The following is a 922,746-nucleotide window of genomic DNA, read 5'->3' as shown; positions in this document are numbered from 1 at the left end:
ATTCAGGTTTCTTTCAACCTGACGGGTTTGCCAGCTTCGCTGGGCAAACAAAAAAGCCGAATGTGATAATCACATTCGGCTTTTTGATAACGTTATCGCGAATTATTCGCTAGTCGTTTTAGCTATCAAGTTATCGCTATTCGCTCAGAACTTAGTGCTTAAAGCTTGAAGCGGCTAATTTCGCTTTCTAGCTCGTGAGACAGTTCAGATAACTGAGCAGCTTGTTCCGCAGCTTGGTGCGCTTCGTCTGCTAGCTCATTAGATACGTCACGGATTCCTTCAGTGTTACGAGTGATCTCAGACGTTACTGATGCTTGCTCTTCTGCAGCGGAAGCAATTTGTGTCGCCATGTCGCTAATGCGTTCAACAGCTGCATGGATTTGCGTCAGGCTCGCTGCGGCTGAGTTTGCGTCATCAACACTGGTTTCAGCAAGTTTACGGCTATCGTTCATGATATTAACCGCTTTGCCTGTTGTACCTTGTAGCAACTCAATCGTTTGTTGAATTTCTTGCGTTGAGCCGTGTGTACGTTGGCTCAGAACTCGAACTTCATCCGCTACTACTGCGAAACCACGACCTTGCTCACCAGCACGTGCAGCTTCAATCGCAGCGTTAAGTGCAAGTAGGTTCGTTTGTTCTGCAATACCTTGAATGTTAGACAAGATAGCGTTGATGCTGTTGCCGTGCTCTTCAAGTTCTAGGATAACGTTCGTTGCGATTTGAACTTCTTGAGCAAGGTTTTGGATAGAGCTTTGCGTCTGTGTCACTTGACCAGTACCGTGCTCACACGCGCCAACTGCTTCTGATGAGTTCTGTGCAGTGTGGTCAGCGTTACCCGCGATCTCTTGTGTTGCTGCAGCCATTTCGTTGACGGCTGTTGCTACCATGTTGATCTCGTCTTGTTGCATTTGGATACGAGCACTACGTTCTTCAGCTTGAGAAGCCGTTTGACGTGCTTGGTTGCCTAGCGCAGCAGATACTTCGCTTAGCTTGATCACCATGGTGTGCATATTGCCTACAAAACGGTTGAAGTTTTCAGCAAGCTTACCAATTTCGTCATCGCTCTTAGGCTCAAGGCGTTGAGTAAGGTCACCCTCACCTGAAGCAATTTCTTCAAGTGCCGCTGAAACACGGTTCAAATCACGGAATAGGAAGCTCACTAACCAAGACACTAATACGATTACGATTAACGTAATAATAACAGCCGTTGTGATCAATTGAGTAAGCAGTGTTGAGTGGTTCGCCTCTTCTGTTGCCTTGTCCATCTGAACCGCGAAGATCCAGTTAGTGTTAGGCACCTTCGTGAAATAAAGCAGCTTCTCTGCGCCACGTTGCTTAATAATCTCGATGCTACCCGTACGTACTGCGTTCTCGATAATAGGCATAGAGATATCGTTTGAAAGCTGGCTTACTGGTTTCAAGCTTAGCGCTGAATCTGGGTGTGCTAGGAATGTACCGTCAGAGGCATCAATTAGCATGGCGTAAGCGTTGTCACCAACATCAAGGCTGATTACATCGTTAACCAATTGGTCGATAAGTACGTCAGCACCCACGACACCAACAAGTTGGCCGTTGTGACGAACCGGTTCAGCAATCGTTACAAGAAGAGCTTTGGTGATCGCATCTTGGTAAGCGGTTGTGATGATTTGCTTACCTGCAGCGTTTGCTTCTTGGTACCAAGGGCGTTGACGAGGGTCGTAATCTGCACGATTACGTTCAGGGTGTGAACGGTACATTCCACCTTCTGGAGTACCTAAAAAGATATCGTCAAAGCCACCCGCAACACGAGCTTGCTTAAGGAAAGGAACAACATCATCCTCTCGTGAAAAGTCATTAAATGCTGATGCGATATCTGTACGGATATCAATCCAGTTTTTAATACCTTCAGATGCTGCTTCAGATACGCTTTCAGCTCGTAGGTATACGCCATTGCGAGTCTGTTCGAATAGTTGGTTTGCTGATAGCCAGGTCAACGCTGTTGCCATAACCACAACAGCAGATAGGCTAGCACCTATCAACTTCTGCTTTAGTGTTAGTTTCATGTCAAAGTTTCACGAGTGGTGGGAAATCTCGCGCATACTACCCAAAATCAGTATTAAATTCGAGCGATTTCACAATTTAATATCGGAATATAATTTTAGGTAAACCATAAGCTTAGCTAATGCCAATTCCTTGGCATTTCGCCAAATTTAAGGCGGTATTTTATATATGGTTATTAGAATTTATATCACATCTCATATGTTAAAGAGAGGCGGACACATGATAAAGAAGAAACAAAAAAGCAGAAGAGTTTCCTCTTCTGCCTTCATACTATTTACCGCTCTACCGCATATAAGCTTCGATAGATTTCGGCTTTAGAGCCTAGCGTTTTTCTGTACGCATACCCATTAGCAAGCTAACACACATCAGCAATAGAATGATGGTGAATGGTAATGCCGTCGAGATTGCACCCGCTTGCAGAGCTTGCACTGCTTCAGTACCACCAACCCACAATAGCGCTACAGCAATCGCACCTTCAAGGAATGCCCAGAACACACGTTGAGGAACTGGTGTATCAACTTTACCACCTGCGGTGATGCTGTCGATAACTAGAGAGCCTGAGTCAGACGATGTAATGAAGAATACTAGAACCAATACAACCGCAATAATTGATAGCAGAGTACCGAACGGCAGAGCATCAAACATTTGGAACATTGCTAGTGATACATCCGTTAGGCCGTCTTGCCCAAGAATACCAACGTTATTCACGATTTGATCAATTGCCATCCCACCGAACACTGACATCCAAATGATAGTCACTGTCGTCGGTACAATAAGTACTGCTGTAATGAACTCACGGACTGTACGACCTTTAGAAACACGTGCGATAAACATACCTACGAATGGTGACCATGAAATCCACCAAGCCCAGTAGAATACAGTCCAACCGTGCAACCAAGCTTCATCTTCACGACCGTGTGGGTTACTCAGCGGGATGATGTTCTCGATGTATGCCATCAATGTTGTCGGGATTGAACCCAGCGTCACAGCATAGCCAATTAATGCCACTAAAATCAGCAGTAAGAAGGCAACCAGCATGTTGATGTTACTGATAACTTTAACGCCGCCATCAATACCGCGAAGTACTGATACTACCGCCAATAAAGTCACCGCAGTAATCACAATAACTTGCAGCCCTAAGCCCGCTTCAATGCCGAATACATGTTGAATACCACTTGCTGCTTGTTGTGCACCTAGTCCAAGCGATGTCGCCAGACCAAACAGGGTTGCAAGTACAGCAAGAATATCAACAATGTGACCCGCCCAACCCCAAGCTCTATCACCTAAAATTGGGTAAAAGATAGAACGGATAGAAAGAGGCAACCCCTTGTTGTAAGAGAAGAAAGCAAGTGACAATGCTACTACGCCATAAATCGCCCAAGGATGCAGACCCCAGTGATACATGGTTGCACCTAGCGCCAACTTAGCCGCTTCTGGTGTATTCGCTGCAACATTAAGCGGAGTTTCGTACCAGCCTGTATAATAAGCAGCAGGCTCAGCCACACTCCAGAACATCAAACCGATACCCATACCTGCGGCAAACAGCATCGATAGCCAAGACATAAAGGAGTAATCTGCCGTCGCATCAACACCACCAAGGCGAATTTTACCATAAGGAGAAACAATCAAGCCTAAGCAGAAAATTACGAAAATATTACCCGACCAGATGAAGAGCCAATCAAACGAATTGATAATCTGGCCTTTAACGCCATCTAGTGCAGCCTTTGCTGAAGCGGTATCTGTAATCAGAACACCGATGAGGAACAAAGCAATAAGTCCCGCACTGATACCAAATACTGGGTTATGAACATCAAAACCCCATTTTTGGACATTATCTTGACCGACAGTGTAATCCGTACTGTCGATACTGTATTTATCTATACCTTTAGTCATTATCCCTCTCTACGGAATATTAATAGGGTCTATTAACCTCAATATCCCTTATTTACCTGTGACCTAGTCAAAACTCGAACGAACGATCCAAGCAGTACAAGTTGTTATCACAATTATTCAAATACTTGGATGTCTGAAGTTTAGCAGGTTAAATTATTGTTTTCAGTAAACCAGAATCAGTTCGCCGAATTTTCAAACAAAATATACGTAATTACCCAAAGTACTGACGAAAAAAAGGCCGACCGAGTCGACCTTTAACTAAAAAATACTTTTAACTCAAAGCATTTTGCTGTTGGACTAATTTATTTTCAGTTCGTAAACCTAGCAATAAGCTTAGGCACATAAGCAATAATATGAACGCGAATGGTAACGCCATTGATACCGTTCCGGCTTGTAGTGCTTGGATGGATTCAGTACCGCCAACCCAAAGTAAAACCGCGGCAATCGCACCACCCATCAGCGCCCAAAATACACGCTGTGGCACTGGCGCATCGACTTTACCACCAGAGGTAATGCTATCGATAACTAACGAACCTGAATCCGAAGATGTGATGAAGAACACCATAATCAGACCAATCGAAACGACTGAAAGCACAGAACTCATTGGCAGCGCATCATAAGTATGGAATAGAGAAAGCGTAATATCTTGCAGACCATTGACACCGATCTCGCCCACCTTGTTCGCCACTTGGTCAATCGCGATTCCGCCAAAAATAGCCATCCAGATGATGATTACTGTCGTTGGAATGAACAATACAGCTACAATGAATTCACGAATCGTACGACCTTTAGAAATGCGAGCAATAAACATACCCACGAATGGTGACCAGGACATCCACCATGCCCAGTAAAATACCGTCCAACCTTGCATCCAAGTTTCATCGTCACGACCATGAGGATTACTAAGAGGAATGAAGTTTTCAATATAGCCCATGAGTGCCGTTGGGATTGCTTTAATACCCGCCAGGCCACCAGCGATCGTTACGAAGATAAGTAGACCCAAAGCAACCAACATGTTGACGTTACTTAAAACCTTCACGCCACCGTTGATGCCACGAACCACTGACATTGTTGCTAAGAAAGTGACCACTGCGATAACAACCAACTGCATGCCAATACCACCATCGGTACCGAATACATGGTTAATACCACTGGTTGCTTGTTGTGCGCCCAAACCTAACGATGTTGCAAGGCCGAACAAGGTTGCCAGTACTGCAACGATATCAACGATATGGCCAAACCATCCCCAAGTTCTGTCACCCAAGATAGGATAGAAAATCGAGCGGATTGAAAGAGGCAGACCTTTGTTGAAAGTGAAGAAGGCAAGTGCTAGAGCAACAACAGCGTAGATAGACCAGCCGTGTAAACCCCAGTTATAGATGGTTGCACCAAGTGCCAGCTTAGCCGCTTCAGGTGAGTAAGCTTCGACACCTAATGGCGTTTGATACCAACCCGTGAAGTAAGCTACTGGCTCAGCAACACCCCAGAACATCAAACCAATACCCATTCCCGCGGCGAATAACATCGACATCCAAGATAGGTTGGAGTGCTCTGCTTTGGCATCATTGCCACCAATACGTATCTTGCCATACGGGGAGACAATGAGGGCAAAACAGAAAATCACGAAAATGTTAGCAGCCCACATGAAGAAGCCATCGAAGTTGCCGATGATTTTCCATTTGATACCATCGAGCGCAGCTTTTGCTGTTTCAGGTTCAGCGACCAGAAGTGCAAGCAGGAAAATAATGATCGCTCCTGCACTGATACCAAATACAGGATTATGAACATCAAAACCCCATTTCTGAACGTTATCTTGTCCTACTGTATAATCGGTATTTTCAATACTATACCTATCTTTTACAGGCTCCATGTTTCCTCTCTAATTTGCAGCGCACTATTTGCAACATTACATTCGGCGCTTAAATTTCGAAAAGAAGCATATCAACCTGTCGCAAAAATACTAAAAAAACCGTCAAAAATCAGGTCCAAATGGCAGTTTTAGTAATTAAATTACACATTTAATGTAATTTAGCGTAAGATCACTCCACAAGCCCAGAATTAACAGCATATTTAGCTAGCTCTGCCGTAGAGTGAATATCCAACTTGTGCTTAATGTTTTGTCTATGCGTTTCAACCGTTCGATAACTGATGTTCAGCGCCTTAGCTACCTCTTTACTGCTCTCCCCTTTTGCGACCAATTTCAACACTGCTTCTTCACGTCTACTTAACGGATTCTTGATGGATGGCGTGGGAGTAATAGGCTGTGTGAACAAATTCTGAGTTACCTTTTCACAGAAGTAGGTCGAACCTTGATTCACGGTTTTGATCGCCTGTACCATCTTTTCAGCAGAAATCTCTTTCAACATATAACCAACAGCACCCGACTGCATCACTTTCATAATGTATTCACGGTTGTTATGCATGGTCAACATTAGCACCTTCGCATCAGGGTCTTCTTCTTTAATTAGATGGGTTGCGTCAATGCCGTTCATGATAGGCATGCTAATGTCCATCAACACCACATCAGGTCGCAGAGTTTTTACTACCTCTACCGCCTCTAAGCCATTGCTGGCAGTACCTATCACGCTAATATCCGGCTCGAGTTCCAATCTCGCCATAAAGCCATCCAGTACCACTTGATGATCATCAGCGATCACAACTCGAATAACTTCACTCATTCATTAATCCCTCTAGTGTCAGCAACACGGTAATTTCCGTTCCGAAGCCAATTTCACTCATCAGCTCAAAATCACCACCAATGAATTCAACTCGCTCTCTCATATTACGCAGCCCAATCCCTCGTTTCTCCATCGCTTTGTAGGTATTAAAACCCACACCATTATCTTGGATTAAAAGCTGCAATACATTGCCAATTTGCTGCGCGATAACCGTAACTTTAGTCGCTTGTGCGTGCTTTTCAATGTTATTCAATGACTCTTGAACCACTCGATACAAGGTCGTCGCCGCCTCTGATTTCAACTGACCTGGCTGCGTACTAAACAAGGTTTCCACCTCAATACCAGAGTGCGCCTGAAAGTCTAATAATAGAGAAGATAACGCTGCCTCTAAGCCAATATCATCCAATGAACTTGGACGAAGTTGGTGGGAGATATGCCTCACCTCTTCAATCGCTCTCATCAGCGAATGCTGTGACTTATCTAGATGCGCTTTGAGGTCTTCACTTTGTAACTTGTTTCCGAGCAACTCTAAGTGACAACGGCTCGATACTAATAACTGGTTAATGCCATCATGTAACTCACGCGCTAAATGCTTTTTTTCATCCTCTTGAAACATCACCGTCTTGTGGGCCAATTCCTTCAGGTTATTATCGGCGATGCGATGCTCGTGCATGTTGATCGCCAAAGTAAGCACGATAATGACCGCAACTGTCACGCTAAGAATCACCACAATCGAAAAGAACGTGGTCTCTATATTCTTGTTAATCGCAGCCTGCATGGAAGCGACTTCTTGGTGTACATCTTCAATATACAGACCCGTGCCAATCATCCAGTCCCAACGTTCTAACCAAGCCGCATAACTTAACTTAGATACCACTTCTCCCGTCGATGGCTTTTGCCACAAATACTGATGAAATCCGCCTCCGGTTTGCGCTTGCCTTAACAGTGCTTCGATAAGAAAGTCGCCATCTTCATCTTGTAACTCAAGTAGGTTTTTTCCAATCAATTCAGGTTGTATTGGATGAACGAGGTTGGTGCCGTGACGGTCGTACGCGAAGAAGTATCCATCTGAACCATACCTAAGTTTAGACAATATGATTCGAACTTCTCTTTTAGCTTGGGCTTCTTGGATATCAGGATCATTGTAGATATGTTCGATGGCATCAAATGCGAGGTCGACAGTGTCTTTGAGGGCATTTTCACGAGACTTGATCAGGCTGTCTCTGAAGATCTCCACTTCTTTTGCACCCAATGTCTTGGTTTGATGCAACGAGATCCAACTAATACTCGCCGTCACAAGCAACAACGGGAGCAGCGTCAGCAAAATCAGCTTAGCCTTTAGAGGCATTCCTTTTCCTCACAAAAAACGGCTTATTGAACACCAATAAGCCGTCTTATTTTAGCAATTTATCGTTAACCGTTGAAACATATCATTCACATTCTTGGCTTCACTCACATTCCATAGAAAGATGGGAAAGCGAGAAGTGATCCAAGCACGAGGATTTGAATCAGAATGAACGGCATTACACCTCGGTAAATATCCTTAGTGGTTACGCCTTTTGGTGCCACCCCTTTTAGATAGAACAAACTAAAACCAAATGGTGGTGTTAGGAATGAGGTTTGTAGGTTCATCGCGATAAGGATAGCAAACCAAGTCATGTTTATGCCCATCAACTCAGCGACAGGTGCAATAATCGGTACGATGATAAAACAGATCTCAACGAAGTCGATAAAGAAGCCGAGGATCAAAATAACCAACATGGTGATAATCAAGAAGCCCCACTTCTCACCCGGTAGCTGTAACATCCACTCTTCAACCAGATAATCACCGCCAGTGTAAGTGAACGCCATTGAGAACGCGGTTGCACCAAGTAAGATAGCAAAGACCATTGCCGTTACTTTTACCGTCTCTTTAGATGCGTCATACACCATCGACCAACTAAACTGACCGTATAGCAAAGCAAGTACCATAGCACCCGCACCACCTAATGCAGCAGACTCTGTCGGCGTAGCAACACCGGCGAAGATAGAGCCCAATACGACAATGATCAGTGCAAGTGGCGGTACGATAGCTTTCAGAGCATTGATGACTTCTTGCTTACGACTAATTGAGTCATCACGTTCAATCGGTTGAGCTGCTTCAGGGTTTAGCTTCGCGTATATCAATATGTACACGATATAAGCACCGACTAACATCACGCCCGGCCAAATCGCCGCTTGGAACAAGTCACCAACTGGCACACCTAGCACATCACCCAATAGAATGAGAACTATCGATGGTGGAATGATTTGCCCAAGCGTACCAGAAGCACAAATGGTGCCGCAGGCTAAGCCTTTATCATAGTTGTATTTCAACATTACTGGCAGAGAAATCAGGCCCATCGCTACCACAGAAGCACCAACTACACCGGTTGAAGCGGCAAGCAATGATCCTACTAATACCGTCGAAATTGCGATACCACCACGAACCCCACCAAACAATCTGCCCATAGACTCAAGCAACTGCTCAGCAAGCTTGGTCTTCTGTAGAACAAGCCCCATGAAAACAAACAATGGAACGGCCATCAGCACCGTATTTTCCATGATCGATTGAATTCGATATGGCATGAAGGCAAACATCTCAATGCCCTCAGCCCAAACTCCAAAGATTAATGCGATACCGCCAAAGGTAAACGCTACTGGGAAGCCAAGTAAAAGTGCAAACAAGGCGACAAAAAACATTACTATTCCAATCATGTCAGCCTCTACTAATTCTTTGTATGAATATTATTTGCGTGGATAAGGTGCGGATTAAAAATCTTGTTCAGTGAATGCAGGATCAAACCCACGCCACTGAGCGCCATTAAGAAGAATGACAGCGGGATCATAGCTTTGATGATCCAACGATAAGGCAAACCACCGGGATCGCCTGAGGTCTCACCCAACTCATAACTCTCTTTAGCAACATCGATACCAAACCAAGCCACCAACAAACAAAACGGAAGCAGGAAGACAACCGTGCCAAGCAAATCAATAATGGCTTGAGCTTTAAAACTCAGCTGCTCGTAAAACACATCAACTCGAACATGCCCACCCGCTTTGATGGCATAAGGAACACCTAACAGAAATACGGCTGAGAAAAGGTGCCATTCCATCTCTTGAAAGGCGATTGAGACATCGTTGAAGGCATATCTCATGACAACGTCATACACGACGTTAGCGATAAGTAAAATAAACAACATACTGGAAAGCCATCCCAGTGCATCACCGATACGATTAAACAGGCGTTCAATATAAATTAGACTTCGCATTCCCGACTCCATGGAATTTGAAAAGACATCGCGTATTGAGTTAGTGCAGCTAAAACGAGTAGCGCTAACCAGATTCACGACATAGAAAGGGTTCTTGGGATCGTATACAGGATTTATCCTGCTTAATTATTATGATTTGAATGAACCCGCCGCTTACTCACTCTCAGTTACCTAGTAAAAAAAGCTTTGGGTTCATTTATCTTTAGTTCAACAAATGTCGACTATTTCGCTTGGCTATTTAAATAAGCTCTGTGTGAAATATCCGTCCATGAACGAACTTGTTCTAGGTAGCTTGCTTGTGAAGCTTGGATCTCTTTTGCTAATTCATCTTTCTCAGCATGCTTAGCTAATAGGCGATCATTTGCTTCTTTCAATGCAGCCATAACCTCTGGTGGGAAATCTTTAACTTGTACGTCTGGGAATTCTGTCTTCATTGAAACCCAGTTCTTGCCACTTTCATGCGTTGCTTGTGTGTACATGTCATAAGCAGCAGTACGCATTGCAACTCTAAGGATTTCTTGTAGATCTTCAGGCAACTTGTTCCATGTGCGCTTGTTCACTAGGAATTGAAGCTCTGAACCTGGCTCATGCCAACCTGTGTAGTAATAAGGCGCAATTTTGTGGAAACCCATTCGTAAATCAAGTGATGGACCCACCCACTCTAGTGCATCAATTGTGCGTCGCTCTAGAGACGTGTAAAGCTCACCCGGTGCAATGTTTGTTGGTTTTGCGCCTAGCTCAGCAAGAATCTCACCAGCGAAGCCTGGGATTCTCATTTTCAAGCCTTGTAGGTCTTCAACACTATTGATTTCTTTTTGAAACCAACCGCCCATCTGAATATCAGTGTTACCACCTGGGAACGACATCAAGTTGTGTGGAGAGTAAACCTGCTCCATCAACTCCATACCACCACCGTGATAGAACCATGCGTACTGTTCTGCTGGCGTCATACCGAAAGGCATAGAAGTGAAGTAAAGTGTGTTTGGAACTTTACCTTTCCAGTAATAAGAGCCTGAGTGACCCATGTCGTATTGACCAGACTTAACCATGTCAAATACGCCAAGCGGAGCTTTATGTTTATTGGCTGAATCGATGCGGATTTGCAGTCGACCATTCGACATTTTCTCAGCCATAGCAGCCATATTCTTAGTAGCATCACCAAAAACAGGGAAGTTTGGTCCCCACGTTTCGGCAAGCTTTAAACGGTAAACCTTATCAGCAGCTGTTGCACCAGTAGCGACTAAAGCTAAACAAGCCGCTGCAGTTACCGCAACGTTTTTAAAAACTCGTGTGAGGGAGTTAGAGATGAGACTCATGTTCACGTCCTTTGTTGGGTTAACACTCTTTCATTGAGCATTTTTTATGATTCAACATAAGAGTGCACCGTGATGAAGCAACAAGATATCAGGGAGAGCACGCACGAACGGTTGGTTTAAATGTACGTATTAGACCAAAGGATTACGTATAACTACGTAGGAGATAATTCAATATCACCTACTTTAAAGGAGTTAGGTTATTCACTATAGAAACAGGTATTGATAAATACCTAAGTAGTTATAGTGAATCGAAATTAACAATTGATTCCCATTTCGTGATGAGACTCTATTCCTTGCTACATTCTGGTGATATCAACTAGCGATCTATCACTATGGACGCCCTACTTTGGGGCTTGCTGATTAGGAGCAAGAGTGCCAGGCTAGGGAATCGCTTTCGCAGGACAATAGATTGGAAATGAAGTGGCAAAACTGGGGTTGGCATTATTTGCTAGATACAAAAAAAGCCTCGAAAATCGAGGCTTAAAAACTTAACGAAGCGAATGTAATCCCACAGGATTAGATAGCTTTGTAGATAACCTTGTTACCTGCTAGCTGCTCTTTCGCTACTAGGTTTTCTTCAAGAAGTTTTTTCAATGCGCCTGTTGCCCATGAAGCTGCTTTCGCGTCTTCTTGACCAGCTGCTAGGCCGATACCTTTAGGGTTAATACCTTCAGCATTGCTAACAACGATGTCTAGAACTTGTTGTTGCTTAGGAGTCAGTGCTACTGCAACTTCTTTCGTTGCTGCTACTGCTTTCTCTACCGCTGGTTTTGCTGCTACAGTTTTTTCTGCTACAACTTTCTCTGCGACAGGCTTCGCTTTTTTCGGCGTTGCCACTGCTTTAACTACAGCCGCTTTAGTGCGTTTCTGCAGTTTAGCCTGCACCTTACGCTTATGAGCAAGTCTCATTGAATATTTCTCCAGTTCACTGCTCTTTTCGCAGTGGTGAAAATTTGAAGCGCGATTTATACCAAAAAACAGGAGCTATTTGTAGAGTGAAGCGCCGAAAGTCGACGAAAAATACCGATATTGTCTATTAGCGTCTATTATTTAAACATCGACTTATCAATTCAGGGTCATATACACTGGTTATCCATCCAGACAAAAATATGAAAACTTGGTGTTGCCTATGGACACTCGTCACCTTACAAACTTCTCTTTGCCTTCATTCACACGCTCGTATCGAATTATCGCCGTCATTTTGGGGTTCGTTTGCTTGATCACTGCGTTATACAGCGACAACCCAAAGCTACTGATCGTGGGGGCATTTTGCATTATTGCGCTTTTGGGTACAGGCTATTATTTAATGTTGCGCAGCAGAGTCATGCTCACGCTCACCCCCACTCACTTTCAGCAGCATTTCTACAAGGGGGGTTGGGTTTTAAAATGGCGCAACATCCAAAAAATTGGCCTTTGTACTTATGAACAAGAAGGCTGGCACCAACCTTTACCTTGGGTCGGTATTAAAATTAAAGATTACTCACCCTACCTTGACTCTATCTGCCCAAAAATTACTTGTGAGTTATTGCTGAGCCAACGAGCACTTTTATACCTGGGCGCTAAACAAGCGGGTAAAGAGTCAAACTTTGAAGATATGGTTCTCGACTCATCGCATTACCATGCACGTCGTACTGAGAACGGTTGTGTTGGACAGAGCAGACATAAAGAGTCGCAAAATTCAGACGACGTTTGTTTCAACGATAGTCAAAAGCAGGGCAACTTGGATACATCTGATGATAGAAATAATAAAGAAACGGTGATTAAGGACTATTCTGGATTACAGGCGATGCTTGCCAATAGGATGAAGTACCAAAGGGGTTTCCACGGTTATGATATTTTCATATCAACTCAAGATTTGAATATGAGTGGGGAAGAGTTCATTGGATTAGCTCGACGTTACTTGGCTGCTGCTGAGCGCTTTTCTGATTAAAGCGAAGACGTTTAGAATAAACGAACACGCATTGAATTAAAAAAGCTTAGCGTTCAAACAAAAGCTAAGCTTCATTTCAATCAACCGCAACACGAATGATCGGCGTGCTAATCACAGACTTAATTAATATAGTGGCATTTCATCGGCTACGAATGGGTTTGATGCGCGCTCACGACCAAATGTAGACTCAGGACCATGACCCGGTACAAATGTCACATCACTGCCTAATGGCCAAAGCTTAGTCTTGATTGAAGCAATCAGCGTATTGAAATCGCCTTGAGGGAAGTCAGTTCGGCCAATTGCGCCATTGAACAACACATCACCCACAAACGCTAAACGAGCTTGCCCACTGAATAGCACGACGTGACCCGGTGTATGACCCGGAGTATGGATCACATCAATCACTTGGTTACCAAAAGTGACTTTGTCACCCTCTTCTAACCATGTGTTTGGTTCAAAAGCTTTGCACAGTGGGAAACCAAACATTTGACTTTGGTTCTCTAAACCTTGAAGCCAAAAGTTGTCCGCCTTATGTGGACCAACAATGTTCACCTTCAAGATTTCAGCAAGTGGTACTGTTCCACCTACATGGTCTAGGTGACCGTGAGTCAATACCAAGTTCACCACTTTAACACCTAACTCTTCGATGATAGCAGCCAGTTGCTGAACATCACCACCCGGATCGACAACGATGCCTTCCATTGTCTCATCACACCACACAATTGAGCAGTTTTGAGAGAAAGAGGTAACAGGAACAACTTGATACTTAAGAGACATATACAAACCTTAGAGGGCAAACTGAAATTTGGGCAAACTATGACATTGGATGTCTACTTTGACAAGTACCTAGCATTCGCTCGCAAATTCAGCTTAACGTTACCAACTGCGTACAGGACCTGTGTCAATATGGATAAAGTTGCTACGCGCATAATAACCGACACCACCCGCGTTCAGGCTTTTGGCTACGTCTCTTAATTCTTTTAGGTTAACGCCATCAATACGGAAATCGATCGCTTTACCCAACATGTGATAACTCTTTTTTGCGACACCATTCGAGTTTGCTCGCAGTGCTTCATTGGTCGCCGGCGAACGGTAACCAGAGATAATTTGAACTTCTTTTTGAATACCTAGAACATTTTGAATCTGAGTGATCTGGTCAAACAAATTCTTGTCCATCGGGTGAATCTCATTGCGGCGGAAGTCACGGCACAATTTGCTTAGGCGAGCCATCTCATCACCAACATAGTTCGTGCCATCAAAATAGCAGGTCTCCAACCTTTCACCAGTGTGAAGATTGTTCATGCTGATCGTTCTAGGCTGATCTGGGTATGAAGCAAAAGCGATAGAAGGTGTGATTGAGGCGACAACAGCAGTACCACCAGCGTAAGTCAGAAACTGACGGCGAGAAAATAAACTTTGAGACATACAGCAAAAAAACCAATTATATCGAACGAAAAATGCACGATACATAATGAAAATTGCTGCGTCAACGTACGAAAAGCACCCAAAACGTTAGTATTTGTAACCTTTGTGCGGTTAGTTATTGATACACATTATAATTTTATCAATAGAAGCTTGGTTGTCATTTTTCGGTCAAGATCACCATTGTTGATTTCGCCGTTTGTTAACCACCCGCTTTATCGTACTGGTAAATATCACCACGGTACTGAATGCCCTCTTCTTCAAACAATACAGTTTGATAGATAATATGCACTGGAATTCTCTTCTTGAGTCGAACCTTGGTATTAGGTGCTAAGTCACCGCCTTGATTAGGAACCTTTCTAACCTTAGTCGCAAATAGCAATTCAGCCAATTGTTCGGCATGTTCGACTCTTATACAACCTGAGCTATAAGCACGAAAGTCATCATTAAACAGGCCTTTACTTGGCGTATCATGTAGATATATCGCACGTTTATTGGGGGTGTTGAATTTATACAAACCCAATGCATTTCGAGAGCCCGCCTGTTGACGCATGCGATATGGGAACGAGTTGAAATTAATGGTTTGCCAATCAATCTCGGTGGTATCGACAGTTTCCATAGAACGCCAACCATCAATCACTTGGAAGTTATGGGTTTCAAGGTAGCTTTCATCGGCTTTCACCTTAGGCAAGATGTCTTTCACCATTATTTTCCATGGCACATTCCAAGTTGGGTTTAAGATCACCGAATCTAGATTTATCTCTAAAAGCGGTGTTTTTCGCGACTTTCTGCCCACGACGACTTTGGACTCAAATACCTCTTCACCATCTTCCCAGTACTTCATATTAAAACTAGGTACATTGACGACGATGAGAGAATCTCTATCTCTTGGCCACAAACGAACGCGCTCTGCATTCAACGCTAATGAATTCAATCGATCATCAAAACTCATGTTGATCCATTTGATCGTGTCAGGCCCTATAATCCCATCAGCTGTCAGGCCATGCATGTGTTGAAAGGACTTAATCGCTTTTTGCAAATCTCGATCGAACACTGGAAGATCAACAGCCACCATTGATGTGTCTACACCCACCAGAGCGATACGTTCTACAAGCGCTACTTTATCTGAAAGATCGTCACCTAAACGTTTCAAACCTTCCTGTCTATATCGCTCGATATTAAGCTCGGATGCAGTTTCTAACACTGAATAGGTCGCCTTGAATTGATCAAAATTCCCAACAGGCGGCGCGTAAGACAGCACCATCTCCAATAAATAATCATTGGCGACGCTGCTCTTTAATCTCATCAAAATATGAGGAGAAGGTGCAGGTAATTTGGAGTGTAGCTTGCCTGAGAAGTACCACTCTTTACCGACCAGTGGCGCATTTTCTACGTAACTCAAGTAATAAATAAAGGTATCGGTCAATAATATGTCCAACTCTTTCCATTGGCGTTGGGCTTGGTATTGACGAATTTGCTTGAGTTGACGCTCAAAGAGCGGTGCCATTTGGGCTTGTTCTAGAAGCGACAATTGGAACTCAAATGCTTTAACAAGTTCAGGAGAGTCCCAAAGAATAGGAAGAGAAGAGTCTTGATAAATACTCTGGGTTAGCTCTGGATAAATGAGCATGAAAGAGAGTTCTGAATCAGCCGGAATAAATCCGCTCTCGTCAGAACTCGTATAGCTCCACGCATGCACAGAGACTAACACCAATAATCCAAAGAAGTACTTCGCTAACATGCTTAACTCCATCACCAACAATCTCATAAGTATGGCAAAGAAATTGGAGTAAGCATGTTATTTTTTAAGGAGTTTTATAAATCAAATTGCACTCCAGTGATTATCCCACTGAATAGATGATTGCTGAATTGATTTTTCATAAGGCTTTCGTTGGCTCACCACACTACCCGCTCCAGAGCTCAATCTAAACTCACCATCAAGCAGCACAGCGCCAGAAGCATCTGATAAAGCAGATAGTTCTACGAGTTCTTTAGTGTCTTTAGACCAAATACCGTAGCAGTTTCCTCTTGGCGAGGTCGCAATAATCCAATCATCTGACGCAGCAATACTCGCGATGTAGTGATTGAACCTTGCCCATTGTTCTGGCTCCGCGTTCAGTGATTCAAATCGTCCACCTTTAGTGTGCATCGCTAAAAGTGAAGGATACTCATCGGGCTCGCCACGATATTGCTGGCCACATAGTACGGTTTCAGCGCCATCATGCGCTAAGTGTCGAATGCTCAGCTTCTTGTCCAGCAATTTAACCTGCTCAAGTAGCACGCCTTCAGGTGAAACATAGCTCAAACTCGGTTGCATCGAATCAAGGTTTTTCGGTGTTCTACCGTCAGTATGAACGCCACCAACACCGATTGCGAGGTTACCGTTAGGCATGATGATGACTTCATGAGGTCCAATGCCAAAACCGGTAAATTCTTCAACTTTACGATACCCTTGCGCGACATCGTAAACGCCAATCACACCTTGGCTGCTGTCAGTTTTACCTTCAGTGGCATACAGTAATTTGCCATCTAATGAATAAATGCCATGACCATAAAAGTGACGATTACGCCCCTTAACGACCATTTTGATTTGTTCACCCTTTTTATAGTCAAACACCATAAAATAATCACCAGGACGACGAGCAAAAACCACCGCATGTGATTGAGTTGGGCAAATAGCGACGCCATGACCACGATCGGGAATCGGCAGCTGGCTCAATGGCATCCCATATTCATCAGCCACAACGGCTGAATATTGGCCTCGTCCATTAAGCGCACAACCGATTAATTGAGGCTCATTAGATGAACTCACGACATTAGAGAGACTAGTACACCCAAATGGAAATACAGGAACCGCTGCACAACCTAGTGCAGCCTTAAGTAAACTTCTTCGTGTAGTATCAGTCACCATCGGTAGCATTAAATCCTATTACCACGCCAAGCTCTATCGCCACTTCTTCATGAATCAGGTACTTCAAACGTTCTAGTTTATTGTATTGAGTCAGTACTTCTCGGTAACCTTCTTTGCTCTGTAGCAGAGTAAACAGGCTTGATTCTGTAGGCCAAGTATCTAGCGTTAGCGTGAACTGGGCAGCAACACGATCAGCAAGATCGTTTAAGCCCTTCTCTCTCAATAAACCATCAAGACCATTACCATCTGCGAGGTAAAGCTTCTCAAGCGCAGCAACATTCGCCTTTAGCTGAATCATTGAGGTTTGTGCGCGCCACGACTCAGAGAAATATGGTCGCGGGTGGCCAATCTTAGCCATTGGGCGACTCAGCTTTTTCATGCTGTAATCAAGTTGGTTGGTCAATAAAGCGATGTATTCCGACTCCCAGCGCATCCCGTCCAGTGCTAGCCAAGGGTTAACCTGCCAGGCCTCAGCAATAGAGGTAGACTTCACAGCCAAGTTTTGTGCGATAGCTTGTGAAGATAGACAACCTGAAGCTTTGTCTTGAAGCAGTGGAGATTGCTCGTCATACAGAGACCACTCTAAGGCACCAAGTCCTTGAACAGTAACACTCTGCTGTGCGATTTCGTCTTGTGACCAAGCTTTCTCTTGCTGAGTCAGCTGACGCATTTTTAAGCCTGTGGTGTTCTTTTTGTCTGGCCAAAACTGAACATTCCAGCTCTCTTCCAGTGCCGCTATTGGGCCTCTTTCTTGACCTTGCAGTGCCATCCAGCTGTTCATCGTGAGCTGCCACTGATTTTTCAAAGCATCCAGCTCAACATTGTTGGTTTCACAGTAACCTTGCATCAAGACTTCCAGTTCACTGGCTTGCCTAGCGAATAGGACGGCTGAATCAAACTCTTGTTGGTACACGCTACGACTGATGTGAACGGTCATGTCTGCTTGATAAGAAACACCGTTAACCTCAGATGAAGCCGTTTGCTCACCCGATGATTGGCAGCCTGCCATGATTAATACCGACAAAGGCATTAACAAAAATTTATGTGTCATGCTGTTACCTTACTTCCTAGTTTTTCTTTTAATTATATGAATTCAATAAATATGAAACGACCGCTGAGCTCGTATTACTACAAGTTCAGCGGTAGTATGTTTTTGGCTAACTCGCCGTTGAGGCGCTAAGCTTAAGACTGCCTATAGCGAGTTCAAAAATGCCAGTAGTGCTTCGCGCTCAGTCGCATTCAAAGACAGAACCTTCTGTTTCGCCATCTCTGCTTCACCACCGTGCCAAAGCACCGCTTCCATAACGTTTCTTGCACGACCGTCATGAAGTAAGAAGGTGTGACCATTCACTTCTTTGGTATAACCGAGCCCCCACAATGGTGTTGTACGCCACTCTTTACCGCTTGCTAAATACTCAGGGCGATGATCCGCTAAGCCTTCACCCATATCGTGCAGCAGCATATCGGTGTATGGACTAATTAACTGATTAGATAACGCAGGCAAACCTTCACGCTCACCCGTACGAATTTCAGATTGGTGACAACTTTGGCAGCCAATATCTTTAAACAGTTTTTTACCTTGAACAACCATAGGGTTCCCAACGTTACGGCGAATAGGTACAGCCAAATGCTGTGAGTAAAACTCAACAAAATCTAGAATGTTATCGCTAACTTCTGGATCCCCCCCATTTGGAAAATCATCACAAGTTGATTGTACTGATGTGCAGTTCTCATTAGGGAACAGGCGGCTCGTTAAGCCCAAATCACCATTGAATGCCGCAGCATTTTGTTGCATCAGATTTGGCTGTCCTGCTTTCCAACCAAAACGACCTAAGGTTATTTCGTTGGTTTGAACATCCAGAACGTAGTTAGCCTTACCCGACACGCCTTGCTTATCAGCTAATTGCTGCTCAGAAAATCCAAGAATCGTTTCTTTTGAAATGCTCTCAAGCAGACCAAGGCCAATCATTGGCGGCGCAACTCGAGCAGAAAATTCAGTTTTAGGATGCATCTCGCCGAAGGCAAGATCCGTAATCTTTAAAGTAGGTTTACGTAGGGTAACGACGGTGCCGTCTTTGAATTCAACAGGAACATCCTTGTAGCTAATGTTTACTTTGCCCTCCGGTTTTACCCCTTGAAGAGCGAAATCTTGCAGCTGGCCGCCGTAGGTCGGTTCAGGAATACCACCATCACGAATAAAGGCTTGTCTTTGCTCTGGTGTTTCAGCGGGAATACTCAAGCGAACCAACATCGAAACCGCGTTCTCATCACCTTTTTCAGGTGCATGACCACGGCCATCTTTGATGTGACAATTTTGACAGCCGTTTGTGTTAAATAGTGGGCCAAGGCCATCGCGTGCATCAGTCGATGACGGAGCGGGTACCCAAGGGTTTCTAAAGAAGCTATTACCTACACTGAAATCTAAGCGTTTACTCATTGGTAAATTGGCAGCAGGAAGAGAAAAAGCATTCGCTCCCTCTTTCTTTACGGTAGTTTTACCACCAGAGTAGGTTTCATGGGCGTGTAATGGAGATAAGAAAAACAGTGCGGTTAATAGTGAGGCTGATAGATACGACTTCATACATTGCCTTGCTGTGTTTTGATTTTAGTTTTTATTAGGGAATAACTTTCTTGAGTAGCAAACAATTAAGGGCTCAATGAGAGCCCCTACATTGGTTCTATACCAATCACAGTAAGTGATCAGAAATAGCGTAAGAAAAAGGCTTGAGAACAAGGCGTGATTTCTGATAAGTAGTTATTCTACAATCAAAAATTACAACGCAGTTATCGAGCGTTTTAACTAGCTAGGCTGACCAGTTATTTACTACGATTGGTATTAACCTCGGGTTCTTAGAACTCGTGATCAGCCGTGTCTGGGTTTAGGCTATCAATGCCAATAACACCAGCAGCGCGTTCGATTGCAGCGGTTTGAGATACTAGCGCAACAATTGTTTTGTTCACTAATGCGTTACCCGCAGCGTTGTCGGCAGCGATTAGCTGATCGAAATGCTGGTTGTTTTTCTCTGCAGACGTTACTAATTCACCTACTTGTGCACGTGCTAAGTCAAACTGCTTTTGGATCTCTTTCGCAGCTTGCTCATCTTTTTGCTCTACTAGGTCAAACAGGCTTGGACCTGAAAGTAGAGTACCGTCTTCACGCTTGTATAGGCCCGTGTAAACGTTGTAGATGCCTTGCTCGTTGTAGTAGTGAGAGTTGTGAGTGTTATCAGAGAAACAATCGTGCTCGTCTTCAGTAGAGTTAGCTTCTAAAGCCACCTTCATACGCTCACCCGCTAGCTCACCTAGAGATAGTGAGCCCATTCCAAATAGCATTTTACGCAAACCGTTTTCGCTAGATTCAGCAAGAAGTTCTTGACGGTAGTTGCCTTTCTCGCCTTCAGCCCACTGCTTTTCCATCCACTCTAGATCTTGGATAAGGAGTTCAGCTGATGCTTTTAGGTATGCGCCACGACGGTCACAGTTGCCGTTTGTACATTCAGCACCAACAACAAAATCAGTATAAGCACGCTGACCTGCACCGCTGTTTGTGCCGTTCAAATCTTGCCCCCAAAGCAGGAATTCAATTGCGTGATAACCAGACGCTACGTTTGCTTCAGAACCACCGATCTCGTTAAGGTCTGCAATTAGCTCAGGAGTGATGTTCGTTGCATCAACGGTAGTCTGACCAATTTGGAAAGTCTTGTTCGCAACGATGTTTGCGCTTGCGCCTTCGTTACCAAGTTCATATTGGTAATCCGAAGATACGTAATCGATCAAACCTTCATCAAGTGGCCATGCGTTTAATTGACCTTCCCAATCATCAACAACAGCGTTACCGAATCGGAATACTTCTGATTGCTGGTAAGGTACGCGAGACTCAAGCCAAGCTTGTTTTACTTGTTCGAAATTGCCAGCAGAAGGAGAAGCTAAGAAGGTATCAATAGAAGAATTCAACGCTTTTGCTGTAATTACTGAATCAGCGAACACCGCATGAGCAATATCTGCGTAGTGTTCTACAACTTGATCTTGAGTTACTGCAGCGAAAGTAGAAGCCGAGGCAAAAATGAGTGACGAAGTTACCGCTTTTGTCACTAAAGATTTAATGGTCATGAAGCATCCTTGTTGAGCTTTAAATTATTATTCGTAGTAATAGTGCAAACCATTATCATTTACACTACGGATTTGAATAATACAAACTTACAATTTTATTGCAAGATAAATACAAAAAAACCTCACATGAGTGAGGTCTTTAAACATTTTTGTGTTAGACGCAACAAGTCAATGGATTAGATATCCAGGTTGTGCTTACCGTGTGAGACTTTCGCCTTCAGATAGCTTTCGTTACCTGATTTGATATGAGCAGACGTGTTCACTACTTCTTCAATTTCAATACCAAAAGATTTCAATTCATTGATTTTCTTAGGGTTATTGGTCACCAAGCGGATTTTGGTCGTACCTAAAGCACGTAGCATTTCAGCTGCTTCAGTAAAATCGCGTAAGTCATCACCAAAACCTAAGTGGTTGTTGGCCTCGTAGGTGTTCATACCTTCACTTTGAAGGCGGTATGCATCGATTTTGTTGTACAAACCAATACCGCGGCCTTCTTGACGAAGATAAAGAATCACTCCGCCCGTTTCGCCCATAATTCTTATAGTTTCGTCTAGCTGCTCGCCACAGTCACAGCGAGAAGAATGGAATACATCACCAGTAAGACACTCAGAGTGCATACGAACAAGAGGTATGTCTTGTGTCTTATCTGCTGACTTAAATATCACAGCAACATGCTCTTTATCTGTTTTCAACCCATGAAAAGACAGAAGTTCAGCATCAATGCTGCTTGTTACCCCTACTTTGAAATCTATTCTGGCACGTACTTCCGCCATAGCTATACTCACTTGAAAATTCTATGTATTTAACAACACTACGCTATATGTCTAGGCAATATTTTGTAGCGAACTATCTAATGATAGACACTATGAGGCTGTTAACAATTTTTTTCAAGGTCGACCACCCACAAATTGTTATATTATAACAATTATTTTTCAAGCAACAAAAAAACCCACATTGGGATGACCAACATGGGGTTATAAATTTATCTGGTGCGGCTAAGGCGATACTTTTTACAGCACGATCAACTTACTTGGGTTTGCTTCCAGATGACAAGCTGCACCCAAGCATTCTCAAGTTCAGTCAGTTCTTCCTGCGTAAGCGTAGAAATGCTCGATTTAGCACTGTATTTTTTTGCCCATTTGTCAGATCGGACATGAGTATAGAACTCTTTCTTTAAATTTGAGATTACGTTGTCCACAGATACATCCTTATATAACAGTGCTTAGCCTTTATAATCCTTTAATGTTACAAAATACAGGTCAATTCGTAAACAGTAATACATAATTTTTATGAGCTCTTTCTAACGCTTTTTATTGATAAATATATAAATAGAAAAAAAAGAACACTTGGCATCAACCAGAGCAATAAGTTAGAGGTGTTCATTGCTGGTTTATAAAGCACAAATTCACCAAACCTTTCCGTCATATATTGAGTAATTTCATTATTACTATGCCCTGCTTTCACCATATTGAACACAATAAGGCGTAAGTCTTTTGCTATCGGTGAGTTGGATTCAATCAGATTTTGGTTTTGACATTGTGGACAGCGTAACGTTTTCGCCAAGCTGATAGCACGTTGCTGTTGTTCTGGGTTTTCAAACTCAAACAGTTCAACTTGAATACTCGTATCTTTATTACTGGCAGTAAACAACTCTTCAGCCATGGTAGGAAGGCTAATCACTACAAGAGCTGACAGCATAAACAACGTTTGTATTAGAGACTTCATCATCCATTCACACCATCAAAATACATCGCAAGTTCATCTTTCCATACCGTTTCATTAATCACGCCCAATAGCTTTTTAATGATCTGGCCATTGGCATCGACTAGATACGTTTCAGGGGTTCCAATTACGCCCAACTCTAGCGCCAGTTTACCTTGAGGATCACTGATCACTACTGAGTACGGATTGCCGTCGCTCAATAACACATTGATCGCTGTCCCTGAATTATCCCGATAATTTAGCCCAACAATTGGAATGCCTTTCTTTCGCAACTCGGTCAGAAAAGCATGTTCCGTTTTACAAATACCGCACCATGAAGCCCATACATTGACCAGTTGGTAAGGATGCTGTGTGACATCAGCGAGCGTAATTTCCTGCTGACCACTGACGCTTTCACTATTCACTAACGCAGTAGATATGAATTCTGGAAATGCCCTTTTTTGCTCTGAAACGCTGGTCGTTTGTTGCTTACTGTCAAGCGCAAAGACAAATCCCAACACCACTATTAATGCCAAGACAATGAGAGTAATTAGCTTGTTACGAACGCTGGTATGCATACTGTGCAGCCTTATCAGTTTTCTTTTTACGATGAGTCAATGAGAGTAAAGCGCCGATAATGGAGAACAACCCGCCAAACCAGATCCAGCGCGCATACGCCTTGTATTGAACACGAAATGCATAGGCTGCTGAGTCTATTTTCTCGCCCATGGTGATATACACATCGCCATGCCAGAACCATTTCATTGCGGGCTCGCTCATGTTCATCACTCGAACTTGGTAATGTCTTCTTTCAGGTGTAATGGACAAACTTTGCTCGCCAGTTTCTAGCTTAAGTATCGCCTTCTCTGCGGTAAAATTTGAGGCGACATAAAGCTCAGTATCCCGATGAGAAAGCGTCCAACCCATGAACTCTACTTGTGTACCTGGGCTTAGTTTATAGCTGCGCTCAAACGAGTGGTAACTGTTCATTGCAGCGCCTATAGCCAAGACCGCAATACCAACATGAGCAAATGTCATCACCCAGACTTTGCGTTGGAACTTGGAACTGCGCGTTACCGCTAAGCCATAAACATGAGTAAGTAAAACCCAAAATGCGAGTGACCATGTCATCAAAACCATCACTTGTCGTTGGACTTGTTCCACTTGCCATGAATAACAAACGTAACCCAATGCCAACGACAACACAGCTAACAATAAAATAACACCTTTGGTTGCTTGAGGTTTAACGCTCAACAATGGGGCTAAACCAATCACACCAAGTGCGAGCAAAGCCAAAGGCGCAATCAGTAGGTTAAAGTAAGGCGCACCTACCGATATGTTCCCTAACCCAAGCAGTTCAAAGATCATTGGATAAAACGTACCAAACACCACAACTGTCGTTGCCAAAACAAAAATGAGCACGGCGACTAAACTCAAAAAGCTCTTACTGGCGAAACTCGTAATCGGACTTGATTCAAAAGACTCCTCTCTGATGATAAGCAGAGAAAATGAACTCACCAGCACCAGCACTAATATAAGTAGTAGTGCGATACCTTTGGTTGGGTCAACTGCAAAAGCGTGTACCGATGTAAGTACGCCAGAACGAACAATAAACGTGCCTAAGATACTCAAGCAAAATGTAATGAAAGCAAGGCTAAGAGACCACTTAAGAAGCTGTTGCTTACCCTTGGCAACGCCTAGACTATGCAGTAAAGCTGTCGAAGTAAGCCATGGCAGCAAGCTGGCATTCTCAACCGGATCCCAGAACCACCAGCCGCCCCAGCCTAATTCGTAATACGCCCACCAAGAGCCAAGAATGATCCCTGCAGTTAAAAAGATCCACGCAACAAGACACCAACTTCGGCAATGGACAACCCAATCAAATTCTATTGGATCAACCAGCAAAGCAGCAACTGCAAATGCCAGCACCACAGAAAAGCCTACATAGCCAAGGTAAAGCAATGGCGGGTGAAAAATCAGACCAACATCTTGCAACATTGGGTTAAGGTCACGCCCTTCTAGCGGCAAGATCGAATTCATTTCAAACGGATTTGATGCGAATAACGTGAACCAAGCAAATATCGCGAGCAGTAGGTTCATCACCCACAGCACTCGGCTTTGGTATTCATTCGAATAGTGTTTTTGTAAGGCGATCACGCCAGACCAGACGCTGATCGTCAGTACCCAAAACAACAAGGAACCTTCATGTCCTGCCCATACGGCCGCAAGCTTAAAAAATGAGGGTAATTGGGTATTTGAATGTTCAGCGACATAGAGAATAGAGAAGTCATCACTGACAAAGGCATAGCCAAGCAATGCGACAGAAGTGAGAGAAAAAAATGCACTTGAAAGAGAGAAACTACGGATTAAGCCTAGATTTTGCGCCCGTTTATTTAGCATTTGATAAAACGAATGCACGCCAATAAGGCTACTGAGCACAGCAACCAACACTAAACTAAACAGCCCCAAAGAACCGACCATATCACCTCAATAAGACTCTACCGGAGCAGAGCCAAGTTAAACCGTTATTCGCTTTTATTGACCAACTAGCTCCTGTTACTCAACTAGCTTCTGTTGCTCAACGAAACGGTATCTAGTGAGCAGATGTCAATTGTCCAACATCCACTCACTAACAAACTTAAGCGAGCGTTAATTGCCCTGCGTAAAGAACAAAAGTTCGCAGCATTAATACGCCCATTAGACTTAGCGAAGTCACGGAGAAAATATACACCGAGCTATGGCGAATTGAAGTTGGTGTCACTGCATTCAACAACAATGGTAAAACCATGCCAACACCGATGACGCCGTACCAGAACCAGTTCGCCCAGAATCCACTGCCGATTGCGTTCCAGACTGCTTGCTCACTTTGACCACCAGCGAAGATCAGCCCAGTAAAGAAAGTAATAAGAACAAACAACTCAAACATCACGACCGGGCGTTCGAATCCGTGGATCCATGAAATACTCGGGCTATGAGGTGATTCTTTAAAGACCAACACACCAAATAAAATACACGCCGCCGCACCCGAAGATAAACTCGAGAACAAGAACAAGATCGGCAGTACTGGGTTATTCAATAGTGGGAAGGTATTTAAAGCTGACAGCAAGAAGCCCGTATAAGCAGCAAGCATCAATGCGAGAACCGCTAGGAATATTTCCAAAGCATTCTCAACCACCTCTAATTTGCCAATCCAGTTACCGACAAAATCGAGTCGTCCTTTTAACCATGCTTGGTCATTCAAGAACACGACAATTTGATCTCGGAATATAATGCCGATCCAAAGGAATAGGATCACCATATACACTTGGAATAAGATCACACCCATCGACATCACTGACGTTGGGTTATAGAAGATCATGATCTTCCAAAAGGATAACGGTTTTGTCAGGTGGAAAACCAAGATAAGCAGACCTGAAATGATCCCAAATGGCGCAAGAAAAGCCGTGGCCTTTAGCACACCATTATGAGCAGGATCGCCTTCAATGACCTTACGTTTTAGGTAAATGGAGATCATTACGGCACCCGCCGACATCCCCGCGAGAAATAGATAGATTGCTATAATCCAGTCCCATACCACCGTACCAGACTGAAAAGCTGCGTCCCATGCACTCATAATCAAATCTCCCCTTTTTGGTGTGGCACTTTATAGAGTTTTGGTTGAGTGCCTAGATAGGCTTTATCTCTGTAAACCACCTCGGATTGAAGTACTCGGTTTATCTCACTCTTAGGGTCATTCAAATCACCGAATGTCAGCGCTTTGGTTGGGCAAGATTCGACACAAGCCGGCAACTTCCCTTGTGCTAAATTAGTGTCTCGACAGAAGTTACACTTATCTGCGGACTTGTTTTCTGGATGGAAAAAGCGCACTTGGTATGGGCAAGCCAATAGACAATAACCACAACCGACGCACTTCTCTTGATGCACATCGACAATGCCCGTTTTTTCATCTTTGTAGGCCGCGCCTGTTGGGCAAACCATCACACAAGGTGCGTTATCACAATGCTGGCAAGAGTTACGAGTAAAACGGTAATCAACATTGGGATATTCGCCTTGGGGATCACTCTTAATAATTTCTAAGCGCGATACACCTTCAGGTACTTTGTTTACTTCACGACATGCTTCGGTACAGGCGGTACAACCAATACAAGCGGTTTCGTCATGAATCATTCCATAACGTTTAGTGCCATCTTCTTGAACATTAGCTAGCGTCTTGCGACTTGTTACCGCCGCAGTTCCCGCTACACCTGTGGTAAAAATAACGGCACCCGCGCCTGCTAAAAAGTTTCTTCTTGAGCAACTCATAGATTACTCCTCTTCTTTCTTCTGGTTGAAGTCTGAATGGCAATCCACACACAGCTTGATGGTTTGCTTCTTATCTAAGCCCAACACCTTTGCTTCAGTCGCATGAACATCATGGCAGTTTGAACACGTTAAGTTTTGCGCGTGAACATCGTGAGTCCAACTCGCTTCGCGGAGATCATCAGGTTGGTGACAATCGATACATTGGCTATTGGCATCTAGGATTAATTTAGGGTCTAAGAAAACCTTCTCGGTTCCAGGTTGTGATTGAGCCTCACGATACTTCACCACTTTAGGTGCACCTTCACGGTGATCGGGGCTAATAGAACTATGACAGTCGGTACAATTTACTTCGCGGCCAAGCAAAGCGTGTGCACTTTCACCATGTGAACCCAATACCGTTTCTTTTGAATCTTTATGGCATTGAACACACTTGTAGTCTTTGTCGCGGATTAATTCGACTTCATGTCTTGTTGATTCTCCTACTGGCGTAACAGCAGGCTCAGCAACAGCATGAATGGAATAACCATAGAGGCAGAATGCTAGAAGGGATTTAAGCATTATGACTATGGCCAATTTAATATTGCCCATTTTATCCTTTCCTTATACCGGCATTATTTAACTCTCAACTAAATAATATTCCGGTTAAACAAAAGTACCCTTAAACGATATTATTACCGCTTAAATGATATCAATTCTTATTTTGGATAAGCCACAACGCTTTCTATTGTTAGAATATACCTCTAATTGGGTAACATGAAATTTCGACAGGTTAATTTGTGAACGCAATCACCCTATTTACATCATGGTCAATTTAGGTAATTGTTTGTTATATATGATAATAATTCTCAGTTAAATTCTAATCAATCTAACTTTAAATACCACTTTAGGGTTATATAAACTTCAGCGTGATTAAGGTCACTGTCATAAATTGATCTGAGACAATCTATATCCAACACGTAACAAAATGTGTTCAGTTATGAATTAATATAAACAGGAATTCTCCAGTTCTTAATTTGAATAGCAAACTCACAACGCTTGGTATAAAAATCAGTATATTGGAGATATCACTGTGAAAAAGCATTGGATACGTAATTCGGTCACAGCACTATTAATGGTTAGCGCATCACTAGCAAGCGCGACCAGTTTTGCTGCGCCTGAACAAAAAGAAATTGGCGATCCTCGTAACGACCAGTTCGAGCAAAATCACCCAGATCAATATCATTCATGGAGACAGACGTCAGAAAGCGAAACCATTGAAGACGCACTAAAAGAAGATCCGAACATGGTTATCATGTGGGCTGGCTACGGCTTTGCAAAAGATTACAACAAGGCTCGTGGTCACTTTTATGCGATTGACGATGTACGACAAACACTTCGTACTGGCGGACCGACGGACGAAAATTCTGGCCCTATGCCAATGGCGTGTTGGAGCTGTAAGAGCCCAGATGTAGCGCGTGTTATCGAAGAGCGTGGCGAAGATGGTTACTTCGAGGGTAAATGGGCGCGTCTTGGTAACGAGATCATTAACCCTATTGGATGTTCAGACTGTCACGATACCCAAAGCGAAGGCTTCAAAAATGGTGAGCCAGCACTGAAGGTCACTCGTCCTTATGTTGAACGTGCATTTGAAGCAATTGGTAAAAAGTTTGATGAGCAAAGCCGTTTAGACCAACAAGCTTCAGTTTGTGCCCAATGTCATGTGGAATACTACTTCACCGGGCCAACCAAAGGCGTAAAATTCCCTTGAGACCAAGGTACAACCGTCGGCGATATGGAACGTTACTATGATGCGATCAACTTTAAAGATTGGACTCATAAAGTATCGAAAGCACCAATGCTGAAAGCACAGCACCCTGGTTTCGAAACATGGCGTGAAGGTATCCACGGCAAAAATAAAGTCGTCTGTGCAGACTGTCATATGCCGAAAGTGACCAAAGAAGATGGCACTGTTTATACCGACCATAAAGTGGGTAACCCATTCGACCGCTTCGAAGATACATGTGCAAACTGTCACACTCAATCGAAAGAAACCATGCGTAACATCGTTTCAAGCCGTAAAGCACAAGTTCTGAACATGAAGCTGACTGCTGAGAAGCAAATCGTAGCCGCTCACTTTGAAGCAGGTGCGGCATGGGAAGCCGGTGCGACAGAGCAAGAGATGGAGCCTATCCTACTGGATATCCGTCACGCTCAATGGCGTTGGGACTACGCTATTGCGTCTCACGGTATTCATATGCACGCACCTGAAATCGCTCTAGAAGTACTAGGTACTGCCGTTGATCGCGCAGCGGATGCTCGAACTAAAATTGTTCGTCTACTGGCGAAGAAAGGCATCACCGATCCAATCGAAATTCCAGATATCTCGACCAAAGAAGCGGCTCAAAAAGCGCTTGGAATGGACATGGATAAGATGAACGCAGAGAAACAGCACTTCTTAGACACGGTTGTTCCTAAATGGGAAGAGCAAGCTGAAAAGCGTGAAGCCAACTACGAATACTAGTTTCTTCAAATAGACCGTTAGGTAAAAACCAGTCACACTATTGTTGTGTGGCTGGTTTTTTGTTTTAAATATTCAGTGTTGGGTTTGAAGCATTCAAATCAATACGTACTTTCCAATGACCGTTTGCTAATTCAAGGAGTCAAAAATGAAGACCTTATTTTCGCTTTTAGCATTATGCATTACACTACTCAGTTCAGGCGTTAACGCATCAGAGCGCGCAGAGACAGGGTGGGAGTTGATAGAGAAAGGTGCATTAGTCATTGATGTAAGAACACCTGCAGAGTTCGAACAAGGGCATCTAGACAACGCCATCAACTACCCTCTTTCAGAAGTAGCGACTCACTTTGCTAATATTGAGAAAGACCAACCGATCGTTTTGTATTGCCGCAGTGGTAATCGCTCAGGGCAAGCGTATCAGTTCTTGCGTGATCAAGGATTTACTCAAATCCATAACGCAGGTGGTTTAACTGAAATGATCGAAAGCCAATAGATACGGAAAATAATGATTTTAGAAATTAATCACTTTAGAGTCGAATTACTTCAAAGGTAAATAGTTTCAAAATTTATTCAGGAACAACAAGCTTATTGACCAAGCCTAGCGGATCATCTCTTTGGCTTGGTTGATCGAATGAATAATCGAAACACGATCAATGCCCTTTTGATTGGAATCGAGGATTTGAGTCCACGCATCGATCGCTTGTCGATAGCGCATACTAATGAAGTGATCGGTCGCAATCAACATTAAGGCGGTACGATCGTTTGGATCAAGCTGCATCGACTGATTTAATAGCCTCTTGACCTCATCACTCATCGCCTGGGAGCTAAGGTAATAAAGTGCAGTAGCTTTAGCAGCATAAATACCAGAAGGTGCTTGAGGATCTAATCGAATCGCATAATCGTAGCAAGTGAATGCCGCATCAAACTCCCCTTTTTGCATGTACACACCACCAAGCTTAAACCACAAATCGGATTGATTTGGGTCTTGCTCAAGGCTCTGCTGAAGCTCATCTTGGAAATCTGTTGCCGTGTAGCTATCGCTATCATCTAAAGGAAATTGAGGTAACTCTTGTTTAAGCTGAAACCAGACAAGCACACTCAAAACCACAGCGATAAGCGAAATCATCGCATTGCCTTTTAAATGACGGCCATTTTTGCTCGCGGCAATAACAAACGCGATAAAAAACAGACTCATTAATAGTAAAGCAACCAACAACCAGATATCCATTCCACATCCTTTTATTTAGCTTTATCTCCTACTCTATCGCTTTCGTTCTGCCTCGTTATTGATCAAAGTTTAGCGTTCGAGATTTAGTGCTCAAACTTTTGCATAAAAGCGACAGGTTAAGGTCTGCTCTAAGACCTAAACGAACTGATAAGAAAAATGAAATGACAGGTAATAAAAAACCGAGCACTTAGGCTCGGTTTTTTCATTGGTACTCTTAATTACTTAGTGTAATCGAGATTACTCAGTATCTTGCTCGCTATCACTCTCAGAGTCAGAAGCATCGGATGCTTGCTCTTCATTTGATTCAGAAACGACCTTTCCTTCTGCATTAACTGTTTCTGCGTTTACTGCGTCAGCATTTGCTTCTTCAGTTTCTTCGCCTTCAACAATCTCAGCTTCTTCTACTTCGTCGATACGTTGTAGACCTACAACATTCTCATCTTCAGCAGTACGGATCAGTGTTACACCTTGAGTGTTACGACCAACTTGGCTGACTTCCGCCACGCGAGTACGTACTAGTGTGCCTGCGTCGGTGATCATCATCATTTCATCGCCTTCTTCAACCTGAACAGCACCAACTACTGGGCCATTACGATCAGAGACTTTGATAGATACTACACCTTGCGTTGCACGGCCTTTCGTTGGGTATTCAGCCAACTCAGTACGCTTACCGTAACCGTTTTGAGTCACAGTTAGGATATCGCCTTCATTTGAAGGAACAATCAGTGAAACCACTTGATCGTCTTCTGGAAGCTTCATACCACGAACACCAGATGCAGTACGACCCATTGGACGTACTTTGTCCTCGTTAAAGCGAACAACTTTGCCCGATTTAGAGAACAGCATGATGTCGCTATTACCATCAGTAATATCAACGCCAATCAGTGAATCATCGTCACGTAGGTTAACTGCGATTAGGCCGTTAGCACGTACGTTTGCGAATTGATCCAGTGATGTCTTCTTAACTGTACCGTCGCCTGTTGCCATGAAGATGAATTTCTCGTTAGAGAACTCAGAGACAGGCAGGATAGCCGTAATACGCTCACCTTCTTCTAGAGGAAGAATGTTAACGATAGGCTTACCACGAGCGGTGCGGCTTGCTTGAGGCAGTTGGTAAACTTTCAGGCGGTACGTCTTACCACGAGTAGAGAAACATAAGATGTTATCGTGAGTATTAGCAACAAGCAGACGCTCAATGTAATCCTCATCTTTCATCTTAGTTGCACTCTTACCTTTACCACCACGACGCTGAGCTTCGTAGTCGCTTAGAATTTGGTACTTAACATAACCTGCGTTAGAAAGCGTTACTACAACGTCTTCTTGAGCAATCAGCTCTTCCATGTCGATGTCATGAACCGCTGCTGTGATTTCTGTACGACGAGCGTCGCCATAGATTTCACGTACCGCTTCAAGTTCTTCACGGATAACTTCCATCAAACGCTCAGTGCTTGCAAGAATGTGCATTAGCTCAGCGATTTCTTCTAGAAGCGCTTTGTACTCGTCTAGAATCTTCTCATGTTCAAGGCCAGTTAAGCGATGAAGACGAAGCTCTAGAATAGCTTGTGCTTGTGTTTCCGTTAGGAAGTATTGGCCATCGCGGATGCCGTATTGGTCTTCCAACCAATCAGGACGAGCCGCATCAGTACCTGCACGTTCAAGCATTGCTGCAACGTTACCAAGTTCCCAACCGCGAGCTACTAAACCAGCTTTTGCTTCAGCAGGCGTTGGAGCGTTACGGATAAGCTCGATGATTTCGTCAATGTTAGCAAGTGCTAGAGACAATGCTTCAAGGATGTGTGCACGGTCGCGTGCTTTCTTCAGTTCAAAGATAGTACGACGAGTCACAACTTCGCGACGGTGGTCTACAAAGCACTTAAGCATGTCTTTGATGTTGAACAACTGTGGTTGACCATTGTTCAGCGCAACCATGTTGATACCGAAAGTTGTTTGCAGTTGAGTTTGTGAGTAAAGGTTGTTCAATACAACTTCACCGACAGCGTCACGCTTACATTCAATAACAATACGCATACCATCTTTATCAGATTCGTCACGTAGAGCACTGATGCCTTCAACTTTCTTATCTTTAACCAGTTCAGCAATCTTCTCGATCAGGCGAGCTTTGTTTACTTGGTAAGGAATCTCAGTAACGATAATGGTTTCTTTACCATTTTTCTCTACTTCAATATTCGCTTTTGAACGCATGTAAACTTTACCGCGGCCAGTTTTATAAGCATCTACGATGCCTTTACGACCACTGATAAGTGCTGCTGTCGGGAAGTCAGGACCAGGGATATAGTCCATTAGCTCATCAATAGTAATATCTTCATTATTGATAAATGCTAAACAGCCATCAACAACTTCACCAAGGTTATGTGGTGGGATGTTGGTAGCCATACCTACTGCGATACCAGAAGCACCGTTTACCAATAGGTTAGGAATTTTTGTAGGAAGTACTGCTGGAATTTGTTCTGTACCATCGTAGTTCGGTACGTAGTCCACAGTTTCCTTATCAAGGTCAGCCAGGAGCTCGTGAGCAATTTTCGCCATACGAACTTCGGTATAACGCATTGCAGCCGCGGAGTCGCCATCGATAGAACCAAAGTTACCTTGGCCATCAACTAGCATGTAACGCAGTGAGAACGGTTGAGCCATACGAACAATAGTATCGTATACAGCACTATCACCATGCGGGTGGTATTTACCGATTACATCACCTACTACACGAGCAGACTTTTTATATGGTTTGTTCCAATCATTACCCAGTACATTCATCGCGAACAAAACGCGGCGGTGTACAGGTTTTAGGCCATCACGCACATCTGGAAGGGCACGACCAACGATGACGGACATCGCGTAGTCTAGGTATGAACCTCTAAGCTCATCTTCAATATTTACGGGCGTGATCTCTTTCGCTAGATCGCTCATAGAGCCATTTTCCCTCTATAGTCAGATCGTATTTTTGAATACGTATAAGACCGAAAAATATAACACAAATTTACCTACGGAGGCATCACTTTCCCTCTCCTTTTACCATCTTGTGACCCTTGTAGCCAATCAATTGATGAGAAATTGCACCTCCGCATCATATCTCGCTGAAACATGGTCACTTTACACCCAATAAGTTCGCAAAATTGTAGATCTTCTGGTCAAGGCGAAAAGGCAAGTTATAATGCCTGCAATTTCATGGATGCCGTATTTAACTTGGAAATGCCGATTATGACTAAATCACAGAATGTAGACCCAGCAGAAATCAAGAAATTTGAAGACATGGCGTCACGCTGGTGGGATCTAGAAGGCGAATTTAAGCCTCTACATCAAATCAACCCACTACGCCTAAACTACGTGCTAGAAAAAACTGAAGGTTTGTTTGGTAAGAAAGTGCTCGATGTTGGTTGCGGTGGTGGCATTTTAGCGGAAAGTATGGCAATCGAAGGTGCTGTAGTGACAGGGCTAGACATGGGCAAAGAACCACTTGAAGTGGCACGCTTGCACGCACTAGAAACTGGCACCAAGCTCGATTACATCCAAAGTACCATTGAAGACCACGCAGAAGAGAATCCACAAACTTACGACGTGGTCACTTGCATGGAAATGCTAGAGCACGTGCCTGATCCACAATCAGTGATCACCGCATGTTCAAAATTGGTCAAACCGGATGGCCACGTTTTCTTCTCTACGTTGAACCGCAATTTTAAATCTTACTTGTTTGCGATTGTTGGTGCAGAGAAGCTACTAAAGATAGTTCCTGAAGGCACTCACGAGCATGACAAGTTCATTCGCCCAGCTGAACTTATCAAGATGATTGATAATACATCTCTACAAGAACTCGGTATCACTGGGCTGCACTATAATCCACTGACAGACACTTACCGATTAGGTCGCAGTGTTGATGTCAATTACATCGTGCATACGCAAAATTTCGCTTAAAAAATATCAGCTATCCTACCGTAAAATTTTTTCTAAAAAAGACTAATGAAAAAGGTTGCAATTAACATAAGTTTGCGACTTTTTTCAGTCTAAATTTCGTGCGCTAGCTTCCATTTTGACCACCTAGATTTAAATTTAATCGCCTAAAATCCATCGCCCATTTTGCTCAAAGATCAAGGGATTTTTTTTTATAGGCGTGCAAAAATAAAGCATCATTAAAAGCCGACTTTTATACAATCAAGTCTCATCTATCTTCATCAGTTAGTGGTCACTTACAGTTTTTTTTCAATCCACCACTTATCCACAAGCAACCCAATTTCTTTACCTTGAAAAAGTTCGGTTGTAGCACTATCTTGTAACCCAACAAACAAATGACCCCTATATGTTGTGTTTGAACTACAATATATGGGTAGACCAAGATCACAAAGCCGACACGTAATTTACAAAAATTACACAGAAATACACAAAAACACGGCCTTGTTCAGTTTTGTTAGGGAAATTAAGCAGAATGAACCAACAACTTACTGTTACCAAGCGTAACGGGCGCAAAGAAACCATCGATCTAGAGAAGATCCACCGCGTGATCACATGGGCAGCTGAAGGCTTGCACAATGTTTCTGTATCACAAGTAGAATTGAAAGCTCACATTCAGTTTTACGACGGCATCACCACGACTGACATTCATGAAACTATCATCAAGTCAGCAGCGGATTTAATCTCTGAAGAGACTCCTGATTACCAATATCTAGCAGCACGTCTGTCAGTATTCCACCTACGTAAAAAAGCGTATGGCGAATACGAGCCACCTGCGCTTTATGACCACGTTTCAAAACTAGTCGATATGGGTAAATATGACAGCCACCTAATGCAAGATTACACGAAAGCTGAGTTTGAAGAGCTAGACCAGTACATCGACCATAAGCGTGACTTAGACTTCTCTTACGCGGCAGTTAAGCAGCTTGAAGGTAAATACTTCGTGCAAAACCGTGTAACAAAAGAAATCTACGAGAGTGCTCAGTTTCTTTACATCCTAGTGGCTGCGTGTCTATTCGCTAAATACCCTAAATCGACTCGTCTTGACTACATCAAACGTTTTTACGACGCATCGTCTACGTTTAAGATTTCTCTACCTACACCGATCATGTCTGGTGTACGTACGCCTACTCGTCAATTCAGCTCTTGTGTACTGATCGAATGTGGTGACAGCCTTGATTCAATCAACGCAACAGCAAGCTCAATTGTTCGTTACGTATCTCAACGTGCTGGTATTGGTATCAACGCAGGTCGTATCCGTGCGCTGGGTTCTGAAATCCGTAATGGTGAAGCGTTCCACACTGGCTGTATCCCTTTCTACAAATACTTCCAAACAGCAGTAAAATGTTGTTCACAAGGTGGTGTTCGTGGCGGTGCGGCAACGGTATTCTACCCACTATGGCATGGTGAAGTTCAGTCTCTATTAGTACTGAAAAACAACCGCGGCGTTGAAGAGAACCGTGTTCGTCACATGGACTACGGCGTACAGCTGAACAAACTCATGTACTCTCGTCTTGTTCAAGGTGGCAACATCAGCCTGTTCTCACCTTCTGACGTACCTGGCCTTTACGATGCGTTCTTCGAAAACCAAGACCGTTTTGAAGAACTATATGTTAAGTACGAAAACGACCCTTCAGTGAAGCGTGAAACGGTTAAAGCCGTTGAGCTGTTCTCTCTGCTAATGCAAGAGCGAGCTTCTACTGGTCGTATCTACATTCAGAACGTTGACCACTGTAATACACACAGCCCGTTTGATTCTGAAGTGGCTCCTGTTCGTCAGTCGAACCTATGTCTAGAAATCGCGCTACCAACTAAGCCACTTTCTAACGTAGAAGATGACGAAGGTGAAATTGCACTATGTACGCTTTCAGCGTTTAACCTAGGCGCAATCAACGAGCTAGACGACCTTGCTGAGCTTTCTGAACTGGTTGTTCGTGCACTTGATGCATTGCTTGATTACCAAGACTACCCACTTCCAGCAGCACGCAAGTCGACAATGAACCGTCGTACTCTAGGTGTGGGTGTCATCAACTACGCATACTACCTAGCGAAAAACGGCGTGAAGTACTCTGATGGCAGCGCAAACAGTCTGACTCACCGTACTTTTGAAGCAATTCAATACCACTTGTTAAAAGCGTCTGTTGAACTGGCGAAAGAACAAGGCCGTTGCCCATCTTTCCACGAGACCAACTACGCGAAAGGCCTACTGCCAATCGATACTTACAAGAAAGATATCGACTTAGTATGTGAAGAGCCACTGCACTACGATTGGGACACGCTACGCGAAGAGATCATGGAGCACGGTCTGCGTAACTCTACGCTAACAGCGCTTATGCCTTCTGAGACTTCGTCTCAAATCTCTAACGCAACTAACGGTATCGAGCCACCACGTGGTTACGTATCAGTGAAAGCATCGAAAGACGGCATCCTTAAGCAAGTGGTTCCTGACTTCTTAAATCTTAAAGAGAACTACGAGCTACTTTGGAACATTGGTTCGAACGATGGTTACCTGCACCTAGTGGGTATCATGCAAAAATTCGTTGACCAAGCTATCTCTGCAAACACTAACTATGATCCAAGTGTTTACGACAGCGGTAAAGTACCAATGAAGAAGCTGCTTCAAGACCTACTTACAGCGTACAAGTACGGTGTTAAGACGCTTTACTACCATAACACTCGTGATGGTGCTAAAGACGACCAAGGCGATGCAGTTCAAGTGCCGGAAGAAGATTGTGAAGGCGGCGGTTGTAAGATCTAAACCGCAATAAACATTAAGACCCCAGAGAAGAGTTATCTTCTCTGGGTTTAAAGCATTAACAGGGCCCGTTTTATTACGGGTCTTTAAAGGATTTGAGGCATTTATGGCTTACAGCACTTTTTCTCAGCAAAAAAATGACCAACTAAAAGAACCAATGTTCTTGGGTCAGTCGGTAAACGTTGCACGTTACGACCAACAAAAATTCGAAATCTTCGAAAAGTTGATCGAGAAGCAGCTTTCTTTCTTCTGGCGTCCAGAAGAAGTAGACGTATCTAGCGACCGTATCGACTACAACAAGCTTCCTGAGCATGAAAAGCACATTTTCATCTCTAACTTGAAGTACCAAACGCTTCTAGATTCTATCCAAGGCCGCAGCCCTAACGTTGCCCTACTTCCACTGGTATCTCTACCAGAAGTTGAAACTTGGATTGAGACTTGGTCTTTCTCTGAAACGATTCACTCTCGTTCTTACACACATATCATCCGTAACATCGTCAATGATCCAGGTGTAGTATTCGACGACATCGTTGAAAACGAAGAGATCCTGAAGCGTGCGAAAGACATCGCGTTTTACTACGATGATTTAATCAAGCTGACGGCTGACTACCACCGCTACGGCGAAGGCAACCACAACATTAACGGCGAAGACGTTAAGATTTCACTTCACGACCTGAAGAAGAAGCTTTACGTATGTCTAATGTCTGTAAACGCACTAGAAGCGATTCGTTTCTACGTGAGTTTTGCATGTTCATTCGCATTCGCTGAACGTGAGCTAATGGAAGGTAACGCGAAGATCATCAAGCTAATCGCTCGTGATGAAGCTCTTCACCTTACTGGTACACAGCACATGATTAACTTACTGCGTAATGGCCAAGATGACTTCGAATTCATGCAAATCGCTGAAGAGTGTAAGCAAGAGTGTTTCGACCTATTCAAAGAAGCAGCAGAGCAAGAAAAAGAGTGGGCAGAATACCTATTCAAAGATGGCTCTATGATTGGTCTGAACAAAGACATTCTTTGCCAATACGTTGAGTACATCACTAACATCCGTATGCAAGCGGTTGGTTTAGGTACTGCTTACCCAGAAGCAACGTCGAACCCAATCCCATGGATCAACGCATGGTTATCTTCAGATAACGTACAAGTTGCTCCACAAGAAGCTGAAATCAGTTCTTACCTAGTTGGTCAGATCGACAACGAAGTAAAAGCTGACGACTTTGAAGGATTCGAGCTGTAATGCCAACAATCAAAATCAACAAGCTGACTTCGATTGAATCTAACCCTTCAAACACTCTATTGGAAACAATGGAACAAGCTGGGTTAGAGCCAGAATACAACTGCCGAGATGGGCATTGTGGCGCTTGTCGTTGCACGTTGGATTCTGGGGAAGTCGAGTACGTTGGTTTTGCTATGGCTTACACGCAAGGTAATGAAATATTACCTTGTATCTGTAAAGCAAAGACTGAGCTATCGCTGAGTAACGTTATTCACAGAAACAAGCAAAAACGCGCATAAGCCAACTGGCTTTAGGTCGCTTTGTTCGAATATCGTCAATAAGAATTAAAAAGGGTCCGCTTCCTTTAGGAGTGCGGACCCTTTTCTGTTTATGTCTTTAGGTATCTGAAACAACTCGTCTATCACTCAACCAAAATCTTCCTGTTCGCTTGTGTCATACAAAACCAAACGTTTATTGCTGAGTCAGGTTAAGAGTCACAGAGCCAATATAACAAGCGCTTCGGCACTCTCCACAGCCGTTACACTTATCTTTGTCCACTGTAGGCAACTCTCCTACTTCAATGTGTATCACACCTGCTGAACACGCAGTTTGGCATGCTGAACAGTCCATTTGCATGTAATTATTGCAGCTATCAGCAAAGCTCGGCTTGAGGTCGATATAAGGCGTGACCGTTGGATGAAGTGCGCCAGTTAGGCACACTTCAGTGCATTTGTTACACATAGAACAACTGTTGTAATCCAAATTCAACAGCGCACTACCCTCTAGCGTCTCAATCACGCTATTCGGACACGCTTGCTCACACAGTCCACAACTGTCGCAAAGACGCTCAAACAGCACCTCATCGACAGCCCTAGGTGGTCTAGCATGTAAGCGCTGTGATTTCTCTTCATAACTTGCAGCAGCTTTAACTGGCTTAGAGAGTCGAGTTAAGAAACCACGCCTATTCGAATTTATTTGCTCAGACATTAGTCGATATATAACTTTTTAGTGGCAACGTTTAAATTATATTCAGATGTTAATTGATTAAGCCAATTTATTACATCACTTGATAGCTTCTTATAAAATGATAAATCTGATGCTGTATTTAATTTATCTAAATAAGTAGAAGACCAAGGTAATAAGTGACACTCAAGCAATTCACGAGCTGAATTAATATTATTATTTTCTAACAAATACGCATGAGCGAATAACATTAAACCAAATTGATCTTCTGGCTCTCTTAAACCTGTATCCAATTCAATTTGGTTTAATTCTAGAAACTGTCGATATTCCACAGTCGATGCACCAAACACCACACGGTCTTTATCTAGGTACACAGACCCCCAAGGCGGAGCTGGCATGTCTCCCACACCTTCGAACAAGCGGCTGAACTCTGCTGCGAGCGCATCTTCATCTTCACTTCTCAATGCCTGCAAGCATTCTTCAGAGAGCACTTCGCTCTCAACCAAAGCTTCAACAATGGTGACCAACTGTTCTTTACTTGTCGCTTGATAAAATAGCGAACCCAATAATTTATGCGTATCGATAATCATTATTATTTATACCGTTATAGGTTTAAAGATAATTATATAAATAAGACGCTTTAATTCTTTGATCTATTTTATACATTCGATTCATAAGATTTAAATTTCGCTCTTATTTGATGCCAATCAATCAACAATCCAAAATAAAAAAATAAAGAACAAACTACCTATAAAGTACTAACCATCAATAGCAAAAGGCATCTTAGAATGACGAATAAGAAAGAATCTGGGGTAATGAACCTTACTCGAAGAGGCTTCATGAAAGCTTCTTCTGCAGTAGGTAGTGCAGCCGCACTTGCGGGCGGTATCGCTTTACCTTTCAAATCCAAACCAGTAGCGGCTGCGGTTGCTGAGAATGTGGATGAGAAAATCGTATGGAGTGCATGTACAGTAAACTGCGGCTCTCGCTGTCCACTACGTATGCATGTACAAAACGGTGAAGTCAAATACGTAGAAACAGATAACACGGGTACTGACGAATACGGTCATCACCAAGTGCGTGCATGTCTACGTGGTCGCTCTATGCGCCGCCGTGTTTACAACCCAGATCGCCTGAAATACCCAATGAAACGTGTGGGTAAACGTGGTGAAGGTAAGTTTAAGCGTATTAGCTGGGAAGAGGCTTTTGATGAAGTCGCTGGCACTATGCAACGCCTTATCAAAGATTACGGTAACGACACTATCTACCTAAACTACGGCACAGGTACGCTTGGTGGTACGGTAACTAAGTCTTGGCCACCAGCACAAACGCTGATTGCGCGTCTAATGAACCTAAGTGGTGGTTACCTAAACCATTACGGTGACTACTCAACAGCGCAAATCGCGAAAGGCTTGAGCTACACCTACGGTGGTTGGGCAAACAACAACTCTTTCTCTGACTTAGAGAACACTAAGCTTAACATCCAATTTGGTAACAACCCTGCCGAGACTCGCATGTCTGGCGGCGGTCTGATCCACCACTACGTAGAAAGCAAAAACAAATCAAACGCTAGAACGATCATCATCGATCCACGTTACACCGATACTGCCGGTGGCCGTGAAGATCAGTGGATCCCAATTCGCCCTTCTACGGATGCTGCATTGGTAGCGGGTCTTGCACACGTGATGATCACTGAAGACCTAGTCGACCAACCTTTCCTAGACAAATACTGTGTCGGTTACGATGAGAAGACCCTTCCTGCATCAGCGCCTAAAAACAGTGACTACAAATCTTACATCCTAGGTTTAGGTGAAGATGGCGTAGAGAAGACACCAGAGTGGGCTTCTAAGATCACAGGCATTCCGGTTGATACTATCGTTAAGCTTGGCCGTGAGATGGGCACAGCGAAACCGTGTGCTATCCACCAAGGTTGGGGCCTACAACGTACTGCGAACGGTGAGCTAGCTTGTCGTGCAATCGCAATGCTGTCGCTACTAACCGGTTCTGTCGGTGTATCTGGCGGTTCAACAGGCGCTCGTGAAAGTGACATCAACATTCCGTTTGTTCGCTTCCCGACTGTGCCAAACCCTGTTGAAACATCAATTTCAATGTTCATGTGGACAGACGCAATTCACCGTCACCACGAAATGACAGACATCACTGATGGTGTTCGCGGTGCAGAGCGCCTTAAGAACCCAATCAAGATGATCTGGAACTACGCAGGTAACTGCATCATCAACCAACATTCAGACATCAACAAGACGCACGCGATTCTTCAAGATGAGAGTGCGTGTGAAATGATTGTTGTAGTTGATAACCACATGACCTCTTCAGCGAAATACGCCGACATCATCCTGCCTGACTTAACCACATCAGAGCAAGACGACTGGTGTATGGATGGTAAAGCATCGAACATGCCTTACTTCATCTACGCACAGAAAGCGATTGAGCCTCAGTTTGAAGCAAAATCTATCTACGAGATGTGTACGCAACTTGCTAAGCGCATGGGCGTAGAAAAAGAGTTCACAGAAGGTCGAACTCAAGAGCAATGGATTGAGCATCTTTACGCTGAAACTCGTAAGAACGATCCAACACTGCCAACCTTCGAAGATATGAAAGAGCTGGGTATCTACAAGCGTAGCTACGACCACCACTACATCGCTTACGAAGATTTCCGTAAAGACCCTGAAGCGAATCCACTGACTACACCAAGTGGCAAGATCGAGATCTACTCAGAGCAACTGGCTGACATCGCGAAAACGTGGAAGCTGAAAGAAGACGAAGTGATTCACCCACTTCCGATTTACGCGGACTCGTTTGAAGGTCATAACGATCCACTAGCAGAAAAGTACCCACTTCAGCTAACGGGCTTCCACTACAAGGCTCGTACGCACTCAACTTACGGCAACGTTGCAGAGATCAAAGCTGCGGCACCACAAGAGTTGTGGATCAACCCGATCGATGCGAAAGAACGTGGTATTGAAAGCGGCGACATGGTGAGTATTTTCAACGACCGTGGCGAAGTACATATTCCAGCGAAAGTGACACCAAGGATTCTTCCTCGAGTTGTCGCACTAGGCGAAGGTGCATGGTACGCACCCGATGGTCAGAAGATCGACCATGCAGGCTCTATTAACGTGCTGACCACTCAGCGCCCGAGCCCACTTGCTAAGGGTAACCCTCAGCATACAAACCTAGTTCAAATCAAAGCGCTAAACAAAGCATAAGGTAGGTTGGAATGAAACAATACGGCTTTTACATTGATTCAAGTAAATGCACGGGTTGTAAAACCTGTCAGCTTGCTTGTAAAGATTATAACGATCTAGACATCAAAACGAACTACCGTCGCGTATACGAATACGCAGGTGGTGGCTTCACTCAAGATGGCGATACCTGGGTTCAGAAAGATGTCTTTTCTTACTACCTATCTATCGCTTGTAACCACTGCACTAACCCTGCGTGTGTGAAAGTGTGTCCTTCGGGCGCGATGCACAAGCGTGATGAAGACGGTTTGGTTGTGGTTGATGAGAGTGTTTGTATTGGTTGTCAGCACTGCAGTAATGCATGCCCTTACGGCGCACCGCAATACAATGCGAAGAAAGGTCACATGACCAAATGCGATGGTTGTTACCAACGTGTTTCTGAAGGCAAGCAACCTATCTGTGTTGAGTCTTGCCCACTTCGTGCATTGGAGTTTGGTGAAATCAACACACTTCGCGAGAAGTACGGTTCTGGTGCAGATGTAGCACCACTGCCATCTTCAAATGAAACGCTGCCAAACATCGTGATTAAACTGAACAAAAACGCGAAGCCTACTGGCGATACCAGTGGTCACCTAGCAAACCCGAAGGAGGTTTAAGATGATTTTTCATGAGTGGTCTTTAATCTTCTTTACGGTGCTGGCTCAAACAGCAGTGGGTGGTTACTTATTGATTGGCGCACGTGCACTGGTACTAGGTCATGACGAAGAGAAGCTGAACAGCTACAAGGTTCCAATGTTCATTCTATGGGCACTAATGGGTCTTGGCTTCATGTTCTCGACAACGCACCTTGGCTCTCCACTGCGCGCGTTTAACGCTTTTAATCAGCTCGGTTCGGCTTGGTTGTCTAACGAAGTGTTCTTCGGTGCGGCATTCTTCGCTGCCGGTGGCCTGCAATGGCTATTGTCTGTGGTTAAGAAAGGTGGCGTAGCTATCCAGAAAGCACTGATGGTTGGCGCGATGGTACTGGGTGTTATCTTCATGTATGCGATGATCAACGTATACATGATCAACACCGTACCCACGTGGGACAACATCTATACACCACTGAGCTTCATCATGACGATGGTTGTGGGTGGTTTGTTGCTATCTCAGTTCGTTCTTGTGTTCGCAAACGACAGCCACTTTACGGTTGACCGTAACATCACCATGTTGGCTGTAATTACTGTTGCGATAAGCTTACTTGTGACAGTAGGCAAACTGAACCTAATCGGTGACATCCAAACTTCAGCAGCAAAAGCATCTGAGTTGGTTGACGGTTTAGGCAGCTATGTGATTCTTCAAGTTGCATTACTGATGGCAAGCTTACTGATTTGGATTCTACCTATGCTGAACAAAGCAAAAGTGAATCCAGTAAACCTAAGCCTAGCATTGGTACTGTTCTTAGCTTCTGAGTTAATCGGCCGTGGTTTGTTCTACAGCCTACACATGACAAGCGGTTTGTAATCGAGTTCTTACAGACATGAGTTACGTGTAAACATCGCTGCTGGTTTGGTTATCTAGAAGGCTAGATAAACTAAAGGCCCAACACCTATTTAGATGTTGGGCCTTTTTATTTCGTTTTTCCTAGCATTTCCAGTACAGGCTCCGTGAGTTCGCCTAAATGCTTACTTAATAATAGTCGCCGGAATAAACATGTCTTTCAATCGCTTAACTGAAGAGTATGTGCCGAACATCGGTTTGTTATCTAGATGCCTTCTCAACATATCGGCGGCAACGGTCTTAATCACGTTGCGTTGATCTTCACGCGAGTACTGGCGATAAAATTCAAGCACCTGACCCCATTCGCCTGCTTCAGTCGACAATGCAACGCTGAATGTATTGCCTTCCAGCTTACCAGTCACCAAAGCCAATTCAGTTCCGCATTTCTCTCTTGTTGCTCCAGCCAGAGCAAAGGTTGCGGCTAACGGATCGCTCTTTTCAAGTTCGCTCTCTTTTGGCTCAGCCATCACCCACGAATGTCCAAAGCAATCTTCAACCTGCTCATTCAATTGCAGCCACGCTGACAGTGCGCCTTTGGTCGACACTTCAGACACAGATAGCGTCTTCTTTTTTTCCGCCATGATGTGGCCAATATGGTCAATCATCGGCTCGTCAACACTGACTACGTTACTTTCTAATAGTTTGTAAACCATCTGCATTAACTTAACACGAGTTTCTAAACCAGATTTTGGCCCAAACAGCTTCACCTCAATAAATGGCAGGTAAGAGCGGTAACCTAGCTCATAGCCTTCAGGAAGCTTCAGTTGGTCTAACACATCAGAGATACCGGACTCAGATAAACCAAACGTAAACAGCCTGCTGCATTCAGAAGCAACCACTTGAGGGTATGTACGCGATAAATCAGGAAGAATCTCAAACGTCACCATGCGTTTGAATTCACTCGGGACACCCGGCGTGAAATAGAAAGTCGCATCGTTGATTTTAAGTTTGAAACCACACGCAGTACCAACTGGGTTATCGACAATCTCTGAGCTAGCAGGAAGCAGTGCCTGCTTAAGATTACTGTCAGGCATTGGCATACCACGTCCAGAGAACATCTCTTCCATACGAGCAAGCCATTCAGGGAACATGACGAGTTTCTGCTCGGAAGCAGTAGCTGCCGCTGCAGCACTCATGTCATCGGTTGTCGGCCCTAGGCCACCATTAACGATAACCACATCATAGTTAAAGCTCAGCATCAGCAGTTCTTCAACAAGAGCATTCATTTGATCACCCACGGTTGAACGCTTAGCAAGAGCAAAACCATGCTGATAAAACTCAGCAGACATCCAAGCTGCGTTTGTATCTACAATGTCTCCATGAAGAACTTCTTCACCTGTGCTTAACATTGCGATTTTCGTCATATTTCTATCCCTTGTTGTCATAAAAAGACACTGCATTATTTACAAACTGGTCTATGGTTGAATTTGGAACAATTCGCCTTTTCACTAATATTAATCATGTTAAACCTAAGGTTTTCTTAGGAAAAGCGATAAATTATTAGTTCCCTAAATCAGGCATTTAATAGATAATTGTGACCCTGATCAATTCCAAACTTTCTCATGGAGACCCTTGTGGCCAAATCACCGTTACTAGCAAAGGTTACTGCTGCATTTTCAATGCTAATGTCAGTTAACTCGGTTGCAAGCCAATACGACTTCGACCAACCAATCAACCTTTCTTACTCGGATGAATGTGCTCAAGATTACTGTTTTAATGACAACTTGTACACCTACAAGCCTAGTACCAATTACGCACTGAGCGAACCAAGTGACGAGTACGACTTCTCAATCCAACAACCAAAACATTTGTTGGTGAGCCAGGAGAAAGATTGGGATTACCTAATGGGTCAAACCTACACTATTCTTGGCTTAAGTGTCGCGACAGTAGGTCTAATGACTCTTCTCCCTGAAAGTATCACTAAGTGGGATGATGACCAACGTGATATCAGTTCGTTAGGTAAAAAGTGGAAAGATAACGTTTCTGATGGCCCAGTATGGGACCGTGATGAGCACTTCTTAAATTACGTGATGCACCCGTATTTCGGTGGGGTTTACTACACCGCGGCTCGCCACGCGGGTTACGATGAATTTGAGTCTTTCCTATACTCTTGGACCATGTCGACATTTTTCTGGGAATACGGCGTAGAAGCATTCGCGGAAGTACCTTCCTGGCAAGATCTCTTCATCACGCCATTCTTCGGTGCCGTTGTCGGTGAAATGATGCTAGAAGCAGAACAAGACATCGTTGCTTCAGGTGGCGAAGTGATGGGCTCTCAAACCATGGGGGATGTGTCTCTATTCTTCCTAAACCCTGTTGGCCATATCCATTACTGGGTAAGTGATGCATGGGGCGGTGACGCAGAAGTGAACCTGAATACTAACCCTTGGTGGGATAACCAAGACGCAGCGCGATTTGCCTACGACGCAGGCGCACCATACGATTCTCAATTTGTTGGTATGAACTTTAAAGTCACGTTCTAAACCAGCCTCCACGTGACTTGCTAAGCCGTTTACTCGTTGCTTGCTAAGCTTCTGAATCACAAATAACAGCGACAACTCTTTCAAAAAGCGGCTCTCTAGCCAACACCTATCATTTAAGGTGTTTAGATCGCACAGTGTAGCGAGTCTTACTAAAACGAACGGTCCTACCTTTGGGCCGTTTTTGTTTTTCGGGCAAAATATAACGTTTCACTCGCTCTCTCATAGCTCGCAGCTTTTTGGGAATAGAACCTGGAGAAGCGATAGCACACCACATTAGCTCATCTTGAATATCTCGAAGTGCCATCGTAAAGCTTATCCTAAGTGGTGAGACTTCTGCCTCTTTTGCTATTCGGCTAATCTCCAGACGGATTAAGTTATACGCGATAAGGATACCCCATACCTCTTGCTTTACACCCTCTACAGATTGACTGCGGAGCAGAATTTCATCTTCAAGCATGTCATGCTTAATCTCGCCATAACTCTTCTCGATTTCCCACCTTTCGAAGTACACGTCTAATAATGATTTTAAACTGTATTTTCTATCTGTTAGAGAAGTCAGCAGCCCTTGTATATGATTGGGTTGTTGTTCACCATCATCGGGGTATAGAGCCAGCCTCGCTTTCCACGTTTCCGGGAGGCTCGGGTCTTGCTTTCTAGCTTGTGGAGAGACTTTCATCTCTACAATCAGATCTCGCCCATCATCATCGAGTTGCTCGATGGTTTCATACTTCACATTCGACTTTATGGGCGTCATCCAGTGACTTGTCCCATGCTCTCGTTGCCAGTTAAGCATAAGCTCTGCGCTCAGGTAGCAACGGTCAAAAATGGTCAATGAATTCGGGACAGCTGATGAAATTAAATCTTTTGCATAGCTAATTTCACCTTTAGAACTTTCCCCAAAAGCCACATCATGAATAAGTCGACTCCGTAGGGATGTGAGTGCGCACATTCGAACGATTGGATATTCAGTGTGCCTGTCTTTTCGGTAGTAAACATATTGATAATGCTCAGCTAAGCTTGGGTTATCGTGCGTTCTAAACTGTGTGCCATCAATTGAAAATAGGCTCAAACCATTCCATTTATCACCCGCATCTTCCGACTGTGTCCAGTGCTTTGCTGTGATTGAGAATAATGACTCTAAAGGTTTAGCGGTGAGGCGCTTTCTCGCCTGGGGAATCGCACTAGGTGCAATAGACTCACCCAATGAGTTAGACAATTTGAGGTCGAGTTTATCGAGTACATCGGTAATCGGTCTATCTCGATAGAGACCAATACCAACGACTAACCATACAACAAGTTCGGCAGGTAACTTTCTACGACGCATACTCGCTTTGTTCGTTTCAGATAAAGCTTGGTTTATCCAATCTAGCGGAAGGTCTTTTTGGAACAAAGAAAGAGATTCTGGATTAGCAAAATCGTCAACATCGATTAACCAGTGTGACAGCATAAAAAATACCCTTAAACAGAAGTGCTTAAGGGTATTGTCAACCATCTGCAGGATCGTTCAACTGATCAGGAAAATGCTTAAATGATCAGTGTTAGCTCTCTAGCCGCTTTTTTTGTGCCCTACTCTTCATTCTCTTTTTTTGTATCACAGCTTAGTTTCAAAAATTGACGTAGGTCAAACATTGTTCGATGTAAACTTCTACACTGAAATTAAAGAACTTTATCGCATGATATCAAACATTTAATTAGTAACGATTAATTGAGACTTTGGGGGCTGATATGAACAGTACATTTATCGTAAACTTTATTGGAAAGGCATCACCAGCAACAATCAAACAACTTGCTGCGGTTACTCACGAAAACGACGGGAAATGGCTCATCAGTAAAGTGAACTTTATTGAAGACCAAGTCGCAGGCGTACTCAAGGTTCAACTTCCAGCCATCAACGAATCAATTGTCAAAGAAGCTTTCAGCGCCAATACTGAGTTGATCGTGCAGTTTGTTGATTCAGACCATACTCATAACGCACAAGATACAATACATCACCTACGACTCGACTCGAACGACCGAGCAGGTATCGTCAACGAAGTAACACATGTATTGGATAGACAAGGGATCAGCATTCTCGATATGGATTGCCACCGAGTCTTCATCGCTGGCGGCGGTGGTGTTAGCTCAAGTTTGTTCACTTCCAAGATCGCCGTTAAGCTACCAATAGAAGTTTTGATTGATGACGTAGTGAATGAACTCGAAACACTCAGTGAAGATACTCGAGTGATGATTGAGAGCTAACAGATAGCGCTTAACTTCTATCTTTTCACTGGTAACATTTATCTAAAAACAAAAAAGAGCAGCTCATCGGCCGCTCTTTTTATCGTTCTAATGCAATGTTTGGTTACTTAACCGACCATTGTGACAATGAACGTTTAAAGTCTTCATAGCCAAACTCATTCAACTTTTGAACTTCGCCACCGCTACGCTCGCAGTAGATTGACGGCATTTTTAGGCCATTGAACCAGTTCAGTTTCACCATGGTGTAACCCGCGCTGTCTAGCAGGTGCAGCTTTTGACCAATCTTAAGTGGCTCATCAAAGCTTGCTTCACAGAACTGATCGCCCGCAAGACATGAACACGAACCAATTACATAGTCATGGCTACCATTTTCTGAAGCTTCCAATACCGATGCCGGTTCATTGTAGATAAGCGTATCAAGGCGATGCGCTTCGGTTGCCGAGTCGACAATTGCCGTTTTCTTCACGTTCTCTACGATATCAACTACTGTCACGACCAGATCCGTCGTTTTAGTAATGATCGCTTCACCCGGTTCAAGGTACATCTGCACGCCGTGCTTTTCAGAAAAGGCTTTTAGTGCAAGGCCCAACTTCTCGATGTCATAACCCGGCCATGTGAAGAACACACCTCCGCCCATGCTCACCCAATCCAACTTATCTAGGTGATCGCCAAACTGCTCTGAGATTGAATCAAGCAGGCCGATAAATGCATCGACGTCTTTGTTCTCGCAGTTCATGTGGAACATCGCGCCATTAATCTCGTCGAAGATCTCAGGCTTAATGTGATCAGCCTGAACACCTAAACGAGAGAATTGACGCGCCGGATTTGCTAAGTCTTGTCCTGCGTAACTTACGCCCGGATTTAGACGTAAACCCAGCGACGCTTTACCTTCAACAATATGGCGGTAAGCTTCGAATTGGCTTTGTGAGTTGAAAATCATCTTGTCGCAAATATCCGCAACTTCTCTCACGTCATCTTCGCTGTAACCCACACTGTAAGCATGCGTCTCACCACCAAAGGTTTCGTGACCAAGTTTCACTTCGTATGGGCCAGAGCTTGTCGTGCCATCGAGGTAAGGTTTGATGATGTCAAACACACCCCATGTCGAAAAACACTTCAGTGCCAATACCAACTTCACACCTGAAATCTCTTTCAGCTGCTTAGCTATCTCTAAATTCGCAATCAACTTGTCTTCGTTGATCATGAAGTATGGGGTTTTTAGTTCGTTGTTTTGCATGTTAATACCTTGCGGCCCTCGAGTTCACGAAGGCACATGATAATCGAACAAAGCCGACGCAACAGCATCGGCTTGTAATTATACGTTCTCGTCAATCATATGACTTTGAATGGAATTCGCAGAGCTTTGACCTTGTCGCTAGGACATCGCGCGGAGTTTACGAACGTAAATGAGCACGATGGACAACGCAACGAGGGCAAAGAGCCAGAAATTACTTCAAAGTATGGATCAGAGGCAGACCTTGCGTCGGCTCTAGCTCTTGAACGTGCCAATCTAGACCGATCTCAGGCATCGTTGCTAGAAACGGGTCTGGGTTTAGCTGTTCCATGTTGAACACACCTTTATCAGCCCATTCGCCACGGAAGAACTGAAGTGCAGCCGTAATCGCTGGAACACCTGTTGTGTAAGAGATCGCTTGGTGCTCTACGTCTTCGTAAGCCACTTCGTGGTCTGCGTTATTGTAGATGAATACGCTGCGCTCTTTACCGTCTTTCTTACCTTGAACCCAAGTACCGATACACGTTAAGCCCGTGTAACCCGGAGCCAAAGATGTTGGGTCTGGTAGTAGTGCTTTAAGAACATGCAGAGGCTGAACCACAGTACCATCGTGCAGTGTTAGCGGATCTGGGCTAAGAAGACCGATATCACGCATGCAGTTGAAGTAGTTCAAGTATGCATCACCAAAGCCCATCCAGAATTCGATACGCTTAGCTGGGATGAACTCTTTCATTGAACGAACTTCATCATGCGCCATTGAGTAAACTTTGTGAGAACCACAGTTCGGGAATTCAAATTCAAGCATACGAGAGTGACAAGGTACTTGTTTCCACTCTTCATTTTCCCAGTAGAAAGAATCGCCTTGGATCTCAAGCATGTTGGTTTCTGGGTCAAAGTTTGTCGCAAACTTCTTGCCGTGATCGCCAGCATTCACGTCCATCACGTCAATTGAGTCAATCTCATCGAACAAGTGCTTAACCGCGTACGCTGCAAAGATTGATACCACACCTGGATCAAAACCAGCACCAAGAATACCTGTGATGCCCGCTTCAGCGAACTTCTCACGGTAGCCCCACTGCCAATCGTAAGCTTGTGGTACTTGTTGACCTTCAGAACATAGGTCAACCGCTACCGATGTATCTAGGTAAGATACTTTAGATTGGTAACACGCTTCCATGATCGCCATGTTTACCCAAGGAGGACCAGCGTTGATAACTAGATCAGGCTTAACTTCTTTAATCAAAGCAACAAGCGCATCAACATCGTCAGCGTCTACTGAACGTGCTTCTAGTTTCTTAGTTAAATCTTTAAGGTTGTTTTTACCTTTAATCGATTCGATGATTTTTTCACATTTCGCGATTGTGCGCGAAGCGATTGTGATATCACCCAGTACTTCGTTATTTTGTGCTGCTTTATGTGCAACAACCCAACCAACGCCGCCTGCACCAATTTGTAGAATAGCCATAGTATTAATTACCCTTGTTGTTCTGCTAGCTCAGTGGCTAGAGTCTGAATTTTGTTAATTAGAGATTTGAAATCTGATGTTTTTAAGCACGGGTTCAAGATAGTAAATTTCAGCGCGCTTTTACCATCGACGACCGTTTCGCCAAGAACGGCAACGCCACGAGTCAGCGCCTCCAGTCTTAACGTCTGATTCAGTTTGTCTAAATCAAGAACGCCGTTTGCCGATTGCTCATTGCTAGGTACCGAGCGGAACAGCACAGTAGACAGTGACGGCTCAGCAAGTAACTCAAAATCGTCATGCTTCTGAATCAGATCGGCAACTTGAAGCGTCTGCTCTAAGAGATGGTCGTACATATCGCCCAATTGCTTTGGCCCAACGCTTTGCATCGTCATGAAAACTTTCAGTGCATCGAAACGCTTGGTGGTAGCAATGGATTTATCGACCAGATTCGGCAGCTCATCGTGCTCACGATTCAAGTAATCTGCGTGATGCAGTAAGTACTTAAAGTTCGCTTTGTCTTTGAGCAGCACCGCACCACAGCTGATTGTTTGGAAGAACAACTTGTGGAAATCAACGCTGACAGAGTCCGCTTTTTCGATGCCTTTTAGACGAGCTTTATGACTACTTAAGATAAGCGCGCCACCATAAGCACTGTCGACATGGAACCAAAGATCTTGTTGGTTAGCGATATCAGCTATCGCTTCCAGGTCATCAATCGCACCATGATCGGTTGTGCCCGCCGTGCCAACCACAGCAAAAGGAATCAGACCTTGTGCTTTAAGTGCTTTCACTTCTGCATCTAGCAAGTCAGCTTTGATGGTGCCGTTTGCATTGGTATCGACACAGCACACTGCAGCTTCGCCTAACCCCATTAATGATGCGGATTTTTGAACCGTGAAGTGAGATTTCTTTGAACATAGGATACGCAGTTTGCTCGCGTACTCAGGTAACCCCAACTTTTGAATCGAGTGACCGTCGTGCTTATCGGCAACCCAGTCTCTTGCTAGCAACAAGCCCATTAAGTTACTTTGCGTACCGCCGCTGGTGAAAACACCGTCAGCTTGTGCACCAAGTTGGTATTTGTCACACATCCAATCCACGACGCGCTGCTCAACATAAGTCGCAGCCGATGCTTGGTCCCATGAATCCATCGATTGATTCAACGCCGCGATAATCGATTCAGCGGCTACCGAAGCCATAAGAGGTGGAGTGTGAAGGTGTGCAATACAGTCTGGGTGTTGCACAAAGATAGAGTTTGCAGCGACAAGGTCTGCAGTGCTATCTACAACATCAACCAAAGCGTATTGGTTGTTATCGAGATCGACAGCATTGATGGCGGCTTCTAGCACTTTTGGATCTAAACCCGAATAAGGGCTTTCAACCTGTTCAAAAACGGCTTTCATCGCTTGAGTAGTTTGGTTCATCACGCTAGCAAATTCGTCGCTACCGCCTAAACCCGTCTGGATGAAATGCTTGTTCCATTCCTGATTTGATTCTTCGCTTTGTGTTTGGTCTTGTCGTAAACCACCACCCGCTGCGATGATCGCTTCTTCCATGACGCGCAATGCAAAGTCGATCTGCTCAAAAGAGATAATCATAGGTGGAAGGAAACGAATTACCGAACCATCACGACCACCCTTTTCAACCATCAAGCCGCGCTCTAATGCTGCTCGTTGAATAGCTAGGGTTAATTGGCCGTCTGATTGCGGCTCGCCAAATTTGTTGAGTTCGCCGTTTGGTTGCTTGATCTCAGCGCCAAGCATCAGGCCTTTACCACGAACTTCAGCAATACAGTTCACACGCGATTGAATCTTCTCAAGCCCATGACGTAAGTATTGGCCTGCGATGTTTGCGTGCTCAACTAAACCATCTCGCTCGATGATTTCCAACGCCTTAGCGCCAGACACCATTGCTAACTGATTTCCACGGAATGTGCCGGTGTGTTCACCAGCTTTCCAAGTATCGATACTCTTATCGAATACAAGCAACGACATCGGCAGTCCGCCGCCAATCGCTTTAGACAAACATAAGATATCAGGATTAATACCTGACTCTTCAAACGCAAAGCGATGACCCGTTTTACCCACACCACACTGAATTTCATCAAAGATCAGTAAGATGCCGTGTTCATCACAGATACGACGTAGACCTTGTAACCAAGATGCTGGAGCAGGGATCACACCGCCCTCACCTTGTACAGGCTCAACGATCATCGCAGCTGGTTTCATGATGCCGGATTCATCATCATTCAACATACGTTCGATGTAACGAATGCTCGCGTTAGCACCTGCTTCACCACCAATACCAAACGGACAGCGCAGGTTGTATGGGAAAGGCATAAAGTGCACATCAGACATCAAGCCGCTACGACGCTCTTTAGTGCCGAGGTTGCCCATCATGCCCATGGTGCCGTTTGTCATGCCATGGTAAGCACCACGGAAAGCAAACATGGTGTTACGACTTGTGGTTTGCTTCGCTAGCTTGATAGCCGCTTCTACAGCATCAGCGCCTGATGGACCACAGAATTGAAGAACCGAGTTATCTGAAAAGTCTTGAGGAAGAAAAGCTTTAACTCGCTTGATAAACGTCTCTTTCGCTTGAGTCGTGATATCAAGAGTCTGGTATGGCAAACCTGAGTCAAGTTGGTCTTTAAGTGCTTGGTTAATTTCAGGGTGGTTGTAACCCAAAGAAAGTGTACCTGCACCGGCTAAGCAATCGAGAAATAGTTGGCCACGAGTATCTTCAACTAAAACGCCACATGCTCTTTTAATTGCAATTGGCAAGCGTCTTGGGTAAGAGCGAACATCCGATTCATGCTGTTCTTGCTCAAGCAAAATAGCGTCGGGTGTTAGATCGTGCGTTCCTTCTAAGATAGGAACCATAGTTGAAAATGAGTTTGCGATACTGTTGATATCGACTTCAAAGGCTGTAGTCATAAAAGTCCCCTTGAATGTGTTCATACTCACCTCCATCAGACGCAATTACACTCTGTCCCTCTATTGATTTAGAGAGAATTCATAGTGAAACACGCGTATTGTCTAGAAATGAGATATAGCTGTACGCTCGCATAAGTCAAATGACAAATACGAAATTAGGCCGTCTTAGGACAGCAAAAATTGGTTAGCGCGAGCTCAAGGTTCAGTAATACTACTGTTTTGAAGAATTGGGCATTTTTGCAGGATCGGGCAGCTATGAGGAGCTGGTCCCTTTGGAAATGCAGAGCTGATTAGCAATGTAGTTTTAAATGAGTTCAATGTTGGGTTTCCCATTAACATGACGAATTGCGCCATAAGTATCCCGTCTATCAGCTAAAGGACTAGCCAATACCTACCCTACGTAATGTCCCAATCAGCAAGAATGGTCATTACGCGTATCCCCCAGAAGCGATCGCTGCTCTTTTTGAACATCGGTCATTCCGAGATTGCGCGGGAAAGTAACATAAAGTGAAATGAACGATCAATAGTTTTTAATAATAGCTTGATAAATAACAACGGTGATTGAGGAATTGATGTAAATATCGTCAACACTATCGTTTAAGAAAGAGATTCCCAATTCATTGGTTCCTCATGCCCGAGGAGGATGACGAGAATATACAAATGCTAGTACGGTGACTTTAAAGCTGCTAGAGAGGCTTTGAGGTCTGGGCATCACTCCCTAGAGCGAGGAACGAGTTCATAGAGAATCTCGCTTTTTAAAACTAACTTGTCTAAACAAACTTGATTGCGAAATTTTGAGGTAGAGTTAGAAATAGGTATGAATTTTGAGTTCGAACAACAAGAGTTCTTAAACGTAAAGCTAAACGCCAGAAACCAAAAAGCCCGAACATTTCTGTTCGGGCTTTTTAATTTGGAGCGATACATCGGGTTCGAACCGATGACCTCAACCTTGGCAAGGTTGCGCTCTACCAACTGAGCTAGTATCGCATTTGCTACATCCGTTAAGACGTAGACTTTAATAGATGGTGCCCCGGGCCGGACTTGAACCGGCACAGCGCGAACGCCGAGGGATTTTAAATCCCTTGTGTCTACCAATTCCACCACCAGGGCACGCAATTCTTTATTGCGATGCCGATTACTGAAAAGTAAAACACCATCTTAATGCTGACGCCAATCAACATTACAAATTTTGGAGCGATACATCGGGTTCGAACCGATGACCTCAACCTTGGCAAGGTTGCGCTCTACCAACTGAGCTAGTATCGCATTTTCATTCATGTTCTTTCTAGTAAGAAAGAGAGAATGGAGGCGCCTCCCGGAGTCGAACCGAGGTCCACGGATTTGCAATCCGCTGCATAGCCACTCTGCCAAGGCGCCTTAGTAACTCCAACCGAATCGCTTATTGCCATCCTCTTGGGTACGGGATGCATTCTACGGATTCAGACGATTGAGTCAATATTATTTTTGTATTTTTAATTCGTTTGAATAGATTTCATACGAAACAGCCTAAATAGCTGACTTTATGTGCAAAGCACGCTGTGAACAGGCTCTTCAAAGGAGATCTATATCACATTAGATATCCACTATTGATCACTTAAACTTAGGTTAAAGATCAAAAAAGCGAGCCTCAGCTCGCTTCTTCATCAATGGTGTTTTTCATCCAACAAATCGTCTTTGGCAGCCATCAAGTATTGTGCCATTGACCAGTAAGTAAGAACAGTTGCCACATAAAGTGCAATGTAACCCACCCATACCATCCAATCATCATAGCGCCAGATAAGCACCCAAAGGGCGAACATTTGAGAAACGGTTTTTACTTTTCCAACCCAAGATACCGCAACACTTGCGCGTTTACCGATTTCAGCCATCCATTCACGAAGTGCCGAAATGATAATTTCACGAGCTATCATAGTCACTGCTGGAATAGTTATCCAAATCGAGTGGAAATGCTCAGTAATCAAGATAAGAGCCGTAGCAACCAGTACTTTGTCGGCTACAGGATCAATGAATGCGCCGAAACGAGAAGTTTGTCCAAGTTTACGAGCTAGCATGCCATCTAGCCAATCTGTAAAACCCGCTACCCAAAAAACCATCGCTGCAGCAAAAGGAGCCCATTGATAAGGTAGGTAAAAAACGACAACGAATACTGGGATCAAAAATAGTCTCAGTAAGGACAAAATGTTAGGTATATTCAAACGCATATTATTGGGCTCTTATTAATTGCGCTTTAATGGTGCGGGATTTTTACTATTGTTTCAATGCTTGATAAATGTTTTCTGCCAAAGAATGACTAATGCCCGGTACTTTGGCTATTTCTTCGACAGTTGCACGCTTAAGTTCTTGTAAGCCACCCATATATTTCAGCAAAGCTTGACGACGTTTAGGCCCCACACCTTCAATTCCTTCCAAAGCACTCGTTCTTCGCGTTTTACCACGTTTCGCTCTATGCCCTGCAATCGCATGATTATGGCTTTCATCACGAATATGTTGGATAAGGTGTAGTGCTGGCGCATCACTTGGTAAATTGAACTCTTCACCTTCAAGGGTCACTAAGGTTTCCAAACCAGGTTTACGTGTTACCCCTTTCGCTATACCCATCATTCTTGGTCGAAACGGCCAATCGTCCCAATATTGAGAAATAATCTCATGAGCACGATTCAGTTGGCCCTTACCACCATCAATGAAGATGATATCTGGGATCTTGTCGACATCAAGTTGCTTTGAATAGCGCTTTTCAAGTGCCTGAGCCATCGCGGCGTAGTCATCGCCTCCAGTAATACCAGTAATATTGTAGCGGCGGTATTCCGGTTTAACGGGGCCTTCCTGATTGAACACTACACAAGAAGCTATCGTACTTTCACCCATAGTATGACTGATATCAAAACATTCCATGCGCTTGATAGCATCCATCGACAACACTTCTTGAAGCTCTTTGAAGCGTTGGTTGATGGTCATCTTATGATTAATCTTGGTGGTAATTGCCGTTAAAGCATTGGTATTCGACAATTTAAGGTAACGACCTCGAGTCCCTAAAGGATTGGTATTGAAGTGGATCTTCCGACCCGCGACTTCACACAAAGCTTCTTGAATCGGTGTGACATCTTCCATCAAATCGGCGTTGAGAATGAGGCGAGTTGGTATGGTTCTCGCTTCGTTATGTGCGAGATAATATTGACTTAAAAAGCTCGAAAAAACTTCTTCTCGCACCGTATTGTTGGGAATTTTAGGAAAATGGCTTCTACTGCCTAATACCTTACCTTGACGGATCATCAAGATATGAATACAAGCCACGCCATTCTCTTGAGCAAAGCCCAACACGTCCATATCTTCCATTGAATCATCAGATACGTACTGTTGCTCTTGCACCCGTCTAATCGCTTGGATTTGGTCGCGGAAAGCGGCCGCTTGCTCAAAGCGAAGCTCTTGGCTAGCCTTGTCCATTTTGTCGATAAGCGTTTCAAGGACGAGCTTGTCTTTCCCCTGAAGGAATAGACGAACGTAGTCGATAAGCTCGCTGTATTCTTCATCAGAGATAATTGAACTGACACATGGCGCAGCACAGCGGCCAATTTGATACATCAAACACGGGCGCGTTCTGTTGGCATAAACCGTATCTTCACACTGGCGAGCAGGAAAAATTTTTTGTATTAAGTGTAACGTCTCACGCACAGCGCCAGAATCAGGATAAGGACCAAAGTATTCACCTTTTTTCTTCTTAGCACCGCGATGCATCGACAAACGAGGATGCTTATGGCCACTAATAAAAATATAAGGGTACGACTTATCATCACGCAGAAGTACGTTGTATTTCGGTAAATACTGCTTGATGTAGTTGTGCTCAAGAATAAGAGCTTCTGTTTCCGTATGAGTCACAGTGACATCGATTTTGTCGATATTACTGACTAGAGCACGTGTTTTTTCACTGTCTACTTTTTTACGGAAATAGCTGGAAAGGCGTTTTTTGAGGTTCTTAGCTTTACCGACGTAAATAACGACAGCCTCGGCGTTATACATTCGATAAACGCCAGGCTGCTCTGTTACTGTCTTAAGGAATGAGACTGAGTCAAACAAGTTGGTCACTATACGATCTCAGTGTTAAAGGGTCTCAGTGTCTAACATTCCATGTCTAATCGCTAAATGCGTCAACTCTACATCACCACTGATATCCAGTTTGCTGAACAAACGGTAGCGGTAGCTGTTAACTGTTTTAGGACTTAGATTGAGTTGTTCCGAAATATCCGTCACTTTCTGACCTTTGGTAATCATCATCATGATTTGAAGTTCACGTTCAGATAAGTCTGCGAATGGATTTTCAGACGCAGGCGAGAATTGGCTCAAAGCCATCTGCTGCGCAATTTCTGGTGAAATGTATCGTTGGCCACTGTTGACCATTCGAATAGCATTTACCATTTCATCCGGACCTGCACCTTTAGTAAGGTAACCTGCAGCTCCAGCTTGCATCACTTTAGTTGGAAACGGATTTTCCGTATGAACAGTTAAAACGATGATTTTAATATCAGGGTTGAAACGCAAGATCTTCTTGGTTGCTTCTAAGCCACCAATACCAGGCATATTCATATCCATCAAAATAACGTCAGTATTGTTAGTACGACACCATTTTGCAGCATCTTCACCGCTTTCAGCTTCCCCTGCTACGTTCATTCCACGGACGTCTTCAATAATACGTCGTATCCCTGTGCGAACCAGCTCGTGATCATCTACAAGGAAAACATTTATCAAACTTGTATCTCCACACTATTAATTGGCTCTGCAACCACTGTGTCGTTTCATCTGTTTGAAACAATTAAACAAAGGAACAGTGGATCGCAGCATCAAGTACATCTTAACTTAATTAGTAAAAAAAAGCTCTGTTGAATATGTGCTGAAACACGAACTTTAGCAAGTACTTATTTATAAATAAGCCAACTAAAACAATAAGCTTTTGGTTAAAATCAACTAGTTAAGACAACACCCAATAAAATTACACAAGACAAAGATATTTTCAATAACATTAAATCACCATTCGCGACAATTTCGGTTATTTGCTTATAGAGTCCCGTTATTTACAACGATTAACTAGAATTTAGTGACTATTTCTGCCGTCTATTGTGCGTAAAGGATAGCTAAATGGTAGTATTCGACTCCCCATTTCAATAGGTTACTACATTGGATATTCAGCAAGGATTCGTACTCACAAGACAAGCAAGAGACTTTTCAGGGCGTACTCAAATCGATTTATGGCTAAGTACTCCCCAAGGCCCTACTTTGCTGACGATTCAAAATGAAAAACCTGTGTTCTTTGTCGCTCAATCTGACGTGCAAGCATGTCAGGCGATTGCGACTAAAGAAGCTATTGACTGCCAATTTAAACTACTAGAATTGGCCACTTTTGAGCAAACGCCTCTGGCCGCGTGTTATACCTCTTTGTCGAGAAGTAGCTTCGGTTTAGCGCAAGCCTTTCACAACGACGAAATCCAGACTTTTGAAAGTGATGTTCGATTGGCTGACCGATATTTGATGGAACGCTTTATCAAAGGAAGTATCGAGTTTACTGGGGCTGCCATCCAAAAGAACAAACATCGTAGAGTTTCTAATGCAAAGTGTAGATCAGGCGATTACTTACCTAACTTGTCAGTAGTGTCACTTGATATTGAATGCTCAGAAAAAGGCGTGCTTTATTCCATTGGCTTAGACAGCCCGATGGACAGCCGAGTCATCATGGTCGGCGAACCACAAGAAGCAGACACCAACATCCAATGGGTTGTCAACGAAAAAGTGCTGCTTGAAGCGATGATAGCTTGGTTCTCGGAGTTTGATCCTGACATCATCATTGGTTGGAATGTCATCGACTTCGATTTTAGGCTTCTGCACAAACGAGCTGAATGGAATGAGGTAAAACTCACTATTGGTAGAGACAACCAACCAAGCTTCTTTCGCAGTTCTGCACAAAACCAGCAAGGCTTTATTACCATTCCCGGGCGCGTTGTCCTAGATGGCATCGATATGCTAAAAACGGCAACCTATCACTTTCGCTCTTGGTCTCTTGAATCTGTATCCCAAGAGCTACTTGATGAAGGCAAAGACATCCATAACGTTCACGATCGCATGGATGAGATCTATCGGATGTTTAAATTCGATAAACCTTCACTCGCCAAGTACAACCTTCAAGACTGTGTGCTCGTAAACCGCATCTTTGAACACACTCACCTACTCGACTTCGCGATTGAGCGTTCTCGATTAACCGGTGTAGAGCTGGATCGTGTTGGTGGCTCAGTGGCAGCATTTACCAATTTGTACATGCCTCAGATACACAGAGCGGGGTATGTCGCGCCTAACTTAGAGCCGGAGAACTGGATTGCGAGTCCCGGCGGTTATGTGATGGATTCGATTCCCAACCTGTACGACTCAGTTTTAGTTCTCGACTTTAAAAGCCTGTATCCATCAATCATCCGCTCTTTCTTGATTGACCCTATGGGGCTGATTGAAGGGTTAAAGCTGGAACTAGGCCCAGGAGAAAACCAAGCGGTCGAAGGTTTTAGAGGTGGTCAGTTCCACCGTTCTAAACACTTTCTGCCAGAAATGATTGAGAACCTATGGGCAGCACGTGATGTGGCTAAGAAGAACAACGAAAAAGCATTTTCTCAAGCGATTAAGATCATCATGAATTCATTTTATGGAGTGTTGGGGTCTTCAGGTTGTCGCTTCTTCGATACTCGCCTGGCGTCATCCATTACCATGCGTGGTCATGAAATCATGAAACAAACCAAAGTTCTGATTGAAGACAAAGGCTATCAAGTTATCTACGGTGACACCGATTCAACCTTCGTGTCTCTGAATGGCAGTTATGACCAACAGCAAGCCGACGAGATTGGCCATGAATTAGCGGCTTACATCAACGATTGGTGGACGAATCACTTAAAAGAAACCTACAACCTGACTTCTATACTCGAATTAGAATACGAGACTCACTATCGCAAGTTTCTTATGCCGACCATTAGAGGCTCTGAGACAGGGTCGAAGAAACGTTATGCAGGCTTGATCAATCAAGGCGACCAAGAGAAGATCATCTTTAAAGGGCTTGAAAGTGCGCGAACCGATTGGACACCTCTCGCGCAGCAATTCCAACAAACTTTGTATGAAATGGTATTTAACGATCAAGACCCAACGGACTATATCAGACAATTTGTCGATGAAACCTCTGCTGGTAAACACGATGATTTACTGGTGTACCAAAAGCGCTTACGCCGCAAATTACACGAATACCAAAAGAACATTCCACCACAGGTTCGCGCAGCAAGATTAGCAGACGAGATCAATGCTCAGCTTGGTCGCCCTCTTCAATACCAAAACAAAGGACGTATTGAGTATTTGATTACTATGAGTGGTCCTGAGCCCAAAGAGTATTTAAAAAGTGGCATCGATTATCAGCACTATATCGACAAACAAATCAAACCGGTTGCAGAAGCAATTTTGCCGTTTATAGGACTGGATTTTGAAAGAGTTAGCGGGCAGCAGCTAGGTCTGTTCTAGATTGAATCCTCTTCCAAAGTGGTCATTGAAGCAAAAAAGCAGAGAAGTGCTGTGTTACTCAGCCCACTCTGCTTTTTAGTATTCATTGGGAGGTTACTAATCTCTATCCGATACGAAACTCAGTTTTTTGATATTGCTTAACCAGCCATTCCCCAAAACCATCAAGAATCCCTATTACCGAACGTTTAGGAATCGGTTTACCAGAAAGTAAAATGCCTAACCTGTGGATTTCGACGTCTTTATCTGGGTGATACTTCAAGAACTGTTGACCACACTCTATTGGGTCATCGAACCAATATTTGTCACGATACATCACCAAAGAATAACTCGCTCGCAGTAGCTTTTTAGCAATGACCACTTGCGCGGCCACTTGTTGTTCTGGCGTTGTTGCTCGGGCGATCTTATTGCGATACACCGCTAACCAGTTTTCCGCATCCATATTCCAGTGCTTAGCGATTTCCCAACTTGTTTCAAAATCACCATAACAATCCGATAAGTCTTCACCATGCACGCACACAGCTAAATGTTTCAGCATAAAGCCCCATGTGAATATGTTGTCGAAATCAACGATCTCGCTCACCAAGGTGGTTTTGATCGCCACTTGTGTGACCTGAGGGAAGCTCTTTTGAAAACGCCACTTAATGGTGTTTAACAACGTGGTTCGTTGGTCTGGGAAAGGACGATGAGTAACCACAACAACATCAAGGTTCGACCGACCGACGACGGCTTGCTTACGCGCTACACTGCCATAAATATAGACACTGTGTAGATTAGAACCTAACCCACCTTTTAGAAAGGTAATCAGATCGTTAACCACAGGTTGGAATTCAGGTTGAAAAGGCTGTGTTGGGTCAATAACAGGTAGCTGCATAGGTCGTTTCGGTAAATAAAATAATGATTTAACTGTCTCTCTATGATCGCTTAGGTGACTTTATGATTCAAGCTATTCCTATTTATAGCGTCTACGAGATATAATCACCGGATAGACCCAATAAGGACAAACACAAAATGCCTAGAGCAAGTGAGATTAAAAAAGGTTTTGCGATCAATGTTGATGGTAAAACAATACTCGTAAAAGATATCGAAGTAACAACACCAGGTGGCCGTGGTGGTCAAAAGATTTACCGCTTCCGAGGTCACGATGTAGCAACTGGCGTTAAAACAGAAGTTCGTCACAAGGCTGACGAAATCGTTGAAACTATCGACGTGACTAAGCGTGCAGTGATGTTCTCTTACGTTGATGGCAACGAGTACATCTTCATGGATAACGAAGATTACACACAATTCATCTTCAACGGTGAAATGATCGAAGACGAACTGCTGTTCATCAATGAAGAAACGCAAGGTATGTACGCTATTCTTATCGATGGTAACGCAGCTACTCTTGAGCTTCCTTCTTCAGTTGAACTAGTGATCGAAGAAACTGACCCTTCAATCAAAGGCGCGTCTGCTTCAGCTCGTACTAAACCAGCTCGTTTATCTACCGGCCTTACTGTTCAAGTTCCTGAATACATCGCGACTGGCGACAAAGTTGTAGTGAACACCGCTGAACGTAAATACATGAACCGCGCAAGCTAAGATACTTATTATGACCGAAGCTAACGACCTTATGTCTTACGACGATGCAATTGATACTGCATATGACATCTTTCTAGAGATGGCACCTGACAATCTTGAACCTGCAGACGTGATTCTATTCACAGCGCAGTTTGAAGATCGTGGCGCTGCAGAACTTGTTGAAACTGGCGATGATTGGGTTGAACATGTTGGCTTTGAAGTCGACAAAGAAATCTACGCTGAAGTGCACATTGGTCTTGTGAATGAAGCTGATGACGTTCTAGACGATGTATTTGCTCGCATGCTAATCAGCCGTGACCCAGAACATAAGTTCTGTCACATGCTGTGGAAACGCGACTAATACCACTGTCGACGCTCATCTGCATGAGTAAACAAGTATTCATGTAAGCGAGTTAAAAGTTAGCCGAGCCGATTGCTCGGCTATTTTTATCACGCTATCTCCCATCGTGATTACTCACTTTCATCATCAACTTTAGATTCACTGATTATGACCAAAGCAAAAACAGACACACAATCAAAAGGCTACGCCTGCATTGGCCTAGTTAACCCAAAGACACCTGAAAACGTAGGCTCAGTTATGCGAGCGGCTGGCTGCTACGGCGCCAACTCTGTGTTTTACACCGGCACACGTTACGACCATGCGCGAAAATTCCACACAGATACCAAAGAAAAGCACCTAGCGTTGCCTTTAATTGGTGTTGAAGAGCTAAAAGATATTATTCCAGTAGGCTGCGTGCCTGTTGCTGTTGATCTGATTGAAGGTGCTAAGCCTCTGCCTGATTACAAGCACCCACCACGCGCGTTTTACATTTTTGGTCCAGAAGACGGCACGCTAAAGAAAGAGATCACCGATTTCTGTCGTGACACGATTTACGTTCCAACTAACGGCTGCATGAATCTAGCGGCCTCTGTGAATGTTGTGCTCTACGACCGATTGGCGAAAGGCGATAACTTCTCGAATCACAAGTAAATAGAACGAGATACGAAGAGATTTGTAGCTTCACGCAAGAAAAGCGCAAGGCGCAAAGCACAATTGCTGTCGATTACTTCTGCGCTTTTCTCTACTCGATTACTCGCATCCCGCATCTTTTATTTCTTCTAGACGTAAAAAAACCTGCTCAATGAGCCAACACCTATCATTTAAGGTGTTTAGATCGCACAGTGTAGCGAGTCTTACTAAAACGAACGGTCCTACCTTTGGGCCGTTTTTGTTTTTCGGGCAAAATATAACGTTTCACTCGCTCTCTCATAGCTCGCAGCTTTTTGGGAATAGAACCTGGAGAAGCGATAGCACACCACATTAGCTCATCTTGAATATCTCGAAGTGCCATCGTAAAGCTTATCCTAAGTGGTGAGACTTCTGCCTCTTTTGCTATTCGGCTAATCTCCAGACGGATTAAGTTATACGCGATAAGGATACCCCATACCTCTTGCTTTACACCCTCTACAGATTGACTGCGGAGCAGAATTTCATCTTCAAGCATGTCATGCTTAATCTCGCCATAACTCTTCTCGATTTCCCACCTTTCGAAGTACACGTCTAATAATGATTTTAAACTGTATTTTCTATCTGTTAGAGAAGTCAGCAGCCCTTGTATATGATTGGGTTGTTGTTCACCATCATCGGGGTATAGAGCCAGCCTCGCTTTCCACGTTTCCGGGAGGCTCGGGTCTTGCTTTCTAGCTTGTGGAGAGACTTTCATCTCTACAATCAGATCTCGCCCATCATCATCGAGTTGCTCGATGGTTTCATACTTCACATTCGACTTTATGGGCGTCATCCAGTGACTTGTCCCATGCTCTCGTTGCCAGTTAAGCATAAGCTCTGCGCTCAGGTAGCAACGGTCAAAAATGGTCAATGAATTCGGGACAGCTGATGAAATTAAATCTTTTGCATAGCTAATTTCACCTTTAGAACTTTCCCCAAAAGCCACATCATGAATAAGTCGACTCCGTAGGGATGTGAGTGCGCACATTCGAACGATTGGATATTCAGTGTGCCTGTCTTTTCGGTAGTAAACATATTGATAATGCTCAGCTAAGCTTGGGTTATCGTGCGTTCTAAACTGTGTGCCATCAATTGAAAATAGGCTCAAACCATTCCATTTATCACCCGCATCTTCCGACTGTGTCCAGTGCTTTGCTGTGATTGAGAATAATGACTCTAAAGGTTTAGCGGTGAGGCGCTTTCTCGCCTGGGGAATCGCACTAGGTGCAATAGACTCACCCAATGAGTTAGACAATTTGAGGTCGAGTTTATCGAGTACATCGGTAATCGGTCTATCTCGATAGAGACCAATACCAACGACTAACCATACAACAAGTTCGGCAGGTAACTTTCTACGACGCATACTCGCTTTGTTCGTTTCAGATAAAGCTTGGTTTATCCAATCTAGCGGAAGGTCTTTTTGGAACAAAGAAAGAGATTCTGGATTAGCAAAATCGTCAACATCGATTAACCAGTGTGACAGCATAAAAAATACCCTTAAACAGAAGTGCTTAAGGGTATTGTCAACCATCTGCAGGATCGTTCAACTGATCAGGAAAATGCTTAAATGATCAGTGTTAGCTCAATGAGCAGGTTTTTTAGTATTCAGCATTTTCAACTAATAAAGCTTTAAGCTTAAAAACTGAAGTAATTACTGACGTGTTCTTGGCTTAGCTGGTTTAGCCGGACGTCCATTGTTCAATTTAGGCTTGCTCTTGTTAGTCTGAGGCTTGCCTTTGCTTGCTGTTGGAGTGCTACGACCTGATTCTGGAGTTGTAGTACCGCGAGTTGCAGGCTTCTTACGCTTAGTCTGGTTACTACGGCCTTTTGGTGCATTTGCACGCTCTTCGTGACGCTTAACAGCACGACGAATTTTTTGGCTACGAGAACGCTCACGCTTACGAGAAGTATTTGAAGGATCAAGATCCAACAATGTTTCTTTCTCTGGATTTAGCTCAACCAACTGACGTAGGTAGTTAACTTCTTCAAGGTCTAGCTCTTTCCAACCGCCGCGAGGCAGTTTCTTATCAAGGTAGATATCACCGTAACGTACACGTTTTAGACGGCTTACTGTCGTTTCTTGTGATTCCCAAAGACGACGAACCTCGCGGTTACGACCTTCGTTAATCGCTACGTAGAAAGTATGGTTCATACCTTCACCACCAGCGTAAACCACATCTTCGAAACGAGCCATGCCATCTTCTAGTTCAACGCCGCGCACAAGGTTCTTAACCTTCTGCTCGTTCACTTCACCAAATACACGTACTAGGTATTCACGTTCAACCTGACGGCTTGGGTGCATTAGGCGGTTTGCAAGTTCACCATCAGTAGTGAAAAGCAAAAGACCCGATGTGTTTGCATCAAGACGACCAACTGAAATCCAACGAGAACCACGGATCTTAGGTAGACGATCGAAAACAGTACGGCGACCTTCAGGATCGTGACGAGTACACAGCCCACCTTCTGGCTTGTAGTAAGCCAGCACACGACAAACTACTTCTTCAGAAGCTTTACCAGTAATAGTGTGACCATCGATACGAATCACTGAGTTCTCGTCTTCAAGACGCTCGCCCAGTTTCGCAACTTGACCGTTAACACTTACACGACCAGATTTGATTAAACCTTCTAGTTCACGACGAGAACCGTGACCAGCTCGCGCTAAAACCTTCTGTAATTTTTCGCTCATTTACTCTTTTCTACCTAATTGTCGTCTTCACAGACGTCGAATGAATTTTTTCGCGACCAAATCGCGGTCGCGTATTATCGCAAATAACCTGCCAAAAAGCACTTGTTATTTACTCAAGCAAGTTTGCTGTTTCGTTACAGACTGTTAATCAGTAACGCTATTATTCAAACGGTGCTGGATCGCCGGCACCACGACGTAAAACAACGGCGTCATCGTCGCTGAAGTCAATAACTGTGGTTGGTTGCTCACCTAAGTAACCGCCATTCAAAATGACATCAACCGCATGCTCTAGGCTGTCACGAATTTCTTCAGGGTCCGATTCAGTTGTCTCGTTCCCCGGAAGAATCAGTGACGTCGACATCAATGGCTCGCCCATCGCTTCCAACAAGTCGAGTGCAATCTTGTTGTCTGGGACACGAATCCCAATCGTTTTACGCTTGGCGTTCATCAGACGCTTTGGCACTTCTTTGGTTGCTTTAAAAATAAACGTGTAAGCACCGGGCGTATGCGCCTTAAGCAGGCGGAATGCGACGTTATCTACTCGTGCGTACAGAGACAATTCAGAAAGATCACGGCATAACAACGTGAAATTGTGTTTGTCATCGATTCGACGGATCTTACAGATACGTTCAAGTGCTTGTTTATTTTCAAGCTGACAGCCCAGCGCATAGCCGGAATCTGTTGGATAAACCACCACACCGCCATTGCGAATAATCGCAACCGCCTGGGTAATTAAGCGTGCTTGTGGGTTATCTGGATGTACATAAAAAAACTGGCTCATTGTTGATCCTCGTTATCGAATCTCTCGACTCTATCATCAGAAGGAGCTGGTTCACCTAAATACTGTCATCGGTATCAGATGGTGGAACCGTTTGAAACTCCCAATCTTTCCATACTTCTTCGACCCCAGAAGGTAGCCAGAGATTACGTCCAAGTTCCATCCACGGGGATGGATAATGGAAGTCGCTGCCTTGGGAGGCTAATAGTTTGTATTGTATAGCATAATCCGCAAGTGTGCGTCTTTCTTGTTGTGCTTGTTGAGGTTGAGCCACTTCCATAGCGTCACCTTTTGCTTCAACAAATGCGGCTAACAAACGCTTAACCCACTTTGCTGTAAGGCCATATCGCGCAGGGTGTGCTAATACAGCCTGTCCGCCGGCTGCATGAATTGCCGTGACAGCATCGCTCATAGAGCACCAAGTTGGCGGCACGTAGCCTGGGTTATTGCGAGTTAGAAACTTTTTAAATACCTGCTGCATGGTTTTCGCATAACCGTTATCAACTAGCCACTTAGCAAAGTGAGCGCGAGTAATCGGCGCATCACCAGCAATCAACTTAACCTCATCGAGAACCCCTTCTCGGGTCGCTTTCTCAAGGCGCTGAGCAATCATCTCTGCACGTCCGACACGGTGTTGCTTCTGTTGTTCAATTAACGCTTTCAATTCTGGTGATTCAGGATCGACGTTTAACCCAACAATATGGATATCTTTGTTTTGCCAAACGGTTGAGATCTCGATGCCGTTAATCAACTGAATAGGAAGATTGTTATCAGCAATATAGCTGCGTGCTTCTGCAAGCCCATCAGTCGTATCATGATCTGTAATCGCTAACGCTTCGATGTTAAAGCCTAGCGCTCGGTCAATCAGTTCAGGTGGAGTAAGTCGGCCATCTGAGGCTGTTGTATGACTATGTAGATCAATTCTCATATATTCTTTTTCATTGTTTTCAATTTTTATCGTTATATTTGTGTCAACGCACTTGACCTGCAAGCACAAAACTAGTTAACTAGTACACAAATACGAAGTATCACATTTGATAGGTTCACTATGTTACAAGAATTTAACCAAAACCATAAAGATAAAGTTTTAGAACTTTCTTCAGTAGAAGCAAGTTCAGAGCTTAATTGGTGGCGCACTTGGACAAGTTCTTGGTGGGCTAACGTGTACTTCTAGTTAAACAGTTTGTTTATAAAAAAGTTATCACTAAGCCCGCTTTCATAGCGGGCTTTTTAATTTGTCGAACATCTCACATTCAACTGACTAACAAATCAACGAATTGACCATATTCTAGATTGGGTGAACAGTATCTTTATGCGACTATGTACGACAGGAAATTTAAAGAATCATAAAGGAGGTCTTGTGAACAAGGCCATTGAAATCAAAAAGCTGGGAACCATTGAGGTCATCAATTCTTCAGTTCCTTACTCGCAAGATCCAACCAGCGTTTTTCATACTTTGTGTGAAAACAAAACAGACAGTCTGTTGTTGGAATCTGCTGAGATTGAATCTAAACAGAACCTGACAAGCCTACTCCTTATCGACTCTGCTGTTCGCATCGTATGTCGCGGACATGAAGTAACCTTTCAAGCATTGACTGAAAACGGTCAAGCGCTTATCGAACACCTAACTCAAAATGTGAAAGCAGAAATTAAATCTGACCTGACTGATAACGTTTTGACGCTGACTTTTATCGAGCCAAGCAACGAAGTAGATGAAGACTCACGTTTAAGAGAAGCCTCTTCATTCGATGCTCTACGTTTAGTGCAGCACAGCTTTGAGCAAGACGCAGATAACAAACACGCACTATTCATGGCGGGCTTATTCGCTTATGACATCGTGGCGAACTTTGAACCGCTAGGTGATGCTGAAGCAACCAACAATTGTCCTGACTTTGTCTTCTACGTAGCTGAAACACTATTGCGTTTCGACCATCAAGAGAACGAAGGCCTACTTCATGCGAGCTTGTTCGCTCAAGATGACAGCATCAAAGTACGGCTAACTGAGCGCTTAGCCGAAATTCAAACTCAGTGTCAATCACTGAAAGCCATCACAGAAGTAACACCGCTCAACAACGTTGAAGCGGTACCAAGCGTTTCAGATAAAGACTTCTGCCAAACGGTTCGTGACTTAAAAGAATACGTAGTAAAAGGTGACGTATTCCAAGTGGTACCTTCACGCCGCTTCACACTGCCTTGCCCTGCTCCACTGGCTGCTTACAAAGAACTCAAGCAAAGTAACCCAAGCCCTTACATGTTCTACATGCAAGACGAGCTGTTTACTCTGTTTGGTGCTTCTCCTGAAAGTGCTCTGAAATACGAAACAGAAACTAATCAAATCGAGATTTACCCAATTGCCGGTACTCGTCGCCGCGGTAAGCGCCCGAATGGCCAAATCGATTTCGATCTAGACAGCCGTATTGAGCTTGAACTGCGCACCGACAAGAAAGAAAACGCAGAACACATGATGCTAGTAGACCTAGCGCGTAACGATGTGGCTCGTATTGCTGAAGCAGGCACTCGCCACGTAGCAGACTTGCTAAAAGTTGACCGCTACAGCCATGTGATGCACTTGGTTTCTCGTGTTGTAGGTCAGCTACGTGAAGATTTAGATGCCCTACACGCTTACCAAGCTTGTATGAACATGGGTACGCTAACGGGCGCACCAAAAATCCGTGCAATGCAGCTTATTCGTGACGTAGAAAAAACGCGCCGTGGTAGCTACGGCGGTGCAGTCGGTTACCTAACCGGCGAAGGTACTTTAGATACTTGTATCGTAATTCGCTCTGCTTACGTTGAAGATGGCATGGCACAAGTACAAGCAGGCGCGGGCGTGGTGTTCGACTCTGACCCACAAGCAGAAGCGGATGAAACTCGCGGCAAAGCTCAAGCGGTCATATCTGCGATTCAAGCAGCTCATACTAAAAACCTAACAAGTAAGAAGGAGTCGTAATCATGGCTGATATTGTATTCATCGATAACTTCGACTCGTTCACTTACAACCTTGTAGACCAGTTTCGTTCATTAGGTCACAGTGTGAAAATTTACCGTAACAACATTCCTGCAAAAGTAGTTGAAGCGGCGATCAACGAACTAGACAACCCTGTTGCACTGCTTTCACCTGGCCCTGGCGCTCCGGCTGATGCGGGCTGCATGCCTGAGCTGATTCAGCTGCTAAAAGGCAAAGTGCCAATGATTGGCATTTGCTTAGGCCACCAAGCGATTGTTGAAGCCTACGGCGGCACCGTTGCAGGCGCTGGCGAAATAATTCATGGTAAGGTGTCGATGATGGAACACCAAAACCATGCGACTTACCAAGGCTTACCTTCGCCACTGGCTATCGCTCGCTACCACTCTTTAGTAGCAACGCATGTATCTGATAGCCTAACGGTGACAGCTGAAGTCGATGATTTGGTAATGTCTGTGGTTCAAGAAAAAGACAAAGTTTGTGGATTCCAATTCCACCCAGAGTCGATAATGACGACCTACGGTACAACGCTTCTAGCGAACGCTATCGAATGGGCTCTTGAGAAACCTCTTCATCTAGAGAAAAGCTCTACTCTTGATAAAAAGACTAACTAGGAAACGATCATGGAACAGATTAATAAACTTTACGAACAACAGTCTCTTACTCAAGAAGAAAGCCAACAACTGTTTGATGTGATCATCAAGGGCGAACTAGACCCAATCTTGATGGCTTCAGCGCTGACTGCATTGAAAATCAAAGGCGAGACGCCAGACGAAATCGCTGGCGCGGCAAAAGCACTGCTTGCCAATGCAAACCCGTTTCCACGCCCTGATTACGATTTTGCAGACATCGTAGGTACAGGTGGCGATGGTCATGACACCATCAACATTTCTACAACCTCTGCATTTGTAGCAGCAGCGTGTGGTTTAAAAATCGCGAAGCACGGTAACCGCAGTGTATCGAGCAAGTCAGGCTCCTCTGACCTACTAGACTCGTTCGGCATCAACCTAGCGATGACAGCTGAAGACACTCGTACTGCAGTCGACGAGCTTGGCGTAGCATTCCTATTCGCTCCGCAATACCACGGTGGCGTGCGTCACGCGATGCCTGTTCGCCAAACTATGAAAACACGCACGATCTTCAACATTCTTGGCCCACTAATTAACCCTGCTCGCCCTAACATCGAGCTTATGGGTGTTTACAGCAAAGAGCTTGTACGCCCTATCGCGGAAACCATGCTGCAAATGGGTATGAAACGTGCAGCGGTTGTTCACGGTAGCGGCCTTGATGAAGTAGCAATTCACGGCGAAACGATCGTTGCTGAAATTAAAGATGGCACAATTCACGAATACACCGTGACTCCGGCAGATTTTGGTTTGAACACTCACCCTCTTGAAGCGATTAAGGGCGGCGAGCCAGAAGAGAACAAAGCTATCACAACAGATATCCTGACGGGTAAAGGCACTGAAGCCCAAGTTGGCGCAGTAGCCGTGAACGTTGCTTTGCTGATGCGCCTATTCGGTTACGAAGATCTAAAAGCCAATGCACAGCAAGCGATTGACGCAATGAACTCTGGCAAAGCATACGAGCTTGTACAAAAGCTTGCTGCACATGCCTAATGAACGACGGAGTTGAGACAAAGAACATGACACAGACTACCGATAAACTGTCGACCCACGTTTCAGTCAAAGAAGCTGAAATGGCGGAAGTATTAGCAAAAATCGTTCGTGATAAATACCAATGGGTTGAAGCGCGTAAGCAGACTCAACCATTAGACGAGTTTAAGGCGTCACTAACCCTAACAGACCGCAGCTTTTATGATGCACTGAGCGGCGAACAAACAGTTTTCATCACTGAATGTAAAAAAGCATCTCCGTCAAAAGGGCTAATCCGTGACGAGTTTGACTTGGATTACATTGCATCGGTGTACAACAACCACGCAAACGCAATTTCAGTACTGACAGACGAGAAATACTTCCAAGGTGACTTTGAGTTTTTACCAAAGGTTCGTAGCATTGCTAAGCAGCCAATCCTGTGTAAAGACTTCATGGTTGATACCTACCAAGTTTACCTAGCTCGTCACTACTCAGCTGACGCAATTTTGCTAATGCTATCGGTATTAGATGACGAAGAGTACCAAGCACTGGCTGAAGTCGCTCACTCACTCAACATGGGTGTACTTACCGAAGTCAGCAACGAAGAAGAGCTTCACCGCGCTGTCGCTTTAAAAGCAAAGGTGATCGGTATTAATAACCGTAACCTACGTGACCTTTCGACTGATTTGAATCGTACCAAAGAGTTGGCTCCGCTGATTCGCGAACTGGCTCCAAACGCAGTCGTGATTTCAGAGTCTGGCATCTACACACACAAACAAGTGCGTGACCTTTCAACATTTGCAGACGGCTTCCTAATCGGCAGCTCTCTCATGGCTGAAAAGAACCTTGAACTTGCAGTGCGTAAAGTGACGCTCGGTGAAAACAAAGTGTGTGGTTTAACTCACTCTGACGATGCCGCGAAAGCGTATCAAGCAGGTGCAGTATTCGGTGGTTTGATTTTCGTTGAAGCGTCTAAGCGTCATGTGGATATCGAGGCAGCTCGTTTAACCATGAGCGGCGCACCTTTGAACTACGTGGGTGTGTTCCAAAATCATAGTGTTGCTGACGTTGCTAACACAGTTTCTGAACTCGGTCTGTTTGCGGTGCAACTGCACGGTGATGAATCTCAAGCGTTTGTCGATGAGTTAAAACAATCTCTACCTGAAAATGTTGAAATTTGGAAAGCTTACGGTGTTGCTTGCAGTACTGAAAACGGCGCTGAAAGTGTGCTACCAGAATTACTTCAAAGCAATGTGACTCGTCACCTGCTAGATACTAAAGTGGGTTCTCAAACGGGTGGTACTGGTCAAGCGTTCGATTGGAGCCTAATCAACAACCAAAGCGCAATCATGTTAGCGGGTGGCCTAAACCCAGAAAACGCTAACCAAGCGGCTAAGTTGGGCTGTTTAGGATTAGACCTCAACTCTGGCGTTGAATCCGCTCCGGGTAAAAAAGACGCAGACAAACTGCAACACGCCTTTGCAGCGATTCGTAATTACTAGTCCAAGCTCGGCTCTAGGAATTAGAAAGCAGAAACTAAAAACATATTTGTGAGCTTTGCTTTAGCGAAGCTCAAACAAGATTAAATGTCTTGGTGTGAATACACATCAATAGAATTGAAGGAATAACACAATGGCTAAACTCGATGCCTACTTCGGTGAATACGGTGGTCAATACGTACCGCAGATCCTAGTGCCAGCACTAGACCAACTAGAACAAGCATTTATCGATGCACAAGCCGATCCTGAGTTCCGCAGTGAATTCATGACGCTTCTGCAAGAGTACGCAGGTCGTCCAACGGCACTAACGCTAACGCGTAACCTGACTAAAGGTACAAAAACTAAACTGTACCTAAAGCGTGAAGATCTACTTCACGGCGGTGCTCACAAGACAAACCAAGTTCTTGGCCAAGCATTGCTAGCAAAACGTATGGGTAAGCAAGAAATCATTGCTGAAACAGGCGCAGGCCAACACGGCGTTGCAACAGCTCTAGCGCGTGCTCTGTTAGGCCTTAAGTGTCGCGTTTACATGGGTGCAAAAGACGTTGAACGTCAGAGCCCGAACGTATTCCGTATGAAGCTGATGGGCGCAGAGGTTATCCCTGTTCATTCTGGTTCTTCAACGCTAAAAGATGCATGTAACGAAGCGCTACGTGACTGGTCAGCAACTTATGAAGACGCTCACTACCTGCTGGGTACTGCGGCTGGCCCGCACCCATTCCCAACGATTGTTCGTGATTTCCAACGCATGATCGGTGAAGAAACGAAGAACCAAATTCTAGCTCGTGAAGGTCGCCTTCCTGATGCCGTTATCGCTTGTGTCGGCGGTGGTTCAAACGCTATCGGCATGTTCGCTGATTTCATTGAAGAAGAGTCTGTTCGCCTAATCGGTGTTGAGCCTGCAGGTAAAGGTATTGATACCGACCAACACGGCGCGCCACTTAAGCACGGTAAAACGGGTATCTTCTTTGGTATGAAAGCACCATTGATGCAAGATGAGAACGGCCAAGTAGAAGAGTCTTACTCTGTTTCTGCGGGTCTAGATTTCCCATCAGTTGGTCCTCAACACGCGCACCTAAATGCCATTGGCCGTGCTGAATACGACAACGTGACCGATGACGAAGCGCTAGAAGCGTTCCAATTGATTGCACGTAAAGAAGGTATTATCGCAGCGCTAGAGTCATCTCATGCTGTGGCTCATGCTGTTAAAATGGCTCACGACGACCCAGAGAAAGAACAGCTATTAGTGGTTAATCTATCTGGTCGTGGTGACAAAGACATTTTCTCCGTACACGACATTCTTAAAGAGAAAGGAGCATTATAATGGATCGCTATCAATCACTCTTCACTCGCTTAGCTGAAAAGAATCAGGGCGCATTTGTACCATTCGTAACGGTTGGCGATCCTAATCCTGAGCAGTCTCTTAAGATCATGGAAACACTCGTTGAAGCGGGTGCTGATGCACTTGAGCTTGGTATTCCATTCTCAGATCCACTTGCTGATGGCCCAACAATCCAAGGCGCAAACATTCGTGCTTTAGATTCTAAAGTAACGCCAGATGTGTGTTTTGATCTTATTAGTCAAATTCGCGCTAAATACCCAGAGCTACCAATCGGCCTACTGATGTACGCGAACTTGGTTTACGCACGTGGTATAGAAAATTTTTACGAACGCTGCGCAAAAGCAGGTATCGATTCAGTATTGATTGCTGATGTACCAACCAACGAAAGCGGAGAGTTTGTTGCTGCAGCGAAGAAGTTTGGTATTCACCCAATCTTTATTGCTCCGCCAACAGCAAGCGATGAAACACTTCAGTCAGTATCTGAGTTAGGTGGTGGTTACACTTACCTACTTTCTCGCTCAGGCGTAACTGGTGCTGAAACAAAGGCAAACATGCCAGTAACGGCGCTGCTTGACCGCTTGAACAAGTTCGACGCACCACCAGCATTGCTTGGTTTCGGTATCTCGGCACCAGAGCAAGTAAAAGAAGCCATTGAAGCAGGCGCTGCCGGTGCCATCTCTGGCTCAGCTGTCGTGAAAATCATTGAGAGTAACGTAGAACAACCTGAAGAAATGCTAAAAGCATTAGCTGAATTTGTTACACCAATGAAAGCTGCGACGCAAAAATAATAAATAGACTCCCACTAGTGCGATAATTTGCGCTGTGGGAGTTTTTCTCCGAGAACACGTCCAAACCCTCTAAATTGTTAAATTTATGCTAAAAACAACACTTCATACAAACCTGTAGCACATCTATAACACCTCACCAAAACATCACTATTATTTATAAAAAATAATGGCAAATTAAAAAGCAATCGTTTGCCTTAGTGCAAAAAATCATCAGGTGACATTTGATTACTGCTTTTTGATAGACTTTCACATCCGCTCATATTGATAAATGTAAAGGATACGTGTAAAACTCTTCACGAAATAATTCGCCAATGGTACATCGTACATTGGTGGGTAGTTCTGGGATTTTTATATTTAGTAGCACAGAGGTTATGGAAGTGTTAAAAGAAAAGAGTTTACTAAGCAACATCGGCGTTCAAGTCGTTATTGCAATGATCATCGGTACCCTAGTCGGAGCGATGATGGGTGAGAGTGCAACAATGTTCGCTCCACTGGGTGCTATCTTCATCAATTTGATCAAGATGCTGGTTATCCCTCTAGTAGCAGTTGCACTAATTTCAGGCGCTGCTGGCTTAGGCAATAGCTCATCTGCAGGTAAAGTTGGTGTAACTACACTGGGTTACTTTGCACTAACATCTGCACTTGCTGTAGCACTAGCACTTGTTATGGGTGAAATATTCGAACCAGGTCGTGGTATCGATGTGACTGGCGTTGAAGGCATGTTCTCTTCTGAATACGCTGCGAAGGGCGAACTTCCAACGTTCTGGGCAACCATCACTGGCATGATCCCTACCAACGTTTTCCAATCACTGAATGAAGCAAACATTCTGCAAATCCTAGTTTTCTGCTTGTTCTTTGGTATTGCGATTTCTAAACAAGCAAAAGAGAAACGTGACCCAATCATCAATGGCGTAAACGCGATTGTTGACGCTATGGTTTGGATGATCAACAAGGTTATGATCATTGCACCACTTGGCGTATTCGGCCTAATGGCAGAAGCAGTTGGTACATTCGGTTTTGGCGCACTAATGGTTGTGTTCAAACTTTTCGTCGTGTACATCGCTGCGATTCTGATCTTCGGCTTTGTGGCTTACCCACTGATGATTCAAATCTTCACTAAGACTTCTGCGAAGAAGTTCCTCGTTGCAATGAAGAAGCCTCAAGCGGTTGCACTATCAACAGCCTCTTCAATGGCGACACTACCAGTAACAATGGAAACGGTAGAGAAGGAACTTGGCGTTCGTAACTCAACGGCTTCATTCGTTCTTCCTCTAGGTGCGACGATCAACATGTCTGGTAACGCAATTTACTACGGCCTAGTTGCTATCTTCTTCGCACAGCTGTTCAACATCGACCTGTCTATGGGTGCTTACGTTGCTATCATCGTAACCTCTACGTTAGGCGCAGTTGGTCAAGCCGGTGTTCCAGGTCCTTCTTTCCTAGTAGTTGCGGTTCTTCTAGCGGCTGGTATCCCTATCGAAGGTCTACCTCTGTTGTTCGCTCTAGACCGTATCTTCGACATGATCCGTACTGCTCTGAACATCACTGGTGATGCAGCATGTGCAGTCATCGTTGACTCTCTGATCGAAGACGAAGTACAAGAAGCTGAGCTAAAGAAGCAACAAGCTTAATTAAAAGCCAATCGGCTTAATCGTAAGTTAAGCAAATTAACAATGATGTCTTTTAATAAATAAAACCGCCTTCATCGAAGGCGGTTTTTTAATTTTAAATAATTAGCAGTCCCTGAAAATCACTCGTTAACTTTCGGTATAGAACTGTCACTATTTATTATCTGCCATTAGTTTATTAAACCAAATGCGCGAGGCAACGCTAAACTAATTTCAGGAATGAACGTAATAGCCAGCAATGTGACGATCAATACGGCACAAAACGGCATGATACTTCTTATAACATTCTCAATCTTGGATCCACTGACACTACAACCTACAAATAGCGCGGTACCAACGGGTGGCGTTGCAATACCAATACATAAGTTGAAGATAATCATCATCGCGAAGTGAATTGGGTGCATACCTAAATGTTCAGCAATCGGCATAAAGATAGGGGTAAAGATCAATACGGCAGGCGTAAGATCCATAAACATCCCCACAATCAGTAGAATCAAGTTCATCAGGATAAAAATGATGATCGGATTATCTGAAATAGAGAGCATCCAATCACTGATCATTGTTGGTAGACCGGTAAAAGCCATAGCCCATGACATGATGGTTGAAGCACCAATCAAGAACAGCATGATACCCGTGACCTGAACGGTTTCTCTACAGATTATCGGAAAATGCGCCCATTTGAGGGTTCGGTAACAGAGCGACAGAATAAAAGAGTAAAGAACCGCTATACATGCCCCTTCTGTTGCAGTGAATATACCACCAATAATACCGCCAATAACAACAACAATAAGCCCTAAGCTTGGCGTTGCTTGCCAAACAATATTCAACACATCTTTCGTTGTGAAGCCGTCATTCGCACTTGTTTTGTAGCCTTTCTTTTTAGCAATGAAATAGGCTACGACCATACAGCTCAAACCCATTAAAATACCTGGGACATAACCCGCGATAAACAGAGCCGCGACAGATGTTCCGCCCGATACCACTGAAAATACGATCAATGAATTACTCGGCGGTATCAATAATCCTGCTGGGCAGGATGCAACGTTTACTGCTGTTGCTAAATTTTTATCATAACCATCTTTTTCTAATTCAGGGCCTAAGGTTTTACCCACTGCTGCTGCTGCTGCAACGGCGGATCCTGAAACAGCGCCAAACATCATATTTGCAAAGATGTTAACGTGAAAAAGTGAGCCAGGGATCCAACCAACCAAGAGCTTTGCAAGGTTGATAAGCCGACTAGCGATACCACCCACATTCATTATATTGCCAGCGAGGATAAAGAAAGGGATTGCTAATAAACTGAAACTATCAATACCGGTAATAATTTTTTGACCCGCAGTAATACTGGCGACTTCAAACGGCAAAATGAAATACATGATCGTTAAAGATGACATGGCAATTGCAATCGCAATCGGCATGCTTATCGCGATCATGAATAAGAATAGGCCTAACAGCCAAACACCAATGGACAAATCCATAATATAGAGTCCTTTTAAAACTTACTTTTTGTTGGGTTCACAAAAAAGATCAAACGTATTCATGACCAAATAGATGAGGATAATAACGGCTGAAATCGGCAATATTGAATAAACCGTCGACATCGGTAATTGTAATGCTGGAGAGAGTTGTTGCGTGGTTCTTCCCATTAAAGCGATGCCACCTTGAAGCATGGCTAAAGAGACAAACGAACCAGAGATCACATTGATAAGTACTTGTAATGCGATATGTGCTTTACCCTTAAGATAACCATCCAATAACGTTATTGCTAAGTGTCCTTTGATACCGAATAAATAACTTGCTCCTAATAAGCCAAGCCAAACCATCGCATAACGAGCAAGTTCATCAGTCCAGTTGCTTGGGTCATTCAAAACATAACGACTAAAAACCTGCCAAGTAACTGTAACGACAAGTAACATTAATGCAAAAGAAGAGACAAAAAGAATCAACCTATCAAGTAGGTTTCTGAAAGTTGCTAACATGGTGTGATACCTCAAAAAATTTTGCCTTAGCAAAGCCAAGGCAAAATTATATTTTCACTAATACTGATTAAAGAGCTTCAATTTTTTCAATGAATGGAGCTAGTTTTGGATCTTTTTTCGCTTCATCAATCATAGGTTTAACAGCAGCGCGGAAAGGGGCTTTATCAACTTCAACAAACGTTACGCCTTCTTTCATTCCTTTCTCTTTGTTCATGTCATCTGTTGCGTCCCAGATTTTAATCTGCTCTTCAAGAGACTCTGCTGCTGCTTCTTTTAAGATTTTCTGCTCTTCTGCAGTTAATGAACCCCATTTATATTCTGAAATAATGATCACATCAGGTGTCATCATGTGCTGATCCATAGAATAAAATTTAGCGACTTCACTGTGTTTCATTTCAACTAAGCTAGAAATATTGTTTTCAGCACCATCAATTACGCCTTGCTGAAGTGCTGTGTAAACCTCATTAAAAGGGACAGGTGTCGCTTTACCACCTAATAGGTTCACCATTTCCATCATGGTTGGAGAACCAGGGACTCGAACTTTCATGCCAGCAAGATCGGCAGGTGAGTTAATTGCTTTTTTAGCGTAGAAGCTACGTGTACCTGAATCATAGAATGTAAGACCAATGAAGCCTTTACCTTCACTTGAAAGCAACATCTCTTGTGCAGCTTCACTTCGCATGAACGTTCTCATGTGTGGAACATCACGGAATAAGAAAGGCAGTGCATTAACTTTAAAAGTTGGTTCAAAAGATTCTGCTAATCCACCGTTGATTTTAGCCATATCAATCGCACCGGTAACAACTTGCTCAGCTTGGTCACGTTCAGAGCCTAGTTGACCGTTTGGGAAGATCTTAATCGTAAGGTCACCATTCGATTTTTCTTTAACCTTATCAGCCATGATCACCATCCCTTGGTGAGCCGCGCTTTCTAATGACATTGCATGCCCTAAAGTCAACGTTTTTGCTTGAACGCCAAATGCCATAAGAATTGATGCCGCTGTAATCGTCAGTAAGTGTTTTTTCATGTTCTTCTCCAGAATCCATTTTTGTAAGAGGTACAGTTTGTATATGGCACGTTATAGCTGAGCTTGAAATCTAACGTTCAATTGCATATCGCTCATAGCAGTAACGTTTCATTACAATATTCTTACCTTATGATTTTTGTATTACAATACGATGTGAAAATAATGTGGTCTGAAGCTCATTAATCAACCAGAGAGATGGTTTGATTGTGATATCAATCATACTTGCTATACCACCCTGTCATTTAGATCGTAAAACGACCTAATTTAGCGCTAATTTGTAATTTTCGTTGATTTTTAAAGCAGACACAAAAAGCCTTAGTTACAAATAGCACAATATCTTTGTGTTATTTTAAGACTTAATTTGTACAGGTTACCTGGAGATATGGCATAAGTTGGAAAGGTCTCTAACTAGAAACAAGTGAGTTAGAAATAGCTTGAAATAGAACATAAGTTGAAGATTAAGCTGAAAAAGTACTGATTTAAACTGACTATTCGAGCCAGAGTTAGCATTCCGTAACAGAGCAACAGAAGACGTCTTGCCATATTTGACTATCCATACTTAACCATATAGATAGAATAGAAAATCCGAGGGCCAACTTGCCCTCGGATTAAGCTTTCGAGAAGAAGGTTTCAATCAACTGAAACCACCCCATTCATTATATTGGATCTAAAAAAGCTGTCTGATCTTTGGCTATAAATCACTGCCATAGATATCAAACGTGAAGTACTTGGCAGCAATTTTGTCATAAGTACCGTTAGCTCTGATCTCTTCAATCGCAACATTGAATTGATTAGCTAGCTTCGAATCCTGCTTTCTAAGTGCTAACGCAGTACCCTCACCGATATAGGCTTTATCCGTTACGGCTTTACCCTTGAATTCAAAACCCTCACCTTCTTTCTTATCTAAGAAAGCCAGTGAAAGTTGATCTGAATTACCAAAAGTCACATCTAAGCGACCATTTTGCAGGTCCAAATAAACTTCATCTTGCCCAGTATAACGCTTGATGTTTGCGACATCCCCAAACTTGTCGGTTACGTAACGATCGTGAATCGTTCCTTGCTGTACTCCAATAGTTTTACCATCGAGACCTTGCTTATCAATATCAAACTTTGCACTTTTGGCTGCAACAAACACAGCGGGTGTTTGGTAGTACTTATCCGTAAACAATATTTTGCTTTTACGTTCTTCGGTAATGCGCATAGACGCCATAATCACATCTGACTTTCTTGCTAATAAGCTAGGAATTAATGAATCCCAGCTTTGCGAAACCCAAGTACACTCTAATTTTGCCTGTTCACACAAGGCGTCAGCTATTTCAATATCAAAGCCAACAGGTACGCCTTCGCTATTTTTATAATTGAATGGCGGATACGTAAAATCTGACGCCAAACGGATTTCTTTTGCCTGTACAGTGGTACCAAGTAAAGCGGCCGCACAAGCGATTCCTAGTATTATCTTTTTCATCATTGCCATCCTAGATATGATTTTTATCAAGTTGAAATTGAGGTTCTTGAGATTGTTGTTTCTGTTGTAACTGTGCTTGGTAGCTTGCTAGTGACGCTATAACTTCAGTCATACTCTCAGGGCTACCAATAGTGATCCGAACACAGTTGCGTAATGCAGGTTCATGGTTTTGGTTCCTGGTCACAATGCCATCTTTCGCCAATACACTGAACACTTCATGTCCTGGTTTTTGGCGTAATAAAATGAAGTTGGTCGATGATGGATAGACATGTTCTATGAAATCAAACTGCGTTAGCTCGTCAGCAAAGCGGTCACGTAACTCCACAAGCTTTGAAGTTGCATCTGACATCACCAAGATTCGTTCAGCAGATAAAGCCTCCAATACAATTTGAGAAGAGCAATCAGGCATTGGGTAAGGCGGAATAAGCTTAGCGACATACTGCATCACATTTTTACTCGCCAGAATAAAACCACAACGAACAGCTGCTAATCCAAACGCTTTCGACAAAGTACGAATCACCACTAGATGAGGATAACGCTCAATAAGGCTCACCGCCGACGTCTGAGGTTCAAATTCAATATACGCTTCATCCACCACCACCAAAGATTTACCTTCGGTTCCCTCAAGCACCTGAATCAAATCTGATTTAGGAATCACGTTACCCGTCGGGTTATTTGGTGAACACAGAAAAACAATATTTGCTCGATCGGCTTTTTTGACGATATCAGCGACATCTAGGCTAAAATCTTCCTGTAATGGGGAGTCGAGTGTTTCAATCGCCAATGCGTCGGCACAAAATTCATACATCGCGTACGTTGGGGAGCAAATCAGTATATTATCGCTCGCTGGTTTGCAGAATGTTCTGATCAGCAAATCAATCGCTTCATCTGCTCCTCGAACGGCTAAGGTCTCGGCATCAGTTCCACAATAAGCTTGGTAAGCCTTGGCAATATCTTGCGGAAAAAAATCTGGATAACGGTTATAACTAGTCTCGTTTTGAAACAAAGCGCTTTCCAACTCGTTGGCATTTAACCAAACACGTCCGTCACCACCAATTCTTCTTGCCGATTGATAAGGTATTAATTTTTTTACAGCCTGAGGCACTAAGTTGTCAATAAATGATGTCAAAGAACTATCCCTTCCACTCAATCACAATGTCTTCACCACTTGCCTTCATATTCAAAATAGATGCGTTATACACATATTGAATCACAAATGATGAGTAAGTATTTGCATTCAAACAGAACACTATTGATAAATGAATCGAAATAATTACATAATAGCCATGATTAAAATTCATAGGTATAGACATGAATAACACGTTGCCTTCAACTAAAACCTTGCTCGCCTTTCTGTCAACGGCAAGGCATCTCAACTTTACACGCGCGGCACATGAACTCAATGTCACGCAAGGCGCGGTGAGTCGGCAAGTTTTGACGTTTGAAGAAAATCTTGGGTGCGACCTTTTCTATCGTCATGCTCGGGGGTTGTCATTAACACCCAAAGGAGAAGAACTGGTTCCGCTCATCCAAGATACAATTCAGCGACTGCAATCCGCACTGAACCAAGTGGCGAGTTCCCCTTCCAAAATTAAGCTAAACGCACCGAGTTGCATTACCTCTTGGTTGCTACCAAAACTGATGTCTTTTCAAGAAGCCTACCCTGAGATTGATGTTGAGCTCACTTCTACCATCAAGCATGTTTTTGAGCCAAGTTTTGACCCGTTCGATGCCGTGATTACCTATGGCAAGAAGCCGAGCCAACAATCGATCGTCAGCCAGTTATTGTTCAACGAGCAACTCGCACCCGTCTGCCAAGCGCAAAGCATCAAACCCAATCACCTTACCAGTGGTTCCTCTTCTCTAATCAAACCGCATCAACTCGCTCACTACACGTGGTTACACGCCAACAATGAACAAAGTGATTGGCGACTTTGGTTGGAGCACATAGGAAGTCATGACCTTTCGAGCAAGAATAACCAACAGTTCGCAACACTCGATCAAGCGATGAATGCAGCTATTCAAGGATTTGGAATTGCGATAGGCGACATCACGCTTGCCAAGCAAGATATTGATTTAGGCAGATTAGTCAAAGTGAGTGAAGACAGTGTCTTTTCAGGAAATGGTTACTTCTTAATTCAGCCCAAGAATCGCCAAAATGTATCCCTAACTACATTGGTCGAGTGGCTTGTCGGTTAACAACGGGGGAATTGCCAAGCTCAAAGACCATAAGGCTTCAGTAAAGCGTCATAATGAGAATGACAACGTTCTCAAAATAAAACTATTTTCCGTCAGCGACGTATTGTTTGGTTGAGAACAGAATTAGCTTTCACTTAACTGATTGAAAAAAGAATCAATTCAATTTGATAACAGAAATATTCTGTGTCTGTGACCCAAATGGCATTCGAATTGCTTTGTCATAGATAACCCAAACAATTTACAGCAGGTTGTCTTTTCTTCGCACCCTGCCACGGAGGATAGGCTATGACCTTACAAAGACATACATATTACGGCTTAATTCACCATGGGGTTAAAACCTTATTAATGGATAGAATCGGCCACTTCACAGAGCGTGAATATCACGAGTTTCTCGACCTAACGACTGGCAAATCAACCTGTTTTGCGATGAGCGAGCAAGAACTCGAAAATACGCTAGATGATTTGAAAAGTGAGGGTTACCTTGAAGACATCAAGAAACTGATACCTCGCTACCAAACCACATCAATGCGATAACTGGCTTGAAATCGTTATAAACGATTAGCGGTTAGATGGAATTAATTGTTACCCAATTGTCTCGGGCTATTTAGCATCGGGACAGTTTTCGTTAGACTGTTGGCAACTCAACTAACTGGACATTCAGTGCCACATGAAACAAATTCTTGATTTCATTCCTCTCATTATTTTCTTTGCGCTGTATAAGATGTACGACATCTACACAGCTACAGGCGCATTGATTGTTGCTTCTGCAGTACAAATCGTTTTGACGTACATTATCTACAAGAAAGTAGAGAAAATGCAGATCATCACATTTTTGATGGTTGCCGTATTTGGTGGCATGACCATCTTTCTGCATGATGATAACTTCATAAAATGGAAAGTAACCATCGTTTATGCATTGTTCGCTATCGGCCTGACCGTCAGTCACCTAATGGGCAAGTCAGCGATTAAAGGCATGCTGGGTAAAGAGATCACACTTCCTGAAGCGGTATGGAGCAAGATCAACTGGGCTTGGACTTTATTCTTTACTCTATGTGCCATTCTCAACGTTTACGTTGCTTTCAGCCTACCCTTGGATGTTTGGGTAAACTTCAAAGTGTTTGGCTTACTGATCGCTACTTTTGCATTTACCTTGCTAACGGGTGTCTACATCTATAAGCATCTACCAAAAGATCAGCAGAACGAGTTAACGGATAAAAATACCGACGAGAAGTAACCCTAAGGGATGAGTCCTCATCCCCTTTTTGATACAATTATTATCAATATGCTATTTAACAGTGGCCAATGATACTCGTGATCATTGGCCACTGATTGTTTGTGTTCGGTGAATACGTTAAAAATACGACCACCGCGAGCGCGGCAAACACATCTATTTAAATTTAAAACAATCAATACCATTAAGAGTACAACAATGACTATTCAATCAACTTTGAACCCGATTGGTTCTTTACTTCTTCGCACATTGGCGATGCCTTCTGATACCAATGCAGCAGGCCAGATTTTCGGTGGTTGGATAATGTCTCAGCTTGACCTTGCTGGCGGCATACTGGCGAAGGAGATCTCTAACGGCAAGATTGTCACTGTTTCAGTATCGAGTATTGAGTTCAAACAGCCGGTTTCAGTGGGTGATGTTGTGTGTGTTTATGGTGACTGCACCAAGATTGGCCGTAGCTCGATGAATATCGACCTAGAAGTATGGGTTAAGCCTGTACTTGATCACGGCATCGGCGACCGATATAAGGTTTGTGGAGCAACGTTCAACTACGTTGCTGTCGATGAGGGTGGTAAGCCTCGCCCGATCAATAAATAGTACTTTTCACCAAGCTGCTAATGTAGACGGTCTTTAGTTTCAACGAATGAAATCGCTAAAGACCATACTTCTCTCTCGCACCATTTCACAATTTCTTATCATTAGCTCTTCCAATACCAATTAGTTCGCGTAAATTAGCAAGATAGCGAATTTAAACGCCCCCAATTCAGTGAAGTAAAATAAGGATATACCAATATGTGGTACGTGATTTTTTCTCAAGACGTCGAAAATTCATTAGAAAAGCGCCTAAGTGTTCGCCCACAACATCTAGAACGCCTGCAAACACTTCACGATGAAGGCCGACTTTTGACTGCTGGCCCAATGCCTGCGATTGATTCAGACAACCCTGGTGAAGCCGGCTTCACTGGCTCTACTGTAATTGCTGAGTTTAATTCTTTAGAGGACGCACAGGTATGGGCAGACGCAGATCCGTACATTGAGGCAGGTGTCTACCAAAATGTCATTGTAAAACCATTCAAGAAAGTATTTTAACGTGAAAAAATGGATTATTGGCTCTCTGGCTTTAGCTCTGCTCGCAGGCTGTGCTTCAAGTGAGCAAGACCAACAAAGACAGCTTGAAATGATGGCGCAACACCGTGCTGGCGTTTTATCTGCCGGCCTGCCGATTGAGTATGGCCCACTGTCAGTCATGCGTGTACTGGCAAAAAACACCGTTATCGAGATCATGATGATCTACAACCAAGACGCTAAAGGTGCTAAGCCTTTAAACCAAGTCGTAGATATGAGTGTTAACAGCTACTGCACCAACTCTGAAGTTAGAGCAAACCTTGACATGGGCTTGGCTTACAACATTAAGGTTCGCAACACTCGCGGACAACTGATGGTTGAAAAGCTAATCAGCAAAGAGACATGTCAGAGCATTAACTAGATTTGATTTCTAACGTTAAGCTAGTAACAAACAAGAAAGGCCTTGCAGATGCGAGGCCTTTCTTTTCTCAGACTTTTGTTTTTAGAACGATAACACCCTAGCTTTAATTATGCTGATGCTTCTGCCGACTCCCACTCTTTACGCAGCATTTTAGTCGCTGAAACTAAATTAGCCAGTGCCGCTTCTGTCTCTGCCCAGTTACGCGTCTTCAGCCCACAATCAGGGTTTGCCCACAAACGTTCTGCTGGGATTTTCTTTGCCGCTCTCTTAAGTAAATCAACAATCCACTCTTCTGAAGGAATGTTTGGTGAGTGGATGTCATAAACGCCAGGCCCAATCGCATTCGGGTAGTTGAACTCTTCAAACGCTTTCAGCAGTTCCATGTTCGAACGAGAAGTCTCTATGGTAATCACATCGGCGTCTAGCGCAGCGACTGAATCAATGATCTCGTTGAACTCGCTGTAACACATGTGGGTGTGAATCTGAGTTTCTGGTTTAGCACTCGCAGCTGAAATCTTAAAGGCATCCACTGCCCACTCTAAGTATTCTGCATGGTCACGCTTTTTCAATGGCAAACCTTCACGAATGGCAGGCTCATCAATTTGAATAATGTTGATACCTGCGTCTTGCAAATCAGACACCTCATCTCGCAACGCAAACGCCAGTTGATTGGTTATCTCTTTGCGTGAAATATCTTCACGTGGGAATGTCCAACACAAGATAGTAACAGGCCCAGTTAGCATGCCTTTCATCTGCTTTGAAGTCAGAGATTGAGCATAGGTCGACCATTCCACCGTCATTGGTTTTTCACGCTCGATATCCGCAACCACAATCGCAGGTTTCACGCAACGAGAGCCATAACTTTGTACCCAACCAAATTTGGTAGTTTGGAAGCCTGCTAGATTTTCAGCAAAGTACTCCACCATATCATTACGTTCAGCTTCACCATGAACCAGTACATCCAAATCAAGTGCTTCTTGTCGTTTAACCGCATCCGCAATATGACCTTTCAACGCGGTGTTGTATTCCGCTTCACTCAGTTTGCCAGTGCGGTAAGCACTACGCTGAACACGGATCTCTCCGGTTTGTGGAAATGAACCAATTGTTGTGGTTGGCAATAATGGTAAACCTAACACCTCAGACTGATGTGAAGCGCGTTCGGCATAAGGAGCACTTCGCTCGGTTAGGGTTTTGGTAATGGTGTTAATACGAGCTTGAACCTGCGGCTTATTCACATGAGTCGCGCTCTTGCGTGCAACAATCGGCTGGCTGTAGGTTTCACACGCCAAGATAGCATTGTGGTTACCGTCTAGTGCCGCACCCAATATACTCACCTCGGTCACTTTCTGTTTCGCGAAAGCAAACCAACTCTTCACTTCATCGCTGAGTGAATCTTCTAACTCAAGGTCGACTGGACTATGCAAAAGTGAACATGAACTTGCTACCCAAAGTTTGTCTCCTAGCTTCTCTTTCACTGGTTGTAGTAACTCTAGTTGAGCGGCTAAATCAGCTCGCCAAACGTTTCGTCCATTAATCACCCCTGCTGAAAGTACCCAGTGTTCAGGTAACTTACCCACTACTTCATCAAGTTGCTGTGGTGCTGCTGCTAAGTCGATATGTAGGCCATTAACTGGTAGCTCTACTATCTTATCTAAGGTATCAGTCACCGAATCAAAATAAGTAGTGAGCAACAGTTTTACATCACCTTGAATCACTTGATACGCCAACTTGAATGAATCTGCCCATTGACTCTCAAGCTCAAGAGAAAGAATTGGTTCATCGATTTGAACCCACTCAACCCCCAACTTAGCGAGTTTTGCCAAAATTGCTTGGTAAGCGGTAAGAAGGCGCGGAAGAAGAGATAAACGATCAAAACCCTCCTCCACTTCTTTACCAAGATATAAATAAGATAACGGGCCTAACAAAACTGGCTTCACCTTATGCCCGGATTTTATCGCTTCACTCACTTCGTCAAACAGTTGTGGCCAGCTCACTTCAAAGGAATCGTCTTTGCTGAACTCAGGCACAATGTAATGGTAGTTGGTGTTGAACCACTTAGTCATATCAGAAGCCGCAGAGCTATCTTTAGTGCCGTCACTAGACGTATGCGTACCACCGCAACAAGTCGACTGAACCTGAGATTGACCACGCCCCACACGGAACAAAGTATCTAAATCTGGGAAGGATTTTTCATCTTCAGAACCACCAGTATGGCGCTTTGGTACGTGGCCTAGAAGTAAAGTCGTTGTTAATACATGGTCGTACCATGCGAAGTCACCCGCAGTTGCAAAGCTAAGATTCGCGTCAGCTTGTACATTCCAGTTACGATTTCTTAGTTCGCTACCGAGTTGCTTTAAATCTGATTGGCTAATCTCACCGCGCCAGTATTTTTCTAAAGTGAATTTGAGTTCGCGTTTTTCGCCGATACGTGGGTAGCCTAAAATATGCGTTGTCGTAGTCATGAACCTGTTCCTTATTCAATAATTTTTAGTGTTCGATCAAACAGCCTAGCTTATGGTTTAAGTTCTTTATAAGGCGTCTGGATGGCTAAACTATCTCCCTAATCTGAACGATGAACAACGTCCAAATATTCATCTTGTTTATTAAAAATATTCATCTTGAATAATCTAAAGCTGAAAAAATCAAATCCATCTGGACATCTAGACGTTTACAAATGAAAGAAAACCCCGTAGGGTGATTATTAAGAAATATTGAATTGGCTTAGGGAATATGAGGAAAACTCATGATAGAGCTTAAACACCTTCGAACATTGACTACCTTAAGAGACAGCGGCTCGCTAACAGCGACGGCAACTTCTCTTCACTTGACTCAGTCGGCGCTTTCTCACCAACTGAAAGACCTTGAGGCGCGTATCGGTGGTCAGCTTTTCCTACGTAAAACTAGACCAGTTAAGTTCACCTCTGAAGGTGAGATTTTGCTTAGGCTTGCCGATGAGATACAGCCAAGAATAGCTAAAGCGGAGAACGAACTCGCGAGCCTGAAAGAGGATGTGAATGGTCGTTTGCACATGGCGATTGAATGTCACTCATGCTTCCAATGGTTAATGCCTGCTTTGAAGGAATATCAAGTGGCTTGGCCAAGCGTAACGCTAGATTTCTCGTCAGGCTTTGGGTTTGAGCCGCTACCCGCGCTAATGGCAGGCGAGCTAGATTTGGTGATCACCTCTGATATACAGCCTCGCTCTGAGGTTCACTACGAACCACTCTTTGATTTTGAGATGCGTTTGATCACCGCAATCAACTCACCTTTGGCAGAAAGAGCGAGCATTGAACCGCAAGATCTTAGCGATCTCACCATGCTCACCTACCCTGTTCAAAAACAGCGTTTAGATGTCGTGAAGCACTTTTTACAGCCTGCGGGTGTAGAACCTAAAAAGTGGAAACAAGCGGACAACACGTTAATGCTAGTTCAAATGGTATCAGCAGGTTTGGGAGTAGCGGCTCTACCAAACTGGGCGATCAGTGAATTCTCAAGACAAGGGCTGATTGCCAGCAAGCCATTAGGCAAAGGACTATCAAGAAGACTGTTCGCAGCGGTAAGAAACTCTGAGAAAGATAAACGTTACCTGCAAGCTTTCTTTAGCACGGCAAGACAGCAAAGTAAGAGTCACTTAGATGGCATAGAGGTCGTTTAAAGATGATTTATGGCTAAGTTAAGCTCGATCGATTCGTCAGAAACAAAAAAGTCACAGATAATCTGTGACTTTTTTTCTCTCAACACCCACAACACGCGATGCATGTCATTTTCGATAAAAGATGCGCTAATCTTTAGCTTATCTCGAGTAAGACTTAAACTGGTTAGTCAATGGATCGTATTGATAGCCAAGCATATCGAGCTTACCCACAACACTTTCTGTATCCATTTCATACATGCTGATCAGCTCTTCAAAGCTATCGCATTCTAGGCGAAGTTTTTCATTAACGATTCCTAGCAAAATAATGCTATCGAAACCTTTGACGTTGCTTAAATCCATCTCGTACTCCTTACGAACACACTGACTAGAGTTAAGTTTAGAACGCTTACCAACGTCACGCTAAAAAACAGATCACACTTCTTAACAAGAATACGTAATTAATGAAAGTGCGTGATTAAAGCGCCCAAACTGGCGTTAAACCCACAACGGCCACCAATAACATCAACAACGAAATACTCAGTTGAAGCTTTTCAGGCGTTCTTGCGAACAGTAAATGCCAACACCACACCACGATTGAGGAGATCAACAAAGCAAAACTAAATAGCAAAGTGGAAATCACAGGTTCTAATTGAGCTTCAGACAAAGAGTAAACACTCACGACGGTCGCCAGTACTACCAACATACCGGTTAGCACGCCCACAACAGGAAGCACTCGATGAAATGCCTGCAACCGTGTCCTTGCAATCGTCAGTAGTAGATGGCCAAACGCTGCTCCTAACAGTACCACTAGCAGCAAAGTAGTAATGATACCAACAGCGGTTGCTTGCTCAGTCGCTTGTATAGCAACATATGACAACGCTAAACCACAGGCCAAGTACATCACCCAGATAGGACCAGAATCGCGAGTCTTCTTGGTTTGAACTTGAGAATAGAAATAAAAGATCGCGAACACGACCAGAAAGGCTTCAATTTTTACAGAAGCAACAGCAAGCCAAAGCACGCCAATCGCAGGTAACATCTTGTGGATACGACCACGCTGTCCTGGGCAGATATCTCCTTTCACCAAGATGAGAGTTAAGATCAGTTGGGCTCCTAGAAGCATCGGAGCAAATTGTACTAATAACGTTTCGACCATTGTGGATCTACTTATTCAGACTTATTTTCGCCGAATAATATCAAAAACTGCTGCGAACACTAATCAAAATCACAAATTAGCGACGTTACTCAAAGCTTAAACTATGATGTTGTATGGCTCTTTTGTCAGTTACATGACCAAAATGACGAAAGACATCAGAACTAACAGGGGCATGTTCTACTGGCTAGTCTAGTCTCATGCCGCTATAATTCCCGCCTCAAAAATCAGAGGTTGAAATATGTACAGCGATATCACTCCTATTCACGAACACAAAAAATACTGGGCCGAGTGCTACGGAACTGCACCCTTTTTACCGACCAGTAGAAAGGAGATGGATGCTCTTGGATGGGATAGCTGTGACATTATTATTGTAACAGGTGACGCGTATGTCGATCACCCGAGCTTTGGTATGGCTATCATCGGCCGCCTTCTTGAAGCTCAAGGTTTCCGCGTCGGCATTATCGCCCAGCCTAAGTGGGATAATAAAGATGCATTCATGAAGCTAGGAAAACCTAACCTATTCTTCGGCATCACCGCGGGTAACATGGACTCCATGATCAACCGCTACACCTCTGATCGCAAATTACGTCACGATGATGCTTACACGCCAAATAACGAAGGTGGTAAACGTCCTGACCGTGCAACTCTGGTTTACTCTCAGCGTTGTCGCGAAGCCTACAAAGGCACGCCAATCGTGCTTGGTGGTATTGAAGCAAGCTTACGTCGCGTAGCTCATTACGATTACTGGTCAGATAAAGTTCGTCGCTCTGTATTGTTTGATGCAAAAGCTGACATTCTTCTTTTTGGTAACGCTGAGCGTGCACTGGTTGAAGTCGCGCACCGCATTGCTGATGGCGAAGACATGTCTACGCTAACGAATATCCGTGGTACTGCAATCAATATTGCTGCAGCCCCTGAAGGCTTCAAGATCATTGACTCTTCTCGTATCGAAAAACCGAACAAAGCGTATGTTCCGGTTAACCCATACGAAGTTGAAACGCAGTGTGATACCAAGAAAGACGAAAAAGAAGAAGTAAAAGCACAACCGATTACGATTCGTCCTTCTCGCCACGATGCAAAAACAACAGCGGTTCGTATCCCAGGCTACGAAAAGCTAAACAATGACCGTATTCTTTACGCTCACGCTAGCCGTATTCTGCACCTTGAGACAAACCCGTACTCAGGTCGAGCTCTAATCCAACGTCACGGAGATCGCGAACTTTGGGTTAACCAAGCGCCAATTCCATTGACCACAGAAGAGATGGACTACGTGTTTGGCCTTGCTTATAAGCGTGTTCCGCACCCTATGTACGGCAAAGCGAAAATCCCTGCATACGACATGATCAAAACCTCGGTTAACATCATGCGTGGTTGTTTTGGTGGTTGTTCTTTCTGTTCAATCACAGAGCACGAAGGTCGTATCATTCAGAACCGTTCGAAAGAATCTATCTTGGATGAAATCGAAGACATTAAAGATAAAGTACCGGGCTTCACAGGTACTATTTCTGACTTGGGCGGCCCAACGGCGAACATGTACCGTTTAGGTTGTTCAGATCCAAAAGCAGAAATTAACTGTCGTCGTCCATCATGCGTGTTCCCGAAAATCTGTGAAAAGCTAAACACAGACCATCAACACACCATCGACCTGTACCGCTCTGCGAGAAAAGTACCGGGCGTTAAGAAGATCATGATCGCTTCTGGTGTACGTTACGACTTAGCGATTGAATCTCCAGAATACGTTCGTGAGCTTGTGACTCACCACGTTGGTGGTTACTTGAAGATTGCTCCAGAGCATACTGAAAAAGGCCCGCTGGATCTGATGATGAAGCCGGGTATGGGCACTTACGATCGTTTCAAAGAGATGTTCGAGAAGTACAGCGCTGAAGCCGGTAAGAAACAGTACTTAATTCCTTACTTCATCTCTGCTCACCCGGGCACAGAAGATGAAGATATGCTTAACCTTGCAATGTGGCTTAAAAAGCACAACTACGAGTGTGACCAAGTACAGAACTTCTATCCATCGCCAATGTGTAATGCAACGTCGATGTACTACTCAGAGACTAACCCTCTGAAACGCGTGAAATATAAAAAGCGTGAAGATGTTCCTGTACCGAAAGGTGATCGTCAACGTCGTCTACATAAAGCCCTGCTTCGTTACCACGATCCTGAAAACTGGAAAATCATCCGTGAAGCGCTGATCAGCATGGGTAAACAGCACCTAATTGGTGACAAAGCAAACTGCCTAGTACCCGCAGAAGACTTTGATACGCAAACACCGGCACAACGTCGTAAATCTGGTCGTCACGGCTCACAACGTTTTGCAACTAAGCACAGTAAAGCTCAACCGGGTCTTGGCGGCGAAAGCCCACGTAACCATTCTAAGCCTGGTGGCAATAAGCCTAAACCGGGTGGTAAGAAGCCAACAGGTAGCCAAAACAACGGCAATCAGGGCAACGGAAAACAGAACGGTAATGGTAATAAACCAGCGACTGGCTTCATCAAAAAAGCCCCTGGTAGCCAGCAATCGCAAGGCAATAGCGGCGGAAATAGCAAGCCAAACCGCAGTAAAGCGGGCAATGGTCAAGGTGGTAAACCTGCGAGTAACGGCAAGAATCGCCAACGCGCAACACAGCGTTAATATAGCTATAGCGACTTCATTTACTTGGTTATCATATTAATAAAAAGCGCAGCTATTTAGCTGCGCTTTTTTGTATCTTGAAACATGACGACATTATCTTAAGTACCACCAACTATGACCGCTGCCATTGATTAGGGTAATGGATAATATTGTGGAAAATGGCTTTTTCTTGCCCTGTATTTTTATAACCATGACGCTGTTCTGCATTAAAACGAACGGCTTGTCCCGAGCTTAACTCATGCCAACTATCATCAAAGAAAACCGCCATTTGACCTGAAATACACAAAATATGCTCCGTCACACCGGCACTATGAGGTTCAGAGAAATGTTGATAGTTTTCTGCCAACCTAAGCTCATACAATTCGAAGCCTACAGATGGCTCAAAAGGGAACACAACACTTACCGAGAAACCGTCCTTCAAGCTTTCGTCGCGTAATATATTCGCATCTCGGAACAAGCTCACCAGTTCGTTGTTTGAAGAAGGCAAAATCAAACTTGAGAATGACACATTAAACCCAGTAGCTATTTGCCATAGTTTTGCGACCGTTGGACTAGACTCACCACGCTCAATCTGACCAAGCATAGCTTTGCTTACCCCAGTCGCTTTCGCGGTCGCATCGAGGCTCCATCCTTTTTCTTTACGAATCCGCTTTAGATTTTGGCTTACCTGCAATTCGGTTTTCACGTTCAAGTTATTTTGTACACTTAAAGCTTCTCCTGCATTCGAAACTTCATCTGCTTTCAAACGACCTTCGGCATTCAGGCTACCCATTACATTCAAGCGGTCTTCTGTATTCACGTTTTTCGACATGTTTTCGTTCATCTACCTATTTGAGTTTGCTCGTATATTAAATTGTTACGAATAGCTATTACGAACAAGTTTATACAAATAGCACTTGTGCGCTATAACGCACAAGTGCTAAGTTACTCCTATGTATGTTATAACGCACAACGAGAGTGGTGAATATGGATCAAGTTAAGTTTTCTCATATCAGTACTGGTTTCATTGCAGTATTTATCGGTTATGCGAGTGCGGCGGCGATCATTTTCCAAGCTGCTAGCAGTGCTGGCGCGAATCAAGAGCAAATTGCATCTTGGTTTTGGGCACTTGGAATAGGTATGGGCATGTCAACTCTTCTACTGTCATGGCGATATAAGCAACCGATTGTGACGGCTTGGTCTACACCGGGTGCGGCTTTACTCATCTCATCGCTGGATGGACTCACCGTAGAACAAGCCGTCGCGATCTTCCTATTTAGTTCGCTCCTCATCACCATTACAGGTCTAACAGGGGTTTTTGAAACACTTCTTAAGCGAATACCTACGTCAATCGCCTCTGCAATGTTAGCGGGTGTGTTGTGGATGTTTGGCATCGGAATGTTTTCTTCTATGTCTCAAGAAGCTGTCATCATCAGCACTATGCTAGCCGCTTATATTCTCGCTAAACCTAGGTTTGGGAATCTTTTGATACCTTTTATTCTACTACTCGCAGCCATGATGAGTGGCATCGCGGGAAAGTTGGATTTATCGAATGTGAACTTAACGCTGACTCAACCTATGTTCATCACACCCGATTTTGACTGGTCATCTTTATTGAGTGTAGGGATTCCCCTATTTATTGTGACAATGGCATCCCAGAACTTACCGGGTTTCGCCGTATTAAAAGCCAATGGTTATAACCCACCAGCATCTCGAATTATAACCACAACAGGCGTTACCGGTTTATTGCTTGCGCCATTTGGCGGTTTTGCTTTTAATTTATCGGCACTGACAGGGGCAATATGTATGAGCCCAAACGCGGATCCGAACCCGAAGAGCCGCTACAAAGCGGCTTTAGCTGTAGGCGGTTTCTATTTATTGGCAGGAGTATTCGGAACAACCTTTGTCTCTCTGTTTTCGTCTGTTCCTCAATCCATCATCGTAGCTATCGCTGGGCTAGCTTTGCTACCGACATTGGCTAACAGCTTAACAACCGCACTTTCGGATGAAACACATAGAGAAGCGGCGTTATTCACTTTTTTACTGACCGCATCTGGGATTAACTTTGCCGGAGTCGCCAGCGCATTTTGGGGGCTTTGTTTAGGTTTAATTTGCTACACAATCAAAAACTGGCAGTTAGAAGTCGCTAAAACAAAACAAACCCAGCCCAAACGGGCAAACACAGGAAAATAGCAGAGTCAAAGCTACCGTTCTCCTCGCTTAGCAATCACCTTAAATGGAAGGCAAGTCATTGGATGGCTTGCCTTCCATTTACTTGCCTAACGAGTAAATACCCAATATTGACTGAACAGGTAGTTAGTCACCATACCAACCAAGGTGCCGACGGCCATTGCGATAAATACAACCCCAGTAATAGGGGGAAGCAGACCCGTCATTAGTTTGAAGCACAGTATATTAGGTACTGCAGATATCGATGCCGAAAACATGAATTTTTGCCACTGAATCAATTTTTCAGACCAATTACCCTGCCCTCTAAACCCAAAAGTAAGCACGCGATTACCAAACCATGTGGTCGTTGCAGCGGCAATGAAAGAACCAATTCGTGCAATCATTAGGGGTACTCCAAAGGCGTAATGCAGCAATGCAAACACTAAGCAATCAACAACAAAACCGCCAACACCAACCACTGCGAACCGAACCATCTTGTGATGGGACTGCAGCCTTTGACTGTGTATCTGCAGCTTGTTATTGAGCATTCGTAGCCCTGAGTTAACGCTGAACATCACTTTGGCTTTTAATATGACTCAACGACAAAGTTGGTTTGCTCGCTTGGCTATGACAGCTGAACAAAGCGCGTTTTATTTTCACCGTAGGTTCCAAAATACAGGTTAACGCGTTGTCTTTAATCTTGGTTTCTACTTCCACCCTTTTACCTATCAAATAGAACTTGTCGATTCCGTCTAGTTGCTCTACATCAAGTAGCTTTTTCGCTTGTCCTTGGCTATAAAATTGCCCAGAGAACGGTCGTTTTCCTACATAAAAACTTGGCGCTGAATCGGTGATCTGTTCGAAGATAATACGGTCACTCTTCTCGTTCGCCTTACCTAAGTTTAGGTAAACCATCGCAATCATCAGCAACACTGGCAGAACTAAAGCTACGCTCGAAAACCACTTCTTATCTTTTTCCACAACAAGTATCGCGACCAGTAAACCAAGGGCTGGAATACCCGGCAACACATAAGCGGGAAGAATATTTCCCGCCATAGTAAAAAGAATCAGAGGTGAAATTAACCAACACACAAGGAAGGAAAATAACCCACGATTTTTGGCATTAATCTCTGCAATTTTCTTACGTCGAGTAAACGCCAATACAGGTAATACAAGCGACCAAGGGACAGCAGCTTGAATCCAGAATACCCAGATCATACCTCTCGCTTGATCATGTGCAGAACCGTATAAATCTCCCTCCCAACCACTCACCACAAAACGCTTAAAGTGCTCGCCAACAATGAAGTAATCAATAAAACCCGGTGTTGCCATTTCGGCCATGATGTACCAAGGTAAAGCGATCACTAGCATCACACCTAAGCCAGACAACAATGGAAAGCGTTGCCAAAGTACTTTAAAAGCACCAAACAAGCCGTGTTGTAAAACCAACCAAGGGAATACAGCGATCCCCATAATGACAATTGCAACAGGCCCTTTTGCAAGCAGACCTAGTGCTAACCCAATAAAGCCGACATAGCCCCAAAAAACTCCATTAGGCTGCGGACTTCCTTCTCTTTCCCAATCCTCTCCACCTAGCCAACATAAGTAAAAGCCCAGCATCGCAATAGTCATAGCTAACGTTAATGCCATGTCTGTCATGACGGCACCTGCCGCGATAGAGAAAATGCCGCATGTCGCCAATACAACTGCAGCGACCAAGGCACTTTGACCGGTTCGCTTAGCCATGTATGCAACTAGCAAAATCGTCGTAAAACCAGCTAACCAATGCGGAGCACGCACAGCAAACTCACTCAGGCCGAACAACTCAATACCAGCCGCACTCATCCATGTGAACAACGGTGGCTTGCCCCAGAAAGGAATGCCGTAATCAAACTGAGGCGTTAACCAATTCCCAGTTTCAACCATCAAGCGAGCCATCTCCCCGTAGCGCGCTTCGGTGGTGTCCATTAACGGGTATGTCGCCAAAGATAAAAGTCTTAAAATCAGTGCAAAAGCCAACAAATACCATAGGTGTGTTCGGTTCAGGCTCATGCTGACTCCTCTAATTTAAAATGTGTTTTTAATGCAGGGGTATCGACCACCGATTGGATCAGATAAAGAGGGCGATTCTTGGTTTCAATGAAAATACGACCTATGTACTCCCCCATTAAACCAATACTCAGGAGTTGAATGCCGCCAAGAGCCAGTTGTACGACCATCATTGATGGATAACCCGTGGTTGGCTCACCAAACATCATGGTTTTAAACACGATGACCATTCCATACACAAAAGCAATCAGCGCGACTAAGCCACCCAATGCTGTAGCAAGGCGCAGTGGTCGAATTGAGAACGAGGTAATGCCATCCATCGCCAATCCAATAAGCTTCAGGTAGTTCCATTTGGTCTCACCACAGAAGCGAGCATCACGCTTAAATTGGAGCGTTGCTTGTCGGAAACCCGGCCATGAGAAAATGCCTTTCATATAACGGTTACGTTCTGGAAGTTGATTAATATGGTCGACAACTTCTCGGCTTAACAGTCGGAAATCACCCACATTCTCAGGAACATCAATCTTCGCAGCCACATTCATTACTTTGTAAAAGCTCGCTGCTGAAAACTTCTTAAACCATGTTTCACCGTCGCGCTGGCTACGCTGCATATTGACGACGTCATAACCCTCGCGCCACTTGGCAATCATTTGCGGGATCAGTTCGGGTGGATCTTGTAAGTCAGCGTCTAGCAAAATCACCGCTTGTCCACGACAGTGCTCAAGGCCTGCGCTCATCGCTGATTCTTTGCCAAAATTACGGCTTAAACCGATAACAGAAATTGAGCTATTGATTGAAGTGAATGAACTCACCAACTCCAAGCTGTTGTCTTTACTTCCATCGTCGACATAAACGATCTCGCTCGTGATCGGCAAGCTATCAAGAACTTTAGTGAGCCTAGAGTGGAACTCTTCCAACACCTCTTGCTCATCGTAAAAAGGCACAATAATAGACAGAGATACAGCAGGGTTGATCTGCGATGTAGATATTTTAGGGCGGCTAATATGAAGTTCAGACATAATACATTCTTCCATTGACTAATCTGCAGTCAATCTACTCGCCCATAAGTGAAAGTTATGTTATTGACATATTTTTCACGCTCACTCAGGATAATGTTACCGTCTATTTCTGTATGAGAATCAAAATGAAACGAGTTCTATTAGTCGAAGATAACCGTGAAATTGCCGGGGTCTTATTTGATTATTTTGAGTGTATTGGTATGGAACTCGATTACGCGGACAATGGCGAACTTGGACTGCAGCTCGCAATGGAAAACTCATTTGATATCATCCTATTGGATCTAATGTTACCGAGAATGGACGGCCTAACGCTTTGTAATAAATTACGAGAGCAAGGCAATGCGACACCGATTCTGATGCTGACCGCCTTGGATAGCCGCGAAGATATGTTGAAGGGTTTTGCACATGGTGCCGATGACTATCTCACTAAGCCTTTTGATTTGGATATTTTGGAAGCGAGAATGAACGCATTAGTTCGTCGCTACCGCGGAAAAGTAGCCTCTTCTAAACTTCAATTCGATGAACTCACCATCGATCAAAAAACCCGTAAAGCTTACCGTCAAGACAAACTGCTCGCACTCAACCCAACGACTTACACCATACTTGAGATGCTGTGCCAAAGTGCACCTGAAGTGGTCACTCGTGAAGCTATCTCATACCAGCTTTGGGAGGAAGACGAGCCCAATAACGATGTGTTACGGAGTCACATCTATCAATTACGAAACCAACTCGACAAGCCCTTTAACAACCAAATGTTGATTACTGTCCCTAAAGTAGGATTCCGTTTGGAGTCTTCAAATTGATTTTGAACGTTCTCACTAGCACTAAAACTCTAACTGGCCGCCTAGCGGTTTTCTTTGGGGCAATGGCGGTCATTGTCTCGGTCTTTACCTACATAGTGTTTATGTCTGCACTTTATCTATCAGAAGATCGGGTGGGCGAAAGACGTATCTTGATTGACCGAAACTATGCGGTTGAGCAATTTCAGTCAGGGGAGAGTGGTAAAATTCGCATCGATGGTCTTACCATGGCATACAATGACCCTTCATTCATCCCTATCGAATACCGGAAATACATTGAAGGTAAAGAGAGCTTTGTTGGTGAGGTAGGAGAAGAGCCTGATTCACGAATGGTGTATGTCGGTGAGTATTCTGACAAAGGGAAAACCTATCCAATCATCCTTTTATCTGAAGTTGACCGCGTCGAGTTTAGCCATGACGAATTAGTGTACGCAACAACATTCGTTTTAACATTACTTTCCATTTTAATTTTTAGCTTTGGCGCTTTGCTCTATCGATTATCGAAACGACTGATAGAACCTTTCAACTTACTTTCAGAGCAACTCGAGACAAATAAATTAAACCTAAGTGAAGAGTTCGGTGTAAGTGATAACGCCGCCGTTGAGTTTCGCCAATTAACTGATCAGCTGAATCAATATCGTCGTGAAATTAATTCATTACTCAAACGAGAACAAGCCTTTGCTCGATACTCTAGTCATGAGTTAAGAACGCCACTGACGGTTGCTCGTGGTGCAAACAAGTTATTACTAAGAAGCGAAACAACGGAGTTTCAATCTCGTCAGGTCGAACGGATAGATGATGCGATTGTACAGATGTCAGAAATGGTCGATGCATTACTGGGCCTTGTGCGTTATGAAAGAAACAGTGATGACGCGCCGCTGCGCTTATTTTGCCAACAAGAGTTAGAAAGCATCATTTCGAAGAACTCGTTACAGGCAAATGACAAACAAATAGAAGTATCCTTACAGGTTCAATCAGAACCCACCATTCAAGCCACCAGTGCTATCATGAATATGCTGGTCGGCAACCTATTAAGGAATGCCATTGCAGCGACCAATAGTGGCACTGTCATGGTTTCTTTGTCCGAAGAAAGTATTATGATTGAAGACCAAGGTGAAGGCTTACAGGAACAGTACAACCCCAATGGCCATGGATTAGGTTTATTGATCGTCGACGACTTATGCCAACGCTTCAATTGGGGCTTTGAGCTCGTCAATCGTAATGGAGGTGGATGTAGCGCCAAGATCACCTTTGAAACGAGCTCAGCTTCATCGACGTCGATAGCAACTGAGCAAGTAAACTCTTAACATCGAACTCGATATCCAATGAAAACTTGATTTAGTTGGTTTACAGCGCTTGTAGGCTACTAGATACTCATTAGTCCTATTTGATATAAAAATGCTGGCTTCTTAGTCAGCATTTTGTTTAAGTGCAATGAAACTAAATAATAGCCCTGTAACTCAACATCTATACAACGACCACACCTTTTTCTTGAAGCGTGACGATCAGCTCCACTCTCATTTTTGCGGCAATAAAGCGCGAAAGTTCATGAAACTTCTCGAAGACGAACACCCTAATACGACAACCTTAATCAGCTACGGTTCTGCGCAAGCTAATTCGCTATTCTCGCTCGCTGCACTGGCAAAGATTAAAGGATGGACCCTTGAGTTCTACGTCGACCATCTGCCTCAATGGCTACATGAACGCCCAATCGGTAACTATCGTGGCGCTGTAGACTTGGGCGCAAAAGTCATTTCAGTGAGAGATGCTGGGTCGCAGCTGCATCCAAAAGAGTACATTGAACAAGTTAGACAACCTGACTGCCATTGTATTGTGCTACCTGAAGGTGGACGCTCTCAACTGTCTGAATATGGCGTAAAACAACTGGCGATGGAAATACTCAGCTGGACACGTTTCGAAAGTCAACATGAGTTCGTCGTTGCCTTGCCAGCAGGCACAGGTGCTACTGCACTCTACCTTCATAAACATTTAAAGTTACATAACATCCCTGTATTAACTTGCGCCTGTGTTGGTGGTAGCGACTATTTAACGCAGCAATTCAATGAACTTGGTGAAGCCGACCATCCACAGATCTTACCGCTCAAAACTAAACATCACTTTGGTAAATTATATAAAAAGGATTATCAAACTTGGTTGGATCTTCAAGAACAAACCGATATTGAGTTTGATCTACTTTATGACCCATTAATGTGGCAATGCTTAGAACAGTGGCAACAAGACAACCTGACTAAAACCATTATCTATGTCCATCAAGGTGGCATATTAGGTAATGAATCTATGCTGCCACGCTATCAACGCAAGTACCCTGATATCTTCAGCAACAGTAACAACGCATCTTGGTAGTCGTTTTTTACCCTCTCTCATAATCAAATAGCCACAGCATCTCATTACGGTGGCTTTTTATTGATCGTACTATCACTCTATGTCTACCTTAAAAATCAAACATCAAATATCAAGAAGGAATCTGGCGAGAATCCTAGCGTTATCTATACTTTTGATTGAATTATCATTTGTCATCTAAAGGATTAACGCATGCGAACACTCACTACGCTAAGTTTACTTGCAGCTCTACTTCCCTTTTCTGTGATTTCTGGAGAAAACGTTACTTACCAAGTTGACGGTGTGGACTATGAAGGTTATTGGAGTGAAGCCAGCGACCAAGCGCCTTTGGTGCTGCTAATACATGATTGGGATGGCTTAACCGACTACGAAAAGAAACGTTCCGAGATGCTCAATGAACTGGGGTACAACGTGTTCGCCATCGATCTATTTGGTAAAGACATTCGTCCAACCGAAGTGAAAGACAAAAAGCAACACACAGGCGAATTGTATCAAGACAGAGAAAAAATGCGTACGCTGCTCAATGCTGGAGCCATGGAAGCGGAAAAGCTAGGTGGTAACTTAGATAACAACGTGATGATGGGGTATTGTTTTGGTGGCGCAGCCGTATTGGAGGCCGCGAGAGCAGGTATATCCTCCAAGGCTTACGTCACCTTCCACGGTGGCTTATCGACACCAAAAGGACAAGATTACTCTCAGACAAAAGCGCCAGTTGTTGTGTTCCACGGAACCGCTGATGCCATGATATCAATGGAAGATTTTGGCAACCTCGCAGCTCAACTCGAAACAACCAAAGTCCCACATGAAATGATCACCTACAGTGGTGCTCCGCACGCATTTACCGTGTTCGGCTCAAATAACTATCAACAAGAGGCCGACCAGAAATCGTGGGAGCGCTTCACTCATGTATTAGAAACAACCACGAGATAAATATTCGATATAAAACTTGAGCCAGTACCCCATTCTTAACGATGAAGATACTGGCTCGACCATGACATCATTCAGTTACAAGTAACGAGCAATATTCAAATCATCGGCTTCAATATCAGTTGTAGAGCCACTGACCACACTCGCTAACAACTTTCCCGAGCCACACGCCATTGTCCAACCTAGCGTCCCATGTCCTGTATTCGTAAATAGGTTTTCGATTGGCGTTTTACCGATAATAGGCGTGCCGTCGGGTGTCATTGGCCTTAACCCTGTCCAATATTCTGCCTTAGTAAAATCCCCCGCCTGAGGGAAAAGATCTTTTATCACCATATCTATCGTAGCTTTGCGTTTTTCAGGAATATGGTAGTCGAAACCAGCCAGCTCAGCGGTACCTGCAATCCGAATACGGTCATCAAATCGGGTCATCGCGACTTTGTAGGTTTCGTCCATCACGGTAGAGGTTGGTGATTTCTCTTCATTAATGATAGGCAATGTCAACGAATACCCCTTCACTGGATACACAGGAATTGTCAGGTTGACCTGCTTAAGGAGATCTCGAGAGTAACTGCCAGAAGCCACCACATAAGCGTCCGCTTTAAATTCACCTTGGGTGGTGGTGATGCTTTCAATAATTTGATTCTGATGATTTAACTTAACCACTTCGGTATCAAATTCGAACCGGACTCCCAACCTCTTGGCTTTCTCGGTCAAATTTAAACAGAACTGATGACAATCGCCCGTTTCATCGTGAGGTAGATAAAGGCCGCCAACGAGCTTATCTTTAACATCTGCTAAACCCGGCTCTACAGCTAAGCATTGAGCGACATCAAACAGAGAATGTTCGATCCCACTCTCTTTTAACAGCTTCATATCCTGCTGAATGAAGTCCAATTGCTTCTCGCTGCGAAACACTTGCAATGTACCTTTCTGCCTACCTTCATAAACCAAGTCTTCACTGGTTCTTAGGTGAGTCAGGCAATCTCGGCTGTAGTTGGCTACCCGCAACATGCGCGATTTATTCTGGGCGTACTTGGCTTCATTGCAGTTGGTGAGCATCTTAGTCGCCCAAGAAACTAAGTCAGGAGACAGTGACGGTTTCACTTTCAAAGGCGAATGCTCTTGAGTGAGCCACTTCATTGCTTTTAATGGAATACCAGGAGCAGCCCATGGTGAAGAATAACCGTAAGAGATTTGGCCAGCATTAGCAAAGCTGGTTTCCTTACCACTAGAATCTTGGCGGTCGATTACCGTGACAGAGTGCCCCTCTTTCGCTAGATACCAAGCACTGGTCAATCCAATAACGCCACTACCAATAACAATAACTTCCATGCTCTTCCCCTAATGCCCAGCAAAAACTCAATTTTCTGGGCACCGCTTTCAATTCAGATACTACTTTCGTTAATGGTTTGTAACTTATTCTCCAGGCGTTGACTTAACAATAGTCAAACTGTTGATAAAAAGTCAATTTGGCTTAGAGGCCAACCCAGAAGTTTAGAACTGTGAGGTTGAGTACGTAGTTAAGTTGTAGTTAAGTGGAAGAATAAGTTGCTCATACCGTTAGAGAGTTAACTAGAGGAAGACACGAACTGGTAAGCTATGGATAAATACACAACGGTAACGATTTAGAGCATCTCTATATCAACCTAAATATTATAAGCATCATGACTCAAGAACGTCACATTCTCGAGTAAGAAATCTAACAGCGTTTCGGCTTGAAGCGTCAGTGCTCTGCCTTTTAAAGACTGAACCTTAACGGTCGCTTTCGAAAACATTTCCAACTCTGTGGTCACCACTTCGATTTGCCCCGATTGAATCTCATCAAGCACGGTAAGCTTTGGCATAAACGTGACGCCCAACCCTGCTGACACAAAGTTAGTGAGAGCCGTTACCGAGTTAGTTTGAAGCTTTGGTTGCAAAGTAAGGTGAGACATTTGTTCTGCATGCTTCACTAACCGTCCCATGCCAGTCGAGTTATCGATTAATGCGACAGAAACATCTTTAACGTCTTGAAGTGTTACTGGCGCTTCTTTCATCGTCAAAAAGTGCCCTTTGGGAGCGATAAGCTCCAACGGATGACTACGCTCAACGTGTGAATGCAATTTAGGGTGTGGAGCAGACGCGTAGGTAATCGCAAAATCTATCTGTTGATCTTCCAGCATTTTAACCGCATCTAACGCTCCAGCAATCTCAATCGACAAATTAATATCCGGATAACGAGTCATGAAAGTTTGCATCGGCTGAGAAACCAAGTTGGTTATAAAACCTTCACCAATTGCGATACTGACATTGCCACCTTTCAGGTTTTTCAGCTTAGTTAGCCGAGTTATTAACGCCGTCTCTCCCCGAACGATTGAACGGTAGTAATTCAGTAGCTCGTTACCCGCTTCTGTTAAAAGCGACTGTCGATTATTACGTTCCCATACTTTCATTTCCGCTTGCGCTTCGAGCTGCGTCAGCATTCGACTCATCGCCGCAGGATCAACGTTCATCATCGTTGATGCCTTGCGTAGTGACCCATATTTTGATAACGCATTCAGATATTCAAGTGCTCGAATATTAAAGTGGTGCATTCAACTTCCTTGTGGTTCGACTAACACAAAGTAAGCCTCTCATAATTCTCTAATTTACCCATCTAGGAATTGAGATGGCAGCGCGGCAAGTTTGGAAGTTGTGGGCTGAGTCACCAAGAAAAGCATTTAAAGCAGGCAAAAACGCTATACAAAAAGTGAACATACACATCTTCATAAAACAAAAACACAACTCAATTCAGTAAAGAAGTGAGTTGTGTTTGATGTCTATAGTCGACAGTTCAAAGACTACAGCCACGAGCTATTTTATGGCAAGCAGCTTATCGACAAACTCAGCGAAACCGTACCCACCAGGCTTGCTCATCACCACTGATGGATGATGCTCTAAACGGTTCCAGTAATGCTGAATATTCGCCACACCGACACTGTTAGGCAAAATTTCAAACATGTATTGGTCGTTCATCGAATCTCCCACATAGCAACTACGTTCAACTATCTCTTGGTTAGATAGCCCCTTCTCCTTAAGAAAAGCAGTCGATGTCGCTTTCTTAGAGTGCTCACCATACCAAGCATTAATGTGAATAGAGCTTGCTGTAGCGTGAGCGCCTAGCTCGTGAATCTTAGTTACGATTTCTTCAATAATAGCGTCGTCGACTTTTGGACGATTTTGACCAATATCGATCGCTACCTCACACAAACGATAAGACTGATCTAGCGTTAAATTGAGCCCTGGGTAATCGCTCAAAATAGCCAATACTTGTTCTTTTAGTTTACTCTGGTTGGCACTGACTTCTGGTAAAGGGATATCAGAGCGCAACGTAAGAAAGCCGCCTTTCTTTTCCAGAATAAACGCACCGTTCTCACCGAGAACCGCATCAACAGGCCACAACTGAGCAATGTGATCACACCAACCGGCACAAGCGCCTGTTACTGCAACCACTTTTCTCCCCGAATCACGAAGTTTACTCAGTGCTATTAGGGTTTGCGGTGGCAATTGACCTTGCCATGTTAAGGTGTCATCCACATCGGTTAACACCCAATCTATGTTTTTCCATTTTGGGTTCAATTCATTCGATACCGAATTCATTTCTACACCTCTAAATAATTAATCACAAAACAGTGTTAAAGCAAATTCGGTAAAAACATCACTAAGCTTTCAGAGAAAGTCAGCAACATCAGAACCGTGAGTAGTGCTAGCAACAACGGAGCCACTTCTTTCACGAAGTCGACCATACGGACTTTTAAAATCGAGCAAACCGTAAACATCATCGAACCAAATGGCGGAGTCACACCACCAATCATGATATTCACAATCACGATAATGCCGAAATGAACCGGGTTAACGCCTAGGTTAAGCACAGCAGGAAGCAGTAATGGCGTGAGTATGATCATTGCAGCGCCGCCTTCGATGAACATGCCAACCACTAATAGCAGTACGTTAATCAACAACAGCAAGACTAACTTGTTGTCGGTGAGCTCTATCAAAGCAGACGCGACATTGTGCGGGATTTGCTCTAGGGTCATGTAGTAACCGAAGACCATCGCTCCGATAATAATGAACATCACGCTACTCGTACCCTGCACCGTTTCACGCATGATTAGCGGGATATGTCTTAGGCCAAGTTGACGATAAACAAAAATACCAATAATCGCACAAAGCAATACTGCGATTGCACCCGCTTCTGTCGGTGTAAACAAACCAAAACGCATACCAAGAATAATGCCGAATGGAATCAGTAACGCGGGAATCGCTTTTAGAAAGTAATGAAAACGCTCTTTCGCAGAAGCAGGCTCAGAACGAGAAGGCTTATAACGACGCTTGCGTGCGATAAACGCGATTGTCACCATCAGCGATAACGCCATCAAAAATGCAGGTACATAGCCAGCAATAAACATCTGATGAACGGAGACATTCGCTAACAGCGCAAAGATGATTAAGTTAATACCCGGTGGAATAACAGGGCTGATACTTGATGACGCCGCCGTCACTGCAGCTGTAAATGGCAGATCATAACCACGCTTGGTCATTTCAGGCGCAAGAATCTTCGATTGCATCGCGGCATCGGCATTCGCAGAGCCAGAAATACCGCCCATTAACGTACTCAGCGCCACATTAACCTGCGCGAGACCGCCCGTTTTATGGCCAATCATCGAATCTGCAAAAGCCAATAAGCTTTTACTGATCCCCGCATAGTTCATCACCGAACCAACCATGATAAAGAATGGAATAGCCAACAATGGAAATGACTCTGTCGAGCTAATAAAGCGCTGCATTACCAAGCTGACGGGAATTGAGTCATTGATAAAGAGAAAGTACACCATTGCCGATGCGATCAATGAAAACGCAATGGGTATATTCAATAGAAACAGAACAAAAAGAATGAGGATTGGAAGATAGCTTTCCATTAATCGTACCTACTTAAAAGAGCGCTTTAGAGAAGCAATATCGCTGACGATGAATCGAACCGTGTGGATTGCCATCAATGAAAAACAAACTAACAGCACACCATTGATAGCAAAATATGACATGCCCATCACTGGCGTTACCTTGTTAGATAACATCAGGTATTGATAACTCAGAACAGCCATCAAGATGTTAAGAGCCAGTAGGAAGAGGGAAACACATAACCTAAACGGGGTTTTGGCTTTTTCCGGCAGCATGGCTACCACCACATCAACACCCATGTGGAGCTTGTGTTTATAGCAGGAACTAATGCCTAAATAGACAGCCCATATGAAGCAAATAACTGAGAGTTCTTCGCTCCATGGGACAACAAATCCAAAGCCATAACGTAAAACAACATTAATAATGACTACTAGAACGGTAATCGAAATAGCAATAGAGGCGAGGATTTCTTCAATATTTTTCAATAAAAACAAAAGACTTCTCCTGTGAAATATCCAACATAACGTCGGTTACTTCAGGAATAAAACGGCCTGAAGGGAATCAGGCCGTTTTCATTAACGAATTAATCTACATTCGCAGAGTTACTGTGCAGCTCGAATCGTTTCCAACTCTTTCATGATCGTTGCGTGTATGCCTTCGCTCCATGTTGGGAATTGGTTGTATACGTCAGCCGTCAACTCATTGAACTCGTCAGAGTTAACTTCATTAAACGTAACACCTAGCTCTTCAAGTTTTTGCGTGTATTCAACATCCAGTTTAACTAGCTCTGCAGTATTAGATTCTGCGCCTGCTTCGAGCTCTTCATTGACGATTTGCTGTTGCTCTGGCGTAAACTTGTCCCAAAGAGTCGGTGAAATGTAGATACCAACCGTGCCTAGGAAGTGTTTAGTCAAAGACATATTCTTCGCTACTTCGTAGATTTTAGTTGAGTACATCGTCAGGATAGAACCTTCAAGACCGTCAACAACGCCTTGTTGAACACCTGCATAGGTTTCTGGGAATGGCAGAGAAGCTGGAGCCGCCCCCATTGCTGAAAGCGTGCTGATAAACAACTGGCTTTGTGGAACACGGATACGCATCCCTTTCATGTCTTTAGAGTTCACGATCTCTTTATTGGTGATCATGTGACGGAACCCAAACATGTAGTCAGCATTCAATACTTTAATGCCTTTTTCTTCAGCTTTAACCTTCAAGCCCGCGACAAATTCCGTATCCATCATCGCTAAGTATTCATCATACGTGTTGTACAACATTGGGCCTGCCAGTGCTGCAAAGTCGGGTACGTAATCGCCTAGGTAGGTTAAATCCTCAACGGCAATCCAGTTTGCGCCGTTAACGACTTGCTCCAAGTTGTCTTTATAAACCGGTAATTGACCACCAGGGAAAACTTTAATGTTTACAGAACCATCGGTTCTTTCTCGAATTTTATCGGTCGCTTTAATTAGCTCCTGTGTTAATAACTCATTTTGAGTGAACACAAGGCTCATGTTGATGTTGATCGGATCGTCTTTGACTTCAGTTCCAGCCTTGTCAGCTTCACCACAACCAACAAGCAACGTTGCCGCCATAATTACTGTACCTAATAGCTTTTTCATTTTTAAATCACCTTATCGTGGCTATCTTGTCTAAATATAGAGGGTGTTATTAAGTTTTCGTAGAGTATGTAAGTGAATTATTACATTCATATGAACATTTATCTTAGTAACCTGAACACACTGAGGATGAGGTCTCACTATTGTACAAACTCTATACAACTTATTTTAGCTAGATCTCATTTAAAATAGCTCGATATAGAAGGTAAATAATAAATCTGTAATAAAGTGGAGTTACTGTCTCCTAAATTTTCAAATGAACATCGAGAATAAATTATGCTTACAGCCCACCGTGGTGCCGCTTCTTTAGCACCAGAAAATACCTTAGCCAGTATTGAGCAAGCGGCAAAAGTAGGCGCTAACTGGGTTGAAATTGATACCCAGCTCAGTGCCGACGGTATCCCTATGGTTTTTCACGATAAAACGGTGAATCGTTGTACTAACGGTACAGGAAACATTGCCGACTTAGATCTAACAATGCTCAAGACTTTAGATGCTGGCAGTTGGTTTGGTAATGAGTTCGTAGGCACTTCAATTCCTACATTAAATGAAGCGTTAGACAAATGTCTCGAACTTGATTTAACACTGAACCTTGAGATCAAGATTTATAACGATAAAGCCATCAAGCCTTTAGTTAAAGAAGTGATCGCATTGATCAAACAAAAACACTTCCCAATTGAAAAACTGCTGATCTCTAGCTTTAAAAAGGAAGCATTAAGTATTTGCCAAGAGCTAATGCCTGAAGTTAGACGAGGATTTATATGTGAAGTATGGAATGATTTCAGCCTTGAATCACTCCAGCCGCTTGACCTATATAGCATTCACATTGACCATCGAATCCTTGATGAACCGATAGCCAAAGCTATCAAGACTTCTGGTGCGATCCTTAAAATATGGACGCTAAATGACCCACTATTGGCCAGCAAATATCTCAACCTCGGTGTCGATAACATCATCACCGATGTACCACATAAATTTTAGTGAGCTTCTATGGAACTGAACCACCGTCAAAAGCAAATACTCGCAACACTTAAAGCGAACCAAGACATTCAGATCGATCATTTGGCTGAACTATTTTCCGTAACCACTCAAACCATTCGTCGTGATGTGAATCACTTGTGTGAGCAAGGTTTGGCGCGAAGAGTGCACGGAGGTGTCAGCTTACCGACAACATTGACTAACACCAGTTATCGATTCCGTTCAGGTGTTGAATCTGAAACAAAAGACAGTATTGCGATGGCGGTCGCAGACGCGATACCTGAAGGTTCAACGGTTATGATGGGCATTGGTACAACGGTCACCCGTATCGCACAATACTTAGTGGCAAAGCCGGCATTACGAGTGATCACCAATAATCTGCAAGTCGCTCGTATCCTTGAAGCAAACGAGCAGATTGAAGTGTATTTAGCGGGTGGTTTGTACCGAAGAGAACATCAAGACATGGTGGGAAGTAGCGTAGTTCACTTCTTCTCAGATTTTGAAGCCGACATTGGCATTTGTGGTTGTGGTTCAGTAACTGATAGCCATTTCGCGATGGAACATGAACAAGTTGAAGCCGACCTATCCAAATCAATTATCAAAAACAGTAGAGAAAGTTGGCTTGTCGCAGACGCAAGTAAATGGGGACGCTTTGCCGCTCTAAAAGTCGCAAAGCTGGGTGATTTTGATCGTATATACACGAATTACACCCAATTACCTTCTGAACTAAACAGTCATTTAGTCGAATACGAAACGCATCAATAAAGACAAAATACATAGCGAAATACAAAACGCCTAGTATCGCTAGGCTTATAAAATTACGAACATAGTTCGTGATAATAGCTACATCCCAACAAAGAAACTAATTACCAGTGCGTTAATCAAATCAACAAAGAAACCACACACTAGTGGCACCACAATGAATGCTTGTGGGCTTGCACCATAACGATGGGTCACCGCGGTCATGTTCACAATCGCGGTAGCGGTCGAACCTAATGTAATACCACCAAAGCCAGAACATATCACCACTGAGTCATAGTTTCTTCCCATCAAGTAATAGACGACAAAGATGGTGAATAGCAGGGAAAGCAAAATCTGGATACTCATGACAACAGAGATATAGCCAAACAACCCATCAAGATCCCAGATGCGTAGCCCCATTAACGCCATGGTCAAGAACATCCCCAAACAGATATCAGAGATCATCGCCAATCCTTTACGGCCTTGAGCGATTTTCTCTTGCGTGCGACGCTTCTTAAATAGCGCACGTCCAACGTTACCGATTAGGATACCTGCGATTAAACAGCTAACGAATAGTGGCAGTTTCAAACCCATAGCGTCAATAACTTCACTCAGGCTGTAACCCAGCATCAGAGTGAGGTTAAGAATTAACCATGCCCATAGAACGCCATAATGACTCAATTCTGTACGTGTTTCGCTTTCTTGAAATGCACCAACCGTCACATCTTCTTCATTAGATGGGTTGATTTTATGCTTATTAAGTAGATAGTTTGCAATTGGGCCACCAATTACACATGCCGCTATCAAGCCAACCGTATTTGAAGCCACACCGAGTTCTAACGCATTAGATATACCAAACTCTTCAACAAACATGGGTGCCCAAGCAAGCGTGGTACCAACGCCACCAATCAGACTCACAGAGCCGGATAACAAACCTGCTTTCGCGTCCATCCCAAAACCTGAAGCCACAACCATACCAACTACGTTTTGCAACACGATAAAGACGGTAGCCAGACACAGCAAAATGAACAGTGGTCGCCCACCTTTTATCAGCGTTTTAATATCCGCTTGAAGTCCAATACCAGCAAAAAAATAGAGAAGCAAAAAATCTCTGACATCTAAACTAAATGTAATTTGAATTTCAAACAGATAGTAAAGCGCTGCTACGGTCGCAGCACAAACAAAGCCACCAATAACGGGCTCTGGCAATGAATATTTCCTTAGTACTTCAGAGCGCTCAATCAAACCTTTACCGATAAAAAGTAATGAAATCGCGATAGTAAAGGAAAGCATTGGAGAAACGAGGGTTTCTGTCATGGGGTATTAGATTCCTGATTGTGGGATTATTCATATTATTGCTTACTCTTGATCATCTAGATCCATACCAAAAAATCAAGCTTTTATCGGTTAAAAAGGCGCCTAATATGATTCTATTTAAATCGGCATAAATAGAGTAAATGATGACCAGGAAAGCATTACAACAACTTATACGAGAGTGTGTGCAGAAGGCGTAGAATTGTAGGGTTTCTAGAACGAGAAAACCCCAGCATTTCTGCTGAGGTTTCGAATAGTGGTGGAAGGATGGGGATTTGAACCCCAGATACGCTATAAACGTATACTCGCTTTCCAGGCGAGCGCCTTAAGCCACTCAGCCATCCTTCCACAAATTTTGTGTCGAGCTTGTTGCTCAACGAGGCGCTACTTTATTGATTCTGCTTGCTTTGGTCAAGGGGCATTATCAAAAAAAGTACCTTTTTCAGTTTGTTCGATTACAAATTAACTCATTAGATCAAAAACAAACCAAATTTCATTGTGCCTTTGTGCCTACGCTTGTTGGGAGTAGCCCGGAACTCGAAACCATTTGCGGCACATATCTAGGAAGTAACCGTAAAGTACACCCATACCACATGAGATAACCGCATTACTGGTGACTGCGGTCACGATCTGCTCGCTTGAAGCACCAACAGCCAACAAGATACCTGCATAAACAGGAGACTGGAATAACACGTAAGCCATTAGGTCGGACAAATTCTTCATCAAAGAGCTTTGTGAAAGCTTTGCACCATTGCACAAGAACCAGTCACGAAAGACACCATAAGGCCAAGCAATAGCAATATTTACCGGAATAGACAACGTTCGTGAAGCAAGAGATTGCTCGAACGTCATACCTGAGATAAACACTTCTACGATCATGCCAGAGATAAAACAGAAAATTACCATAGCAAATGTATCCGCAGCGGCGTTACGAATACAAAATGGACCACGAGATTTCATTGACAATAAACCTAAAATATATCACTACTTGGATAGTGATTTAGTAACATATAAACAAGGTTTTTTTTAACCTTGCCAGATAATGTCGCTATTAAAACACAACTTAAGCAGTCATACATTCCAAATTAAAAATCAAGTTGTAAATTAACAACCAAAAACCATTTAAAAAGCAGTCACTTCCACCAGAAAATCATACACAGGTCAAATAACGGGCAATTCGTTGTTTACTTTCTGTAATTAAATAACACTCAAGCCATAGGTAAATTTACAGTAATGATATTAATAGTGTCTTGAGTAGGAGGAGCTCCCATAGAAACCTGCTCTAGAGCTTTATCGACTTGAGATGACAATTCGGGATTATTCATAGGCTTAATGTGTAGACGTAAGCTCTCCAATGCAAATTGAATCAACTCTAGGTTATTGTCTTCAAGTGCTACATACAACGTCACTAACAGCTCTTCAGTATTATCTTTGTTTCGTAGATCGGGTTTAGGTAGAGAACGACTTTGGCTCTTCTGTCCATGAAGATGCGTTCTCTGGGAGTTCACATTATGATTATGACGCACCAAGTCCTTGCTCATTTTTTCATTGCTAACTGTTTCTTGGTGAACTTCATCAATACGTCCTTCCTCATAACCTTCATCTTCATGGAATTGGTAAAGCTTATGCGAATAACGGAATAAAGCGTCGTCTAATTCACGTTCATCAATGGGCTTGGCGACAATGTAATCCACACCAGCGCCAAGCATTCGTTCGCGAGTCTCTTTAAAGACATCGGCAGTACAACCAAATATTAAAACTGATGAAACATCACCGATTAAAGCGCGAATAGCTGTTGTTGATTCAACGCCATCCATCACTGGCATATGGTTATCCATCAACACCAAATCAAAATGCTCTGCGACCACAGCTTGTATCGCAAGCTCACCATTTTCGACACTTTTGCACATGAAGCCTTTACTGCTCATGAACGTTTCAATAATGACGGTATTGGTTCGGTTATCCTCAACAATCAGCACTTTTAAGCCAGAATAATCTAACTTTTTGTGTGGCAAGCTCTCTATCTCACCCGGTTGACAAGGTTGGATTTTCAACCGAACGTCGAAGCTCGTACCTATTCCTTCTTCACTAGTAACCGTAATACTACCATCCATCAGCTGAGCAATTTTCTTCACGATCGCTAAGCCTAGGCCGGTACCACCAAAACGTCTTGTAGTCGAAGATTCTGCTTGTTCAAAAGGTTTAAAGATACGCTTTTGCGCTTCTTTGGAAATGCCAATCCCGGTGTCACGAACTCGAATACTGAGGTAGGTGTCATTTCCTTCAACAACTTCTTTAAAATACACCTCGACAAAACCTCTGGAGGTAAACTTCACAGCATTGTTTAATAGGTTGAACAAGATCTGGCGCAGCCGAGCCTTATCCGAGAAGTACCAACGCCCAGAAGGCACCTCAGAATAAACCTTAAATTGGAGCCCTTTTTCAGAAGACAATGTGTAGTAGACGCTGTTGATACTGCCAATGATTGAATCTAAAGGAAAACGCGTTTCATCAAGATCCAACCTACCCTGCTCGATCTTTGAAAAGTCTAGGATCTCATTCAGCAGTGTCATCATATGATCGCCAGACTCATACAAACTCTTAAGGTGCTTTTCTTGCTCTGTATTTAAAGGGGTTTTAAGTAGGATTTGTGCGGTACCCAATACCCCGTTCATCGGGGTACGGATTTCATGTGACAACGTTGCCAGAAAAGCAGTTTTCGCATTAGTTGATGCTTGAGCTTTAACCTTTTCCGCTTCGAGGTAAATGGTCTTTTCATTAAAGGTTTTGATCAAATGACCGATTTCATCTTGGCTTGAGTACTCAACATCAATGATTTCACCGGCTTTAGAACCATCGACCTTTGCTGCAATGGCGGTAATTGGGCTAATCAAATAGCGGTTTAACAAGTAATAACCCGCCATCACACACAGTAGTAATAGAGGTACAATGCCGCCTTCGATACTCATGACTTGACGAAACACTTCGTCTGCAACGCGTGACTTAGAGTTAACCACATCAACTTGCCAACCGAATTCACCAAATTGATTACTACTGATGTAGATCCCTTCAACAAGATTGAAATTATGAGACACCAAGACTTGGTTAAGTTTGTCCCTAAGCGTAATACCAAGATCATACTCTTCCGCATGGTTCTTAATAAAACCCAATAACTCTTCGAGAGAGAGATCCACCGTTGCCACGCCAGCAAAGATGCCATCATAATAATAAGGGGATGAAGCGGTGATCATTCGAACATGGGTGTATGGATCGATATAAACATCACTCCACAAAATGGTTCCCTGGCTTCTGTTAATGACGGAGGTATACCAATACTCTTGATGATAAGGTGCAGTCTTAGGATTGTTATAAGAGAACAGCTGGTCAATCTTGCCATCGTCTGCTTTATTGAAAAAATAACTATTCAGTTGCATTTGAGGATTGAACATATAAGGTTCTGGCCAAATACCTGCACTGACGATCGTGTTGTCACTTGCCGCCAACATCGACTTAAACAAAGGAAGGACCTCAGCACCGCTTCGTTGTGCCTGAGCAAGACCAACTAAACTGTCAACAAAGCCTTCAGAGCTATTGAGAGGTTCTGTAATCAATGCAGAAAGAAGCTCTGTACGGAGATCTAGGTTCTCTTGTAATTTGGCTCGCACAGGGGATTCTACGACGTAATACGTCACACTACCGACAATAGCGATAAACATTGCAAGGTATAAGCTAAGCGCTACCATGCTTTTTTTCTTTAAAGACGACCGTATCTGCATAATTTTTTATTGTTTTCTTTTCTGTTAAACCTAGTGTTTATCATCAATGACATCAAGCCTTTTTAGATTGAAGCTTGATTGGTGTAAGTTCATTGGTACTATAAGTGCAAATATGTTCCCTTTTACGGTACCTCACTTTGACTTTACAAGATATTCTTGCGCTTCCAGAGTTGGAAGGAAAGCTAATCACAGAACACAAAACTATGGGATTTGTCACTGCAATGGCAGCGTCGCCTAATGTGTTAACCCCGCACGAGTGGCTACCATTCCTTTGGGGGGGTGAAGAAGTCGCTCCTTTTACTGATGGTGAACAGCTTGAAAGCTACATTGAAGTTATCATCGCGCTTTGGAACAAAACTCGCCCAGAGTTAATCGAAGGCACTTGGGTTTGGCCTGAAGCTTGTCAATTAGATGACGAGGAAGTGGTAAACACAGCAGCTCGTGATTTTTGTGAAGGCTTACTTCAAGGCTGGCAGATTGCACGTGACGACTGGGAGACTCTGATGCCTGAAGACAGTGAAGACAACGCGTTAGTTGGCGGTGTACTGCTTTCACTAAGTATGCTGTACGATCCTGAAACCTCAATTGCAACACTTGCAGAGCAAGGTATTGAAGGTCTTGAACAATTCGAAGAGATCTTTAACGCTGTTCCTGTGATGCTTTGTGGGCTAACGCAACGCGGCATCGCATTAGCTGAAGCTCAATAATAATGATTAGCTAGATATAAAGAAGGCCTCTCGATGAGGCCTTTTTTTGTTTGAAAAGAAATCAAATACGCGTTCTAAAAGCCTTTCCAATCAAAATCATCAATTCGCTCATCGGCGATATAAAACAACTTGGTCCCACTACTAACCACTTGATCCAATTCTGGGTTGAGTTCAATTCCGCTACCGGAATCTATTGCAATCAACGTTGCTTGATACTTCTTTTTAAACGCCGAGAAGATTGGCGCAACGGTGACAGGCTCGGCATCTTTAGGGTAATAGGTTGAATACTGTGTCATCCCCCTTGTAGAACTCAATAGCTCTTGATGCAACGCACTTGATCCTGGATCAACCGCAGCCTTTGCCAACATTTCAGCACCGACTGCTGGTATACACTCAGAATTAGGACAATGTTTATGTAGCAGATCACTCAATGCTTCATCTTTAAAGTAAACGAGTAGATGCGCTTTAGGGTTTCGATTCGCGCAGTAAAGTGCCGCGGATAATGTAATGTCGTCTTCTGGGTTATCAATCAAGATACAACTGGCTGACTCGATACCGGTTTTCTCCATCTCTTTGCCATCAGTGTAGCTGTTCACTTTAACAAAGTTGATTTCTCCAGGTAACGGATTTTCAATATCCGAACGAGTACACAACACTATTGGTCGCTTACCCGTTTCTTCATGCTGTAACATACGAATTAGATGAATCGTTCTTTGTTCATTCCACCCAAGCATCAAAATGTGGTTGTCCACTCTAACTCTCCTTTTTCCTAGCAAGCCCGCTCGCCAATATTCAACACCTTCTGTCGCTACCTTACCTAGCAAGGCCGCGAAAAGACTCAGTCCACCCGGAATCACAAACAATATAACGATCCATTGCCCTGCTTCTGTTGTGGGCGATAAATCACCGTAGCCAACCGTAGACGCAGTCACGACTAGGTAGTAAGCGAACGTGGTAAACGAGCTGGTTAGCGCTGTTTCACCCGCTAAATACAAACTCGACCACGACAGAAATACGTAGCCTAAGAAGGTGAACAGTAAGTTTTTTCCATTCAAAACAAAGATATTTGCTTTGACCCAACGTTTGAGTTGTAACCAGATTATCATTCGAGCCTCAAATCCTTCGATCTTACTTACATGCTAGAAAAAATACCTGATATCAACAAGATGTATCATCAGAAAAAGATACATGACCACAAGATTGATACTAGCGAGCTATCTTTAGACACAAAAAAACCAGCACTATTGGCTGGTTTTTCGTTGGTTAGATAAAAGAACGGCTTACGCGTTACCTTTTACCTGCACATTTAACTGCTCAGCAAAATCTAGCATGCGGTTCAGTGGGATAAGAGACTTCACACGCAGTTCGTCAGAAACGAAGATCTCGTGTTGCTCACCACCGTTCTCAAGCGCATTTTCAATCGCTTCAAGGCCATTCATCGCCATCCAAGGACAGTGTGCACAGCTGCGACAAGTTGCACCAGCACCCGCTGTTGGCGCTTCAATCAGTTCTTTTTCAGGAACCAATTGCTGCATCTTGAAGAAGATGCCTTTGTCTGTCGCCACGATCATCTGTGGGTGAGGAAGCTCTTTCGCCTTCTTAATAAGCTGGCTTGTTGAACCTACAGCATCCGCCAGTTCAACCACACTTGCTGGTGATTCTGGGTGAACCAAAATAGCCGCTTCTGGGTATACCGATTTCATTTTCTTCAAAGCATCAGCTGAGAACTCATCATGAACGATACACTCACCTTGCCAAAGCAGCATGTCGGCGCCAGTTTGATTTGCGATATAAGAACCTAGGTGACGGTCTGGGCCCCAAATAATGGGTTTGCCTTCGGCGTCTAGGCTTTCAACGATTTCTAAAGCGATACTCGACGTAACCACCCAGTCTGCACGAGCTTTAACAGCCGCAGAGGTGTTCGCGTATACAACCACAGTATGGTCAGGATGAGCATCACAAAATTCTGTAAATTTATCAGCAGGACAGCCAAGGTCAAGTGAACATTCCGCTTCAAGCGTTGGCATTAATATGCGCTTCTCGGGAGTCAGAATCTTTGCAGATTCACCCATGAAACGAACACCAGCGATGATCAGCGTACTTGCTGAATGACGGTTACCAAACTTGGCCATTTCCAATGAATCGCCAACAAAACCACCAGTATCTTCAGCCAGAGCCTGAATTTCAGGGTCTGTGTAGTAGTGTGCAATTAGAACTGCATCTTTTTCTTGAAGTAGTGTTTTGATATTCGCGATGTGTGCCTGTTTCTGAGCATCACTCAAAGGAACTGGCTTAGGCGGAAACGGGTAAACTGTATCAATTTTATCTAGTATATGACTCATTGCTCTTGCTCTACGCAACTTCTTCCGAGAATCCGAGTATTCTACACAGGACAGCGATTGGGATCAAAAAGGATTGGTTGCAAACGGCTACTCGCTAATACTCAAAAAGCATAAACAAGTCTTTATGTAACTATTACGAAGGGAGTAACTGTTTACCTAACAGCAGTAAGCCAGTATTTATCGAAATACTGCGGATATAAAAAAGAGGTACCTAAGCACCTCTATTTTTGATTTATAAGTGAGTCTTAGCCACTTTTGCCGAGGCACTGTTTGGATACTCGGTCACGACTTGTTGGTAATATTTTTTAGCTTGCGTCGCATTGTTGTTACGCGTTGCTATATCACCAAGCTTAACCAGAGCATCTGCTCGCTTATTTGAGTCTTTGTAAGATACAACAGCGGCAAAACTTTTCACGGCTTCTTTATCTTGCTTCTTAGCAAAATAAAGCTGACCTAACCAGTAATGAGAATTAGGCGTGAAAGTAGAATCTGGGAAGTCTTTTTGAAACTTTTGGAATGCTGCGATAGCACCCGTGTAGTCTCGTTGCTTTAGAATCATGTCTACAGCATTTTGATAAGCGGTTTGCTCATCAACATCGGTACTGAACGTACCAGAGGCATCTTTAGAGCCTTCGCTCACTGCTACTGCTACCGTTGCTGTTCCGGCTGCTTTCACCTCGCCTCTTACACGATCCAGTTCAATGAACAGTTCACGTTGGCGCTCTAGCATTTGTTTCATATCGTAACTGTTTCGTTCCAGCTCACCACGAAGTTCACTGATCTCCAGTGCCATGTCGTCGATTTGCTGTTGCATTTGAAGCTGAACGAGGTTTCGATTTTGAAGCAGGCGCTCTAAACGCTCAATATCTGATTCGTTAGATGCTGATCGAGAGGAAGATGTTGAATTAGTTGCGGTGCTATTGAGATCGGATACTGGGGCTGGTGCAGCGAACGCAATGTTCGCTGCACTTGCCAGTAACGAAAGCAAAATGACTCGCTTTGTGTTACTGAACATGAGGCAATTCCTCAATTATATAATCTACTAAAATTAGTAAACTAGTACTGCGCGACGGTTTTTAGCGTACACATCTTCAGATTGACCAAGAAGAAGTGGCTTCTCTTCACCGTAGCTTACGATAGAGATTTGGTCAGCTTGAACACCTAGAGCTTGTAGGTATTTCGCTACAGCTTGTGCACGGCGCTCGCCAAGTGCGATGTTGTACTCAGGAGTACCGCGCTCATCAGCGTGACCTTCGATAGTAACGTTCATGTCAACGTTCTTAACTAGGTAAGCTGCGTGAGCTGCTAGCATTTCTTCATAGTCGCCAGCGATAGTAGAGTTATCGAATGCGAAGTAGATTGTTTGAGTTTCACGTAGCGCTTGCTCTTTAAGCTCTTGCTCAGACAGTTGACCGTTAGCGTCAATTGGCGTTACAACAGTTGTATCTACGTTGCCTTCTGTACCTGAAGTTGTTTGGTTGCTTTCAGTACCAGATGTTGCAGATGTTGCTTCATCAGTTGAGCTACATGCCGTTACTGCCATCACTGGTAGTGCAATCATCAAGCCTTTAAGAACTTTGTTAAGTTGCATCTTTTTTTCCTTACGTTATCAAACTTAGTTTCTACAGCCGACTAAGTGCTATAGATAGTTAAATGCCACAATAGTTAACACTATCAATAGCTAATAGAATGTATCACTTTACCTAGAGGAACGGTGACCATGCCGGCGCTCTTACGCGTCCGTTGGTTGCCGGTAATCTAGCTTTAAAACGGCCATCGATAGAAACCATCGATAGTACATTTGTTTTATTGTAAATAGAGCTATAGATAACCATACCTCCATTCGGTGCAATACTTGGGGATTCATCTAACAGAGTTTTTGTTAGTACCTGAACCGCACCCGTTTCCAAATCCTGTTTCGCCAAGTTGAAACCTGAATTACTACGATTGACCATGATCATGAATCGTCCATCAGGGGTGATTTGACCACCTAGGTTTTGGCTACCTTGCCAAGTAATACGAGACGTCGAGTTATTTGACAAATTTACATTATAAATCTGAGGTTTACCACCACGATCCGAGGTAAAAATAAGAGACTTGCCATCTGGGTGCCAGAACGGTTCAGTATTATTTGAACGACCACGAGTAATCTGAGTCAGCTTACGACTAGCAAGGTCAAGTGTGTATACCTGAAGGCTGCCTGTCTTCGATAATACCAATGCCAATGTTTTACCATCCGGTGAGAATCTTGGCGCACCATTGTGACGAGGGTATGACGTCACCTTCTCACGTTCACCGGTATAAATATTCATAATGAATATTTCAGCTTGGCCATTTTGGAAACTCACATAAGCAAGCTTCTTACCGTCTGGTGACCATGCTGGTGACATCAGAGGCTGCTTAGAACGAAGCACTAAGCGCTCGTTGAAACCGTCATAGTCAGCCACACGAAGTTGGTATGGGTATTGGTCTTTATCGTTTACGACCACATAAGAAATACGGGTTAAAAACGCCCCTTTTTCACCAGTCAGCTCTTCATAAACTAAGTCAGCTATACGGTGCGCATACTCTCTCAAGCGTTTACCTGGAACCGTCGCTTTCTTGTTAAATAGAACGTGGTCTTTAGAAAGTACGAGTTGGCCTTCATCACTCAACGCGCGGCTTTGCCCTTTGGTTAACTGACCACGAACAATGTCGATCAATTGGTAATTAACCACATACTGCCCTTCGGCATTCTTAGTGATGCTACCGGTAAGCAATGAATCAACACCTAGATTCGTCCAAGCATCAAAATCCACCTCAGCTTCACTGTAGGGTGTTTGAGGCATTTTGCTTGTTGCAACAGGGCTGAATTTACCACTGCGTTGTAAGTCAGAAGCGATAACCGCTGATACATCGTGTGGTAATGGCTCTTCGCCTTCCCAGCGGAAAGGTACAATAGCGATAGGTCTTGCAGAGTTTATACCGTCTGTAATAACCAGCTCCAGCGCTGCATGTGCAAACTGGCTGCTTGTCGCTATTATGAAAACAAAACTCAGTAATAGTTTTTTTAACACAAGTTCGTCCTTTTACTCTGGTGATACAGTTAAGTTAATGTCTTTCAGTGATTTCACAATGTCTGGGTCTTTAGGCAACGGATAAGATTGCACTTGAGCCACGGCACGCTTGGTTGCTGCACACAATCGGCTATCACCATCCAGAATACTCAAGCTTCCCAAAATCGCATTCGAACCTGTTGGAATAAGCTTAAGGTTCACTCGACAAGAGCGCCCTCTATAACTGTCTTCTAACAGTAAGTTTTGCTGAATAAGTTGAGTATAAATCGCACCATAGCGTTGTGCTTCATCACTTATAAATTGTTGTTTCGCCGAAGAATTTTGAGTCGACTCAGTTTCAAGCCCAGCAAAGATATCGTTCAATGCTGCTTCCTGCTGTTTACGCTCTTTTTCTGCTTTTTCTGCAGCTTCTTTTGCCTTACGGGCTTTTTCTGCTGCGGCTGCCGCTTCTTTTTCTTTCGCTATGCGTTGCTTTTCGGCGCGTTCAGCAGCTTCTTTCTCTTTACGAGCTTTGTCTGCTGCTTCTTGCGCGGCTTTTTCTTTTGCCACGCGTTCTTGTTCCGCTTTTGCGATTGCCGCTTCTTTGGCCTTACGCTCGTTTTCTGCTTTCACTAACGCAGCTTCTTTCAACTTACGATCTGCTTCTGCTTTAGCGGCTTTCTTTTGCTCTTGCTGTAAACGCGCTTCTTCAGCTTGACGTTGTTTCTCTTTCTCAACTCGACGTTTTTCAGCTTCACGAGTCGCTTTTGCTTCTTTCGCTTGCTGCTCTTTCAGCTTGCGAATGTTTTCTTCTTCAGCTTTACGATTCTTTTCCAGTCGTTCACTTTCACGTCTGAGCTTGTCTAGACGTTCTTGCTCTTTCTTGCTCGCGGCTTCTCGTTGTTGACGAATCTGTTGAGCTTGCTGGCGAACCAACTGAGGGTCAATCACCACAGCTTGAACCATCTGCCCTGTCGGCTTAGGTTCTGACATCGTGAAATCCGCTCCCCAAATGAGCGCAACGAATAAAATGACGTGCAGCCCAAGAGAAATAAGAAGCGGTGTTCTGAAATTATTGGATTTTTTATTATTCGCTTTCATGAATGCTACGGAGCTATTCCCTTATATCCGTTAAAAGGCCAACCTTTGGCACACCTGCACGGCTTAATTCATCAAGTAACAAAACCACTTCAGCGTAAGGTGTTGCGGCATCACCGCCAACCGCTACTGGAGAGCTTGGCTTCAGAGACAATTCAGCTTTCACTCGGACGATAATCTCCTCCAGTGACAAGCCACGCTGTACTTCTTCGTTATTCACGCTCAAACCAAATTCACCGTCTTTGTTCACTTCGACGATAATAAAGCTCGCGTTGTCATCACCCAATAGGTCTTGTGCTGACTTAGCTGTTGAAGCCTGAGGCAATTCAACATCAACACCTTGGGTAACAAACGGTGACGTCACCATAAAAATGATCAGCAATACAAGCATAACGTCGATGTAAGGTACAACGTTAATCTCTGCTGTCATCTTGCGTTTTTTAGGTTGGTATCCAGCCATCTATTATTCCCTGCCAGCCATCGCTTGACGGTGAAGAATACTGTGGAACTCTTCAGAAAAAGTCGCGTAATTGTGCTCGAGCTTACCTACACGGCTGCTGAAACGGTTATACGCCATTACTGCTGGGATTGCAGCGAACAAGCCCATTGCTGTTGCGATAAGTGCTTCCGCAATACCAGGTGCAACCATCGCTAACGTAGCTTGTTTTACTTCACCGAGTGCGATAAATGAGTGCATGATGCCCCAAACCGTACCAAATAGGCCGATGTATGGGCTAATAGAACCGACGGTCGCTAAGAAAGGTAAGTTGGTTTCTAGCTCATCAACTTCACGCGCAACCGCAACCCGCATTGCACGACCAGTACCTTCCATAATGAAGTCTGGAGATGTCGCATTTGATTTACGTAGGCGAGCGAACTCAGTAAAGCCTGCGTAGAAAATCTCTTCTGTACCAGAAAGCTCATCTTTGCGTTTATTGCTCTCTTGATACAATTTAGCAAGATCAACACCAGACCAGAACTTATCTTCAAACACTTCAGTTTGTTTAGAAGCTTGAGATAACACTTTACTTCTTTTTATGATCATTGCCCAAGAAACAACAGACATGCCCATAAGAACTAGCATGACCATTTTAACCAGTAAACTGGCTTCTAAAATTAGGCCTAAGATTGAGATTTCAGCAGTCACTATTCGTTAGCTCCGTAAGAATAAATGTTGGCATTGCCTTGGGTTTCATTTTTTGATTGTCGATACATGCTACCTTAACCATTGCTTTACACAATGCTTTGCCATCAGGATTTACGATCTCTTGACAGAAGACCAAGCTAGCTCGCTTCAATTCGTAAATATTTGTAATGACTTGTAAAGAGTCATCAAGACGTGCGCCTCGAATAAAATCAATGTCCATATGTCGGACTACGAAACCGATATTTTGTTCTAACAATACTTGTTGAGAAACGCCAATCGAGCGCAGCATCTCAGTTCGAGCACGTTCAAAAAACTTGAGATAGTTAGAATGGTACACGACCCCACCCGCATCGGTATCTTCGTAATATACGGTTACTGGCCACGTAAACGGCTTAGATAATCCCTGCAAATTAATACCACAACCCAAAAACGATAAAGATATCACTATAACCTAACTCATTATCATTAATAGTATATGGCTGTGAATTTTTTGAGTTAAGAGACGAAAAAAAAGGCCATCTGTATAAGATGACCTCTTTTTGACTAAAAACCCAACAACGACCTAGGTTTACTTTGTAACAAACCTAATCCGCAGCCTTATTTAGATAAGGCGTAACGCCGTTAGGTAGAGCAAAATTGTGAGTGAAACGTATGGGCTAAACAGCAACTGCCACATCCAAGCTCTTGGCTTAAACCCGATACCGTAAACCATACTTGAGCAAACTGCCCAAATAAACATTGGCCCAATGATCGCGTTAAAGCCACCGATGCTTGTCGCATACGCTTCAGGATCCCACATCACTAAACCAACATGCATGAAGCCCAATATCAGGGATAAGGCTCTTAACAGAGTCTTATCCATTGGTTGATGCAGTTTAGCGACTTGCTCTGCGAGATTACTCACTGTCTTTGTCCATCATTTCTGAATGCTCAAGCCAAAGAGCATTGATGATGCCGAATGCACATGCTAGAAGTACACCCAAAATCCATGCGAAATACCACATAAAATTTCTCCTAAGTTATTTCACTTCTAGCTTAGTAAGCTGAAACGTCGTTATCTTCGATGTGTTTCTTATCCAAACGACCGAACATTTTGTAATATGTCCAAGTTGTGTAGCCAAGAATCACAGGAACCATTACCGCCGCAACAGCAGTCATTAGGCCAAGAGTTAGCTCACTTGCCGTAGAATCCCACATAGTCAAACTATGGTTAGGGTTCAGGCTTGATGGCATTACGAATGGGAACATTGCAAAACCAGCAGTCAAAATAACACCAGCATTAGATAGACTCGAGAACAAGAATGCGAAGCCACCGCGTTCAAGGCGAGATGCAATCACAGCAAGTAGTGGCATTGCTACACCAAGAATCGGTGCTGCCCACATTGCAGGGTACGTTTCGAAGTTTGTCATCCACGCACCAACTTGAAGTGAGACTTCTTTGTTTAGTGGGTTTGAATCAGCAAATGTATCAATAGTGCTCGTAATTACATAGCCTTCGATAGATTGAACCCAGAAGCCACCAATAACGAATAGAGCAATAGCAATTAGGCCAGTGATCTGAGCAACGTTACGTGCACGGCTGTGCAGTTCTTCTGTTGTCTTCATTTGAAGCCATGTAGCACCTTGCATCACGAACAACATCAGAGCCAACACGCCACATAGCAATGCAAATGGGTTTAGCAGGGCGAAGAACGTACCATGGTACTTAGACATCATTAGGTCGTTCAAGTCGAATGGTACACCTTGTAGTAGGTTACCAAACGCCACACCAAAAATGATTGGCGGAACGGTACCACTGAAGCAAAGTGCATAATCCCAAGCCTTACGCCATTTTGGTTCTTCAATCTTTGAACGGTAATCAAGAGCAAGTGGACGTAGCCAAAGTGCTGCTAGCGTCACGTACATAGCAAAGTAGAAACCAGAGAAAGACGTCGCGTAAACTAATGGCCATGCAGCAAACAATGCACCACCAGCCGTAATTAGCCATACTTGGTTGCCGTCCCAGTGAGGGGCAATAGTATTCAGCATAATACGACGTTCAGTGTCGCTCTTACCGATAACAGGTGATAGGGCTGCAACCCCCATATCGAAGCCATCAGTCACGGCGAAACCAACCAGTAGAACACCGATCAATACCCACCAAATAAGTCGTAAGCTTTCGTAATCAAACATAATATTCCCTCACTTATACTTCAACTGAACGGCTAACTTTGTCTTCAACAGAGCTATCGTTTTGTTCGAAGTGGTAACGGCCTGTCTTTAAGCTACTTGGACCTTTACGTGCGAATTTCAGCATTAGGTAAACTTCAGCAATCAAGAACACTGTGTAAAGTGCAAGAATTGCGAATAGAGAAGTCCAAAGCTGACCGATAGTTAGTGCTGATGCGGCAACGTTAACCGGTAGGATTTCACCAACCGCCCATGGTTGTCGACCAAACTCAGCAACGAACCAACCCGCTTCAATCGCAATCCAAGGCAATGGGATTGAGAACAGCGCCGCTTTAAGTACCCATGGTTTCTGTTCAATCTTCTGACGACACGTTTGAACAAACGCAGCACCGAATACAAACAGCATAATGAAGCCACAAGCAACCATCAGACGGAATGACCAGAATAGAGGCCAAACTGTTGGGATAGAATCATCCGCAGCCATTTGGATTTGGTCTTCTGTTGCATCAACAACGTCGTCTGTGTAGCGCTTAAGAAGTAGACCGTAACCTAGGTCACCTTTCACTTCGTCGAACGCAGCCATGTTTTCTTCAGATTTGTCGCCTGCACGTAGCTTTTCTAACAACTCATACGCGTACATACCAGTGCGGATACGATCAACGTGATCATCACGTAGGTCACGCAGGCCCGTTACTTCTTTATCAAGAGAACGTGTTGCGATGATACCCATTACGTAAGGAATTTTAATTGCGTAGTCAGTATTCATTGTTTCTTGGTTTGGAATACCAAAAACAGTAAACGCGGCTGGTGCTTCTTCAGTGTGCCACTCTGCTTCAACAGCAGCTAGTTTCACTTTTTGAACTTCACCAAGCTCGTAACCAGATTCATCTCCTAGCACGATAACTGACAAAATTGCCGCCATACCGAAAGAGGCTGCAATCGCAAAAGAGCGACGAGCAAAGGCAACGTCACGACCTTTAAGAATATAGTATGAGCTGATACCAAGGATGAACATTGCACCCGTTGTGTAACCAGACGCTACCGTATGCACGAATTTAACCTGTGCTACTGGATTTAGTACAACTTCAGCGAAGCTCACCATTTCCATACGCATCGTTTCAAAGTTAAATTCTGCACCCACTGGGTTTTGCATCCAGCCGTTTGCTACCAAGATCCAAAGCGCTGAGAAGTTAGAACCAAGAGCAACTAACCACGTTACTGCTAAGTGTTGACGCTTTGACAATCTGTCCCAACCGAAGAAGAAAAGACCAACAAAAGTAGACTCTAGGAAGAATGCAACAAGCGCTTCGATAGCTAGCGGAGCACCAAAGATGTCGCCAACGTAGTGAGAATAGTAAGACCAGTTAGTACCAAACTGGAACTCCATGGTTAAGCCTGTCGCTACACCAAGGGCAAAGTTAATACCAAACAATTTACCCCAGAACTTAGTCATGTCCTTGTAAATTTGCTTGCCAGTCATTACATAGACTGACTCCATAATGGCAAGTAGAAATGCCATACCTAAAGTCAGTGGAACAAATAAGAAGTGATACATCGCTGTAAATGCAAACTGCAATCGCGACAGATCAACAACATCAATCATGGTAACTCCTTTGTGTCGGCTGAATGACACTTGTGTGATTAATCACCGCAAAAATCCATGTTAAAACAATTTATGTAATTGTTATTACAAATTGAAATTTGTAGCAAAAACGTACCGTTATAGTTAGATTATTGTTAAGCATGAGCTAATATAGCTAGCGCTAATATTACTTGTAAAATCAGTATGTTTCAAAAGGTTTATAGGAGAAGCTTGCTTTGATTTGTATCAATATTAGTCCAGCAAATTAGAGTTATTTTTGAACAACTATGATTAAAATCACACCAATTTAGCTTCCATTAATAACAGCGCTTAATATCCGTGACAAAAGCTAGACATCGCTACAACATGCAAATCACAACTACCTATAAAGTATTAACAAAAGATATGACAAGTTATTTCATTTTTTGTTACCTAAATCAAACTCGGAATCAAAGTTTTCATTTTTAAGATCTGATACTCGGCCTTTTTATCGACTTGCTCAAAGAGTTGTTATTCAATAAAAACCAAAAAATCCCAGTGCTTATGCAACTGGGATCTTTAAAAATGAATAATCTAACGATTGGAAGGTTTGTCGATTCCGAAGTGTAAATACGCTCTGTCGGTAGCAATTCGGCCTCGCGGGGTTCGTTGCAAGTAGCCTTGTTGAATCAAGTATGGTTCCAGCACATCTTCAATGGTGTCTTTCTCTTCGCCAATGGCTGCTGCCATGTTGTCAATACCCACAGGACCACCACCAAACTTCTCCATAATCGCGAGTAGAAGCTTTCTGTCCATATAGTCAAAACCTTTGGCATCGACGTCCAACATATTGAGTGCCTTGTCCGCCACGTCTGGGCAAATATGCCCATCGCCTTTCACTTCCGCATAATCGCGCACACGGCGTAATAAACGGTTTGCTATACGCGGTGTACCTCGAGCGCGGCGAGCAACTTCTAATGCTCCTTCCGACTCCATCGAAAGTCCAAGGCAATCAGCACTGCGCTGAACGATATTTTGCAGATCTTCGACTTTGTAGTACTCAAGTCGTTGAGTAATACCAAAACGATCACGCAGTGGAGACGTCAGTGAGCCAGCACGCGTGGTAGCACCAATCAATGTGAAGGGAGGAAGATCAATCTTGATAGAACGCGCCGCAGGGCCTTCACCAATCATGATATCCAGTTGGTAGTCTTCCATTGCTGGATATAGAACCTCTTCAACCACAGGGCTTAAACGGTGGATCTCATCAATGAATAACACGTCGTTTTCTTCAAGATTAGTCAACAGAGCGGCCAAGTCGCCCGCTTTTTCTAATACCGGGCCTGAAGTCGTGCGAATGCTAACATCCATTTCGTTCGCGACAATGTTTGCCAATGTGGTTTTACCTAAACCAGGAGGGCCAAATATCAACAAATGGTCCAGAGCTTCATTTCGCATTTGTGCTGCTTGAATGAAAATTTCCATCTGGTTGCGAACGTGGTCCTGACCTTGATAGTCGGCTAACGCCTTTGGACGTATTGCACGGTCGATAACATCTTCATCTTTAAAGACCGGATTATCCGGTGCAATCAGGCGATCAGCTTCAATCATAAATTTTGCTATTCCTAACTCTGCTCTTCCTGACTTTGCGCTTCTTGAATCTGTGTAAAGGCAAAGTGAATGAGTCTATTATATAGAACAAGTATATGGGAGATTAAACCATCGACTTCAATGCTTCGCGAATCAATTGTTCGCTGGTCATGCCATCTTTAGCCACTTGAGCTACAACTTTAGAGGCTTGAGTCGGTTTATAACCCAATGCAAGTAGTGCGCTTACCGCTTCTTCTTCAGCATCGTGAACCGTTGGCAGTGAGTCCATTGGCGCTGCGTCCGTTGCAGGAGTAAATAGATCACCTGCACCCCACCCTTTCAAGCGGTCTTTCATTTCAACAACTAGACGCTCTGCTGTTTTCTTACCCACACCCGGCAGTTTCACTAGCGTAGAGATGTCTTCACGCTCAACGCTCTGAACGAATTGGCTCGCCGTCATTCCAGAGAGAATACCAAGACCAAGCTTAGGGCCAACACCGTTTGCTTTAATCACTTCACGGAACAGCGCACGCTCTTTAACCGTGTTGAAACCATAAAGTAGTTGCGCATCTTCACGAACAACAAAGTGAGTGTAGATAATTGCCTCTTCGCCAACGTTTGGTAACTCATAAAAACAGCTCATTGGCATTTGAACTTCATAACCAACACCACTCACTTCGATTAGTAATTCTGGTGGCTGTTTTTCTATTAATGTACCGCGTAGACGTCCGATCACAATTCACTCTCTTGATGGAATATAATTTGAGGGACAGAATATAAAAGAACTGGATGCTTATCCAGTTCTTTGTGTTTATTGGGATGATTTATTTAAGCTTGCTTAGCTTGAGAAACCGAATGATTCTGGCTTCAGAAACGCCATAGCCTAGGTTATCGGTAACGCCCTTTTCTTGCACCTGTTGCTTTACCCGCAAGCGCTATCAAAGTTTTATTGGTGTTAGCGTGAGTGATCGCTACACCTAAAGCATCAGCAGCATCAGCCTGTGGCTTGGCTGGTAACTTAAGCATGCTCATCACCATATTCTGAACCATAGACTTGTCAGCACCACCGTTACCCGTCACCGCTTGTTTAATCAAACGAGCCGCATATTCATGTACAGGCAAGTCTGCATTCACCGCAGCCACTATCGCACTACCACGCGCTTGACCAAGTTTAAGTGCTGAATCAGCATTCTTCGCCATGAACACTTGTTCGATCGCGAATACGTCAGGCTGGAACTGGGTGATGATTTCGCTCACACCGGCATAGATCTGCTTTAAGCGACCCGGCAATTCTTTTTCTGACGTGCGAATACAACCGCTACCTAAGTAATATAGATGGCGACCATTTTGACGAATCACGCCATAGCCGGTAATGCGAGAGCCAGGGTCAATCCCTAAGATAATAGACATAACTTCAAATACTGATTATTTATACATGCTTTATGAGCTTAGTATATCGGACGCAAAAAAAAATGCCCGTCAAATTAACGGGCATTTCGTTGTTCTGCGAAAGAAAAAGTTCTATCAAAAACTAAGTTTTGTTGAAAGCTAAAGTGCTATCTAAGACTTAAGCTCTATCGAAAACTCACTGCTTGATTAGAAAGCTGAGCTTAATCGTTTGATTTGTCTTCTTTCTTAGCTAAGTTAACAGCGATTGCTAGCTCTTCCAATGATGCTGGGTTTGCTAGGCTTGGCGCGTCTGTTAATAGACATGCTGCTGCTGTTGTTTTCGGGAATGCGATAACGTCACGGATGTTCTCTGTACCACAAAGAAGCATTGCTAAACGGTCAAGGCCGAATGCTAGACCAGCATGTGGTGGCGTACCGTACTTAAGAGCTTCAAGCAGAAAGCCGAACTTCTCTTGTTGCTCTTGTGCTTCGATACCTAGGATACCGAATACAGCCGCTTGCATTTCTGCGTTGTGGATACGTACCGAACCGCCGCCCACTTCGTAGCCGTTGATTACCATATCGTATGCATCAGAATTAGCTGCTGCTGGGTTCGCTTTTAGCTCTTCCGCGTTCACACTAAGTGGTGATGTGAATGGGTGGTGCATTGCGTGCAGGTTGCCTTCGCCATCTTCTTCGAACATTGGGAAATCGATAACCCAAAGAGGAGCCCACGCTTTCTTGTCAGTTAGCTCTAGATCATCGCCTAGTTTAATACGAAGTGCGCCCATTGCTTCTGCAACAATGCTTGCTTTGTCTGCGCCGAATAGAATGATGTCGCCAGACTCAGCTTCTGTACGCTCAAGAATGCCGTTGATCACATCTTCGTTTAGGAACTTAGCAACTGGAGATTGGATACCTTCCATGCCTGCAGCACGATCGTTAACCTTCATCCAAGCTAAGCCTTTCGCGCCGTAGATGTTTACGTGTTCAGCGTAACCGTCGATTTGCTTACGAGTTAGCTTAGCACCGCCCGGAACACGGATAACCGCTACGCGACCTTTTTCGTCGTTAGCTGGGCCAGAGAATACTTTGAACTCAACGTCTTTAACCAAGTCAGCAACGTCAACTAGCTCTAGTGGGTTACGTAGATCTGGCTTATCAGAACCGAAACGACGAATCGCTTCAGAGAAAGGCATTGCTGGGAATTGGCCTAGTTCAACATCTAGAAGTTCTTTCCACATATCGTGAACAAGCTTCTCAGTCACGTTACGTACTTCTTGAGAAGTCATGAACGATGTTTCGATATCGATCTGAGTAAATTCAGGCTGACGGTCAGCACGTAAATCTTCATCACGGAAACATTTAACGATTTGGTAGTAACGATCAAAACCAGACATCATCAGCAGTTGCTTGAATAGCTGAGGAGATTGAGGAAGTGCGTAGAAGCTACCTTTGTGAACACGGCTTGGTACTAGGTAGTCACGAGCACCTTCTGGAGTCGCTTTCGTTAGTACTGGCGTTTCGATATCTAGGAATAGGTTCTCATCGAGGAAACGACGAACGAAGCTAGAAGCACGTGCACGAAGCTTGATACGGTCGCTCATTTCTGGGCGACGAAGATCGATGTAACGGTACTTAAGACGTTGCTCTTCAGAGTTCGTTTGGTTGAAGTCTAGTGGAAGCGCTTCTGAACGGTTGATGATCTCTAGGCCTGTCGCGTAAAGCTCTACTTCACCAGTAGCCATGTCTTTATTTACTTGGCTGTCAGGACGAACACGTACTTCACCAGTAAATTTGATACAGAATTCATTACGCAGTTGGTTAGCGATCGGGAAGATATCTTTCATATCTGGATCGACAACAACCTGAACGATGCCTTCACGATCACGCATATCAATAAAGATAAGACCGCCTAAATCACGGCGACGGTTTACCCAGCCGCACAATTCTACAGTTTGTCCCGCCAGGGACTTGTTCAGGTTACCACAGTAATGGGTACGCATAATGAATTTCCCAATCTCTTAATTATTTACTAATTTCCAAGCTGTCAGTGGTCATTCCACACAACAGAGCAAAGGAACATTTATACGCGGAAACTCGCCTAAAATCGACCTTCCACATTCGAATTTATTGTGTTTTATCTGGCTTTGCTGCTTTTTAGCCCACCAAGTGCGCAAAGATTCACCAAAACCAGGAAAATTGCGATAATTATATCTCGAAAGTACCTTAATCAGCAAAACTCTCGTACAGTAGATTTTAGGGCGTGATGGATAACGGTGTAATAGATGAATGATCGTGAAATAACAGCAGAAACTTTACCTTTAAGACTTGGATTAACCATGTGGTCTCACTCTGAATGGCAAAGTCAGTTCTATGGCAGAGGCACCAAGCCAGCCGAACGCCTAGAAAAGTACACGCAAGTTTTTCATACCGTTGAGGGCAACACGACCTTTTACGCTACGCCAAGTATGTCGACAGTTCATAATTGGAAAGCCGCCAGTCACGATGATTTCAGGTTCACCTTTAAGTTGCCCAAATTTATTACCCACCAGCAACAACTCAGACACTGCCAAGCAGAGCTCAAAGAGTTCTTGATGACTATGTCGCCACTCCACGATCGCATTGGTCAATGGACAATTCAACTGCCACACAGTTTTGAGCCCAGCATGCTGCCTGCCCTACAAAAGTTTTGTACGTTATTTCCAAAAGACATGCAGCTTGGCGTTGAAGTTCGACACTTGGGTTTCTTTGATAAGGGTGATGCAGAGAAGCGCTTCAATCAGTGGCTAGTTGAGGAAGGCATCAATCGCATCATTATGGACAGTCGCCCTGTGTTCTCAGCGCCACCAACCACGGAAGCGGTGATCGATGCGCATCAGAAAAAGCCGCGTGTTCCCGTTCATGCGATTGCGACGGCCAATAACCCGATGATTCGATTTATTGGCCACCCAGACCAAGAACCTAATATTGAGTTTTTTAAGCCTTGGTTTGCCAAAATTCCAAACTGGCTTAATGAGGGCAAACAACCCTATTTAATGATCCACACCCCAGACAATAATCACGCACCTGAGCTTTCGATAGCTATTTATAAGCGCTTACAAAAGCAAGTGTCTGAAAATACGTCATTGTTATTACCCGATCTCGCTCAGTTTCCGGCACAGAAAGGCAATCATCAAATCTCGATGTTTTAATCCCTCACCCTTATATACAGCCAAACACTAGGAGTAATCTCAGTTTTCGTGACAGCAGTGTTTTTTTTACGTAAAATACGTCCCCTTTTATTTGGTACGAAATCTGTGCCAATTACGCTGACTGTCGAGAGAGAATGCCATGAGCAACACAGACAATATCTTTTCCGCTCCTATTGATAAAATTGGAGACTTCACCTTTGATGCAAGGGTTGCTGAAGTATTTCCGGATATGATTCAACGCTCGGTGCCCGGCTACAGCAATATCATCTCTGCGATCGGCATGTTAGCTGAGCGCTTTGTAAAGCCACATTCAAATATATATGACCTAGGTTGCTCTCTTGGCGCGGCTACGCTTTCAATGCGCAGACACATTCAACAAGAAGGTTGCACGATTTTCGCTGTTGATAATTCAGAAGCGATGGTTGAGCGCTGTAAATTGCACGTTAATGCTTACCGCAGCGATACACCTGTCGAAGTGATTGAAGCGGATATTCGTGAAATCGAAATTAAAGACGCCTCTGTTGTGGTGCTGAACTTCACGCTGCAATTTCTGTCTCCGGACGACCGATACGCATTACTTGAGAAAATTCATGCGGGCCTGCGTCCTGGTGGGATCTTAATCCTGTCAGAAAAATACGTATTCGAAGACGAAAGTTCAAATGAATTGCTTATCGACCTGCACCACGACTTTAAACGTGCTAACGGATACAGCGAGCTGGAAGTCAGCCAGAAACGCAGCGCTATCGAAAATGTGATGCGTCCAGATTCAATTCCAGTTCATAAGCAGCGTTTTGAAAAGATTGGCTTCTCAAGTAGCGAAGTGTGGTTCCAATGCTTCAACTTCGGTTCGATGTTCGCGATTAAATAGCGCTGAACCACAATTGGCTAAAATCTGAAGCTCTCATACTTTAGCCCTTAATTTCCCTGTGTTATGGCTATAAGGCTGTACACATTATGAATTCCACAACGGTTAATATTATTCATGTTTAATTTTGCTAACTTTTATCAACTCATTGCCCAAGACACTCGCCTACAGCCGTGGCTCAATATTCTTCCTCAACAGCTGACGGATTGGCAAAATGCAGAGCACGGTGACTTTGACCGTTGGTTACGTGCACTGAACAAGATCCCGCAAGGCGTGCCTGATCAAGTTGATTTAAAGAACTCTGTAACTATCGGCAGCAGCACACCATTTCAAACGGGTGAGCTTAAAAAGCTAGAGAGCTTATTAAAGACGTTCCACCCTTGGCGTAAAGGTCCTTATACCGTTCATGACATTCATATCGATACAGAATGGCGCAGCGACTGGAAATGGGACCGTGTACTTCCGCATATCTCACCACTTAAAAACCGCTCTGTACTCGATGTAGGTTGCGGTAATGGCTACCACATGTGGCGTATGCTTGGCGAAGGTGCTCGCTTAACGGTGGGTATCGATCCCTCTCACCTATTTTTGGTTCAGTTTGAAGCGATTCGTAAGTTGATGGGCGATGATCAACGCGCTCACCTGTTGCCTCTAGGTATTGAGCAGCTGCCAAAGCTAGAAGCCTATGACACGGTATTCAGCATGGGTGTGCTTTACCACCGCCGTTCACCGCTTGATCATTTGATCCAATTAAAAGACCAATTGGTATCTGGTGGCGAATTGGTGCTTGAAACGTTAGTGATTGAAGGTGACGAAAACGCTGTTCTTGTTCCTGTTGACCGCTACGCGCAAATGAGAAATGTCTACTTTTTCCCATCAGCTCGCGCTCTAAAACGTTGGCTTGAACAGGTTGGCTTTGAAGGCGTACGTATTGTTGACGAAAATGTCACAACGATTGGTGAACAACGCACAACAGAATGGATGACGCACAACTCTCTACCTGATTACTTAGACCCGAACGATCCAAGTAAAACAGTAGAAGGTCACCCTGCACCACGACGTGCGATTCTAGTGGCGACAAAGCCATAAACTTAATAGCAATAAGAATACGAACTCGACAGCAACAAAACTTTAAATTTCAGGCCACAAAATCAACATTTCTTGTGGCAAAGAAATCATAATTTTCTGCGCTGAGAGCTCTACTTAAAAGAGCGTAAATTGAACAAAAGTTGACTTATGTTTAATAAGTGAGCTATTTCAAATAGCAATAATTGGCGCAGCGCTCACATTGCGATTCAATATGACCAGACTCTTACAATAGGATGCTTCACGCATCCTTTTTTGTGGGCTAAACTCTTAAATAGTCTGAACTATTCTCTAATTTTCAAAGGTTTTTTTATGTTTAAGCGATTATCGCCAATTGTGGCGGTTGGTTTGCTCTCTGGCTGTACCCTGACAAACGGTGCGGCCTACCACCAAGAAACTCTCGACGCTATTTCCCGCTCAGAGACAAACATCGCAAATAAGGTTCAAAATCTTGAACTGCAACTAAGCAATCAAAGTGATTACATTGAAAGCTTAGAAGATGAAATCACTACCCTATCTAATCAATTAGATGTTCATCTAACAAACATGGAACACCGCGTTATTGAAGAGTTAACGGAAGAGGAACCGGTTGCGGTTGCTGCGGCACCTATTGCCCCAACATTGCAGCCAACCATTCTTGGAGGAATCGAAAAAGTATCTATTGACTCTATCAAGCAGAGCTTTGATGCTCGTGTTGATACTGGCGCAACGACTTCTTCTTTGAACGCTGTCGACGTCAAAGAATTCGAACGTGATGGTAAGAATTGGGTTAAGTTCCATCTAGACGATAAAGCACAAGCCGTAGAAGACCAGAAATGGATTGAAGCACCTGTTGTACGTTATGTAAAAATCCGTCAATCAACCAATGATCAAGCAGAACGTCGAGCTGTGATCGAATTATGGGTGAAAGTTGGAAAAATCCATGAAAAAGCGCAATTTACATTGGCGGATCGCTCTCAAATGAGTCACCCTGTATTACTAGGGCGCGAATTTATCAAAGACATAGCGCTAGTAGATGTAAGTAAAAAGTACGTACAAACGGAAGTTAAATAACAATAGTAGGGTAAGCTATGACGTCTAGAATTCCATTTTATATCTCTATTTTCCTGCTAATCGTAGCAGGTATAACGTTGAGTATGTTCAGACATACCACCTACGGCGTACCTTGGACTCCAGGGGAAACCAGGCAAGTTTGGGATGTTGAAGCTCGCATCGAGTTCAACGCAGTAGGTAAAGAAGCAAAAGTTTCACTAGCCGCTCCTCATACTCAGTCTAACTATACGCTTATCGGCGAATCGGCTTCATCACCAGGTTACGGTATTTCTTATTTGAATACTGAATCAGGTCGCCGTGCAGAGTGGTCTATTCGCTATGCAGATGGACCGCAAACCATCTACTACAAAACACAATTCTTAGTCGACAACCAAGCAAAAGTGAACGATACCCCACCAGAGGGGGAAGTTACACAGCCAAGTTTCGACGGTCCAGAGGAAGCGGCATCTCTTGCATTGATCGATAGAGCGACTAAACGTTCAGCTGACAATCTAACGTTCACTCGTGAGCTAATCAAAACGCTTAACGATCCTGACAGCCAAAACTCAGCGCTGATTCTGAACAACATGACGAAAGTAGAAGCGACACACAAGCTACTTTCAGCAGCAAAAATACACAACAAAGTAGTTGGTGTTATCGAACTGGAAGATGGACGCCGTCGTCAATCCATCCAGAACATGATTCAAATTTGGGATAATGACCAATGGATTTTATTCTCTCCTGAATCAAGCCAACAACAAGTGCAACAAAACCTACTCATCTGGGATGAGTCGAACGTATCTCTATTGGACGTTGTAGGTGGCCAGAACAGTAAAGTTCACTTCTCTATGATTGCTCAAGAGGTTTCGCCAACTGAAGCAACCAACAGCAAAGTATCAGCTGATCAGCTATTGAACTTATCAATCCACAGCCTACCGTTAGAAGAACAAGCGATGTTTAAAACCATCATGCTGATCCCTATCGGTGCCCTAATTGTTGTGTTCTTACGCGTCATCATCGGTTTGAAAACGTCTGGTACGTTCATGCCGGTACTGATTGCGGTAGCGTTTGTTCAAACTCAACTTGTAACCGGTATTGTCGGCTTCCTATTAATTGTCGGTACAGGTCTTGTCATACGCAGTTACTTGTCCAAACTCAACCTCTTATTGGTTGCAAGGATATCCGCCGTAATCATTACGGTGATCATGATTATCTCCGTGTTTACTGTGGTCGCGTTTAAAGTAGGGTTAACTGAAGGGCTATCCATTACGTTCTTCCCAATGATTATCTTGTCTTGGACTATCGAACGTATGTCTATCCTTTGGGAAGAAGAAGGCGCGAAAGAAGTTGTACTACAAGGTGGCGGCTCACTATTTACCGCGGTACTTGTTTACTTAGGTATGACTAACCCGTTCATTCAACATTTAACGTTCAACTTTATTGGTTTGCAGCTGGTTATTCTAGCGACCATCTTGCTACTAGGTAACTACACAGGCTACCGCCTAACCGAGCTTCGTCGCTTTAAACCGCTAGCGGAGGACTAAGTTATGTTTGATCAATTTACTTCACCGTTTAAGTTGAAAGACAAAGGCATAATGGGGATGAACAAGCGTAACCATAGTTATATTGGTCGCTACAATGATCGTTCCAAGTATCCACTGGTTGATGACAAGCTTAAGACTAAGATCATTGCTGAACAAGCAGGTGCAACCGTACCAAAGTTGATTGGCGTGATTGGTCATCAAGCTGAAGTAAAAACAATCCACAAGATGGTTAAAGAGTGGCCAGGTTTTGTAATCAAGCCAGCTCAAGGTAGTGGCGGTAAAGGCATTCTTGTTGTTACCTCTCATAAGGACGGCGTTTATACTAAACCATCCGGTTCAACCATTAATGAAGAAGATGTAGAGCGCCACATCAGTAACGCGCTAGCTGGCCTTTTCTCACTCGGTGGTAAGAATGATGTCGCTGTAGTTGAAAACCTGATTAAGTTCGATGAGTGTTTTGACGGCTTCAGTTACGAGGGTGTGCCAGATGTTCGAATCATTGTATTCAAGGGCTACCCTGTAATGGCAATGATGCGTCTATCCACTTCCGCATCTGATGGTAAGGCGAACTTGCACCAAGGTGCTGTGGGTGTCGGTATTTGTATCGCAACCGGCAAGGCCGTTCGTGCGGTTCAGTTTGACCATCCAGTGACACACCACCCAGATACGGGTAAAGAGTTGGCGCTACTTCAGGTGCCGCATTGGGAGAAACTGCTGACCCTTGCATCAAGTGCTTGGGAAATGACGGGGTTAGGCTACATGGGGACGGACATGGTTTTAGACCAAGAAGAAGGCCCAATGGTACTGGAGCTCAATGCTCGTCCTGGATTGGCAATACAAATTGCAAACGGTGCTGGTTTATTACCTCGCTTGCATCATATTGAAAACCTAGGCACACCCGCTGAATATCCTAAACCTGCAGAGCGTGTTGCCTACGCTGCTAAGCAGTTTGGTGTTCACGGAAACGAAATAGTTCCGAGCTAAGCTCATCTAATAAAAAGCCAAACGACTGAGCAAGTAATTTATACTGAATCTAGCTCAATAAAAAACCGCATAGCTCTGAGAGTTACGCGGTTTTTTAATACCTATAATTTAACTTAACGAACCGAGCGAAGCCTCTGCTACTTCACTCTCAGGCTCACGAATGGGATCAATTCGCACAGCCGCCACCTTAAACTCAGGGATCTTCGCGTGTGGATCCGTCGCTGTCGTCGTTAAACGGTTAACCGGTGATTCGACAAAATGGAATGGAATAAATACCACGCCCTTTTGCATTCGCTTAGTTACAAAAGCCGCGATTTCTATTTCCCCACGACGCGTTGATACCTTGAGCATCTGACCATTCGAAATGCCTAACGCTTCAGCATCATGAATACTCACCATGGCACGTGGCCCCGCTAAGTTATCCAGGCCTTTGGTTTTACGCGTCATAGTACCTGTATGGAATTGCTCTAGGATACGCCCTGTCGTTAGAACTAACGGATACTCTTCATCCGGTAACTCCGCAGCGTATCTAAACGGAATCGCCTCCATTTGACCACGCCCACGGGTAAATTGGGTCTGGTGCATGATACGAGTGCCATCAGGGTTATTCTTATTACTCGGCCATTGCACGCCATTGACCGTAATATTCTCCCAACGTAAACCACCATACTGTGGTGTTACACGTGCTATCTCATTGGTGATATCGGCAACGGTTTTATAGTCCCAACCACCGCCCATTGCATTGGCCAGCATTTGGATAATCACCCAATCTTCTTTCGCATTACCGGGTGGATTAACCGCAGCATTAATACGCTGAACACGACGCTCTGTATTGGTGAAGTGGCCAGATTTTTCAGCAAACGAGCAAGATGGTAAAACAACATCAGCATACTGCGCCGTTTCGGTTAAGAAAATGTCTTGGACCACAAGGAAATCTAAAGCTTCAAGCCCTTCAATTACATGCGCTTGATTTGGGTCACTGAGCACAGGGTTTTCACCCATTACGTACAAACCGCGAACATTCCGATGGCAGGCGCCATCAATAATTTCAGTAAGCGTTAAGCCCGTTTCAGCAGGAAGTTCGGAAACACCCCACTCCATCGCAAACTTCTGGCGCACCATCGGGTTATAAACCTTTTGATAACCCGGCAAGTTGTTTGGCAAAGCCCCCATATCACAAGCACCTTGCACGTTAGATTGTCCGCGTAAAGGGTTAATACCACCACCTTCAATACCAATGTTGCCACACAAAAGTTGCAGGTTAGCGATTGAGCGTACATTGTCGTGGCCTGTGGTGTGTTGTGTAATCCCCATCGAGTAATACACCGCTGTGCGCTCTGCAGTACCAATCAAACGTGCCATTGCGAAGATGTCTTCCGCTTTAACGCCAGTCACCAATTCCACTTTATCGAGAGAGTAGCTTGGTGACATGACCTCTTGGAGCAAGGTATCAAAGCCATCCACACGATCTTCGATATAATCTTGGTCATACCAACCGTGTTTGATGATCTGCTGCATCACACCATTAATCAGCATCACATCAGTACCCGGGCGATGCGCTAAGTAGAGTTCCGCATGGTCCGCAATATCGATTCGTTTTGGATCAGCGACGATCAATCGCGCTCCACCATGTCTCACCGCTTGCTTGATATGTGAGCCTATAATTGGGTGTGCTGAAGTCGTGTCTGAACCTATGATAAAAATCACATCTGAGTGCTTGATACTTGGAATATCATTGGTCATTGCACCGCTGCCCAGCGAAGCCTCTAAACCTGTAACAGTCGAAGCATGACAAAGACGAGCACAGTGGTCGACGTTGTTAGTTCCAAGTTCTCGACGTATGAATTTTTGGAATGCATAGTTATCTTCGTTAGTCGTTTTAGCTGACGAGAAGCCCGCCAAGGCATTGCTACCAAAACCTTGTTTAATCGCGGTAAACTTATCTGCAATGAGCGCAATCGCTTCATCCCAACTAGCAGGTTGTAACCAACCATCTTTGCGTATTAGCGGCGTAGTTAAGCGTGCATCACTACCAACAAAATCAAAACCAAATCGGCCTTTAACACACAACATGCCTTCATTAACCGGAGAGTTTGCGCCTTCGATGTAGCGAATCTTATTTTGCTTTTCATCAACGTGCATGGTTAGCTTACAACCCACACCACAGTAGGTGCAGATAGTATCGACTTTCTTAAGAGTATCGGTGTCACCTTGCTTTCTATCACGCGCATCCACCATCGCACCGGTAGGACAAGCCTGAATACAAGAGCCACATTGAACACAGTTAGAATCACCCATTAGTGTCTTGTCTGCTCCAAAATTAGGGCGACACTCAGGCCTTGATGCTGGCTTGCCATTTGACTGATTCATGAAGCTTAGAACACCATGAACATTCTGTTCGCGACAAGCTTGGATACACTGACCACAACTGATGCAGCGGTTGGCGTCAAAGATGATGAATTCAGAACTGTCATCGACAGCAAACTTCTGCCGTGTCGAACCAACTTTGGATTCCTCTGCACGAATCACCTGCCAGTTCTCATTCGAAGCCACATCGATTTTGTACTCTGGATGTGTTTGCGTGGCCTTGTATTCAGTCGAATAATCTCTCAGATCACAATCTGTATTTGCTTGGCAGCCACATTCTAGGCATCTCGCTGCTTCCGCTATTGCATCTGCATTATCAAAGCCTGTTTCGACTTCATCGAAGCTTTGCTCGCGTTGTTCTGGGGTGAGCTCTGGCATGATTTTACGCGCCATGCGCTGTATAGATTTGTATTGCTCAGGATCGACTGCTTTTAGCTGCTTGTGCTTTCTTGAGTTGAACGGTTTAGCGGGAATATTTTCCATATCACCGTTGAAGAATCGGTCAATCGCTTGCGCAGCAATACGCCCATCTCCTACCGCTTCTACTGCCGTCGCAGGACCACGTCGAAAGTCACCAATACTAAATATATTACCAGTGCCCGTATACATCGTCTGCGGATCAGCGTCCGCGGTATTCCAACGTGTCAGTGGAATATCAATCTCTTCGTTATCCATAAAGCTTAGATCAGGCTTTTGCGATACTGCAGCAATAACGGTATCAAATGCTTCAGCAAAGAATTCGCCGGTTGGTTTAGGGCTACGACGACCTGAAGCATCAGCAGGACCTAAAGCCATACGCTCCAATCTTATCTCTGTTACATGGCCATTTTCATCGGCTATGTTTTCTACCGGGTTAGTCAAAAAGTGGAACTTCACACCTTCATGTTCAGCTTCTTCTATTTCGTAATCTTCTGCTGGCATTTCATCTCGAGTGCGACGGTAAATTAGCGTGGTATCAGCGCCATCACGTACCGCTGTTCGAGCACAGTCAATTGCAGTGTTACCGCCACCGATCACTGCTACCTTTTTTCCTGTGACATACTGCTGATCGGTCACGTAATCTTTAAGGTAATCGACACCCAAATAGCAACCACCGAGCTCGCTACCCAGATAGTTCATTTCAACCGCTTGCGATGCACCAACCGCTAAACAAACGGCATCGAAACCGTTGCTTAAATCAGACAGTGTAAAATCGACGCCCAGTTTTTTGTCACACTCAACCACCATTCCATTACGACACATGAGTTCGATTTCTTTATCTAAAATCGACTTAGGTAAACGATATTCAGGGATACCATAACGCAGCCAACCACCTGCTTTGGGCATCGATTCATAGACACTGACGTCATAGCCTTCGTTAGATAGATAATAACCTGCAGTAAGACCGCCAGGGCCACTGCCGACAATTGCGATGCTCTTACCCTTATTTGGTTTCTTAGCTGGCATATAGCTCTCTTGAGCCGCTAAGTCAGCATCGGCAGCGTGTCGCTTGAGTTGGCGAATCGCGATCGATTCATCGACCAAATTACGACGACATTCAGTTTCACAAAAAGCAGGACACACACGACCAATTGAAAGTGGCATTGGTAATGTCTTTTTAATCACTTCAATCGCTTTAATGTGATCATTTTGAGCAATATGGTGCAGGTAAGATTGGATATCGACCCCAGCAGGACAAGCCGTTTGGCATGGCGCCTCACAGTCAGCGTAATGATCTGTCATTATACGATTTAGTGCTTCTTGTCGATGAACAGTCAGTTGCTTTGACTGAGTCGTAATCTCCAACCCATTAGACACTTCAAGCTCACAAGAGCGAGTCACACCAACGCCATCTACCTCAACAACACACAAATCACACGGTACTTTATCCGCTGTTTTGTTCAAACCACATAAAGATGGAATCTCCAAACCACATGTTTTTGCCGCTTCAAGAACGGTTTGTCCTTGTTCGACGATTCGAAATTTCCCATCAATGACGATTTGAATCATAACTATGCCCTGCCTTTACCTTTCGCAAATTTGCGAGTTATCAATAATTGAAAAATAAGTAATACAATATTATTAATATTATTAAATCTATGTCATTACCATACATTATTTGTGGTTTTGTGCGTGTGACCTCAAACAAGTTCCATTGATAATACCCACAATGTATAAGTGGTCTTATCCGTGCATGAGAAAGACTGAAACAACAGTTGCATGAATATAGGAAAACGTATGAATGATAGAGGGCTGGATAACTTGTAAGGAGTAAGATTTGAGGTACATCGAGTAGGGTGAGGCGTTACCGCCTCATCCCTCTCACAGAACCGTACGTACGGACCTCGTATACGGCTCATGCACACTTCCATTCAGCATATTGGCTGAACACATACCCTGTCCTTATTGTCCCAAGATTTACCAATCCTTGGTCATTAAACCATTGATTTGGCATCGCATAGCTTGATAGTGGACTCGCTGCACTGACCCAACTTGTCATTGAGATATGCTGGAACGGCGGCTTATACCCTAACTGTTTTAACTTTCGATGTAAGCGTTGAGGCTTCTTCCAAAGTTTCAACTGGATACTACGCAGTCTTCTTCGTAGCCATCCTGCTAGTCTTGAGAACTCCCTGCTGCTATTGGTGATCCTGAAGTATTGGCTGAACCCTCTTAACACTGGGTTTAGATCTTTTATGACTTGCTCAAGTGGCTTACCGCACCCTCGCTTCGTCATTCGCTTTAACTTGCTTTTGAACACTTTCAGTTTTTTAGTTTGAATGCGGGTAAATTGACTCCCGATTTCTACACCTAAAAACTTCACGCCATCACTGCTGTGCGCTATATGTGATTTCGTCTGGTTCACTGTGAGTTTAAGCTCTCCTTCTAAGATCTTCGTCGCTTGTGCAAGGGCATTCTCTGCCCCTGCCTTGCTACGACAGAAGATGAGTATGTCATCCGCATAACGAACGATCCTATGGCCGCGCTTTCGCATTTCCTGATCGAACGCATCAAGGTAGATATTGGCTATCAAAGGACTGATAACACCACCTTGTGGACTTCCTAGCTCTGTCTCCTGCCAACTACCGTCTATCATCACCCCACTTTTTAGAAACTGTTTTATCAGCTCTAATACACTGCTATCTGTGACTCGTTTTCTGATGCTTTTGATAATCAACTCGTGGTCGAGTTTGTCAAAGCACTTCGACAAGTCCATATCTACAACGTGTTGTAACCCGTAACGCCGGATGAACATCGTGGATTTGTTGATTGCATCGTGACAGCTTCGATTCGGCCTATACCCAAAACTTGATGGGTGAAATTGCTCTTCGAAGATGGGGGTGAGGATATCGTTGAGCGCTTGTTGGACAACTCTATCCCTAACTGTTGGGATCCCGAGCAATCGCACCCCTCCGTCTTCTTTGGGTATCTCTACCCGTTTGACTGGCTGAGGTTTGTATTGCTTGGTTTTAAGTTCAGAGAGGAGTTGATCGAGGTTATCACTCAGATTTTCGGCGTAGTTGCTCAGGCTCTGCTCATCTATTCCAGCCGCGCCTTTCGCTTTCTTTACCTTTTTAAACCCTTTATACAGCCTCTCTTTGTTGAGTAGATGACCATATAAGCTGTAATAAACTCGCACTTTCTCTCCTTGGATTGTGTGCTGTGTGGGGACAGGTGTTTCATCTTCAGCGTGGGTGTTATTTCTCTCTGCTGTTCAGCCTTCTAGCTCAGTGGCAATTTACTGAAGTGAGTCAGAGTTACTCCCCTATACGGTTTCTTAGCGCAGTATCTTGCTTCCACAATCAACCAAACTAGGAATACCCCGATAGCGATTCGGTTTGGGTATCACTGAAAAAAAAAAAACATCTGTTCATCACAGACTTAAAGTGTACTTCCTCCCTTCGCAACACTGAGTGCTTTTGGCATTTCAGTGCTCCATCAGACTTGATGCTGCTGGTCAGCTAAGTTTTCTCCTCCACACCATTACTGGGCTTCTCTGGCTTAGCCTTACTCACTACTACGGATTCATCTGCCACCTCGCACCAACACACCTCTTAGCTTTCGCTTCGAGTTTGTGCTTCCAGACTGTCTGGATGTGGTGTCAGGCTTCCCCAGTTACTGCACTGGCTCCCTGTTAACAATGCCACCCTCAAGCACAGCATAGGTCTGACTGAGTATAGGGCTTCGCGCTATTTCGGACGCTTACCCACCTATACTGCCGAAGCAGGTTTACTTGCGTTGTGTACTGCTAACTTCCTATCGCTTCCTTCAGACCCTGCCGTTAGCCAACAACGCCCTTGCGATTCGGATTATCTTCCCCTCAGTCGGGGTGATTCAGGTTTCTTTCAACCTGACGGGTTTGCCAGCTTCGCTGGGCAAACAAAAAAGCCCCTATTGATTAGGGGCTTTGAATAAATATCATCGAGGCGCTATCGAGCTTATAGCTTAGCTATCAAGGTCATAACTCGGCTATCAAGGTTATTGCTCAGCTTCTTCGAGAAGCTCTTGCACCGGAGATGCCGGTTTATTTTGGGCAAAGCCTCTTAGTCCAACAACGTGTACATGTTCGTGGTCTTTGAAGACCTTCCGAACCAGTTTGTAGGTTGTGCCTTTCTCTGGGCTAATGTTCTCTGGCGCAGCAATCAGAAGTTGCATACCTAAACGGTCACACAGTTCAAACAGCGTAGAGATCGACTTAGAATCCAGACGTGCGGCTTCATCAAGGAACAACAAACGACATGGAACGATGTCTTTACTACGAAGTCGACGAGACTCTTCTTCCCAGCTCTGAATAACCATCAATAGGATTGATTGACCAGTGCCGATCGCTTCACCTGTAGACAATGCACCAGATTCTGCTTGTAACCAACCATCTGAACCACGGTTAACTTCAACACTCAGCTCTAGGTAGTTACGGTAATCGAGTAACTCTTCACCCAGAACTTGCGGAGAACGTTGACCCGTGTCGATATGTGGGTTCACACGTTGGAACAACTTCGCCATCGCTTCTGAGAAAGTAAAGCGCGTTGATTCGAACAAGTCTTTATGTTGTTCTTGTTGAGTCGCTAACCCTGATAGCAAGATCTCGTGGCTTTCACGGATCTTAACGTTCAGACGTACGCCCTTAACCTGACCAAAGTAAATGTTAGACAGACCTTGGTTCAGCATTCGAATACGGTTCTGCTCGCGCTGAATCGTTTTCTTGATGATACTAGCTACTGACTCAGAGCTAATCGCCAGGCGGTTTTCACGCTGCGTCAGTTCTTCTGTTAGTCGAGCTAGCTCTACTTCCATCTCTTCGATTGCTTCGACCGGATCATCCGTATGAATGATGTCTTGGCGAATACGCTCACGGAGGTGCTGGTAAACCGCAATGTAGAACAGAACCTTACGCTCTGGATGTGCGTTGTCTTCAGATAAACGCAGTGAATCACGTAAATCGTCATTGTCAGCGACAGCCAGACGTAGCGCACCCAGTGATTTATCCGACATAGAGCGAAGCTCGCCCGCCGTTAGGTATGCCAGTTCACGCTTGTGTAGGCGACGTTCAACATCATTTTCACGAGCTAAGCGAAGTACTGAACACCAGCCAGCTTTGGCTGCAACTACAAAGGCACGAAGCTCTGTGTACTCTTTCTGTACTTTCTTAAGACGCTTAGCCAGTGCTTTCATCTCAAGCTCTGTTGACGTAATCGTACGCTCGTATTCGCTCTTACGGCTGCGAGACGTGTGCAAACGTTCTTGAAGCTCGTCACGACGACGTACAGCACGCTCTTCAGCGCCTTCATCAGCGTTTACGCCAAACTCTTGTAGCTCTTGTTTGAACTCTTGAACCGTTTCTTGTTTCGCTTGATGTGAGCTCTTCAGTGCCGCCAATACTTGGTTGTATTGGTTCATCTGTTCGCGAGCTTGCTTCAAGCCATCGCGGCCTTTAGTTCTTGCTTGTTCAGCTTGAACCAATTTCGCTTTTAATTGCTCGCTCAGTTCACTGCTTTTATTAAGCAAATCAACAGAGTCCGCGTAAGCAAAGTAGTGACAACGCTCAATCAAATCAGACAGCGCGAACACTTTACCTTTTAGCGTTTGTAGCGCGTTGTCTGCTTGACGATATTCGGCTTCCAAAGCTTCGAACTGCTCCGGGTCAACGTCTAGTGCAGATACGATTTGCTCTAGAGAAGTAAGCGCTTTACCGTGAGTATTCAAGTAAGACTTGGCTTCACTTAAACGCTCTAGTTGCGCTTCCAATTCAGCTAAGCGATCAGCCAATGTTTCGTCTTCTAAAATACGAACCATTGGCGCTAATTTATCTAATGCACCAAGTGCCTGCTTGCTTTGTAGAAGCTGACTGCGTTGCTGCTGCTCTTTAGAGTTAAGCTCAGCCAGAGAACGAACAATTTGATTACGCTTATCACGAATCGCAACTAGTGCTTGTTCTGGGTCTGCGTTAAACGCAACGTGCAGATGCTTCGCAACAAAGCTATTAAATGCTTGGTATAGTCGATTCAATTTTTGAGAGTCAAACGCGGCTTTAGCGTGGTTTTCAACGACCACATTACGCTCTTCACGCAATTTTTCTAGGCGTTGTTCACGAGCCGCACGGCCAAATAGCGGGATCTCAGGGAAGCGAGAGTAACGCATTTGGCGATCGTTCAGTTGAACACACACCGCACCTTCAAGCTCATCGGCATTGAATGAACTATCATCAAACGCGTCTACATCGCCTTCTAGGATATAAAGGTCTTCTGGACAGTCATCAAGATCGACCAGTTTCTCTTTAATGCCATCCAAATCAGAGACCACAATCGCATGACGAGCTGGACCGTACATCGCACTGAAGTAGGGTGCATCGCCAATGGTGATATCATCGTAGATCTCAGAAAGCAGCACACCACCAAGGGTATCTGCTAGGCCCTTCAAGCGAGGATCGTTTGAACCACCTGGAGATGCTAAACGCTCAATTTCTTGCTCAAGTTCAGCGCGGCGAGTGGCTAGCTGATCTTTTGCTACTGCTTGAGACTTTTCGTCTTCAAGCACTTGCTGCATTTGAGTCATCACTGCTTGGCTGTCTTCTAGCTCAGCTTCTGTTTGGTCTCTTAGCGCTTCAAGTGCATCGTTAGCTGTAATCCACGCCGGAGCAATTGATTCAAGCTTCTGAATCTCTTGGTCGTAGTTTAGTTGTACACGACGTTGCTCACTCTTCGCTTCACGCAGTTCTTCTTGAGCGTACTCTAGAGACTCGATCTGCATGGTATGACGTTCGCGTTCTTCATCGAAAACCGCTTCGTCAGTCAGCGAAACGTTATGTTGTTTTTGATATTCGATCGCAAGCTCTTTTGCTTGACGCTGCTGTGCTACATCACGAGCTATATCGCGGTGCTGAGCACGCCACTGTTGTTCATTTTCAACAACGTGTTTGGCATTGCGGCCTTTTTCTAGGGCTTGTTTAGCACTGTGAGACGCATCTTTACGCTCAACATCGCCAACAATGCTCTTAACAAGAGACAGCGCTTTGTCGAACTGTGCAGAGGCAGCAGAAGACATGTCGAGCTTATGTTTCGTCGCCAGTAGAGTTTGAGTACTTGATTCTTCCTGTGCTTTTAGCTCTGAAACCAAGGTTGATGCGCTTTCTGCAGTGATAGATTCATCACCAAGCAGCTGCTTAGTTTTCTCTAATGCTTGAACCGCTTGCTGGTATTGAAGTGCACGAGTCTGCTGAACATCCAACGCTTGTTGGTAATCAGCAAGCTGAGTTTTCAGGCTATCCACTTCTTCTTCAGTAATGGTTGCCTGCTCTTCAGCAAGAAGTACTCGCTCTTGAGCTTCTTCAACCACCATCATCTGCTCTTCTAGACGCTCATTAAGCTCTTCTAGATCTTCGCTATAACGAGCAATTTTCTCTTGCTGGCGAAGTGCAGTTTGAACCAACTGAAGATGATCCGAAGCCGCTTGGTAATCTTGCTCTAGTGCCGATTCTTGGTCGACAAGTAACTCTAGTTCTTCTTGAACGCGGTTCAACAAGTTGTTTTGATCAAGCAAGGTTTCACGAGAACCAAACAGTTCACCACGGAACTTCATGGTTTGATCAAGCTTGTTGCGACGATCGTTGGCATGGCGCATGTAATCTGCTGCCACGTAATTGGTCGATTCCGTGATCAAGTGCTTGAACAAGTCACGATCTGACTGAGTTGTCTTGATCGCTTCTAGCGTCATGCGGTTCTCGCGCAGTGCCGATTCCATATCTTGGAATGCTTTCTTCACACCACCATTTTGCGGTAGAAGGTAATCACGCAGAGAACGTGTAATCGCACTTGAGATACCACCGTAAAGTGATGCTTCAATTAGACGGTAGAACTTAGAACGGTCGCTGCTGTTACGCAGTTTCTTCGGTACTACACCGTACTCAAACATCTGTGAGTGATAATCAACAATAGAAGAGAATGCTTTAAAGTGAGCGCCTTCGTATTGTGCAACTGCTGCTTTCACATCGTTCAATTGACATACACGAGCGTGGCTGTCTGAAACGTTCTGAATCAGTACATCCGTTGGTTTCACATGGCTAGGAAGGCCTTGGATAACGAACGGCTTGATGTCTACTTTCTTGTCACGACCCGCAACTTGCTGCAGTTTTACTGCAAACAACAGGCGTTGATTACGAGAGTTCACAACATCTAGCGCCGCATAACATGCGCCAGGTTGAAGCTTACCGTAAAGGCCTTTATCACGAGATGACTGCGAACTGCCCGCTTCCGTTGTATTACGGAAATGCAGAAGGCTTTGGTCTGGGATCAGTGCTGTGATGAATGCCGCCATTGTGGTCGACTTACCTGCACCGTTACCGCCAGAAAGCGTTGTAACCAATCCATCAATATCAAAAGTACGTGCGAAGAAACCGTTCCAGTTGACCATGGTTAATGATTGATACTTACCTCTTTCAATCATGCTTCACCTTCTACTTTTGTTTGTTCGCCATCATTTGACTCAAGGTCAAAGCCGGCTTGATCGTTAAAAATGTCTTGTTGACCGTTTTCGTCTACGTCTGAATCTACTTCTGATACAGTTTCCGCTTGTTCTTCATTTAGCAAGCTGCCTTGGTTTGGCTCTTGGGTATGAACTACAGCTTCACCATCACGGATAAGACGTAATTGCGCTTCTTTCATGTCGTCGCCAACACGAACATCAGCACCAAAGCGGAACACCGCTTCGCTAATACGAAACTTGCCCGTCTCGCCTATCGCAATCAGCATCCCGATACGGCGCAAACGACGTAAAGAAGTGCGCACTTTTTCAAACAGCTTTTCTTTGTCTAGGTCAGAACCAGACGCGCGGTTTGTTGCGAGCTTCATGAGTTTTTTCTCATCTGCTAACGACATCAATTCATCAAACAGTTCTTGATTGGTGAAGATACCTTCATGAGCAAGACGTTCAGGGCTTAGGTATAAGAAACACAACACTTTACCAACCAACATGTCTAGTTCAGACAATACACTACGACCAATCAGAGACGTAGAGCGCGGACGCAGGTAGAAGAAACCTTCTGGCGCTTTCACCAATTCCGTATTGTAGCGTTGGTAGAAATGCTGAAGCTCAACTTCAAAATCAGACAGCAACGCGTGGTTATCTAGGTCTTCTGTTGAAACATGCTTACCTGAACGCAGCATGCTGTCTAGCGCAGGAAACAGTGGGTTCGCTATCGCTTTTACCAGTTTCTCTGGCATGTAATCATCAGTACTTGTTAATGACATTTGCTTGTACCTTTGCACCGAAATCGTTGATTGCCTGCCAATCTGGCTGAATAGCCTGATAGTCAGACTCTGAGTAACCTAAGCGCACGGCTTGGTCGACAACAATTCTGGCTAAATCAAAATGGTGTGTGCGAGGGTGTGCTGCGAGGTAATCGCGTAACACAAGGCCAAGGTCAATTGGCGCGCCTTGCTGTTTGTGAGCTTTTAACATCTCTGCAATTCGTTCTGAAAGCAGATCATTCACTTGCTCAAATTCTTCGTACTCTACGTCGATCGGCGCTTGTCCCATCACTTCGTCATCACGAAGCACAAGCGCTTCATCACGAAGATCAGTCAGTTTATCAGCATCGGCGTAGGTCAATAACCATGGCGCATCAAAGTAGTCGGTAACCGACTGGCGCAAGCGTTGGCTAAAGGCACGGTTTTTATCCATATCAATCGCGGTACGGATAAACTTGTGAACGTGGCGGTCGTAGCCGATCCATAAGTCGATCGCTTGTTGGCCCCAACTTGTGATTCGGTCGAGCTTCATCTGCAAGCCAAACAGAGTTTCGCCAACGAACTCGAGTTCATCATCACCGTAAACAATTTCTTGAATATCGAGGATCTGTGTTTGCAGTTCATCACCCGCCGCTTGCAAGGTGTCTTGCAACTCTTTTAGCGTGGCTGAGGTTTCCGATAGCAAAGACTCACAGTTATTAATTGCTTCTCGCCAATCTTTATTTAAAAGATCCGCAATTTGCTGTTTGACGGTTTGTTGCTGCTCATCCATAACACGTTGGTTAAGATCGATCTGATCAAAAATTTCGCCAACAGAATATTTGAGCACGCCGTAAACGTTCTTTCTCCAATGTCCCGGAGTTCCACCTTTCTGAGCGGCTTCAATGGCTTTTGCCATCTCATCTGCAACCATCGAAAGTTGAATCGACAGTTTTAACTTAGAGAATTGACGGTGACGTAAGTAATAATCTGAAATTCCGATCGCAAGTGGAGAAAGACGATAAATACTTGCACCGTCGGTGATCTCACTAGTAAACCGGCTAATCAACTTCTGTTTAACCAACTCATTGATGGCGTTGTTGGCACGAAACGCAGACGCTTCGCCAGTATCTTCAAACAGTCGAGTGACGATAGTAAATGCATCGTGCAATTCACCCTCGCCCAACTCTTCATCGAACCTTTCATTGCTTAGTACTGCGATAGCAATCAAAAATGCTAAGCGCTCTGGTGGCAAGTTTAATGAAAAATCATGCTGCTTGACCCAGCCCACCAACTCATCAATTGGCTGCTCTTCGGCAGTTTGAGTCATTTCACTCATTGTGGTTCCTGTTACTGTTCTTCGTCATATCGAACGTGTTAGATATGACGCCTATTTCTTTATGACGCGGGCTTGTTACGATTGCATAGCGCATGTTGTGGCTTCTTTTACCACATTCACCGCTGTTATTGCGCAGGTTTTTGAGCCCAAACGTGAATATAACGGCCTAGCGACAGATATGGCTCTTGGCGACATAGCTGTTTTTCTAGTTCCAATACATCTTCAAATTGGTAATCGCCCATGTATTCCATATTACCTATGTAGTCACTGAAAGAACGAATGCCTGATTTACCACAGATGTCTAGACCAGCGTCTTCTATCCATTGATAAACCTCTTCAGGCTTTAAGCCTTTCTGTGGTTGCAGCTTAAACCGTTTTCGATGTGGCATCCCATTCAATACATGAGGAATGTTGCCACAAATCACATTTTTCAGGACTAATCCGTGGTGGTTGTAAAACATTATCGAAGCAACACCACCCGGCTTTACTTGTTCAAGTAATAAATCAAGCGCCTCTCTCGGATTCGCTAACCACTCCATCACAGCATGAAACATCACAACATCGACTTTCCCATCGAGATGTTCTGCCACATTCTGAATGGGAGAGTGGATAAAACGATACCGCTCTAGCAAACCTGCTTCGCTGATACTTTCTTCTGCTAGTTTCAGCATTTCAGAAGAGAGGTCACACAGAGAAACATTATGCCCAAGCGACGCAATTTTTTGCGACATTTGTGCAAGCCCACCGCCAGCATCGAGTATATGCAACGGAGATATGGAACCATCAAATTTGCTCAAAGCTTGTTCTAAATCTTCCCATACGATGATCTGACGGATCTCTCCTTTGTCAGAGCCGTAAATATTTTTTGCAAATTTGTGGGCAATATCGTCGAAATTACGGTCTTCAGTCACGGCTACTTGAGTTATTATGTCCTATCGTGCCTGCTATTCTGTCACAGGAATTTCAGGAATAAAGAGGCGATGTCTCTTTTTACTACCAAGTGATGTTTTTTCGGACTATTCGGATATGTTTGAGCTGAAAAAAGTAGTGTCTTCATTATTGATGCCACTGCCAGCAATGTTAATTCTCGCTTTTCTGGGTTTAGCCCTAGTGATGTTTACTACCAAAAGGAAGACTGGTTGCCTAATTACCCTTTCAGCCCTCTGTGGTATTTTCCTCATCGCTTTCCAGCCAGTTTCTAGTCAACTTTTAATGCCAATGGAAAGGCAACACACCGCTTTTTTACCCGTCGATGACACCATCGATTACGTTATGGTTCTCGGCAGTGGTCACGTCGTAGACGACCAAATCCCACCTACATCTGAGCTTAGTCGCACAGGATTAATGCGTTTAAGTGAAGGCATTCGTATTTTACGCCTTTATCCTGGTGCCAAACTCATTTTGTCTGGCTATGGTGCGGGGACTGAAGTGAGTAATGCAAGAATGATGGCTAAAGTGGCTTTAGCGCTTGGGGTTTCAAAACCTGACATCATTTTGCTTGAAACAGCAAAAGACACGTGGGAAGAAGCCCGCCAAGCCGCCGCGTTTGTTAAAAATAAAAAGATGGTATTAGTTACATCGGCTAGCCATATGACTCGCGCCTTGAATGAATTCCATGCTGCGGGTATGAAACCATTAGCGGCACCAACCAACTACCTTGCACAAGAAGGCATTGTAGAGCCTTGGGATAAGTACATGCCTAAAGCGCTATACCTTGAGCAGACCGAACGTTATTGGCACGAAACCATGGGGTTAGTTTGGCAAAGCCTGCGCGATTGGCTAGACACGAGTAATGATAATGTTGAAGAGCCTATCGTTGTCCCTGAGCCTTCTATTTTAGAAGAAGATAATGGCGTCGTTTCTGCGGCCTAGTCTCAAATCGATATCTATTAATTTTCGGATGGTTAGCAATAACCAATAGTATGGCAAGAAATAAAAAGCCGAAACATCAATGATGTCTCGGCTTTTTTACGCTAGTTGTCTTTTTTTACTGATTAAAACGCCCGAAGGGTTTAGTCACCAGCGAACATGTAACCTTCACCGTGAACCGTCACAAAAATCTGTGGGTTCTTGGGATCAAACTCCATTTTTGCGCGCATACGACGAATTAACACATCGATAGTGCGATCATTAGGCGCATCCACTCGGTGGCTAATCATGTTCAAAATACGTTCGCGACTTAATACTTGGTTAGGGTAAGAAGAGAGTGCGACTAGCAACTCATACTCAGCCTTAGTCAGTTTAACCGGCTCACCATTTTTGCTTAGCGCTCGGCGAGGAATATCAAACGTCCACTCACCAAAACGAACAACAGACTCATCTTCTGCTTGTTCCACCACTCCCGTCGCTGTTCTACGAGCAGCAGCAATACGCCAAAGTAAGTTTTTAACTCGAACCAATAATTCGCGAAGTTCGAAGGGTTTAGTAACATAATCGTCTGCGCCCATTTCAAGGCCTACGATTTTGTCGATGCTATCCGTGCGTCCAGTAACTAAAATAATTCCAATGTCTGATTGACTGCGTAATTCGCGAGTTAGCATCAATCCATCTTCGCCTGGTAAGTTGATGTCCAGCATAATGAGATCAACGTTGTTTTCTTCCAACACGTTTCTCATCTGAGCGCCGCTCTCAGCTTCACTCACTGTGTAACCTTCGTTCTGGAAATATCCAACCAGTTTACTGCGGGTTACCACATCATCTTCTACGACCAATACGTGATAGCTCATCTACACCACTTTTCTTATTTAATAGTTTCAATGACTATTCTATTCATAACTAGTAACAATTCTAGTGGTACTGAAGATAAAAGCCAGAAACATGGATTTTTTTTGATACAAGACAATCTTAAACCTTGCTATTTATCGTCCATCGCAATTCAATATAGGCATTACTACGAACGAGTCACTTTGCGCTTAGCAAATAACCTTGTTATTCAGCCTTGGTGTGCTTGTACCCAAATGACTTAACGGCGCTGGGTATATAAACATCACAAGACTAAATCAGGATCTATGAAATGAAAGATACGAAAGCATTCAACGAGCAAAGAGCAGAAATTTACTGGTGGTTATCAAGCTTATTCGCCAAAGAGCTCACTCAAGAAGAACTCGATCACTACCACTCTGTTGAAATTCGTTCTTTCCTTTCTGGTTTAGGTTCGAATGAAGCTCTAAAGCCTTCGATTGATAAGCTTGTAGACGCATTGAACCGTCTACAAACACGTGAAGATGCCCAACTGGAACTGTCTGCTGACTTCTGCGACCTTTTCTTGAAGACAGACAAACATGGTGCTTTACCTTACGCTTCAATGTACATCGGCGAAACAGGTCTATTAAACGATAAGCCAGCTAAAGACATGGAAGACATCATGGCTAAGCACAACTTAATCGTGAACCAAGACTTAAAAGAACCTGCAGATCACATTGCTATCGAACTCGACTTCCTTGGCAATCTAATCATCCGTTCAAATGAAACTGAGCTTGAAGAAGAATTAGAGAAATCGTTCGTCATTCAACAGCAGTTTATCGATCAGCAACTACTTACTTGGTTGCCAAAGTTTAATGTGAAATGTCATGACGTTGACCAGTTTGGTTTCTACGCTTCGGTCTCGTCTTTGCTACTCGCATTTTGCAATTTAGACACTCAATATTTAGCTGGTGAATAAGTTCGCCCAACGACTAGGTAAATAAATTCAGTAGAATGTGACAATTCACCCGGATTTCTGGGTGAATTATATTGCGAGTAATTTCTAGTCAGTCTAAAATTGTGACCGCAAACGATAAAATATGAAACATTCACGAAATGCTAAGCTTATTTAAGTTCAAAGCATTTCGGTGTTAAGACAAGCCGCTCAATAGCGGTTTTTTGTTTTTTAGCACTTTAGTACCCAAAGAGCCCTACAAATTTAAGCTCTTAGTTAAGTAGCTTAACGGCTACTTTATTCCGTACTTTGGGAAAGTAGCTTCTAATAGGATAAAACCATGGCCACTATAAAAGATGTCGCTCGCTTAGCAGGCGTATCAACAACAACCGTTTCTCACGTAATCAACAAAACACGTTTTGTCGCAGAAGCGACTCAAGAAAAAGTAAACAAAGCCGTAGACGAACTAAACTATGCACCGAGTGCTGTTGCTCGTAGTTTGAAATGTAATACAACACGCACTATCGGCATGCTAGTAACTCAGTCAACCAACCTATTCTTCTCTGAGGTTATCGATGGCGTAGAGAGCTACTGCTACCGTCAAGGCTACACTTTGATTTTGTGTAACACAGGCGGTATTTATGAGAAGCAACGTGATTACATTCGAATGCTTGCAGAGAAGCGTGTAGATGGCATCTTGGTTATGTGTTCAGACCTAACTGAAGAACTAAGAGAAATGTTAGACCGTCACGCTGACATTCCTAAAGTAGTGATGGACTGGGGTCCTGAGAGCTCTCAAGCCGACAAGATCATTGATAACTCTGAAGAAGGTGGCTACCTAGCGACCAAGTACCTTATTGAACGCGGTCACTCTAAGATTGCTTGTTTAAGTGGCCACTTAGATAAAGCAGCCTGTGTTGAACGTATCGCAGGATACAAACGTGCATTTGACGAAGCTAATATTGCCACTGACGAACGCTTGATCATTGAAGGTAACTTTGAATGTGATACTGCTGTTATAGCAGCAGATAAGATTGTTGAGATGAAAGATCGCCCAACGGCAGTGTTCTGTTTCAACGACACCATGGCACTAGGTTTGATGAGTCGATTACAAGAAAAAGGAATTCGCATTCCTGAAGATATATCAGTTATTGGTTACGATAACATCGAACTCGCTGAATATTTCTCCCCACCATTGACCACGGTTCACCAACCGAAGCGTCGTGTTGGTAAAAATGCATTCGAAATTTTGTTAGAACGCATCAAAGATAAAGATCATGAAAAACGCGTTTTCGAAATGCACCCTGAAATTGTTGAGCGAAGTACAGTTAAAACGTTAAATTAATTGATAAATTCAGTTTATTCTAATCAAGCGCACCTTTAGGTGCGCTTTTTTTATCAACAACATTAATGAACCTGGTATCATAACAGCAAGATCATTAATTGAAGCAATATCACATTTTGAAATAACAAGTGTGAGCTTCATTCAACAAAAACTTTATTCTATTTAATCAGTCACGCACAGGGCAAACCACTCGAAAGAGTGAGACGCAAAGCTTCCGGCCTAAACCACTCGTTGGTATGGTAGCGGGGTTACCGATGGCAAAATGCAGTGGTTACTAATAATTTAGTAATTTACGGCTTATTGACAATTTAGTTGCAACATTTTGCTAATCTCTCGGACCTGCTTATTTGGTGGCGTAGTTCAAATACACCGAGATAAATAACATGGATAAACCGATACTAAAGGACTCAATGAAGTTATTTGAGTCCCTAGGAAAAATAAAATCACGTTCAATGTTTGGTGGCTTCGGTCTTTTTGCCGATGACACGATGTTTGCTCTGGTTGTAAATGACCAGTTGCATATACGAGCGGACAAATGCACAACAAAGCAATTTGAACAACAAGGGTTTCAACCTTACGTTTACAAAAAACGTGGCTTCCCTGTTGTTACTAAATATTTCGCTTTGCCTGAAGGCCTGTGGCAGGATCAAGAAAAAATCTTGCAGCTTGCGACTACGTCTTTGGGTTTTGCTAAAGATGAAAAAGCTGAACAGTCTTCTGCTGAACCAACTCGATTAAAAGACCTTCCTAACCTTCGACTTGCTACCGAGCGCATGTTGAAAAAGGCTGGGATAGATTCCGTAGAACGTTTATATGAATCTGGCTCTGTAAACGCGTTTAACGCCATCAAGGAATCTCACGCGTCCTCTGTCAGTATCGAGTTACTTTGGGCGCTAGAAGGTGCGATTAATGGTACACATTGGTCTGTTATACCGCAGCAGCGTCGCGAAGAGCTTATCAGTCGCGTAAATTAACATTGTCAGTTAAAACTACACATAACTAAGCCGCATTTATGCGGCTTTTTTTTATATCTGTTGAAAGTTAATCTAAGCTTTACCTGTCTATCTATACTATCGGTATGCATTGAAAATTTAGAGGAAGTATCAATGAGTAAGAAAATGATATTGGGTATTGTGTTGGTCATAACGATTGTCTTACTAGGCGTCAACTTTGGCCAATACCTCACACTTGAGAATGCCAAGGCTCAGCAAGCCGTTTTGAATGAATACATTGACAGTAATTTTATCGCCGCGGCTGCTATTTATTTCGCAGCTTACGTCATGATTACCGCTTTCTCGATTCCAGGAGCTGCTGTTGTGACCCTATTGGGTGCTGCGCTCTTTGGTTTTTGGAATAGTTTGTTATTGGTGTCATTCGCCAGTGCAATCGGTGCAACTATCGCCTTTTTGAGTAGCCGCTATTTGTTACGTGACTGGATTCAAACCAAATTCGGCGACAAATTGGCGACCATGAATAAAGGTGTCGAAAAAGACGGGGCATTTTACTTATTTTCTCTACGCCTGATCCCTGTATTCCCATTTTTCCTTATCAACCTGTTGATGGGTCTAACGCCGATGTCGGTAAGTCGTTACTACATTACGAGTCAAATTGGGATGTTGCCAGGTACAGCTGTTTTCTTAAATGCTGGTACTCAACTCGCAGAAATAGATTCACTTTCGGGTATCGTGTCTCCTTCAGTGCTGCTGTCATTTGCATTACTAGGTATATTCCCAATTATTGCTAAATGGTTGATGGGTAAGTTTCGCTCAACACCTGTAGCTGAATAATGGATATAGATTAGATAACACACATAGCCAAATAAGGTTCTATTTCAATGAAAATCTTTAGCGCATCGAACCCTACTGAAGCTCACATCATATGTGGATTGCTAGAAAGTGAGAATATTGCGTGTGAGGTCCGTGGTGAGGGTTTGTTTGGTTTGAAAGGGGAAATCCCTTTTACAGAAGATACTGACCCGTATGTTTGGCTGTATGAACCAGAACAAGCCAATAAGGCACGTGTTATTGTCAATGAATACCAAAAACAGCAAGATTCTATAATCTATGAAGAGTGGCGTTGCAGACAGTGTCATGAAGTCAATGAAGCCCAATTTGGCTCTTGTTGGCAGTGCGGTGCTGCTTCTCCTGAATAGCAGGTTTTGAAAGGTAAAGTGGCTCCAACGGCCTTATATAACAACTCGGTCAGATACCTCCTCCAAACAAAAACGGGAAGCTAAAATTAGCTTCCCGTTTTTGTTTCAATTCTATTCGAGCGTCTGTTCTGATAAAGAATCGAGATAATCACTGAATTTGCTTTTGAATAAACGCAATCGAACGTTGATTAAACTCTTCAGGATTTTCCACATTACATACGTGTCCACAATTCGGAATTTCTACTAGCTCGCTCGACTCATGTGCTTCCACCATTTCTTTTACAGGCTTAATAAACATGTAATCACGTTCGCCCATCAAATAAAGAGTCGGTATTGGTAATTCCCTATCTTTAAAATACTTCATCAAAGGGTTTACATCTGCCGTTAAGATAAACCAGCGCTTAAACTCTTTTTGGCACAGTTTTTTAGCTTCACGGATAAAAAGGTGACGAGACTCTTTTTGGCTTTTCTGCGGCATTACTACATACGCAAAAAGACTGTATAACCACATGTAAGGAATAATGTGTTTACTTAAGTTACCTAATTTGATTAAAACTTGAGAGCGAGTGTTTAGCTTAGTAACAGCGCCGCCTAATACCATTGAACGCACACGCCCTGCTGCTAACTCAGCGACGTTACGTACTATGATAGTACCTAAAGACATGCCAACAAAATGGGCAGAACGAATTTTTAGGTGATCTAAAACTTTGAGAATATCGAGCGTTACCGATTTGAAGGTGTAACGATTCGAAATCAGCCCTTTAAGTATATTGTCTGATTTACCGTGCCCTCTCAGATCGATGAGAAGTAAGTTGAAATGCTGTTTATACGCTTTGATCTGTTTGAACCAGATAGAGGAACTTCCTCCTGCGCCATGCACAAACACAACCCACTCGTCGCTCGTAGGGTGAGTAAATGTTTTATGGAATAATAAACTCTCAGACATACCTATCGCTTTAATTATTAAAATGGAGCTGTGCCTCATCACAAGGCAATGACTAAGGATATCACGCAATTAAGAACTTTAAGTGATAATAGTGTCAAACCTACCATTAGTCATGTGAATACCTACTCCCTCTTTTCTACCTGACTGACATGAGTTTGCAAGCTCTGTCTTCTCAAACGTGATGTAGACAGACCAACAAATAAAAAGGCACTCTGTGAAAAGAGCGCCTTCCGTTGTTTAGTGCTAATGGTGTACATCAGCTACATCAAGAGATTAAATTAACGTTAAAATGCAGTATGGTACATTGCTAGATACTCTTTAGCAGCGTCTTCCCAACTAAAATCTTGCTGCATAGCATAAAGCTGAACCCGTTTAATTTCAGACGGCGTTTGCGCATAAAGTAACAACGATCGATGTAACACTGCCAATAGTGCTTGTGGGGTTGGCTCTTCAAAAGCAAACCCAGTCGCGACCTCAGAATCCTCATCGTAATCATTCACGCTGTCTTTTAAACCTCCCACAGAACGAACAATCGGCAAAGTACCGTAAGCCATGCTGTAGATTTGGTTTAAACCACACGGTTCAAATTCCGAAGGCATCAAAAAGAAATCAGAACCCGCTTCAACCAAGTGTGCCAATTCGTTATTGTACGCTTCGACAAAAGAGAACTTGTCTGAATGAAGTGCTGATAACTCTTTAAGTTGACTCGCCAAAACCGGATCACCAGTACCGACAATCACAATCTGAAGGTCGTTTTTCAAGAACTGTTCGATGATCGGCAGTAAGTAATGGACACCTTTTTGATTCGTCAAACGGCAAACCATGCCATAAACAGCGCAATCATTCAGGGGCAGGCCAACATCTTGTTGCAGTTTTTGCTTACAAGCTGATTTGCCACGAACCATGCTGTGTTTCGTCGCTTTATACTTACGAGGCAGGAACACATCTGTTTCCGGATTCCAAGCACCGTAATCACAGCCGTTAAGAATACCAAACAAGTCTGCCGAACGATGTTGAAACTCAGCCGACATACCGTGGCTTCCTAATTCCGTTTTCAGCTCTTCTGCATAAGTTGGGCTTACCGCGTTGACTTTATCTGCACACAACACGCCTGCTTTTAGCATAGTAACGTGAGTATCACTCACCGCTGCTTCTGGTACATTGTAGCTGTGCATTTCAGGTAGACACTGCAGCTCATCATATGAGAACACCCCTTTGAAAACCGCATTGTGAATTGAAATGACACTGCGTGTATTTTCAAAGAAATCGTGTTGTTGGTAACGAGACTTGAGCAAGAAAGGAACAAAACCAGTATGCCAATCATTCGCATGAACGATATCAGGCTGGAAACCAAGCTTTGGTAACATATCTAAACAAGCGGCACTAAAGAAGGAGAAACGTTCTCCATTATCAGCATAAGCTTGATTGTTCTCGGCATACATTTCAGGGCGGTCGAAATATTTAGCACATTCAATACCAAACACTTGAACGCCTTCAACGCTCAACTTCTTAACCTGATAAGCGGTATGAGGCCAATGATCGAGTTCAGTGGCTAAAATAACTTCTGCGGAGTCAATATTAGGTATATTTCGATAAGCGGGGATGGTCACTCGAACATCCTGTTCGAGTGTTTGTAACGCTTTAGGCAGTGCCTTAGCTACATCAGCCAAGCCACCACTTTTAATCAAGCCTTCAACTTCAGACGCTACAAAAAGTACCGAGAGAGTCTTAGTAACCAACTCGTGCTCCTTTAGAAATCACTACTACACCATCGTCAGAGACGTGGTAATGCTTTTTATCTTCTTTCAAGTTTACACCAATCTGTGTACCCGGTGCGATGTCTGCATCTTTATCGATGATAACGCGACGCAGGATACAACCCTCACCCACTTTTACATCACCGAGTAAGATACTCTCGCTAATATCACATGCTGATGCGATATTGCTGCGGAAGCCCAATACACTCTTTTCAATACGCGAACCACGTACATAACTACCGCTACACACAAGGCTATCAATGATCTGAATTCGACCATTTGCCGAATCAGTAAACGTAGCTGGTGGTAGTGGCGGGTAATAAGTGTGTAAAGGCCATTTGCGGTTGTATAGCGAGAATGGCGCATCTTTCTTAAGAAGATCCATGTGCGCTTGCCAGTACGCGTCAATCGTACCTACATCGCGCCAGTAAACTTCTTCTTTCTCACCGGTAATACGGTTGGTGCTGAAATCATAAACAAACACGTCACCACGTGGGAACATGTTGGGAATAATGTCTTTGCCGAAGTCGTGTGTCGACCCTTCTCTATCAGCATCTTCCGTTAGTTCAGCAAAAAGCTCTTTCGCTTCGAACACGTAGTTGCCCATTGAAACAAGCGCTGATTCAGGATCTCCCGGGATCGACTTGGGATTTGCAGGTTTCTCTTCAAAACCAATCATACGACCTTCAGCATCAACTTCAATAACACCAAACTCAGAAGCTTCGGAAAGTGGCATACGTAACGCTGAAACCGTTAAAGCCGCGTTCTTTTCTTTGTGGAAATCAAGCATCTGTTTGATATCCATTTTGTAGATATGATCAGAACCGAAAATACAGACTTGATCAGGTTCTTCCAATTCCATAAAACCCATGTTTTGGTAGATTGCATCTGCTGTGCCTTCATACCAACGCTTTCCTTTGCGCATTTGTGCCGGAATAGGGTCAATAAATCGGTCTGTTATACCACTGATATTCCAACCTTTTTTCATATGATGGAACAGTGATTGTGACTTAAATTGTGTTAAAACATAGATCTTCATCAGATCAGCATTAACAAAGTTGTTCAAAGCGAAATCAATTAAGCGGTAGCTACCACCGAAAGGAACCGAGGGTTTGCTGCGAGACTCAGTTAAAGGTCTCAAGCGAGAACCTTCACCACCAGCAAGAATCATTCCCAATACACCAGCCATTTTATTCTCCATATATTTATAGCTTGTCGATGTCAGTGCTCGTAGAGGTATCTTCCTCAGGGGGATGAGCACTAACATTCATTTCGGAACTTAACGAATATCCATTCACATACAGTGACAGTATCCTAAGCCAAACGTTGTTATGTGTGCACTATTCTTTGCACTTGGTTTGATATACGTTATCGACTTTTGTGCCGATTTCAATTTTTAATACGCCATTCTGCGTCATGGCAACCGATTGCTTTCTTAAGACTTAAAGCAGCTCACATAACACCATCCGAACGAAACATTACATTAACACCCGTCACACATCAGGTATACAACTAAACACTGTTCTTTCAGTTACAATATTTTAGTTAAGTTACAGTCTAGTTAAGCTTCCATAATAAGATGTAATTAATTGCTCTCATTTATTTTCCATCGTGAATTTAATAAATTATTTCAATTGAAATAGAAAATCAATTAGTTGCATACTTAGTCATGTTTTGGACAAAAAAAAGCAGCCCAATGGCTGCTTCTCAATCAATGTGTTCTGTTACTTCTCTTTCGGCTTTTTACGTTTATCTGTAACTTCCCACTTTCCGTCGATATACAAAGCAGTCCAACCAGAAGGTTTTCCGTCTACTTCGGTACGAACGTAGTTCTCTTTTGTCTTACGACTAAAACGAATCACTGTCGGCTTACCATCAGGGTCAGCAACCGGCGCTGACGTTAGGTACTGGAACTTAGGTGAGATACGATCTTTAAAACGAACCAACTCTTCCACCAATGGTGCACGCGTTTCACGTGATTTAGGGAAGTTGCTCGCAGCCATAAATAGGCCAGAGGCACCATCACGAAGAACAAAGTACGCGTCTGAATTTTCACACGGAAGTTCAGGGAAATGTACAGGGTCTTCTTTCGGTGGCGCTACTTCGCCATTTTTCAGGATCTTACGAGTGTTCTTACAGTCTTCACTCGTACAGTCCATGTATTTACCAAAACGACCGTTCTTTAGAACCATGTCAGAACCACATTTGTCACACTCAACAAGTGGACCATCGTAGCCTTTCACTTTAAATTCGCCGTGCTCAACCACATAACCTTCACAGTTCGGGTTATTACCACATACGTGCATCTTACGCTTATCATCGATTAGATAAGCATCCATTGCCGTTTCACAAATAGGACAGCGCTTTTTAGCTCGAAGAGCTGCGGTTTCAACGTCTTCTTCAAGCACGTTGATAATGCCTTCTTCATCACCAAGGTTGATTGTTGTCTTACAACGCTCTTTTGGTGGGAGTGCGTAACCAGAACAACCTAGGAATACGCCTGTCGAGGCAGTTCGAATACCCATTTTACGGCCACAAGTCGGACACTCAATATCGGTTTCCACGATATGGTTTGGCTTCATGCCACCCGCGTCTTCGTCTAAATCTGCTTTTTCCAAATCGCCAGTAAAGTCTTCAAAGAAGTTATCTAACACGCCTTTCCAGCTTGCTTCACCTTCAGCGATTTGATCCAACTTCTGCTCCATACGAGCAGTGAAGTCATAGTTCATTAGGTCATTGAAGCTGCCATCTAGTCGGTCAGTAACAATTTCGCCCATCTTCTCAGCGTAGAAACGACGCTGTTCAACTTTTACATAACCACGGTCTTGAATCGTCGAGATGATTGATGCGTATGTTGAAGGACGACCAATACCACGCTTCTCAAGCTCTTTAACTAGTGCCGCTTCAGTGAAACGAGCTGGTGGCTTAGTGAAGTGCTGTTTCGGGTCTAACGCAATGAGATCAAGCTTATCGCCAATCTGAACTGCAGGAAGAATTGTATCTTCGTTCTTACCCATTGGACGCTGAACACGAGTCCAACCATCAAATTTAAGAATACGACCTTTCGCTTTTAACGTGTACTCGTCAGCTTTAACACTTACCGTCGTTGAATCGTATTGAGCGGGAGTCATTTGACACGCAACGAATTGATTCCAAATCAATGAATACAGCTTGTGTGCGTCTGCATCTACGCCGTTTAGGTCTTCCGACTTAACATCTACACTTGAAGGACGAATCGCTTCGTGGGCCTCTTGAGCGCCCTCTTTGCTACCGTATACCAGTGCTTTAGGCGGAAGATATTGCGCGCCGTACTCAGAACCAATGTATTCACGAGCGGCTTCTACAGCTTCTGAACTCAAGTTCGTTGAGTCAGTACGCATATAAGTGATGTAACCCGCTTCATACAGGCGCTGAGCCAGCATCATGGTTTTCTTCACGCCATAACCAAGACGCGTGCTCGCCGCTTGTTGCAGCGTAGACGTGATGTAAGGTGCAGACGGCTTACTCTTAGTTGGGCGGTCTTCACGTTTACAGACTTCGTATTGCGCTTTTTCTAAAACGCTAACTGCAGCTTGTGTTTGCGCTTCATTATCAGGTTTAAACGCAACGCCGTCTTTCTGAGCGACTTGCAGTCTGAAATCTGTTTTCTCTGCTGTTTTGGTATCAGCATGCACATCCCAAAACTCTTCAGGGATAAAAGCGTTGATCTCGCGCTCGCGCTCAACCAGTAGTTTTACAGCGACTGATTGAACACGGCCAGCGGATAGGCCTCGTGCTACTTTTTTCCAAAGCAAAGGTGACACCATAAAGCCAACAACACGGTCCATAAAACGTCGTGCTTGTTGTGCGTTTACGCCGTCAATGTTTAGCTCACCCGGAGTTTCGAAGGCTTGTTGAATAGCATTCTTAGTGATTTCGTTAAAAACCACTCGCTTGTATCGCGTTTCATCGCCGCCGATGATCTCACGAAGGTGCCATGCGATAGCTTCTCCTTCGCGGTCCAAATCGGTTGCGAGATAAACATGGTCTGCGTTTTCAGCCAGTTTTTGCAATTCAGCAACAACTTTTTCTTTACCCGGTAGAATTTGATAATTCGCTTCCCACTCTTTATATGGGTTGATACCCATCTTTTTGATAAGAGCTTTGCGATCTTTTTCTTTCTTGATACGAGCTTTATCTTCTGGGCTCATACCCTTGGTTGAAACTGCAGCAGCCTTTTGACCAGTACTTTGACCCGCCGTTGGTAAATCACGTACGTGACCTACACTCGACTTAACGACAAAGTCTTTGCCAAGATATTTATTGATAGTTTTAGCCTTGGCTGGCGACTCCACTATAACGAGCGATTTACCCATATTGACTCTAACGTCCTTAATCACGATGCTTCAGCACCAACAATTTAGCTTGTGGGCTTTTACGCATGATATTCTAAATTCATTGCTTCTTTTTTTACTATTGTGCGAGATTACTAGAAGATCAACCGCTTTTTTCAAAATTGGATCTGATTGCTCGACAATTCAGCGGCTCAGAAGAGAAAAGGGTCACAATATAAAGAAGCTATAAAGTACTCATTAAAAATACTTGCAAGAGCCTATTCATCAGGCATTACGTATAAACGCGGTCATACTAAGCTTGTCCACGAATCTAACGCGAGCCCCATTCAATTATTTTTGTCATAAATCACAAAATAAACGGTAGATATTCGAAAAGACACTCTTAATCGGTTGTGAAATCATTGAATTTCTAGTGTGACACCATAAACTCAACGTTATATTCAGTTATCAGAGATCGACTCATGACAAAGAAAGTAATAGCAGAATTTGATTTACTGCTTATCGCAAACCAAATTATCCAATCACATGATGACTACATTGAAGGCATGCGCGCAAACAGCGTAGTAGAAAAAGATGATGTACTCGTCTTCAAAGGTGAATACTTCTTAGACAGCAATGGATTACCAACAGAGAACACAACCGCTGTATTTAACATGTTTAAATACTTAGCGCACCATCTTTCAAAAGAATTTACGCTTGAGCTATAACGAAAAAGCTTGCCATTTAGGCAAGCTTTTTACTTTCTGAACTCTATTGACTCAGCATTTTCAGCTTGTCAAAGTAATCAGGGAAAGTCTTTGATGTACAACCTGGGTCATTGATAGTTACCGGGGTATCACTCAAAGCTACCAGCGAGAAGCACATCGCCATGCGATGGTCATCATAAGTATCAATCGCCGCGTGTGTTAGTTCAGCAACAGGGTTAACAATGATATAGTCTTCACCCTCTTCAACCTCAGCGCCAACTTTGCGCAGTTCTGTTGCCATAGCAGCAAGGCGATCAGTCTCTTTTACACGCCAGTTGTAGACATTACGGATAGCGGTTGTTCCTTTAGCAAACAACGCGGTTGTCGCGATAGTCATTGCTGCGTCAGGGATATGATTGTAATCCATATCAATGCCTTTAAGTTCACCACAGCGCGAGATAACATAGTCATCACCCCATTCGATCTCGGCACCCATTTTTTCAAGCGCATCAGCGAATTGGATATCACCTTGGATACTGTTTTTACCAATACCCGTCACTTTAATCTCGCCGCCTCTAATTGCAGCAGCAGCAAGGAAGTAAGATGCAGATGATGCGTCGCCCTCGACCAAAAAGTCACCTGGCGCTGAGTACGATTGCCCTGTAGGAATCACGAACTCTTGGTAATCGTTATTAATCACATCCACACCAAATTGTTTCATAATGTGTAGCGTAATGTCGATGTAAGGTTTAGATACTAAATCGCCATCAATTTTAATTGTCACTTCGCCTTCAGCCAAAGGTGCAGCCATCAAAAATGCCGTCAAAAATTGACTAGAAATAGAACCATCGATTGAAACTGTACCACTCTTAAGGCCAGTCCCTGTGATCTTCAACGGTGGATAGTTTTCGTTTTCTAAGTATTCAACGTCTGCGCCAGCTTCTCGCAACGCTGTCACCAAGTGCCCAATTGGGCGCTCCTTCATGCGGGGTTCGCCAGTCAATACATACTCACCGCGGCCTAAACAAAGTGCAGCAGCAAGCGGACGCATAGCCGTACCGGCGTTACCTAAGAAAAGTTCTAGGGCTTTATCGCTTGAAAACGCACCACCAACACCAGTTACTTCACAAACTGTCTTATCTGCGGACAACTGATAATTAACGCCTAACTGAGTCAGTGCGTTCAGCATATGACGAATGTCGTCACTGTCGAGTAAATTTGTTAAACGAGTGGTTCCAGTTGAAAGTGCTGCCAAAAGAAGGGCACGGTTAGAAACACTTTTTGAGCCAGGTAAGTTAACTTCCCCACTCACTTTTTGAATTGGTTGTAACGTAAGGCTTTCCATTAAATCTTATAGTCCTTGTACCACCCGAAGTCACTGGAGCGTATTTATTTTCGGGTGATGAATAATTCTTCGTACTTGCAGACTAACGAACTTTTCCAACGAACTCCAGAGCTAATACCCATGAAAAAGGTGATTAATAAGCCAAGTAAGTGTATTTATATACTAGTACGCGAGATCAACTCGAACACCATCAGAAAAATACAGAATTCGTACATCATCACCTCGGTTAAACAACATGGAGTTGTCTACGTCTTGGATGATGTTCACTAACTTGTTGTCTTTCGTTTTGACTAGCAGTTCAACTAACTTATATTCCACTCGATACTGCGTATTTCCTCGATTACGTGCGATTCCAGCACCCGCTACGGCTCCAACAGCGGTAGCCACTTCTTTACCGGTCCCTCCGCCAAATTGATTACCAATTAAACCACCGATTGCCGCACCTAATAAAGTTTCCCAACCATTCGCTTTTGACTCCACAATTTCTTGTTGCGTTATGTATCTAACCGTATCAATCTCACCATAAACGACCTCATTAACAGGTCGTGCTTGGTTGCGGTTGTAAGCGGCATTTGCCAACATAGGCAAAACAAGTAAAATCCAAAGCAACTTCTTCATGGTAAAACTCCTAAAGACCTCTTGGTCAGTGATTAATCTGTAACGCGGTACTTATGACTATATACCTAACCGAACTTGATACTACTAGTATAGAGTTTCCTTCGCCCTTCGACGCGCTTGATGAGCCAAACGGCCTACTCGCCTTTGGTGGTGATTTGCAACCAATGCGAATTTTAAACGCTTACAGCCAAGGTATATTTCCATGGTATGGCCCAGGTGAACCTATACTTTGGTGGAGCCCGGCACCGAGAGCGGTATTTAATCCTAAGACATTCGAACCATCAAAAAGTCTTAAAAAATTTCAAAGAAAACACAACTATCGCATCAGTATCAACAAAGCAACCAACAAAGTGATTGGATACTGCTCATCGTTGAGGCCCGAAGAAGAAACTTGGCTAAACAGCGACATGCGGTCAGCATACTGTGAACTCGCTTCGCTAGGTTTCTGCCACTCAGTAGAGGTTTGGCAAAATGATGAATTGATTGGCGGGCTTTACGGCCTACAAAGAGGCCAAGTCTTTTGTGGTGAATCCATGTTTAGCTTAAAAACCAACGCCTCTAAAATCGCCCTGTGGTACTTCTGCGAACACTTTACCCGATTCGGAGGTAAGCTTATCGATTGCCAAGTCATGAACCCTCACCTGGAATCTCTGGGCGCTATTGAAGTCGACAGAGAGGCTTTTCTGAGTTCTCTACAATCGTTAAAAACAAACCAGGTTGACGATGCTTGCTTTAAAACACAATGGCTAGAGGAAACGCCTTAATGAATCCAGATTTACAACAAATCAGAATTGGATTAACAGATAATCACGCTTGCAGCTATTTACCACACCTTGAAGAAAGAGTGGCCGTCACTCTTGACGAACACATGCATACTTCCGACAATTATGAAGTTCTGTTAGCAAACGGGTTTCGTCGCAGTGGAGCTACCATTTATAAGCCGCATTGCGACAGTTGCTCTGCGTGCCAAGCGATTCGCCTTTCGATCCCCGAGGTTAAGTTTTCCAAAAGCCAGCGTCGAATCATCAACAAGGCTAAAACCTTTCGCTGGGAATTAAAAGATGCGATGGACGACAACTGGTTTGATTTATATAGCCGTTACATCACTGCTCGTCATCGTTCGGGAACCATGTACCCACCCAAAAAAGATGAATTTCTACAATTCTCAAAAAATGAATGGCTTGCTACAAAGTTCATGCACATCTATGATGACAGCCAATTGGTCGGCATCGCCGTCACTGATGTTATGTCAAACTGCACCAGCGCATTTTATACCTTCTTCGATCCTGATATCGACATCTCTATGGGAACACTTGGTGTTCTGTTTCAGATTCAGCATGCCCAGAAAGAACAAAAACAGTGGTTATATTTGGGTTATCAGATCGATGAATGCCCTGCGATGAACTATAAAGTACGATTTCAACGTCATCAAAGGCTAGTAAATCAGCGATGGCAAGGGTAGAATACGCGACAACTTTACATATTTTGATTTTAACGGCACAATCAAGCCGTTGAAAACCGCCAAATTTCGAAAGAGGATTAGATGGCTAAAGAAGACGTAATCGAGATGCAAGGCACTGTCCTTGATACTCTACCAAACACAATGTTCCGTGTTGAGCTTGAAAACGGTCACGTAGTGACAGCACACATCTCTGGTAAAATGCGTAAAAACTACATCCGTATTCTTACTGGTGATAAAGTAACTGTTGAGATGACTCCATACGACCTTTCTAAAGGCCGCATCGTCTTCCGTGCTCGTTAATTTTTAATTATCGAATACGATAAGAAGCGGAGCTTAATGCTCCGTTTTTTATCGCCTAGACATTCTTATTATTCAGCAACGTCAATCTCGCATCTCGCATCTCGCATCTCGCATCTCGCATCTCGCATCTCGCATCTCGCAAGCATAAAAAAACGCACAACCGAAGTCATGCGCTATATATTTAAGTCCTTGAGTTATCCGTCACTTCGTTAGTGCATAACCTCTTCTTTCGCACCCACATAAACAAAGTCTAGGTCGTCTTTCTTCAAAGATACCTTCACAGTACCGCCATCAACTAAGCTACCAAACAATAATTCGTTTGCTAATGGCTTCTTAAGTTTGTCTTGAATAACGCGCCCCATGGGACGAGCACCCATGGTCTTGTCATAGCCTTTGTCAGCTAACCAATGGCGAGCGTCCTCAGAAACCTCTAACGATACGCCACGAGCGTCTAGTTGAACCTGAAGCTCAACAATGAACTTATCGACAACTTGGCTAATCACACTTGGATCTAGACTGTTGAACCAAATAATATTATCAAGACGGTTACGGAACTCAGGTGTAAACACCTTCTTAATTTCGCCCATCGCATCAGGTGCGTGATCTTGTTGGATCAGGCCTATCGATTTCTTCTCAGTTTCAGCAACACCAGCGTTGGTCGTCATCACTAAGATCACGTTACGGAAATCGGCCTTACGACCGTTGTTGTCGGTTAACGTACCGTTATCCATCACTTGCAATAACAAGTTAAAGATATCTGGGTGAGCTTTTTCGATCTCATCCAGTAACACAACAGAGTGTGGATTCTTAATTACTGCATCAGTGAGTAAACCACCTTGGTCGTATCCTACATAACCTGGAGGAGCACCGATCAAACGGCTGACTGAGTGACGTTCACCGTATTCAGACATATCAAAACGTAGCAGCTCAATACCCATTAGTTTAGAAAGCTGAACCGTGACCTCGGTTTTACCCACACCAGTAGGACCAGCAAACAAGAATGAACCAACCGGCTTATTGTCTGCACCAAGCCCAGCACGAGTTAGCTTAATCGCTTCACTCAATACATCGATAGCTGGATCTTGTCCGAATACCAACATTTTCATGCGGTCGTCCAGTTTCTGCAACGTATCTTTGTCTGAAGATGAAACTGATTTTTCAGGGATACGTGCCATTTTCGCTACCATCGACTCAATATCAGCAACGCTTACCGTCTTCTTACGACGACTGGCTGGAGCTAAACGACTACGAGCGCCCGCTTCATCAATCACGTCAATCGCCTTATCTGGAAGGTGACGTTCGTTAATGTACTTGGCCGACAATTCCACAGCAGCACGCAACGCTTTATTGGTATAACGTACTTCGTGGTGAGCTTCATATTTTGGCTTCAAGCCAATCAGAATCTTAGTTGTGTCATCTAGTGATGGTTCAACAATATCAATTTTCTGGAAACGACGAGATAGAGCACGCTCCTTCTCAAAAATACTGCTGTACTCTTGGTATGTCGTCGAACCGATGCAACGTAACTTACCGCTACTTAATAGTGGCTTGATTAGGTTTGCAGCATCAACCTGACCGCCCGATGCTGCACCCGCACCAATAATAGTATGGATCTCATCGATGAACAGAATCGCGTCTTCTTCTTTCTCTAGTTGCTTAAGAATCGCTTTGAAACGTTTCTCAAAGTCACCTCGATATTTAGTACCCGCTAGCAGCGAACCTATATCTAAAGAATAGATCACACTACTCTGGATTATTTCAGGTACTTGTCCTTCAACAATACGCCATGCAAGGCCTTCAGCAATTGCGGTCTTACCCACACCAGCCTCTCCCACTAACAGGGGGTTATTTTTACGACGACGGCACAGAACTTGAACAGTACGTTCTAGCTCTTTATCTCGCCCGATAAGCGGATCAATGTTGCCCTGTTTCGCAACTTCATTCAGATTAGTCGCAAAATTTTCTAGGCGATCTTCAGAGTTGGCTTCTTCAGCACTCTCTGCACCACCAAATGAATCCGATGGTGATGAACTATCGCCTTCGTTACTGGCCTTGGTAATACCATGAGAAATGAAGTTAACGATATCTAAACGGCTAATGTCGTTCTTCTTAAGTAGATATGCCGCGTGAGATTCTTGCTCGCTGAAAATAGCCACAAGTACATTTGCACCTGTCACTTCACTGCGACCTGAAGATTGAACATGGAAAACAGCGCGCTGAAGCACTCGTTGGAAGCTCAGCGTAGGCTGTGTTTCACGAGTTTCGTCGCTTTCTGGGATAAGTGGGGTTGTTTGATCGATAAAAATATCGAGCTCATTGCGAAGAGCATCGAGATCAGCCTGACAAGCTTGGAGCGCTTCCTTGGCCGCATCATTTTCTAATAATGCTAGTAGGAGGTGTTCGACAGTCATGAATTCATGTCGCTTGTCTCGCGCGCGAGCAAATGCGCCATTTAAACTCGTCTCTAATTCTTTATTTAGCATAAGTACCTCCTAAGGGAACAACAGTGTTGTTCGAGCAATTTATACTTGCTCCATTGTACATAGTAGCGGATGCTCATTTTCCTTTGAGTACATCGTTACCTGCGCTACCTTTGTTTCGGCTATTTCAGCACTGTATGTGCCGCATATAGCTTTACCTTCATAATGAACCTTGAGCATCACTTCCGTTGCTTTTTCGATATCTAGTGAGAAAAACCGCTCTAGGATCTCGATTACAAAGTCCATGGGCGTGTAGTCATCGTTATTCAATATAACGTTATACATTGCCGGTGGCTTTACTTTAGTTTTTTCTTTCTCCAGTAGATCTGAGCCTGGAGATGCCCATTCAAAGTTTCTGCTCATATTAGCTTTGCTAAGGGTTATTTTTCGGAAGTCGTGAATGTTGAGTTAACTCAAATTTATCACATTCACGCATTACGGTGTACTAAGAAACTGCACCAAGAAACAGTACCAAAAAATATTCCTCTATACTGAGCCTAATCCACCATTTCCATCGCTGCAAATAAAAGATCTCGATTAACAGGATTAACATATGTGATTGATTAAAAAGACACCATAACTATTGATATTAACGATAAGATCGCCGTTAAGTTACTATTTAGTTAATAGTTTGCAGTTAATCTCGAATGTGATTTGTTATTAAAATTGATCAATTTTATACCAATTTCCTATTGACTGTGCCCAATCATTAGCTACATTGGTGCTAAAAGGTATTTCCAATACAACTTGGTAACACCATTTAAAATTTAACAATAAGGAATAATTACGCAAGGTAGCGTTAATTTCCGTAAGCAATGTATGAGACTCAAGCTATCAATTGAAATTCTTTAGTTGGTAGGAATGATATCAATCTGACTTACAACAATTGATATAACAACGTTAGTAACAAAATGCATGAGGGATGTATAGCATGGCTACAGGTACAGTGAAATGGTTTAACAATGCCAAAGGGTTTGGTTTTATTTGTCCAGAAGGTGAAGACGGCGACATTTTCGCGCACTACTCCACAATACAGATGGAAGGTTATCGAACCTTGAAGGCAGGTCAACAGGTCGACTATGAAGTAGAAAGTGGACCTAAAGGCTCGCACGCTAGCTCTGTTGTTCCTGTAGAAGGCAGTGTCGCTAAATAGGCGATTGCCGATATCATATTTACCTCCACTCGTCCGGTTTAGGGCCGCTCGGTAAACAAGAACATTAAAACCGCTCATTTACTGACTGTTATTCAGTTTTAAATGAGCGGTTTTTCGATCTTCGCTCCATAAACTCAATGTTATTTCCGTAAAAAAGACGCTCTAACGTTATCGTTAAAGCGTCTTCAATCTTTGTTTTAACAAAGCTATAAATGTATCGCTTAGCTAAGTCAAATAACTAGCTAGCCACAACAGTGTTTACCACTCAGTGCTATAGTTATGCATCAATCAGTGCATTTAACGTAGCACTTGGGCGCATTAGCTTGGATACGAGTGCGTCATCAAGCAGGTAATAGCCGCCTAAATCACCTGCGACACCTTGTGCATTATTCAACTCAGCAACGATAGCCTCTTCGCTTTCAGCTAATTGGCTTGCAACAGTAGCAAACTCTGCCGCTAAATCTGCATCAACCGTTTGTTCTGCAAGTGCTTTCGCCCAATATGCAGCTAGGTAGTAGTGGCTACCACGGTTATCAAGCTCACCCACTTTTCGTGAAGGAGACTTGTTATTATCAAGGAATTCGCCCGTCGCTTTATCAAGAGCATCCGCCAGTACTTGTGCTTTAGCGTTACCTGTAACAACGCTTAGGTGCTCTAGAGATGCAGCCAATGCCAAGAATTCGCCTAGAGAATCCCAACGCAGGTGGTTTTCTTTCTCTACTTGTTGAACGTGCTTAGGAGCTGAACCACCAGCGCCAGTTTCAAATAAGCCACCACCGTTCATTAATGGAACAATCGATAGCATTTTAGCTGACGTACCAAGTTCTAGAATTGGGAACAAATCAGTGAGGTAGTCACGTAATACGTTACCTGTAACAGAGATTGTGTCTAGGCCTTCTTTAATACGAACTAGTGAGTATTGAGTTGCCTCTAGCGGTGCCAAAATCTTAATTTCTAAGCCTTCTGTATCGTACTCAGGAAGGTAAGCTTCTACTTTCTTGATAAGCTGCGCATCGTGAGCTCTAGACGCATCTAGCCAGAATACAGCGGGAACACCTGAAGCACGTGCGCGAGTAACAGCTAGCTTAACCCAATCTTGGATCGGAGCATCTTTTACTTGGCACATACGGAAGATATCGCCTTCCTCTACGTCTTGCTCAAGAAGGACAGAACCAGAAGCGTCAACCACTTGAACCTGACCAGCAGCTTCTAGAATAAAAGTCTTATCGTGAGAGCCGTATTCTTCCGCTTTTTGAGCCATTAGGCCAACGTTTGGCACGCTACCCATTGTCGTCGGATCAAAAGCACCATTTTCTTTACAGAAATCAATAACCGCTTGGTAAATACTCGCGTAGCTACGATCTGGGATCATTGCTTTGGTGTCTTTTTGCTTACCTTCTGGATCCCACATCTGACCTGAAGAACGCAGCATTGCAGGCATAGATGCATCAACAATGATGTCACTTGGTACGTGTAGGTTGGTGATACCACGATCCGAATCAACCATTGCTAGTGGAGGCTGAGTCTCGTAGACCGCTTGTAGATCAGCTTCAATTGCTTCTTTCTGCTCTTGAGGAAGGGCTGCAATCTTCGCGTATACATCACCGATGCCATTATTTACATCAACACCGAGTTCATCGAACAATTGGCCGTGTTTAGCGAACACGTCTTTGTAGTAAACCTTAACCGCGTGGCCAAAAATCACTGGGTCAGAAACTTTCATCATCGTTGCTTTCATGTGAAGAGAAAGTAGAACACCTTGCTCTTTAGCTGATGCGATTTCTTTCTCGAAGAAGGCAACCAAAGCTGCTTTATTCATCACTGAAGCGTCGATGATCTCTTTATCTTGCAGAGCAAAAGCTGGCTTCAATGTTTTCTTAGTGCCATCTTTACCTACAAATTCGATGCTAACTTCAGTCGCGCCTTCAATCGTTACTGATTTTTCACTACCGAAGAAGTCTTTGTCTTCCATACTAGAAACATGAGACTTAGAATCTGATGACCAAGCGCCCATTGAATGTGGGTTTTTCTTAGCGTAGTTTTTAACTGAAAGTGGCGCACGACGATCTGAATTACCTTCACGTAGAACCGGGTTTACCGCACTACCTTTGATCTTGTCGTAAGTCGCTTTTATTGCTCTCTCTTCATCAGTCTTTGCTTCTTCCGGGTAATTAGGAAGTGCATAACCTTTTGACTGAAGTTCTTTGATCGTAGCTTGGAGCTGAGGTACAGATGCTGATACGTTTGGAAGCTTAATGATGTTTGCTTCTGGTGTTTTAGCCAATTCACCTAGTTCTGCTAGTGCATCACCAATACGTTGCTCTTCATTCAAATGCTCAGGGAAGTTGGCAATAATACGCCCTGCAAGTGAAATGTCGCGAGTATCAACGTCAATACCAGAAGAAGCTGTAAAAGATTGAATGATTGGCAGCAAAGAGTAAGTTGCTAGCGCCGGAGCTTCGTCTGTAATGGTATAGATGATAGTTGGTTTTTCAGTAGGCATGAAATTTCCCTATAGTTCTTACAAGCTCACCTAAAATGGTGAGAATGTTATAAATTGACCAGTAAGCGACTCGAAGAGTGAAAACTGCTTACTCGATAGTCGTACTCTATCTTATTTTTCATGCAATCTTGATGAGAGCATGAACCAAATCCGTGAGTGCGTTGTTATAATAAAACACGAAGGTATAATTAAACAAATCAGGCTTAAGAGTCCATCAACTTGTTCTATTTTGTGTCTTTTAGGCGCGCAAATGATAGCTCAATTCCGTTTCAGTGAAAACTTTTCAGCACACTTCGTTTACATTTTTGCAAGGTAGTTAACATGTCTACTCGCTCACGCAGCGCATCTCGCTCAGACAAACCAGCTCGTTCTGAAGCAATATTAAAACAAAGCGGTAATAGGCAGAACCGAGGCAGTGATAAAAATAGCACTGGTAATTCGCACAAGAAACCTCACTCAAGTAAACACCGTTACAAGGGTAAACCTACGAACACAAAACCTAAGATAGCGATCGAAGATCGCAAGGTTATTCTGTTCAACAAGCCATTTGATACGCTAAGTCAGTTTACTGATGGTGAAGGTAGAAAAACATTGGCGGATTTTATTCCTGTTAAAGATGTTTATGCAGCCGGACGACTTGACCGTGACAGTGAAGGGTTAATGGTCTTGACCAATGATGGAATATTTCAAGCCAAATTGACTCAGCCCAACTCAAAATCACCAAAAACTTACTGGGTACAGGTTGAAGGCGCACCTTCTGAGGAAGATTTAGATAAATTGAGAAAAGGTGTTGAACTAAAAGACGGCATGACATTGCCTGCCAAGGTGGAAATCATGCAAGAGCCTGTAGTCTGGGAGAGAACTCCACCTGTGCGCTTCAGAGCCGCGATTCCTACAACATGGCTAGCTATTACTATCATTGAAGGGCGTAACCGTCAGGTAAGACGAATGACAGCGAATATTGGCTACCCTACCCTGCGACTTATTCGCTATTCAATGGGCAACATGAACGTGGGTGAGCTTCAGCCTGGTGAGTGGAAAGAGATTTAGCTGCTTGAATGCAAAGCCAGCGGCAAATGCTACTGGCTTTCTAAAAAGTTATCAACTTTAGTTAAATGTAATTACTGTTGGTCAACTAGCCATTTACGAAGAGATTTCCGCTCAGTTGGCGACAATTTCAAATACGACATTTTCGCTTTTTGCATTGCTAGACTATCTTGTTCTGCCGACTTAACGGTTTGTTGCATACCGTTTGCTAGACTCGCTTCTGTAACAGGTGCAATGACATTACCCGCAAAACTTATACCATTGGCAGCGTTATAAATCGCAAGTTGCTCATCAAGGTTTGAGTATGGGAACACACCCTTTTTTCCTACCATTTCAACTTGACCGTAATCTATACCGCTATCATCTAAGCTAACATTCCAGTCAATCGTATCACCTTCAAACACCTTTCTTGCTTGAAGTACATCGCTCAGTTGCGGACCCTCGATTTCCAATTCTTCGCCATGTACATCTAAGGTGAGGATATAAGGCGATGAAGTAAAGTTACCACGTTGTTCACCTCGCCCCAACATCGTATTCATGCGCAATACAATTTGATTAGACCCAATAGTAAGTGCAAATGGTTCATTCATTTGTTTTGCATCTTGACTATTTATAAATAGCACCTCGACTCCCGAAGCTGTCTCCAGTTTAGTCAATGCTTGTGCATATGGGATGCTCAACACGGAAAGCGTCATTAAAATCGAAGTCCAAATTGTACGTTTCATGGTTTAACCCTTTTTATCATCAAGTTTTATATCCAAATAACCTCTTAGCTTCTAATACTATGCACTAAAATATAGCTTACTGGCCCGACATTTTAGATCAATTGGGTATAACACTTAAAGCTTACTTATAATAATTAAAAAGGCCGCAAAAATGCGACCTTTTAACTACACTTAACTTGATATCAAGCCATTAGAATGTGTAGTAAACACCAGCTACAAAACCATCAGCTTCAGTTTTGTTAGCGTTATCTGTTTTTTCCTCAAGGTCAGAGTATTCAACAAATGTTGAGATGTTACCAGAAACTGCATAGTCAGCACCAACAGTGTAGTAAGTGATCTCTTCATCGTTATCACCTTCAGTGAAACCAAATGAAGTGTAAATACGTGCTTTCTCGATTTGGTAATCTAGAGCGGCAGAAATTGTCTCTAGGTCAGTAGCGCCCTTGATGTCTTCAGTAACGTAGTTTACTGCTGCACCGAAGTCACCTAGGCTTAAGCGTGCTGCAGCACCTAGGATGCTGTGTTCATCACCATTTCCGCGGTTGCCTTGGTCTTGATAAGTTGCTCCAAGAGTAAACATTTCGTTTATAGCATATTCAGCAGATACACCATATGCAGCATCTTCGTCTTCAGATGAAGATAGGTAGGTATCAGCAATTAACTTAAGACCACCAGTTGTGTACTTCAATGAAACGCCGTGACCAGCACTTCCAAGAGAACTAACGAAGTCATCCATGTAACCGAAGCCTTCGTTTGTATTATCGATGGTTATTGCATCTAGAGAATCACCGAAGTCACCGATTTCACCAGCAGCGATACCAAAGTTTTCGCCGATGTTTAATCCAAAGTAAAGGTCATCTGTTTGCATTGAGTTATCGTCGTTTACTTTGCCTTCCCAACCATCAAAGCCGTTACCGTTTTGGATTTCGAAAGAACCAAAAGCAGTTAGAGTATCGTTTAGTTTGTGCGTTGCATCAATCTGGATTTTTGCCCACAGGTCTACGTCAAGTTCTGCTTTGTTAGTTGTTGTTGTACCAGCATCTGTCTGTTTCGTTTCAGCTGTGCTTAGATAAGTATCGATTTCACCTTTCAGGTTTAAAGCCGTTGTACCGTCATCATAGATGTTGCCAGCTGCTAGGGTAGAAGTTGAGATACCTGCTAGTGCTAATGCTAATAGAGTTTTTTTCATAATAAATCCACTGCCTTTTCTAAGAATGGGAGATCCTTGCCCGGTTCCCTATTATTTTATGACTAGTGATTACCACTCTTTGTTGGCTAATCACTGTCACTAAATTTCGAGGTCTAGATTGCAAAAGATTATCCTGCGTGTCAAATAAACTAAAAATAGACCTAAAAAAAACACAAACAATTTAAAATCAAACACTTACATTTTTTTTCATCATTTTACGAGTAGCTTATCCTTAGTTTTATCAGGAAATATAATAACTATAAAAAACAACAAAACAGAATATAAACCCAATAATAACCATTAAAACAGCCTTAAAACAGAATTTAACACCTGCGGGCCAGTCTTTTTTAATATATATATTTCACAAGATAAATAAAATCGTTAAGTTCCTGATGGTTCAGTTTTTTTTGTGAACGAGATCTACCTTTGATTCAAAAGCAAGCTATTTTGCCGTAAATGTACCGGCTAGTGATATGTGCTACTATCCTCGCTCCGTTACGTAGGTCACAGTATGCTAACTACTAAAATTCAAAATTCTATTCGCACCAGTTATCAAAAGCTCCAAGATCAGTTGGACAACTTTGTACCTCGCCGTGCACAAAATTACCTTGTAGCTGAGATAGCGAAGACACTTTGCGGTCAATACCACAAGAGCAGCCGCATGATTGTTGCTGAGGCAGGAACAGGAATCGGTAAATCACTGGCTTATTTAATGGCAACCATTCCCGTTGCGGTTTTAAATAATCGGAAAATCATTATTTCGACCGCAACCGTCGCGCTACAAGAACAGCTCGTCAATAAAGATCTCCCTCTATATAGAAGACTCACCGACAGAGAGTTCTCTTTTATATTAGCGAAAGGCAGGCAACGCTATTGTTGCTCAGAGAAATTGGCAGCGGCTTGCGGTGTTGATGGTGGACAAATGGCTATGTTCGAATCCAAACCAAAGAAAAAGGATATCGAGCAACTTCAAACCATGTATCGTAGTCTGGCTCAAGGTAAATGGGATGGCGATCGTGATTCATGGCCGAAACCAATCGACAATATCATTTGGCAAATGATCGTAAGTGATAAGCACAGCTGCAACAACAGTATGCCAACTCACAGAGATTGCCCTTTCCAGAAAGCGCGTTCAGAACTAGATAAAGCAGATGTGATTATCGCTAATCACAGTTTGGTGATGGCCGACGCTGACCTAGGTGGCGGAGTTATTCTTCCAGAGCCAGAAAACAGCATCTATATATTCGACGAGGCACACCATTTACCTCATGTCGCTCGAGATCACTCCTCTGCAGCTGCCAGTTTAAAAGGTGCGGCTTCTTGGTTAGAGCGTTTAAATCAATCGATCACTAAGCTTTCTGGTTTAGCGGACGAAAAGCGTGTGCACCGATTTAGAAATGAATTGCAGGACTCCGTACAACAACTGATCCCTACTCTGACTCAAATGAGCAAACAGTTTGACGCAAGCCACTTTGAAGACGGCTTGTATCGCTTTGAGCATGGTGACTTGCCTGAATGGTTAGAAAGTGAGTCGAAAGATCTCAAACAGCTAACTCAAAAGGCAAGCCAGTCTGTAGCAAAAATCGCTGACCTCATTGCTGAGCGAGTCAAAGACGGAGAGCTTTCCGCAAAACTAGCCGAGCCAGCGCTCGCTGAAATAGGCTTCTATATACAAAGGACAGAGAATCTAGCTCAAGTCTGGCGCCTAATGGCGGAACCTAAGCGAGAAAAAGGCGCACCACTAGCACGTTGGCTTGAGTTAAACAAAGAGAACGAAGGCGATTTCGTTGTCAACGTTTCACCGCTAGAGGTTGGTTGGCAACTTGACCAGCAGATTTGGAGCCGCTGTGTTGGAGCCGTATTAGTTTCTGCGACAATGCGAGCACTTAACTCCTTTAACTTTTTCTGTCACCAAGCAGGTATCAGTCAAAAAGCTGAAGATGGTGTTCAATTCCTTGCTTTGGCATCACCATTTGATTATCAAAACCAAGCAGAGCTGATCGTCCCTGCAATGAAATACGAACCTCAAGCACCTCAGTTTACCGAATATCTTATTGAAATTTTGCCTAAGGTAATAGAAGACAACAAAGCCAATCTCGTTTTATTCTCTTCTTACTGGCAAATGAACAAAGTTGCGGAAGCTTTAGCAACAGGTTTCGTTAAAAAGTCATGGGCTTTACAAGTTCAGGGTGACAGTTCACGCACTGAAATTCTAAAAAAACATAAAAAGCTAATAGAACAAGGCAAAACAAGCGTCCTTTTTGGAACGGGCAGCTTTTCTGAAGGGCTTGATTTGCCTGGAGAGCTTCTTGAAAATCTCGTCATTACAAAGATTCCTTTTGGTGTGCCTACCTCTCCTGTAGAGCAAGCACACTCTGAATATATTGAATCACGAGGCGGTAACCCATTTATGCAAATTACGGTTCCAGAAGCGAGTAAAAAGCTTATTCAATCTGTCGGGCGGTTACTGCGTAAAGAAAGAGATTCTGGTAAAGTCACGATCCTTGATCGTCGCATAGTAACGAAACGATACGGTAAATCATTACTCGACTCGTTACCGCCTTTTAAAAGAACAATAGAATACTAGTTTCGCCATCGTGTTGATGGCTCTAACTCTATCATTGCTGACCTTCGTATTAACAACTATGCATGTCTAACTCAACGGTTACTCATGCTGCTGCCCTATCAGCACATAACGAGAACAATAGCTATTTATGGAAATGATTGAACCAACCATGTTGGTTGTACTTGCTTTGGTTGCCTTCGCCGCCGGCTTTATTGATGCAGTCGCAGGTGGCGGTGGGATGTTAACCGTCCCCGCTTTACTATCACTAGGCCTGCCACCACATATTGCGCTTGGTACCAATAAGCTAGCCGCAACGTTTGCCTCATCGACAGCGGCTTTTACGTATTATCGTAAGAAGTTATTTAAACCCGAATGCTGGATCAACGCATTCATAGCAACGCTGATAGGTGCGACCATTGGCACGTTAACTGTTGATGCAATCAGTACTGAATGGCTGGAGAAAGTTTTGCCGCTCATTATTTTAGCGGCGGCGGTCTATACCATTTTCCACAAGACTCCAGACGTGAGCCATGATGTGTCTCCTAAACCGTGCCCGGTACTTAAGAGAAAGCAAAAATTTCAAGGATTTATTCTGGGGTTTTATGATGGTGTCGCAGGCCCAGGAACGGGAGCCTTTTGGACAGTAAGCTCAATGGCATTGTACCGCCTCAACATCTTACTGGCTTCTGGTTTATCCAAAGCGATGAATTTCACTAGTAACTTCACCTCATTAGTGACATTTGCCATTCTTGGTCATATTGACTGGGTATTAGGTTTAACTATGGGGATTTGCTTAATGGCAGGTGCCTTTGTTGGTGCTCACTCTGCCATTCGGTTTGGCGCTACATTTATACGACCTGTATTTGTCACGGTTGTCAGCGTCCTTGCGATCAAACTGGCTTACGAGGCTTGGTTTGTTAGCTTATAGCATAAATTAATGGGAGTAATATGAGCCAGTTTTCAAAGCTTAAGAACGTCATCGATACCTTAATAGGTCATTGCTCTCAGGTGGACAAAAGTCGAGGTGCTTATCACCAAGCCTTATTCGACCGGACTTTATTCAAGTCTAGGGCATTTATTTTACTTCCTTATGCGCTCGAAGCTCAAACCACTTATCACACCGTATTGCGCGAACAAGCGACAAACCAGCTCACAGCATCAAGAGCGAATTACCTCACAGAAAAGTTAACCAATCAGATAGCGGCAATCCAAAGAGAGCTTGCCAACCATGATTTAAGGTTAGATCGAAAAAGTAAGTCAGGAAAAAACCTTAACGACTTATATAATGAACTCGCTCAGCATCAAGATTGGCAAAAGCGACTGGTCGATTTAGTACGAGTACGAAAATTAGCGTTTGATTCTGCGCCTCGCCATAGTAAGAAAAAAGCGGACGAGGCTTGGCAATTAGCAAAAGAACGATTAGAACGCTGTGAAGACTCAATGAAAAATATTGAGAGACTGATTAACTTAGAGAACCCTAAGCGAAATGAACACTGATAACACATCATCACCACTGGATAATGCGCCAGAAGAAGTTAAGTTAGCTGTCGACCTGATCTATCTGCTCGAAAGCAACGAAATCGACCCAAAAGTGGCGTTAGAAGCAATTAAGATTGTCCAACAAGATTTACAAGCCAAACTAGCATCTAGCATCTAGCATCTAGCATCTAGCATCTAGCATAAAAACATACAGGATTCACATGTACCAACTTAGCTTTTCTATGCCCGAATTTCTTGAAAACTACTGGCATAAAAAACCAACCATCTTAAAAGGTGGCTTCCAAAACTTCGTCGACCCAATTTCGCCGGAAGAACTTGCTGGTTTATCGATGGAAGAAGAAGTTGATTCTCGCTTTGTCTCTAACCTCGACAACCAATGGACTGCAGAACATGGTCCATTCTCAGAAGAGAAATTTGCCGAGCTGACTGAAACACATTGGCAATTGATCGTTCAAGCAGCGAACCACTGGCACCAAGGTGCAAATCAGCTGACTGAAGCGTTCCAAGCCTTACCAAACTGGTTATTCGACGATCTAATGATCTGCTACTCAGCACCAGAAGGCGGCGTAGGCCCACATATTGATCAATACGACGTATTCATCATTCAAGGCCAAGGTAAACGTCAGTGGAAGGTTGGCGAGAAAGATGTTGGCCAATACAAAGAAACCGTCCAAGCTTCTGCACTTCGTCAAATAGAAGGCTTTGAGCCAATCATTGATGAAACCTTAGAGCCAGGCGATATCCTCTATATCCCACCGGGCTTCCCACATGAAGGCAACACGTTAGAGCCGTCGATGAGCTACTCTATTGGCTATCGCTCCCCTAAAGAACAAGAGCTGATCAGCAACTTCGCCGATTTTGTACTTGCTCATGATATGGGTGACGTTCATCTTCACGATCCAGAATTCAAAACGCAAGATGATTACGGCAAGGTTCGTTCATCGGATTTAAACAATCTAACTGACATGTTGAAATCTGCACTAGAGCAACCTGAAACCATCAGCGAATTCATGGGATGTTTGCTAAGCCAATCACGCCACCAGCTTGATATCGTCGCTCCTGAGCCTTTATGGACAGAAGAAGAGATCGCTCAACACTTAGAGTCAGAAGGGGAGATCTGTCGAGTATCGGGCTTAAAGGCGCTCTACCATGAGAATGAAAGCAACACGGCTTACATCAATGGGGAAGTCGTTAAAGTTAATCAGGCTGATTCATCGCTACTAAACGTACTGTGTGATGACTCGGTGATTAACTCAGCAACCAACCTTACTCCTTCAGGTGTTACTGTCGTGACTGAATTGGTAAACAAAGGTTACTGGTTTATCGAAGACTAACTTGGTTAATCGGTTTCGATGAATATCATCGCCCCCTAGAACCTAATAACCTTAGAAAAACATCGAGTAGGGTGAGGCGTTACCGCCTCATCCCTCTCACAGAACCGTACGTACGGACCTCGTATACGGCTCATGCACACTTCCATTCAGCATATTGGCTGAACACATACCCTGTCCTTATTGTCCCAAGATTTACCAATCCTTGGTCATTAAACCATTGATTTGGCATCGCATAGCTTGATAGTGGACTCGCTGCACTGACCCAACTTGTCATTGAGATATGCTGGAACGGCGGCTTATACCCTAACTGTTTTAACTTTCGATGTAAGCGTTGAGGCTTCTTCCAAAGTTTCAACTGGATACTACGCAGTCTTCTTCGTAGCCATCCTGCTAGTCTTGAGAACTCCCTGCTGCTATTGGTGATCCTGAAGTATTGGCTGAACCCTCTTAACACTGGGTTTAGATCTTTTATGACTTGCTCAAGTGGCTTACCGCACCCTCGCTTCGTCATTCGCTTTAACTTGCTTTTGAACACTTTCAGTTTTTTAGTTTGAATGCGGGTAAATTGACTCCCGATTTCTACACCTAAAAACTTCACGCCATCACTGCTGTGCGCTATATGTGATTTCGTCTGGTTCACTGTGAGTTTAAGCTCTCCTTCTAAGATCTTCGTCGCTTGTGCAAGGGCATTCTCTGCCCCTGCCTTGCTACGACAGAAGATGAGTATGTCATCCGCATAACGAACGATCCTATGGCCGCGCTTTCGCATTTCCTGATCGAACGCATCAAGGTAGATATTGGCTATCAAAGGACTGATAACACCACCTTGTGGACTTCCTAGCTCTGTCTCCTGCCAACTACCGTCTATCATCACCCCACTTTTTAGAAACTGTTTTATCAGCTCTAATACACTGCTATCTGTGACTCGTTTTCTGATGCTTTTGATAATCAACTCGTGGTCGAGTTTGTCAAAGCACTTCGACAAGTCCATATCTACAACGTGTTGTAACCCGTAACGCCGGATGAACATCGTGGATTTGTTGATTGCATCGTGACAGCTTCGATTCGGCCTATACCCAAAACTTGATGGGTGAAATTGCTCTTCGAAGATGGGGGTGAGGATATCGTTGAGCGCTTGTTGGACAACTCTATCCCTAACTGTTGGGATCCCGAGCAATCGCACCCCTCCGTCTTCTTTGGGTATCTCTACCCGTTTGACTGGCTGAGGTTTGTATTGCTTGGTTTTAAGTTCAGAGAGGAGTTGATCGAGGTTATCACTCAGATTTTCGGCGTAGTTGCTCAGGCTCTGCTCATCTATTCCAGCCGCGCCTTTCGCTTTCTTTACCTTTTTAAACCCTTTATACAGCCTCTCTTTGTTGAGTAGATGACCATATAAGCTGTAATAAACTCGCACTTTCTCTCCTTGGATTGTGTGCTGTGTGGGGACAGGTGTTTCATCTTCAGCGTGGGTGTTATTTCTCTCTGCTGTTCAGCCTTCTAGCTCAGTGGCAATTTACTGAAGTGAGTCAGAGTTACTCCCCTATACGGTTTCTTAGCGCAGTATCTTGCTTCCACAATCAACCAAACTAGGAATACCCCGATAGCGATTCGGTTTGGGTATCACTGAAAAAAAAAAAACATCTGTTCATCACAGACTTAAAGTGTACTTCCTCCCTTCGCAACACTGAGTGCTTTTGGCATTTCAGTGCTCCATCAGACTTGATGCTGCTGGTCAGCTAAGTTTTCTCCTCCACACCATTACTGGGCTTCTCTGGCTTAGCCTTACTCACTACTACGGATTCATCTGCCACCTCGCACCAACACACCTCTTAGCTTTCGCTTCGAGTTTGTGCTTCCAGACTGTCTGGATGTGGTGTCAGGCTTCCCCAGTTACTGCACTGGCTCCCTGTTAACAATGCCACCCTCAAGCACAGCATAGGTCTGACTGAGTATAGGGCTTCGCGCTATTTCGGACGCTTACCCACCTATACTGCCGAAGCAGGTTTACTTGCGTTGTGTACTGCTAACTTCCTATCGCTTCCTTCAGACCCTGCCGTTAGCCAACAACGCCCTTGCGATTCGGATTATCTTCCCCTCAGTCGGGGTGATTCAGGTTTCTTTCAACCTGACGGGTTTGCCAGCTTCGCTGGGCAAACAAAAAGGGACAAATGAAATCTTCATTTGTCCCTTTTTCGATTCAACCGTTAACTAAACTAAAATAGCTAAACCGTGACCATCTAGGCCTTGAACTACTAGACCTTGAACTGATTCACCAATTTCTGTTGCTGTTGAGATAGTTGCTCGATTTCACTACCCACTTGCTCAGAAGCTGCGGCTTGATCCAAGATCTTCGCGCTTAAGTCACGTATGTTAACCACACTTTGATTCACTTCACCTGAAACAGATTGCTGTTCTTCTGCTGCTCTCACGATCTGGCTATTCATATCGCTGATCTCTTCAATTGAAGTGAAAATCGAACCAAGATCTTCAACTGCATTTTGAACATGTAACGCAGTATCGTTGGCTAAGATATTACCTTCTTGTATCGCTTCGACAACATCTTGAGTTCCAGCATGAACCTTGTCGATCACCGCTCTGATCTCACCAACCGATGACTGTGTGCGACTTGCGAGGTTTCTTACCTCATCCGCAACAACAGCAAAGCCTCGACCTTGTTCGCCAGCACGAGCCGCCTCAATAGCAGCATTCAAGGCTAGCAAGTTAGTTTGCTCAGAGATCCCTTCAATAACACTTAAGATTTCGGTGATGTTACCATTATTTTTAGCTAACTCTTCAACAATAGGAACAGCACTCGACATACGCTCCACCAGCTTTCTCATTTCTCCAGCTGAGAGTTCGATGACTTGTTGCCCTTGTCGAGCAGAACGATTCGCTTCACAAGCAGCATCAACTGCAACTTCTGCATTTTGTACCACTAAGCCAGCGGTCTGAGTCATCTCTTCTGCGGCTGTTGCCACTAGATCGACTTCTTTAAATTGAGATTCACTGCTTTCACGTGTACTCGATGCTGATGCCTTAGCTTGACTTGTCGTACTCGCGACTTGCTCAGTAGTTTGAATCACTTCTTTAATCGTGTGCTGAAGCTTGTCTAAGAACAGGTTAAACCCTTGCGATAACTGACCAATTTCGTCTTGAGATTTCACTTCTAAACGCTGAGTCAAATCACCTTCACCAGAAGCAATATCATTGAGCCTGTCGACTACCTGTCGGATAGGCTTAACAATAGACAATGAAGCAAATGCGATAATAGCTAAACCAAAAAGAATAAAGATGACGCCAGCAATGACTTCCGTTTGGATACCTTCGCTTACTTTAGTACTAATGATTGAATCCAATTTGCTCGCATCAGCGACCACACTCTCACGCGGGATTTCAAACAACACACCCCAAGTTTGGTTGGCTGCGAAAACAGGCGCGAATGCGAGTAACCACTCACCACTCTCACTCCACTGAGTCGTCACTTCACCACCGAATATAAAGTCGGTCATCAAGTCTCCATTTGTGTTTTCACTTTGGAAGTTGGAACCAACAGCAATGCTTTGATCATCAGAAGCGATAACGGAACCATCTAGACTCACAACGTAAACCGCGCCTGCACCTTCAAACAAGCTTTGATCAGATTGAGTCACCACATTAACCAAACCATCAAGCCTTAAATCGATTCCTAAGAAACCAATAGCAACCTCATCAACCAAAATAGGCACTGAGATTGAAGAAGTAAGTAACGTTGTACCGCCACTGTTTACCACTCTTGGGGTGCTGATACATGTTTGACCCGATGACAATGGGCAATAAAAGCGTTCACTATTGCTACCATCACTCAATATAGATTCTGAAATTACGTTCGAAAGAACATTCTCACCATTGTCAGCTACCTTCCAGTACGGTGCAAAACGACCTTTTTCGTTAGATCCAACATAATCAGCATCGACATAATTAGCATCTTCACCATCAAGTAAATCAGGTTGGAAAACTAAATATGCACCTTGAATTGAGTCAAAATTAAGAACTGAACGACGCACCATTTCATCTAATGCCGTACGTAACTCTTCACTTGGCGTAAAGTTTTCGTCAGCATTGTTCTTTAAAAACTGAGCACTGGCAGCTAACATCTCAGCGCGATAGATAGCTTCGTCGACATAACGTTGTGTTTCTTGAGCATTGAGTTGAGAAACCGACGCCAAAAGCTGCTCGGTTTTGTTAATAACCGACTCTGAACTTTGAGATTTGATGACTTGTTGATTACTCGTTGCGTTATAGATCGAGAAACCAATAAGAGACAGTGAAGTAATGATTAAGCAGCAGCCTGCAAACAGAGTAATTTTCCACTGTACCGATAGAGAGCGCATTTAATATCCTTATTTAAGCCAAAAGACTTCCATAACCGTCACTATCACATTGAGATGAATTAACGAGCACAATGTAAATAAGTTTGACGAATAGCTTAGCAGATGATTACAGCACAAATTGCACACATATAAAACGAAAGTTTACATAAATGTTAATAGGCCGCATTTTTGATCTTTTGTTTCTGCGATCTCAAAATAATGTACTCAGATATTCATAGGTTATGTGGCTATTGATCTAACACCTTGAACATAGCCAGAGCATAAACATTTCAAGGAATCCAACGCCGCATTTTCATCTTGAAATCGCAACAACTTCGGATTAGTTTTAATAATCCAAACTATAGATTTTTATCTTGATCAACTTCACAATTTTTGATTGCTAACTCGGCATTCAAGATCTAATATCTCGCGCCTAGATTCCCTGAACACTTTATTCATTTGGCTCTCCTCAAAGGAGCGCTAAGGCTTTTTACGTCTTTAATTTTTAGAGAGATACGCAAATGTCTGCCTCGTTTCCATTAGCGAAACTTACCTTTTTAATCGCAATCCTGACTGCCGTAGGTCAAATGACTCAAACGATGTACGTGCCTTCTATCGGTCAGATGTCGGGTGAGTTCTTAGTTTCTGCGTCTTCACTCCAAGCCGTGATGGCGTGTTACCTCATCCCTTATGGTCTGTCACAATTTGTCTACGGCCCTCTTTCTGATCGCTTAGGCCGTAAGCCAATCATCGTGATTGGTTTGGTCATCTACATCATCGGTACTTTGGTGGCATTATTCGCTCACGAATATGAATGGTTCTTAGCGGGTAGCTTTATCCAAGGTTTGGGCATCGGTTGTGGCGGTGCGATGTCTCGAACATTGACTCGCGACTGTTTTGAAGGCGCAGAACTACACCGTGCAAACAGCTTAATTAGCATGTGTGTGATTTTCTCACCATTGATGGCTCCTGTATTGGGTGGTTACCTAACAGAAGTTTTCGGCTGGCGTTCTAGCTACTTGTTCCTTGCGCTGTTTGGCATCGCTGTTGTGATCACCATGATGACGAGCATGATGGAAACACTGCCAAGAGAACGACGCAAGCATGAATCGGTTGCCAACAGCTACAAATTCGTTCTGTCTGACAAACGTTTCCAAGGTTTCTTACTGGTGCTAGTCGCAACATTCGCGGGCGTAGCCGTATTTGAAGCAGCGGCAGGCGTGCTGCTTGGCGGCGTACTTGGATTACCTGCAACTACAGTAAGCTTGTTGTTTGTCTTACCCATTCCGGGTTACTTAGTCGGTGCAGGCCTATCTAGTTACATCGCACAACGTCGTACTGAGCGCCGCGTACTGAATGTTGGTCTAGTTGCTATCTTGGTAGGCTCAACAGTGGTGTTGATACCGGGTCTATTCGGTCAAACAACAGCATTAACTTTGATTGGCGGTGCAACGATTTACTTCTTAGGCGCTGGTATCTTATTTCCAGCTGCAACAACGGGAGCGCTTTCGCCATTCCCATTCCACGCAGGTACAGGGGGCGCGATCCTCGGTGGTATGCAAAACCTAGGCGCTGGCATCGCAACACTATTGGCATCGTTCTTCCCTACTCAAGACCAACTGCCACTCGGTTGCTTGATGATTGCAATGTCATTCATCGCCATGCTTGGTTTACATTGGGTTAACCGTAAACCTGACCATTCAAACGAAATGCCATTGGCTATCTAAAGTAAAACTCGAACCCTGCCCAAACAACGAAGAGGGATATACTGAAAAGTGTGTCCTTTTTTGTTTCACATCTATTCCTTCCACTCTCAATTATCAGCAATTTCATTTAACATTACTTTGATTTTTTAAAAACAATAACAGACACTTGCGCTGAAAGTGCCTATCCAGAATCCAATTATAACTAACATCACTGGAAGAAAACTAACCACTAAAGGATGCTGGCATTAAAACGAGTAAGGTGCACACTAAGGATATACAGATGCGTTTCGCTTTAACCACATTAGCCGTATCGGTCGCACTTGTCGCCGGATGCAGCAATCAAGGAATACCAACCATGAACCATTACGCTCAATCACAACTCATCGTTCAGCAAACTCAAGCACCCGTTGCTAAAAAAGTCCCTCATGCAATGACGATTCATGGTGACACCCGAATCGATGATTACTACTGGATGCGTGATGACGAACGCCAAGATCCAGAGATCTTACAGCACCTAGAGCAAGAGAATCAGTACGCAAAGACCGTGTTGAAACACACGGAAATATTACAAGAACAATTATTCGAAGAGATCAAAGGCCGAATCGCGAAAGACGACAATTCGGTACCGGTTCGAAAAGGCAGCTACTACTACTCGAATGAAGTCACAGGTGACAACGAATACCCAGTTCACTTACGTGCAAAAGACTTTGTAGGCACAGACAAGCAAATCATCTTAGACGTTAACAAACTGGCAAAAGAGCATGAATTCTTCAGTATTGGCGGTTTAACGGTTAGTCCAAACGAAAATTTGTTGGCCTACGGCGAAGATACACTGAGTCGCCGCATTTACACCATCAAGATCAAAGACCTCACAACCAGTGAGTACCTAAAAGACGAAATTAAAGGTGCTTCAAGTGCTATCGCGTGGCAAAACGACAACCAAGCCTTTTACTACATCAAGAAAGATCCACAAACATTGCTAGGTTATCAAGTTTACCGCCACGTTTTAGGCACAGATCAGGCAAGCGATGAGTTAATCTACGAAGAAACCAATAGCGCTTACTACACCTCTTTGAGTAAAAGCAAAGATGGTGAACAGGTCTACATTTGGCACTCGAGCACAGAAACTAGCGGTGTTTCAGTCATAGATGCCAACAACCCAAAGGCTACAGCTGAGGCTTTCTACCCAAAAGAGATCGGCATTGAGTACAGCATCGCTAAGCTAGGTGATTGGTATTACATCTACACCAACTACCAAGCTGTCAACTTCCGTTTGATGAAAGTCACAACCAAAGACGTGCATGACCGCTCAAAATGGGTCGATGTCATCCCAGCAGACGATAATACTCAGCTTGTTGATTTCGAGTTGTTTGATGACCATCTTGTTTACGAGCAACGTGCGGGTGGCTTATCGACAGTGAAAGTTCGCCAACTCTCAACAGGCAACGAGTTCCCACTTGAATTCAACGACACCGCATTTGCCGCTTACCTAACGAGTAACTATGAATTAGATAACTCAAAAGTTCGTATCTATTACAGCAGCTTAACCACACCAGGTACTTATTATGATTTCGACCTAAGTACGGGTGAGTCTGAAATCAAGAAGCAAACACCAGTATTAGGTGATTTCGAAGCAGATAACTATCAATCAGAGCGAATCATGGTTACGGCTCGCGATGGTAAGCAAGTACCTGTCTCTTTGGTTTATCGCAAAGACTTGTTCAAGAAAGACGGCACTAATCCAATCTACCAATATGGTTACGGATCTTACGGATCTACTATGGAACCGACCTTCAGTTCAACTCGCCTAAGCCTACTGGATAGAGGTTTTGTTTATGCAATCGCACATATCCGCGGCTCAGAAATGCTTGGTCGCCCTTGGTATGAAGATGGCAAAAAACTGACCAAACAAAACACGTTCAACGACTTTATTGATGTAACCAAAGGGCTTGTTGAAGAAGGCTACGGCGCAAAAGATAAAGTGTTCGCTGTTGGTGGTTCTGCTGGCGGTCTATTGATGGGAGCAATCATCAACCAAGCACCAGAACTGTACCGTGGTATTGGTGCACATGTTCCGTTTGTAGACATTGTGACAACCATGCTTGATGAATCGATTCCTCTAACCACCAACGAGTATGATGAATGGGGCAACCCAAACGATAAAACCTACTATGACTACATGTTGGGTTACTCACCATACGACAATATAAAAGTGCAAAGCTACCCGAACATGTTGGTAACGACAGGCCTCCATGACTCACAAGTACAGTACTTTGAGCCAATGAAATGGGTCGCGAAGTTGCGTGAGATGAAAACAGACAACAATGTGTTGCTATTCAAAACCGATATGGAAGCCGGTCACGGTGGCGCTTCTGGTCGATTTAAGCGATTGAAAGAATACGCACTTGAATACGCTTTCTTTTTTGATTTACTAAAGACTCAATAGATTCTACGTAACTGTAAGTATTCACATCATTTTATGTCGCCACTTTGTCTCTACAAAGTGGCGACATAAATTATTAAGCACGGTTAAATACGATGAACCATGAAATCCACCAAATCAAAAAACCTTTAAAGACAAGCAGTGACAAAGGTTTACGAGAGGTATAAAAACAAATGAAAGTAATCAGCTTCAACATCAACGGCCTTAGAGCCCGCCTTCACCAACTGCAAGCTATTATCGACAAACACCAACCCGACGTGATTGGCCTGCAAGAGATAAAAGTACACGATGAAGCCTTCCCAATTGCTGATGTTGAAGCAATGGGCTACAAGGTTTACTTCCACGGTCAAAAAGCCCACTACGGTGTGGCAATGTTGTGTAAGCAAGAGCCTATCTCTGTGCAGAAAGGGTTTCCTACTGACAATGAAGACCATCAAAAGCGTATGATCATGGCGACGTTTGAAGATGAAAATGGTGAGAAGGTGACCGTGCTAAATGGTTACTTCCCTCAAGGGGACAACATCAAGCACGAGACCAAATACCCGTACAAACGCCAGTTCTACAAAGACTTGATGACTTACCTAAATGACTACCACAACAAAGACGAACAAGTCATTGTGATGGGCGACATTAATATCAGCCCTATCGACGCAGACATCGGCATCGGTGAACCTAATGCGAAACGTTGGTTGAAAACAGGTAAGTGCTCTTTCCAACCAGAAGAGCGAGAATGGTTGAAAACACTGATGGATTGGGGTTTTGTGGATAGCTTCCGCTTACTGCACCCTGAAGTAAACGACCAATACTCGTGGTTTGACTACCGCTCGAAAGGTTTCGTGGACAACCGCGGCCTACGAATTGATGTAGTACTTGCGACTCAGAAGCTTGCTGATAAGTGTACTGAAGCAGGCATCGATTACGAACTGCGTGGCATCGAAAAGCCGTCTGACCACGCACCAATTTGGTCGACGTTTAAGTAATCAACAGCAACAGAATCTGCTCATAAAAAACGGCGCTATAGAAGCGCCGTTTTGTTAATTATGATGTGTAATTAGCTAAGTGGTCTTAAGTAAGCTAAGAAACGTTTCTCTGCGAATTTGAAAATCGCAATGATGATAAACGTCAACCCCATGTAAAACAGACCTGCTGTTAGGAAAGATTCAAACGGAGCATAGTAGCGAGAGTTAACCAAACGAGCTGCACCCGTTAGATCCATAATCGTCACAATACCTGCAACGGCTGAGCCGTGAAGCATAAAGATAACTTCGTTACTGTAAGCCGGTAATGCACGACGTAATGCACTTGGCAGAATGATACGTCGGTATGTCTTAGGTGTGCTCATGCCATACGCTTTTGCTGCTTCAACTTCACCTTTTGGTAAGCCGTTAATCGCACCGCGAATGATTTCAGCTGTGTATGCCGATGTGTTAAGGATGAATGCCACCAAAGCACAAAACCATGCATTTTCCCATAGTGTATCTTTTACAGGGAAGAACTGATCCATTCCGTAGTAAATCAGGTACAACTGCACCAATAATGGCGTACCACGGAAGAAATAGATGAACGACCAAGCAGGAGCGTTAATCAGCATATTTGGGCTGTTACGAGCGATAGCTAATGGTATGGCTACACATAAGCCAATGATCAAAGCTACGCAAACCATCCAAGCCGTTGTCCATAAACCACTAAGGTAAATCGGCAGGCTTTCAATTATCAATGAAAAGTCCATAACTACCTCGCGTGGATGCTGAATTTACGTTCAACCAACTTAAGTAAGCCCGTCGAAACACTGGTGAAGAATAGGAAGATAAGTGCCACTGTCATATAGAAGGTAAATGGCATTTTGGTTGAACCCGCCGCCAATGCGCTAACACGCACCATATCTTCTAAACCGATAATGGAAACCAACGCGGTAGTCTTGAGTAGAACCAACCAGTTGTTACCGAAACCTGGCAATGCGTGACGAATCATTTGCGGTAATAGGATACGGCGGAATGCTAAGACAGGGCCCATGCCATAAGCTTTTGCTGCTTCCATTTCACCGCTATCAACCGCCATGATTGCTCCACGGAAAGTTTCAGCCATGTAAGCGCCAAAGATAAAGCCAATGGTTAAGACACCAGCAATGAATGGGCTGACATCGATATAATCAGGTAAGTAAGCGGTCCATTCGTGGTTAGGATCACTTGATGTGAACCACTCATTGAGCCATTCATTGATGGAATACAAACTGTTGTTTAGAAGGATTTGTCCACCAAAGAAAATCAGCATCATCAAGACTAGATCAGGAATGCCTCGAATGACGGTTGTATAGAGGGTTGCGATAGCGCGAGCCCAACGATAAGGCGCGAGTTTTGCTAAGGCACCTAGCATACCAAGAACCATAGCTAAAATTAGCGACAGCAAGGCAACTTCGATTGTAAGCACCGCCCCTTTCAGGATCGAAGCTTCATATCCTTGTAAATCAAACATAATGAATTCCAACAGAACTGCGAAAAGTTGGTAAGACAGGGAGAGGAGAGCCTCTCCCTTAAGAATTGGCGCTAGAGATTACTGACCGTATACGTCGTAGTTGAAGTATTTAGCAGCGATATCTTGGTAGATGCCTTTTTCACGAAGTGAAAGGATTGCCGCATCTAATTGCTTAGTCAGATCTTTGTCTTGCTTACGTAGAGCAATACCAAAACCTTCACCGAACCACTTAGGATCCGTTAGTGATGGGCCTACAAACTCGTAGTCTTCACCACCAGCTTTGTTTAGGACACCTTCTTCTAGAGCAGATGCATCACCTAGTACAGCAGCAACACGGCCGTTTGCTAGATCAAGGTAAGCTTCATCGAATGAACCGTAACGAACGATTTCTACTGTGTCACCGTAGTTATCTGTCAGGTATTTATCGTGGGTTGTTGCACGTTGAACCGCAATTTTTTGACCACTTAGATCGTCAAAGTTAAGGCCTGCGCCTTTCTTAGCGATGAACTTATTTGGGATAAGTGCGTATTTACCAGTGAAATCGATTTTTTTCTTACGCTCTTCCGTGATAGACATTGCCGCGATGATCGCATCATATTTACGAGCAAGTAAAGAAGGAATAATACCATCCCAATCTTGTGCAACGATCTTACACTGCACCTGCATTTCAGTACAAAGCGCGTTAGCCATATCAACATCGAAGCCTTTCAGTGAACCATCAGCTTCTGTCCAGCTAAATGGAGGATAAGCACCTTCAATACCGAAGCGTACTGTTTTCCATTCTTTTGCTTGAGCTACGCCCGTTGCAGCAGTTGCAGCAAGTGCCGCGACTAATAACCACTTTTTCATATCCCTACTCCTGTGATTTAGGTTTTTATGTTTTGCTAGTTTTTAATATTGTGTTTGTTATTACTGTACTTGTTGTGTTTCATTGTTCACACCGCCGCTGTTTACCTTGGCGACGGCATTTCAATTCTGATTAGTAAATCGAAGAGATAAATTGTTGTAATCGTTCAGATTTAGGTTCCGTAAACAGTTTAGCTGGATCGCCCTGTTCTTCCACTAAACCTTGATGGAGAAACATCACATGGTTTGATACATCACGAGCAAAAGCCATTTCATGTGTTACCACAAGCATGGTTCTTCCTTCTTCTGCTAAGTCACGCATTACGCCAAGAACTTCACCTACTAGCTCTGGGTCAAGCGCCGATGTTGGCTCATCGAATAACATCACTTCAGGATCAACGGCTAACGCTCTTGCAATCGCAGCACGTTGTTGTTGCCCGCCAGACAAATGGCCTGGGTAGTAATCTTTGCGCTCATACAAACCTACTTTTTTAAGCAGTAGCTCTGCATTTTCAATCGCTTGAGCTTTAGGTACACCTAAGACATGGACAGGTGCTTCAATAACATTTTCGAGGACAGTCAGGTGAGACCATAGGTTAAAACCCTGAAAAACCATGGCTAGGCGAGAACGGATTCGCTGTACTTGTTTTTCGTTAGCAGGCACAGAAACACCTTGGCGGTTGTTTTTCATCTGAATTAATTCGCCGTTAACCCAAATCTCGCCAGCAGTAGGTGTCTCTAAAAGATTGATACATCTAAGGAAAGTACTTTTACCCGACCCTGAAGATCCGATAATCGATACTACATCGCCTTTATGCGCAGAAAGTGAAATTCCCTTTAAAACTTCATTTTGACCAAACGTCTTGTGTAAATCCTTTATGTCCAGCGCTGATACATCTTTCATGCGCTTTCTCTCCCAAGTTTGTGAAAATGCAAGGTACTCCGACCTTTTCATGCGATACAAACTAGCACCACACGGATTAACATGCAACAAATTATTAACCTAATAATTTGGAATAAATAGCGATTCACTCTGACTTATTATGCAAAAGGTAGCGTTTTCCCCTCAATTTAATGAATGCGATCTATTAAAAAGCCCCAATTAAGGTAACACTGATCATTTAAGCATTTTCCTGATCAGTTGAACGATCCTGCAGATGGTTGACAATACCCTTAAGCACTTCTGTTTAAGGGTATTTTTTATGCTGTCACACTGGTTAATCGATGTTGACGATTTTGCTAATCCAGAATCTCTTTCTTTGTTCCAAAAAGACCTTCCGCTAGATTGGATAAACCAAGCTTTATCTGAAACGAACAAAGCGAGTATGCGTCGTAGAAAGTTACCTGCCGAACTTGTTGTATGGTTAGTCGTTGGTATTGGTCTCTATCGAGATAGACCGATTACCGATGTACTCGATAAACTCGACCTCAAATTGTCTAACTCATTGGGTGAGTCTATTGCACCTAGTGCGATTCCCCAGGCGAGAAAGCGCCTCACCGCTAAACCTTTAGAGTCATTATTCTCAATCACAGCAAAGCACTGGACACAGTCGGAAGATGCGGGTGATAAATGGAATGGTTTGAGCCTATTTTCAATTGATGGCACACAGTTTAGAACGCACGATAACCCAAGCTTAGCTGAGCATTATCAATATGTTTACTACCGAAAAGACAGGCACACTGAATATCCAATCGTTCGAATGTGCGCACTCACATCCCTACGGAGTCGACTTATTCATGATGTGGCTTTTGGGGAAAGTTCTAAAGGTGAAATTAGCTATGCAAAAGATTTAATTTCATCAGCTGTCCCGAATTCATTGACCATTTTTGACCGTTGCTACCTGAGCGCAGAGCTTATGCTTAACTGGCAACGAGAGCATGGGACAAGTCACTGGATGACGCCCATAAAGTCGAATGTGAAGTATGAAACCATCGAGCAACTCGATGATGATGGGCGAGATCTGATTGTAGAGATGAAAGTCTCTCCACAAGCTAGAAAGCAAGACCCGAGCCTCCCGGAAACGTGGAAAGCGAGGCTGGCTCTATACCCCGATGATGGTGAACAACAACCCAATCATATACAAGGGCTGCTGACTTCTCTAACAGATAGAAAATACAGTTTAAAATCATTATTAGACGTGTACTTCGAAAGGTGGGAAATCGAGAAGAGTTATGGCGAGATTAAGCATGACATGCTTGAAGATGAAATTCTGCTCCGCAGTCAATCTGTAGAGGGTGTAAAGCAAGAGGTATGGGGTATCCTTATCGCGTATAACTTAATCCGTCTGGAGATTAGCCGAATAGCAAAAGAGGCAGAAGTCTCACCACTTAGGATAAGCTTTACGATGGCACTTCGAGATATTCAAGATGAGCTAATGTGGTGTGCTATCGCTTCTCCAGGTTCTATTCCCAAAAAGCTGCGAGCTATGAGAGAGCGAGTGAAACGTTATATTTTGCCCGAAAAACAAAAACGGCCCAAAGGTAGGACCGTTCGTTTTAGTAAGACTCGCTACACTGTGCGATCTAAACACCTTAAATGATAGGTGTTGCCAATTAAGGGGCATTTTATGTTTTATTTTTGTGAACAGCGTGACGTCAATTACCTTGTCACAGACATATACTCCGAAACTTCTACATTATAAGTATGCTCCGTTCTATCTGCTGGTGCTATTACCGAAGCTACAGTATCAACATCTTCATATTGACTAACCAAACTTTGAACTACCGAATCCTCAAGGGTCCCTGTCTCAAATACGGTTACTGATAATGAACCCGGAGACTGAGGATCTAAATCAGCTAAGCCAAGATCAGGGATTATAATTCGCCCATTGTTCAACTCAGAAACTACAATGTGTTCTAGTGTCTTTATTGGACTTGTTGAACTTAGCGTATATTTCCCTCTGGCAACTAGTCTCTCTGCTGAGCTCACACCTGTAATTTCAATGATATCTGTTGTTCCTGATTGAGACACATTTGGCGATACATTTAAGATAGTCAAACTATCTGATGTATTTACATCCAAAGTATCCGAAAAACTTCCTGAAATGTGGAAGTCCCAATTCAAAGACAACGTGCCCGTTGCAATGAATGAACGTTGCGAAATAAGAGATGATATTTCGAATGCTTCGACAGATGCTGTGTCTGGCTTAAACCACTCATAGTTATAACCATCTTGATCTACGTTGATGGTTAATGAAGATAACTGAGTCGATAACTGATTTGACCAATTAAATGATGTATCTAAGCCTTCTAACTCAGCAATAGATGATGAAGCGCCTATCGAATCGACAAAACTGTACCCATTTAAGCCACCCGAGAAGTAACCTTTAACTAAAACTGGCTCATTATCATAAGCCGTGACGGTTACCGAATTTGACGGAGTGATTGAGTCATCTCCAAAAGTTGAGAGATATTGGTAACTATCTGCCTGCGCATTTATGGTAGACACGATTACATCGCCGTTAACCGTATTTCTGGCTTGATTATCCTTATAACAACGTACGTTACCTTGGTTTCTTCCCACTTTAATCAGCTGACTTTCCAAAGCTTCTTTTTGAATGGATAGTGCCTTGTAAAAGTAATCAGTTTCTCCAGGTGAATCTAAAACTGTAATAAAACCTTCGTCATCCATCGTGTTTTTGTTGATGGTGAGTTTGCCCGATGAATTAGGACTCAAAGTATCTGTTACACTTCCTTCAGCGTCATGGATATATACCACTAAGTCTTGAGCAACTTTGGCATACGTGTACTGTGTAGGGCTACTAATGTCATCAACTTTGAATAAAGTACAACTACTTTGTACTGACGGAGATGTGTACATCTGTATGAACTCTAGCGTTACATTGTCTGCGGGAGTTCCTCCGCCACCTCCACCGTCACCGCCGCTGCTTCCACCGCCACAACCAACAAGTAACCCTGAAACCATTGCCGCTAGTGGCAACATTAATGTCTTTTTCATCTATTTTCGTCCTGTTTGTGGCAACAGCTCGCCAAAATTAAATATCTATCAATGATTAAGCAAAAAGTAAGCCAATCATTAAAAATGGAATGCACAAAGGATAAGAACTGTGACAGGACGATGAAAACATCAGTTTGTGAAAACAAATTACACTTTTTATCAACGGTACGTTAATGAATCGCTGCGTTTTGTAGCTTTCTTTCACATACACTCATAAAGTGATCAAGATCAATCACCCTAAAGGGTAAGCTTGTTAGACTCCTCAACACAAAATAAGGCATTAAAAATGCCAAACATTTCTTTTAACTTAACTGCATAAAGCACAGCAAAACCGTGCAACATAATGTTAATGAGTTATAACTAAGAAATAACGCAATTACGCGAACTTATAGAATTCAATTTTAGAATTACTAACATAAAAATATGAGGAATCTATGTCAGACGTTGTCAATAATGCGAACTCTGAAGTAGAAGAGAAAAGCTATAAAGAGCTACACCGTCCTGCTTCTGAATTTGAGAGCCGCTCAGATTATCTAGATCACGAACTTCAAATCATGAAGCCTCGCCGCTTCGGTTTAAACCTTCCAGGTCGTGACTTCCGCTTTGAACTTGAAGATCTTGTTCCTGCACTTGCTGGTACTATTGGTATCATTGCGATGTACTCTGCAGTAATGATGTCGTGGGCTGATGGCCTAACTCAAGCTTGGGATCACGTAAACCTAGGTAAAGACTTCGCAATTGAAGTCGCTCGTGTAGAAATGCTTATTCCTGCACTACTGTTTTGTATCCTTGCTTCTGGTTTCTTTAACCCTAAAGCAAACCTTGCCGGCAACCACGGCCCAATGATCCCTCTTATCGGTACCATCGCTCTCGCTGGTGCTCACCCTCTTGCATTGGCCATCCTGATCGGTGTGTTCGGTCTCATCCTAAGTTTCCTAAAAGGCGGATCTAAACTTGTTAACCTAACTTCTGAAGGTACAGCAGGTGGCTTGCTCATATTCTTAGGCTTAACCGGTACCATGAGCCAAATCAACTCAATTCAAGCATGGGCGGTTGGTCTTCAATCTTCTACTGTTGAAGCGGGTAGCATGGGTTACGTGGGTCTTATCGTTCTTGCTATTACTATTGCTATCTACGCTTTCTTAGCAAAAGTGAACAAGCGTTGGTTAGCTATTCCAGTTTGTGCGTTTACAGGCCTTGCTATTGCATTAGCATTAGGCGCTGGTTTCGATATCGTGTTCGAAACTGAAATGGGCATTCCAAACCTAAACCCAGTTTACTGGTGGGGTTCGACTTCTGAAGGTTGGATGCTTGGCTTGCCAAATGTTGAGCACTTCATCGCTTCGCTACCATTCGCTATTCTTGCAGTAGCAATGTGGTCACCAGACTTCCTAGGTCACCGTATCTTCCAAGAGCTGAACTACCCTAAACGTTCTGAAAAAGTTCTGATGGACGTAGATGACACAATGACGATGTGTTCTGTTCGTCAAATGGTCGGTACTGCAGTAGGTGGTGGTAACATCACATCTTCTTGGGGTACTTACATGATCCCAGCAGCAATCGCGAAACGTCCAATCCCTGGCGGCGCTATCTTGCTTGGTTCTCTGTGTATTATTGTTGCAATCCTTGGTTTCCCAATGGACGTTGCAGTATGGCCACCAGTAATGCGTGTAGCACTACTTGTAGGTGTATCACTACCTCTACTTGAAGCGGGTATGCAAATGGTCAAGGATTCAAAAGATTCTCAAGCAGCGGGTATCTGTATCTTCGGTTCAGCGGTTGTTAACCCAGTATTAGCATGGGCATTAACGATGCTTCTTGATAACAACGGTCTAATTGGTGATAAAGAACGTGCGAAGCGTCTATCATTTGTAGACAAGATTGTTATCCCTGTCGGCGTTTTGGTTATCTGTCTGGTAGCAATGCTTGCGGTTGGTATGCTAGAAAGTCAATATGGCCTGAAAGCTTGGCTATAATAGTCCTTACTACACATAAGTAGTATTCGGATTAAAAAAAAGTTTGGGTGGCAACCCTTGTCACTCAAATTTTTTCAACTTTTTTTGGCATTTATTGATTTAGTTTAAGGTTTGCAGGAATTTTTTAGCGTAGTCTTAAATGCATAGAGTAAAGACAACATATAAAAGGTAGTGACAATATATATAACCATATGACGCTTATATGCTCATATATATTGTTATTAATAAGAGTGTACTACCCTTACGAGGGGCGCTGGCTCAACAGTGTTAATGTACGTATTTTTTCTACTAAAAAGGTAGGTATGTCATGGCAGAGCAATTTGCTAAAGCTTGGGAAGATTTTGCTGCAGGTGAGTGGCAAAGCGAAGTAAACGTTCGTGATTTCATTCAAAAGAACTACACGCCGTATGAAGGCGACGAGTCTTTCCTAGTTTCTGAGGGTACTGAAGCGACTAACAAGCTTTGGTCTTCGGTAATGGAAGGTATCAAACAGGAAAACGCAACTAAAGCACCTGTAGATTTCGATACTTCTGTTATCTCTACCATTACTGCTCACGATGCAGGTTACATTGAGAAAGATCTTGAGACTATCGTTGGTCTACAAACTGAGAAGCCACTAAAACGTGCAATCATCCCTAACGGTGGTGTACGTATGGTTGAAGGTTCTTGTAAAGCATACGGTGAAACTCTTGACCCAATGGTTTCAAAAATCTACTCAGAATACCGCAAAACACACAATGCTGGCGTTTTCGATATCTACACTCCTGATATCCTAAAATGTCGTAAGTCTGGTGTTCTGACTGGTCTTCCTGATGCTTACGGCCGTGGTCGTATCATTGGTGACTACCGTCGTGTTGCACTTTACGGTATTGATTTCCTAATGAAAGACAAAGCTGCTCAATTCGCTTCTCTACAAGAGCGTTTCGAGAACGGCGAAGATCTTACTGCAACAATGCAATTGCGTGAAGAGATCTCTGAGCAACATCGTGCTCTAGGTCAAATCAAGCAAATGGCTGAGAAGTACGGTTTCGATATCTCAGAGCCAGCTCAAACTGCTCAAGAAGCTATCCAGTGGACTTACTTCGGCTACCTAGCTGCTGTTAAATCTCAAAACGGTGCTGCAATGTCTCTAGGTCGTACTTCGACTTTCCTAGACATCTACATCGAGCGCGATATCGCTGCTGGTAAGATTACAGAAGACCAAGCTCAAGAAATGATCGACCACTTCGTAATGAAGCTACGTATGGTTCGTTTCCTACGTACTCCTGAGTACGATGAGCTATTCTCTGGCGACCCAATCTGGGCAACAGAGTCTATGGGTGGTATGGGTATCGACGGTCGTACGCTAGTAACGCGTTCGAACTTCCGTTTCCTAAACTCTCTATACACAATGGGTCCTTCTCCAGAGCCAAACATCACTGTTCTTTGGTCTGAGCAACTACCTGACGGCTTCAAACGTTTCTGTGCGAAGGTATCTATCGATACTTCTTCTATCCAGTACGAAAATGATGACCTAATGCGTCCTGACCTTGATTCTGATGATTACGCTATCGCTTGTTGTGTATCTCCAATGATCGTTGGTAAGCAAATGCAGTTCTTCGGTGCTCGTGCTAACCTTGCGAAAACAATGCTTTACGCAATCAACGGCGGTATGGACGAAAAACTTAAGATGCAAGTTGGTCCTAAAGAAGCTCCAATGACTGACGCTGTTCTTGATTACGATAAAGTAATGGACCGTCTAGATCACTTCATGGACTGGTTAGCGAAGCAATACGTGACTGCACTAAACAGCATCCACTACATGCACGATAAGTACAGCTACGAAGCGTCTCTAATGGCTCTTCATGACCGTGACGTTCGTCGTACTATGGCTTGTGGTATTGCTGGTCTATCTGTTGCAGCTGACTCACTGTCTGCAATCAAATTCGCGACTGTTAAACCAATCCGCGACGAAGATGGCATTGCAACTGACTTCGAAATCGAAGGCGATTACCCTAAATACGGTAACAACGACTCTCGTGTAGATGACATTGCTTGTGAACTAGTTTCTACGTTCATGAACAAGATCCGTAAGCTTAAGACTTACCGTAACTCTATCCCTACACAGTCAGTTCTTACTATCACGTCTAACGTGGTATACGGTAAGAAAACAGGTAACACTCCAGACGGTCGTCGTGCTGGTGCTCCTTTCGCTCCTGGTGCTAACCCAATGCACGGTCGTGATGAGAAAGGCGCTGTAGCTTCACTAACGTCTGTAGGTAAACTACCGTTTGCTGACGCACAAGATGGTATCTCTTACACGTTCTCTATCGTGCCAAACGCACTAGGTAAAGAACAAGACAGCCAACGTGCTAACCTTGCAGGCCTAATGGATGGTTACTTCCACCACGAAGCTGGCATTGAAGGTGGTCAACACCTTAACGTTAACGTTCTTAACCGCGAAACTCTTGAAGACGCAGTTAAGCACCCTGAGAAGTACCCTCAGCTAACGATTCGTGTTTCTGGTTACGCTGTACGCTTCAACTCTCTGACTTCAGAGCAGCAAGCTGACGTAATCGCACGTACATTTACTGAGTCTCTATAAGCTTAAACGCTTAAACTGACCATTCAGTAATATTAATTAGCCTCGCCAATGTGCGGGGCTTTTTTATATCTGACATAAATCGTACTGATTTAACCAACCTCTCAAAGTGTTAGATTGAGCAAAAAAGCCCCCTTCCATTCACTTTTTTTCCACAAATTCATGCAAACTACGATACTATCTCGGTTCATAATTTTAGAGTAACTGCTACATGAAATACCTTCGTTGTTTACCACTGATCCTTCTCTCTTTTTCATCATTGGCATCTGAACGTTCTACGTTAACTTTTGCGTTAGACAACGATGGCATCTTTGGCGTCGACCAAGACTATACCAACGGTTTATTTCTGGCTTACACATCATCAAGTATTACTCCTTACAATTGGGCCAAACCACTAAGTCTTTCCTATTGGGGCGCAAGTTCTTTAGATAAGTGGGAAATCACCATTGGCCACAAAATGTATACGCCTTCGGATATTGAACTAGAAACACCTTCAGCCAATGATCGTCCATATGCAGGTTACCTGCATACCGAGTTCAATTACATCAGCCTGCATCCACAGCAAGCCCAACGCTTTAACATCACCTTTGGTACAACGGGTGAGCGTGCACTTTCCGAAGACGCTCAAAAACTGGTTCACTCGATCACGAAATCGGACGAGCCTATGGGCTGGGAATATCAAATAGATGACGAGTACGCTGGCAGCGTCGGTTACTTAAGCCATTTCAATCTTATGCGTAACCAATCTATTGCGAACACAGACTTTGAAATATCAAACATCTCAGAAATCAATGTAGGTAACTTTAGAAGTGATATCCAAACAGGCTTTATGTTCCGTTGGGGTACCGATTTAGGCGGCAACTTTGGCGCGGCCAATATCACTACTGAAAACCCATTCCGACCGGGTATGATTGGTGCATCAAACAATGGTTGGTTTACTTACGCAGGCCTTGAGGGTCGTTACCGATTCAATGACCTGACTATCGAAGGTGATCGTTCAGGTGTTGACGAGTACGCTAATAAAAATAACCAAGACCCAGCTATTTACGATGTTACTTTAGAGAACATTCAAGCAACGGCTGTATTGGGTGTTGCTTGGTATAATCAATACGTTGGTGCATCTTTCGCACTAACAGCAAAAACACCAGATTACAAAGAAGCAAAAGAGTCAGTGTACACCACTGGTGGTATCACCATGTTTGCTTTTTTCTAGCCACTAGTAAGGGCTTTCATCCTTTACTTTCCAAGTTTATTAAAGGCAATCACCTTGACCGGTGATTGCCTTTATTTTTAAGGGCCTCGTTACCATTTGACCCTATTTTATGTACCGTTTTTGTAATAAAATAAACGGTATAAATTCCTCTACGAGAATAGCTCATGTCTACAACTGGTCGCATTCACTCATTCGAATCTTGTGGTACTGTCGATGGCCCTGGTATCCGCTTTATTGTGTTTCTTCAAGGCTGCTTAATGCGTTGTATGTACTGCCATAACCGCGATACATGGGATCTTCATGATGGAAAAGAAGTAACAGTTGAAGAGATCATCAACGAAGCAAAATCATACCGTCACTTTATGAAAGCTTCCGGTGGTGGTATCACATGTTCTGGCGGTGAAGCCATGCTACAACCAGAGTTTGTTCGTGATTTTTTCCGTGCAGCTCAAGCTGAAGGCATTCATACTTGTCTCGACACTAACGGCTACATTCGTAAGCACACAGAAGTGGTTGACGAAGTTCTAGAAGCTTCTGATCTCGTAATGTTAGATCTAAAGCACATGCGAGATGAGATTCACCACGATTTCATTGGTGTATCCAATAGACGTACACTGGATTTTGCACGCTACCTACACAAGATTGGCAAGAAAACTTGGATTCGTTATGTGATTGTTCCGGGCTACACCGACACACCAGAAGATGCTCATCTTCTAGGTGAATTCATTAAAGACATGGATAACATCGAGAAAGTCGAGCTTCTTCCGTACCACAAGCTTGGTGCTCATAAATGGGAAGCGCTTGGCTTTGACTACCCTCTTGAAGGTACAAATCCGCCAAGTAAAGAGAAAATGGACGAGATTGTTGCAGTACTTAGCCAGTATCATTCAAACGTAAAATACTAATACTGCAGACGATGCTCAACCTCTATTTTAAACGCCTCAATTTCGATTGGGGCGTTTTCTTTTCTAGCGCTAACTATCCTTTCACTTTTCTTTACAACTTTTGTTTATCAATTAAAAAAATCATATTAAATCTGTGTTGAGATCATGTTTCCACGCGTAGGAATGCTGTTACTCTTACTGCAACAAAAGAATATAACATTTAGTTTTTTAGTGAGGCTCATCCCATGGAAATGACCAATGCTCAGCGTCTAATTCTATCAAATCAATACTACCTAATGTCTCAAATGAACCCTGAGAACTCGGCGAAATACCAGCGTCTACAAACGATTGTAGAACGTGGTTACGAGCTCCAAATGCGTGAACTTAACAAAGAATTCGGTTGTTTGACTGAAGCTGAATGTCGTGAAATTATCGACATCATGGAAATGTACCATGCTATGCAAGAGTCGAACAAAATGCTTGCAGAGCAAGAGCGTGCTGAAGTTGACCAGCGTCGTCTTCAGTTCCTAGGTTTTGATATAGCATCTGAAGCTCAAATCGTGCATTACGTGCGTTTCCTTGTAGATTCTGAAGGTCTTTACCCTCAATTCGACAAAGCTGATCACCATTTCAACAGCCAAATGCCAATGTTAGAGAAATACCGCCGCATGTTAACAACATGGCGCAACTGTCCTCGTCAGTACCACCTATGTTCGACAGAACTATCTCAGATCTTTAGCGCTTAATACGTTAATAGATCAGCGATAACTTTTAAAAAGTTTCAAGAAAAGGGTTAATCATCATGAGTAACCCTTTTTTAATGTCAGCATTTAGAAAGAAAAACCAAAGCAACGAGAAGACGTAAGCAACACCGACGTTCACGGCCATGTTGATACCACTTTCAAGTATTGGGCTATGCTCTATATCTCCTTCAAGATTGATATTACGAACGCCACCAGTGATTCGGATATTTGGCGTCAAATGTAAGTAACCACCTAAACCAATAAAGTACTGACTATCGCCGTCTGCACATAGGGATCACAACTCGGTTTGACAGTGTATTTTTATAGACCGTTGATGAATAAGAAGCTGTAACGCCAAACGACCACTATGAGACTCTCGCGTATACATTTGTCGTTACTAATATTGCGGCGCCGATGACGACCGTTTCTAATCCATTATTCTTCGCTACATCTACCTATTTATTGAACAATTTTTGATAACGCCACGCCTTATATGGTTTTCAATCCCATAGAATTAATAGAGCTCAGTTATACGTCGAATAGGTATAAATACAGTATGGGAATTGGAAAGCTTCTTAAAATCACAAAACAAACGCTTAGCCACCTCGAATACAAAATAATTTCATTCTACTCACCTCAAGTTGCCCATTGCTTTCACAACACTTTCCACACGCAAAATTGTAAATAAATACATAATTGTTAAGCAAAATTGTGGAAGCGGGTCTAACCTTAAATTGTAGGGAGAGCCTATTTTTCAATCGCTCGTCAGTTTTGACTGGTTAACAAGGGGAATGTGACTATGAGTATTTTTGACCACTATCAATCACGTTATGAAGCAGCCAAGGAAGAAGAGCTGACACTGCAAGAATTCTTGGGGCTGTGTAAAGACGATAAGAGTGCTTATGCTAATGCTGCTGAGCGCTTACTACTGGCCATTGGTGAACCAGAGGTCATTGACACCGCTCAAGACCCTCACCTCAGCCGTATTTTCTCGAACCGAGTCATCTCACGCTACAGCGAATTTAAAGATTTCTACGGCATGGAAGATGCGATTGAACAGATTGTTTCTTACCTAAAACATGCTGCGCAAGGTCTAGAGGAACGTAAACAAATCCTTTACCTCCTTGGCCCTGTGGGCGGTGGTAAATCTTCTCTTGCTGAAAAGCTTAAAGCACTGATGCAAAAACTGCCAATCTATGTATTGTCTGCTGACGGTGAACGAAGCCCAGTTAACGATCATCCTTTCTGCCTGTTCGATGTAAACGAAGATGGCGACTTATTGAAGAACGAATACGGCATTGAGAAACGCTACCTTCGCTCAATTATGTCTCCGTGGGCAGCAAAACGCCTGCACGATTTTGGCGGTGGTATTTCCAAATTCAAAGTCATCAAGTTACGTCCTTCTATCCTCGATCAAGTTGCGATCGCGAAAACTGAGCCAGGTGATGAAAACAACCAAGATATTTCTTCTTTGGTTGGTAAAGTGGATATTCGTAAACTTGAGCACTTCTCCCAAGATGATCCTGATGCCTACAGCTACTCGGGGGCTCTATGTAAAGCAAATCAAGGTGTTATGGAATTCGTAGAGATGTTCAAGGCGCCAATCAAGGTACTGCACCCTCTACTAACGGCAACACAAGAAGGCAACTTCAACGGTACCGAAGGGCTTTCTGCACTGCCATTTGACGGTATGATTTTAGCTCACTCGAACGAATCTGAGTGGCAGACCTTCCGTAACAACAAAAACAACGAAGCCTTCCTCGACCGTGTGTACATTGTAAAAGTCCCTTACTGTCTGCGCGTCTCTGAAGAAGTTAAGATCTACAAGAAACTGCTTGAACACAGTGAGCTATCCAAAGCCCCTTGTTCGCCAAGCACACTCGATCTGCTATCGCAATTCAGCATCCTGTCCAGACTGAAAGAGCCGGAAAACTCTTCTCTGTTCTCAAAAATGCGTGTTTACGATGGTGAAACTCTAAAAGACACCGATCCAAAAGCGAAAAGCTACCAAGAATATCGAGACTATGCTGGTGTTGACGAAGGCATGTCTGGGCTATCAACACGTTTCGCCTTTAAGATCCTCTCTCGTGTGTTTAACTTCGACCAAGCCGAAGTCGCTGCTAACCCAGTTCATCTGTTCTACGTAATTGAACAGCAAATCGAACGTGAGCAATTCCCTCAAGAAACCGCAGAGAAGTACCTTGAGTTCTTGAAAGGATACCTAGTACCTCGTTACGTCGAGTTCATCGGCAAAGAGATTCAAACCGCATATCTAGAGTCTTACTCTGAGTATGGTCAAAACATCTTCGACCGCTATGTGACTTATGCTGATTTCTGGATTCAAGATCAAGAGTACCGCGATCCAGAAACAGGCCAGCTATTTGATCGAGCTTCACTGAATGGTGAACTGGAGAAAATCGAAAAAACAGCCGGTATCAGCAACCCGAAAGACTTCCGAAACGAGATAGTGAACTTTGTGCTTCGTGCCAAAGCCAACAACAACGGTCAAAACCCAGTCTGGACCAGTTACGAGAAGCTTCGCACTGTGATTGAGAAGAAAATGTTCTCCAACACAGAAGAGCTGCTTCCTGTTATTTCGTTCAATGCTAAAACCTCAACGGATGACCAGAAAAAACATGACGACTTCGTTGCTCGTATGATGGAAAAAGGCTACACCGAAAAACAAGTCAGACTGCTATCCGAGTGGTACCTAAGAGTTCGCAAATCCTCATAATGAAACGGTTTTGAGCTGTTCAGGTGAGCAGCTCGTACTAATCAATAACTTTATACGTTAATAAACCAATAACTCTTATACCCGAATAAAAAGTAGGATCGCGACATCAGCTGAGAGGGAGTTCTTATGGCACAATTTATCGATCGGAGGCTCAATGGCAAAAATAAGAGTGCTGTAAACAGACAGCGCTTCTTAAGACGCCATAAAGAGCAAATCAAAGAATCTGTGGCCGATGCAGTCAACCGACGCTCAATCACCAATACTGAAACGGGTGAGGATGTTACGATTCCTCATAAAGACATAAAAGAACCTAGTTTTCATCAAGGCCAAGGAGGTCGAAGAGAACGCGTTCATCCAGGTAACGATCAGTTCATTACCGGCGATAAAATCGAGCGCCCTAAAGGTGGTGGACAAGGTGGTGGCTCTGGCGAAGGTGACGCCAGCCCTGATGGCGAAGGTCAAGACGAGTTTACTTTCCAAATTTCCAAAGATGAGTATCTTGATATTCTCTTTGAAGACTTGGCACTCCCTAACCTTGAAAAAAATCAGGTCAATAAAATCACTGAATGGAAAACCCATCGCTCTGGGTATCAGAGTGCAGGGATTCCGTCCAACATTGCGATTGTACGTTCTCTACAGCAATCTCTCGCGCGTAGAACTGCCATGACAGCAGGGAAAAGACGCGAGCTGAATCTACTGATGGAACAACTTGACCAAGTTAAGATGACAGAACCCGCTCAACCATTTGAAGAGAGTCGATTAAAAGAAGAGATTGCCGAGTTACGTAAGAAAATCGAAAGCGTACCGTTCATTGACACCTTTGACTTACGTTATAAAAACTACGAGAAGCGCCCTATCCCATCTAGCCAAGCCGTGATGTTCTGTTTAATGGATGTATCTGGCTCAATGGACCAAGCGACTAAAGATATCGCTAAGCGTTTTTATGTTCTACTTTACCTATTCCTCAACCGAACCTACGAAAACGTCGATGTCGTGTTTATTCGCCACCATACACAAGCCAAAGAAGTCGATGAGCATGAGTTCTTCTACCCTCAAGAGACCGGGGGTACCATCGTTTCTAGTGCACTGAAATTAATGAAAGAAATTGTCGCCGACCGTTACCCAGCTAATGAGTGGAATATCTATGCGGCACAAGCATCTGATGGTGATAACTGGGCTGATGACTCACCTCGCTGTAAAGAGCTGTTGGTCAACACGCTTCTGCCAACTTGTCAGTATTACTCTTATATCGAAATTACACGCCGCTCTCACCAAACGCTTTGGCATGAATACGAAAAACTAGAAAGTAGCTTTGACAACTTCGCAATGAAAAACATCAAGACCGTAGAAGATATCTTTCCAGTATTTAGAGAGCTGTTCCAGAAAGAGACAGCATAAGGGGGCTTGCCATGACAGCGAAATCAAACATTGCAGATAGAGACAAGGCTGCGCAGAAGAAAAACGACAAGATGCTGCCTGACGGCCCTGACTGGACCTTTAACCTGTTAGAACAATACCACGTTGAAATTAAGCGTGTGGCCCAGCATTACCGTTTAGATACTTACCAGAACCAGATTGAAGTCATTACCTCTGAACAGATGATGGATGCCTACTCAAGTATTGGTATGCCTATCAACTATAACCATTGGTCATTTGGTAAGAAGTTCATTCAAACCGAACAAAACTATAAACATGGCCAAATGGGGTTAGCGTACGAGATCGTGATCAACTCGGATCCATGTATCGCTTACTTGATGGAAGAGAACACCGTCACTATGCAGGCGCTCGTTATGGCTCACGCTTGTTACGGCCACAACTCATTCTTTAAAGGTAACTATCTGTTCCAAACTTGGACAGACGCAAGTTCGATTATTGATTATCTATTGTTCGCTAAAAAATACATCGCGGATTGTGAGGAAAAATACGGTGTTTCAGAAGTAGAACAACTTCTCGACTCTTGTCATGCGCTGATGAATTACGGCGTAGACAGGTACAAACGCCCAGAAAAGATCTCGATTGCTGAAGAGACGGCGAGACAAGAAGAGCGTGAAGCTTATCTGCAATCTCAAGTGAATGAGCTATGGAGAACCGTTCCTCAAAATAAAAGTAAGGAAGAAACAACAAAAGTTCGTTTCCCGAGTGAGCCTCAAGAAAACATCCTCTACTTTATTGAAAAGAACGCGCCACTGCTTGAACCTTGGCAACGTGAATGTGTTCGTATCGTTCGTAAGGTAAGCCAGTATTTCTATCCTCAAAAACAAACACAGGTAATGAATGAGGGTTGGGCTACCTTCTGGCATTACACCATTCTGAACCACCTTTACGACGAAGGTTTGGTGAGTGATAAGTTCATCTTAGAGTTCCTACACAGTCACACCAGTGTGGTTGCTCAACCCGCCTACAACAGCCCTTATTTCAGTGGGATAAACCCTTATGCACTTGGCTTTGCGATGTTTAGAGACATCCGACGTATCTGTGAAGAGCCAACCGATGAAGATAAGGAGTGGTTCCCTGAATTAGCCGGCAGTGATTGGTTAGAGGCGGTTCACTTTGCGATGCACAACTTCAAAGATGAAAGCTTCATCAGCCAATACCTTTCTCCAAAGATCATTCGTGACTTTAAGCTATTCTCAGTACTCGACGACGACCGTAAAAATACCATCGAAGTTAGTGCAATTCACGATGATCCTGGCTATCGCTTGATTAGAGAAAAACTGGCTGCACAATACAACCTAAGTAACCTTGAACCGAATATTCAGGTGTTTAATGTGGATGTTCGTGGTGACCGTTCAATGACATTGCAATATGTCCCTCATGACCGTATCCCGCTTGATAAAGGCTACGATGAAGTGATGAAGCATCTCTATCGCTTATGGGGCTTTGATGTCATTTTGGAAGAGCTCAAAGACACAGGCCATAGAGAAATCCTCACGACGTGTCCAAAACGTAACGATTATGGATCCAAGATTTAATACCAATCAAAGTAAGTGATTGGTATAAGACTCCGCTCCCCCTACAACATAGTGGTCAACCCGCTCGGAAGTGGAGCAATAAAAAGCGCATAAGTCTGATGACTTATGCGCTTTCTTTTTAAGGCTCAAACGTCTTCAATAGACGCAAGGCACTAAACCTAGATACTAGAGCTAAAGCTAAATAAGCTTAAACAATCGGCTTTTGGCCACGTTCAATCAACTTCATCAGCACACTGTCTGCAGATTTACCTGCAACGCCTGCTAGCTTATCTGATAATTTTTTCTTTTGTACGTAGTGAATCGCTAGAACCGTCTTGTCTTTACATGCTGCTACGACTAAATCATCAGAAGTCCTGATCTCATCCACTAGCCCAAGTTCATGCGCTTGTGTGCCAAACCAGTGCTCACCCGTTGCTACTTTTTCAAGATCGAGTGCTGGGCGGTGATCACGGATGAAGTCTTTGAATAAGCCATGCGTCTCTTCGAGCTCTTCTTTAAACTTCTCGCGTGCTTTATCGCTGTTCTCACCAAACATAGTAAGCGTGCGTTTGTACTCACCCGCCGTTAGCTGTTCGAACTCAATGTCATGCTTTTTAAGCAATTTATTGAAGTTTGGCAGTTGAGCAATAACACCAATAGAGCCAACAATAGCAAACGGTGCAGATACAATTTTGTCCGCAATACATGCCATCATGTAACCACCACTCGCGGCTACTTTGTCTACCGAGATAGTTAGAGGCAAACCTGCTGCTTTGATGCGATCAAGTTGAGAAGACGCCAAACCATAGCCGTGAACCATGCCACCGCCAGACTCAAGCTTAAGCAATACTTCATCACCTTCACGAGCCACAGCCAACACCGCCGTTACCTCTTCACGTAACGAAGCCACTTCTTTCGCATCAATGCTGCCGTTAAAATCGAGAACGAATAGGTGTGGTTCACGCTTGCTATCAAGCTCACCCTCTTTCGCTGCTTTTTTCACTTCTTTGCCACGTGATTTTACTTTTTCTTTTTCCGCTTTCTTTTCTGCTTTATCACGGGCTTTGATGAAAGCATCATCATGTAGATGGTGCTCAAGTTGCTCAATCGTCTGTTTGTGATGTTCAGATAGGTTCGTGATTTCCAGCTCACCTTTAATCGCGCTTGATTTTCCACCCACCGATTTAGCAATCACTAAAATTGCAATGATGGCGATTACAACTGTCGCAATCTTGGCTAAAAACAAGCCGTAGTCCAACAAAAATTCCAATGTCATATCCCCTATTGTATGAATTAGTGTATTGTAACCATCTTGTCACGATTACCAAGAATTTCTCATCATTCCTGCGGTTATCTGTGTGATTTAACATCAATGGAATGACGAACATAATAAAAGAAAGAAGGATAAGCACAGTGGATTACCCAATCTCTACAGATGCCCTCAAAGATAAAGTAATTTTGGTTACAGGTGCCGGTGCTGGCATTGGTCGCCAAGCCGCACTAAGTTTCGCTCAACATGGCGCAACTGTCATTCTGTTAGGCCGCAATGTCAAAAACCTTGAATTGATTTACGACGAAATCGAAAGTTCTGGTTACCCGCAACCTGCGATTATCCCACTGGATTTAAAAGGCGCGACGAAACAGAACTACATCGACATGGCTGAAACCATTGAATCTCAGTTCGGTCGCTTAGACGGTCTACTGCATAACGCAGGTGTGCTTGGCACGTTAAGTCCGTTTAATCAAATCGATGAAGAAACGTTTGATGGCGTCATGCAAATCAACGTTAAAGCTGAATTTCTAATGACTCAAGCATTACTGCCAGTTATTAAAAAAGCGGAAGCCGGTCGTATTGTCTTTACCTCTTCAACGGTTGGTCACTCTGGCCGTGCGTTTTGGGGCACTTACGCAATTTCAAAGTTTGCAACAGAAGGCATGATGCAAATCCTAGCGGACGAGCTTGAAGACACTAACATCCGTGTAAACGCAATTAACCCAGGAGGCACTCAAACACGCATGCGTGCAAAAGCGTACCCAGGTGAAGATGCGAACAAGTTAAAAACGCCACTCGACATCATCCCGCTTTATCTACACTTAATGAACCCAAGTGTGACAGACATTAATGGCCAATGTATCGATGCTCAACCTAAGTAGCTGATATTATGAGCAATAACAAGAAGTCGCTTTAATAGCGGCTTTTTTTATATCCAAATCAATCATCTAACGCTTACTTCCGCTAATTTTCGTCATTTTGCTTTGCATCTTTTTCATTGTTAAATATACTGTATGTATATACAGGTATTTAATTATGCATGAACTAATAAAAAACTTACAAGACCGCCAGTTAATCTGGAAAGGATTACAATCAACAACGCTAGGAAGTACCACTTCGACAGGCTATCCTCAATTGGATAAGCAACTTGATGGCGGCTTCCCAACGCACGGTGTTATTGAAGTTGAGTCACAACAAGGGATCGGTGAACTTCGTCTACTCACTCCTTATTTAGCTCAACAAAACTCACAGAAACTGGCCATATTCATTAACCCGCCAGGGAAAATAGGTGCCGAGTTTTTTAGCAGCCAAAGGATTCAACTAGAAAATATTCTCGTTATCGAGCCTCAACGCGACCTCGATGCATTATGGGCCGCTGAACAGTGCCTCAAGAGTGGTGCCTGTCATTCTGTATTGTTATGGGGAACCAATCTCGAAATCCACCAAACCAAGCGCCTGCAAGCAGCAAGCGAAACGGGTAAGTGTCTGCAATTTCATTTTAAAGCCACCAGCCATAATCAGTTATCCCTACCCGTTTCTTTAAGCATGAAGCTGTCTTCTCACGCTCAAGGGTTAAAGGTTGAGATCACCAAAAGAAAAGGCAGTTGGTCGTATGGCAGCTTTATTCTAGACATGACACATAACTGGCCGTTACTCACAGAGCAAGTCGTTTATGAAGACAACTTAGACCGTGCTTTGTCAGGTAACACTGTGCTTGCTTTTCCTATTGCAAAGCAAGGCTAGCGTATGTTGTGGCTTTATCTGCACTTTCCATCTCTGCAGTTGGATACCTTGTTTAACTCTAATGAATTGGGTTCAAGCAAAGACTCACGCGAACAACCTATTATCATCGTGGATGAAAAAGATCACCATGTGCTGCAAGCTAACCCAGCCGCGCTGGAATCAGGCATAACACTAGGTATGGGGCTAGGATCTGCAGCGGCGCTTTGCCATAACTTACACGTTCACCCTTACATCATTGAGCTAGAGAAAAATAAGCTGAAAGAGATTGCTCAATGGGCCTATCTGGTTACATCCGACATGGCCTTACTGCCACCTAATGGATTATTGATTAAGGCCTCTAACATGCTGTCGCTTTACGATGGGCTAGATAACTACTGGCATGAACTCAAAAGCCATTTAGAAACGCTCAATATCCAGTTCAGCTTTGCCACGGGTTATTCGCCGCTTTCTGCAATCCTTTTAGGCAAGCAATCCATCAACCAAGCGACGAACAATGTTGAGCAAATGAAAGCTTGGGTAAGTCAGCAGGCGCTGAGTTCAAGCGAGCTTCCTGCTAAACAAGTTGAGCGCCTGAATCGTGTTGGTATCAATGTCGTAGAAGACCTATTAAAGCTGCCTTTGCAAGATGTCGCGCGCCGCTTTGATATCGACTTGGTGAACTATGTGGGTCGTCTTAATGGGCAGTTCAAGCACCCTATTGATTTTTATCATCCACCAGAGAGTTTCCAACAATATTTGGAGCTGCTGTTTGATATTGAAAACATCCTATTCATCGAAAAGCCTTTGCTGAAATTGTTGAATCAGCTCGAATGCTTTTTGAGGTTACGTGACCGAGTGGCTTTCGAGTTAACGCTGACTTTGCACCTAAGAAATAAAGACGACCACCCTGTCTCTTTTTATTCAGCACAAGGTGATTACCTTGCGACAAAGTGGGCAAATCTCACGCATCTCACCTTAGAATCACTAAAGCTCACAGCACCGGTTCAGGGGCTGACCCTATCCTTGGTTCGTCATGGAGAACCGCAATTGGCCTACCATGATCTTTTTGATGGTAACACAGGAACACTTGCCACGTTAGATTTGCTCTCACTACTGCAAGCAAAGCTTGGGCAAGCCTGCATTCAAACACCGAAAATACAATACGACCCAAGGCCAGAAAAGGCCAATCAGTATTCACTCCCAACACTGAGTAAACCTGTGTCAAAGAGACAAACTCCCTCAGGGAGCGAGCAACAAACCATAGCTCTCAGCGTCAACCAACAACGACTCAGGCCCAGTATTTTACTGCCAGAGCCCGAAGCACTAACCGAAAGCGTCACCTTATCTCAAGGCCCAGAGCGCATTGTGTCTGGCTGGTGGGACGGAGAGAAGATCATTCGTGACTACTTTATTGCTCACAGTGAAAACGGTCGATGGCTCTGGATATTTAGAACACCAGATAAACAGTGGTTTTTGCACGGCTTATTTAGCTAGTTTGTAAGACAGAAAGTAAGAAACTTCGCTATCTCGTCCGTTCTGCTTATTGAACTTCAACATCCTTTTTCAATCATATTCACTCGCAATGGTTAAGTGAGATTACGTTATGTCTCAGCAATACTCAGAGCTATTTTGCCAAAGTAATTACTCCTTCCTTGAAGGAGCTTCACACGCAGAGGAGCTTGTTTTACAGGCCGACTTCTTACGTTACAAAGCGCTCGCAGTTACTGATGAGTGCTCGCTGGCGGGCATCGTTAAGGTTCACTCAGCAATCAAGCAACATAAACTGTCGCTCAAACAAATTGTCGGGAGCATGTTTTGGTTAAATGAAGAGTGCCAAGTGATCTTGATATGCCCAAACAGAGAAGCCTATGCCGAGCTGTGTCGTATTATTACCAATGCGAGACGTCGTAGCAGTAAAGGACATTATCAACTCTCTGAGTGGGATATCATGTCGGCTAAGCACTGCTTTATTGTTTGGCTCCCTCAACAGAAAAATGAAGATGCACACTGGGGGCAATGGCTTTCTCAGCATCATTCAGGCCGGCTTTGGATCGGCTTACAACGACACCTAAAGCAAACCGATCAGCAGTACATCGACTATTGCGTCGAGATGTCACACCATCATCAACTGCCGATAACCGCTTGTGGTGGCGTGCTGATGCACAATGCTAACCGCTTACCCTTACAGCACTCACTCACTGCGATAAAATACCAAAAACCTATTACCGAAGTGGGCAGTCACTTACTCGCTAATGCCGAGCGCTGTTTACGAAGTATTAATAAGCTCTCTCATATATTCAAAGTTGAGTGGCTAGAAGAGAGCAACCGAATCTCAGAGCTGTGCGAGTTTGAGTTAGACAGCTTGCGCTACGAATACCCAAGCGAGCTGATTCCTCAAGGTGAGACACCCATGAGTTATCTACGCATGTTAGTCGAAAAAGGAAAACGAGCTCGCTTCCCGCAAGGCGTGCCTAACGACATTCAACAAATCATAGAGAAAGAACTGGGGCTGATTGACGAGCTTGACTACCCTTTCTTTTTTCTCACGATCCACGACATCGTCATGTTTGCCAAAAGCCAAGGGATTCTTTACCAAGGTCGAGGTTCAGCGGCCAATTCCGTGGTCTGTTACTGCTTAGAAATCACCTCTGTCGACCCAAGACAGATCTCAGTATTATTTGAACGCTTCATCAGTAAAGAACGTGATGAGCCGCCGGATATTGATGTCGATTTTGAGCATGAGCGCCGTGAAGAAGTCATCCAATACATCTACAAAAAATACGGTAGAGAACGCGCAGCACTTGCCGCAACTGTCATTTCATATCGCTTCAAAAGTGCAGTAAGAGATGTCGGCAAAGCTTTAGGGCTACAAGAAACTCAGCTGGATTACTTCATAAAGAACACCAACCGCAGAGACAAAAGCTTAGGTTGGCAGGCTCAATTAACTCAATTGGGGCTGCAACCGGACTCTTTGAAAGGTCAGCAATTTATCCATTTAGTTAATGAGATCATCGGCTTTCCACGTCACTTATCTCAGCACGTTGGTGGCTTTGTGATCTCTTCTGGGCCTTTGTACGAATTGGTTCCCGTCGAGAATGCAGCTATGCACGATCGAACCATCATTCAATGGGATAAAGATGATCTTGAAACCTTAGGGCTGCTTAAAGTCGATGTACTCGCGCTTGGTATGCTTTCTGCGATTCGTAAGTGCTTCGACCTGATCAAACGCATTCACGGGCGATCACTCACCATCGCAGAGATCACTCGCCTCAAGGACGATCCTCAGGTTTATGGCATGATTCAACGAGCAGACACGGTCGGTATATTCCAAATTGAGTCACGCGCGCAAATGAGCATGCTGCCAAGGCTCAAACCAAGGACTTATTACGACTTGGTGATTCAAATCGCTATCGTGCGTCCTGGGCCTATTCAAGGCAATATGGTTCACCCATTCTTAAAGCGTCGAGATGGTATTGAGCCAATCAGCTATCCATCTAAGGATGTTAAATCGGTACTGTCGCGCACCTTAGGTGTGCCGATATTCCAAGAACAAGTGATTAAGCTCGCGATGGTGGCAGCAGGGTTTACAGGTGGAGAAGCGGATCAACTCAGACGCGCCATGGCGGCTTGGAAGAAAAATGGTAACGTCTTTAAGTTCAAAAACAAGCTCATCGAGGGCATGCAAAATCGCGGTTATGAGACAGAGTTTGCTGAGCAGATATTTAAACAAATATGTGGTTTTGGTGAATACGGCTTTCCAGAAAGCCATTCCGCCTCATTTGCCGTTTTAGCCTATTGCTCAGCTTGGTTGAAATGTTACTACCCAGAATGTTTCTACGCGTCTTTGCTCAATAGCCAACCCATGGGCTTTTATAGCCCTTCACAGTTGGTACAAGACGCACAACGACACAATGTGGCGATTCTTCCAGTATGTGTGAACACCTCACAAGACAACCACATAGTCGTTGAACATCAGAATGGTTTAGCGATTCGCTTAGGGCTACGACAAATCAAAGGGTTCAGCGAGCATGGAATCCAAAGCGTGCTCGCCAATCGCCCACATTCCGGTTATCGCCATCCGAGCCAAGTGAAACAGTTGTCGATGAATAAGAAGGACATAGAGTTACTCGCGTCAGCTAATGCGTTACACAATGTTTCTGGTGACCGTTTTCAGACACGCTGGGCAATGATGGATTCAGCATCTGACTTACCGTTATTTAGTCAAGTTCACGACGACATAAAACACTCACTTCATCAACCCAGTGAAATGCAAAATTTATTAGAGGATTTCAGTAGTGTCGGGATTTCGCTAAATAAGCACCCTATCACCTTACTAGAAGAAACTAATCGATTAGGCCGCTTCACACATATGAAAGACTTAAAACAACAAAGACATAAATCCATGGTCACGGTCGTTGGTTTAGTCACTGGTAAGCAGTCACCCGGCACCGCAGCCGGTGTCACCTTTGTCACATTAGAAGATAACACGGGCAATATTAACGTTGTGGTATGGGGAGCCACCGCACGCGCACAGCAACAAGCTTATCTGACAGCGAAGGCTTTAAAGGTGCAAGGGGTCTTAGAGAAGGAAGGCGAAGTCGTGCATGTGATTGCGGGAAAGCTCATCGATATTACCGATGAAATTACTGGCTTGAACACCAAATCACGAGATTTTCATTAGTTGTGAATTATCAGTAACGGTAAAAATAGCCATGCCATCAAAGACCAACGAAAGAGACGTAAAAAACAGAAAAGGGAGCCTTCAGCCTCCCTTCAATAAAAATTGTTGAGCTATCACTCAACGTCAGCTTCCGTACGTCTTTTCTTAAATTCCCTATATAGTAATAAACTCAAAGTCATTACAACTTTAGAAGTTAACCATATCATTAAGAGAAACTGCCTTAGATTGTGTGTGAAAAGTTACGCTAATCGTTGAGCATATTTCGTTACGATAAATATGCTTCATCAATGTTAACAAACGTTTTCTATAAGATCATTAAAAATAACCGTACAGCAGGTTTAATTATAATAACTGACGCATTCTCTCTTGAGTCACTTCAACTAAGAGGTCAGGTTGAAATTTAGAAATGAAGCGGTTACACCCTACTTTTTCAACCATAGCTTCATTAAAACTTCCGCTTAATGAGGTATTTAGTGTGATAAATAGATCATGCATTCTAGGGTCAGTACGTACTTCATGAGTCAGCTTATAGCCATCCATTTCAGGCATTTCGGCATCAGTGATCATCAGCAGGATTTCTTGATTAATGTCTTTGCCTTCATCACACCATCCTTTAAGTAAGGTTAGCGCTTCTAAGCCATCACAGCACTCGATAATGTTCAAACCCAGTTGTGACAAGGTACCTTTAATCTGATTACGAGCGGTTGAAGAATCATCAACGATAAGCACGTTACGCCCAACCATTTCATTGGCTAGCTGCTCGTCTAAAACACCTTCAGAAATAGAAACGTCGTAATCAATGATCTCGGCCAACACTTTCTCGACATCGATTATCTCAACAATTTTATGCTGATCTTCTTCTTGAATATGTGTGATAGCTGTAAGGTAATTTGCACGACCCGCCGTCTTCGGTGGTGGCTGAATTTCAGTCCAAGTCGTATTCACAATATTACGGACTTGCCCAACCAAGAAACCTTGTACCGTTCGGTTGTATTCCGTAATGATCAAGTTACTTTCTTGAGACTCAGCACGTGATGGAGGAAAGCCAATCGCACTGCGCAAATCAATAACAGGAACAGATTCGCCACGCAAAGAGGCAACCCCTGTAATGTGATGGTGAGAGCCCGGTAAGCGAGTGAGTACTGGTACTTTTAAGACTTCTTTTACTTTAAATACGTTAATCGCGAATAATTGACGACTATTTAAGCTGAATAATAAGAGTTCCAGACGGTTTTCACCAACTAGCTTGGTTCTCTGATCAACCGAATTTAAAACGCCAGACATACAACACCTTAGGGACAAATAATAACTGTGGCTACAATAGCCTACTTCAATAGGTTAAAGCAAAGCGCCAATGCACAGAATGCTTAAACTAAGTACAACAAATAATGTTATACAAAGCTTAAGTACATGGAAAGGTTTCAGGTAAAGCTAAAAGACGGGTAAAAAGAAGTTAGCCTTCAATCACTTTCATTAATAATTGACCATCATATAAGGCCTGCTTGATAAGCGCGGCACCTGGCATGGTCGCCTGCTTATAGAATCGAGACTCCACTAACTCTAAGTCTTGATGGTAAACCGACAAGCTCTGCTCTTCGATACACTTTTGGATCGCAGGATACAACACGCTCTTTGCCTGATTGATAACGCCACCAACCAAGACTTTCTCTGGATTGAAAAGATTAATCACAATCGCTATCGCAGCACCTAAGTAACGACCTAACTGTTCGATCACTTCTACTGCAAGAGGGTCTCCATCGGCAGCGGCAGCACAAATCTGTTCAATAGTTACATCTTCAAACACTGTCAGTGTCGATGCTTCACCATTCGCCAATCGTTCTTTTACTTGATCACGGATCGCCTGGGAACTCGCGACCGTTTCTAAGCAGCCTCGGTTACCGCAGTGACAAAGTTTGCCCTGCTTATCGATCTGGATATGCCCAAGTTCACCAATATTACCATGTCGACCTTGCAACACTCGGCCGTCGAGAATGATCCCGGCACCTACACCGTGGTGAATTGAGATAAGAACAGAATTATCGTTATCTTGTGAGTGACCAAACAGCTTCTCTGCTAATGCCCAAGCTCGGGTATCATTGGCGATAAAGACAGGTAGCCCCGTTTCTTTGTAGATCTCAGGACCCAACGCTAAATTTTTAACGTTGTAGTGCGGCATTTGCAACACAATACCTTGCTCAGAATTGACCAAACCTGGCAATGTGATTGCAATACTCGTCACCCTGTCGAGTTGTTCAGCATAAGTTTGGAAAAACTCATCAATCTCATGCAGAAGACGTGCAAGTACATCATCTTGATCACGTTCATGAATATCAATTTTAGTATCGATAAGCACGTCGCCACCCAACTCATGAAGTGCGATGGTCAAATATCCACGACCAAGACGCATTGACAAAAATTGCCAACCCTCGTTATTGGTTTGCAAACCGACAGCAGGACGCCCACGAGTAGTGGCTTCTTGAACCGTGGTTTCGTGAATGAGGTGAGCTTCAATGAGTTCACGGGTAATTTTAGTAATACTCGCCGGAGCCAACTCACTTTGCTTGGACAGATCGATACGAGAAATAGGACCTCTAAGGTCAATTAGTTTATATACACGACCAGCATTGACCTGTTTGATATGATCAATATGGCCCGGTTGAGCCATGTACATTTTACGCTCCAGAAATCATCAACAGGTTAATTTTTTTACTTTGCGAAGTAATTGTGAAGTCACTTGGTATATCGCCGTGACCAGTATCACGTATATACATGAATCTTTGTGTATCTAGTCAAATAGTTTGAGAAAAATTAACACCCATATCGATAAATTGAGACTTAATTTTCAGAATGAAACATCGCATTTTTGCTCTGAATTCAATAATTGGAGACAAATAAAGAAATATCTCCCTAGCTCCCAATAAATTATCAATTAATGCATATACTTAATTCAGTCTTTTGAAAGATTACTTGGTCTCACTCTAGGAGTATTCATGACAGCCGAATTAAGAAAAACGAAAATCGTCACAACGCTAGGCCCCTCTACTGATAAAGGTAACGTGCTTGAAGAAATCATCAAAGCAGGTGCCAATGTCGTCCGTATGAATTTCTCGCACGGCACTAGCGAAGACCATATACAACGCGCAGAAAACGTCAGAGCGATAGCAAAAAGACTCGGCACTCAAATCGCTATTCTCGGTGACTTACAAGGTCCCAAGATTCGTGTGTCGACATTCAAAGATAACAAAATACAACTTACCGTCGGTGACCAATTTACGCTCGACAGCAGCCTAGGTTTAGGTGAAGGCGATCAACAAGCCGTCGGTCTTGATTACAAAGAGCTCCCTAACGATGTATCCGCTAACGACATTCTGTTACTCGACGATGGTCGTGTTCAATTAAAAGTCACCAAGGTGGAAGGCTGTCGCGTTCACACAGAAGTCATCATCGGTGGTCCTCTTTCCAATAACAAAGGCATTAACAAAAAAGGGGGGGGGCTTTCCGCAGAAGCGCTGACAGAAAAAGACAAGCGCGATATCGTCACTGCAGCTCAAATCAAAGTCGATTATTTGGCCGTTTCTTTTCCTCGCAACGGTGAAGACATGCATTACGCTCGCCAGCTTGCACGGGAAGCTGGCTTAGAAGCTCACCTTGTCGCAAAAGTAGAGCGAGCAGAAACAGTAGCAACAGTTGAGAACATGGATGACATCATATTAGCCTCAGATGTGGTCATGGTGGCCCGTGGTGACCTCGGAGTGGAAATTGGTGACCCTGAGTTGGTAGGAGTACAAAAACAGCTTATACGTCGTGCTAGAGCGCTTAACAGAACCGTAATCACCGCAACGCAAATGATGGAGTCGATGATCTCCGCGCCAATGCCAACCCGCGCAGAGGTGATGGATGTAGCCAATGCCGTACTTGATGGCACCGATGCTGTCATGCTTTCGGGGGAAACAGCGGCGGGCGATTACCCAGTAGAAACCGTGAAATCAATGGCAGAAGTCTGTATTGGTGCAGAGAAAATGGCGGGCATTAATAACCAATCTAATTACCGTATTGACCGCACCTTTGTTACCGCCGAAGAAACCGTTTCGATGGCGACCATCTACTCAGCAAACCATATGGAAGGCATTAAAGGCGTAGTCACTCTCACCGAGTCAGGGCGAACTGCACTGATGATGTCTCGCCTGAGTGCCGACATGCCTATCTATGCCCTGTCTCGTAACGAAGGAACGCTTAATCGTTGTACTTTATACCGAGGCGTGACGCCTATTTACTTTGAAACAGAGGCCAAAGACAGCTTTGATATTGCACTATCAACATTAGATTGCCTGAAAGAAGAAGGATACCTTAAATTTGGCGACCTCGTGATCGTCACCCAAGGCGATATTATGGATGTGGCGGGGTCAACCAACTGTATGAGAATCCTACCGGTCACATAAGTCTAATCACTAGAGTCTAGAATCCTAGGTTTAGGCATAAAATTAAGAAAACATCGAGTAGGGTGAGGCGTTACCGCCTCATCCCTCTCACAGAACCGTACGTACGGACCTCGTATACGGCTCATGCACACTTCCATTCAGCATATTGGCTGAACACATACCCTGTCCTTATTGTCCCAAGATTTACCAATCCTTGGTCATTAAACCATTGATTTGGCATCGCATAGCTTGATAGTGGACTCGCTGCACTGACCCAACTTGTCATTGAGATATGCTGGAACGGCGGCTTATACCCTAACTGTTTTAACTTTCGATGTAAGCGTTGAGGCTTCTTCCAAAGTTTCAACTGGATACTACGCAGTCTTCTTCGTAGCCATCCTGCTAGTCTTGAGAACTCCCTGCTGCTATTGGTGATCCTGAAGTATTGGCTGAACCCTCTTAACACTGGGTTTAGATCTTTTATGACTTGCTCAAGTGGCTTACCGCACCCTCGCTTCGTCATTCGCTTTAACTTGCTTTTGAACACTTTCAGTTTTTTAGTTTGAATGCGGGTAAATTGACTCCCGATTTCTACACCTAAAAACTTCACGCCATCACTGCTGTGCGCTATATGTGATTTCGTCTGGTTCACTGTGAGTTTAAGCTCTCCTTCTAAGATCTTCGTCGCTTGTGCAAGGGCATTCTCTGCCCCTGCCTTGCTACGACAGAAGATGAGTATGTCATCCGCATAACGAACGATCCTATGGCCGCGCTTTCGCATTTCCTGATCGAACGCATCAAGGTAGATATTGGCTATCAAAGGACTGATAACACCACCTTGTGGACTTCCTAGCTCTGTCTCCTGCCAACTACCGTCTATCATCACCCCACTTTTTAGAAACTGTTTTATCAGCTCTAATACACTGCTATCTGTGACTCGTTTTCTGATGCTTTTGATAATCAACTCGTGGTCGAGTTTGTCAAAGCACTTCGACAAGTCCATATCTACAACGTGTTGTAACCCGTAACGCCGGATGAACATCGTGGATTTGTTGATTGCATCGTGACAGCTTCGATTCGGCCTATACCCAAAACTTGATGGGTGAAATTGCTCTTCGAAGATGGGGGTGAGGATATCGTTGAGCGCTTGTTGGACAACTCTATCCCTAACTGTTGGGATCCCGAGCAATCGCACCCCTCCGTCTTCTTTGGGTATCTCTACCCGTTTGACTGGCTGAGGTTTGTATTGCTTGGTTTTAAGTTCAGAGAGGAGTTGATCGAGGTTATCACTCAGATTTTCGGCGTAGTTGCTCAGGCTCTGCTCATCTATTCCAGCCGCGCCTTTCGCTTTCTTTACCTTTTTAAACCCTTTATACAGCCTCTCTTTGTTGAGTAGATGACCATATAAGCTGTAATAAACTCGCACTTTCTCTCCTTGGATTGTGTGCTGTGTGGGGACAGGTGTTTCATCTTCAGCGTGGGTGTTATTTCTCTCTGCTGTTCAGCCTTCTAGCTCAGTGGCAATTTACTGAAGTGAGTCAGAGTTACTCCCCTATACGGTTTCTTAGCGCAGTATCTTGCTTCCACAATCAACCAAACTAGGAATACCCCGATAGCGATTCGGTTTGGGTATCACTGAAAAAAAAAAAACATCTGTTCATCACAGACTTAAAGTGTACTTCCTCCCTTCGCAACACTGAGTGCTTTTGGCATTTCAGTGCTCCATCAGACTTGATGCTGCTGGTCAGCTAAGTTTTCTCCTCCACACCATTACTGGGCTTCTCTGGCTTAGCCTTACTCACTACTACGGATTCATCTGCCACCTCGCACCAACACACCTCTTAGCTTTCGCTTCGAGTTTGTGCTTCCAGACTGTCTGGATGTGGTGTCAGGCTTCCCCAGTTACTGCACTGGCTCCCTGTTAACAATGCCACCCTCAAGCACAGCATAGGTCTGACTGAGTATAGGGCTTCGCGCTATTTCGGACGCTTACCCACCTATACTGCCGAAGCAGGTTTACTTGCGTTGTGTACTGCTAACTTCCTATCGCTTCCTTCAGACCCTGCCGTTAGCCAACAACGCCCTTGCGATTCGGATTATCTTCCCCTCAGTCGGGGTGATTCAGGTTTCTTTCAACCTGACGGGTTTGCCAGCTTCGCTGGGCAAACAAAAAAGGGTTATCGAACCAAGTTCAATAACCCTTTTTCACTTCAAAATATTGTCGGTCTAACTACTTATTGCCTGCGAGCATTATTTATCAACAACGCTGGTGGCAAGCTGTGACATGTGTGAACTACGAGCGTTCTCTGTTGACGTATAAGTTTCGACAAATCGGTAACCCGCCTCTAAACCCAATTCGTAGTCATGTAGCAAATCTTCTTTGTCACTCATTAATGAACTCGATTTAAGCGGCTGACTAGGTGCTATCTGGACCACAAACGCATCATCGGGTGGTGAGTTAAGAAAGTTTTGAGTTAGCGAGTAAGTTTGATAATGAACCATCAACATATCAGCTAAGCCTGAATCAAACTTATCACCAATCAAATGGCTTAAACGATAGATATCATCAGCACCAAACAACCATCGACCGCCATTTAAAAGATCCAAATGTACCCTGTCGCGCTTTTGCTCTTTTGAACTCAAAATTTGTTGTTGAAAGAACGAGCTCCAATCGGTTTTCCATTGGTCTACTTTTTGTTGCCAATGACCTTGAACATTATTCAACGAACCACGAAACCACTCAAGTTCTTCTACAGAGGCTCTGTTGCTCTTCGCTAAAATTGGCTTATTGTGATCCTGAATGGGTAAGTCAACATTCGACTCAAAGGTAGGTTCGGTTCTAATGACAACAATAGATCGAGCCTGACGGCGCCAAGCTTCTTGCACAGGAATAGCAGCCGAAACACCACCGTCTACGTATGTTCCATTACCAATCAGTATTTCATCATTGTATAAACGAGGGATGGCGCACGTTGCAATCATCACTTTATACCAATCTTCACCCAGCAAAGGGAAGTAATGGTCTTGAAGGTCTTTCGAGTCGGTTACCGCAGCAAAGAGTTGTCGAGCGCCCAGGGTTTGTCGCCCCAAATCAAGATCGAGCTTATATGGGTAAGCCATGATCTGCTCCAACGCCCACTCTAACCCTAAGTTCTTACGATGTCTTATGTAAGAAAACAGATTAAAGAATTCTGGTGCTGTGGTGAGATCGAGAACAAAAGAACGGCCTAGGCCTTTATCACGGCACAGATAGGCACATAAATTTAAAGCACCTGCGGAAGTACCAAAAAATTCATCAAAGGGGTCAAAATTAGAAAGAAGAAAGGCATCCAGCACTCCAGAAGTAAAAATACTTCTCTGTCCGCCACCTTGAGCGACCAGTGCTGTTTTTCCAGCAATAAACTTAGCGTAATAATCCAAGTCTATTGCTGTATCAATATTGGTTATGAGCCCACTATTCATTAATACCCTGAGTATGAAAACCCAGCCTCACGATAAATGGTATTAACTACCAATCGCAATAAAACCAAATGAAAGAATGATTGTGTAAATTAACACCGTTATTTGTAGGGCATTTTTCAGATTATGGTCCATAGACACCTCTGGCTTATTATTAATTTGTTGAGTCTCTATTTAAGTACTATCAGGTGTGTGAAGTATCTTCAAGAATCGTCGAAATTAGTCGCACAATATTGATGTAACCATCACAATTAGTAAGTGTATGGATAAGGATATACTCATGAATAACAACGTAAATATGATGGCCTTAATTGCGTTTTTCTCCGTGTCGGGCGTATATGCGTCTCCAGAGATCATCATTACTCCCATGGTAGGTTATACCGGTGGTGGCAGTGTCGAAGACCAGGATGGTAAAACCTTTGACATGGAAGGCTCAGAAAACTTCACCTTCGCAATAGAAACCCCATTAGAAAAAGGACGTATCGGTTTTTTCTATTCCAACCAAAGCTCTGAGTTAGAATCGCTGGATCTTAGCTCCTCAATCCAATACTTGCACTTTCAAAGCAGTATCTACTACCCTGCATCGCCTATGTTATCTGGCTACCTAGGGCTAGGTCTCGGGGCATCATACGTTGATGTGGATTGGGCGAAGGACAAGTATGGATTCTCAACCTCAATCTTTGGCGGCTTGGAATACAAGTTTAGCGACCGCTTAGCGCTGAACACCCAGGTGCGTTGGCTAGGTACGGTTGTCGATAACGACACATCTGGTGTGTGTTACATCCCTAGTACGGGTCAAGAGTGTATTATCCGCTTTGATACTGATTGGATGAACCAATTCCAAGCCAATGTCGGACTCAGTTTTACGTTCTAATTACGGTAGCTGATAAAACGAAAAAGCCAGCTCGATGCTGGCCTTTTCATTCTAAAAACGGTGTAAGTTCATTTTAGAACTTATAAGTCACACCCAGTGCACCACCGACTTGTAACTCAACACCTTTATACATGTCGAGTTCAGGATGAACTTGTGCGTACGCATTCCAACCTTCGTAGAAATTCACTTTCACGCCTAAAGGTACTCGCAAACCAAAGTCATCATTCCATTCAGCCCACGCACCTGCACCGACATACCAGCTCAACGGAGCTTCCGTCTCAAACTGACCACGCTTCCAAATGTAGTCAAATGCAGCGCCGTCATTGCCAATAGTTGCGCGATACTTCTGATCAAACTCCACAACGACACTTAGGTCTTGGTCAATAGCGAGACCAACTTCTAAATCTGGAGCTTCAGAAGCATGGGCAAACGAGACCCCGCTGCAACACATAAGGCCGATCAAGTAACGATGTTTCATAATATTCTCAGACTGTTTTAAAAAACGATAGGTTACATGAATCACAAACAGTGGTGTCATCGTAAAGTTAAAGATAGCAGATTGAGCTCACAGAGATTAAACGTATCAAGATCTTTCATAGAGCAAAAAACCAAAAAGGAGGCCTAAAGGCCTCCTTTCAATTTATTGAATCAGTGATTAACCGTTGTTACGGATCCACTCATCCATGTCTGTCTTAAGGTTGTCAGACTTAGTACCGAAGATAGCTTGTACGCCACCAGCTACTACGACTACACCAGCAGCACCTAGTTTCTTCAGTTTGTCTTGGTCAACAATAGCTGTATCAGCAACTGCAACACGTAGACGAGTAATACAAGCGTCAAGACCAGTGATGTTAGCTTTACCGCCAAATGCAGCAACTAGCTCACCAGCAAGTTCAGAACCAGTAGCAACTGACTCTTCTTCAGTTTCGTCTTCACGGCCTGGAGTTTTAAGGTCAAGAGCTTTAATCACAGTGCGGAATACGATGTAGTAAATCGCAGCGTAACCAATACCACATACAACCATTAGACCCATCTTAGACGCATTGCCAGATAGAACTAGGAAGTCGATTAGACCGTGAGAGAAAGATGTACCGTGTACAAAACCTAGAGTGTTCGCAAGAACGTAAGCAGAACCAGCTAGTAGAGCGTGGATTGCGTACAGTACAGGAGCAACGAATAGGAATGAGAATTCGATTGGTTCAGTGATACCCGTTAGGAATGAAGTCAACGCAGCAGAAGCCATGATGCCCATTACTTTAGCGCGGTTTTCAGGTTTAGCCGAATGTGCAATTGCGATTGCAGCAGCAGGTAGACCGAACATCTTGAACATGTAACCACCAGCTAGCTGACCGAAGCCATTGCCCGCAGCACGAGATGCGTCATCAGCAACTAGGTAACAAGTAAGAACACCGTTTTGAGTTTCACCAGCTGCGTTTACACAAGTACCAGCTTCGAAGAAGAAAGGTACGTTCCAAACGTGGTGAAGACCAAATGGAATCAGAGAACGCTCAACGATACCATAAATACCAAACGCCACTTGTGGGTTTTGGTGAGCTGCCCAATCAGAGAACGCAGAGATAGCGCCGCCAACTGGTGGCCAAACTACAGAAAGTAGGATTGCTAGACCAATCGCAGAGAAACCTGTGATGATTGGCACAGCACGCTTACCAGCGAAGAAGCCCAGGTATTCTGGTAGTTGAATACGGAAGAAACGGTTGAATGCCCAAGCAGCAACACCACCGACTAGGATACCACCTAGTACACCAGTATCGATTTTATCAACGCCCATTACACCGGCCATTACGCCTAGTGTAGCAGTCATGATGCCGTAACCAACGATAGCAGCTAGACCCGCTACACCATCGTTGTTAGTAAAGCCAAGTGCCACACCTACTGCGAACAGTAGTGCCATTTGACCGAATACTGAACCACCAGCTTGTTCCATTAAGTTTGAAACAATTTCTGGAATGAAAGGAAGGTCTGCTGCACCGACACCTAGCAAAATACCCGCAACTGGTAAAACTGATACTGGTAGCATCAGAGACTTACCAACTTTCTGCAGGCTAGCAAAAAGGTTCTTAAACATGTTTATGCTCCTGATAAAGATAAAATAATTATATGGGTTCTAACGGCACACCCCCGTAGCCTTTATGTTAGCACCCTGCGAAAATGTAACCATGTATTGCATTATATTTTCTGCCGCTAAATATATATTGATGGGGAACTAACTTTCTAGTCACTTACGAAATTTAGTTTCAAAACACGTCTTGGATCACATGTCAAATCTAGAAATGCAATCCTTTACAAGAGTCTAATACACTGAAAAATAAACATATTTTTTGAAGGTCTTATTATTTTACTGGGTGAATAAAATAGGAGTAAATGTTATTTTTAGTAACAAAATTACAAATGTTATAAATAGCCCTCTCAAGTTCAACATAATTCGTAAACATTAAAAAAAAACGCACTTTTGGTGATCAAAAACACAAAAAGGGAGCTTTCGCTCCCTTTTATTTACTTACGTAGTTTTTTATCGCAAAAAAAGTTTTTGGTAATTTCTGGTCGTTTGTTCAGCAACCTCTTTCATCGACAAACCTTTCAATTGCGCGATATATGCGGCAACTTCTACTACATATGCAGGCTGATTCTGTTTGCCACGATATGGAACTGGTGCCAAGTATGGAGAATCAGTCTCAATCAATAGCCTATCGAGAGGCAGATTCTTGACAACCTCTTTCAGTTCTGTGGCCTGTTTAAAGGTAACGATTCCTGAAATTGATATATAAAAACCTAACTCCATCGCTGCTTCAGCGAACGATTGATCTTCAGTGAAGCAGTGAATAACACCGCCACACTTTTCAGCACCGCCATCACGTAAAATAGCCAACGTGTCTTCACGAGCGTTACGAGTGTGAATGATTAATGGCTTATTAAGCTCTACAGCGAGCTCTACATGTTGCTTAAATCGTAGTTGCTGTAGCTCTGCAGTCTCAGGCTGATAGTGATAATCAAGACCAGTTTCACCAATCGCCACAACCTTTGGATTACTCGCATACTCGCGCATTCTTTCTAAACAGAAATCGCTTTCTACATCGAGAGGATGAACACCACAAGAGGCTTTCACGTTATCAAACGGTGCGATCATATCGAGCATATTTTCGAACGAATCTAGTGTCACACCAACAGAAAGCAGCTGCTCAACGTTTGCTGCTTTTGCCTTGTTAACGACATCTTCCACACTAGTGTGTAAATCTTGGTAATCTAGCTTGTCTAAATGACAATGGGAATCTACGAACATGTTTCCTCGCAAGTGGCAATTAGCCAATTCATTATGAGTAGCTCCGTATTGAGCCCAGGGTGTTGTTTTAACTTCTCAATCAATGTCAGCAGTTTATTCGAGGCGGCATAAGCACTTTGGTAAGACATCACCTCAAACAGTGCTTTCGCACCTGGTGTAATAGCTTTATTGGTCAAGCCGAAATGCAGCTTCTGTACATCGGAGAGTAAATGCCATAACCAACCAAGTTGAATCAAAGGGTCTTTACCAAGCTCTGTAGAGAATTTTAACATGTCAGGTTGAGTACCTTTGATAACATTCACAAAGCCATCTAGCGCTTTAGTTGAAGTATCAACACCACCTTGTTCAAACATCACCTTTGCTTTTAAAGGCGCGTTGTCATTCAGTGTTAGAACATACGGTGGAACGGCTTTACCCACTTCATTATCTAACCATGCAGAACCAACGTCTAATTGAGGACTCACCACATTAAATTGCTGGCAACGACTTAGGATAGTTGGCATCAAGCGATGGCTGTTACGCGTAGAAAGAATGAAAATACACTTGCTTGATGGCTCTTCCAGCGTTTTTAAAAGCGCATTCGATGCAGATTCGTTCATTGCTTCAGCAGGCTCAAGCAAGATGACACGTACACCCCCTAGCTGTGAAGACTGTTGGGCCCAGCGGTTACTCGCACGCACTTGGTCAACCGTGATCGACTTACCTTCCTTTTCTGGTGAGAGTACATGGAAGTCAGGATGGCTTCCCGACTTCATTAACTCACAGCTGTGACAAAAGCCACAAGACTCACTTTCATAATTAGTACACATTAATGACGCAGTAAGTTGGCCAATCAGCGCATCAACGCCAAGCCCTTCCGGCGCATTAACAATAACAGAATTGGGAAAGCGCTCTGCATCGAGACTTTTTTTCCACTCACTCCATACGGGAGCAAGCCAAGAATACACTTCAGCCATGACTACCTACTGTTTATCTAGCCAAGCACTTAGCGCGACTTTAATATCAGCGGCTACTTGCTCAATTTCTTGCTGCGCATTAATCACAAGTACAGAATCATCTTGTTCTGCAATTTCTAGATAGCGCTCACGCGTGCGGTCGAAAAATGAGATGTCCATCTTTTCAATTCTATCAAGCTCACCACGACCTCGAGCACGCTCTAGCCCAACTCTAGGGTCTAGGTCCAAATATAGCGTTAGATCGGGCTTAAAGCCGCCTAGTGTAGTTGCTTTCAGTGATTCCATAGTCGTGCGTGCGATCTGACGACCACCACCTTGGTATGCCTGTGAAGACATATCATGACGGTCACCCAATACCCATTGACCACTGTCGAGTGCGGGCTTGATAACGTTCTCTACTAATTGAACACGTGCTGCGTACATCAGAAGCAATTCAGTCATGTCTTGAAGCTTCTCGCCTTCGTGCTCTTCTTTAACCAATGAGCGCATCTTTTCAGCTAAGACCGTACCACCCGGCTCGCGAGTATTAACAATATTCTCGACACCCGACGCTTTTAATGTCTCAACGATGGCATTGATTGCTGTGCTTTTGCCAGCGCCTTCAAGGCCTTCGACCACGATAAATTTCGACTGATTCATAATTTGTTCTTTATTTGTTTTTTCTTAATTGTTTTAAGTAAGCTCGTACTGCACGGTTATGCTCAGTCAAACTCTTTGAAAATACGTGACCGCCAGTACCACTCGCAACGAAATACAAGTAGTTGCTCTTCTCTGGATTCAACGCCGCGTTGATAGACGCTTTACCTGCCATGGCGATAGGTGTCGGTGGCAAACCACTCATTGTATAGGTGTTGTATGCCGTTGGCGTGCGTAAGTCTTTCTTACGGATATTGCCATCGTAGCTGTCACCCATACCATAGATAACCGTTGGGTCAGTTTGCAAACGCATACGCTTGTTCAGACGGTTAACGAACACAGAAGAAACACGCTCACGTTCTGACGCAACGGCGGTCTCTTTCTCAATGATAGATGCAAGAATTAGCGCTTCGTATGGCGATTTAAGAGGCAGTTTATCCGCTCGATTTACCCACTCTTCATTCACCACGCTCATTAGGTCTCGATGCGCGCGCTTCAACAAATCTAAATCCGTTGTACCGTAGGTGTAGTGGTACGTTTCTGCTAAAAAAAGTCCTTCTAGCTTTTCGTTTTCAATACCGAGCTTTTGAGCGATCTCTTTTTCAGAGGCACCATCCAACGCCTGTTGAATGAATTCGTTATCTTTCAGCTGAACAAGCCACTCATCAAAGCGACTGCCTTCTACGAAAGTAATCGTGAATTGATGCTCTTTCCCTTCGACCAGCACTTGTAGCGCTTGCTCGAGGGTTAAACCAGGCTCAAGCAGGAATGTACCCGCTTTTACGTCTACAAGCTCAGGGTGCAACTTACGGATTAATTTCTCGTAAGGAGAAGCCTCAAAAAGCCCCTCATTAATCAACTGTGCTAAAACACGATTAAAGCTGCTTCCTGAAGCAACTGTCACCACCTGCGGTTTTTCTAATTGAATAACTTGTTTCAGGTTATCTTGTGCTTGATTGTATACATAGAACCCAGCAGCAGCGACTGCGATTAGGCACAAGATAATAAAAATAAATAACTTTTTGATCACGAGTTTAGTTGTCCTTGAAGGCTACGAGTAACGGTTCCAATGTTAAATTGGGTATCACTAATACGGATAACGGGAGCAACCCCTAAAATGGAGTTGGTCATGAAAACTTCGTCAGCTTGCATGAGTTGAGATAAGCAATAATCACTAATTGTAACGGAAAGTTCAGCTTGATTCAGCGCGGTTAACACTTGCTTACGCATAACCCCCTCTACACCACTTTGCGTGAGTTGAGGTGTGTATATCGACTGACCTTTGAGCCAAAATAGATTTGCCATGGTGGTTTCAATCACATTGCCTGAAATATCAAGCACCACACCATCCACTTCATTCGCCTGATCCATTTCATCTTTCATCAAAATCTGTTCAAGACGGTTATTGTGCTTATGGCCAGCAAGCAGCGGACTCAAACCTAGCGCTTGATCACAGATACCGAGTTCAACACCGGAGTCTTGCCACGCTGAATAATGACAGGGGTAATCAAAGATAGTGATGGTTATTGTCGGTTTGACGATATTCTTAGTACTGTAGCCTCGCCCACCGGCTCCACGGCTAACATGCAGCTTAATCCCTGCTTTTTCATTATGAAGAGCGTTATCTTGGATATGTCGAAGCGCATTATCGAGCCAAAGGTTAACCACATCCCAATCAAGTGCGGAAATGCGTAACGCTTTAAGGCAATCATCGACACGACGCTGATGATCGTGAAAATGTTGTATCTCACCATCACTCACGAGCATTGTCGTAAAACAGCCGTCTCCGTACTGAAACGAGCGATCCAAAATATCGATAGTTTGCTGGCTTTCCCCATCAACCCAAAACATGTTTTTCCCCATAAAAAGAAACGGCTCAATGCTAAAGCATCAAGCCGTTTAAAAACAAGTCTAATTGTGACTATCTACGAGTGTTTACGTCTTTAATAAGATGATTAAATCTTTTTGAAGATCAAACAGCCGTTTGTACCACCGAAACCGAATGAGTTACATGCAGCATATTCCATGTTGCTAACTTCACGTGCAGTGTGAGGTACTAAGTCAATATCTAAACCTTCTTCAGGATCATCTAGGTTGATTGTTGGTGGAACAATTTGATCAACCAGAGACATCGCTGTGATGATAGCCTCAGCAGAACCAGCAGCACCTAAAAGGTGACCAGTCATCGATTTCGTAGAAGATACCAATACTTGCTTGCTGCCTGCTTCGCCAAGAGCACGCTTGATGCCCTTAACTTCCGCTACGTCACCTGCTGGAGTCGAAGTACCGTGTGCGTTAACATAACCGATTTGTTCACCAGTAATGCCTGCATCACGCATAGCCGCCTCCATTGCTAATGCACCACCAGAGCCATCTTCACTTGGAGATGTCATATGGTAAGCGTCACCCGACATACCGAAGCCAACTAGCTCACAGTAAATCTTAGCACCACGAGCTTTCGCATGTTCGTACTCTTCAAGAACCATCATGCCAGCACCGTCACCAAGAACGAAACCATCACGGCCTTTGTCCCATGGACGAGAAGCTTTTTGAGGCTCATCGTTACGAGTAGATAATGCTTTAGCCGCACCAAAACCGCCCATACCTAGTGGAGTTGATGCTTTTTCAGCACCACCCGCTAGCATTGCGTCAGCATCGCCGTATGCAATCATACGAGCTGCATGGCCAATGTTATGTAGGCCAGTCGTACATGCAGTAGAAATCGCGATGTTTGGACCGCGTAGGCCACGCATGATAGACATGTGACCAGCAATCATATTCACGATCGTCGACGGTACGAAGAACGGGCTAATCTTACGAGGGCCTTTTTCAGTTAGAGCCTGGTGACCGGCTTCGATCAAACCAAGACCACCAATACCAGAACCAATAGCAACACCCACACGTGGAGCGTTTTCTTCAGTAATAGTTAGGGCTGAATCATCTAAAGCTTGAATACCTGCTGCGACGCCGTACTGGATGAACAAGTCCATCTTACGAGCATCTTTTTTAGTCATATACTCTTCGCAGTTAAAGTCTTTTACTAGACCTGCAAAACGAGTTGAGAAATTGGTTGCATCAAAATGATCGATATTAACGATACCACTTTGACCAGCTAGCAGGGCTTTCCAAGAAGATTCTACAGTGTTGCCTACCGGTGACAACATACCCATGCCAGTGACAACTACACGACGCTTGGACACGATTTTACACTCCGGAGATTGAGGTGATTTAAGATGAGGATAGATGAGTTAGATAAAACACAGGCGGTCGAGGTGACCGCCTGGGAGAGATTATTACTGAGCGCTAGTTACGTAATCGATAGCTGCTTGAACAGTAGTAATTTTCTCAGCTTCTTCATCTGGGATTTCAGTGTCGAATTCTTCTTCTAGAGCCATTACTAGCTCAACTGTGTCTAGAGAATCTGCACCTAGGTCATCAACGAAAGAAGCTTCGTTTTTAACTTCAGCTTCGTCTACACCTAGCTGTTCAACAATGATTTTCTTTACGCGTTCTTCGAGGTTGCTCATTTTTTCTTTTCCTTTACAGAGTTCGCTTTATGCGATGTTTTCCGTAGTTTATTCAATCTATTGAAAGTTGCAAGGTCAACTTTTCTGGTCAAACCACAATTTTCACGATTTTAACCGAAATTACGTATGATCTTGACTTAAATCATGCACAAATGTTGCACATAATTTACACCATGTACATACCGCCATTGACGTGAAGTGTTTCACCTGTGATATAAGCTGCCGCAGGTGACGCCAAAAATACCACAGCTTCAGCGATTTCGCGAGGGTCACCTAGTCGACCTGCTGGTACATTCGCCAAAGTTGCTGCACGTTGGTCATCATTTAGCGCTTTAGTCATGTCTGTTTCGATAAAACCAGGCGCTACAGTGTTTACTGTAATGCCACGAGACGCAACTTCACGAGCCATTGATTTAGTAAAGCCAATTACACCAGCTTTTGCAGCTGCGTAGTTAGCTTGACCAGCGTTACCCATAGTACCAACTACAGAACCAACGTTAACAATACGGCCTTGACGCTTCTTCATCATGCCACGCAATACAGCTTTAGACATGCGGAAAATAGGCGTTAGGTTAGTATCAATGATGTCGTTCCACTCATCGTCTTTCATACGCATAAGTAGGTTATCACGAGTGATACCAGCGTTGTTAACTAGAATGTCAATCGCACCAAATTCATCGTTGATGGTTTTCAGTGTAGCAGCAATTGAGTCAACATCAGTGACATTAAGAGCAAGACCTTTACCGTTCTCACCCAGATACTCACTGATTGCAGCTGCGCCGCCTTCAGAAGTAGCTGTACCGATAACTTTAGCACCACGCTCAACTAAAAGTTCAGCGATTGCACGACCGATACCACGGCTTGCGCCTGTAACTAGTGCAACCTTGCCTTCTAAATTCATCATAACTTCTCTATTAAGTGGTTATTTACTTAGCAGCTTCTAGTGATGCAGTGTCGTTAACTGCAGCAGCTGTCATAGTTTTTACGATTCGTTTTGTTAGGCCAGTAAGAACTTTACCTGGACCTAATTCTAGTAGTTTCTCTACGCCTTGTTCGTTCATTGCCTGTACACCTTCAGTCCAACGAACTGGGCTGTATAGCTGACGAACAAGTGCATTTTTGATTTTCGCAGGGTCAGTCTCAGCAATAACATCAACGTTATTGATAACAGGTAGTGCTGGCGTATTGAACTCTAGCGCTTCTAGAGCAACCGCTAGTTTGTCTGCTGCCGGCTTCATCAGTGCACAGTGAGATGGCACAGAAACAGGCAAAGGAAGCGCACGCTTTGCGCCGGCTTCTTTACATAGTGCACCAGCACGCTCTACCGCCGCTTTGTTACCTGCGATAACAACTTGGCCAGGAGAGTTAAAGTTAACTGGAGACACAACTTCGTCTTGCGCAGCTTCTTCACACGCTTTAGCAATCGCTTCATCGTCAAGACCGATGATTGCGTACATTGCTCCAACGCCTGCAGGAACGGCTTCTTGCATCAGCTGACCACGTAACTCAACCAATTTGATCGCTTCTTTAAAGTCGATGACACCAGCACAAACCAGTGCAGAGTACTCACCTAAGCTGTGACCTGCTAAGTTTGCAGGTTGCTCTAGGCCAAGCTCTTGCCATACACGCCAAATTGCAACAGACGCTGTTAATAGAGCCGGTTGAGTGCGGAAAGTTTCATTTAGATTTTCTACTGGACCATCTTGAACCAATGCCCATAGATCGTAACCAAGTGCTTCTGAAGCTTCAGCAAATGTCTGTTTTACAACATCATACTGTTCGCCTAGGTCAGCAAGCATACCGATAGCTTGAGAGCCTTGGCCTGGGAATACGATAGCAAACTTGCTCATTGTAATTTTCCTTTAAGCAAAGCAAAAATTGAATAAGGCACATAAGTTATGTGCCTTGTTTGTTGATTTTCGCTTGAGGTTAGAATTTAACTAACGCAGAACCCCAAGTGAAGCCGCCGCCAAATGCTTCAAGTAGAAGCGTTTGACCACGTTTAATTCGCCCGTCACGCACAGCTTCATCAAGTGCTGTAGGTACGGTAGCTGCCGACGTATTGCCGTGCTTATCAAGGGTGATCACCACTTGATCAAGTGACATCGTCAGCTTTTTAGCAGTTGCCGAGATAATACGGTAGTTCGCTTGGTGTGGAACTAGCCAATCAAGCTCTGACTTATCCATATTGTTCGCAGCCAATGTGTCTTTTACCAGCTTAGAAAGCTGAGTTACAGCTACTTTAAATACTTCGTTGCCCGCCATGTGCAGCCATTTGTCTGCATCACCGCCACGCTCTGGTACTTCTAGGCTTAGAAGCTCACCGTATTTACCATCAGAGTATATGTGAGTAGACAAAATACCTGGCTTTTCGCTTGCGCCTACAACCACCGCACCTGCTGCATCACCAAATAAGATGATAGTAGAGCGGTCAGTCGGATCACAGGTTTTTGACAGTGCATCAGCACCAATCACCAAAACATTTTTACACATGCCAGTCTTGATGTGTTGATCAGCAACAGACAATGCATAGACGAAGCCAGAGCATGCCGCAGCCAAATCAAACGCAGGGCAACCTTTGATACCAAGTTTGCCTTGTACCTGACATGCCGAAGACGGAAATGTATGGCTACTGCTGGTTGTCGCAACGATGATTAAATCAATATCTTCTTTGTCGATACCTGCCATTTCAATGGCATTTTCAGCAGCGTAAAACGCCATATCAGCAACGGTTTCGTTTTCCGCTGAAATACGACGCTCTTTAATACCTGTTCTAGCAACGATCCACTCATCGCTAGTCTCTACCATTTTCTCTAAGTCTGCGTTAGTACGCACCTGAGATGGCAAGTAGCTGCCAGTACCTAAAATTTTGCTATACATGAAGACTAATAATGCCTCTCGAGTAAAACCGCTTCCAAACGATCGCTAATGCGGCTGGGGACTTGTCGTTTGACCTCGTGTACTGCTTCACCAATCGCGTTGACGACTGCAGACACATCAGCACTTCCATGACTTTTAATGACAATGCCGCGCAATCCTAACAAACTTGCGCCGTTATACTGGTCGGGGTTCAAGGTTTTTAATTCAGTAAATAGCTCAGAAAACAGCTTTCTGGCAATCCAACCCTTTATTGTTGAAGCCATCATGCGCGTTTTTAGCTTATCAATAAAGAGCTGAGCTGTACCTTCGCACGTTTTTAAGCAGACATTGCCCACAAAACCATCACATACGACGACATCAGCTGCATCTTGAAGTAGTTGATTACCTTCAATATAGCCTATGAAGTTAACGGATTGAGTATTAGCCAACATTTCGGCGCATCGTTTTACAAGGTCGTTGCCTTTAATTTCTTCTGCACCAATATTCAAAATAGCGACGCGTGGAGCTCGCCCTAAATGTTGTTCTGCTAATGCGCTGCCCATCACGGCAAACTGAAAGAGTGAATCCGCATCACTAGATACGTTTGCTCCTAAATCAAGCATCCACGTCCGGTTACCAGAGGCAGTAGGCAAAGCGGAAACCAATGCAGGCCTATCAATACCAGGGAGGAGTTTGAGTCGGAAACGAGACAAAGCCATCAATGCACCAGTGTTACCACCACTCACACAAGCATCAGCCTGTGATTCGGCAACCAGATCGATAGCGACACGCATAGAGCTACCCTGACTATTACGTAAAGCTAGTGACGGTTTTTCAGAATTGGAGATAACTCGGTCACAGTGCTGGATACTCAAACGAGAATCAGGCATTTGACCTAATGAAGATAATTGAGATGTGATCGCGTTTCGATCACCTATGAGAATGACTTTTAGCTCTGGGAAATACGACAGTGCCTGCACGGCGGCAGGCACTGTTACACGGGGACCGAAGTCTCCGCCCATTGCATCAAGCGCAACGGTTAGATTTTGCAAAGGTCAACCTTACTTGTTGATAACCTTTTTGCCGCGGTAGAAACCTTCGGCAGTCACGTTGTGACGTAGGTGAGTTTCACCTGAAGTTGCGTCTACAGAAAGTGCAGCTGTAGTTAGCGCATCGTGTGAACGACGCATGCCACGCATTGAACGTGATTTCTTGCTCTTTTGTACGGCCATTGACCCTACTCCTATGTAAATTCTTAAAGATACTTATTTGTTAATAAGTTACTTCTTCAAGTTTTTTAAAACATCAAATGGATTCGGCTTTTTGTCTTCCTCAATTTCTTCAGGAAGTTCACCAAACACCAAGTTATTTGAGTTAACGCTACATTTCGCATCGTCGTGCATTGCTATTTGTGGCAATCCAAGGATGAACTCGTCTTCAACTAATTGAATCAGGTCTAACTCACCGTACTCGTTCAGATCTACCAAATCGTACTCTTCCGGTGCTTCCTCTTCACTTTTCTCGCTGTAAACAGGAGTATAAGTAAATTGGACATCGCACTCATGCGCGAAAACCTCATTACAACGTTGACACTCTAAATCGACTTCGACGTTAGCTTTACCAGAGATAACGACTAATCGTTGTTCATCAAGCCCAAATGACATTGAGACTTGCGCGTCACGTTTTACGCCTTCAGTTGCTTCGGTTAAACGCTTTAAAAGACTGACTTGGATGATACCATCCATATCGAGTCGTTTTTGAGCCGTTCTTGCCGGATCAACTGTACGCGGTATTTTTTCCTTTTGCATAGGGCGCGAATCTTATCTTCCAAATCATGTTTAGTCAAAGGAAATGGCAAAAAAAATGTACTTTCCTGCCTTTCCTATTCAGAGCATTATGAATAGCAGGACAAGTTACGTTATCCTGAGATAAATGCTTCCGTGAATTGTAAATTAAAATGAGAAATTACCAACTAGTTTTAGCCTCTACCTCACCATTTAGGCAAGAGATCCTCAAAAAACTACACTTAGACTTCATAACAGCCAAGCCTGACTGCGATGAAACACCGTTTCCAGAAGAGACACCTCAGCAGTTAGTGATGCGTTTAGCTGAGACGAAAGCCAAGTCTTGTACAATTGAACAACCAGGATTAGTGATTGGTTCTGATCAGGTTTGTGTGATTGACGATGAGATCATTGGTAAGCCACACACTCGTGAAAAAGCAATTCAGCAACTATCTCGCCAAAGTGGTAAAAGCATCACTTTCTATACTGGACTTTCCGTTTGGAACAGCGAAACCAATAAAGCTGACACGCGTCTCGACACCTTCGTGGTGCATTTCCGCGATCTAACAGAGCAACAAATCATTTCGTATGTTGAGAAAGAGCAGCCTTATTTCTGCGCAGGCAGTTTTATGTGTGAAGGATTAGGCATTGCTTTGTTCAAACAAATGGAAGGCAAAGATCCAAATACCTTGATCGGGTTACCTCTGATCGATTTAGTCGATATGTTAGAAGCGCAAGGAATGAGAGTGCTGTAACAAATACTCTCTCTTTGTTAAGGGTTCCCTACTCCTTCCTTCGTCCGTTTAAGAAACGACGAGAAAGAAAAGTGAAATAAGTAGCGAAACGGTCTTTCAGTAAATTTCGTCATCCTCAAGAGAAGGGATGAGCGAGTTAAGGATCTTCGACAACATATGAAAACAAAAAGGTTGACGATATTCGTCAACCTTTTCTAATTGAAGCTCAGATACTCAATTCACGAAAAATTTGTGAACTCGTATATTTCTAAAGCTTACGTAAACCAGTCAGGGCCTTCTCTAGCCTTTTTTCCATTGGCGCTGAGATATCCATCTTCTCTTCGCTACCTGGGTGAGTAAACTTGATGTTTGCTGCGTGAAGAAACAAACGATTCAATCCAACTTTACCCGTATAAGCATCGAATCGACGATCGCCATAACGGTCATCCCAAGCAATCGGATGACCAGTATACTGAGCATGCACACGAATTTGGTGGGTGCGGCCGGTAATAGGGCTCGCTTGAACCAAAGTCGCGTCTTGGAATTTTTCTAAAACCTTAAAACGAGTTTCAGACGCCTTACCATTTGGGTTAACACGAACAATGCTGTTTACTTCATTTTTCAACAAAGGTGCATTGACCACTTTACAACTGTTCTTCCATTCACCCATCACCAAAGCGAAATAGTATTTCTGAACCGTTTTTTCACGGAACTGCGCTTGAAGATGTCTTAGTGCAGAGCGCTTCTTAGCAACAAGTAGAATGCCAGACGTATCTCTATCAATCCGATGCACTAACTCAAGAAAGCGAGCATCAGGACGAAGTGCACGCAATGCTTCAATCGCGCCAAACTTTAGCCCACTACCACCATGAACAGCAGTACCCGACGGTTTATTAAGAATCAACAGATGATCATCTTCATAAATGATGCACTGTTCTAGTTCAGAAACCTTGTTGAGTTTTGTGCTCGGTATGTTCTCTTCTGTTTTCTCTTCAATCGTTACTGGTGGGATACGAACTAAGTCACCAGCTTTTAGTTTGTACTCAGCTTTAATGCGTTTTTTGTTTACGCGGACTTCGCCTTTACGCACGATTCGATAAATCATGCTTTTCGGGATGTTTTTTAATTGGTTGCGTAAGAAGTTATCAATACGCTGACCAGCCATATCTTCGTCGATGTCGACAAACTGGACTTGGGTTCTAATTTCGCTCATGCGGTTATTGTATCACTGTCACTTTTGATAATTGAGATTTTCTTAGCACTATTCCGCACTAATTTACGCTTAATAGTCTCGAATCCATCACTAAATTGCACTCGAAGTTCTATATTTCTTTGATTCTTCGAACAAAAAAGCATCAAGATTCCTGCAAATTAAAATATCAAATGATAAATTATTTATAGACAGTGAGTTAGAGCTATCAAAACCCAAACAAAAACTGTTTTTTTTACAGCATTCCGACAAAGCAGATTGCTGTGTTTACCGACCGCTGCTATAGTTCACAGCTGCTATCAGTGGTTTGACTATTATTTAAACAGCTAACCATTCATAAGCAAGTAAATGAGTAGATAACTCAGATTAGACAGTGCTGCAATCGGCGTAAGACACGGTCAACTGAGCTCCTTATCGCTCTACTCACGTACACTCATGTTGAGTATTCACCGCCACATCGCGGATCATAGGCTAACTCCCTATGATGACTGACGTGCCCCAGAGCATCCCTCTCCAGCCGGGAGGCTGCACCGATAAAGCCATGGGATCTGGCACCATGAGAAACGAAATAAAGCGATAAGAACAATGATGAAAATAAGAAAAGACAATGAGAATTTCTAAATGAAAAGAATGTTAATTAACGCAACTCAAAAAGAAGAGTTGCGTGTCGCTTTGGTTGATGGCCAGCGACTGTTCGATCTAGATATCGAAAGTCCAGGTCACGAGTCAAAGAAAGCGAATATCTACAAAGGACGTATTACCCGTATTGAACCAAGCCTAGAAGCGGCATTTGTTGATTACGGCGCAGAACGTCATGGTTTCCTCCCTCTTAAAGAAATTGCCCGCGAATACTTCCCTGAAGGTTATACATACCAAGGCCGCCCTAGCATTAAAGAAGTGCTAAGAGAAGGCCAGGAAGTGATCGTACAAGTAGAGAAAGAAGAACGTGGTAGCAAAGGTGCTGCACTGACGACTTTCATCTCTTTGGCCGGTAGTTACTTAGTTCTTATGCCTAATAACCCTCGCGCTGGCGGTATTTCTCGTCGTATCGAAGGTGATGAACGCACTCAACTGAAAGCAGCATTAAGCACTCTTGAACTTCCTCAAGGTATGGGCTTAATCGTGCGTACAGCGGGTGTTGGCAAAAGTGCAGAAGAGCTAGAGTGGGACTTGAATGTTCTATTGAATCACTGGGGCGCTATCAAGCAAGCTTCTGATTCAAACGCAGCCCCTTTCCTTATTCACCAAGAAAGTAACGTAATCGTTCGTGCGATTCGTGACTATCTACGTCGTGATATTGGCGAGATTCTAATCGACAGCAACACTATTTTTGAACGTGCACAAGCGCACATTCAATTAATACGCCCAGATTTCATGAATCGCGTTAAGAAATACGATGGTGAAGTGCCTCTATTCAGCCATTACCAGATTGAAAGCCAGATCGAGTCTGCTTTCCAACGTGAAGTTCGTCTTCCTTCTGGTGGTTCTATCGTAATCGATCCAACAGAAGCTCTGACTTCTATCGATATCAACTCTGCTCGTGCAACAAAGGGCGGCGATATTGAAGAAACAGCGCTAAATACTAACTTAGAAGCGGCCGATGAAATTGCACGTCAGTTACGTCTACGCGACCTAGGCGGTCTTGTTGTTATCGACTTCATCGATATGACTCCGGTTCGCCACCAACGCGAAGTAGAAAGCCGTCTACGTGATGCCGTTCGTTTAGATCGCGCACGTGTTCAGATTGGCCGTATTTCTCGCTTTGGTCTTCTAGAGATGTCTCGTCAACGTTTGAGCCCATCACTAGCAGAAGCAAGCCACCACATTTGTCCTCGTTGTACAGGTACTGGTGTTGTTCGTGATAACGAATCTCTAGCACTGTCTGTTCTACGTTTGATTGAAGAAGAAGCCCTGAAAGACAATACAGCGCAAGTACTTGCTGTTGTACCTGTTCCAATCGCTTCTTACCTTCTGAATGAAAAACGTCGCTCAGTAAACCACATTGAGAAGAACCAAGAAGTTAAGATCACTGTTGTTCCTAACTCAGACATGGAAACGCCACACTTTGAGGTTATCCGTGTTCGTGAAGGTGAAGAGTTTGATCTACTGTCTTACCTACTTCCTCAAAAGCTAGATGCGCTTAAAGAAGCGGAAAGCAAAGAACCTGCAGAACAGACTATTCGCCCTAAGAAGCTCGAAGAGCCGGCTCTAAAAGGCTTTGCAGCTCCAGCTCAATCAGCACCGACTCCAGCTCCAGCTCCAAAAGCTGTAGAAGAGAAGAAAGCTGAGCCAGTAACAACTCAAGAACCAGGTCTAATCGGTCGTTTCTTCAAGGCTATCGGTAGCTTCCTATTTGGCTCTTCGACTCAAGAAGAGAAAAAAGAAGAGAAGCAAGAAGAAGAGAAACCTAAAAGCAATCGTAACAACGGTAACCGTCAACGCCGTGATCGTAACGACAACCGCCGTCGTAACCAACGTGGTGACCGTGGCGAACAACGTAACGAGCGTGGTGAACAACGCGGCGAACGTGGTGACAACCGTAACGAAAACCGTGACAACAAACGTCGTCGCAAACCTGCACGTGATGAGAAACCTGAAGAGCAAAAAGAAGCAGCTCCACAGCAAACTCGTCAACCTCGTAAGCCAAAGCAAGATCGTCGCAACAAGCCACGTGATGAGCAGAAGCAACGCGAAGAGCAAGTACCATCTAAATTAGCAGAAGAAGGTCTACAGCTGGCGGCAGAAGCTCAAGCTGACAAGCCTGAAGCGCCTAAGGCAAAACCTGAAGCTAAAGCTGTTAAGATTAAAGAGCGTCGTCAGCGTCGTAAACTGAACAAACAAGTTCGAGTTAAAGACCAACAAGCTCAAGCTGAAGCAGACAACTCATCTAAAGAGCAAGTTGTCGCAAAAGAACAGTCAGTAGCAAAAGAGCAAAAAGTTGCGGAACAAGTAGAAGCAACTCAAGCAAACTCTGAGCAAACTGAACAGGAAGAGCCAAAACAACGTCGTAACCGTCGTTCTCCACGTCATCTACGTGCAAGTGGTCAACGTCGTCGTCGTGGTCGTGATCGTCGCCCTAACCCATTCCGCCTACGTAAAGGTGGCGTAGCTTCTCCTGAGATGGCTATGGGTAAAGTAATGCCTCGCTTCGTACCAAAGCCTCATCACAAACAGGCAAAACCTGAAGTGACCGAAGTTCAAGTGAGTACAGAGACTAAAGTTGCTGTTCAAGAGCAAAATGTTGCTCAAGATACAGCACCACAAAGCAACGTAGTTATGGCAGGTGGCTTTGCGTGTCCTGAACTGGCTATGGGTAAAGTAATCATTCGTCGTGACGATGCTGCTATTATTGAGCAAACTGCAACTCAACAAGTTAACGTTGAAGCTCAGGTAACTGAAGCTCCAGCCGTTATTAAAGAAGCTCCTATCGCTGTTGAAACGACGAAAGTTGAAACTCCAGTAGCAGAAGCTCCTGTTGTAGCTAAACCTGTACAATCAGAAGAAGCAACACCCGTTGTTGAACCTGAAGTCGCTGTTGAAACTCCTAACGCTGAAAGTGTAAAAGTTGAAGAAGTTCCTGTTGTAAAAGCAGAAGCTCCTAAAGCGGCACCAAAGGCTGTGGTTGCTAAAAAGCAAGCAGGTTCACCAATGACTAAAGCGCCGGGTCCTCAAGAGATCAAAGAGATTCAAGTTGTTGCAGCTCCCTTCCGTACTGAGCGTTTTGTACCGAAAGGTGCGGGTAGCCAAGCAGCGTCAAACAAAGCTGGCGCAGGCATGACTAAGCCTCAATACTAATAAGTTTCACGGATTAATCCGTAGATAACACCAAAGGGCTGCTTATTAATAAGCAGCCCTTTTTTATATCTATTCTTCCGATAACTTATAATAGATATATTACTCAAAGTGGGGTTCAACCTTGAACTTAATCACATTTTTGGGTAGCATTCGCGCACTTATCTTTTCGACACTTCGCTATTGCCGCTCTTTTCCATCACTGTTTGGCTACGCAATACACTCGTGTCGGTAAATCCATTTTTAGCATAGCTGAGCAAACATGTTCGAATTCCCACAATTTTCAAAGCACTCTGTAAAGAATGACGTGCTTTCAGGTCTTACAGTAGCCCTAGCTCTGGTACCTGAAGCCGTAGCATTCGCTTTTGTTGCTGGCGTTGACCCAATGGTTGGTCTTTACGCAGCATTCATCGTAGGTTTAATCACTTCTGTCTTTGGCGGTCGTCCAGGTATGATATCTGGTGCAACTGGCGCAATGGCTGTAGTAATGGTAAGCCTAGTGGCAACCCATGGTGTTCAATACCTATTTGCAGCCGTAATGTTAGCCGGTCTTCTGCAAATTGCAGCTGGTGTATTTAAGCTAGGTAAATTTATCCGTATCGTTCCGCACCCAGTAATGATTGGTTTCGTGAACGGTTTAGCGATCGTTATCTTCTTGGCACAGCTTGGCCAATTTAAAGCGCCTGATGTAACGGGAGCATTAACTTGGTTACCAAGCGGTCAAATGACTCTGATGTTAGGCCTAGTAGCACTGACTATGGGTATCATCCACTTCCTACCTAAACTCACAACAGCAGTGCCTTCTTCATTGGTTGCTATTGTTACGGTAACGGCTTTGGTTGTTGGTCTTGATCTTGAAACTCGTACTGTTGTCGACTTCCTACGTACTATGTCTGGTGATGAAGCAGCGACACTAGCAGGTTCTCTACCAACGTTCTCGATTCCTGCGGTTCCATTTTCATTTGAAACACTGCAAATCATTCTGCCATACGCCATTATCCTTGCGGCTATCGGCTTGATTGAGTCTCTACTAACACTAACGGTACTAGACGAAATGACAAACACTCGTGGTCAATCTAACCGTGAATGTGTAGGTCAAGGTATGGCTAACGTAACGTGTTCAGTATTTGGCGCGATGGGTGGTTGTGCGATGATCGGCCAATCGATGATCAACGTAAACTCAGGTGGTCGTGGTCGTCTTTCAGGTATCGTAGCTGCAGTTGCACTTCTGATGTTCATCCTGTTTGGCTCCGCGCTTATCGAGATGATTCCTCTAGCGGCACTAGTGGGTGTAATGTTCATGGTTGTTATCGGCACGTTTGAATGGGCTACCTTCAAGCTGGCGCGTCGTGTACCTAAGCAAGACTTCTTCGTTATCATTCTTGTAACAGTAGTAACGGTGTTAACTGACCTTGCGGTAGCCGTTGGTGTTGGTGTTGTAGCTTCAGCGTTAATGTTCGCTTGGCAACATGCTAAACACATCTACGCAGACACCTCAGTAAACGCAGAAGGCTCAAAAGAGTACAAAGTTAACGGCCCAATCTTCTTTGGTTCAACGGCTAACTTCCTAGAGTTGTTTGACGCATACAACGATCCACAAGATGTCATCGTTGATTTTGCAAACTCACGCGTTACTGACCACTCAGCGATTGAAGCAATCGACACGATTGCTGACCGTTACGCAGCATTAGGCAAAACTCTTCACCTTCGCCACTTAAGCAAAGACTGTGTCGCTATGCTGCACAAAGCCGGGAGCTTAGTTGAAGCGAACGTTGCAGAAGACCCTATCTACAAAGTAATGTCTAAGTAATCTTAGCTATCGCTTAAATTAGATTTAGAAAGGCCGACATTCGATGTCGGCCTTTTTATATCTATAATTCTTGATATTCTTGATCGTGTTGATCTTGTTCTTTTTTGCTCAAAGACCGAACATCACTTCGACGTTAAATCGAATTTAATATTGCATCACTCGACTCTTCGATTAAATCCAACACTAATTCAAAGCCATTCCCCTCACCATAATAAGGATCGGGAATTTCTTGATACTGTGACTCTCCAAAACTCAAAAACAGCGCGAGCTTGTATTGGAGGTGAACTGGACACTGGCTCATTAAGTCTTCCAAATTAGCTCTATCTGCTGCAAGTATCAGGTCAAACTCTTCAAAGTCATTCATAACTACTTTGCGGGAGGTTATTCCCTTAAAACTGTACCCTCTCTTCTCTCCTGCCGACTTTGAGCGTGAATCCGGTGGATTGCCTTGGTGGAATCCAATTGTACCCGCAGAGTCGACCACAACATCAATCCCTATCTGCTGAGCTTTCTTTCGAAGCACCGCTTCACCTGTTGGCGAACGACAAATATTCCCCATGCAAACAACGAGTATCTTTTTCATCCGTAATCACCTGTTCTTCCGATGGTTTTTGCTATCGTTAAGTTAGGCTATGATAGACGCAATCACAACTTAAAAGGATTTGTTATGTCGACCGAAGACAACAAAGAACAACGCCATAAGGCAAGACAACAGAAAGTAAAAGAACAAGTCGATGCACGAGTGGCTGCAGCACAAGAAGTGAAAGGCTTATTGTTGGTTATTACTGGTAACGGTAAAGGTAAATCAACATCAGGTTTCGGTACCATCACTCGAGCTGTAGGCCATGGTAAGAAATGTGCCGTTGCTCAATTTGTTAAAGGCACTTGGGATAATGGCGAAAAAAACGTTCTTCAAAAGCTGGATGTAGAGTTCCAAGTGATGGGAACCGGCTTTACTTGGGAAACCCAAAACAAGGCTCAAGATATCGAAGCTGCGCAGCGCGTATGGAAAGAGTGTCAACGTATGCTAACCGACGAGTCGATTGATGTAGTTTTATTTGATGAGCTGACGTACATGGTGAGTTATGGCTACATCGAATTGGACGAAGTAGTAGAAGCTCTAAATAATCGCCCGAAAATGCAATCAGTAATTATTACTGGACGTGGTGCGCATCGAACGTTGACTGACATGGCTGATACGGTATCTGAAGTTCGTAACGTGAAGCACGCTTTCGAATCTGGCGTTAAAGCTCTACAAGGTGTGGATTGGTAATCCCGTTCAATTAGAGATCCCCGACTCGGTCATTCTTTCCTCTCGAGGATGACGACTCTTCAGTGTTACTCCCCTAAATAAAGGATGAGCACCGATCGTCATTCCCTAGAACGAGGGACGAGTGTCATAGAGAATCTCTCGAAAGTATCATAAGCATCCAAACAAAAGCGCCATTCCCTGCAATAAGGAATGGCGCTTTTTTCTATGCTAGTTCAAGCGAGCAGAGATTAGTTAAAGAAGCCTTTCAATAAACCATCAACCGCTTCTTTCGTTTTTTCGTCTTTGATCTTATCCGTTAGCTTATTCACACCACGGTCAATCTCTTTCTGCGCTTTTTGCTTCAACACATCATCAAAAACAAGCGCAAATTTCGGTTCTGCCCACTGGCCAGTGACCTTGATTGGGATAGTGACATCTTTCAGGTCATCGATACTCTTACCACCCTGACCTTCTAAGGACCCAACTATCGATGTTCTCACAAGGAAATCGACTGTCTCATTGATGAAGTTTGCCTTACCTTGGCCCGTCACTCTTAAAAGCGGTGATTGAGCTGACAAGTCATTCGTTGAAACCCAGCCTTTATCCACTTTGAGTGTCGCTTTCATTGCACTGAAATCAGTCTTCTGTGCGCCATCAACTTTTTCGACCTTCTCACCCTTGATCTTGGCGTAGTTTTCTCGAATCAGCTGAGCGACATTAATACCGTTAACCGCACCATCTTCGAAATTAATCGCAATCGTACCGACTAAGTTCTGTTTAATCCCTGTTGGTGTCAAGCTTTTACCTTTGACGTCAACATCGATATTACCAGTACCTTCTAGCATATCGTTTTCAGCGACATCAACCAGTAACGGCTGAACTTTCACACCTTTGATTTTCTTCTTAGCGGTGTAAGTCGCCGGTGTATTACGTGCATCTAATCTAGCTGTTGCAGAGATAGACCCATCGTAGAGATTCGATGTAAATGAGGTTAGCTCCGCGATACCACGATTAACAGAAAATGCTGTTTTAACATTCTGCATCTTCGCGTTGTTCGCTTTGAACTTATCAATCGTGATGTCACCTTTCACGTCTAACGTTTTCAGAGCCGAAAGATCAGGTTCTACTTCTTTAGTAGGAGCTGAACTATCAGAATTTGACGTTGAGCCACCAGCAGAATCAGAAGGCGCTGTGCTCGCCGTTTCTGTTGTCTTACCCAAACCTAAGAACTCATCTAAATCGATATTTGGACTATGGAGAGAGAAACGAACCTTTGGTATTTCAGATAAGGTGACGTCTGCTTTACCGTCTAGCTCGATAGCATTTGCTTGCAACTTCTCTAGCACAAAGCTCAAGTGGCTCTTATTAAGATCAAAGCTTAGGTCAGACAACATATCCACTTTCATTGGTGATTGTGGAAGCGCATCGCCTTTGAGTGTTGAATCTAACGTCAGCTTATTCAATGTGACTTTTGAAATCGCACTATCTACCGTTAGTTCACCACCACCTTTAAGATCAAGGTCAAGGCCTGCGGCGTTACCAACTACAGCATAAGTAAGTTGGTTTACCTTATCGAACTCAAACGTGTTCAAACCAATTTTTGCAGATTCAATCGACGTCGCAGGATCATTGAACTTAGCGTTTAGGTCAATATTGCGAAGTGCGTAACTTGCAAAACCTTCCGCTAATTTAAACTCAGCACTACCTTCTGCAGAGAACTTCTGCTGATTGTTTTCACCAGAGGCAGCAAAGGTCGCAGTGGTCCACGTATCAACCGCAAATTCAGACAAGTTTAAAGACACATCGTATAACTTAGTGAATGAGCCGGCTTGCTTGTCGTCCATTTCAAACAATGCGTTTGAGACAGTAACGCCCGCAAGGTTTATCGTCCAACCTGATACTTCTGTCGTACCTTGTTCTTCGGTCGCTGGCGCGGATTCAGAACGGGTATCTGCAACAGACTCAGGCTCTTGAGACGCTGATGCCTGCGTTAACGCATCGATGTTCTTACGACCATCTTTAAGGGTTTCTAAATAGAATTCTGCACCATCCAGAGTCACGTTGCCGATTTCTAGTTGGTTGCTAAATAGCGGAGTAACCGACACATCAACACCAACGTTATCAACCTTAAATAGGTTAGGTTGGGTAAATCCTTCAGGGTTACGTAATTCAGTTTGACCAAGAGCAAAGCCAATAGATGGGAAGAATTGCCAGCTGATATCACCCTCGATCACGAGCTCTAGGCCGGTGTGTTTTTGGGCTTGTTCGACAATTAATGGCTTAAATTGGTTGGGATTCACTAACAGCACTAGTGCCAGAATTGCTGCAATAACAACAAACACTGGTACAGCTATGAAAATGAGTAGTTTCTTCATCCGCATATTCCTTGCTTAGATTCCAAAAGAAAGTGGCACTATAAAAGTGCCACTGATTCGGTAAAAAATAAAGCTAAGTGAGTCACTTAGGCAAAATTTTATTCGATTAAGACTTCAACAACTTCGCAATGTGCGCTTTTAACACATCAATCGCAATACGGTTTTTACCACCACGAGGAACGATGATGTCTGCGTGTTGTTTTGAAGGCTCGATAAACTGCATAAACATTGGGCGCACTGTTTCTTGATATTGCTTAAGTACCGTGTCCATTGTACGACCACGCTCTTCTACATCACGTTTAACACGACGTAGTAGACAGATGTCTAATGGCGTATCCATAAACACGCTTGCGTGCATTAGTTTACGGAGACGCGGGTCAGTTAGAAGCAGAATACCTTCTAAAATGATCACTTTCTTAGGGGTAAGTGTAGTCGTTTCAGAAGTGCGTGTATGCTCTGTGTAACTGTATTCCGGAACTTCTACTGCATTACCACTCATTAGCTGCTGTAGATGTTCACATAAAAGATCATGATCTAGTGCATTTGGGTGATCGTAGTTAGTTTTAACACGCTCTTCCATACTCAAGTGGCTTTGGTCGCTGTAATAGCAATCTTCCGTGATAACACCAATTTGATGGTCGCCTACTTTTTCGCGCAATTCATTATAAATTGTACTAGCAATCAGACTTTTTCCTGAAGCTGAAGCGCCAGCGATACCTACGATGACACATTGATTATTATCAGACATTAATTTTGCACCCGATATGGTTTGGTGGTGGGAAGAGATAAACCGCCTGATTATAGGGGCTAAACAACATAGATTCTAGTCGCCATTTTAGCTAATTGCAGTCAAATTGATGATATCAATGCATTTAATGAATACAATCGTTTGCTTTCAAATAACTTACCTACAACTATTTGCACAACCCCAATGGCTATTTCCTAAACCCAAAAAGCCATTTATCTTACCAACCATTATTTACAAGACATTGAGAGTGGCCAACTTTATTCAACCATAGAGAAGTTAATTGCTTCCGGTCTCGCTTTTCCCGTCCAAAACATCTTCGCAGCAACATTTTCAGCAAGCTCTAGATAATGACGAGTATGTTCGCTGTCAGGGCGACGTATTACCGTTGGGCAGCCAGCATCAATGTCTTCTCGTACATCAATATGCAGTGGAATTTGCGCCAAGATATCGAGGAAAAATTCTTCAGACATAGCCTCTGCGCCACCAGCGCCAAAGATATGCTCTTTCTCACCACAATGACTACAAATATGGTAGCTCATGTTTTCGACGAGACCCGCCACAGGTACGTTCACTTTATCGAACATCGCTACACCTTTACGTGCATCGGCTAAAGCCAAATCTTGAGGAGTCGTCACGACTACCGCGCCCGTTACTGAGATCTGCTGCGACAACGTTAGCTGAATATCACCCGTGCCCGGTGGCATATCGATAACAAGGTAATCCAACTCTGGCCATACGGTTTCGTTAACAAGTTGGCCTAAAGCTTTAGCTGCCATAGGGCCACGCCAGATTGCCGCATCGTCTTTCGACACAAGATACCCAATAGAATGTGTAAAAATGCCATGCGCCTCAATTGGCATCATCCATTTATTATTCTGTACTTGTGGTCTTGCGTCTAATTGGCCAAGCATCATAGGCACTGACGGGCCATAGATATCTGCATCCAGCAAACCGACTTTTGAACCTGACTTAGATAACGCGAGCGCAAGGTTTACCGAAGTTGTTGATTTACCCACTCCCCCCTTGGCAGACGTTACCGCGATAATGTTCTTAACGCCTTTCAATGGTGTAGCGACGGTAGTTTCAAGCGCTGATGGCTTCACATTCACTTCGAATTGAAAAGCGCTGACAAGTTGCTGTTCGATCTGAGCGTTAATCCAGTATTTAAGATCAGCAGCCAGTTGATTCGCAGCAAAAGGTAAAGTAATAACAAATGATCCACGCGGATCAACCGATACAATATTTTGGTGTTGCGCCCACTCAGGAATGAGGATTGGTGATTCGAACTCATTCAACCATGAACAGAAATCTTGCTTAGAAGTAAAGTTACGCATTGAGGCTCCTTTTTTATTTATGCTATCACCCACGAGATAAAGACTGAACCCCTAAAAAACTAGGGGAATCCTTTGTCTGATACCTTGGCGTATCACACGTTATAAAGTAGTATTACCTCTCAAAATTTATACCTATCAAAAAAGCGAATTATTAAGTATGGCAACTGATCCAAGACAACTTTTGGTAACTTGTGCGCTTCCGTACGCTAACGGCTCTATTCACCTTGGTCATATGCTTGAGCATATCCAAGCTGATATCTGGGTTCGATACCAGCGTCTACGTGGCAACACTGTAAACTTCATCTGTGCTGACGATGCTCACGGCACGCCAATTATGCTTAAAGCTCAACAGATGGGTATCACACCAGAAGAGATGATCGCTGCTGTTAGTGAAGAGCACCAAAAAGACTTCGCTGGCTTTGATATCAGCTTTGATAACTACCACAGCACACACAGCGAAGAGAACCGTGAACTGGCTTCTCACATCTACCTAGAACTTAAAAAGAACGGCTTCATTTCTAGCCGTACTATTTCTCAGCTTTTCGACCCTGAGAAAGAGATGTTTCTACCAGACCGCTTCGTAAAAGGTACTTGCCCTAAGTGTAAATCAGAAGACCAGTATGGTGATAACTGTGATAACTGTGGTGAGACATATAGCCCAACTGAACTGATTAACCCTAAATCAGCGGTTTCTGGCGCAACTCCAGTAATGAAAGACTCTGAGCACTTCTTCTTCGACCTACCTCAGTTCGAAAGTATGCTTAAAGAATGGACTCGTTCTGGCTCTCTACAGAATGAAACTGCAAACAAAATGCAGGAATGGTTTGAGTCTGGTCTGCAACAGTGGGATATCTCACGTGATGCACCTTACTTTGGCTTTGAAATCCCAGGTGAAAAAGACAAGTTCTTCTACGTATGGCTAGACGCACCTGTTGGCTACATGGCTTCTTTCAAGAACCTATGTGACAAGCGTGACGATCTAAACTTCGATGAATACTGGAAGAAAGACAGCACAACTGAGCTTTACCACTTCATCGGTAAAGACATCGTTTACTTCCACAGCCTATTCTGGCCAGCAATGTTAGACGGCGCAGGCTTCCGTAAGCCAAACAACGTATTCGTGCACGGCTACGTAACAGTGAACGGTGCAAAGATGTCTAAGTCGAAAGGCACATTCATCAAAGCAAGCACGTACCTAAACCACCTAGACCCTGAGTGTCTGCGTTACTACTACGCAGCTAAGCTAAACAGCCGTATCGATGATTTAGACCTTAACCTTGAAGACTTCACTCAACGTGTAAACGCTGATGTAGTAAACAAGATTGTTAACCTAGCTTCTCGTAACGCTGGCTTCATCACTAAACGTTTTGAAGGCAAGCTAGCTGCTGAATTTTCAGAACCTGAGCTATACAACGAATTCGTTGCTGCTGCTGAGCGTATCGGCGAGCTATACGAAATTCGTGAGTTCAGCCGTGCTATCCGTGAAATCACTGCACTAGCGGATAAAGCTAACCAGTACATCGATGAGAAAGCACCTTGGGTTCTTGCAAAAGAAGAAGGTAAAGAGAAAGAGCTTCAAGAAGTTTCTTCTGTTGGTATTAACCTATTCCGCGTACTAATGGCTTACCTGAAACCAGTAATGCCAGAGCTTGCAGCTCGCACTGAGGCTTTCCTAAACGAAGAGCTAACGTGGGAAGCGATTGCGACTCCGCTAACTGATCACGAGATCACTAAGTTCAAAGCGCTATTCAACCGCATTGATCCTAAGAAAGTGGAAGCAATGGTTGAGTCTTCTAAAGAAGATGCAGCCACAGAGGCAGCAGCGAAAGAAAAAGCAGAAGCTGAAAAAGAACAAGCAAGCCAAACTGAGCTAGACAAAGAGCCAATCGCAGACGAGATTGAGTTCGATGCCTTTGCTGCAGTAGACATGCGTATTGCTCGTATCATCTCTTGTGAAGAAGTACCAAAAGCGAACAAACTACTAAAGTTCCAACTGGACATCGGTGGTGAGACTCGCCAAGTATTCTCTGGCATCAAATCAGCATACAAACCTGAAGAGCTAGAAGGCAAGCTAACCGTAATGGTAGCTAACCTAAAACCTCGTAAGATGAAGTTTGGTATGTCTGAAGGCATGATCCTGGCAGCTGGCCCTGGCGGCAGCGACCTGTGGATCCTTGAGCCACACGAAGGTGCTCAACCTGGTATGCGTGTAATGTAATTCTGGCTTCAGTCAGATAACAAGCACTCATCACTAAATCCCTAATGCATTTTTAACTTGAAAGAGTTAATCAGCATTGGGGATTTTTTATATCTACCGAAAATAAGCGTTCTCTGTTAGAGTCGCCGTCAACTATGCTATGTAGAGTAGAAATTAGTTTGTCGACGATAAACACCTCTTTACTCTAAAACCCTTTTTAGGAATCCCCAGTGACTAACAACGAAATCTTGCGTCGTATTCAACACGCACTAAACCTTAAAAATGCACAAATCATCAAAGCTATCGAACAAGCTGATGTGACCGTTGCTCATGACCAAGTGATTAACTGGCTAAAAGACGACAACGACAAGTCATGCTCTAAGATGAAAGATAAAGAGTTAGCGGTATTCCTAAATGGTTTCATCAACCTTAAGCGTGGCAAGAAAGAAGGCGAGCAACCTAAACCTGAAGTTGCACTGACGAACAACATGATCTTCATGAAGCTTCGTATCGCATTAAACATGAAAGCAGAAGATGTTTTGGACGTACTAGAAGTAGTTGGCATTAGCTTGAGCAAGTACGAAATTGGCGCTTACTTCCGCAAGCCAGAGAACAAGAACTACAAAGTATGTGAAGACCAGCTACTTTGCGATTTTCTAAATGGCGTGCAATTTACTAACCGTCCAGACTCAGAAGAGTTTGCAGGGTAAGTTACTGCCTATTGATAAGTTTTCACCAACTATCGATGAATAAAAAGCGGCGAGATAATTTGATTATCTCGCCGCTTTTTCGTTTTCTTTACGTCACCGACTAAACAGGAACAACAATAGTAAACCTATGGCTTAGCTGTCGTCTTCAGTGAAGTTCGTTGGTAATGTCGTTTTCATTTCATTCCAAACTTGTGCACTTGCGATGCCGTAGTTACGAATCACTAATGGCAAGTTTTCACGTTGGCCGCTCTCGCAGATAATGAACAACTCTTTATAGAAGTCCATCGCCAAGCGTCGAGCTTCTGGGTTAGAGAAGTAGTAACTGCCAATTCGGTCATACAATTTACGCACACCATTAAAAATCAGGCCATAGATTTGGTTGCCTGAATGAAATGCCAGGCGTTGGAAAAGCATGTAGTCATAAAAGTTAAAAGTCTTCGCGATTAGTATCGTCTGACGTTTCGCTTCATCTTTTTCTACATCTTCTTTCACTGATTGTTTGATCTTATCAGCATAAGGTGAAGACTCTAAAAACTCGTCCCACGTTGGTGCCGCAAGTAGCGCTTCGCAAGATTCAATCACATTACTGATCGTACGCTCTGAAGCTTCTTTATTTGATTTGAATGCGTAACGCATAAAGATAGGGCTGATATTCGTTCGAGCAGCAAGCAAGTCTTCTACCATCTTACTTGCATTATCCACGTCCAACGTCATCAATGTATCGAGAATATGAAGACCTGAGGTTTCCATAAACTGATTAACTTTCGTTGGCTTGCCATGTTGGATTGTCAACCAACCATCACGTGCAAGACGCTGAAGTACTTCACGAAGCGTAGTCCGTGTAACGCCAATCAGCTCGGAAAGCTCACGCTCTGCTGGCAAGATAGAACCTGGAGGGAAACGGCCATTCCAAATACTTTCAATAATATACTTCTCTGCAAATCCTGCCGGGCTCTTCGCCTTAATGACCATCTACACTTCAATCCAATTTAATTATTCTGTTTTAATTTACTCATCATACCACTAGTCACACCTAGCGGAAACACCCTCAAAAGTTTTACTCCCCCAAAACACGAGTAGAGTTAAAACTCTAAAGTTCAGCACACGTTTGCAACTTAGCTTTAGAAAGCAAGCAACTACAAACCACCATTTCAACAAATTATTAACACAACAAATTTCCTTTTAAATCAATGATGTTGGTCATATTTTTAAAACCACTAAATTGCAATGTTAAGTTGTAATAATCATATATAAACCGCTTCTATCATGTAAATTTCAATCATTTCGCTCAAATATTGATTCTAGTCGGTTTTTATCACATTTTAAGTGGTATGCTTGCGCTACTTTGATCGCGTTTCTCGATAAAAAAGGGGTATTTTTAGTGCAGCAGGGCTTTTCCTGTTGACTAAATGTTATCTAAGAGTAGAGTTGCGCTCAAAAATTAGCAGTGCTTGAGTTTCTAAGGGAGTGACTTGGCAAGACCACAGAACATTACATGGAATGTAGTTTTTCTAAGTCACTGTTAGTTATGTGTTTTAACAAATACATAACTCGATTCTCAAATGTTGTATTGCTTGTCTATTCATAATCAACATAAAAGAGTATTAACATGCCGATGTCTCTCGGAAACGCTTTTATCAAGAACTTCCTTGGTAAGGCTCCTGATTGGTATAAACTTGCCATCATTTCCTTTTTAATCATCAACCCGTTTGTTTTCTTCCTAGTTGACCCATTTGTTGCGGGCTGGCTATTGGTGGTTGAGTTTATTTTCACGCTAGCTATGGCGCTAAAATGCTACCCTCTTCAACCTGGTGGTTTATTAGCAATTCAAGCCATCGCCATTGGTATGACCAAGCCTGAAATGGTTTATCACGAGCTACAAGCAAACCTTCCTGTATTACTCTTATTGGTGTTCATGGTTGCTGGTATCTACTTCATGAAAGAACTGCTTCTGTTCATTTTCACGAAGATACTGCTCGGCATCCAGTCCAAAGTTTTACTCTCTATTGCGTTTTGTGTTGCCGCTGCTTTCTTGTCTGCCTTCCTAGATGCACTGACAGTAATCGCGGTCGTTATTAGCGTTGCAGTTGGCTTCTACTCTATCTACCACAAAGTAGCATCAGGTAAAGGCACAACGTCTGCGCACGATCATACTCATGATGAAGAGATCTCCGAACTAACACGTGATGATTTAGAAAACTACCGCGCTTTCTTACGTTCACTGCTTATGCACGCTGGTGTTGGTACCGCGTTAGGTGGTGTAATGACTATGGTAGGCGAACCGCAAAACCTAGTAATTGCTAAACAAGCAGGTTGGGAATTCGGTGAGTTTATTATCCGTATGCTACCAGTAACACTGCCTGTATTCGTCTGCGGTATTCTAACTTGTGCGCTTGTAGAGAAATTCAAAGTGTTCGGCTACGGTGCAAAATTGCCAAATAACGTTCGCCAAATCTTAGTTGAGTTCGACAACAAAGAACGAGCAAATCGTACCAAGCAAGACGTTGCAAAACTATGGGTTCAAGGTGCAATCGCAATTTGGCTTATTGTAGGCTTGGCGCTTCACGTCGCTGAAGTGGGTTTGATCGGTCTTTCAGTTATTATTTTAGCAACGGCATTTACTGGCGTTATCGAAGAGCATTCAATGGGTAAAGCCTTTGAAGAAGCGCTACCATTTACAGCACTTCTGGCTGTCTTCTTCGCTGTAGTTGCGGTAATCATCGACCAATCACTATTTAAGCCAGTGATCGATGCAGTACTTCACGTTGAAGATAAAGGCGCACAGTTAGCCCTCTTCTATGTAGCCAACGGTATCTTATCGATGGTTTCGGATAACGTGTTCGTAGGTACGGTTTACATCAACGAAGTGAAAACAGCGCTCGTTGAAGGCATCATAACTCGTGACCAATTTGACTTACTTGCTGTTGCTATCAACACAGGTACTAACTTACCTTCGGTTGCTACACCAAACGGCCAAGCTGCATTCCTATTCCTATTAACATCAGCACTTGCTCCGTTAATTCGACTGTCTTATGGCCGCATGGTCATCATGGCTCTGCCATATACTATCGTGTTGGCACTGGTTGGCCTTGCCGGTATTGTGTTCTTCGTTGAACCAATGACAGCATGGTTTTATGATGCAGGTTGGATTATTCACCGAACTGGTGAAGTCATTGCTCCAGTTATCTCTGGCGGTCACTAAGCTAAACACTGTGTCACAAACCACAACAAGTATAACTAACTAATCAAAAATATTAGTTGATTAGGAAACTTATCCAAGATAAAAAGCTCTGAGTATTCAGGGCTTTTTTATTTTATAGACAGGATTAAATTCGTGAATTTTTTTGTAATGCTCAAAGACTTCTCTAAGGGACGTTTATCTTGGCTTTTATTGCTGGCTTTTATTGTATTTTTTGAAGCATGCGCTCTCTTCTTTCAGCATGTGATGATGCTTGGCCCTTGTGTAATGTGTATCTATGAGCGCGTTGCTATGCTTGCTATCGGCGTCGCGGCAATCATTGGCGCTGTTGCTCCTAATAACCCAGTATCACGCTGGCTAGGCCTTGCTGGTTGGGGATTTGGTGCTTATAAAGGTTTAATGCTTGCGTTAGAGCACGTTGACTACCAGTTTAATCCGTCTCCTTTCGCTACCTGTGATTTATTCGTAACCTTCCCTAGTTGGGCACCATTAAACCAATGGGCCCCGTGGATGTTCGAAGCTTACGGCGACTGCAGTAAAGTCGTTTGGCAACTCTTAGACCTGTCGATGCCTCAATGGCTAGTGATTATCTTTGCCGGTAACTTAATTGCTTGTGGTTTTGTTATCATTTCTCAATTTTTCAAATCGAAAAAGGACTAATACAGACCTTTAAAATAGAACAAAAAAGTCGACTACAAGGTCGACTTTTTTATCGCTTAAGCTTTTCATCACTTAAAGGAAGTTAACTACTCACTCAAGCTGAGTTACTCAACAAGCCGTGATTAGCTGTTTTTGCCACAGCACTGCTTAAACTTTTTGCCACTTTCACATGGGCAAGGGTCGTTGCGACCAATACCTTTGAATGGGTTCACGCTCTGCGATTTATTGCCTAACATAGCTTCATCAGCCGCCAATGCCACCTCTGAAATCATTAGATCAACCTGCCCCACTAAATCTTGAAGTGATGGTGGGTTTTCAAGCCCAGCCGCAATCATTTGCTGCTGAGTTTGTTCTTCATCAATCGCTAACATGAGAGTTGTTAGGAGCGCTTGTAACATACGCAGAGTGCCATCAGCCATCGTCACTGTTTGCCATTGCTCTTCCACAGTAGGCCAAACCATCATAAAACCTTCAGCGAAATCGGCGAACTGCTCATTAAAATCGCCATCAGCCAACACATCAGTCAGTAAATATTCATTACGCTGAATTAGATTATGTTGACGGTTAATTTGCTCAGTCACCATTGAAACCAATTCTTTGCCAGCTTCAGGAGCAATGACAGCCAGCCACGCTTCTGGATCTAATGGCTTAGTCGCAAGGTTAGAAGCAAGAATTGCCCCTTCGATAAATTGAGGAGTAATGTCAGTCGTAGATTCAGGTAAGTTTAATAATTGATATGTCATGAAAGCTCTATTTATTAGATCATTTATCCCATTATAACGTTATCAGGCTTAACCTGTCGCTATTAACCGCTGAAGCCGTTATGCCGACACTTACTACACGCATAGTGACATCTCTATGATCAAACCGTACAATCACGCCTCTTAATTTTCGATACACTCAGTTTCGGTAGAGCAATATGCGAGTAATACTTGGCCCTATGGAGGGCGTTCTAGATCACCTAATGCGTGAAATTCTTACAGAGATCAATGATTACAATCTCTGTGTCACAGAATTTGTGCGTATCGTTGATCAACTTCTTCCCCCGCATGTTTTCCACCGTATTTGTCCAGAATTACTTCAGGGCTCTCAAACCATGTCTGGTGTGCCTGTCCATGTTCAGCTACTGGGTCAACATCCTAAATGGATGGCAGAGAATGCTATTCAAGCAGCAAATCTTGGCGCGAAAGGGATCGATCTAAACTTCGGTTGTCCAGCCAAAGCGGTAAACAAAAGTAATGGTGGGGCTTCATTGCTCAAAGAGCCAGAACTTATTTACCAAGTAGTAAAAGCATGCAGAGAAGCAGTGCCTGAGCATATCCCCGTTTCAGCTAAAATTCGCTTGGGTTGGGAGCACCCGGATGAGTGCTTTGAGATTGTCGACGCTATCGAACAAGCGAAAGCGGATGAACTGACTGTACATGCTCGTACCAAAGTTGGCGGCTACAAAGCCAGCGAAATCAAATGGGATTACATCAATCAAATAAGAGAGCGGACCTCTTTACCGTTGATTGCGAATGGAGAAATTTGGAACTATCAAGATGGTCAAGATTGCATTGAAACAACAGGAATCGATTCATTGATGGTTTGCCGTGGTGCTTTCAACATTCCGAACCTTGGTAATGTCGTTAAGCACAACCACCCTAAAATGCCGTGGAATAAAGTGATTGAACTTTTACTGCGCTACTCAGAGTTTCAAATTAAAGGGGATAAAGGCATGTACTACCCCAATAGAGTGAAGCAGTGGTTTGTTTATTTAAGTAAAGGCTACCCTGAAGCAAACGAACTATTTAAAGAAATTCGTACCTTTAAGAAGGCGCCACCGATAGTAGAACGCCTGCAGCTTTACCAAGAGCAACACTGCCAATTCCATTAATTCTTTAGGCACGTTTTATTCAAAAAACGCATCACTGCTTACTTACTCCTCAAAACACTTGTCCAATCGCGTGGCTAAAATTCGAGACGGTTTTTACCTGTCGTCTTAGCCACGTACAGCTTTTCATCTGCGTATTTAAATATCTCTTCGAAGTTAAGTTTGTTTTGCTCTGTTTCAACGAGACAGACACCACCTGATACTGTAAATCCATTGGGAATAACATCGGCTGATGTCGCGCAAATCGCATTTTTCACACGCTCTAACGTTCTCATCAGTGTCTCACGATCCTCGCCTTTCATGTAAACAACAAACTCTTCTCCACCAAACCTAGCTGCCACGTCACTGCTTCGAATGCTGTTATTTATCTGACGAGACATAAAGCGAATCACATCGTCGCCTTTATCATGCCCATAGGTGTCATTGATTGACTTAAAATCATCAATATCAAGCACCGTTAGAGCAAATAGTTGGTCATGCTCTACGCTTTGCCAAAACACTTCTAAACCACGTCGATTCAATAACCCTGTCATCGGATCTTTGGCAGCAAGCTCTTTAAAGTAACCGCGTTCAATATTGGAATTAACGTAAAAGAAAATGGTCACGGAGAACAGATAAACGATAATCGCAACAATTAAGCTATCTTTTTCATAAATAAAGAAATGCTCGATTTCCTTAGCTAGATTTAACTCGTAATACATCGCATGATGTGACGCGACGCCTTCTAAGGAAATCTCACGATAAAAGATTGCAGAATCGCTTGGATCCACCAGAGTCGTATCAATAATGTTCACTCTTCCCGCTAAATGCTGATTAGAAGCCTCTAACAGTTTGTCCGCATCAATATCGACAGATAGCATCCCTTGATGGACGCCTTTGTGAAATACAGGAATAGTCATACTGATAATTCGGTCCAGTGAATCGAATCGGTACACAGGCCCAGTTAACGTAAGTTGTTCTGGATTATTAGCAGTTTTTTGCCAATAAGGTCGACTTTTGATGGTGGAAAGAAGCGCCTTACTTAATCCTTTGGCAAAATTTTCAGGTGATGAAATGACATAACCACTCGCATCAATGAAGTGCACACCGTCATGATATTCATCAAGTTGAGATAGAAATGAAAGGATAGGAGCTAAAGCGATCTTCTCTGATGCACCTTTATAGCTATCGCTGCTTTCAGAGCACAACGACTCTTCACCAACCAGCATATAGTCGATGTCAACTGAAGGGATATCGCCGGTTTTACCATCTGCGAGAAGCAGGACGTCGATAGGCCAAATGCGACATAGGCCATTAACTACCTGCTTATTATGGTCGAGAAAAAGTGGATTTCCGGATTTGTAGTAGTTTGAGAAGCTGTAATCTAAAGCAGTAACCACCTTCGTCGTTCGTGTGAACACCTCTTCAATGCGATGAAACTCAACGTTGATATCTTTTTTTACCGCATCAAAATGATTCTTACCAATTAGACCTAGCAACATTATGGCGATCACGGCAGGGAATCCAAAGACAAAGCGAAGGCTAAAGTGCCTGTTTACTTTCATATAATGTGCTCTTAGTGCTCAGCTATTTTCATTTATACCATTAATATTATGGCATTAATTGTCATTTCCCTCGATGTAAAATGATGTAAATTGATATTAACGATATGACTAATGGTAAGATAACTGCTTAAAAATGAATAAAGTAGAACGCAAGCCAGATATAGAATCGATGAGTTTTGTTCATCTAAGCAAATTCAATACTGTTAACAACAATCACTTAAATACCGTCAAACAATTGATAATTAACCTTATCAACGACTGATTATCGCACGATCAATGACGGACTTCGGCAGTGTCACACCAAGTTCGCGAGCCGCGTCTAAGTTAATGACCAGTTTCGAACTCTTTGCTGTTTTAACACTTAACTTTCCAGGTTTTTGTCCGTTCAGAATCGCCGCTACATAGTCTGCAGTTTGGACACCTACGTCATAATAATCTAACCCTAAGCCCGCAATAGCTCCCTTACCAACGTAAGAAGTAGCCCCTGCGACGACGGGAGTATTCGCTTGATTCGCTGCTTCAATAAGACCTTCTATACCACTTGCAACCGTGTTATCGGTCAACGCATAGATAACATCAGACTTCTTGGCAACAAACCCTGCTTTTGATTCAACATCATCAATGGTCAACGCTTTTTCAGTATAAAGAGTAATACCAAAATCTCTCGCAGCCTCTTTCAACAAACCAACTAACGCAACGGCATTTGCTTCTGCAGGATTATAAACAACCCCAATAGAGCTTGCCTGAGGAAGAAGCTCTCTAATCAGTGAGACATGTTGAGAAACCGGAGATAAATCAGAAAGACCGGTGACATTTCGCCCCGGCATTTCCAATTGTTTAACTAGCCTTGCACCGATTGGATCGGTAACTGCCGTAAATACAATAGGAATTGAACGAGTAGCTGAGACTAACGCTTGTGAGGTCGGGGTAGCAATGCCCACTAACACATGGGGATTTTCGCTCACTAACTCTCTAGCGATCTTGGCCGCTTGGACAGGACTGCCATTGGCCATTTCGTAGGAAAACTCTAAATTTTTACCTGCTTCATAGCCTTTCGCTCTCAATCCTTCGATAAGCCCTAGACGTGTCGCATTCAGATCTGGGTGGTCAACAACTTGTGAAACCGATACTTTGGCGACGTTCGCCATTACGTTGCCAGTCCACAGCAACAACAGACAGCCTAAAACCGCTGCCAATACCTTTCTTACAGAACCCATTATCGCTCCCTACATCAAGCTCTACTCGTTATTAATCGCTCGAAGAGAACAACATCAAAATAATCACTATTGACATTATTACCAGTAACTATTGATAAGTTGAAGTGATATTTAACAAAAACACAACAAAGTTCGAGTTATGCGAGAAAAGGCCAGATTAGGTTAACTGAAAGGTAAGAAACAAAATGAATAAGGGAGTAACTAAACAACTAAAGTAGAGAACGAATCTGAGAACGAGCTACTGATACAAAGTCGTTCTCAGACAAACGGAGGAAACAAACTGCTCTTTTAGAACCAACGCTCCATAGAGGACTTATCTAGCTGACGAAATGCGCGATTTAAAATGATCGCCAATTCTTTATAACGAGGACGTGGCTTTATTGGTTCTAAAGCAAAACCTGTCTCAGTAATTTTCTCGTGTAATTCGCGATACCACGATACTAATGCTGGTGGAAGTTGCGTGTTTGAGCGGTTGCCTAACCACCACATACCCTGAAGCGGTAAACTAATAGCGAACAAAGCCATAACCACAGCTTGCGGCATCGCTTGATAATTATTAAAGACCATTTGCGTAAGAACGCTAATAGCGGCTATTGCTGGCATCACCTTTACGCCAAAGCGCGTCGCCTTGATAATGCGTTGCTCAGGGAAAATAGCGTTTAACTCTTTTCGAACAGGCCAGAGATCCATGTACTTTTGGCCATCTTTTAAACTGCTCGCTAAACCAACTCTATTGCTCATATGAGTCTCCCGTTAAAAAAAAGTTGAAATCATCAACTAAAAACACAAAAATTTGACGAAAAATAATATTCTTTCAAATTTTTTTGTTATATTTGCACAATATCGCTATTATTTGCAGACCTCAATCTCATTGTTGCCCTTATTTACAATTTAAGCAACTTTGGGACGACTTCTGCAAGGAATGCAAGAGCCTCTTTTCTTAAAAAGTGGCTTTCACTTTAATACGGAAATTAACGTTTTTTTGACCAAGGTTAGTACGCAAGCAACAGTGCTTCGTCTATTCTTGAGATTAATTTTCATCCTTAACTGATTTCGATCAGAAAAATAAACAGGTAGTCATTAATGTCTAAGCTAGTTTTAGTTTTAAACTGTGGTAGTTCTTCTCTTAAATTTGCTGTTGTTGATGCAGAAACAGGTGCTGAGCACCTAACTGGTCTTGCTGAATGTCTTGGTCTTCCAGAAGCTCGTATGAAATGGAAACTTGACGGCAAGCACGAAGCACAACTAGGTGCGGGCGCAGCTCACGTAGAAGCACTATCTTTCATGGTAGAAACTATTCTTGCTTCTAAGCCTGAGCTTAAAGCTAACCTTGGCGCTATCGGTCACCGTATCGTTCACGGTGGCGAGCAGTTCACTTCTTCTGCACTTATCACTGATGAAGTGCTTAAGGGTATTCAAGACGCTGCGACTTTCGCACCTCTTCACAACCCAGCTCATCTTATCGGTATTGAAGCGGCTCAACAAAACTTCCCAGGCCTTAAAAACGTTGCTGTTTTTGACACTGCATTCCACCAAACAATGCCTTCTGAGTCTTACCTATACGCTCTGCCGTACAACCTGTACAAAGAGCACGGCATCCGTCGTTACGGCATGCACGGTACTTCTCACCTATTCATCACTCGTGAAGTTGCAGGCCTACTAAACAAGCCAGTTGAAGAAGTTAACATCATCAACTGTCACCTAGGTAACGGCGCTTCTGTATGTGCAATCAAGAACGGTCAATCTGTAGATACTTCTATGGGTCTTACTCCTCTTGAAGGTCTTGTAATGGGTACTCGTTGTGGTGACCTAGATCCTGCGATTATCTTCCACCTACACGATGCTCTTGGTTACTCTGTTGAAGAAATCAACAACATGCTGACTAAAGAGTCTGGTCTTGCTGGTCTAACTGAAGTGACTTCTGACTGTCGTTTCGTTGAAGACAACTACGGTGAGAAAGAAGAAGCAACTCGTGCAATGGACGTGTTCTGTCACCGTCTAGCTAAGTACGTTGCTGGTTACACTGCAACTCTAGAAGGTCGTCTAGACGCAATCACTTTCACTGGCGGTATCGGCGAGAACTCTGGCCCAATCCGTGAAATGGTTCTTAACCGCCTAGGCATCTTCGGCATCGAAGTTGACGGTGAAGCTAACCTTAAAGCTCGTTTCGGCGGCGAAGGTACTATCACTACAGCTAACAGCCGTATCCCTGCAATGGTTATCTCTACTAACGAAGAGCTAGTAATTGCTGAAGACACTGCGAAACTAGCAGGTCTTTAATTGATTTTCCTGACTAGCTTCACTCGAAGCTAGTCAGTTTTTCATATCAAGAAAATGGGGCTCAACTTCTATTCCTACCCCAATTTTAATATCGGTGGGAATAGCAGTTGAGCTTTTTTTATTTCCAATAGTTAAAGGTGTTCGTCAATGTCCCGTACTATTATGCTTATCCCTACAAGCGCTGGTGTTGGTCTTACTAGTGTTAGCATGGGTGTTCTTCGCGCTATGGAGCGTAAAGGCGTAAGTGTTTCTTTCTACAAGCCAATCGCTCAGCCTCGTAGCGGTGGTAACCAACCAGATCTAACGTCTACTATCATCAGCGCAAACAGCGACATTAAGATTGGTGAGCCAATCGCAATGACTAAAGCTGAAGCTTTGATCGGTAGTGAAAAAATGGACGAGCTTCTTGAGTCAGTTGTTGAGCAATACAACAAGATCAACAAAGACGCAGAAGTAACGCTAATCGAAGGCCTAGTTCCTACTCGTAAGCACCCATTTGCTAACCAAGTGAACGCGGAAATCGCGAAAACACTTGGTGCGGAGATCGTATTCGTTGCGACTCCTGGTACTGATAACCCTACTCAGCTTAAAGAGCGTATCGAAGTAGCATGTTCTAACTTCGGCGGTACTAAGAACAAGAACATCAAAGGCGTGATTATCAACAAGCTTAACGCTCCTGTTGATGAAGCTGGCCGTACTCGCCCTGACCTATCTGAAATCTTTGACGATGCAGATAGCGCTCAACAAGCGAACCTTGAAGTAATGCAAATCTTCAACTCTAGTCCTATCCGTGTTCTTGGCTGTGTGCCATGGAGCATCGATCTAATCGCAACTCGTGCGGTTGATATGGCTAAACACCTTAACGCTGAAATCGTTAACGAAGGTGAAATCTCTACTCGTCGTATTAAGAGCATCACTTTCTGTGCACGTTCTTTACCGCACATGATTGAGCACTTCAAGCCAGGTTCACTGCTAGTAACTTCTGCAGACCGCCCTGACGTTATCGTTGCTGCGGCTCTTGCTGCGAAAAACGGTGTTGAAATTGGCGCAATCCTACTGACTGGCGGTTACGACATTCCAGAAAGTATTGCTAACCTTTGTGCACCTGCATTCGCTTCAGGTCTACCGATCTTTAAGGCGCAAGGTAACACTTGGCAGACGTCTCTTAACCTACAGAGCTTCAACCTAGAAGTACCTGCAGACGATAAAGAGCGTATCGAGTTCGTTAACGATCACGTTGCAAGCCACATTGATGGCCCTTGGATTGATTCTCTATCTGAAGGCACTCAAGGTATTCGCCGTCTAAGCCCACCAGCATTCCGTTACCAGTTAACAGAATTCGCTCGTAAAGCGGCTAAGCGCATCGTTCTTCCTGAAGGTGATGAGCCACGTACTGTTAAAGCTGCATCTATCTGTGCTGAACGCGGTATCGCAACATGTGTACTTCTTGGTAACCCTGAAGAAATCCGTCGCGTTGCTGCACAGCAAGGTGTTGAGCTAGGCGCTGGCGTTGAGATCATCGATTCTGCTTCAGTTCGCGAAAACTACGTAGCTCGTCTAGTAGAACTTCGTGGCGCTAAGGGTATGACTGAAGTTGTTGCTCGTGAGAAGCTAGAAGATTCAGTATTCCTAGGCACTATGATGCTTGAAGCTGGTGAAGTTGACGGCCTAGTTTCTGGTGCTGTTCACACAACGGCGAACACAATCGTTCCTCCGTTCCAGATCATCAAGACTGCTCCTGATGCTTCTATCGTATCTTCAATCTTCTTCATGCTTCTGCCTGATCAAGTGCTTGTATACGGTGACTGTGCGATCAACCCAGATCCAACAGCTGAACAGCTTGCTGAAATCGCTATCCAATCTGCAGATTCTGCTGCGGCATTCGGTATCGACCCACGTGTTGCTATGATCTCTTACTCTACTGGTGAATCTGGTAAAGGTGCAGACGTAGATAAAGTACGTGAAGCAACCAAACTTGCTCAAGAGAAACGTCCTGATCTAGTGATCGACGGCCCTCTTCAGTACGACGCAGCAATCATGGAAAACGTAGCCGCTTCTAAAGCGCCTAACTCTCCAGTTGCAGGTAAAGCGACAGTATTCGTATTCCCAGACCTAAACACGGGTAACACGACTTACAAAGCGGTACAGCGTTCAGCAGACCTAGTGTCTATCGGTCCAATGCTTCAAGGTATGCGCAAGCCAGTAAATGACTTGTCTCGTGGTGCTCTAGTAGACGATATCGTTTACACAGTAGCTCTAACAGCTATCCAAGCAGACCAAGCCGCTCAAGCTGAAGAAAAAGTAATTAACTAATTTTTCTTTTGTAGAAAGCAAAAAACCCTAGATTCTTATCTAGGGTTTTTTTATGTCGAGGATTAATCTAACCTCGCCCGTGGGCTGATTCTAAATCTAGCGTTGGTCCTTTTGGTACAACTTGAGTTGGGTTGATACCTGTGTGACTGTAGTAATAGTGACGCTTTATATGGTAAAAGTCGGTCGTCTCTTTGATTCCCTTCACTTGATACAACTCTTTTAGATAACCTTGAATATGGACGTAATCAGCAATGCGCTGTTTATTGCACTTGAAATGCCCGACATAGACCGCATCAAATCGAACCAGAGTGGTAAATAATCTCCAATCTGCTTCTGTAATCTCGTTACCCGCTAGATAACGGTGCTCACTAAGGTGGGCGTCAACTTTATCTAAAGCTTCAAACAACGAGTCATACGCTTCTTCGTAGGCTTCTTGTGTTGTCGCAAAGCCCGTTCGGTATACACCATTATTGATATTCGGATAAATATAATCGTTCCACTGATCAATCTTGCTCGCTAATTCCCACGGGTAGTAATCGTCTGTGTTGCCCGTTAACTCATTAAATTCTGAGTTGAACATGCGGATAATCTCAGAGGACTCGTTACTTACAATGGTGTTTGTTTTCTTATCCCATAACACAGGTACCGTTACCCGGCCAGAGTAATCAGGCTTAGCTTGAGTGTAGATTTGGTGCATACGAGTATGACCGAACAGAGGTTCAGGTAACCCCATTTGCCAACCTTCACTCATCATGTCTGGACAGACTACCGTCACATCAATATGATCGGTTAGGTCTTTCAGCTCACGAAAGATCAGAGTTCGGTGCGCCCAAGGGCAAGCTAATGATACATATAAATGATAACGGCCGCTTTCTGGCTGAAATTGTGCGCCCGACTTGTTCTCTACCCAGCTTCGAAAGCCAGCATCTTCACGAACAAATTTGCCGCCACTTTCCTTAGTGTCGTACCAAACATCATGCCATACACCTTCAACTAACTTACCCATATCCAAACCTCTGTCATCCAAAATTTTATATACCAATCACAGTAAGTAAATGTTCAGAAATAGCGCAGAAAAAGGCTTGAGAACAAGGCAGAATTTTTCTGTTAGTAGTTATTCTACAATCAAAAATTCTAACGCCGTTATCAAGCGTTTTAACAAGCTAGGATGAGCAGTTATTTACTACGATTAGTATTAGTATAAAAAAAGCCCACGGTTTCAAAACCAGAAGAAGTTGGCTTAGTTGTTCGAATTATTTGATGAAGCTTGTTCAGCGTGAAAGTCTAGACACAAAAAAAGCGCAACTCATAAAAAAGTTGCGCTTAAGCCTGTCACAGGCTGAACCGTTTTAAATGGGTTCTAGACTTGTACGTGCAAGCAAGATACTGCGTGTACGTCATCGCCTTGAATTGTTGGCTTAGTTTGAGCACAAGCCTCAGTTGCTTGTGGGCAACGAGTACGGAACACACAACCTGACGGTGGATTGATTGGTGAAGGTAAATCACCTTCCAACATCTGAATCGTTTTGCTGCGCTCTAAGCGAGGATCTGGAATAGGAACAGCAGACATCAACGCTTTGGTGTATGGGTGCTTAGGATCGGAGAACAAAGCATCTGATTCACCAAGTTCTACCGCATTACCCAAATACATCACCAATACACGGTCAGAGATGTGTTTCACAACCGACAAATCGTGCGCGATGAATACCAAAGACAAACCTAGCTCTTTCTGTAGTTCCATTAGAAGGTTTACTACTTGAGCTTGGATAGATACATCCAGAGCAGAAACCGGCTCATCACAGATGATCATCTTAGGCTTCAAGATAAGTGCACGCGCGATACCGATACGTTGACACTGACCACCAGAGAATTCATGTGGGTAACGGTTGATTACGTTGGGCAGTAGACCAACCTTTGCCATCATCTCTTTAACTCGATCTTTCACTTCCTGTTTAGAAAGCTCAGGATAGAAAGTTTGTAGAGGCTCAGCAATGATGTCTCCAACTGACATGCGCGGGTTAAGCGATGCTAGCGGGTCTTGGAAGATCATCTGAATCTCTTTACGAGTCTCACGACGCTTCACTTCCTGCATCTTAGTCAGGTCTTGACCTAACCACATAACTTCGCCTTCAGTTGCCTCAACTAAACCAATAATTGCGCGGGCAAATGTTGATTTACCACAGCCAGACTCACCTACTACACCCAGAGTCTCACCTTCGTAAAGGTGAACATCCACACCATCAACCGCTTTAAGGTTTGATGGTTTCGCCCAAGGCCAAGCAGACTTAGCCGCAATGCTAAAGTGAACCTTAAGGTTTTTAATATCTAATAGTAATTCTTTACTCATTTTGTCCAAGTCTCCCAATCAGAAAAACAAGCACGCTGACGGTCTTTAGCAAATGGCTGCAAAATCGGTGCTTCTTGCTTACAACGGTCCATTACGCGGTGACAGCGGTCTTGGTAAGGACAACCTGTCGGTAGGCGAAGTAAGTTGGGTGGGTTTCCTGGAATCGTCGGTAAAATTTCACCTTCGGTATCCAAACGAGGAATTGCTTTAAGCAGGCCTTCCGCATAGGGATGGCTTGGCTCATAGAAGATTTCATCAACCGTGCCGTATTCCATAGTACGACCTGCGTACATCACCAATACTTTGTCACAAGAACCAGCAACCACACCCAAGTCATGGGTGATCATGATAATCGCAGTATTAAACTCATCTTTAAGCTCGTTCAGCAATTCCATGATTTGCGCTTGAATAGTTACATCCAACGCCGTTGTTGGTTCATCCGCGATAAGCAGTTTCGGACGACACAGCAGGGCCATTGCAATCATCACACGTTGACGCATACCGCCAGAAAATTCGTGTGGATACATGGTAATACGTTTACGTGCTTCAGGGATTTTCACCGCTTCAAGCATGCGTACTGATTCTTCGAACGCTTCCGCTTTACCCATACCTTTATGCAGCATGAGAACTTCCATCAACTGATCACATACTTTCATGTAAGGGTTCAGTGAGGTCATTGGATCTTGGAAGATCATCGCGATCTGTTCAGCGCGAACTTTGTTCAATTCTTTCTCAGGTAGGTTGAGAATTTCGTTGCCTTCAAACTTTGCACTGCCTGAGATGATGCCGTTCTTAGCCAGCAACCCCATCAGTGCAAATACCGTTTGAGACTTTCCCGAACCTGACTCACCAACGATACCTAGCGTTTCGCCTTGGTTGAGTGAGAAATTCAGGTCGTTTACTGCGGTTACGGTACCATCTTGCGTGGTAAATTCGACGCGCAGATCTTTGACATCTAATAAGCTCATTATTGCTTCCTTAATCTTTTATAGCTTTTAATTGCTATTTCGTTATCTGTCTTTTGGATCAAGCGCGTCGCGCAGACCATCACCTACGTAGTTAAAGCAGAACAGGGTAACTACCATGAATGCTGCTGGAAATGCCAGTTGCCAGATAGCAACTTCCATTGTTTGCGAGCCTTCTTGTAACAGCGCGCCCCAACTTGTCATAGGCTCTTGAACACCAAGACCAAGGAAAGATAAGAATGATTCTGTAAGGATCATGCTTGGAATAAGTAGCGTTGAGTAAACCGCAACAATACCCAATACGTTTGGTACGATATGGCGTGTAATGATTTTCCATTTGCTGACACCACATACGTGAGCAGCTTCAATGAACTCTTTACTACGTAAACTCAATGTTTGGCCACGTACAATACGCGCCATATCGAGCCAAGCAATAGCACCGATAGCAACAAAGATCAGTACGATGTTACGACCAAAGAACGTTACCAGTACGATTACTAGGAACATGAATGGCACCGCGTATAGGATCTCCAGGATTCGCATCATTACTCGGTCAGTGCGACCGCCAATGAAGCCTGAAGCTGCACCGTAAAGCGTACCAATCAGTACCGCTACGAATGCACCCATCACACCTACCATAAGAGATATACGGCCGCCAATCATCGTACGAACATATAGGTCACGACCTAAACTGTCGGTACCAAACCAATGATCCACGCTTGGTGCTGCATGCATTGCGTACCAGTCAGTATCATCATAAGCATGCTGTGCTAGCATCGGTAAGAAAATGACCGATAGCACCATGAGCGTAAGGATAAATAGACTGACCATTGCCGCTTTGTTACGCATAAAACGAATACGCGCATCTTGCCACAAACTGCGACCTTCAATTTCCAAACTCTCAGAGAATTTTTCGATCGCTTCTAAGTTTTCTTTTTTCTTCAACATAACCATGCGTCCTGCTAGTAGCGAATTTTCGGGTCTATAAGCGCTAGTAAAATATCAACGATCGCGTTGAATAAGATAAATAGGAAACCAATCAAAATGGTTACACCCATTACTAGCGAATAGTCACGGTTAAACGCGGCGTTAACAAACAGTTTGCCGATACCCGGTAGGCCGAAGATGGTTTCAACGACAACTGAACCTGTAATGATACCTACGAACGCAGGTCCCATATAAGAAACAACAGGAAGCAGGGCTGGTTTAAGTGCATGTTTAAGAACAATGTAACGGTAACTTAGACCTTTTGCGCGAGCCGTTCGAATAAAGTTACTGTTTAGAGTTTCAATCATGCTACCACGAGTGATACGAGCAAAAGTGGCTACGTACAGAAGAGACATCGCAATAACTGGCAGGACGATGTACATATAAGTACCCCCGTGCCAACCACCTGCTGGAAATATATGCCAGTGTAGAGAGAATAGGTAAATAAGCGCTGGTGCCAACACGAAGGACGGCATGACCACCCCGAGCATGGCAGTCGACATTATGGTGTAGTCGACCCAGGTGTTGTGTTTCAATGCGGCAATGGTTCCGACCGATACCCCCATAATCAGGGTAAAGATAAAGGCAACAAAACCGACCTTCGCAGATACAGGAAGCGCAACTGCGATCAGCTCATTTACGGTGTAATCTTGATATTTGAATGATGGACCAAAGTCACCTTGAACGATGTTAGTCAAGTACGTTGTGTACTGTTCAAATACAGGTTTATCTAAGCCGTATTTAGCTTCGATGTTAGCCATAACTTCTGGCGGTAATGGGCGTTCGCTCGAAAACGGGTTACCCGGTGCGAAACGCATGAGAAAGAAAGATATAGTGATCAACACCAACATGGTTGGAATCGCTTCGAATATCCTTTTCATAATGAATTTAAGCATAAACTCACTCTTTTCAGTCTGTGACAATTAAAAATTAAATAGACACTGCGTGCGATTTCTCGCACACAGGTCTAAGTTAGTTATATTTTATTTTTATAGGAGGTTATTTTGCTTTGATATAAAGATCTTTTGAATAGATCTTATCTTCGGCGTTACCTTCTGGGTAACCACCTAGCTGAGGTGATACAAGACGTGTTGTAACGTACTGGTAGACTGGAGCAATTGGCATGTCTTTAGCTAGCAATTTTTCTGCTTCGATATATAGCTTAGTACGCTCTTCTTCTGAAGTAGAGCTTAGTGCTTTATCGATAATCTTGTCATAGTCTGCGCTCTTATAGTGCTGACCAGCAGTTGTATTTTGGCTAACCATCAATGTTAGGAATGAAGATGCTTCATTGTAGTCACCACACCAACCTGCACGAGCAACGTCAAAGTTACCAGTATCTTTACTGTCTAGGTATGATTTCCACTCTTGGTTTTCGAGTTTCGCGTTAATACCAAGCTCTTTCTTCCACATTGATGCGATTGCTACAGCAAGCTTCTTGTGATTTTCAGACGTGTTGTAAAGCAGGTTGAATTCAAGTGGGTTGCTCTTCGTGTAGCCAGCTTCTTCAAGAAGACGTTTCGCTTCAGCAATACGCTCTTTTTGAGAAAGTTGACCATACTCTGGAGTTACCGGGTCAAAACCAGCAGTAATTTCAGGAGTCAAGAAGTAAGCTGGTTTTTGGCCTTGACCAAGAATCGCTTTCGTCACGATGTCACGGTCCATCGCATAAGACATTGCTTTACGAACACGTACATCGTCGAAAGGTGCTTTCTGTGCATTAAATTGGTAGTAATAAGTACACAGGTTACCCTTAATGTTTACATCTTCTGGATACTCTTTCTGTAAGCGACGGAAGTGCTCGTTAGGCACTTCGCATGTGAAATCTAGTTCGCCAGAAAGGAAGCGGTTCATTTCCGCAACTTGGTTCTCAATTGGTAGGAATGTTACTTTGTTAAGAACTGTATGTTCGTTATCCCAGTAATTTTCGTTGCGTACTAGTTCAAGACGCTCGTTAACTACCCATTGATTTGGAACAAATGCACCATTACCAACAAAGTTTTCAGGCTTAGTCCACTGGTCACCGAATTTTTCAACAGTTGCTTTATGTACTGGCTTCACTGTTGTGTGACCCATCATCATTACGAAATATGGGACAGCTGTATCTAATGTCACTTCTAACGTGTAGTCATCTAAAGCTTTTACGCCTAGTTCACTCTTGTCTTTCTTACCCGCGACGATATCTTTCGCATTCGCCATCTTGGTATATTCCATATACCAAGCGTATGGAGAAGCAGTTAAAGGATCAACGGCACGTTGGAAGCTGTAAACGAAGTCATTCGCCGTTACAGGATCGCCATTAGACCATTTAGCGTCTTTACGCAGGTGGAAAGTAAATGTTTTGTTGTCTGTCGTTTCCCAGCTTTCAGCTACTCCTGGGATAGTATTGCCGTCGCCATCTTGGTTCACTAAACCTTCTAGAAGGTCACGAATTACGTGAGATTCTGGTACACCTTGAGATTTGTGAGGGTCGAGTGTTGCTACTTCAGTACCGTTACCACGAACCAGTTCCTGAACTTTTGCTAGTTCAGTGCCTGCTGGAACTTCAGCAGCGATAGAAAGAGTAGAAGTGGCAGCCACTGCCAAACCAGCACCTAGAAGAAGGGCTTGAGTGATTTTATTCTTGTACATTTAATAAACTCCAAGTTTTTCGTATTGCATCCATGACTTCTTTGCTAGGTTCACTGAACGGCAGTGATTTAGATTTATTTAGCTCAAAATATAAGCATAAAAACCTAAAACCTTACAAAGATTGAGGCACACACTATCAACCATTGAAGTAATTTGCCATAAACAAGCCGCAAAAAATCGGATAATTCTCCGAAATATTCAAGGTGTCAGTGTATTAATCTAATAAAACTCCAATACATAGTGAGTTACGCATAGGGATTTATTAAAAAACAGCCTTTAGTGTTGATGTATCTGTACTGATACTTTTTTTTAGCATCTTATGCTAGAACACGGCCAACAAATTAACATTAATGCCACATCAAATCTAATTGCACATCACATATCCCCTAAACAGACTGCACTATTTGTGAGGGTTATCACTTTATACAAAACAGCATAATACACTGCACCAAAACAGAAGAAATACTGCACCAATAAGGGCTAGTTTGTCATTAGAATTTATATTCACAGGAAGTGCTTAATCATTTATTAAAATACAATTTATTTATATATAACGCTATAACAAATACAAAAAAGCCGACTTAGGGAGTCGGCTTCGTTTATTTAAATAAGGACTACTAATTTCGTCAGGACTGTATATATCAGTTCCACTATTTAAAGACGTGACGAAATATTAACGGGCTATTTTTCCCAACGTTCTGCAGCCTTAGCATCGGAATCTCGCGAATCTACCCAACGAGTGGTTTCAGTAGTACGTTCTTTTTTCCAAAACGGCGCTTTGGTTTTCAGAAAGTCCATAACAAACTCACACGCTTCGAAGGCAGCGTCACGATGCGCACTGGATACACCAACGTAAACAATCTGGTCACCGATATCTAGGTCACCCACGCGGTGAATCACTCGCATCTTCTCAATCGGCCAGCGAGCTTCAGCTTGGTCGCAAATCTCGCTCAGCGACTTCTCTGTCATACCCGGATAATGCTCTAGAGACAAACCAATTACGTTGTCGCCAAGATTCATGTCGCGAACTTTACCAACAAACGTCACTACCGCTCCTGCAGCTGTACCTTGAGCTAGATAATCGTATTCGTCACCCACAGAAAAGTCTTCAGCAGTAACTACTACTCTGGGATCAATAACTCGAGAGTCATTCATGGTTAACCTCCAGTAACTGGTGGGAAGAAAGCCACTTCATCGCCGTCTTTCACTTCAGTCGTCAAAGGTACGATTGATTGGTTAAGTGCTGCCAGCAGCTTGCCCTCTTCCAATGCGATATCCCATTTGCCTTCTTTTGTTACAAGGTGGCTGCGAATCGCTTCAATAGTATTGTATTGCGCATCGACTTCTAGGCTATCAACACCGACAAGTTCACGAGTTTGTGCAAAGAAAAGTACCGTAATCATGATTCCACCTTGAAGTGACCTGATTTACCACCCGTCTTCTCTAACAGGCGTACGTTCTCGATAACAATGTCTTTCTGAACAGCTTTACACATATCGTAAATCGTTAGCGCAGCAACAGAAGCAGCCGTTAGCGCTTCCATCTCAACGCCCGTCTTACCTGCAAGCTTACAAACAGATTCAATGCGAACCTTGTTTTCAGATTCGATAGCTTCTAGCTGCACTTCTACTTTAGTTAGTAGTAGAGGGTGGCACAGTGGAATCAAGTCCCAGGTCTTCTTCGCCGCTTGGATGCCAGCAATACGTGCCGTCGCAAAAACATCACCTTTATGGTGGCTACCAGAAACAATCAGCTCTAGCGTTTCTGCTGACATTTGAACGAAAGCTTCCGCTCTCGCTTCGCGTACAGTTTCCGCTTTAGCCGATACATCGACCATGTTCGCTTCGCCAGACGCATTAATGTGTGTAAATTGGCTCATACTCAAACCACCTTATACAGAAAGATGTGGCATAAAGTTACAAGGGCGGTGGCTAGCATCCATTTGTTGCTTGATGATCTTCGTCCAACCGGTGCGACAAGCACCTGTAGAACCTGGCATCGCAAAGATTACTGTGTGGTTAGCAAAGCCCGCAATCGCACGCGACTGAATTGTCGAAGTACCAATCTCTTCGTAAGACACTTGACGGAAAAGCTCACCAAAGCCTTCTACTTCTTTGTCGAATAGTGGCTTAAGTGCTTCAGGTGTACTGTCACGAGAAGTGAAACCCGTACCGCCAGTGATCATGATCGCTTGCACGCTGTCATCAGCGATCCACTGAGATACGATCGCGCGGATCTTGTACATATCGTCAATAACGATTTGCTTATCAACCACGTTGTGACCCGCTTCTTTAGCATGCTCAGCTAGGTAACCACCTGACGTGTCATTTTCTTCTGTACGTGTATCTGAAACCGTTAGTACTGCAATGTTTGCTGCTTGGAATTTGCTTTCTGCGTGACCCATTTGTTCACCTATATAAATTTTCAATGATTAGACTGATTCGCCCAGCCTAAGGAAGCTGAGCGATAAAATGCTTTAGAGTGTGTAGCGGGTTAACCGCCGATTGACGCCAAGTTTGGAGTCATGCCGCTGTTGCCATCGTGTAAGAAGTGGCTAACGGACTTAGTTTGAAGCTGAGCCTGAATTCGATCAATGAGCTCTTGCTCTTGTTGATCTTCTTGAATCAGATCTCGCAGTTCAACACCGTGGTCGCCAAACAGACATAGGTGAAGTTTACCGGTCGCTGAAACGCGCAGTCGGTTACAACTCTCACAAAAGTCTTTCTCATAAGGCATGATTAAACCGATTTCACCCTTGTAGTCTGGGTGGACAAACACTTGTGCCGGACCATCATTAACGGCTTTGACTTTTAATAGCCAACCATTAGCAATAAGCTGATTGCGAATCGCAACGCCAGAAACATGGTGTTTATCGAACAACTCGTCCATCTCGCCGGTTTTCATAAGCTCGATAAAACGTAATTGAATAGGTTTGTCTTTGATCCAATTAAGGAAGGCTGGTAACTCCTGACTATTGAGGTCTTTCATTAATACGACGTTTACTTTGACTTGTTCAAAGCCAACCTCAAACGCTTTATCAATACCTCGCATAACCTCTGTAAACTTATTCTCACCAGTGATCTGATGGAACATACGCGAATCTAAACTATCCACGCTAACGTTTATGTGGGTTAAACCAGCATCACGCCATTGCTCTACTTGTTTCTCCATGCGGTAGCCATTAGTTGTGGTGGCTACTTTTTCGATGCCAGGAGTAGAAGCGACGGTATGTATGATTTCAGGAAAGTCTTTACGCAGGCTCGGCTCTCCGCCTGTAATGCGGATCTTTGAGGTACCACAATCTGCAAACGCTTTAACAACGCGTTTGATCTCGGGAACACTTAAAAAAGACGAATTTTTTTGCCCTGACGGTTTATAACCATCTGGCAAGCAGTAAGTACATTTAAAGTTACAGACGTCTGTAACCGACAAGCGCAAGTAATAAAACTTGCGATGGAATCTATCTTCGAATTGTTGCGCCACGGAACACCTTTCCAAACACGGGAGGCATAATCATTTCCAATTAAGCCCTTGTGACAACATGTCACTGGCTCTTGATGCGTATCGGTACAGCAAATACCACTGTGCGACTTAGCATGCGAGAGCTCGGAGTTATGGCAACTGCACGTTATATTCACACACGCAGTAGCTGTGTAATAAAATACTTAATATTTGTACGTGAATCTAGCTCTGATGGTAAAAAACGGGCCACATCGGCAAAAAAAACGTATCAAACGCTCAAAATAACTCTTGTTGAGTATATAGCGAGAAGTATTTAACCTAAATTATAGTTGGTAATAATCTAACAAGAATAAAAAATGAATATTTACGCTTCAAAGAAAGTCGTAGCAATCGGTGGAGGCCATGGCTTAGGTCGTATGCTTGCTGCACTAAAAGACTTTGGTAACAACGCAACTGGCATTGTTGCAACAACGGATAATGGCGGCTCAACAGGACGAATTCGAGACTGCCAAGGTGGTATCGCTTGGGGAGATACACGCAACTGTATCAACCAATTAATAACAGAACCTTCAATTAGCTCGATGATGTTCGAATACCGCTTTCGCGGCCAAGGCGAACTCGACGGTCATAACTTAGGTAACCTAATGCTCACTGCATTAGACAACCTCTCGGTTCGCCCACTAGAAGCGATTAACCTAATTCGAAATATGCTCAAGGTCGATGTCAATATCGTCCCAATGACGGAGCACCCTTCTGACCTCACAGCCCTATCCATGGACGGTCGTTGGGTAACCGGCGAAACCAATGTTGATGACATGACCGAAAAGCTACGCATGATGGATTTGTCGCCAGAAGTCCCCGCAACCAAAGAAGCCGTTGCGGCCGTCGAACAAGCAGACTGTATCGTTCTTGGTCCTGGCAGCTTTCTGACCAGTGTGATGCCCCCGCTTCTTCTGCCTGAAATTGGTAAAGCAATCTCGGAGAACGCTAAGGCTAAAGTTATCTTCGTTGAAAACCTTTCGCCAGAGCACGGCCCTGCAGGGAAAATGACCCTTCAAGAACAATTAGAGTGGTGTGAGCGCACCTGTAAAGCGAGAAAAATCGATGTCGTGCTGGGCAATGCTCCACACCCTGAACTTGAAGGACTCTGGAACTGTATAACCACTGACCTTGCTTCTCCCAATCGAGATTGGCGACATGACCGTGTAAAGCTTCAGTAGGCAATTAGATTCCAGCTAGCCTAGGTCCATATTGATGATGTAAAAAAGGAGCATAACGCTCCTTTTTTTATGCCTGTATCTAGTATACGTCGCCATCAGCGGTTTTAGATGTCGGTCATCAACTGCTGATATTCCTGATAAGTTGTTAGCAACAGTTCTTGCATATTTTGAAAATCAACCTCTGTCACAGGCAAGGCTTGTTTTACTTTTGCATCCAAGCTGATCGCAAAACTGCACAATGAATCTGCGCCAAAACTCGCCGCACTGCTTTTAAGTGCATGGCTAATATCAGCCAAATATTTGGAAGTATCGTTATCTTTATTAAGCTCTAGATGCTCATAATAACCTTTCAATTCACCTAAAAAGATGTCCAATAAAACTGGCACATTCTCTGGCCCTATTTCACTGGCAAGCTCATCAACTTTTTGCTGATTTAATACTTTCGTCATTGTTCTTTTCTTATTGTTTAGTGACTACTGCTTCGCATTCCACGTTTGTAACTTACGATATATCGTCGATGGACTGACATCTAAGAAGCCTGCCGCACGAGGGATGTTGCCATCACATGCTTTTATGGCCTGTTCAATCGCTGTTTTTTCAGTGATCCACAATGGGAAAATGTCTTTTACAGTGATGTCTTCATTTTGCATCTCTTTCAACCGCAGACTGCTCTCAATCGGCTGGTTCAGTGGAGGTGGAAGCATGTTCAGGGTAATCTCTTTACCATTGTTCAGTACCACCACGTTTCGCAACACATTTTGTAGCTGACGAACGTTACCCGGCCACTCGTATTGGTTAAAGCGGTCCAGCACTTCCTGAGCAAAACGAACAAAGGCCTTACCTTCCTCAACAGACATGTAGCCCAGCAGTGAATATGCAATCTCGATAACATCCTCGCCACGCTCACGCAATGGCGGTAGGTGCAGTGGAATTACATATAAACGGTAGTATAAATCTTCTCTAAAGCGACCTTCTTGGACTTCTTTCCAAGGGTCTCGGTTGGTTGCACATACAAAACGAACATCCACACTCTTCATCTTCGAAGAGCCTACTTTTTGGAAAGTACCCGTTTGAATAAAACGCAAAAGCTTGGTTTGTAGCTCAAGATCCATCTCACACAACTCATCGAGGAACAAGGTTCCACCATCGGCAAGTTCAGCCGCACCTTGACGATCGGTTGCAGCGCCAGTAAAGGCACCTTTTACGTGACCAAACAGCTCACTTTCGATTAAATCTTTAGGAATAGCCGCACAGTTAATCGCAATGAATGGCTTATCACCACGCTTACTCGCCGCGTGAATCGCTTCTGCACACACCTCTTTTCCGGTACCACTTTCACCGGTAATGAAAATACTCGCTTTACTCGATGCCGCGGAATCGATTGTTCGATAAACCTGCTGCATGGTTTGGCTACTACCGATGAATCCTTGATAGTTTTGATTACCCGGGTTTTCAGAACTGTTCTTCAGTTTAGTGGCTTTGCGTATCGCGTTATTCACCGTGATACGGAGTCGATCGGCTTCACAAGGTTTAATAAGGAAATCTTGAGAACCATGACGCATGGCTTCTACTGCGGTATCGATAGAGCCGTGAGCCGTCATGAAGATAACGGGGACTTCTGGGTATTTTTGTTTTACAGCAAATAGTACGTCCATACCCGTCATATCAGGAAGGCGCAGATCTAATAAGATGAGGTCAGGGATTCGATGATTCAAACTCTCAATTGCATCGCGACCTGTGCCGACAATGTTGATATCAATTTCGAGCGGTGTAAGATACGAGCGATATAAAGCGGCGACCGAAGCCGTATCCTCCACCATCAACAAATACTTTGATTTGTTATCTAGCGTTTTTGATTGCATATCCTAGCCATTTATAATTTGCATTTCTTATTATAGTCGCATTCCGCTTTGCATTATGCAAATCAACCACGGTATTTGTATTATATTTCTCTACCTGCTTCAAATAATCAATGTATTAGCTACATGGCACGAACGATGCAACGGCTAGATTGACCTTCGGGTCACCTAGCCAACTGACGTTGTTAGTGGACTCAGTGTTCACAAACGTAAGCCAGTAGAACATTTACTACTGGCTGTTTTTTGTCTGAAACACTCTCCACTTTAAATTTTTCCGATATAAACTTCTTGAATAAGAATTGAGATTAGCTGTTGGTAATGAACTGCTTTCTCAACTGCTCTATCTCATCACGCTTTTGCGCCGCTAATTCAAATTCCAAGTTCTGAGCATGTTGATACATCGTAGCTTCTAGCTTACTGATCTCTTTATCAAGCTGCTGCGGGGTAAGCACGGTGTAATTTTCAGAAGGCTCGGCGACTTTCGATAGTGGAACCTGCTTAGATTGTCGCTGCTGTTTCGACTTAGTGAGATCACCCAGCTCCATAATATCTTTGATATTACGTTTCAGTGCTTGCGGAGTGATGCCTTGCTCTTCATTGTAAGCCTGTTGTTTCTCCCTGCGACGGTCGGTTTCATCAATCGCTTTTCTCATCGACTTAGTAATTGAGTCTCCATACAAGATCGCTCGACCCTCCAAGTTACGTGCCGCACGACCAATCGTTTGAATAAGAGAACGTTCAGATCGCAAGAAGCCCTCTTTGTCAGCATCAAGAATCGCCACCAGCGATACTTCAGGCATATCCAAACCTTCACGAAGTAAGTTAATACCCACTAACACATCAAACTCGCCCAAACGTAGATCTCGAATGATCTCGACACGCTCAACGGTGTCGATGTCTGAGTGTAAGTAACGCACTTTAACCCCGTGTTCACTGAGATACTCTGTTAAATCTTCTGCCATTCGTTTCGTTAGCGTCGTGACCAACACTCGCTCTTCCTTAACAGAGCGTATTCTTATCTCAGATAACAAGTCATCAACCTGAGTAGCAACCGGACGAACTTCAATAATAGGGTCAAGCAAACCCGTCGGACGAACCACTTGATCGGCAATTTCGCCATCTGATTTTTCTATCTCATAGTTACCAGGCGTTGCTGAAACGAATATCGTCTGCGGAGCGATCGATTCAAACTCGTCAAACTTCATAGGACGGTTATCCAGCGCAGAAGGCAGCCTGAAACCAAACTCAACCAAGGTTTCTTTCCGAGATCGGTCACCTTTATACATGGCACCAATTTGCGGCACCGTTACGTGTGACTCATCGATGATCAGCAGGCCATCGTTAGGTAAATAATCGAACAGCGTAGGGGGCGCTTCCCCTTCCGCACGACCGCTTAAGTATCGTGAATAGTTTTCGATACCCGAACAAAAGCCAAGCTCAGTCATCATCTCGATATCAAACTGTGTTCTTTGAGAGATACGTTGTTCTTCTAACAGTTTGTTGTTGTCTTTTAGGTATTGAGCCCTATCGCGCAATTCATCTTTAATCTTCTCAATCGCTTCAAGGATTTTTTCTCTTGGGGTTACATAGTGAGTTTTTGGATAGACCGTAAAGCGTGGTAAGTCTCTTTGCTTAATCGCACCAGTCAGTGGATCAAAAATACTAATACAATCGACTTCGTCATCGAACATCTCAATTCGAACCGCATCTTGGTCAGATTCAGCCGGGAAGATATCGATCACTTCACCACGAACACGGAACTGACCACGTTCAAAGGCGACATCGTTTCTTGAATATTGCAGCTCAGCCAAGCGGCGTAAAATATCACGCTGATCCATCACCTCACCGCGACTCAAATGAAGCATCATCTTCAAGTAAGACTTAGGATCACCAAGACCGTAGATAGCCGACACAGAAGCCACAATGATGGCGTCTTTTCGCTCGAGTAAGGCTTTGGTTGCCGAAAGCCTCATCTGTTCAATATGAGCGTTCACAGACGCATCTTTCTCGATGAACGTGTCCGTGGTTGGAACGTAGGCTTCAGGTTGGTAGTAATCGTAGTAAGAAACGAAATACTCAACGGCATTGTTTGGAAAGAAAGATTTCATCTCACCGTAAAGTTGAGCCGCCAATGTCTTATTAGGCGCTAACAGGATCGCAGGTCTTTGAGATTGGGAAATGACGTTGGCAAGAGTAAAGGTTTTACCAGAGCCTGTTACCCCTAATAAAGTTTGATGTGCCAAACCGGAATCTAGTCCGTCCAATAATTTGGTTATCGCAGTCGGCTGGTCACCGGACGGGCTGTAGTCCGATACCAAGTCAAAGAGTTTACTCATAGGTCGCCATTTCCATACTGTTTTTATAATCAGGTCATTGTCACTCTAGGAGGAGTGTCGTTGCAACTATTATCTAGAGAAACGCATCTTAAGATCTGATATCAGTTATAGCTTTTATTTTTATAACTTGGTATTATCCGTGCCCCTGCAAAGTTTCTTCAGCTATATTACTCTAATTTTAATCCACTACTTTTCCCCAAAAAATCTAAAAATACCGCTTGTTCTGCTGTTTTCTTTATAATCTAAAAAAGTTATACAACAGCGATATTTCAATACAAACTCTTTAAATACATTACTTTATTTGTATTTTTTACATTTTCAGATTTATCCCGATTATTGTTGTTAAGATTTCACACACACACTTATCCACAATTTTGGTGGATAACTAAAGCAAAGCTAAATCCGATAAGGTGTTCAAGAAAGTAAAGTTTTTTATCTTACTTTTTTCTGCTATTTTTTGTTGACAGAAAATCGGACTATTATTAAAATTCGCATCGCTAACAAGCAATTCCCCTTTAGTTCAGTTGGTAGAACGGCGGACTGTTAATCCGTATGTCGCAAGTTCAAGTCTTGCAAGGGGAGCCAAATTCAGAAAAGAGCCCAATCGAAAGATTGGGCTCTTTTCGTATATAACTGCGACTAACTTGTTCCAAGTTAATGTCACACCCGAATCGCCGGACCTTGCTACACGCCCGTTTTCGAGCCTCAGAAAAGAGGCCAAACTTAAGAAGCCGCATCACTCGATGCGGCTTTTTGCGTTTTAGTTACAGCAGAACTCGGTGAACTCAGTATTAATAATTAACATCCATAAAAAACGCCTCACTAGGAGGCGTTGGAGCTTAGTGACTAAACTGAGTTTTATTCTAGATTAGACGTCGTTTAGCGGTTATGCTTCTGCAGTAATAACATTTACCGGAGTTTCTTTATCAGCTTGGTCTTTATCAAAACCTTCGTGTAGATGGTAGTAACGTTTATAAACAAGAGCACTTACCGTCATTAGAATCGCAGGGACTCCTACCATCATGAACTGTAAACCCATAATTGTACTGTCAGACTGTTCAACGTTTGGTACATAACCTACCACCGACAACCCCATACCAACAATAAAACCACCAGCCGCGCCTGCAAACTTAACAAGCATCGTTTGAACAGAGAAGATAACACTCTCACTGCGACGACCTGTTTTGTGCTCACCGTAATCCACGACATCGGCAAGCATTACAGTTTGCAGTGCGTTAGCGATACCGACACCAAACTTGATTGCAGCGCCTGCGATACCGATTAGAATCGTGCTACCTGGTGCGATAAAGCCCATGATAAGTAGCGTGATACAAGACAGCACTGGGAAGCCACAAGCAATAACCCATAAGTGCTTGCGTGGTAACACTGATGCAATACGAGGGAACAAGAAAACACCAGCGACTTCAGCGACACCTGCGACCATCATATATACTGGGAACAGGTCAGCATTGCCTAAGGCATAAGAAAAGTAGTAAATCGCAAAACCACCAACTAGCAAGTTTGCTATTTGGAACGACAATACGGTACCAATAAGTGCTTTTAGCTGGTCATTCTTACCAATGATAACCAGTACATCTTTAAAACTGAAGCGTTCTGCTGGTTTAGCATTCGCCGGTGCAGATTTTTCTTTCACGTTACGAGCAATCAAAAACGCACTCATCACGAACAATACCGCAATCAAAATAGCTACGTTGAAGAAGCCTTGCCCTTGGTCACCATCACCAAGCTTACCAACAATGTGTAAACCATAAGTACCAGTGACAAACCACGCTAAGCTAGCAAACAGTCTCGGCCACACAACAAGCTTTTCACGTTCTTGACGAGAGCTAGATAACGCAGGAATCATAGACCAGTATGGAATATCCATAATGGTGTACGTAAGCCCCCACAGAATATAAGCAGCGGCTGCATAAATGTATAACGTAGTGCCTTCAAACATATGCGTACTAAAAAGACCCACTAGCACTACAGCATTTAATAAGGTACCAATAACAATCCAAGGACGAAATTTACCAAATCTAGAGCGCGTGTTATCAACGATAACGCCCATCATTGGGTCGGTGACCGCATCGACAATGCGCGCGGCCAAAAAAATAGTACCCACAAATGCCGCTGACAACCCAGCAACGTCGGTAAAGTAAAACATTAAGAAAATGTAGATCGGAGCACAGGCAAAATCTTTACCTAAAGCCCCAAGTCCATAAGATAATTTGGTTTGTAGAGTAATTTGATCAGACATAGTATTTCCTTCAGGCGCGTAACTTCATCTCCTAACAGACGTTGAAACGCTTACCTTTTATTTATAATAATTTATCCACTCAAGTTCTGTTTTAGAGCCACTCTATGGTCGCTTCTTAAAACACTCAAGTATCAAGTCCGACGCTAATGTAACCATTCCAACGAACAGATACTGTGATCAACAACCATTCAAATGGAAACGTTTTCAGTCAACTATCTAAAGTGAGAGATCGAACAATAAAAAAAACATTTTCTAGGAAATACCGGTAATTAAAGCGCTAAAAACAGCTAACAAGGCAAGATTAAGCATGAGAACGATTACACTACGTCATATTAAATTGTGTATTACCTAGCCCCCTTACGCTAGTAAGGTCGCTTTAAGCCTATTAGATAATTATTGATGACTTATTGAAGGCAATAAAAAACCGCGTAAGTGCACCTACGCGGTTCGTCAAATATAAAAGTCGAAGCTAAAACTTAGTCGATACGTTCAAACTTAATCAGCATCGCTGTTTCTGCATCAAGTATTGGCATCGTTAGACCAACCTCAGCACACCAAGCACCTGATAGCTCACAGCCAGCTTCTGTCCATGGTGGTTGATAATTCACAATATCGTCGTAGTTTAACGGTTTATCAATCACAGAAACTTTGTATAAGCTTTGTGGATCTAGCCCAGGCATGCGCAAATGACCGCTCAACGAATTAGTTGGCATTGCCAGCTGTGCAATCATCACAACAGCTTCTGACACATCTTCGGAAACGACCGCATGGATTTGATGGGCACTATCGTCCGTTGGAACTCGCCAAGTTCTCCCGCTATGCAGTAACGGACGCAGCATCTTATGTAGCTTTATGTAGTGCTCAAAACCCTGTTTCTCTTCTTGAACTTCTTTTACAGGGTCTAATTCAATCCCCATATGACCAAACAGTGCTGTCAGGCCACGAAACTCAATACTATGACGACGACGGGTGCTATGGCAGTGGCTCGCACCTATATGACTTCCCATTACCTCAGGAGGGAAGAAGTAGCTCATCCCGCGCTGAATAGTTTGCCTTTCTAATGCATCATTGTTATCTGAAGCCCAAAAACGTTGCGTACGCTTAAGAACCTCAAAATCGATACGACCACCTCCAGCCGCACAAGATTCAATATCAACCATAGGGTGCTTATCTCGGACTTTATCGACCAACTCATAATAGCGAGCGGTTTGTTGATGAGCTGCAGCCCTGCCTAAATGCGCAGGTTGTACAACTTCTCGGTTCATATCCCACTTAATGTAAGCAATGTTGTACTTACTTAAGAAATGATCAAGACGTTCAAACAGAAAGTCGAATGCTTGTTGATTCTGAAGATTGATAACATATTGATTGCGACCAGTTGGTTGGTCATAGCCGTCCACCGCGAGCAACCAGTCTGAGTGGGTTCGGTATAAGTCAGAATCCTTATTGATCATCTCAGGTTCAAACCACAATCCAAACTCCATACCTAATTGATTAACGTGTTCAACTATCGGCTCTAAACCACTTGGGTATTTTTTTTCATCTAAGAACCAATCCCCTAGTGCGGCCTTGTCTCCACAGCGCCCTTTGAACCAGCCATCATCAATGATAAAGCGCTCTACTCCCATATCCGCGGCTTGGCTAGCCATCGACATAATATAATCAGGATCATGGTCAAAATAGATGCCTTCCCATGTATTAAGATGGATAGGTCGAGGCTTTTGTACGAAAGACTCCGGCAAGATGGAACCTCTCACGTGGGAGTGGAATTGGTGGCTCATTCCATTTAGGCCTTCCGAGCTGAAACTGGCATATAACCAAGGTGTCGTTAAGCTTTCACCTTCATCCAATGCAATCTCGCCCGGTAGATAAATAACTTCCGCTTGCACGTAGCGACGACCGTCTGCTTTTACATCCGCGCGCAGTCTGTGATTACCACTCCAAGCGAAGTGAATACCCCACACATCACCTGCCATTTCATTAAAGTTAGCGGTACCAACAACCATCGCTGGATAATGTTCATGAGACGTTCGTCCGCGGCGATTTTCTTGTTGATAGCCCCCTTGCTGTAAGGGTTGACGCACCGTTTGGAACTCATGTACCCAGCGGCCGTAGTACGTCATCAACTCATTAGCTCTTGCTGGTAATGGTAATGTATTGGCGAGACGGCTCACCTGATAAAGGCCGGCTTTAACGTTGCTTAAGGTGTGACGAGATTTCACAACATCATGTTTATCAAGGCATAACTCGGTTGTTAAACGTAAGCCTGCACGTACATCTTCACTCTCAATGATTAAGTTAGATGGTGTTTGTTGAATATCCGTAATAGAGAACACAGGCGCCCAGTCCAATCCGTCTCGGTGTCCTTCTAATGCCGGACTGCTGAACACACCGCGCCCGAGTTCTGGGCTCAGCGACATAGCAACATCATTATCAAGGCGACCGCAAGGAACAGGCCTTTGAAGAGAAACACGAAAGTTTGCTAGATCGCCACGAACTGGAACTCCCCAATGCAGAATTTCCGCGAAATCACCAAGTTCAACGATCAGTTGCGAGTCTTTGCCCGTAATTTCTACTAGGGATTTATTCGTCATTTTATTTAACCTTAAGGCGTTTAATTACCCCGTATCATAATTATTGAGCTGAGAGTTTCTGTGATCAAACCCAAAATCATGAAAACGTTTCCATTAAATATTATAAGATTAATAGGTTCAAATAATACCTCCTAATTCAAAGATTTATACCAACAATCACCTCAACACATATACTCCAGATCCCAAAAAATAGGGGTATTCCACATTAAATAAAGCGTTATAATATTAAAATAAACAGGAGTTTAACAACAATCAAACCCATAAAATTCAATGGGTTATGATATAGCTGTAATTTGAAAATTAGCTCAGACACATTTCCTCTTGAACTCGCCACACCACACTCGTATTCTTAACCTTTAGAGTACAACTATGAAGTGTCTCCCTGGGTCCTAACTTTTACATTCCAGCTTGACGGTATAGAACTCAATGCCTGTAGCCTAACTTCAGCATTGAATTTGATACTTGCTTCCTTGTCTCACATGCCCAGTTATCATTGACTGGGCTGCTTTTCCCCTCAAAAAATCCCCAAGACACTGATAGCCCTAGCCTCGCATCACTATTACCTACGTCCGAACACAACGAACAACTTCAGCTCTAACGCACGGTCAACCTCCACAACCCCTTAAATAGAAAACGATTCCACTAAAAATCCACAGAAATCGCTATAAAACCTCCACTACAAGCTCAATAATCAGATCAAAATCACACAAAATAGTCACAAACCCATCAATAGAGCAAAAATGCCAACCTCATCATGAAAACGTTTCCATTGTTTATTTACACTCTCGCTCGAGTTAGGACTCAAACATAAAAATATCCATAAAAAAAATAATGGAGACACTTCATGAAACAAAAAATGCTAGTTAAAGCATTAGGATTCACTCTGGCCCTCACCCCATTAATCAGCTCCGCTGCAGTGGAAAACGTAACGTATTTTGGTTATGCGAAATGGGGCAACATCTACACCGACAATGACCAACATAACGATGGAAAAGGAGAACGAAACGACGTTATTCGAGCAAGCCAAGGTTACGGTAACTATCGTTTAGGCAATGAATTGAACTGGTGGGAAGCCGGTGTTAAAGCGGATGTATGGCGCGACAATGACGCCTATTTTGATACCACTATCTACCTGGGTAGTGGAGATAGCTGGGGGGATGTCAGCACGATCCAACTTTGGTCGGCAGGTCATGGCCTTATCGACGGCCAACCCAACGCAAAAATTTGGGCTGGTGAACGTTTTTACCGTCGCCACGAAGTCCACATGATAGATGTGAAGTACTGGGATACATCTAGTACCGGTGTTGGTATTGAAGATTGGGATCTCGGCTTTGCTGATGCTCACTTAGCCTGGATGGCACCAAATTCCAGTGACGATGGGCGTAGTCTTCATAACATTGATGCTCGCTTGAGCGGCATTGAATTGAGTGACACAGCAGATCTTACTCTTGGTTTGAACTACGTAACCACGCAGAACTCGAGCTACGACGATAAAGACATTACTACTTCTGGCGCAATGCTCTCTGCACTTTACCGTCAAGCTTGGAACTACGGTTCAAACACCTTGGCCTTCCAATATGGTACCGATGCGTTGGCAGGCGGATTAATGAGTGCTGAAGGTGGCTCAAACAGAAAATACAGCACGGGCGTTGAACACGATGGCTCTAGCTGGCGACTGTTTAACCACGGTGACTTGAATATCAGTGAAGATGTTCAAGTGATGTACTCCATCGCTTATCAAGACAAAAACCTAGATAACAACGATGGTGAGAAGTGGTTCAGTGTGGGTGCGCGCCCTCAATATGCTTGGACAGATTACATGTCGACAGCATTAGAGGTGGGTTACGAAACGGTAGAAGCTCAAAACGGAGCCGGCACCAACGATATGTATAAAGTGACCGTGGCTCAAATGTTCCAAGCTGGCAAAGGGGTATGGGCTCGCCCATCAATCCGTATCTTTGCAACTTACTCTGAATCAAATAACGAGTGGGATCGTGGTAACGAAGTGTATGGCACGGCGACGAGCATAAACGCAGAGACCGTCGATGAGATTACCTTTGGTTTCAACGTAGAAACTTGGTGGTAAACCACAACCTCCGAGCGTCTATTCAATTAACGAATTGACGCTCTACACTGGAATAGCAATTTAACGGGGAAAGCCGCTGTTTTCCCCTTTACTAAGGTAGCAATCAGATGAAATTAAAATCATTGGTGACCATTGTCGCTGCACTCACCGTTAGCGCATGCAGCGGAATACCAGAAAATGAACTCAATACTGATTTCAATAACAGTGCATGCTGTTCTCAATTAAATGCGCTGCCAACGACTCAATTGCCTATTCCATTTCACCAACAAGTGATTATGGACGGTCATTTACCGACCCTCTCCTCTTCATTGTTAAACCAAAATACACAGGCAAGTAGGCAGCGCTTTCCAACTATCGCGTATCAAATCAGTAACACGACAGAATCGCTGTCTTTATTAATTCGCTCATACATTAAAGATGACGCGCTTTTCGCTCCGTCTGTTTATGTCTTTGACAAACAATGGCAACTGCTAGGTCATTACAACGCTAACGACTTCACTTACCACCCTACCTCTATGCAAGGCCTAGAAAGAATTGAGGTATCCATTTCACTTATGCCCCAACGAGACAATGCACAATATGTTGTTGTCAGTACCGATAGCACAAAATTAGACAGCACTATCAGCCGTATTCGCCCGGAAGAATTGTATTCAGAATCTCAGCAAATCATAGGCAATAAGCAACTGCCTCTGACTGCCACGTTGAGCAGCGTAGGTGTCATTGATGTCACGGCGAGCAAATCAACAAACAACGCCGTTTTGACTCTATTGGCTGAGCTTGGCGTTTCATCCAACAATGAGCCCGATACCTTAGGTTCAAAGCAAGTTTCTCAACCATCAACTCAGGCAGTTGAAACCAATCAAAAGGCGCAATGGCTGAATATCCAAAAGGACATCGACCAAGCCCTAAACAACAATGACATCAAACAAGCCGCATTTATTGCTAATCAAGCGGCCGAACAGGGCATGCCCGAAGCAAAAGGTTATTTATTAAAACAGCTAGCTGAATAAGCCAACAGAACAATACGTAGAACCAACTATTTGATAACGGTCATCACGGTTTAAAAAACTGATGACTTAATAGAATTATTACCAATATTGAACACTTTAAGAGTAGGAATACCATGAAGGCATTTTCAAACATCATCCAAAGACGCGATTGGGAAAACCCGCAGTCTGTGAATATCCACTGCCTAAATGCGCACAGCCCATTATCAAGCTACCGCAATCTCGAACACGCCCGAGACGGCATTGAATCACGACGTAAATCTCTTAATGGACAATGGAAGTTCAAATACTTTGACACACCGGAAAACGTTAACGGTGAGTTCATCGAAACAAGTTTTGATGACTCACAATGGGACGAAATAACTGTTCCTGCTAACTGGCAACTTCAAGGCTACGATAAGCCGATTTACGCTAACGTAAAATACCCATTTGAAGTCAATCCACCGTTCGTTCCAGCAGACAACCCAACCGGTTGTTACCGTACTCAAGTTACATTAACGGAACAAGATTTAGAGAACACACAACGTATTATCTTTGATGGTGTAAATTCTGCTTTTCATCTTTGGTGTAACGGTGACTGGGTTGGCTACAGCCAAGATAGCCGCTTGCCTGCCGAGTTTGACCTAACTCAGTACCTAACAGTTGGCGAAAACACACTTTCAGTAATGGTGATGCGTTGGTGTGATGGTAGTTATCTTGAAGACCAAGATATGTGGTGGCTAAGCGGTATTTTCCGTGATGTAACCTTGCTAGCAAAACCAAAGCAGTGCATTGAAGATGTGTTCGTTACACCAGACTTAGACTCGTGCTACCGCGATGGTTCGCTATCTATCGTGACAAAAATTACTGCACCAGACATCTTCCAAGTTCAGGTTCAATTGTTTGAAGGCAACCACGCGGTGACCGAACCGATTATCGATCGCCCACACAATCGCCGCATTGATGAGCGTGGGACATACAATGATGTGGTATTCCAAACTCTTCATGTCCGAGAGCCAAAGAAGTGGAGCGCAGAAGTTCCTAATCTCTATCGAATTGTCGTTTCATTGCTTGATGAACAAGGTAAACACCTAGAAAGTGAAGCTTATCAAGTTGGTTTCCGAAAAATAGAAATGACCGACGGTCAGCTAAAGCTAAACGGCAAACCGCTATTGATTCGCGGCGTAAACCGTCATGAGCATCACCCAGAGTTGGGGCATGTGATGACGGAAGAAGATATGATCCGTGATATCTGTCTAATGAAGCAGTACAACTTCAACGCTGTACGCACAGCTCACTATCCTAACCACCCTAGATGGTATGAACTGTGTGATGAATACGGTTTATATGTGTGTGATGAAGCAAACATCGAGACACACGGCATGCAGCCTATGAACCGCTTGTCTGCCGACCCGCAATGGGCACACGCTTATATGAGTCGATACACACAAATGGTGATGCGTGATAAAAACCACGCTTCAATTATCATTTGGTCTTTGGGCAACGAGTCAGGGCACGGCAGCAGCCACAATGCGATGTATGCTTGGTCGAAACAGTACGACCCTTCTCGCCCTATACAGTACGAAGGCGGCGGTTCGAACACCACAGCAACTGACATCATTGCTCCAATGTACGCACGTGTTAACAGCACTATCGAAGACGATGCGGTTCCGAAGTGGTCTATCAAAAAATGGGTTTCTTTACCTAATGAGCAACGCCCGCTGATCCTTTGCGAATACGCGCACGCAATGGGTAACAGCTTAGGTAGCTTTAACGATTACTGGGATGCATTCAGAGACTACCCTCGCCTGCAAGGCGGCTTCATCTGGGATTGGGTTGACCAAGGCCTAAGCCAATGGGATGAAAACGGTGAACACTTCTGGGCATACGGTGGCGACTTCGGTGACACGATCAACGACCGTCAATTCTGCATCAATGGTTTGATCTTCCCAGATCGCAGCATACATCCAACCTTGGAAGAAGCGAAGTACTGCCAAAGAATGATCAGCGTGACATTGGATGAGCAAACTGAAAACCAAGTCCGCCTAACGGTGACCAATGAAAACCTATTCCGTGCGACTGATAATGAAACACTGAACTGGCAATTGCTCGAAAACGGCATCGCGATTCAATCGGGCAAACAAATTTTAGCAATTGCGGCAGACAGCTCGCAAGCTCTTGAAATAGATATGATGTTCGTACCAAAAACAGAGGCTCAATATCATCTCGACACAGATATCACTCTGACTCATTCAACCCAATGGGCGAAAGAAGGCCATGTTTGTGCAACGGAACAGTTTGCCTTGCGTAACCAAGCTGGATTACAAATTCCTGAGCCGAAGAACGCCCTCGCACCTCAAGTAAAACAAAACGACACTCACGTGATGGTGTCTAGCCTAGATGAAACACATCAATGGCAATGGGATACACAAAGCGGATTACTTACGAATTGGATTGTCGATGGACAACCTCAGGTACTCAAAGCACCAGAAGATAATTTCTATCGTGCGCCACTAGATAACGACATTGGCATCAGTGAAATAGACAACATCGACCCGAACGCATGGGCTTGTCGATGGGAACTTGCAGGTATTGGTCAATGGGAACGTCAGTGTACAAGTTGTATCGTGCAAGCACTCGCAGATTCAGTACAAGTGGCGTCAGTATTCGCCTACCAATTTAATGGCCAAATCCAAGCGATTACAAAATGGCAATACACCTTAAATAACCTAGGTGAAATGAATATCGCGGTTGATGTCACCTTAGCCGATCACTTACCACCGATGCCGCGTATTGGTCTTGAAATGGAGCTGCCTTTACCAATCGAAACCGCGAATAAAACACCGATTTCATGGCAAGGTTTAGGGCCGTTTGAAAACTACCCTGACCGCTTAGCCGCTGCGCGATTCGGTTTACACAAACAAACACTGGATCAGATGCACACGCCGTATATATTCCCAACCGATAGCGGGTTACGTTGTGGAACCAAAAACTTGAATGTGGGAAGTATCGGGATCGAAGGCGATTTTTCATTCAGTGTGAGTCAGTACAGCCAGCAACAATTAACGGATGCTAAGCATATCAATAACCTGACTCGTGAAGATAAAATCTATGTACGCGTTGATCACCAACATATGGGCGTTGGTGGTGATGATTCTTGGAGCCCAAGTGTTCACCAAGAGTTTCAACTCACCGACAATCAATATCGTTATCAGGTTACGCTAACAAGCACATCATAAGTAAAATTAAAGTCAACGGCTCGACCTTAAGCCGCTTGGTTTTGCGATGCTCTGACTAGCTTGATTCACACGCCAATGTGATTCCAAAGCCGAGCTCTTGACTAGAGCTTGGCTTTTTATTTTCAAACGAATAAGTCAATCAGAAATAAACCATTAAACCTCGTCATATTTGATGTTTAGCATTTGAATTGCCTAACTATCCGTTGTTAAATGTCCAACCATCAGCACACAGCATTATATTTAGAATAAGAGAGCGGAATGGCTACCATCAAAGATGTTGCGAAGGAAGCAGGCGTATCAATCGCGACCACCTCTCGAGTAATCAACAATGCACCTCACACAAGTGAAACCGCGATTGCAGCAGTAAAAGCCGCTATGGAAAAACTCGGCTATCGCCCAAATGCCAACGCCCGAGCATTAGTCAGCAAATCTTCAAATGCGATTGGTGTACTAGTTAATGATGTCTCTGCTCCGTTCTTTGGCTCGATGATCAAAGCCATTGATACCGTGGCAAGCGAGCAAGAAAAACAGTTATTGATTGGCAGTGGCTATCATGACGCCACCAAAGAGCGTAATGCCATTAATCTACTGATTAACAGCCGCTGCGAATCACTCGTTGTTCATAGTAAAGGCATTAATGATGAAGAATTAGTAAAACTGGCAAACGAAGTACCCGGAATGGTGTTGATCAATCGTATTGTGCCCGATATCGAAAACCGCTGTATTGCACTCGATAATCGCCGAGGCTCTTACATTGCAACCGAACACTTGATTAAAAATGGCCACAAACACATCGGCTACATTTGCTCGAGTCACAATATTGAAGATGCTCATGACCGTTTAGGTGGCTACTTAGACGCGCTCAAAGAATACGGCATTGAATCGAACGATGAATACATCGAGTATGGAGAACCTGATGAGCTCGGCGGCGAGCAAGCCATGGTTAACTTGATGGCAAAAAACACTGATATAACTGCCATTGCAACGTATAACGACTATATGGCGGCAGGCTGTTTGGCACTATTACAAGAAAATGGGGTTCATATTCCAGAAGATATGTCAGTTATTGGGTTTGACGACGGCCACATTGCACGTTTCATCTATCCTCGATTAACCACTATTCGCTATCCAATCCAAGTTATGGCAAACCAAGCAGTTAAGCTCTCTCTTCAACTCGCAAGTGACGAACCTAAAGAGCATCCGGAGCACAAATTATTTATGCCAATTTTGGTGCGTAGAGCCTCTGTCCGAAATATTAATTGAGAAAACTCAAACTTTTGAAGACTACGTAATTTTGCCCCTCAATACTGTTTACAAAAAATAGGATTGATTAGATGAGTTATCATTGAGTTAATCTTATTTTTTATTACGATCAAATACCCACCTATACTTAACCTGACCCATCTTAATTAAACGATTACCTGGTTATTTTTTCACCAAGCATCTAAATCCCTAGTGATCCTTGGTTGTTATTAGGCGAGCAAAGCAGGATAATATCGGGATCGGAATCTCAAGAATTAATCCATTATGACCGAATACCTTTTGTTGTTGGTTGGCACAGTGCTGGTCAATAACTTTGTGCTAGTGAAGTTTTTAGGGCTATGTCCTTTCATGGGAGTCTCCAAGAAACTGGAGACTGCGATTGGCATGGGCCTCGCGACGACTTTCGTTCTGACGTTAGCGTCGGTATCTGCATACCTAGTAGAAACCTACATCCTTACCCCTCTGGGTATTGAATACCTGCGTACCATGAGCTTCATTTTGGTTATCGCGGTGGTCGTTCAATTTACGGAAATGGTCGTTCACAAAACCAGCCCGACTCTTTATCGCCTATTGGGTATCTTCCTGCCTCTTATCACCACCAACTGTGCGGTATTAGGTGTGGCACTTTTGAACATCAATGAAAACCACAACTTCATTCAGTCGATCATCTATGGTTTTGGCGCTGCGGTGGGTTTCTCTCTTGTATTGATCCTATTTGCTGCGATGCGTGAACGTATTGCGGTTGCTGATGTTCCAATGCCCTTCAAAGGCGCATCGATTGCGATGATCACAGCAGGCTTAATGTCTCTGGCATTTATGGGCTTTACTGGGTTGGTGAAATAAGCATGAGTACCATTTTAATTGCGATCATTGCGCTAGCCGTTTTAGCCGCTGTTTTTGGCGCTATTTTGGGCTTTGCTTCTATCCGCTTTAAAGTTGAAGCCGATCCTATCGTCGATCAAATCGATACCATCTTACCGCAAACTCAATGTGGTCAATGTGGCTACCCAGGTTGTCGCCCATACGCAGAGGCGATCGCTAACGGAGACAAGATCAACAAATGTCCTCCGGGCGGCCAAGCAACTATTGAGAAGCTAGCAGACTTAATGGGCGTAGAAGTTGAAGACTCCGCTCATGATTTAGATAACAAAGTAAAAACCGTTGCCTTCATTCATGAAGATATGTGTATCGGCTGTACTAAGTGTATTCAAGCCTGCCCTGTTGACGCCATTGTTGGTGGTACCAAGGCACTACACACAGTAATTAAAGATGAATGTACAGGTTGTGATCTATGTGTCGCACCGTGCCCTACTGACTGTATCGAAATGATTCCAGTGGCAACAACGACTGAAAATTGGAAATGGCAGATGAACATCATTCCTGTTACTGATATCACTAACCAAGCCACTGATGCGACTGCATCAGAGCCAAAAGCATAGGGTTAGTTGGTATGATCTCTTTAATTGAACAAATTCGCACGGGCTCTATTTGGGATTTCCCGGGCGGCGTGCATCCTGCTGAAAACAAAAAACAGTCAAATACTACCGATATCACCCATGCAAGGCTTCCTGAAGAAATCGTTCTTCCAGTGAAACAGCACATCGGTAAGCCCGGTAACCTATTGGTTGCTGTTGGTGACACCGTACTAAAAGGTCAACAACTGACGGCCTTAGATACGGGTTTTACTTTGCCAGTACATGCACCAACTTCGGGTGTGATTACCGCTATTGAACCAAGAACCACCGCTCACCCTTCAGGTCTGAGCGAAATGTGCGTGGTTATTAAACCTGATGGCTTAGACACTTGGATTGAAAAAAATCCAGTTGAAGACTTTTCTAAAAAAACCTCTGACGAACTGCTGGATGTGATTCGCCAAGCCGGTATTTCAGGCATGGGCGGCGCGGGCTTCCCTACGGCTAAGAAGCTTCAATCAGGTTTAGGTCGTACCGACATTTTGATCGTCAACGCTGCTGAGTGTGAACCTTACATCACCTCAGATGACAAGTTGCTTCAAGAGCATGCCAACGAAGTTTTAAAAGGCATTGAAGTGGTTGAACATATCCTTCGACCAAAGCTGACCGTTATCGGTATTGAAGACAACAAACCTGATGCAATAAAAGCACTTGAGGTTGCAGCGAAAAACAAAGACATCGTCATTCGAGTTATCCCAACTAAATACCCTTCGGGTGGTGAGAAACAGCTCATCAAGATCCTCACCAATAAAGAGGTTCCAGCTGGTGGTATACCTGCAGATATTGGTGTTTTGGTTCAAAACGTCGGTTCTCTCTACTCTATTAAAAGAGCAGTGGTTGACGGCGAGCCCGTTATCAACCGTGTTGTGACTTTAACAGGGAAGACCTTTAAGCAACCTCGCAACGTATGGGCACTATTAGGTACACCAGTACACGAGTTACTGGAAGAGTTTGGCTACAAAGCGGATAAAAAGCTGCCGCGATTGATTTTGGGCGGCCCTATGATGGGCTTCACTTTACCACATGCTAATGTGCCAATTACCAAAACGTCCAACTGTATTTTAGCGCCGACACGCCGTGAAATTTCGCCAAGCACTTATGAAATGGAATGTATTCGATGCAGTGCTTGTGCCGAAGCATGTCCTGCGTCATTGCTCCCTCAACAACTGCAATGGCATGCGAAAGCCAACGAGTTGGATAAGTGTGAAGAACTAAATATTAAAGACTGCATTGAATGTGGTGCTTGTGCCTTTGTCTGCCCAAGTGAAATTCCTCTTGTTCAGTACTATCGCCAAGCGAAAGCAGAAATCAAAACAAGAAAAGACGAAGCAACAGCTGCAGAACGCGCCAAGATTCGTTTCGAAGAAAAAAACGCTCGCATGGAGCGTGACAAAGCAGAGCGTGAAAACCGCTTCAAGAAAGCCGCTGACAACCGTCGTAAAGACATGAAGTCTACGGATGGCGATGATGCGATTGCAGCTGCGATTGCTCGCGTTAAAGCGCAAAAAACCGCGGCAGACCAAGCTCCTAATGCGGAACCGGCTGTAAAACCTGCGGTTGCAGCGGCTATTGCTAGAGCAAAAGCAAAACAAGCTGCGGCCCAGAAAGCAAATGACGCAGAACCAGATAACTCTGAAATGTCTAAGCTACGTGAAGAGCGTAAACGTCAAGCACGAGAACGTAAAGCACAGCAAGCTGCAACGGATAATCCAACAGAAAGCTCTGGCGATGCTAAGAAAGATGCCGTCGCTGCAGCGATTGCTCGCGCTAAAGCGAAGAAAGCACAACAAACAGAGCCTGCTTCTGAAGCTCCAACTGAAAGTAGTGTCGACGCTAAGAAAGATGCCGTCGCTGCAGCGATTGCTCGTGCTAAAGCGAAGAAAGCACAACAAACAGAGTCTGCTTCTGAAGCTCCGGTTGAAAAATCAGGTGACGCTAAGAAAGATGCGGTTGCTGCTGCAATAGCTCGCGCTAAAGCCAAGAAAGCACAACAAACAGAGTCTGCTTCTGAAGCTCCGGTTGAAAAATCAGGTGACGCTAAGAAAGATGCGGTTGCTGCTGCAATAGCTCGCGCCAAAGCCAAGAAAGCACAACAAGCTAAACAGGAAGAGACAACTGAAACTCCTGAGCCCGAGGCTCCAGAAGAATCTGTCGATCCTAAAAAAGCTGCCGTTGCCGCTGCAATAGCTCGCGCTAAAGCGAAGAAAGCACAACAAGCTAAACAGGAAGAGACAACTGAAACTCCTGAGCCCGAGGCTCCAGAAGAATCTGTCGATCCTAAAAAAGCTGCCGTTGCCGCTGCAATAGCTCGCGCTAAAGCGAAGAAAGCACAACAAGCTAAGCAGATCGAAACAGAAGCAACGACTACTGAACCTGTAATTGAAATTGAAGTGGAAGCTGATATTCAGTCAGAACCAGTCGATCCTAAAAAAGCAGCAGTTGCTGCCGCAATAGCTCGTGCTAAAGCGAAGAAAGCACAACAAGCTAAGCAGATCGAAACAGAAGCAACGACTACTGAACCTGTAATTGAAATTGAAGTGGAAGCTGATATTCAGTCAGAACCAATCGATCCTAAAAAAGCAGCAGTTGCTGCCGCAATAGCTCGTGCTAAAGCAAGAAAGGCGCAGCAAGAGCAAGACAAAAAGAATAATGAGGAGAAAGAGTAGTGGCCTTCTTTATCGCCAGCTCACCGCACGCGCACAATCGTAGAAGCACCCCTGATCTCATGAAATGGGTCGCTATTTGTGCGTTGCCAGGTCTACTAGCTCAAACCTACTTCTTTGGATGGGGTACGCTCATCCAATTAGTATTTGCTATTGCACTTGCTGTTACCTTTGAAACCGCTGTAATGTTGCTAAGAAAACGTCCGCCAGTGATGGCATTGCGTGATTACAGTGCGGTTGTTACCGCTTGGCTGCTGAGCGTCGCGATTCCCCCACACTCTCCGTGGTGGATTCTAGTCATCGGTATGTTCTTCGCTATAATCATCGCAAAACACCTTTATGGCGGCCTTGGGCAAAACCCATTTAATCCCGCGATGGTGGCTTACGTTGTTTTGCTGATCTCATTTCCAGTTCAGATGACCAGCTGGAATGCGCCGACCAGCTTAACCGCTGAGGCAACGAGTTTTGTTGACTCCTTCTTGATGATCTTTACTGGTTTCAATAATGAAGGTTTATCTCTACAACAAGCGCGTCTTGGTATTGATGGCACCACGATGGCAACGCCACTCGATGCATTCAAAACCGCATTAACGGCGGGTAACACAGCTTCTGAAGCTCTGTCTCAACCACAATTCAGCTGGTTAGCTGGCGTGGGTTGGGAATGGGTAAACCTTGCTTATCTTGTTGGTGGCCTAGTGTTGATCAAACAACGTGTGATTCAATGGCATATTCCGGTAGCTTTCATCGGCAGCCTTGCGCTGTTTAGCCTGGTATTCTTAATCTTAATTCCAGGTGAAACCGCGTCTCCAACCATTCACCTATTGTCTGGCGCGACTATGCTTGGCGCATTCTTCATTGCAACCGACCCAGTTTCAGCCTCGACGACAGTGAAAGGTCGTTTGGTATTTGGTGCGCTGATCGGTGGTCTAGTATTTATCATCCGCAGCTGGGGTGGCTTCCCTGATGGCGTAGCGTTTGCTGTGTTGTTAGCCAACATGTGTGTTCCACTGATTGACTACTACACCAAACCTCGTACATACGGCCACTAAGGGAGCGGATACCATGCTAAATGCAATAAAGAAAAACGGTCTTGTACTTGCGATTTTTGCCTGCGCTTCGACAGGTTTGGTGGCCGTTACTCACTACCTGACCAAAGATCAGATCAAACAGCAAGAACAGGCTCAGTTACTGTCTGTGCTTAACCAAGTGATCCCGCACAATCTTCATGACAACGAGCTGTTTTCAGCTTGTACTTTGGTGGAAGCTGAGGAGCTTGGAACAGAACAAGCAATGCCGGCTTATATTGCTACACTCAACGGTGAGCCTAGCGCGATTGCGATCGAAGCCATCGCACCTGATGGCTACAATGGTGCAATAAAAGTAATTGTTGGGATGAAAATTGACGGTACTATTTTAGGTACTCGCGTTCTTTCACACCAAGAAACTCCAGGTCTGGGTGATAAAATTGATTTACGAGTGACTGATTGGATACTCTCATTTTCGGGTAAACAAGTAACTGACTCTAACCTTGAGCGTTGGAAAGTTCGTAAAGATGGTGGCGATTTTGACCAATTTACCGGCGCAACCATTACACCGAGAGCCGTCGTAAAATCAGTGAAACAAGCGGTTCAGTACGTTAACCAAAACAACCAAGCATTGCTTGCTCAACCTCTAAATTGTGGCGGTGAATAATGAGTGACCATAAAACACTAATTAAAAATGGCATGTGGGCCAACAACCCTGCCCTAGTGCAACTTCTTGGGCTGTGTCCATTACTGGCTGTGTCGTCAACGGTGACCAACGCGCTTGGGTTAGGCATTGCTACATTGCTTGTATTAGTCGGTTCGAACGTCTGTGTATCTTTGGTTCGTCACCATGTACCAAAAGAAGTTCGAATCCCAGTATTCGTGATGATCATTGCTTCACTGGTAACCTGTGTTCAACTTCTGATGAATGCTTACGCGTATGGCCTTTACCTATCTTTGGGTATCTTCATACCACTGATTGTAACCAACTGTATCATCATTGGCCGAGCGGAAGCCTTTGCTTCAAAAAATGCAGTTTTACCTGCTGCTCAAGATGGTTTTTGGATGGGTCTTGGCATGACATCGGTACTGGTTGTATTGGGTGCGATGCGTGAGGTTATTGGTAACGGAACCCTTTTTGATGGTGCAGACCTACTTCTTGGCGACTGGGCTTCAGTGTTACGAATCCAGATATTCCAATTTGATAACAGCTTCTTGCTAGCCCTGCTTCCACCAGGTGCCTTTATTGGTGTTGGTTTCTTGATTGCTTTGAAAAACATCATCGACAACCAAGTAAAATCTAGGCAGCCAAAACAAGAAAAACCAGCCATTGAACGCGCTCGCGTTACCAATGCTTAATAAGTTACAGTAGCTTAAACCCTGCTGAGTAGCTCAACCGCTCAGCAGATAATTAGATTGACCAAGTACACATAATAATGACGCTCATAAGAGCGCGTAACCGATGATAAAGCCTGAGCATTTAGAGTTTATTGAATACCAACTCCGGAGCTCAAGCCCTAACTATTTGAAAGTAATGTCGCTATGAACAATGTAAAACGAGTAGAAATACTTGAGCGTTTAAGAGAAAACAATCCAAAGCCAGAAACCGAGCTTAACTGGAACAGCCCTTTCGAGTTGCTGATCGCCGTGCTCTTATCTGCGCAGGCAACTGATGTCAGCGTCAACAAAGCCACTGATAAGCTTTACCCAGTGGCTAATACTCCACAAGCTATTTTCGACCTAGGTGTCGATGGCTTAAAAGAGTACATCAAGACAATCGGCCTCTTTAATTCGAAAGCAGAAAACACCATTAAAACGTGTCGCATGCTGCTTGACCTACATAATGGTGAAGTACCGGAAGATCGCGCTGCATTAGAAGCCCTTCCTGGTGTTGGCCGTAAAACAGCCAACGTGGTATTGAATACTGCTTTCGGTTGGCCAACCATTGCCGTTGATACCCACATCTACCGCGTATCAAACCGCACTAAATTAGCGATGGGCAAAACGGTCGACGATGTTGAAGCTAAGCTGCTCAAAGTCATTCCCAAAGAATTCAAACTGGATGTCCACCATTGGCTCATTCTTCATGGACGTTATACCTGTGTCGCGCGTAAACCACGTTGTGGCAGCTGTATCATTGAGGATTTGTGTGAGTTCAAGGAAAAAACAGACGTCTAAGCTCATAAGCTGTTAGCCCAAAGCTAAGAAGCTAAGAAGCTAAGAAGCTAAGAAGCTAAGAAGCTAAGAAGCTAAGAAGCTAAACCGTGCCGCACTTTTCTGGCGGCATAAAACAGAATTACAAAAAACGTAAACATAGTTAACGCTAGGAGCAAATCATGTCAAACGGTCGTATTTTACACACCATGCTACGAGTTGGTGATCTAGATAAATCTATCGAGTTCTACACCAACGTAATGGGCATGCAACTATTACGTAAGAACGAAAATAAAGAGTACGAATACACACTGGCTTTTGTTGGCTTTGGTGACGAATCTCAAGGTGCTGTTATTGAGTTAACTTACAATTGGGGCACAACTGAATACGACCTAGGCTCAGCTTTCGGTCACGTAGCGATCGGTGTTGATGATATCTACACTACGTGTGACGCGATTAAAGCCGCTGGCGGTAACGTGACTCGTGAAGCCGGCCCTGTAAAAGGCGGTTCTACTCACATTGCATTCGTAAAAGACCCTGACGGCTACATGATTGAGCTTATTCAGAACAAACAAGCAAGTGCAGGCCTCGAAGGTTAGTCACTAACCATTGCGATACTAGGCTTTGAAAGCAAGAGCTAAATTAATGCACAAGAGAAGCGAGCACTATGCTCGCTTCTTTTTTATCAATTCATTCATAATCAATATTCTTTACCCACTATTATTCACAATCTCATCGATGAAACTTTACATGATAATGATTATCATTTAAATTAAGCCCATCTTGATTAGTGAGGTTATACAATGATTAGCGAATGGGAAAAACACACGTTACTTGCCGATACTGCATTGCAACTCGACGATCCTGTACGAAGCATTCTTCACTATCAGCAGGCGTTGAATTTAAGCGAAGAAATTACTGAGCGTACTGATATTCAGGCCGATGAACGCTTACTGATTTCGGTCATCTCTTGCCACAACCTTGCTCAGTTTTGGCGATGGGCGGGCGATAAAGAATATGAACTTAAGTACCTTCAGCTTGCCTCTGAAAAGGTCCTGACACTGATTCCTCAGTGCCCTAATACGCAATGCTCTAGCTTTATAGATTCTATTGGTTGTTGTAAAAAAGCCCTTATCGATTTCATGAAACGCCATCCAAATCCTAAAATAGCCTCTATGGTTGAAAAAATCGATACTGCGACCAACTGTGAAATGATTGCTCGGTTCCGCTTGAATTAATGGTTGCCTCGAATAATTAGAGCCAAATCGACATGTTATCCAAACAAAAAATGCCCATCACGTAGATAGGCATTTTTATCTTTATCTTTATCTTTATCTTTATCTTTATCTAGACAAGCTATTCAGTTTAAACCTGTGTACGGCCTAAAGAGATCACAACGCGTCGGTTTTTATCTTTACCAATTGGCGAGTTGTTGTCAGCAATCGGGCGACGCTTACCATAACCTTGAACTTGAATACGGTCTTCTGGCAAACCGAGTGACTTAAAGTACTCTCTTAGTGATTCGGCTCTTCGTTCTGAAAGGTTTTGGCTGATGCCTTTACTGTCAGCAGAATCGGTATACGTGGCCACTAGCACAAGATCAATATCTTGGTTGTAGCGAACGTAATCAGCAATCTGGCTTAGCCTGTTACGTGACGATTTGTTCAACTGGTCGCTGTTACGATCGTAGTGCAAAATGGTAAAAGAGATATCTTCAAAGCTATAAGGCAACAAATTGGCAATACAGTCACTAAACACATTGTACTTTTCTTGAAATAGCACTGACGATAAAGATACCTCAATCCGCTGATCTCGGCTCTGCCATTCTTGATAACTGAATGTCGGGTAGCGACCTTTCTCCAACTCGCTCAATATCCCCCAAGCTGTTTGACCACCTACATAGCCGTCAAATTGTTGGAAGAACTTGATGGTTGTCATGCGATCAGCACTCTCGCCCGGACGCCAAGGTGGCGGCATAGAAATCAAGCTAACATTACGTGTTGCTCCCATTGGACGACGCATTTTAAGTTCAAAGTCCAAAATAATTTTTTTGCTTGCACGAGATGAAAACTCAGCATCACCGAAATTGGGAATCGGATGAACTAAACGACATTCGAGTGGTGTATTGGCCACCATCTCCCATTCCGACTGTTGAGGAGATGCTCCGTAACGCTTTTCTTGTGCCAATACCGATGACGACATAAGTAGCGAAAATAACATTGAACCTGTTATGAGTTGTTTCTTCATAAAGTGGAGTATCTCTTAAGCAATTCGTTTAACAATGCAGCCAATTGCCGCATATTTCTATCGAGTTTAAATATGCAAATATCAAGCCGCAATAGAGTGGCTAATTTATTAATTATTGCCGTTCCCTAGTTTTTATCACTGCTATTATCTGCAATAATGTAGCCTTAATCACACTTATTTGGGCTAACATGACTGTAGAAAACGAAGCTCTGACCCTAAAAAACCGCTTTCGTGGCTATTTTCCCGTGGTCATCGACGTGGAAACCGCAGGGTTTAACGCAGAAACAGATGCATTATTAGAGATCTGTGCCATTACATTAAGAATGGATGAGAACGGAGATCTGCAACCTGCATCAACGCTTCATTTTCACATTGAGCCTTTTGAAGGCGCAAATATAGAGCAGGCAGCATTAGACTTTAACGGAATTAAAGACCCATTTAGCCCATTACGTGGTGCTGTGTCGGAGCAAGAAGCCCTTAAAGAAATCTACAAGCTAGTGAGAAAAGAACAAAAAGCTTCAGATTGCAGTCGCGCAATCATGGTCGCTCACAATGCTACATTCGATTTAAACTTCGTAAATGCAGCAAGTGAGCGTTGTAAGCTTAAACGCGTCCCTTTCCATCCATTTGCAACTTTTGATACTGCAGCTCTTAGTGGTCTTGCCTACGGTCAAACCGTTTTGGCTAAAGCTTGCCGCACTGCTGGGATGGAATTTGACAACAAAGAAGCACACTCTGCTTTGTATGATACGCAAAAAACCACAGAGTTATTTTGCGGCATTGTAAACAAATGGAAAGCCCTTGGTGGTTGGCCTCTTGTTGACGAACAACAAAAATAGAATCGGTAAACGTTCGTTCGTATTGCCTTCATAAAAAACACAACATCTCGAGAATAATATGAATCCTGTTGTAATTTCAGTTTGCATCATGCTTGTTTTAGCTTTGATGCGCGTAAATGTAGTTGTTGCTCTCACGTTCAGTGCAATTATCGGTGGCGTAGCCTCTGGTATGGGTCTGAACGACGCTGTAGCTGCTTTCGAAAGTGGATTAGGTGGCGGTGCAACTATCGCACTTAGCTACGCAATGCTTGGTACTTTTGCTGTTGCTATCTCTAGGTCTGGTATCACAGACCTACTAGCTCAAAGCGTAATCAAGCGTATTCACGGCAAAGAGAACAGCGCGGCATCTAATGGTCTTAAGTACGGTATCCTTGCGTCTTTGATCTTAGTGACCATGTCTTCACAAAACGTGATTCCTGTACATATCGCCTTTATCCCAATCTTAATCCCACCTCTATTAGGCGTATTCGCAAAAATGAACCTAGACCGTCGTCTAGTTGCGTGTGTACTTACTTTTGGTCTAATCACACCTTACATGGTGTTACCGATTGGTTTTGGCGGTATCTTCTTAAACAACATCCTACTAAAAAACCTTCATGACAACGGTCTTGAAAGCGTAGTAGCAAGCCAAGTACCAATGGCCATGTTGTTACCAGCAGCCGGCATGATCTTCGGCCTTCTAACGGCGGTATTCTTTACTTACCGTAAACCTCGCCAATACAAAGAAACGTCTCACACTGTTGTTTCAACAGAAGTAAAAGAGATCAACAAGAAGCACATCCTAGTAGCGGCAGCTGGTATCGTTGCTGCATTAACCGTTCAACTGTCGACGGGCTCTATGATCATCGGTGCTCTGGCTGGTTTCATGGTATTCACCTTCGGTGGCGTAATTGCTTGGAAAGAGACACACGATGTCTTCACTAAGGGTGTTCACATGATGGCAATGATCGGCTTTATCATGATTGCAGCAGCAGGTTTTGCAGCAGTGATGAAACAGACTGGTGGTGTTGAATCTCTAGTTGAAGCACTTTCAACAAGTATCGGTGACAACAAGCCTCTAGCAGCTCTGCTTATGCTGGTAGTCGGCTTATTAGTAACAATGGGTATTGGCTCTTCGTTCTCGACGATTCCAATCCTTGCAACTATCTACGTTCCTCTAGCGGCGGCATTTGGTTTCTCACCAATGGCCACTATCGCGCTAGTGGGTACAGCGGCAGCGCTAGGTGATGCTGGTTCTCCGGCTTCTGACTCAACATTAGGTCCGACATCTGGTCTAAATGCTGATGGTCAACACGAACACGTATGGGAAACCGTCGTACCAACATTCTTGCACTACAACATCCCACTGATCGTATTCGGTTGGATTGCAGCTATGGTTCTGTAATTAGGTTCTGTAGTAAAGAACCTAAGCTATTATTACAAAGACCGCCTCGTGCGGTCTTTTTTGTATCTGGGATATCTCTTGCTCTTTTATTCTCTCTTACCCTTTAGCACCTCAATAAACTCATTGCGCCAGATAAAAGAAAAGGCTTACTGTTGTAAGTAAGCCTTCAAAGTAGTGTGAACTAATTGAGAGTTAGAGCTCTCATTGAACTAAGCAGTAGGAGCGCTATTCACAAGTACTTCACGAATAGATTTAAGCGTCGTCTCCGACGAATGGTAATCCAACGCAACCTCAGTGAAGATACCGTTAACTTCAAGCATTAACGTTGGGTAAGAATGTACGCCTATCGCTTCTTTAAAGCCTAACTGGTCATCCAATTCACTTTCCAATAGTTTGCTAGAAAGATCATTTTCAAACTGTTGTACGTTCATACCCAACTCTTCAGCGAGTTGCAGATGAGTATCTTGGCTGTGTGGCAACATCGCACGCAAATAGTAAGCATGTTGAATCGCTTCAAGCATGGCTTCATAGTGGTCTTGAAAACCAGCAGCTATCACAGCGCGGCACGCTGGATAGGTGCTTCGCACAGGTTTGCACTCAGTCCAAAATTCGTGGTTAAACTCAGTACCCAGCTTAGCTTCGATCTGCTTCCAGATAGCCTGAAGCTTGCCTTTCATCTCCTCAGACATTGGCTCATCAGAATCAGGAGCTAAACCGCCAACTACGTAATTAAACTCAATGCTCGCAGGCAATTGTTGTTTCAATAACTCAAGTGTTGGCTTGTATCCCCAACACCAGCTGCACATTGGGTCATGTACATAATGAAGTTTCACGTCCATTGTTCATTCCTTATTGAGTCAATGACTCAATCAATTAAAACAAAAAAGGAGCCTAATTAAGGCCCCTCATTTTATCTATTCAAGCAAAAAAGCGAGAACTTACTCAGCGTCATCGCCAGCAACTTTAGCCGCTGCTTCTTTAACGATTGGCTGAAGTTCACCTTTTTGGAACATCTCAAGAATGATGTCACAACCACCGATTAGCTCACCTTCAACCCAAAGTTGTGGGAAAGTTGGCCATTGTGCGTAAGCTGGAAGCTCTGCACGGATATCAGGGTTTTGTAGAATGTCTACATATGCAAATTTTTCGCCACACGCCATTAGAGCTTGAGATGCTTGAGAAGAAAAACCACAGCTTGGCAGCTTAGGAGAACCTTTCATGTAAAGTAGAATGGTGTTTTCTTCAATTTGCTGTTTGATTTTATCGATAGTTTCCATTGCTTCCTCGTTAATGGATTACGGCTTTCATTGCCTTTATTCTACCCCAAACCAAAAGAATAAAAACCATATAAAAAAAATGGTTAACAAGTTAAGCTAACAATTCACACAAAAGTGATGAATTAAGCTTTTAATAAAGTAAAAACTTGCTAAACTATATCGCAAGTCAGCAAATTGACCATGGTTGTCAGTATAACCAGCCATGAATAATAATATCACTGGAAGCAATCGAAAGAGTTAACTCTTTCATATCAATGGAGAATTGAGCAATGGCATTTGAACTACCGGCTCTTCCTTACGCGAAAGACGCGCTAGAACCACATATCTCAGCAGAAACGCTAGATTTCCACCACGGTAAGCACCACAACACTTACGTTGTTAAACTAAACGGTCTTATCCCAGGTACTGAGTTTGAAGGCAAAACACTAGAAGAAATCATTAAGACTTCTACTGGTGGTGTTTTCAATAACGCTGCTCAAATCTGGAACCACACGTTCTACTGGCACTGTCTTGCTCCTAAAGCAGGCGGCGAACCAACTGGCGCTGTTGCAGAAGCTATCAACGCCGCATTCGGTTCTTTCGAAGAATTCAAAGCAAAATTCACTGATTCAGCAATCAACAACTTCGGTTCTTCTTGGACTTGGTTAGTTAAAAAAGCTGACGGTTCTCTAGACATCGTTAACACTTCTAACGCTGCAACTCCTCTAACAGAAGAAGGTGTTACTCCACTTCTAACTGTTGACCTATGGGAACACGCTTACTACATCGATTTCCGCAATGTTCGCCCAGACTACATGGCTGCATTCTGGAACCTAGTAAACTGGTCTTTCGTAGAAGAGAACCTAGCTAAGTAATTTTTACTTATGCTGCGCTATTAATAGCGAGTGACTTATTGAAAGCTCATGCCTCGGCGTGAGCTTTTTTGTATCCGTCGTATTTTCAGCTTGAACATGGAAGGTGAAATGAGTTAACAGAGCTTGTTTTATCACCGACTCCTTCAGTTACCCCTAATCGAAACTAAGCTCTTATCTGCTCTACATAGATTATGTATTTGTCTGTAATTAAACACTAAAGTTTGCCGACTCCGTGCCGTTAAAGGTGTATCAAATGAGAGGCAACATGCAAATACACACTTTAGACAAAGCAGGAATCATCAACGAACTAAAGTTCGGCATCGGGATCAACCAAGCGGTTGAACAAGGTCGCCGTGCAGATTTCGCGTTGCTGCTATCCATGTTCTCTAATGATGTCCGCGATTGTACTCCTATAAATACTATCGAGGTAACCGAGACTAGCGAAGATCGCCTGCGCAAACAATTTGGTGTCGCTGCACCTCAACAATTGCGTTCTGATCAATCCTCATACGAAATTTCTGCACAACAGTCGAATTACTTTCATCAAGCAAGCCTTGCTAGTGCAAAACTAAGTCATTACTTAAAACCAGAAGCACTGGCTTTTATGCCTGAAGATACTGGCGATTTTCCCGAAGACGTCTACCAAAACCTTTCAGGTCACGACCGACGGAAACTTGCAAATAAGCACTTACCTGAATTACCTAATGCGACTCTTTACAACGATCTCTCTACCGCTCAACGTCAGTATCAAATTCAGGCCCAAGTATAGTCACAACAAACCTTACCTCACTGCCTGCTCATCAGCTCCTAAATTGTATCCCTTAAGCAATTGATGTGAGTGATATGAACCACTAGTCTTAGGCACACTCAAAATACAAATTGTGGGTTACGTCTTGAAGTTACTACAAAATGTGAGCTGCCACTAAGTTCATACAAACTTATCAATTGGTACGTCTTAGTTTGAACCAATTCACACCCGTTGTATGAAATTTAACCCATCCTTAAACGACATAGATTATTTTCTTAGGTGTTTGGATGGAAATAAAAAGCTCAATCATATTGGTGACATCAGCAGGCTCGCGCTTGGGAGGAACGATTGCGAACCACTTTGTTAACCTTGGAGCCACCGTTATCCTTTGTGATAAAGATCCTACAGCACTGCAAGAAACCTATACCCAATGCTCTCGACTCTCTGATTCGGTCTACCGCTATACGCTCGAAAGTAATCATAACCAAGCCATACTAGCGGTCTTCGATTTTGTCCAGCACACCTTCAATACGACACCTGATGTGTTAGTTAACAACTGGATCAGCGTTCCAATGCCAAGTTTGATTGGCGACCAACCCGTCAGTAGTTATATTGATGATTTATCTTCGAAAGCCTCTACCCTTTTTGCATTTGGCCAGATAAGTGCTGAGCGATTACGAGAAGAAGATAAAGAAGGCGTGATCGTCAATGTGATCTCTCATGATGATTTCAGTGATGTATCAGGTTTAGAAAGTGCTAACTCAATGATTACCGGCTTTACCCATAGTTGGGCTAAGGAACTCACCCCATTCGGGATACGAGTTGGTGGGGTCGTTCCTGCCGTTCACAATGCAGACGGAAAACTCAACCGATGTCATTGGGCTCAACTACAAGATGAACTGACCAGAACAACCGAGTACATCATTTCTAATGACTACTTCAGCGGACGTGTCGTCGCTGCCGAAGTGTAGATCCTTTTTATTTTCTTACTTTTTATATTGTTAGTTTTAACCTAACCGACCACATAAAAAAGCCCCAGTCTCTCGACTGGGGCTTTGTTCTTTTCCCGATTAGATAAGGTTCGTGCTAGCGAAAACTTATCTCAAAACTAATGCTTACTTATTATGCGTTAGCTTTTTCTTTTTTAGCTTTTGGCGCTTTCGCGTCAGCTGGCTTTTGATCTGCTTTCTTAAGGATAACTGTAGTACCTTCGAAAGTTTCGCCTTCAACGTATGGTTGGCCGAAGTAAGAAGTTGTTAGAACTTCTTTTAGCTCAGTGATTAGAGGGTAACGTGGGTTAGCACCTGTACACTGGTCATCGAACGCTTCAACAGCTAGCTCGTCTAGTTTAGCGATGAAGTCAGACTCGTTAACACCCGCAGCTTGGATAGATAGTGGGATGTCTAGGTCAACTTTAAGCTCTTCTAACCAAGTCAGTAGACGTTCAATCTTCTGAGCAGTACGGTCACCAGCTTGGCTTAGGCCTAGGTGGTCAGCAACTTCAGCGTAACGACGACGTGCTTGTGGACGATCGTACTGAGAGAATGCAGTCTGCTTAGTTGGGTTATCGTTCGCGTTGTAACGTACAACGTTAGAGATAAGCAGTGCGTTAGCAAGACCGTGTGGTAGGTGGAACTCAGCACCAATTTTGTGAGCCATTGAGTGACACACACCTAGGAATGCGTTCGCAAATGCTACACCAGCGATAGTTGCTGCGTTGTGTACTTTCTCACGAGCGATTGGGTCAGCTGCACCATTTTTGTAGCTTGATGGTAGGTATTCTTTAAGCATCTTAAGAGCTTGAAGAGCTTGGCCGTCTGAGTATTCGTTCGCAAGAACAGATACGTAAGCTTCAAGAGCGTGAGTTACTGCATCGTAACCACCGAATGCTGTTAGAGACTTAGGCATGTTCATTACTAGGTTAGCATCAACAACAGCCATGTTTGGCGTAATTTCGTAATCAGCTAGTGGGTACTTAGCACCAGTCTTGTCGTCTGTAACAACCGCGAATGGAGTAACCTCTGAACCCGTACCAGAAGTCGTAGTGATACATACAAGCTCAGCTTTTTTACCCATTTTAGGGAACTTGTAGATACGTTTACGGATATCCATAAAGCGCATTGCTAGTTCCGCGAAGTGAGTTTCTGGGTGCTCGTACATAACCCACATGATCTTAGCAGCATCCATTGGAGAACCGCCACCTAGAGCAAGGATTACGTCAGGTTGGAAGCTCTTCATTGCTTCAGCGCCTTTCTCAACAACAGACAGTGTTGGATCCGCTTCTACATCGAAGAATACTTGAACTTCAATACCTTGTGCTTTAAGGATTTGTACTACGTCGTCTGCGTAACCGTTGTTGAATAGGAAACGGTCCGTTACTAGGAATGCGCGTTTCTTACCTTCTAGGTCGCTCATAGCGATTGGAAGGCTGCCACGACGGAAGTAGATAGACTTAGGTAGTTTGTGCCACAACATATTTTCAGCTCGCTTCGCTACAGTTTTCTTGTTGATAAGGTGCTTAGGACCTACGTTCTCAGAGATAGAGTTACCACCCCATGAACCACAACCAAGAGTTAGAGAAGGTGCAACGTTGAAGTTGTACAGGTCACCGATACCACCGTGAGTAGTAGGGATGTTGATTAAGATACGAGCCGTCTTCATCTTGTCACCGAAGTAACGAATGCGGTCTGCGTTAGTATCTTGGTTAGTGTAAAGACCAGATGTGTGACCGATACCACCGATTTCAACCATTGTTACAGCTTGAGCGACAGCATCTTCGAAATCGTCTGCGCGGAATAGACCTAGAGTCGGAGACAGTTTTTCATGAGCGAATTCGTCATCGTAAGAAACTTTACCAAGGCCTTCACCAACAAGTACTTTTGTATCAGCAGGAACTTTAACACCCGCCATTTCAGCGATTGCTGGAGCAGGTTGACCTACGATTTTAGCGTTTAGGTTGCCGTCGATAAGAAGAACTTTACGAACTTTATCTGCGTCAGTTTTAGATAGAACGTGAGCTTTGTGAGAAGCAAAACGCGCTTTAACTTCGTCATATACTTCGCTAACTACGATTGCAGCTTGCTCAGAAGCACATACAACACCGTTATCGAATGTTTTAGACATAAGGATAGATGCTACAGCACGTTTGATGTCAGCTGTTTCATCGATAACTACAGGAACGTTACCAGCACCAACACCGATCGCAGGCTTACCAGAAGAGTATGCTGCTTTAACCATGCCTGGACCACCAGTAGCAAGGATAAGTGCGATACCGTCATGCTTCATCAGCGCGTTAGAAAGCTCTACCGATGGTTGGTCGATCCAACCGATGATGTCTTTTGGAGCACCAGCTGCTACCGCTGCGTCTAAAACCAGTTTAGCTGCATCGTTTGTTGAATTCTTTGCACGTGGGTGTGGCGAGAAGATGATGCCGTTACGTGTCTTAAGAGAGATTAGAGATTTGAAGATTGCTGTTGAAGTTGGGTTCGTTGTTGGAACGATACCACAGATGATACCTACAGGCTCAGCGATAGTCATAGTGCCTAGGCTTTCATCTTCTTCTAAGATGCCACATGTTTTTTCGTCTTTGTATTTGTTGTAGATAAATTCTGAAGCGAAGTGGTTTTTGATAACTTTATCTTCAACAATACCCATTCCAGATTCAGCAACGGCTTGTTGAGCCAAAGGAATACGAGCATGGTTAGCAGCAAGAGAAGCTGCACGGAAGATTGCGTCTACTTTCTCTTGAGAGAATGTTGCGAACTCTTCTTGAGCTGCTTTAACGCGAGCTACTAGAGCATCAAGTTCCGCTAAGTTAGTTACAGGCATGGTGGATCTCCTAAAATAATAAATATTAAAAACTTTTTATTAATTTCACTGCTTGTCTTTAACCCTAATTCACAGCGTTCTTAGTAAATTGCTTTCAGGGCTGAGTATATTATTTCACAGTGTGAAAAAAATTGACCCAGATCAGTTACCCAAAAATAATTAACCAGAAAGTAGTAAGGCAATCGCAAAAATAAACTTAAGAGTCTGATTTATATAGATTAAAGTCACACTTTTCGTTAGCGCAAAAAACAAGCAAACAGACAAAGTTTTTTTACATAGAGTCATAACTTGTAAAAAACTTTCATTTTTAGTCCGTTAAATTACATGTATACAGCTGTATTCGTGCTACTGAGAGTATATCCATAGCGTTGCACGGGCTAGATTCTGACATATTTTTTATTAATTTCGTGCGACAGTTAACATTTACTCAATAAGATATTACAAAATGAAACACCAACGACTAGCTTGCAACAAGGCTAGTACAAAAGTGAGATTCAATTAGTTTTTCTAAGAAAAATCCCCTATTTCGCGTTAGTTTTTTTCATTCGTGAAATTTAGAATTGTCACTTACATTACGCGCTCTGACTATGTACAGATCAAACCCCTCAATCCTAAGAACGCTATCTGGAGATCGCTCTCATGCAAGGTTTAGAACTCGCAATTTTTATGCAATTCTTCCTTGGGCTTGTTGCTGCCGTAAACCCAATCGGCATAATGCCTGTTTTTGTTTCTCTTACTGCTCATATGCCCCCAGAAGAGAGGAATAGGACAGCCTTACAAGCCAACGTTGCTGTTGCCGTTATCTTGATTGTGTCGCTTGTCGCGGGACAATTGCTTTTAGACATGTTCAGCATCTCTCTCGACTCATTTCGAGTTGCAGGCGGCTTGCTATTATTGAGCATCGCATTTTCGATGATGAGCGGTAAGCTCGGTGAAGATAAGCAGAACAAGCAAGAGAAGTCTGAATACATTAGCAAAGAGCAAATTGGGGTCGTTCCTCTAGCGATGCCTTTAATGGCTGGCCCTGGTGCAATCAGTTCGACCATTGTTTATGGTTCTCGCTATCCAGCCGCGATTGATACAGTAGGAATCGGCCTTAGCATTATTGCTTTCGCGACTTGCTCTTGGCTTCTGTTCCGTTCTGCGCCAGTTATCGTTCGCTTTCTTGGTCAAACAGGAATTAATGTTATCACCCGTATCATGGGCTTGATTCTGGGAGCACTCGGCATCGAATTCATTGCAAACGGGTTACGTAACCTATTTCCAGGATTAGCATAACAATATCGGTATAACCCGCCGTTGTGGGGACTCAGCATTGATATTAACGAGGCGAGTAAAGTGGTTAGGCTTTCACTCGCCTCATGATTATGAAGCTTGTATAATCACAGTTAATACATTTAACAAAAGGTGAACTTCACCCTATGTCACGTCAGCCTCTTAAGCATCATTTGTACGTCATTATTTTTGGTACTCATACTCCAGCAGGACGTGCATTTGATATCTCTCTGATCATTGCGATCGTCGTTTCATTGATCGTGCTAATCTTAGAGTCAATCCCGAGCGTGATGACCGAATGGTCACAGCAGTTACGTTACATCGAATACAGCTTCACAGCACTATTCACACTAGAATACTTATTGAGGCTTTATTGCTCCCCAAAACCTAAGTCCTATGCCACCAGCTTCTATGGAGTGGTTGACCTACTCGCCATTCTTCCAACATACCTTGCAATCATCTTCCCAGGTGCTTCGTTCATGGGTGTGGTCAGGCTGTTACGTGTCATGCGCATATTCAGAATTCTTAAGCTGGTTCGTTATTTACAAGACTCCAATATCCTGCTGCGTTCGCTATTAATGGCAAGAAGAAAAATACTTATCTTTTTCAGCACTGTTGGCATCCTCGTCACTATCTTTGGGTCACTAATTTTTGTCATTGAGGGGCCTGAAAATGGCTTCACAAGTATCCCTCAAAGTATCTACTGGGCAATTGTGACAATCACGACGGTGGGTTACGGAGACATCACCCCACAAACCGCGTTTGGCAAAGCTATCGCATCACTGACCATGCTATTGGGTTACTCTATTTTAGCGGTGCCTACAGGGATAATTACCGCAGAACTCAGCAATGAAATGAACTCTCATAAAGAGTTGGTTAAGTGCCCTAACTGTAACCGTGCAGGCCATGATTCGGATGCCATGTATTGCAAGCACTGTGCAAGTGAGTTAGCAGATCCAGACAAACGAGTCGTCGCCAAAGATCCAGACTAAGCATCAGATACAAAAAAAGCGCCTTAAGGCGCTTCTTCTTTAATTATTATCAGAGATGAGGCAGTTACGCTTTCTCAGAAAGAATAATACGTAATGTACGACGTAGTGGTTCTGCAGCACCCCACAGCAGTTGGTCACCAACAGTGAATGCGTTCAGGAAGTCGTTACCCATAGACATCTTACGTAGACGACCTACTGGTACAGACATCGTGCCTGTTACTTTCGCTGGTGTTAGTTCCTGTGCCGTAATGTCACGGTCATTAGGAATCACTTTAACCCAATCATTGTGTGTCGCGATTATCTCTTCAATCTCGTCCATTGGAACGTCTTGCTTAAGCTTGATTGTTAGTGCTTGAGCGTGACAACGCATTGCGCCGATTCGCACACAAGTACCGTCAATTGGGATTGGCTGACCATCTAAGCCGAGAATCTTATTCGCTTCAACGCCCGCTTTCCACTCTTCTTTACTTTGACCATTTTCACGTTTCACATCGATCCAAGGAATCAACGAGCCTGCAAGAGGTGCACCAAATTGATCAGTTGGGAATGAAGATGAACGAATGGTGTCTGCCACTTTTTTATCAATATCAAGAATTGAGCTTGAAGGGTTAGCTAACTCAGAGCTAACGCTATCGTTGATAACACCCATTTGCGAAATCAGTTCGCGCATGTTCTTAGCACCAGCGCCGGATGCCGCCTGGTACGTCATGGCACTCATCCACTCAACCATGCCTTTCTCATATAAACCACCCAAAGCCATAAGCATTAAGCTCACGGTACAGTTACCACCAACGAAAGTGTTAGTGCCACCGTGGATGCCTTGTTGGATTTGAGCCAAGTTAACAGGATCAAGAGTGATGATTGAATCAGCGTCCATACGTAAAGTAGAAGCTGCATCAATCCAGTAACCTTTCCAACCTGCTTGACGCAATGCTGGGTATACTTTTGATGTGTAATCGCCACCTTGACAGGTAATCACGGCATCAAGCTGTTTTAGGCTATCAATATCAAAAGCGTCTTGAAGTAGACCCGCATCTTTACCACCTAAAACAGGGGAAGGAATACCAATCTGAGATGTGCTGTAATAAACAGGCTCAATTAGGTCGAAATCTTTCTCTTCAACCATACGTTGCATCAGTACAGAACCAACCATACCGCGCCAACCAACTAGACCTACTCTCATCGCTCACTCTCCATGTATAAATTAAAAATTGCTCTCCCCCATCTATAAGTTTTTCAGAAACAGAACTCAAGTGCTTTTTGTCAAAAAGTGTAACTTTTTCGTTTCTTTTAAGTGAACGCGATGAATCACGCAGTTATCTCTTGTTGTTCATTCCGCCGCTTAGTCACTGATAAAACACCGACTATCACCAAACTTATGTGTTTATTGATATGAATTGTTCAATTTACGAGCAACTAGATCCTGCTTGCAACAGTAATTACCACTATTTAACAAAGGTTAACCAGAATAATATTTTACACAACGAAAACAACGTGCGACAGAATTCAACATGTAACAATCATGAATTTAACAAATTTTCAGACTATGAAACCGCGAAACATTTATTTAGCAGTCAAATATCACAACTTAGACGTATTTTTTCGATATAATAAACTAATTACTGTAGTGTCCGTTTTGCACCACACACTATAACGAAGCACTATAAATGCTCGAAATAACAAGAGGCTTTTATGAAGCAGAGTAAAACTCGTCTACCGAACCTATTGCAGGTATTCATCGCGTTAGGACTATTTCTATCCCTTGCTTTTTCCTTTACAGCAAAGCTTGACCTACCAATCCAACTTGCCTTGTACATTGGCTGGTTCATTATCATGGTTTTGGGTATTCGTCTTGGACACCAATACAAAGACTTAGAAAAAGCAGCACTCAAAGGAATATCCAATGGCTTAGGCGCGGTTTTAATACTTTTAGCCGTTGGCGCTCTTGTTGGTACTTGGATCTCTGGCGGGATCGTACCTACTATCATTTACTATGGTCTGAAAGCTATCCACCCTTCTATCTTCCTTTTAGCGACCATGATCATCTGTTCTCTGACTGCACTGGCGACCGGCACCTCATGGGGCGCTGCAGGTACAGCAGGTATAGCGATGATGGGTATCGGCCAAGGTCTAGGTGTTCCAGCACCGATTACTGCTGGTGCAGTGCTGTCAGGTTGTTATTTCGGTGACAAAATGTCTCCGCTTTCTGATTCAGTGATTTTGGCTTCTTCAATGTCTGGTGTTGAAGTAGTTGAACACATCAAGGGCATGCTTCCAGTTGCGTTAATCAGCTACGTGATTACAGGCATCATGTTTACTGCGTTTGGTTTCCACTACGCGGGTAACGTTGACATGAGCCAAGTTGATTCTGTAATCAAAGCGATGGAAGTTCAGTTCTACATCACGCCTTACTCATTCGTTCCGGTACTTATTGTGCTTGGTTTGTTGGCTTTCCGCATGCCTTCATTCCCAGTCATCAGTTTTGGTTCTCTGCTGGGTATTATCTGGGCGGTCATGATCCAAGAGATCGACTTCCTAACGGCATTCAACACTGCTTGGGCACCTTTCTCCATCTCATCTGGCGTAGAGTTCATTGATTCGATTCTTAACCGTGGCGGTATGTCTTCCATGCTGGGTTCGGTTGCGGTCATCGTATTTGGTCTAGGTTTCGGCGGCTTGCTGGATAAAGTGGGCGTACTAGAGACAATTGCTAAAGTGTTCGAGCGCCGAGTAAACAGCGCTGGCTCACTAGCAACTAGCACAATTGGTACGGCTTTCATGGGTAACGTGTTCGGTTCAGCAATGTATGTATCACTCATCCTTACGCCAAAAATCTGTGCGAAAAACTACGACCGTTTAGGCTACAAACGTAAGAACTTATCTCGTAATGCTGAGTTTGGTGGCACGCTGACCTCTGGCATGGTGCCTTGGAGTGACAATGGTATCTACATGGCGAGTATTCTAGGTGTCGCGACACTATCTTACGCACCATTCATGTGGTTAAGCTTCATCTGTATCATCGTGACTATCGTGACTTCTTACATGGGTTGGTTCGTTGATAAGTGTGAACCAACGGCACCTGCGTTTGAAGCTGAAGAGGCGACAGAGTTAAGTAAGCAACAGGCTTAAGTTTATGAGCTAATGCTTTAGGGCATAACTCAAAACGTTAATAGAGAAATGCAAAAAGAGCGCCCTAGAGCGCTCTTTTTTAACCTTCTAATTCATCTATTTACATGTTTACTATTTATTTATGGTTCGCTTACCCAACCAGTAACCGATTCCTAAAGGTGTAAAGAACACGACTAAGATAAACAGGATGAAGTAGATAACCACACCTTTGATTAACTCCATCAGCTTATCAATTGCAAGCACAACCACATCTTGAGAAACACGGTCTAGATCTTGAGTGAACAACTCTCTTTCTGATGCCACAATACCAGCAATTTCAATCCGCTCTTTCGCAACCATCTCTATCAGAGCTTCTCTCTCTCGTGTCACCATATTTTCTAGTGCCACGCGTTCATCGCTTAGTCTCTCTAATTTTTGGTCTGTCTTATCGCTCAAGTCATTCAGTAGCGGCTGCATTTCTGTCGACATAATCGAAGCTAGCGTTTGCATGTACTCAGGGTTATTTTCAATAAAGTCCTGCATGCTTGCTGATGTTTGACGAAGGCTTGCGAGCGTCATAGACAGGTCTTCACCCGTTAGCGAGCTATTCAGAGCGACTAACTCTGCTTTCCACGACATCAATTTTGGTGTTTGATCCGCCATCAAGCTTAAACGGTCTGACGCATCGTTCATCGCCTCTGGCATCGTTCCTAAGCTCTGAACGATTTGCGACTCGTCTTTCCCTAGGTAACTCAGCCATTCACGGTAAGCGGGTGTGCTTCTGAATGTGAGGTCTTTAAATGGGTGGCTAGCAACAAACTGCGCAACGAAATCTTTGCTCTGATCGAAATCGCTCGAGCTCAATACGCCTTTTGCGAGTTTCTTTACTTCTTGATCAAGAAAAATAGCGGTTTCTACCGCATCATTTGTCTCGAACAAATCAGCCCCTTGACTTTGAGCATAGAATTGATTCATTTGCGCAGTAAATACCCAAGAATCAATCAACGCTGACATCGGTGAAGTTTGGTAAGCCGCTTGTTGTAAGCCCTGCTCCGCATGGATCTTCCAAAGCAAAACATAGGATTGATGTAGGGTGTCATCGTCAGAGTAAGATTGCGCGATCAAGTCCGCGGAGCCTTCTACTCGTGTAAAAAACATCTTGGCGTATTCACGCGTCATAATTCGAGCGTTTAGCTCTTGCTGAGTGAGAGGTGTCGACTGACTGTCTAACTTAACTTCTAATAGAGAACAACCACTTAACGCAATGCTAAGCAACAATACCATCCAACTTCGACTCAACACTAGTAACATATAAACCTCTGACAAAGACTAAGGGCGCGGATTGTATGAGCACTTCGTCAGAGTATTGTCAAAATTTCTATGAAAGTTAATTCCGACTATCTAAATAATCTACAGCGGCGTCAACAGAAGCTTTTATTGCCAATTCTAATTCTTCTAAATCGTGCTCACTGATGGCTCTAGATTGTTTCATTGTCATTTCAACGCTCGCTGCAATAATGGCTAATCTCGATGCTTTGATACTACCAGCCACACCTTTCAAGCTATGCACAACACGCGCGGCAGAAGTTTCATCATTAACCAATAAAGATTTGAACTTCGTGTAATCATCAGTATGGTCTTGTACAAAAACTCCAAGCAGCAATTCTACAGATTCAGCGTCACCATCGAGCGTTTCTAACATATCTTCGATATCAATCGCAGGTTTTGAATCGGTCACACTAGCGATATGTTTCCCGGCCATCGACACTTCTTCCAGATTTTGTGAGCTTGTAACACTTGCTGTTAATACATTTTTGTCTAAATTAACACTTGGAATTGTTGGATTAGCGCTTTGAACTTTTAGATTAGAGCTCTGTTGTGATTGCGGTTCTGAGTGTGGGTTAAGTGACGCTTTTCTCTTAGTGTGTGTGTTATTGTTAGATTGTTTGAGGCTCGGAGAAATCGCATTGTCTTTAGACTTTTGAAACACGTGCTCTTCTTCACCAGAAAGCGATATAACGTCTTTGTTATCAGATTCGTCCTCAGTGTCTAGTCCCAAATTTTCCGCTGATTCTTGCACGACCATTTTTGAGCGAACACATAATAAGACTAGCGCTATCATAGCGACCAAACTCAAGCCTAACATCACAACCAAAAGGTTGAATTGACGATCATGAAATTCAGCTTCGAGTTTAATGATCTGCTCATTAACCGAGTTTTTCTTAATTTTATCGACCAAATAATGGAGCTTAGCGTAATCACCTAATAAGGCTGAAGCATCCACCAACAGTTGTTGGATTGCGTCTTGCTCTTCAGTTTTTAATGAGTAAGATTTTTTTAGAATAGAGTCAAAGGCTCGATAGGTGGCTGATGAGCTTTGACTATCGGAATACATAGCTTCAAAGACAACAACACCAAATTCGTTCATCAGAGGTTTTAATTCAGAAGAAAGATTATTATCTGCACGCATTGCTTTAACCGTATCAACAATATTTTGAACCTGACTTTCGATTGGAATGAACTCGTCAAACTTCTCTAAAAACTGATCGGCTACGTAAAGCAGTTGATTTACATCAGGGCGAAACAAGGCATGTTGGAAATCAGACTCAATCTGCAATCGGATCGAGTAAACAAGTTGTGCATCAAGTGCTAAATCATTAATTCGAGACACTCGCAGCGGTTCAGAGAAATAAAGCGATTGCCTCAATTCATTGACGCGAATACCAAGTTCTTCAATTTGAGCGAGAGAAGTAGTGTAAGAACGGCTTAAATTCAGAAGGGTCAATGAAGGCAATAGCCACAGAGCCAAGAGCACAACCAAGAAAGTGGTTGGTTTTTTAAAGCGACTGGGCTTTGCTACTGATTGTTCCATCTATATTCCTTGTGCGTGTCGTCGATAAGCCATTATCCTGGCTAAGAATACCAAGCACAAAACAAGCGACAGCATCCTGCTGTCGCTTTTCACCATTAACTCAGGACTATGACTTATTGCGAGTCAGTTGGTCACGTAAGTTAGGTGGTGTGCCTTTAATGGTTAGTGTGTCAGTCTCTGGATCGTAAAAGATACGTTCACCAAGAAGTAGACTATCAAAACTAACATTCAAACCGCCACCAGCACCAACAAATTTTGTTAGTTTACGCATAGTTGCGCGATCAGCTGGAAAACTTTCTTCTAACTCGTAGCCTTGCTCACTAGTATAGTCAAAGAAGCTTGTGCCATCAGTGCTCGCTGGCAGTTCTCCAGAAAGCTCACGAACTTGAACCTCATCACCCGCTTTTAGCTGTTCGTTACAGTAATCCGCAACTTGCTTTTTGTAGCTGATCGCCTCTTCTTTCTCTAACTTAGAGTCAGAAACAAAATCTTCTACCGCTTGCATCAATACCTGGTTTTGTTGCTTGGCGTCTAAACCCACTTCAGCTTGTAGAAAATCTAAGAAGAAATCTGCGACTTTACGACCAACACGCCCCTTTATATAAGTAAGGTAACGGTTTGACTCTTTGTCTGTATCGTATGTTGAAAGATCAAGGCGTGCCACGATGTCCATCTTTGAAATATCAAGATAGTCAGTCGCGCTAATGTCGAGACCTTCTGTGACTTTCAAACTTTGGTTCGAAGGCAGTAAACCAATGAAAAGGTAGTCTGTTGCCAGTGATTGATATTCAGCTAACACCAACGTGCCTTCATCAGCAAATGGATACTTTGAAAGTTCATCTTTTAGACGTAGAGCACTTTTTTGAGAGAAATCATAGAAACTTTGCTCCCCAGCTCGAAATTCATGCAACGACTGCTGGAATTCGCTGTCGGATTTGAAAGAACCAAACCCTTTGCCTGCTTTTGAGTTGAACACGCGGTGAAGCTCAGCCACTAGGCTTTCAGATGAAGCATCGTTCTCTAGAGATTCAGCACGATAGTTAACAATCAGCTCTTCCTGATCGTTCTTGCTTAGTTGGTGTAAAATTACGTTGGAAAGGTGAAGGCTCATAGTGAAAATATTACCGTTCAGGTTTCAGTTGTCATGCATAGTAGGTTATCATAAGCCGCTTTTACTATCATTATTAGAGTCCTTATGCCGATTATATCTAAATACACAGATGCACAAGTTGAAAAAATCCTAGCTGAAGTGGGTGCTGTTCTATCTAAGCACAAAGCTTCACCAGAACTTTCACTGATGATCGCTGGAAATATCGCAACCAATGTCTTAAATCAGAACGTTGCTGCTTCACAACGCAAAGGAATTGCTGAAAAATTTGCCGAGGCTTTAATTTTTTCTCTTGAAGATAAAAAGTCTCACTAAATTTGATTGACGGATAAAAGAATTATAAATGGTAGACAGCGCAAACTCATATAGCGATCGTGTATCTCGACTGGTTGGTTGGGGTCATTGGTTTGCATTTTTCAACATCATTGCGGCGATGTTGATCGGTACTCGTTATATTACTCAATCGGCTTGGCCTGAAACCCTATTGGGTCAGTTTTATTTAGCTGCATCGTGGGTTGGTCATTTTGGCTTTTTAGTCTTCGCTCTCTATCTATTAGTGCTGTTCCCACTCACTTTTATTCTTCCGTCGAGGAAGTTACTACGTTTGGTTGCCGTTTGCTTCGCGACCATAGGTTTAACTGTCCTGTTAATTGATACCCAAACGTATCAAAATATAAACCTCCACCTGACACCTGTCGTGTGGGAGGTTTTATTCAGTGGCGAGGAATCTGCATTCACTTCTGATTTGCAGCACCTGTTCATTGTTATGCCGCTCATCTTCTTATTACAGCTAGGCCTATCTGAATGGGTTTGGCGTAAGCAACGTAAACTGTCTCATAAGCACATCGGCCGACCAATTACGGCAGTGTTCTTTTTGTGTTTCATCAGTAGCCACCTAACTTATATGTGGGCTGATGCGTTTTTCTATAATCCAATTACAAGCCAAAAAGCCAACTTCCCACTGTCTTACCCTATGACAGCGAAAAGCTTTATGGAAAAACATGGCCTACTAGACCGTGAAGAGTACCTCCAGCGCTTAGAAGAGAACAAAGAAAACGTAAATCTAGTTAGCTACCCGCTAGAAAAGATTCAATACAATCGACGCAGTGATGATCTCAACATCCTGATGGTCAGCGTAAATAACCTGCGTTCTGATGCGCTAAACGCTGCAGCAATGCCAAACAGCTACGCTTTCTCTCAACAAGCAATCAACTTTACTAACCATTACAGTTCTAGTAATGACATGTTTGGTATTTTTGGCTTGTTCTATGGGCTGCCAAGTAGCTACTCAAGCAGCATCCGAGCTCAAGGCTCAAATGCCGTACTGTTCGATGTTTTAGACAATCATAATTATAAGTTCGCAGCATTCAGTGGCGATAATTTCGACGATCCACTTTACTCGGAAATCATTTTCCGTGGTCGTGATGTTATGCCAGAGCAAGCAACTTATGATGACCAAAGTGCTATCCAAGCTTGGTCTGATTGGGTGCAATCACCAGACACTAAGGGTCCTTGGTTCAACTTTATTGAGCTAACGACACTCGACAACTTTTCGAATTACGATGCAAGCTCTGATCCTGCGTTAAGTACTGAAGAGCGCTTTGCGGCCGATTACAAAAAATCAGCACAAGCAGCCGATAGCCAGTTAGCGACTATTTACGCGGAATTAGAACGCCTAGAGCTTAGCGATAATACTGTAGTGGTCATCACTTCGAATCACGGTACTGAATTTAACGAAACCAAGACAAACAGCTGGGGTGCAAACTCGAACTACAGTCGCTATCAGTTGCAGGTTCCTTTAGTTATCAGCTGGCCAGGTAAGTCTCCCTCTGAGTACACACATCGTTCAAGTCACTTAGATGTGTCTGTCACATTGATGCAAGAACTACTGGGTGTGTCTTCAAACCCAACAGACTTCAGCAGCGGTCGCAGCCTGTTTGATGAGCGTAAGAGAAAATGGATACTAGCGGGCGATTCTCGTGAATTGGCGCTTGTTACCGACAAGCAAACAACAGTGCTCGACAAGTTTGGCAACTATAAACTGTACGACCAGGATTATAAGCGCTTAAAAGACGTAAGCCCGCGCTTACCAGTGTTGATGCAAGGCCTAACTGAGCTACAGCGTTTCTACACAAAAAATGACTAAATGATCATCAATTAAAAAAGGGAAGCCAACGGCTTCCCTTTTTTATTGCCATCAATGATTAGAAAACAAGCAACAAAACAAAATTATGTAAATTAAGGGTTTACAAGATCCTCCGCCCCTTATATTATTCACGCCACTGGAGGGATGGCTGAGTGGTCGAAAGCACCGGTCTTGAAAACCGGCAACCGTTAATAGCGGTTCTAGGGTTCAAATCCCTATCCCTCCACCACATTAAAGAAAGCCGCTGAGAAATCAGAGGCTTTTTGCATCTGAAGTTTATGCCCAAACTTGCAAGCCTTCGCCCTAATCATTTGAAAATCTCAAGCTTCAAGTTCTCGCTATATTTATTCTCCTCCCCTAAGTTCCACCCATCGTGGTAAATAACTGATCACTCTAGCGAATGAAGAAACTCGATAACTGCGTTAGGGCTTTTGATTGCAAATACTCGCTTATCAGGAATAAACTGAACTTTTCATCGAAAATAACGCGCAAAAAATTACCAATAGAAATAAAAATATTAAAAAGCGTTCATAAAAAAAGCAGTCAGTTGGTAAGGGTATTTACAAGCGAAAGCCAGCCTTATATTATACGCGCCATTGGAGGGATGGCTGAGTGGTCGAAAGCACCGGTCTTGAAAACCGGCAACCGTTAATAGCGGTTCTAGGGTTCAAATCCCTATCCCTCCACCACATTAAAAAAGCCGCTGAGAAATCAGCGGCTTTTTTGTATCTAAGGTTTATGTATCTAAGTTGAAGCTTATGCACTCAACTTATCAAGCCTGTGCATCAAGCAACTTTTCTGCTCACTTCAAAGCGTCCGATTAATTGATCCAATCGGCTTAACGCATTCCCCATTAAAGACACTCTACGTGCTAATTGTTTAGTAGAGAGTTGCAAGTCAGATATAGACCGTTGTGCCTTATCGGCAGTCTGCCCATTCTGCTGACTATTTTCATCTAGGTTAGACATCGTGGTAAAGAGCTCAGAAACCGCCGCTTGAATTTGTTCACTGCGAGCGTTTGAGTCTACTGTTAAGTTTCCTTTACTCACATTCTCAACGCCTTGCTCCATAGACTCAACAGCACTACGAGACTTACTATGTAGCTCTTTCATTAGGTCACTAATATGATTAGCGGCTTGGGATGTCCGGTCAGCCAGAGTTCTGACTTCAGATGCGACGACAGAGAATCCTCTCCCGTGTTCACCCGCTCTTGCCGACTCGATGGCCGCATTCAAGGCTAAAAGATTAGTCTGCGCGGTAATGTCAGTAATGATGTCTATAATGTCAGACACTTTGGACATTTCATTATTCACCTCATTAACACTGTTCGCTGAGCTTTCTACGATATTCCGAACAATCTCCATACCTTCGACAGACTGATTGTATTCCTCTTCCGCATTAAGAACAGCTTGCTTCATTACCACATCCATTTGCGTTGCCGATACAGTCGCATGGGTAATTTCACTCTGTTGATACTGACTCAATTGCAGCATATTACTTAACGCCTGTGATGCCTCGTCGCTAGTTTGGCTCATTACCACACTGCGGCGGAACATAGACTCTGAAACTTCTCTGACTTCATGACTAGCATGAACCAACTCACTAACCGTATTATCCAAATTATCGATAAAACTGTTGGTCCAACGCCCCAAATTACCAAGTTCATTATGACTGAATGTGGTTGGGTCGAGTCTCCGACTTAAATTGCCATCGCCTTCCGCTAAGGTTTGCATTACCCCTGTCATCTCATGAACTTTATCCGCTAACGGTTTGGCGCTGATCCATCTGAATAGGCCTAAGCTCACTATTGCGCAAGCGAACATAAGGCCACTTTGTAAGTAAGGCGAAAGTGAATAAAGGTTGGAGAGCAATAGCGGAATAAAGATGGGTAACGACATACACCCGATAAAATGCTTAGATAGGGTATAACTCAAGCTTCGGTCTCTATAGACTTCTTCCAAATCGGATTCACACATCATCCCAAAGGTGTCTGGAGATCCGTCCAGCTGAAATGTAAGCCCTTTTCCAATAACTGGTATATGACGGTAGTCTGAATAACCGGGGTATCCAACAAACAGGTTGCTCCCATTTTCAATGGTTTCCCTGACCCCCGGATGAAGTTGATTAGTGGCCGGATCGGTAAAGCGAATTTCGAACTCAGTGTGTTGTTGAATCTTGACCGTTCCCCAGTCAGTACTGATTCCTTGCTTTAAATTCTCACCATGAGAAAAAGTGTTATCTTCAAAACGAGAACGAGATAGTGCAACACCTGGTTGAATATGTGGATCATGAATCGAGTCCACCATAAAGATATAGTTATCACCCGACTCACTGTAGATATGCCCAGCTTCTCGTTGAATGATATCGCTAATCACATCATTGGGCACTCTGCCACACAAGAACTGCTGTGTGTTATCGTCTCGAGAGAACGGCACATAAAACATCAATGTGACTTGGTCATGAAACGAAGAGCTTGATGCTCCTACATTCAAAGTGCGCGAGTCCATATACGGCCCGTGTAGATAGCGCTGCTTTGCATTTGATATTGCTTTTTTATCTCCGATAGCAATACCCACATGCTCTTGAAAACTCGAAGCTTGTGCGATGCCTTTGCCATCAATGATCGCCAACTCAGAAAAATCCGAACTGCGTTTGAGCAGGCTCGCTAACGTATCCTCAGCTTGCTCTTCATTTCGACTCGCTAAATAAACAGCAGAGTCCTCTAGGAAATCCCATTGATTCTTGACCCAATTGTGAAGCAGTTTAACGCGAGTGTGAGCGATGCTTTCAAATGCTTGCTCAAGCTCTCTTGTTCTACTTCGATTTAGAAAACAGGCTCTTCGCATTGCCAGTTTACCTGTCACACCAAACCAATTAAGCCAACTGCGTTCCTTGTCCGTCAGGTTCATTTACATCCCTTGTATTTTTTATAGACACAGAGGATAAGCAATTTATAGACCATAAATAGTCGCAAAAATAAGTAACTATCTAATAAGAAAGTACTTTATTTAAGCCAAACTGGTGCAATTCCATGTCTTTTTTGGTGCAGGTGAGAACCATTATGGTGCAAGGGGTTTTTAGATAGCCGGTTTCTTTAATAGGTTTTTGGGGGACGTTTAACCATAAATTTCATAAGCTGCTTTCAATAATTGCATGTGAATAGGAACCAGATCTTGATGCTGAGTCCGATATCCACCACCAACCACACACGCCATAGGAATAGACTCTAATTTTGCGAGACTGACCATCAAACAGTCGCGCTCAAATATCCCTTGTGTCGAGACATTCAAATAGCCCAGCTCATCGTCTTGGTGAATATCAATGCCCGCATCATAAACGATCAGATCAGGTTGGTGATGAGCAATAGCCAACTTGGTAACTTGTTCGAAACAGCGCAGAAACTCTTCATCTCCGGTTTCACGGCTTAATGGCACATCCAAATCGGATAGCGGTTTACGTGCAGGAAAGTTTTTATCGCAATGGAACGATAGAGTAATAATATCGTCATTCTCTTGGCATAGAGTCGCTGTACCATCACCATGATGAACATCGCTGTCGACGATAAGCACTTTATCGATATGTTCAAAGGTCAGCGCATGTTTTGCCGCTAACACCAGATCGTTCAACAAACAAAAGCCGCTACCAAAATCATGGTGTGCGTGATGATAACCACCACTCAAATGAATCGCGAAACCACTCTCTATCGCCATTTCAGCGGCCAAGCAAGTTCCACCGCTTGAGTAGAGTGTTCTCTCAATAAGTTGTTCACTCCACGGGAAACCGATGCGTCTCATTTTCGCCGCGGGCAAATTACCTGAAATAAGCAAATCCACATACTCACTATCGTGAACCTGTTTTACCTGTTCAACCGAAACTGGCATTGGTTGGAAGACTTCAAACTGACTCTTCCATAGAGGATCGCTATCCATTAGTGCTTCAACAGCACCGTGTAACAACTGATATTTGTTGATTGGGTAGCGGTGCCCTTCTGGCAAAGGTAACTGCGAATAAATTGGGTGGTAAATTAAAGGAATCATAATCAGGCTAATTGCGTATTTTTATCAAAATCATAACAGCATCAGACTTGGCGACAACCCCAAATAATGATAACAATTATCATTACCTAGAATTATATTCAAAGACCACTATGAAAAACGTAATACTCCTCTTTGGGGTGATCTGCAGGTCCATAGCATCAGTAATGATTTTGTGGAAATGATGATGGCCAGTTGGTGGACCGTTGCTTTTCTTGTGTTAAGCAATCAAACTTAACTAATTGAACTGAAAGGAATCACCATGAGCGTTATTTTTATTACTGGAGCGAACCGCGGCATTGGCTTAAGCCTGACTCAACAATACTTGAAAGGTAATCACAAGGTGTACGCAACTTACCGTGACGCCTCTTCAGCCAAAGGCCTGATCTCACTTGCAGACCACAACACCAACCTAATCTGCATTCAGTTAGAAATAACCGATTACCAAGCGGTGAGCCAACTTCCCTCTCAAATTCCTGCGATCGATATATTGATTAACAATGCTGGCTACTACGGGCCAAAAGGCTACGGTCTGGGCAATACCGATGTTGAAGAGTGGCGCCGTGTTTTTGAAGTCAACACCATTGCGCCATTGAAACTTGTCGAAACGCTATTACCTGTTCTAGAAAACAGTGACGTGAAAAAGGTCGCTTGCTTGTCTTCTCGAGTGGGCAGCATGACAGAAAACACCTCTGGCGGCGGCTACATCTATCGTTCCTCTAAAGCCGCGCTAAACTCCGTGGTGAAGAGCTTAAGCAACGACTTAACCAATAACGGCTTCACTGTATTAGCACTGCATCCAGGCTGGGTACAGACAGAAATGGGCGGGCCGAATGCTCTGATCGACACTGACATTTCTGCTTCTGGCCTTATTGAAGTCATCGAGTCAGCGAATACCGAAGTCAGTGGTCACTTCTTCAATTTCGATGGCAGCGAAATCGACTGGTAACCCACAGATGAATGTAGGCCCTCTCTCAAACCTAGTAAAGCACTCAGCGCTGTTTTGTCTGACGGTAATGCTAGCTGGCTGCTTCAGTGATGGCCCCGGAGACTTATTCGACGACTACCAAACCAAGATAGCCAGAGTACAAGATGTTGACGAGATAAAAGAGGAATGGGAATTTGAAAACCTACCGAGAAAAAGAGAACTGTTGATTGACGTGCCATCGCTTTCTATCGGTCTCATCGACAGTTACCAGCTTCGTCAGTGTCGATTGTTCAACCTGATTGCAGAAAGAAACTCCGTACTTGGAAAAGTCACCGACGAGTTTCGCAATTATGATTATCAAGTCGCCCTACTTGCAGGTGTTGGGAAATGTTTATCCGGTAGAGAATTAGACTCTGAGGTCGTAGAACTACTCAAAGAAATCGAGCAGCAAAAACTCGCACAATTTCCACTGCACCAATGGAATCTCATCTATGCAAGCGATGCCATGCAGTCACAAATGCGTGGTAGTCAGTGGTTACGTGCAGATGTCGGCGATCAGGTACGACAAACCAGTGATGCATTAGGACATATCAATCAAGCGTTAAACACATCGCTCGTTTCGGGCAAAACCATTGAGGTTCAAGAAGTATTAGAGAAGAGTTCGACCCTTGGGGATTTGTATTACTCACTCGCTCGTGCATCGGTTGAGCTTGATACCATCACCAAGCAACTCACTACTTTCGATGACAGTATAATCTGTGGTAAACAACGAGACACCACTAAGTTTCGCTATCTCAACAATGTGTTCGAGCAGCAATATATAGGCAAAGTTCAGCCCTACATGGCGCAGCTGGATGGCTACTATCAGCAGTTAGCCCCGCAACTAGGGATGTTTGACGCGCAACCTGAACTGCACAATTATTACTTTCCCATTCAAGATGCACATCAGGCCTTTCGATCATCAACTCGTCGCCACGTGGACTATTGGCAGCAGCTGTTTAAGCGCTGCGGACGAAAGGTCGGGCGCTAATCCTAACCTCAATAAGTCTTAGCTTTTAGTGCCCTTCTTAGCGTAAGTCCCTTTTTTAGCATACGTACCTTTGTTAGCAGAAGACTTCGCACCACCGCCTTTGCGACGTTTAAAAGCCGGTCTTTCGACTTTAGGAAGATGACGCAGAGACTCAGGAACTTCGCCTGTTTTTACCTTGCCCATCAAACCATCAATCTTGCTTTCTAGCGCTTGCATGAAAGGTTGATACGCTTGATTTCGTTCAGCCATGCCTTGCAACTGATGCTCCCAGTGAGCTGTCATGTCGGGAAAGGTCGAGCCCTCAGGTAAAGCATGAATCAAACCTCTGCCCGCAGGGCTACTATGAATGCTCTTACCTTGGCGCGTTAGCAGTTGCCTTTTGAATAGAGTATCTAAAATGCCCGCACGGGTTGCTTCTGTGCCAAGGCCGTCGGTCTCTTTCAAAATGGCTTTAAGGTCTTTGTTCGCGACAAAGCGCGCGATACCTGTCATCGCTTGTAGCAAGGTCGCTTCCGTGAAGTGTTTTGGCGGCTCGGTTTTCTTATCGCCAATCACACCTTCACGACACGTCAACACAGAACCTTTATCTAGCGGTGGAACCGCATCAGTTCCATCCCCCTTCTCTTCGGTATCTGTTTTACCCATCAACGCCTTCCAACCAGGGTTAATAAGCTGACGCCCTTTCGCAATGAACACACCACCAGCAATATCAAAGACTAACTTGGCATCGGCAAAAATAGCAGGTGGGTAGAATTGCATTAGATACTGACGAGCGATTTGCTGATAGATCTTCATCTCATTGGCAGATAGGCCGTTCACCGATGACTTTTTCGGAGTAGGAATTATCGCGTGGTGAGCATCGACCTTGCTGTCGTTCCATGCTTTGGATTTAAGAGAAAGGTCCGCACCTTGAGCACCACTTTGCAGCTCTTTCGCATTGTTAGCGATAGCATCCACGACCGACTCTCGTTGTGAGTAGTGATCTTTCGGTAAATAGCGGCTATCAGAACGCGGGTAAGTGATGAGTTTGTGTTTCTCGTACAACGACTGACACGTATCTAACACCTGCTGAGCACTCATACCAAAACGCTTAGACGCATCAATCTGCAGTGCTGACAGCGAATAAGGCAGTGGCGCAGCTTGTTTACTTTGTTTTTGCTCTGATTCCGTTACCGTCGCGGGTTGATTCGCAATTCGGTTAGCCACGTTCTCAACCAGCTTTCGATTGAGCACTCGGCCTTCTTCATCTTGCCATGGTTTACATGCTTCGCTTGGTTTCCAACGCGCTCGAATATCAAAGCTCTGGCCGTTGTTTTGATAAGGGATCAAAGCGTGCAGAGTGAAGTAATCTTTAGGAATGAAATTCTCAATTTCTTCATCACGTCTTACAACCAAACCAAGTACTGGCGTTTGCACTCGCCCTACCGACAACACGCCTTGGTAACCCGCCTTTTGACCCAGCAAGGTGTAAGCTCGGGTCATGTTCATGCCATACAGCCAATCGGCTCTAGAGCGTGCTAAAGCAGAAATAGACAGTGGAATAAAGTCTCGGTTACTGCGCATTTGAGAGAGCGCACGCTTTACCGCTGGTAAGTTCAAATCGCTGATCAGCAGCCTGTCCATCGACTCTTTCTTGGCCTTGGATACCTTGCAATAGTCGATCACTTCATCGACTAGCAGTTGCCCTTCTCTATCTGGGTCACCCGCATGGACAATTTGTGTGGCGTCTTTCAATAGCTTTCGGATCACCGTAAGCTGTTTGCTTGAAGTCTTACGCGGTCTCAGTTGCCATTGCTCTGGCACAATAGGCAGATCAGCTAAGTTCCACTTCTTATAACGGTCATCATAAGCATCCGGCTCAACCTGTTCCAATAAGTGTCCAATGCACCAAGTCACCACGTCCCCATTTCCACATTTGATAAACCCTTGGTCTTTCTTCTGTGGATTCGGTAATGCGGCGGCAATCGCGCGGCCTAGGCTTGGTTTTTCAGCAATGATAAGACGAGACATGTTTTTCCAGGTGCTACAAACAATTAGGGCCACATTATCTAATGTGGCCCTAATAAATCAAGGAAAACTGGTTGTTTATACAGTTAGTATTCCACTATTCAGCTTCAACGTACTCTATAAGAACTCGACGAACTTTGAGAATTCACGCTCTGGCACTTTCATTGGCGTACAGCCCGGAGTACCCAAATATAAAAAACCAACAATTTCGTCATCACCTTCCATGCCAAATGCTTGGTGAACTTCTGGATGGAACATCCATTTCCCTGAACGCCAAAAACCTTGGAAACCTTGCGCGACAGCGGCCATTTGCATTGCTTGTGCAGCGCAACCCGCAGACAGGTGTTGTTCGAACGCTGGCACTTTTTCGTGCTCAGTTACCTTTGCGATGATTGTGATCACCATTGGAGCTCGAAACGGCGCTTTCTTTACTTTCTCAATCACCGCTTCTTCGCTTTGGTCAGCTTGTGCTGCACGAACTAAAATGTCAGAGAGTTTTTGTAAACCTGAACCTTGCGCGATAACAAAACGCCAAGGTGTCAATGCACCATGGTCTGGAGCTCGTAAGCCCGCTTTGATGATATTTTCTAACGCGACACCTTCAGGTGCTGGATCAGAGAGTTTGGCGATTGAGCGTCTGTTGAGCAATAGATCCAAAGCATCCATTTGAAGTCCTTACTAATTCTTTATTATTTATATACTTGAACTGTAGCATAAAATGCAAACGATAATAAATCTCAACGACAGTCCATTTGAAATAATAGTTAGTGCTACTAGAAACAATAAAGGCTCCTAAATCTGTGACTTAGGAGCCTTATTTACCTTTCAATCTACAGCGAGTTGAGCAAAGTCATTCAACTGTTTTCTAAAGCTTAATAGCCAACTCTACACCTTGGCGAATTGCACGCACCGCGTCCAGTTCACCTGCATAATCAGCACCGCCTATCACGTGCAGTTTGCCGCCAAACTCTTGCCACATGTCTTCGAATGGACGAACAGAAACTTGCCCCGCACATACAATAACGGAATCGGCATCGAGTACCTGCTCTTTCTTACCAACGCTGATGTGCAGACCTTGGTCGTCAATCTTGTTATAGCTCACGCCGCCAAGTAAGTTCACACCACGTTTTTCCAATGTGCGTTTATGAATCCAACCTGTAGTCTTACCCGGACCTTTACCGACACGACCTGCTTTACGTTGCATCACCCAAACGGTCTTATCGCTAAATGAATCAGGATAAGGGTAAAGCCCACCTGGGTGCTCCATATTCTTATCAATGCCCCACTCATGTAGCCAGTCGTCCAAGCTGTGAGAAGTCGGCTCGGTCAGCATAGTTGCCACATCAATACCAATGCCACCAGCACCAACAATTGCGACTTTTTCGCCTACTGGTGTCTTTTCGCGAATCAAGGTTTGATAGTCGACTACGTTTTCTTGATCGATGCCTTCAATATCAAGCTTTCTTGGTTCAACACCAGCAGCCATCACAACTTCATCGTACTTCAACAGCATTTCAAACGTTGCTTCAGTATCAAGTTTCAGATTCACGCCTGAAGCATCAATTTGGTTAGCAAAGTAACGAATGGTTTCTCTGAACTCTTCTTTACCCGGAATCTGCATTGCCAATCTGAATTGGCCGCCGATACGGTCGTTTTTCTCAATCAAGTCAACCTTATGTCCACGTTGTGCCAAGGTCGTAGCACAAGCTAAACCAGCAGGCCCAGCACCAACAACAGCAATCGTTTTGGTCGCTTCGGCAGGCTGAACAATAATTTCAGTTTCATAACAAGCACGTGGGTTAACTAAACAACTCGCTCTTTTACCTTTAAACACGTTATCAAGGCAGGCTTGATTACAGCCGATACAAGTATTAATAAAACGCGCTTGATCTTGAGCGGCCTTATTGACGAAGTCTGGATCAGCCAAGAAAGGACGAGCCATGGAGACCATATCCGCCTGCCCGGAACTGAGAATGCGTTCTGCTTCTTCAGGCGTATTAATTCGGTTACAGGTAATCACCGGAATAGAAACGTGAGGTTTTACTTTTTCCGTCACCCATGAAAATGCGCCTCTTGGCACTTGTGTCGCGATGGTCGGAATACGAGCTTCATGCCAACCGATGCCGGTGTTGATAATGGTGACACCCGCTTCTTCGAGTTTTTGAGCCAACAGCACAACATCTTCAAAGGTACTGCCTTGCTCAACCAAATCCAGCATCGACAGTCTAAAAATAATAATGAAATCATCACCAACCGCTTCACGAATCGATTTGACTACCTCTAACGGGAAGCGCATGCGTTTTTCATACGAGCCACCCCATTCATCGTAACGCATATTGGTACGCTTACAGATGAATTGGTTAATCAGGTACCCCTCAGAACCCATGATCTCAATGCCATCATAGCCAGCAACTTGCGCCAACTCAGCACTATTGGCAAAGGCACCAATGGTCTTTTTAATTTGGCGAGGGCTCATCTCACTCGGTGCAAACTTAGCGATCGGCGCTTTAATGCCAGAAGCACTCTGCGCGAAGGGGTGCATTGCATAGCGACCAGCATGCAACAACTGAAGAGCAATTTTACCACCATGCTTATGTACGGCTTCAGTAACAACTTGGTGCGCTCTAGCGTGCTTAACTTTACTAAATTCAGCACTGAATGGGGTTAATCTGCCACGTAAATTAGGAGAGAAACCACCGGTAACAATAAGGCCAACGCCTCCTTTTGCTCGCTCTTCATAAAATGCGGCGAGTTTGTGCAGGCCTTCTTTATTTTCTTCTAAACCTGTGTGCATTGATCCCATCAATACACGGTTACGTAACTGAGTAAATCCAAGATCGAGTGGTTCAAGTAAATGTGGGTACATGGCAGACATCACTTCTATTATTTTATCCTTGTGGTCTGACCACATTATAGTTCAATCACCAAAATTTCAAACAACCGTTTACATTTTTGTAACACCGATCATAATGCAGACCGCATTAATCGTTCAACACCCCCTAATATGACTACACTTAATGAGAATATATATCGATTAACAATTCTTGGTGTAGTTTGAGCTAGGGAATTATCGTAGGATACTAAGCAGTTCATATTATTGAGATTAATAGTACTGCTGCTTGTTAAAGCGACGTGATCTCACTGCGGAGACAGAATGAAAAAAATATTCAAATTTATAGGCATGATCTTTAAAGGGATTTGGAAGCTCATCACGTTTGTGCGTCTTGCGCTTGTTAACCTCTTCTTTTTACTCAGTATCGCCATCATCTACTTTGTGTACTTTCACTCAGATACGACTCAACCGACAGTCCCACAACAATCGGCTCTAGTGCTTAACCTTTCTGGTCCGATTGTCGAACAAAGTCGCTACATTAACCCAATGGATTCCGTAACAGGTTCATTACTGGGTAAAGACCTTCCAAAAGAGAACGTCCTGTTTGATATCGTTAAAACGATTCGCTATGCCAAAGATGATGATAACGTCACCGGTATCGTTCTTGCGCTCAGAGAATTGCCAGAAACCAACCTAACTAAACTTCGTTACATTGCTAAAGCGCTAAATGAATTTAAGGCAACGGGTAAACCTATTTATGCAGTGGGTGATTTTTACAACCAAAGCCAATATTACTTAGCCAGCTACGCCGATAAGGTCTTCCTATCACCAGACGGTGGTGTGCTCCTTAAAGGTTACAGCGCTTACTCACTTTACTACAAAAGCTTATTAGAGAAGCTAGACGTGAACACACATGTGTTCCGTGTGGGTACTTATAAGTCTGCAATAGAACCTTTCATTCGCGACGATATGTCGGATGCTGCCAAAGAGTCCGCTTCTCGTTGGTTAAGCCAACTATGGGGAGCCTATGTTGATGACGTGAGCAACAACCGTCAGATCGATGCTAAAACGCTGAACCCAAGCATGGACTCTTTCTTAAAAGACCTTGAATCAGTAGATGGCGATATTGCAAAACTGGCAGAGAAGTTAGGGTTAGTCGACGAACTAGCAACTCGCCAGCAAGTTCGACTTGAGCTTGCTGATGTATTCGGTAGTGATGGTCAAGACAGCTACAACGCACTTGGCTACTACGAGTACCGAACAACCATGCTTCCTGATCTAACAAGCGAGTCACACGATGTTGCGGTGATTGTTGCCAGCGGCGCGATTATGGATGGTAAACAACCACGTGGTACGGTTGGTGGTGATACAACTGCAGCCCTACTTCGCCAAGCGCGCAACGACGATCAAGTGAAAGCGGTAGTACTTAGAGTAGATAGCCCAGGTGGCAGTGCATTTGCTTCAGAAGTGATCCGCAATGAAATAGAAGCGATCAAACAAGCAGGTAAGCCAGTCGTCGTTTCGATGTCTAGCCTTGCTGCTTCTGGTGGTTACTGGATCTCAATGGGCGCAGACAAGATCCTAGCTCAACCAACCACGCTGACCGGTTCGATTGGTATCTTCAGCGTCATCACAACTTTCGAGAAAGGCTTGAATGACATTGGCGTTTATACTGACGGTGTTGGAACTTCACCTTTCTCTGGCCTAGGTATAACCACCGGATTAAGCGACGGTGCGAAGGATGCATTCCAAATGGGTATTGAAAATGGTTACCGTCGTTTCATCAGCTTGGTTGGAGAAAATCGAGGTATAGAAGTTGATGCTGTCGACAAGATCGCTCAAGGCCGAGTATGGACAGGTCAAGATGCGATGCAAAAAGGACTCGTGGATGAAATCGGTGATTTTGACGATGCAATCGCGGCAGCAGCTTCACTAGCAGACCTTGAAACCTACAACATCTATTGGGTAGAAGAGCCACTCTCTGCCACTGAACAATTTATTCAAGAATTTATGAATCAAGTTCAGATGTCGATAGGCCTAGATATCCAATCGATGATACCGAGCAGTTTACGACCTGTTACTCAGCAGTTAGCCCAAGATAGCCAGTTGTTAGGCAACTTTAACGACCCACAAGGCCGATATGCTTTTTGCTTAAACTGCCAAGTTCAATAAGTTAAACCAATAACTCAATAATCAAGAGGCGCCTCTGTGTAAGGCGCCTCTTTTTATTGCATGATAATTCGCTATAATCGCCTCCCTGTTCCCTATATCACACTAAGTATTAATCGCCATGGAAAGAAAACACATCTATATCGCGTATACCGGCGGCACAATTGGCATGCAGAAGTCTATTGATCACGGCTATGTTCCTGTCGCTGGTTTTATGGATAAGCAGCTAGCAGGTATGCCAGAGTTTCATCGTCCAGAGATGCCTAAATACACCATTCATGAATACTCTCCATTGATGGATTCTTCCGATATGACGCCACTTGATTGGCAAACTATCGCTGATGATATTCGCGCGAACTACGATAAGTACGATGGTTTCGTTATCCTGCATGGTACAGACACTATGGCTTACACGGCTTCGGCGCTGTCTTTCATGCTTGAAAACCTAGGCAAACCTGTGATTGTTACGGGCTCTCAGATCCCACTAGCTGAGCTTCGTTCAGATGGACAAGCAAACCTGCTGAATGCGTTACACCTTGCAGCTAACTACCCTATCAATGAAGTAACCCTGTTCTTCAACAACAAGTTGATGCGCGGTAACCGCAGTACAAAATCACATGCAGATGGCTTCAATGCCTTTACGTCGCCAAACCTAAGCCCATTGCTTGAAGCAGGTATTAATATCCAGCTTAGCAATAACGTAAAAGTCAACGAACAACCTGAAGGAGCTTTCAAGGTTCATAACATTACGCCGCAACCCATCGGCGTAATCACTATGTATCCAGGCATCTCACATGAAGTAATCCGCAACACGCTGCTACAGCCTGTTAACGCGATGATCCTACTGACTTTTGGTGTCGGTAATGCACCACAAAATCCAGAGCTGCTTCAGCATCTGAAAGATGCGTCAGAGCGTGGTGTGATTGTGGTGAATCTAACGCAATGTTTGGCAGGTAAAGTCAACATGGGCGGTTACGCAACAGGATGTGCACTTGCAGAAGCTGGCGTAGTTAGTGGCTTTGATATGACGCCAGAAGCGGCGTTGGCTAAGCTACACTACTTATTAAGCCAAAACCTAAGCTATGAAGAAGTGAAGGCTCAGATGCTACAAGTGCTTCGTGGTGAGATGAGCTTATAAGCTTGTTTTGCTGTGGATTGAGCCAAGATCTTCGTGTTGGTAATAAGTTTCATGGTTAACAATAGGTTTCATGGTTAACAATAGGTTTCGTAGTCAATAGGAGCTTTCGTCGTTAACAGGAGCTTTCATCATACAAAGAAAGCTCCGCGAGAGCATGAACCTTCAATGGGTTCAAAAGTATTTAACGTGAGCTAAATCGTTTAACTGCTTATAAATAAGCGGCTTAAAATTAAAAGGGGTGGCACAGTGCCACCCCTTTGTTGTAATTTAGCTTAGTGATTCGGGTTGACCCTAACAATATCTTCTTGGTCTGACTTAAACTGTTTTTTCAGTTCAGACTTAGATTTAAAGCTAATTTCACCACCAGCTGCAATTGTCATATGTTGAGCTTCAGAGTTATGTTTAGATTGGTATAACATCACCGCCTGCATACACGAGTCGCGCTGTTCTTTTGAGAGCGCCGTACCTTCTGGCCATTTACCTGTTTCAACAGCGTAGGTTAAACGTTCGTAGACTTCGGGAGTCATTGCGCTAAGAAGTTGTTCTGCATCCATGATAAAAAGCCTTAGTTTTAACAATTTTCACCAGAAAATAACCCGTAACGAAATTGAGTCAAGAACCTGACCGAAAATAAGTGTATTTGATCACAAGTGAAGGAATATGAAAATTATGAAATGGTTGGCGGTTGGCATATTGCCTTTCACTCTGGTTGGGTGCCTTGAAGGAAACAAAAACACGGATCAGCTATGCCAAAGTAACCCAACGTTACAATGTGAGCTGCTGAACATGAACGACGGACAATGTCGTGTTGCACGTACCGACCTCATATGGCATCGATTTGAAGTTCAAAAACAACCAACCGAAACCAATAAGATTAAAGAATTCGAGTTAGTCACTACATATAAAAAGTGTTTAGAACTTGCCGCACAGATCGAGACCATTGACCAATCCCAACTTCAAGAACGTCGCTTTACGGCATTAATGCACAGTATTGAAGAGTCAGAACGAATCGTTAGTGAGCTATCTCAATCAGACACACCAGAAACACTCTACTTCTTGTGGTCACAAACTGGTGATACTAATGCAAGACGCAGCTTCTTACAGTTAGAAGGAACTGAAGCATTAAATACGGCGGAGATGCAATATGCTCTAGCGACTTTCTATACCACGAGAGATCATGCCAAGACATTGAAGCTACTCAATAATGCGCTAACCTTGTCGAATAACTCGGTTGTTAATACTGAGATATTTAAGTCCATGGCTAGCATCAATCACAGCTTAGGCCATAGAGAAAAGGCGTACGTATGGGCAATGGTAGCCAAAGAGTTTGATGTGCCGATTGCTTCTGAAGCGGAGTTGGCCGTTCTCTATAACTTCGACGCCCCAAGATACAAGCAGTTAAATAAAGACGCAGACAAAATTGTCGAAGCCATTGAAGATGGGGTTTACAGCCCTTCGGTCGTCCCTAATTACTGATCGAACACTTATTGATTTCTAACCTAGACTTCCTATTCATCAGCCTAAAAAAACAGCTACCTTTCTGGTAGCTGTTTTTATTTGTACTAGAATTAATTCTGAAATCTTGGGCAGTTCAGTATTCCTAAATCGGCAAATGCAATCTGTAAGGATTAAACAATAGTTACAAGTTATTTCGTAATTTTGTCATTTTTGTTGAAAATTAACGACACTGAATTAACACAGAAGCGCTCGCCAGTTGTCTGTGGGCCATCAGGGAAAACGTGACCTAAATGGCTATCACAAGCAGTACAACGGATCTCTACACGCTTCATTCCGTGACTTAGATCTTCTATATAGCGTACCGCTTCATCATTCACTGGGGCGTCAAAACTAGGCCATCCACACCCAGAGTCATATTTGTTATCCGACAGAAACAAAGGGCTTTCACAGCATGTGCAGCTATAGACACCCGTCTTCTGATTATGCAGTAACTTACCGCTATAAGGGGCTTCAGTTCCACGTAGACGACACACTTCAAATTCATCGTCTGATAGGCGTTCACGCCAGTATTCATCAGGCTTTAACATATTTCCTTCCTTTTGAATCACGTTAATATCTCTCCACATTCTCATTTATTATATTTACTTTTTACCATAAAGGCTTGCATATGAGTCGTTTTGTAGCACATACTTTCTCACCAGGAAACATTGTACATATACACTCATAAGTGAATCATCATTTAGGGGTATTTTACCCAACTGGAAGGGTACAGAGCCACTCGCAATGGTCAATTTTCAACCACTTACACCCAATTGTTAAGAAAAGCGTCGCTTTTTTTTGACATTAAACAAGTTAAGTCGGATTATCTATTGCAGATGTATACTGGATTCTGTAATTTTACTACCAGTTATCTTTAATCAGAAATTAAGTTGTGGAGCAACTACAATGACTATCAAAGTAGGTATTAACGGTTTTGGCCGTATCGGCCGTTTCGTATTCCGCGCAGCTCAAGAGCGTGCAGACATCGAAGTAGTAGGTATTAACGATCTAATCGACGTAGAGTACATGGCATACATGCTTAAGTACGACTCAACTCACGGCCGTTTCAACGGTACTGTTGAAGTTGAAGGCGGTAACCTAATCGTTAACGGTAAAACTGTACGTGTTACAGCTGAGCGTAACCCAGAAGACCTTAAGTGGGATGCTATCGAAGTAGACGTAGTTGCTGAAGCAACTGGTCTTTTCCTAACTGATGAGACTGCACGTAAGCACATCACTGCTGGCGCTAAGAAAGTAGTTCTTACTGGTCCTTCTAAAGATGCAACTCCAATGTTCGTAATGGGCGTTAACCAAGCATCTTACGCTGGTCAAGACATCGTTTCTAACGCTTCTTGTACTACTAACTGTCTTGCACCTATCGCTAAAGTACTTAACGATAAGTGGGGCATTGAGTCTGGTCTTATGACTACAGTTCACGCTACTACAGCAACTCAAAAAACTGTAGATGGTCCTTCTGCTAAAGACTGGCGCGGTGGCCGTGGTGCTTCTCAAAACATCATCCCATCTTCAACTGGTGCTGCTAAAGCTGTAGGCGTTGTTCTTCCAGAACTAAACGGCCTTCTAACTGGTATGGCTTTCCGTGTACCAACTGCTAACGTATCTGTAGTTGACCTAACTGTTAACCTAAAAGAAGCTGCATCTTACGAAGAAATTTGTGCTGCAATGAAAGAAGCTTCTGAAGGCGAAATGGCTGGCGTTCTTGGTTACACTGAAGACCAAGTAGTATCACAAGATTTCATCGGTGAAGTTCAAACTTCAGTATTCGATGCTAAAGCTGGTGTTGCTCTAACTGACAAATTCGTTAAAGTTGTATCTTGGTACGACAACGAAATCGGTTACTCAAACAAAGTTCTAGACCTAATCGCTCACATCTCTAAGTAATTTCTTTTTAGAAATCGCTTTAGACAAGCATTAGCGAAGACTTTCATTGAGAAAGACTTTGAAAAAGGCGACCTTAGTGTCGCCTTTTTAATACCTGCTATATTTTGAGCGTCTTTTGAATGAAGTTGATTAAAAAACAACGAAGTTCAATTCTAATACTGTCTGAGCTTGTTACTCGTCATATCACAAGCATCACTCTAGTCAGCATTTGAATTCAATTTCCTTAGAAGGATCATGTAATGGATTTATCTACTCTACCCACACTGACTGTACTTTCTGACAACGTGACTATCGTAGAACACGAAGGCGTAAAACTAGTTCGCGTTATCCACGATAAAGCAAACGCAGCCATTTCATTGTTTGGCGGCCATGTCGTGTCATTCCAACCACAAGGCCAAGAAGACCTAATTTGGATGAGTCAACAAGCTAAGTTTGATGGCAAAACGGCTCTACGTGGCGGTATTCCGGTATGTTGGCCTTGGTTTGGTCGCATTGCAGCACCTGCTCATGGTTTTGCACGTTCAAGCGAATGGCAATTAGTTGAGCACCGTGAAAGCGAAGCGGGTGTGATAGTAAGCTTAGGTCTAAAGCCAAACGAAGAGACGTTAACTGTCTGGCCTCATCAATTCGATGCTCGTTTGAATGTTGAAATCGGCGAGCAACTAAAAGTGACCTTGGATGTGAAGAACACTGATTCTCAGCCATGGACTTTCTCTGGTGCGCTGCACTCTTACCTAAACGTTGGAAATATTCACAACACAACCACGACAGGTATGGGCGCTGAATACATTGATAGCCTACAAGGTGGTAAGATCTGCCAAGGTGGTTCTGAGCTTGTCCTGACTGACACCATCGATCGTGTTTACACACAACCAGAAGCGCAAATTTTTGTTGCTGACAAAAAATTGGATCGCACTTTAACGGTTGAGAACCACGGTCATAACTCTGCTGTATTATGGAACCCGTGGGCTGAAGGCGCTGCGAGTATGGGCGATATGCAAGACGACGGTTACCTCACTATGATGTGTGTAGAATCAACGCTGCATGCACCAAGCCTAGAAGCAGGTAAAACGTTACAGCCAGGCGAGAGCCACCAACTGATTACGGTTATCTCTTCGAATTAAGCGTCTAGCTAATTCGAGGAAAAAACAATAAATGCAGCCTTCACAAGCTGCATTTTTTATTGTCTACAATCTCACCACTCCCCAGAGCAATGGCATGTATCCAATAAGGAGTAGCGTATATCCTGAAAAGTCATAGCGCATAGCCACAACAGCCTTCCTCGTATTGGTTCAAATCAACACCAGATCACCATTTATCAGTTTAATTTATAAAAATAACCATCAATTCATTAATTCATTAATTCATTAATTCATTAATTATTATCAATCCATGCCGATAAATAAGTTCTTATGATATAAAACTCAATAGTAAAACCAAATCTAACAACACCTAAATGAAGACAGGATAGTGAATTCATGTTCGATAAATACAAAAATCAAAGTGTTGGTTTCCAACTTAAGCTAGTGATTTTACTTTGCTTGCTGATCGCCTTTGGTTCAATTGCGACCCTCGTGTATCGAAATGCCTCACAGGTATTATTAGACAACACACTGAAAGAGCATCAGTCAAAAGTCGAAGCAATGGCCAAAACAATATCTGGTCAATTTGATGCCTACCTGCATACCGCCGAAGTTTTAGAATCAACTTTTCGTAACGGTTACCTAGCAGGTGTTTATGTTGAAAGTTATGACGTTGAGTTCAACGGCCATTCGATTCCTAACATGACGCAATATGGTGAAAGCCTGATCAACGACACCAAACTCGTTGATAGCTTTACTCGTGATACAGGCGCAGTAGCAACATTGTTTGCCCCATTCGGTGAGGACTTCATTCGTGTATCAACATCTCTTAAAAACCCTTCAGGTGATCGAGTAGTTGCTACTACGCTAGGACGAAACCACCCAGGCTATAACAAACTCAAAAGTGGCCAGCCTTATTACGCTCAAGTAAAACTATTCGGCCAGCGTTACATCACCTACTACGCTCCCTTAACCAATGCTCAAGGTAAAGTTAATGGTGTGTCTTTCATTGGCTTACCCGTTGAAGAAGCAACTCAGAGCTTATTTGAGTCTTTGCGCTCGGTATCATGGGGAGACACCGGATACACCATCATTGTTGATAATGAAAAAGAACATCAAGGTCAGTACTTATTGCATCCTACCCTTGCTGGCGGTGGCAAATCGATTATTGATGTCGCCGATTACGATGGCAACAAACCTTTCTATCAACTCTTCGAACAATCATCAGGCCTGATCCTATACCCATATGAGTATCAAGGAACAGTAGGTGAAAAATATCTGGTATACACCGACGTTCCGGGTTGGGGATGGAAGCTACTTGGCGGCACGTTCATTAAGGAAGTGACCAAAGGCAGTGACGAGCTTCTGAAGCTTATCGCTATCATTGCGACCTTGATTGCCGCCGCTACAATCGTAGTGTTAACTTTCGTTTTGAACCATACACTAACACCGCTAACAACCTTAAACGAATACATGATGCGTTTAGGGAAAGGCGAAGTCAGCCTACATATTCCAAACTCAGGTAAGCAAACAAAGAATGAAATCAGTAACCTAAATACAGGGGTTGCAACCATGGCTGCCCAGTTGAATACATTAGTGGGTGAAATTCGCGCGACCAGTGATCAAGTTCAAAATAGCTCAAGCAGTGTTTCTCAAGATGCAAGCCACAACTTAACGCAATCTGACCGTCAACAGGCGCAAGTAGAACAAGTAGTAACAGCAATAGAAGAGATGGCGACGTCGGCTGAATCCGTAGCTCAACAAGTCAACAGCATTGCTGAAAACGTCCGTCTGGCAAATGACGATAGTCAGCAAGGCTTAGAGGTTGTTGAAGGTGTGTGTATTGATGTTGCTCAGCTCAACGATCAGCTAGATAAATCAGCATCAGCGATTGAGCAAGTAAGCGCTGATAGCGAAAGCATCCAAACTGTTACCAAAATGATTGATGACATCGCAGAACAAACCAACTTACTTGCGTTGAATGCTGCGATTGAAGCTGCACGTGCTGGAGAACAAGGCCGTGGCTTTGCCGTTGTTGCTGACGAAGTGAGAACGCTGGCTCATCGTACTCAAACCTCAGTACAAGACGTGGTAAGCATTATTGAGAAGCTAAAAGCTTCCACTAATAATGCCGTAAATCTAATGACGCAGAGCCAATCGAATGCCAACCAAGTACTCGATAAAGCGCAAGAAGCCGGTACAGCACTAGAATCCATTGCTTCTCAGGTTGAGTCTATTGCTTCTCAAGCTGAAACTATTGCTGCAACATCTGAAGAGCAAGCTCAAGTTTCTCAAGAGATAGCCGCCAACGCACATGCAACCAGCGACCTAAACCAACAAAGCCGAGAAACCAGCGCTAAGACATCTCAAAGTGCTGATGAACTTCAAAAGCAAGCTGAGTCATTGAAAAATCAAGTGAACTTCTTTAGCTAACCATTTATTTAACTAAAGACTTAGTGATTGGCCTTGGTTAATAACTTTAGTAAATAGCTTGAGTTCACATATCGCTGCGTGAACTCAATAACTTCATATAGAGCCAACACCTCGTTGGCTCTACTTATTTACGGCAACCTCGTTTACGCTAGCGCCCCTCTTTGCTTCCTGTTAAAATTTCGCCCTTAAGATATCTACCTCGAGTTCGCAATGACTTACCAATGCCCTTTGTGTCACCAACCTTTATCTCAAAACGATCGTACGTTTAAGTGTGAAAAGAACCATCAGTTCGACCTAGCGAAAGAAGGCTATGTCAATTTGATGCCAGCACACCACAAACGCTCAAAAGATCCAGGTGATAACAAAGAGATGATGCAGGCTCGTCGCCGCTTCCTTGAAGGCAACCACTATGACCCAATGCGCCAAGCGGTGTTGACATTGTGTTCTCGTTATCTACCAGCAGAGGCACCTAGCCTATTGGATATTGGTTGTGGCGAAGGTTATTACACCAACGAAATTGCGGTAAACCTAAAAGAAAAGAATGGTGCTACTTTTGGCCTAGACATTTCTAAGATCGCTATCAAATACGCGGCTAAACGCTACCCTGTAGTCGACTTCTCGGTTGCATCAAGCCATCGCCTACCCTTTGCTGAAAACAGCTTAGACGGCATTCTACGCATTTACGCGCCTTGCAAGGCTGAAGAGCTGCAACGCACCATCAAAGATAATGGTGTGGTGATCACCGTGACACCCGCTAACCGACACCTGTATCAACTGCGTGATGCAATTTATGATGGCGTTCGCTTACATGACGAAGATCCAGAAGTGATCGAAGGTTTTACGCTTGAACACCAAGAACAACTAAACTATATGATGGAACTATCGGGGTCAGATGCATTCGACCTGCTACAGATGACGCCATTTGCTTGGAAAGCGAGTGAAGAGTTTAAACGACAACTCACCGATGCAGAGCAATTCAACTGTGAAGCTGACTTTATGTTGAGAGTGTACCGCAAACAAATTTAATTGATATTGATTATCGTTTGCATTGAAATCTCATCTTGCCTCCTTTAGTATGCGTGTTCTTCAAGGAGGCATTTCATGCAACGTATTATTCTTATCGGATTAGCTACCCTGCTTACAGCTTGTGCTACTCAACCTTCAAACAACACTTCTCAAACAGTGGCTAACACGCAAACAAAAACCGTTTTCACATTTTATGATTACCAGTTTGCTTCCCCACAAGGTAAAACACTTTCCCTCGATGCGTTACCCAAGCAACTGACAGAAGCTGACGTCGTTCTTATTGGAGAATGGCACACTCACTCTGCTATCCATCGCTTCCAAACCCATTTCCTAAAAGTGCGTCGAAACGCTACGCCAAACATTGCGTTATCAATGGAACAATTCACTCGAGAGCATCAAGACACATTAAACCAATATCTAAACGGTGAGATTGGCGAACAAGTTCTTATGTCTCAAGCCGCTGCTTGGCCAAATTACGAAAGTGATTATCGTGCGCTGGTTGAATTCGCAAAAGCCAACGATGTCGATATCATTGCGGCAAACGCACCAAAACCCTTTGTACAGTGTATCGGCCGTAAAGGATTATCCTATCTAGATCAGCTAACGACGGAACAACGCCAATGGATTGCTTCAGAAGTCGATACTGGCGATAGCCCTTACAAAGAAAAGTTCATGGCTTCAATGCATCACGGCACACCAGAGCAAACAGAAAAGCAATTTTCCGCTCAGGTAACCTGGGACGAAACTATGGCTGAATCGATTGTGGATTACCTAGCATCAAACCCTGAACAACAGGTGATCCATGTGGCTGGTAAATTCCACACCGAAGGTGGTTTAGGCACTGCAGCGTCGATTCTACGTCGTAACCCTGATTTGAAAATTGCCATCATCAGTCCAGTTGAAGAAATCTCATCGAATAGCAGTGACTACCAACTAAAAGTGCTTTCTCCACCGGCTCGTTTTGTTAAGAAAGAGAACCGAATGAAGGCATACAAGCACCTATCTAAGCGCGGATCCGATCTCAAGTGCGACTAAACTCGCTATCCAGACTTAATCTTATCCAAGTTTAGGTCTGGCATGCTACAAGTCTGGCAAACTAAAAGCTTGTTCAATCGCGCCCTAAGATAAATATTGATATCGGCATAGGAATTGCTTAATTACCAAGCAGTTTTGATTAAGCAGATGAAAATGTAATGTGCGAATAAAAAAACATCACCATGGTGATTAAATGCACAAGTTTTTCACACCTCTGCCGATACTATATTTAAGGATAGGTAAGGAGAGCTATATGACGCCGGTAGGAACGAGTAATACCCAGCTATATTCACCTTCGCAAATGAACTCACAGAGTAAAAACAGTGAAGCTGAAAAGCCCGCGCCTCTTAAGGTTGAACAAAACACTGTTAAGCTTTCTAATGAAGGCAAAGCGCTCTTATCTGCCCTGAAAGAAATCGATAAAGAAGCAAAAAAAATTGAAGCAGAGAATGAAACCGTTACCGATAAGGTTGAATCATTTGCTCATGGCGCTCTAGGTATGGATCACCCAGACAAGATCGAAGAAGAAGACGACGGTTCGTATTCAGCTGGGCAATATTTGTCCGCAGCGGCAACCGTTGGTGGAATCCTTCTCGCTCTGGTCTAACACTTTATCGTTCTCCACTGTATCCCATCCCTTACGCTGCATCTCTTGCATTGCCCCTTTGCATAGAGTCTTTTCTATTGTAAAAAGTGATTTGTCGTCACGACAACAGACCTGATTTGTCCTAAAAAACGAGTTCACTCCATAATTCCGCTCTCATTTTAATGGAATAATACCCGTGAAAAACACTTTTGAGCTTATTGACAAGCCGACCTTTTTTGGTGCGATAGCACTCCTACTCACGATCGTCTTCCCGCTGATTATGTTCCCTACTCAAGGAGCAGACTGGATTGCGGTAGCTAAAACTTTTATGACCGATCAACTCGGCTTTCTATATTTAGCGCTTGGCCTAGCAGCGTGTGCGTTCATGGTTTATGTTGTCTTCAGTGATATGGGACAAATCAAACTTGGCGAAGCGGACGAAGAGCCAGAATTTAAAACAGCATCATGGGCAGCAATGCTGTTCTGTGGTGGTATCGGTGCAAGTATCTTGTACTGGGGCTGTATTGAGTGGGCTTATTACTATCAATCACCTCCTTTCCAACTGGAGCCAGGCAGTGAGGAAGCCGTTCGTTGGGCAGCGACTTATGGTCTGTTCCACTGGGGACCAATCGCATGGTCTATCTACTTGATCCCTGCGATTCCTATTGCTTACTTCTTCTATGTTCGTAAACAACCTGTTCTAAAAATCTCTAGCGCTCTAATGCCCGTTCTTGGTGAACACCGTAGTAAGGGCGTACCGGGAAAGATCGTCGATATCCTATTCATTTTCGGTCTATTAGGCGGCGCAGCCACAACTTTAGGTTTAGCAGCTCCTCTTATCACTGAAGGCCTTAACCACCTATTCGGTCTGCCTAAAAACAACCTAACTCAAGTGATGGTACTTCTGGTTTGTACTGCTATTTTTGCGTACTCATCTTATGCGGGTTTAGAAAAAGGCATCAAGATCCTCAGCAACATCAACTTCTGGGGTGCGATGGGGCTATTGGCTTTCGTTCTGATTGCTGGCCCTACGATTTTCATGCTGGAAACAGGCCTAGATTCAATTGGTCGCCTACTGTCTAACTTTTTCGTGATGGCAACATGGGCGGAACCATTTGGTGGTTACGGAACCTTTGAAAACACGCACTTCCCACAAGATTGGACCATTTTCTATTGGGCATGGTGGCTAGTTTTCGCACCGAGTATGGGCCTATTTGTTGCACGAATCTCTCGTGGCAGAACCATTAAACAAATGGTGTCAGGCTCAATCTTCTTTGGTTCATTAGGCTGTTTCTTATTCTTCATGATCTTAGGTAACTACGGTTTATCTCTACAGTTGTCTGGCGAGCTCGATGTCGTTGCTATCTTGAACGAAGAAGGCGCAACTAAAGCGATCTTCTCGATGCTGGCACAACTGCCAATGAGCACATTGGTGATCGCAGTATTCACACTACTATGTATCATTTTCACTGCGACAACCTTTGATTCTATCTCTTATATTCTGGCTTCTGTAGTTCAGAACAACGTGACAGAAGAGCCGATGCGTTGGAACCGTATGTTCTGGGCATTTACACTTTCGTTCTTACCAACAATCCTGATGTTCTTGGGGGGGTTAAGTACACTACAAACCGCAGCAATCGTAGGTGGTTTACCACTACTAGCGATCTCTGTGATGTTGATGATTTCAGCCGTTCGAGCCACTAGCCTAGATCTACGTCATCAAGACGCGTACATCGAACCAACGATTAACATCGAAGAACTACCAGACATGGATCCATGGTCGGCAGAAGGTATGGCATTAGCACAGTTTGAAAAAGAGAAAGATGCCGCACAAGAGGCAGCTGAACATGAACGTGAAGCTTACAAAGCGCTAGCGGATGTTAAGAAAGAAATTCGTGCTTATGTTCTTGAACAAGGTGCGCAAATGGAAACACATGAACTTCCAGAAAATCTACAACAAGCTCTTGAGCAGGCTGAAAACGACTTAAGTACAGCTCAAGCGAAGAAAGTAGAGTTATCTGAGCAAGCTCAAAAAGCTCGAGTCGCGTTCAACCAGGTGGTTGCAGAACTGCCGCTTGCTTGACATTAGCCATGACATCGTCCGTTAATCTGGACGCTCCTAAATAAGACCAAGGCTCACAGAAATGTGAGCCTTTTTTTATGTTTTTCTAAAAACTTGAGTTATTGCTCACTTTCATGTTGATGAAACAAATATGAAACGACTTTGACATAAATCGGTGTTCTAATCATCCCGCTTATATAAAAAGGGATAACTAATGAAGCACTTTATGAAACCAATTGTTACCGCAGTGGTAACCTCTACACTCTCATTCAACGTACTTTCAGCAGAAATCAAAAATGTCATTCTGATGATCGGCGACGGCATGGGACCTCAGCAAGTTGGCTTATTGGAAACCTACGCAAACCAAGCGCCAAATTCCATCTATAAAGGGAACAAAACGGCCATTTATCAACTTGCTCAAGAAGGGGTTATTGGTTCATCCCTAACGCATCCGGAAGACGCAATCGTAGTGGATTCAGCTTGCTCTGCGACCATGCTTGCAACGGGTATCTACAGCGGTTCAGAAGTGATCGGTATCGATTCACAGGGTAACCATGTTGAGACCGTACTTGAGAAAGCGAAAAAAGCAGGCAAAGCGACCGGCTTAGTGTCCGACACACGCTTAACTCACGCGACCCCGGCTTCTTTCGCCGCTCACCAACCTCACCGTTCTTTAGAGAATCAAATTGCATCTGATATGTTAGCAACGGGCGCTGATGTGATGCTCTCTGGAGGGCTACGTCATTGGATTCCTAAATCGACCAACGACAAAGGTGAAACCTATAAGCAACTTGAGAAACTGACTCAAGGTGATGTTTATCTCAAATCGAAACGTAAAGACGACCGTAACCTGCTGACTGAAGCAGAGAAAGACGGCTACCAACTGGCGTTTAATCGCAACATGCTAGACGACGCTAAGGGCGATAAACTACTTGGCCTATTCGCCTACTCAGGCATGGATGATGGCATCGCTTACAGCAACAAGAAAAAGAGTGGCGAACGAACTCAGCCAAGCCTGAAAGAGATGACAAAAAAAGCGCTCAACATCCTATCCAAAGATGAAGATGGCTTTTTCCTAATGGTTGAAAGTGGCCAAATCGATTGGGCGGGTCACAGTAACGATGCCGGCACGATGCTGCATGAACTGCTCAAGTTTGATGAAGCGATCCAAATTGTGTATGAATGGGCAAAAGATCGTGAAGACACGATCGTGATTGTGACCGCAGACCACGAAACAGGATCTTTCGGTTTCAGCTACTCTTCTAACGACTTACCAAAACCACAGAAACGTTCTGGCGAAGCCTTCGCTGATCGCGACTATGCACCCAACTTTAACTTTGGCGCATTCGATATTCTTGATGGTCTATACAATCAGAAGCAAAGCTACTACGGCATGATCAGCGAATTTCAAAAGCTAGATAAAGCACAGCAAACACCTGAAAAACTGGCCGAAATCGTCAACAAAAACAGTGAGTTCCCTATTACAGCGGAACAAGCGAAAAACGTATTAGCCAGTAAGCCGAACCCATACCGATTGGCTCAGCACAAATACTTGTCAGCAGAAGAAGTACCTGCTATCAACGATTTCGATGCATTCTTCCCATATAACGACCGTGGCAACCTGCTTGCTCGTGAACAAGCAACGGGTCAAAACATTGTTTGGGGTACAGGTACACATACTCACACACCTGTGAACGTGTTTGCTTGGGGCCCTGCTGAGAAAATACTGCCGGTTTCGAAAATCATGCACCACTCAGAATTGGGTGAGTACATTAAACAACAAGTAAACTAGCCTGAATCTTTTTTGCTCGTTTAACTTTAGCGCCCTCCGGGGCGTTTTTTGTTTTAAGCCTTTAAGTTAAGTAATTAAGTAAGTTTTAAATTTAGGCGACGCAAAACAGCCGCTCAAAAGCGGCTGTTTTTAGAATAACTAACGGTTCGGGTGGTTTAAAATGTGATCTTCCCAATCGACAACATCAATTTCGTACACCACTTTATTACGAACACTTTCGCCTGCTGCATGCATCTCTGTTTTTGATCCGGTGATCAATGGGTGCCATTCAGGAATAGGCTTAGATTCTGATAAAAGGCGATAAGCACAAATATCTGGTAGCCAGTGAAACTCGTCGATCTTGTCACGAGTCAGCTTCAAGCACTCTTCACCAGAAGTGAAACGGTTCGGGTAGTCTTTACACGAACATGTTTTGTCGTTTAACCAGCTACATGCCACATTGGTGTAGTAAACTTCATCGCTATCTTCATCCATTAGTTTATGCAGGCAACACTTACCACAACCATCACACAGTGATTCCCACTCTTGCTCTGTCATCTGTTCTAGTGTTTTTTCTTGCCAAAATGGATTCGTCATAGGATTACTTCTTACTCATTTACTGGGGTGCGTGTTATACCGCTAGCCCATAAAAAGTTCAAGGATAATCATTGTTCATTCTTTGATTCAATCAACAGCTGTCACTCTCATCATTTTTTGCTACTATCGCGCCCCCTGCTATTTAGTGAGTTTAATTTGATGGAATGTCGTTTAGGTTGTGGAGCATGTTGTGTCGCTCCAAGTATTACATCAGCTATTCCTGGAATGCCCAATGGCAAGCCTGCGGGCGTGCGATGCATTCAATTAAATGAGCAAAATCTTTGTAAGCTGTTTGGTCTATCTTCGCGCCCTAAGGTGTGCCACCAATTCAAAGCCTGCCCTGTCATTTGTGGCAAGACCGACCAAGAAGCCCTTGATAACCTGATCGAATTAGAAGCGATTACCTAAGCGCATCTGCCCTTTTCTGCCTCCTATATGCTCAAGATTTCACAAAGTTACGAAATCTAAACTATCTTGTTGATACTGGTACAGATTAATAAGGATCGTTATGAATAGGTATATCGCAGAAATGTTTGGTACGTTTTGGTTGGTGTTGGGCGGTTGTGGTAGTGCCGTCTTAGCCGCGGCTTTCCCTGATGTGGGAATTGGCCTACTCGGAGTTTCCCTTGCCTTTGGTTTAACCGTACTCACTATGGCTTTCGCTATTGGTCATATATCCGGTTGCCACCTCAACCCTGCTGTCACCATCGGCCTATGGAGTGGTGGTCGCTTTGATGGCAAAGATGTTGCGCCTTATATTATTGCCCAAGTGATTGGCGGTATTATCGCGGGCGGCGTGCTATTTGTGATTGCTTCTGGCCAAGCAGGTTTTGACGTTGTCTCATCAGGCTTTGCTTCGAATGGTTACGGTGAACACTCACCGGGTGACTATTCGCTAACCGCAGCACTCGTGTGTGAAGTGGTCATGACCATGGTGTTCCTATTCGTGATCATGGGGGCAACCGATTCAAAAGCACCGGCTGGATTTGCACCTATCGCGATTGGTCTTTGTTTAACCTTGATCCACCTTATCAGTATCCCCGTCACTAATACCTCTGTGAATCCTGCTCGAAGTACTGGTGTAGCCGTATTTGTTGGAGACTGGGCTGTTTCGCAATTATGGCTATTCTGGATTGCACCGATTATTGGTGCCGTGATTGGCGCTGCGATTTACAAAGCCGTGCGCGGCTCTGATTAATCGTTTGAAAGGTTTTAGAATAGACACGTTCAAGGACAAAGCTTTATAACAAAAGAAGAAAAAGCCGCTTAGTGATTATTCACCAAGCGGCTTTTTTATATCTTATGACGACCGAGTAAGGAGTGCGAAAGCGTGGTGCCATCTACCAGCTCTAGCTCACCACCAACGGGAACACCATGGGCGATTCGACTTGCGTTCACTTCATGGGCATTGCATAGCTCAGCAATGTAATGGGCCGTTGCTTCGCCTTCAACCGTTGGGTTGGTCGCGAGAATAACCTCTGTGATATCACCACGACGTAAGCGGTAATCCAAAACATCGAGGCCAATATCACTTGGACCAATCCCATCAAGTGGCGAAAGGTGGCCCATCAACACAAAGTAACGGCCTGAATATTGGCCAGTTGCTTCAATTGCTGCAATGTCTGCAGGGCTCTCTACTACACAGATTTGACCATTTTCCTGACGTTTAGGGTTGGTACAAATATGGCAGGTATCTTCTTCAGTAAAAGTACGGCACTCATTACAATGACCAATTTCTGTCATTGCCTGGCTAAGAGCATCAGCCAACTGTAGGCCGCCTTTTCTATCGCGCTGTAACAAATGAAAGGCCATACGCTGCGCCGACTTGGGACCAACCCCAGGTAGACAACGTAAGGCCTCCATCAAATGCTCCAGCATATGACTGGTACGCATAGTTAACCGTTCTGATTTTCAAACGGTGACTTGTTCAACACAAACCACCACTTGAATTAACTTTAAAGAATAAGTTACTTAGAAAGGCATCTTCATACCTGGTGGAAGTTGCATCCCACCAGTTACGCCAGCCATTTTCTCTTTTTGAGTCTCTTCAACACGACGAGCCGCGTCGTTGAAAGCAGCAGCGATAAGATCTTCAAGCATCTCTTTATCGTCTTCCATTAGGCTTTCATCGATATCAACACGGCGAACGCTGTGGCTACCAGTGATGGTTACTTTTACAAGGCCAGCACCTGACTCACCTGTAACTTCCATATTCGCGATTTCTTCTTGAAGCTTTTGCATGCGCTCTTGCATTTGCTGGGCTTGCTTCATCATGTTGCCCATACCGCCTTTACCAAACATGTTAATACTCTCTGGTCTAATTGGTTTATTAAAATTTATTAAGCTTTGGTGCTTAAATGGGGGTTAAACCACAGTGATTCAACCCCTCGAGGTTCAGTTCTCAGATTTGCTTATCTAGGATGATACGCAGGTCACTAAACGTGAAAAAGCTCTATATGGGGCGAACACTGTCTCTGTCGAGCTCGGCAGCAAAACGCCTCTCAATAAACTGTACATTGGCATCGTTTTCCAAAGCGGTAAACGCGTCTTTCAACTTACCTTGGTACAATCTTTCTCTTAATTCGAGAGGTGTTTCTCCACCGTCACCGATTTCCACACTCAAATGACACTCTTCTCCGAGCACGGTATTGAGAGACTGTAACAACTCACTCTGTGCTCGATCCGTATTCAGGTGAGCTTGGCTCGATCTTAACGTTAAGGTGATTGATGTGCCATTTTTAGCAAACACTGAGTTCAATGCTAACTGTTCAACAAGCTTTGCTGTTTCCAGCTTTTGAATCGTGGCGGACCATTCATCTTGAGCAATAGATTCTTGCAGCAATTTATCAACCATTTCTGGTGTCTTAATGTGCTCTAACGCGCGCTTGATCTGAGTGGGTGTAAGCTCTTTACTCACCTCTTTCACTACAGGTTTAGACGGTTTCCAGCGATAAGGTTCATTATCATTGGCAACATTTTCTGTAGAAGAAGTGGATAACGAAGCTGGCGACACCCGCTCAGAACCACCGTGTTGCTGAGCAACTCGGTCAAGAACTGAAGTTTTAGCTGGTGTCGCTTTAGCCTTTTTTGGCACTGACCCTTTGTTTTCTGTTGCAGCACTGCCTCTACGTTGAGAACGCAATTGATGGCGTAAGCCACTCACTGGCGAGGTTGCGCGCGCTGGTTGCTCTTGCAAAACAGAAGGAGCAGAAGGTGCAGCGCTTGGCTGTTGAACCGGACTCTGGTTCTGATAATTCGTTTGTTGCTGCTGAGGCTGATCTGTACCGTCGCTAGGACGTTCGTCATAAGCCGGTGGCGCATCATCTTGGCTATGCGGGTAATCCTGTTCTGGATAACCTTGGTAGCCTGCGTGATCAGCGTAACCTTGCGAATCTGAATGTTGCCCCTGATTCTGCTGCGGTTGCTGTTGTATCGACGGTTGCGGTATAGCTTTCTGCTGAGGCGTATGTTGTTGCATCGGAACGGGCTGTTGAACCTGAGCTGGCTGTCTCGGAGCGGCCATTGGTGTAGATGGATTCACAGGTTGAGCAACGCTTTGAGCTTGAGTAGCAGGCGCTAGCACAGGACTTGTCGACTGAGTCGTGATAACTGTAGCAGCCGCTTGTTCAACCGGTCTAAACGCCAACATACGCAGAACCACCATCTCAATACCAACACGAGCGGTTGGCGATAATGGCAAGTCTTCACGACCTTTCAGCACTATCTGGTAGTAGAGTTGGATGTCTTGAGGGCTTAACGCTTTGCTCAGCAGTTCCAGCCTTTCGGCATCAGGCTGAGCCTTATCTAAAGTAGACGGCAGAGCTTGATACATCGCCAAACGGTGTAGTTGAGTCGCAAGTTGACTCAGCAATCCATCCCACTCAACGCCATTTTCAGCAAGAGCTTGAATGCAAGCCATCGCTAATTGTGGCTGTTTACTGCTAATCGCTTCAAGAAGATGAATCGCTTGGTCGGTATCAAGTGTCCCGAGCATATGAGCAACAGTGTCTGTCACTACATTGCCATTGCCTAATGCAATCGCTTGATCTGTTAGACTAAGAGCGTCACGCATACTGCCATCGGCCGCATGCGCAATCATTCCAAGCGCACGAGACTCAGAAGTTACGCTCTCTTGCTCTAGAATATGATCAAGCTGCTCATGAATGTTATCCACGCTGATCGGCTTAAGGTGGAATTGCAGACAACGCGACAAAATAGTCACTGGAAGCTTCTGTGGATCTGTCGTTGCGAGCAAGAATTTCACATATTCAGGCGGTTCTTCTAAAGTTTTTAGAAGTGCGTTGAAACTGTGCCTAGAAAGCATGTGTACTTCATCGATAAGGTAAACCTTGAAGCGACCACGTGCAGGCTTGTACTGAACATTGTCCAGAAGCTCGCGGGTATCTTCTACCTTTGTTCGTGATGCCGCATCAATCTCGAGCAGGTCAACAAAACGACCTTCATCGATCTCTTTACAGGTTGGGCATTCACCACAAGGTGTTGAGGTAATGCCTGTTTCACAGTTGAGGCCCTTAGCAAACAAACGACCGATGGTTGTCTTACCGACACCTCGTGTACCGCTGAACAAGTACGCATGGTGCAACCTATTCTGGCTAAGGGCATTCTCTAATGCTGTTAAAACATGGGCTTGACCAACCACTTCTTTAAATTTGGTTGGTCGCCATTTTCGCGCTAACGCAAGATAGCTCATGAATAATTCCGAAAAGGATTAATGACCGTCGAATTCGCAGATGCTAAACACTTCTAGACCTAGGCCTTTTAAGCGCTTGTCACCACCGATTTCTGGAAGGTTAATTACAAATGCAGCATGCTCTACCACACCACCAAGCTGACGAATCAACTTTGTTGTTGCTTCAATCGTACCGCCAGTTGCAAGCAAGTCATCGACCATCAGTACTTTATCGCCTTCAACGATAGCGTCGGTATGGATTTCTAATGTATCTGTGCCGTACTCTAGCTCATAAGATTGTGCCACTGTTTCGCGAGGCAGTTTACCCGGTTTACGAACAGGGATAAAACCAACACCAAGCTCAAGTGCCAAAGGCGCACCAAATAGGAAACCACGAGCTTCAGTACCAACAATCTTAGTAAAGCCCATATCCTTGTATGTTTCCGCCAGCAGGTCGATAGTCGCTTTGTAAGCTGCAGGATCTTCCATCAAGCTTGTCACGTCACGGAACAAAATACCTGCTTTAGGGTAATCAGGGATACTTTTGATGCTAGCTTTGATCAGAGAGATTTTTTCTGTGTTCATAATCTTATGCACTTCATTAGGCCACTTTCCAAACTCTCGTTAACGAATCAAACAAGTTAACGCACGAAACCAAGGAAAGGTACGATTGGTATTCATTGCAACGAGAGTCATAACTTTCATTGCTGAAATAATAAACGCCCGCTAAATAAGCAGGCACACTGGCTTAATGGTAGTGATTTTCTTTGCTGTCAGCAACCAACTCATGAGTTGGAAGTCGCATAAACCATGTGAGAAGAATAACAAGTACGCAAATTAGGAAAGCCTTGACCCAAATGATAGGAGCAAAGTAGATGGATAACGCAAAACTCAACAAGATAAAGAATACGCCACGCGTTTTAACTTGTTTGGTAACGGCACCGTATTGATACCAATTGTTCAGTAAAGGGCCCAGCGTTTTGTGCTCATGCATCCATTTATGAACTTTCGGATTGCTTCGCATGAAGCAGGCGCTGGCAAGAAGGAGAAAAGGAGTGGTTGGCAGAACGGGCAAAACTATCCCTAGAACTGCGAGAAATATACAAAGGCCACCAGCAATATTGAGGCTTAAAACTCGAACGCTAATTGTGGCCTCCTTGAGTTAACTATATTAATTTATCTAAGATAGCTTCACTAGAATGTTGCGTAACCATTGAATACTCGAATCAACGTAAGGGTTGCTGGTAATAATGGGATCGCTAAAAATGCGGCTAAAAATCCTAGAAAGTAGAATACATTAAACGGGTCTTGAAAGTCTTTGTTATCTGCCATGATTACTTCTTGTTTTTGTTAGTAAAGGTAAGTGTGTGGCGAACCAAACCCTCTTTGCTAAATCAACATTTAACAAAAAAGGCATAGCCACACCATTTGCGCAACTATACCTTAATCAATTATTCACAAAAACCGAGGAAATATAGGGTTAATCAGTAGACCCTTGGTGTATGTCTAAGCTAAAACTTGCCGATCCCAGTAAGCTCATTGACAACTGGCACCCTTTTTCAATCGGCAGATCCCTTGTAATAAAATTCTTCTTACAGTTTTCACCTAAACGCTCACCTGCAGCAATGTGTTGATTCACCTCACCGTTTGACCACCGCCCATCTAAACCCGCAGGTAAGATAGAGATAGTCCCTTCAGCAAGATTAGCCACACCAAACAAAGCATCAACTGGCGTAGCGCACTTAGAGCAATGAATCCCTTTCTCCAAAACCTCAGCAATATCTTTGAGGTCAACATTAAAATCTTTTCTATTCCTGATGTAATCGTGGAATAGAGCTCTCACCAGTAAGGTCGTCGCGGAGCCTCCATTATCAGAAGAAGACGAATCAACGAGATAAAAAGCAAACTGCCCGTTCATCAGCCACGCGTAATCAAACACAAGTGGCATCATTTCTGTTGATTGCAACAATCGATAACTACAGCGCCACGCTCCTTGTCGTGTATCTTTTTCCGGAAGTAGCGCATGCAATAGATCTTTTGCTGCACTAGGGTTGTCTTGCAAGTAATTCAAGTGCCAATGTAATTCTTGATCTTCAGGGATTTCTCCTCCGTCATCTACCGAAAACCATTGGCTCGAAAAGTCTCGTTGGTCTGAAATATTGTCAAACGAGTCTTTGAGTGTATTAGCTATCGCGCTACCTAAATGGGCGTGATCCTCTAACGGTTTAGCTAAAAAGTCTTTAATGCCAAATCGCAATGCTTTAGCGACATCTGACATGTCGTCTGTCGCTGACACAACAATCATAGGCAATGATGGATACTCTAAGCTGAGCTCTTCTACAAGCTCGATGCCATCCAAAATTGGCATTGATAAGTCACACACAATTAAATCTGGTGCTGAATCCCTAAGCTTTTGCAAAGCATCCAGTCCATTCTCAGCCTCAACCACTTTATAACCAATCGCATCTAAATACGCGCTGGTTATACGGCGAAAAATGGGGTCATCATCAACCAACATGACACATTTTTGGTTGATCATCTCCTGAGCCGAGGTCATTACTGGCTGACTGTAAGTTTTGTACATAATCTTTAACCTCACAAAACTAAGTCGAATTATTATTGTTATCTGTTCCAAGAACTAATATAAAACTTAGTAATAAAATGCTAAATACACAAATTTGCACTCTTTACTGGTAATTCGTGACGAGGGTTGGAATACTTGTAAATAGTGCAACGAGTTGACGTAACGCAAACATTGATCTCACTGTTACGTATAAATTAGATGAGATTGTAAACAAATGTGTCTGGATTTATGAAATTAGATGATTTAAACCTCTTTCGACTTGTCGTTGAAAATGGAAGCTACACCGCAACATCACGCAAAACTATGATTCCGGTTGCGACCATCACACGACGCATCCAAGCCTTAGAAGACTCTTTAAACCTAAGGCTTCTCAATAGACACGCGCGTAAACTCTCTTTGACAGAGGCTGGCGAACGTTTTTTCAATGAGTGCTCTCCGTTACTGCAACGTCTGTCTTCTACTGCAGAAGAGCTCACTGATGTGTGTAAAGGTGCTTCAGGGAAGATCCGTATTACCGCTCCCTCCAACCTGACTAAGCGCATGATGATGCCGATGTTCAGTGAATTCATGACTCAATACCCTGATATCAATATTGAGCTGATGATGAACAACCAAGCCGATCAGCTTGACCCAACGGAGTGGGACGTAATTTTCAGAGTCGGTCCGCAACGTGACTCAAGCTTAATCGCGAGAAAAATCAGCGAAGTGAAAGATATTCTTATCGCAAGCCCTGATTACTTGGCTAAGAACCCTGCACCAAGTCACGCTGAAGAGTTGGCAAACCATTCGTTGCTCAAAGGCTACCCATTGATTAAGTGGCAGCTGAGTAATTCGAATGAAGAGACCGTCGTTAATAGCGAGAAAGGTCGTTTCAACGCCAATGCATTGAATGTTGTCAGACAAGCGTGTTCTGAAGGCCTAGGTATCACCCTAATGCCTGATGTCATGATCCGTGAATACATTGAAGACGGCAGCTTAGTACAAGTCTTAGAAGACTGGAGCGCTAACCCTCGTGATATTTACATGCTTTATAACCACAAAGACCATTTACCTGAGAAGGTTAGATTGTTTATTGATTTTGTGATCGCATACCACATTCATTAATACTAATCCCATTCCCCGCAAACAAAAAAACCAGAGCTGATGCTCTGGTTTTTCTTTTTAGCCCGCTAACACTGTGGTTCGTTATTAGTGAAAACACTTGATTGTTAGCGAACACACTTTATTAATAATGGAATCGCTTTACTGCTTACGAAAGTGCTTTACCACTAACAAAAGTGATCTGTTGCTAACGAGAAACTAAGCGCCTTCGTTATGCAGCTCTAAGTTCGCTAAGTCTTGCTGGATTTCACGTTGAACCTTTGAGTCGTCATTACGCAAAGAATCTAGGAAGTCTAGGTACGCTTGGTCAATATCGCCCGTAACATACTCACCGTTGAATACTGAAGTATCGAAACGAGAGATGTCTTGATTACCCATGCCGACTGCAGAAATAAGGTCTGGTAGTGTTTGGAAAATCAAAGCGTCTGCGCCAATCTGCTTACAAATCGTTTCATTATCACGACCATGAGCAATCAGCTCTGTCGCGCTTGGCATATCGATGCCGTAAACGTTAGGGAAGCGTACTTCTGGAGCGGCTGAAACCATGTAAACTTTGTTTGCGCCTGAATCACGAGCCATCTCAATGATCTGCTCTGATGTCGTACCACGAACAATAGAATCATCAACCAGTAGAACGTTCTTATCTTTGAACTCAGAACGAATAGCGTTGAGCTTACGACGAACTGACTTCTTACGCTGTTGCTGACCAGGCATGATGAACGTGCGGCCAACGTAGCGGTTTTTCACGAAACCTTGACGGTATGGCTTGTTAATCGCTTGAGCGATTCGCAACGCGATATCATTCGATGTTTCTGGAATTGGAATAACCACGTCAATGTCCAAGTCTGCGTACTCTTCCTTAATACGTTTACCTAGCATCTCACCCATCTCAACGCGCGCGCTGTAAACTGAGATTTTATCGATGAACGAGTCAGGACGAGCAAAGTAAACAAACTCAAAGATACATGGATTTAACTGTGGGTTATCTGCACATTGCTTAGTGAAAAGATCACCGTCGAATGTTGCGTAGATAGCTTCACCAGGAGCAACGTCACGCATAAAGTCAAAACCAACAGCGTCTAACGCTACTGACTCAGACGCAACCATATACTCTGTTTTACCATTAACTTCACGCTTACCAAGACACAGCGGACGGATGCCATGTGGGTCACGGAATGCGATCATGCCGTGGCCGATAATCATTGCCGTTACGGCGTAAGCACCACGAATAGTGCGGTGCACGTTCGCTACTGCGCGGAAAACGTCTTCTGAAGTCACGTTACCTTTAACGGTATCGATCTCATGAGCTAATACATTCAGTAGAACTTCAGAATCAGAGGTTGTATTCACATGACGACGGTCTTTCTCGAATAATTTCGCACGAACTTCATTTGCGTTCGTTAGGTTACCGTTGTGCGCCAACGTGATGCCAAAAGGAGAGTTTACGTAGAAAGGCTGAGCTTCAGAAGCACTTGAACTGCCCGCTGTAGGATAGCGAACGTGACCAATACCCACTTCACCTTGTAAGCGCTGCATGTGTTTTGCTTCAAAAACATCTTTTACTAAACCGTTCGCCTTACGCAGACGGAAACGATTGCTTTCTATGGTACAAATACCAGCGGCATCTTGGCCACGATGCTGCAATACCGTTAAAGCGTCATAAATAGACTGGTTTACAGGTGTTGAACCCACGATTCCAACAATACCACACATGTCCTAATCCTCGATTTTCGACATTAACTGGCGCTAAAGCGCGCCAGATAAGAAACTAGATGTTGCTTGTAAATGCTCGAAGAACGGCGCAATGATTCGACTAAACTCCGGAACCAATTGCGAATTCTTCCACCACTCAGAACTTGGGAATGCAGTAAACGCATCCATGAAAAACAACACTGCAGAAACAATCAAAACACCACGTAAGCCACCAAAGACGACACCGAGGATTCTATCTGTACCCGACAGGCCTGTTTTCTGAACTAGTTGACCGATGACATAGTTAACTAAGGCACCAACAACTAACGTCGCAACAAACAATGCTGCTATCGCAGTTCCGTTTCGAAACATCTCATCTTCGATATTGGTGAAGTACATGGCTAATTTAGCGTAGTACTGGCTAGCAATAAAAAATGCTCCAAACCAAATAACAAGTGACAACGCTTCTTTAGCGAAACCGCGAACTAAACTGATCACGGCAGAGAAGCCGATCACGCCTAAAATGACAAAATCTAACCAATTCATGAATTCTTCATCTTAAGTTGGCGCGCATTTTAACAGAAAAAATGCTGACGCAAACGTTTTCTTATGGATTTAACGGTTTAAATTTGAGCAATTGGCCTTTTGAACCCGTAATTTTTTCTAATTCCTTAATTTGTCGCTCAAGTTTGGATTTAGAGACATCCGGGCCAATAATTACTCGCGTAAAAGTTTTTTCTTGTTTGGTGTGAGCCTGGTAACCACGCTTTTGTAAATCCTTAACAACATTTTTTGCGTTGTCAGCATTCTTCAAAGCCATTAATTGAATAAGCCAAGCACTGTCTTGGTATTCATTTTTTTCTGGTACAGGTTTCACCACGACTGCCACTTTGTCTGCTTCTTTATTGTTTGAAGTCGACGCCATTTGCGTATCGGATTTATCAGCACCGCCACTTTCAACCACTTGCTCAACCGGAGAATCCGGTAATGCAATCTGATCTTCAACAGGGTCGAGCACTTCAAAAACCTCAACATTACTATCAAGCTCAGGCTTAATCGGAATGCTTGCAAACTCTTCTTTGTAGTGGAGCTTCTTACCATCAAGCACATCGGGCAATACAATCACGCCAATGGCCACTAAAATGATGGTGCCGACTAATCGGCTTTGGAATTTACTTGCCATTTAGTTTCCTTTTTTCTGCCAGTGCTCCAACACCTCACCAACGGTATGGAAAGAACCGACCACCAACACAACATCATCACCTTGAGCCGAAGCTAAAGCCGCTTCAAACGCCGCAAAAGGAGTTGTATGCTGCTTTATACCTTCAGGTAAGCTTTGACACAATTCCGCCGCCGTTGCAGCTCGTGGGCCTTGCAGTGAAGCTGGGTACCAATGTGTTGTCATCGGCGCTAATACTTCCAATGTCGCGGGGATATCTTTGTCATGAAGCATAGCGACAACAACGTGTAAGTTTTTTCCTGCGTACGTCTTCTCAACTTGCTGTGCAAAATATTCGGCCGAATGCGGATTATGCGCGACATCAAGCACAATCACGGGGTGTTCACTAATTTGCTGCATGCGTCCCGGGAGCTGAGCATTCTTCAAACCGTTCACCACGTTAACATCGCTAATAGTCAGATCTGAAGTACCTAGTGCCATTAATGCTGTTGCTGCATTAGGTAATGGTAGGCTTGGAATAGGCAGTGATTCCAATTGAAATGCACCACTGCGCCAATTCCACACATCACCATCTACATCATAAGCATATTGAATACCCACTTGATAGAACTCAGCCTTAATGTCATCAGCGTGCGCAGCAACCGTCGCAGGTGGCTTGGGTTGACCACAAATAGCAGGTTTACCACTACGATAGATACCCGCTTTTTCAAAGCCAATCACATTGATGTCGTCACCCAACCAATCAACATGGTCGACAGCCAAACTGGTAATCACAGAAACATCATGTTCAACGATATTGGTCGCATCTAGACGCCCGCCTAGACCCACTTCCAATAACACAACATCAACCGTTTCTGTTTGAAAAGCGCGTAACGCCGCCAACGTACCATATTCGAAAAAGCTAAGGCTGATTTCGCCACGCTCTTTCTCAATGAAATCGAAAGACTGAACCATCTTTTCGTTGGATAGATCTTGGCCGTTAATACGAACACGCTCGTTATAGCGAATTAAGTGAGGAGAACTGTAGACACCAACTGAGTAACCAGCGTCCAACAGAATCGCTTCCATCAGAGCACACGTTGAGCCTTTGCCATTGGTTCCAGCAACGGTAATAACGTGTTGAGCAGGTTTGGTGAGCTTTGCCTTAGAGGCGACGGCTTGAACTCGGTCTAAACCAAGATCAATAGCACTTGTGTGGATGTTTGATAAATAATCAAGCCACATCTCCAAAGAGGATGTGGCTTGAGGAATAGGTTGTTGACTCATCTAACTCATAACCATGATTAAGTAGGTTTGTTAGATGGTACTTTACCCTTTTTCTGGCGCTTCTGGTACTTCATAAGTAGCTTCATTCGGTGAATCGTTCACAGAAACTACCAATGGTGAAGGCTGGTTGGTCATTTTAGCAACAAGGCTTGCAACACGCTGACGCATTTCACGACGGTCAACGATCATGTCGATAGCACCGTGGTCTAGTAAGAACTCACTGCGTTGGAAACCTTCAGGAAGGTCTTCACGTACCGTTTGCTCAATTACACGACGTCCAGCAAAACCGATAAGCGCTTTTGGCTCACCAATATTGATATCACCAAGCATGGCCAAACTTGCAGAAACACCCCCCATTGTTGGATCAGTCATTACTGAAACAAACGGTAAGCCTTTCGCAGATAAGCGCTCAAGAGCAGCACTGGTTTTCGCCATTTGCATTAGAGACATAAGCGCCTCTTGCATACGAGCACCACCACTTGCAGAGAAACACACTAAGCCGCAATTGTTTTCGATAGCTGCATCAACAGCTTTCACAAAACGTGCACCTACCACAGAGCCCATTGAACCACCCATAAATGAGAATTCAAACGCACATGCTACGATAGGTAAACCAAGTAGTTCGCCTTTCATTGCCACTAATGCATCTGTCTCACCGCTGTTTTTCTGTGCAGCAGAGATACGTTCTTTGTAGCGCTTAGAGTCTTTAAACTTAAGTTTATCTTGTGGCTCAAGATCAGTGCCCAGTTCAACACGCTCACCTTTGTCTAGGAATGTATCCAGACGGCGACGTGCCTTCATGCGCATGTGATGGTCACATTTTGGACATACTTCTAGGTTACGCTCTAGTTCAGCATGGTAAAGAACCTGCTCACAAGAAGTACATTTAGTCCAAACCCCTTCAGGGATAGACGCTTTACGAGATGTTACGATGTTGCTTTTTTCTAAAATCTTTTCAAGCCAACTCATGGAAGACCTTTTTGTTTCGATTCTTCCGCTTGATTGCGAAAGAAATAAATTTGGGAATTATGCGTGGGAATTAAAGCACATAAAACAGCGACTGTAGATAAAAAACTGGTTGTACCTATTTTCTGTGACTATTTTACGCACGAAACCGTAATATTTTTTGAACCTAAGTCTCACATTTAGTTCAAATCATCCGGTAAAAATAGAGGGCCAATTGGCTCTCTTGGTAGATCAAAATGTTCAGGATAATCAACATCTACCAGATACAAGCCTTCCGCTTTTGCGGTCGCACCTGCAACTTTTCGATCTTTTGCTTCTAAAAGCCATTGGATCCACTCTGGTTTCTGCTCACCTTTACCTACCGCAATTAAGCTACCAGTGATATTCCTCACCATATGATGGACAAACGCATTCGCTTTAATATCGATCACGATGTAGTGTCCATGACGAGTCACGTTTAAGTGAATCATGTTTCGCCATGGACTGCGAGATTGGCAATGTGTTGCTCTAAACGACGTAAAGTCATTTTCACCAAGCAAGTACTGACCCGCTTCGTGCATTTTTTTCTCATCAAGGTGACCATGATAATGACTCACTCCTGAATTTAAAATGCCAGGGCGTAATGCGTGGTTAAAGATAATGTAACGATAGCGACGAGCTGTTGCTGAGAAACGAGCATGAAAATCTTCATTCACTTCTGTAGCCCAACGAACCGCAATATCTTTTGGCATATTGGCATTCGCGCCCATTGTCCACGCTACCATTTTGCGATCGACATTTGTTTCAAAGTGAACGACTTGCCCCGTACCGTGAACACCAGCATCGGTTCGACCTGCGCACATAACTTCTACCGGGTGATTCGCGACAACTGAAAGAGCCTTTTCCAATTCTTCTTGGACACTTTTCACGTCTCGTTGGCGCTGCCAACCAAAGTAGTGGGTACCGTTATATTCAATACCTAAAGCAATTTTCATGTTCTTGTTCTCTTTGAAAATGGGCCGAGAAGTATATACGGAAATGAGTGTTAGCCCAAATGAGATGGGGTTAAAACTGCAATAAACAATCACCAGCGCCCTAAAGTAAAGGGTAGCCAACGCTACCCTTTATGTTTGATTTAATTTATCGGCCGTTTAACGTATCGATGAGGTTCTTTGCCTCTCGGCGAATATCATCGCTGCCGTCTACTATCGCCTCTTCCAAGAGCTTAATAGCTCCATGAGGATCACTCATCTCGATATAGATTTTAGCCAAATCAAGCTTACCAGCAGCTTCAGCGTTGCTGTCCACATCAAAATTACCAATATCACCAATGACATCAGGGAATTCATTTAGGCCAACGTCCAATTTTAACTCTTCATCGTCTGGATTAATGACTTCTTCACCTTCTTGCTCTACTTGAGCCATTAGTTCATCAATCGTCATGTACTGCTTATCACGACTGTTGCCTGATTCGGTTAGGTTGTCTTGTTGAGCCCAATTCTCTTCTTTGATCTTCGGTTCAGCTTGCTGTTCAGCCGACGCCCAAATCTCTTGTTGATCATCAGGCACATCATTATGCATGCTCGATTGTTGCTCTGGCGCTAGGTTAAAGCCTTTCCAATCTTCACCGCCAACTTCAAGCATGGCATCAATATCAAGTCCTGCACTATCAATTGAGGTCGCATCCAGTGGTTTGTTGAACATGTTGTCGACAGAGTCTTGAACATCTTCAGAAAGCAATTCAGCTAATGCAGTTTCATCAAAATCATCAAAGCCTTCAAGTGGCTCGTCTTGAGTCAACGCTGTGTTTAAGTCTTGTCTTGGTGCTTCACCCGCAGAAGTCATCGGTTGAGTAAAGTCTTCAACTTCAGGTTCTTCTGTATCAGAGAAATCATCAGCTTGACTAAAGCTTTGTGGATTAGAGAACAAGTCATGCAATGCGTCTTGCTCTTCACCTTGCGGGCTAAAAGAAGTTAACGGCGTTGGTTTTTCAGCAAAGGCATCTGATATAGCTTCATCTTCACCGTATTCCGGCAAATCAAATTCATCTAATTCTACGCCTTGTTCTTCAGCGACTGGCTCGTCACTACTTTGTTCAATGTCATCAAGAACAGAATCCGCTTTGGCACTCTCTTCATCGTACTCAGGAAGGTCAAGGTCATCGAACTCGAACGTCTCTGTACCATCAGATAAGTCTTGCTCTAACTGTGCTTCGTCCGGTTCACTAACTGCTTCCGCCAATGCATCTTCTTCACCGAACTCAGGCAATTCGAAATCATCAAAAGAGAACTCATCTTCGCTGTCTGAGGAAGTAGTTTCAGTTTGAGGTACAGATTCAACTTGTGGTGTGGTTTCCGTTTGAGGCACAGCACCGCTTTCAGGTGCAGCGTCGAGTTGAGAGTCAGCAACAGGAGCTTCTGATTCCGATGTTACTTCCGCGTCAGATTCCGTCAATGCACCTTCGTTAATTGTATCCTCTCCAATCAGCCAATCGTCATCCTCTGGTACACCAAATTCATTGGGAATGATCTCTGGCATATTCGCAGCACGAACTGGCTCTGGCATGGATTCAACAACATTCTCTAGCTCATCGCTACCTTCAATTTTCGGTTCAAAGTTAAAATCAGAGTCAATGTTCTCTGGAGATTCGACATCGTCGATCGCTTCTGCTAGCCAATCTTCAACCGTCTCTTCATCGTCTTCAGAAATATCATTCAAAGAAGGCGGAGCAACGTGGTTTTCAAGACTAGGCGCGGTGTCTTCACTACTGTCTTGTGCGGCTGACTCGCCTTGTTCAGTTCTGTGTTGACTAGGTTCTTCCTGCTTTAGCTCATCATAAACTGGTGCTTCGAGATCAGAGTTTTCAGATAGCAGTGAATCTATATCCAGTTCGTCATCTTCAACAGACGACACGCTCTCTTCTGGTAAGGTTTCAGTAGCATCCGGAAGAGACGTTTGTTCTGGCTCTGAAATATTATCAATGAGATCTTCAATTGGCTCTTCAACCGCTTCCTGTAAAGCACTGTCATCAGACGTCATCAACTCATCAACCAACTCTTCGTCAGTTGTTTCTAGTGCATCATCTAGCAATGCATCCGTTGCAGGCGCTACGCCAAACAAATCATCGATAAAGTCATCACTGTTAAACGCTTTTTCACTTTCAGCCGGAACATCAACATCGTTTTCAGCAATTTCCGAATCTAATGATTCATCGTTGGTTGAAGGTTGTTCAGGCTGCAGTGTTTCACTTGTATCGGTTGTTTGTGCTAACTCAGCTTCTGAGGACTCAAGTTCAGTTGGTTGATCGGTTATCTGTTCAGGCTCAACGTCTGAATCGGTAAGAAGGTCATCACTGGTTTTGTCTAAATCAAACGCGGTGTCCAACTCTTTATCAAACGTCAATTCTTCTGATTCAAGCTCGTCTTCAATACCACTGGTTAGTAAGTCATCAAACGGGTCTAAAGATTCAGTGACCGGCTTATCTGTTCCATCGGTTGAAAGATCGTCAGCTAATAATTCGCTATCAAGAAAATCATCAAGTAAATCTGTACTCTCAGCATCAAGCTCAAAGTCATCACCATCAGAATCACTGATCAATTCATCCAAGGTTTCTATACTGTCTTCTGCGATGTTTAGTTCATCATCGGTTGATAGACCAGAAAGCTCCTCCAGTTCAGATAAAGCATCAAAGCCCAAAGGTTCGCCAGAATCCTCATCTGATTCATCTTCTAGCATTTCGTCAAGCAGGTCAGTTGAGTTACTTAGATCAACATCATTTCTTGATAATTGTTCATCCAGTAGGTCAACACTGTCTGGTTCTTCTTCACTTTCTAATGGTTGATCAAACTGAGCCAGAATATTTTCAATATCATCATCAGACGCTAAACCGCTGTTAAGATCAGAAGCAATCTCATCATCGCTATCTAGGTCAAAAGGATCATTAGCTCCATTGTTCTGCGCTGCGACTTGAGCAAAGATGTCATCAATATCATCTTCTACACTAGGAACCGCAGGTTGTGAGGTCTGCTGTTCAGAAATCAAAGCATCGATATCAAATTCATCGTTGCTCACATCGGCTGGTTTAGCATCGCTCTGTTGCTCTGAAATAAGCGCATCAATGTCGAAGTCATCAGTTGCTGGCATGTTTGTGCTAGAAGCCGAATCATTTTGCTCTTCTGAAATCAACGCATCGATATCGAAACTGTCATCATCTTCATCATCAAGCGCAAACAGATCATCAAGTAGAGATTGGTCTAGCTCATTTGAGCCTAAATCTTCTGTTGCGGATTCTTGAGATAGTAACGCCTCAATGTCATCAGCAGACATTGTATTGTCATCCGAAAGGTCAAAATCACCATCATCCGAATCAAGTGCGCTTTCTGCCGTTTTATCAAGCGCACGTTCCATCTCTTCAAGGCCAAGTGCTTTTTCTTCAGCGTTGACACTGATGCCGTTACTGCTGTCTAAGTCCAGCTCGTCGAAGTTGGTATCTAAGTCACCGTTATCACCGATGCTGGCAAATGGGTCATCATCTTCACCGTCAAGGTTGAAGTCGAGATCAGACTCTTCTAAACCCGCAAATACATCGTCTTCTTCTGCAAGTGCTTGGTCATCAAACAACTTATTGGCGTCATCTTCAGTACCAAACAACTCATCATCTAGAGATAGATCGTTGTCAAAGTCATCCATTTCATCGCTAAGAGCGATAGGCGCTGCGCTGCTTGGCTCTGGCTGAATAGGTTGATCTTGAGAGGTTTGTTGCTGTTCATCATTTTTAGAACGACGACCTAACAACATCACAATAATCAAACCAAGTAAAAGACCCGGAATAATCGCAAGGGCCGCAACTAACCAACCATTAGATAACAGTTCGTCCATCGCACTCGGTGCCATTTTTTCGATTTCAGCGTTCTTTCTACGCTCTTCATCAAGTAGCTTTTCGACTTCGCTGCGAATGCGGTCTTCATCACTGAGTTCTGTTTTTAGTTCATCGACTTCCGATTGGACATTCGACAACATCAAACGAAGTTGGTGGTTTTTCTCTTCAAGTGACAACAACTCTGTTTCTGAAAGCTCTAACTGTTTCTCTAGCTTGTTCATCTCCTGGGTTGGAGCTGAGTTGGCTAGAGAGGACTGGGTTGGAGACAATGGCTTTTTAACGGTTTCTGCAGCGCTGACTTGTTTGGCTGGGGCAACATTGTTTGCGCTTTCAGGAATCGGCGCCTTTGGCTTCGAAGCTGCAGGCTTAGTCACAGGAGCGTCAAGCTTAGCAAGGTGCGAGTTCATGATGTTGATAGCTTGCTGCGTCGAGCTAGCACGTGTTTGCTCTAAAGAAGGAACACGTAAATTACTGGCAGGCAACAAGCTATGGATATTCTGATTTTCAAACGCTTGCGGGTTTAAGCGATAAATAGCCAACAAGGTTTGTTGAACTGAAACAGAGTTATCAGGGCGTAGCTTTGAGGCAATAGACCACAAAGTTTCTGAGCCACGAGTTGGACCATAGAAACGAGAAGGCTCAGCGCTATTCGACTGCGCTCTTTGAAGAGGTTCTGAAAACGTAGGCGCTGATTGTATCTGACCATTAGGCCCTACAACTCGAATGGAATCTGCACGAACAACGGAAATCTGAGTCGCAATGATAAAGGCAAAAGGCATTAACCACGGCTTGAAAATTTGAAACATAAAAGGCTCAGCTAGGTGCTTAAATTCGGAAAAGTGATGATCTATTAAATATATCGGATAAATGACGTAAAACTATAGAGATGAAAACAAAAAATGTGTTGCAGCAACAATATTCGCAGCAATTTCACACAATTTGACTAACAATATTTTCAATCGATTAAAAAAGCCTCACTAAAGAGTGAGGCTTGTTTATCAAAGCAATGAAGCTTAGAAGTAATCGCGAATCAGAACTTCAGCGATTTGTACTGCGTTTGTCGCCGCACCTTTACGAACGTTATCAGCAACCACCCACATGTTCACGCCGCTGTGGTGGCTGATGTCGTTACGAATACGACCAACCATAACGTGGTCTTTACCACCAGCATCACGAACCTGAGTTGGGAAGTCGAGCGCTTGGAATACTTCAACACCTTCTGTGTTCTCTAGAAGCTGAACCACTTGTTCTGCACCGATTGGCGCGCGAGTTTCAATGTGTAGAGATTCAGCGTGACCGTAGAATACAGGTACGCGAACACACGTTGGGTTCACTGTGATTGAAGAATCAGCAAAGATCTTTTGAGTTTCCCAAACCATCTTCATCTCTTCACGCGTGTAGCCGTTCTCAGTAAACTCATCGATTTGAGGAATACAGTTGAACGCGATCTGCTGTGAGAACGCTGAATTTTCAGCTGGCATGCCGTTAAGAAGCTTAGCCGTTTGACCTGCTAGCTCATCGATACCCGGCTTACCTGCACCAGACACAGATTGGTAAGTTGAAACGTTAATACGCTCAAGACCGACTTCATCGTGAATTGGTTTTAGTGCTACAACCATTTGGATAGTAGAACAGTTAGGGTTCGCAATGATGTTACGGTTACGGAACTCAGCAATCGCTTCAGGGTTCACTTCTGGCACAACCAGAGGAACATCGTATTCGTAACGAAAGCGTGATGTGTTATCGATAACAACCACACCTTCATCCGCAGCAATTGGAGCCCAACGCTCAGAAAGCTCGCTACCAGCAGAGAAAAACGCAATATGTACTTGAGACCAATCGAAGTCTTCTACGTTTTGTACTTGTATTGTTTTGCCGTTAAAACGGGAAGTTTTGCCTTCACTACGTTCACTTGCTAGTAAGTGCAGTTCACCGACAGGGAATTTACGCTCTTTAAGTACTTCAAGAATGGTTTCACCAACCGCACCAGTCGCACCTAAAATAGCAATATTAAATTCTTGGCTCATTGTTTCTCTCTTTTATAAAGTTGGCTTTACCATAAAACCGAGTTTAGATAACGGCGTTAAATTACAAGATTCGTCGCCCGTTAACTCGACTGCACTGTACTCTCTACGGTCCCAATATTCTTTACGCATCTTATCAAAAGAACCCGGCGTAGAGATATTGCGACGGAATAAGGCGTCGTCTTTGCGCACATCATAGATCAACTGAGTCAAATTGTGCAGTGTTGCTTCATCCCAAGCTCTATCTAATTTCATTTGAGGCACTGGGGCTATCGGCAGAAGATCGCTTGCATAAGCACGTTGTTCAGTACCTAAAAATTCACAATAGCTGTTGAAGATCATCGTAGTACCGCGCGCTTTGCCCTCTAAACCGTAGCCCGCTACGTGTGGAGTTGCAAAAGCTAATAATGGAAGAAGCTCAAAGTCGACTTCAGGCTCAAACTCAAATACATCCAGAACCGCAGTAAAACCGTCAGCTTTTTGCAGACGAGCTTTTAGCGCTTGGTTGTCGACAATCGGGCCACGCGCAGCATTAATTAGGATCTGATCAGCGCGGAAGTTATTCAGCACTTTTTCGTTAATCATGTGGTGCGTTGGAAATTCGCCCGTCTTGGTGATAGGTGTATGCAAAGTAATTACATCAGATTGTTCTAACAACGTTTCAAGGTCGGTGAACTCACGAGTATCACCCTCTTGCTGTTTTAGAGGGTCGTTCAGCAAGACTTTAATGCCAATACCTTCTAAGCACTTCGCTAAGTAGCTACCTACCTGACCACAACCGATAATACCGACCGTTTTGTCAAATACAGAGAAGCCTTGTTGCTGCGCAAGCACCATCATCGCGCTGAAGGCATACTCAGCAACACCCACCTTGTTACAGCCAGGCGCTGCAGTAAAGAAAATACCACGCTCTTTCATCAATTCTTGGTCGACGTGATCCATACCAGCTGTTGCAGTTCCAACAAACTTAAGCTTGTTCGCTTTGCTGATCAGCGCTTCATTGACCTTAGTCACCGAGCGAATCATCAGAGCATCTACGTCAACAAGATCGTCAGCGGTTAGCGTTCGACCGGACTTCATTGTCACTTCACCTAGCTGGCTAAAAAGCGCTTCAGCATAAGGCATATTTTCATCGATTAAGATTTTCATTGGGAAGGTACTTTCGTTGGGGTCTGTCGACCTTAAATGTGAATTGAAATGATTGTGCAAAATTCCACACTCGGTGTCGAGTCGCAATTGGAATACATTATAAATAAAGGGCTGAATCGCCTAGTCTGCACAAACAAGAACAGAAATAAGAACCAATACCTAAAATCAAAAAGTAAAAGTCAGAAGACTAAAACGAAAAATGCCCGATTGAATAAACAATCGGGCAAACATCCAGAACAAAAGGATCCTATCTCGCTCTCCAGGAGACAGAGTCTTGCGTCTGTTCAACCAGTACTAACCAAAGTCACTACTGGTCAAGCTCTGGAAACCTTTCAACTTCTAAATCTTGATTTAAAAAGCCATTTTCTAAAGCGAAGCTTACAAAGCTAAGGTTAAAAAACACGCTTAAAACCCTATTTATAAAAGCTATGTTCTGATGGTCATGATTACTGAGTGGCCTGTGCGTGTTGAATCTGCACTCACGTCACCCATTAACGATTAACCTTTTATTAATTTAACCTTGGCTTCAGTTAGCCTTGGTATTTTTTGATTACTAGCGTTGCGTTCGTACCACCGAAACCAAAGCTGTTAGACATAACCGTTGTTAGCTCTTGCTCACGAGCTTCCGTTACGATGTCTAGGCCTGCGCCTGCTTCGTCTAGGTTTGCAACGTTAATGCTTGGAGCGATAAAGCCGTTATCAAGCATTAGTGTTGAGTAAATTGCTTCGTGTACACCAGCTGCACCTAGAGCGTGACCTGTCATCGCTTTAGTTGCTGAGATTGCTGGGCTGTTGCCGCCAAATACTTCTTGGATTGCGCCAAGTTCTTTAACGTCACCAACAGGAGTTGAAGTACCGTGGGTGTTCACGTAGTCAACACCATCAACGTTTTGCATTGCCATCTTCATACAACGAACCGCGCCTTCACCAGAAGGAGCAACCATGTCGTAGCCATCTGAAGTTGCGCCGTAACCCACGATCTCGCCGTAGATTTTTGCGCCACGAGCAACTGCGTGCTCAAGCTCTTCGATTACTAGCATGCCGCCGCCACCAGAGATAACGAAACCGTCACGGTCTGCATCGTAGGTACGAGAAGCCAATTCTGGCGTGTCGTTATATTTAGTAGAAAGAGCGCCCATTGCGTCGAACATCATAGTCAGAGACCAATCCAGTTCTTCACCGCCACCAGCGAATACAACGTCTTGTTTACCCAGTTGGATAAGCTCCATTGCGTGACCAATACAGTGTGCAGATGTCGCACATGCAGAGCTCATAGAGTAGTTCACGCCACGGATTTTGAATGGTGTAGCAAGACAAGCCGAAACCGTCGAAGCCATTGTACGTGGAACCATGTATGGACCAACGCGCTTAACGCCTTTTTCACGGATGATGTCTACAGCGTTAACTTGGTTTAGAGATGAAGCACCACCTGAACCCGCAACGATACCTGTGCGGTCATTAGATACTTGATCTTCAGTTAAACCAGAGTCAGCAATTGCTTGCTCCATTGAAAGATATGCGAATGCCGCTGCATCACCCATAAAGCGCATTTTTTTGCGGTCGATATGGTCAGCAGGGTTCATTTTCAGGTTACCCCAAACTTGAGAGCGCAAGCCATTTTCCTTGAACTGCTCTGAAGCGGTAATACCTGATTTACCCTCTTTCAGTGATGCTAAAACTTCTTCGACGTTGTTACCGATACTTGAAACAATACCCATACCGGTGATTACGACTCGTTTCATGTGACATTCCTATAATTCTAAATTCAGCTAGATGATAACTAAGAAGCCTAACAAAAGTGGTCAGCTTTCCTAGAAATTCGTACAATCCCTACCAACATATCGCTTCAAATCACAAAATGATAGATTTTATGACTTCAATTACTAATGCAGAACTGGAATGGAATGAGTCTGGCACGCCAGTTTCAGACCAATTTGACGACGTTTACTTCTCTAATGTTAACGGTTTAGAAGAAACTCGCTACGTCTTTTTAAAACAAAACCACCTTCCAGAGCGTTGGCTTGAACATCAACAACGCCGTTTTGTGATTGCGGAAACCGGATTTGGTACCGGTTTGAACTTTCTCGCGGTCTGGCAATGGTTCGATACTTTTATTAAAGATAACCCACAAGCGATGACCAAAGAGTTACATTTCATCAGTTTTGAAAAATATCCTTTAAATAAAGAGGATCTCATCAAAGCACATCAATCGTGGCCAGAATTAGCCGAGTATGCGACGCAACTCCAAGAGCACTACCCTATCGCTCTGCCTGAATGTCACCGCATTGTGCTAGGCGACGGTACAATCACGCTTGATTTGTGGTTTGGCGATATTAAAGATTGTATGCCTAACGTACCAACCCCACGTGAAGGTTTGGTTGACGCTTGGTTCTTAGATGGCTTTGCGCCAAGTAAGAATCCTGAGATGTGGAATCAGAACCTATTCAACGGCATGGCCAAACTGGCAAAACAAGATTGCAGCTGTGCAACGTTTACTGCTGCTGGTTTTGTTCGCCGCGGTTTAATCGAAGCTGGTTTTGCGATGAAAAAAGTTAAAGGCTTTGGTACTAAGCGTGAAATGATTGCTGGCCGACTTGATGAGAAGCACGCTCATACCAACATTAAACCTTGGTATGGCCTAGCTCAACACAGTGATTCACAAGATATCGCCATTATCGGTGGTGGTGTTGCCAGTGCTGCGCTTGCCAAAACATTAAGCCGACGCGGTAAAGACATCACGCTTTATTGTGAACACCAACACGCCGCTGGAAATGCCTCTGGTAACAACCAAGGTGCGATTTATCCGCTACTCAGCGAAGCGACATCCAATGTCTCAAGAATATTTGGTCCGGGCTTATTGTTTGCCCGCCAATTTATTAATCAAGCAGCACAATCAGTAAACTTCGATCACAGCTGGTGTGGCGTAAATATTCTGATGTGGGATGAAGGTTCAACCAAAAAGCTCAATCGCATGTTGGAAGGCAACTTCCACACCGACCTAATTCAGCGTTTGTCGCCAGAACAAGCGAACGAAAAGATTGGCTTACCGGTTGATAAAGAGAGTGTTTACTTTCCATTGGGTGGGTGGCTAAGCCCTCTTCAGCTTACTCGAGGTTTGATTAGCAAGTTAGAAGAAACCAACCAAGTGAGCGCGCACTATCAACATCAAGTAACTCAACTTGAGTGGCTCGAAGTTGAACAACAATGGCAACTCACCATTGATACTCCACAAGGTGCGATTCAAACTAAACATGACCAAGTAGTCGTTGCGAACGGCCACAAGTTCACCCAGTTTGAGCAGACTCAACCCGTACCTCTTACTCCGGTTAAAGGCCAAGTAAGCCATATTCCGACCACAGAAAACTTAACCAAGCTAAAAACCGTGTTGTGCTTTGATGGTTACCTAACGCCGCAAAATCCAAATAACGGTCACCACTGTATTGGCGCGAACTACGACAAAACCAATATCGACCAAGAGTTTGATATTGAGGTTCAGCAACATAATGGTGATCGCCTGAACGGATCGCTGCCAGACCAAGAGTGGACAAAAGATGTCGACACCAGTGACAACTTAGCGCGCCAAGGTATCCGAAGCGTAAGCCGAGATCACCTACCATTTGTCGGCAATGTGGGCAATTTCGAATCGATCAAAGAGCAATACCAAGGCCTGCACAACTTCAACCCTCAACGAGATTCGGTTGAGGATGTTCAAACGGTAACGAGCTTCCCTAACCTTTATTGCTTTATTGGACTAGGCTCACGCGGCTTAAGCTCTGCGCCATTATTAGCTGAAGTGTTAGCATCACAAATGTGTGGCAATCCGCTGCCTTTGCCTGTTGATGTGCTTGAGGCTATTCACCCAAGCAGAATGTGGGTTCGTAGGTTGCGTAAAGGCAAAGCGTTAACGGCGGGATGGGTTGCAGACAAGCACTCTAAAACAAACCCGTAGCGTCTAGTTCAACAATTCTGAACATCTGATATTTCCGAATATTAGAAATATATAAAAGTAAAAGCTAATGAAGCCCGAGCAACATTATGTCACTCGGGCTTTTTGTTGTTCATATTGCTCTGAACTGATGTTCTAAACGAAGCAGTATTTACAGCTTAGCAACTGCCTCTTTAATCTGTTGTGCGATCTCTTCGTTGCTTATAGAGCCAGACTCAAAATCAAAGTTATCGTAGAAACTCGGTACTGAAAGCGACGCTTTAACGTTACCGCCAAAAAATGGTGCTGAACCTGTTGCCGCACCAAGCACAGTTTGCGCACCACCAGGACCAGGAGAAGTCGCTAAGTAAACCGCTGGCTTGTCACCAAATACTGAACGTTCAATGCGTGTCGCCCAATCAAAGAGATTTTTGTACGCTGCAGGATAGTGACCATTGTGTTCTGCAAACGAGATAACAAATACGTCAGCTTCTGCTAAATCACGCAAGAATGCCTGCGCACCTTCAGCTTGGCCAATTTCTTTCTCAGTATCTTCACTGAACATAGGAACGTTGTAATCGTTGATGTTTAGAACTTTTACTTCAGCACCTTCAATCAAGTTAGCTGCGTAAGTTGCTAATGCTTTGTTGATGGAGGTAGAGCTTGTGCTTGCACCAAATGCGATAACTTTCATGATGTGACCTTTCTGTAATTCCGTTAAGTGGGATTAGAATAACGTAGCCAGGAAATGGAACCATCACAAGAAATGAACGGACTCATTCAAAAATTTCGAATGAGTCTCAAACTATTCACGACTCAGCAAAATGAAAAGGGAGGGACTGAGCGGATAATGATAAATAGCTAGCGATCAAGCTTGATTCTGTAGCTCAACCCAAAGGTCATTGACGATAGTGCGGTCTGCTGGTGTTAGTTCAGAGCGTGCATCTTCTAAACTCTTTTCAATGCGTACTTTTACTTCAGCCACGTCTTCAATACCTTCTTCTTCACATGAAGCCACTGAAAGAGAAATATGACCACGTAAGTAACCACCAGCAAACAATTCATCGTCTGATGCGTTTTCAATGCGAGCATCAATTACTTCAAGTAGTTTTTCTTCAAATTCGATAATCATAATATTCTCTTATTTCACAATAAATTGACTAGCACATAAAGGTTCAACATCGTAGAAGCTGCGTAATGCTTCAGAAAGCATTTTTACTCTAGGAGGGAGGCCAACTTCTAAGATACCCATGACTTCACTGTGTACTTTATTCATAAAGGCCAAGCGATCTGGCTCAAAATCGCCGTGTAGATTGTCACAGCTGACATTAAAAGGAAAGCCTGCGCTCGTCGCAATGATCCATTCATACGCTTGTGGGCGTATTTCGACTTTTTCAAACTCAGCTTGAACTGACTCAGTTCGGCCATCAGGTTCATACCAATAGCCAAAGTCTTCCAATAAACGACGCTCAGGACCAGCGACACACCAATGTGCTATTTCATGTAACGCAGAGGCATAGAAGCCGCGAGCGAAAACAATTCGATGATGTGGAGTGTCGTCGTCGGCAGGTAAATAGATCGGCTCATCAGCGCCGAGCTCCAATTTGGTGTTAAAGCTTTCAAAGAAAGTCTGATTAAAAATGTCGATAATGTCTGAGTATTGGTGCGTCATAAATTCATATTTAAGTAAAAAGAACAGGGGCATTTTGCGTTTTTTTAAGCACTCGGTAAAGCCCTATAACGAGTAATGATTTTGTGCTAACCATTAGACTTTATCGTGACAATCGATTGCTGATCCAAGATTACACCACTTTGAGGTAAATAATTAGTTTAGCTAATCCGAAATGCCTATTCACGGTACAAATATTCATTCGTCAATCAGCGTTTTTACTACTACACTCGCGCTTCATTTTTATATCCTCAAGGCCTTATAAAACTCCAATTTATAGACCTAAATTATAGAGCTACAGCAATGCTACTAAGTGTTTTGTATATCATTGGCATCACGGCAGAAGCCATGACCGGCGCTCTCAGTGCTGGCAAACAAAAAATGGATTGGTTTGGTGTAATGTTGGTTGCAAGTGCAACGGCAATTGGCGGCGGTACAGTACGAGATATCTTACTCGGCCATTACCCTTTAGGTTGGGTTGAAAACCCACAATATCTGGCGATCACCTGTATCGCAGGTGTTATCACAACAGGACTGGCTAAATGGGTAATCAAGTTAAAAGGCTTGTTCATTCGTTTAGATGCTCTAGGTCTTATCGTGTTCAGCATCATTGGCACGAAGGTCGCGATGACCATGGGTCTGCACCCAATGATCTGTATGGTGTCTGCCTTGGTAACTGGCGTGTTTGGTGGTTTGTTGCGTGACCTTATCTGCCGTCAAACACCATTGGTTCTGCATGAAGAGCTATATGCATCTGTCGCACTTGTCGCTTCAGGTTTATACCTAGGTTTGCTTGAGCTTGGCATTAACGACGTAACCGCAACGATTGTTACGCTTGTGGTTGGTTACTTGCTGCGTATGGCGGCCGTACGATTCAAGTGGCGCTTACCTTCGTTTCAGCTTGACCCTGAAAGCTCGGTACACTAGCGCTTGCTAGTACTAAAATACGAAACGCTGCGCGTCATGCACTAAAATATAAAAAAAGGGGCAGCCTCATAATGAGACAGCCCCTTTTAGTATCTATAATTTCAATATTGAAAGAATAGATGCAAAATTAGATTTTTGGCGTTTCAGTTGTCACACCAAAGTTTTGACCGCGATGGCGTAGCAAGTGATCAAGCAGAACGATAGCCAGCATCGCTTCAGCAATAGGCACCGCACGGATACCCACACATGGATCGTGGCGACCTTTAGTGATTAACTGCGTTGCTTCACCGTCTTTAGTGATCGTGTCACCAGGAACGGTAATACTTGATGTTGGTTTAAGCGCAATGCTTGCCACAATATCTTGACCAGTAGAAATGCCGCCTAAGATACCGCCAGCATGGTTGCTGCTGAAGCCTTCTGGAGTTAATGGATCACGGTGTTCACTACCACGTTGATTAACGACATCAAAGCCATCACCAATCTCAACACCTTTCACCGCATTAATGCTCATTAGAGCGTGAGCAATGTCAGCATCTAAACGATCAAATATTGGCTCACCAAGGCCTACAGGCACTTTAGTCGCAACCACTTGAATCTTCGCACCGATCGAGTTGCCTTCTTTTAGCAGGTCACGAATCAGTTGGTCAAACTCAGGAACTTTGTCGGCATCTGGGCAGAAAAACGCGTTGTTTTCGATCTCATTCCAATCCACTTTATCAATTGAGATATCACCCATTTGAGAGAGGTAAGCTTGGATTTCAATACCAAATTCTTGTTTCAGGTATTTCTTCGCAATTGCACCTGCCGCAACACGCATTGCAGTTTCACGAGCAGAAGAGCGACCGCCGCCACGGTAATCACGCACACCGTACTTTTGATGGTAGGTATAGTCAGCATGACCAGGACGGAATTTGTCTTTAATTTCGGAATAGTCTTTAGAGCGTTGGTCTGTATTTTCAATCAATAGACCAATAGAAGTGCCCGTAGTTTGGCCTTCAAATACACCTGATAAGATTTTCACTTCATCCGCTTCACGGCGAGCCGTTGTATAACGAGAAGTACCAGGGCGACGACGGTCCAAATCTCTTTGAAGGTCTGCTTCGGTAATTTCTAATCCTGGTGGGCACCCATCTACGATACATCCTAGTGCGATACCGTGACTTTCTCCGAACGTAGTCACGCGGAAATGTTGTCCGATACTGTTTCCTGCCATTACTTCCTCTAAATCAGCTATTGGCAGAAGGTTTGATTCTTAAACCGACTGGCTAATAGCTTTACTTGTCTATTCTTCGTGAATTCATAGTGGCTTTATTACCAAATGATGTAAACCCAAAAAACGAACAATTTTAACTTTATATTACATAAACCGAATGAAACGAATAACAGAAAAAAATGAGTAGCGCTTGAAAAGAAGTGTTTTATGATGTGTAAAATGCAAAAAACCCGACAACTCGGAGAGTTATCGGGTTTCTTTAAATAATGGCACGCCCTGAAGGATTCGAACCTTCGACCACCTCCTTAGAAGGGAGGTGCTCTATCCAGCTGAGCTAAGGGCGCGCTACAGGAACGAATTATACGAATTCGAATCAGTAAAGCAACGGCTTTATGTAACATTCTGATCTAAGTGAGTAAAAAAAGGGCAACAAACATATAAGTGTTGAAAATTAAACCAAAGCAATCGTTTGCTTGATGGTAATCAAAAAGATTTTCTGGAATAATGCGCCAAAAACATCAGCCACTAACTTGAATATCAATACTAAGGAAATTCATGACTGCTCAAAATATTGATGGAAAGCTAATTTCTCAAACGGTTCGCTCTGAAGTAGCGGCACGTGTAAAAGCTCGTACAGAAGCTGGACTACGCGCTCCGGGCCTAGCGGTTGTTTTAGTGGGTGAAGACCCAGCTTCTCAGGTTTACGTAGGAAGTAAGCGTAAAGCGTGTGAAGAAGTTGGCTTCGTTTCTAAATCTTACGATTTGCCAGCCACAGCGACAGAAAATGAACTACTAACATTGGTAGACCAACTGAACGAAGATCCGGAAATTGACGGTATTCTAGTTCAACTACCTTTGCCTGCTGGTATTGATACTACTCACGTTCTTGAGCGCATCACACCAGAAAAAGACGTTGATGGCTTCCACCCATACAACGTAGGTCGTTTGGCTCAACGTATGCCTAAGTTACGCTCTTGTACGCCTAAAGGCATCATAACGCTGCTTGACCGTTACAACATCGACTTACGTGGAAAACACGCGGTTGTGGTTGGCGCATCAAACATCGTAGGTCGCCCAATGACGCTAGAGCTTCTTCTAGCAGGTTGTACGACAACAACATGTCACCGCTTCACCAAAGACCTTGAAGGTCATGTACGTCAAGCCGATGTTGTGGTGGTTGCCGTTGGTAAGCCTAACTTCATTCCTGGTGCTTGGATTAAGAAAGGTGCTGTTGTGGTCGATGTTGGTATCAACCGTTTGGAATCTGGCAAGCTCGTTGGCGACGTTGAATACGATGTGGCTAAAGAGAGCGCAAGCTTCATCACACCAGTACCGGGTGGTGTAGGTCCAATGACAGTAGCGAGCCTAATCGAGAATACAATGATCGCTTGTGAACAATTTCACTCAAAGTAACTCGCAGCGACAGTATGAATAAAATGAAAAAGCCGCAACGTGAAGAACGTTGCGGCTTTTTCTATGCTTTTCACTTTTGATACTAAGCTACTCACTTTTAATATAGAGCGACTCGCTACTTATCTGGAATATCGGTTTTTTCTGTCTGTTCAGAAGGTGGTAGTAAGCTAACGATCTCGCAATCGGTGGATGCTAGTTTTTCCAGGTCAGAACCTTGTGTCACTAAGCGGAAATCACCGTCGGTAATCACCCCAAGAGGAATCGCTTTAGGGTACAGAGCCTTAAACTCGTTGAGATCAAATGCTTCTGTTAAGCCTGTGCTCTTAATTTGGCTGCCTTGAGCCATTAGTGAATTCAATTTGGAATACGTCACCCCTTCAGAAAACAGACTTCTATTTCCATCGCGGTTCACTTGATGCCTTTCATGTTTATTCTCTGAGGATTCAAGCTCAAAGACTTTATTCTCTCCAAACTCGTCTTGATAGTGCATGCTAACTAACGGGTTGGTTTGACGATACGGCGATACAATCATCGCACGCCCTATTCCATCCAAATCAAGATTATTTTCAGCGTGGCTCGAAGCTGGATTACCAAAATAGACATTCAAGTTATCCATGCGCGCCAAGCGAATGCTTTCCCAGTTGGTATCGGCAAGCACACTGTTAATGTTATGTGTCGCCAGTACTTTGGCAAACTGCCGTGTAAAGTGAGTCGCACCAAAGAATACAACCCCTTGTGCCTTCTCCTGGGTCACACCTAACTTCCTTGCCCACCAACTGGCAGTGAGACTCTGAATCACAACCGTACCGATGATGACCAAAAACACCATTGGCACCAACAGGTCTGCGCCTTCGATTAATTGCTTTTCTTGAAGCTTGATTGCAAACAGAGAAGAAACTGCGGCAGCGACGATCCCGCGAGGCGCCATCCAACTCAAAAACCATTTATCTGCCGAGCTGAGATCCGTGCCGATCCCGCTGATCCACACACTCAGAGGACGAGCCACCAGCATAACGACCGCTAATAAGCCAATCCCCCCCCAACCTATCGAGAGGAAAGTCCCTGAATCAAGTCGACTCGCCAGTAAGATAAACAGTGCTGAGATAAGTAACACAGTTAAGGTTTCTTTGAACTCAATAATATCTTCGAGATCCAACCCTTTCACGTTAGCAAGCCAGATACCCATAATGGTCACGGTTAATAGACCAGACTCTTCACTCAGGTCATTAGAAAAAGAGAACGCCGCCAACATCAACGTCAGGACAGCCACGTTACGTAGATAATGCGGAAACCAGTGCCCTTGTAACATCTTAGCAATCAGGTGACCGCCAATACTGCCTAACCCCAAACCAATCGCTAGAGTCAGCCCCAAAGCTGAAAGTACATGCCCAGTAGGATCGGCAGAAGAGACAATGTATTCATAAACAAGAACAGCAAATAGAGCGCCGATAGGATCAATAATAATCCCCTCCCAACGCAAGATACTGCCTAAAGAGGATTTGGGCTGAATACTACGTAGCATAGGTACAATTACCGTAGGGCCAGTGACAACCACCAATGCCCCAAACAGTGCCGCTAACGGCCAACTGAAATCGACAAAATAATAAGCCCCCATCACGATGCACGCCCATGTAATCAACATGCCGAAACTCACTAAGTGAGTCACCATCCGGCCATGGCCTCTGATTTCTTTGAAATTCAGAGTTAATGCACCTTCAAACAGAATGATAGCAACACCTAACGAAATCAGCGGAAATAGAACATCACCGAAAATAACATCGGGATTAAGGATAGTTAAACCGGGACCTAGCAACAGGCCAACGATAAGAAGAGGGAGAATCGCGGGAAGATGCAAACGCCAGCCAAGTAGCTGACAAGCTAAAGACAAAAGTCCAATTAACGCCAAAGAAGAAGTAATCGACAAATCCATTTGTGCCCCTAAAAATTTGTACCACACCCTGTGATACAAACTTATTTGCTGAAACAAGAAAGCCTACGTGATTAAACTATAGGCTCTCTTTTTCGTGCTAACCGAATATTATTGCGATTAATCAGTCACTTTACTATAGGGGGAAATAAAATGACTGACTCATCCATTCGGTACTTATCATCTAGCTACAGAGAAAGTACCACACCAGCAATCGCTGCACTCATTAAGTTAGCAAGCACACCCGCACAAATCGCTTTAAAACCGTATTGTGAGATGAAAGAACGACGCTCTGGAACTAAACTGCCCAAACCACCGATCAGAATCGCCATGGTAGAAATGTTAGCAAAACCACATAAAGCAAAAGTCACGATCGCTTGTGAGTGTTCGCTCAATGCATCTTTTACGTCCATTAGCTGAATGAAAGCCACGAACTCGTTCACGACAATCTTGTTACCGATCAGTGAACCTGCAACCACAGCCTCTGACCATAGCACACCAATCAGCCATGCAACAGGAGCGAACACATAACCTAGGATAAGTTCGAAGCTTAGATTTACGCCAAACCAGTCACCAGCCATGCCCAGTAAGCCATTTAGCATTGCAATCACACTGATAAAGGCAAGTAGTGTTGCGCCCACTGCAACAGCAATGCGAAGTCCAGACATAGCCCCATCTGCCATTGCCTCAACGACGTTTGTTGCTCGTGGAATTTCAACGTCAGGCTCAATATTTTCTTGAGCCTCATCTGCGTTACCTGGTACCAAAATCTTGGCCATCAATAGACCAGCAGGCGCTGACATAAATGCCGCAGCGATCAGGTAGTTCAAATCAACACCAAGCGATGCATAGCCAACTAACGTGCCACCAGCTACTGAAGCCAAACCACATACCATCACCGCAAACAGCTGTGAGTCTGTCATGTGTTTTAGATAAGGTTTGACCACCAATGGTGCTTCGATCATGCCAACAAAGATGTTTGCCGTCGCAGACAGTGACTCCGCGCGGCCTGTACCTAGGAACTTTTGCAAAGCGCCGCCGATGAGGTTGATCACCTTTGGCATAAAGCCGATGTGGTACAAACCTGAAATCAATGCAGAGAAAAAGATAATGATGCCCAAAACATTAATCGCAAAAACGAATCCATTATTGGTAAGGCCACCAAAAAGGAAGTTTATCCCTTCTTGACCATAATTGATTAAGCTAGACACCGCGCCTGTGGCTGCATTCAATACTTCTTTGCCCATTGGAACATACAGTACCAATAGCGCGAATGTAACTTGCAGTAAGAAAGCTAGAGAAACCGTTCTCAGCGGGATATTTTTTCTGTCCGTAGATAGTAACCAAGCGGCAACTAAAATAGTGATAATTCCAAGTAGGGAAGCCATGTGCGTCAACCTAAAAGTTGTAGGTAGGAAAGGCGACGCATTGTATAGAGGAAATCGTTTGCGGCAAGGTGCGATTGTTAACGTGATGTTGGGGTAATCAATTCGGAGCAATGGAATTAATTAAATCATTGAATTTTAATAAATAACTTTGATTAAAAAGCATACTTTTTCCATATGGAAATTATATTTATAGATTTAGAAAAAGTTAGCGATGTAATTCAACGCAGGTTTTAAGGTTTTCATCCCAATAGGTCGGTGATCCGATATGGTCTTTAATAAATTCAATCACCGCGGAAAGCTTCTTCGGCATATTCTTGCGGCTAGGGTATACGGCATAGAAAGGCATCAACTGGCTCGCTCGCCATTCCGGTAAAACTTGGATGAGCTTGCCCGTTCTAAACTCTTCCTTCACTAAATATGTGGCTAGATAAGCTACGCCCCACCCTGAAACTGCCGCATCCCGTACTGCTTCAGCCAAATCCACAGAATAATCACCCGCTACTTTAACGCTAAGGTTCTCTTGCCCGTTATCAAACGCCCAAGATGTGTAGTCTCGCTCTCGGCTACGATAGATAAGGCAGTTATGCTCAATAAGGTCAGAAGGCACGTGTGGGGTCCCTGATTTAATCAGATAATCCGGTGATGCGGCCACCACAAACTGGCTGTCAGCCAAACGCTGCGCAATGTAACCTTCGGGTAGATCTTCATTATTGGTGATCCAGAGATCCAGACGCTCTTCAATCATATCCACTTTGTAATCGAACAAGTGGACCTCGATTCTCAACTGAGGATAAAGTTGTCTGAGCTGATCAATCGCAGGAATGATATGCAGTGTGCCAAATGACTGTGACAAGCCGACTCTCAATATTCCAGAAATATCATCTCGTTGGCTGTCCATATCCATTTGAGCCGCTTTGACAGTATTGAACAATTGCTCGCAGTGCTGATAGAACAGCTCCCCAGCTTCGGTCAGCGTCAGGCTACGTGTGGTTCTTTGCACCAACTTGATGCCAATCGAGTCTTCAAGCAAAGCAACCTGCTTACTTATATGGGATACCGATACATTCAAGCTCTTTGCTGCACTTGTAAAACCTTCGTGCTTGATCAGCGCATGGAATATCACCATCTGCGCAGCTCTATCTGTTAGCACAAGACCACCTTCTTAAATCTCTGAAATATAAAATCGGATAAAACAAAAAGGACTCCGAAGAGTCCTTTAGTTCGTTCGGCCTATACTAGGCTAAATGCTATTCAAGGCGACCTTAGGTCGATTAATCAAACTTAATTCTGTCTGCTAGGTGGCTAACTGCCAACGCAAAGTAGTAAGAACGATTCCACTTCATTAGAACATTGTAGTTGTTGTAAATGAGGTACGAACGACCAGTTTCATCATCAGGCATAATCAGCCAAGCTTTGATGTCTTCGTCTAGCTTAGGTAGCGCGCGACCATCGAAACGCGTAATACCAAGTTCAGACCACTCTTCTAGATATTTCGCTTTGTCCTCATCACGACCTTGCATCTCTATTGATACCGTTGATGGCACGTGAACCTGACGACCCCAGGTATATTGCTCATCCCAACCTGATTGGCTGAGGTAATTGGCCGCAGAAGCAAATACGTCCTCTTCAGTACCCCAAATATCTTTCTTACCGTCACCACTACCATCAGCAGCGTAAGCTAAGAATGAGCTTGGCATAAACTGCGGTTGCCCCATCGCGCCAGCCCATGAGCCTTTCATCTCTTTTGGTGCAATATGGCCTTGATCAAGAATCTTCAACGCCGCCATTGCTTCTTTACGGAAGAAAGCTTCTCTGCGTCCTTCATAAGCCATGGTCGTCAATGCATCGATAACGCTGTAATTCCCCGTGAACTTACCAAAATTACTCTCTACGCCCCATAACGCGACAATGAACCTTGGTTGAACGCCATACTCATCGCCAATACGCTTTAACGCTTGGTAATGCTCTTTATAAAGCGCTCGCGCCTGCTTCACTTTCCAATCTGGCACTGCTCTTGGAATGTACTCATCCAGAGTCAGTTTTTTCTCAGGCTGATTTTTGTCGGCTTTCACGGCTCTTGGTTTAAACGTCACACCATCAAAGGCTTCTTCAATGATCGCTTCGGAAATGCCTTCTTCACGGCCTTGTTGCTTTAGTTTTTCTACATATTGCTCAAAGCTCAACTCTTCAGCTTGTACTGAGCTAATGGCCAAGCTATTACCCAATAATAACGCCGACACTGCCAATATGGTTTTTGAAAATTTACTCAACGATCACTCCTCCCTGAATTGAGGTGGCTATCACTCTTCGTCTTGAACTTTTTGTTGCGATTTACGCTCTTTATGAAGCTCAAGCTCATTAACCGGTGGTGGCGGAACCTGCAAAAAGAAACCATCGGTATTCAGTGACTCTCTCACTTTATCGATGTTCACTTGAGCCAGTTTACGGCCATCCATTTTAATTACCATTACAAAACTAGGTTTACCAAACATTTGCATCAATGCGTCAGGAACTTGTGAGAAATCATCCTTCTTAGGGATATAAAGGTATGTTCCTTCTTTCTTTGAACTTTTATATATAGAACACAGCATGACAAACCTTTTTTAATTGTTTATGACTACAAAACTCTCACTTGCGAGATCAATAGTTTATGTTGGGGAAATATTGAGAACAAAACGTTCATTTGACAACAAGATTACTTGCTGTGCTTGGTTTGGGAATATAACATGATAAACCTAGTTTCAGGCAATGCCCTTTATTTTATTGATAAAGAAATTGTACCCATTCGCTATTGAGGTCCTGTAGTTTTTCGATGTCTAGTAACCCAGATCTAAAAGGTAGCAGTTTTACGCTATCTGTATTGCACTTATCCGATGATCAAGTCGAAAATGCAGTGTCTTTTCTTCAAGAGAAGGTAGACCAAGCACCTACGTTTTTCGCTGCTGCGCCCGTTGTTATCAACATCAGTAAAGTCGCAGGCGATATCGACTTTATTCGACTGAAAAGCGGTATCTCTCAAGCGGGCATGATCCCGGTTGGCGTGGCTGGCTGTTCTGATAAGCGTATGCAAAACCTAGCGAAAGAAGCTGGCTTTGCTGTTATGACAGCAAGCAAGTCTCCCTCTCAAGCTCCGGCGAAAATGGCTCCGATAAAAGTGGTGAGAACACCGATTCGTTCAGGCCAACAGGTGTATGCAAAAGATGGCGATCTATTAATCCTAAGCCATGTAAGCGCCGGAGCAGAAGTGATAGCCGATGGCAGCATCCATATTCATGGCACTTTACGAGGCCGTGCTATTGCAGGTGCAAGTGGTCAAACTGAAGCAAAAATAATTTGTAATGATTTACAAGCCGAGCTGGTTTCCATTGCTGGAAATTACTGGCTCAGCGATCAAATTGATAGCGAGTACTGGCAGAAGAAAACCATGTTCAGTATGGCAAACGATGTATTAAACGTTGATGTCCTCGCAATATAAGAGAAATAAAAGGAAAACAGAATGGCACGCATTATCGTTGTAACGTCAGGTAAAGGCGGGGTAGGCAAAACGACCTCCAGTGCAGCTATAGCCTCGGGTTTGGCTTTAAAAGGAAAGAAAACCGCAGTTATCGACTTTGATATCGGTCTGCGTAACCTAGATTTAATCATGGGTTGTGAGCGTCGTGTTGTTTACGACTTCGTTAACGTTATCAATGGTGAAGCGACGCTGAACCAAGCGATGATCAAAGACAAGCGCACGGAAAACCTGTTCATTCTTCCTGCGTCTCAAACTCGTGATAAAGACGCACTGACGAAAGATGGTGTTCGTCGTGTATTTGATGAACTGGATGAAATGGGCTTTGATTTCATCATCTGTGATTCTCCGGCAGGTATCGAGCAAGGTGCTCTGATGGCGTTGTACTTCGCTGACGAAGCGATTGTTACGACTAACCCAGAAGTTTCTTCTGTACGCGATTCAGACCGTATTCTAGGTATTCTTGACTCTAAATCTCGTCGTTCAGAAGACGGCTTAGAGCCAGTGAAAACGCACCTTTTACTGACTCGCTACAACCCAGCACGTGTGACTCAAGGTGAGATGCTAAGTGTAGAAGACGTTGAAGAAATTCTGCACATATCTCTACTGGGTGTAATTCCAGAGAGCCAAGCGGTATTGAACGCATCGAACAAAGGTGTGCCCGTTATCTTTGACGAAGCAACCGATGCAGGCATGGCTTACAATGATACTGTAGAACGACTACTGGGTAACCAAGTAGACTTCCGTTTCTTAACGGAGCAGAAGAAAGGCATCTTCAAAAGACTGTTCGGGGGCTAATACGCAATGTCATTATTAGAGTTTTTTAGACCACAGAAAAAGACAACCGCAAACCTAGCCAAGGAGCGTTTGCAGATCATTGTTGCAGAGCGACGTAGCCATGACGACCCAGCACCGTCATACTTACCACAACTAAAAGAAGACATCTTGAAGTGTATTGCAAAGTACGTTGAGGTGGATCCTTCAATGGTTGATCTAACGTTCGAACACAAAGATGACGACATTTCAGTATTAGAGCTGAATGTTAAACTTCCAGAAGAAGATCGATAAGTAGAGCTAGAGCCGTGCTTATCAATACTCAATAAAAAAGAGAGCCTAGGCTCTCTTTTTTGTGTCTACAATTTTATAGTTGTAGTTCGCTTAAACTTGGGAGCAATAAACGGTTATTTGATCGCTTTGTTAAGCTTCTCGCCAACCACTTCTAAACGCCAGCCTTGCATAACATCAGGCAATTTCTCAGGGTTACGGTCATGTTTCCAAACCCAGCTCAACACTTGATTTAGTTGCTTCTTGGATGCTAAAAATTCCGTTGCTAAACCACTGTGTTGCGATGCCGTTTTCACTTCGTCTTTCAACACTTTGAATACTTGCTTGTAGCCTGGATAGTCCATTAAGCGTTCTACTGGTGCTGGGTACTCTTCTTCTGGAGTATGCTCAGCTAACTTAACGATTGAACTGATTTTAGCACCATGGCGGCGTACAGAGCGGTAATCAAAACCTTCTTGCTCCATTTGCTTGGGATCTTTCATCGAAAAACGCGCCACGGCCCACAAGTCTTGCTCTTTGAATACAAAGTTCAACGCTAAATCGCGCTTAATCGCTTCTTTTAAACGCCAAGTTGCAAGGGGTCTTAAGATAGCGAGCTGCTTAGGCTTTAACTGCCACGCACCCTTAATATCAAGGTAAGCGCTGTCAGGGTTTGCTTTACGGATACGCTTAGCCACTTGTAAATCAGACTCTTGTTGAGCCGCTTCCCACCAGCCTGCTTCCATCACTTTTTCTAGAAGCTTGTTGTACATAGGCATTAGGTAATGAACGTCTGCCGCAGCATAGTCGAGCTGTTTTTGAGAAAGCGGACGAGCTAGCCAATCAGTGCGAGATTCACTCTTGTCTAAATCAACACCGACAAACTCTGAAACCAAGGCAGCAAAGCCAGTTGATAAGCCATGACCTAAAAAAGCCGCCATGATCTGAGTATCGACCATTGGAGTTGGCGTGCAACCAAATGCGTTCTGGAATACTTCTAAATCTTCACCGCAAGCATGCAGCACTTTTAGGACAGAAGCATCTTTTAACAACCCTACAAACGGTGTCATTTCACCAAGAGCAATAGGGTCAATCAGTGACAGCGTTTCACCATCAAATAACTGAATCAAGCCTAATTGAGGGTAATAGGTTCTTGTACGAACAAACTCCGTATCAAGCATAACGACATCGGCTTCACGTGCTTGTTGGCAAACTCGCTCAAGGTCTTTCAATTGGGTAATGATTTGATAATCCACAAAAACTCTCACTGGTTTTACTTTGATCGCCGGATACAAAAATGCCGACATTAACTGTCGGCATTCTAACACCATTTTTCGGCGCTCGCTTAGATTAAGCACTTCGATGGTTTCTGGTGCGATGGCTACTCGAAAATTAGCTCGTTACTCGCTTGCGCGTTTAGCAAGCTCAGCATCATTCTCTTCACGTAATACACGGCGCAAAATCTTACCGACATTGGTTTTCGGTAACTCTTCACGGAACTCAATCAATTTAGGGATCTTGTAGCCAGTTAGGTGTTCACGACAGTGCGCGATAATGTCTTCTTTGGTTAGGCTAGGATCACGTTTTACCACGTAAATCTTAACCAGCTCACCAGACACCTCATGAGGTTGGCCGATAGCCGCTACTTCTAACACTTTACCATGCAGAGCCACTACGTCTTCAATCTCGTTCGGGTAGACGTTAAATCCAGACACAAGAATCATGTCTTTCTTACGGTCAACGATGTACAGCAAGCCTTCTTCGTCAAACTTAACGATGTCACCTGTCGATAACCAACCGTCTTGATCGATCACCTCTTTGGTCGCTTCTGGGCGTTGCCAGTAACCTTGCATCACTTGAGGACCACGAACTTGCAATTCACCCACTTGATCATTGGCAATTACTTTACCTTCATCATCAATGATACGAACTTCCGTCGATGGTACAGGCAAGCCGATTGCACCCGTGTAGTCTTTCAAGTCATAAGGATTACCCGTAACCAAAGGAGCACACTCGGTTAAACCATAACCTTCCAGCAAGTGAATACCTGTCACTTTCTTCCATTGTTCAGCAACAGCACGTTGAACCGCCATACCGCCACCAACAGACAAGCGTAAGTTACTGAAATCTAGCTCGTGGAAATCTTCGTTGTTTACTAGTGCATTGAACAGCGTGTTTACGCCTGTAATCGCAGTAAATGGGACCTTTTGTAGCTCTTTGATGAAACCAGGAATATCGCGAGGGTTAGTAATAAGCAGGTTTCGACCACCCATCTCAACAAACAATAAACAGTTCACAGTCAGCGCGAATACGTGGTATAGCGGCAAAGCTGTTACCACCAGTTCTCGGCCTTCTTGCAATACAGGGCCGTATGCCCCTTTCGCTTGAAGTACGTTCGCAATCATATTGCGATGCGTTAGGATTGCGCCTTTCGCTACGCCCGTTGTGCCACCCGTGTACTGTAGGAACGCGATGTCATCACCCGCCATAAACGGCTTCACATATTGCAGACGACGGCCTTTGTGCAGCGCTTTTCGAAACGAGATAGCACCCGGCAGATCATACTTAGGTACCATACCTTTTACGTATTTCACAACGAAGTCGACAATTGTTCCTTTAGCACGCGGCAGCATTTGCCCTAGACTGGTTAGAACAACGTGTTTAACTGGAGTGTTGTCCACCACTTTTTCTAGCGTACTCGCAAAGTTAGATACGATCACAATCGCCTTTGCACCAGAATCGTTCAGTTGATGTTCAAGTTCACGAGGCGTATACAGCGGGTTGACGTTCACTGCAATCATACCTGCACGCAATACACCAAAGAGTGCAATTGGGTATTGCAGCAGGTTTGGCATCATAAGTGCGACACGATCGCCTTTCTTCAGTTTCAGATCATTCTGCAGGTAAGCAGCAAAAGCACGACTGCGCTCTTCAAGCTTACGGAATGTCATGATAGACCCCATGTTCTCGAATGCCGGTTGGTCTGCGTACTTCTGTACCGACTGTTCGAACATTTCAATAAGAGATGGGTACTGATCTGGGTTGATCGTTTCTGGTACGTCACTTGGATAACGTGAAAGCCAAGGTTTATCCACGATGTTACTCCTCGTTTATCAGCTGACGACTGCTCGCCGCTATTTATCATTGCGGTATTACAGCACAGCTTTAGTGCATGAGCACTAAAAGGCTCAAACACTTGTTTAAATTTTGTTAACTACACCAAGAATTAGCTCTGAAACTAGCTCTGGGCTCTCTAAATGACAATGATGTCCGCCAGGAATAGTCTCTATATGCAGAGAACTATGGGCTGATTTGTAGCGATTATGCTGCAAATGTCGGAATCCATCATTCCCTAAAACTATTAATTGAGGGCATTCAATAGCCGCCATGATCACTTCAGCATGCGTCTGTGACATACGATACAACGAGTCACATTTTAGGTTAGGGTCGCATCGCCATTGCCAAGAGTTCTCGAACTCGGCAATACCTCGCTCAACAATAGGAGCAATAAGTTCTGCTTTAATTTGATTGGCGTGAACTCTCAGCTTAATAGCATCCTCAAGGCTTGCTAGAGGACGTGAAGGCTTTCTTCGCTGTCGAAGACGACTGAGTACCCCTTCCCTCAAGCGAGAGACTGTTTCGTGGGGAGCTTCTGAAAGAGGTCCGTGACCTTCAATTTGAATTAATCCTGACACCTTTTCAGGAAAGGCGGCACTATAGCAACTTGCGATCAATGCACCAAGTGAATGTCCTACTAGTACCAGTCTGTTTGGCGATAATTTAGTCACCAACTGATGCAAATCATCGATATAGTCGTGAAATGGGTAGTAACTGCCTGACTTATGAGATGAAAAGCCATGACCAAAGAGGTCAATCGCAACCAGATGAGAATTTGGTGAAAGTACTTGTAGATTCGATATAACAGAAGAAAAGCTCGCTGAGTTATCAAGCCACCCATGAATAAAAACGACCGTCGTTGCGGTCGTTTTTGGGTTACCAATCTGCTGTGTTGCAAGTGTTCCACTTGCAAGGGAGTATGACTTTTCAATCATATACGGTTTGTTTTCCCTGTTTTGATGTATCCATAAATCTTAACCAACTCTGCCTATTCGACGTCTTTAATTACGCGGCCTTGTCTTGGCATCGTTTGGAAACTACGACAATGTAAGCTGCGACATGAATAATAGGTAGGAGCAAAGTCGTTCACAACCACTCTCTCTGTAATTTGCCACAAGCGTTGGTTATATACATTCATGACTGGGAAGGTATAAGGATAATCACCAATGGTGCTATCTTCTGAGCCATTTGATGTGCCAACTAAAGTAACCAATCGGCCTTCAGCAAAGCTCAATGGTTCAACATAACCATCAATGTACGCAACAAAACGCCCTTTTGGCTCGGCATCTAGATCAGGTTTTCCGTTACTTGAGATCGCCATATTAACCACTTCAACACGCGTCTTATCTTTCAAGTTAGTTACTTTGGCAATCACACCACCTAAGCGAACATCGCCCGCATCCGGTAGGGTGTTTACCCATTCCTGATAATTGGTAACCACTTGTTCTGAGTTTGCATTAAGTTCTTTTGGAAGCGATGAGCACCCCATCACCATCGAAGAGAAAGCAACAAGGAAAAATAAGCGAGATTTAGAAATGAGAGAAAACATAATGCTGGTCCTTGGAACAGGAGAAATAAGAGCGCAAAGCTAGATATAAATATCGACCCCAATAAGCTTCGCAAGTTCCTCTTTTTTAGCTTGATTCATCACATCCATATACTCTTCCATCGCACGTCGTCCACGTCCTTCAGGAAGATCATATTGAACCTGAGCTTTGTGAATCTCAGATTCTTTAACTTGGCGAATCGAATGCGAGACAGCATTCGCGACCCTAGTTGGCTGACCAACTGAGGTTTTTGCATCGCCTTTTTTTACCTCATTCTTTTTATTGGTTCGATTGGTTTTGGATGTATTGCCTATCGAAGAAGGAGGTAAGCCGTTTATTGAAACCATGCTTGAAGAGTTTTATACCTGACTTTAGTGATCTGACTTTAGTGATCTGACTTTAGTGATCTGAATTATGAGTTTATCATGGCTCTACAAGATATGTTGCAGAGCCAAACAGTACCTATTTACTCACGACCTGGCAGCTTTTTCCACGTCACTTTATCACGAAGATAAACAGGCTCAGACTCTTCTGCTGCAACCGCTTTACCGTCTGCGTAAGCAAACTGAGCAAGGAACGCCATATCTTGAGCTTCTGGGAACAGCACTTCACACGCTTTGGTGTTGATCGCTAGTGTGTCCATATGCTCTGCATACGCTTCCCACCCTGTGCCGACTTTTGCCCATGTCTCAGAATCCGCTTCAAGCTGCGCAGCTAATTCGCTTGGTGGTGTAACACACTCAGCATCAACTGCAGTCCAACGACCATCTTGTTCACGGCTGTAACGAGCCCAGTACACTTCACTCATGCGAGCATCAATCGCTGTTGCTACGTGCGTTTCACCAAATTTACGGTAGCTGCCCTGCGCCATCGCTGCCAATGTAGACACACCGATCATCGGTAAATCAGCACCAAAAGCCAAGCCTTGAGCAATACCGATACCAATACGCACACCCGTGAAACTGCCTGGGCCTTGGCCAAACGCGATTGCGTCGATATCGGTTAAAGCGACATTCGCTTCTTTCAGTACTTCATCAACCATAGGTAGAATTTTTTTCGTATGGTCTCGAGGAGCCTCTTCGCTACGTGCGAACACCTGGTCACCCATTACTAGTGCAACTGAACAGTTTTCAGTTGCGGTATCTACTGCAAGAATTTTCGCGCTCATTCGTGTCTCAAATATTCGTTATCTAATCTAAAAATAATGGCTAAGCTCAACAATGCTAATTACTCAGCAGCGGTTGAATGGTCTTTAGCTAAGAATTCTTTAATAATCCCTAAGTCACGGGTACGTGGGATAGGCGGTAAACTCGCCAAAAATATGCCACCGTAATCGCGAGTCACCAAGCGGTTATCGCAAATAATCAAAGCGCCATTGTCGCGTTTATCACGTATCAAACGGCCAACACCTTGTTTCAAGGTAATTACAGCGTCTGGCAACTGCACCTGTGCAAAAGGATCCCCCCCTTTTAACTTACAGTCTTCGATTCGAGCCTTTAATAAAGGATCATCAGGGGCTGTAAAGGGCAATTTATCGATGATAACACAGCTTAATGCGTCGCCCCTAACATCTATCCCTTCCCAGAAAGCGCCAGTGGCTACCAGCAATGCGTTACCTAATTCCATGAATTCGGCTAAGGTTTTTTGTTTACTTGTCTCACCTTGTAGCAGGACTGGAACCGAGAGCGTTTCACGGAATCTTTCGCCTAGCTCTTTCATCATGCTGTGAGAGGTACACAAGAAGAAACAGCGACCTTGGTTTTGCTCAATCACAGGGGTCAACATTCTTACTAGCTTATCCGCTAAGCCGGGACTATTTGGTTCGGGAAGATAGCGAGGCACACACAAACGCGCCTGATTTGGATAGTCAAACGGGCTTGGCAGTGAAAACTGTGCTGACGGTTTTAACCCGAGTCGAGAGGTGAAATGGTCGAAATCGTCCGACACAGCCAAAGTTGCTGAGGTAAACACCCATGCTCCCGGTTTAAGCTCGATTTGTTCGTGGAATTTATCCGCGACCGACAATGGTGTGATGTGTAAAGCAAAGTGGCGTGGCGTGGTGTCATACCAATAGGAATAACCGGTAATCGACACATCACATACACGTTCGATACGCGACTTAATCATCGTTGCACGCTCAAAAGCCGTATCTAATAACTGACTTCGCCCCAGTGCCAATTTCAATACATCGACCGCAAGCTGCAACGCATCTTGTAAACGTACTAGCTCTCTTGCAATCGACTCTGACTTCAATGCTTCACGCCAGTTACCACGAAAGCCGGTATCACCGAGTACGATACGCAGATCAGCTGACGATTGAACGAGTCTATCCCCTACTTTCTGCAGCTGACGCATGTCTTTGGCTTCAGTTCGGTAAGCGATTTCAATGTCTTTGGCTAGCTCCTGGATCTGTCGACTAGAAACCGATTGCCCGAAATACTGACTGGCGATATCAGGAAGTTGGTGCGCTTCATCGAAAATAAACACATCGGCTTCAGGTATCAGTTCACCAAATCCGGTTTCTTTAATCGCTAAATCCGCTAAGAACAAGTGGTGGTTCACTACAACAACATCAGAGTCCATCGCTTTTTTACGCGCCTTAAGCACGAAGCAATCAGTGTAGCTTGGGCACTCTTTACCTAAGCAGTTATCATTAGTTGAGGTAATAGTCGGGATAACAGGGCTGTCTTCAGCGATATCATCACAATCACCCAAATCACCCGTCTGAGTGGATGACGACCAACTACGAACTTTTACCAATTGCGCTAGTAGTGTTGGATCAGTATGAGTGCCATGACTCTCTATCATTTGGCGGCTCAACCTATCCAAACATAAATAGTTTGAACGACCTTTCAGCAAAGCAACCTGACCATAAAAACCAAGCGCATCGACCATCAATGGTAAGTCACGATGAAATAGCTGTTCTTGAAGGTTTTTTGACCCCGTACTAATAATGGTTTTCTTACCACTAAGCAGTGCCGGTACTAGATAAGCAAACGTCTTACCGGTACCCGTCCCTGCCTCAACAACTAATTGGCTTTGTTGTTGAATTGCTTGTGAGACCGCTTCAGCCATGTCTAACTGAGCTTGTCGTGGTTGAAACCCTGGAATCGCTTTACCCAGAGCACCATCAGCAGAAAACGTTTTAGATATCATAGAGTACGAGGCTTGGAAAAATAGAAGGCGAATTATGTCAGGTTTAGTGAGCCGGTGCGAATCAAGAATGACTTCGCGCCGGAGGTATTTGGTTTCGTTTGATTTGGTTTAAGCGACCTAATAGGTAACGACCAGAGAAGTAGTAATCAAAGAATCGTTTTCATTTTCGGCTAAGATAACGCGACAACCAAGAAGCACCTTCGAAATGGTTATCACAAGGTTGGATGGCTTTTACTGCATCGAATGGTGAAGTCTTACTTTCCCACATTTCATCTAGAATATTACCGTCTAACTCGGTACCTCTCACCAATGAATTCACTCGCTTGCAGTACAATTTTTTTGCTAGTAACTCTTTATCCATAAGTATCACCTCTATTTTTACCGCGGCAAGAATTACCTCGGTTGAAGTTCAAATGCGTACTAAGGTCAAAACTATAAAAACTAAGCTTCTGCCTTTATTACTATCTAAAAACGGATATTTCTACATAAAGCAATTGTTCAAACCGATAAATGAACAGCAGAATTTGTTGAAACCAACTCGATAATAGATTAATTATAACGGTTATATTGCGGCTCAGTTCACCGTTCGGCGGCCTGCATTTAATTTGAATAATAAAAATATTTCATGGAAGTAAGATGCAAATGGAAAGAAAAACGTTACTCACACACTGTACTGACGCCCCTGGCCTCATCTCAAAGATCACCAACATTTGTTACAAGCACCAACTCAATATTATCCACAACAATGAATTTGTAGATAATACAAGTGGTCACTTTTTCATGCGTACCGAGTTAGAAGGGTATTTCAATGATGAAACTCTGCTTGCTGATTTAGACCAAGCTCTACCAGAAAACACAAAACGTAAACTTGTAGATTCGTCTCGCAAACGTGTTGTTATCTTGGTGACAAAAGAAGCACACTGCCTTGGCGATATTCTGATGAAAAATTTCGATGGTAGCTTAGATGTTGATATCGCGGCCGTTGTCGGTAACTACGATACGCTACAAAGCCTAACTGAACGTTTTGACATCCCATATCACCATGTTTCTCATGAAGGGCTAAATCGCCAAGAGCATGAGAAGAAGATGCTTGAAGTTATTGATCAATATGAGGCGGATTACCTTGTACTTGCGAAGTACATGCGTGTGTTGACTCCGGGATTTGTTGAAAAATACAACCATAAGATAATCAACATTCACCACAGCTTCTTGCCAGCTTTCATTGGTGCTAAGCCATACCAACAAGCCTACGAGCGTGGTGTTAAGATCATTGGTGCTACGGCGCACTTTGTAACGAACGATCTCGATGAAGGTCCAATCATTAAGCAAGATGTTATCCCTGTGGATCACAACTTCAGCGCGAAAGACATGGCACAAGCTGGTCGTGACGTAGAAAAGAATGTATTGAGCAAAGCCTTGAACAAAGTGGTCAACGATCATGTATTTGTTTATGGTAACAAAACAGTGATTCTGTAAGCCGAATATTAATTAGCTTCCCAATCAGAAATAAAAACGCGCAATAGGGTTAACCCCATTGCGCGTTTTTTGTATCTAAATCTCAGGTTGGCTTAAGATATTCCCAGTAAATCCCTACTCAAATTCAGCTTGTTCAGACTCAACAATCTTCTTCAAAGTGTGTGGATGCAGCTTGATGCAAATCCCTTGATGCTTGAATGCAACGGTTGGGTTATTCAAACGTTCACCCTCGCCTTTCGGACTAGAGAGTTTTACCTTAACACCGTGCTCCGACAAAGTGTCAAAGTTAGCAGCAAACAGCGGGTAGGTTTCTTTAAGATCCGCTAAATACTCATCGGCGGTTTGCGCGTGAGAAGGAATCACAAACTCTACGTGCTCCCAATCTTGGCTAGGGTAGCTCTTGCCTTCCGCAGGATATGGCAGCTCTAAGCATTCAATTCTCCAGCCTAGGCTTTGTAATGGCTCATCAAAAGCCAACACCACAATGGGACGACCGTTGATCATAGCTTCTGAAATCGTCGAACCATATTCAGACCATGCATGATGCGCAGATTTTGCTAATTCAGTTTTATTGATTCGAAGCGCAATATGATCCGCTTGAGCAAAGCTTAAATCTAAACCTAAGATATTTCCTAGGTTCTCGATTTTTGCCATAAAGGTATCAAGGCGTGCGATCATTTGTTGTGGTTCTAGTTCAGCTTGCTTCAGGCTCATCGTCATCGTCTATATTCTCCAAATAATGGCTGCATGTTATCAGTTTTGCTTCCATCAACAAGCCTTGCTTTGCCAAAAAACACTCAGCGAAGTACGCTAACTCAGCTTCCCAAACAGACAAACTCAGACGGGTAAAAGTCGATTGTCAAAAACCCCTAAGTAAATGTTAATTTTCTATCAATTCGACCTATAAGAAACCTTACAAAATTGGTATGATTACCGCCATTTCTGTGAACTTAAACAGAGTCTGCTGTTCATTTCGGCATTAAATCGTTAACTAGAAGCATAATTAACCAATTTAGTGACCATGAAATAATGGCCACTCTTATCATCCTTGAATTGAAGGAAACGCGTGTGAATATCCAAGCACTTATTAATGACAAAGTATCTCAGGCTCTAGAAGCCGCTGGCGCACCTGCAGGCTCTCCTGCTGCTGTTCGCCAATCTGCAAAACCACAGTTTGGTGATTACCAAGCAAACGGCGTTATGGGCGTTGCTAAACGACTAGGCACTAACCCACGAGAATTTGCTCAAAAAGTATTGGACGTTCTAAACCTAGACGGTATCGCTTCAAAAGTTGAAATCGCTGGTCCGGGTTTCCTAAACATCTTCCTAGATGAAGCTTTCCTAGCAAAACAAGCAGATGCAGCGTTGGCTGATTCTCGTCTTGGTGTTGCAGTAGCAGAAACACAAACCATTGTTGCAGATTACTCTGCGCCAAACGTAGCAAAAGAAATGCACGTTGGTCACCTACGTTCAACCATCATCGGTGATGCGGTTGTTCGTACTCTAGAATTCTTAGGTCACAACGTTATCCGTGCTAACCACATCGGTGACTGGGGAACTCAATTCGGTATGCTGATCGCAAACCTTGAGCGCGTTCAGGCTGAATCTGGTGAAGTTTCAATGGAACTTGCTGACCTTGAAGGCTTCTACCGTGAATCTAAAAAGCTTTACGACGAAGACGAAGAGTTCGCAGTTAAAGCTCGTGGCTACGTAGTGAAACTGCAAAGCGGCGATGAGTTCTGCGCAGAGATGTGGAAGAAGCTAGTTGACGTTACTATGATTCAAAACCAACGTAACTACGACCGTCTAAACGTATCTCTTACTCGTGATGACGTAATGGGCGAAAGTATGTACAACAACATGCTACCAACTATCGTTGCAGATCTGAAAGAGCAAGGTCTTGCTAAAGAAGATGATGGTGCACAAGTTGTATTCCTAGACGAATACAAAAACAAAGATGGCGACCCAATGGGCGTTATCATCCAGAAACGTGATGGCGGCTTCCTTTACACAACAACCGATATTGCTTGTGCAAAATACCGTTTTGAAGAGTTAGGCGCTGATCGTGTTCTTTACTTCATCGACTCGCGTCAACACCAACACTTAATGCAAGCTTGGACTATCGTTCGCAAAGCTGGCTACATCCCAGAGTCTGTTTCTCTTGAGCACCACGCGTTCGGCATGATGCTAGGTAAAGATGGTAAGCCATTCAAGACTCGAGCAGGCGGTACTGTTCGTCTTGCAGATCTTCTTGATGAAGCAGAAGTTCGTGCAGCACAGCTAATCGAATCTAAGAACCCAGAACTAGCGGAAGAAGAAAAAGCAACAATTGCTAACACAGTTGCAATGGCAGCGGTTAAGTACGCAGACCTTTCTAAGCACCGTACTACTGACTACGTATTTGATTGGGACAACATGCTTGCATTTGAAGGCAACACAGCACCGTACATGCAGTACGCATACACTCGTGTTGCTTCAATCTTTGCTAAAGCTGGCATTTCTATGGACTCTCTTGAAGGTGAAATCAAAGTCACTGAAGAGAAAGAGAAAGCACTTATCGCAAAACTTCTACAATTTGAAGAAGCGGTACAGTCTGTTGCTCGCGAAGGTCAGCCACACATCATGTGTAGCTACCTATTCGAACTTGCTGGTCAATTCTCTAGCTTCTACGAAGCATGCCCTATCCTTGTGGCTGAAGATGAAACCGTTAAGCAAAGCCGCCTGAAGCTTGCTGCACTGACAGCTAAGACTATCAAGCAAGGTCTGTCGCTTCTTGGTATTGAAACTCTAGAGCGTATGTAATTCCGTTCGGGTTACAATGAATAAATACAAAGGTTGATGTGAGAGCATCAACCTTTTGTTTTATCTAACATATACTGAATTCAAGAAATCGAAATGGATAATAATAATGAGCTTTGAACTTCACCCACAGTTAGCAAAAGACACCACACTTATCGGCGAATTTCCACTAAGCTTGGCACTGCTAAGCAAAGACAGTGCAGTGCCTTGGGTTATCTTGGTACCAAAACGTGCCAACCTAAAAGAGTTGCATCACTTACCAATGAAAGAACAACAGCAGTTCTTGCTTGAGTCTCAAGCGGTAAGCCAAGCATTAGAAGCAACGTTCCAACCAGACAAGTTAAACCTAGGCGCGCTAGGTAATATGGTACCTCAGCTACACATTCACCATATTGCACGCTTCAAAGATGACATCGCGTGGCCAGGTCCTGTATGGGGTAACACCAAAGGCGAACAACGCAGTGAAGAAGATCAAGCAGCTGTCCTGACTCGTATTCAAAATGTTCTGTCACTGAGCTCTATCTTCAAGAAAGCGTAATTCGAATATCTCGTTAAACTTTAAAGCCTAACAGTTCAGAAAAGACACATAACAAAAAGCCGCTTATCTAAAATAAGCGGCTTTTTTAATTTTCTAGCCTCGCCGTTATCAACGAGTGTATGTAGCTCTGAACTACATCATCACGTTAAGCGACAAACCATCTTGTTTACTGATGGTATAGCGAATACGCGTTGTATGACCATGTTTGTTGGTATCGACCAAGCGAGAAACTTTTCCTTTCTTGACCCACACACTCAGCATCGCATCGACGCCATCTTCACTCATGCCAAACTTTGCAGCGAGCTCTTTGCGAGCCGCAACGCCTTGGCTATCAATGTATTGATGAAGTTCAGTTAAAATCATACGACTTGCACCTCTAAGGCTTTCTGCTTACTGCCCACTTTCTTGAAGACACGATACGTCACCACAAAACCACCAGCAATCGCCACCATCCATACTGCACTTGTCACTGGATGGGCAGCAAAGTTTGCTGCTTGGTAGTAGAAGGTCGCACCAAAGTACCCAAGAGCCATCGTCCAAACCGCTATGAAGCGTGCAAACATCTGACCAAATTCACGAACATAAGCACCCATCGCTGCCACACAAGGTGTGTAAAGCAGAATAAGAATCAAGTAAGCGAATGCAGCATGCCCTGACACGAATTTATCTTTCAAGTTACCAAAGATAGAGGTATCCACTTCTTGATCAGCCGCCACAGAACTTGAATCAGACAAATCACCAACTTCAATACCTAGAGGATCTGAATAACTCAAGCCAGATAGGTTTTCAGGAATGGTCATTACCGCTTCTTGCAGGCTTGCTGCTAAATCAAATTCAGCCGCTTCTTCATCGGATGGTGTTGTATATAAACTGTTTAATGTACCCACCACCGCTTCTTTAGCGAAGATACCCGTAATAATACCAACCGTTGCTGGCCAGTTATCTTCCGTAATACCAATCGGTTGGAATACAGGCGTTACAACTTGAGCCGCTTTAGACAACACAGAGTTTTCGCTGTCTTCATTACCAAAGCTGCCGTCCATACCTAGCGAGTTCAAGAAGCTCAGGATTGCCACAACCATTACGATAGTTTTACCTGCGCCAAGTACGAAACGCTTCAGTTTTTGCCACGTTTTAAGCATTACGTTTTGCACTGTCGGCAATTCGTAATCTGGCATTTCCATTACTAAGCTATCGCTGCTACCTGGATAGATGGTGTTCTTAAGGAACAGACCCGTAAACACAGAAGCAACAATACCCATGATGTACAGAGCGAATACCACGTTTTGTCCCGCGCCAGGGAAGAATGCTGCTGCGAACAGTGCGTACACCGGAAGACGAGCACCACATGACATAAACGGCGCCATTGATGCAGCCAGTTTACGTTCGCGTTCTTGGTCAAGAGTACGCGTCGCCATAATTGAAGGCACGTTACAACCAAAGCCCAGTACAAGCGGTACAAATGCTTTACCCGGTAAGCCAATCTTCTGCATTACTTTATCAAGTACAAATGCCGCACGAGCCATGTAACCCGAGCTTTCGAGTACAGCTAAGAACAGGTACAGTGCAGCGATAACAGGAATGAAAGTCGCAACCGTTTGAACACCACCGCCGATACCATCAGCGAGTATGGTTACTAACCAAACAGGTAAGTGGCCATCCAGTAAGTGGTGTCCACCATCAACTAATATTGCCCCTACACCAATATCGAAGAAATCGATAAACGCACTACCAATATTGATAGAGAACATGAACATTAGGTACATGATGACGAAGAAGAAAGGAATACCGACCCATTTATTCAAAATGAATTGGTCTGCTTTCTCTGTAAAGTTGCGGCTTAGTTTACCTTCGCTGCGACGAACACGTTTACAAAGGTCGTGTAAGAAAGTGTATTTTGCATCAGCAACAGCGAGGTCGATATCAAACTCAGCACTAAGACGCACACTATCAATTTGGGTGCGAGTGTGAGGGGCAAGCCCATTTAATACCAAGTAATCATTTTCTAACGCACGAATAGCCAAAGCTCGGTGAGAAACATCAGCATCATCGAACTGTGATTCAACAGAAGGAATCAATGCCTCTAAAGCTACGTCGTAATCAATAGAAATAGGATCAAGGCTCACACCTTGAACAAGCAGTTTATGAAGACGCTCTTTAAAGCGAACCACTTGACCTTTGTCGTTTGCAGACAAACTTAGCACAGGGCAACCTAGCTCTTTCTCTAGCGCTTTAAGATTAATCACCTGACGTTCACGCTTTAACACATCCATTTTGTTCAACACAACGATCATTGGGCGCCCCAACTCACGTAGCTGTAATGTCATGTATAAGCTTCGTTCTAGACAGCTAGCGTCGACAACATTGATGATAACGTCAGCTGGATGAGTCAAAACGGCACGAGACGCGATAGATTCATCAATACTGTTAGCATCATTACCACTATCAAGAGCGTAGATACCTGGAAGGTCAGTCAGTTGAAACTGATCGCCCGCATGCGAATACAAACCCGTTTTCTTTTCTACGGTTACACCAACCCAGTTACCAACGTGCTGTTTCGCACCAGTCAGTGCATTGAATAATGTTGTTTTACCACTATTAGGGTTACCAACGGTAAGAACTTGATAATCCATTTAGATAACCTCGATTTGTTCTGCAATGCTTTCACGAATGGCAATTGAAACCCCTCTCACTTCAACTTGAAGCGGATCACCCATAGGTGCGCGACGAATCAACGTCACCTCGGTTTTTGGCAGCATCCCCATAACCATTAGTTTTTTTCTAACGTCCGGTGTTAGGCCTGTTAGTGCAACAATAGAAGCCGCTTTTCCTTGCTCGAGTTGTGAAAGTTTCATAAATACCCAATTCGTGACTGATAATGAGAAAGATTGTTATTAACAGCCATGATACACATACATGACCACAATTCTATTGTGTGAAATCAAAGTTTTCGGAAATACATACTCGTAAATTTCGTTAAAAACGTTTACGTCAAAAACGTTACTTTCAACAATTAGCGAGAACTACCTCACGAGTACCGCCCAATCAAAACCAAAATAAATCATTAAATATCAACAATTTAACACAATGTCGGTTTTCTCACAGATATCTGGCGTTAATTTTATAAGTAAAATAAGTAACTCACCGTATAGTTTCTCCATCGAAGAGAAATTACTTCTCTTTAATTTTATTCCAGAGGTGGTGTGGTTTCCATATCACTCCGGCAGCAAGCGAAGGTGTCCTTGGCACCCGTGGTATAGTCCCCCCGGCTATGCCACGATATTTTTTTTCTTTCCTTAATTTTGTCACTTTCCACCAAAAATCGTTAGAACTCCCAACTCCAAATATCTTCCGTATCTTCCGTATCTTCCGTATCTTCCGTATCTTCCGTATCTTCCGTATCTTCCGTATCTTCCGTATCTTCCGTAAAACCCTAAAAAAGCCCCGACATGAATGTCGAGGCTCAAGGTGTCTTTATTGACCTTTAGACAGGAATAAACCTGCGGTTGATTACTCTTCGTTATTTTCCGCAAACTTAGATGGAGACATGCCAAAGTGGTGCTTAAATCGCTGGCTGAAATAAGAAGGGTCATTAAAGCCAGAATCGAACGCGACGTCTGACACCTTTTCTCCGGCCAATAACCTTTCACAAGCATGCTCTAAGCGAACTTGATTAAGGTGCTCTTTGAATGTCTTGTTGTAAGCCGATTTAAAGCGTCTTTGTAAGCTTCTCTCTGACATGAACAAGTATTTAGCAGCTGTTGCAGTGCCAAACTCCGCATCAGCGTAATGTTCACTAACAAGCTGAGACACTTTATTTTTCCATTCTTGTTCTGCCGTCAGTTTTTGTTGCTCTGGTGACGAAGCGGCAAGCTTAATCGTTTCAATCTGTTCTATTGTGCTTGCTTCAAGGTCATCCAAAACCTGATATTCAATTGGCCATGAAAGCTGAACCTTGTTTTGAGAATCAGAAACAAAAGCGTTGAGCTCGCCACCGCTTTGATTGATTAACAAAGGTAGTTTCTCGATATTAAGATCAGTCGACTTTCCATTGCTTTCATTAATCGATGAAGCCAATTTAGGAAAAGGCATACCATGATCGCGAATGGTCACGACTAAATGCTCTTCAACCTCTTCAACCAATACCACCATACTCTGCGATTTAAAATTTCTCTTAATGATACTCGCAACTAAGCTATTAAAAATGATATCCAAATTGAAATACAACAACGACACATGCCTATGCTTGGTTTCAACGTTAATATCGAGCTCAATACCCGCTTTAGCTAGATCACCTTTCCACGCTTTAAGCACAGATTCCAATACTAAAATTACATCGCAACAGACTGTCTCTGAACCTTCTTGGCTATTGGTCAATTGGGCGAGCCCGTTCTTCAACGTCAGGATTGGTGACTGACCTTGGTCATCGTTCCAACTAGGTAACATCGCAGCAATCTGAGTCACTTCATCAGATAACTCCTTCGCTGTATGTGAGACCAAAACATTTTTGACCAACAGCTGTTTCTTGAGTTGTTGATTGGTCGTCAATAAAATACGACTTTGATGTCTCAGCTGGTCCGTTTTTAATGCAACTTGCGCTTTCAAGTGTCTGTTGGCAAAAGTGACATAACGCGAACGCCAAAAAACAAGAACAGTCACCAATCCAATTAACATCGTAAGAGAACTAGCTACAGCCCAATTACTCAAGTACCAAGGCTCAGCAATTGAGAAACTTTGGGTTGTAGACACAAATCGATAATGAGAATCTTTCACCGGCTTAACTTCTAGCGTGTAATCACCTGGGAGCAAATGATCCAGTGTTAACAAACCACCCTCAAATTCGCTCCACGGCTCGTCATCGGTGAGCCGATATTCCATCGCAGGCGCGAATGTCGCGGGTAAAATACCAAGCTTAAAGCCAATCGATGAACCGTAAGGCACTTCCTCTAGGTCAACTGTTTTACCACCAAGTGATACAGTTTGCTGATCAACACTTATCTTACTGAGTAATGCTCGGCTATGAGGTGTGGTCGAAACCAATAACTCATTGGACAGTGCTGTAACCACACCATATTTTGAGCCTAAAACCAACCGAGATGATTGATTCTCATCACTGTAAAACAGGGCACACGCACCAGCAGTCAGTTCATTAGTGATCAGACCAAATGGCGAACCAATATGTTTGAGTAATTGCCCATCAAGCCCGTAGTAACTTACACCTTTCGAAGACCCTAACCAAACACCGTTATCATCGCTGATCAAGCAATTTGGGCTAATGTTATCTTCAATAAGAGCAACCTCTTCAATGACGTTGGTGTCATGAGGCATTCGATACACCCCATAACTACCCGCGAACCACTGTGCGCCATCTTTGGCCTGTTCGATATCAACAACTTTACCAAACCGCTCACTCAAACGACTGAAGCTAATTCTCTTATCAATAAAGGAATAGAATCCGTGATCTGTACCAATATAAAGACTGCCTTGCAAACCCATATTAAGGTCAGTAATTTTCGCTGGCAAAAACTTATCAACCAACCAATCAGTGCCATAACTGGTGAGAGCCATAGTATCAAGCAACAATGAATAAAGGTTTTGCCCCGAACTCATCCAGAGCACATTGTCAGCTTGAAGCGCAAAGTTCTCAATGTGGATACCCTCAACAGATCTCGGTAAGTTGAGCTCTTGAAGTTCTAATGTATTGGTATTAATACTAATAATACCGTCTTTTGTTGCCAGCCAGATTGAAGTATCAAAAACCTCTAAGTCCTTTACAGGTTTTTGATAAACACGAACTGGGGGGGCTTCACTTTGAGAGTCGACTAAATACAGCCCCATCGAAGATGCAACCCACGATAGATTATCATTCACAGGCTGTATCCTATTTATCACCACGCTGCTGGAATGCATTCCCATTCCTGTTAGCGGCGTTCTAGAGAATGTCTTACTGAATAGTGAAAAATATCGAATACCATTATTGGTCGCAACCCACATTCCCCCCGCATGGTCATTGATCAGCGAATATATTTTCTCGCCTGGCAATGAGAAATCTTGATTGGCAGTTTGATCAAAACGTGTAACTTGACCAGTAATAAAATTATAGCTAACGAGCCCGTGCTCTGTACCTATCCAATATTGATCAGACGTTTCAGCAAGAGACAACACATGTGAACCTCGAACAAATATCTCTTTATCTGGATCAGCAAGATCAACAATGACCGCACCATTTAAAGTCCCAATAATGAGTTCGCGTCTAGTGTTCGAGAAATAAACCGTCTCAATGTGGTGCTTGTCTGATGCGGCAATGTGAGTAAACTCTTGATTTTCCGAAAGATAAACTCCCGAACTCGTCGCTAATACCCATTTAGACAACACACGCTCTGCGTCATTAATTACGATGTCACTGCTATTGTTATATCGATACAGCTTGAGTAATGAATAAGTGTTGAATTCTAGAGATTGCGTATTGTAAGTATAAAAATTGCTACCATCGGTCACCCAAATATAATCACCAGATACACCGATATTAACGATCTCAGCACCGGGGCTTAGACTAAACGCGAGCTCATTACCGATACCTGGGGTATGTCGATAAACCTCGTTATCGAAAAAACTCCAAAATTCATCGTTGAGAAACGCCACTTTTTCTGAAGAAAATTGTAGAAGACTGCCCTTTCTCGGTAGCAGGGTACGACCATCGTAAAATAGAACTTTTCCATGCACATCGTGGATCCAGAGACCTCCTCCAGCCCCGAGATATAGGTTTTTGGCCGCAAGAAAATTCCCTTGTGCTTGAACAGGCAAAGGATAGAAAACAGAGGGTGATGTATTTACCGCTAGAACGCTAAATGAAACACTCATTAACATGAGCACTTTGAAGATAATCTGATACAACTTTTAATCCTGAACAGCAACAACACATGAAATTTCAGTAGCCGCAATGGTTCACCACTGCTTGAACATAAGCTGAGTTTTTTTGTGATTATAATTATCTTTCTATTTTAGCGGAATTTAACGAAGGAGAAAGGAGGTTTACGATTTGTTGAAAGGTTTTATCTTAGCGGTCACGAAAATGCCGCAAAAAAGCGGCATGATTCATGAATTATCGGGAACAAAGTAAGGTAATGACTACTTTATATTAATTACTCAGCACTTAAGCAGCTTGTGTAACTATCTGTAAGTTGCTGAAGAAAATCGAAATAACTTCCACTCTTCACTTCAACACTTGAACCTACCGGGTCAAGTTGCCCTTGCTTCGCATTACTTCCACGAGTTACCGACTCAATCACAGCAGGTGTAAATTGAGGCTCAGAGAATACACATTGGACATTGTCACGTACCAAAGTTTTCTTGATTGCAATCAGACTTTTAGCTCCGGGTTTACGTTCAGGACTAACCGTAAAGTGACCTAAGTTATTCAATTCAAATTCTTGTTCAAAGTAACCATACGCATCGTGGAACACGTAATAACCTTTATTTTTCACTGGTGCAATTTGGTCACGAATCGATTGTTCTTTATCTTTCAAAGCAATGAGGAATGAATCTAGGTTCTCTTGATACGCCATCGCGTTATCAGGATCAGTTTCAATCAACTTAGCTGAGATATATTTAGCGGCGACTTCAACTTGATCGATACCTAGCCAAAAATGTGGGTCATGGCTACCATGGTTATGTCCTTCATGCGCGTCGTGGTCTTCATGCCCAAATTCTCTCAGTTCAATTCCAGGAATTGAACTGATCTTTATAACGTTTTCTTTCGAACCAATCACCTTAGTCAAAAAGGCTTCAAGGTCAGGACCGAACCAAATCACCATGTCAGCACTATGAACTTTTTTGACATCAGATGGCTTAAGCGCATAATCATGCGGCGAAGCATTACTGTTCATTAGCACATCCGGTTCACTAACGCCTTGCGTTAATTCCGTGACAATCATTTGAATTGGTTTAAAACTTGTTAAAATAGTATTAGCACTTGCAACACTTGGCGCTAAAAGCAAAGTAGCAAGTATAAAAGATGAACGTGACATAATCCCTCGATAATAGAAAAGTAGCTTAGGCTTGAGGTAAATGTTACATTATAACATTAGCGAATTGCAAATGAGTTCTATTCATGGATAACTTAATCCAACTAGATTCTGTGAGCGTCGAATTTGACGGTCGAAAAGTTTTAGACAACATATCTCTAAATTTAGAGCGTGGCAGAATCACTACCCTAATTGGGCCAAATGGCGCGGGGAAATCAACCTTAGTTAAGGTACTACTTGGGCTCCAGAACAAATATTCCGGAAAGATCACCAAATCAAAAAAACTAAAAATTGGTTACGTTCCTCAAAAGCTAAAGCTGAACGACTCTCTGCCTCTCAATGTAGAGCGTTTTCTTAAGCTCACCGGAAAATTCAGTAAACAAGAGATCCTAGAGTCTTTGATGCTAGTGGGCGCTGAACACCTGATGAAAAGTAACATGCATCAACTGTCTGGTGGCGAAAACCAACGTGTGCTGATCGCTCGCTCTCTTTTGAAAAGACCCGATCTGCTCGTTCTTGATGAACCCGCACAAGGTGTTGATGTACAAGGCCAAATCGATCTTTACGATCTGATAGATTCCATCCGTCACCGCTTTGGTTGTGCTGTGTTTATGGTTTCACATGACTTGCATTTAGTGATGGCAAAAACAGACGATGTGATCTGTCTGCATCACCACATCTGTTGTTCTGGTGCACCAGCTGATATCAAGCACCACCCTTCTTATATAGCGCTATTCGGTACCGCGGTTCAAGAGAGTTTGGCTTTCTACCACCACCAACATGACCACCATCACCATGACTTGGCCGGCCAGCCAGTTTCTGGAGATGTGCACGACTGCTCCAACCATAAACACGGACATCACCACTAATGCTTGAGTTTCTTCTACCTTCTATTCTTGCAGGCTTAGGCATTGCTCTTATTGCTGGACCACTGGGTTCGTTTGTAGTGTGGCGCAAGATGGCTTATTTTGGTGACACCCTTGCACACGCCTCTCTGATGGGCTTAGCGCTTGGCTTCCTGTTCAACATTAACTTGTACTTCGCGCTGCTGATCTGTTGTTTGATGCTGGCTGTGTTGCTCGTAACATTGCAAAAACAAAAGCTGGTCGCGACGGATACCCTACTCGGTATTTTGGCGCACAGTGCGCTATCACTTGGCTTGGTTGCTGTCAGCTTCTTAGACAATGTTCGTATTGATCTGATGAGCTACCTATTTGGTGACTTGCTGGCGGTATCTCCGACTGATTTAGTGTTCATCTATGCGGGTGCCGCTGTAATTGGACTGGTACTGGCTATCTTTTGGCGACCACTATTATCAACGACAGTTAACGAAGATCTCGCGGCTGTTGACGGTATAAACATTGATTTAATGCGTCTGATTTTGATGCTGCTTGTTGGTATCGTGATTGCTGTCGGTATGAAATTTGTGGGTGCGTTGATCATGACATCACTGCTAATCATTCCAGCAGCAACTGCAAGGAAGTTTTCTAATACACCGGAACAGATGGCGTTCCTTGCTTCCATTATTGGCTCTATCTCTGTATTCGGTGGATTAAGCTTGTCTTGGTTCTATGACACGCCTGCTGGCCCGTCTGTGGTTATCAGTGCGGCTGCGATGTTTATGCTATCTCAGATGGTTAAGACCCGAGCGTAATCATACGATTCGTATCTCGTATCTCGTATCTCGTATCTCGGGAACATAAAAAAGCTTGGTCAGTGACCAAGCCTTTTTTATATCGTTCAGTTAACTTCTATCTCATTCGATAAAAGTTAGCTGATTACCAACCTGTGATTTCACGTAGGCCTTTACCGATGTCAGCAAGAGACTTAACTGTCTTAACGCCTGCTGCTTCTAGTGCTGCGAATTTATCTTCAGCAGTACCTTTACCGCCAGAAATGATTGCGCCTGCGTGGCCCATACGTTTACCCGGAGGAGCTGTAACACCAGCGATGTAAGAAACAACTGGCTTAGTTACGTTCGCTTTGATGAACTCAGCCGCTTCTTCTTCCGCAGTACCACCGATTTCACCAATCATTACGATTGCTTCAGTCTCTGGGTCTTCTTGGAAAAGTTTTAGGATATCAATGAAGTTTGAACCTGGGATTGGGTCACCACCGATACCAACACATGTTGACTGACCAAAGCCTTCATCTGTTGTTTGCTTAACTGCTTCGTACGTCAGAGTACCGCTGCGCGATACAATACCTACTTTACCCTTCTTATGGATATGACCAGGCATAATACCAATCTTACACTCATCTGGAGTAATAAGACCTGGACAGTTAGGACCGATCATGCGAACGCCAGTTTCTTCTAGCTTCACTTTAACGTCGATCATATCTGTTGTAGGGATACCTTCAGTGATCGTTACGATCAGTTCGATACCTGCATCAATTGCTTCTAGGATTGCATCTTTACAGAAAGGAGCTGGTACATAGATAACGGTTGCTGTTGCGCCTGTTACTTCTACTGCTTCACGTACTGTGTTGAATACTGGAAGGCCTAGGTGAGTTTGACCACCCTTACCAGGTGAAACACCACCAACCATTTGCGTACCGTATGCGATAGCTTGGTCTGAGTGGAATGTACCTTGACCGCCAGTGAAACCCTGACAGATTACTTTAGTGTCTTTGTTAATTAATACAGACATTATTTAGCCTCCGCAGCAGCAACAACTTTCTGAGCAGCATCTGTTAGAGATTCAGCTGCAATGATATCAACGTCAGAATTAGCAAGTACTTCGCGACCTAGGTCTGCGTTAGTACCTTCTAGACGAACAACTACAGGAACTGTTACGCCAACTTCTTTAACCGCACCGATAATACCTTCAGCGATCATGTCACAACGAACGATGCCACCGAAGATGTTTACTAGTACTGCTTTAACATTGTCATCAGAAAGGATGATCTTGAATGCTTCAGCTACACGTTCTTTTGTCGCGCCGCCACCTACATCAAGGAAGTTTGCTGGCTTGCCGCCGTGTAGGTTTACGATATCCATCGTACCCATCGCAAGGCCTGCACCGTTAACCATACAGCCAACGTTGCCATCAAGTGCTACGTAGTTCAGTTCCCACTGCGCTGCGTGTGCTTCGCGTTCGTCTTCTTGAGATGGATCGTGCATTTCACGTAGTTTAGGCTGACGGTACATCGCGTTTGAGTCGATGTTGATCTTGCCGTCTAGACAAAGCAGGTTGCCTTCGCCAGTGATTACAAGCGGGTTGATTTCTAGTAGAGCTAGGTCGTACTGAGAGAACATTTGGCCAAGACCCATGAAGATCTTAACGAACTGTTTAATTTGATCGCCAACTAGACCAAGTTTGAACGCAAGTTCACGACCTTGGTAAGCTTGAGGGCCAACAAGAGGGTCGATCGCAGATTGGTGAATCAACTCTGGAGTTTCTTCAGCGATCTTCTCAATGTCCACACCGCCTTCAGTTGACGCCATGAATACAATTTTGCGCGTTGCACGGTCAACAACAGCACCTAGATAAAGCTCGTTAGCAATGTTCGATGCTTCTTCAACTAGGATTTTTGTTACAGGCTGACCATTAGCGTCTGTTTGGTAAGTCACTAGGTTTTTACCTAGCCACTTTTGTGCAAACTCTTTAACGCCTTCTTTAGTGTCATGTAGCTCTACGCCGCCCGCTTTACCGCGACCACCAGCGTGTACTTGACACTTAACAACTTTCTTGGCTGTACTAATACGGCCTGCAGCTTCGAAAGCTTCTTGTGCTGTGTCACACGCGAAACCTTCAGGTACAGGCAAACCGAATTCTGCAAACAGCTGTTTGGCTTGGTATTCATGCAAATTCATTTTGATATTCCGTTTATTTTCCCTTAAGGGATTATTATTTCCATAACGACACAGTTTCCTGTGTTACGTCTGTAGGGTCTTCTCAAATCAACTGCTGTCCATTTTCTAATGGCTTTACAGTTCAATTGAAGGCCAGACGTTGAGCAGCCTAGCCTTTGAAACTTTTTACGTCTAGCTAACAGGGTTAACTAGACGTTTTAGCGATACTAAACGTCTAATAGCAGACGTGCAGGATCTTCTAGAAGCTCTTTGATGGTCACTAGGAAGCCAACTGATTCACGGCCATCGATTAGACGGTGATCGTAAGAAAGCGCTAGGTACATCATTGGTAGAATCTCTACCTTGCCATCAACAGCCATTGGACGGTCTTGGATTTTGTGCATACCCAAAATTGCCGCTTGAGGCGGGTTAATGATTGGCGTAGACATTAGAGAACCAAATACACCACCGTTTGTGATAGTAAAGTTACCGCCCATCAGCTCGTCAACAGTTAGCTTGCCGTCACGGCCTTTGATTGCTAGCTCTTTGATGCCTTTTTCGATGTCAGCGAAACCTAGTGTGTCACAGTCTTTCAGTACTGGAGTCACCAGACCACGTGGCGTTGATACTGCCATGCTGATGTCGAAGTAGTTGTGATAAACGATATCTGTACCATCAATAGAAGCGTTCACTTCTGGGAAACGTTTCAGTGCTTCTGTTACTGCTTTCACGTAGAAAGACATGAAACCAAGACGCGTATCGTGACGCTTCTCAAATTGGTCTTTGTACTGCTTACGAAGGTCCATGATTGGCTTCATATTCACTTCGTTGAAAGTAGTCAGCATTGCTGTGCTGTTTTTCGCTTCTAGAAGACGGTTTGCAACTGTCTTACGTAGGCGAGTCATAGGCACACGTTTTTGGCTACGAGCCGCTGCTGGCGCTTCAACTGCTGGTGCAGATGCTGCTGCCGGCGCCGCTTTCGCTGCTGCTAGATGTGCGTCGATGTCTTCACGAGTAATACGACCACCAACACCAGTGCCTTTAACGTCAACCGGTTGTAGGTTGTGTTCAGCAAGCAGGCGACGAACAGCTGGGCTTAGTGCATCGTTGTTCTCTTCTGTTAGCGCAGCCTTATGGCGCTTATCAGGAGATGCTTCTGTATCTTCAGTGGTGTCTTTCGTTGGTTCACCAGCGACAGCACCCGGCTTGATTTTAGCCAGAAGTTGCTTAGAAAGTACCGTAGCACCCTCTTCTTCGATGATAGCTTCCAGAACACCCGCTTCAGGAGCCGGTACTTCTAGAACTACTTTATCTGTTTCGATATCTACAATGACTTCATCACGTGCAACCGCTTCGCCCGGTTTTTTGTGCCAAGTAGCAACTGTTGCATCAGCCACAGATTCAGGTAAATCTGGAACCAGAATTTCAATTGTCATGTGCGTATTTTCCTTTTACTTCTAGTTCTTAAGTAGGGTCAAAGCGTCGTCAACTAACGCTTTTTGTTGTTTCAAGTGTACCGACATATAGCCAACAGCTGGTGATGCTGACGCAGGACGACCTGCGTATTGAATATCAGCACCTACTGGGATAGCAGCTCGGAAATTATGTTGGCTACTGTACCAAGCACCTTGGTTTTGTGGCTCTTCTTGACACCAAACGTAATCGACTACATTTGTGTACTGTGCGATTGCAGCTCTTACGTCCTCATAAGGGAACGGGTAAAGTTGCTCAATACGTACAATAGCGACATCGTCTTGCTCGTTCTTACGTCTTTGATCAAGCAGGTCAAAGTAAACCTTACCTGAACAGAACACGACGCGTTTTACGTTCTCAGGAGCCAGATCATCAATTTCTGCTATTGCTGGTTGGAACGTACCTTCGGCTAAATCTTCCATAGAAGACGTACACAAAGGGTGACGAAGCAATGATTTAGGCGACATTACGATCAGAGGACGACGCATTGGTCGAACAACCTGACGTCGAATCATGTGATAAACCTGCGCCGGCGTTGAAGGAACAACAACCTGCATGTTTTGTTCAGCACATAACTGAAGGTAACGCTCAAGACGTGCAGAAGAGTGCTCTGGGCCTTGGCCTTCATAACCGTGAGGAAGTAACATTGTTAGGCCGCATAGACGTGCCCACTTTTGCTCACCTGATGAGATAAATTGGTCGATCACAACCTGTGCACCGTTTGCGAAATCACCAAATTGTGCTTCCCAAAGGGTTAGACCGCTTGGCTCTGCTGTTGCATAACCATACTCAAACGCTAGTACTGCTTCTTCAGATAACACAGAGTCAAACACTTGGAATGGCCCTTGTTTATCATGGATGTTCGCAAGAGGAACGTAAGTGCTCGCATCTGATTGATTGTGCAAAACTGAGTGACGGTGGAAGAAGGTACCACGACCAGAATCTTGGCCAGAGATACGAATGCGTTTTCCATCATCAACCAGTGTTGCGTAAGCCAGAGTTTCAGCCATACCCCAATCGACTTGTTTTTCACCATTCACCATGGCAGTACGATCGTTGTACAGTTTATTGACTCGGCTTTGCAGCTTATGGCTGTCTGGGTATTGGCAAAGTTTGCTACCAAGCTCTTTCAGGCGCTCGATATCAATTTTGTTGTCCCATTCAATGTTCCAGTCGTGACCAAGGTATGGAGACCAGTCAACAGAATGAAGTGCCATTGGGCGCCACTCTTTAACCACAACTTCACCGTGATCAAGTGCATCACGATACTCGTTAACGAGTTGGGTTGCCGTATCAATACCAAACTCACCGCGCTCCATCAGTACGTCAGCATACAGCTTACGTGGTGTTGGGTGTTTCTTGATTTTTTGGTACATCAAAGGCTGTGTTGCGTTTGGCTCATCGGCTTCATTGTGACCATGGCGACGGTAACAAACCAAATCAATAACAACATCACGCTTAAACGTATTACGATAATCTAGTGCCAGGCGAGCAACGAAAGCGACCGCTTCTGGATCATCAGAGTTGACATGGAAAATCGGAGCCTGAACCATCTTCGCAATATCAGTACAGTACATCGTAGAGCGTGTATCGCGAGGGTTAGATGTTGTAAAACCAACTTGGTTATTTACAACGATACGAACCGTACCACCGACACAGAAACCACGCGCTTGAGACATGTTAAACGTCTCTTGTACTACACCTTGGCCAGCAATTGCTGAGTCACCGTGAATAGTAATTGGAAGTACGCTGCTGCCATCTTTATCGCCTAGACGATCTTGACGAGCACGCACTGAGCCGATAACTACCGGGTTTACGATTTCTAAGTGTGATGGGTTAAATGCGAGTGCTAAGTGAACATTGCCGCCTGGTGTTGCGAAGTCTGCAGAGAAACCTTGGTGGTATTTCACATCACCAGTGCCCCACGTGTCGTCATTGTGCTTGCCCGCAAATTCGTCAAACAGATCTTGTGGCTTTTTACCAAGCACATTGACCAGCATGTTTAGACGACCACGGTGAGCCATACCAACAACAACTTCACGCATGCCTTGTCCACCAGCATGACGAATAATTTCTTTCGTCATTGGAATAAGAGCATCACCACCTTCTAATGAGAAACGTTTAGCGCCTGGGAACTTAGCACCAAGATAGCGCTCAAGACCTTCAGCAGCTGTTAGCTCTTCTAGGAAAGCTTGCTTTTCTTCTTTATTGAAAGATGGTTGACCAGATACAGATTCTAAACGTTGTTGAATCCAACGTTTTTGCTCTGTATTCGTCATGTGCATGTATTCAGCACCGATAGACCCACAATAAGTTTGCTTAAGAGATTTATAGAGATCTTTAAGCACCATCGTCTCTTGGCCTATGGCAAAAGAACCGACGTTAAACGTCTCATTGAGGTCATCTTCGGTAAGAGTGTGGAAAGAAGGATCCAGCTCTGCAACTGTATCTCTTTTCCATAAACCGAGGGGGTCTAGATTTGCTGCTTGATGCCCTCGGAATCGATAGGCATTAATAAGTTGCAGAACTTTTACTTGTTTCGCATCGACATCTGGATCACTAACTTGGACACTGTAATGCTTTGTTTCTTGAGCGAGTCGACGGAAGTATTCACGAACACGAGAGTGTGGTTGTTCCACCGTTTCTGAAGCTTGCACAGGCAATTCTTCGAAAACGCTTCTCCATTCGTCACTTACCGAATCGGGGTCACTTAGATACAGTTCATAGAGTTCTTCTACGTACGTTGCATTGGCGCCAGCCAAGTGTGAAGACTCGAGCCATGCCTTCATCACGCCGTTGTGCATATTTTCCCTTAACCAGTAGTTTTCACGTTTGCTGCGGTCTGAGCCGAGCTATTAAAAGGCCGCCCCAAAACTTCTAGGGCGGCAATTTTTTTATAACTTAAACCGAACGATTTACCAGCATGGTCTTAATATGACCAATCGCTTTCGTCGGATTTAATCCCTTAGGACAAACACTTACACAATTCATGATGCCATGGCAACGAAAAACGCTAAATGCATCATCAAGATCGGACAAACGTTCGTCTGTCGCCGTATCTCGGCTATCAATTAGCCAACGGTACGCTGCAAGCAAGCCAGCAGGACCGATGAATTTATCAGGGTTCCACCAGAACGACGGGCATGAAGTAGTACAACATGCACACATGATACATTCGTACAGTCCATCTAAATGCGCGCGCTCATCAGGGCTTTGTAAGTTTTCACGTGCCGGCGGTACATTGCCGTCTGACACGAGGAATGGCTTAACCTTCTCGTAGTTGTCGTAGAACTGCGTCATGTCGACAATCAAGTCACGAACAACTGGCAAACCAGGTAATGGGCGGATTACAATCTTGTCTTGGCCAGAAAGCGCAGACAACGGAGTAATACAAGCCAGTCCATTCTTACCGTTCATGTTCAGACCATCTGAACCACACACACCTTCACGGCACGAGCGACGGAATGAGATTGTTGGATCTTGTTCTTTCAACAGAATAAGCGCGTCCAAAAGCATCATGTCTGAACCTTCATCCACCTCTAGGGTGTATTCCTTCATGTAAGGCTTTTGGTCGACATCTGGATTGTAACGATATAAAGAGAAATTCAGTTTCATGGTCATATCTCCTTAGTACGTACGTGCTTTAGGCGGGAACGCTTCACGATGGATTGGTTCCATGTTTACGCCACGCTTAGTCATACTTTCAGATTCAGGGTTGTACAGTGAGTGACATAGCCATTGCTCATCGTCACGGTCTGGGAAGTCAAAACGAGCATGAGCACCACGGCTCTCTGTACGGAAGTTAGCAGCAACAGCTGTTGCAAACGCTGTTTCCATCAGGTTTTCAAGCTCTAGACACTCAATACGCTGAGTGTTGAACTCCGTAGATTTGTCAGATAGGTGTGCATTTTTCAGACGTTCACGAATTACTTTAAGCTCTTCTAAGCCTTCAGCCATTGCTTTGCCTTCGCGAAATACTGAGAAGTTGTTCTGCATACATTGCTGAAGATCTTTACGAATTTGCGCAGGGTCTTCGCCGTCTGTACTGTTTTCCCAACGGTTGTAACGCTCTAGAGAACGCTCAATGTCAGCTTCAGTTGCTGGCTTAGCTTCTTCTTGCTTCTTCAGAGTCTCACCTAAGTGTAAACCTGTCGCACGACCAAATACCACCAAATCAAGTAGTGAGTTACCACCTAGACGGTTAGCACCGTGAACGGATACTGATGCAATTTCGCCACAAGCAAATAGACCTTGGATTTCAACATCGCTGCCGTCTTCGGTTTGCTTAATAGCTTGACCAGAAACTTGTGTTGGAACACCACCCATCATGTAGTGACATGTCGGGATTACTGGGATTGGCTCTTTTACTGGATCAACGTGAGCAAAGGTACGAGACAGTTCACATACACCAGGTAGGCGAGATTCAAGCGTCTCTTTACCTAGGTGATCAAGTTTCAGCTTGATGTGTGGACCCCATGGACCATCGCAACCGCGACCTTCACGAATTTCAACCATCATTGAACGAGCAACAACATCACGACCCGCTAAGTCTTTAGCGTTTGGTGCATAACGTTCCATGAAGCGTTCGCCGTCTTTATTGAGAAGGTAACCACCTTCACCACGACAACCTTCCGTTACCAATACACCTGCACCAGCGATACCCGTTGGGTGGAACTGCCACATTTCGATGTCTTGCATAGGAACGCCAGCACGGATAGCCATACCAACACCGTCACCAGTATTAATATGTGCATTAGTTGTTGATGCGTAGATACGACCCGCACCACCAGTCGCAAGAATTGTTGCCTTCGCTTTGAAGTAACAAACCTCACCCGTTTCCATACAAAGCGCGGTTGTGCCTAAAATTGCACCATCTTCGTTCTTAACAAGATCCAGTGCATACCACTCAGAGAAAACCGTCGTTTTATGCTTAATGTTTTGTTGGTAAAGCGTATGAAGCAGTGCGTGACCAGTACGGTCGGCTGCCGCTGCTGTACGAGCCGCTTGCTCACCACCAAAGTTTTTCGATTGACCACCAAAAGGGCGTTGGTAAATAGTACCGTTCTCAAAACGAGAGAATGGTAGGCCCATTTTTTCAAGTTCGATTACCGACTCAGGACCGTTTTTACACATATATTCGATAGCGTCTTGGTCACCGATGTAATCGGAACCTTTTACAGTATCGTACATATGTTGTTCCCAATGGTCTTCATGAGCATTGCCAAGAGCAACAGTAATGCCACCTTGCGCTGAAACCGTATGAGAACGAGTAGGGAAAACTTTAGAAAGCAATGCACAAGATAGGCCTTGCTCAGAAATTTGCAGTGCGGCACGCATACCTGCACCACCAGCGCCGATAACTACGGCATCAAACTCACGAACAGGAATAGTCACTTACGCACCCCACAAAATAAACAGACCAGAGAAGAAATATCCAAGAAGAACTGCAACAACACCGACTTGAAGACCAACACGCAGTTTTGCGCATTTGATGTAGTCAGTTAGTACTTGCCATAGACCGATCCACGCGTGAACCAAAACAGAAGTAAGCGCTAACATAGTGAAGACTTTAGTGAAGGTTCCACCAAAGAATTGCGTCCAAGATGCGTAAGAAATATCACCAGAGAAAGCACAGAAGCTCACTAGGTAGATAGTGTAGAGAGTCATAATGATGGCAGTTGCACGGATCAATAAATAATCGTGAACACCATTACGACCAAAAGTAGAAACGTTGTTTACCATACTAAGATCCCCGCTAGTAGAGACAATACCGCTGTTGCTGCGAATGCAACCTTAGCGCTCTTAGCGCCAGATTCCAGCTCTTCGAAGTGACCGAGGTCCATAAGAAGGTGACGAATACCACCAGCAATGTGGTAAGCCAAAGCGGTTAAAATGCCCCACAGAATAAACTTCACGAAGAAACCGTCGACAATGTCGCTAGCTTCCATAAAGCCTACTGGGGATGAGAGGGAAGTGGATAGTAACCAAAGCAGAATTCCAATCGCGACAAAAGTTATCACCCCAGACACACGGTGTAGGATGGAAGCTATTGCTGTGATCGGAAAGTGGATGGTCTGTAAATCTAAATTAACAGGTCTTGTCTTTCTTTCTTTCACGGGCTTGCTCACTCAGCTCCATTGAGCATTATGGTCATTAAATAACCTTATGATATTGTTATGGACAAAATTTGATTGCTAACCTTCAAAATTTAACATTAACTTAACAAATAACTGAAGTTGAGCCTTAGATAATTGTAAAATAATTGTTAATTGCTCGATTAAGAAAGACACCTCACATTTCTTCTTAGCCTTGCATTTATAAGGTTTTAACCAAACTTTTCAGCGCCACTATACGGCTGGCAACATTCTAATACAATTGATGTAACAAATAATGCTACACAGACCAGATTTTTAACGAATTTAATGTAAAAAACACTAACAAGTGCACACAAAGCTGCAGAAAAATTGACTTTCGGACGTAAGACCAGTAAAAAAATGGCACATAAACATCCTGGACGGATAAAATAATAAACAAAGGAGATTGTTATGGCGGATAAGAAAGCTACCCTTCACATTGAAGGTCATGCGCCGATCGAACTGCCGATTACAGAGGGTGTACTTGGTACACCAGTGATCGATGTTCGTACACTAGGTTCTAATGGTTTTTTTACTTTTGATCCTGGTTTTCTTGCCACTGCATCTTGTGAGTCTCAAATCACTTTTATTGACGGTGGAAAAGGTATCCTTTTACATCGTGGTTATCCAATTGACCAACTTGCCAATAACGCTGATTACTTAGAAGTATGTTACATACTTCTATACGGTGAAGCCCCTTCTCGAACTGAATACGAAAAGTTCAAGACTACCGTGACACGTCACACTATGGTGCATGAGCAAATTGCTAGTTTCTTCCACGGCTTCCGTCGTGACGCTCACCCTATGGCTGTAATGTGTGGTGTTGTAGGCGCTCTAGCGGCGTTCTATCACGACTCACTTGATATCAACAACGATACACACCGTGAAATTGCGGCTTATCGCCTAATTTCAAAAATGCCAACGTTGGCAGCAATGTGTTACAAATATTCAATAGGTCAACCGTTTATCTACCCACGTAACGACCTAGGCTACGCAGAAAACTTCTTACATATGATGTTTGCAAACCCATGTGAAGAATATGAAGTGAACCCTATCGTTGCACGTGCAATGGATAAAATCTTTACACTACACGCAGACCACGAACAGAACGCTTCAACGTCCACAGTACGTCTAGCCGGTTCATCTGGTGCTAACCCGTTTGCGTGTATTGCGGCAGGTATCGCATCACTTTGGGGGCCTGCTCACGGCGGTGCAAACGAAGCTTGCCTACGTATGCTCGAAGAGATTGGTAGTGTAGATAACATTGAAGAATATGTTGCGAAAGCAAAAGACAAAGATGACCCATTCCGTTTGATGGGCTTCGGTCACCGTGTTTACAAAAACTATGACCCACGTGCAACAGTAATGCGCGAAGCATGTCACGAAGTACTTAAAGAGTTAAACATACAAGATCCGCTACTCGATGTAGCAATGGAACTTGAGCGTATTGCCCTTTCTGATGAGTATTTTGTTTCTAAGAAGCTATACCCGAACGTAGATTTCTACTCAGGTATCATTCTGAAAGCAATCGGAATTCCAGTATCAATGTTCACAGTAATTTTCGCGATGTCTCGTACTATCGGTTGGATTGCTCACTGGAATGAAATGCACAGCGATCCGACGAACCGTATCGGTCGTCCTCGTCAGCTGTATACTGGTGAAGAACAACGTGACTTTAAAGCACTTCACGAACGTGAGTAGTTGCTATAAAGCATAATGTTAAAAGGGGTTGATGTGAGAACATCAACCCCTTTTCTTTTATACGGGATACTTTGAATCTTTACCTAACCTTACCAACTGTACTCTTATAGAAATTCTTTCTTTGCAAAAGCTACAATCGACTAGATATTCCCAATCACTTACCTGTTTTACACAGGATTATCAATATCAATAAACTCGACATCTAAACCGTGCTCTTTCGTTAGCCACTCACCTAATGCCTTCACGCCATATCGCTCTGTTGCATGGTGACCCGCAGCAAAATAATGGATGTCTTGCTCACGTGCTGAGTAAGTCGTGCGCTCTGAAATTTCACCAGAGATAAATGCATCAATACCCTGAGAAGCCGCTAGTTCAATGTAGTCTTGGCCACCGCCAGTACACCAACCTACCTTTTCAATCATTTTATCGGTGTTTTCAGGAGCAATATGTAACGGTATACGATTCAAAACTTGACCAATCTTTGCAGCAAGCTCTTCACCTGTCATTGGTGTTTTTAATTTACCAAACATTGCAACCGATTGTGGATGTCCTTCCAAGCCACCTTCAACTTCAATATCAAGCAGTTCAGCGAGCTTAGCATTGTTACCAAGTTCAGGGTGGATATCGAGAGGTAAGTGATAACCTAGAAGATTAATGTCATTCTTAATCAGAGTACGAATGCGCTTGCCCTTCATGCCTCGAATCGCTTCTGACTCACCTTTCCAAAAGAAACCGTGATGAACCAACAAAGCATCGGCATTCAATTCTACCGCTTTATCAATCAGAGCTTGAGAGGCCGTTACACCAGTAACGATGCGCTTCACTTCAGAAGCCCCCTCGACTTGAAGACCATTCGGGCAGTAATCTTTAATCTGCTGTGGCTGCAGTTTTTCGTTCAGTAGCTTTTCTAATTGTATGTTATGCATTTTTATTTCCAGCTTACCTTTATAATAACGCCGTTATATCAATTTACGGGTAGAATGTCGAAAGCCCCAGGGCCATGTTTATAAAGATCTACGTTTATAAAGAGCTATGTTTATGAGGAAGAGATGACAGCACTGCAACGTTTTTACCAATGGGTTATCGACTCACCGCCATTATTGGAAATCAAGCCGCCCATATCTGATCTCGGTGCATTCTCAAGCCACCTAGAAATCGACGAATCACATACTTATAATGGTAATCCTAGATTAGGCTTTCTCTACCAACACCTATGTGAACAAGTCATCATTGCTTCGGATAATTATTCAATCAAGCACGATGAGATTCAGATCAATGTCGAAGGTAGAACACTAGGCGCTATCGACTTTATTCTCGAAGAAGAGAACAGCCAAAAACTGCAACATTGGGAAGTAGCGATTAAGTTTTATCTACTCCATGAACAGACATGGTTTGGTCCGAACTCTCACGACCAATTAGATAAGAAGCTCGATCGAATGTTGGACCACCAATTGGGTATGTCGTCTTCAACGGCCTTTCTTGAACAATATCCAGAGATCGATGTCGACTCAAAACATCTCCTCATGCAGGGTCGTCTCTATACCAACCCATTCTTAGATCAAAAAATACCTACTGAATGTTTGGGCTACGACATTAACTCAAGTCAAGTAAACGGTTTTTGGTGCTATCAAAACCAAGCCCATTTAATCACTGAAGCGCTCTACCCTCTCAGCAAAGAGGAATGGGCTGCGGGTACTGATGACTTCACCAGTGAACCTCTTACTGAGTTTGGTGAGCGCTTTGTACATGGGCAAACCCAATCTGGGCAATTCTGGTTTGTGATGCCACAAAGTTGGCCACACGGTTAGCCGCCTAAGCTAACTCATTTTGCTTTTCCCGCTTACACGCAACCAGCGCAAATAAAAAGGGCTGATGCTTTCACATCAACCCTTTTTATTTGCTTGATAATTCTATGAATCGTAATCGATTATAGACCAGCCGCCGCAAATACTTGGTTCACAATCTCTTGAGCTTCTGCTTCAATTGCTTTTAGGTGCTCTTCACCTTTAAAGCTCTCACAGTAGATCTTGTAGATGTCTTCAGTACCTGATGGACGAGCAGCAAACCAACCGTTCTCAGTTGTCACTTTAAGGCCACCAATCGCAGCACCGTTACCTGGAGCGTGTGTTAGGCGTGCAGTAATTGCATCCCCAGCAAGCGTCTCAGCAGAAACCATCTCTGGAGAGAGCTTTTTAAGCACGTCTTTTTGTGCGCCATTAGCGACTGCTTGAATTCGGTTGTACTTAGATTCACCGTGTTTAGCGGCAAGTTCTTCATAGTACTCTTGTGGGTTCTTACCAGTAACGGCTGTGATTTCAGCCGCAAGTAAGCAAAGAATCAGGCCATCTTTATCTGTAGACCAAGGCGTACCGTCTTTACGTAAGAAAGATGCACCCGCACTTTCTTCACCACCGAAACCAAACTGACCGTTATAAAGGCCATCAACGAACCATTTGAAACCAACTGGCACTTCGCAAAGCTCGCGGCCTAAATCAGCAACAACGCGGTCAATCAGAGCGCTTGATACTAACGTCTTACCAACAGCAACGTCTTTACCCCAACCTTCACGGTTACGGTATAAGTAGTCGATACACACTGCTAGAAAATGGTTTGGATTCATTAAGCCTTTTGGTGTAACAATACCGTGGCGATCGTAATCAGGGTCGTTACCAAACGCTAATTGATAATCGTCTTTAAGGGCCAGTAAACCTGCCATCGCGTACGGAGAAGAACAATCCATTCGAACCACGCCATCTTTATCTAAAGACATAAACTGGAACGAAGGATCAACCGCTTCACTTACCAAAGTAAGATCTAAGTTGTACGCTTTACCAATTTGACGCCAATAATCGATGCCGCTACCACCTAGTGGATCCACACCAATTTTGATGTTTGCTTTCTGAATCGCTTCCATATCAACCACGTTAACCAAGTCAGCAACGTAAGGAGCAACGAGATCAACTTCTTTTACTAAATCAGACTGTTTAGCTAGCGTGATAGGGGTACGTTTAACACCTTGCATTTTCTCAGCAATGATGACGTTCGCACGATCTTCAATCGCTTGAGTTAGCTCAGCTTCAGCAGGGCCACCGTGTGTCGGATTGTATTTAATACCGCCGTCTTGAGGTGGATTATGTGAAGGTGTGATAACAATGCCGTCGGCTTTTTTATCATTTACTAGGTTATGCGTAAGGATCGCGTGCGAGATGCCTGGTGTTGGAGTAAAGCCATTTTTTTCTTGAATAATAACTTCAACACCGTTCGCTACAAGCACTTCGATAACAGTAGAAAACGCAGGCTCAGATAGAGCGTGAGTATCTTTACCTAAGAAAAGTGGGCCTGTTGTACCCTGTTCAGCACGAACTTCAGCCACCGCTTGTGCGATCGCGAGAATGTGGTTTTCGTTAAATGTTGATTTGTCTGCTGTACCACGGTGACCCGAAGTACCGAATAGAACTTTATGCTCAGGGTTACTAGCATCCGGTTGCTGTAAGAAATAGTTAGCCACTAAAGCCGGAATATTATGAAGATCTTCCTGCTGAGCTTTTTGCCCGGCACGAGGGTGCATAGCCATTTTTCGACATCCTTATATATAAAATTTAAAAACAAAAAAACCTCATAATATCTTCTTATCCATGGATATTATGAGGTTTAAATCAGATTTCTTTAAATTGAACCTGTTACTTTTTCTATCAATTCTGCTTGGAAATTCATGCGGCTCATAAGCTGCTCAACCATCTGTCTTTTGCGGCTAGTATTATTATTAGTAATAACCCAAAAAGGACTGTGTGGAATCGCTTTAGGCTTGGTTGTATTCCCGTTTGCTAACAACGTCTCTTCGTTATCTGCGAAGTAAACACGCTTACGGCCTTTTACTTGAGTTGCTTCTGAAAAGCTTAAAGGGTCGATTTTATGCAGTGTTGATAACACAAGCATGAAACGATCAATGGCTTTCTTTAGTGATGCAAACTCATCTGATATTAGTAGTGAGCGCATTTCTTTAACGCCATCGAACTTCTCTGGAGTAAAGCCTACCTCTTTGCTAACAACGATACCTTTTGGTTCAACGATCTCATCGATCGGAACCATGCCTTGGCTATCAACCTGTAACAAGCGGCGCAGAATATCTGAAGCGCTTTCGCCAATACGTTCTGTCTGACCCGCAATAAAACGGTATAGGTCCTCATCAACCTCAATTGTTTTCATTCGCTTTTCACAATCTCAATGTTTAAACTCTGGGGGATTATAGCGAGATCCGCGCGGATACTCTACGTCAAACCCACCATGAATAAGATAAAAATGTCAGTACAGCTCAACTATAAAATTGAAGGTGAGGGTCACACCATTGTTTTGATCCATGGATTATTCGGTAATCTGGACAACCTTGGCCTGCTCGCTAGGGATCTAAAAGCCGATCATCAGGTACTTAGCATCGATCTACGCAATCACGGTCAATCCTTCCATAGCGAAACCCATAATTATCAAGCAATGGCCCAAGATGTTGCCCAATTGCTGCGTGACCTTGATTTAAAAGACGTCACTGTAATTGGTCACTCTATGGGTGGCAAAGTAGCGATGGCACTGACACAGCATCTTACACTGCATAAGTTGATTGTCTTAGATATGGCACCGGTCGCATACACCCAAAGTCGCCACGACAACGTATTCGCCGGTCTGCAAGCGGTTATTGAAGAAAAGCCGACCTCACGATTGGATGCGCTAAAGATCCTCTCAAAATATATCGAGATCGACGGGGTTCGTCAGTTCTTAACAAAATCTTTGTTCAAAACAGAACAAGGTATTATGGAATGGCGTTTTAACGTGGCATCACTATTGAATAACTACCCCCAGATCATTGGTTGGGAACCCGTAGATAAAACCTCGGTCAAAACATTGCTAATAAAAGGCGGTGATTCTGATTACCTCACTGCCGATCATCAAGCCGCGGTTCAACAACAATTTTCTAACGCTAAGGCTCATGTCATTGCTAATACTGGGCACTGGCTGCATGCAGAAAAACCAGCTGAAGTACTCAGAGCAATCAGAAAATTCATCGCTTAACTGCTCTTTTTCATGCAGATAAATGAGAACTGTGCAATCACTGCAGATTAACTTTATCTCACAACAGTGATATAGTGCGCCCAAGCAAAATTGGTATATAAGGTTCCCATGCTTTACGACTACATGAACATCATTGAATCTATTGGTTTAGATCTCCTGTTTGCCGCGATTTTCTTTTTAATCGGTATGGCAATTAAGGACGTTCTAAAGCAGGGAAATGTTCCTGCATTTGGTCGTCGTATTGTATGGTTAGTACTTTTCCTTGGCTGCGCAGGTTTTATCGCTAAAGGGATAATCCAACTAAGCTGGGAAGGAACTGGGATCTAACGATTTCCTCCGAACTTTGTTACACCGACAACAGACAAAATTAAAGGTAATGATTCTATGGCAAGTGTAGGTCTCTTCTTTGGTAGCGATACAGGTAACACTGAAGCTGTTGCTAAGATGATTCAAAAGCAATTGAGCAAGCAGCTCGTTCACGTTCAAGACATTGCAAAAAGCAGCAAAGAAGATATCGATAACTTCGATCTATTGCTGCTTGGTATCCCTACGTGGTACTACGGCGAAGCACAATGTGATTGGGATGACTTTTTCCCAGAGCTAGAAGCTATTGATTTCTCAACGAAGCTTGTTGCTATCTTTGGTTGTGGCGACCAAGAAGATTACGCAGAATACTTCTGTGATGCTATGGGTACTATCCGTGACATCGTTGAAGCAAAAGGCGGTACCATCTTAGGTCACACATCAACTGAAGGCTACGAATTCGAAGCATCGAAAGGTTTAGTTGAAGGCGATGATAGCCAATTCGTTGGTCTATGTATCGATGAAGATCGTCAACCTGAACTGACTGACGAACGCGTTTCTAATTGGGTTAAACAAATCCATGAAGAAATGTGCTTAGCAGAGCTAGAAGACTAGTGCCCGTTCACTAATCGTGACTAATTAGTCACGATTATACAGATATGAAAAAAACCTCCATTTAGGAGGTTTTTTACTATTTATATCGCCCAGCTTCTAATCCGTCGTCATCCTCTCTAAACTGCGGTTTCTTTCTGACATACAGAGTGCGCTGAATTTCTGAAACCACATTCCCCTTCTTATCCTTCACATAGATAACAAATTCAGGGAAACATTTTTCTCCAAGCTGTGTCTGACGATAAATTTCATCAAGCTGCCCCTGACTGATTTCAAAATCGGCGTACAAGTCAGACTAACCAGGCTTAATGAAGTTAATGCTCGCTTCCTTATCCCAAACATAATACCGCTCACCTAAAATTCCCATTAACATCAAAGAGTAAACAGGGTCAGTTAAAGAAAATATGCTGCCGCCATATTGAGTGCGATTGGCGTTTTTGTTCCACCAGCGTAGCTTTAATATCGTCTTAACGACTCTAAAGTCAGGGCTTATATGAGCAATACGAATACCCGCTCCCCAGAAAGGTGGCCAAATATTGAGTGCGAATTTTACAATGTTCGGTTTGTAGATTTTTGCGAGTTGCTTATTCATAACAACATTCCATGTTCATATCAGAAACACCGTCACCTTGACTGGTCGAACCTCCACTATAAGTGAGATGCCTCTATTTTACAAAACACATTGTGATGTCAATGAGTAACCCTTTGAAGTTCGTGGTTTATTGTTATGCCTGACTAAACTATAATGGTATTAATATTGAATTCTGTTAATTGCGGCAGATCATCAACAGGAAAGTATATGTCAGACAATAATCAAGCGCTAAAAGATGCTGGTCTTAAAGTGACCCTTCCACGGCTCAAAATTTTAGAAGTATTACAACAGCCAGACTGCCAACATATTAGTGCTGAAGATTTATATAAAAAGCTGATCGACTTAGGTGAAGAGATTGGCCTTGCTACCGTTTATCGAGTGCTTAACCAGTTCGATGACGCAGGTATTGTAACGCGTCACCACTTTGAAGGCGGTAAGTCTGTATTTGAACTTTCAACACAGCACCACCATGATCACCTAGTGTGTCTAGACTGTGGCGAAGTTATCGAATTCTCTGATGACCTTATCGAAGAAAGACAAAAAGAAATTGCAGAGCGTTACAACGTGAAGCTGACAAACCACAGTTTGTACTTATACGGAAAGAGCATTACCGGAGATTGCAAAGGCAATCCAGACGCGCATAAAGCGAAGAAGTAACATAGAACGCTGGCTTGGGCCGGCGTTTTTTATATGGTCACTACATAAGACGATTAATCGCAACTTATTCTATAATTGACGACTTTATTCAGATACAAAAAACCGGCTCTAAGCCGGTTTTTTATTAGGGTGCTTATCGAAAGCGAATCACTTTAGCGATTAAGCTTCAGTTTTTCCCCAAGTATCGCGTAGACCAACCGTACGGTTGAATACTAGTGCAGCTGCTTTAGAATCTTTCGAATCTACACAGAAGTAACCTGTTCGTTCAAACTGGTACGCTTGCTCTGCTACACCTTCAGCTAGGCTAGGTTCAACAAAACCGTTAAGTGTAACAAGTGATTCAGGGTTGAGCGTTGCAGCAAAGTCATCAGCAGCAGCTGGGTTTGCCACGGTGAATAGACGATCGTACAAACGAATCTCAGCAGGCAATGCTTTATCAGCCGATACCCAGTGGATAACGCCTTTCACTTTACGGCCATCTGCAGGGTTCTTACCCAAGGTTTCGTTATCGTAAGAACAGAAGATAGTCGTAATGTTGCCTTCTGCATCTTTTTCGATACGTTCAGCTTTAATCACGTAAGCACCACGTAAACGAACTTCTTTACCTAGAACCAAACGCTTATACTTTTTGTTTGCTTCTTCACGGAAGTCATCACGTTCAATCCAAATTTCACGCGTAAATGGTACTTCACGAGTGCCCATTTCTGGCTTGTTTGGATGGTTTGCAACGGTTAGCGTTTCTACTGCGTCTGCTTCGTAATTTTCGATAACGATCTTAACCGGATCCAGAACAGCCATTGCACGAGGTGCATTTTCGTTCAGATCATCACGGATACAAGATTCAAGTGAACCGAACTCAATCATGTTCTCTTGCTTAGTCACACCAATACGCTTACAGAATTCACGGATAGAGCTTGAAGTGAAACCACGACGACGTAGACCAGAGATAGTTGGCATACGAGGGTCGTCCCAACCTTCAACTAGGTTTTCAACCACAAGCTGGTTCAGCTTACGCTTCGACATTACCGTGTATTCAAGATTCAGACGGCTAAACTCGTACTGACGAGGTTGGCAATCAATCGTGATGTTGTCTAGCACCCAGTCATACAAACGACGGTTATCTTGGAATTCAAGCGTACAGATAGAGTGGGTAATGCCTTCTAGTGCATCAGAGATACAGTGTGTGAAGTCGTACATTGGGTAAATGCACCACTTGTCACCTGTCTGATGGTGGTGAGCAAAGCGAACACGGTAGATAACAGGATCGCGCATCACCATAAATGAAGAGCTCATGTCGATCTTAGCACGTAGGCACGCTTTACCTTCTTCAAAGCCACCGTCACGCATTTTTTCAAACAACGCTAGGTTCTCTTCAGGGCTGCGGTCACGATATGGACTCGCTTTACCAGGCTCTTTTAACGTGCCACGGTATTCACGGATCTGCTCAGGACTTAGCTCGTCAACATACGCTAAGCCTTTATTAATTAATTCCACAGCATAAGCGTAAAGCGTATCGAAGTAGTTTGATGAATAACAAATATCACCAGACCATTCGAAGCCTAACCAGCTTACATCATTCTTAATTGACTCAACGTATTCAACGTCTTCTTTTTCAGGGTTTGTATCATCGAAACGAAGATTACATTGTCCCTGGTAGTCCTGAGCAATACCAAAGTTCAAGCAAATAGATTTAGCGTGACCAATGTGCAGGTAGCCATTTGGCTCCGGCGGGAAACGAGTATGCACGCTACTGTGTGTACCATCCGCTAAATCTTTATCAATAATTTGGCGAATGAAATTCGATGGACGAGCCTCAGCTTCACTCATCTATAGCACCTCTATGTATTTAGTATTGTCAGAGAAAGTTATCTTTCATATCCGAGACAAAGGCCGCTTTTATTGCCTGTCAAAGATAGAAAGATCATTGTTGCTAATCATCCACAATTCTGCGCCTTTGCACAATAAGAACCGTCCTTTAATTGTGATTATTTCTCCGATTCGATGAAGAATAGAACGAACATTGTTCACTGGCTCTAAACAACAGGCACAAAAAAGCCTCCCATGTGGGCTGTCTCTTGATCACAAGTCTGGTTAATCAAGAGACTTAGCGAGTTCATACCCTTCAAGGATGGTTTGTAACCTGAACCATCCTTGCCATAACGTCTTTATGGAAGCGCGACCCGTTCGCTTGGTATTCTTCCAGCCACCTAACCGAGCAATACCATTGTAAGCCCATGATATATTGGGCGCTTCCTTCGGCAGCTGCTTTTTCTCCAACTTTAGCCACATTAACTTCCATGCTTTGCCTTTTAATACCTGCTCACAACTGGTCTTAGATAACTCATCGGACTCATTCATGAACCTCAACTGGAGTAAGCGAGTCGCGATAAAAGCTAAAATGACGCTGAGCCTTTCTAAGTTATCTTTACTCTGCATTCTCAGTTGCTCAACTTCAGTCCCTTCACTTTTCCAGACTTTATGAAAATCTTCTATTAGCCAGCGCCGCTCATAATAACTGACCATTTTGAGGGCCTCTTCTTTGCTCGTTATCGGCTCCGAAGTCAGTAAGTGCCAGGCTAGCTTATCGTTATTCTCTCCTTGTTCTATACATCCCACGTAGTAAAGCGGAATGTTATCGAACTCTTTCTTGTTTGCAGGAGACTTGAGTGTCACGGGGGCATATTTAATATCTAAATGAGCCTTGCGAGCTTTGCGACCGCCTTTTTGCGGTATTTCGAGCACTTTCTCCCCGGCTGATGACAGAGTAGATGCATAGCTATAAAGACGATTATCATGCTCTTCAATACAGCGGCTTTGCATGGAACGAACGAGGAATCTTTGTTGTTGCTCTCGCTTGTAAGTGAGGTATTCAAAGAGGTCGGCTTCTCTATCGCACACCGAAATGACATCCGACATTTTATCGCCAAGTCGCTCAGCGACATAGCGAGAGGCTTGTTCCCACTTATAACTTTCTTTCTCTTTGTATGGTCGAGTCGCATGCTGGTGTCTTTGACCTCGCTTTTCTATATCACGAGTCCAGCGCTGTTGTTCAATTAAACCAATCACAGATTGAGTGTCGGGCGCAAAAAGTAAGGTAGAGTGTACGAACATCGCTCGATGTCGATTGCCTTGATTGGAGTGTCCGAGTTCATCTCGAATACTGCGATGGGCGTAACTCAGAGAAGTCGTGTCTTCTAAGGCAAGAAGTGTTTGTTGCTTTAACGCTTCTTGCGCAGTGACATAAAACCCTGCCTCTGCGATATCTTCTGCTTTGATTTTCTCATTACGGATGAAGCGATAAGCCCCTTCCATTTCAGCCGGTGAGATAATGAGTTTCGAGACAGGTACGCCAGGTTGCTCGGCCAGTGAAGCTGCGAGAGCAACGAGTCTTTGAGTACGTCTTGGGTCATTAAGGTGGGCTTGACCGAACTGTTTTTGTGCCCAAAGGGTTGGCTCTATATAGGTCATGATAATCATCCTTGTCATTGCTTAGATGATCAGATCATAGAACCTAAAAATAGTTCAAAAAAAATCCCTAAGCATAGCTTAGGGATTTGTGTATAAGAGACAGCCCATGTGGGAGGCTTTCAATTTGACACTTACTTAAGAGTAACTTTACGTCTTAATTAAGTACTTCCCTTACTATGGAAGTTTTACATCAGATAGGTCTTCACCTGCACCGATAGCTTTCATTTCGCCAGCTACAATTTCAGCTAGTGGACCTAGGATAACCTGTAGGTTGTTTTCACCTAGTTTAACCACACCTTTAGCGCCGAGCTTCTTAAGAACAACTTCATCAGCGATAGAGCGGTCTTTTAGCGTTAGACGTAGACGAGTGATACAAGCATCGATTGAAGTCAGGTTTTCGTGACCACCTAGTGCTTTTAGGTATTGGCGTGCAACCTCACCTTTTGGTGCGTCGCCAGCAGGAGCCGCTACAGCTTCGTCATCATCTTCACGACCTGGCGATTTCAAGTTGAAAGCGCGGATTGCGAAAGAGAAAGTGAAGAAGTATAGAGCACCGAATGCTAAGCCAATCAATAGTAGAGTGAATGGTTTAGTTGCTAGACCCCAGTTCAATACGAAGTCGATAAGACCAGCAGAGAAACCGAAACCGTGCAAAGTACCAAACATGTTAGCAACAACTAGAGACAGACCAGTAAATACAGCGTGCATTGCGTATAGAGCAGGAGCTAGGAATACGAACATGAATTCTAGCGGCTCTGTGATACCTGTTAGGAATGAACAGAATGCAACAGAGAACAGTGCGCCACCAACTTGACTACGTTTTTCAGCAGGAGCAGCTAGGTACATTGCAAGTGCAGCACCTGGTAGACCAAACATCATTACAGGGAAGAAACCGTTCATGAATACGCCAGCACCTTTATCACCACCGAAGAAACGGTGTAGGTCGCCAGATTTAACTGTTTCAGTCACTTCTTTCACAACAGTTGTGATTTCTGGAGTAACAGAGTTAGCGAATGTGAACGTGTGCTCTTGACCAACAACTAGTGTTTTAGCCAGTGCAGGGTCAACACAAAGTTGAGTGATACCAGCGAATGCGCCTTGACCAGCAACGATGATTTCTTGACATGTGCCCATACCAAACCAGAAGTATGAGTTCAATACGTGGTGAAGACCAACAGGGATAAGTGCACGGTTAAGAGTACCGTAAACGAATTGACCAACAGCGCCAGACGTTGATACTGCGTGAGCTAGTGCGTCTAGACCAGATTGAACACCAGGCCAAACCACACCAGACACAGCACCTGCAACAAGTGCAAATAAGCCGGCCATGATTGGTACTAAACGTTTACCTGCGAAGAAAGCCAGCCACTCAGGAAGACGTGTTGCATGGAAGGCGTTGTAAGAGTGACCTGCGATGATACCTGCGAAGATACCGCCGAAGAACGACATGTTAACGTCGGCGTTAATTGTCGTTGCTGTAGCTGTTAGTACGAAGTAAGCAACTGCACCAGCAAGACCCGCTGCGCCGTTACCATCTTTAGAAAGACCAATCGCGATACCTAGACCAAAAAGCAATGGTAGGTTACCGAAGATAGCACCACCAGCTTGCGCCATAAATGGAATATCAAGTAGATCGCCTTGACCTAAACGTAGTAGAAGCGCCGCAATCGGAAGCGTTGCGATAGGTAGCATTAACGCTTTACCTAGCTTCTGTGCATATCCTAGAATATTCACCAGTTGTTTCCCCTATAGGATTTTTTAGAATTCGTCTGAGAAACTTATTTTAGTCGCTCAATTTAGTCCTATTCAGTGTATTCAATTAATTTTGCTCCGCAAATTAAAACCTTACCATTTGTGATCCTAATCACCAGTTTTCACCAAATCCAGAGGTTTTTGCTAGCGAGATCATAAAACTTATTTTATCATTCAAAAAAATGAACATTTATAGATAAAATCCAAATATAAAGATTGGGTTAATGCCCGGTTATTTTAGGTAGAAAATGCCAATAAACAACCGAAAAACATTAGCTTAAAACTATAAAATTAACTAATTGTTCATTTGTTTTTCAAACACTTAAATACGTTTCTCATTTTAAAAACGTTTGCTCGTAAAAGATAAATCGTTACGTAAATGATGCTCGCAAACTAAGTCCACATTTAGGTAACGAACAAATTTAAAAGATCTCACGAAATAAGGATTAGCTGACTATGTACGCGCTAAGTAACTGTAAAATTTACACTGGTAGTGATGTTCTAACCGATCATGCTGTTGTAATTGAAAACGAACTGATCAAAAAAGTCTATCCTATCTCTGAATTACCAGAAGGAATCGAGGTCCGTGACCTAGATGGTACAAATCTAAGCCCGGGTTTTATTGATCTACAACTGAATGGCTGTGGCGGTGTAATGCTGAATGATGAGATCACTGCTGACACAATGCAGATCATGCATAAAGCAAACCTTAAATCGGGCTGTACTAGCTTTTTACCTACGCTAATCACCTCTTCGGACGAAGATATGCGCGCGGTTATTACGGCAGCTCGTGAATACCACAACCAATACCAAAACCAGTCTTTAGGTTTGCACCTTGAAGGCCCATATCTAAACGTTGCGAAAAAAGGCATCCACAGTGTCGATCACATTCGTAAATCTGACAATGAAATGATTGAGCTTATCTGTGAAAACAGTGACCTTGTGGCCAAAGTAACACTGGCTCCTGAGCTCAACGACCCAGAACATATTGAGCGTCTACACAAAGCTGGCGTAGTGGTTTCTATCGGCCACACCAATGCCACTTACGCTGAAGCGCGTCAAGGCTTTGAATCAGGCATCACTTTCGCGACTCACCTGTTCAACGCTATGACACCTATGGTTGGTCGTGAACCTGGCGTTGTTGGCGCGATTTACGACACGCCTGAAGTTTACGCTGGCATCATCGCTGACGGTTTCCACGTTGATTACGCAAACATCCGAATTGCACATAAAATAAAAGGAGAAAAGTTGGTATTAGTGACGGATGCCACAGCTCCTGCAGGTGCTGACATGGAATACTTTATTTTTGTCGGTAAGAAAGTATATTACCGTGATGGTAAGTGTGTTGATGAAAACGGCACACTGGGCGGCTCAGCTCTGACTATGATTGAAGCAGTTCAGAATACAGTTGAGCACGCTGGTATCGCTTTAGACGAAGCTCTTCGCATGGCTACGCTATACCCAGCTCAGGCTATCGGTGTAGAAAGCAAGCTAGGTCGAATCAAAAAAGGCATGGTTGCAAACCTTGCCGTATTTGACCGAGACTTTAACGTTAAAGCGACTGTTGTTAACGGACAATACGAGCACAATTAAGTATGAATGGCGGACAAATAGGTAACGTAGACTTAGTTAAACAACTAAACAGTGCGGCGGTATACCGACTTATAGACCAACAAGGGCCTATCAGTCGTATACAAGTGGCTGATGTAAGCCAACTCGCACCGGCAAGTGTTACAAAAATTACCCGCCAACTTTTAGAACGCGGCCTAATTAAAGAGGTTGCGCAGCAAGCGTCTACTGGCGGTAGACGCGCTATTTCCCTAACCACAGAAGTAGAACCCTTTCATTCTGTTGCTGTGCGTTTGGGGCGAGACTACATTCAAATAAGCCTGCATGACCTTGGCGGTCGTGAATTGGCTTTCCAACAACAAGACCTGAATTATTCAGACCAATCAGACCTTACCCAAGGCTTGGTCAATAGCTTGAAGGCTTTCATTGCTGAACATCAACCAAAGATCGATCAGTTGATTGCCATTGGTGTCACTCTTCCTGGCTTGGTTAACCCAACAACAGGTGTTGTTGAGTACATGCCAAACACAGACATCGATAACCTAGCATTAAGCGACATTATTCGTGACACATTCCATGTTGCTTGTTTTGTGGGTAATGACGTTAGAGGAATGGCACTTGCTGAGCACTACTTCGGTGCGAGTAAAGATAGCCAAGACTCTATTTTAGTTAGTGTTCACCGCGGTACAGGTGCCGGCATTATTGTAAATGGTCAAGTTTTCCTAGGCCATAACCGCAACGTGGGTGAAATTGGTCATATCCAAATAGATCCGCTCGGCGAGCAATGCCAATGTGGTAACTTCGGCTGTCTTGAAACAGTAGCGGCAAACCCGGCCATTGTTGAGCGAGTACAGAAGCTGATTAAGCAAGGCTATGAGTCTTCTTTGACCGAGCTTGAACATATTACGATTCAAGATGTTTGTGACCACGCGATTAATGGTGATGAACTAGCGAAGCAAAGCTTAGTTCGAGTAGGAAATCAGTTAGGTAAGGCTATCGCAATGACGATTAACTTATTTAACCCTCAGAAAGTTATCATTGCTGGTGATATAACTAAGGCACAAGAGATTGTTTTCCCTGCGATTAAGCGCAATGTTGAGAATCAGTCGTTAACGGCTTTCCATAGCGGCCTGCCTATTGTAGCATCTCAGATCGATAAACATCCTACGATGGGAGCTTTTGCCATGATCAAGCGCGCCATGCTCAACGGTGTGTTACTTCAAAAGCTACTCGAAGACTAAAGAAAAACAATTCTGATTGTCCGCGGGCCGTGTTTGTATAAACACGGCCCGTTTTTTTAAGCTAGGGAACTACAACAACAAGTTATGGAACTTATATTAATATCCACTGCGTTTATTGCAGGATTTATTGCTTTAAAGTGTCACCTTCCCCCATTGGTCGGCTTTTTGGTCGCTGGTTTTGGGCTATTTGCTCTGGGTTTTGAAACCAATGACACCATCATTACCTTGGCTGACCTTGGTGTCACCCTGCTCCTATTTACTATTGGCTTAAAGCTAGACATCAAAACCCTACTCTCTAAAGAGATCTGGGCCGGTGCTACCATCCATAACCTTTTATCCACTCTGTTTTTTGCTGTAGCCCTGTTTGGTTTTAAATTCTTAGGTATTTCGTCTCTAGCAGCAATGTCGATAGAACAAATCGTTCTACTCGGTTTCGCTCTCTCATTCTCTAGTACCGTATTCGCGGTAAAGTCTCTGCAAGAGAAAGGGGAAATGAACGCGACCTATGGCACGCTAGCGATTGGTATTCTCGTCATGCAGGATATCTTTGCAGTGGTCTTTTTGACCGCATCGACAGGTAAGATTCCAGAGTGGTACGCCATCGCACTCTTCGCTTTACCATTTTTACGTCCGCTGTTCTACAAAATCCTTGATTGGGTTGGGCACGGTGAAATGTTGGTGCTGTTCGGCATCTTTTTCGCATTAGTTGTTGGTGCTGGCTTGTTCCAGTTTGTAGGTGTAAAACCAGACTTGGGCGCTCTTATCTTAGGTATGTTGCTAGCAGGTCACCCAAAAGCTTCAGAGCTGTCGAAATCGCTGTTTAACCTCAAAGAGCTTTTCCTCGTTTGCTTCTTCTTGAATATTGGGTTATCCGAGCAACCTACTATCCAAGGCTTCATGCTCGCCATCTTATTCTTGCTGTTGCTGCCAGTGAAAGGCGTGCTTTACTTCTTGGTACTCAACCGCTTCAAATTCCGTGTTCGAACATCCCTACTCGCCTCTCTATCACTGTTTAACTACAGTGAATTTGGTCTTATCGTTGGCGGTTTAGCCTTTAAGATGGGTTGGATGTCTGGTGACATCTTGGTGGCTGTGGCGATTGCAGTTTCGCTATCGTTTTTGATCGCTGCGCCTCTAAACAAAGCGGGCCACAAACTTTATCAACAATCAGGCCGCTGGTTAAAAGAGCATGCAGCTGAAAAACTTAACCAACGTGATAAACGAATTGACCCGGGTCGTGCACAGGTATTGATTCTAGGTATGGGACGTATTGGTACTGGCGCCTACGATGAATTACGTTCGCGCTATGGCAAGGTTAGCTTAGGTGTCGAAGTTCGTGAAGAAGCGGCACACAACCATAGAAACCTAGGAAGAAACGTTATTTCTGGCGATGCAACTGACCCAGATTTCTGGGAGCGTATCTTAGATACAGCAAACGTGAAGTTAGTGATCTTGGCGATGCCTCATCACCAAGGAAATCAAACCGCCTTAGAGCAATTGAAGTCACGCCACTTTAAAGGTCAAATTGCGGCGATTGCTGAGTATCCCGATCAGCTCGAAACACTGAAAGAGAATGGCGTCGATGCGGCATTTAATATTTACAGCGAAGCGGGTAGTGGTTTTGCTCGACACGTCTGCGAACAACTAAACCCAAATATCGATAAAACCTAACCTTAAATGCTCTCTGCCAAACCTCTCAAATTTGCTGTTTTTTTGCACTTTTGGGAGGTTTCTGTACAAAAAACCGACCACAATTAGATAGCAAACACCAAAAACACTAAATAATTAGATATTTTCTAACAGAACACCCTTTATATTATTTTTTTGCTCACATCTGGTTGCTTTTTTTAGCCAGAATGGCAAATTGAATGCAGTTAATTTAGAAATTATTTAAAAGGAAGTTCTATGTGTTCAGTATTTGGCATTCTCGACATTAAAAGTGATGCCGCAGCACTTCGCCCTATTGCTTTAGAAATGTCAAAGAAGCTTCGTCACCGTGGTCCAGACTGGTCTGGTATCTACGCTGGTGAAAAAGCAATCCTCGCTCACGAACGTTTGGCTATCGTTGGCCTGAACAGTGGCGCACAGCCACTATACAGCCAAGATAAAAAACACATTCTTGCAGTGAACGGCGAAATTTATAACCACAAAGAACTTCGTGCACGCTATGAAGATAAGTACCAGTTTCAGACAGATTCTGACTGTGAAGTAATCCTAGCGTTATACCAAGAAATGGGCGCAGACCTTTTAGAAGAGCTTAACGGTATTTTCGCATTCGTTTTATACGACGAAGAGAAAGACGAGTACCTAGTGGGCCGCGACCATATTGGTATTATCCCGCTTTATCAAGGTTACGATGAGCACGGCAACTACTACGTTGCTTCAGAGATGAAAGCATTGGTTGAAGTATGTAAAACAATCAGTGAATTCCCTCCGGGTAGCTTCTACTCTTCAAAAGATGCAGAACCTCAACGCTATTACATCCGCGATTGGAACGAGTACGCTGCGGTACAAGGCAACAGCACAAGCAAAGAAGAACTAACTGAAGCGCTAGAAGCAGCCGTTAAACGTCAACTAATGACTGATGTTCCTTACGGTGTACTTCTATCTGGAGGCCTTGATTCATCAATTACTTCAGCAGTCGCTAAACGCTTTGCAGCAATGCGTATCGAAGATGATGAGCAATCTGAAGCTTGGTGGCCACAACTGCACTCATTCGCTGTTGGCCTTGAAGGCGCACCAGATCTTATCGCTGCTCGTGAAGTTGCAGACAAGATCGGTACAGTGCACCACGAGATGACTTACACCATTCAGGAAGGCTTAGATGCCATCCGTGATGTTATTTACCACATCGAGACTTACGATGTAACGACGATTCGTGCATCAACGCCGATGTACTTACTTGCTCGTAAGATCAAAGCAATGGGCATCAAAATGGTACTGTCTGGCGAAGGTGCTGATGAGATCTTTGGTGGTTACCTATACTTCCATAAAGCACCAAACGCAAAAGAGTTCCATGAAGAGACAGTACGTAAGCTACTTGCTCTAAGCATGTTCGACTGTGCTCGTGCAAACAAATCACTGGCGGCATGGGGCGTTGAAGGTCGTGTACCATTCTTAGATAAAGAGTTCATTGATGTAGCAATGCGTCTGAACCCTGAAGATAAAATGTGTGGTAACGGTAAGATGGAGAAACACATCCTACGTGAGTGTTTTGAAGACTACCTACCAGACTCAATCGCTTGGCGTCAAAAAGAACAGTTCTCTGACGGCGTTGGCTACGATTGGATCGATACGTTGAAAGCAACGGCTGAAGCAAAAGTAACGGATCAACAAATGGAAGCCGCTAAATTCCGCTTCCCTTACAACACGCCAACAACCAAAGAAGGTTACGCTTACCGTGAGATCTTCGAAGAGTTATTCCCTCTAGAATCAGCAGCAGAATGTGTCCCTGGCGGTCCTTCGGTTGCCTGTTCATCTGCGAAAGCCATTGAATGGGATGAGTCATTCAAAAACTGTGTAGACCCATCTGGTCGTGCGGTACAAGCCGTTCACAACGACTCTTACTAAGAGATTTCGTTTGAATAAATGCTAAACACTAAAAAGGCGCATAATGCGCCTTTTTTATTAAGCCTTGTTTTTATTCTTGCGCTTATGCTTGGGCTTGAAGTGCCTCGTTCTCAATACTGACAGGTACCACTTGACTGATCATCTTAACTAACATGATAGAACGCGCCTCACCATCTTTTTGATGATAGATAGCCTCAATACCAGCAAACTGACCACTCTTAATTTTCACGACTTGCCCTGATTCAAACTCAATACAACAGTCTTCAGTATCGTCACTAAAACATTTCTCGAACTCTTTAAGCTCAAACACTAAATCACCTTGTACTTCATGTGGCCTAGATCCGAATTTAATAAAGTCGACAACACCACGAGTAGAGCGAACCGTCGTAAAACTTGGGCCTTGCTCATAATCAAAGCGAACAAAGATGTAAGATGGAAATAACGGTTCTTTGACCTGCTTTTCTTTCCCTCGAACAACCTTTTCAACTTCTACTTGGGGATAAAAACACTCCACCCCTTGATTTTCTAAGTGCAACTGCGCGCGTTTTTGATCACCACGCTTACAGTAAAGTAAATACCAACGTTTCATTTTACTAGCCATTTTATATTTTTAGATATTTTACCACATGCCTAAAACGGTTGAATCGCCATTAATAAAATGAATCGAGCAAGCAAGAAATAATGCGTAGCAGACCAATTTATCAACAAAAAGTTATAGGTAGCAAAAGTGGTTAAGCATTGTACAGGGATCGTTTTCAGATAAAAAGGTGCATTATTGTAAGCGTGTGTACGCCACTCCTATTGTGCATAGCATACTCTTTAAAACCCGAAGCAATACACCAAACTGATACATAACAATTAAACCATTCAGGGGCGCGCTTGAATTGTTTATTACGCCACCAAACCAAATTTGAAAAATTAGTTTGCAGCACGCGTTAACTGGGTGACATTACAAAGAAAACCTCACATTATCATTCACTTATAAAAAATAAGTTGTCGTAACCATAAAACACACCTATTGCAGATGGTTATTCTACTCTGTATACATAAGTAACTATAAAATCTTTTAATACCTAAAATTAGTAAAACTTATGCCAAGCAATCACAACATTTTTGGCCACCCTAGAGGCCTATTTCTACTTTTTAGCACAGAGCTATGGGAACGTTTTTCCTACTATGCGATGCGTGCAATTCTGGTTTTATTCTTAACTGACACTACCCTCAACGGTGGACTTGGTTGGTCAACAAAAGACGCACTCGATCTCTATGGTATTTACACCGGTTTAGTCTATATCACACCATTAATTGGTGGCTGGATTGCCGATAATTACCTAGGTCAACGTAAATCGATCTTGATTGGTGGCCTATTAATGGCACTTGGTCAATTTACACTTGCTCTGCCCAATGGTTTTATTGGCTTAGACCAAGTAAACGCTCTTTACCTTGGTTTAGCGCTGCTTATCAGTGGTAACGGCATGTTTAAACCAAACATCTCGACCATGGTTGGCGATCTGTACCAAGAAGGCGATAACCGACGTGACGGTGCTTTCACCATTTTCTACATGGGCATTAACTTAGGCGCACTACTTGGTGGCTTAATTTCAGGCGCTGCAGTCGACTCTTTCGGCTGGAAGGCAGGTTTCCTTGCCGCTGGTATTGGTATGGTCATTAGCCTGATTATGCAAATGACGATGGCTCAATCTTGGTTAGGTAACATCGGTTCGGTGCCAGCAGCTGCACGAGCAAAAGCACTGAACAAGTCGAAAGAGAAAACGCCACTCACAAAAGAAGAGTTCGACAGATTAAAAGTTATTCTGGTTATGGGTCTGTTCGTGATCGTTTTCTGGGCAGGCTTTGAACAAGCCGGTGGCCTAATGAATATTTATACTCAGCAATATACTGACCGTATGATCGGCGATTTTGAAGTACCAGCTGCTTGGTTCCAGTCTCTGAACCCGTTCTTCATCATCACACTTGCGCCATTAATAGCCGCATTCTGGGTCAAACTTGGTAAGCGCGAACCAAACTCTCCAGTGAAATTTGCGATGGCTCTGTTTTTCTTAGCTCTAGGCTTCGTGTGCATGATGGGTGCAGTAATGGAACAAGGTGGCGACCTAACAGTCAAAACATCCATGCTTTGGCTAGTCGGTGCTTTCTTCTTCCATACTCTTGGTGAGCTTTGTCTATCTCCTATTGGCCTGTCGTTGGTCACTAAGTTAGCTCCACTTCGCCTAGCATCGTTAATGATGGGGGCATGGTTTGGCTTTAACGCCATTGCAAACTACGTAGCAGGCCTGGTAGGTTCACACGTAGGTGAGCTTGGTGCTATGTCTATTTTCAGTGGTATTGCGATTACTGCAACGGTGAGTGGCATATTACTGTTGCTGTGTGCTGGTAAACTCGTGTCATGGATGCATGGCGTAGAAACTAACACCTTGCTAGAAGCTGAACCAAAAACAACAGAAGCTTCAGCTGTTTAATAGCTAAGCGTCTATTACTAGACGAAACATCAAAATAAAAAAGGACTGCTCAATGAGCAGTCCTTTTTTATTTCTATTATGTGAAGTGCTGTTGCCAGTAAACAGTCGTTAGCGATGAATCGCCACTAGCTCTGCCATCATATCAATATGCGAGTCCCTGTCGTTGAGACACATAATATAGCTAAAGTCTGAACCACCAGCTTCAATGAAGGTCTCTTTGCACTGGTCCGAAATCTCTTCCAACGTTTCCAGACAGTCAACTGAGAATGCAGGTGCCATGATATCGATCTTTTTGATGCCCTTGCTCGGCAGTGATTCCAGCGTCTCGTCAGTGTAAGGCTTCAACCACTCTTCTCGACCAAACCGAGACTGGTACGTCATGGTAATATCGTCCTCTGACAACTCTAACTCTGCAGCCAGTAATTTTGTCGTCGCTTCGCAATGCTGCGGGTAAATATCACCCTCATCTGCCAATCGCTTAGGGATACCATGGAAAGAACACACTAAATGATCGGCTCTGCCATTTTTATCCCAATGGCTACGAACGCTTTCAGCCAGTGCTTTTGCGTAACTTGGATGCGCGTAGTAGTCACGAATAAAGCGGTAGCTTGGAATCACAGACATCTGTTTAAAGGCTTTAGTTAAACCATCAGAAACAGCCGCTGTCGTTGTTCCAGAGTACTGAGGGTACAGAGGTAGTACGATGATGTCTTCGACGCCCTTCTCCATCAGCTGTTCGACACCCGTCTTAAGACTTGGGTTGCCATAGGTCATACCCAACGCAACAGGCATTTGCAATTTCTTCTGCAGTTTCTCAGCTTGTCTTTGTGAGTACACAAGCAGCGGTGATCCATCGTCCATCCACACAGACTGATACAATTTAGCCACTTTCGGAGCTCGAATCGGTAAGATTACACCATGCAGGATTGGACACCAGAGCCAACGAGTTAGGTTTACCACTCGCTTGTCATGTAAGAATTCACTCAAAAATCGACGAACGCCAGCCGGGGTTGCCGAATCTGGAGTCCCTAAGTTCACCAGTAAAACGCCCTGCTTTTTATTATTTTCCATAGATACCTGAGACTAATATGTGATTTTCTGGAAAGTAATATACTAATCGGAATAAGTTCAAGATCATTGTGTATACCAAATGTTTGAATAATCATTCTGAACATGAGGTACCTCAAGCTCCACACTGCTATCTATCATCAGGACTAATAATCTTGAATCATGTGCAATCAAACTTATCGAGATTGGTATCGTACTAAAATTTGGAACAAAAAAAGCGACCCGTAAGGTCGCTTCTAATATATCAAATTCTAAAACTGGCTGTTAGCCAATTATGCTAGTGCTTTCTCAAGTTCTGCACTAACTTCAGCGACTTGCTTAGTACCGTCAAATTTAAGGTACTTAGTGTTGCCTGCTTCCGCTTCTTTACCGTAGTAAGAAATAAGCGGAGCTGTTTGATCGTGGTACACACCTAGACGAGCACGAACTGTTTCTTCTTTGTCGTCATCACGTACAACTAGTTCTTCGCCAGTGATGTCATCTTTGCCTTCTTCTTTAGGTGGGTTGTACACATTGTGGTATGTACGACCAGAAGGAAGGTGAGCACGACGACCAGCCATACGTTCAACAATCACATCATCAGCTACGTCAAATTCAACAACGTAATCTACAGCGATGCCCATTTCTTTAAGGCCATCAGCTTGTGGGATTGTGCGTGGGAAACCGTCTAGTAGGAAACCTTTCTCGCAGTCATCTTGAGCAATACGCTCTTTGATAAGACCAAGGATAATTTCATCAGAAACTAGCTGACCAGCGTCGATTACTGATTTTGCTTGCTTACCAAGCTCAGTACCCGCTTTGATAGCAGCACGTAGCATGTCACCAGTTGAAATTTGAGGGATACCAAATTTGTTCATGATGAAGTTAGCTTGAGTGCCTTTACCCGCGCCAGGAGCACCTAGAAGAATGATGCGCATGTTTAATCCTCTTATAAAATTATGATTTATACCGAAGCTCACTATTCCACTTTCGTAGTTCATTTTTAGGATAAACAGAAAGCGTTAGATAACCATTGAGGTTAAGTAAAACTGCAAATAGAAGCCAAACGGTAAGTTTCGGTATAACGTTTAAAAATCATACAACTGGGAACGATAGGTTCCTAGTCCCAGCTGATTAGGTCGAGCATTCTATCACATTAATATTCAATTTGGCTGAATTTACGACTAAAGAATGCATCGACAACATTTGTAGTAACGATAACGGTGGCGTTGGCCACATTTACCGAATTTTCAACGACGTTCATAAAAAAAAGCTCGCATTTGCGAGCTTTTTATTACAATTATTGGATTAGCCCAAAGTCGAAAGACTAACGCTTTGTTAGTAGCTCGTTGATTGCACCCAAGAATTGTGACGGATCTTCCATTGAGCCTTTTTCAGCTAGCATAGCCTGGCCAAGGAGTAACTCAACCCAACGACCGAACGCTTGCTCGTCCGCTTCATCTGCCATTTGTTTAACCAGAGCATGCTCAGGGTTAATCTCAAAAATGTACTTAACTTCAGGTGCCGCTTGGCCAGCAGCTTCAAGAAGTTTAGCCATTTGCGTACCCATTTCGAAGTCGTCAGTGACAACGACTGCTGGCGTTGTTGCTAGCTTGAAAGTAGTACGAACTTCTTTAACACGATTTCCAAGGTAAGCTTGAGTGCGTTCGACAACAGATTTGAACTCTTCTTCTGTCTCTTTTTGCTTCTCTTTCTCTTCTTCACCTTCAAACTTGCTTAGATCTAAGCCAGCTTTAGTGATTGACTGGAACTGCTTACCGTCGAAGTCCGTTAGGTAGTTCATCACGTACTCGTCAATGCGATCGTACATTAGAACCACTTCAATGCCTTTGGCTTTAAACTGCTCTAAGTGAGGGCTGTTCTTAGCGGCTGCGTAGCTATCAGCAGTTAGATAGTAAATCTTGTCTTGGCCTTCTTTCATGCGCTCAACATAAGAAGCAAGGCTGATGGTTTGCTCTGCAGAGTCTACTTCCGTAGATGAGAAACGAAGTAGACCAGCGATCTTCTCTTTGTTAGCCATGTCTTCCGCTGGGCCTTCTTTCATCACTAGGCCAAACTCTTTCCAAAACTCTAGGTACTTATCGTTATCATTCTTTGCCATACGCTCAAGCATCGTTAGAACACGTTTAGTACATGCACCACGTAGAGATTGAGTTACCTTGTTGTCTTGGAGAATTTCACGAGACACGTTGAGAGGCAGATCATTTGAGTCAATTAAACCACGAACGAAACGCATGTAAGATGGCATGAATTGTTCAGCATCATCCATAATGAATACACGCTGCACGTAGAGTTTCAAGCCACTCTTATGGTCACGGTTCATCATATCCCAAGGAGCTTTCGCTGGGATGTAAAGCAAGCTTGTGTAGTCGTTCTTACCTTCAACTTTGTTGTGGCTCCATGTTAATGGATCAGCAAAGTCGTGAGATACATGTTTGTAGAACTCTTGGTATTCTTCTTTCTCGATATCAGATTTGTTGCGGGTCCAAAGTGCTTGCGCTTTATTGATCTGTTCCCAATGCTCCTCCTCGGTATCTTTACCTTCGTCATCTTTAACGGCTGTTAAGATAGAAACCGGGATACCGATGTGGTCAGAGTATTTACCGATCACTTCACGCAAACGCCATTCATTTAAGAACTCTTTGCCGTCTTCACGCATATGAAGAATGATGTCGGTACCGCGAGACTCTTTAGTGATGTCTTCAATGGTGTAATCACCTTCACCTGCAGAGTGCCATTGAACGGCTTCATTGCTCGCTAGGCCCGCTGCACGAGTGCGAACAGTTACTGCGTCTGCCACGATAAATGCAGAATAAAAACCAACACCAAATTGACCGATCAGCTGAGAGTCTTTGCTCTGATCTTCAGACAACTTTGAGAAAAAGTCTGCAGTGCCTGACTTCGCGATCGTACCTAAATGCTCAATAACGTTGTCGCGGCTCATGCCGATACCGTTGTCAGAAATCGTTAAAGTATTTGCTTCCGCATTAAACGACAGTTTAACACCTAGATCCGCGTCACCTTGGTAGAGGTCACCATTCGATAGCGCTTGAAAACGAAGCTTGTCAGCCGCGTCAGATGCGTTAGAAATCAACTCTCGTAGGAAAATTTCTTTGTTTGAATACAGTGAGTGAATCATCAGATGAAGTAGCTGTTTTACTTCAGATTGAAAGCCACGAGTCTCTTTATTTTGCGTTGCCGTTTCGCTCATTTTTACTCCAAAACATCTATACTTTATGTTGAACAAATACAGGGGCGTTATATTGAATACCTCTCATATGTTCATTAACATGAGGATGACAATTGTAAATTCAAGGTCAAAAATCATAAAAACACTGTTTTTTTGATCTGTTTTTATTATCCTTGAGCCTGATAAATATAAAAGAACATAAAAGAAGCCATAATTTGGTGAAGAATCAGACGAACTTCACCTCTAATTTGTCTATTTCGCACCCAAAATCATCCAAAAATAGAAGAATTCAATGAGCAATATCGGCACAAAGTTTATTCTCGCACAGCGGTTCGTATTCGATCCAAATAGCAATTCACTTGTTGACCAAATGAGCGACGGCGAAGTCGTACGTCTTGGTAGCAATGAAAGCCGCATTCTCCTAATGCTGTCAGAAAGGCCCAATGAAGTTATCACTCGCAATGAATTGCACGAATATGTTTGGCGAGACCAAGGCTTTGAGGTCGATGACTCAAGCTTAACGCAAGCAGTATCGACACTGAGAAAGATGCTGAAAGACTCGACCAAATCTCCAGAGTTCGTTAAGACCGTTCCAAAACGGGGTTACCAATTTATTGCCACTGTTGAGCGTTCTGCACCACTTTCATCAAGTGACCAGTCAATGATGACTGAAATTGCAGAAAATGACGTCGAACCAATCTTGACATTTGCACATACTACGACGACCGAAGATATCGCATCTGAAACCATAGAACTAACACCAATCACGAAAATTCAAGAGACAAAAGTTGAGGTCGAGCCAACCATAACGCCCGTTTTAGCTTCGACCAACAACAATAAATGGCTAACGTTTTCGTTACTGCTTGCAGCTTTCATCATGCCTATTCTGGTTTTGACGTTTACTAATCCTGCAGAATCAGAGTTTCGCACGTTAGCTGAGGTTGACGGCGTGAAAGTACAATCACCAATCAATCACCCTGATCTATCCAGTTGGCTACCAGCCATAGAAAAATGTGTGTTGCATTACAATACCAATCACACAGGAATGCTAAAGCCAGCTGAAGTGATTGCGACAGGCGGTCAAACCAATAATCTTGCTCTTAACTATATTCACCCTCAAGAATATTCGAGTGAAAATGTAACCCTTAGAATTTACGCTAACCAGGCGGATTTAAACGACATTTGTAAAGGTAATCAGTAATATGAAATTAAAAGTATCCATTATTTTACTGGTCCTGTCTGCATTCCTAAGTGGTTGGTTGTATTGGGGAAGTGATGCAAAAGTCGAGCGACTACTTACTCAGCACGAGTGGCAGTCAAAAATGGTGACTCTGATCACTGACAACAAACAAGCTGACTCGATTGGCCCACTTCGTAAGGTTGAACTATCTTCCAACGCAAAATACTTACCTAATGGCACTTACTTAAGAATGTCGATAGTTAGGCTATATAGCACACAAACTGCACCAGCGAATGTGATCAACATTTCAGAAACGGGTCAATGGGATATCAATGACAACTACTTACTTGTCTCTCCTACTGAGTTTAAGGATGTGACTTCGGCCCAGCGCCAAGATTTCTCTGAAGAGCAGCTAAACCTAATCACTCAGGTTATCAAGATGGATGCAGAACAGAGCCGTCGAATTGATATTGTGAACACGAAAACGCTGTTACTCACTAGCTTGAATCACGGTTCTACAGTATTGTTTTCAAACTAAGGTCGAATAGCTCCTACCTCATACCCATAGCTGTGCAACCTTAAACGGTATACCAATAGAAAAAGGGGCATGATGCTCCTTTTTTTTATTACCTGTAGCATCTGTATTCTCATTGAAGTCATGATGTTGGTATCAGGATTTACTCATACTTAAAGGACGTCCAATGAATACAAGCTCAGACAAAGCATCATCAATCACTAAAGCATCTATATCCATACACTATTGTCGTCAATGTAATTGGATGCTTCGCTCTAGTTGGTTGTGCCAAGAATTACTGCATACTTTCAGTGAAGAAATAGAGCAAGTGAGTTTGAACCCAGGCACAGGAGGCAGGTTCGAAATCTTTTGTAATGGCGTGCAAATTTGGGAAAGAAAAGCAGATGGAGGCTTTCCTGAAGCTAAAGTACTGAAGCAAAGAGTTCGAAACATCATTGCTCCAGATAAAGATCTTGGCCACGTAGACTCAAAATAAGCGTTCCAGAAGGGTTTAGCTATTTAGCCTCAATTAACTGTTGTTTTTAATTAACTGAGGCACTCAAATCAACGACTCTACTCAATCGGCGACTGTAGTATTCATAAGTCTCTGATCGGTTTACTCACGACGACCAGTTTATAGATTGCCACTCACAAGCAAGTCGCCTTCGAGGCTAATCACTTGAAATGTGTTGTTTTCATAGATGCCATAGCTAGCGGCATGACCATCTCTTGGAAACGTGACTGAGCTTGGATTGAAGATAAATACACCATCTTGGTATTCTGCAACAGGGATGTGAGTATGCCCGTGCGCAATTACATCACCCGCTTTTAATACAGGTCGCTTGTTGGTGTTATAAAGGTGACCATGAGTTAAGAAGATACGCGCGCCAGACTCTAACAGTACCCATGAATAATCCATCATCATCGGGAAAGACAGCAACATCTGATCCACTTCGCTATCGCAATTACCGCGAACGGCGATAATCTCTTCTGAAAACGCATTTAACTTTTCTGCGACCGCAGGCGGATTATATCCCTCAGGAATCGGGTTTCTTGGACCATGATTCAGAATATCACCCAATAGAACTAAATATTGCGCACCAGACGCTTGATAAAGTTCTAATGCCTTTTCAGTAGCTGGTAGCGATCCGTGTAGATCGGAAGTAAAAAATAATTTCACACATACTTCTCCATAAAAATTATGTGTCTATTGTACGTATTGAAAGGTTAAACGTCATCTCTCGCCATACCATTGATCACGATATTATTGTAACTAACCATACCGACTATCTTATTATCACAGACCACCGGAGCACGGCTGATACCAAAGCGCTCAAACAAACGAGCACAATACTTAACGTTCATATCTGCCGATACGCTTAAGGCTGGTTTTGTCATGATCTCATAAACATTTGTACGCTTTGGAGAGCGGTTCTTAGCAAGCACTTTCTTAGCAATATCGTTCATTAGTACAATGCCGTATTCATCATCCTCATGACGCTTGTCAACGATAATCGCTTTTACCTTGTGGTCTCTTGCCATCTCAATCGCTTCTAACACGGTGGTTAACCCATCGATAATCACATAAGTATTGGCCATCACATCACTTACTCGGATTTTTTCGCTGCTACTCATAGTTCATCCTCCACAACCTTGGTTAGCTTCTCTACTTGATGCGCAACCCCTACGGCATCTTCGACATCTATCTGTACCGCAATACCCTGTCCCGATTCTTGGTCAAACTCCCCCACTTCACTAATTCTTTCGAGAATATGCCTTGCTAGATGCTCCTCGACGACAAACAGCAGCACGTCTTTTTGAACCTCTAACGTCAAACCAAAAAAGGTACGTTTCTGGTTTAAACCTTGCCCTCTGGCATTGTTAATCACCGTCGCCCCGGTTGCTCCAGCATCACGCGCGGCGTCAAGTACGATGTCTGTCTTGCTCTCTTCTACAAACGCTAAGATCAGTTTAAAGCGCATCTTTACTCTCCTTAGAGGTGTATATACGGTTTAACCAATGAGTTATTTGGGCATAACCCATAACCGAAATAATTGGAAATAAGCTGGCAAATGCAATCAAGCCGAAACCATCGATCACTGGATTACGTCCAGGTACGGTTGAAGCAAGTCCTAATCCTAGCGCGGTCACCAAGGGTACCGTCACCGTTGATGTGGTTACACCGCCAGAATCGTATGCGAGAGGGATGATTAATTTGGGGGCATAAAGGGTCTGAATCACGACGATGACATAGCCGAAAATAATGTAGTAATGTATAGGGTCGCCTGCAACGATACGATAGCTCCCAAGAGATATACCAATAGCAACACCGAGTGCAACCGCAATTCTTAACCCGTTGATACTAATGCTGCCACCAGAAACTTGGTTCGCTTTAATCGCGACGGCAATCAAAGAAGGTTCGGCAATAGTGGTACTAAAGCCAATAAAAAATGCAAACAGATAAACCCAATAATAGTCAAACCACACCAACCCATGTCCTGAGCTGATCTTAAATTCCGATAAAAAGTTTGGCTCGGTCAACTGCATCGCCATCGTTTCCCCTAGAGGAAACAGGGCCAACTCTAGTCCCATCAAAAACAAAGATAACCCTAAAATGACGTAGAAAAAACCTAGCAATACTTTGGCTAAATTAGTCACAGGTTTACGCAGCACCACTAACTGAAAGCCAAAAATAATGACCCCAATTGGAATGACATCAGTCACGGTACCAAGAAAGGTATCCAAAAATTGCTGAAAGCTCATCATGTCACCACCATTCCATAAACCATCACAAACATCATCGGTAGCAAGGAAGCAAAAGCAATCAAACCAAACCCATCAATCATCGGATTACGTCCCTTGATTGCCGAAGCTAAACCAACCCCTAATGCTGTAACCAATGGAACCGTGATGGTTGATGTTGTCACCCCTCCAGAGTCATACGCAATGCCTATGATGTTCTCAGGAGCAAATGCAGTTAGCACCACGACACCAATATAACCACCAATAATCATGTATTGAATTGGCCAGCCTTTTAGGATTCGCAATACGCCGAGTAAAATAGCGATACCAACTGACAACGCCACAGTGAATCGTAAGCCATTCGCGTAGTGTTCCATTTCATCTAAAGAGTTAGGGATTACCCCTCCCTCAGCCGCGACTTCGGCCGCCTCGGCTGCTACCGCAGTTAATGCAGGTTCAGCGATAGTCGTGCCAAACCCCAAACAAAAAGAAAAGGTCAATAACCAGAACACGCTCCCCTTACGAGCAAATGCTTGAGCCATCGATTCACCAATCGGGAAAAGTCCCATTTCGAGTCCAAATATGAAGAAAGTGAGACCCAAAACCACCAGCAGCAAACCAATAAGGATAGAAAAGAGATGTGGAAGCGGCTCTTGGAGGACCGCGAGTTGAAAAAAAGCAATCACCGCGACAATCGGTAACAAATCTCTCAGACTGCCTAACATCGCTCGAAACAAAGCAAGCACTGCTGTCATCGTGACTCCTTTTGTTTGCGATTATGTTCGGTTATCAATTACTAATAATCATGGCAAATCCTTATCATTGCTTGTGTGACAAATATTACGCAGTTGGTAACCTATCTGAGTAAAGTTCATAAGTGTGATAAAGGTACATAGTCCATCATCAAAATTTAAATTCAGGTACCTGTTTATTGCGGTCGTAATTTCACTATCACACGATTGAAACCAACTGATCGTTATAGTTATTTTTTCGTATTGGTTGGCTATTAAAAACAAGCCATGTCTATAATTATGTTTAATAGGGAGATTGGTATGAAGATATTGTTAACTGGTGGTACTGGATTTATTGGCTCAGAATTGATCAAGACTTGGAACACTGATGACGTGACATTACTGACGCGGAGCCCAGAAAAAGCAAAGCAAAGCCTAAACCACCTTAATCAGAATAATCTTCATTACATTCAATCTCTGGATGAACTAAGCGATCTCAATGACTTCGATGTGGTGGTTAATCTTGCAGGTGAGCCTATCGCTGACAAGCGCTGGAGTTCAGAGCAAAAAGACAGGATTTGTAACAGTCGCTGGCACATTACGGAAAAACTGGTCGAATTAGTTCATGCCAGTAGCAACCCGCCTGAAGCTTTTATCAGCGGCTCAGCCGTCGGCTACTATGGTGATCAACAACAAAAGCCGTTTGATGAAACATTAGAAGTGGAAGATGAAAGCTTTCCTCATGAAGTTTGTGCTCATTGGGAAGAAATCGCCAAACGAGCTCAATCTGACAAAACGCGCGTTGTTTTGCTGCGCACGGGCATTGTTCTTGGCGAAAATGGCGGTGCATTAAAGAAAATGCTGACGCCCTACAAACTGGGAGTTGGTGGGCCTCTCGGCTCGGGGAAACAGTACATGCCATGGATTCACATGCTTGATATGGTTCGGGCCATAAACCACTTATTGTCGATCCCTCACGCTCAAGGAGAATTCAATCTGTGTGCCCCTCATCCCGTCACCAACAAACACTTTAGTAGGACATTAGCCAAGCAATTACGACGCCCGCATATCCTTTTCACTCCTAAATGGGCAATGTCGCTACTCATGGGTGAGTCTTCTTGTCTATTATTCGACAGCATTCGCTCTAAGCCAAAGAAGCTCACTGAGATGGGGTTCATTTTTAGTTATTCAAGAATCGAACCTGCTCTGAAAAACTTGTTACAACATCAAGACTAATTCTTTACCCTAGAACAATAGAAACTCTAATTAAGGATTAAGTGTGAACAAGTCAATTCTTATTACCGGTTGCTCAACGGGTATTGGCTACACATGTGCTCATGCACTTCAAAAGCGCGGCTTTAATGTCATCGCATCTTGTCGTGATCCACAAGATGTAAAACGTCTTCAAGACGAAGGGCTCACATGTATCCAACTGGATCTTTCCAACCAGGAAAGCATCGAGCAAGGCGCAAAACGAGCATTAGAACTGTCTCCGAACGGATTATACGGCCTCTTCAATAATGGGGCTTATGGCCAAGCTGGCGCACTAGAGGACTTACCAATCCAAGGACTTAGAGAGCAATTTGAAACTAACTTCTTTGGCTGGCATCACTTAGTTTGTCAAATTCTTCCTCACATGCGCGAGCGTGGTGAAGGGCGCATTGTACAAAACAGTTCTGTGCTAGGCTTTGCAGCAATGAAATATCGTGGTGCTTATAATGCATCGAAGTTCGCTCTTGAAGGATGGACTGATACCTTGCGCTTGGAGCTACATGGCAGTGGTATCCACATTTCTCTACTGCAACCTGGTCCGATTGAGACTCAATTTAGAACCAACGCCCTGAAAGCATTTAACAAATGGATATCGATTTCAGGTAGTGCACATCAAAAAGCTTACCAACAGCAAAAAGACCGACTCGAAAAAGAATCATCAAACAACGCGTTTGTTCTGCCGCCTGAAAGCTGCGTTGGGCCAGTATTTCATGCACTCACAGCCGATAAGCCCAAGCTAAGATACCGAGTTACGACCCCAACTAAAGTGTTCGCGATATTGAAAAGAATTCTACCAAGTCGCTTGCTAGACCCTATTTTGAGAAAAGCTGCATAAATTACTAACTTTGTATCAATAGTCGCAAACTTTAATGTAACGATGTAATTTTTCCGTAACAATAAGATGCCATGATTATCCTATCTCATCAATTATTCCCGATTGATGAATAGACTCTGGAAACTTCATGACTTTAAACCGCCTTAATTGGGTAGGTGTGGGTTTGGCTATTACGTTGTTTATTCTGTTTTGAGTATCTCACGCAACACCTCACTGACTACCTTTATGATAACGCTATGCCTTCCATGTAGAGACAACTACTTTACCAACATAGAAGCATAGCGTTTTTCTATATTTGTCTCTTTTTATCTGAGATAACAGAGTTAGATCTTGAAGTTACCAACTTATCCCCCCATATTTGCAACGTATCCATAAAACAACCCTCAAGGAACGTAAATGCAATCTCCGCATATTGTTGAACTTAATGAACAGAACTTTCGCCAAGTATTAGAAGGTTCGATGCAGACTCCTGTACTCATCCATTTTTGGGCACCAATGAGCCAAGAGAGCGCCCAAGTCATTCCTGAACTACAAACATTAACTCAGCAATACAACGGCGCTTTCACCCTAGCCCTATTGAATTGCGAGCAAGAGCAAGCCATTGCTAGCCAGTTTGGTGTACAAGCACTGCCAACCATCGCACTGTTTGTTAACGGTCAACCTGTCGATGGATTAGGTGGTCCTCAAAGCGTGGAAGCGATTGTGGAAATGCTAAGTAAGCACTTACCTAGTCAAGATGAGCTCGCTTTGCGCCAAGCTCTAGAGCAAATGCAAGCCGGTGAGCACACACAAGCACTCTCGGCAATGCAACAACTGCCAACAGAGTTAACAAACAAAGGTGAAGTAAAACTGGCTATCGCTGAATGCCTTTTAGAGACACAACAGTTTGAACTCGCTGAAACTCAGCTTGCCACTATCCCTCTCGAGTACCAAGACAACTACTATAAAGGCTTAGTCGCTAAGCTTGAACTTCACAAGCAAGCTGCTGACAGCCCAGAAATCCAAGCATTAGAAGCGGCTTTACAGCAAAGTCCAGGCGATGCGAAGACCGCTTCTGAATTGGCATTGCAATATCACCAAGTAAATCGTAGCGAAGAAGCTATGGATCTACTTTGGTCATTCCTAGCTAAAGATCTCAATACGCTCGATGGTGACATGAAGAAAGAGTTCATGGATATCTTAAGTGCATTAGGACAAGGTAACGCAGTTGCGAGTAAATACCGTCGTCAACTGTACTCGCTACTGTATTAGTAAAGCACACATATCACAGCGTAGTGTTTAGCTTATACCTATCTCGATAGATAACAAACCCTCAGCAGACCGTACGAATCGAACAACGTTAAATGGGCCATAAAATCAAGGTTTTATGGCCCATTTCTCATTTATAGATTTGCTCGATTTTTAAATATGAGCCAGTATGAGTAATGAACTATCAAAAACTTAAACTTACAAAGGATTTTGTATGGCTATTGATACATTAATTACCATCGGCGTCTTTACTGTCGTCGCAATACTGTTCATTTTCGCTGGAGTAAAAACGGTTCCGCAAGGCAACAACTGGACTGTAGAACGCTTCGGTCGTTATACACAAACACTCAAGCCAGGATTAAATCTGATCATTCCATTTATCGATAAAGTTGGACAACGCATCAGTATGATGGAGCGAGTTCTCGATATCCCGGCTCAAGAAGTCATCTCCAAAGATAACGCAAATGTGGTTATCGATGCGGTGTGCTTTGTACAAGTCATAGATGCCCCAAAGGCAGCTTATGAAGTCAATGATCTTGAGCATGCGATCCGTAACTTAACCCTAACTAATATCCGTACTGTGCTTGGTTCCATGGAGCTAGATGAGATGCTTAGCCAACGTGATATGATCAATACCAAATTGTTAAATATCGTTGATGAAGCAACAAATCCTTGGGGCGTAAAGGTTACACGTATAGAGATTAAAGATGTACAACCACCAGCCGATCTTACTGCCGCGATGAATGCTCAAATGAAAGCCGAACGTAACAAACGTGCTGATATCTTAGAGGCAGAGGGTGTGCGACAAGCTGAGATCTTAAAAGCAGAAGGCCACAAACAATCAGAGATCCTCAAAGCGGAAGGTCAAAAGCAAGCAGCAATCCTGCAAGCAGAAGCGCGTGAGCGTGCTGCAGAAGCAGAAGCGAAAGCAACAGAAATGGTATCAACAGCTATCGCTCAAGGTGACATGCAGGCAGTTAATTACTTTATAGCACAAGGTTACACCGACGCATTGAAGTCTATTGGCCAAGCTGAAAACGGTAAGATCATCATGTTACCACTCGAAGCAACTGGCCTAATGGGTTCTGTTGCAGGTATCGCAGAGATGTTTGCACATAAGAATGACAAGGGTAGTAAGGACTAACTTATGGTCGAATTACTAGAACAAGTAAACCATTGGCATTGGTTAGCGTTTGGTCTAGCACTGCTAGCACTTGAGCTGATTGGAACCGCTGGTTACTTTTTATGGATAGGGATATCTGCCATGCTCGTCGGTGCCCTATTAGGCGCACTACCGATCGGTTGGCAGATGCAATGGTTGTCCTTCGCGAGCTTCTCTCTTATTACCACTTGGCTGTGGTGGAGAAGGCAGTTGTCCAATGATAAACACTCTGATGCTGGTCGGGAACTGAATCAAAGAGATAAACAACTAATCGGAAGAACTACACGCCTTTTAGAACCAGTACAAAAAGGTAGCTGTAGAATAAACCTAGGAGATAGTTCTTGGTCTGCGATTAGTACACATGATGTTGCTGCAGGAGAGGAAGTCGTGATTACAGCTGTCGATGGCATTGTTCTAACAATCAGCCCAACTAAAGAATAATCCAGATGAGCTTCCAAGCCATAAGTGTTTTTACTTATGGCTTTTTCTCTACAAGCGAATCGATAATTGGACAATGGCTATTTGAGTCACCGGGACATTGTTCAACCCACTCTACTAAAGTCTTTTGAATTACCAGTAGATCTTCTATTTTTCTGTTCACTTCGTTTAGCTTGCTTTGCGCTTTTGCTTTAACATCGGCACTTTCTCGGCATGGATTGTCAGCTAATTCAACGAGTGCACGACACTCATCAAGCGAAAACCCAGCACTTCTCGCCTTAGCAACAATCCCAAGCTCTTTAATCTGCTTCTTATCGTAGCTTCTATAGCCATTATCAGAACGCAACGGCGCTGAGATCACCCCTTTGTCTTCGTAAAGGCGAATAGACTTCGTGGATAAGTTGGTAAGCTTAGCTGCTTCACTTATGTTCATGATATTACTCTAATAACCAGTTATATTTTATGTATTTATGAACCGTTACTGCCTTTGATGCAAGAAGAAATAATACACCGTTCATCCGCCCATGCATAACAAATATAATTTAAGAAAATAAAGTCTGCCATTTATAAGCGTTTTATTTTCAATAAAGGAAATACCTTCCATTTATTGACATTTCCAGTAACCACAAATCAATAAGTTACTGATTGATCTATTGAAATTAACTTTTGTTATTTTTCATTAAAAATTTTAATGTAACTTTGATCTTTCATAAACTATATACATAATTGAGTATTAAGCATGACGTTTAAATGCGATTTATTTTATTTTTGGTAAGTTTAAAGGATGGCAAACATGAAACTTTTAACTTTAACTTTAGCGTTAGCCTCAGTATTTATTTTTTCAGCTCCAACCTCACTTGCGCAGAATAACGCAGGCAAAGTATTTGGTGCAGGTGTCCAATGTACATTCAATGACGGAGCGGTAAAACAACTGCCCCGTGAACTATGCAAAGCATATGGTGGTACGCATCAATAATTACAGTGGGTAGGTTTAGGGAAACTGTTCCTTAGCCTACCTAAATTTGTAGAAGTCAGCACCAATGAATGCATCCCAGCCTCTTTGCCATTCAGTTTTGATCATCACCTCTTGAGGCATATCCACACATTGATCTGTGTATCTTGTTCCTTTGATACCTTTTTCAAACGCTTTGTAGGGGTCACAAAACTCTGATTTTCCTTTTTCATATCCAGCAAGATAGGCAGATTCATCAAACTCAACCTTTCCTTTAATATCTGCCAATGAATTATTGTCTATCGCATAACCATGACTTCCAAAGCGCTCCCCTTGACCATACCAAAACTCAGATGCAGTTTTCGGTGAAGAGGTACATGCAGCTAAACTAAAAGCAATTAATGTAATGGGAATAATACGTTTCATAAATATCTCCTAAAAAGCAAAAAAGCTGGGCAAATGCCCAGCTTTTTCTATTTCTTATCTAACTTACTTAACTCCGAAAGGAATTGTTAGAGCTAGTTTGAAATCAGTCTCGTCTTGGAAGGCATTAGAATAACCAGTCCAGTTTGGCGCGTCTGAATCATTAAAGAAGTTAGTGTAGTAGAAGCTGATGTTAGCATCTTTCAATGCACCGGCTTGAATTGCATAGTTTGCGAAGAAGCTGTATGCATACTCTACTAACTCATCGTAACCGTCTGCTTTCGCACCCGCACCGTAAGCACCACTTACACCAGCGCTGAAACCTGTACCACCAACATCAGAGAAATCACGAGTTGAAGATAAGAAGAAAGCATATTCGCCATCGTGGTTAAAGTCAGAACGGTTGTTCCACCAAACATCGTAAGCACCGTTTGAACCACCATACTGTTCTGTTAGACGGTAAGACATGTTACCAACATTGCCACGAGTATCTTCAGAGTCAGCAACTGTATATGTCGCTTCAGCACGGAAGCTATATTGCCCCATAGATTTAGATGTTAATAGCGCCGCTTGGAAAGCTGTGCTGTCAAATTGATTGTCATCATCAACTACGTATAGTTGTGGAGACCAAAATAGACCGCCGTCTGTTGTGCCTTTAACTTTAGCATGGAAGTTTTTACGATCCCCGTCAGTTAAACCACCGTAACCAACATCAAGTCCGATACCATTACTTAACGTATAGCGAGCACCCATTGAGTATACATCGCCTACATCTTTACCAGGGCTACCCCAGAAAGAACCGTCACGGAATTCATATGTTTCTTTGAACCAAGGTGCTTTGTACTGGTCTGCATAAACGAAACCAACAGAAAGATCGCCAAAGTTACCACCGATCTCACCACCACGGTATGTACCAGGAGCAAATGACCAGTTAACGCCCAAAGAACTAGGTACAGACGGTTGGAAGTAACCAAGTTGCGCATTGATGTTCTCGCCAAACTTGAATTTTAATGCTGCTTTAGCGAAAGAAACACCGTTGTCAGTTTGGTAAGAATCACAGCCTGTACTTGCACCGTAAGCAGAATCACAATCAAAGAAATTCATCTCGTGTTCAAATGAACCGCCAGTTTCTTCACCAGCCCACATGTCGAATGTGCTATACACTACTGCGTCAAAACCAACAACGTCAGCTACGTAACCTGAATGGAAACCTAAGTTAGCAAAGATAGAGCCGTGATCTAAGTTTGTTGTCTTAGCTGTATCGTTGCCATTTGCATCCACATTACCACGGTCACGAGCACGCATGAAAAAGTTTAGGTTACCGCTAATTGTTGATTCAGAGAAGAACTCTGATGCCTGACTTGCATACTCCGGACCGATTGGGTCTTCAGCCATAGCTGGAGCAGCAGAAAGTGCACCTGCCATTGCTGCCGTAATCGCAGATACTTTAAAAAATTTGTTTTCCATGGAATAAAACTCCTAAAAATGGATATAGCTGTTTGAATATTCCCCGCCTAAAGTTGGCCGCCGTAGAGAGAAATACCTTTTCTTGTTTGAGAACCCTAAACTCTGAATTCTCTATTTCCTTTCTGGTTATACACATAGTGTGCATCCATGGCATTAAGACTAACTTCGCCCTCAAAAAGATCAATGAGAACTTAATTTTCACCTAAAAAAATATGAGTTGGTGCAAATTTACTGGGTACTTAGTGATCTCGCTCGCTAATTTTAAAAAACCACAGAACAACACACAAAAACAAAATAAAAACAATAACTTAAAACAAAATGAGATTTCATAAAATTGATATGACTCGCAAATATTCTACAACTAGAATAGCATTTCATTAATATTGAGCGTCATCACTGTCCTGATTTTATAGTTCGTATAGATACAAAATTCTCAGCAATTAAAAAGCCTTAATTTTTATAGCGGACACAAAAAAAGCACTCCAGAGAAAGGAGTGCCTTTGAGCTTTTTTTATCTGTATTTACTTACGAAATGAGGGCTATTAGATCATCTTCTGTTCTTATTTCGATACCTAAATCTTGTGCTTTGGTTAATTTAGAACCTGCCGCTTCGCCAGCAAATAACATGTCAGTTTTCTTCGATACGCTACCCGTCACTTTCGCACCTAATGCTTGTAACGCAGCTTTAGCTTCACTTCGACCTAATTGGGACAATGAACCTGTTAACACAACGACTTTACCTTCTAATGGTAGATCTTGGTCATCCGCAACAGCTTCAATTGCAGGCCAGCTAACACCGAGCTCTAGCAACTGCTCGATTACGGCCCTATTTTTCTCTTGTGAGAAGAAGCTTGTGATATGACTAGCAACAATGTCGCCAATATCTGACACTTCAACCAATTGTTCATGTGTTGCTGTTTGAACTAAATCGAGAGTCTTGAAGTGTTGCGCTAAGTTCATTGCTGTCGCTTCACCCACTTCACGAATACCTAGTGAGTAAAGGAAACGTGCCAGTGTTGTGTCTTTAGCTTTGTTAAGAGCACTCACCACGTTCTGAGCTGACTTAGGCCCCATTCTATCAAGTACCGTAATCACACCTGCACTGAGCTTAAATAAGTCAGCTGGAGTTTCTACCATTTCACGATCCACAAGCTGCTCAATTACTTTTACACCAAGACCATCAACATCAAGTGCTTTTCTAGAGACAAAGTGCTTAAGCGCTTCCTTACGCTGTGCCTGACACACCAAACCGCCAGTACAACGCGCTACCGCCTCACCTTCTACGCGCTCAACAGTAGAGTTACATACAGGACAAGTATCAGGGAAAACAATGTCTGTAGCAGTATCAGGACGACGGTCTTGTACAACAGCCACTATTTGTGGAATAACGTCACCAGCACGGCGAATGATAACGCTGTCGCCCACCTTCACGCCTAAACGAGCAATCTCATCAGCATTGTGAAGCGTGGCATTACTTACCGTCACACCACCAACAAAGATAGGTTCTAGTTTAGCCACTGGCGTAATCGCGCCAGTACGACCAACCTGAAACTCAACATCGTTAAGTAAAGTAATCTCTTCTTGAGCTGGGAACTTGTAAGCAATAGCCCAACGAGGTGCTCGCGCAACAAAGCCTAAAGTTTCTTGTGCGGCAATGTCATCGACCTTAATCACCACCCCATCAATCTCATAGGCCAGAGCATCACGACGAGACATAATATCTTGGTAATACGCTTTCACATCATCGAGTGAAGTTAGCTGCTTGGTCTCTGGGCACATTGGTAAACCCCAGCCTTTAAGCTGTATAAAACGTTGGTAGTGACTAGTAGAGAGCTCAGCACCTTGCACAACACCGACACTGTACGCGTAAAAAGCTAATGGTCGCTTTGCCGTAATACGAGAATCAAGCTGACGTAGACTACCTGCGGCGGCATTACGAGGGTTAACAAAGACTTTCTCGCCTTTTTTCAACGCCAGTTCATTCAGTTTGTTGAAGCCTGCTTTTGGCATAAACACTTCACCGCGAACTTCAATGCGCTCAGGCCAACCTTCACCTTGCAACTTAAGCGGAATAGAACTGATCGTACGCACGTTTTCGGTAATGTTTTCACCTGTTGCGCCATCACCACGAGTTGCAGCTTGAACTAAAGAGCCATTTACATAGAGTAAGCTCACCGCTAAACCATCAAGTTTAGGCTCACAACAGAAAGTCTTGAGGTTTGCCGTTGGCGCTCTATCAGACATACGCTTATTAAACGCATCCAAATCTTCATCAGAGAAAGCATTGTCCAAAGAAAGCATTGGTATCTCATGAGTCACTTGCGTGAAGCCCTCTAAAGGCTGGCCACCAACACGCTGGCTCGGAGAATCTACCGTCACTAGCTCCGGGTTCTCTTCCTCAATCTTGAGCAACTGCTGCATTAAGCGATCGTATTCGACATCAGGGATCTCAGGGCTATCTTCTACGTAATAACGAACGGCATGATAGTGCAGAGTTTCTCTTAACTGCTCTAAGGTAACTTGAATCGATTCTTTCATATCATTCTCTGTCGTGATTGAAATATCAAAAAGGGCTCCCTTAGGAGCCCTTTTCTATAAATATAGATTATTTACAAGGCTAAACAATGAGGCTAGGCATTGGAAGCCGTCATAAAGTCTCTGATTTGTTTACGGTAGTCAGACAAGCGGTTTGGTGTCATTAAGTTACGTGACTCATCTAATACGTTACCGCCCATGTCGTCGGCAATTTTCTGAGCTGCACTGAGCATAACGTTGAAATTTTGATCAGCTTGGCCATAACAAGGCAGCGTCATAAAGAACGAAATACCTTTTGTGGTAAAGTCAGCAGGATCGTCGTGTTCTAGAGTTCCTGGTTGCATCATGTTCGCAACACTGAAAATAACTTTGGGCTTGGCACTAGATTGCGCAAAACAGTGATAGATAGACATCTCACCATAGGCTAAGCCGTTACTCTCCATACTACGGAAAAGTTCAGTACCAACAAATGGAATCTCTCCAGCGCAATGAACATTAAGAACAATCACTTCCAGACCTAACTCTTCATCTTGCTTAACTTCTTCAACAGGCGCAGCACTTTGTGTCACAACGGCTTCTGTTGTAATGAACGGCTCATTCGGCGTCAAGCGCTCGCTTTGAGTTAAAGGTCCATCAATCACCTCGTCTGACTTGTCATCAAAAGAACCATATTGTTCTCGGAAGCCAGCGTGATTTTCTCTCTGCTCATCAGTCAAATCAAAGCTTGGAACTTCATGTTCAACCACTTCTTCAAGCTCTTTAGGTTCTTCTACCTTGATTGGGTCTTCAACACTGAAAGAAGGAAAATCACTCAATTCTATACCATCTTCGTGCACTTCTTTTGTTTGTGGCGCGGTTAACGGATCTGAGTCAATCAGAGGATCCGTCGCAGATGGCGAAACCGCAAAATCCGGCTCTTTACGCTCTTTTCGGATTATCTCAAAATCATCTTCTGGGGCGAATGAACGGTTTGGGATAGTTTCTGCGTCATCTAAGCTATCGTTATCAAGCTTACCAAGCGGCTTATCACCAAACTTTGCTTTTCCTTCTTTTTTACTCGTCCACAGACCGTGAAACAATAATGCGGCGATAGCTAATGCGCCAACAATAATGAGTACAAATCGCAATTCCTGCATTTTTCGCTCTCAGCTTTCTTAGTCAACTAGCTATAAAGACGCTGTCACTAAGTTGGGTTAATTTGGCCAATTTCACTACTCTATCAAAAGTAGCCACTGTTTTAGAACAACTTAATACAATTAGTTCCTTACATGGTGTGATTTTCGCCACGCTTTTTTTCTTAATTTCGGTCGAGTACACTAGGGATGTTTGCTATTTAACCAAATTCACATGTGACCTAATTTAAATATGACTATTGAATCTGTTCCCCGCTCTGGCTTTGGCTACTTTATTTTCGGAATAAAGATCGCTTTGTCGCCGAGTATTCGTAAGTTTGTACTACTTCCTCTCATCGCTAACGTGTTACTCGTTGGTGGTGCTCTATTTTATATTTTCTCCAATCTGAACACTTGGATAGAAGGCTGGATTGGAGCACTGCCAAGCTTTTTGTCTTGGTTGTCATATATTTTATGGCCACTCTTAGTATTAACCGTATTGGCAACATTTTCGTATTTCTTTAGCACACTTGCTAACTTCATTGCCGCGCCCTTCAATGGTTTGCTTGCAGAAAAGGTAGAAGAGTTGCTCAGTGGCAAAAAAGTCAATGATGATGGTTTACTCGATGTTCTCAAAGACACTCCACGTATATTAGCGAGAGAATGGCGCAAACTTGTCTACGTTCTGCCAAAAGCGATCGGTTTATTCCTACTTTTGTTAATTCCAGCGCTAGGACAAACCGTTGCACCGTTTTTATGGTTTATCTTTACAGCATGGATGTTAGCGATTCAATACGCTGATTACCCATTTGATAACCATAAAATCAAATTTGATGACATGAGAAACAATTTGAAACAAAAACAAGGCAAGACCTACAGCTTCGGAGCGCTTGTTTCTGTGTTCACAACGATTCCAATTCTAAACCTCATCGTTATGCCGGTTGCCGTATGCGGCGCTACTGCGATGTGGGTTGCTGAGTTTAAAGACCAAGCGCTACGTTCTCGCCTATAAACTCCCTCAATTTTTAATAACTGCGCCTATCTTTTTTGAAGTTCTTATTTCCATAAAGATAGGCGTGAATTCTGCGACATATCTATATGATATAACTTTTTAATCCTTTTACCTTTTTTTCAAGTTGTTTAATCTAAATTCAAGCTAAACAAACATCGAAAGACACTAGACGGTAAAGTGATTGATATACTACGTTTAGTTCTGTCATTAAATGAAGGAATATCGCATGAGCAAGATCTACGAAGACAACACACTAACGATTGGTAACACGCCTCTAGTTCGCCTTAATAAAGTAAGCAAAGGCAATGTCCTAGCTAAAATTGAAGCTCGTAACCCAAGCTTCAGCGTGAAGTGTCGTATCGGTTCAAACATGATCTGGGAAGCAGAAAAAGCAGGTACTCTAAAACCAGGTATTGAACTTGTTGAACCTACAAGTGGTAACACAGGTGTTGCTCTTGCATTCGTAGCAGCTGCTCGCGGTTACAAGCTAACGCTAACGATGCCTGAATCAATGAGCCTTGAACGTCGTAAGTTACTTAAGGCGTTAGGCGCAAACTTAGTACTGACTGAAGCGCCAAAAGGCATGAATGGCGCAATCGCTAAAGCAGAAGAAATTGTCGCTTCAGACCCAGAAAAGTATCTGCTGCTTCAGCAATCCAACAACCCAGCTAACCCACAAATTCACGAGAAGACAACAGGCCCTGAAATTTGGGAAGCAACAGACGGTGAGATCGATGTCTTTGTCGCTGGCGTGGGTACGGGTGGTACGCTTACAGGTACAAGTCGCTATATCAAAGGCGAGAAAGGTAAAGCAATCACTTCAGTCGCGGTTGAACCAGCAGAGTCTCCAGTGATTGCACAAGCGCTTGCTGGCGAAGAAATCAAACCCGCTCCACACAAAATCCAAGGTATTGGTGCCGGTTTTATCCCTGGTAACCTAGATTTAGACCTGATTGACCGAGTAGAGCCAGTAACTTCTGAAGAAGCGATTGAGATGGCTCAACGCCTAATGAAAGAGGAAGGTATTCTAGCGGGCATCTCATCTGGCGCAGCAGTAGTAGCGGCAAACAGAATCGCGGAACTACCTGAATTTGAAGGAAAAACCATTGTTACCGTGTTACCAAGCTCAGGCGAACGTTACCTAAGTACAGCCTTATTTGCTGGCATCTTTACGGAAAAAGAGAACCAACAATAATATGTGGTCAAATCAATTTTTCGTCCAAAAAAGCCCCGTTTAGGGGCTTTTTTGTTGATCCCTGCCCCACCTTTGGTAATATCGGGTCTGTTTTATTTTTCGCTTCAAAATAAAAGAAGCAATAAACAAATTCTGAAAGTCATGAGTACTCAATAAAAGATGACCATGGCTGGATAAAAATTTATAACCAGTCTAAGTTCTAACACGAACATGGCGTACTAGCCTCTAGCGCATTTGGGCTAAAGCAGTTAAGCTAATCTGGTTACAAACTTACAAAAAATAAATTAATTGGGGTATATAAAATGTACGAGAAGCAAGTAGAAATCACAGCAGAAAACGGCCTTCACACTCGTCCAGCTGCACAGTTCGTTAAAGAAGCAAAATCTTTCGACGCTGACATCACAGTGACTTCTAACGGCAAAAGCGCTAGCGCTAAAAGCCTGTTCAAACTACAAACTTTAGGCCTAGTAAAAGGTACTAACGTTACTATTTCTGCTGAAGGCCCTCAAGCTCAGCAAGCAGTAGACCACCTAGTTGCTCTTATGGATCAACTACACTAATACGGTCTTCTTCTTTCAAAGCCATTTTGCATAGCAAAGTGGCTTTGTTCAAAATAGATAGCAATAAACGCGACATTAGTCGACGACTTAAAGTCACACATTCTCCCGTTTACAGTTGAACAACTAAGGTAAGGCTATGATTTCAGGCATCCTAGCATCTCCTGGTATTGCTTTCGGTAAAGCACTACTACTTCAAGAAGATGAAATTGTCCTAAACACTCAATCTATCTCAGACGATCAAGTTGAAGCAGAAGTTCAGCGTTTTTTTGACGCTCGTAACAAATCTTCTCAACAACTTGAAGTTGTAAAGCAAAAAGCACTTGAAACTTTTGGCGAAGAAAAAGAAGCAATCTTTGAAGGCCATATCATGCTGCTTGAAGATGAAGAGCTAGAAGAAGAGATTTTAGCACTCATCAAGAAAGACAAAATGCACGCAGACAACGCGATCTACACAGTGATCGAAGAGCAAGCTGTTGCACTTGAGTCACTTGATGATGAGTACCTAAAAGAACGTGCGACTGATATCCGTGATATCGGTACTCGTTTCGTTAAAAATGCACTAGGCATCAACATTGTTTCTCTAGCAGATATCAATGAAGAAGTTATCCTAGTTGCTTACGACCTAACACCATCTGAAACTGCACAAATCAACCTAGATTACGTTCTTGGTTTTGCTTGTGACATCGGCGGTCGTACATCTCATACTTCAATCATGGCACGTTCACTTGAGCTTCCAGCTATCGTTGGTACTAACGATATCACTAAGCAAGTTAAGAACGGCGACATGCTTGTGCTAGACGCGATGAACAACAAAATCATCATCAACCCTTCTGAAGCTGAGCTAGCAGAAGCTAAGAAAATCAAAGAAGATTTCGAAGCTGAAGCGGTTGAACTAGCAAAACTAAAAGATTTGCATGCTGAAACTCTAGACGGTCACCGTGTAGAAGTTTGTGGCAACATCGGTACAGTAAAAGACTGTGACGGTATCCTGCGTAATGGCGGTGAAGGCGTTGGTCTGTACCGTACTGAGTTCCTATTTATGGACCGTGACGCGCTTCCTACTGAAGAAGAGCAATACGTTGCTTACAAAGAAGTAGCTGAAGCAATGGAAGGCGAGTCAGTGATTATCCGTACTATGGATATCGGTGGCGATAAAGACCTACCATACATGGACCTTCCACAAGAGATGAACCCTTTCCTAGGCTGGCGTGCAGTACGTATTAGCTTGGATCGTCGTGAAATCCTACGTGACCAACTGCGTGGCATCCTACGTGCATCTGCACACGGTAAACTACGTATCATGTTCCCAATGATCATTTCTGTTGAAGAGATCCGTGAACTGAAAAAAGCAATCGAAGAGTACAAAGTTGAACTTCGCGCTGAAGGCCTAGCTTTTGATGAAGAAATCGAAATCGGCGTAATGGTTGAGACTCCAGCAGCTGCTGCAATCGCACACCACTTAGCGAAAGAAGTGTCTTTCTTCTCTATCGGTACTAACGACCTAACGCAATACACTCTTGCGGTAGACCGTGGTAACGAAATGATTTCTCATCTATACAACCCATTATCTCCTGCTGTTCTTACAGTAATCAAGCAAGTGATCGACGCATCACACGCTGAAGGTAAGTGGACTGGTATGTGTGGTGAGCTTGCTGGTGACGAACGTGCAACATTACTTCTTCTTGGTATGGGTCTAGACGAGTTCTCTATGAGCGGTATCTCTATTCCTAAAGTTAAGAAAGTAATCCGTAACTCTAACTTCGCTGAAGTTAAAGCGATGGCAGATGAAGCACTATCTCTACCTACAGCAGCAGAAATTGAAGCTTGTGTAGAAAAGTTCATTGCTGAGAAAACTCAGTAATCGCCAAGAGCTTAATAAGATTAGACGGCTAAAAATAGTCGTCTAATTTGTTAGATTGGTATAGTATATTCTACAGAATAAAACTAAACGTTAGGAGCATGACACAATGGGTCTGTTTGACAAACTGAAAAAGCTTGTATCTGATGACAGCGCTGATGCTGGTGCAATCGAAATCATCGCACCTCTTTCTGGTGAAATCGTAAACATCGAAGATGTGCCAGATGTAGTTTTCGCTGAAAAAATCGTTGGTGACGGCATCGCTATCAAACCAGCTGGCGATAAAATGGTAGCTCCAGTTAACGGTACTATCGGTAAGATCTTCGAAACTAACCACGCATTCTCTATCGAGTCTGACGACGGTGTTGAGCTTTTCGTTCACTTCGGTATCGATACTGTTGAACTTAAAGGCGAAGGCTTCACTCGTGTAGCTGAAGAAGGTCAATCAGTTAAAGCTGGTGACACTATCATCACTTTCGACCTAGCGCTTCTAGAAGAGAAAGCGAAATCTACGCTTACTCCAGTTGTTATCTCTAACATGGACGAAATCAAAGAGCTGAACAAGCTTTCTGGTTCTGTAACTGTTGGTGAAACTCCAGTTCTTAAAGTAACTAAGTAATTCTGATTACTTATCTGCTTTAATAAAAACGCTACCCAAGGGTCTGTCTCTTGATCACAAGTCTGGTTAATCAAGAGACTTAGCGAGTTCATACCCTTCAAGGATGGTTTGTAACCTGAACCATCCTTGCCATAACGTCTTTATGGAAGCGCGACCCGTTCGCTTGGTATTCTTCCAGCCACCTAACCGAGCAATACCATTGTAAGCCCATGATATATTGGGCGCTTCCTTCGGCAGCTGCTTTTTCTCCAACTTTAGCCACATTAACTTCCATGCTTTGCCTTTTAATACCTGCTCACAACTGGTCTTAGATAACTCATCGGACTCATTCATGAACCTCAACTGGAGTAAGCGAGTCGCGATAAAAGCTAAAATGACGCTGAGCCTTTCTAAGTTATCTTTACTCTGCATTCTCAGTTGCTCAACTTCAGTCCCTTCACTTTTCCAGACTTTATGAAAATCTTCTATTAGCCAGCGCCGCTCATAATAACTGACCATTTTGAGGGCCTCTTCTTTGCTCGTTATCGGCTCCGAAGTCAGTAAGTGCCAGGCTAGCTTATCGTTATTCTCTCCTTGTTCTATACATCCCACGTAGTAAAGCGGAATGTTATCGAACTCTTTCTTGTTTGCAGGAGACTTGAGTGTCACGGGGGCATATTTAATATCTAAATGAGCCTTGCGAGCTTTGCGACCGCCTTTTTGCGGTATTTCGAGCACTTTCTCCCCGGCTGATGACAGAGTAGATGCATAGCTATAAAGACGATTATCATGCTCTTCAATACAGCGGCTTTGCATGGAACGAACGAGGAATCTTTGTTGTTGCTCTCGCTTGTAAGTGAGGTATTCAAAGAGGTCGGCTTCTCTATCGCACACCGAAATGACATCCGACATTTTATCGCCAAGTCGCTCAGCGACATAGCGAGAGGCTTGTTCCCACTTATAACTTTCTTTCTCTTTGTATGGTCGAGTCGCATGCTGGTGTCTTTGACCTCGCTTTTCTATATCACGAGTCCAGCGCTGTTGTTCAATTAAACCAATCACAGATTGAGTGTCGGGCGCAAAAAGTAAGGTAGAGTGTACGAACATCGCTCGATGTCGATTGCCTTGATTGGAGTGTCCGAGTTCATCTCGAATACTGCGATGGGCGTAACTCAGAGAAGTCGTGTCTTCTAAGGCAAGAAGTGTTTGTTGCTTTAACGCTTCTTGCGCAGTGACATAAAACCCTGCCTCTGCGATATCTTCTGCTTTGATTTTCTCATTACGGATGAAGCGATAAGCCCCTTCCATTTCAGCCGGTGAGATAATGAGTTTCGAGACAGGTACGCCAGGTTGCTCGGCCAGTGAAGCTGCGAGAGCAACGAGTCTTTGAGTACGTCTTGGGTCATTAAGGTGGGCTTGACCGAACTGTTTTTGTGCCCAAAGGGTTGGCTCTATATAGGTCATGATAATCATCCTTGTCATTGCTTAGATGATCAGATCATAGAACCTAAAAATAGTTCAAAAAAAATCCCTAAGCATAGCTTAGGGATTTGTGTATAAGAGACAGACCCAAGGGTGGCGTTTTTTGTGCCTGTTATATTGATCGAGTTCCTTAAACAACGGTTCTGACTGCCGCTCTTCACCTCCTTGTAGACAGCCCCTCAATAAGCCACAGCAATACCAATCCTTAATTGCCAACTAACCGCACTACTTTGTTATTAAACCCAGTTAAACGCACCCTAGGCGCTGACCTTGCATGTTAGATAACGCGGTATAACTTCAGGTAGACACAGACCTCTGATATCTCGCTCAGATCGATTCTGAGATGACGACCAACGACTTCGATTCAGGTAAACAATGGATAACTACCTCTCTATAGTCGTCATTCCCTACAGCGAGGGACGAGCGTTATAGGGAATCTCGCTTTTGCTCCTTTCAGCATTACGGCACTTTCTCAAACTACACTCTTAGCTAAATCACAGGCAATAAAAAACCCAGCCGAAGCTGGGTCTGTTTAGCGCTCATCTCTCACCACGAGCTAATTTGTGGAAACCAAACGTTAACGCATTGGGTCATGGGTCAACGTGGCCTTTCAATCGATTAACCGAGTAGGCTAAGTGCCGAGTTCGGTGCTTGCTTCGCTTGAGCAAGAATCGAGCTTGAAGCTTGAGAAAGGATCTGAGACTTAGTCATCTGAGTCGTTTCTTTCGCAAAATCGGTATCTTTAATACGGCTCTTAGATGCGTTAACGTTCTCGTTAATGTTGTCTAAGTTGCTGATAGCGTGGTCGAAACGGTTTTGGAAAGCACCCAGTTCAGCACGGTGGCTATCTACGTACTTAAGTGCCGCATCAATTACTGCTACAGACTCTTGTGCACCACCCACTGACGTTACGTCGATAGTATCAACCGTTACGTCTTTGCCAGGTTGCATACCAAGCTCACCCGCTAGGCTACCTGAGAACGCCACTTCGCCTTCAACTTTGTTGTTACCAGTAAACATTTGTAGCTTACCGTCTTCAGTTACAGACGCTTTCACAGAATCTTGTTGACCGTTGATGTACGTTGCTAGCTCTTCGATATCGTCACCCGCTTTTGCGTTGATGTCGATTTCTTGCGCTTGGCCGAAGTTGTCGGTGAACGATAGTTTCAGGTCGTTAGAACCCGCTTGAACGTTCCAGTCTTTGTCTTTCGCGTTCTCAGTTTGGTAGCTCTTACCACCCATCTGAGCGTTATCAGAACGCATGTCTTTCAGTTGAAGCATTACCGCTTCACCGTTATCCGCACCGATTTGGAATGATTTAGTACCGTGAGTACCGTTAAGCAGTTTGTTACCACCAAAAGACGTGGTTTCTGCGATACGGTTTAGTTCGTCGTTTAGTGCTGTTACTTCTTCTTGAATCGCTACACGCTCAGATTTTGAGTTTGAGCCATTTGAAGATTGTAGAGACAAATCACGCATACGTTGCAGGATGTTCGTTGTCTCATTCATTGCACCTTCAGCAGTTTGTGCAATAGAGATACCGTCGTTCGCGTTACGAACAGCAACATCAAGGCCGCGGCTCTGAACGTTCAAACGGTTAGAGATTTGTAGGCCCGCAGCGTCATCTTTTGCGCTGTTGATTTTAGAGCCTGAAGCTAGGCGCTCCATCGATGTTTGTTGTGCGCTATTAGCATTGTTTAGGTAACGTTGCGCTGTCATCGCTGAAACGTTTGTATTTACATTCACTGCCATGGTGATTTCTCCAATTGATTTTCCGGTATAGCGGTTTCCGACGTCTCGGAAAACCAAGTAGTTATCTCTAAGTTACTATTAATAACGGCGTGAGTGCTGAAACCTTTAGAAAAAAAACAACAAAATTAAAGAAATAGCGATAAAGGAGAAGAAAGCGTGACTAGTCGTGAAATTATCAAAAAAAGATAAAAAAAACGCTAAAGTTGTCGAGGAGTCAGTCGGGCAAAAAGTTGTGTTTTTATTAACCAAAGGGCTTTGGTTAATAAAAACACCGTTATAAAATTAAACTTAATTTATTAGCCTAGCAGCGTTAAAGCTAGATTGGGAGCTTGCTTAGCTTGAGCCAAAATAGTGGTGCTGACTTGTTGTAGTATTTGTTGCTTAAGCATCTGAGTGCTTTCTTTGGCGTAGTCGGTATCTTTAATACGACTATTTGATGTCGCCAAGTTCTCATGAACATTTTCAAGGTTATTGATAGCATGATCAAAGCGATTTTGCATTGCGCCGAGTTCGGAACGATGGCTATCTACATACTTCATCGCTGTATCTAAAATAGAGACTGCACGCTGAGCACCACCTACATCAGTCACATTGATGTCATCGACTGACTCGTAATAACCCGCCGACATCGAAAGCTCACTGGCTAACGAACCTGAGAAAGAGATCGTGCCTGCCGTGTCTTCACCAGACATATAGATCTGAAGCTGCCCTTCATCATTGACGGAAGCAGAGACGAGATCCGTTTGACCATTAATATAAGTCGCCAACTCTTCGATATCGTCGCCTTCTTTCGCGTTGATGGTGATCTCTTGTGGCTGACCAAAACGGTCAGTAAATGACATTGTCATATCATTCTGATCGGGCTTCACTTCCCATAAGTCACTTGCCATGCCGTTGGCAACATAGCTAAAACCACCCATGTTGATGTCGTCAGTACGCATGCTTTTTAAACCGATCTGCACAGCCTCACCTGAACTGCCACCGATTTGAAATGAAGAGCTACCAAAGCTACCGTTAAGAAGTTTTTTACCACCAAATGAGGTGGTTTCTGCAATTCGATTTAACTCATCATTTAAGGCGGTCACTTCCTCTTGGATCGCGGTTCGTTCCGATTGGCTATTCGAGCCGTTACTCGCTTGTAGTGACAAATCCCGCATGCGCTGCATGATATTGGTGGTTTCATTCATCGCCCCTTCTGCGGTCTGCATAATGGAAATACCGTCGTTAGCATTTCGAACAGCAACATCAATGCCACTCATCTGTGTTTCTAATCGATTCGAAATTTGCAAGCCCGCCGCATCGTCTTTTGCACTATTAATACGGCTCCCTGAAGCCAAGCGCTCCAAAGATTGGTTCAGCATGTTGTTGGCATTAGAGAGGTTTCTCTGGGCCACCAGCGCTGAGACATTCGTATTAACAGTTATAGCCATAGACCTTCACTTACAAAAAGATGAATAAAAATCACGATTGCTCTTATATCGACCAGTTCATATAAAGCTTTAATAAAAAAGGAGCCCTGAGGCTCCTTTTCTTTACTGCATACGAGGTTATTTACTTAATCGTTAATGCACTCAACATATCAGTCGAAGGCGCAAAGTAGTAAGCGCCTGTCACTGCTTTAGTGAAACGAAGCAGTTGGTCTGTTTTACCATCTGTCGCGCCGTACATACTCTCTAACATCGCATCAAAGTTATGACGAACATTACAGTAAGCAATGAACAGTAAACCATGATCGCCCGTAGCGGTTCCGTAAGGTAGGCTATGGCGAACAATCTTAAGGCCTTTACCTTCTTCTTTGATATCAACACGGCCTACGTGAGACGCAGCAGGAACATCATCAAGTTCAATTGAATCAGGCTTAGTTCGACCAATCACTTTCTCTTGTGCCGACACATTCAATCTATTCCAAGCTGGCAGGTTGTGTACAAAACGCTGCACCATCACATAACTACCACCAGCAAATTCACCTTCAGGAACAATCGCTACTTCAGCGCGCTGTGCGTCTTTCGGGTTTTCAGTACCATCAACAAAATCAGTCATATCACGAGAATCGAGGAAGCGGTAACCGTAGGTTTCATCAACGACTTCAACGTCCGCAGCGACTTCAGATAGTAATTTGCGTAGGATAAAGAAGTGCAGATCATGTCGATTTGAATGACAGTGAATCAGAACATCAGACAATGTGCTCGGTGCAGTGATATCACCCTCACCAAGCTCAGGAAAATCAATTAAGTCAGAAGGCGCAGCTTGCTCGAACTTATCCCAAAAAGCCTTTGAGAACGCAACCGATGCAGTTAAGTACGCATCTGGTTGAGTTTGATTAAGCTCGGCGATTAGATTCGGAAGCTTTTGAAGTTCCGCTAATACATTAGCAGCGTTAGCATTCACTTTTAATTGAACGTAAAGAGCGAAAGGCCCAGCTTCTGGCAAGATAGCACTTTGAATTTGAGACTGCTCATTTGAGATGTTAAGCATAGATTAATCCTTTCATTTTTAGCTTCTAAGTATAATTGTGAACGGGACAAATGTTTTGATGAGAATCAGTCTTCGTGCTCGACCGCTTTAAAGCAATCTTTAGCGGTATGACTATTGGTTAGATAAAGTGCTAACCACAGGAGTAACAATAAAGTTACCCCATTCGACCAACGAAACCATCCGTTGTCCAAATAGATTAAATAAAGGGTATGTGCTCCCTGTGCCAAAATAGCGATCATGGTTACCCAACGCCCCCATGACACCACTTTGTTCAAGCGTTTTCTATCTGGTGATCTCAACCCAAACAACCACATAATAAGTAAACTAGGAATGCTCAATGCGATCCCAATGTAGAACATGTGGTGATCTGGATAAATAATTTCGAGGATATCAGTTCCCGACTCTCTGCTAGCGCCAGCAACGATGAAAACAACCAAAGCTTTCGCCAGAAATAACCAACCCAACCATAATAAGATTGGGGCTTTCAAAAAACCGTTCTTATCGTATTGTTCTATGGAGTACCGCACAAATCTCACTTTCACTTAGTTTCAAACCAACACTTTAACGCAAATCATTCATACTTAACTAGGTTTGCGTTATCTTATTAGCTAATCCGCTTTAATTATCGAACTCAGTATGAAAAAGAAAACTAATACGCCGTCTGTTGAATCTCAACAAGAAGCTATGAAGATAGCCAAAGCAACTCAAAAGCCAGCTCAAACCAAAGAACAAACCAAACTGATCGCTCAAGGTATCGAAAAAGGCATCGCACTCTATAAAAAACAACAAAAAGAGCGCAGTCGCCAAGCAGATAAAGCCAAGAAACGCATACAGAAAGAAAAGCAGACTCAACAAGCTAATCTAGATGAAGAGAACAGTGTAGATACCAGTGTTGAAACAACATCAAACCACGCCAGTAAATTGCCGTGGCTACTATTAATCATAAGCTGGATAGGCTTCGCGATTTATTTGATGAAATAACAGGATAAACGTATGAAAAAGGAATGGGTTGCTTTGGCTATGAGTGGAACCCTTTTGGGATGCACGACACCGACTTCATCTCCTCACAATGAAGCGGACAAAGTACAAATGGATTTCCACGGCCTTATCAATATTGAGCAGTGCGAGTATAAAGGGGAGGTCACGGGTAGCGAAGGCCACTGGTATAGTTACCTCTTTTTCCTGAACGACACCTTGATTCAGGGCGCCATGAATGAACTCAAATCGAATACGATTGAGCTAGGCGCAGATACAGTGATATTTACACTTCCCCAAGACTTTAGCACTTCTGTCACGATGCTTGGCACAGCCTATCTGTGTGAGTAAGAAAATAGACAGATAAGTAAACCAGCATATCTGTATGCTCTGATTTTGCGACGCCCAAAAGAAAGCCAGCTTTCGCTGGCTTATGCACTAAATCCAAGGCTTGTCGCTATATCGCCTTTACGTTCTAGAACCCACTGACTATCAAACGGCCCCCAGTCGGATAACTGGTAATAACCATCATTATGACGTCGCCCATCTTGAACAAACATAAGTTCGATACCGATCCCCGGTAGCGCCTTGAGTACATCTTGAATCGTACGACGAGGCCAACCCGTTTTTTCGATGAGTTTAGGCACATTTGGCCTATCAAGGCTTTCCACTAACAATGCTAAATATAGCCGCCTTGCAAAAACAGGACTCAACTCCATTGACACCTCCTATATATGTGCAGCTCAATTATTTCTTTTTTCGCTGACAACATGTTGAGGCTGATCAATAAGTCTCCAATAGTGACATTTTCTTACTGTTTTTTTTCACTCTATGAAATATTCCTCACTCTATTTTGTCTGAATTGCCGCTTCCTGATAGGATTCAACTCATAACAATGAAATAAAATCACCCAAAGGAAGAATAATGACTATCACTATGTTTGGTATCCCAAATTGCGACACCATTAAAAAAGCAAAGAAATGGCTCGAAGCTGAAGGTATCGAGTTCGAATTTCACGATTATCGCAAGCAAGGCATCACAGAAGAGCTAGTAACAAGCTTCTGCTCAGAGCTTGGTTGGGAACTTGTGCTGAACAAACGTGGTACGACTTATCGCCAACTTTCACAAGAACAGAAAGAGACGTTAACGGAAGACAAAGCCGTGTCTCTGCTTGTTGAGCAACCGGCAATGATTAAGCGCCCAATCCTAAAAGTGGACGGTAAGCTTCACATCGGATTTAAAGCTGACCAATACGCCGCTATTTTTGCTTAGAGCACCGCATTTATATCGAAAGACAACCGGACGTTGATCACTGATGCAACGCCCTAAAAATTAATGACTATACGTTTTATTTAAACAAGGAATTCAAGGATGACAGATAGCCCAACTTTGGCTCTGGCAAAAGATCTCATTAGCCGCCAATCAGTAACGCCTGAAGACGCAGGTTGCCAAGACTTAATGATTGAACGCTTAAAAGCGCTCGGCTTTGAAATCGAAGTGATGGTATTTGAAGATACCACTAACTTTTGGGCTCGCCGTGGCACAGAAGCACCTCTGTTTGCTTTTGCTGGTCACACAGACGTTGTGCCAGCAGGTCCAATTGAACAATGGAACACCAAGCCATTTGAGCCGACTATAGTCGACGGTTTCCTTCACGGCCGTGGCGCAGCAGACATGAAAGGTTCCCTGGCTTCAATGATCGTTGCCGTAGAGCAATTCATAGCTAAGCACCCTGATCACACAGGCTCAATCGGCTTCCTTATCACATCAGATGAAGAAGGCCCTTTCATCAACGGTACGGTACGAGTTGTTGAAACGCTGATGGCGCGTGGTGAGAACATCGACATGTGTATTGTGGGTGAACCATCGAGCACCGAATACGTGGGTGATGTCGTAAAGAACGGCCGTCGCGGTTCTATCACTGGCGATCTAACGATTAAAGGTACACAAGGCCATGTTGCCTACCCTCACCTAGCGAACAACCCCGTACACAGTTCTCTGCTTGCAATCAATGAGTTGGCAACGACTGAGTGGGACAAAGGTAATGATTACTTCCCACCAACTAGCTTCCAAATTCCGAACGTAAGCGCGGGTACGGGCGCATCAAACGTCATTCCTGGCGAGTTTAACGTTCAATTTAACCTGCGTTTTAGTACAGAATTAAACAACGACATCATCGTTGAACGCATCACATCAATACTCGATAAATACGATTTCGAATACGACCTAAAGTGGACATTCAATGGCGACCCGTTCTTAACAGACGCTGGCTCGTTGCTTGATGCTATCGTGGATGCAGTTGGTTACGTGAACGACGTGAAACCCGCGCTATTGACTACCGGTGGTACATCTGACGGACGCTTTATTGCGCGCATGAAAGGGCAAGTGGTAGAACTAGGTCCGGTTAATGCAACCATTCACAAGGTTAACGAATGCGTGAAAGTGGCTGATTTAGAGAAGCTCACTGATATGTACGAAAGAACATTAGTGAATCTTTTCGCCAAATAGTGTTTCACCAGAGATTCATAGCATCCCATTATTGAGAGACGCGTTATGACACCAGAGCAGCTTACCGGACAATCAGATTCTCATCTGGAACCTAACCTGATTGGCACCAAGACATTCTTGGTTCACAGTGATGTCAAAGATGATCTGAACAATTTGATTGAAGCTGCTCAACTTGCTGGTTTTAAAATGGAGATTGCCAGTGGCTTTCGCGACTATGAAAGGCAATCTCTGATTTGGAATCGTAAGTTTTCTGGTCAAGCGCCGATATTAGACTCAGAAAGCCAACCACTTGATGCTTCAACACTCAGTGAACAACAAAAGTTGTCGGCGATCCTAAGATGGTCTGCGCTTCCCGGAGCGAGTCGTCACCATTGGGGTTGTGATTTCGATGTCTTTGCTCGTAATCACTTACCTGAAGATATACAGCTGCAATTAGAGCCATGGGAATACCTTACTGGCCACCAGCAAGTGTTTTATCAATGGTTATCTGTTCATGCATCTCAGTTTGGATTCTTCTTTCCGTACAACCAAGACCTTGGCGGTGTGGCGATTGAACCGTGGCATATTAGCCACCGTAAGGTATCAGACTCGTGCTTATCACAGTTATCACCTACTTTACTTGGCAAGCAACTCCAATCTAAGCCAATATTAGGGTATGAGATTATTATGGAGCAGCTAGACGCAATCTATGCACGCTTCGTAGCAAATATCAATCATTAGGAGCGCTTATGTTGGAGTGGCTTACAAACCCTTGGGTTATCATCATCATCGTGGTTAGCGTTGTGGTAGGTAATATTGCTGCGCTCAAACAGACCGCCAATATGGATCTGACAGGTCGTAACAAAACAGAGAAAGACTTAGATAAGCTCAATCAATTAGATAAGCTTAACCAAGAGAAAACTCAAAAAGATGAGTCAACCGACAACAAAAACGCTTAATGTTGTTACTCTGATGGGCCAACCTAATTAGCGGAAAAATCGCTGCTGATTGCTCAACGAATATAAAAAAGAGGACACATTGTGTCCTCTTTTTTATTGGTTTTAGCTAATCATAGAGCTGATATGACTCAGCTCTATGATTTATTTTGTCGTGCTTACTCAGCTTTCGCTTCTTTGTCATCTTTGGTTTGGTCAGCAATATGCGCGAGTACCGGAACCATTGACTTAAGCAGCTCTTCTTCTACTGGTTTACCTGACGCATCCGTCACGTTGATCGACGTACGGTTGCCAAGGTCACCAAATAGGAAGTTGTATGTACCTGGCGCCAAATCGATAGGCTGTAGGCCAATTTCTTCCCAGAATTCATCATCTGGTGCAGCGTACTTCGCCTTTACCGTACCCTGAGATTGATTACGTTCTTCAAGCTCAAAGCCCATCGTCGGTAACAAGGTAGGCAGACGCTGCCAGAATACGTTGTATGGTGTACGAGCAATGATCACAGGGAAACCGCTGCGGTCAGCACCCATTGAAATTGGAATACGCTTCACCAACTCTTGCGCTTTCAGCGCAGCTTCAGCACGAAGGTTTTCATCGTACTTAGCCATGACTAAGTTGGTTAAAAACGCGTTATAACGCTCTTTATTGGTTGCGGTTACTGGTTTCTCTTCAATACCTTCACGCCAATCAATTAGGTTGATCTTGAAGCCATGGCGGTTATTTGTTTGGAAACGAGCGATAGAGTAGCGACTGCCAATCTCTACATCTTCATCTTCAGAAACCCAAGTTACCCAATCGGTCTCAATCTCATTCTCTGATTGTTCACGAATACCAATACCACGTTGAGCCAGCATATCTACTGCTGTTTGCCACACTCGGTCTGCTTCTTCAGCACGAAGAAGCCATAGCGTCACTTCACCGTTTTGACGCTCGGCACGAGCGCCCGGGATCAGCTCAAGAACCTGCTGTGGTGGACGAATATCCACTTTACGACCGGTACCACCACTAAACTCACCGCTTGGGATGTCAAAGTTTGGGTAAAATTGAGGTTGAGCATCTTCAGGCAATTGCCACTGTGAAAACTCAGGTGTTTCTAAGTATTCGAAATCATCTTTGGCTTGGCGACGTTGAGTCGGGCTGCCAGAACATGCTGTAAGAACGAAAACAGCCAGTGACCCAATCACTAGCTGGTGAGAATACTTCATTTATACTCCTAAATGCCGAAGGTTCGCTTCGGCATCACTTCATACGTTTTTAGTAAATGCACGCTTCAGTCATTGCTTGAGCAACAACAGGTTGAGCTGGCTCTGACAGTTCAGTCAGCGGTAGACGTAAGCCACCTTCAGCAATCAGACCCATTTTGTGAACCGCCCATTTTACGGGAATAGGGTTAGACTCAACGAACAGGTTCTTATGTAGAGGCATCAAACGCTCATTGATCGCTTCTGCTTCTTCAAACTTACCTTCTTTCGCTAGCTTGAACATGGTTGCCATATCAGCGGCTGCAACATTATTGGTTACAGAGATCACGCCATCGCCGCCACGCTTAACAAATTCTAAGCCAGTTAAGTCATCACCACTTAGTAAGATAAAATCTTCGCCACAAAGTTCACGGTGAATTGCAATTCTGTCGAGATCACCCGTCGCATCTTTCAGTGCAACGATATTTTCGATCTCAGAAAGACGAGCAACGGTTTCTGGTAACAAGTCTACAGCAGTACGACCCGGTACATTATATAGAATCTGTGGAACGTCGCTTACTTCAGCAATCGCTTTGTAGTGTTGATACAAACCTTCTTGAGTCGGCTTGTTGTAGTAAGGCGTTACGCTCAGGCAACCAGCAATACCAGAACCATTTAATAAACGGCTGAATAACACTGACTCGTGAGTTGCGTTTGCGCCTGTTCCTGCAATAACAGGAATACGACCATCTGCAAATTCAACGATCTTATTGACGACTTTGACATGCTCTTCAATAGTGAGTGTTGAAGACTCACCAGTTGTGCCAACCGCAACCAGACCATCACTACCTGCAGCAATATGGTGCTCAACTAGCTTTTTAAGGCTGTCGAAATCCACTTCACCATCTGTGTTAAATGGCGTAACTAGCGCAACTATACTTCCTGAAAACATGTCTATCTCCCTTAATTTATTCTTTTTGCATGTTACTGTAAGCCAATCAATAAACACAAGACATTAAAGTGGCTTACTGGCAACATCTGCATTAAATATTGTTGTATGTTTGAGGTAAGACGACTTCTAACGGCGTTCTACCTATAAATTTGGCTAACCTTTATTCAATCTAGCGGATGCCGCATCGCTGGATGTCAGTAACAGGTAAGCTGTTTCTTCTTGTTCGTTTCTTGTTTTTCACACACTAGATATTCCTATCCTATACAGCACGCGAGAAGCAAAACGCCTCATAAAAAGCCCCGCTCGCACGCTTATTCCTCGTGTTAACTGTGCTAACATGCAGCATCAATGGAATATATAGAGACGTGATTTTATGACTCAACATCTAGTAATCACAGCTGTGGGCACTGATCGCCCAGGTGTATGCAACCAAGTGGTTCATTTGGTCACCCAATCAGGCTGTAACATTATTGATAGCCGTATCGCCCTATTTGGTGAAGAGTTTACGCTTATCATGCTACTGTCTGGAAAGGCAAACAATATTACCCGGGTTGAAACCACCCTGCCTTTGCTTGGCCAAGAGCACGACTTGATTACGATTATGAAGCGAACCTCGCCTCATGATGTGATTGAGAACTCCTACACGTTAGAAGTTTTCGTTGAGTCAGATGACAAACTCGGACTGACCGAGCAGTTCACTCAGTTCTTCGCAGACCGTGATATCGGCCTCGACTCGCTTAGCGCACAAACCATCAACAAATCCAAGATTCAGCTCGATAACGACCAATTCCATATCTCTATTACCGCTTCTGTGCAATCAGAATGTAATTTGATGCAGCTACAAGAAGAATTCAATTCGCTGTGTCAGAGCCTATCAGTTCAAGGCTCGCTCAACTTTATCAAAAACAGTTTTTAAAAAGGAAATATCATGAATACGCTAACGGCTGGTGTTCCAGCACCTGCTTTTTCTCTTCCAGATCAAGATGGCAATATCGTATCTCTTGGTGACTTCAAAGGTAAAAAAGTCCTTTTCTACTTTTACCCAAAAGCAATGACCCCTGGTTGTATTGTGCAAGCTGAAGGCCTGCGTGATATCAAAGCACAGCTTGATGACCTAAATGTGGTTGTTTTAGGTGTGAGTGTTGATCCAGTCAAACGCCTACCAAACTTCGTTGAGAAGAAATCTCTGAACTTCACTCTGTTATCAGATGAAGATCACAGCGTTGCTGAGCAGTTCGGGGTTTGGGGCGAGAAGAAATTTATGGGCAAGGTTTATGATGGCCTACATCGTATTAGCTTCCTCATTGATGAAGAAGGTCAGATTGAACACGTCTTTAATAAGTTCAAAACTAAAACTCACCACGAAGTGGTTTTAGATTACTTCAATCAAGAAGCTTAAGGTCAATTTGAGTGCGTTAATTATTTAGGTTTCCCACTCAAATTAAACGAATGCAAAAAAGGCCGAACATCATAGATGTTCGGCCTTTTTCTATAATAAATCAGTTATTTTTGATGCTCAGGCTCATCCTCTAAAGCATGGCTTGGCAGAGCGTTCCAAACCGCTTTCACTAAGGTCGCCAGTGGTATGGCAAAGAATACCCCCCAGAAACCCCATAATCCGCCAAACACTAATACTGCAACAATGATCGCGACCGGGTGAAGGTTCACTGCTTCAGAGAACAGAACCGGAACCAACACGTTACCATCTAGCGCTTGAATGATGCCGTACGCAAGTAACAGCCAGTAGAACTGAGGTTCAAGCCCCCATTGGAACAAGCCAACAATTGCGACAGGAACGGTCACAGCAGCAGCGCCGATATATGGAATCAAAACCGAAAAACCGACTGCGACCGCTAGCAGTGCTGAATAACGTAAATCTAGAATTGCGAAGGTTACGTAACTGACACCACCGACAATTAGAATTTCTAACACTTTACCGCGAATGTAATTTGAGATTTGCTGGTTCATCTCTACCCAAACCTTAGTCGCTAGACGGCGGTTCTTAGGTAATACACCACTTGCCATGCTGATCATTTCTTCTTTATCCTTGAGCAAGAAGAAGATCAAAAGCGGTACAAGAATCAAGTAAACCGCAAGTGTCGCTAAACTCACAAGAGATGCTAAAGAACCTTTCACTACGCTTTCACCGAAACCTAGCGCTTTGTTCTTTGCGTTAGACATGATCGATTCAACAATCTGTAGGTTGGCTAATTCAGGGTAGCGTTCGGGAATCGTCGCAATGAACTTTTGCAAACTACCATACATGCTCGGAATATCATTAATAAGGTTGCCCACTTGCTCCCAAATCGTTGGTACTAAACCAAACAGTGCCAGCAGCATCAGGCTAAAGAACATCATGATCACCAACATCACCGATGGTGTTCTTGGCACACCAAGTCTTTGAAGTTGGGTAACGGGCCACTCAAGTAAGTAAGCCAAAACAATAGCAACCAATAATGGCGCAACGAGATGACCAAAGAAGTAGATCGTAATAAAGCCGAATAGAATGATGGCAACCAAACTGACAGCATGTGGATCAGAGAAACGTCGTTTATACCAACGATTGACCATTTCAAGCATCTGACTGCGATTCCTTTTTAGTGATGAGGAGATGGTGGTAATTAGAACAAACCTCTGTCATGACAACATAAGCTTGCTTAGACAAAAAAGTAACAATATCTTTCATCGAGCTGTTATCAGAAACATAAATTGACAATGATTGGCCTACTTCTAACTTTACACTGTGACGCTTGGCTAATAATAACGCCATTGGGCATCGCTCTTGGCGTAAATCTAGAATATTAGGTGTCATTCTTGGGCTCGATGCTTATTATAAGGGTCGTATTGTAATCTGTTTTTGAAAACGCGCCATCATTCATTCATCTTCCTTTATGATAGCGCACGTACTTGGCAAAGGTTAAATCAGATAAAGAACCAATTTGCATTGCACTTGTCTTACTGTCAGAAGAAACGGAGTATTACTGACTAATATGTTTAAACGCGCTCGTTCAATTGCTTGCTTATGCATCGCAGCTACATTAAGCACCCCAACGTTGGCAAACACCAACAGTTTGGAGCTTCCAGATATTGGCACCGCGGCTGGTGGCACACTCACTATCGATCAAGAACTAATTTATGGTGATGCCTACATGCGCATCATTAGAAGCAGTCAGCCTATCGTCAACGACCCGGTTCTAAATCAATATATTGATACGCTAGGCCACCGCCTTGTCGCGAACGCGAACGATGTAAAGACACCTTTTCAATTCTTTATGATCCGTGACCGCAACATTAACGCGTTCGCTTTCTTTGGTGGCTATGTAGCATTGCATTCAGGTCTGTTCCTGCATGCACAATCTGAAAGTGAGTTAGCTTCAGTATTAGCGCACGAAATCGCGCACGTTACTCAGCGTCACTTAGCACGTAGTATGGAAGATCAAGCTCGTCGTTCCCCAGCGACCATCGCAGCACTTGCAGCCTCGGTATTATTGGCAATTGCAGCTCCTGAAGCGGGTATTGCAGCTCTAACAGCAACGACTGCAGGCAACATGCAAAGCCAAATAAACTACACACGTAGTAATGAAAAAGAAGCGGACCGATTTGGTATCAACACACTTGCAAAAGCTGGGTTCGATGTAAACGCTATGCCGCGTTTCTTTGGCCGTTTAGCCGATGAATATCGCTATGCGAGTACACCACCACCAATGCTATTAACTCACCCATTGCCAGAAGATCGAATCACAGATTCACGAGCTCGTGCTCGTAGCTATCCACCACTAAAACTGGCGCCTTCGTTGGATTACCATCTAGCAAGATCCCGCATTGTTGCACGCTACGCGGGTATCAATAATGATGCTGCTCTCGATTGGTTTGAACGTAAGCTGAAAAAAGCGCCGAAAGCGTTAGTTCCATCATTAGAATACGGCCAAGCACTGGTTTACCTTGATTCTAAAAAATTAGATAAAGCAGCGCCGATTTTAACCAAGCTCATCAACAGCGATCCAACAAACCTATTTTATTTAGATGCGATTTCAGATCTGCATATCGAGCAGAAAAAGCCTGAAATTGCGATTAAAGAACTCAAGTCAGCACTGGTTCGTCAACCGAATAACTCAGTACTAACCATTAACTACGCCAATGCGCTAATTGAAAATGAAGAACTTCAAGAAGCCGTTCGTGTATTACAGCGTTACACGCATGACACCCCGAACGACACCAATGGCTGGCATCTGCTTTCAAAGGTAAACATTAACCTAGGTAACAGCGACGAAGACCTTGCCGCTCGTGCAGAGATTTTGGCATTGCAAGCTAACTGGAACAAAGCGATTCAGTACTATACGCAAGCAAGCCAAATCGCAGAACTCGGTAGCCTAAAACAAGCGCGTTACGATGCTCGAATTGACCAATTAATGATTCAGCGTGAACGTTTCTTATCGCTACAGTAAATCGCTCAGCTCGCTGCAAGTAAACGAAAAACGAAAGCTCAACGGATACAGTGAAGAAGCCACTCGAATGGCTTCTCCTGAAAATCAAACCAAAAATAATAATGAGGAAGAACCATGTCTGTCGTGATTTATCATAACCCACGTTGCTCAAAGAGCCGTCAAACTCTCGAACTACTTGAAGCTAACGGTATACAACCAGAAGTTATCAGGTATCTAGACACGCCTTTAACTGTCGAGCAGCTGAAAGTACTTTTCACTCAACTGGGTTTTGACAGTGTTCGCGAAATGATGCGCACCAAAGAAACTGACTACAAAAAAGCAAACTTGGCTGATACATCAGTGACTGATGAGGAGCTTTTCTCTGCAATGGCCAAGAATCCAAAACTGTTTGAGCGCCCTGTGGTTGTCGCGAACAACAAAGCAAAGATTGGTCGTCCACCAGAACAAGTATTAGAGATTTTGTAAGCCAATATGAGTATCAACATCCTTGTTCTCTACTACAGTCGCCACGGCAATACTCAAGCTCTAGCAAGACAGATTGCACGAGGGGTTGAATCCATCCCGAACTGCGAAGCCATGCTAAGAACGGTGAACGACGTGTACACAGTAGAAGAGCAGCCTGATTCGCGCTATCAACCAACAGATCCTATTGCGACCTTGCAAGATCTCCGTTCTTGCGATGGTTTAGCACTAGGTAGTCCAGTATGGTTTGGCAATATGGCTGGGCCAATGAAGCACTTTTGGGATAGCACAACATCACTATGGATCAATGGCGATCTTATAGACAAACCCGGTTGCGTATTTACCTCATCTTCATCACTGCATGGGGGTCAAGAGACCACACAACAAAGCATGATGCTACCTCTGCTTCATCATGGCATGTTATTAGTGGGTATCCCCTACTCAGAGCCAGTACTACACACCACTCAAACCGGCGGCACACCTTATGGTGCAAGCAGTACTGGAGAGAGCGCTTCTTTAAGCAAAGATGAAATTGAGTTAGCGCAAAACCTAGGTAAACGCCTAGCGCGCATCGCCATAAACCAGAAGGGAATTTCTCAATGATGTATATGCCAGAGAAGGCTATGTCTCCCAAAACCAAGTTATTTCGCTACCTTGCGCTAGCGGGTAACTTGTCACTTTTATTCTGGGTAGTCGCTTGGCAGATGACACTTTCGCCGCACCCTCATCTAAGTAATATAACGCTTGCGATTGCTTGGGCTATACCACTGTTACTGCCATTACCAGGCATTCTAGCAGGCAAACCTTATACGCATGCTTGGGCGAATTTCGTCTTAATGCTCTACTTCCTACACGCATTAACTATTTTGTATATAGACGGTGGTGAGCGATTATTAGCGGCTGTAGAACTACTCCTGACTACCTTAGGGTTCGCGGGTAATATCTTATTTACTCGTTTCAGAGCAAAAGAGTTGGGCATCAAGCTCAAGCGTCTTTCTGAAGTAGAAAAGAAAGAGAAAGCTAAGTTCGAGCAATAACTTAGGTTCGGTTACCTTTAGCTAGTACAAGTAGAAAAAGCAACAATAAACAAACAAAAAGCCCTGCGAGATTTCTCTTGCAGGGCTTTTTCATGAATGCATTTCAATCCGCAATGTCAGTAGACCATTACTAGCGAACCCATTCGTATACTAGACTTGGCTTAGCATGTACTGGCGCAACAACTGTTAGCTCTTCCGAGCCAGACGTATTCGTTAGCTCAGCATCCGCTTTAGCTGATAACTTACTACCTTTGATGACTTGAACACTTGGGTCTGCTTCGTTAACCGTCGCTTCTGCGCCATCGTTCAGGGTCGTATCAGTAATAGCTGCTGAATCATCGCCTACAGACATGGCGTTGTCTTGCGTTTCAAATTCAGGGCTCACTTCAGGTTCAATGTAAGATTCTTCAACCTTTGCGACTTGGCGAATGCTTTCCACTTCTTGCTCAAACTCTTGTTGAGTCGACAATAAGTGAATTCGGAACGTCACTTCGTTGTTTTGAATCTTGAGAATATCTAAACTTGCAACTGAATTTAGACGCTTAAGTGCGTTCTCCAGTTGGAAGAAATCCTGCGCGTTATTCAAGCTAATAAACTGCGTTAATATTGATTCCGAAGATTCACTGGCTACGGTAACCGCACTTTTACCTGCGTAGTAGTTGCTGATTTGGTCGACTAGCTTCTTAGAAGTCGTAGCGCTGTTACCCGACACTGAACCGCTCACTGGCGATGTTGGTGCGCTCGTCAATTGACTCGGCTTTTGATCGTACAAAGTCCAACGTAAACCTGAAGATTGAGCCTTAATCACCAACACAGCATCAACAGGGTAACGCTGACTCGCTTTACTGATTGGCGTAACAAAGCTGCCCCACAAATCAGAAGTCGCAATACCTGTAATATCATCAAAGTCACCCACAGGTAGCGTTAGAGGCAAGCCGCGCTCTTTTGCGTTAGCTTGTAAACCTGCCGCTAATTGTGAGTTGGAGTGTTCCCACACAATATTTTTGTCGTAGTTGTCTTCTTCTACGAGCCAAACAAGAATGTTTGAACGAGTATCAGGCCAGTACGGTAACTGCGCTTGGGTCAATAGAGAACGGATTTGAGCACCGTTAAAACGCATGCGCAATGTTGATTGGTCATTGCTCTCGCCAAAACTCATTTGAGACATGTACTGCGAACTCTTACGCATCGCCTTTTGAATGGTTTCGTTCGATGCAACATCAGTTTGGCCAGTCGCACGTATCAATACCTGCTCCATACCGGTATTTCTTGCCACTTGTTCTGGCTGCTTGTTTTCAGCGTTAATCGCAACTTCAGCACTAAAAATATCTACTTGAGTTAATGCATAACTCGGAGAGGCTAATAGTGCCATTAACAAAAATGCTATGTAGCGCATACTGATCCTAATATTCAAATCTTGTGCCTAGATGATAAGCAACTATGGATTGGGGGGCAAGGTCGATAGCGCCCACTGTGTTTAATAACCACAAAATATCACCTGACCATGATAAATCGTTCACTTGTAAACTGTATTTCTTCTTATTTTGATAGCAACAAACATCACTAAGATAAATAAATTTGATCTATTTGGTATAGCAATCGATTGCTAAGTGATAGAATCCTGCGAATTTTATTTTCCACTTTTCATATAACGACCAATTTAAGGACTTCACATGAAAAATGCTTTGCAAGGTGCGCAAATGCTGTTTGTAGCTTTTGGTGCACTTGTATTAGTGCCGCTACTAACTGGGCTTGATCCTAACGTTGCACTCTTTGGCGCGGGTATCGGTACTCTTTTATTCCAACTGATTACACGCCGCTCAGTGCCAATCTTCTTAGCATCTTCTTTTGCATTCATCGCACCTATCATGTTTGGTATTCAAACTTGGGGCATTGGCGCAACAATGGGCGGCCTAATGGCTGCGGGTGTTGTGTATGTCTTAATGGGCGCATTGATTAAAGTTCGAGGTGTTGCTTTCATCCATAAACTACTTCCACCAGTCGTGGTTGGCCCTGTAATCATGGTGATCGGCTTAGGTCTTGCACCCGTTGCAGTAAACATGGCGTTAGGCAAAACCGGTGATGGTGCTGTGCAACTTATCGATGCTGATGCAGCATTATGGATCTCTTCTATTTCACTACTAGTGACGATTGTCATCAGTGTTTTCTCGAAAGGCTTCCTTAAACTACTGCCTATCTTTGGTGGTATTGTAGCGGGTTATGTAACGAGCTTAGTATACGGAGTCGTTGATTTTACCCCTGTCACTCAAGCAGCCTGGTTAGCACTACCTAACTTCACAGCACCAGAATTTAACATCAACGCTATCTTCTTTATGGTGTTTGTTGCTATCGCACCAGCCGTAGAGCACGTAGGGGACATGCTTGCTATCTCTAACGTAACCGGTAAAGACTACCTTAAAAAGCCAGGTTTACACCGTACTATCACAGGCGACGGCGTGGCTACAATCGCAGCTTCTATGCTGGGCGCTCCGCCAAACACAACCTACAGTGAAGTAACAGGTGCAGTAATGCTGACGAAAGCATTCAACCCAGTGATCATGACTTGGGCTGCTGTTACTGCTATCGTTCTTGCATTGGTTGGTAAGCTAGGCGCACTACTTCAAACGATTCCGGTTCCTGTAATGGGTGGCATCATGATTCTACTGTTTGGCTCTATCGCAACAGTGGGCCTTAACACACTCATCAAGAACAACGTTGACCTGCATAAATCACGTAACCTTGTGATTGTGGGTATTACTTTAGTCTTTGGTATTGGCGGTATGGCCTTTGGTATTGGTGACTTCAGCCTACAAGGCGTAAGCTTGTGCGGTATCGTGGCGATTCTACTTAACCTAGTACTTCCAGAAGAGCTAGGTGACAATACTGTGGTAGACAAAGCTCAAATCGATTAATCCATCGGTAGTGCTAGATTCAAAAGAATCACAAACCAACAAGATCAAAAAAGGGAGAGCGTCGAATGCTCTCCCTCTTTTATTAATACGGCTAATTCAGCGAGTTAAGAAACGGTTTGAGTCACTTAAGCTGAAACCGAATTACTTAGTACCGAAGATTTTATCACCAGCATCGCCAAGACCAGGAACAATGTAGCCCTTGTCGTTTAGCTTCTCATCGATTGCAGCTGTGTAAAGCTCAACATCTGGGTGCGCTTTTTCTAGAGCCGCGATACCTTCAGGTGCAGCAACAAGGACAAGCACTTTAAAGACTTTACAGCCTTGCTCTTTTAGTAGATCAAGAGTTGCAATCATAGAACCGCCAGTCGCTAACATTGGATCAACAACTAGAGCAATACGCTCATCAATGTTAGATGCTAACTTGTTGAAGTACGGTACAGGTTCTAGTGTTTCTTCATCACGGTAGATACCAACTACACTAATACGAGCACTTGGCATGTGCTCAAGTACACCATCCATCATACCTAAACCAGCACGTAGGATTGGTACTACTGTTACTTTCTTACCCTTGATTTGGTCAACTTCTACTGGGCCATTCCAACCATTAATGGTTACTCGCTCAGTTTCGAAATCAGATGTCGCTTCATACGTTAGAAGGCTACCCACTTCTGTTGCTAGCTCGCGAAAACGCTTAGTGCTAATCTCACCTTCACGCATCAGGCCAATTTTATGTTTTACTAGCGGGTGTTTCACTTCAACAACTTTCATTTCCAACTCCGGCAATATTTAAACAAACCTGTAGATTATACACGAACTGTGTGGTTATTTCAGAATCTTTATTCTAATAAAAAAAACCGCGCAAACGTTTGCTCTTCGTAATCAAGCCCTGTTAGAATAGCGCCGTTTTCACATCCAACTTAAGTTCGAGGACTATCCCGTGAGTGGTAATACTTCTTCTCTAAGCTACAAAGACGCTGGTGTTGATATCGACGCAGGTAATGCACTAGTAGACCGTATTAAAGGTGCAGTTAAACGCACTCGTCGCCCTGAAGTGATGGGCGGTATTGGTGGCTTTGGCGCCCTATGTGAACTTCCAACGAAATACAAAGAGCCAGTACTGGTTTCAGGTACTGATGGTGTTGGTACTAAACTTCGCCTTGCTTTGGATCTGAAAAAACACGACACCATTGGTATCGACCTAGTGGCAATGTGTGTGAACGACCTAATCGTTCAAGGTGGTGAGCCGTTATTCTTCTTAGACTACTACGCAACAGGTAAGCTAGATGTAGATACAGCTGCAGACGTTGTTTCTGGTATTGCTGAAGGCTGTGTTCAAGCTGGTTGTGCACTAATCGGTGGTGAAACGGCTGAAATGCCAGGTATGTACGAAGGTGACGACTATGACGTAGCTGGCTTCTGTGTTGGTGTTGTAGAAAAAGCTGACATCATCGATGGCACTAAAGTAGCAGCAGGCGACGCACTTATTGCTGTTGGCTCAAGTGGTCCACACTCAAACGGTTATTCTCTAATTCGTAAAGTTCTAGAAGTTTCTGGTGCTGATAAGAGTGAAGAACTAGAAGGCCGCACAATCGGTGAGCACCTACTAGAACCAACTAAGATTTACATTAAGTCAGCGCTTAAGATGATTGCTGAGCATGACATTCATGCTATCTCGCACATCACAGGCGGTGGTTTTTGGGAAAATATCCCACGCGTACTTCCTGAAGGCACTAAAGCAGTGATTGATGGCAAGAGCTGGGAATGGCCTGCTATCTTCAATTGGCTACAAGAGAAAGGTAACGTGGAAACATTTGAAATGTACCGCACTTTCAACTGTGGTGTAGGCCTAGTTGTGGCTCTACCTAAAGATCAAGCTGAAGCAGCTGTTGAACTACTGAAAGCTGAAGGCGAAAACGCTTGGGTTATCGGTGAGATCGCAAACGCTGAAGCTGGTGAAGAGCAAGTAGAAATCAAATAAGTGATGTATTCACTTATTTAGTTAATCAATGAGGACCTAATGGTCCTCATTTTGCTATTTGGCCCGCAGAAAACCTTAGTTTATGTAGGTAAATTGTAAACAGTCCTGTTAACTAATCGTATGACCCACTCTATGAAAAATAATCACTCAAATAAAACCAGTCACTCTAAGAAAAACATCGTTGTTTTAGTTTCAGGAAGCGGAAGTAACTTACAGGCAATTTTAGATGCCTGCGATAACAATATGATTGATGCTTCTGTTAAAGCTGTGTTCTCAAACAAAGCAGAGGCTTTTGGGTTAGAGCGAGCAAAGGCCGCAGGTGTTAACGCACATTCTGTTAATCCAAAAAACTTTGGTTCACGCGAAGAGTTTGATCATGAATTGATGGTTCAAATCGATGCTTACCAACCCGATTTGATCGTGCTCGCGGGCTACATGCGTATTCTAAGTTCAGAGTTTGTTCACCATTACGCAGGGAAAATGATCAACATCCACCCTTCTCTACTTCCTAAATACCCCGGCTTACACACCCATCAGCGCGCTATTGATGCGCAAGATAAAGAGCACGGTACAAGTGTTCACTTTGTAACAGAAGAACTCGATGGCGGACCTGTGATCTTACAAGCTAAGGTACCAGTTTTTGAAGACGATGATGCTGACATGTTAGCAAGCCGAGTCCTCACCCAAGAGCACTGTATTTATCCGATGGTCTGCAAATGGTTCGCTGAAGATCGTTTATTAATGGTAAACGGGCAAGCGATCTTAGACGGTATAGCATTGGGCAAGCACGGTTACGCAGAAGAGTAGTTCGTCAAAAACTAAATCAAATAAAAAGGCCGCTTACTGATCTTTTGGTTCAGTAAGCGGCCTCTCTTTTGTTCAGAGCAAATAATACTACCCGGAGGTTTTAGCTCAATGGCTCAGTCGGTGCTTGGCTCGCAACTTTTTTAGGTGCGTAAGCAACATCTTCTAACGCTTGATGGTTGTTACCTATCAGCTCACCAAAATGAAACAGCGCATATTCGCCAGGCTTCATTCTAAACCACTCCTCATTGCATGTAAGAGGTTGAGTTGCCACTACGGTAACTATATCGTTCGGCGTGGTCTCTTCTTGGAAGTTAATCTCAACGTCTTCATCAATTAAGCTCGCGTTGCCAAAAGGCGCGCGTCTTGTTATCCAGTACAAATGATTGGTACAGTACGTCATCACATACTCACCATCACTCAACAACATGTTGAAGACACCTTTATCTCGTAACTGGTCACAACACTCAGCAACAAAGCGAAACATGCCTTCCATGTCTTGAGGCGGTTCAGGAAAGCGATCCTCGAGCTGTTTTAATAACCAACAAAAAGAGAGCTCACTGTCCGTCTCACCTACCGGTCTGAAACGACCACTGATAAGATCATCGTAGTCTGTTAACTGACCATTGTGAGCAAAAGTCCAGTATCTTCCCCAAAGTTCGCGGGTAAAAGGGTGAGTATTTTCAAGATTAACCCCACCACGGTTGGCTTGACGAATATGACTGACAACAGCCTGGCTTTTAATTGGGTAGTTTTGAACCAACTCTGCGATCTTAGATTCACAGCTAGGGTTAGGATCTTTAAAAGTACGAAAACCCTTTCCCTCATAAAAAGTGATACCCCATCCATCACGGTGTGGACCTGTGTTACCTCCACGCTGCATCAGACCAGTAAAACTAAAACAAATATCAGTTGGCACATTCGCGCTCATACCGAGCAATTCACACATGGTTTAATCTACTCCCTATTAAAACCAGCAGAGCCTAAGCTGTGCTTTAAATCTCTGTAAACGACTATTCCATTTCTTTTTCAACAAGTTGAATCACAATATGAATAATCTTAATGTGAACTTCTTGAATGCGATCTGCGTAACCAAAATGTGGAACTCGGATTTCGATGTCTGCACAACCTGCCATTTTACCGCCATCTTTACCTGTTAGGGCGATGGTTTTCATGCCTTTCGCTTGAGCAGCTTCAATCGCTTTTAAAATGTTGCCAGAGTTACCAGAAGTCGACAAACCAAACAGCACATCACCTTTACGGCCTACCGCTTCTACATAGCGAGAAAATACGTGGTCGTAACCAAAATCATTACTCACGCAAGATAAATGGCTAGGATCTGAAATCGCAATACCAGCATAACCTGGGCGGTTCTCACGGTATCGACCAGTAAGCTCTTCCGCGAAGTGCATGGCATCACAGTGTGAGCCACCGTTACCACAAGAAAGCACTTTGCCTTCTTGTTTGAATGAGTCGGCAATCAGTTTTGCAGCCGCTTCAATTTGAGCGATGTTGTGGTCATCACTCAAGAACTTGTTAAGAACGTCAGCAGCTTCGTTCAATTCACTTTTGATTAGGTCTTGGTACATAAGGCTTATCTCTTATATTTTGTTACGCAACTTAAAGTACGTGAAATGAGAGCTGAGGGTTTTTCCCTCTTTTAACTGAGTTTACCCACAAACATGAAATAGTGTCGACACTTAAGCCCAAAGATTGCCACCTTTATTAACCAGTCACTGTCGATCCGCCCAAATATTCACCACCAACCTCTCACAATTAGAATTTTAACTCTATTCAGATCGCTTTTTATCCAATTTAGAGTTTTACAAATATTTAATATTTTGTTTACACTTAACTGGTTAGACCTCTTACCTAAAACTTAATAACAATAAGTGATCTCTGAAAAGGAAATCGATCATGAACATATTGCTCTCCCTACTCGGCATGACCGTCATCTTAGGCGTCTGTCTTTACCATAGAGTTAGTCTGGTGCGTGCATTAGTTGTACTAACCTGCGCGATGATAGCACTCACACTGTTTGGCGGCGTCGCGATTACTGGTTGGCTTTGTTACCTATTAGCGGTAGCGATTTTTGCTGTACCGACTATTCGTCAAACCCTAGTAAGCCAAAAGGCGCTTTCTCTATTTAAGAAAGTTCTACCAGCAATGTCTCAGACAGAAAAAGAGGCTCTAGAAGCAGGCACTGTATGGTGGGAAGCAGAGCTATTCAAAGGCAAGCCTGAATGGAAAAAACTACAAAACATCGCCGATCCAAAACTCTCAGAAGCTGAACAAGCATTTTTAGATGGCCCGGTTAATGACGTGTGTGCAATGGTCAATGATTACCAAGTGACACATGAACTTGCTGATTTACCGTCGGAAGTATGGCAATACCTGAAGGACCATAAATTCTTCGCCATGATCATCAAGAAAAAATACGGCGGTTTAGAATTCTCAGCTTACGCTCAATCCTTGGTTCTACAAAAGCTAACTGGCGTGTCTAGTGTATTGTCATCAACCGTAGGCGTACCTAACTCATTAGGCCCCGGTGAACTATTGCAACACTACGGTACAGAAGAACAAAGAAACCACTACCTCCCACGTTTGGCAGAAGGTAAAGAGATCCCGTGTTTTGCCCTAACTAGCCCAGAAGCTGGTTCAGATGCCGGTTCAATCCCTGATTACGGCATTGTATGTAAAGGAGATTGGCAAGGCGAAGAAGTACTTGGAATGCGTTTAACATGGAACAAGCGTTATATCACTCTTGCTCCTGTCGCAACCGTTTTAGGGTTAGCCTTTAAACTACGTGACCCTGATGGTCTGCTTGGAGATAAACAAGATCTTGGTATTACTTGTGCGTTGATTCCAACGGATTTAAAAGGCGTCGAGATTGGCAACCGTCACTTTCCGCTTAACGTTCCGTTCCAAAATGGCCCAACGAAAGGCGACGACCTTTTTGTGCCTATCGACTTCATCATTGGTGGTCAGAAAATGGCAGGTCAAGGCTGGCGCATGCTGGTTGAGTGTTTGTCGGTTGGCCGTGGTATCACACTGCCTTCAAACTCGACAGGTGGCATTAAATCTGCGGCATTAGCTACAGGCGCTTACGCTCGCATTCGTCGTCAATTCAAGCAACCTATCGGCCGTATGGAAGGGGTTGAAGAACCACTGGCACGTCTAGCAGGAAACGCCTATGTAATGGATGCGGCAAGTAACCTAACCGTCGCAGGTATCGACCTTGGCGAAAAGCCTTCGGTTATCTCTGCAATCGTTAAGTATCATTGTACCCACCGTGGCCAACGCAGCATCATTGATGCGATGGATATCGTCGGCGGTAAGGGTATTTGTTTAGGTCCATCCAACTTCTTAGCGCGTGGTTACCAAGGTTCGCCTATCGCCATAACAGTTGAAGGTGCAAACATCCTAACTCGTTCAATGATCATCTACGGCCAAGGGGCGATTCGTTGTCACCCTTACGTACTTAACGAAATGGAAGCCGCTTATTCTGAAAGCAGCGATGCGCTTGATAAGTTTGATTCAGCGTTAGCAGGGCACGTTAGCTTTACTATGAGCAACCTAGTCCGCAGCTTGTGGTTTGGTTTAACCGATGGTCGTGGTTCAGATGCACCAACACCATTAAATAAAACAGATAAACAGACACAGCGCTACTACCAACAGCTTAACCGCTACAGTGCCAACCTAGCGCTACTTTCTGACATCTCAATGGCCGTTTTAGGGGGTTCATTGAAACGCAGAGAACGCCTATCAGCAAGACTGGGTGATATCCTGAGCCAACTCTACTTAGGTTCAGCAACACTGAAACGCTTTGAAAGCGAAGGCAGCCACGCTGAAGATCTACCGCTAGTACATTGGGGTATGCAAGACAGCCTAAGACAGACAGAAGTCGCTATTGATGAGTTTTTAGCAAACTTCCCTAGCCCTGTGATTGGTCGTTTACTTCGCGTTGTATTGATGCCATTTGGCCGTATTCGTCGCGCACCAAACGACAAGCTAGATAGCCAAGTAGCGCATATTATTCAAACGCCGAGCGAAACACGTTCACGTATCGGCCGTGGTCAATACTTAGAAGCAACTGAACATAACCCAGTAGGTAAGATTGAGAAAGCACTCGAAGTGATTCTTCAAGCTGAGCCACTGTTCGATAAAGTTTGTAAAGAAACGCATCAAAAACGCGCTTTCTTACGACTAGACCTTGTCGCTCAATTAGGGCTTGAGAAAGGCATCCTAACTGAGAAAGAAGCTGCGTTGCTTGTCAGTGCAGAGGAACACAGACTGTATACAATTAACGTTGACGACTTCTCTCCAGAAAAGCTTGCTGCAAAATCACAGTACCCAGATCAATCAATTGAGAACGTTGCCTAGCATCGATAACCAAGGCTAAACGAGACATTAAAATCGAACGGGTAGCTGAAGCAAACAAGCAATAAAAAACGGGACTCTTATGAGTCCCGTTTTTTTAATAACGACTATGATTCTTTACAATACCAACGCAAATCGGTCTTACACCAATGATTTATATGCCAATGCTCATACTTACAAAGACCATATAGATTGCAAGCTTACTTAGGTGCCTTTAACTGCATTTCTGGTTGAGCCTTTTTCTTCACTTTCACCTTTCGAACCACAAACCAAACCAACAAACCCAATAGAATCGCGATCACATTGCCCACCGCGATAATGACCATACTACGTTGCCTGTCATCTTCTCGCTTCTGAAGTATCATTAATTCTGCTGTGATACGCTTTTGCTCCTCAAGCGCTTCTGCTTGAAGGCGTCGTGACTCCGCTAAATCGATATCTTCAACAACGCTGTACGATTGCTCAGTAATTGGGAAAATCAGCGGACGCTGGCTTGAAGCATCAGTGGCATAAACCATCCCCGACCAGTTATAAATACCCAGTTCACCAGCGTAAGGTACCTCTAGAGACACTTTCATTGCATCAACCATAGCTTGGCCTTGTCTGTACATAACAAACTCATCAGGAGCCTTGTGCTCAACATGAACCGCCAAAGAGCTGGGCGCGATCATGCCTTGCTCGCCGGACACTACGATAGTATGAGGTAAACCCTCTTTGCGAGACTGGATAAAAGTAGTGGTAATGGGGGTTGGATACACGAGTACTTCTTGTTCTTGCGCTCGCAAAAACACGCCATTGCCAGAAGTAATACGCGCGCGGTATTTGCCCGGTTCAATATCAATAGGTAACGATACTGTGAATACGCCATCTCCGGCTTTTTCGTCTAAACCTGTACCGTCGTCGGCAAACTCTCCCATCACAACAGGGACCGGGCGCGCCTCTCTCACTAAAGACTCTTCGTTTTCGACAAACTTAGTAAACGTCACCTTGAGCTTCACGCGATCCAGAAAATCACGCAGAACAAGAGGTTTGCCATCTGAGGTCAAACGAGCGGTGAACTTGATGTGTTCGGTTTGATACAACTTATTTGGAAATTCGTTGGCATCCAAAACCAAATGAGACAATAGTTTAATGTTGTTCTTAGGTGAGACTTTACCTATCGCTTGCCAAGGGCCTGGCATTGGCTTATCAATAGAGACAATGTCCATAGATGATTCTTCGTACCAACGGACGTTATCAGCATTGCGCCAAGAGTAGTATTTCTTGCCATCAGGGCGAACCAAAACGACGGGTTTAGAGTTATCGGCTCGATAAATCACAAAGGTGACTTGTTCAATACTGGGATCAACGCGAAAACGGTTATCCAATAAACTCATTACGGATTCCGTTGCTGCATGTAAGCTAAAGCTTAACAGCAATAAGTAACCGGTAGCCAATACCCTTAACATACTTTCTCCCTACTGACGCCAAAGGCAGCTTCCGCTTTTCTCGACGAGGTCTAAACGATTTTGATGCGCTTCTACTTCATCGGCCGTAGCTCGTAAAACCTTTAGGGATTTTCGACCACTTTCTACTCTTCGTATACTTTCGGCTTCGCCTTCTTGTTGGCCAGCGTTAAATTGTAGCGAAGTTTGCCCACCCGTCATCAATAAGTAGACGTCGGCTAGGATCTCCGCATCGAGCAATGCGCCGTGGAGAGTACGGTGCGAGTTATCAATACCGTAACGGTCACATAAGATATCTAGGTTGTTTCTTTTACCTGGGAATATCTTCTTCGCCATTGCCAAGGTATCGGTGACTTTGCAGTAGTCATCCGTTTTACCTATCGCTGGATTAAGCTTCTCAAACTCATAGTCCATAAAACCCGTATCGAAGGGCGCATTATGAGCCACCAGCTCCGCACCTTTGATAAAGTCGAGAAACTCTTTATGTATATCTTGGTATTCAGGCTTATCAATCAAGAATTCATCGGTAATACCATGAACGCCAATCGCCTCTTCTTGAATCGCACGATCGGGCTTGATGTACACGTGGAAATGACGCCCGGTCAACCTACGGTTGATGATCTCTACTGCACCAATTTCAACGATGCGGTGGCCCATATAGTGAGGACCACCTTCTGTATTCATACCTGTGGTTTCGGTATCGAGTACAACAATGCGCTTATTTTCGTTCGAACTGTTTTTTTCGTTCGTGCTTTGTTCTGGAGTGCTACTGGTATTCATAAGGATAACTGTGTCAGACTATGCCGATAATGTGCTTGAGGTAATAGTATCAAATCATGACGAAACAAGTTGAAATTTTCACTGATGGTTCTTGTTTAGGTAACCCTGGTCCGGGTGGCTATGGTATCGTACTTCGCTACAAAAAAGTCGAAAAGACACTAGCAGAAGGCTTCACGCTAACAACCAATAACCGTATGGAAATGCTCGCCGCTGTTGTTGCTCTCCAAACCCTCAAAGAGCCTTGCTCTGTGATTTTGACCACCGATAGCCAATACGTACGCCAAGGTATCACACAGTGGATTCACAACTGGAAAAAGCGAGATTGGAAAACAGCTGATAAGAAACCTGTTAAAAACGCCGATCTTTGGCAAAGGCTTGATAAAGAAACTGCTCGTCACACCGTTGATTGGCGCTGGGTAAAAGGACATGCGGGACACAGAGAAAACGAAATGTGTGATGACCTAGCGCGAACTGCGGCTGAGAATCCAACTCAAGAGGATACTGGTTATCAACCAAGCTAATTATCTTAGTTCAATTCGATGTAACATTTGAACCAAGATAGTTTCTCGAACTGATTGATAACTTATTAAAGAAATTGATAATTTCTTAGCCCAATGAATAGATGAAAAGCCGACCTCTAGTCTAACACTGATCATTTAAGCATTTTCCTGATCAGTTGAACGATCCTGCAGATGGTTGACAATACCCTTAAGCACTTCTGTTTAAGGGTATTTTTTATGCTGTCACACTGGTTAATCGATGTTGACGATTTTGCTAATCCAGAATCTCTTTCTTTGTTCCAAAAAGACCTTCCGCTAGATTGGATAAACCAAGCTTTATCTGAAACGAACAAAGCGAGTATGCGTCGTAGAAAGTTACCTGCCGAACTTGTTGTATGGTTAGTCGTTGGTATTGGTCTCTATCGAGATAGACCGATTACCGATGTACTCGATAAACTCGACCTCAAATTGTCTAACTCATTGGGTGAGTCTATTGCACCTAGTGCGATTCCCCAGGCGAGAAAGCGCCTCACCGCTAAACCTTTAGAGTCATTATTCTCAATCACAGCAAAGCACTGGACACAGTCGGAAGATGCGGGTGATAAATGGAATGGTTTGAGCCTATTTTCAATTGATGGCACACAGTTTAGAACGCACGATAACCCAAGCTTAGCTGAGCATTATCAATATGTTTACTACCGAAAAGACAGGCACACTGAATATCCAATCGTTCGAATGTGCGCACTCACATCCCTACGGAGTCGACTTATTCATGATGTGGCTTTTGGGGAAAGTTCTAAAGGTGAAATTAGCTATGCAAAAGATTTAATTTCATCAGCTGTCCCGAATTCATTGACCATTTTTGACCGTTGCTACCTGAGCGCAGAGCTTATGCTTAACTGGCAACGAGAGCATGGGACAAGTCACTGGATGACGCCCATAAAGTCGAATGTGAAGTATGAAACCATCGAGCAACTCGATGATGATGGGCGAGATCTGATTGTAGAGATGAAAGTCTCTCCACAAGCTAGAAAGCAAGACCCGAGCCTCCCGGAAACGTGGAAAGCGAGGCTGGCTCTATACCCCGATGATGGTGAACAACAACCCAATCATATACAAGGGCTGCTGACTTCTCTAACAGATAGAAAATACAGTTTAAAATCATTATTAGACGTGTACTTCGAAAGGTGGGAAATCGAGAAGAGTTATGGCGAGATTAAGCATGACATGCTTGAAGATGAAATTCTGCTCCGCAGTCAATCTGTAGAGGGTGTAAAGCAAGAGGTATGGGGTATCCTTATCGCGTATAACTTAATCCGTCTGGAGATTAGCCGAATAGCAAAAGAGGCAGAAGTCTCACCACTTAGGATAAGCTTTACGATGGCACTTCGAGATATTCAAGATGAGCTAATGTGGTGTGCTATCGCTTCTCCAGGTTCTATTCCCAAAAAGCTGCGAGCTATGAGAGAGCGAGTGAAACGTTATATTTTGCCCGAAAAACAAAAACGGCCCAAAGGTAGGACCGTTCGTTTTAGTAAGACTCGCTACACTGTGCGATCTAAACACCTTAAATGATAGGTGTTGGACCTCTAGTCGGCTTTTTCTGTATTTAGCGGGTATGAAGCTTTGGCTGAATCCATTGTACGACGCGTATTGGTTCTAAAGCTCGCTCCAACAGGAGAAAAACGTCGTTTAAGGTGCCAATGAGGCTTAATCGGTTTGAGCGGATAAGTACGCTTGCGAGCAACAATAAAGTATTGGCTTCCCGCAAAGGATGCACAACCGCCCAAGCTATTCTCTAACCACGTCCACATCGCCTGATATTTACTCATCGGAAACAGCGCGTAGGTATCACAGTGGATCACTTCATAATTTAGTACACCTAACCAGTCTTTAACTCGACTTGGCGTATACATGCGCCCACTCCAAGGTAAACTGTTTCTTCGCCAAGGTAGTAAACTCGCAAGCCCAGTAAGACTAAACGGATTAAAGCCTGTGATGATAATATAGCCATCGTCCATCATCACTCGGTCAACTTCTCTCAATAACCTATGTGGGTCATTGCTATAATCTAATTGATGACTGAGCACCACAACATCAAAACTTTTCTCTAAAAAGGGTAAATTATAGCCATCCGCTATCACATTATGTAATGGGTTCTGGATATCTAGGTTTACTTGATGTTGAATGTTGCATGTGCAGCTAGAAATCTCACTACTGAGGCCGCCGAGCTTGAGCATGTGGTAACCAAAAAGCTTTGGACACCACTCATCGAGTCGAGTTTGAATTGATTCTCTCAACCAGTCCCCATTGTGCAACTGTGCCCAAGTGTAAGGACGCTCAAACTTCTTTCTGCTACGCGCTGGCTTCATCAATAATCTATCTCACTTATTCTGTCTCACTAAAAGTGACTGGAGATCCAATAATGTTACATATCAAAAGCATACCTGCATTTAACGATAATTACATCTGGCTGATTGAAAATAGCGATCGCCGTTGTGCTGTCGTCGACCCTGGTGATGCGGCTCCAGTATTAGAGTACTTGGCACATCATGAGCTAACTTTAGATGCAATCTTGATTACACACCACCACCATGATCACATTGGTGGCGTTCCAGAATTAGTAAGGCAACACCCTGGCGTTGATGTAGTGGGCCCAAAAAACGAACCGATCCCAACGTTGACTCACCCTGTCGACGATGGTGACCAGTTAGAGCTGTTTGGCGAAGTCTTTCTAGTACTTGGGCTCAGTGGACACACCGCAGGTCACATCGGTTATGTCGGTGATGCTAAGTTATTTTGTGGCGATGTATTGTTCTCAGCGGGTTGTGGTCGAATCATGGAAGGCACACCACAACAAATGTTTGACGCGCCGAATAAGATCACGGCACTTCCTCAAGAAACGGAAGTCTATTGTGCACACGAGTACACAGCAGCTAATGTCGCTTTCGCACTTGCCGTTGAACCTGATAACCAACATTTGCAGCAATATCGAGACCAAGTAAACCGACTGCGCGCTCAGAATAAGTCGACCATCCCCACAAATTTGAGACAAGAGAAGTTTGTGAACCCTTTCTTACGTTACACAGAGCCAAGTGTAGTTAAATCAGTATCTAATCGTACCGAGCAGACCGATCCTTTATCAGTCTTTACCGCTTTACGTGCGTGGAAGAACGAATTTTAACAAATCCATACTTGTCACTCATAGGGAGTGGCAAGTATTATCAGCAGCCGTTTATTAAAAAGGCTGTAACATGCGAGTTAAGTACAGCTGGGCTTTGGTATTACTACTTTCTGGTTGCCAATTAACTCAGTCAGAGAATCCAGACCAAGCTTCCGAGCAAACCAACACATCTCCTACTAAAGAAGTTTCTCAAACGAACGTTTCATCAGAAGCGACCAAAGAAGAATCCAAAGTTGAAGCACCTATCGTTACTCCACAAACACAAGAAGATGTTTGGAAACGCATTGCGATGCAACTTGAAATGGAAGTACCCGACGAAAAGAAAGTCGACTACTACCGAACTTGGTATCTAAAACACCCTAGTCACCTCAAAACCGTCTCACAACGTGCTGAACCTTTTCTTTATCTGATTACGACGAAGATTGAAGAAAAAGGGTTGCCATTAGAATTGGCACTATTGCCCGTTGTAGAAAGTTCTTTTGATGCGTTTGCCTACTCTCATGGCAGTGCTGCAGGACTATGGCAATTCATTTCTGGCACCGGCAAAGACTACGGGCTAGAACAGAACTTCTGGTATGACGGTCGTCGTGACGTAGCCGCTTCTACCGATGCGGCATTGGATTTCCTTTCGGACCTAAATAGACGCTTTGATGGCGATTGGAACCATGCGATTGCGGCCTACAATAGTGGTGGCGGTCGAGTAAACAGCGCAATTCGTAAGAACAAGAAACTAGGTAAACCAATCGACTTCTTCTCTCTAGATTTACCAAAAGAGACCAGCAGCTATGTTCCTAAGCTACTCGCGCTGGCTGATGTAATCGCAAATCAAGAGAAATATGGAATTGATATTCCAGCTATTCCTAACAAACCCGTATTAACTCTGGTGAACCCAGATGAACAGCTCGATCTCGCGATTGCTGCTAGCTACGCAGGTATTCCAGTTAAAGAACTGCAAGGCTACAATCCGGCTTATAACCAGTGGGCGACGGCACCAGAAAAACATCAGCAATTATTGCTTCCTCTAAGCTCTGTTGAGAAGTTCAACAAAGAAGTGGCAGCTAATAAAGGCAAAGGTATGAAATTGGTGCGCTATAAAGTGCAATCTGGCGATAGCATCAGCGTACTGGCGAGTAAATACAGCACCACCAGTAAAGTGATTCGCTCTGCAAACGGGATGAGCAACAACAATATCCGTATTGGTCAGCACCTGCTTATCCCAACCTCAACCAAAGACGACAAAACATATGCACTAAGCGCTTCAAACCGCCTAGCTAACACACAGTCGAAGAGTCGCGGCCAATATAAGCTCAGTCATACAGTAAAAAGTGGTGACAGCTTATGGACGATTGCGCGCGCAAACAAAGTCTCTCACCAATCGCTGGCTAAGTGGAATGGTATGGGGCCACGCGACACACTTCGAGTTGGTCAAGAACTGGTCATCTGGAAGAATAGTTCAGACGGCTCTATCATCCGCACTGTCTTCTATAACGTAAGATCAGGTGACACAGTCAGCGGTATTGCATCAAAGTTCAAAGTAAAAAGTGCAGATGTTGTAAAATGGAACACTTTGCAGAACAAGAAATACCTACAGCCAGGACAAAAACTGAAGCTGTATGTTGATGTAACTAAGGTAAGTGTATGAACCCGTCAAGCAACCCACTCGTCATGCTGTTGGATATTTTCCGTTCACCAACGGCTTGTTTCTTAGCGCTTTATCAACGAAGTGCTTGGGGATGGCAACCCTACGTCGTATTAATACTCAGCCCATTTTTATTTTGGGGTGCCTATTTTTCAAATGTAGATTTTGCATGGTTAAGTTCAGAATTGTCACAGCAACTGGCTGAAACTAATCCTGACCAATTGGCGTTACTTGACAGCAATACTCTACTCGCGAGCGAAATCATCAGTGATGTATTTGGCCGTACACTAAGCATTGCTCTGTTGGCATTCTGGTTTAACCTCGCAACAAAGCCAAGCCAACATCAGCATAGTTACTGGAGATGGTTTGCCGCTTCATCGGTTGTGATGTTCCCTGCGGTTTTAGGTGATGTAGCAAGCTACGCAAGCCTACTCCTCAAACATGGACAGGTGATGAGCTACGCCGCTGACTTGAACAGCTTAAACGGCTTAATCAAGTTACCACTAACCAATGACTGGTCACAGTTCGCGAGCTCATTACCGCTTTTGTTACCTTGGTACATCGTGCTAGGTTATGCAGCAGTGCTGACGTGGACTGAATTTGAACGCGGACAAGCACTGGTCATCTCTGGTTTGCCATGGGTTGGTTACTACCTAATCTGGGCTCTCTACATTTTAATATTCTAAGCTTGAGTCGATAAAATAAAGGCTAGAGGATACTCACTAGTCTATTTGTTTCATTAGCTAATTATTAAAAGTAACCACTGTGCAAATAGCTAATTGCCATTGGCTTGTTACTATCTAGCCTTAAAGGTCACTCGCATTGGGTTATGATCAGAAGCGTCCGTAATGGGCGCTTTTGCTTTTTCTACCTCTAACCCTCGATAGAACACGTGGTCAAGCACCAAACCTGTCATAAACTGAGTTCGGTTATCAGGGTCAAAAACAACCTCGGTCAGACCAACTTTTTCCAACGCCTCTTTCAATACCGCAAAGCGAGCTTCGCTCCAGCTGTTAAAATCGCCAGCAAAAATGACTGGTCCGCGATATTTTTGCAGGTTATCGGTTAGGCTTTTAAGCTGAGCTTTATAATCTTCGGTGCCAAACGTAAAGTTCACGGCATGGATATTAATGACGGCAAGCTCTTCTCCATTACTTAACTGATAGCGAGACCAAAGTGCAGATTTAGGCAGTTGAAGCCAAGGCTCTTCATGAGTATATGCACAAGCTTCGATCGGTAAATGGGTCGCTAGACTAAGCACACCCGCACTTTGTTCAAAGACTTCAAACGCATTAACACGAGTACTTCCCCACTGTCCGCTTGTCACCCATTGACTAAGCTCTTTAGTCATACGTGCTTCTTGTAACAACACTAAATCACTTCCCTCCGTCAATTGATTCAGTTCATTCTGCCAGTTATTGCGGTTTTGCTTGTAGATATTCCACACAATTAGGCTCAATCCGTCTGAAACATCAATCGATTTAGGTAGTGAATTTTGATAGCAACTATAGGTATCGTTACTGGTGCTATAAGAGGAAGTAACCAGATTAGGTTTTTGAGGAATAACGAAGATAAGATGAAAACTAGCAACAACAAGTGTTATCAAAACTGCGATAACAATGATGGTTTTCTTAAACATACAACACCCACCAGAAATGAAAAAGGAGCGATAAGCGCTCCTTTTAGGGTAGTCGTTTTTTTATACAGCGTCTTCGTCTTCTTCGCCAGTACGAATACGTACCACACGTTCAACATCAGTAATGAAGATCTTACCGTCACCAATCTTACCGGTTTGAGCCGTTTCGATAATGGTATCTACGCATTGATCCGCAACTTCATCAGTCACGACAATTTCTAATTTCACTTTTGGCAAAAAGTCGACCATATACTCTGCGCCACGGTATAGCTCAGTATGACCTTTCTGACGTCCGAAACCTTTTACTTCAGATACAGTCATACCTGTAATGCCAACTTCTGCAAGTGCTTCACGTACATCATCAAGCTTAAATGGCTTGATAATCGCTTCAATCTTTTTCATGTTCATCCCTTAAACTGTACGAATAGCTCATTATCGGTTAGCTATTGTAAACATTCAATGAAAAAAGCCAGAGCTTTAAAGCTCTGGCTCGAAATTTATCATCTTGTTTAATTAGCGCTTTGAGGAAACTTTATTTAAGGCTTGCATAGTAAGCAGCTAGGTTCGCGATATCATCATCACTTAACATTGAAGCTTGAGCTTGCATTACAGCTGCTAAGCCGCCATTACGTTGCTTTGTTTTGTACGCGTTAATTGATGACACAATATACTGTTCATTTTGTCCCTTGAGATTCGGGTAACCGGGGATGACAGCGATTCCATCTGCACCATGACATGCTGCACAGATTGCGGCTTTAGCTTGACCTGCGGCAACATCCCCTGCCAGAGCATTACCACTCAATAGTCCAAATCCAATAACTAATCCTAGTGTAATTTTCTTCATTGCATATTCCATTAATTATTTTTATTAAAGTAACGTCAAATTGTGACACAAACTTTTTTTACTTGCTCCAAAGCGCTTCACAATCTTGACCTTCGTAGTTTTTATCTACGAATAAGCCTAAAACTGCGATCACTCGATCACCATCCATTAATATTGGTGTTCGACGTCGTAACCAACTTGGTACCTGATACTCTTGAAAGAGCTTCTTAAGCTTTCTGCTATGCCCGCGTCCAACAGGGTGAGCCGATAATCCTTCCGGATTAAAAATCACCCTTAGTGTTACGCTTTTATCCGACAAACTAAAGCTTTGCAAATCACGGTTGCTAGATACGCCCTCACTCATCGCTGAACTTAAGTGTAGCTCCCCTAAACCATCAGGCAGAACTAAGCTACCTTCCGCTGAAATATCACTTTGCCAGCTCGACAAATCTTGGGTGTCTTGTACCAAATAGAGCTGGTTATTAAAACGCCTAATCTCAACATCATTCAACACCAGCTTAGGATTGGCATCTGCCTGAGCGCAGGCTACCTCATCCCAAATAAGTTTTAGCTGCTTTTGGCTCGGCATAGGTTGATTGCAATGGTTCAACCACATTCTTAGCAAGCGTGCGCGCAGTAAATCAGAATGCTGAGATAAGGCCTCAATGCTTAGGCTTAGGCTTAGGCTCTTACTGCCCCTCAAAGCTTGCTGAAAGTGAGACTCAAGCAGTTCATCGAGTAGAAACTCTTGTTCTGCGCACAGTTGAGCGCTGCGACTGACCGACTCTCGAAAACTAGGCCATCGTTCAATTAATGTCGGCGTAACTTGGTGACGAATAAAATTACGGTCATAGCGCAGGTCTTGATTACTCTCATCTTCGACCCAAGTTAAACCCATATTATGAGCTGATGTTTCAATATCTGAGCGGGTCACCGACAGCAGAGGACGAAGCATGAAAGCTTTCCCAAACGGCATAATCTTCGCCATAGAAGAGAGTCCTTTTGGGCCACTTCCACGTTTTAACGCTAACAAGAAAGTCTCAAGTTGGTCATCAATGTGCTGACCCGTGACTAACACATCACCCGATCTGACATGCTGCTCAAAAGCTTTATATCGAGCGTCTCGCGCAAGCTTTTCAACGCTCTCGCCACTATTAAGATCTAATGATACTCGCTCTACAGCCAAAGATACCGACAACACATCACACCATGCTTGGCATCGTTCTACCCAGTAGTCGGCGTTTTCGCTTAGGCCATGGTGAACATGTACCGCACGACACTCAATGTCATGCGTTTGCGCGTACTGTGCCGCTAACTCTAACAAAACTCGAGAATCAACACCGCCACTGAAAGCCACGATCAATCTACTAGGCTTAAGTGCGCTTTGATGAAGTGCCGATGTAAAGGTTTTGATTAAGTGAGTCATGAGCGAGTGAACCATGAGAGTAGGTTTGACGGGGTATGTTCTAATAATAAAAAAGGGTTGGCACTGAGTCCAACCCTTTCATCATCTTGTTACTTGAAGCTGCCTCATTTCAAGGCACGCTTATCAGCAGTAACCGTAGCTCATTAGACGCTGGTAACGACGCTCAAGAAGCGCTTCATTATCAAACTGCTCTAGCTCTTCTAGTTGTTTGACTAGCATGTCTTTCATGTTCTGAGCAGTTTGTACTGGATCGCGGTGCGCGCCACCTAGAGGCTCAGGAATGATTTCGTCGATAAGTTCAAGCTCTTTAAGACGAGGAGCAACTAGACCCATTGCTTCTGCAGCTTGTGGCGCTTTATCTGAATCACGCCATAGGATTGAAGCACAGCCTTCTGGAGATATTACTGAGTACGTAGAGTACTGAAGCATGTTCACGTAATCACCAACGCCGATCGCTAGTGCACCACCAGAACCGCCTTCACCGACAACGTTACAGATAACTGGTACAGATAGACCAGCCATTACCTTTAGATTTTTTGCGATAGCTTCAGATTGGCCACGCTCTTCAGCACCAACACCAGGGTATGCACCCGCCGTGTCGATGAAAGTAATAATTGGCATGTTGAAACGCTCAGCCGTTTCCATTAAGCGAAGAGCCTTACGGTAACCCTCAGGCTTTGGCATACCAAAGTTACGGATCACTTTTTCTTTGGTCTCGCGACCTTTTTGATGACCAATAACCATAACAGGACGGCCATTTAGACGAGCCATACCACCCACAATTGCTTTATCGTCAGCGTAAGCGCGATCACCCGCCATCTCTTCAAATTCTGTGAATGCATGCTCCAGGTAATCTTTGGTATAAGGACGTTGAGGGTGGCGAGCAAGTTGAGCCACCTGCCACGCACCTAAGTCACTAAAGATTTTCTGTTTAAGCTCTAAGCTTTTTTTCTCTAGTTGTTCGATTTCTTTGTCTAGATCTACCGCTGCGTCACCACCGTGACGAGAAACGTCACGTAGCGCTTCGATTTTTGCTTCAAGTTCAGCGATAGGCTTTTCAAATTCTAGAAAGTTCAGGCTCATCTATGAATCCTTGTTGATTCAGCTCCACGTTAGCGAAGCTAAATTTTAGTTAAATTCGAGTTCTACTTGGCTATTTCCAAGCAGCTGTTTTAATTCGTCTAGTAATGTATCACTTGGCGTCACACGCCATTCTGTGCCCAATGTTAACCGCGCTCTAGCGTCGGCACGTTGGTAGTATACATTGACTGGGACCGTTCCGGCTCTATAAGGTTCTAAGATTTGACCAAAGCGTTCAAAAAATTGACCATTAATCTGGGATTGATCGATAGATATCGATACCCCACGAGCATATTTTTCACGGGCGCTTCCTAAGTCCATGACCTCGCGCGCGGACATTTTAAGCCCACCGTTGAAGTCATCAAAGCTGACCTGTCCAGAAACGACCACAATTTTGTCTTTTTCGAGCAATTCTGCGTAGCGATCGAGTGCATCAGAGAACAACATCACTTCCATTCGGCCAGATCGGTCATCAAGTGTCATTAAACCGATTCGTGTACCGCGTTTCGTGGTCATGACCCTAGCAGCAATGACCAAGCCTGCAATCGTTAATGATTGGTCACGACGCGTTGGCGTAGCATCTTTCAAACGACAGCTGGTGTATTTTGCTAACTCTTTGATGTAAGCATTCACCGGGTGACCCGTTAAATACAAACCCAGTGTTTCTCGCTCACCTTCAAGCCAAACTTTTTCAGGCCATTTAGGTACTTGAGTATACTTGTGTTCAACCTCTTCTGGAGCATCAGTCAACACACCAAACATGTCGGATTGACCAAACGACTCAGCATGGTGATGTTGGCTTGCAGCCTTAACTGCATCTTTCAATGACGCCATCATCGCAGCACGGTGAGGACCTAATCTATCTAAGGCTCCAGATAGAATCAACTTTTCGATAACACGTTTGTTAACCTTCTTCAGATCAAGACGCGCACAGAAGTCGAATAAATCTTTAAAGTAACCGCCCTTATTGCGCGCTTCAATAATCGCTTCAATAGGGCCTTCACCCACCCCTTTTATCGCACCAATACCATAAACAATCGCTCCGTCTTCATCGACATTGAATCGGTATAGGCCTGAATTGATATCAGGTGGAAGAAGCTTAAGCTTCATACGGAAACACTCATCAACAAGGCCAATAACCTTCTCCGTGTTGTCCATATCTGCGGTCATTACCGCCGCCATAAATTCCGCTGGGTAGTGCGTTTTCAGCCATAGTGTTTGATAAGAAACCAATGCGTAGGCAGCCGAGTGAGATTTGTTGAAGCCGTAGCCCGCAAACTTCTCTACCAAGTCAAAGATCTTCATGGCCAATTCGCCATCAACACCGTTAGCTTCAGCACCCTCTTTAAAGGTACCGCGCTGTTTTGCCATCTCTTCAGGCTTTTTCTTACCCATCGCACGACGCAGCATATCGGCTCCACCAAGCGTATAACCCGCCAGAATCTGAGCGATTTGCATTACCTGTTCTTGATACAGGATGATGCCGTAAGTCGGTTCTAATGTTTCTTTTAACGACTCGTGTTGCCACGTTTCATCGGGGTAAGATACTGCTTCTCGTCCATGTTTACGGTCGATAAAGTTATCTACCATACCTGATTGAAGAGGGCCCGGACGGAACAAGGCCACTAATGCGATGATATCTTCAAAACAGTCGGGCTGTAGACGCTTGATCAGGTCTTTCATACCGCGAGATTCCAGCTGGAATACCGCCGTCGTTTCAGAATTTTGTAATAAGTTAAACGACGCTTGGTCATCAAGAGGAATCGACTCGATACGAACCGGATCTTTACCCTCTTTTGCCAAACGTGGATTCACTAAGCCCAATGCCCAATCGATAATAGTTAAGGTACGCAACCCCAAGAAGTCAAACTTAACCAAGCCAGCGGTTTCTACGTCATTCTTATCGAATTGCGTTACTGGGAAGTTACCTTCCGCATCGGCATAAATAGGTGCAAAGTCAGTAATCGTGGTGGGTGAGATTACAACCCCCCCAGCGTGCTTACCAGCGTTTCGTGTACAACCTTCTAGAATTCGACATTTATCAATCAGCTCACGAACTTCTTCATCACCATCATAGAGTTCAGGTAATGCGGGTTCAGCGAGGAAGGCTTTCTCTAGCGTCATACCCGGGTCAGGCGGAACTAGCTTAGAAATTCGGTCAACAAAGCCAAATGGGTGGCCTAACACACGACCTACATCTCGAATTACCGCTTTCGCTGCCATGGTACCGAAGGTGATGATCTGCGAAACAGCATCACGGCCATACATTTCTGCAACGTGATCAATGACTTGGTCACGCTTATCCATACAGAAATCGATATCAAAATCGGGCATCGATACACGTTCTGGGTTCAAGAAACGTTCAAAAAGTAGATCGTATTCAAGTGGGTCAAGATCGGTGATATCCAATGCATAAGCCACCAAAGAACCAGCACCAGAACCACGGCCAGGACCAACAGGTACATCGTTGTCTTTGGACCACTGGATGAACTCCATAACAATCAAGAAGTAGCCTGGGAACCCCATGTTATTGACAACTTCAAGTTCAATTTTGAGGCGCTCATCGTACTCAGGCCTACGCTCTGCTCGGATTTTTTCGTCAGGGAATAGAAACTCTAAACGACGCTCAAGACCTTCTTCTGACTTCTTAATCAGGAAGTCTTCAATCGCTAAACCTTCGGTTGGGAAGTTAGGCAAGAAGTATTCGCCAAGGCGAACGGTTACATTACAACGCTTAGCAATCTCGACACTGTTTTCCAGAGCTTCAGGGATATCAGAGAACAACTCGCACATCTCTTCTTCGCTACGAAGGTATTGCTGTGCGCTGTAGTTTTTTGGTCGACGTGGATCAACCATTGTAAAACCGTCGTGGATCGCTACGCGGATTTCGTGAGCGTCAAAAAGATCTTCGGTTAGGAACACCACTTCATTCGTCGCAACAACAGGCAAATCTTCTTGCTCTGCCAGTTCTAATGCAAAGTGCAGGTAAGACTCTTCATCCGGACGCCCGGTACGAATAAGCTCAAGGTAAAAACGATCTGCGAAATACGTTTTGTAAAACTCAACGCTGCTCGCGACAAGTTCACGGTTACCTTTCAGTAACGCTTTGCCAATCTCACCATCTTTGGCACCCGATAAAATAATCAGGCCTTCTGCATGCTCAATTAACCATTCTTTATCGAGAACAGGTTGATGCTGTACATGACCACGAAGATAGGCCTTCGAGATCAATAAAGTAAGGTTGTTGTAACCCTTGTTATCCGTGGCCAGTATTGTCAACTTTGTTAACTCGTCACCAAATTCTGGAGACTGCATAACGAAGTCCGCACCAATAATAGGTTTAACCCCACACCCATGGGCAGTACCGTAAAACTTAACCAAGCCACAAAGGTTGGTAAAGTCGGTAAGTGCTAGAGCAGGCATACCCATTTCAGCTACTTTTTTTACTAATGGTGGCACCTTAGATAGGCCATCCACCATCGAAAAGTCACTGTGTACGCGTAGGTGAACAAATTTTGGATCTGACATTATTTTTCCTGAGTTCTAGGCTCAAGCCTAGGATTACAACTGTGTGTATTCTATTTTTTTCTGCCGCAAATAGGCAACTTTATTCGCTGCTACGTTTAAATCAATACGAAGCCCTAATCAATATAAAGCTCGAACCAATTTAAAGCGTTGGCCAAAGCACGTTAATCGATACCTAAAATACGTTTTACTGGTTTGAAGCTCTTACGGTAATGTTCGGTTACGCCGTGTTTTTCAATTGCTTCGAAATGCGCTTTAGTTGGGTAACCTTTATGTTTAGCGAAACCAAATTCGGGATGGATCTTATCAAGTTCTTCCATCTCTTGATCACGGACCACTTTAGCAATAATAGACGCCGCACTGATTTCAGCGACTCGTAAGTCACCCTTTACAATAGCCATACCGTCCATCGGCAGTTCAGGAACACGGTTACCATCGATTAATGCCATATCGGGCTGAATATTAAGTCCGGCAATGGCACGCTGCATCGCTACCATGGTTGCTTGCAGAATATTAAGTTCATCAATCTCTTGAGGAGAACAGCGACCAACAGACCACGCCAACGCTTTTTCTTTGATTTCAGGAAGTAAAGCAAGGCGTTTTTTTTCAGACAGTTTTTTGGAGTCGTTCAAGCCTTCAATTGGATTATTTGGATCAAGAATAACCGCAGCCGTCACTACATCACCAACCAATGGCCCACGCCCCACTTCATCCACACCAGCAAACAACTGGTAACCCTCAGGATACTCAAAAGGAGGAAGTTCTTTTTTCTCTTTTACTGCCATAATTATTCTCTTAGTGCTCTATAAAGCTATCAACGCTTACGCTTCAACAAATGGCTTATTAATAAGGTTCAAGACTGCATTGGCTGCTTGCTTGTCCGCGCCTTTACGAATCCAATGATGCATCTCAGTAAAGCGTTCGATCAACGCAGTATTGTCCGCTGAGAGCATTTTATCGACAGACGGAAACAAAAAGTCTGGGTGACACTCTTCAAGAATATGTTCTTTCACTATCTCTTCACCTGCCAAAATATTCGGCAATGAGACGAACTCGGTAATCGATAATTTCTTAACAATGTATCCCGTCAGTTTATTTACTTTGTAGCCAACGACCATCGGGCGTTTCAGTAACATACACTCAAGAGCAACAGTACCTGAGGCAAGCAGCACAGAATCAGCAGCGGTAATTACGTTTCTCGCGGTATCATCCACTAACGAGAATTCAAGTTCAGGTGCTGTCGATTGCCAAATGTCGGTAAACTGTTTTTTACGCTGTTCGTTAACAAGCGCAACAACAAAATTGATATCAGGGTATTTCTGCTTAATGCGTTGGCACGTTTCGATAAATGGTTGAGCAATCAAACTCATCTCACCACCACGGCTACCCGGCAATACCGCTAGCCACTGCTTATCTTGATCTAAACCTAAAAGCTCTCGAGCTTCCTGCTTATTTGGGTCCAGAGGGATAGCGTCTGCCAAGGTATGGCCAACAAATTCACAGGCAACATTATATTTATCGTAGAACGCTTTTTCGAATGGCAAGAAAGCAAGGACTAAATCAGTTGCTTTATCGATTTTAAAGATACGCTTAGGACGCCAAGCCCAAACTGAAGGGCTAACATAATGAACCGTTTTAATTCCAGCTTTCTTCAGATCTAACTCAAGTCTCAGGTTGAAGTCAGGAGCATCAATACCAACAAAGACATCTGGTGGGTTCTGTGTGAAATACTTAACCAGTTCTGCTTTCACTTTTAACAAGCGAGGTAAACGACCCAATACTTCAACTAACCCCATTACGGCAAGCTCTTCCATTTCGAAAAGAGATTCACAACCCAGAGCCTTCATCTTTGGTCCACCGATACCTACGAACTCAGCATTCGGATACTGGGATTTTATTGCTTTGATGAAACCTTCACCTAGCGTGTCTCCGGAGAGCTCTCCCACAACAATACCGACTCGCAGTGGTTCATTCGAAACAAAGTTAGAGCTATCAGTATGCGCATCTTGTTGTGCCATAATTTTCAATTCCCTTCTTGCCTAAAACAAAAAAGATCGCCTAACAAGTAGCGATCTTTTTGTTATACCAATCTGATGAAGTAATGATTGTCATACTCATGTTGACTGGTACATAACCACATCAAGTATTAACGAATAATACCGCGCTCAGAGTTCTCTAGCATTTCTAACATCGGAGTTATAGAAGTAAACTCTTTCGCCATTTCAACTAAAGCCACTTTCGCTTCTTCAAGTGTTTTGCCTGAGCGGTATAACTCTTTGTACGCTTTTTGTAATGCTCGGATTTCCGGTTTCTCAAACCCATTTCGCTTCAAGCCCACTAGGTTAAGACCAAATGGAGCAGCATGGTTGCCCTGCGCAAGCACGTACGGCAGTACATCTTGAACAACAGCAGAGCAGCCGCCAATATAAGCGTAAGCGCCGATTGAACAGAATGGGTGAATAGCAGAAAGCGCCATAACGCCAGCGTAATCGCCTACGGTTACGTGGCCACCAAGAATCGCATTGTTACCAATATGAGTATGGTTACCAACAATTACATCGTGCGCTACGTGAGCATTGACACAAAGTAGGTTGTCATCACCAATCACTGTGGTTGCTTTATCTTGAGTTGTACCACGGTGGATCTGAACTGCTTCACGGATCACATTACGATCACCGATCACAACAGTTGTGTCTTCACCGCCGTATTTCTTATCTTGGTTTTCTTCACCAATCACTGCGTGTGGGAAGATTCGATTTTGCTTACCAATTGTTGTGTGACCTTTGATCACAACATGTGACATCACTTCTGTGTCATCGCCAATAGTCACATTACCAGCAATGTAAGTGAAAGGCCCAACCGTCACGTTAGCACCGATTGTCACATCACCTTCGATTACTGCTGCCGGGTGAATTTTCGCTGTTTCATGAATCATATTAAAACTCTCTACGAGCACATTTAAGTTCAGCTGAACATACTACGACGCCGTCTACTTTAGCTACACCATTAAATGATGCGATACCACGACGCTCTTTTAAAAACTCAACTTCGATAACTAACTGGTCACCTGGCACTACAGGTTTACGGAATTTTGCTTTATCGACACTTGCAAAGTAGTAAAGCTCATTGCCAGAAGGAGCACCAAAGGATTTAAATGCCAAAAGACCTGTAGCTTGTGCCATTGCTTCTAAGATCAACACGCCTGGGAATACAGGAAGTTGTGGGAAGTGGCCTGTGAACTGAGGTTCGTTAACAGAGACATTCTTAATTGCAGTCAGTGTTTTTTCTTTTTCAAAGCTAGTCACACGATCAACCATTAAGAATGGGTAGCGATGAGGTAATAGTTCCTGAATTTCAGTAATGTTCATCGTTGTCTGTTCAGTAGTCAAAGTCGTATTCCTATATATATTCTTTATTTAATTAGAAGGATTATAAACGAAAAAGACTCGCTGTTCGCGAGCCTTTTATTAGAAATGCTGGAATTATGATTCCGCGCTCTTCTCAATAAGTTTTTCAACGGTTTTCAAACGCTTGTTCATTTCATCAATACGATGTACACGCGTTGCTGTTTTACGCCAATCTTTGTTTGGCTGTAAAGGAATACCAGAAGAGTACATGCCTTTCTCAGTGATGCTACGCATTACCATCCCCATACCAGTGATTGTAACGCCGTCAACGATTTCAATGTGACCATTAATCACGCAGCCACCACCAATGATACAGTACTTACCTATCGTTGTGCTGCCAGCGACAATAGTACCACCGGCAAGGGCAGAACCATATCCGATGTGAACGTTGTGAGCAATTTGAAGTTGGTTATCTAAGATAACATTATCTTCAATCACAGTATCGTCCAAAGCACCACGGTCGATGGTTGTACACGCGCCAATTTCTACGCGATTACCAATACGAACTGAACCGACTTGCGGAATCTTAACCCACTCGCCTTTCTCGTTTGCATAACCAAAGCCATCAGAGCCAACGACAGTGCTTGATTGGATCAAACACGCATCGCCAATAACAACCTCATGATAAATGCTTACATTCGCCCACAACTTAGTGCCGGAGCCAACCTTTGCGTTTTTACCAATAAAGCAACCTGCACCGATGACTACATCATCACCAAGTACAACGCCTGATTCAATCACTGCGTTTGCACCAATAGACACATTTTGTCCAATGGTCGCATCGCCTGAAATTGAAGCAGAATCAGCAATAGCCGCAGCTGGTGCTGGAGTAGTGTCAAGCGCTTGAGCCACTTTAGCAAAAGCAACGTAAGGGTCATTAACCACAATAACGTTGGTCTTACAAAGTTCACGCTCAGTCTCTTTGACCATAATAGCGGATGCCTTACAGTCACCTAAGTGCTTGCTGTACTTAACGTTAGAAAGGAACGTAATGTTACCTTCTTGCGCTTTATCCATAGGAGCGACTGCTGAGACGGTAATACTACCGTCTCCATGTAGCTCTCCACCGGTAATCGTTGCCAATTCGGCTAAAGTCAGGTTCTTCATAAAAACTTATTTCAGTGCTTTAATTACTTTCTCAGAGATGTTGTATTCTGGCTTACCATACTGCAGAGCTTGAATATCAACAATCATGTCGTAGCCTTCTTTCTCTGCAACTTTAGTTACAGCATCTTGAATCACTTTGAAAAGCTTCTGCTTCTCTTGCGCTTCACGACGTTGGCTTGCTTTTTCTAGTGCTTGAGCTTTGATTTTGTACTTACTGTCTAGTTGACCTACTTCGATACGTAGCTTCTCAACTTCGTCAGGACCTAACAGTTCGCCATCACGCTTAAGCTTTTCGATCTTAGTCTTAGCTTGTGCTTGAATACTTTGTAGTTCAGCCGCTTTGTCTTTGAACTCTTCCTGCATTTTTTGAAGAACAACTTCACGCTGAGGTAGAGCCTGGAATACTTGTGCAGTGTTTACATAACCCACTTTTTGCGCAGCTTCAGCCGCTGTTGCAAAGAAAGAAGAGCTAAGAACTACAAGGCCTAAACCTGCTGCTTTAATCATATTTTTCAAAATATTGTCCTTTAAATATTAGAAGGTTCTACCGATGGTGAATGTGAAGAACTCTTCATCATCACCTTCGTAAACTTTAATTGGTTTCGCTAGAGAGAAAACCAGTGGGCCCATTGGTGACATCCATTGAAGAGCGGCACCATAAGATGAGCGATAATTACTTGGGTCAGAGTAATCGTAGTAATACTGACTGCCACTGTTAGGTGCGCCTCGGTCTACGAATTCTGTATCCCATACACTTGCCATGTCGAAGAAAACACTGGTGCGAATTTGACTACGCGCTTCATCAGAAGCAAACGGCGTTGGTACGATTAGCTCTAAACTAGCCAAAGCAACCGCATTACCACCTACTGAATCATCCGTAGCTGTGTCGTAAGTTGGGTTGTTGCCCGTACTGCTTCCGTAAACGGCTTTCGGACCTGCCGAGTTAGAACCAAAACCACGTAGCGTAGTGAAACCACCTGCATAATAGTTCTCGTAGAATGGGAACAAGTTATCGTTACCATCCGTCTGACCATAACCATTACCATAGCCTAATCGGCCACGCATCAATAGTGTGAACTCATGCTTTTTGGTCAGCGGGATGTAATGTTTTACATCATACTGCGCTTTGAAGTACTGAGCATCAGACCCTGGTACCGTCATTTTAGCGAAAGCACGTTGGTGGTTACCCTCGGTTGGGAAAAAACCACGGTTCAAGTTATTACGTGTCCAAGAAATATTGATGTCGAAATCATCGGTCAAGATGTGTTCGTCACCATATTGGTCAATACTTCTCGCAAACTGTTCAACTTGAATATAGGTCGGAACGTTACCGATCTTGTTGTGTGTATAGCCGATACCAAACTCGATACGATTCAGCTCATCGACAGGGAAGCCCCATGTTAGGCTGGTACCATAACTTTGGTTGGTATAGTCGACGATACCCGCTTCAGATGCTTCGAACTCGTTGTAGAAGATCTTACCGCCTAAACTCACACCATCAAGGTTCCAGTATGGGTCACGGTAGTCTAAGCTCACGTTCTTCTGGTAATCGTTCATCATGGCACTAACGCCAACACGGTTACCTGAACCCGCAAAGTTATCTTGTTGCAAACCAACTTGGAAACTCACGCCTGACTCAGTACCGTAACCAACACCAAAGTTGATGCTGCCTGAGTTAGCTTCTTTAACGTTGTAAACCAAATCAACTTGGTCGTCACTACCTGGGACACGTACGGTTTGTACATCCACAGTTTCAAAGTAACCTAAACGGTTCAGGCGGCTCTTACCGGTATCAATTGACTTAGAGTTAAGCCAGCTTCCTTCCATTTGACGCATCTCACGACGTAACACTTCATCTTTGGTTGAGTTGTTACCCGTAAAACGAATATCACGAACGTAGATACGACTACCCGCTTCTACATTGATCACTAACGAAACTTCTTTCGTTTCATCATCAAATTCTGGAATAGTGCGAACTTGTGGATAGGCATAGCCTGATTCACCAAGAATTCGTTTAACGTTTTCTTCAAGTGAAGTCACCGAAGAACCGTTATAAACATCGCCATCTTCAAATGGGACTAATGCGTCGAAATCTGCTTCACGACCGATCAACTCACCACGGAAAGCGACATCTTTAACGATATAGGCCTCACCTTCATCAATACCGAGCGTGATATAAACGCCTTTTTTGTCTGGTGAGATCGCTACCTGAGTAGAATCGACCTTGAATTTAAGGTAACCACGGTCAAGATAGTAAGATTTCAGAGCTTCAATATCGCCAGCCAATACTTGCTTTTGGTATTTTTCATCCGCAAGAAAGTTCCACCATGCAACATCGACATTCAAGTTGAAACGACTGAGCAAGTCAGCATCAGAGAACACTTCATTACCAATAAAGTTGATTTGCTGAATTTTAGCGGACACGCCTTCAGTAAACACAAATTTAAGGTCAGAACGGTTACGCGGCAAAGGCGTAACAACTGCTTTTACGGTTGCGTTGTATTTACCAACACTGTAATAAAAGTCTTCGAGGCCTTTCTCAATGTTACTCAGTGTTGTACGGTCAAGCGCTTCACCTTCACGAACACCAGACGCATCTAGGTTCTGTTGAAGCTGCTCTTCTTTGATCGCTTTATTTCCTGAAAACGAGATACTTGCAATGGTTGGCCGCTCTTTAACTTGAACAACTAAAACACCTTCATCACGAAGTACTTTAACGTCCTCAAAGTTACCTGAAGCATATAATGCGCGAATGATCTCAGATACATCGCCTTCATCTACTTCATCACCAATACGTACTGGCATTTTCAGTAGAGCTGCACCAAGTGCAACACGCTGTAAACCTTCGATCTTGATATCTTGAACCACAAAGTTTTGTGCTCCGTTCGCAGCCACACTAGTGGCCAATAGACTTGCGAACAGAATTTGCTTAATCGCCATACTTATTCTAATTATTCCTTGCTACTACCAATGCCTGTAAGAAACCATTTACAGGCGAGTAAAATCGTTAAATATTGCCAGAGCCATCAAAGAGAAGAGGATTGCCCCTCCCACTCTGTACCCCATCTCCTGAACTTTTTCAGGGACCGGTTTACGAGTAACGGCTTCAATAGCGAAAAAGAGCAAATGTCCGCCATCAAGCATAGGCAGCGGAACCAAATTAATAATACCTAAGTTCACACTAATCAAAGCCAAAAAGCCTAGGAAATAAACCAAACCATAATCGGCGGTTGTCCCTGCACCTTTGGCAATTGAAATAGGACCACTCAAGTTGTTTAAGCCAACATCACCAACGATAAGCTTTTTAAGCATTGTCAGCGTCAAACCAATAATTTGACCTGTTTTATCAAATGCTTTTCCTACAGAATCAATTACACCAAATTGTAACTCAAAGCGATAATCTTCTGGCCATTCTGCGACTTCTGGAGCAATACCCGCATAGCCAATTACAGAACCATCAGAAAGCTCCCGGCTTTTGGGCGTCATAACCAATGACTGCTCAGCACCATTTCTCAACACAACAAGGTCTAATGACGTCATCGGGTTTGCACGAATTAACTCGACTACCGACTGCCACTGTTCAATGGGCTGCCCATCAATCTCAACAATTTTATCACCGGCTTCTAACCCTGCCGAGTATGCCGCACCGTCGTCAATCACTTGAGCAAGAGTTGTCGATATTTCTGGCGAATACGGTCTAAAACCAAGCGTTGTCATTGCAGATTCAGTTTCTGGGTTAAACGACCAGTCTGAGATATCCAATGTCATCTGTTGTTCGAAGCCGATATCATCTTGAGAAGCGACAGTTACAGTCATGGATTGATCACCAATGTGTGATATCAAACCCATATTAACAGATTCCCAATCTGCGGTTTTGATTCCTGAAACTGATTTAAGTTCCATTCCACTTTCAATTCCGGCTTGTGCGGCAATAGATTGCGGGGTGACTTCGCCGATTACGGGTTTAACCGCAGGCACACCAATCAAAAATACCAACCAGTACGCAAACACAGCAAAGATAAAATTAAATGCAGGACCGGCACCGACTATCGCAGTTCTTTTCCACAATGGCTTCTTATCAAAAGCGTATTGTTGTTCATCTTCAGAAAGGTCATCAACACGACCATCAAGCATCTTAACGTAGCCGCCCAATGGAATAACTGACAAGCTATACTCTGTGCCATCACGGCCAACTTTGCTCCAGATTGATTTACCAAAACCAATCGAGAATTTTTCAACTTTCACACCACAGCGACGAGCAACCCAGAAGTGTCCAAACTCATGAACAGCGACCAGAATGCCAAGCGCTACAATAAAAGATGCGAAGTTCCACAGAATTCCACTCATGTAAGCTGCTCTTTAATAAATTGAATGGCTATTAGACGAGACATATTATCGAGCTCGAGAAGGCTTTCCAAGCTATCTAAGCCCTCAGAGTTATGTTGTTCACATACTTTGCTCATAACATGCTCGTTAATGATAGCAATATCGGTAAACTTCACCTGATTATTCAAGAAAGCATCAACTGCAATTTCGTTTGCCGCATTAATTGCAGTTGTTGCATGCTGACCTAAGTAGCAAGCTTCAATCGCTAATCTTAAGCAAGGGTAACGAGTTAAATCAGGCTCTAAGAATGTCAGCTCACCAACCTTAGTAAAGTCCAACGGCTTAACACCGGCTTCAGTACGTTCAGGATAAGACATGGTTAGAGCGATCGGCGTCGCCATATCGGGTTCGCCCATTTGAGCCAATACTGAACCATCTTTGTACTGAACCATAGAATGAATAACAGACTGAGGGTGAATAATAACTTTGAGTTGTTCTTGAGAAGCATTGAATAGCCATTTCGCTTCAATGTACTCTAGGCCCTTATTCATCATAGTTGCTGAATCAACAGAGATCTTAGGCCCCATAGACCAGTTAGGGTGCGCAATAGCTCGTTCAGGAGTCACTGATTCGAGTTCTGCGACATCGGTATAGCGGAAAGGGCCACCAGAGCCGGTCAAAAGAATATGATTGATACCGTTCTCTTCTAGGTTACAACGACCTAGATTGGTTTGTACGTTTTGTGGTAGGCATTGAAAAATAGCATTATGTTCACTATCTACAGGAAGTAGCTCGGCCCCGTACTTTTCTACAGCGTCGATAAACAGCTGACCTGACATCACCAAAGCTTCTTTGTTGGCAAGTAGGATACGCTTACCGGCTTTAACCGCAGACATCGTAGGAAGCAAACCTGCCGCACCGACAATAGCAGCCATAACTGTGTCGACTTCCTCTAAAGAAGCGACCTGACACATACCTTCCGGACCTGAAAGTACTGTAACGTTAGGGTAATTTTCGGACAACATGCCTGTCAGCTGAGATGCAGCATCAGGACAAGCCATAGCAACATAGCTTGGTTGCCACTTTTCAACTAACGCCAGCATCTTTTCAACGTTCGAGCCTGCAGCCAGTGCAACGACCGAATAAAGTTCTGGATTTTGCTCAACGACTTTTAGTGTACTTGCACCAATTGAGCCGGTAGCGCCAAGGATAGTTAGATTTCGCATCACATATGACCGTAGAAATGTAATAAAGGGCAGAAACACTGCCCTTTTTTATTAGAATGCTAAATAAAGCAGAGCAAAGACAGGGAATGCAGCCGTTAAGCTATCTATTCTATCAAGTATACCACCATGACCAGGAATCAGATTACTGCTGTCTTTCACTCCGGAAACACGCTTAAACATGCTTTCTACAAGGTCACCAAGAACAGAGATAACAACGGTCACTAGGGTAATAATAATCATGTGAAGAGGGCTGGTGAATTGGATATCAAACAAATCAGCAAAGATCCAAGCCACGATCACCGCAGTAATAATGCCACCAATAAGACCTTCAATCGTCTTATTCGGACTTACCGCAGGTGCCATTTTTCGCTTACCAAAACTCTTTCCTGAAAAATAAGCCCCGCTGTCTGCTGCCCAAACAAGCAAACAAACAAACATTACCAATTTTGCACCGTGGTAAGGGTCAACATCGATGCCGTTAGCGCGCAGGATAACCACACTCCAGAAGAATGGCAGTAAAGTCAATACACCAAAAGCATGACGAAGGAAAGAAGAGTCTTTCCATGCTGGCATCGACTTAGGATAAGTCACTGCCATACCACTTGCGATTACCCACCAAATAGAACCAATAGTTAATATTGCGTAATGGGCGCTAGATAAGTCATTAAGGCTAAATGCATCAAAAGGGATAAAAGCAAAACTTGCCGCACTGACCACAACCGTTGGAATCAAGGCTAAATAACGCGACTTGCTTTCAACAAACTGAGTCCACTCCCAAAATCCCAAGAGCGAGATGACCGCTAATGAAAAAATAAACGTAGGAAGTGACAACTCGAAAATACCTAGAATAACTAGGGGAGCTAAAATCAACGCCGTAATAATTCGTTGTTTCAAACCAAAAAATCCTTATTAACTGTCCATCAGAGCTTTGATCTGTTCACCGGTGCATCCGAAACGACGCTCACGGTTTACAAACCAAGTCACAGCTTCTACTAAGCTGTCTTCATTAAAGTCTGGCCAGAATTGTTCAGTGAAATACATTTCAGCGTAAGCCAATTGCCAAAGCATAAAGTTACTAATGCGACACTCGCCACTAGTACGAATTAATAGGTCAACTTCCGGAATATCGGCCATAGTCAAGTGTTGTGTAATCATAGCTTCATCAATGTCTTCTACATTAATATCACCAGACTTTACCTGTTGAGCAATAGAAGTCATTGCTTGCTGGATATCCCACTTGCCACCGTAGTTGGCCGCAATATTAATAACCATGCCAGTATTGGTGCGAGTCAAAGCTTCCGCTTCTTCGATCTTCTTTTGGAGTCGATCATTGAAACGACTTTTGTCACCAATAATACGAAGCTGTAGATTGTTTTTATGAAGTTTTTTTACTTCACTCGAAAGGACTGAAATAAACAGTTCCATCAAGATACCGACTTCTTCTTCAGGACGACGCCAGTTCTCGCTACTAAACGCAAAAAGTGTAACGGCTTTAATGTCAAGTCTGGCTGCAGAAGAGATGGTTTTGCGAACGGCTTTAACACCGTTTTTATGACCAAAAACGCGAGGCTTGCCCTTAGCTTTTGCCCAGCGACCATTACCATCCATAATGATAGCAATGTGTTTAGGAAGAGAGTCTGTGAACGCTTGAGAATTATGCATAAAAGAGTGAATCAAATTCTAATAGTCGAACAGAGTAGCATAAAAAAACGCTGAACCGTGAGTACAGCGTTTTTCCGGAAAGAAAAGAATATGGAAAATTAAACTTCCATCAACTCTTTTTCTTTAACTGCTAAAACTTCGTCTACGTTCTTAACCGCAGCGTCAGTTAGCTTTTGAATTTCGTCTTGTGCTTTACGATCTTCGTCTTCAGAGATTTCTTTATCTTTAAGAAGCGCTTTTAGATCGCCATTCGCGTCGCGACGGATGTTACGGATAGCAACACGGCCACCTTCAGCTTCGCCACGAACAATTTTAACTAGGTCTTTACGACGCTCTTCCGTTAGCGGTGGAAGTGGTACTCGGATAACCGTACCTGCAGACATAGGGTTTAGGCCTAGGTCAGAAGTCATGATTGCTTTTTCAACGAGAGGAGTCAGTGTTTTATCAAACACTGTAATTGCTAGTGTACGTGCGTCTTCAGCAATAACGTTAGCTACTTGAGTCAAAGGTGTTGGCGCACCGTAGTACTCAACGGTAAGGCCAGAAAGTAGGCTCGGGTGAGCACGGCCTGTACGAATTTTTTGTAGGCTGTTCTTTAGTGCATCAACACTTTTTACCATGCGCTCTTGAGCGTCTTTTTTGATTTCGTTAATCACAATTTCACCTTGATTATGTTCTTTCTTCAAGAAAGCTTTTTATTTGGAGTGATAAGGATAAGCTTACCAAAGCACAAGGCTTCAGTAAGCCCGAAAAATTAGTCAGCGTCGCTGATTAACGTACCTTCAGTTTCACCCATAACCACGCGACGTAGTGCGCCTGGCTTATTCATGTTAAATACACGGATTGGCATTTTGTGATCACGTGCTAGCGTAAATGCAGCCAAGTCCATTACTTTCAATTCTTTCTCAAGAATCGTGTTGTAAGACAAAGTATCATACAGCTCTGCGTCTGGGTTTGCTACTGGGTCAGCAGTAAATACACCATCTACTTTTGTCGCTTTTAGAACTACGTCAGCTTCGATTTCGATACCACGTAGACATGCAGCTGAGTCAGTAGTGAAGAATGGGTTACCAGTACCTGCAGAGAAGATCACAACGCGACCTTGACGTAGTTGGCTGATTGCATCTGCCCAGTTGTAGTCGTCACACACACCTTTAAGCGGGATAGCTGACATTACACGCGCATTTACATAAGCACGGTGCAGAGCGTCACGCATTGCAAGGCCGTTCATTACCGTTGCAAGCATCCCCATGTGGTCACCAACAACGCGGTTCATGCCTGCTTCAGCAAGGCCTGCACCACGGAAAAGGTTACCGCCACCGATAACAACACCTACTTGAACACCTAGTTCAACCAATTCTTTTACTTCTTGAGCCATACGATCAAGGATCGTAGGGTCAATACCAAAACCTTCTTCGCCTTGTAGTGCTTCACCGCTAAGTTTTAACAGAATACGTTGATACGCCGGTTTAGGGTTCGTAGTCATGGAGTTTACCTTCCAAAGAGTTGATGATTAACAGTCATGGATAAAAACTGATTAGCTCAGTTCGTATTCATAACAGCTAACAAAGCAAAAAAATTGTTCATTATTCATAAAAAGACCGCAGCATTTGCCACGGTCTTTTTCAAACAATACGCTAAGGATTAACCTTTTTGTACCGCAGCAACTTCGTCAGCGAAGCTCATTTCAGCCGCTTTCTCGATGCCTTCACCAACTTCTAGACGTACGAAGTCAGATACTGAAGCGCCTTTCTCTTTCAGGATAGCGCCAACAGTTTGCTTAGGCTCCATGATGAAAGCTTGACCAGTTAGAGAGATTTCGCCCGTGAATTTCTTCATACGGCCAACAACCATTTTCTCTGCGATTTCAGCTGGTTTGCCTTCGTTCATAGCGATTTCAACTTGAACTGCTTTTTCTTTCTCAACTACGTCTGCAGGTACGTCTTCTGGGTTTAGGAACTCAGGACGTGATGCAGCAACGTGCATTGCAACGTGCTTAAGCGTTTCAGCTTCGCCTTCACCCGCAACAACAACACCGATTTTCTCGCCGTGACGGTAAGAAGCTAGTGCAACACCTTCAACGAATTGTACGCGACGGATGTTGATGTTTTCACCGATCTTAGTTACTAGTGCAATACGCGCTTCTTCAAATTTAGCTTGAAGAGCAGCGATTTCTAGACGTTCTGCTAGAGCAACTTCAGCAACTTCGTTAGCGAATGCAAGGAAACCTGCATCTTTAGCTACGAAATCAGTTTGGCAGTTAACTTCAAGAAGAGCAGCTGCGCCGTTTGCTTCTTTGATGATGATTGCGCCTTCAGCAGCAACGTTACCAGCTTTTTTAGCTGCTTTCGCTGCGCCAGATTTACGCATGTTTTCAATTGCTAGCTCGATGTCGCCTTCAGCAGCAACAAGTGCTTTTTTACATTCCATCATGCCCGCAGCTGTGCGTTCACGAAGTTCTTTAACTAGAGCTGCAGTTACAGTTGCCATTCTCTATTCCTCAGTAAATTCTAAAAAAGATAAAAAACAGGGGCCTAATTAATTGGCCCCTGATATTGACTGTATTCAGTCCGTTAAGCCACCGATTATGACCGCTTAATATGAACTAAATATGGCTCAGAGCCGCTATTATTCAGCTTCTACAAAACCGTCTTTTTCAGCAGCTACAGCAGCAACATCTTTGTTACGACCTTCTTTAACCGCGTCTGCAGCAGCGTTTAGGTAAAGCTGTACTGCACGGATTGCATCATCGTTACCTGGGATAACGAAGTCAACGCCGTCTGGGTTAGAGTTAGTATCAACTACAGCGTAAACTGGGATACCTAGGTTGTTTGCTTCTTTAACTGCGATGTGTTCGTGATCAGCATCGATTACGAATAGAGCGTCTGGAAGGCCGCCCATGTTCTTAATACCACCAAGAGATTTCTCTAGCTTCTCCATTTCACGAGTACGCATTAGAGCTTCTTTCTTAGTAAGCTTGTCGAAAGTACCGTCTTGAGCTTGCGCTTCAAGTTCTTTCAGACGCTTGATAGACTGACGAACAGTTTTGTAGTTCGTTAGCATACCGCCTAACCAGCGGTTGTTAACGTAGAACTGGTTGCTGTTGATAGCAGCTTCTTTAACAGCTTCAGATGCAGCGCGCTTAGTACCAACAAAAAGAACTTTACCTTTCTTCTCGCCAACTTTAGCAATTTCAGCTAAAGCGTCGTTGAACATTGGTACAGTTTTTTCTAGGTTGATGATATGTACTTTGTTACGAGCACCAAAGATGAATGGCTTCATTTTTGGGTTCCAGTAACGAGTTTGGTGGCCGAAGTGAACACCAGCTTTAAGCATATCGCGCATTGATACAGTTGCCATTTTAAAATCCTCTATGGGGTTAGGCCTCCACATCCCCCATGAATCCGACCCCTAACAACTAACCACTTTTCAGCCGTTATCTATGTTGTTGAGGCACCCCGGAACATGTGTCGGAATGTGTGTGATTTAAAGAAATAAGTTAGTGGACACAAAGCTTGTTTCGCCAAGTGGAGAAAACAGTCCTGATGTCCGGCGCGCTTTATACCATATTTTGTCTATCTATGGCTAGAAAAAATTCTAAAAATGGCGACTGCTATACTGAACCGTGGCGGCGAATTTCCTCTGTAAAATAGTGTCCTATTCAAATCACGCTGCACCATTAAACCGAACATTATCCACTCAGATTGAGCAGTATCCACCAACATTGTACGGACATGGTAATGTTGCGCTAAAATGCTGCACTGATAGAATAGCCCCAATATGCACACTTAGGTGCTACCAAATTAAGAGATATGCAATGGCTGTAAAAATTAAAACTGCTGAAGAAATCGAAAAAATGCGCGTTGCCGGCAAACTGGCCGCTGAAATTCTAGAGATGATTGAACCTCACATCCAAGTAGGTACAACGACAGAAGAACTGAACAAAATCTGTCACGAGTACGCTCTAGAAAGAGGCGCATACTCAGCACCACTTGATTACCACGGTTTCCCTAAGTCAATCTGTACGTCTATCAACCACATCGTGTGTCACGGCATTCCAGCATCACAAGATGAGACAGGTAGCACAGGTCAATTCAAACCTGCAGTATTGAAAGATGGCGATATTCTAAACGTTGATATCACTGTGATTGTTCCTGATGATGAAAATGCAGACCTAAGCGTTCGTCCACAAGGTTACCACGGTGACACATCTAAGATGTTCCTTGTTGGTGAGGTTTCACCGGCAAACAAGCGTCTATGTATGGTTGCTCAAGAAGCACTTTACGAAGGTATGCGTCAAGTTAAGCCTGGTGTTCAGCTTGGCCAAATCGGTACTGCTATCGAGAAGTACATCAAGACAAACAACAAGAACAACCCACGTGCTAAGTTCTCTATTGTTAAAGATTACTGTGGCCACGGCATCGGTTCTGAGTTCCACGAAGATCCACAAGTGGTTCACTACAAAAACAACGACCGCACTGTGCTAAAAGCTGGCATGTGTTTCACTATCGAACCAATGATCAACGCTGGTAAATTCGGCTGTCGTCTCGATGACGAAGATAGCTGGACAGTGTACACCGCTGACAGCAAGAACTCGGCACAGTGGGAACACACATTGGTTGTGACTGATACAGGTTGTGAAGTACTAACCCTGCGCAGCGATGAAACTATTCCACGTATCATGAAGAACGCTTAGTTCATTAAACTGAACGCATCGGCCTTTTAAAAATATCCTCGCATTGTCGAGGATATTTTTTTCCGCTCAATTTCGATTTTCCACCAGCTTCTGGTAAATTGTTTACTATTCTCATTTGCTTGCACGGATAGCAAACTATGCCTTATCAATGCCCTCTTACGTTCAATGATGAACAAATTGAAATCTGCGAATTAAAAAATCAGCTCGAAATCTTCACGCAGTATCAAAAAAATGAATTTCTAAATCATCATCCAGTTACTGATTTAGTACTATTGCGATCCAAATACATGGATTTGCTTCTCAGTCGATTATGGGAACATTTAGGCTTTAATAAACTGCCACATATTTCCCTTGTCGCAGTGGGTGGATATGGTCGAGGTGAACTTCACCCGTTATCGGACATTGATATTCTCATTGTCTCGCAAAAAACGCTTCCACCAGCTCTTGGTGAAAAGGTCAGTCAATTCATTACTCTACTTTGGGATTTAAAGCTCGAAGTTGGCCATGCTGTGCGAACTATTGCTGAGTGTCTTGATATCGGCACCGATGATTTAACCGTCGCGACTAACCTACAAGAGTCACGCTTACTTTGTGGCAGCGAAGACACCTTCCAAGAGCTGAAACTAAAGATTCATTCCGATTCATTTTGGCCTAGTGAGACTTTTTACAAAGCTAAAATTCAAGAACAAAGAGAGCGTCATGCTCGCTACCACGACACCACTTACAATCTAGAGCCAGATATCAAATCAACTCCAGGCGGCTTAAGAGATATTCACACACTGAGTTGGGTAGCTCGTCGACATTTTGGTGCGACATCGTTACTAGAAATGAGTAAATACGGCTTTCTTACCGATGCTGAATATCGCGAACTCGTTGAGTGCCAAGATTTTTTATGGCGTGTTCGCTTTGCATTGCATATTGAACTGCGCCGTTACGACAACCGTTTAACGTTCGCACATCAAGCTCAAGTCGCTGAGCATCTAGGTTATACTGGTGAAGGAAACCGTGGCGTCGAGATGATGATGAAAGAGTTCTACCGAACACTTCGTCGTGTAGCAGAGCTCAATAAGATGCTACTTAAACTGTTCGATCAAGCGATCATCAATGGCGGTGAGACCCAAGAAGCTGAAATTCTTGATGACGATTTCCAGCGTCGAGGTTCACTGATAGAGGCGCGTAAGCCTGCACTGTTCCAAGCACGGCCAGAAACGATTCTCGATATGTTTATCCATATTGCCAATGACTCTTCCATCGAAGGAGTAAGCCCACCAACACTGCGACAACTGCGCACAGCGCGCCGTCGACTGAACCGATTCTTACATACCATCCCTGAAGCTCGTGACAAGTTCATGGCATTGGTTCGCCACCCAAATGCTCTGCACAAAGCCTTTAGCTTGATGCACAAGCTAGGCGTCTTATCGGCATACTTACCACAGTGGAGCCAAATTGTTGGTCAGATGCAATTTGACCTATTCCATGCTTACACCGTTGATGAGCACAGTATTCGTCTGCTCAAGCACATTAACCGTTTCAGCCAGATAGAAAACCACGACAAGCACCCTATTTGTTGTGAAGTGTACCCACGAGTTCAGAAGAAAGAACTACTGATTCTGGCGGCTATCTTCCATGACATAGGTAAAGGCCGCGGTGGAGACCACTCAGAAATTGGGGCAGTAGAAGCTTACTCTTTCTGTATTGAACATGGGCTATCTAAACCCGAGGCTAAGCAAGTGTCGTGGTTGGTACAAAACCACCTGTTGATGTCTGTCACTGCACAACGCCGTGATATCCACGATCCCGATGTTATCGCCGAATTTGCCAAAAAAGTACGTGATGAAGAATCACTTGAGCTTTTGGTTTGTCTAACCGTCGCCGATATCTGCGCCACTAACCCTGAGCTCTGGAACAGTTGGAAACGTACCCTACTAGCGGAATTATTCCATTCAACACAAAGAGCACTGCGCCGTGGTTTAGAAAATCCGGTTGATGTCAGAGACCGTATTCGCCACAACCAACAAATGGCCTCCGCCCTGTTACGTAAAGAAGGCTTCACCGCTCGCGAAATCGAAGTGCTTTGGCAACGTTTCAAGGCCGACTACTTCTTGCGTCATACCCACAAGCAAATCGCTTGGCATTGTGAGCACTTACTTCGCTTGGAAGATCCAAGCCAACCCTTGGTATTGATAAGCAAAAAAGCCACTCGTGGTGGTACTGAAGTGTTTGTCTACTGCAAAGACCAGGCTGCACTGTTTGCGACCGTCGTTGCTGAACTCGATCGACGTAACTTTAACGTCCACGACGCACAAGTTATGGTCAGCAAAGATGGCCATGTTTTAGACACCTTTATCGTTCTAGACCAGCATGGCAAAGCTATTGATGAGGCAAGACACAAAGCCGTTGCCAAACATTTGGTTCATGTCCTCGCTGATGGTCGCCCAACTAAGATCAAAACACGTCGTACACCTCGAAATTTACAGCATTTCAAAGTCAAGACTTTAGTCGAATTCCTACCAACAAAGAGCAAAAAACACACTTTGATGGAACTCAGAGCACTGGATACCCCTGGGTTATTGGCTGAAGTAGGTGCGACCTTTGCTGAGTTAGACATCAATTTACATGGCGCAAAAATCACGACTATCGGCGAACGAGCGGAAGATTTATTTATTCTGACCAGTGACGCTGGAGGAAGGCTTTCAGAGGAACAGGAACAAGCGTTAAGAGAAAGATTAACCGAGCATGTTTCGGAACTCGCACCTTAGAAAGCTAATTCAATGCCAAGAGTAGGCTTAATAGCCAAATTAATGTGGGTAAAGATAGAGAGCGATCTTGCCCACAACTTACAATCAATTCCCAGATATCAACTATCTAGCGCGTGATTAGGCTGCTACATTGATTAGGTCAATTTCATAAAAGTATTACATTCATAAACTAGAGGTCGCTTATGTATCCAAACCTCACTGGCTTAGGTATCCACGAACCTAAACAGATTGAACGTTATTCCCTTCGCCAAGAAGCCCACAAAGATATTCTAAAGATTTACTTTTGTAAGCAGAAAGGCGAATTGTTCGCGAAAAGCGTTAAGTTTAAATACCCACGACAGGTCAAAAGTGTGCTTGTTAGTGGTGGCAACAATCAATACAAAGAAGTGACGGAGATAAACCGCAACCTCACCCTTGTGATTGATGAGCTAAACAAGATCACCAAACCTACGCCAACCACTGAGGTCGATGTGAAGCAGAAGATCCTCACTGATTTACGTCACTTAGAGAAAGTAGTATCGAGTAAGATCTCAGAGATCGAAGCTGATCTAGCAAAGTTAAAATGATCCCGCTATTAGCAACTAGATTCTAGTAAGTCGATTCCAATTACACAGATATTAGAAAGGGCTGATATTACTATCAGCCCTTTGTTTTATGCTTTCTACGTTTACTTGGACGCGTGTACTTTTACTTAGGCGAACATGCTTCAGCATTCACTAAGTTGGTATCCCACTCAAAAGTTTCAAACAACCTTAACCACGTTTCATCTAGGTTAGCCTTCATCACTAACTCCTTCTTTGTAAAAGGGTGGATGAAGCGTAGTTCAGAAGCATGCAGTAACAAACGGTGAGAGTCTAAATCATCACGAAACAGACGGTTATGCTTACCATCACCATGCGAAGTATCACCCACGATTGGGTGTCTTAGGTGAGCCATATGACGACGCAACTGATGCTTGCGACCTGTCTTTGGCATCATCTCAACCAAGCAATAACGACTGGTTGGGAAGCGGCCTGTTGAATACGGCACTTCAACTTTCGCTAACGGCTCGTAAACGGTAATAGCCTCTTGTGGTTCTTTATCTTCTTTCACGAACTTGTCTGCGATCTTATCCAACTCGACCTTGAGTGCGTAGTCGAGCGTATCGCCCTCTTCTATCCAGCCACGCACAATCGCATGATAAGTCTTTTGCATCTCATGGTTGGCGAACATCGGCATGACTTCAGAGGCAACCTCACTCGACAATGCAAACACCAAAACACCGGATGTAGGTCGGTCTAAACGATGCAAAGGAAATACATGCTGACCAATTTGGTCACGCAGTGTTTGCATAACAAATTGAGTCTCGTGTTTATCCAACCATGAGCGATGTACTAGCATACCTGCAGGCTTATTCACCGCGACAAAATACTCATCTTGATAAATGATCTCTAACATTACGCGCATACCTCATCAATGCTCAGAATCGTCACTAGCAGTTCAGCTTTGTCTGCCTTATTTTTCCACACTTCACTAAAATAAGGATGAATCGCAAAGCCTTTCGGTAGACTTATTTGGGCATCCATCATTGCGTTGATCTTAACGATAAAGATCCACTGCAACCACTCTTCCGGTTGTAGCGAATCAACCGCGAAAGGTTCAATGCTCGCAAGCGCCTCATCCGAGGGTGGAAACGTGCTCCACAGAGAACATTGGCGCATTTGTTGTTCTAATTGTTGAAGTAAAAGAGGTAACTTTGTGGCAGCTGTCATTTTTCACCAAGTTATTTATCTAGTGACCTTGAAATTGGGGCATAGAGTACCATCTATTTAGGAAAGAAAGTTAGGAGCTTTATTACTATGGAAACCATTCACACGCTCACTCAGTTGCTAAAGAATAGCGGTTGCCAATATGATATCTACGATCTAGGTCGTCGTATCCAAAAGATCGACAACAACCTATTCTCTGATGTTGAGCAGGGGAAACAGCCGTACCCATTTCCACTGCAGAAACAAGCTCACTTAGCGATTAGCTACTGGAACGAACACAAGCAACCTTGGATTTGGTTCCTAAAATTTAAACTGGATGAAAGAGGCCTATTGCATCAAGGAGATGTGGGTAACTTCCTAAAGTTTGTTATTGAAGCAATGGGCACTCGTTTGAACGGCGAGATCACCGAAGAGCAACAACAAAAGCTGTCTAACAACCCATATACCTTCAAGCCTTCTGAAGACAAGATGGCCGTGTTCCATAGCCAAGTAAGATTAGGTTTAGATCTTGCGACGAGCCAATACTACGAACACGCTCAACATTACTTCACAGGTGAACTCGGTTGGGACAACTGGAAAACGGTTGGCTTGCAGGGTATCACAGATATGTGTGCTCGCTTAGGCAGCCAGCAAAACGGTGTCACTATTCGTAAGGCTCTTCATAAACTGCCATCAGAGCCTCTTTATGCAACACTAGGAGCGCTTGAGCATACGCAAATCAATGACAAGCTAGCTCAACGCTTGCAAGAGATGGCAGAGAATGAAATCTCAAGTAAAGAACCGGATCTGTTTTTACTTTCAGCATTAGTTCGTGCCCTTTCAGGTGCAGAGCAAAATACAACGAATGCTGTGATTACCCAAGTTTTGGCTAGCCCACGTTTAAGTCATCAAGAAGTATTAATTGGTTTAGCTGGTCGAAGTTGGAGTGCCCTACAAGATCCAACTATTGCTGAGCAATTTTTGCTGCGTCTCGCACAAACAGGTAATCAAAACCTATTCAATCAGCTATTTGCAGATTTAGTGATGATTCCGACACTAAGAATGGTATTTTTACCATTGTTGAACTCGAATCCATCACCAGAGCTTGCTAATGCATTGGTTGAATTGCAACAAGCAACTAAAGCTCAACAGTAGACTAACTAAAGAGTAGATCTACTCAATAGCTCCTAACACTAAAGTCACAATTGGAAGAAAGAGATAAAAGGAAGTATGGATTAAATGATAGATAACTTATTGGCTATTTTGTTTCTGTGCTTCTTTTGCTTTCTGTTTTGGCAGCAACGCAGGCAATCTGAGTTAGCAAAAACAGCCATTGCGAGAAAGTGTAAAGAACTCGATTTGCAATTATTAAGTGTCGCCTTTAGTGGTCATAAACTGAAGATGCGCCATGAGCTCACCACCATTTGGCGCTGGCATACTGTGTACCATTTTGAGTTTTCGGCGTTAGGTGACGACCTGTACCAAGGAAAACTAACCATGGTAGGTTTCCGCTCTATGCGGTTTGAGCTACAGCCTCATAGAATGTAACGTCGCAATACGCGGTATAGCTATATTCATGATAAGGACCAAACATATCTTGTTTGGTCTCTTTGAATGCAAAGCCTAACTTTTCTAATAATTTAATGGATGGGTTATGACCAACATTTACAGTTGCAACCACATTCGTTAAGTGCTCTTCAAAACAAGCCAAACTAAAAAAGGGTTTTAGCGCTTCACTCGCCAGTCCTTGATGCCAGTACTCTTTGTCCAGAATAAAACCCAGTTCGTGTTTTCCATCCGCAGATGAAATAAACAAGTGCCCAAGGTATTCGCGAGTTTGATTGTGGATAATAGCCCGACAAAAGCCGACGTTATCGTTCAATATTTCTTGGAATAAGTGCTTCGCAGAAGCAATAGAGTGCGGCCCATTCATTTCAGCACGATTAATGGGGCAACAATTCAACTTAATAAAGTCATGTTCTAACTGCTCGGTATAAGGTACCAACAGCGTTCTTGAGGTTGCAATCGTCATAAAACACTCCTTGTGTTGACCATTAGCAGAAAAGCAGATGTGACGCTTTAAGATAAAACTATTAGATAAAAAGCGCTCAGATAACAAAGCACCGAAATAAATAAAGGCCCAGAAAAGAAAAGCCCCGACACCGAAGTGTCAGGGCTAGGGTCTTACTCGCAGCAGTCCGGCTACTAATTAATGCTCCATGCATCATCCATAATAGTGGCTGTAATCCTTCAGCTCTTTCCTTTACTTCGCCGTCCTAGCGGTGTCCAATCTTCCTGAAAGCTAACAATCCTAGTTAGCGCACATCACTTGTTCCGTGAGCGGTGTCCTTTACATCGTCCTGATGCTAATCCAACCCTTTATCCTAAAGGTGTCCATTGTCATTCCGTTGCAGCTAACTTCCTGTTAACTGTCTGTATCCCTACAATGTCCTTACGCTCCATGCTTGATCACTCAATCCTAAGTAACCAAATCTTCATCCTGAAGATAACCAAATCCTTGGTGCTTTCCTGTTCCGTGTCAGAATCCTTCCGACAAGGTTTAATTTACGCGATTTAAGATTTCGGACAATAGATTTTCATCACACTTTTAATCCAACCAAGTTGTTAATTAAATAAAACACTTAAAATTCAAAATTTTAATCATATGCATATCAATCTCTCTAGCGATATATTCGTGTTATCTCACAGCCTTTGTAAGAGATCTCTCACAAGCTATAGGCGCTTTTATGATTCGCTATCGCGCACTGGAGCGAGTAAAATGAAAAAATACTAAAAATGGAGGTCAACATGCTCACAAAAGATGTGTCTGAAGAGTTAAAATCGGTGCTTGAAGGACTGCAAGCCCAAGGGAAAGAGCCGACAGTTGCTTTAGTTAAAGCTCGTATGAGCACATCAGTTCCAATGCCCGCTTTGATCACGACGATCAAAAGCTGGAAAACGGCCAATCGCGTCCCTAAAGTGGAAGTCGCGACACAAGAAGCGCCAGCACTCGATCGTGTTAGCCAACTAGAAAAGCAAATTGTAGAACTTACCGCTCGCGTTGCCATGCTTGAAGCCAAGTTAACTGAGCAATAAGCTAACTGAGCAATAAGTTAACTGATAAATAAGCTAATAGAGAAATAGAACACTATGAAGATATGGGTTGATGCGGACGCTTGTCCTAAGGTTATCCGAGAAACAATCGTACGCGCAGCTGAGCGAACAGGTGTGGAATGTACCTTCGTGGCAAACCACTTGGTACCCGTTCCTAAACGCAACAACATTCTCTCAATTCAAGTACCAAGCGGGTTTGATATTGCAGATGATGAAATCGTAAAACGCACTGCACCCGGTGATTTAGTGATTACCTCCGATATCCCTCTCGCCGATGAAGTGATCACCAAAGGTGCACTTGCTTTAAGTTCTCGCGGCGAGCTTTACACCAAAGAGACCATTAAAGCGCGTCTTAACATTCGTGACTTTATGGATACTATGCGTTCAAGTGGTATTCAAACTGGCGGACCAAGCACCCTTTCTCAAACCGACCGTCGTGAGTTCGCAAACCACCTCGATCGCCTATTAGCAAAACGCTAACCACAGCTTTCTAATGGCGGCAGCTTTAGAAGTCGCCTCTTACATCGCTGTAGCCCAGATGAAATTTTAATCGACATACTCCGTTCTTGATATTTATTACAATAACGGAGTATTGCTTATGATTCGTCGAATCGCCCTCTCGCTATCCATTGTTTTTGGCAGCACCCAACTTTCTTTTGCTGATGAAGACTTTGCCGATGAACACTTTGCTGATCAAGAGTACGGAATCATCGGAGGCAGCATCACCTATGGTAAAAGTGTTTTCTCGACTAAAAGTGCCCCTCAATTTGGCGCGACACCCAACCTATTCTATTCAGGTCCAAAAGGCTTTATCGATGGTAGCTTAGCCAATTGGCAACTGCTGCCTTACGTAGGGCTATCTGGAAATTGGCGCTTTGCTGAAGTGTCAGACACTTTTGTGGACCTACCTAACGGCATTCAAGACAGAGATGGGAATGGAGAACTGGGGATAACCTTAGGAACAGTAGGCGCACGCCTCACCTACTTACACGATGTAACTTCAGAACATGATGGCTACGAAGTTCAGCTTCACTTAGGCAGAACGTTAGAAACCTGGACGCAGCCATTCACCATTACGCCCTACCTAGAAGTCGATTATCGAGACAAGAAACTGTCCAATCACCTGTATGGTATTTCTAACACCGAGTCATCAGCTTCGGGACTAAACCAATTTGATGCGGGCTCAACCTTTGTCTATCAAGCAGGGTTAATCGGGCTTTATGAGTTCACGCCAACTTGGATTGGTATCGCTCGAGCAGACCTAATTCATCATGACAGCGACAGCGCGTTGATACAACGAGACGTGGGCTGGTCATTCGAACTAGGCGTTACCTATCGGTTTGCGGGATTGTAAGTTTACTGACTCAAACAAAAAGAGCCTGCATTGATGCAGGCTCTTTGGTATCTCGTCTTTTATTCAGTTAATAAGCGAATTGAAATGTTCGCCTATCACTGTTCACTAAGGCGTGTAGTACGTTGCAGCGCCTGGACCTACTGGTAGACCGAATACGAATACCCATAGGTAGAACAAGATGCTCCAACCAAACATGAATACCATTGAGTAAGGCAACATTGTCGCGATCAGTGTACCGATACCTAGGTTCTTCATGTAGCGAGTTGCTACGGCAAGGATAAGACCGAAGTAGCTCATCATTGGTGTAATGATGTTGGTTGTTGAATCACCGATACGGTAAGCCGCTTGAATCGTTTCAGGTGCGTAGCCTACTAGCATTAGCATTGGAACGAAGATTGGCGCTGTTACTGCCCACTGTGCAGAAGCTGAACCGATCATCAGGTTAATGAAACCACACATTAGGATGAATGCGAAGAACAACATTGGACCCGTTAGGCCGATATCCTGAAGGAATGTTGCGCCGCCTACAGCAACCACTTGACCAAAGTTCGTCCACTTAAAGAAAGCAACAAACTGTGCAGCAAAGAATACAAGAACGATGTACATGCCCATTGAAGACATCGACGTTGCCATTGCATTAATCACATCACGGTCATTCTTCATTGAACCGGTAATTTTGCCGTAAACAAAACCAGGAATAGCAAAGAATACAAAGATAAACGCGACGATACTTTTCAGGAATGGAGAGCCTGAAATCGTGCCCGCCTCTGAACGTAGAACACCGTCAGCAGGAACAACAGTCCAAGCTAAAAGCGCACTCACGATTAATACAGCGACACCCGCCAATCTAAGGCCTTTCTTCTCAATAGCAGTAAGCTTACCCATTGAGTCATTTGAAAGATCTTCAGACGCGTCTTCGACATTGTATTTACCCAGTTTAGGTTCAACAATCTTCTCTGTTACCAATGCACCGGCAATCGAGATAAAGAAGGTCGAAATAAACATGAAGTACCAGTTTGATTCAGGGCCAACAGAGTAAGATGGATCAAGCATTTGTGCTGCTGTTTCTGTGATACCAGAAAGCAGTGGATCAACCGTACCGATAAGTAGATTTGCAGAATAACCACCAGATACACCAGCAAATGCTGCCGCTAGACCTGCTAATGGGTGACGACCCAATGAGTGGAAAAGCATTGCTGCAAGAGGGATAAGTACTACGTAACCCAGCTCTGAAGCCGTGTTAGAGATAATACCGGCAAATACCACGGTTACAGTAACCATGCGCTGAGATGCGCCCATTACCATGCCGCGCATTGCCGCAGATAATAGACCTGAGTGTTCAGCAATCGCAACACCTAGCATTGCAACAAGTACAGTACCAAGTGGCGCAAAGCCAACAAAGTTCGAAACTAGATTCGTTACGATGAGTTGTAAGCCTTCAGCATTAAGTAAGCTTACAACGTGGATCATACCATCAGCAGCACGACCACTAGCACCTTCAGGGCGAGGGTCCATGACAGACACTTCAAAGTAACCAGCAATACCTGAAGAAACTAGGATTGCGACACAGAAGATAGCAAAAAGAGTGATTGGGTGGGGTAAAAGGTTCCCCAAATATTCAACGCTGTCTAAAAAGCGTGTGAAAATAGGTTTTTTTGGTGCGTTGTTTTTTATTGAAGCAGATGAACTCATCTGTTCCCTCCTTGTGTAGTGATTCCTGTGCAATTGTGACAAAGATGTTCAAATTGCCAGCGAAGGGTACGCGACAAAAATATCAATTAGAAATTCAAAATGTTACAAAGTGTGTAACAAACGACGACTTTTAACTCTATTTGAACAATTAATTAGCAAATAAATCTATATTAAACACAAAAACTAGATTTATAATTTACAACAATGCATTCACTAGAAATATAACTCACAATATAACCCATTGATTCATTTGAAAATAAAATACATCGTACGTTAAATACACACTCGATATCCGGTTAAGTTCCTCTCGAAGGAAAAGAAAAACAGACAAATGAATGAAGTTTGACTTTTCCCTCGTTTTTACACACATGTCACATCATATTGACGGTTATTTTTGAACCGCTTTAAATCTTGGATTGGATTTACAGATCACATAGTGACGCCCTCTACGCTTAACTATCTGGCAATCAGGGTGACGGCTTTTCGCACTTTTAAGTGATTTAACAACTTTCATTATTTAGCTCCCTTACCTAATTGACCAAAGCGACGAGTAAAATTAGCAACACGTCCCTCTTTATGTAGCACTCTCTGTTTACCCGTATAGAAAGGATGTGATTTTGAGGACTCTTCAATAGTGAAATAAGGGTAAGTATTACCATCTTCCCATTCGATAGTACGCTCTGTTTTCAAGGTGGAGCCAATCAAGAAGTACTCATCAACATTGGTGTCGTGGAACACCACTGTGCGGTAGCCCGGGTGGATATTCGGTTTCATTGTATTTCCCTAAATAATTAAATTGATATGTTATAACATAACAAATGATAATTATTATCAAAAGAAAAACAAGCGATTTTATGATATTTTCCCGCCATAGATCGTAATCAGAGACGTCCACTCATGTACTCCATTGAACCTATTGGCTTTATAGAGTCTCCCTATAAAGAGAAGTTCGCAGTGCCAAGGCAACCTAGATTGGTACCAACATCCACCTCAAGAGTCAGGCTGGTTGACGCAGCAAACTGTCTTGAGTCTGTTCGGGATATTGAGCAATTTAGCCATGTGTGGTTGTTGTTTCTGTTCGATAAGAACCTTGAAGCGGGCTGGAAACCAACTGTGAGGCCGCCTCGACTTGGCGGCAATGAACGTATCGGTGTTTTCGCATCACGTGCGACATTCAGACCGAATGGGATTGGTATGTCTGCGGTTGAGCTCAAAGGTGTCTATCAAGAAAAAGGACAAACTTGGTTGGACTTGGGCAGCGTCGATCTCGTTGACGGTACGCCTATCATCGACATCAAACCTTATATCTCCTACTCGGATTCAATTCCCGATGCACTAGGAGGGTTTGCCGCCGATGAACCTGAAGTGTTAGATGTGAACTTCTCTCAGCAAGCCCAAAGTAAGCTGTCTGGTCACCCGCAGGCACGCCATATCATCCAAGTGATCAAAGAAGTGCTTGGTCAAGATCCGCGACCTGCCTATAAAAAAGGCAAGCCAGACAGTAAGGAATATGCGGTAAATTTGTTCGATCTTAACGTGAAATTCGTTGTTGAGGCGCTTTTCATCAATGTAACTGACATTGAACGCTTTTGAGATCCCAAATAGGCTGATATTATATACGGCTATATCAGATTTGCTGTCGTCACTCACTGCAGCAAATTTTCTTTTATCAATGATGAAACGGATACCATAGAATGCGTACCAGTAACTACCTTCTTTCTACTCTGAAAGAGACTCCAAACGACGCAGAAGTTATCAGCCACCAGCTGATGCTACGTGCAGGTATGATCCGTAAGCTAGCTTCAGGTTTATATACTTGGCTACCTACTGGTCTACGTGTACTGCGTAAAGTCGAAAATATCGTTCGCCAAGAGATCGATAATGCAGGTGCCGTTGAAATCTTGATGCCCGTAGTTCAGCCGTTTGAGCTTTGGGAAGAGACTGGCCGTTCTGAAAAGATGGGTCCTGAGCTACTTCGTTTCACAGACCGTCACTCTCGTCCATTCGTTCTTAGCCCAACAGCTGAAGAAGTAGTGACAAGCCTAGTACGTAACGAGATCAGCTCTTACAAACAGCTTCCTCTAAACCTGTACCAAATCCAGACTAAATTCCGTGATGAACGCCGCCCTCGTTTTGGCGTAATGCGTGCACGTGAGTTCTCTATGATGGATGCATACAGCTTTGATATCGACAAAGAAGGCTTAGAAAAGTCTTACCAAGCGATGCACGATGCTTACTGTAAAGCATTCGACCGCATGGGCCTTGAATACCGCCCGGTATTAGCAGACTCTGGCGCAATCGGCGGCAGCGGCTCTCAAGAGTTCCACGTTCTTGCTGAAAGCGGCGAAGACCTAATCGCATTCTCTTCTGAATCTGATTACGCAGCGAACATCGAGAAAGCAGAAGCACTAGCTCCTACTGAAGAAGTTGCAGCGCCTACTCAAGAGATGGAATTGGTTGATACGCCAAACGCAAAAACAATCGCAGAACTTGTAGATCAGCACGGTCTAGCAATCGAGAAGACAGTTAAGACTCTATTCGTTAAAGCATCTGATGAAGTAGAAGCAGATATTATTGCTCTAATCATCCGTGGTGACCACGAGCTTAACGAAGTGAAAGCAGAAAACCTTCCACAGGTTGCTTCTCCACTAGAGATGGCTTCTGAAGAAGAAATCCGCGCACTTGTTGGGGCTGGTCCTGGTTCACTTGGCCCTGTTGGCCTAGAGCTACCATTCATCGTTGACCGCTCTGTTGCCGTAATGAGCGACTTTGGCGCTGGCGCAAACGTAGACGGTAAGCACTACTTTGGTATCAACTGGGGTCGTGACGTAGAGCTTGCTCAAGTTGAAGACCTACGTAACGTTGTTGAAGGCGACCTAAGCCCATGTGGTCAAGGTACTATCCAACTTAAGCGCGGCATCGAGGTTGGTCATATCTTCCAACTAGGTAATACTTACTCTAAAGCAATGAACTGTAACGTGCTTGGTCCTGATGGTAAGAGCGTAATCCTAGAAATGGGTTGTTACGGTATCGGTGTTTCACGTGTTGTTGCATCTGCTATCGAGCAAAACCACGATAAATTCGGTATCACTTGGCCAGACGCACTAGCGCCGTTCCAAGTTGCTATCGTACCAATGAACATGCATAAATCTGAGCGCGTTAAAGAAGCAGCAGAAAAGCTATACGCTGAATTAATAGCTATGGGTATCGAAGTACTATTCGATGACCGTAAAGAGCGTCCAGGTGTTATGTTTAAAGATATCGAGCTAGTGGGTATTCCTCACACTATCGTTATCGGTGATCGCAGCATGGACGAAGGTAACTTCGAATACAAAAACCGTCGTACTGGTGATAAAGAAGCTATCGCTATGGACACGGTTATCGAGCACCTTAAGGCTCAACTAGCTAAGTAATCCGATTACTCACTAGATAAATATTGAAAGGCTGCTATTAGGTGGCCTTTTTTGTGCCTGTCGTTTCACTTCAAACTCCCTTCTATTGATCAATAGAGCAAATTACATAAGTTAATCACCAGTTCATCTTTAAGCCCGTATATTGGTTTTAACGACTCTTTAGTACATTTATATTGGAGGTATCGATGGATATCAAAAACTTACTTAACCATGCACTTAAGTCAGATCTCGTAAAACAAGGTACTCAAAAGCTTTCCCAAGGATCTTCGAGTTTAAGTAGTCTTTCTAAAAGCTGTAATAGCAATGACAAGAGTATCAACAAAAACATACTTGGGGCTTTCGGGGCGGGCGCTGTTGGTGGTGGACTCTTAGGTGTGCTAATGGGTTCTAAGAAAACCAAGAAAATGGGCAAGAAAGCGACTGGGATTGGCGGCGCAGCAGCACTGGGCGCTTTGGCTTATAAAGTCTACAATGACTACCAATCCAAACAAGGTCAGACACCCAATGTCGAACAGGCTCAGTTTGATGAAAATGATGCAAATCACAGCGTGCTGATTCTAAGATCGATGATTGCTGCGTCCAAAGCCGATGGTCATATCGATGAAGAGGAGATGGCAAAGATCGAGCAAGCGGTCGAAAATATGGGCGCCGATTATCAACTGACTAAATTGGTGTCTGAAGAGCTGCACAAACCCCTCGATCCAAGTGAAATTGCTCAGCTCGCTATTTCACCTCAACAAGCGAGTGAGATCTACTTAGCCTCTTTGATTGTGGCTGATGAGCAGAACTTCATGGAGAAGTCTTACCTCAAAGAGCTAGCCAAGCAACTCAACCTGGCTGATGAAGTGATTTATCAGCTTGAACAACAAATCTCTGATTAAGCGGTAAATATCAGGCTAATCGATAAGTATCTGGTTAAACAACAAGCTAGCAAAGTGATATATTTAGCATCAACAAATGAGATATTGAGCAAGGACAAATTAACTCTGATCTTCATCAGTTCCACTTTGTTTTTGTCTACCTCTATGTGTATATTGAGATAAGTTATCATTTGGTTAGGTATAAAAATGAAAGTATACGATTGTTGTGATTTGGTGCGTGAACTGTATTCTCAAATTGGCAGTGGCGACCAAGGCTATATCCCTAAAGCGGTTACCTGCGCGGTAAAAACATTAAACGACCTTGCTGCGGATGAGTCTCTTCCTAAAGATGCTCGTGATCGTGCAGCATTTGCTGCGGCAAACCTGCTGATCTCAGATTTCGAGGACTAACATGAACCTCGCTAATTTTGCAAAGATGGATCCAGTGATGTTAATGAGCATCGTCAACATGAAGCTACGTGACGACTTCGGTGGTGATTTGGATCGAGTGGTTAACTTCTACGAAATCGATAAGGCAGCCTTGATCGCTAAACTTGCGTCTGCTGGTTTTGAGTATTTTCCAGAAGCAAAACAGTTTCGATAGTCATTTAAAACAAGCTTTATTTCGAAAGACCAACCTCTGTGTTGGTCTTTTTTGTTTGAGGTACGTAATAGACCAATACCAATACCAATACCAATACCAATACCAATACCAATAAACCTATTATAAATTATCTGTTTGCACCTATACTTTTATATCTTAGAGTCAGCCAACGCTCCTTGAATCAAAGTGTGTTGTTGTATAGGCTACCAAGAACAGCATATAAAAATCATCACTAAATTTGATGATATCGAAGGACTAACAATGAAAAGACTCGGACTATTAGCCGTTATTGCAACCGCACTCACTGCCGGTTGCTCTTCAAACTCTCAACAAGACAACTTTCGTGAAGCGTCTTTTGAGCTGTGTAATACTGAAGTCGATATCTACTCTGTAAGCCATGATGAGAGAATTCGTATCGTCTGCTCAGATGGTTCTAAATTCGCTTTAAACAGCGAAGATACACTAGAAGTCATGCGTGATATCAACATCGACTACTGCGATGGCGAAGGCTTGGGCAAATTCAATGAAAGTCGCAGCTACTACTCGTTTAGATGTAAATCAGGTACTTTGCTGAGCATCAAAAAGTAAAACCGATACCAATAAATAGCAAAGGGTTGATGTGCAAACATCAGCCCTTTTTAGTACCCGCTTTTCTATATTTTCAGATACTCAAATCTCCATATACAAAAAAGGCCCCAAAAGGGACCTTTTAAACTCTTTTTCAAAGTAGATGAACGAAGTTTAAGGAGCTCACACGGAGTTTGCGCTAGCAAATGAGTATGTGCGACATAGAAATTCGTTCACTCTACGCAGAAAAATTATGCGTAAACCGGTAGGCGCTTACAGATTTCTAATACTTTCGCTTTAGTTGCTTCGATAACAGACTCATCGCCCATGTTATCAAGGATGTCACACATCCAGCCAGCAAGAGCTTTCGCGTCTGCTTCTGAGAAACCGCGACGAGTGATAGAAGGAGAACCGATACGGATACCAGACGTAACGAACGGGCTACGTGGATCGTTTGGTACTGAGTTCTTGTTAACTGTAATGTTAGCTGAACCTAGTGCTGCGTCTGCTTCTTTACCTGTGATGTCTTTGTCGATAAGGTCAACTAGGAACAGGTGGTTCTCTGTAGAACCTGAAACGATGTTGTAACCGCGTGCTAGGAATTCAGCAACCATTGCTTTTGCGTTAGCAACAACGCGAGCTTGGTATTCTTTGAACTCTGGCTCTAGTGCTTCTTTGAACGCTACTGCTTTACCAGCGATAACGTGCATTAAAGGACCACCTTGGCCGCCAGGGAATACTGCTGAGTTTAGCTTTTTGTAAAGATCTTCGCCTTCGTTAGAAAGGATAAGACCACCACGAGGACCAGCAAGCGTTTTGTGCGTTGTTGTTGTAACAACGTGAGCGTGTGGAACTGGGTTTGGATAAACACCGGCAGCGATTAGACCCGCAACGTGAGCCATATCTACGAAGAAGTAAGCACCTACTTTGTCAGCGATTTCACGCATGCGCGCCCAATCACAAACTTGAGAATAAGCTGAGAAACCACCGATGATCATCTTAGGTTTGTGCTCGATTGCGAGAGCTTCCATCTCTTCGTAATCGATTTGGCCAGCTTCATCAATACCGTAAGGGATGATGTTGTAAAGCTTACCAGAGAAGTTTACTGGAGAACCGTGCGTTAGGTGACCACCGTGCGCTAGGCTCATACCTAGAACGGTATCGCCAGCATTCAATAGCGCCATGTATACAGCGTTGTTAGCTTGAGAACCTGAGTGAGGTTGTACGTTCGCGTATTGAGCGCCAAAAAGTTCACATGCACGTTCGATTGCTAGAGTTTCAACTTTATCTACGAACTCACAACCGCCGTAGTAACGCTTACCAGGGTAGCCTTCAGCGTATTTGTTTGTAAGTTGAGAACCTTGAGCTTCCATTACACGTGGGCTTGTGTAGTTTTCTGAAGCGATAAGTTCGATGTGCTCTTCCTGACGAAGAGTTTCTTCTTGGATAGCTGCGAATAGGTCCGCATCGTAATCAGCAATGTTCATGTCACGCTTAAGCATCTGTATCTCCTGACTCAGATTGTACTGAAAGTTTCAAAAAAACTACACAACGACCGAAAGCAAACGTTTCCGTCACCGTTTTGATGTGACGCATTCTACATAATTTGATCTAGGTCATAAAGAGCTAATTGCAATTTTATCATGCAGTTTTTTCATAATCACAAATAAGATTCATCATGGTTATTAAGCTTATCCAACCAAAGATGACGCTTACTGTCAATTTTACGCTTTACACCCTGTAAAACGCAGATTACATAGGTTTACCTTAATTTTGCACCTCAAGCTACCGAAAGCTAAGGTTTTTATCTACTATGCACGCCTTTATTGGTTAGGTAATTATAAAAACGATGGAAAAACACTCACGTAAAGAAGATTGGGTAGCGATTCTTACTGGCACGTTTTTAGTGGCGTTAGGCGTATTCTTTTTACAATCAGCAAACCTGCTTACCGGTGGTACTACAGGCTTGGCTCTGCTTTTGAGTCAATTTACGCCGGTAACCTTTGGTATTTTGTACTTTATTGCTAATTGTCCATTCTACTTATTAGCATGGAAACGATTTGGCCGTCACTTTGCGATTAGCAGTGCCATCTCAGGCGCTTTAGTGTCTGTATTTGCCGATCATTTATATCTAGTGATTTCATTAGACGTACATAATGAAATTTACTGTGCCGTCGCTGGCGGCTTATTAATGGGCTTAGGCATGTTGATTTTGTTTCGTCATCGCTCAAGCTTGGGTGGCTTCAACGTATTATGTTTGTTCATCCAAGACCGCTACGGTATCTCAGTAGGCAAAACCCAAATGGCCATTGATGCCTGTATTCTGTTTGCATCCTTCTTCTTCGTATCGCCTTGGGTAATTGCAGTATCTGTATTAGGCACAGCGGTATTGAACATTGTATTAGCCATGAACCATAAGCCAACTCGCTACTCAGTGAACTACGCGTCTTAATTCTTATAACTTGCTCTACGTTGCTAATACCTGATGCTTTCGATTCTAAACTATTTAGGCAGAGACACTATAATCAATACATCACTAAAACAAAAAGGCTTTGGGGAGCACTCCAAAGCCTTTGTTGAAACCTAGATCTCTAGGGGGAACGGAGAATTAGGTTAATTGAAATCGTAACGAGACTAAGCTTCGATCAAGAGGATACGCGTCTCGTAAGGTCGCAGCACTTGATGATGAGACGCCGCTAAACTCTCGCTTACTTGATAATTAGACAACAAGCTTTCAGCCTTCAGCATCTCAAAACGTTCAGGTAAAACACACTCCGCCTCTTCACCATAATAGTTATTAAGACAAACCAAAGTCTGACTATCGCTTTCACGTACATATGCAAAAATAGATGGATGCTCAGGCAATAAATCTTGATAGCTACCACCCGTAATCACTGGCACTTGTTTACGCAACTCAATCAAACTCTTGTAGAAGTAAAATACAGAGTCTTTATCTTCCAATGCTTGTTCGGCGTTGATCTCAATGTAGTTATTCGCAACATCAAGCCATGGCTGAGCTTGTGAAAATCCTGCGTAAGTTTTATCGTTCCATTGCATTGGCGTACGAGAGTTATCACGAGATTTCTGCGCTAAGATCGCCATCATATCTTCATGAGCCACACCATCACGATTAACCATGATATCGTACATATTAGTACTCTCGACATCACGATACTGGCTAATTTCAGTATAGCCAGGGTTGGTCATACCAATCTCTTCACCTTGATAAATATACGGTGTGCCTTGCATCATGTGGACTGACGCAGCAAGCATCTTGGCTGATTCAACGCGATATTGCTGGTCGTTACCCAAGCGGCTCACGACTCTTGGTTGATCGTGGTTACACCAGAATAGTGCGCCCCAACCTTTGCCGTTCAAACCGGTTTGCCAGTGATTGAAGATCGACTTGAGCTGTAAGAAATCAAACGGTGCATTAGTCCACTTCTCACCATTGGTGTAATCGACCTTAAGGTGGTGGAAGTTAAACACCATTGATAGCTCGCTGTTATCAACATTTGAATATTGCTGACAATGTTCCAACGTGGTTGAAGACATCTCGCCGACGGTCACGCTGCCGTATTTCTGGAATACCGCTTCGCTGATCTCTTTCAGGTATTCGTGCACACGTGGACCATCAGTGTAAAAACGACGACCATCACCGATATCATCGTTAGGGAAGTCTTGCTGTTTAGAAATCAGGTTGATCACATCCAAGCGGAAGCCATCAACGCCCTTCTCAGCCCAGAAGCTGATGACGTCTTTCACTTCTTCGCGTACAACCGGGTTCTCCCAGTTAAGGTCGGCCTGCTCTTTCGCGAATAGGTGTAGGAAATACTGCCCCGTCGCTTCATCCATTTCCCATGCATTACCACCAAACTTAGACTGCCAGTTGGTTGGTGCTTGACCGTTTACAGGATCTTTCCAGATGTAGTAGTCGCGGTATGGGCTGTTTTTGTCACCCAGTGCCGACTGAAACCATGCGTGCTCTGTAGAGGTGTGGTTTACAACGATATCCATCACGATACGAATACCACGTTGGTGCGCTTCAGCCAGCAATAAGTCGAAGTCTTCCATGGTGCCGAATTGCGGGTTAATCGCGTAGTAATCTGAAATATCGTAGCCGTTATCGATCATTGGGGATGCGTAAACTGGGGTTAACCAAATTGCATCCACATTTAAGTGTTTAAGATAATCCAGTTTTGAAATGATCCCTTTGATATCGCCAGTACCTTTACTGCCACTATCACAAAAGCTCTTTGGGTAGATTTGATAGATGGTTGCGGTTTTCCACCAACTTTCATCATGCTCAGTCATCGCCATCTCTAACACTCACTTACCAGAAAATATAAAATAAAAATCACCATGTGAATCATGGTTGAATAGCCGTTATAACTAAGAGAAAAAGCTATAACTAAGAGCAAAAGCGATGTCTCACTTTGGAGTCATCGCTTATTTAATGCATTACGCGTTGGCGGTTTCTAGCTCACCTTTCATCTGTGCTCGTTTATAGAAGAACAGTGTTAACGTAACGGGCAGTACAACCGCCACTAGCATCGCAACTAAGTAAATCGACCAATATTGAGGTTGAATCGATAAGATGCCCGGCAAGCCACCAACACCGATACCATTCGCCATCACACCTGCACTACCACAGATTGCAGCCGCTGCGGCACTGCCGATCATTGCGCTCAACATAGGGAATTTGTATTTAAGGTTGATGCCGTACATCGCAGGTTCCGTTACACCTAGGTAAGCAGAGATTGCTGCTGGTACCGAGATGTCTCGTTCACCTTCACGTTTACTCAAAATAATGATGCCGACAACCGCTGAAGCTTGTGCAATGTTTGATAGTGCAATCAAAGGCCAGATTGGCGTACCACCTAAGTCTTGCATCAGTTGTAGGTCAACGGCGTTGGTTGTGTGGTGAATACCCGTAATAACCAAAGGTGCGTAAAGGAAGCCAAATACCACGGAACCCAGAATCGCAAAATCACCAGTCATTGCCACTTTAGCCGCGAAAGCCACACCATCGCCTAACATACGACCAAATGGGCCAATAAAGGCGTGAGCTAGAATCACAGATAAGATGATCGAGACAAATGGCACAACAACTAGATACAGATAAGAAGGTACAATGCGCTTAAGGTTACTCTCGATGAAGGCCAAAGCCACACCCGCTAACATCGCAGGGATCACCTGAGCTTGATAACCGACCTTCTCTATCACGAACAAGCCAAAGTCCCATACCTCAGGTACCGATTTACCTATCATGTAAGCGTTCATCAACTGTGGAGAAACCAAGGTGACACCGAGCGTGATACCCAAAATAGGCGTTCCGCCGAGTTTCTTAACCGTTGCCCAACACACACCAACCGGTAGGAAGAAGAAAATAGCTTCGCCAATCAACCATAAGAAAGAGTGAACGGTTGCCCAGAATTGGCTGATCTCAACCAAGGTTTTGCCGTCGAACATGCGAATGTCACCAATCACATTACGGAAACCAAGAATCAAACCACCAGTAATAATGGCAGGCAGCAGTGGTACGAAAATTTCGGCTAAATGGGAGATACCACGCTCAAGGAAGTTCATGTTCTGGCGAGCAGCCAACTTCGCCTCATCTTTTGATGATGCATCTTTACCAGTTTGCTCAATCAAAAGTGCGTACACCTCATCAACTTCGGTGCCAATCACGACTTGGAATTGACCTGCGTTAGTAAAGCAGCCTTTTACCAGTTTAAGCTTCTCTAACTCTGCTTTGTTCGCTTGTTCCGTATCGTTCAATACAAAACGCAGCCGAGTTAGACAATGGCTGACACTCGCAATATTCTCTTTGCCACCGACTAACTCGATAAGACGCGCAACGTCTTGCTTCGCTATCTTACTCATACTACCCCACCCTGGTTTCATTCAATTACTCTTCTAAACCATGCAGCTATAACCACTTCGATTTAGATTAATGGGAACATTCCCAATTACAGTTATTATAATGCCCACATGAATGATAAATTAAAATGGGAACAGTCCCATTAATTGAAAGAGATCACACTCTAATTTTAATCTAAGCGGTTCAATTTCGCTTGATTGAGTGGATTATAGAATCGGAGATTGAGTGTGATGAGAGATCTCTGAATTGCCTAAAAGCTGAGAGATCAATAGATTAGCGGCCAATTTACCTGCAGATTGATACCCAGGATCAATGCTAAATACTCGAGGGAACAAGAAAGAGAGAAGATCATTGCCACCGACACCAGTCACCACCACATCTTCACGTTGTAACTCTTGCAAACGCTTGATTACGCCAAGAGCCAATGTATCACTCGCACAGACAATGGCTTGAGTCGTAGGAACAAGCACCTCATCCACCAACTGATAAGCGCTTTCATGATGAAGTTGACCAGTACGATAGTTCGCAATTGAACCTGTATTTTCACACCACTCGAGATAAGCCTTAAGACGCAGTTCACCGGTTGATTTGTCGCTAGGATCAACGCCAATGAAACCAACCTCAGAGATCCCCTGATCTGCTAAATGCGTTAACGCACTATTGATCACCTGTCGGTTATCATAGTTAATCGACGTCACATTCTCAGTATCCAAAGCAATCACCACCGCTTTGTTTCCCCAAGCTTCAATCGCAGGAATATCACAGTCAGTAAAACCAAACACGATAATACCATCTACATTGCGACGCTTGAGAACCTGAAGGTGTTCGTTAGCTTTATCTCTATCTAGCTGACTTTCCATGATCACGACATCGTAATCCGCTCGATACAATTCTGCCAACATGGTGCTAACTGCTTTGTTTTCAGAGGGAGAATCTAAACGAGAGATGATCACGCCGATGACTTTTTGACTGCCACCGCGCATGGATTGCGCAGACTTTGAAGGCGTGTACCCAGATTCTTGAATTACTCTTTCCACCCTTTCTCGGGTTTCAGGTTTCACTTTTGGATCATTGGTCAGAACACGAGATACGGTTGACTTACCAACACCGGACAGCTTAGCAATATCGAGAATAGTGAGTTTTTTGCTCATAAAAAGTCTAACGTTAAAGGAAAGAGAAGAAAAAGTGAGGGTAGGTTTCCTCACTTAACTGTTTGTAAAATATAGCAGTTCTTACTATGACTTACTTTTGGCAATTACGATAGACCACACGGCCTAGTTCTAGACGTGCGTCGTCACCTTTCGTGCGCAAAGTGATGCTGCTAATCATCTCTGAGGTGCCATCGTCTAGAATGTATTTGGTTCCTGAGCCTGCCGGTACTTGAGTCAATTGGTACTCGTTATCAGGTAAACGCAGTACTGCTTTTTCATTACTAAGGTAAGCCACATCAAACGAGACGTCAGACTCACATTGATAAGTCACGAATTGATTATCCGATGCTGCACTATCAGGGGATGCTGATTTAGAGCACCCGACCAATGCTACCGTACATAGAGATGCTACCAACATAGCTTTCATACTTCGTTCCTCATCTTTATATAGTCAATGACACTTAGTTTAGACTCAGGTTAGAAAAACCTTAGTGATAAATAGAACGTTTAACCTTTCAAGAAAGCGGGTACGTCTTTAATGCTATCAAGTACTACGCTGGCTAACGCTTCACCTTTTTCAGTGACTGGCTTACCGGTCCTTACCAACACTCTAGTGCCAACACCTGCCGCTTCTGCAGCCATCATATCTTCAGCTTTGTCGCCGATCATGACTGAGTTAGCCATATCAATCTTAAGAAAGTCACGAGCAGAAATGAACATACCTGGTTTTGGTTTACGGCACTCACAATCTTGCTTGTAGTCGCCTAAGCCTTGTTCAGCATGATGCGGACAGTAATAGATGCCATCAAGCTCAACGCCGTTATCAACAAAGTTCCAATCCATCCACTGCGTTAAAGAAAGAAAACGGTCCTCGCTAAACATACCACGAGCAATGCCTGACTGGTTGGTCACTAGCACCAATAAATAGCCCATATCTTTAAACGCTTTCGCCGCTTCAAACACACCATCGATATATTCAAAGTCATGCTCATCATGTACATAGCCATGATCAACGTTAATCACACCATCACGATCTAAAAAAACAGCAGGTTTAGACAAAATTTTGTTCTCTATCAACTCTCTATTAATCATTAATTATTACACGCTTTATTTGCTTCATCACTATCTATTTAGTTTTGCGTTCGTTAACGATTTGTTTCCAGCTTAGCCATACAATCGGCGTTTAGCCATCTAGACGTAAAAATATCTATTGACTTAGATCATAGAACACCATAGCATCGTCTGTAAATCGAGCGAGCTATCGACATATTATTCTGTTCTACCGGCACGGGTTTCTCTATGATTAAAGTGAATCAAGTCAATAAGGTTTTTTATCAAGGCACTAAAGAAATCAATGCCTTAATTGATATCAACCTCCATATTCCTCAAGGTCAAATCTTTGGAGTCATCGGCTCTTCAGGTGCAGGCAAAAGTACTCTTATCCGCTGTGTAAACATGTTGGAAGCCCCAACGTCGGGTGAAGTGATTGTTGACGGAATCGACCTGACAAAACTCAACAAATCAGAACTTAGCGTAGCACGTCGTAACATCGGCATGATATTCCAGCATTTCAACTTGCTGTCTTCTCGCACTGTATTTAACAATGTAGCACTGCCTTTAGAACTTGCAGGTAAAGATAAAGCAGCAATTGAAGCAAAAGTCAGTGAGCTACTTGAGTTGGTTGGTCTTGCTGATAAGCGCGATACCTACCCTGCAAACCTAAGTGGTGGTCAAAAGCAGCGTGTCGCGATTGCTCGCGCACTGGCATCTGACCCAAAAGTACTGCTTTGTGATGAGGCGACCAGTGCTTTGGATCCAGCCACGACTCAATCTATCCTTGAGCTACTGCGTGAAATCAACCGTAAATTAAGCATCACTATTTTACTGATTACTCACGAAATGGACGTGGTTAAAAGCATTTGTCACGAAGTCGCAATCATCGGCGGCGGCGAACTAGTAGAAAAAGGGACCGTAGGTGAAATATTTGCTCACCCTAAAACAGAGCTAGCACATCAGTTTATTCGCTCAACACTGGACCTGACGATTCCTGAAGATTACCAAGCGCGTTTACATGAGACTCGAGTAAACAGCAGTTACCCATTGGTACGTCTTGAGTTTACAGGAGCAACCGTTGATGCACCGTTAATGACGCAAATCGCTCGTAAATTCAATATCGATGTTAGCATCCTAAGCTCAGATCTTGATTACGCCGGCGGCGTAAAGTTCGGCATGATGGTAGCTGAACTGTTCGGTAATGAAGCAAATGATAATGCTGCTATACAATTCCTACGCGACAACAATGTAAAAGTAGAGGTGCTTGGTTATGTCCTTTAGTTTCAACGAGATTGCTGACTGGATCAGCCTTAACGGTAACCTTCTACTAGGCGCAACAGGCGAAACGCTTTACATGGTTGCAGTCGCAGGCATCGTTGGCTTTGCCGTCGGTATCCCATTAGGCGTGATTCTACACACGACTAAAAAAGGTGGTTTGCTAGAGAACACCAAACTAAACAAAATTTTGGGTGCGGTTGTGAACGTAGGTCGTTCAGTGCCTTTCTTAGTGTTGATGGTTGCTATTATCCCACTGACTAAGATGCTGATTGGTACCTTCATCGGAACAACAGCAGCGATTGTTCCACTGACGATCGGCGCTATACCTTTTGTTGCTAGACTTATCGAAAGTGCACTACTTGAAGTGCCCACAGGTCTAGTGGAAGCCGCTCAGTCCATGGGCGCAACACCGACTCAAATCATCAACAAGGTTCTGCTTCCAGAAGCACTACCGACTATCATCAACTCAGTAACGATTACACTCGTGACTCTGGTGAGCTATTCAGCAATGGCCGGTACTGTAGGTGGCGGCGGTCTAGGTGATGTCGCGATTCGTTACGGATTTCACCGTTACGATGTGACCATCATGGCAGTGACAGTAGTGATGTTGATTGTGCTTGTACAAATTATTCAATCAATCGGTGATTCATTAGTTCGCCGCGTTGACCACAGATAAAGGCTCACGATTAAAGATTAGAGTCATCGAAACCAAATTAGATAGATTTATTAAAAGGAGATTATTATGAAATTTAACCTTAAAGGTTTACTTACTATCGCAGCAGCGGCATCAGCGTTAGTACTAGCAGGTTGTGGCGATAAAGAAGTGGATACTTCTAAAGTAAAAGTTGGCGTAATGGCAGGTGCAGAAGCACAAGTTGCTGAAGTTGCAGCTAAAGTGGCGAAAGAAAAGTACGGACTAGATGTTGAACTAGTGACTTTCACAGATTACGTAACACCAAATGCAGCTCTAGATGACGGCTCTATCGACATCAATGCATTCCAACACGCACCGTATCTAGATCAGCAAGTTGCTGACCGTGGCTACAAACTGACTATCGCTGGTAACACGTTTGTTTACCCAATCGCGGGTTACTCTAAAGAAGTGAAATCTGTTGACGAAATCCAAGACGGCGCGCGCATTGCTGTACCAAACGATCCAACTAACCTAGGTCGTTCTCTGCTGCTTCTTGAGCAACAAGGTCTACTTGAGCTTCGTGAAGGTGCAGGCCTTCTAGCGACAGTTCGTGACATCGTTAAGAACCCTAAGAATCTTACAATTGTTGAACTAGACGCAGCACAACTGCCGCGTTCTCTTGATGATGTAGCTTTGTCTATCATCAACACAACTTACGCAAGTTCTATCAACCTGACTCCACAAAAAGATGGTGTATTCGTTGAAGACAAAGACTCTCCTTACGTGAATCTAATCGTTTCTCGTGAAGACAATCTAAACGCAGAAAACGTACAAAACTTCGTTAAAGCTTACCAAACTGAAGAAGTGTACAACGCAGCTTCTGACATCTTCCAAGGTGGTGTGGTTAAAGGTTGGTAATCAACTAAACTACAGCGCGGTATAGATACCCGAAGGGCTGATATAACATCAGCCCCTTTTTATTGGTTACAATTTACAAGAAAATTCGACTTACCACCAAGCTTCCACTTGCATGCCAACACTCATTTCACTGTTCTTACCTTCACCGAAAGCATTATCATTTTCAGCATCATTTAGGTAAGTCGCAAAGATACGAAATTCAGGACGTGACCAGAAACCCACTTGCGGTACCCAAGCTTGAGCGACAGTGAACTTGCCGCCCGCGCCGTCTTGGTTATCAATAGTTTCAACAAAGCCACCAATTTCAAGAATGGTACGCATGCGCTTGTCCCACTTATAAAGCGGTCGTATTACTGCACTGAACGACTCATCATCACTGTTATTCGCACCAACCCCCGATGACGCGGCATAACGAACCGTGTGGCCAAATTCGATGTTCTCACCGATAGCAAGCACACCCCAGTTAATCAATCGAAAGCCGTCAGCATCATTGTTGTTTGCATCACGAACAATGCCCTTACCTGTACCAAAGGTTGTCATCTGCTCTGCATAACCAGAGTTAGCAACTTGAAGAATGGTTTTGTTGAAGCCACCCGCTAGGTTTTGATTTAGGCTGGCCGTCAGCATCACACTATCATCCGCGTCCACCGTTTGACCCTGCTTTTCATTGGCGAAGTTCATATCAATACCGACCTCAAGATCCGCATTGTTCCACAATGGAATACCCGCATAACGTATATCAGCAATCATGGCTGTGGTCTCTTTGCCATCAAACACATCGCCCGTAACCGTGTCTTGAATCAAAGCCACCGATAATTTACCAGGGCCCATATTGATGTGTTCAACACCAGCACCAATACCACTTACATCCCAGTAGTAATTATCAACGATGTGTACATCATGGCGTTGGTAGTAGCGCTCACCGGCCCAAATACCAATACCTTTATCTTCAAAAAGCCCTACAGCTTGAACATTGAGTTGAACTACATCCACGCTTTTATCCGCAGCGTTCTCATCTTGGCCTTGCCAGTACGACAACATGGAATCAACTAAAAATGAAACGTCGTCCTCTGCATACACTTCTTTTCTAAAACCAAACTCGCCATATAGGTCATTTTCGTTGCCGAGTCGGCCTACTTTACTCACCTCCCATTTGCTATTTGAACCGCCTTCATTACTCAAGCCAACACCCCCGCGCATGTAGCCATTAAACTCCAATGGTGTGGTTTCGTCAGCGTATAAATTAGGTGCAAGTAAGACAGTAGAGAGTGCAGCAGCAATAGGTAACAGTTTCATCGTCCATTCCTTTCAGATCTTGAATCAGATTATTTTATTATAAATGGGAACATTCCCATGGGATCGATCCCATTTATATTGGGAAGAATATAAATTGAAAGAGAACTGATTGATTATTGTGATCAGGCTAACTATTGAGATGACTGAAAGTTGATGGGTGTAGGGTTATTTAAATGAATACATTGGCACTACAGAAAGAGCTGAATATCACGCTCTGCTCGTATTAAAAGGAGAAAGAGATAAACAATGAGGAGTAAGAAAAATAGAGCTAAAGTAAGTCATGAGGCCACAGTACCGAACATGAAGCAAGGTACTGAATTTTTAATATAGAAATGATAAAAATGAATATCGGAGCACTTAATTAGCACTCCGACACCTAAAATATGACGCTTAAATATACACTAGAAGGTTACTTTAGGTGATCCCAAGAGATGTTTGACACCAGTCGGCAGTCATCACACTTGAAATAGAAAATATCGTGGATCGGTGCATCTAGCAGCCATTCACCACCACACTGCGGGCATTTCCGCTCTTTCTCGGCCTTTAAACTAATGCCCCCCACACGGTACAAGTAGTAATAAGTTGGGATCTTCGTGAGATATTCAATGCGCCCTCTCAAGCCCCAACCGCGTTTGAACAATACGCTTTTGGTATCACTGATCTCCGCTAGCGTTGCGTGTTCTGCACGGCAACCACCGCCCATTTGTACTTCATCACAAGCTTGCCATTCTGTCTGCCATTTCAGTACGGCTTTATGATCACCATTGAATGTTGGTGGGTTGCGATATAAAGGGATTGGCAGCAAGCTATCACCACTGCGCAGCGGCGAACAGGTATGAACGAATGTCGTGTATAACACCTGCCAACTTGGCGTTTCATCTTCTGCAACTTCTTCGGAATTAAGATCTCGACCCAACAAACGCATTTTAGGCGCAAGAAGGCTCGCGTTAGACAAGCGCTCAAAACACACTTTTACGAAGTCTGAGTGATTACGCGGATGTAAACTGTCTTGCTCAGGACACACAACGCGAACATAGAATTCACCGTCGCCCATCACGATTGGAAACTCACGACCTAACACTTGTCCGTTATAACGAAGTGCATCCATCAAGCCATTAACCGCCTTATCGACAGCGCTGACCGTTGTGTTATCAAAACACTCAAATTGAAGCTCTAATACGTACATCTATTTATACCGCAGGTTGTAGCTTGTCTAAGAATTCTGCCAATGTCTCGGCCAATACATCACGATTTTTAGTGCCTAAGCGTTCTAGAATCACGTTACCCGTTAAGTTACAGATAGAGATAACATCCAGTTCAGCGTCTGTTGCAGCAATAAATACGGTCGGCTTAAGTTTTAAACGGCGTTGAGTCACAAGGTGACCCAGAATATTCTCTTGTAGGCATTCGAAGTCTTCATCACTCCAAATCTGCAATAGAGTCAATTCATTGCCATCAAACGTCGCGTTCATATCAGCACTGTATTGCGCACCATAGAAGGTTTTGATGTCTTCATGCAGGGTTAATTCAATGCCAGTTTCAACATTGGTAAAATCAGCAAATTGCTCACGTGGATAGCTTTTCCATAACACGACGTCGCCACTCTTTTCTTCTACGCATGGCGATACGATATCCACAAGCTCCTCGTTACGGGGTAAGCTCTGGTGTTGCTTTTGCCACGTATCAACGTATCGCTGACTAAAAGAAAACAGTGCGTCTTGAGCACGTTGAGTCATGAAAATCTCCTAAACACAAAATAATAAATAGAATCCGAGCCCTTTCCGCACCGATTAAGCGATGACTTAATGACAGGGTAATGGGGATTCAGTAAAATCGACCCCATTCTAATCGAATTTGAAACGAAAGTATGAGCAAATATTCTGACGCAAAAGAGCTAGCGGGTTTAACCCTAGGCCAAAAAACTGAGTACTCTAACCAATACGATGCAAGTTTATTGCAACCAGTACCTCGTAGCCTGAATCGTGATGATCTTGCGCTAAACGGCGAGCTGCCTTTTGTTGGTCATGATATTTGGACGATGTACGAGCTTTCATGGCTTAACACCAATGGCCTGCCACAAGTGGCTGTCGGTGAAGTTTTCATCCCAGCAACTAGCCCAAATTTAATTGAATCAAAATCTTTCAAGCTTTATTTGAACAGCTACAACCAGACTCAATTCGAAAACTGGGACCAAGTCACTGAACGTCTTACTCAAGATTTGTCTGCATGTGCAGGCGAAACGGTGATTGTAAATGTAAATTCAGTAACGGATTACACCAACCAGCCTATCGTGACGATGGAAGGCGATTGTATCGACAATCAAAACATCCAAATCAACAGCTACGATTTTGAAGCGTCACTGCTAGAAGGAGCTGCTAGCGAGCAAAATGTTGAGGAAACACTGCACAGCCACCTATTGAAGTCGAACTGTTTAATCACCAATCAACCCGATTGGGGCAGCGTTGAGATCGCATATTCAGGTAAGCAAATTGACCGTGAAGCACTGCTGCGCTATTTAGTTTCTTTCCGTGAACACAACGAGTTCCACGAACAATGTGTTGAACGTATCTTTACGGATATCATGAAATACTGCGCACCATCGAAACTCACCGTATTTGCACGTTACACGCGTCGTGGTGGCTTGGATATCAATCCATACCGTTCAACAGAGCAAGATAGACCAAGCCACAATAAGCGTATGGCCCGCCAGTAATTAGGCTGGAACCACCCACACTTATTTGAACCTACCCAATCTTTAAAGGGATATTGAAATGCGTTGGTTATACGTTTTTAGCCTATTTATTTTAAGCTTAAGCACGTCGGTTAATGCGTCGGTTTATTCTTCGGCGCTGCTTAATGAAGCCAATAACTTGGTTGAGATAGAGCCGAGCCAAGCAAAACAAATGGCGAACAGCTACCTAACGCTACGTATCCTTTCAGACCAAAGCGAGAAAAGCCCATCGGCTATTTCTCGCGAAGAGACAGACTCTTCGATCAGAACCCCAAACAGCAGTATTGATGCCTACAAGATATTAGCGAAAGCAGAATACAACCTTGGTAATATTCATATTGCGATTCAACATATCGACAAAGCATTTGAGCTTGCGAAAACCTATAAGCTTGAGTACCTAAAACTGGATCTTGAGATCCTAAAAGTACGCTTACTTTGGCTGAGTGACAGGAAATCAGCCAAAGCAAAAACAGAGCTGGCGAGTATCGAAGCAAACCTAGAATCGGTGAATAAAACCTTGCGTTTAACAGAAGGTATTACCTATCGTTTGATCATGCTGAAAGCTGATATTGCCTCTTATGACAATAAGGTCGATGAAGCCGAGAAGTTCTACCAAGAAGCGAAAACCTACCTCGATCAGCGTTACTCAGAAAAAGTGACTATCGACTACCACATCGCGGTCGGTGAATTTTATCTAACCCATAAAGAGTACAACCACGCACTATCTGAGTTGTTGTATGGCTACTGGAAATCCGTAGAAGGTAATCTGAGCTCACGCTTAGCAAAAGTAAACCGCCTGCTTGCTCAGCTTTTCTTTGAACGCCAAGTGTTAGATAAAGCTCTCGAGCACTTATCTCAAGCTGCTGATTTCTATGATAACTTTGAAAACTCACCTGTTTTGGCACAAGTGCTTAAAAAAATGGGTGATGTATACTTCTTTCAAGGAAAATATAACCTTGCGTTAGTGCATTTCTTCAACGTTTTGGACCATGAAAGCACCGACCGAGATATCCAACAAGTCATTGATATTCGTCTGAGTTTATCAGCTACCTACTTACGCCTTTATAACTACCCTCTTGCAGAACAATACCTAACACGCGCTCTTGAGCTGTTGGAGTACACAGATATTCCAAAACTGGAAGGCCGCGCTGCGCTGCTGTCGGCAGGGTTAGCTTATCATCTACAAGAGAGCGATGACGTAATCAAGCATGCGACACGTGCACTTGAAATTTCACGTCAGATAGAAAATATGCACCTGTCACAGCGTTCGTATTACTTACTGTCCTTAGGCTATGAACAAGCAGGTCGTCCTCAACAAGCATTAGCGAATCTCAAGCAGTACAATAGTTTAGTTTCTTTAGAGCAGCAAAAACTAAATCGTGTAGGTGAGGATGCATTCCGTCAGCAGAAAGAGTTTGCTGAACAAACTTTGCACTACGCTGGTCAAGCGCAAGAATTAGAAAGGTATAAGTTAGAGCATCGTAAATTCCAAAAGATATCCTTCGCCCTATTTCTGTTCAGCATCGTCCTATTTTTCTTTGTACTACGCAGAGGCTACCTCATCCAAACCTTAGCTAAAGAAGTGGATTCGCTGCGTACTGATCTTTTTACGCACTCACGTTCAAAGCTTCCGAACCTAAGAATGCTCAATGCTAAGCTCTCAAATTCGTTAGAGCAAACCAGCCAAACCTTCGAGCAATGGCAGCTTGGGGAGTTGATTTATGAACCATTAAACGACCGCTTACGCTTCGTTATGATTGACTTACCTTTCCTGCGCAACATGTATACGCAAAATGGTTATAAAGCGGGCTTAGAGCTCGAAGATGCTTTCGGTGATTTCTTAAAATCAAAACTGGAAGGCCCAGCTCGCGTCTATCATTTCTCAGATGCGAACTTGCTTTATATAGAGCCAAATTCAGATCGTGATTCATCACCAGAAGCGATGTTCCTAAAGATTCAATCGTGGGTAAATGACTTCGAGCCAGAACGTAATATCAACCGAACGATTCGAATGGGCATCGCTGACTACCCGTTTTTACCACGAGCTTACACCGCTATTAATGACCAAGAGCTATTAGATGTATTGTTGATGTCGACCAACCTAGCGCGTGAAATCAGCTTGAAAGAACGCACTAGTCAATGGGTATACCTCAAAGCTATCGATAACGCACCAGCGGCAAGCCTTGCAACTGGTAACATACGAGAAGCTTGTAAACATGCCATTAATCAAGGGTTAATAAAAATACAATCGTCGTACCAGAATGAGGACAACATCAAAAAAATGCTAAAAGATGACTGAATTGCGAGCGGTTAAGACTTGCAAGTCGTGACCTTATTTTTAGTTTTGTTATTATCGATGCAACGGAATTTCATCTAAATGATCGTGATCGATCTACGCGGCGCTAATTAATACATCTATGGGCATTCTTGAAAAAGACATTCAGGCGCAACTCCACCAACTGAAATTTCAGTTGGAGCAAGTTCGCTTGACGCAAAGAGACACCTCGTTCAAATTTATTAGAGAGCAAAAAGTTCTTAAGCGCATCGTCACATCTTTAAGTGATGCGTGCGTTGGTAGTAACAGTTATTTAGATGAAAACCTCATTGCCCTTAGGGAAGAGCTAGAAAAGCAAAAAGACATCAGCTCGATGATCCCTAAATTGGCAGTCATAGAAAGAATGCTCAAGCAGAAGACGTTGGCTATGGATAAACAGAACGGATATCTGGATGATAGCATTAAGCACAGTGGAGAAACGCTACAACGCATAACTGGCCTACCAGCACCGTTGAAACGTGATCTACGAAACTTACTTAGCTTCTCCGAATGCAATGGCAGTCAGAAAGTCGACCACGCCATGAAACTCCTCGGTATTTACGAGCGTGCCATAAAGATCATGGCGAACAACTCTCGTACTCATTTTGCCGACGCTGCGCAATCGCCTGAACAAGAACTCCTTGCCGACTTATCAAACGAATTACAACATCTGATCACCGAACTCGATTTTGAGGGTGAATCGGGTGAGCTACTTACCGATATTCGAGCCAAACTGCTGCTTGGTGTTTCTACACAAAACCTCCTTGAGCTGACGCTTCAAATTCTCAAACTAGTCATAGAGGGCACCAATCTAGAGCGTAAAAAGTCTGAACAGTTTATTGACCAGCTTAATTCTTCACTCGCGTCTAGCATCAAAACCGCAGATCAAAATGCAGACCAAAGCCAAAGCTACTTTAAGCATCGCCAAGGCCTGAACTCTGAGCTAAATGAGCTTGTCATCAAGAGCCAGAGTTCTGTAGATAAAGCAACGGACATTGATAACTTAAAGCAGACGATTAATCCTCTGCTTAGTGAAATCGCCTCTCTTTCTGAAAGATTGAATCATGCAGAGCAAAAAGAACAAGCTCTGATAGAGAGAATGAATTACGGGAAAACTCAGTTAGACTCGCTCTATGAAGTGACTCAAGACTATCGAAAGCGTTTAGAAGATCAGGCTCAGCGTATGTTGCTTGACCCGCTCACCAAGGTCTACAATCGTACCGCCTTTACCGATCGCTTAGAACTTGAATACCGCCGTTGGATTCGCGCGCAACACTCACTGCGTGTTGTACTGCTCGACATCGACAATTTCAAAGCCATCAATGATAGTTTTGGTTATACAGCGGGTGACAAAGCACTCAAAATTATCGCAAGAACCATCACCAAAGAGACCGGCGCTACCGATAGTGTGGCTCGTTTTTCTGGTGAGGAATTTATCTTGTTATTACCAGAGCAAACGGATGAATATTGCCACCAGGTAATTCAAAACATCCAGACTCAAGTCAGCCGTTTACCTTTTAAGTTCCGTGACCAACAAATCACGATTACTTTGTGTGCAGCAAGTACTCAATTCAAAGAGTCAGATACACCTGAAGAAGTACTAGAGCGACTCAATAAAACGCTAAACAAAGCCAAACAACGTGGTACTAACCAATTGGTTTGGAATTAAACTAGGCCTGATTTAATTTATTTCTTTTTTTCAAATACTTATCACATACCAATTCCCTCAATGTTTGCTAAGCTTATGATTAACATTCGCTTAACAAGCATTCTTGACAAGTCATGCTGTTTATAAGATCTTAAGCAACTCGATATTAGCCCTTAAGCAATTCCATACAATCCATAAAGCAACGCTGTCGTAACCGTTTCGTCTGGTTAACTCTTCTCACCTTTAACCAAACACTTTCAACGTTTGCTTCTCACTCTCGAGCCAGAGGGTCACTTCAAAAGTCGCCTCTGCTCTTCTCAACAAGGAGGCACTATGATCACTCATATCAGCCCTGCCGGTAGCATGGATTTACTCTCTCAACTTGAAGTTGAGCGTCTTAAAAAAACCGCATCTAGTGATCTGTACCAACTGTATCGTAACTGTACGTTAGCGGTACTGAACTCGGGTAGCCACACCGACAACTCCAAAGAATTGCTCGACAAGTATCAGTCATTTGATGTTGAAGTGGTGCGTCGTGAGCGTGGTATCAAGCTCGAACTAAGCAACCCACCAGAGCATGCCTTTGTCGACGGTGAAATCATCAAGGGTATTCAAGAACATCTATTCTCAGTGCTGCGTGACATTGTCTACGTCAACATGCACTTGGCCGATAACCAAAGGCTTAACCTCACCAACGCAACTCACATCACCAATCTTGTGTTTGGTATTTTGAGAAACGCAGGAGCACTCACACCCGGCATTGAGCCGAACCTGATCGTGTGCTGGGGTGGTCACTCAATTAATGCCACTGAATACCAATATACTCGCGAAGTCGGTAATGAACTTGGCCTACGTGAACTCAACATCTGTACGGGTTGTGGACCAGGTGCGATGGAAGGGCCAATGAAAGGTGCGGCTATTGGTCACGCTAAGCAGCGCTATACTGAACATCGTTATTTAGGGTTAACTGAACCATCAATCATTGCGGCTGAGCCACCAAACCCGATAGTGAACGAACTGGTGATCATGCCCGATATCGAGAAACGTCTTGAAGCGTTTGTTCGTATGGCACATGGCATCATAATCTTCCCTGGAGGCCCAGGAACCGCCGAAGAACTGCTGTACATCCTAGGTATCATGATGCACCCAAACAACGCAGACCAACCGATGCCTATCGTTCTAACTGGCTCTAAAGAGAGCGAGGCTTACTTCCGTTCAATTGATAAGTTCATTGGTGAAACATTGGGTGAAGAAGCGCAAAAGCACTATGAAATTGTCATTGATGATCCAGCACGTGCTGCGAAAATTATGAAGCAAGCAATGCCAGATGTACGCTCTCACCGTAAAGAAACAGGCGATGCTTACAGCTACAACTGGTCACTGCATATTGAGCCTGAGTTCCAACTCCCCTTCGACCCTACTCACGAATCTATGGCGGCACTCGATCTGCACATGGATCAGAAAACAGAGAGCCTTGCTGCGAATTTACGTAAAGCGTTCTCAGGTATTGTGGCAGGTAACGTCAAAGCCGAAGGTATTCTGGAGATTGAGAAGCATGGGCCATTCCTCATTGATGGCGACAAAGAGTTGATGACTAAGATGGATCAACTGCTAAATGATTTTGTTGAACAAGATCGAATGAAACTGCCGGGTGGTACCGACTACGTTCCTTGTTATAAAATTGCGCCAAGCAGCTGATGATAATATCTGACTGATAACAAAGCCGTAAGCATAAAGCTAAACAAGTCATGACGTTTACGTCACCAGCGTTTCAACTCACCAAGTGATACGTTACTATAAGGGGCTAGCAGCCCCTTATTTATTGCCTATTTAGTGGAAACTTATGTCTATCCATCTTGTTATTATCGATGCCTTGAACCTAATCCGACGCGTTCACTCAGTTCAGCCGGATCCAACCGATATAGCAAGAACCATCACTACCACGACTCGTACTCTTAATAAGATTCTTGCGGAATCTAAACCAACTCACATCATCGCGGTATTCGATCACCACTTACAAGATCGGGGCTGGCGTGCAGAAGTCCTTCCTGCCTATAAACAAAACCGAAAGCCAATGCCTGAGCCATTACTGAAAGGCCTCGATGCTATCCAACAAGCTTGGTGGGAATTAGGTATTGATTCGCTGTTATCTGATGGCGATGAAGCTGATGACTTAGTAGCAACACTCGCAAAAAAAGTGGCTGACCATGGTGAAAAAGTTACGATAATCTCTACCGATAAAGGTTACTGCCAACTGTTATCACCTACACTACAGATCCGCGATTACTTCCAACATCGCTGGTTAGATAAGCCCTTTATCGAAGCTGAGTTCGGCGTAAAACCAGAGCAACTTGCAGATTACTGGGGATTAACGGGCGTTAGTTCAAGCCAAGTACCTGGGATCCCAGGCGTGGGACCAAAAGCAGCCAAAGAGATCTTAACGACTTATCCCGATATTGAAGCCGCATTCCTAGCTGAAGATTTACCTAAAAAATATCGTAAGAAGTTCGATGAACACATCGAATCCGCACGAGTGTGCAAGTTGGTTTCAGCTCTAAAAACTGATATAGATTTGGGCTTCAATCTTCAAGACATTCGCTACGAAGCTCATTCTTAACTCCCGATAATGCGATGAGCAGATACAAAAAATGCCCCTTAAAGGAGCATTTTCTTTATCACTGACATACTAATGAAAATATTAGTACGGTGAGATATTCGAAAGTGACTGAATGTGAACCGTGATCTCTTCGCGATCATGGTAAAGGTGCTTCGCCTGCATCTTGAATTTAACTTTGTTATCAATCAGAAACTGTTTTAGGTTCTCGATATCTTGCAGTACTTCATCGTAACGGCCTTTCATTGGCAGTTTAAGGTTGAACAGTGCTTCTTTCGCCCAGCCTTTGATAATCCACTCACCCATCAAGTGAGCAACACGAGCTGGCTTCTCAACCATATCACAGATAATCCAAGTCACGTTCTTACGGTCAGGTTCGAATTTAAAGCCATCTACCATGTGGTGCTTAATTTGACCCGTTTCCATAAGGCTATCTGCCATCATACCGTTATCAACACAGTGAACAAACATAGAACGCTTAACCAATTGGTAAGTCCAACCACCTGGACACGCACCTAGATCTACGCCCCACATGCCCGGAGCCAGACGCTCGTCCCACTCATCACGAGGGATGAATACGTGGAATGCTTCTTCTAGCTTCAATGTAGAACGGCTTGGTGCATCTGATGGGAATTTCAAACGAGGAATGCCCATGAAGAACTGTGAGTTGTTGGTTGGGTAAGAGTAACCAATAAAACAGTGACCCGGAGCGATAAAACATAAGTGCAGCACAGGCTTTTTAACATTGTCTTTCGCTGTCATCAGGCCTTTACCACGCATAGCTTGACGCATTGGCACAGTAAACTTACGGCAGAATTTCAAAAGCTCTTTCGCTTCATTGGTGTCTGGCGTTTCAATTCGGATATCGCCACAACGTGGGAAACCTTCTTTCTCAGAAAGCGCCTCAAGAATTGGAGAGATACGGTCATCGGTTGGCAGGTCTTTGATTTCAACCGCTACCGCGATCATTTGACGAGCAAAGATCAGAGATTGGAAGTCGACCTCTTTGATCAACTTATCTGCTTCACCTGCTTGATAGCATTCGAACAATACAAAGCCTGTATTGTTCTTTAGGCGAGGAAAACCAAACACTTCCAGTTGTGTTGCCTTGTCTTGAATTTCGCCAGCACATTCTTTTTCAAAACCAGAGCGACAATAAAGTAGTACGTGTTTCACTGAGTTACCTCTTTTATATTCAAAGCAGCGAAGGAGAAGACTCCCCAACCAATGATAAATAGTAGACCACCGAACGGTGTTATAGGGCCAAACCATTTTATTCCTGTCAGTGCTAACCCATAAAGGCTGCCACTAAAACAAAGGATGCCGATGATAAAGCAAATTGCCGCAATGAAAAAATATTTTTGTGATTTAGCGCCAAGTTTCATCTGTAACAGAGCGCCACACGCCAATATCGCCAGAGTATGGATAAACTGGTACTGAACGCCAGTCTCAAACACGCCTAGCTGATACTCAGATAAAATAGCTTTCAGGCCGTGAGCGGCGAAGGCACCTAGCATTACGGCTATTGCACCAGAGATACCGGTAAAGGTGAGTAAATACTTACTTCTCATTAAGCACCTCTTTGATAAACGCCGATAGTTTCTCAACGGTTAAAGCTATGTTTTGCTGTTCGGTGTAGCCAGAACTCTTACGAGGCTTAAAACTGTGGTCGCCATCGGGAATAAATTCAACACGAATAGAACCAGACAGTTCAAAATCAGCAAACTCTTCACGCTTACCGAAGGTGTCACGTTCACCTTGTAAAATTAAACAAGGTTTCTCTAACTCAGCAAGATGCTCACCTTTGTACTTCTCAGGCTTACCTGGAGGGTGGAAAGGAAAGCCTAAACACGCCATTGCTGCCACCTTATCAACTTCAGACAAATGGCTCGCCATGCGTCCTCCCATCGATTTTCCGCCAATAACAAGCTTATCAGCATCAACCTGCTCAATAATCTCTTGGTAAGCTTCAAGCAGCTTAGGCGCTCTGTCAGGTGGACGACGCTTGCCATCTTCAGCACGTTTAATCATGTAAGGGAAATTAAAACGGATAACTCGTATCCCTTTAAAGGCCAACCCTTTTGCCACCGACTGCATGAATTCATGCTCCATACCTGCGCCTGCGCCATGTGCAAAGATAAAGGTGATTGGATTGTCTTCACCATCAATGATGACGTTATTCATCGAGTAAATCCTCTTGTTCGCTCTGCGCTTTCGCTAGCATCCAGTCACGGAAGGTCGCAATGCGTCCCATGTCGGCTTGTTTCTCGTGACAAACCACATAGAAAGCGTTCTTACTCACCAACACTTCGTCAAAAGGCGCAATCAAACGACCCGCCTCTATTTCAGGCTGGGCTAATACATTATTACCCAATGCAATGCCTTGGCCGTGAGCCGCAGCCTGCAACACCATGGTTGAGTGACTAAAGATAGGACCGTGATTGACGTTCACGCCATCGATGCCATTTTGCTTAGCAAACTGCTTCCAATCCTTTCGAGAAGTATCATGCAGTAACGTATGACATGCCAAATCACTGAGCGTTTCTAACGGCTTGCTCCCAAGCAACACCGAAGGTGAGCATAAAGGAATTAAATATTCTTGATAAAGCTTATCGGCCCTAAGTCCCGACCAATTACCTCGACCATAATAAATAGCTACGTCTACGTCATCGGTCAGCGAGCCTTCGTCCATATCAACGGCTTTGATTCGCACATCAATATCAGGCTCTTGTTGATTAAAGTCAGCAAGTCTTGGCACTAACCATTGAATCGCAAAGCTTGGAGGTAAGCTGATGGTCAATGCGCCCTTCTCACTTCGCTCAAGCACTTTATCCGTCGCTTCAGCCAGTGATGTGAAAATATCTTTGATATCCAAGAAGTAGCTTTGCCCTTCTTCAGTAAGCAACAAAGAACGATTTCTTCGACGAAAAAGCTTCAAAGACAAGAATTCTTCAAGCGCTTTGATCTGATGACTGACGGCAGCTTGAGTAACAAACAACTCTTCTGCAGCACGCGTAAAACTCAAGTGTCGAGCCGCGGCTTCAAACACTCTTAACGAGTTTAATGGGGGTAATCGACGAGACATAGTTACTCTCTAAATAAGCATTAGTTTTTTTTATCTGAAACATTATAATTTGTCCATTGCCTAGCGGCCAGAGAAATTCTATATTTCATCCCGCAGCAGCTAGCCTGAACGGCTTGATTCTCTCTAGAATCAATTGGTTTAGCTCCTGCGATGTTGTGTTTGCAAACTCGTTCTTTTCGAGTTGGGTAGAGTTCTACCAAATGTTTTGTTGCAGTTCTATACTGGAACGAGGCATGTACTTCCTGTATTTATTTTGACCTGTCTGTCAAATTTGTTTGCACCGCCTTATGGGCGGTGTTTTTTTATGTGCAAAGAAAAGTAGCAACAAGTTTATCAATAGCTGTGCTAATTAATCTTTATTATTTTTCATCATTAATCACAGAATTAAACAAGCACTCAAATAATCAACTGAACACATACAAATCGAATCATTGAATCGCACTAAAAACTAACAGAATCCTTCAAGATACTCATATTTTCAGCGTCACAAAAACCCGCTTCAAGCCCAACAATTTAACATATGAAATCAGAGCATATAGATCGCGCACCAAACTCTCGACTATGCCTCAGTACTGTAGAGCATTCTCAATAGAAATAAAAAAGCCACTTACTTTTCAGTAAGCGGCTTTGCAAAGTATTCAGCAATTCGGTTAGCACACCACTATGGGCGGTAAACCTTAACGTTATGGAAACCTTGCTCTTGTAGGTAAAGTGCCTGTAGACGGCTCATGACACCACGGTCACAGTACAGCAAATATTCTTTCGCTTGGTCTAGGTCGCCAAACTGAGTTGAAAGCTTGAAGAACGGGATGTGCTTAATTTCAACACCATCGATCTCTAGTGGGCTTTCGTCTTCCTCGTCTGGGCTGCGGATATCTAGAACGACAGCGTGCTCAGCAACGGCTTGAACTTGTTCAACTTCAGGAGCTTGCTCTTGACTCTCTTTCTCGATGTCACGGATATCCATAATACGAGCGTTCTCGATCACTTGATCCAGGACTTCAAAGTTAAACTTAGCTTCTTCCGCTTCTAGTTTACCTTTCTTCGCTTTCACTGTTGGCTTCTTAGAAATAACACCACAGTACTCTGGCATTACTTTCGCGAAGTCTTCAGTACCAATCTTACGAGACAGGTCGATAATGTCTTCTTTGTCCCAGTTGATAAGTGGACGAAGAATCAACGTATCGGTCACGTTGTCGATGTGGCGAAGGTTAGTTAGCGTTTGGCTAGAAACCTGGCCAAGCGCCTCACCGGTTACTAGCGCTTCAATACCCAAGCGTTCTGCAACCATACCACCAGCGCGCATGAACATACGCTTAAGAACCACGCCCATTTGGCCGTCTTCAACGTTCTCAAGAATCTCTGCGACTACAGGTTCAAAATCGATAGAGATGAACTTCACCTTGGCCGATGAGCCGTATTTGTCCCATAGATAGTGAGAAACTTGCTTAACGCCAATTTCGTGTGCTGGACCACCTAGGTTAAAGAAGCAGTAATGCACTTTCGAACCACGTTTGATGTGCAAGTAGCTTGAAACGCCAGAATCGAAACCGCCAGAGATCAAGCTCAGTAGGTCTTCTTGAGTACCTAGAGGGAAACCGCCTAGGCCTTTATGACGTTCAATCACTTGGTTTAGCTTGCCGTTCTCGACTTCAACCTTAACGGTAATATCTGGGTTTTTCAGTTTTACTTTTGCTGAGTCTACCGCTTGGTTTAGACCACCACCTACGTAACGCTCTAGCTCGATAGAGGTAAAATCATGTTTACCGCGACGCTTAGCTCGCACAGAGAAAGTCTTACCTTCAATAAGACCACGGCTGCGCTCAAGAACTTGCTCGTAAATATCGTGCAGGTCTTTAAATTCTGATTGCTGAACTTCAAGGGAGTGATGAATACCCGGAGTTTGCGTCAATACTTCGAGTGTTTCTTTAAAGTATTTGTCGCTCTCAGACGTCACTTCGATGTAGTCACGACGGTTGAAAACAGCCACAGACTCAGTACGACGCTGAAGAATAGTGCGAATATTACGTTCTAGAATCTTTGTGAAGCGCTTACGCACCGATTCACTTTTTACAAAAATTTCCGGGTGGGGCTTAACAATAAATTTCATAGTACTTTCACGCCAATAAGGTTCACAATTTTAATAGGTTCATCACCACGTAAAAGGTCATTTCACATAGTTATTGAAGCAATAGTAGATCAATATTAAATCTAAGGGCGCGGATTATACATGAGAAAAGGAAACAAGGAAAAGAGTGCGTGCTTTAGCGCCAGTAATAAATACGCACCTTATTAAAAATAGCATCTCTGTTCACCATCGTAGTGTCATAGGTACACAAATTTGAACTCAGTTAATCATGACGAATTAAAATAAAAAGCCCAACCTCATCATAAGGTTGGGCTTTCTAAATCATATGAGCACGCGATATTATTGAGTAACCACTGGAACTTCTTCGCTGTATAGTGGCTCGCCCTGCATGATGCTGATCTCTACGCGGCGGTTTAGGCTGCGTTGCCATTCCGTATCATTCGGCTCTACAGGCTCAGTATCAGCCATACCACGAACTCTCAAGCGTTGATGAGAGAACCCACGAACCTTCTCCATCTCTTGAGCAACAGATACGGCTCGCTGAGATGACAGATCCCAATTCGAGCGATACAGCTCAGAATCAAGCCTTTGGTTATCAGTGTGCCCTGAGATTCGAACAATACCCGGAACATCTTTCACCAGTTCAGCCACCTGTCTCACCAAAGGTCGGAACTTCGGCTGTAGGAAAGCAGAACCCGATGGGAATGCACCCTTCTCACGAATTCGAATCACAATCTGTTGGCCAAGGTTTTCCACCTCAATCGCGCCTTGGTCGATTTCTCGCTCCAACGCCTTCTTGATGCTTTCCATCAACGTTTCCATCTCTTGCGATTGAGCTTCAGCTTGTTGTTGCTGTTGGTCTGACTCAGAGTTTTGATTGTCATGAGTCGAAACCTCTGGCGACTTGCCTCCGGTCATCTTGCCTTGGTCACGCATGGTGCCGCCAGCACGCTCAGATTCACCTTCATGAAACTCCAGCGTCTGCTGAGTAATATCGATGGTTTGCTGCATGATCACATCAATCGGTGTTGGCTCTGGACGACCAGGGCGAAACTCTTGTGCAATGATGCTGGTCCCTTTCGGGATGTCTTTCACTTCTAAACGGTTTTGTACACCAAACGCAAACTTCATCGAGCCCGCGATCTGTTTGAACTTCAGTACGTCCATCTCAGAGAATGAGAGCAGCAGTACGAAGAAACACATCAGCAGTGACATCAAGTCAGCAAATGTCCCCATCCATTGAGGTAACCCCGGAGGAGGACATTTACATGGATTTTCTTCATCCATCTTCAATTCCTCTTACGCGGGTTCACCATCAATCGTGCGCTTACCTTCGTTTAGGTAGCTCTTCAGGTAACCATCGATAACACGTGGGTTCTGGCCATCTTGAATCGCTAAAACACCATCCATCACCAGACGACGGTTTAGTGTTTCTTGGTCACGACGCAGCGCAAGCTTGTCGGCAATAGGGAAGAACACCATGTTCGAAAGGATTGCACCATAAAGCGTAGTTAAGAGTGCAACCGCCATCGCAGGACCGATCGCTTTAGGATCATCCATGTTCGAAAGCATGGCTACCAGACCAACTAAGGTACCAATCATACCCATCGCAGGGGCAACATCACCGAATGCAGAGAACACTTTCGCGCCCTGCTCGTGACGTTCTGTCGTTAATGCGATGTCTTTTTGCAGTGCTGCACGCACCACATCACCATCATGGCCATCCACCAATAAGTCGATACCCTTTTGCATGAAACTGTTGCTGATTTCCATCTCTTCAAGTGCCAAGAAGCCACCTTTACGTGCAGCATCTGCCATCTCTACAACTTTAGCGATAAGATCTTCAGGCTCATCGGCTTTAAACATAAATGCTTTGCCGGCAATTTTAGTCGCACCAAAGAACTGTCCCATGGTGAACTTCATCAGAACAACAAACGTTGAACCACCCACCACGATCAAAATGGATGTCGTGTCATAGAACATCCCGAGGCTTCCACCTAGGATCATTGCCATGATTACAAAGGCAAATCCACCAATCAAACCTATTAGGGTTGCTAAATCCACTGAGCACTCCTCATGCTTTTTTGTAGCTCTACGTCGACGATAATCTTTTTATCGGCCAGACTATAAGATCTTTTAGTAAATTCTTGGCTTAAGTATCACACTTTTCGTTTTTGAGTCACTACTATTCGCAGACTTTACCCCTATACGTAGCGCATAAACTCGATAAAGCTAAGGTTATTCAATCAAAGTGAGTTCAAGCCCCTTAAAAACGAACTTTCTAGCAAAATTCCTTTGTTACATTTGACCATATCAGCGGCCTAGGGTAACGTTCGTTCATCTTTCCAAACGCAGATTTATTATGGCTACTAAGAAACCTGAAAATATGAGCTTTGAAGCGGCAATCGAAGAGCTTGATGGCTTGGTTGATCAACTAGAAAATGGTGATCTAGCTTTAGATGATGCGCTGAAAAAATTCGAACGAGGTATCTCCCTCGCTCGAGCCGGTCAAAGTAAACTAAACGATGCAGAACAACGCGTTAGCATCTTACTGCAAAACGATCAAAATGCAGAACTTAGCGACTTTAACCCACAACCTGAATAACAAATTGTATGAGATCCCCTATGATCGAGACGTTATTGTCTTATCAAGCACGTAATAACGAGCAACTGAACCTTTGGCTTGATCGCCTGCCACACCAAAATCAAAATCTTATCAACGCAATGCGTTATGGATTGCTTTTAGGCGGCAAACGTGCGCGTCCATTTCTTGTCTACATTACAGGGGAAATGCTCGGGTGCACGGCTGAAGAGCTCGATACTCCAGCTTCTGCAATCGAATGTATTCATGCCTACTCTCTGATTCACGACGACCTTCCGGCGATGGATGACGATGAACTGCGCCGTGGTCATCAGACTTGTCACATCAAATTTGATGAAGCGACCGCTATTTTAACTGGCGATGCACTACAAACTCTCGCGTTTACTATACTTGCGGAAGGCACGTTAAGTGCTGATGGGGAAAGCAATCGCGTTCGAATGATTCAACGCTTAGCTGAAGCCTCTGGTGCTCAAGGTATGTGTATTGGTCAGGCGCTTGATATTGAAGCCGAAAACCGCGCTGTTACGCTAGAAGAATTAGAAGAAGTTCACCGAAATAAAACGGGCGCTTTAATGAAGAGTGCCATTCGATTAGGTGCACTCGCTGCTGGTGAAAAAGCGTTAGAAGTAATGCCTCAATTAGATAGGTACGCCGATGCCATCGGGTTAGCCTTCCAAGTTCAAGATGATATTTTGGATATCACCAGCGACACGGAAACTTTGGGTAAGCCACAGGGTTCTGACCAAGAATTGAACAAAAGCACCTACCCTTCTTTGTTAGGTTTAGAGGGCGCTCAAGAAAAAGCGCAAACTCTGCTACAGGAAGCGCTTCAAGCTTTGGCTGCAATCCCATACAATACCCAGTCACTCGAAGAGTTCGCCCGATACGTCATCGAGCGCAAGAACTAAGACAATAAGCGCGCATTACCTATGACTCTTGATATATCAAAGTACCCAACTCTTGCTTTGGCTGATAAGCCAGAGGATTTGCGTCTACTTCCGAAAGAGACGCTAACACAGCTTTGTGATGAATTACGCACCTATCTTCTTAACTCAGTGAGCCAGTCAAGTGGCCACTTAGCGTCAGGCTTAGGTACAGTAGAGCTAACAGTGGCTCTGCACTATGTGTATAACACTCCTTTTGACCAATTGGTTTGGGATGTTGGCCACCAAGCATACCCGCACAAAATTCTTACTGGTCGTCGCGACCGCTTGTCGACTATTCGTCAAAAAGATGGATTGCACCCATTCCCATGGCGACAAGAGAGCGAATACGACACCCTTTCTGTTGGTCACTCTTCAACATCGATCAGTGCCGCACTTGGTATGGCGATCAGTGCTAAGAAGGAAGGTAAGGATCGTAAAGTTGTCAGTGTCATTGGTGATGGCGCGATTACCGCAGGTATGGCTTTCGAAGCCATGAACCATGCGGGTGATATTCACAATGACATGTTGGTTATCCTTAATGATAACGAGATGTCGATCTCTGAAAATGTAGGAGCTCTAAACAACCACCTAGCTCAAGTTCTTTCTGGCAGTCTTTACACGTCAATTCGTGAGGGTGGCAAGAAAGTGCTATCAGGCGTTCCGCCGATAAAAGAGTTGGTCCGTCGTACAGAAGAACATCTAAAAGGTATGGTTGTCCCTGGCACTATGTTTGAAGAGTTAGGTTTCAACTACATTGGTCCAATCGATGGTCACGATGTGAATGAGTTGATTAAAACGCTCAAGAACATGCGAGATCTTAAAGGTCCTCAGTTCTTACATATCATGACGAAGAAAGGCAAAGGCTACGAGCCAGCTGAGAAAGATCCAATTGGTTATCACGGCGTACCTAAATTCGACCCTGCACATTCAAGTCTGCCGAAGAGCACCAGCTCTAAACCAACTTTCTCTAAGATTTTTGGCGATTTCTTGTGTGATATGGCTGCTCAAGACCCTAAGCTAATGGCGATCACACCAGCAATGCGTGAAGGTTCTGGTATGGTTCGTTTCTCTAAAGAATACCCAGAGCAGTACTTTGATGTAGCGATTGCTGAGCAGCATGCTGTGACGCTAGCAACCGGTATGGCGATTGCAGGTGATAAGCCGATTGTCGCTATCTACTCGACTTTCCTACAACGTGGCTACGATCAACTGATCCACGATGTGGCTATCATGGATCTACCGGTTATGTTTGCTATTGACCGTGCGGGTCTTGTCGGTGCCGATGGTCAAACACACCAAGGTGCGTTCGATCTAAGCTTTATGCGCTGCATTCCAAACATGGTGATCATGGCACCAAGCGACGAAAACGAATGTCGCCAAATGCTTTACACTGGTCATCAGCACACAGGGCCAAGTGCCGTTCGTTACCCTCGCGGTAATGGTATGGGTACTGAGATTCAAAGTGAGTTTACCTCTCTTGAGATTGGTAAAGGTCGTATCGTTCGCGAAAGCGAAAAAGCAAAAGATGGCTCGAAAGTCGCAATCCTAAGCTTCGGTACTTTCCTGGAGAGTGCGCTTCAAACGGCTGACGCTATCGATGCGACGGTTACAGACATGCGCTTTGTGAAGCCACTCGATAAAACACTAATCAAACAACTTGCTGCTGACCACGATGTACTTGTGACAATCGAAGAAAACGCGATTGCAGGTGGTGCAGGCGCGGGTGTGATTGAATTCTTGATGCAAGAGAAGCTACTGATGCCAGTATTAAACCTTGGCTTACCAGACAAGTTTATTGCTCAAGGCACTCAAGGTGAACTGCACGAAGAGCTTGGCTTAGATGCCAAAGGTATAGAGAAGTCTATCTCTGACTACCTTGCTAAATAGCTTTCATCAGCAAGCAGCATAAGTAACAAAGCAAAAAAGGTTGGCCCTAAGGCCAACCTTTTTAGTATCTGCTAACTCATTAACTATTCACTGTTTAGTTGTTAGTTATTAGCTATTGGCTATTGGCTATTGGCTATTGGCTATTAAACCAGCTTAGCAACATGGCTTAAGCACCGGTGCGTCATAGTTCTCTGGTTCATCAGAGTAGATAGCAACGTTGAAGTTCTCAACCAAGCCGGTTTCTTCAACACACTGCTCTTGGAAGAACTGTTGAATTTCACGACGTTGACAGTGTGCTTCGAATGCTTCGTTATCAGCCCAGATCTCATTGAATGCAATAGGGAAACTTTCACCTTCTGCAAATGGGCTGTTGATGTGACGAGTCACTGTATATTGAATACAACCGTCTTCACGCATTGTGTTTGGCTCTAGTGATTTCAGAACTTCAAACAATTCGTTCAATTTTCCTTTTTTAGGCTGAAATTGAGCAACACAGTAAACCTTCTTAGACATTGTTATTCCTTGTTTTTATCTATTATTGTTAGTGCTTTTAATATTAATTCTTAAACGAGCCAGCCAGCAAAATGAGCCACAGCATACAAGGCAACAGCCGCCATAATGCCCGCAACAATATCATCAATCATGATACCTAAGCCGCCATGTACTCGCTGATCTAACCAACCAATTGGCCAAGGTTTCACCATATCGAAAAAACGAAACAAGACAAAACCAGTGAACAGCCATTTCCAATCATCTGTAGGGATATTCAATAAAGGCACTAAGCCCATGGTGATCCAAAAGCCTGCGAATTCATCCCACACGATAGAGCCGTGATCGTGCACTCCCATATCATCAGATGTCACTTGGCAAATTTTGATACCAATAATGCAGCTTACAACCACTACCGCAACATAAGCAGGAAAAGGGAGCTGAACCAATAATAGGTACAACGGAATCGACGCAAGCGTACCCATAGTTCCAGGAATAATCGGCGATAAGCCACTACCAAAACCGGTTGCCAATAAATGCCAAGGGTTTTTAAGAGAAATAAAAGAAAGTGGGTTTGTCATCAATTAGCCTTAAAGTGATCGTAACCAGTTAAGTTCCAACTTAGTGGTTCACCATTATTGTGTAGTTCAAAATATTCTACAGGTCTTATCTGGCCAATGCAGGTGACTTTTGTTCCTGTGTGCGACAAAGCACTTTCCAATGAACCTTTATTTTCTTCAGGCACAGTAAAGCAAAGTTCGTACTCTTCACCACTGGTCAGCGCATACTGCTGAGCTGAAGTAATATCACAAGCGAACTGACGTAACTCTGGAGAGAGGGGCAGCGTGCTTACATCAATACTCGCACCAACCTGAGAACGTTTGAGGATATGTTTTAAATCAGCAATAACACCATCAGAGATATCGATAGCCGATGAAGCAAGGTTAACTAGAGCTTGACCCGCCAATATTCGCGGAGTGCTCAGGTAGTGCCTCTCTTCAAGCTCTAGCGCATAAGGCTTCACTTTGTTCTTTTCGGGGTTCAGTAACACGTCTAACCCAGCTTTGCTGTCCCCTAGATTACCCGTCACGTAAATCCAGTCGCCCACTTTAGCGTTATCTCTGCGCAACGCTCGACCTTCTGGCACAAAGCCTTGTACAGTCAACGTCAAACTTAGCGGCCCTTTGGTTGTATCACCGCCGATTAGCTGAATACCAAAGTAGTCTGCAAGTTTGAAAAAGGAATCACAAAATGGGGCAAGCCATTCTTCATCGACTTCTGGCATAGTTAAAGCAAATGAAACCCAAGCAGGCGTCGCACCCATAGCGGCAAGGTCGCTAATGTTCGAAGCTAACGCTTTATGCGCCACCCATGCAGGATTCGCTTCGGCTAAAAAGTGCGTACCTGCAACTAAAGTGTCGGTGCTGATTGCGATCTCTACATTGCTTGGCGCTTTGACCAAAGCACAGTCATCGCCCGCTGCCAGATGTACGTCTTTACGTTGTGGTTGTCGATTTACAAAATATTTTTCAATCAGGTTAAACTCGCCAGACATCACATGCCCTATCTTTGGTCTTAATACAAATCACCGTAATTATACCAATCACCGTAAGTAAGTGTTCAAAATTAGCGTAGGGAAAAGGCTTGAGAACAAGGCAGCTCTTTTCGACAAGAAGTTTCGATAAGTAGTTATTCTACAATTAAAAATTGTAACGCAGTTATCGAGCGTTTTAGCAAGCTAGGGTGACCAGTTATTTACTACGATTGGTATTATTGATATTACAGAAGTTTAGTTACAAAAAAGGCCAGCATGAGAGCTGACCTTTATATTCAATATACGCACGTGTTATTTCTTACGAACGTGCGGCGCTGCTTTATCAAGCACACCGTTAACAAACTTATGGCTGTCTTCTGCTGCGAATACTTTCGCAAGCTCGATAGCTTCGTTGATAACCACTTTGTATGGTACATCTTCGCGACGAGTCATCTCGTACATAGCTAAACGTAGAAGCGCTAGTTCCATCAAATCCAGATCTTGCATAGGACGAGATACGAATGGACGCAGCTTGCTATCAAGTTCCATGTGGCTAAGAGCAACACCAGTTAGTAGGTCGCGGAAGTATGCAACGTCTGTTTCTGGCATAGCTAGAGCAGGTTCTGCGGCATGATGCTCTTCTTCATCATACTTACCACCAGATAAGAACTGTTCTTCAACGGTAGCAATATTTTCTTTAGTAATTTGCCAAGAATAAATTGCTTGTAGAGCAAATTGACGTGCGTTACGACGTGCGGCTGGTTTCACACTGGCCCCCATTAGGAATCGATTTCAGAAAGAACGTTGATCATCTCAAGTGCGCTAAGTGCTGCTTCTGCACCCTTATTACCAGCCTTGGTTCCTGCGCGTTCAATAGCTTGATCGATCGTATCAACAGTAAGAACACCAAACGCTACTGGAAGAGAAAATTCCAGAGACACTTGTGCCAAACCTTTATTACATTCACTACAAACATAGTCAAAGTGAGGTGTACCGCCACGGATTACTGTACCAAGAGATACAATCGCATCGAACTTACCCGTTTTTGCAACGCGCTGCGCTACAAGTGGAAGTTCTACTGCACCTGGGCAGCGAACAACAGTAATGTTGTCTTCGCTTACTTGTCCATGACGCTTTAAAGTATCGATTGCACCAGAAAGTAAACTTTCGTTAATAAAACTGTTGAAACGAGCAATAACGATAGCAATTTTTGCATTTGGCGCTGGGAAGCCACCCTCGATCACTTTCATAAGCCTTCCTTTAACTATTTTCATCAAGTGAGAATCGCCGGATTCTAGCACAAAACTGTGAGCAATATCTAATGCTAATTTAGCAGAGCAGACACCGGAGATGTAAAGATGATAGTGCAGCGTCGCTCCCAACCATATGGGAACAGCAAGAAGAAAAGCTCACTCGCAGATCACAGAGTAAATCAAGCTTCTCTACTTTGCTCTTTTGGCATGTTCAACAGCCAAAAGAGCAACTGAAATCATCGGTAAATTATGCCGCTAAAACGGAGAAACATGTGTTCACCGGCACATGATTTATTCGCAAACGTACTCAACAACGTTAAGACCAAAACCACCCAATGCGTGGTAACGCTTAGTGCTTGAAGAAAGCAGACGCATATCGTGAACGCCTAGGTCTTGAAGGATCTGAGAACCCACACCAACACGACGAGAAGTACCTTGCTTCTTGGCCATGGTTGGTTGTTCGTTCTTATCTTGCGCTTCAAATGTCTTCACTTTGTGAATCAAAGAGTCAGACGACTCTTCGTTGCCCAGAATAACTAACACACCGCCTTCGTCGCCAATGCGCTTCATTGCTTTATCTAGCGACCAGCTACGTTCCGTTCCACGGTCTGAATGAAGTAGATCGGTAAACGTGTCATGCAGGTGAACTCGTACTAGTGGAGCGCCTACAGACAAGTCGCCCTTTTGCATTGCGTAGTGGATCTGGTTATCAATAGTGTCACGGTAAGTCACAAGTTCAAAGTCACCAAACTCTGTTGGCAAATGGCATTGTGCTACACGTTCAATCGTCGTTTCCGTGTTGTTACGGTATTCAATCAAGTCAGCAATCGTACCCAACTTGATACCATGCTTTTCAGCAAACACTTCAAGGTCAGGACGACGTGCCATGGTGCCATCGTCATTTAGGATCTCAACAATAACCGAAGCTGGCTCACAACCCGCTAGGCGAGCTAGATCACAACCCGCTTCAGTATGGCCAGCGCGAGTTAATACACCACCTTCTTGAGCAGTCAGTGGGAAGATATGCCCGGGTTGAACAAGGTCAGCGGCTTTCGCATCTTTTGCCACAGCCGCTTGAACGGTAACGGCGCGATCTGATGCAGAAATCCCCGTAGTTACACCCTCAGCAGCTTCAATCGAAACCGTAAAGTTGGTTGTGTATTGAGCATTATTATCTTGAACCATAGGCGCTAGACCCATACGGTTTGAACGCTCTTTGGTCAACGTTAGACAAATTAAGCCACGGCCGTACATCGCCATGAAGTTAATCGCTTCAGGCGTCACATGTTCTGCTGCCATGATTAGATCGCCTTCATTTTCGCGATCTTCATCATCCATCAGGATAACCATTTTTCCTAGGCGAATGTCTTCAATAATTTCTTGAGGAGTACTAATTGGCATTGTTCTATATCCTTTGAAATGGTTCTGCTTCCTAGAACCGACACTATTTAAACCTGATGATATTGCTCTGCTCTACAAAGCGGGGGTTAGCGCGCTTTGTACAAACTTTTAGGCAAAACCATTCTGCTGTAAGAATTCCATCGTCAATCGAGATTCAGGCTCAGACTCTTGCTGTTGGCCTTGCAGTAGGCGCTCCATGTAGCGCGCTAATACATCAACTTCTAGATTGACTTTACGGCCGACATTGAATTGATCGATGGTCGTTTCTGAAGAGGTGTGAGGAACGATAGTCAGCTTAAAGGCATTTTTGCGTAAATCGTTCACCGTTAGGCTAATACCATCAACAGTAACTGAACCTTTTTGAGCTACGTACTTTGAGATCTCTGCAGGCATTTCTACCCAGAACTCAATCGCACGACCGACTTGGTTACGCTCAACAATCTCACCCACGCCATCAACGTGACCCGATACAATATGGCCACCGAAACGCGTGGTCGGTAGCATAGCTTTCTCTAGGTTGACCTTGTCGCCAGCTTGGTAATCCACAAAACCCGTTTTTTTCAGGGTCTCAAGCGAAAGGTCTGCACTGTAGCTGTGGTCGTTATACTCAACAACCGTCAAACAAACACCATTGGTCGCGATACTGTCGCCTAACTTAACGTCAGCCATATCAAGCTTACCAACATTAACCGTTACGGTGATGTCTTCTCCGCGGGGAGTGATTGCACTCAATGTACCTACGGCTTCTACAATTCCTGTAAACATTTTAAAACTCTTTTTGTTGTCAACGACATGTATTTGGTTAGTAGAACTATTTCCACTATGGTTTCGTTACTATCGGTTTCGAAATACGGGTTTCGCTACGATGCGAATATCCACACCAACCTGTCGAACATCTTTAATTTCTAGGTCAATCACATCAGACATTGAAGTGAGCCCTAATGCGCCCATCAAACCTCGTCCGTCACTGCCCATAAGTTTAGGCGCTAAATAGAGGATTAGCTCATCCACTAACTGTGCTTCAATCAAGCTTTTTGCCAATGTCGCGCCCGCTTCGACCCAAATATGATCAATATGGTTCGCTGGCAATTGACGCATCAAATCGTGTAAATCAAGCTGACCAGCATCCGTTGTTCCGACCTCAATATCAGCAGAGGTTTCAGCAACTCTCAATACCGAAGTTGGAGTCTGGAATAACTTGAGCTCAGGATGCAGTTGATTTTGGCGATCAAGGATCACGCGAATCGGCTGACGCAGCTCGTCTTCAACGTAATTTATTTTGGTACTGCTTGGCAATTCTGCCCAACGAACATTCAGCGACGCGTTGTCTTCAATCACCGTTTGGCTGGTTGATAACACCGCGCCTGATTTGGCTCGGTAGTTCTGAACGTCACGACGCGCTTCTGACGACGTGATCCACTGGCTTTGACCATTTTCCAATGCCGTTTGGCCATCTAGGCTAGCCGCCATTTTTAACTGTACGAATGGCATGCCCGTTTGCATACGCTTGATAAATGCAGGATTTAAATCGAGAGCATCTTGCTCTAACAAGCCTATCTCAACCTCAATACCCGCATCACGTAGCATCTTGATGCCACGCCCTGCGACTTTAGGGTTTGGGTCCTGCATGGCGCAAATCACTTTTGAAACTTGAGCCTTAATCAAACCTTCCGCACAAGGCGGCGTTCGACCATAATGCGAACAAGGTTCTAGCGTAACGTAAGCCGTTGCACCTTTTGCCTTATCACCCGCCATTCGCATAGCGTGCACTTCAGCATGAGGTTCGCCCGCTTTGGCATGAAAACCTTCACCAACGATCTGACCATCGGCTTGTACGATGACACAGCCTACATTTGGGTTTGGCGCAGTGGTGTAAATGCCGCGTTTCGCTAATTGAATAGCGCGCGACATCATTTGAAAATCTAGGGGAGTAAAATTAGACATGACTGAGGGGTTAGTCCTCTAATTTAGCGATTTCTTCGCCAAACTCTCGGATGTCTTCAAAGCTGCGGTAAACAGAGGCAAAACGGATGTACGCCACTTTATCCAATTCTTTCAATTGGCCCATCACAAGATTACCAATCATCTCGCTTGGTACTTCACGCTCACCAGTTGCACGGAGTTGTGACTTAATAGTACTGATCGCAAGTTCGATCGCATCAGCACTCACTGGGCGTTTTTCTAGGGCACGCTGAACACCACCTACCATTTTATCTTCATTAAATGGTTCGCGGTTTCCATTCGACTTAATGACTTTAGGCATCACAAGCTCTGCCGATTCGAAAGTAGTAAAACGTTCACTACATGCAAGGCATTGACGGCGACGACGAACCTGATGGCCATCGGCTACCAGTCTTGAATCGATTACTTTAGTGTCGTTCTCTGAACAAAAAGGACAATGCATATCACCTCCAAATAATTGAATATCAGTGTAACGGAATTGCCAAACGTTAGGAAAGAAAAAGGGCCAATTAAGGCCCTTTTGTGTGGTGATTCATTGATTATTGCTACTCGATCGCCATTTCAAAAATGAGCTGATGAGTAAAATTAACGACCAGCGTTAACCGCGAACTAAATAGTTCGCTTTGCCTACCCATTTGTAGCTTGTCAGCTCTTCTAAACCCATTGGGCCACGAGCATGCAATTTCTGAGTAGACACTGCTACTTCAGCACCCAGACCAAACTGTGCGCCATCAGTAAAACGTGTTGATGCATTCACATAAACCGCCGCAGAACCGACTGAGTTAATAAAGCGCTCTGAGCTTTCTAGACTATTCGTCATGATCGCGTCTGAGTGGCTCGCATTGTGGACGCGCATGTGGTCAATCGCTTCTGCCACATCCGCGACGACTTTCACGCCTAACGTATAGCTTAACCATTCAGTGTCAAAGTCGCCTTCAACCGCATCACGTTGGTCTTCAAAACCCGCTAGCAGCGATTTTGCACTAGTGTCAGCAACCAAAGTAACCTTGCCGGCTAAACGCTGTGTTAGCTGCGCTAAGAAAGCTTCAGCAACCGCTTCGTGCACTAATAATGTATCTAGCGAGTTACAGGCAGATGGGCGTTGAACTTTAGAGTTTTCAACAACATCAACGGATTTCTCAAGGTCAGCGCTTTCATCAACAAAAATATGGCTGATACCGAAACCACCGATGATCACTGGAATCGTGCTGTTCTCTTTACACATCTTGTGCAAGCCAGCGCCGCCGCGAGGAATGATCATATCCACGTAATCATCCAACTTAAGCAGTTGAGAAACGAGCTCACGATCAGGTTTTTCGATGTACTGAACTGAAGCGGCTGGAAGCTCCGCTTTCTCTAATGCAGACTGGATAACTTTAACCAGCTCCATGTTTGAGAAGAATGTCTCTTTACCACCACGTAAGATACTTGCGTTACCTGTTTTTAGACACAGTGCCGCAATATCGATAGTTACGTTTGGACGCGCTTCGTAAATAACACCAATCACGCCAAGTGGTACACGACGACGAGACAGTGACATACCGTTTTCCAGTACCTTACTGTCCATTTCGCTGCCAACTGGATCATTCAGGCTAATTACGTTACGTACATCGTTAGCGATACCTGTTAGACGCTCTTCATTCAGCAATAGACGATCAAGCAATGCGTCAGTTAAACCCGCTTCACGACCAAGTTCGATGTCTTTTGCGTTCGCTTCTAAAATCGTTGCTGCGTTTGCTTCTAACTCATCAGCGATGATCGCCAATGCCTTGTTCTTTTGCGCCGTTGAAGCGGTCGCTAGGTGGAAAGCAGCGTCTTTTGCTGCGATACCCATGTTAGTTAAATCCACGTTTAACTCTCCCTAAGTTCTGTCTGTCTTTGGATGTAAAAAGGCGCTTTACGATTATGTATATTCGCAGTGCATCGCCTTATCATCACGAGCTACTCTTGAATCACTACCATGTCATCACGGTGAATAACTTCTGATCCGTAGTCATAACCCAGTATCTCACCAATATCTTTACTGTGTTTACCTGCGATTTTCGCTAAGTCTTGGCTCGAGTAGCTAGCGATACCACGCGCCACTACCTTGCCTTTGATGTCTGTAACTTGGGTAACTTCACCACGAGAAAACTCGCCTTGAACTCGAATGACCCCTTTCGCCAACAGACTGCTACCTTTAGTGTTCACAGCATTAACGGCGCCATCATCAACCACAATATCACCGGCAGATGCAGGGCCAGCTAAAATCCAGCGTTTGCGGTTTTCAAGCGCTTCTTCTAGAGGCAAAAAACGAGTACCTTGTGGATTGTCACTCAACGAGTCAAACACCACATTTTCAGCACTACCCGCCGCAATAATCACTTCAATACCGGCACGACGAGCAATATCAGCCGCCTGCAGTTTAGTCGCCATACCGCCGGTACCTAACGTAGTACCACTTCCGCCTGCGATCTTGCGTAATGTGTCATCAATGGTTTTCACTTCTTTGATGAGCTCTGCATTCGGATCTTTGCGAGGGTCTGCCGTAAATAGGCCTTTTTGATCGGTTAATAGCAGAAGCTTATCGGCTCCACATAAAATACCAACCAGTGCCGACAAGTTATCGTTGTCGCCCACTTTAATTTCGTTGGTTGCTACTGCATCGTTTTCATTAACCACCGGAATAATATCGTGTTCAACGAGTGCGTTGATCGTGTCGCGAGCATTAAGAAAACGCTCGCGATCATCGAGATCGGCACGAGTCAGTAGCATCTGGCCAATTTTAAGGCCATAGATAGCAAACAAAGACTCCCAAACTTGAATCAACTGGCTTTGCCCAACTGCCGCAAGCAACTGTTTGCTCGCCATCGAGTTGGGAAGTGCGGGGTAACTAAGGTGCTCACGCCCAGCAGCAATTGCGCCAGACGAAACCATAACCACAGAGTGGCCTTGTTTTTTTAATTCAGCACATTGACGAACCAGCTCAACCATGTGAGCACGATCTAATGCCAATGTTCCACCAGTTAAGACACTGGTACCCAGTTTAACAACGACAGTTTTACTCTGTGTTGTTGTCCCGCTTTGATGATTTGTTGTCATGAAGTCTTTTATAGATAAAACAAATAAGAGGTGATGTTTTAGCAATCAACAGGGGAATTCACAAGCAGAAAAGGTGCGAAATCGCACCTTTTTACTTTATAGAGAAGAGTAACCTTTAAAATCAGACGAATTCGACAGACTCTTCGTCGAATTGAACGCTGATTTCAAACTTATTTTGAAGTTCGTCAACCAGCTTTTGGTGGAAAGCTTCTTGAGTGCGAGACACTTCAGCTACCGCCTTCTTCGGCAATGGTAAGCAATCCCAATTGCCATCGATGTTGTACTTGCCGATGTTGTATTTCGCCGAATATCCCTCTTCCGACTTATCCAACTCTAACCACCAACCCCAAAACTCACGTTCTTCTGGTGATTTTTTATCGTTCACACACACAGATAAACAATCAAAAATATAATGACCTTCTTCTGATTGTGGTTCTCTTAAGTAAGGCCCAATCGCCTTTAAAACATTCAACAAACGATAATGCGTAGGTTGTTGTGTCACTTCTGACATATTGAATCTCCATTTTCAATGTTAAGAATGACGTTACTCAGACTGCAATACGTAGAAAGTACGCAATTGGATTTTATAAATTACCTCTGAGTATCAGGTACTTAGTTTGTACACTTTTCATGCTTAACTAATTTAGGAGAAATGTCATCTAAATAATTCATCCTCAAGCCATTTTATCGCCAATTCGAGGGATTGCTCATAACCCTGTGTAATTGATTTAGCTTTGATTTTCTTCGCTTTGCCGTAATCACTGTAAATAGCAACCAGTTGATTATCCATTGGTGGTGAAACAGGGTCTCCTTCTAAGGCTAGTGCCAAGATAGGAACGCTGGTTTTACTGTTCGACAGCAAGCCTTGTACCTTGAGTGACCAAGCCATCAGTTGCCCAGAAAGACTATTGATATCTACCGCACCTTTACCCAGACGCGAAGCTAACACATCTAAATGCATTTTAGGCATCTGTTTCAATTTGTCTGCATGAACAAAGATATCGTGAATTGGCGCGCCTAAAGAGATACACGCTTTGAGCTTATGTTGCTCTAGGAAAGATAATCTCACCATCGCATTGCCACCAAAACGGAAGCCAAACAAGCCGACCTTGTGGTGATCGACCCATGGGATGCTAGGCAGTTCATTGAGCACAGCTTGGTGAAGGCAAGACGAGTCTTCAGTTAAAGGCCAATGCGCACTGTGCCCTATCGACGGCATATCGACCGTCAACATAGCAATGTTTTTAGGGGCTAGGTAATCTCTAAACAAGCGCCACATATCGGTTTGCAAACTGTCTAGTCCAGCGCTCACAATCACAACAGGCTGAGGTTTATCTGTTTTGGTGAGATGCAAGTTCGCCTTAATTTTCTTATTCTGATACGGCACTTCAAGTTGCTTAACGATCAGCTTGGTATGCTTGATGGCTTCAGAATAAGCCGCGTTCGCCAGCACTTGAGCCTGAGCTGCCAAATTGTCGTTCTTGAGATGTGGGTAACCCGCTATGCTAAAACATAACGATGCTGAAAACAGCTCTTCAGCCATCTCTTCACCGTTCTTTTCATTAGAGCGATTTTGATGCTGCATACCAAGCTTAGTCCACTCGTATGCCCAGTTACCGCTGCGATAACCCATGACGGTATCTAACCACTCGTCCGTCGTGCGAGAATTATCTGACGACGCAATTCGAGCTAACACCGCTTCTTGCTCTATTGGGTTAACGCCTTGCCATACCCACTGAAGACGCCTTAAATTTCGATACCATGATGAATTTTGCTGTTTACGCTTCTCATCCAATAGCTCTTCTGAGCTTGGCATGTAGCGCGTCAGCATTGAGGTTTCTTTAGCCTGCTTATGCTTTACAAACAAGGTTTCCGAAAGGTTCGAGCTCGTTTCTTCTGATTCAGACATAGGGACACTTAATAAGAAATGGTTGTCACTAATAATATAAAAAAAAATGACCCTATAAAGGGTCATTTCTCAAAAAACTAAGTTTACGCTTATTTTGACTTGCGATTTACTGGCTCAACGAAGCTTAAGCTAGTATCCCAAGGCTGCTCAATCCAAGTGTCTTGAGCGATATCAACGATGTACTCATCTAGTAAATGTGCGCCAGATGGTTTTGCACAAACTGCGATTAGTTTCGCTTTCGGGTACATTTCGCGAAGTTTACGTGCAGTGTCACCACTATCAACAAGGTCTTCAACGATAAGGAAGCCTTCGCCGTCACCCTCAGGTGCTTTAACTACCGTCATATCACGTTGGTGATCGTGGTCGTAGCTAGAAATACAAATCGTATCTACGTGACGAATACCTAGCTCACGGGCCAAGATTGCACCAGGAACTAAGCCACCACGGCTTACTGCCCAGATGCCTTTCCACTGTTCTGCTGGCATTTGCTTTTCTGCTAGTTGGCGGCAGTAAGTCTGCATGTTGTCCCAAGTGATAACGAATTTGTTGCTCATAGTATAAAACCTAATAATTTTGTCATGTTATTAGAGGCTATGCGAAACATAGCCTCTTCAACGATTAAGCAGAAATCTAGACGATTAAGCGAAAATATATTTAAGAATAAAGATAGCCGACATTACCCACACTGCAGGTGAAACATCACGACCTTTACCACTTAGCAGCTTAATTGCAGCGTAAGCGATGAAACCTAGTGAGATACCCTCAGCAATAGAGTACGTCAGCGGCATTAGCAAACATGTTACCACGACTGGTGCAGCTTCCGTAAGATCACGCCAATCAATGCCAACTAGACCAGACATCATTAGAATTGCTACATAAAACAGTGCACCAGATGTTGCGTAAGCCGGGATCATGCCTGCAAGCGGCGAGAAGAAAAGAGCCAGTAAGAATAAGATACCAACAACAACTGCTGTTAGGCCGGTACGCCCCCCCTCAGCAACACCAGCAACACTTTCTACGTAAGAGGTTGTGTTTGATGTACCTAATAATGCACCGATAGACGTTGCTGTAGAGTCAGCGAGTAGTGCTTTATTCAAGCGTGGTAGTTTGCCGTCTTCTTTAATTAGGTTTGCTTTTGTTGCAACACCAACCAAAGTACCGGCAGTATCGAATAAATCGACAAACAAGAATGCAAATACCACTGAAATCATACCGATTTCGAATACAGCAGAGAAATCAAGCTGCATGAATGTAGGTGCTAGGCTTGGCGGTGTAGACATGATACCGCCATATTGAACGTCGCCAATTGCGATACCAATCGCTGTGATTGCTAAAATAGCAATCATTACTGCGCCTTTAACACCACGATGAACGAGAGCAATAGTAAGGAAAAAACCCAGTGCGCCTAGAATAGGAGCAACCGCGGTAATATCGCCCAGTGAAACCTTAGTTGCTGGGTTAGAAACCACGATGCCAGCATTGCTAAGTGCAATGAACGCTAAGAAAAGGCCGATACCTGCAGAGATACCAACACGCAGAGACATAGGGATCGAGTTAATAATCCATTCACGAATCTTAAAGATACTTAAGAAAATGAAGATTACGCCTGATACGAAAACTGCTGCCAGAGCAACTTGCCACGTATAACCCATACCCATTACAACAGCGTAGGTAAAGAATGCGTTCAACCCCATGCCTGGAGCTTGAGCAATTGGGTAGTTAGCAACAAAGCCCATAATGAAACAGCCAATAGCAGCCGCTAAACAGGTTGCTACAAATACAGCGCCATGGTCCATCCCAGCGTCAGCTAGAATCATTGGGTTTACAAAAATGATGTAAGCCATTGTTAGGAAGGTTGTTAGACCTGCGATGATTTCAGTGCGCACATTGGTGCCATTTTCACTGAGTTTGAATAGCTTTTCGAACATTATCGAATCCTATAAGGGTAAAAAGTAAACGGTTGCGTAATCGATTGGCTGTGGATTATAAAGTTATCAAATAACAAATTCCAGATAGAATTAAGGCTCTAATTAATATTTATCCGAATGGCGTATGAAACAAAGCGATTAAAAACATAAACTGCATAATTAAATAATCATTAAAAACAAAGATTTAAAACAAAACAAAACAAAAAAAAACAACAATTATACTTGATTACTTTTTCGACCATCGATTATTTTCATTGAGAATCTAGCCATCAAATTCTCAAATGAAACCCACAAGAGTTGTGTATTTTTCAACAGGATTCGTAATAAGGCGTGAATTGATCGTTTGGCGTTTAAAAAATAACCGCAACGAATGACAGAGAAATAATGAATGAAAGTGGTTGGGAACAAGATAGGCGATAAAGTAGCAGGCAAAAAAAACGCCACTCAAAAATGAGTGGCGGTAGAATCAGTCAACCAAAGGGTTGTAAAAGAATTCCAATATATAGGGGTGAACAAACTGTTCAAGTTACAAGCAGCTGGTATTAGTAACCAAAGCTTGTTGGGTATGCAAAGTTGCTAGTGTAAACAGAGCTGTTAAGCCAGAACATTGCAGATGGTAAACCTTTCATAACTATCACCTTAATAAATCAATAAAAACGAATTTGATTTCTCGGTTCCCTGGAGGCGATAAAACGGACTCATCCTTTGAGCATTTACTCTTCACTTAAGAAGTTGGTTATTAATATACCTCAAAGAAAAAAGATTACAAGCTTTTCCTGCTTCACATCACACTTTTAGCTACTTATGGTTATTTTACAAACTAAATCTCGTAATTAAATTACACAACAGAACTAAATAAACGTTTGCCTGAATTAATTATAAGCATCAAGACACTTACTTATGATCAAATGAACAATCTAGCTTTCAAAATTTGAGGAGTCTGGGGCTTAGAAGCGCTACTCGTCAAAACGCGCAAGTGGTATGCTGTTGCCATCAAAACAGACCCATATTTTAGATTTTTGTTCTAACTTTCCATCCATCCAAATCCTAAATATATGGTTATCAAATAAAAAAGGAGTCATCCGTGTCTGAATTCCATTCTGAGATCAGTAAATTGTCCCCTGCCCCTATTTGGCAGTTTTTCGATAAGATTTGTTCAATCCCACACCCTTCAAAGCACGAAGAAGAGCTTGCTCAATACATTATTGCTTGGGCAACAGAGCAAGGCCTAGATGTGCGTCGCGATCCAACGGGCAACGTATTCATCAAGAAGCCAGCGACACAGGGCATGGAAAACAAGAAAGGTGTCGTGCTACAAGCTCACATCGATATGGTTCCACAAAAGAACGAAGACACAGTTCATGACTTCGCTAAAGACCCAATCCAACCGTACATTGATGGTGAATGGGTTACTGCAAAAGGCACAACACTTGGTGCCGACAATGGTATGGGCATGGCTTCTTGTTTGGCCGTTCTTGCTTCAAACGAAATCCAACACGGCCCTATCGAAGTTCTACTAACCGTAGATGAAGAAGCGGGTATGACTGGTGCTTTCGGTCTTGAAGCGGGTTGGTTAGAAGGCGATATCCTTCTTAATACCGATTCAGAGCAAGAAGGCGAAGTGTACATGGGTTGTGCTGGCGGTATCGACGGTGCAATGACTTTCGACATCACTCGTGATGCAGTCCCTGATAATTTCGTTACACGTAAGCTAACGCTAAAAGGCCTTAAAGGCGGTCACTCTGGTTGTGATATTCACACGGGTCGTGCAAATGCAAACAAATTACTTGCTCGTTTCCTAGCGGGTCACGCAAAAGATCTAGACCTTCGTATCATAGAGTTCAAAGGTGGTAGCCTTCGTAACGCTATCCCTCGTGAAGGCTTCGTAACGGTTGCAGTACCGGCTGAAAACCAAGAGAAACTGGCTTCGCTATACAACTACTACACTGAGCTTCTATCTACAGAGCTGGGTAAAATCGAAGACAGCATCGTAACATTCAACGAAGAAGTAACCGTTGAAATGGGTACTCTTACTCAAGCAGAACAAGCTCGCTTTATCGCGGCACTTAACGCATGTCCAAACGGCGTGATTCGTATGAGTGACGAGATTGAAGGTGTTGTTGAAACGTCTCTAAACGTAGGTGTTATCACAACAGAAGAGAACTCAATCACAGTGCTTTGCCTGATCCGTTCTTTGATCGATTCAGGTCGTAGCCAAGTAGAAAGCATGCTGCACTCTGTTGCTGAGTTAGCAGGCGCTAACATCTCGTTCTCTGGTGCTTACCCAGGTTGGAAACCAGACGCAGATTCAGAAATTATGCATATCTTCCGCGACATGTACGAAGGTATCTACGGTCACAAGCCAAACATCATGGTTATCCATGCAGGTCTTGAGTGTGGTCTATTCAAAGAACCTTACCCGAATATGGATATGGTTTCTTTCGGCCCAACAATCAAGTTCCCACACTCTCCTGATGAGAAAGTGAAGATCGACACAGTTGAGCTATTCTGGAACCAAATGGTTGCACTGCTTGAAGCAATCCCAGAAAAAGCATAATTCGATAATATATATACTCAATAGATGCTGCTTACAGTAAGCACCGTTTATTCAAAACAAAATAAAACAGGTACTCAATGAGTACCTGTTTCTGTATCTAATCTTTGTAATCGACTATTTGTGACTAAACAAGCAATTAAGCGCGTGTAGCCGCGTAGCTCTCTAGCTCATCAATTGAAGTTTGTGCCACAACTTCACCATCGATGAAGTACGTCACCATCTCGCCATCGCGAACACCGATTAATGTAGCACGCTCACCAGATTGGTATGTAATATCCATTTGGATAGTGTTTTCATCGATCTGCTGCATTTGACCTTTTTCGATCATATCAGCACTTGTGATAGGACCTACCGGCGCTTCCGTTAGAGACGGATCCAGTTGATGGTTAATATCAAGGTAAGTATCCATCTTAGTATCAAAGATATGCGGGGTACCAGTTAGAGGGTTACTACCCGTCCAGAACTCTAGCGAGTTGAACACTAAGTAATCGGCAGCAATAGTTAGACCGTAAGCTGGTGCTAACAATAAGTTTAAACCACCACGAGCATAACGGTTATCAACAGCTTTAAGGTTGAATTTCATTAAGTACCCCGTCACTGCGTTGCTACCAACGCAGCCAGATAAAGCAACTGATACCACCGCCAGAGCTACGACTTTTGAAATTGTTTTCTTCATTTTTATCTCGATATTTGAATTTGGCCACCAAAAATGGCGATGGATAATAGCAGCCATCACATTCTGAATTATCAGATTAAAATCAATAAATTGTCAGAAAAATCACAAATTGAAACACCCAAAATTATCGCAAATTAAAAATTGAAACCAATAACCAACCCCCTCCATAAAAAAGTTTTGTCGTCACAGTAAAGCGATTGATTCGTACTAAAAATCAACGATTGCTACATTCCGTGTTAACGAATTATCACTATGTTGAGAACAACCTAAATGGCAAGACTAAAACCTAATCAACCATTCGAATTACTTGGTTATACTGTTCAGCCAGGACAACGAAAAGAGATTGAACTACAGGCAGCTCAGCTTTACACGCACTCTCCACTTTCGATCCCGATTGAGATCATCCACGGTCGCCAAGCTGGCCCAACACTAATGGTAAACGCTGCTATTCACGGTGATGAGCTAAACGGTGTTGAGATTGCACGACAGTTAACTAACGCAATAGAACCTAATAAACTGAAAGGTACATTAATTGTTGTGCCGATCGTAAACGTATTTGGCTTCATTCATAAATCTCGTTACTTACCAGACCGTCGCGACCTAAACCGTTGCTTCCCAGGTAGTGAGAAAGGCTCATTGACATCACGCATCGCTTACACCTTCTTCGAAAACGTAGCGAAGCACTGTGATTACATTTTGGATCTACATACAGGTGCTATTCACCGTACTAACCTGCCACAGATTCGTGCAAACCTATCAAATCCAGAAACATTACGAATTGCGAAAGCGTTCGCAACGCCAGTAATCATTGATTCACCTTTGCGTGATGGTTCACTGCGTAGCGAAGCTGAAAAACTGGGCATCCCGGTACTGACTTATGAAGGTGGTGAAGCGCTGCGTTTTGATCCTTTAGCGATTCGTGCAGGCTATCTAGGCGTTCATCAAGTGATGAAAGAAATAGGCATGTTGCGCCCTAACCGTAAGAAGTTGCCAGAGCCAGTATTGAGCAAATCCACCAGCTGGATCCGCGCTGAATCAGACGGCATCTTGCGTAATATGGTAAGACTTGGTGAACAAGTTGAGGCTGGGCAAACTCTAGCTTACATCAGCTCTCCTTTGGGCCACGAAGAAGGCCAAGTGATCACAACCAAAGGTGGTATTGTGATTGGCCAGCAAACGCTGCCTCTTGTCAACGAAGGTGATGCAGTATTCCACATTGCTTACTTCAAACAAGACGATGAAGAAGTAGGCCAATCAGTAGAAAGCTACATTGAAGAAGTAGCAGAAGACGATTGGCTAACCACACTGAACAACTGATTAAAGCTTGATAGAGCGACGTTAAAAACGATAAATAAAAACCGTCGCTCTTAGGCAAAATAGAAACGAACTCCACAAACGAAAAAGCCCCAATATAGTCACCTATATTGGGGCTTTTTTTATAAGTCCCTTATCTTAAAATTAAGGGACCTATAAGTTAATCGTGCACCGAATTACTCAGCGTCTTCCTCTTCTGCACGAGCTTTAGCGCGTGCTTCACGAGCTTGCTCAGCTTTAAGCTCTTTAGTGTGACGTAGTTCGTCACGCTCTTTACGCTGCTCTGATTTACGCTCGTTACGTTCTGCTTGGTTTGCGATGAAAGATGCTAGTTCTTTCTCTGCCCACTCTTGTGCTAGAGCTTCAGTTTCGAAACCAGACTCACGCTTAGATACTGTAGTACTGCGAGATGTTACTTGACGAGTAATCTCTGCACACCAACCGTTGCGTTTTTCTGTAAGGCGGATATCAAATTTTTTGTTCTTAGACATGTTCTATTTTTTCCTAAGGGAGATCATTACGGGATCGGTCAACTTTGATAACTCCATCTAAGTGGGTATCTTTTAACACCATCCCTTGGTAAGCGCGGTATTAGAGCACAAATCAACACATATTGCTGCAAATATTTGCAGCGGATCACACTCTAGTGCGGTAAATCGTTTGCGAGTCATTTCAATTCGTTCATAACTCCAAAATAGCTTCCAATTTACGGGGCACTTTCTCGATAACGAGCAAATGAACTATGCTCAAATAGAGATAAATGAAAGAGATAGCCTATAGACTCGGATCTCACCATCGAAACATCTCACCTACTCCGCCCATAATTACAATAGCGAAGGGGTTGCTATGGATAGCTTTATCAAAAATTTACCTAAAGTTGAACTGCACTTACATATTGAAGGTTCGTTAGAACCAGAACTGATGTTCAAACTCGCCAAGCGTAATAACATTTCAATTCCCTTTGAAAACCCAGACCAAGTAAGGGACGCGTACCAATTTCACAATCTTCAGTCCTTTCTCGATATCTATTACCAAGGCGCTAACGTACTCATTCATGAACAAGACTTCTACGACCTGACATGGGCTTATCTACTGAAGTGCCAGCAAGATAATGTGGTTCATACCGAAATATTCTTCGACCCTCAGACTCACACTGAACGCGGTATTGCCTTTGAAGTCATAGTCGGTGGGATCACTCGAGCTTTGAATCAAGCAGAGCAAGAACTTGGCATCAGCAGCCAACTGATCATGTGCTTTCTGCGTCACCTTGATGAAGACAGCGCTTTTGAAACGCTCAAACAAGCACTTCCCTATAAAGATAAGATCATTGCCGTTGGGCTAGATTCATCAGAACAGGGCAACCCGCCAGAGAAATTTAAACATGTATTCCAAGAAGCTATCAACCAAGGCTTCCTGACCGTCGCACACGCCGGAGAAGAAGGCCCAGCACAAAATATTATCGACGCACTGAGCTTGTTAAGCATTACCCGAATTGATCATGGCGTTCGCTGTGTTGAAGATGAAAACTTGATGGAACAGCTAATCGCTAAACGCACACCGCTGACGGTCTGCCCACTATCGAATACCAAGCTCAAAGTCTTCGACACCATGCAAGAGCACAACATCGTCGAGTTGCTGAGAAGAGAGCTATGCGTCACCATCAATTCCGATGATCCCGCTTACTTCGGCGGGTATATGAATGATAACTTCCTCGCCGTCGTCAATGCTCACATGGTGACGAAAAACGAATTAGCACAGTTCAGTATTAACGCCATCGAAGCCAGTTTCATCTCACCTCACGCCAAAGAAGCTCTCATTGCACAAGTGCGCCAATATCTTGCTGAAAATATTCACTAAAAAATGGACCTATGCAGCGATCAAAAAAAGGGAAGCTCAATGTTTCCCTTTCAAAATGAGTTCGAAAATCAATACGCTTAGCCTGGGTGACCATCCACTCTTGGGGTTAACAGCATCATGCCAAACTTCCAGATAAATAGACCAAACGCTAACGTCCACAAACCTGCGCTGATGTTCACAATTTCAAACAAGTAGGCAGGGAAGAAAGTCACGCCTAAACTGCGAACGAGTGCTGCGATAAAAATAGCAGAGAACGCCAAAGCCATACTCTGCCCTTTATAGATAGCACGACCAGTATGCCCCATCGTCACACGCGTAATCATCGCTAGAATTAATCCACTCAGACCGCCAATAGCAAACAGGTGCAACATGTTATGGCTTGCGAACGGGTTGTCCAACAAACCTCTCAGCAACAAACTCAAGGGAATACATAAGTAAGCCGCATGCAGTGACCACACCAAAGGTTCAGATAATGTCGTCCACGGTTTCCAGCGAATGAAGCGTACCAATTGAGCTGCTCCCGCAAATACCATCAATTGATTGCCAATTTGAGCAAAAGTTAATGGGAAGAAGCTCAACACAAATAAACCAACCAAAGGTAGATTCGCTAACCATTCTAACCAAACGAGTGGTTGTGCTTTTTCAAAATCAAAACGACGCGCCGTAAAGAATGGAATCACTCGTCCACCCATTACAGACAATAACAACGTAAACCACCACAACATCGCGTGCCATACTGCAGACGATGGAAATGGAGGCATGCCCTTAATGGTTGCATAGCTAGCAAAATTCGCCACGATAGCCAGTATAAACAACGGAACAAAGAACAAGTTCTTCCAGCCTTTTGACTTCACAACTCGGAAACCAATTTCGTAAGCGGCAAAGATCATAAACAGCGCCTCAACCGATGAGATCAGCCACAAAGGTGCAGGAGTCCAAAATAGAAGGCGAGGTGCAAGCCATAATCCCACTAAGGCAGCCAATCGATAATGCTTAGTGCCATTGACTCCCGTCCACGTTTGCACCGCCGTTAAAACAAAGCCGACAACAATCGCCATAGCAAAGCCAAACAACATTTCATGTACGTGCCACCAAAGCGCAGGGACTTTTAAAATCTCCGGCTGACCATTTTGGAACATGACAACCCAAGCCACGATAGCGATAACGGCATAGAGACTGCCCAAAAAGAAGAAAGGTCGGAAGCCTAAACGCAGATAGGCTGGAATTGCGTCTTCTACACTTTTATCTGTGATATTTAACAAACTCGTTCCTCATTTCAGATAACGGCCAAGAATGGCTTATATGGAATTGGCATAAATAGCCAAATTCATGATGCAGTCATCATTACTGTTATTTTTATTTAAGTAATGCACGAAACGCGCCAAAGGTATAAACCCAATAAAAACAATCATAAACGCGTAAAAAACACAAAGAAAAGAGTCAATTAAACACACCAATACATGTCAATTAGACACGAAAGTGTTAAAAATAATAACTACTGACATTTAGTTACTTGGAACATATAGTAAGACTAGTCTCAAATTCAAAAGAACAGACAGGGAACGCGATGTATATTTTCGGTTACGGTAGCTTAATCAACTCCTCTTCACGTCAACTAACAGGTCAAACTGGACAGGCCATTCCTGCAATTGTGCATGGCTTAGTGCGCCATTGGAGTAAAATTGATGACAGTTACGTGTTGTCCCCCCTCATAGTCAATCCAGGAGATGGTCAAGTGAATGGAGTATTGCTTGAGGTTGATGATATTACACTGGCTGATTTTGATCGCCGTGAACGCGGTTATCACCGAATCGAACTCAAAGCCGATCAGATAGAGAGCAACACTGAGTTCAAGCAGGATCAATCGATTTGGGTATACATCAAAAACGAAATTGAAGCGCCTTGCGAGAACAGTCCTATCGTTCAAACCTATGTCGATACGGTATTAGCAGGATGTTTAGAGGTGTCTGAAAGCTTTGCGGCGCACTTTGTTAAACACACACAAGGTTGGCATCACCCATTAGAAAATGATCGCCACCAGCCTAAATACGGCAACCTTGCAGGAGTTTCCGATCATCACCATAGTGTAATTGATGGCTTGATACTGACCGTACGCGGCTAGTTAATATACATAGCTAATTTAGGTTGGTGAACACATTGACTCACCAACCTAAAGCGAGCTTAAACGACACGAATACCCGTTGGCATCACACGTTCTGGTGTCAGCAGTACACTTTCAGATTCACCTTCCGTTTCTGCACATAACAACATGCACTCAGAGGTGTGGCCTCTCATCTTCGCTTTCGCTAAGTTACACAATACAACCACTAGTTTGCACATTAACTCTTCTTCGGTGTAGTAAGGGACAAGGCTGGTTACCGTTTGTAGCGTCTTCTACTTGCACAATGTAAAGCTTGTCTGCGTTTTCATGACGCACAACCTCAATGATCTTACCCACACGCATTTCTAACTTAGCAAAGTCACCATAAGAGACAGTATCCATTTCTCACTTCCTATATTGATTGGTTTCCACTCATTAAAAATATTTACTAAAATTAAGTAAAATGTAAATGTTTACACTAGCATTAAGACTAATAGTTACAAGCGGTAAAGATCGCATTAATGGAAGTAAAATGAGAGTTTCATTGCCTTACCTTCATTGTCGGTGTTAAATAGATACAGCAATGAATAGAGGTAAAAGATGGCAACAATTAAAGATGTAGCAAAGGAAGCTGGTGTTTCAGTTGCAACCGTATCTCGAGTCGTAAACAAGTCTCCGAAGGCAAGTGCAAATTCAATTGAGTCTGTAACTAAAGCCATGACAAAACTCGGCTATCGTCCGAATGCCAATGCTCGTGCGCTTGTAAGCCAAAGCACGAACACGGTTGGTGTGTTAGTGGGTGATATCTCCGATCCCTTTTTTGGCACCTTAGTTAAGGCTGTTGATAATGTCGCACGCGAAAACGGTAAACATATCCTTGTCGGCAATGGTTCTCACGATCGTGAAGAAGAGAGACAAGCCATTGAGTTGCTGATCAATAGTCGCTGTGATGCCTTGGTGATCCATTCCAAGGGATTAACGGATGAAGAACTCATCGCCTACGCAAAAGAAGTAAAAGGCTTAGTGTTGATCAACCGTTATATTGCCGAAATCGCCGAGCGTTGTATTTTCTTAGACAATAAGAAAGGCGCTTACCTTGCTACAGAATATTTGATTCGTCATGGTCACAAGAACATCGCATGTATCGCTTCATCACACAGCATTGAAGATGCCGATGAACGAGTGCAAGGCTATCTAGCTGCACTCTCTGATTACAAAATCGCGCTGTCTGAAAGCTACATTGAATACGCCGCTCCAACCAGTGACGGTGGCGAGTACGCAATGACCAACCTATTGACCAAATCTCTCCCGATTACAGGCCTTGTGGCTTACAACGATTACATGGCGGCTGGTGCGTTATCTGTACTTGATGAAAACGGTATTCAAGCACCAGATAAAGTATCGATTGTTGGTTTTGATGACGGCTTAATTGCGCGTTATGTACACCCTAAGCTAACTACGATTCGCTACCCTATTCAGATGATGGCAGAGAAAGCCACTCGCCTAGCGCTTGTGCTAGCTAAAGGTCGAGGTACCTCTTCCGAGCCTATGATGTTCTCTCCTACTTTAGTGCGCCGAAATTCGGTAGAGAAAATCTAAATTTTAGTCAACTCATCAAACAAAAAAAAGCCCTAACAGAAGCAGTTCTGTTAGGGCTTTCTCACCATACTCTTCCCAACAATAATCCCTTTGTTGGAGCCAATTAGCATAAACCGTTTTGAGCTAGAATGGACTAGTTTGAATAATCCCCCGAAAATTCAAACTGGTAACAAGTTCGATAGTGGTATTCCTGTTCAGGCCTAAGAATACAACTTTCTTGCTTCCACTCTGGGTGGTTAGGTGAGTCTGGTAAGAACTGGGTTTCCAATGCAATACCTGCATAGTCTTCATAAGTGCCACCGTTTCGATTGGGTGTTCCACCCAACCAATTTCCGGTATACAGCTGTATAGCTGGCTTAGTAGAAAAGACTTTCAAGGTGACAAGTGCATCAGGCGACGTCACTGTAGCTGCGCATTTATCGCGCTTACAGCCATCCGCTAAAAGAAAAGAGTGATCATAACCTTTGGCCGCTTTTTGTTGTTCATCCCCAAGCAAACGTTCAGAGATCATCATAGGCTGACTGAAGTCAAAGCTAGTCGATTTCACCGCCTTTAAATTGCCTAATGGGATACCAACAGCGTTAGTTGGTAAATATTGTGAAGCATTGATACTAACAATATGAGACAGACAATCGTGACCGTTATTCGCCCCTAGTAGATTAAAGTATGCGTGATTCGTTAGGTTAACCACGGTTGGCTTATCAGCGGTTGCAGAGTAGTTAATGGAAACTCGATTATCTTCGGTTATGTCATAACGCACCGATACATTCAAATTCCCCGGAAACCCTTGGTCTCCATCAGTAGACTCTAGAGTAAACACCACTGACGTTTCTGTTTGCTCGGTAATATTCCAACGACGTTTATCAAAACCATCAGGACCACCATGCAAGGTATTGCCCGCTTGGTTGGTTTCCAACTTGTAGTTCTGGCCGTCAATTTTGAAACGACCATTGGCAATGCGGTTAGCATAACGACCAACCGTTGTGCCCATATAACTGGCTTGTTTCTCGAAGTTCTCCATTGAGTTTACACCTAACAAAACTTCACGTTTGTTTCCTTTGACTGGCAGGATACAACTCAACCACGTTGCACCAATATCCATGAAGGTGACTTGCATGCCATGCTTGTTGGACAAAGTAACTAACTGAGCAGGTTGACCATCATAGGCTGCCGTTTGTGTCATGGATTGATGCAAATTCTGCTCTGAGGTCATTCTAAATTCCTTTCTAGTGCCAGCAAAAAACCTCTACATTAGGTAAAGGATTTACTATTTAGCCTACCATGATCTTTTTACTCGGTAGACCTTCGCTTTTGAGCATTAAGTATCTAAACAGCTAGATTACTTCAACAAGACCCGCTCCGTCTTTAGCTTGGCACACATAAATAGATTCTTTTAGCCCCGTCGCCACTTGATATTTCTGTTCAACGGCTGTTTTAATTTCATCAACCAATGCAGGTGGAACCAATGCCACGATACAACCGCCAAAACCGCCGCCAGTCATACGTACACCACCTTGCTCACCGATCACTTCTTTAACCATATCAACCAACGTGTCGATCTCTTTCACTGTGATTTCAAAATCGTCTCGCATTGAAGCATGAGATTCTGCCATCAACTCGCCCATACGCTTCATATCATGAGTACGTAAAGCTTGAGCCGCTTCAACGGTACGGTCATTTTCAGTAATCACGTGACGAGCACGTTTCGCGACCATTTCATCTAACTCAGACTCTTTCGCTTTGAATTGTTCAATGGTCACATCACGCAGTGCCGGAACACCAAAGATGCGCGCCGCTTCTTCACATTGCTCACGACGCGTGTTGTATTCGCTGTCGACTAAGCCGCGTTTTTTGTTTGAGTTAATGATAACCACAGCCATATCTTCTGGCATAGAGACAGCCGTTGTTTCTAGGCTACGACAGTCCAACAGCATCGCGTGGTTTGCACGACCTTCTGCAGAGATCATTTGGTCCATGATGCCGCAGTTACAACCAACGAATTCGTTTTCGGCTTGCTGACCATTCAGAGCGACTTCCGCTTGACTAATCTCTAGGTTGTAAAGCACCTTGAATGTCTGACCGATGACCACTTCCAGAGCCGCAGAAGAACTTAAACCCGCACCTTGGGGCACGTTGCCGGTTACAGAGATGTCGGCACCTGTAAATTCAAAGCCACGCCCCATTAGGCACTTCACCACACCACGAATGTAGTTAGCCCACATTTTGTCTTGTTGGAATGTAATCTCTTGAGTTAAATCGAACTCATCTACTGCATTACCGTAGTCTACTGATACTACACGCACGATGTTGTCGTCACGCTTAGCCGCTGCGACTACCGTTTGGTAGTTAATGGCACACGGTAGAACAAAACCATCGTTGTAGTCGGTATGCTCACCAATCAGGTTCACACGACCTGGAGCTTGAATTATGTGAGTCGCTTGGTAACCAAGGACTTGCTCAAAAGATGCTTTCACGTTTTGGATCAGATCAGACATAAGTAAACTCTCTGCTTAACTCTTTAATCAATTGGTTATGGCCCCTTTACGACACCACTTTAATTCTTTTAGATTCCCGACTTCTTCGTTCCTCACTCTCGGGATTGACGCTAAACGTTTCAATGAAACTGTCATTCCAGGATCGACGGACGAGATATCAGGAATCTCGCTCGTTATCTACGAAGTAGGCTATTCCTGCTCTTTGTAGTGAACGTCACTCAAATCACGAAGACGTTGCGCGGCTTGTTCTGCGGTTAAATCACGCTGAGATTCCGCCAACATTTCGTAGCCCACCATGAACTTACGAACCGAAGCACTGCGTAACAGTGGCGGGTAGAACAACGCATGCAGTTGCCAGTGATCGATGTCCGTACCTTCTTCGAAGAACGGTGCATAGTGCCAGCCCATTGAGTAAGGGAATGAACATTGGAACAAGTTATCGTAACGACTGGTCAGCTTCTTAATCGCAAGCGCTAAATCATTACGTTGTTCGTCAGTCAGTTCACTCATACGGCGAATGTGTGTTTTTGGTAGCAACATAGTTTCAAATGGCCACGCTGCCCAGTAAGGCACTACGGCAATCCAATGTTCAGTTTCAACCACAGTACGTGAGCCGTCTTTCATTTCAGCTTCAACGTAATCGACTAACAGGTTCGAACCTTGTTGCTCGAAGTACTCTTTCAGTAGCTTTTCTTTACGTTCAATCTCGTTTGGCAGAAAGCTGTTCGCCCAAATTTGACCGTGTGGGTGAGGCTGAGAACAACCCATGGTCTCGCCTTTGTTTTCGAAAGCTTGAACCCATAGGTAATCTTTACCTAGCTCTTCAATCTGCTCGTTCCAGGTATCAATCACACCACGGATTTTATTAACTGGTAACTCTGGCAGCGTTTTGCTGTGGTCCGGAGAGAAACAGATAACGCGGCTCAACCCGCGAACACCTTGAGTCTTGAATAGAGGGTTTTCAGACTCTGGAGCGTCAGGTGAATCAGGCATCAACGCCGCGAAATCGTTACTGAATACGTAAGTACCATCATAATCTGGGTTTTCGTCACCCGAGATACGCGTATTGGTCGGGCACAAGAAACACTCTTTCTCATACGCTGGAAGTTGCGCAGTCGATGGCTTTTCATCTTGGCCGCTCCACGGACGCTTTGCTCGGTGCGGTGATACTAAGATCCACTGACCCGTTAATGGGTTATAACGACGATGTGGGTGGTCTACTGGGTTAAATTCAACTTTTGACATGTTTAGGTTGCTCTCAAATTTTGTGTCTTGGTCAATTCACCAAGATGAATAATTCTTCTACAAGGAGATTCCCTATCACGCTCGTTCCTCGCTGTAGGGAATGACGTTCAGAAATCGTAGTTTTAAAATTCGTCATTCCAGAATAGAGGGACGAGTTATCTGGAATCTCTCTTTTCTCATCTATTACCTTTGCATTCCCCAATGAAATTGGAGTTGCAGCTAGGCAGCTTCAATCACACAGGCTAAGGCTAGTAGCCATTCGGGTTATTCGACTGCCAATTCCACGTATCCGCCGTCATTTCCATCACGCTGCGCGTCGCCTTCCAGCCAAGCTCTCGCTCTGCTTTTTCAGTACTTGCCCAACATTCGGCAATATCACCTGCGCGGCGTGGGCATAGTTCATAAGGAACTAGCTTGCCCGATGCTTGTGCGAAGGCTTCAACCATCTCGAGTACACTTGAGCCTTTGCCCGTACCTAGGTTGTAAATGTGTAAGCCCGCTTTCTCGCCCACCACTTTTAGCGCTGCGACATGGCCATCCGCTAAATCCATTACATGAATATAGTCACGAACGCCTGTGCCATCGACTGTTGGGTAATCGTTTCCAAAAACAGCCAATTTTTCACGGCGACCAACGGCTACTTGAGCAATAAACGGCATCAGATTATTTGGGATACCTTGTGGGTCTTCACCCATGGTGCCTGATGTATGTGCACCAACAGGGTTAAAGTAGCGCAGTAACGTCACGCTCCAGTCGTTTTCAGCGTTGAATAGATCGCTCAAGCACTCTTCCACCATGTATTTACTGCGACCGTAAGGGTTAGTTGTCGCGCCAGTTGGTGAAGTTTCAGTAATCGGCACCACTTCTGGATCACCGTAAACAGTAGCCGAAGAACTAAACACGATGCTTTTCACGCCTGCTTTTTTCATGCTTCGAGCTAACACCAGTGAACCATTTACGTTGTTATCGTAGTACTCCAAAGGCTTAGCCACCGACTCCCCTACCGCTTTCAGACCAGCAAAATGAATCACGGCTTGGATATCATTCTCTGAAAACACGCTATCTAGAAAAGATTGGTCACGAATGTCGCCAAGATAAAACGTTGGTCGCTTGCCAGTTAACGATTCGATTCGTTCCAGCACTAGCTCTTTGCTATTGCAAAGGTTATCAACAATGATCGGCTCCATACCTGCCTGTATCATTTGAATGCATGTATGACTTCCGATGTAACCCATGCCGCCCGTAACCAGTACTTTCACAATCAACCTCTCTTTGTCGTCATTCGTGGGCTAACTCGAACTGATATTCAGCTCAGTAGCACCGTATGTCAGAAATAGTAGCAGCCATTTTGACTATAATTCTGTGATCAAAACCACGAAGTGTAAACGTTTACACTAAGTTTAATCATTGGTACAGAATAAGACATAGAGATAACGCATAGATATTAACCTCTAAACCATTGAATCTTAATAATATAATTATAGATAGTTAGGTTTTAGACATCACAAATGAGTTGAGCATTTATTTTACTAAAAGTTAATGCAATGACGTCTAGTTTGATTACAATAGGTTTGTAGAATAAAGAGGTGCATTGCTTTTTTACTAAATACCAATTTCAAAGCAGCGCAATATTCCAATAACAGGAAGTGAGTATGGCAACGTTAAAAGATATCGCGACTGAAGCGAATGTATCATTGGCTACAGTTTCAAGGGTTCTCAATGAAGATCCAACATTAAGCGTCAAGGAAGAGACCAAAAGGCGTATCTTTGAAATTGCAGAGAAGTTGGAATACAAAACCAGCAGCTCACGAAAAACCGTTAGCAGTAAAAAACAAAACCATCACTTTCTAGCACTGTATAACTACAAGCAAGAAGTTGAAGTTAACGACCCTTACTACCTATCAATCCGCCATGGGATTGAAACCCAATGTAAAAAGATGGAAGTTAAGCTAACCAACTGTTATGAGAGCAAAATACAGATTAACTCAACGCCAATCACAGGTGTTTTGTTAGTAGGAAGAATGACACCGGAGGTTATCGAACAAGCCAAAAAGCTAAGCGATAATATCTGTTATGTCGATTTCACTGATCACTCTGAACCTTATGACTCTGTCGATATCGACCTGGCTTTGATCAGCAAAGAGATCACCAACTTCTTTATCAACCAAGGCTATCAACGCATTGGTTTTATTGGCGGACAAGATAACGTCAACACTCCTGATATTCGCGAAGTAGCCTTTGCTGAATACGGTAGCCTTAAGAACGTTATCAGTGAGCAAGACATCTACCGTGGTGACTTCTCTAGCTCATCAGGTTACAAGCTTGCAAAACAGATGCTCGCGACTGACGACTACCCTAAAGCCATGTTTATTGCATCAGATTCCATCGCTATTGGCGTTTTACGAGCGATACATGAACACGGATTGCGCATTCCTGAAGATATTGCGCTGATCAGTGTAAATGACATCCCAACCGCTAAGTTTACTTTCCCATCTTTATCAACGGTTCGTATCCATTCTGAACTGATGGGAATTCAAGGTGTTAACCTTCTGATAGAGAAAGCGCGCGACGGCCGAACCATCCCATTACGCGTCTATGTACCAAGCAAAATTAAGCTGCGCGACACAACAAAATAGTTATAAATATCAAATAAATAAACCAAAGCCACCTTTATTTAAGGTGGCCTTTTTTTGCTCATCACATATATCAATCGACACATATCCTCCTTTTTAACCTGCTGCATAAATCAACCAATAGCATTCTTTTAAGTGGATCACACAGCACCGCAAAAAGACCATAAAAACGTGATTAAGTTAAAATAAAACCATCCAATAATTCAGTAAATACTTTACTAATAATTATATCAAACCAAAAGTACTCGTATTCACTAAGAACCTATTATGCATAAGAAAAAATGCAAATACGTTTCAGAGAGAACGGTTCAGCTACTTTCAACTATTGCATGGCCAATGGAAGGCCACAGCGATCTTAAATACGCAGATGAAGGTTTCCTATTACCAATTGATGTGCCTTTCGTACCATAAGACAACCCAACTGGCACAGACATCATGACCGTAACCTTCTACAACGCGGGCGGTATCTTGATCTTCCTTGGCTACGCATGGTAGAGGTACGGTCAATACGAGAAAAGCTTATCTCCAGAAGAGAACAAACTAGAAGCAAAACCTGAACCGGTGAACGCTTAGTTTTACCCTACATTCTGATTGAATACTTAAGGTACTCCCATTTGGTGAGTACCTTTTTTATGACTAAATAACAAGCTCTTAGACTATTTGGCCTACCATGATCCTTTTACTCTATTCACTGTACGTTAGCCTATGTCACCACAATGGAAGCGCACCTGATAATGGTAATGCTCTTTCAATAATTTGAACTCATCATGGACACTGGGCGTCCATGAGTCATCGCCACCGACGCCCATATGGAAGCCATCCACATAAACAAACAGCTGTTCTTGTTCTGTTAAGTCACAAGTATGCTTTGCCTTCTGTAACTGCTGTAACCCAAAACGACTGACTGAGAAATGGAAGTCTCCTTGCAATTCAAATGCTCCCATTTTTGCGTCACGAACATCACAACGCAAGCCACAATCAGAAGGAAAAATATACGGGGTATGCATTCGTTCAATGCTCTGCTGATATCGCCCCATATGGGCTGACATTTTTCGGTCTGGGTAATTTTCGTGTGGCCCACGACCAAACCATTCCACACCATCAGGCACATGGTTCAAAGCAAACTCAAAACCGACTCGTGGCAGAGAAGGCAAACCTTTCGCTGCTTGAACATGCACTTCAATGTTCACTTCACCATCAGCAAACAGTTGATATTGCCACGTAGAGAGCAAACGTACTTGCCCCTCAACTAAGTGGGCAATTCTTGCAGTCACTGACACCGAGTTTTGCTGAGTAGAACATGAAAATTCGATGCATTCTGGAGTGAGCTTGTCTAACTTCATCGCCTGCCAGCGGGCTATCCATGAATTAGGATCGACTCGGTTTGCTTCACTGACACCGATATCGTTGTCTAATGGTGCACGATAAAAGTTATCTCGAAGGCCACTAGCAAGTTGTTCCACCCCTTTGACTTTCCAGCTCTCTAATGTCCCAGATAATCTGTCGAACTCTACTTGATAAGCATCTCCAATCACCGTCAGCAGCGCGTCGGTTTCAGTCACTTTTGGTGGAAATTGAGAGAGGTTGGCATCCAACATCAATTGCGGCTGAGTGGGTAAGGTAAGCTGTTCAATCGCCGTCACATGACCTTTATTCGCCCATGCAGTATTGGTGTTTAATACCACTTCTAGATTGAGGTAATTTAGCGCGTTGGCCGTATGAGGAATAGTCACACCATTAAGTTCTATCTGGACACTCTCGCCCGCATCAACCATCAATTCGATACAACCATCGCACGTGACCACACCATTCTGGGTAACCGTCCAATTCAACGTTTCAACCCTGCTGGTCACAAATAGGTGTTCGCTGTGTACTTCAATCACCAGTGGTGATGCAGACACCAGCTTGAACTGATAAAACTGTTGCGCCTTTTTCACTTCATGCAGCGTTGGATGTACCGTTCTGTCTGGGAATACCAAACCATTAATGCAGAACTGGCGATCATTAATCTCGTCGCCGAAATCACCACCATAGCCCCAATATTGTGTGCCGCTCGAATCGGTTTTGGTGATCCCTTGATCGACCCAATCCCAGATAAATCCGCCCTGTAATCTTGGGTTGTCTCTAAACGCCTGCCAGTATTTATCAAAGCTACCCAGACTGTTCCCCATTGCATGGGCGTACTCACAGAGAATAAGAGGACGGTGCTCGTTTGGTAGAGCGATCGCTTTGCGAATACCCACGCGAGGTGTCACTTCAGGTTGACTCTCAACCACAGGTAAATCCCAATCAACCCGCGCATACATAGGACATAAAATATCGGTCGCTGCTGTATCAGCACCGCCACCTTCATACTGAACGGGACGTGTTGGATCAGCTTGCTTCACCCATTGATACATCGCATGGTGATTACGACCAATCCCCGACTCATTACCCAACGACCAAATGATCACGCTGGCGTGGTTTTTATCGCGTTCCACTAGCCTTGTCATTCGTCTCATGTACGCATTCAACCACGACGAATCATTAGACAGTCGACACATCGGAAACTGACCATGGGTTTCCACATTCGCTTCATCTACCAGATACAGGCCATACTCATCACACAGTTCATACCATAATGGGTGATTAGGATAATGAGCGGTTCTAACGGCATTGAAGTTATTTTGTTTGAGCAGTTTGATGTCTTGAATCATCCCTTCACGCGTCATGGTGTGACCCAATTCAGGGTGATGTTCATGGCGATTCACACCACGAATCAGCAACGACTTACCGTTAACTTTGAGCAAACTATCGGTAATTTCAACACATCGAAATCCGACATCGTAAGCCTCACAATCGACAAGCTCATCATGTTTATTGAGCAATGACACCACACAACGATATAAGTAGGGTGACTCGGCACTCCACTTGTTCGGATTCACGACCGAAAGGCAGTGCTCTGCGACTTCACACCAAGGCCCTTTCTCATCCACAACTCGCTCACCAAAGCCCACGATTTGAGGTTCACAAACCAACTGTCCTTGAGCATCATAAAGTTCAGCTTTCAGCTTATCGAAGCCTTCTACATCATTACTGTGCTTGGTTATTTGCGTAGAAATATTTAAAACCGCATCGCGATAGCAAGCATCTAGCTGAGTCTCAATACCAACATCCTCGATTGCGACCTTGGGCTTTCTCAATAAAGTCACATCACGGAAGATGCCGCTGAGCCACCACATATCTTGGTCTTCAAGATAGGAACCATCAGACCAACGCAGCACCATGACAGCTAGCGTGTTCTCGCCTGCTTGTAAGTATTCAGACACGTCAAATTCAGCCGGTAATCGACTGTCTTGCGAATAGCCAACCCACTTGCCGTTGCACCACAAATGAAATGCAGAATTCACGCCATCAAAGGTCAGCCTATGGGTATCTAATAGCTCCGGTTCCGTGCAGTTAAAATGCGTGCGGTAGAGTCCTGTCGGATTATCACTAGGGACGAAGGGAGGGTTATCAGCGAAAGGATATTTCACATTGGTATAGATCGGTTTATCAAAGCCTTGCATCTGCCAGTTGCTTGGCACCGCGATCGACTTCCATGAGGAATCATCAAAATGTTCAGAGACAAACTCTTCGCAGACCAACTCCGGCGAATCGAACAGCTGAAACTTCCAAACCCCATTGAGAGACAAGGTGCGTGACGAGTTCTTCCCCACAGCCTCTGCCAACGAGGTGTAACCATTCAAAGGAGCATGAGCCTCAACAACGTTATGATGAGTGATGTGTTGGTTTTCCCATTCGCGGGCAGAGATGATCTGAGAGAAAGTTCTCATTAAGTGTTCCTTACGATAAACCGAATATAGTGAATCATTGCAAGTAGTACTAGGCAGGTTGTAATGGGTGCCTCTAGTGCTCAAAACGAGGAACACTAATCAAATAACACTAACAATGACAAACTGAAAAGGAAAAGAGCCGCAGCAAGAGTCGCTGCGGCAGATAACGTATTACTTAAAGGTACGCTTGCTCACCTTATCGAGTTTCTTCAAGATTTTTTCGATTCGGTCTGGGTGAACCATAAACTCTTGGAAGCCTTTCATGCCCTCTTTGGCCATCGCGGGATCGGTATCACGGTCATAAAACTGAGCCGTACCTTCGGTAGAAGAGAGCATCGCAACGCCTTTGTCCAAGAACGGATCAGATTTCGCTTTGGCTTTGTTGTTAGTTGGGATTTGCAACAGCATCTCATTGATTAGCTGCTGATTTTCTGCACGTGCAACAAACTCTAAGAACTTACGCGCGTCTTCTTTGTTCTTCGCTTTTGAAGGAATATGTAGCGTATCCATTGGTGCATCTTCAGACATAGGTACGCTTGAGTCGATCACAGGGAATTGGAAGAAATCCATTTTCCCATCCAACTCTTCAGGGAAGTTTGGCGTGATAAAGTTACCCATTAGGTGCATCGCCGCCTTGCCGTTATACAAGAACGGTTGAGCTTCCTGCCAAGAATAAGAGGCGTGGTTTTCTAGGTAGTAACCCGGTTCAACAAGTTCAGCCCAATTAGCAAAGGTTTTCTTAACACGTTCATCAGAATAAGACACCTTGCCTTCCATCAACTGAATATGAAAATCCAAGCCGTTAGTACGCATGTTGATGTAATCAAACCAACCTGCCGCGGTCCAAAGATACTTAGTACCGATCGCAAACGGTGCTACCCCATTTTCTTTGAGCGTGCTGATGCGGATTTCAAGTCATCCCAAGTTTTAGGCTCACCGATACCATATTGTTCAAAGATGTCTTTACGATAATAAATACCCCATTGGTAATACGTATATGGCACACCAAACTGCTTACCTTGCACTGTCATCGCAGGAGCGGCAGCCGCAAAGTCTTGCTTCATGTTGTTGTCTGTCCAAATATCGCTCACATCTTCGAACAGACCACGGTCAACAAAGGCTTTCATTCGGTTACCCGCATACCAGAAAACCACATCAGGCGGCGAAGTGACCAACCAATTACGAATCGTTGTTTTGTACGACTCGTGATCGTACAAATTGTACTTCACCGTAATGTCGGGGTTTTCTTTTTCAAAGCGATTGATGATCTCACCCCACGCTTCTTTCGGCGCTGGATCGGAAGCATCAGAGTTGATGACTAAGGTTCCTGCAAACGCGGTTGTAGAAACGGAGGCGGCAAGCACTGCTGTGGCAGCGATATGTTTCACGTATTTCATATTGAGGTCCTTGTTATGGAGCTAAGCTCTCTAAGTCCAATTCTTATAGTTTTGTCTTGTAGGGTTTTCGTGCCTTTTTTACTCTTATAGTGAATCCAAGTTGGATCTATTCAGTTAAGGCGGCTAACGTCGAGCCACCTTACTTGATTCTGTTTAAGTCTCCTTTCACCATTCTAGAAGAACGTTTTATCCTTTCGTTGCTCCCAATGTTAGGCCTGCAATAAAGTGTTTCTGCATAGTAAAAAACAGAACCACTGGTGGAATGGCTGCCACTACCGCACCAGCAGACATAAATTGCCAAGATGCTAACCATTGGCCTTGCAGTGAACTAAGACCAGCAGTCACAGGGCGGACTTCGTCGCTCTGAACCAATACCAACGCCCAGAAAAAGTCATTCCAAATAAAGGTAAACACCAAGACTGCTAACGCCGCTAATGCAGGGCGAACCAGAGGCAGTACCACGTGCCAAAATATTTTCCACTCACTGACTCCTTCAACTCGTGCTGCTTCAATCAAAGCATCGGGAATACCAACAATAAAGTTACGCATGAACAAAGTGCAAAAACCGGCTTGGAAAGCGATATGGAAGAAAATCAGCGCCCAATGAGTATCGTATAAACCCAATCCAATGGTTAAATCACGCACTGGAATCATCAAAATTTGGAACGGAACAAAGTTGCCCGCGATAAACATCGCAAAGATCCAAACATTGGCTTTGAAGTTGTATTTCGCCAAGGCGTACCCAGCCAAAGTCGAAAGAGCGACAGCCCCTGCGACCGCTGGCAATGTAATAATCAAACTATTGATTAAGTACTGCCCCATCGAGGTCGAGGTAAAAACTTGGGTGTAGTTCTCAATGAACTGAATCTCGTTCGGCCACCCCCAGTAGTTACCCTTATTGATATCATCCATCGAGCGAATCGATGTCATCATCACAGCAATAAGTGGCAGTAACCACATCACTATCGAGATAGGTAGCGCGACTCGGTAACTGATATTAGTAAAGCGACCGGCTTTTTGAATTGGTTGCGGGAACATTATTTTTCACTCCTTAACATGCGCCACAAGAAGTAAGCGATATAGACATCCATGATCAGAAACAGCACCACGGAAACCGCGGCTCCGTAACCCATTCGATAGTTAAAGATCGACTCTTCATACATTTGATACGCCAGTACCGTCGAGCTTCCCCAAGGTCCACCCGCCGTCATGGTTGCCACTAAATCGAAAGAACGCAGGGCACCAATCACCGTCACCACAACAGCAATAAATGTCGCCGGTCTTAATTGCGGCAATACCACATACCACAACATCCGCCACTTCTTCGCCCCATCAAGGCGAGCGGCTTCTAGCTGTTCTGGATCTAGGTTATTCAAACCCGTTAAATACAAGATCATGCAGTAGGAGATTTGTGGCCATAAACCAGCGGCAATAATTCCATAAGTCACATAATCTTCATCGGCGAGAATCGAAATAGGTTCAATACCAAACGCACCTAATGCAATGTTAAAAAGACCAAATGACGGGTCATAGAACCAAGCAAATACAAGGCCGACCACCACTTGAGAAATAACAAACGGGAAGAAAAATAGGGATTTGACGACACGAATACCTCTCACTTGTTGGTTTAGAAAAAGGGCAATCGCCAAGCCACAAGGTGGCGCAAGCATAAAGAAGATCAACCAAAGGAAGTTATTCGTTAGAGAAGTGTAGAAAGCCTCGGAATCAAACAGTTCACGATAGTTTTCCAGCCCTACCCACTCTTTTTCACCTAGCCCATCCCATTCAAAGAAGCTAAGCCAAATACTGTCCAAGATTGGATAGATAACGTAGAGAGAGAAGATAGCGATAGCCGGGGCTAAGAACAGCCAAGGCGACACCTTAGAGCTTATGCGTCTTTTCTTCTTCGCTGACGGGGTGCGATTTTGTGGGTATATCGTTTTCACAGATTGCTCCATTTCCCGAAATTCCTTGTCTTCAAAGCTTCATTTACTATTTGGTCAATTTCCACCTAGATTTCTAAATTTCATCTAGCAACTCAGCATTTATAATGATTACGTTCAAATATTAGGCTTATTGATAACATTACGCACAGTTATGTTTTATTTTTGTAAACGTTTCCACAAAAAACACTACAGATCGTTAAATTTATATGACTCGGATCAATAAATCATGCGAGGCATCTAACAAATTTCTGATGAAAGCGTATGTTTTAAAGGCAAAGTGATGTAGTCCAACGAAGCAAGGAGAGAGCATGGCTGATATCAGCTTAAAACAGGTCATCAAACGATATGGTGATGTTCAAACGATCCATGGTGTTGATCTAGAAATAAATAATGGCGAGTTCGTCGTATTCGTTGGTCCGTCTGGTTGTGGTAAATCAACCCTCTTACGCTTAGTTGCTGGCTTGGAAGAGATTACTGAAGGTGAGATCCATATCGGTGATGATCTTGTAAACGATGTCGATCCTGCCGAACGTGGTGTCGCAATGGTATTTCAGTCTTATGCCCTTTATCCGCACATGACTGTTGAAGAAAACATGGGCTTTGGCCTGAAAATGAACGGGGTCGCCAAGGAAGTCGTCGAGAAACAGGTCACGGGCGCAGCCAAAACGCTTCAGTTGGAACCTTTATTGAAACGTAAACCTAAAGAATTGTCAGGTGGACAACGTCAACGTGTTGCTATTGGTCGAGCAATTGTTCGTAACCCGAGAGTGTTCTTATTCGACGAACCTTTGTCTAACCTAGATGCAGAACTCCGTGTCGATATGCGCTTACAAATCGCCAAATTACATCAAGATCTGCAAAATACCATGATCTATGTAACGCACGATCAAGTGGAAGCCATGACGCTTGCCGACAAAATAGTCGTACTTAGAGATGGCCGAGTTGAACAAGTTGGTTCGCCACTCGAACTGTATCACTCTCCTCAAAATGAGTTTGTGGCCGGCTTTATTGGCTCCCCGAAAATGAACTTCTTACCTTGTTTGGTCAATAACATCTCTGAGACTCATGCTCAACTGACCGTAAATGGCTCGAGTAAAATTACTCTACCACTGCCAAGTGGTGGCCTTGCAGAAGGGCAAAAACTCACTCTCGGTATTCGACCTGAACATTTAGAGATTAATGGCGAGTCGGATATCACCATTGAGTTCCAGAGTGAGGTCGTAGAAAGGCTAGGCAACAGCACTTATATGTTTGGTCAGTCTTGTGGTGTAGACAGCTTTAAAGTTCATCTGCCCGGAGATCAAGAGGTCACTCGCTATCAGTCTCTCAATCTAAATTTCTCATCAAAAGATTGTCATCTGTTTGATGCTGAAGGGCAGAGAATTAATTAAGCGTTTAAAAACGGTAAAGCTAGCTGATGTTGCTCGCTTTACCGCTTCATTTCAAACTCACTTCTTGTGCCACTTTTTAGTCGTTAAACGCTTCCACTTTATTCCTCTTTACCTTATGAAACATCTCTCAAAAGTTTCATAACTCACACTTAAATGTTGGCCTCTGAAGGCTTATTCGAACTTTATTTACCCTTAATAGCTATCCGGACATTAATTTGATAGTCGTTTACTAAATAATCGCTAAACTATAGTGTCGCCTCTACCCCCTTTTGAGAAAACCTAAATGCCTACTGCTGATTCCACCCTAAATAAACGCATGGGAATCGTTGCGCTCACCTGGCCAATTTTTATCGAAGTTCTTTTAAGAACAGCCCTCAACACCAGTGATGTCTTCATGCTATCTGGATACTCAGACAAAGCCGTGTCTGCCGTTGGTGTTATCTCTCAGATATCTTTTTTCCTGATCATCGTCTCGACCATGGTCAGTAGTGGAACTGGCATATTAATCGCGCAATACAACGGTGCTTCTCGCGACGAAGAGAGCGCTCATGTGGGTGTGGCGAGTATTGTATTAGCCATCATTACAGGCCTGTTACTGAGCATTATCGCCACTCTTGGCGCTGAGTATTTTATCCCTCTTTATCAACTTGAAGCTCAAGTGGAACAATACGCTCAAGAGTACCTATTTATCAGCGGTGCTCTCACCTTTAACGTGACGATTGGCGTTGTGCTAACGACGATTCTGCGCAGTCATGGCTACTCTAAGTCACCGATGATCATCAACTTAATAGCAGGTGTTATTAACGTACTGGGTAACTATTGCGTGTTGTACCAACCTTTTGGCCTACCAGTGTACGGTGTACAAGGCGTTGCTGCATCAACGGTCATTAGCCAAATGATTGGCCTATTGATCTTAATCGGTGTTGTAAGAAATAAAGGAATAGACTTACCTCTTAAGCAGTTCAAATTCGTACCTAAAGCTATCTATCAAAAAATCATTAAGATCGGCTCAATGAATGCGGGTGAGGTACTGTCTTACAACATGGCGCAAATCACAATTACCTTCTTCATAGTGCAGATGGGAACCTCGTCATTGGCGGCGTTCACCTATGCACAAAACATCGCACGTCTCTCTTTTGCGTTTGCTTTAGCTATCGGCCAAGGGAGCCAAATTCAAACAGGCTACTACATTGGAAAGGGCTGGATAGATGAAATTACGAGCCGGGTACAACGCTACTTTGTGGTTGGCTTCATCGCCTCAACTAGCATAACTTGTATGGTCTATATTTTCCGTTTTGAGATCCTAGATCTATTCACTCAAGATCCTGAAATCATCGCCCTTGCTGCATTACTTATTGCCGGGTCAATCTTGTTAGAAGCTGGCCGTGTTTTTAACCTGATCTTCATCTCATGTCTAAAAGCGACAGGCGACATTAAGTTCCCTGTAAAGATGGGAGTATTGAGCATGTGGGGCATTGGGGTTGCAATGAGCTATTTGCTTGGTGTGCACTGGGGCTACGGTGTATTTGGTGCCTGGATGGCTATCGCGATGGACGAATGGTTCCGAGGAATCATCATGGCGTATCGTTGGCGAGCAAAGAAATGGATTCGATTCTCATTCTAGAACATGAGTTTAGCGTTACATTTATCTTCATCAGATAGACAAACGCCGCTCCTATTTTCAAGGAGCGGCGTTTTCGTTTTTAATGAATCGAACTCACCTACGCGGTCGCAAGTGCTTTCTTACGCTTTGCTAAGCGTGCTGCAATACCAAACAGCATCACAATGCCGCACACACCGTAGACTTGCATGATGGTTGGATCATCCGAGACAAAACCAACATCAGAGAACATCACGTACGCACCTAATACCATGTAGAGAATGATAGCCGAAGCTTCGAAACGGAACGCCCAAGGCGTAACATCAATGTTTTCATTTACAGGCATCACATAATCATCTTCACGTGGCATAAAGTAACCAATAATGAACATCAGCGCCGTACATACAACAAACAGAATCGCCAATTGGTGTAAGAAGTGAATAGGTGTTTTGAACACTAACTGCATCGCAGCGTATGAACTTACAAATACCACCAATGCCACTTTAGCCGCTAGAGCTGGCACACGTTTAGAGATGTAACCCACAAACACGATAGTGAAAATTGGCACACTGAAGAAGCCCGCTACCATTTGTAGGTATTGGAACAAACCTTCTGGTGCGTACATGATGAATGGTGCGATACATACCGAGATAATCGCGATCACAACGCCGAAGATACGGCCTTTACCCACCAGTTCTTCATCCGTTTTACCTTGACCAAACAAAGGTTTGTAGACATTCAATGCAAATAGAGTGGTCGAACTGTTAAGTACACCATTAAATGTACTTAGGATGGCACCAAACATAACCGCAACAAAGAAGCCAACTAAAGGCTTAGGTAATACTTCGTTTACCAAGCGCGTGTACATGGTGTCAGGGTTACCCGCATCAGCACCAAACATGTGAAAAGCGATGATGCCTGGAATGATTAGGAACAACGGAGAGATAACCTTAATCGCACCCGCAAGGATTACCCCTTTCTGACCTTCTTTTAAGTTCTTTGCACCTAATGCGCGTTGAATGATGGATTGATCCGTACCCCAGTAGTAAAGGTTCACAAGTAGAAGACCGGTAAACAAGGTTGAGAACGGCAGTGGATCGGTCTCAGTACCAACCGATTGCAGTTTCTCTGGCGCAGCGTACAACAGCGTATCTAAGCCAGCCCCAAAACTGCCATCACCTAGAGCCATCAAGCCAAAAACAGGGATCATCAAGCCGCCAATAATAAGACCAACACCATTAATAGTATCGGCAATCACAACCGCTTTGAGTCCACCATAAATCGCGTAAAAGAAACCAAGTAGACCGATCGTCGCTGAAATTAAGGCTATCGAGCTGAATTCTGAAATATTAAGCAGAGCTTGAACATCAAAGATCTCACCGAGAACAACGGCACCGGCATAAAGTGTGGTTGGCAAGATATTGATGACGTACTGGCACAAGAAAAGTAACGTCACAAACTTCTTCACCGACATGTCGTAACGACTCTCTAAGAAGTCTGGAATCGTCGTGATCCCTTGCTTGAGGTAACGCGGTACTAACATCAGAGCGATGATCACTAAGGTGACACCAGACGCTACTTCCCAACCCATGACACTCATGTTGTGGGTATAGGCTTGTGCGCTCATGCCAACAAAGCTAGTCGCGCTCAAGTTGGTTAAAATTAGGGAGCTGGCAATCAAACCACCGGTTAAGCTTCTTCCACCGAGAAAGAAACCGTCTTGTGAGGTGTTCTTGTCATTTTTAACTTTGTTGTAGGTAAACGCGACAACAAAACCAGTAAATAACAAGAATGACAGCAGAACTGTAATAGACATTTTGTTTTCCTTAAGTTTAGTTATTGCGGCAGCAATTCCTCGCTGCCGATTATATTTTTATATTTAGAATTTTATTTGTAGGGGGACTCAGAGTTAGCGCTTCATATCTTTTTCAGATGAACAATCAAGGCTGACTCTGGGTCTAGAATCGGTAAGGTCAATCCAATCTCCTTGAGGTTATCGCCACTCAGGGTTAACGTTTTGTCGAGCCATTGAGGGCGTTGTTTCATCAACTGGAAACTGGTTTTTGGCATGTCCACTAACTTCACTTGATACATCGCGTTGTCTTCCACGCAGCTAATACGAAGTGGCGAAGGCAGAGCATATTCAGGCATCGCTAATTGGCACACGGTGATCAGCATTTCATCGTCATTTTCAACGCCATAAATGTTCTGATTTTTGTCCGAAGGATCCATTCGGAAACTGCGGCCTGAATGCAAAACATGACGAAATTGCTTATGCAGTGAAATGTAATGTGAGAATGCTTGTTTCTCTTCCGGTGATTCTTTAACAGGGTCAAGCTCAACCCCCATATGCCCCATGAGTGCGGTTACACCACGCATATTGATGCTGTGACGACGGTTGGTTGAGTGGCATTCTGCTGGGCCGATGTGCGCCCCCATCACTTCTGGTGGGAAGAAGTAACTCATGCCTTTCTGAATGGCTTGGCGCTCTAAGGCATCATTACAATCCGATGCCCAGAAACGATGGGTTCGTTTTAGAATTTCAAAATCGATACGGCCGCCGCCCGAAGAACAAGATTCAATCTCGACTTCTGGGTGCGCTAGATTCAACTCATCAACAAGGCGATATAGCGCTTTAGTTTGACCATGCACCGCAGCCTTACCTTGATGCCCAGGTTGAACCAACTCTCGGTTCATATCCCACTTTAAATAAGTGATGTTGTACCGAGTCAGCAGCGCATTGAGGCGTTCATACAAATAGTTAAAACACGCTTCATTTTGTAGGTCTAACACGTACTGCCAACGGCCAGATGGTTGATGATACCCTTGTAAACCAAGCACCCAATCAGGATGATTTAGGTAAAGATTAGAATCTTGGCTTACCATCTCAGGTTCAACCCAAAGGCCAAACTCCATACCCTGTTGGTTTACATGTTCAATCACAGGCTCTAAGCCATTTGGATATTTCACCTCATCCAAATACCAGTCGCCCAGTGCGGTACGTTCACCATCACGCCCCACAAACCAACCATCATCAATAATGAAACGTTCAACGCCCATCACGCCCGCTTCCGTTGCCATCTTCATGATGCAGTCAGGCTTGTGATCAAAATAGATCCCTTCCCATGTGTTTAAATGAACGGGACGAGGTTTTTCGGTTGGGAATTTAATAATGTTGTCGCGAACAAATTGCTGAAAACGCTGAGCAATACCGTTCAAGCCCGAATTGCTGTAACAACCATAGAGCCAAGGTGTCTGATAAGTAGCCTCTGGTTCTAGAATCGATTCACCCGCTAGCAATAACTCTCCCGCTTGAACAAAGCGGCGACCATCACTACGAACATCCGCGCGCATTTGGTGGTTACCGCTCCAGCCCAAATGAAATCCCCATACCAAACCATGTTGCTCTGAGAACCCTTGAGTCCCTGCAAACATCCCCGGAAAATTCTCGTGAGATGTGCGACCACGACGGTTTTCTTGCATGAAGCCACCGTGTTCAAAGCGCTGACGTTGCGTTTGGAACTCATGACACCAACGGCCATGGAACGTCATGAGTTCGTTAGCATGATTCGGTAACGGCAGCGTTGAAGACAGCTTATTCAGGTAGTATTTGTTGCTGCCTTTATTGATGACGGTTACACGCTTTTGGACGACGTCAGATTCGAAATCCAGTTTGATCTCAACCTTAATCTCCAGCAGAGTAACCTTGTCTTCAAGGAGGAAACTCACTTCTTGATCTTGAGCATCGTAACGAACGGTCTTAAAGACGGGAGCCCAATCAAGCCCTTCTCTATGACCTTCAATGCCTGGAGCGTTAAAGTGCCCACTGCCTAACTCAGGACAAAGAGAGAGAGGCACATCCACATCAAGTCGAGCTTGGGAAATCGGTCTCTCTGTCGAAAGCAGAAGATCTTCATCAATACTTGCGATCTTTGCTCCCCAATGCAAAACCTCTGGAACACGCCCGGATTTAATGATCAAACTATGATTTTTACTCTTTAAGTGAATAAATTCGTTCATTACTAATCTCTATTGTTTTCGTAAACATAATATAAAAATAATAGTGAACTCATAACGCCAAATTAATATCTAAAATCGACAAAAACGTGATTTAAATTGTCTTTAACATTCGAAAAATTTGCACAAGATCGACTGTTTACGGAAACATTTTTAATGTTTTAAAAGACATTTATTTGAGAGTGCGCAGAGTTTAGTTTGGTAAATTTCGGTAGGCTTATTTCACCCTAAAATATTCGATGAGTAGAGCGATGAGTATCACCTTTAAAGACGTAGCAAAACTGGCAGGGGTATCCACCCAAACAGTATCTCGAGTAACCAATGGCTCACAAGACGTCGCGGAATCCACCCGCAATAAGGTTAACGCCGCCATAAAGCAACTTGGCTATGTGCCCAATAAAGGTGCTCAAATGCTCAGTCGAGCCAAGTCCACCAGCGTTGGCTTAGTCACTCTCGATATGGCCTTACACGGTGCCGCAATGATCGCAAATGGTGTGCGAATGCAGGCTCACGATATGAGTTATGGCGTTGCTTTCTCTGTTGTTTCCGAGCCCAACCTCGCGAATACCCGAGAGGCAATTCGTGAACTGATAGCCCAACAAGTCGACAGCATCATTCTCAATGTGCCTTTAAAGAGTGCCGATGCAGAATTGTTAGTGGATCAATATCAACACCTCAACCTCATTTTCATTGATGTTCCTTCTAACAGCCAAGTGAACTATGTTTGTGGTGACCATGCGGAGGGAGCAAAACTGGCGGCTCAACATCTACTTGAGAGCGGACGAACGGACTTTTTGTTGATCACAGGTCCGAACGAATCCAGCGCCTCAAAGATTCGTCATCAAAGTTGGTTAGCCGCGTTATCAGATGCAGATAGTAAGGTGAAGTATCAATATCAAGGAAACTGGCAAGCAGAAAGTGGTTATCTTGGCGTTCGAGAAGCTGTCGCTAAACAAACCCGATTTGATGCCGTGCTAGTCGCAAGTGACCAAATGGCGTTAGGAGTATTACGCGCGCTACAAGAACTGCAAATCAAAGTGCCCGAAAAAGTCGCGGTCGTCGGCTTTGATGGCATCGAAGACAGCGCTTTTTTTAACCCGCCACTCACCACAATCAAACAAGACTTTACCACGATAGGTCGACAGGCTGTGGTTATTGCAGAGAAGCTCAGCGCGAACTCACAAGATGCCCTATTACAGCAACATATTGAAACTCAACTGATTCACAGAGAGAGTAGCCAATCTAAAGTCACTGCTCACTATGAAAAACAACAGATAGAACAACTATTGAGTAAAATTCACAGCTTACTGCCTGAATAGATGTTAGGGAAAAGAAAAAGCGCTAGGGGGAGCTAGCGCTTCAAGACCAACTAAGTCCGTTTAGCCTGGTAGTTTTTTAAGCTATATCATAAGGATATAACCATTTTTTTACTTAGGTAAATCAAAAAGCCTATTCTTTACGACTGCTTTGAGTCGTAAATTAAGTATAGTCGGATTCTTATAATAAATCGGATTTTTCTAAAATTAATTTATATAAAATTGAAGACTACCCTGCACTATAGACTATTCGGAAATCACAGAAGAGATCGCATTCACAATCAATTTTCTAAGTCGCTTATTTTTATCATCTAAATGTTTAGCCTTTCTATAAACAAGCTGTATATCAAAATCCGGAACATCAATAGGTGGTTTCACCGCCAGCAAAGTTTCTTCGCTGCGCGCGACTAGCTTGGGGACAATACACAACAATTCTCTCCCACGAATCAATCGCTTTACTGTTAAAAAATTACTTGAGGCTATAGCGACCTGTCGACTAAAACCCACTTCTGCCAGTCGACTATCAACGCCCGTTTTTAAATCACCAGAAGGCGACACAAGTGCATGCTCCACAGAAACAAATTGCTCTAAAGACATAGGTAAATCAATAGACAAGACCGATTTATCAAACAAGCAAACATGTTCCTCAGTGTATAAATGCTTTGTTCGATAATGCTTTGGTACCTGACCAAAACTACCGATCGCAATGTCGAGTTTGGCATCTTCAAAAAGTTGTTGATAGTTGCTCCGGTTTACATTGAACAACGCGACTTGGGAGTAAGGAGAAGATTGCTTAATAAGGTCAAACAATATTGGAGCGAACATCTGCTCAGCATAATCAGTGAGACCAATCTTCCAAGTCCCTTTATAAGTCGCGGCATCAAACGATTTAGACAGTAACACCTCCAACTGAATAGTATTGAGTAAAGTCTCTACCGTACTGGATAATTCGATGGCTCGATCGGTCGCCTCCATCCTGCTACCAACACGCTCAAACAAAGGGTCATCAAACAACTTTCGAAGCCGTTGTAAACTATGACTCATTGCTGACTGGCTGACATAACAACGTTCAGCTGCCTTGCTAACGCTATTGGTTTTATACAGCGCCTGTAATGCAATCAACAAGTTAAGGTCGATCCCTTTCCAGTTAAAATCAGCCATAAAACAAAACCTATATTATTCATAGTTATAATTAAAACAATTAATTTGAATCATAGTTTAACTCCACCTAAATTACGCTAAACATTTATCTGGAATCGATCATGCTTTCAATTTTTAAAACCTTTTTCTGGCTTGGCTGGATTAGCTTCGGTGGACCAGCGGCGCATATTGGCTACTTCCGTAAAACATTTGTTGAGAAACTGAATTGGTTGTCCGACGAAGAGTACGGGCAAATAGTCGCACTCAGTCAGTTTCTACCGGGCCCAGGTTCAAGCCAAGTTGGCTTTGCGGTTGGCTACAAAAAAGGGGGCTTGACTGGTGCGATAGCTGCTTTTATCGGCTTCACATCCCCATCGGTCATTCTGATGCTGATATTGGCTTTAGTGAGCAACCAACTATTGGAAGCGCCGTTGTTCAACTCAATCATCCACGGACTAAAGCTGCTCGCAGTTGTGGTTGTAGCTGACGCCACTTTCGGCATGTATAAAAACTTTTGCCAATCAAAGATAGCAACAGCATTGTGTGTGATTACAGCGATTGTCCTGCTGTTAATTCCAGGGATCTGGCCGCAAATTTTTGTACTTCTGTTTGCAGCTATCATTGGCAGCACGTTTTTGACTTCACAAGAGTTAAAGACAGTCCCATCGACACATAAGATATCCATAACGCCGCTTGTTATTTTTGTAGCACTATTGGTTGGTTTACCTCTGTTCAGTGCATATTCTCAAGGCATCGAAGTGTTTGGGTTATTTTACCAAGCAGGCAGCTTAGTCTTCGGTGGCGGTCACGTGGTTCTTCCGTTGCTACAGAATGGTATTGGCGACCAACTGTCTCAAGATACCTTCCTAACAGGCTATGCTGCTGCGCAAGCGGTTCCCGGCCCGATGTTTACGTTAGCTACTTACCTCGGTTATGTGTTAATGCCATCAGCACCGATTACAGGTGCACTGCTCGCAACAATTGCCGTGTTCTTACCGGGCTTCTTATTGCTACTAGGTGTACTGAAGAACTGGCAGGCAATTGCGAGCAAACCTTTGGTGGCTGGTGCTCTTACCGGTGTGAATGCAGCAGTTGTTGGTCTATTACTTGCAGCCCTGTATCAACCTATCTTCACCAGCGTAGTAAGTAGTGGCTTAGATTTCGCATTGATCATTGTTGGTGTTTGGCTATTGAAAACCGTGAAGATGCCGATTGTAGGTTTAGTTGGTACCTTTATCGCAGCTGGTGCGATGCTTAACTATTTATAATTAAGTACTTAAATACCAAACTGAGTAATCATCTGACCAGTACCTTTGAGCAACTTAAGCACAAAACGCAACATACCTTCGAGACCCATTTCGATCTCGACAGGGACATGAACAACAATCAACTGCCAGCCAAACTGTTTACTTCAGAAGTCGTCAACTTTGTTATGGACAACATAAACAAAGAGATCAGAGAAAAAGAAATTGCAGAAAAATGTCACTGTTCAACGACCTACTTTTCTAAAAAGTTTCATCTACACTTTGGAGTAAGCTTTAGGGACTTCGTGTGCGATAAACGAATCCTACTAGCAAAAAAATTGATTGAGGCAGATACCGAATCAAAAATAGCCGTTATCGCTTATCAATGTGGATACAAAGATGTCTCGTATTTCTCAAGAATCTTTAAGAAAAGAACAGGTGTGACACCTGCGAGCTATAGGCGTGCCTGCATGGATAACATAAAACGCTAATTTTACTCCCTAAAAGAAAAAATCATGGTACATTTAACATGATTTTAACAAAAAATAATAACTTAGCGAAAAACATGGAGTTAGACAATGATTCAGCCTAACGAGTTTAGCCAAGAAAAAGCAACAGCTCTCCCTACACCCAATGACATGATTTTAAGATGGGCAGAAGAACGTCCAGATGAAGTCTACTTAAAACAAATAATTAACCGCCAATTTGTTGAGTTCACTTATAAAGAAGTGGCCGACAAAGCACTAAAACTGGCATCAGCATTAGAGGGACTCGGAGCTCAACCCGGTGACCGAGTCGCTCTCGTGTCTAAAAACTGTGCAGAGTGGTTTATCTGTGACCTTGCCATGATGTTAGGAGATTTTGTCAGCGTCCCAATCTTTCCTACTGCTGGCACAGACACCATTCAGTATTGTATTGATCACAGTGAAAGTAAGATTGTGATTACAGGCAAACTTGATGATCCTGCGGCAACTCAAAAAGTACTCGATGACAATCCGAACTTAGTGAGCATTTCGCTACCATACGATAGCGCTGCGAAGTGCCAACACACTTTTGAACAGCTCATCGATACACACAAGCCATCAACCAAACGTCCTCAACATCACGATGATAAGCTAATGTCACTTGTCTATACGTCTGGTACATCAGGACTACCAAAAGGTGCTATGCTCACCTACGGCGCCTTTACGTGGTCTGTACAAAGTTTGATCGATCATATTGGTATTCAACCTGGCGATCGTTTGTTTTCTTATCTGCCGCTCGCCCATATCACAGAACGCGTTTATATCTTTGGCTCTTCAGTAGCCGGTGGTGTGGTCACCGCTTTCCCAGAGTCGTTAGACACATTTATTGATGATGTGAAAATGCACCGACCAACCTTGTTTATTTCAGTGCCTCGTTTATGGACTCTGTTCCAACAACGAATTCAAGATAAGTTACCGCAGAAAAAACTGAACTTTTTACTTAAAATCCCGTTTGTTAATAACATCATTAAGAAGAAACTGGCTGATGGTCTGGGGTTAGACCAAGCTCGCGTTCTTGGCTGCGGCTCAGCTCCGGTATCACCAGCTCTACTTGCATGGTATGAGAGTGTTGGCCTACACATTACCGAAGCTTGGGGAATGACTGAGTCTTTCGCCTACAGCACGATTAACTACCCGTTTAGAGCAGACAAAATTGGCACTGTAGGTAATGCTGGTCCGGGCATTGAACTCAAAATTGCAGAAGACGAAGAGATTTTAGTTCGAAGCAAAGGCATGTTCTCTGGTTATTACAAAAATGACATTGCAACTCAAGAATCTTTTAACTCAGAAGGTTGGCTTCATACGGGTGATATTGGTGATATTGACAGCGAAGGCTATTTAACGATTCGTGGGCGTAAGAAAGATACCTTTAAAACCGCGAAAGGCAAGTTTGTCGCTCCTGTACCAATCGAAAATAAACTCTTTGAGTACAGTCGTGTCGAAATGATGTGTTTGATAGGCTTAGGCTTACCTGGCCCTATCCTGCTCGTAGTGCCGCATGACTTCCCTAATTTTGATCGGGCTCGTTACGAAAGAACAAGCAAACGCGTCATTGAAAAAATGAACGAACAGTTAGCTTCGCATGAGAAGATCAAAGGCGTACTGATGATTAAAGAACCGTGGAGTATTGAGAATGGCGTGTTAACACCAACGCTTAAAATAAAACGACATATACTTGAGCAGAAATATCATGAGATCGGTCATAACTGGCCGAAAGATAAATTAGTGGTTTGGGAAGAATAGTCAAAATCGAGAAGGAGCCATTTTGGCTCCTTTTTTGTAAGCTTACATTATAAGTACTTAGTACAATCAACAGAATCACTACTCTTGCAATCTAAACCGACGTCATTTCTCATTAGATGACTTAACGATTACGAGCAAACAAGTTGGATGGAAATAGATATCTTTGATATAAGCATGACACCTAGCGTACAAGTTAACTTATGTTTTGATCCTAGCTCACCGAGGAAAGAGCGTATTGCGGCGTTTACTGAATGGCTACATGAAGAAGTTTCTGATATCTCAAAGATCTAGCGTTGGTTTTGGTGTAACTCTTCCTAAGAAGAAAGAGTTCGTCTGATCATCTGAATCACTCCCAAAATGACTTTCTCACCTCTTCATTAGCCTGACCTCGGGTAATACCAACATCTTCAAGTAAATGATCTGACAGTTCAGCTAGGTGCTTTCTCGTTCTACGGTTCTGAAAATAAAGTCTAAATTTAGAATAGAATTCCTTAACTGATAATGATGAAAACAATGCTTGATGACGATTTGTTCTCGCAGTTATCGTGTTCATAACCTTTCTCCTATTGATTCACCGCTTTGTTATGGTCAATAATCGACCAACAACACACTCGCGACAAACGATAGGTACTGGCATTCAGTTAAGGAAAACTAATGTGAGAGAGCGAACCCCACCTTTCCAAGGGATCTACTATTTTTATACTGCAGCTGAAACAGGCAGTTTTAAACTCGCGGCTGAAAAGCTGTTTGTCACGGCAGCTGCCGTCAGCCAACAAATTCGTCAACTTGAAGAGTGGTTAGGTGCAGACTTGTTTATTCGTCAGCACCGAAAAATAGTATTAACCCATGAAGGCGAAATACTGTACCTGCAAGCGAAGAAAGGCTTTGACCATATTCAAGATGGAGTAAGACGAATTAACCAAGATCCAAACCCTACTCAGCTGTCGATTTCTACCGTGCCTTCCTTTGCTCAGCATTGGCTAGTACCGAGAATTGGCGACTTTCGCGATCGCCACCCTGATCTATCCATGTTAATTGAGCCGACTAACAAGCTAGTCACGTTTGAAGATTCTAATATCGATATCTGCGTTCGATATGGTCATGGAAATTACCAAAGTATCGAATCACGCTGGTTACTTTAACCGTGAAAAGATAAAACGTTTTGAAGCATGGATGCGAAGCCAGGTTCAGCTATTTGGTTATAAAGGGCGGGAGGAGCTTTCTATTATCGATACCGACTACCAGTTGAAATGGTCGGATAATTCACCTGATTAACCTGATATACTTAGCCCAAATAAATGGCGAGAACATCTCATGACACAAGAAAACAACCCACTTCACGGGATCACCCTACAAAAACTACTGACTGAATTAGTTGAACATTACGGTTGGGAAGAACTGAGTTATATGGTGAATATCAACTGTTTTAAAAAAGATCCGAGTATCAAATCTAGCTTAAAGTTTTTGCGTAAGACAGATTGGGCTCGAACTAAAGTAGAGCAGATCTACATTGATTTGAAACGCTAGTCCCTTCTTCTTAAGCTTTCTCTGTATTTGCTCCGTATCTATTTAGCATGGGGCACACATACCTCTCTCAGTATATTATAAGCAACAAAAAGCCCCGCAAGCTTTCACTTGCGGGGCTTTTTAGCTAATTTAGAAAAGGGCTAATTACTTACCAGCTTCTTTTTCTGCTTTAACTTTTGCAATCACTTCGTCAGCAACGTTAGTTGGACATGGTGCGTATTGTGCGAATTCCATAGAGAATTGGCCACGACCAGAAGTGATAGTACGTAGGTGACCGATATAGCCGAACATCTCAGAAAGAGGTACGTCAGCTTTAATACGAACACCAGTAACGCCAGCTTGTTGATCTTTGATCATGCCACGACGACGGTTAAGGTCACCGATAACATCACCAACGTGATCGTCTGGAGTAAACACGTCAACGTTCATGATAGGCTCAAGAAGTTGCGCGCCAGCTTTAGGCATAGATTGACGGAATGCACCTTTCGCTGCGATTTCAAATGCGATTGCAGATGAATCGACTGCGTGGAAACCACCATCGAAAAGTTCAACTTCAACGTCTAGCGTAGGGAAGCCAGCTAGTACGCCGTTTTCCATCATAGATGCGAAGCCTTTCTCAACTGCAGGCCAGAATTCTTTAGGAACGTTACCGCCCACAACTACAGAGTTGAACTTGAAGCCAGAACCTGCTTCGCCTGGTTTGATACGGTAATCGATCTTACCGAATTGACCAGAACCACCAGATTGCTTCTTGTGCGTGTAGCTATCTTCAATTGCTTGAGTGATAGTTTCACGGTAAGCAACTTGAGGAGCACCTACAGTTAGGTCAACGCCGTATGTACGCTTAAGGATATCTACCTTGATGTCTAGGTGAAGTTCACCCATACCTTTCAGGATAGTTTCGCCAGTCTCTTCGTCAGTCTCAACTTGGAAAGATGGATCTTCTGCAACCATTTTACCGATCGCGATACCCATTTTCTCAGAACCGCCTTTATCTTTTGGAGATACAGCGATTGAGATTACTGGAGTTGGGAATACCATTGGCTCAAGCGTTACTTGATCTTTAGGATCACATAGAGTGTGACCAGTTTGCACGTTCTTCATACCAACGATCGCAATGATGTCACCAGCTTGTGCGCTAGTTAGTTCGTTACGGTCATCAGCTTGCATCTCAACCATACGGCCAACACGTTCTGTTTTGCCAGTGAATGAGTTAAGAATCGTGTCACCTTTGTTCAGTTTACCAGAGTAAATACGAACGAAAGTTAGAGCACCGAAGCGGTCATCCATGATTTTGAATGCAAGCGCTTTGAATGTTTCATCTGTAGAAACGATAGCGTGTTCGCCAGTTTCTTCGCCGTTCTCATCCATTAGAGGCTGAGGATCAACTTCAGTTGGTGCTGGTAGGTAATCTACTACAGCATCAAGGATAAGTTGCATACCTTTGTTCTTGAACGCAGAACCACAGAACGTTGGGAAGAATGCGATATCACGAGTACCTTTACGGATACAACGCTTGATGTCTTCGATAGAAGGCTCTTCACCTTCCATGTAAGCTTCCATTAGGTCATCGTCTTGCTCTACAGCAGTTTCGATTAGCTCTTCACGGTATTGCTCAACGTCATCAACCATGTCCGCAGGAACGTCAGTGATTTCGTAGTTTTCAGGAAGACCAGTGTCATCCCAAACGTATGCTTTACGGCTTAGTAGGTCTACAACACCAACGAATTCGTCTTCACGACCGATTGGTAGAACCATAACTAGAGGAGTAGCACCTAGAACGTTTTTAACTTGGTCAACAACGTTGTAGAAATCTGCACCCATACGGTCTAGTTTGTTAACGAAGATCAGACGAGATACTTCTGATTCGTTAGCGTAGCGCCAGTTAGTTTCTGATTGAGGTTCAACACCACCAGAACCACAGAATACACCGATACCGCCATCAAGAACTTTAAGAGAACGGTATACTTCAACTGTGAAGTCAACGTGTCCAGGAGTATCGATAACGTTTAGACGGTGATCGTTCCAAAAACAGCTTACAGCTGCTGATTGGATAGTAATACCGCGCTCAGCTTCCTGTTCCATGAAGTCAGTCGTTGATTCGCCATCATGTACTTCACCAGTCTTGTGGATTTGACCAGTTAGCTTAAGGATACGCTCAGTGGTAGTTGTTTTACCCGCATCAACGTGCGCGAAAATACCAATGTTTCTGTATTTCGATAAATCTGCCATTGTCTTACTCTGTTAATAGGATATAAAATGCGCGCAGAGTATATCACAATCTGTGAAGACTGATAGCTTTGCATGCATTTGGGACTAAAAAACTTTGCCTTTTTCTAACATATAGAAAAAGGCAATCTATGGAAACAATCTAAGTGACTGTTTAGTTTAGTGCTAACTTAGGGCGAATATCATGCTCAAGTTAGACTGAATTTCTGCTGTATAGAGTAGCTGAAGTGAGCTCAATTACAACTCATCAAAAGCATTAATTGCTTCCGATAATTTTTTCACGCCGTGGATCTGCATTCCAGGAATGCCACCTTTAGGCATGTTTGCTGCCGGTACAATCGCTTTCTTAAAGCCGTGTTTAAATGCCTCATTTAGACGCTCTTGCCCACTCGGTACCGGTCGAATCTCACCCGCTAGGCCTACTTCTCCAAATACCACCACATCTTTTGGCAATGCGCGATCTCTGAAACTTGAAAGTAGAGCCATCACCAACGCAAGATCAGCACTGGTTTCGGTTACTTTAACACCACCGACGACATTCACAAACACATCTTGGTCAGCCATTTGTAAGCCGCCGTGTTTATGCAGCACCGCTAATAACAACGAAAGCCTGTTTTGCTCTAGGCCGACAGCGACACGACGTGGGTTTGCCAGCTGCGAATAGTCCACCAGCGCTTGGATTTCAACAAGAAGTGGACGCGTCCCTTCCCAAACCACCATCACGGAACTGCCTGAGGTTTCTTCTTCACCGCGAGACAAGAAAATAGCCGATGGATTGCTGACTTCTTTCAGGCCTTGGCCTGTCATTGCAAACACACCCAACTCATTAACCGCACCAAAACGGTTTTTGTGGCTACGTAGCGTTCTAAAGCGGCTATCGGTTCCGCCATCTAACAGCACGGAACAGTCAATAATGTGTTCAAGTACCTTGGGGCCAGCCAGAGTACCGTCTTTAGTTACGTGTCCCACTAAGAACACAGCAACGTTGTTTTGTTTCGCATAGCGCGTTAATGCCGTTGCTGACTCACGAACTTGAGCAACACTGCCTGGCGATGACTGAACATCAGCGACATGCATAACTTGGATCGAGTCGATAACCATGATCTTAGGCTGCTCTTTTTCAGCGACCTGACAGATTTTATCGACGTTGGTTTCAGAGAGCATTTTTAAGTGCTCTTTTGGTAAGCCCAATCGAGACGCTCGCATCGCTACCTGCTGTAAGGATTCTTCCCCAGTGACATAGAGAGTCGGTAATTGCGAAGAAAGCTGACACATGGTCTGCAGTAACAGGGTTGATTTACCTGCACCGGGATTACCACCGATCAGAATCGCAGCGCCAGGAACGACGCCACCACCGAGTACGCGATCGAGTTCTTTGAAACCACTGCTAAAACGTGGCACTTCTTGTAGATTAATTTCAGATAATGTCTGAACGCTCGATTCTGTTACAGAACCAGCATAACCAGATAATCTTTCATTGCGCGCTACCTGAGGTGAAGCGGCTAACCTAACTTCTGTAATCGTGTTCCAAGCACCACATGCGTTGCACTGCCCTTGCCAACGTGGAAAGTCAGCGCCACAGTCATTACACACATAAGCTCGTTTTGCCTTAGCCATAAAACCTCAATAATTTGCTTGGTAACTGGTAAATGTTACTATTTTGTGACCTTGTTGACCGTACGCATTAAAATAAACGTTGCAGTCATACCACTTATACTTAAAGATCGATTGAAACTAGCCGATAACATCAATGCACCGTCCATTCTAACAAGAAAAATATGCAGCAATCTGAAATTCTATCTGTAGCAGAACGACTTATCCCGGCTTACCACGCCGAAGATTTCGAATTCCTTCTTTCACAAATGACAGAAGGCGAATCGCCGTCTCTAAAGCTACTCGTTAAAATGGAACTGAATCGTATCATGGCTCCGTGTACAAAGAGCATTGATTTACGCGGGCGTATTGATAATGAATGTCGCCAGTTCACGCTAGACGGCCGTAAACACTGGCTTGATGACATCGCTTTGAATGCTTACCAACGCGGCACTAAAAAGTTTAAAGGTTACACAGAGGGCACGTGGGAGTTGGTAATGACACCACGAACTCAGCCACTTCGCAGTGTTGTTAATATCTCCTCTCAAAATAAACATGACATCACCAATGCGAATAGTCCATATGAAGCAGAAGCGATTAACTTGGGCTACGATTTAAAACGTCAAGAAAACAGACTCAAGATCAGTTCACAGGTTGAAGTGACAACATCTAAAGGTCAAAGCCTACATGGTGTGACAGTTGATATATCTCCGTCAGGCGCAAAATTCAAAGTACCAAGCACCTTTCGATACAATCTTGGTGAAATCATTAGTGTTAAATTCACAGAGTTGGTTGAGAAATCTCTAGAGATCGATGTTAACAAAGCCATTGAATTCCGTGTTTTGGGCATTGATGAATCTTATGAAAACAATGCTGTCAAATTTTTAAGAACCATCAAAGTAAGCGACAACAATATTTTAGCTCGCTTACTCGATGAATCTTTAAATAGTTCAAGTAAAAAAACCAGCCATGAGAACCAAGATAGGGTTATTCGAACTCGTACCCGAGGTATCGAACACACCTACTTAAAACACACCTGTAACCTTCCCCTATTTTTCAGTGGTAGCGAACTAAAACTGGCTCTGCTCACGGATAACAATCATCCATTGTGGCAATACTGGCACGACGAACGAAACCAGCAAGCTTTGGGTACCTTATTCAACGAACAAAGAATGAACTTGCTGGCCAAGCCAGGAGTAAAGGGAACCAGTAACGTTATCTACTCTTTTACTCACGAGCATCAAAATAAGACTTTATTCTACTCGATGATGCTACCGGAGGCCTCTCGCGAACAACGACAACTGTTCTGGCACATCGGTGGTAAGCGTAAAAGCTGGAAAGCGTTCAAGTTCTCTGTCTTTGAGCTATCAGAGACTGAGCGACAATCTTTAGCTAAGCACTCGGATACGCTCGCTCAAAGCTCAGAGCAACTGACGCATTGCGGTATATTGCAAGAGATCGGCGATCACGAAAGCGCTGCGGATTACCTACTGAGTGAAAAACCTCGCATTCCAAGCAGTGAACTGAACCGTTTCCGTCACCCACGTACCGTTGTTGGAAATATTCAAAGTATCTACTTTGACTCTCAAACTCGTCGTAAAGAACCGAGATACAAATTTAAATCTCCTTTGCAACTGGCCTCACAAGATGGCACAACAGCGAATGGACACACTTTGGATATCTCGAAACGTGGACTCAGTATTACTCTTGAGCATCCAATGGTACTCAAGACTAGTGACTCTGTATTAGTGAACTTTAATGAGCTTCAACTCTATGACAAAAATTTGCCATTAAGCACAGTTCCATACCACGTTATTCGAGTAAGTCCTAACGGTCGCAACGTACAATTAGTGATCGAAGAAAACGCGAAGACTATGCGAACCATCGCATTCCTTAACGGGCTTATCGATCAAAACCAAAGCAAACTGATTAAGAAAAAAGAGATTCTACCAACGCATTCGTTGCTTGAATCACTGCACAACATTTTGCTGAGCAAGATGGTGAGCAGTCCAATATTCATTGATAAACCAAGCTCAACACTGCGCTGTAAGATCATTGGTGTGAATTTCCCATTGAATAAGCATCTAGCCTTGCTCGCAAAGCTTGGACACAATCAAAAGTTCTCACTCGAACCTATTTTCAAAGGGCACTCTAACTCGCTACTGGCTGAGCCACTAAAAAGGATTGAAGGGGCAGAACCTAAACACCATGACGTCTACATTGCTGCGGTTAAGTTTGGTGACAAGATCCAATCCGTACATACGAAACTGGTCAAAGATTTCACGTCTGCAAAAGAGCGAATCTTATTCATTAAGAAGGCACAGCACTTAGGTGACGTATACGTATTGCGAGTCACGACAGCTCCCATCTTTAATCCACTCACCAGTTTATTCCAATCGGATTTAGAAGAACTTGCACGAATCAGCATGCACCAGGCGAAGAAATTAGAAAATGAGGTCACCGCTTTTATCGGTTATGGTGAGATAGAAGATATTACCGATGAAGTATTGATCCGATTAGAGTTAACACGTTAAACACTGACGTTACACTTAATTTAAAAATCAAAAAGCAGGCGGAAAGCCTGCTTTTTTTGTATCTACTCTGCTATTGCCAAAAACGACCAATAGCGCTGAGAAAGCCCTAAGGTTTGGCTTGCCAGCTAATCTTTTGCTGCTTAGCTAATACACCCGACAAGATACAAAGCACACCACCTAAACCTGCGTAACGCACTGCGGTTTGAGCTTGCTGCTCTACCTTGGGTTTTGCATGGTAAGCTATCCCTAAGCCCGCAGAGCCCATCATCACCAAGTCGTTAGCACCATCACCCACAGCAACCGTGTTATGCAGTTCAAGTTCATACTCTTCCGCTAGCTCAACTAAGATATCCGCTTTAGTCTGCGCCGAAACAACATCACCTAAAACTTCACCCGTCAACTTACCATTAACGATTTCGAGGGTGTTTGACTGAGCGTGGTGAAGATCAAGTGTATCTTTTAGGTAATCTGAGAAGTAAGTAAAGCCACCGGATGCGATAGCAGTTTTCCAGCCAAGTTTATTGAGCGTATTAACAAGTTCAACAAGGTCTGGCATGAATGGCAGAGATTGACGCACTTGCTCAAGAATCGCTTCATCAGCACCTTTAAGTGCTCCAACCCTCTGGCGAAGGCTCTGTTCAAAATCGAGCTCACCTTGCATTGCGCGCTCTGTAATTTCAGAGACTAACTCCCCCACTCCAGCTAACTTAGCGATCTCATCAATACATTCAATTTGAATCGCTGTGGAGTCCATATCCATCACAATCAAACCTGGCTTAGATAAGTCAGGGACCTCGCTAAGGCAAGCATAATCAAGCTTTAGAGCCTGTAGGATTTCTTCATGTAGCGGCGTTAAATTTCCAGACATCAATGCCACTTCGTATTTGCCCACTTTCCAAGTATCTAGAATAGTGTTGTAAGTGCCAGTAAAGAAATCGATGTCATCGAAAGATTGTGGTGATAAGTACTCGCCAAATACGATCCAATTGGCTTTAGCTTTAGCGAGTTGAGAAGCGAAACGAGTCTCGGGAAGTCGAGTTAATAATGTCGTATGCCTTTTAATCGGCAGATATTTCTGAGCGTCCATGTGTATGATTCCTAATTAACTATGCTAAACGTTAACCTATTGCAATTTGAAAACGCAAGTCTCAATATGTCTTAATCATAACATTTGTTATTTCAGGCTTCGTTAAACATGAATGAATCATTGTTCTCAATACGTAACGCTTTACGAATGTTAGCCCTCATTTTGTTGGCTACCATGTTCGTCGTGACGATTAAAAATACGGTCGTGATCAGTAAAGGCAACGAGAAAATCCAAGCAAAACAACTAGAGACACTAACCAAGGTTCTTATCTCTCAGGCATCACTTTCTGCTAGTAAGATGATCACGCAACAAGACCAAGAACGACTGCTTGAACTCACTAATCAGCTGTCTCAAGATCGACTGGTATTCGATACCACCATCTACGATGCAGAGGGTATTCGACTGGCATCGAGCGAAAAAGCACTCTCGGTACGCGAAGTTCTTGGCTTAGACACGCCACTTTCAACAGCAAGTATCGGCAGGCAGCAGTTAGTCGAACCTATCTACTCACCAGAAAAAACGATCATCGGTTTTATTCGTGTGACGTTTGAAACGGGGAAAATGACGGCGATTTCTGATCACCACTATCGAAAAAGCGATCGTTATATGATCGGTATGGTCTTAATGGGCTTCGTCAGTGGTGTGCTGTTCATTATGCTGATTCGCAGAAGACAAACGAAATCTGGCGAGAACTTACTGCTTAAGAATGTAAGCTCTTAACGGCTTAAAGGGATCCAATAAAAAGCCCCGACGCTCAGGCAGCGACGGGGCTTTTTGTTATCTAGTGTCTAAACAAATCATTGAGAATAACGACTAACGCTACATTGGCCCTTAAGCCACCAAAGATTTACTCTTGGTCACCAAGAAGCACAGAATCCAGTGCAATTATCATCATGTCGTTGAAAGTTGTTTGACGTTCGTCTGATGTCGTTTGCTCACCCGTTTTGATGTGATCAGAAACAGTACAAATAGTCAGAGCTTTTGCGCCGTATTCAGCACATACGCCATAGATACCCGCCGCTTCCATCTCTACGCCGACGATGCCGTACTTGTCCATAACTTCGAACATTTCAGGGTCTGGCGTATAGAACAGCTCAGCCGAGAATAGGTTGCCCACTTTTACGTCGACACCGCGAGCTTTGGCTGCATCTTCTGCCGCGCGCACCATTTTGTAATCTGCGATAGCCGCGAAGTCATGACCTTTAAAGCGAATACGGTTCACTTTTGAGTCGGTACACGCGCCCATGCCAATCACCACATCACGCACCTTGATATCTTCACTCACTGCACCACAACTGCCGACACGAATGATCTTTTTCACACCAAAGTCTTTGATCAGCTCAGTCGCGTAGATAGAACAAGATGGAATGCCCATACCGTGCCCCATGACTGACACCTTACGACCTTTGTAAGTACCGGTGTAACCAAACATATTACGAACATCACACACCTGAACCACTTCTTCTAAGAAGGTTTCAGCAATGTATTTAGCGCGTAGCGGATCGCCTGGCATTAGAACTACGTCAGCGAAATCACCCATTTCAGCATTAATATGTGGAGTAGCCATTGAAAATATCCTTAATCTCAAAACAAAAAAGAAGAGAGAGATTTCCCTCTCTCTAGCTAACTATTATAAAAAGCTTGTACCGTATCCCATTGGCGATGTGCCAAAGTATGACGCTAAGCTTTGACCGATATCAGCGAAAGTATCACGACGGCCTAGAGAGCCTGCTGGAACCTTGTTACCGTAAACGATCACTGGGATATGTTCACGAGTATGGTCTGAACCCGGCCACGTTGGGTCACAACCGTGGTCTGCCGTTAGGATAAGTACGTCATCTTCTTTCATCATATCGATGATTTCATTGATGCGACCATCGAAGTACTCAAGTGCCGCTGCGTAACCTGCAACATCACGACGGTGGCCGTATGCTGAGTCGAAATCAACGAAGTTAGTGAACACGATAGTGTTGTCGCCCGCTTCAGTGATCGCTTCTTTGGTTGCTTCAAATAGCGCTGGAATACCTGTTGCTTTAGTTTTCTGAGTGATACCACAACCTGCGTAGATATCAGAGATCTTACCGATTGAGTGAACGTTGCCGCCCTTCTCATCAACAAGTTTCTGAAGGATAGTTGCCGCTGGCGGCTCCACAGAAAGATCGCGACGGTTACCAGTACGTTCAAATTGACCTTTACCCGCACCAATAAACGGACGAGCGATAACACGACCAATGTTGTAGTCAGCTAGCTCTTCACGAGCGACCTGACAAAGGTCTAATAGGTTTTGTAGGCCGAATGTCTCTTCATGACAAGCGATCTGGAAGACAGAGTCTGCAGAAGTGTAGAAGATTGGCAAGCCAGACTTCATGTGCTCTTCACCCAGATTATCTAGGATTTCCGTACCCGATGAGTGGCAGTTTCCTAAGAATCCAGACAAACCAGCACGCTCAAGAATTCGGTCAGTCAGTTCCTTTGGAAAGCTGTTCTCTTTGTCGGTGAAGTAGCCCCAGTCAAACAATACCGGTACACCTGCGATTTCCCAGTGACCTGATGGCGTATCTTTACCAGAAGACAGCTCAGCTGCGTGACCGTACGCGCCAATGATCTCTGCGTCTGCATCCATACCAGGAGCAAAGCGACCTGTAGACTCTTTGTGAGCCATCGCTAAACCTAGCTTAGACAGGTTTGGCAGCGTTAGTGGACCTTTACGATCCGCGTTGTCTGCAAGGCCTTGATCACAATGGTCAGCAATGTGACCCATTGTATCCGAACCTACATCGCCAAATGTATCTGCATCCGCTGTTTCACCGATACCGAATGAATCTAAAACTAAAATAAATGCTCTTTTCATTTTCTTCACCAACTTATTGCTCTTTGCACCAGAACTCTGTTTATCGGTATACGCGATGTATACCGATACCTGTTATTTACACGTCTTCAGAACGAATCTGACGGTAAACGTCTGGCGTTGCTGTATATTCTCCGCCCACAGTGATTGCATGTTGTAATGCCGTCGCAGCTTCTTGCCACTGTTGTTCATTGCGAGCATGAATCATTGCTAATGGTTTATCGTCGCTTGCTACTTCGCCAAGGCGAATGAAGCTATCAAAACCGACTGCGTAATCAATGCTGTCTGTTGCTACGCGGCGACCACCGCCCATACCAACGACAGCCATACCAATTGCACGCGTATCCATCGCTGATACTACACCGCTTTCGAGTGCGTACACTGGTTTAACAATTTCTGCTTTTTCTAGGTAGTTATCGTAGTTCGTTACGAAATCTGCAGGACCACCAAGGCCCGCTACCATCTTACCGAAGCATTCTGCTGCTTTACCGTTATCCAGTACTGCCATCAGTTTTTCACGCGCTTCATCGGAATCTTTAGCTAGATTACCCAGCACCAACATTTCCGCACACGACGCTAGTGTGATTTCCAACAAACGTGGATTACGGTATTCACCAGTTAGGAATTGAACCGCTTCACGTACTTCGACTGCGTTACCCGCTGAAGAAGCCAGAACTTGGTTCATATCCGTTAGGATTGCTGTTGTTTTAGTGCCAGCACCGTTTGCTACTGCAACGATAGATTTCGCTAGTTCTTCAGAGGCTTCATACGTAGGCATAAATGCGCCTGAACCTACTTTTACGTCCATCACTAAAGAATCAAGGCCGGCTGCCAGTTTCTTCGAGAGGATTGAAGCTGTGATTAGCGAGATGTTATCTACTGTTGCCGTGATATCACGAGTCGCATAAACGCGCTTATCAGCCGGTGCTAGGTCGCCCGTTTGGCCGATGATCGCCACACCAGCATCTTTGGTTACTGCACCAAATACATCGTTGGTTGGCGTAATATTATAACCAGGGATAGATTCTAATTTATCTAGTGTACCGCCAGTGTGGCCTAAACCACGACCAGAGATCATAGGAACGAAACCGCCACATGCTGCCACCATAGGGCCAAGCATCAGGGAAGTTACGTCACCAACACCACCAGTAGAGTGTTTATCAACGATTGGGCCATCAAAGTTCATGTGACTCCAATCAATCACCATGCCTGAATCACGCATTGCACATGTTAGTGCGATGCGTTCTGGCATCGTCATTTCATTAAAAAAGATAGCCATTGCGAATGCAGCAATCTGGCCTTCAGAAACCGTGTTTTTAGCGACACCTTGGATGAAGAAGTTAATTTCTTCTGTGGTTAGTACTTCGTTATCACGTTTTCTGCGAATAATTTCTTGAGGTAGATACATTAGTGTCTCCCAAACTCTAGTGAGTATGGTGTGTAGGGAAAGAGGTAATATGGAGTGACTTAACGCCACTCCATCAAACAGACTAAATCTTGTTACACCCGATTGGGATATTAGTATGCTGCTGGATCAGCAGTTTGGTCTGTCACTTCTAATGTATTAAGAAGGTTAGTTAGTAGGCTTGAAGCACCAAAACGGTAGTGCATGTTGTCTGCCCACTCAGCGCCTAGTAGCTCATCAGCCATTGCTAGGTATAGTGCTGCATCTTCAGCAGTACGAACGCCACCAGCAGGTTTGAAACCAACTGTTTTAGCAACGCCCATGTCACGAATAACTTCAAGCATCATGCGCGCGTACTCTGGAGTCGCGTTTACTGGCACTTTACCTGTTGAAGTTTTGATGAAGTCTGCACCAGCTTCGATACAGATTTGAGAAGCTTTCTTGATCAGTGCTTCTTCTTTCAGTTCACCTGTTTCGATGATCACTTTAAGCGTGATGTCACCACAAGCAGCTTTACATTGCTTAACTAGCTCAAAGCCAACTTCTTCGTTGCCAGCAATAAGAGCACGGTATGGGAATACTACGTCAACTTCATCTGCGCCGTACGCTACTGCTGCTTTTGTTTCTGCAACAGCAATTTCGATGTCGTCATTACCATGAGGGAAGTTAGTTACAGTCGCAATGCGTACTTCTGGAGTACCTTGCTCACGCAACGCTTTCTTAGCTGCTGGGATAAAGCGAGGGTAAATACAGATTGCAGCTGTGTTGCCTACTGCAGTCTTCGCGTCATGACAAAGCGCCACTACTTTCTCAGTAGTATCGTCGTCATTTAGCGTAGTTAGGTCCATAAGTTTAAGTGCACGTAGAGCTGCTGCTTTTAAATCGCTCATTTCTATCTCCGATCAATATATTCAAATAGTTAACTACTTCGCCCTCCATCCAGTATAGATGGATATTTTAGTAATGCTCAGTAGCCACAAATGAACGGACTTGGTTCCCTGAAGACTTGATAACTTTCGCTATCAATTGCAATCCTTGTCACCGCACAGTACCAGTTTGGTCTATGGCACAACAAATCAGTCATGTTGTGTCTAACATCTATAGCGTATCGCTAAGTTTGGCTTTATCCCAGAAAAATAACGTCGAGTTGATTTCGAGGTTACGTTCTTGCCAACAGAGACATCCTATCCCTTTAGCTTATACATTATAGGTATCCATCAATAAATTGTAGTGCTCCTTAGAACGCAAACGGTTTGTATCTCAAAAAAACATTCTAGACCCAATATCGAATTCAAACACATGTTCATCTTCATGCTTAAAAATGCAGGGCCTAAAAACAAAAAAGCCCCGCAGCAATTTCTTGCTACGGGGCGATATTATTATGGCGTCTATATATCGATTTCTAACGAATTAGAAAGACAGGAAGAAGCCAGCAATTGTTGCTGCCATCAGGTTAGATAGAGTACCAGCAATAACCGCTTTAACACCCATACGAGCGATGTCGTGGCGACGGCTTGGTGCAATACCACCTAGACCACCTAGAAGAATCGCAATTGAAGAAAGGTTTGCGAAACCACATAGAGCGAATGAGATAATTGCTTGAGTCTTAACAGACATCACTTGACCAGTCGCTTCAACGATTTGAGCGTTGTCACCGATGTATGGTACGAAGTTTAAGTATGCAACGAATTCGTTAACAACTGTCTTCTGACCAATGAAAGAACCAGCGATAGTCGCTTCTTCCCATGGTACACCAATGATGAATGCTAGTGGTGCGAATATCCAACCTAGAAGAAGTTCTAGAGTTAGGTTTTCCATACCAAACCAACCACCGATGCCACCTAGGATACCGTTGATTAGAGCAATTAGACCGATGAATGCTAGTAGCATTGCACCAACGTTAAGAGCTAGTTGTAGACCAACTGATGCGCCACCAGCTGCTGCGTCGATAACGTTAGCTGGTTTGTCATCGCCACCGTCCATTTCGTCAGCGATGTTATCGTCTGGCGTATCTGTCTCAGGTTTGATGATTTTAGCGAATAGTAGGCCACCAGGTGCTGCCATGAATGACGCGGCAACTAGGTACTCTAGAGGAACGCCCATAGATGCGTAACCTGCTAGTACACCACCAGCTACAGAAGCCAAACCACCACACATTACTGCGAATAGTTCAGAGTTAGTCATTTTAGGAACAAATGGACGAACAACTAGAGGCGCTTCCGTTTGACCAACGAAGATGTTTGCAGCTGCAGACATAGACTCGGCGCGAGAAGTACCTAGAGCTTTCTGAAGACCACCACCTAGAACTTTGATTACAACCTGCATTACACCAATGTAGTAAAGTACAGAGATAAGTGCAGAGAAGAAAATCAGAGTTGGTAGTACTTGGAAAGCAAAGATGAAACCGATACCGTCAACCGAGAAGTTAACTAGGCTGCCGAATAGGAAACCAGTACCGTCTTTACCGTAGTCGATCACGTTTGCTACACCAGCAGAGAAACCTGCAAGTAGATCGCGACCCCAAGGGATGTAAAGTACGAATGCACCAAGTGCGAATTGGATAGCGAAAGCGCCACCCACTGTTCTTAGATTAATAGCTTTGCGGTTGTCAGATAGTAGTACTGCGATTGCAATCAGTACGACCATACCGACTAGGCTCATAAACAGGCTCATAGTTTATGACTTCCTTATTAGTTATTTATTGGCGTGTTACAAAATGGGGCTATAAAGCGGAGGCAATTATACTCATGCGACCACTAATAAAGTAATGCCGTCCTCACACTTTCGTACAAGATTCATGTACCATTCATACACAAATGTGAACCAAATCACACGCCCAGTGCAATTTACGCAAACGATAAACAAAAACCTTCGATTTTATTCACATATACCGAATGCGCGATGGCTATTCTGCCAAATCTGCGTTGCAACCGATTGCTTTGTCTCTTTTCTAATCAAAAAAAGTTCATTCAATATCGTAACTAAATATTTGGAATGATTAATATTTCCCTGGTTTCCATACGTTGGCATGTCCGGAGAATCGGTTTCCAATACCAAGTATTCTAGGGGCAGTTTAGCGATGGTTGTGCGCGTTTTTTGCGCTCTTGGGTAAGTTATCGTTCCACCGACGCCAATATAGAAACCAAGCTTGATCCACTCCAAAGCCTGCTGTTCACTCCCAGAAAAGCCGTGAATAACACCACCTAAGGTGAATTTGTACTGCTTTATTAGCTCAATAAGGCGGTTGTAAGACTTCCTCTCATGAATGATCAAAGGCAACTCAAATACCTTCGCTAGTTCCATTTGTTGGATGAAAAATCGCTCTTGTTTCTCCCTCTCAACGTCCACAAAAAAGTCGAGTCCACACTCCCCAATAGCAACACATTGGCTCGGTTTTGAGGAGAGTAATTGACGAAGTTCTGAAAACTGAACCTCAGCAGCTTGCTCTAAAAAGTAAGGATGAAATCCTAAAGCGTAATAAATATTGGGGTTAGATTTAGCGATTTTATCGAGTTTCGACCAGTTACTTTGGCCAATAGAAGGAATAAGAATCTTCTCAACTTGTGCCTGTTTTGCTTCTTTAAGGTAGCTATCAATGCTTTGCTCGGGTGCAGATCCCTGATCAATTCCAATATTTTGGCAAAAGACGTCAAAATCCGCATGGCAATGAGTATCAAACAGCGGAGATTCACTTAATGGAGGAGTCATCTTCCCTACTCTCTGTCTGTTTTTCTTAGGGATCACGGCGATAAGCCACACAGCTACGCTTATTTTCAGGTGTTAAGCCAAGATCTTTACACCACATGTCGTATCTTCTAATCCAAACTTTTACCCAACCAAACATATTCACCCTCAAACCTCAGCCTTTAACAAAAATAAAACGCATTAAAAAACGCCTACTGCAGAACAATAGACGTTTTTGATTAGCTCGAATAGATCGCGAAGAAATTAGTGCTCGCGCGTTGCTCGGAATTGAACGTCAGGGAAACGTTCAGAAGCTAGGTTCAAGTTCACCATAGTCGGTGCAATGTAAGACAGGTTGTCACCGCCATCTAACGCGAGGTTAGATTGGTTCTTACGTTTGAATTCTTCTAGTTTCTTAGCGTCATCACACTCAACCCAGCGAGCTGTTGCAACGTTAACGCCTTCGTAGATAGCTTCTACGTTATATTCCGCTTTCAAGCGCGCTACAACCACGTCGAACTGAAGTACACCAACCGCACCAACGATCAAATCATTGTTTTGCATAGGACGGAATACTTGTACTGCGCCCTCTTCTGAAAGCTGAACCAGGCCTTTGAGAAGTTGCTTCTGCTTCAGAGGATCACGTAGACGAATACGACGGAACAACTCAGGCGCGAAGTTTGGAATACCTGCAAACTTCAAGCTTTCGCCTTGAGTAAAGGTATCGCCAATCTGGATTGTGCCATGGTTATGCAGACCAATAATGTCACCAGCGTATGCTTTTTCAGCACGCGCACGGTCGCCCGCCATGAAGGTTACCGCATCCGAAATACTTACGTTCTTACCAGTACGAACATGGTTCATCTTCATGCCTTGGTCGTAAGTACCTGATACGATACGCATGAATGCGATACGGTCACGGTGTTTTGGATCCATGTTTGCTTGGATCTTAAACACGAAACCAGAGAATTTCTCTTCTGTCGCTTCTACATCACGCTCATTCGCTTGGCGCGTTTGAGGTGCAGGAGCCCACTTCGTTAGACCATCAAGCATGTGGTCCACACCAAAGTTACCCAATGCAGTACCGAAGTAAACAGGTGTTAGCTCACCAGCAAGGAACAGTTCATGATCAAACTCCGGACAAGCACCAATAACAAGCTCTAGTTCTTCACGTACGCTTTCCGCAAGATCAGCACCTACCGCTTCATCTAGCTCAGGGTTGTCCAAACCTTTAATGATGCGAACTTCTTGAATCTCATGACCGTGGCCAGATTCGTACAAGATCGTTTCGTCACGGTGAATATGGTAAACACCTTTAAACTCTTTACCACAACCGATTGGCCATGAGATTGGAGCACAGGCCATACCTAGCTCGCTTTCCACTTCATCAAGCACTTCCATCGGGTCACGAACATCACGGTCAAGTTTGTTCATAAACGTTACGATTGGAGTATCACGAAGACGTGTTACTTCCATCAGCTTACGAGTACGGTCTTCGACACCTTTAGCAGCATCGATAACCATCAAACAAGAATCAACCGCTGTTAGCGTACGGTACGTATCTTCCGAGAAATCTTCGTGTCCTGGAGTATCGAGTAGGTTTACTAGGCAATCATTGTATGGGAATTGCATTACAGACGTAGTTACCGAGATACCACGTTCTTTTTCCATCTCCATCCAGTCAGATTTAGCGTGCTGGTTAGAGCCACGGCCTTTTACGGTACCCGCTTTTTGAATCGCGTTTCCGAATAAAAGAACTTTTTCAGTAATCGTGGTTTTACCCGCATCCGGGTGAGAGATAATCGCAAACGTTCTACGTTTGCTCACTTCTTGTTGGAAAGACATAGTCGCCCTTTGCTGATCTAAAGCGTAAAAAGGGCAAGTAGATAATACTTGCCCTTGAATTCTGTGTGCGGATTATACAGAAAGCGTATCACTTTCTAAAGGGTCAGTTTACACCCTATTTTTTGGCTAATTTTATGATTAGCTATCTAGTTAGCGAAAAGACGTAACATGACTAGCTAAAAGACATAAAAAGATAGCTCATAATGATGGCATCTTCGTTGCCTTGTTTAGTTGGATAGTAATTACGACGGCGATCAACTTCGTTGAAGCCTGCCTTTTCGTAAAGATTAAACGCGTTCACATTACTTTCGCGAACTTCCAGCCAAGCGCTTTCAGCATCAGCTTGTTCACATATATCAAGGAAATGTTCAGTTAGTGCCTTACCATAACCTTTGCCTTGCTTGCTTGGGTCTACCGCAATATTAAGCAGCGTCACTTCACCAACAATATTTTGAGCGAAGAAATAGCCCACCACTTGTCCATCAACTTCAAGGACATGATGACAAGCGCCTCGGCTCTCAAGATCCCGGATCATAGTTTCAGACCATGGATGGGAGTGTGCGGCCTGTTCTATCTGCCAAATTGCGTCTAGATGTTGTTGTGAAGTCGGTAAAAATTGATTAGTCATAAGCACAGATTTGTTGCCATAAGTCGCGACGATGTTGGTTATTACCATTAATGTCAGACAGTAATGGAGATTGAAGTGTTTTAGCCTTCAGCTCTTGAGTCGACTCGCAACCAGCAAACCACACCCACTCAACCGCCCCGAAATCCACAGAAGATAGGTGCTGAGGCTGAATATGTAATGCTTGAGATAAGTCGAGCTTGATACTTTTGAGTACTCGCTCAAACATCACAGCAAGATCTTCTTGAGGTTTTTCAGGCGAAACCAACAGTAACTTGCAATCGTTCGAGAGCGAAGTTAATTCAGATTCATAGCCCGCCAAACGCTCTGGGTGGCTAAGCTCCCATTGGCTAATGCCCATCTCTTGCAGGTATTGTGCGTGTGTTTGTGACATATCTAGCGGTGTAACCTTAGGTTGATAGTGGGCGACTTATTAGAGCGGAGTTAAAAACGAGCTCATCAGAGTTGGGCTGATACTAACAAAAAATAAAGGAGCATCAAGCTCCTTTATTTAGTCTAAATCAGTTTGCATCATATTACGTGAGAAATGGACTTATAAGTCGTTGAACTCAGGACTGTAAGCAATCTCACCAGCATGTCCTGCAAGCGCACCTTCAACTAACTCGATAGCTTGAAAGGCTCCCTCAGGCACATCCCAAGTGCAGCTCAAACCAAACTCACTCGCCGCCTTAAAACCAAAACGACCGTAGTAAGCAGGATCACCAAGCACAACGCAGGCTGGGTAACCAAAATCAACCAAAGTAGAGAAAGCATCTTCAACTAATGACTTGGCGATACCTTGATTGCGATATTCTTCTTTCACCGCAAGAGGCGCAAGGCCCTGCCAATTATGATCGTGACCATTTAGGGTTATAGGGCTAAACATCAGATGACCAATCACCTCACCCTCGTCTGAACAGGCCACCAACGATAGTGTTAAATGACTATTCTCACGCAGGCTCATAACTAAATTAGCTTCTGCATCTGTTTCAAAAACAGATTTCAATAAACGATCAATGACAAGTATATCTGCCGGTGCTTCAGTTCGAATAAGCATTCATTACCTCACTTTGTGTATCTGGAGATTGTACCCCCTTCTGCACAAAATCAGCTAATTGATTTAACAAAGTTTTCATAGGTGTCGGTAATAAGTCCAAATCGACGCTATCCATCAAGTTTTTGACTTCTAAACCAAGTTCAGTATCACCTTCAATAGATAACCTACGCTGGAAGAAAAGCGTATCTGGGTCTTCTTTACGGCCAGCAATGAGTACAAGATCGTTAAGATTGCCGCTAAAGCTTACATCTTCATCAACATCTTTATCAGCTACAACTAGTTGCTCATTTTTGTAGCTAATACACCAACTTAACCCCATATCTTTTATTGAGACTTTAAGCCACTTGTCTTCTAAGAACTCAAAGTCACCGTCCTCTAAAGCTTCTTTAAAGACATTTTTCAGAGCTTCCAATAAGGCTCTTTTTTGTACTGTTTTAGGCAATAACTGGACTGGAGATCGCAAAATTGATGCGGCATTTTGAACTAGTTGAGTGCGAATCTTGTTTATCACGTGACTTATCCGTAACTTTGTCAATAATATGGAATGCATCATAAATGATGTTGAGATCTCAGTTACTGTTATGTATCAAATTAACTTCTGTTTGATACTCGACCTTTAATATCCTGAAAATCACAGTTATAGTAACTCAGGTAATGAGAATTACAGCGGATCGCTGCACTCACAGGTAAATATCGATAGTCACACAAAAATTAATAAATATTTATCGATAGTGAATATTCAAGCTCTTGGAGAATTGGTAGTACTTTGATGCCTCCCCAGCAACTACAACATTGGTTTACCCAGCTAACTGCAAACAGTCCGTTCTTTTTTGCAGTACTTGATGCCCAACACAACTATTTTATGGTGAATGAGCGTTACTGCGATATTGCTGGTTTAAGTCAAACCGAGCTTGCTGGGATGAATGACCGCCAAACATTGGGTGAGCAATTCTACCAACATCTTAAGCCGTATTATGAGCGAGCATTCAATGGCGAGGCGATTGAGGCTGAAGTCACTCTCAACGAAACTGACCTCGATACCAGCTTGCACTTTAGCCTCTCCCCTCTAATTAACGGCAAAAAAACCGACTACATCGTCTTTCATGCCTTCGATACCTCAGAAAACCAGGTACTTGTTCGTTCTTTAGAAGAATCCGAAGCAAAATTTCACAAGCTATCTCAACTGCTACCTGATGGGTTACTTCTTGTCGAAAATGATTACATCCTGTCGTCAAACCCGGCCGCAGCAAGGTTACTTGGATTTAACTCGACCACTGAATTGATTGGCGAAGAATTAGGTCGCCTATTTATCGATGAACAAACCAAAACAGTCTTCAACAATAGCCTTAGTTCTATTATTTCAGAGTCTGGTTTAGTTTGCTTAACGGGTGCCCGATGTGGTTTTGAACGTAAGGTTCAATTACATATCGACTCAACTTCTGTCCTTGGTAGTAATACCCAACTTGTCCTGATCCAAGACGCACAAGAAACCACAAAACAATTTACACCCGCTAACAGTGAAGATGCTTACATTGATGCACTGACTAAACTCTATAACCGAGTAGGGTTTACCAAGCGCCTTGAGCAGTTCATTCACAATGAAACTCCAGTTGTGATGCTCTATTTGGACATAGATAATCTCAAGAATATCAATGATTCACTTGGCCATCACATCGGTGACAAAGTGATTAAAGAGGTCGCTTCACGATTAAAACGTTTATTGCCTCGCCAAGCAGTTATTGGCCACTTGGGCGGTGATGAATTTGGTGTAATTCTGCCAGAGCCCGAACACCCTCGAACACCTGAAACGCTCTCTGAGAAGATCATTTCCCTGATCAATCAACCCTTCGATCTTCACCATTTTAGTAAACGCTTAGCCTGCTCTATTGGTAGTGTGAGCTTCCCTCAAGATGGTACAGACGCACGTATCTTGCTGCAAAACGCCGACACAGCTATGTACGAAGCCAAAGATCGTGGTCGTAACCGCCTGATTAAGTTCAACGAACAAATGAACAAAGAAGCGCGTATGCGGCTGTGGCTTGAGATTGAACTGCAGAAAGCACTTCAGCAAAATGGACTTGAGGTTTGGTATCAACCAAAGGTCAATGCCCGTGACTTCACCATCAACGGCGCTGAAGCACTAGTACGTTGGAAGCATCCTGTAGAAGGTTATATTAGCCCTGCGGCATTCATCCCTGTAGCGGAACGTGCTGGTCTTATCGAGCAACTTGGTCGCGTGGTTATGCGTGAAGTATTTGCGACGGTTAAGCGCTGGAAAATGCAAGGTATCCTACCTGGCCGCGTAGCGATCAACCTTTCACCAGAGCAATTCGGCAACCCAAAACTGATTGATTACGTTGAAAAACTACTACGCTCTACAGAATTAGATCCTAGTGCCATTACCTTTGAGCTCACAGAAAGTGCCGTAATGAGTGACAGTGATCACACACTGCAAATGCTGAATGCGATTAAAAAACTAGGCTTTGCTCTGTCTATCGATGATTTTGGTACCGGTTATTCTTCTCTGTCTTACTTGGCTCGCTTCCCAATTGATGAGCTTAAGATAGACCGCGCCTTCATTTCTGATATCGATACACTACCAAAGCAAATCACAGTAATCGAAAACATCATCAACCTTGGTAAATCTCTCGATTTAACTGTGGTTGCGGAAGGTGTCGAAACCAGTGAACAAGCGACGCTACTGTCGAACCTCAACTGTAGCTCCATTCAGGGATTTCATTTCTACCGTCCTCAGCCAAAACAAGATGTTGAAGAGCTATTTGCTCAGAATCGCCGTCACAAAAACTAGTTAAGTGATTCGACTTAATTCTCCCTCATAAGCTAAAACACAAAAAACGGTCACCAGTCAGTACCTCAAACGGAGTAAAAGCAGATTTATCCATCTAAACCTGCCTTACATCAATTCCGTCATTCATAATTCTTCATAAAATGCTCGCCTCAACTTAATTCTACTGGTAGTGAGCAAATGGAACTCTTATGCCCAGCAGGTAACCTACCTGCTTTGAAAACCGCCATTGATTGCGGTGCGGATGCTGTCTATATCGGATTTAAAGACGATACCAATGCCCGACACTTTGCAGGTCTTAATTTTGCGGGTAAGAAGCTCGATCGTGCCGTGCAATACGTGCATGACCGCAACAAGAAAATTCACGTTGCCTTAAATACTTTTGCTCACCCAAATGGCTTCGAACGATGGACTAACGCCGTAGACAACGCCGCAGCACTGGGTGTTGATGCGCTGATCATTGCAGACATCGCGGTGCTCGAATACGCGGCCAATAAATACCCTGACTTAGAACTGCACCTATCAGTTCAAGCTTCTGCAACCAATGCGGCGGCTATCGACTTCTACCACAAGAACTTCAATGTAAAGCGTGTGGTATTGCCTCGCGTATTGTCGATTCATCAGGTCAAACAGCTTTCTCGTAATATCACTTCTGACGTTGACCTTGAAGTATTCGCCTTTGGTAGCTTGTGCATCATGGCAGAAGGCCGTTGTTACCTCTCTTCCTACATGACAGGCGAATCACCCAATACAGTTGGTGCTTGTTCTCCAGCTAAATACGTTCGCTGGCAAGAAACAGAAACCGGCCTAGAGTCTCGCTTGAATGAAATCCTTATCGATAAGTATGAAACAGGTGAGAACGCAGGTTACCCAACGCTGTGTAAGGGTCGTTTTGAAGCGGATATCGATGGTGAACGTAAGCGCTATCACGCACTTGAAGAGCCGACTAGTCTAAACACGCTATCCATGTTGCCTGAGCTTTTCGCGGCCAATGTTGCCTCAGTGAAGATTGAAGGTCGCCAACGCAGCCCTGCTTATGTTGAACAAGTGACTCGTACTTGGCGCGCTGCTATCGATCGCTACTTAGCGAATCCTGAACAATACCAAGTAGAACAAGCTTGGAACGCGACACTGGCAAATGTATCTGAAGGTACACAAACCACGCTTGGCGCTTATCACCGTAAATGGCAATAGAGCCAAATGGAGAACTCAATGAAATACGCATTAGGCCCTCTACTTTATTTTTGGCCAAAACAAGATGTTGAAAGCTTCTATGAGCAAGCGAAATCAAGCTCTGCCGACATCATCTACCTAGGTGAAGCCGTGTGTTCAAAGCGTCGTGAGATGAAAGCAAAACACTGGATGGATATTGCCAAAGAGCTGTCGGCTTCAGGCAAGCAAGTCGTACTTTCCACCATGGCATTGCTAGAAGCACCAAGCGAAGTCAACATCATGAAGAAGTACATTGATAACGGTGACTTTGCGATCGAAGCCAACGACGTGTCTGCGATTCAATTAGCAAGCGAAAGCAAAGTGCCTTTTGTGGTTGGCCCGGCGGTTAATACCTACAACGCACGCACTCTGAACCTGTTCTTGAAACAAGGTATGACGCGTTGGTGTATGCCTGTTGAGCTTTCTCGCGAATGGCTAAGCAACGTAATGACACAGTGCGAAGATCTTAATATCCGTAATAAGTTCGAAGTAGAAGTATTTAGCCACGGCTACCTACCACTTGCTTACTCAGCGCGTTGCTTTACCGCTCGCGCGGAAAACAAAGCCAAAGACGATTGCGAAACTTGTTGTATCAAATACCCAACAGGGCTACAAGTCGAAAGCCAAGAAGGCCAGTCGGTATTTAACCTTAACGGCATTCAGACACAATCGGGCTACTGCTACAACCTAGTTAACGATCTACCGAACATGCATGACCTAGTCGATGTGGTTCGTTTAAGCCCACTCGGCATCGATACCTTCTCTGAAATTAATAACTTCAGAGCGAACGAGCAAGGTCAAAAACCGATGAAAATTGAAAGCCGCCAATGCAACGGTTACTGGCATCAACTCGCAGGTTTAGACGTTAAGAACATCTAGTTCCTTAAATTAGAATAATCAGTAACAGATACAAAAAAGGTCTAGCATTCGCTAGACCTTTTATCATTCAGTTTAAGAAAAACGATCTACGCCGTCGCGGTTTCCAGCGGCGCAGCATCGAGCTTCTTTACGTCTTTGTAGAGCATGATCATAACAACTACACTTAACGCGATATTGGACAATGGATACGCAATCCAGATCCCCGGCACACCGTACAACTTTGGCATAATATACAAGAAAGGTAATTGGATAAGCATGTTACCTATCGTCACAAACATCGCCTTGCTGCCCTTGTTCACAACTTGATAGTAAGCACCCGCTACTACTAAGAAGCCATCAAGAGCCAGTGCAAACATGTGTAGTCGAATACCCAACACGGTGTACTCAACTAGCTGAGGTTCATCTGAGTTAAATACTGACACAAACTCACGTGGGAACGCGTTCAAAAGTAGCACGAACGCAACACCGATCAATACTGAACTCATCATCGCAATCTTAAGTAACTTACGAATGTTCGCTTGATTACGCGCACCATGGTTGTAACTCACTAATGGTTGCATGCCGTTTGCGATGCCTTCAGCAGTGAGGTAGTAAACCGTCACGATGTAGCCCAAAATCGCATAAGCACCAATCATCAACTGGTCGCCATACTGGGAGAACAACGCATTGTGCAGCGCCACCATCATCGAACCATAAGCGTACATAAAGAAGCTTGATGTACCAATCGAGAAGATTTGTGGAATCACATCAAGTTTCAGTCTCAATTCATTCCAGCGTAAACGAAGGTTTGCTCGATGCGAGAAAAAGTAAGCTAAGCCAAGTGCAGTCACTACAAACTGGGCAATCGCTGTTGCTAATGCTGCGCCCATCAACTCCCAACCATATAGAGCGATGAACAGGTAATCGAGTACGATATTAATTACTGCGCCAACGATCATCAGTATCGTTGCTAGATTAGGGCTGTCGTCGTTACGCAGTAAAAACGGCATCGCGATCGAACCCAAAGTGAAGACACTAGCACCAATCAGGATGTGTAAATATTGCAGGCCGAGTTCGTACACACGCCCTTCTGCACCCTGCCAAAATAAGAAATTGTCGGCGAACAAAAACAACACTGCAGAAACAATAGGCGTTATCGCTAGCAACAAGGTTAAACCTGTTGCTAAGATCTGCTTAGCGCCTTGAGTATCTTTTTCACCTTGGTGAATCGAGACAAGCGCCCCCGTACCCACGCCTACTAGCATACCAATACCGAGGATCGACCCAATAACAGGCCACGCGACGTTAATACCCGCAAGTCCATCGGCACCTACATAACGACCAATGAAAATGCCATCTACCACTTGGTAAAGGCCATTAACTAACATAGCTGCTACGGTAGGAATTGTGTATCGCCAGAATTGACGACTAATTGAGTTACTCATTTCTTACTCTACTTTCATTAGTGAGCCACCTATCAATATGACGCGACTCAAATTAGTTAACAAGGCTAACTAAATATCTAAATTGTTTACTTCAAAGCTTTGTATAACAGCTGGTTTAATTGTAAGGATTCCTGTTCAGACAAACGACTTTCTAATATTTGTGCCATTACCTGGTAGATCTTACTCTCTTCTTCCAACCCCACTTCTGCCTTATCGGTCAAAATGACCAATTTAGATCTCGCATCCTCAAGCGAAGCTTTGCGTTCGACGAGGCCTTTTCTTTCTAACCTTTGAACCATGGTAGTCGCTGAAGGTTTAGTAACCTGCATCTCAACCGCAAGATCTGTTAGCCTAATAGGTTCTGGCGACGCCTGAATGACCTTCAAATAATCGTACTCATTGAAGCTCAATTGACAGATAGGATCTTCATTAACTTGAGTTCGCCATATCTTAGAGGCGAAGCGTTCAATCTTTTCTAAATTCTGGTTCAGCATACTTACCCAATCAAAGCATTGCATTTAGTTAGCAAGGCTAACTATTTTAATACTGTGTAATTAAAAAGCAATCGAAATGAAATAGGACATATAAAAAAACCGCTGACAGGCAGCGGCTTCTTAAATTTCTAATATGTATTTTATTTAGCTTTGGCTTCTTCTTCAGCTTCTGCCAGTTTAGCGGCTGCTAGTTTAGACTGCGCCAAATGTTCTGCTTTAAGCGTGCTAAAGATACGGCTTAACTCTAGGAATGAATAGCGATGTTCAACGTATTCATATACGTTAAAAGATACCGCTAGCTTGTACAAAGAGATCGCATTCGCGTAATCACCATTCATGTGGTAGCGCTTAGCAAGGTAGAAGTAAGTCTCTGTTAGGCGCTGTGCAAGTAACGTGTTATCACGAGTACCCGTTAAGATCGCCTTAAAAGCCTGCTCTTCAGTAATATCGTCAAGCATGATCGCAACTAATACCCATCCCCACTGCTCATCACGGCTCTCGTAACGCTTTTGCAAATCAAGCTTGGCTTGCTCTGGAGTGAGTTCATGCTGAATGATATAAAGCCACAGAGCGCGAAACGGATCGCTAGGATCATCGGCGTAGTGCTTCATCATCTCTTCATTGGCTAAATCATAGCGCTCGCCATAGTAGAGTGCGATAGAGCGATTTCGTTCTGCATATGAGTTTGCAGGATCAAGCTCTAACGTCGAATCAAAAGACTCATAAGCGGCATCAAACTCCCCTACTTGCGTAAAGTAAACACCCAAAAGGTTGAAGATATCAGGTTGAGCGGGGTTCAATGAAAGAGACTGATTGAAATCAAGACGTGCTAAATCACGCAGGCCAACGCTGTCGTAGTAGTTACCACGTTCAAACAGCATTTTAGCTCGAACTTCATCGTTCAGATCTGGGCGCTGTAATAACTGACTAAGGCGTGCAATTTGAACTTCTTGTTGAACACTTGGTTGCAGTGGCACTGCCATTGGTGGATAAACCCAACGAGAGGTGTTATCTGATGTTGTCGCACAACCAGTTAGTACAAGCAGTAAACACATACTCGCGGTTTGAAACCATTTCACAAATAATTACTCCTGTTATGACCGCAATAAAAAAGGGGAGCGATATGCTCCCCTTTATAACATGCTTTTTTACCAATGGGTTAGAAATCACTAAAAAGCGATATTCCCATCAATACGCTAAGAATTACTCAGCAGCAGGTGCTTCGCCTTCAGCTGGTGTTTCAACTGCTTCTTTCATGCTTAGACGTACACGGCCTTGACGGTCAATTTCAAGAACCTTAACAGGTACTTCTTGACCTTCAGTTAGGTAGTCAGACACTTTCTCAACGCGCTTGTCAGCGATTTGAGAGATGTGTACTAGACCATCTTTACCTGGAAGGATAGTAACGAATGCACCGAAGTCAGCTAGACGAGCAACTTTACCTTGGTAAATGCGGCCAACTTCAACTTCAGCAGTGATCTCTTCGATACGACGGATAGCTTCTTTAGCAGCTGCGCCTTCAGTAGCAGCAATCTTAATCGTGCCATCGTCTTCGATTTCGATTGTAGTACCTGTTTCTTCACAAAGAGCACGGATAACTGCGCCACCTTTACCGATAACATCTTTGATCTTATCAGAGCTGATTTTCATTGTGTGGATACGTGGAGCGAATTCAGAGATATCTTCACGAGCACCAGAGATAGCTTCATCCATTACAGAAAGGATGTGCTTACGTGCACCTTGCGCTTGGTTAAGAGCAATTTGCATGATCTCTTTAGTGATACCTTCGATCTTGATGTCCATTTGAAGTGCAGTGATACCAGCATTAGTACCTGCTACTTTAAAGTCCATGTCGCCTAGGTGATCTTCGTCGCCAAGAATGTCAGAAAGAACAACGAAATCGTCGCCTTCTTTAACAAGACCCATTGCGATACCCGCAACAGAAGCTTTGATTGGAACACCAGCATCCATAAGCGCTAGAGATGTACCACATACAGAAGCCATTGAAGAAGAACCGTTAGATTCTGTGATTTCCGATACAACACGAACTGTGTATGGGAATTCATCAACAGAAGGCATTACAGCTTGGATACCACGTTTAGCAAGCTTACCGTGACCAATTTCACGACGCTTAGGAGAACCAACGAAACCAGTTTCACCTACACAGTATGGAGGGAAGTTGTAGTGTAGAAGGAAGTTGTCTTTCTTCTCACCCATTAGGCTATCGATGATTTGTGCATCACGTTGTGTACCAAGCGTTGCAGTAACAAGTGCTTGAGTTTCACCACGAGTGAATAGAGAAGAACCGTGTGTACGTGGAAGAACACCAGTACGTACGTCTAGCGCACGAACCATGTCTTTTTCACGGCCATCGATACGTGGGTTGCCAGCAATGATGCGGCTACGTACTACGTTTTTCTCTAGAGAACCAAGCATGCCGCGGATTTCGCGCTCATCTAGGTTTTCGTCTTGTGCAATTAGAGTTTCAACAACGTCGTTCTTAATTGCGCCAACTTGCTCGTAACGAGCCATTTTCTCAGTGATCTGGTACGCGTCAGATAGACGAGTTTCAGCTTGCTCAGCAACTTTAGCTTTAAGCTCAGTGTTAACTGCTGGCGCTTCCCAGTTCCAAGATGGAGTTGCAACTTCAGCAGCAAACTCGTTGATCGCTTTAATTACAACTTGTTGTTGGTCGTGACCGAAAACAACAGCTGAAAGCATCTCTTCTTCAGATAGGTTATCTGCTTCAGATTCAACCATTAGCACTGCGCCTTCTGTACCAGACACAACTAGGTCTAGTTTAGAGTTTTCAAGCTCAGTATTTGATGGGTTAAGAACAAGTTCGCCATCGATGTGGCCAACACGTGCAGCACCGATAGGACCATTGAATGGTGCACCAGAGATAGCAAGTGCAGCAGACGTTGCGATCATAGTGATCATGTCTGGGTTTACGTCAGGGTTGATAGATACAACCGTAGCGATAACTTGAACTTCGTTTTTGAACGCACTTGGGAAAAGTGGGCGAATTGGACGGTCAATCAGACGAGCTGTTAGTGTTTCGCCTTCAGAAGGACGACCTTCACGCTTAAAGAAGCCACCAGGGATTTTACCCGCAGCGTATGTACGCTCTTGGTAGTTAACTGTTAGAGGGAAGAAATCTTGACCTGCAACAGCTTCTTTCTTAGCAACAACAGAAACGAATACTGATGTATCGTCCATAGTTGCCATTACAGCAGCAGTAGCTTGACGTGCGATTACGCCCGTTTCTAGAGTAACGGTGTGATTACCGTACTGGAACGATTTTACAACTGGTTTTTCAAACATTGTATATCCTTAGCTCTAAAGTCATGACTTTAGATTAAGTGAATAATGACTCAAGATATTACCAATCGCGACTAGTGAAAAGGGACTCGAGATAGTGCTTCTTTGTATGAATTCATACGCCGAATTAGGACCAAATCCGCCTTTGAATAGTCGCGACCTATTGGCCGACATCTGTGACTGTAATCTCTTGAGAAGGTTGATTGCCAAACGTGAAAACGCTATAGGCGGGCGTAGTATAAACTATTTTTATTAGGAGATATATTTCCTATCAGAAAAAGCCAGGTGATATTCTAAGCATCCGGTCTGCCATTTTCTTACAGGCACAAAAAAAGGAGCATAAATGCTCCTTTTCTTCAAACTGTCTTTGCAGACATCGCTATTAGCGACGTAGGCCTAGACGCTTGATTAGGTCTTGGTAACGAGCAAGGTTTTTGCCTTTCAAGTAATCAAGAAGCTTACGACGGCTAGAAACCATACGTAGTAGACCACGACGGCTGTGGTGATCGTGCTTGTGTGCTTTGAAGTGACCTTGTAGGTGGTTGATAGAAGCAGTAAGTAGTGCTACTTGTACTTCTGGTGAACCTGTGTCGCCTTCAGATTGTGCGTATTCTGCAACGATTGCTGCTTTAGTTTCTGCATTCAGAGACATAATTCTCTCCTGATAAGAGTAAGTTTATATTTGTAGCAGCCAATCTCTGATTCAGCCGCTACGCGAGCCGAGGATTATAGGGAAGTTTATGAATTGGTGCAATAACAATCGAACGCCTTAAAACGAAAAAAGCGAACCACTGAATGAAAGGGCTCGCTTTCTTTATCAATTGTTGGCCCTTAAGGACGAACGACTAATATTCTGACTCGATTTAAACGCTACGCTTGTGGCTCTTCATCTCTGAAAACCACCAAGCGCTTAGGTGCAACTCGGCCATCTTCTGCAATCTGAGCAACGCCAACAAACAGCTTTTCTTCACCACTTGTCATACGAACCGTGCCTTCAGTTGGTGCACCAGAAACCTGAACTGGCATGCCGTGCTGAACTAGGTCAGTCAGTTCCGCGTTCAAATTCACTTCTGGTAAGTCTTCTACGGCAGTGTCCATTGGCATCAGAAGTGGATCAAGCAGCTCTTTTGGTGCAATTTCTTGCGCTTGTGCTTGCTCTAGGATCTCGTTTAACTGCTCCAAAGTCACCATACGTTCATAAGGGTACTTTGCTACACCAGTACGACGAAGCATTGTCACGTGAGCACCACAACCTAGCATTTCACCAAGGTCATCGGTAATTGTGCGAATGTAAGTGCCTTTCGAACAATGCACTTCCATTTCAACTTCATCACCCTCAAAGCGAAGCAATTCAATAGAGTACACAGTGATCTTACGAGACTCTCGAGGTACTTCAATACCTGCGCGAGCGTATTCGTACAAAGGCTTACCTTGATACTTCAATGCCGAGAACATTGATGGGATCTGGTCGGTTTCACCCTTAAAGCTTGCAATGCAACGTTCAAGTTGTTCTTGAGTCACATTCACTTCACGAGTTTCAACCACTTCACCATCAGAGTCAGAGGTGTTGGTACGCTCACCAAGCTTAGCGATTACTACGTAGCGCTTATCAGAATCTAGAAGAAACTGAGAAAACTTCGTTGCTTCACCAAGACAAATTGGCAGCATGCCAGTCGCAAGAGGATCCAGAGCACCTGTGTGCCCTGCCTTCTCTGCAAAGTAAATACGCTTTACTTTTTGCAGTGCATCATTAGATGAAATACCAGTAGGCTTATCTAACAGAATTACCCCGTTAATAGGGCGACCTTTACGACGGCGAGCCATTACTCTTCGTCCTTAGACTGAATTTCGTCAGTGCGGCCAGCTTCTTGCTGCTTACGCTTATCGTCGCTTAGAACTTCACTCACTAGGTTAGACATACGCATGCCTTCTACCAATGTGTTGTCGTAAGTAAAACGTACTTCAGGCGTTAGACGGTGGCGAATACGCTTACCAAGAGCCATACGAACTGGCACTTCATGCTCTTTAAGAGCAGCAAGGCACGATTCAGGCGTTTGCTCGCCGATACATAGGAAAGTAACGAATACTTTTGCGTATGCAAGGTCACGAGACACTTCTACGTCTGAGATCGTTACCATACCAATACGTGAGTCACGAACTTCACGTTGTAGGATAAGGGCAAGCTCTTTTTGAAGCTGCTGAGACACACGCTGTGTGCGGCTAAATTCTTTTGACATTTTCTTTTCTCACTTAGAAAGATGGGGGGCTTGGTAATTACCAGCCCCCCATGGTGTATTCAACAACCGATTACTTATTACCATTACTAGTAATGTTAGTAACCTTAGTCAATATGTCGAGTCGTACTGACTGATTAGTCTAGAGTACGTTTAACTTCAACAATTTCGAATACTTCGATCTGGTCACCAACGCGAACGTCGTTGTAGTTCTTAACGCCGACACCACACTCGTAACCATTTTTAACTTCTTGAACGTCATCTTTAAAGCGACGAAGTGACTCTAGTTCACCTTCGTAGATAACAACGTTTTCACGAAGTACACGGATTGGGTTGCTACGCTTAATTGTACCTTCAGTAACAATACAACCAGCGATTGCGCCAAGCTTAGGTGACTTAAATACGTCACGAACTTGTGCAAGACCAATGATCTCTTGACGGAATTCAGGAGCAAGCATACCGCCCATCGCCTGTTTAACTTCGTCAATCAGTTGGTAGATGATTGAGTAGTAACGTAGATCTAGGTTTTCGTTCTGAACCGTACTACGCGCAGTTGCGTCAGCACGAACGTTGAAACCAAGGATGATAGCGTTAGAAGCCGCTGCAAGCGTTGCATCAGTTTCAGTGATACCACCAACACCAGAGCCTACGATGTTCACTTTAACTTCGTCAGTTGACAGTTTCAGTAGAGAATCAGCAATCGCTTCTACAGAACCTTGAACGTCAGCTTTAAGTACAACGTTAAGTTCAGCAACTTCACCAGCCGTCATGTTCGCGAACATGTTCTCTAGTTTCGCTTTTTGTTGGCGAGCTAGTTTAACATCACGGAATTTACCTTGACGGTAGTTTGCAACTTCACGCGCTTTACGCTCATCACGTACAACAGTCGCTTCGTCACCTGAAGCAGGAACGCCAGAAAGACCTAGAATTTCTACAGGGATAGATGGACCTGCAGTTTCAATGTCTTTACCGTTTTCATCACGCATTGCACGAACACGACCGTACTCTTGACCACAAAGAACGATATCGCCTTTGTTTAGAGTACCAGACTGTACTAGTACTGTTGCAACTGGACCACGACCTTTATCAAGACGAGATTCAACAACAACACCAGATGCCATGCCTTCTTTAACTGCTGTAAGCTCAAGAACTTCAGACTGAAGAAGGATTGCTTCTAGAAGACCATCGATGTTTGTACCCTGTTTTGCAGAGATGTGAACGAAGATGTTCTCGCCGCCCCATTCTTCAGGGATAACGTCGTATTGAGCTAGCTCATTCTTAACGTTGTCTGGGTTTGCACCCTCTTTATCGATCTTGTTCACAGCAACAATCAGAGGAACACCTGCCGCTTTCGCGTGCTGGATTGCTTCGATTGTTTGTGGCATTACGCCATCGTCTGCTGCTACTACTAGGACAACGATATCTGTCGCTTGAGCACCACGAGCACGCATAGCGGTAAACGCCGCGTGTCCAGGAGTATCAAGGAACGTGATCATGCCGTTATCAGTATCTACGTGGTAAGCACCAATGTGCTGCGTGATACCGCCAGCTTCGCCAGAAGCAACGTGTGCTTTACGAATGTAATCAAGTGTTGAAGTTTTACCGTGGTCAACGTGACCCATGATAGTAACAACAGGAGCACGACCCTCAGCCGTTGCATTGTTGTCACGGTCAGCTAGTACCGCTTCTTCAAGTTCGTTTTCTTTACGTAGGATAACCTTGTGGCCCATTTCTTCAGCAACAAGTTGTGCTGTTTCTTGGTCAATCACTTGGTTGATAGTCGCCATAGCGCCCATCTTCATCATTACTTTGATAACTTCAGTTGCTTTAACTGACATTTTGCTCGCCAGTTCAGAAACAACGATAGTTTCGCCGATAGCAACGTCAGATTTAGCAACCGTCGCTGACTTATCGAAGCCTTGCTGCATTGAAGTTGGTTTAGCAAGCTTACCTTTACCGCCACGACCACGTTGGTTACGACCGCCACGGTTGTTTGCTGGTTGGTTAGCAGGAGCTGCTTTCTTCTTGCGACGACGAGGTGCTTTCTCGTCTTTCTTATCTGCCGCATCTTCAGCTTCACGAGCGTAAGTAGAAGTAGTCACATGGTAATCCGCAGATTTCTCTTGCTCTTTCTTCTTCTTCTCTTCTTCAGACCAACGTTCTTGGTTCTCTTCAGCTAACTTACGAGCTTCTTCAACAAGCTTAGCTGCTTCAGCTTCTGCTTTACGAGTTGCTTCTTGCTCTTGACGAGCTTTAAGTTCATCCGCTTCTTTTTTCGCTTGTGCGTTAGCGTCTGCATTTTTTGAATTCATGTCTTTTTTAGCCTTTTCAGCTTGTGCGCGTTGAGCCTTCTCTTCAGCATCACGTTTTGCATCCGCTTCACGTGTTACTTTTTCTTCGGCTTCGCGCTGTGCTTTCTCTGCAGCATCACGTTTCGCTTGCTCTTCAGCATCGCGTTGTGCTTTCTCTTCCGCTTCACGATTAGCTAGTTCCTCAGCTTCACGTTTCGCTTCATCTTCAATAGTGCTGCGCTTCACGTAAGTACGTTTTTTACGTACCTCTACTTGAACATCCTTACTCTTACCGCCTCCAGCAGCAACACTTAACGTGCTGCGGGTCTTGCGCTGAAGAGTTAAACGAGTCGGTTCTGTTTCACCAGAAGTATCACCATGCTCCTTTTTTAGGTGCGTTAGCAATGTTTGCTTCTCTGAATCAGTCACTTGATCCGACCCTGATTTCTTCATGCCTGCATCAGCAAGTTGTTCAATTAAGCGGTCAACTGGCGTACCAATCTCTTCACTCAGTGCTTTAACTGTTAATTGTGTCATACCGCTTTCTCTCCTTGCTGAATTATTCTTCGTCGCCGAACCAACAGATGTTACGCGCAGCCATAATTAGCTCGCCTGCACGCTCTGCAGTTAGGTCTTCGATGCCTTCTAGTTCATCAACGCCTTGGTCAGCTAGGTCTTCCAATGTCGCAACGCCTTTTGCTGCTAGCTTGTAAGCCATTTCACGCTCAAGACCTTCAAGTGCAAGTAAGTCTTCAGCAGGCTCAACACCGTCGAAAGTTTCTTCTTTCGCTAGCGCTAGAGTAGTCAGTGCGTCTTTTGCGCGGTTACGTAGTTCTTCAACGATACCTTCGTCTAGACCGTCTACTTCAAGAAGCTCGTTCACAGGAACGTATGCTACTTCTTCAAGCGTAGAGAAGCCTTCTTCAACAAGCATTTGAGCAAAGTCTTCTTCGATGTCTAGGTGCTTCATGAAGTTTTCAATAGAAGCAACAGCTTCTTCTTGGTGCTTCTTCTCGAGATCAGCAACAGTCATCACGTTCAGTTCCCAACCAGTTAGTTGAGAAGCTAGACGTACGTTTTGACCACTACGTCCAATCGCTTGTGCTAGGTTATCCGCTTCAACAGCGATATCCATAGAGTGTGCATCTTCATCAACGATGATAGATGCAACGTCAGCAGGAGCCATAGCGTTGATTACGAATTGAGCCGGGTTATCGTCCCAAAGAACGATATCGATACGCTCACCGCCAAGATCGTTAGAAACAGCTTGTACACGAGCACCACGCATACCAACACACGCACCAACAGGATCGATACGTTTGTCGTTTGTTTTCACAGCGATTTTAGCACGAGAACCAGCGTCACGTGCAGCACCTTTAAGTTCAATTAGCTCTTCACCAATCTCAGGCACTTCAACACGGAATAACTCAGCTAGCATTTCTGGCTTCGAACGAGTAACAAAAAGCTGGAAACCACGAGCTTCTGGTTTAACTGCGTAAAGAAGACCACGAACACGGTCACCTGGACGGAAGTTTTCACGAGGAAGTTGGTCATCACGAAGGATTACCGCTTCAGCGTTGTTACCTAGGTCTAGAATAACGGTATCACGGTTAACTTTCTTAACTGCACCAGTTACTAGCTCGCCTTCGTTATCAATAAACTGTTCAACGATTTGAGCGCGTTCAGCTTCACGTACTTTCTGTACGATAACTTGCTTAGCCGTTTGAGTCGTAATACGGTCAAACGTTACTGATTCGATATCATCTTCAATGAAACCGCCAAGTTCGATCTCTGGGTCATCGTACTTTGCAGCTTCAATAGAGATTTCTTTTGTTGGGAATTCAACTTCCTCAACAGCTTCCCAACGACGGAAAGTTTCGAAATCACCCGTTTTACGGTCGATTTCAACACGAACTTCGATTTCTAATTCGCTTTTCTTTTTTGTTGCCGTTGCAAGCGCGATTTCAAGCGCTTCAAAAATACGCTCACGAGGAACTGCTTTCTCATTAGAAACAGCTTCTACTACCGCCAAAATTTCTTTGTTCATTAATCTAGCCTCTTAAGCTCTTCTCTCTAGGAGAACTAAAATTTAGGGATCAGGTTAGCTTTCGCAATATTGCTAAGGACGAATTCTTCTTCTTGTCCTTCAACCAATACTTTTACTGTCTCGCCTTCGATAGATTGGATATCACCTTTCCATTTACGACGGTTGCCGACAGCCATTTTCAAAACGATGCTTACCTCGTGACCAATAAATTGTTGGTAATGCTCTGCTTTGAACAGTGGTCTCTCTAAACCTGGTGAAGACACTTCAAGGTTATAAGCCACTGAAATTGGATCTTCAACGTCCATTACGGCACTTACTTGGTGACTAACTTCAGCGCAATCATCTACATTGATACCATTTGGTGAATCGATGTAAATACGTAGCGTTGAGTGCTCACCAGCACGAATAAATTCTAATCCAACTAACTCATAACCCGATGCTGCTACTGGAGCGTCAAGCATTTCAGTAAGTTGTCTTTCTAAACCAGTCATTTAACCACTCCAGAAACAAAAAAAGGGCTCAAAGCCCAATTTAAATTCCAAGCAAACATTATCTAAACGCATTTACAAATGCTTAGATAACAAAAAACCCCGTATAAGCCGGGGTTTTTGTTGCTGGACCCTTATATGTTAAGTGCCATCATATTTGATATCACACTTAACTCACAGTGAGGTTCACACTGTGCAAACTTGCTACCAATACAAGCTATATAATAGCATTGAAATTGGTTGCGGGAGCCGGATTTGAACCGACGACCTTCGGGTTATGAGCCCGACGAGCTACCAAACTGCTCCATCCCGCGTCCGACTTGCGAGCATTATACGCCCAACAAGATGTTTTACAAGTTTGTAAACATGGTGCCGAGAGAGGGACTCGAACCCTCACACCCTAAGGCACTAGCACCTCATGCTAGCGTGTCTACCAATTTCACCATCTCGGCATCAAATCTTTACAGCTTATTGTGGAATTTCGTCGCCTTGCGCCGGAATTTCACTCGCTGCATCATCAGCTTGCTGAATTACCTGACCTTGAGTCGGGTCAATCCATTGTGACTCAGTCTTATGTGTAGACATATTACCAAGCACTAAGCTAAGGATAAAAAATGTAGTTGCAAAAACTGCAGTCATTCGGGTAAGGAAATTTCCTGAGCCACCAGCACCAAACACAGTGTTTGAAGCGCCAGCACCGAAAGAGGCTCCCATATCTGCGCCTTTACCTTGTTGAATCAACACTAGGCCAATTACACCAAGCGCTGCCAACAGGTAAATCACAAGTAGAACTGTAAACATTTTTCCACCTATGTTCCTAATTGTTGAGCCAGCGCCGTTCAAAAAACTATTTTTAAGAACAAGGCTAGCGACCTCCTAACTGAAGGCCGAGCAATACTAGCGAATGAGGCGATGGCTGACAAGGAGAATTTGCTAAAAAATAAGCCTTTACCAAGTGAGTGGTCAAAAAAAGGTCAAAAGCGACACAAAACTCATTTTCGCCTCTTTTGACCGTTCTGTAACTCAACCAATCCTAATAACAGGTACATATCATTGCACCTGCTAAATAAAGACTAAATTAGCAGTTTGCTTTTACTGCATCAGCAATTTTAAGTGCCGAAGATTGAACTAACTCAGCGTCTTCGCCTTCTACCATTACGCGCAATAGTGGCTCTGTGCCAGATTTACGTAATAGCACACGGCCTTTCTCGCCAAGTTCCGCTTCCACTTCAACCACAGTCGCTTTAACCGCCTCTGCTTCTAGTGGGTTTGAATCTCCGCTGAAGCGAACATTTTCTAGGACTTGAGGGTATAACGTCATACCTTGAGAAAGTTCATTCAATGTCATTTCACTATCGACTACCGAAGCCAGAACTTGCAGAGCAGCAACAATAGCATCGCCCGTCGTTACTTTGTCTAATAGGATAACGTGACCCGAATTTTCTGCACCGATCTTCCAGCCTTTAGCAAGAAGTTGCTCCATTACGTAACGGTCACCAACAGCAGCGCGAACAAACGGAATACCTAACTGCTTAAGGCCGCTTTCCATACCAAGGTTCGTCATTAGTGTACCAACTACGCCACCTTTCAATTCACCACGACGCAGTGCATCACGAGCAATGATGTAAGCGATCTGGTCGCCATCAACCTTGTTCCCTAGCTCATCAACCATGATGATACGATCACCATCACCATCAAAACCAAGGCCTAATGCTGCATTTTCTGCAAGCACTTTCGCTTGCAGAGCACGTACATCCGTTGCGCCTACTTCGTGGTTGATGTTAGTACCATTTGGCTCAACACCAATCGCAATAACTTCAGCTCCTAGCTCTCTGAATACAGCGGGAGCAATGTGGTAAGTCGCACCATGGGCACAATCAACAACAATCTTCATTCCTGCAAGCGTCATCTGATTTGGGAACGTGCTTTTACAAAACTCAATATAACGGCCAGCCGCATCGTTTAAACGTACCGCCTTACCAAGTTCAAATGAATCAACACATTCGATGTCTTTATCCAGTTCCGCTTCAATCGCTAGCTCGATATCGTCTGGCAATTTAGTCCCCTCTGAAGAGAAAAACTTGATGCCATTATCGTAGTAAGGATTATGCGATGCAGAGATAACAATCCCCGCCTCAGCACGGAAAGTTTGCGTTAGATAAGCAACAGCCGGTGTCGGCATTGGCCCCGTAAACGTAGCCTGAAGACCCGCAGCAGCTAAGCCAGCTTCTAAAGCAGACTCAAGCATGTAGCCAGAGATGCGAGTATCTTTACCGATAATCACTTTCTTTGTGCCTTGTTTAGCAAGAACACGACCCGCAGCCCAGCCAAGCTTCAGAACAAAATCAGGTGTAATCGGGTACTGGCCTACTTTGCCACGCACACCATCAGTGCCGAAGTAACGTCTTTTATCAGACATGTTGATTTTCCTTAATTATGATTAGTGATTGTTATTCATCACTTCGATTATCTTCATCGCTTCCAACGTATCTTCGACGTCATGAACACGAATAATTTGTGCACCTTTCATTGCTGCAATGGTCGCACAAGTAACACTGGCGACCATGCAGTCCGCAGGAGCTTTGTCTAATAGCTTAAAAATCATCGATTTTCTCGACATCCCCGCCAAGACAGGTAACCCAAGCGTGTGAAATTTTTCAAGGTGCGCTAATAGGCGGTAATTATGCTCAATGGTTTTACCAAAACCAAAACCGGGATCCAGAATCAACTGCTCTTTTGATATCCCTACAGCCTCACAAGCTTCAACCCTTTCTTGTAAGAAAGCTTCTACATCCGTTAGAACATCGTCGTAACTAGGATTCGCTTGCATAGTTCTTGGCTGACCTTTCATGTGCATCAGGCAAACCGGAACCTTCGCATCAGCGGCAGCTTCTAAAGCACCGGGCTCTTGTAAAGCTCGCACATCATTGATCAAATCAGCACCAGCTTCAACCGCTTGACGCATCACTTCAGCTTTACTGGTATCGATAGAAATCCAGACATCAAATCTAGCTCGAATAGCTTTAATAGCAGGAATAACTCGAGATAATTCTTCTTCTAAGGCAACCTCAGGAGCGCCAGGACGAGTCGACTCACCACCAATGTCAATGATGCTAACACCAGCTTGAATCATTCGTTCAGCTTGTAACAAAGCATTGTCTAATGAACTAAATTTACCACCATCAGAGAAAGAGTCAGGCGTGACATTGAGAATACCCATTACATGTGGGCGGTCTAAAACGAGCGTTTTATTGTGTGCTTTTAATATCATGGAAGGCTGGTCTTAAAGGTAAAAACATCTTGGGCTAGAAACAGAAAAACCCTGAGCGTACTCAGGGTTTTAATTTAAAGCTTAGCGATTAAGAATCTTTGTTTTGAGCATCATCTGATTCAGATTTAACTTCTTCAACTTTCGATTCTTCAGCTTTTGGTTCGGCTGCTTCTTCTGATTTCGCTTCAGGTTTAGCTTCTTCCTTTGCAGGTTCTGCTTTCGCCTGGTCACCCCAACCAGCAGGCTCGCGAATGTCGTCTTTACGTTCCATCAGGTCATCAATCTGACCAGCATCAATCGTTTCAAACTTCATTAGTGCATCTTTCATCGAGTGCATGATATCCATGTTCTCTTCGAGAATTTGCTTCGCACGAGCGTAGTTGCGGTCGATTAAGATACGAATTTCTTCATCGATCAACTTAGTTGTATCGTCAGAAACATGTTTCGCTTGGCTCATGCCACGACCTAGGAAAACTTCGCCTTCTTCTTCAGCATATAAAAGAGGGCCCAGTTTTTCAGAGAAGCCCCACTGCGTGACCATCTTACGAGCAATATCAGTTGCACGTTCGATATCGTTAGACGCACCAGTCGAAACTTTGTCTTTACCGTAGATAAGTTCTTCAGCAAGACGACCACCGTACAAGCTAGAGATCATTGATTCTAGATGTTGGCGAGACATACTTACGCGGTCTTGCTCAGGTAGGTACATAGTTACACCAAGCGCGCGACCACGTGGAATGATTGAAACCTTGTACACTGGATCGTGTTCTGGTACCAAACGACCAACAATTGCGTGACCCGCTTCGTGGTAAGCCGTTGACTCTTTCACTTCTTCAGACATCACCATCGAACGGCGCTCAGCACCCATCATGATTTTGTCTTTCGCAAGTTCAAACTCGACCATCGAAACATTTCGCTTGTTACCACGAGCAGCAAACAGCGCCGCTTCGTTCACAAGGTTTGCAAGATCTGCACCAGAGAAGCCTGGAGTACCACGAGCAATCAGAGATGGTTCAACATCACCCGACAGTGGAACTTTACGCATGTGTACTTTAAGAATCTGTTCACGACCACGTACATCAGGCAGACCAACCACAACTTGGCGGTCAAAACGACCAGGACGAAGTAATGCAGGGTCTAGTACGTCTGGACGGTTAGTTGCAGCGATAACGATAACACCTTCGTTACCTTCGAAACCATCCATCTCAACCAGCATTTGGTTAAGTGTTTGTTCACGTTCATCGTGACCACCACCAACACCAGCACCACGTTGACGACCTACAGCATCGATTTCATCGATAAAGATGATACAAGGTGCTGCTTTTTTCGCTTGCTCGAACATGTCACGCACACGAGATGCACCAACACCAACAAACATTTCAACGAAATCAGAACCTGAGATAGTAAAGAACGGTACTTTCGCTTCACCAGCAATTGCTTTTGCAAGCAACGTTTTACCAGTACCAGGAGGACCAACCAACAGGATACCAGTAGGAATCTTACCACCTAGCTTTTGGAAACGACTAGGGTCGCGAAGGTAATCAACCAGCTCTTTAACGTCTTCTTTTGCTTCGTCACAACCAGCAACATCCGCAAACATCGTTTTAATTTGTTCTTCGCTCATCATACGAGCTTTGCTCTTACCAAAAGACATAGCGCCTTTACCGCCGCCACCGCCTTGCATTTGACGCATGAAGAAAATCCACACACCAATTAGTAAGATCATAGGGAACCAAGAGATGAAGATAGTGCCGAGTAAGCTCTGCTCTTCAGGTGGTGTACCCTGAACTTTTACGTTTTGATTAATTAAGTCATCAAGTAGCTTTTGATCATAAACAGGCATGTAAGTTACATACTTAGAACCACCGCCACGACGTGTGAAGGTAATTTCGCTGTTATTGAACTGTGCGTCTTGAATCTGGCCTTGGCCAACTTCCTGTACAAACGTGGTGTAATCTACTGCTCTGCCGTTGCTTTCCCCAGGGCCGAAGCTCTGGAATACCGACATCAACACTACCGCGATAACAAGCCACAGAATTAAATTTTTTGCCATGTCACTCAAGGTGTAAGCCTCTCGATAACTAATTGTAATTAAAGGTAGGGTACTACAGTTTGTAACCTGTAGCCATGTTGTTAACTCTCACTCTTGGAAGAGAATCGTTAACCTTTGTAACCAGTGGCTACGATGAACACTTCACGAGATCGAGCTCGAGAAGAGTCGGGTTTTCTAACTTTGACTGTTTTAAACATCTCACGGACGTCCTTAACATATTGGTCAAAGCCTTCGCCTTGGAATACTTTTACAACAAAACTACCATTGGTAGCTAGAACTTGTCGACACATATCCAAAGCTAATTCAACTAAATACATAGCTCTTGGCTGATCTACAGAATTATTGCCTGCTATATTAGGTGCCATATCAGACATCACCACATCAACCATGTTGGGTTGTATACGTTCCAATAAGGCATCTAGAACAGCTTCTTCCCGGAAATCACCTTGTAAAAAGCTAACTCCGGCAATCGGGTCCATTGGTAACAAGTCACACGCGATGATTTGTCCGTTGTCGCCAATAATCTTAGCAGCATATTGAGACCAACCGCCAGGCGCTGCGCCCAGATCCACAATGGTCATCCCAGGAGACAGCAATTTATCTTTAGATTGAATCTCTTCCATTTTGAAATAAGCACGTGAACGATAACCTTTCTTTCTTGCTTCGTTTGCGTACTTGTCGTCGAAGTGTTCCTTCAACCAACGACCTGAACTGGCCGAGTGTTTCTGTTTGCTCATTGGATACCTAAATTGGAGGAAAGTACTAATTGCTGAATAAATTATAGTCTTCAGCTTTAGATGGCGTTAAAATAGGTTTTTTCAACCCTAATACTAAATAAAATTGGCCGCGTAATGAACCTAAGTACCAAACAAAAGCAGCATCTAAAGGGCCTAGCTCACAGTTTAAAACCTGTAGTGCTAATGGGCGCAAATGGACTTACTGAAGCTGTTCTAGCGGAAATCGAATTAGCTCTAGACCACCACGAACTGATCAAGATTAAAGTTGCATCAGAAGACCGTGAGACTAAGCAACTGATTATCGATGCAATTGTACGTGAATCTAAAGCTGAAAAAGTACAAACTATCGGTAAAGTTCTTGTACTGTTCCGTCAGTCAGAAGCACGTAAAATCGAGATTCCACGCAAATAAGCTAGTTTGACTTCAAGCTAGCTCCGCAATAACGCAATAAGAAAGCCATAGTGCTTATCTTTTAGTGTAGCGTGAGAAACGAAAAAGGTCGCATTAAGCGACCTTTTTACTTATCAGAAACAAAGCAAATTCAATTAGATGTATTCTACTTTGTCGATTTCGAAGTCTTTATCACCGCCAGGGGTAGAAATATGAACTTCGTCACCTTCCATCTTACCGATCAAACCGCGAGCAATAGGTGATTTAACTGAAATACGACCGGTTTTGATATCGGCTTCATCTTCAGAAACAATTTGGTAACGGAATTCATCATCAGTATCCACATCAACCAAAGTCACTGTCGTACCAAAGATGATCTTACCTGTGTTATCCATCTGGGTTACATCGATGATCTGAGCCAGTGATAATTTGTATTCGATATCTCGAATTTGAGCTTCACAGATACCCTGCTCTTCACGAGCTGCGTGGTATTCAGCATTCTCTTTCAAGTCACCTAGTTCACGTGCTTCACCAATAGCTGCTGAGATAACAGGGCGTAGCTTAAGTAGGCGATCTAATTCGTCACGTAGCTGCTGAGCGCCACGTACTGTCATTGGAACCTTTTCCATTTTTTACCTCTATGCCAAAGCTTTCTTTGACCAACATAAATTCACCCAACATCTTTATTAGGTGATAGAAACAAAACAATTTGGCTTAGTGTAAACAAACTTGATAGCTAAATCACCTTTATTCCACTTTGCGTTATAAAAGCTTTATCTAGGTCTAAATTACAGACATCACAGAAATGAATAATAACCTCCTCATCAATAAATCACCGACCAAATACCTAAAAAAAACAAAAACAAACCAAATAAATACAGATCACACTTTTATAAAAAAACATTAAAAACAAAAACTTAAACAACATTAAATATAATAAAACAGTGTTCACAATTTTTATTGATATCATTTTACTAACTAGCTATGGAACTTTAGGGGTAAAAAGTAACTCATGGATTGCACTGGCATTTTTTAGACTTCTGTTCTAATCATGGTTATGAAGCTTGATTAATACAGGCAATACACAAAAGGGTTCAAATCCTTGATAAAACTTCTATGGACAGTAATTAGGAAATAATAACATGAACAAGACTATGATCGCGCTTGCTGTATCTGCTGCAGCTCTTGCTACTAACGCTGTAGCAGCCGACGGTAAACAAGCTGGTGGTATTGACGGTACTTCTGTATACAGCTCAAACGGCACTTCTCTAGAGATCGGTGGTCGTGCGGAAGCTCGTCTATCTCTAAAAGATGGCAAAGCTGAAGACAAAACTCGTGTACGTCTTAACTTCCTAGGTAAAGTTGAAATCCAAGACGGCCTATACGGTGTTGGTTTCTACGAAGGCGAATTCACAACGGCTGAAAACGGCGGTTCTACTGATAACAACGACGGCGACATCACTAACCGTTACACATACGCTGGTATCGGCGGTGACTTCGGTGAAGTTACTTACGGTAAAAACGACGGTGCGCTAGGCGTAATCACAGACTTCACGGATATCATGTCTTACCACGGTAACTCTGCTGCAATGAAAATTGCTGTAGCAGATCGTTCAGACAACATGGTTTCATACAAAGGTCAATTCCAAGACCTAGGCGTAAAAGCAAGCTACCGTTTTGCTGACCGTCAAGAAGGTGTTGTTAATGGTTGTAACATCGGTGAGTACTGTGACAACGACGCTGATGGCTACTCTCTATCTGGTATCTACGCTATCGGCGACTCTGGCTTTAAGCTAGGTGCTGGTTACGCAGACCAAGCTGACCAAAACGAATACATGCTAGCAGCTTCTTTCCGTACTGAAGCGCTATACTTTGCTGGTACGTTCACAGATGGTGAACTAGCGAAGAAAGACGGTGACTACACAGGTTACGAATTCGCAACTGCTTACACGCTAGATAAGACTGCATTCACGCTAACGTACAACAACGCAGAAACAGATGGTGATACATCTGCTGACAACGTTGCAATCGATGCTACTTACTACTTCAAGCCTAACTTCCGTACGTACATTTCGTACAACTTCAACCTTATCTCTGAAGGTGACAAGTTCGGTAATGCTGACGGTGTAAACTTTGGCGCAACTAAAGTACAAGCTGAAGACGAGCTAGCTCTAGGTCTACGTTACGACTTCTAATTCTGATTATCTAATTGATTAATTAGTTAATTGAGAATCAAAACGCCCGCTCTCTAGCGCAACACCTATCATTTAAGGTGTTTAGATCGCACAGTGTAGCGAGTCTTACTAAAACGAACGGTCCTACCTTTGGGCCGTTTTTGTTTTTCGGGCAAAATATAACGTTTCACTCGCTCTCTCATAGCTCGCAGCTTTTTGGGAATAGAACCTGGAGAAGCGATAGCACACCACATTAGCTCATCTTGAATATCTCGAAGTGCCATCGTAAAGCTTATCCTAAGTGGTGAGACTTCTGCCTCTTTTGCTATTCGGCTAATCTCCAGACGGATTAAGTTATACGCGATAAGGATACCCCATACCTCTTGCTTTACACCCTCTACAGATTGACTGCGGAGCAGAATTTCATCTTCAAGCATGTCATGCTTAATCTCGCCATAACTCTTCTCGATTTCCCACCTTTCGAAGTACACGTCTAATAATGATTTTAAACTGTATTTTCTATCTGTTAGAGAAGTCAGCAGCCCTTGTATATGATTGGGTTGTTGTTCACCATCATCGGGGTATAGAGCCAGCCTCGCTTTCCACGTTTCCGGGAGGCTCGGGTCTTGCTTTCTAGCTTGTGGAGAGACTTTCATCTCTACAATCAGATCTCGCCCATCATCATCGAGTTGCTCGATGGTTTCATACTTCACATTCGACTTTATGGGCGTCATCCAGTGACTTGTCCCATGCTCTCGTTGCCAGTTAAGCATAAGCTCTGCGCTCAGGTAGCAACGGTCAAAAATGGTCAATGAATTCGGGACAGCTGATGAAATTAAATCTTTTGCATAGCTAATTTCACCTTTAGAACTTTCCCCAAAAGCCACATCATGAATAAGTCGACTCCGTAGGGATGTGAGTGCGCACATTCGAACGATTGGATATTCAGTGTGCCTGTCTTTTCGGTAGTAAACATATTGATAATGCTCAGCTAAGCTTGGGTTATCGTGCGTTCTAAACTGTGTGCCATCAATTGAAAATAGGCTCAAACCATTCCATTTATCACCCGCATCTTCCGACTGTGTCCAGTGCTTTGCTGTGATTGAGAATAATGACTCTAAAGGTTTAGCGGTGAGGCGCTTTCTCGCCTGGGGAATCGCACTAGGTGCAATAGACTCACCCAATGAGTTAGACAATTTGAGGTCGAGTTTATCGAGTACATCGGTAATCGGTCTATCTCGATAGAGACCAATACCAACGACTAACCATACAACAAGTTCGGCAGGTAACTTTCTACGACGCATACTCGCTTTGTTCGTTTCAGATAAAGCTTGGTTTATCCAATCTAGCGGAAGGTCTTTTTGGAACAAAGAAAGAGATTCTGGATTAGCAAAATCGTCAACATCGATTAACCAGTGTGACAGCATAAAAAATACCCTTAAACAGAAGTGCTTAAGGGTATTGTCAACCATCTGCAGGATCGTTCAACTGATCAGGAAAATGCTTAAATGATCAGTGTTAGCTCTCTAGCGGGCGTTTTTTATATCTGTATACTAAAAACATCAGCCATCCAAGAAAAAATCTTCTATGCGCCTTCTATCTACTCTACTTCTATGTGGCTTATCACTTGGTAGTTACTCACTTACCACTTTCGCCTACGCCCCTTTAAATAAACTGCCTGATGGCAGTAGCACAAGTCTAATCTTGGAATCCTTGAGTGGTGATTCAAATGAAATAAGCATCAACATTGATGGTTTTTATCCACCAGCCAGCACCTTAAAACTGGTCACCGCTTTGGCAGCAAAGTTGGAATTGGGGGATGACTTTCACTATACGACCAGCATAGCTCGTTCTAATAAAGATGTTGTGATCTCATTCAGCGGTGACCCAACGCTACAACGAGAGCAGTTAAAAAGGCTTTTAGCTCAATATGCTAAATCACAATCTAAAACTATTAACGGTAACCTGTATCTCGATAACTCAGCTTATACGGGCTATCAACGAGCGGTGGGGTGGCCTTGGGACATTCTAGGCGTTTGTTACAGCGCACCTTCTAGCGCGATGACGTTAGACAGTAACTGCGCACAAGCCTCTATTTATACAAAAGATAACGGCAGCACTCGAGTCTATATTCCCGCCCACTATCCGATAGACGTGACAACCATCGCAACCACCGTAACTCGCTCAGGGCAGAAGGCGACACAATGCGACTTAGAGCTCATTACCACTCCAGACAACGCTTACAAGCTCTCTGGTTGCTTAGTAGAGCGTAAGAAACCACTACCACTCAAGTTTGCGATTCAAAACCCCGAGCTTTATACCTATCAAGTCGTGACCTCACTGCTTAAAGAGCTGAAAATCCAAGTTAAAGGCGATGTGATTGTTGGTAAAAAAGCTAAAGCAGACAAAACTACGTTAGTCGCGAGCCACCATTCTGAAAAGCTTCCTGAACTGCTCGATACCATGTTGAAGAAATCAGACAACCTAATCGCAGACAACCTGACCAAAACACTGGGTGCAACGTTTTATGTCCAGCCTGGTAGTTTCAATAACGGCACCGAAGCGATAAAACAGATATTACTGACCAAGGCCAACATTGACCTAAACAAAGCACAGTTGGTTGATGGCTCAGGGTTATCGAGGAATAATCGCATGACCTCGCAAACTATGGCTCAGGTTCTGCGTTACATCTGGGATAACGACAAACAGCTCAACCTGATTGAGTCTATGCCTATATCTGGCACTAATGGAACGCTCAAGTACCGTCAGAGTATGAGAAAAGCACCAATCCAAGGTAATATTATTGCGAAAAGTGGGTCTTTGTACGGTAGCTACAACATGGCAGGTTTTGGTTTAGATAAAGCGGGCAATCCAAACTCTCTGTTTGTACAGTTTGTCCGTGATTACTTCCCTAAAGAGCAAGATCCAGAAAAACCTGTAGAAGCACCAATCACCCAGTTTGAACGAACTTTCTACAAAGGTGTGGTCGAACTCAGTCAAACACAAAGCAAATCTAAGTAATGTTTAGCTCTCTGTAAGCTTCTACTTAAACAATAAAAATGGCGCTGAAGATCGTATGATCTTCAGCGCCATTTTTGTTTCTAAGGTGTTTTTAGCTATTTTTATAGGTGCCTATTTTTATAGGAGCTAAGCGATACCGAGGAATGAGTTAACGACTGTAAAATAAATCCACATCCCTGAAATATCGACTATTGAAGCGAGGACTGGGCTCACCAGCACCGCAGGATCTAATTTGAATAACCGAGCAACAATTGGCAATCCAGCACCTAGCACGGTTGATATTGTCACTTGAATAAACAGAGCGACAGCAATCGCGTAAGCAATCATATTAATGTCGTAGCCACCCGTTGATTGGTTGTCACTGAACAGTAAGATGCGGCCTATCATCACCAAGGCAATCGCAAGTGCTAAGCAAATCGCGACTCTAAATTCTTTCCAAAGAACGTTCGCCCACTGGCGTTTCTTCAATTCACCAGTAGCTAGAGCTCTGATGACCAAAGTCGCCGCTTGTGTGCCTGTATTACCACCCGCAGCAGCGATTACCGGCATATAGATCGCCAGAAGTACTAGCTGGCTAAGAATGTCTTCATACTGAGCAATGATAAGCCCAGAGACAATACCCAGCAGCGCTAATGCAATAATCCAACCGATACGTTGCCTAACATGGCTAAGCACTCCAGTTGAAAGGTAACCCTGTTGAGGTTCAACCTCTGAGTAGATCAGCCCTAGTTGGTGAGCTAGATGTCGAGAGCGCTTCTCAAAGCCCTGCTCTTCTAGCTCACTAAGTAAAGTCTGAATCGTACTAAGAGAGCATTGCCCAAGTACTAACACCGCATCTTCAAGTGGCATACGGTTCAAAAGGTTAATTTGTTGCTCACGTCCGTACTGTTGAAAGGCATTAGATACAGCTTGGATGTCTTTCTCTGAGTACAGAGCTTCAATAGATAAAAAAGTGTTGTTCATTACCGTCATGGCGAATCTCCCGATTGGCAAAGGTAACGACCATCAAAACAAATAGCTTATAGCGAGTACACCAAGAGCATTTAACTCGTGTATCAAGAGCGTATAGCCCGTATATCAGGAGCGTATAGCTAAGCGCACCAAGAGCTTAAAGCGCTAATGTGTCTACTTGTTAGAATCTAGTGTGTGGAAAAGAATGAGGGGGAAAACAAAGATACCCTACCTGAACGGCAGGACAATAGATCAATACCGAGACAGGTTATTCTTCTCCATTCAAACTAGGAGGATGGTCGGTATTGTTCATAAAAATCTCCAGAATTACTGTCAATATGACAGCGCGCATAGTGTAGCAATGCACGTTCAAAAACTTCGTCAACTTTGTGTCAATAAAAAAGGCATCCGTGGATGCCTTTTGTTCAATTATTGATGTGTATTATTACTTAATAGTAATACGAGCAAACTTACGCTTACCTACTTGGTAAACTGCAGTACCTGCTTCAGGTACGAATTTGCTGTCTTCAATCTTCTCGCCTTCAAGCTTAGCAGCACCTTGCTTGATCATACGCATCGCATCAGAAGTAGAGTTTACAAGACCCGCTTCTTTTAGAACGTTAGCAATCGGTAAGCCTGCTTCGAATTCAAATTCAGGCATTTCGTCTGGTACTTGATTCTTAGCAAAACGGTTAACGAACTCTTGCTCAGCCGCTTCTGCATCCGCTTCACTGTGGAAACGAGCAATGATCTCTTTCGCTAGCAGTACTTTAACGTCACGAGGGTTTTTGCCCGCCTCAACGCCAGCTTTCAGTTCCGCAACTTCTTCAAGTGGACGGAAAGACAGTAGCTCGTAGTAGCTCCACATTAGATCGTCAGAGATAGACATGATCTTACCAAACATCTCGCTTGGTGCTTCGCTAATACCGATGTAGTTGTGCGCAGACTTAGACATCTTCTTAACGCCGTCTAGACCTACAAGTAATGGCATCATCAGTACCGCTTGTGGTTTTTGACCTGCTGCTTTTTGCAGCTCACGACCCATTAGAAGGTTAAACTTCTGGTCAGTACCACCAAGCTCAACATCACTCTCTAGTGCAACAGAGTCGTGACCTTGTAGAAGTGGGTACATGAATTCGTGGATTGCGATCGGTTGACCACCAGCGTAACGCTTTTTAAAGTCATCACGCTCAAGCATACGAGCAACAGTTTGGTTAGAAGCAAGACGAATCATGCCTTCAGCGCCAAGCTCAGATAGCCACTCAGAGTTGAAACGAATTTGCGTTTTCGCAGGGTCTAGAATCTTGAATACTTGCTCTTTGTAAGTTTCAGCATTCTTCAATACGTCTTCACGGCTTAGCGGTGGACGCGTTGAGTTCTTACCCGATGGGTCACCAACCATTGCAGTGAAATCACCGATAAGGAATGTCACTTCATGACCAAGCTCTTGGAAAGCACGAAGCTTGTTAAAGATAACCGTATGGCCTAGGTGGATATCTGGAGCAGTTGGATCGGCACCCAGTTTAATGCGTAAAGGACGACCTTCTTTTAATTTAGCAATCAGTTCGTCTTCTGGAATCAGTTCTTCTACGCCACGTTTGATCTCGGCTAGTGCAGCTTCAATACTCGCCATTCTTGTTCACTCCCACAGATTTGGCAAAAATATAATAATTAGACATCTTACTTGAATAGCGATGTATTTTGAAACCAGTTACACTATTCCGTCGTCTATTTTCATAATATTTACTGAACGAACCGGAACATGTTGTCTATTTTTGCACGCCTTCCTATTTTGCACCGGGCTTTTATCGCATTTTTTAGTGCCGTAATTTTCGTCGCGATTTTCTTACTACCCGATGTCAGCAGTTTACGTGACGATACGGGCGCTTTAGTGGTTGGGAAACATTACCCACTCACGATCAATGCATCGGCGCTTGTGAGTTCGAGTGATGCTCCGCCAACAGCTGTGCTTAGCTGGGAGAGATATACCGTTCGTTCAGGTGAAAGTACCTCGGTTTTATTCGAGCGAATTGGCCTCTCATACCGCCTGTTAATCACCCTACTCAATACCAACAATGATATTAAGAAACAGCTATCAAATCTAAGACCTGGCGACGTATTACAGTTCGGCTTCGATGAAAACAACGACCTTATTCAATTAAAACGACAACTTAGTGCGTTTGAAAGCTTTAAGATCACTAAGTCTGGTGATTCATTCTCCTCTAGCCTCGACAAAAAAGAAGTGGCCTACCAATACAATTATGCCGAAGCCAACATCACCTCTAACTTTTGGAATGCAGGTGTCAGTGCAGGCCTAACTGCAAACCAAATTATGGAATTGGCGGGGATCTTCGGTTGGGATATCGATTTTGCATTGGATATTCGTAAAAATGACAGCTTCAAAATCTTGTATCAAGAGAAAGTAGTAGAAGGTGAAGTGATTGGCCGCGGTAAGATTATGGCGGCTGTATTCAAAAACCAAGGTGATTCGTTTACTGCGGTATTGGATGATAAGAGTGGCAACTATTTCGATGAGAACGGTCGCGCAATGAAGAAAGCCTTTCTACGCTCACCGATTGATTTCCGTCGTGTAACATCGAATTTTAACCCAAACAGAAAACACCCAGTAACAGGCAAGGTTCGAGCTCATCGAGGTACAGACTACGCAGCCCCTGTAGGTACACCTATCTGGGCGGCCGGTGACGGCATCGTTCAGAAATCAGGTTACAACCAATTTAATGGTAACTACGTGTTCATTCGACACAGCAACACCTACATCACCAAGTACCTGCACATGAAGCGACGCATGGTTAAGGCTGGCCAGCGCGTAAAACAAGGCCAAACCATTGGTACCTTGGGTGGTACAGGTCGAGTGACGGGCCCGCACTTACACTATGAATTTTTGGTCAATGGTGTACATAAAAATGCGCGAACCGTGAAATTGCCTCAATCTAAGTCGTTAACAGGTAAGGCAAAAGCAACATTTATTGCGAACTCAGAGATTCGACTGAATAACCTTGAGCGATACGGCCAGTTGCTCGCGACTAATTAGATTACTAACGACCAATTAGGTTAAAAACCCTATAAGCCAACGAAAAGAGCGCCCACCAAGGCGCTCTTTTTTATTTCCGTCGAACCTGTACTTATCGTTCATCGTCGTTGCTTTGGAGTATATCGGGTTTATTATCTCGCCCTAGCATCAGCAAACAGGGCGTCAGCACCAAGGTTAGTACCGTTGCAAATGCCAAACCTCCAGCAATAGCCGTAGCGAGTTGCGACCACCATTGCGTACTCGGTGCACCAAACTCAATTTTTTGGTTAATCAAATCGATGTTCATCTCCAACACCATAGGCATCAAGCCTAAAATGGTGGTAACCGTGGTCAGCATTACTGGCCTTAAACGCTGAACTCCCGTTCTGAGAATCGCATCTCGCTTCTCCAAGCCGCGCTTTATCAGTTGGTTATAGGTATCAATCAACACGATATTGTTGTTTACCACAATTCCGGCCAATGCAATCACCCCAATACCAGACATCACTATACCAAACGGACGTTGGAAGATAAGCAAACCAACAAACACGCCAACCGTTGAGAACAACACCGCGCTAAGAATCAAAAATGCTTGGTAGAAGCTATTAAATTGAGTAATCAGAATCAAAGCCATTACCGCCAAAGCGACTAAGAAAGCACTTTGTAAGAAAGCAGAAGAATTTTCTTGCTCTTCATTTTGACCTCGGATACGGAACTCAACGCTACTCGGTAAGCCCAACTCGCTTAACGCTTGCTCGATCTTCGGCAGTTCAAGCGCAAGGTTATAGCCCTCTTCCATATCCGCCATGATATTCACCACACGCTTTCCATCAAGACGCTTAATCGTGTCTTGCTTGTGGTCGGGAATAATCTGCGCGAAGTTGGTAATCGGAACAAGACCAGCCGGTGTTTTGACTCTTAACTGGTCAAAGCGGCCAATGTCTCTCTTATCATTCGGATAACGCACTAAGATATCGACCTCTTCTGATGAATCATCAGGAAGGTAATCACCGATCTTTAATCCATTAGTCACAAACTGAACGGTATTACCCACCAAGGTAGCATCAGCCGAAAAACGCGCAGCATCATCTCGGCGAATATCCACCTTCCAGTCGATCCCGTCTTTGCTTGCAGTGTCGCTGATATTGGTCAGTGCTTGATTACCATCCGCCCAGTTTCTGACGATCTTTGCCGCTTGATTAAGCTGCTCTGGCGTCTTGGCCGAAAGCTCAATCACTAAGTCATTCTCAACCGGAGGCCCTGCATCTGGAAACTTATATTCAATCTCAACACCAGCGTATTGATCGGTTTGCACCTTTAACTCTTCAATGATCGCCTTAACACTGCGGCGGTATTGCCAATCAACGGGAGTAATCGATATCAAACCAATCTGGTCATCACCGCCAGTACGTGTGTAAACCGTGTCAAACTCATCATGATTGAGCATCTTTCGTTCAATATCGCGCATGATCAAATCTTTTTCTTGAATAGACAGATCACCATGAGATCGAACTTTAACGTTGAAGAATGGAGGGTCAACCTCTGGGAAAAACTCTGCACCGAGCCCTGCCTTTGAGTAGGTAAAACCAACTGCGATAGATAATACAATCGCACTAACAAGAATCTTAAACGGATGTTCAATAGCAATCGATAGTGTCTGGTAATACGCTTTAGTTAAACCTGTTGCTTGTGAGAAGTCACCATTGTGTAGTGCTACCATTCGAGCTTGGTTTTTAGGGGAAACGTATTGAGGTTTACCGATCAAGCCGCCTAGAACTGGAACAAACAGCAACGCCATAATCAATGAAGCAGTTAACGTGGCAATCAATGTTAATGGTAGGAACTTCATGAACTCTCCCGTCACATCTGGCCAAAACAGTAACGGAGCAAACGCAGCTAAGGTCGTTGCCGTTGATGCCGTTATTGGCCACGCCATACGTTTCGCAGCATCTCTGTAAGCGGCTTTACGCCCTTCACCTTCTTGCATTCGCCTGTCGGCAAATTCGGTAACCACAATTGCGCCATCGACCAACATACCCACTGCCATGATCAAAGAGAACAGCACCACGATGTTGACGGTTAGACCAAACACAGACAACACCAACAATCCCGTGAGGAACGATCCAGGAATTGAAATTCCGACCAATAGAGCGGTTCGAACACCAAGAATGGCGATGATCACGATCACCACTAAAATGATGGCGGATAAGATATTGTTTTGCAGATCGTTGAGCATGATCTTCACATCTTTAGATTCATCCCAAGTGTATTTGACCAAAAGGTTATTTGGCCATTCAGCTTGCTGCTGAGCACCTGCCATTACTGCCTTGACTAGCTCAACGGTTTCAATGATGTTTTCACCCGCTCGCTTCTTTATATCCAAGACAACCGCGGATTTGCCATCTAAACGGGCAAAGCTTTCAGGATCTCGAAACGCTCGGCGAACCGTAGCCACATCGCCAAAGGTCACGACCTGTTTACCATCCACTTTGATTGGCAACTCAAGTACGTCTTTTAAGGAGTTAAACACAGAAGGGACTTTGACAGAAAAACGCCCGTAACCCGTATCAACAAAACCGGCCGCTACTACTCGGTTATTCAAGGCGATCAGGTTATAGATATCCGCTTGATCTAGGCTATAGCTTTCCATCAATAACGGATCAACGATGATTTCAACGATGTCATCACGATCGCCTGCAATATCCACTTCTAGAATTTGGCGATAGCTTTCTAATTTATCTCCAACCTCTCGCGCAATTTGCACAATGGTACGTTCGGGAACAGTACCAAATAGCACAACAGACAAAACTGGTTGTTCAGATGCGAGTGTTACTTCATTTACGGTCGGTTCATCGCTGTCTTCTGGCAACTTGGGTTTGGCCAAATCGACAGCATCGCGCACATCCGCCATCGCTTTGGTAAGATCGACGCCAACATTAAACTCTAACACCACAGAGGCGTGCCCTTCTGCTGCGGTTGCTGTCATCTCTTTTACGCCTTCGATTGACCTAAGCTCTTGCTCAATAGGTCGAACCAATAAACGTTCTGCATCCGTTGGCGAGATCCCTTGGTGCCCGACAGAAACATAAATAATTGGGATGGTAATATCGGGGCTCGACTCCTTGGGTATCGTAATGTAAGTCACTGCACCTGTGACAAGAATTAGCGCCAATAACGAAAGCATTGTTCGTGCACGAGACAAAGCTGCATCAATAATTGAATACATCTGCTATCTCCTACTCAGCTTTCTCTTTAGAAAGTTCAGTACTTTGCTCGATAGCAATCACTGAATCACCATCACGTACAAAGCCTTGCCCAACCGTAATGATATCAACTTGTTGGCCTAGCCCAGTAAGCCAGACTCCATCTTGTTCTGCCTTTACTAATTGGATGCCCACAAACTTCACCATTGGTGAGTCACTAGCAGAGACCAAGGTTTTGACCCCGAGGTTACCCGCCTCATCCAATGCCAGCATCGCCGGTGTTATCTTGATTGCGTCTCTTGTTTCTAGATTGAGGGTTACTTCAGCACTGACACCGGCAGGTAACAGACCATCGGAGTTATCGATTTCAATCTCAATTGGGAAGGTATTGGTTGAGGCCGAAGATATTCGAGAGACGTAACGCAGCCGACCTTCCGCTTCTTCTCTTCCTAACAAACGGACCAAAGCAGATTGATTGACTAACAGGTGTTGGATATGGCGCTCACTGACATCAGCCTCAATAACCAGAGGATCAAGGTCAATCACGCCCGCGACTGGATCGCCAACCCCAACGAAATCACCCAATTCGACCATCAAATCCTGAACCACACCCGAAAAAGGCGAGGTAATTACAGTATTTTTTAAAGCCAACTCCGCATTGCGCATTATGGCTTTTGCTTCAGTTAAGGATGCCTCAGCGGTGGTATAAGCGATCTCACCTTGCAACCCTCTTTTCTTCAAAGACTGCGCTGCTTTGAATTCTTTTTGCTTCAAACGATATAACGCAGATGCTCGCTCCAGCTGAATCTCTAAGTCGCCTTTATCAATCTGAGCAATGGCTTGCCCTGCTTTAACCATATCGCCCTTAACAACATTCAATCTGACAATCTTGCCCGCGACTTCTGCACCTAGACGAGCATGCCGATCGGGCGCCGTTCTTCCATAGAGATCAATCGTTTTAAAGGTCGGGGATGAGGTGAATGTTTGAAAGGATACCTTTGCCAACGGAATTTCTGTCGACTTTTTTGCCGGCGACTCTTCCGCTTGCCCGACTCCTAAGCCAAGCCAGATCGACAATAAAATCACAAGAGCAAGTGAAACTAACCAAGGCTGCGTGAACTTTTGAGAAAGCGATGAGCCAGAAAAGTGAGTAGACATACCAAATCCTTTTGTGCCATGTGGTTTAGGTGTGCGATTTTATTGCACAACGTAATGTACAACATCCTGATGCACAAAGAGTTACCTTAACAGAGCAACACCGATCGAAGTTGGACGCTATCGACAATTTAAAAAACATGGCGTTTACTATAATTCAAACTGATGAGATAAATATTACACATCGAAATTGTAAATGTTTTTATAAGCTAAACGAATTGAATAGATTAGCTTACTCTCTGTTTTATATAATGATTTTCTTATAAACAAAAACGCCGAACATAAGTTCGGCGTTTACAGTATTTCCAAGATAACTTTTAACTCAAGTTAACTTTCGGGCCAGCCTATACGCTAAATGATGCGCCACAACCACATGTTGTTGTTGCATTAGGGTTGTTTACAAAGAAACGTGCGCCTTCTAGGCCTTCAGTGTAATCAACCATGCCGCCCATTAAGTACTGTAGGCTCATAGGGTCAACAACTAGCGTTACACCGCTGTTTACAATCGTAGTGTCGCCATCATTTACTTTTTCATCAAATGTGAAGCCGTATTGGAAGCCACTACAACCACCACCTGTAATGTATACACGCAGTTTTAGTTCTGGGTTTTCTTCTTCAGCAATTAGCGTTTGTACGCGGGTAGCTGCTGCATCAGAAAAAGACAATGGGATATTTACTTCGCTCACGACAACCTCTCTTACCTGTGTCAAAAACAACATGATACAAATCTAATTCGAGACCATAGTTGTTGAGTATTTTCTTATATTCTGATGATTATCTAATACCTGACTGAAACGTTCAAGTATTCACCACCGGATCGGTCCTTTTACTGCTGTAAACTCGCTAATATCTAACAATTAAAACGTGTAACCACACAAAACAACCAGATTCGGGTGATTATCTGGGCGAAAGCATTCCTACTTGGATTGTGGATAGGTACAATGCGTGCCAATTGGTCCGACAGTCAAAAGAGGATATATCAATGACCAAATCAGCAGAGCTATACGAAAAAGCACAGCAAACTATTCCTGGTGGCGTAAACTCTCCAGTTCGTGCATTCAATGGCGTAGGTGGTTCTCCAATCTTCGTTGAACGCGCTGACGGCCCACTTATTTTTGATGCTGATGGTAAAGCGTATATCGACTACGTTGGCTCTTGGGGTCCAATGATCCTTGGTCACAACCACGCTGTTATTCGTGATGCTGTGATTGCAGCAGCTCAACGCGGCCTTAGCTTCGGTGCTCCAACCGAAACTGAAATCAAAATGGCTGAACTTGTATCTGAGATGGTTCCATCGATGGAACAGCTACGTATGGTGAGCTCAGGTACAGAAGCAACAATGAGTGCGATTCGTCTAGCTCGTGGTTTCACTGGTCGTGACAAAATTCTTAAGTTTGAAGGCTGCTACCACGGCCACGCAGACAGCCTACTTGTAAAAGCAGGTTCTGGTGCACTGACTTTAGGTCAACCAAGCTCTCCTGGCGTACCAGCTGATTTTGCGAAACTAACACTAACAGCAACCTTCAATAATCTAGATTCAGTTCGTGAAATCTTCGCAGCAAACAAAGGCGAGATCGCTTGTATCATCGTAGAGCCAGTAGCGGGCAACATGAACTGTATCCCTCCTGTCGAAGGCTTCCACGAAGGTCTACGTGAAATCTGTGACCAAGAAGGTGCATTGCTAATCTTTGATGAAGTAATGACAGGTTTCCGCGTTGCTGAAGGTTGTGCTCAGGCTTACTACAACATCAAGCCAGACCTAACGTGTCTTGGTAAAGTGATTGGCGGCGGCATGCCAGTGGGTGCTTTCGGTGGCCGTAAAGATGTGATGCAATACATCGCACCAACGGGCCCTGTTTACCAAGCAGGTACGCTTTCAGGTAACCCTGTGGCAATGGCTGCTGGCTACGCATGTTTGAACCTTCTACGAGAAGAAGGCAACGAAAAGCGTCTAGCTTCAAAAACTAAGCAGTTGGCAAAAGGCTTCAAGCAACTTTCTGACAAGCACGGCATCCCAATGCTAGTTCATCAAGTGGGCGGTATGTTTGGTTTCTTCTTCACAGACCAAGAAACAGTAACCTGCTACGAAGATGTAACTAAGTGTGATGTAGAACGCTTCAAGCGCTTCTTCCACCTAATGCTAGATCACGGTGTTTACCTTGCACCTTCAGCATTCGAAGCAAGCTTTACTTCTCTTGCTCATGGTTCAAAAGAACTGGATGCAACACTAGAAGCGGCTGACCGCTCTCTTGCGATCATTGCTGCTGAAAGTAAATAATCGAAAGCACTTTATAAGTCGCTAACCGATTGAATTTAGGGCTGCATTAGATGTAGCCCTTTTTTATACATCGCGTTCATTAGCCACAAATATGACAGTTTTTTAGCCGTCAATTAAGGCTAAAGCTGAACCAAAAGCGATTAACGTTCCCAGAAAAGAAAAACCAACAGCATCAAGGTACCAAGGAACATTCTGAACCAAGGGATCTCTTTTTTTATTTGCTGTTCTTCGTCTTGGCATTTCTTATCTTTATTACAGCACCCCATAATCAAAACTCCTCATTGCTAACTCTCTGTTTTGCAGCCATTATAAACTCAGAACGCAAATATAGAGACCATTAACGTGTCAGAAAAACTCAAAATCAATACTAGCCACTGGGTGATCATCATTGCCCTACTTGCGGCGGCTTATGCTTGTTACTTGCTTATAGAGCCGTACGTCAACTCAATCGTGATGGCCTTTATCATTTCACTATTGATGTTCCCAATCCATGAGTGGCTTGAAAAGAAGATCCCTAATAAAGAAAACGTCGTTTCGCTACTTTCATGTGTAATCTTGACCTTTATTATTGTTATCCCTTTATTAGCCGTGTTTGCAGCGATTGTGCAGCAAGGCTCTTTGTTTTCTCAAAACACCTACCAATGGGTAACACATGGCGGCATTCAAACTCTATTTGCACACCCTTTGGTTGTTAAAGCCTTGTCGTTCGTCAACAACTACCTACCTTTTGACAACATTGATCCCCAATCCATCGCACAGAAAGTCGGTGAATTTGCGACCAGCTTCGGCTCAAAACTGGTTGGTATCAGTGCAAAAATCCTTGGTGATGCGACCAATTTCTTGATGGATTTCTTCTTGATGCTGTTTGTTCTGTTCTTCTTATTAAGAGATCACGACAAAATCATCAGTGTGGTTCGTCATATTCTGCCGCTGTCTCGTAGCCAAGAAGACAAACTTCTAACAGAGATAGAGCAAGTATCTAAATCAGCAGTAATGGGCTCATTCTTAACCGCCATCGCGCAAGGTTTTGCTGGCGGTTTAGGTATGTGGATTGCTGGTTTCCCAGGTCTATTCTGGGGCACTATGATGGGCTTTGCCTCTTTCATCCCAGTTGTGGGAACCGCATTAATCTGGATCCCAGCTGCAACTTACTTGTTCCTAACGGGTGATACCACGTGGGCAATTTTCCTAACGGTTTACTGTGTGGCGATCGTTGGTTCAATTGACAACCTTCTGCGTCCGCTGCTAATGCAAGGCAGCGCAGGCATGAATACCCTAATGATCTTCTTCTCACTGTTAGGTGGTATTCAACTGTTTGGCCTAATTGGTCTTATCTACGGCCCACTGATTTTTGCGATTACCATTGTCCTATTCAACATCTACGATGAAGAGTTTAAGGACTTTTTAAACCAGCAAGACAAGAGTTAATCAACGGTTCGACAACTTGGTTGCCGAACGAGTATTAAACACTTCAAGCTTTGGGCGGATTATGCGAAAATCCGCCCTCATTTTTTGCTAACGATTCAACAGAGTGTCCTATGTCAGCTTATATTGCCCCAAGCCAGATTGCTCAACGCCAACTCGCCTATTTTGAAGGCAAACATGTTTTAGTTGCAGGTGAGGCAGAAGACTTGTTCCCTGTTGAGTTAGCCAAGCATTGTGAATCTGTATCTGTATTCACCTCTAATTACAGCTACTACCGTCAGCTTGAAGGTTATAGCAGCATCCAACGCTTTTACGGTTCAGAGTTTACCGAAGAGACCGAAGCTGACTTAGTGATGCTGTACTGGCCAAAAGCCAAAGCGGAAGCAGAATTTTTGTTGGCGATGCTGTTTGCCAAGCTAGGCAAAGATACCGAGATCGTCGTGGTTGGTGAGAACCGTTCAGGCGTGAAAAGCATCGAGAAGATGTTTGCTCCTTACGGCAAAGTCGTTAAATACGATTCAGCACGTCGTTGCTCTTTCTACTGGGGTCAATGCTTCGAGCAACCACAAGCGTTCAACCTGCAAGACTGGTTTAAGACCTACACAGTTAACATTGATGAACAACCTCTGACGGTAAAAAGCCTGCCTGGCGTCTTCAGTCACGGTCAGTTCGATGTTGGTAGCCAACTTCTGTTGGATACCCTGCCAAAACTAAAAGGCAAAGTACTCGACTTTGGCTGTGGTGCAGGCGTACTGGGCGCAGTAATGGCATCTCGTCACCCTGATATCGATCTAGAAATGTGCGACATCAGTGCATTTGCCGTCGCATCAAGCCAAGCGACCCTCGAAGCGAATGGTTTAACGGGTAAAGTCTTCGCTTCAGATGTCTATTCTGATACTGCAGAAGACTACCAGTTCATCATCAGTAACCCACCATTCCATTCAGGTTTGGACACTAGCTACAGCGCGACTGAGACCTTACTTGCTCAGGCTCCTAAGCATTTGAAGCGTTCTGGTGAAATGATTATTGTTGCGAACAGTTTCTTAAAATATATTCCAATTATTGAACAGGCGTTTGGAAAATGCGCGACTCTAAATAAGACCACTAAATTCGCGATCTATCACGCAAACAAATAACCTATCTAGCACAGCGCAGGGTCATTATCTGCGCTGTCTGCTCATGTTTTTGTCAAAATTCTATAAAAATGAGCTTTTGCACACGCTTTAAATACCACTTACTTGTCAAAGTAAAAAAACTCGTTAATTTCGTTAAATTGGAACCCGTTAATTCTATTCTCTGTACTTGTTTTCGCCCCTTTTAGCAGTACATCAAAGGAAAGTAGTACCCAATTTATGTTTAGATTCTATCGTAAGCAGAAGTTTAAGCGCCTTCAAAATACCCTAATGTTGGCATTTCTTGTCCTCAGTATTACACCAGTGACACTTATCGCGATATTTTTCCTCCAATCGCACAGTCAGGATCTTCAGGAACAAAGCACCTCACACCTTGTTTCGGTTCGTGATACTAAGCAGCAGCAAATTGTCGATTACCTGCAAGCTCAAGAATCCCAAGTCATGGGCTTTGTTCGCTCAGAATTGGCCAATGCCAGTGGCGGACGCTTTTATGGTTTGATCAACGCCTTCCAGCGTCTCGGTTTAGATATTGACGAGGCACGTAGCAATGCTCAGCAACGCTACATCCAAGGCTCCGGTGATCAAATTAAAACATCGATTCTTCCAGAATCCAGCAGCTTTATAGGCAGTGAACGTTATCGTCTGCTGCACAAGCGCTACCATAACGCTTACCTAGAGCTGCTTAAACGCTCCGATTTTGACGATATCTTATTGGTTGATATTAACGGCAATGTGGCTTATTCGGTGTTTAAAAATGACGATTACGGCACCAATTTGCTGACTGGAAAATACAAAGATTCAAATCTCGGTGTTACCTTTCAACGCTTAGCAAAAGACGTAAAAGACAAACGTAAATCCAACGAAGATTACACGCCCGTTATTGTTTCCGACTTTAAAGACGAAGACGGAAAACAAACCGCATGGTTAGGTGCGCCTATCGTACAACAGGGCTATCTACACAGTTATGCGATGTTTAGACTACCGATTAACGGCATTACTAAGCTGATCGCCGATTTAAATAAGCGCTCAAATATTCAAACCCTTTTGGTTGGTGACGATCACTTGCCTCGCAGCCTTGCGCACTCACAAGAGTCGATTAATTTGAGTTTGGATGTTGTCGATAAGGCACTTGCCGGTGAAACAGCCGTTGGGACGTTTGATAACACTCAAGATCAAGCGATCATCGCAGCCTACACTCCTATTGATCTTAAATACGCAACATGGGCTTTGGTCGTGGAACTTCCAGAAAAAGAAGCCTTTGCTCGTATTCATCAGCTAGAAAAGATCTTCGTGATCGTTATGCTAACAGCGATCATTCTTGTATTTGTCGCATCGCATTATCTGTCTAACTTTATCACTTCCCCACTACTTAAACTGACGTGGGCTGCCGAGAAAGTCTCGGCGGGAGATCTTGATGAAACCATGATCAATACCGAACGCAAAGATGAAATAGGTCGCTTGGCGGTGAGTTTCGAAAGAATGCAGCGATCGATTCGTGACAAAATGCAGCTGATCAAGAGCCAAAACGATGAACTAGAGGACAACCTTAAGACCATTCAAAAGCAAAACGAAGAGTTGCAACTGGCCAATAAACTGAAAGATGAGTTCTTAGCCACCACCTCACATGAATTGAGAACGCCATTGCATGGCATGGTTGGTATTGCTGAAGCGCTGATATCTGGTGCCAACGGCCCTATTCCTGCCAGCCAGAAATACCAACTGGATATCATCATCAATAGTGGTCAGAGATTGGCAACATTGGTTGATGATCTTCTCGATTATCACAAAATGCGTTATGGCAGCTTGGACATTAAAAAGTCAGCGGTTGACCTGTCGGCTGCCACCAGCTTGGTACTTGAGTTATCTCATCACCTGTTAGGTAACAAACCAATCCGTATCATTAACCAAGTGCCGAGTGATTTAGGGCTCGTTTCATCCGATCCTCAACGACTTGAGCAAGTCATGTATAACTTGGTTGGCAATGCTATCAAGTACACATCCGAAGGCAAGATTGTTATCTCAGCAAGCGTTATCGACGACAACATTCGTGTACAAGTTGTCGATACAGGTCAAGGTATCCCAGCAGAATACCTTGAACACATCTTTGAACCACTGATTCAAGCAGGCCAAGATTCAAGTAACTATCGCCAAGGTGCAGGGCTTGGGTTATCCATTAGCCGTCAGCTCATTGAACTAATGGGCGGCTCGTTGTACGTGAGTAGTCAACCAATGCTTGGGACAACCTTCAGCTTCACATTACCTCTAGCTACCCAACAAGAATTGGATAGTTACAATGAATCAGGGAGCTACTCACACTTCCAAGCGCCAGATTTAATTGATAACTCTCAGCAAGAAAACAGTGTTATCAACGAAGACCCTAATGGTCCGTTGTTAGTGATTGCTGACGATGAGCCAGTCAACCTGCGCGTGCTAGACAGCTTCTTAAAATTGGAAGGTTACCGAGTTCGTACCGCATGTGACGGCCCTGAAACCATTGAACTGATTGAGAAAGAGAAACCAGAGCTACTTCTGCTCGATATCATGATGCCAGGTATGAGCGGCTATCAGGTTTGTGAAGCACTTCGTAAGCGATACGATCATGCACAGTTACCAATCATCATGCTAACGGCACTCAACCAAGCAGAAGACCGTGTTCGAGGTTTCGAAGCAGGTGCCAATGACTACTTATCTAAACCGTTCAACAAACAAGAACTGGCCGCTCGAATTACAGCGCATCTATCAGCAAGTAAAGCCGAACAGAGACGCCTTGAAAACGACCAACTGCAACTGGAACTCAAGCATAGAGCTATGGTTGAAGCTAACCTGTTGGAAACTCAAGGTCGACTGCTAGAACAACTAGAATCAGCCCCTGAAGCCATTATATGTATTCGTGATGACCAACGTATTCGCTTCGCCAACGAAGCGGCAGCGAAACTATTTAGACGTGGACAAGAACAACTCAAGCGTTCAATGGCCGACGAGATAATCGCGCCTAAATATCTTAAAGTGGAACAAGCCCATTACTGTGGTGATATTGATATCTACATAGATGACACACGTCAGCGCATACCAAGTGATATCCTTAAGCTACCTGAAGGCTCAGGGCTCGACACAATGTATATCTTTAATGTGGGTGGTGGTGTTAACTCAAACCGAGTTAATAATCTTGAAACCGCGGTTGAAGCACTTTCAAGCTACGCCTTTGAAGGTGACAAAGATAAACTACAACAGCTCAAGGAACTTGGCGGTGAGTTTACTCGCCTTGCTGATAAAGCGAGCGGTGAAGGTAAAAACAAACAAGAACTGATGCGTGAAGTACTAGTCGATGTCATGACTAATGCCATCATCTACTGGGAGTCTGTTACTGGTGAAACCAAGTTTGCCTTCGCAGAGAAAAGTGGGTTGTGGCGCGTCTATTTAGACCGCAGCACCCTGCAAACTCGAACGCTAGACAAATACCTACGCGTCGAAACCCTACCGAAAACGCCTCGCTGGCGAACGGTACTAAGCTCAATCGAATTCATACTTGAGCACTGTAAAGAACAAACACCAGAAAGAACTCATATTGAGATGCTAAGGGATAAACTACAGAAACTACTGACTAGTTAACCTTGAAGTAAGATCACAACACTGTGAATCATGGAGCCCACCTAGCGTGGGCTTTTTTGTGAGTATCATTTGCGATAAAGCACAATAACGTCTATTCAAATACACTTCTTTCACGATATTAAACAAGCAAAATGACACGTTACTCAAGCTTAAACAATCACTAGTTCAACCGCTATTTTTAAGCTTATTCTTGGCTGAATTTCACTATTCCCCTACTCTTTGTTGCAGTTTGAGAAGCGAGTCACAACAGAACGGCAGATTTAATTTTCTAGAGAAATTTAACGTAAAATTAGCAAGTGACCAAGATCTACAATTACATCAAAACCAAACAACCCCCTATAATAAAATGAACCTCAAGTAAGTAAGTACTAACAATTAAGTATCACTACAAATTCAACTGCGAGTCACATCACTCTAACAATTGCGCGCAAAAAACCATCAATCCGCCCTATTTTGACGTTAATGACGTGGGGTTGTGTGTTTTTAACGTTTTTGACGGGAAACGAGTTTGATTAATTCATCGATAAGGTGTTTTCTTACTCCTGCCAAAGGCCTACAGGCCACTCTTACCACTTCTCAGAATCAACGATGAATCTGGAGCAACGAAGAAGAGGTAGGCCTTTAACTAGAGTGTGTATCTACTAAACAATTAGCAACAGATAACATTCAATCCATTAGCGAAATGAAAGCAAATAGTAAGGAACAGCTATGCTTGCCAATATAAAAAAAACAGCACTAGCAACAGCAATTATTGCAACTGCTACTACAGGTTTTGCATCAGTAGCAACTGCTGCAGAACGCAGCGAACTGACCGTTCACCCGAAAGAGTACACTACATTCGTACGTAACTTTAACCCGTACCTTGGTGCTACTAACCTACATACTACAACTGACTTCATGTATGAGCCGCTAGTAGTATTTAACGAAATGCACGGTAACACTCCAGTGTTCCGTCTAGCTGAAAACTTCAAGATGTCAGATGATCTGATGAGTGTTGTTTTCGACATTCGTAAGGGTGTTAAATGGTCTGATGGAGAAACTTTCTCTGCTGATGATGTTGTTTTTTCTTTCAACCTTGTAAAAGAGAAGCCAGAGCTTGACCAGTCTGGTATCAACTCTTGGGTAACTTCTGTAGAAAAACTGAACGATCACCAAGTTAAGTTCAGCCTAACAGAAGCAAACTCGAACGTACCTTATGAGATTGCTAAAGTACCAGTAGTACCTAAGCACATCTGGAAAGACATTAAAGACCCATCAACTTTCACTAATGAAAATCCAGTGGGTTCTGGTCCATTTACAGAAATCGATACGTTTACAGCTCAACTTTACATTCAGTGTGAAAACCCGAACTACTGGGATGCTGACAACCTAGATGTTGACTGTCTACGTGTTCCACAAATTGCGAACAACGACCAGTTCCTAGGTAAAGTTGTAAACAGTGAAATGGACTGGACATCTTCTTTCGTTCCAGATATCGACCGTACATACGCAGCAGCTAGCCCGAAACACCACTACTGGTACCCGCCAGCAGGTACACAGGCATTCATCGTTAACTTCAAGCACCCTGATGCTGCAAAGCATGAAGCATTGAGCAACGTTGAATTCCGTCGTGCTTTCTCTATGGCTCTTGACCGTCAAACTATCATCGATATCGCATTCTACGGTGGCGGTACTGTGAACGATTTCGCATCGGGTCTTGGTTACGCTTTTGAAGCTTGGTCTGATGAAAAAACTCATGACAAGTACAAAGGTTTCAACACTTACAACGCTGAAGGCGCGAAGAAGCTTCTTGCTGACGCAGGCTTCAAAGATGTAAACAAAGATGGTTTTGTTGACACTCCATCTGGCAAGTCTTTCGAACTAATGATTCAATCGCCAAACGGCTGGACTGACTTCAACAACACAGTTCAACTAGCGGTAGAACAACTGAACGAAATCGGTATTAAAGCGAAAGCTCGTACACCTGACTTCTCTGTTTACAACCAAGCAATGCTTGAAGGTACATACGACGTAGCATACACAAACTACTTCCACGGTGCGGATCCATACACTTACTGGAATAGTGCTTACAACTCATCACTACAATCTGGTGATGGTATGCCTCGTTTCGCTATGCACTTCTACAAAAACGACAAGCTGGATGGTCTCCTAAACAGCTTCTACAAAACAGCTGATAAGAACGAACAGCTAGATATTGCACATGGCATCCAGCAAATTATCGCTGCAGACCAAGTAACAATCCCTGTGATGTCTGGTGCTTACATGTACCAATACAACACAACTCGATTCACTGGTTGGTGGAACGAAGAAAATCCAAAAGGCCGTCCAAACATTTGGGCTGGTATTCCAGAGCGTCTACTTCATGTACTGGACCTAAAACCAGTTAAATAAGTAATCGTTCAATCTTTGCGGCGTAACCTCTTACGCCGCTTATAAAAATCCCCACACTATCAATTGAAAGTATGGCGCTAGTCGTCAGGGGATTTTTCGTTCCAAATTTCGCTAGGAGCGACCTGAATCCAGAAACAGGGAAACAATCTGGGTGAGTAAGGTGTGAGTTATGGGTTATTTTTTAAGACGTTTGTCATTTTATTTTGTCGCGCTATTAGTTGCAGCGACGTTAAACTTTATTATTCCAAGAGCAATGCCTGGTGACCCAGTTACCATGATGTTTGCGAACGCTTCTGTTCAAGTTACTCCTGAACGTATTGCTGCAATGAAAGAATTATTAGGCTTCGTTGATGGCGGCTTATTAGTTCAATACGTGGCGTACATGAAGAACATTCTTAGCTGGGAGCTTGGTACATCAATCCAATTCTACCCACTTTCAGTAAATACACTGCTGGGTGGTGCATTCGGTTGGTCGCTTTTCTTAGCTGGCACAGCGGTTATTCTTTCTTTCTCTATTGGTTCAATCCTAGGTATTTTCGCAGCATGGAAACGCGGCAGTAAATACGATGCATTTGTAACTCCAGGGATGCTAATTCTCCAAGCTGTTCCTCAAGTTGTTATTGCCATGATTGCGCTGTTTACTTTCGCAATCGGCTTGAAATGGTTCCCAACCGGCTACGCCTATACCGCAGGTACGATTCCGGATTGGACAAGCTGGGCATTCATTAAAGATGTCGCTTTCCACGCCTTCTTACCTTTGCTATGTGCATCTATTGTTCAGATTGGTGGCTTCCTAGTAAACATGCGTAACAACATGATCAACCTGCTAGCTGAAGACTACATCACCATGGCGAAAGGCAAAGGCTTGAGCGAAAACCGAGTAGTATTCAACTACGCAGCTCGTAACGCGATGCTACCAAGTGTGACGGCACTTTCGATGTCACTAGGTATGGCAATCGGTGGTCAGTTGATTATCGAAATCATCTTTAACTACCCAGGTCTTGGCAGCGTACTTTTCAACGCAATTAACGCTCGTGACTACCAAGTACTGCAAGGTCAACTGCTTATCATGACGCTATTCATGCTGTTCTTTAACTTAGTTGCAGACATGCTTTACGTTGTTCTTGACCCTCGTCTTCGTAAGGGTGGTAAATAATCATGAAAGATATTCTAAAACTCATTTGGCGTAACCCGATGGCCCTAACAGGCGTCATCATCCTAAGTATTTTTATTCTTGGTGCTATTGCGGCTCCATTGATCACAAAACATGTTCCAGACAAGCGTACAGGTAATCCACACGAATACCCTGGCTTCGTGGTGAAGTCTGCACAAACTAACCCTGATGGCTGGGTTGCTCAAAACCTAGCAGACGATCGTCGTACGTTGATAATGTCTAAGAAGGCTGACCACGTACTGGGGACAACTCGTATGGGTCGTGACGTTTGGTCACAAGTGGTATACGGCGCACGCGTATCTCTTGCTGTAGGTTTTGGTGCAGGTCTTACCGTATGTTTACTTGCAACAGTGATCGGTGTTTCTGCGGGTTACTTTGGCGGACGTGTCGATGATGTTCTGACAGCCGCAATGAATATCATGTTGGTTATTCCTCAATACCCATTACTGTTCGTAGTTGCAGCCTTTATCGGTGAGGCAGGGCCACTCACCATAACCTTGGTTATCGGCTTTATGTCCTGGGCTTGGGGCGCTCGTGTTGTTCGTTCCCAAACCTTAGCACTGCGTGAAAAGGAGTTTGTAAAAGCCGCTGAAGTTCTGGGTGAATCTTCATTCCGTATTATCTTCGTAGAGATTCTTCCAAATCTTATCTCTATCGTTGGCGCGAGCTTCATCGGTTCGGTGATGTACGCAATCATGATGGAAGCAACGATTTCGTTCCTAGGTCTTGGTGACCCGAACACAATCAGCTGGGGCATCATGCTTTACAACGTTCAAACCTCTTCATCAATGCTGATTGGCGCTTGGTGGGAACTATTGGCTCCTTGTATCGCACTGACACTACTTGTAACTGGTCTTGCTCTACTTAACTTCGCTGTCGATGAAATTGCCAACCCGCAACTGCGTTCTCACAAAGGCATGAAGCGTTGGAAGAAATTAGCAGCACAAGACAAAGAAGAACGTGAACCAGAACTACCACCACAAAATGCACTTTGGAGCGGAGATAAATAATCATGTCTGAACCACTAATTTCTATCCGCAATTTATGCGTGGATTACATCACAGAGTCTGGCGATGTTCGTGCGTGTAACAACGTAAGTTTCGACATTGCTCCAGGTGAAGTATTTGGCCTAGCTGGTGAATCTGGCTGTGGTAAATCAACCGTTGCTTTCTCTCTTATGCGTCTACATAAGCCACCCGCTTACATCAGTGGTGGTGAGGTTATCTTCAATGGTGAGAACATTCTTGAATACAGTGATGACCGTATGCAAGCGTTCCGTTGGAGCGAGATGTCGATGGTATTCCAGAGTGCGATGAACGCACTCAACCCTGTATTACCAATGGAAGAGCAGTTCTGTGACGTAATTATGCGTCACACCAACATGACTCGTGAGCAAGCTAAGCAACGCGCTGAAGGTTTACTTGAAATCGTAGATATTCACCCGAGCCGATTGAGTGACTACCCTCACCAATTCTCTGGCGGCATGCGTCAGCGCTTGGTTATTGCTATCGCGTTAGCATTGAATCCAAAGCTGATCATTATGGATGAGCCAACGACCGCGCTTGATGTGGTTGTTCAGCGCGAGATCCTACAAAAGATCTATGCACTGAAAGAAGAGTTTGGCTTCTCGATTCTGTTCATCACCCATGATTTGTCATTGATGGTCGAGTTCTCTGACCGCATCGGCATCATGTATTCAGGTGAGCTTATCGAGGTTGCTAATGCTCAAGATATTCTAGAAAACCCTTACCACCCTTACACCAAAGGGCTGGGTAGTTCTTTCCCTCCACTAACAGGGCCAAAGACAAAACTAGCGGGCATTCCGGGCAACCCTCTGAACTTGTTAGAGATTCCTGAAGGGTGTCGTTTCCAAGCTCGTTGTGACCGTGTACATGAAACGTGTACCAAGGTACCAACCAAGCTGCGTTCTATCGACCCGGGGCATTTGTCTAACTGCCACCTGTACGGTGACCCAATAGTACAAAGGAAGCTATAGCTTGCACGCTGATTCAGCGTGAATAACGAATAAGGCGGTTCGACCACCGAAATGCAAGCAAAGCGAATAAGGATTCTGGAGACAATTATGAGCAAAGATTTCGGTCAATTATTGGTAGAAGGCAAGAATGTCGTAAAAGACTTCCCAATAAGCAGTACCACAATTCAAACCCCAATGATGCGTGCGATTAACGACGTGTCATTCAAGATGTACAAAAGCCGCGGTCTAGCGGTGGTTGGTGAGTCTGGTTCAGGCAAATCAACAACAGCAAAAATGATCGCAAAAATGTACGCGCCTTCGGGCGGTACAATCGAATACAAAGGCCGTGATATCCAAGAGATCTCAAGCAGAAAAGATCTTATGCATTACCGTGAAGGCGTGCAAATGGTATGGCAAGACCCGTTTGGTTCCCTGAACCCAACACATAACATCTTCCACCACATTGCTCGACCATTGTTGATCCACAAAAAAGTATCTCCAGGTAACAAGAAAGAGTTACAGGAGCGTGTGTACGATCTTCTAGAGCAAGTTGGCTTAGTACCACCACAAGCAACGGCAGAGAAGTACCCTCACCAACTCTCTGGTGGTCAGCGTCAACGTGTCAACCTAGCTCGTAATATCGCAGTAGGTGCAGAAGTTGTATTAGCCGATGAACCTACGTCAATGCTTGATGTATCGATTCGTGCTGGTGTTTTAAACCTAATGGAAGAGATGAAATTTGAGAAGCAAATGTCTCTTCTTTACATCACTCACGATATCGCAACCGCTCGTTACATCGCTGAAGATCTTTCAGTGATGTACGTAGGACACATGGTGGAATGGGGCGATACCGATGACGTTATTGCTGACCCTCAACACCCTTACACTCAGCTATTGGTTTCGGCAGTTCCAGATCCGAAGAAATCGATCCACGAGAAACTGGCAGGTAACAAAGGGGAAATCCCTCTTTGGACACCAGTCTCAGCTGGTTGCCCATTTGCAGGTCGTTGTACTCATGCAATGGATAAGTGTAAAGAGCAGTTACCAGGGGTTACGCAATTAGCCGATAACCACTTTGTACGTTGTTACCTACACGAAAGCTAAGCAATAAATGCCCGTTAGGGTCTGCGGACCCTAACTATTTATCCTAAAAAATTTCAGGTACCTAGCCATAAGAAACTAGGACTTTTGGAGAGTATTGATGCTGTTATTGACCAACCATATTGGCTACGAATCCACGGCTCCAAAGCAGGCTATCTTACAAACTAAGAAAGCTCGCTTATCAAGTACGACTGCATTATTAGTGTGTGCCGACAACCATATTACCGTGGGCAACTTTGATGTTGTAAAACAAGGCCGCGTAGCAAACTGGCATCAAGGACAATTATTCACAATCGATTTCAGTTCATTTACCGAATCCGGTCGCTACTACCTGCGCTTTGATAACCTACGTTCAGAAGTGTTTGAGATTGGCAACAACCTACTAATGAACCACACGTTTTCTGATGTGCTTCATTACTTTAAGTCACAACGCTGTGGCGGTATTTTCGACAAAAAAGATCAACAGGCACAAATTCTAGGCACTGACAGATACGTCGATGTCCATGGCGGTTGGTACGACGCATCGGGTGATGCGAGTAAGTACTTTAGCCACCTGTCTTATGGCAACTACCTTAATCCTCAACAGATTCCTATGGTTGTTTGGAACATGCTTAAAAGCGTGCGCTTAACCAACAATAACCCTGACTTCCCAAAATTCTCCATGACTCGCCTGACGGAAGAAGCCCTATTCGGTGCCGACTTCTTAGTGCGCATGCAAGACGCGGCTGGATACTTCTATATGACGGTATTCGATAAGTGGAGCAAAGACATCAATCAGCGCGACATCTGCGCTTATGCCACTCAAGAAGGCCATAAATCAACGGACTTGCAAGCGGGCTATCGACAAGGTGCGGGCGTTGCTATCGCCGCATTAGCTGCTGCATCTGAACTTGAAACCTCGGGCAGTTACTCGAGCCAAACTTACCTTGAAACTGCCGTTAACGGTTATTGGCACCTAAAAGAACATAACCTGCAGTACCTAAACGATGGCGAAGAAAACATCATCGATGAATATTGTGCCCTACTCGCTGCAAATGAACTGTACCGAGTAACAGAAGACGAGCAGTACCTATCAGAAGCAAGAACTTGGGCGAATCGCTTGATCGCTCGTCAGCAATCCGATGACTCATTTGCCCACTTCTGGTCGGCCAACTCTGATGGCTCTCGCCCTTATTTCCATGCTGCAGAAGCAGGCCTTCCAGTGATTGCTCTGTGCGAGTACATCGACAATGAAACCAATGCAGTTCTGAAAGAACAAGCTCGCACGGTTGTTGAAAAAGCCTGTCAGTTCGAAATCAATATTACCGACAAAGTCATCAATCCATTTGGCTACCCAAGACAGTACGTTAAAAATGTTGATGGTGATAAGCGCGATGCTTTCTTCGTTGCTCAGAAAAATGAAACGGGCTATTGGTGGCAAGGCGAAAACGCACGTCTTGGTTCAATCGCAACCATGGCGTACTTAGTTCAACCACATATTCAAGATAGCGAACTTCAAAAGCGTTTAATCCAGCTTTCACAAAACAGCCTTGATTGGATCTTAGGTCTCAACCCATATCACATGTGTATGCTCGATGGTCACGGCCATAACAACCCAGATTATCTACCACAGCTTGGCTTCTTCAATGCAAAAGGTGGTGTCTGCAACGGCATCACGGCTGGGTTCGAAGATGAACAAGACATCGCATTCAACCCACCAGCACAGAAAGACGACATGCTTCAAAACTGGCGCTGGGGTGAGCAATGGATCCCCCATGGGGCGTGGTATTTGCTCGCGACCGCTGCGCAATTCAATTACCTATCGCAACGTAAGGAGCAATATTCATGACTATTTACTACGTAGGTATTGATGGTGGTGGCACTTCTTGTCGTGCGCGTATTCGTGATGACCAAGGCACACTCATTGGTGAAGCAAAAAGTGGCAGTGCCAACATCCTTTTGGGTGTTGATGTTGCGATGAGCTCAATTGTTGATGCGATTACTCAAGCGGCACAACAAGGGCAACTCGACTCAAATCATTTTTCCAATATACATGTCGGCCTTGCACTGGCTGGCGCTGAGCAAAAGTCGGCATGGTTCGATTTCATGGCTCAACCACACCCTTTCGCAAGTATGACGCTCAACACTGACGCTTACGGTGCTTGTATTGGCGCCCACAATGGCCAAAACGGCGCGATCATGATTGGTGGTACAGGTTCATGTGGCATCTACCTAAACAACGGCGAACAACATGTGGTTGGCGGTCGTGAATTTCCAATTTCAGACCAAGGTGGCGGCGCAGTGATGGGCCTTCGCTTAATTCAACAAGTCCTGTTAGCAGAAGACGGTATTCGCAGCAAAACCCCACTGACTCAACACGTGATGAACCACTTTGACAATGATGTTGATGCGATCGTGGCGTGGTCAAAAGGCGCCATTCCAAAAGACTACGGTCAATTCTCGCCAGTGATTTTTCAACTCGCTAACGAAGGCGATGAGCTGGCTATCGAGATGCTCAAGCAAACCGCAGCTGATATCGAAATGTTTGTGCTAGCACTTCATCGCAAAGGTGCAGACAAGGTATGCCTGATGGGCAGTATCGCTGAGCGCATTCTCAACTGGCTATCACCACCAGTACAACAATGGATCGTTGAACCTCAATTTGACGCTATTGAAGGCGCATTGATGTTTGCCGGAAAACCACAACACAACTTGTATCAACAGGCTTAGCAGGGAAGTTATATGAATTATCGCATCGACTTAGCTGTTCTTTCTGAACAAAAAAATAACTGCCGATTTGGCCTTACGGTACATAACTTAAGTGACCTCGACGTAAAAGATTGGTCACTGTATTTTGCCTTTGACCGATTCATCCTTCCGGAGAGTCTATCTCAAGGTGAACTGACTCAAGTTGGAAGCTTTTGCTCGTTCAAACCAAGCTCTCCGGTGTTAAAGGCGAACAACCACTACTACCTTGAATTCAGTATTCAAAGCGCCCCATTTCGCTTCTATTCTGATGGCCTTAATGATGCATTTATCCAATCACATCATGATGGAGAAACATCGGTACTGCCTGTCGCGATATCACCGATTTTTTTGGCTTCGCCATACCGTGAACGCAACCAAATACCTGAAGTTAACGCTGCTGAAATTGCATTAATTCCTCAGCCAAATCAGATCGAACTTCAGCTAGGTAGCTTCGCACTAAGTAGCGAATGCAAGATTGAGGTTCAATCTCAACTTGCTGATAAGGCGTTATCTTGGCTGCAACAAGAATTGCTCTCTACCTTTGAACTGTCGATTTCGAATGAGCTTTCAACTGAATTTTCAAAAGACGAAAGCGGCGACATTCTATTTCGCAGCAACCCGACGTTAGACGAAGCCGAGTACAAGCTCACCGTCACGGCACAACAAATAATGGTTGAATCAGGCAGCCAATCGGGCTTCACACACGCTGTAGCAAGCTTGATTCAGTTGGTACAACAACTGGATGCCAAGAACTTCTCTGTTCCATGTTGCAAAATCGTCGATCAGCCTCGTTTCAAATACCGAGGCATGATGCTGGATTGCGCTCGTCACTTCCATTCAGTGGAGCAAGTGAAACGCTTAATCAACCAACTCGCGCACTACAAGTTCAACGTCTTTCATTGGCACTTAACCGATGATGAGGGTTGGCGAATTGAGATCAATAGCCTACCTCAACTTACTGAAATCGGTGCTTGGCGTGGCCCTGACCATGCACTAGAACCGCAATACACACACCTTGCTGACAACTATGGCGGCTTCTACACGCAACAACAGATTCGCGAAGTCATTGAATACGCAGAGCAGCGTAGCATCACTGTAATCCCTGAGATTGACATCCCAGGTCACTGCCGCGCCGCGATCAAATCACTGCCTGACATGCTGGTAGAACAAGCTGACACCACTCAATACAAGAGTATTCAGCACTACAACGACAATGTCCTAAACCCTGGCTTGCCAGGCACTTACCAATTCTTAGATGCGGTTATTGAAGAAGTCGCAGAGCTATTCCCCAGCGAATTGATTCACATGGGTGCAGACGAAGTACCACCGGGTGTGTGGACTAACAGCCCTGCAGCTCAAGCTCTGATGAAAGAGCATAAATATCAAGACAGCAAAGACTTACAAGGCCACCTATTCCGTTATGCCGAGAACAAACTCAAGCAACTTGGCAAGCGCATGGTGGGCTGGGAAGAAGCGCAACACGGCGACAAAGTCAGTAAAGAGACCATCATCTACTCGTGGCTCAGTGAAGAAGCAGCAGTGAATTGCGCTCGCCAAGGCTTTGATGTGGTGTTGCAACCGGCACAATTTACCTATCTCGACATGACCCAAGATTATGCACCGGAAGAACCGGGCGTCGATTGGGCTGCCGTTATCCCATTAGAACAAGCTTATAACTACGAAGCACTTGCTGAGATATCCGACACCGACCCAATTCGTAAGCGGATCCGCGGAATTCAGTGTGCTCTATGGTGTGAGATCGTCACCAACCAAAAGCGTATGGATTATATGGTATTCCCAAGAATTAGCGCTTTATCTGAAGGATGTTGGACACATAAAAACAACCGAAACTGGCTAGATTACCTATCTCGCCTAAAGGGGCATCTGCCATTACTCGACAGACTCAATGTTGATTATCGCAACCCTTGGAAAGGTCAATAAAACAAACCAAAGCGACACTCACATCGAGCGGTTGCTGACTCAAATTAAGGTGCTCAGTCAGATAAGACTCAGCATCACTATTTAAAAATTAGCTGCATAGATGCAGTTTGTTAAAAAGGAAATGACAATGAAATACGGCTATTTCGATAACGACAATCGCGAATACGTCATCACTCGCCCTGATGTACCAGCACCATGGACCAACTACCTGGGTACTGAAAAGTTTTGTACCGTAATTTCGCACAATGCGGGCGGTTATTCGTTCTACAATTCTCCGGAATACAACCGTGTTACTAAGTTCCGTCCAAATGGCACCTTTGACCGTCCAGGACACTATGTTTACCTGCGTGATGATGAGACGGGTGATTACTGGTCTATCTCTTGGCAACCAGTGGCAAAAAGCCTAGATGAAGCGAACTACGAAGTTCGTCATGGTCTGTCATACTCAAAGTTCAAATGTGAATACAGCGGTATTACGGCAACCAAAACGCTATTCGTTCCTAAGGGCGAAGATGCAGAAGTTTGGGATGTCGTACTGAAGAACAACACCGACAAGCCAAGAACCATCAGCACATTCTCATTTGTTGAGTTCTCATTCAGCCACATCCAATCGGATAACCAGAACCACCAGATGTCTTTGTACTCTGCGGGCACGTCTTACCAAGAAGGAGTGTTGGAATACGACCTGTACTACAACACCAACGACTTTGAAGGCTTCTACTACCTAGCATCAACCTTCTCTCCAGACAGCTACGATGGTCAGCGTGACAACTTCCTTGGCATGTACCGTGACGAAGCAAACCCAATTGCCGTTGAGAACGGTAAATGTTCTAACAGTGCTCAAACTTGTTACAACCACTGTGGTTCTCTGCACAAGCAATTTACGATTCAACCGGGTGAAGAAGTTCGCTTTGCTTATGTACTAGGTATAGGTAAAGGCAACGGTGAACGCCTCCGCGAGAAGTACCAAGACACAGCAAACGTAGATGCGGCGTTCCAAGGCATCAAAGATCACTGGGACGAGCGTTGCAACAAATTCCAAGTTAAGTCGCCAAACGAAGGCTTAGACACCATGATCAACACGTGGACGCTATACCAAGCGGAAACCTGTGTGGTTTGGTCACGCTTTGCATCATTCATCGAAGTTGGCGGTCGTACTGGTCTTGGTTACCGTGATACTGCGCAAGATGCGATCTCAGTGCCTCATGCCAACCCACAAATGACCAAGAAGCGTATTATCGACCTGCTTCGCGGCCAAGTGAAAGCGGGCTACGGTCTACACTTGTTCGATCCTGACTGGTTCGATCCAGAGAAAGCTGACGTTGAACCTTCAAAATCACCAACGGTTGTTCCAACGCCGTCAGATGACGACAAGATCCACGGCATTGACGATACCTGTTCTGATGATCACTTATGGATCGTACCTACCATCATCAAGTACGTGATGGAAACCGGTGAACACGATTTCTTTGACGAAGTGATTCCATACGCAGATGGTGGCGAAGCAACGGTTTACGAACACATGAAAGCCGCACTTAACTTCTCTGCAGAATACGTAGGTCAAACAGGTATCTGTAAGGGTCTTCGCGCAGACTGGAATGACTGTCTGAATCTAGGTGGCGGTGAATCTTCTATGGTTTCATTCCTACACTTCTGGGCTCTTCAAGAGTTCTTAGACCTGGCTAAGTTCCGCAATAACGATGCTGACGTTACTAAATACACTGAAATGGCAGCTAACGTTCACGAAGCGTGTGAAACGCACCTTTGGGATGACGAGGGTGGTTGGTACATCCGTGGTCTAACTAAAAATGGCGACAAGATCGGTACCGCTCAACAAGCTGAAGGTCGAGTTCACCTTGAATCAAACACGTTAGCGGTTCTCTCTGGCGCGGTATCTCAAGAACGTGGCGAGAAAGCAATGGACGCAGTTGATGAGAACCTATTTTCTGAATACGGCCTACACCTAAACTCTCCATCATTCGCAACACCAAACGATGATATCGGCTTTGTAACTCGCGTTTACCAAGGCGTAAAAGAGAACGGTGCTATCTTCTCTCACCCGAATCCATGGGCTTGGGTAGCAGAGGCGAAGCTTGGCCGTGGCGACCGTGCGATGAAATTCTACGATGCGCTTAACCCTTATAACCAAAACGACATGATTGAAACACGTTACGCGGAACCATATTCGTACGTGCAGTTCATCATGGGTAAAGACCACCAAGACCACGGCCGTGCAAACCACCCATGGTTAACAGGCACCTCGGGCTGGGCTTACTTTGCGGTAACCAACTTCATTCTTGGTGTTCGCACCGGATTCGAAGGCTTAACTGTAGATCCTTGTATCCCGACTGATTGGCCAGAGTTTGAGGTCACTCGTCAATGGCGCGGTGCAACTTACAACATCACGGTGCAAAACCCTAATGCAGTAAGCAAAGGTGTAGCCTCTATCACTATCAACGGTGAGTCAGTTGAAGGTGCAATCCCAGTACAAACAGAAGGCAGCGTGAATGATGTTGTCGTTGTTCTAGGCTAGTCACGCAATTTAACGAACAGCTCCGGTCTCAAGTCTTTACAGGCTTGAGACCGTGAGACTAAAAGGATTTTCTAATGATTAAATTTGGTACCGGTGGCTGGCGCGCTTTCATTGGTGAAGAGTTCACCAGAGACAATGTTCGCTTGGTGGCACAAGCGCTCGCTAACATCATCAATAATGAAAATGCCGCAAAGAACGGGTTTGTGATCGGCTATGACCGCCGATTCCTTTCAGATAAAGCAGCATGTTGGTTTGCAGAAGTACTTGCGGCGAACAACATCAAAGTAAGCTTCATTGATAAGTTCGTTCCAACACCTATCGTGATGTTCCAAGCGAAAGAGATGGGCTGCATCTACTCGGCATGTATTACCGCATCTCACAACCCAGCAGACTACAACGGCATCAAAATCTTCATTGAAGGTGGACGTGATGCTGATGAGATCATCACCGAGAAGATAGAACAGCAAATCGCAACATTGACCAGCGAAGACGTTATACGAGTTGATTTCGAGCAAGCGTTAAACGACAAAGAAATCGAGATCATCAACCCGATGAACGACTTTGTTGATTCAATCATCAACTTCATCGATATCGAGTCGATCAAGAAAGCTAACCTACGCGTGCTGATTGACCCAATGTTTGGCGTAGCGAAAAATGCTTTGCAGACAGTGCTGATCAACGGTCGATGTGATGTCGACGTCATCAACGATGGCAAAAACCCAGATTTTGGTGGCTTGATGCCATCACCAAATGCCGCAACGCTCTATCGCTTGAAGCACTTAGTTGCAGCAGAAGGCTATGACATAGGTATTGGTACTGATGGCGATGCCGATCGTCTGGGTATTATTGATGAGAAAGGTCACTTCATTCACCCTAACGAAGTACTACTACTGCTTTATTACTACTTACTGGAATACAAAGGCTGGAAGGGCTCTGTCGTTCGTAATATTGCCACCACACATCTACTGGATAAAGTAGCTGCGGATCATGGAGAGAAGAGCTTTGAGGTTCCTGTAGGCTTTAAGCATATCAGCTCTCAAATGGAAGCTGATGATTCTCTAATTGGTGGCGAAAGCTCAGGTGGCTTAACCATTCGAGGTCACATCAAAGGTAAGGATGGCGTATTTGCATCAAGCTTGCTGGTTGAGATGATCAGTGTGACAGGCAAGAAGCTGTCTGAATTGCTTGATGAGATTTACTCTAAATATGGCTATGCCTACACCGCAGAAGGCGATTGTAAGTTTAAACCTTCAGAGAAAGAAGCGCTCTACACTAAGATCTACGTCGAGAAGCAACTACCTGAATTTGAATACGAAATTGAAAAAGTTAGCTATGAAGATGGTGCAAAGGTGTACTTCAAGAATGGCGGCTGGGTCATTGCTCGCTTCTCAGGAACAGAGCCGTTACTACGAATTTTCGCAGAAATGGAAGATAAATACACTGCAGAACATGTTCTTCAAAAAGTAAAAGACTTCCTCTCTCTATAGGCTTATAGAGTGCAGCAGCTTTGTATGGGACTTAACATATCACTGCCTTGTTAAAGCCTATTGATGAAGAACTTTTGCCCAGTACTTTTAATTAAGTTCTGGGCTTTTTTATGACTGAGCTTTATTTACAGGAATGGGAATGACGAGAAATCGTTAAAACGCCAATACGCCTTTTGTATCTACTTTTACGGTTACCGGCATACCCATTTCAAGAGCCTCTGAAGAGGTTGCTAATAACTTCTGACCGTTCGCTTCAATCACATAACGACAGTGGTCTCCCATGAACTGCTGTTCTAATACTGAAAGGTTACTGTCTACATCATGAGTAGCCACGATATGTTGAGGTCTTAACAACAACGCACATTCAGCCCCCACTTCGATCTCGGTTTGCGCCTTGGCCTCAATCAAACCTAAGCTTGTTTCAAATTCGTTATCTGAAATACGTTGTGCATTCAAGTAACTTCCGCCACCTAAGAAATCAGCAACAAACTTGCTTGATGGGTGGAAGTACAGTTCTGACGCCGAGCCGTATTGTTCGATGACACCATGATTCATTACTGCCATCTTGTCAGCAAAAGCAAACGCTTCTTCACGACTGTGAGTCACAAAAATAGCCGTCACACCCTGCTTCTTAAAGATTTTACGAATCTGAGAAATCAGCTCATGACGTACTTGGGTATCAATGTTAGAAAACGGTTCGTCCAATAGCAGCAGGTCTGGCTTATATGCCAAAGAGCGCGCAATCGCGACACGTTGCTGTTGTCCACCAGATAGCTGATGAGGGTAACGATCGCCAAATTGGTCAAGGTGTACGAGCTCAAGCATCTCTTGAACTTTCGCAGTCTTATCTTGCTCAGACATATCGCGTAGACCAAATGCCACGTTCTGACTCACGGTGAGGTGTGGAAACAGAGCATAATCTTGGAAAATCATTCCAATGTTACGCTGCTCTGGCGGCAACCAATTCGCAGCGTCATCAATAACTTGGCAATTCAAGCTCATAACGCCACTACTCAATGGAAGCAGACCTGCAATCGCTTTAAGCAGCGTCGTCTTACCACATCCACTGGCACCAAGCAGACAAACAATTTCACCATGCTCAACTTCTAAAGAAAGAGATTCCAAAATGGTTTGGGAATCATACTTACAAGTCAGATTTTTAATTGATAATGCACAACTCATTAGTGTTTCTGCTCCAAGGAACGGTTTACGATGATCAGTGGGATTAAGCCTACCAATACTAATAACACAGCAGGCATAGCTGCTAATTCAAGGTGTTCATCTGACGCATAGTTATAAACATAAGTCGCGAGCGTTTCGAAATTAAAGGGACGCAGCAGCAATGCTGCATTTAGCTCTTTCATTGATTCGATAAACACCAATAAGCCTGCAATCAGAGCACCACGCTTAATCAAAGGTAGGTGAACACGGCGTAACATCTGGTTGGTATTACACCCCATTGTTTTAGAGGCCATATCCAATGAAGGTGATACTTTACTTAGGCTACTTTCGATACTACCAATAGCAACAGCTGAAAAACGCACTACCATTGCAAAGATAAGCGCAAACATGGAACCAGAGAAGATCAAACCAGGTCGTCCCCACTCCATCACTTTAGCGATGTCATTGACCAAGTGATCCATAAACAACACGGGTACCATCACGCCAATCGCTAGAACGGTGCCTGGAACAGCATAGCCCATTGAAGCAAACCTCATGTAAGCCAGGTTTTTCTTACCAGGGCTCACACGTTGATTAAAATTCACAATCAACGCAACGAGTACACCAATAATCGCCGCGACAACAGAGACGTAAAGACTATTAAGTGCATATTCTCTGAATTCTGGTGTCCAACTTTGAGCGAAATACTTGTAGGCATAAATGATCAATTGCGCGAGGGGGAATAAAAACGCTATGCACACTAACCCCCAACACCAAAACAGTGACAACCACTTTTTCCAACCGATTAGTTCATAACGAAAATCTTCGCGGCTACTAAATTGATTTTGAAATAACTTTTGTTTACGACGGCTGTATCGCTCGGTGCTCAATAAGAGAATGACAATCACCAACATGATTGCCGATATTTTTGCAGCGGCTGTTAGGCTCGAGTAGCCCAACCAAGTATCGTAAACCGCTGTCGTTAGTGTGTTAACAGCAAAGTAGCTTACAGTACCGAAGTCACCTATGGTTTCCATCGCAACAAGAGACAAACCGACCGCCATGGAAGGACGAACAAGTGGAAGTGAGATACGACGAAAGCTTTCCCAGGGAGAGCACTTCAACAAGCGAGCAGATTGTAATAGGGAAACGTTTTGCTCCATGAAAGCCGCACGGCAGAGCAAATAAATATAAGGGTAAAGAACGAGAGACAGAACAATAATAGCGCCTGATAAGGTTCTAATGTCGGGGAACCAATATTCACTAGGTCCCCACCCCGTCAGTTCTCGTAGCAGGATTTGAACAGGGCCAGCAAAATCAAACCAGTCGGTAAAAATATAGCCCACAATATAGCCAGGCATTGCCAATGGCAGCACCAAAGCCCATTGCAAAACACGCTCTCCAGGAACACGACACATTGCCATGATCCATGCAGACGGAATACCGAAAATCAAAGACAGGAACATGGTTCCTATGACTAAAACCACCGTATTGTAAGCATAGGTGGGCATTACTGTAGACATAAGATGAGAAAATAGCTCATCCGTTTCTCCAACAGCAGTCGTAAAAATCGCCAAGATTGGTAAAACAAGCAGTACAGCGATTATTCCGCTACTGGTGTTCCATAAATAATTCTTTTCTTTCATCGCCTAACTACAATGAGGCTTAATGAAATACATATGCATTTGCAAATACATCTCATATCCTTTTAATGGTGGGGGTATTTATACCCATATACCGTAATGACTTCAAGGTGAGATACTCATAACTCAATGGATCAAGGGAGAGCTTTGTATCAAAAAGTGATTTCTCCAAAAACAAACAACCCCAAGGAGCCGAAAATAGCCACTTGGGGTCATAATTTTATGCGGGCCGGAGCCTACAATAATAAATTATAGATCGAACTTAACTTCATCTAATAGCTTGATTGCCGCCGCATGGTGGTTTGCAATTTCATCTAGAGAAATAGTATCTGCTTTGAACTCACCCCACGAAGCAACAAGCTCAGAAGGTTTAACGTCTGCTTTCACTGGGTATTCGTAGTTCACTTCTGCGTACATGCTTTGTGCAGTGTTACCAGATAGGAATTCCATCAGCTTAACGGCATTCTCTTCGTTTGGAGAGTATTTAGCCATTGCCATACCAGAGATATTCACGTGAGTACCCGTTGTCTCTTGATTAGGGAAGTTAATGTAAACAGAGTCAGCCCAAGCTTTTTGCTCTTTATCATTAATCATTTTACCTAGGTAGTAACTATTACCAAGAGCAACATCACATAGACCTTCTTTAATCGCTTTAACTTGTGCACGGTCGTTACCTTGAGGCTTACGTGCTAGATTTGCTTTTACGCCTTCTAGCCACTCTTTCGTTTCAGCTTCGCCTTTATGAGCAATCATCGAAGAAACGAGAGAAACATTGTACGGGTGCTTACCGCTACGAGTACAGATTTTGCCTTTAAATTCAGGCTTAGTTAGATCTTCATAAGTGAATTCTTCACCTAGACGACCAACACGGTCACGTGAAGAGTAAACGCTACGTGTACGAGTTGTTAGAGCGAACCACTCGTTAGCAGTATCTTGGTACTGGGCAGGGATGTTTTTTTCAAGTACATCACTTTCAACTGATTGAACTAGACCTTGCTTAGTTAGCTCAGATAAACGGCTAATATCGACAGTTAATACAACGTCAGCTGGGCTGTATTCACCCTCTTGAGCTAACTTCTCTGCTAAACCTTTTTTAGCAAACTTCACGTTTACTTTAATGCCAGTCTCTTTTGTGAATTCTTTGAACATTGGCTCAACAAGGAAAGGTTGACGGTAAGAGTATACGTTTACTTCTTCCGCAGCCATTGCTGTCGGGGCAATTACACTACACGCTAGAGCTGAAAGTGTTAGCAGTTTTTTCATTGTAAAATCCTTTATATCGAAATGATAATGTCTATCAGTTGCGTTATTATATTCATCATCAACATAATTACAATGACGAGCGACAAAAAATCTGTCTACTCAGACCATTAAAATCTTCACTTTTGTAACAAACCATTTCAACAAGAATAACCACGCACTCACCAGTGCAGAGCCTTTATATTGGCATCAAGGTGTCTAACAATTACTCTACCGTAAATAAAACAAAACCCCACAACCATAAGTTGTAGGGCTTTCTTTCTATCACCTAACCTTTTCAGGCTAGGTTATTATTACTGATTATTTTACTGACACAAACTCAGGGTAAGCACCAACACCACAATCATGCATATCCATACCTTCAAGCTCTTCGTCTTCAGTTACACGAATACCGATTGTCGCTTTAAGCACAGCCCATACCGCTAGACTCGCACCAAATACCCAAGCAAAGATTACTGCAGCACCTAGTAGTTGAGCACCAAATGTTGCATCAGCGTTGCTTAGTGGCACAGCCATTAGGCCGAAGAAACCACACACACCGTGCACAGAGATAGCACCAACTGGATCATCAATCTTAGCTTTATCTAGAGCGATGATGCTGAACACAACAAGTGCACCAGATACCGAACCGATTGCTACCGCGAATAGAGGTGATGGTGATAGAGGGTCAGCAGTGATTGCAACTAGACCAGCTAACGCACCGTTAAGGATCATTGTTAGGTCCGCTTTACCCCATGTTGTCTTACATACTAGTAGTGCTGCAATTGCGCCCGCTGCTGCTGCTGCGTTAGTGTTTAAGAAGATTTGACCAACTGCTGTTGCGTTCTCAAAGTCTGAAACCATTAACTGAGAACCGCCGTTGAAACCGAACCAACCGAACCAAAGGATAAATGTACCTAACGTTGCAAGTGGCATGTTTGAACCAGGAATCGGGTAGATTTCACCGTTCTTACCGTATTTACCTTTACGGGCGCCAAGTAGTACAACACCTGCTAATGCTGCCGCTGCGCCTGCCATGTGTACGATACCTGAACCAGCGAAGTCACTGAAGCCTGCTTCTGATAGGAAACCACCGCCCCAAGTCCAGTAACCTTCCATTGGGTAAATGAACGCTGTTAGTACAACAGAGAAGATCAGGAATGACCAAAGCTTCATACGCTCAGCAACTGCACCCGATACTACAGACATTGCTGTTGCAACGAATACTACTTGGAAGAAGAAGTCTGACTCTAGTGAGTGGTCTGCACCTTCACCTTGAGTACCAATTAGAGTACCGAATGAAGGTAACCAACCACCTTCACCATTGTCTACGTACATAATGTTGTAGCCAACCACTAAGAATGTAGTACAAGCAATTGCGTACAAACAGATGTTCTTAGTTAAAATTTCTGTGGTGTTCTTTGAGCGAACTAGGCCAGCTTCTAACATTGCGAAGCCTGCTGCCATCCACATTACCAACGCACCTGAAATGAGGAAGAAAAAAGTGTCTAGTGCGTAACGTAGTTCCGTTACTGTTGTTGTAAGTTCCATATTAAAGTCTCCAGTCCTTGTAATTCTTTAAAGTGCTTCAGCATCCATTTCACCAGTACGAATTCGTACGGCATGGCTAAGGTCATACACAAAAATTTTGCCATCGCCGATTTTTCCGGTGTGTGCCGCTTGGCTAATCGCTTCAACAACTCGGTCAACATTCTCAGCTTGGGTAGCTATCTCTAGTTTTACCTTTGGCAGGAAATCAACTTGGTACTCTGCACCACGATACAATTCAGTGTGTCCCTTCTGGCGACCGAAACCTTTCACTTCAGAAACAGTCATACCTTCAATACCTACATCAGAGAGCGCTTCACGTACATCGTCTAATTTAAATGGCTTAACAATGGCATTTATTAATTTCATATTAGTTCCTTAAATTCTTCACAAATCCGTTAATTCCCTTATTACAATCCAAGTAGCGTGCCAAAAAGTTAAGTCATTGATTTAAAATAAAATAAAGATATTAAGAGCGTAATAACAAAAAAGGCCGCACCATATTGGTGCGGCCTTTTCACTATCTTAATGCGTAACGCTATTGTTGCTCCAGTTTTGGGCAACGAGATGATTACAGTATGAAACTATTGCTAATTCATAACCTAAAAGTCGTTACTGATCGCTGAGAAATCATAACTAATAACCTAAAAAGTCAATCCAGCGTTCGAGCAACAGCTCAAAATCATCAATTCCGCAACTCGCTTGGCTTTCACAGTTATAAAAATCGAACTCACTACCCTCTTCCATCTCTTGCTCATGCGCTAACACATTTTCTTGAATCGTGACTTCATCTTCATTGATCGCAAGGCTGATCTCTTTGCCAAGTAGTGTAACTTCATTACTAAGATCTTGGCGAGACTGCTCAATAAGCGCCATGACATGCTCTAACTTTTGCTTATCTTTACCAATCTCTTCTTGAAGCCAACGACCAACAATTTCATGGCCCATGCTGCATTTCACATAGTATTCACCCATGAGAGTGTTTCTAGTAAATTCGAATTCCATACGGCTCCAAAGTTCCAATAAAGAGAAGATTCAATAAATAAGTAGTAGCAAAAATGAGGCGAGAGTATATAGCTAACTCTATTTGAGATCGAGCCTGTTTAACGAGACACAGTGCCTCTTACAAAAAGCACAAACAAAAACGCCCTCTCACATGGAGAAGGCGTTGAATTAACAGTTAACACGTACCTTAAAAGCAGTAAGTGCTTACTTGTTATCTATTAAGCGCTACGCAGGCTCTTGAAAGATAACAGTGTCTGCTTTTTCCGTGTACTGACCCATTTTATGGAAGTTCAGGTAACGGTATGTATCTGCAGCGGTTGCATTAATCTTCTCAGCGTACTCTAAGTACTCTTCTTTCGTTGGTATACGACCTAGAATCGCGCCAACCGCAGAAAGCTCAGCAGAAGCCAGGTAAACATTCGCGCCATTACCTAAGCGGTTCGGGAAGTTACGAGTTGACGTCGACATAACCGTCGAAGCATCAGCCACACGAGCTTGGTTACCCATACATAGTGAACAGCCAGGAGTTTCGATACGTACACCAGCACGACCGAAGATGCCGTAGTAGCCTTCTTCTGTCAGTTGGTCTTTATCCATCTTCGTTGGCGGAGCTACCCATAGGCGAGTATTTAGCGAGCCGTTAAACTCTTCTAGCATCTTACCCGCAGCTCGGAAGTGACCGATATTTGTCATACAAGAACCGATGAACACTTCTTGAATCTCAGTACCTTGAACGTCAGAAAGAAGACGAGCATCATCTGGATCGTTTGGTGCACATAGGATTGGCTGATCGATGTCAGCAAGGTCGATCTCGATAACATGAGCATATTCCGCATCTGAATCAGCAGATAGCAACTCAGGGTTCGCTAGCCACTCTTCCATTGCCGTTATACGACGCTCAATCGTACGTACATCACCGTAACCTTCAGCAATCATCCACTTAAGCATAACGATATTCGAGTTCAAGTACTCATCGATAGACTCTTGAGATAGCTTAACAGTACAACCTGCAGCAGAACGCTCAGCAGATGCATCAGAAAGCTCAAATGCTTGCTCAACAGATAGGTGCTCAACACCTTCAATTTCTAGTACACGACCAGAGAATTCGTTGATCTTACCTGCTTTCTCTACGGTTAGTAGACCTTGCTTGATACCGTAAAGAGGAATGGCATGTACTAGGTCACGTAGCGTGATACCTGGCTGCATTTCACCTTTGAAGCGAACCAAGATAGATTCAGGCATATCAAGAGGCATAACGCCTGTTGCAGCAGCAAATGCGACCAAACCAGAACCCGCAGGGAACGAAATACCTAGAGGGAAACGAGTATGCGAGTCACCACCTGTACCAACAGTATCAGGAAGAAGCATACGGTTTAGCCATGAGTGAATAACACCATCACCTGGGCGAAGTGAAACACCCGCACGGTTCATGATGAAATCAGGCAGCGTATGGTGAGTATTTACATCAACTGGTTTAGGATATGCCGATGTATGACAGAAAGACTGCATAACAAGATCAGCAGAGAAGCCAAGACATGCAAGATCTTTAAGCTCATCACGCGTCATAGGGCCCGTAGTATCTTGAGAGCCAACAGTTGTCATTTTAGGTTCACAGTACTGACCAGCACGTACACCTTCAACACCACATGCTTTACCTACCATCTTCTGAGCTAACGTGTAGCCTTTGTCAGAAGCAGAAGGGTCGATTGGTTTAGCAAATAGATCGGTTTCAGCTAAGCCTAGAGCCTCACGAGCGCGACCTGTAAGGCCACGACCGATGATCAGTGGAATACGACCACCAGCACGAACTTCATCTAACAATACTTTGCTTAACTCAAAGTTTGAAATCACAGAACCGTTTTTATGCACAACACCTTCATATGGGTAGATATCAATAATATCGCCCATGTTCATGTCTTGTACGTTTAGTTCAATTGGTAGTGCGCCAGAATCTTCCATTGTGTTGTAGAAGATTGGGGCAATTTTACCACCTAGACAAACACCGCCAGTACGCTTGTTTGGCACGAATGGGATATCTTCACCCATAAACCAAAGCACTGAGTTTGTTGCCGATTTACGTGAAGAACCTGTACCAACAACATCACCAACATAAGCCAGTGGAATGCCATCTTTTTGCATTTCTTCAATTTGAGTAATCGGACCAACGCTACCCTGTTCGTCAGGAGTGATGCCTTCACGTTCCATCTTCAGCATCGCTTTTGCGTGCACTGGGATATCTGGACGCGACCAGGCATCAGGCGCTGGAGATAGGTCATCGGTGTTGGTTTCACCGGTGACTTTGAATACTTTAACGGTAATTTTCTCTGCTACTTTGTCTTTAGCAGTAAACCATTCAGCATCAGCCCAAGATTGAAGTACTTGTTGTGCAGAAGTATTACCTGCTTTCGCTTTCTCTTCTACGTCGTAAAAAGCATCGAACATCAACAGAGTATGAGAAAGCGCTTTAACAGCGATTGGAGCAAGCTCAGCATCATCGAGTAGAGATACGAGAGGTTCGATGTTGTAGCCACCTTGCATAGTACCAAGCAGCTGAGCCGCTTTTTCTTTGCTTACTAGTGGAGAAGCTACTTCACCTTTCGTGATAGCCGTTAAAAAGCCAGCTTTTACATAAGCAGCTTCATCAACGCCTGGTGGAATGCGGTTTTCTAGTAGGTCAAGAATATATTCATCTTCACCTTGAGGTGGGTTCTTTAGAAGTTCAACTAGGCCAGCGACTTGCTCAGCGTCTAGTGGTTTTGGAACAACTCCCTCGGCAGCACGTTCTTCGACGTGTTTACGGTAGGCTTCAAGCACGACTTTTTTCCTCTCATTGCGGTCCACTTCTTCCCTTCATAATTGTTAGTAAAATAAAGAAGTGAACATCCTTGGAAACTTGGCTCTCCATTGCCATTTTTGTCATTCAATTTGTATTGATGAGCGGCGTCATAGAGGCCAAACTGTGGGCGGTAGAATAGCAAATTTAACGTTAAATTAAAATCTTATCATTTTGACCAACATAGCAAGTTAAGACGAAAGTCCTACGATTTTTGCCTATTTAGTCGGAAAAAGAGCTATCACACGCATGTTTATTTGTAAGACGTTCCGATAATTAAGTAGACCGAATCGTAGTTACTTTCGGTTCTACCGTAAGCTAAAATAATCGGCCCTATTGGAGAATCAACTCCAGCAAAGACAGAGCCAGCAGTGAACATCGGCGCTTCATCAAGACTCAGTTCATTGTTCGACCACACACCACCATGTTCAACGGATGCACCCACGTAGAATGGTGATTTAAAGAGGCCGAAATCATTTTCAAACCACTTGTAACGATAGATTAGACTCGTATAAGCCAAGTTTTGACCGATCAGGCTATTTCTTGGGATACCGGATAAATTAAGGAATCCACCAAGCTCCTTCGGATCAATTGGAAATACAGAGTTTTTGCTTTCTACCATACCAAAATCCAGCTTTGCGACTAAAGTATGCTTCTCAATACTTTGTGCCGCCATGAAATTAGCGGAAATCTCGTAAACGGTATCACTCTCAGAGGTTAAGTCAGAATCCCCAAGAGAACTGTCATTTTCAAAGTCATCATGAGAGACAAGATACTCTAAATCAACAAAGTAACCTTCCGTCGGTAAACTAAAGTTATCTAAGGTATCCAACCGATAACTAACGAATCCTCCGATACGTGAATACCCTCCATTACCTAGAGAGGGCAATGAAGCAACCTCAACTTCACCGTCGGTATAACGAACACCTGCTTTAAGCTCTTGCCACAATGTTGGTTGGTAACCCAATGCAAGTTCACCCACATACTCTCTGTAAGTCATCGGTAAGTAATCTTGCGTGACATCGAGGGTCGGCTCTTCAATCGCTTCCTCACCGGCGGGTAAATTTCTTTTCTGGTTGCTGTAAACAAGCGACGCCGAGGTAAACAACTTCTGGCTTGAGAAAAAAGGAGAAAACAACTCAGCCTCAATAAGCTTATCAGTACCCATTTCTAGATTCGTTCTTAACTCAGCACCGTGCGAGTTGATATCAGTGAAGTTCGCAGACATACCTATTGAATATTGGCTATCAGTTGCAAAGTCATCTTCAAGGTAAAAGCGAAAATTGAGATAATTAGGGCCCCATGATTTCTCATTCACATCAACGACGAGTTGATCTTCACCATCAACGTTTTCAAATTCATAAGTGACCAGTTCAAAGCGGTCTAATGCGTAGAGATCTTTAACCTGAGATTCAATCTCACTGGTTTTAAGGATCTGTCCTGAATCGAGGTTCAAGCGATTCTCTATCAACTTATCTGAATAGTGGCTGTTATTGTTGATAATAACCTTATCAACAACGGTTTGATCACCGTGTTTCAGCTTTTTTCGAGCTTGTTGTTTATGCTCGATATACTTCTGATAGTCTGCATTGGAGAGTGATAACTTAGAAAGTTCAGCGCTGTATTGGCGCGCGGCATCATAACCCGCTTGATAGGCGCCCGGCATCTTATCAAATTCAGTGGTTTCCATTAGCCCAACATCAGGGCGTAGGAACACATCGTCGTCCGTTAACGTCTCGGCCTGCTCTTGAGTGCTACGACGAACAAGGTAGTTGGATAGCTGATCGGCGGCGGCTAGAAAATTAGTAAAATCTTCCTTACCTTTGTAGTTTGAGCTGATATCGACAGCAATAACGATATCTGCTCCCATCGCTCTGGCAACATCAACCGGCATGTTATTGGTGACACCGCCATCAACCAGCATTCGCCCATCGACTTCATAAGGCGGCAAAGCGCCAGGCACCGACATACTTGCCATCATCGCATCAACAAGATGACCATGGTCGATAACGACTTCTTCGAGTTTAATAATATCTGTAGCAACAGAACGGTAAGGGATAGCAAGGTGGTCAAAAGAATCCAGCGGGGATAAGTTACCCGTAGTTTCACGCAAAATACGCAACATATTCTGACCTTGAACCACGCCTTTTCTTGCTTTGATTTCTCCCCAGCCTAAACCTAGATCGGTGTTCAGCTGATAGCGGTCTTCATACTCTTTGTCACGCACTCGGCGATCACTACGATTAACGCGATCACGGTAGCCGCGATTCCAATCAACCGTATAAATAAAGCTCTCGATCTCGTCAGCGCTCATTCCTGTCGCATAAAGTCCACCAACATAAGACCCCATGCTGGTCCCCGTAATGTAGTCGACTGGAATTTGCATCTCTTCGAGCGCTTTAAGCACACCTATATGTGCCGCACCTTTCGCTCCACCACCGGCAAGTACTACAGCAACCGTCGGTCTTTTATAGGCTTGTTCAGCCTGTTGAGATTGAGCAACGTCTGTCACAGTAAAAGCAAACAGCTGAAAACTGATCACAGCACTGGCGATGCTCAAGCCACTCACTAACCAACGAGAAATCATTATTTAAACTATCCTTGTCATTCTTTTCTGTTACGACTTTACCACTGAAAAAGCTTTTTTAGCCACTGTTTTGGTTGACTTTCACAGCCCTTCTTAATATTTCCGTTCTCATCCCACACCGGCAATTTAACAGCGCCATCACAGTCTAACTCTAAGGCACCATCTGACGTTCGGGTAAAACTAGCTGTCGCGACTCCTGTTGGCCACGGCAGTAACAATTGTTCAGGTGTTCTCTGCTTTAAGTAATCAGCATAAACACGTAACGCACCACTAGAACCGGTTAGCTTTGTTGGTTGATTGTCATCACGCCCTAGCCAAATAGTAGTCACTTCACGGCCATCAACCCCAACAAACCAACTATCTCGGCTGTCATTACTGGTACCCGTTTTACCGGCCAAACCTGCCCATGCAAACTGACCTTGTAAGAAGCGACCTGTGCCTTCCGACACCCCTCGCTTCATTGCATAAGTCGTTAACCAAGCCGCTTGTTGATCAACACTTTGCGATACACGAGGAATCGATTGATACAGAACCTCACCATCATTATCAACAACCGAACGAAGCGCAGACAAAGGTGCTATACGGCCAGAGTTGGTAATCGTTTGGTACATCTGCGCTACCTGAAATGGGGTCAATGAGAATGAACCCAAAAACATCGATGGCACTGGGCGAATTTCGTTTTTATCGACACCCAGTTTTCCGATCGTATCGGAAACGCTATCGATCCCTAGCTGCATCCCTAAGCGAACCGTTGGGACGTTGTAAGACTTAGAAAGCGCTACATACAAAGGCACCTCGCCACGGAACTTCCGATCGAAGTTTCTCGGGCTCCAGACACTGCCTTTACTGCCTTTCAAACTCAGTGGCGTATCCATCAAGGTCGTCGCCAACGTATATTTCTGGGGTCGTTCTAATGCAGTCAAGTAGATTGCAGGCTTAACCAAAGAACCAATAGGACGACTCGCGTTCAAGGCTCGGTTAAAGCCATCGTAGCCAGTACGTTTACCACCTACCATTGCTCGGATTTCACCAGTATTTCGATCAACGGCAATCGCAGCTGCTTCAAGCTTATTACCCGCTGTTTTCGAGAGTTCCGGAACTTTACGCGCAATCGACTTCTCTAGCTTATCTTGAGAAACCGGATCCAAAGATGTAAATACTCGTATCCCTTTTTTCGCTTCAAAGCGGTCACCAACATATCTCTTCAGTTCAATATTAACCTGTTGGAAATAAGCTGGCTGACGACTGGCTATGCGAGGGTTATCTTGAATATCCAAATCACGGCTCGCCGCTTCTTCGTACTGTTGCGGAGTAAGAATATCTTGTTGCATCAACAAACGAAGAACCAGATCTCGTCGAGTCTTCGCTCGTTCGGGATAGCGAACGGGGTTGTAATACGAAGGGCCTTTGACCATGCCAACCAGCAGAGCCAACTGATCAATTCGCAGCTCTTGAATCGGCTGACCGAAGTACAAACGAGACGCTAAGCCGAAACCATGAATGGCTTCACCACCATTTTGACCAAGATAAACCTCGTTCAAATACGCTTCTAAGATACGATCTTTGCTATAACGATGATCCAAGATCAACGCAATATAGGCTTCACGAACCTTACGCCACAAGGTACGCTCACTGGATAAGAACAGGTTCTTCGCTAATTGTTGAGTCAGCGTACTGCCCCCTTGCACCGTTCGACCCGCCTTAACATTAACCACCATCGCACGAGCAATCGCCAATGGTGAAACGCCATCGTGCTGGTAGAAATTTCGGTCTTCGGTTGCCAATAACGCATCAACCATTACCTCAGGGAACTGATTGCGTTTTAAGAACAGACGCTGCTCATCGTTACTTTTCTCAAGCATGCCAAGCATTTTCGGTTCAACACGCAGGTACCCCATATCGCCTTTCTTCTCTAGCGACTGGATACGAGTTAGTTCGTTGCCGTTGAAATGCAGCATCACATGACGATCCGCTTCTGGCCCATCGACAAACTCGAACGGGCGACGAATCATTTCAATCTTAGTTGATGAAGAAGAGTATTCACCCGGATGACGAGGCGCATTCACCTTGCGATAATTAAGAACATCGAGCTCATTCTTCACTTGTACCAAGCTAACCTGAGTTCCCGGTGACAAGTCCAGCACTCGTGCATAAACAACGGTTGGCAAGTCAAACAACTGGCCTTCAAAGCGCTGTTTGACTACCGAATCCAAATAAATACCGACGAACAGCAGCAATGCTGCTAGCGCTAGGCCCGCTTTCCAAGATATGCCCCATAGAATCTTCAGCCAACTTCTTTTACTCGAGTTCTTAGCGCTTGATTTGGTCTTTTTCGTAGCCGTTCTCGGTTTTCTTGTTTTAGCTTTAGTCGTTGGTGACTTTTTTGCTGGCGCTTTTTTAGGTGGTGCCTTTTTTGGCGTTAACATTTTGGTCATCATCGATTCAACTGTCGTTTGGTTTTAGTGGTTGCTACATGGTTAGCAGGGTCATCCGGCCAAGGGTGTTTGGGGTAACGGCCTTTCATCTCTTTTTGCACTTCTTTGTACGCGCCAGCCCAGAAGCCAGCTAAATCTTGAGTGATTTGTAATGGTCGTTGTGCAGGTGAAAGTAATTCCAGAACCACCTTTTTACGCCCTTGAGCTATCAATGGGGAATCTTGTTCGCCAAAAACTTCCTGCATTCGTACTGAGATCACAGGCTCAGATTGATATTGGTATCGAATCGCCTTTTTACTTCCCGTTGGCATTAGGTAATTCGTTGGTAACCATTGGTCGATGTCTTGATTCAAAGGCCACCCAAGATACGCCGATAGCGCTTGCTCCACCGAAACATTCAACAACCCTTTAGCTGACTTAATGCCATTTAAATACGGCGAAAGCCACTCATCAAGATGCTCAACTAAGCTTGCATTATCCATCGCAGGCCAATCATGCTCAGGCATCCAAAGTTCAGCACAACGCACGCGCTCAACAAACTGCTTCGCTGAAGCTGTCCAATTCAAACGGTCAAGACCACATCGATCGATATAATTCAGTAGCGCTTTGCTTGTCTGATTCGCATCCGGCTCTGGCAAGGCTTTAGTGCTGATGATTAGGCTACCCAATGACACTCGTTGTTCGGCGACCAAACGGCCACGCTTCTCATCCCAATCCGCATAATCAGAAATCACGAAGAGCTTCGGAAATGCCTCTTCTAACTTTTCGATATCAATCGCAGTTGCGAGGAAGATCTGACTTGCTCGCCCAGTGCTGCGCATCAAGTCAATCACCACGATATAATCATTGTTAGCCAATGGGTCATCATCACGCACCTCAGCTCCGTGACCGTTCGCTAGAAGAAAAGCACTGCTCGTTGTGCTTCTCGCCTGAGCAATTCGGTCTGGAAATGCAAAACAAAGCACTAATGGTAGCAATGATTCGTCAAGTTGTGACAAATCTAAGTGATGATTGAGTCTGCTAGCGAGGCTTTTCGCTCGTTGCATAACAATACTGTTTTTCGAGTGTTTTCTTTGCTTAAATCGGTGCAATGAATGCTGAATATCAGTGACATTTCGCTCAGGTTCCTCAAGTAAAGCGGCAGCGACGATGGCAATGTTAAGTGAAAGTTGGCTGCTTTGCTGTGCTTTGATTAGCATGCTAGCGATACGAGGTTCTAAGCCTAAACGCTGTGCCTGCTTCCCCATTGCCGTAAACTGGCCATTACCATCGAACAACTCAAGACCCTGCAACAGTTGTTTAGCTTGCGCAATTGAAGCCTGTGGTGGAGTGTCTAGCCACTGCAGTTCATCCGCATTTGCAGCTCCCCATTGTGTCAACTCCGCCACCAACGAAGAAAGGTCGGAATGAAGGATTTCAGGTTCTGGTACAGCGGGTTGCTGCATAAGTTGCGTTTCGCTGTACAGACGAACACACAGGCCCTCTTCAATTCGGCCAGCCCGGCCAGCTCGTTGCTCTGCTGAGGACTGCGAGATTTTCACTTGCTCAAGCTTAGTGATGCCCGTTTTTAAATCAAACTTTGCCACTCGTTCTAAACCAGAATCCACCACCAAGCGAATGCCCTCAATCGTCAAAGAGGTTTCGGCAATATTGGTAGCTAACACCACCTTTCGACGGCCTTTCACCGATGGCGAGATCGCTTTCTGCTGTTGAGAAAAGCTGAGCTGACCGTACAAAGGGCAAACATCGATATCACCGGCAAGTTGTTCGAGTTGAGATACCAACTGTTTAATCGCAGAAACGCCCGGCAAGAAAGCTAAAAGCGAACCCGACTCTTTTTCCATCACAGATCGAATCACACTGGCCATTTTAGGGGCTAGATATTCATTTGCGTTAAGAGGCTGATAGCGAAAATTGACAGGGAAACTTCGACCTTGTGATTCCACGTATTTAGCATTCGGCAGCAAAGTTTGTAGAGCTTGTTGATCTAAGGTTGCCGACATCACAACCACTTTTAGATCGTCACGCAGTGCCTCTTGGATCTCTAAACTAAACGCCAATGCGGTATCGGCATGAATGCTGCGCTCGTGAAACTCATCAAAGATCACCATATCAACCCCTGTTAACTCAGGGTCGCTTTGGATCATTCGAGTCATAATCCCTTCGGTAACGATTTCCAAGCGCGTCGAACTGCTGGTTTTAGATTCACCACGAACTCTATAACCTATGCTTTCACCCACCGTTTCTCCCAATTGGCTCGCTAAATAAGTTGCAATATTCCTTGCAGCCAAACGCCTCGGTTCAAGCATGATGATCTTTCCTTGAACAGCGTTAGTCTTAACTAGTTGCAGAGGGAAGAATGTTGACTTACCCGCACCGGGAGCGGCCTTTAGAATAAGTTGAGTGTGCGTTCGTACGCCAGCGAGTAGATCTGGCATCACAGCTTCTATGGGCAGTTGTGGCAATGGGAGAACCTTGTGGTGTAATGTTGGCAACATTGTACATAAAAACCTACCTGTCTAAATAAGTAATATGCACTTCAATCCCCCATTAGAGCCAGCGACTCTTATTAAACGCTATAAACGTTTTCTCACTGATATAAAACTTCCAGACGGCAGTGAGCGTACTATTCACTGTGCTAATACTGGAGCGATGACGGGATGCGCAACCCCAGGCAATACGGTGTGGTACTCCACATCAGATAATGCAAAAAGAAAGTACCCAAACAGCTGGGAGATCTCAGAAACAGACAAAGGCCACCGTATTTGTGTAAATACTGCGCGGGCAAACCAGCTTGCAGTGGAAGCAATTGAAAATGGGACTATAGTTGAACTCTTAGGATACAACGCGTTACGGACTGAAGTTAAGTATGGCAGTGAGAATAGTCGAATAGATATTCTGCTTGAAGATAGCGAAAAGCCGCTCTGCTATATCGAAGTAAAAAGCGTCACTTTGCTCGACGAGCAAGAAACGTCAACCGAAGGACAAGGTTTTTTTCCTGATGCAGTCACAACCCGAGGCCAAAAACATCTGCGTGAACTCACAGAAATGGTCGAATCTGGAAATAGAGCCGTACTTTTATTCACTGTTTTGCATTCAGGTATTGAAAAAGTGTCTGCGGCACACCATATAGACGCCAAATATTCGTTATTACTAAAACAAGCACAAGACGCTGGAGTTGAAGTGCTTTGCTATAAAGCAGAGCTCAGCAGTACTCAAATACAACTAAAACAAGCCGTTGAATTTATCAATAGCTAAGCAAAGATGCTGAACTAATCACATTGATTGCAACTTTGGATAAGAGTATTTGCCACCATTCGTTCTTTCTGCTATAGATACCCGCCTTAAAATTAGCTGCTTTGCAGTTGACTAGGTGTAAATAGGAGATGCTGTATGCCAGAATCTAAGAAAAAAGCGCTAGGCATCCTAGCCATCGCAGGTGTTGAACCGTACCAAGAAAAGCCAGGTGAAGAGTACATGTCACCTGAGCAAACGGAACATTTTACAAAAATTTTAGCAGCTTGGCGCAACCAGCTCAGGGAAGAAGTTGATCGTACTGTGCACCACATGCAGGACGAAGCAGCGAATTTCCCAGACCCAGTTGACCGTGCTTCTCAAGAAGAAGAATTCAGCTTAGAGTTACGTAACCGTGACCGTGAGCGTCGTCTTATCAAGAAAATCGAGAAGACACTAGACAAGATCGAAGAAGACGATTTCGGCTTTTGTGATTCTTGCGGTATCGAGATTGGCATTCGTCGCCTTGAAGCTCGTCCAACTGCTGATCTTTGTATTGACTGTAAAACGCTTGCAGAGATCAAAGAGAAACAGATGCAAGGTTAATTCTTGCGGATGTAAAAAAGGGAGCTTTGGCTCCCTTTTTTGTTTGTTATTCAAGCGAAGTATTTCACACGCTTGATAGTAAATAGCAGCTTTAAGCCTTGGTTCTATACATCAAACCTTGTTTATAGAGATTGAAGCTTAGTTCTACACATTAATGCTCTAGTTAAACGTCTTAAGAATCGGCTACTGCGGTACCATTTAGATTAGGTTGTTCACTCATGAATTATATCGGGCGCTTTGCACCATCACCGTCAGGTCCTCTTCATTTTGGATCACTTGTTGCAGCTCTTGGTAGCTACTTTCAAGCGAAATCTAACCAAGGACAATGGTTGGTTCGCATGGAAGACTTAGACCCGCCAAGAGAAATGGCCGGCGCTGCAGACCTGATTCTTAAGACGCTTGAAGCTTACCACCTGTTTTGGGATGGCGAAGTCGTTTATCAAAGCCAGCGTCATGACCTCTATCAGGCACAAATCGACCAATGGGTCGCTGATGGCCAAGCTTATTACTGCCAATGCACCCGTAAACAGATAAAGTCCTTAGGCGGATTTTATAATGGTCACTGTAGGCATGCTGGTTTAATTGATTCCGGTGAACAAGCCGTACGTTTGTGCATGGACTTCCCAGTAGAATCTTTTCAGGATGTTCGACACGGTCAGATTCAGATCCCTAAAGGATTGGCTGAAGAAGATTTTATTATAAAGCGCAGAGACGGACTGTTTGCCTATAACCTCGCGGTTGTCCTTGATGACATAGAACAAGGGGTGACAGAGGTAGTAAGAGGTGCAGACTTAATAGAACCGACAGGTCGACAGATTAGCTTGTATAAGACACTCAAACAAAAAACCGTGAATTACTTGCACTTACCATTGGCAACCGATGGCTTGGGGAATAAACTGTCAAAACAGAACCATGCTACTGCAATCGATATCGACAACCCAAAACCGACGTTAATCAACGCCATGCAATTCTTAGGTTTTGATATACCTAAAGCTTTTTATGAGGCCTCAATGGATGAGATTTTAACGTGGGGCAGCCAACAATGGAACGTCAGTCAATTACCTGATAGTTTACAAAAAGAGCACTGTAATTAGCTCGAAACTCACGGCAAATAGTAAAAGCGACACATAAAAATGCCATAACCAATAGCTGCAGCTAAGCAGACGATGTTCTCAAATGGCTCGCGCTAAGTTATTATTAGCCGCAATTAAACTCTGCACTACCACTTTGGACTAAGAGAAAAACAAAGTTGGCGATACCTACTTTGTTCTAAACTAATGAATACAAACGACAATACCCCAAGCGAACAACGCGGATTCCACGAATTAGCACTGAATATTTATACTCGTCAAGAGCACAATATTTCACGCAAGCAGATCAGTGACAACGCACTAAAAGTGTTATATCGCCTGAACGGTGCGGGTTTTGACGCGTTTTTAGTCGGTGGTGGTGTACGCGATATCTTATTAGGCTCTCAGCCAAAAGATTTTGATATTGCTACCAACGCAACGCCAGAACAAATCAAACACCTATTTAGAAACTGTCGCCTTATCGGTCGCCGTTTTCGATTAGCACACATCATGTTTGGCCGAGACATCATTGAAGTAGCGACTTTCCGTGGTCACCACCAGGAACCATCGAAAAACGTTTCGGCTCAATCGGAAGAAGGCATGTTGCTACGCGATAACGTGTACGGTAATGTTGATGAAGATGCAGAGCGTCGTGACTTCACTATAAATGCAATGTACTACAACATTGCAGACTACAGCATCCACGATTACGCAGGTGGTGTAGAAGATTTAGAAGATAAGCTGATCCGTCTAATTGGCGATCCAGAAACGCGTTACCGCGAAGATCCAGTACGTATGCTACGAGCAATGCGCTTCGCTGCTAAACTGGATTTTGATATCGAAGAAGATACTGCAGACCCTATCGAAGAGTTAGCGCATCTTCTAAAAGATATCCCAGCAGCACGCCTTTACGAAGAGTCTCTGAAGTTACTGCAATCAGGCCACGGTTTAGAAACCTACCACTTGATGCGCGAATACAACCTGTTCCAACAGATGTTTCCATCCATCGCTGAGCACTTTACAGAGAGTTACGATTCTCACACAGAACAGATGCTTGATTTGGTCCTTGATTCAACAGACCTTCGTATTGAAGATGGTAAGCGAGTAAACCCAGCATTTATGTTTGCCGCGATTCTTTGGTACCCAATGAACAAGCTCGCTGACAAACTTGTCGCTGAGCAAGGTATGGCTCATTACGATGCGATCATGGAAGCAAGCAATATCATCCTTGATCAGCAAGTTAAATCGATTGCGATTCCTCGTCGTCACACTGCAACCATTCGTGAAATTTGGCAACTGCAACTGCGACTGCCTCGCCGCAACGGTAAACGTGCCGTTCGTTTAATGGAACTCAACAAATTCCGCGCTGGCTACGATTTCCTAGAAATGCGTGGTGAGATTGAAGGTGGTGAAACCAAAGAGCTTGCAAAATGGTGGGAGCGCTATCAAACCGCTGGCCGCAACATGCGCCAAGCAATGGCTAACGACGTAGCGGCACCATCAAAATCAGGTCATCGTCGCCGTAAGACTTACCGTAATAAAAAAAGTAAGCAATCCGAATGATAACGGCTTATATTGCGGTCGGCAGCAACCTTGCCGACCCAGTTAGCCAAGCAAATTTGGCTATCGAAACGCTAAAAAACCTACCGCGTTCAACGTTTATTGCGACCTCTCAGCTATATAGTAGCACTCCAATGGGGCCACAAAACCAACCTGACTACATCAACGCGGTAGTCGCTATCCAAACCGAATTAACGCCAATTGAGCTACTTGATTGCACTCAAAAAATCGAGCTAGAACAAGGGCGTGTCCGTAAAGACGAACGTTGGGGGCCAAGAACCTTGGACCTCGACATTGTGCTGTACGGCAATGAGGTGATCGATTCAGAGCGCTTAATTGTTCCTCATTACGGAATGAAAGAACGAGAGTTTGTACTCTACCCGCTTGCTGAAATCGCACCAAGTTTACAACTCCCTGATGGGACTGAGCTGACAGACTTACTCAAGTTAGTTGATAAGAACGGGCTCAATGTTTGGCAACAATAGCCAGGCGCATTAAGGAAAACCAATGAAAAAAGTAACCATTAACGACCTGATCAAATGCAAACGTGAAGGCCGTAAATTCGCGACGTCGACAGCTTATGATGCGAGCTTTGCTCAATTATTCGAAAGCCAAGAGATGCCCGTCCTACTTGTCGGTGATTCACTGGGTATGGTTCTACAAGGCCATAACGATACGTTGCCAGTAACCGTTGAAGACATTGCTTACCACACGCGTTCAGTTCGCGCAGGTAGCCCAAACTGTCTTCTTATGGCTGACATGCCATTCATGAGCTATGCAACACCAGAACAAGCTTGTGAGAGTGCTGCAACTTTAATGCGTGCTGGCGCGAACATGGTAAAAATCGAAGGCGGAAGCTGGTTGGTTGACACTGTGAAGATGCTAACAGAGCGTGCAGTACCCGTTTGTGCACACTTAGGCTTAACGCCTCAATCTGTGAACATCTTTGGTGGTTACAAAGTACAAGGCCGTGACGACGAGCAAGCCGATAAAATGGTTGCAGATGCGCTAGCTTTACAAAATGCAGGCGCTCAGATCGTATTACTTGAATGTGTACCAACTTCGTTGGCAAAAAGAATTACAGAAGCTTGTGACGTACCGGTTATCGGTATCGGTGCGGGTAACGTTACTGATGGTCAGATCTTGGTTATGCATGACATGTTCGGTATTTCTGCGAACTACATGCCGAAATTCTCTAAGAATTTCCTAGCGGAAACAGGTGATATGCGTAAGGCAGTAGCTCTATACAAAGAAGAAGTAGAGAGCGCGCGCTTCCCTGATGAAGCTCATACAATCGCTTAGGAGTAAGTATGCAAACTTTTGCTGAAATAGCGGCTCTTCGTGAGCAGATTAAACAGTTTAAGCGTGATGGACGTACGATTGCTTTTGTACCGACAATGGGAAACCTGCATGAAGGCCACCTCACTCTGGTAAAGAAGGCTCGTGAATTAGCTGACATTGTTGTGGTAAGCATTTTTGTTAATCCAATGCAGTTTGATCGTACTGATGACCTAAACAACTACCCTCGTACGTTAGAAGAAGATCTAAGTAAACTAACAGGCGAAGGCGTTGAACTAGTGTTTACACCGACTCCAGAAGTAATGTACCCAGACGGATTAGACAAACAGACGTTTGTTGAGGTCCCAGGTATATCTCACATGCTTGAAGGTGCATCTCGTCCGGGTCACTTCCGCGGCGTCTCAACGATCGTCACTAAACTGTTTAATATCGTTCAGCCAGATTTTGCATGCTTTGGTGAGAAAGACTTCCAGCAACTTACCATTATTCGCCAGATGACTACTGACTTAGCATTAGACATTGAAATCGTGGGGGTGGCGACGGTTCGTGAGATGGATGGCTTAGCGATGAGCTCTCGCAATAGCAACCTAACGATTGACGAACGTCAGCGTGCTCCGGTTCTTGCTCGCACTATGCGCTGGATCAGCAGTGCAATTCGTGGCGGCCGCGATGATTACGCGTCAGTTATTGAAGATGCAACAGACCAACTTCGAGCAGCCGATCTGCAACCGGATGAAATTTTCATTTGTGATGCCAATACGCTACAAGCTATTACTTCAGAATCGACTCAAGCTGTGATTCTAATGTCGGCTTTCTTGGGTAAAACGCGTCTTATCGACAACCAAGTTCTCGATTTGGTAACGGAAACGAAAGAAGAAGTGAAAGAAGAAACAGCGGAATAATCGCTTTCTTCTCTAAATGCAGAAAAACGCAAAATATAAAAAAGGTCGATATATATCGACCTTTTTCTTTGCCTGTCATTCCGAGACTTACAAGGAAGACATTAACTACGTAAGCCGATCCCCTTAGTGACTAAGTAATGTGCAATGCCATACAACAGCACGATAAACACACCTAGTACGCCAAACGATGTCACGATACCCACATCAGACACACCCAAGAAGCCATATCTGAACGCGTTTACCATGTACACGATAGGGTTCAACTTCGATACACCTTGCCAAAATTCAGGCAATAGACTGATAGAGTAAAACACACCACCAAGATATGTCAGCGGCGTTAAGATAAAGGTCGGGATAATAGAGATATCGTCAAACGTACGTGCAAATACAGCGTTGATTAAACCGCCCAGAGCGAACACAACAGACGTTAGAAATACCGTCGCAATAATCACCCCCCAATGATCAACTTGCAGGTCGACAAAGAACAGCGATACAAATGTGACTATGGTACCCACTAACAAGCCACGCACTACACCGCCCATTACGAAACCAGCAATAATCACGTAGTTAGGAACTGGAGCTACAAGCAGCTCTTCAATGTTCTTCTGGAATTTGGCACTAAAGAACGAAGAAGCAACGTTAGAGTACGAGTTGGTGATCACCGACATCATAATCAAGCCAGGAACAATATATTCCATATAGCTAAAACCATTCATTTCACCAATACGCGCACCAATCAGGTTGCCGAAGATGATGAAGTAAAGTGTCATGGTAATCGCAGGCGGCACCAAAGTTTGCACCCAAATACGCGTGAAGCGATTGATCTCTTTGGTCAACAAGCTGCAGAAAGCGGTCCAATATAGACTGTACATGTTATTTACTCCCCTCACGGACGATACTCACGAATAGCTCTTCTAGACGGTTTGCTTTGTTACGCATAGAGAGGACTTTTACCTTTTGATCGCTCAATTGAGCAAAGATAGTATTCAAACCTAGGTTCTTGTCGATTTCAATTTCTAGCGAGCCATTTACCATCAATTGGCTATTCACGCCTTCTAGCTTAGGTTCAGTCGCGCCCTCTTCAAGATCCAAAATAAAGGTCTCTGCGCTCAACTTGCCTAGCAACGCTTTCATAGTTGTGTTCTCAATCAGCTCACCACGATTGATGATACCGATATTGCGACACAGCATTTCCGCTTCTTCTAGGTAGTGTGTGGTCAGAATAATGGTAATGCCCTGCTTCTCGTTGATCTCTTTCAGGAACTCCCACATAGAACGACGCAGCTCAATATCGACACCCGCAGTTGGCTCATCAAGAATCAGCAGCTGTGGCTCATGCATCAGTGCACGAGCAATCATCAAACGACGCTTCATACCACCAGATAAGTTACGTGCACGTTCGCCACGCTTTTCCCACAAATCTAATTGAGATAGATACTTTTTAGCGCGATCTTTAGCAAGTGCTTTCGGCACACCGTAGTAACCCGCTTGTTGCAGTACAATCTGCTCAACAGTTTCGAACGGGTTAAAGTTAAACTCTTGAGGCACTAAGCCTAGGTTCTGTTTCGCCAACTCCAGATCGGTATCAATGTCGTAGCCGAACACTTTAACCTTGCCTGAAGTCTTATTAACCAGTGAAGAGATAACACCGATGGTGGTCGACTTACCCGCACCGTTTGGACCAAGGAGCGCGTAAAAGTCGCCTTTTTCTACTTGTAAACTAACGCCCTTAAGAGCCTCGAAGCCCCCAGCATAAGTTTTTCTTAATTGCTCAATTTCTAATGCATACATAGAGATAGACTGCCATTTGCTATAGATAAGATGTAGACGACCGAGCTTGAGGAAGAGAGTAATGCTTAAAACGAGCTAGCAGAAAACTAACCCAAACTTGTTTACTCGGCCACTTTGCAAACAAGTCTATCGTTGATTGACGATTAATACAAATATCGTGTGAGAGTTTCTTTCGAAAAAAATAAGCATGCTGGCTACGTGAAGACCAAATCAACGTTCAATAAATATAAAAAATGCCGCTAAGTTATTCACTTAACGGCATTAATGATCAACCTTGAAGTGAGCGTCCAAAGCTTATTCATATCAGTTTATTCATATCATCTTATTACAGAATAATTAAACTGACTCAAATTGATGTTCATCTCTGTCGACATAGCTTGTTGCTGCCGTCAGGGCTTCATATCTAAATCGATAAGTATTGGATTCAGGTACGAGATCAAGCACGTGGAATTTCTCTAATTGCTGGCGAGTATTCTCGTTAGGGCACAGCAGGTACACTTCGCATTGTGCATCTAACGCATCTTTAATCGCGTTTTCTAATGCCAAGCCTACAGTGACATCAATCATCGGCACATCCGTCAGATCTAAAATCATAGCTTCATAATCAGAGATACTTGAGTGCTGACGCGAAATCGCCTTTGAAACACTGAAGATCATTGGGCCAGAGAGATAAAAGAACAACACCTTACCATTGGCACTATCCAGCAATTGACGTTCACTATCAGTCAACGGAATATCGTCTTCGTCATCACCATCACTAATTGCCTTAACCTGTCTGGCTTGCTCTCGGCTTAACCTTTCAATGATCAGGATATTCGAGATAAAAACGCCCAGTCCAACGGCGATGATCAAGTCAACAAAAACGGTTAGTAGCATCACGCCATACATCACTCCCATGCCTGCATAACTGACCTTATGTGCACGCTGGATGAAGCTCCAATCAAGTATGTTGAAACCAACATACATCGCGATACCCGCTAAAACCGCCATAGGAATCGGTTCGGTTAAGCCACCAGCAACCAAGACCACTAATGCCAGAACCAATGCACGAATGACGCCAGAAAGCGGAGAACGGGCACCCACCTGAATATTAGTCACGGTACCCATGGTCGCACCGGCACCAGGTAGTGCACCAAATAAGCCCGAAATCATATTCGCAATGCCCTGGCCGCGAAGTTCTTTGTCTGAATCATGCTCTTTACGAGTCAGTGAGTCTCCAATAACCGCGGTCAGAAGCGTATCAATACAACCAAGTGTACCCAGCACCAGAGCATCGATAACCATAGTGGTAAATTGCTCAGAGCTGATCGTAGGAATAACAAGAGAAGGTAAGCCCGCAGGTATCTCACCGATACGGCGAATAGAATCGGTATCAAAAATGATGACGGATAAAAGAGTAACAGCGACCAAAGCAACAAGCTGGGCTGGTACATACTTACGGTATTTCGCCGGAAAGCCGAAAAGGATTCCTAGCGTTAATCCACCTAAAAACAGTTCGCTTATTTTCAGGTTGGCTAAGGTATCAGGCAGCGCAGAAAGCGTTCCCATCACCCCACCAGATGGAGCAGCATGTCCTAACAATGGAGACAGTTGCAAGATAATAAGAATGACACCAATACCCGACATAAATCCGGAGATCACGCTATATGGCATCAACGTAACGTATTTTCCGAGCTTTAATGTACCGAGCAATATCTGAAAAGCACCTGCCATCATGACAACGGTAAAGGTCATTGCCATTCCGGTTTCAGGATACTTAGCCACCATGCTCGTCATCACTGCCGTCATGATCACCGTCATGGGCCCAGTAGGTTCAGATATCAGACTACTCGAACCTCCGAACAACGCCGCGAATAAGCCGACCATGATAGCGCCCCAAAGACCGGCTTCAGCGCCCGCGCCAGACGCGACACCAAATGCCAACGCTAAAGGCAATGAGATAATGGCTGTAGTCACACCGCCAAACATGTCACCTTTGAGACTGATATCCGAAAAACGACTTCCAAACAAAACACACCTTCCTGATGATGAAATGACAAACTTTATAACTTTAACAAATGAGTTAGTCAGACAGAAAGTGTTAATTCAATCACATTATTCATGACTTATAACCAGATGGTATTTTATGTGCTAAGTTAATGATTTTAACGACTAGAACACGTCAGATGAGTACGTGTTAACGCAGTTTTTACGGGATTGAATTTGTAACATTGTGTATAGTTACAATTCTTAATTAAGGGATGTAAGACGCAAAATGCCAGAGATTAAACAGCTTTTTGAAAACAACTCTAAATGGTCTGAAGAAATTCGATCTCAAAGACCTGAGTATTTTACAACGCTTGAAGAGGGTCAAAGCCCTGGTTTTTTATGGATAGGTTGTTCAGATAGCCGAGTACCGGCCGAACGCCTCACTGGTTTGTATTCCGGAGAACTGTTTGTTCACCGAAACGTGGCTAACCAAGTGGTCCATACTGATCTCAACTGCTTATCTGTTGTGCAATACGCGGTGGATGTACTCAAAGTTAAACATATCATTGTCTGTGGCCATTATGGCTGTGGGGGTGTGAATGCAGCTATTGATAATCCGAAGCTAGGCCTAATTAATAACTGGCTACTTCACATTCGCGACAATTACCTTAAGTACCGTAAGCAGATCGAATCTCTACCTCGTGAACAATGGGGTGATAAATTGTGCGAAATTAACGTCGCAGAGCAAGTCTATAACTTGGGCAACTCCACCATCATGCAGACCGCATGGGAACGTGGGCAAGATATTGAAATCCATGGTGTTGTTTATGGGATTGGTAATGGCAAGCTGCAAGATCTTGGCGTTCGTTGTTCAAGCAATGACACGTTAGAGAATAGCCACTTAGATGCTCTTGATAAGATCTTATCGACGCCCATTCTTGGTTAACGGTTATCTCTTAACGCTTAATAGACAAATATAAGAAAGGCTCGCATTGTGCGAGCCTTTTTTGTCACTATTTAACAGAGTAATAATTACTCTTGAGGTACAACTTTACCGATGTAAGGTAGGTGACGATACTTTTGTGCATAGTCGATACCCACACCAACAACGAATTCGTCAGGAATTTCAAAACCAATCCATTTAGTATCAACAATCACTTCACGGCGAGAAGGCTTGTCTAATAGCGTACAAATTTCGATGGATTTAGGACCACGTAGGCTTAGAATCTCTTTCACTTTAGTCAGTGTGTTACCTGTATCGATGATATCTTCTACAAGTAGAACGTCTTTACCTTGGATATCGTCATCAAGGTCTTTCAGAATACGTACGTCACGTGAGCTTTCCATACCGTTGCCGTAGCTAGATGCGGTCATGAAATCAACTTGGTGAGTTAAATCGATAGCACGAGCAAGATCTGCCATAAAGACAAAAGATCCACGTAATAAGCCAACTAAAACAAGATCTTCACTACCGTTGTAGTGTTCCGTGATCTGTTTACCTAGTTCATTCACTCGATCCTGAACTTCTTGCTCAGAGATCATGACTTCAACTGTATGCTTCATACTGCTCTCATTTTGTTGGGTGATTGCGACAAGTTTAGACAGTTCTGCCATGGGTGCCGCTCAATTTTGTGCGTAAGTCTAGCATTGCTCAAATACCCACACCACCTTACAGCTCGAATTTACTGTTAGATTCTCAATGAAATGTGCACAGCCCCCTTGTTACATACTCGCTTTCTTTCACATCCATGCTGATCACGCTTTATGTATCAAGTTTGATGTAACTGTCTATAAAATAAGCTCAAAGGATTGACCATTTGCATATGCACCATTACACTCATCTTGGCTTAAATAATAATAAAATCATTAATATAAAAAATTCGTTGGCAAGGAAAACAAAATGGACTCAATATCTAAGAGACCTAGAACTAGGCTTTCACCTTTAAAAAGAAAACTTCAATTGATGGAAATCGCACTTGAGGTATTCTCTCGCCGCGGCATTGGCCGTGGTGGGCACGCTGATATAGCTGACATTGCTCAGGTATCAGTTGCAACCGTGTTTAACTACTTCCCAACCCGTGAAGATCTGGTTGATGAAGTACTTAACCACGTCGTTCGCCAATTCTCTAACTTCCTTTCAGACAATATCGATCTCGATATTCACGCAAAAGAGAACTTACATAATATTGCAACTGAAATGGTGACGTTGGTGGCTCACGATTGCCATTGGTTGAATGTATGGTTTGAATGGAGCGCATCAACCCGTGATGAAGTATGGCCTCTATTCGTAACCACAAACCGCACTAACCAAATGTTACTACAAAACATGTTTAGCAAAGCGATAGAGCGTGGCGAAGTCTGTGACGACCACGACCCTAAGCACCTTGCGAATCTGTTCCACGGCATTTGTTACTCGCTATTCATTCAAGCGAAGCGTGTAGATACGCAAGAAGAACTTTCGACCTTGACGGATAGCTACTTAAACATGCTGTGCATTTATAAGTAGATTCGAGATTCGAGATTCGAGATTCGAGATTCGAGATTCGAGATTCGAGATTCGAGATTCGAGATTCGAGATTCGAGATTCGAGATTCGAGATTCGAGATTCGAGATTCGAGATTCGAGATTCGAGATTCGAGATTCGAGATTCGAGATTCGAGATTCGAGATTCGAGATTCGAGTAAAATGATTTAAGGATTGGCGTTTTGCGTCAATCCTTTTTTATTACCAATAGATTGCTATTTGTTGAAAGAGATTCCCTACAAGTATGATGACCAAATTTTCTTCAGACATAAAAAAACCGCTGACGAATCAGCGGCTTTTATAATCTAGATATGCTCAAAATAATTGGAGTTGCAGCTAGGCGACCCTTTCTTTGTTAAGTAACTAAAGTTCTGCCCTATGAGCATAGATCTACTATGTGATTAGGGTGAACTTACGCAGTTAACAACGCTGCGGCTTCAAGTATGAAGAGTATTTACTTTTTCTTTTTCACTGCTTTCTTATTTGGAAGGTCAGTGATTGAACCTTCGAATACTTCCGCAGCTAGACCAACAGACTCGTGTAGAGTTGGGTGAGCGTGGATAGTAAGTGCAATATCTTCTGCATCACAACCCATTTCAATTGCTAGGCCGATTTCGCCAAGAAGTTCACCACCGTTAGTACCAACAACAGCACCACCGATTACGCGATGAGTATCTTTATCGAAGATCATCTTAGTAACGCCGTCTGCACAGTCAGAGGCGATTGCACGACCAGAAGCAGCCCAAGGGAAAGTAGCAACTTCGTAGTTGATGCCTTCAGCTTTCGCTTCTTTCTCAGTCTTACCTACCCAAGCAACTTCTGGCTCAGTGTACGCGATTGATGGAATAACCTTAGGGTCGAAGTAGTGCTTCTTACCAGAGATAACTTCAGCAGCTACGTGACCTTCATGCACACCTTTGTGAGCAAGCATTGGTTGACCAACAACGTCACCGATCGCGTGGATGTGAGGAACGTTAGTACGCATTTGCTTATCAACATTGATAAAGCCACGCTCATCAACTTCGATACCCGCTTTTTCAGCGTCGATAAGTGCACCGTTTGGAACACGACCGATAGCAACAAGAACAGCATCGTAGCGCTCAGCTTCAGCTGGTGCTTTTTTGCCTTCCATTGATACGTAGATACCGTCTTCTTTCGCTTCAACAGCAGTCACTTTAGTTTCAAGCATTAGCTTGAACTTGTTCTTAATGCGCTTAGTGAAAACTTTAACGATATCTTTATCCGCAGCAGGGATAACTTGATCGAACATCTCTACAACTTCAACTTTAGAACCTAGAGAGTGGTAAACCGTACCCATCTCAAGACCGATGATACCGCCGCCCATGATAAGCAGTTTTTCAGGTACTTCGTTTAGTTCTAGTGCATCCGTAGAATCCCAAATACGTGGGTCTTCATGTGGGATGAAAGGAAGTTTGATTGGGCGAGAACCCGCAGCAATGATTGCGTTGTCGAAGTTAACCGTAGTTGCTTCACCTTCGCCTTCAACAAGAATGCTGTTAGGACCAGTGAACTTACCGAAACCGTTAACAACAGTAACGTTACGCATCTTAGCCATACCGCCAAGACCGCCAGTTAATTGATCAACTACTTTATCTTTCCAGATACGAATCTTGTTGATGTCAGTTTGTGGCTCGCCGAATACAACGCCGTGCTCTGCCATCGCTTTAGCTTCTTCGATTACTTTAGAAACGTGAAGAAGTGCTTTTGATGGAATACAACCAACGTTTAGACATACACCACCAAGAGTGCTGTAACGTTCAACTAGTACTGTTTCTAGACCTAAATCCGCACAACGGAATGCAGCTGAGTAACCAGCAGGACCTGAACCAAGTACAACAACTTGGGCTTTAATTTCTTTGCTCATTGTGACCTCTTGTAGTCATTATCCCTAACAGGCTGAGTAGATGTTCTTAAAATTATTGGGCTTTCAAACAGGAAACATTTTACAGAGATGTTAACAGTGTGAAAGTAGCTTTAAGTTAGCCTGTGAGCTAGACAACAATTCCCTCTCGCTTTCTTAGAAATGCGGGAAACTGTTCTCTAAAAATAGTCTTTATATAAAGAATTAAGGTGACCCGAAAGCCACCTTAATAATTACTTTCTCAATTACAGAACTAGACGACGAATGTCAGATAGTGCGCTGTTTAAGAAAGTAATGAAGCGTGCACCTTCTGCACCATCGATCACGCGGTGATCATATGATAGAGACAGTGGAAGCTGTAGACGTGGTTGGAACTCTTTACCATTCCAAACTGGCTTAATCTCAGACTTAGATACACCTAAGATACCTACTTCTGGAGCATTTACGATTGGTGTAAATGCAGTACCGCCAATACCACCAAGGCTAGAGATTGTGAAACAACCGCCTTGCATGTCTGCCGCAGTTAGCTTGCCAGAGCGTGCTTTCTTAGAAACAACCATTAGTTCTTCAGATAGCTCGTAAATACCTTTCTTGTTCACATCTTTGAAAACAGGAACAACTAGGCCGTTTGGTGTATCAACTGCGATACCCACGTTTACGTACTTCTTAAGAATGATGCTTTCGCCATCGTCAGAAAGAGACGAGTTGAATGCTGGGAATGCTTCTAGCGCTTTAGCAACAGCTTTCATGATGAACACAAGTGGAGTGATCTTCATACCAGTGTCTTTCTTCGCTTCGATTGCGTTCTGTTCTTTACGGAATGCCTCTAGCTCAGTGATGTCTGCGTTGTCCCACTGTGTAACGTGAGGGATCATTACCCAGTTACGGTGCAGGTTAGCGCCAGAGATCTTCTTAATCTTAGAAAGCTTCTGAACTTCAGTTTCGCCGAACTTGCTGAAGTCAACTTTTGGCCATGGTAGTAGACCAAGAGCAGAACCGTCACCGCCTTTGCCAGATGCAGCTGCACCAGACTCAAGACGCTTAAGTGCATCTTTAACGTAAGACTGAACGTCTTCTTTAAGGATACGGCTCTTACGACCAGTACCTTTAACCTTAGAAAGGTTAACGCCAAATTCACGAGCAAGACGACGAACTACAGGAGAAGCGTGCGCGTAGTCACCGTTCTCTTGGAAGTCGCCAACTGCTGGAGCTACTGTTTCTGCTTTAGGTGCAGGTGCTGCTGCCGGAGCTGCTGCTTGTGCTGGAGCGGAAGCCACTACTGCTACTGGAGCTGCGCCTTCCACAACGAAAGTCATGATTAGAGAGCCTGTTGACACTGTGTCACCAGCTGCAATCTTGATCTCTTTTACTGTACCAGCGAATGGTGCAGGCACTTCCATTGAAGCTTTGTCGCCTTCAACAGTAATTAGAGATTGCTCTTCTTCTACTGTATCGCCAACCGCTACCATGATTTCAGTAACTTCTACTTCGTCACCACCGATATCAGGAACGTTCACTTCTTTCTCAGCAGATGCTGCTGGAGCCGCTGCAACTGGTGCTGGAGCAGGAGCTGCTGCAACTGGAGCGCCAGAACCTGCCACTTCAAATACCATCACTAGAGAACCAGTAGATACTGAATCACCAGAAGCGATCTTGATTTCTTTAACGATACCAGCGAATGGTGCAGGTACTTCCATTGAAGCCTTGTCACCTTCAACAGTAAGAAGAGATTGCTCTTCTTCTACTGCGTCACCGATAGCTACCATGATTTCAGTTACTTCAACTTCATCACCGCCGATATCAGGAACGTGAACTTCTTTAAGCTCTGCCGCTGCTGCCGCTGCAGGCGCAGCTACTGGAGCTGCCTCTGCTGCTGGAGCAGGTGCAGCTTCAGCTGCACCCTCGGCTTCGAAAATCATGATAAGAGAACCAGTAGAAACAGAATCGCCTTCAGCTACTTTGATTTCTTTAACAATACCTGCTTGAGACGCTGGAACTTCCATAGAAGCTTTGTCGCCTTCAACAGTGATCAGAGACTGCTCTTCTTCAACCTTGTCGCCAACGCTTACAAGAATCTCAGTAACTTCAACCTCATCCGCACCGATGTCAGGTACATTAATTTCGATTGCCATTGCTTATTTACCTTCTAGTTAAGCGCTGTATTAAGCGTATTGTGGGTTTGTTTTTTCAGTGTCGATATCGAATTTAGCAATTGCTTCAACAACTACAGATTTCTCGATATCACCACGTTTAGCCAGTTCAGTTAGCGCTGCAACTACGATGTAGCCAGCGTTAACTTCGAAGTGACGACGTAGGTTTTCACGGCTGTCAGAACGGCCGAAACCATCTGTACCAAGTACTTTATAAGACTCAGTTGGCATGTACGCACGTACTTGCTCAGCGTAGTTCTTCATGTAGTCAGTCACTGCGATTGCAGGTTCTTTACCAAGAACAGTTGTGATGTACGGTACTTTTTCTTCCGCTTCTGGGTGAAGCATGTTGTCACGCTCTACCGCTTGACCATCACGAGTTAGTTCGTTGAACGACGTTACAGAGAATACGTCAGATGCTACGCCGTACTCTTCACTTAGAATTGCAGCCGCTTTACGCGCTTCGTTCATAATAGTACCAGAGCTCATTAGTTGAACTTTGCCCTTAGCACCAGCGTGAGATTCAAGCTTGTAAATACCTTTACGGATGCCTTCTTCAGCGCCTTCTGGCATTGCTGGCATTGCGTAGTTCTCGTTCATTACTGTTAAGTAGTAGTAAACGTTTTCTTGCTCAGGACCGTACATGCGACGGATACCGTCTTGCATGATTACCGCTAACTCGTAAGCAAACGTTGGGTCGTAAGAGATACAGTTAGGTACTGTGTTCGCCATGATGTGCGAGTGACCATCTTCGTGCTGTAGACCTTCGCCGTTTAGCGTTGTACGACCAGCAGTAGCACCCAATAGGAAGCCACGAGCTTGTTGGTCACCTGCTAGCCATGCCATGTCGCCAATACGTTGGAAACCGAACATTGAGTAGTAGATGTAGAACGGGATCATCGGTAGATCGTTTGTGCTGTATGACGTTGCAGCAGCAACCCATGAAGCCATAGAACCTAGTTCGTTGATACCTTCTTGAAGAACTTGACCAGACGTTGCTTCTTTGTAGTAAGAAACGATGCCTTTATCTTCTGGAGTGTAATCTTGACCGTGTGGGTTGTAGATACCAACCTGACGGAATAGACCTTCCATACCGAATGTACGTGCTTCATCACAGATGATAGGAACGATGTTCTTACCAATGTTCTTATCTTTAAGAAGGATGTTTAGCGTACGTACATAAGCCATAGTTGTAGAGATATCACGCTTCTGCTCACCTAGTAGAGGTGCGAATGCGTCTAGCTCAGGAACCTTGAACTCTTGTGTAAACTTAGGAAGACGTGCTGGAGTGTAACCGTGTAGAGCGTTACGACGCGCGTGCATGTATTCGTATTCAGCAGAACCTTCTTCCAGTTTTAGATATGGAAGTTCAGCGATTTTCTCATCTGATAGTAGGTCTTCAAGGCCTAGGCGATCACGCAGGTGTTGAACATGAGTCATGTCCATTTTCTTAACACCGTGTGCAATGTTCTTACCTTCAGCTGCATCACCCATGCCGTAACCTTTAACAGTTTTAGCTAGGATTACCGTTGGCTTACCGTTTGTCTCTTTTGCATTGTTGAATGCAGCAAACAGTTTAGAAGAATCGTGACCACCACGCTTAAGAGCGAAGATTTCGTCATCAGTCATATCAGCAACGAGTGCAGCTGTTTCTGGGTACTTACCAAAGAAGTGCTCACGTACGTATGCGCCATCTTTAGATTTAAATGTCTGGTAATCACCATCGATAGTTTCGTTCATTAGTTGAAGAAGCTTACCAGTAGTGTCTTTAGCCAGTAGTGAATCCCAGTTGCTACCCCAGATAACTTTAACAACGTTCCAACCTGCGCCTTTGAATAGGCCTTCAAGTTCTTGAATGATGCTACCGTTACCCATTACAGGACCGTCTAGACGCTGTAGGTTACAGTTGATTAGGAAACATAGGTTGTCTAGCTTCTCACGCGCAGCGAAAGAGATAGCACCACGTGATTCTGGCTCATCCATCTCACCGTCACCTAGGAACGCGTATACGCGTTGCGCTGAAGTTTCTTTCAGGCCACGGCCGTCAAGGTACTTAAGGAAGCGCGCTTGGTAAATCGCAGAGATAGGACCAAGACCCATAGATACTGTCGGGAATTGCCAGAACTCAGGCATCAGTTTCGGGTGCGGGTAAGAAGGGATACCTTTACCATCAACTTCTTGACGGAAGTTATCTAGCTGCTCTTCAGTTAGACGACCTTCAACGAATGCACGAGAGTAGATACCTGGAGAGATGTGACCTTGGTAATAAACTAGATCGCCACCGTCAGTCTCGTTTGGAGCACGGAAGAAGTGGTTGAAACATACTTCGTAGAACGCTGCTGCTGACTGGTAAGAAGCCATATGACCACCAAGGTCTAGGTCTTTCTTAGAAGCACGCAATACGATCATGATTGCGTTCCAGCGAATAATCGAACGAATACGACGCTCAAGAGTTACGTCACCAGGGTAAGCTGGCTCTTGTGCTGCTGGAATTGTGTTGATGTAGTTTGTGTTGATGCCTGTAGCCATATCAACACCATCTAAACGCGCTTTATCTAGAACTTGTTCTAGTAAAAACTGTGCACGTTCTACACCTTCTTCACGTACTACTGACTCAAGAGCTTCTAACCAATCTTGAGTTTCCAGAGCATCAACGTCATGCTTCATGTCAGACATGGCGATCTATCCTTTTTGTTAGTTGGATTCTACTAAACACGTAAAAAGCCGAAGTATTACGGCTATTTACCCTGTTGAATTCGACGTAGGGAACGTTCGCGACGCGACTCTTCCTTCGTCAAATCCAGCAATGTTTCTTCGATGTAAGCTAAATGAGAATGTGACATTTCACGTGCCTGTTCTGGCTGCCCTGAAACAATCGCATCTACAATGTTAGCTCGATGTATACTCACTTTCTCCACAACGTCTTTACGACGATGCAACAGATTTAAATTCTCTAAGACGTTTTGTTCGAGTAACGGAGCCAAACTACGAACAATGTGCAATAACACCACATTGTGTGCAGCCTCTGTTAAAGCAATAAGAAAAGCCATCACTGCTGCAGATTCGGCTTCAATATCACCCTTATCTTGCGCACCATGAATCTTTTCTTGGCATGCTTGAATTCGAGCAAAGTCTTCATCAGTACCACGTAATGCCGCAAAGTAAGCCGAAATCCCTTCCATCGCATGACGCGATTCCAACAAGTCTAGTTGGGTTTCAGAATGGGATGACAACAAATTAAGCAAAGGATCTGAAAAGCTTTTCCAGATATTTTCGCTCACAAACGTACCTCCACCTTGACGGCGAGTAAGCAAGCGTTTTGCTTCTAAACGTTGTATGGCTTCTCGAATTGAAGGACGAGACACATCGAACTGTTTCGCCAGTTCGCGCTCTGGTGGCAGCTGCTGCCCAGGAGCCAGTGTTCCCTCCACAATCAACCTTTCTAACTCTTGTTCGATAACATCGGAGAGTTTTGGCTGACGAATCCTTTGATAAGCCATAGTTTGTTATTCTTCTTTTTCTTCGCTGACAATTGGTAATACCAATTTTAAGTTGCGCAGAAATTAACATAATTAAAACGCCACTGTCCAGTCTAAAATTGACCTGCATCATAGAATGCAGTGTGAATTAACCGTGATTTAACAAATGAAATTTAAAACAGCAACCAAATTGGTCTTACCATTTACAGGGGTAATACTTTTGGGGAGGATTCGTGCTAGAAAGTTTCAGGATAAAAATGAATTGTTTCAGAAAGATTAGTCAAACTAGGTCAAAAATCGAACCGAGCGCACATTAGAGACAGAAATTCTGTTCATAAGTCTTAATATTTAGGCGTTTGATAAGCGCGTCACACTCTGGATTTATTGATGCTTAGCTCCCAACCACTTTATTTACATAGCAACAACAAAAATTCACAAGTCATTATGCTAGGCGTTGATTATTCACACCTAGCTGTCAGTAACACCATTTAAAACTCGAAGCTCAGGCCTTGAGCTTTCTTTTTAATTTCTGCCAGTCGAAAACCAAACCAGGGTCAGTCTTACGCAAGGGGGCAATATATTGATGTCCTGTGATGCGTTGTTCTGTGATCTCTGGAAAATTCGACATTAGAGTTTCAGTCAGCTGCGACAAGGATTGATACTGCTGCTCGGTATAAGCCGCAAAGTCACTGCCCTCGAGTTCAATACCAATAGAGTAATCATTACACCTTTCACGCCCAGCAAAACTAGACTGGCCAGCATGCCAAGCTCGGTCTAAGAACGAAACAAACTGCACCACTTCACCATCACGACGAATCAAGCAATGGGCAGACACGCCCATTTGGTGAATCACCTCAAAAAAAGGATGTTCAAAGGGGTCTAACTTACCCGTAAAAAACTGTTCAATATAAGGACCACCAAATTGCCCTGGAGGCAAACTAATATTGTGAACCACCAGCAAAGAAACATCATCAACACTAGGCCTAGCATCAAAATGCGGGGAAGGAACATGCCGAGCGTTGTCATACCATCCGTTGGAGCTGATCGTCATCTTAATCTCACTTTCTTTTCCGCTAACACAATAGATTGTGACTTTGCCCATAGAGCCGTCGTGCTAGCCTCTTTAATTTGAAGTTAAGCAAGAGTATCATTCCATTCCCACTCCCTTTCAAGATTAGATTTGCGATGAAAAACACACATAACAGCCACCAACGCCTTGACTACTTAAAAGAGCAACTGCCTCTAGAGATCACTCGTGCAGTCGCTGAGACTATCCGAGAAGATCTAGGCGGAACACTCGATCCAGCGGCTGATATTACGGCAAGTCTAATCCCAGCAGACGCAATCAACAGCGCGACCATCATTACCCGTGAACACGGTGTGTTTTGTGGTAAAGCTTGGGCTGATGAAGTGTTTAAGCAATTAGGCGGTGAAGTGACTATCGAGTGGAACGTAGAAGACGGCGACAAGGTTGAACCAAACCAAACACTTTGCACGCTAACTGGCCCTGCACGCGCGCTATTAACCGGTGAACGTAACGCAATGAACTTCATTCAAACGCTATCTGGCTGCGCGACGACGACGGCAATCTACGCAGATAAAATCAAGCACACAGAATGCCGCCTGTTAGATACTCGTAAAACGATCCCAGGCCTACGCAGCGCTTTAAAATACGCAGTCGCTTGTGGTGGTGGTTTCAACCACCGTATTGGTGTATTCGATGCTTATCTAATCAAAGAAAACCATATCATCGCCTGTAGTGGCATTGAGAAAGCGATTTCTACGGCAAAAGAGCTTAACCCAGGTAAGCCTGTAGAAGTTGAAACAGAAAGCCTAGAAGAGTTAGAGCAAGCAATCAGCGCTGGCGCAGACATCATCATGCTAGACAACTTCACTACCGACATGATGCGTGAAGCGGTTAAAATCAACGCTGGCCGTGCCGCACTAGAGAACTCAGGCAATGTAACTCTAGACACTATCGCAGAGTTCGCTGAAACGGGTGTTGATTACATCTCGGTAGGCGCACTCACTAAGCACTTAAAAGCAATGGATTTATCTATGAGATTCAAAGCTTAATTTATTGAAATATAAATAGCTTATCTTTAAAGGCACGGTTAAATACCGTGCTTTTTTTATTGCTTAAATTATCAGCATTTCAATCACTTATTTAAGTCGATCGCATAATTTTGCGCGCCATATGAAACATCACACTAATAAATACCAAACCACTCGCGACCACACCTGAATCTCATTCCACTTCTCCATTCCGACTTCTATTCTGTCCATCAACCAGTGCCTGCACTGAAATAAACTAAACAATGGAATAGAACAATGAATAACAAAAGTAAAAGAACAAATCAGAAAGGTTTTACACTGATTGAATTAATGATTGTAGTGGCGATTATTGGTATTTTGTCAGCATTTGCTGTGCCTGCTTACCAAAACTACACAATGAAAGCACACGCTAGTGAAATGTTAAGTGCTTCATCTGCGATGAAAATGTCTCTCGGTATATGTCTAGTAAATGGCGAAGCTAATTGCTCATCAGGTAACGGTGGTGTGCCAGATTCACAGACTCTAGGAGAATTTACTGTCTCAGCAGTTGCTGGTGTTAGTGATGCGGCTACAACGATTCAAGCAATTGTCGATGCAGGCCAAACAAAAGGAAGATTAGTTGAAGGAGACAGCATAACCATAACTCCTGACTTAACAACCTCAGGAGTAACATGGGAAGTGACATGTACAAATGGAGGAACACAAAACGCGGATGTATCTGATTGGTGTCCAGCTAACTAATGCTCACTAACCTCCCAACCGTTCTACGTCAGGCTGGCTTACTTAGCCTGACTCAAGAACAAGCCGTTGCGGAACAAGTACAAGCTTCAGGCATTTCGACACCTGAAGCTTTGCTCGCTCTGGATTTCTTCAGCGGCGATTCCTTAGCAAACAACATTAAAACCATCTTCGGCTTACCCTTAGTACAACTTGCCAATACGGACTATGAAACCTTACGTGACCAATTAGGGCTTCGCGAACTGATTACTAAATATCGTGCTATCCCGATTTCAGTTTCTAGCTCAACTCTCACACTCGCTTCTGCCGACCCTACGGATTTACAGGCTGAAGATGACTTCCGCTTTGCGACAGGGTTGCAGGTTGAATTGGTTGTTGCTAATTACTCTGAATTAGAAGGCGCGATACGCAAGCTGTATGGTCGATCTATTTCCGGGCAAGATTCTAAGCGTAAAGAGATCACCCAAGATGAGCTAGCTAACCTCGTGAAGGTATCTGACGACGAAATAACGTCGATTGAAGATCTCAGCCAAGACGACTCCCCTGTGAGTCGCTTTATCAATCAGATTCTGGTTGATGCGGTACGTAAAGGCGCATCGGACATCCATTTTGAGCCCTACGAAGAACACTACCGAGTGCGCCTACGTTGCGATGGCATTCTTGTCGAGACCCAACAGCCCGCCTCTCATTTAAGCCGTCGATTATCAGCGCGCTTAAAGATCCTCGCAAAACTGGATATTGCAGAACGTCGCTTACCTCAAGATGGTCGTATTAAACTGCGTTTAAATGACGAACTGGCAATTGATATGCGCGTATCAACACTGCCTACCTTATGGGGCGAGAAGATCGTACTGCGATTGCTTGATAGCAGTGCGGCCAATCTCGATATCGATAAGCTCGGTTACAGCGAGGCGCAAAAAGCCCTCTACCTCAATGCACTAAAGCGCCCGCAAGGGATGATCTTAATGACCGGGCCAACCGGCAGCGGTAAAACGGTTTCTCTTTATACTGGACTTCGAGTACTCAACACCTCTGAACGCAACATCTCAACAGCTGAAGACCCTGTAGAGATTAACCTGTGTGGCATCAATCAGGTACAAGTGACGCCTAAGATTGGCTTTGGTTTCGCCGAGGCACTACGATCGTTTTTACGACAAGACCCAGACATCGTGATGGTTGGAGAAATCCGAGATTTAGAAACCGCCGAGATCGCGATCAAAGCATCGCAAACAGGTCACTTGGTGCTTTCTACACTGCACACCAATTCTGCTGCTGAAACCGTAACTCGGCTTGCTCACATGGGAATTGAACCCTTTAATCTTGCTTCGTCATTGAGCCTAATCATAGCCCAACGACTGGCAAGACGCTTGTGCAACCATTGCAAAGAAACAGACGACTCGCCGGACATATTTCTGCGTCACTCTATCCCAAACAGCCAAACCATCTACAAAGCCAACTCTCAAGGCTGTAATGAGTGTAACCAAGGTTACTCAGGTCGAGTGGGTATCTATGAAGTGATGCCGTTTACCGACAACCTAAAAACCAGCCTTATCAATAAACCCAATGCGCTAGCGATTGAAGCTCTCGCACGTCGAGAAGGCATGCGCACTCTGCAAGAGTCAGGGCTAGATAAACTGCTTGAAGGCACCACCAGCTATCAAGAGCTACAACGTGTTCTATACCTATAATTCACGGAGCGAAAATGAGTAGTAAAAGCAAACAATCACAACTAAAAAACTACCATTGGAAGGGAATCAATAGTTCTGGCAAGAAAATGTCTGGGCAGAGCTTAGCGCTCACCGAATTAGAAGTGCGAGAGAAGCTCAAAGAGCAATATATCCAAATTAAGAAAATCAAAAAGAAAAGTATCTCCGCAATCACTCGTTTAACTCATCAAGTCAAAGCCAAAGACATCACTATTTTGACGAGACAGCTTGCTACCATGCTCGCTACGGGTGTGCCTATCGTGCAAGCCATAAAGTTGGTATCAGATAATCATCGTAAAGCAGAAATGAAATCTATTTTATCGCATATCTGCAAAGGTGTAGAAGCCGGAACGCCAATCTCAAAAGCAATGAGAACCGCAAGCCGCCACTTTGACGATCTCTACACCGACCTAGTCGCCACCGGAGAGCTTTCCGGCAACCTCGCACAAGTCTTTGAACGCTTAGCGACCTATCGTGAAAAAAGTGAACAGTTAAAAGCTAAGGTGGTGAAAGCGCTTATCTATCCAGCAATGGTGGTCACGGTTGCGCTGACCGTCTCCTATCTCATGCTCACCATGGTCATCCCAGAGTTTGAATCGATGTTTTCAGGCTTTGGTGCCGATCTTCCCTGGTTCACCCAACAAGTCCTCGACCTGTCTCATTGGATGCAAGCTTACAGTTTTTATACCGCCCTAGGCATCGGGGCTACCAGCCTGGTTGTTCATCAACTGTGCCAACGTTCTTACTCGATTCGACTATCAGCCAGCCGCTTAGTGTTACGCTTTCCTGTACTAGGTGGCGTAATGGCAAAGGCCTCTATCGCCAAGTTCAGCCGCACCTTATCAACCAGCTTTAGTTCTGGTATTCCGATTCTAATGAGCCTCAAAACTACAGCCAAAACCGCAGGCAGTCTGCATTATGAATCTGCGATCATCGAAGTACACCGAGAAACAGCCGCGGGTATGCCGATGTATATTGCAATGCGCAATACCAATGCCTTCCCTGAAATGGTGTTACAGATGGTGATGATTGGTGAAGAGTCAGGTAACCTTGATGATATGCTGAATAAAGTCGCTTCCATCTATGAGTTTGAAGTCGACAATACCGTCGACAACTTAGGCAAAATTTTAGAGCCACTGATCATCGTGTTTTTAGGTACAGTTGTGGGTGGGCTTGTTGTCGCGATGTACTTACCAATCTTTAATCTTATGAGTGTGTTAGGATAGTTAAAAGCAACTAAACACCCATGAGTAGAAACCTCTGCTCACCTTGAACAAGTGGTAAAGGACACTATGGAAGTATTTCACTACTATCCTTGGCTATTCCCCGTATTAGCTTTCATTTTTAGCCTCCTTATCGGTAGCTTCCTCAATGTGGTCATACATCGTTTACCGATTATGATGGAGCGAGAGTGGCAACAAGAGTGCTCGGAATATTTCTCTCAATGTAAAATTCCAGCACCAGAAGGAAAGTTTAATCTCAGCATTCCTCGCTCTACTTGCCCTAAGTGTAAAACCCAACTGAGAGCAATCGACAACATCCCTGTATTAAGCTGGTTATTCCTAAAAGGTAAGTGCCGCAGTTGTACTAACCCCATCAGCGCCCGTTATCCCTTGGTCGAACTGCTTACAGCGATACTTTGTACCGTAGTCGCTAGCCACTTTGGTTTCAGTTATTACGCGATTGCTCTGATATTTTTCACCTTTGCTTTGATTACCGCGACCTTTATCGATCTCGATACTATGTTACTGCCGGATCAAATTACCTTACCTTTAGTTTGGTCTGGTATCGCTTTGGCCTTATTTAATATCAGCCCGGTATCACTGCAAGATTCCGTCGTTGGAGCGATGGCTGGTTACCTAGCACTTTGGTCTGTTTACTGGCTGTTCAAGCTGCTCACTGGCAAAGAAGGGATGGGGTACGGTGATTTTAAATTGCTAGCGGCATTAGGGGCATGGCTTGGTTGGCAACATCTACCAATGATCATCCTTCTGTCATCGCTAGTGGGCCTTGTGTTCGGATTGATTCAACTGCGACTGAAGCAACAAGGCATAGACAAAGCTTTCCCATTTGGGCCCTATCTAGCGATTGCTGGTTGGGTAAGTCTGATGTGGGGTAACGACATCATGGGTTGGTATTTCACTTCTGTACTAGGAATTTAATCATGGCAACGATCATAGGATTAAGTGGTGGTATCGCCAGTGGCAAAACCACCGTGGCTAACCTCTTCAACGAACATTTTAATATTGATATTGTCGATGCTGATATTGTGGCTCGTGAAGTCGTAGCACTGGGCAGCGAAGGTCTCAAACAGATTACTGCTCATTTTGGGGAGGCTATCTTACTTGAAGATGGCACGCTCAACCGAAGTAAACTGCGTGAGCTAATCTTCTCAGATCCCAAACAGAAGCTGTGGCTCAATGACCTCCTTCATCCCATGATCCGCGATAAAATTGACAGTGACCTGTCTAAAGTGACCTCTCCTTATGCTTTATTAGTAGCACCTCTATTAATTGAAAACCATATGCAAGGCATGGCCGATCGCGTATTAATTGTTGATGTGCCAGTAGAAGTACAAATAGAGCGTACGATGAATCGTGATAACGTTTCTAGGGAACAAGTTGCGTCAATTTTAAAATCACAGGCTTCAAGAGAACAACGCTTAGCAGTTGCAGATGATGTGATTAAAAACCATACTAAAAACCAAGAACTTTTGCCTCAAATCACAGATTTACATCAAAAGTATCTGGCAATCAGTACAGTAGATGGGTCAGAATAGAACAATGTTGAATGAAGGTTTGCTCGATGATCACCCACAAATTTGAACATCCTCTAAATGAGAAAACACGAATCTACTTAAGAGTTGAATCACTCTTGAGGCAGCTGCACTTGTCTTCTACATTTTCCGATGCTCAACAGTATCAACTCTTTTTCCGTTCGATCTTTGATCTGATTGAAATCTTTGAACAGATCCAACTCAAAAGCGAGCTCGCAAAAGATATTGAGAAGCAGCGTGTAACCTACAAAAGCTGGTTAGATGTTGAAGGTGTCGATCAAGAAATGCTGACTTCACTGCTCAACGACATTAGCAATATCTATCGTGAATTGATGCAGGCAGAGCGTTTTGGCCAGTCACTTAAAGAAGACCGCTTCCTAAGTGCTATTCGTCAACGCTTTAACCTACCTGGTGGCTCATGCTGCTTTGATTTACCTGCGCTACATTATTGGTTACACCTTCCTCTCGATAAGAGAATGAGAGACGCCAAAACGTGGATGGATAGCCTACAGCCTTTGTATGAGGCGCTAACGCTATGGCTGAAACTAACCAGAGAAACAGGTCACTTTAAAGATCAAATTGCACGTGCTGGTTTCTTCCAGAGCGATGCTGATGAAGCGAATATCCTACGTCTTTCTATTCCAATGCAATACGGCGCCTACCCGATGATCTCGGGGCACAAAAACCGTTTTGCCGTTAAATTCATGAGCTTTGAGACTGGACAAGCCTGCACTCAAGATATCGAATTTGAATTAGCAATCTGCACCTAATTAATTGTCTTTTATCGTTTGGCTTGAGTACTTATTCAGGCCTAAACTCATTGTTATTGTACCTCCAAATAAAGAATCACTATGTCGAAAAAAATCACCATCGTTAAATGCCCTCAATGTAATGCTGACGTTGAATGGGGTGAACAAAGCCCACATCGCCCGTTTTGCAGCAAGCAATGTCAGATGATTGATTTTGGAGAATGGGCAGACGAAGAGAACAGTATCGCTGGCGCACCGGATATGTCGGATAGCGATGGTTGGTCAGAAGATCCGTACTAAGCGAATAGCGAATAGAATTTTAAGGATTGGCGTTTAACGTCAGTCCTTTTTTTATTGTCTCTAACATGGCGCTAGTAGAGATTCCCTACTCCTTCGTCAGTCTAGGGAATGACGGTTAAATATGAGTTTAGGTTTTGTCCGTAACCCTCAAGAGCAAGAGATGAGCGAGCTGGGGATCTCCTACCTACGATACGCTAAGTAGCAGGCACAAAAAAGCGGAGCCAAATGGCTCCGCTTTTATCGATAGAATGCAAAAAGAATTACTTCTTAGTAAGCTTCTCTTTAATACGAGCTGACTTACCAGAACGCTCACGTAGGTAGTACAACTTGGCACGACGTACTGCACCACGGCGTTTAACTTCGATGCTATCAACCATTGGAGAGTGAGTTTGGAACGCACGCTCTACGCCTTCACCGTTCGAGATCTTACGAACTGTAAATGCAGAGTGTAGACCACGGTTACGAATAGCGATTACAACGCCTTCGAAAGCCTGTAGACGCTCACGGTCACCTTCTTTTACCTTAACCTGAACTACAACAGTGTCACCTGGTGCGAATTTAGGAAGGTCTGATTTTAGTTGCTCTTCTTCAAGAGCCTTGATAATGTTGCTCATTTGTATAAATTCCTAGAATAAACTGATACTAAATTTAATAGGTTACTGCTTGCTTTTCGTTAAGAGCGATGCTCTTTAATGAATTCAGCCAGTAATTGTTCCTGTTCGTCAGTCAGAGCTAGGTTTTCCAGGAGTTCTGGTCTTCTTAGCCAAGTTCGGCCCAGCGATTGTTTCAACCGCCAGCGACGAATATCCTTATGGTTTCCAGACTTGAGTACCGATGGCACATCTTTATCGTCTAGCACCTCAGGGCGCGTATAATGGGGACAATCTAGCAAACCATTTGCAAAAGAATCTTCTTCTGCTGAAGCGAAATCTCCAAGTACACCCGGAACAAACCGAGATACTGAATCAATCAACGTCATGGCTGGTAGCTCACCACCCGTCATCACAAAATCGCCAATCGACCATTCTTCGTCGACTTCAGATTGAATGATGCGCTCATCTACCCCTTCATAGCGACCACAAATAAGAAGTAAATTCTCGTTTGTTGCCAGCTCTTCAACACCTTTTTGGTCGAGTTTACGACCTTGAGGTGAAAGATAGATAACTTTCGTCTTCCCCGGTGCTGCTTGCTTGGCAGTTTTGATAGCGTCGCGCAAAGGCTGAACCATCATTAACATGCCAGGACCACCACCGTAAGGTCTGTCATCAACAGTGCGATGTTTATCATGAGTGAAATCACGAGGATTCCATGTCTCAATAGATAAAAGACCTTTCTTAACCGCTTGACCTGTTACTCCAAAATCAGTAACAGAACGGAACATTTCAGGAAACAGGCTAATTACGCCAACCCACATGTGTTCTCTCGCTCTGTAATTTGGAGTTAGAATCCAGGATCCCAGTCAACTTCGATCCGGCGAGCTTCGCGATCAACTTTCTTGATCACTTGCTCTTCAAGGTACGGTACTAACCGTTCCTTTTGGCCAAAAGCATCTTTAAGATTTGCTTTGATTACTAGAACATCGTTCGAGCCAGTTTCTAACAGGTCAGTGACCTCACCAAGGTTGTAGCCTTTAGTTGTAAAAACTTGCATACCAAACAATTCGCGCCAGTAGAATTCATCTTCTGACAATTCAGGTAACGAAGCAGGGTCAATAGCAATTTCAAAGTTAGTCATCAGTTGCGCGTCTTCACGAACATCTAATCCCGCTAGCTTACATACATAACCTTGGCCATGACGTTTCCAGCTCTCAACTTTGTACTCAACCCACTTACCCTTTAGGTTTAAATACCAAGGGCTGTAATCAAATATGCTTTCAGCATTGTCTGTGTAGGAGAACACTTTAAGCCAGCCACGAATACCATAGGTAGACCCAAGTTTACCCATGACAATTCTATTGTTTTGCTCGCTCATAGTTTCTTTACCCTTCATCGACATAAGCTATTTCTCTTTAAAAAAGAATTAAGCCGCTTTTTGAGCGTCTTTAACTAGCTTAGCTACACGATCAGATAGAGATGCGCCTTGACCAACCCAGTGGTTAACACGATCTAGGTCTAGACGTAGACCTTCTTCTTGACCTTGAGCAGTAGGGTTAAAGAAACCTACTTTCTCGATGAAACGGCCAGTTGCAGCGTTACGGCTATCCGCAACTACGATTTGATAAAATGGGCGCTTCTTTGCACCGTGACGTGCCAAACGAATGGTTACCATGTCGTCCTCTTTGCTTTCTTAATAAAATAATTAACCCCAAGTATAAGTAAATAGCTTGGGGTCTCGTGCCAAATTAAAGCCCCGGAATTTTACTCTTATTCCGGTGCAATGCAAGGGCTTTAGCTATTTTTTCACCAACATAGCTGCCGAACACTTTCTGTGACACGGCTAACACTATGAAAAGTAACGTAGCTAAAGGTTACATTTGTAGATTATCGACCAAACGGGTTAAAACCACCACCCATTCCGCCCATACCTCCACCGCCGCCCATCATGCCTTGCATGTTGCGCATCATGCCTTTCATTCCACCTTTTTGCATTTTCTTCATCATCTTCTGCATTTGGGTGAACTGTTTAAGCATACGGTTTACATCTTGTACCTGAGTACCAGAACCAGCAGCAATACGCTTTTTGCGAGAGCCTTTGATTAGGTCAGGGCGTTGACGCTCTTTCATTGTCATAGAGTTGATGATCGCTTCCATCTGCTTGAACATCTTGTCATCAACTTTATCTTTAACGTTATCTGGTAGCTGAGACATACCTGGAAGCTTATCCATCATGCCCATCATGCCGCCCATATTTTGCATCTGACCAAGCTGTTCACGGAAGTCTTCTAGGTCAAAACCTTTCTTCTCTTTGAACTTCTTCGCCAGTTTCTCTGCTTTCTCGGTATCAACGTTCTTTTGTAGGTCTTCAATTAAAGACAGTACGTCGCCCATACCTAGGATACGAGAAGCAACACGATCTGGGTGGAACGGTTCTAGTGCATCAGTTTTTTCACCAACACCTAAGAATTTAATCGGTTTACCCGTGATATGACGAACAGACAGTGCAGCACCACCACGCGCATCACCATCAACTTTCGTCAAGATAACACCGGTTAGTGGTAGAGCATCACCAAAGGCTTTAGCCGTGTTCGCTGCATCTTGACCTGTCATAGCATCAACAACGAATAGAGTTTCTACTGGCTTAATTGCCGTATGAAGCTCTTTGATTTCGCCCATCATCTCTTCATCGATAGCTAAACGACCCGCCGTATCGACAAGCAGCACGTCGTAGAATTTCTTCTTCGCATGGTCGATTGCAGCGTTTGCAATATCAAGAGGCTTTTGATCCGCTGAAGACGGGAAGAAGTCTACGCCCACATCGCTTGCTAACGTTTCAAGTTGTTTTATCGCCGCAGGACGGTAAACGTCGGCAGACACAACCAATACTTTCTTCTTGTCACGCTCAGTCAGGAGCTTAGATAGCTTACCTACCGATGTGGTTTTACCCGCACCTTGTAGACCCGCCATTAAGATGACTGCTGGCGGTTGCGCTGCTAGATTAAGAGCTTCGTTAGACTCACCCATCACCGCTTCAAGTTCAGCTTGAACGATCTTAATGAATTCTTGACCCGGTGTTAGAGATTTAGATACCTCAACACCCACAGCGCCTTCTTTTACGCGCTTAACAAAATCACGGACAACTGGCAATGCAACGTCGGCTTCAAGTAGCGCCATACGTACTTCACGCAGCGTCTCTTTAATATTGTCTTCGGTCAGACGACCTTTACCGCTGATGTTCTTCAGCGTTTTGGATAGACGATCCGTTAAATTATCAAACATAGTTTTCTCTTCGCTCAAAACTGCGACTATTACTGTGAGTATACATTAGCGCGGATTAGAGTCATACCCGTTGTAGAGCGTTAATCATCCGTGCTTGTGATGTGAGACATTATTCACTTGGAATTGAATGAGGTTCACCATAGCCCCAAAGAGCGATGCGAGGTATAATTCGCCAATTAGTAATCATTTAAATGGATACCATGGACAGTCTTATTGCGATCGCAGCAGCCTTTCTTTATATAATGGCGATTTCCACGATCATTCCAGGTCTCGTGCACCAAACAGGGATCCGTGTAAAAACGGTGCTTATCAGCGCATTACTTGCTCTAGTTTTTCATGCTTTGTTGCTTGGCGATTTGATTTTTAATGCCAGTGGCCAAAACCTAAGTATCTTGAACGTTGCTTCATTAATCAGTTTAATTATCTCTGTGGTAATGAGCGGTGCCATGCTCAAAACCCGTTTGTGGTTCATCTTGCCCGTTGTTTATAGCTTCGCTGCGTTGAATTTGATGGCGGCCACTTTTCTTCCAAGCACCTTCATCAAACATTTAGAGAACGATCCAAAACTGCTCGTACACATCTCTTTGGCGTTGTTCTCGTACGCAACGCTTACCATCGGTGCGCTATACGCCCTACAGCTCGCTTGGCTCGATCACAAACTTAAAAAGAAGAAAGCCCTAGTGATAAACCCTAACTTACCTCCTTTAATGATGGTGGAAAGGCAGCTTTTCAAGATCATTTTGATTGGTAATGGTTTATTAACGGGTACTTTATTGACTGGCCTTATCTTCGTACAAGATATGTTTGCTCAAGGAAAAGCACACAAGGCTGTATTGTCTTTTATCGCTTGGGTTATCTACTCCATCCTTTTGTGGGGTCACTACCAGAAAGGTTGGCGTGGACAAAAAGTGACTTGGTTCGCCTTAGCAGGTGCCAGCATGCTGACATTAGCCTACTTCGGTAGTCGCTTCGTTCAAGAAATAATCCTGAACTAATCTGTAAAATAAAGGCAAGGTCTCGTGTACCTTGCCTTTAATATATTGAGTGCAAGACATTCAATTGACATCTCGGCCATGTTCGGTCATAAATTAATCAAGATACACAAATAGGAAAAGAATAGTTTTGGACGACATATCAACGGGTATCTTATTTGCGCTACTCGCGTGTCTCATTGTAATTTCTGGTTATTTTTCTGGTTCAGAAACGGGCATGATGTCCTTGAACCGCTACCGTTTAAAGCACTTGGCCAATACGGGTCATAAAGGTGCGAAGCGTGTAGAAAAACTTCTGAACCGCCCAGACAGATTGATTGGCCTCATTCTCATCGGTAACAATCTCGTCAATATTCTAGCATCAGCGATCGCGACTATTCTAGGTATGCGCATCTACGGGGATATCGGTGTGGCTATCGCTACAGGTGTCCTGACTCTCGTGATCCTTGTGTTTGCCGAAGTCACCCCAAAAACCATCGCCTCTCTGTTTCCTGAACGTGTCTCTTACGCCAGCAGTATTCTATTGATGATACTGATGAAGGTACTGTCACCACTGGTGATTTTAGTGAACTTCATTACTAACGGGTTCATTCGTATCTTAGGAGTCAAAGCCAGTCACGATGCAACCGACCACTTAAGCTCAGAAGAGCTGAGAACCGTGGTAAATGAAGCGGGAAGCTTAATACCTCAGCGTCACCAAGATATGTTGGTCTCTATTCTAGATTTAGAGCACGTCACCGTGAATGACATCATGGTGCCACGTAATGAGATCACCGGCATCGACATCAATGATGATTGGAAATCAATCGTCCGCCAACTGACTCACTCACCTCATGGCCGTATCGTGTTATACCGCGATCAAATAGATGAAGTAGTTGGCATGCTGAGACTGCGAGAAGCTTATCGTTTGATGCTTGAAAAAAACGAGTTCAATAAAGAGACGCTGTTACGTGCTGCAGATGAGATCTATTTTATCCCTGAAGCGACACCACTCAACATTCAACTACTGAAATTCCAACGCAATAAACAGCGTATCGGTTTAATTGTTGATGAGTATGGCGATATTAATGGATTGGTTACACTAGAAGATATTCTTGAAGAGATCGTTGGTGAGTTCACGACTTCAATTACACCTAGCTTGTCGGAAGAAATCACTCCGCAAAGTGATGGGAGCTTCTTGATTGAAGGTAGCGCTAACATCAGAGACATAAACAAAGGCTTACAGTGGGCTCTGCCTACCGACGGTCCAAGAACGCTTAATGGTTTGATATTAGAGCACCTCGAAGATATTCCTGAGAGCCACTTAAGTGTTCAAGTTGCGAGTCACCCAATGGAAATCGTAGAACTTGAAGAGAACCGTATCAAACTGGTTCGCGTGTTCCCGCAGGTCGTGAATGGGTAATGATTGAGTGACCACTATCGGTTGAGAGCAATTGCTTACTCTCACGCTTAGATAAAAATAGATTGATAAACAAAAGAAGGCCCGGTTCATCGAACCGGGCCTTTTAATATCTAGCTAATTTAAAATAAATCTAAATGATTAGTCGATTTTAAGCTCTTGTAGCATAGACTCTGGCAACGCCAGTTCGTCATTTTTGTTTACAGAGATACCAGCTGAGATGATCGCATTGGCAATCTCTTTCGCTTCATCCAAAGAATGCATTGCCGCAGTACCACATTGGTATTCGTTCAACTCAGGAATTTTATTTTGATTCTCAACTTTCAGCACATCTTGCATTGCTGCCAACCAGCCGTCCGCTACCTGTTGCTCTGTAGGTGTACCAATTAGGCTCATGTAGAAACCAGTACGACAACCCATCGGTGAAATGTCGATAATCTCTACATCTGAACCGTTCAGTTGATTACGCATGAATCCAGCATATAAGTGCTCAAGCGTGTGGATACCTTTCTCAGATAGGATATCTTTGTTTGGCGCAGTAAAACGCAGGTCAAACACAGTGATGGTATCCCCTTTCGGGGTTTGCATTGTTTTAGCAACACGAACGGCTGGTGCGTTCATGCGTGTGTGATCAACAGTGAAACTATCTAATAAAGGCATTGCTCTTCTCCATGACGGTTGGCTTTAGAAAAACCAACTTCGATTGTCTTCCAGTTCTTTGCGGCACTGTTTAAGTTGCCAGCCATAATCTTTTGCTTGTTGTTCTACTTTGCGAGCCACCTTAATTAAAGATGGTTTGCTGTTGTATGATTTACGCTTATAACCACCACGCCCTTCATGATAAGCCAGGTATTGGTTATAAGGATCCCACAAAGAAATTCCAAGCTGACGGCGCGTCTCGTTGGTGTACCAACCAATGAACATCAATGCATCATCGAAGTTGGTTCTTGAGCCACCGTTATTGGTCGCTTTTTGGAAATCTTCCCAAGCAGGATCTTGAGCTTGCGCATAACCGTAGGCACTACTTACACGCCCCCAAGGAATGAAGCCCAGAATATAATCTTTTGGTGGGCGCGCATCATGACGAAAGCTACTTTCTTGTTTCACAAAAGCCATCGCTACGTTGATTGGTGTGCCCCACTTTTCTTGCATATCCAAGGCATCTTCATACCACGATGGGTGTTCTCTGAAGATGCTACACAGATTATCTTGCTGTTTAGGCGGTGGCGTTGCACAGCCAACCAACAGGCTAGAGACAACACCAACAGTTATGACAGGTAACCATTTACCACTCGCATGAGTAGGCTGACCTAATAAGGCTTGCTTCCTTTCCACCAAAGTCTCGCTATGCTTTTAAATACGAAAAATAATCCGCTAAGAAGCTATCAAAGTCTTGAGTGCTAGCTTCTTCACTTTGTTGCTGAGCAATCATAGAGCGTTGAACTTCCGCTTCCATCAACTCAGCTGAATACACTTTGTACTGGTGCGCTTTATGTTGCTGAGCGTAAGTTTTTCCTAACGCACAACCTACATTACCCAAACCACCTAATTTTTTGGTTTCTTCAAGCAACTGACCTGAAATAGTCAGCTCTGGATTATCAATCCAAGTTTCAAGCGTATCGCAAGTTTCTTGGTAAGCGCGGCCACCTTGCTCTGCATCCATCATTTCAGCAATAGAACGCAAATCTTTGAATACACGCTTAGCCCAGTCTTGTAATGATAGTCTCTCGCCGTCACAACCAATTTTCAGTTCTAAACCAACCTGACGACCTTCTAAGATTACCTTGTTCCAGTTATCTCGCCAGCATTCCAACTCACAATTATCCATCTCAGCAGAGTCTGTTAACACGCTCCACGTTAGGAACAGGTCAAGGAAACGAACCTGCTGCTCATTGATACCAACTGAACTGAATGGGTTTACATCTAAAGAACGAACTTCTATGTACTCAACACCACTGCGAGCCAATGCTTCAGACGGCTTCTCACCGTTTTTCGCTACGCGCTTAGGGCGAATTGGCGCATACAGCTCATTCTCAATTTGAAGAACGTTAGTATTAAGTTGACGATATTCACCATCAACCTTAGTACCAATCTCAGCGAACTCTTCTGATGGTGTACGAATCGCTTCATTCAAACCTTCGAGGTACTGACCTAGGCTGTTGAAACCAATTTTCAATACACTTTGAGCGCTGTTAGTGTAGCCAAGATCACTCAGGCGAAGTGCCGTTGCTTTTGGCAGGTATAGTGTCTCACCAATTTTTTCAAAAGGTAGGTTTGTTTCTCTTCCTTTAATGAAAGAAGGGCACAATGCCGGTGAAGCACCAAAGAAATATGGGATTAACCAACCAAAACGGTAGTAATTACGAATCAAACCAAAGTACGCATCTGACTTAGCTTCACAACGCGCTTCTTCTGTTTGCTCACCAAACAAGCTATCCCAGAAACTTTCAGGGAAAGAGAAGTTAAAATGAACACCTGAAATGATTTGCATCAGACTACCGTAGCGGCGCTTTAAGCCTTCACGATATAGCGTCTTCATTTTTCCGTTGTTAGAGGTGCCGTATTGCGCCAGCTGAATGTCATCTTCACTCCCTACGTAACAAGGCATTGAAAGCGGCCACATTTTCTCGCCATCTAACTTGGTTTGTGTGAAATGATGGATATCAGATAACTGATTCAAAAGAGTCGGAACGTCGTTAGAAACAGGCGTAATAAACTCCAGTAGCGACTCGGAAAAATCGGTCGTTACCCATCCGTTCATCAACGCAGATCCCAAAGCCTTTGGGTGCGGCCCAGTAGCAAGATGCCCATCTTCCGTGTAGCGTAACGTTTCCCTTTCAACACCACGACCAAATTGAGAGAAGGTCTTAGGGTTGGTTGCAACTTGCTTTAGTCGCGCAGCAAAATCAGTCAAAATTCAGTTCACTTATCTTATATCGTTCTGATTAGAACTATCATAAATTAGGTTGGAGGAGAAAAGTAGAGTCTATTCCCTCCCCCTTTAATGTGTACTCTAACGAATGATTTCAAGCTCTTCTATTGGAATATCTAACTTTTCTAATTGAGGACGAAGCGAAGTCGCATCGCCAACAACAATTATTTGATAATCATTCGGGTCAAACCATTTCTTCGATAGCTCGTTTAACGTCTCTTTTGAGACGGTTTCAACTATCTGATTACGTTGTTGTAGGTAATCTTCATCTAGGCTCAATGCGACAATATTACTCAACAAACCAGCCTTTTGACTTGGTGTTTCGTATTTAAGCGCATCTTGTTGACCGACGGCAAGGCGCATAAATTTCACCTCTTCGTCAGTTAATCCACTCTGACTAAACTCATTCAGTTCATTAATAAACTCTTGAATCGATGGAACCGTCGCATTGGCTCTCACTTGAGCACTAAATACTACGGCACCGGTTTCTCGAGTACTCGCGAAGTAACCGCTTGCACCGTAAGTGTACGCCTTGTCTTCACGTAAGTTTTGGTTAATGCGGCTATTGAAGTTACCGGCCAAGTTAAAGTTGGCTAGCTGGCTCAAATACAACTCACCAGTCGCGTCGAAAGGTAAACCTTTACGCACTAAACGAACGATGCTCTGTGGTGCTCCTGGCTTATCCACTAAGTACAAACGTTGCCCTGAAAGCTCTTTGATGATCTGAGGACGCGTTAGTGGTGCCGCATCGCCTTGCCATTGTTCGAAGAATTGAAGCTGCTTGCTGGCCTCTTTCTTCGAGATGTCGCCTACAATAACAATATTAGCCCCCTCAGGAGTATAGTGCTGACTGTAAAACAGTTTTACATCGTCTAAGGTTAACGATTCTAAAGAGGCCTTAGTACCATCACTAGTTCGACCAAAGATGCTGTTGCCAAACAAAACTTCACGTGTGGCTTGAGAAGCCATCCAGCTTGGTTGTTGATGCTGATAAACCACCCCTTCTAACATCTGTTTCTTAACGCGTTCGAAATCTTGCTCATCAAACTTAGGCTTAAATAGAACCTCTTCTGCTATTGCTAAGGTTTGAGGCAAATTTTTCTCTAACGTTGAGATAGAAATATCCGTGGTGTAGCTGCCCGCGTTTATGCTAACGCTACTGCCCAATTTATCTAAGGTTGCTTGTAACTCTTCAACCGTTCGTTGAGTCGAGCCTTCCTCCATCATCGCTGCGGTTAGGTTTGCTAGGCCTTCTTGACCTTGACGAACATAACGCTCACCAGCAGGAAGCTGAATTTGTAGCTGTACTGTCGGTGTTTCATTGGTCTCGGTACCAATCAAGTCAGTACCGTTTGCAAAGTGCATGCGATAAAGATCAGGCATAGTTGCTTCAACACCAAAGTTCACTTCAGGCATCACACTGCGATCAAAAGTATTCGGTGCTTTTCTGATATCAAGCTGATCTTCCGTTACCTTGCTGTATTCAGGCAGAGTACGATCGGGGGTAGTGAAAGTGGCTTCACGAACCGCTAAATCGAGCTGTTTTTTCGGAACGACACTCAACGTCACCTTATGCTTACCCTCGATAAAATCTTGATAAGCTTTGCTAACACTTTCAGGCGTAACCGCTCGAATTTGATCTAACTGCGATTCAATACGATCCGGTTGGCCATAGAAAGTTTGATTAGAAGCGAGTTGTGACACCTTGCCTTTGACACTTTGCAGCGCAAAAACCGCATCCGCTTCAGCCATACCAGTAATTTGGTCTAAACGCTCTTGTTCAACACCCTCTTTAGAAAATTGTTCTAAGGTATCCATCAATTCTTTATTAAGAACCGTCAAATCACCTTTTTTACCCGAGTTGCCCATCGCATAAACATACATAGTACAAGCGAGTTCAGCACAATCATGGAAAGATCCTGCGCTTACTGCTTTTTGTGTTTTTACTAGGTTTTGATACAGGTAACTGTTGGTACCAGAACCCAATACGTTAGACAAAGCATTTATTGACGCTTGTGTTTCTTCACCGCGATAAGTCGTCGGCCAGCCGACAAGCACCATCGGCTGACGAATATTATCTTCTAGGGTGATGTATTTATCTTCTTTTAGTATCGCTGGTTGCTTCTCTGCAGCCTTAACTTCCGGGCCTCTAGGGATAGGACCAAAATACTTGTTAATCCACTCTAGCGTGTCATCAACATCGATATCACCACCAATCGTCAATACTGCATTATTTGGACCATACCAACGTAAGAAGAAAGCCTTAAGATCATTCACATCAACGCGGTCTAGATCTTCAACATAACCAATTGGTTGCCACGAATATGGGTGGCCTTCAGGGTAAAGAGCTTCACCCATTCGTTCCCACATTAAACCGTAAGGGCGGTTTTCATAACTCTGAGCTCGTTCGTTTTTAACCGTGCCTCTTTGAACCTCAAATTTCTTTTGAGAAACCGCGTCCAATAGGAAACCCATTCGGTCTGATTCTAACCACAACATTTTCTCAAGTTGGTTAGAAGGAACCGTTTCAAAGTAATTGGTACGATCGCGGTTAGTAGTGCCGTTTAGCGAACCACCCGCTTCGGTAATAATCTTAAAGTGTTGCTGGTCACCGACGTTCTCAGAGCCTTGGAACATCATGTGTTCAAAGAAGTGTGCAAAGCCCGACTTCCCAATCTGTTCACGAGCAGAACCGACGTGATAAGTCACATCGACATGCACCAATGGATCAGAATCATCAGGGGAAAGAATAACAGTTAGACCATTCTCAAGTTGATACTTAGTATAAGGGATCACAACTTTATCTTTGGAAGGTTTAACTTCTTCTAATAAAGTGACGCCTTCCGGTAATGAAGAAAAGAAGGGTGTTGAGCTAGGTACATTGTAAGAACAGCCTACGATGGCGATAAGAGAAAATGTACCAAGTAAAACCTTTTTCATAGGTTCTCCTTAGAAAAAACCGAAGTAAATAGCAGCTAGTAAGCTATAGCGAGCGGCCTTGCCAATTGCTATCAAGATAACGCTAGGGATGAATTTCATTCTTAGCCAACCCGCAGCAAAACACAACGGATCACCAATGATCGGTAACCAACTAAACAACAGAGTCCAATAACCATAGCGGCTCAGCCAAGCCATAGCCTTATGACCATGTTTTTCAGATTCAGTTCGGTTAGGCAACCACAAACCAATCCAATAATTGGTCAAGCCGCCTAAGGTATTGCCAAGTGTCGCCAAAAGGATAATCGATGATGTTGAGAACTGATCTAAGCTCAAGGCAGCCACAAGGCTTGCTTCTGAACCGCCGGGTAACAATGTGGCACTCAAAAAGCCACTGATGAAGAGTACCCAAAGCGCTGAATCTGAAAACCACAACGCTATATTTTCAAAAAGAGAATTGAAAAACTCTAGCACTGCATATCAACCTTCTTGCATTTTAAGTAGTACCTTGCCTCTGGTGTGTCCGGTTTCAACCTGTAGGTGAGCCGACTGCGCTTCGTCTAACGGGTAAATACCTTGAATTTCTGTTTTGAGCAATCCAACGCTAACCATGTAAAGCATGGTATCCATTTGCTCTGGGTTTGGCTCAACCAGCATACCTGATGCAGTAAAGCCTAATAATGTTGCTTTTTCGCAAATCAATTCAGCAGATAAAGTTGGGACTGTCACAACTCTTGCACCATCTTTTAAGCACTTCAGTGCATCAAGAGCGGTGTCTCCACCGACAAGATCGATCAAAACATCAACATCAGAGACTCGTTCAGATGCCGGAGCAAATTTATAGTTGATCGCATGAGCCCCTAATGTCGCTAGGTAATCAAGGTTGGATTCACTACAAGTTGTGTAGACTTCAGCTTTTGCCGCCACAGCGATTTGAACCGCTAGGTGACCAACGCCGCCTGCCCCCGCCAGAATGAGTACGCGATCGCCCTCTTTCACTTCAGCTCTGTTTAGTGCTTGTGCTGCTGTTTGGCTAGCGAGTGGCAGTGCAGCTGCCGCTTCTAGCGTAACTGAATCAGGTACCATGCTTAAGGCTGCTTCTGGAACACACACATACTGGCTGTAGCCGCCACCTTGCAGTGGGAAACCAATAAAGCCAGCTACATTATCGCCAATAGCAAAGTGCTCAGTCTGATCGCCTACCGTGACGATTTGCCCTGAAATGTCGTAACCAGGAACCCAAGGAAGGTTCTCTTTGTTCTGCGCCGCGGCCCAACCGAGGCCTGCACGAGTTTTAACATCAATCGGATTAATGCCCGAAAAAGAAACTTTAACCACCACTTCTCCAGCTTTAGGCTCAGGAATAGCACGGGTTTGAATACTAAGGTTTTCGACGCCGCCGAATTGAGTAATCGCTATCTGTTTATTTTCCATTTCCACATTTCCTTGATTGATAAAGCCCTAGTGAGCAAACACCCTAATTGATAAAAAGAAAGGGATGCGAAAGCATCCCTTTGACTATAAACCATTTAATAAGGCTAAGTTAACCGCTCATTCGTAAATTGACGACCAATTAACGTAACGATACATGACCTAGTATTTTATTAGCCTACTAGCGCTAATAAAATACCCGCAGCAACCGCACTACCAAGTACACCAGCCACGTTAGGTCCCATTGCATGCATTAACAAGAAGTTCTGAGGGTTTGCCTCAAGTCCAACCTTGTTCACAACACGAGCCGCCATCGGAACGGCTGATACACCAGCTGCACCAATAAGTGGGTTAATGTCTTCTTTCGAGAAGCGGTTAAGCACCTTCGCCATCAAGACACCACCGGCCGTACCAATACTGAACGCCACGGCACCTAAACCGAGAATACCAAGCGTCTCTAGGTTCAAGAACGTATCTGCTTGAAGCTTAGAACCAACGCCTAGACCTAGGAAAATAGTCACGATGTTAATCAGTTCATTTTGGGCTGTTTTTGAAAGACGATCCACTACACCAGCTTCACGCATTAAGTTACCCAAACAGAACATACCTACGAGAGGTGTTGCTGAAGGTAGGAACAAAATCGTCATCAATAGCACAGCCAGCGGGAAAAGAATTTTCTCTGCTTTGCTAACATGACGAAGTTGAGCCATCTTAATCTTACGTTCTTCCGGTGACGTTAACGCTTTCATAATTGGAGGCTGAATAATAGGAACCAAAGCCATGTAGCTATATGCCGCTACGGCGATTACGCCTAATAGATCAGGAGATAACTTACTCGCCAAGAAGATCGCAGTTGGGCCGTCGGCACCACCAATGATCGCAATTGACGAAGCATCTGCCATCGAGAACTCCATTCCAGGAACATAATTCAGCAAGATTGCACCAAATAATGTTGCAAAGATACCAAACTGAGCAGCAGCGCCTAGCCACAGTGTTTTAGGGTTCGCAATTAACGCACCGAAGTCCGTCATAGCACCAACACCCATAAAGATTAGTAGTGGAAAAATACCCGTCTCAATACCTACGTAGTAGACGTAGTAAAGCAAACCACCAGGCTCAGTAAATCCAGCATTTGGAATGTTTGCTAATACTGCACCAAAACCAATAGGTAACAACAATAAAGGTTCAAACCCTTTTCGAATTGCCAAAAACAACAATAAGCAACCAACCAGCATCATACAGATTTGGCCGAACTCAAAGTTAGCAATTCCTGTTTCAGACCATAAGGTCATCAATCCTTCCATGGTACTCCCTTACGCCAAGCTTAGTAGTGGAGCGCCTACAGTAACTGCATCGCCTTCTTTAACATTCAATTCTTGAACGGTACCACCACGAGCAGCACGAACTTCCGTTTCCATCTTCATCGCTTCCAAGATAAGCAGAACATCGCCTTCAGCAACCTCCGCACCCGGTTGAACGATAACTTTAAAGATGTTGCCCGCCAATGGCGCAGGTACGGATTCCGCATCAGACGCTGCCACTGGTGCCGTTTGAGTCGCTTGAGCCGGTTTTGCCGATGGTGTTACTGATGTAAGTTCACCTTGTGGGCCAACTTCAACATCATAAACTTGACCATCAACCTTCACGCTATAGCTTTCAATACCACCAGAAGCTTGTACAGGAGCTGCTGCAACTGGAGACGCTGTTTCTAGTGTTGGCGCAGGCTCAAATGCTTCAGGGTTATGACGATTCTTAAGGAACTTAAGACCTACTTGTGGGAACAATGCGTAAGTAAGAACATCATCAACCGTGTCTTCAGCTAATGAAATACCGTCTGATTTTGCTTTTTCTAAAAGCTCTGTCGTTAGCGTATCCATCTCTGATTTAAGTAAATCAGCAGGGCGACAAGTGATTGGCTCAGCACCATCGAGAACTTTAGCTTGGAGTTCAGTATCAACTTCAGCTGGAGCTTGACCGTATTCACCTTTCAGTAGACCAGCCGTCTCTTTAGTGATGCTTTTATAGCGTTCACCCGTTAGCACATTGATAACCGCTTGAGTACCGACAATCTGAGAAGTTGGTGTTACCAAAGGAATGTACCCAAGCTCTTTGCGTACGCGTGGTATCTCTTCCAGTACCTCATCCATACGATCGGCCGCGCCTTGCTCTTTCAGCTGGCCTTCCATATTGGTTAGCATGCCACCAGGAACTTGAGCAATTAAAATACGAGAATCCACACCTTTTAACTGACCTTCCCATTTTGCGTACTTTTTACGTACATCACGGAAATAAGATGCAATAGGCTCAATCTGATCAAGTTTAAGGTTAGTATCGCGCTCAGTACCCTCTAACATCGCCACAACAGTTTCAGTTGGCGTGTGACCGTAGGTACAGCTCATTGAAGAAATAGCGGTGTCTAGAATATCGATTCCCGCTTCAACGGCTTTAACCGCGGTTGCTGTCGATAGACCTGTTGTTGCGTGGCTATGTAGCGCTAGAGGCACGTCACACGACGCTTTGATACGAGTAATCAGCTCTTCAGCTTCATACGGCTTCAATAAGCCTGACATATCTTTAATACATAGAGAGTGACACCCTAAATCCTCTAAGCGTTTAGCCAAATCAACCCAAGTATCTGAGTTGTGAACCGGACTGGTTGTATAAGACAAAGTACCTTGAGCGTGACCACCAACGTCGATCGTTGCTTTCACTGCTGTTTCAAAGTTACGTACATCATTCATCGCATCAAAGATACGGAAAACATCCATACCATTCTGGTGTGCACGTTCAACAAACTTTTCGACTACATCATCCGCGTAGTGACGGTAACCCAGCAGGTTTTGACCACGCAGTAGCATCTGCATTGGTGTGTTTGGCATCGCTTTTTTCAGTTCACGCAAGCGCTCCCATGGATCCTCTCCAAGAAAACGGATACACGAATCAAACGTCGCTCCGCCCCAAGTCTCTAATGACCAGTAACCGACTTTATCCAGTTCTGCCGCAATTGGCAGCATATCTTCGATACGCATACGAGTAGCAAATAGTGACTGGTGCGCGTCACGAAGTACCACATCTGTGATAGCTAGTGGTTTAGACATGCTCATAAACTCCTTTTTAATCCTTTAAATGCTACTTAGCAGTAGACGCACGGTATTGATGAACCGCGGCCGAAATTGCTGCCACAACTTGTGGACTAACAGCTGAAGGGTTTGATTGTGATTTTTTAATTTTTTTAGGTGCTGCGATCGGTTCAGGTACTTCTTCTGGTACCAGTTTTGACATCAACCGAACGAGGTAAACTAGAATAGTTAGGAAAATAAAGACAACGGACATACCCGTTATCATTAGAGTTGCCGCATCTCCTAGCAGGCTTCCAATATTAGTCATGTTGCTTCCTTTCTTCGTCATCCTGACATGTGCGCAGGATTTCAGCGAATAGTTATCCCGACCCATGGATTATCTCGATTGCTAAAAGTTTGTCAATTTTGTTTAAGGTTCTGTTACGGATAACGCACACATCAGGTTAATTATTCGCCTATCAGATCACATAAATCTGTTAAATACGTCATTTTTAGATATTTAAACTGTGACTTAAACGGGGCTCTTCTGAGAAATGATATGAGAAAGGTAGAATAAGAAGGAAGCACTCAAGAACTACTTAAAATACAATAAGTTAAATAATCATTAAATTTAACATTACAGCAATAATTTTATGGCAAGTATAAAAAAAGCCTCGCATAAACGAGGCTTTTTTTAATAATGTGGCGCGCTCTGGAGGATTCGAACCTCCGACCGCCTGGTTCGTAGCCAGGTACTCTATCCAGCTGAGCTAAGAGCGCACGGTTTTAATATCAATTTATTGTTAGTAACAACATATCAATATAAGGATTTCATTCTCATAAGAAAGAAGCCCTAAAGAGTGGCGCGTCCTGGAGGATTCGAACCTCCGACCGCCTGGTTCGTAGCCAGGTACTCTATCCAGCTGAGCTAAGGACGCGCAGTTTTCGATATCGGTATTTCCAATATCAGGAGTTCACAAGGAAACCCTAAAGAGTGGCGCGTCCTGGAGGATTCGAACCTCCGACCGCCTGGTTCGTAGCCAGGTACTCTATCCAGCTGAGCTAAGGACGCGCAGTTTTCGATATCGGTATTCCCAATATCAGGGGTTCATAAAAGAAACCCTAAATAGTGGCGCGCTCTGGAGGATTCGAACCTCCGACCGCCTGGTTCGTAGCCAGGTACTCTATCCAGCTGAGCTAAGAGCGCACGGTTTTAGTATCAATTCGCTGTAAACAACTATTCAATACAAGGGTTTCTATTCTTAGTAAGAAAGAAGCCCTAAAGAGTGGCGCGTCCTGGAGGATTCGAACCTCCGACCGCCTGGTTCGTAGCCAGGTACTCTATCCAGCTGAGCTAAGGACGCGCAGTTTTCGATATCGGTATTCCCAATATCAGGGGTTCATAAAAGAAACCCTAAATAGTGGCGCGCTCTGGAGGATTCGAACCTCCGACCGCCTGGTTCGTAGCCAGGTACTCTATCCAGCTGAGCTAAGAGCGCACGGTTTTAGTATCAACTTGTTGTAATCAACAATTCAATACAAGGATTTTCATTCTCGTAAGAAAGAAGCCCTTAAATAGTGGCGCGTCCTGGAGGATTCGAACCTCCGACCGCCTGGTTCGTAGCCAGGTACTCTATCCAGCTGAGCTAAGGACGCACGGTGTTCATTCACTTAGAATGAAGTTGTGAAATATATCACATTCTTCTTGCTACGAAGAAAAAAAAAGGCCATCGGCCTGTAATGAATGGCGGTGAGGGAGGGATTCGAACCCTCGATGCGGCTACAAACCACATACTCCCTTAGCAGGGGAGCGCCTTCGGCCACTCGGCCACCTCACCTAATTCATTATTCCCAAATCACTTACAAGTAAGAGAAAAGAGAATGGCGCGTCCTGGAGGATTCGAACCTCCGACCGCCTGGTTCGTAGCCAGGTACTCTATCCAGCTGAGCTAAGGACGCACATTTACATTTGTCTAAGTTGCTAATTTTAGACTCGCAAGAAATGGCGGTGAGGGAGGGATTCGAACCCTCGATGCAGCTACAAACCACATACTCCCTTAGCAGGGGAGCGCCTTCGGCCTCTCGGCCACCTCACCGTCTTGCGGAGGCACATATTACGTTTTACCGAAAATATGTCAAACACTTTATTGAAAAAAATTGGACAAAAACACTCAACCGTTTGCTATTTAATCAAAGCGCTTGCAAATTGAACTTCCAAGATCAATTTAACGCATTTTCCCTTAAAAATTAAGGCGAAAGATTGACGATAATAAACAGTCGAAAACAATTATCTATTTTATCCAGTAACAAGTGTTACCGCTGTTTGCACCATACTACGGGATGCATTATTGCGCCATAGGGCAAGCTAACAAAACTTGAGTTTTAGCCAACAAATAAACCGTCAAACGAACGACTTCAATCACGTCTGTGTCTCACCACTTTATGAAGTATTCGTTTCACTGCCGCAGTGATCATCTAGCTGGTCGTCAATTTATATAGAAATACTCTTTTCTATTCTGCAAGATCAAAAAAGGCTAGCAATAATGCTAGCCTCTTCTCTACGCAAAAGTATTAGTAGTTGCCAGGTGCAACGTTACCATTACCTTTTTCAGCTTGAATGCGCATGTAAATCTCTTCACGGTGAACAGATACTTCTTTAGGTGCGTTAACACCGATACGTACTTGATTACCTTTAACGCCCAGTACAGTAACTGTTACTTCATCACCAATCATCAGTGTTTCGCCAACGCGGCGAGTCAAAATTAGCATTCTTTGCTCCTTGAGTAATCTCTAAATTTATCTAGCTACGAGAGCATTATCCAACAAAAGTTATATTTTCGTAAACTATCGATTGAGTTTATTTAACCAAAATGCACTTCTTTTTTAGGATAATCCTGTGTTTCACGCGCTACGATGTATGCATTGTGTAATATGTTAGCAGCCATATCGACTTGCGTTGGTGATATCACCAAAGTTAAAGACTGCTGCTGCAATAAGTGATGTTGTACATCAATTTCGCCTTCAGACAACAATCCATGTGAACTGACCACAATATCTTGTGTTCGGCTTCCTACCACAGTTAACAAACTAACCTGTTCACTATTACGGATTTTTTCGGCAAAAACTAGTTTTAATTTAGCACTTATGTCTTGTTTAATAATGAGCGCTGCCCGTTCTGTTTCCTCGATCACACTACAGACTTCGATCCCTAACAAATGGCATTGCGATATAAAAGACGGTAAATCATCATTCAAACACTCAATACGCACCATATCTCTTTGAATGGCGATGCCAGCGATCTCATTCAAACACTGATTGCCCGCAATTAACGTGCCCTCGCCTGATTCAAAACTTGATAGCACTCTCAATGGCAGATTATGTTGCCACGCATACTGGACACACGGTAGATGCAGCACTTTAGCGCCTCTACGGGCCATCTCTTCCATCGAGGGAAAATCTAGCGTATCCAGTTTTTTAGAATGCTTAACGACTCTAGGGTCACAAGAATAAACACCATCAACATCAGTATAGATTTGGCACTCTTTAGCCTGCAGTGCGCCCGCTAGTGCAACCGCCGTGGTATCTGAACCGCCACGGCCTAATGTCGTTATATCGCCTTTGGCACTGAAACCTTGAAAGCCAGCCACTACGACAATTTGACCATCATCTAACAGGGCTTGAATTGGAGCGGTATCAATACGCTCAATCGTCGCATTATTATGATTTGAATCGGTGTGTATCTTAGCTTGATAACCCGTCATCGATGTCGCTTCATAACCTAACTTGTGCAACGTCATCGCCAACAAAGCCATGGAAACTTGCTCTCCAGCCGTTAACAGCACATCCAGTTCTCTAGCGTTTGGTACGCTATCAATTTGCGAGGCTAAGTTAACTAACCGATTTGTTTCACCTGACATAGCAGAAACGACAACCACTACCTGGTTACCTTCATTTTTCGCTTCAATGATTTTATCTGCTACATGATGGATTCGCTCTATTGAACCCACCGACGTTCCACCAAATTTCTGCACGATAAGAGGCATTTTCACCCTTCCTCACCTTCCCAAGACCAATGTCTATATATGACAAAAAAACACTCGCTCCGCGTCATAGCGAAGCAATAAAAAATTAACCAAGGAGTCTAACGTTACCATTAGACTTCTTGGTTAATCTCAATCAAACCTTGTTTAAAGCTCTTGCTATAGGCAAAATAAAAGATGCCCAATCAATTGATTGGGCATCTTTATATCAATTACTTAAGCTTAAAGGCGCTCTTCAAGCCAAGTACGTACCGATTTAAGCGCTTCTGGTAGTGCTTCAACGTCTGTACCACCCGCTTGAGCCATATCAGGACGACCACCGCCTTTACCGCCAACTTGCTCAGCAACCATCTTAACGAGGTCACCCGCTTTTACTTTGCCAACAAGGTCTTTGGTTACGCCAGCAATCAAGCCAACTTTGCCGTCAGCGATATTCGCGATAAGGATGATGCCGCTACCTACTTGGTTTTTAGCGTTATCAACCATAGTACGTAGGTTCTTGTTGTCTGCGCCTTCAATTGCAGCAACCAAAACTTTAGTACCAGAGATATCTTCTACTTTGCCCATGATGTTTGCGCTTTCTGCCGCAGCCATCTTTTCTTTAAGCAGTTGGATTTCTTTCTCTAGCGATTTTGCTTTCTTAGCTGATTCAGCAAGCTTCTCTTCGTAAGCGTTAGCCTGAGCTTCTACTGCATCTAGAGCTGCTTCACCCGTTACCGCTTCAATACGACGAATACCCGCAGCAATACCACCTTCAGAAGTGATCTTGAATAGACCGATATCACCCGTGTTGCTTGCGTGGATACCACCACAAAGTTCAGTAGAGAAATCGCCCATAGATAGAACGCGAACTTCATCATCGTACTTCTCGCCAAACAGTGCCATTGCACCTTTTTGTTTCGCTGACTCGATGTCCATGATGTTGGTTTCAATCACGTGGTTCTTACGAACTTGTGCGTTAACCAAGCGTTCTACTTCTTTAATCTGTGCCGGTGTTACCGCTTCAAGGTTGGAGAAGTCAAAACGTAGATTGTCTGGCTTAACTAAAGAACCTTTCTGAGCAACGTGCTCACCTAGCACTTCGCGCAGTGCAGAGTGAAGTAAGTGAGTTGCAGAGTGATTCAGTGAAATAGCAGCACGACGCTCAGCATCAACGCGCGCTTCGACTTTATCGCCTTGAGCAAATACGCCTTCAATTAGCTCGCCGTGGTGTGCAAATGCGTTACCTAGCTTCTGAGTATCTTGTACTTTGAAGAGACCCGACGCAGTGCTTAGCGTACCAGCGTCACCACATTGACCGCCTGACTCTGCATAGAATGGTGTCTCTTCAAGGATGATGATTGCTTTGTCGCCAGCCGATAGTGAAGATACTTCTTCACCGTCAACGAATAGCGCAGAAATTTCACCAGCACCTTCAGTACTTGTGTAACCACAGAACTCAGTGTTCGTGTCTACTTTGATCGTCGCGTTGTAATCAGTACCGAACTGACCGGCTTCACGTGCACGCTTACGCTGTGCTTCCATCGCCTTCTCAAAGCCTTCTTCATCGATGGTAAAGTCGCGTTCACGAGCTACATCGTTCGTAAGGTCAGCAGGGAAGCCGTATGTATCGTAAAGTTTGAATACTGTTTCACCGTCAAGCTCTTTGCCTTCAAGTGCGTCTAGTGCGTCGTTAAGGATAACCATGCCGCGCTCGAGCGTGCGACCAAAGTTCTCTTCTTCAATGCGAAGTACTTTTTCAACAAGCTCTTGCTGTTTCTTAAGTTCATCTGCCGCAGAGCCCATCACTTCAGCCAGTACACCCACAAGTTTGTGGAAGAACACGCCTTGTGCGCCAAGCTTGTTACCGTGACGAACTGCACGACGAATAATACGACGTAGAACGTAGCCACGACCTTCGTTTGAAGGCATAACGCCGTCAGCGATTAAAAATGAACAAGAACGGATGTGGTCAGCAATAACGCGTAGCGATTGGTTAGATAGATCGTCATGACCCACAACTTCCGCTGTCGCTTTGATTAGCTTTTGGAATACATCAATTTCGTAGTTAGAGTGAACGCCCTGCATGATTGCAGAAATACGCTCAATACCCATACCTGTATCTACAGCAGGCTTAGGTAGCGGTTCCATTGTGCCGTCAGCGTGACGGTTGAACTGCATGAATACGTTGTTCCAGATCTCGATGAAACGGTCACCATCTTCTTCAGGTGTACCAGGACGGCCGCCCCAGATGTGCTCACCGTGATCGTAGAAGATTTCAGTACATGGACCACAAGGACCTGTGTCACCCATCGTCCAGAAGTTATCAGACTCGAACTGTTTACCGCCTTCTTTGTCGCCGATTCGAACGATACGGTCAGCAGGTACACCTACTTTCTTGTTCCAGATATCGAATGCTTCATCATCTGTCTCGTATACCGTTACTAGTAGACGATCTTTTGGCAGTTGAAGAGTTTCCGTCAGGAATTCCCAAGCAAACCCAATCGCTTCTTCTTTGAAGTAGTCACCAAAGCTGAAGTTGCCTAGCATTTCGAAGAACGTGTGGTGACGAGCCGTAAAACCTACGTTTTCAAGGTCATTGTGTTTACCACCCGCACGTACACAACGCTGAGCCGTAGTTGCTCGAGTGTAGGCACGTTTTTCGGCGCCTAAGAAGCAATCTTTGAATTGGTTCATACCTGCGTTAGTGAATAGCAGGGTTGGATCGTTATGTGGAACTAACGATGAACTGTCTACGATTTGGTGTTCTTTGCTCTCAAAGAACTTAAGGAACGCGTTGCGAACCTCATCAGTGCTCATGTACATGCAGCTCTTCCTGAAAATAGTCGAGTTAGAATTTTGCCGTATTGTAGATCATGGTTAAGGCTTCGACTAGTTTTCTTGTAGAAAAGACACCCTTGGGCAGGATTTTAGTTGAAATTCGATAAAACGTAGAATATTCCACTATATCTAGCCGTAGAAAAGCAGAACTAAATTGGCGACATAATCACTAAAAACTCAGGTAACGAGAGAGAGTTGATTAAAGAGATATCCGATAGGCTATTCCAATAAAAAAGCCCCGCAAAATATGCGAGGCTTTAAATTCTTTCCAAGTGAATGTTTATTTCAAGCATTCACTTTATAAAACGTTAGCTTATAGCTCTTCGCTTTCTTCTTCTTTCTCTGCGCCCTTCTCTTCAAGAACAGCAGGAGTTAATAACAACTCACGAAGTTTAGTATCGATCTCAAGAGCAACCTCTGGGTTTTCACGTAGGTATTTACCAGCGTTAGCTTTACCTTGACCGATCTTGTCGCCCTTGTAGCTGTACCAAGCGCCTGCTTTTTCTACTAGCTTATTCTTAACACCTAGGTCGATAAGCTCGCCTTCACGGTTGAAGCCTTTGCCATAAAGAATTTGAGTTTCAGCTTGTTTGAATGGTGCAGCAATCTTGTTCTTAACAACCTTGATACGCGTTTCATTACCAACAACTTCATCACCATCCTTAATCGCACCTGTACGGCGAATATCAAGACGAACAGATGCGTAGAACTTAAGCGCATTACCACCAGTTGTTGTTTCTGGATTACCGAACATCACACCAATCTTCATACGAATTTGGTTAATGAAGATAGCCATACAATTAGACTGCTTAAGGTTACCTGTTAGCTTACGCATTGCTTGAGAAAGCATACGAGCTTGAAGACCCATGTGGCTATCGCCCATTTCGCCTTCAATTTCCGCTTTAGGTGTCAGTGCAGCTACTGAGTCAATAACAAGAACGTCGATAGCACCTGAACGAGCTAGAGCGTCACAGATTTCTAATGCTTGCTCACCCGTATCAGGTTGAGAAACAAGAAGCGCGTCGATATCAACACCAAGCTTCTGAGCGTAAATAGGGTCAAGTGCGTGCTCCGCATCAACGAATGCACACGTTTTACCTACTTTCTGTGCTGCAGCAATAAGCTCAAGCGTTAACGTTGTTTTACCTGATGATTCTGGGCCGTAAACTTCAACGATACGACCCATTGGAAGGCCACCAGCACCTAGTGCGATATCTAGAGATAGAGAACCTGTAGAAATAGTTTCTACGTCCATTGTGCGGTTGTCACCAAGACGCATGATCGAACCTTTACCAAATTGTTTTTCAATCTGACCAAGGGCTGCGGCTAACGCTTTTTGTTTATTCTCGTCCATTTCTATCTCCACATAATCGGTTGTCTCAACAAGCGATTTAGAATCTATTTCTAACCCACATAGGGGTGACTAATTGGCTTTCATTATACTGTTGATTCATACAGTGTCTATACCTGTGTGAAAATAATTTGTACAAATGTTATCTGTCTTCCATTGAGAGGTAATCATAAATAACTTGCAGGGCATGGTGCGTCGCTTGTTGGCGTACTTGTGATCTATCACCTGTAAATACATTCGTTTCTACTTTATTCCACCCATCACAGGCCTTCCAAGCAAAACACACCGTCCCTACAGGTTTATCTTCCGAGCCACCACCAGGACCGGCAATACCACTTATCGATACCGAAATTGTGCCATTTGAATTTTGCAACGCACCATCAGCCATTTCGATTACTACAGGCTCACTGACAGCACCAAACTTAACTAAGGTTTCAGACTGAACACCGATCATCTCTTGCTTTGCTTCATTACTGTAGGTCACAAAGGCGCGATCAAACCATGCTGAACTTCCAGCAATATCTGTAATAGCGGTCGCTACACCTCCACCAGTGCAAGATTCAGCCGTCACTAAGATATGTTGGTGTTTAGCGAGTAAATGTCCAAGCTGTTCACTAAGAACTTGAATCGTATACATCATCGGCTCCCTTTATCTACGGTCATATCATTTGGATTTGCATCTTTTCGCATGTGTCGCTTTTCGCACGAAACGCTTTCACGTATCCTAAGCCGCAATAGAAATAAACGAAAGAAGTTAACTGTGAAAGCCGATCAAAAACATACTCCTGATGCAAGAGTGTTATTTAATATATATAACAACAACATACACCAATCCAACTAAAGAAGTTATACTTTTACCTATACTTATAAAAACCTTCGCGGCAAAACTCATCCTCTCAACCTCACGTTTTTATAAAAACACTAGCACGATCGGCAACATATCACCCATTCATAAAGAAAATACATACGCAACAATAAGTAACAAGTGGCACATCAATTGCTTGCTTTTTGAGTTATCTACTTTTAAAGGTGTTGTGCTATGCCATTAAATATAAATACAAACTCTGTAGCGACGTCTACGCAGAACCATATTAAGACATCAAACATTGCTCTCAAGGATGCAATGAATAAGTTGAGTTCTGGTTCTAACATAAATTCCGCTAAAGATGACGCTGCTGGCCTCCAGATATCAAACAAACTTCAAGCTCAAAGTCGAGGGTTTGAAGTTGCGATGAGAAACGCCAATGATGCGATATCGACCTTAGAAACAGCGGAAAGTGCTCTTAATGAATACACTGAGATTCTTTTCCGCGTTCGAGATTTATCTCTGCAATCTGTCAATGGATCAAACAGTAAGGAGGATAGAGATGCGATCCATCAAGAGATCACACAATTAGGAAAAGAACTAAATCATATAGCTCTTACAACTCGTTTTGCTGGGGAAAGCTTGTTTCTTGGCGAAAAAGACAATAAAAGCCTCGACAAAAAAATCACTTTCCAATTAGGACAAGAGTCCGGGCAAGCAATGATGGTAACTCTGCCCAATCTGACGCATATGCACGGCTTTCAATCTGTCGCAACATCAATGCCATCACACTTATCTGAAGGAATACCTCAAGGATGGAGAACTCAAAAAGGTGACTCAATTTCTTTCATCTACTCTCCCCAATCGAACGGCGAAAAAGAAAAAGTAATTACCTTTAATGAAGGGGAATCGGTAGAAGGAGTTGTCAACATTCTAAACTCTTCATTTAACAATGAAGTCAAGTTTTTTATTGCAGAAGAGACAAATAGTGACGGAGACAATATCCAGAAGATAGGATATGCGAGAAAACTGGAAAATAGGTCAAACGATGCAATCCATGTAGGTATATTTGATCAAAACTTTACGTCTCTACCCAACAACCGCTTAATATATTCCGCAAACCCTTTCAACTTGGGAGATCTCCAGATGGGCTTTTTAGGCTTAACAACGTTTGAGAACACTTCCTATGCAAAAAATAGCACTCATAACGACAACTCTCTATTATTCGCAAGTGACCAGCTTATCGAGCGAGTAAGCTCTTACCGCTCTAACATCGGAGCAAACATAAATAGAATTACAAGCTCTTTTAAAAACCTAGAAACACAGAACATTAATACCCAAGAAAGCAAAAGTAGAATAAAAGATACTGATTTTGCAAAGGAAACGACTAAACTGACCAAACAAAAGATAATTGGCGACGCTGCTACTAGCATGCTAGCACAATCACAGAACGTTCCTAAGAGTATACCTCAACTACTTGTCTAGCGGTGGTTTCAGAACCAGCCACCGCCAACTCTAGTGTATCTCTAACATATAGCTATAGTACAGATAGAGCAATTAATCATGATGTTCTAATCGTTTGTTGCTATGTACCTTACGTAATCCAGCCCACTTTTCATCAGAGACTCCAAGAGTAAACCTTAGCTCTGAGTAACTATGGTTATCCATGAACATCAAATATTCAACTAACCTTGAACCATAGAGAACGCCTTTGACCTTCTTTCTTCTACTGTTCAAATAAAACTCACTTCCATATAGCTTATGTGTATAGCTAAGAACTTCGACTGCATCTACTACATCGAATTGTAGTGGTCAACTAAAATTGGCCACGGTTTTAGAGTTTTCCCAATATAATCGTTCTGATTCATTGGGAGTTAGACCACCGTTATACTGATGTGGTCTGAGTTGGCAGTAGTATCCGATAATGTAACGGGTAATCTCTTGTTGAGCCTCAGCGAAGCTACGATAACCCACAGTTGGCACCCATTCCGTTTTCAGACTTCTAAAGAAACGCTCCATCGGCGCATTATCCCAACAATTCCCTCGGCGAGATAAACTCTGTTTTATTTGAAAACGCCACAGCAATTGACGGTATTTACGGCTAGTATAATGACTGCCTTGATCGCTATGGAACATAACACCTTTAGGCTTACCACGTGACTCATAAGCCATCGAAAGAGCTTTGCCTGTTAGTCTAGAATCAGGTGATAGAGACATCGACCAACCAATCACTTTTCGGGCAAAAAGATCGATAACAACGGCTAAATACATCCACCGATTACCTGTCCAAATATACGTCACATCACCAGCCCATACCTCATTTGGGGCGGTAACCGCAAACTGACGACCTAAGTGATTTGGAACGTCAATATGTTCTTGTGAAGCCTTTCGGTAACGATGTTTTGGCACTTGGCAACTCACTAAACCAAGCGTTCTCATAAGTTTTGTTGCTCGGTATCGGCTCAGCTTTCCCCCCTGATTTGTGACTATATCTGCAATGGTTCTCGCTCCCGCAGAGCCATTGCTTGCAGCGTGAGCCTCACTGACCAAGCTGCGCAATTTTACTGTTTCAGCGTTAATTACCGTTGGGCGTTTAAGCCAATAGTGATAACTACTTCGATGAACATTGAAGACTTCGCATAATGTTTTTACGCTGTAGCTCTGCTTGAGTTTCTTGATTATCAAGAATTGTTCAGTGAGTCCGACATCAACAGAGCCGTGGCTTTTTTTAATATTTCATTATGCTCTTCAAGGCGAGCCAACTTCTTTTTTAATTCCCGAATTTCTATTTGTTCAGGGGTCATCGGTGAAGCTTTCGGTGTTTTTCCTTGGCGCTCTTCTCTAAGCTGGCGAACCCACTTATCCATCGTGGACTTGCCCACATTCATGGCTTGGGCTGCTTCAGTCACTGAGTAATTTTGGTCTAGGACTAACTGAGCTGCTTCTAACTTAAATTCTGCGCTAAATAGTCGTCTTGTACGTTTTGTCATAGTGTCACCTGTTAACTTATGAGGTGATGATATCACCTCTAACTAAGTGACCAAATTCACCGTACCACTACAGATGGTGAGCCAAATTTCTATATACATCTCTTAGTTTTACCAAGTATCTACATTACGTTAGTCATGTAGTATGGAGCTTTTTCAAGATGGTCACTTACTAAGGACCTACTAGGGGAAGGTCTTTCGTTTTGCTTAGCGAAGTTTTCTAAATTTGAAGTAATCTATTGATTACTAATTTAGCCAGATCACTGACTCACTTTTGTCCAAAAATGAGTTTGGTGGGCGCGTTTATCCTTATCGTATAGGTTGAATCGCACCACCAGTTTTGTGAGGTTTAACCAACTAAGACACGTCACATTAGTACAAATCTGCAACCTGAAAAACCATTTAGCTTCGTAAGAGTGCTTCCAATCAAGAAATAGACTCACTCATTAGAGAATCTAAATGGTCAGCCCATTTTTGCAACCAAACTCTACACTCATCCTCATAAGAATGAAGGTCATAAGTCCCATTAATACCTTCCTTTGTATGTCCTAAAACGGCTTCAGCAACTTCTGAAGGACACTTTTTCCTAGCAAGTCCTGTTCTAACCGTTCTTCTTAAATCATGGGGAGTCCAATTGGGGATATCTAACATCATACCTTTCTGCTTCAAACTCCAGATTTTTTCAGATAAATGTTTTTGCTGAACAGGTCTGCGAGTCCTCTGAGATTGGAAAACGTAATCATTTTTATCTCGTTTTTGGTATTTGTTCTGTAGCCACTCAGCCGCTTGATTAGAAAGCATCACATGACGAACCAGACCAGTCTTAGTTTCTCTCAAAAATAGAGTTTTATTGTTCAAGTTGACATCAGACCAAGCTAAGGAACATACCTCACCTGTTCTACAACCAGTCCAGAGCGTCAGTCTCAAGATCCCCTTTTGGTTCTGACTAAAACCAGAGATTGGTAACCAATTCAAAAACTGAACAATTTCTTCATCATTGAAATAGCGTCTTCCTTTACTACAAGTTAATTTCACTTTGGATATTTTCAAGCTATCTTTAGCTTGTAGCGCAGGGTTTACAAATTCATAAGATAAGTAACCAGTTGAAATAGCATAACGATACGCTGAAGTTAGTTCTCTAAGGACATACCCAGCTTGAACATTTGCTCCGCGCTCAACGATCCCCATAACCAAATCAGATATATCTTTACGGGTTAGGTCAATAGCTAGCTTTGAACCAATAGGTTTTACGACGTCTTTATACAGCGTTCGGCGAGCTTCCTTTTGTCCTTTAGGTTTCCTATTACTTGAACCTTCAATGTAGCCTTTCAGATAATTATCAACCAAGTTTTTAACGTTGATCTTAGCGTAGCGATCTGATTCTTTAGCTTGAGTCTCTAGGAGCTTCTGTTTTTCCAATTCTCTTTTAGGACACTTACCTGCATCTCTAATAGCTTTTAAGTGCTTAAGCTCAACTCTAGCTTGCTCCAAAGACATGTCTGGATAAGTGCCAAGCTTAGCTTGAGTTATCTTGTTGTTTACCGGAGAACGATAGCGGTAAGTAAATGTCTTACGTCCTGTTTTACCAACATTAACTCGCAACCCTCTATATTCACCAACATCAACCAAGGTTTTTCCATCAGCTTTATGGTTTCTAATTGCTCGATCACTAAGAGGTTTGTTACTCTTTCCCACGGTCATATTTGTATAATCCTTAACTAATACGCAAACAACACAATATGACTATCTTAGTGTAGGAATAATCCAAAAGCTACACAAAAACCTACACTTAATTATGGGATTCACTGACACCAAGTGGCACTCCATGAGACTAGAAACCACACATGGTTGGTCGTAAAACATTGAATATTATTATGAAAACATTAGAAGAAACCAATAAAAACAAAGCAACCAACCACAAACACACACCTATGATGCAGCAGTATCTGAAACTCAAAGCAGAAAACCCAGAAATTCTGCTGTTCTATCGCATGGGCGATTTCTACGAGCTTTTCTACGATGACGCTAAAAAAGCCTCTCAACTACTCGATATTTCACTGACTAAGCGTGGCTCTTCAAATGGTGAGCCAATTCCTATGGCGGGTGTTCCATACCATGCTGTTGAAGGGTATCTTGCGAAGTTAGTGCAGTTGGGCGAGTCCGTAGCAATTTGTGAGCAGATTGGTAATCCAGCAACTTCAAAGGGCCCTGTTGAGCGCGCGGTTGTGCGTATCGTGACACCGGGTACCGTAACCGACGAAGCCCTGCTTTCTGAGCGAGTCGACAACTTAATCGCCGCTATTTACTACCACAATGGTAAATTTGGCTACGCGACGCTTGATATTACTTCTGGTCGATTCCAGCTATGTGAGCCGGAAACCGAAGAAGCAATGGCGGCAGAATTGCAGAGAACGTCACCACGTGAACTGCTATTCCCTGAAGATTTCGAACCTGTAAATTTGATGGCAAGTCGTAATGGCAATCGCCGTCGTCCAGTATGGGAATTTGAATTAGATACAGCTAAGCAACAACTCAATCAACAATTTGGTACTCGCGATCTTGTTGGCTTTGGCGTAGAAAATGCGAAGCTCGGTTTGTGTGCTGCGGGTTGTCTGATCCAATACGTTAAAGATACCCAACGAACAGCCCTTCCGCATATCCGTTCACTCACAATGGATAAGCAAGATCACTCAGTGATCCTTGATGCGGCAACTCGCCGTAACCTAGAGATCACTCAAAACTTATCGGGCGGCACTGATAATACCCTTGCCGAAGTGCTTGATCACACCGCAACCGCTATGGGCAGTCGTATGCTTAAGCGTTGGTTACATCAACCAATGCGCAATATCTCAGCACTCGATCAGCGCCTAGACGCGATAGGTGAAATGAAAGATTTGGCTCTATTCACAGAGCTACAACCAACCTTAAAACAGATCGGTGATATCGAACGCATTCTTGCTCGATTAGCACTTCGTTCAGCGCGTCCTCGCGATATGGCTCGTCTTCGCCAAGCAATGGAATACTTACCAGAGCTTGCTGAAACACTGACGCAACTTAAACACCCATATCTTACTCAACTTGCTCAATATGCTTCTCCTTTGGGTGAAGTATCAGAGCTGCTTGAGCGTGCGATCAAAGAAAACCCACCGGTGGTTATCCGAGATGGTGGTGTGATTGCAGAAGGCTATAATACCGAGTTAGACGAATGGCGTGACCTTGCAGCGGGCGCAACAGAGTTTCTTGACAAGCTTGAGCAAGAAGAGCGTGAACGCCATGGCATCGACACGCTTAAAGTTGGCTACAACAACGTACACGGATTCTTCATTCAAGTAAGCCGCGGGCAGAGCCATCTTGTGCCACCACACTATGTTCGCCGTCAAACGCTTAAAAATGCAGAACGCTACATTATTCCCGAGCTAAAAGAGCATGAAGATAAAGTCCTCAACTCAAAATCGAAAGCCCTGGCTATCGAGAAGCAGTTGTGGGAAGAGTTATTTGATTTGTTACTGCCTTATCTAGAGCAACTGCAAAATATCGCTTCTTCTGTATCTCAGCTTGATGTTCTGCAAAACTTAGCCGAACGTGCAGACACTCTTGATTACTGCCGTCCAACGATGACAGAGTCAGCTGGTGTGCAAATTCAAGCAGGTCGTCATCCTGTAGTGGAACAAGTGATGGACGAACCTTTCATTGCGAACCCTATCGACCTCAATGATCAACGTAAAATGCTGATCATCACAGGTCCAAACATGGGTGGTAAGTCGACCTACATGCGTCAGACCGCACTCATTGCGCTGATGGCTCATATCGGTTGTTATGTACCAGCAGAAAGCGCGACGATTGGCTCTATCGACCGTATCTTTACGCGTATTGGCGCATCGGATGATTTAGCTTCGGGTCGTTCAACTTTCATGGTTGAGATGACAGAGACCGCGAATATTCTGCATAACGCTACACCAAATAGCCTTGTGCTAATGGATGAGATCGGCCGCGGCACCAGCACTTATGATGGCCTATCACTGGCTTGGGCAAGTGCTGAATGGCTAGCTAATCAAATCAATGCGATGACACTATTTGCAACGCACTACTTTGAACTAACTGAACTGCCTAACCAACTTCCAACCTTAGCGAACGGTAAGTGTTCACCAAGCCCTATTGACATAAAAAGTGTGACCTTACGCAATTGATCCCACTTTGGGTCTTGAGTGATCATTCTGGGAAGCCATTATGGTTTCATGACTAGAAAAAAATCACCTAAATACCAAGAAGCACCACCTGAAGTCTCAGATTTGAATGAGGCTAAGGTGCTTATTGATGAGCTGTGGGAACAGCTCCGACATTATGAAGACAAGCTAACCACTAGCTCCAAAAACTCTTCAAAATCGCCCTCTTCAGACAATCCTAAAGATCGCCATGAGCGAAAAAAGCTGAAAGCTCTGGTGGTCGCAATTCGAGAGGAGCTAAACAAGGCCACACAGGGCATCAACGAAAGCTCTCACCGTTAAAAAAAACGGATGTCATCATTGACTGTTTCCCTGAAACTTGTCCTTGTTGCGCTCAATCTGACATTGAGGTTCAAGGTGGGCCATACTATCGCCATCAGGTCTTCGATATTCCAAAACCCACTGTCGATATCACCGAATACCGTTTATTTTCAGGTCAATGTAGGCACTGCAAAGAAACCGTCAAGGCTCAAAAGCCTGACGATGCATCGCAAGGGATTATAGGGCCGAACTTATTAAGTTACATTGGCGTGCTTGCAGGGCAATATCACCTCAGCGTTCGGAAAATCCAATCTCTACTCAAAGAACAGCTTGGCACAACCTTTTCGGTCGGTGCGATTAGCGAAGCGCAAACGAAGGTCGCTTCAATGCTAACGCCATTGCATCAAGCGATAAAACAAGCGTTAAAGAAAGCGCCTTTGATTCATGCTGACGAAACCTCTCATCACCGAAATGATGAAACAAGCCTTCGTTGGTGTTGGTTAGTGGCCAGTGATGACCTTGTCTATGAACAAATACTCTATTCACGCTCTACCTCCTCAGCAAAAAAGGTCATCGATGAAGACTATGCAGGTATTGTGGTCAGTGACCAGTGCCCAAGCTATAACTGGATAGCCGAAGACCGTCATCAGTTATGTTGGGCACATGTGAAGCGCAATCTTCAGCAAATGGCGGATTATAGTGGCGGTGGCCACACCGCTTATATTGGCAAACATCTTTGTTTGCTGACGAACGCCATTTTCCATACTCGGCATCGTTATGAACAAGGTGAATTGGATTATTCACTGTACTTGCGGCGAATGCACAGGCTACAAAAATCGTTCGATCATTGGTTGAGAAAAGGGACAGATGTGATGGTCAAGCGGTATCGAGGGCGATGCAAGTTACTGCTTAAACATAGAGAGAGCTTGTGGGTTTTCCTCAAGAAAACATCAATCCCCTTAACCAATAATGAAGCTGAGCGATGTATTAGAGGTTTTGTCATTCAAAGGAAAATTAGCTTCGGAACGACCTCGGATGCAGGTGATAAATTCCGTAGTCGTATCCACACACTCATCGAAACCTGCAAAAAGCGCGGTCTATCAGCAATGTCGGTGTTGAGTGAAATCATCACGGCTGTTGTGGCGAAGAGACCGTACCCCAACGTCTTTGATCTATAGGTGACTCTCACCCTCCGTTAATATCAAGTCAAGTTACCTTGGTGAACGATTACGTTTTAGGGGTACTTGCTGTCGATGACGTAGTGGATGCCGATGATGTAGTGGATGCCGCGACAGGCGCAGCAACTGCTGCAACCGCCACTGTTGATTTACCATACGCTGGTGCGCTGTAGCTCGGGCGCCACAACTTAAGCTTCTGCCCTGGGTGGATTGTATAAGGAGCAGAGAGCTTGTTATAACTAACTAAATCGTTAACGTCTTTGTTCGTCACATAAGCAATAAAATAAAGCGTATCGCCTTTTTTCACTTCGTAGTAACTACCGCGATAGCTGCCACGATCAATCGAAGAGTATTTTTTATTTAAGCTTGAAACTGGCGCAGGCGAATTCGCTGCACACCCAACAAGGGCACAGCTAAGTAGTAAAGCACTTACTTTTAACAACTTCGAACGCATCGACTCTCTACCCACCTACACCATTAGTCTTGTTATTAAGCTAGTTCACCGGGAACAAGAGGTACAAATCTCACCATCTCGATCACGCTCGATAAAAACTCGTCACCATGGCGAACAATCTTCAACAATTGTTGTTCGTCATCACCAACAGGGATTAATAAACGGCCGCCATCTTTCAACTGCTGTAAAAGAGCCTGAGGAATCGACTCTGCAGCTGCGGTGACAATAATCGCATCAAAAGGCGCCTTGGAAGACCATCCTTGCCAGCCATCACCATGTTTGGTTGAAATATTGTAGAAATCGAGTTGCTTCAACCTGCGTTTAGCATCCCATTGTAGAGACTTTATTCGTTCAACCGAATACACATGGTCAACAAGTTGAGCTAGTACAGCGGTTTGATAACCAGAACCCGTGCCAATTTCCAAAACACGGCTATCTTGTTGTAGTTCAAGTAACTCTGTCATTTTAGCAACGATGTACGGCTGAGAGATCGTCTGCCCTTGTCCAATAGGCAGCGCATTATTATCATAAGCTTGATGATGCATCGCCTGCGACAAAAAACTCTCTCTTGGTAATTGGTAAATCGCATCAAGCACTTTCTGATCTTGAATGCCATTTTCAATCAGAAAAGTAACTAAGCGCTCTGCTTGTGGATTACTCACTTACTTCTCTCCTAACCATGTCGCCATCGCACCCAACGACTCATGCGCCGTTAAATCAACCTGTAGCGGTGTTACCGATACAAAACCATGCTCTATCGCATAAAAGTCCGTACCTTCACCAGCATCTTGTTCTTTTCCCGGAGGACCAAGCCAATAAATATCATGCCCGCGAGGATCTTTCTGCTTAATCATATCTTCAGCATGATGACGAGCTCCTAAGCGCGTCACTTGAGTACCAGACAGTTGATCCAAGGCTAAGTCAGGAACATTAATGTTTAGTAGGCGATTGGTCGGGATTGGATTTGCTAAATGTTGTTCGACGATACGACGAGCAATAACTGCCGCTGTCTTAAAATGTTTTTTTCCAACCAGAGAAAACGCCACTGACTGAACACCTAAAAAGTGCCCTTCCATTGCTGCTGCTACTGTACCTGAATAAAGCACATCATCACCAAGGTTAGCACCGTGATTAATACCCGTTAAAACCAGATCAGGCATCTCATTTTTGAGTAGTTCATTTAACGCAAAATGCACACAATCTGTTGGTGTCCCTTGTACCGAATAGGTATTTTCAGCAATCTCTTGAACACGCAGAGGTTGTTCTAAAGTTAATGAATTTGAAGCTCCCGAACGATTACGATCAGGTGCAACAATGATAATTTCAGCAAGATCACGTAATTCATTTGCCAGCTCATGAATACCTTGAGCGTGCACACCATCATCGTTGCTGAGTAAAATCTTCATCTTGTTTCCTTTCTTTTGTTCCATGCCAAGTGACTCAAATTCCCATATCAAGCCACTTAGCTCCAAACTGAATCATTACTGCTCGTAGCTTCTCTCTACGTGAACTTCTTCGACAAGTTCACGAACGATAGCGGTAGCAAAACAACCCGCATCAAGAGAAAACTTAAGAGTAATATTATCTTCGTCCACTTCCCAAGTTAAACCAGTAGGCTTCAACGAAGCTTCACGGCGATCATGGCGCATGCGGTTACCGCAAATAAGCGCCATTAGATCCGGTTCAGCATCAAGGTGTTTTTGCTCTAAAGCTTGAGACGCATCAATTGTAGGTAACGCATTATCTCCAGCCAAAGCAACCGTAATAAACGAAGAGCCGTTCTCGATGTCTTGATTTACCGCTTCGATATTATCCGCAGTTACCACTAGTTGAGCACCGTCTTTCACGACAATATCGCCAACCAGTGCCGATGCAAACGCATCTTGCTTGATACGGTCTGAAAGGATCAGGTTGTAAATCCAAGAACGAGCTGCAGAAAGGTACAAGCTGCGCTTATTCTGATTACGCGTACGAACATTTTCACGCCCCCAACGTCGAGCTTCAGATAAGTTGTTACCTTCATTACCAAAACGCTGAGCTCCGAAGTAATTTGGCACGCCGACTTGAGCGACTTTTTCTAAACGCTTTACCACATCATCACAATCAGTTACTTCAGACAAAGTCAGCTCAAATTGGTTGCCAACTAAATCACCTGGACGTAACTTTTTGTTGTGTCGTGCCATCGCCAAGATCTCAATGCTTGGATACTGTGCTAAGAAATCTGAAAAGTCAGGCTGACCTTTAGGTAGGTGTACGCTCAACCATTGCTCGGTAACCGCGTGACGGTCTTTCAAACCAGCCCAACTCACGTCCTTCGACTTAACACCACATGCTTTAGCCAGCTCATTTGCTACGAAGCTCGTGTTTTCACCAGTTTTACGAATACGAACCATTAGGTGTTCGCCTTCACCAGTAAACTCAAAACCTAAGTCTTCATTAACGACAAAGTGTTCGGCTTTTGCTTTTAGTTTTGCTTTCGCAGTTGGTTTACCGTTTAGGTAAGCCAATGAAGATAAAATATCTGACATGCTGTTCTTTTCGTGTTGGTGCTTACGCACTTTTAGTAATTAGGACTACCGCTTCACATGCGATGCCCTCTTTGCGACCTGTAAAACCTAAACGCTCAGTAGTCGTCGCTTTTACATTCACATTGCCAATGCTGGTTTCTAAATCTTGTGCAATAGCTTGGCACATAGAGTCTATATGAGGAGCCATTTTAGGCGCTTGCGCCATGATAGTAATATCTGCATTACCAATCACATAACCTTGCTCTTTTACTCGACGGTACACATCTTTAAGCAATTCACGACTATCTGCGCCTTTCCATTCATCATCCGTATCAGGGAAATGACGACCAATATCACCCGCTGCAATTGAACCCAGTAAAGCATCGCATAATGCGTGCAGGGCAACATCACCGTCTGAGTGTGCGATAAGCCCTTGCTCGTAAGGAATGCTAACGCCACCAATAATTACCGGGCCTTCACCACCAAACTTATGTACATCAAAGCCGTGACCAATACGAATCATCATTATTCCTTATTCTGACTTAAATAAAACTCAGCCAAAGCTAAATCTTCAGGCTGAGTAATCTTAAAATTATCTGAACGCCCCGCTATTAAGGCTGGTGATAAACCTTTCCACTCAAAAGCAGAGGCTTCATCTGTAATTGAAACACCTTGCTCTAACGCCTGACTCAATGCGTTACGTAAAGGCTTAGTTCGAAACATTTGTGGTGTAAGGGCGTGCCATAAATCGGCTCGATCAACGGTATGCTCAACCTGCCCTTGGGCACCTCGCTTCATCGTATCGCGAACAGGCGCAGCTAAAATAGCCCCTACCTCATGGTTCATCGCACCTGAAATCAACTTGTCGATATCACTCAATTGAACACAAGGTCTTGCTGCATCGTGGACCATAACCCAATCACCGAGTTGCTGTCGCGCGATATAATCTAAGGCAGAGAGCACGGAATCAGCTCTCTCGCTCCCACCAGACACTCTGAGCACTTGTGGATTATGATTAAGCGTAAGCTCTGGGTAGTAAGGATCATCGTCACTAACCGCAACCACAATTTGCGACACTTGTGGATGAGAAAGTAACTTCTCAACGGTGTGCTCTAAAATGGTTGTGCCGTGAATCTTAAGATATTGCTTAGGTCGGTCAGCCTTCATTCGGCTACCAATACCAGCTGCTGGTACGACCGCTACAACGCTTTGAAGTTGTGTAGACATTAATGAGATTCCTCACCAATTATGCGGTAAAACGTTTCGCCTTCTTTCACCATCCCAAGCTCATGACGAGCACGCTCTTCTATTGCGTCTAAGCCTTGGCGCAGATCATCAATCTCAGCAAACATTTCTGCATTTCGAATATGCAGCTTTTCATTTACTTGTTGTTGAACTTGGATTTCGTTGTTCACACCGTAGTAATCAGAAATACCATTTTTACCGAGCCACAGTGTATGTTGTAGCCAGCCAAACACTATGAGCAGTACTAAAGCAAAAATTCGCATAACACCTTTCGCCGGTTGAAAAAGAAGGAACTAGAATAAGGCACATATATACCATAATGCGCTTATTGGTGCGAGATATGTGGAGCTAGGGAATAAATAAGTCGGGGGACTATTATTGTTCGTAACACGCGATGAGATTATCAACGCCCTCCTCCGTAGGTCTCGAGAATGACGAATTGTAGGTATAAAAAGGACAGTTTAATAAGTTCACTTTTATACAGGCAAAAAAATACCCCGCATAAGCGAGGCATTTAAAAAGCTTAGATGAATAATTCGCTAGGAATTATTGACCTTTAACTTCTTTAAGACCGTTGAAAGGAGCTTTAGAACCTAGAGCTTCTTCGATACGGATAAGTTGGTTGTACTTAGCAACACGGTCAGAACGGCTCATAGAACCAGTTTTGATTTGACCTGCAGCTGTACCTACCGCTAGATCAGCGATAGTTGCATCTTCAGTTTCGCCAGAACGGTGAGAGATTACTGCAGTGTAGCCAGCGTCTTTAGCCATCTTGATAGCAGCTAAAGTCTCTGTTAGAGAACCGATTTGGTTGAACTTGATAAGGATAGAGTTAGCTACGCCTTTCTCGATACCTTCAGCAAGGATCTTAGTGTTTGTAACGAACAGATCGTCACCAACGATTTGAAGCTTGTCGCCTAGAAGTTCAGTTTGGTGCTTGAAGCCATCCCAATCTGACTCATCAAGACCGTCTTCGATAGAAACGATTGGGAAGCTGTTCGCTAGCTCAGCTAGGTAGTGGTTGAACTCTTCAGAAGTGAAAGTTTTACCTTCGCCCTTCATGTTGTAGATACCAGCTTCTTTGTCGAAGAACTCAGATGCTGCACAGTCCATAGCAAGAGTAACGTCTTTACCTAGTTCGTAACCAGCAGCTGCAACAGCTTCTGCGATAACTTCTAGAGCTTCAGCGTTAGACTTAAGGTTAGGAGCGAAACCACCTTCATCACCAACTGCAGTGCTGTAGCCTTTAGACTTAAGAACTTTAGCTAGGTTGTGGAATACTTCAGCGCCGATACGTAGACCTTCTTTAAGAGTTTTAGCGCCAACTGGTTGGATCATGAACTCTTGGATGTCAACGTTGTTATCTGCGTGCTCACCACCGTTGATGATGTTCATCATTGGTAGAGGCATAGAGAACTGACCAGCAGTACCGTTTAGCTCAGCAATGTGCTCGTATAGAGGCATGCCTTTCGCAGCAGCAGCAGCTTTTGCGTTAGCTAGAGATACAGCTAGGATAGCGTTCGCGCCAAACTTAGACTTGTTATCAGTACCGTCTAGGTCAAGCATGATTTGGTCAACGTCAGCTTGTGCTTTAGCGTCAGAACCTACTAGAGCTTCAGCGATTGGGCCGTTTACAGCTTCAATAGCTTTAAGAACACCTTTACCTAGGAAACGTGATTTGTCGCCGTCACGTAGCTCAAGAGCTTCGCGAGAACCAGTAGATGCGCCAGATGGAGCAGCAGCCATACCTACGAAACCGCCTTCTAGGTGTACTTCAGCTTCTACAGTTGGGTTACCACGTGAATCGATGATTTCACGACCTAGAACTTTAACGATCTTAGACATTGAATGTTTCCTTCTCGTTGAATATATATAAATGTCAAATTTAAAAGGTAGCAGCACAACTTACGCAGCTACCTGTATTCCTTTTTACTTTTCTAATTCGCCGCGCTGATATTCACCAGCTGCTTTAACGAAACCTGCAAACAATGGGTGACCATCGCGAGGTGTTGAAGTGAACTCTGGGTGGAATTGAGCAGCAACGAACCATGGGTGGTTCGGGTTCTCAATAACTTCAACCAGTTTCTTGTCCGCAGATAGACCTGATACTTTTAGGCCCGCTTTTTCAATTTGTGGACGAAGATTATTGTTCACTTCGTAACGGTGACGGTGACGTTCATGGATCGTCGCGCTACCGTATAATTCGTAAGCCTTAGTACCTTTAGCAAGGTGACAAAGCTGTGAGCCTAGACGCATAGTACCACCTAGGTCGGATTTTTCAGTACGTTCTTCAACTTTACCTTCGCCGTCGATCCATTCAGTGATTAGGCCAACAACAGGGTATTTAGTTTCCTTACAGAATTCAGAAGAGTGTGCTCCTTCCATCTTCGCAACGTTACGAGCGTACTCAATAAGAGCAACTTGCATACCCAGACAGATACCTAAGTAAGGTACTTTGTTTTCACGAGCGTATTGAGCAGCAAGAATCTTACCTTCAACACCACGATCGCCAAAGCCACCAGGAACTAGGATTGCGTCTAGGCCTTCTAAAATTTCTACGCCTTTTGACTCAACATCTTGAGAGTCTACGTATTTAATTGTGACGCTTAGGCGGTTTTTCAAGCCTGCGTGCTTAAGTGCTTCGTTTACTGATTTGTATGCATCAGGTAGTTCAATGTACTTACCAACCATACCAATCGTCACTTCACCCGTTGGGTTAGCTTCTTCGTAAATTACTTGTTCCCACTCAGACAGATCAGCTTCTGGTGCATTGATACCGAAACGCGTACACACAAGATCATCAATGCCTTGTGCACGGATTAACTGTGGGATCTTGTAGATAGAATCTACGTCTTTCATCGAGATAACGGCTTTTTCTTGTACATTACAGAAAAGAGCAATTTTCTTACGTTCGTTTGCTGGGATAACACGATCTGAACGACAAACTAGGATGTCAGGTTGGATACCGATAGAAAGTAGCTCTTTTACAGAGTGTTGCGTTGGCTTAGTTTTCACTTCACCTGCAGCCGCTAGGTAAGGAACTAGAGTTAAGTGCATGAACATTGCGCGTTCACGACCTAATTCGACAGCTAGCTGACGAATCGCTTCCATGAATGGTAGAGATTCGATGTCACCAACAGTACCACCAACTTCAACAAGCGCGATATCGTGGCCTTTAGCACCAGAGATTACGCGTTCTTTAATAGAGTTAGTAATATGAGGGATAACCTGGATTGTTGCACCTAGGTAATCACCGCGACGTTCATTACGTAGAACGTCAGCATAAACACGACCTGCTGTGAAGTTGTTACGCTTAGTCATCTTGGTGCGAATGAATCGCTCGTAGTGACCAAGGTCAAGGTCAGTTTCAGCGCCATCTTCCGTAACGAACACTTCACCGTGTTGAGTCGGGCTCATAGTGCCTGGATCAACGTTGATGTAAGGGTCAAGCTTCATCATAGTCACTTTAAGACCACGAGCTTCTAAAATAGCCGCAAGAGATGCTGCTGCAATACCTTTACCTAGAGAGGATACAACCCCGCCAGTAACAAAAATGTAATTTGTCGTCATGTTTAACCTGAAATTGGTTGAATGAGGGAAATGGATTACTTCTGGACGGGATGAAAATATACCAGAAGCCCCTTATCGCCACAACGTGAAATCTATCACACTGCTATTTTTTATTTTTTGCTTCAAATCAATTCATGATAAATGCTTTGGTTATCTTTTCTCCGCCACTTTGACTTCATCCCACATAGAATCAAGCTGTTGTAGTGAAAAATCGGTTAAATCCTTATCTTGTTGGCGAACTATTTGTTCGACGCCTTTAAAACGTCGTGAAAATTTCAGGTTTGCTTTTGTCAGAGCCGATTCCGGATTTTTTCCCAGATGTCGGACCAAATTAACCGTCGCAAACAGTAAATCACCCAACTCTTCTTCAACCAGGTCTTCATTTGGTGTCACTTGAAGCGCTTCTTCTAGCACCTCATCGACTTCCTCTAAAACCTTATCTGCAACTGGACCGATAGAGTCCCAATCAAAGCCGTATTTTGCGACTTGTTTTTGAATCTTTGTAGCACGCGAAAGTGCAGGCAGAGAGTTTGGTATTGAGTCTAGAATACTTTCCTGAGTTTTTCCTGCCTCGGCTTTTTCTTTGGCCTTTTCAGCTTCCCAGTTAGCATTAATTTCTTCATCACTTGCAAATTCGGTATCAGAAAAAACATGCGGATGGCGGCGTGTTAGTTTCTCATTGATACCGTCGACCACATCAGAGAACTCAAACAAGCCCTGCTCTTTTGCTAATTGGCTGTAGAAGATTACCTGAAACAACAAGTCACCCAACTCTTCTTGCAGGTTCGGCCAGTCTTTGTTGTGAATCGCGTCCACCACCTCATATGTTTCTTCGATAGTATGCGGCACAATTGTTTCAAAGTTTTGTTTCAAATCCCAAGGACAGCCACCTTCAGGATCGCGCAGCTTAGTCATAATCTGTTCAAGTTGTTCAATCGGGTGATTCATCGTTTTCTTCCTATTCACTGTCTTTGATTTTTTAAATTTATAGCTTCACTGAAACTAAAAGGTACTAAAGCTAAAAAGTACTCAAACTAAAAGATATTAGAACTAAAAAAGGTGAGCAGCCAAAACCACTCACCTTTGTTGATACTGTCTAATTCTCTAAATAATTGAAACTGTGGCTAGGCGACAAGCAAGCGAAACTCCTGAGCATAGCTTGTCTATGTGATTGAGCGAGTGCGCGCAGGCAACAACGCCATCAGCTTCAAGTATGACGAGAATTTTAGCCTAGGCGTTTTACGCTCATGACATCTTTGATTTGTTCTACTCGGCTAGTCACTCGACTCAGAATTTCAATATTGGTCACTTCCAAATCAAAATCCATCACCGATAGCTGACGTTTGTAGTCGATACGGCTCTTCATTGTCGTCACACTAATCTTTTCATTTGAAAACAAAGAGGTGATATCTTTCAATAAGCCATTCCGCTCTAGCGCTTCAACACGCAGCGTTAGGATATATGATCCAACGAAGCCATTACCCCAGACGGTATCAATGATACGCTCTGGTGCGTGCAGGTGAAGCTCACCTAATTGCTCACAATCAGCCCGGTGAACTGAGATACCACGCCCTTGAGTGATATAACCTTTGATTGTATCGCCAGGGATAGGTTGGCAACAACGCGCTAAATGCGTCATCAGGTTATCAACGCCTTCAACGACAACCGCATCTTTCTTAGGGCGGCTTTGTTGCGCGGGTTTGTTTTCTGACTCAAGCAGTTTCTCTAACGCTTTTTTGTCTTCTTCTTCCGCTGTTGGTTTGTTAACCAAGGCATTAATGTGATTAACCACTTGGTTAATACGCAAATCGCCACTACCAATACCAGCATAGAGTTCATCTGGCGTATTTACATTGAAACGTTTCAAAGCATATTGATCGGCATCTTTTAGGGTTGCACCCACTTTGGCTAGTTCAACCTCAAGGATGTCTCGACCCGCTTCTAGATTTTTCTCACGACTTTGAGCACGGAACCATGCGTTAATTTTTGCACGAGCACGACCAGAATGAACGAAGCCTGTGGTTGGGTTTAGCCAGTCACGTGAAGGGTTCGGTTCTTTCTGGGTGATGATTTCAACTTGATCACCCATTGATAGCTTATGAGTGAATGGGACGATTCGACCAGCAACTTTGGCACCGATACAACGGTGTCCAACCATCGAGTGGATGTGGTAAGCGAAGTCCAGTGGGGTTGCACCCATAGGTAAATCAACCACGTCACCTCGTGGTGTAAAGGCATAAACGCGGTCATCGAATACTTGGCTACGAACTTCATCCAGCATCTCGCCAGAATCAGACATCTCTTCTTGCCAGTCGATAAGTTTACGCAACCAAGTAATTTTCTCGTCGTAACCACTGCGTCCGCTTGAAGCACCTTCTTTGTACTTCCAGTGTGCAGCGACACCAAGCTCAGAGTCTTCATGCATCTGCTTGGTACGGATTTGAATCTCAATGGTCTTGCCTTCAGGGCCCAGAACTACAGTATGAATTGATTGGTAACCATTTGGCTTAGGGTTCGCCACGTAGTCATCAAATTCACTTGGTAAGTGTTTGTATTTGGTGTGAACCACACCTAAACCGGCATAACAGTCTTGCAGTTGGTCTGCGATAATACGCACTGCACGCACATCAAAAAGCTCATCAAACGCTAAGCCTTTCTTCTGCATTTTACGCCAGATACTGTAGATGTGTTTTGGTCGACCGCTGACTTCCGCATTAATGCTTGAACGCTTCATTTCTGCCGTTAAGTCATCAACAAAGTCTGTGATGTATTGTTCTCGGACGATACGACGCTCAGACAGCTGTTTAGCAATCTGCTTATAAGTGTCGGGTTGTTGATAACGGAACGCGTAATCTTCGATTTCCCACTTCAGCTGACCAATACCTAAACGGTTAGCAAGTGGAGCATAAATATTAGAACACTCTTTTGCTGCCGCACGGCGCACAGCATCAGGGGCCTTTTTCACTTCAATAAGGTTACAAATTCGCTCTGCTAGCTTGATGACTACGCAGCGGAAGTCGTCGACCATCGCCAGTAGCATACGACGAACGTTATCGACTTGACCCGAGGCAGCACTGCCTTCAAGGGTCACGTTTAGCTGGCCTAACGCCGCCATTTCTTCAACGCCATCAATCAGCTTTACGGTTTCTTTGCCGTAGTATTCTTCAAACGCTTCACGCTCAAAAACACCACTTGAGACGACTGGGAAAAGTTGTGCAGCGATCAACGTCGCACGGTCCATAGACAGCGTAACCAAGATTTCGATCATCTCACGCCCACGCCAAAGCAGGAGAGACGCTTGATCGTGATCTTTTAACAGCTCTTCACAGTGACGATAAACTTTGATCAGTTTATTCGAGGTCTTTGCGTCTTGATTCAATGACGCAATCCAACTTTCTAGCTCAAACTGTTCGCTTGGGTTTAAATGTGCGCTTCTTACCGCAACCATCATGCCTTCCTAGTTATTATGTTTTATACCCAATTCAATATGACTAACTGATTCCAAGTTAGTTCGACCATATTGATATCAGCGCAGGCTTTCCTGCACCTTTTTGATTCATTTTGAAGCCTTATTTAGAGGCCTCTAAGCCTTGATAAAGAGAGCCATCGATTCTAGATGACTGGTGTGCGGGAACATGTCTAGCATACCCAATTTGGCCAATTGATAGCCTTGTTTTTCTAAGCTCTCAGAATCTCTAGCTAGAGTAGCAGGATTACACGAAACATAAACCACACGCTTCGCTCCTAGCGCTGAAATTTGATCAACGATCCCACTCGCTCCAGCACGGGCAGGGTCAAGCAATATTTTATCAAATTTCTCTTTTGCCCAAGGTTGTGAAGACAGCTCTTCTTCTAGGTTTGCTTGGTAGAAATCCGTATTGCTTAACTGGTTTAATGCTGCATTAGATGTGGCCTGTTGGACCATTTCATTTACACCTTCAACACCCACCACAAATGCCGATTGTTGCGCGATCGGTAAACTGAAGTTACCCAGGCCGCAGAACAGATCAAGCACTCGCTCATCGGCTTGAGGTTCTAGCCACTCAATCGCTTGAGTCACCATCTGCTGATTCACTTTCTGGTTTACTTGGATAAAGTGGTTTGGCTCAAACGGTAGCGTCACGCCAGTTTCGCTATAAAAAGGTGCATCGCCGACTAAGCGAACCAACTTATCAGTTTCGGGCATAGAGTACAGCGTAGCGCCTTCTTCTTTTGCTAACGCAATCAGCGCTTGCTCATCTTTTTCAACCAAAGGCTTAAGGTGACGTAGCACCATTACAGGACCAGTATCGCCCAACACCAATTCAACGTGTCCTAAAGACGTAAGGCTGTTGAAAGTGTTCAGTAAATTTTTCAGCTTTGGCAGCAATACATTAAGGCGAGGATCAAGCACGGCACAGTCGGTGATGTTTTCAATCTGCTTGCTCTGTTTCTTACGGAAACCGAACTGAAGTTGCTGTGTCTTTTTATCAACAAATAAGCTGATACGTGCGCGACGTCGATAACCGGTTTCATCACCGATAATAGGCTGTGCAACTTCAGTGCTAGCCGTTTGGTATTGGCTCATCAGGTGGGTCAGAGATTGCGATTTATGCTCAACCTGAGAAGAGTAACCAAGGTGTTGAAGGTGACAGCCGCCACACTGATTAAAGTGCTTACAAAACGGCTTTAAACGCTGCTCGCTCGGCTTCAATAACTTGATGAGCTTAGCTCGCGAGAACTTACTTTTACTCTCAGTAAGTTGAATAACCACCTGCTCACCGGGCAATGCGCCATCAATGAAAACCGGTTTATTTTTTTGATAAGCGATGCCAGCGCCATTGTGATCCATTCGTTCAACCAAAACCGATTGATGCTTGGTCTCGAGTTGAGTTTTCTTTTTTGGTTGGAAAAAACGTGCCATTGCTTGTGCCTAATGTATCTTTTAATAAGTAATTGGTATCCAGGACTCACTATTATGCCTTGGAATCATTGTCGAACGTCACGGCTTTGATTAAGCTTACCGTTCACTTAACCGCCATTGTGTGCGTTATTTTCCCATATCCAGACCTCGATGTAATTAAAGAACATGACCAGATATGGCTTAAGAGCCCGTGTAATTACCTTAACTCTAGCTCCAACCCTGATTATTGGGCTGCTATTGAGTGCATTTTTCTCATTTAACCGCTATCAAGACCTTGAGGGTCAAGTGGTTAATACTGGTACTAGCATCATTGAACCACTGGCGATTGCGAGTGAATCAGGCATGAAACTCGAAAGTCGAGAGTCTGTTCGTCAGTTGATTAGCTATGCACATCGAAAAAATTCTAAACTGGTGCGCAGTATCGCGGTATTTGATGAACGCCATGAGCTGTTTGTAACCTCAAACTTCCACCCAGACTTCGAAAGCCTTACCTATCCTAAAGATAAACCGATTCCGCATTTAAGCTCATCGAACCTACTCGATAACACGCTGATTCTTCGGACGCCTATCATCGCTGAGGGTCAGTACATCAACTCAGCCAATGGGCAGTCTCAAGCCAACCAAGCGATCGGTTATATTGCGATAGAGTTAGACCTGTCATCACTGCGATTACAGCAGTATCAAGAGGTGTTCTCTGCTTTCTTGGTATTAATTCTTGGGCTTGGGCTCTCTGGTGTATTTGCTTTTCGCTTGATGCATGACGTAACACAACCGATCACACACATGAAAAATATGGTCGACCGAATTCGTCGTGGTCATCTCGATGTGCGTATCGAAGGAAAAATGCATGGTGAGCTAGACTCATTGAAAAACGGTATCAACGCGATGGCGGTATCGCTATCAGAATACCACGTCGAAATGCAGCACAGTATCGACCAAGCGACCTCAGATCTACGTGAAACGCTGGAGCAGTTAGAAATTCAAAACGTTGAGTTAGACATCGCGAAAAAACGAGCTCAAGAAGCGGCGCGAGTTAAGTCTGAATTTTTAGCGAATATGTCTCACGAACTGAGAACGCCGCTGAACGGGGTGATTGGTTTTACTCGTCAAATGCTTAAGACGCACCTATCGAACAGTCAAACTGATTACCTGCAAACCATTGAACGCTCAGCCAACAACCTGCTTAGCATCATCAACGATATCTTGGACTTCTCGAAACTTGAAGCCGGCAAACTGGCTCTAGAGAACATTCCATTTGAGTTCCAAGCTAGCCTTGAAGAGGTAGTTAACCTTCAAGCAACCAATGCTCATGAGAAAGGGCTAGAGCTGACGCTTAAGATCGATCCGAAAGTTCCACCAGGTGTGGTAGGAGACCCACTCCGAATCCAGCAAATTCTAACCAACCTAGTAGGTAACTCAATCAAATTCACTGAGCGTGGCAACATAGACATCAGTGTTGAACTCCGCTCTCAAACCGAAGATAGCATTGAGCTACAGTTCATGGTTCGAGATACCGGCATTGGTATCTCTGAGCGCCAACAAGCTCAACTATTCCAAGCGTTCAGCCAAGCCGATGCAAGTATTTCTCGTCGTTATGGCGGTACTGGTTTAGGCCTAGTTATTACCCAAAAACTGGTGAGCCAGATGGGAGGAGAGATAAGCTTAACCAGTCGCCTACACCAAGGTTCTACGTTCTGGTTTACGTTGAGACTTTCTTCTACCGATATGCCAATGACAGAGCTTATCGAAACACAGTGCCTACAAGACAAACAGCTCCTGCTGATCGAACCAAATATGCAAGCGGCATCGATCACTCAGCAGATCTTGACCCAAGAAGGCTTAGTGGTCACTTATCGTTCGGTGATGCCGGACGAGTCTACCTCGTATGACTACGTTCTACTCAACCTTGCTGCAAATCAAGAATACCAATTTGATACCGTAAGTGGTTGGGCTATTGGCGCTAAGAAGATCGCTCAAAATGTAATTATAGGAACACCAAGTACCGAACTCGCGCTGGGTGAGCAATTAATGAAAGAGGTCGATGTTCAGTGCATAACCAAACCTCTCTCTCGTAAAAAACTGTTGCAAACTCTCGTCTCTAATCAGGCGCCAACCTTGATTGCACCAGCAATTGAGACTCACTCGGAAGAGAAGTTGCCGCTCACCGTATTAGCGGTTGATGACAACCCAGCCAACCTTAAATTGATTACCGCGTTGCTAAAAGAACGTGTAGAAACGGTCATAAGTTGCACCAGTGGTCAGCAAGCGATCGACAAGGCAACAGAAACACACTTTGATATCGTCTTCATGGACATTCAAATGCCTCAAATGGACGGTGTAACCGCTTGTCAGAACATTAAGAAACTGGCTAATAATGCGAATACACCCGTGATAGCCGTGACAGCTCATGCCATGATTGGCGAACGTGATCGACTGCTTGCAGCAGGTATGGATGACTACCTCACCAAGCCAATTGAAGAGCACGTTTTACAACAGGTGTTGATACATTGGAGTTCGACATCAGAGGTTGAGCACATTGAAAAAATAGATCCAGCGCATCCGGCGGTATCCACTGAAATAGACAGTAGCCAAATATCAGAAACAGAAGCGAACGAACATAAGAACATCATCATTGATTGGCAAGCAGCAATGAAACAAGCCGCCAACAAAGAAGATCTCGCACGCGATATGCTGAAGATGCTAGTGGACTTTATCCCTGAGGTTTATGAGGCCGCAGATAAGGCCATTGAAGACAGTGATTACCCAGTTGAACAGTTGATACACATAATCCATAAGATGCATGGCAGCAGTTCATACAGTGGTGTCCCAAGGCTAAAATCGGTTTGTGCGACGATAGAGAAAGAGTTACGTTCCGGCACTTCCGTTGAAGATATCGAGCCAGAACTTTTTGAACTTCAAGATGAATTAGATAAGGTTCAAGCAACCGCAATTCATTATTTGAAACCGGCCAAGAGATAACAGCGGTAGAACGGCTGAGCGCTCTAAATGTAGACCAATAAAAAGCAGAGCCTATGAGCTCTGCTTTTTTTGTCTAATTCTGAATTCGAACTAGATTAAGATTAGCGGTAATCTGTTTATGATTCGAGTAAGACCGTTGCTACTGCATAATGCCGCTCATCGGAAATAGTCAGATGGATCGACTTGGTTCCACTTGCTTCCGCAATTTCACGTGCTTTTTTATGCAGACTCAATACGGGCTTGCCATGCTCATCATTAGAAACCTCAAAGTCGTGAAAGGTCACACCAAGCGCGATGCCGGTGCCTAACGCCTTAGATGCAGCTTCTTTTGCCGCAAAACGCTTCGCAAGATAACGCCCTTTCTGCTTGAGTTGCTGAAATACTTCAAACTCAGAATCCGTCAAAATTCGCTGTGCGAAAGCGTCACCACTTCTCGACAAGGCCTTTTCGACACGTTCAATTTCTGCGATATCTGTACCTAATCCAACAACAGCCATGTTTACCCTAATACCAAATTTCTATCGATTAACTTTAACTATTTTACTGATTAACCGCTTAACGCTTACTACTAAACTACTTACTCGTTAAAGAACTAAGCGTTGTTGCGTGCTGTCTCCATTACGGCTTTCATGTCTGCAACGGCTTTGTTTAAACCATCAAAGACTGCGCGTCCCATGATCGAGTGGCCAATGTTCAGCTCATAGATCTCTGGAAGTGCCGCAATCGGTGCTACGTTGTGGTAAGTCAGACCATGACCTGCATTAACTGTAATACCAAGATCATCAGCGTAGCTTGCGCCTGCTGCAATTTTTTTCAGTTCGTCTTGTTGGTCTTCTTCTGTTTTCGCGTCAGCATAGTGGCCAGTGTGCAGTTCAATGAACGGTGCGCCACACGCTTTTGCCGCATCGATTTGCTCACGGTCAGCATCGATAAACAGAGATACTTTGATACCAGCAGCCGACAGTTTCTCTGTCGCCGCTTTGATCTTTTCAAGCTGACCAACCACATCCAAGCCACCTTCAGTCGTCAGTTCTTCACGCTTTTCTGGAACCAGACAAACAAACTCAGGGTTAGTATCGAGTGCAATTTGAACCATCTCGTCCGTCACTGCCATCTCTAAATTCATACGAGTCTGAATAGTTTCAGCCAGAATACGTACATCGCGATCAACAATATGACGGCGATCTTCGCGCAAGTGAATGGTAATGCCATCTGCACCCGCACGTTCAGCAATTTCAGCTGCGTGTACTGGATCTGGGTATTTAGTACCACGTGCATTACGCAGTGTTGCAATATGGTCGATATTAACGCCTAAAAGGATTGAGCTCATTTTCCAATACTCCGTGCTCTAGAGAGAGCTATTGTTGGCATAAATAGCTCTCTACTTTTTAATGGTTTGCCGCCAAGATACGGCTTTAAGGCTATGCGTGTAAAGCGTTTTGCCGCTTTTAACTGCTCTTTAGTGATAAACCTACGTTCGCTGATTGCGATAAGTTCATCGCCCATGAATGTCAGGTTATCTCTGCGTATCGAAGCGATGAAACCTTTCTGTTCTCGATAGCGATAAGTCATACTAGGATCAATCGTTTCACCGGTGCCCGCGCAATGTAAAAAGTCGACGCCGTATCCCATAGCGGATAATAGAGCCAACTCAAAACGACGCAGCGCTGGCTCAGGGTTCTCATTATGAGCCAGTTCTGTTAAAGCATGAAGATAGTCGTGAAAAAGGGCAGGCATGGCGACTTCAGCCATCAATACTCGGCCGATTAACTCGTTCACATACATAGCTGAATACAGATTGATACCGGCGAGGGGAAGCCCTAAGCTAATAGGCTCAGCTTGGCGTAACGTTTTCATTGAACCATTGCCTGACCACTTAAGCAGTAGCGGCGTAAAAGGTTGCAATGCACCTTTCAAATTGGAACGCTTACTTCGAGCGCCTTTAGACATCAACGTCACCCGACCGAACTCTTCACTGAAGACATCCAGAATCAGGCTCGACTCACTGTATGGTCGACGGTGCAACACAAAGCATCGCTGTAACCCTTCGCTCAATCACTTACCCTTATTACAGATACAAAAAGAGAGAGTTCGCACTCTCTCTTGGATTTATATTTAGTTCAACTTTCTTATCGAAGAAAGTGATACTCAGCCTATATTATAGATCGTCGATGTAACCTAGTGAACGAAGTGCACGTTCATCATCAGCCCAACCAGATTTAACCTTGACCCAAGTCTCTAGGTAAACCTTACGACCGAATAGCTCTTCCATATCGATACGCGCTTCACGACCAATCGTCTTGATCTTCTCACCCGCTTTACCAATCACCATTTTCTTCTGACCAGTACGCTCAACAAGAATCAGTGCATTGATATGGAAACCATCGTTATCTGGGTTGTAATCAAAACGTTCGATTTCAACCGTCACCGAATAAGGTAGCTCATCACCTGTAAAGCGCATTAGCTTTTCACGGATGATTTCAGATGCCATAAAACGTTGCGAGCGATCAGTCACATACTCTTCAGGGAAGTGATGTGTCGCTTTCGGTAAATGCTCACGTACGTGCTTACGCAGTACATCAATGTTTTTACCTTGCTTCGCCGAAATAGGTACAACATCAACGAATTCCATCTTCTTAGAGACTTCCATCATGTGTTGCATTACATCTGTACGGTCTTGAACGTTATCTACTTTGTTAATACAAAGTACCACTGGGAAATCTGTTTTTCTCAGCTTATTCAATACCATTTCATCATCTTCAGTCCAATGTGTACCGTCAACAAGGAAGAATACTAGGTTCACATCACTCAGTGAGCTATTCGCCGCACGGTTCATCAAGCGGTTGATTGCACGCTTTTCTTCAATATGAAGTCCAGGAGTATCAACAAAAATCGCTTGGTAATCACCTTCAGTTTCTACGCCCATAATACGGTGACGTGTCGTCTGAGGTTTACGTGATGTAATAGAAATTTTCTGTCCCAGAATATGGTTCAGAAGCGTCGACTTACCTACGTTTGGGCGACCGACAATAGCGATGAAGCCACAGTGTTGGTTTTCCGGTAGGCCCGTTTTTTTGCTATCAGATGAAAAGAATGCATCGATATCGAAATCTTGGTTGTTATCAGACATTGCTTAGTTGCTCTAATGCTGTTTCAGCAGCCGCTTGTTCTGCCTTGCGGCGGCTAGTGCCTTTACCGATAACAGGTTTATCCACACCTGCCACTTCACACTCAACCGTAAACTCTTGGTTGTGTGCTTCACCTTTAATATTAGTCACTGTGTAGACAGGTAGAGGATTTCTTCGACCTTGCAAAAACTCTTGTAGACGAGTTTTCGGATCTTTTTGAGATACTCCAGGCTGAATAGCATCTAGGCGAGATTGGTACCAGCTTAAAATAATGCCGCGAACCACTTCGGTGTCACTATCTAAATAGACAGCACCGATGATCGCTTCGACAGCATCCGCTAGAATAGAATCGCGACGGAAACCGCCACTCTTCAACTCACCTGGACCTAATTTTAAGTAATCTCCTAGTTCGAATTCACGACCTAGTTCTGCCAATGTATGACCACGTACTAATGTTGCGCGCATGCGGCTCATATCACCTTCGTTTACCTTAGGAAAACGGTGGTAAAGATCATCAGCGATAACAAAACTTAAAATTGAATCGCCCAGAAACTCAAGACGTTCGTTATGTTTACCTGCGGCGCTGCGGTGAGTCAGCGCCAAGTGGATAAGATCGGCATCATTAAACTGATAGCCAATCTTTCTCTCTAGTTTATCAATTGGAGAATTCATGCTCTCTCGATGTGTTATGTGATCGATTAATGAATCCCACCGATGCGATTAAAACGCACACCAGTAGGAATCCATGTTGGAAGTATACTGTCTGAACCGCGTTCGAATTCGAAGCTGATCCAAATAGCAACAGCCTTACCAACAAGGTTTGCTTCAGGGACAAAGCCCCAGTAACGGCTATCGGCACTGTTGTCACGGTTATCACCCATCACAAAGTATTGGCCTTCTGGAACGACCCATTCATTAACACCATTGCGAGGCTGATATGCTTGCACACGATCACGACGTAATGGGTTAACTAAAATCTGGTGCTCTACGTCTCCAAGCTGTTCGTTCAGCTGAATCAGAGGCACACCATCTTGAATAAATTGACTTTCTTCAACGTTACTTAGTTTCACTGGTTCACAGCTACTTGTACCCTTCGCCTGAATACAGATCTCTTTACGACTGCTGTAGCGAATCGTATCACCTGGCATACCGACAACACGCTTAATGTAGTCAATGTTCGGCTGAGGTGGATACTTAAATACGATTGAGTCACCGCGTTCTGGTTTGCCTGTTTCTACCAATTGAGTTCGCCATACTGGGTCTTTCAGACCGTACGCGTACTTCTCTACCAAGATGAAATCACCAACCAAAAGGGTTGGCATCATCGAGCCAGAAGGGATTTGAAACGGTTCATAGATGAATGAACGCAAGATCAAAACAAATGCAATTACCGGGAAAATGGACACACTGTTCTCAACCCACCAAGGCTGAGCCGTAACTTTTGCGCTGATTTCAGCGTCTAGGCCATTCGATTGTGCTTCAACGTCAGCAAGCTTTTGCTGGCGCTTCTTCGCCCACACAAACTTTTCCAACGTCCATACAATGCCGGTTACTAGAGTTACGATCACTAAGATAAGCGAAAATGTGTTAGCCATTGATATCCCTTAAATTTCATTTCTTTAAAAATAACGAAAGTGAAAGAGTAGCGAGCTACTCTTTCACTTTCAATTATTCGTTTAATGCTGGATAAAGTTAGTCTTTTCCAACATGAAGGATTGCAAGGAAAGCTTCTTGAGGCAGTTCAACGTTACCGATCTGCTTCATACGCTTCTTACCTTCTTTTTGTTTCTTAAGAAGTTTCTTCTTACGACTGATATCACCACCATAACATTTTGCGATTACGTTCTTACGCAGTTGTTTCACTGTAGAACGAGCAATGATGTGGTTACCAATCGCTGCTTGAATCGCGATATCGAACATCTGACGAGGGATGAATTCTTTCATCTTCTCTACCAGTAGACGACCACGAGACTGGGCAATATCTTTATGCGTAATGATCGCTAATGCATCAACGGTTTCGCCATTCAGCAATACGTCGACACGTACCATGTTTGATGGCTCGTAGCGTTGGAAGTTGTAATCCAATGATGCGTAACCGCGAGACGTTGACTTCAGACGGTCGAAGAAGTCTAGAACGACTTCTGCCATAGGAAGATCATACGTCACAGCAACTTGGTTACCGTGGTAAACCATGTCGACTTGTACGCCACGCTTCTCAACACACAGTGTAATTACGTTACCTAGGTAATCAGAAGGTACCAGAATATTACAGCGTGCAATTGGTTCGCGAATTTCTTCTAGGTCATTAACTGCTGGCAGTTTAGCCGGGCTATCAACGTACAGAACCGTTTTATCTGTTTTTACAACTTCATATACTACTGTTGGTGCAGTCGTAATTAGGTCTAGGTCGTATTCACGCTCTAAACGCTCTTGAATGATCTCCATGTGAAGCATTCCTAAGAAGCCACAACGGAAACCAAAACCAAGTGCTGCTGAACTTTCTGGTTCGTAGAACAACGATGCATCGTTCAGGCTTAATTTGCCTAGCGCGTCACGGAAGTTCTCGTAGTCATCAGATGATACAGGGAATAGGCCTGCATATACCTGAGGTTTCACTTTTTGGAAACCAGGTAGACGTTCAGTGCTGCCGCCTTTAGCAAGCGTCAACGTATCACCAACCGGTGCACCTAGGATGTCTTTAATACCACAAACAACCCAACCTACTTCGCCAGTATTTAGCTCAGTGGTGTCGATTTGCTTAGGAGTAAAGATACCTAGACGATCAACACCCCAAACTTGGTCTGTCGACATAACTTTAATCTTGTCGTTCTTCTTCAGTTTACCGTTTTTAATACGAACCAAAGAAACAACACCAAGGTAGTTATCGAACCAAGAGTCAATGATCAGTGCTTGTAACGGCGCTTCAGGATCACCTTCCGGTGGCGGGATTGCCGTCACGATGTTCTCTAAAACGTCGTCGACACCCAAACCTGTTTTCGCAGAACAGCGAGTCGCTTCCATCGCATCGATACCAACGATCTCTTCGATTTCTTCTGCAACACGTTCTGGTTCAGCTGCAGGTAAGTCAATCTTATTCAAGATTGGCACTACTTCCAGTTCCATTTCAATCGCGGTGTAACAGTTAGCTAGAGTCTGAGCTTCAACACCTTGGCCAGCATCCACTACAAGAAGTGCGCCTTCACAAGCTGCTAGAGAACGAGATACTTCGTAAGAAAAGTCTACGTGTCCAGGAGTGTCGATAAAGTTAAGTTGGTAAGTTTCACCATCTTTAGCTTTATAATCTAAAGTCACACTCTGCGCTTTAATTGTAATACCACGCTCGCGTTCTATATCCATAGAATCGAGGACTTGAGCTGCCATCTCACGTTCACTTAATCCTCCACAAACTTGGATTAAGCGGTCAGAAAGGGTCGACTTACCGTGGTCGATGTGGGCGATAATCGAAAAATTACGAATGTGCTTCATAGGCTTGGTGTGACTAAACTCTTTGAATAGGGATAATAAGAAAGCCGCGACACGTCCAATCTAGATTCAGCATTGGTGGCGGCATTTCAATCAAGTTGGCAGATTCTACCCAATTTAAGGGCAAGAAGCATCATAAATTAGACGAGAGACTCACCTAGAATTCGAATCAATACGACTTCTTGCTTGGATTTGTCTTCCATAGGTTTGGCCAACCGCTTCGCTAAGGCAATCCCACCAGCAGTAAACAGCGCTGCACTGAGTATGACTATCCCCTCGCCCCCTTGGAGCAAGGGTTGTAACAAGAGTTGTCCAAAACCAGCACCAATCATCAACATGAAAAGTGGGATGAGATAAACGATCGCAGCCGACTGAAGTAGGCTTTTTTCTGGAAAGCCAATTTCTACAATTTGTCCTGCTTTGACTAAACTTTTGGTTTTAAGCTGCCAAAACAAAGATTTATTGCCAACAGCCTTAGTCACAATACCCGTGCCGCAGCTTTTTTGAGAAGAGCAACTGCTACAACTAGTTTGTTGTTCACAGCTCAGCTGAACAAAATATTGCTTACCTGTTCGTTCGACCGAGCTAACGGTCGCTAACGCGGTCATCATTGCGTTGACACCTGTTTGTTGAACGTCACAGATTGAGCTACACGTTTGGCGGTTGCTGGCGGAATATCACCAACGACAGAGATTTCTTTATCGCCAATCACTAAGCTGTGTAAGGTTCTGCGCCCTTGGCGTACCAATTGCCCTTTCAATGAATGCTCATCTTTATCGGCGATATACACAGAAAAGCTAAACAACCCATCACTAAACAGCTGACTTTCGACCATTTTATCGGTCGCTGCCATTTGATAACGACTAAGCTCTTTTGACTTAAACCCTTCCGGAATCCAGGCAGCTTGCCAGTTAGTTTCGCTCACAAGACCTTCTGGCAGTGATAGAACCTTAGGTAACTGAGCTTGATTCAAGCCTCCCATAGCCTCGGCAATCTTGTCACTCACCACGAAAGAGATGGTGCGGTACTGTTCAAGCACTTCGCCATCACGGTCAAGAAGGTCTGCACGCAATGGAAGGCTCGTTTTTTCATCAACCCAAACCACGTAAGAGTAACGAAGGCCGTCTTTCGGCACGACACGTAGGACTTGAGTGGTGCTGCCCGCCTCACGAGAACGTCCAACTTTTACAAAGTCGTAGAACTGATTAAGAGATTCGATATCTCGATTAATCATTGGAATAACAGGTGCAACCATACTGCCAGACTGAATAGTAAAAGGCTCTGTTCCCGGTTCGATATAGCTAACTTCATTGCCACGTCGAATGACTTCACGAACAGGGCCACTCAGATAAACAAGGTGTGCAAGTTGTTGGTCGTCTTTAACTGCATGTCGATAAACCAGAGGTTCGATACTGCTCTTCTTTATCAATATGTAGGAGAGTTCGTAATTTAGATGCTGACTGGCCTCGTTCATTTGATGTAACAATGCCTTTGCAGTAGTTTCCTCTGCAAAGGCTGTTGGAGACATCAAGCTGAACAGTGTCAGTGCACTGACCAGGATTTTCTTCATTCAATGTCCGATTCTAGATGTGCATCTTGCATTGGCGATGCATCACTGTTTAATCTTAGTTGTAGCTCATAATCTTCTAGCATTGCATGAACGCGTTTACGCTGCTCTTGCAAGTTAGCTTCAGATGCAGGCTTTTCAACAGAGTCACGAGTCAAGCTTACTGGTTCAGCAGAGCCCGCAAATGGAATCGTTTGTAGCACAGGCAACTGTTCTGGTGCTGCTGGATCGCTACCACCATATTGCTGAACACCTAGAACAACGGCCAGAGAAACACACGCTGCCACGGCAACTTGTCCAAACTGTTGTAACCACGCAGGAAGCTGACGCTTCGCTTGCTGAGGTTTGGGCTGCTCTTCAATTGGAGTAACAGCCGGTTCTAAATTCACTTGGTGCAGATTCGACATTGAACCATGAGCAGGCTCGTTATCAAGCGCTGCCGCAACACTGTTAGCAATGTTCCACTCTGGAGTTTCTGGCGCATCCCCACGCATAACATCACCAATTAAATGGTAACTCTGCCAGGTATCCATGCTTTCTTGATCAGATTCTAGGTCTACTATGAGAGCTTTATCGATCGTTTCACCATCCATGAGTGCCGAAAGCTTTTCTTTATCAGCCATTATTTTCACCATAATTATTACAAGTTCTAGCGTTGCAAAAGAGGCTTAATTTTCTTTTCCACCGCTTCACGAGCTCGGAAAATACGCGAACGTACGGTTCCTACAGGGCAATCCATTACTTCTGCAATCTCTTCGTAGCTCAAACCTTCAAGCTCACGTAACGTCATTGCAGTTTTTAAGTCTTCTGGTAACGCTTCAATCGCTCCAAAAACGACTTGTTTCAATTCTTTTGACAGCGTTAAGTTCTCAGGGTTCGATATTTCTTTTAAAGCGCTGCCTGTTTCGTAATATTCTGCATCTTCTGCATCTACATCTGTTGCTGGCGGCCTACGGCTTTGGGCAACAATATGATTTTTAGCGGTGTTCACGGCAATTCGGTACAGCCATGTATAGAAGGCACTCTCGCCACGAAAGTTAGGTATCGCGCGGTAAGCTTTAATAAAAGCTTCTTGTGCTACATCAGGTACATCACCGGAATTATTCACGTATCGAGAGATAAGATTACAAACTTTGTTTTGATACTTAACCACTAGTAAGTTAAATGCCTGCTTATCTCCACTCTGAACTCGCTCAATCAACACTTGATCGGTTAGCTGCTCGTTCATTCGAGCGGGTACTCCTATTGTTATAACCCTTACCTTCACAGATATGGGTACTAATTATGCGAAATGTAGTATTGACACCACCGTCTACAAGAGCACTATTGTGACTGAGCCAAATACCGAAAGTTCCAACTTTCTTAAAATTATTTGCCATTATTGTTTCACAATGTGATGTAATAAAAACAGCTATCCCTATAAATTTGGGGAAACTTGAGCAAAAGCAATGGTATTGAGCAATTAAATATTTCTAGATAGCTGTCTATATCTTGATTTTGCATAGCGTTTTAGGATGGCTCAAGGAAGATTATAACAGTCTTAGCGCATCTCCTAGAACAAGACAAAGTCAATTGAGAGTGGACAGCTCGACTATAGCCCGGGATTGAATAAGTGTTATGAACGCAAACCGTGAACATCAGTGTGATGTATTAGTGGTAGGAAGTGGTGCGGCAGGCTTGTCATTAGCCTTACGTGTAGCTGAACATGCAAAAGTAATTGTATTGAGCAAAGGACCACGCAGCGAAGGATCGACGTATTACGCACAGGGTGGTATCGCCGCGGTGTTCGATGAGTCGGACAGTATTGAGTCTCACGTAGAAGATACTCAAATTGCTGGGGCTGGGTTATGTGAAGAAGATACCGTTCAATTCATTGCTGAAAATGCAAAAGAGTGTGTTCAGTGGCTGATTGATGGCGGCGTTCCATTTGATAAAGATGAGAACAGTACCGAAGGTCAACCGAAATACCACCTCACTCGTGAAGGTGGTCACAGCCACCGAAGAATTCTGCATGCGGCCGATGCCACTGGCATGGCGATGCAAACCTCACTACAAGATAACGTCAATAATCACCCAAACATCGAGATCTTCGAGCGCCACAATGCACTTGATTTGATCACTGAAGATAAAGTTGGTGGTTCAAAAGACAAGGTTATCGGTGCCTACATCTGGAACCGTAACCAAGAACACGTGGAAACCGTGCGCGCTAAATTTGTTGTACTAGCAACTGGCGGCGCTTCAAAGGTTTATCAATACACGTCTAACCCAGATGTTTCTTCAGGTGATGGTATTGCTATCGCTTGGCGCGCGGGTTGTCGAGTAGCAAACCTTGAATTCAACCAATTCCACCCAACTTGCTTGTTCCACCCAGAAGCACGTAACTTCTTGCTAACGGAAGCACTGCGTGGTGAAGGCGCTTACTTGCGTCGCCCAGATGGTTCTCGTTTCATGAAGGACTTCGATGAGCGCGGTGAACTGGCGCCTCGCGATGTAGTCGCTCGTGCGATTGACTTCGAAATGAAGCGCCTAGGTGCTGACTGCATGTATGTCGATATCAGCCACAAGCCTGAAGATTTCATCACAACGCACTTCCCAATGATCCACACTCGCTTGATGGACCTTGGTATCGACATGACCAAAGAGCCTATCCCGATAGTGCCTGCAGCGCACTACACTTGTGGTGGTGTCATGGTCAATAAGCAAGGTCAAACTGACCTAACCAATCTATATGCTATTGGTGAAGTGAGCTATACCGGCCTACACGGTGCGAACCGTATGGCTTCTAACTCACTGCTTGAATGTGTGGTTTACGCCTGGGCTGCAGCCAAAGACATCGTTGAAAACATCGATCAGTCTCAGCTTTGTGCTGAACTGCCAGCATGGGATGAAAGCCAAGTCACCAACAGTGATGAAGAAGTTATCATTCAACATAACTGGCACGAACTACGCCTGTTCATGTGGGATTACATGGGCATTGTTCGAACCGATAAACGACTAGAGCGAGCTTTACGTCGTATCCAAATGTTGCAACAAGAAACTCATGAGTACTACAGCTACTTTAAGGTTTCAAATAACCTGCTAGAGCTGCGTAACTTATTACAAGTTGCTGAACTGATGGTGCGTTGTGCGATGCAGCGTAAAGAGAGTCGCGGTTTACACTACACATTGGATTACCCTGAGCTTGCAAAAGACAGTGGCCCAACGATTCTGACGCCAGAGAAAAACCAGTCATAATCATTATTTAAAAGCGACTAGTGAATCAATTATTTAACTAAACGCAATCAAACGAAAAGGAGCCTAGTGCTCCTTTTTCTTTTTATCGAGTGTTCTCATTAACCTCATGCGGTCGTTGTAAGTTCGTCAGAAAATGGCGATATTCACGTTCGCAACAGCTATCACGCCAAAGCAGTACCGAGTGCCCACATTCGAATTTTAACTTAACGAAAAACTGTGCCCAGGTCTTATCGACTGACTTTAATTTGTAGGATTGATCATTCAGGCGAATCTCACCATCTTCTTTGTAATCAAAGTATCCATGTGCGGTATTAAGGATCACATGATCGGATCTAAACAAGCTGAAAATTAGAGATAAACAATAGAGAGCGACAACGAGCGGAATAGAAGATAGGACAATGAAAAACAAAAGGCACCCAAAAATAGTGCCTTTTGCAAATAATGCGAAATACGAAGGGTTAAGCTGAAGCTTAACGAACCTTGCTGAGGTTGTGTGCGACAATTTTATCAACCATTGATGCATGGCCTAGGTTTTCACTGCGTCCGTGTCCCATCACCCAAGTAAACAAATCTGGGTCATCACACTCAAGTAGAGAAACAAACTCACGCTGTTCCTGCTCTTGCAATGAATCAAAACACTCTTCAAAAAATGGCATGATGACAACATCAAGTTCTAACATGCCACGACGGCAACCCCATTTAATTCGTGCTTTCTGCTCTGCAGTGTACATTGGCTATCCTCACCTATAATTTTTCTTTCTCGGAGTGTAACAAGTCATACGCTCTGCAACTACTATGTGAGTCACAGTCCCTATCTAAGCTCACAAAAAAACCTAGGCTGACAAAGAAACAGAACCGGATTAACATAGAGCCAAATAAAATTCTTAGGAAAGATAAAATGGATTGGAAAAACACATTTCAGCCGCTCGCTCATACGCAAAATGAATCGCTTCCAGAACTGATGATGACACACGTGTCGGATTGGAGCGCAATTACCATGATAGGCGATGACAAAAAATCATACCTACAAGGTCAAGTTACATGCGATGTCGTCACTCTTCCTAATGATGAATCTACATTAGGTGCACATTGTGATGCGAAAGGGAAGGTATGGAGTATCTTTCGTTTGTTCCACCACAACGGTGGCTACGCACTCATGCAGCCTAAATCTGCGATTGAAGTAGAGCTCGTTGAAATCAAAAAGTACGCGGTGTTCTCTAAGGTCGATATCGAGCAAACGTCTGACGTTGTTATCGGTGTGATGGGTGCGTCTGCTAATCAATACATTGATTCCATTTCAGAAAGCCAAGGTAATGTACGTGCTATCTCTGGTGGTACGGCTGTTCTAGTATCAGATAACCGCTGGGCTCTACTTGTTACAGAAGAAGCCGCTGAAGCCTTGGTATCAAACAGCGCTGCGGAGAAAGTATCAGAAGCGCTATGGCAGTATCATGAAATTCTTGATGCTCAGCCTAACCTATCGAAAGCAGAGCAAAACGAACACATTCCTCAAGCACTTAACCTGCAAGCGATTGGCGGTATCAGCTTTTCAAAAGGCTGCTACACAGGTCAAGAAACGGTTGCTCGTGCTAAGTATCGTGGCATGAACAAGCGTGAAATGCGTATTGTTTCAGGAACGACTTCAGATGTACTGTCTCTTGAGAATACGATTGAACTAGAACGCAGTGTGGGTGAAAACTGGCGTGGTGCAGGTCGACTATTAAACGTGTATCAATTTGCTGATAACTACGCGATTGGTTTGATGGTGCTACCAAACAACCTTGATGACGATGTTCAGCTTCGATTGACAGCACAACCTGACCAAGTGTGGAACATTCTGCCACTGCCTTACAGCCTTGACGAAGAGTGACCACGTGGAAACACTGATAACACAATGGTTAGATCAACAGCAGGTGGACTATCGCCTGCTGATGCAAAGCAAACCAACCACCAGCATTGAAGAGACAGCGCAAGAACGAAGCATCGATGCCTCTCAAATGGTCAAGTGCATCCTGCTCAAGGATATGGGAAACCAGTATGCGTTAGCTTGTATTGCTGGTGATCGCTCTATCGACCCGAAGAAAGTACGCTCGGTACTGAATTGCCGTCGAATGACCTGCGTATCACTGAAAGATGTTGAAGCCATCACCGGCTTTAAAGCTGGATGTGTCGGGCCGATTGCTCTGAAGAGACACATGCCGATCATTTTTGATCCTTCCATTCAAAAAAACTCGACCGTTACTATTAGCTCCGGTGACCGAATGGCTGGAGTTGCGCTGAATCCCAATGATCTAATGGCACTTTGTGCACCAACCGTTGCAGACATCAGTCGATGATCTTTTCGATCGCGCCTTCGCTCTCAAACTTAACTACAACTTTGCATTGAGTACATTTTTAGTGTGAAGTTTGTCATAAGAAGAGCACTGTAGTAGTAAATATTTAATCAAAATAAAAGCATAAGTAGTCACAGAGGTGAATTTGCGTTATTGTGGGTTTACTGACTCGCCTTAAGGCAAATCAGTACAAGTGAATCCACTGAGTAACATCAGTATCCACTTTTGTGTAATGCATCTGTGACTATTCGCCCGTTTTAGACGGGCTTTTTTTATACTTAAAATTTACAATTTGATTACACAAACAAAAAAATCCCGCCTATTCTTATACTTGTAACATTACCACTGCTTAATACCGGACAGGAAAGTTCACAGCAGTTCACTACTCAGTATTATTTTGGGGAGGAGCTCACGTAAAAATAGATATTTACTGAAGAAAGTGCTTAGAGCAGCACAAATATCTAATTCACGTTAACTCTACTGCATATAACTCCATACTTGTCACACTTATTATCTCGGAGTTTTTCTATAATATGCAGGCTAGGTAAATATAAGGATAATTTAGAATGAGACTGTTTAAGCGCTATACACCGGGTATGATTGCTAAACATGTAAGTCGACTTTTCAAAGGACGAATCTACATTTACGGCGTAGGAAAATTTGAGTTTGATAACGGTAAACTAGTGCTGCCAGATCGAGCAGAAAAACGTCACTTTCAAACTGTGAAAGAGATAAATAGTGAAATTATGAAACTGCGCTGCGCATACGCATGATCTGATTACCTAAAGAATTAAAAACAAAAAGGGTTGGCATTATGCCAACCCTTTTTTCGTGTTTGTGATGCAATGACTAAAATCTTCTATTTGCTATCAACAATGACTCGTCGTGCGCGACTATCGTTGCGATACGGGACGTTTGGCTAAATCAGGAAGATTACCTGATAAGCCAAGTGCCCGCTTCATGATTTCATCTTTCGCGCCAGGCAGTTGACCCGCTAGCTTCATACCGATGCCACGAATCAACTTCTTGGCTGGATTATCGCCTTCAAACAGATCTTTAAAGCCCTGCATTGAAGCAATCATTTTCGCCGCCTCTGCTTTTCTCCAGCGCTCATAACCACGAAGATTGCGCTTGGTACCAATATCCTCACCAGCACCCCATAACGTTAATAGCTCTTGCGCTAAGCTTGCTGCGTCTAATAGGCCAAGGTTCACGCCTTGCCCTGCTAACGGGTGAATCGTATGAGCAGCATCACCCACCAAAGCAACACGCTCTACAGCAAAGTCACGTGCATAACGCATGCGCAGAGGGAAGGCAAAACGATCACCAACCACTTCGCATAAGCCAAGTTTTGAGTCAAATTCAGCAGTCAGTTGCTTGTTAAAATCAGCATCTGACATTGATACAAGCTTCTCTGCACGATTAGGATCCGTTGACCAAACAATCGAACTCATATGGCTTGGCTGCATTGGTAGGAATGCCAAAGGCCCTTGTGGTGTGAATATCTGACGAGCAACGCTGTGATGCGGCTCTGTGGTCTTGATATTCGCGACAATCGCACTGTGGCCGTAATCCCAATGTGTCAGAGGGATGTCTTGCTGCTTACGAACCCAAGAATTTGCGCCGTCCGCTCCAACGACCAACTTGGCTGTCAGTGCTTGTCCATTATCTAATGTTAACCATGCTTCGCTTTCACCAATCGCCATCGTTTTGCAGATTGCAGGCATGTATAGGCTAACGTTGTCTTGCTTCTTAACCTGCTCAAGCAAAGCTAATTGGATCACACGGTTTTCAACAATGTGGCCAAGATTAGGCTGAGCCAAGCGCGTTGAGTCAAACTCAATGCGAGCAAAGCTGTCTTGTTCCCATACTTCCATCGCTTGGTAAGGTGCAGCGCGCCTTTGTTCAATGCCTTGCCATGCGCCTAAATTACGAAGAATCAATTCGCTCGAACGACTCAGAGCCGAAACTCGAACATCAGGTAATTCACTAAGCCCTTCGCTAGGTGCCTTGCCTTCAATAACAGCAATTCTTAAGTCACTGTCTTTCAGTGCTGCAGCGAGTGCTAAACCAACCATGCCACCGCCAACAATGGCGATATCAACACTTTGCATCATTATTTTTCTACCTTATCTTTCTACTAGGCCAAGCGTATGACGCAAAAGTGGACCTTTAAGAGGTGGGAGGTTATCGATGACAGCTAACCCAAGATTTCGCCCAATACGAGCAGTCAAAAAATCGTTTGAAAACAGGTGGACTAGGCTTGATGTCAGCGTTATCGTGGTATCTCTGTCTTGTTCTCTACGCTTTCTAAAGTTAACAAGACCGGTATAACGACCCACGTCATCCAATTGAGAACACAGCTCTTCAGCTAATGAAGCGACGTCACGAATACCGAGGTTAAAACCTTGCCCGGCAATCGGGTGAAGAGTTTGAGCTGCATTACCTATAATCGCGAATCGATGAGAAATATTTTGTTGGCGGTGGCGAAGAATCAATGGGTAGTTAGCACGCTTGCCTACCTTCTTTAATCGGCCAAGTCGCCAACCAAAGTCATTCTGCAACTGCTCAAGAAATTCGTCATCGTTTAAAGCCATAACTTGATGTGCTTGTTCCGGTGACAAACACCAAACCAGCGACAAACGGTTGTCATTCATCGGTAATAGAGCGACGGGCCCATGATGAGTAAAACGCTCAAATGCTCGACCTTGATGGGGTTCACTCGCCACAATATTAGCAATCACAGCGACTTGCTCAAAGTCATGTTCACTCAATGGTATATTCAGTTGCTGGCAACAGGTTGAGATAGCACCATCAGCAGCAACCAATAATTTGGTTGTGACTGTCTTTCCACTTGTCAGTTCAATGGTAGTTAGTGCTTCATCACGTACCACGTTACTGACAGACTCAGGGCAAAGCATCGTAATTGTGGCTTCTGATTCAAGCTTTTGCTGATAGATTCGCCCCACATCCGCCAATTCAACCACATAGCCAAGTGCATCTACCGCAAGCTCTTCACTGTAGATATCTGTCATTCCGGCATGACTTCGATCCGATACGTGAATATCTTTAATCGGAGTCGCAACCGGAGCAATAGCTTGCCACAAGTGCAAAGAATCGAGGATCTGTACCGTGCCATAAGACAAAGCAATCGAACGAGAATCAAACCCTGGATGAGCTTGATGGTTAACCTGATAAGGCTCCACTACCGCAATCGACAAGGAACCTTGACTTAATTGGTTCAGAGCAAGAGCTAACGTAGCCCCTGCCATTGCACCACCAGCAATTACAACATCATACTGAGCCATCATAACCTCAAACCGACAAACGGATTAATGAATGGTTGGAGCCACATCTTCAGATGGGCGAGCACCGAATTCAGCATGAATTGTCAATGCACACGCTTTTACGTGCTCAATAACATGCTCTAGCAACTGTGCTTGCTCTTCTAGATCATCTTCTTCGTCGATACCGAGCTTTGCCATCTCTTCAAGATCAGCTAATGCTTCTTTAGTACCGTCAGACGCTTTGTTTAATTGAGCGCCAACCAGACCTAAACCAGAAATAAAGTGGTTAATCCAGTCAGAAACGCCATCCGCCAAATCAAACAAGCTTGCACTTGCATCTTCATCAGGCAGCAACATAGATAGTTCCATACCTGAACCTGTGATTTCACTGGTCGTTACTTTTAGTGTCGCTTCCGCTAATGTCAAAGCACGATCTGGCCATCCCATACCTTCGTTGGTGTAATCAAAGATAAGTGGTTGCCAGCTTTTATCTGTTAGGTTTAAGCCTCCGCTCAACATACCCGTTAATAAACCATGCATCTCAGCAGGGGTTACGGCTAGACTTGCCGATTGAAGTTCAGTCGCAACCGTTAGGTAGTCAGGTAAAGTAGTTTCGCTCATCAGATAGCTCGCTCAGTTATTCTTTATATCGATAGTTTAATCGTACCACTTCACCCCAATTCTGGTAAGCATCGATCCTGAGCAATTGAAGGATGACTGACTACCAATTGTTCAATTTGCTGAATTACTGTGTGCTCAAGCTCTCATTTACAAACAGTCACTCTGAAAAGCTTGAATCTTAATAGCGGTTTACCTATAGTTTCTCCCTCAGAGGAGATTGCTTCCTCATCGGTACTTGCACTTTTTCTTTTAAAAAAAATGATAAAGAGCAGCAGCCTTAAAAATAGCGCGTTAAAGAGTTCATCCATCATGAGTAATCAAGCGGTAGACGTTGAAATATTAGGAAAACTGACTCGAGTGAATTGTCCCCCAGGGCAAGAAGAGTCATTGATTGCAGCGGCGGCCGATCTTGATAATCGATTGAAAGAGATGGCTGAACGTACTAAGGTAACCAATGAAGTGAAGCTGCTAACGATTGCAGCTCTGAATATTTGCTACGAATTACAAACCAAGAAGTTTGAAGCAAATGACGAACAAAACGCACTGACCGAGCGAATGGAACAGCTCACGACATCACTTTCAGATGTTCTCAGTAAAGTTAAGCACGGACAGCAATAGCGTACACAAAATTTACCCTGGAGTGTTTGTCAGAGGATTCACGTCCCCGAGCCGATAAGCAATCCCTAAGGGTTAGTACTTGAGTGCTATTGAGCATGCTCGGCCTGACCGAGAAGCCTACGGTAATCATTGCTGATCCGCCTTGAACTCGCTGGTTCAAGGGCCATCTATTCTCAACGGCACTTTGGGGTATCCCTTCTTATGAAGACGCTCACACGCAGCGAATTTCGCAAACAGATCCGTATCAAACGCAATGCCTTATCTGGCGAACAACAAACTCAATCCGCCATCGACTTAGTAAAGCAATGTTCTCAACTCAATGAGATTCAGTCAGCTCAACATATTGCCCTCTATATCTCCATTGATGGCGAACTCGATACTCAGCCTTTAGTCGAATGGTTATGGGCGCAAGGTAAGCAAACTTATTTACCAGTATTACACCCCTTCTCTGCCGGACATCTTCTGTTCCTGCACTACTCGCCAACCACACCCACTGTGTTGAATAAATACGGTATTGTCGAACCTCAGCTCAATAAATTGCTCGTTAAGCCGTGCCAACAACTAGACCTTATTCTTACGCCCCTTGTCGGCTTTGACTCCCATGGCCATCGCCTAGGTATGGGCGGCGGATATTACGATCGCACCTTGGCGAAGTGGTTCGAGACAGGGGAAGGCGCAACTCCCATTGGTTTAGCTCATGATTGCCAGCATGTTGATACCCTACCGATTGAAGAATGGGACATTCCGTTACCTAAAATCGTGACTCCGAGTAAAACTTGGCAATGGGAAAACAACCATTAAAGCGCTATAATCGCGCCGCAAACGTTAACCTCGATATATAAACGTTAACTTCAATACGCGAACGATTAATTCAAAGCGCAAGACCTTATTCAGGAGAATGGCATGACTCAAGATGAAATGAAAAAAGCAGCTGGCTGGGCAGCACTTCAATATGTTGAAGAAGGCAGCATTGTCGGCGTAGGTACTGGCTCTACAGTAAATCACTTCATCGACGCACTTGGCACAATGAAAGACAAAATCAAAGGTGCGGTTTCAAGCTCTGTAGCCTCTACTGAAAAATTAGAAGCACTAGAAATCAAAGTTTTTGAGTGCAACGACGTGTTCAAACTAGACATCTATGTCGACGGCGCAGATGAGATTAACGGTTCACGTGACATGATCAAAGGCGGCGGCGCTGCACTGACCCGTGAAAAAATCGTAGCGGCGATCTCTGATAAGTTTATTTGTATTGTTGACGGTACTAAAGCCGTTGATGTATTGGGTAAATTCCCACTGCCTGTTGAAGTTATCCCGATGGCACGTTCATACGTTGCACGTGAACTAGTAAAACTTGGTGGTGACCCAGTTTACCGCGAAGGCTGCACAACCGATAACGGCAATGTGATCTTAGATGTTTACGGCATGGCCATCGAAAATCCAAAACAACTGGAAGATATCATCAATGGTATCGCAGGTGTGGTGACGGTTGGTCTTTTTGCTCACCGTGGTGCTGATGTGGTAATCACTGGCACACCTGAAGGTGCAAAAATCGAAGAATAAATAATAGAAAATTGAGTTTTTCTGTTACTTCATTACATACGGTGCCCAAGGGCGCCGTTTTTTTTGCTTTCTGTCTGTAAAATTATGTCTTATTCCGTAATTTTCTTACCCAAAACATTTTTTTTTGTTACTTTATTGTTCAGAAGACGCACAGGGAAAACGTTTGTCTCCTGACAAAGTGGTGAATTTGTTCCCCTTTCAGCCATTTTGTAGCACGTGCGCCGCATTTGCCCAACCTTTCCATTTTAAGGACGAGAACAATGGCCAAAGTTTCACTGGAAAAAGAAAAGATTAAAATTCTACTTCTGGAAGGTCTTCACCCTTCTTCTGTAGAAGTACTGCAAGCCGCTGGTTACACAAATATTGAGTACCATAAAGGCTCGCTACCTGAAGATGAACTTCTTGAAGCAGTTAAAGATGCTCATTTCATTGGTATCCGTTCTCGCACAAACATCTCCCAAGAAGTGATTGATGCAGCTGAAAAGCTAGTTGCAGTCGGTTGTTTCTGTATTGGTACTAACCAAGTCAATCTTCAAGCGGCAGCAAAACGCGGTATTCCTGTTTTCAATGCTCCGTTCTCAAACACTCGAAGCGTGGCTGAGCTGGTTCTTGGCCAGGTTCTACTACTATTACGTGGTATTCCTGAAAAGAACGCACTTGCTCACCGCGGCATTTGGAAAAAGAGTGCCGATAACTCAAACGAAGCTCGTGGTAAGCGTCTCGGTATTATTGGTTACGGCCACATTGGTACTCAGCTGGGGATTATTGCGGAAAACCTTGGCATGCGCGTTTACTTTTACGATATTGAAAACAAACTATCTCTAGGTAACGCAACTCAAGTCCATACCATGACTGAATTGCTGAATAAGTGTGACGTGATCTCTTTACACGTACCTGAAACCAATGAAACGAAGAACATGATGGGTAAAGAAGAGTTCGAGCGCATGAAGCCTGGCTCTATCTTTATCAATGCAGCACGCGGTACTGTAGTCGATATTCCGGCTCTGTGTGGTGCTCTAGATTCTGGTCACCTTTCAGGTGCAGCAATTGATGTATTCCCAACAGAACCAAAAACCAATACCGACCCATTTGAGTCGCCATTGATGCAATTCGATAACGTGATTCTTACTCCTCATGTAGGTGGTTCAACACAAGAAGCACAAGAGAATATCGGTGTAGAAGTTGCAGGTAAGTTGGCTAAATACTCAGATAACGGTTCAACACTATCAAGCGTTAACTTCCCAGAGGTATCATTGCCACTGCATACAGGTACTTCTCGCCTACTTCACATTCACGAAAACCACCCAGGAATCCTAACTCAAATTAATACCATCTTCGCTGAAGAAGGGATTAACATCGCAGGTCAGTACTTACAGACTGCAGCAGATATGGGTTATGTGGTTATTGATGTAGAAGCAAACCGTTCAGAAGAAGCACTGCTTAAGTTGAAAGAAATTGAAGGCACAATCCGCGCTCGTTTACTTCACTAATCATCGAATTAGATCTTAAGTAACAACAAAAAGGCTCTCACAATGAGAGCCTTTTTAGTATTTAGTCTACCGTAGGTAAATAGATCATGATGATCTAACGACTCTTTGAAGTACGCTCACTACTCTTCTAGTTGGTAGATCACATTCACTCGGTCACGAATGGTGATCGTCGAATCTTCATAAGAATTCGACTCGGTTCTTGCATCCATCGCCATTGAACGCATCAATACAGGCTGAGAAGATTGTGCGTTGTAATCTACGCGCCAAACGTCACCTAACTCTCGTTCAAAACCGCTCGCTAATGATTTGGCTTTTGATCTTGCATCTTTGATTGCTTCTAAACGCGCTTGCTCTTGATACTTAGCTTGGTCACGAACTTGAAGCTGGATGTTATCGATCTGGTTAATGCCCTGCCCAATAGCAATATCCATATACTCATTGAGATTTGCTAACTCATTCACTTGAACTGTCACATTACGTGAAGCTCTATAGCCCACCAATTCAGGCTTACCATCTTTAGGGTAATGGTACTGAGGCGATAAATAGAGGTTCGAGCTGTGCACACTCGCCTCATCTACACCAGCTTGATGCAGCTTGTTAAGAAAACCAGTCACCACTTTATCAACGGTATTTTTAGCCTGTTCAGCTGTCATCGTCGATTCTACGACTCTCACGGAAAATGTCGCCATATCTGGTGTTGCGATCACTTCACCGTAGCCCGTCGTTGAGATATGCGGAAAAGATGGTGAGTTAGCCAATGATGGAAAACTCACAGTACTCAACGCAGCAGTAAGAGTAAGAGACGTTGCTAACATCTTTGGTACAAACTTCATTAGGTAGACCTATGCTGAACAAATGTTCTTTTATCATAGAGCAATTTGTCACATAACCAATCCCACGGCAGGACTTCTAACACAACTTTGACGCTGCAAAAACCAACAGCTTACTGAGGTAAGTGATTGTGGGTATAGCTTAATATCGCTTGAGATATCTCTTTTAATACCCCGCTCTCTAGTTGCCAATGGTGCCAATAGATTCGATAAGACAACAAGAAGCCGGGAGTAATATCAATCAAAGCACCAGATTCCAACTCCTCAATAATTTGCAATCGAGGGATCAAGCAGTAAGCGACACCCGACAACGCCAAGCGAACAAATGCTTCTGAACTGCCAACCGTATGGTTTATCACACTGTCTCTCGGCACATTAAAATGATCATGCAAAAACTTCTTATGTAGATCATCGTATTGATCATAAGAAACAGCCGGAGCTTTACTGAGCGTTACGTAATTTACACCCTCAGAAAAATAGCGTTCATGGAAATCCGGACTAGATACACACACATAATCCATCCTACCCAGATAGTCTGCACTGCAGCCCGGAATCGCTTGGGACTCTAAACTGATCGCCCCTGCAACCTCACCGCTTTTAATCTTCTCAATGGTTCTCGATTCACCATGAATCGCAAGATTCAATTCAACCTGACGCGACGTCATTACATCCGATAATGCTGGTAACAACCAAGTTGCTAAGCTATCAGCGTTGGTTGCGATAGAGATCGATAATGGTTGAGAACCCTCTTCATTCATTAGCTCAGGTACAAGCTCATGCTCTAGTAAGCGAACTCGACGATATAAACCCAAAAGCTTTTTACCTGCCGGTGTCGGCCTTGGTGGATTTTCTCTCACTAAAGCCGGCTGTGCTATCCACTTTTCGAGCTGCTTGATACGCTGTGACACCGCTGATTGAGAAATATATAACTGCTCAGCGGCCCTTTCGAAACTGCGTTGTTTTACCACAGCATCGAGTGCTTCTATCCACTTATAGTCCAACCCACGCATCAACTTGCTTCCTTTTTAACCTAATCATCCTTTACATTAGCAACTCTAATAATAGATTAAAATCATTAATTATACTTATTCAAAGGGTCAGAGTATCTTCGCCATATAGCACATAAATATCGTTAAATAAGTGGAGGTTAAAATGAATTTTTGGGTTTTATTACAAGGTTTTGGTCTAGGGGCGAGCATGATCATCCCTATTGGCGCTCAAAATGCGTACGTCCTAAATCAAGGGATAAAGCGCAATCATCATTTAACGACAGCGACAATTTGTAGCCTGCTCGATACCTTATTTATCTCATTGGGTATTTTTGGCGGAGGAGCGATCCTTTCGCAAAATGAATTGTTGTTAACCTCTGTCACTTTGGGTGGTATTACCTTTCTAACGGTCTATGGGTTGTTATCACTACGTAGTGCATTTAGAACACGTACAAGTAATGAATCAAAGGGTGAGATACTGGCTCGTGGCAAGCGTACCGTTGTTTTAGGTGCGTTAGCGGTGACCGTGTTAAACCCGCACCTCTACTTGGATACCGTAGTGATTCTAGGTTCAATCGGTGGGCAATTTGAAGGTAATGACAGAATTGCGTTTGCTATGGGGACGATCTTGGCTTCATTCGTGTGGTTTTACTCATTGTCACTAGGCGCTGCAAAATTAGGCCCAACGCTATCTAAACCGAATGTTAAGAAAGGCATCGATATCGCAGTAGCGGCTATGATGTTTGCTATTGCGTTTGTACTTGCCAACGGACTAGTTGAACAATACGTGTAACCTGATTTCAAAACAAAACGTAGCCCACAAAAAAGGCGGATAACTTAAGTTATCCGCCTTTCTTTATAAAAGCTTATCGCTATAAAAACGAACTAGAGATTAAGCTTCTACTTTATTCATGTGTACATCCATTTGCGGGAATGGAATTTCGATGCCTTCATTATCCAAGCCTTCTTTGATTGCTTGCATCAGGTCGAAATAAACACTCCAGTAGTCAGCCGTGCTAACCCATGGACGAACTACGAAATTAACTGAAGAATCAGCAAGTGTATGAACACCAACTTGAACGCCAGGTTCTTTTAGTACACGCTCATCAGATTCACAGATCTTAGTCAGTAGCGCTTTTGTCTTCTGAAGATCAGCGTTGTAAGAAACACCAATCATTAGATCAATACGTCGCGTCGCATGACGAGAGTAGTTTGTGATTGGACTACCGATAACACTGCCGTTAGGTACTACAACCATTTTGTTGTCTGGCGTTGTTAGGATTGTTTGGAAGATTTGAATAGAATCAACCGAACCTGCTACACCACCAATCTCTACATAGTCACCTGACTTGAATGGACGGAATGCAACAATAAGTACACCGGCAGCAAAATTAGATAGCGAACCTTGTAGTGCAAGACCTACCGCTAAACCAGCAGCACCAATAACAGCGACCACAGATGCAGTTTGAACACCTAGACGACCAAGTGCAGCAATAAGAACAATAACAAACAACAAGTAACGAACTAAACCGTGGATAAACTCCACAACAGCTCGGTCCATTTTCTTCTTCTCAAGAACCTTGGACACGCTATTCGCTATTGCTTTAACGATGATGTTACCGATAAATAAAATTATCAGTGCAGAAATGATATTTACGCCATATTGGATAAATAGGTCTGAATTATTTGTTAACCACTGCTCAGCGTGAGACAAGCCGTCCACAAGTGGGGTTTCAATTGCTGTCGAACTATCAGCCATAATGTGCATCCTCTATATAATATGCTATGGGCTAAACTGCCTTAAGCCAAACTTACTCTACGATAACGAAAAAGATTAACCTCTGTTAAGTCATTGTGTTAAAAGTAAATTAAAGCCAAGTCCTTTTTATAAACTGAACCAAGTTCAGTTTTTCGGCACGATATCCTATCTTTGACAGATTGCAAAGTCATATTTATGTAAGCTTTTGAATTAATAAAACTTACTAATAAACACAAATACCGATAACTAAAAGACTACGAAATTTATTCACCGTAGGCTAGGTTTTTCACATATTTAATACAAGTTTTTATCAGACATAAAAAAACCCGCTCTATGAGCGGGTTTTAAAAACTTAAAGAGTACTTAATTCAAAGAATTATAGTACGTCTACAGCGTTAAGGTCAGCAAATGCTTTCTCTAGACGAGCAACCATTGAAGCTTGACCAGCACGTAGCCATACGCGTGGATCGTAGTACTTCTTGTTTGGAGCAGCTTCGCCAGTTGGGTTACCAATTTGACCTTGTAGGAAGTCGAAGTTGTCAGCAGAGTACTGACGGATACCATCCCAAGTTGCCCACTGTGTATCAGTATCGATGTTCATTTTGATAACACCGTAGCCGATAGACTCTTGGATTTCTGCTTCAGAAGAACCAGAACCACCGTGGAATACGAAGTTTAGAGCGTTAGGTGCAATACCGAACTTCTCTGCACAGTATGCTTGAGAGTCACGTAGGATAGTTGGAGTAAGTACAACGTTACCAGCTTGGTAAACACCGTGTACGTTACCGAAAGAAGCAGCAATAGTGAAACGTGGGCTAACAGCCATTAGTTTCTCGTATGCGTATGCTACGTCTTCTGGAGAAGTGTAAAGCTCAGATGCGTCCATATCAGAGTTATCAACGCCGTCTTCTTCACCACCAGTACAACCAAGTTCGATCTCGATTGTCATGTTCATTTTAGCCATGCGCTCTAGGTACTTAGCACATGTTTCGATGTTCTCTTCTAGAGACTCTTCAGAAAGGTCTAGCATGTGAGAAGAGAATAGAGGCTTACCAGTTTGTGCGAAGAACTCTTCACCAGCGTCTAGTAGACCGTCGATCCATGGAAGAAGTTTCTTAGCAGCGTGGTCAGTGTGCAGGATAACTGGAACACCGTAAGCTTCAGCTACAGCGTGTACATATTTTGCACCAGCTACAGCGCCAAGAACTTGTGCGCCTTGACCTTCAAGTTTAACGCCTTTACCTGCGAAGAATGCAGCGCCACCGTTAGAGAACTGAACAACTACTGGAGCTTTAACTTTAGCAGCTGCTTCTAGTACTGCGTTTACAGAGTCAGTACCAACAACGTTTACAGCAGGAAGAGCAAATTTGTTTTCTTTTGCTACTTCAAATACTTTCTGTACGTCATCGCCAGAAATCACACCAGGTTTTACAAAATCGAAGATCTTAGACATGGAAATAGTCCTATTTATTCTATCGTTTTAAGATTAAAAAACTTAAGTTCAAAAACTTGCAATCGTTTGCTCACAACTTGTGCCATTCTAGCAAAAAAGTGTGATATGCCGCAAACGTTAAAAGGCGAGATTCACATCTCGCCTTTCTGAATCAATTATGCTTTAGCACGCTCTTCAAGCATTGCTACTGCAGGAAGTACTTTACCTTCAACGAACTCAAGGAAAGCGCCACCACCAGTAGAGATGTAAGAAACGTCAGCTTTGATACCGAACTTGTCGATAGCTGCTAGCGTGTCACCACCACCGGCTACAGAGAAACCTGCAGATTCAGCGATTGCTTTAGAGATACCAGCAGTACCCGCTTCGAAGTTCTTAAATTCGAATACGCCTACAGGGCCGTTCCAAAGGATAGTTTTTGCATTGCCGATGATTTCAGCAAGAGCAGCCGTTGAATCTGGACCAAGGTCGAAAATCATGTCGTCGTCTTGAACTTCAGAAACGTGCTTGATTTCAGCTTCAGCGTTTTCATCGAAAGCTTTAGCACATGCAACGTCAGTTGCTACTGGAATAGCACACTCTTTCATTAGCTTCTTAGCTGTCTCAACTAGGTCTGCTTCGTATAGAGACTTACCTACGTTGTGGCCTTCAGCAGCGATGAACGTGTTTGCGATACCACCACCAACAACAAGTTGGTCAGCAATTTTAGAAAGAGACTCTAGAACCGTTAGTTTAGTAGAAACTTTAGAACCACCAACGATAGCAACTAGTGGACGAGCCGGGTTGTCCATTGCTTTGCCAAGAGCTTCAAGTTCAGCAGCTAGAAGAGGACCAGCACATGCTACAGGTGCATAAGTACCAACACCGTGAGTAGAAGCTTGTGCACGGTGAGCTGTACCGAATGCATCCATTACAAAGATGTCACATAGTGCAGCGTACTGCTTAGAAAGTGCTTCTTCGTTTTTCTTCTCGCCTTTGTTAAAGCGAACGTTTTCAAGAACAACTAGTTCACCAGCGTTTAGCTCTAGGCCGTTAACGTAATCTTTCGCTAGCTTAACTTCGCAGTCTAGTGCGTCGTTTAGGTAGTTAACTACAGGTGCTAGAGAGAACTCTTCGTTGTATTCGCCTTCAGTAGGACGACCAAGGTGAGAAGTAACCATAACTTTTGCGCCAGCTTCTAGGCAAAGTTTGATAGTTGGTAGAGATGCAAGGATACGTGCATCTGAAGTTACTTTACCGTCTTTTACTGGTACGTTTAGGTCAGCACGAATAAATACGCGTTTACCTGCAAGTTCCAGGTCAGTCATCTTGATCACAGACATGTTTTGTCCTCTCAAATTTAAATAAATATAAAGTTTTGGAAACTCAGCAACCCTGCTAAGCCTATAAATTATTCAACTGGTAATTCTTTAACTACTCATAATATGTGGATACTTTGTATTTATTTCAAGCTAAAAAATAAATAATCCGCACATTTGCTTCTAGGTCTTACTTCTTGCCTTCAGAAGCTTGCATTGCAAGAACCGTATCCAGCATTCGGTTCGCAAAGCCCCATTCATTGTCACACCACACCAGCATTTTCACTAGGTGGCCGTTGCTCACTCGCGTTTGTGAACCATCAACAATTGCGCTATGGGGATCGTGATTAAAGTCGATGGAAACGAGCGGCGCTTCAGTATAGTCAACTATATTGTGTAATGTACACTGGGACGCATTAACAATGGTTTGATTTACGTCATTAACTTTCACATTTGTATTAATTGTGACACTTAAATCCATCGCAGTTACGTTTACCGTAGGCACACGCACAGATATCGCTTCGAACTTGTTAGAAAATTTCGGGAAGATCCTTTCAATACCTTTGTGCAATTTGGTATCAACAGGAATGATGGATTGGCTTGCAGCTCGAGTACGGCGAAGGTCGCTATGATATGCATCGATCACTTGTTGATCATTCATTGAAGAGTGAATAGTCGTGATGGTCCCAGACTCAATACCAAAAGCGTCATCAAGTACCTTGATGATAGGGACAATACAGTTAGTCGTGCATGAACCGTTGGAAACAATTCGATGGTCAGCTGTGATAGTGTCGTGATTCACACCGTAGATAATGGTGTTATCAAGGTCATTCGCACCAGGATGTGAAAATAGAACTTTTTTAGCCCCTGCAGCGATGTGCGCTAGGCCATCATCTCTACAACCGTAGACGCCAGTACAATCGAGAACAATATCCACCTCAAGGTCACGCCAAGGCAGCAGTTCAATATCAGCAAGATGTAAGATACGAATAGTATCAAACTCGCCTTTATCTTCTGCACCAATACCATGGTGGATATAGATGTGCTCTTGATCGTTGGAGATCTTCTTACCAAAGCGACCGTGACTGGTGTCGTATTGTAATAAGTGAGCCATAGCGTCAGGCTGAGCAAGCTCATTGACAGCTACCACTTTGATTTGTTGGCTTTTGCCACTTTCATAGACAGCGCGCAATACATTACGCCCTATTCGTCCAAATCCATTTATCGCGACTTTTAGCATAGTTCCGTACATCTAACCAAAATTTCGTGCAACAGATGATAACTGAATCCTACCCAAAAGGCATTACTTGAATACCTCAGTCTACTTAGGACAGGTTGATCTGCTACTTATAAAGATGAGTCTAGGAGAAAACAAATCCCAGATACAAAAAACCGAGCTCAGCGCTCGGTTTTTTCCTTCATTTAACTGTTAGCACAAGGCCATCAGTCAATGATTAAGCAAGAAACTCTTTCGCTGTGTTTACTACATTTTCAGTAGTGAAACCGAACATCTTGAATAGCTCACCCGCTGGTGCAGATTCGCCGAACGTTGTCATACCGATGATCTTGCCACCGAAACCAACGTACTTGTACCAGAAGTCAGCGATGCCAGCTTCTACAGCGATACGTGCAGTTACGTCAGATGGAAGTACAGATTCGCGGTATTCAGCGTCTTGCTTATCGAATGCGTCAGTTGCAGGCATAGAGACTACGCGTACTGCTTTACCTTCAGCTGTTAGTTGTGCTGCTGCTTCAACAGCAAGCTCAACTTCAGAACCTGTAGCAATGATGATTAGCTCTGGCTTACCAGCACAATCTTTCAGGATGTAACCACCCTTAGCGATATTAGCTACTTGCTCTGCGTTACGATCTTGTTGTGCAAGGTTCTGACGAGAGAAGATTAAAGATGAAGGACCATCTTTACGCTCAATAGCCAGTTTCCAAGCAACTGCTGATTCAACTTGGTCACATGGACGCCATGTGCTCATATTTGGAGTCAGACGTAGAGAAGCGATCTGCTCAACCGGTTGGTGAGTCGGGCCATCTTCGCCAAGACCGATAGAATCGTGCGTGTAAACTTGGATGTTCTGAACTTTCATCAGAGCAGCCATACGCATTGCGTTACGCGCGTATTCCATGAACATTAGGAACGTTGCACCGTATGGTACGAAACCACCGTGCAGAGCGATACCGTTCATGATAGCCGTCATACCGAACTCACGTACACCGTAGTGGATGTAGTTACCAGAGAAGTCAGTTGCTTCAAGAGACTTAGAACCAGACCACATAGTTAGGTTAGAAGGCGCAAGGTCAGCAGAGCCGCCCATGAATTCAGGTAGCATCGCACCGAACGCTTCTAGTGCATTTTGAGACGCTTTACGTGAAGCGATGTTAGCTGGGTTAGCTTGAAGGTCAGCAATGATTGCGTTTGCTTTCTCTTCCCACTCAGCTGGAAGTTCGCCGTTAGTACGACGTTTGAATTCTGCTGCTAGCTCTGGGTAAGCCGCTGCGTATGCGTCAAACTTAGCATTCCACGCTGCTTCTTTCGCTGCGCCTGCTTCTTTCGCATTCCACTCAGCTGCGATATCTGCTGGTATTTCGAAAGGACCGTGTTCCCAACCAAGCGCTGCTTTAGTTGCTGTGATTTCATCTGCACCTAGTGGAGCACCGTGACAGTCGTGCGTACCCGCTTTGTTTGGAGAACCAAAACCGATGATAGTTTTAGTACAGATAAGTGTTGGACGAGGATCTGCTTTAGCCGCTTCAATTGCAGCATTGATAGCGTCAGCATCGTGACCATCAACAGCAGGGATTACATGCCAACCGTAAGCTTCAAAACGCTTAGGTGTATCGTCAGAGAACCAACCTTCAACTTCGCCATCAATAGAGATGCCGTTGTCATCCCAGAAAGCAACCAACTTACCAAGGCCTAGCGTACCCGCTAGAGAACATGCTTCGTGAGAGATACCTTCCATCAGACAACCATCACCCATGAATGCATAAGTGTAGTGGTCTACGATGTCGTGGCCTTCTTTGTTGAACTGTGCAGCCAGTGCTTTCTCAGCCATTGCCATACCAACAGCATTAGTGATGCCTTGACCTAGAGGGCCTGTCGTTGTTTCGATACCAGGAGCGTAACCGTACTCAGGGTGACCAGGCGTCTTAGAGTGCAGCTGACGGAAGTTCTTAAGGTCTTCAATTGAGAGCTCGTAACCTGCCAGATGAAGCAGAGAGTAAATCAACATTGAACCATGCCCGTTAGACAAGATAAAACGGTCGCGGTCAGCCCACTCTGGGTTTCCTGGGTTGTGGTTCAAGTGACCACGCCAAAGAACTTCAGCGATGTCAGCCATACCCATAGGTGCGCCAGGGTGGCCTGAATTTGCTTGTTGAACGCCATCCATGCTAAGTGCGCGAATTGCATTGGCTAGATCTTTACGAGAAGGCATGTCTGCTCCTGAGTACATAAGCGATTTAAAAAAGAGATTAATGCTAAAATTTTCATTCTTATTAGCGCGGGTATTCTCTCAAACGACTTTAGCGACTGCAAACGTTTTACTGGCATTTTAACAGTCATTTTTCGCAATTTTCGAACATTTACATCGCTTGGCAATGGCTTATCCCGACCGATACGCAAACGTTTAGTTATGACATATCATAAAAAAGAGCTTGTAATTCGACCGCTGGAATTTAGAATAGCCGTCTAGATGTAGAAACACCTACAAAATATACTGTATTTAATGGCAGCGCTTGCTAGCTTGCGATGCCTAAAATTATTTGCATTTAACTGTTTGCAACTAAAAACTAATTGCAACTAAAAACTAAAAGTGGAGCTCTCATGGCTAAGCACCTATTCACTTCTGAATCTGTTTCAGAAGGCCATCCAGATAAAATTGCAGACCAAATCTCTGATGCTGTTCTTGATGCCATCTTGGAACAAGATCCAAAAGCACGTGTTGCTTGTGAGACTTACGTAAAAACCGGCATGGTTATGGTTGGCGGTGAAGTAACAACGTCTGCATGGGTTGATATCGAAGAAATCACTCGTGAAACAGTACGTGAAATTGGTTACGTTCATTCTGATATGGGCTTTGACGCTGACTCTTGTGCCGTTCTAAACACAATTGGTAAGCAGTCTCCAGACATTAACCAAGGTGTCGATAAAGCAGACCCTAAAGAGCAAGGCGCTGGCGACCAAGGCATCATGTTTGGTTACGCGACTAACGAAACACCAATCCTAATGCCAGCTCCAATTACTTACTCTCATCTTCTTGTTAAGAAGCAAGCTGAAGTACGTAAGAGCGGCAAACTTGACTTCCTTCGCCCAGATGCGAAATCTCAAGTAACATTCCAGTACGACCAAGGTAAGATTGTTGGTATTGATGCTGTTGTTCTTTCTACTCAACACTGTGATTCAGTAACAACTCCGGATCTACGTGAAGCGGTAATGGAAGAGATCATCAAGCCAGTACTTCCTGCTGAATGGATCAACAAAGACACTAACTTCTTCATCAACCCAACAGGCCGTTTCGTAATCGGTGGCCCAATGGGTGACTGTGGTTTAACAGGTCGTAAGATCATTGTTGATACCTACGGCGGCGCAGCTCGCCACGGTGGCGGTGCATTCTCTGGTAAAGATCCATCGAAAGTTGACCGTTCTGCAGCTTACGCAGCGCGTTACGTTGCGAAAAACATCGTTGCTGCTGGTATGGCTGATCGTTGTGAGATTCAACTGTCTTACGCTATCGGTGTTGCAGATCCAACATCTATCATGGTTGAAACGTTTGGTACTGAGAAAGTCGCTCACGAAATCATTATTGAAGCGGTTCGTCAAAACTTCGACCTACGTCCATACGGTCTTCAAGAAATGCTGAACCTTCTTCAACCTATCTACAAGCAGACAGCTGCATACGGCCACTTCGGTCGTGAAGAGTTCCCTTGGGAAGCGACTGACAAAGCAGCAATCCTTGCCGACTTCGCCGGTCTAAAATAATTTAGCCACTGCGATTTGTTTCTTTAAAGCCCTTACTTGTTAGTAAGGGCTTTATTTTTATGTACTTATCTAACCCTTACTCTGCGTAACTCGCTCTACCTGCCTTCTTTACCGTTAACCACTTAGTATAAAAAGCCATTGATAATTTGTGTTTTCTAGTACTAATGACAATAGTTAAGGTAACTCCTAGCAGATCAAGCTCACATTTAACCCCAATGCAGTTAAGCCTAATATCAATAGTTAAGTGAACGCTAGAACAATAACTAGGACGATAACGAGCACTTTAGCTCAATCCCATAATGCTCATTTAAGCCACAATATTGAGCTCTATGGAATTATAACTAGGACGTTATTTAACTAGGGGGATCTATGCCTCGTACCGCGCACCCATCCGAACTGAACGATAAAAAACACAAGATCAGCGATCAGGATTATGCTCGCACCATTCCTTGCAACCAAATCAGTATTTCTGCACCCTTTCATTGGTTGTCGCTTGCTCTGCATGACTTAGTGAGAATGCCATTAATCAGCGCGTTTTACGGGCTGTGCTTTATGGCTGCGGCAATCGCCATTGTTCAACTTGTCCAGTGGCAAGGAACGCACTTGGTCGTGATGCCAAGTTTGATCGTGTACATGTTGATAGGGCCATTTCTTGCTCTGGGCTTGTATGACGCTGCTTGGGAAAGAGAAAAAGGGCACAACGCTAGTCTATTGCACTCGATGAAAGCCATCACGCGTAATTCTACCCATCAATGGGCCTTTGCGATTGTATTAATGGTCGCGATGATATTCTGGATGCGTATCGCTGCGTTATTGCACGCACTCTACCCTTCAGTACAAGGCGCGCCATTGACCGAATTTGCTCCCTTTTTAATCACGGGTTCTGTGATTGGTTTTGTTATCGCAAGCCTAATATTCAGTATTTCTGCCTTTTCAATTCCATTGATGATGGAGAGACGTGTTGATGTCATGAGCGCTATTTTCACTAGCTTTAATGCCGTGAAATCGAACATCCCTGCAATGGTCGTGTGGGCGAGTATTATTTGTACCGGTATTCTGGTGGGCTTTGCAACCTACGGAATCGGAATGATCGTCACCATGCCGCTACTTGGCTATGGTACATGGCATGCTTATCATGAAATCATCAAAAAGAAACATCACGTATAAATCGTAGAGAGATCGACGAGCAGTGTTATTATGAGGCCTTAGCGTTAATGCTGAGGCCTTTTATTTGGAGTTAACTCGCTTGTCATACACCCCGCAACAACATCGAGCCAATAAGAAATTGGCGGAATGCTTAACCACCGCTAACCAACATTTCTCACGTGTATTTCCATGCCCGCTCATCACTTACAAGTTAAGAGGTAAGGCAGCAGGAAAAGCCTACTTGCAGCTGAATGAAATTAAGCTCAACCAAATACTTTTTACAGAAAATGAAGAAGCCTTTATCAACGAAGTGATCCCTCATGAAGTCGCACACCTGATCACACATCAAGTCTTTGGACGCGTTAGACCGCACGGCAATGAATGGAAGTACGTAATGGAAAAGGTATTTAACGTACCAGCCAAAACCACTCACAGCTTTGAAATCACCTCAGTACAAGGGAAAACCTTTGAGTACCAATGTGAGTGCACCACTTACCCGTTATCCATAAGGCGACACAATAAAGTACTTCGAAACCAATCGACCTACCGTTGCCAACTGTGCCAGCAAACCTTAGCTTTTACGGGGACTCAACTAAGCTAGTTAGGGGTTGATTAACTCAATAGAATAAATCTAATAGAGAGATCTAACATTTGAGTGCTAGACTGATGTTTATCATACTTTTATCAGTCTTTTTCTATGCAAAAAATCACCTTCAAAGCATTTGGCCTACCTGTGTCTTTTTACTTAACGATAGTATTTGGCCTACTGGTAACCCAAAGTGTTTTCGCGGCACCACCGAGCTCATTTTCCAAAGCAAAAAAAGAAGCAGTGAAGATTTATCTCGACCACCCGACCTCATTTTATTGTGGCTGTGACATTACTTGGAAGGACAAAAAGAAAGGTATTCCCGACCTTGATGGTTGTGGTTATCAAGTCAGAAAACAACAAAAGCGAGCGAGTAGAATTGAGTGGGAACATGTGGTCCCAGCTTGGCAGTTCGGCCACCAGCGTCAATGCTGGCAAGACGGCGGACGTAAGAACTGCACTCGAAATGACAAGATATTCAAATCGATGGAAGCCGATCTTCATAACCTGACACCTGCCATTGGCGAGGTTAACGGTGATCGATCCAATTACAATTTCAGTCAGTGGAATGGAATGGATGGCGTGAGCTATGGTCAGTGTGAAATGCAGGTCAACTTCAAACAGCGCAAAGTTATGCCACCGGACCGAGCAAAAGGATCTATCGCGCGAACTTATCTTTATATGAGCCAAGAATACGGTTTTAAACTATCTAAGCAGCAAACGAACCTGATGATGGCATGGAACAAGCAATTTCCCGTAAATAAATGGGAATGTACTCGTGATGAGCGAATCTATGCTATCCAAGGTAATCACAACCCATTTGTCTACCCTGCTTGTAACTAACTTCTACCACACAATCACCTCGAACAAACAAGAGTTTCAAAATTGCCTCTGAAACTCTTGCCCTACCCTTGTTTTTTCGACTAAAAGCATCCATGTTAGGCAGAGATAAAATACCCAAATGAACATATTTATAGGTTTACCAGCATGAGAATCCCTCGTATCCATCACCCAGAACGCATTCATCAGTTAGGTTCACTCGCTTTAGGCGAAGATGCCGCGGGTCATGTTGGTCGAGTCCTTCGCATGAAAGAAGGCCAAGAAGTGCTTCTATTTGATGGCAGCGGCGCTGAATTTCCAGCAACCATTGCAGAAGTATCAAAGAAGAATGTCACAGTTAATGTTACTGAACGTATCGAGCGTAGCAGCGAATCTCCGTTAGACTTGCATTTAGGCCAAGTGATTTCACGTGGTGATAAAATGGAGTTTACGATTCAGAAATCGGTTGAGCTTGGTGTCAACACCATTACCCCACTGATTTCAGAGCGCTGTGGCGTTAAGCTTGATACTAAACGCTTCGAGAAAAAGCTCGCGCAGTGGCAAAAGATTGCTATCGCAGCATGTGAACAATCAGGCCGTAATACGGTTCCAGTTATTCGTCCAATCATGCAACTTGAAGAGTGGTGCAGCGAACCGAGTGAAGCGTTAAAGCTAAACCTGCATCCTCGTGCAAAATACTCAATTAACACCCTTCCAGAACCCATCAGCAAGGTGCGCCTGTTGATTGGCCCTGAAGGTGGATTGTCAGCTGAAGAAATCGGTATGACAGAACAATACAAATTTGAAGAGACGCTACTCGGCCCACGTGTACTTCGTACCGAGACAGCAGCTCTAACCGCAATTACTGCCTTACAAGTCCGCTTTGGCGATCTAGGCTAGGAGAAAAAAATGATCAAACTTGGCATCGTAATGGATCCAATTTCATCCATTAACATCAAAAAAGACTCTAGCTTTGCCATGATGCTTGAAGCTCAGCGTCGTGGTTACGAAATCCATTACATGGAAATGGATGATCTACATTTAGATCAAGGCGTAGCCATTGCTGACACTAAGGTTGTTGAACTAAAAGAAGACCCAAATGGTTGGTACGAATTCAAATCAGAACAAACTATTGCATTATCTGATTTAGATGCAGTATTGATGCGTAAAGATCCTCCGTTTGATACTGAGTACATCTACGCTACTTACATTCTTGAGCGTGCTGAAGAAAATGGTGCACTGATCGTCAATAAGCCGCAAAGCCTTCGCGACTGTAACGAGAAACTGTTCACAGCCTGGTTCCCTGAACTCACGCCAACAACAATCGTAACTCGTAAAGCTGAAAAAATTAAAGCGTTTCGAGAAGAACACGGTGATGTGATCCTAAAACCACTTGATGGCATGGGCGGCGCGTCTATCTTCCGAGTGAAAGAAGGCGATCCAAACGTATCAGTGATCATTGAAACTTTGACTAACCATGGCCAAAACTACGCAATGGCACAAACTTTTGTTCCAGACATCAGCAATGGTGATAAGCGTATTCTTGTGGTTGACGGTGAACCAATGCCTTACTGCCTAGCGCGTATTCCTGCTAAAGGAGAAACTCGAGGTAACCTTGCCGCTGGTGGTACAGGTGAAGCTCGTCCGCTAAGTGAAACCGATTGGGCTATCGCAAGAGCAGTTGCTCCTGCACTTAAAGAGAAAGGCTTAATCTTTGTCGGACTTGATGTTATCGGCGACAAGCTGACTGAAATTAACGTGACAAGCCCTACTTGTATCCGTGAAATTGAAGCTGCTTTTGATATTTCGGTAACGGGTAAATTAATGGATGCAATCGAGCGTCGCGTTAACGCTAAATAGCCTAAACTAAAGAAAGCCTTAGCTATTCGAAAACACAAAAATATCTAGGCAAAGAACAATGAGCGGCTTTACGCCGCTCTTTTTCCTTTACTGGGAACACACTGGCAGGAGGCTCTATGAATTTAACGAACCACTTTCTGGTCGCTATGCCCGGAATGAAAGATCCATATTTTCAAAATTCGGTGATCTACCTTTGTGAGCACAATGACGAAGGTGCGATGGGCTTGATGATCAACGCCCCTATCGATGTCACTGTCGGCAGCATGCTTAAGCAAGTTGAGGTTGATTCTGAACAGCCGAAACCCAACCAAGCAAGCCTTGATAAGCCAGTACTTAATGGTGGGCCAGTCGCAGAAGACCGAGGGTTTATTTTGCACAAACCCAAAGGCAGTTATCAATCCAGCATCAACATGACGGATCAAATCTCGGTAACAACCTCGAAAGATATTCTAATGGTGTTAGGTACAGAAGATGAACCAATGCATTATCTGGTCGCGCTTGGTTATGCAGGATGGGAGCCAGGACAACTAGAAGTAGAGCTTACAGAAAACTCATGGTTAACCGTAGAAGCGGATCCAAAGGTTATTTTCGATACGCCAATTTCAGAACGCTGGAAAGTTGCCGTGCAGATGTTAGGCATTAATGCAGCTCAGCTTTCAGCAGACGCTGGTCATGCTTAGCCCAAACCAGCAAATAACACCTCAAACACAGACAAATTTGGAAACTTCATGTCACGAACAATTATGGCATTTGACTACGGTACAAAAAGTATCGGTAGTGCGATAGGACAGGAAATCACGGGCACAGCCAGCCCTTTAAAAGCCTTCAAAGCCAAAGATGGTATCCCGAATTGGGATGATATTGAAAAGCAAATTAAAGAGTGGCAGCCAAACCTTATCGTTGTTGGCTTACCAACCGATCTTCATGGTAAAGATTTAGCAGCCATTACACCGAGAGCAAAGAAGTTCGCAAACCGTCTTAAAGGACGCTTTGGTGTGGATGTTGAACTGCATGATGAAAGACTTTCTACGACAGAAGCAAGGGCCGACCTTTTTGAAATGGGCGGCTATAAAGCGCTAAGCAAAGGTAACGTCGATAACCAATCAGCTGTTGTCATTTTAGAAAGTTGGTTTGAAGCGCAATATTCTTAGCAAAAATTAAGTGAGCAAAATTTGAGCTAATTTATGATCCCACACGAATTTAACTCCGTAGTGCCAGAGCAAGTCATAATAAGGACGTGGGAGTTCATATGAAAATTTTTCTAGCAATATTCGCCTCTCTAGCAATCACAGCGTGCAGTTCAATGAGCGGAGGCTCAGCAGGCTATACCGGTGAACAATATCCGACAAAAATTAAATTAGAGAAAGAACGAGGATATTCTGGTAACAACAATAGTTACGGCAATCACTAATTTATCTAGCCAAAAAAACCGCCTTCACAGCGGTTTTTTCAGCATTTAGCATCGATCTAACCCATATCAATTTTAACTCCCGCTAAGGCTCCCACTTCGTAATCGTCATCACCACGTTTAGTCTTGAGCATCAAGCGCAAATCATTAGCGGAATCGGCACTATGGAACGCATCCTCTTCACTGATCTTGCCTGCAACGACTAAGTCATACAAAGCTTGGTCAAAGGTCTGCATCCCAATCTCTTTTGATTTAGCCATTGTCGACTTGAGTTCATGTAACTCACCTCTACGAATCAAATCAGACACCCGTGGGCTGTTGAGTAGGATTTCGAACACACCATGGCGACCACTACCATTCTTATCTCGGATTAATTGCTGAGCAACGACACCACGTAGATTCATCGACAAATCAAATAAGAACTGATCTTTTTGCTCTTTCGGCACCAAGTGAAGAATACGCTCTAGCGCTTGGTTGGCATTGTTGGCATGTAAAGTCGCCATGCAAAGGTGACCGGTTTCAGCAAACGTCATCGCGTACTCCATGGTTTCACGGGTACGGATTTCACCAATCAAGATCATGTCAGGGGCTTGGCGTAACGAGTTCTTAAGCGCGACTTCATAGCTCTCGGTATCGAGCCCAACTTCTCGCTGAGTCACAATGCACTTTTTATGTTCGTGCACGAACTCAATCGGGTCTTCAACCGTCAAGATATGCCCTGAACGGTTGGTATTGCGATACCCCGTCATCGCAGCCATTGAGGTTGATTTACCAGAACCTGTAGCCCCAACCACCAACACAAGTCCGCGTTTTGCGATTGAAAGGTCTTGTAGTACGTCTGGAAGCTTTAATTGTTCGAAGGTTGGGATGTTAGTCTCGATACGTCGAATTACCGCTCCTGGTAGCTCTCGCTGAAAGAATGCGCTAACACGAAAACGACCAAAATCACGCACAATAGCAAAGTTAGCCTCACGCGTTTGTTTGTACTCGTCGCGCCTGTCTTGCTCCATCATCGCATCCAGTAACAGCGCAACCTGAGCCGCATTCAGTTTCTCTCCCTGAGGTCGCAATTCACCATCAACACGAAACAGAACCGGTGCATCTACCGTGATGTAAAGATCCGACGCTTTTTGTGAAAGCATACCTTCAAGAATTTGATTCAATTCCATTTTTATCACCTTGATTAAAACATAGAGGCTTGAATTTCGATCTTTTTCTCGACCTCGTCCGAATCAACCAAACCTTGCGCGATCAATTGCTTCGCATTTTGCTCCATGGTTTGCATGCCATGTGCGGCACCCGTTTGAATGATCGAGTACATCTGCGCGACTTTGTCTTCACGGATCAAGTTTCTAATTGCAGGTGTCGCCATCATTATTTCATGACAAGCCACACGACCACCACCAACACGTTTTAACAGCTTTTGAGCAATCACCGAGCGTAGTGATTCAGATAACATTGAACGAACCATATCTTTGTCGCTACCTGGGAAAACGTCGATAATACGGTCGATAGTTTTTGCCGCAGAGCTTGTATGCAAAGTACCAAAAACTAAGTGACCCGTTTCAGCTGCGGTTAACGCTAAGCTGATCGTCTCTTGGTCACGAAGTTCACCAACAAGAATCACGTCCGGATCCTCACGTAATGCACTGCGCAACGCCGCTTTAAAGCTGTGAGTATCACGATGAACCTCACGCTGGTTTACTAGGCATTTATTATTGGTGTGAACGAATTCAATTGGATCTTCAATCGTCAAAATGTGTTTGTTGTGATTGCGGTTTACGTAATCCACCATCGCCGCCAAAGTTGTCGATTTACCAGAACCTGTAGGGCCAGTGACAAGCACTAAACCTTTCTCGTAGTTCGCAATCTTTTCAAAGATTTCTGGCGCACCAAGCTGATCTAAAGTCGGGATCTCTACAGGGATAGTTCGAAAGACAGCAGCACACCCACGAGCTTGATTAAAAGCATTAACACGGAAGCGACCAACATTGGGTAATTCAAAAGAGAAGTCGACTTCCAATTTTTCCTCAAACTCACCGCGTTGTGAATCGTCCATGATCTCAAAAACTAAACGATGTACATCAGCATGACTCAAAGCTGGTATTCCAAGCTTCCTTACTTCACCATCTATACGTACCATTGGAGATACACCCGCAGAAAGATGTAGATCTGACGCGTTATGCTTTACACTAAAATCTAGTAACTCAGTGATATCCATTTATTTTCCCTTAAGTAAAGTCAGCTATGAGTAGTATTCAACAAAATATCGAACAAATCACCTCACAGATTCGTAGTGCTGAGAAAAAGTGCGGACGAGATCCAGACTCCGTGCAACTTTTAGCCGTCAGCAAAACTAAACCTATTGATGCGATTCTAGAAGCCGCACTCGGAGGCCAAGTTGCCTTTGGTGAAAACTATGTTCAAGAAGGTGTTGATAAAGTAAAACACTTTTCAGAACATCATTCTAATCTAAATTTGGAGTGGCATTTTATTGGTCCAATTCAATCCAATAAAACCCGTCCAATCGCTGAAAGCTTCCAATGGGTTCATTCTGTCGACCGCGATAAAATCGCACAAAGGCTCAATGATCAGCGACCAAGCGAGCTTCCACCTCTGCAAGTTCTCATCCAAGTAAATACCAGCGGTGAAAATTCCAAATCAGGAACGTCAGAAGAAACAGTTTTTGCACTCGCAGAGTTGATTTCGTCGCTCCCTAACCTCACTTTAAGAGGATTGATGTCAATTCCTGCAAACGTCTCTGACTATCAATCACAGCTTAATGCATTTTCTCAATTGGCAAAGCTTCAACAAAAGCTAGTCGCTAAGTATGCAGACATTGATACCCTTTCGATGGGTATGAGTGGTGATATGGATGCAGCAGTTGAGGCTGGTAGCACAATGGTTCGTATTGGAACGGCTATTTTCGGTGCTCGTGATTACGCGAAATAGCACAGCAAGTAACAAGAAATAGCTACAGCAAGCAACAACAAGTAGCAACGAAAAATACAGTATTGATACCGCTTCGCTTTAACCGCGCAGCGACACGCTCAGGATTTTATATATGGAACATAAGAACATCGCCTTTATTGGGGCAGGAAACATGGTTCGCTCAATTGTAGCGGGCTTAGTAGCAAGTGGTTATCCAGCGCAAAAGATTACGGCAACAGCGCCTTCAGAAACCAGAAGGCTGCCGTTAGAGCAAGAATACGGCATCAATACTACCAGCGATAATATTGCCGCAGCTGAGCAAGCAGACGTTGTTGTATTATCAGTGAAGCCACAAATGATGGCTAATGTATGTAACCCCTTACAAAGCATCGACTTTAGCAACAAACTGGTTATCTCAATTGCTGCGGGTATTAATGCGAATCGACTCAATGAGATGTTAAACTGCCAACTGAACCTTGTTCGTGTGATGCCAAACACGCCATCACTGCTTGGTAAAGGGATGAGCGGTCTTTATGCCGACTCAGCGGTCAGCCAAGATGATAAAGACTTCGCTTCTCAGCTGATGCAAGCTGTAGGTGAAGTCAGCTGGGTTGAGCAAGAGTCTGGTATCAACAACATCATTGCGGCAGCGGGGAGTGCTCCAGCTTACTTCTTCCTGTTTATGGAAGCGATGCAAGCTGAGGCAATCAACCAAGGCTTCGACCAAGAAACCGCTCGTAAATTAGTGCAGCAGTCTGCATTAGGCGCGGCAGAGATGGTGGTAGCGAATCCAAATACTGAATTATCTACTCTGCGTGAACAAGTGACTTCAAAAGGCGGAACAACCGCAGAAGCGTTGCGCACGTTCAATGAACATCAACTATCAGACATCGTAGCCAAAGCCATGCAAGCGGCAGTCGCTCGAGCTGAAGAGATGGAAAAACTGTTTTAATACTCGTTACAGTACAAAAGCATTATGTCGTTCGGGTTATACCTAAGCGGCAAGTAAATCCGAAAAAGGAAACAATATGAATTCGATGAGCTTTCTGATCTCGACCGTTTTTGATCTTTACATCATGGTTGTGATCTTGCGTATCTGGCTACAAGCATCACGTGCAGATTTCTACAACCCGTTCTCACAATTTATCGTAAAAGCGACACAACCGGTTGTAGCCCCACTACGCCGAGTGATTCCATCAATCGGCAGCCTTGACCTTGCGACTGTTGTTTTCGCTTATGTGCTGTGTGTACTTAAGTTCGTCGCTCTAAACTTGATTATCTCTGGCGGTGCGGCTGTATTTGATATCAGCTTCCTGATCTTTGGCGCCCTTTCTCTGCTCAAAGCGGCGGGAGGTTTAATTTTCTGGGTTCTACTAATCCGTGCAATCCTGAGCTGGGTTAGCCAAGGCCGAAGCCCAATCGAGTACGTGTTCCATCAACTGACTGAACCAATGTTAATGCCTATTCGCCGTATCCTTCCTGACATGGGTGGTTTCGATCTAAGCGTACTGGTTTTGTTTATTGTACTGCAGTTTGCAAACTTCCTAATGGGCGACATGATCGGCCCTATTTGGTATCAGCTATAATTCAAGTACGAACATCAGGTACTTTGACGATGCCAAAAGCCGTTTGGGCCGAGGAGGACGATATTCTTCTTAGGCTTTATATCCAACCCAAAGCAAGCCGCGATAAAATCGTTGGCCTGCACGGCGAAGAACTAAAAATTGCCATTACCGCACCACCGGTTGATGGCAAAGCCAATGCCCACTTAGCGAAATACCTTGCGAAACAGTTTAAGGTCGCTAAAGGGCAAATTAAGATAGAAAAGGGAGAGCTCGGTCGGCATAAGCAAGTTCGAATATGCTCGCCAAGCCAAGTCCCAACTGAAGTCAAAGCCATCCTATGATGGCTTTTTGCTATTTATTGGAGTCACTCTATGCGTCTATGGATTACAGCACTACTCACCGCTCTTGTTGCCCTACCAAGCTCAGCAGGACAATTTAAAAACATTAAGGATGTCGAGGTTCACTACTCGGCTTTTAACTCGACATTTCTAACAGCTCAAGTCGCTAAGCAATATAAGCTTAAGCGAAATGGCTACTCAGCGATTCTGAACATCAGCGTTTTAGACAAAGCTTCCCTTGGCAAGCCAGCAACAACGGCTAAAATCACGGGAACAGCGAAGAACCTTGTAGGCAACACTCGCACGCTTAACTTCCGCGAAATAAAGGAAGGTGATGCGATTTATTACCTAGCTGAGTTCCCTGTAACACACGAAGAAAACATCACTTTTAATATCGATGTTAACGCAGGTTTGAAAGGCACTGGCCCACTGCGATTCACACAAAAATTCTATATAGAAGAGTAGCTTCAACCACCACTTTTCTGTTCACTAACTTATTAGAGCCACATCCCCATGAGTAAGATTGTTTTAGCCACAGGCAACCAAGGTAAAGTTCGCGAGATGGCAGATATTCTGTCTGAGTTTGGTTTTGACGTTGTCGCGCAAAGTGAGTTTAACGTTTCAGAAGTCGCTGAAACGGGAACAACTTTCATTGAAAATGCCATCATCAAAGCTCGCCACGCTGCGAAAGAGACGGGGCTACCAGCCATTGCTGACGATTCTGGCTTAGAAGTTGATTACCTTAATGGTGCACCCGGTATCTACTCAGCGCGTTACTCAGGTGAAGGGGCGACTGATAAGCAAAACATCGAAAAGCTTTTAGATGCTATGCAAGGTGTCGACGTTGAAAAACGTACCGCTCGTTTCCACTGTGTGTTGGTTCTAATACGTCACGAAAACGATCCAACACCATTGGTGTGTCACGGTAAATGGGAAGGTCGTATTCTGACTGAAGAACACGGTGAGAATGGCTTTGGCTACGATCCTGTATTCTTTGTGCCAGAAGATAACTGCGCCTCAGCAGAGCTTGAATCGTCGCGTAAAAAGCAACTATCACACCGTGGTAAAGCCCTCGCGTCATTATTTAAGACTCTCAAAGAGCAAGCTCTGTAATGCACAATACAGCGCTAATTCCACCCGCACTTAGCCTTTATGTCCACATCCCATGGTGTGTACAAAAGTGTCCGTATTGTGATTTTAACTCTCACGCTCTCAAAGCCGAGATCCCAGAAAAAGAGTACATCGATGCACTGCTTGAGGATCTCGATACTGACATTGAAAAATATCAGCTCGATGGTATGCCTCGTCCGCTACATTCGATCTTTATTGGTGGCGGAACCCCAAGCCTGTTTTCTCCTGAAGGAATTGGCCGATTGCTACAAGGCATTGAACAGCGTATCCCGTTCAAACCTGAAATAGAAATCACCATGGAAGCCAACCCGGGAACTATCGAAGCTGAGCGTTTTGCTGGTTACCAAAAGGCAGGGGTGAGTCGAATCTCGGTAGGCGTACAAAGTTTTGAGCAAGAGAAACTGGAAAGGCTTGGGCGTATTCATGGTCAAGATGAAGCGGTCAACGCAGCTTACTTAGCGCATAAGATTGGATTAAATAGCTTCAACCTAGATCTAATGCACGGCTTACCGGATCAAAGCATTGATCAGGCCTTGGCTGATCTAGACAAAGCGATCGAGCTCGACCCTCCACATTTGTCTTGGTATCAGCTAACAATAGAACCTAACACCATGTTCTATTACAAAACGCCCAAACTGCCTGACGATGATGACCTTTGGGATATCTTCGACTTGGGTCATAAGAAGCTCGCAGACGCAGGGTATGTGCAGTACGAAATTTCAGGCTACAGCAAGCCGGGATATCAGTGTCAGCATAATCTCAACTACTGGCGCTTTGGTGACTACCTAGGTATTGGCTGTGGCTCTCATGGCAAGCTAAGCTTTGCAGATGGACGTATTGTTCGAACCACTAAGGTTAAACACCCTAGAGGCTACCTAGCAGCGTATCAGAATTTAGTGAAGCCCTATCTGTCAGATGAACTTGAAGTCACTAATGAAGACCGCCCTTTTGAATTTTTCATGAATCGCTTCAGGCTAATGGAAGCGTGTCCAAAGCAAGACTTCATTGATACGACGGGGCTAGACTTTGACTCGATCCAGCCAACAATAGAGTGGGCAAAAGATCTCGGTTACTTGAGCGAAACCGACACTCATTGGCAGATTACCGAAAAAGGAAAGCTGTTCCTAAATGATTTGCTGGAAGCCTTTATGGCTGAAGAAGACGAATAGTTCGAGATTCGAGATTCGAGATTCGAGATTCGAGATTCGAGATTCGAGAAGTATTGCGTAAGGGTTGGCTTAAGGGTCAACCCTTTTCTAATTTGAGCGCCGACAAATAATAGATTCCCGATTACGCTCCTTCGTCGCTATCGGGAATGACGGGTATCAAGCAAGTCTTATCCCGCAAAAGTTAGAGGTCAGTACGTCGAAAGTTACAAACACACCGTCATCCTCAAGAACGAGGGCGAATGAGTTGGGGATCTCTTGTAAATGTAGAACCCCAGCTTAAAAGCGCTTTTAGAAAATAGAACGACCAATTCGCTCAGAAAGCAGCTCTAGCGCCTTAGTGCCCGCTAACGAGTTGCCCGAAGGATCCAGCTCTGGAGACCACACTGCAATCGTCATTTCGCCAGGAACGATGGCAATAATACCGCCACCGACACCCGACTTGCCCGGCATACCAACGCGGTAAGCAAACTCACCTGCCCCATCGTACAAACCACATGTTGCAAGCAAAGCATTCAACTGCTTGGTTTGCACAGGTGTGATGATCTCTTTCTTGGTCTGAACCGACACACCTTTGTTCGCCAAATAGCTAAAGGTTTTCGCCAAGTCCACACATGTCATTTTAAGTGCACAAGCATGAAAGTAATTGTTGAGTACGGGGATAACATCGTTCTCAAAATTACCAAATGAACGCATCAAGTACGCGATAGCCGCATTACGATCGCTGTGCATCATCTCAGAAGCCGCTACTATCTTGTCATACACAATATGAGTGTCACCCGATAACTGGCGCACAAACTCTAATAAGCGATGTCTCGGTGCTGACAGGCGGCTTTGTAATAGATCCGCTACGACAATAGCACCTGCATTGATAAACGGGTTACGAGGAATACCATGCTCCATTTCAAGCTGAATCATCGAGTTAAAAGCTTGACCTGAAGGTTCCTTGCCTACGCGCTGCCAAATTTCGTCTGGCTTATAAAGCACCATAGCTAAGGTCAAACTCAGTGCTTTCGATATTGATTGCACGGAGAAAGCTTCGTTGGCATCACCCGCTTGAATGACTTCACCTTCATTAGTGTATACCGCAATCGCCAGTTTCTGGTTCGATACGCGAGCCAATGCAGGAATATAGTCAGCGACCTTTCCCTGACCAATTAAGGGACGAACTTCGTCTAAAATCTCGGCTAAAATAGCTTGAGTTGGTTTCATGTGAGCTTACTTCTTATTGTTATTTTTGTAGGGGTATAACATTCAATTTTGTCCTTAAACTTCTAATTTGATAAAAGCCTAAGGACAAAAAAGCCAACACTACAATAATGTTGGCTTTTATCAATCCCACAAAATGTAAGGTTAAGATCTTAATCCGATCTCACCTTCATTTTTTGTTCAGAATTACTTGGTACGCTTGTACTTGATATCCCAAACACCATGACCTAAACGGTGGCCCCGAGCTTCAAATTTCGTTAGCGGGCGCTCATCCGGACGGGGGATGTAATCACCATCTTCAGCAATATTCTCGAATCCTGGAGCTACGTTCATCACTTCAATCATATGTTCTGCGTAGTTTTCCCAGTCTGTTGCCATGTGGAAAATACCGGTATCAAGTTGCAGCTTACCGCGAACCATCTCTGCAAACTCTGCCTTAACGATACGACGTTTATGGTGACGAGCTTTGTGCCATGGGTCAGGGAAGAACAGTTGCAGCGTATGCAGGCTGCTATCTGGAATCATGTGCTCAAATACTTCGACTGCATCGTGACACATTACGCGTAGATTCGTCACACCCGCATCGCGAGCTGTACCCAAACATGCACCAACACCTGGGCTATGAACTTCAATACCTAAGAAGTTTTTCTCAGGCGCATTCTTTGCCATTTCAACCAGTGATGCACCCATACCGAAGCCAATTTCTAGTACAACAGGGTTATCGTTGCCAAATACTTCTTTCCAGTTAAGAAGCTCTGGGTTGTAGTCGATACCCATTGTTGGCCAACATTCGTTCATCGCGTTCTCTTGGCCTTTTGTTAAGCGGCCTTCACGGCGAACAAAACTACGGATCTTACGAACCAGTTTGCCGTCTTCAGTATATTCGTTAGTGGTCACTTCACTCATTGATTTTTGCCTGCACATTGATTAATCAAAGCGGGGATTATCCAAAGAATTGCCTCCGGTGCAAGTCTTTCCGTGGATAAATTCCCACACAATTTGTCTGTTTTACATCCAACCGTAAGTGTGGTGCAATTTCACTCCTAATAATAGCAAAGCATAGAGCATGTCGTGACTCCTTTCGCAACCGCCATATTAAAGTGGTATGACGCCTACGGGCGTAAAGAATTACCTTGGCAACAAAACAAAACCGCCTACACCGTTTGGCTATCTGAAATTATGCTTCAACAGACTCAGGTTGCTACGGTCATCCCATACTACCAGCGCTTCTTAGAACGTTTTCCAACGGTGATTGACCTAGCGAATGCCGAACAAGATGAAGTACTCCACTTATGGACGGGGCTTGGTTATTACGCACGAGCTCGCAACCTTCACAAAGCAGCCAAGATCGTTGCCGAGCAGTATGGTGGAGAGTTTCCGCTATCGATTGAAGAGATGAACGCGCTACCAGGTATTGGGCGCTCTACGGCAGCAGCAGTACTGTCATCCGTTCACAAGCTTCCTCATGCGATTCTTGATGGTAACGTTAAGCGTACACTGGCGAGAAGCTTTGCCGTTGAAGGTTGGCCTGGGCAAAAGAAAGTTGAAAACCAGCTTTGGGAACACGCTGAGGCAAACACGCCCAACCAAGATGTCGATAAATACAATCAAGCAATGATGGACATGGGGGCAATGGTTTGTACTCGTAGCAAGCCAAAATGTACCTTATGCCCGATTGAAAGCATGTGTGAAGCTAAGAAGCTCGATAGACAGCTCGAATTCCCGGGCAAAAAGCCTAAGAAAGAAAAGCCAGTAAAAGAAACATGGTTTGTGATTCTGTATCACGACAACCAAGTGTGGCTCGAACAGCGCCCTCAATCTGGTATCTGGGGAGGACTATTCTGTTTCCCTCAAAATGAAAATGCAGAGGTCGAACACCAACTAGATCTTCGTTCGATCAAAGACAATGAAACCGATTCAATCAAGACAATGATCGCGTTTAGGCACACTTTCAGCCACTACCACTTAGATATCACGCCAGTATTAGTAAAATTAGATAAACAACCAGATTTGATAATGGAAGGGACTAAAGGTCTCTGGTATAACTTATCAAAACCGGAAGAAATTGGCCTAGCCGCTCCTGTAAAGCAGCTTATTGAGAGCCTACCCTTTGAACTAAACGACGACGTTTGAATAAGCGAACGCGATAAGAGGAACCACTATGAGCCGCACTGTATTTTGTGCTCGCCTTCAAAAAGATGCTGAAGGCCTAGATTTTCAACTTTACCCAGGTGACTTAGGTAAGCGTATCTTTGACAACGTCTCTAAAGAAGCTTGGGGACAATGGCAGAGCAAGCAAACTATGCTCATCAATGAAAAGAAGCTAAACATGATGGACCCAGAACACCGTAAACTTCTTGAAACTGAGATGGTTAACTTCCTTTTCGAAGGTAAAGATGTCGTTATTGATGGCTATACTCCACCAAGCGAATAAGACATTTATTTAAGCAATTTTTAATGACATCATAGTTCACGCTACGGTGTCATTTTTGTTTGAGGAACTATGAAAAAGCTAAGTTACTTCCTAATAACCTTGTTATTAACAGGGTGCAGTCGTGAATTTGTCGAAAGCATTTATGATGTTAATTATGAACCGACCAACCGATTCGTAAGTAATTTGGCGGAGCTACCCGGTCAATTTGAAAAAGATACGGGCGCATTAGACTCTTTAATCAATAGCTTTTCAGGCAATATCCAAAAGCGCTGGGGAAGCAGTGAAGTAAAAATAGCGGGTAAGAGTAACTATGTGAAATACATAGATAATTACTTGAGTCGTTCAGAGGTGAATTTTAGCGAAGGCCTCATAACGGTAGAAACTGTTTCCTCCACAGATCCTAAAAAACACCTAAAAAACGCAATAATGACAACGCTTTTAACGCCAGATGATCCAGCGCATGTCGACCTGTTTTCTTCCAAAAGCATCAAGTTAGAAGGTCAACCTTTTCTCTACAATCAAGTTGTAGACCAAGAAAAAAAACCAATCCAATGGACATGGCGCGCGAATAAGTTTGCCGATTATCTGATCGCTAATAACCTAAAAACCAAAGAAATCGACTTTAAAAAAGCTTACTACGTTGAAATTCCTATGGTGGCCGACCACGCCAGTAAACGTAGTTATAAGTATGCTGATATAGTGCAACGAGCATCTCAGCGTTATGACATTCCTGAAGACTTGATTTACGCGATCATCAAAACAGAAAGCAGTTTTAACCCATACGCTGTGAGCTGGGCTAATGCCTATGGACTTATGCAGGTTGTCCCAAAAACCGCAGGTCGAGATGTCTTTAAGCTTGTCAAAAAGAAACCTGGAGAACCAAGTCCTGAGTATTTATTCAATCCAGAAAACAACATAGATGCTGGCACTGCGTACTTTTACATCCTTAAAAATCGTTATTTGAAGGACGTGCAACACCCGACAACTCTCGAATACAGCATGATCTCAGCATACAACGGTGGTACTGGTGGCGTACTCAATACCTTCAGTAAGGACAGAAAGCGGGCAATGCGTGACTTAAACTCATTGCAACCTAGTCAAGCTTACTGGGCACTTACAAAGAAACACCCAAACAAAGAGTCGCGTCGATACTTAGAAAAAGTAACAAAATTCAAGAAAGATTTTAACCAAGGTAAAACGTAAGCCTCACTTTTGAATAAAAAAACAACTAACGAACGTTTTTTTTGATTATTTTCAAAAAAGGTGTTGACGGTTATGCAGAAAATCCGTTTAATAGCGCTCCGTTGCCCGGATAGCTCAGTCGGTAGAGCAGAGGATTGAAAATCCTCGTGTCGGTGGTTCGATTCCGCCTCCGGGCACCACAATTTGATTTGTTGGTGTCATTACTCTTTAACAGGGAGTAGCAACACGAACAAAAGCATAAAGAATTTAGTGTGCCGACTTAGCTCAGTAGGTAGAGCAACTGACTTGTAATCAGTAGGTCACCAGTTCGACTCCGGTAGTCGGCACCATTCTTTTGCCTCGATAGCTCAGTCGGTAGAGCAGCGGATTGAAAATCCGCGTGTCGGTGGTTCGATTCCGCCTCGAGGCACCATTATTTGGTACTTAACAAATAATGGTCTTTATAGACCTGATGTTGAGACAAGTAATTCCCCTTTAGTTCAGTTGGTAGAACGGCGGACTGTTAATCCGTATGTCGCAAGTTCAAGTCTTGCAAGGGGAGCCATTTTAAAGAACTTCATTTTATATGAGGTTTTAATTAGAGAGTTTACTCTCTAAAGCAAAGAATTTAGTGTGCCGACTTAGCTCAGTAGGTAGAGCAACTGACTTGTAATCAGTAGGTCACCAGTTCGACTCCGGTAGTCGGCACCATTCTTTTGCCTCGATAGCTCAGTCGGTAGAGCAGCGGATTGAAAATCCGCGTGTCGGTGGTTCGATTCCGCCTCGAGGCACCATTATTTGGTACTTAACAAATAGTGGTCTTTAATAGACCAGATGTTGAGACAAGTAATTCCCCTTTAGTTCAGTTGGTAGAACGGCGGACTGTTAATCCGTATGTCGCAAGTTCAAGTCTTGCAAGGGGAGCCACATCCGAGAAAGCCAAGTCGAAAGACTTGGCTTTTTTTCGTTTGAACAAAGGTTAACTAGACCCAGTCTTCGTATTCGATCAACACGAAATATTGATGAACCAATCAAGAGAGCCACTCTCCTTCTACTTTAAGTACAACATTTATTTCATTTCTAACGAAGTCTTCCCTACCCAAACTAAGTCGAGTGGTTTGATATTATACATTCTGCAACACGCCCATAATCACACTCGAGTAAACAATACATAGATCTGTTACTTTTTTTTCTTCGAAAATTTAATGTTCATCATGTTTTGATACCTTTCTAATATCAGACCTACACCGCTTAGATTAAGATTCGATACGTTATACCTAATCTTATTATTACATCGCTGCGCGGGGAAATATGAAACTTAAAACGCAAGCTTACTTATTATCGGGCATAATATTGATTGCCCTGCTAGCCCTGACTGCTACTGGTTTATGGACATTGAGAGTCGCTAGCAACATGGACAACAAAGCTCGCGTGACAGAGCTATTTAAGAGTGCATATAGCATTCTTACTGAAGTCGAGAAAATGGCGATTGATGGCACACTAGAAGAAAAGCAAGCTAAGCAACTTGCCACTCGTCTATTACGAAACAACATTTATAAAGACAACGAATATGTCTACGTTGCTGATGAAAACATGACGTTTGTCGCGACACCACTAGATCCTCAACTACACGGAACCAGCTTTAATGACTTTAAAGATGGCGACGGCAATAGTGTTGGCCAACTCATTCAACGAGTACTTGGCAATCGTACTGGCCAGATCATTGAGTACACCTGGACACAAAAGCTTCCAGACGGAACGATTGAAGACAAACTGTCTATTGCAGAGAAGACTCCGCATTGGGGTTGGGTTGTCGGTACAGGTATCGGCTTCAATGAAGTCAATGCACGTTTCTGGTCAACGGCTCAATGGCAATTGTTTCTATGTGTCGTGATTGCTGGCCTTATTTTATCAAGCCTAATCGTATCTATTAAGCGAATGCTAGCGCTTCTTGGCGGCGAGCCTAAAGATGTAAGAGAAGCGGTACAAGCCGTCGCAGAAGGCCGCATTCAAACCTCTTTTGAAACTCAGGCAATAAACGGCAGTATTTATCACGCCGTACAACAAATGAGTAAGTCGTTAGCCGAGCTAGTCTCAAACCTTGATGCTTCAATGCTGGCACTGAGAGCCGAATTGCAACGCGTAGAAGACCGTGCAGGGTCAATTGCTCAACTAACAGAGACCCAGCAGCAATCAACAGAGATGATCGCAACAGCAATGACCGAGATGGCTTCTTCAGCAAACAACGTTGCTGATTCAGCTAGCGATACCGCGCGCAACACCGATGAGGCCGATAAACAGAGCCAACATACCCAACAACTCATTCACAACACTGTAGACAACATTCAAGGCCTGGCAGGGCAACTAAACACAGCAAGCGAAGCTGTCGCTAACCTAGATAGCGATGTAAACAACATTGTGAAAGTATTGGATGTGATTGGTGATATAGCGGAGCAAACTAACCTGTTGGCACTGAACGCAGCCATTGAAGCAGCTAGAGCTGGCGAACAAGGTCGTGGATTTGCAGTTGTGGCAGATGAAGTTCGTAACCTTGCAGGCCGAACGCAATCAAGCACTAAAGAAATCCAGTTAATGATCAATAACCTTCAAGAAGGCTCTCGTAATGCGATTCAAACGATGGAAGTATGTGCGACTACCAGTGAGAGTACAGTCACAGAGTCTCAGAGTGCCTCTGAAGCACTACAACAGATTGTTATTGCTCTAGAGTCCATCTCATCAATGAGTCATCAAATCGCGACAGCAGCGGCTGAGCAGACTCAGGTGAGCGATGATATCTCAAAGCGTATCAACATGATCGAAGAGAGCGGCAACCAACTAAGTAATGTAGTAACTGAAAGTCATAATAGCACCCAAACACTCGCTTCCCTTTCTAACGAATTAGAAGCTTGGATTAATAGGTTTGAAGTAAAACACTAAACTCACAGGAAAATCTCCAACCATAGAAGCACGTTTTCACACGTGCTTTTTTTATTTCGGCACCCATTCAGTGTAGTTAAAAGAAGTTTTACGATCTTTTAGAGCATGCTAGACCTGGGTTTTTTGAACCAAATGAACAAAAACAACCCACTAAGTATAGAAAAACATCAAACGATACTTTTTTTGCAATTTAATGTTGACCCAGAACGCGAAAACACGTTTAATACACCTCGTCGCCCGGATAGCTCAGTCGGTAGAGCAGAGGATTGAAAATCCTCGTGTCGGTGGTTCGATTCCGCCTCCGGGCACCACAATTTATTTGTTGGTGTCCTAGACAACAACAGTAAAGCACAAAGAAATATTTATGTGCCGACTTAGCTCAGTAGGTAGAGCAACTGACTTGTAATCAGTAGGTCACCAGTTCGACTCCGGTAGTCGGCACCATTTCTTTAAAGCTTTAAGAATAATTCCCCTTTAGTTCAGTTGGTAGAACGGCGGACTGTTAATCCGTATGTCGCAAGTTCAAGTCTTGCAAGGGGAGCCAAGTTAATCATCAAGCATAAGCTTTTTGATTCATGATGCCGACTTAGCTCAGTAGGTAGAGCAACTGACTTGTAATCAGTAGGTCACCAGTTCGATTCCGGTAGTCGGCACCATTCTCTTGATTAGAGACTAAACAATCAATTCCCCTTTAGTTCAGTTGGTAGAACGGCGGACTGTTAATCCGTATGTCGCAAGTTCAAGTCTTGCAAGGGGAGCCAATTAGAAAAGGCCGCATCATTGATGCGGCCTTTTTGCATTTATAGATCCTAACTTATCAATACAACTACCCTCACCTTTCAAATACCATATTCAATTCAGAAACCAACCGTTTTCATATCCTTTCAAAGCTACAAATCTTCGCTACTTAACTCTCTTCAATATTTCCCAACAACAAACGACACATTCACGTAAGAGTTATTCAGAGTAACGTTACTAATCATTTTATTAATGAGGAGAACCGCTGGACAAATCAATACTAAGCCTGGAAATGAGAAAGCTAAGTAACGAATCAAATAAGCGCTAGAAAAGCTCTGAAAAGCGCTTCAATCCAAATGATACACAAGTCACTCTTTATCAAAACTATCCACTACAATAGCGCCCATAGAGGCTGGCATTGAAATAACAATAACTCTTTTGAACGATACAACTGGATCACTCAATAGAGGTAATTTGTCCAGGCAAGTCAGTACCAAAGCAACGACCAATGCCGTCATAACATAAGCAATCACTATTCTGAAAATAAACACTGGCAACCGAGCAACAACGTCTTTTTGAAAGACACTCTCATACGTATAGAAGCCCAGGAACACCGCAGACAGCAAAAACAACAGCAATAGATTTGCGGTAGGTAAGGTCTCCCCTAACTTCCAGGCCTCTTCAGAAAAAGAAATCGGCACGGCCAAAGCAAAAGATCCCACAAAGATCTGGCTCGCATCTTCAAAGTTAAAGCTCAATTTCATAGTTCTACCCATTAGGTTTATTTAAGGCTTTATCTATTTATTAAAATAATAACAAACTATCCGCGATGATTTGGGGAATTTTCTATTCTTACCAAGCAATAAGCCATAACACTTCTTAGTTTTATATTAGTCGAAATATAACCAAAACATAGCTTGAACTAACCAGCAAGAAATTAATATGTTGAGAGCAAAGTGGTCAAAACGACTAATTCATATCGAGTCAACAAACACCTCAGAATAGAAGAGATACTGGTCACCCTAAAATACCAATGCCTAGAACCAGAGAATATAGCAATCAGCTGGGTGATAAACAGCACTACATGTATAGACACGGGTGTGAAGGATGCTCTATTTCTTAGCTTATCATCCCTCCGACATTACTTTAGTAGGCCCGCAATCTAGCGACTTTCACCTTCAAAGTGTCAGCGCCGATGTAAAAATGACCCACTAACGCCGATTTAAAATTGACCCACTTGAGGCAAACTATCCGTTCGTAAATGGACAAAGCGGCGGATTATGATCAATCAGGAGCAACTAGTGGAAATACATGTTTTACATCAGCAAGGGTGCAGCATCCGCCGTATCGCCAAGGATTTGGGTATCTCAAGGAATACCGTTCGTAACTATCTCCGTGATAGAAGCAAAGCCCTCGTGTACCCCGAGCGTCAATCGCGACCAACTAAACTTCAGCCATACCATGACTACTTGCGTACTCGCATTGACGCAGCAAAACCGTATTGGATACCAGCAACAGTCCTACTTCGTGAATTAAAAGCGCTTGGCTATGAGGGCGGTATAACGATGCTCAAGGAGCACATCAAGCAATACAAACCTAGCACGCCAGTCGACCCCGTGGTTCGATTCGAGACAAAGCCTGGTGAGCAGATGCAGGTCGACTTCACTACCATCACGCATTACGGCGTACGTGTTAAAGCCTTCGTTGCAACGCTTGGTTATAGCAGAGCGACCTTCGTTCGCTTTTGCGAGCGAGAGCGACAAGAAGACTGGGTTGAAGGTCTTGAAGAAGCGTTTGAATACTTCGGTGGCGTACCCAAAGAAGTTCTCTTCGATAATGCAAAAGCCATCATGATAGAACGAGATGCTTACGGTGAAGGTGAACACCGATGGAATCCTATGTTGCTCACTGCCGCTAAGAAGTACAACTTCAAACCAAGAGCTTGCCGCCCTTATCGCGCAAAGACCAAAGGGAAAGTGGAGCGATTTAACTCTTACTTGAAAAGTAGCTTCGTTACTCCGCTTGCAGCGACACTCAAACAACACGGACTTAAAGTCACCGTCGATGTTCTTAATGGGCATATCGGCGCGTGGTTAGAAACCGTCGCTCACCAACGGATCCACGGTACGACGGGTACAAAGCCTCAAGTTCTCTTAGATGAAGAGCGCTTTACACTTCAACCCCTCACGTCACCGACACGCCTAATGGTACCGCTAACAATGGGTGATAATGTAATGCCAGTTGAGAGCTTCCAACACCCACTCTCAACCTATGACGCGCTGTTGGAGGTACGAGTATGAACCTTCAAATGAATCGCATCGAAGCGGCCTGTGCAGCGCTGAAGTTACAAGCTATAGGTCAGGACTGGCCAAGACTGGCAGAAGTCGCTAATAGTCGTGAGTTCAGCCTAGCCGATTACTTAGAGTCACTTCTCAACGCAGAGCTTGATGCGAGAGCTGAACGCACAAGAGCCACGCTGACCAAATTCGCCAGCTTCCCTATGGAGAAAACATTCGATGACTATGACTTCAAGTTCGCAACAGGCGCTCCAAGAAAACAGCTTAAGGAGCTAACAGGGTTAGCCTTTATTGAGCGAAAGGAAAACGTGATATTACTTGGCCCAAGTGGCGTTGGTAAAAGCCACCTTGCTGTGAGCCTTGGTCAAATAGCGGTTCAAAAGGGTCTAAAGACACGCTTCATCACAGCAGCAGACTTAATGCTTCAACTGTCTACAGCAAAAACTCAAGGCAAGCTTGAAAGCTACCTGAGACGAAGCGTGCTCGCTCCAAAGCTTCTTATCGTCGATGAAATCGGATATCTACCGTTCGGCAGAGAAGAGGCGAACTTGTTCTTCAACGTCATCGCTAAAAGATACGAGCAAGGCAGCATTATCGTGACCAGTAACTTGCCGTTCTCTCAATGGTCAAATGCGTTCGCCGACGATACGACACTGACGGCGGCGTTACTGGATAGACTTCTTCATCACTCGCACATCGTACAAATCAGTGGAGAAAGCTATCGATTACGAGGAAAGAAGGCGGCTGGAACCATACCAACGGTTCTAGAGAATCTATCTGAAAGTAGAAGTTAATTACGTGGGTGGGTCAGTTTTACTTCGGCGATAACGTCGATAAGTGGGTCAATTTTAAACTGGCGTTGACAAAAGTGAATCTAGTCCATTTTCACCCTTTGAAATACGTCGAAAAAGGCACTCAATACCATCGAGAAAGGTTTAAGCATAGAGCATTAAGTCGACTCATTTAGGGCTATAGCGTTCTTAGCAGAACTATCCTACAGATTCACAGGTAGGGTAGAAGCAAGGTTTCATAGAGGAAAAGCTGTAAACCGAGTACCTGAAAGGACACTTGCTAAATAAAGAAGCGACATACAAGTACAGAGCAGAAAGATGGGTTGTAGGGCTTATATAGCTTCAGGTTTTGAGAAGATAATATGTTGAGTCAGTTCAATCTCATAAAGCTAACTTACAACGTCATATAGCTCGAGGTATTTGATCACTCAGCTTAAAGCTATAATGTTTAAAGTCGTGCTCGTGTCAACTCACACCGGAATCAGAAATGATGTCACTCTAATCGTAAAGTTGGGATTTCTGATAAGCGATGGAATAATAGGAACACGCTGCTAGGAGTTATGAGCTACGAGAAAACGGGTGGGGAAGCCATTCGATAGAAGGGCGGAATAGATGCAAAAAAGCCCCGCTATTTCTAGCGAGGCTTATTATAAGTGGCGGAGTGGACGGGACTCGAACCCGCGACCCCCGGCGTGACAGGCCGGTATTCTAACCAACTGAACTACCACTCCGCAGTGTCTATTCAGCATAAAGCAATATGAGCCTGACGATGTCCTACTCTCACATGGGGAAGCCCCACACTACCATCGGCGCTATTGTGTTTCACTTCTGAGTTCGGCATGGAATCAGGTGGGTCCACAATGCTATGGTCGTCAAACAAATTCTGTTGTTAACTTGATAAATCAAATCAACTAAATAGTGGTGCTGATACCCAGACTCGAACTGGGGACCTCACCCTTACCAAGGGTGCGCTCTACCGGGCTGAGCTATATCAGCGATTTAAGAACCGTTAAAAAACGACTCTAAAAATTTAAAGCCTGGCGATGTCCTACTCTCACATGGGGAAGCCCCACACTACCATCGGCGCTATTGTGTTTCACTTCTGAGTTCGGCATGGAATCAGGTGGGTCCACAATGCTATGGTCGCCAAGCAAATTTTAAAATTCGGAAAACTGTGTTTAAAAGTTATGTCTCATCAAACGCATTCAAGGTCTGTCTTTCTTTGAGTCCACAAAACCCCTTGGGTGTTGTATGGTTAAGCCTCACGGGCAATTAGTACAGGTTAGCTCAATGCCTCGCAGCACTTACACACCCTGCCTATCAACGTCGTAGTCTACGACAACCCTTTAGGACACTTATAGTGCCAGGGAAAACTCATCTCAAGGCTCGCTTCCCGCTTAGATGCTTTCAGCGGTTATCGATTCCGAACTTAGCTACCGGGCAATGCCATTGGCATGACAACCCGAACACCAGAGGTTCGTCCACTCCGGTCCTCTCGTACTAGGAGCAGCCCCTTTCAATTTTCCAACGCCCACGGCAGATAGGGACCGAACTGTCTCACGACGTTCTAAACCCAGCTCGCGTACCACTTTAAATGGCGAACAGCCATACCCTTGGGACCGACTTCAGCCCCAGGATGTGATGAGCCGACATCGAGGTGCCAAACACCGCCGTCGATATGAACTCTTGGGCGGTATCAGCCTGTTATCCCCGGAGTACCTTTTATCCGTTGAGCGATGGCCCTTCCATTCAGAACCACCGGATCACTATGACCTGCTTTCGCACCTGCTCGAATTGTCATTCTCGCAGTCAAGCGGGCTTATGCCATTGCACTAACCACACGATGTCCAACCGTGTTTAGCCCACCTTCGTGCTCCTCCGTTACTCTTTGGGAGGAGACCGCCCCAGTCAAACTACCCACCAGGCACTGTCCGTAATCCCGATTCAGGGACCAACGTTAGAACATCAAAACTACAAGGGTGGTATTTCAAGGACGACTCCATCACATCTAGCGACGCAATTTCATAGTCTCCCACCTATCCTACACATGTAGGTTCAATGTTCAGTGCCAAGCTGTAGTAAAGGTTCACGGGGTCTTTCCGTCTAGCCGCGGGTACACTGCATCTTCACAGCGATTTCAATTTCACTGAGTCTCGGGTGGAGACAGCGTGGCCATCATTACGCCATTCGTGCAGGTCGGAACTTACCCGACAAGGAATTTCGCTACCTTAGGACCGTTATAGTTACGGCCGCCGTTTACCGGGGCTTCGATCAAGAGCTTCGACCGAAGTCTAACCCCATCAATTAACCTTCCGGCACCGGGCAGGCGTCACACCGTATACGTCATCTTACGATTTTGCACAGTGCTGTGTTTTTAATAAACAGTTGCAGCCACCTGGTATCTGCGACTCTCGTCTGCTCCATCCGCAAGGGACTTCACTGATAAGAGCGTACCTTCTCCCGAAGTTACGGTACCATTTTGCCTAGTTCCTTCACCCGAGTTCTCTCAAGCGCCTTGGTATTCTCTACCCGACCACCTGTGTCGGTTTGGGGTACGATTCCTTACAATCTGAAGCTTAGAGGCTTTTCCTGGAAGCATGGCATCAATGACTTCACTACCGTAGTAGCTCGACATCGTATCTCAGCGTTAGTAGCGGTCCGGATTTACCTAAACCACCCGCCTACATACTTGAACCTGGACAACCGTCGCCAGGCCCACCTAGCCTTCTCCGTCCCCCCATCGCAATTGTAAGAAGTACGGGAATATTAACCCGTTTCCCATCGACTACGCCTTTCGGCCTCGCCTTAGGAGTCGACTTACCCTGCCCCGATTAACGTTGGACAGGAACCCTTGGTCTTCCGGCGAGGGAGTTTTTCACTCCCTTTATCGTTACTCATGTCAGCATTCGCACTTCTGATACCTCCAGCAGCCCTTACAGACCACCTTCAACGGCTTACAGAACGCTCCCCTACCCCACATACCCTAAGGTACGTAGCCGCAGCTTCGGTGTATAGCTTAGCCCCGTTACATCTTCCGCGCAGGCCGACTCGACCAGTGAGCTATTACGCTTTCTTTAAATGATGGCTGCTTCTAAGCCAACATCCTGGCTGTCTGAGCCTTCCCACATCGTTTCCCACTTAGCTATACTTTGGGACCTTAGCTGGCGGTCTGGGTTGTTTCCCTCTCCACGACGGACGTTAGCACCCGCCGTGTGTCTCCCGGATAGTACTTACTGGTATTCGGAGTTTGCAAAGGGTTGGTAAGTCGGGATGACCCCCTAGCCTTAACAGTGCTCTACCCCCAGTAGTATTCGTCCGAGGCGCTACCTAAATAGCTTTCGGGGAGAACCAGCTATCTCCAGGTTTGATTGGCCTTTCACCCCTAGCCACAAGTCATCCGCTAATTTTTCAACATTAGTCGGTTCGGTCCTCCAGTTGATGTTACTCAACCTTCAACCTGCCCATGGCTAGATCACCTGGTTTCGGGTCTAATCCTAGCAACTGTACGCCCAGTTAAGACTCGGTTTCCCTACGGCTCCCCTAAACGGTTAACCTTGCTACTAAAATTAAGTCGCTGACCCATTATACAAAAGGTACGCAGTCACACCACGAAGGTGCTCCTACTGCTTGTACGTACACGGTTTCAGGTTCTATTTCACTCCCCTCACAGGGGTTCTTTTCGCCTTTCCCTCACGGTACTGGTTCACTATCGGTCAGTCAGTAGTATTTAGCCTTGGAGGATGGTCCCCCCATATTCAGACAGGATATCACGTGTCCCGCCCTACTCGTTTTCACTGATTATGAGATGTCGATTACGGGGCTATCACCCTTTATTGCGGCACTTTCCAGAGCCTTCATCTGTCTCATTAAAAGCTTAAGGGCTAATCCAATTTCGCTCGCCGCTACTTTCGGAATCTCGGTTGATTTCTCTTCCTCGGGGTACTTAGATGTTTCAGTTCCCCCGGTTTGCCTCCTGTTGCTATGTATTCACAACAGGATACTTACTTATGTAAGTGGGTTTCCCCATTCAGGAATCCCAGACTCAAAAGGTTATTACTACCTAATCTGGGCTTATCGCAAGTTATTACGCCTTTCATCGCCTCTGACTGCCAAGGCATCCACCGTGTACGCTTAGTCACTTAACCATACAACCCGAAAGGGTCTTAGCGTATGGCAACTAACCAAGGTTTTTGGTTGTCATCAAGAAGGGTTAATTCTTGATGACTGTTTGCCGGACTCAATTTACTTTTTGTTTCCACTTTTTAATAAAAAGTAGAATCAAAAAATGAACAATCATTTCTGATCATTCGAATACAAGACACTTGAATGTGTTTGTTGTGTTTATACTGTTCTTAATAAATAAGAGCAGATAAACATTGAGAACTTTTAAATTTGATTGAATTACTCGTAAGTAAATCAATCAGTCAGCTTTCCAAATTGTTAAAGAGCTTGATTCAATAAAATGAACCATTTTTAAAAACACTTAAATAAATGTGCTTAAAGATGGTATCCCGTAGGGGAGTCGAACCCCTGTTACCGCCGTGAAAGGGCGGTGTCCTAGGCCTCTAGACGAACGGGACATAGGTTACTCTTAACTGTTTAAACATATCAATCTGTGTGGACACTCATCGTGGTATCTTCGTATAAGGAGGTGATCCAGCCCCAGGTTCCCCTAGGGCTACCTTGTTACGACTTCACCCCAGTCATGAACCACAAAGTGGTGAGCGTCCTCCCCGAAAGGTTAAACTACCCACTTCTTTTGCAGCCCACTCCCATGGTGTGACGGGCGGTGTGTACAAGGCCCGGGAACGTATTCACCGTGACATTCTGATTCACGATTACTAGCGATTCCGACTTCATGGAGTCGAGTTGCAGACTCCAATCCGGACTACGACGCACTTTTTGGGATTCGCTCACTATCGCTAGCTTGCTGCCCTCTGTATGCGCCATTGTAGCACGTGTGTAGCCCTACTCGTAAGGGCCATGATGACTTGACGTCGTCCCCACCTTCCTCCGGTTTATCACCGGCAGTCTCCCTGGAGTTCCCGACATGACTCGCTGGCAAACAAGGATAAGGGTTGCGCTCGTTGCGGGACTTAACCCAACATTTCACAACACGAGCTGACGACAGCCATGCAGCACCTGTCTCAGAGCTCCCGAAGGCACACCTGCGTCTCCGCTGGCTTCTCTGGATGTCAAGAGTAGGTAAGGTTCTTCGCGTTGCATCGAATTAAACCACATGCTCCACCGCTTGTGCGGGCCCCCGTCAATTCATTTGAGTTTTAATCTTGCGACCGTACTCCCCAGGCGGTCTACTTAACGCGTTAGCTCCGAAAGCCACGGCTCAAGGCCACAACCTCCAAGTAGACATCGTTTACGGCGTGGACTACCAGGGTATCTAATCCTGTTTGCTCCCCACGCTTTCGCATCTGAGTGTCAGTATCTGTCCAGGGGGCCGCCTTCGCCACTGGTATTCCTTCAGATCTCTACGCATTTCACCGCTACACCTGAAATTCTACCCCCCTCTACAGTACTCTAGTTCACCAGTTTCAAATGCAGTTCCGAGGTTGAGCCCCGGGCTTTCACATCTGACTTAATGAACCACCTGCATGCGCTTTACGCCCAGTAATTCCGATTAACGCTCGCACCCTCCGTATTACCGCGGCTGCTGGCACGGAGTTAGCCGGTGCTTCTTCTGTTGCTAACGTCAAGATGCGCAGCTATTAACTACACACCCTTCCTCACAACTGAAAGTACTTTACAACCCGAAGGCCTTCTTCATACACGCGGCATGGCTGCATCAGGCTTTCGCCCATTGTGCAATATTCCCCACTGCTGCCTCCCGTAGGAGTCTGGACCGTGTCTCAGTTCCAGTGTGGCTGATCATCCTCTCAGACCAGCTAGGGATCGTCGCCTTGGTGAGCCATTACCTCACCAACTAGCTAATCCCACCTAGGCATATCTTGACGCGAGAGGCCCGAAGGTCCCCCTCTTTGGCCCGTAGGCATCATGCGGTATTAGCCATCGTTTCCAATGGTTATCCCCCACATCAAGGCAATTTCCTAGGCATTACTCACCCGTCCGCCGCTCGACGCCCATTAACGCACCCGAAGGATTGTTAGTGTCGTTTCCGCTCGACTTGCATGTGTTAGGCCTGCCGCCAGCGTTCAATCTGAGCCATGATCAAACTCTTCAATTTAAAGTTTTGATTACCTAAATTAATAGGTGTGACTCAACGAATACTGACTTCAAAACTAATATTCATTGCTCTTTCGAAAAAGATTGATGAACATGTAATTCTAAAGCTATTACCATTCCAACAGAATGGTAATGAATTGACTGTGCCGAATAATTTCTTTCTACAAGAGAAAGTAGTTAAACGTATTGGTCACTCAGTTCATTGAAATCATTGTGTTACCGAAGTAACTGTTTTATCCAAAGGATAAAACGTTTTGATATTCATCAACGAGTGCCCACACAGATTGATAGGTTTAAATTGTTAAAGAGCTTCTCTTCGTTGTGAGTTACATCACTTCGGAAGAGGCGGCCATTCTAGCTATTTAATTCTCAGTGTCAAACACTTATTCGGAATTAATTTCTACTTTTAAAAAGTAAAAGCGAATCATCGCTTAAAGCTAGTTGCCTTACTAACATTCTTCGCTGAAGCCTTATGGCATCTGCCGTGTCAGTGAGGCGGCATTATAGAGATGCAGCTCTCATTGGCAAGCATTAAATACGTTTTTCATTAAAAAAAGAGGCTAAGCGAAGAGATTTCAACCAAGAGTCTATTTATACCAATCTCACCCCAACTTTTAAACAAATTACCCACAGAACCTTGTGGATAACTAGTCGTTACTTTCAAAAAAGTAAGATAATCGAGCTCGTGGATTTAAATACTCTCTCACTTGCTCGGGTAGTTTGCTTGGATGTACTGCATTAACGATTTTTATCTCTTTATTAAGCAAGTCAATAATCGGAGCTTGAGTTCTAGGGACGCTAGGATCATAAATCAGTACATTCGGGTAGAGCATATGTTTCGCATTAACGGAGATCACAACACCAATAGAGTCATTGGAAAGTTGTACCACCGTACCTGGCGGATACACACCCATAAACTTAACTAACAAACTCAAGTTGTCCTGACTATATAGGTGTTTGCAATTCTTGTATAAGTGGGACAATGCTAGATAAGGGATCTTAGGGTGAGGTTGCCCTCTGCCATGACAAAGGTTGTCGAAGGTATTCGCTACAGCGACTATCTTCGCAAATTCATCAATCTCTCCTTCCGTTAACCCTTCGGGGTAACCTGAACCATCATTCATTTCATGGTGCTGACCAATTACCTTCTTCGCGCTGTCAGGAAAATCATCAATTCCTGCGACTATATCCACACCGTATTTCGTATGAAGCTTTAAATAGTTTTCTTCCGGTACCGTTAACGCAGTCTGTTTTCTTAAGATAGCCGTAGGTATTTTTATTTTGCCGATATCGTGAAATAACGCAGCAAAGGAGAGTTCTTTTAATTGTTGAGTATCGAAACCTTTAGCCTTACCTATCATTAGTGCAACAACAGAAACATTCAATGTATGAAAGTAGAGGTCATCAAAGTCCACTTTAGTATTCATAAGATGCAGGGTAACGTTGTCATCGCTCACGAGTGTTTCGACAATATCGTCAACAAGAGCCTTCACCTCCCCTACCGCAGCTAAAGGACGATTACGAATCTTGGTCATAACAGAACGCATTCGAGCAAGCGAACGTTCGAACTCTTTCTCACAATGGCTTACTCTGCGACGGTAAGAACTTAGAGTTTCAATACGTTCATGCTTATCTTTCCACATTCTTTCTGTTTCAATACTTGCCTGTAAATCAGTATCCAAGGCTTGTTCATTCACGTGGTTAACTGGTAGAGGGGATGTATCGCTCTGATTCGGATTTATATAGACGTGCTTGATTCCAAGATGTCGAATTACTTGTACTTGAGCATCATCTTTGATTTTGAAACTGTTGAGTAGAAATGGGTGTTCATTCCATTTTACTGGGAGTCGTATGTGTAGACCGGGCTGAATGCGATCTACGGTAATCTTTATGCTGCCCATTTTTATATATAATATCGATCAATAATCTCTATTTATAATTCTAATAAAACCAAGCAGCAATTTCACTATCCAATTTCACTGGTTCAACTTAAAGAGTCACAATGTACCATCCAGCGTATACCAAATTTATCTTCCACTTTACCAAACCGCGCTCCCCAAAAAGTATCCGCTAAAGGTGTCATAATACGACCACCTTGCTTTAATTTTTCAAAGATTTGCTCTTGAGTCGTCGTATCCTCAGTAACAAGGGAGAGTGCAAGATTGTTTCCTTCTAATTCTTTCGCTTTGACGCCATCTGACATCATAAGCTTCATACCGAATGCTTCAAACTCTGCATGCATAACCCAATCAGGCTGAGCACCCTCTATTACCTGTGGTGCGTCACTAAATAGTTGTTTTGATAAAACTACACCACCAAAGCACTTGTGATAAAAGTCCAATGCTTCATTACAACGACCATCAAAAAATAAGTAAGGGGTAACTTTCAGCATATCTCTCTCCTTTATGATCTATCTTAAACATAGACAATAGATGTGAGAATTAAAGGTAACATTCTGATTTAAGATAATTAATTCATTGGCACATTAGATTACGAAGAGAAATGATGAAATTTAGGAATGAAACATCAAGATCTGACTGATTGAACAGGCATACCTGCCGCCACAGCGAAGGCAACGTTTTCTGCTCTCCAGATACAACAAAGCCCCGATTTGAGTCGAGGCTTTGTCATTAAATATGATCCGATAGGCGACTTGACTGGGCTTGCATCCAAGCCGGCACCCTGGGTTAGGAATTCACAAACGCCCAAAACGACGAAAGGTCGAGATAAAAACGACCTTTCTATGTTTGGTACCCGCAGGCGGACTGATTGGACAGGCACCCCTGTCGTCACAGCGAAGGCAACGTTTTTTGCTCTCCAGATACAACAAAGCCCCGACTTGAGTCGAGGCTTTGTCATTTAAATATGGTACCGGTAGGCGGACTTGAACCGCCACGCCCGAAGGCAACGGATTTTGAATCCGTCGTGTATACCAATTTCACCATACCGGCATTATCTTGGGGCATTGCCCTTTCGATGTTTGGCATTATACGTATGCGAACTGATGTGGCAAGTATAAAAACTTGAATTCATGTGTGTTTGCCGATAATTTCGCCACTAAGTCATAAGCTGTGCGTCATGTCTCTTTTCAGGCTAAGCCTTAAACTATATTCTGACGCCTCAATTTTTAAAGAAGTAATAACACATGACATCAACAAACACTCTGCCACCAGCAGGAGTCATGCGCCGATTTGGTGCCTTGTTCTACGACGCTCTGATCGTAATCGCTATTGAAATGTTGGAGATGCTACCGCAGAGCTGGCGACGGAATTGATGAACCATATATAGGCCTCAAACAACACCCCAACCACTTCAACACACTACCTCTTCAAAATCCCGTTGCCTTCGGGCGTGGCGGTTCCATCAAAGCATCTCTAGTCGAACTACATTCAAACTCATTTCTGGACAAAAATCAGTTTCAGATTACAGAACATTAGCAAACCATGAATAACTAGAGGTATTGCAAAGTTGCTGTGAAGTGCTAGTTCGGTGAGTAAAATCGCACTAGCAAAAAGGTGATATTAGTTAGGTTCGATACTTCTCCACTTCAGCTGCCATGCTCGTTTCTTGGTATATGAAGGCAGCCTGATTAACCTAAACTCTTCTTCGGTCTGTAATTGGCAAAAAACGTTTAAGGATTGATACAATTGAGCTTCTAATTTATCTATAAATATTTCTAGGCGAGCTTATAAAATTAAAGGTCTCAATGTGTAAAAGAGACCTTTAATATCCCACTAAATTATGGCTTGCTTCGAAGTGAAAGTATTGCTCTCGCTGCGTTGCTATTTAAAACTTTTTGCTCGCGGCGGATCGCTTGCTCAATCTCACAGCCGCTTTTTTTATCGAGTTTAATCAATAAACTATCAGGTAAAAAAGTGGCAAGAGTATCGCATTTGCCATCACTCCAATTTACAGAAGCCGTAGCACTATCAATTCTTTTAGCTAATAAGAATTCAAGTAATTGCAAGCGCTCTGGATCTGTCGTAACGTAGCCTACGGGTAGAGTTAAAGCGCTATCCATATGTGGTTGTCCATGATATTGAACTACCCCTATAACTCCTGGGATTAATAACAGCTCTAATCTATCAAATTGTGCTTCTGAAGATAAACTGACACCGTTTGCAAATCGCCCAATATGTTGCTTACGCTTTAGGCGACTCTCGCCGTTATTTTTACTCGGATGTAAAAGCGTTACGCGACCTCCTTGAGTCTCGCAATTGTTATCTAAGATGTCGCCTATATCTCTATTGAAGCGAGCTAGCAGACTACTATTCGCCCCCCAGAGTGGAACATCACTGCTGTACCAAATGGCTTTGGGTGGAATCGAACTATCTTGGATACGCAAAGCGTCTTTTAATTCGCTAATGAAGCGTTTAGCGTTGTCTGGCAGATATACAGCTCCCAATATGCCGAATGTTTGGTTACAACCGTACCCAGTATTCCGCTTCTCTCTGGCTTCTAACCAGCCCGAGTAATCAAACTGATACCCGTTTGAGAATTTTTCTAATACAGGATCATGAACTAAATGGCAGTAATCTGTGCAATTTAAGCCTGATTCATCAAGTAACTGCTCGCCTAGAAAATCTGCGATGTGAGCTTCCAAGTCATTTGCTAACGGTATTCGATTGTTGCCAATACGCTCGTAGGAACGCGTAAACTTTTGAGGGGTGCTGTTATGGACAGCGTTATAGCTAACTTCAACATCTACAGGAATTTGTACCATCTCATTCGAACTACACCCCATAACCTTGTAAAGTTGAGTCCTTTGACGCTCATAATCATTATTTCGACTTAGCATTAAATGATGTCGGAATTGGATACTAAATGCTTCTGTTATTGACGAAATATCAGCGTCTAACTTATCCCGAGGTAGTAATTCAGGTAAGCCTGATGTCACCCTGCGATGTTGCTGTGGTTTACAAACTGATAGGGTCAGTAAATCAAAAGCAACATCCTCTGTTTGCTCTTGATATTTAACAAGGCTTGGTTTGCCTTCATTAGTGGCTGCATGTTTTCTTAAAAATGAGCTTGCCTCAACATGGCCTTCTGGATTGACATTAATTAGGCGGTTGGCAAGTAAACTATCTAGTAGAACTTCTCGCTCTCTGTCGTTAAGACCAAAGTAGCTTTGTAGCTCACTCGGGTAAAGTTGGTCAAAAATAAGCAACAGTCGACAAGCGAATTGTTCTATGCCAGGCATTAATTTCTCTTTTGTCCAAGCGCAGTTTATTTTGTAACTGCGAGCTGGTATTAATAAAGTGATCACATTACCTAGACGTGGCTCTGACATTATTCATTTTCTCCTAATAAGCTATGGCCGCAAAGTACTTGATAATTTGGATTAGCTGCGGAAACCTGATTACTAATGAACTCATGTACCGTTCCTAGTGCTGAATCATTATTATTTTTTGACCACATTCTTCCAGCCCCTAATACAAGCAGACGTTCTTGTGAGCGTGATATCGCGACATTGATACGTGGAGCGTCTCTCAGAAAGCCTTGTAACTTTTCTGTGTTGTCACGAACTAGGCTTAGAATGATGATTTTATTTTCTTGCCCTTGATACGAGTCAACGGTATTAATCTTGATTAAGTTACGTATTCTACCTGCCCACTCTGCACGGCTAATTGCGTTTTCAATTTCCTCTTTTTGCTGCCTATACATAGTAATAATACCTATTGGATAAGACTGTTCTGCTGTGATGGTGTTTTCTAATTGATCTATAGTGTCATCGTCAGCTAAGGTCTGTAATGCTTCTAGTAAAATTTGAATCTCTAGGGGATTGTAATAGCGTCCATTTCCCTTTTGTTTTTCACCACCATTTGTACATGAGCTTGAACTGTCAATCCAAGTAACTGACTTATTCCAAGGGCTAGGTAGTTTCTGATACCATTCAGGAGAGGCTCCGCGACCTGTATGCAACTTACCCATATCTTTAGCGTAAAAACATTCAGAAACGAGATCACCAATAGGTTCGACCATTCTATATTGAGTGTCTAGAGCAACTCCATTTGTCGCTTTAAAAGCTTTTTCAAAATCAGATTCATAAAAAATGCCTCGACCAAGCTCTAGTTTCTTGGCTGCTAGTTTGAGATGTTGTTGTTGATAGAATGGTGGTAGCTGTTTATGGTCGCCAACAAGCAGTACTCTTTTACCTGACTGTAATGCAACCATCAATTCTGCAGCTTGTGCTCTACCAGCTTCATCAACAATAACCCAGTCAAAACTAGACTCAGTTAGCTCTAAGCGACGACGACCAACACCTACTAAGGTTCCACATACTAACTGCTTACTTTTGAACATGAATCGGTCGAAGCCAGCCTCTCCTCCCTGAAGTACATCCATCCACTCTTGGCTCATTTCTAATAATTGTAAAAAGCGGCTAAGGTTCTCAGGGTTGTTGTAGCAGCGTTGGGCCGATATTATTTCAGCCAACTGTGAAAGTAGGGTTTCATCATAAGTTAGAGGTTCCGAAAACTCACTTTCGAACATAGAATAAACTACTGTCTGAATTCGTTGTTCTATGTGCTCAAGTTGCTTTAATTCCTTTGAAACGGCTTCTTGATAGATTGGGCCATTACTTTTATTTTTTTCTAACTTCAAAACTTCACGTCGGCATTGAGCAAGTGATACAAGTAGTGGGTTTAGGGTCCTGTGTAATTGGCATAGTTGTGCAACTAAAGAAGGAGCCATGCCTAGTCGCTTACCGAGAGTACTGACTCGTAAGTCATATTCTCTATGAAATTTATGTTGTATCTGACGTTGGAGAGCTTTGGTTTCAACGCACAGCATACCCTCGTCGATCATTTGTTCATGACCAATCCGAACTGTGTCCAAAGCCATGCCTTGTTGATGGCATAGTTCTCTGGCTTTTATTGCTACGTTATCAACGGCCGTATGTGACTGGCCCACTAGAAGTATGTTATTTACTCCACAATGTTTGTATAGGTAGTGGATAAACTTTGAAACGAAAGTTGTTTTACCCGTACCAGGGGGACCTTGTAAAACGCCAACAGGTCCTTGCGATACTAGTTGTTGGAATGCCGCTAGTTGCTGATCATTAAACTCTTGACCTGGTTGGTCATATAGCTTCCGCAAAGCTTCGACACTTGGTAATGGTTCCATTGTTTGCATTTGTACTTTTTCGTGATAGTCAAAATACTGCGCAAGTTGTGGAATTTCAGCTTTATGATCAATTACTCGCTGTAGTGCTTTTAAACGCAGCTCTCGTGAAGACTTGTCCCGAATTGATTCTAATTGTAGCTGACTACCATCTTGGATTCGCTTACGAGCGGAATCGAAATCGAAACGTATGGCTAAAAGGTTTTGAGTCGTTTCAGTAAGACGGAGTTCTCCTAACTGAATCGAATCATTTTTTTCTTTGAGATAAACGAGAATTTTATCATCGACTTCAAAATTGAGATCTGCGCCAGATTCAGTAGTGTATGGGTATAGTAAACAACCACTAGTCGACTCCTTAAATTCCGTAGAGTCAATAGTCACCTGTTCACGTAATTCCCCCTCGGTATCAGCAAGTGCTTGCCATAGTTCAACTGGTTGCGAATCACTGACATCAAAGTCATACTCTTCCATTTCTTGATTTGGATTTGCTCTTTCGATAATAGCGTCGATTACAGGCTCAAGGGACATTAGTAGCTCTATGAAATCATTGCGTTCAGTAAGTATCCCTTGTTGAATTGATAATTGTGATTCAATCTTAGTTTGAGAGTGTTTCCCCGCCTTTATCGTTTCTTCAATCGATAGACCTGTGTTGTAGTTTATTCTTGATATACAGCGCTCCTCAGGGTTAAGGTCTACTAATAACTGCTCACCAAGGCCTGTAATAAAACAGCGTAATTCATTAGGAAAGCGTGGGTTATTAGACCAACTGCAATTGAAGTGATATCCACCATCATTTGGTTCTAGTAATTTTAAGTCGGCTGGCCATGCTTCTCCGCGCCAGCGTATTGAGATGGAATCCTCTAAATTTATTTGAGGCTTAGAATTGATTTCAGTTTCGGGTTGGTCGGGAGCTGTCAGGGATTGTAGTAAAGGATCTAACGCAATTGGAATCCCATCAGGTGACTGACTTGCTCGGCTAATTTCTTCTGCGACAGCAAGAGGCATATTTTCATGGAAAAGCTCCTCTACTATTTTATAAATTGCAAAGCAATCTCGCCCAAAAGCATCTGTAGCATCTGGGTTCGTGGGTTGATAGCACTTGTTCGAAGTCAATTCATCACTATATTCTAGTAATCCAGTTAGTGTTAAAGCTAACTGTTCGTCGTCTTGAACTAGTAGTTTATTAGGGCATAAGTCCCCATGTGGTAGCTGCTTTTCATGGAATCGGAGTACCGTATGTATTAATGTCTCCGCAATGCCCAGTCTCTGTGCATGATTCAACTCATGTGAGGATATGTACTCCGACCAGAGCTGACCTTCAATATGTTCACTTACTAAGTAGAGCCCACCTTGCCCTAATAAACCACAGGCATGGACCGAAGGGGTCGGTAGGTCTAGTTGTTGAAGCTTATCAATACGTTGTTTAAATGCGTGAATTCTACGATTAACTCCAGGCTGTTGAGTGTTGAGTGTTACTCCGTCCCAGAGTTTCACCAGTAATAGCTGCTCATTTTGATTAGAGAGGTAGTCGATATACCCAGTTTTAGCTATCGCAGCAAGAGCTGGATAAACGCTAGCTGCGAACTCTGGTAATGGCTGAAATTCCATCACAACGCCCACACTGTTCATATCACTTCGGAAAAAATCGCTATTTTCTATTTCTTGGTGGATCTGGTTTGCTTCATCATGTCCTTGGATTTGTTCCTGTGTTGCTGAATTGAACTCATTTAACATGACATCCGCACGAGGGAATCGTTTGCTTGGCTCTAGGTTTAAAGCCTGCTCAAACCAAGGAGTGAGAGCCCCCCCAAATAGATCTTCTTGCGGTATCCGCCACTCTGGTACTTGGTTTTCTACTAATAGTGATTCTCCTGAAAAACAGATACGATAGGCTATAACAGCTAACATAAAGACGTCTTGGCGGTATGGTTCGGCTGCCTCTTCAAAAGCATCTTCAGGGATAAGATAAGGTGCACTTTGTAGCGTTGTACGCAGTTCTTCTAAGTTATCTCGTCCATCGATAGATGCGGAGCCAAACCCTGTGACAACAATGCTTTTCTGATCTTCGGCATACCAAAGATTATGAGGGTCGATGTCGCGGTGGCCTACACCTAAGCTGTGCAATTCTGAGAATGGTGCTAACAGGGCTCGTACACGGTCGATTCGTTCAGGTTTACTCCACTCTTTAGCTTCGCTGTCTAGAACTTCATCTAGCCTTTTAAAGCTTCTACGCAACTCGTAAAGCTCACGAGCATCGTCGGTTACGTTCTCTTCTGAAATCTCGCTAACAGAACGAAGCATATAATCTTGCATAGTAGCACTGCCATTACGCACTTGACGTCCTACTCGTGTTTCACGTAAGGCTATTTCTGCCCATATTGATTGTTCAGCGTATGCAACACCTAATGCATCGAAATCCCATGTGCGAAGTAAGCCTCTATGGAGAGCATTGTCTTTGTGGCCAGCTCTGAACTCGCTGTATATATTGTGGGGGTGACTGAAAAATGGTTTCTCATTAGCGATATAATCGTTTTCTTTTAATGGTAAAGGTTTAACTTTGGGGCCATCAAAGAAAGCCTGAATAATTGGTAATACTTGAGTGGAGTTGGGGCGTTTATGTTCACCTTCAAAGAGATGTGCGAAGTTAGTGGTTTGAACTAAATTATCGTAATGCTTAGGTTTTCCAATAGTTAAAAATTCATCACGAGTATGTACAAAGCGACGTTCACTTGTAGGTAGGTTTTCTGGGCCAGCATTACCGCAAAGTACCACATGAGCTTCGACATGTAGGAAGTAGCCTAGTTTTCGAGAAAGCTCTTCTTGTAAAAGATTTTTCAATCTTAACGCATGCTCGCGCTTAATTTGATAAGGGCTCTTACCCCGAGGCTTCCCATTTTGGAACCATTTTCCTCCTTCGTAAGTAATGGTGCCATTCCACTCTTTTAATTCAACTAATAATAGTCGGTCTGCTGTGATAATAAGTGCATCAATTTCCATTGAACCTTGACTATCCGTAACCACTAAACCGGCATATCCAAACCAACTGTCAGGAAGCTGTTGAACCATCATATCAATGGTTTTAGTCTCGCTGCGGTGCAGGCCAGCACCACCAACAATCTGATATTTCACTCGTAATCCTTTAACCTCAATAGAGGTTTTTATATTAAATTATTAAAAAGGCTCTAATATTCATTTAGATGAGTATACGCGTCAAAAAGAATTTTAAACACTAGATAAAGCGCTGGAAAACCGTTAATGAATCACGTTTGATGAAGGTGTGTGCTGGGTTACTTTATTCGGATAACTTCAATTAGGGCAAAACCCCATGAACAGGATGTGAATGAGTCTTTACTCTGGATGATAATGGGGCGTGCGACATGAGGTCGTATGCAGCGCTGTCCATCGCGTTAAGAATGGACCATCTGTATCACCAGATGAACCTAGGAGCCTGAATTAAGTAGCGGCTCTGACAATGTAACGAAGACAAGAAACTATCTTGTCGGGAGCTAAATCGCGAGAGAAAGCTCCTCCTGATAACCACATAAATCGGGTGAGTGCTAGGTAGGTAGTATGGTGAACAAACGTGAATCCGCATAAGATGCGTTATATCATAAGCAGCGGAAGTGGTTTTTACGCTGTCGCCAAAAGGCACTAAGAGTAGGAAAGAGATTGCCCCATGCTCTTTCGTGATCGACACGCTCTTCGCATTATAGCGGGCACCTAACCTACCATTGCGTTGCATACGGAACATGGTAAGCCTGTATCACTCCCTCTGGGAAAGCCGAAGTGGCCGATAGTGATGCAGGTAGAGGAGGTTGGAAAAAGCAAAGGCTGTATTGTAACGATGCAGATACAGACTTGTGTCTGGTCACGAAAGTGAGCCCACTTCCAACTGGTCTCTCGTTGCGAGAGAGTTTGAAGAACTTTATTAAGGAAGAAAAGCAAATGATGATTTCGAATGAGATTAGTGCATCTTCTGACAGTGCACAGTGGCAATCCATTAACTGGAAGGCCGTAGAGGCAAACGTCTTAAAGCTTCAAATGCGTATCGCAAAAGCAACTAGAGACGGTAAGCACGGCAAAGCAAAAGCATTGCAGTGGATACTGACTCGCTCTCGCTCAGCAAAACTTCTTGCTGTTAAGCGAGTCTCTCAAAATAAAGGCAGTAAAACGCCTGGAATAGACGGCGTTGTCTGGAACACAGACACGCGTCGTATGAAAGCGGCAAATCAACTGAGTCGGAAAGCTTATCGAGCAAAACCACTCAAGCGTATCTACATCCCCAAAAAGAACGGTAAACTCAGGCCACTGGGTATTCCATGCATGATTGACAGAGCCCAACAAGCTCTTCATCTTCTAGCATTAGAACCTGTGTCCGAAACGCTTGCCGACCCTAATAGTTATGGTTTCAGACCAAATCGAAGCACGGCTGACGCTGTCAGTCAGTGTTTCAAATGTTTGGCTCTAAAGCGATCAGCTAAATGGGTTCTTGAAGGAGATATCAAAGCTTGCTTCGATAAAATCGGGCATCAGTGGCTGATGGATAACATCGCCATCGATAAACGGATGCTGGAGCAATGGCTAAAGTCTGGCTTTGTAGACAAAGGGCTGTTTTACGACACCGACGAAGGCACGCCTCAAGGCGGGATTATATCCCCCACCTTGATGTTGATGACGTTATCGGGTCTCGAACAGCGCATTAAGTCTACCGCGCTTAAGAAAGGTGCAAGAGCTAACTTTATTGGATATGCCGACGATTTCGTCGTCACCTGCGCTTCAAAGGAAGTGTTGGAGAACGATATCAAACCATTGATTGCTGACTTTTTAGCGGTACGAGGCTTAACGTTATCCGAAGAGAAAACGTACATTACTCACATCAACGACGGTTTTGACTTCCTTGGGTTCAACCATAGGAAGTACAAAGGAAAACTGCTCATCAAACCGAGCAAGGCCAACACGTTGAAGTTCCTAAGTAACTTGCGCGGACTCATCAAAAAGCACGTTACCCTACCGGTGAACGACCTTATCAAACTGATTAACCCAAAGCTTAGAGGGTGGTCGAACTATTATCGCCACTGCGTAGCTAAACAGGTATTCAGTTATGTCGGTCACAAACTATTTCATGCGTTATGGCATTGGGCTAAAAGGCGACATCCAACAAAATCTAGAACTTGGATCGCCTTGAAATACTTCATCAACCGAAAAGGCCAATGGCAGTTTCACGGTTGGCAGAAGATAAAGGATATGGATTGCCAGTTTAATCTTTTCCAGATAGCTACAGTGCCGATAGAAAGACATGTGAAGATCCGAAGCGCAGCGACACCTTTCGACCCTCAATACCAAGAATACTTGGGAAAGAGGAAACACAAAAGGCTAGCTCGTAATTCTTGGATTGAACCTGTTCTCACTGCTTTATAAGTTGCTGGGTATCACTTGATGCCTTTGTAGAGGCTTGAGCCTAGTGCAGTGAAAGTTGCACGCTGGGTTCTCAGGGAGACGACACTTGGTAACAAGTGTCGTCCACCCGACAGAAATGAGTTAAGTAGCACTTCAATCACGATGTGATCACCAAGCGATTCTGCCCTACTCCCTGCGATGGCAACTTGCACATATATTAATAATCACAGGTGTAGCGACACTTCGGATAAGTCGAGCAGCCATAAAAACTCTTACCCGAATTAACTCCCCTTTTAGCAACACGCATCACAAGCTTAGATTGGCAACTAGGGCAAACTCTATCTTCAACAGCCGACACTCTTTCAGGTTCAGGTATTACTGGTTTATTCAGAAAGCTGCGTCCATCTGCCACCATGTGAACCAGTTCACTGCCATTAACCAACCACAAGCGCTTATCAACAGCAAAGGCAATCGCTTCTGAAGTGAAATCGCCTGACGTAACAATAATCATCTTACTGGCATTATTAGCGATCATGACACCGTACATTTCTCTTAGAACTTGTACGCCTACTTTACGCGCCTTCCAGTGCTTACATTGAACAAGACTTAACTCCCCCTCTTTCGTCAGCCAAATATCAACGCCGCCATCAGGCTTCTGAGAGAAAGACTGTTTGACCTCATAACCTTGAAATTTAAAGTATTCACCGATGTAGCTTTCAAACTCAATCCAACTTAAGTCATTCAACGGTGAAGTGTTCTTGCGAACTTTAATTTGGGAACTTGTCGTTAGATAACTTTGCTTTCTTTTGTACTGTTTAAAGAATGCTATCGGCGCAGGGAGTAAAAATAGAAAGGTAAAATAGGGGGCCATCAAAGGAAGATTGGGAGCCATAGCGTTAAAGATAAAATTATCACTGCTAGCCGCTAAGCTAGGTAATAGATATGAGAGCCCTAGGTATATAACACCAGCGAGCAACACACTAAGCCACCATGGAGCGTCCATTAAGTGCCATATAATTCCATCTTTACGTCGTGCCATTTAACCCTCTACCAATAAGCATTTGAGTGCATTAAATCACAAATGATAGATAGTGAGAATAATAAATTGACCAATAACTCTACAGTAAACTGATGTTACCTAATCCCTGAATTGGATTAGGTTGTTCATAACACGCTTAGAAAGGCTCAGGGACGGATCAAGACGTCTTGCCAACTAGATGTGATCGTAAAATCATAGCTAAAATGGACACCAAACCTAATAAATAATCTAACTAGGCTTCGTGTCCACTTACACGCAAGCTCGCGTCTACTCTTTCGCTCTATCTTCAGCGAATGCTTCGTCCCAATGTCCCCTCTGTAACTCAACATCCTCTACATGACCAAACTTGTCAGCAAACAAAAGCCTGGCATGTAACACATGCTCTTGCCTTTTAGCTGCGATTTGTTGATCTGTTAGGTCTTTATATTGCTTTAAGCTCTTTTGTTCACGTGTCCACTTGTTATTCAGAGCCGTTGCCTTTTCCTCAATCCAGTTGTCTTTACGCACTGCATCTTGTTCAATTGGCAATGCTTCCGTCACGACTTGACACCCCGCACCTATTAGATCTTTCTTCATGTGGTCTACATAGGCAAAAAGCTCCCCTAATGAAAGCCCCTTGGCTTCACACAAGGTATGAAGTTGCGCGATGTTAAATGCTGAACTACCACTTTCCAGACGAGAGTAAAACGCATTTTTCACGCCAAGTATCTTCGCATATTCCGCTTGTTTGGTTTTAGTTTTAACTCTTTTCGTTAGGCCCATGCCCAACACAAAATCAGTGCCATAAATCCTTAAATCTTTCACAGCTTCCGCAATCAGCGTGAAGATACTTACTTTTCCCACGACCTTTGATTTCATACGTTCCTCTCCGAATTGCAATTGAAATCTTAACGCTGCGGGAATTTTTTTTCAATTATTTATTGACATCACCGAGCCAAAAGTCGTAACCTAAATTTGAAAAGTTTACCTCTCAGTTAACATTTAAAAAGGAGACTAGCATGAATAATGCTCCAGAAACTATGGTTGCGAATAAGGATAGCTCTAACCATGAGTACCTCTCGCATGGCAAACGCATTGCTTATATTGCAGCTTGCTTAGCTTACAAGCATAAAAAATTACCACGACATTATGGTCTTTTGTTTACGGATAATGAGGATGTCTCTTACGGTGATGGAGGGGGCACACCTATTGCTGTCATGACAGTACAACGCATTGCACAATATGAAAGCAAAGGCGATGAATACATTGAATTCTATTTCGATGAAAAATTGCACTTCGCCTCTAACACCGTTAGCCGTGAAGGCGACGTGTTAACCATTGAGACCACTCATCAATTAGGTCACGCAAGAAAGGTGTTTACTTGCATACATCACTTAAGTACCACTCAAAGCATACCTAATTCAGTTTATGAGGCAGTGGGCTACGCAAGTAAAGATCTGCCTTTTTACCACCCGCATGCCATCGAATTCTTTTGCGCCTCCACTTTTTCATTGGCCAGCGAATGCTTCGACTATGTTGATTTTGCTGATGGTCAGTCATTTTACTTTGATGCTGAACGTGCATTAACCAATGATTTCTCCCAATCAGATTCGTGGGAGCACCTGATTGATGCGCTAGAGCAGATTGATGCGCCTTAACGCCTTAACGCCTTAACCACTCAAACAGAAAAAACTTCCTTTAAAAACTAGATAGAGAATAAGAAACATGACAACTGAACAAAAAACAATAAGCAATCATGGGCGCAACCAGAAAGGCACACATGAAGATATCTTTGGGCCTGATGCTGCTAACCTGCCCACATACGCTCAACCAGATTTCCTCTTTAACACTCGTTTGAACGAGGATGGATGTACGATCTCTTTCGTGATGAATACTTTTGAAAAAGTGTTCTTCCATTACCTAGACACGCCTGAATTTAAAGGTTTTGCGCAATGCAATGGCTGCAACGATTGCTCGCTATGCGAAGCTGGCATTAAGCTAGACCATCGTATTCTGACACCGGTGTACAACTTCATCGAAGGACGCATGGAAGTTCTGGCTATTCCACCAGCAACGAAGCCAACGTCTCTAGCTCCGCAGCTAAAACCTTTATTTAACAAGGGTGCCCTGATGATTAACATCACGAAACATGGCTACCAGTATGAAGTGACTTCATCTGATATCGTGGAAGGTTTGGGCATCGACGGCGATAAGGTCTTGGCATTTAAAAATGCCTACAACAATAACGAGTTTTCGCTAGCGGACATCTACGAAATAAAAAGCAACGAAGAGCTTGAAGAAATTTCGCAGATTAAGACACGCCTATTCCTGAAGCGTGGCCGCGCAGCCTAATGACTGGCGACAACCAACTGATTGACGAGGCAGAGGGCCTCGTTAACTTCAGACTTAAAGAAAGTGCTGAGGTTATTCTTCAGCACTGCCTAGAGCACCAGAACGTTGTCGTTAACTGGCAAGTCGGCGTCGGTAAGTCCTATAACATGGATCAAGTGATCGAAGCGGCCATTCGACAAGGACACTACGATCTTGTGATTGTCATGGCTCCTACCCGTAAGATCATCGATGAGCGTAAGTTCATCGTAAACCCTCCTAATGACATTGAAGTTATCAATATCCGCCCGCGTCCAGCCAACCTGTGCGGCGAAGAACGCAACAAAATATGGCAATCTTATGAAGCAAGGAATTTAAGTCACCTTGGAAAACGTCACTGCTGTGATTTGTGTCCTAAGCGCTCAGAGTGCTTCTGGCCTAGCCAATATGGGAAAGACCTGCAAGGTAAGCAGGTAGTGTTTGCAACCCAAACGCACCTTGAGCGCAACCCGTACTTCATTACTCATGTAAAACAGCAATCTAACGCTAGTAAAGTGCTGGTCATATTTGATGAAGCCAATGTCAGCCTAGCTAACTATAGCCGTACTATTACCGTAAGCTCTATTCGTCAGCTCATGGAAGCTACGAGTAAATCAGATGTATCAAGCAAGCGTAAATCAGTTATTAGTCACTATTTAAGCTGTCTACTAGATGCACCTAGTGAAGATTTACAAGATGCAAATGCTTGGCATTTTCCACGCTTAGATGCCAATGATATGACGAAGAGCTTAACCATTGGCGATGAAATCTTTGGCGATTCATTCCACAACATCATTTACGACTTACAAGCTTTTGGCTATTCCAGTGCTGAATCTCGCGAGAAATTACCGAACGGTGATATACGCTTTCCCGCATCTCCTTTTACCTCTACAAGTGATGTACTGCTCTACAGTGGTACCACCCACCTATCCATTTTGAAGATGCGGTTAGGTATTGATTTCTACTCACCTTACGACAATTACGAGTTTAAAGGTGAAGGGACGACTTGGTTGAATCTTGCTTCCGCTACGGGTGCTAGTTCTAATTTTATAAAAAATTCACCCCAGATCTTAGACGTATTCACGCAGCTAACAATACAACGCATACGTGAAGGTAAACGAGTTCTGCTCGTCTCTAAAAAGGATCACGTTGGCTACTGCGTGAAGGCTATGAACCAGATGTTAGTAGAACAAGGTGTAAACGATATCCGTGTAGTTCACGGTGAGCATTACGTCGAGAATCCCGATATAACAGTAGTACCTATCATCCACTATGGCGTGATTGGTATTAACCAGTTTGAAGGATTCGACTGTTGTTACTGCCTTAACAGCTACTACGTACCCGAAGATGTCTTGAGCGACTCGATACAGGATCTGAGAGCTGACAGTGAGCGCATCGACGTGGCAATTACATACTCGAAAAAGCCCCGTCGTCGCTATGGCGTCGTTGCTGATGACAAGCATCGATTTACTGATGTAGCCGAGGCAGTGAACCCGATGCTGCAAACTCTAGAAATGGGCTGTGTCGTTCAAGCTGTGGGACGTGTACGTCCATTCACTAAAACTCGTGAGGTCATAACGTATCAGAGTAATGACCCACTAGGTACGACATATGACATAGAGTTCTCTAACTTAGCTGAACTGCGCGAGCACTTCGGGCTTGCCACTAAGCGCACACGTAGCAGCAATTCTACGGCTGATAATGTTATGGCTCTGAGCGCTAAAAACCTAAAACAAGCTGAAATAGCAAAGCAGCTGGGTATCAGCGTGCGTACTGTCCGCCGCTATCAATCGAAAGCTGCCGTCTAACCCATTCACTTTGGGGCGATGATTAGCCCCTTCCGAGGACTATACTCATGGACTTACTTCCAGGAATTGAAAAGCACTTTGCCCCAGAAAAGCCAAGGAAGACATCTATCTCTGTGTTACCTAGAAACCCTAGCTATACCAGTGGGGAGACTACGCATATCAATACACAGCAGGGAGTGATTGACTTCATTGATCTAACGTTACAACTCCCTATCAGCCACATTGGTATTGATTGCAAATATAGTTACAGTACTGCTCATGTAACCTTACCCAATGGCTACGAAAAACATGATATTTCAGCGATTCATCCAACTAAGCTGTGCCTGTCACTTTGCACTAATGATACGACTTCTATAGAGCAGCATACATTCATCATTGACTTAGTATCAGATATTTACATCAGTCCACTACAAGCACTGTTTGACTTACCAGTAACCTTTGTTTCTTACGACGCTAACAAGCTGGTGCATTGCCTCTGGGCTTTAGAGCTTAATGAACCATTCCGTATCTGGGACATACTGATTGCAGAAAAGGCACGCCACCTCGGGCTGCATCAGTTCGAAAAATGCCAAGAGTTTGATGACCTAGCTGCCAAAATCGAGGCTAAAGATAGCTTTGTTATGGGCCGCCAGGATTTCTATAGTTTGAAAGCAACTCATTCCCGTTACTACCTAGAGTTCCCGTTGACTGAGCATACCGGAACGTTGTGCGAAGAAGTCGCTAAATTATACCTGTTACAAGTTCAGGCTGCTGTAATGCAGGGTATCCATGATCACCTGCTGGAAGTCGAAATGCCTTGGATTGTTACCAATGCAGCAATGGAACGAAATGGCGTCCTTGTGTCTCGTGAGCAATGCATGAAAGTTCTAAACGGGACAAAGGCTAGACTTGCTCAGTGGAAGTTCGAACTTGAAGTCTATGGCTTAGCAAACCCTAGCAGCACTGATGAGAAGATCACCTTCTTTAACACTCTGGGCTTGCTACATCACTTTAAAGAAGGCAACGACTATAGCTTCGACCGTGAAATGCTAAGTGCTAACTACGACTTACATCCCGCCATCAAGTTGTTAGCAAAATACTCGAATATGGTTTCAATTTCTAAAGATGTAATATTAGAGCGAGGAATAATTGGCTCTGATGACCGCGTTCATCCAGTACACAAGCACCTAGATACCGTAACAGGCCGACAAGCAACAATGGCCCCTAACCTCCTAGGGTTACCTGCAGTTCTTCGCCCCATCGTTGTTGCACCTGAGGGATATGGTATTGGTGAGGTTGATCTTGCCCAGATTGAGGTGGCGATAACGGCTGCTGTGTATAACGATAAAGACTTAATAAAGAAGTACAATGCAGGAGATTTATACACAGCATTAGCTCAAGAGTTCTATTTAGATGAGCTACCGATAGAGTTCCAATCCTGTACGCCTGATATATTCAAAGAACACCACAGCGATAAGCGTAACGTGATGAAAGAGTGTACTTTAGGGCTTATTTATGGAATCACAGCCTACGGCTTATCTAAAAAACTCAAAGTTAACGAGGTTAAAGCCCAGCAGTTAATGGATAAGTTTCTCAATATGTTTCCTACCCTTGGTAAGTCTATGGATTTAGCACCACAATATGGTTTTATTCGTGGCTATGTGAATACAGCAACGGGTCTACAACGATTACGTCCCCAAGATACTGAACGTAACCGCAAAGAAAAGAATTGGATGGTCAACATGCCAGTGCAAGGCACTGCTGCCGCCTTGTTTAAAATCACGGGTAATCGTCTACATCAATTATATAAGCGCCATAATGCTAAGTTGATTGTCGCATTACATGATGCTTTTGTGTTTGAAGCTCCAACAGAAGAATTAAAGGAAGTTGCGAGCCTGACGTCTCAGGTAATGATTCAGGTCATTCAGGAGCGCTACCCTCAACTAAACATCCGAACAGACATCAATACTTTACAACCTAGATGTTGGAACAAAGATGGAAATATAAACACCATTGAAGAGTGGTTGAACAAGTGAACAGCTAGTTTATTTTTGCCCCATTCCTTCTCAGCGTGAAAGTTTACTGACAACTTGTGACTTAAGATTTGCCTTACCTGCTGCTATCCGGGAAAAGTGTCGAAGTAACCTTTTTTAATAATTATGCGTCATTTTGCAGTCTTATACCCAACATCACTCATTAACCTATTGATTGTTAATTGAATTGCGCTTGGAAAGGCTGCATGATAGGAGTATGAAAGGTAGCTAAAAGCCGTCTAAAAAGCGTTATGTGAATGCGGTAAGTTATGACTATCTAACTTTTCTAATAAATAAAGTACCTATAACTCATAGAAAATGAATAAAATTAAATACTTATATCGTGGTGCAAACGTTGATTTTTATCAGAAGTTCGATGGGAAACTGATACCTAAAAAGCCGAATGAAACTTTTTGTGATGCTGTTTATATGGGGGCACCACATGCCTATATGGGATCTGAAGTTACGATGGGGGAATCGACGATTAATACAGCGATACTCCATCAACTTGAACAAAAAGGGCATCCGACATCTGGTTTGTCATTTACTCCTCATTTTGAACGAGCCAAGTTCTATGCAACTAGAGGGGGTGAGTGTCGTGGTTACGTGTATAAAATAGATGTGAGCAAACTGGAACAGTTTGATGTGTCAATTATATCGGTTAATGAGAATATAGTGTCACCAGCAATTCCAGAGGATGATGAGCATATACTTATTGCTAAAGATTTTGGTGAAATCCCAGCAAGGTTAGTCACTGAGCTGATTAGTGTGTAGGAAAATTCACACACAAAGCATTTGAGAGTGACTCCCAACGCTTGGCATTTTTCATTCCATCGTTGGGTTTAGTGTTTACGGTGGTACAGTTAAGGTTCGTGGTAGCGTTTCTCACCTTAATGCGGCTATGTGTTCGGAGGGAAAGTGAAAGAATTCGAGACAATTATTAAGTCAATAAATATGACCCCTTTGCGAGACGAAAGCTTAGAGCATAGTTGGTCATATGAGAGCAATGTAGCTGAAGTAAATCAGATGTTATCGTACAACTGCCCTGATTCTATATTTAGTGAGATGTTTAAAGTTCAGCTATCGCAGTTGCTTTATCAGCGATATGTTGTCATTGAAAATGAGCCTATATCAGTTCCTATAAGTTCATTGCTACAAACACTTAGATGTGTGGAAAAAGGAACAAAGGTGCGAGGAAAACTTAATAGTATTTCTGATAAAGTCGGATTTGAAGTTCAACATGTACACTTTGGTGAATCATCGTTTATTACTGAAAATTGGTTAAATCACGCTCGTAAAACTAAGCTGGGTAAACAACCACTCAATATTGACAGTATGTACGAATCTCTAATCGAGAGTCGGTCAAAGCCTAAAAAAACGGGTGAATGGTTGGTTTATAGTTTTCAGCATGGGGTCATCAAATTTTGGTGTCTGTGGCTACATGAAGCTGGAGATGACAAATTAGTTGAAACTATCAGACAACACATATAACAAGTGTTTAAGGTTTCAAGATACCTTTTCTAATCTAATTGGAGCGATTTAGTTCATTAAGTCTAAATCGCTTCTGCCCAAAATCGTCACAATCTGAAGTTTAACACGTGGCATTTTCTAGCTCAAAAATCCCTCAAAATGAGACAGAGCAGAATTAAACGTGATTTCAACTTCCACAATTAGACTTACTTTTCCTTATACCTAGCACTTTAACTTTGTGGCCAAATTGTCACATTGACTACAGATTACCTAATCGTTAATTGTTGTTGATAATAAATGACCCGTAGAGATACTTCATCACCATACGGGTCATTTAACTTAGCTCACAGGTTGTAGTGAACTGTCGCTATCATTTATTAATGCTCCCAACTTTTTAAAGAGCTGACTTTCCTCATAATGTTGGTTCTCATAAAAGGCATTCTTTAATTCAAGTAAGGATGCTTCATTTTGGTTCTGCAAATTCCAGCCGTCAGAGCCGAACGACTGACCCAGCAACCAATCAATAACCACTTTTTTGTTGTCTGATAATGCATGGTGAAGTAGGTCTACAGCTTCTTTCGTTATATTAGCATCTAGTAATTTTGGTAAGGTGAACCGTTCACCGAAATAAGTAATGGCTCTGTATTGCCAATCCTTTGGCGTGGTTGACTTAAGTAAACTAGAACTAAGTAAGCGTGCTAGACCGGACTTTTTATGACCGCTGATAAAGTTAGACAATAGTCTGATGAATTCTATATCAAAGTTATCGTCACATTCCATTACGCCTTTTAAACAGGAATATGTCGGGTCCTGATTTTTCAAAACATATTTTTGTTTCACCATATCTTGTAGTACAAGCGTCGCAACGGTACTAGGCGATCGAATACTTCTCTCCAACCAATCAGAATCACTTAATCCGTCTTCAAAATGTTTATAGAGTTTTTCGATAAACCCATCAGGTCTGAATTCCAAAATGTCATTGACTAACACATCGTCCCAACTTTCGGTTTTTTTTGAATAACTGCTCCAGTCATCCAACCAATGTATTATTTGCTTCGTAGGTGGATGATTAAGGTTCTCTTTTAGGAATACATAACCTCCATTTACGAATTCAGCAATGTTGAGTTCGTGAATACGCTTTTTATCGAGTAGTTCACCTAGATTAGTTATAAGGTGTTCTGTCATTGAACTGTGTTGACTCCAGGCCATCAGATTTTTAACTGAACAAAATACGAGATAATCGGTTAAGTATGTGGTGAAGCTAGGGATTGCACTTAGTTCTTTAGCTAGCCAAACGACCACTTGCTGATTTTGACGCTGGTTCGATTGTGGCCCGACTTGAACAGTGATATTAGTCGTCAGCGTACTATAACTTTTAATGATAGCTGCTGCGGTAAGGGCCAGATATTGTGCTTGGTCAGTTTCGTTTTCCCAACTATTTTCCCGAGTGTTTTTTCCATAATAATTAATAAGCTTCAAGGCAAAAGGTTCTGAACTTGGATCATGCCATTCATCTGTAAAAGGGGCTAAGCTCATGCAAATATCAATATCTTGAGTGGTAATGTCTAATCCGGAGATGAAATCTTGTCTCGTTAACTTGCTTAACTTACCAATCTTTAGGGTTGGTCTTATCATATCCAAAAGCGAATAATCATCGTTTAGTGCCATGTGACGACGGCAGGCTAATTTCACAACAGATGAAGAATCCATATCGGATAATAGCTCCTCCATATTCCATTTCGTGAGCTTCTTTTTAGCCGAATACAATGCTAGAACAAAGAATTCAGGCGTTAGGTTATCGATAAATCCTGGCGTGTTGCCAGTAACTTCAAAATACGAATAGCATTGTTCAATGTGAGAAACCAACTCTTGCTCTGAAGATAAGAAGTCGGTCTGCTTAGATTTATCTAGTAGAGGAGGCAACTGAGAAAACAAATGCTCTATCGAGGACTCCCAAGTATTTTGTAACGCTTTAATAGCGAAATACTCGATGCCTACATTCGCTTTTTGAAGAGTCAGATAACTATCAACCAGCTCCCCATCAAACTCATCCTTGTTATGTAGGTTCGTTACTATCTCATGGTTAATTGACGGAAGAATCTTCTCCAATAGAGCTAAACCACTATTTTCATTTGCCAGTTTCGCTGCAATCTTAATTAGGTCGGTAGGATCAGATTGTTCTATTTGTTTATTCACAAATAGATTAAACCCGAGCAGTGGTTCCAATTCAACTAAACGCTTTGTATCATGCGCAGAAAATGCAGATCTGATTGGCTCGGAGATCAACTCACTTTCAGCAATATCAAATGTTGTTTGGAAGTGTAAGGCGGCTAGACGTTTAGCCCAAAGTTCTTCACGACCGACATACTTAAGTAAAATCCTATGACTCGAAGTGACTTCATCATAATATTTACGGTCACTAATGTTAGGTTTGCTTACCAGTTCCTCTAAACTTATACCGTTATCTTTGTGACCCATTAAGTAAACAGCACATGATATGCCATCAAGATCAGAGTTAAGTTCTGGACATGAATCCACCTTTGTCGCGATACGGTTTATAAGGCTCTTGAGATATCGTGGTGTTATCTTACTACGCCATACATCAATAAGCTCTTTAACACCTTCGCAGCCGGTCATATCAGGCAGGGTTTCGTTCCAATATATCTCAAACTGATCACGCCAGCCCGTCGACACAATTGGGGGGGCTGTAAATGGGATGGGGATTCGCTTAGAAATATACTCCTTTCCGGCATTTAAATCTTCACCATCTAATGCTTTTGCTAAGTGCTCTTCTGAATAAGGTAAGAGCACTCGAAACTTAGGATTCCCGAAAGACGCTAGAATTTCGATATCACTCCATAATTCTCGGGCAATATCAGGTGTGACTCGATCAATGTTATCAATGACTAAAATCAGAGTTTCATTTTCCGGAATAAGTGCAGTGAAAGTGTCGAATGCCTCTTTAAGTTCCATTGCTCCAACGTCTCGAGTAATGTCGATTGTTTCACTAATGGTATCTTTGCTATTACGTTTTACAAGATCACCTAAAGAAACATCGCTTTTCAAGAGTTTTAAAATTCCGTAAGCGATTGCAGGGCTTAAAGTGAGTAGAATAGACACGATCCCAGCTAATGAATCAGGGGCCCCAATTGATGATGAGACTTCGCCCACTGACTTATCCGAATTAATCCTGCCCAATTCAGAAAGAATATAGGTTATAGCTGGTTTTACTTGGAACGCCGACACACCAAGAGAGAACATGAAAGATATAGCAAGCAACGAAATATGACTGTTGGTATCCTTAGTGTATTGCAACCGTTTTCCAAGGGCGACCTCGACAGCCTGTGTCAATTTACGCTTACTTGTACTGTTACTACCGACCATAATGGAGAGTTCGGTCTCAATGGTTTTAATTAAAGCTGGTTTTAAATTTGAGTGATAACGATCGGCATCAAATGTCACCATGTGACAATTGTGAGCTTCAATGGTTTCTCTGACCATTTCGATTACGGTCGATTTACCTGCGCCTAGGCTTCCTTCCACGCCGATAATGTGTTGTGAAGAATCGTTCAATATGACGTTAGAAATTGCCTTAGCAACGGTAAAATGACCTTTACCTACAAATGAATCAACCTTTTCTGGCTTCTCACTTTGATATTGACGAACATTACCCATTCTGCAAGCTCCAACTCGTATGATGAAACCAATATCATACCAGACTTTTCATTGACTTAGCTCGCATTTACCCATGCTACAGGTAGGGGCTAAACAATAGTGCATAAAGATATGCTCGCCACGAACTAAATTGGACACTTAACGAAACGAGTTCTGATAATAAAAGTTATCCGCTTTTATCTAATTTAAGTGACTACTCTAAGAAGGTTTGTCCAAAAACAAATTCAGCATCCATAAGCACAAATAAAAGCGGACTCGAAACCTTTAAATATATTACTTTAGGCTCGGTGTCCGCTTTTGACATACGTAGAGACAACATCTCGATGCAACACCTGTGGTTTTTTATCTCTCGCCAACCTTGTGGAACCAACGTTTGATATAAGTCTTGAATTGCTTGCGACCAAAGGAATCGTAACCGCCTTTCTTGGCTAAATCATTGCGGAAGCAAGACCGCACGTAGTTACGTAGATAAGCGCTGCCTTTCATCGGACCATACCTTTCCTCGTATTGATAAATACTGTCTTCCAGCACAGCCAAATATGCACTCATATTGCCGTTCTTAAGTTCACTTGTGTTGTGTTCGATAATATTACTGAAGTTTTCCATGACCTTATCCTTAATGATTAATTAAAAGTAATTCCTGTACAGCGAAGTGCTATCTAACAGGGTTATTACTTTGTTAAGAGTTACGGACAAAACTTGAAATACCGTAAGAGGCTTTTAGTTACCTCCGCAGTCTGCACTACTTGACCATATGGTTTGTTCTTGTCGATATAAAAAAACAGAAACATGCGTCCCTGCTTTATTGATTAACTAGTCCTCCAGTACCTCATCAATCAAAATTCCTGCTGAAAATCCGCAGATTGTCCCAATTAACATTCCATATGGCCCACCAAATCGAAGGCCTATAGCACCACCAAGCTGAGCAGCTTTAAATCCTAATTCCTTCCTACTTTTAGATAGAGTCTCTGATCCTTTTTGTGGTTCAGAATAGTTGTCTTTATCCACGTACTTACTCCTTTTCTGTAGATACGAAAAGGGCCATGCTCAATGAAGAACATGACCCTTTAGAGTTTTGTTAATGCAGCTTTAGTGAGAGTGACCACACACCTGACAGCTACCATCATCATATGCACGTTCACCACATGCAGGACAGGTTGTAACGAGTATTGTTATGGATTTAATCGCCATGTAAAGGCTCCTTCTTGTTGGTTTATTAGGTGTTGCGGAGCTCATTGATGTCTCAGCCTAGAGAGTTCCAATTTCGAAACTGAGATATCGAGATCCAAGCTCCGCAACAAAACTTATTGTGCTTTACCTTTCGGGGTATCTGAGGTGCATTGAGTTACATCAGTGACATGACCATTCATTGTTCCGCAGACATCGGCTTTCCATTGCACGATGACACCGTAAGATGATGTGTTCTGAATACCTGCTTTACCATTCCATTGAGGCTCTAGCAGCTCTTTCATTTTCGAGATATCGCCCGGATTACCACCGAACGTACCACCTGCGAATACCGAAGATACGAATAACGAAGTTAGACCTAGCAGGATGATTGATTTTTTCATGGTTGTTTTTCCTTAAATACGTAATGACGCCACCGATAAAGACGGCGTTAACGTGATTGATGATTAGTTTAAAGAGGGTGAACGACAGGGTGTGTCGCTCAGATGTAGAAATATTGAAATGATTGATGAATGCCTTGTAAGGCATACCTAGAGGTAGCTAATGAAAGCTATAGCAACATCAGTAACCTTATGAAAATTCGCTAGAAATAATCAGGTTCTTTCTCAGTGCGACACCACCTGACGAGCGACCTATCTACAATGCATAGAATGAAAGAGCATGACAAACTAGCGAAACGACTTGGCATCATCCTGACCCGTTTGAATACAGGTGAGAAGTTGCATCTGGACGATTTAAGTCGTGAATTTGGGGTAGCGAGAAGGACGTTAAATCGTGACTTCAATGAACGGTTGAACTACCTACCTATACAACGTGATGGTGCTTGCTACTCGTTAGACCCTAAGTTCTTAGGCAGACAGACCAATAATGAGCTATCTCTCCTGCTGTTAAACATGGGGTTCGATACTTTGTTTTCGGGTAAGCACTATCTAAGCAATGGCGTATTGAACAACAAAACCACACCACCCTTTCTCTTCAAGAACCCAAAAGTCGAGGACATCAGTGAATGTGCTTCAGTGTTCGAGAAACTTATCGAATCGATACAGCGACGAAACGTGATCAGCTTTAGCCATGAAGGGAAAACCTACGATGAGTTCCACAGCTACAAACTGTTGAATGAACGTGGATTGTGGTTCATTGTCGGGACACAGAGAAACCGCCTAGAGTCTCTCAGAGTGGCTAAGATTCGTGAGCTAGTGCGTTACGAGGACAAATATTCTCCTGACCCTAGCGTTGAGCAGAAGCTAACTGGTTGTGAATATGAAGAACCTTTACTCAATCCCATTGAAGTGGTTATACAGATGAGCGCTAAAGGCGTAGAAGCCTTCTTAAATGAAGGTAACGCTGATGACTTCCAAGTATTGAAAGACCTGGATTCAGGGGATGTGTTCATTAGTCACCAAACCAAGAACATTCCAGAATTATTACGCCAACTTAAAACGTGGCTACCTCATGCAGAGGTGCTCTCACCTGATTGGATACGTTACTTGTTGAAGCAAGAGCTCCAAGCGTATTTAGATTCAACCCAGTAGAAGGCACTAAGCTAATTGAAGTACGTTGTTGGGCTTGTTGATGGTTCGTTGAGATGAAATGCAACCACCAAAACATAATGTCGTTTCGGTTCTCTGTTGTAGTCACTCCATATCATAAAGAAACAACTATGCAGCGGTTTTTAAGCTTTCGATGTTAGATATGGGAACTGGGGTGTTTTACCAAACTTAGAATCGATACTAACTAAGGGAAGACTCGAAACGATGCTGTTTTTCACCGAACGTAACTAAACTAATCAATAACAGCCAGTCAGCTGGTTGAATATATAGGGGAATATTTAAGAACTGTAAGACAGAGATAGCTTCATACAAGTCATTCTCTCGGTATTTCCCATAGAATTGCAGACCTTAACTGTTCCCATTGCTTCTACATAGCAATGGGAGCAGTTAACCACCTATCAACCAAGTAAACTCGTTAAAATTAGCTCTCCCTCACTTGATGCTTTCAACTTGATTCGTTAGTGATGGACTAATCCACCGTAACTTTTATCTCATCAAAGCAATCCATTCCGATGTAGCTTAGAAAGTTGGATTCCCACATCGAATAGAACTCCATTACCTCACTACTTGTTATTGATAATTCCGGAACATAGGAAAAACTCGCTGTCCCGCATCCGAAGTTGAAATCCACCTCTTTAACCAGTTCGGGATATGGACCACCGCAATACGCAAAGTCAGTGATGTAATCAAATACCCATTGGTCATAGAGTCGAACAAGCCTGATTTCAACAGGATGAAAACCGCCGTCCTCAGAGGTGTAGCTTTTATCTCGGAAGCTAATCACGACCGATTGGATCATAGGTGTCCATTTGCCTGATTCGCTAATCACTCGGTTTAAAGTATCTTGAAGATCCACGCTTACTGGCAGCAGCAAGCGCTCAACGTCAAAAGTTAAGTTCATAATAAATTCTCTTTTAGTTTGTTAGGGATGCACTCTTGGGTAGTGTGCGGTATGAAAGTTCGGAAGTGGCTTGGTTCGAGGTGAGTATTCTGATCTCGTCATTAACTCTTCCACTGATAACTCAAGAAATTTGAAATCCGTCGAGTAGTAATATTAGTGATGACCGTATTACTCATCGTCCGTTGACGGTAATCACCTGATGAAGTAAACAGATTACAACTCATCGGCTTAGCAAATTTCTTCTGTCGTCTTACTGTCTGGTAGGGTTATTTTTTCTTAGATGTGGTTTGAGATTTGGCGAGTGCCAGTAATGCACTTTTCTTATCTTCGAAGTCTGTTGAAAGTACATGTAAGTAGCGTGATGAATCCGTTTTTGATGCTAAACCTAAGTCCCTAATTATCACGGAACAGAACGAATGGTTGTTTGCTGAACCTCCATTAAACAACTGCTTGTACAGCTGACTTTTCCATGGTTTATCTTTCTGCGCTTCTATAAGTGAAAGCATGGTATTTACGGATAGCCACTCTTTTGAATGAAGTCCTGCGCCACCTTCCTGCCCTGTGATCCTGAAGTAGAGTTGCTTTTCTTCATTATGCAACGCCACTTCGTACAAGACCTTGCCACTCCCTGCTAGTTTCGGCGCTGCACCTGTTAATACGATTTGTTCGAAATGATTAATCTCTTGGTGCTGCTCATCTTGAGTGCCAGCATTAGGGAAGTCTGGGTCTACTTTGCGTTGGTTCATAGATATTCTCCTGTCGGTGATAATGTGAAATATTGCTGCGTGAGTGACTACTCGCCATCAACCTGAGTCAATAGCGTCTGAATTGGATGGAGCTGGTTACTGGTATATCCGGCTAGGTAACAGCCTGAGCCTTGGTCGTTAAGTACACCTAACGCTATGACCATAGAGCCGATAAGCAGCACGTACTCTGGGTGATTAGTGACGAAATCAATCATAAGCTTGGTTTGTTCATCCATATGATCGAGGTCTTGATTGGTATCGCTCTCATCGAACAAAATCAGAGTGATGCCTATTTCGTCCCAACTTTTCTCCAAATCATTCAAATCTCCATCTGTCACTTCAGCTAAATGACCAATTAGATTTTCCTTATCAGAGTTCGCCATTTTCAATGCCATTAACTCCGTAAAAGTTTTTATTACCTGCATGTATTTCCCCTTATTCCAGATACGAAAAAAGCCCCTACTAGCTAGAGCCAGTAGGGGCAGATATGTAATTTTTATATATGTTTGATTTTAAGGTTAAAACTATCTAACTGATGCGGTGTGCCAGTCTTGGTGCCTGTTCTTTCAATACCGAAGACAAAGTGTCCGAGCTATTGAGCAGCTTTTCCTTAGAATGCTTAACATACCTCTGCGTACTACTTAAATCCTTGTGGTTCATTAAACGCTGTACAGTCAGCACATCGACATTATTCTCGATTAAATTTGTCGCAAAGCTATGACGGGCAACATGAAAACAAACCTCTTTCGGATTCTTAATCCCTGCCCTCTCCTTAATTCGAGTAAAAGCATTTCTAGGCTGTGAGATATGGCTTCTCTCCTTTCGACCAAAGAAGACATATGGATTACCTTTTTGTCTCATGTTCAATAGCTCCCGGAATAACTCAACCATGAAGGGGGTTAATGGCACCGTCATACTTGTGCCATTCTTGGTGCTTTCTACAAACATGGTTTTATCAATCAGGCTGATACTCCGCCACTTAACCGTACGCAATTCGGTATCTCTGCATCCTGTAAGGAAAAGTAGAGAAATGAAATTACCCGTTACCCTGCAATAGTAATCTCGTGATGTACGTATCACTGCTGCTGTTTCTTCCATGGTTAAGTAGCGAGTTCTCATGTTATCTGGATTGATAAGCGAAACCTTATCGCCGATATAGGGTATGTCTAAAAGGCGGTATGCTTCCTTTAGGATGGTTTTCATCAAGGCAATAGTACGATCGACCGTGGCTGCTGCGTACTTCTTACCGGGGCGATACTCCGTAGCTAATAGCTTTGCTTGAACTTGATGAAGATGGACGCCAGTAATTTTATCGATAGGCTTCGTATGTAAGTGCTTCCAGTGCTCAAACCTCGCAATATCATCACGCCACGTTTTCTTACCTTTGCTTTTCTTAGAAACAATAAAGGTATCGTGAAAGAAGTCGTACAAGGTCGGTACTTGAGTTTCGACTTGCTTATCTCTTTCAAGTTTCGGGTCAATACCATCGGCGATTTGTACCTTTAACTTACGCGCTTTGTTGCGAACCGTAGGTAAGTCAATATCTGGCCATTGACCGAGTGCAATGCTGGATTTATTTTTTGAGATTGGCGATATAAACCGTAGTAGGAAGCGCTTCTTACCAGATTTACCAATAAGCAATTTCAAGCCCTGCACTTCGGTATCAGAGACTTCATTGTTGGTGGATTTAGACCGTCTATCGTGGGGTGGAATGTTGTTAAGTTTAGTTGGGGTAAATTTGAATAGTTTACTCATGTGAATACCTCAGTGGTTAACCGAAATATTCATATATATTTTCAAGTTATGCAGGTGCGGAAGACTTTAGTTTGAGGTTGTGACTCGTTTTTGCCCCATTGTTTGTTTCGTCAAAAACCTAAGCTTATAGCAAGCTGAATTTTGACCAAATCTAACTAATCTGACACCTACGCTCGCAAAGTATGAAAAACAGGCCTCATTTCCATTTCCCTGTACCCACTCTATTGTCCGGCAACTTGTCTTTCAATTTATATATCAAAAATTCCTCTAAGGCTGAAGCTTCAAAAAATAGTTCATGAGGCACCGCCCAAGTAACAACTCCTGTTGGCGGTTTACTCCAGACATGGCTGGTATTTGGTACTGCTGATTTTCGGTCTTTACTATATTTAAAATAGCTACTTAATCTATATCCTAAAATTTGAAGAGATGCTTTACCTATGTAGAGAACTTCATCACCTGAGAGTATTGCATATACACCAGGATAATCATTATTCGGCCAAGTTTGTGGCCAACAATATTCATTGTTATTGGTTGTACTTTGATCTGGAGATAGTTTGTACACCCTACTTTTACGGATTTTAGAGAACTCTTCTCTACGGTATTTTTCGGTAAACTCAGCAATTATCACTTCGATTTCGTGTAACGTTGCCATAAATAACCCTTCTGTATTTTTGAGTGAGGAATAGATGTTTTCTGATTTAATATTCAATCCAACTGATATCTATGTTGTCTTGTACTGGATATAAGATTTTTACTCGACAGTCTTTTAGGTTTAAAGTTTTAACTAAGTATTCGAACGAATCGATGCCTACATTAACACCGATAGTTATAGTGACCAATTCCATGTTAATGGTTTTAATCTTCTTATAGACAAGGGGTTGAAGTCGGTTGAGGCTCTTGTTGGAAATTTTTATCCGGCCAGCCGAGGTCGCCTTTCTGACGTCATTGCATCGCTCAAGGTTATCGAACTCTATCATTCCCTCCCAGTCTCGTATTGAAAGTTTTGACTTGTAATAGCGAAGTAGTTTAGGTGATGTGTGCTGTTTAAATTTCATATGACCTCCGTGAGTGGTTGTCATATAGAGGGTGAGATCCCATTATGGGGGGTGGGGAGAGTAAACATATTTGATAAAACATCGATTTGTCCAGAAACGTGCTAAACCACCTGAAGGCATTACCATCCGGTACATTTTAAGTTAAGCAGCTCTCCAACTAACATGGGGCTCCTCAGCTTTTCTTTGTGTTTTCAAGTTGCACAGGAGTGGGAGTTATTAGATAGAGACTTGTGGTTAGTTTTGTCCTCACAACTGGTTTATTCAAAAACCACCGTTCTTAATTAGTTGGTTTTTGGTTGTAAAGCAGCATGAAAGTATCTAAAACCGAAGCTAAGATCACTTAATAGGGTCTGAGGGCTATTTTTGATAGCTAACCTTCCTAATTGAATAATGAATACATATTTTAGAGTTTAAACGTCATTTAATGACGAAAGTTAGATTTTGTACTAACCTATTGTGAATGAATAATAAATTGTGCTTTGTTAGAGGAGGCAACCCTACAGAATGGAATTAGATGATGATCAGGTTATGTATCTCTTTGAACAATATTTAAAATGTACTCCAGAGCAAAAACAGATCTTATCTGAAGAGATTTTCAAAGTATTCTTGGAGAAATCTCGAACTAATGATGATCAGCACCCACAATACTGGAAACCTCCTAGCTAGTTGAACATAAGTTACATTGTGTAAGTAGTCGAGTTACCTTAACTGCACTTCAACTATCAGGGAAGGAACCTCAGTTGTCCTTTGCCATACGACAGTAGCATGACAGTACTCTTTCGGTTTTTCTGTCTTGAACATCTAGCCATCAAGCCTTGAAGATATTCCAAATTGAAAACACAGTAACGCTTTTCGGTTTGCTGCTTTGACCGTAGTGACTAGTAAAACTTAGGTTCTGGTTTTGCTGTTCTATGTTGAAGTTGGACAGGAAGTTGGCAGTAAAAGAAAAATAAACAAAATTAAGAAGGGTTATTTTGAAGTGTGATGGAGGTTGTATTTTCACATATTCTGAACATAGAAAAGCCCCGATAAAAATCGAGGCTTTTCATAAAAATTCTTTATAAATCAGTAACTTAGGAATTTTTGAATCCGTCGTGTATACCAATTTCACCATACCGGCATTATCTTGGGGCATTGCCCTTTCGATGTCTGGCATTATACGTATGCGAACTGATGTGGCAAGTATAAAAACTTGAATTCATGTGTGTTTGCCGATAATTTCGCCACTAAGTCATAAGCTGTGCGTTATGTCTCTTTTCACGCTAAGCCTTAAACTATATTCTGACGCCTCAATTTTTGAAGAAGTAATAACACAATGACATCAACAAACACTCTGCCACCAGCAGGAGTAATGCGCCGATTTGGTGCTTTGTTCTATGACGCCCTTATTGTAATCGCTATTGAAATGTTGGCAGCTGGCGTTATTGTCGCTCTGCTGCACGCTCTAATGGCTCTTGGTATTTTTAACCATAGCGGATATGCAGATGTTAGTGACTTCTTAACAAACCATCCGATTTGGAGCCCAGCGTATACTTTTTACTTAGTGGTCGTTTGGGTTTACTTCTTTGTGTTCTTCTGGACAAGAGCAGGACAAACTCTGGGAATGAGAGCCTGGAAGCTACGCGTTCAAAACAAAGACGGTTCAGCTATTACAGTAACTCAGGCGATGATTCGTTTGGGTACTTCAGGTTTTGGATTGGCAAACCTATGTGTTCCATTCGATCCAAAAAAGCGTGGCTTTCACGATATCTGGGCAAAGACCGAAGTCGTTGTGTTACCACAAGCACGATAGCGTGATTTAAGTTAGCTCTAATCAAGATCAAAAAAGGAAGGCGTTATACCTTCCTTTTTTCTATTTACAGTTTCCGCCTCAAGAGCATGACTGCTATTCCGAGGAATACCACACTCGGAGCTAGCGCACCAAAAGCGGGGGGAATTTGATAAACCAAACTCACTGGACCAAAAAACTCACTGGATATGTAGAAAGTAAAACCTGCGATAACACCAGAAAGAATCCTAGCACCCATGGTCACACTACGTAGAGGGCCAAAGATAAACGATAATGCCATCAGCATCATGACCGCTATCGAGATAGGCTGAGTTATCTTTCGCCATAACGCCAGTTCATAGCGTGATGCATCTTGTTCTGAAGCTTTGAGATAAGAAACATAATCATACAATCCACTTAATGAAAGCTCTTCTGGTTTAACCGTTACTATCGCGAGCTTATCCGGTGCTAATGATGTCTTCCAAGAATAAGTTGGCAGGCTTTCTTTAGTAATTTGAAGTTCGTTTTCAAAAGACGTGATCTCTACATTTTTCATCGTCCACACGTTATCTCCAACGTAATCAACTTCGTCAGAGTAAATAGCGGTCTTTAGAGCTTTATTCTCATCAAAGCGCCACATGTTCATTCCATATAGCTTCTCATCATCAATTTTGACAATGAAGATAAAATCATTGGCATCGCGAGCCCATACACCACTTTGAGTCGAGATAATATTACCACCAGCAATTGATATGGTTCTTAAGTCACGAGCCATTTTCTGTGCTTGAGGTGCGCCCCACTGACCAAGCAATGTCACAACGATCATCAGTGGGATTGCGGTTTTGAGTACCGATAGGCCGATATCTAACTTAGAGAAACCCGCAGCCTGCATTACAACGAGTTCAGAACTTGCAGCAAGCATACCAAGCCCGATCAATGCGCCAAGCAAAGCGGCCATTGGAAAGAACATTTCAATATCACGTGGGATACTCAACAAAACGAAATACAGCGCTTGTAATAGATCGTATGTACCGCGACCAACCTTTCTAAGTTGCTCTACGTACTTGATGATCCCAGAGAGGCCAACAAACGTCACCAATACCAATGACGTCGTTGCGATGATGGTTCTGCCTATATATAAATCGAGAATTTTAAACACGGCTTAAGCCAACCTCTTATTCTTGAATTTTTCTTTCAAACGCCTTACTGGCACACTATCCATAAAGTTTGCACCAATCGCGACAAGTAACAACAACGCATTTATTGGCCACATGCCGACTACCGCGGGAATACTCCCTTCTTCAATCGAAGATTTGGTTGCACTGATTGCTAAGAAGTAAGTTAGATAAATCAGTATAGCTGGGCCGATTTTGGCGAAACGACCTTGTCTAGGGTTTACTGCAGACAGTGGCACAACAAGCATGGTCAACAATGGAATACAAAGCACCAATGAAATTCGCCACTGCAATTCTGCTTTCGCACTGTTTTCTGGATTACCAATCAGATCGAGCGTAGGAATGGCTTCCCAGTCACGGCCTTTCTTCTCAACTTCACGTTGGCCAATCAGGCCTTCGTACTCTTCAAAGTGTGTCACCATATAATCAAGACGAGTTGGAACACCTTCATGACGGGTACCATCGTACATCACAATCACTTGTCGACCATCGCTAAGCTCTTTTACGTCTCCGGATTTAGAGAACATTACACTAGGTAACACTGAATCACGTGGGCGCATTTGAGCTACAAACACATTTTCTAACTTATTACCGTCGATGTCATCGATGAAAACGACTGAAGAACCATCAGGAGTGCCTTCAAACTTACCTTTTGGCAGTAAATCCACACTGTTCTCTGCAGCCACTTCTTCATACATTTGCTCAACTTTATCTTGCGACCAAGGAGACAGCCAAAATGAGTTAAAAGCAGCAACAGATGCTGTGATTAAGGCCAAGTAAAGTGCAGATTGAATAAGGAATTTATTACCAATACCAGTCGCGTTCATTACGACTATTTCACTTTCAGCGTAAAGGCGACCAAAAGTAAGTAAAATACCAATATAGATACTGAGTGGAAGCATCAATAAGCCCATCGCGGGCATATTTAAGCCAACAATCGACAATATGAGGCTCGCTGGGATATCACCATCAGAGGCGTCCGCTAAAACACTGATGAATTTTTGGCTGAGAAACACGAGAAAGAGAACAAAAAAGATCGCAAATTGGCTCTTGATTGTCTCGCGGATCAAATATCTAACAATAATCACGCTCAAATTACCTATACAAAACTTGTTTTTTTTGATTGAATCACTATAATTTCCCGTTGAACCTTTTATTTTTTTAAATTTTTAGCTAAGTGTTAGCGTTCTTCTTTAAGGTTAGTTCCATTATAGGATCCAACAAGTAAGAACCCATTATCTAACATTTAGTTCGATTTGTCTTCAGGATGTAGGAGTACGCATGGAGTTCAGTGTAAAAAGTGGCAGCCCAGAGAAACAACGCAGCGCATGTATCGTTGTCGGTGTATTCGAACCGCGCCGCCTTTCTCCAGTCGCCGAGCAATTAGATAAGATTAGCGATGGCTATATTAGTTCACTGCTTCGTCGCGGTGATCTAGAGGGTAAACCTGGCCAGATGCTACTACTGCATCAAGTACCTGGTGTACTTTCAGAACGTGTTCTACTGGTAGGCTGTGGTAAAGAGCGTGAGCTAGGCGAACGTCAATACAAAGAAATCATCCAAAAAACCATCAGCACACTAAACGAAACAGGTTCTATGGAAGCAGTATGTTTCCTTACAGAACTTCACGTTAAAGGTCGCGACACTTACTGGAAAGTTCGTCAAGCTGTAGAAGCAACTAAAGATGGCCTTTACACGTTTGACCAATTCAAGAGTAATAAGCCAGAGACTCGTCGCCCACTACGTAAATTGGTATTCAACGTACCTACACGTCGTGAATTGAGCCTTGGTGAGAAAGCTATTTCTCATGGCCTTGCTATTGCTTCAGGTGTGAAAGCATCGAAAGATCTAGGCAATATGCCACCGAACATCGCAAACCCTGCTTACCTTGCATCTCAAGCTCGTCGCCTAGCTGACGATTATGAAACTGTGAAGACTAAGATCATTGGCGAAGAAGAGATGGAAAAACTGGGTATGACTTCATACCTAGCAGTAGGCCGTGGCTCTAAGAACGAATCGATGATGTCTATCATGGAATACAAAGGCGCTGCGGATCCAGACGCAAAACCTATCGTCCTAGTCGGTAAAGGTCTTACTTTCGATTCAGGCGGTATCTCACTTAAGCCTGGCGAAGGCATGGATGAGATGAAGTACGATATGTGTGGTGCTGCCTCTGTATTCGGTACAATGAAAGCATTGGCGAAACTTAACCTGCCAATCAACGTTGTTGGTATTCTAGCGGGTTGTGAAAATATGCCTGGTAGCAACGCTTATCGCCCTGGTGACATCCTAACTACGATGTCTGGTCAAACCGTTGAAGTATTAAATACTGATGCAGAAGGTCGTTTGGTTTTATGTGATGCTCTAACTTACGTTGAGCGTTTTGAACCTGATTGTGTTGTCGACGTTGCGACACTAACTGGCGCATGTGTTATTGCTCTAGGTCACCACATCAGTGGTGTTCTATCAAACCACAACCCACTATCTCATGAACTTGTTAATGCTTCAGAGCAAGCAAGCGACCGAGCATGGCGTCTACCTATGGCTGACGAATACCATGAGCAGCTAAACAGCCCATTCGCTGATATGGCGAACATCGGCGGCCGTCCTGGCGGCACAATTACTGCTGGTTGCTTCCTGTCTAAATTCACTAAGAAGTACCACTGGGCACACATCGACAGTGCTGGTACGGCGTGGAAGTCAGGCGCAGCGAAAGGCTCGACAGGTCGTCCTGTCTCAATGCTTGTCCAATTCTTATTGAACCGCAGCGGCCAAGAGACTGAAGAGCAATCTTCAAAATAGTAAAAAGGGCCTACGGGCCCTTTTTTAATAACTGCTATTTGTTAGAGTCTGTAGACCAAGTAATATTGAGGTCCACAATTTTCAGTTCGAGTGTTAAGTATGCAAACTGCCACTTTTTACATAGTGCCTTCAGACAGTCCGCAAGCCCGCGAAGATGGTTTTACTCACTATGTGCTGTTTCTTGTTCAGCACTTTGCAAAACAAGGCGCTAAACTTTATCTCAACTGTAATGACAAAGAGCATGCCGAACGTATTGCGGAAGTTTTCTGGCAAGTTGAACCCAGTGAATTTATGGCACACAACTTGGTTGGCGAAGGACCAAAGTATTCAACCAACGTCGAAATCGGCTACCAAGGCGTAAAACATAATTGGAATCGTCAGCTAGTAATTAATCTGGCCGATAATCATACAACCTTTGCGAACGCCTTTGCTCAGGTGATAGACTTCGTGCCTTGCGAAGAAAAAGCTAAGCAACTCGCTCGAGAAAGGTATAAAATTTACCGTCAAGCTGGATATCAGCTACAAACTATCGAGATTCAACATCCATAGTCAAACGTCATAGTTAAAGCTCTCTTTGACTTTAAACTCAAGAAGCTTCACTTATGAAGTTTGACCACGATTAACCATTCACAGTATCCGTTTAAGAGCACTATGGAAAAGACATACAACCCAACATCAATCGAACAAGCTCTGTACAAGACTTGGGAAGAGAAAGGCTACTTTAAGCCACACGGTGACACATCAAAAGAAGCTTACAGCATCATGATCCCGCCACCGAACGTCACTGGCAGCCTACACATGGGTCACGCGTTCCAAGATACGATCATGGATACGCTTATCCGTGCTCAACGTATGAAAGGCAAAAACACGCTTTGGCAAGTGGGTACTGACCACGCTGGTATCGCAACTCAAATGGTTGTTGAGCGTAAGATCGCTGCTGAAGAAGGCAAAACAAAACACGACTACGGCCGTGAAGCTTTCATCGATAAAATCTGGGAATGGAAAGGCGAATCGGGTGGCACGATCACTCAACAACTTCGTCGTCTTGGTGCATCTGTAGATTGGGATCGTGAACGATTCACTATGGATGATGGCCTATCGGCTGCGACTCAAGAAGTGTTTGTTCGTCTATACGAAGAAGACCTAATCTACCGTGGTAAGCGTCTAGTAAACTGGGATCCTAAACTTCACACGGCAATCTCGGATCTTGAAGTTGAAAACAAAGACAAAAAAGGTTTCATGTGGCACTTCCGCTACCCGCTAGCGAACGGTGTTAAAACGGCTGATGGTAAAGATTACATCGTTGTAGCGACGACTCGCCCAGAAACCATGCTTGGCGATACTGGCGTTGCTGTTAACCCAGAAGATCCTCGTTACAAAGATCTTATCGGCAAAGAAATCCTACTTCCTGTTGTAAACCGTCTTATTCCTATCGTAGGCGATGAGCACGCAGATATGGAAAAAGGCACGGGTTGTGTGAAGATAACTCCAGCTCATGACTTTAACGATTACGAAGTGGGTAAGCGCAACAACCTACCAATGATCAACATCCTAACGTTCAACGCTGATATCCGTGATGCTACTGAAGTCTTCACAACGAACGGCGAAGAAAGCGATGTTTACTCAACGGACATCCCTGCTAAATACCAAGGCATGGAGCGTTTTGCTGCACGTAAAGCTATCGTTGCTGAATTCGATGAGCTTGGTCTTCTTGAAGAGATCAAAGATCACGACCTGACTGTCCCTTACGGCGACCGTGGTGGCGTGGTTATCGAACCAATGCTGACTGACCAATGGTACGTGCGCACAGCACCTCTTGCAGAACCTGCGGTTAAAGCGGTTGAAGATGGCCAAATCCAATTCGTACCTAAACAGTACGAAAACATGTATTTCGCGTGGATGCGTGACGTGCAAGACTGGTGTATCTCTCGTCAACTTTGGTGGGGCCACCGTATCCCAGCATGGTACGACAACGATGGTAAGGTTTACGTAGGTCGCACTGAAGAAGAAGTTCGTGAAAAGAACAACCTAGCGCCTGTTGTTGTACTTAAGCAAGACGACGACGTACTAGATACTTGGTTCTCTTCTGCACTTTGGACATTCGGCACGCAAGGCTGGCCTGAAGATACTGAAGCACTAAAAACATTCCACCCATCTGAAGTACTAGTATCTGGTTTTGATATTATCTTCTTCTGGGTTGCTCGTATGATCATGATGACCATGCACTTCGTGAAAGACGAAGATGGCAAGGCTCAAGTACCTTTCAAAACCGTTTACATGACAGGTCTTATCCGTGATGAAAACGGCGACAAGATGTCTAAGTCGAAAGGTAACGTACTTGATCCAATCGACATGATTGACGGCATCGGCCTTGAAGAGCTAGTAGAGAAGCGTTGTGGCAACATGATGCAACCTAAACTGGCTGCTAAGATCGAAAAGGCTACACGTAAAACTTTCGAAGATGGTATCGAACCATACGGTACTGATGCATTACGTTTCACTCTTGCTGCTATGGCTTCAACTGGCCGTGATATCAACTGGGACATGAAGCGTCTTGAAGGTTACCGTAACTTCTGTAACAAGCTATGGAACGCAAGCCGTTACGTACTGATGAATACAGAAGAGCACGATTGTGGCATGTCACTGTCTGTTGAAGACCGTGCAAACATGGAATTCTCTCTAGCAGATAAGTGGATTGAATCTCAGTTTGAAGTTGCAGCGAAAGAATTTAATGCTCACCTAGACAACTACCGTCTAGACATGGCAGCAAACACGCTTTACGAATTCATCTGGAACCAATTCTGTGACTGGTACCTAGAGCTAACTAAACCGGTTCTTTGGAAGGGTACTGAAGCTCAACAACAAGCGACCCGTTACACTTTGATCACGGTTCTTGAGAAAACACTGCGTCTTGCTCACCCAGTTCTTCCTTACATCACTGAATCTATCTGGCAGAGCGTTAAGCCACTAGTAGACGGTGTTGAAGGAGAGACAATCATGACTCAAGCACTTCCTCAGTTTAATGAAGCTAACTTCAATGCTGAGATCGTTGACGATATCGAATGGGTTAAGACTTTCATCACTGCTATCCGTAACCTACGTGCGGAATACGATATTGCTCCTAGCAAAGGCCTAGAAGTGATGATCAAAGTCGCTGATGAGAAAGATGCTGCGCGTATCGAAGCAAACAAGATCGTTCTTACTTCTCTAGCGAAACTAGATGACATCAAAGTACTGGCTGATGGTGAAGTGACTCCAGCTTGTGCAACGAAGCTTGTTGGTAAATCTGAATTGATGATCCCAATGGCGGGTCTTATCGACAAAGATGCTGAACTTGCTCGTCTAGATAAAGAAGTGGCTAAGACTCAAGGCGAAATCAAACGTATCGAAGGTAAACTAGGTAACGAAGGTTTCGTTGCTAAAGCACCTGAAGTTGTTATCGCGAAAGAGCGTGAAAAGCTTGAAGGCTACCAAGAGACTCTTGTTAAGCTTGAAGAGCAAAAAGCGACCATCGCTGCGCTTTAACTGATTGAACGAGAAAGCTTCGAACTTCTCGATCTAAATAGAAAGGTTGGTCCTCGTGACCAGCCTTTTTTTATGCCTCTGATTCCAATATATCTTGCTCGCCACACTTATTGATAGGTTTCATCTATCGAATCAATCCTTACAACCCACTTTAATTAATGATAATAATTCTCAATAATAGTTCTATCAAAACAACAAAACGATTGAGTAATTATCATGAAAAAGACACTAACCTTTGCCGCATTACATTTTACTATCGCATTTAGTGTCGCTTACGTACTAACGGGCGACATCTTGATTGGTAGCTTAATTGCCATGATTGAACCCTCCGTAAATACAGTC

At 43.8% G+C, this 922,746-nt stretch carries 777 protein-coding genes, 37 tRNA genes, 4 rRNA genes, 1 other RNA gene, 11 pseudogenes, 2 riboswitches and 1 other annotated feature (1 of these 833 cut by a window edge); of the genes and pseudogenes, 340 read left to right on the top strand and 490 right to left on the bottom strand.

What is annotated here, in order from left to right:
- Positions 1 to 158: 158 nt before the first annotated feature.
- From OCW38_RS06050 to OCW38_RS06010, 9 genes are all read right to left on the bottom strand, one after another.
- The gene (locus OCW38_RS06050; protein ID WP_016800748.1) at positions 159 to 2,042 is read right to left on the bottom strand and encodes a methyl-accepting chemotaxis protein; all 1,884 of its coding nucleotides are present in this window, start codon (positions 2,040 to 2,042) and stop codon (positions 159 to 161) included.
- Between the two features lie 319 nt (positions 2,043 to 2,361).
- Positions 2,362 to 3,933 (bottom strand): BCCT family transporter, encoded by a 1,572-nt coding sequence (locus OCW38_RS06045; RefSeq protein WP_010438176.1) that lies wholly within the window; start codon positions 3,931 to 3,933, stop codon positions 2,362 to 2,364.
- 271 nt (positions 3,934 to 4,204) lie between these two features.
- A complete protein-coding gene (locus tag OCW38_RS06040; RefSeq protein ID WP_010438175.1) occupies positions 4,205 to 5,803 on the bottom strand; it encodes a BCCT family transporter in 1,599 nt (532 codons plus the stop codon).
- A gap of 169 nt (positions 5,804 to 5,972) precedes the next feature.
- A complete protein-coding gene (locus OCW38_RS06035; RefSeq protein ID WP_016769284.1) occupies positions 5,973 to 6,611 on the bottom strand; it encodes a response regulator transcription factor in 639 nt (212 codons plus the stop codon).
- Positions 6,604 to 7,959, bottom strand: coding sequence for a cache domain-containing protein (locus OCW38_RS06030; protein ID WP_010438173.1), 1,356 nt, complete (start codon positions 7,957 to 7,959; stop codon positions 6,604 to 6,606). The genes OCW38_RS06035 and OCW38_RS06030 overlap by 8 nt, the downstream gene beginning before the upstream one ends.
- A gap of 104 nt (positions 7,960 to 8,063) precedes the next feature.
- Positions 8,064 to 9,347, bottom strand: coding sequence for a TRAP transporter large permease (locus tag OCW38_RS06025; protein WP_010438172.1), 1,284 nt, complete (start codon positions 9,345 to 9,347; stop codon positions 8,064 to 8,066).
- 11 nt (positions 9,348 to 9,358) lie between these two features.
- Entirely contained in the window at positions 9,359 to 9,901 is a 543-nt protein-coding gene (locus OCW38_RS06020) for a TRAP transporter small permease subunit (protein WP_010438170.1), read from the bottom strand.
- Positions 9,902 to 10,122: 221 nt separating this feature from the next.
- A complete protein-coding gene (locus tag OCW38_RS06015; protein ID WP_010438168.1) occupies positions 10,123 to 11,217 on the bottom strand; it encodes a TRAP transporter substrate-binding protein in 1,095 nt (364 codons plus the stop codon).
- Between the two features lie 516 nt (positions 11,218 to 11,733).
- Entirely contained in the window at positions 11,734 to 12,126 is a 393-nt protein-coding gene (locus tag OCW38_RS06010; protein WP_004733388.1) for a hypothetical protein, read from the bottom strand.
- Between the two features lie 220 nt (positions 12,127 to 12,346).
- On the opposite strand from OCW38_RS06010, the gene OCW38_RS06005 reads away from it, so the two are divergent.
- Entirely contained in the window at positions 12,347 to 13,147 is an 801-nt protein-coding gene (locus OCW38_RS06005) for a DUF2982 domain-containing protein (protein ID WP_261895420.1), read from the top strand.
- Between the two features lie 123 nt (positions 13,148 to 13,270).
- Here OCW38_RS06005 and OCW38_RS06000 read toward each other — a convergent pair whose 3' ends face one another.
- The 15 genes from OCW38_RS06000 to nrfB all read right to left on the bottom strand — a co-directional run bounded on the left by OCW38_RS06000 (position 13,271) and on the right by nrfB (position 28,181).
- A complete protein-coding gene (locus OCW38_RS06000; RefSeq protein ID WP_261895418.1) occupies positions 13,271 to 13,924 on the bottom strand; it encodes an MBL fold metallo-hydrolase in 654 nt (217 codons plus the stop codon).
- A 99-nt stretch (positions 13,925 to 14,023) separates the two neighbouring features.
- Positions 14,024 to 14,572 carry a YcbK family protein gene (locus OCW38_RS05995; RefSeq protein ID WP_010438161.1) on the bottom strand — a complete coding sequence of 183 codons (549 nt, stop codon included), beginning with the start codon at positions 14,570 to 14,572 and terminating at the stop codon, positions 14,024 to 14,026.
- Between the two features lie 199 nt (positions 14,573 to 14,771).
- Positions 14,772 to 16,310: a L,D-transpeptidase family protein gene (locus OCW38_RS05990; protein ID WP_261895415.1), complete on the bottom strand. Its 1,539-nt coding sequence runs from the start codon at positions 16,308 to 16,310 to the stop codon at positions 14,772 to 14,774.
- Positions 16,311 to 16,391: 81 nt separating this feature from the next.
- Positions 16,392 to 17,480 carry a DUF1513 domain-containing protein gene (locus OCW38_RS05985; protein ID WP_261895413.1) on the bottom strand — a complete coding sequence of 363 codons (1,089 nt, stop codon included), beginning with the start codon at positions 17,478 to 17,480 and terminating at the stop codon, positions 16,392 to 16,394.
- Positions 17,470 to 18,531: an imelysin family protein gene (locus OCW38_RS05980; RefSeq protein WP_261895411.1), complete on the bottom strand. Its 1,062-nt coding sequence runs from the start codon at positions 18,529 to 18,531 to the stop codon at positions 17,470 to 17,472. The genes OCW38_RS05985 and OCW38_RS05980 overlap by 11 nt, the downstream gene beginning before the upstream one ends.
- A gap of 141 nt (positions 18,532 to 18,672) precedes the next feature.
- Positions 18,673 to 20,061 (bottom strand): di-heme oxidoreductase family protein, encoded by a 1,389-nt coding sequence (locus tag OCW38_RS05975; RefSeq protein WP_261895409.1) that lies wholly within the window; start codon positions 20,059 to 20,061, stop codon positions 18,673 to 18,675.
- 269 nt (positions 20,062 to 20,330) lie between these two features.
- Complete coding sequence (locus tag OCW38_RS05970) at positions 20,331 to 21,590, bottom strand: imelysin family protein (RefSeq protein ID WP_016769290.1); 1,260 nt, start codon at positions 21,588 to 21,590, stop codon at positions 20,331 to 20,333.
- 176 nt (positions 21,591 to 21,766) lie between these two features.
- On the bottom strand, positions 21,767 to 22,363 hold the full coding sequence (locus tag OCW38_RS05965; protein WP_009848836.1) for a GTP cyclohydrolase II: 597 nt from the start codon (positions 22,361 to 22,363) through the stop codon (positions 21,767 to 21,769).
- Between the two features lie 248 nt (positions 22,364 to 22,611).
- The gene (locus OCW38_RS05960) at positions 22,612 to 22,788 is read right to left on the bottom strand and encodes a hypothetical protein (protein ID WP_010438149.1); all 177 of its coding nucleotides are present in this window, start codon (positions 22,786 to 22,788) and stop codon (positions 22,612 to 22,614) included.
- Between the two features lie 89 nt (positions 22,789 to 22,877).
- Complete coding sequence (nrfF, locus tag OCW38_RS05955) at positions 22,878 to 23,318, bottom strand: heme lyase NrfEFG subunit NrfF (RefSeq protein ID WP_016788537.1); 441 nt, start codon at positions 23,316 to 23,318, stop codon at positions 22,878 to 22,880.
- Positions 23,315 to 23,869 (bottom strand): DsbE family thiol:disulfide interchange protein, encoded by a 555-nt coding sequence (locus tag OCW38_RS05950; protein WP_010438146.1) that lies wholly within the window; start codon positions 23,867 to 23,869, stop codon positions 23,315 to 23,317. The genes nrfF and OCW38_RS05950 overlap by 4 nt, the downstream gene beginning before the upstream one ends.
- On the bottom strand, positions 23,850 to 25,772 hold the full coding sequence (locus OCW38_RS05945; RefSeq protein WP_261895405.1) for a heme lyase CcmF/NrfE family subunit: 1,923 nt from the start codon (positions 25,770 to 25,772) through the stop codon (positions 23,850 to 23,852). Before OCW38_RS05945 ends, OCW38_RS05950 begins: the two co-directional genes overlap by 20 nt.
- Before the next feature lie 157 nt (positions 25,773 to 25,929).
- A complete protein-coding gene (gene nrfD / locus OCW38_RS05940) occupies positions 25,930 to 26,904 on the bottom strand; it encodes a cytochrome c nitrite reductase subunit NrfD (protein WP_010438140.1) in 975 nt (324 codons plus the stop codon).
- Positions 26,905 to 26,906: 2 nt separating this feature from the next.
- Complete coding sequence (gene nrfC / locus OCW38_RS05935; protein WP_261895403.1) at positions 26,907 to 27,593, bottom strand: cytochrome c nitrite reductase Fe-S protein; 687 nt, start codon at positions 27,591 to 27,593, stop codon at positions 26,907 to 26,909.
- A 3-nt stretch (positions 27,594 to 27,596) separates the two neighbouring features.
- Complete coding sequence (gene nrfB / locus OCW38_RS05930; protein WP_010438133.1) at positions 27,597 to 28,181, bottom strand: cytochrome c nitrite reductase pentaheme subunit; 585 nt, start codon at positions 28,179 to 28,181, stop codon at positions 27,597 to 27,599.
- A gap of 481 nt (positions 28,182 to 28,662) precedes the next feature.
- Between nrfB and nrfA the strand changes: the two are divergent.
- Together nrfA and OCW38_RS05920 are read left to right on the top strand one after the other, a co-directional pair.
- Positions 28,663 to 30,093, top strand: a pseudogene (gene nrfA, locus OCW38_RS05925) (ammonia-forming nitrite reductase cytochrome c552 subunit).
- Between the two features lie 145 nt (positions 30,094 to 30,238).
- Positions 30,239 to 30,583 (top strand): rhodanese-like domain-containing protein, encoded by a 345-nt coding sequence (locus OCW38_RS05920; RefSeq protein WP_010438127.1) that lies wholly within the window; start codon positions 30,239 to 30,241, stop codon positions 30,581 to 30,583.
- 105 nt (positions 30,584 to 30,688) lie between these two features.
- On the opposite strand, the gene OCW38_RS05915 is transcribed toward OCW38_RS05920, so the two are convergent.
- Entirely contained in the window at positions 30,689 to 31,318 is a 630-nt protein-coding gene (locus tag OCW38_RS05915) for a TPR domain-containing protein (RefSeq protein ID WP_010438125.1), read from the bottom strand.
- Between the two features lie 237 nt (positions 31,319 to 31,555).
- A complete protein-coding gene (gyrA, locus tag OCW38_RS05910) occupies positions 31,556 to 34,243 on the bottom strand; it encodes a DNA gyrase subunit A (protein ID WP_010438123.1) in 2,688 nt (895 codons plus the stop codon).
- Between the two features lie 258 nt (positions 34,244 to 34,501).
- Between gyrA and ubiG the strand changes: the two genes are divergently transcribed.
- The 4 genes from ubiG (at position 34,502) to yfaE (ending at position 39,551) form a co-directional block, all read left to right on the top strand.
- On the top strand, positions 34,502 to 35,245 hold the full coding sequence (gene ubiG / locus OCW38_RS05905) for a bifunctional 2-polyprenyl-6-hydroxyphenol methylase/3-demethylubiquinol 3-O-methyltransferase UbiG (protein ID WP_248370500.1): 744 nt from the start codon (positions 34,502 to 34,504) through the stop codon (positions 35,243 to 35,245).
- A gap of 508 nt (positions 35,246 to 35,753) precedes the next feature.
- Positions 35,754 to 38,036, top strand: coding sequence for a class 1a ribonucleoside-diphosphate reductase subunit alpha (nrdA, locus tag OCW38_RS05900; RefSeq protein WP_016769293.1), 2,283 nt, complete (start codon positions 35,754 to 35,756; stop codon positions 38,034 to 38,036).
- A 103-nt stretch (positions 38,037 to 38,139) separates the two neighbouring features.
- Positions 38,140 to 39,273 carry a class Ia ribonucleoside-diphosphate reductase subunit beta gene (gene nrdB, locus OCW38_RS05895; RefSeq protein ID WP_004733365.1) on the top strand — a complete coding sequence of 378 codons (1,134 nt, stop codon included), beginning with the start codon at positions 38,140 to 38,142 and terminating at the stop codon, positions 39,271 to 39,273.
- Positions 39,273 to 39,551, top strand: a complete 279-nt coding sequence (gene yfaE, locus OCW38_RS05890) for a class I ribonucleotide reductase maintenance protein YfaE (protein WP_010438115.1) — start codon at positions 39,273 to 39,275, stop codon at positions 39,549 to 39,551. The genes nrdB and yfaE overlap by 1 nt, the downstream gene beginning before the upstream one ends.
- 172 nt (positions 39,552 to 39,723) lie before the next feature.
- Here yfaE and napF read toward each other — a convergent pair whose 3' ends face one another.
- Positions 39,724 to 40,239: a ferredoxin-type protein NapF gene (gene napF / locus OCW38_RS05885; protein WP_010438113.1), complete on the bottom strand. Its 516-nt coding sequence runs from the start codon at positions 40,237 to 40,239 to the stop codon at positions 39,724 to 39,726.
- Positions 40,239 to 40,805, bottom strand: a complete 567-nt coding sequence (locus OCW38_RS05880; RefSeq protein ID WP_010438111.1) for a molecular chaperone TorD family protein — start codon at positions 40,803 to 40,805, stop codon at positions 40,239 to 40,241. The genes napF and OCW38_RS05880 overlap by 1 nt, the downstream gene beginning before the upstream one ends.
- 198 nt (positions 40,806 to 41,003) lie before the next feature.
- Here OCW38_RS05880 and OCW38_RS05875 point away from each other — a divergent pair, with 198 nt between their 5' ends.
- From OCW38_RS05875 to OCW38_RS05865, 3 genes are read left to right on the top strand one after another with little or no spacing between them, the layout of a single operon-like run.
- Entirely contained in the window at positions 41,004 to 43,442 is a 2,439-nt protein-coding gene (locus tag OCW38_RS05875; protein ID WP_261895396.1) for a DmsA/YnfE/YnfF family dimethyl sulfoxide reductase, read from the top strand.
- Positions 43,443 to 43,453: 11 nt separating this feature from the next.
- Positions 43,454 to 44,074, top strand: a complete 621-nt coding sequence (locus OCW38_RS05870) for a DMSO/selenate family reductase complex B subunit (RefSeq protein ID WP_016789263.1) — start codon at positions 43,454 to 43,456, stop codon at positions 44,072 to 44,074.
- Position 44,075: 1 nt separating this feature from the next.
- Complete coding sequence (locus OCW38_RS05865) at positions 44,076 to 44,921, top strand: dimethyl sulfoxide reductase anchor subunit family protein (protein ID WP_016797532.1); 846 nt, start codon at positions 44,076 to 44,078, stop codon at positions 44,919 to 44,921.
- A 161-nt stretch (positions 44,922 to 45,082) separates the two neighbouring features.
- Here OCW38_RS05865 and OCW38_RS05860 read toward each other — a convergent pair whose 3' ends face one another.
- Positions 45,083 to 46,321 (bottom strand): CinA family nicotinamide mononucleotide deamidase-related protein, encoded by a 1,239-nt coding sequence (locus OCW38_RS05860; RefSeq protein ID WP_016789264.1) that lies wholly within the window; start codon positions 46,319 to 46,321, stop codon positions 45,083 to 45,085.
- Positions 46,322 to 46,531: 210 nt separating this feature from the next.
- On the opposite strand from OCW38_RS05860, the gene OCW38_RS05855 reads away from it, so the two are divergent.
- A complete protein-coding gene (locus OCW38_RS05855) occupies positions 46,532 to 47,440 on the top strand; it encodes a DUF3943 domain-containing protein (RefSeq protein WP_010438089.1) in 909 nt (302 codons plus the stop codon).
- A gap of 109 nt (positions 47,441 to 47,549) precedes the next feature.
- Here OCW38_RS05855 and OCW38_RS05850 read toward each other — a convergent pair whose 3' ends face one another.
- Positions 47,550 to 48,887, bottom strand: a complete 1,338-nt coding sequence (locus OCW38_RS05850; protein WP_261893540.1) for an IS4 family transposase — start codon at positions 48,885 to 48,887, stop codon at positions 47,550 to 47,552.
- Positions 48,888 to 49,165: 278 nt separating this feature from the next.
- Between OCW38_RS05850 and OCW38_RS05845 the strand changes: the two genes are divergently transcribed.
- Positions 49,166 to 49,678 (top strand): glycine cleavage system protein R, encoded by a 513-nt coding sequence (locus tag OCW38_RS05845; protein WP_016769298.1) that lies wholly within the window; start codon positions 49,166 to 49,168, stop codon positions 49,676 to 49,678.
- Positions 49,679 to 49,781: 103 nt separating this feature from the next.
- Here the strand turns inward: OCW38_RS05845 and nspC are convergent, their stop codons facing one another.
- The 10 genes from nspC to uvrY all read right to left on the bottom strand — a co-directional run bounded on the left by nspC (position 49,782) and on the right by uvrY (position 60,053).
- Positions 49,782 to 50,915 (bottom strand): carboxynorspermidine decarboxylase, encoded by a 1,134-nt coding sequence (nspC, locus tag OCW38_RS05840; RefSeq protein WP_010438084.1) that lies wholly within the window; start codon positions 50,913 to 50,915, stop codon positions 49,782 to 49,784.
- Positions 50,916 to 51,126: 211 nt separating this feature from the next.
- The gene (locus OCW38_RS05835; protein ID WP_016769299.1) at positions 51,127 to 52,377 is read right to left on the bottom strand and encodes a carboxynorspermidine synthase; all 1,251 of its coding nucleotides are present in this window, start codon (positions 52,375 to 52,377) and stop codon (positions 51,127 to 51,129) included.
- Positions 52,378 to 52,385: 8 nt separating this feature from the next.
- Positions 52,386 to 55,337, bottom strand: coding sequence for a pyridoxal phosphate-dependent class III aminotransferase (locus OCW38_RS05830; RefSeq protein WP_261895390.1), 2,952 nt, complete (start codon positions 55,335 to 55,337; stop codon positions 52,386 to 52,388).
- 887 nt (positions 55,338 to 56,224) lie between these two features.
- Positions 56,225 to 56,300: transfer RNA gene (locus OCW38_RS05825), tRNA-Gly, on the bottom strand.
- Positions 56,301 to 56,336: 36 nt separating this feature from the next.
- A tRNA-Leu gene (locus OCW38_RS05820) sits at positions 56,337 to 56,423 on the bottom strand.
- 80 nt (positions 56,424 to 56,503) lie between these two features.
- A tRNA-Gly gene (locus OCW38_RS05815) sits at positions 56,504 to 56,579 on the bottom strand.
- A 37-nt stretch (positions 56,580 to 56,616) separates the two neighbouring features.
- Positions 56,617 to 56,690 (bottom strand) — tRNA-Cys (locus OCW38_RS05810).
- A gap of 266 nt (positions 56,691 to 56,956) precedes the next feature.
- The gene (pgsA, locus tag OCW38_RS05805; protein ID WP_010438068.1) at positions 56,957 to 57,514 is read right to left on the bottom strand and encodes a CDP-diacylglycerol--glycerol-3-phosphate 3-phosphatidyltransferase; all 558 of its coding nucleotides are present in this window, start codon (positions 57,512 to 57,514) and stop codon (positions 56,957 to 56,959) included.
- A gap of 46 nt (positions 57,515 to 57,560) precedes the next feature.
- Positions 57,561 to 59,393, bottom strand: a complete 1,833-nt coding sequence (gene uvrC, locus OCW38_RS05800; protein WP_010438066.1) for an excinuclease ABC subunit UvrC — start codon at positions 59,391 to 59,393, stop codon at positions 57,561 to 57,563.
- A gap of 15 nt (positions 59,394 to 59,408) precedes the next feature.
- Positions 59,409 to 60,053, bottom strand: coding sequence for a UvrY/SirA/GacA family response regulator transcription factor (gene uvrY, locus OCW38_RS05795; RefSeq protein ID WP_010438064.1), 645 nt, complete (start codon positions 60,051 to 60,053; stop codon positions 59,409 to 59,411).
- Positions 60,054 to 60,479: 426 nt separating this feature from the next.
- Between uvrY and OCW38_RS05790 the strand changes: the two genes are divergently transcribed.
- Positions 60,480 to 62,843 carry a DNA polymerase II gene (locus OCW38_RS05790; RefSeq protein WP_102397338.1) on the top strand — a complete coding sequence of 788 codons (2,364 nt, stop codon included), beginning with the start codon at positions 60,480 to 60,482 and terminating at the stop codon, positions 62,841 to 62,843.
- Positions 62,844 to 62,946: 103 nt separating this feature from the next.
- On the opposite strand, the gene OCW38_RS05785 is transcribed toward OCW38_RS05790, so the two are convergent.
- Positions 62,947 to 63,714 (bottom strand): nucleotidyltransferase family protein, encoded by a 768-nt coding sequence (locus tag OCW38_RS05785; protein WP_016768367.1) that lies wholly within the window; start codon positions 63,712 to 63,714, stop codon positions 62,947 to 62,949.
- A 137-nt stretch (positions 63,715 to 63,851) separates the two neighbouring features.
- On the opposite strand from OCW38_RS05785, the gene efpL reads away from it, so the two are divergent.
- The 3 genes from efpL to OCW38_RS05770 all read left to right on the top strand — a co-directional run bounded on the left by efpL (position 63,852) and on the right by OCW38_RS05770 (position 65,391).
- Positions 63,852 to 64,421, top strand: coding sequence for an elongation factor P-like protein EfpL (gene efpL / locus OCW38_RS05780; protein ID WP_010438058.1), 570 nt, complete (start codon positions 63,852 to 63,854; stop codon positions 64,419 to 64,421).
- A 10-nt stretch (positions 64,422 to 64,431) separates the two neighbouring features.
- Complete coding sequence (locus OCW38_RS05775; RefSeq protein WP_261895386.1) at positions 64,432 to 64,761, top strand: HI1450 family dsDNA-mimic protein; 330 nt, start codon at positions 64,432 to 64,434, stop codon at positions 64,759 to 64,761.
- A 147-nt stretch (positions 64,762 to 64,908) separates the two neighbouring features.
- A complete protein-coding gene (locus tag OCW38_RS05770; protein ID WP_010438051.1) occupies positions 64,909 to 65,391 on the top strand; it encodes an RNA methyltransferase in 483 nt (160 codons plus the stop codon).
- 166 nt (positions 65,392 to 65,557) lie between these two features.
- On the opposite strand, the gene OCW38_RS05765 is transcribed toward OCW38_RS05770, so the two are convergent.
- The 4 genes from OCW38_RS05765 to rnm form a co-directional block, all read right to left on the bottom strand.
- Complete coding sequence (locus OCW38_RS05765; RefSeq protein WP_261893540.1) at positions 65,558 to 66,895, bottom strand: IS4 family transposase; 1,338 nt, start codon at positions 66,893 to 66,895, stop codon at positions 65,558 to 65,560.
- 165 nt (positions 66,896 to 67,060) lie between these two features.
- Positions 67,061 to 68,095: a 23S rRNA pseudouridine(2605) synthase RluB gene (gene rluB / locus OCW38_RS05760; RefSeq protein WP_261895383.1), complete on the bottom strand. Its 1,035-nt coding sequence runs from the start codon at positions 68,093 to 68,095 to the stop codon at positions 67,061 to 67,063.
- Positions 68,096 to 68,255: 160 nt separating this feature from the next.
- Entirely contained in the window at positions 68,256 to 68,876 is a 621-nt protein-coding gene (locus tag OCW38_RS05755) for an L-threonylcarbamoyladenylate synthase (RefSeq protein ID WP_009848751.1), read from the bottom strand.
- A gap of 55 nt (positions 68,877 to 68,931) precedes the next feature.
- The gene (rnm, locus tag OCW38_RS05750) at positions 68,932 to 69,801 is read right to left on the bottom strand and encodes an RNase RNM (protein WP_016768369.1); all 870 of its coding nucleotides are present in this window, start codon (positions 69,799 to 69,801) and stop codon (positions 68,932 to 68,934) included.
- A 120-nt stretch (positions 69,802 to 69,921) separates the two neighbouring features.
- Between rnm and OCW38_RS05745 the strand changes: the two genes are divergently transcribed.
- The 8 genes from OCW38_RS05745 to OCW38_RS05710 all read left to right on the top strand — a co-directional run bounded on the left by OCW38_RS05745 (position 69,922) and on the right by OCW38_RS05710 (position 78,693).
- Positions 69,922 to 70,047, top strand: coding sequence for a trp operon leader peptide (locus OCW38_RS05745; RefSeq protein ID WP_009848753.1), 126 nt, complete (start codon positions 69,922 to 69,924; stop codon positions 70,045 to 70,047).
- Positions 69,994 to 70,108: a sequence feature (Trp leader region), on the top strand. It overlaps the preceding gene by 54 nt.
- 125 nt (positions 70,109 to 70,233) lie before the next feature.
- The gene (locus OCW38_RS05740) at positions 70,234 to 71,823 is read left to right on the top strand and encodes an anthranilate synthase component 1 (RefSeq protein WP_261895380.1); all 1,590 of its coding nucleotides are present in this window, start codon (positions 70,234 to 70,236) and stop codon (positions 71,821 to 71,823) included.
- 2 nt (positions 71,824 to 71,825) lie between these two features.
- Complete coding sequence (locus OCW38_RS05735; protein WP_261895378.1) at positions 71,826 to 72,452, top strand: aminodeoxychorismate/anthranilate synthase component II; 627 nt, start codon at positions 71,826 to 71,828, stop codon at positions 72,450 to 72,452.
- 9 nt (positions 72,453 to 72,461) lie between these two features.
- Positions 72,462 to 73,457 carry an anthranilate phosphoribosyltransferase gene (trpD, locus tag OCW38_RS05730; RefSeq protein WP_010438038.1) on the top strand — a complete coding sequence of 332 codons (996 nt, stop codon included), beginning with the start codon at positions 72,462 to 72,464 and terminating at the stop codon, positions 73,455 to 73,457.
- Between the two features lie 26 nt (positions 73,458 to 73,483).
- Positions 73,484 to 74,935, top strand: a complete 1,452-nt coding sequence (gene trpCF / locus OCW38_RS05725; RefSeq protein WP_261895375.1) for a bifunctional indole-3-glycerol-phosphate synthase TrpC/phosphoribosylanthranilate isomerase TrpF — start codon at positions 73,484 to 73,486, stop codon at positions 74,933 to 74,935.
- A 130-nt stretch (positions 74,936 to 75,065) separates the two neighbouring features.
- The gene (gene trpB, locus OCW38_RS05720) at positions 75,066 to 76,256 is read left to right on the top strand and encodes a tryptophan synthase subunit beta (RefSeq protein WP_261895373.1); all 1,191 of its coding nucleotides are present in this window, start codon (positions 75,066 to 75,068) and stop codon (positions 76,254 to 76,256) included.
- The gene (trpA, locus tag OCW38_RS05715; protein ID WP_261895371.1) at positions 76,256 to 77,062 is read left to right on the top strand and encodes a tryptophan synthase subunit alpha; all 807 of its coding nucleotides are present in this window, start codon (positions 76,256 to 76,258) and stop codon (positions 77,060 to 77,062) included. The genes trpB and trpA overlap by 1 nt, the downstream gene beginning before the upstream one ends.
- Positions 77,063 to 77,373: 311 nt before the next feature.
- Positions 77,374 to 78,693 (top strand): dicarboxylate/amino acid:cation symporter, encoded by a 1,320-nt coding sequence (locus OCW38_RS05710; protein ID WP_371956731.1) that lies wholly within the window; start codon positions 77,374 to 77,376, stop codon positions 78,691 to 78,693.
- Between the two features lie 167 nt (positions 78,694 to 78,860).
- Here OCW38_RS05710 and OCW38_RS05705 read toward each other — a convergent pair whose 3' ends face one another.
- From OCW38_RS05705 to hisC, 5 genes are all read right to left on the bottom strand, one after another.
- The gene (locus OCW38_RS05705; RefSeq protein ID WP_010438025.1) at positions 78,861 to 80,168 is read right to left on the bottom strand and encodes a TRAP transporter large permease; all 1,308 of its coding nucleotides are present in this window, start codon (positions 80,166 to 80,168) and stop codon (positions 78,861 to 78,863) included.
- Between the two features lie 21 nt (positions 80,169 to 80,189).
- Positions 80,190 to 80,669, bottom strand: a complete 480-nt coding sequence (locus tag OCW38_RS05700) for a TRAP transporter small permease (protein ID WP_010438022.1) — start codon at positions 80,667 to 80,669, stop codon at positions 80,190 to 80,192.
- A gap of 67 nt (positions 80,670 to 80,736) precedes the next feature.
- Complete coding sequence (locus OCW38_RS05695) at positions 80,737 to 81,696, bottom strand: TRAP transporter substrate-binding protein (protein ID WP_010438019.1); 960 nt, start codon at positions 81,694 to 81,696, stop codon at positions 80,737 to 80,739.
- 691 nt (positions 81,697 to 82,387) lie between these two features.
- Positions 82,388 to 83,161 carry an ABC transporter substrate-binding protein gene (locus OCW38_RS05690; protein ID WP_010438016.1) on the bottom strand — a complete coding sequence of 258 codons (774 nt, stop codon included), beginning with the start codon at positions 83,159 to 83,161 and terminating at the stop codon, positions 82,388 to 82,390.
- A 10-nt stretch (positions 83,162 to 83,171) separates the two neighbouring features.
- Complete coding sequence (gene hisC / locus OCW38_RS05685) at positions 83,172 to 84,290, bottom strand: histidinol-phosphate transaminase (protein ID WP_016783865.1); 1,119 nt, start codon at positions 84,288 to 84,290, stop codon at positions 83,172 to 83,174.
- A 182-nt stretch (positions 84,291 to 84,472) separates the two neighbouring features.
- Between hisC and OCW38_RS05680 the strand changes: the two genes are divergently transcribed.
- The 6 genes from OCW38_RS05680 (at position 84,473) to OCW38_RS05655 (ending at position 88,077) form a co-directional block, all read left to right on the top strand.
- Entirely contained in the window at positions 84,473 to 85,360 is an 888-nt protein-coding gene (locus tag OCW38_RS05680; protein ID WP_010438010.1) for a LysR substrate-binding domain-containing protein, read from the top strand.
- Between the two features lie 285 nt (positions 85,361 to 85,645).
- Entirely contained in the window at positions 85,646 to 85,894 is a 249-nt protein-coding gene (locus OCW38_RS05675; protein ID WP_010438008.1) for a hypothetical protein, read from the top strand.
- A 133-nt stretch (positions 85,895 to 86,027) separates the two neighbouring features.
- Positions 86,028 to 86,594, top strand: a complete 567-nt coding sequence (locus tag OCW38_RS05670; RefSeq protein ID WP_016768375.1) for a septation protein A — start codon at positions 86,028 to 86,030, stop codon at positions 86,592 to 86,594.
- Positions 86,595 to 86,789: 195 nt separating this feature from the next.
- The gene (yciA, locus tag OCW38_RS05665; RefSeq protein WP_010438001.1) at positions 86,790 to 87,188 is read left to right on the top strand and encodes an acyl-CoA thioester hydrolase YciA; all 399 of its coding nucleotides are present in this window, start codon (positions 86,790 to 86,792) and stop codon (positions 87,186 to 87,188) included.
- 195 nt (positions 87,189 to 87,383) lie between these two features.
- Entirely contained in the window at positions 87,384 to 87,680 is a 297-nt protein-coding gene (locus OCW38_RS05660) for a YciI family protein (RefSeq protein ID WP_010437999.1), read from the top strand.
- Position 87,681: 1 nt separating this feature from the next.
- A complete protein-coding gene (locus OCW38_RS05655) occupies positions 87,682 to 88,077 on the top strand; it encodes a GspS/AspS pilotin family protein (protein WP_010437997.1) in 396 nt (131 codons plus the stop codon).
- Between the two features lie 107 nt (positions 88,078 to 88,184).
- Here the strand turns inward: OCW38_RS05655 and metE are convergent, their stop codons facing one another.
- On the bottom strand, positions 88,185 to 90,539 hold the full coding sequence (gene metE / locus OCW38_RS05650) for a 5-methyltetrahydropteroyltriglutamate--homocysteine S-methyltransferase (RefSeq protein WP_016789268.1): 2,355 nt from the start codon (positions 90,537 to 90,539) through the stop codon (positions 88,185 to 88,187).
- Between the two features lie 281 nt (positions 90,540 to 90,820).
- Here metE and OCW38_RS05645 point away from each other — a divergent pair, with 281 nt between their 5' ends.
- Positions 90,821 to 91,732, top strand: coding sequence for a LysR substrate-binding domain-containing protein (locus OCW38_RS05645; protein WP_016768377.1), 912 nt, complete (start codon positions 90,821 to 90,823; stop codon positions 91,730 to 91,732).
- A 138-nt stretch (positions 91,733 to 91,870) separates the two neighbouring features.
- On the opposite strand, the gene OCW38_RS05640 is transcribed toward OCW38_RS05645, so the two are convergent.
- Together OCW38_RS05640 and OCW38_RS05635 are read right to left on the bottom strand one after the other, a co-directional pair.
- Entirely contained in the window at positions 91,871 to 92,071 is a 201-nt protein-coding gene (locus OCW38_RS05640) for a DUF4250 domain-containing protein (RefSeq protein WP_010437991.1), read from the bottom strand.
- 115 nt (positions 92,072 to 92,186) lie between these two features.
- A complete protein-coding gene (locus OCW38_RS05635) occupies positions 92,187 to 92,867 on the bottom strand; it encodes a hypothetical protein (RefSeq protein ID WP_016768378.1) in 681 nt (226 codons plus the stop codon).
- 331 nt (positions 92,868 to 93,198) lie between these two features.
- Between OCW38_RS05635 and OCW38_RS05630 the strand changes: the two genes are divergently transcribed.
- A complete protein-coding gene (locus tag OCW38_RS05630; RefSeq protein WP_016788829.1) occupies positions 93,199 to 95,505 on the top strand; it encodes a YgiQ family radical SAM protein in 2,307 nt (768 codons plus the stop codon).
- 112 nt (positions 95,506 to 95,617) lie between these two features.
- Here the strand turns inward: OCW38_RS05630 and OCW38_RS05625 are convergent, their stop codons facing one another.
- Positions 95,618 to 96,328 (bottom strand): helix-turn-helix domain-containing protein, encoded by a 711-nt coding sequence (locus tag OCW38_RS05625; protein WP_010437972.1) that lies wholly within the window; start codon positions 96,326 to 96,328, stop codon positions 95,618 to 95,620.
- Positions 96,329 to 96,471: 143 nt separating this feature from the next.
- Between OCW38_RS05625 and OCW38_RS05620 the strand changes: the two genes are divergently transcribed.
- Positions 96,472 to 97,677, top strand: coding sequence for a benzoate/H(+) symporter BenE family transporter (locus OCW38_RS05620; RefSeq protein ID WP_010437969.1), 1,206 nt, complete (start codon positions 96,472 to 96,474; stop codon positions 97,675 to 97,677).
- Between the two features lie 86 nt (positions 97,678 to 97,763).
- On the opposite strand, the gene OCW38_RS05615 is transcribed toward OCW38_RS05620, so the two are convergent.
- The 3 genes from OCW38_RS05615 to OCW38_RS05605 are packed head-to-tail and all read right to left on the bottom strand — an operon-like array spanning position 97,764 to position 100,721.
- Positions 97,764 to 98,228, bottom strand: a complete 465-nt coding sequence (locus OCW38_RS05615) for a GtrA family protein (protein ID WP_010437967.1) — start codon at positions 98,226 to 98,228, stop codon at positions 97,764 to 97,766.
- Positions 98,215 to 99,705 carry an ArnT family glycosyltransferase gene (locus tag OCW38_RS05610; RefSeq protein WP_010437965.1) on the bottom strand — a complete coding sequence of 497 codons (1,491 nt, stop codon included), beginning with the start codon at positions 99,703 to 99,705 and terminating at the stop codon, positions 98,215 to 98,217. Before OCW38_RS05610 ends, OCW38_RS05615 begins: the two co-directional genes overlap by 14 nt.
- The gene (locus OCW38_RS05605; RefSeq protein WP_010437963.1) at positions 99,702 to 100,721 is read right to left on the bottom strand and encodes a glycosyltransferase family 2 protein; all 1,020 of its coding nucleotides are present in this window, start codon (positions 100,719 to 100,721) and stop codon (positions 99,702 to 99,704) included. Before OCW38_RS05605 ends, OCW38_RS05610 begins: the two co-directional genes overlap by 4 nt.
- A 125-nt stretch (positions 100,722 to 100,846) precedes the next feature.
- Between OCW38_RS05605 and OCW38_RS05600 the strand changes: the two genes are divergently transcribed.
- From OCW38_RS05600 to OCW38_RS05585, 4 genes are all read left to right on the top strand, one after another.
- Entirely contained in the window at positions 100,847 to 101,524 is a 678-nt protein-coding gene (locus OCW38_RS05600) for a response regulator transcription factor (protein WP_010437961.1), read from the top strand.
- Positions 101,521 to 102,828, top strand: coding sequence for a sensor histidine kinase (locus OCW38_RS05595; protein WP_010437958.1), 1,308 nt, complete (start codon positions 101,521 to 101,523; stop codon positions 102,826 to 102,828). Before OCW38_RS05600 ends, OCW38_RS05595 begins: the two co-directional genes overlap by 4 nt.
- Positions 102,829 to 102,955: 127 nt before the next feature.
- Complete coding sequence (locus OCW38_RS05590; RefSeq protein WP_010437956.1) at positions 102,956 to 103,885, top strand: pyridoxal-phosphate dependent enzyme; 930 nt, start codon at positions 102,956 to 102,958, stop codon at positions 103,883 to 103,885.
- A 189-nt stretch (positions 103,886 to 104,074) separates the two neighbouring features.
- Positions 104,075 to 104,812, top strand: coding sequence for a dienelactone hydrolase family protein (locus tag OCW38_RS05585; RefSeq protein WP_016768383.1), 738 nt, complete (start codon positions 104,075 to 104,077; stop codon positions 104,810 to 104,812).
- Between the two features lie 75 nt (positions 104,813 to 104,887).
- Here the strand turns inward: OCW38_RS05585 and OCW38_RS05580 are convergent, their stop codons facing one another.
- The 6 genes from OCW38_RS05580 to OCW38_RS05555 form a co-directional block, all read right to left on the bottom strand.
- Positions 104,888 to 106,141, bottom strand: a complete 1,254-nt coding sequence (locus tag OCW38_RS05580; protein WP_010437950.1) for a D-amino acid dehydrogenase — start codon at positions 106,139 to 106,141, stop codon at positions 104,888 to 104,890.
- Positions 106,142 to 106,455: 314 nt separating this feature from the next.
- Positions 106,456 to 107,382: a LysR family transcriptional regulator gene (locus OCW38_RS05575; protein WP_261895363.1), complete on the bottom strand. Its 927-nt coding sequence runs from the start codon at positions 107,380 to 107,382 to the stop codon at positions 106,456 to 106,458.
- A 259-nt stretch (positions 107,383 to 107,641) separates the two neighbouring features.
- Entirely contained in the window at positions 107,642 to 108,427 is a 786-nt protein-coding gene (locus OCW38_RS05570; protein WP_016789271.1) for an HAD-IIB family hydrolase, read from the bottom strand.
- A gap of 35 nt (positions 108,428 to 108,462) precedes the next feature.
- A complete protein-coding gene (locus OCW38_RS05565; RefSeq protein ID WP_010437944.1) occupies positions 108,463 to 109,746 on the bottom strand; it encodes a TRAP transporter large permease in 1,284 nt (427 codons plus the stop codon).
- 9 nt (positions 109,747 to 109,755) lie between these two features.
- Positions 109,756 to 110,220, bottom strand: coding sequence for a TRAP transporter small permease (locus OCW38_RS05560; RefSeq protein WP_010437942.1), 465 nt, complete (start codon positions 110,218 to 110,220; stop codon positions 109,756 to 109,758).
- 108 nt (positions 110,221 to 110,328) lie between these two features.
- The gene (locus tag OCW38_RS05555) at positions 110,329 to 111,342 is read right to left on the bottom strand and encodes a C4-dicarboxylate TRAP transporter substrate-binding protein (protein ID WP_016768387.1); all 1,014 of its coding nucleotides are present in this window, start codon (positions 111,340 to 111,342) and stop codon (positions 110,329 to 110,331) included.
- Positions 111,343 to 111,615: 273 nt separating this feature from the next.
- Here OCW38_RS05555 and OCW38_RS05550 point away from each other — a divergent pair, with 273 nt between their 5' ends.
- The gene (locus OCW38_RS05550) at positions 111,616 to 112,320 is read left to right on the top strand and encodes a glycerophosphodiester phosphodiesterase family protein (RefSeq protein WP_016768388.1); all 705 of its coding nucleotides are present in this window, start codon (positions 111,616 to 111,618) and stop codon (positions 112,318 to 112,320) included.
- Between the two features lie 9 nt (positions 112,321 to 112,329).
- A complete protein-coding gene (locus OCW38_RS05545; protein ID WP_010437933.1) occupies positions 112,330 to 113,082 on the top strand; it encodes a DeoR/GlpR family DNA-binding transcription regulator in 753 nt (250 codons plus the stop codon).
- A 78-nt stretch (positions 113,083 to 113,160) separates the two neighbouring features.
- On the opposite strand, the gene gltS is transcribed toward OCW38_RS05545, so the two are convergent.
- The 4 genes from gltS to OCW38_RS05525 all read right to left on the bottom strand — a co-directional run bounded on the left by gltS (position 113,161) and on the right by OCW38_RS05525 (position 118,148).
- Complete coding sequence (gltS, locus tag OCW38_RS05540) at positions 113,161 to 114,375, bottom strand: sodium/glutamate symporter (RefSeq protein WP_010437930.1); 1,215 nt, start codon at positions 114,373 to 114,375, stop codon at positions 113,161 to 113,163.
- Positions 114,376 to 114,629: 254 nt separating this feature from the next.
- A tRNA-Ser gene (locus OCW38_RS05535) sits at positions 114,630 to 114,720 on the bottom strand.
- Positions 114,721 to 114,882: 162 nt separating this feature from the next.
- The gene (locus tag OCW38_RS05530; RefSeq protein ID WP_261895359.1) at positions 114,883 to 115,332 is read right to left on the bottom strand and encodes an L-alanine exporter AlaE; all 450 of its coding nucleotides are present in this window, start codon (positions 115,330 to 115,332) and stop codon (positions 114,883 to 114,885) included.
- Positions 115,333 to 115,580: 248 nt separating this feature from the next.
- Complete coding sequence (locus OCW38_RS05525; protein WP_456303362.1) at positions 115,581 to 118,148, bottom strand: ATP-binding protein; 2,568 nt, start codon at positions 118,146 to 118,148, stop codon at positions 115,581 to 115,583.
- 137 nt (positions 118,149 to 118,285) lie between these two features.
- Between OCW38_RS05525 and OCW38_RS05520 the strand changes: the two genes are divergently transcribed.
- A complete protein-coding gene (locus tag OCW38_RS05520) occupies positions 118,286 to 118,855 on the top strand; it encodes a UPF0149 family protein (protein WP_010437925.1) in 570 nt (189 codons plus the stop codon).
- A gap of 74 nt (positions 118,856 to 118,929) precedes the next feature.
- Here the strand turns inward: OCW38_RS05520 and OCW38_RS05515 are convergent, their stop codons facing one another.
- The 17 genes from OCW38_RS05515 to aspS form a co-directional block, all read right to left on the bottom strand.
- Positions 118,930 to 119,961: a potassium channel protein gene (locus OCW38_RS05515; RefSeq protein WP_010437923.1), complete on the bottom strand. Its 1,032-nt coding sequence runs from the start codon at positions 119,959 to 119,961 to the stop codon at positions 118,930 to 118,932.
- Between the two features lie 174 nt (positions 119,962 to 120,135).
- Entirely contained in the window at positions 120,136 to 121,197 is a 1,062-nt protein-coding gene (gene nadA / locus OCW38_RS05510) for a quinolinate synthase NadA (protein ID WP_010437921.1), read from the bottom strand.
- A gap of 232 nt (positions 121,198 to 121,429) precedes the next feature.
- On the bottom strand, positions 121,430 to 122,212 hold the full coding sequence (gene ybgF, locus OCW38_RS05505) for a tol-pal system protein YbgF (protein ID WP_261895354.1): 783 nt from the start codon (positions 122,210 to 122,212) through the stop codon (positions 121,430 to 121,432).
- A gap of 33 nt (positions 122,213 to 122,245) precedes the next feature.
- Positions 122,246 to 122,788 (bottom strand): peptidoglycan-associated lipoprotein Pal, encoded by a 543-nt coding sequence (gene pal / locus OCW38_RS05500; protein WP_010437916.1) that lies wholly within the window; start codon positions 122,786 to 122,788, stop codon positions 122,246 to 122,248.
- 112 nt (positions 122,789 to 122,900) lie between these two features.
- Positions 122,901 to 124,253, bottom strand: coding sequence for a Tol-Pal system beta propeller repeat protein TolB (gene tolB / locus OCW38_RS05495; protein ID WP_010437914.1), 1,353 nt, complete (start codon positions 124,251 to 124,253; stop codon positions 122,901 to 122,903).
- 12 nt (positions 124,254 to 124,265) lie between these two features.
- Positions 124,266 to 125,333, bottom strand: a complete 1,068-nt coding sequence (tolA, locus tag OCW38_RS05490; RefSeq protein WP_016797566.1) for a cell envelope integrity protein TolA — start codon at positions 125,331 to 125,333, stop codon at positions 124,266 to 124,268.
- A gap of 13 nt (positions 125,334 to 125,346) precedes the next feature.
- On the bottom strand, positions 125,347 to 125,790 hold the full coding sequence (locus OCW38_RS05485; protein ID WP_010437899.1) for an ExbD/TolR family protein: 444 nt from the start codon (positions 125,788 to 125,790) through the stop codon (positions 125,347 to 125,349).
- Positions 125,791 to 125,793: 3 nt separating this feature from the next.
- Positions 125,794 to 126,477, bottom strand: a complete 684-nt coding sequence (tolQ, locus tag OCW38_RS05480; RefSeq protein WP_010437896.1) for a protein TolQ — start codon at positions 126,475 to 126,477, stop codon at positions 125,794 to 125,796.
- Positions 126,467 to 126,904 (bottom strand): tol-pal system-associated acyl-CoA thioesterase, encoded by a 438-nt coding sequence (ybgC, locus tag OCW38_RS05475; RefSeq protein ID WP_016788831.1) that lies wholly within the window; start codon positions 126,902 to 126,904, stop codon positions 126,467 to 126,469. The genes tolQ and ybgC overlap by 11 nt, the downstream gene beginning before the upstream one ends.
- Before the next feature lie 174 nt (positions 126,905 to 127,078).
- Entirely contained in the window at positions 127,079 to 127,381 is a 303-nt protein-coding gene (ybgE, locus tag OCW38_RS05470; protein WP_010437891.1) for a cyd operon protein YbgE, read from the bottom strand.
- Complete coding sequence (gene cydX / locus OCW38_RS05465; protein ID WP_000270284.1) at positions 127,374 to 127,481, bottom strand: cytochrome bd-I oxidase subunit CydX; 108 nt, start codon at positions 127,479 to 127,481, stop codon at positions 127,374 to 127,376. Before cydX ends, ybgE begins: the two co-directional genes overlap by 8 nt.
- Before the next feature lie 31 nt (positions 127,482 to 127,512).
- A complete protein-coding gene (gene cydB / locus OCW38_RS05460; RefSeq protein WP_010437847.1) occupies positions 127,513 to 128,649 on the bottom strand; it encodes a cytochrome d ubiquinol oxidase subunit II in 1,137 nt (378 codons plus the stop codon).
- Positions 128,650 to 128,662: 13 nt separating this feature from the next.
- A complete protein-coding gene (gene cydA, locus OCW38_RS05455; RefSeq protein WP_010437845.1) occupies positions 128,663 to 130,249 on the bottom strand; it encodes a cytochrome ubiquinol oxidase subunit I in 1,587 nt (528 codons plus the stop codon).
- Positions 130,250 to 130,801: 552 nt separating this feature from the next.
- Positions 130,802 to 131,818, bottom strand: coding sequence for a Holliday junction branch migration DNA helicase RuvB (ruvB, locus tag OCW38_RS05450; protein ID WP_010437843.1), 1,017 nt, complete (start codon positions 131,816 to 131,818; stop codon positions 130,802 to 130,804).
- 103 nt (positions 131,819 to 131,921) lie between these two features.
- Positions 131,922 to 132,533, bottom strand: a complete 612-nt coding sequence (gene ruvA / locus OCW38_RS05445) for a Holliday junction branch migration protein RuvA (RefSeq protein WP_010437841.1) — start codon at positions 132,531 to 132,533, stop codon at positions 131,922 to 131,924.
- A 152-nt stretch (positions 132,534 to 132,685) separates the two neighbouring features.
- Positions 132,686 to 133,207 (bottom strand): crossover junction endodeoxyribonuclease RuvC, encoded by a 522-nt coding sequence (ruvC, locus tag OCW38_RS05440; RefSeq protein ID WP_008219936.1) that lies wholly within the window; start codon positions 133,205 to 133,207, stop codon positions 132,686 to 132,688.
- Positions 133,208 to 133,407: 200 nt separating this feature from the next.
- A complete protein-coding gene (gene aspS, locus OCW38_RS05435) occupies positions 133,408 to 135,192 on the bottom strand; it encodes an aspartate--tRNA ligase (protein ID WP_261895347.1) in 1,785 nt (594 codons plus the stop codon).
- Positions 135,193 to 135,474: 282 nt separating this feature from the next.
- Here aspS and OCW38_RS05430 point away from each other — a divergent pair, with 282 nt between their 5' ends.
- The 6 genes from OCW38_RS05430 to OCW38_RS05405 all read left to right on the top strand — a co-directional run bounded on the left by OCW38_RS05430 (position 135,475) and on the right by OCW38_RS05405 (position 141,891).
- The gene (locus OCW38_RS05430; protein WP_016783847.1) at positions 135,475 to 136,380 is read left to right on the top strand and encodes a DUF72 domain-containing protein; all 906 of its coding nucleotides are present in this window, start codon (positions 135,475 to 135,477) and stop codon (positions 136,378 to 136,380) included.
- Positions 136,381 to 136,519: 139 nt separating this feature from the next.
- Positions 136,520 to 137,248, top strand: coding sequence for a carboxy-S-adenosyl-L-methionine synthase CmoA (gene cmoA, locus OCW38_RS05425; RefSeq protein WP_010437832.1), 729 nt, complete (start codon positions 136,520 to 136,522; stop codon positions 137,246 to 137,248).
- A 114-nt stretch (positions 137,249 to 137,362) separates the two neighbouring features.
- Complete coding sequence (gene cmoB, locus OCW38_RS05420; RefSeq protein WP_010437830.1) at positions 137,363 to 138,334, top strand: tRNA 5-methoxyuridine(34)/uridine 5-oxyacetic acid(34) synthase CmoB; 972 nt, start codon at positions 137,363 to 137,365, stop codon at positions 138,332 to 138,334.
- A gap of 309 nt (positions 138,335 to 138,643) precedes the next feature.
- Positions 138,644 to 139,384, top strand: a complete 741-nt coding sequence (locus tag OCW38_RS05415; protein ID WP_010437828.1) for an ATP-dependent zinc protease family protein — start codon at positions 138,644 to 138,646, stop codon at positions 139,382 to 139,384.
- A 17-nt stretch (positions 139,385 to 139,401) separates the two neighbouring features.
- Positions 139,402 to 140,907 carry an inactive transglutaminase family protein gene (locus OCW38_RS05410; protein ID WP_016786660.1) on the top strand — a complete coding sequence of 502 codons (1,506 nt, stop codon included), beginning with the start codon at positions 139,402 to 139,404 and terminating at the stop codon, positions 140,905 to 140,907.
- Positions 140,908 to 140,910: 3 nt separating this feature from the next.
- Positions 140,911 to 141,891, top strand: a complete 981-nt coding sequence (locus tag OCW38_RS05405) for an alpha-L-glutamate ligase-like protein (protein WP_010437811.1) — start codon at positions 140,911 to 140,913, stop codon at positions 141,889 to 141,891.
- A 108-nt stretch (positions 141,892 to 141,999) separates the two neighbouring features.
- On the opposite strand, the gene fdhF is transcribed toward OCW38_RS05405, so the two are convergent.
- The 6 genes from fdhF to cmoM form a co-directional block, all read right to left on the bottom strand.
- Positions 142,000 to 146,247, bottom strand: a complete 4,248-nt coding sequence (gene fdhF, locus OCW38_RS05400; protein WP_016798459.1) for a formate dehydrogenase subunit alpha — start codon at positions 146,245 to 146,247, stop codon at positions 142,000 to 142,002.
- Positions 146,248 to 146,593: 346 nt separating this feature from the next.
- Complete coding sequence (gene ltrA, locus OCW38_RS05395; protein WP_140150525.1) at positions 146,594 to 147,877, bottom strand: group II intron reverse transcriptase/maturase; 1,284 nt, start codon at positions 147,875 to 147,877, stop codon at positions 146,594 to 146,596.
- 839 nt (positions 147,878 to 148,716) lie between these two features.
- Positions 148,717 to 153,177, bottom strand: a complete 4,461-nt coding sequence (gene mukB, locus OCW38_RS05390) for a chromosome partition protein MukB (RefSeq protein WP_261895341.1) — start codon at positions 153,175 to 153,177, stop codon at positions 148,717 to 148,719.
- Complete coding sequence (mukE, locus tag OCW38_RS05385) at positions 153,174 to 153,980, bottom strand: chromosome partition protein MukE (protein WP_016768409.1); 807 nt, start codon at positions 153,978 to 153,980, stop codon at positions 153,174 to 153,176. The genes mukB and mukE overlap by 4 nt, the downstream gene beginning before the upstream one ends.
- The gene (gene mukF / locus OCW38_RS05380; protein WP_261895339.1) at positions 153,961 to 155,298 is read right to left on the bottom strand and encodes a chromosome partition protein MukF; all 1,338 of its coding nucleotides are present in this window, start codon (positions 155,296 to 155,298) and stop codon (positions 153,961 to 153,963) included. Before mukF ends, mukE begins: the two co-directional genes overlap by 20 nt.
- Positions 155,299 to 155,423: 125 nt before the next feature.
- Complete coding sequence (gene cmoM / locus OCW38_RS05375; RefSeq protein ID WP_016768412.1) at positions 155,424 to 156,209, bottom strand: tRNA uridine 5-oxyacetic acid(34) methyltransferase CmoM; 786 nt, start codon at positions 156,207 to 156,209, stop codon at positions 155,424 to 155,426.
- 115 nt (positions 156,210 to 156,324) lie between these two features.
- Between cmoM and elyC the strand changes: the two genes are divergently transcribed.
- The gene (gene elyC, locus OCW38_RS05370) at positions 156,325 to 157,170 is read left to right on the top strand and encodes an envelope biogenesis factor ElyC (protein WP_010437790.1); all 846 of its coding nucleotides are present in this window, start codon (positions 156,325 to 156,327) and stop codon (positions 157,168 to 157,170) included.
- Between the two features lie 140 nt (positions 157,171 to 157,310).
- On the opposite strand, the gene torR is transcribed toward elyC, so the two are convergent.
- Complete coding sequence (gene torR, locus OCW38_RS05365) at positions 157,311 to 158,024, bottom strand: two-component system response regulator TorR (protein WP_010437789.1); 714 nt, start codon at positions 158,022 to 158,024, stop codon at positions 157,311 to 157,313.
- Positions 158,025 to 158,311: 287 nt separating this feature from the next.
- Between torR and torD the strand changes: the two genes are divergently transcribed.
- The 5 genes from torD (at position 158,312) to OCW38_RS05340 (ending at position 162,432) form a co-directional block, all read left to right on the top strand.
- Positions 158,312 to 158,959: a molecular chaperone TorD gene (gene torD, locus OCW38_RS05360; RefSeq protein ID WP_010437787.1), complete on the top strand. Its 648-nt coding sequence runs from the start codon at positions 158,312 to 158,314 to the stop codon at positions 158,957 to 158,959.
- 316 nt (positions 158,960 to 159,275) lie between these two features.
- Positions 159,276 to 160,280, top strand: a complete 1,005-nt coding sequence (gene purR / locus OCW38_RS05355; protein WP_010437785.1) for an HTH-type transcriptional repressor PurR — start codon at positions 159,276 to 159,278, stop codon at positions 160,278 to 160,280.
- A gap of 170 nt (positions 160,281 to 160,450) precedes the next feature.
- Positions 160,451 to 160,536: riboswitch (cyclic di-GMP riboswitch) on the top strand.
- Positions 160,537 to 160,663: 127 nt separating this feature from the next.
- Positions 160,664 to 161,254 (top strand): TfoX/Sxy family DNA transformation protein, encoded by a 591-nt coding sequence (locus tag OCW38_RS05350; RefSeq protein WP_261895338.1) that lies wholly within the window; start codon positions 160,664 to 160,666, stop codon positions 161,252 to 161,254.
- A gap of 132 nt (positions 161,255 to 161,386) precedes the next feature.
- On the top strand, positions 161,387 to 162,067 hold the full coding sequence (locus OCW38_RS05345; RefSeq protein ID WP_010437782.1) for a TVP38/TMEM64 family protein: 681 nt from the start codon (positions 161,387 to 161,389) through the stop codon (positions 162,065 to 162,067).
- Between the two features lie 47 nt (positions 162,068 to 162,114).
- The gene (locus OCW38_RS05340; RefSeq protein ID WP_016783840.1) at positions 162,115 to 162,432 is read left to right on the top strand and encodes a putative signal transducing protein; all 318 of its coding nucleotides are present in this window, start codon (positions 162,115 to 162,117) and stop codon (positions 162,430 to 162,432) included.
- A 148-nt stretch (positions 162,433 to 162,580) separates the two neighbouring features.
- Here the strand turns inward: OCW38_RS05340 and OCW38_RS05335 are convergent, their stop codons facing one another.
- The 4 genes from OCW38_RS05335 to topA form a co-directional block, all read right to left on the bottom strand.
- Complete coding sequence (locus OCW38_RS05335; RefSeq protein ID WP_010437777.1) at positions 162,581 to 163,378, bottom strand: alpha/beta fold hydrolase; 798 nt, start codon at positions 163,376 to 163,378, stop codon at positions 162,581 to 162,583.
- Positions 163,379 to 163,662: 284 nt separating this feature from the next.
- Complete coding sequence (gene glgA / locus OCW38_RS05330; protein ID WP_016783839.1) at positions 163,663 to 165,117, bottom strand: glycogen synthase GlgA; 1,455 nt, start codon at positions 165,115 to 165,117, stop codon at positions 163,663 to 163,665.
- Positions 165,107 to 166,324 (bottom strand): glucose-1-phosphate adenylyltransferase, encoded by a 1,218-nt coding sequence (gene glgC, locus OCW38_RS05325; RefSeq protein ID WP_010437773.1) that lies wholly within the window; start codon positions 166,322 to 166,324, stop codon positions 165,107 to 165,109. The genes glgA and glgC overlap by 11 nt, the downstream gene beginning before the upstream one ends.
- A 535-nt stretch (positions 166,325 to 166,859) precedes the next feature.
- Positions 166,860 to 169,490 carry a type I DNA topoisomerase gene (gene topA, locus OCW38_RS05320; protein ID WP_010437771.1) on the bottom strand — a complete coding sequence of 877 codons (2,631 nt, stop codon included), beginning with the start codon at positions 169,488 to 169,490 and terminating at the stop codon, positions 166,860 to 166,862.
- A gap of 440 nt (positions 169,491 to 169,930) precedes the next feature.
- On the opposite strand from topA, the gene OCW38_RS05315 reads away from it, so the two are divergent.
- Positions 169,931 to 170,176 (top strand): YciN family protein, encoded by a 246-nt coding sequence (locus OCW38_RS05315; RefSeq protein WP_010437770.1) that lies wholly within the window; start codon positions 169,931 to 169,933, stop codon positions 170,174 to 170,176.
- Between the two features lie 43 nt (positions 170,177 to 170,219).
- Here OCW38_RS05315 and aroA read toward each other — a convergent pair whose 3' ends face one another.
- The gene (aroA, locus tag OCW38_RS05310) at positions 170,220 to 171,500 is read right to left on the bottom strand and encodes a 3-phosphoshikimate 1-carboxyvinyltransferase (protein WP_016787155.1); all 1,281 of its coding nucleotides are present in this window, start codon (positions 171,498 to 171,500) and stop codon (positions 170,220 to 170,222) included.
- A 162-nt stretch (positions 171,501 to 171,662) separates the two neighbouring features.
- Positions 171,663 to 172,118, bottom strand: a complete 456-nt coding sequence (locus OCW38_RS05305) for an outer membrane lipoprotein (RefSeq protein ID WP_016768419.1) — start codon at positions 172,116 to 172,118, stop codon at positions 171,663 to 171,665.
- A 53-nt stretch (positions 172,119 to 172,171) separates the two neighbouring features.
- Here OCW38_RS05305 and aat point away from each other — a divergent pair, with 53 nt between their 5' ends.
- The 3 genes from aat (at position 172,172) to infA (ending at position 173,880) form a co-directional block, all read left to right on the top strand.
- The gene (gene aat / locus OCW38_RS05300; protein ID WP_016783837.1) at positions 172,172 to 172,882 is read left to right on the top strand and encodes a leucyl/phenylalanyl-tRNA--protein transferase; all 711 of its coding nucleotides are present in this window, start codon (positions 172,172 to 172,174) and stop codon (positions 172,880 to 172,882) included.
- A complete protein-coding gene (locus OCW38_RS05295; protein WP_010437756.1) occupies positions 172,882 to 173,580 on the top strand; it encodes an arginyltransferase in 699 nt (232 codons plus the stop codon). Before aat ends, OCW38_RS05295 begins: the two co-directional genes overlap by 1 nt.
- Before the next feature lie 81 nt (positions 173,581 to 173,661).
- Positions 173,662 to 173,880 (top strand): translation initiation factor IF-1, encoded by a 219-nt coding sequence (gene infA / locus OCW38_RS05290; RefSeq protein WP_001040192.1) that lies wholly within the window; start codon positions 173,662 to 173,664, stop codon positions 173,878 to 173,880.
- 209 nt (positions 173,881 to 174,089) lie between these two features.
- Here the strand turns inward: infA and clpA are convergent, their stop codons facing one another.
- Both clpA and clpS read right to left on the bottom strand, forming a co-directional pair.
- On the bottom strand, positions 174,090 to 176,363 hold the full coding sequence (gene clpA, locus OCW38_RS05285; protein WP_016768421.1) for an ATP-dependent Clp protease ATP-binding subunit ClpA: 2,274 nt from the start codon (positions 176,361 to 176,363) through the stop codon (positions 174,090 to 174,092).
- Between the two features lie 39 nt (positions 176,364 to 176,402).
- Positions 176,403 to 176,723 carry an ATP-dependent Clp protease adapter ClpS gene (gene clpS, locus OCW38_RS05280; protein WP_010437413.1) on the bottom strand — a complete coding sequence of 107 codons (321 nt, stop codon included), beginning with the start codon at positions 176,721 to 176,723 and terminating at the stop codon, positions 176,403 to 176,405.
- A gap of 568 nt (positions 176,724 to 177,291) precedes the next feature.
- Between clpS and cspD the strand changes: the two genes are divergently transcribed.
- Positions 177,292 to 177,513 (top strand): cold shock domain-containing protein CspD, encoded by a 222-nt coding sequence (gene cspD / locus OCW38_RS05275; protein WP_010437410.1) that lies wholly within the window; start codon positions 177,292 to 177,294, stop codon positions 177,511 to 177,513.
- A 277-nt stretch (positions 177,514 to 177,790) separates the two neighbouring features.
- On the opposite strand, the gene OCW38_RS05270 is transcribed toward cspD, so the two are convergent.
- Positions 177,791 to 180,016 (bottom strand): NADP-dependent isocitrate dehydrogenase, encoded by a 2,226-nt coding sequence (locus tag OCW38_RS05270; RefSeq protein ID WP_016783835.1) that lies wholly within the window; start codon positions 180,014 to 180,016, stop codon positions 177,791 to 177,793.
- Between the two features lie 321 nt (positions 180,017 to 180,337).
- Between OCW38_RS05270 and OCW38_RS05265 the strand changes: the two genes are divergently transcribed.
- Positions 180,338 to 181,066, top strand: a complete 729-nt coding sequence (locus tag OCW38_RS05265) for a pseudouridine synthase (protein WP_016788840.1) — start codon at positions 180,338 to 180,340, stop codon at positions 181,064 to 181,066.
- Between the two features lie 71 nt (positions 181,067 to 181,137).
- Here OCW38_RS05265 and OCW38_RS05260 read toward each other — a convergent pair whose 3' ends face one another.
- On the bottom strand, positions 181,138 to 181,788 hold the full coding sequence (locus OCW38_RS05260) for a DUF2057 family protein (protein ID WP_016796907.1): 651 nt from the start codon (positions 181,786 to 181,788) through the stop codon (positions 181,138 to 181,140).
- Between the two features lie 190 nt (positions 181,789 to 181,978).
- A complete protein-coding gene (locus OCW38_RS05255; RefSeq protein ID WP_261895329.1) occupies positions 181,979 to 182,977 on the bottom strand; it encodes a porin in 999 nt (332 codons plus the stop codon).
- A 511-nt stretch (positions 182,978 to 183,488) separates the two neighbouring features.
- On the opposite strand from OCW38_RS05255, the gene dinG reads away from it, so the two are divergent.
- The 5 genes from dinG to OCW38_RS05230 all read left to right on the top strand — a co-directional run bounded on the left by dinG (position 183,489) and on the right by OCW38_RS05230 (position 188,377).
- Positions 183,489 to 185,564 carry an ATP-dependent DNA helicase DinG gene (dinG, locus tag OCW38_RS05250; protein ID WP_261895327.1) on the top strand — a complete coding sequence of 692 codons (2,076 nt, stop codon included), beginning with the start codon at positions 183,489 to 183,491 and terminating at the stop codon, positions 185,562 to 185,564.
- Positions 185,565 to 185,691: 127 nt separating this feature from the next.
- Positions 185,692 to 186,471, top strand: a complete 780-nt coding sequence (locus OCW38_RS05245; protein WP_010437397.1) for a sulfite exporter TauE/SafE family protein — start codon at positions 185,692 to 185,694, stop codon at positions 186,469 to 186,471.
- 20 nt (positions 186,472 to 186,491) lie between these two features.
- The gene (locus OCW38_RS05240) at positions 186,492 to 187,040 is read left to right on the top strand and encodes a primosomal replication protein (RefSeq protein ID WP_010437396.1); all 549 of its coding nucleotides are present in this window, start codon (positions 186,492 to 186,494) and stop codon (positions 187,038 to 187,040) included.
- On the top strand, positions 187,030 to 187,200 hold the full coding sequence (gene rsmS / locus OCW38_RS05235; RefSeq protein WP_004736541.1) for a pleiotropic regulatory protein RsmS: 171 nt from the start codon (positions 187,030 to 187,032) through the stop codon (positions 187,198 to 187,200). The genes OCW38_RS05240 and rsmS overlap by 11 nt, the downstream gene beginning before the upstream one ends.
- Positions 187,201 to 187,243: 43 nt before the next feature.
- Positions 187,244 to 188,377: a ribosomal protein uL16 3-hydroxylase gene (locus tag OCW38_RS05230; protein WP_016792572.1), complete on the top strand. Its 1,134-nt coding sequence runs from the start codon at positions 187,244 to 187,246 to the stop codon at positions 188,375 to 188,377.
- 130 nt (positions 188,378 to 188,507) lie between these two features.
- On the opposite strand, the gene ltrA (OCW38_RS05225) is transcribed toward OCW38_RS05230, so the two are convergent.
- Together ltrA (OCW38_RS05225) and OCW38_RS05220 are read right to left on the bottom strand one after the other, a co-directional pair.
- A complete protein-coding gene (gene ltrA, locus OCW38_RS05225; RefSeq protein ID WP_140150525.1) occupies positions 188,508 to 189,791 on the bottom strand; it encodes a group II intron reverse transcriptase/maturase in 1,284 nt (427 codons plus the stop codon).
- An 838-nt stretch (positions 189,792 to 190,629) separates the two neighbouring features.
- Positions 190,630 to 192,747, bottom strand: a complete 2,118-nt coding sequence (locus OCW38_RS05220) for a methyl-accepting chemotaxis protein (RefSeq protein WP_016767641.1) — start codon at positions 192,745 to 192,747, stop codon at positions 190,630 to 190,632.
- A 500-nt stretch (positions 192,748 to 193,247) separates the two neighbouring features.
- On the opposite strand from OCW38_RS05220, the gene emrD reads away from it, so the two are divergent.
- The 3 genes from emrD to xthA all read left to right on the top strand — a co-directional run bounded on the left by emrD (position 193,248) and on the right by xthA (position 197,855).
- Positions 193,248 to 194,453 (top strand): multidrug efflux MFS transporter EmrD, encoded by a 1,206-nt coding sequence (gene emrD, locus OCW38_RS05215; protein ID WP_065612495.1) that lies wholly within the window; start codon positions 193,248 to 193,250, stop codon positions 194,451 to 194,453.
- A 259-nt stretch (positions 194,454 to 194,712) separates the two neighbouring features.
- Positions 194,713 to 196,878, top strand: a complete 2,166-nt coding sequence (locus tag OCW38_RS05210; RefSeq protein WP_081275285.1) for a S9 family peptidase — start codon at positions 194,713 to 194,715, stop codon at positions 196,876 to 196,878.
- Between the two features lie 170 nt (positions 196,879 to 197,048).
- Entirely contained in the window at positions 197,049 to 197,855 is an 807-nt protein-coding gene (xthA, locus tag OCW38_RS05205) for an exodeoxyribonuclease III (RefSeq protein ID WP_010437369.1), read from the top strand.
- Positions 197,856 to 197,926: 71 nt separating this feature from the next.
- Here xthA and OCW38_RS05200 read toward each other — a convergent pair whose 3' ends face one another.
- From OCW38_RS05200 to OCW38_RS05185, 4 genes are all read right to left on the bottom strand, one after another.
- Positions 197,927 to 198,604 (bottom strand): ABC transporter permease, encoded by a 678-nt coding sequence (locus tag OCW38_RS05200; protein WP_004736535.1) that lies wholly within the window; start codon positions 198,602 to 198,604, stop codon positions 197,927 to 197,929.
- A gap of 2 nt (positions 198,605 to 198,606) precedes the next feature.
- Entirely contained in the window at positions 198,607 to 199,347 is a 741-nt protein-coding gene (locus OCW38_RS05195; protein ID WP_004736534.1) for an ABC transporter permease, read from the bottom strand.
- Between the two features lie 78 nt (positions 199,348 to 199,425).
- Positions 199,426 to 200,196, bottom strand: a complete 771-nt coding sequence (locus tag OCW38_RS05190) for an ABC transporter substrate-binding protein (protein ID WP_010437364.1) — start codon at positions 200,194 to 200,196, stop codon at positions 199,426 to 199,428.
- A gap of 130 nt (positions 200,197 to 200,326) precedes the next feature.
- Positions 200,327 to 201,097: an ABC transporter ATP-binding protein gene (locus tag OCW38_RS05185; RefSeq protein WP_261895320.1), complete on the bottom strand. Its 771-nt coding sequence runs from the start codon at positions 201,095 to 201,097 to the stop codon at positions 200,327 to 200,329.
- Positions 201,098 to 201,395: 298 nt separating this feature from the next.
- Here OCW38_RS05185 and OCW38_RS05180 point away from each other — a divergent pair, with 298 nt between their 5' ends.
- Positions 201,396 to 202,733, top strand: a complete 1,338-nt coding sequence (locus tag OCW38_RS05180; protein ID WP_261893540.1) for an IS4 family transposase — start codon at positions 201,396 to 201,398, stop codon at positions 202,731 to 202,733.
- A 59-nt stretch (positions 202,734 to 202,792) separates the two neighbouring features.
- On the opposite strand, the gene OCW38_RS05175 is transcribed toward OCW38_RS05180, so the two are convergent.
- The gene (locus OCW38_RS05175; RefSeq protein ID WP_102313437.1) at positions 202,793 to 204,151 is read right to left on the bottom strand and encodes a flagellar sheath protein A; all 1,359 of its coding nucleotides are present in this window, start codon (positions 204,149 to 204,151) and stop codon (positions 202,793 to 202,795) included.
- Positions 204,152 to 204,585: 434 nt separating this feature from the next.
- Here OCW38_RS05175 and OCW38_RS05170 point away from each other — a divergent pair, with 434 nt between their 5' ends.
- From OCW38_RS05170 to OCW38_RS05150, 5 genes are all read left to right on the top strand, one after another.
- Positions 204,586 to 206,127 carry a DUF3360 family protein gene (locus OCW38_RS05170; protein WP_016767646.1) on the top strand — a complete coding sequence of 514 codons (1,542 nt, stop codon included), beginning with the start codon at positions 204,586 to 204,588 and terminating at the stop codon, positions 206,125 to 206,127.
- 307 nt (positions 206,128 to 206,434) lie between these two features.
- The gene (gene pflB, locus OCW38_RS05165) at positions 206,435 to 208,711 is read left to right on the top strand and encodes a formate C-acetyltransferase (protein WP_010437357.1); all 2,277 of its coding nucleotides are present in this window, start codon (positions 206,435 to 206,437) and stop codon (positions 208,709 to 208,711) included.
- A gap of 208 nt (positions 208,712 to 208,919) precedes the next feature.
- A complete protein-coding gene (locus OCW38_RS05160; RefSeq protein ID WP_010437355.1) occupies positions 208,920 to 209,921 on the top strand; it encodes a lipid A deacylase LpxR family protein in 1,002 nt (333 codons plus the stop codon).
- 164 nt (positions 209,922 to 210,085) lie between these two features.
- Positions 210,086 to 210,826, top strand: coding sequence for a pyruvate formate lyase 1-activating protein (pflA, locus tag OCW38_RS05155; protein WP_010437353.1), 741 nt, complete (start codon positions 210,086 to 210,088; stop codon positions 210,824 to 210,826).
- 224 nt (positions 210,827 to 211,050) lie between these two features.
- Positions 211,051 to 211,551 carry a YfbU family protein gene (locus OCW38_RS05150; protein WP_010437350.1) on the top strand — a complete coding sequence of 167 codons (501 nt, stop codon included), beginning with the start codon at positions 211,051 to 211,053 and terminating at the stop codon, positions 211,549 to 211,551.
- A gap of 109 nt (positions 211,552 to 211,660) precedes the next feature.
- Here OCW38_RS05150 and OCW38_RS23035 read toward each other — a convergent pair.
- Positions 211,661 to 211,834 (bottom strand): annotated as a pseudogene (locus OCW38_RS23035) (MipA/OmpV family protein); the annotation flags it as partial.
- Positions 211,835 to 212,347: 513 nt separating this feature from the next.
- On the opposite strand from OCW38_RS23035, the gene OCW38_RS05140 reads away from it, so the two are divergent.
- The 3 genes from OCW38_RS05140 (at position 212,348) to OCW38_RS05130 (ending at position 217,254) form a co-directional block, all read left to right on the top strand.
- Positions 212,348 to 214,282, top strand: a complete 1,935-nt coding sequence (locus OCW38_RS05140; protein ID WP_261895315.1) for a PrkA family serine protein kinase — start codon at positions 212,348 to 212,350, stop codon at positions 214,280 to 214,282.
- A 126-nt stretch (positions 214,283 to 214,408) separates the two neighbouring features.
- Positions 214,409 to 215,680 (top strand): YeaH/YhbH family protein, encoded by a 1,272-nt coding sequence (locus tag OCW38_RS05135; RefSeq protein ID WP_261895313.1) that lies wholly within the window; start codon positions 214,409 to 214,411, stop codon positions 215,678 to 215,680.
- An 11-nt stretch (positions 215,681 to 215,691) separates the two neighbouring features.
- The gene (locus OCW38_RS05130; RefSeq protein ID WP_102386526.1) at positions 215,692 to 217,254 is read left to right on the top strand and encodes a SpoVR family protein; all 1,563 of its coding nucleotides are present in this window, start codon (positions 215,692 to 215,694) and stop codon (positions 217,252 to 217,254) included.
- A gap of 187 nt (positions 217,255 to 217,441) precedes the next feature.
- On the opposite strand, the gene sohB is transcribed toward OCW38_RS05130, so the two are convergent.
- Positions 217,442 to 218,503: a protease SohB gene (gene sohB, locus OCW38_RS05125; protein ID WP_022570679.1), complete on the bottom strand. Its 1,062-nt coding sequence runs from the start codon at positions 218,501 to 218,503 to the stop codon at positions 217,442 to 217,444.
- A gap of 143 nt (positions 218,504 to 218,646) precedes the next feature.
- Between sohB and OCW38_RS05120 the strand changes: the two genes are divergently transcribed.
- The 4 genes from OCW38_RS05120 (at position 218,647) to OCW38_RS05105 (ending at position 224,909) form a co-directional block, all read left to right on the top strand.
- Positions 218,647 to 219,387, top strand: a complete 741-nt coding sequence (locus OCW38_RS05120; protein ID WP_010437335.1) for a YciK family oxidoreductase — start codon at positions 218,647 to 218,649, stop codon at positions 219,385 to 219,387.
- Between the two features lie 154 nt (positions 219,388 to 219,541).
- Positions 219,542 to 220,249: a translesion DNA synthesis-associated protein ImuA gene (gene imuA, locus OCW38_RS05115; RefSeq protein WP_010437334.1), complete on the top strand. Its 708-nt coding sequence runs from the start codon at positions 219,542 to 219,544 to the stop codon at positions 220,247 to 220,249.
- A gap of 3 nt (positions 220,250 to 220,252) precedes the next feature.
- The gene (locus OCW38_RS05110) at positions 220,253 to 221,722 is read left to right on the top strand and encodes a Y-family DNA polymerase (protein ID WP_261895309.1); all 1,470 of its coding nucleotides are present in this window, start codon (positions 220,253 to 220,255) and stop codon (positions 221,720 to 221,722) included.
- A gap of 109 nt (positions 221,723 to 221,831) precedes the next feature.
- A complete protein-coding gene (locus tag OCW38_RS05105; protein WP_261895307.1) occupies positions 221,832 to 224,909 on the top strand; it encodes an error-prone DNA polymerase in 3,078 nt (1,025 codons plus the stop codon).
- A gap of 342 nt (positions 224,910 to 225,251) precedes the next feature.
- Here the strand turns inward: OCW38_RS05105 and OCW38_RS05100 are convergent, their stop codons facing one another.
- Both OCW38_RS05100 and mlc read right to left on the bottom strand, forming a co-directional pair.
- Positions 225,252 to 226,193: a chemotaxis protein CheV gene (locus tag OCW38_RS05100; protein WP_010437325.1), complete on the bottom strand. Its 942-nt coding sequence runs from the start codon at positions 226,191 to 226,193 to the stop codon at positions 225,252 to 225,254.
- Positions 226,194 to 226,362: 169 nt separating this feature from the next.
- A complete protein-coding gene (mlc, locus tag OCW38_RS05095; RefSeq protein ID WP_010437323.1) occupies positions 226,363 to 227,580 on the bottom strand; it encodes a sugar metabolism global transcriptional regulator Mlc in 1,218 nt (405 codons plus the stop codon).
- Between the two features lie 319 nt (positions 227,581 to 227,899).
- Here mlc and pyk point away from each other — a divergent pair, with 319 nt between their 5' ends.
- A complete protein-coding gene (gene pyk / locus OCW38_RS05090; protein WP_010437321.1) occupies positions 227,900 to 229,348 on the top strand; it encodes a pyruvate kinase in 1,449 nt (482 codons plus the stop codon).
- Positions 229,349 to 229,469: 121 nt separating this feature from the next.
- Here the strand turns inward: pyk and ltrA (OCW38_RS05085) are convergent, their stop codons facing one another.
- The 3 genes from ltrA (OCW38_RS05085) to cydH form a co-directional block, all read right to left on the bottom strand.
- Complete coding sequence (ltrA, locus tag OCW38_RS05085; RefSeq protein ID WP_140150525.1) at positions 229,470 to 230,753, bottom strand: group II intron reverse transcriptase/maturase; 1,284 nt, start codon at positions 230,751 to 230,753, stop codon at positions 229,470 to 229,472.
- An 824-nt stretch (positions 230,754 to 231,577) separates the two neighbouring features.
- On the bottom strand, positions 231,578 to 232,789 hold the full coding sequence (locus OCW38_RS05080) for a patatin-like phospholipase family protein (RefSeq protein ID WP_010437319.1): 1,212 nt from the start codon (positions 232,787 to 232,789) through the stop codon (positions 231,578 to 231,580).
- A gap of 42 nt (positions 232,790 to 232,831) precedes the next feature.
- Positions 232,832 to 232,921 (bottom strand): cytochrome bd-I oxidase subunit CydH, encoded by a 90-nt coding sequence (gene cydH, locus OCW38_RS23030; protein WP_099049783.1) that lies wholly within the window; start codon positions 232,919 to 232,921, stop codon positions 232,832 to 232,834.
- 145 nt (positions 232,922 to 233,066) lie between these two features.
- Between cydH and OCW38_RS05075 the strand changes: the two genes are divergently transcribed.
- A complete protein-coding gene (locus OCW38_RS05075; RefSeq protein WP_261895304.1) occupies positions 233,067 to 233,660 on the top strand; it encodes a porin family protein in 594 nt (197 codons plus the stop codon).
- A gap of 73 nt (positions 233,661 to 233,733) precedes the next feature.
- Here OCW38_RS05075 and OCW38_RS05070 read toward each other — a convergent pair whose 3' ends face one another.
- The 15 genes from OCW38_RS05070 to yceD form a co-directional block, all read right to left on the bottom strand.
- Positions 233,734 to 234,138 (bottom strand): hypothetical protein, encoded by a 405-nt coding sequence (locus OCW38_RS05070; protein ID WP_010437311.1) that lies wholly within the window; start codon positions 234,136 to 234,138, stop codon positions 233,734 to 233,736.
- A gap of 177 nt (positions 234,139 to 234,315) precedes the next feature.
- Complete coding sequence (ptsG, locus tag OCW38_RS05065) at positions 234,316 to 235,746, bottom strand: PTS glucose transporter subunit IIBC (RefSeq protein WP_010437309.1); 1,431 nt, start codon at positions 235,744 to 235,746, stop codon at positions 234,316 to 234,318.
- Between the two features lie 444 nt (positions 235,747 to 236,190).
- On the bottom strand, positions 236,191 to 236,958 hold the full coding sequence (locus OCW38_RS05060; protein WP_016791519.1) for a TatD family hydrolase: 768 nt from the start codon (positions 236,956 to 236,958) through the stop codon (positions 236,191 to 236,193).
- Positions 236,949 to 237,914, bottom strand: coding sequence for a DNA polymerase III subunit delta' (locus OCW38_RS05055; protein ID WP_261895301.1), 966 nt, complete (start codon positions 237,912 to 237,914; stop codon positions 236,949 to 236,951). The genes OCW38_RS05060 and OCW38_RS05055 overlap by 10 nt, the downstream gene beginning before the upstream one ends.
- Before the next feature lie 6 nt (positions 237,915 to 237,920).
- Positions 237,921 to 238,553 carry a dTMP kinase gene (gene tmk / locus OCW38_RS05050; protein WP_010437299.1) on the bottom strand — a complete coding sequence of 211 codons (633 nt, stop codon included), beginning with the start codon at positions 238,551 to 238,553 and terminating at the stop codon, positions 237,921 to 237,923.
- A gap of 10 nt (positions 238,554 to 238,563) precedes the next feature.
- Positions 238,564 to 239,580, bottom strand: a complete 1,017-nt coding sequence (mltG, locus tag OCW38_RS05045; protein ID WP_261895299.1) for an endolytic transglycosylase MltG — start codon at positions 239,578 to 239,580, stop codon at positions 238,564 to 238,566.
- Positions 239,577 to 240,401: an aminodeoxychorismate lyase gene (gene pabC, locus OCW38_RS05040; protein WP_010437294.1), complete on the bottom strand. Its 825-nt coding sequence runs from the start codon at positions 240,399 to 240,401 to the stop codon at positions 239,577 to 239,579. Before pabC ends, mltG begins: the two co-directional genes overlap by 4 nt.
- A 104-nt stretch (positions 240,402 to 240,505) precedes the next feature.
- Positions 240,506 to 241,750 carry a beta-ketoacyl-ACP synthase II gene (fabF, locus tag OCW38_RS05035; protein WP_010437291.1) on the bottom strand — a complete coding sequence of 415 codons (1,245 nt, stop codon included), beginning with the start codon at positions 241,748 to 241,750 and terminating at the stop codon, positions 240,506 to 240,508.
- A gap of 93 nt (positions 241,751 to 241,843) precedes the next feature.
- Positions 241,844 to 242,077: an acyl carrier protein gene (gene acpP / locus OCW38_RS05030; protein WP_004737381.1), complete on the bottom strand. Its 234-nt coding sequence runs from the start codon at positions 242,075 to 242,077 to the stop codon at positions 241,844 to 241,846.
- Positions 242,078 to 242,243: 166 nt separating this feature from the next.
- A complete protein-coding gene (fabG, locus tag OCW38_RS05025) occupies positions 242,244 to 242,978 on the bottom strand; it encodes a 3-oxoacyl-ACP reductase FabG (RefSeq protein WP_010437280.1) in 735 nt (244 codons plus the stop codon).
- Between the two features lie 25 nt (positions 242,979 to 243,003).
- Positions 243,004 to 243,927: an ACP S-malonyltransferase gene (gene fabD / locus OCW38_RS05020; protein ID WP_010437278.1), complete on the bottom strand. Its 924-nt coding sequence runs from the start codon at positions 243,925 to 243,927 to the stop codon at positions 243,004 to 243,006.
- A 79-nt stretch (positions 243,928 to 244,006) separates the two neighbouring features.
- Positions 244,007 to 244,957, bottom strand: a complete 951-nt coding sequence (locus OCW38_RS05015) for a beta-ketoacyl-ACP synthase III (RefSeq protein WP_261895296.1) — start codon at positions 244,955 to 244,957, stop codon at positions 244,007 to 244,009.
- A gap of 5 nt (positions 244,958 to 244,962) precedes the next feature.
- Positions 244,963 to 245,988: a phosphate acyltransferase PlsX gene (gene plsX, locus OCW38_RS05010; protein WP_010437265.1), complete on the bottom strand. Its 1,026-nt coding sequence runs from the start codon at positions 245,986 to 245,988 to the stop codon at positions 244,963 to 244,965.
- A gap of 9 nt (positions 245,989 to 245,997) precedes the next feature.
- The gene (rpmF, locus tag OCW38_RS05005; protein ID WP_004737376.1) at positions 245,998 to 246,168 is read right to left on the bottom strand and encodes a 50S ribosomal protein L32; all 171 of its coding nucleotides are present in this window, start codon (positions 246,166 to 246,168) and stop codon (positions 245,998 to 246,000) included.
- 48 nt (positions 246,169 to 246,216) lie between these two features.
- Positions 246,217 to 246,744 carry a 23S rRNA accumulation protein YceD gene (gene yceD, locus OCW38_RS05000; RefSeq protein WP_010437250.1) on the bottom strand — a complete coding sequence of 176 codons (528 nt, stop codon included), beginning with the start codon at positions 246,742 to 246,744 and terminating at the stop codon, positions 246,217 to 246,219.
- A gap of 149 nt (positions 246,745 to 246,893) precedes the next feature.
- Here yceD and OCW38_RS04995 point away from each other — a divergent pair, with 149 nt between their 5' ends.
- Positions 246,894 to 247,475, top strand: coding sequence for a Maf family protein (locus tag OCW38_RS04995; protein WP_010437248.1), 582 nt, complete (start codon positions 246,894 to 246,896; stop codon positions 247,473 to 247,475).
- A 247-nt stretch (positions 247,476 to 247,722) separates the two neighbouring features.
- On the opposite strand, the gene rluC is transcribed toward OCW38_RS04995, so the two are convergent.
- Positions 247,723 to 248,667, bottom strand: a complete 945-nt coding sequence (rluC, locus tag OCW38_RS04990; protein ID WP_016783818.1) for a 23S rRNA pseudouridine(955/2504/2580) synthase RluC — start codon at positions 248,665 to 248,667, stop codon at positions 247,723 to 247,725.
- A 618-nt stretch (positions 248,668 to 249,285) separates the two neighbouring features.
- Here rluC and rne point away from each other — a divergent pair.
- A complete protein-coding gene (gene rne / locus OCW38_RS04985; RefSeq protein ID WP_016783817.1) occupies positions 249,286 to 252,459 on the top strand; it encodes a ribonuclease E in 3,174 nt (1,057 codons plus the stop codon).
- A 259-nt stretch (positions 252,460 to 252,718) separates the two neighbouring features.
- A complete protein-coding gene (locus OCW38_RS04980) occupies positions 252,719 to 254,266 on the top strand; it encodes a SulP family inorganic anion transporter (RefSeq protein WP_010437243.1) in 1,548 nt (515 codons plus the stop codon).
- A gap of 133 nt (positions 254,267 to 254,399) precedes the next feature.
- On the opposite strand, the gene OCW38_RS04975 is transcribed toward OCW38_RS04980, so the two are convergent.
- Positions 254,400 to 254,849, bottom strand: a complete 450-nt coding sequence (locus OCW38_RS04975; RefSeq protein ID WP_016767663.1) for a low molecular weight protein-tyrosine-phosphatase — start codon at positions 254,847 to 254,849, stop codon at positions 254,400 to 254,402.
- Between the two features lie 84 nt (positions 254,850 to 254,933).
- Between OCW38_RS04975 and cobO the strand changes: the two genes are divergently transcribed.
- Positions 254,934 to 255,539 carry a cob(I)yrinic acid a,c-diamide adenosyltransferase gene (gene cobO / locus OCW38_RS04970; protein WP_010437241.1) on the top strand — a complete coding sequence of 202 codons (606 nt, stop codon included), beginning with the start codon at positions 254,934 to 254,936 and terminating at the stop codon, positions 255,537 to 255,539.
- 227 nt (positions 255,540 to 255,766) lie between these two features.
- On the opposite strand, the gene OCW38_RS04965 is transcribed toward cobO, so the two are convergent.
- The 3 genes from OCW38_RS04965 to apbC form a co-directional block, all read right to left on the bottom strand.
- The gene (locus OCW38_RS04965) at positions 255,767 to 257,893 is read right to left on the bottom strand and encodes an AsmA family protein (RefSeq protein WP_010437240.1); all 2,127 of its coding nucleotides are present in this window, start codon (positions 257,891 to 257,893) and stop codon (positions 255,767 to 255,769) included.
- Positions 257,894 to 257,999: 106 nt separating this feature from the next.
- Positions 258,000 to 258,641 carry a uridine kinase gene (udk, locus tag OCW38_RS04960; protein ID WP_004734002.1) on the bottom strand — a complete coding sequence of 214 codons (642 nt, stop codon included), beginning with the start codon at positions 258,639 to 258,641 and terminating at the stop codon, positions 258,000 to 258,002.
- Between the two features lie 257 nt (positions 258,642 to 258,898).
- Positions 258,899 to 259,975 carry an iron-sulfur cluster carrier protein ApbC gene (apbC, locus tag OCW38_RS04955; RefSeq protein ID WP_261895291.1) on the bottom strand — a complete coding sequence of 359 codons (1,077 nt, stop codon included), beginning with the start codon at positions 259,973 to 259,975 and terminating at the stop codon, positions 258,899 to 258,901.
- Between the two features lie 157 nt (positions 259,976 to 260,132).
- On the opposite strand from apbC, the gene metG reads away from it, so the two are divergent.
- Together metG and OCW38_RS04945 are read left to right on the top strand one after the other, a co-directional pair.
- Positions 260,133 to 262,193, top strand: a complete 2,061-nt coding sequence (metG, locus tag OCW38_RS04950; RefSeq protein WP_261895289.1) for a methionine--tRNA ligase — start codon at positions 260,133 to 260,135, stop codon at positions 262,191 to 262,193.
- A 209-nt stretch (positions 262,194 to 262,402) separates the two neighbouring features.
- Entirely contained in the window at positions 262,403 to 262,882 is a 480-nt protein-coding gene (locus OCW38_RS04945; RefSeq protein ID WP_010437231.1) for a YehS family protein, read from the top strand.
- A 132-nt stretch (positions 262,883 to 263,014) separates the two neighbouring features.
- On the opposite strand, the gene fadR is transcribed toward OCW38_RS04945, so the two are convergent.
- Positions 263,015 to 263,854 carry a fatty acid metabolism transcriptional regulator FadR gene (gene fadR, locus OCW38_RS04940; RefSeq protein WP_010437230.1) on the bottom strand — a complete coding sequence of 280 codons (840 nt, stop codon included), beginning with the start codon at positions 263,852 to 263,854 and terminating at the stop codon, positions 263,015 to 263,017.
- A gap of 637 nt (positions 263,855 to 264,491) precedes the next feature.
- On the opposite strand from fadR, the gene nhaB reads away from it, so the two are divergent.
- Both nhaB and dsbB read left to right on the top strand, forming a co-directional pair.
- On the top strand, positions 264,492 to 266,084 hold the full coding sequence (gene nhaB, locus OCW38_RS04935; protein ID WP_010437229.1) for a Na(+)/H(+) antiporter NhaB: 1,593 nt from the start codon (positions 264,492 to 264,494) through the stop codon (positions 266,082 to 266,084).
- A gap of 147 nt (positions 266,085 to 266,231) precedes the next feature.
- Positions 266,232 to 266,741 (top strand): disulfide bond formation protein DsbB, encoded by a 510-nt coding sequence (gene dsbB / locus OCW38_RS04930; RefSeq protein WP_016799414.1) that lies wholly within the window; start codon positions 266,232 to 266,234, stop codon positions 266,739 to 266,741.
- Positions 266,742 to 266,863: 122 nt separating this feature from the next.
- Here dsbB and OCW38_RS04925 read toward each other — a convergent pair whose 3' ends face one another.
- Positions 266,864 to 267,484 (bottom strand): YecA/YgfB family protein, encoded by a 621-nt coding sequence (locus OCW38_RS04925; protein ID WP_010437227.1) that lies wholly within the window; start codon positions 267,482 to 267,484, stop codon positions 266,864 to 266,866.
- Between the two features lie 176 nt (positions 267,485 to 267,660).
- Here OCW38_RS04925 and dusC point away from each other — a divergent pair, with 176 nt between their 5' ends.
- Entirely contained in the window at positions 267,661 to 268,617 is a 957-nt protein-coding gene (gene dusC, locus OCW38_RS04920; RefSeq protein WP_261895286.1) for a tRNA dihydrouridine(16) synthase DusC, read from the top strand.
- A gap of 74 nt (positions 268,618 to 268,691) precedes the next feature.
- Here dusC and OCW38_RS04915 read toward each other — a convergent pair whose 3' ends face one another.
- From OCW38_RS04915 to yfbV, 3 genes are all read right to left on the bottom strand, one after another.
- A complete protein-coding gene (locus tag OCW38_RS04915; RefSeq protein ID WP_010437221.1) occupies positions 268,692 to 270,158 on the bottom strand; it encodes a sensor domain-containing diguanylate cyclase in 1,467 nt (488 codons plus the stop codon).
- Positions 270,159 to 270,409: 251 nt separating this feature from the next.
- Complete coding sequence (locus OCW38_RS04910; RefSeq protein WP_010437219.1) at positions 270,410 to 271,375, bottom strand: ABC transporter substrate binding protein; 966 nt, start codon at positions 271,373 to 271,375, stop codon at positions 270,410 to 270,412.
- A gap of 288 nt (positions 271,376 to 271,663) precedes the next feature.
- On the bottom strand, positions 271,664 to 272,116 hold the full coding sequence (gene yfbV, locus OCW38_RS04905; RefSeq protein WP_010437216.1) for a terminus macrodomain insulation protein YfbV: 453 nt from the start codon (positions 272,114 to 272,116) through the stop codon (positions 271,664 to 271,666).
- 342 nt (positions 272,117 to 272,458) lie between these two features.
- On the opposite strand from yfbV, the gene OCW38_RS04900 reads away from it, so the two are divergent.
- Positions 272,459 to 273,655 (top strand): acetate kinase, encoded by a 1,197-nt coding sequence (locus tag OCW38_RS04900; RefSeq protein WP_010437209.1) that lies wholly within the window; start codon positions 272,459 to 272,461, stop codon positions 273,653 to 273,655.
- Positions 273,656 to 273,802: 147 nt separating this feature from the next.
- Positions 273,803 to 275,968, top strand: a complete 2,166-nt coding sequence (gene pta, locus OCW38_RS04895) for a phosphate acetyltransferase (RefSeq protein ID WP_010437208.1) — start codon at positions 273,803 to 273,805, stop codon at positions 275,966 to 275,968.
- Positions 275,969 to 276,035: 67 nt separating this feature from the next.
- Here the strand turns inward: pta and OCW38_RS04890 are convergent, their stop codons facing one another.
- From OCW38_RS04890 to moaA, 11 genes are all read right to left on the bottom strand, one after another.
- Positions 276,036 to 276,974 (bottom strand): glutathione S-transferase family protein, encoded by a 939-nt coding sequence (locus tag OCW38_RS04890; RefSeq protein ID WP_010437206.1) that lies wholly within the window; start codon positions 276,972 to 276,974, stop codon positions 276,036 to 276,038.
- Positions 276,975 to 277,328: 354 nt separating this feature from the next.
- Positions 277,329 to 278,315: a murein tripeptide/oligopeptide ABC transporter ATP binding protein OppF gene (gene oppF, locus OCW38_RS04885; RefSeq protein WP_010437204.1), complete on the bottom strand. Its 987-nt coding sequence runs from the start codon at positions 278,313 to 278,315 to the stop codon at positions 277,329 to 277,331.
- Positions 278,312 to 279,283, bottom strand: coding sequence for an ABC transporter ATP-binding protein (gene oppD / locus OCW38_RS04880; RefSeq protein ID WP_010437202.1), 972 nt, complete (start codon positions 279,281 to 279,283; stop codon positions 278,312 to 278,314). Before oppD ends, oppF begins: the two co-directional genes overlap by 4 nt.
- Before the next feature lie 42 nt (positions 279,284 to 279,325).
- Positions 279,326 to 280,228, bottom strand: coding sequence for an oligopeptide ABC transporter permease OppC (gene oppC / locus OCW38_RS04875; RefSeq protein ID WP_010437200.1), 903 nt, complete (start codon positions 280,226 to 280,228; stop codon positions 279,326 to 279,328).
- A 14-nt stretch (positions 280,229 to 280,242) separates the two neighbouring features.
- On the bottom strand, positions 280,243 to 281,163 hold the full coding sequence (gene oppB / locus OCW38_RS04870; protein ID WP_010437199.1) for an oligopeptide ABC transporter permease OppB: 921 nt from the start codon (positions 281,161 to 281,163) through the stop codon (positions 280,243 to 280,245).
- 103 nt (positions 281,164 to 281,266) lie between these two features.
- On the bottom strand, positions 281,267 to 282,898 hold the full coding sequence (locus tag OCW38_RS04865) for an ABC transporter substrate-binding protein (RefSeq protein ID WP_261895281.1): 1,632 nt from the start codon (positions 282,896 to 282,898) through the stop codon (positions 281,267 to 281,269).
- A 681-nt stretch (positions 282,899 to 283,579) separates the two neighbouring features.
- Positions 283,580 to 284,053, bottom strand: coding sequence for a molybdopterin synthase catalytic subunit MoaE (gene moaE, locus OCW38_RS04860; protein ID WP_016783809.1), 474 nt, complete (start codon positions 284,051 to 284,053; stop codon positions 283,580 to 283,582).
- Positions 284,054 to 284,055: 2 nt separating this feature from the next.
- Positions 284,056 to 284,301, bottom strand: coding sequence for a molybdopterin synthase sulfur carrier subunit (gene moaD, locus OCW38_RS04855; protein WP_016783808.1), 246 nt, complete (start codon positions 284,299 to 284,301; stop codon positions 284,056 to 284,058).
- Positions 284,298 to 284,777, bottom strand: a complete 480-nt coding sequence (moaC, locus tag OCW38_RS04850; RefSeq protein ID WP_004734026.1) for a cyclic pyranopterin monophosphate synthase MoaC — start codon at positions 284,775 to 284,777, stop codon at positions 284,298 to 284,300. The genes moaD and moaC overlap by 4 nt, the downstream gene beginning before the upstream one ends.
- Positions 284,778 to 284,789: 12 nt before the next feature.
- Positions 284,790 to 285,302, bottom strand: a complete 513-nt coding sequence (gene moaB / locus OCW38_RS04845; protein ID WP_010437177.1) for a molybdenum cofactor biosynthesis protein B — start codon at positions 285,300 to 285,302, stop codon at positions 284,790 to 284,792.
- A gap of 89 nt (positions 285,303 to 285,391) precedes the next feature.
- Complete coding sequence (gene moaA / locus OCW38_RS04840; protein WP_010437176.1) at positions 285,392 to 286,381, bottom strand: GTP 3',8-cyclase MoaA; 990 nt, start codon at positions 286,379 to 286,381, stop codon at positions 285,392 to 285,394.
- Positions 286,370 to 286,522: riboswitch (molybdenum cofactor riboswitch) on the bottom strand. It overlaps the preceding gene by 12 nt.
- 194 nt (positions 286,523 to 286,716) lie before the next feature.
- Between moaA and OCW38_RS04835 the strand changes: the two genes are divergently transcribed.
- Positions 286,717 to 287,580, top strand: a complete 864-nt coding sequence (locus tag OCW38_RS04835; protein ID WP_261895278.1) for a YvcK family protein — start codon at positions 286,717 to 286,719, stop codon at positions 287,578 to 287,580.
- Positions 287,581 to 287,684: 104 nt separating this feature from the next.
- Here OCW38_RS04835 and luxU read toward each other — a convergent pair whose 3' ends face one another.
- The 3 genes from luxU to uvrB all read right to left on the bottom strand — a co-directional run bounded on the left by luxU (position 287,685) and on the right by uvrB (position 291,775).
- Positions 287,685 to 288,029: a quorum-sensing phosphorelay protein LuxU gene (gene luxU / locus OCW38_RS04830; protein ID WP_010437174.1), complete on the bottom strand. Its 345-nt coding sequence runs from the start codon at positions 288,027 to 288,029 to the stop codon at positions 287,685 to 287,687.
- Between the two features lie 24 nt (positions 288,030 to 288,053).
- The gene (gene luxO, locus OCW38_RS04825; RefSeq protein WP_010437172.1) at positions 288,054 to 289,442 is read right to left on the bottom strand and encodes a quorum-sensing sigma-54 dependent transcriptional regulator LuxO; all 1,389 of its coding nucleotides are present in this window, start codon (positions 289,440 to 289,442) and stop codon (positions 288,054 to 288,056) included.
- Positions 289,443 to 289,744: 302 nt separating this feature from the next.
- Positions 289,745 to 291,775: an excinuclease ABC subunit UvrB gene (gene uvrB, locus OCW38_RS04820; RefSeq protein WP_016767675.1), complete on the bottom strand. Its 2,031-nt coding sequence runs from the start codon at positions 291,773 to 291,775 to the stop codon at positions 289,745 to 289,747.
- Between the two features lie 509 nt (positions 291,776 to 292,284).
- Here uvrB and OCW38_RS04815 point away from each other — a divergent pair.
- Positions 292,285 to 292,360 (top strand) — tRNA-Asn (locus tag OCW38_RS04815).
- 301 nt (positions 292,361 to 292,661) lie between these two features.
- Here the strand turns inward: OCW38_RS04815 and melB are convergent.
- Together melB and OCW38_RS04805 are read right to left on the bottom strand one after the other, a co-directional pair.
- Positions 292,662 to 294,035, bottom strand: a complete 1,374-nt coding sequence (gene melB / locus OCW38_RS04810; protein WP_261895275.1) for a melibiose:sodium transporter MelB — start codon at positions 294,033 to 294,035, stop codon at positions 292,662 to 292,664.
- A gap of 476 nt (positions 294,036 to 294,511) precedes the next feature.
- Entirely contained in the window at positions 294,512 to 296,629 is a 2,118-nt protein-coding gene (locus tag OCW38_RS04805) for an alpha-galactosidase (RefSeq protein WP_261895273.1), read from the bottom strand.
- Positions 296,630 to 297,473: 844 nt separating this feature from the next.
- Here OCW38_RS04805 and OCW38_RS04800 point away from each other — a divergent pair.
- The 13 genes from OCW38_RS04800 to OCW38_RS04740 all read left to right on the top strand — a co-directional run bounded on the left by OCW38_RS04800 (position 297,474) and on the right by OCW38_RS04740 (position 312,755).
- Entirely contained in the window at positions 297,474 to 298,715 is a 1,242-nt protein-coding gene (locus tag OCW38_RS04800; RefSeq protein WP_010437160.1) for a carbohydrate porin, read from the top strand.
- A 107-nt stretch (positions 298,716 to 298,822) separates the two neighbouring features.
- On the top strand, positions 298,823 to 299,725 hold the full coding sequence (locus OCW38_RS04795) for a MalM family protein (RefSeq protein ID WP_016799495.1): 903 nt from the start codon (positions 298,823 to 298,825) through the stop codon (positions 299,723 to 299,725).
- A 113-nt stretch (positions 299,726 to 299,838) separates the two neighbouring features.
- Positions 299,839 to 302,940, top strand: coding sequence for a beta-galactosidase (locus OCW38_RS04790; protein ID WP_261895270.1), 3,102 nt, complete (start codon positions 299,839 to 299,841; stop codon positions 302,938 to 302,940).
- A 258-nt stretch (positions 302,941 to 303,198) separates the two neighbouring features.
- Positions 303,199 to 304,203: a substrate-binding domain-containing protein gene (locus OCW38_RS04785; protein WP_010437150.1), complete on the top strand. Its 1,005-nt coding sequence runs from the start codon at positions 303,199 to 303,201 to the stop codon at positions 304,201 to 304,203.
- 264 nt (positions 304,204 to 304,467) lie between these two features.
- A complete protein-coding gene (gene rsxA / locus OCW38_RS04780; protein WP_004734039.1) occupies positions 304,468 to 305,046 on the top strand; it encodes an electron transport complex subunit RsxA in 579 nt (192 codons plus the stop codon).
- Between the two features lie 2 nt (positions 305,047 to 305,048).
- A complete protein-coding gene (gene rsxB, locus OCW38_RS04775) occupies positions 305,049 to 305,642 on the top strand; it encodes an electron transport complex subunit RsxB (RefSeq protein WP_004734040.1) in 594 nt (197 codons plus the stop codon).
- An 11-nt stretch (positions 305,643 to 305,653) separates the two neighbouring features.
- Entirely contained in the window at positions 305,654 to 308,341 is a 2,688-nt protein-coding gene (gene rsxC / locus OCW38_RS04770; RefSeq protein WP_261895267.1) for an electron transport complex subunit RsxC, read from the top strand.
- Entirely contained in the window at positions 308,341 to 309,387 is a 1,047-nt protein-coding gene (gene rsxD / locus OCW38_RS04765; protein ID WP_261895265.1) for an electron transport complex subunit RsxD, read from the top strand. Before rsxC ends, rsxD begins: the two co-directional genes overlap by 1 nt.
- A 13-nt stretch (positions 309,388 to 309,400) precedes the next feature.
- Positions 309,401 to 310,030 carry an electron transport complex subunit RsxG gene (rsxG, locus tag OCW38_RS04760; protein ID WP_261895262.1) on the top strand — a complete coding sequence of 210 codons (630 nt, stop codon included), beginning with the start codon at positions 309,401 to 309,403 and terminating at the stop codon, positions 310,028 to 310,030.
- Complete coding sequence (locus OCW38_RS04755) at positions 310,030 to 310,722, top strand: electron transport complex subunit E (RefSeq protein ID WP_016783805.1); 693 nt, start codon at positions 310,030 to 310,032, stop codon at positions 310,720 to 310,722. Before rsxG ends, OCW38_RS04755 begins: the two co-directional genes overlap by 1 nt.
- 183 nt (positions 310,723 to 310,905) lie before the next feature.
- Complete coding sequence (gene nth, locus OCW38_RS04750; RefSeq protein WP_010437137.1) at positions 310,906 to 311,541, top strand: endonuclease III; 636 nt, start codon at positions 310,906 to 310,908, stop codon at positions 311,539 to 311,541.
- A gap of 158 nt (positions 311,542 to 311,699) precedes the next feature.
- On the top strand, positions 311,700 to 312,116 hold the full coding sequence (gene gloA / locus OCW38_RS04745) for a lactoylglutathione lyase (protein WP_004734046.1): 417 nt from the start codon (positions 311,700 to 311,702) through the stop codon (positions 312,114 to 312,116).
- 204 nt (positions 312,117 to 312,320) lie between these two features.
- Positions 312,321 to 312,755 (top strand): DUF2753 domain-containing protein, encoded by a 435-nt coding sequence (locus OCW38_RS04740; RefSeq protein WP_261895259.1) that lies wholly within the window; start codon positions 312,321 to 312,323, stop codon positions 312,753 to 312,755.
- A gap of 127 nt (positions 312,756 to 312,882) precedes the next feature.
- Here the strand turns inward: OCW38_RS04740 and motY are convergent, their stop codons facing one another.
- The gene (gene motY, locus OCW38_RS04735; protein ID WP_010437120.1) at positions 312,883 to 313,764 is read right to left on the bottom strand and encodes a flagellar protein MotY; all 882 of its coding nucleotides are present in this window, start codon (positions 313,762 to 313,764) and stop codon (positions 312,883 to 312,885) included.
- A 188-nt stretch (positions 313,765 to 313,952) separates the two neighbouring features.
- On the opposite strand from motY, the gene rnt reads away from it, so the two are divergent.
- Positions 313,953 to 314,603, top strand: coding sequence for a ribonuclease T (gene rnt / locus OCW38_RS04730; protein ID WP_010437118.1), 651 nt, complete (start codon positions 313,953 to 313,955; stop codon positions 314,601 to 314,603).
- A 58-nt stretch (positions 314,604 to 314,661) separates the two neighbouring features.
- Positions 314,662 to 315,987, top strand: coding sequence for a Na+/H+ antiporter family protein (locus OCW38_RS04725; RefSeq protein ID WP_010437117.1), 1,326 nt, complete (start codon positions 314,662 to 314,664; stop codon positions 315,985 to 315,987).
- A 209-nt stretch (positions 315,988 to 316,196) separates the two neighbouring features.
- Here OCW38_RS04725 and OCW38_RS04720 read toward each other — a convergent pair whose 3' ends face one another.
- Together OCW38_RS04720 and OCW38_RS04715 are read right to left on the bottom strand one after the other, a co-directional pair.
- Positions 316,197 to 316,826, bottom strand: coding sequence for a DsbA family protein (locus OCW38_RS04720; RefSeq protein ID WP_010437114.1), 630 nt, complete (start codon positions 316,824 to 316,826; stop codon positions 316,197 to 316,199).
- A 99-nt stretch (positions 316,827 to 316,925) separates the two neighbouring features.
- Positions 316,926 to 317,264: a Grx4 family monothiol glutaredoxin gene (locus OCW38_RS04715; RefSeq protein ID WP_009848715.1), complete on the bottom strand. Its 339-nt coding sequence runs from the start codon at positions 317,262 to 317,264 to the stop codon at positions 316,926 to 316,928.
- A 269-nt stretch (positions 317,265 to 317,533) separates the two neighbouring features.
- Here OCW38_RS04715 and sodB point away from each other — a divergent pair, with 269 nt between their 5' ends.
- The 3 genes from sodB (at position 317,534) to OCW38_RS04700 (ending at position 319,837) form a co-directional block, all read left to right on the top strand.
- Positions 317,534 to 318,118 (top strand): superoxide dismutase [Fe], encoded by a 585-nt coding sequence (gene sodB / locus OCW38_RS04710; RefSeq protein ID WP_010437112.1) that lies wholly within the window; start codon positions 317,534 to 317,536, stop codon positions 318,116 to 318,118.
- 265 nt (positions 318,119 to 318,383) lie between these two features.
- Complete coding sequence (locus OCW38_RS04705; protein ID WP_261895256.1) at positions 318,384 to 318,887, top strand: VC2046/SO_2500 family protein; 504 nt, start codon at positions 318,384 to 318,386, stop codon at positions 318,885 to 318,887.
- Positions 318,888 to 319,153: 266 nt separating this feature from the next.
- Complete coding sequence (locus OCW38_RS04700) at positions 319,154 to 319,837, top strand: SDR family oxidoreductase (RefSeq protein ID WP_016769061.1); 684 nt, start codon at positions 319,154 to 319,156, stop codon at positions 319,835 to 319,837.
- Between the two features lie 151 nt (positions 319,838 to 319,988).
- Here OCW38_RS04700 and adhE read toward each other — a convergent pair whose 3' ends face one another.
- Positions 319,989 to 322,694 carry a bifunctional acetaldehyde-CoA/alcohol dehydrogenase gene (gene adhE, locus OCW38_RS04695; protein WP_016769062.1) on the bottom strand — a complete coding sequence of 902 codons (2,706 nt, stop codon included), beginning with the start codon at positions 322,692 to 322,694 and terminating at the stop codon, positions 319,989 to 319,991.
- 639 nt (positions 322,695 to 323,333) lie between these two features.
- Here adhE and OCW38_RS04690 point away from each other — a divergent pair.
- A complete protein-coding gene (locus OCW38_RS04690) occupies positions 323,334 to 323,972 on the top strand; it encodes a YchE family NAAT transporter (protein WP_010437104.1) in 639 nt (212 codons plus the stop codon).
- Between the two features lie 143 nt (positions 323,973 to 324,115).
- Complete coding sequence (locus tag OCW38_RS04685; RefSeq protein WP_010437102.1) at positions 324,116 to 324,961, top strand: ion transporter; 846 nt, start codon at positions 324,116 to 324,118, stop codon at positions 324,959 to 324,961.
- A 64-nt stretch (positions 324,962 to 325,025) separates the two neighbouring features.
- Here OCW38_RS04685 and asd read toward each other — a convergent pair whose 3' ends face one another.
- Positions 325,026 to 326,144, bottom strand: coding sequence for an aspartate-semialdehyde dehydrogenase (gene asd / locus OCW38_RS04680; RefSeq protein WP_010437100.1), 1,119 nt, complete (start codon positions 326,142 to 326,144; stop codon positions 325,026 to 325,028).
- A 509-nt stretch (positions 326,145 to 326,653) separates the two neighbouring features.
- Here asd and nhaC point away from each other — a divergent pair.
- Positions 326,654 to 328,090, top strand: a complete 1,437-nt coding sequence (gene nhaC / locus OCW38_RS04675; protein ID WP_016769064.1) for a Na+/H+ antiporter NhaC — start codon at positions 326,654 to 326,656, stop codon at positions 328,088 to 328,090.
- 111 nt (positions 328,091 to 328,201) lie between these two features.
- On the opposite strand, the gene OCW38_RS04670 is transcribed toward nhaC, so the two are convergent.
- The 3 genes from OCW38_RS04670 to yejK form a co-directional block, all read right to left on the bottom strand.
- Entirely contained in the window at positions 328,202 to 329,380 is a 1,179-nt protein-coding gene (locus OCW38_RS04670; RefSeq protein ID WP_261895252.1) for a DHH family phosphoesterase, read from the bottom strand.
- 76 nt (positions 329,381 to 329,456) lie between these two features.
- Entirely contained in the window at positions 329,457 to 330,941 is a 1,485-nt protein-coding gene (locus OCW38_RS04665; RefSeq protein ID WP_261895250.1) for an Hpt domain-containing protein, read from the bottom strand.
- A gap of 106 nt (positions 330,942 to 331,047) precedes the next feature.
- A complete protein-coding gene (gene yejK / locus OCW38_RS04660; RefSeq protein ID WP_016769066.1) occupies positions 331,048 to 332,052 on the bottom strand; it encodes a nucleoid-associated protein YejK in 1,005 nt (334 codons plus the stop codon).
- 84 nt (positions 332,053 to 332,136) lie between these two features.
- Between yejK and OCW38_RS04655 the strand changes: the two genes are divergently transcribed.
- The 4 genes from OCW38_RS04655 (at position 332,137) to OCW38_RS04640 (ending at position 334,884) form a co-directional block, all read left to right on the top strand.
- Entirely contained in the window at positions 332,137 to 332,364 is a 228-nt protein-coding gene (locus OCW38_RS04655) for a YejL family protein (protein WP_261895248.1), read from the top strand.
- 28 nt (positions 332,365 to 332,392) lie between these two features.
- Positions 332,393 to 334,195 (top strand): DUF3413 domain-containing protein, encoded by a 1,803-nt coding sequence (locus OCW38_RS04650; RefSeq protein WP_010437089.1) that lies wholly within the window; start codon positions 332,393 to 332,395, stop codon positions 334,193 to 334,195.
- Between the two features lie 138 nt (positions 334,196 to 334,333).
- Positions 334,334 to 334,424, top strand: a tRNA-Ser gene (locus tag OCW38_RS04645).
- A 369-nt stretch (positions 334,425 to 334,793) separates the two neighbouring features.
- A tRNA-Ser gene (locus tag OCW38_RS04640) sits at positions 334,794 to 334,884 on the top strand.
- Between the two features lie 96 nt (positions 334,885 to 334,980).
- Here the strand turns inward: OCW38_RS04640 and OCW38_RS04635 are convergent.
- Both OCW38_RS04635 and OCW38_RS04630 read right to left on the bottom strand, forming a co-directional pair.
- The gene (locus tag OCW38_RS04635) at positions 334,981 to 337,104 is read right to left on the bottom strand and encodes a methyl-accepting chemotaxis protein (protein WP_010437088.1); all 2,124 of its coding nucleotides are present in this window, start codon (positions 337,102 to 337,104) and stop codon (positions 334,981 to 334,983) included.
- A 207-nt stretch (positions 337,105 to 337,311) separates the two neighbouring features.
- Positions 337,312 to 338,232 (bottom strand): histone deacetylase family protein, encoded by a 921-nt coding sequence (locus OCW38_RS04630; protein ID WP_010437086.1) that lies wholly within the window; start codon positions 338,230 to 338,232, stop codon positions 337,312 to 337,314.
- Positions 338,233 to 338,491: 259 nt separating this feature from the next.
- On the opposite strand from OCW38_RS04630, the gene OCW38_RS04625 reads away from it, so the two are divergent.
- Both OCW38_RS04625 and OCW38_RS04620 read left to right on the top strand, forming a co-directional pair.
- A complete protein-coding gene (locus OCW38_RS04625; RefSeq protein ID WP_261895245.1) occupies positions 338,492 to 339,178 on the top strand; it encodes an SDR family oxidoreductase in 687 nt (228 codons plus the stop codon).
- Positions 339,156 to 340,187, top strand: a complete 1,032-nt coding sequence (locus OCW38_RS04620; protein ID WP_261895243.1) for a DUF3080 domain-containing protein — start codon at positions 339,156 to 339,158, stop codon at positions 340,185 to 340,187. The genes OCW38_RS04625 and OCW38_RS04620 overlap by 23 nt, the downstream gene beginning before the upstream one ends.
- Before the next feature lie 18 nt (positions 340,188 to 340,205).
- Here OCW38_RS04620 and OCW38_RS04615 read toward each other — a convergent pair whose 3' ends face one another.
- The 3 genes from OCW38_RS04615 to OCW38_RS04605 all read right to left on the bottom strand — a co-directional run bounded on the left by OCW38_RS04615 (position 340,206) and on the right by OCW38_RS04605 (position 345,069).
- Positions 340,206 to 342,197: a DNA topoisomerase III gene (locus tag OCW38_RS04615; protein ID WP_261895241.1), complete on the bottom strand. Its 1,992-nt coding sequence runs from the start codon at positions 342,195 to 342,197 to the stop codon at positions 340,206 to 340,208.
- A 114-nt stretch (positions 342,198 to 342,311) separates the two neighbouring features.
- Positions 342,312 to 342,860: an NAD(P)H nitroreductase gene (locus tag OCW38_RS04610; protein ID WP_016783800.1), complete on the bottom strand. Its 549-nt coding sequence runs from the start codon at positions 342,858 to 342,860 to the stop codon at positions 342,312 to 342,314.
- 199 nt (positions 342,861 to 343,059) lie between these two features.
- Positions 343,060 to 345,069, bottom strand: coding sequence for an NADPH-dependent 2,4-dienoyl-CoA reductase (locus OCW38_RS04605; RefSeq protein ID WP_016798143.1), 2,010 nt, complete (start codon positions 345,067 to 345,069; stop codon positions 343,060 to 343,062).
- Positions 345,070 to 345,348: 279 nt separating this feature from the next.
- Here OCW38_RS04605 and sppA point away from each other — a divergent pair, with 279 nt between their 5' ends.
- On the top strand, positions 345,349 to 347,199 hold the full coding sequence (gene sppA / locus OCW38_RS04600; protein WP_010437076.1) for a signal peptide peptidase SppA: 1,851 nt from the start codon (positions 345,349 to 345,351) through the stop codon (positions 347,197 to 347,199).
- A gap of 118 nt (positions 347,200 to 347,317) precedes the next feature.
- Positions 347,318 to 348,334 carry an asparaginase gene (ansA, locus tag OCW38_RS04595; protein WP_261895238.1) on the top strand — a complete coding sequence of 339 codons (1,017 nt, stop codon included), beginning with the start codon at positions 347,318 to 347,320 and terminating at the stop codon, positions 348,332 to 348,334.
- 272 nt (positions 348,335 to 348,606) lie between these two features.
- Here ansA and OCW38_RS04590 read toward each other — a convergent pair whose 3' ends face one another.
- The gene (locus tag OCW38_RS04590) at positions 348,607 to 348,888 is read right to left on the bottom strand and encodes a YeaC family protein (RefSeq protein WP_010437067.1); all 282 of its coding nucleotides are present in this window, start codon (positions 348,886 to 348,888) and stop codon (positions 348,607 to 348,609) included.
- Between the two features lie 115 nt (positions 348,889 to 349,003).
- Here OCW38_RS04590 and OCW38_RS04585 point away from each other — a divergent pair, with 115 nt between their 5' ends.
- Positions 349,004 to 349,810 (top strand): DUF2989 domain-containing protein, encoded by an 807-nt coding sequence (locus tag OCW38_RS04585; protein WP_016796119.1) that lies wholly within the window; start codon positions 349,004 to 349,006, stop codon positions 349,808 to 349,810.
- Positions 349,811 to 349,980: 170 nt separating this feature from the next.
- Here the strand turns inward: OCW38_RS04585 and msrB are convergent, their stop codons facing one another.
- Positions 349,981 to 350,379, bottom strand: coding sequence for a peptide-methionine (R)-S-oxide reductase MsrB (gene msrB, locus OCW38_RS04580; protein WP_010437061.1), 399 nt, complete (start codon positions 350,377 to 350,379; stop codon positions 349,981 to 349,983).
- 358 nt (positions 350,380 to 350,737) lie between these two features.
- Between msrB and gap the strand changes: the two genes are divergently transcribed.
- From gap to OCW38_RS04540, 8 genes are all read left to right on the top strand, one after another.
- Positions 350,738 to 351,733, top strand: coding sequence for a type I glyceraldehyde-3-phosphate dehydrogenase (gene gap / locus OCW38_RS04575; protein WP_009848658.1), 996 nt, complete (start codon positions 350,738 to 350,740; stop codon positions 351,731 to 351,733).
- Between the two features lie 239 nt (positions 351,734 to 351,972).
- On the top strand, positions 351,973 to 352,857 hold the full coding sequence (locus tag OCW38_RS04570) for a D-hexose-6-phosphate mutarotase (protein WP_016769082.1): 885 nt from the start codon (positions 351,973 to 351,975) through the stop codon (positions 352,855 to 352,857).
- A gap of 354 nt (positions 352,858 to 353,211) precedes the next feature.
- A complete protein-coding gene (locus tag OCW38_RS04565) occupies positions 353,212 to 355,248 on the top strand; it encodes a methyl-accepting chemotaxis protein (RefSeq protein WP_261895234.1) in 2,037 nt (678 codons plus the stop codon).
- Between the two features lie 210 nt (positions 355,249 to 355,458).
- The gene (gene rlmA / locus OCW38_RS04560) at positions 355,459 to 356,274 is read left to right on the top strand and encodes a 23S rRNA (guanine(745)-N(1))-methyltransferase (protein ID WP_261895232.1); all 816 of its coding nucleotides are present in this window, start codon (positions 355,459 to 355,461) and stop codon (positions 356,272 to 356,274) included.
- Between the two features lie 75 nt (positions 356,275 to 356,349).
- Entirely contained in the window at positions 356,350 to 357,309 is a 960-nt protein-coding gene (locus OCW38_RS04555; protein WP_010437054.1) for a ChaN family lipoprotein, read from the top strand.
- Between the two features lie 253 nt (positions 357,310 to 357,562).
- Entirely contained in the window at positions 357,563 to 357,916 is a 354-nt protein-coding gene (locus tag OCW38_RS04550) for a hypothetical protein (RefSeq protein ID WP_010437053.1), read from the top strand.
- Between the two features lie 175 nt (positions 357,917 to 358,091).
- The gene (locus OCW38_RS04545; RefSeq protein ID WP_010437049.1) at positions 358,092 to 359,978 is read left to right on the top strand and encodes a BCCT family transporter; all 1,887 of its coding nucleotides are present in this window, start codon (positions 358,092 to 358,094) and stop codon (positions 359,976 to 359,978) included.
- Between the two features lie 193 nt (positions 359,979 to 360,171).
- Positions 360,172 to 361,749, top strand: coding sequence for an alkaline phosphatase (locus tag OCW38_RS04540; protein WP_261895230.1), 1,578 nt, complete (start codon positions 360,172 to 360,174; stop codon positions 361,747 to 361,749).
- 138 nt (positions 361,750 to 361,887) lie between these two features.
- On the opposite strand, the gene OCW38_RS04535 is transcribed toward OCW38_RS04540, so the two are convergent.
- A complete protein-coding gene (locus OCW38_RS04535; protein WP_261895228.1) occupies positions 361,888 to 362,325 on the bottom strand; it encodes a YcgN family cysteine cluster protein in 438 nt (145 codons plus the stop codon).
- Positions 362,326 to 362,484: 159 nt separating this feature from the next.
- Between OCW38_RS04535 and OCW38_RS04530 the strand changes: the two genes are divergently transcribed.
- Complete coding sequence (locus tag OCW38_RS04530) at positions 362,485 to 362,733, top strand: YkgJ family cysteine cluster protein (RefSeq protein ID WP_010436940.1); 249 nt, start codon at positions 362,485 to 362,487, stop codon at positions 362,731 to 362,733.
- 100 nt (positions 362,734 to 362,833) lie between these two features.
- Positions 362,834 to 363,523: an aquaporin Z gene (gene aqpZ / locus OCW38_RS04525; protein WP_016767513.1), complete on the top strand. Its 690-nt coding sequence runs from the start codon at positions 362,834 to 362,836 to the stop codon at positions 363,521 to 363,523.
- 95 nt (positions 363,524 to 363,618) lie between these two features.
- Here the strand turns inward: aqpZ and recR are convergent, their stop codons facing one another.
- The 7 genes from recR to OCW38_RS04490 form a co-directional block, all read right to left on the bottom strand.
- The gene (gene recR / locus OCW38_RS04520; protein WP_010436925.1) at positions 363,619 to 364,218 is read right to left on the bottom strand and encodes a recombination mediator RecR; all 600 of its coding nucleotides are present in this window, start codon (positions 364,216 to 364,218) and stop codon (positions 363,619 to 363,621) included.
- A 78-nt stretch (positions 364,219 to 364,296) separates the two neighbouring features.
- Positions 364,297 to 364,626, bottom strand: a complete 330-nt coding sequence (locus OCW38_RS04515) for a YbaB/EbfC family nucleoid-associated protein (protein WP_009848672.1) — start codon at positions 364,624 to 364,626, stop codon at positions 364,297 to 364,299.
- Between the two features lie 151 nt (positions 364,627 to 364,777).
- On the bottom strand, positions 364,778 to 367,036 hold the full coding sequence (dnaX, locus tag OCW38_RS04510; protein WP_261895225.1) for a DNA polymerase III subunit gamma/tau: 2,259 nt from the start codon (positions 367,034 to 367,036) through the stop codon (positions 364,778 to 364,780).
- Positions 367,037 to 367,054: 18 nt separating this feature from the next.
- On the bottom strand, positions 367,055 to 367,600 hold the full coding sequence (gene apt / locus OCW38_RS04505; RefSeq protein WP_010436920.1) for an adenine phosphoribosyltransferase: 546 nt from the start codon (positions 367,598 to 367,600) through the stop codon (positions 367,055 to 367,057).
- Positions 367,601 to 367,763: 163 nt separating this feature from the next.
- On the bottom strand, positions 367,764 to 368,135 hold the full coding sequence (locus OCW38_RS04500; protein WP_029189203.1) for a YbaN family protein: 372 nt from the start codon (positions 368,133 to 368,135) through the stop codon (positions 367,764 to 367,766).
- A gap of 74 nt (positions 368,136 to 368,209) precedes the next feature.
- Positions 368,210 to 368,347 carry a hypothetical protein gene (locus tag OCW38_RS04495; protein WP_004734169.1) on the bottom strand — a complete coding sequence of 46 codons (138 nt, stop codon included), beginning with the start codon at positions 368,345 to 368,347 and terminating at the stop codon, positions 368,210 to 368,212.
- 148 nt (positions 368,348 to 368,495) lie between these two features.
- Positions 368,496 to 369,599 (bottom strand): response regulator, encoded by a 1,104-nt coding sequence (locus OCW38_RS04490; protein ID WP_010436916.1) that lies wholly within the window; start codon positions 369,597 to 369,599, stop codon positions 368,496 to 368,498.
- Between the two features lie 228 nt (positions 369,600 to 369,827).
- On the opposite strand from OCW38_RS04490, the gene OCW38_RS04485 reads away from it, so the two are divergent.
- Positions 369,828 to 370,703 carry a LysR family transcriptional regulator gene (locus tag OCW38_RS04485; protein ID WP_004734167.1) on the top strand — a complete coding sequence of 292 codons (876 nt, stop codon included), beginning with the start codon at positions 369,828 to 369,830 and terminating at the stop codon, positions 370,701 to 370,703.
- Positions 370,704 to 370,898: 195 nt separating this feature from the next.
- On the opposite strand, the gene purF is transcribed toward OCW38_RS04485, so the two are convergent.
- The 9 genes from purF to OCW38_RS04440 form a co-directional block, all read right to left on the bottom strand.
- The gene (gene purF, locus OCW38_RS04480; protein ID WP_010436912.1) at positions 370,899 to 372,413 is read right to left on the bottom strand and encodes an amidophosphoribosyltransferase; all 1,515 of its coding nucleotides are present in this window, start codon (positions 372,411 to 372,413) and stop codon (positions 370,899 to 370,901) included.
- A gap of 33 nt (positions 372,414 to 372,446) precedes the next feature.
- Positions 372,447 to 372,938 (bottom strand): CvpA family protein, encoded by a 492-nt coding sequence (locus tag OCW38_RS04475; RefSeq protein WP_009848678.1) that lies wholly within the window; start codon positions 372,936 to 372,938, stop codon positions 372,447 to 372,449.
- Between the two features lie 61 nt (positions 372,939 to 372,999).
- The gene (locus tag OCW38_RS04470; RefSeq protein ID WP_010436902.1) at positions 373,000 to 373,575 is read right to left on the bottom strand and encodes an SPOR domain-containing protein; all 576 of its coding nucleotides are present in this window, start codon (positions 373,573 to 373,575) and stop codon (positions 373,000 to 373,002) included.
- Positions 373,576 to 374,838 (bottom strand): bifunctional tetrahydrofolate synthase/dihydrofolate synthase, encoded by a 1,263-nt coding sequence (gene folC, locus OCW38_RS04465; protein ID WP_261895221.1) that lies wholly within the window; start codon positions 374,836 to 374,838, stop codon positions 373,576 to 373,578. It abuts the gene before it with no gap.
- A gap of 42 nt (positions 374,839 to 374,880) precedes the next feature.
- Positions 374,881 to 375,807, bottom strand: a complete 927-nt coding sequence (gene accD / locus OCW38_RS04460) for an acetyl-CoA carboxylase, carboxyltransferase subunit beta (RefSeq protein ID WP_010436898.1) — start codon at positions 375,805 to 375,807, stop codon at positions 374,881 to 374,883.
- A 176-nt stretch (positions 375,808 to 375,983) separates the two neighbouring features.
- The gene (truA, locus tag OCW38_RS04455) at positions 375,984 to 376,778 is read right to left on the bottom strand and encodes a tRNA pseudouridine(38-40) synthase TruA (protein WP_010436895.1); all 795 of its coding nucleotides are present in this window, start codon (positions 376,776 to 376,778) and stop codon (positions 375,984 to 375,986) included.
- A gap of 145 nt (positions 376,779 to 376,923) precedes the next feature.
- Positions 376,924 to 381,468 (bottom strand): FimV/HubP family polar landmark protein, encoded by a 4,545-nt coding sequence (locus OCW38_RS04450; protein WP_261895219.1) that lies wholly within the window; start codon positions 381,466 to 381,468, stop codon positions 376,924 to 376,926.
- Positions 381,469 to 381,675: 207 nt separating this feature from the next.
- Complete coding sequence (locus OCW38_RS04445; RefSeq protein ID WP_010436890.1) at positions 381,676 to 382,689, bottom strand: aspartate-semialdehyde dehydrogenase; 1,014 nt, start codon at positions 382,687 to 382,689, stop codon at positions 381,676 to 381,678.
- Positions 382,690 to 382,701: 12 nt separating this feature from the next.
- Positions 382,702 to 383,835 carry a 4-phosphoerythronate dehydrogenase gene (locus OCW38_RS04440; RefSeq protein ID WP_010436888.1) on the bottom strand — a complete coding sequence of 378 codons (1,134 nt, stop codon included), beginning with the start codon at positions 383,833 to 383,835 and terminating at the stop codon, positions 382,702 to 382,704.
- Positions 383,836 to 383,883: 48 nt separating this feature from the next.
- Here OCW38_RS04440 and OCW38_RS04435 point away from each other — a divergent pair, with 48 nt between their 5' ends.
- Positions 383,884 to 384,225, top strand: coding sequence for a hypothetical protein (locus OCW38_RS04435; RefSeq protein WP_010436885.1), 342 nt, complete (start codon positions 383,884 to 383,886; stop codon positions 384,223 to 384,225).
- 140 nt (positions 384,226 to 384,365) lie between these two features.
- Here the strand turns inward: OCW38_RS04435 and fabB are convergent, their stop codons facing one another.
- Positions 384,366 to 385,577, bottom strand: coding sequence for a beta-ketoacyl-ACP synthase I (fabB, locus tag OCW38_RS04430; protein WP_010436883.1), 1,212 nt, complete (start codon positions 385,575 to 385,577; stop codon positions 384,366 to 384,368).
- A gap of 128 nt (positions 385,578 to 385,705) precedes the next feature.
- Here fabB and mnmC point away from each other — a divergent pair, with 128 nt between their 5' ends.
- Positions 385,706 to 387,784, top strand: coding sequence for a bifunctional tRNA (5-methylaminomethyl-2-thiouridine)(34)-methyltransferase MnmD/FAD-dependent 5-carboxymethylaminomethyl-2-thiouridine(34) oxidoreductase MnmC (gene mnmC, locus OCW38_RS04425; protein WP_016787714.1), 2,079 nt, complete (start codon positions 385,706 to 385,708; stop codon positions 387,782 to 387,784).
- A gap of 148 nt (positions 387,785 to 387,932) precedes the next feature.
- Here mnmC and OCW38_RS04420 read toward each other — a convergent pair whose 3' ends face one another.
- From OCW38_RS04420 to OCW38_RS04410, 3 genes are all read right to left on the bottom strand, one after another.
- Positions 387,933 to 388,454: an NADPH-dependent FMN reductase gene (locus OCW38_RS04420; RefSeq protein ID WP_010436877.1), complete on the bottom strand. Its 522-nt coding sequence runs from the start codon at positions 388,452 to 388,454 to the stop codon at positions 387,933 to 387,935.
- Positions 388,455 to 388,628: 174 nt separating this feature from the next.
- Entirely contained in the window at positions 388,629 to 388,892 is a 264-nt protein-coding gene (locus OCW38_RS04415; RefSeq protein WP_010436875.1) for a YfcL family protein, read from the bottom strand.
- Positions 388,893 to 388,901: 9 nt separating this feature from the next.
- The gene (locus OCW38_RS04410; RefSeq protein ID WP_010436873.1) at positions 388,902 to 389,432 is read right to left on the bottom strand and encodes an elongation factor P hydroxylase; all 531 of its coding nucleotides are present in this window, start codon (positions 389,430 to 389,432) and stop codon (positions 388,902 to 388,904) included.
- Between the two features lie 300 nt (positions 389,433 to 389,732).
- On the opposite strand from OCW38_RS04410, the gene OCW38_RS04405 reads away from it, so the two are divergent.
- Complete coding sequence (locus tag OCW38_RS04405; RefSeq protein ID WP_004734183.1) at positions 389,733 to 390,356, top strand: trimeric intracellular cation channel family protein; 624 nt, start codon at positions 389,733 to 389,735, stop codon at positions 390,354 to 390,356.
- A gap of 127 nt (positions 390,357 to 390,483) precedes the next feature.
- Here OCW38_RS04405 and aroC read toward each other — a convergent pair whose 3' ends face one another.
- Both aroC and OCW38_RS04395 read right to left on the bottom strand, forming a co-directional pair.
- Complete coding sequence (gene aroC / locus OCW38_RS04400; RefSeq protein ID WP_010436870.1) at positions 390,484 to 391,569, bottom strand: chorismate synthase; 1,086 nt, start codon at positions 391,567 to 391,569, stop codon at positions 390,484 to 390,486.
- A gap of 267 nt (positions 391,570 to 391,836) precedes the next feature.
- A tRNA-Arg gene (locus OCW38_RS04395) sits at positions 391,837 to 391,913 on the bottom strand.
- Between the two features lie 211 nt (positions 391,914 to 392,124).
- Between OCW38_RS04395 and folD the strand changes: the two genes are divergently transcribed.
- A complete protein-coding gene (folD, locus tag OCW38_RS04390; protein WP_010436868.1) occupies positions 392,125 to 392,982 on the top strand; it encodes a bifunctional methylenetetrahydrofolate dehydrogenase/methenyltetrahydrofolate cyclohydrolase FolD in 858 nt (285 codons plus the stop codon).
- Between the two features lie 115 nt (positions 392,983 to 393,097).
- On the opposite strand, the gene OCW38_RS04385 is transcribed toward folD, so the two are convergent.
- From OCW38_RS04385 to OCW38_RS04365, 5 genes are all read right to left on the bottom strand, one after another.
- Entirely contained in the window at positions 393,098 to 394,912 is a 1,815-nt protein-coding gene (locus OCW38_RS04385; protein WP_261895214.1) for a cation:proton antiporter, read from the bottom strand.
- Positions 394,913 to 395,097: 185 nt separating this feature from the next.
- On the bottom strand, positions 395,098 to 396,297 hold the full coding sequence (locus OCW38_RS04380; RefSeq protein ID WP_261895212.1) for a NupC/NupG family nucleoside CNT transporter: 1,200 nt from the start codon (positions 396,295 to 396,297) through the stop codon (positions 395,098 to 395,100).
- A gap of 205 nt (positions 396,298 to 396,502) precedes the next feature.
- Positions 396,503 to 397,423 (bottom strand): LysR family transcriptional regulator, encoded by a 921-nt coding sequence (locus tag OCW38_RS04375; RefSeq protein ID WP_016798165.1) that lies wholly within the window; start codon positions 397,421 to 397,423, stop codon positions 396,503 to 396,505.
- Between the two features lie 145 nt (positions 397,424 to 397,568).
- Entirely contained in the window at positions 397,569 to 398,567 is a 999-nt protein-coding gene (locus OCW38_RS04370) for a lytic murein transglycosylase (RefSeq protein WP_016787718.1), read from the bottom strand.
- A gap of 30 nt (positions 398,568 to 398,597) precedes the next feature.
- Positions 398,598 to 398,888 (bottom strand): YcgL domain-containing protein, encoded by a 291-nt coding sequence (locus tag OCW38_RS04365; RefSeq protein WP_010436854.1) that lies wholly within the window; start codon positions 398,886 to 398,888, stop codon positions 398,598 to 398,600.
- 221 nt (positions 398,889 to 399,109) lie between these two features.
- Between OCW38_RS04365 and minC the strand changes: the two genes are divergently transcribed.
- The 3 genes from minC to minE are packed head-to-tail and all read left to right on the top strand — an operon-like array spanning position 399,110 to position 400,876.
- Positions 399,110 to 399,772 (top strand): septum site-determining protein MinC, encoded by a 663-nt coding sequence (gene minC, locus OCW38_RS04360; protein ID WP_010436851.1) that lies wholly within the window; start codon positions 399,110 to 399,112, stop codon positions 399,770 to 399,772.
- 21 nt (positions 399,773 to 399,793) lie between these two features.
- Positions 399,794 to 400,606, top strand: coding sequence for a septum site-determining protein MinD (gene minD / locus OCW38_RS04355; protein ID WP_010436849.1), 813 nt, complete (start codon positions 399,794 to 399,796; stop codon positions 400,604 to 400,606).
- Positions 400,607 to 400,612: 6 nt separating this feature from the next.
- A complete protein-coding gene (gene minE / locus OCW38_RS04350; protein ID WP_010436847.1) occupies positions 400,613 to 400,876 on the top strand; it encodes a cell division topological specificity factor MinE in 264 nt (87 codons plus the stop codon).
- A gap of 113 nt (positions 400,877 to 400,989) precedes the next feature.
- Here the strand turns inward: minE and rnd are convergent, their stop codons facing one another.
- The 8 genes from rnd to OCW38_RS04310 all read right to left on the bottom strand — a co-directional run bounded on the left by rnd (position 400,990) and on the right by OCW38_RS04310 (position 409,033).
- Positions 400,990 to 402,108 carry a ribonuclease D gene (gene rnd / locus OCW38_RS04345; protein ID WP_010436844.1) on the bottom strand — a complete coding sequence of 373 codons (1,119 nt, stop codon included), beginning with the start codon at positions 402,106 to 402,108 and terminating at the stop codon, positions 400,990 to 400,992.
- A 144-nt stretch (positions 402,109 to 402,252) separates the two neighbouring features.
- Positions 402,253 to 403,947 (bottom strand): long-chain-fatty-acid--CoA ligase FadD, encoded by a 1,695-nt coding sequence (fadD, locus tag OCW38_RS04340; protein WP_010436843.1) that lies wholly within the window; start codon positions 403,945 to 403,947, stop codon positions 402,253 to 402,255.
- Positions 403,948 to 404,052: 105 nt separating this feature from the next.
- Positions 404,053 to 404,904 (bottom strand): alpha/beta fold hydrolase, encoded by an 852-nt coding sequence (locus OCW38_RS04335; RefSeq protein WP_010436841.1) that lies wholly within the window; start codon positions 404,902 to 404,904, stop codon positions 404,053 to 404,055.
- Between the two features lie 53 nt (positions 404,905 to 404,957).
- Positions 404,958 to 405,518, bottom strand: a complete 561-nt coding sequence (locus tag OCW38_RS04330; protein WP_010436838.1) for a Slp family lipoprotein — start codon at positions 405,516 to 405,518, stop codon at positions 404,958 to 404,960.
- 39 nt (positions 405,519 to 405,557) lie between these two features.
- The gene (locus OCW38_RS04325) at positions 405,558 to 405,863 is read right to left on the bottom strand and encodes a hypothetical protein (RefSeq protein ID WP_010436836.1); all 306 of its coding nucleotides are present in this window, start codon (positions 405,861 to 405,863) and stop codon (positions 405,558 to 405,560) included.
- Positions 405,864 to 405,982: 119 nt separating this feature from the next.
- The gene (gene tsaB, locus OCW38_RS04320; RefSeq protein WP_016783789.1) at positions 405,983 to 406,684 is read right to left on the bottom strand and encodes a tRNA (adenosine(37)-N6)-threonylcarbamoyltransferase complex dimerization subunit type 1 TsaB; all 702 of its coding nucleotides are present in this window, start codon (positions 406,682 to 406,684) and stop codon (positions 405,983 to 405,985) included.
- A 59-nt stretch (positions 406,685 to 406,743) separates the two neighbouring features.
- Positions 406,744 to 408,672: an ATP-dependent DNA helicase gene (locus OCW38_RS04315; RefSeq protein WP_016767494.1), complete on the bottom strand. Its 1,929-nt coding sequence runs from the start codon at positions 408,670 to 408,672 to the stop codon at positions 406,744 to 406,746.
- A gap of 160 nt (positions 408,673 to 408,832) precedes the next feature.
- Positions 408,833 to 409,033, bottom strand: coding sequence for a hypothetical protein (locus tag OCW38_RS04310; RefSeq protein ID WP_010436827.1), 201 nt, complete (start codon positions 409,031 to 409,033; stop codon positions 408,833 to 408,835).
- A 281-nt stretch (positions 409,034 to 409,314) separates the two neighbouring features.
- Here OCW38_RS04310 and purU point away from each other — a divergent pair, with 281 nt between their 5' ends.
- Positions 409,315 to 410,148: a formyltetrahydrofolate deformylase gene (gene purU / locus OCW38_RS04305; protein ID WP_010436824.1), complete on the top strand. Its 834-nt coding sequence runs from the start codon at positions 409,315 to 409,317 to the stop codon at positions 410,146 to 410,148.
- Positions 410,149 to 410,262: 114 nt separating this feature from the next.
- On the opposite strand, the gene OCW38_RS04300 is transcribed toward purU, so the two are convergent.
- On the bottom strand, positions 410,263 to 410,868 hold the full coding sequence (locus OCW38_RS04300) for a VOC family protein (RefSeq protein WP_010436821.1): 606 nt from the start codon (positions 410,866 to 410,868) through the stop codon (positions 410,263 to 410,265).
- 348 nt (positions 410,869 to 411,216) lie between these two features.
- Here OCW38_RS04300 and argS point away from each other — a divergent pair, with 348 nt between their 5' ends.
- Together argS and OCW38_RS04290 are read left to right on the top strand one after the other, a co-directional pair.
- Positions 411,217 to 412,950: an arginine--tRNA ligase gene (gene argS, locus OCW38_RS04295; protein ID WP_010436816.1), complete on the top strand. Its 1,734-nt coding sequence runs from the start codon at positions 411,217 to 411,219 to the stop codon at positions 412,948 to 412,950.
- A 106-nt stretch (positions 412,951 to 413,056) separates the two neighbouring features.
- Complete coding sequence (locus OCW38_RS04290) at positions 413,057 to 413,485, top strand: HIT family protein (RefSeq protein WP_016787723.1); 429 nt, start codon at positions 413,057 to 413,059, stop codon at positions 413,483 to 413,485.
- Positions 413,486 to 413,617: 132 nt separating this feature from the next.
- On the opposite strand, the gene OCW38_RS04285 is transcribed toward OCW38_RS04290, so the two are convergent.
- The 3 genes from OCW38_RS04285 to OCW38_RS04275 are packed head-to-tail and all read right to left on the bottom strand — an operon-like array spanning position 413,618 to position 416,340.
- Entirely contained in the window at positions 413,618 to 413,848 is a 231-nt protein-coding gene (locus OCW38_RS04285; RefSeq protein ID WP_010436811.1) for a FeoC-like transcriptional regulator, read from the bottom strand.
- Positions 413,845 to 416,118, bottom strand: a complete 2,274-nt coding sequence (feoB, locus tag OCW38_RS04280; RefSeq protein ID WP_010436809.1) for a Fe(2+) transporter permease subunit FeoB — start codon at positions 416,116 to 416,118, stop codon at positions 413,845 to 413,847. Before feoB ends, OCW38_RS04285 begins: the two co-directional genes overlap by 4 nt.
- Positions 416,119 to 416,340 carry a FeoA family protein gene (locus OCW38_RS04275; protein WP_004734203.1) on the bottom strand — a complete coding sequence of 74 codons (222 nt, stop codon included), beginning with the start codon at positions 416,338 to 416,340 and terminating at the stop codon, positions 416,119 to 416,121. It lies immediately after the preceding gene.
- Positions 416,341 to 416,756: 416 nt separating this feature from the next.
- On the opposite strand from OCW38_RS04275, the gene OCW38_RS04270 reads away from it, so the two are divergent.
- Positions 416,757 to 416,966 carry a hypothetical protein gene (locus tag OCW38_RS04270; protein WP_133146315.1) on the top strand — a complete coding sequence of 70 codons (210 nt, stop codon included), beginning with the start codon at positions 416,757 to 416,759 and terminating at the stop codon, positions 416,964 to 416,966.
- A gap of 29 nt (positions 416,967 to 416,995) precedes the next feature.
- Here OCW38_RS04270 and OCW38_RS04265 read toward each other — a convergent pair whose 3' ends face one another.
- Positions 416,996 to 420,346 carry a helix-turn-helix domain-containing protein gene (locus OCW38_RS04265; protein ID WP_261895201.1) on the bottom strand — a complete coding sequence of 1,117 codons (3,351 nt, stop codon included), beginning with the start codon at positions 420,344 to 420,346 and terminating at the stop codon, positions 416,996 to 416,998.
- Positions 420,347 to 420,627: 281 nt separating this feature from the next.
- Complete coding sequence (znuA, locus tag OCW38_RS04260) at positions 420,628 to 421,512, bottom strand: zinc ABC transporter substrate-binding protein ZnuA (RefSeq protein ID WP_016787725.1); 885 nt, start codon at positions 421,510 to 421,512, stop codon at positions 420,628 to 420,630.
- 83 nt (positions 421,513 to 421,595) lie between these two features.
- On the opposite strand from znuA, the gene znuC reads away from it, so the two are divergent.
- Both znuC and znuB read left to right on the top strand, forming a co-directional pair.
- On the top strand, positions 421,596 to 422,378 hold the full coding sequence (gene znuC / locus OCW38_RS04255) for a zinc ABC transporter ATP-binding protein ZnuC (protein WP_010436800.1): 783 nt from the start codon (positions 421,596 to 421,598) through the stop codon (positions 422,376 to 422,378).
- Positions 422,378 to 423,163 (top strand): zinc ABC transporter permease subunit ZnuB, encoded by a 786-nt coding sequence (znuB, locus tag OCW38_RS04250; RefSeq protein WP_010436798.1) that lies wholly within the window; start codon positions 422,378 to 422,380, stop codon positions 423,161 to 423,163. Before znuC ends, znuB begins: the two co-directional genes overlap by 1 nt.
- A gap of 124 nt (positions 423,164 to 423,287) precedes the next feature.
- Here the strand turns inward: znuB and sucD are convergent, their stop codons facing one another.
- From sucD to sdhC, 8 genes are all read right to left on the bottom strand, one after another.
- A complete protein-coding gene (gene sucD, locus OCW38_RS04245; protein ID WP_004734209.1) occupies positions 423,288 to 424,160 on the bottom strand; it encodes a succinate--CoA ligase subunit alpha in 873 nt (290 codons plus the stop codon).
- Entirely contained in the window at positions 424,160 to 425,326 is a 1,167-nt protein-coding gene (sucC, locus tag OCW38_RS04240; RefSeq protein ID WP_010436793.1) for an ADP-forming succinate--CoA ligase subunit beta, read from the bottom strand. Before sucC ends, sucD begins: the two co-directional genes overlap by 1 nt.
- Before the next feature lie 206 nt (positions 425,327 to 425,532).
- Positions 425,533 to 426,741: a 2-oxoglutarate dehydrogenase complex dihydrolipoyllysine-residue succinyltransferase gene (odhB, locus tag OCW38_RS04235; RefSeq protein WP_016767487.1), complete on the bottom strand. Its 1,209-nt coding sequence runs from the start codon at positions 426,739 to 426,741 to the stop codon at positions 425,533 to 425,535.
- A gap of 21 nt (positions 426,742 to 426,762) precedes the next feature.
- Complete coding sequence (gene sucA, locus OCW38_RS04230) at positions 426,763 to 429,582, bottom strand: 2-oxoglutarate dehydrogenase E1 component (protein WP_010436776.1); 2,820 nt, start codon at positions 429,580 to 429,582, stop codon at positions 426,763 to 426,765.
- A gap of 97 nt (positions 429,583 to 429,679) precedes the next feature.
- Complete coding sequence (locus OCW38_RS04225; protein ID WP_010436773.1) at positions 429,680 to 430,393, bottom strand: succinate dehydrogenase iron-sulfur subunit; 714 nt, start codon at positions 430,391 to 430,393, stop codon at positions 429,680 to 429,682.
- 12 nt (positions 430,394 to 430,405) lie between these two features.
- Positions 430,406 to 432,172 carry a succinate dehydrogenase flavoprotein subunit gene (gene sdhA / locus OCW38_RS04220; RefSeq protein ID WP_010436771.1) on the bottom strand — a complete coding sequence of 589 codons (1,767 nt, stop codon included), beginning with the start codon at positions 432,170 to 432,172 and terminating at the stop codon, positions 430,406 to 430,408.
- Entirely contained in the window at positions 432,173 to 432,520 is a 348-nt protein-coding gene (gene sdhD, locus OCW38_RS04215; RefSeq protein ID WP_010436768.1) for a succinate dehydrogenase, hydrophobic membrane anchor protein, read from the bottom strand. It lies immediately after the preceding gene.
- Positions 432,514 to 432,906: a succinate dehydrogenase cytochrome b556 subunit gene (gene sdhC / locus OCW38_RS04210; protein WP_010436766.1), complete on the bottom strand. Its 393-nt coding sequence runs from the start codon at positions 432,904 to 432,906 to the stop codon at positions 432,514 to 432,516. Before sdhC ends, sdhD begins: the two co-directional genes overlap by 7 nt.
- Before the next feature lie 417 nt (positions 432,907 to 433,323).
- Between sdhC and OCW38_RS04205 the strand changes: the two genes are divergently transcribed.
- Positions 433,324 to 434,613: a citrate synthase gene (locus tag OCW38_RS04205; RefSeq protein ID WP_010436764.1), complete on the top strand. Its 1,290-nt coding sequence runs from the start codon at positions 433,324 to 433,326 to the stop codon at positions 434,611 to 434,613.
- A 167-nt stretch (positions 434,614 to 434,780) separates the two neighbouring features.
- On the opposite strand, the gene OCW38_RS04200 is transcribed toward OCW38_RS04205, so the two are convergent.
- Positions 434,781 to 435,539: a Nif3-like dinuclear metal center hexameric protein gene (locus OCW38_RS04200; protein ID WP_016790827.1), complete on the bottom strand. Its 759-nt coding sequence runs from the start codon at positions 435,537 to 435,539 to the stop codon at positions 434,781 to 434,783.
- 123 nt (positions 435,540 to 435,662) lie between these two features.
- Here OCW38_RS04200 and OCW38_RS04195 point away from each other — a divergent pair, with 123 nt between their 5' ends.
- Positions 435,663 to 436,421, top strand: coding sequence for a DUF1853 family protein (locus tag OCW38_RS04195; protein ID WP_016767483.1), 759 nt, complete (start codon positions 435,663 to 435,665; stop codon positions 436,419 to 436,421).
- A 119-nt stretch (positions 436,422 to 436,540) separates the two neighbouring features.
- Here the strand turns inward: OCW38_RS04195 and pgm are convergent, their stop codons facing one another.
- Positions 436,541 to 438,187, bottom strand: a complete 1,647-nt coding sequence (gene pgm / locus OCW38_RS04190) for a phosphoglucomutase (alpha-D-glucose-1,6-bisphosphate-dependent) (RefSeq protein ID WP_010436758.1) — start codon at positions 438,185 to 438,187, stop codon at positions 436,541 to 436,543.
- 92 nt (positions 438,188 to 438,279) lie between these two features.
- The gene (seqA, locus tag OCW38_RS04185) at positions 438,280 to 438,819 is read right to left on the bottom strand and encodes a replication initiation negative regulator SeqA (RefSeq protein ID WP_010436756.1); all 540 of its coding nucleotides are present in this window, start codon (positions 438,817 to 438,819) and stop codon (positions 438,280 to 438,282) included.
- Between the two features lie 93 nt (positions 438,820 to 438,912).
- Between seqA and OCW38_RS04180 the strand changes: the two genes are divergently transcribed.
- The 3 genes from OCW38_RS04180 (at position 438,913) to fldA (ending at position 440,592) form a co-directional block, all read left to right on the top strand.
- Positions 438,913 to 439,674, top strand: a complete 762-nt coding sequence (locus OCW38_RS04180) for an alpha/beta fold hydrolase (protein WP_010436753.1) — start codon at positions 438,913 to 438,915, stop codon at positions 439,672 to 439,674.
- Between the two features lie 108 nt (positions 439,675 to 439,782).
- Positions 439,783 to 440,001, top strand: a complete 219-nt coding sequence (locus OCW38_RS04175; protein WP_010436749.1) for a DUF2788 domain-containing protein — start codon at positions 439,783 to 439,785, stop codon at positions 439,999 to 440,001.
- 57 nt (positions 440,002 to 440,058) lie between these two features.
- Positions 440,059 to 440,592, top strand: coding sequence for a flavodoxin FldA (gene fldA, locus OCW38_RS04170; protein ID WP_010436745.1), 534 nt, complete (start codon positions 440,059 to 440,061; stop codon positions 440,590 to 440,592).
- A gap of 76 nt (positions 440,593 to 440,668) precedes the next feature.
- Here the strand turns inward: fldA and OCW38_RS04165 are convergent.
- A pseudogene (locus tag OCW38_RS04165) lies at positions 440,669 to 441,181 on the bottom strand (DUF4442 domain-containing protein).
- A 207-nt stretch (positions 441,182 to 441,388) separates the two neighbouring features.
- Here OCW38_RS04165 and fcrX point away from each other — a divergent pair.
- Positions 441,389 to 441,838, top strand: coding sequence for a ferric iron uptake transcriptional regulator FcrX (gene fcrX / locus OCW38_RS04160; protein ID WP_010436739.1), 450 nt, complete (start codon positions 441,389 to 441,391; stop codon positions 441,836 to 441,838).
- A gap of 159 nt (positions 441,839 to 441,997) precedes the next feature.
- Here the strand turns inward: fcrX and glnS are convergent, their stop codons facing one another.
- The 3 genes from glnS to nagE form a co-directional block, all read right to left on the bottom strand.
- Positions 441,998 to 443,665 (bottom strand): glutamine--tRNA ligase, encoded by a 1,668-nt coding sequence (gene glnS, locus OCW38_RS04155; RefSeq protein ID WP_016767481.1) that lies wholly within the window; start codon positions 443,663 to 443,665, stop codon positions 441,998 to 442,000.
- Positions 443,666 to 443,929: 264 nt separating this feature from the next.
- Positions 443,930 to 445,306, bottom strand: a complete 1,377-nt coding sequence (locus OCW38_RS04150) for an IS4 family transposase (RefSeq protein WP_261894103.1) — start codon at positions 445,304 to 445,306, stop codon at positions 443,930 to 443,932.
- Positions 445,307 to 445,480: 174 nt separating this feature from the next.
- Positions 445,481 to 446,998, bottom strand: coding sequence for an N-acetylglucosamine-specific PTS transporter subunit IIBC (gene nagE / locus OCW38_RS04145; protein ID WP_016783782.1), 1,518 nt, complete (start codon positions 446,996 to 446,998; stop codon positions 445,481 to 445,483).
- A 516-nt stretch (positions 446,999 to 447,514) separates the two neighbouring features.
- Here nagE and nagA point away from each other — a divergent pair.
- The 4 genes from nagA (at position 447,515) to asnB (ending at position 453,438) form a co-directional block, all read left to right on the top strand.
- Positions 447,515 to 448,651 (top strand): N-acetylglucosamine-6-phosphate deacetylase, encoded by a 1,137-nt coding sequence (nagA, locus tag OCW38_RS04140; protein WP_261895194.1) that lies wholly within the window; start codon positions 447,515 to 447,517, stop codon positions 448,649 to 448,651.
- Positions 448,652 to 448,653: 2 nt separating this feature from the next.
- A complete protein-coding gene (gene nagC / locus OCW38_RS04135; RefSeq protein WP_010436729.1) occupies positions 448,654 to 449,868 on the top strand; it encodes a DNA-binding transcriptional regulator NagC in 1,215 nt (404 codons plus the stop codon).
- An 84-nt stretch (positions 449,869 to 449,952) separates the two neighbouring features.
- Entirely contained in the window at positions 449,953 to 451,539 is a 1,587-nt protein-coding gene (locus tag OCW38_RS04130; RefSeq protein ID WP_016783781.1) for a cation:proton antiporter family protein, read from the top strand.
- A gap of 234 nt (positions 451,540 to 451,773) precedes the next feature.
- Entirely contained in the window at positions 451,774 to 453,438 is a 1,665-nt protein-coding gene (asnB, locus tag OCW38_RS04125) for an asparagine synthase B (protein ID WP_016767477.1), read from the top strand.
- A gap of 82 nt (positions 453,439 to 453,520) precedes the next feature.
- On the opposite strand, the gene rfaH is transcribed toward asnB, so the two are convergent.
- The gene (rfaH, locus tag OCW38_RS04120; protein ID WP_010436718.1) at positions 453,521 to 454,027 is read right to left on the bottom strand and encodes a transcription/translation regulatory transformer protein RfaH; all 507 of its coding nucleotides are present in this window, start codon (positions 454,025 to 454,027) and stop codon (positions 453,521 to 453,523) included.
- A 502-nt stretch (positions 454,028 to 454,529) separates the two neighbouring features.
- On the opposite strand from rfaH, the gene OCW38_RS04115 reads away from it, so the two are divergent.
- Positions 454,530 to 455,918: a peptide MFS transporter gene (locus OCW38_RS04115; protein ID WP_010436716.1), complete on the top strand. Its 1,389-nt coding sequence runs from the start codon at positions 454,530 to 454,532 to the stop codon at positions 455,916 to 455,918.
- A 108-nt stretch (positions 455,919 to 456,026) separates the two neighbouring features.
- Here the strand turns inward: OCW38_RS04115 and hemH are convergent, their stop codons facing one another.
- The 3 genes from hemH to htpG form a co-directional block, all read right to left on the bottom strand.
- On the bottom strand, positions 456,027 to 456,989 hold the full coding sequence (gene hemH, locus OCW38_RS04110; RefSeq protein ID WP_010436714.1) for a ferrochelatase: 963 nt from the start codon (positions 456,987 to 456,989) through the stop codon (positions 456,027 to 456,029).
- 269 nt (positions 456,990 to 457,258) lie between these two features.
- A complete protein-coding gene (gene adk, locus OCW38_RS04105; RefSeq protein WP_009847341.1) occupies positions 457,259 to 457,903 on the bottom strand; it encodes an adenylate kinase in 645 nt (214 codons plus the stop codon).
- A gap of 389 nt (positions 457,904 to 458,292) precedes the next feature.
- Positions 458,293 to 460,197, bottom strand: a complete 1,905-nt coding sequence (gene htpG, locus OCW38_RS04100; protein WP_010436709.1) for a molecular chaperone HtpG — start codon at positions 460,195 to 460,197, stop codon at positions 458,293 to 458,295.
- A 271-nt stretch (positions 460,198 to 460,468) separates the two neighbouring features.
- Between htpG and OCW38_RS04095 the strand changes: the two genes are divergently transcribed.
- From OCW38_RS04095 to OCW38_RS04085, 3 genes are all read left to right on the top strand, one after another.
- Positions 460,469 to 461,377 (top strand): transcriptional regulator, encoded by a 909-nt coding sequence (locus tag OCW38_RS04095; RefSeq protein WP_010436705.1) that lies wholly within the window; start codon positions 460,469 to 460,471, stop codon positions 461,375 to 461,377.
- Position 461,378: 1 nt separating this feature from the next.
- On the top strand, positions 461,379 to 461,894 hold the full coding sequence (locus OCW38_RS04090; protein ID WP_010436702.1) for a regulatory protein ToxS: 516 nt from the start codon (positions 461,379 to 461,381) through the stop codon (positions 461,892 to 461,894).
- A gap of 163 nt (positions 461,895 to 462,057) precedes the next feature.
- On the top strand, positions 462,058 to 462,366 hold the full coding sequence (locus OCW38_RS04085) for a SelT/SelW/SelH family protein (RefSeq protein ID WP_010436699.1): 309 nt from the start codon (positions 462,058 to 462,060) through the stop codon (positions 462,364 to 462,366).
- A gap of 138 nt (positions 462,367 to 462,504) precedes the next feature.
- Here OCW38_RS04085 and yfcE read toward each other — a convergent pair whose 3' ends face one another.
- From yfcE to OCW38_RS04060, 5 genes are read right to left on the bottom strand one after another with little or no spacing between them, the layout of a single operon-like run.
- Entirely contained in the window at positions 462,505 to 463,050 is a 546-nt protein-coding gene (gene yfcE / locus OCW38_RS04080) for a phosphodiesterase (RefSeq protein ID WP_010436695.1), read from the bottom strand.
- A 47-nt stretch (positions 463,051 to 463,097) separates the two neighbouring features.
- Positions 463,098 to 463,505 carry a CBS domain-containing protein gene (locus tag OCW38_RS04075; RefSeq protein ID WP_010436692.1) on the bottom strand — a complete coding sequence of 136 codons (408 nt, stop codon included), beginning with the start codon at positions 463,503 to 463,505 and terminating at the stop codon, positions 463,098 to 463,100.
- Complete coding sequence (locus tag OCW38_RS04070; RefSeq protein WP_010436689.1) at positions 463,502 to 463,852, bottom strand: P-II family nitrogen regulator; 351 nt, start codon at positions 463,850 to 463,852, stop codon at positions 463,502 to 463,504. The genes OCW38_RS04075 and OCW38_RS04070 overlap by 4 nt, the downstream gene beginning before the upstream one ends.
- Positions 463,842 to 464,636, bottom strand: a complete 795-nt coding sequence (locus OCW38_RS04065) for a DUF1538 domain-containing protein (protein ID WP_010436686.1) — start codon at positions 464,634 to 464,636, stop codon at positions 463,842 to 463,844. Before OCW38_RS04065 ends, OCW38_RS04070 begins: the two co-directional genes overlap by 11 nt.
- Positions 464,633 to 465,367, bottom strand: a complete 735-nt coding sequence (locus tag OCW38_RS04060; RefSeq protein WP_016767475.1) for a DUF1538 domain-containing protein — start codon at positions 465,365 to 465,367, stop codon at positions 464,633 to 464,635. The genes OCW38_RS04065 and OCW38_RS04060 overlap by 4 nt, the downstream gene beginning before the upstream one ends.
- 297 nt (positions 465,368 to 465,664) lie before the next feature.
- Between OCW38_RS04060 and OCW38_RS04055 the strand changes: the two genes are divergently transcribed.
- The 5 genes from OCW38_RS04055 (at position 465,665) to OCW38_RS04035 (ending at position 470,301) form a co-directional block, all read left to right on the top strand.
- Positions 465,665 to 466,579, top strand: coding sequence for a TIGR01777 family oxidoreductase (locus OCW38_RS04055; protein ID WP_010436662.1), 915 nt, complete (start codon positions 465,665 to 465,667; stop codon positions 466,577 to 466,579).
- 43 nt (positions 466,580 to 466,622) lie between these two features.
- On the top strand, positions 466,623 to 467,450 hold the full coding sequence (locus tag OCW38_RS04050; RefSeq protein ID WP_016767474.1) for an SDR family oxidoreductase: 828 nt from the start codon (positions 466,623 to 466,625) through the stop codon (positions 467,448 to 467,450).
- 396 nt (positions 467,451 to 467,846) lie between these two features.
- Positions 467,847 to 468,701 (top strand): co-chaperone YbbN, encoded by an 855-nt coding sequence (locus OCW38_RS04045; RefSeq protein ID WP_065612596.1) that lies wholly within the window; start codon positions 467,847 to 467,849, stop codon positions 468,699 to 468,701.
- Between the two features lie 211 nt (positions 468,702 to 468,912).
- Positions 468,913 to 469,842: an SPFH domain-containing protein gene (locus tag OCW38_RS04040; RefSeq protein WP_010436654.1), complete on the top strand. Its 930-nt coding sequence runs from the start codon at positions 468,913 to 468,915 to the stop codon at positions 469,840 to 469,842.
- 3 nt (positions 469,843 to 469,845) lie between these two features.
- On the top strand, positions 469,846 to 470,301 hold the full coding sequence (locus tag OCW38_RS04035; RefSeq protein ID WP_010436652.1) for an NfeD family protein: 456 nt from the start codon (positions 469,846 to 469,848) through the stop codon (positions 470,299 to 470,301).
- A 34-nt stretch (positions 470,302 to 470,335) separates the two neighbouring features.
- Here the strand turns inward: OCW38_RS04035 and cueR are convergent, their stop codons facing one another.
- Complete coding sequence (cueR, locus tag OCW38_RS04030) at positions 470,336 to 470,731, bottom strand: Cu(I)-responsive transcriptional regulator (RefSeq protein ID WP_010436650.1); 396 nt, start codon at positions 470,729 to 470,731, stop codon at positions 470,336 to 470,338.
- Positions 470,732 to 471,091: 360 nt separating this feature from the next.
- Here cueR and OCW38_RS04025 point away from each other — a divergent pair, with 360 nt between their 5' ends.
- The gene (locus OCW38_RS04025; protein WP_016767458.1) at positions 471,092 to 471,274 is read left to right on the top strand and encodes a hypothetical protein; all 183 of its coding nucleotides are present in this window, start codon (positions 471,092 to 471,094) and stop codon (positions 471,272 to 471,274) included.
- Between the two features lie 36 nt (positions 471,275 to 471,310).
- Here OCW38_RS04025 and OCW38_RS04020 read toward each other — a convergent pair whose 3' ends face one another.
- The 5 genes from OCW38_RS04020 to zipA all read right to left on the bottom strand — a co-directional run bounded on the left by OCW38_RS04020 (position 471,311) and on the right by zipA (position 476,811).
- Positions 471,311 to 471,676, bottom strand: a complete 366-nt coding sequence (locus OCW38_RS04020) for a DUF2799 domain-containing protein (protein WP_261895185.1) — start codon at positions 471,674 to 471,676, stop codon at positions 471,311 to 471,313.
- 63 nt (positions 471,677 to 471,739) lie between these two features.
- Positions 471,740 to 473,140, bottom strand: a complete 1,401-nt coding sequence (locus OCW38_RS04015) for an OprD family porin (protein WP_016767457.1) — start codon at positions 473,138 to 473,140, stop codon at positions 471,740 to 471,742.
- Positions 473,121 to 473,276, bottom strand: a complete 156-nt coding sequence (locus OCW38_RS04010; protein WP_004734257.1) for a hypothetical protein — start codon at positions 473,274 to 473,276, stop codon at positions 473,121 to 473,123. Before OCW38_RS04010 ends, OCW38_RS04015 begins: the two co-directional genes overlap by 20 nt.
- A 389-nt stretch (positions 473,277 to 473,665) precedes the next feature.
- A complete protein-coding gene (ligA, locus tag OCW38_RS04005) occupies positions 473,666 to 475,678 on the bottom strand; it encodes an NAD-dependent DNA ligase LigA (protein ID WP_016767456.1) in 2,013 nt (670 codons plus the stop codon).
- Positions 475,679 to 475,770: 92 nt separating this feature from the next.
- Entirely contained in the window at positions 475,771 to 476,811 is a 1,041-nt protein-coding gene (zipA, locus tag OCW38_RS04000; RefSeq protein WP_016767455.1) for a cell division protein ZipA, read from the bottom strand.
- A 229-nt stretch (positions 476,812 to 477,040) separates the two neighbouring features.
- On the opposite strand from zipA, the gene cysZ reads away from it, so the two are divergent.
- The 5 genes from cysZ to crr all read left to right on the top strand — a co-directional run bounded on the left by cysZ (position 477,041) and on the right by crr (position 482,031).
- Positions 477,041 to 477,799, top strand: coding sequence for a sulfate transporter CysZ (gene cysZ, locus OCW38_RS03995; RefSeq protein ID WP_016767454.1), 759 nt, complete (start codon positions 477,041 to 477,043; stop codon positions 477,797 to 477,799).
- A 226-nt stretch (positions 477,800 to 478,025) separates the two neighbouring features.
- Positions 478,026 to 478,994 (top strand): cysteine synthase A, encoded by a 969-nt coding sequence (gene cysK / locus OCW38_RS03990; protein ID WP_261895181.1) that lies wholly within the window; start codon positions 478,026 to 478,028, stop codon positions 478,992 to 478,994.
- A gap of 302 nt (positions 478,995 to 479,296) precedes the next feature.
- Positions 479,297 to 479,554 carry an HPr family phosphocarrier protein gene (locus tag OCW38_RS03985; RefSeq protein WP_004734263.1) on the top strand — a complete coding sequence of 86 codons (258 nt, stop codon included), beginning with the start codon at positions 479,297 to 479,299 and terminating at the stop codon, positions 479,552 to 479,554.
- Positions 479,555 to 479,690: 136 nt separating this feature from the next.
- A complete protein-coding gene (gene ptsI, locus OCW38_RS03980; protein WP_010436632.1) occupies positions 479,691 to 481,415 on the top strand; it encodes a phosphoenolpyruvate-protein phosphotransferase PtsI in 1,725 nt (574 codons plus the stop codon).
- 106 nt (positions 481,416 to 481,521) lie between these two features.
- Entirely contained in the window at positions 481,522 to 482,031 is a 510-nt protein-coding gene (gene crr / locus OCW38_RS03975; RefSeq protein WP_004737851.1) for a PTS glucose transporter subunit IIA, read from the top strand.
- 66 nt (positions 482,032 to 482,097) lie between these two features.
- On the opposite strand, the gene OCW38_RS03970 is transcribed toward crr, so the two are convergent.
- From OCW38_RS03970 to OCW38_RS03950, 5 genes are all read right to left on the bottom strand, one after another.
- On the bottom strand, positions 482,098 to 483,474 hold the full coding sequence (locus tag OCW38_RS03970) for an IS4 family transposase (RefSeq protein ID WP_261894103.1): 1,377 nt from the start codon (positions 483,472 to 483,474) through the stop codon (positions 482,098 to 482,100).
- 636 nt (positions 483,475 to 484,110) lie between these two features.
- The gene (locus OCW38_RS03965; RefSeq protein ID WP_010436625.1) at positions 484,111 to 485,244 is read right to left on the bottom strand and encodes a flagellin; all 1,134 of its coding nucleotides are present in this window, start codon (positions 485,242 to 485,244) and stop codon (positions 484,111 to 484,113) included.
- Between the two features lie 296 nt (positions 485,245 to 485,540).
- Positions 485,541 to 486,674, bottom strand: a complete 1,134-nt coding sequence (locus OCW38_RS03960; RefSeq protein WP_010436622.1) for a flagellin — start codon at positions 486,672 to 486,674, stop codon at positions 485,541 to 485,543.
- A gap of 121 nt (positions 486,675 to 486,795) precedes the next feature.
- Positions 486,796 to 487,719, bottom strand: a complete 924-nt coding sequence (locus tag OCW38_RS03955) for a Dyp-type peroxidase (protein WP_016790915.1) — start codon at positions 487,717 to 487,719, stop codon at positions 486,796 to 486,798.
- A gap of 65 nt (positions 487,720 to 487,784) precedes the next feature.
- Positions 487,785 to 488,246 carry a DUF2919 domain-containing protein gene (locus OCW38_RS03950; RefSeq protein ID WP_010436616.1) on the bottom strand — a complete coding sequence of 154 codons (462 nt, stop codon included), beginning with the start codon at positions 488,244 to 488,246 and terminating at the stop codon, positions 487,785 to 487,787.
- A gap of 109 nt (positions 488,247 to 488,355) precedes the next feature.
- Between OCW38_RS03950 and OCW38_RS03945 the strand changes: the two genes are divergently transcribed.
- Both OCW38_RS03945 and OCW38_RS03940 read left to right on the top strand, forming a co-directional pair.
- The gene (locus OCW38_RS03945) at positions 488,356 to 488,700 is read left to right on the top strand and encodes a DUF2956 domain-containing protein (RefSeq protein ID WP_010436613.1); all 345 of its coding nucleotides are present in this window, start codon (positions 488,356 to 488,358) and stop codon (positions 488,698 to 488,700) included.
- 12 nt (positions 488,701 to 488,712) lie between these two features.
- Positions 488,713 to 489,045, top strand: coding sequence for a DUF4156 domain-containing protein (locus OCW38_RS03940; protein ID WP_261895176.1), 333 nt, complete (start codon positions 488,713 to 488,715; stop codon positions 489,043 to 489,045).
- Between the two features lie 80 nt (positions 489,046 to 489,125).
- Here the strand turns inward: OCW38_RS03940 and OCW38_RS03935 are convergent, their stop codons facing one another.
- The gene (locus OCW38_RS03935) at positions 489,126 to 489,413 is read right to left on the bottom strand and encodes a winged helix-turn-helix domain-containing protein (protein ID WP_004741665.1); all 288 of its coding nucleotides are present in this window, start codon (positions 489,411 to 489,413) and stop codon (positions 489,126 to 489,128) included.
- Positions 489,414 to 489,618: 205 nt separating this feature from the next.
- Between OCW38_RS03935 and OCW38_RS03930 the strand changes: the two genes are divergently transcribed.
- The 4 genes from OCW38_RS03930 to OCW38_RS03915 all read left to right on the top strand — a co-directional run bounded on the left by OCW38_RS03930 (position 489,619) and on the right by OCW38_RS03915 (position 492,140).
- Positions 489,619 to 489,966: an ArsC family reductase gene (locus OCW38_RS03930; protein ID WP_010436602.1), complete on the top strand. Its 348-nt coding sequence runs from the start codon at positions 489,619 to 489,621 to the stop codon at positions 489,964 to 489,966.
- Between the two features lie 99 nt (positions 489,967 to 490,065).
- Positions 490,066 to 491,202, top strand: a complete 1,137-nt coding sequence (gene dapE / locus OCW38_RS03925) for a succinyl-diaminopimelate desuccinylase (RefSeq protein ID WP_016787736.1) — start codon at positions 490,066 to 490,068, stop codon at positions 491,200 to 491,202.
- A gap of 45 nt (positions 491,203 to 491,247) precedes the next feature.
- Positions 491,248 to 491,922 (top strand): M15 family metallopeptidase, encoded by a 675-nt coding sequence (locus OCW38_RS03920; protein WP_016787737.1) that lies wholly within the window; start codon positions 491,248 to 491,250, stop codon positions 491,920 to 491,922.
- Positions 491,923 to 491,930: 8 nt separating this feature from the next.
- Positions 491,931 to 492,140, top strand: a complete 210-nt coding sequence (locus OCW38_RS03915; RefSeq protein ID WP_010436593.1) for a DUF2897 family protein — start codon at positions 491,931 to 491,933, stop codon at positions 492,138 to 492,140.
- A 155-nt stretch (positions 492,141 to 492,295) separates the two neighbouring features.
- On the opposite strand, the gene bamC is transcribed toward OCW38_RS03915, so the two are convergent.
- Complete coding sequence (gene bamC / locus OCW38_RS03910; protein ID WP_016767915.1) at positions 492,296 to 493,342, bottom strand: outer membrane protein assembly factor BamC; 1,047 nt, start codon at positions 493,340 to 493,342, stop codon at positions 492,296 to 492,298.
- A gap of 49 nt (positions 493,343 to 493,391) precedes the next feature.
- Entirely contained in the window at positions 493,392 to 494,270 is an 879-nt protein-coding gene (dapA, locus tag OCW38_RS03905; protein WP_010436589.1) for a 4-hydroxy-tetrahydrodipicolinate synthase, read from the bottom strand.
- Positions 494,271 to 494,643: 373 nt separating this feature from the next.
- Here dapA and OCW38_RS03900 point away from each other — a divergent pair, with 373 nt between their 5' ends.
- Positions 494,644 to 495,186, top strand: a complete 543-nt coding sequence (locus OCW38_RS03900) for a glycine cleavage system protein R (protein WP_010436587.1) — start codon at positions 494,644 to 494,646, stop codon at positions 495,184 to 495,186.
- Positions 495,187 to 495,198: 12 nt separating this feature from the next.
- Complete coding sequence (bcp, locus tag OCW38_RS03895; protein WP_010436585.1) at positions 495,199 to 495,669, top strand: thioredoxin-dependent thiol peroxidase; 471 nt, start codon at positions 495,199 to 495,201, stop codon at positions 495,667 to 495,669.
- Positions 495,670 to 495,773: 104 nt separating this feature from the next.
- Here the strand turns inward: bcp and OCW38_RS03890 are convergent, their stop codons facing one another.
- On the bottom strand, positions 495,774 to 496,850 hold the full coding sequence (locus OCW38_RS03890) for an AI-2E family transporter (RefSeq protein WP_261895171.1): 1,077 nt from the start codon (positions 496,848 to 496,850) through the stop codon (positions 495,774 to 495,776).
- On the bottom strand, positions 496,843 to 497,082 hold the full coding sequence (locus OCW38_RS03885; protein ID WP_010436581.1) for a sulfurtransferase TusA family protein: 240 nt from the start codon (positions 497,080 to 497,082) through the stop codon (positions 496,843 to 496,845). The genes OCW38_RS03890 and OCW38_RS03885 overlap by 8 nt, the downstream gene beginning before the upstream one ends.
- Positions 497,083 to 497,260: 178 nt before the next feature.
- Between OCW38_RS03885 and bepA the strand changes: the two genes are divergently transcribed.
- The 4 genes from bepA (at position 497,261) to OCW38_RS03865 (ending at position 500,214) form a co-directional block, all read left to right on the top strand.
- A complete protein-coding gene (gene bepA / locus OCW38_RS03880; RefSeq protein WP_261895169.1) occupies positions 497,261 to 498,715 on the top strand; it encodes a beta-barrel assembly-enhancing protease in 1,455 nt (484 codons plus the stop codon).
- Between the two features lie 114 nt (positions 498,716 to 498,829).
- Positions 498,830 to 499,180 carry an arsenate reductase (glutaredoxin) gene (arsC, locus tag OCW38_RS03875; RefSeq protein WP_065100261.1) on the top strand — a complete coding sequence of 117 codons (351 nt, stop codon included), beginning with the start codon at positions 498,830 to 498,832 and terminating at the stop codon, positions 499,178 to 499,180.
- A gap of 6 nt (positions 499,181 to 499,186) precedes the next feature.
- Positions 499,187 to 499,780, top strand: coding sequence for an NAD(P)H:quinone oxidoreductase (wrbA, locus tag OCW38_RS03870; RefSeq protein ID WP_016793819.1), 594 nt, complete (start codon positions 499,187 to 499,189; stop codon positions 499,778 to 499,780).
- Positions 499,777 to 500,214, top strand: a complete 438-nt coding sequence (locus OCW38_RS03865) for a DUF2069 domain-containing protein (protein WP_016799024.1) — start codon at positions 499,777 to 499,779, stop codon at positions 500,212 to 500,214. The genes wrbA and OCW38_RS03865 overlap by 4 nt, the downstream gene beginning before the upstream one ends.
- Before the next feature lie 130 nt (positions 500,215 to 500,344).
- Here OCW38_RS03865 and OCW38_RS03860 read toward each other — a convergent pair whose 3' ends face one another.
- Positions 500,345 to 501,610 (bottom strand): DUF2066 domain-containing protein, encoded by a 1,266-nt coding sequence (locus OCW38_RS03860; RefSeq protein ID WP_010436567.1) that lies wholly within the window; start codon positions 501,608 to 501,610, stop codon positions 500,345 to 500,347.
- A gap of 277 nt (positions 501,611 to 501,887) precedes the next feature.
- On the opposite strand from OCW38_RS03860, the gene OCW38_RS03855 reads away from it, so the two are divergent.
- Complete coding sequence (locus OCW38_RS03855; protein WP_010436565.1) at positions 501,888 to 503,126, top strand: uracil-xanthine permease family protein; 1,239 nt, start codon at positions 501,888 to 501,890, stop codon at positions 503,124 to 503,126.
- A 141-nt stretch (positions 503,127 to 503,267) separates the two neighbouring features.
- Here OCW38_RS03855 and upp read toward each other — a convergent pair whose 3' ends face one another.
- On the bottom strand, positions 503,268 to 503,894 hold the full coding sequence (gene upp / locus OCW38_RS03850) for a uracil phosphoribosyltransferase (RefSeq protein ID WP_010436563.1): 627 nt from the start codon (positions 503,892 to 503,894) through the stop codon (positions 503,268 to 503,270).
- A 169-nt stretch (positions 503,895 to 504,063) separates the two neighbouring features.
- Here upp and purM point away from each other — a divergent pair, with 169 nt between their 5' ends.
- Together purM and purN are read left to right on the top strand one after the other, a co-directional pair.
- On the top strand, positions 504,064 to 505,104 hold the full coding sequence (purM, locus tag OCW38_RS03845) for a phosphoribosylformylglycinamidine cyclo-ligase (protein ID WP_010436562.1): 1,041 nt from the start codon (positions 504,064 to 504,066) through the stop codon (positions 505,102 to 505,104).
- A 132-nt stretch (positions 505,105 to 505,236) separates the two neighbouring features.
- Positions 505,237 to 505,911, top strand: coding sequence for a phosphoribosylglycinamide formyltransferase (gene purN, locus OCW38_RS03840; protein WP_261895163.1), 675 nt, complete (start codon positions 505,237 to 505,239; stop codon positions 505,909 to 505,911).
- 100 nt (positions 505,912 to 506,011) lie between these two features.
- Here the strand turns inward: purN and OCW38_RS03835 are convergent, their stop codons facing one another.
- Positions 506,012 to 506,857: a class II glutamine amidotransferase gene (locus OCW38_RS03835; RefSeq protein WP_010436557.1), complete on the bottom strand. Its 846-nt coding sequence runs from the start codon at positions 506,855 to 506,857 to the stop codon at positions 506,012 to 506,014.
- Between the two features lie 64 nt (positions 506,858 to 506,921).
- Complete coding sequence (gene lpcA / locus OCW38_RS03830) at positions 506,922 to 507,497, bottom strand: D-sedoheptulose 7-phosphate isomerase (protein WP_010436554.1); 576 nt, start codon at positions 507,495 to 507,497, stop codon at positions 506,922 to 506,924.
- A 328-nt stretch (positions 507,498 to 507,825) separates the two neighbouring features.
- On the opposite strand from lpcA, the gene fadE reads away from it, so the two are divergent.
- Positions 507,826 to 510,291, top strand: coding sequence for an acyl-CoA dehydrogenase FadE (gene fadE / locus OCW38_RS03825; RefSeq protein ID WP_065100262.1), 2,466 nt, complete (start codon positions 507,826 to 507,828; stop codon positions 510,289 to 510,291).
- Positions 510,292 to 510,488: 197 nt separating this feature from the next.
- Here the strand turns inward: fadE and OCW38_RS03820 are convergent, their stop codons facing one another.
- Both OCW38_RS03820 and dnaQ read right to left on the bottom strand, forming a co-directional pair.
- Entirely contained in the window at positions 510,489 to 511,736 is a 1,248-nt protein-coding gene (locus OCW38_RS03820) for a TIGR03503 family protein (RefSeq protein WP_065100263.1), read from the bottom strand.
- 9 nt (positions 511,737 to 511,745) lie between these two features.
- The gene (dnaQ, locus tag OCW38_RS03815) at positions 511,746 to 512,513 is read right to left on the bottom strand and encodes a DNA polymerase III subunit epsilon (RefSeq protein ID WP_010436546.1); all 768 of its coding nucleotides are present in this window, start codon (positions 512,511 to 512,513) and stop codon (positions 511,746 to 511,748) included.
- A 56-nt stretch (positions 512,514 to 512,569) separates the two neighbouring features.
- Here dnaQ and rnhA point away from each other — a divergent pair, with 56 nt between their 5' ends.
- Both rnhA and OCW38_RS03805 read left to right on the top strand, forming a co-directional pair.
- The gene (rnhA, locus tag OCW38_RS03810) at positions 512,570 to 513,034 is read left to right on the top strand and encodes a ribonuclease HI (protein ID WP_010436543.1); all 465 of its coding nucleotides are present in this window, start codon (positions 512,570 to 512,572) and stop codon (positions 513,032 to 513,034) included.
- A 216-nt stretch (positions 513,035 to 513,250) separates the two neighbouring features.
- Positions 513,251 to 514,588: an IS4 family transposase gene (locus OCW38_RS03805; RefSeq protein WP_261893540.1), complete on the top strand. Its 1,338-nt coding sequence runs from the start codon at positions 513,251 to 513,253 to the stop codon at positions 514,586 to 514,588.
- Positions 514,589 to 514,602: 14 nt separating this feature from the next.
- Here OCW38_RS03805 and OCW38_RS03800 read toward each other — a convergent pair whose 3' ends face one another.
- Complete coding sequence (locus OCW38_RS03800; RefSeq protein WP_010436540.1) at positions 514,603 to 515,385, bottom strand: class I SAM-dependent methyltransferase; 783 nt, start codon at positions 515,383 to 515,385, stop codon at positions 514,603 to 514,605.
- A gap of 53 nt (positions 515,386 to 515,438) precedes the next feature.
- Between OCW38_RS03800 and gloB the strand changes: the two genes are divergently transcribed.
- The 3 genes from gloB (at position 515,439) to OCW38_RS03785 (ending at position 518,522) form a co-directional block, all read left to right on the top strand.
- Positions 515,439 to 516,197: a hydroxyacylglutathione hydrolase gene (gene gloB, locus OCW38_RS03795; protein WP_261895144.1), complete on the top strand. Its 759-nt coding sequence runs from the start codon at positions 515,439 to 515,441 to the stop codon at positions 516,195 to 516,197.
- Positions 516,198 to 516,267: 70 nt separating this feature from the next.
- The gene (locus OCW38_RS03790) at positions 516,268 to 517,839 is read left to right on the top strand and encodes a LysM peptidoglycan-binding domain-containing protein (RefSeq protein ID WP_010436536.1); all 1,572 of its coding nucleotides are present in this window, start codon (positions 516,268 to 516,270) and stop codon (positions 517,837 to 517,839) included.
- The gene (locus tag OCW38_RS03785) at positions 517,836 to 518,522 is read left to right on the top strand and encodes a YIP1 family protein (RefSeq protein WP_010436533.1); all 687 of its coding nucleotides are present in this window, start codon (positions 517,836 to 517,838) and stop codon (positions 518,520 to 518,522) included. The genes OCW38_RS03790 and OCW38_RS03785 overlap by 4 nt, the downstream gene beginning before the upstream one ends.
- 110 nt (positions 518,523 to 518,632) lie before the next feature.
- Here the strand turns inward: OCW38_RS03785 and OCW38_RS03780 are convergent, their stop codons facing one another.
- From OCW38_RS03780 to rpsB, 21 genes are all read right to left on the bottom strand, one after another.
- Complete coding sequence (locus OCW38_RS03780; protein WP_010436530.1) at positions 518,633 to 519,475, bottom strand: endonuclease/exonuclease/phosphatase family protein; 843 nt, start codon at positions 519,473 to 519,475, stop codon at positions 518,633 to 518,635.
- A gap of 60 nt (positions 519,476 to 519,535) precedes the next feature.
- Positions 519,536 to 519,874 carry a nitrogen regulatory protein P-II gene (gene glnB, locus OCW38_RS03775; RefSeq protein ID WP_004738609.1) on the bottom strand — a complete coding sequence of 113 codons (339 nt, stop codon included), beginning with the start codon at positions 519,872 to 519,874 and terminating at the stop codon, positions 519,536 to 519,538.
- A gap of 130 nt (positions 519,875 to 520,004) precedes the next feature.
- Positions 520,005 to 520,316, bottom strand: coding sequence for a c-type cytochrome (locus OCW38_RS03770; protein ID WP_010436524.1), 312 nt, complete (start codon positions 520,314 to 520,316; stop codon positions 520,005 to 520,007).
- Between the two features lie 58 nt (positions 520,317 to 520,374).
- The gene (gene tilS / locus OCW38_RS03765) at positions 520,375 to 521,721 is read right to left on the bottom strand and encodes a tRNA lysidine(34) synthetase TilS (RefSeq protein ID WP_016795152.1); all 1,347 of its coding nucleotides are present in this window, start codon (positions 521,719 to 521,721) and stop codon (positions 520,375 to 520,377) included.
- 123 nt (positions 521,722 to 521,844) lie between these two features.
- On the bottom strand, positions 521,845 to 522,804 hold the full coding sequence (gene accA / locus OCW38_RS03760) for an acetyl-CoA carboxylase carboxyl transferase subunit alpha (RefSeq protein WP_010436520.1): 960 nt from the start codon (positions 522,802 to 522,804) through the stop codon (positions 521,845 to 521,847).
- 45 nt (positions 522,805 to 522,849) lie between these two features.
- Positions 522,850 to 526,329 (bottom strand): DNA polymerase III subunit alpha, encoded by a 3,480-nt coding sequence (gene dnaE / locus OCW38_RS03755; protein WP_010436518.1) that lies wholly within the window; start codon positions 526,327 to 526,329, stop codon positions 522,850 to 522,852.
- Between the two features lie 161 nt (positions 526,330 to 526,490).
- Positions 526,491 to 527,111: a ribonuclease HII gene (gene rnhB, locus OCW38_RS03750; RefSeq protein ID WP_016785005.1), complete on the bottom strand. Its 621-nt coding sequence runs from the start codon at positions 527,109 to 527,111 to the stop codon at positions 526,491 to 526,493.
- 36 nt (positions 527,112 to 527,147) lie between these two features.
- Positions 527,148 to 528,344 (bottom strand): lipid-A-disaccharide synthase, encoded by a 1,197-nt coding sequence (gene lpxB / locus OCW38_RS03745; RefSeq protein WP_010436514.1) that lies wholly within the window; start codon positions 528,342 to 528,344, stop codon positions 527,148 to 527,150.
- 128 nt (positions 528,345 to 528,472) lie between these two features.
- Complete coding sequence (gene lpxA / locus OCW38_RS03740) at positions 528,473 to 529,261, bottom strand: acyl-ACP--UDP-N-acetylglucosamine O-acyltransferase (RefSeq protein ID WP_010436512.1); 789 nt, start codon at positions 529,259 to 529,261, stop codon at positions 528,473 to 528,475.
- A 1-nt stretch (position 529,262) separates the two neighbouring features.
- A complete protein-coding gene (gene fabZ, locus OCW38_RS03735) occupies positions 529,263 to 529,715 on the bottom strand; it encodes a 3-hydroxyacyl-ACP dehydratase FabZ (protein WP_009847408.1) in 453 nt (150 codons plus the stop codon).
- Positions 529,716 to 529,808: 93 nt separating this feature from the next.
- Complete coding sequence (gene lpxD / locus OCW38_RS03730) at positions 529,809 to 530,840, bottom strand: UDP-3-O-(3-hydroxymyristoyl)glucosamine N-acyltransferase (RefSeq protein WP_010436510.1); 1,032 nt, start codon at positions 530,838 to 530,840, stop codon at positions 529,809 to 529,811.
- A gap of 6 nt (positions 530,841 to 530,846) precedes the next feature.
- Complete coding sequence (locus OCW38_RS03725; RefSeq protein ID WP_016767578.1) at positions 530,847 to 531,347, bottom strand: OmpH family outer membrane protein; 501 nt, start codon at positions 531,345 to 531,347, stop codon at positions 530,847 to 530,849.
- Between the two features lie 27 nt (positions 531,348 to 531,374).
- On the bottom strand, positions 531,375 to 533,780 hold the full coding sequence (bamA, locus tag OCW38_RS03720; protein ID WP_010436504.1) for an outer membrane protein assembly factor BamA: 2,406 nt from the start codon (positions 533,778 to 533,780) through the stop codon (positions 531,375 to 531,377).
- Between the two features lie 48 nt (positions 533,781 to 533,828).
- Complete coding sequence (gene rseP / locus OCW38_RS03715; protein ID WP_010436501.1) at positions 533,829 to 535,187, bottom strand: sigma E protease regulator RseP; 1,359 nt, start codon at positions 535,185 to 535,187, stop codon at positions 533,829 to 533,831.
- The gene (gene ispC / locus OCW38_RS03710) at positions 535,184 to 536,392 is read right to left on the bottom strand and encodes a 1-deoxy-D-xylulose-5-phosphate reductoisomerase (protein WP_010436498.1); all 1,209 of its coding nucleotides are present in this window, start codon (positions 536,390 to 536,392) and stop codon (positions 535,184 to 535,186) included. The genes rseP and ispC overlap by 4 nt, the downstream gene beginning before the upstream one ends.
- A gap of 51 nt (positions 536,393 to 536,443) precedes the next feature.
- Complete coding sequence (locus OCW38_RS03705; RefSeq protein ID WP_016787751.1) at positions 536,444 to 537,286, bottom strand: phosphatidate cytidylyltransferase; 843 nt, start codon at positions 537,284 to 537,286, stop codon at positions 536,444 to 536,446.
- 15 nt (positions 537,287 to 537,301) lie between these two features.
- Positions 537,302 to 538,054 (bottom strand): isoprenyl transferase, encoded by a 753-nt coding sequence (locus tag OCW38_RS03700; RefSeq protein ID WP_261895136.1) that lies wholly within the window; start codon positions 538,052 to 538,054, stop codon positions 537,302 to 537,304.
- A gap of 98 nt (positions 538,055 to 538,152) precedes the next feature.
- A complete protein-coding gene (gene frr, locus OCW38_RS03695) occupies positions 538,153 to 538,710 on the bottom strand; it encodes a ribosome recycling factor (protein WP_009847417.1) in 558 nt (185 codons plus the stop codon).
- A gap of 98 nt (positions 538,711 to 538,808) precedes the next feature.
- Positions 538,809 to 539,540: a UMP kinase gene (gene pyrH / locus OCW38_RS03690; protein WP_009847418.1), complete on the bottom strand. Its 732-nt coding sequence runs from the start codon at positions 539,538 to 539,540 to the stop codon at positions 538,809 to 538,811.
- A gap of 158 nt (positions 539,541 to 539,698) precedes the next feature.
- Positions 539,699 to 540,544, bottom strand: a complete 846-nt coding sequence (tsf, locus tag OCW38_RS03685; RefSeq protein WP_010436487.1) for a translation elongation factor Ts — start codon at positions 540,542 to 540,544, stop codon at positions 539,699 to 539,701.
- Between the two features lie 138 nt (positions 540,545 to 540,682).
- A complete protein-coding gene (rpsB, locus tag OCW38_RS03680; protein WP_009847420.1) occupies positions 540,683 to 541,414 on the bottom strand; it encodes a 30S ribosomal protein S2 in 732 nt (243 codons plus the stop codon).
- 457 nt (positions 541,415 to 541,871) lie between these two features.
- On the opposite strand from rpsB, the gene map reads away from it, so the two are divergent.
- From map to OCW38_RS03665, 3 genes are all read left to right on the top strand, one after another.
- Positions 541,872 to 542,750, top strand: a complete 879-nt coding sequence (map, locus tag OCW38_RS03675) for a type I methionyl aminopeptidase (RefSeq protein WP_261895133.1) — start codon at positions 541,872 to 541,874, stop codon at positions 542,748 to 542,750.
- A 137-nt stretch (positions 542,751 to 542,887) separates the two neighbouring features.
- Entirely contained in the window at positions 542,888 to 545,509 is a 2,622-nt protein-coding gene (gene glnD / locus OCW38_RS03670) for a bifunctional uridylyltransferase/uridylyl-removing protein GlnD (RefSeq protein WP_010436479.1), read from the top strand.
- A gap of 182 nt (positions 545,510 to 545,691) precedes the next feature.
- Complete coding sequence (locus OCW38_RS03665; protein ID WP_010436477.1) at positions 545,692 to 546,075, top strand: DUF3461 family protein; 384 nt, start codon at positions 545,692 to 545,694, stop codon at positions 546,073 to 546,075.
- Positions 546,076 to 546,196: 121 nt separating this feature from the next.
- Here the strand turns inward: OCW38_RS03665 and truC are convergent, their stop codons facing one another.
- Entirely contained in the window at positions 546,197 to 546,946 is a 750-nt protein-coding gene (truC, locus tag OCW38_RS03660; protein ID WP_016784999.1) for a tRNA pseudouridine(65) synthase TruC, read from the bottom strand.
- A complete protein-coding gene (locus tag OCW38_RS03655) occupies positions 546,946 to 547,260 on the bottom strand; it encodes a YqcC family protein (protein ID WP_016784998.1) in 315 nt (104 codons plus the stop codon). The genes truC and OCW38_RS03655 overlap by 1 nt, the downstream gene beginning before the upstream one ends.
- Before the next feature lie 87 nt (positions 547,261 to 547,347).
- Between OCW38_RS03655 and OCW38_RS03650 the strand changes: the two genes are divergently transcribed.
- Complete coding sequence (locus OCW38_RS03650; protein ID WP_261895129.1) at positions 547,348 to 548,391, top strand: DUF3549 family protein; 1,044 nt, start codon at positions 547,348 to 547,350, stop codon at positions 548,389 to 548,391.
- Between the two features lie 84 nt (positions 548,392 to 548,475).
- Positions 548,476 to 548,784 carry a DUF3301 domain-containing protein gene (locus OCW38_RS03645; RefSeq protein WP_016786808.1) on the top strand — a complete coding sequence of 103 codons (309 nt, stop codon included), beginning with the start codon at positions 548,476 to 548,478 and terminating at the stop codon, positions 548,782 to 548,784.
- Here OCW38_RS03645 and OCW38_RS03640 read toward each other — a convergent pair.
- Positions 548,750 to 549,268, bottom strand: coding sequence for a GNAT family N-acetyltransferase (locus OCW38_RS03640; RefSeq protein ID WP_010436467.1), 519 nt, complete (start codon positions 549,266 to 549,268; stop codon positions 548,750 to 548,752). The two genes, OCW38_RS03645 and OCW38_RS03640, sit on opposite strands and share 35 nt — an antisense overlap.
- Positions 549,269 to 550,044: 776 nt before the next feature.
- On the opposite strand from OCW38_RS03640, the gene OCW38_RS03635 reads away from it, so the two are divergent.
- The 3 genes from OCW38_RS03635 to OCW38_RS03625 all read left to right on the top strand — a co-directional run bounded on the left by OCW38_RS03635 (position 550,045) and on the right by OCW38_RS03625 (position 551,704).
- Positions 550,045 to 550,332, top strand: a complete 288-nt coding sequence (locus tag OCW38_RS03635; protein ID WP_010436465.1) for a hypothetical protein — start codon at positions 550,045 to 550,047, stop codon at positions 550,330 to 550,332.
- Between the two features lie 54 nt (positions 550,333 to 550,386).
- Positions 550,387 to 550,830: a YaiI/YqxD family protein gene (locus OCW38_RS03630; protein WP_261895127.1), complete on the top strand. Its 444-nt coding sequence runs from the start codon at positions 550,387 to 550,389 to the stop codon at positions 550,828 to 550,830.
- Positions 550,831 to 550,948: 118 nt separating this feature from the next.
- A complete protein-coding gene (locus OCW38_RS03625) occupies positions 550,949 to 551,704 on the top strand; it encodes a MipA/OmpV family protein (RefSeq protein WP_261895125.1) in 756 nt (251 codons plus the stop codon).
- A gap of 105 nt (positions 551,705 to 551,809) precedes the next feature.
- On the opposite strand, the gene OCW38_RS03620 is transcribed toward OCW38_RS03625, so the two are convergent.
- The 3 genes from OCW38_RS03620 to OCW38_RS03610 form a co-directional block, all read right to left on the bottom strand.
- Positions 551,810 to 553,396, bottom strand: a complete 1,587-nt coding sequence (locus tag OCW38_RS03620; protein ID WP_010436458.1) for an AbgT family transporter — start codon at positions 553,394 to 553,396, stop codon at positions 551,810 to 551,812.
- A 388-nt stretch (positions 553,397 to 553,784) separates the two neighbouring features.
- Positions 553,785 to 553,910, bottom strand: a complete 126-nt coding sequence (gene ykgO, locus OCW38_RS03615; protein ID WP_010436457.1) for a type B 50S ribosomal protein L36 — start codon at positions 553,908 to 553,910, stop codon at positions 553,785 to 553,787.
- Positions 553,910 to 554,170 (bottom strand): type B 50S ribosomal protein L31, encoded by a 261-nt coding sequence (locus tag OCW38_RS03610; protein WP_261895122.1) that lies wholly within the window; start codon positions 554,168 to 554,170, stop codon positions 553,910 to 553,912. The genes ykgO and OCW38_RS03610 overlap by 1 nt, the downstream gene beginning before the upstream one ends.
- Before the next feature lie 123 nt (positions 554,171 to 554,293).
- Between OCW38_RS03610 and tsaA the strand changes: the two genes are divergently transcribed.
- The 6 genes from tsaA (at position 554,294) to OCW38_RS03580 (ending at position 558,861) form a co-directional block, all read left to right on the top strand.
- Positions 554,294 to 554,989 carry a tRNA (N6-threonylcarbamoyladenosine(37)-N6)-methyltransferase TrmO gene (gene tsaA, locus OCW38_RS03605; RefSeq protein ID WP_016767588.1) on the top strand — a complete coding sequence of 232 codons (696 nt, stop codon included), beginning with the start codon at positions 554,294 to 554,296 and terminating at the stop codon, positions 554,987 to 554,989.
- A 101-nt stretch (positions 554,990 to 555,090) separates the two neighbouring features.
- Positions 555,091 to 556,809 (top strand): proline--tRNA ligase, encoded by a 1,719-nt coding sequence (locus tag OCW38_RS03600; protein ID WP_261895120.1) that lies wholly within the window; start codon positions 555,091 to 555,093, stop codon positions 556,807 to 556,809.
- Positions 556,810 to 556,994: 185 nt separating this feature from the next.
- Positions 556,995 to 557,690: a tellurite resistance TerB family protein gene (locus OCW38_RS03595; RefSeq protein WP_261895118.1), complete on the top strand. Its 696-nt coding sequence runs from the start codon at positions 556,995 to 556,997 to the stop codon at positions 557,688 to 557,690.
- Between the two features lie 186 nt (positions 557,691 to 557,876).
- Positions 557,877 to 558,080: a YaeP family protein gene (locus tag OCW38_RS03590; protein WP_016767591.1), complete on the top strand. Its 204-nt coding sequence runs from the start codon at positions 557,877 to 557,879 to the stop codon at positions 558,078 to 558,080.
- 1 nt (position 558,081) lies between these two features.
- The gene (locus tag OCW38_RS03585) at positions 558,082 to 558,273 is read left to right on the top strand and encodes a DUF4250 domain-containing protein (protein WP_016767592.1); all 192 of its coding nucleotides are present in this window, start codon (positions 558,082 to 558,084) and stop codon (positions 558,271 to 558,273) included.
- 261 nt (positions 558,274 to 558,534) lie between these two features.
- A complete protein-coding gene (locus tag OCW38_RS03580; protein WP_261895116.1) occupies positions 558,535 to 558,861 on the top strand; it encodes a hypothetical protein in 327 nt (108 codons plus the stop codon).
- 230 nt (positions 558,862 to 559,091) lie between these two features.
- On the opposite strand, the gene glyA is transcribed toward OCW38_RS03580, so the two are convergent.
- The gene (glyA, locus tag OCW38_RS03575) at positions 559,092 to 560,342 is read right to left on the bottom strand and encodes a serine hydroxymethyltransferase (protein WP_010436432.1); all 1,251 of its coding nucleotides are present in this window, start codon (positions 560,340 to 560,342) and stop codon (positions 559,092 to 559,094) included.
- A 347-nt stretch (positions 560,343 to 560,689) separates the two neighbouring features.
- On the opposite strand from glyA, the gene OCW38_RS03570 reads away from it, so the two are divergent.
- On the top strand, positions 560,690 to 561,292 hold the full coding sequence (locus OCW38_RS03570) for a YitT family protein (protein ID WP_016767593.1): 603 nt from the start codon (positions 560,690 to 560,692) through the stop codon (positions 561,290 to 561,292).
- 182 nt (positions 561,293 to 561,474) lie between these two features.
- Here OCW38_RS03570 and treC read toward each other — a convergent pair whose 3' ends face one another.
- From treC to gmhB, 5 genes are all read right to left on the bottom strand, one after another.
- Entirely contained in the window at positions 561,475 to 563,160 is a 1,686-nt protein-coding gene (gene treC / locus OCW38_RS03565) for an alpha,alpha-phosphotrehalase (protein WP_016784985.1), read from the bottom strand.
- Between the two features lie 141 nt (positions 563,161 to 563,301).
- Positions 563,302 to 564,726: a PTS trehalose transporter subunit IIBC gene (gene treB, locus OCW38_RS03560; protein ID WP_032547840.1), complete on the bottom strand. Its 1,425-nt coding sequence runs from the start codon at positions 564,724 to 564,726 to the stop codon at positions 563,302 to 563,304.
- Between the two features lie 204 nt (positions 564,727 to 564,930).
- A complete protein-coding gene (gene treR, locus OCW38_RS03555) occupies positions 564,931 to 565,875 on the bottom strand; it encodes a trehalose operon repressor TreR (protein ID WP_016787758.1) in 945 nt (314 codons plus the stop codon).
- A gap of 91 nt (positions 565,876 to 565,966) precedes the next feature.
- The gene (locus tag OCW38_RS03550) at positions 565,967 to 566,302 is read right to left on the bottom strand and encodes an MliC family protein (protein ID WP_016787759.1); all 336 of its coding nucleotides are present in this window, start codon (positions 566,300 to 566,302) and stop codon (positions 565,967 to 565,969) included.
- 80 nt (positions 566,303 to 566,382) lie between these two features.
- A complete protein-coding gene (gene gmhB / locus OCW38_RS03545) occupies positions 566,383 to 566,934 on the bottom strand; it encodes a D-glycero-beta-D-manno-heptose 1,7-bisphosphate 7-phosphatase (RefSeq protein ID WP_032544876.1) in 552 nt (183 codons plus the stop codon).
- Positions 566,935 to 567,174: 240 nt separating this feature from the next.
- Here gmhB and metN point away from each other — a divergent pair, with 240 nt between their 5' ends.
- From metN to OCW38_RS03530, 3 genes are all read left to right on the top strand, one after another.
- Entirely contained in the window at positions 567,175 to 568,209 is a 1,035-nt protein-coding gene (gene metN, locus OCW38_RS03540; RefSeq protein WP_016787760.1) for a methionine ABC transporter ATP-binding protein MetN, read from the top strand.
- Positions 568,199 to 568,882, top strand: coding sequence for a methionine ABC transporter permease (locus tag OCW38_RS03535; RefSeq protein WP_004734372.1), 684 nt, complete (start codon positions 568,199 to 568,201; stop codon positions 568,880 to 568,882). Before metN ends, OCW38_RS03535 begins: the two co-directional genes overlap by 11 nt.
- A gap of 66 nt (positions 568,883 to 568,948) precedes the next feature.
- A complete protein-coding gene (locus OCW38_RS03530) occupies positions 568,949 to 569,758 on the top strand; it encodes a MetQ/NlpA family lipoprotein (protein WP_010436416.1) in 810 nt (269 codons plus the stop codon).
- Between the two features lie 90 nt (positions 569,759 to 569,848).
- Here OCW38_RS03530 and OCW38_RS03525 read toward each other — a convergent pair whose 3' ends face one another.
- The 3 genes from OCW38_RS03525 to syd form a co-directional block, all read right to left on the bottom strand.
- Positions 569,849 to 571,054 (bottom strand): carbohydrate porin, encoded by a 1,206-nt coding sequence (locus OCW38_RS03525; RefSeq protein ID WP_010436412.1) that lies wholly within the window; start codon positions 571,052 to 571,054, stop codon positions 569,849 to 569,851.
- Between the two features lie 409 nt (positions 571,055 to 571,463).
- Positions 571,464 to 572,240 (bottom strand): Zn-ribbon-containing protein, encoded by a 777-nt coding sequence (locus OCW38_RS03520; protein WP_010436409.1) that lies wholly within the window; start codon positions 572,238 to 572,240, stop codon positions 571,464 to 571,466.
- Positions 572,241 to 572,244: 4 nt separating this feature from the next.
- Positions 572,245 to 572,790 (bottom strand): SecY-interacting protein, encoded by a 546-nt coding sequence (syd, locus tag OCW38_RS03515; protein ID WP_010436408.1) that lies wholly within the window; start codon positions 572,788 to 572,790, stop codon positions 572,245 to 572,247.
- Positions 572,791 to 572,921: 131 nt separating this feature from the next.
- Between syd and queF the strand changes: the two genes are divergently transcribed.
- From queF to xni, 5 genes are all read left to right on the top strand, one after another.
- A complete protein-coding gene (gene queF / locus OCW38_RS03510; RefSeq protein WP_016767598.1) occupies positions 572,922 to 573,767 on the top strand; it encodes an NADPH-dependent 7-cyano-7-deazaguanine reductase QueF in 846 nt (281 codons plus the stop codon).
- 58 nt (positions 573,768 to 573,825) lie between these two features.
- Positions 573,826 to 576,084, top strand: a complete 2,259-nt coding sequence (locus tag OCW38_RS03505) for a tetratricopeptide repeat protein (RefSeq protein WP_010436402.1) — start codon at positions 573,826 to 573,828, stop codon at positions 576,082 to 576,084.
- Between the two features lie 118 nt (positions 576,085 to 576,202).
- A complete protein-coding gene (locus tag OCW38_RS03500) occupies positions 576,203 to 577,768 on the top strand; it encodes a GGDEF domain-containing protein (RefSeq protein WP_016767599.1) in 1,566 nt (521 codons plus the stop codon).
- A 312-nt stretch (positions 577,769 to 578,080) separates the two neighbouring features.
- On the top strand, positions 578,081 to 579,445 hold the full coding sequence (gene ppnN, locus OCW38_RS03495; protein WP_010436397.1) for a nucleotide 5'-monophosphate nucleosidase PpnN: 1,365 nt from the start codon (positions 578,081 to 578,083) through the stop codon (positions 579,443 to 579,445).
- A 145-nt stretch (positions 579,446 to 579,590) separates the two neighbouring features.
- Positions 579,591 to 580,364 carry a flap endonuclease Xni gene (gene xni, locus OCW38_RS03490; RefSeq protein WP_010436394.1) on the top strand — a complete coding sequence of 258 codons (774 nt, stop codon included), beginning with the start codon at positions 579,591 to 579,593 and terminating at the stop codon, positions 580,362 to 580,364.
- Between the two features lie 81 nt (positions 580,365 to 580,445).
- Here the strand turns inward: xni and rlmM are convergent, their stop codons facing one another.
- The 7 genes from rlmM to pomA form a co-directional block, all read right to left on the bottom strand.
- Entirely contained in the window at positions 580,446 to 581,537 is a 1,092-nt protein-coding gene (gene rlmM / locus OCW38_RS03485) for a 23S rRNA (cytidine(2498)-2'-O)-methyltransferase RlmM (RefSeq protein ID WP_010436393.1), read from the bottom strand.
- Entirely contained in the window at positions 581,534 to 581,932 is a 399-nt protein-coding gene (locus OCW38_RS03480) for a DUF423 domain-containing protein (RefSeq protein WP_010436391.1), read from the bottom strand. The genes rlmM and OCW38_RS03480 overlap by 4 nt, the downstream gene beginning before the upstream one ends.
- Complete coding sequence (locus OCW38_RS03475) at positions 581,922 to 582,545, bottom strand: alpha/beta fold hydrolase (protein ID WP_010436389.1); 624 nt, start codon at positions 582,543 to 582,545, stop codon at positions 581,922 to 581,924. Before OCW38_RS03475 ends, OCW38_RS03480 begins: the two co-directional genes overlap by 11 nt.
- Positions 582,538 to 583,446 carry a transcriptional regulator GcvA gene (locus tag OCW38_RS03470; protein ID WP_010436387.1) on the bottom strand — a complete coding sequence of 303 codons (909 nt, stop codon included), beginning with the start codon at positions 583,444 to 583,446 and terminating at the stop codon, positions 582,538 to 582,540. Before OCW38_RS03470 ends, OCW38_RS03475 begins: the two co-directional genes overlap by 8 nt.
- Before the next feature lie 661 nt (positions 583,447 to 584,107).
- Positions 584,108 to 585,556 carry a tRNA uracil 4-sulfurtransferase ThiI gene (thiI, locus tag OCW38_RS03465; protein ID WP_016767601.1) on the bottom strand — a complete coding sequence of 483 codons (1,449 nt, stop codon included), beginning with the start codon at positions 585,554 to 585,556 and terminating at the stop codon, positions 584,108 to 584,110.
- Positions 585,557 to 585,874: 318 nt separating this feature from the next.
- Positions 585,875 to 586,822: a flagellar motor protein MotB gene (locus tag OCW38_RS03460; protein ID WP_016767602.1), complete on the bottom strand. Its 948-nt coding sequence runs from the start codon at positions 586,820 to 586,822 to the stop codon at positions 585,875 to 585,877.
- 12 nt (positions 586,823 to 586,834) lie between these two features.
- A complete protein-coding gene (gene pomA / locus OCW38_RS03455; protein ID WP_004734406.1) occupies positions 586,835 to 587,599 on the bottom strand; it encodes a flagellar motor protein PomA in 765 nt (254 codons plus the stop codon).
- A gap of 298 nt (positions 587,600 to 587,897) precedes the next feature.
- On the opposite strand from pomA, the gene xseB reads away from it, so the two are divergent.
- The 3 genes from xseB to dxs are packed head-to-tail and all read left to right on the top strand — an operon-like array spanning position 587,898 to position 590,950.
- Positions 587,898 to 588,140 (top strand): exodeoxyribonuclease VII small subunit, encoded by a 243-nt coding sequence (gene xseB / locus OCW38_RS03450; RefSeq protein ID WP_010436379.1) that lies wholly within the window; start codon positions 587,898 to 587,900, stop codon positions 588,138 to 588,140.
- Positions 588,141 to 588,160: 20 nt separating this feature from the next.
- The gene (gene ispA / locus OCW38_RS03445) at positions 588,161 to 589,045 is read left to right on the top strand and encodes a (2E,6E)-farnesyl diphosphate synthase (RefSeq protein WP_010436376.1); all 885 of its coding nucleotides are present in this window, start codon (positions 588,161 to 588,163) and stop codon (positions 589,043 to 589,045) included.
- Between the two features lie 21 nt (positions 589,046 to 589,066).
- Positions 589,067 to 590,950, top strand: coding sequence for a 1-deoxy-D-xylulose-5-phosphate synthase (gene dxs / locus OCW38_RS03440; protein ID WP_065100270.1), 1,884 nt, complete (start codon positions 589,067 to 589,069; stop codon positions 590,948 to 590,950).
- Positions 590,951 to 591,103: 153 nt separating this feature from the next.
- Here dxs and OCW38_RS03435 read toward each other — a convergent pair whose 3' ends face one another.
- The 15 genes from OCW38_RS03435 to OCW38_RS03365 form a co-directional block, all read right to left on the bottom strand.
- Complete coding sequence (locus OCW38_RS03435) at positions 591,104 to 591,463, bottom strand: putative quinol monooxygenase (protein WP_016767605.1); 360 nt, start codon at positions 591,461 to 591,463, stop codon at positions 591,104 to 591,106.
- Between the two features lie 50 nt (positions 591,464 to 591,513).
- On the bottom strand, positions 591,514 to 592,020 hold the full coding sequence (gene pgpA / locus OCW38_RS03430; protein ID WP_261895103.1) for a phosphatidylglycerophosphatase A: 507 nt from the start codon (positions 592,018 to 592,020) through the stop codon (positions 591,514 to 591,516).
- Positions 592,020 to 592,994: a thiamine-phosphate kinase gene (gene thiL, locus OCW38_RS03425; RefSeq protein WP_010436366.1), complete on the bottom strand. Its 975-nt coding sequence runs from the start codon at positions 592,992 to 592,994 to the stop codon at positions 592,020 to 592,022. The genes pgpA and thiL overlap by 1 nt, the downstream gene beginning before the upstream one ends.
- A 291-nt stretch (positions 592,995 to 593,285) precedes the next feature.
- Positions 593,286 to 593,753 (bottom strand): transcription antitermination factor NusB, encoded by a 468-nt coding sequence (gene nusB, locus OCW38_RS03420; protein WP_004734399.1) that lies wholly within the window; start codon positions 593,751 to 593,753, stop codon positions 593,286 to 593,288.
- Positions 593,753 to 594,223 (bottom strand): 6,7-dimethyl-8-ribityllumazine synthase, encoded by a 471-nt coding sequence (gene ribH, locus OCW38_RS03415; protein ID WP_004734398.1) that lies wholly within the window; start codon positions 594,221 to 594,223, stop codon positions 593,753 to 593,755. The genes nusB and ribH overlap by 1 nt, the downstream gene beginning before the upstream one ends.
- Positions 594,224 to 594,517: 294 nt before the next feature.
- Positions 594,518 to 595,627 (bottom strand): bifunctional 3,4-dihydroxy-2-butanone-4-phosphate synthase/GTP cyclohydrolase II, encoded by a 1,110-nt coding sequence (ribBA, locus tag OCW38_RS03410; RefSeq protein ID WP_016790437.1) that lies wholly within the window; start codon positions 595,625 to 595,627, stop codon positions 594,518 to 594,520.
- 108 nt (positions 595,628 to 595,735) lie between these two features.
- Complete coding sequence (locus tag OCW38_RS03405) at positions 595,736 to 596,392, bottom strand: riboflavin synthase (protein WP_010436361.1); 657 nt, start codon at positions 596,390 to 596,392, stop codon at positions 595,736 to 595,738.
- A 69-nt stretch (positions 596,393 to 596,461) separates the two neighbouring features.
- On the bottom strand, positions 596,462 to 597,541 hold the full coding sequence (gene ribD, locus OCW38_RS03400) for a bifunctional diaminohydroxyphosphoribosylaminopyrimidine deaminase/5-amino-6-(5-phosphoribosylamino)uracil reductase RibD (RefSeq protein WP_016787767.1): 1,080 nt from the start codon (positions 597,539 to 597,541) through the stop codon (positions 596,462 to 596,464).
- 40 nt (positions 597,542 to 597,581) lie between these two features.
- Complete coding sequence (gene nrdR, locus OCW38_RS03395; protein ID WP_004734394.1) at positions 597,582 to 598,031, bottom strand: transcriptional regulator NrdR; 450 nt, start codon at positions 598,029 to 598,031, stop codon at positions 597,582 to 597,584.
- A gap of 156 nt (positions 598,032 to 598,187) precedes the next feature.
- Positions 598,188 to 599,438, bottom strand: a complete 1,251-nt coding sequence (locus OCW38_RS03390; protein WP_065100271.1) for a glutamate-5-semialdehyde dehydrogenase — start codon at positions 599,436 to 599,438, stop codon at positions 598,188 to 598,190.
- 92 nt (positions 599,439 to 599,530) lie between these two features.
- The gene (proB, locus tag OCW38_RS03385; RefSeq protein ID WP_171343695.1) at positions 599,531 to 600,715 is read right to left on the bottom strand and encodes a glutamate 5-kinase; all 1,185 of its coding nucleotides are present in this window, start codon (positions 600,713 to 600,715) and stop codon (positions 599,531 to 599,533) included.
- A 76-nt stretch (positions 600,716 to 600,791) separates the two neighbouring features.
- Positions 600,792 to 601,181 (bottom strand): sigma factor-binding protein Crl, encoded by a 390-nt coding sequence (gene crl / locus OCW38_RS03380; protein ID WP_010436351.1) that lies wholly within the window; start codon positions 601,179 to 601,181, stop codon positions 600,792 to 600,794.
- Positions 601,182 to 601,325: 144 nt separating this feature from the next.
- On the bottom strand, positions 601,326 to 602,579 hold the full coding sequence (gene frsA / locus OCW38_RS03375; protein ID WP_261895097.1) for an esterase FrsA: 1,254 nt from the start codon (positions 602,577 to 602,579) through the stop codon (positions 601,326 to 601,328).
- 89 nt (positions 602,580 to 602,668) lie between these two features.
- On the bottom strand, positions 602,669 to 603,133 hold the full coding sequence (gene gpt / locus OCW38_RS03370) for a xanthine phosphoribosyltransferase (protein WP_010436346.1): 465 nt from the start codon (positions 603,131 to 603,133) through the stop codon (positions 602,669 to 602,671).
- Between the two features lie 84 nt (positions 603,134 to 603,217).
- Positions 603,218 to 604,507 (bottom strand): NCS2 family permease, encoded by a 1,290-nt coding sequence (locus OCW38_RS03365; RefSeq protein WP_010436344.1) that lies wholly within the window; start codon positions 604,505 to 604,507, stop codon positions 603,218 to 603,220.
- A gap of 1,084 nt (positions 604,508 to 605,591) precedes the next feature.
- On the opposite strand from OCW38_RS03365, the gene OCW38_RS03360 reads away from it, so the two are divergent.
- Positions 605,592 to 607,064: an aminoacyl-histidine dipeptidase gene (locus OCW38_RS03360; RefSeq protein WP_016791859.1), complete on the top strand. Its 1,473-nt coding sequence runs from the start codon at positions 605,592 to 605,594 to the stop codon at positions 607,062 to 607,064.
- Between the two features lie 136 nt (positions 607,065 to 607,200).
- On the opposite strand, the gene OCW38_RS03355 is transcribed toward OCW38_RS03360, so the two are convergent.
- The gene (locus tag OCW38_RS03355) at positions 607,201 to 607,740 is read right to left on the bottom strand and encodes a DUF3332 domain-containing protein (protein WP_010436340.1); all 540 of its coding nucleotides are present in this window, start codon (positions 607,738 to 607,740) and stop codon (positions 607,201 to 607,203) included.
- A 270-nt stretch (positions 607,741 to 608,010) separates the two neighbouring features.
- On the opposite strand from OCW38_RS03355, the gene OCW38_RS03350 reads away from it, so the two are divergent.
- Positions 608,011 to 609,057, top strand: a complete 1,047-nt coding sequence (locus OCW38_RS03350) for a succinylglutamate desuccinylase/aspartoacylase family protein (RefSeq protein WP_010436338.1) — start codon at positions 608,011 to 608,013, stop codon at positions 609,055 to 609,057.
- A gap of 173 nt (positions 609,058 to 609,230) precedes the next feature.
- On the opposite strand, the gene OCW38_RS03345 is transcribed toward OCW38_RS03350, so the two are convergent.
- Positions 609,231 to 609,545, bottom strand: coding sequence for a DUF3622 domain-containing protein (locus tag OCW38_RS03345; protein ID WP_010436335.1), 315 nt, complete (start codon positions 609,543 to 609,545; stop codon positions 609,231 to 609,233).
- Between the two features lie 355 nt (positions 609,546 to 609,900).
- Between OCW38_RS03345 and OCW38_RS03340 the strand changes: the two genes are divergently transcribed.
- Positions 609,901 to 610,911, top strand: a complete 1,011-nt coding sequence (locus OCW38_RS03340; protein WP_261895093.1) for an adenosine deaminase — start codon at positions 609,901 to 609,903, stop codon at positions 610,909 to 610,911.
- A 77-nt stretch (positions 610,912 to 610,988) separates the two neighbouring features.
- On the opposite strand, the gene OCW38_RS03335 is transcribed toward OCW38_RS03340, so the two are convergent.
- Positions 610,989 to 612,173: an NnrS family protein gene (locus OCW38_RS03335; RefSeq protein WP_016767617.1), complete on the bottom strand. Its 1,185-nt coding sequence runs from the start codon at positions 612,171 to 612,173 to the stop codon at positions 610,989 to 610,991.
- 305 nt (positions 612,174 to 612,478) lie between these two features.
- On the opposite strand from OCW38_RS03335, the gene OCW38_RS03330 reads away from it, so the two are divergent.
- The gene (locus OCW38_RS03330; RefSeq protein WP_010436312.1) at positions 612,479 to 613,033 is read left to right on the top strand and encodes a gamma-glutamylcyclotransferase family protein; all 555 of its coding nucleotides are present in this window, start codon (positions 612,479 to 612,481) and stop codon (positions 613,031 to 613,033) included.
- Positions 613,034 to 613,092: 59 nt separating this feature from the next.
- Here OCW38_RS03330 and OCW38_RS03325 read toward each other — a convergent pair.
- Positions 613,093 to 613,414: pseudogene (locus OCW38_RS03325) on the bottom strand (tRNA-binding protein).
- A 198-nt stretch (positions 613,415 to 613,612) separates the two neighbouring features.
- Between OCW38_RS03325 and OCW38_RS03320 the strand changes: the two are divergent.
- Positions 613,613 to 614,611, top strand: a complete 999-nt coding sequence (locus OCW38_RS03320) for a substrate-binding domain-containing protein (RefSeq protein ID WP_010436305.1) — start codon at positions 613,613 to 613,615, stop codon at positions 614,609 to 614,611.
- Positions 614,612 to 614,744: 133 nt separating this feature from the next.
- Here the strand turns inward: OCW38_RS03320 and galM are convergent, their stop codons facing one another.
- The 4 genes from galM to galE all read right to left on the bottom strand — a co-directional run bounded on the left by galM (position 614,745) and on the right by galE (position 619,610).
- Positions 614,745 to 615,824, bottom strand: coding sequence for a galactose-1-epimerase (galM, locus tag OCW38_RS03315; protein WP_010436301.1), 1,080 nt, complete (start codon positions 615,822 to 615,824; stop codon positions 614,745 to 614,747).
- A gap of 121 nt (positions 615,825 to 615,945) precedes the next feature.
- Positions 615,946 to 617,106: a galactokinase gene (galK, locus tag OCW38_RS03310; RefSeq protein ID WP_010436297.1), complete on the bottom strand. Its 1,161-nt coding sequence runs from the start codon at positions 617,104 to 617,106 to the stop codon at positions 615,946 to 615,948.
- Positions 617,107 to 617,295: 189 nt separating this feature from the next.
- The gene (locus tag OCW38_RS03305; RefSeq protein WP_016787772.1) at positions 617,296 to 618,351 is read right to left on the bottom strand and encodes a UDP-glucose--hexose-1-phosphate uridylyltransferase; all 1,056 of its coding nucleotides are present in this window, start codon (positions 618,349 to 618,351) and stop codon (positions 617,296 to 617,298) included.
- Between the two features lie 248 nt (positions 618,352 to 618,599).
- On the bottom strand, positions 618,600 to 619,610 hold the full coding sequence (gene galE, locus OCW38_RS03300; RefSeq protein ID WP_016767619.1) for a UDP-glucose 4-epimerase GalE: 1,011 nt from the start codon (positions 619,608 to 619,610) through the stop codon (positions 618,600 to 618,602).
- A gap of 393 nt (positions 619,611 to 620,003) precedes the next feature.
- Here galE and ebgR point away from each other — a divergent pair, with 393 nt between their 5' ends.
- From ebgR to OCW38_RS22960, 3 genes and pseudogenes are all read left to right on the top strand, one after another.
- Positions 620,004 to 620,987 carry a transcriptional regulator EbgR gene (gene ebgR, locus OCW38_RS03295; RefSeq protein WP_261895088.1) on the top strand — a complete coding sequence of 328 codons (984 nt, stop codon included), beginning with the start codon at positions 620,004 to 620,006 and terminating at the stop codon, positions 620,985 to 620,987.
- 264 nt (positions 620,988 to 621,251) lie between these two features.
- Positions 621,252 to 621,395, top strand: a complete 144-nt coding sequence (locus OCW38_RS03290; protein WP_261895690.1) for a hypothetical protein — start codon at positions 621,252 to 621,254, stop codon at positions 621,393 to 621,395.
- Between the two features lie 6 nt (positions 621,396 to 621,401).
- Positions 621,402 to 621,557 (top strand): annotated as a pseudogene (locus tag OCW38_RS22960) (amino acid permease); the annotation flags it as partial.
- A gap of 125 nt (positions 621,558 to 621,682) precedes the next feature.
- Here OCW38_RS22960 and OCW38_RS03285 read toward each other — a convergent pair.
- The 4 genes and pseudogenes from OCW38_RS03285 to OCW38_RS03270 all read right to left on the bottom strand — a co-directional run bounded on the left by OCW38_RS03285 (position 621,683) and on the right by OCW38_RS03270 (position 628,154).
- Complete coding sequence (locus OCW38_RS03285; protein ID WP_016794555.1) at positions 621,683 to 624,799, bottom strand: beta-galactosidase; 3,117 nt, start codon at positions 624,797 to 624,799, stop codon at positions 621,683 to 621,685.
- A 171-nt stretch (positions 624,800 to 624,970) separates the two neighbouring features.
- Positions 624,971 to 626,196 (bottom strand): annotated as a pseudogene (locus tag OCW38_RS03280) (ABC transporter substrate-binding protein).
- Between the two features lie 186 nt (positions 626,197 to 626,382).
- A complete protein-coding gene (locus OCW38_RS03275) occupies positions 626,383 to 627,234 on the bottom strand; it encodes a carbohydrate ABC transporter permease (protein WP_010436280.1) in 852 nt (283 codons plus the stop codon).
- Complete coding sequence (locus OCW38_RS03270; protein WP_010436277.1) at positions 627,234 to 628,154, bottom strand: carbohydrate ABC transporter permease; 921 nt, start codon at positions 628,152 to 628,154, stop codon at positions 627,234 to 627,236. Before OCW38_RS03270 ends, OCW38_RS03275 begins: the two co-directional genes overlap by 1 nt.
- A gap of 296 nt (positions 628,155 to 628,450) precedes the next feature.
- Between OCW38_RS03270 and OCW38_RS03265 the strand changes: the two genes are divergently transcribed.
- Together OCW38_RS03265 and OCW38_RS03260 are read left to right on the top strand one after the other, a co-directional pair.
- A complete protein-coding gene (locus OCW38_RS03265; RefSeq protein ID WP_050612628.1) occupies positions 628,451 to 629,533 on the top strand; it encodes an ABC transporter ATP-binding protein in 1,083 nt (360 codons plus the stop codon).
- Positions 629,534 to 629,816: 283 nt separating this feature from the next.
- Positions 629,817 to 631,157 carry an MATE family efflux transporter gene (locus tag OCW38_RS03260; protein WP_016791864.1) on the top strand — a complete coding sequence of 447 codons (1,341 nt, stop codon included), beginning with the start codon at positions 629,817 to 629,819 and terminating at the stop codon, positions 631,155 to 631,157.
- A 97-nt stretch (positions 631,158 to 631,254) separates the two neighbouring features.
- On the opposite strand, the gene OCW38_RS03255 is transcribed toward OCW38_RS03260, so the two are convergent.
- Positions 631,255 to 632,949 carry a solute:sodium symporter family transporter gene (locus tag OCW38_RS03255; protein WP_010436271.1) on the bottom strand — a complete coding sequence of 565 codons (1,695 nt, stop codon included), beginning with the start codon at positions 632,947 to 632,949 and terminating at the stop codon, positions 631,255 to 631,257.
- A gap of 101 nt (positions 632,950 to 633,050) precedes the next feature.
- Complete coding sequence (locus OCW38_RS03250) at positions 633,051 to 635,153, bottom strand: alpha-galactosidase (RefSeq protein WP_261895084.1); 2,103 nt, start codon at positions 635,151 to 635,153, stop codon at positions 633,051 to 633,053.
- A 248-nt stretch (positions 635,154 to 635,401) separates the two neighbouring features.
- On the opposite strand from OCW38_RS03250, the gene OCW38_RS03245 reads away from it, so the two are divergent.
- On the top strand, positions 635,402 to 636,469 hold the full coding sequence (locus OCW38_RS03245; RefSeq protein WP_010436267.1) for a LacI family DNA-binding transcriptional regulator: 1,068 nt from the start codon (positions 635,402 to 635,404) through the stop codon (positions 636,467 to 636,469).
- Positions 636,470 to 636,712: 243 nt separating this feature from the next.
- On the opposite strand, the gene OCW38_RS03240 is transcribed toward OCW38_RS03245, so the two are convergent.
- The gene (locus tag OCW38_RS03240) at positions 636,713 to 637,627 is read right to left on the bottom strand and encodes a LysR family transcriptional regulator (RefSeq protein ID WP_016787777.1); all 915 of its coding nucleotides are present in this window, start codon (positions 637,625 to 637,627) and stop codon (positions 636,713 to 636,715) included.
- A gap of 101 nt (positions 637,628 to 637,728) precedes the next feature.
- Here OCW38_RS03240 and chrA point away from each other — a divergent pair, with 101 nt between their 5' ends.
- From chrA to OCW38_RS03225, 3 genes and pseudogenes are all read left to right on the top strand, one after another.
- On the top strand, positions 637,729 to 638,874 hold the full coding sequence (gene chrA / locus OCW38_RS03235) for a chromate efflux transporter (protein WP_261895081.1): 1,146 nt from the start codon (positions 637,729 to 637,731) through the stop codon (positions 638,872 to 638,874).
- A gap of 23 nt (positions 638,875 to 638,897) precedes the next feature.
- A pseudogene (locus OCW38_RS03230) lies at positions 638,898 to 639,341 on the top strand (helix-turn-helix domain-containing protein); the annotation flags it as partial.
- An 87-nt stretch (positions 639,342 to 639,428) separates the two neighbouring features.
- On the top strand, positions 639,429 to 641,117 hold the full coding sequence (locus tag OCW38_RS03225) for an AMP-binding protein (RefSeq protein WP_261895079.1): 1,689 nt from the start codon (positions 639,429 to 639,431) through the stop codon (positions 641,115 to 641,117).
- A gap of 346 nt (positions 641,118 to 641,463) precedes the next feature.
- Here the strand turns inward: OCW38_RS03225 and OCW38_RS03220 are convergent, their stop codons facing one another.
- Positions 641,464 to 641,670: a DUF1127 domain-containing protein gene (locus OCW38_RS03220; RefSeq protein WP_010436235.1), complete on the bottom strand. Its 207-nt coding sequence runs from the start codon at positions 641,668 to 641,670 to the stop codon at positions 641,464 to 641,466.
- 103 nt (positions 641,671 to 641,773) lie between these two features.
- Between OCW38_RS03220 and OCW38_RS03215 the strand changes: the two are divergent.
- Both OCW38_RS03215 and OCW38_RS03210 read left to right on the top strand, forming a co-directional pair.
- Positions 641,774 to 642,256 (top strand): annotated as a pseudogene (locus OCW38_RS03215) (LysR family transcriptional regulator); the annotation flags it as partial.
- A 175-nt stretch (positions 642,257 to 642,431) separates the two neighbouring features.
- A complete protein-coding gene (locus OCW38_RS03210) occupies positions 642,432 to 642,644 on the top strand; it encodes a VF530 family protein (protein ID WP_017106559.1) in 213 nt (70 codons plus the stop codon).
- A gap of 144 nt (positions 642,645 to 642,788) precedes the next feature.
- Here OCW38_RS03210 and fusA read toward each other — a convergent pair whose 3' ends face one another.
- Together fusA and radA are read right to left on the bottom strand one after the other, a co-directional pair.
- The gene (fusA, locus tag OCW38_RS03205) at positions 642,789 to 644,876 is read right to left on the bottom strand and encodes an elongation factor G (protein ID WP_248372585.1); all 2,088 of its coding nucleotides are present in this window, start codon (positions 644,874 to 644,876) and stop codon (positions 642,789 to 642,791) included.
- Between the two features lie 234 nt (positions 644,877 to 645,110).
- Positions 645,111 to 646,490: a DNA repair protein RadA gene (gene radA, locus OCW38_RS03200; RefSeq protein ID WP_010436213.1), complete on the bottom strand. Its 1,380-nt coding sequence runs from the start codon at positions 646,488 to 646,490 to the stop codon at positions 645,111 to 645,113.
- Positions 646,491 to 646,651: 161 nt separating this feature from the next.
- On the opposite strand from radA, the gene OCW38_RS03195 reads away from it, so the two are divergent.
- Positions 646,652 to 649,000: a PilZ domain-containing protein gene (locus OCW38_RS03195; protein WP_010436212.1), complete on the top strand. Its 2,349-nt coding sequence runs from the start codon at positions 646,652 to 646,654 to the stop codon at positions 648,998 to 649,000.
- 106 nt (positions 649,001 to 649,106) lie between these two features.
- Here the strand turns inward: OCW38_RS03195 and serB are convergent, their stop codons facing one another.
- The gene (gene serB / locus OCW38_RS03190) at positions 649,107 to 650,087 is read right to left on the bottom strand and encodes a phosphoserine phosphatase (RefSeq protein WP_010436210.1); all 981 of its coding nucleotides are present in this window, start codon (positions 650,085 to 650,087) and stop codon (positions 649,107 to 649,109) included.
- Between the two features lie 108 nt (positions 650,088 to 650,195).
- Here serB and OCW38_RS03185 point away from each other — a divergent pair, with 108 nt between their 5' ends.
- A complete protein-coding gene (locus tag OCW38_RS03185) occupies positions 650,196 to 650,807 on the top strand; it encodes a YtjB family periplasmic protein (RefSeq protein ID WP_010436208.1) in 612 nt (203 codons plus the stop codon).
- 127 nt (positions 650,808 to 650,934) lie between these two features.
- On the opposite strand, the gene deoD is transcribed toward OCW38_RS03185, so the two are convergent.
- From deoD to ubiT, 12 genes are all read right to left on the bottom strand, one after another.
- Entirely contained in the window at positions 650,935 to 651,654 is a 720-nt protein-coding gene (gene deoD / locus OCW38_RS03180; protein ID WP_010436206.1) for a purine-nucleoside phosphorylase, read from the bottom strand.
- Positions 651,655 to 651,717: 63 nt separating this feature from the next.
- Entirely contained in the window at positions 651,718 to 652,938 is a 1,221-nt protein-coding gene (locus OCW38_RS03175; RefSeq protein ID WP_016767638.1) for a phosphopentomutase, read from the bottom strand.
- 76 nt (positions 652,939 to 653,014) lie between these two features.
- Positions 653,015 to 654,343, bottom strand: coding sequence for a thymidine phosphorylase (gene deoA / locus OCW38_RS03170; RefSeq protein WP_016789356.1), 1,329 nt, complete (start codon positions 654,341 to 654,343; stop codon positions 653,015 to 653,017).
- A 110-nt stretch (positions 654,344 to 654,453) separates the two neighbouring features.
- On the bottom strand, positions 654,454 to 655,230 hold the full coding sequence (gene deoC, locus OCW38_RS03165) for a deoxyribose-phosphate aldolase (protein WP_010436196.1): 777 nt from the start codon (positions 655,228 to 655,230) through the stop codon (positions 654,454 to 654,456).
- Between the two features lie 520 nt (positions 655,231 to 655,750).
- A complete protein-coding gene (locus OCW38_RS03160) occupies positions 655,751 to 657,013 on the bottom strand; it encodes a NupC/NupG family nucleoside CNT transporter (protein ID WP_010436193.1) in 1,263 nt (420 codons plus the stop codon).
- Between the two features lie 204 nt (positions 657,014 to 657,217).
- On the bottom strand, positions 657,218 to 658,099 hold the full coding sequence (locus OCW38_RS03155; RefSeq protein ID WP_391852433.1) for a TatD family hydrolase: 882 nt from the start codon (positions 658,097 to 658,099) through the stop codon (positions 657,218 to 657,220).
- The gene (locus tag OCW38_RS03150) at positions 658,074 to 658,184 is read right to left on the bottom strand and encodes a DUF5363 domain-containing protein (protein WP_261895058.1); all 111 of its coding nucleotides are present in this window, start codon (positions 658,182 to 658,184) and stop codon (positions 658,074 to 658,076) included. The genes OCW38_RS03155 and OCW38_RS03150 overlap by 26 nt, the downstream gene beginning before the upstream one ends.
- A gap of 104 nt (positions 658,185 to 658,288) precedes the next feature.
- Positions 658,289 to 659,869, bottom strand: coding sequence for a peptide chain release factor 3 (prfC, locus tag OCW38_RS03145; RefSeq protein ID WP_010436189.1), 1,581 nt, complete (start codon positions 659,867 to 659,869; stop codon positions 658,289 to 658,291).
- 172 nt (positions 659,870 to 660,041) lie between these two features.
- Positions 660,042 to 660,497, bottom strand: a complete 456-nt coding sequence (gene rimI, locus OCW38_RS03140) for a ribosomal protein S18-alanine N-acetyltransferase (RefSeq protein ID WP_010436187.1) — start codon at positions 660,495 to 660,497, stop codon at positions 660,042 to 660,044.
- Positions 660,490 to 660,888 (bottom strand): DNA polymerase III subunit psi, encoded by a 399-nt coding sequence (locus tag OCW38_RS03135; protein ID WP_010436184.1) that lies wholly within the window; start codon positions 660,886 to 660,888, stop codon positions 660,490 to 660,492. The genes rimI and OCW38_RS03135 overlap by 8 nt, the downstream gene beginning before the upstream one ends.
- 159 nt (positions 660,889 to 661,047) lie before the next feature.
- Positions 661,048 to 661,551 carry a GNAT family N-acetyltransferase gene (locus OCW38_RS03130; RefSeq protein WP_010436181.1) on the bottom strand — a complete coding sequence of 168 codons (504 nt, stop codon included), beginning with the start codon at positions 661,549 to 661,551 and terminating at the stop codon, positions 661,048 to 661,050.
- Positions 661,535 to 662,062 (bottom strand): ubiquinone anaerobic biosynthesis accessory factor UbiT, encoded by a 528-nt coding sequence (gene ubiT / locus OCW38_RS03125; protein WP_022570642.1) that lies wholly within the window; start codon positions 662,060 to 662,062, stop codon positions 661,535 to 661,537. The genes OCW38_RS03130 and ubiT overlap by 17 nt, the downstream gene beginning before the upstream one ends.
- A 258-nt stretch (positions 662,063 to 662,320) precedes the next feature.
- Here ubiT and OCW38_RS03120 point away from each other — a divergent pair, with 258 nt between their 5' ends.
- The 3 genes from OCW38_RS03120 (at position 662,321) to OCW38_RS03110 (ending at position 666,448) form a co-directional block, all read left to right on the top strand.
- Positions 662,321 to 664,360 carry a sensor domain-containing protein gene (locus OCW38_RS03120; RefSeq protein ID WP_261895054.1) on the top strand — a complete coding sequence of 680 codons (2,040 nt, stop codon included), beginning with the start codon at positions 662,321 to 662,323 and terminating at the stop codon, positions 664,358 to 664,360.
- A 177-nt stretch (positions 664,361 to 664,537) separates the two neighbouring features.
- Positions 664,538 to 665,551 carry a ubiquinone anaerobic biosynthesis protein UbiU gene (gene ubiU, locus OCW38_RS03115; protein ID WP_016790251.1) on the top strand — a complete coding sequence of 338 codons (1,014 nt, stop codon included), beginning with the start codon at positions 664,538 to 664,540 and terminating at the stop codon, positions 665,549 to 665,551.
- Between the two features lie 18 nt (positions 665,552 to 665,569).
- Entirely contained in the window at positions 665,570 to 666,448 is an 879-nt protein-coding gene (locus tag OCW38_RS03110; RefSeq protein WP_016767826.1) for a U32 family peptidase, read from the top strand.
- Positions 666,449 to 666,534: 86 nt separating this feature from the next.
- Here the strand turns inward: OCW38_RS03110 and OCW38_RS03105 are convergent, their stop codons facing one another.
- The 17 genes from OCW38_RS03105 to rlmE all read right to left on the bottom strand — a co-directional run bounded on the left by OCW38_RS03105 (position 666,535) and on the right by rlmE (position 684,808).
- Positions 666,535 to 667,872, bottom strand: coding sequence for an MATE family efflux transporter (locus tag OCW38_RS03105; protein WP_261895051.1), 1,338 nt, complete (start codon positions 667,870 to 667,872; stop codon positions 666,535 to 666,537).
- 86 nt (positions 667,873 to 667,958) lie between these two features.
- A complete protein-coding gene (locus OCW38_RS03100) occupies positions 667,959 to 668,366 on the bottom strand; it encodes a MarR family winged helix-turn-helix transcriptional regulator (RefSeq protein ID WP_010436149.1) in 408 nt (135 codons plus the stop codon).
- A 140-nt stretch (positions 668,367 to 668,506) separates the two neighbouring features.
- Positions 668,507 to 669,445: a lipoprotein NlpI gene (gene nlpI, locus OCW38_RS03095; RefSeq protein ID WP_010436147.1), complete on the bottom strand. Its 939-nt coding sequence runs from the start codon at positions 669,443 to 669,445 to the stop codon at positions 668,507 to 668,509.
- Between the two features lie 124 nt (positions 669,446 to 669,569).
- Complete coding sequence (pnp, locus tag OCW38_RS03090; RefSeq protein WP_010436145.1) at positions 669,570 to 671,690, bottom strand: polyribonucleotide nucleotidyltransferase; 2,121 nt, start codon at positions 671,688 to 671,690, stop codon at positions 669,570 to 669,572.
- 379 nt (positions 671,691 to 672,069) lie between these two features.
- Positions 672,070 to 672,339, bottom strand: a complete 270-nt coding sequence (gene rpsO, locus OCW38_RS03085) for a 30S ribosomal protein S15 (RefSeq protein ID WP_010436144.1) — start codon at positions 672,337 to 672,339, stop codon at positions 672,070 to 672,072.
- A 218-nt stretch (positions 672,340 to 672,557) separates the two neighbouring features.
- A complete protein-coding gene (gene truB / locus OCW38_RS03080) occupies positions 672,558 to 673,511 on the bottom strand; it encodes a tRNA pseudouridine(55) synthase TruB (protein WP_010436141.1) in 954 nt (317 codons plus the stop codon).
- Positions 673,511 to 673,924 (bottom strand): 30S ribosome-binding factor RbfA, encoded by a 414-nt coding sequence (rbfA, locus tag OCW38_RS03075; protein WP_010436137.1) that lies wholly within the window; start codon positions 673,922 to 673,924, stop codon positions 673,511 to 673,513. Before rbfA ends, truB begins: the two co-directional genes overlap by 1 nt.
- A gap of 134 nt (positions 673,925 to 674,058) precedes the next feature.
- On the bottom strand, positions 674,059 to 676,749 hold the full coding sequence (gene infB / locus OCW38_RS03070; RefSeq protein ID WP_010436135.1) for a translation initiation factor IF-2: 2,691 nt from the start codon (positions 676,747 to 676,749) through the stop codon (positions 674,059 to 674,061).
- Positions 676,750 to 676,771: 22 nt separating this feature from the next.
- Positions 676,772 to 678,259, bottom strand: a complete 1,488-nt coding sequence (gene nusA, locus OCW38_RS03065) for a transcription termination factor NusA (RefSeq protein WP_010436132.1) — start codon at positions 678,257 to 678,259, stop codon at positions 676,772 to 676,774.
- A 35-nt stretch (positions 678,260 to 678,294) separates the two neighbouring features.
- Positions 678,295 to 678,750 (bottom strand): ribosome maturation factor RimP, encoded by a 456-nt coding sequence (rimP, locus tag OCW38_RS03060; protein WP_004738265.1) that lies wholly within the window; start codon positions 678,748 to 678,750, stop codon positions 678,295 to 678,297.
- A 234-nt stretch (positions 678,751 to 678,984) separates the two neighbouring features.
- Positions 678,985 to 679,061: transfer RNA gene (locus tag OCW38_RS03055), tRNA-Met, on the bottom strand.
- A gap of 53 nt (positions 679,062 to 679,114) precedes the next feature.
- A tRNA-Leu gene (locus tag OCW38_RS03050) sits at positions 679,115 to 679,199 on the bottom strand.
- A 16-nt stretch (positions 679,200 to 679,215) separates the two neighbouring features.
- Complete coding sequence (gene secG / locus OCW38_RS03045; RefSeq protein ID WP_010436124.1) at positions 679,216 to 679,548, bottom strand: preprotein translocase subunit SecG; 333 nt, start codon at positions 679,546 to 679,548, stop codon at positions 679,216 to 679,218.
- A 277-nt stretch (positions 679,549 to 679,825) separates the two neighbouring features.
- The gene (glmM, locus tag OCW38_RS03040; protein ID WP_261895045.1) at positions 679,826 to 681,166 is read right to left on the bottom strand and encodes a phosphoglucosamine mutase; all 1,341 of its coding nucleotides are present in this window, start codon (positions 681,164 to 681,166) and stop codon (positions 679,826 to 679,828) included.
- A gap of 21 nt (positions 681,167 to 681,187) precedes the next feature.
- Complete coding sequence (folP, locus tag OCW38_RS03035) at positions 681,188 to 682,018, bottom strand: dihydropteroate synthase (RefSeq protein ID WP_016767298.1); 831 nt, start codon at positions 682,016 to 682,018, stop codon at positions 681,188 to 681,190.
- Positions 682,019 to 682,106: 88 nt separating this feature from the next.
- Complete coding sequence (ftsH, locus tag OCW38_RS03030) at positions 682,107 to 684,071, bottom strand: ATP-dependent zinc metalloprotease FtsH (RefSeq protein WP_261895044.1); 1,965 nt, start codon at positions 684,069 to 684,071, stop codon at positions 682,107 to 682,109.
- 107 nt (positions 684,072 to 684,178) lie between these two features.
- Entirely contained in the window at positions 684,179 to 684,808 is a 630-nt protein-coding gene (gene rlmE / locus OCW38_RS03025; protein ID WP_010436116.1) for a 23S rRNA (uridine(2552)-2'-O)-methyltransferase RlmE, read from the bottom strand.
- A 114-nt stretch (positions 684,809 to 684,922) separates the two neighbouring features.
- On the opposite strand from rlmE, the gene yhbY reads away from it, so the two are divergent.
- Entirely contained in the window at positions 684,923 to 685,219 is a 297-nt protein-coding gene (yhbY, locus tag OCW38_RS03020; RefSeq protein WP_004734509.1) for a ribosome assembly RNA-binding protein YhbY, read from the top strand.
- A gap of 134 nt (positions 685,220 to 685,353) precedes the next feature.
- Here the strand turns inward: yhbY and greA are convergent, their stop codons facing one another.
- On the bottom strand, positions 685,354 to 685,827 hold the full coding sequence (gene greA, locus OCW38_RS03015; protein ID WP_010436111.1) for a transcription elongation factor GreA: 474 nt from the start codon (positions 685,825 to 685,827) through the stop codon (positions 685,354 to 685,356).
- Between the two features lie 513 nt (positions 685,828 to 686,340).
- On the opposite strand from greA, the gene OCW38_RS03010 reads away from it, so the two are divergent.
- The gene (locus OCW38_RS03010; protein WP_010436108.1) at positions 686,341 to 687,393 is read left to right on the top strand and encodes a porin; all 1,053 of its coding nucleotides are present in this window, start codon (positions 686,341 to 686,343) and stop codon (positions 687,391 to 687,393) included.
- A 68-nt stretch (positions 687,394 to 687,461) separates the two neighbouring features.
- On the opposite strand, the gene OCW38_RS03005 is transcribed toward OCW38_RS03010, so the two are convergent.
- Entirely contained in the window at positions 687,462 to 688,799 is a 1,338-nt protein-coding gene (locus tag OCW38_RS03005) for an IS4 family transposase (protein WP_261893540.1), read from the bottom strand.
- Positions 688,800 to 688,959: 160 nt separating this feature from the next.
- Here OCW38_RS03005 and dacB point away from each other — a divergent pair, with 160 nt between their 5' ends.
- The gene (gene dacB / locus OCW38_RS03000; RefSeq protein ID WP_261895040.1) at positions 688,960 to 690,393 is read left to right on the top strand and encodes a serine-type D-Ala-D-Ala carboxypeptidase; all 1,434 of its coding nucleotides are present in this window, start codon (positions 688,960 to 688,962) and stop codon (positions 690,391 to 690,393) included.
- A 126-nt stretch (positions 690,394 to 690,519) separates the two neighbouring features.
- Here dacB and OCW38_RS02995 read toward each other — a convergent pair whose 3' ends face one another.
- On the bottom strand, positions 690,520 to 691,365 hold the full coding sequence (locus OCW38_RS02995) for a magnesium transporter (protein ID WP_016768990.1): 846 nt from the start codon (positions 691,363 to 691,365) through the stop codon (positions 690,520 to 690,522).
- A 424-nt stretch (positions 691,366 to 691,789) separates the two neighbouring features.
- Entirely contained in the window at positions 691,790 to 692,977 is a 1,188-nt protein-coding gene (gene tyrS / locus OCW38_RS02990) for a tyrosine--tRNA ligase (RefSeq protein WP_004734518.1), read from the bottom strand.
- Positions 692,978 to 693,106: 129 nt separating this feature from the next.
- Here tyrS and OCW38_RS02985 point away from each other — a divergent pair, with 129 nt between their 5' ends.
- Complete coding sequence (locus OCW38_RS02985) at positions 693,107 to 694,396, top strand: peptidoglycan DD-metalloendopeptidase family protein (protein WP_010436072.1); 1,290 nt, start codon at positions 693,107 to 693,109, stop codon at positions 694,394 to 694,396.
- 91 nt (positions 694,397 to 694,487) lie between these two features.
- Here OCW38_RS02985 and OCW38_RS02980 read toward each other — a convergent pair whose 3' ends face one another.
- The 3 genes from OCW38_RS02980 to erpA all read right to left on the bottom strand — a co-directional run bounded on the left by OCW38_RS02980 (position 694,488) and on the right by erpA (position 699,419).
- A complete protein-coding gene (locus OCW38_RS02980) occupies positions 694,488 to 697,601 on the bottom strand; it encodes an efflux RND transporter permease subunit (protein ID WP_261895037.1) in 3,114 nt (1,037 codons plus the stop codon).
- A gap of 10 nt (positions 697,602 to 697,611) precedes the next feature.
- Positions 697,612 to 698,736, bottom strand: coding sequence for an efflux RND transporter periplasmic adaptor subunit (locus OCW38_RS02975; protein WP_261895035.1), 1,125 nt, complete (start codon positions 698,734 to 698,736; stop codon positions 697,612 to 697,614).
- 341 nt (positions 698,737 to 699,077) lie between these two features.
- Positions 699,078 to 699,419: an iron-sulfur cluster insertion protein ErpA gene (gene erpA, locus OCW38_RS02970; RefSeq protein WP_004734539.1), complete on the bottom strand. Its 342-nt coding sequence runs from the start codon at positions 699,417 to 699,419 to the stop codon at positions 699,078 to 699,080.
- Positions 699,420 to 699,715: 296 nt separating this feature from the next.
- On the opposite strand from erpA, the gene hemL reads away from it, so the two are divergent.
- The 14 genes from hemL to OCW38_RS02900 all read left to right on the top strand — a co-directional run bounded on the left by hemL (position 699,716) and on the right by OCW38_RS02900 (position 722,507).
- On the top strand, positions 699,716 to 701,011 hold the full coding sequence (gene hemL, locus OCW38_RS02965; RefSeq protein ID WP_261895033.1) for a glutamate-1-semialdehyde 2,1-aminomutase: 1,296 nt from the start codon (positions 699,716 to 699,718) through the stop codon (positions 701,009 to 701,011).
- Positions 701,012 to 701,353: 342 nt separating this feature from the next.
- Positions 701,354 to 702,439, top strand: coding sequence for an AI-2E family transporter (locus tag OCW38_RS02960; RefSeq protein WP_261895031.1), 1,086 nt, complete (start codon positions 701,354 to 701,356; stop codon positions 702,437 to 702,439).
- A gap of 110 nt (positions 702,440 to 702,549) precedes the next feature.
- The gene (gene rsmC, locus OCW38_RS02955) at positions 702,550 to 703,572 is read left to right on the top strand and encodes a 16S rRNA (guanine(1207)-N(2))-methyltransferase RsmC (RefSeq protein WP_010436055.1); all 1,023 of its coding nucleotides are present in this window, start codon (positions 702,550 to 702,552) and stop codon (positions 703,570 to 703,572) included.
- 216 nt (positions 703,573 to 703,788) lie between these two features.
- A complete protein-coding gene (locus tag OCW38_RS02950; protein ID WP_016787808.1) occupies positions 703,789 to 707,178 on the top strand; it encodes a response regulator in 3,390 nt (1,129 codons plus the stop codon).
- Positions 707,179 to 707,886: 708 nt separating this feature from the next.
- Positions 707,887 to 709,569: an ABC transporter substrate-binding protein gene (locus tag OCW38_RS02945; RefSeq protein ID WP_016768984.1), complete on the top strand. Its 1,683-nt coding sequence runs from the start codon at positions 707,887 to 707,889 to the stop codon at positions 709,567 to 709,569.
- Positions 709,570 to 709,738: 169 nt separating this feature from the next.
- Positions 709,739 to 710,725, top strand: a complete 987-nt coding sequence (locus OCW38_RS02940) for an ABC transporter permease (protein ID WP_010436046.1) — start codon at positions 709,739 to 709,741, stop codon at positions 710,723 to 710,725.
- Between the two features lie 2 nt (positions 710,726 to 710,727).
- Positions 710,728 to 711,753: an ABC transporter permease gene (locus OCW38_RS02935; protein ID WP_009847563.1), complete on the top strand. Its 1,026-nt coding sequence runs from the start codon at positions 710,728 to 710,730 to the stop codon at positions 711,751 to 711,753.
- A gap of 2 nt (positions 711,754 to 711,755) precedes the next feature.
- The gene (locus OCW38_RS02930) at positions 711,756 to 712,739 is read left to right on the top strand and encodes an ABC transporter ATP-binding protein (protein WP_009847564.1); all 984 of its coding nucleotides are present in this window, start codon (positions 711,756 to 711,758) and stop codon (positions 712,737 to 712,739) included.
- 87 nt (positions 712,740 to 712,826) lie between these two features.
- A complete protein-coding gene (locus OCW38_RS02925) occupies positions 712,827 to 713,822 on the top strand; it encodes an ABC transporter ATP-binding protein (protein WP_010436038.1) in 996 nt (331 codons plus the stop codon).
- A gap of 97 nt (positions 713,823 to 713,919) precedes the next feature.
- Complete coding sequence (locus OCW38_RS02920; protein WP_261895027.1) at positions 713,920 to 715,647, top strand: glycoside hydrolase family 9 protein; 1,728 nt, start codon at positions 713,920 to 713,922, stop codon at positions 715,645 to 715,647.
- Positions 715,644 to 716,528: an N-acetylglucosamine kinase gene (locus tag OCW38_RS02915; protein ID WP_010436031.1), complete on the top strand. Its 885-nt coding sequence runs from the start codon at positions 715,644 to 715,646 to the stop codon at positions 716,526 to 716,528. The genes OCW38_RS02920 and OCW38_RS02915 overlap by 4 nt, the downstream gene beginning before the upstream one ends.
- A gap of 12 nt (positions 716,529 to 716,540) precedes the next feature.
- Positions 716,541 to 718,487, top strand: coding sequence for a beta-N-acetylhexosaminidase (locus OCW38_RS02910; RefSeq protein WP_016791603.1), 1,947 nt, complete (start codon positions 716,541 to 716,543; stop codon positions 718,485 to 718,487).
- A gap of 127 nt (positions 718,488 to 718,614) precedes the next feature.
- Entirely contained in the window at positions 718,615 to 721,020 is a 2,406-nt protein-coding gene (locus OCW38_RS02905) for a GH36-type glycosyl hydrolase domain-containing protein (protein ID WP_261895024.1), read from the top strand.
- Between the two features lie 74 nt (positions 721,021 to 721,094).
- Positions 721,095 to 722,507, top strand: coding sequence for a phosphoglucomutase/phosphomannomutase family protein (locus OCW38_RS02900; protein WP_016794564.1), 1,413 nt, complete (start codon positions 721,095 to 721,097; stop codon positions 722,505 to 722,507).
- A 153-nt stretch (positions 722,508 to 722,660) separates the two neighbouring features.
- On the opposite strand, the gene OCW38_RS02895 is transcribed toward OCW38_RS02900, so the two are convergent.
- The 10 genes from OCW38_RS02895 to hrpB all read right to left on the bottom strand — a co-directional run bounded on the left by OCW38_RS02895 (position 722,661) and on the right by hrpB (position 739,396).
- Positions 722,661 to 723,689: an ABC transporter ATP-binding protein gene (locus OCW38_RS02895; protein WP_016796134.1), complete on the bottom strand. Its 1,029-nt coding sequence runs from the start codon at positions 723,687 to 723,689 to the stop codon at positions 722,661 to 722,663.
- On the bottom strand, positions 723,689 to 725,314 hold the full coding sequence (locus OCW38_RS02890) for an ABC transporter permease (protein WP_016768976.1): 1,626 nt from the start codon (positions 725,312 to 725,314) through the stop codon (positions 723,689 to 723,691). Before OCW38_RS02890 ends, OCW38_RS02895 begins: the two co-directional genes overlap by 1 nt.
- A gap of 246 nt (positions 725,315 to 725,560) precedes the next feature.
- On the bottom strand, positions 725,561 to 726,574 hold the full coding sequence (locus OCW38_RS02885; RefSeq protein ID WP_010436022.1) for a Fe(3+) ABC transporter substrate-binding protein: 1,014 nt from the start codon (positions 726,572 to 726,574) through the stop codon (positions 725,561 to 725,563).
- 297 nt (positions 726,575 to 726,871) lie between these two features.
- Positions 726,872 to 728,101, bottom strand: a complete 1,230-nt coding sequence (locus tag OCW38_RS02880) for an ammonium transporter (RefSeq protein ID WP_010436021.1) — start codon at positions 728,099 to 728,101, stop codon at positions 726,872 to 726,874.
- A gap of 27 nt (positions 728,102 to 728,128) precedes the next feature.
- Entirely contained in the window at positions 728,129 to 728,467 is a 339-nt protein-coding gene (gene glnK / locus OCW38_RS02875; RefSeq protein WP_010436019.1) for a P-II family nitrogen regulator, read from the bottom strand.
- 267 nt (positions 728,468 to 728,734) lie between these two features.
- Positions 728,735 to 729,103, bottom strand: a complete 369-nt coding sequence (locus tag OCW38_RS02870; RefSeq protein WP_016768974.1) for a YacL family protein — start codon at positions 729,101 to 729,103, stop codon at positions 728,735 to 728,737.
- Positions 729,104 to 729,328: 225 nt separating this feature from the next.
- Entirely contained in the window at positions 729,329 to 731,917 is a 2,589-nt protein-coding gene (gene acnB / locus OCW38_RS02865; protein ID WP_010436014.1) for a bifunctional aconitate hydratase 2/2-methylisocitrate dehydratase, read from the bottom strand.
- 272 nt (positions 731,918 to 732,189) lie between these two features.
- Positions 732,190 to 734,523 (bottom strand): patatin-like phospholipase family protein, encoded by a 2,334-nt coding sequence (locus OCW38_RS02860; protein WP_016787816.1) that lies wholly within the window; start codon positions 734,521 to 734,523, stop codon positions 732,190 to 732,192.
- 38 nt (positions 734,524 to 734,561) lie between these two features.
- Positions 734,562 to 736,961 (bottom strand): penicillin-binding protein 1B, encoded by a 2,400-nt coding sequence (gene mrcB, locus OCW38_RS02855; RefSeq protein WP_010436009.1) that lies wholly within the window; start codon positions 736,959 to 736,961, stop codon positions 734,562 to 734,564.
- Complete coding sequence (gene hrpB, locus OCW38_RS02850) at positions 736,958 to 739,396, bottom strand: ATP-dependent helicase HrpB (protein ID WP_261895633.1); 2,439 nt, start codon at positions 739,394 to 739,396, stop codon at positions 736,958 to 736,960. Before hrpB ends, mrcB begins: the two co-directional genes overlap by 4 nt.
- Positions 739,397 to 739,490: 94 nt before the next feature.
- Here hrpB and sfsA point away from each other — a divergent pair, with 94 nt between their 5' ends.
- The 7 genes from sfsA to panC all read left to right on the top strand — a co-directional run bounded on the left by sfsA (position 739,491) and on the right by panC (position 745,629).
- Complete coding sequence (sfsA, locus tag OCW38_RS02845; RefSeq protein ID WP_010436003.1) at positions 739,491 to 740,216, top strand: DNA/RNA nuclease SfsA; 726 nt, start codon at positions 739,491 to 739,493, stop codon at positions 740,214 to 740,216.
- Between the two features lie 135 nt (positions 740,217 to 740,351).
- Positions 740,352 to 740,798, top strand: coding sequence for an RNA polymerase-binding protein DksA (dksA, locus tag OCW38_RS02840; RefSeq protein WP_004738189.1), 447 nt, complete (start codon positions 740,352 to 740,354; stop codon positions 740,796 to 740,798).
- Positions 740,799 to 741,016: 218 nt separating this feature from the next.
- Entirely contained in the window at positions 741,017 to 741,892 is an 876-nt protein-coding gene (gene gluQRS, locus OCW38_RS02835; protein WP_016792064.1) for a tRNA glutamyl-Q(34) synthetase GluQRS, read from the top strand.
- A 183-nt stretch (positions 741,893 to 742,075) separates the two neighbouring features.
- Complete coding sequence (pcnB, locus tag OCW38_RS02830; protein WP_010435997.1) at positions 742,076 to 743,431, top strand: polynucleotide adenylyltransferase PcnB; 1,356 nt, start codon at positions 742,076 to 742,078, stop codon at positions 743,429 to 743,431.
- A complete protein-coding gene (gene folK / locus OCW38_RS02825) occupies positions 743,428 to 743,913 on the top strand; it encodes a 2-amino-4-hydroxy-6-hydroxymethyldihydropteridine diphosphokinase (protein WP_016768219.1) in 486 nt (161 codons plus the stop codon). The genes pcnB and folK overlap by 4 nt, the downstream gene beginning before the upstream one ends.
- Before the next feature lie 22 nt (positions 743,914 to 743,935).
- A complete protein-coding gene (panB, locus tag OCW38_RS02820; RefSeq protein ID WP_261895016.1) occupies positions 743,936 to 744,730 on the top strand; it encodes a 3-methyl-2-oxobutanoate hydroxymethyltransferase in 795 nt (264 codons plus the stop codon).
- An 8-nt stretch (positions 744,731 to 744,738) separates the two neighbouring features.
- The gene (gene panC / locus OCW38_RS02815; RefSeq protein ID WP_010435989.1) at positions 744,739 to 745,629 is read left to right on the top strand and encodes a pantoate--beta-alanine ligase; all 891 of its coding nucleotides are present in this window, start codon (positions 744,739 to 744,741) and stop codon (positions 745,627 to 745,629) included.
- Between the two features lie 101 nt (positions 745,630 to 745,730).
- Here the strand turns inward: panC and OCW38_RS02810 are convergent, their stop codons facing one another.
- From OCW38_RS02810 to OCW38_RS02800, 3 genes are all read right to left on the bottom strand, one after another.
- Positions 745,731 to 746,501 carry an ABC transporter permease gene (locus OCW38_RS02810; protein WP_010435987.1) on the bottom strand — a complete coding sequence of 257 codons (771 nt, stop codon included), beginning with the start codon at positions 746,499 to 746,501 and terminating at the stop codon, positions 745,731 to 745,733.
- 1 nt (position 746,502) lies between these two features.
- Positions 746,503 to 747,420 carry an ABC transporter ATP-binding protein gene (locus OCW38_RS02805; RefSeq protein WP_016768216.1) on the bottom strand — a complete coding sequence of 306 codons (918 nt, stop codon included), beginning with the start codon at positions 747,418 to 747,420 and terminating at the stop codon, positions 746,503 to 746,505.
- Between the two features lie 336 nt (positions 747,421 to 747,756).
- Entirely contained in the window at positions 747,757 to 749,388 is a 1,632-nt protein-coding gene (locus OCW38_RS02800) for a SulP family inorganic anion transporter (RefSeq protein WP_016786429.1), read from the bottom strand.
- 286 nt (positions 749,389 to 749,674) lie between these two features.
- Between OCW38_RS02800 and can the strand changes: the two genes are divergently transcribed.
- Positions 749,675 to 750,334, top strand: coding sequence for a carbonate dehydratase (gene can, locus OCW38_RS02795; protein WP_010435977.1), 660 nt, complete (start codon positions 749,675 to 749,677; stop codon positions 750,332 to 750,334).
- Between the two features lie 86 nt (positions 750,335 to 750,420).
- Here can and hpt read toward each other — a convergent pair whose 3' ends face one another.
- Positions 750,421 to 750,951, bottom strand: a complete 531-nt coding sequence (gene hpt / locus OCW38_RS02790; RefSeq protein ID WP_010435974.1) for a hypoxanthine phosphoribosyltransferase — start codon at positions 750,949 to 750,951, stop codon at positions 750,421 to 750,423.
- A 337-nt stretch (positions 750,952 to 751,288) separates the two neighbouring features.
- On the opposite strand from hpt, the gene OCW38_RS02785 reads away from it, so the two are divergent.
- Positions 751,289 to 751,894: a LuxR/HapR/OpaR family quorum-sensing transcriptional regulator gene (locus OCW38_RS02785; protein ID WP_010435971.1), complete on the top strand. Its 606-nt coding sequence runs from the start codon at positions 751,289 to 751,291 to the stop codon at positions 751,892 to 751,894.
- Positions 751,895 to 752,365: 471 nt separating this feature from the next.
- Here the strand turns inward: OCW38_RS02785 and lpdA are convergent, their stop codons facing one another.
- From lpdA to ampD, 5 genes are all read right to left on the bottom strand, one after another.
- Positions 752,366 to 753,796 carry a dihydrolipoyl dehydrogenase gene (gene lpdA, locus OCW38_RS02780; protein ID WP_010435969.1) on the bottom strand — a complete coding sequence of 477 codons (1,431 nt, stop codon included), beginning with the start codon at positions 753,794 to 753,796 and terminating at the stop codon, positions 752,366 to 752,368.
- A 242-nt stretch (positions 753,797 to 754,038) separates the two neighbouring features.
- Complete coding sequence (gene aceF / locus OCW38_RS02775) at positions 754,039 to 755,925, bottom strand: pyruvate dehydrogenase complex dihydrolipoyllysine-residue acetyltransferase (protein WP_261895011.1); 1,887 nt, start codon at positions 755,923 to 755,925, stop codon at positions 754,039 to 754,041.
- Positions 755,926 to 755,955: 30 nt separating this feature from the next.
- The gene (aceE, locus tag OCW38_RS02770) at positions 755,956 to 758,619 is read right to left on the bottom strand and encodes a pyruvate dehydrogenase (acetyl-transferring), homodimeric type (protein WP_016768210.1); all 2,664 of its coding nucleotides are present in this window, start codon (positions 758,617 to 758,619) and stop codon (positions 755,956 to 755,958) included.
- 62 nt (positions 758,620 to 758,681) lie between these two features.
- The gene (gene pdhR / locus OCW38_RS02765; RefSeq protein WP_010435941.1) at positions 758,682 to 759,443 is read right to left on the bottom strand and encodes a pyruvate dehydrogenase complex transcriptional repressor PdhR; all 762 of its coding nucleotides are present in this window, start codon (positions 759,441 to 759,443) and stop codon (positions 758,682 to 758,684) included.
- A gap of 481 nt (positions 759,444 to 759,924) precedes the next feature.
- The gene (ampD, locus tag OCW38_RS02760; protein ID WP_261895008.1) at positions 759,925 to 760,524 is read right to left on the bottom strand and encodes a 1,6-anhydro-N-acetylmuramyl-L-alanine amidase AmpD; all 600 of its coding nucleotides are present in this window, start codon (positions 760,522 to 760,524) and stop codon (positions 759,925 to 759,927) included.
- Between the two features lie 83 nt (positions 760,525 to 760,607).
- Here ampD and nadC point away from each other — a divergent pair, with 83 nt between their 5' ends.
- From nadC to yacG, 8 genes are all read left to right on the top strand, one after another.
- Positions 760,608 to 761,498 carry a carboxylating nicotinate-nucleotide diphosphorylase gene (nadC, locus tag OCW38_RS02755; RefSeq protein ID WP_261895006.1) on the top strand — a complete coding sequence of 297 codons (891 nt, stop codon included), beginning with the start codon at positions 760,608 to 760,610 and terminating at the stop codon, positions 761,496 to 761,498.
- A 255-nt stretch (positions 761,499 to 761,753) separates the two neighbouring features.
- Positions 761,754 to 762,218, top strand: a complete 465-nt coding sequence (locus tag OCW38_RS02750; RefSeq protein ID WP_261895004.1) for a pilin — start codon at positions 761,754 to 761,756, stop codon at positions 762,216 to 762,218.
- A complete protein-coding gene (gene pilB / locus OCW38_RS02745; RefSeq protein WP_261895002.1) occupies positions 762,218 to 763,903 on the top strand; it encodes a type IV-A pilus assembly ATPase PilB in 1,686 nt (561 codons plus the stop codon). Before OCW38_RS02750 ends, pilB begins: the two co-directional genes overlap by 1 nt.
- 14 nt (positions 763,904 to 763,917) lie before the next feature.
- The gene (locus OCW38_RS02740) at positions 763,918 to 765,147 is read left to right on the top strand and encodes a type II secretion system F family protein (protein ID WP_261895000.1); all 1,230 of its coding nucleotides are present in this window, start codon (positions 763,918 to 763,920) and stop codon (positions 765,145 to 765,147) included.
- Between the two features lie 66 nt (positions 765,148 to 765,213).
- Positions 765,214 to 766,083, top strand: coding sequence for a prepilin peptidase (locus OCW38_RS02735; RefSeq protein ID WP_102397192.1), 870 nt, complete (start codon positions 765,214 to 765,216; stop codon positions 766,081 to 766,083).
- Positions 766,084 to 766,085: 2 nt separating this feature from the next.
- Positions 766,086 to 766,700 carry a dephospho-CoA kinase gene (gene coaE, locus OCW38_RS02730; RefSeq protein ID WP_010435920.1) on the top strand — a complete coding sequence of 205 codons (615 nt, stop codon included), beginning with the start codon at positions 766,086 to 766,088 and terminating at the stop codon, positions 766,698 to 766,700.
- 26 nt (positions 766,701 to 766,726) lie between these two features.
- A complete protein-coding gene (zapD, locus tag OCW38_RS02725; RefSeq protein WP_010435917.1) occupies positions 766,727 to 767,467 on the top strand; it encodes a cell division protein ZapD in 741 nt (246 codons plus the stop codon).
- A gap of 81 nt (positions 767,468 to 767,548) precedes the next feature.
- On the top strand, positions 767,549 to 767,746 hold the full coding sequence (yacG, locus tag OCW38_RS02720) for a DNA gyrase inhibitor YacG (RefSeq protein ID WP_010435916.1): 198 nt from the start codon (positions 767,549 to 767,551) through the stop codon (positions 767,744 to 767,746).
- Between the two features lie 260 nt (positions 767,747 to 768,006).
- On the opposite strand, the gene rplS is transcribed toward yacG, so the two are convergent.
- From rplS to ffh, 5 genes are all read right to left on the bottom strand, one after another.
- Positions 768,007 to 768,360 carry a 50S ribosomal protein L19 gene (gene rplS / locus OCW38_RS02715; protein ID WP_004735514.1) on the bottom strand — a complete coding sequence of 118 codons (354 nt, stop codon included), beginning with the start codon at positions 768,358 to 768,360 and terminating at the stop codon, positions 768,007 to 768,009.
- A gap of 59 nt (positions 768,361 to 768,419) precedes the next feature.
- Positions 768,420 to 769,160: a tRNA (guanosine(37)-N1)-methyltransferase TrmD gene (gene trmD, locus OCW38_RS02710; protein ID WP_010435912.1), complete on the bottom strand. Its 741-nt coding sequence runs from the start codon at positions 769,158 to 769,160 to the stop codon at positions 768,420 to 768,422.
- Between the two features lie 26 nt (positions 769,161 to 769,186).
- Positions 769,187 to 769,741 (bottom strand): ribosome maturation factor RimM, encoded by a 555-nt coding sequence (gene rimM / locus OCW38_RS02705; RefSeq protein ID WP_016768202.1) that lies wholly within the window; start codon positions 769,739 to 769,741, stop codon positions 769,187 to 769,189.
- A 24-nt stretch (positions 769,742 to 769,765) separates the two neighbouring features.
- On the bottom strand, positions 769,766 to 770,014 hold the full coding sequence (gene rpsP / locus OCW38_RS02700) for a 30S ribosomal protein S16 (protein WP_004410028.1): 249 nt from the start codon (positions 770,012 to 770,014) through the stop codon (positions 769,766 to 769,768).
- 212 nt (positions 770,015 to 770,226) lie between these two features.
- Positions 770,227 to 771,621 (bottom strand): signal recognition particle protein, encoded by a 1,395-nt coding sequence (gene ffh, locus OCW38_RS02695; RefSeq protein WP_010435884.1) that lies wholly within the window; start codon positions 771,619 to 771,621, stop codon positions 770,227 to 770,229.
- A gap of 200 nt (positions 771,622 to 771,821) precedes the next feature.
- Here ffh and OCW38_RS02690 point away from each other — a divergent pair, with 200 nt between their 5' ends.
- Positions 771,822 to 772,616 (top strand): cytochrome C assembly family protein, encoded by a 795-nt coding sequence (locus tag OCW38_RS02690; protein WP_010435882.1) that lies wholly within the window; start codon positions 771,822 to 771,824, stop codon positions 772,614 to 772,616.
- 127 nt (positions 772,617 to 772,743) lie between these two features.
- Positions 772,744 to 774,015 carry an HlyC/CorC family transporter gene (locus tag OCW38_RS02685; protein ID WP_010435880.1) on the top strand — a complete coding sequence of 424 codons (1,272 nt, stop codon included), beginning with the start codon at positions 772,744 to 772,746 and terminating at the stop codon, positions 774,013 to 774,015.
- Between the two features lie 138 nt (positions 774,016 to 774,153).
- Here OCW38_RS02685 and luxS read toward each other — a convergent pair whose 3' ends face one another.
- The 24 genes from luxS to pncC form a co-directional block, all read right to left on the bottom strand.
- The gene (gene luxS / locus OCW38_RS02680; protein ID WP_010435876.1) at positions 774,154 to 774,672 is read right to left on the bottom strand and encodes an S-ribosylhomocysteine lyase; all 519 of its coding nucleotides are present in this window, start codon (positions 774,670 to 774,672) and stop codon (positions 774,154 to 774,156) included.
- Between the two features lie 24 nt (positions 774,673 to 774,696).
- On the bottom strand, positions 774,697 to 775,347 hold the full coding sequence (locus tag OCW38_RS02675) for a transglycosylase SLT domain-containing protein (RefSeq protein WP_010435873.1): 651 nt from the start codon (positions 775,345 to 775,347) through the stop codon (positions 774,697 to 774,699).
- A gap of 10 nt (positions 775,348 to 775,357) precedes the next feature.
- On the bottom strand, positions 775,358 to 776,926 hold the full coding sequence (gshA, locus tag OCW38_RS02670) for a glutamate--cysteine ligase (RefSeq protein ID WP_010435871.1): 1,569 nt from the start codon (positions 776,924 to 776,926) through the stop codon (positions 775,358 to 775,360).
- A 99-nt stretch (positions 776,927 to 777,025) separates the two neighbouring features.
- Positions 777,026 to 779,884, bottom strand: a complete 2,859-nt coding sequence (locus tag OCW38_RS02665; RefSeq protein WP_261894994.1) for a M16 family metallopeptidase — start codon at positions 779,882 to 779,884, stop codon at positions 777,026 to 777,028.
- A 9-nt stretch (positions 779,885 to 779,893) separates the two neighbouring features.
- Positions 779,894 to 780,355, bottom strand: a complete 462-nt coding sequence (locus OCW38_RS02660; RefSeq protein WP_016783767.1) for a YqaA family protein — start codon at positions 780,353 to 780,355, stop codon at positions 779,894 to 779,896.
- Positions 780,356 to 780,361: 6 nt separating this feature from the next.
- On the bottom strand, positions 780,362 to 781,315 hold the full coding sequence (locus OCW38_RS02655) for an NADP-dependent oxidoreductase (protein ID WP_261894993.1): 954 nt from the start codon (positions 781,313 to 781,315) through the stop codon (positions 780,362 to 780,364).
- A 170-nt stretch (positions 781,316 to 781,485) separates the two neighbouring features.
- Positions 781,486 to 782,616 (bottom strand): sodium ion-translocating decarboxylase subunit beta, encoded by a 1,131-nt coding sequence (locus OCW38_RS02650; RefSeq protein ID WP_261894991.1) that lies wholly within the window; start codon positions 782,614 to 782,616, stop codon positions 781,486 to 781,488.
- Positions 782,617 to 782,625: 9 nt separating this feature from the next.
- The gene (gene oadA / locus OCW38_RS02645; protein ID WP_261894990.1) at positions 782,626 to 784,410 is read right to left on the bottom strand and encodes a sodium-extruding oxaloacetate decarboxylase subunit alpha; all 1,785 of its coding nucleotides are present in this window, start codon (positions 784,408 to 784,410) and stop codon (positions 782,626 to 782,628) included.
- A gap of 31 nt (positions 784,411 to 784,441) precedes the next feature.
- Positions 784,442 to 784,699, bottom strand: a complete 258-nt coding sequence (locus OCW38_RS02640; protein WP_010435831.1) for an oxaloacetate decarboxylase subunit gamma — start codon at positions 784,697 to 784,699, stop codon at positions 784,442 to 784,444.
- 375 nt (positions 784,700 to 785,074) lie between these two features.
- Positions 785,075 to 785,151 (bottom strand) — tRNA-Arg (locus tag OCW38_RS02635).
- Between the two features lie 81 nt (positions 785,152 to 785,232).
- Positions 785,233 to 785,309 (bottom strand) — tRNA-Arg (locus tag OCW38_RS02630).
- Positions 785,310 to 785,366: 57 nt separating this feature from the next.
- Positions 785,367 to 785,443 (bottom strand) — tRNA-Arg (locus OCW38_RS02625).
- A gap of 58 nt (positions 785,444 to 785,501) precedes the next feature.
- Positions 785,502 to 785,578: transfer RNA gene (locus tag OCW38_RS02620), tRNA-Arg, on the bottom strand.
- Between the two features lie 80 nt (positions 785,579 to 785,658).
- A tRNA-Arg gene (locus OCW38_RS02615) sits at positions 785,659 to 785,735 on the bottom strand.
- 58 nt (positions 785,736 to 785,793) lie between these two features.
- Positions 785,794 to 785,870, bottom strand: a tRNA-Arg gene (locus tag OCW38_RS02610).
- Positions 785,871 to 785,950: 80 nt separating this feature from the next.
- A tRNA-Arg gene (locus OCW38_RS02605) sits at positions 785,951 to 786,027 on the bottom strand.
- 89 nt (positions 786,028 to 786,116) lie between these two features.
- Positions 786,117 to 786,209, bottom strand: a tRNA-Ser gene (locus tag OCW38_RS02600).
- 44 nt (positions 786,210 to 786,253) lie between these two features.
- Positions 786,254 to 786,330 (bottom strand) — tRNA-Arg (locus OCW38_RS02595).
- 44 nt (positions 786,331 to 786,374) lie between these two features.
- Positions 786,375 to 786,467: transfer RNA gene (locus OCW38_RS02590), tRNA-Ser, on the bottom strand.
- 475 nt (positions 786,468 to 786,942) lie between these two features.
- The gene (gene csrA / locus OCW38_RS02585) at positions 786,943 to 787,140 is read right to left on the bottom strand and encodes a carbon storage regulator CsrA (protein WP_009847619.1); all 198 of its coding nucleotides are present in this window, start codon (positions 787,138 to 787,140) and stop codon (positions 786,943 to 786,945) included.
- Positions 787,141 to 787,232: 92 nt separating this feature from the next.
- The gene (locus OCW38_RS02580) at positions 787,233 to 788,414 is read right to left on the bottom strand and encodes an aspartate kinase (protein WP_010435816.1); all 1,182 of its coding nucleotides are present in this window, start codon (positions 788,412 to 788,414) and stop codon (positions 787,233 to 787,235) included.
- Between the two features lie 219 nt (positions 788,415 to 788,633).
- Positions 788,634 to 791,216 (bottom strand): alanine--tRNA ligase, encoded by a 2,583-nt coding sequence (gene alaS / locus OCW38_RS02575; protein WP_010435813.1) that lies wholly within the window; start codon positions 791,214 to 791,216, stop codon positions 788,634 to 788,636.
- A gap of 328 nt (positions 791,217 to 791,544) precedes the next feature.
- Positions 791,545 to 792,585: a recombinase RecA gene (recA, locus tag OCW38_RS02570; protein WP_010435812.1), complete on the bottom strand. Its 1,041-nt coding sequence runs from the start codon at positions 792,583 to 792,585 to the stop codon at positions 791,545 to 791,547.
- 139 nt (positions 792,586 to 792,724) lie between these two features.
- Entirely contained in the window at positions 792,725 to 793,219 is a 495-nt protein-coding gene (pncC, locus tag OCW38_RS02565) for a nicotinamide-nucleotide amidase (RefSeq protein ID WP_016768194.1), read from the bottom strand.
- A gap of 402 nt (positions 793,220 to 793,621) precedes the next feature.
- On the opposite strand from pncC, the gene OCW38_RS02560 reads away from it, so the two are divergent.
- Positions 793,622 to 794,872: a flagellin N-terminal helical domain-containing protein gene (locus tag OCW38_RS02560; RefSeq protein WP_261894987.1), complete on the top strand. Its 1,251-nt coding sequence runs from the start codon at positions 793,622 to 793,624 to the stop codon at positions 794,870 to 794,872.
- Positions 794,873 to 795,199: 327 nt separating this feature from the next.
- On the opposite strand, the gene OCW38_RS02555 is transcribed toward OCW38_RS02560, so the two are convergent.
- Positions 795,200 to 796,377 (bottom strand): IS3 family transposase gene (locus tag OCW38_RS02555; RefSeq protein ID WP_102461597.1). Its coding sequence is split into 2 segments (ribosomal slippage): positions 795,200 to 796,119 and positions 796,119 to 796,377, totalling 1,179 coding nucleotides; the frame shifts between segments, so codons are not numbered across the junction.
- A gap of 423 nt (positions 796,378 to 796,800) precedes the next feature.
- Positions 796,801 to 798,075: a tyrosine-type recombinase/integrase gene (locus OCW38_RS02550; protein ID WP_261894984.1), complete on the bottom strand. Its 1,275-nt coding sequence runs from the start codon at positions 798,073 to 798,075 to the stop codon at positions 796,801 to 796,803.
- A 173-nt stretch (positions 798,076 to 798,248) separates the two neighbouring features.
- Here OCW38_RS02550 and mutS point away from each other — a divergent pair.
- Positions 798,249 to 800,507, top strand: a pseudogene (gene mutS, locus OCW38_RS02545) (DNA mismatch repair protein MutS); the annotation flags it as partial.
- A gap of 102 nt (positions 800,508 to 800,609) precedes the next feature.
- A protein-coding gene (tnpC, locus tag OCW38_RS02540) for an IS66 family transposase (RefSeq protein WP_261894982.1) occupies positions 800,610 to 802,036 on the top strand; the annotation gives its coding sequence in 2 pieces (ribosomal slippage) (positions 800,610 to 800,802 and positions 800,802 to 802,036; 1,428 coding nt in all).
- A gap of 52 nt (positions 802,037 to 802,088) precedes the next feature.
- Here the strand turns inward: tnpC and OCW38_RS02535 are convergent.
- From OCW38_RS02535 to rlmD, 12 genes and pseudogenes are all read right to left on the bottom strand, one after another.
- Positions 802,089 to 802,490: pseudogene (locus OCW38_RS02535) on the bottom strand (LysM peptidoglycan-binding domain-containing protein); the annotation flags it as partial.
- A 35-nt stretch (positions 802,491 to 802,525) separates the two neighbouring features.
- Positions 802,526 to 803,152, bottom strand: a complete 627-nt coding sequence (locus OCW38_RS02530) for a protein-L-isoaspartate(D-aspartate) O-methyltransferase (RefSeq protein ID WP_010435798.1) — start codon at positions 803,150 to 803,152, stop codon at positions 802,526 to 802,528.
- Positions 803,153 to 803,896: a 5'/3'-nucleotidase SurE gene (surE, locus tag OCW38_RS02525; protein WP_010435796.1), complete on the bottom strand. Its 744-nt coding sequence runs from the start codon at positions 803,894 to 803,896 to the stop codon at positions 803,153 to 803,155.
- 75 nt (positions 803,897 to 803,971) lie between these two features.
- Positions 803,972 to 805,018 (bottom strand): tRNA pseudouridine(13) synthase TruD, encoded by a 1,047-nt coding sequence (truD, locus tag OCW38_RS02520; protein WP_010435794.1) that lies wholly within the window; start codon positions 805,016 to 805,018, stop codon positions 803,972 to 803,974.
- Positions 805,019 to 805,040: 22 nt separating this feature from the next.
- The gene (gene ispF, locus OCW38_RS02515) at positions 805,041 to 805,520 is read right to left on the bottom strand and encodes a 2-C-methyl-D-erythritol 2,4-cyclodiphosphate synthase (RefSeq protein ID WP_010435793.1); all 480 of its coding nucleotides are present in this window, start codon (positions 805,518 to 805,520) and stop codon (positions 805,041 to 805,043) included.
- A gap of 2 nt (positions 805,521 to 805,522) precedes the next feature.
- The gene (gene ispD, locus OCW38_RS02510) at positions 805,523 to 806,224 is read right to left on the bottom strand and encodes a 2-C-methyl-D-erythritol 4-phosphate cytidylyltransferase (RefSeq protein ID WP_010435790.1); all 702 of its coding nucleotides are present in this window, start codon (positions 806,222 to 806,224) and stop codon (positions 805,523 to 805,525) included.
- Entirely contained in the window at positions 806,224 to 806,505 is a 282-nt protein-coding gene (gene ftsB / locus OCW38_RS02505) for a cell division protein FtsB (RefSeq protein WP_010435786.1), read from the bottom strand. The genes ispD and ftsB overlap by 1 nt, the downstream gene beginning before the upstream one ends.
- Before the next feature lie 283 nt (positions 806,506 to 806,788).
- Positions 806,789 to 808,087: a phosphopyruvate hydratase gene (eno, locus tag OCW38_RS02500; RefSeq protein WP_261894975.1), complete on the bottom strand. Its 1,299-nt coding sequence runs from the start codon at positions 808,085 to 808,087 to the stop codon at positions 806,789 to 806,791.
- Positions 808,088 to 808,171: 84 nt separating this feature from the next.
- Positions 808,172 to 809,812, bottom strand: coding sequence for a CTP synthase (locus OCW38_RS02495; protein WP_010435781.1), 1,641 nt, complete (start codon positions 809,810 to 809,812; stop codon positions 808,172 to 808,174).
- Positions 809,813 to 809,962: 150 nt separating this feature from the next.
- Entirely contained in the window at positions 809,963 to 810,760 is a 798-nt protein-coding gene (gene mazG / locus OCW38_RS02490) for a nucleoside triphosphate pyrophosphohydrolase (protein ID WP_016768190.1), read from the bottom strand.
- A gap of 277 nt (positions 810,761 to 811,037) precedes the next feature.
- Positions 811,038 to 813,260 carry a GTP diphosphokinase gene (relA, locus tag OCW38_RS02485; RefSeq protein WP_010435778.1) on the bottom strand — a complete coding sequence of 741 codons (2,223 nt, stop codon included), beginning with the start codon at positions 813,258 to 813,260 and terminating at the stop codon, positions 811,038 to 811,040.
- Positions 813,261 to 813,395: 135 nt separating this feature from the next.
- Positions 813,396 to 814,715 carry a 23S rRNA (uracil(1939)-C(5))-methyltransferase RlmD gene (gene rlmD, locus OCW38_RS02480; RefSeq protein WP_261894968.1) on the bottom strand — a complete coding sequence of 440 codons (1,320 nt, stop codon included), beginning with the start codon at positions 814,713 to 814,715 and terminating at the stop codon, positions 813,396 to 813,398.
- A gap of 165 nt (positions 814,716 to 814,880) precedes the next feature.
- Here rlmD and barA point away from each other — a divergent pair, with 165 nt between their 5' ends.
- Positions 814,881 to 817,694 (top strand): two-component sensor histidine kinase BarA, encoded by a 2,814-nt coding sequence (gene barA / locus OCW38_RS02475; protein WP_010435772.1) that lies wholly within the window; start codon positions 814,881 to 814,883, stop codon positions 817,692 to 817,694.
- Positions 817,695 to 817,810: 116 nt separating this feature from the next.
- Here barA and acpS read toward each other — a convergent pair whose 3' ends face one another.
- The 11 genes from acpS to rpoE all read right to left on the bottom strand — a co-directional run bounded on the left by acpS (position 817,811) and on the right by rpoE (position 827,100).
- The gene (gene acpS / locus OCW38_RS02470; protein ID WP_010435769.1) at positions 817,811 to 818,191 is read right to left on the bottom strand and encodes a holo-ACP synthase; all 381 of its coding nucleotides are present in this window, start codon (positions 818,189 to 818,191) and stop codon (positions 817,811 to 817,813) included.
- Between the two features lie 95 nt (positions 818,192 to 818,286).
- Positions 818,287 to 819,024 (bottom strand): pyridoxine 5'-phosphate synthase, encoded by a 738-nt coding sequence (pdxJ, locus tag OCW38_RS02465; RefSeq protein WP_009847651.1) that lies wholly within the window; start codon positions 819,022 to 819,024, stop codon positions 818,287 to 818,289.
- Positions 819,021 to 819,749, bottom strand: coding sequence for a DNA repair protein RecO (gene recO / locus OCW38_RS02460; protein WP_010435765.1), 729 nt, complete (start codon positions 819,747 to 819,749; stop codon positions 819,021 to 819,023). The genes pdxJ and recO overlap by 4 nt, the downstream gene beginning before the upstream one ends.
- Positions 819,750 to 819,852: 103 nt before the next feature.
- The gene (era, locus tag OCW38_RS02455; RefSeq protein WP_010435762.1) at positions 819,853 to 820,824 is read right to left on the bottom strand and encodes a GTPase Era; all 972 of its coding nucleotides are present in this window, start codon (positions 820,822 to 820,824) and stop codon (positions 819,853 to 819,855) included.
- On the bottom strand, positions 820,817 to 821,494 hold the full coding sequence (rnc, locus tag OCW38_RS02450) for a ribonuclease III (RefSeq protein WP_010435759.1): 678 nt from the start codon (positions 821,492 to 821,494) through the stop codon (positions 820,817 to 820,819). The genes era and rnc overlap by 8 nt, the downstream gene beginning before the upstream one ends.
- A gap of 26 nt (positions 821,495 to 821,520) precedes the next feature.
- Positions 821,521 to 822,417: a signal peptidase I gene (gene lepB / locus OCW38_RS02445; protein WP_016790040.1), complete on the bottom strand. Its 897-nt coding sequence runs from the start codon at positions 822,415 to 822,417 to the stop codon at positions 821,521 to 821,523.
- Between the two features lie 97 nt (positions 822,418 to 822,514).
- Complete coding sequence (gene lepA / locus OCW38_RS02440) at positions 822,515 to 824,308, bottom strand: translation elongation factor 4 (RefSeq protein ID WP_010435753.1); 1,794 nt, start codon at positions 824,306 to 824,308, stop codon at positions 822,515 to 822,517.
- 137 nt (positions 824,309 to 824,445) lie between these two features.
- Positions 824,446 to 824,916 carry a SoxR reducing system RseC family protein gene (locus tag OCW38_RS02435; protein ID WP_010435750.1) on the bottom strand — a complete coding sequence of 157 codons (471 nt, stop codon included), beginning with the start codon at positions 824,914 to 824,916 and terminating at the stop codon, positions 824,446 to 824,448.
- Positions 824,913 to 825,875 (bottom strand): sigma-E factor regulatory protein RseB, encoded by a 963-nt coding sequence (rseB, locus tag OCW38_RS02430; RefSeq protein WP_016790280.1) that lies wholly within the window; start codon positions 825,873 to 825,875, stop codon positions 824,913 to 824,915. The genes OCW38_RS02435 and rseB overlap by 4 nt, the downstream gene beginning before the upstream one ends.
- Entirely contained in the window at positions 825,872 to 826,495 is a 624-nt protein-coding gene (locus OCW38_RS02425; RefSeq protein ID WP_010435744.1) for a sigma-E factor negative regulatory protein, read from the bottom strand. Before OCW38_RS02425 ends, rseB begins: the two co-directional genes overlap by 4 nt.
- Positions 826,496 to 826,521: 26 nt before the next feature.
- Positions 826,522 to 827,100 carry an RNA polymerase sigma factor RpoE gene (gene rpoE / locus OCW38_RS02420; RefSeq protein WP_008223963.1) on the bottom strand — a complete coding sequence of 193 codons (579 nt, stop codon included), beginning with the start codon at positions 827,098 to 827,100 and terminating at the stop codon, positions 826,522 to 826,524.
- 389 nt (positions 827,101 to 827,489) lie between these two features.
- Here rpoE and nadB point away from each other — a divergent pair, with 389 nt between their 5' ends.
- Positions 827,490 to 829,106: an L-aspartate oxidase gene (gene nadB / locus OCW38_RS02415; RefSeq protein ID WP_010435737.1), complete on the top strand. Its 1,617-nt coding sequence runs from the start codon at positions 827,490 to 827,492 to the stop codon at positions 829,104 to 829,106.
- 82 nt (positions 829,107 to 829,188) lie between these two features.
- Here nadB and OCW38_RS22955 read toward each other — a convergent pair whose 3' ends face one another.
- Both OCW38_RS22955 and OCW38_RS02410 read right to left on the bottom strand, forming a co-directional pair.
- Positions 829,189 to 829,629 (bottom strand): protein YgfX, encoded by a 441-nt coding sequence (locus tag OCW38_RS22955; RefSeq protein ID WP_315897535.1) that lies wholly within the window; start codon positions 829,627 to 829,629, stop codon positions 829,189 to 829,191.
- Positions 829,577 to 829,837 (bottom strand): FAD assembly factor SdhE, encoded by a 261-nt coding sequence (locus OCW38_RS02410; RefSeq protein ID WP_004735374.1) that lies wholly within the window; start codon positions 829,835 to 829,837, stop codon positions 829,577 to 829,579. The genes OCW38_RS22955 and OCW38_RS02410 overlap by 53 nt, the downstream gene beginning before the upstream one ends.
- Positions 829,838 to 830,004: 167 nt before the next feature.
- Here OCW38_RS02410 and ygfZ point away from each other — a divergent pair, with 167 nt between their 5' ends.
- The 3 genes from ygfZ to OCW38_RS02395 all read left to right on the top strand — a co-directional run bounded on the left by ygfZ (position 830,005) and on the right by OCW38_RS02395 (position 832,212).
- The gene (gene ygfZ / locus OCW38_RS02405) at positions 830,005 to 830,976 is read left to right on the top strand and encodes a tRNA-modifying protein YgfZ (RefSeq protein ID WP_010435735.1); all 972 of its coding nucleotides are present in this window, start codon (positions 830,005 to 830,007) and stop codon (positions 830,974 to 830,976) included.
- A gap of 4 nt (positions 830,977 to 830,980) precedes the next feature.
- Positions 830,981 to 831,442 carry an aminoacyl-tRNA deacylase gene (locus OCW38_RS02400; protein ID WP_102370473.1) on the top strand — a complete coding sequence of 154 codons (462 nt, stop codon included), beginning with the start codon at positions 830,981 to 830,983 and terminating at the stop codon, positions 831,440 to 831,442.
- 563 nt (positions 831,443 to 832,005) lie between these two features.
- Entirely contained in the window at positions 832,006 to 832,212 is a 207-nt protein-coding gene (locus OCW38_RS02395) for a DUF1107 domain-containing protein (RefSeq protein ID WP_010435728.1), read from the top strand.
- 120 nt (positions 832,213 to 832,332) lie between these two features.
- On the opposite strand, the gene OCW38_RS02390 is transcribed toward OCW38_RS02395, so the two are convergent.
- Genes OCW38_RS02390 through OCW38_RS02380 form a run of 3 tightly spaced genes read right to left on the bottom strand, consistent with a single transcriptional unit; the run spans position 832,333 to position 835,347 of the window.
- Positions 832,333 to 833,556: an FAD-dependent 2-octaprenylphenol hydroxylase gene (locus OCW38_RS02390; protein ID WP_016788330.1), complete on the bottom strand. Its 1,224-nt coding sequence runs from the start codon at positions 833,554 to 833,556 to the stop codon at positions 832,333 to 832,335.
- Between the two features lie 12 nt (positions 833,557 to 833,568).
- Positions 833,569 to 834,747 (bottom strand): 2-octaprenyl-6-methoxyphenyl hydroxylase, encoded by a 1,179-nt coding sequence (gene ubiH / locus OCW38_RS02385; protein WP_010435721.1) that lies wholly within the window; start codon positions 834,745 to 834,747, stop codon positions 833,569 to 833,571.
- 24 nt (positions 834,748 to 834,771) lie between these two features.
- Positions 834,772 to 835,347: a YecA/YgfB family protein gene (locus OCW38_RS02380; protein ID WP_010435718.1), complete on the bottom strand. Its 576-nt coding sequence runs from the start codon at positions 835,345 to 835,347 to the stop codon at positions 834,772 to 834,774.
- Positions 835,348 to 835,656: 309 nt separating this feature from the next.
- On the opposite strand from OCW38_RS02380, the gene zapA reads away from it, so the two are divergent.
- The 5 genes from zapA to serA all read left to right on the top strand — a co-directional run bounded on the left by zapA (position 835,657) and on the right by serA (position 839,015).
- Positions 835,657 to 835,965, top strand: coding sequence for a cell division protein ZapA (zapA, locus tag OCW38_RS02375; protein WP_004735366.1), 309 nt, complete (start codon positions 835,657 to 835,659; stop codon positions 835,963 to 835,965).
- A gap of 11 nt (positions 835,966 to 835,976) precedes the next feature.
- A non-coding RNA gene (gene ssrS / locus OCW38_RS02370) (6S RNA) lies at positions 835,977 to 836,160 on the top strand.
- A 6-nt stretch (positions 836,161 to 836,166) separates the two neighbouring features.
- Positions 836,167 to 836,766 (top strand): 5-formyltetrahydrofolate cyclo-ligase, encoded by a 600-nt coding sequence (locus OCW38_RS02365; RefSeq protein WP_065101142.1) that lies wholly within the window; start codon positions 836,167 to 836,169, stop codon positions 836,764 to 836,766.
- A 102-nt stretch (positions 836,767 to 836,868) separates the two neighbouring features.
- Positions 836,869 to 837,525, top strand: a complete 657-nt coding sequence (gene rpiA, locus OCW38_RS02360; RefSeq protein WP_009847664.1) for a ribose-5-phosphate isomerase RpiA — start codon at positions 836,869 to 836,871, stop codon at positions 837,523 to 837,525.
- Between the two features lie 260 nt (positions 837,526 to 837,785).
- Positions 837,786 to 839,015: a phosphoglycerate dehydrogenase gene (gene serA / locus OCW38_RS02355; RefSeq protein ID WP_261894955.1), complete on the top strand. Its 1,230-nt coding sequence runs from the start codon at positions 837,786 to 837,788 to the stop codon at positions 839,013 to 839,015.
- 119 nt (positions 839,016 to 839,134) lie between these two features.
- Here serA and OCW38_RS02350 read toward each other — a convergent pair whose 3' ends face one another.
- Positions 839,135 to 839,848: an oxidative stress defense protein gene (locus OCW38_RS02350; RefSeq protein WP_016798247.1), complete on the bottom strand. Its 714-nt coding sequence runs from the start codon at positions 839,846 to 839,848 to the stop codon at positions 839,135 to 839,137.
- Positions 839,849 to 839,958: 110 nt separating this feature from the next.
- On the bottom strand, positions 839,959 to 840,855 hold the full coding sequence (locus OCW38_RS02345) for a LysR family transcriptional regulator ArgP (RefSeq protein ID WP_010435702.1): 897 nt from the start codon (positions 840,853 to 840,855) through the stop codon (positions 839,959 to 839,961).
- A 142-nt stretch (positions 840,856 to 840,997) separates the two neighbouring features.
- On the opposite strand from OCW38_RS02345, the gene OCW38_RS02340 reads away from it, so the two are divergent.
- Positions 840,998 to 841,627, top strand: coding sequence for a LysE/ArgO family amino acid transporter (locus OCW38_RS02340; protein ID WP_016768180.1), 630 nt, complete (start codon positions 840,998 to 841,000; stop codon positions 841,625 to 841,627).
- 99 nt (positions 841,628 to 841,726) lie between these two features.
- On the opposite strand, the gene mscS is transcribed toward OCW38_RS02340, so the two are convergent.
- From mscS to tkt, 5 genes are all read right to left on the bottom strand, one after another.
- The gene (mscS, locus tag OCW38_RS02335) at positions 841,727 to 842,593 is read right to left on the bottom strand and encodes a small-conductance mechanosensitive channel MscS (protein ID WP_010435697.1); all 867 of its coding nucleotides are present in this window, start codon (positions 842,591 to 842,593) and stop codon (positions 841,727 to 841,729) included.
- Positions 842,594 to 842,969: 376 nt separating this feature from the next.
- The gene (fbaA, locus tag OCW38_RS02330) at positions 842,970 to 844,046 is read right to left on the bottom strand and encodes a class II fructose-bisphosphate aldolase (RefSeq protein ID WP_010435694.1); all 1,077 of its coding nucleotides are present in this window, start codon (positions 844,044 to 844,046) and stop codon (positions 842,970 to 842,972) included.
- Between the two features lie 155 nt (positions 844,047 to 844,201).
- Positions 844,202 to 845,365: a phosphoglycerate kinase gene (locus OCW38_RS02325; RefSeq protein ID WP_010435691.1), complete on the bottom strand. Its 1,164-nt coding sequence runs from the start codon at positions 845,363 to 845,365 to the stop codon at positions 844,202 to 844,204.
- A gap of 166 nt (positions 845,366 to 845,531) precedes the next feature.
- On the bottom strand, positions 845,532 to 846,581 hold the full coding sequence (gene epd / locus OCW38_RS02320) for an erythrose-4-phosphate dehydrogenase (protein WP_010435688.1): 1,050 nt from the start codon (positions 846,579 to 846,581) through the stop codon (positions 845,532 to 845,534).
- A gap of 214 nt (positions 846,582 to 846,795) precedes the next feature.
- Positions 846,796 to 848,790: a transketolase gene (gene tkt, locus OCW38_RS02315; RefSeq protein ID WP_261894950.1), complete on the bottom strand. Its 1,995-nt coding sequence runs from the start codon at positions 848,788 to 848,790 to the stop codon at positions 846,796 to 846,798.
- Positions 848,791 to 849,179: 389 nt separating this feature from the next.
- Between tkt and metK the strand changes: the two genes are divergently transcribed.
- The 9 genes from metK to OCW38_RS02270 all read left to right on the top strand — a co-directional run bounded on the left by metK (position 849,180) and on the right by OCW38_RS02270 (position 856,156).
- Entirely contained in the window at positions 849,180 to 850,334 is a 1,155-nt protein-coding gene (gene metK / locus OCW38_RS02310; RefSeq protein ID WP_010435682.1) for a methionine adenosyltransferase, read from the top strand.
- Positions 850,335 to 850,703: 369 nt separating this feature from the next.
- Positions 850,704 to 851,501: a DUF2189 domain-containing protein gene (locus tag OCW38_RS02305; protein WP_016768177.1), complete on the top strand. Its 798-nt coding sequence runs from the start codon at positions 850,704 to 850,706 to the stop codon at positions 851,499 to 851,501.
- A gap of 79 nt (positions 851,502 to 851,580) precedes the next feature.
- Positions 851,581 to 852,081: a SprT family zinc-dependent metalloprotease gene (locus OCW38_RS02300; RefSeq protein ID WP_010435678.1), complete on the top strand. Its 501-nt coding sequence runs from the start codon at positions 851,581 to 851,583 to the stop codon at positions 852,079 to 852,081.
- 96 nt (positions 852,082 to 852,177) lie between these two features.
- Positions 852,178 to 852,909: an endonuclease gene (locus tag OCW38_RS02295; protein WP_010435675.1), complete on the top strand. Its 732-nt coding sequence runs from the start codon at positions 852,178 to 852,180 to the stop codon at positions 852,907 to 852,909.
- A gap of 144 nt (positions 852,910 to 853,053) precedes the next feature.
- Positions 853,054 to 853,785, top strand: coding sequence for a 16S rRNA (uracil(1498)-N(3))-methyltransferase (gene rsmE, locus OCW38_RS02290; RefSeq protein ID WP_010435671.1), 732 nt, complete (start codon positions 853,054 to 853,056; stop codon positions 853,783 to 853,785).
- Positions 853,786 to 853,794: 9 nt separating this feature from the next.
- The gene (gene gshB, locus OCW38_RS02285) at positions 853,795 to 854,745 is read left to right on the top strand and encodes a glutathione synthase (protein WP_004735482.1); all 951 of its coding nucleotides are present in this window, start codon (positions 853,795 to 853,797) and stop codon (positions 854,743 to 854,745) included.
- Between the two features lie 116 nt (positions 854,746 to 854,861).
- Positions 854,862 to 855,425, top strand: coding sequence for a YqgE/AlgH family protein (locus OCW38_RS02280; protein ID WP_016768176.1), 564 nt, complete (start codon positions 854,862 to 854,864; stop codon positions 855,423 to 855,425).
- A gap of 48 nt (positions 855,426 to 855,473) precedes the next feature.
- Positions 855,474 to 855,896 (top strand): Holliday junction resolvase RuvX, encoded by a 423-nt coding sequence (ruvX, locus tag OCW38_RS02275; protein ID WP_004735480.1) that lies wholly within the window; start codon positions 855,474 to 855,476, stop codon positions 855,894 to 855,896.
- Positions 855,897 to 855,994: 98 nt separating this feature from the next.
- Positions 855,995 to 856,156, top strand: a complete 162-nt coding sequence (locus OCW38_RS02270) for a hypothetical protein (protein WP_016785941.1) — start codon at positions 855,995 to 855,997, stop codon at positions 856,154 to 856,156.
- A 56-nt stretch (positions 856,157 to 856,212) separates the two neighbouring features.
- Here the strand turns inward: OCW38_RS02270 and OCW38_RS02265 are convergent, their stop codons facing one another.
- Together OCW38_RS02265 and OCW38_RS02260 are read right to left on the bottom strand one after the other, a co-directional pair.
- Positions 856,213 to 857,322 (bottom strand): PilT/PilU family type 4a pilus ATPase, encoded by a 1,110-nt coding sequence (locus tag OCW38_RS02265; RefSeq protein ID WP_016768175.1) that lies wholly within the window; start codon positions 857,320 to 857,322, stop codon positions 856,213 to 856,215.
- A gap of 14 nt (positions 857,323 to 857,336) precedes the next feature.
- Positions 857,337 to 858,374: a type IV pilus twitching motility protein PilT gene (locus OCW38_RS02260; protein ID WP_010435660.1), complete on the bottom strand. Its 1,038-nt coding sequence runs from the start codon at positions 858,372 to 858,374 to the stop codon at positions 857,337 to 857,339.
- 26 nt (positions 858,375 to 858,400) lie between these two features.
- On the opposite strand from OCW38_RS02260, the gene OCW38_RS02255 reads away from it, so the two are divergent.
- The 7 genes from OCW38_RS02255 (at position 858,401) to hemW (ending at position 863,287) form a co-directional block, all read left to right on the top strand.
- Positions 858,401 to 859,105 (top strand): YggS family pyridoxal phosphate-dependent enzyme, encoded by a 705-nt coding sequence (locus OCW38_RS02255; protein WP_010435657.1) that lies wholly within the window; start codon positions 858,401 to 858,403, stop codon positions 859,103 to 859,105.
- Positions 859,106 to 859,217: 112 nt separating this feature from the next.
- Positions 859,218 to 860,036, top strand: coding sequence for a pyrroline-5-carboxylate reductase (proC, locus tag OCW38_RS02250; protein ID WP_010435654.1), 819 nt, complete (start codon positions 859,218 to 859,220; stop codon positions 860,034 to 860,036).
- Positions 860,037 to 860,112: 76 nt separating this feature from the next.
- Positions 860,113 to 860,670 (top strand): YggT family protein, encoded by a 558-nt coding sequence (locus OCW38_RS02245; protein WP_010435653.1) that lies wholly within the window; start codon positions 860,113 to 860,115, stop codon positions 860,668 to 860,670.
- A gap of 29 nt (positions 860,671 to 860,699) precedes the next feature.
- A complete protein-coding gene (gene yggU / locus OCW38_RS02240) occupies positions 860,700 to 860,990 on the top strand; it encodes a DUF167 family protein YggU (RefSeq protein WP_010435651.1) in 291 nt (96 codons plus the stop codon).
- A 30-nt stretch (positions 860,991 to 861,020) separates the two neighbouring features.
- Positions 861,021 to 861,452: a DUF4426 domain-containing protein gene (locus OCW38_RS02235; protein WP_016768173.1), complete on the top strand. Its 432-nt coding sequence runs from the start codon at positions 861,021 to 861,023 to the stop codon at positions 861,450 to 861,452.
- 48 nt (positions 861,453 to 861,500) lie between these two features.
- Positions 861,501 to 862,100 carry an XTP/dITP diphosphatase gene (locus tag OCW38_RS02230; protein WP_010435646.1) on the top strand — a complete coding sequence of 200 codons (600 nt, stop codon included), beginning with the start codon at positions 861,501 to 861,503 and terminating at the stop codon, positions 862,098 to 862,100.
- Complete coding sequence (gene hemW / locus OCW38_RS02225; protein ID WP_010435644.1) at positions 862,100 to 863,287, top strand: radical SAM family heme chaperone HemW; 1,188 nt, start codon at positions 862,100 to 862,102, stop codon at positions 863,285 to 863,287. Before OCW38_RS02230 ends, hemW begins: the two co-directional genes overlap by 1 nt.
- Before the next feature lie 288 nt (positions 863,288 to 863,575).
- Here hemW and glsB read toward each other — a convergent pair whose 3' ends face one another.
- Entirely contained in the window at positions 863,576 to 864,496 is a 921-nt protein-coding gene (gene glsB, locus OCW38_RS02220; protein WP_010435642.1) for a glutaminase B, read from the bottom strand.
- A 183-nt stretch (positions 864,497 to 864,679) separates the two neighbouring features.
- On the bottom strand, positions 864,680 to 865,399 hold the full coding sequence (trmB, locus tag OCW38_RS02215) for a tRNA (guanosine(46)-N7)-methyltransferase TrmB (protein WP_010435641.1): 720 nt from the start codon (positions 865,397 to 865,399) through the stop codon (positions 864,680 to 864,682).
- A gap of 165 nt (positions 865,400 to 865,564) precedes the next feature.
- On the opposite strand from trmB, the gene mutY reads away from it, so the two are divergent.
- From mutY to OCW38_RS02135, 16 genes are all read left to right on the top strand, one after another.
- Complete coding sequence (gene mutY, locus OCW38_RS02210; RefSeq protein ID WP_010435640.1) at positions 865,565 to 866,626, top strand: A/G-specific adenine glycosylase; 1,062 nt, start codon at positions 865,565 to 865,567, stop codon at positions 866,624 to 866,626.
- Positions 866,627 to 866,654: 28 nt separating this feature from the next.
- A complete protein-coding gene (locus OCW38_RS02205; RefSeq protein ID WP_010435637.1) occupies positions 866,655 to 866,927 on the top strand; it encodes an oxidative damage protection protein in 273 nt (90 codons plus the stop codon).
- A gap of 69 nt (positions 866,928 to 866,996) precedes the next feature.
- A complete protein-coding gene (mltC, locus tag OCW38_RS02200) occupies positions 866,997 to 868,130 on the top strand; it encodes a membrane-bound lytic murein transglycosylase MltC (protein ID WP_010435635.1) in 1,134 nt (377 codons plus the stop codon).
- Between the two features lie 103 nt (positions 868,131 to 868,233).
- Positions 868,234 to 868,309 (top strand) — tRNA-Phe (locus tag OCW38_RS02195).
- 74 nt (positions 868,310 to 868,383) lie between these two features.
- A tRNA-Thr gene (locus OCW38_RS02190) sits at positions 868,384 to 868,459 on the top strand.
- 7 nt (positions 868,460 to 868,466) lie between these two features.
- A tRNA-Phe gene (locus OCW38_RS02185) sits at positions 868,467 to 868,542 on the top strand.
- A gap of 56 nt (positions 868,543 to 868,598) precedes the next feature.
- Positions 868,599 to 868,674: transfer RNA gene (locus tag OCW38_RS02180), tRNA-Asn, on the top strand.
- Between the two features lie 70 nt (positions 868,675 to 868,744).
- Positions 868,745 to 868,820 (top strand) — tRNA-Thr (locus tag OCW38_RS02175).
- Positions 868,821 to 868,827: 7 nt separating this feature from the next.
- Positions 868,828 to 868,903, top strand: a tRNA-Phe gene (locus OCW38_RS02170).
- Positions 868,904 to 868,960: 57 nt separating this feature from the next.
- Positions 868,961 to 869,036, top strand: a tRNA-Asn gene (locus OCW38_RS02165).
- Positions 869,037 to 869,420: 384 nt separating this feature from the next.
- Positions 869,421 to 871,046: a methyl-accepting chemotaxis protein gene (locus OCW38_RS02160; protein ID WP_010435620.1), complete on the top strand. Its 1,626-nt coding sequence runs from the start codon at positions 869,421 to 869,423 to the stop codon at positions 871,044 to 871,046.
- 235 nt (positions 871,047 to 871,281) lie between these two features.
- Positions 871,282 to 871,357 (top strand) — tRNA-Phe (locus OCW38_RS02155).
- Positions 871,358 to 871,414: 57 nt separating this feature from the next.
- Positions 871,415 to 871,490, top strand: a tRNA-Thr gene (locus OCW38_RS02150).
- 24 nt (positions 871,491 to 871,514) lie between these two features.
- A tRNA-Asn gene (locus OCW38_RS02145) sits at positions 871,515 to 871,590 on the top strand.
- Positions 871,591 to 871,626: 36 nt separating this feature from the next.
- A tRNA-Thr gene (locus OCW38_RS02140) sits at positions 871,627 to 871,702 on the top strand.
- Between the two features lie 29 nt (positions 871,703 to 871,731).
- Positions 871,732 to 871,807: transfer RNA gene (locus tag OCW38_RS02135), tRNA-Asn, on the top strand.
- A 345-nt stretch (positions 871,808 to 872,152) separates the two neighbouring features.
- Here OCW38_RS02135 and OCW38_RS02130 read toward each other — a convergent pair.
- Positions 872,153 to 872,548, bottom strand: a complete 396-nt coding sequence (locus OCW38_RS02130; protein ID WP_016767963.1) for a DUF2391 family protein — start codon at positions 872,546 to 872,548, stop codon at positions 872,153 to 872,155.
- 516 nt (positions 872,549 to 873,064) lie between these two features.
- On the opposite strand from OCW38_RS02130, the gene istA reads away from it, so the two are divergent.
- Together istA and istB are read left to right on the top strand one after the other, a co-directional pair.
- Complete coding sequence (gene istA / locus OCW38_RS02125) at positions 873,065 to 874,084, top strand: IS21 family transposase (protein WP_046209543.1); 1,020 nt, start codon at positions 873,065 to 873,067, stop codon at positions 874,082 to 874,084.
- Positions 874,081 to 874,875 (top strand): IS21-like element helper ATPase IstB, encoded by a 795-nt coding sequence (gene istB, locus OCW38_RS02120; RefSeq protein ID WP_046209544.1) that lies wholly within the window; start codon positions 874,081 to 874,083, stop codon positions 874,873 to 874,875. The genes istA and istB overlap by 4 nt, the downstream gene beginning before the upstream one ends.
- Positions 874,876 to 875,526: 651 nt before the next feature.
- Here the strand turns inward: istB and OCW38_RS02115 are convergent.
- From OCW38_RS02115 to OCW38_RS02070, 10 genes are all read right to left on the bottom strand, one after another.
- A tRNA-Asp gene (locus OCW38_RS02115) sits at positions 875,527 to 875,603 on the bottom strand.
- A gap of 30 nt (positions 875,604 to 875,633) precedes the next feature.
- A 5S ribosomal RNA gene (rrf, locus tag OCW38_RS02110) occupies positions 875,634 to 875,749 on the bottom strand.
- Between the two features lie 42 nt (positions 875,750 to 875,791).
- A tRNA-Thr gene (locus OCW38_RS02105) sits at positions 875,792 to 875,868 on the bottom strand.
- A 39-nt stretch (positions 875,869 to 875,907) separates the two neighbouring features.
- A 5S ribosomal RNA gene (gene rrf, locus OCW38_RS02100) occupies positions 875,908 to 876,023 on the bottom strand.
- Between the two features lie 100 nt (positions 876,024 to 876,123).
- Positions 876,124 to 879,017 (bottom strand): 23S ribosomal RNA (locus OCW38_RS02095).
- Positions 879,018 to 879,376: 359 nt separating this feature from the next.
- Positions 879,377 to 879,452 (bottom strand) — tRNA-Glu (locus OCW38_RS02090).
- Positions 879,453 to 879,516: 64 nt separating this feature from the next.
- Positions 879,517 to 881,071, bottom strand: a 16S ribosomal RNA gene (locus OCW38_RS02085).
- Together the 16S, 23S and 5S rRNA genes with 3 tRNA genes alongside form the textbook arrangement of a ribosomal RNA operon.
- A gap of 646 nt (positions 881,072 to 881,717) precedes the next feature.
- Entirely contained in the window at positions 881,718 to 882,971 is a 1,254-nt protein-coding gene (locus OCW38_RS02080; RefSeq protein WP_016783725.1) for an HD-GYP domain-containing protein, read from the bottom strand.
- An 83-nt stretch (positions 882,972 to 883,054) separates the two neighbouring features.
- On the bottom strand, positions 883,055 to 883,462 hold the full coding sequence (locus OCW38_RS02075; RefSeq protein WP_010441580.1) for a VOC family protein: 408 nt from the start codon (positions 883,460 to 883,462) through the stop codon (positions 883,055 to 883,057).
- A 474-nt stretch (positions 883,463 to 883,936) separates the two neighbouring features.
- Positions 883,937 to 884,021 (bottom strand) — tRNA-Leu (locus tag OCW38_RS02070).
- Positions 884,022 to 884,215: 194 nt separating this feature from the next.
- Here OCW38_RS02070 and OCW38_RS02065 point away from each other — a divergent pair.
- Positions 884,216 to 884,311 (top strand): annotated as a pseudogene (locus OCW38_RS02065) (RDD family protein); the annotation flags it as partial.
- Positions 884,312 to 884,809: 498 nt separating this feature from the next.
- Here OCW38_RS02065 and OCW38_RS02060 read toward each other — a convergent pair.
- Positions 884,810 to 886,336, bottom strand: coding sequence for a hypothetical protein (locus OCW38_RS02060; protein ID WP_261894940.1), 1,527 nt, complete (start codon positions 886,334 to 886,336; stop codon positions 884,810 to 884,812).
- Positions 886,337 to 886,359: 23 nt separating this feature from the next.
- The gene (locus OCW38_RS02055; protein WP_261894938.1) at positions 886,360 to 891,261 is read right to left on the bottom strand and encodes an AAA domain-containing protein; all 4,902 of its coding nucleotides are present in this window, start codon (positions 891,259 to 891,261) and stop codon (positions 886,360 to 886,362) included.
- 876 nt (positions 891,262 to 892,137) lie between these two features.
- Here OCW38_RS02055 and ltrA (OCW38_RS02050) point away from each other — a divergent pair.
- Positions 892,138 to 893,610 carry a group II intron reverse transcriptase/maturase gene (ltrA, locus tag OCW38_RS02050; RefSeq protein WP_261894936.1) on the top strand — a complete coding sequence of 491 codons (1,473 nt, stop codon included), beginning with the start codon at positions 892,138 to 892,140 and terminating at the stop codon, positions 893,608 to 893,610.
- Between the two features lie 196 nt (positions 893,611 to 893,806).
- On the opposite strand, the gene OCW38_RS02045 is transcribed toward ltrA (OCW38_RS02050), so the two are convergent.
- Positions 893,807 to 894,628, bottom strand: a complete 822-nt coding sequence (locus tag OCW38_RS02045) for a restriction endonuclease (protein WP_261894934.1) — start codon at positions 894,626 to 894,628, stop codon at positions 893,807 to 893,809.
- 267 nt (positions 894,629 to 894,895) lie between these two features.
- Positions 894,896 to 895,486 (bottom strand): helix-turn-helix domain-containing protein, encoded by a 591-nt coding sequence (locus OCW38_RS02040; RefSeq protein WP_261894932.1) that lies wholly within the window; start codon positions 895,484 to 895,486, stop codon positions 894,896 to 894,898.
- A gap of 140 nt (positions 895,487 to 895,626) precedes the next feature.
- Here OCW38_RS02040 and OCW38_RS02035 point away from each other — a divergent pair, with 140 nt between their 5' ends.
- The 6 genes from OCW38_RS02035 (at position 895,627) to OCW38_RS02010 (ending at position 902,285) form a co-directional block, all read left to right on the top strand.
- On the top strand, positions 895,627 to 896,265 hold the full coding sequence (locus OCW38_RS02035; RefSeq protein ID WP_102392955.1) for a hypothetical protein: 639 nt from the start codon (positions 895,627 to 895,629) through the stop codon (positions 896,263 to 896,265).
- A 67-nt stretch (positions 896,266 to 896,332) separates the two neighbouring features.
- Positions 896,333 to 896,959, top strand: a complete 627-nt coding sequence (locus OCW38_RS02030) for a hypothetical protein (protein WP_102392956.1) — start codon at positions 896,333 to 896,335, stop codon at positions 896,957 to 896,959.
- The gene (locus OCW38_RS02025; RefSeq protein WP_261894929.1) at positions 896,959 to 898,782 is read left to right on the top strand and encodes a helix-turn-helix transcriptional regulator; all 1,824 of its coding nucleotides are present in this window, start codon (positions 896,959 to 896,961) and stop codon (positions 898,780 to 898,782) included. Before OCW38_RS02030 ends, OCW38_RS02025 begins: the two co-directional genes overlap by 1 nt.
- Before the next feature lie 47 nt (positions 898,783 to 898,829).
- A complete protein-coding gene (locus OCW38_RS02020) occupies positions 898,830 to 900,797 on the top strand; it encodes a DNA polymerase (RefSeq protein ID WP_261894927.1) in 1,968 nt (655 codons plus the stop codon).
- A gap of 315 nt (positions 900,798 to 901,112) precedes the next feature.
- A complete protein-coding gene (locus OCW38_RS02015) occupies positions 901,113 to 901,568 on the top strand; it encodes a hypothetical protein (RefSeq protein WP_261894925.1) in 456 nt (151 codons plus the stop codon).
- Between the two features lie 144 nt (positions 901,569 to 901,712).
- The gene (locus OCW38_RS02010; protein ID WP_261894924.1) at positions 901,713 to 902,285 is read left to right on the top strand and encodes a hypothetical protein; all 573 of its coding nucleotides are present in this window, start codon (positions 901,713 to 901,715) and stop codon (positions 902,283 to 902,285) included.
- 318 nt (positions 902,286 to 902,603) lie between these two features.
- Here OCW38_RS02010 and OCW38_RS02005 read toward each other — a convergent pair whose 3' ends face one another.
- From OCW38_RS02005 to OCW38_RS01990, 4 genes are all read right to left on the bottom strand, one after another.
- The gene (locus OCW38_RS02005) at positions 902,604 to 905,939 is read right to left on the bottom strand and encodes a KAP family NTPase (RefSeq protein WP_261894923.1); all 3,336 of its coding nucleotides are present in this window, start codon (positions 905,937 to 905,939) and stop codon (positions 902,604 to 902,606) included.
- 342 nt (positions 905,940 to 906,281) lie between these two features.
- The gene (locus tag OCW38_RS02000; protein ID WP_171351402.1) at positions 906,282 to 906,545 is read right to left on the bottom strand and encodes a hypothetical protein; all 264 of its coding nucleotides are present in this window, start codon (positions 906,543 to 906,545) and stop codon (positions 906,282 to 906,284) included.
- 207 nt (positions 906,546 to 906,752) lie between these two features.
- Complete coding sequence (locus tag OCW38_RS01995) at positions 906,753 to 906,947, bottom strand: hypothetical protein (RefSeq protein ID WP_010434944.1); 195 nt, start codon at positions 906,945 to 906,947, stop codon at positions 906,753 to 906,755.
- Between the two features lie 296 nt (positions 906,948 to 907,243).
- Positions 907,244 to 907,510 (bottom strand): hypothetical protein, encoded by a 267-nt coding sequence (locus tag OCW38_RS01990; RefSeq protein ID WP_261894919.1) that lies wholly within the window; start codon positions 907,508 to 907,510, stop codon positions 907,244 to 907,246.
- 267 nt (positions 907,511 to 907,777) lie between these two features.
- Between OCW38_RS01990 and OCW38_RS01985 the strand changes: the two genes are divergently transcribed.
- Positions 907,778 to 908,659, top strand: a complete 882-nt coding sequence (locus OCW38_RS01985; protein ID WP_315974571.1) for a WYL domain-containing protein — start codon at positions 907,778 to 907,780, stop codon at positions 908,657 to 908,659.
- A gap of 487 nt (positions 908,660 to 909,146) precedes the next feature.
- Here OCW38_RS01985 and OCW38_RS01980 read toward each other — a convergent pair whose 3' ends face one another.
- From OCW38_RS01980 to OCW38_RS01955, 6 genes are all read right to left on the bottom strand, one after another.
- Positions 909,147 to 909,578, bottom strand: coding sequence for a DUF2787 family protein (locus tag OCW38_RS01980; RefSeq protein ID WP_146441142.1), 432 nt, complete (start codon positions 909,576 to 909,578; stop codon positions 909,147 to 909,149).
- Between the two features lie 266 nt (positions 909,579 to 909,844).
- Complete coding sequence (locus OCW38_RS01975) at positions 909,845 to 910,324, bottom strand: hypothetical protein (protein WP_261894915.1); 480 nt, start codon at positions 910,322 to 910,324, stop codon at positions 909,845 to 909,847.
- 47 nt (positions 910,325 to 910,371) lie between these two features.
- Entirely contained in the window at positions 910,372 to 910,749 is a 378-nt protein-coding gene (locus OCW38_RS01970) for a hypothetical protein (RefSeq protein ID WP_146441171.1), read from the bottom strand.
- A gap of 103 nt (positions 910,750 to 910,852) precedes the next feature.
- Complete coding sequence (locus tag OCW38_RS01965; protein WP_261894913.1) at positions 910,853 to 912,079, bottom strand: site-specific integrase; 1,227 nt, start codon at positions 912,077 to 912,079, stop codon at positions 910,853 to 910,855.
- Positions 912,080 to 912,275: 196 nt separating this feature from the next.
- Entirely contained in the window at positions 912,276 to 912,731 is a 456-nt protein-coding gene (locus OCW38_RS01960) for a GIY-YIG nuclease family protein (protein ID WP_146442951.1), read from the bottom strand.
- Positions 912,732 to 912,777: 46 nt separating this feature from the next.
- Positions 912,778 to 913,134 (bottom strand): hypothetical protein, encoded by a 357-nt coding sequence (locus OCW38_RS01955; protein ID WP_146442954.1) that lies wholly within the window; start codon positions 913,132 to 913,134, stop codon positions 912,778 to 912,780.
- A 1,315-nt stretch (positions 913,135 to 914,449) separates the two neighbouring features.
- Here OCW38_RS01955 and OCW38_RS01950 point away from each other — a divergent pair.
- Positions 914,450 to 914,926, top strand: a complete 477-nt coding sequence (locus OCW38_RS01950; RefSeq protein ID WP_010435000.1) for an RDD family protein — start codon at positions 914,450 to 914,452, stop codon at positions 914,924 to 914,926.
- Positions 914,927 to 914,990: 64 nt separating this feature from the next.
- Here OCW38_RS01950 and lptG read toward each other — a convergent pair whose 3' ends face one another.
- A complete protein-coding gene (lptG, locus tag OCW38_RS01945; protein ID WP_010435002.1) occupies positions 914,991 to 916,061 on the bottom strand; it encodes an LPS export ABC transporter permease LptG in 1,071 nt (356 codons plus the stop codon).
- A 3-nt stretch (positions 916,062 to 916,064) separates the two neighbouring features.
- Positions 916,065 to 917,165, bottom strand: coding sequence for an LPS export ABC transporter permease LptF (gene lptF, locus OCW38_RS01940; protein WP_010435003.1), 1,101 nt, complete (start codon positions 917,163 to 917,165; stop codon positions 916,065 to 916,067).
- 193 nt (positions 917,166 to 917,358) lie between these two features.
- Between lptF and pepA the strand changes: the two genes are divergently transcribed.
- From pepA to OCW38_RS01920, 4 genes are all read left to right on the top strand, one after another.
- Entirely contained in the window at positions 917,359 to 918,879 is a 1,521-nt protein-coding gene (pepA, locus tag OCW38_RS01935) for a leucyl aminopeptidase (RefSeq protein WP_010435005.1), read from the top strand.
- A 99-nt stretch (positions 918,880 to 918,978) separates the two neighbouring features.
- On the top strand, positions 918,979 to 919,428 hold the full coding sequence (locus OCW38_RS01930; protein WP_010435007.1) for a DNA polymerase III subunit chi: 450 nt from the start codon (positions 918,979 to 918,981) through the stop codon (positions 919,426 to 919,428).
- A 102-nt stretch (positions 919,429 to 919,530) separates the two neighbouring features.
- Positions 919,531 to 922,404, top strand: a complete 2,874-nt coding sequence (locus tag OCW38_RS01925) for a valine--tRNA ligase (RefSeq protein ID WP_261894908.1) — start codon at positions 919,531 to 919,533, stop codon at positions 922,402 to 922,404.
- 216 nt (positions 922,405 to 922,620) lie between these two features.
- Positions 922,621 to 922,746, top strand: partial view of a DUF2061 domain-containing protein gene (locus OCW38_RS01920; RefSeq protein WP_010435010.1) — the beginning only. It continues 279 nt past the right edge of the window; the window shows 126 of its 405 coding nt (coding positions 1-126); its start codon is at positions 922,621 to 922,623; the stop codon falls past the right edge of the window.

It is taken from the genome of Vibrio cyclitrophicus, assembly GCF_024347435.1.
GTDB classification, from domain to species: Bacteria; Pseudomonadota; Gammaproteobacteria; order Enterobacterales; family Vibrionaceae; genus Vibrio; species Vibrio cyclitrophicus.
Note: the sequence above shows the minus strand (reverse complement) of the source record. Positions and strands in the feature narration are given on the sequence as shown.

Excerpts from the sequence above, each read along its gene's own strand:
- OCW38_RS06050 (WP_016800748.1), bottom strand. The coding sequence starts at position 2,042 with ATGAAACTAACACTAAAGCAGAAGTTGATAGGTGCTAGCCTATCTGCT.
- OCW38_RS06045 (WP_010438176.1), bottom strand. The coding sequence starts at position 3,933 with ATGACTAAAGGTATAGATAAATACAGTATCGACAGTACGGATTACACT.
- OCW38_RS06040 (WP_010438175.1), bottom strand. The coding sequence starts at position 5,803 with ATGGAGCCTGTAAAAGATAGGTATAGTATTGAAAATACCGATTATACA.
- OCW38_RS06035 (WP_016769284.1), bottom strand. The coding sequence starts at position 6,611 with ATGAGTGAAGTTATTCGAGTTGTGATCGCTGATGATCATCAAGTGGTA.
- OCW38_RS06030 (WP_010438173.1), bottom strand. The coding sequence starts at position 7,959 with ATGCCTCTAAAGGCTAAGCTGATTTTGCTGACGCTGCTCCCGTTGTTG.
- OCW38_RS06025 (WP_010438172.1), bottom strand. The coding sequence starts at position 9,347 with ATGATTGGAATAGTAATGTTTTTTGTCGCCTTGTTTGCACTTTTACTT.
- OCW38_RS06020 (WP_010438170.1), bottom strand. The coding sequence starts at position 9,901 with ATGCGAAGTCTAATTTATATTGAACGCCTGTTTAATCGTATCGGTGAT.
- OCW38_RS06015 (WP_010438168.1), bottom strand. The coding sequence starts at position 11,217 with ATGAGTCTCATCTCTAACTCCCTCACACGAGTTTTTAAAAACGTTGCG.
- OCW38_RS06010 (WP_004733388.1), bottom strand. The coding sequence starts at position 12,126 with ATGAGACTTGCTCATAAGCGTAAGGTGCAGGCTAAACTGCAGAAACGC.
- OCW38_RS06005 (WP_261895420.1), top strand. The coding sequence starts at position 12,347 with ATGGACACTCGTCACCTTACAAACTTCTCTTTGCCTTCATTCACACGC.
- OCW38_RS06000 (WP_261895418.1), bottom strand. The coding sequence starts at position 13,924 with ATGTCTCTTAAGTATCAAGTTGTTCCTGTTACCTCTTTCTCTCAAAAC.
- OCW38_RS05995 (WP_010438161.1), bottom strand. The coding sequence starts at position 14,572 with ATGTCTCAAAGTTTATTTTCTCGCCGTCAGTTTCTGACTTACGCTGGT.
- OCW38_RS05990 (WP_261895415.1), bottom strand. The coding sequence starts at position 16,310 with ATGTTAGCGAAGTACTTCTTTGGATTATTGGTGTTAGTCTCTGTGCAT.
- OCW38_RS05985 (WP_261895413.1), bottom strand. The coding sequence starts at position 17,480 with ATGGTGACTGATACTACACGAAGAAGTTTACTTAAGGCTGCACTAGGT.
- OCW38_RS05980 (WP_261895411.1), bottom strand. The coding sequence starts at position 18,531 with ATGACACATAAATTTTTGTTAATGCCTTTGTCGGTATTAATCATGGCA.
- OCW38_RS05975 (WP_261895409.1), bottom strand. The coding sequence starts at position 20,061 with ATGAAGTCGTATCTATCAGCCTCACTATTAACCGCACTGTTTTTCTTA.
- OCW38_RS05970 (WP_016769290.1), bottom strand. The coding sequence starts at position 21,590 with ATGACCATTAAATCTTTAGTGACAAAAGCGGTAACTTCGTCACTCATT.
- OCW38_RS05965 (WP_009848836.1), bottom strand. The coding sequence starts at position 22,363 with ATGGCGGAAGTACGTGCCAGAATAGATTTCAAAGTAGGGGTAACAAGC.
- nrfF (WP_016788537.1), bottom strand. The coding sequence starts at position 23,318 with ATGATGAAGTCTCTAATACAAACGTTGTTTATGCTGTCAGCTCTTGTA.
- OCW38_RS05950 (WP_010438146.1), bottom strand. The coding sequence starts at position 23,869 with ATGCATACCAGCGTTCGTAACAAGCTAATTACTCTCATTGTCTTGGCA.
- OCW38_RS05945 (WP_261895405.1), bottom strand. The coding sequence starts at position 25,772 with ATGGTCGGTTCTTTGGGGCTGTTTAGTTTAGTGTTGGTTGCTGTGCTC.
- nrfD (WP_010438140.1), bottom strand. The coding sequence starts at position 26,904 with ATGAGTGCATGGGACGCAGCTTTTCAGTCTGGTACGGTGGTATGGGAC.
- nrfC (WP_261895403.1), bottom strand. The coding sequence starts at position 27,593 with ATGAGTTGCTCAAGAAGAAACTTTTTAGCAGGCGCGGGTGCCGTTATT.
- nrfB (WP_010438133.1), bottom strand. The coding sequence starts at position 28,181 with ATGGGCAATATTAAATTGGCCATAGTCATAATGCTTAAATCCCTTCTA.
- OCW38_RS05920 (WP_010438127.1), top strand. The coding sequence starts at position 30,239 with ATGAAGACCTTATTTTCGCTTTTAGCATTATGCATTACACTACTCAGT.
- OCW38_RS05915 (WP_010438125.1), bottom strand. The coding sequence starts at position 31,318 with ATGGATATCTGGTTGTTGGTTGCTTTACTATTAATGAGTCTGTTTTTT.
- gyrA (WP_010438123.1), bottom strand. The coding sequence starts at position 34,243 with ATGAGCGATCTAGCGAAAGAGATCACGCCCGTAAATATTGAAGATGAG.
- ubiG (WP_248370500.1), top strand. The coding sequence starts at position 34,502 with ATGGATGCCGTATTTAACTTGGAAATGCCGATTATGACTAAATCACAG.
- nrdA (WP_016769293.1), top strand. The coding sequence starts at position 35,754 with ATGAACCAACAACTTACTGTTACCAAGCGTAACGGGCGCAAAGAAACC.
- nrdB (WP_004733365.1), top strand. The coding sequence starts at position 38,140 with ATGGCTTACAGCACTTTTTCTCAGCAAAAAAATGACCAACTAAAAGAA.
- yfaE (WP_010438115.1), top strand. The coding sequence starts at position 39,273 with ATGCCAACAATCAAAATCAACAAGCTGACTTCGATTGAATCTAACCCT.
- napF (WP_010438113.1), bottom strand. The coding sequence starts at position 40,239 with ATGTCTGAGCAAATAAATTCGAATAGGCGTGGTTTCTTAACTCGACTC.
- OCW38_RS05880 (WP_010438111.1), bottom strand. The coding sequence starts at position 40,805 with ATGATTATCGATACGCATAAATTATTGGGTTCGCTATTTTATCAAGCG.
- OCW38_RS05875 (WP_261895396.1), top strand. The coding sequence starts at position 41,004 with ATGACGAATAAGAAAGAATCTGGGGTAATGAACCTTACTCGAAGAGGC.
- OCW38_RS05870 (WP_016789263.1), top strand. The coding sequence starts at position 43,454 with ATGAAACAATACGGCTTTTACATTGATTCAAGTAAATGCACGGGTTGT.
- OCW38_RS05865 (WP_016797532.1), top strand. The coding sequence starts at position 44,076 with ATGATTTTTCATGAGTGGTCTTTAATCTTCTTTACGGTGCTGGCTCAA.
- OCW38_RS05860 (WP_016789264.1), bottom strand. The coding sequence starts at position 46,321 with ATGACGAAAATCGCAATGTTAAGCACAGGTGAAGAAGTTCTTCATGGA.
- OCW38_RS05850 (WP_261893540.1), bottom strand. The coding sequence starts at position 48,887 with ATGCTGTCACACTGGTTAATCGATGTTGACGATTTTGCTAATCCAGAA.
- OCW38_RS05845 (WP_016769298.1), top strand. The coding sequence starts at position 49,166 with ATGAACAGTACATTTATCGTAAACTTTATTGGAAAGGCATCACCAGCA.
- nspC (WP_010438084.1), bottom strand. The coding sequence starts at position 50,915 with ATGCAAAACAACGAACTAAAAACCCCATACTTCATGATCAACGAAGAC.
- OCW38_RS05835 (WP_016769299.1), bottom strand. The coding sequence starts at position 52,377 with ATGGCTATTCTACAAATTGGTGCAGGCGGCGTTGGTTGGGTTGTTGCA.
- OCW38_RS05830 (WP_261895390.1), bottom strand. The coding sequence starts at position 55,337 with ATGAACACATTCAAGGGGACTTTTATGACTACAGCCTTTGAAGTCGAT.
- pgsA (WP_010438068.1), bottom strand. The coding sequence starts at position 57,514 with ATGCGTTTGAATATACCTAACATTTTGTCCTTACTGAGACTATTTTTG.
- OCW38_RS05785 (WP_016768367.1), bottom strand. The coding sequence starts at position 63,714 with ATGCAGCTACCTGTTATTGACCCAACACAGCCTTTTCAACCTGAATTC.
- efpL (WP_010438058.1), top strand. The coding sequence starts at position 63,852 with ATGCCTAGAGCAAGTGAGATTAAAAAAGGTTTTGCGATCAATGTTGAT.
- OCW38_RS05775 (WP_261895386.1), top strand. The coding sequence starts at position 64,432 with ATGACCGAAGCTAACGACCTTATGTCTTACGACGATGCAATTGATACT.
- OCW38_RS05770 (WP_010438051.1), top strand. The coding sequence starts at position 64,909 with ATGACCAAAGCAAAAACAGACACACAATCAAAAGGCTACGCCTGCATT.
- OCW38_RS05765 (WP_261893540.1), bottom strand. The coding sequence starts at position 66,895 with ATGCTGTCACACTGGTTAATCGATGTTGACGATTTTGCTAATCCAGAA.
- rluB (WP_261895383.1), bottom strand. The coding sequence starts at position 68,095 with ATGAGCGAAAAATTACAGAAGGTTTTAGCGCGAGCTGGTCACGGTTCT.
- OCW38_RS05755 (WP_009848751.1), bottom strand. The coding sequence starts at position 68,876 with ATGAGCCAGTTTTTTTATGTACATCCAGATAACCCACAAGCACGCTTA.
- rnm (WP_016768369.1), bottom strand. The coding sequence starts at position 69,801 with ATGAGAATTGATCTACATAGTCATACAACAGCCTCAGATGGCCGACTT.
- OCW38_RS05745 (WP_009848753.1), top strand. The coding sequence starts at position 69,922 with ATGTTACAAGAATTTAACCAAAACCATAAAGATAAAGTTTTAGAACTT.
- OCW38_RS05735 (WP_261895378.1), top strand. The coding sequence starts at position 71,826 with ATGGCTGATATTGTATTCATCGATAACTTCGACTCGTTCACTTACAAC.
- trpD (WP_010438038.1), top strand. The coding sequence starts at position 72,462 with ATGGAACAGATTAATAAACTTTACGAACAACAGTCTCTTACTCAAGAA.
- trpCF (WP_261895375.1), top strand. The coding sequence starts at position 73,484 with ATGACACAGACTACCGATAAACTGTCGACCCACGTTTCAGTCAAAGAA.
- trpB (WP_261895373.1), top strand. The coding sequence starts at position 75,066 with ATGGCTAAACTCGATGCCTACTTCGGTGAATACGGTGGTCAATACGTA.
- trpA (WP_261895371.1), top strand. The coding sequence starts at position 76,256 with ATGGATCGCTATCAATCACTCTTCACTCGCTTAGCTGAAAAGAATCAG.
- OCW38_RS05710 (WP_371956731.1), top strand. The coding sequence starts at position 77,374 with ATGGTACATCGTACATTGGTGGGTAGTTCTGGGATTTTTATATTTAGT.
- OCW38_RS05705 (WP_010438025.1), bottom strand. The coding sequence starts at position 80,168 with ATGGATTTGTCCATTGGTGTTTGGCTGTTAGGCCTATTCTTATTCATG.
- OCW38_RS05700 (WP_010438022.1), bottom strand. The coding sequence starts at position 80,669 with ATGTTAGCAACTTTCAGAAACCTACTTGATAGGTTGATTCTTTTTGTC.
- OCW38_RS05695 (WP_010438019.1), bottom strand. The coding sequence starts at position 81,696 with ATGAAAAAACACTTACTGACGATTACAGCGGCATCAATTCTTATGGCA.
- OCW38_RS05690 (WP_010438016.1), bottom strand. The coding sequence starts at position 83,161 with ATGAAAAAGATAATACTAGGAATCGCTTGTGCGGCCGCTTTACTTGGT.
- OCW38_RS05680 (WP_010438010.1), top strand. The coding sequence starts at position 84,473 with ATGAATAACACGTTGCCTTCAACTAAAACCTTGCTCGCCTTTCTGTCA.
- OCW38_RS05675 (WP_010438008.1), top strand. The coding sequence starts at position 85,646 with ATGACCTTACAAAGACATACATATTACGGCTTAATTCACCATGGGGTT.
- OCW38_RS05670 (WP_016768375.1), top strand. The coding sequence starts at position 86,028 with ATGAAACAAATTCTTGATTTCATTCCTCTCATTATTTTCTTTGCGCTG.
- yciA (WP_010438001.1), top strand. The coding sequence starts at position 86,790 with ATGACTATTCAATCAACTTTGAACCCGATTGGTTCTTTACTTCTTCGC.
- OCW38_RS05660 (WP_010437999.1), top strand. The coding sequence starts at position 87,384 with ATGTGGTACGTGATTTTTTCTCAAGACGTCGAAAATTCATTAGAAAAG.
- metE (WP_016789268.1), bottom strand. The coding sequence starts at position 90,539 with ATGACTACGACAACGCATATTTTAGGCTACCCACGTATCGGCGAAAAA.
- OCW38_RS05645 (WP_016768377.1), top strand. The coding sequence starts at position 90,821 with ATGATAGAGCTTAAACACCTTCGAACATTGACTACCTTAAGAGACAGC.
- OCW38_RS05640 (WP_010437991.1), bottom strand. The coding sequence starts at position 92,071 with ATGGATTTAAGCAACGTCAAAGGTTTCGATAGCATTATTTTGCTAGGA.
- OCW38_RS05635 (WP_016768378.1), bottom strand. The coding sequence starts at position 92,867 with ATGGTCGAAACGTTATTAGTACAATTTGCTCCGATGCTTCTAGGAGCC.
- OCW38_RS05630 (WP_016788829.1), top strand. The coding sequence starts at position 93,199 with ATGGATGCTCTTGGATGGGATAGCTGTGACATTATTATTGTAACAGGT.
- OCW38_RS05625 (WP_010437972.1), bottom strand. The coding sequence starts at position 96,328 with ATGAACGAAAACATGTCGAAAAACGTGAATACAGAAGACCGCTTGAAT.
- OCW38_RS05620 (WP_010437969.1), top strand. The coding sequence starts at position 96,472 with ATGGATCAAGTTAAGTTTTCTCATATCAGTACTGGTTTCATTGCAGTA.
- OCW38_RS05615 (WP_010437967.1), bottom strand. The coding sequence starts at position 98,228 with ATGTTCAGCGTTAACTCAGGGCTACGAATGCTCAATAACAAGCTGCAG.
- OCW38_RS05610 (WP_010437965.1), bottom strand. The coding sequence starts at position 99,705 with ATGAGCCTGAACCGAACACACCTATGGTATTTGTTGGCTTTTGCACTG.
- OCW38_RS05605 (WP_010437963.1), bottom strand. The coding sequence starts at position 100,721 with ATGTCTGAACTTCATATTAGCCGCCCTAAAATATCTACATCGCAGATC.
- OCW38_RS05600 (WP_010437961.1), top strand. The coding sequence starts at position 100,847 with ATGAAACGAGTTCTATTAGTCGAAGATAACCGTGAAATTGCCGGGGTC.
- OCW38_RS05590 (WP_010437956.1), top strand. The coding sequence starts at position 102,956 with ATGAAACTAAATAATAGCCCTGTAACTCAACATCTATACAACGACCAC.
- OCW38_RS05585 (WP_016768383.1), top strand. The coding sequence starts at position 104,075 with ATGCGAACACTCACTACGCTAAGTTTACTTGCAGCTCTACTTCCCTTT.
- OCW38_RS05580 (WP_010437950.1), bottom strand. The coding sequence starts at position 106,141 with ATGGAAGTTATTGTTATTGGTAGTGGCGTTATTGGATTGACCAGTGCT.
- OCW38_RS05575 (WP_261895363.1), bottom strand. The coding sequence starts at position 107,382 with ATGCACCACTTTAATATTCGAGCACTTGAATATCTGAATGCGTTATCA.
- OCW38_RS05570 (WP_016789271.1), bottom strand. The coding sequence starts at position 108,427 with ATGAATTCGGTATCGAATGAATTGAACCCAAAATGGAAAAACATAGAT.
- OCW38_RS05565 (WP_010437944.1), bottom strand. The coding sequence starts at position 109,746 with ATGGAAAGCTATCTTCCAATCCTCATTCTTTTTGTTCTGTTTCTATTG.
- OCW38_RS05555 (WP_016768387.1), bottom strand. The coding sequence starts at position 111,342 with ATGAAAAAGCTATTAGGTACAGTAATTATGGCGGCAACGTTGCTTGTT.
- OCW38_RS05550 (WP_016768388.1), top strand. The coding sequence starts at position 111,616 with ATGCTTACAGCCCACCGTGGTGCCGCTTCTTTAGCACCAGAAAATACC.
- OCW38_RS05545 (WP_010437933.1), top strand. The coding sequence starts at position 112,330 with ATGGAACTGAACCACCGTCAAAAGCAAATACTCGCAACACTTAAAGCG.
- gltS (WP_010437930.1), bottom strand. The coding sequence starts at position 114,375 with ATGACAGAAACCCTCGTTTCTCCAATGCTTTCCTTTACTATCGCGATT.
- OCW38_RS05530 (WP_261895359.1), bottom strand. The coding sequence starts at position 115,332 with ATGAAATCTCGTGGTCCATTTTGTATTCGTAACGCCGCTGCGGATACA.
- OCW38_RS05525 (WP_456303362.1), bottom strand. The coding sequence starts at position 118,148 with ATGCAGATACGGTCGTCTTTAAAGAAAAAAAGCATGGTAGCGCTTAGC.
- OCW38_RS05515 (WP_010437923.1), bottom strand. The coding sequence starts at position 119,961 with ATGATAATCTGGTTACAACTCAAACGTTGGGTCAAAGCAAATATCTTT.
- nadA (WP_010437921.1), bottom strand. The coding sequence starts at position 121,197 with ATGAGTCATATACTAGATAAAATTGATACAGTTTACCCGTTTCCGCCT.
- ybgF (WP_261895354.1), bottom strand. The coding sequence starts at position 122,212 with ATGTTCAGTAACACAAAGCGAGTCATTTTGCTTTCGTTACTGGCAAGT.
- pal (WP_010437916.1), bottom strand. The coding sequence starts at position 122,788 with ATGCAACTTAACAAAGTTCTTAAAGGCTTGATGATTGCACTACCAGTG.
- tolA (WP_016797566.1), bottom strand. The coding sequence starts at position 125,333 with ATGAAAGCGAATAATAAAAAATCCAATAATTTCAGAACACCGCTTCTT.
- OCW38_RS05485 (WP_010437899.1), bottom strand. The coding sequence starts at position 125,790 with ATGGCTGGATACCAACCTAAAAAACGCAAGATGACAGCAGAGATTAAC.
- cydX (WP_000270284.1), bottom strand. The coding sequence starts at position 127,481 with ATGTGGTATTTCGCATGGATTTTGGGTGTACTTCTAGCATGTGCATTC.
- cydB (WP_010437847.1), bottom strand. The coding sequence starts at position 128,649 with ATGTTTGATTACGAAAGCTTACGACTTATTTGGTGGGTATTGATCGGT.
- cydA (WP_010437845.1), bottom strand. The coding sequence starts at position 130,249 with ATGATTGATGTTGTTGATCTGTCGCGATTGCAGTTTGCATTTACAGCG.
- ruvB (WP_010437843.1), bottom strand. The coding sequence starts at position 131,818 with ATGATTGAAGCTGATCGCCTGATTGCACCGGATAATCCGGTCTTTAAA.
- ruvC (WP_008219936.1), bottom strand. The coding sequence starts at position 133,207 with ATGTCTATTATCTTAGGGATTGACCCTGGCTCTCGCATTACCGGCTAT.
- aspS (WP_261895347.1), bottom strand. The coding sequence starts at position 135,192 with ATGCGTACCCATTACTGTGGTAACCTGAACAAGTCCCTGGCGGGACAA.
- OCW38_RS05430 (WP_016783847.1), top strand. The coding sequence starts at position 135,475 with ATGAATGATCGTGAAATAACAGCAGAAACTTTACCTTTAAGACTTGGA.
- cmoA (WP_010437832.1), top strand. The coding sequence starts at position 136,520 with ATGAGCAACACAGACAATATCTTTTCCGCTCCTATTGATAAAATTGGA.
- cmoB (WP_010437830.1), top strand. The coding sequence starts at position 137,363 with ATGTTTAATTTTGCTAACTTTTATCAACTCATTGCCCAAGACACTCGC.
- OCW38_RS05415 (WP_010437828.1), top strand. The coding sequence starts at position 138,644 with ATGTTTAAGCGATTATCGCCAATTGTGGCGGTTGGTTTGCTCTCTGGC.
- OCW38_RS05410 (WP_016786660.1), top strand. The coding sequence starts at position 139,402 with ATGACGTCTAGAATTCCATTTTATATCTCTATTTTCCTGCTAATCGTA.
- OCW38_RS05405 (WP_010437811.1), top strand. The coding sequence starts at position 140,911 with ATGTTTGATCAATTTACTTCACCGTTTAAGTTGAAAGACAAAGGCATA.
- fdhF (WP_016798459.1), bottom strand. The coding sequence starts at position 146,247 with ATGATTCAAATCGTCATTGATGGGAAATTTCGAATCGTCGAACAAGGA.
- mukB (WP_261895341.1), bottom strand. The coding sequence starts at position 153,177 with ATGATTGAAAGAGGTAAGTATCAATCATTAACCATGGTCAACTGGAAC.
- mukE (WP_016768409.1), bottom strand. The coding sequence starts at position 153,980 with ATGTCATTAACAAGTACTGATGATTACATGCCAGAGAAACTGGTAAAA.
- mukF (WP_261895339.1), bottom strand. The coding sequence starts at position 155,298 with ATGAGTGAAATGACTCAAACTGCCGAAGAGCAGCCAATTGATGAGTTG.
- elyC (WP_010437790.1), top strand. The coding sequence starts at position 156,325 with ATGTTTGAGCTGAAAAAAGTAGTGTCTTCATTATTGATGCCACTGCCA.
- torR (WP_010437789.1), bottom strand. The coding sequence starts at position 158,024 with ATGAGCTATCACGTATTGGTCGTAGAAGATGATGTGGTAACCCGCAGT.
- torD (WP_010437787.1), top strand. The coding sequence starts at position 158,312 with ATGAAAGATACGAAAGCATTCAACGAGCAAAGAGCAGAAATTTACTGG.
- purR (WP_010437785.1), top strand. The coding sequence starts at position 159,276 with ATGGCCACTATAAAAGATGTCGCTCGCTTAGCAGGCGTATCAACAACA.
- OCW38_RS05350 (WP_261895338.1), top strand. The coding sequence starts at position 160,664 with ATGGATAAACCGATACTAAAGGACTCAATGAAGTTATTTGAGTCCCTA.
- OCW38_RS05345 (WP_010437782.1), top strand. The coding sequence starts at position 161,387 with ATGAGTAAGAAAATGATATTGGGTATTGTGTTGGTCATAACGATTGTC.
- OCW38_RS05340 (WP_016783840.1), top strand. The coding sequence starts at position 162,115 with ATGAAAATCTTTAGCGCATCGAACCCTACTGAAGCTCACATCATATGT.
- OCW38_RS05335 (WP_010437777.1), bottom strand. The coding sequence starts at position 163,378 with ATGTCTGAGAGTTTATTATTCCATAAAACATTTACTCACCCTACGAGC.
- glgC (WP_010437773.1), bottom strand. The coding sequence starts at position 166,324 with ATGGCTGGTGTATTGGGAATGATTCTTGCTGGTGGTGAAGGTTCTCGC.
- topA (WP_010437771.1), bottom strand. The coding sequence starts at position 169,490 with ATGGGTAAATCGCTCGTTATAGTGGAGTCGCCAGCCAAGGCTAAAACT.
- OCW38_RS05315 (WP_010437770.1), top strand. The coding sequence starts at position 169,931 with ATGACAAAGAAAGTAATAGCAGAATTTGATTTACTGCTTATCGCAAAC.
- aroA (WP_016787155.1), bottom strand. The coding sequence starts at position 171,500 with ATGGAAAGCCTTACGTTACAACCAATTCAAAAAGTGAGTGGGGAAGTT.
- OCW38_RS05305 (WP_016768419.1), bottom strand. The coding sequence starts at position 172,118 with ATGAAGAAGTTGCTTTGGATTTTACTTGTTTTGCCTATGTTGGCAAAT.
- aat (WP_016783837.1), top strand. The coding sequence starts at position 172,172 with ATGACTATATACCTAACCGAACTTGATACTACTAGTATAGAGTTTCCT.
- OCW38_RS05295 (WP_010437756.1), top strand. The coding sequence starts at position 172,882 with ATGAATCCAGATTTACAACAAATCAGAATTGGATTAACAGATAATCAC.
- infA (WP_001040192.1), top strand. The coding sequence starts at position 173,662 with ATGGCTAAAGAAGACGTAATCGAGATGCAAGGCACTGTCCTTGATACT.
- clpA (WP_016768421.1), bottom strand. The coding sequence starts at position 176,363 with ATGCTAAATAAAGAATTAGAGACGAGTTTAAATGGCGCATTTGCTCGC.
- clpS (WP_010437413.1), bottom strand. The coding sequence starts at position 176,723 with ATGAGCAGAAACTTTGAATGGGCATCTCCAGGCTCAGATCTACTGGAG.
- cspD (WP_010437410.1), top strand. The coding sequence starts at position 177,292 with ATGGCTACAGGTACAGTGAAATGGTTTAACAATGCCAAAGGGTTTGGT.
- OCW38_RS05270 (WP_016783835.1), bottom strand. The coding sequence starts at position 180,016 with ATGCCTACTGAAAAACCAACTATCATCTATACCATTACAGACGAAGCT.
- OCW38_RS05265 (WP_016788840.1), top strand. The coding sequence starts at position 180,338 with ATGTCTACTCGCTCACGCAGCGCATCTCGCTCAGACAAACCAGCTCGT.
- OCW38_RS05260 (WP_016796907.1), bottom strand. The coding sequence starts at position 181,788 with ATGAAACGTACAATTTGGACTTCGATTTTAATGACGCTTTCCGTGTTG.
- OCW38_RS05255 (WP_261895329.1), bottom strand. The coding sequence starts at position 182,977 with ATGAAAAAAACTCTATTAGCATTAGCACTAGCAGGTATCTCAACTTCT.
- dinG (WP_261895327.1), top strand. The coding sequence starts at position 183,489 with ATGCTAACTACTAAAATTCAAAATTCTATTCGCACCAGTTATCAAAAG.
- OCW38_RS05245 (WP_010437397.1), top strand. The coding sequence starts at position 185,692 with ATGGAAATGATTGAACCAACCATGTTGGTTGTACTTGCTTTGGTTGCC.
- OCW38_RS05240 (WP_010437396.1), top strand. The coding sequence starts at position 186,492 with ATGAGCCAGTTTTCAAAGCTTAAGAACGTCATCGATACCTTAATAGGT.
- rsmS (WP_004736541.1), top strand. The coding sequence starts at position 187,030 with ATGAACACTGATAACACATCATCACCACTGGATAATGCGCCAGAAGAA.
- OCW38_RS05230 (WP_016792572.1), top strand. The coding sequence starts at position 187,244 with ATGTACCAACTTAGCTTTTCTATGCCCGAATTTCTTGAAAACTACTGG.
- OCW38_RS05220 (WP_016767641.1), bottom strand. The coding sequence starts at position 192,747 with ATGCGCTCTCTATCGGTACAGTGGAAAATTACTCTGTTTGCAGGCTGC.
- emrD (WP_065612495.1), top strand. The coding sequence starts at position 193,248 with ATGTCTGCCTCGTTTCCATTAGCGAAACTTACCTTTTTAATCGCAATC.
- OCW38_RS05210 (WP_081275285.1), top strand. The coding sequence starts at position 194,713 with ATGCGTTTCGCTTTAACCACATTAGCCGTATCGGTCGCACTTGTCGCC.
- xthA (WP_010437369.1), top strand. The coding sequence starts at position 197,049 with ATGAAAGTAATCAGCTTCAACATCAACGGCCTTAGAGCCCGCCTTCAC.
- OCW38_RS05200 (WP_004736535.1), bottom strand. The coding sequence starts at position 198,604 with ATGGACTTTTCATTGATAATTGAAAGCCTGCCGATTTACCTTAGTGGT.
- OCW38_RS05195 (WP_004736534.1), bottom strand. The coding sequence starts at position 199,347 with ATGTTTGATTTACAAGGATATGAAGCTTCGATCCTGAAAGGGGCGGTG.
- OCW38_RS05190 (WP_010437364.1), bottom strand. The coding sequence starts at position 200,196 with ATGAAAAAGTGGTTATTAGTCGCGGCACTTGCTGCAACTGCTGCAACG.
- OCW38_RS05185 (WP_261895320.1), bottom strand. The coding sequence starts at position 201,097 with ATGAAAGATGTATCAGCGCTGGACATAAAGGATTTACACAAGACGTTT.
- OCW38_RS05180 (WP_261893540.1), top strand. The coding sequence starts at position 201,396 with ATGCTGTCACACTGGTTAATCGATGTTGACGATTTTGCTAATCCAGAA.
- OCW38_RS05175 (WP_102313437.1), bottom strand. The coding sequence starts at position 204,151 with ATGAAAAAGACATTAATGTTGCCACTAGCGGCAATGGTTTCAGGGTTA.
- OCW38_RS05170 (WP_016767646.1), top strand. The coding sequence starts at position 204,586 with ATGTCAGACGTTGTCAATAATGCGAACTCTGAAGTAGAAGAGAAAAGC.
- pflB (WP_010437357.1), top strand. The coding sequence starts at position 206,435 with ATGGCAGAGCAATTTGCTAAAGCTTGGGAAGATTTTGCTGCAGGTGAG.
- OCW38_RS05160 (WP_010437355.1), top strand. The coding sequence starts at position 208,920 with ATGAAATACCTTCGTTGTTTACCACTGATCCTTCTCTCTTTTTCATCA.
- pflA (WP_010437353.1), top strand. The coding sequence starts at position 210,086 with ATGTCTACAACTGGTCGCATTCACTCATTCGAATCTTGTGGTACTGTC.
- OCW38_RS05150 (WP_010437350.1), top strand. The coding sequence starts at position 211,051 with ATGGAAATGACCAATGCTCAGCGTCTAATTCTATCAAATCAATACTAC.
- OCW38_RS05140 (WP_261895315.1), top strand. The coding sequence starts at position 212,348 with ATGAGTATTTTTGACCACTATCAATCACGTTATGAAGCAGCCAAGGAA.
- OCW38_RS05135 (WP_261895313.1), top strand. The coding sequence starts at position 214,409 with ATGGCACAATTTATCGATCGGAGGCTCAATGGCAAAAATAAGAGTGCT.
- OCW38_RS05130 (WP_102386526.1), top strand. The coding sequence starts at position 215,692 with ATGACAGCGAAATCAAACATTGCAGATAGAGACAAGGCTGCGCAGAAG.
- imuA (WP_010437334.1), top strand. The coding sequence starts at position 219,542 with ATGCATGAACTAATAAAAAACTTACAAGACCGCCAGTTAATCTGGAAA.
- OCW38_RS05110 (WP_261895309.1), top strand. The coding sequence starts at position 220,253 with ATGTTGTGGCTTTATCTGCACTTTCCATCTCTGCAGTTGGATACCTTG.
- OCW38_RS05105 (WP_261895307.1), top strand. The coding sequence starts at position 221,832 with ATGTCTCAGCAATACTCAGAGCTATTTTGCCAAAGTAATTACTCCTTC.
- OCW38_RS05100 (WP_010437325.1), bottom strand. The coding sequence starts at position 226,193 with ATGTCTGGCGTTTTAAATTCGGTTGATCAGAGAACCAAGCTAGTTGGT.
- mlc (WP_010437323.1), bottom strand. The coding sequence starts at position 227,580 with ATGTACATGGCTCAACCGGGCCATATTGATCATATCAAACAGGTCAAT.
- pyk (WP_010437321.1), top strand. The coding sequence starts at position 227,900 with ATGACAGCCGAATTAAGAAAAACGAAAATCGTCACAACGCTAGGCCCC.
- OCW38_RS05080 (WP_010437319.1), bottom strand. The coding sequence starts at position 232,789 with ATGAATAGTGGGCTCATAACCAATATTGATACAGCAATAGACTTGGAT.
- cydH (WP_099049783.1), bottom strand. The coding sequence starts at position 232,921 with ATGGACCATAATCTGAAAAATGCCCTACAAATAACGGTGTTAATTTAC.
- OCW38_RS05075 (WP_261895304.1), top strand. The coding sequence starts at position 233,067 with ATGAATAACAACGTAAATATGATGGCCTTAATTGCGTTTTTCTCCGTG.
- OCW38_RS05070 (WP_010437311.1), bottom strand. The coding sequence starts at position 234,138 with ATGAAACATCGTTACTTGATCGGCCTTATGTGTTGCAGCGGGGTCTCG.
- ptsG (WP_010437309.1), bottom strand. The coding sequence starts at position 235,746 with ATGTTTAAGAACCTTTTTGCTAGCCTGCAGAAAGTTGGTAAGTCTCTG.
- OCW38_RS05060 (WP_016791519.1), bottom strand. The coding sequence starts at position 236,958 with ATGTTCGTAGATTCCCATTGTCATTTAGACAAGCTAGATTACCAAGAT.
- OCW38_RS05055 (WP_261895301.1), bottom strand. The coding sequence starts at position 237,914 with ATGGCTGAAGTGTATTCTTGGCTTGCTCCCGTATGGAGTGAGTGGAAA.
- tmk (WP_010437299.1), bottom strand. The coding sequence starts at position 238,553 with ATGAATCAGTCGAAATTTATCGTGGTCGAAGGCCTTGAAGGCGCTGGC.
- pabC (WP_010437294.1), bottom strand. The coding sequence starts at position 240,401 with ATGTTTTGGGTTGATGGGGAAAGCCAGCAAACTATCGATATTTTGGAT.
- acpP (WP_004737381.1), bottom strand. The coding sequence starts at position 242,077 with ATGAGCAACCTCGAAGAACGCGTAAAGAAAATCATTGTTGAACAGCTA.
- fabG (WP_010437280.1), bottom strand. The coding sequence starts at position 242,978 with ATGAATTTAGAAGGCAAGGTTGCACTAGTTACAGGCGCAAGCCGTGGT.
- fabD (WP_010437278.1), bottom strand. The coding sequence starts at position 243,927 with ATGAGCAAGTTTGCTATCGTATTCCCAGGCCAAGGCTCTCAAGCTATC.
- OCW38_RS05015 (WP_261895296.1), bottom strand. The coding sequence starts at position 244,957 with ATGTATAGCAAAATTTTAGGTACTGGCAGCTACTTGCCATCTCAGGTG.
- rpmF (WP_004737376.1), bottom strand. The coding sequence starts at position 246,168 with ATGGCCGTACAAAAGAGCAAGAAATCACGTTCAATGCGTGGCATGCGT.
- yceD (WP_010437250.1), bottom strand. The coding sequence starts at position 246,744 with ATGCAAAAGGAAAAAATACCGCGTACAGTTGATCCGGCAAGAACGGCT.
- OCW38_RS04995 (WP_010437248.1), top strand. The coding sequence starts at position 246,894 with ATGAGAAATTACCAACTAGTTTTAGCCTCTACCTCACCATTTAGGCAA.
- rluC (WP_016783818.1), bottom strand. The coding sequence starts at position 248,667 with ATGAGCGAAATTAGAACCCAAGTCCAGTTTGTCGACATCGACGAAGAT.
- rne (WP_016783817.1), top strand. The coding sequence starts at position 249,286 with ATGAAAAGAATGTTAATTAACGCAACTCAAAAAGAAGAGTTGCGTGTC.
- OCW38_RS04980 (WP_010437243.1), top strand. The coding sequence starts at position 252,719 with ATGTTCGAATTCCCACAATTTTCAAAGCACTCTGTAAAGAATGACGTG.
- OCW38_RS04975 (WP_016767663.1), bottom strand. The coding sequence starts at position 254,849 with ATGAAAAAGATACTCGTTGTTTGCATGGGGAATATTTGTCGTTCGCCA.
- cobO (WP_010437241.1), top strand. The coding sequence starts at position 254,934 with ATGTCGACCGAAGACAACAAAGAACAACGCCATAAGGCAAGACAACAG.
- OCW38_RS04965 (WP_010437240.1), bottom strand. The coding sequence starts at position 257,893 with ATGAAGAAACTACTCATTTTCATAGCTGTACCAGTGTTTGTTGTTATT.
- udk (WP_004734002.1), bottom strand. The coding sequence starts at position 258,641 with ATGTCTGATAATAATCAATGTGTCATCGTAGGTATCGCTGGCGCTTCA.
- apbC (WP_261895291.1), bottom strand. The coding sequence starts at position 259,975 with ATGCGTAACTTTACTTCTAAGCAAGATTTCTGTTCATGGTTGAATGAG.
- metG (WP_261895289.1), top strand. The coding sequence starts at position 260,133 with ATGGCAACTGATCCAAGACAACTTTTGGTAACTTGTGCGCTTCCGTAC.
- fadR (WP_010437230.1), bottom strand. The coding sequence starts at position 263,854 with ATGGTCATTAAGGCGAAGAGCCCGGCAGGATTTGCAGAGAAGTATATT.
- nhaB (WP_010437229.1), top strand. The coding sequence starts at position 264,492 with ATGCCGATGTCTCTCGGAAACGCTTTTATCAAGAACTTCCTTGGTAAG.
- dsbB (WP_016799414.1), top strand. The coding sequence starts at position 266,232 with ATGCTCAAAGACTTCTCTAAGGGACGTTTATCTTGGCTTTTATTGCTG.
- OCW38_RS04925 (WP_010437227.1), bottom strand. The coding sequence starts at position 267,484 with ATGACATATCAATTATTAAACTTACCTGAATCTACGACTGACATTACT.
- dusC (WP_261895286.1), top strand. The coding sequence starts at position 267,661 with ATGCGAGTAATACTTGGCCCTATGGAGGGCGTTCTAGATCACCTAATG.
- OCW38_RS04915 (WP_010437221.1), bottom strand. The coding sequence starts at position 270,158 with ATGAAAGTAAACAGGCACTTTAGCCTTCGCTTTGTCTTTGGATTCCCT.
- OCW38_RS04910 (WP_010437219.1), bottom strand. The coding sequence starts at position 271,375 with ATGGGTTCTGTAAGAAAGGTATTGGCAGCGGTTTTAGGCTGTCTGTTG.
- yfbV (WP_010437216.1), bottom strand. The coding sequence starts at position 272,116 with ATGAGCAATAGAGTTGGTTTAGCGAGCAGTTTAAAAGATGGCCAAAAG.
- OCW38_RS04900 (WP_010437209.1), top strand. The coding sequence starts at position 272,459 with ATGTCTAAGCTAGTTTTAGTTTTAAACTGTGGTAGTTCTTCTCTTAAA.
- pta (WP_010437208.1), top strand. The coding sequence starts at position 273,803 with ATGTCCCGTACTATTATGCTTATCCCTACAAGCGCTGGTGTTGGTCTT.
- OCW38_RS04890 (WP_010437206.1), bottom strand. The coding sequence starts at position 276,974 with ATGGGTAAGTTAGTTGAAGGTGTATGGCATGATGTTTGGTACGACACT.
- oppF (WP_010437204.1), bottom strand. The coding sequence starts at position 278,315 with ATGAGTAAAGAATTACTATTAGATATTAAAAACCTTAAGGTTCACTTT.
- oppD (WP_010437202.1), bottom strand. The coding sequence starts at position 279,283 with ATGAGCTTATTAGATGTCAAAGATCTGCGCGTCGAATTTACCACGCAA.
- oppC (WP_010437200.1), bottom strand. The coding sequence starts at position 280,228 with ATGTTGAAGAAAAAAGAAAACTTAGAAGCGATCGAAAAATTCTCTGAG.
- oppB (WP_010437199.1), bottom strand. The coding sequence starts at position 281,163 with ATGCTTAAATTCATTATGAAAAGGATATTCGAAGCGATTCCAACCATG.
- OCW38_RS04865 (WP_261895281.1), bottom strand. The coding sequence starts at position 282,898 with ATGTACAAGAATAAAATCACTCAAGCCCTTCTTCTAGGTGCTGGTTTG.
- moaE (WP_016783809.1), bottom strand. The coding sequence starts at position 284,053 with ATGAATGACTCTCGAGTTATTGATCCCAGAGTAGTAGTTACTGCTGAA.
- moaD (WP_016783808.1), bottom strand. The coding sequence starts at position 284,301 with ATGATTACGGTACTTTTCTTTGCACAAACTCGTGAACTTGTCGGTGTT.
- moaC (WP_004734026.1), bottom strand. The coding sequence starts at position 284,777 with ATGAGCCAATTTACACACATTAATGCGTCTGGCGAAGCGAACATGGTC.
- moaB (WP_010437177.1), bottom strand. The coding sequence starts at position 285,302 with ATGGGTCACGCAGAAAGCAAATTCCAAGCAGCAAACATTGCAGTACTA.
- OCW38_RS04835 (WP_261895278.1), top strand. The coding sequence starts at position 286,717 with ATGAATATTTACGCTTCAAAGAAAGTCGTAGCAATCGGTGGAGGCCAT.
- luxU (WP_010437174.1), bottom strand. The coding sequence starts at position 288,029 with ATGACGAAAGTATTAAATCAGCAAAAAGTTGATGAGCTTGCCAGTGAA.
- luxO (WP_010437172.1), bottom strand. The coding sequence starts at position 289,442 with ATGCAATCAAAAACGCTAGATAACAAATCAAAGTATTTGTTGATGGTG.
- uvrB (WP_016767675.1), bottom strand. The coding sequence starts at position 291,775 with ATGAGTAAACTCTTTGACTTGGTATCGGACTACAGCCCGTCCGGTGAC.
- melB (WP_261895275.1), bottom strand. The coding sequence starts at position 294,035 with ATGTCTGATCAAATTACTCTACAAACCAAATTATCTTATGGACTTGGG.
- OCW38_RS04805 (WP_261895273.1), bottom strand. The coding sequence starts at position 296,629 with ATGACGAATAAATCCCTAGTAGAAATTACGGGCAAAGACTCGCAACTG.
- OCW38_RS04800 (WP_010437160.1), top strand. The coding sequence starts at position 297,474 with ATGAAACAAAAAATGCTAGTTAAAGCATTAGGATTCACTCTGGCCCTC.
- OCW38_RS04795 (WP_016799495.1), top strand. The coding sequence starts at position 298,823 with ATGAAATTAAAATCATTGGTGACCATTGTCGCTGCACTCACCGTTAGC.
- OCW38_RS04790 (WP_261895270.1), top strand. The coding sequence starts at position 299,839 with ATGAAGGCATTTTCAAACATCATCCAAAGACGCGATTGGGAAAACCCG.
- OCW38_RS04785 (WP_010437150.1), top strand. The coding sequence starts at position 303,199 with ATGGCTACCATCAAAGATGTTGCGAAGGAAGCAGGCGTATCAATCGCG.
- rsxA (WP_004734039.1), top strand. The coding sequence starts at position 304,468 with ATGACCGAATACCTTTTGTTGTTGGTTGGCACAGTGCTGGTCAATAAC.
- rsxB (WP_004734040.1), top strand. The coding sequence starts at position 305,049 with ATGAGTACCATTTTAATTGCGATCATTGCGCTAGCCGTTTTAGCCGCT.
- rsxC (WP_261895267.1), top strand. The coding sequence starts at position 305,654 with ATGATCTCTTTAATTGAACAAATTCGCACGGGCTCTATTTGGGATTTC.
- rsxG (WP_261895262.1), top strand. The coding sequence starts at position 309,401 with ATGCTAAATGCAATAAAGAAAAACGGTCTTGTACTTGCGATTTTTGCC.
- OCW38_RS04755 (WP_016783805.1), top strand. The coding sequence starts at position 310,030 with ATGAGTGACCATAAAACACTAATTAAAAATGGCATGTGGGCCAACAAC.
- nth (WP_010437137.1), top strand. The coding sequence starts at position 310,906 with ATGAACAATGTAAAACGAGTAGAAATACTTGAGCGTTTAAGAGAAAAC.
- gloA (WP_004734046.1), top strand. The coding sequence starts at position 311,700 with ATGTCAAACGGTCGTATTTTACACACCATGCTACGAGTTGGTGATCTA.
- OCW38_RS04740 (WP_261895259.1), top strand. The coding sequence starts at position 312,321 with ATGATTAGCGAATGGGAAAAACACACGTTACTTGCCGATACTGCATTG.
- motY (WP_010437120.1), bottom strand. The coding sequence starts at position 313,764 with ATGAAGAAACAACTCATAACAGGTTCAATGTTATTTTCGCTACTTATG.
- rnt (WP_010437118.1), top strand. The coding sequence starts at position 313,953 with ATGACTGTAGAAAACGAAGCTCTGACCCTAAAAAACCGCTTTCGTGGC.
- OCW38_RS04725 (WP_010437117.1), top strand. The coding sequence starts at position 314,662 with ATGAATCCTGTTGTAATTTCAGTTTGCATCATGCTTGTTTTAGCTTTG.
- OCW38_RS04720 (WP_010437114.1), bottom strand. The coding sequence starts at position 316,826 with ATGGACGTGAAACTTCATTATGTACATGACCCAATGTGCAGCTGGTGT.
- OCW38_RS04715 (WP_009848715.1), bottom strand. The coding sequence starts at position 317,264 with ATGGAAACTATCGATAAAATCAAACAGCAAATTGAAGAAAACACCATT.
- sodB (WP_010437112.1), top strand. The coding sequence starts at position 317,534 with ATGGCATTTGAACTACCGGCTCTTCCTTACGCGAAAGACGCGCTAGAA.
- OCW38_RS04705 (WP_261895256.1), top strand. The coding sequence starts at position 318,384 with ATGCAAATACACACTTTAGACAAAGCAGGAATCATCAACGAACTAAAG.
- OCW38_RS04700 (WP_016769061.1), top strand. The coding sequence starts at position 319,154 with ATGGAAATAAAAAGCTCAATCATATTGGTGACATCAGCAGGCTCGCGC.
- adhE (WP_016769062.1), bottom strand. The coding sequence starts at position 322,694 with ATGCCTGTAACTAACTTAGCGGAACTTGATGCTCTAGTAGCTCGCGTT.
- OCW38_RS04690 (WP_010437104.1), top strand. The coding sequence starts at position 323,334 with ATGCAAGGTTTAGAACTCGCAATTTTTATGCAATTCTTCCTTGGGCTT.
- OCW38_RS04685 (WP_010437102.1), top strand. The coding sequence starts at position 324,116 with ATGTCACGTCAGCCTCTTAAGCATCATTTGTACGTCATTATTTTTGGT.
- asd (WP_010437100.1), bottom strand. The coding sequence starts at position 326,144 with ATGAGAGTAGGTCTAGTTGGTTGGCGCGGTATGGTTGGTTCTGTACTG.
- nhaC (WP_016769064.1), top strand. The coding sequence starts at position 326,654 with ATGAAGCAGAGTAAAACTCGTCTACCGAACCTATTGCAGGTATTCATC.
- OCW38_RS04670 (WP_261895252.1), bottom strand. The coding sequence starts at position 329,380 with ATGTTACTAGTGTTGAGTCGAAGTTGGATGGTATTGTTGCTTAGCATT.
- OCW38_RS04665 (WP_261895250.1), bottom strand. The coding sequence starts at position 330,941 with ATGGAACAATCAGTAGCAAAGCCCAGTCGCTTTAAAAAACCAACCACT.
- yejK (WP_016769066.1), bottom strand. The coding sequence starts at position 332,052 with ATGAGCCTTCACCTTTCCAACGTAATTTTACACCAACTAAGCAAGAAC.
- OCW38_RS04655 (WP_261895248.1), top strand. The coding sequence starts at position 332,137 with ATGCCGATTATATCTAAATACACAGATGCACAAGTTGAAAAAATCCTA.
- OCW38_RS04650 (WP_010437089.1), top strand. The coding sequence starts at position 332,393 with ATGGTAGACAGCGCAAACTCATATAGCGATCGTGTATCTCGACTGGTT.
- OCW38_RS04635 (WP_010437088.1), bottom strand. The coding sequence starts at position 337,104 with ATGAACCTGACGGACAAGGAACGCAGTTGGCTTAATTGGTTTGGTGTG.
- OCW38_RS04630 (WP_010437086.1), bottom strand. The coding sequence starts at position 338,232 with ATGATTCCTTTAATTTACCACCCAATTTATTCGCAGTTACCTTTGCCA.
- OCW38_RS04625 (WP_261895245.1), top strand. The coding sequence starts at position 338,492 with ATGAGCGTTATTTTTATTACTGGAGCGAACCGCGGCATTGGCTTAAGC.
- OCW38_RS04620 (WP_261895243.1), top strand. The coding sequence starts at position 339,156 with ATGGCAGCGAAATCGACTGGTAACCCACAGATGAATGTAGGCCCTCTC.
- OCW38_RS04615 (WP_261895241.1), bottom strand. The coding sequence starts at position 342,197 with ATGTCTCGTCTTATCATTGCTGAAAAACCAAGCCTAGGCCGCGCGATT.
- OCW38_RS04610 (WP_016783800.1), bottom strand. The coding sequence starts at position 342,860 with ATGGATGCTTTGGATCTATTGCTCAACAGACGCTCAATCGCCAAACTC.
- OCW38_RS04605 (WP_016798143.1), bottom strand. The coding sequence starts at position 345,069 with ATGTCTGCCATGTACCCACATTTACTTGAACCACTCGATCTTGGATTT.
- sppA (WP_010437076.1), top strand. The coding sequence starts at position 345,349 with ATGAAAAAAATATTCAAATTTATAGGCATGATCTTTAAAGGGATTTGG.
- ansA (WP_261895238.1), top strand. The coding sequence starts at position 347,318 with ATGGAAAGAAAACACATCTATATCGCGTATACCGGCGGCACAATTGGC.
- OCW38_RS04590 (WP_010437067.1), bottom strand. The coding sequence starts at position 348,888 with ATGGATGCAGAACAACTTCTTAGCGCAATGACTCCCGAAGTCTACGAA.
- OCW38_RS04585 (WP_016796119.1), top strand. The coding sequence starts at position 349,004 with ATGAAATGGTTGGCGGTTGGCATATTGCCTTTCACTCTGGTTGGGTGC.
- msrB (WP_010437061.1), bottom strand. The coding sequence starts at position 350,379 with ATGTTAAAGCCTGATGAATACTGGCGTGAACGCCTATCAGACGATGAA.
- gap (WP_009848658.1), top strand. The coding sequence starts at position 350,738 with ATGACTATCAAAGTAGGTATTAACGGTTTTGGCCGTATCGGCCGTTTC.
- OCW38_RS04570 (WP_016769082.1), top strand. The coding sequence starts at position 351,973 with ATGGATTTATCTACTCTACCCACACTGACTGTACTTTCTGACAACGTG.
- OCW38_RS04565 (WP_261895234.1), top strand. The coding sequence starts at position 353,212 with ATGTTCGATAAATACAAAAATCAAAGTGTTGGTTTCCAACTTAAGCTA.
- rlmA (WP_261895232.1), top strand. The coding sequence starts at position 355,459 with ATGACTTACCAATGCCCTTTGTGTCACCAACCTTTATCTCAAAACGAT.
- OCW38_RS04555 (WP_010437054.1), top strand. The coding sequence starts at position 356,350 with ATGCAACGTATTATTCTTATCGGATTAGCTACCCTGCTTACAGCTTGT.
- OCW38_RS04550 (WP_010437053.1), top strand. The coding sequence starts at position 357,563 with ATGACGCCGGTAGGAACGAGTAATACCCAGCTATATTCACCTTCGCAA.
- OCW38_RS04540 (WP_261895230.1), top strand. The coding sequence starts at position 360,172 with ATGAAGCACTTTATGAAACCAATTGTTACCGCAGTGGTAACCTCTACA.
- OCW38_RS04535 (WP_261895228.1), bottom strand. The coding sequence starts at position 362,325 with ATGACGAATCCATTTTGGCAAGAAAAAACACTAGAACAGATGACAGAG.
- OCW38_RS04530 (WP_010436940.1), top strand. The coding sequence starts at position 362,485 with ATGGAATGTCGTTTAGGTTGTGGAGCATGTTGTGTCGCTCCAAGTATT.
- aqpZ (WP_016767513.1), top strand. The coding sequence starts at position 362,834 with ATGAATAGGTATATCGCAGAAATGTTTGGTACGTTTTGGTTGGTGTTG.
- recR (WP_010436925.1), bottom strand. The coding sequence starts at position 364,218 with ATGCGTACCAGTCATATGCTGGAGCATTTGATGGAGGCCTTACGTTGT.
- OCW38_RS04515 (WP_009848672.1), bottom strand. The coding sequence starts at position 364,626 with ATGTTTGGTAAAGGCGGTATGGGCAACATGATGAAGCAAGCCCAGCAA.
- dnaX (WP_261895225.1), bottom strand. The coding sequence starts at position 367,036 with ATGAGCTATCTTGCGTTAGCGCGAAAATGGCGACCAACCAAATTTAAA.
- apt (WP_010436920.1), bottom strand. The coding sequence starts at position 367,600 with ATGAACACAGAAAAAATCTCTCTGATCAAAGCTAGCATCAAAAGTATC.
- OCW38_RS04495 (WP_004734169.1), bottom strand. The coding sequence starts at position 368,347 with ATGGCAGATAACAAAGACTTTCAAGACCCGTTTAATGTATTCTACTTT.
- OCW38_RS04490 (WP_010436916.1), bottom strand. The coding sequence starts at position 369,599 with ATGTACAAAACTTACAGTCAGCCAGTAATGACCTCGGCTCAGGAGATG.
- OCW38_RS04485 (WP_004734167.1), top strand. The coding sequence starts at position 369,828 with ATGAAATTAGATGATTTAAACCTCTTTCGACTTGTCGTTGAAAATGGA.
- purF (WP_010436912.1), bottom strand. The coding sequence starts at position 372,413 with ATGTGTGGTATTGTTGGAATCGTGGGTTCAACACCTGTAAACCAGTCT.
- OCW38_RS04475 (WP_009848678.1), bottom strand. The coding sequence starts at position 372,938 with ATGAATTGGTTAGATTTTGTCATTTTAGGCGTGATCGGCTTCTCTGCC.
- OCW38_RS04470 (WP_010436902.1), bottom strand. The coding sequence starts at position 373,575 with ATGGCAAGTAAATTCCAAAGCCGATTAGTCGGCACCATCATTTTAGTG.
- folC (WP_261895221.1), bottom strand. The coding sequence starts at position 374,838 with ATGAGTCAACAACCTATTCCTCAAGCCACATCCTCTTTGGAGATGTGG.
- accD (WP_010436898.1), bottom strand. The coding sequence starts at position 375,807 with ATGAGTTGGCTTGAAAAGATTTTAGAAAAAAGCAACATCGTAACATCT.
- truA (WP_010436895.1), bottom strand. The coding sequence starts at position 376,778 with ATGAAAATTGCTTTAGGTATTGAATATAACGGTACCCACTACTTTGGT.
- OCW38_RS04450 (WP_261895219.1), bottom strand. The coding sequence starts at position 381,468 with ATGTTTCAAATTTTCAAGCCGTGGTTAATGCCTTTTGCCTTTATCATT.
- OCW38_RS04445 (WP_010436890.1), bottom strand. The coding sequence starts at position 382,689 with ATGAGCCAAGAATTTAATATTGCTATTTTAGGTGCGACTGGTGCGGTT.
- OCW38_RS04440 (WP_010436888.1), bottom strand. The coding sequence starts at position 383,835 with ATGAAAATCTTAATCGATGAAAATATGCCTTATGCTGAAGCGCTTTTT.
- OCW38_RS04435 (WP_010436885.1), top strand. The coding sequence starts at position 383,884 with ATGATTGTGCAAAATTCCACACTCGGTGTCGAGTCGCAATTGGAATAC.
- fabB (WP_010436883.1), bottom strand. The coding sequence starts at position 385,577 with ATGAAACGAGTCGTAATCACCGGTATGGGTATTGTTTCAAGTATCGGT.
- mnmC (WP_016787714.1), top strand. The coding sequence starts at position 385,706 with ATGACTTCAATTACTAATGCAGAACTGGAATGGAATGAGTCTGGCACG.
- OCW38_RS04420 (WP_010436877.1), bottom strand. The coding sequence starts at position 388,454 with ATGAAAGTTATCGCATTTGGTGCAAGCACAAGCTCTACCTCCATCAAC.
- OCW38_RS04415 (WP_010436875.1), bottom strand. The coding sequence starts at position 388,892 with ATGATTATCGAATTTGAAGAAAAACTACTTGAAGTAATTGATGCTCGC.
- OCW38_RS04410 (WP_010436873.1), bottom strand. The coding sequence starts at position 389,432 with ATGACGCACCAATACTCAGACATTATCGACATTTTTAATCAGACTTTC.
- OCW38_RS04405 (WP_004734183.1), top strand. The coding sequence starts at position 389,733 with ATGCTACTAAGTGTTTTGTATATCATTGGCATCACGGCAGAAGCCATG.
- aroC (WP_010436870.1), bottom strand. The coding sequence starts at position 391,569 with ATGGCAGGAAACAGTATCGGACAACATTTCCGCGTGACTACGTTCGGA.
- folD (WP_010436868.1), top strand. The coding sequence starts at position 392,125 with ATGACTGCTCAAAATATTGATGGAAAGCTAATTTCTCAAACGGTTCGC.
- OCW38_RS04385 (WP_261895214.1), bottom strand. The coding sequence starts at position 394,912 with ATGGATTTGTCGATTACTTCTTCTTTGGCGTTAATTGGACTTTTGTCT.
- OCW38_RS04380 (WP_261895212.1), bottom strand. The coding sequence starts at position 396,297 with ATGGCTTCCCTACTTGGAATTATCACTATTTTAGTTGCCGCTTGGTTA.
- OCW38_RS04375 (WP_016798165.1), bottom strand. The coding sequence starts at position 397,423 with ATGGTGATATTCCATGCGCTGATCAAGCACGAAGGTTTTACAAGTGCA.
- OCW38_RS04365 (WP_010436854.1), bottom strand. The coding sequence starts at position 398,888 with ATGCTGTGTTCTATATATAAAAGTTCAAAGAAAGAAGGAACATACCTT.
- minC (WP_010436851.1), top strand. The coding sequence starts at position 399,110 with ATGTCTAGTAACCCAGATCTAAAAGGTAGCAGTTTTACGCTATCTGTA.
- minD (WP_010436849.1), top strand. The coding sequence starts at position 399,794 with ATGGCACGCATTATCGTTGTAACGTCAGGTAAAGGCGGGGTAGGCAAA.
- minE (WP_010436847.1), top strand. The coding sequence starts at position 400,613 with ATGTCATTATTAGAGTTTTTTAGACCACAGAAAAAGACAACCGCAAAC.
- OCW38_RS04335 (WP_010436841.1), bottom strand. The coding sequence starts at position 404,904 with ATGATTGAAAAGTCATACTCCCTTGCAAGTGGAACACTTGCAACACAG.
- OCW38_RS04330 (WP_010436838.1), bottom strand. The coding sequence starts at position 405,518 with ATGTTTTCTCTCATTTCTAAATCTCGCTTATTTTTCCTTGTTGCTTTC.
- OCW38_RS04325 (WP_010436836.1), bottom strand. The coding sequence starts at position 405,863 with ATGGTTTCAATAAACGGCTTACCTCCTTCTTCGATAGGCAATACATCC.
- tsaB (WP_016783789.1), bottom strand. The coding sequence starts at position 406,684 with ATGAGCGCGAAAATTCTTGCAGTAGATACCGCAACTGAAAACTGTTCA.
- OCW38_RS04315 (WP_016767494.1), bottom strand. The coding sequence starts at position 408,672 with ATGATATCTAAAACGTTTTCTGCTGATGGTGCTCTGGGTAAAGCGATT.
- OCW38_RS04310 (WP_010436827.1), bottom strand. The coding sequence starts at position 409,033 with ATGGATAAAGAGTTACTAGCAAAAAAATTGTACTGCAAGCGAGTGAAT.
- purU (WP_010436824.1), top strand. The coding sequence starts at position 409,315 with ATGGAAAGAAAAACGTTACTCACACACTGTACTGACGCCCCTGGCCTC.
- OCW38_RS04300 (WP_010436821.1), bottom strand. The coding sequence starts at position 410,868 with ATGACGATGAGCCTGAAGCAAGCTGAACTAGAACCACAACAAATGATC.
- OCW38_RS04290 (WP_016787723.1), top strand. The coding sequence starts at position 413,057 with ATGAGCTTTGAACTTCACCCACAGTTAGCAAAAGACACCACACTTATC.
- OCW38_RS04285 (WP_010436811.1), bottom strand. The coding sequence starts at position 413,848 with ATGATTTTAACTGAACTTCATCAATACATTGATAGCCAAGGCGTTGCG.
- feoB (WP_010436809.1), bottom strand. The coding sequence starts at position 416,118 with ATGGATTATCAAGTTCTTACCGTTGGTAACCCTAATAGTGGTAAAACA.
- OCW38_RS04275 (WP_004734203.1), bottom strand. The coding sequence starts at position 416,340 with ATGAAACTTTCACAACTCGAGCAAGGAAAAGCGGCTTCTATTGTTGCA.
- OCW38_RS04270 (WP_133146315.1), top strand. The coding sequence starts at position 416,757 with ATGCCACGATATTTTTTTTCTTTCCTTAATTTTGTCACTTTCCACCAA.
- OCW38_RS04265 (WP_261895201.1), bottom strand. The coding sequence starts at position 420,346 with ATGAGTGTTTCATTTAGCGTTCTAGCGGTAAATACATCACCCTCTGTT.
- znuA (WP_016787725.1), bottom strand. The coding sequence starts at position 421,512 with ATGTCACGTTCATCTTTTATACTTGCTACTTTGCTTTTAGCGCCAAGT.
- znuC (WP_010436800.1), top strand. The coding sequence starts at position 421,596 with ATGGATAACTTAATCCAACTAGATTCTGTGAGCGTCGAATTTGACGGT.
- znuB (WP_010436798.1), top strand. The coding sequence starts at position 422,378 with ATGCTTGAGTTTCTTCTACCTTCTATTCTTGCAGGCTTAGGCATTGCT.
- sucD (WP_004734209.1), bottom strand. The coding sequence starts at position 424,160 with ATGTCTGTATTAATTAACAAAGACACTAAAGTAATCTGTCAGGGTTTC.
- sucC (WP_010436793.1), bottom strand. The coding sequence starts at position 425,326 with ATGAATTTGCATGAATACCAAGCCAAACAGCTGTTTGCAGAATTCGGT.
- odhB (WP_016767487.1), bottom strand. The coding sequence starts at position 426,741 with ATGACAATTGAAATTCTGGTTCCAGATTTACCTGAATCTGTGGCTGAT.
- sucA (WP_010436776.1), bottom strand. The coding sequence starts at position 429,582 with ATGCACAACGGCGTGATGAAGGCATGGCTCGAGTCTTCACACTTGGCT.
- OCW38_RS04225 (WP_010436773.1), bottom strand. The coding sequence starts at position 430,393 with ATGAAACTGAATTTCTCTTTATATCGTTACAATCCAGATGTCGACCAA.
- sdhD (WP_010436768.1), bottom strand. The coding sequence starts at position 432,520 with ATGGTAAACAACGTTTCTACTTTTGGTCGTAATGGTGTTCACGATTAT.
- OCW38_RS04205 (WP_010436764.1), top strand. The coding sequence starts at position 433,324 with ATGGCGGATAAGAAAGCTACCCTTCACATTGAAGGTCATGCGCCGATC.
- OCW38_RS04200 (WP_016790827.1), bottom strand. The coding sequence starts at position 435,539 with ATGCATAACATACAATTAGAAAAGCTACTGAACGAAAAACTGCAGCCA.
- OCW38_RS04195 (WP_016767483.1), top strand. The coding sequence starts at position 435,663 with ATGACAGCACTGCAACGTTTTTACCAATGGGTTATCGACTCACCGCCA.
- pgm (WP_010436758.1), bottom strand. The coding sequence starts at position 438,187 with ATGGCTATGCACCCTCGTGCCGGGCAAAAAGCTCAGCAGGAAGATCTT.
- seqA (WP_010436756.1), bottom strand. The coding sequence starts at position 438,819 with ATGAAAACAATTGAGGTTGATGAGGACCTATACCGTTTTATTGCGGGT.
- OCW38_RS04180 (WP_010436753.1), top strand. The coding sequence starts at position 438,913 with ATGTCAGTACAGCTCAACTATAAAATTGAAGGTGAGGGTCACACCATT.
- OCW38_RS04175 (WP_010436749.1), top strand. The coding sequence starts at position 439,783 with ATGCTTTACGACTACATGAACATCATTGAATCTATTGGTTTAGATCTC.
- fldA (WP_010436745.1), top strand. The coding sequence starts at position 440,059 with ATGGCAAGTGTAGGTCTCTTCTTTGGTAGCGATACAGGTAACACTGAA.
- fcrX (WP_010436739.1), top strand. The coding sequence starts at position 441,389 with ATGTCAGACAATAATCAAGCGCTAAAAGATGCTGGTCTTAAAGTGACC.
- glnS (WP_016767481.1), bottom strand. The coding sequence starts at position 443,665 with ATGAGTGAAGCTGAGGCTCGTCCATCGAATTTCATTCGCCAAATTATT.
- OCW38_RS04150 (WP_261894103.1), bottom strand. The coding sequence starts at position 445,306 with ATGACCTATATAGAGCCAACCCTTTGGGCACAAAAACAGTTCGGTCAA.
- nagE (WP_016783782.1), bottom strand. The coding sequence starts at position 446,998 with ATGCTACCTATCGCAACGCTTCCGATTGCGGCGCTTCTACTACGTTTA.
- nagA (WP_261895194.1), top strand. The coding sequence starts at position 447,515 with ATGTACGCGCTAAGTAACTGTAAAATTTACACTGGTAGTGATGTTCTA.
- nagC (WP_010436729.1), top strand. The coding sequence starts at position 448,654 with ATGAATGGCGGACAAATAGGTAACGTAGACTTAGTTAAACAACTAAAC.
- OCW38_RS04130 (WP_016783781.1), top strand. The coding sequence starts at position 449,953 with ATGGAACTTATATTAATATCCACTGCGTTTATTGCAGGATTTATTGCT.
- asnB (WP_016767477.1), top strand. The coding sequence starts at position 451,774 with ATGTGTTCAGTATTTGGCATTCTCGACATTAAAAGTGATGCCGCAGCA.
- rfaH (WP_010436718.1), bottom strand. The coding sequence starts at position 454,027 with ATGAAACGTTGGTATTTACTTTACTGTAAGCGTGGTGATCAAAAACGC.
- OCW38_RS04115 (WP_010436716.1), top strand. The coding sequence starts at position 454,530 with ATGCCAAGCAATCACAACATTTTTGGCCACCCTAGAGGCCTATTTCTA.
- hemH (WP_010436714.1), bottom strand. The coding sequence starts at position 456,989 with ATGGAAAATAATAAAAAGCAGGGCGTTTTACTGGTGAACTTAGGGACT.
- adk (WP_009847341.1), bottom strand. The coding sequence starts at position 457,903 with ATGCGCATCATTCTTCTAGGTGCTCCTGGCGCGGGTAAAGGCACTCAA.
- htpG (WP_010436709.1), bottom strand. The coding sequence starts at position 460,197 with ATGAGCGAAACGGCAACGCAAAATAAAGAGACTCGTGGCTTTCAATCT.
- OCW38_RS04095 (WP_010436705.1), top strand. The coding sequence starts at position 460,469 with ATGAGCAATATCGGCACAAAGTTTATTCTCGCACAGCGGTTCGTATTC.
- OCW38_RS04090 (WP_010436702.1), top strand. The coding sequence starts at position 461,379 with ATGAAATTAAAAGTATCCATTATTTTACTGGTCCTGTCTGCATTCCTA.
- OCW38_RS04085 (WP_010436699.1), top strand. The coding sequence starts at position 462,058 with ATGAATACAAGCTCAGACAAAGCATCATCAATCACTAAAGCATCTATA.
- OCW38_RS04075 (WP_010436692.1), bottom strand. The coding sequence starts at position 463,505 with ATGAGTAGCAGCGAAAAAATCCGAGTAAGTGATGTGATGGCCAATACT.
- OCW38_RS04070 (WP_010436689.1), bottom strand. The coding sequence starts at position 463,852 with ATGCGCTTTAAACTGATCTTAGCGTTTGTAGAAGAGAGCAAGACAGAC.
- OCW38_RS04065 (WP_010436686.1), bottom strand. The coding sequence starts at position 464,636 with ATGATGAGCTTTCAGCAATTTTTGGATACCTTTCTTGGTACCGTGACT.
- OCW38_RS04060 (WP_016767475.1), bottom strand. The coding sequence starts at position 465,367 with ATGACAGCAGTGCTTGCTTTGTTTCGAGCGATGTTAGGCAGTCTGAGA.
- OCW38_RS04055 (WP_010436662.1), top strand. The coding sequence starts at position 465,665 with ATGAAGATATTGTTAACTGGTGGTACTGGATTTATTGGCTCAGAATTG.
- OCW38_RS04045 (WP_065612596.1), top strand. The coding sequence starts at position 467,847 with ATGCAATCTCCGCATATTGTTGAACTTAATGAACAGAACTTTCGCCAA.
- OCW38_RS04040 (WP_010436654.1), top strand. The coding sequence starts at position 468,913 with ATGGCTATTGATACATTAATTACCATCGGCGTCTTTACTGTCGTCGCA.
- OCW38_RS04035 (WP_010436652.1), top strand. The coding sequence starts at position 469,846 with ATGGTCGAATTACTAGAACAAGTAAACCATTGGCATTGGTTAGCGTTT.
- cueR (WP_010436650.1), bottom strand. The coding sequence starts at position 470,731 with ATGAACATAAGTGAAGCAGCTAAGCTTACCAACTTATCCACGAAGTCT.
- OCW38_RS04025 (WP_016767458.1), top strand. The coding sequence starts at position 471,092 with ATGAAACTTTTAACTTTAACTTTAGCGTTAGCCTCAGTATTTATTTTT.
- OCW38_RS04020 (WP_261895185.1), bottom strand. The coding sequence starts at position 471,676 with ATGAAACGTATTATTCCCATTACATTAATTGCTTTTAGTTTAGCTGCA.
- OCW38_RS04015 (WP_016767457.1), bottom strand. The coding sequence starts at position 473,140 with ATGGAAAACAAATTTTTTAAAGTATCTGCGATTACGGCAGCAATGGCA.
- OCW38_RS04010 (WP_004734257.1), bottom strand. The coding sequence starts at position 473,276 with ATGTGTATAACCAGAAAGGAAATAGAGAATTCAGAGTTTAGGGTTCTC.
- ligA (WP_016767456.1), bottom strand. The coding sequence starts at position 475,678 with ATGAAAGAATCGATTCAAGTTACCTTAGAGCAGTTAAGAGAAACTCTG.
- zipA (WP_016767455.1), bottom strand. The coding sequence starts at position 476,811 with ATGCAGGAATTGCGATTTGTACTCATTATTGTTGGCGCATTAGCTATC.
- cysZ (WP_016767454.1), top strand. The coding sequence starts at position 477,041 with ATGACTATTGAATCTGTTCCCCGCTCTGGCTTTGGCTACTTTATTTTC.
- cysK (WP_261895181.1), top strand. The coding sequence starts at position 478,026 with ATGAGCAAGATCTACGAAGACAACACACTAACGATTGGTAACACGCCT.
- OCW38_RS03985 (WP_004734263.1), top strand. The coding sequence starts at position 479,297 with ATGTACGAGAAGCAAGTAGAAATCACAGCAGAAAACGGCCTTCACACT.
- ptsI (WP_010436632.1), top strand. The coding sequence starts at position 479,691 with ATGATTTCAGGCATCCTAGCATCTCCTGGTATTGCTTTCGGTAAAGCA.
- crr (WP_004737851.1), top strand. The coding sequence starts at position 481,522 with ATGGGTCTGTTTGACAAACTGAAAAAGCTTGTATCTGATGACAGCGCT.
- OCW38_RS03970 (WP_261894103.1), bottom strand. The coding sequence starts at position 483,474 with ATGACCTATATAGAGCCAACCCTTTGGGCACAAAAACAGTTCGGTCAA.
- OCW38_RS03965 (WP_010436625.1), bottom strand. The coding sequence starts at position 485,244 with ATGGCAGTGAATGTAAATACAAACGTTTCAGCGATGACAGCGCAACGT.
- OCW38_RS03960 (WP_010436622.1), bottom strand. The coding sequence starts at position 486,674 with ATGGCTATAACTGTTAATACGAATGTCTCAGCGCTGGTGGCCCAGAGA.
- OCW38_RS03955 (WP_016790915.1), bottom strand. The coding sequence starts at position 487,719 with ATGCTTAACATCTCAAATGAGCAGTCTCAAATTCAAAGTGCTATCTTG.
- OCW38_RS03945 (WP_010436613.1), top strand. The coding sequence starts at position 488,356 with ATGAAAAAGAAAACTAATACGCCGTCTGTTGAATCTCAACAAGAAGCT.
- OCW38_RS03940 (WP_261895176.1), top strand. The coding sequence starts at position 488,713 with ATGAAAAAGGAATGGGTTGCTTTGGCTATGAGTGGAACCCTTTTGGGA.
- OCW38_RS03935 (WP_004741665.1), bottom strand. The coding sequence starts at position 489,413 with ATGGAGTTGAGTCCTGTTTTTGCAAGGCGGCTATATTTAGCATTGTTA.
- OCW38_RS03930 (WP_010436602.1), top strand. The coding sequence starts at position 489,619 with ATGACTATCACTATGTTTGGTATCCCAAATTGCGACACCATTAAAAAA.
- dapE (WP_016787736.1), top strand. The coding sequence starts at position 490,066 with ATGACAGATAGCCCAACTTTGGCTCTGGCAAAAGATCTCATTAGCCGC.
- OCW38_RS03920 (WP_016787737.1), top strand. The coding sequence starts at position 491,248 with ATGACACCAGAGCAGCTTACCGGACAATCAGATTCTCATCTGGAACCT.
- OCW38_RS03915 (WP_010436593.1), top strand. The coding sequence starts at position 491,931 with ATGTTGGAGTGGCTTACAAACCCTTGGGTTATCATCATCATCGTGGTT.
- bamC (WP_016767915.1), bottom strand. The coding sequence starts at position 493,342 with ATGAAGTATTCTCACCAGCTAGTGATTGGGTCACTGGCTGTTTTCGTT.
- dapA (WP_010436589.1), bottom strand. The coding sequence starts at position 494,270 with ATGTTTTCAGGAAGTATAGTTGCGCTAGTTACGCCATTTAACACAGAT.
- OCW38_RS03900 (WP_010436587.1), top strand. The coding sequence starts at position 494,644 with ATGACTCAACATCTAGTAATCACAGCTGTGGGCACTGATCGCCCAGGT.
- bcp (WP_010436585.1), top strand. The coding sequence starts at position 495,199 with ATGAATACGCTAACGGCTGGTGTTCCAGCACCTGCTTTTTCTCTTCCA.
- OCW38_RS03890 (WP_261895171.1), bottom strand. The coding sequence starts at position 496,850 with ATGCTTGAAATGGTCAATCGTTGGTATAAACGACGTTTCTCTGATCCA.
- OCW38_RS03885 (WP_010436581.1), bottom strand. The coding sequence starts at position 497,082 with ATGACACCTAATATTCTAGATTTACGCCAAGAGCGATGCCCAATGGCG.
- bepA (WP_261895169.1), top strand. The coding sequence starts at position 497,261 with ATGTTTAAACGCGCTCGTTCAATTGCTTGCTTATGCATCGCAGCTACA.
- arsC (WP_065100261.1), top strand. The coding sequence starts at position 498,830 with ATGTCTGTCGTGATTTATCATAACCCACGTTGCTCAAAGAGCCGTCAA.
- wrbA (WP_016793819.1), top strand. The coding sequence starts at position 499,187 with ATGAGTATCAACATCCTTGTTCTCTACTACAGTCGCCACGGCAATACT.
- OCW38_RS03865 (WP_016799024.1), top strand. The coding sequence starts at position 499,777 with ATGATGTATATGCCAGAGAAGGCTATGTCTCCCAAAACCAAGTTATTT.
- OCW38_RS03860 (WP_010436567.1), bottom strand. The coding sequence starts at position 501,610 with ATGCGCTACATAGCATTTTTGTTAATGGCACTATTAGCCTCTCCGAGT.
- OCW38_RS03855 (WP_010436565.1), top strand. The coding sequence starts at position 501,888 with ATGAAAAATGCTTTGCAAGGTGCGCAAATGCTGTTTGTAGCTTTTGGT.
- upp (WP_010436563.1), bottom strand. The coding sequence starts at position 503,894 with ATGAAAGTTGTTGAAGTGAAACACCCGCTAGTAAAACATAAAATTGGC.
- purN (WP_261895163.1), top strand. The coding sequence starts at position 505,237 with ATGAAAAATAATCACTCAAATAAAACCAGTCACTCTAAGAAAAACATC.
- OCW38_RS03835 (WP_010436557.1), bottom strand. The coding sequence starts at position 506,857 with ATGTGTGAATTGCTCGGTATGAGCGCGAATGTGCCAACTGATATTTGT.
- lpcA (WP_010436554.1), bottom strand. The coding sequence starts at position 507,497 with ATGTACCAAGACCTAATCAAAAGTGAATTGAACGAAGCTGCTGACGTT.
- fadE (WP_065100262.1), top strand. The coding sequence starts at position 507,826 with ATGAACATATTGCTCTCCCTACTCGGCATGACCGTCATCTTAGGCGTC.
- OCW38_RS03820 (WP_065100263.1), bottom strand. The coding sequence starts at position 511,736 with ATGTTAAGGGTATTGGCTACCGGTTACTTATTGCTGTTAAGCTTTAGC.
- dnaQ (WP_010436546.1), bottom strand. The coding sequence starts at position 512,513 with ATGAATACCAGTAGCACTCCAGAACAAAGCACGAACGAAAAAAACAGT.
- rnhA (WP_010436543.1), top strand. The coding sequence starts at position 512,570 with ATGACGAAACAAGTTGAAATTTTCACTGATGGTTCTTGTTTAGGTAAC.
- OCW38_RS03805 (WP_261893540.1), top strand. The coding sequence starts at position 513,251 with ATGCTGTCACACTGGTTAATCGATGTTGACGATTTTGCTAATCCAGAA.
- OCW38_RS03800 (WP_010436540.1), bottom strand. The coding sequence starts at position 515,385 with ATGAAGCCAGCGCGTAGCAGAAAGAAGTTTGAGCGTCCTTACACTTGG.
- gloB (WP_261895144.1), top strand. The coding sequence starts at position 515,439 with ATGTTACATATCAAAAGCATACCTGCATTTAACGATAATTACATCTGG.
- OCW38_RS03790 (WP_010436536.1), top strand. The coding sequence starts at position 516,268 with ATGCGAGTTAAGTACAGCTGGGCTTTGGTATTACTACTTTCTGGTTGC.
- OCW38_RS03785 (WP_010436533.1), top strand. The coding sequence starts at position 517,836 with ATGAACCCGTCAAGCAACCCACTCGTCATGCTGTTGGATATTTTCCGT.
- OCW38_RS03780 (WP_010436530.1), bottom strand. The coding sequence starts at position 519,475 with ATGTTTAAGAAAACCATCATTGTTATCGCAGTTTTGATAACACTTGTT.
- glnB (WP_004738609.1), bottom strand. The coding sequence starts at position 519,874 with ATGAAAAAGATTGAAGCGATTATCAAGCCATTTAAGCTTGATGATGTA.
- OCW38_RS03770 (WP_010436524.1), bottom strand. The coding sequence starts at position 520,316 with ATGAAGAAAATTACACTAGGATTAGTTATTGGATTTGGACTATTGAGT.
- tilS (WP_016795152.1), bottom strand. The coding sequence starts at position 521,721 with ATGACTCACTTAATCAAAACCTTTACATCGGCACTTCATCAAAGCGCA.
- accA (WP_010436520.1), bottom strand. The coding sequence starts at position 522,804 with ATGAGCCTGAACTTTCTAGAATTTGAAAAGCCTATCGCTGAACTTGAA.
- dnaE (WP_010436518.1), bottom strand. The coding sequence starts at position 526,329 with ATGTCAGATCCAAAATTTGTTCACCTACGCGTACACAGTGACTTTTCG.
- rnhB (WP_016785005.1), bottom strand. The coding sequence starts at position 527,111 with ATGGCAGTAAAAGAGAAAAAAGAACTTCCTCCTTTTGAGTATCCTGAG.
- lpxB (WP_010436514.1), bottom strand. The coding sequence starts at position 528,344 with ATGGCACAACAAGATGCGCATACTGATAGCTCTAACTTTGTTTCGAAT.
- lpxA (WP_010436512.1), bottom strand. The coding sequence starts at position 529,261 with ATGATTCATGAAACAGCGAAAATTCACCCGGCAGCAGTAATCGAAGGT.
- lpxD (WP_010436510.1), bottom strand. The coding sequence starts at position 530,840 with ATGAAGAACCTGACTTTAGCCGAATTGGCAACGATTACCGGTGGAGAG.
- OCW38_RS03725 (WP_016767578.1), bottom strand. The coding sequence starts at position 531,347 with ATGATTAAAGCAGCAGGTTTAGGCCTTGTAGTTCTTAGCTCTTCTTTC.
- bamA (WP_010436504.1), bottom strand. The coding sequence starts at position 533,780 with ATGGCGATTAAGCAAATTCTGTTCGCAAGTCTATTGGCCACTAGTGTG.
- rseP (WP_010436501.1), bottom strand. The coding sequence starts at position 535,187 with ATGAGTGGAATTCTGTGGAACTTCGCATCTTTTATTGTAGCGCTTGGC.
- ispC (WP_010436498.1), bottom strand. The coding sequence starts at position 536,392 with ATGCGAAATCTAACTATCCTTGGCGCTACCGGCTCAATTGGTGCAAGT.
- OCW38_RS03700 (WP_261895136.1), bottom strand. The coding sequence starts at position 538,054 with ATGCATAATTCTCAAGCGTTCACAGACTCTCTTCCTAAACACATTGCT.
- pyrH (WP_009847418.1), bottom strand. The coding sequence starts at position 539,540 with ATGACTACGAACCCTAAACCGGCGTATCAACGTATTCTGTTAAAACTT.
- tsf (WP_010436487.1), bottom strand. The coding sequence starts at position 540,544 with ATGGCAACTGTAACTGCAGCTCTAGTTAAAGAACTTCGTGAACGCACA.
- rpsB (WP_009847420.1), bottom strand. The coding sequence starts at position 541,414 with ATGGCAACTGTATCAATGCGCGATATGCTTAAAGCTGGTGTTCACTTC.
- map (WP_261895133.1), top strand. The coding sequence starts at position 541,872 with ATGGCTGTAAAAATTAAAACTGCTGAAGAAATCGAAAAAATGCGCGTT.
- glnD (WP_010436479.1), top strand. The coding sequence starts at position 542,888 with ATGCCTTATCAATGCCCTCTTACGTTCAATGATGAACAAATTGAAATC.
- OCW38_RS03665 (WP_010436477.1), top strand. The coding sequence starts at position 545,692 with ATGTATCCAAACCTCACTGGCTTAGGTATCCACGAACCTAAACAGATT.
- truC (WP_016784999.1), bottom strand. The coding sequence starts at position 546,946 with ATGTTAGAGATCATTTATCAAGATGAGTATTTTGTCGCGGTGAATAAG.
- OCW38_RS03655 (WP_016784998.1), bottom strand. The coding sequence starts at position 547,260 with ATGACAGCTGCCACAAAGTTACCTCTTTTACTTCAACAATTAGAACAA.
- OCW38_RS03650 (WP_261895129.1), top strand. The coding sequence starts at position 547,348 with ATGGAAACCATTCACACGCTCACTCAGTTGCTAAAGAATAGCGGTTGC.
- OCW38_RS03645 (WP_016786808.1), top strand. The coding sequence starts at position 548,476 with ATGATAGATAACTTATTGGCTATTTTGTTTCTGTGCTTCTTTTGCTTT.
- OCW38_RS03640 (WP_010436467.1), bottom strand. The coding sequence starts at position 549,268 with ATGACGATTGCAACCTCAAGAACGCTGTTGGTACCTTATACCGAGCAG.
- OCW38_RS03635 (WP_010436465.1), top strand. The coding sequence starts at position 550,045 with ATGCTCACAAAAGATGTGTCTGAAGAGTTAAAATCGGTGCTTGAAGGA.
- OCW38_RS03630 (WP_261895127.1), top strand. The coding sequence starts at position 550,387 with ATGAAGATATGGGTTGATGCGGACGCTTGTCCTAAGGTTATCCGAGAA.
- OCW38_RS03625 (WP_261895125.1), top strand. The coding sequence starts at position 550,949 with ATGATTCGTCGAATCGCCCTCTCGCTATCCATTGTTTTTGGCAGCACC.
- OCW38_RS03620 (WP_010436458.1), bottom strand. The coding sequence starts at position 553,396 with ATGAGTTCATCTGCTTCAATAAAAAACAACGCACCAAAAAAACCTATT.
- ykgO (WP_010436457.1), bottom strand. The coding sequence starts at position 553,910 with ATGAAAGTTGTTAAATCACTTAAAAGTGCGAAAAGCCGTCACCCTGAT.
- OCW38_RS03610 (WP_261895122.1), bottom strand. The coding sequence starts at position 554,170 with ATGAAACCGAATATCCACCCGGGCTACCGCACAGTGGTGTTCCACGAC.
- tsaA (WP_016767588.1), top strand. The coding sequence starts at position 554,294 with ATGTACTCCATTGAACCTATTGGCTTTATAGAGTCTCCCTATAAAGAG.
- OCW38_RS03600 (WP_261895120.1), top strand. The coding sequence starts at position 555,091 with ATGCGTACCAGTAACTACCTTCTTTCTACTCTGAAAGAGACTCCAAAC.
- OCW38_RS03595 (WP_261895118.1), top strand. The coding sequence starts at position 556,995 with ATGGATATCAAAAACTTACTTAACCATGCACTTAAGTCAGATCTCGTA.
- OCW38_RS03590 (WP_016767591.1), top strand. The coding sequence starts at position 557,877 with ATGAAAGTATACGATTGTTGTGATTTGGTGCGTGAACTGTATTCTCAA.
- OCW38_RS03585 (WP_016767592.1), top strand. The coding sequence starts at position 558,082 with ATGAACCTCGCTAATTTTGCAAAGATGGATCCAGTGATGTTAATGAGC.
- OCW38_RS03580 (WP_261895116.1), top strand. The coding sequence starts at position 558,535 with ATGAAAAGACTCGGACTATTAGCCGTTATTGCAACCGCACTCACTGCC.
- glyA (WP_010436432.1), bottom strand. The coding sequence starts at position 560,342 with ATGCTTAAGCGTGACATGAACATTGCTGATTACGATGCGGACCTATTC.
- OCW38_RS03570 (WP_016767593.1), top strand. The coding sequence starts at position 560,690 with ATGGAAAAACACTCACGTAAAGAAGATTGGGTAGCGATTCTTACTGGC.
- treC (WP_016784985.1), bottom strand. The coding sequence starts at position 563,160 with ATGGCGATGACTGAGCATGATGAAAGTTGGTGGAAAACCGCAACCATC.
- treB (WP_032547840.1), bottom strand. The coding sequence starts at position 564,726 with ATGAGTAAGATAGCGAAGCAAGACGTTGCGCGTCTTATCGAGTTAGTC.
- treR (WP_016787758.1), bottom strand. The coding sequence starts at position 565,875 with ATGAGCAAAAAACTCACTATTCTCGATATTGCTAAGCTGTCCGGTGTT.
- OCW38_RS03550 (WP_016787759.1), bottom strand. The coding sequence starts at position 566,302 with ATGAAAGCTATGTTGGTAGCATCTCTATGTACGGTAGCATTGGTCGGG.
- metN (WP_016787760.1), top strand. The coding sequence starts at position 567,175 with ATGATTAAAGTGAATCAAGTCAATAAGGTTTTTTATCAAGGCACTAAA.
- OCW38_RS03535 (WP_004734372.1), top strand. The coding sequence starts at position 568,199 with ATGTCCTTTAGTTTCAACGAGATTGCTGACTGGATCAGCCTTAACGGT.
- OCW38_RS03530 (WP_010436416.1), top strand. The coding sequence starts at position 568,949 with ATGAAATTTAACCTTAAAGGTTTACTTACTATCGCAGCAGCGGCATCA.
- OCW38_RS03525 (WP_010436412.1), bottom strand. The coding sequence starts at position 571,054 with ATGAAACTGTTACCTATTGCTGCTGCACTCTCTACTGTCTTACTTGCA.
- OCW38_RS03520 (WP_010436409.1), bottom strand. The coding sequence starts at position 572,240 with ATGTACGTATTAGAGCTTCAATTTGAGTGTTTTGATAACACAACGGTC.
- syd (WP_010436408.1), bottom strand. The coding sequence starts at position 572,790 with ATGACTCAACGTGCTCAAGACGCACTGTTTTCTTTTAGTCAGCGATAC.
- queF (WP_016767598.1), top strand. The coding sequence starts at position 572,922 with ATGAGCAAATATTCTGACGCAAAAGAGCTAGCGGGTTTAACCCTAGGC.
- OCW38_RS03505 (WP_010436402.1), top strand. The coding sequence starts at position 573,826 with ATGCGTTGGTTATACGTTTTTAGCCTATTTATTTTAAGCTTAAGCACG.
- OCW38_RS03500 (WP_016767599.1), top strand. The coding sequence starts at position 576,203 with ATGGGCATTCTTGAAAAAGACATTCAGGCGCAACTCCACCAACTGAAA.
- ppnN (WP_010436397.1), top strand. The coding sequence starts at position 578,081 with ATGATCACTCATATCAGCCCTGCCGGTAGCATGGATTTACTCTCTCAA.
- xni (WP_010436394.1), top strand. The coding sequence starts at position 579,591 with ATGTCTATCCATCTTGTTATTATCGATGCCTTGAACCTAATCCGACGC.
- OCW38_RS03480 (WP_010436391.1), bottom strand. The coding sequence starts at position 581,932 with ATGAGAAGTAAGTATTTACTCACCTTTACCGGTATCTCTGGTGCAATA.
- OCW38_RS03475 (WP_010436389.1), bottom strand. The coding sequence starts at position 582,545 with ATGAATAACGTCATCATTGATGGTGAAGACAATCCAATCACCTTTATC.
- OCW38_RS03470 (WP_010436387.1), bottom strand. The coding sequence starts at position 583,446 with ATGTCTCGTCGATTACCCCCATTAAACTCGTTAAGAGTGTTTGAAGCC.
- thiI (WP_016767601.1), bottom strand. The coding sequence starts at position 585,556 with ATGAAATTTATTGTTAAGCCCCACCCGGAAATTTTTGTAAAAAGTGAA.
- OCW38_RS03460 (WP_016767602.1), bottom strand. The coding sequence starts at position 586,822 with ATGGATGAAGAAAATCCATGTAAATGTCCTCCTCCGGGGTTACCTCAA.
- xseB (WP_010436379.1), top strand. The coding sequence starts at position 587,898 with ATGGCTACTAAGAAACCTGAAAATATGAGCTTTGAAGCGGCAATCGAA.
- ispA (WP_010436376.1), top strand. The coding sequence starts at position 588,161 with ATGATCGAGACGTTATTGTCTTATCAAGCACGTAATAACGAGCAACTG.
- dxs (WP_065100270.1), top strand. The coding sequence starts at position 589,067 with ATGACTCTTGATATATCAAAGTACCCAACTCTTGCTTTGGCTGATAAG.
- OCW38_RS03435 (WP_016767605.1), bottom strand. The coding sequence starts at position 591,463 with ATGTCTAAGAAGGTTTACTGTGTTGCTCAATTTCAGCCTAAAAAAGGA.
- pgpA (WP_261895103.1), bottom strand. The coding sequence starts at position 592,020 with ATGACAAACCCACTTTCTTTTATTTCTCTTAAAAACCCTTGGCATTTA.
- thiL (WP_010436366.1), bottom strand. The coding sequence starts at position 592,994 with ATGTCTGGCGAGTTTAACCTGATTGAAAAATATTTTGTAAATCGACAA.
- nusB (WP_004734399.1), bottom strand. The coding sequence starts at position 593,753 with ATGGGGGCCAGTGTGAAACCAGCCGCACGTCGTAACGCACGTCAATTT.
- ribH (WP_004734398.1), bottom strand. The coding sequence starts at position 594,223 with ATGAAAGTGATCGAGGGTGGCTTCCCAGCGCCAAATGCAAAAATTGCT.
- ribBA (WP_016790437.1), bottom strand. The coding sequence starts at position 595,627 with ATGCCAATTAGTACTCCTCAAGAAATTATTGAAGACATTCGCCTAGGA.
- OCW38_RS03405 (WP_010436361.1), bottom strand. The coding sequence starts at position 596,392 with ATGTTTACAGGAATTGTAGAAGCCGTAGGTACATTGAGTGCAATCACT.
- ribD (WP_016787767.1), bottom strand. The coding sequence starts at position 597,541 with ATGATGTCGCGCGCTATTCAATTAGCGAAACGCGGCATTTACACCACT.
- nrdR (WP_004734394.1), bottom strand. The coding sequence starts at position 598,031 with ATGCATTGTCCTTTTTGTTCAGAGAACGACACTAAAGTAATCGATTCA.
- crl (WP_010436351.1), bottom strand. The coding sequence starts at position 601,181 with ATGTCAGAAGTGACACAACAACCTACGCATTATCGTTTGTTGAATGTT.
- frsA (WP_261895097.1), bottom strand. The coding sequence starts at position 602,579 with ATGTCTGAATCAGAAGAAACGAGCTCGAACCTTTCGGAAACCTTGTTT.
- gpt (WP_010436346.1), bottom strand. The coding sequence starts at position 603,133 with ATGAGCAACAAATTCGTTATCACTTGGGACAACATGCAGACTTACTGC.
- OCW38_RS03365 (WP_010436344.1), bottom strand. The coding sequence starts at position 604,507 with ATGTTCGAAAAGCTATTCAAACTCAGTGAAAATGGCACCAATGTGCGC.
- OCW38_RS03355 (WP_010436340.1), bottom strand. The coding sequence starts at position 607,740 with ATGAAGAAAACAATTTCAAAAGTCGTAGCTCTGGCGGTGGTATCAGTT.
- OCW38_RS03350 (WP_010436338.1), top strand. The coding sequence starts at position 608,011 with ATGGCAAGACTAAAACCTAATCAACCATTCGAATTACTTGGTTATACT.
- OCW38_RS03345 (WP_010436335.1), bottom strand. The coding sequence starts at position 609,545 with ATGTCTAAGAACAAAAAATTTGATATCCGCCTTACAGAAAAACGCAAC.
- OCW38_RS03340 (WP_261895093.1), top strand. The coding sequence starts at position 609,901 with ATGGATAGCTTTATCAAAAATTTACCTAAAGTTGAACTGCACTTACAT.
- OCW38_RS03330 (WP_010436312.1), top strand. The coding sequence starts at position 612,479 with ATGTATATTTTCGGTTACGGTAGCTTAATCAACTCCTCTTCACGTCAA.
- OCW38_RS03320 (WP_010436305.1), top strand. The coding sequence starts at position 613,613 with ATGGCAACAATTAAAGATGTAGCAAAGGAAGCTGGTGTTTCAGTTGCA.
- galM (WP_010436301.1), bottom strand. The coding sequence starts at position 615,824 with ATGACCTCAGAGCAGAATTTGCATCAATCCATGACACAAACGGCAGCC.
- galK (WP_010436297.1), bottom strand. The coding sequence starts at position 617,106 with ATGTCTGATCTGATCCAAAACGTGAAAGCATCTTTTGAGCAAGTCCTT.
- OCW38_RS03305 (WP_016787772.1), bottom strand. The coding sequence starts at position 618,351 with ATGTCAAAAGTTGAATTTAACCCAGTAGACCACCCACATCGTCGTTAT.
- ebgR (WP_261895088.1), top strand. The coding sequence starts at position 620,004 with ATGGCAACGTTAAAAGATATCGCGACTGAAGCGAATGTATCATTGGCT.
- OCW38_RS03290 (WP_261895690.1), top strand. The coding sequence starts at position 621,252 with ATGCATAAGAAAAAATGCAAATACGTTTCAGAGAGAACGGTTCAGCTA.
- OCW38_RS03285 (WP_016794555.1), bottom strand. The coding sequence starts at position 624,799 with ATGAGAACTTTCTCTCAGATCATCTCTGCCCGCGAATGGGAAAACCAA.
- OCW38_RS03275 (WP_010436280.1), bottom strand. The coding sequence starts at position 627,234 with ATGTTCCCGCAACCAATTCAAAAAGCCGGTCGCTTTACTAATATCAGT.
- OCW38_RS03270 (WP_010436277.1), bottom strand. The coding sequence starts at position 628,154 with ATGGAGCAATCTGTGAAAACGATATACCCACAAAATCGCACCCCGTCA.
- OCW38_RS03265 (WP_050612628.1), top strand. The coding sequence starts at position 628,451 with ATGGCTGATATCAGCTTAAAACAGGTCATCAAACGATATGGTGATGTT.
- OCW38_RS03260 (WP_016791864.1), top strand. The coding sequence starts at position 629,817 with ATGCCTACTGCTGATTCCACCCTAAATAAACGCATGGGAATCGTTGCG.
- OCW38_RS03255 (WP_010436271.1), bottom strand. The coding sequence starts at position 632,949 with ATGTCTATTACAGTTCTGCTGTCATTCTTGTTATTTACTGGTTTTGTT.
- OCW38_RS03250 (WP_261895084.1), bottom strand. The coding sequence starts at position 635,153 with ATGAACGAATTTATTCACTTAAAGAGTAAAAATCATAGTTTGATCATT.
- OCW38_RS03245 (WP_010436267.1), top strand. The coding sequence starts at position 635,402 with ATGAGTATCACCTTTAAAGACGTAGCAAAACTGGCAGGGGTATCCACC.
- OCW38_RS03240 (WP_016787777.1), bottom strand. The coding sequence starts at position 637,627 with ATGGCTGATTTTAACTGGAAAGGGATCGACCTTAACTTGTTGATTGCA.
- chrA (WP_261895081.1), top strand. The coding sequence starts at position 637,729 with ATGCTTTCAATTTTTAAAACCTTTTTCTGGCTTGGCTGGATTAGCTTC.
- OCW38_RS03225 (WP_261895079.1), top strand. The coding sequence starts at position 639,429 with ATGATTCAGCCTAACGAGTTTAGCCAAGAAAAAGCAACAGCTCTCCCT.
- OCW38_RS03220 (WP_010436235.1), bottom strand. The coding sequence starts at position 641,670 with ATGAACACGATAACTGCGAGAACAAATCGTCATCAAGCATTGTTTTCA.
- OCW38_RS03210 (WP_017106559.1), top strand. The coding sequence starts at position 642,432 with ATGACACAAGAAAACAACCCACTTCACGGGATCACCCTACAAAAACTA.
- fusA (WP_248372585.1), bottom strand. The coding sequence starts at position 644,876 with ATGGCAGATTTATCGAAATACAGAAACATTGGTATTTTCGCGCACGTT.
- radA (WP_010436213.1), bottom strand. The coding sequence starts at position 646,490 with ATGGCTAAGGCAAAACGAGCTTATGTGTGTAATGACTGTGGCGCTGAC.
- OCW38_RS03195 (WP_010436212.1), top strand. The coding sequence starts at position 646,652 with ATGCAGCAATCTGAAATTCTATCTGTAGCAGAACGACTTATCCCGGCT.
- serB (WP_010436210.1), bottom strand. The coding sequence starts at position 650,087 with ATGGACGCTCAGAAATATCTGCCGATTAAAAGGCATACGACATTATTA.
- OCW38_RS03185 (WP_010436208.1), top strand. The coding sequence starts at position 650,196 with ATGAATGAATCATTGTTCTCAATACGTAACGCTTTACGAATGTTAGCC.
- deoD (WP_010436206.1), bottom strand. The coding sequence starts at position 651,654 with ATGGCTACTCCACATATTAATGCTGAAATGGGTGATTTCGCTGACGTA.
- OCW38_RS03175 (WP_016767638.1), bottom strand. The coding sequence starts at position 652,938 with ATGAAAAGAGCATTTATTTTAGTTTTAGATTCATTCGGTATCGGTGAA.
- deoA (WP_016789356.1), bottom strand. The coding sequence starts at position 654,343 with ATGTATCTACCTCAAGAAATTATTCGCAGAAAACGTGATAACGAAGTA.
- deoC (WP_010436196.1), bottom strand. The coding sequence starts at position 655,230 with ATGAGCGATTTAAAAGCAGCAGCTCTACGTGCACTTAAACTTATGGAC.
- OCW38_RS03160 (WP_010436193.1), bottom strand. The coding sequence starts at position 657,013 with ATGAGCCTGTTTATGAGCCTAGTCGGTATGGTCGTACTGATTGCAATC.
- OCW38_RS03150 (WP_261895058.1), bottom strand. The coding sequence starts at position 658,184 with ATGTTTGGTTGGGTAAAAGTTTGGATTAGAAGATACGACATGTGGTGT.
- prfC (WP_010436189.1), bottom strand. The coding sequence starts at position 659,869 with ATGTCTTTCCAACAAGAAGTGAGCAAACGTAGAACGTTTGCGATTATC.
- rimI (WP_010436187.1), bottom strand. The coding sequence starts at position 660,497 with ATGACTAATCAATTTTTACCGACTTCACAACAACATCTAGACGCAATT.
- OCW38_RS03135 (WP_010436184.1), bottom strand. The coding sequence starts at position 660,888 with ATGTCACAAACACACGCACAATACCTGCAAGAGATGGGCATTAGCCAA.
- OCW38_RS03130 (WP_010436181.1), bottom strand. The coding sequence starts at position 661,551 with ATGCTTATTCGAACTGAAGCACCGGCAGATATACTTGTCATTGATCGT.
- OCW38_RS03120 (WP_261895054.1), top strand. The coding sequence starts at position 662,321 with ATGCCTCCCCAGCAACTACAACATTGGTTTACCCAGCTAACTGCAAAC.
- ubiU (WP_016790251.1), top strand. The coding sequence starts at position 664,538 with ATGGAACTCTTATGCCCAGCAGGTAACCTACCTGCTTTGAAAACCGCC.
- OCW38_RS03110 (WP_016767826.1), top strand. The coding sequence starts at position 665,570 with ATGAAATACGCATTAGGCCCTCTACTTTATTTTTGGCCAAAACAAGAT.
- OCW38_RS03105 (WP_261895051.1), bottom strand. The coding sequence starts at position 667,872 with ATGAGTAACTCAATTAGTCGTCAATTCTGGCGATACACAATTCCTACC.
- OCW38_RS03100 (WP_010436149.1), bottom strand. The coding sequence starts at position 668,366 with ATGCTGAACCAGAATTTAGAAAAGATTGAACGCTTCGCCTCTAAGATA.
- pnp (WP_010436145.1), bottom strand. The coding sequence starts at position 671,690 with ATGTTTGAAAAACCAGTTGTAAAATCGTTCCAGTACGGTAATCACACC.
- rpsO (WP_010436144.1), bottom strand. The coding sequence starts at position 672,339 with ATGTCTCTGAATGCAGAAACTAAAGCAGCAATCGTTGCAGAATACGCA.
- truB (WP_010436141.1), bottom strand. The coding sequence starts at position 673,511 with ATGGCTCGCCGTCGTAAAGGTCGCCCTATTAACGGGGTAATTCTGTTA.
- rbfA (WP_010436137.1), bottom strand. The coding sequence starts at position 673,924 with ATGTCAAAAGAATTTAGCCGCACACAGCGTGTGTCTCAGCAGCTTCAA.
- infB (WP_010436135.1), bottom strand. The coding sequence starts at position 676,749 with ATGACACAATTAACAGTTAAAGCACTGAGTGAAGAGATTGGTACGCCA.
- nusA (WP_010436132.1), bottom strand. The coding sequence starts at position 678,259 with ATGAACAAAGAAATTTTGGCGGTAGTAGAAGCTGTTTCTAATGAGAAA.
- rimP (WP_004738265.1), bottom strand. The coding sequence starts at position 678,750 with ATGACTGGTTTAGAAAGACAACTTACTGAAATGCTTGACGCTCCAGTA.
- secG (WP_010436124.1), bottom strand. The coding sequence starts at position 679,548 with ATGTTTACAGTTCTACTTGTGATTTACCTGTTGGCAGCGCTTGGTGTA.
- glmM (WP_261895045.1), bottom strand. The coding sequence starts at position 681,166 with ATGTCTGATAAAAGACGTTACTTCGGCACTGATGGTGTGCGTGGCAAA.
- folP (WP_016767298.1), bottom strand. The coding sequence starts at position 682,018 with ATGATATTAAAAGCACACAATAAAACGCTCGTTTTAGACCGCCCACAT.
- ftsH (WP_261895044.1), bottom strand. The coding sequence starts at position 684,071 with ATGGCAAAAAATTTAATTCTGTGGCTTGTTATCGCGGTAGTGTTGATG.
- rlmE (WP_010436116.1), bottom strand. The coding sequence starts at position 684,808 with ATGAGCAAACAGAAACACTCGGCCAGTTCAGGTCGTTGGTTGAAGGAA.
- yhbY (WP_004734509.1), top strand. The coding sequence starts at position 684,923 with ATGAACCTAAGTACCAAACAAAAGCAGCATCTAAAGGGCCTAGCTCAC.
- greA (WP_010436111.1), bottom strand. The coding sequence starts at position 685,827 with ATGGAAAAGGTTCCAATGACAGTACGTGGCGCTCAGCAGCTACGTGAC.
- OCW38_RS03010 (WP_010436108.1), top strand. The coding sequence starts at position 686,341 with ATGAACAAGACTATGATCGCGCTTGCTGTATCTGCTGCAGCTCTTGCT.
- OCW38_RS03005 (WP_261893540.1), bottom strand. The coding sequence starts at position 688,799 with ATGCTGTCACACTGGTTAATCGATGTTGACGATTTTGCTAATCCAGAA.
- dacB (WP_261895040.1), top strand. The coding sequence starts at position 688,960 with ATGCGCCTTCTATCTACTCTACTTCTATGTGGCTTATCACTTGGTAGT.
- OCW38_RS02995 (WP_016768990.1), bottom strand. The coding sequence starts at position 691,365 with ATGACGGTAATGAACAACACTTTTTTATCTATTGAAGCTCTGTACTCA.
- tyrS (WP_004734518.1), bottom strand. The coding sequence starts at position 692,977 with ATGGCGAGTATTGAAGCTGCACTAGCCGAGATCAAACGTGGCGTAGAA.
- OCW38_RS02985 (WP_010436072.1), top strand. The coding sequence starts at position 693,107 with ATGTTGTCTATTTTTGCACGCCTTCCTATTTTGCACCGGGCTTTTATC.
- OCW38_RS02980 (WP_261895037.1), bottom strand. The coding sequence starts at position 697,601 with ATGTATTCAATTATTGATGCAGCTTTGTCTCGTGCACGAACAATGCTT.
- OCW38_RS02975 (WP_261895035.1), bottom strand. The coding sequence starts at position 698,736 with ATGTCTACTCACTTTTCTGGCTCATCGCTTTCTCAAAAGTTCACGCAG.
- hemL (WP_261895033.1), top strand. The coding sequence starts at position 699,716 with ATGACCAAATCAGCAGAGCTATACGAAAAAGCACAGCAAACTATTCCT.
- rsmC (WP_010436055.1), top strand. The coding sequence starts at position 702,550 with ATGTCAGCTTATATTGCCCCAAGCCAGATTGCTCAACGCCAACTCGCC.
- OCW38_RS02950 (WP_016787808.1), top strand. The coding sequence starts at position 703,789 with ATGTTTAGATTCTATCGTAAGCAGAAGTTTAAGCGCCTTCAAAATACC.
- OCW38_RS02945 (WP_016768984.1), top strand. The coding sequence starts at position 707,887 with ATGCTTGCCAATATAAAAAAAACAGCACTAGCAACAGCAATTATTGCA.
- OCW38_RS02940 (WP_010436046.1), top strand. The coding sequence starts at position 709,739 with ATGGGTTATTTTTTAAGACGTTTGTCATTTTATTTTGTCGCGCTATTA.
- OCW38_RS02935 (WP_009847563.1), top strand. The coding sequence starts at position 710,728 with ATGAAAGATATTCTAAAACTCATTTGGCGTAACCCGATGGCCCTAACA.
- OCW38_RS02930 (WP_009847564.1), top strand. The coding sequence starts at position 711,756 with ATGTCTGAACCACTAATTTCTATCCGCAATTTATGCGTGGATTACATC.
- OCW38_RS02925 (WP_010436038.1), top strand. The coding sequence starts at position 712,827 with ATGAGCAAAGATTTCGGTCAATTATTGGTAGAAGGCAAGAATGTCGTA.
- OCW38_RS02920 (WP_261895027.1), top strand. The coding sequence starts at position 713,920 with ATGCTGTTATTGACCAACCATATTGGCTACGAATCCACGGCTCCAAAG.
- OCW38_RS02915 (WP_010436031.1), top strand. The coding sequence starts at position 715,644 with ATGACTATTTACTACGTAGGTATTGATGGTGGTGGCACTTCTTGTCGT.
- OCW38_RS02910 (WP_016791603.1), top strand. The coding sequence starts at position 716,541 with ATGAATTATCGCATCGACTTAGCTGTTCTTTCTGAACAAAAAAATAAC.
- OCW38_RS02905 (WP_261895024.1), top strand. The coding sequence starts at position 718,615 with ATGAAATACGGCTATTTCGATAACGACAATCGCGAATACGTCATCACT.
- OCW38_RS02900 (WP_016794564.1), top strand. The coding sequence starts at position 721,095 with ATGATTAAATTTGGTACCGGTGGCTGGCGCGCTTTCATTGGTGAAGAG.
- OCW38_RS02895 (WP_016796134.1), bottom strand. The coding sequence starts at position 723,689 with ATGAGTTGTGCATTATCAATTAAAAATCTGACTTGTAAGTATGATTCC.
- OCW38_RS02890 (WP_016768976.1), bottom strand. The coding sequence starts at position 725,314 with ATGAAAGAAAAGAATTATTTATGGAACACCAGTAGCGGAATAATCGCT.
- OCW38_RS02885 (WP_010436022.1), bottom strand. The coding sequence starts at position 726,574 with ATGAAAAAACTGCTAACACTTTCAGCTCTAGCGTGTAGTGTAATTGCC.
- OCW38_RS02880 (WP_010436021.1), bottom strand. The coding sequence starts at position 728,101 with ATGGAACTTACAACAACAGTAACGGAACTACGTTACGCACTAGACACT.
- glnK (WP_010436019.1), bottom strand. The coding sequence starts at position 728,467 with ATGAAATTAATAAATGCCATTGTTAAGCCATTTAAATTAGACGATGTA.
- OCW38_RS02870 (WP_016768974.1), bottom strand. The coding sequence starts at position 729,103 with ATGGAATTCGAATTTACTAGAAACACTCTCATGGGTGAATACTATGTG.
- OCW38_RS02860 (WP_016787816.1), bottom strand. The coding sequence starts at position 734,523 with ATGATTTCTCGTTGGTTAGTGAGTGGCTTGAGCATCGCCAGTGCTGTG.
- mrcB (WP_010436009.1), bottom strand. The coding sequence starts at position 736,961 with ATGATGACCAAAATGTTAACGCCAAAAAAGGCACCACCTAAAAAAGCG.
- hrpB (WP_261895633.1), bottom strand. The coding sequence starts at position 739,396 with ATGCCAGATCTACTCGCTGGCGTACGAACGCACACTCAACTTATTCTA.
- sfsA (WP_010436003.1), top strand. The coding sequence starts at position 739,491 with ATGCACTTCAATCCCCCATTAGAGCCAGCGACTCTTATTAAACGCTAT.
- dksA (WP_004738189.1), top strand. The coding sequence starts at position 740,352 with ATGCCAGAATCTAAGAAAAAAGCGCTAGGCATCCTAGCCATCGCAGGT.
- gluQRS (WP_016792064.1), top strand. The coding sequence starts at position 741,017 with ATGAATTATATCGGGCGCTTTGCACCATCACCGTCAGGTCCTCTTCAT.
- pcnB (WP_010435997.1), top strand. The coding sequence starts at position 742,076 with ATGAATACAAACGACAATACCCCAAGCGAACAACGCGGATTCCACGAA.
- folK (WP_016768219.1), top strand. The coding sequence starts at position 743,428 with ATGATAACGGCTTATATTGCGGTCGGCAGCAACCTTGCCGACCCAGTT.
- panB (WP_261895016.1), top strand. The coding sequence starts at position 743,936 with ATGAAAAAAGTAACCATTAACGACCTGATCAAATGCAAACGTGAAGGC.
- panC (WP_010435989.1), top strand. The coding sequence starts at position 744,739 with ATGCAAACTTTTGCTGAAATAGCGGCTCTTCGTGAGCAGATTAAACAG.
- OCW38_RS02810 (WP_010435987.1), bottom strand. The coding sequence starts at position 746,501 with ATGTACAGTCTATATTGGACCGCTTTCTGCAGCTTGTTGACCAAAGAG.
- OCW38_RS02805 (WP_016768216.1), bottom strand. The coding sequence starts at position 747,420 with ATGTATGCATTAGAAATTGAGCAATTAAGAAAAACTTATGCTGGGGGC.
- OCW38_RS02800 (WP_016786429.1), bottom strand. The coding sequence starts at position 749,388 with ATGTTTGGCGGTGTGACTACAGCCATTATCTCATTGCCTTTAGCGTTG.
- can (WP_010435977.1), top strand. The coding sequence starts at position 749,675 with ATGCCAGAGATTAAACAGCTTTTTGAAAACAACTCTAAATGGTCTGAA.
- hpt (WP_010435974.1), bottom strand. The coding sequence starts at position 750,951 with ATGAAGCATACAGTTGAAGTCATGATCTCTGAGCAAGAAGTTCAGGAT.
- OCW38_RS02785 (WP_010435971.1), top strand. The coding sequence starts at position 751,289 with ATGGACTCAATATCTAAGAGACCTAGAACTAGGCTTTCACCTTTAAAA.
- lpdA (WP_010435969.1), bottom strand. The coding sequence starts at position 753,796 with ATGAGCAAAGAAATTAAAGCCCAAGTTGTTGTACTTGGTTCAGGTCCT.
- aceF (WP_261895011.1), bottom strand. The coding sequence starts at position 755,925 with ATGGCAATCGAAATTAATGTACCTGACATCGGTGCGGATGAGGTTGAA.
- aceE (WP_016768210.1), bottom strand. The coding sequence starts at position 758,619 with ATGTCTGACATGAAGCATGACGTTGATGCTCTGGAAACTCAAGATTGG.
- pdhR (WP_010435941.1), bottom strand. The coding sequence starts at position 759,443 with ATGGCTTATCAAAGGATTCGTCAGCCAAAACTCTCCGATGTTATCGAA.
- ampD (WP_261895008.1), bottom strand. The coding sequence starts at position 760,524 with ATGGGCAAAGTCACAATCTATTGTGTTAGCGGAAAAGAAAGTGAGATT.
- nadC (WP_261895006.1), top strand. The coding sequence starts at position 760,608 with ATGAAAAACACACATAACAGCCACCAACGCCTTGACTACTTAAAAGAG.
- OCW38_RS02750 (WP_261895004.1), top strand. The coding sequence starts at position 761,754 with ATGAATAACAAAAGTAAAAGAACAAATCAGAAAGGTTTTACACTGATT.
- pilB (WP_261895002.1), top strand. The coding sequence starts at position 762,218 with ATGCTCACTAACCTCCCAACCGTTCTACGTCAGGCTGGCTTACTTAGC.
- OCW38_RS02740 (WP_261895000.1), top strand. The coding sequence starts at position 763,918 with ATGAGTAGTAAAAGCAAACAATCACAACTAAAAAACTACCATTGGAAG.
- OCW38_RS02735 (WP_102397192.1), top strand. The coding sequence starts at position 765,214 with ATGGAAGTATTTCACTACTATCCTTGGCTATTCCCCGTATTAGCTTTC.
- coaE (WP_010435920.1), top strand. The coding sequence starts at position 766,086 with ATGGCAACGATCATAGGATTAAGTGGTGGTATCGCCAGTGGCAAAACC.
- zapD (WP_010435917.1), top strand. The coding sequence starts at position 766,727 with ATGATCACCCACAAATTTGAACATCCTCTAAATGAGAAAACACGAATC.
- yacG (WP_010435916.1), top strand. The coding sequence starts at position 767,549 with ATGTCGAAAAAAATCACCATCGTTAAATGCCCTCAATGTAATGCTGAC.
- rplS (WP_004735514.1), bottom strand. The coding sequence starts at position 768,360 with ATGAGCAACATTATCAAGGCTCTTGAAGAAGAGCAACTAAAATCAGAC.
- trmD (WP_010435912.1), bottom strand. The coding sequence starts at position 769,160 with ATGTGGGTTGGCGTAATTAGCCTGTTTCCTGAAATGTTCCGTTCTGTT.
- rimM (WP_016768202.1), bottom strand. The coding sequence starts at position 769,741 with ATGTCGATGAAGGGTAAAGAAACTATGAGCGAGCAAAACAATAGAATT.
- rpsP (WP_004410028.1), bottom strand. The coding sequence starts at position 770,014 with ATGGTAACCATTCGTTTGGCACGTCACGGTGCAAAGAAGCGCCCATTT.
- ffh (WP_010435884.1), bottom strand. The coding sequence starts at position 771,621 with ATGTTTGATAATTTAACGGATCGTCTATCCAAAACGCTGAAGAACATC.
- OCW38_RS02690 (WP_010435882.1), top strand. The coding sequence starts at position 771,822 with ATGGACAGTCTTATTGCGATCGCAGCAGCCTTTCTTTATATAATGGCG.
- luxS (WP_010435876.1), bottom strand. The coding sequence starts at position 774,672 with ATGCCTTTATTAGATAGTTTCACTGTTGATCACACACGCATGAACGCA.
- OCW38_RS02665 (WP_261894994.1), bottom strand. The coding sequence starts at position 779,884 with ATGAAAAAGGTTTTACTTGGTACATTTTCTCTTATCGCCATCGTAGGC.
- OCW38_RS02655 (WP_261894993.1), bottom strand. The coding sequence starts at position 781,315 with ATGGAAAATAAACAGATAGCGATTACTCAATTCGGCGGCGTCGAAAAC.
- OCW38_RS02650 (WP_261894991.1), bottom strand. The coding sequence starts at position 782,616 with ATGGAAGGATTGATGACCTTATGGTCTGAAACAGGAATTGCTAACTTT.
- oadA (WP_261894990.1), bottom strand. The coding sequence starts at position 784,410 with ATGTCTAAACCACTAGCTATCACAGATGTGGTACTTCGTGACGCGCAC.
- OCW38_RS02640 (WP_010435831.1), bottom strand. The coding sequence starts at position 784,699 with ATGACTAATATTGGAAGCCTGCTAGGAGATGCGGCAACTCTAATGATA.
- csrA (WP_009847619.1), bottom strand. The coding sequence starts at position 787,140 with ATGCTAATTTTGACTCGCCGCGTTGGCGAAACACTGATGATTGGTGAT.
- OCW38_RS02580 (WP_010435816.1), bottom strand. The coding sequence starts at position 788,414 with ATGCCTCTTATCGTGCAGAAATTTGGTGGAACGTCGGTGGGTTCAATA.
- alaS (WP_010435813.1), bottom strand. The coding sequence starts at position 791,216 with ATGTACATGAGCACTGATGAGGTTCGCAACGCGTTCCTTAAGTTCTTT.
- recA (WP_010435812.1), bottom strand. The coding sequence starts at position 792,585 with ATGGACGAGAATAAACAAAAAGCGTTAGCCGCAGCCCTTGGTCAGATT.
- pncC (WP_016768194.1), bottom strand. The coding sequence starts at position 793,219 with ATGTATACGATTCAAGTTCTTAGTGAACAGCTTGGACATTTACTCGCT.
- OCW38_RS02560 (WP_261894987.1), top strand. The coding sequence starts at position 793,622 with ATGCCATTAAATATAAATACAAACTCTGTAGCGACGTCTACGCAGAAC.
- OCW38_RS02550 (WP_261894984.1), bottom strand. The coding sequence starts at position 798,075 with ATGACCGTGGGAAAGAGTAACAAACCTCTTAGTGATCGAGCAATTAGA.
- surE (WP_010435796.1), bottom strand. The coding sequence starts at position 803,896 with ATGAAGATTTTACTCAGCAACGATGATGGTGTGCACGCTCAAGGTATT.
- truD (WP_010435794.1), bottom strand. The coding sequence starts at position 805,018 with ATGTCAGATATTTTATCTTCATTGGCTTACCTAAACGGTAAACCAACT.
- ispF (WP_010435793.1), bottom strand. The coding sequence starts at position 805,520 with ATGATTCGTATTGGTCACGGCTTTGATGTACATAAGTTTGGTGGTGAA.
- ispD (WP_010435790.1), bottom strand. The coding sequence starts at position 806,224 with ATGTCTACACAACTTCAAAGCGTTGTAGCGGTCGTACCAGCAGCTGGT.
- ftsB (WP_010435786.1), bottom strand. The coding sequence starts at position 806,505 with ATGCGAATTTTTGCTTTAGTACTGCTCATAGTGTTTGGCTGGCTACAA.
- eno (WP_261894975.1), bottom strand. The coding sequence starts at position 808,087 with ATGTCTAAGATCGTTAAAGTTCTAGGTCGTGAAATCATCGATTCACGT.
- OCW38_RS02495 (WP_010435781.1), bottom strand. The coding sequence starts at position 809,812 with ATGACGACAAATTACATTTTTGTTACTGGCGGGGTTGTATCCTCTCTA.
- mazG (WP_016768190.1), bottom strand. The coding sequence starts at position 810,760 with ATGAATCACCCGATTGAACAACTTGAACAGATTATGACTAAGCTGCGC.
- relA (WP_010435778.1), bottom strand. The coding sequence starts at position 813,260 with ATGGTTGCGGTAAGAAGCGCACATTTAAACCCAAGCGAACAGTTTGAG.
- rlmD (WP_261894968.1), bottom strand. The coding sequence starts at position 814,715 with ATGGCACGTTTTTTCCAACCAAAAAAGAAAACTCAACTCGAGACCAAG.
- barA (WP_010435772.1), top strand. The coding sequence starts at position 814,881 with ATGACCAGATATGGCTTAAGAGCCCGTGTAATTACCTTAACTCTAGCT.
- acpS (WP_010435769.1), bottom strand. The coding sequence starts at position 818,191 with ATGGCTGTTGTTGGATTAGGTACAGATATCGCAGAAATTGAACGTGTC.
- pdxJ (WP_009847651.1), bottom strand. The coding sequence starts at position 819,024 with ATGAGCTCAATCCTTTTAGGCGTTAATATCGACCATATTGCAACACTG.
- era (WP_010435762.1), bottom strand. The coding sequence starts at position 820,824 with ATGTCTGATAACAACCAAGATTTCGATATCGATGCATTCTTTTCATCT.
- rnc (WP_010435759.1), bottom strand. The coding sequence starts at position 821,494 with ATGAATTCTCCAATTGATAAACTAGAGAGAAAGATTGGCTATCAGTTT.
- lepB (WP_016790040.1), bottom strand. The coding sequence starts at position 822,417 with ATGGCTAACACATTTTCGCTTATCTTAGTGATCGTAACTCTAGTAACC.
- lepA (WP_010435753.1), bottom strand. The coding sequence starts at position 824,308 with ATGAAGCACATTCGTAATTTTTCGATTATCGCCCACATCGACCACGGT.
- OCW38_RS02435 (WP_010435750.1), bottom strand. The coding sequence starts at position 824,916 with ATGATGACCGCGTTAGCGACCGTTAGCTCGGTCGAACGAACAGGTAAG.
- rseB (WP_016790280.1), bottom strand. The coding sequence starts at position 825,875 with ATGAAGAAAATCCTGGTCAGTGCACTGACACTGTTCAGCTTGATGTCT.
- OCW38_RS02425 (WP_010435744.1), bottom strand. The coding sequence starts at position 826,495 with ATGGCTGATAAAGAAAAGCTTTCGGCACTCATGGATGGTGAAACGATC.
- rpoE (WP_008223963.1), bottom strand. The coding sequence starts at position 827,100 with ATGAACGAGCAGCTAACCGATCAAGTGTTGATTGAGCGAGTTCAGAGT.
- nadB (WP_010435737.1), top strand. The coding sequence starts at position 827,490 with ATGAACGCAAACCGTGAACATCAGTGTGATGTATTAGTGGTAGGAAGT.
- OCW38_RS22955 (WP_315897535.1), bottom strand. The coding sequence starts at position 829,629 with ATGCATCAATGGTTGATAAAATTGTCGCACACAACCTCAGCAAGGTTC.
- OCW38_RS02410 (WP_004735374.1), bottom strand. The coding sequence starts at position 829,837 with ATGTACACTGCAGAGCAGAAAGCACGAATTAAATGGGGTTGCCGTCGT.
- ygfZ (WP_010435735.1), top strand. The coding sequence starts at position 830,005 with ATGGATTGGAAAAACACATTTCAGCCGCTCGCTCATACGCAAAATGAA.
- OCW38_RS02395 (WP_010435728.1), top strand. The coding sequence starts at position 832,006 with ATGAGACTGTTTAAGCGCTATACACCGGGTATGATTGCTAAACATGTA.
- OCW38_RS02390 (WP_016788330.1), bottom strand. The coding sequence starts at position 833,556 with ATGATGCAAAGTGTTGATATCGCCATTGTTGGCGGTGGCATGGTTGGT.
- ubiH (WP_010435721.1), bottom strand. The coding sequence starts at position 834,747 with ATGGCTCAGTATGATGTTGTAATTGCTGGTGGTGCAATGGCAGGGGCT.
- OCW38_RS02380 (WP_010435718.1), bottom strand. The coding sequence starts at position 835,347 with ATGAGCGAAACTACTTTACCTGACTACCTAACGGTTGCGACTGAACTT.
- zapA (WP_004735366.1), top strand. The coding sequence starts at position 835,657 with ATGAGTAATCAAGCGGTAGACGTTGAAATATTAGGAAAACTGACTCGA.
- OCW38_RS02365 (WP_065101142.1), top strand. The coding sequence starts at position 836,167 with ATGAAGACGCTCACACGCAGCGAATTTCGCAAACAGATCCGTATCAAA.
- rpiA (WP_009847664.1), top strand. The coding sequence starts at position 836,869 with ATGACTCAAGATGAAATGAAAAAAGCAGCTGGCTGGGCAGCACTTCAA.
- serA (WP_261894955.1), top strand. The coding sequence starts at position 837,786 with ATGGCCAAAGTTTCACTGGAAAAAGAAAAGATTAAAATTCTACTTCTG.
- OCW38_RS02350 (WP_016798247.1), bottom strand. The coding sequence starts at position 839,848 with ATGAAGTTTGTACCAAAGATGTTAGCAACGTCTCTTACTCTTACTGCT.
- OCW38_RS02345 (WP_010435702.1), bottom strand. The coding sequence starts at position 840,855 with ATGCGTGGGTTGGACTATAAGTGGATAGAAGCACTCGATGCTGTGGTA.
- OCW38_RS02340 (WP_016768180.1), top strand. The coding sequence starts at position 840,998 with ATGAATTTTTGGGTTTTATTACAAGGTTTTGGTCTAGGGGCGAGCATG.
- mscS (WP_010435697.1), bottom strand. The coding sequence starts at position 842,593 with ATGGCTGATAGTTCGACAGCAATTGAAACCCCACTTGTGGACGGCTTG.
- fbaA (WP_010435694.1), bottom strand. The coding sequence starts at position 844,046 with ATGTCTAAGATCTTCGATTTTGTAAAACCTGGTGTGATTTCTGGCGAT.
- OCW38_RS02325 (WP_010435691.1), bottom strand. The coding sequence starts at position 845,365 with ATGTCTGTGATCAAGATGACTGACCTGGAACTTGCAGGTAAACGCGTA.
- epd (WP_010435688.1), bottom strand. The coding sequence starts at position 846,581 with ATGCTAAAAGTCGCGATAAATGGATTTGGACGAATAGGGCGTAATGTA.
- tkt (WP_261894950.1), bottom strand. The coding sequence starts at position 848,790 with ATGCCTTCTCGTAAAGATCTAGCCAATGCAATTCGCGCACTTAGCATG.
- metK (WP_010435682.1), top strand. The coding sequence starts at position 849,180 with ATGGCTAAGCACCTATTCACTTCTGAATCTGTTTCAGAAGGCCATCCA.
- OCW38_RS02305 (WP_016768177.1), top strand. The coding sequence starts at position 850,704 with ATGCCTCGTACCGCGCACCCATCCGAACTGAACGATAAAAAACACAAG.
- OCW38_RS02295 (WP_010435675.1), top strand. The coding sequence starts at position 852,178 with ATGCAAAAAATCACCTTCAAAGCATTTGGCCTACCTGTGTCTTTTTAC.
- rsmE (WP_010435671.1), top strand. The coding sequence starts at position 853,054 with ATGAGAATCCCTCGTATCCATCACCCAGAACGCATTCATCAGTTAGGT.
- gshB (WP_004735482.1), top strand. The coding sequence starts at position 853,795 with ATGATCAAACTTGGCATCGTAATGGATCCAATTTCATCCATTAACATC.
- OCW38_RS02280 (WP_016768176.1), top strand. The coding sequence starts at position 854,862 with ATGAATTTAACGAACCACTTTCTGGTCGCTATGCCCGGAATGAAAGAT.
- ruvX (WP_004735480.1), top strand. The coding sequence starts at position 855,474 with ATGTCACGAACAATTATGGCATTTGACTACGGTACAAAAAGTATCGGT.
- OCW38_RS02270 (WP_016785941.1), top strand. The coding sequence starts at position 855,995 with ATGAAAATTTTTCTAGCAATATTCGCCTCTCTAGCAATCACAGCGTGC.
- OCW38_RS02265 (WP_016768175.1), bottom strand. The coding sequence starts at position 857,322 with ATGGAATTGAATCAAATTCTTGAAGGTATGCTTTCACAAAAAGCGTCG.
- OCW38_RS02260 (WP_010435660.1), bottom strand. The coding sequence starts at position 858,374 with ATGGATATCACTGAGTTACTAGATTTTAGTGTAAAGCATAACGCGTCA.
- OCW38_RS02255 (WP_010435657.1), top strand. The coding sequence starts at position 858,401 with ATGAGTAGTATTCAACAAAATATCGAACAAATCACCTCACAGATTCGT.
- proC (WP_010435654.1), top strand. The coding sequence starts at position 859,218 with ATGGAACATAAGAACATCGCCTTTATTGGGGCAGGAAACATGGTTCGC.
- OCW38_RS02245 (WP_010435653.1), top strand. The coding sequence starts at position 860,113 with ATGAATTCGATGAGCTTTCTGATCTCGACCGTTTTTGATCTTTACATC.
- yggU (WP_010435651.1), top strand. The coding sequence starts at position 860,700 with ATGCCAAAAGCCGTTTGGGCCGAGGAGGACGATATTCTTCTTAGGCTT.
- OCW38_RS02235 (WP_016768173.1), top strand. The coding sequence starts at position 861,021 with ATGCGTCTATGGATTACAGCACTACTCACCGCTCTTGTTGCCCTACCA.
- OCW38_RS02230 (WP_010435646.1), top strand. The coding sequence starts at position 861,501 with ATGAGTAAGATTGTTTTAGCCACAGGCAACCAAGGTAAAGTTCGCGAG.
- hemW (WP_010435644.1), top strand. The coding sequence starts at position 862,100 with ATGCACAATACAGCGCTAATTCCACCCGCACTTAGCCTTTATGTCCAC.
- glsB (WP_010435642.1), bottom strand. The coding sequence starts at position 864,496 with ATGAAACCAACTCAAGCTATTTTAGCCGAGATTTTAGACGAAGTTCGT.
- trmB (WP_010435641.1), bottom strand. The coding sequence starts at position 865,399 with ATGAGTGAAGTGACCACTAACGAATATACTGAAGACGGCAAACTGGTT.
- OCW38_RS02205 (WP_010435637.1), top strand. The coding sequence starts at position 866,655 with ATGAGCCGCACTGTATTTTGTGCTCGCCTTCAAAAAGATGCTGAAGGC.
- mltC (WP_010435635.1), top strand. The coding sequence starts at position 866,997 with ATGAAAAAGCTAAGTTACTTCCTAATAACCTTGTTATTAACAGGGTGC.
- OCW38_RS02160 (WP_010435620.1), top strand. The coding sequence starts at position 869,421 with ATGAAACTTAAAACGCAAGCTTACTTATTATCGGGCATAATATTGATT.
- OCW38_RS02130 (WP_016767963.1), bottom strand. The coding sequence starts at position 872,548 with ATGAAATTGAGCTTTAACTTTGAAGATGCGAGCCAGATCTTTGTGGGA.
- istA (WP_046209543.1), top strand. The coding sequence starts at position 873,065 with ATGATCAATCAGGAGCAACTAGTGGAAATACATGTTTTACATCAGCAA.
- istB (WP_046209544.1), top strand. The coding sequence starts at position 874,081 with ATGAACCTTCAAATGAATCGCATCGAAGCGGCCTGTGCAGCGCTGAAG.
- OCW38_RS02080 (WP_016783725.1), bottom strand. The coding sequence starts at position 882,971 with ATGGGCAGCATAAAGATTACCGTAGATCGCATTCAGCCCGGTCTACAC.
- OCW38_RS02075 (WP_010441580.1), bottom strand. The coding sequence starts at position 883,462 with ATGCTGAAAGTTACCCCTTACTTATTTTTTGATGGTCGTTGTAATGAA.
- OCW38_RS02055 (WP_261894938.1), bottom strand. The coding sequence starts at position 891,261 with ATGATGGTTCAACAGCTTCCTGACAGTTGGTTTGGATATGCCGGTTTA.
- ltrA (WP_261894936.1), top strand. The coding sequence starts at position 892,138 with ATGATGATTTCGAATGAGATTAGTGCATCTTCTGACAGTGCACAGTGG.
- OCW38_RS02045 (WP_261894934.1), bottom strand. The coding sequence starts at position 894,628 with ATGGCACGACGTAAAGATGGAATTATATGGCACTTAATGGACGCTCCA.
- OCW38_RS02040 (WP_261894932.1), bottom strand. The coding sequence starts at position 895,486 with ATGAAATCAAAGGTCGTGGGAAAAGTAAGTATCTTCACGCTGATTGCG.
- OCW38_RS02035 (WP_102392955.1), top strand. The coding sequence starts at position 895,627 with ATGAATAATGCTCCAGAAACTATGGTTGCGAATAAGGATAGCTCTAAC.
- OCW38_RS02030 (WP_102392956.1), top strand. The coding sequence starts at position 896,333 with ATGACAACTGAACAAAAAACAATAAGCAATCATGGGCGCAACCAGAAA.
- OCW38_RS02025 (WP_261894929.1), top strand. The coding sequence starts at position 896,959 with ATGACTGGCGACAACCAACTGATTGACGAGGCAGAGGGCCTCGTTAAC.
- OCW38_RS02020 (WP_261894927.1), top strand. The coding sequence starts at position 898,830 with ATGGACTTACTTCCAGGAATTGAAAAGCACTTTGCCCCAGAAAAGCCA.
- OCW38_RS02015 (WP_261894925.1), top strand. The coding sequence starts at position 901,113 with ATGAATAAAATTAAATACTTATATCGTGGTGCAAACGTTGATTTTTAT.
- OCW38_RS02005 (WP_261894923.1), bottom strand. The coding sequence starts at position 905,939 with ATGGGTAATGTTCGTCAATATCAAAGTGAGAAGCCAGAAAAGGTTGAT.
- OCW38_RS02000 (WP_171351402.1), bottom strand. The coding sequence starts at position 906,545 with ATGGAAAACTTCAGTAATATTATCGAACACAACACAAGTGAACTTAAG.
- OCW38_RS01990 (WP_261894919.1), bottom strand. The coding sequence starts at position 907,510 with ATGAAAAAATCAATCATCCTGCTAGGTCTAACTTCGTTATTCGTATCT.
- OCW38_RS01985 (WP_315974571.1), top strand. The coding sequence starts at position 907,778 with ATGAAAGAGCATGACAAACTAGCGAAACGACTTGGCATCATCCTGACC.
- OCW38_RS01980 (WP_146441142.1), bottom strand. The coding sequence starts at position 909,578 with ATGAACTTAACTTTTGACGTTGAGCGCTTGCTGCTGCCAGTAAGCGTG.
- OCW38_RS01975 (WP_261894915.1), bottom strand. The coding sequence starts at position 910,324 with ATGAACCAACGCAAAGTAGACCCAGACTTCCCTAATGCTGGCACTCAA.
- OCW38_RS01970 (WP_146441171.1), bottom strand. The coding sequence starts at position 910,749 with ATGCAGGTAATAAAAACTTTTACGGAGTTAATGGCATTGAAAATGGCG.
- OCW38_RS01965 (WP_261894913.1), bottom strand. The coding sequence starts at position 912,079 with ATGAGTAAACTATTCAAATTTACCCCAACTAAACTTAACAACATTCCA.
- OCW38_RS01960 (WP_146442951.1), bottom strand. The coding sequence starts at position 912,731 with ATGGCAACGTTACACGAAATCGAAGTGATAATTGCTGAGTTTACCGAA.
- OCW38_RS01955 (WP_146442954.1), bottom strand. The coding sequence starts at position 913,134 with ATGAAATTTAAACAGCACACATCACCTAAACTACTTCGCTATTACAAG.
- OCW38_RS01950 (WP_010435000.1), top strand. The coding sequence starts at position 914,450 with ATGACATCAACAAACACTCTGCCACCAGCAGGAGTAATGCGCCGATTT.
- pepA (WP_010435005.1), top strand. The coding sequence starts at position 917,359 with ATGGAGTTCAGTGTAAAAAGTGGCAGCCCAGAGAAACAACGCAGCGCA.
- OCW38_RS01930 (WP_010435007.1), top strand. The coding sequence starts at position 918,979 with ATGCAAACTGCCACTTTTTACATAGTGCCTTCAGACAGTCCGCAAGCC.
- OCW38_RS01925 (WP_261894908.1), top strand. The coding sequence starts at position 919,531 with ATGGAAAAGACATACAACCCAACATCAATCGAACAAGCTCTGTACAAG.